Here is a 648,482-nt window from a genome sequence, read left to right on the forward strand (position 1 = left end):
ATGCCTGATGACCATAGCAAGTTGGTCCCACCCCTTCCCATCCCGAACAGGACCGTGAAACAACTTTGCGCCGATGATAGTGCTGCAACCAGTGTGAAAGTAGGTTATCGTCAGGCTTGTTATGCGAAAAAACCCCTTCCGGTGATCCGGTTGGGGTTTTTTTACGTCTGGCGGTTTTGTTTTGCCAACAGAAAGGCGTAAAAAAAGGCACCGCTACGCGGTGCCTTGTTCATTTGTCATAACCATTAAAAATGGTAAGCGACTTTGACATTCATGTAATTGACGCCGCTATTCGGTTTCTTGTAGCCGCCGTTCGAGAAATGCTGGATCTTCGCAGCGACTTCCCATTTGTTATTGAAGATATAGCCAACGCCGATATGGTCGCCGAACTGGAAGTGCGTCGACAGGCGGTTATCGTCGTTATCGTACAGCTTGGACAGCATGTGCACGCCAATGCCGCCTTCCGCATAGAAGCCCAGCTTGTTCGTGTTTTCAAAGCGGAACACGGGGGTAAAGCCCAAGTCCCACAGTTTTTGATGCTGGCCAGGGACATTGCGATAGCTCTTGCCATCCCAGCCACCGATGCTGGCATCCCAGTAACCGCTCAGTTGTGTGCCATTCGATACGAACCAGGCCTTATCCCAGTTCGAGGTCACGCCGGCGCGTACCATTTGTACCTTCACGCCCTTGGCATATTCGCCGTAGACGGAGTCGATCAGTTTGTCGTCAGCGGCAAAGCCGGCGTTGGCTGCCATCAGCGCGGTAATGGCAGCGATGGATTTGAGGATATTCTTCTTGAAGGACATAGAGGCTTTCATCGTAAAATTGGCCGTAAGGCTCGTCTTGTTTGCGCAGACACCCAGTTTTGCACAGTGTTCCCGCCACCCGTTTGATTTCAGAGGTTCAATTGACATTCTCTACAAAAATCGCATTTCTCGGTATCGGTCTGATGGGGGATCCGATGGTCAGGTGCCTGCTGCGCGCTGGATATTCTGTCACAATTTGGAATCGCACGCACAGCAAGGCCCAAGTCCTGCGTGAGGCAGGGGCGCAGCCCGCCGTTTCCGTGGCCGAGGCGGTCAATGACGCGGACGTGGTCATTTCGATGCTGGAAGCCGGTCCCATCGTGGCGCAGGTGCTGCAAGAGGCGCTGCCAGCCTTGCGTGCAGGGGCGCTATGGGTCGATATGAGTTCCACCAAGCAAGCAGAAGCCCAGCAATTCCATGCCACCTTGCAGGCGGCAGGCCATGCCTTCATCGATGCGCCCGTCTCGGGTGGCGTCGGCGGGGCACAGGCGGGCACCCTGGCCATCATGGCCGGCGCCAGTACCAGCGATTACGCGCGGGTTGCAGTGATTCTGTCGGCCATGGGGCGCCCGACCCTGGTGGGGCCGGCCGGCAGCGGCCAGGTCGCCAAGCTGTGCAATCAGCTGATCGTCGGCGCCACCCTGAATATCGTGGCGGAAGCGTTATTGCTGGCGCAGGCGGCCGGCGCCGATGCGAGCGCCGTACGGGCAGCGATACGTGGCGGTTTTGCCGAGAGCAAGATTCTGGAGGTGCATGGCCAGCGCATGCTGGAACGCAATTTTGTTGCCGGTGGACAGGTGAAAAGCCAGATCAAGGACATGCACAACATCCTCGCGGCAGCGGAAGCGGCCCACGTCACCTTGCCGGTGACGCAATTGGTGACGCAGCGCTATGAAACCCTCGCCGCCAGCCACCCGACGGCAGACCACGCGGCTGCCTTGCTGGCCCTGGAAGCGTTGAATCCGGGCCAGCGCCTGGGCACCGGTCCGGATAAGCTGAGCTGACTTACGTGACGGGCAGGCTCGCTTCGGCCAGCTTGACCCAAAAACTGGCGCCGATGGGCAGCAGATTGTCATTGAAGTCGTAGCTGCCATTGTGCAAGACGCACGGACCCAGGCCGTGGCCGCCATCGCGGTGCTCGCCATCGCCGTTGCCGATGAAGATATAGCAGCCAGCTTTTTCCTGCAGGAAAAACGCGAAGTCTTCCGCGCCCATGGTCGGTTCAACATTCGCGTTGACCTTGTCGGCACCGACCACGCTTTTCATCACTTCCACGGCAAACGCCGTTTCCTTCGCGTGGTTGACCAGCGGCGGGTAGTTGCGCTTGAAGTGGAAATCGACTTCCGCGCCAAAGGCGGCGGCCGTGTGCACGGCGATCTCGCGCATGCGCTCTTCGATCAGGTCCAGCACGGGCGTGGTGAAGGTGCGCACGGTGCCGACCAGGCTGGCGTCATCGGGAATCACATTGGTGGCGCTGCCCGCATGGATTTGCGTGATCGACAACACGGCCGTGTCGAGCGGACTCTTGTTGCGGGTGATGACGGTTTGCCAGCTTTGCGCGATTTGCACGGCTACCATGACGGGGTCGATGCCCTTGTGCGGCTGGGCCGCGTGCGCGCCCTTGCCTTTGACGGTGACATGGAATTCATTGCTGGACGCCATCATTGGCCCTTCCACCACGCTCAGGGTACCCGTTTCCGCGCCTGGCCAGTTGTGCATGCCGTAGATGGCATCCATGGGAAAGCGGGTAAACAAGCCGTCTTCGATCATTTCGCGCGCACCGGCGCCGCCTTCTTCCGCCGGCTGGAAGACGAGGTAGACCGTGCCATCGAAGTTGCGGTGTTGCGCCAGGTAATGGGCGGCGCCGAGCAGCATGGCCGTGTGGCCGTCGTGGCCGCAGGCGTGCATCTTGCCCGGATGGCGTGAAGCATGCTCGAAGGTATTCATTTCCTGCATCGGCAAGGCATCCATATCGGCACGCAAGCCGATGGCGCGCTTGGACGTGCCATGCTGGATGATGCCGACCACGCCAGTACGGCCCAGACCGCGTACCACGGGAATGCCCCATTCCGTCAGTTTGGCGGCGACCACGTCCGAGGTGCGCTGTTCTTCGTAGCACAGCTCGGGATGCGCGTGCAGGTCGCGGCGGATACCTTGCAGCTCGGATTGAAACGCCAAGATCGGATCAACTAGTTTCATGGGACTCTCCTGTGGATGCTGGCGCGCAGCAATGTATGGCGCGCCGGACCGCGCTTGTTTGATCAAAAACAGACGCGGCTAATAGTGCATTGTAGCCCTTGTTTGCCGGGTAAATCCAGCGCACGGACGTGCTTGCCACGGCGCCAACAGCAAGCGCGCGGAATGGTTTACAGTATCGCCTTCCCCCAACGTTTTTGGATTGCCCCATGACCACCACCCAAGTGCGCGCCGCCTGCCCGCTCGACTGCCCCGATACCTGCGCCTTGCTGGTCACCGTGACCGACGGGGTGGCAACAGCCGTCAAGGGCGATCCCGACCATCCGACTACGGCGGGCGTGCTGTGCACCAAGGTGTCGCGCTTCACGGAGCGCACCTACCATGCGGATCGGCTGCTGCATCCGCTGCGCCGCGTGGGCAAGAAGGGGGAAGGAAAGTTCGAGCGCATCAGCTGGGAAGAAGCGCTGCAGACCATCGCGGCCCGTTTGAAACCGATCGCCGCGCGCGATCCTCAGGCGATCTTGCCGTACAGCTACTGCGGCACCATGGGCCTGGTGCAGGGCGAGTCGATGTCGTCGCGTTTCTTCAACCAACTCGGTGCTTCCTTGCTGGACCGCACCATCTGCGCCTCGGCGGGCGCCACGGGCTACCGCTACACGGTGGGCGCCAGCATAGGCACGGATCTGGAACAGTTCCAGAACGCCAAGTTGATCATCATCTGGGGCGGCAACCCGATCGCCTCGAATTTGCACTTCTGGATGCGCGCGCAGGAAGCCAAGCGCAATGGCGCCACCTTGATCGCCATCGACCCCTACCGTTCGCTGACGGCGGAAAAGTGCCATCAGCACGTCGCGTTGCTGCCGGGGACCGATGCGGCCCTGGCGCTGGGTTTGATGCATGTCTTGATTGTGGAAGATTTGCTCGATCATGATTACATCGAGCGCTACACTGTTGGCTACGATGCCTTGAAACAGCGGGCCCTGGAATGGCCGCCCGAGCGGGTGGCCGAAGTGTGCGGCATCACGGCCACGGAAGTGGTTGACTTGGCGCGCCTGTACGGCCAGGCGTGCCGCTCCGGCGAGGGCGCCGCCATCCGGGCCAATTATGGCGTGCAGCGCGTGCATGGCGGCGGCATGGCCGTGCGCAATATCGCCTGCCTGCCCGCCCTGACGGGCGCCTGGCGCCATCCGGCCGGCGGCATGCAGCTGTCGAGCTCGGGTTCCTTCCCCATCAACCGCAAGGCCCTGCAGCGCCCCGATTTGCTCAAAGGCACGCCGCGCACCATCAATATGAGCACCATCGGCGACGATCTGCTGAAAACGGCGTCGCCCGAGTTTGGCCCGCAAGTCGAGGCCGTGATCGTCTACAACTCGAATCCCCTGGCCGTGGCGCCCGATTCCTCGAAAGTGGCGCAGGGTTTTGCCCGTGAAGACTTGTTTACGGTCGTGCTCGAACATTTCCAGACCGATACCGTCGACTACGCCGACATCGTGTTGCCCGCCACCACGCAGTTGGAACACGTCGATACGCATGCCACCTATGGCCACCTGTACATGATGGCGAACAATGCGGCCGTGGCGCCGTTGGGCGAAGCGAAGGCGAATACGGAAATCTTCCGCCTGCTGGCCCAATACATGGGCTTTGATGACCCGTGCTTCCAGGAAAGCGACGATGCGCTGGCGGCCAAGGCGTTCGATGCGACGGATGCGCGCGCCGTGCATTTCGACTGGGAATCGCTGAAACGCACGGGCTGGCAAAAGCTGGCCATGCCGGAAGCGCCATTTGCCGAGGGGCGTTTCCCCACGGCATCGGGCAAGTGCGAATTGTATTCGGAAGCCATGGCGCTGGCGGGCCTCGATCCCTTGCCCGCGTATATCGCGCCGCACGAATCGCTGGCCAGCAATCCCGCGCTGGCGGCCCGCTATCCGCTGGCCATGATTTCCCCGCCGGCGCGCAATTTCCTCAATTCTACCTTTGTGAACGTGAAAAGCCTGCGCGCGGCCGAAGGCGAGCCGCACCTCGATATCCATCCCGACGATGGCGCCGCGCGCGGCATCGTGGCCGGCGACATGGTGCGCATATTTAATGACCGCGGCAGCTTTGTGGCCAAGGCCAGGGTGACGGACAAGGCGCGACGGGGCCTGGTCGTGGGCTTGTCCGTGTGGTGGAAGAAACTCGCCAGCGACGGCAAGAACGCCAACGAAGTGACCAGCCAGCGCCTGACGGACATGGGCCGCGCGCCGACCTTCTACGATACGCTGGTCGAAGTGGAAAAGGCTGCCTGACCATGGCGCGCTGGCCGGCCCGCTTGCTCGTCGGCACGGTATGCCTGCTGCTGGGCGGCTGCACGCAGTTGCGCTACTACACGCAAGCGGCGCAGGGGCAATATGCCCTGTGGTCCGGCGCGCGCCCTATCGGCGACTGGCTCGATGATCCGGCTACCGAGCCGCGCCTGAAAGTGCGTCTGGCCAAGGCGCAGCAAATCCGCCGCTTTGCCGTCAGCGAGCTGGACTTGCCCGACAATGGCAGCTACAAGAACTATGCGGCGCTGCGGCGCCCGTTTGTGCTGTGGAACGTGGTGGCCACGCCGGAATTGTCGCTGCAGCCGCTGCAATGGTGTTTTCCCATCGCCGGCTGCGTCAGCTATCGCGGCTATTACAGCAAGGAGGAGGCGCTCGCGTATGCCGACGAGTTGCGAGCCCAGCATTACGACGTCCAGGTGGGTGGCGTGCCCGCGTATTCCACCCTGGGCTGGTTCGACGATCCCCTGCTGTCGACCTTTATTCACTACAACGATGCGGAACTGGCGCGCCTGATCTTCCATGAGCTGGCGCACCAGGTGGTGTACGTGCCTGGCGACTCGGCCTTCAACGAGTCGTTTGCCAGTGCCGTGGAAGAGGCGGGCGTGCAGCGTTGGCTGGCGCGCGAGGGCAACGACAGCATGCGCGCGGCGTATGCCCAGTATGCGGCGCGGCGGCAGGATTTCCTGGCCTTGCTATTGAAATACCGGGGCGAACTGGAGTCCGTGTATGCGAGCGACGCCAGCGATGCGGACAAGCGCGCGCGCAAGGCGCAGGTATTTGCGGCATTGCAAGAAGCGTATCAGGTCCTGAAGAAAAACTGGGGTGGTTTTGCCGGTTACGACCGCTGGTTCGAGCAGCCATTGAGCAATGCGCACCTGGCTTCCGTGTCTACCTACAATGAATTTTTGCCGGCCTTCAAAAAATTGCTGGAAGAAAAAAAGAACTTTCGTGCTTTTTATGCTGCAGTGCACACAATGGCCCAGATCAAGAAGCCTGAGCGCAGGCAGGCGCTGGAACAATTGTCCAGCCCGTGACCCGTAAAGATTGTCTCGGACGTCAAGGCGAACGATCCTGCAACAGCGTATTTATCATGTTGCAGTGCAGCACAAAATACCCCTAGAGTTGCCGCTCGAATACTGTTGAAAGCGCTTGCATGGAAGCCCGGCGCCCGATAGCATCGCATTAGTAGCATAGAGCAATTGCTCGTCAGAATGCTCAAACTGACTGCAGGACGACAGAATCCGCAGCAATGATCCGCGCCGGCAGGGTGCGCCGGCTCCCCCACGATTATTCGAGACAAGAGGCACAGGATGGAAAAAATTTGGCTGAAGTCGTATCCTCCCGGCGTCCCCGCCGACATCGATCCTGATCAATATCGTTCGCTGGTGCATTTGCTGGAAGAAGCGTTTCAGAAATATGCGGATCGCAATGCCTATGTCTGCATGGACAAATTCCTCACCTATGCCGAACTCGACACCTATTCGCGCCAACTGGGCGCCTGGCTGCAAAGCCGCGGCCTGAAGAAGGGCGCGCGTGTGGCCCTGATGATGCCGAACGTGCTGCAGTATCCGGTGGCGATCGCCGCCGTCCTGCGCGCCGGCTACACGGTGGTCAACGTCAACCCTTTATATACGCCGCGCGAACTCGAGCATCAGCTCAATGATTCGGGCAGCGAAGCCATCATCGTGCTGGAAAACTTCGCCCATACGCTGGAACAGGTGCTGGGCAAGACGGCCGTCAAGCACGTCGTCGTCGCCAGCATGGGCGAAATGCTGGGCGGCTTGAAGGGCATGATCGTCAATTTTGTCGTGCGCAACGTCAAGAAGATGGTGCCCGCGTATTCCTTGCCGAACGCCATGCGCTTCAAGCAGGCGCTGGCGCTGGGCAGCCGCATGAAACTCACGCCCGTCGAGCTGAGCGTCAATGACGCTGCCTTCCTGCAATACACGGGCGGTACGACGGGCGTGTCGAAAGGCGCGACCTTGAGCCACCGCAATGTGATCGCCAATGTGCTGCAGAGCGAAGCGTGGTCGGGCGCGGCGCTCGACCAGAACAGCAAGGAACAGATGATCGTCGTCTGCGCCTTGCCGCTGTACCATATCTTTGCGCTGACGGCGTGCGCGATGTGGGGCACGCGGGTGGGCGCCCTGAATATCCTGATCCCGAATCCGCGCGATATTCCGGGCCTGATCAAGGAACTGGGCAAGTACAAATTCAACCTGCTGCCAGCGGTCAATACCTTGTATAACGCACTGGTGAACCACCCCGATTTCGCCAAGCTCGATTTCTCGGGCTTGAAGATCGCCAATGGCGGCGGCATGGCGGTGCAGCAAGCCGTCAACGACAAGTGGCTGCAAGTGACGGGCGTGTCCATCATCGAAGGCTATGGCTTGTCGGAAACATCGCCCGTCGCCACCTGCAACCGCGCCGACAGCACGGCGTTTTCCGGCACCATCGGCTTGCCCGTGCCCTCGACCGACATCGCCATCCTCGACGATGACGGCAAGGAAGTGCCGCTGGGCCAGACGGGCGAAATCGCCATCCGCGGCCCGCAAGTGATGAGCGGCTACTGGAACCGTCCCGACGAGACGGCCAAGGTCATGACACCCGATGGCTACTTCAAGTCGGGCGACGTGGGCATCATGGACGAGCGCGGCTACGTGAAGATCGTGGACCGCAAGAAAGACATGATTCTCGTTTCCGGCTTCAATGTGTATCCGAACGAAGTCGAAGCCGTCATCGCGGCCCATCCTGGCGTACTCGAGTGCGCCTGCGTGGGCGTGCCGGACGAACACTCGGGCGAAGCCGTGAAAGTGTTTGTCGTGCGCAAGGATCCGAACCTGACCCAGGCAGTGCTGGCCGCGTACTGCAAGGAACAATTCACGGGTTACAAGCGGCCGAAATACATCGAGTTCCGCGATGAACTGCCGAAGACCAACGTCGGCAAGATTTTGCGTCGCGCTCTGCGTGACGAAACAAAGATAGCAGCATAAACAGTGTGGGATGCGCCAGGAGGCGCGTCCCTATTACAGATAAAGATGAGGCGAGATGGACAAGATTTGGTTGAAGTCGTACCCGGACAGCGTTCCCGCAGAGATTGATTGCACGCAATACCGTTCCGTCACGCATTTGCTGGAAGAGTCGTTCCAGAAATATGCGGACCGCAACGCCTTCGTGTGCATGGATAAATTCCTCACCTACCGCGAGCTTGACCAGCTGTCGCAACAGATGGGCGCCTGGCTGCAAAGCAAGGGCCTGCAAGCGGGCGCGCGCGTGGCGATCATGTTGCCGAACGTGTTGCAGTATCCGGTGGCCATGGCGGCGATCTTGCGCGCCGGCTACACCGTGGTGAACGTCAATCCGCTGTACACGCCGCGCGAATTACAGCACCAGCTGATCGATTCGGGCAGCGAAGCGATCATCGTGCTGGAAAACTTCGCCACCACGGTGGAACAGGTATTGCCGCATACCCAGGTCAAGCATGTGATCGTCGCCACCATGGGCGACTTGCTCGGTGGCTTGAAGGGCACCATCGTCAACTTCGTCGTGCGCAAGATCAAGAAAATGGTGCCCGCGTTTTCCTTGCCGGGCGCCATCAGCTTCAACAAGATGCTGGCCGAGGGTGCCCGTTTGACCTTGACGCCGGTACAGCAGGGACATGACGATATCGTCTTCCTGCAGTACACGGGCGGCACGACAGGCGTGTCGAAAGGCGCGATGTTGTTGCACCGTAACGTGATCGCCAACGTGCTGCAAAACGAGGCGTGGATGTCGCCCGTGATGACCAAGGAAATGCGCGCCACCTCGATGGGCTTCATGTGTGCCTTGCCCCTGTATCACATCTATTCGCTGACGGTCAGCGCCCTGATGGGCATGCGCCTGGGCGGCATGAGCGTGCTGATCCCCAACCCGCGCGACATCCCCGGTTTCGTCAAGGAGTTGTCCAAGCACAAGATCGTCGTCTTCCCGGCAGTTAATACTCTGTATAACGCGCTGCTGAACAATGCCGACTTCGCCAAGCTCGATTTTTCCAGCTATAAAGTGTGCAATGGCGGCGGCATGGCCTTGCAGCGCAATGTGGCCGAACGCTGGCTGAAATTGACGGGTTGCCCGCTGATCGAAGGCTATGGCATGTCGGAAACGTCGCCTGTGGTGACGGGTAACCGTGTCGACATCACGGAATTCACGGGCACCATCGGCTTGCCTTTCCCGTCGACGGAAGTGGCGATTTTGAACGACGATGGCGTGGAAGTGCCGCTGGGCGAACCGGGCGAAATCGCCGTGCGTGGCCCGCAAGTGATGGCGGGATACTGGCAGCGTCCGGACGAGACGGCCAAGTCGATGACGGCCGACGGCTATTTCAAGACGGGCGACGTGGGCGTCATGGATGAGCGCGGCTACGTGAAGATCGTGGACCGCAAGAAAGACATGATCATCGTTTCCGGCTTCAATGTGTATCCGAACGAAGTGGAAGATGTGGTTGCGTCGTGCCCGGGCGTGCTGGAATGCGCCTGCATCGGCGTGCCGGATGCCAACTCGGGCGAAGCCGTGAAAGTGTTTGTCGTGCGCAAGGATCCGAACCTGACGGTGGAACAGATCCGCGAGCATTGCAAGCATGAGTTGACGGCGTACAAGAAGCCGAAATACATCGAGTTCCGCGATGAATTGCCGAAAACCAATGTCGGCAAGATCTTGCGCCGTCAATTGCGCGACGAAAAGAAAGCGGCTTAACTCGCCGCCAGGGCTGTGTCCGCCGCCACGGCTTGCCGTGGCCGGGCGGGCAAGCCGAAGCAGGGACGCAGCCAGCTCACCTTGCTGATCAGCAGCGACGTCCCCAGCCAGCAGGTCGCCACCGTGCCTGCCAAGATCAGCAGCGGCTCGAGCACGGGGCCCAGCTGCAACGGCACCAGCCAGTAGGCCAGCAGCACGATCGCGCTCTGGTGCAATATGTACCAGGGAAAGACGGCCTGGCGCGCCCATGGCAGCCAGGCAAACGGTTTATTCAGCAAGGTGTGCGACCAGCCCAGGATGGCGCAGATGGCCAGCCACATGTACAGGTTGCGCATGGGCCAGGAGCCAAACGAGGCCCAGGTCAGCAGGTTTTCCGAAGCCACCAGGTCAAAACCAAGATACACGGCAAACGCGCAGGGTGCCAGCAGCAGCGCCTGCCAGCGCAAGCGCGCCAGTTCCTGCCACACTCCCTTGTCATTGCCCAGCCACCAGCCATACAGATACATGGTGAAATAGATGGCGTGCGCGTACCAATCCTTGAGCAGCGCATGGGTTTCCGGATAGCGCAGCTTCAGGAAGACCGTTGCCGCCAGCGTTGGCAGGGCGGGCAGGACCAGCAGACGCCAGCCGCGCAGGCCCGCAAACAGCGGTCTTGCCTTGGCCAGCAGCGGCTGCAAGGTCACCAGCACGATGGTGTACAGCAACAGATACACCAGATACCACAGATGGTTCCACGTAAAACTGGTTTTCCAGCCCGTAAATGCGCCGGCCGGCCAGGCGTAGCCGCCAAAGTAATGCAGCAGGAATGGTCCATAGCCAGGCTCGACCAGACCGTTGCTGACGCCCTCGCAATACGGTTGCACGGGGATCACCACCAGCACGCCAAACAGCAAGGGCAGCAACAGGCGCTTGACCCGGCGCCACAGGAACGCACCGCTGGACGCCTGCGTCATCATGGCGCAGGACACGCCGGAAATAAGGAACACGATTTCCATGCGCCACCGGTTGATAAAGACCATGGGAAAGTTCAATGTTTCCGTCAAGTAAGTACTTTTCATGTGGAAGGCGGCGCCATCCAGGTACAGCATGGCCGTGTGGTAGACGATCAGCAGGCTGAAGACAAGAAAGCGCAAGGCATCGATATCGTAACGGCGGGAATCTGTGGTCATGGTCGTGGGGTCCGTCGGTCAGGGAATGCCCCAGCATAGGCAGGCCGCACGGGGCGAACCAGCGAAAAGTGATCAATCGCGGGCTGTTTGTGACGAGCGGTGGCGCTGGGACGGCTTTGGGACCTTACAATCATGCAACTTATTCACTGTCCGCCACCATGCGCCTCTCTTCCACCGATTTGTTGCAACGATATCAACGCTGGCGCCAGATCGCCGAGCCAGCTTTCTGGATCGTCCTGTATCTGCTGCAAACGTCGCTCAACTGCTGGATCAGCTGGGCCGACCGCGTGCGCGCCGGGCTCGATACGCCCTTCTGGGAAGTGGCCGTGTGGGAGTGGAGCAGCAACCTGGTGCTGCTGGCGCTGGTACCGGTGGTGATCCTGGCTAACCAGTTTCGTCCCTTGCACCTGGTTTTCCAGCGCCAGAACCTGCGCTGGCACCTGGCCGCGTCGCTGGTCTACAGCCTCGTGCATGTGCTGGCCATGGTGGCCTTGCGCAAACTGGCTTACTGGAGCGCCGGCAGCGACTACGATTTCGGTAACTGGTGGCGCGAGTTGCCGTATGAATATGTCAAGGATGTGCGTACTTACTTCTCCATTTTATTGTTCACGGGCTTTTACCAGTTGCTGTTGATGCGCTGGCAAGGCGAGGCGACCCTGCTGGGCGAACCCGATGAAGGGCCTGCCGTGGAACCGGTGCAGCAGCCGGAACGCTTTCTGGTGCGCAAGCTGGGCAAGGATTTTCTGCTGCCGGCCTTTGAGATCGAGTGGATACAGGCGTGGGGCAATTATGTGAATCTGCATGTGCGCGGCCACGACTATCCGCTGCGCTCGACCATGGCCGCCATCGAGCGCCGCCTCGACGGCAAGCGCTTCCTGCGCGTGCACCGCAGTTACATCGTCAACCTCGACTTTGTGCGGAGCATCGTGCCGCTGGAATCGGGCGATGCGCGCGCGGTGCTGTCCACGGGTGGCGAAGTACCCGTCAGCCGGCGCTACCGCGACGCCTTGAAATGCATAGGCTAGATGCGTTGTACGCCAGCCTTGCCGTCCTGGACGGTGAAACTGGCCAGTGTCGCGATGGCCGACGCGCTGTCGCGCACGTTTTCCAGGCCCTGGAACAGGGCCGTGGTTTTCTCCGGCGTGATGTCCAGCAACATATACCCGCGCTTGTCGCTGCGTCCGTAGCGGATGTGCGGGTTCATCGCCACGTACTGCTCCGTGCGTGCCTGCGGGCGGGAACTCGACGTGATTGAGGTACCGCAAAACTCGGTGGCCAGCACGGGATTATCCTTGCCGGTAGGGCGCATGGCGTTGCGGCTCAGTTCCGTGGCATAAAAGGTGTGCACGTCGCCCGACAGTACCAGCGGGTTGCTGGCCTTGCTGCTGCGCAAGGCGTCGAGCAAGTGCTGGCGCGCCATCGGATAGCCATCCCAGCCATCGGTCCAGATGCGTTCGTCGCCGGGCCGCAGGATGGGCACCTGGCTCGATTGCGCCATCAGGGTTTGCTGGGCCAAAATGTTCCAGCGCGCGGGAGAATCATCGAGGCCGGCTTGCAGCCAGCGCTGCTGTTCTGCGCCCAGCATCGTGCGTTCGGGCTTGCGCAAGTCGGGACAGTTGCGCGTGGTGACGGAATTCGAGCCGCCGCGGCCCGGCTTGGCGCACGCATGGTAGGCGCGGTATTGCCGGTCGTCCAGCACGTGAAAGCGCGCCAGGCGGCCCCAGTCATAGCGCTGGTAGATGCGCATGTCGACAAAACCCCGCCGGCCCAGCGGCAGCAGGCGCAGCGGCATGTGTTCATAAAATGCCTGGTAGGCGGCCGCGCGGCGCTGCAAAAAGGCAGGCGTGAGCAATTCGTCGCGGTCATTGCCGTAATCGTTGGCCACTTCATGGTCGTCCCAGGTGACGATCCACGGCGCGGCCAGGTGCGCGCCCTGCAAGTCGTGGTCGCTCTTGTATTGCGCGTAGCGGGCGCGATAGTCGTCCAGAGTAAAACTTTCATGCGTGCGCACGGCCCGGCTCGGGTGCTGCAGCTGGTATGGACCCCATTCGTAGATGTAGTCGCCAAGGAAGGCCACCAGGTCGGGCGCGGCGGCGGCGATGTGCCGGTGCGCCGCGTAGGCGCCGAATTCCCAATGCTGGCACGAGGCGACGGCCAGTTTCAGCGAAGAAGGCATGGCGCCGGGCTCGGGCGCCGTGCGCGTGCGGCCCACGGGGCTGACGGCGTCGCCCAGCATGAAGCGGTACCAGTACCAGCGTCCGGGCGCCAGGCCGCCCACATCGACGTGCACGCTGTGCGCGAGGGCGGGCGTGGCCGTGGCTTGCCCCTTGGCGGCGATGCGCCGGAAGGCCTCGTCGTCCGCCACTTCCCAGCGCACGTTCAGGGCGATGGCGGGCGTGGCGCTGGCATGCAGCGGGTCGTAGCAGATGCGCGTCCACAGCACGACGGCGTCCGACAAGGGCGAGCCGGAGGCGACGCCGAGCGCAAATGGGTAGCCGGCGCCATTCAGGCGCGTGGCGGCGCTCGCGCTGGAACCGGACAGCACGCTGCCGGCGGCGGCCAGCGCACCGATGCGGGCGGCGCTCTGCAGGAAGATGCGGCGCTGGCTATCCATGCCGTCTGAAAATAAAACGTGGGATTAATGTAACAGCGACAATCAAGGCGACAGCAAGGTCTCGATCGGCGGCACTTTGCGCGGTTTGCGGTCGGAGTCCGTCGCCACGTAGATCAGGGTTGCTTCCGTGACTTTCACGATGCATGCCTGCAGGCGGTTGCGTTCGGCATACACCTCGACATTGACGGTGATCGAGGTATTGCCAACCTTGACGATGTCGGCGTAGAAGGAGAGCAGATCGCCGACGAAGACGGGGTTTTTGAAGACGAAGGAATTGACGGCGATGGTGGCGACACGGCCGTTGGCGCGCCGCGTGGCCGGCAGGGAACCGGCGATATCGACCTGCGCCATGATCCAGCCGCCGAACACGTCGCCGTACACATTGGCGTCGGACGGCGCTGGCATCATGCGCAATTCCGGCATTTTTCCGGCGGGCAGGCCGGAGGCGAGGCAGTTGTCGGGACGGTCGGGGGAGGTGCTCATCTTTTATTCTCATGAAAGGCTACAATTGCCCCGATTGAACCATAAAAAGCCGACCTTCGCCATGCGCCGTTCCCAGACTCCCCCTCCGCCCCGCTCGCCAGCCTCCGCCAGCCACAGCGATTTCGCCACCATCAAGACCTTGCTGCCGTATCTGTGGGTCTACAAATGGCGGGTGCTGCTGGCGCTGCTATGCCTGGTGGGCGCCAAGCTGGCCAACGTGGGCGTGCCCCTGATCCTGAAAAAACTCGTCGATGCCATGACGATCACGGCTGCCCATCCGCAAGCGCTGCTGGTGTTGCCGGTCGGCTTGCTGGTGGCGTATGGCTTGCTGCGCCTGTCGACCACCCTGTTTACGGAATTGCGCGAATTCCTGTTCGCGCGGGTCACACAGCGGGCCGTGCGCACCATCGCCCTGCAAGTGTTCCGCCACCTGCATGCCTTGTCCCTGCGCTTTCACTTGAACCGGCAAACGGGCGGCATGACGCGCGATATCGAGCGGGGCACGCGCAGCGTCGGCTCGCTCATTTCCTATACCTTGTTCAACATCCTGCCGACCCTGGTGGAAATCACCCTCGTGCTCGGCTACTTGGTCTTGCACTACGACATCTGGTTCACCGTGATCACGGCAGTGGCGCTGGTGTCCTATATCGCGTTTACCGTGCTGGTGACGAACTGGCGCACGCATTTCCGCCGCACCATGAACGACCTTGATTCCAAGGCAAATACCAAGGCCATCGATTCGTTGATCAACTATGAAACCGTCAAGTATTTCGGCAACGAGGATTACGAGGCGAAGCGCTACGACGAGGGTTTGCAGCGCTATGAATCGGCGGCCGTGAAATCGCAGACTTCCTTGTCCCTGCTCAATACGGGCCAGTCGCTGATCATCGCCACGGCTGTTACCCTGATTCTGTGGCGCGCCACGGTGGGTGTCATCAACGGCACGATGACTTTGGGCGACCTGGTGCTGGTGAACGCCTTCATGATCCAGCTGTACATTCCCCTCAATTTCCTGGGCGTCATTTACCGCGAAATCAAGCAAAGTCTGGCCGACATGGAGCGTTTGTTTTCCTTGCTGAACGAGAACCGCGAAATCGCCGATACGCCGGAAGCCAAGCCGCTCGTCACGCGGGGCGCGGCCGTGCGCTTTGCGCATGTGGATTTCAGCTATGAAGCCAAGCGGCAAATCCTGTTCGACGTGGATTTCCAGATTCCCGCCGGCACCACGACGGCCGTGGTGGGGCATAGCGGCTCGGGCAAGTCGACCCTGTCGCGTTTGCTGTTCCGTTTCTATGAAGTCGATGGCGGCGGCATCACCATCGATGGCCAGGACTTGCGCGCCATCACGCAGGATTCCCTGCGCGCAGCCATCGGCATCGTGCCGCAGGATACAGTGCTGTTCAACGACACCATCGAATACAACATCGCCTACGGCAAGCCGGGCGCCAGCAAGGAAGCCATCGTGGCGGCAGCCAAAGCGGCGTCGATCCATGATTTTATTGAAAGCTTGCCAGATGGCTACAACTCCATGGTGGGCGAGCGAGGGCTAAAACTGTCGGGCGGCGAAAAGCAGCGCGTGGCTATCGCCCGCACCTTGCTGAAAGACCCGGCTATCCTGATCTTCGACGAAGCCACGTCGGCGCTCGACTCCAAGGCCGAGCAGGCGATCCAGTCTCAGCTGAAGGACATCGCCAAAAACCGCACCACCCTGGTCATTGCGCACCGCCTGTCGACGGTGGCGGATGCCCAGCAAATCCTGGTGCTCGACCATGGCCGCATCGTCGAGCGGGGCACGCATCCGCAATTGCTGGCGCTTGATGGCCTGTACGCGCAGATGTGGCAACGCCAGCAGGCAAATATGGACGACGAGGCGCAAGAGGACGAGTTGGCGGGGCTGGCGCCGGCAAAATAAATCGGGAAGGCGAAATCAGTAGGAAAAATGCTACAGCCGCGCCGATTCAGGCGCGCGTATAGCGCCTATTTGCGGGCAATCGCAGAAAACGGCTAGTCCAGCGCTGAAAATGAAATAAAATTAATTCCATTGGTGGCGTCTGCACCACAGTTGTTTCGTTCGGAGTCCATCCGGTTTGTCCGCCCAGGAGAATTTATGAAATTGACCAAAATCATCGCCACGCTGCTCAGCGTCGGTGTCATCAGCAGCATGTCGCCAGTCCAGGCTCAGGAATTGACCGGCACCTTGGCCAAGATCAAGAAAGCCGGTTCCGTCACCCTTGGCGTGCGCGACGGCTCCGTGCCTTTCTCCTATCTCGATGACAAGCAGCAATACCAGGGTTATTCGATCGACCTGTGCATGAAAGTTGTCACGGCCCTGCAAAAGCACCTGGGCCTGAGCGAACTGAAAGTGGTGATGAGCCCCGTCACGTCGGCCAACCGCATCCCGCTGATGGCCAACGGCACCATCGACCTCGAATGCGGCTCGACGACGAATAACCTGGAACGCCAGCAGCAGGTGGCATTCGCCCCCACCATGTTCGTCATCGGCAACCGCGTGCTGTCGAAAAAAACCTCGAATATCAAGACCCTGGAAGACTTGCGCGGCAAGACCCTGGTCGCCACGGCCGGCACGTCGACCATCAAGCAGATGACCATCCTGAACAAGGAAAAAAACCTGGGCATGACGATTGCCGTCGGCAAGGACCACCCTGAATCGTTCCTGATGCTGGAAACGGGCCGCGCGGTGGCCGAAGCCAATGATGATATCCTGCTGGCATCGCAAGTGGCCAACTCGAAAAACCCGAACGACTACGAAATCACGAAGGAAGCGCTGTCGGTCGAGCCGTACGGCATCATGCTGCGCAAGGGCGATCCCGCCTTCAAGAAAGTGGTCGATGACGCGCTGATCCGCCTGTACAAGAGCGACGATATCAACCGCATCTACGCGAAATGGTTTACCTCGCCGATCCCGCCGAAAAACATCAACCTGAAATTTCCCATGCCGCCGCAATTGAAGGCGGTCTTCACGAATCCGACCGATTCGGGCGACCCGGCTGCGTATGCGGCCGTACCGGAAGCGCAGAAGACCTCGGACAAACGGAAAAAATAACAAGAGTGCGTAACAAATCGGGGGGCGCAAGCCTCCCGTTTTATTTACGGGACGGGTGGCGGACAAGCCGCTTTCCTTGAGCTGCATGGAAGGATGATCATGAATTACAACTGGAATTGGCGCATTTTCTGGGAGATTTCTCCCGATGGCGTGGGCACGTACATGGACACCCTGTGGTCTGGCCTCGTCTGGACCCTGGCCACGGCCGGTGCGGCGTGGATCATGGCGCTGATATTGGGCCTGGTGATCGGCACCATCCGCACCCTGCCGAACAAATGGCTGGTGGGCGTGGCCAATGCCTACGTCGAATTGTTCCGCAACGTGCCGCTGCTGGTGCAGATGTTCCTCTGGTATTTCGTCATGCCGGAGCTGCTGCCGCCTGACCTGGGTGCCTGGGTCAAGTCGCTGCCGAATACGCCGTTCGTCACGGCCGTGCTGTGCCTGGGATTCTTTACTTCGTCGCGCGTGGCCGTGCAGGTAACGACGGGCATCGAGGCGCTGCCGCGCGGGCAGAAACTGGCCGGCACGGCGCTGGGCCTGACCCTGCCGCAAACCTACCGCTTCATTTTGCTGCCGATGGCCGCGCGCGTCATCATGCCGCCGCTGACCAGCGAATTTTTGAACATCATCAAGAACAGTTCCGTGGCGCTGACCATCGGCCTGATCGAACTGACGGCCAGCGCGCGCGCCATCCAGGAGTTTTCCTTCCAGGTGTTCGAGGCGTTTTCGGCCGCCACCATCATCTACGTCGTCGTCAACCTGCTGGTGGTGGTGCTGATGCACCTGATCGAAAAAAAGGTCGCCATCCCGGGCTTCATCGTCGCCGGCGCCAAGACGGGAGGACATTGACATGTTCGGTAATTTCGACTTCGATGTCATCTCCCGCTCGTGGGTCTACCTGTTCCAGACCGGCATGGTCTTCACCCTGAAACTGACGGCGCTGGCTATGGTCGGCGGCATCGTGCTGGGCACCCTGCTGGCGCTGATGCGCCTGTCCGGCAACCGCATCGTTTCGGGCGTGGCATCGAGCTACGTCAACCTGATACGTTCGATCCCGCTGGTGCTGGTGATCTTCTGGTTCTACTTTCTGGTGCCGTACATCGCCGCCTGGGTCATCGGCGCGAACGAGCCCGTGAAAGTGGGCGCGTTTTCTTCCGCGCTGATCACCTTCATCATGTTCGAGGCGGCCTATTATTGCGAGATCATGCGCAGCGGCATACAGTCGATCCCGCGTGGCCAGGTGTGGGCCGGCCAGGCGTTGGGCATGAACTACCGGCAAACCATGGGCAGCATCGTGCTGCCGCAAGCGTTCCGCAACATGATCCCCGTGCTGCTGACGCAAACCATCGTGCTGTTCCAGGACGTGTCGCTCGTGTACGTGCTGTCGATTCCCGATTTTGTCGGCGCCGCCTCGAAGATCGCCCAGCGCGACGGCCGCCTGGTGGAGATGTACGTGTTTGTCGCCGTCGTGTATTTCGTGCTGTGCTATGCCTTGTCGTTCCTGGTAAAACGCCTGCAGAAACGCGTCGCCATCATTCGCTAACCGTAAAAGAAAGAACAAGATGATTGAACTCAATAACGTCAGCAAATGGTATGGCCAGTTCCAGGTACTCACCGACTGCACCACCAATGTCGCCAAGGGCGACGTGATGGTCATTTGCGGCCCTTCCGGCTCCGGCAAGTCGACCCTGATCAAGACCGTCAACGGCCTCGAGCCGATCCAGCAGGGGCAGATCATCGTCGACGGCATCAGCGTCAACGATCCGAAAACGAATTTGTCGAAACTGCGCGCGCGCATCGGCATGGTGTTCCAGAATTTCGAGCTGTTTCCGCATTTGTCGATCCGCGAAAACCTCACCATCGGCCAGATCAAGGTGCTGGGCCGCAGCGTCGACGAAGCCAATGTCAAGGGCTTGAAATACCTGGACCGCGTGGGCCTGCTGTCGCAGCAGGATAAATTCCCGGGCCAGCTGTCGGGCGGCCAGCAGCAGCGCGTGGCGATCGCCCGCGCGCTGTCGATGGACCCGATCGCCATGCTGTTCGACGAACCCACGTCGGCGCTGGACCCCGAAATGATCAACGAAGTGCTCGACGTGATGGTGGGCCTGGCACAGGAAGGCATGACGATGATGGTCGTCACGCACGAAATGGGCTTTGCCAAGCGTGTGGCCAACCGCATCGTCTTCATGGATCAGGGCAAGATCATCGAAGATTGCAGCAAGGATGACTTCTTCAACACGACGCGCTCGGACCGCGCGCGCGACTTCCTCGCCAAGATCATCCATTAATATTTTTTGGAAGTTGAGTACGAATGCCTGTCATGAAACAAATAGCCGGCGCCATGCTGGCGCTGGGCCTGCTCGCCCATGCCCACGCGGCCGACAAGATCGCCGTTGACATCGCCCTGCGCGACGCCACCCTGATCGACGTTGCTGGCGGTCGCGCCGTCAACGGCAAGACCGTGCTGCTCAAGGGTGACAGCATCGTCGCCGTCGTCGACGACGCGCAGTTGCGCAGCTACGCGCCGAAGCAGACCATCCGCCTGCCCGGCAAATACCTGATGCCGGGCCTGTGGGACACGCATGTGCACTTTGGCGGCGGCCCCGAGCTGATCGACGAGAACAAGCAGTTGCTGCCCCTGTACCTGGCGCACGGCATCACCACGGTGCGCGACTGCTCGGGCGACTTGCCCGACACGGTGCTGGCATGGCGCCGACAGATCAACGCAGGTCAGTTGCAAGGGCCGACCATCTTCACGTCGGGCGCCAAGCTCGAAGGCATCAAGCCGTTGTGGAAGGGCACCATCGAAGTGGGCACGCCGCAGGAAGTCACGCGCGCGCTCGACGGCCTGCAGGCGCAGCAAGTGGACTTCGTGAAGATCACGGAAAACACGCTGAAGCCTGAGCTGTACCTGGAAGCGCTGCGCCAGGCGCGCGAACGGGGCATGCGCACCTCGGGCCATATCCCTGTGCAGCTCACATTGGAGCAGATGGCCGATGCGGGCCTGGGCACGATCGAACATCAATCGTATTTGCTGCGCGCCACCACGCCGCGCGAGCAGGAGCTGACGGACAAGGTGGCCGCCGGCGCGATGACGGGCAAGGAAGCCATGCACGCAAGCGTGCAAAGCTACGACGAGCCGACGGCGCGCAAGGCCTTCAGCTACCTGGCCGCGCGCGGCACGGCCATCGTGCCTACCCTGTGGGGTTCGCGCGTGACGGCTTACCTGGACCGCGAAGACCACACGCACGATCCGGCCCTGCAATACATCGGCAAGGGCTTGCGCGCCACCTACGACTGGCGCGTGCAGCGCGCCGCCAAGGATGGCCCGGAAGCCATCGCCCAGCGCCACACGCAGTTCGAGCAATCGGCAAAGCTGCTGCCGATCTTGCAGCAGCAGGGCGTGAGCATCATCGCCGGCACGGATGCGGGCTTTTTGAATTCCTTCGACTACCCGGGCCAGGCCTTGCACGATGAAATCGGCCTGTACGTGCAGTATGGCTTGACGCCGCAGCAAGCCTTGCAGGCTGCCGTCATCAACGGTCCCCGCTTCCTGGGCAAGCTGGATCGATATGGCAGCGTGGCGGCAGGCAAGGCGGCCGACCTGCTGGTTCTCGACGCGAATCCGCTGCAGGACATCGGCGCCACGCGCCAGATCCGCCTGGTGGTCAGTCGTGGTCGGGTGTACGACCGCGCCGCGCTGGACTGGATGCTGGCCGATATCCGCGCCTGGGTGGCGAAGCAGGAGCTGGTACCGGCCAAGTCCTGATTCGCATGTGATCCTGCGGTTGAAAACGGCCGGTGCTTACCGACCGTTTTGTTGTCTGCTAGGCCGGGGCACCGGCTTCCCCAGCCTGTGCTGCAGCCTCGCGGCTGGTAAAATGGCGCTATTCGCAATGACCGCCTGAGAGCAGCCGCCATGTCCACACTCGATCACACCCCAGCCTCCATCACCATCACCCGTCCGGATGACTGGCATTTGCATCTGCGCGATGGCGCCGTCATGGCCAGCGTGCTGCCGCACAGCGCGCGCCAGTTCGGCCGCGCCATCGTCATGCCGAACCTGAAACCGCCCGTCACCACCACGGCCGATGCCGCCGCTTATCGCGAGCGCATCCTGGCCGCCGTGCCGCAAGGCGTGAACTTCGATCCGCTGATGGTGCTGTACCTGACGAACAACACCTCGCCCGACGAAATCCGCCGCGCGCAGGACAGCGGCATCGTGCAGGCTGTCAAACTGTATCCGGCCGGCGCTACGACGAATTCCGACCTGGGCGTGACGGATTTGAAGAATTGCTACAAGGTGCTCGAAGTGATGCAGGAAGTGGGCATGCCCTTTCTCGTGCACGGCGAAGTGACGGATCCGGAAATCGATATTTTCGACCGCGAAGCCGTCTTCATCGAGCGCGTGATGCGTCCGCTGCGCAGCGCCTTCCCGGCCCTGTCCGTCGTGTTCGAACACATCACCACCAAGGATGCGGCGCAGTATGTGGCCGAAGCGGAAGGCCCCATCGCCGCCACCATCACGGCGCACCATTTGCTGTACAACCGCAACGAGATTTTCAAGGGCGGCATCCGCCCGCATTACTACTGCCTGCCCATCCTCAAGCGCGAAGAGCACCGCCTGGCGCTGATGACGGCGGCCGCCAGCGGCGACGAGCGCTTCTTCCTCGGCACCGATTCGGCACCGCACGCGCAAGGCGCAAAGGAAATGGCCTGTGGCTGCGCCGGTTGCTACACGGCCCTGCACGCGATGGAAATGTATGCCGAAGCGTTCGAACGGGCCGGTGCACTTGACAAGCTGGAAGCGTTCGCCAGCTTCCACGGCCCCGCCTTCTACGGCGTGCCGCGCAACACGGACACCATCACCCTGAAGCGCGAAAGCTGGACCTTGCCGGCTTCGCTGCCACTGGGCGACAGCCATGTGATTCCGCTCAATGCGGGCGAGCAGATTAACTGGAAAATGGTGTAAATACTCCATGCTGCCATCGATAGACTGGACCCGCCCCTGGTTTGCCACGGTGCTGCCGGCGCGACGGCAGCTGGACCTGCAGCGCGACACGGTGATCGCTGCGTTGAACGGCCGGGCACGGGCGCTGGACTTGCGCAATCCCTCCGGCCTGCCGCTGGCTTTCGTGCCGCAAGCGGACCTGCCCGAAGGCGTCGCCTACGAGGAGTTCATCGGCGCGACGGGCGGCGTGCCTACGCGCGACAATCTGCACGATTTTTTCAACGCGCTCGTGTGGCTCACCTTCCCGCGCATCAAGCGGCAGCTGAACGCGCTGCAGGCGGCGCAGATCGCCCTGTCCGGCGTGGGCAAATCGCGCGGTCCCGCACGCGACGGCGCGACGATTTTTGACGAAAATTCCGCCCTGCTGGTGCTGCGCGACAGCGATGCGGGGCGCGCGCTGGATGCGGCGCTGCGCGGGCATGACTGGCGCAGCGCGTTCATTGCGCAGCGCGACAAGTTTGACGCGGGCGGCGACGCCGAGGTCTGGCTGTTCGGCCACGCGCTGATGGAAAAACTGGTGGCGCCGCGCAAGGCCATCACGGCGCATACGCGCGTGATCTTCGCCGGCGACGCCTATTTCACTCTGGACGATGCGGCACGCCGCGCCTGGCTCGACGAGCGGGTGGCGCAGGACTTGGCGCAGCAAGGCCTCACCACGGCGGACTTCACGCCGCTGCCCGTGCTCGGTTTGCCCGGCTGGTGCGAGGGCCAGGACGACGATTTTTACAATGACGCGGCGGTGTTCCGCCCGAAGCGCAAGGTGGCTGGCGCAGAAAGAGATCAATAGCATGGAAAATACCGTCCGCTGGGGCATCCTTGGCACAGGCAAGATCGCCCGCGCGATGGCCAATGGCCTGCGCGATGCACCCGGTGCGCAACTGGTGGCGGTGGCTTCGCGCAGCGAGGCTGGCGCACAGGCCTTCGGCGCCGAATTCGGCATCGAGCGTTGCCACGGTTCCTACCAGGCGCTGGCCATGGACCCGGACGTGGATGTGATCTATATCGCCACGCCGCACACTCTGCATGCTGAAAATGCCATGCTGTGCCTGACCGCCGGCAAGCACGTCGTGTGCGAAAAACCGTTCACCATGAATGCGCGCGAAGCGCAGGCCGTGGTCGACCTGGCGCGCGACAAAAAACTGTTTTTGATGGAAGCCATGTGGAGTCGTTTCCTGCCCGCCGTGCAGGAAGCGCAGCGCATCATCGCCAGCGGCGAAATCGGCGTGCTGCAGCAGGTGCAGGCCGACATCGGCTTTGTCGCCAATTTCCCGCCCGAGCACCGCATGTTCAATCCCGAACTCGGCGGCGGCGCGCTGCTCGACGTGGGCATTTATCCGCTGTCGATGGCGGCCTTCTTCCTCGGCTCCGTATCGCAGGTACAGGCGCTGGCCGAGATGGGCGCCACAGGCGTCGATGAGCAGGTCGTGTTCTCGCTGCGGCACGCGGGCGGGGGCACCTCGTCCTGCGCCTGCAGCCTGCGCGCGCAGACGCCGACGGAAATGACCATTTCCGGCAGCCTGGGGCGGATTCGGCTGCCCAACCGTTTTTACAAACCCGACCACCTGATCGTCGAAACGATGGATGGCGGGCGCCGCGTCGTCGCCATGCCGCACCTGGGCAACGGCTACGCGCACGAGGCGATCGAGGCGATGCGCTGCATCCGTGCCGGCTTGCTGGAAAGTCCCGTCATGCTGCATGCGGACAGCGTGGCGCTGATGCATAACCTTGACACCATGCGTGGCCAGATCGGTCTCGTGTACAGAGCCGACCAGGCGTGAACAGGAATCCCATGACATTGCACTCATCCCGTCCCAGCCTGAAAACTGTCCTCATCGCCAGCGGCGTCGTGCTGACCCTGGCGATGGGCGTGCGCCATGGCCTGGGTTTCTGGATGCAGCCGATCTCGCAAGCGAATGGCTGGACGCGCGAAACGTATTCGCTGGCGCTGGCCATGCAAAACCTGATGTGGGGCGTCTTCGGCCCGTTCGCCGGCATGGCGGCCGACCGTTTCGGCACCATGCGCGTCGTCATCGTCGGCGCCATCAGCTACATGGCGGGCCTGGTGTGGATGGCGCTCGTGACGCAGCCCACGCTGTTCATCGTCGGTTCCGGCATCTTCATCGGCCTGGCGCTGGCCTGCACGGCCTTTGGCGCCATCAGCGGCATCATCGGCCGCAGCGCGCCGCCCGAGCAGCGCTCGTGGGCCTTCGGCATCTCGTCGGCGGCCGGCTCGTTCGGCCAGTTCCTGATGATGCCGGTCGAGCAGCAACTGATTTCCGCCGTGGGCTGGCAAAACGCCTTTTATGTGCTGGCCGCGCTGGTACTGCTGGCCATGATCCCGATGGCCTTCTACTTGCGCGAGCCGCCCGTGTCGCACGCCAGCGGCCCGCAGCAAAGCGTGGGCGCCGCCTTCAGCGAAGCCATCGCCAGCCGTTCGTTCTGGCTGCTGCTGGCAGGGTATTTCGTCTGCGGCTTCCAGCTGGTGTTCATCGGCGTGCACTTGCCGGCCTACCTGAAGGACCAGGGTCTGATGAATCCGAATATCGCCGTCACGGCGCTGGCGCTGATCGGCCTGTTCAACATCATCGGCTCCTACTATGCGGGCAAACTCGGTGGCAAGATCGCCAAGCGCTACCTGCTGTCGGCCATCTACGTGACGCGCGCCGTGGTCATCACCGTGTTCCTGCTGGCGCCTTTGTCGGCGTGGTCCGTGTACCTGTTCGCCGCCGGCATGGGTGTGCTGTGGCTGTCGACCGTGCCGCTGACGAACGGCATCATCGCCGGCATCTTCGGCGTGAAGCATCTGTCGATGCTGGCGGGGATGGTGTTCTTCTCGCACCAGGTGGGCAGTTTCCTTGGCGCGTGGCTGGGCGGCTATCTGTACGAGCACCAGGGCAGTTACCACATCGTGTGGATGATCACCATCGGCCTGGGCTTGCTGGCCGCGCTGATCAACCTGCCCATCGACGAGCGCGCCGTCAAGCGCGTGGCGGTGGCCGCGTAATGGCCAGCTGGCGCACCTGGCTATGGCGCCTGGCTGGCGCCGCGCTGCTGGCTCTCGTCTTCCTGGCCTATCTGCGTCCCGATTTCATGCTGGACCTGGCGAACCGCTTCTGGATGTGCATGTAGGGCGCTCCTAGACTTTCAGGAATTCCTCTTTGCCGCCCAACCAGCGGGCCAGGTGCGCTTCCACGGTGGTCGCGGCGGCCGTCGTGGTGGCGTGCAGCAGGTCGTGCGCCACGTCGCGCGCCTGATCGACCAGCCATTGATCCGTTTCCAGGTCGGCGAAGCGCAGCATGGCCTGGCCGGATTGACGCGCGCCGAGAAATTCGCCGGGGCCGCGGATTTCCAGGTCGCGGCGGGCAATTTCAAAACCGTCCGTCGTTTCGCGCATGGTCATCAAGCGCTGGCGCGCCACGCCGCCCAGCGGGCCCTGGTACAGCAGCAGGCAGACGCTGGCCGCCGAGCCGCGGCCCACGCGCCCGCGCAGCTGGTGCAGCTGCGACAAGCCGAAGCGCTCGGCATGCTCGATCACCATCAGCGAAGCGTTCGGCACGTCGACGCCCACCTCGATGACGGTAGTGGCCACCAGCACGTGGATATGCCCGGCGATGAAGGCGTCCATCACTTCCTGCTTTTCCGCCGGCTTCAGGCGGCCGTGCACGAGGCCCACCTGCAGCGCGGGCAGGGCGTCGGCCAGCATCATGTAGGTGTCGGTGGCAGTCTGCAGCTGCAGCGCTTCCGATTCCTCGATCAGCGGACAGACCCAGTACACCTGCCGGCCTTCCAGCGCGGCCGCATACACGCGGGCGATGACTTCGTCGCGCCGGTTCTGGTCGATGGCGCGCGTGACGATGGGGCTGCGGCCCGGCGGCAGCTCGTCGATCACCGACACTTCCAGGTCGGCGTAATACGTCATGGCCAGGGTGCGCGGAATCGGCGTGGCCGACATCATCAGCTGGTGCGGCACGGCTGCGCTGTCGCCCTTGTTGCGCAGGGTCAGGCGCTGGCCCACGCCGAAGCGGTGCTGCTCGTCGACGATCACCAGGCCCAGTTTGGCAAACAGCACATTGTCCTGGATCAGCGCATGCGTGCCGATCACCAGCTGCGCTTCACCCGATTCGATCAGGGCCAGCGCTGCCGTCTTTTCTTTTTTCTTCAGGCTGCCCGTCAGCCAGGCCACCTTCACGCCCAGCGGCTCCATCCAGGCGGCGATCTTGCGGAAGTGCTGCTCCGCCAGAATCTCCGTGGGCGCCATCAGCGCGGCCTGGTAGCCGCTGTCGATGGCTTGCGTGGCCGACAGGGCGGCGACGACCGTCTTGCCGCTGCCGACGTCGCCTTGCAGCAATCGCTGCATCGGATACGGCTGGCGCAGGTCGGCGCGGATTTCCTCGAGCACGCGCGCCTGCGCGCCCGTCAGCTTGAAGGGCAGGGCGGCGCCGAAGGCCTTCGATAAAGTTCCGACGACGGGCAGCGAGGCGGCGCCTTTCGAGCGGCGCGCGCGCTGGGCGCGTTTCAGCGACAGCTGCTGCGCCAGCAGCTCATCGAACTTCATGCGCACCCAGGCCGGGTGCGAGCGGTCCATCAGCGCGCTTTCATCGATGTCCTGCGGCGGATAGTGCAGCAGGTGCACGGCGGCGCGGAACGGCGACAGCTGCATGTCGCGCAGCAGATGATCGGGCAAGGTGTCTTGCCAGTCGATGCGGCGCATGGCGTCGGCGATTTCGCGCCGCAGCACGTGCTGCGACAGGCCTTCGCCGGATGGGTATACGGGCGTCAGGGCCGTGGGCAGCGGCGCGCCTTCGTTGACCACCTTATACGTCGGGTGCACCATCTCGGCGCCGAAAAAGCCGTGTTTGAGTTCGGCGCGCGCGCGGACCCGCGTGCCTTCGGCCAGTTGCTTGACCTGGCTGCCATAGAAATTCATGAAGCGCAGCAGCAAATTGCCCGTTTCATCGGCGATCGTCACCAGCAATTGCTTGCGCGGCTTGAAATTGACTTCGCACTTGGTGACGATGCCCTCGACTTGCCACGACTCGCCGCCGCGCAGGCAGGCGTCGCGTATCGTGTAGACCTTGGTTTCGTCCTCGTAGCGCATCGGCAGGTGCAGCACCAGGTCCATATCCGTGCGCAAGCCCAGTTTGGCCAGCCGGCTTTCCGTGCTGACCACTTTTTTGGCGGCTTTCGGCTTCGCGGCGGGCTTGGCTGCGGGAGGAAGATCGGGCTTTGGATCGGACATATGCAAGGTTTTGGTGCCGCTAGCGTAAAATAGAGGGTTGTCCGGCACACCCTGTGCGTACCGCAGTCGTAGTTGTTGCGGCGGATTATTGTAATGCCTGTATAGGCGCACAGTATAGTGCCAGATGTTCCATTGCGCACTCCTAATCATTTTTGACGTACTTTTGAAGCAAAACGCATGTATTCGCTTTCCGATTTCGATTTTAATTTGCCGCAAGAAAACATTGCGCAAACTCCGTTGGCCGAGCGCAGCGCCTCGCGCCTGTTGCATCTGGACGGCGACGCCCTGGTTGACCGCAGCTTTGCCGATATCGTCGGGCTGTTGCAGGCGGGCGACCTGCTGGTGATGAACGATACGCGCGTGCTCAAAGCGCGCTTCTTTGGCGTCAAGGAAAGCGGCGGCAAGATCGAGGCCCTCGTCGAGCGCGTGCTCGATGACCGCACCGTGCTGGCTCAGGTGCGCGCCTCGAAGTCGCCGCCGCCCGGCTGCCGCATCCGCCTGGCCGACGCCTTCGACGTGACGGTCGGTCAGCGCGCCGGCGAATTCTTTACGCTGCACTTCGACGCCGACGTGTTCGAGCTGATCGAGGCGCATGGCCGCCTGCCGCTGCCGCCCTACATCGAGCACGATGCGGACGAATTTGACGAAACGCGCTACCAGACGGTGTTCAACAAGGTGCCCGGCGCCGTGGCGGCACCGACGGCCGGCCTGCATTTCGACCAGGCCTTGCTCGACCAGCTGAAAGCGAAGGGCGTCAACTTTGCCTATGTGACCCTGCACGTGGGCGCCGGCACCTTCCAGCCCGTGCGCACGGAGGTGTTGGCCGAACACAAGATGCATACCGAGTGGTACACCATGCCGCAGGAAACCGTCGACGCCGTGCGCGCCGCCCAGCTTGCCGGGCGCGACGTGGTCGCCGTCGGCACGACCAGCCTGCGCGCGCTGGAATCGGCCTCGCAAAGCGGCCAGCTGGTGGCGGGCAGCGCCGATACGGCCCTGTTCATCACGCCCGGCTATGCATTTAAAACGGTAACGCGCCTGATCACCAACTTCCATTTGCCGAAGTCGACCCTGCTGATGCTGGTGTCGGCCTTTGCCGGCTATGAGCCGATCCGCAGCGCCTACGCGCATGCGATCGCGCAGAATTACCGTTTCTTCAGCTATGGCGACGCGATGCTGCTCACCACGCAATCGCGCGCTGCGCTGAACCTTGATACTCCCGTGAAAGACTGACATGCTGGAATTTAAACTACTCAAGACCGACACGAGCGGCCTGACCAAGGCACGCCGCGGCACCTTGAAACTCAACCATGGCATCGTGCAGACGCCGATCTTCATGCCAGTGGGCACTTACGGTTCCGTGAAAGCCATGTCGCCGCTGGAACTCAACGAGATCGACGCGCAGATCATCCTGGGTAACACGTTTCACTTGTGGTTGCGTCCAGGCAACACCGTCATGGAGAAATTCGGCGGCTTGCATGGCTTCATGGGCTGGAACAAGCCGATCTTGACGGATTCGGGCGGCTTCCAGGTGTTTTCGCTGGGCGCCATGCGCAAGATCACGGAAGAGGGCGTGCATTTCAATTCGCCCATCAATGGCGATAAACTGTTCCTCTCGCCGGAAGTGTCGATGCAGGTGCAGCGCGTCTTGAATTCCGACATCGTCATGCAGTTCGACGAATGCACGCCGTACGAAATCCAGGGCCGTCCGGCCACCATCGAGGAAGCGGCCAAGTCCATGCGCATGTCGCTGCGCTGGGCGCAGCGCTCGAAGGATGAGTTCCACCGCGGCGAAAACCCGAATGCGCTGTTTGGCATCGTGCAGGGCGGCATGTTCGAAATGCTGCGCGACGAGTCGCTGGCCAAGCTGGAAGAGATCGATTTCCCCGGCATCGCCATCGGCGGCCTGTCCGTCGGCGAGCCGAAGGAAGACATGATGCGCATGCTGGCCCACGTGGGTCCGCGCTTGCCGGCCAACAAGCCGCATTACCTGATGGGCGTGGGTACGCCGGAAGACCTGGTCGCGGGCGTGTCGAACGGCATCGACATGTTCGACTGCGTCATGCCGACGCGTAACGCCCGCAATGGCTGGCTGTTTACCCGTTTTGGCGACATCAAGATCAAGAACGCCAAGTACAAGGAAGACCAGGCGCCGCTGGACGAGACCTGCAGCTGCTACGCTTGCCGCAACTTCTCGCGCGCGTATCTGCACCATTTGCATCGCTCCAAGGAAATTCTCGGCGCGCGCCTGAACACCATCCACAACCTGCATTACTACCTGGACTTGATGCGCCAGATGCGCGAGGCGCTGGACGAAGACCGTTTCCACGCGTTTACCCTGCAATTCCACGCGGAACGCGCACGCGGAACTTAAGAAAAGCTTAGCTTGAGTCCTGGCTGCGGCATGGCCGGAAGTTTTGTGTATTGGTGCTTGGACTGGGGCGATAAAGCATTGCATAATGCTTTTTTAGCCCCATTTAAAGTTGCCATGCCTGCAATTCGGGTTATGACGTATAGCCAATGCTAGAATACAGCGCTATTTTTTCAAACTGATTAGAACTGGAGTCACCGTGTTTTTCATTTCCAACGCTTATGCGCAAGCCCCAACCGAAGCCCTGGGCCTCGGCGGCAACCTGACCAGCTTCCTGCCGCTGGTATTGATGTTCGTGGTCATGTATTTCCTGATGATCCGCCCACAGCAAAAACGCGCCAAAGAACAACGGGCGATGATGGACGCGCTGGCCAAGGGTGACGAAGTCGTCACCGCCGGCGGCATGCTGGGCCGTGTTTCCAAGGTAGTGGACGCTTACGTCACCATCGAAGTGGCGGCCGGCACCGAAATCACGGTGCAAAAGAGTTCCATCACCACCTTGCTGCCTAAAGGCACCCTGAAGGCGCTGTAATTCCTCGCTGTCATTGCCTTGGCAATGACAGATCCGGGGCGGCTATCCGCCGCCCCTCGCGACGCCTCCGACGCTCAACACTGAACGCTGAATCACTATGAATCGCTATCCTGCCTGGAAATACATCATCATCGTCGTCGCCTTATTGCTGGGCGCACTCTATACGGCGCCCAACTATTTCGGTGAGTCACCGGCGCTGCAAGTAACCAGCGGCAAGTCGACCGTCAAAGTGACGGGCGAGCTGATGACGCAAGTCGAGCAAATATTGACGAAAGAGAACGTCAAGTCGGAAGGTGTCACCATGGATGGCGCCGGCAATCTCGCCTCCGTGCGCGTGCGTTTTGCCGATCCCGATACCCAGTTCAAGGCAAAACTGGTGCTGGAAAAGGATCTGAACCCCGATTCCACCGATCCCGCGTTCATCGTGACGGTCAACCTGCAAGCCAATACGCCGATGTGGATGCAAAAATTGCATGCCTTGCCCATGTTCCTGGGCCTGGATTTGCGCGGTGGCGTGCACTTCCTGATGCAGGTCGATGCGAAAGCCGTACTGAACAAGAAAGTCCAGGGCGTCCAGTCCGCCGCGCGTAGCGTGTTGCGCGACAAGAATATCCGCCACACCGGCATCGAGCGCGTGGGCGACAGCGTGCAAATCAACTTCCGTGACGCCGAGACGCGCCTGAAGGCAAAAAATGTCCTGTCCGACCAGATGACGGAACTGGCGTTCGCCGATGCGGGCGAAGGCAGCGATTTGAAACTGAACATCACCCTGAAACCGGCGGCCCTGAAGGCAACCATCGACGAAGGCGTCAAACAGAATATCTCCACCCTGTCCAAGCGCGTCAACGAGCTGGGCGTGGCTGAGCCGCTGATCCAGCAGCAAGGTCCTGACCGCATCGTGGTGCAATTGCCTGGTGTGCAGGACGTGGCTCGCGCGAAGGCCATCATCGGCCGCACGGCGACCCTGGAAGTGCGCCTGGTCGATGAAACCATCGTGCCTGGCACCGAACTGTCGAGCGCCATCCCGTTCAACTCGGAACTGTTCACCGTCGGCAAGGGCGTCCCTGTCGTGCTGGCGAAAGACGTGATCCTGACGGGCGACTATATCTCCAGCGCCACGGCCAGCTTCGACCAGAACCAGCAAGCGGCCGTGTCGATCGACCTGAATGGCGACGGCGGACGCAAGATGCGCGAAGCGACGCGCGAGCGCGTCGGCAAGCGCATGGCCATCGTGCTGTTTGAAAAAGGCAAGCCGGAAGTGCTGTCCGTTGCGACGATCCAGCAGGAACTCGGTTCGCGCTTCCAGATCACCGGCATGGGCGGCGCGGAAAACGCGAATGAACTGGCGCTGTTGTTGCGCTCGGGCGCCCTGTCCGCACCGATGACCGTCATCGAAGAACGCACGATCGGACCGCAGCTGGGCGCGGAAAACATCGCCAAGGGCTTCCACTCGACCCTGTACGGCTTCATCGCCATCGCCATCTTCATGATCGCCTATTACATGCTGTTCGGCGCCTTCAGCGTACTGGCCCTGGCCGCCAACCTGCTGTTGCTGATCGGCTTGCTGTCGATGATCCAGGTGACCCTGACACTGCCCGGTATCGCCGCTATTGCGCTGGCGTTGGGCATGGCGATTGACGCCAACGTGCTGATCAATGAACGTATCCGTGAAGAGCTGCGTGCCGGCAATACGCCGCAAGCGGCGATCGCCGCCGGCTTCGACCGCGCCTGGGCCACGATTCTCGATTCGAACGTGACTACCCTGATCGTCGGCCTGGCGCTGCTGGCCTTCGGTAGCGGTCCCGTGCGTGGCTTCGCTGTTGTGCATTGCCTGGGTATCCTGACCTCGATGTTCTCCTCCGTCTTCGTGTCGCGCGGCGTGGTCAACCTCTGGTATGGCCGCAAGAAAAAGCTGACGACCTTGTCGATCGGCACGGTCTGGGTGCCGGGCACCAGCAAATAAGCGACGGCCCGACTCACCCAATAGCGACAACAGCGATCGCATCCGGCGGCCCAGCCGCCGGATGCACAGAATAGAACTCAGAGGATTTCATGGAATTTTTCCGGATCAAAAAAGATATTCCCTTCATGCGCCATGCGTTGATTTTCAACGTCATTTCGGCCGTGACCTTCCTTGCCGCCGTCTTCTTCCTGGTGCACAAGGGCTTGCACCTGTCCGTGGAATTCAAGGGCGGCACCCTGATGGAGGTGAAATACCCCAAGGCGGCCAACCTTGAAGGCATACGCGGCACCCTCATCGCCATGGGCTATGAAGAGCCGGGCGTGACCAGTTTCGATACGGCGCGCGACGTGATGATACGCCTGCCGGTGGAAAATGGCGTCAGTGCCGCGAACACCTCGCAGCGCGTGTTCGAATCGCTGTGCAAGGCCGAGCAGGGCACGACCAAGGGCATCGACACCGTCACCGAAAAGGGCGAGCATGTGCTCAAGAACGCCTGCATGGATGCCGCCGGCAATGAAGCGGTGGTACTGCAGAAGGTTGAATTCGTCGGTCCGCAAGTGGGCGAGGAACTGAAGCAGAACGGCTTGAACGCGCTGGTGGTGGTGATTATCGGCGTGATGGCTTACCTGGCCGTGCGCTTCGAATGGAAATACGCTGTCTCGGCGATTATCGCCAACTTGCACGACGTGGTCATCATCCTGGGCTTCTTCGCCTTCTTCGAGTGGGAATTCTCGCTGACGGTGCTGGCGGCCATCCTGGCGGTGCTCGGTTATTCCGTCAACGAATCGGTGGTGATCTTTGACCGTATCCGCGAAAACTTCCGCAAGCAGCGCAAGGCTTCCGTGCATGAAGTGATCGACAACGCGATCACCAGCACCATTTCGCGTACCATCATCACCCACGGCTCGACCCAGATGATGGTGCTGTCGATGCTGGTCTTCGGCGGCCAGACCCTGCACCATTTCGCGCTGGCGCTGACCATCGGTATCTGCTTCGGTATTTACTCGTCCGTGTTCGTCGCGGCCTCGATCGCCATGTGGCTGGGCGTCAAGCGCGAAGACTTGATCAAGCCGGTCAAGGAAAAAGACGAAACCGACGGCGCCGTGGTGTAAACGCAGGTTTTTGCACAGCGAACCCAAGAACGATCACCCCTCGCGGTGGTCGTTTTTTTTTGTGATGGATGATGATGAAGCGTTTTTTATGGGTAGGTTTGATGGCGGGCGTGACAGCGCTGGCCGGCGCCGCCGATTTCAGCCGCACTGGCAGCGATAGCATCGCCATGCGCGGCCCGATCGCCGCGGGCGACGTGGCCAAGCTGCAAGGGTTGGCAGCGCCAGGCACCACGCTGTTGCGCGTGAATAGCGATGCAGGCGACCCGCAGGTGGCGATGCAACTGGGCCGCTATCTGCGCCAGCAGCAATGGGACCTGTCCGTCGACACCGTGTGTGCGGGCAGCTGCGCCCTGTACGTCTTCCCTGCCGCGCGCCATATGCACATCCCCGCCGGCGCCGTGCTGGCGCTGCAGGAATCGGCGTTCCTGCGCGCGCAGGCCGGCCAGGAGCGCATGCGCCGCAGCCTGATCGAGGCGGGCGTGCCTGCCGATGCGCTTGACCGTGAAACGGCGGCGCTGGCGGCCCAATTGGCAGAGACGGCAGCGCTGGAAACGGCATTTGCCGCGGAGCTGGGTATCGAACCCGCCTTTTACCGCGATTTCCGGCAAGTGGCGGTGCAGGCCGAGAGCGTGCGCCAGCGCTTTCCAGACCAGGAGGCGGCCGTCTACTGGTGGCCAGCCGCCGCCCGGCTGCAGCGCTGCTACGGCATCGCCGACGTGCAAGAGGGGACGCGCGCGGCGCGCCTGGCGTCCGACGGCTATCTGTACGTGCCGGCCCTGTCGGCCCTGGTCATGGGCGACCAGGCTTTGCAGGCCTGTCCATGAGCCGCAGCGGCCGCCTGTTCCTGCTGATGGACGCCATGCGCGCCAGGCGCGTGCCCGTCACGGCGGCCCAGCTGGCGCAGCAGCTGGGCGTTTCCGAGCGCACGATTTATCGCGATATCCAGACCCTGGCCGAATTGGGCGCGCCACTGCAGGGCGAGGCCGGCATCGGCTATGTGCTGCGCCGTGGCGCCTTTTTGCCGCCGCTGATGTTTGGTGCCGATGAATTGGAAGCGCTGGTGCTGGGTGCGCGCTGGGTGCGCCGGCAGGGTGATGCGGGCCTGGCGCAGGCGGCCAGCAATGCCCTGGCGAAGATCGCGGCCGCCTCGCCGCGCGACTTGCGCGACAGCATGGCCGAGACCAGCTTGTGGGTGCCGCTGGGACGCCCCGCCGATGGCACGCGGCCGGCCGACCGCTATGTGCAGCCCGTGCGCGAGGCCATCCGCTACGAACAGAAGCTCACCCTGGGCTACCAGGATGAGCATGGCAGCGCCACCTCGCGCACGGTGTGGCCGTTTGCCCTGGCGTTTTTCGAAGGCAAGCGCCTGCTGGCCGCGTGGTGCGAGCTGCGCGGCGATTACCGGCATTTCCGCATCGACCGCATCGCCAGCGTGCAGCAGCATGACGAACGCTATCCCACGCGGCGCCATGTGTTGCTGGATGCCTGGCGCAAGGCGCACGATATCGATCCGGAATCCTGACATTCGCTCCTGACAAAAACTGTCAGTGACGGCGACTACGATGGTGGCTTCTTCACTCACCGGAGCCATCTGCCATGCGCCTGTACCACCACCCCATGTCCTCGAATGCCCGCCGTGCCCTGATGACGGCGATCCACCTCGGCCTGCCGCTGGAACTGGCGGAAGTCGACCTGATGAATGCGGATGACCGCCGCCGCCTGTCCGAGCTGAACCCGAACGGCAAGGTCCCCGTGCTGGCCGATGGCGCTTTTCTGCTGTGGGAATCGTGCGCCATCATGCAATACCTGGCCGAGCAGGTACCGGGCCAGACGATTTATCCGCCCGCGCCGCAAGCCCGCGCCGACGTCAACCGGTGGCTGTTCTGGGCCGCGCAGCACTTCGCGCCCGCCATCAGCGTGCTGGCCTGGGAACGCGCCTGGAAGGGCATGACGGGCAATGGTCCGGCGGATCCGCTGGAGGAGGCGCGCGGCGAGCGCGATCTGCATGAGTGCGCCGTGGTGCTGGACGCGCATCTGGCGGGACGCGGCTGGCTCAGCGGAGAAGACGTCACCCTGGCCGATTTCGCCGTGGCCGCGCCGCTGATGTACAGCGAGGCCGTGCGGCTGCCGCTGGCGCAGTACCAGCATATCCAGGCGTGGTTTGCCCGCGTGCGGCAGCTGCGCGCCTGGCAGGAAACAGACGTGCAGCTATTGCCGGGATAATCTGCGCGCTAAGTGTGCCAGCGCACGGAGCTTGCGCGGCGCACAGCATAAGATAGGGCTGTCTCTTTCAGGACATCCCTAGCTTTGGACTTTACCCGCTTTCGAGCGGGTTTTTTTTGTCCGGTGTTTGAGGGTGGCTTGATAATTTGATACTTGCTGCACATATGGGGCCTCTCCCACTGCCAGCAGGTACGCCATGTTCATGCCACGCCATCCGAAACCCCTGTTGAGTACCAAGGCGGTCGCCACGCAAGTCGTCCAGCAAAAGCAGGGAACGCAGGCCATGGACAAGCATGTGCTGATCGTCGACACGGTCAAGCCGGCGGCACCGCCGCCAGCGGCCAGCAAGCCGGCAGGCTAGTGCACGAGCACCTTCAGCAGCGACTGCACTTCATCGTCCGATTCTTCCATGATGCTCGACAAGGTCGCATCGTCGCCGATCAGGCAATCGATGCTGCGCGCGGCGCGGGCGGCCCGTACGGCGATGGCGGCCGGGCTTTCGTTGAGGGGCGACGAGACGGGCGCCAGGTCATTCGCCAGCAGCAGGGTGTCGCCCAGCGATTCGGGCGGAATGGCGCGTAAGCCTTCCCACAGCGCATCGATGGCGCCCATCACGGCTTCCGGCACCTTCAGTTTGGTCAGGACGCCATGGCCGATGGCTTGTTCGCCATGTTCGACCCAGTCCTCCGGTTCGCCGTCGAGGATGCCGGGGAATTCGGCCGCGCGCGACAGCAGATAAAACCCGCCCACTTCATGCATGATGCCGGCAAACAGGGCCGTATCGGGGTCCACCTTGGTGACGCGGCGGGCCAGTACCTGCGACAGGGCCGCCACATGCGCCGTATGCTCCCACAACTGGTTGGCCTTCGCTTGCAGCACGGGATCGGTGATGGTGCTGCCCAGCTGGCGCACGATCAGCGATGCCACCACCGACTGCAGGGTACGCACGCCGAGCCGCTGCACGGCGTTGCGCACGCTGGTGATTTCATTGCCGGAACGGTTGAACGCCACGGAATTGGCGATGGCCACCGTACGCGCGGCCAGCAGCGGGTCAGCCTGCACCAGTTTGGCTGCGGCTTCGATATGGCAGTCGGGATCGGCCAGCGCCTCTTGCAGCTTGAGCGAAGCGTCCACATTGGCAGGAAAGGTCAGCTCGCCACGAGCGGCTTGTGCGGCGATGCTTTTAAAGGCGTCGAGTCTGTTCATTGAAAAAATTATACTCGCAATATTTCCGTGCGGAACTTTTTAACCATGATCTTTTCGCAAACAGCTTAGCAAAAGGCAAGCAACTGCCCCGTAAACGAAAAAAGGCATGCCCCTATATTGGTGGCATGCCTTTTTTAACGACAGCGATCGTCACAGCGCTGGACAGGACCATCGCGCAGCAGGTCCTGTCGAAAGCGCTGCTACAGAGCTTCGCTGAAGATGGCGTCACAGCCTTCAACCAGCTCGTCGCTGTCTTCCAGTTCATCCGTCAGGCCCAGGTCGAACAATTCCTCGACGGCGTTCATGAAGCTGTTGTGCTTGGTGGCGCCGATCAGGCGGTAGATTTCGCCGTCTTCGTTGCGCACGCCGATGATCAGTTTTTCCTGGCGCACCAGTTCCGGCGTGCTGGCGTTGAGCAGCAGGTTGCCGATGATGTGTTTATCGAAATGAGCGGGCTTTTTGCCTTCGAGCAGTGTGGTTTTCAACTTGGTTTCCTTTGTCTTGTTTGAATGTCTGTGCTTGGTGAATGGTCAGCCGTGGCCGTTGGCGATGGCGTGCTTCAAGCCCGCCAGGGTGGTTTCCAACCGCATGAAATCGTCTTCGGTATAGCCGTCGAACAGGTGCTGGCCCTGCTTTGTCAGCTTGGGGAACACGTCATGGAACACCTGTTCGCCCGCGCAGCTCAGGCGCACGTAATAGGAACGCTTGTCGCGTGGACAACGTTCGCGGATTACCAGCCCCTTTTGTTCCAGCCGGTCCACCACGCCCGTCAAGGTACCCTTGGTGATCAGGGTTTTCTGGCCCAGTTCCTTGTAGGACATGCCACAGGTGTTGCCGAGCGTGGCGATGATGTCGAATTGCGCATGCGTCAAGCCGTACTGGCGCACGAAGTCGCCAGAAAACCGCTCGAAGCCTTGCATGCATTCGGCCAGCAGCCGGATACTTTTTAAATATCGTTCACCCATGGGGGGATTATATCCTTCCGCCCCGCTTTTTTCCGCAGCGCCAGGATGTGCCCTTGCATGAGGGGCTCGATGGGGCGGAAGTCCGGTATCATGTGGGCAACTCAGCCCTTGCCCCCTGGCCCGCCTCGCCGATGTCCTTCGCTAATCTTTCCCGTATCGGCCTCGACAAACCGCTGCGTTTGCTGCTGGTGCATGCCGGCGATGCCGAATCGATTACCTGGGCAGGCCTGGTGCAGCCGCTGCGCCTGTGCGCGCGGGCGGTGGGACCGGAGGCCCTGCAGCTGGACGTGCGCACGCCGGAACAGGTGGCCGCGCAGGGCGGCAACTGGCATATCGCATTGCTGGTGGCCGATGAAACGGAAGCGCCGCTGCGCGCCGAGCTGTGCCGGGCCGTGATCGAGCGCTGCCGCTCGGCGCCATTCTGGGGCGGCGTGGGTGCTGCCGTGCTGTGGCTGGCCGACGCGGGCGTCATGGATGGCGTGCGCATCGCCTTGCCGTGGGCCTTGTACGCCGATGCGGAAGCGAAGGCCGAACGGGCCATCTTGACGCCGCATTTGTTCGATATCGACGGTCCGCACGTCACCTGCTGCGGCGGCGCGGCCAGCATCGATTTTTCGCTGACCCTGATCGAGACCATCTTTGGCGCCGACGTGCAGGCGCTCGTCAAGGAAGCGTTGTGCGTGGACAAGGTTCGCGGCAAGGAAGAGCGCCAGCGCGTGGCCCTGCAGGCGCGTTTCGGCGTGCTGCAGCCGAAATTGTCCGAAGCGGTGACCTTGATGGAAGCCAATATCGAAGAACCGCTGTCGACCGACGACATCGCCAGCCTGGTGGGCCTGTCGCGGCGCCAGCTCGAGCGGCTGTTCAAGCAATACCTGGGCAGCTTGCCGTCGCGCTACTATCTGGAGCTGCGCCTGCAGCGCTCGCGGCAATTATTGCTTGATACACATTATTCCATCGTGCAAGTTGGCCTGATGTGCGGCTTTTCCTCCGGTTCCCACTTTTCCACGGCGTTTGGCACTTTATTTGGCAACACCCCCCGTGAAGAGCGGCAGCGCAAGCTGATGCCGCCGGCCTAGCCCCGCGTCAAGGTAGCTGTGATGAATTGTGAAAATCCTTGTCGCAGATTCAAAAGAGTTTTAGCATCCCGCTTTTTATAATGCAGTACACACGTAGCTGTCGTAGCTGCGGAGTACCTAACATATTGATGGGGAAATGCTATGAATGCCAAGCTTGATTCGACCGTAACGGCTCGTCCAGTCACCCGGGAAACCTTTGACCAGGTCCTCGTTCCTACCTACGCCCCTGCTGCCATGGTGCCCGTGCGCGGTTCCGGACTGGATCTGTGGGACCAGTCAGGCAAGCATTACCTCGATTTCACCTCCGGCATCGCCGTCAACAGCCTGGGTCATTGCCATCCGGCCCTGGTCGACGTGTTGACCAAGCAAATCAATAATTTGTGGCATTTGGGCAACGGCTATACCAACGAGCCTGTCCTGCGCCTGGCGCTGGCCTTGACGGAAGCGACCTTCGCCGACCGCGCCTTCTTCTGCAACTCCGGCGCGGAAGCCAACGAAGCGGCCCTGAAACTGGCGCGCAAGTATGCGCACACCAAGTTTGGCGCGCACAAGTCGCGCATCATCTCGTGCTTCAGCTCCTTCCACGGCCGCACCCTGTTTACGGTCTCCGTCGGCGGCCAGGCCAAGTACACGGAAGGCTTCGAGCCGCTGCCGCCGTCGATCGACCACATCGCCTACAACGACATCGAAGCGGCGCGCGCCGCCATCGGCGATGACGTGTGCGCCGTGATCGTCGAGCCGGTACAAGGCGAAGGCGGCGTGGTGCCAGGCAATCCGGAATTCCTCAAGGAGCTGCGCGCTCTGTGCGACAAGACGGGCGCCCTGCTGATTTTCGACGAAGTCCAGAGCGGCATGGGCCGCACTGGCGCGTTGTTCGCCTATATGGGCTACGGCGTCACGCCGGACATCCTGACGGCCGCCAAGGCGCTGGGCAACGGCTACCCGATCGGCGCCATGCTGACCACGAATGAACTGGCGCAAACCCTGGCCGTCGGCACCCACGGCACCACCTACGGCGGCAACCCGCTGGCCGCCACCGTGGCCCTGACCGTGCTGGAAACGATCAACACGCCGGCGTTCCTGGCCCGCGTGAAAGAAGCGAGCGTCAACACCATCGCCATGCTGCAAGGCTTGATCACGGATTACCCGCAAGTGTTCTCCGTCGTGCGCGGCAGCGGTTTGCTGCTGGGTCTGGTCGTCACCGATGCCTTCAAGGGCCGCGCGAAAGACATCCAGAAAGCGGCCGAGGCGCAAGGCTTGATGGTGCTGATCGCCGGCATGGACGTGGTGCGCCTGGCGCCGGCCCTGATCGTCTCGGACGAACAGATCGCCGAAGCGGGCCGTCTGCTGCGCGTCGCCATCGACGGCATGCTGAAAGCCTGAGGCTAGCCTCGCTCCCTGTTTGATCACCGGCCCGCCGCTTTGCTGCGGGCCGGCTTGGTTCTACCCGGGTTTTCAGCCCATGTATCGTCAGCATTGAAGGAGTACCCATGTATGTTGTCCGTCCGGTAGAAATTGCGGATATTGCAGCCCTCGAAGCGCTGGCCGCGGTAACCATGCCGGGTGTCCATACCCTGCCGAAGACGCGCGAAAAAATCGCCGCCTCCGTCGAGCGCTCCATCGCCTCGTTTGCCGCCCATGTCGACATCCCCAGCGAAGAATCGTATCTCTTCGTGCTTGAATCCCTGCTCGACAAGAGCATCGCCGGCACGGCCGCCATCTTCGCCTCGGCCGGCTCGAACGGCACCTATTTTTCCTTTCGCAACGACGTCATCCAGCAAGTTTCGCGCGACCTGAACATCAGCCACAGCGTGCATGCGCTGACCCTGTGCTCGGAGCTGACGGCGTATTCGCAGCTGTCCGGTTTCTACGTGCGCAACATGGAGCAGGCGGGCCTGGAAGCGGCCTTGCTGTCGCGCGCGCGGCTGTTGTTTGCCGTGCTGGCGCCGCACCGTTTCGGCGACCGCTTCTTCGTGCCGCTGGCCGGCATCACGGACGCCGACGGCCAGTCGCCGTTCTGGGATGCGCTGGGTCGCAAATTCTTCCAGATGGATTTCCTCGATGCCGAAAAAGTCATCGGCGGTGCCCGCAACCGCACCCTGATCGTCGAACTGATGCCGCATTACCCCGTGTACGTGCCGCTGCTGCCGGGCGATGCGCAGGCGGCCATGGGCCAGATCCACCCGAGCGGCGAACTGGCTTTCAATCTGCTGACGGAAGAAGGCTTTGAAGCCGACGATTACATCGACATCTTCGATGGCGGCCCGATCCTGCAGGCGCACAAGCATGCGCTGCGCTCGTTTACGGGCTCGCTTACGCGCCGCGTCGTCGCAGGCGTCACGCCCAGCCGCACGGGCCTGAAAGTGCATTACGCGGTCGCTTCGGGCGCGGAACGCAACTTCCGCGCCGTCACCTTTACCTGCGATGCGCTCGAAGCGCAGGACACCGTCGGCTTGCCGCCAGAGCTGCTCGAGGCGCTGGCCGTGGCCGAAGGCGACAGCGTCATTTGCGTGCGCATTTAACCGAGAGAACATTATGCTAGTAGTACGCGCCATCAACGCTTCTGACCTGGACGCCCTGTACGGCTTGGCCAGCCAGGTCGGCACCGGCATGACCACCCTCAAGCCGGACATGAAAATGCTGGGCGACCGCCTGGCCATCGCCTGCGCCTCGTTCGCCGAAACCATCCCGCCCGAAAAGCGCGACTACATGTTTGTCATGGAGGATACGGATACAGGCCGCCTGGCCGGCGTGTGCGCCATCAAGGGCGCTGTGGGCCTGGAAGAACCGTTCTATAACTACCGCATCGGCACCCTGGTCCATTCCAGCCGCGAACTCGACGTGTTTACGCGCATGGAAACCTTGTACCTGTCGAACGACCTGACAGGCAGCACGGAACTGTGCTCGCTGTTTTTGCATCCCGATTACCGCAGCGGCAACAACGGCAAGCTGCTGTCGAAAAGCCGCTTCCTCTTCATCGCCCAGTTCCCCCACCTGTTCACGGAAAAGCTGATCGCGGAGATGCGCGGCTACCAGGCGCCGGACGGCAGCTCGCCATTCTACGAGGGCCTGGGGCGCCACTTCTTCAAGATGGATTTCCACCACGTCGACGACTTGACGAGCCTCGGTAAAAAATCCTTCATCGCCGAGTTGATGCCCCGCCAGCCCATGTACGTGGCCTACCTGCCCGACGAGGCGCAGGAAGTCATCGGCAAGGTGCATCTGAGCACGGCGCCCGCGCGCCGCCTGCTGGAGCAGGAAGGCTTGCACTTCGAGGGCTATGTTGACATTTTCGACGCCGGTCCCGTGCTGCAGGCGCGCGTGTCCGAGTTGCGCGCCATGCGCGACAGCATGCCGGCCGTGCTTGACGCCGACGCTACGCCTGAAGTGAGCGGTGACGCCGTCCAGGCCGAGCCTTACCTGGTGTCGAACACCGACCTGAAAGATTTCCGCATGATCGTCACCAGCGCCAATCCGCACAGCGGCAAGATCGCGCTGGACGACGATGAACTGCATTTGCTGCGCTGCCATCACGGCGACACCGTGCGCACCTTGTCACTCAACCCGAGGAAGCATCCCCATGTCTAACGTATTTAATTCGTCTACCGCAGCATCGAACTTCATCAACGGCGCCTGGCTGCCAGGCACGGGCCGCGAACTGCTCACCATCGACCCGTCGAACGGCAAGCAGACCTGGGCCAGCCTGGAAGCGACGGAAAGCGAAGTGGAGCAGGCTTGCCAGTCCGCCCGCGCCGCCTTTGAAGCATGGGCCGATACGCCCGTCGAGGAACGTATCGCCATCTGCGTGCGCTTTCGCGAACTGCTCAAAGTTCATGCGGAAGCGCTGGCGCTGCTGATCTCGGAAGAAGTGGGCAAACCGCTGTGGGAATCGCGCACGGAAGTGGCCACCATGGCCAACAAGATCGATATCTCGGTGCAGTCGTACAACGCGCGCACGGGCATCACGCAAAGCAAGATCGCCGACGGCGACGCCGTGCTGCGCCACCGTCCGCATGGCGTCTTCGGCGTCTTCGGCCCGTACAATTTTCCCGGCCACCTGCCGAACGGGCATATCGTGCCGGCCCTGATCGCCGGTAACACCATCGTCTTCAAGCCCAGCGAATATGCGCCGCGCACGGCCGTCAAAACCGTGCAACTGTGGCAGCAGGCGGGCTTGCCGGATGGCGTCGTCAACCTCGTCAACGGCGGGCGCGACACGGGCGTCGCGCTGGGTGCCAATGCGCACCTTGACGGTGTGCTGTTTACGGGTTCCTGCCAGACGGGCATCAGCCTTCACCGCCAGTTCGGCGGCCAGCCGGGCAAGATGCTGGCGCTGGAAATGGGCGGCAACAACGCCCTCGTCGTGTGGGACGTGAAGGACGTGGACGCGGCCGTGCACCACGCGATTTTCTCCGCCTTTGTCTCCGCTGGCCAGCGCTGCACGTGCGCGCGCCGCCTGGTGGTGCAGGACAACGCCGCCGGTGCTGCGTTTGTCGAGCGCCTGGTGGAAGTGGCCGCGAAACTGGGCATCGGCGCTTCCGACGCGCAGCCGCAGCCATTCATGGGCCCAGTGGTGTCGAGTGCCGTGGCCGCGCGTCTGGTGCAGGCGCAGGCGGACATGGTCGCCAAGGGCGGCACCACCTTGCTGCAGATGCGCCAGCTCAACCCGCAGGCGGGTTTTGTGACGGCAGGTATCGTCGATGTTACCGACGCTGTCGGTATCCCCGACGAAGAATGGTTCGGCCCCCTGCTTCAGGTGATCCGCGTGGCCGATTTCGATGCGGCCCTGAAGGTCGCCAGCGCCACCGAATTCGGTCTGGCCGCGGCGCTCTTGTCCGATGATCCGGCCCTGTGGCAAACGTTCCAGACACGCGCGCGCGCCGGCATCATCAACTGGAACCGTCCGACGACGGGCGCGGCCAGCACGGCGCCGTTCGGCGGCATCGGCAAGTCGGGCAACCACCGTCCGAGCGCGTATTACGCGGCCGATTACTGCGCCTACCCGGTCGCTTCGATCGAGAACAGTGCGCTGGAAATGCCAGCCAAGCTGTCGCCCGGCCTGAATTTTTAAGGAAATCCCATGCACAGCACGCGCGAATACAACTTTGACGGCCTGGTCGGGCCATCGCATAACTATGCTGGACTATCGTTCGGCAACGTGGCCTCGTTCAGCAATGTGAAAAGCGCTTCGAATCCGAGGCAGGCCGCCTTGCAGGGCCTGGCCAAGATGCGCGCCCTGGCCGCGCGCGGCTTTGCGCAAGCCTTGCTGCCGCCGCAGGACCGGCCGAATTTCCGCCTGCTGCGCTCCATCGGTTTCACGGGCACGGATGCCGAAGTGCTGGCGCGCGCCTACAAGGAGTCGCCCGTCATCCTGGCCTGCGCGTATTCCGCCTCGCCCATGTGGACGGCGAATGCCGCCACGGTCAGCCCGTCGGCCGACACGCAGGATGGCCGCGTGCATTTCACGGCCGCCAACCTGAATAACAAGCTGCACCGCGCCTTCGAGCACGCGCAGTCGGCGCGCAGCCTGCGCGCCATTTTCAGCGACGACAAGCACTTCGCCGTGCACGAGGCGCTGCCTTCGACGCCAGCCTTTGGCGACGAGGGTGCGGCCAACCACACGCGCCTGGGCGCAAGCCACGGCGCGCCATCGGTTGAACTGTTCGTGTATGGTCGCGTGGAGTTCGACCCTTCCGCGCCATCGCCGAAGCGCTATCCGGCGCGCCAGACCCTGGAAGCGTCGCAAGCCGTGGCGCGCTTGCATGGCCTGGATGCGAAGCGCACCGTGTACGTGCAGCAGAATCCTGACGTGATCGACCAGGGCGTGTTCCATAACGACGTCATCGCCGTCGGCAATGGCAATGTGCTGTTCTATCACGAGCAGGCGTTTGCCGATGAAGAGGCAAGCCTGTCGCAGCTGCACCGCGCCGTCGCCGCCACGGGGGCCGATTTGCAGGCGCTGCGCGTGGACACGGGCCAGGTGCCGATCGCGGACGCCGTCAGCAGCTATTTATTCAACAGCCAGCTATTGACGAAAGAGGGCGGCAAGATGGCGCTGGTAATACCGCAGGAGTGCCAGGAAAACCGCGCCGTGTCGCGCTACCTGGATGGCCTGGTGGCCAGCGGTGGTCCCATCGATGAACTGATACATTTCGATCTGCGCCAGAGCATGCGCAACGGCGGTGGGCCTGCGTGCCTGCGTTTGCGCGTGGCCCTGACGGAAACCGAAGCGCGCGCCATGCACCAGGGCGTGATCATGACGGAAACGCTGTACCATCGGCTGGTGCAGTGGGTGGAAAAACACTACCGCGACCATCTGGAGCCGGGCGACCTGGCCGATCCGCAACTGGCGCTGGAAGTGCATGCGGCGCTTGAAGAATTGACGATCATCCTCAACTTACCGGGATTGTACGACTTGTAGGCGATAGACAATACACAGAAAAAATCCGAGACAGACTATCCGTAGCACAGACAGAATTGGACGGGCGACCCCCGTCTCTTGACACCGCTGCCGCCCAGCCACAAGCCCGAACGACAGCGTTGGACATTCACATTACCGTAATGGAGATGCAAGATGAATCACACGCCACAAGATTTGCGTACACAAACGCTGGAGTTGATTAACGCGGCTGGCAAGGCAGGCAAGGCGGCAGCGCCTGTCGTGCAACTGGTGCAGGCATGGCTCGATTCGCTCGACGCCGAAGACCTGGCCGACATCGCGCCCGACAGCCTGGCGCCCGTGCTGGTCGACGGCTTCACGCAAGCGGCCAAGCGTACCGGCAACGGCTGCCAGATCGCCACCCTGCGCTATGCGGATGGCCGTGGCGGCATGGCGAGCGCCTTGCTGATCCTGAACGAAGACATGCCCTATCTGGTCGACTCCATCGTCATGGCCATGCGCCGCCAGCACCTGGCCGTGCGCGGCGTGATGAACACCGTGCTGCCCGTGCGCCGCGCCGCCGACGGCAGCGTCGAAGCGGTGCGCCAGTCGGGCGACCCGCTCGAATCGTATGTGCTGGTGCTGCTCGACGAAGAGCTGGCGCCGGAAGCCCTGGCTGCGCTGGTCGCCGCCCTGGAGACGGTCGCGCGTGACGCCGCGGTGGTGCGCCGCGATAGCGCCGCCATGAGCGAGCGCCTGGCCGCCGTCGCCACGACTGCCGCCCAGCATGGCGAAGAAGGCGCGGAAGTGGCCGCCTTCCTGGAATGGGCACGCAGCGGCGGCTTTGAAGTGTTCGGCTACGCCTACTACCGCGTCAAGCCGGGCGTGCGCGAACTCGAACGCGACATCCCGAGCCGCGTCGGCGTGCTGCAGGATACGGCGCACCCCGTCTACGGCACCTGCCTGGCGAACATCCCGGGCGACTTCGACACCCTGGCCAAGCGCGACTCGGCGCTGTCCATCGTCAAGGCTGACGTGGCAGGCACTTTGCATCGCGACCAGCAGCTGGACTTCATCGGCGTGCGCGACATGGATGCGCAAGGCGCGATCCTGGGCGAGCATTGCTTCGTCGGCCTGTTCACCCGCGCCGGCAATTCCACTCCGCTGGCGGCACTGCCGTTTGCGCGCGGCCGCGTGGCCAAGGTATTGAGCCTGGCAGGCGTGCGCCAGCAAGGCTTCCGTGCCGAGAAGTTCCGCGAAATCCTCGAATCCCTGCCGCGCACGGAAGCGCTGGAAGCGGACCTCGACTGGCTGGCGCAAGTGTGCGGCGCCGTCGTCTCGCTGTACAAGCAGCCGCGTACCAAGGTCTTCGCGCGCCGCGACGTCTATGCGCGCCACCTGAACGTGCTGGTCTACCTGCCGCGCGAGCGCTACAGCGCCAGCGTGGCATCGAGCCTCGCAAAAGCCCTGCAAGCCAGTTCCGGCGCCACGCATGTGAGCACGCAGACCCTGGTGGCCGACGGCCCCCTGGCGCGCGTCTACCTGATCGCCCACGCCGCCCGCTACCCGCTGGACCTGGAAACGGATATCGAACAGCCGTTGCTGGGCGTGCTCGATGGCTGGCATAACGGTTTTGCGGCCGTGGCCGACGCTGTGCCCGACGTGGCACTGCGTACCAGCCTGCGTAAACTGTGCGCTACTTTGCCGCTCGATTACGTGGCCGCCACCGCGCCGGCCGTCGCCTTCCGCGACCTCGACACCATCCTGCGCAATACCGATCCGGCGCACGTGGCCGTGCGCATCGAGACGGGCGCCGTTACCACCATCCGTTTGTACTCGGCCAACAAGGTGCCGCCGCTGTCGACCATCCTGCCGGCCCTGCACAACGCAGGCGTGGCCATCGACCGCGAACAGGCGTACTCGGTTTCGCTGTCCGACGGCACGCGCTATTTCGTCACCAGCCTGACGGTCGATGCCGCCAGCGCGGCGAAACTGGCGCAGCCATCGGTCGTCGCCGTGGCGCAGGAATTGTTTGCAGCCCTGTTCAACGACACGGCCGAAGATGGCCGCCTGAATGGCCTGGTCATCGAAGGCGGCTTGTCGACGCGTGAAGTGCAGCTGGTGCGCGCCTACACCAGCTACTGGCGCCAGACGGGCAGCCGCTTCTCGGTGCGCTACATTGCCGAAAGCCTGCGCAAGCAGCCGGCCCAGGTCAAAGCCCTGGTCGACGCTTTCCTGCAGCGCTTCGATCCGGCGCTGTCCGACGCGCAGCACGCGCTAGCCCTGGAGGCCATCGCTACCATCAAGGCCGGCCTGCCTTCCGTGAACCATGCGGACACCGAGGAAATCCTCGGCGCGCTGGCCGACTTGATCAGCGCCACGCTACGCACCAGCTACTTCCAGAACAATCAAGCCGGCGACAAGATCATCTTCAAGTTCGACACCAGCAGCCTGGCGCTGGTGCCGGAACCGCGTCCTTACCGCGAGATTTTTGTCTTCTCGCGCCGCTTCGAAGGCGTGCATCTGCGCGGCGGCCCTGTCGCCCGTGGCGGCTTGCGCTGGTCCGACCGCATGGAAGACTACCGCACGGAAGTGTTGGGCCTGGTCAAGGCGCAGATGGTGAAGAATGCCGTCATCGTGCCGGCCGGCGCGAAGGGCGGTTTTGTCTGCAAGATGATGCCGAAGGACGCCGTGCGCGAAACCATCGCGGCCGAAGGCGAAGCCGTCTACCGCCTGTTCATTTCCAGCCTGCTGGAAGTGACGGACAACCGCTCGCTTGGCAATATCGTGCCGCCGGTCGACACCGTGTGCTTCGATGAAGCCGATCCTTACCTGGTGGTGGCCGCCGACAAGGGCACGGCCACGTTCTCGGACATCGCCAACGGCATCGCCGTGCAGCGCGGTTTCTGGCTTGGCGACGCGTTCGCCTCGGGCGGCTCGAACGGCTACGACCACAAGAAACTGGGCATCACGGCCAAGGGCGCATTCGAAGCCGTGAAGCGCCACTTCTATGAAATGGACCACGACCTCAATACCACCCCGATCACCATGGTCGGCGTGGGCGACATGTCGGGCGACGTGTTCGGCAATGGCGTGCTGCTGTCGCGCCAGCTGAAACTGGTGGCCGCGTTCGACCACCGTCACATCTTCCTCGACCCGACACCGGACGTCGCAGTCTCGTTCGACGAACGCGCGCGCCTGTTCGCCTTGCCGCGTTCCTCGTGGGATGACTACAACAAGGACTTGATCTCGACAGGCGGCGGCGTGTATCCGCGCTCCGCCCGCACGATCGAACTGTCGCCGCAAATCCGCGCCGCACTCGATATCGCCGAAACCTCGCTGCCGCCGGAAGAACTGATGCACCGCATCCTGAAGTCGCCCGTGGACCTGTTCTACAACGGCGGCATCGGTACCTATATCAAGGCTTCCACCGAGACGCACGCACAGGTGAAGGACCGCGCGAATGACCATATCCGCGTCAGCGGCAATGAGCTGCGCGTGAAAGTCGTGGCCGAAGGCGGCAACCTGGGTGCGACCCAGGCCGGCCGTATCGAGTTTGCACTGACGGGCGGGCGCATCTTCACCGATGCGATCGACAATTCGGCCGGCGTGGATTGCTCGGACCATGAAGTCAACGTGAAAATCTGGCTGGATGTGGAAGTCAATGCGGGCAAGCTGACGGAAGCCGACCGCAATCGCGAGCTGTATGCGATGACGGACGACGTCGAGCGCCTGGTCTTGCGCGACAACACGCAGCAGACGCATTTGCTGGTGCGCGAATTGCAGGCGCAAAGCGAAAGCGCCGTGCAGGATGGCTATGCCGCACTGATCGCCAGCCTGGAAGAAGAGGGCGCCCTGTCGCGCGAACTGGAGCAACTGCCGTCGGTGGCCGAACTGGCGCGCCGCAAGGCCGACGGCCGTGGCTTGACCACGCCGGAACTGGCCGTGGTGATCGCCAACGTGAAGAACCGCTTCAAGCGCATCCTCTCAAGCCTGCCGTTGACCGGTGAAACCTGGGCCGAGCCAGTCCTGAAACCGTACTTCCCATCCTTGCTGGTGGAAACGCGTTCGGCGCTCGACCACCCGCTGGCCAACGCCATCCTGGCGACCGTGCTGGCCAATGAAGTGATCAACCGCTGCGGTCCGCTGATGATCCGCAACCTGGCGGCGGAACACGGCGTGGACGAATCGACCGTGATCCTGGCCTGGGGCCAGGCATGGGTGGCGCTGAACCTGGCGCCCGTGTTCGACGCGCTCGATGCGGACGCGCTGACGATCCCACGCGACGTGTCGATCAAGGTCGATGCGCAAACGCGCGTGCTGCAGCAGACGATGATCGCCGGCGTGCTGTCGGTGCCTGCCGAACAGTTGCGCGGCGCCGGCCTGGCCGAACTCACGCGCCTGTTTGGCGCGGAATCGAAGCGCGACCTGCTGAAAGCCGTCGGCATCAAGTCGGAAGCCGCACTGGTGCCGGGCTTGACGCCAGCCTTCGTGCAGGCGTGGGATGCGGTCGATGCGCTGGAAGTCGTCGCCGGCTTCCTGTTCCCGGCCCTGTCCGTGCCGCGTCCTGCCTCGATGGACCTGGCGGCCTTCCTGCAAGTGGGCCTGGCCCTGCGCAGCCAGGCGGGTATCGGCACGCTGGAGCGTGGCTTGAAGCTGGCCGCGCAAGGCAAGTCGCAGGAGCAGTTGCGCAACTACGCGCAGCAAGCGCTGCGCCGCACGCAACAGCGTCTGCTGACGCAGGTGCTGGCGCGCGCAGAGCAAGGCAATGCAGGCCAGGCTGTCGATGCCGTGACGGGCGCGCTGGGCCTGTCGGCCTATGTGGCTGCGACGGAACTGGAGCAAGCCATGCTGGACGTGTGGACCTTGTCGGAAGCCGTGAATAAAATCACGGCGAAACCCACAGCGGAAGCGGCGGTGTAATGACGCAAGCAGTAACGCAGGTAGTAACCCAGGTAGTAGCGGGCGCTGGCGGCTTGCCGCCAGCCGTGCAGGCGCTGGCGCAGGCCGATTTCAGCGGCGTGGCGCAGCTGTTCGCCAACGCCGGTTTCACGGTGGCCTTGCCAGCGCCCGGCATGCTGCAAGTCGTCAAGCCGCAGGCCGATGCGGGGCGCGCCAGCGTGGCCGTCTCGGTGGGCGTGCATGGCGACGAAACGGGACCGATCGAAGTGCTGGCGCATTTGCTCGACGCCTTGTCGCGCGATGCGTCGGCGCTGGCCGTCGACCTGCTCGTTTGCGTGGGCAATGTCGATGCGATCCGGGCCGGCAAGCGTTTCATCGACGCCGACCTGAATCGCATGTTCCGCCCCGTGCGGGGAAGCCTGGCGCAAGCGGCGGAAAGCGCGCGCGCCGATGAAATGATCGCTGCGACAGCAGCGTTCTTTGACGAGGCGGGCCCCGTGCGCTGGCATTTGGATTTGCACACGGCCATCCGGCCTTCCGTGTACCCCACGTTTGCCATCGTGCCCGACCTGGTGGCCGACGACGCCAAGGCACAGCTGATCGACTGGCTGGGCCAGGCGGCCATCGGCGCCATCATCATGAACCCGCAATCGGCCGGCACCTACAGTTATTACTCGGCCGAGCATTTCGGCGCGGCCGCCAGCACGGTGGAACTGGGCCGCGTGGGTACCCTGGGGCAGAACGATTTGTCCCTGTTCGACGACGTGTCGCGGGCGCTGGACGGCTTGCTGCGCGGCTTGCCTGCGCAGCCCGTCAAGGCGCAACCGCACGTGTTCAAGGTGGCGCAGGAAATCATCAAGCACAGCGATGAATTCCGCATGGCGTTTGATCGCAGCACGCAGAATTTCACGTCCCTGCCGCAGCACGCCGTGATCGCCAGCGATGGCGACCATGTCTACACGGTGCAGCATGCGGAAGAGCTGGTGGTGTTTCCGAACCCGGACGTGCGCGTGGGCTTGCGCGCGGGCTTGATGGTGGTGCGTACCTCCTGATCGTCCCGCCATCACGCAGCATCAGGCGCCAGCCGGGGAAACCCGCCTGGCGCTTTTTTTGCCAAAAAGATGCCGCATAGAAATAATTATCCATTAGGCAATCAACTGGTTTAAAATATTTTCCCTTTTGCAATTTATTGGACCGTTCATGTTGAAACGCCTGCTGACAGCCTTGCTGTGTCTGACCCTCTCCGGCCTGACGGCTGCCGCGCCTGCCGATGAGAAGGCTTCTGCGCCGGAAATGACGGCCGAACAATTCCTCGCCCAATTGCACCTGCAGCGCGGCAAGATCACCTTGCCGGGCGGTATCGCCACCCTGGACTTACCCACCAACTTCCGTTATCTGTCGCCGACGGACGCCGAACGCGTGCTGGTCGATGCCTGGGGCAATCCACCGGGCATGGAGTCGCTGGGCATGATCGTGCCCGCCAAGACCAGCGTGCTCGAGCGCGACAGCTGGGGTGTCATCGTCACGTATGAAAAGGAGGGGCATATCAAGGATGACGATGCGGACAGCATCAAGTACGACGAATTGCTCAAGGATATGCAGGCATCCGTGCTGGAAAACAATGCGGAGCGCAAGAAGCAGGGCTATCCCGGCATCCATTTGATGGGCTGGGCGGAAAAACCCAGCTATGCCAAGGATACGCACAAGCTGTACTGGGCCAAGGACTTGATGGTCGATGGCGGCGAGCATTCGCTCAACTACAACGTGCGCGTGCTGGGCCGCGAAGGCGTGTTGAACCTGAACGCGATCGCCAGCATGCAGCAGATCGAGGCGATCAAGAAAGAGATGCAGCAAGTGACGGCGTTCACGGAATTTACCGAGGGTAACCGCTACACGGATTTCGACAGCAAGACGGACAAGGTGGCCGAATATGGCCTGGCGGCGCTGGTGGCGGGTGGCGTGGCCAGCAAGCTGGGCCTGTTTGGCAAACTGCTGGCGCTGTTGCTGGCCTTCAAGAAAGTGCTGATCCTGGCCGTGGTGGGCGGCGGTGCGGCCATCGTCAAGTTTTTCGGCGGCAAGCGCAAGGAGAAGCCGGCGCCGCAGCCGCAGCCAGCACTGCAGCCTGAAGCGGCGGAACAGCCCGGCCATGCACCGGATGGCAAGGTAAACCTGGACAAGTAATAATAGCAACTGGGCCGCTCGGTGCGCTGGCGCACAGGAGTGGCATGGTGCGCGCTGCCGGAAGACGGCGCCTCGGGTACACTGGCTCATCGTTCATTCTCAGGAGTCCGCCATGTCCGTGTCCATGTATCAGGCAACCATTCCCGTCTTCATCCGCGGCTTGCGGGTCGTCTCGGCCTTGCTGGAAAAAGCGCAAGCCCATGTGGAGGAAGATGGCATCGTGCCCGAGATTTTACTGGGCGCGCAGCTGGCGCCCGACATGCTGGATCTGACGGCGCAGGTGCAGCGCGCCAGCGATACGTCGAAGATGTCGGTCGAGCGCCTGAGCGGCGTGCCGGCGCCGAAGTTCGAGGATAACGAAGCGTCGTTCGAACAGTTGCAAGAGCGCATCGCCAACACCATCGCCTACATCGACAGTGTGAATGCGGGCCAGATGGCGGGCAGCGCGCAGAAGGAAGTGGTGCTGAACTGGACCGACGAGGGCAAGAAATTCTCGGGAGACAATTACCTGCTCAGTTTTGCCTTGCCGAATTTTTATTTCCACGTCTCCATGGTCCACGCCATCCTCAGAAACAATGGCGTGGCCGTGGGCAAGCTCGATTATCTGGGACCGTACGATTAACGCTGTGGCTGCTGTTGGACCTGGTTCTGCACCGCGTTACCCAGCATGCCGCCGCCGATCACGCCGGCCACCGTCGCCAGCGCCTTGCCGCGGCCGCCACCGACCTGATTGCCGATCAAGCCGCCGATGACGGCGCCCGTGCCGATGCCCACGTAGTTCGGTTGTGCCGGCGCCGGTGCAGGCACTGGCTGCGGCTGGCGTACGGGTTCGCGGTAAGCCGTGTCGCGGTAGCCATCATTGTTATCGTTGTAGGCAGGACGCGCCTGCGCCACTTGCGTGTGGTGCACGACGCGCTTGTGCACGACGGGCGCCGGGGCTGGTGCCGGGGTGGCTTGCGCCACGACAGGCGCGGCGAGCGGGGCCGCCACAGGCGCTGCCAGGGCAGCGGCGCTGGCCGGCGTCATGGCGGCCACGTCGGCAGGGATGGCTGGCGTGGCAGGCACATTGGCCCGCGAATTGGGCAGGATGCCGGCGATGGACGCCGCGCCCACCAGGCACAGGACGGTCACGGAAATGGCGGCGCCGGCCATCAAGGGGTGGATGCGGCTGGCGGTAGTCGTCGTGTTCATGTGTTCTCCTGGGGGTGGTAATGCCGGTGTTGTTGATGTGTCCAGATTAGCGTCCTCGTCTGCGCAAGGCTAGCCCTTGCGCTGTATCAAACGTAAGCAGGTGTAAGCCGCACTTTCCAAAGCACAGTAGAATCGGTGCATTCCCTTCTCCGGAGTCCGCCATGAGCCAGTTATTCACGCCATATGCACTGGGGCCGCTGCTCGTGGCCAACCGTATCGCCATCGCGCCCATGTGTCAGTACTCGGCCGACAACGGCAACGCCACCGACTGGCACATGATCCACCTGGGCCACCTGGCCCTGTCCGGGGCGGGCTTGCTGATGACGGAAGCGACGGCCGTCTCGCCCGAGGGACGCATCTCGGCCGAAGACCTGGGCCTGTGGTCGGATGCGAACCAGGCGGCGCTGGCCAACGTGGTGCAGGCGATCCGCCGCCACGCGCCGATTCCGCTGGTGGTGCAACTGGGTCACGCAGGACGCAAGGCGTCGAGCCGCGCGCCCTGGCAGGGCGGCGCCTGCGTGCACCTGGCCGAGGGCGGCTGGCAAACGGTGGCGCCATCCGCCATCGCCCATTCTCCCGGTGAAACCGTGCCGATCGCCCTCGATGAGATGGGTTTGTTGCAGATCAAGGGCGCGTTTGTCGCGGCCGCCCAGCGCGTGCATGCGCTCGGCATCGAAGGCATCGAACTGCATGCGGCGCACGGTTATCTGCTGCACCAGTTCCTCTCGCCCCTGTCCAATCACCGTACCGACGTGTATGGCGGCAGCCTGGAAAACCGCATGCGTTTTCCGCTGGAAGTGTATGAAGCCGTGCGCGCCGCCGTGCCCGACAGCGTGGCCGTAGGCGTGCGCCTTTCCGCCACCGACTGGGTCGAGGGCGGTTGGGAAATTGAGCAAAGCGTGCGCTTCGCGCAGGAACTCAAGCAGCTGGGCGCCGACTTCATCCACGTCTCCAGCGGTGGCATTTCGCCACAGCAGCAAATTCCCGTGAGTCCCGGCTATCAGGTGGCGTTTGCCGAGCGCATCAAGCGCGACAGCGGCTTGCCCACCATCAGCGTGGGTTTGATCACGGAAGCGCAGCAGGCGGAAGACATCATTGCGCAAGGTCAATCCGACATGGTGGCGCTGGCGCGCGCCATCCTGTTCGACCCGCGCTGGCCCTGGCATGCGGCGGCCCAGCTGGGCGCGCAAGTGCAGGCGCCACCGCAGTACTGGCGCTCGCAGCCGCGCGAGTACAAGCACCTGTTCGGCGACACGACCCTGGGCCAGCGCTAGGAGTCCCGGCCCGGAGCGTAATCCGCCGGCGGCTGGAGGGCTAAGGCGTATGCGTAAAGGCGGGTCCCGTGGTGCTCACCCCCACTGCGGAGCGGCCATCGATCAGCATGCCAACCGAGCGGCCAAAGAAGAAGCTCGCCCCCATGTTCAAGGTCAGGTAAGGCGCGCCCACGGCGCCGGCCAAACCCTCGAACGCATGGGCGGTCGGATGCGCGGTGAACGCGGCCGATGCGTCCACGGTGAGGATGGAGACGCTCGAGACCGTGCCGGCACGGCCAGTGTTCGAGGCCGTGAGCGACAGGGTACCGCCGGGGCAGAAGAAGGAGGAGATTGCTCCACTGCAGGAGATGAAGTTGCCGCCAGCCGGGAAGAAGTTAATGCTCGAGCCGCTGTCGATGAAGCTGTTGCTCAAGGTACGGCCATTGAAGTCCGACGAAAAGTAGCCGAGATTGGTGGCGCCCAGTACCGAGCTGCCCGCTGGCAGGGCATTGTTCGAGCGGGTTCCCAGGCCGAAGATCAGCATGCCCTCGGCGCGCTCGGCAACGTGGTTCGACAAGGGGGGCAGGATGATGATGTTGCCATTGTTGTCGGCCCCAAAGCCCGTGAGGGGATTGCCAACCTGGTCCGCCAGCGGCACTGGAATTTGGCGGCATGGAACCGAGGAGCACGCGTAGTAGACGGGCGCGGCAAAGACCGTGCACGCGGAGCCGCAGTCTTGCGCGAACAAGCCCACGCCAATGATGCCCTTGGCGCCCACGTCCGCAGCCGTTTTCAGCATGGTGCCCTGGGTTTGGCACGATGCAGGGATGCTGGCAAATTTGGCACCCGGATCGGCGATGATCTGGATGGCCATGTTGGTGGCCAGCTTGCCGCCTTGATTGGTGCCGCCCATGCGGATGTCGGCCTTGCGGACGCTGCCCCAGGTGGTGCCGGAAATGAAGGAAATGCACTGGCCCAACGGTTCACCGCCTGAAGTGGCACTGGCCAGGCTGCCCAGCAGCTGGGAGGGCATGTCGGCGGCAAACACGCGCAATCCGACCGAGCCGGTGTCAACCAGGACATGGTCGATGACGGCGCAGTTGTTGGTATTGCCCGGAGCGCAAATTTTGACATCGACAAAGATCGCGTTCGGCGTGTTGCCGTTGCCGTTCGCGGGACCGGCATCGACATAGATAGGCGCGACATTGTCGTCGCCGATGACGGCGGCGACCGGATTCAACGGCGAGCCGCCGGGCTTGTTCTCCGGAGGCTTGATGATGATCGGCGGATCGACGGGGGTGACGGGCGGATTGGTGACGACCGGAGGCTCCACCACCACAGGCGGGCTGACGACGGGGGGCTCCACCACAGGCGGGGTCACGGGCGGGTTAGTCTGCACGGGAGGAGGGGCTGACGAGCCGGACCCGCCGCCGCAGGCGCTCAGGGCGAGGGTGGCGAACAGGGCAAATGCCGCGGACATCAATGGCAGGCGGAAGCGGTGCGCGAAGGGGGGCGTTTTCATGGAATCCTTGAGGGGGTGAATTGGGAGAGGCGCTTAGCGCAGTGTCGCCAGGTCGAAGCCTGCCGGCAGCCGGGAACTCAGGTAGGAGTAGCCCGAATAGGCGCGCAGGTGTCCGCTTGAAACGATGGTCCAGTCGCCGGCGGTGGCATTGAGCAGGCGCGGCGAACGAATCCGCGACGAACGCTGGGCGACCTGGGCGCGATCGAGGGAGGGTTTGTAGGCGCCCAGCAAGGATGCCAGGTCAGGCATGGTTGGGGCGGCCCACGACACGGCGAATACGAAGCCGCCGGCATCCGCAAACTCTGTGGCGACACCTCCATCGGGCAGGACGATCCTGTGGCTGGAATACGGCAAACTCGTCGAGGCCGATGCGTCCAGGACGGTTGAAAAGGAGCGCGCATGCATGGCCCTGGCATCGGCGACGGGCCCTTGGGCCGGCGAGATGACGTCGCCCAGGCCTGCCTGGGCAGCAGGGGAGAAAATACCCAGCAGGCATGCCAGGATGGCGGGACGCATGGCAGGCAGCGCAGGCGACGAAGCGGCTGCCATCGCCAGCTGGTTTGTGCGCCGCGCCGGGCCACTACGTGGATAATTAAACATACCGACACCTCTTCATTTGCTAATCATAAATAATCGCCCCTCTTTTCCGCTTGCCTCCTTGCGCGGATTCAGGAAAGGCGTCTCTATTTGGAAATTTCCTCAAGGAAACATGCTGATAAGAAAAGTCCTGCTGCGAAGCCATTGCATGACGCGCGCATAACATCGCCCTGCCATCGAATGCCGCTTCAGCATCGGGTTCCACCGCTGCGATGGGCCGACGATGAAATTCTTGCTTTGCGACAAGATGAAAAATACCGCAGCCGTGGAGAATAAGATTGAATCTGTGCGACAAATGCTGATCGATATGACAAAAATTCCGCGTGGCCCGCATTGGGCAATAGCTTTCATCTTCTGCTAAACTCCGGTTTCTTCTACTATTCATTCCGGACACTTCGACATGCGCCATTGATACTGCCGTGCTGTGCACGGCCTCGCCCTTCCCGCCACAGCGCCTTTGCGCCGCGCGGGTTCGCCAGCCCTGTCTGCACGTACAAGGAGTATCCATGCCCGCATTACTACAACTCGACCGTCTTTCCTTCGTGCTGCCCGATGGCCGCACCCTGTTTTCCGATTTGCAATTCGCGTTTGCCCCGCATCGTATCGGCCTCGTCGGCGATAACGGTGTGGGCAAGAGCGTGCTGACGCGCCTGCTGGCATGCCAGGCGCAGCCGTCTTCTGGCGCCGTGCGCTGTGACGGCGCCGTGCATTACGTGGCGCAGGAACTCGATCCGCAGCGCTATCCCACCGTGGCGGCCCTCGCCGGCGTGGCCAGCTTGCTGGCGGCGCTGGCGCGCATCGCCGAAGGTAGCATCGACGAGGCCGACTACGCCCTGGTGGGAGACCGCTGGGATGCCCATGCGCGCTTGCGCCAGGCGCTCGACGCGCTTGATTTATCTCATGTCGACGCCGACACGCCGACGGCTGGCCTGAGCGGTGGCGAGCGCCAGCGCATCGCCCTGCAAGGCGCCTGGCTGTCGCAGGCGGACTGGCTGGTCCTCGATGAGCCGAGCAATCACCTTGATGTCCATCAACGTGCTCGCCTGGTGGCGCAGATGGCGCGCTGGCCGGGCGGCTTGCTGCTGATCAGCCATGACCGCGGCTTGCTGCAGCACGTCGATGAAATTGTCGAGCTGTCGCCGCAGGGCTTGCGCAGCTATGGCGGCAATTACGCCATGTTTGCGCAGCAGCGCGCGCTGGAGCAGGCTGGCTACGCCGCCGTCCTGCAGGCGGAAAAGTCCGGCGCCAGGCGCGAACAGCGCGAGGCGCAGCAGCAGGCCGAACGCCAGCAGAAACGGGTGACGCGCGGTGAGCGCGAGGGCCGCGAAGGCAATCAAAGCAAGCTGCTGCTCGACGCGAAAAAGGAGAAAAGCCAGGATAGCCAAGGCAGGCTGCGCGTGCGCGCGCAAGAGGCGCAGCAGGCGCGCCAGCAAAGGGTGATGGACGCCAGCGCCCGCTGCGCGCCCGAGGCCGAACGGCTGCTGCTGGCGCCCGAGAGTGGCGTGCCGAACGGGAAACTGATCCTGGAGCTGCGCGCATTGGTCTTGCCGCATGGCCAGGCGCACGCCATCAACCTGGTGCTGAGCGGCCCGCGCCGCCTGGCCGTGACGGGAGACAATGGCAGCGGCAAGTCGACCCTGCTGCGCGTGATCGCGGGACAGCTGGCGCCCGCCAGCGGCGCGCTGCGCTGCCATGCGCAGGTGGCGTGGCTGGACCAGCATGCGGGGTTGCAAGACGGCGAGTGGAGCGCCGTGCAACGCTTGCAGGAACGCAACAGCATTGTGCCGGAAGGCGAGTTGCGCACGCGGCTGGCGCTGCTGGGCATTGCCGGCGCGCGCGCCACCATGCCCAGCCGTTTGCTGAGCGGGGGCGAACGCATGAAGGTGGCGCTGGCGGCCGAACTGTATGCGCAGACGCCGCCGCAATTGCTGCTGTTAGATGAACCCGACAATCATCTGGACCTGGCCAGCCTGCAGGCGCTCGAGCAGATGCTGCTGCAATATCAGGGGACGTTACTTGTGGTTTCGCATGACCAGGCATTTCTGCAGGCGATAAACCTTGACCCGGAGGGCTTGACATTGCACAAATGACAATTGAATGAAAAAATACACGCTCGATGCCTGGAGAGCATGCTTCATGAACCGATGCTGAATTTTGTTTGATTGTCGGTATAATCCACTGAATAACCGGGCCTATTTGTGAACTAAAACTGCTGGTTCACCAATATGATGACGTTTAATCTGGCACTGTTGTCGGTCACTGCCGCGCTGCCAGGGCGTCATCCTCCGTGCCCTGCCGTGCATGAATTTTGGTTTCGCTTATATTGTTTTCTTGGAGAAATAGCATGTCGTTTTACGAAAAACTCAAAGCCCTCAACATCGAATTGCCAGTCGTTGCCGCACCAGCTGCCGCTTACGTGATGCATGCCCGCACGGGCAACACCGTCTTCCTGTCCGGCCACCTGGCCAAGAAGGATGGCAAGGTCTGGGTGGGTCAACTGGGCAAGGACGTCACCACGGAAGAAGGCAAGATCGCTGCGCGCGGCATCGCCATCGAACTGATCGCCACATTGCAAGACGCGTGCGGCGGCGACTTGAGCAAGGTCAAGCGCATCGTCAAGGTCATGAGCCTGGTCAATTCCACTTCTGAATTCACGGAACAGCACCTGGTGACCAATGGCGCCTCGGAACTGTTCGTCGAAGTCTTCGGCGACAGCGGCAAGCACGCCCGCTCCGCCTTCGGCGTGGCGCAAATCCCGCTGGGCGCTTGCGTCGAGATCGAACTGATCGCCGAACTGGCCTGATCACCTGAGCATGCCGGCGCCTGTCGCCGGCTCGCCTTTTCCTCCTTTCCAGCAAGAGCGGAACCGCCATTGGGGTGGAGGGATCGGTGTATTCAAGAAAAAAACGGAGACACGTAATGAAAACGAGTGAACAAGGCTTGCACCGCGGCCTGGGCGAGCGGCAGATTCGCCTGATGGCGCTGGGCGCCGCGATTGGCGTGGGCCTGTTTTTGGGTTCCGGCAATGCAATCAAGATGGCCGGTCCCGGCATCATGCTGTCGTACATCATCGGTGGCGCGGTCATCTTCATGATCATGCGCGCGCTGGGCGAAATGGCCGTGCACAACCCTGTGGCCGGTTCCTTCAGCCGCTATGCCCAGGATTACCTGGGCCCCCTGCAAGGCTATCTGACGGGCTGGAACTACTGGTTCCTGTGGCTGGTTACGTGCGTGGCGGAAATTACCGCCGTCGCCATCTACATGGGTATCTGGTTCCCCGACGTGCCGCGCTGGATCTGGGCCTTGGCGGCCCTCGGCTCCATGGGCGCGATCAATTTGCTGGCCGTGAAAGCCTACGGCGAATTCGAATTCTGGTTTGCCCTGATCAAGGTGGTCACCATCATCCTGATGATCGTCGGCGGCACGGGCATGATCATCTTCGGTTTCGGCAATGGCGGCGTGGCCATCGGTATTTCCAACCTGTGGACGCATGGCGGCTTCTTCCCGAATGGCGCGCAGGGCGTGCTGATGTCGCTGCAGATGGTGATGTTTGCCTACCTGGGCGTGGAAATGATCGGTCTGACGGCCGGCGAAGCGGCGAACCCGAAGAAATCGATTCCTGACGCTATCAATTCGGTGTTCTGGCGCATCCTGATTTTCTATGTCGGCGCACTGTTCGTCATCCTGTCGATTTACCCATGGAATGAAATCGGCACCACCGGCAGCCCCTTCGTCATGACGTTCGAACGCCTGGGCATCAAGACGGCCGCCGGCATCATCAACTTCGTCGTGCTGACGGCAGCCTTGTCGTCGTGCAATGGCGGTATCTTCAGCACGGGCCGCATGCTGTACAACCTGGCCCTGCAAGGCCAGGCGCCGAAGGCGTTTGCGGAAACGACGGCCAGCGGCGTGCCGCGCCGCGCCATCCTGGTGTCCGTGTTTGCCCTGCTGCTGGGCGTGCTGCTGAACTACCTGGTGCCGGAAAAAGTGTTTATCTGGGTTACCTCGATTTCCACCTTCGGCGCCGTCTGGACCTGGGGCGTGATCCTGGTCACGCAAATCCAGTTCCGCAAGACCTTGACGCCGCTGGAAATCAAGAACCTGGCCTTCCGCATGCCGTTCGCGCCCTACGGTTCCTGGATTTCGCTGGCTTTCCTGGCGCTGGTGATCGGCCTGATGGCGTATTTCCCCGATACGCGCATCGCCCTGATGGTGGGACCGGCCTGGCTGATCCTGCTGACGGTGCTGTACTACGCGCTGGGCCTGGCGCCGAAAGACCGCCGCGATGACGTGCCGCAAGGCTACGAAGCGGGCTGGCCGCCGGCCGATGTGCCGCATGCTAAAAAGTAATTCAGCCTAGTTGAGCTGAATCAAAAGCGCGCCCCTGCACTTGCAGCGGCGCGCTTTTTCTTTCATATTGGCCATTCCATGCAGCACTAACGCCAGTACGCGTTTGATGGCGCACGCCTGGCGTTGTTTCCTTGCATCAAAGTTCTGTTTAGCTGAACCGATGAAAGCCCTATAATCGCTTAGTTTTGAAAATGGACGCGATCTTTCCGGTTTTTTGCCAGGTAGGGCCGGAGCGCCGTTTTTAAGTGTTTTTAGCCGTCATGTTTCAAGCAGCATCTAACAAAACCGTAGCGAGCGGATGTGAGGCTCGGTGCTCCCGGGCTAGGTAGCGCAGCTGTGCGAATGCACGGGGACGCCGAGTCAGTGAGCATCGCAGGCCGCAAATCACGACGCGCAGTAGGTTTTGGCAGGTGTTCAAGTGCATGCCTCATAAAGGAAGTCTAGTGAGCCAAACCCTGGTCCAGAAACTTTGCCGCACCAAGCCGATCGATACCACGGTCGAATATGGTGAAGGCCTCAGCAGCAGTGGCTTGAGCCGGTCCATCGGCCTGTTTTCCCTCACCATGATCGGCGTGGGCGCCACCATCGGCACGGGCATTTTCTTTACCATGGTCGAAGCCGTGCCCAAGGCGGGCCCATCGGTCGTCCTGTCTTTCCTGATCGCCGCCATTACGGCAGGCCTGACGGCCCTGTGCTATGCGGAGCTGTCGTTCCGCATTCCCGCCTCCGGCTCTTCGTATTCGTTTGCCTACGCTACCGTGGGCGAGTTCCTGGCCTTCATCATGGCCGCCTGTCTGCTGCTGGAGTACGGCTTGGCGGGCAGTGCCGTGGCCATCGGCTGGTCGTCCTACCTGAATAATTTCCTGGAAAATGCCTTCGGCTGGCACATTCCCGAGATGCTGCGCACGCCGATGATCGTTTCCGGCCCGCATGGCATGGAGTTTCATGCCGGCCACATCAACCTGCCGCCCATCTTTTTGATCTGCATGTGCGGCTTTTTGCTGCTGCGCGGCGCCAAGGAATCGGCCCTGATGAACGCCATCATGGTCATCATCAAGCTGGCGATCCTCGTGTTTTTCATCGTCATCGCGTTTTCCGGCTTCAATGCCGACAATTTCTTCCCCTTCTTCAATGCCGACAATAGCAAGGGCTTTGCCGGCATGACGGGCGTCACGGCGGCGGCCGGTACCGTCTTCTTCTCCTTCATCGGCCTCGATACGGTGGCGACGGCCGGCGACGAAGTGAAAAATCCCACGCGCAATGTGCCGCGCGGCATCCTCGGCGCCTTGCTCATCGTCACCGTGTTTTACCTGCTGGTGGCCGTGGCCGCCCTCGGCGCGCAACAGGCGAAATTGTTCGAAGGCCAGGAAGCGGGCCTGGCGGTGATCCTGCAAAACGTCACGGGCAAGACCTGGCCCGCGCTGGTGCTATCGGCCGGCGCCGTCATTTCCGTCTTCAGCGTGACCCTGGTGACGATCTACGGCCAGACGCGCATCCTGTTTGCCGTCAGCCGCGACGGCCTGATCCCGAAGTCGTTCCAGAAGATCCACCCGCGCACCCTGGTGCCGGTGAGCAATACGATCATAGTTTGTCTGGTGGTGGCCGTGGTGGCCGGTTCCGTCGATGCGACTTACTTGTGGGACATGGTCAGCATAGGTACCCTCACAGCCTTCATGGTGGTGTCGATTGCCGTGCCCGTGCTGCGTCACAAGCAGGGCGCGAACCGCATCGAAGGCTTCAGCGTGCCGTTCGGGCCGTATGTGATTCCTGGCCTCAGCGTGCTCGCTTGCCTGTACATCATGCGCGATTTGCCGCATACGACGTTTGTCGTGTTCAGTGTGTGGATGGCGGTGACGGTAGCCATTTATTTCCTGTACAGCATGCGGCATTCGCACCTGGGCAAGAAGGCCCGCTAATGCAGTCTGCTCCATCCGAAACCGCCGCGCTTGCCGGCGGTTTTTTTTATTTCTAACCGGAATTTACATGATGAAAATAACTGATCTGGCCGCTTGCGGCTTGCTGGCAAGCAGCCTTCTGGGCACCCTGGCACAGGCCGCTTCTGCCACCGAGCCGGCCTTGCGCGATTACCGCGCCGTCGCTCTGTCGGCCAATGGCCAGCGCATCGCCGCCATCGAATCGAGCAGGGCGGGCGAACTGCCGCAGCGCCCGCATGCGGTCATCGTCGTGCGCGACGCCGCCAACGGCGCCATCGTGCAGCAATTCGATCCGTGCGCCGTGTGTTCCTACGACAAGCCCAGCTGGTCGCCCGATGGCCGGCAGCTGGCCTTTGTCGGTTACGACGCCAAGGCGGGTACGGCGCAACTGTACCTGGCCACGATGACACAGGCGCAAACCCAGATATTGACGAACATCAAAGGTGTGGCCAGTACGGCGCGCTGGTCGCCGGATGGCAAGCAGCTGGCCCTGCTCGCGACGGTGGGCGCGCGCAAGCTGGCCGGCGCCGTGGAAGCGGGCGCGCGCCAGGTGGGCGAAGTGGGCAGCGAAGACGATGCCCAGCGCATCGCCGTCGTGCCGGTCAGCGGCGGCGAGCCGCGTCTGCTGTCGCCCAGCGACACCTATGTGTATGAATACAGCTGGACGCCCGATGGCCGCGGCTTTGTCGCCACCAGCGCGCAAGGCAATGGCGACAGCAATTGGTGGGTCGCCAAGCTCAGCCATATTGATGCGGCCACGGGCGCCCTGCGCGTGATCGCGTCGCCGGCCATGCAGCTGAACCTGCCTTCGGTTTCACCGGATGGCAAGACGGTGGTCTTCATCGGCGGCCTGATGAGCGATTTCGGCTCCATCGGCGGCGATATCTACACTGTACCGCTGGCCGGCGGCACGCCGCGCAATCTCACGCCAGACTATCGCGGCACCTTCAATGGCGTCGTCTGGCGCGGCGCCGGCTTGCTGGCAACGGCCCTGATCGACTCGCAGCTGGCGCTGGTGCCCATCGATGCGCAAAGCGGCCCGTCCCGGCCTGTGCTGCTCGGTGAACTCAGCAGCAGCGGCAGCGATGGCCGCCTGTCGTTCAGCGCCGATGGCCGTCACGCCGCTGCCGCCCAGGAAGATTTTACGCACGCCAGCTACCTGGTGGCGGGACCGGTGGGCCAGCTGAAAAAGATTACGCGCGACAATGACGGTTTTGCGCCGCAACTGACGGTGCAGAACGTGGGCTGGAATAACGAGCAATACAAGGTGCAAGGCTGGCTGCTGGGGCCGTTGAAGGCGGATGCAGGCAAGCGCTACCCGATGGTCGTCAACGTGCATGGCGGCCCGGGCGCCGCCGCCTCGCCCCGTTACGTGGGAGCGAGCACCCTGATCCATGAATTGACGCAAAAGGGTTATTTCGTCTTCCTGCCCAATCCGCGCGGCAGCTTTGGCCAGGGCCAGGCTTTTACGCGCGCCAACATGGCCGACTTCGGCGGCGGCGACTGGCGCGACATCCTGGCCGGCATTGATGCCGCGCAAAAAGTGGCGCTCATCGATGGGGACCGCCTGGGCCTGATCGGCCATTCGTATGGCGGCTTCATGACCATGTGGGGCGTCACGCATAGCGACCGTTTCAAGGCGGCCGTGGCGGGCGCGGGCGTGTCGAACTGGATCAGCTATTACGGCCAGAACGGCATCAACCAGTGGATGATCCCGTTCTTTGGCGCCTCCGCGTATGACAATCCCGCCGTCTACCGCAAGGCTTCACCCATCGAATCGATCAAGGCGGCCAAGACGCCGACCCTGATCTACGTGGGCGAGCGCGACGTGGAAACGCCGGCTGCCCAGTCGCTGGAATTCTGGCACGGCTTGCGCGCCATGGGCGTGCCGTCCAGCCTGTTCATCTACGACGGCGAAGGCCATTCCTTCCGCAAGCCCGAGCATCAGCGCGACTTGCAGAAGCGCACCATCGGCTGGTTCGAGCGTTATTTGAAGTAGTCATTGGCGGCCTGCCGTAGGCAGGCTAGCCTGGATAAAGCGGCTGACAAAATGTTCAGGGCTAGGCGCCGTGCCGAAGGCAGTACGAATGTACGACGAGGCGCGGCAACAACGCCATGGACTTTTTGTCAGGCGCGTGGCGAGACGATATGCACGATCGCCGCGCTATGTATCACGATCTTATCCGCATCTGCCTGTAACAAGCGGATGCGGCGTTGCACCAGCGGCCAGCCCGACCAGGCCACGTCGCTGACGGGCGGCGCGGCAGGCACTGCCAGCGGGGCGCTGATGACGGCCTGGTTGTCGAGCTGATCCAGCGCGCGCGACAGGGTCAAACACACTTGCGTATGGCTGTGGCTGAGCAGGGCGTTGACGGGCGCGACGGGCAGCTGGCTGGCATGCCGGCCCAGGATGGAGCGCAGCGCCGCCACGTGGGCGACCAGCAAGTAATTTTGCACGATGAACAGGTTGATGTCTTCCACGGCCCGCTGCTTGCTGGCCGGTTCATCGAGCATGCGCACCAGCGCCGAGCTGAGCGCAGCCAGGCTGTCCATCAATCGCTTGCGCTCGATGCGGTAGGCGAAGTCATCGAAACATTTCCCCTGCAGCAGCGCGAAGCTGGCCTGCATATAACTCACATTCACATTCAGCACCTGGCGCACCAGCCGTGGCAGGCTCTGGTATTCCCAGTTGGCCAGCACGAAGCTGAACACGGTCGCCACTGCCGCGCCGATCAGGGTATCGATCAGGCGCTCGCTGACGAGGTTCGGGTTGCTGGGCGCCACCAGGTGCATTTGCAGCAGAATCATCAGGCTCACGGCGATGGCCGTGTAGCGGTAGCGCAAATAGATGAAGGTGGGCGTGGCCACGATGGAGAGGAACAGGATGGCCATCAGCACGATATTGCTGTGCACGAAGCGGATCACGATGGCCGTGATGATGCAGCCGATGATGGTGCCGATGATGCGGTCGGCGCGGCGCTGGCGCGTCATGCTGAACGTGGGGCGCAAGATGATGACGATGGTCAATACGATCCAGTAGCTGTGCGCCGCATATGGCAGCCAGTGTCCGATCAGCAATCCCACCGAGATGGCCATCGATACGCGCAGGGCGAAGCGGAACACGGGCGAGTCCAGGCGCAGATTCGACAGCAGGGTTTTCAGCTCGTATTTCTGCTGCGACAGGAACGGCGCCATGTCCGCACCGCTCCAGAACGGCACGTTGTCATACACTTTCTGGCTGGCCAGGTGCAATTCCGCGATCATTTTCAGAATGGCGCGGATCTTGTTGCGCTGCGCGCGCAGGGTAGCCAGCGCTTCCTGCGCAGCATCGCCTTTTGCGTGCAGACGGGCAATTTCCTCTTCGATATCGGCCCATTCCTTGTCGTAACTGATCTGCGCATACGAGGCGCGCTTGCGCGTGACGGCGTAGGCCACGGCTTCGATGTCGCGCGCCGCCTTGTAGGCCAGGTCGTGCAAGGATTTCAGTACGTCGGAGTCCGCCAGGTGCTGGCGCAGCAGCGCGTAATCCGTGTGCGTGGAGAGTATCAGTTCATACAGATCCAGCATGCACACGTGCACCTGCACGACGATAGCATCCTTGCTGTTCTTGTGGCTGCGCAAGATCAAGTCGCGCGATGCCTGCTGGCGGTCGGCGAGGATGCTTTGATGGCGCACCAGCTTGTTGAACTGTTCCGTCAGGTTAAAACGGGTGTCGTAGAAATCGGCCTTGATGTCGATGTAGGCGGCCAGTTCGAACAGGGCTTCGGCCAGCACTTGCTGCTTGATGCGGTGGCGCAAGACCCAGGCGATGGCCATGGCGTACGCCAGATAGATGAGGCCACCGAGCATGAACAGGCCCGCATGGTGGAACGATTGCTGCCACGTCATCTGGTGCTCCATCGACATGGTCATGATGAACAGGGCGGCCAGCTGCAAGGGCATGGATTTCTTGCCGTACACCACCATCATGCTGGCGAGGAAACTCACGAGCACGAGCACCGTCATCAACAGCCACTGCACGGGGCCGCACAGGCTGATTAACAAAGTGACGGCACTGCACAGCAGCACGGAAGCGAGCATTTCATTGAACTTGTGGCGCAGCGGGCTGGGCATGTCCATCAGGGTCGTGCACAGGGCGCCGATGCACACCGTCATGGCGGTGGCGCTGTCGCTGATTTCCTGGGTCAGCAAGGCCAGGCCGACGAGACCGATGGCAACGCGCAAGCCCAGGTAAAAATAATGGCTGTAAATAAAGGTGCGCAGGTTCAGTGCGTAGTGCATGGGATTACCTTGTGGGTAGGGCACAGAAAGAGGCGCCGCACCGGGGTCTCCGATGCGGCGCCAGGATGTTGCAGTCGCTACAGCCTTGATTTACATCAGGGCAATCACGGGATATCTACGCCATTCTGGCTCGGCAAAGCGCTGGCAGTGTGCAAAGATGAAATTCAGCACGGCTTCCTGATTGCTCAGCAGGGCCGGATTCGCTGCTTTCCACTCGGCAAACTTGGCGGCCAGCGCAGGCTCGTCGCGCAGCAGTTCGGAAGCCATGTCTTCGAACACGTAATCGGAAAACGCTTCTTTCTTCTCCAGCACGCTGTTGAAGAAACCCCAGCGGAAGAAGCTGTCGTGCGCCTGCGGTTCCAGGGTTTCCACGGCGTAGCGGGCGTTGTCCTGGTCCAGGCTGATCACATAATCGCCTGCCTGCACGGTGAACTGGCCCGTGCGCGCTTCGAGTTCCACATTGTCGTGGAACATGTGGCCTTCGTAGGCCGTGGCCCGCGTGCCGACGTCGGTGATGTGGTAGTAGCGCGCCGTTAGCGTCTGTTCGGTGGTGATGCGGTGCATTTCGACGCCGTTCCAGCGCAGCCGTTCGATGACTTCGCGCCACGCTTGCGGCACGATATAGGCTTTCGGCGCGGCCACGGTGACGTCCGCATCGAAGCGGTTGTAGTACTTGATATCGCGTTCCCACGGCTGCGAGCGGTCATACGACAGGCGCTGGTAGTCGCCCAGGATACTCGGCGTGTATTGCGCCGCATAGCCCTTGAAGGGGAAGGTCGACGGCTGTTCTTCATTCATGGCCCAGTGGATCGGCCATGCGGCTTGCGTGCGTCCGGCCGCCTTCGCTTGCGCGCGCAGCTGCTTGATCTGTTCGCCATGTTTGACCGTGAACGCCATGGTGATGTCGAGCAGGGCGCGCATGGAAGCGTAGCGGTCGGCAAACGGTTTCAGCATGTGCGTTTCCGGCATGAAACCGATGACGTGATGCAAGGCCGCAAAGCCGGTCGAGAAACGGGGCACTTCGAGAAATTCGGCGATGCCGTGGTCGGGGCTATCCTTGACGGGGTTCACGTACGGGCAGGTGGGCCAGCCGGCTTGTTCCATCTGCGCAAAGATGTGCGGCAGCATGGTGTCTTGCAGGAAGGGACCGAGGCCATTGCCCAGCTTATCCGTCTGCGTGTGGATCAGGGTCATCGTGTACGGATAGTCGGCGCCGTTCGACGTGTGCGTGTCGACCATCACGTCCGGGTCCCAGCTGGCCAGCAGGCGGTTGAACACTTGCGCATTCAGGCTGTCGCACTTGATGAAATCGCGGTTCAGGTCCAGGTGGCGGCTGTTGCCGCGGAAACCGAATTGCTCCGGGCCATCCTGGTTCACCCGCGACGTGTTGGCGCGGTTCAGGCTGCCATCGACATTGTAGATCGGAATGAACAGCAATACCGTGCTGCCCAGCGCCGCCAGGCGCTCCGGCTGCGTGCACAGGTCGCGCACGATGGCCATGCAGGCGTCGATGCCTTCCGGTTCGCCCGGGTGGATGCCGTTATTGTTGAAGAATACGGTGCGGCCTGCGCGCTTGATTTGCTCGCGGTCAAACACGCCGTCCGCGCTGACGACGCCAGCGTGGATGGGCACGCCCGAGTCGGACAGGCCGATCTGTTCGAAATGCAGCACCTGCGGATAGCGTGCGGCAAGATCTTGATAGAAGGTGATGCATTCCAGCCAGGTCGTGGTCTGGTTGTGGTTACCGAGTTCGTAGGTCGTGCGCAAGTCTGGTGGCATAGCGGTCTGAGTCTGGGAGGGGGAAGGCGCGCTGGGTAAGTACGCCCGCTAGGGGCCAATTGTAGCACCGGCTCTTGCCTTGAGGCGCCGCAAGGGCTTGTTGCCGTACTTGTGTTATGAATACGTTTCACGCGCGAGGGGAGGCGGCATGGGCAAGGCGGCGATGGCAGCGCTGGCGGTGCTGGTATGGGGGATAGGCCTGGCGGCGCAGGCGGCGCCATTGCGCTTGCCTGCGGGCAAGGAGCCGGTGGCGCAGGGCGGGTCTGTCACGGCCGTCGCGCAGGGCGCGTTGATACGCTACCGGGGCTGGCTGCTCGCCATCGATGGCGCCGTGCCGGAAGAACAGCCTGACATCGTGCTGACGTCGGCGGATGCGCGCCACGCGCCGCTGCTGCAGATCGGCGCCACGCAGCGCACCTTGCCCCTGTGGTCGGCCTTCGAGCTCGTCAAGGGAAGCGCGCGCCTGCGCATCACGGCGCTGCCGGGGCTTGAAGCGCTTCCCGCGCTGCTGCTGGACTTTGGCGACAGCGATTACCGCATCGTGATTCCCGCCGCCCCCATCGAACGGCAAGCCCATCCACTGCTGGCGCAGCGCTTTCCCGGCGCCGACCTGGCCTTGCTGCTGCAGGATGGCCGGCGGGTCATGTTGCCGCTGGGAAGTGGCAGCGCGCAAGTGTTTGGCGCGGAGCAAGCCGTGCCTTACCGTTTTGCGAAAGTGAAAAAACGTTAGGCGAAAAAAAGCCACTCCCGCAGGAGTGGCTCAGGCTAAAGCGCCCGTTGCCGGGTTATTGCTTTTTGTTATTCAGCGCCCATTTCTTTCAGCAGGTTGTCTGCGTGGTCGATGTGTTTCATGTTCCACAGCATGTAGCGCAGGTCGACCTGGATCGAACGGGTGTTGGCCTTGTTGTAGTCCCAATCGGAAATGATCGAGTCCAAGGTGCCATCGAAGGCCAGGCCGATGAATTCGCCTTTCGAGTTCAGCGCAGCCGAACCGGAGTTGCCGCCGGTGATGTCCAGGGTCGCCAGGTAGTCGACCGGCACGGTTTTCAGCTTCGGATCGACGAATTTACCGAAGTCCTTGGCTTTGATCGCGGCCAGTTGATTTGCCGGTGCATTGAACTCGCCCTGGCCCGTGGCTTTGGCCACCACGCCATTGACGGTGGTGAACGCGGTCCAGGTGGTGCCGTCGGCGCCATGGTCACGGCCGGCAACGCGGCCGAAGGTGACGCGCAGGGTGCTGTTGGCGTCAGGATAGACGGCTTGGCCTTTGCTCTTCATGAAGGCAATTTTTGCTTTCATGTAGTTGGCGTAGGCTTGCTGGATCTTGCCTGCCAGTTCTTCGTCTTCCGCTTCGTTTTTCAGCGAATCCGGATACATGGCGACGGCTGCCTGGATGAAGCTGTCCTTGCTGGCCTGGAATTCGGCTGGCGTACGTTTCAGCCATGCTGCGCGCTCGGCCTTGTCGGCCAGCTTGCTGCCCGCATACAGTTTGTCCAGGGCGGCGGACAGGTCGGCTTGCGACATGCCGTCCTTGATGCCGATGGCGGCGTCAAAGCTGGCGCGGCGCTGTGCTGCCGGTTGCGCGGCGTACTTGGTCAGGCTGTTCAGTACCAGCGCCTTGTCGACTTTTTCATCGTAGGTGCGCTCGACCGACGTGATGCCCGCTTCCAGGCGTGGCAAGTCGCGCGACTGGTAGCCGGACTTGCGTTCCGTATCGGCCTTGGTGCTTTCGTTGGACAGGCGGTACAGGCTGCGTGCCGTGTTCAGCAGGCGTGGCTGTGCGTAGCCCAGGAAGAAATCGCGCTTGGTGTCGGCATCGCGCTCGGCGATCAGCTTTTCCACTTGCTCGATGTCGCCGGCAAATTCCGCCTTGCGGGCAGCATTCGCGTTGACCCAGGTTTTCAGGGCTTCATGTTCTGCCGTCTTGCGTGCCAGGAAGTCGCTGCCCGCGTACGAATCGAGCATGCCTTGGCGGTTCTTGTAGTAATTGTTCACGCCAGCCACCTGGCCCGCATATTTCAGGGCAACATCCTTGTTGTCCTTGGTTTCGCGCGCGATGATGGCCAGGGTTTCGCCCGACGCTTTCACGAAGGCCGGGTAGTTCCAGTCAAACGTGAACGCCACTTCCGATGGCAGGCGGTGACGGTTGGTGCGGCCAGGGTAGCCCAGCGCCATGACGAAATCGCCTTCTTTCAAGCCATCCTTGGCCAGTTTCAGCACGTGTTTTGGCTGGTACGGCACGTTGTCCTTGCTGAAGTCGGCAGCTTTGCCGTCCTTGCTGACGTAGGCGCGGTAAAAACCGTAGTCGCCCGTGTGGCGCGGCCACATCCAGTTGTCGGTGTCGCCGCCGAACTTGCCCACGCCCGCTGGAGGCGCGTGCACCAGGCGCACGTCGCGGATTTCCAGTTGCTTGATCAGGTAGAACTCCAGGCCGCCGTAGTAGCTCGACACGGTGCAGCGGAAACCCGCTTCTTTTTCGCATTCGGCGACCAGTTTCTTCTGGTTTTTCTCGATCGCGTCGATGCGTGCCTTGCCTTGCAGCTTGGCCACGTCGGCGGTGATGATCTTGTCGCTGACATTGGTCACGGCGGAGGTGACGAAGATGCGGCTGCCTGGGGCGGCCGGCAATTCTTCAGCGAACGTCTTGGCCAGGAAACCGTTGGCCAGCAAATCGCGCTCTTTGGTCGAATTGACCGCTACGCTGTTGTAGACGCAATGGTGGTTGGTGGCAACCAGGCCTTGCGGCGAGACGAACGAGGCCGAGCAACCGCCCAGGCTGACGATGGCGCCCATCGGGAACTCGGTCAGTTTGGTCAGGGTGGTCGGATCGAGTTTCAGTCCGGCCGCTTTCAGTTCCTTGGCTACTTGTGGCAGCTGTTGGGGCATCCACATGCCTTCGTCGGCGTGTGCGAAGTTGCTCAGGATAGCGAGCGCGATTAAAGATTTTTTCATTCGAGTTCTAGTCTTTTACATGAAGGGAAGTCGGAACCAACGTGTACCCAGTGTTTTTTCTCAGCGGGCGACCTAGAGTATCCGCACCGAACTCGCACTAGTCAATCACATTTTCCCGGCGGCATGTTTGTGGTTGCTTGTTTAAATGGTACTATTTTCGACATTGCAGGGGCAGAAAGCGGCTGCCAGCTGGCATTTTCCCGTGCCGCGGCTGTGGTATTGTCCATACAATTGTCCTGGCAGCAATAAAAATGGCCGGGCGCCTGCGCGGCCCGGCCATTTGCGGATGTGCTGCTTTTGGTCTGCTTAGCGTATTTTGCCGCGGCGCAAAAGATTCACGATGCCCAGCAGGATCACGGCGCCCAGGAACGAGACGAGCAGCGAAGACAGGCTGAAATTGTCGCTGTTGATGGTACCCGTGCCGAACAGGGGCGCCAGCAGCCAGCCGCCCAGGAAGGCGCCGACGATACCGACGACGATATTGAGGAAGATGCCTTGTTGCGCATCCGTTTTCATGACCATGCTGGCCAGCCAGCCGATGACACCGCCAATAACGATCCAGATAATGAAATTCATGTAATCCTCCGCGCGATGGATGAGTGGTTGTGCCAGAGCGGTGCGGCCTGCACGTCATGGCAAATTGATACTGATGCCGCACGATAGAAAAGTCCAGCGGATTCGCATGGCGCATGCAAAAGCCCGCCTGGCTGCGGGCAGCGAGGCGGGCTTGTCATGCGGCAAGGTCGTGTTTAATCGGCCTTGATGGCTTCCACCTGGATGGCCAGCTTGACTTCCGGCGAGAACGCCGGCATGCCGTAGTTCAAGCCAAAGTCGCTGCGCTTGAATTCTGCCGTGGCATCGGCGCCGCACACTTCACGCTTGTAGCGCGGGTGCATGATGCACTTGAACTTGCTCACGTTCAACTTGACGGGCTTGGTCACGCCCAGCAGGGTCAGTTCGCCATCGACTTCCACCAGCTGCTCGCCGTTGAACTTGAGCGACTTGCTCTTGTAGGTGATTTCAGGGAATTTCTCTACGTTGAACATGTCCGCTTTCTTCGCGTGCGTGTTCATGGCGTCCAGGCCAAAGTCGATCGAATCGGCATCGATGACGAGGTCCAGGCTGCCCGCCTTGGCGGCGCGGTCCAGGGTGACCGTCCCCTTGGTCTTGTTGAACTTGCCACGCCACACGGACATGCCCATGTGATCGGCTTCGAAGCTGGGGAACGTGTGCGTCGGGTCGAGGTTGTAGGTGTCGGTAGCGGCCATGGCCGAACCCGCGCCGGCGGCTACCAGCACGGCGATCATCAAGTGCTTAAGTTTCATCAATATCCTAAAAAGAATCGGTTGGTGGTGTGATTTTAATCAGTAACGGTTGAAAAACGTTCAGGGCAAGGCGCCTTGCCGAAGGCAGTACGAATAGTACGACGAGGCAAGAGCAACGCAGCCATGGACGTTTTCTCAGGTGTTACTGCGCAGCGACGTGGAACTTGATGGTGACCTCGTCGGCAACCATGCTCGTGTCTTTCCACTCGCCTTCGCCGATGTTGTAGGTCAGGCGCTTGATCGGCAGGGCGCCGTCGAACGCATATTTACCGCCGTCGGCTTTCACCGTCAGGGGGAAGGTCACGTCGGTGGTCTTGCCTTTGATGCTCAGCTTGCCGCTGACCGTCAGCTTGCCCGCGCCGGCGGCCTTGATGCTGCTCGAGACGAAGGTGGCTTTCGGGAACTGGGCCGCGTTGAACCATTCTTTCTTGGCCACTTCCTTGTTGTATTCCGGGTCGCCGATATCGATGCTGGCCGTCTCGATTTCCACCGACGCTTTCGACGCGTCCGGCGTGGCCGGGTTGTAATCGATGGCGATATTGAATTTCTTGAACTTCGCTTCCACGGGCACGTTCATTTGCTTGAACACGGCCGACACGCTGGTCTTGGCTGGATCGACTTTCAGCAGGGTGGCGGCGGTGGCGGCCACGGACAGGCCCAGCAGGGAAGCGAGGACGATGCGTTGGGTGGTTTTCATCTTATTTTTCCTGGAGTTTCAGTGAGCAAAGCAGATTAAGAAGGGCTTGGAACGCCGGACAAAACCGCAAATCGCGACGCGCAGCAGGTTTGGTTCGACGTTCTTATGGCAGCATGCGTTTCAGTACGCCATCGCGGTCGATGAACTGGTGCTTCAGCGCCGCCAGCACATGGGCGGCCACGGCAGCGGCCATCGTCATGTTCAGAACATAATGAATCTCTTTTAAAAGCGGCTTAAGTTCCGGGTTCGGCGCCATGATGACGGGCAGCTGGAACAGACCCAGGTAGACCACGGGCACGCCGGCGGCCAGGGTGTACAGGTAGCCGGAGACGGGCACGGCGAAGATCAGGATGTACAGCAGCACGTGCATGGCGTCGGCCGCCTTCTTTTGCCAGGCCACCATGCTGGCAGGGTGCGGCGGCGGCACGTTGGCCTTGCGCCACAACAGGCGGATGGCGGCGATGGCCAGCACGGTCACGCCCAGCCACTTATGCCACGAGAAATATTTGAGCTTGGTGGGCGTCAGGCCGGGAATATCGACCATGACCAGGCCCATGACGAAGGCGCTGATGATCAGCAGGGCGGTCAGCCAGTGCAGGATGATGGCGGTGGTGGTGTAGCGTTGCATCGACGGCTTTCTTGAAAGTAGTACGTGTTAGGACTAATTCGGCCTAATATACCAAAGAAAAGCAAATTGCGCTGCGTGCTGCAGATTCTACAAGAAAGATTGCCGGAAAAACCGCGGGGCGGGCAGCATTTGTGTGCTGGCCGCCCCGCGGGAGTGGGATCGTGAGGATCCCCATGTGGAAACTGCTTAGATGGCTTTGGCCAATTGCGCGGCGATACCGATGTAGTTAGCCGGCGTCATGGTCAGGAGCACGTCCTTGGCATCCTGCGGAATGGCCAGGCCATTGACGAAGGTTTGCAGCGCTTCTTTCGAGATGCCCTTGCCGCGCGTCAGCTCTTTCAGCTGCTCGTACGGGTTTTCGATGCCATAGCGGCGCATCACGGTTTGTACGGGCTCGGCCAGCACTTCCCACGTCGCGTCCAGGTCTTGCGCCAGGCGTGCATGGTTCACTTCCAGCTTGTTCAGGCCGCGCAGGCAGCTGTCATAGGCCAGCAGGGTGTAACCGAGGCCCACGCCGATATTGCGCAGCACGGTCGAATCGGTCAGGTCGCGCTGCATGCGCGAGACAGGCAGTTTTTCCGACAGGTGTTTCAGGACGGCGTTGGCCAGGCCCAGGTTGCCTTCCGAGTTTTCGAAGTCGATCGGGTTGACCTTGTGCGGCATGGTCGAGGAACCGATTTCGCCCGCTTTCAGTTTTTGCTTGAAGTAGCCCAGCGACACGTACGTCCAGATGTCGCGGTTCAGGTCCAGCAAGATCGTGTTGGCGCGCGCGAAGGCGTCGAACAACTCGGCCATGTAGTCATGCGGCTCGATCTGGATGGTGTACGGATTGAACACCAGGCCCAGGCGCTGCTCGATGACGGCCTGCGAGAATGCCGGCCAGTCGAAGCCGGGGTAGGCCGACAGGTGGGCGTTGTAGTTGCCGACGGCGCCATTCATCTTGCCGAGGATTTCCACTTGCTCGATGCGTTTCACGGCGCGCTGCAGGCGGGCCACGACGTTGGCAAATTCCTTGCCCAGGGTGGTCGGGCTGGCCGTCTGGCCATGCGTGCGCGACAGCATCGGCACGTCCGCATTGTCGTGCGCGATCTGCGTCAGCTTGGCCACCAGGCCGTTCAATGCCGGCAGCATCACGCCATCGCGGGCCGCTTTCAGCATCATGCCGTGCGAAGTGTTGTTGATGTCTTCCGAGGTGCAGGCGAAATGGATGAATTCCGACGCCGCCACCAGTTCCGGCACGTCCGCCACTTGTTCCTTCAGCCAGTACTCGACGGCCTTGACGTCATGGTTGGTGACCGCTTCGATGGCCTTGATGCGGGCCGCGTCGGCTTCCGAGAAGTCGGCTGCCATCTTGTCGAGCAGGGCGGTCGCTTCGGCCGAAAACGGCTTGATTTCAGCGAAACCGGCTTGCGACAGCGCTTGCAGCCAGGAGATTTCCACTTTCACGCGGTGGTGCATGAAACCGGCTTCGGACAGGATCGGGCGCAGCAGATCGGTCTTGCTGGCGTAGCGGCCATCGAGCGGAGACAGGGCCGACAGCGTGGAATACGGAGTAGTAGAAGTCATGAGAGCGGACGCAAGTTAAAGAAACGGTTGGCGTGTGGCGCGCGGGGAGGGCAGGGCTATTGCAATACAGCAACACTGACGGCGCCACAGTAAAGGGCGATTTTACCACCGCTGGCCGCTGGCCAGCCGTCCGTTGGCCGCCGGCACGCCGCTTTTGGACCGAATCCGGCGCCGATGCGGCGTGCCTGCCACACACGGGGGGCCGCCGGGCGCGTGCTGCCAAACAGCGCTGCCGCCGATGCTATACTGCTTGCTGCTCCTTTACCTTAAAGTACCTATGAAACTGATCGGTTCCCTCGCCAGCCCGTATGTCCGCAAAGCCCGCATCGTGCTGGCGGAAAAAAAGCTCGACTATGTCTTCGAGCTGGAAAACGTGTGGGTGCCGGAAACCCGCATCGCCCAGGCCAATCCCCTGGGCAAAGTGCCTTGCCTGGTGATGGAGGATGGCAGCACCTTGATCGATTCGAAAGTCATCGTCGAATACCTCGACACGCTCACGCCCGTGTGCAAGCTGCTGCCGGCCGGCGGCAATGGCCGCGAGCGGGCCGATATCAAGAATTGGGAAGCGCTGGCCGACGGCATCCTCGACGCGGGTGTGCTGGTGCGCCTGGAGCGCACGCAGCGCCCGCCCGAGCAGCAAAGCGCGGCTTGGATCGCGCGCCAGCTGGACAAAGTCACCCTGGGCCTGGCGGCGCTGGAAGCACGCCTGGGCGAGAGCGCGTATTGCGCCGGCAAGAACTACACCCTGGCCGACGTGGCCGTGGGCTGCACCCTGGGCTGGCTCAGCTTCCGCTTCCCGGAAATCGACTGGCGCGCGGACCATCCTGCGCTGGCCCGCCTGTTCGACAAACTGTCCGAACGCCCATCGTTCAAGGATACCGTGCCGCAGTAAAGGCACGGACGTAAAAAAACCGGCGATTGCCGGTTTTTTTATCTGCCTCGAAGAAAAATTACTCTTCAATCGCCATCTGGCTTTGCAGGTAGTTCTGGATGCCGACTTTGGCGATCAGGTCGATCTGCGTTTCCAGCCAGTCGATATGTTCTTCCGTGTCTTCCAGGATCATCAGGAACAGGTCGCGCGAGACGTAGTCGCCCGCTTTTTCGCTGATGGCGATGCCTTCCTTGACGGTGGCGTGCGCGGCGCGTTCCAGCTTCAAGTCGCATTCCAGCATTTCCGGCGTGTTCTCGCCGATCAGCAGCTTGTGCAGCGCTTGCAGGTTCGGCAGGCCGTCGAGCATCAGGATGCGGTCGATCAGCTTGTCGGCGTGTTTCATTTCGCCGATCGATTCTTCGTATTCCTTCTTGCCCAGCTTCTCCAGGCCCCAGTGCTTGTACATGCGCGCATGCAGGAAGTACTGGTTAATGGCCGACAGTTCGTTGGTGAGCTGTGCGTTGAGCATGCGGATGACTTCTTTATCGCCCTTCATGGGATTTCCTTTGTTCTGTGTCGCATTCGATGATGAAACCGGAGGCTGCTGGCGTTCACTGCCGGGTGGCGCTGGCTGCCTGGTGGCGCGCAGGTTGCCGGTTTCGCTATGCCCGCATGATAGCGCAAAATATGGGCGATTTCGGGCGGTAAACGGCATTTTTCCGTCTTTTTAACGTAAATATCGTGCGAATAAAACCCATTCTCAAATGGATTGCCACATTTTTCCGTTTTTTATTTGTTAAGGAAAATGAAGGCCATTCTCATTCGCGTTCATGCTCCTATTTGGCCGCCGCTGGCGCGCCTGCATGGCCGTGCTGAAAAGGCGGGAAATGTTGGTCCGTTCTTGCTTTTGTGTCTTCTTGGCCGCTGCCGGCGATGCGATAATCAGGCAGCGATATTTACTGAAAAAGGATAGCAAGATGATGCTGCATATACCCGGCGTGCTGACGCCGGAACAGGTCACGCAGTTTCGCCAGCGCCTGGCGCAGACGGACTGGGTCGACGGGCGCGCCAGCGTCGGGGCGCAAGGCGCGCAAGTCAAGCGCAACCGCCAGCTGGCGGAAGGTTCGCCGCTGGCGCTGGAACTGGGCGAGATCGTCAGCCGCGCACTGATGGCCAATCCCCTGTTCTTTTCCGCCGTGCTGCCGCTGCGCATCCTGCCGCCGTTCTTCAACAGCTATGCGGGCGGCGAGCACTATGGCCTGCATATCGACGGTGCCATCCGCACGCCGAAAAACGGCATGCAGTCGATGCGCGCCGACGTCTCGTCGACCGTGTTTTTGAGCGAGCCGGACGAGTACGAAGGCGGCGAACTGGTGGTGGTCGATGCGTATGGCACGCATGAAGTGAAATTGCCGGCCGGCGACGTGATCGTGTATCCGTCGAGCAGCGTGCATCAGGTACTGCCCGTCACCAGCGGCGAGCGCATCTGCTCCTTCCTGTGGACGCAAAGCATGGTGCGCGAGGATTGGAAGCGCAGCATGCTGTTTGAGCTCGATCAAAACATCCAGAGCGTGCGCGGAGAACACGGCGATTCGCCGGCGACGGTGGGCTTGACCGGGCATTATCACAACCTGCTCAGGATGTGGGCGGAGATGTAGCGCGCAAAAAAAAGTCTGCCTGGCCCGGGGATGTAGGCTGGCAGACTGAAACAAGCAGTTGCTTGACTGGTACAGAAAACAGGGCGCACAAAAGCAAGCAGGGCACAGGGTGCGGTGCTTGCGGGCTGGCAGCGGCGCAAGGGCCGCCGGAAGGCTAGCTCAGTTGGAAGGTCAGCGGTACTAACACGTACACGGGAACAGGCTTGCCGTTCTCGATCATCGGCTTGAACAGCGCGCGCTGGGCGGCCTGGCGGCCTGCTTCATCGAGGTTGCCGTAGCCGGTCGATTTATGGATCAGGATTTGCTCGGGCAAGCCCTTTTCATTGATCAGGATGCGCAACACCACGGTGCCGCTTTCGCCCAGGCGGCGCGACAGATTCGGGTAGATCAGCTGCGGCGCCTTGATGTATTCGACGCTGCTGACGGTGCGCGGCGTCGACGGCGCCGGAGGCGTGGGCGACGGTGTCGATGGCGCTGTCGGCGCAGCGGTGGCAACCGGTGCCGCTTCGGCGCGCGTCGGCTGCGGCGGCGTGATCGTCGGTTCGCTCGGCGCCACGGCGATCAGCGGCAGCGGCGGGATCACGGCGCGCGGCACGGGGGCGCTCAATTCCACGGTTTTCGGTACGGACGGCGCTGGCGGCTTGGGCGGCGCCGGCGGGGCGATGATGCTGATGGTGGTGATGGTCGGCATGGCCGCCGTGACCACGCGGCTCAGCAGGCCGCTCTGGATGGCGTAAAAGCCGGCGATGTGCAGGACGACGATGGCCATCAGCGGCGCGAATTTGTTGCGCTTCTTGTCGAAGTCGGCAAATTGCTGCACGGCCTGCACCGTTACGGGCGGGGGCATCATCGTCATGGCGTTCATCGCTTTCTTTAGTTTGTCAGTACAGCTCGCATCAATACGGTTTCTTGCAGCGCCACGGTGGCGTTCAGGTGATCGTTCAGCACTTCCCGCGCGCAGGTGTGGCATTTGCCGCAGCAGGTGGCCACGCCCAGGTCGCGGCGCAGTTCGGCCATGCTGGACAGGCCAAGATCGACGGCTTGACGGATTTCACGATCAGATATGTTGTTGCAGACACATACAATCATTGATACACCTTCTGGCTGGAGGATGAACAGACACTAGTGCTGGAAAGCATTGTTGCTAGTGTTTTAATGAGAATCATTATCATTACGTTTCATTGTCGCGCAAAGCGGGGGACAATGCAAGTGATTTTGATCAAGTGTGCGGCAGTTGGCGGCCTGGCGCCGCAGCTTCACAGGCCATGTTTCCGAATGACGCAGCCCTTGATGGGGGCGGCTCTCCGGGCTAAATAAAAACTATTCGCATTCATGTTTATAATGCTGGTATTGTCTCGGACGGTCACCGTCTGGACAGATTGAATGGCCGCTTGTCGGTAATGCGCAACAGTTGCGTTTTACCTCACAAACCTGGAACCGGTGCAAGGCGCCTTGCGCCGTCGCCGGTATCAGGTGTTCTTAATTTGAACGGAATTTGCTCATGACTCTAGTTCCACCCATGATGACGCTCGATGCGCTGGCAGTCGGCCAGAGCGGCACGGTGTTGCATATCACGCCCCACACGGCAGGACAGACGGAGGACGGCGTCGACCTGGCCCGCCGCTTGATGGAGCTGGGGTTCGTTCCCGGCGAACGAATCCGCATGCTCAAGCGCGGCATTCCCGGCGGCGATCCGCTGGCCATCAAGGTCGGCAATGCCACGTTCGCACTGCGCCGCTTCGAAGCGGCGCTGATTACGATTCAACCGCTGCTTCAACCGGAATGACCATGGGTGCTGTCGAAACTATCGTGGATGCAGGCGTGCACAAGCCGCCGCATCAGCCACAAATTGCCTTGCTGGGCAATCCGAACTGCGGCAAGACCGCCCTGTTCAACCGTTTGACGGGCGCGCGCCAGAAAGTGGCGAACTACGCCGGCGTGACCATCGAGCGCAAGGAAGGCCATTTCACCTCGCCAGCCGGCAAGCCCGTGCGCCTGCTCGACCTGCCGGGCGCCTACAGCCTGTCGGCCACCACGCCCGATGAAGCCATCACGCGCGACGTGGTGGGCGGCTTGCGCCGCGGCGACCCGCGTCCGGACGCCATCATCTGCGTTGTCGACGCCACCAACCTGCGTCTGAATCTGCGCCTGGTGCTGGAAGTCAAGCGCCTGGGCCTGCCCATGTTGCTGGCGCTGAACATGACGGACGTGGCGCGCAAGCGCGGCATGCTGATCGACACGGTGAAACTGTCGCAGGAACTGGGCATGCCCGTGGTGGAAACCGTGGCGGTGCAGCACGATGGCGAAAAAGCCTTGCTGAACGCCATCGACGCCATGCTGCCGCTGCCGGCCGTGGAAGCGAAACCGCTGGCGGCCATCGATGCCGTCACCGTCGAAGAAACCCAGCGCGAAGTGCGCCGCATCCTGTCCGCCGTCAGCAATGACACGAGCGACAAGGGCAACCTGACGGAAAAGATCGACGACGTGGTGCTGCACCCCGTGTTCGGCCCCATCATCCTGGCCGTGCTGATGTTCCTGATCTTCCAGGCCGTGTTTGCCTGGGCCGCCACGCCGATGGAAATGATCACCGATGGCGTGGGCCACCTGGGCGCCGTGCTGACGGCGAACATGCCAGACGGTCACCTGAAAAGCTTGCTGGTGGAAGGCATCATCGGCGGCGTCGGCAGCGTGCTGGTGTTCCTGCCGCAGATCCTGATCCTGTTCTTCTTCATCCTGAGCCTGGAAGACTGCGGCTACCTGCCGCGCGCGGCCTTCCTGCTGGACCGCCTGATGGGCGGCGTGGGCTTGTCCGGCCGCGCCTTCATCCCGCTGCTGTCGAGCTTTGCCTGCGCCATTCCCGGCGTGATGGCGGCGCGCACCATCCAGAATCCGCGCGACCGCCTGGTCACCATCATGATCGCGCCGCTGATGACGTGTTCGGCGCGCCTGCCCGTGTATGCGCTGATCATCGCCGCCTTTATCCCGGAACGCCAGGTATGGGGCTATCTGAGCCTGCAAGGCCTGGTGCTGTTCGTGCTGTACTTCGCCGGCATCATCTCGGCCATGGCCGTGGCCTGGGTCATGAAGCGCGGCATGGGCGTGCGCGGCAACCAGCCGCTGATGCTGGAATTGCCCGCCTATCACTGGCCGCACCTGCGCAACCTGGCCGTCAGCCTGTGGGAGCGCGCGAAAATCTTCCTCACGCGCGTCGGTACCATCATCCTGAGCCTGATGATCATCCTGTGGTTCCTCAGCACCTTCCCCGGCGCGCCGGATAACGCCATCCATCCGCCGATCTACTACAGCCTGGCCGGCATCCTGGGCCGCGGCCTGGAAGTGATCTTCGCGCCCATCGGCTTCAACTGGCAGATCTGCATCGCGCTGGTGCCGGGCATGGCGGCGCGCGAAGTGGCCGTCGGCGCCCTGGGTACCGTGTATGCGCTGTCGCAAACCGGCGACGCGCTGGCCACCACCCTGGAGCCGCTGATCGCCCATTCGTGGTCGCTGGCCACCGCGCTGTCCTTGCTGGCCTGGTATGTGTTCGCGCCGCAGTGCCTGTCGACGCTCTCCGTGGTGAAGCGCGAGACGGGCGGCTGGCGCTATCCGCTGCTGATGGCCGGCTACATGTTCGCGCTGGCGTATGCCGCCTCGTTCATCACGTACCGTGTCGCCTTGATGCTGAGCGCTTAGGAGAAAACCATGTGGCAAACCCTCATCGTCGCTCTGATCGTCGCAGCCGCGCTGCTGCATTTTTCGACCAAGTACCTGCCGGCGGGCGTGCGCCGCGCCATCGTGCGGGGCCTCGTGCGCTGCGGCCTCGATGAGGCGAAGATGTCGACCTTCTTCAAGGTGGCGCCGGGCTGCGGCAGCGGTTGCGGTTCCTGCGGCTCGTGCGACAGCCCGCCGCCGCCGTCAAGCACGCCGCCAGCCGATGGCAGCAGCAAGCGCGTGATCCTGATGCAGGTGCAGCGCCAGGACTGATGTACGTCTAGCCACGGGCGCGCCCGTGGGCTACACTGGGCTTTCCGCATGGCAAGGAGTGGCAATGGCGATACTGTTGATCTTCATGTTTTTGTTTGCGGTCGCCACCTGGCTGCTGGCCAGCCGGCGCGGCCGCCACGGGGGACTGTGGTTCGGTATCGGCCTGTTTCTCGGACCGTTTGCCTTGCTGGCGGTGGCGGCCTTGCCGCCCGTGCCGGCGCGCTGACCTTGTATGATTAAAACCCGCAAGCGCGGGTTTTTTTACGCCTGCGCGTTCGCGTGGCGCAGCCGGTACTGGCGCGGCGAGCAGGCCATGACGCGCTTGAAGGCGTGGCTGAAGGCGCTGTCGGAATCGTAGCCCAGCGCCTGCGCGATCAAGGTGACGGGTGCGCTGCCGTCCTTCAGGCGCCGCGTGGCCAGGCGCATGCGCCAGCGCAGCAGGTAGTCGAGCGGCGTCACGCCCACCCGCTTCTTGAAGTGCAAGGCAAAGGCGGAGCGTGACTGCCCCGCGACGGCAGCCAGCTGCGACAAGGTCCAGCGCCGCGCCGGTTGCGCGTGCATGGCCTCGATGGCGGCGCGCAGCCGTGGATCGGCCAGCGCGAACAGCCAGCCCACCGGGTGCGAGGCCTGCGCTTCAAGATACTGGCGCAGCATTTGCAGCAGCATCATGTGGCCAAGGTGGCGCGTCATCAGCGCCGCGCCGGGCGCCGTCGCCTGCAGTTCCTGCGCCAGCCGTTGCAAGGCCCAGTGCAGCACGCTGGCCTGGTCCGTATCGCCGTGCACGTGCAGCAGCGGCGGCAGGCAGTCGAGCAGGATGGCTGCTTCGTCGCCAAAGTGGAAGCGTCCGCCGATGAGGAAGAAATCGTGCTGCGGCGCGCCGTGGCGGGCCACGCCCTGTTGCGTGTGCCGGTACACTTCCAGCGCTGGTGCGGCCGGCAAGCCGGGCGTGCTGGCCAGGGTGAACGCGCGTCCCGGCGCCAGCAGGAAGCAGTCGCCCGTCTGCAGCTGCACGGGAGCGTCGATGCCCGCGACCGTCAGCCAGCAAGCGCCTTCGATCACGGCGTTGAACTTGATGCCGTCCGGCGGCGGAAAGTCGATGGCCCACTCGCCGCCCGCCTTCAGGCCGGCAAAGTAGGAGCTGCGCGTATCAAACAGCGAGAGTACATCGGAGAGCAAATCCATGGTGGCGGCAATTCTGGACGATGGCGATAGTATTGCGGATTTTACGCCATTCACCGTCCAGAACAGCTCGCGCAAAATACGCATGTCGCCAGCCATCCCGCGCTGGCCACCCACATGCAGAGGCAGATATGACATACGGCGATCACAGGCAAATTCCCCTTCATTCCGGCTTCGGCGCGGCCACGACCGCCAGCGAGGTGCTGGCCGGCCGCGATCTGTCCGGCATGCAGGCCATCGTCACGGGCGGCGCGTCGGGCCTGGGGCGGGAAACGGTGCGCGTGCTGGCTGGCGCCGGCGCCAGGGTGCTCGTCCCGGCGCGCGACCAGCATCAGGCGCAAGCGGTCCTGGCCGGCATGACTGGTGTGGAGGTCGCGGCGCTCGACCTGCTCGATCCGCAATCGATCGACGCATTCGCGGCCGCCTTCCTTGCCACCGGCCGCCCCCTGCACCTGCTGGTGAACGGCGCCGGCATCATGGCCACGCCCTTGCTGCGCGATGCACGTGGCTACGAGGCGCAGTTCGCGACGAATCACCTGGGGCATTTCCAGTTGACGGCGCGCCTGTGGCCCGCCTTGCGGCAGGCGCAGGGCGCGCGCGTCGTGTGCGTGTCGTCGCTGGGACACCGGCAGGCGGGCGTCGACCTGGACGACCCGCATTTCCTGCGCCAGCCATACGATAAATGGCGCGCGTATGCGCAGTCGAAAAGCGCCAATGCGCTGTTTGCCGTGGAACTGGACCGTCGCGGCGCGGCGCACGGTGTGCGCGCCTTTTCGCTGCATCCGGGCGCCATCCTGACGCCGCTGGTGCGCCACCTGGACCAGGATGATTTGCGCAGGGTGGGAGCGCTTGACGATGCGGGCCACGTGAATCCGCCGCCGCAGTCGGGTTTCAAGAATGTGGCGCAGGGAGTGGCCACCACCGTCTGGTGCGCCACCAGCGCGCAGCTTGAGGGCATTGGCGGCGTGTATTGCGAGGATGGCGATATCGCCCCCTTAGTGGAGGACGACAGCATGGGGCCGGGCGTGCGGCGCTGGGCCATCGATCCCGGGCAGGCAAGCCGGCTATGGACGCTGAGCGAACAGATGACGGGCGTGCGCTTCGATTGCGACGCTGCATGAAAAATGCCGGGCAAGGCCCGGCATGTGCAGGAGGGGGCGTGGCTTTACGCCTTGCCCGCCAGTTTTTCCACCACGGGCACCAGCGCGGCCGGACGGCAGCCGAAGGCGGCCAGGCGGCCTTGCGCATTCGGTGCCAGGTCCAGGTCATACGGCAGGCGGCCCGCCACCAGCCACAGTTTATCCTGCGGCAGGGCGTCGACGAGGCGGCGCTGGCCGTCGACGAACATGGCGTTATACGTTTGCAGCACGATCTGCTGCGCGCCTTGCGCAAAGGCGATGGCTGCATTGACTTCGTCGTCCAGCGCCTCGGCCGACAAGGCGTACTCGCGCACGTCCAGGCCTGCTTCGAGCAGCGCCGGCAGCATCGAACTGCGCGCTTCCTTGTTGCGGCCCAGCGCCACTTCGTCGATTTCGCTGCGCGAGCGCACTTCCACCGTCAGCAGGGTCACGGGCAGGCCCGCGTCGAGCGGGCGGTAGTCGCCCTGCACGCGCAAGGCGGCCTTTTGCAGCAGCTGCGACAGGGCCATCGCGGCCGGCTGCATCAGCGCCGGCGGCGTGAGCGGACGCGCGCGCCAGTCGCGCACGGCGCGGTTGCGCTTGAGTTCAGCCACGCGGGCACAGGCCGCGTCGATGCGGGAGAGCGCGATGTCGCCGCGCTCCACGGCGGCGATGACGGCGTCGATGGCCGCCGTCTGCTGTGCTTCGCGGTGCGAAATGAGGACGATGTCGGCGCCTGCCTGCAAGGTAGCGATGGCGCCCTGGGCGATGCCGATGCCGTCGGCGATGGCCGCCATTTCCAGGCAGTCGGTAATGACGACGCCCTGGTATTTCAACTCGCCGCGCAGCAGGTCCGTCAGCACGCCTTTCGACAGGGTAGCCGGCACGCTGGTGTCGGCCTCGAAGGCGGGGAAGACCACGTGCGCCGTCATGATGGCGTCCACGCCGCCGGCAATGGCCGCGCGGAAGGGCGCCAGTTCCACGGCGCGCAGGCGTTCCTTGTCGTGCGGGACCAGGGCCATGGCGTAATGCGTGTCGATGGCCGTGTCGCCGTGGCCGGGGAAGTGCTTGGCGGTGACGGCCATGCCGCTGGCGCGCTGGCCGCGCATGGCCGCCATGCCGTAGTCGATGACGGTGGCGGCATCCTCGCCATACGCGCGCACGCCGATGACGGGGTTGTTGCGGTTGTTGTTCACGTCCAGCACGGGGGCGAGCAGCAGGTTGATGCCCACCTGGCGCATTTCATCGCCGCTGATCTGGTTCATGCGTTCGCAGTCGTCGATGGAGCCGGCCGCCTGGAAGGCCATCGCGGCGGGAATCGGCGTGACGCCCTGCTCGATGCGCATCACCATGCCGCCTTCCTGGTCGATGGAGATCAGCAGCGGAATGTCGGACACTTCCGCATTGATCTCCTGCAGCTCGCGGCACAGGGCGGACACTTGCGCTGGCGTGTGCACGTTGCGGCGGAACAGGATCACGCCGCCCACCTTCTTGTCGCGTATCAAGGTCTTGATATGCTCGTCCGCCTGCAGGGCGTCGAAGCCCACCATGAATAGCTGTCCTACTTTCTCGCGCAAACCCTGCTCCATGCTGCAACTCCTCCGGTATTCATTCTGATGACGACAAGTCCGTATTGTGGCCCGCGGCGGCGCAATGGAGCGCTCACCGGAAAGCTGCCTTGGTTTTGACCTTATTTTGGTATTGTATTGGATTTGGGTTTTTGCGCAAGTGGTTATTAAGTGGTATTGCTCCACTTGCGCAAGGCCGGGTTCAATCCAGGCGCTGGAACGATGCCGATTGTGCCTTCGGCCAGTACAGGCCGAACACGGGCGGCAGCTGCGGCAGCTGGCTCGGGTCGAGCAGCTGGCCCGCTTCCAGGAAGGGCAGCAGGGCCGAGGCCAGTTTCACCTGGTTCGGCGAGATGCGCCGCACCAGGTGGTGCGGGCGCAGTTCCTGCGGATGCGCCAGGCCGGCAGCGGCGATCAGTTCGGCCAGCGCTTTCATGGTGTTCTGGTGGAAGTGCGCCACGCGGGAGATCTTGTCCGACACCACCAGCGCGCGCTGGCGCTGCGGGTCTTGCGTGGCCACGCCCGTGGGGCAGCGGTCCGTGTGGCAGCTTTGCGACTGGATGCAGCCCAGCGCGAACATGAAGCCGCGCGCCGAATTGCACCAGTCGGCGCCCAGCGCCAGCAGGCGGGCGATGTCGAAGGCCGTGATGATCTTGCCCGAGCAGCCGATCTTGATCCTGTCGCGCAGGTTGGCGCCCACCAGGGTGTTATGCACGAGCACCAGCGCTTCCTGCAGCGGCGTGCCCACGTGGTCCGTGAATTCCAGGGGCGCGGCGCCCGTGCCGCCTTCGCTGCCGTCGACGACGATGAAGTCGGGCGTGATGCCCGTTTCCAGCATGGCTTTGACGATGGCGAAAAATTCCCACGGGTGGCCGATGGCCAGCTTGAAGCCCGTCGGCTTGCCGCCGGAGAGCGTGCGCAGGCGGTCGATGAAGTGCAGCATTTCCAGCGGCGTGGAAAAGGCGCTGTGCGCGGCCGGCGAGACGCAATCCTCGCCCACCATCACGCCGCGCGTGGTGGCGATTTCGATCGTCACTTTCGGCCCCGGCAGCACGCCGCCGTGGCCCGGCTTGGCGCCCTGCGACATCTTCAGCTCGATCATCTTGACCTGCTCGGAGCTGGCGTTGGCGATGAAGCGTTCCTCGGAAAACGTGCCGTCCTGGTTGCGGCAGCCGAAGTAGCCGGAGCCGATTTCCCACACCAGGTCGCCGCCGTTTTCGCGGTGGTAGGGGCTGATGCTGCCTTCGCCCGTGTCGTGCATGAAGCCGCCGCTGCGCGCGCCGCCGTTCAGGGCCAGGATGGCGTTGGCCGACAGGGCGCCAAAGCTCATCGCCGAGATATTGAAGACGCTGGCCGAATACGGTTTGGCGCGTGGGCAGTCCGGATGATTGCCGATGTCGATGCGGAAGTCGTGGCCCGTCACCTTGGCGGGGGCGATGGAGTGGTTGATCCATTCATAGCCCGCTTCGTACACGTCGAGCTGGGTGCCGAACGGGCGCTTGTCCGTCTGCTCCTTGGCGCGCTGGTAGACGATGCTGCGCTGGCTGCGCGAGAACGGCGTCGCTTCGCTGTCGCTTTCCAGGAAATACTGGCGGATTTCGGGGCGGATGCTCTCAAAAAAGAAGCGGAAATGCGCGAGGATGGGGTAATTGCGGCGCAGGGCGCGCTTCGTTTGCAGCAGGTCGCTGATGCCGACCAGGGTCAGCGCGCCGGCCAGCACGGGCAGCCAGTAGTGATCGTAGTAGAACAGGGACAGGACAAAGATGGCTGCCGTCGCAATGAAGGTCAGGTAGCGAAATGGTACTAGGTGCATGGGCACTCCGGTGAAGTCAGACTGATAACTGATGAGTCTACCTTCGATTCACGGAACGTGCTGGCTGGAAAGAACGCGGCGCCCGCTGGACGCCGCGTGGGTGCTTAGCGTTGTGCAGCGCGGATGCGCTCGACCCGTTCGGCGCTGGCCGGATGGCTCGACAGGTACGGCGTGCCGTGGTCCAGCTTGCCCAGGGCGACAAACACTTGCGCCAGGTGTTCCAGCGGGATGCCGTTCTGGCGCAGCATGGCGATCGCGTAGTCGTCCGCATCGCGTTCGACATCGCGCGAATACTTCAAGTCCAGCAGCAGCGGCGGCAGGGTCGCCACCACCGTCGACACGTCGCCGAACAGCAGCGCGGCGCCGGCGCCCACGGCCGAAGTCTGGATGATGCGCCGCGTCAGGTGGCGCTGCTGCAAATGTCCCAGCTCATGCGCGAGCACGCCCATGATGGCCTGGTCGTCCGGCAGCAGTTCGATCATTTCATCGGTCAGCACGATGTCGCCGGACGGCAGGGCAAACGCGTTCGGGCCGATCTTGCTCTTGCGAAACACGATGCGGTGCTCGGGCGTGCTGTCGCCGGGCGTGGCCAGGCGGGCGAACTGGGCGCGCAAGGCTTGCTGGCGCGCGCCATCGAGCTGGCTGGGCGCGAATACATGGCGGTCCAGCATGTCGAGCACGCCCTGACCCAGCTGCCGTTCGACGGACTGCGGCAGGGTGTACGCGATGCCTTTGGCCGCCAGCGGCAGCAGGTATTGATAGCTGAGCCACAGGGCCACGATGGTGGCCACGGTGGCCAGCAGGGCGCCGCGCCAGCTTTGCTGCAGCCGCACCACCCAGCCGTCGCGGTGGCCCGTGTCGTGCAGCAGGCTGTTGAAGGCCGCCTGGTCGGCGATTTCCAGGTAGGCGCCATCGGCAAAGCTGACCTTGCGCACGGCGTGGCTGCTGCGTTCGGACACGTGCAGCTCGTCCAGCGGGCAGCTGCGCTCGATGTCGCCGGCCAGCACGGCCTGGCCATCGCGCACGCTGAGCGTGACGTGGTACAGGCGCGAGGTCTGGCCGTCGAAATAGCGCGCGGGCACGGGGGCCGCGCCCGGCGCGTGGTGATCGAGCGTCATGCTACAGCGACAGGTCGAAGTCCAGCAGGTCGACCACGCCTTCGCCCGTGGCCGATACTTGCTGGCCCGTGGCGGCGACAAATTCGTCCAGGCTGCCGTGCACCAGCATGGACGTCGCTTCCAGGCGGTACTTCAGCCAGCGCACATGGGCGAATGGCGTAAACAGGCCCAGGGTGACGACGATGCCCAGCAGGTTGCTCAGCATGACGAAGGTGGTGCGGCCCCACGTCAGCTGCGACTGGAACTGGTGCTGCTGCAGGCGCGTGTGGTTCCAGATCAGGTTCTGGATCATGGTCAGGAACAGCGGCAGCACGGTGAACGCCCACAGGTACAGGGCGCCGATGGCAAACAGTAGGCTGCCAACCTTGGTCTTGTCATTCGCATTGGCCGCAAACGAGGCGAACACGCTGCCGAAGACGACGAAAATCAGGACCAGCAAGCCGCCCAGCAGCAGGGCGAAGAACAGCAAATAGGTCTTGTAGAAGCTGCCCACCGTGGCGTCAAAGCTGAAATGGGTGGCGCCGAAACGGCTTTGCGTGTGCTGGAAGCGCTTCAGGCGCTGGTGCAGGAAAGGCGTCATCAGGCCGCCCGTGAAGGTATTCAGGATGGGCAGCCACAGGAAGTACTTGTAGGCTTCCTTGGCGCTGCCGCCAAAGCCGAAGCGGATGCCGCGGTAGCTGGTGTTGTACAGCTTGAATTGCAGGCTTTTCCAGACCAGCCAGGGCAGGATGGCGGCCAGCAGCACGAACATCAGCAAGCCCACGATGGGCGAGACCTGGAAGGCGATGTTGTAGCCGGCGATCAGCACCACGGCGGCGATGCGGCCTTTCAGGATGGCGACGGCGTTGCCGTGGTATTCGAAGCTGCCGCCCGCCAGGTGGGTGCTCGAATAAAAGTAGCGGTTGCGGCGCACCTTTGCCCAGGCGGAATAAATGCCCAGGGTGACGATGCTCAGCAGCAGGTTGACGATCCAGATACGGAAGTATTCGCTGCCGGTGGCACTGAAGGTGATGGCTTCTTGTCGGGGAGGTGTGTTGTTTGCGTCGAAATCCACAGGGGTTTCCTTACTTATTGGAAACAAAACAAGATAAGGGATTATTGAAAAGTTATCAATTGAAAATACTGTTTTTCGCAATTTTTTCGTCGATTCGCTTGCGCTGACCCGATCCGGCCATCCCCGGCTATACTGGAACTCAACCATTGTTACCGGGAAAACCATGATCGTCGTCCACCATCTGAACAATTCGCGCTCGCAGCGCGTGCTCTGGCTGCTCGAGGAACTGGGCCTCGACTACGAGGTCAAGCGCTACCAGCGCGACCCGAAGACCATGCTGGCGCCCGCTTCGCTGAAGGCCGTGCATCCGTTGGGTAAGTCGCCCGTGATCACGGATGGCGCCAACACCATCGCCGAATCGGGCGCCATCATCGACTACCTGGTCGAGCGCTACGGCAATGGCCGATTGATCCCGGCGGCGGGCACGCCGGACAAGCTGCGCTGGACCTACTGGCTGCATTTCGCGGAAGGTTCGGCCATGCCGCCGCTGCTGCTGAAGCTGGTGTTCGACAAGGTCGAGTCGTCGCCGATGCCGTTTTTCGTCAAACCCATCGCGCGCGGCATTGCCAGCAAGGTCAAGAGCAGCTTCATCATGCCCAATATCAACAGCCAGCTGGCCTACATGGAAGCGGAGCTGGAAAAAACCAAATGGTTTGCCGGCAATGAATTCACGGCGGCCGACATCCAGATGAGCTTTTCGCTGGAAGCGGCGGCCATGCGCGGCGGACTCGACGAGCGCCTGCCGAAGCTGACGGCCTTCCTGCAGCGCATCCATGCGCGCCCGGCCTACCAGCGCGCGCTGGAAAAAGGCGGGCCCTACGATTTCGCCAAATAAGCGGCATTCAAGCCCGATGTGCGGGGAACCATACGGTAAAATGCCCGATTCAACCAGTATCCACTTACCGCATGGCCAGACTCCTCGCTATCGACGGCTTGAATATCGTACGCCGCGTCTACGAAGCCAGTCCTGAACCCGATTCCGACCTGAAGGCGGAGATCGCGCTGCGCCATGCGCTGTCGTCGTTCCGCACCCTCATCAACGACCACGAGCCGACGCATATCCTGCCGGCCTTCGACTTTGGCGGCCCCACCTGGCGCCACGCCCTGTATGCCGGTTACCGCGAGGGGCGCCAGCCCATGCCGCAGGTGCTGCGCGACGCCTTGCCCGGCTTCTATGCCACGCTGGCCAGCTTCGGCATGCACGTGGTCAGCATTCCCGAGGTCGAGGCCGACGACGTGATCGGCACGGCCGTCATGCGCTGGCTGCACGAGGGGCGCGGCGCGGCCGTCATCGCCACCACCGACAAGGATTTGCACGGCTTGATCGCCCACGGCGCGCTCGTGTGGGACCATTTCAAGGGCGTCTGGCACGACCACGCCTGGGTCGAGAAAAAGTTCGGCGTGCCGCCGGAACTGCTGCCCGACCTGCTGGCGCTGATGGGCGACGTCACCGACAGCATCCCCGGCGTGTCGAAGATCGGCCTGAAGACGGGCGCGAAACTGTTGCGCGCCTACGGCAATATCGATGCCGTGATGGCCGGCGCGGGCATTTTGCCCGGCGCGCTGGGCGAAAGCCTGCGAAAAGAGCGGGAAATACTGTATCTTTCAAGAAAGTTAGTGGCGCTGAAAACGGATGTCACGTTAGGCGTGACCTGGAACAAGCTCGTGTGGGAAAAATAGAGCTCTTTTGGCCAGAACACGGAATAAATCAAGCAAGGAAAGTAATCATGATGTTAAAGACAGTCCTGATCGATAGCAGCGCCGTGGCGCGCGGCCTGCTGAACACGGTCCTGACCGATGGCGGCTACGATGTCTGCGGGCAAACGCATACCAGCGCGCTGGGGCTGGCGCTGCTGGTCAAGCACCACCCGCATTTCGTGTGCATCGCGCGCGAGCAGGTGGAAGACGGGACCAATGTGGTGCAGACCATCCGCGCCCAGTATCCGAAGACGCTCATTTTCATGGTTTCGGGCGGCATCGACGCCGCCTCGCTGCAGGCGGCCCACGCCATGGGCGTGTCGGGCTTCATCGTGAAACCCTTCATGGCCGACACGGTCCTGAAAACCGTGCGCAATACGGTCATTGCCATGGTGCGCAAGCAGCAAGCCCTAGCCGCCGCCGCGCAAGGCAATTCCTAGCTGCCAGCCAAACCCGTGGCACTGGCGATGATGCCGCCGCCGAGGCACACGTCGCCGTCATACAGCACGGCCGACTGGCCCGGCGTGACGGCCCATTGCGCCTGGTCAAACGCCAGGCTGAACAGTTCATTCCCGTCCGGCAGCAGCTGGCAAGCCACGTCGGCCTGGCGATAGCGCGTCTTGGCGCTCAAGGCGCCCGCCTGCGGCGCGCTGCCTGCCACCCAGCTGGCCTGGTCGGCCGTCAAGGATGGCGACAGCAGCCACGGGTGGTCATGGCCCTGCACCACCCACAGCGTGTTGTTGGCGATATCCTTGCGCGCCACATACCAGGCGTCGCTGCTGCCGTCCGCGTTCTGGTACGACTTCACGCCGCCGATGCCGATGCCCTTGCGCTGGCCCAGCGTATAAAAACTCAGTCCCACGTGTTCGCCCACGGTCTTGCCATCGGCCGTCTTCATGGGGCCCGGCTTGTACGACAGGTAGCGGTTCAAGAATTCGCGGAACGGGCGTTCGCCGATGAAGCAGATGCCCGTCGAATCCTTCTTTTGCGCGTTCGGCAGGGCCAGTTTCTCGGCGATCTGGCGCACTTGCGTCTTCGGGATTTCACCGAGCGGGAACAAGGTCTTGGATAGCTGCGCCTGATTTAACCGGTGCAGGAAGTAGCTTTGATCCTTGCTGGCGTCGACGGCTTTCAGCAGCTCGTAGCGGCCCGCATCGGTGGGCGCCTGGCGCACGCGCGCATAGTGGCCGGTGGCGATCAGGTCGGCGCCCAGGGTCATGGCGTGGTCGAGGAAGGCCTTGAACTTGATTTCGGCGTTGCACAGCACGTCCGGGTTCGGCGTGCGGCCGGCCTGGTATTCGCGCAAAAAATCGGCGAACACGCGGTCCTTGTATTCGGAGGCGAAATTGACGGCTTCGATATCGACGCCGATGACGTCGGCCACGCTGGCCGCGTCGATCCAGTCCTGGCGCGTGGAGCAGTATTCCGAATCGTCGTCATCTTCCCAGTTTTTCATGAACAGGCCGATGACTTCATAGCCTTGTTCCTTCAGCATCCATGCCGCGACCGAGGAATCGACCCCGCCCGACATGCCGATAACGACTTTCTTCTTGCTCATCTTGCTTTCCAGTTACTTTAATAATATGGCAATGCGTGTTGCTATGCGCTATTGAAAACGGACGCATGCGTGTGCAGCAGGGCCAGCGGCGCGCGCCGGCCCGCCAGGTATTCGTCCACGCACTGCAGCACCAGCGGGCTGCGGTGGCGTTCCTGGCACGCCGCCAGCTCGTCGCGCGTCATCCACAGGGTGCGGATGATGCCTTCGTCCAGCGGGCGGTCATGCTCGGCGCCGGCCGTGCCGCAAAAGGTGAAGCGCAAATAGGTCACGTCCTCGCCCGTGCGCAGTGACTGATAGCGCGACATGTACATGCCGACCAGTGCTGTGGGGATGAAATCGTAGGCCGCTTCTTCCAGCGTTTCGCGGATCACCGCCTGTTCCAGCGACTCGAACGGGTCGAGGTGACCGGCAGGCTGGTTGAGCTTGATGCCTTCGCTGGTCTCTTCTTCAATCAGTAAAAACAGGCCGTCGCGCTCGACGATGGCGGCAACGGTGACAGAGGGTTTCCAGATTCTCGGCATGATTCCATCCTTGAAAGAGCCGACATTTTATCTTGTTCTGCGCGCGCGGTTTGAACCCGGCCTTCTGTTGCGCGGACATATTGATAAATGACAACGTTTTAGCAAATAGCGGTGGGAGGTACTTACGTCTTTCCCGGGGAGCGCACTAGCATGGGGGCTTAGTCGCCAAGATGGCAGGAAACGCCCGCTAATATAGGCTTTCCCTGTGGCCAAAACAAGCGCGCACGCACGCTCGACTGTGGTGAGATTGACACACCTTTCCCACAATATGGGCGCCGCGCCGCATGGTGAAACGAATCGTGGGATGCTGGTGAAATTAGTGTCGTACGACTAAAAGTTGCTGGTTCACAAACGTTTAACGCGCTGCTTTCCGTGTTAGATTCTAGTCAGTTTATCAATTAGCGGAGGCATCATGAGGATAGGCATACCGGCCGAAACACGGCCTGGTGAAACACGGGTGGCAGCAACGCCCGAGACAGTCAAGAAGCTGGCAGCCAAACATCAGATCGTCGTGCAATCGGGAGCGGGCCTGCAGGCATCGATTCCCGACGACGCGTATGCCGCCGCCGGCGCGCAGATCGGCACCGCCCAGGAAGCCTATGGCTGCGCCATCGTGCTCAAGGTGCGCGCGCCCGATGCCGATGAACGGGCCCTGATGGCCAGCGGCACGGTGCTGATCGGCATGTTGAACCCGTTTGACGCGGACAATATCGCCGCCATGGCCACGGCCGGCCTGTCCGCCTTTGCGCTGGAAGCCGTGCCGCGCATCACGCGCGCGCAGTCGATGGATGTGCTGTCGTCGCAGGCAAATATCGCCGGCTACAAGGCCGTGCTGGTGGCGGCCAACACTTACCAGCGCTTCATGCCGATGCTGATGACGGCGGCCGGCACCGTCAAGGCGGCCCGCGTGCTGATCATGGGCGTGGGCGTGGCAGGACTGCAGGCGATCGCCACGGCCAAGCGCCTGGGCGCCGTCATCGAGGCGTCCGACGTGCGCCCGCCCGTCAAGGAACAAGTGGAGTCGCTGGGCGCCAAGTTCCTCGACGTGCCTTTCCTCACGGATGAAGAAAAAGAGATCGCCAAGGGCTCGGGCGGCTATGCGCGTGCCATGCCGGCCGACTGGATGCGGCGCCAGGCCGAACTGGTGCATGAACGGGCGAAACTGGCCGACATCATCATCACCACGGCGCTGATCCCCGGCCGCGCCGCGCCCGTGCTCATTTCCGAAGAAACGGTGAAAGCCATGAAACCCGGTTCCGTCATCGTCGACCTGGCCGTGGAGCAGGGCGGCAACTGCCCCCTGTCCGAACTGGGCAAGACGGTGCTCAAGCACGGCGTCTACATCGTGGGCGAACCGAATCTGGCGACCCTGGTGGCGGCCGACGCTTCGGCCCTGTATGCGCGCAACGTGCTGGACTTCTTGAAGCTCATCATCGACAAGGACGACCAGTTGCTGATCGACCGCGAGGATGAAATCATCAAGGCCAGCCTGGTGTGTGCGGGCAGCGAAATCTTACGTAAATAAGTTACAAAAACAACGCGGCACCGGGAGAGAACCACATCATGGAAATCAGTCACACCATCATTAACCTGATCATCTTCGTGCTGGCCATTTATGTCGGCTACCACGTCGTCTGGACCGTCACGCCGGCGCTGCATACGCCGCTGATGGCCGTCACCAATGCCATTTCCGCCATCATCATCGTCGGCGCCATGCTGGCGGCCGGCCTGACGCAAGGCCCGCTGGCGCAGGCGGCCGGCACCCTGGCCGTGGCCTTGGCCGCCGTCAACGTGTTTGGCGGCTTCCTCGTCACGCAGCGCATGCTCGAGATGTTCCGTAAAAAAGAACCGAAAGCCAAGCAAGGAGCAAAAGAATGAGTCACGCCATGAGCTTCGTCACCCTGAACCTGGTGACGATGATGTACCTGATCGCCTCGGTGTGCTTCATCCAGGCCTTGAAAGGCCTGTCGTCGCCCTCGACGGCGCGCCGCGGCAATGCCTTCGGCATGAGCGGCATGGCCATTGCCGCCGTCACCACCGTGGCGCTGATCCTGAAACTGAAGGAGCAGCAAGCGGGCGGCATGGGCCTGACCCTCGTCATCATCGGCATCGTCACGGGCGGCGCCATCGGCGCCTACCTGGCGAAAACCGTGGAAATGACGAAGATGCCGGAACTGGTGGCGGCCATGCATTCGCTGATCGGCCTGGCGGCCGTGTGCATCGCCGTGGCGGCCGTCTCCGAGCCATGGGCCTTTAATATCGCCAAACAGGGCGAGGCGCTGCCCATCGGTAACCGCTTCGAGCTGTTCATCGGCACCTTTGTCGGCGCCATCACCTTCTCCGGTTCGGTGATTGCCTTCGGCAAGCTGTCGGGCAAATACAAGTTTCGCCTGTTCCAGGGCGCGCCCGTCAGCTTCAAGGGCCAGCACATGCTCAACCTGGTGCTGGCGCTGGTGATGATCGCGTTGGGCCTGGTGTTCTGCTTTGCCGACGGCGCCGAGCCGGCCTGGACGCCGTTCATCGTCATGGCCGTCATCGCCTTTGCGCTGGGCGTGCTGATCATCATCCCCATCGGCGGCGCCGACATGCCGGTGGTGGTGTCCATGCTCAACAGCTACTCGGGCTGGGCCGCGGCCGGCATCGGTTTTTCGCTGAATAACTCGATGCTGATCATCGCCGGTTCGCTCGTCGGCTCGTCCGGTGCGATCCTGTCGTACATCATGTGCAAGGCCATGAACCGCTCGTTCTTCAACGTCATCCTCGGCGGCTTCGGCGGCGATGCGCCGGCCGCCGGCGTGGCGGGCGCGCAGGAACAGCGTCCCGTGAAATCCGGTTCGGCCGACGACGCCGCCTTCATCATGGGCAATGCGGAAACCGTCATCATCGTGCCCGGCTACGGCCTGGCCGTGGCGCGCGCGCAGCACTCGCTGAAAGAGCTGGTGGAAAAGCTCACGCACAAGGGTGTCACCGTCAAGTATGCGATCCACCCCGTGGCGGGGCGCATGCCGGGCCACATGAACGTGCTGCTGGCCGAGGCGGAAGTGCCGTACGACCAGGTCTTCGAGATGGAAGACATCAACGGCGAATTCGGCCAGACGGACGTGGTGCTGGTGCTGGGCGCGAACGACGTGGTCAACCCGGCGGCGAAAGACCCGAAATCGTCGATCGCCGGCATGCCGATCCTGGAAGCCTACAAGGCCAAGAGCATCATCGTCAACAAGCGTTCGATGGCGTCCGGCTATGCGGGCCTGGACAACGATTTGTTCTATCAGGCGAACACGATGATGGTGTTCGGCGACGCCAAGAAGGTGATCGAGGATATGGTGAAGGCAATCGAGTAAAGTCTCCCGGTGCAGGAGGAGCGGCCCGCCTTGCGCGGGCCGTTTTTATTGGCCGGCCGCTGCCGCGACGACCTGGTTGCGTCCCTGGTGCTTGGCGACATACAGGGCCTTGTCGGCATCCGACATGGCCGCATCCAGGCTGGCGCCTTGCACCAGCGGCGCCACGCCGATACTGATGGTGACGTGCAGCGGGGAACCGTCGGGCAGCACGGTGACCGCCGCCGCCACGGCTGCGCGGATGCGTTCGGCCACCTGGTGTGCCTGCTGCAGGCTGGCGTCGGGGAACAGCAGGCCGAACTCCTCGCCGCCGAGGCGCGCCGCCACGTCGGTGATGCGTCCCGTGTCGCGCAGCGCCTGCGCCACCGTGCGCAGCACGGCGTCGCCCACGGCATGGCCATAGCGGTCGTTGATCTTCTTGAAGTGGTCGAGGTCGGCCACGCCCACGCTCAGGGCGGCGCCGCTGCGTGCCGCGCGCGCCATCGCCTGCTCGGCTTGCGCTTCATAGGCGCGCCGGTTCGGCAGCGACGTCAGCGCATCGTGCAGCGCCTGCTGTTCCAGCTGCGCCAGCAGGCTGGCGTTTTTCGCCGCCAGTTCGCGCCGTTCGCGCACGTCGAGCAAAAAAGCGCCGAAATAGCGCATGCCATCGACCACGCCCAGGTCCATCGCCTTCATTTCGATGGGGATCATTTGCGTGTCGCGGTGGCGGATGGCGAATTCGCGTATCTTGCCCAGCACGCTGGAGGTGCGCGAGCTGCGGATGTAATTGAGCACGTGGTTGTCGTGCTGCGCGCCGACGGCGTCAGGCAGCAGGCCGTTCAGGGTCTGGCCCAGCAATTCCCCGCTGGCATAGCCCGACAGCGTTTGCATGGCGCCATTGATATAGCGGATGCGGCATTGCTCGTCGATGATGATGACGGCGTCGAGGGCGTCTTCCAGCAGGCGGGAAAAGAGGACTTCGGGAAGAGCGGCAGGCGGTGCTGCGGGCAATGCATCTGTCATGGAACGGTCGCCAAAAGCCAGGTGACAGCCATTGTCGCATCCGCGGGCCGTTTACTCCATGCCGGATCGCCCGCCTGTTTCTTTTTCGCCCGTGCCCTTTCCTTATTGCTAAGACTTAGCGGCGGCCGTACATCATCAGCTCGGCCAGCGTCTTGCGCGCAGGGGGAAATGCGTCCAGCAGGCCCAGCGACAGGCCCAGCAAGCCTTGCGTGGGCGCGCTGCCCGTGAAGATGCGCGCCATGGTGTCGGTGACGCGCACGGTCAGCCCCCGGTCGGCCTGGCGCAGGCTGGCGTAGCGTTCCAGCCCGGCCGGGCTGCTGTCCTGCGCCAGCACGCGGGCCAGCACGGCGGCGTCGCGCAAGCCCAGGTTCAGGCCCTGTCCCGCCACCGGATGCAGGGTTTGCGCCGCATTGCCGATGGCCACCGTGCGCGCCGTGCCGCCCGCCTGGGCGTTCAGGCCCAGCGGATAGGCCAGGCGCGGCGTCGTGTGGGTAAACCGCCCCAGGCGGCTGCCGAAGGCGACGCCCAGGCGCGCCAGGAAGGTTACCTCGTCGAGCGCCAGCAACTGTTCCGCGCGCGTGGGCGGCACGCACCAGACCAGCGCGTAGCCGTCGTCCTGCGGCAGCAGGGCCAGCGGCCCTTCGTCGGTGAAGCGCTCGTACGCGCGGTGGGCGACGGGATCGCTGGTGCGCACGTGGGCAATGATGGCGCTTTGACCATAATCGCGGCTGACGGCGCGTTCCGGCTGCTGGCCGAACAGGCCGCCCTCGGCCTGCACCAGCAGGCTGGCGCGCAAGCTGGACGCGGCGCCCTCCCGTTCCAGCTGCACGCTGACGCCATCGGCGTCTTCCGTGCTGCCCGTGACCAGGGCCGGGCGCAAGCTGGCCACGCCCAGGCGTTCGCACACGTCGGCCAGCGCGCTGACGACGGCGCCGTAACGGACCACATAGCCGAGCGCCTCGACGCCATGCTCGCCGCGGTCCATCAGGCTGCGCCCGAACTTGCCGCGGCGCGAGACGTGAATCTGGTGAATCGGCGTCGCTGCCACGGGCCAGGCGCCCGCTTCCTCGAGAATCTGGCGGCTGCCGTGCGACAGGGCGATGGTGCGCGGGTCGCGCCTGGCTTGGTCGAGGGATTTGGCGTCGAGCAGGGCGATGCCGGCGGCGCGGCTGCCGCGCTGCACCAGCAGGGCGGCCAGCGCCATGCCGACGGGGCCGGCGCCGCAGATGGCGAGATCGAAAGTGGACGGTGTATGCATGCGGCGGCGTTAATCCTGTGACATCAGTTGTTCGATTTCAGCGACACCCTTGGGCGCCGTGCTGAAGACTTCGTGGCCTTGCGGCGTGACCAGCACATCGTCTTCGATGCGGATGCCGGTATGCCAGAACTGCTCCGGCACGCCCGCGCCGGGGCGCACATAGATGCCCGGTTCCACCGTCAGCACCATGCCCGGTGCCAAAGCGCGCCATGGCTTGCCGGGCGCGTCCGTGTCACGGTAGGCGCCCACGTCGTGCACGTCCATGCCCAGCCAGTGGCTGGTGCCGTGCATGTAGAAGGGCAGATAGGCCTTGTCGGCGATGACGTCCTGCGCGCTGCCGCTTTTTTGCCGGTCCAGCAATTTCAAATCCAGCATGCCTTGCGCCAGCACCTGCAAGGCCGCCTCGTGGATGGCGCTGTGCGGCAAGCCGGGGCGCACCATGTCCAGCGACGCCTGTTGCGCGGCCAGCACCAGTTCATACAGGGCCCGCTGCGGGCCGCTGAAACGGCCGTTGACGGGCCAGGTGCGCGTGATGTCGGAGGCGTAGCCATCGAGTTCGCAGCCGGCGTCGATCAGTACCAGCTGGCCGTCCTGTAATACCGCGTTGTTGGCGCTGTAATGCAGGATGCAGGCGTTGTCGCCGCCGGCCACGATGGAGGAATACGCGGGGAATTGCGCGCCGCTGCGCCGGAATTCGTACAGCAGCTCCGCTTCCAGCGCGTATTCGTGCATGCCGGGTCGCGTGGCGCGCATGGCGCGCGCGTGGGCCGCGCTGGAAATGGCGGCCGCGCGGCGCATCAACTGCTGTTCCTGCGTGTCTTTCAGCAGGCGCATGGCGTCGAGCATGCCATGGATGTCATGCGCGATGGCGGGCGCCGTGACGCCGCTGCGGGCCTTTTGCCGCACGTTGTGCCGCCAGACCTTGACCTGCGCATCGAGGCTGCCGCCCAGCGCATAGTAGATGGCGGGGACGTCGGCCAGCAGGCGCGTCATTTCCACGTCGAGTTCCTCGATGGGGAAGGCGGCGTCGAAGCCGAAGCTGGCGCGCGCCGCCTCGGGGCCGTGGCGGAAACCGTCCCAGATTTCGCGCTCCGTATTCTTGGCGCGGCAAAACAGGATGGCGCGCGCCGGCGCCGTGGCGCTGGCGGCCACGAGGGCCACGGCGCTGTCGGGCTCCGTAAAGCCGCTCAGGTAATAGAAATAGCTGTCGTGGCGGTACGGATAATCGCAATCGCTGTTGCGCGGCACTTCGGGCGCCGTGGCGAGGATGGCCACGCTGCTCGGCAGCATCTGCGCCAGCAGCGCCGCGCGCCGTGCCGCGTAGTTGGCCATCATGTTGCGCTGGCCTTGGCCGTGACGCCGTTGAGGGCGTCGAGCTGCGCCGGCGTGCCCACATTCGTCCACTCGCCCGGATAGACTTCGCCGCCCACGCGGCCCTGGTCCGCGTACTGGCGCAGCAAATCGCCCAGTTTGGCGTGGCTGCCGGGCGCGATGCCGTCGAACATCTCGGGACGGTACACGCCGATGTTGGCGAAGGTCCACTTGGTGTCGTCCGTATTGTTGATCGCGAACAAGGTCAGGCCGAAGTCGCCTGTGGGATGGAAGTCGGGATTGGGCACCAGGTACGTCCAGGCGATGTCGCGCTGGTCGGCCGGATACGGCGTGCCCAGCACGTCCTTGTCGGCCAGCACGTCGAGTACTTGCGTGAAATCAAAGTAGGGGCAATAGATGTCGCCGGAAATGGCGAGGAATGGCTCCTCGCCCAGCAGGTGGCGCGCCTGGGCGATGCCGCCCGCCGTTTCCAGCGGCGTGCTCTCGGGCGAATACGCGATGCGCGCGCCATACGCGCTGCCGTCGCCCAGGGTTTCCTCGATCTGGTGGCCCAGGTGGGAATGGTTGATGACGATGTCCGTGATGCCGGCGCGCACCAGGTTCAGCACATGCCAGACGATCAGCGGACGGCCGCGCACTTTCAGCAGCGGTTTGGGGCAGGTATCGGTAAGCGGACGCATCCGTTCACCGCGGCCTGCGGCAAAGATCATGGCTTTCATGGGTAGGACTCGTTTTCTGTTTTGTTCGGTAATTGTTGCGTGGCGTGAGCCGCACAATAAGTTAATTCTGCAGTAGCGACACCTGACAAAACCGTAGCGAGCGGCAGTGCTTTGTGGCCGAGAAGCGCAACCGTACTGTAGTACGGTGAGCATCGCCGGCCGCAAAGCGCGACGCGCAGTAGGTTTTGGCGGGTGTCATCAGAAGGTATAGCCGACTTGCGGCGTCTTATTCTCCAGGGCATCGAGCAGACGCACCAGCGGCTTGAGTTCCGTATAGCGGTTGGCCGTCTTGCGCACGTAGTCGAGCACGGTTGGCAGGTCGCCCATGTACAGATCCTTGCCGTCGCGGTAATTCAGGCGCGCGAACAGGCCGAGGATTTTCAAATGGCGCTGCAGGGCCGTGAATTCGAAATCGCGGTAGAAGGCGTCGATGTCGGGATTGACTGGCAAGCCCAGCTGCTTGGCGCGCTGCCAGTAGCGGATCACCCAGTCGAGCACCAGTTCTTCGTCCCACTGGAGATACGCATCGCGCAGCAGCGAGGCGATGTCGTAGGTGACGGGGCCGAAGACGGCGTCCTGGAAATCGAGAATGCCGGGATTGGGAATCGAGCCATCGTTGATGTGCATCAAATTGCGCGAATGGTAGTCGCGGTGCATGAAAACTTGCTGCTGCGACAAGATATTCGCCGTGATGGCTTCGAAGACCTTGTCCAGCTGGGTTTGTTGCACATCCGTCAAGGTGGCGCCCAGGTGCTTGCCAATAAACCATTCCGGGAACAGATTCATTTCGCGCAGGATGAAGGCGCGGTCGAATTCGGGCAAGACGTCCGGCTGGCTGGCCAGCTGGATTTTCATCAGCGACTCGAGCGCTTCCGCGTACAGCACGCTGGCATTGTCGTGGTTCAGGGCGTCGAGGTAGGTGGTCGTGCCCAGGTCGGAGAGCAGCAGGAAGCCATTCTCCAGGTCTTGCGCGATGATCTCGGGCACGGACACGCCGGCGCCTTTCAGCAAGCCAGCCACCTTGACGAAGGCGGGCACGTTTTCGCGCTCAGGCGGCGCATCCATGGCAATCAATGTACTTCCTGGCAATGTTGTATTGCCTGGCAGCACATCGAGACGGTAGTAGCGGCGGAAGCTCGCATCGCTGGAAGCGGGGCGGGCGGAATCGGGCGCAACGAGGTTCAGCGGGGCCAACCAGGCTTTCAACAGGGTCAGGCGAGCGTCGGCGGAGGCCGGCGCGGCAGGGGAATTGGGGGAGAATGACATTAAGCGGCCTGTGGAATCGGGTTGATGGTGCGGAGGGTAGGAGAACCCCATTGCTGGAAGCTCTCCCCCCTAAGAACCGTGCGTGCGACTTTCACCGCACACGGCTCAAGCATAATAAAAGTCCCTATGCAGGGACCGGCTTCGCAACGTGTAAATCGTTTGCGTGCACATTTATATGGCAATTTGGGTGCAATAATACGCGATTTCCAAGGGCGTCGGAACCTCCTGCCACACGGTGTTCCATGTGGTGGTCATGCCATCCGGTTTCCATGTTCATCTCGTATCCACACAGAGCGCACAAGCCACGTTGGTCGAGGTAGAGCTTGGCCCACTCACGCCGGTAAGACATGTTTTTCAACATGCGTTCCTGCCGAAGGGTTTCGCCGTACAGTTCCCATTGCGGATCGTAGGGGTGATAGCCGCCCTTGATCTTCGTGTGACGCAGAATCGCTGTACCAGGTAACGAGTACAGTTCCTTCATGGCCTTATTGCCATTTTTTGTGACAACGTCCGCTGCAAACACCTGATTTCCACTTTCGGTTGGGCGCCAGTATCGGTCGCGTATCCAGCTGTCGGTTTTCTTCGGATGCCTGCGCATGGCCCAGCGACGAAGCCGCCAGTACAGCAGCGACTCCATCGTCGAAAACGCCTCCTTGGCGACGACAGGGCTGTGATATTGCGCCCAGCCCCGCAGCATGGGGTTCAACAATCGAATGAGATTCTCCTGCTTCGCCCCGATGTTTTCGCTGATCGTCTTCCTCAGCTTTTCATAGAACGCTTTCATGTTCTTCTTACTTGGCTTGATGAGTAGTGTCCCGGAATATTTTCGGAAGTTCCACCCCAGGAAGTCGAAGCCCTCATCGATGTGCACGATCTTGGTTTTGGCACTGGACAGTCGCAATCCTCTGACTGCAAGAAATGCTTCGATCCAAGGCTTGATTTCCGTCTCCAGCAATTCCTTCGATCCACTGGTAACGACAAAATCGTCCGCATATCGCACGACACCGACTTTGAGCTTGCCTGCCTTTGACTTGCCGAATTTCGCACCGAGGTGCGCAATCAGTTCAGTCTCCAGCCCGTTCAACGTCCAATTCGCAAGGGCAGGGCTGATGATGCCGCCCTGTGGCGTTCCAGCTGTGGTTGCCATTAATTGCTTCCGGTCAATTACCCCGGATTTCAGCCATTTAGACAGGATCAACTTATCCATGAAGACATTGTCGACCAGCCATTGATGGTTGATATTGTCGAAAAAACCTTCGATATCCGCATCTAACACCCAGGTTGCCGACACTTTCCGACAGGTCTGGAGAAAAATTTGCGACATCGCGTCGGCCGTTGAGCGATTTTTGCGAAACCCGTATGAGTTGGGATCACTCAGCGTTTCCAAGACAGGATCCAAGGCCAGCAGGTGAAGCGCCTGCATTGCCCGGTCCCGCATGGTAGGGATGCCCAGTGGGCGCATCTTTCCATTTGACTTGGGAATAAAGACCCTCCGTAATGGCAGGGGCCGATAGCCTGGTTTCTTCAACTGTGCAATGGCAGCGAACTTCTGCGTTGCTGAGTCCCACAACTGCTGGTCCACGCCTGCGGTTCGTTTGCCTTGATTCTCTGTCACTCGTTTGACTGCCAGCGCTTTCGCGCTGAACGAGTGGGTTAGCCACCTTTGCAGCGCTTTCGCCCTGCGCCAGTCGCCTTCCTGTATCGCCTTCGTTAATCGATGCTGCATGGCTCTCACGTTGCGTTGTACGAGCCGCCAGTTGATGGCAACCCATTCAGTAGGCACGTGCGAGGACGCAGAACCGGCAAGACTGCTAGCGGTTACTTTCATGCTGAACCTCGTGTAGTTGTTCCGACGAGACACAGCGCACCCCGAAGGGTGAGCTGCCTCCCTTCGGGGTGGTTGAAAATGATGACTGCCTGGAGCCAGTACAGTCGTATGACGACTATTACACCAGATGGAAGTGGGCACCCTTTCAGGCCGGGACAAATCTTGAATCCCTATCCGGACCATTACAGCCCGGCATTCGCTTTCTCCATCCTCCTCTACCCGCTCCCCCAAGGGCGTGCCTTGCGGTTTGCTTGCCGCTATCTCGGTTCTTTGATCGAGCGGCAGGGAATCGGGCTTACCACGTTCCCAACGATATCGACGCGACAGCTACATCGCGACTGGCTGTTTAGGGCCCATCTTTCCCCCGGTGGCTGAATGACGACGTATCCCCAGAATCCACGGAGATAACCAGCCACATACCGTTTGGTTTAGGCCTGCCAGCAGCTTTGGCCTATTAATATTTACGAGGGTTCAAACGATGGTTCACATCACATTGCCCTTGCAGCACTCACCTAGCCCCTGGACCGCATCGCTGCTCGCAGTCTCCAGCCAGGCGTTCGCACGCCGGGCTGCCGGAAAAGAATGGGGGTACGTTGTCCCTGAGGCTTTGCACCCCGCCGTTACCGGCGACGCACACTCAAGTAGGTGACAGATGGTCGTACATCTGGTCATGGCAGCAGTTGCAACACTGAAGCATGACAAGATATCGAAGAGTTTCACTCGGGTATGACTCAGCTGAGAGAAAACCGAGTCTTGCAGAGAACTGTTGAAATATAGAAAATTGTAAGCAAATGTAAAATATCCACAAGCTTTGCAAATAAACTACAGTTTCAATGTTTTATGTAAACAAAACAGGCAAAGGAATAGCTACTCGCCGGTGTTTCGGCGGACGTATAAGACTGACAAGGCACCTTCTCGTAGCGTGTCTTGTCTTGCCAAGAATGGGTACTCCGGGGAGCCCCTCACTGTTTTATCACTGGTAAACCAGGGATTTGCCTGCGCAGTTCCTGCGCTGCTAGCCGTTACTGCCACGTTGCGACCGGGGCCAGCTACCCGAGCTTTAAGGCGTGTCGCACAGATTCCCATATAATAAGGGATTCAAATCAAAAAATCGCCTGTCAATGGTGCTTGCCCCTTCCAATTCATGAGCTGGTTTTCGGCCTCCCCCCCTTCGCAGCGCTGGGCTTTCGCCATCAGCGCGCTTGTCGCCGCCACGACGGTGCCTGTCCACGCCCAGAAAGCGCCGCGTCCGGTTCATGTGGAAGATCCCGACGCGCCCACCGTCATGACGGCAAACAGCATGAAGGGACGCCCCGAAAGGGAGCTCAATCTCGATCAAAATGTCGTGATCGAGCGCGGAAAAACCACAAAAATGACGGCCGATACAGCTTGTTACAAACAAGTTGAAGATGAGTTCGACGCCGAGGGCCATATCAAGATGTGGCGTTTCGGCGATTACTACACGGGCGACGTCTTGAAGCTGAACATGGAGACCGGCAAGGGTTTCCTGCTCAACCCGACATACCGCTTCGAAGTGGGCGGCGGCCAGGGCAAGGCCGAACGCGTCGACTTCATCAACCCCGATGAAGCCAATGTCATCGACGGTACCTACAGTACCTGCGAAGGGCCGAATCCGGACTGGTACCTGAAATCGAGCACCTTGAACCTCGATACGGGCCGCGACGTGGGCACCGGCAGCAAGACCATCATCTATTTCAAGGACGTGCCGATCCTGGGCACGCCGGGCATCTCGTTTTCGCTGTCGGGCGCGCGCCGCTCGGGCTGGCTGGCGCCCACGCCGGGCTTTGCCTCGAAGAACGGTTTCGAGCTGCTGATGCCGTACTACCTGAACATTGCGCCGAACCGCGACCTGACCCTGTACCCGCGCTACATCCAACGGCGCGGCATCCAGCTCGGTGCGACGGGCCGCTACATGGGCGAAACGGATGCCGGCCTGTACCAGGGCGAAACGTCGTTTGAATTCTTGCCTAACGACAAGCAAACCAAGACCAACCGCTACATGATCAAGTCCAAGCATGAGCAGGCGCTGGCCAAGGGCTGGAGCTACAGCTGGGATTTGCGCGAAGCGTCCGACAATAATTACCCGAACGATTTTTCGAAAACCGTCGCCACCGCCACCGAGCGCCAGTTGCTGCGCGAATTGCGCACCGATTACCGCACCGAGGACTGGAGCCTGACGGCGCGCGTGCAGAATTACCAGGTGCTGCAGGATCCCGATCCCACGGTGACCGTGTCGCGTCCGTATGACCGCTTGCCGGCGGTGAACTTCCACGCTGGCAAATATGACGTCTGGGGCGGCTTCGACTGGACCTTCGACGCGGAAGCGACGCGCTTCGCGCACCCGACCCTGGTGCAAGGGTCGCGCCTCGTGGCTGTGCCGCAAGTGAGTTTCCCCATCATGCGCCCTGGCTACTTCATCACGCCCAAGCTGATGCTCAATGCCAGTGCTTATCAGCTTGATAATGATGCCAGGACCAAGGCGCTGTTCCCGACGACCTCGTTTACACGCGCCGTGCCGACCTTCTCGGTCGACAGCGGCCTGGTGTTTGAACGCGACACGAATCTGTTTGGCGCCAAGGGCGGCACGCAAACCCTGGAGCCGCGCCTGTTCTATGTCTACACGCCGTACCGCGACCAGACGCAGTTTCCGAATTTCGATACGGCCGACGGCACCTTCAACCTGACGCAGATCTTCACGGAAAACCGTTTCGTCGGCAGCGACCGCATCGGCGACGCCAATCAGGTCACGGCCGCCCTGGTATCGCGCTTCCTGCAGGCGGACGGTACGGAACGCATGCGCCTGACCTTCGGCCAGCGTTTCTATTTTGCCGACCAGCGCGTGCAGCTCAATTCGACCACGCCCGTCAACCAGTCGCGCTCGGATATCCTGCTGGCCGCAACGGGCCGCGTGTCCGAGACTTGGACCGCCGACAGCCTGGTGCAGTACAATCCCAGCGATCGCCGCTTGATGAGCTATAACTACACCTTGCAATATCAGCCAGGCGCCAAGAAAGTATTGAATTTCAGCAATCGTTTCCAGCGCGGCAGTTTGCGCAATGCGGAAGTGTCGACGCAATGGCCGTTGACGGACCGCCTGTATGGCGTGGGACGCATCAGTTACTCCATCAAGGATCGCAGCATGCTGGAAAGCCTGATCGGCCTGGAATACAAGGGCGACTGCTGGGTGTTCCGCATGGGCGCGCAGCGTTTCGTGACGACGTCCAATACCGTTTCGACGCCGATCTTCTTCCAGCTGGAATTGACGGGCTTGTCGAATGGCCTGGGCCTGGGCGCGAATGGCTTGGAAACTTTTACAAAAACCATCCCTGGTTACCAGACACTGAGCCAGCCACTCCGTTAAGATAGGCACCGTTGCCGCCGCCGGTGTTCCCGGCGCTGGCACAAACCGGTTTTTTTATTCACCTGAACTCATGAGCGCTCTACACATTATGCGTAATGCCAGTATGCACCAACTCAAAATTGCAACGGTTTTGTTGTGCGCCATTTCCGGCGCCACGACCAGTAGTGTCTGGGCGCAACAGGCTGCGTCAGCGCCTGTCGCCAAGCCCGCCGCCGCGGCACCGGCCAAGGGGTTCACACCACCGGCCTCGAGCAGTGGCCAGACCATCGACTCCATCGCCGTCGTCGTCAATGACGAGGTGATTACGCGCAATGAAGTGGCGGCCCGGATCAAGAGCGTGGAGCAGCGCATGAAGGCGCAGAACGTGCCCTTGCCCGATCCTGCCGACCTGCGTCGTCAATTGCTGGAGCGCATGATTGTCGAGCGCGCCCAAATGCAGCTGGCCAAGGAAATGGGCGTGCGCGTGGATGACCTGACCCTGGACCGCGCGATTGGCCGTATTGCTGAACAGCAAAAAATGACGGTACAGGAACTGCGCAACCAGATGGAAAAGGAAGGCACGCCGTTTGCGACTTTCCGCGAAGAAATCCGCGATGAAATCATCATGCAGCGCCTGCGCGAGCATGAAGTCGACGCCAAGATCCAGATTTCCGATTCCGAAGTGGATAACTTCCTGGAAGCGGAAAAAGCGGCCGCCAGCGAACAGGTGGAACTGAACCTGGCGCAGATTCTCGTGCGCATTCCGGAAAATTCCAGCCCCGAGCAGATCGCCGCACGCCGCGCGCGCGCCGAAGAAGTCAGCCGCCAGCTGCGCACGGGCGCCGATTTCGCCAAGATGGCCGCCACCTATTCCGACGCCAGCGATGCGCTGAGCGGCGGCGATATCGGCTGGCGCCATAGCGACCGCGTGCCGCCCCTGTTCACGGAGCAGTTGCTGAAACTGAAGCCGGGCCAGATCACGCCTATCATCAAGAGCAACACCGGTTTCCACATTCTCAAGCTGGTGGACCGCCGCAGCGCGGCCGAAGCGCAAGCCGTCGCTGCCGTGCAGCAGACGCATGCCCGCCATATCTTGCTGAAAGTAACACCGACCTTGTCGGCTGCCGAAGCCAAGCGCAAATTGCTGGAATTGAAAGAGCGTCTCGATAACAAGGCCGCCAAGTTCGAAGACCTGGCCCGCTTGTTCTCGAACGACGGTTCGGCCGCCAAGGGCGGCGACCTGGGCTGGCTGTATCCAGGCGACACCGTGCCGGAATTTGAAACGGCGATGAATGCGCTGAAACCGGGCGAAGTGAGCCAGCCGATCGAATCGAGCTTTGGCTTCCACCTGATCGAAGTGCTGGAACGCAAGAGCGATGACGTCTCGAAGGAGAAGCAGCGCGCCGCCGCGCGCAATGCCTTGCGCGAACGCAAGCTGGAAGAAGCGACGGAAAACTGGGCGCGCGAAGTGCGCGACCGTGCCTACGTCGAATTCCGCGCGGACGACCAGTAATGCTGCTGATTCATTGCGCATGAGTAACTTGCCCCTTGCACGCCGCCCAGCCATCGCCATCACTTGTGGCGAACCGGCCGGTGTCGGCCCGGAAATCTCCATACGCGCGGCCTGGGCCATGCGCAATGAAGTCAACTGCATCCTGCTGGGCGACGCCGCCTTCCTGGCGCTGACGGCCAGCCTGATCGACCCGGACATCCGCCTGGCGGCGCTGTCGCTGCAAGCCGTGCGCAACAGCGGCCTGCCCCAGTTCGGACCGGGCCGCCTGGCCGTGATCGATATTCCCACCGTCAACAATGTCATCCCCGGCGTGCTGGACAAGGAAAACGGGCGCTCCGTGCTCGCTACCCTGGACGCGGCCGTGGAAGGTATCCAGGCCGGCTGGTTTGGCGCCATGGTCACGGCACCCTTGCAAAAGAGCACGATCAACGACGCCGGCGTGGCCTTTTCCGGCCATACGGAATACCTGGCAGAAAAAACCGATACGCCGCAGGTGGTGATGATGCTGGCCGGCGAACCCGGCCATGGCGAACCGACCCTGCGCGTGGCGCTGGCCACCACGCACCTGCCCTTGAAGGACGTGTCCGCCGCCATCACGCTGGACAGCCTGGCCGTCACCCTGGACATTATCCAGCGCGACCTGCAACAGAAATTCGGCATCGCCGCGCCGCGCATCCTGGTGACCGGCCTGAACCCGCACGCGGGCGAGGGCGGCTACCTGGGACGCGAGGAAATCGATGTCATCGCTCCGGCGATTGCCGCGGCGCAAGCGCGCGGCATCGATGCGCGCGGACCGTATCCGGCCGACACCTTGTTCCAGCACAAATACCTGGCCGATGCCGATTGCGTGCTGGCCATGTACCACGACCAGGGCTTGCCCGTGCTGAAATATGCGACCTTCGGGCGCGGCATCAATGTCACGCTGGGCTTGCCGCTGATCCGCACCTCGGTCGACCATGGCACGGCGCTGGACCTGGCCGCGCAAGGGCTGGGGCTGGCGGATGGACACAGCATGGAGCAAGCCCTGCAAACGGCGCTCGCCATGCTGCGCGCCAGCACCCGCGCCTGACCGCCCACCGGTTTTACCCCGCTACACCGCCTCTAGAATAGAAAAACAGAATATGAAACACGTTGCCCGCAAACGCTTTGGCCAGAACTTCCTGCATGACCGCTTCGTCCTCGACGACATCACGGCTGCCATCGCGCCGCAGGCGGACGATGCCATGGTCGAGATCGGCCCCGGCCTGGGCGCCATGACGGAGCAGCTGCTGCGCCATTTGAAACAGATGCATGTGGTCGAGCTGGACCGCGACCTGATCGTGCGCCTGGAAAAGACCTTCAATCCCGCCAAGCTGACGATCCACTCGGGCGATGCGCTGAAGTTTGATTTCGCGCAAATTCCCGTGCCGGCCGGCCAGAAGCTGCGCATCGTGGGCAACTTGCCATACAACATCTCCAGCCCGCTGCTGTTCCACCTGGCGGACTTCGCGCCGCTGGTGCAGGACCAGCATTTCATGCTGCAAAAGGAAGTCGTCGAGCGCATGGTGGCCGAGCCGGGCAGCAAGGCGTATGGCCGTTTGTCCGTGATGCTGCAATGGCGCTATGACATGTCGTTGCTGTTCATCGTGCCGCCGACGGCCTTCGACCCGCCGCCGAAAGTGGAATCGGCCATCGTGCGCATGATCCCCGTGGCTGAACGCCTGGCGTGCGACCAGGCGACCCTGGAAGCGGTGGTCATGAAAGCTTTCTCGCAGCGCCGCAAGGTGATCCGCAACTGCCTGGCCGGGATGTTTACGGAAGAGCAGATCAAGGCGGCCGGCATCGACCCGACCCTGCGTCCGGAAACCGTGGGCCTGGAGCAGTATGTTGCCCTGGCGAACTTGCTGAAGGCGCCGGCCTAAGCCCCCGGTTTAACTCAAAACCACTGGTCGACCTGTTGCAGATCTTGCCGCAACGCTGAAAAGCAATCGTCGACATGGTGGTTGCGGCTGATTTCATTGCGCCGCATCAAGGCGATCTTGCGCTTGCACGTAGGCTGGCGCAGCGGCGCCACGTGCAAGTCCTCGTCGTTGAGGAAAGTCGTGTACAGGCTGGGCATGATGCCCACGGCGATGCCGGCGCGCACCACGCCATACAGCGACTCGCTGTGGATCATCTGGTACAGGCTCGACGGACTCAAGCCATGCTGGCGCAGCGCGCTCGAGGCGAACTCCCAGATGCTGCCCTTGGTAAACACGACGATTTCCTGTCCCGCCAACTGTTCCCAGCGCACTTCCTTGAGCGGCGCCAGCGCATGGCGTCCCGCCGTCACCAGCACCAGCTCGTCTTCGAACAGGCCCACGCTTTCCAGCGACACGGAGCCGGGCACCTCGATGCCTACGCAAAAGTCCAGCTGGCCCGAATGCAGCGCGTGCAGCAAGCCATCGTTGGGCATGTCCGACAGGACGATTTCCACTTCATCGCCATGCTGTTCGCAGTAGCGCGCCACCACCACGGCCGTCATCGCCATGGCCGAGGGGATGGCGCCGATGCGGATGCGGTGGCGGCCGCTGCCGATGGCGCGCTGGATATCGGCAAAGGTATTGCTCGCCGTATTCAATAAATGCGTGGCGTAATCGAGCGCCAGCTTGCCTTCGCGCGTCAGTTCCAGCTGGTGGGTTGTGCGGTTAAACAACTTTTTTCCCAGTTGATTTTCCAGCAGCTTGATCGACGCGCTGAGGGCCGGCTGGGTCACGCACAATTCCTGTGCAGCCTTGCTGAAGCTGTTTACCCGGGCTAAGGTGGCAAACGCTTGCAAATGTCGTAAGGAAATCTTCTTGCTCAACTCATGCATGGTTTTGCTTATTAGAAAAAGTAATGGATTTATAAAAATAAACAAATTTTCTTATCCCGCAATTTACCATATTCTGGACTGGTCTTTACTTGTCTTGAATGCAACAATATTCAGGAGAAGAGCCTGGAATGCGGCGCCGGCACTCGCGGCGGTGCGCCAGGCAAGGGACGCATCAATAAAATAATTCCAAAAAAACTCAGGGTTTATTCTTTTTAGGGCGGCGGCGATGAACAAATGGATGACTGGAACGATGGTAGTTGGGGGCTTGCTGGCGGCGCAGGGCGCGGCGCAGGCGCAAAGCAGCGTGCAAGTGTATGGCTTGCTGTCGGCCGGTATCGGCTATGTATCGGATGAGGGTAACGGCAGCCGCACGCACGCGCTGAGCGGCACGAATCAGAATCCCCGCATCGGTTTCCGCGGCCAGGAAGACCTGGGCAACGGCACCAAGGCCGTCTTCGCGCTGGAAAACGGTTTTAACGTCATGACGGGTACGGCCTCGCAAAGCGGCCGTCTGTTCGGTCGCCAGTCGTATGTGGGCCTGTCGAGCAACGACAAGGGCACCCTGACCCTGGGCCGCCAGTACGAAGCCGTCAAGGACTTGCTGGGTCCGGTGGTCATCGCCAGTAACGGCGTGCACATCGGCGACAACGACAATGGCTACAACAACCTGCGCGTGCAAAATGCCGTCAAGTACGTCAGCCCGAACATCAGCAACCTGTCGTTTACGGGTTTGTACGGTTTCAGCGAAAATCCGGAAGATTCCAACCGCAACCGCGTCTACAGCATGGGCGCAGGCTACAAAGTCGATGCCTTCAGCTGGGCCGTCGCCTACACCAAGATGGATCGCCCGAACAGCCCGGACGCGCCGAATGGCGCCATCGGCAATGACTACGGCAGTTCCCTGTTGATCTTCAACAAGAGCGCCGTCAAGGGCGCGGGCGTGGACAGCCAGGCCATCGCCGGCACGGGAGGCTTTTATAATGTGGGCAGGACCAAGTTTGGCGCGCTGTACACCAACGTGCGCTACCACTACCTGGACCAGAGCAATCTGACCTTGCAAAACGTGGACTTGAACGTGAACCACAAGCTGACGGAAGCGTTGAACCTGGGCGCGTCGTATTTCTTTACCACTGGTAAATATGACGTGATCAACAAGACGCCGAAATGGCATCAGGTCAACTTCCAGGCCGATTACTTCCTGTCCAAGCGCACCGATGTCGCCATCACCTGGAGCTACCAGAAAGCGGCCGGCGATGCGACGTTCGCGCGCGTGTTCGGCTTTGGCGCCTCGGGCGGCAAGACGCAAAGCGTGCTGATCGTCGGCATGCGACATTATTTCTGAGTCTGATTCATCTTTACAGGCGCTGTCCCGCAGCGCCGTCCCCTGAAAGGAAGCATCTTGAAAAAGCACCTCATGTTGGCGTTGAGCCTAGGCTTGCTGGCCAACGCCGCCCACGCGGAAAAACGCGAGCTGGTCATTTCGGCCTACCCGATTGCCCAGCCCTTGTTCATGAAGTATGTGTACGAGCCGTTCAAGGCCAAATGCGGTTGCGATATCAAGGTGGAAACGGGGAATAATGCGGACCGCATCGCCAAGCTGGTGGTGCACAGCAAGAACCCGGTGATCGACCTGGTCTTGCTGTCCGATTCCGGCATGCTGGAAGCGGCGCAAAAGGGCGTGATCCAGCCCATGGATTACTCCAAGCTGAGCAATTACAAGGCCCTGTACGACGTGGCGAAAAACCCCATCGGCGGCAACTACGCCGTCGGCTATACCCTGTATTCCGTGGGACTGGTGTACCGCAGCGACAAGATCGCCCCGCTGACGTCCTGGAAGGACCTGTGGCGCCCTGAACTGAAGGGCCGCGTGGCCTTCCCCGACGTGAGCACCACGCAGGGCCCGTTGATGCTGCGCATGGCCGATGCGGCCTGGGGCGGCAAGACGGACGATTACGCCACCGGCTTTGCGAAGATCGTCGGCATGAAGGGCAACGTCGTCACCTTCTCGAAAAACAGCGCGCAGCTGGCCGCCCTGTTTGCCCAGGATGAAATCTGGGCCGCGCCTGTGGCGCGCTTCACCTGGTCGCAAATGCTCAAGACGGGCCTGCCCCTGAAATGGAGCATCCCGGCCGAAGGCCAGGCGGCCGGCATGAACGTGATGGGCATCGTGGCCGGCTCGAAGAATGCGGACCTGGCGTACCAGCTGATGGATTTCTGGCTGTCCAAGGAAGTGCAGACGCAGCTGGCGACCAACCTGGTCGACTCGCCCGTCAACAAGGACGTGCGCCTGTCCGTGGCCGCCGCGCAATTCAACACCTATGGCGCCGACCAGATCAATTCGCTGAAATTCGTCAAACCGGAAACCATCATCAAGCAGCGCAGCAACTGGATGACGCAGTGGAACAAGGCCATGAGCAAATAGTGGTGACGAGGAGAAAACACCATGTTTGCTGATCCAAAAAAGCGCCTGGGACTGCTGCTGGTCCTGCCGGCGCTGATCTTTATCGTTGTCTGCTTCCTGCTGCCCGTGCTGGCCTTGCTGGTCGACGCCTTCCGCGTCGGCGACGGCATGCAGTGGGGCGTGGACCGCTTCGTCGAATTCTTTTCGCAAGAGTTCAACCGCACCATCTTCTGGCGCACGCTGCGCATCGCCGCGCTGGTGACGCTCGCTTCCATCATCCTCGGCTACCCGGCCGCGCAAGCCGTGGCGCGCGTGTCGCCGAAGTGGCGCGGCCTGGTGGTGGGCATGATGATCCTGCCGCTGATGGTCTCGCCGATCGCGCGTACCTACGCCTGGATCGTGCTGCTGGGCCGCAACGGCGCCGTCAACGCGGCGCTGGTCAACATGGGCTTGACGGAAGAGCCGCTGCGCCTGCTGTTCAGCGAGTTCGCCGTGTTTGTCGGCCTGCTGCAACTGCTGCTGCCGCTGATGCTGATGTCGCTGGCGGGCGCGCTGGAAAACCTGCCGCGCGACGTGGAACCGGCTGCCGCCACCCTGGGCGCCAATCCATGGCAAGTGTTCTGCAAGGTCACCCTGCCGCTGACGCAGGAAGGCCTGGTTGTCGGCGGCACCCTGGTGTTTACGGGCTGCGTGACGGCCTATGTGACGCCGGCCCTGCTGGGCGGCACCAAGGTGCTGATGCTGGAAACCCTGCTGTACCAAAAGGTCAGCGTGGAGAGCGATTTCGGCGCGGCGAACGTCATCGCCGTCATCCTCGTCTGCATGACCTTGCTGGTGAATGCCGGCCTTAAACGTATTTCCTCGAGCCGGAGTTCCGTATGAAAGAAAGCCTGTTTTCACGTGCCGTTTTATGGCTGGTATTCCTGTTCCTGCTGGGGCCTTTCGCCATCGTCGTGCTGGCCGGTTTTTCCGGCGGCGAAACCCTGGCGTTTCCGCCCGAGTCGTATTCGCTGCGCTGGATTCTTGAAGTGTGGTCGGCGCCCGAGTTCCGCCGCGCCTTCCAGACCAGCCTGGAAATCGGCCTGATCGCCACCGTCATCGCGCTGTTGCTGGGCATTCCCGTCGCGTATGCGTTTTCGCGCATGCCGCCGCCGGGCATCGGCGCCATCCGGCAGATATTGACGTCGCCGCTGATCATTCCCGCCATCCTCGTGGGCCTGGGACTGCTGCACCACCTGGTCCTGACCATCAATGCGCCCGTCTACGTGGGCCTCTTGATCGGCCATATCGCGCTGCTGATTCCGTACTCGGTGCGCGTCGTGTACGCCAGCCTGGTGAATCTGCGCGTCGATATCGAGGATGCCGCCATCACGCTGGGCGCGTCGCGTTTGCGCGCGTTCTTCATGATCGTGCTGCCGAATATCCGCAACGCCGTGATCGCCGCCTTCTTCCTCGCCTTCGTCACCTCGTTCAACCAGGTGCCCGTCTCGCTGTTCCTGACGGGCCCGGGCATCAGCACCTTGCCGATCGAGATGCTGGGGCATATGGAAAACAGCTTCGATCCGTCGATCGCTGCCCTGTCGACCTTGCTGGTCTTGTTCACCATGGCCTTCGTGATGGTGACCGAGAAGGTGCTGGGCATTTCTAAATACATGTAAGAGGCAACACACGATGAGTTATCTGGAACTGCACAAGCTGAACCTCGGCTACGCCAAGAACACGACGTCCGTGAAAGACCTGGACCTGCACGTCGAGCAGGGCGAACTGATTTCCCTGCTCGGCCCCAGCGGCTGCGGCAAGACCACCACCATGCGCGCCATCGCCGGCCTGATGCCGCTGCAGTCGGGCCGCATCGTGCTCGACGGCCGCGAAATCGGCAAGCTGGCGCCGAACAAGCGCAATATCGGCATGGTCTTCCAGTCGTACGCGCTGTTCCCGCACTTGAATGTATACGACAACATCGCTTTCGGTTTGCGCTTGCGCAAGGTCGCGCCAGCTTTGCTGAAAACGAAGGTGGAAGCGGTGATCGCCGCCGTCGGCCTGACGGGTTTTGAAACGCGCCTGCCGGCGCAGATGTCCGGTGGCCAGCAGCAGCGCGTGGCGCTGGCGCGCGCCATCGTCGTCGAGCCGGCCCTGCTGCTGCTCGACGAACCGCTGTCGAACCTGGACGCCAAGCTGCGCGTGCAGATGCGCGCCGAACTGCGCCGCATCCAGCGCGAGCTGGGCATCACCATGCTGTACGTGACGCATGACCAGGAAGAAGCGCTGGCCCTGTCCGACCGCATCGTCGTCATGAATGGCGGGCGCATCGAGCAATTGGCCGCGCCGGAAGCCGTCTTCAATACGCCGTCGACGCGTTTCGTCGCCAACTTCATGGGATTCGAGAACCTGTTCGACTACCGCGACGGCGCGCTGCACCACGCGGGCGCCAGCCTGCCGTACACGTCGCCCGTCGCGGCCGGCACCACGGTGCTGGGCTGGCGTCCGGACAAGGTGCGCGTCTGCGCGCCCGACGACGCAGCGGGCCAGTATCCGGGTACCGTGCTGGCGCGGGGCTTCCTGGGCGACACCGTCGAATACCTGCTGCAAACGCCGCTGGGCCAGGTCAAGGGCATTTGCGCGGCCGGCGGCGCCGCCTGGCGCGAAGGCACGGCCGTCTCCTTCGTGCTGCCGTCCGACAGCGCCCTGTGGCTGGGCGCGTAATTTCTTACTGGAAAGCATCATGACCCAATCCTTGAAAAAGATATGGCTCGATACCGATCCCGGTTTCGACGACTGGCTGACGATGTTGCTCTTGGGCAGCAATCCCGATATCGAGTGGCTGGGCGTGAGCGTGGTGGCGGGCAATGCGCCCGTCGACATCACCTATGACAACGCCTTGCGCATCAAGGCCCATGATGGCTTGACGGTGCCGATTTACCGCGGCTGCGAAGAGCCGCTGGCCGGCGTCATCGAAACGGCGCAGCGCATCCTCGGCGACAGCGGCATGCCGACGACGGGCGAGATCCTGCCGCCCGGCGCCGCCAGCGACGCTGCCGGCCACGCCGTCGACGCGCTGATCGCCGCCGTGCGCAAGTATCCTGGCCAGATCACCATCATGGCGATTGCGCCGATGACCAACCTGGCGACAGCCTTGAGCCGCGCGCCGGACATCGCGGAAAAAATCGTCGAAATCATCCTGATGGGCGGCTCGACCGACCAAGGCAACCACACGGCGGCGGCGGAATTCAATATCTTTGCCGACCCGGAAGCGGCCGCCCAGGTGTTCAAGGCGGGCATCCCGCTGCGCATGTTCGGCCTGAACCTGTGCCGCCAGCTGCTGGTGACGAACGTGGAAGTGGAGCAGCTGCGCGCCATCGGCACGCAGCGCGCGCAGCGTCTGGCCGGCTACCTGGAAGCGTATGTGCGCATCCGCAGTGCCGACGGTTCCGTGCCCATGCCCATGTACGACCCCGTGGTGGCCTTGTACCTGGAAGCGCCGCAGCTGTTCCAGTTCCAGAGCGCCCACGTGGCCATCGAATTGACGGGCGAACTGACGCGCGGCATGACGGTATGCGAATTCCGCGTGCCGCGCCGCGCACCGATCAACACGCAAGTGGCGATGCTGGCCGACGGCCCGGCCGCCATCGAGCGTCTGATGCGCCGCTTGGCCGCCATTCTCGTCTGACCCACTTCACTACGAAACGAGCTTCATGTCTAATTCCCCCCTGAGCATCGAACAGTTTTTACGCGCCATGCCGAAAGTGGAGCTGCATTGCCACCTGTTCGGCACGGTGCGGCAAGCCACTTTCCGTGCGCTGGCCGCCAAGACGGGCAATGTCGTCACTCCCGAGGAAATCGACGCGTTTTACACGCGCGGCGACAAGCCCGTCGGCGTGCTGCGCGTGCTGCGCGCGCTCGACGCGCACCTGATCGTCTCGCCGACGGACCTGTATTGCCTCGCCTACGAATACCTGGAAGACGTGCATGGCCACGGCGTGCGCTACGCGGAATTCTTTTGGAACCCCACCGGCACCGTGCGCGTGTCGGGCATCCGCTATGACGCGGCGCAAGACGCCATCGTGGCCGCCATCCGCGACGCACAGCGCGATTTCGGCGTGGTCGGCCGCCTGATCCCCAGCATCGACCGCGAAGCGAGTCCCGCCGAAGCCGTGCAGATGGTGGAATGGATGAAGGCTTACCGCGCGCCGGAAGTCATCGGCATCGGCATCGATTACCGCGAAAACGACCGCCCGCCAGAACTCTTCATCGAAGCCTACCGCGCCGCGCGCGAGGCCGGCTTCAAGTGCACGGCGCACGCGGGCGAATTCGGCATGCCGTGGATGAACGTGGAGACGGCCATCGAGCAGTTGCAGGTGGACCGGGTCGACCACGGCTACACGATTGTTGATAATCCTCAATTGGCGCAGCGCTGCGTGGAGCGGGGCCTCGTATTTACGGTCGTGCCGACCAATTCCTACTATCTGCGCACCCTGGCGCCCGAGCGCTGGGCATTGGACCACCCGATCCGCGCCATGGCCAAACTGGGCCTGAAACTGCATCCGAACACGGACGACCCGACCCTGCACCACGTGACGCCGACGGGCGCCTGGATGATGATGCGCGAATTCGGTTTCGGCCTGGACGACATGCGCGGCTTCATGCTCAATGGCCTGGACGCGGCCTGGATAGCCGAATCCACGCGGCGCGACTGGCGCGCGGAATTTGCGCGTGAATTCGACGCGCTGCGCGCCCGGGTCGTCGAGTAAGTCAGGCGGACGCTGGCGGCGGTGCCAGCAGCGATGGAAACGCCCGCTGCGGGCAGCTTTGGCGCTCGCACACCTTGCAGCCCGTGCCGATGGGCGTGGCGCTGGTGGGGTCGTGCAAATCGAGTCCCTTCGAATAGATCAGCCGGTGCGCCTGCGAGATGTCGCAGCCCAGCGCCACGGCAAAGGTCTTGCCCGGTGCCCGGAAGCCCGGCGACGCCGTGCTGACCTGGCGCGCGATCCACAGATAGGTGCAGCCGTCGGGCATGCTGGCCACCTGCGTCAGTACCTGTCCCGGATGGCTGAAGGCGTCGTAGACGATCCACAGCGGACACGTGCCGCCCACCCTGGAAAAATGGAAGTCCGTGGCTGACTGGCGCTTCGAGACATTACCCGCGCGGTCGACGCGCACGAAGAAAAACGGCAGTCCTGCCGCCTCGGGGCGCTGCATGGTGCTCAGGCGGTGGCATACGGCTTCGAAACCCACGCCAAACTGGTGCGCCAGGCGCTCGATATCGTAGGCGCGCGTCTCCGCCGCCTGCAAGAAGCGTTGATACGGCATCAGCAGGGCGCCGGCGAAATAATTCGAAAACGCCAGGCGCGCGCTCGTTTGCGCGGCCGCGCCGGAGAATCCCGCCGACAGCACGAGGGCGTCGATCAGCGAACTGTGTTCCAGCAGGCTGATCTGCGCCGCCATCTGGAAGGCGCGCTGGCCGCCCGTCAGGGTGTCGGGCAGCCACAAGATGTGTTGCTGGGCGTCATAGCGGTGCTTGCGCACCATGCCCGCGTCGCCATCGGACAGTTGCACCCGGATGCCGTGGCGCTCCAGCAAACGGCCTTGCAGCGCATCGAGCGGGCGCAGGGCCGGATCGAGTTCACCCGCCACGCTTTCCGCCGCCCGGTCCAGCTCATCGATGTAATTTTGCCGCCGGTTCAGGTATTCGCGCACTTCCTCGTCCGTGGACGGTGCCGCCGAACTGGCGCCGCGGCTTCCATCGTCGAGGCGCGCGGCCAGCGTGTCGGCCCGTTCCGCCATCACCCGGTAGCGCCGCTGCAGCAGCAGAATCGAGCGCGCCAGTTCCGGCATGTTTTCCACCAGCATTTTGAGTTCCGCCATCGAGGTGGGCGGCGCGTCGGGCAATTCGCCGAACACGTCGCGCACATCGGCCAACAGGCTGGCGCTGTCGTGTTCGGAAAAGATTTGCGGATCGACCCCCAGCACGCTGCCGATGCGCAGCAAAATGGGCACCGTCAGCGGGCGCTGGTTGCGCTCCATCTGGTTCAGGTAGCTGGGCGAAATGCCCAGGGACTTGGCCAGCGCCACCTGCGTCATGCGCCGTTCCTCGCGCAGGCGCTGCAGGCGCACGCCCATGAAAACCTTTGCCATCGCGTTTCCTCTTCCCCGGTTTGTGGAGTCTGCAAATTTACAATCTTTGCAGATTAACAGATTCATCTTTGCATTATCTCGCATTTTCACGCCTTGTTTGCGGCCCGTATTGTGCGAATAATGCAAACAGACCTATACCCCCAACGAGGAGACACCGAGTGACCACGCAAACTTCCATCCCTACCGTTCCACTGCTGATCAACGGCGAGTGGGTCGAATCGACCACCACCGTCTGGCGCGACGTCGTCAACCCTGCGACGCAGGAAGTATTGGCCCGTGTGCCGTTCGCCACGCCGGAGGAAGTCAACGCCGCCATCGCCTCGGCCCAGCGCGCCTTCAAGACCTGGCGCAAGACGCCGATCGGCGCGCGCGCCCGCATTTTCCTCAAATTGCAGCAATTGATCCGTGAAAACATGGCCGACCTGGCCGCCACCTTGACCATGGAACAGGGCAAGACCCTGCTCGACGCGGAAGGCGACGTCTTCCGTGGCCTGGAAGTGGTGGAACATGCGGCCAATATCGGCACCCTGCAAATGGGCGAATACGCGCAAAACGTGGCCGGCGGCGTCGATACCTACAGCGTGATGCAGCCGCTGGGCGTGTGCGCGGGCATTACCCCGTTCAATTTCCCCGCCATGATCCCCCTGTGGATGTTCCCGATGGCAATTGCCTGCGGCAATACTTTCGTGCTGAAACCATCGGAGCAAGACCCGCTGGTGACGGAAAAACTCGTGCGCCTGGCCTTGCAGGCGGGCATCCCGGCCGGCGTGCTGAACGTGATCCACGGCGGCGAAGACGTGGTCAACGCCCTGTGCGACCATCCGGACATCAAGGCCATCTCGTTCGTGGGTTCGAGCAAGGTGGGCACGCATGTGTACCAGCGTGCCAGCCTGAACGGCAAACGCGCGCAATGCATGATGGGCGCCAAGAACCACGCCGTCGTCTTGCCTGACGCCAACAAGGAACAGACCCTGAACCAGTTGCTGGGTGCGGGCTTTGGCGCGGCCGGCCAGCGCTGCATGGCCGCGTCCGTCGCCGTGCTGGTGGGCGAAGCGCGCGACTGGCTGCCGGAACTGGCGGCCAAGGCGAAAACCCTGACGGTGGGCGCGGGCAAGGACAATCCGGACCTGGGCCCTGTCATTTCCTGCGCAGCCAAGGATCGCGTGCACAGCCTGGTCGCCAAGGGCATCGAGCAGGGCGCCGTGCTGACCCTCGATGGCCGCGACGTGAAGGTCGATGGCTATCCGAACGGCAACTTCGTGGGACCGACGATTCTGTCCGGCGTCAAACCCGGCATGGTCGTGTATGACCAGGAAATCTTTGGCCCCGTCCTGATCGTCGTCGAAGTCGATACGCTCGATGAAGCGATTGCCCTGGTGAACGCGAATCCGAACGGCAATGGCACGGCGCTGTTCACGCAAAGCGGCGCGGCCGCGCGTTATTTCCAGGAAGAAATCGACGTGGGGCAGGTCGGCATCAATGTGCCCATCCCCGTGCCCGTGCCCCTGTTCAGCTTTACGGGTTCGCGCGGCTCGAAACTGGGCGATTTGGGCCCGTTCGGCAAGCAAGTCGTGCTGTTCTACACGCAGACGCAGACGATTACCCAGCGCTGGTTCACGGACGCGGCCTCGGTGGGCAAGGTCAACACCACCATCAGCCTCAAATAAGGAGCTGGCATGGACTTTGAACTGAGCGACGAGCAGCGCGAGTTCCAGCAGGCGGCGCGCGCGTTTGCCGAAGGCGAACTGGCGCCGCACGCGGCGCATTGGGATGCGGAATCGATTTTCCCGGTGGAAACGATTGCCAAGGCGGGCGAGATGGGCTTTTGCGGCCTGTACACGCCGCAGCGCTGGGGCGGCCTGGGCCTGTCGCGCCAGGATGCGGCCATCGTCTTCGAGGAGCTGGCCGGCGGCTGCACCTCGACCACGGCTTACATCACGATCCACAACATGGCCACCTGGATGCTGTCGCGCTGGGGGCAGGAAGCCCTGTGCGACGAGTGGGTGCCGGCCCTGGCGGCCGGGCAGAAGCTGGCCAGCTATTGCCTGACGGAACCGCAATCGGGCTCCGACGCAGCCTCCCTGCGCACCAAGGCCGTGAAAGAGGGCGATTTTTATGTGCTCGACGGCACGAAAGCCTTCATTTCCGGCGCGGGCCAGACGGATATGCTGATCGTCATGGCGCGCACGGGCGGCGAGGGCGCGGCCGGCATTTCCGCGTTTGCCGTGCCGGCGAACCTGCCCGGTATCGTATATGGCAAGAAGGAAGAAAAGATGGGCTGGAACAGCCAGCCCACGCGCATCATCAGCTTCGACCAGGTGAAAGTGCCTGTTGGCAACTTGCTTGGTGCGGAAGGCGAAGGCTTTGCCATCGCCATGAAGGGCATCGATGGCGGGCGCATCAATATCGCCGTGTGCTCGGTGGGCACGGCGCAGGCGGCCCTGACGCGGGCGCAGGCGTACATGAAGGAGCGCACGCAGTTCGGCCGCGAGCTGGCCCAGTTCCAGGCCCTGCAATTCAAGCTGGCCGACATGCTGACGGAGCTGGTGGCGGCGCGCCAGATGGTGCGCCTGGCTGCCTGGAAACTGGACCAGGAAAGCCCTGACGCCACGGCATATTGCGCTATGGCAAAACGTTTCGCCACGGATGTGGGTTTCAATGTGGCCAACGATGCGCTGCAATTGCATGGCGGCTATGGCTATATCCGCGAGTATCCGCTCGAGCGCCACGTGCGCGACACGCGGGTACACCAGATCCTGGAAGGGACGAATGAAATCATGCGCCTGATCGTCGCGCGAGCGATTTTGAAAGACGGCGCCACGGAGACCTTACGATGACCAAAGTGTATACCAATCTGCTGCTGGAACGCCGTGGCCATACGGCCCTGGTAACCCTCGACAACCCGCCCGCCCACACGTGGACCCTGGACAGCCTGCGCGCCCTGAGGGACCTGGTGGCCGACCTGAATGGGGACCCGGACGTGTACGCGCTCGTGATCACGGGCGGCGGCGCCAAGTTCTTTTCGGCCGGCGCCGATCTGAAAGTGTTTGCCGACGGCGACAAGGATATGGCGTTCGCCATGGCCGCCGCCTTTGGCGAGGCGTTCGAGGCGCTGTCCGCGTTTCGCGGCGTCAGCATCGCCGCCATCAATGGCTACGCCATGGGCGGCGGCCTGGAATGCGCGCTGGCGTGCGATATCCGCATTGCCGAGGAACACGCGCAGATGGCCTTGCCGGAAGCGTCCGTCGGCTTGCTGCCGTGCGCGGGCGGCACGCAGCACTTGCCGTGGCTGGTGGGCGAAGGCTGGGCCAAGCGCATGATTTTGTGCGGCGAGCGGGTCGATGCGGCCAAGGCCCTGGCCATCGGCCTCGTTGAGGAAGTCGTGCCAACCGGCAAGGCTGCCGCCACGGCGCTGGCCCTGGCCGCCAAGGTGGCCCGCCAAAGCCCCAGCAGCGTGACGGCGTGCAAGACCCTGATCCAGGGCGCGCGCAGCCATCCGCTCGTCGCTTCCCTGCCCGATGAACGCACCCTGTTCCTGGGCCTGTTCGATACGCAAGACCAGAAAGAAGGCGTGCAAGCGTTCCTGGAAAAACGTCCGGCGGAGTGGAAGAATGGCTGAAAATACTGTGGCTGAAACCTTGGTTGAGACCGTCAAGATAGAAGAGCGCGACTGTCCCGGCGGCATGAAGCTGGGCGTCATCACCCTTGATGCGCCAAAGTCCTTGCACGCGCTGACCCTGGAGATGATACGCGTCATCGATGGCGCCCTCGTGCGCTGGGCCGGTGACGACGCCATCGCCTGCGTGGTGCTGCAATCGTCGACCGACAAGGCCTTCTGCGCGGGCGGCGACGTGCGCAGCCTGCGTTCGGCCGTCGTCGAGCAAGCGGGTGTCGTGCCGAACCCGCAGGCGCTGGCCTTCTTTGCCGAGGAATACCGGCTCGACCACCGCATCCACACGTATGCGAAACCGCTGCTGGTGTGGGGCGGCGGCATCGTCATGGGCGGCGGCCTGGGGCTGATGGCGGGCGCCAGCCACCGCGTCGTGACGGAAGGCACGCGCATCGCCATGCCGGAAATCACGATTGGCTTGTTCCCGGACGTGGGCGGCAGCTGGTTCCTGGGCCGCATGCCGGGTCGCAGCGGCCTGTTCCTGGGGCTGACGGGGGCACCGATGAACGCGGCTGACGCCCTGTTTGCGGGCCTCGGTGACTATTTCCTGCGCCAGGAAGAGCGGAACATGGTGCTGGACGCGCTGGCGCTGGCGCAATGGCAAGCCAGCCCGCAGGCGAACAGCGAGCAGCTGGGCCGCCTGCTGCGCGGCTTCTCGGCTCCCGCGTCCATGCTGCCCGTGTCCGAAGTGCGCGCCAACTTCGACGCCATCGCCGCGCTGACGCAAGCGCCCACCTTGCCCGAAGTGGTGGCCGCCATCGCCGCGTATGACGGCGATTCGGCCTGGCTGCAAAAGGCGGCCCACTCGCTGCACAAGGGCGCGCCCAGTTCCGCCGCTCTGGTCTGGGCCATGCGCGAACGCACGCGTCACATGAGTTTGGCGCAAGTGTTCCAGCTGGAATTGATCGTTGCCGTGCAGTGCTGCGCCCATGCGGACTTCAGCGAAGGCGTGCGCGCCTTGCTGATCGACAAGGACAACGCGCCGCAGTGGCAGCCAGCCAGCCTGGCCGACGTCGGCGACGCGTATCTCAATGGGTATTTCACGGCGCCGTGGGATAGCCATCCTTTGCGCGACCTACATTAAAAGAACAACAGGAGACTTCAAAAATGCAACATATCGCTTTCATCGGCTTGGGCAACATGGGCGCGCCGATGGCCCGCAATCTGGTGGCCGCCGGCTTCCACGTATCCGTATTCGACCTGACGCCGGCGGCAGTGGCGTCGCTCGTCGAGGCGGGCGCCACGGCGGCCGCCTCCGCCAGCGCGGCCGTGCAGACGGCCGACGCCGTCATTACCATGTTGCCCGCCAACAAGCACGTCCAGGAACTGTACCTGGCGGCGGGCGGCGTACTGGACTCGGCCAAGCCCGGCGCCCTGTTCATCGATTGCAGTACCATTGCCGCCGATGTGGCGCGGCAGGTGGCGCAGGCGGCCAGCGAGCGGGGCTTTACCATGATCGATGCGCCCGTCTCGGGCGGCACGGCGGGCGCGGCAGCCGGCACCCTGACCTTTATCGTCGGCGGCAGCGAAGCGGCCTTGCAGCAGGCGCGTCCCCTGCTGGAAAAAATGGGCAAGAACATCTTCCATGCGGGCGAGGCGGGCGCGGGCCAGGTGGCGAAGATTTGCAACAACATGCTGCTAGGCATCTTGATGGCGGGCACGGCCGAAGCGCTGAACCTGGGCGTGGCGCATGGCCTGGACCCGAAAGTGTTGTCCGACATCATGGCCAAGAGTTCGGGCTGCAACTGGACCCTGGAAGTGTACAACCCGTGGCCAGGCGTCATGGACGGTACGCCCGCGTCGCGCAATTACACGGGCGGCTTTGGCACGGCGCTGATGCTGAAAGACCTGGGCCTGGCGCAGCAATCGGCCCTGTCGGCGAACGCGCCCACGCCCTTGGGCGGCCTGGTGCGTCAGATGTACCAGATGCATGCGCAAGCCGGTTATGCGCAGCAGGATTTCTCCAGCATCGTGCAGATGTTGCAGCCGGGCTTGAATAAACCCGCGTGAGAAATTCTGGGCAAAAAAAAGCCCGCTGGTGAAAGCGGGCTAAATCCAATTCTTGGAAGAGTTGGAGGAGACAGATGCATTATGCTGCATCGCCACATATAACTCCAATTTATCTTTGGAATATCAATTATAGATTTCCATGATATCTCTTCCCGGTAGCCGCCTGGCGGCTACCGTTGCCGCAACTCAGGCCGGATTGCAGACGATCTTCACCGTCGTCACATTCGCTTCACCCATGGTGCCGCCGCCCGTGCCTGGCTGTACCGAGCACAACAGGCCTTTAGGCTGGGTTTCGGAGACGCTGATGCCATACGTGTCGCCATAGGCGACAGTGTCGGTCATGGTAAAGGTCGTGGCATCCTTGGCCACCGTTGTTATTGTACTACCGTTAATCAGTACCAGGCCATCCACGGTCAGGCCGGAAATCGTGCCGCCCACGGTATATCTGTTTTGCAAGCAAGTAACAGCGGCGCTGATATTGATGTAATGACCAGCCGAGCCGGAACCGCCGCTGATGCCGCAAGTCATGTGGGCCGGTTGTTGCTTGAAGGTGATGTTGTACTCGGTGCCATAGTCGATGCGCTTTTTAAAGGTAAACGAGGTCTTGCCGGCTTCAACCGTGAGATCCTCGCCGCCATTGGCCAGGATCAGTCCTTCATTTCTCAAGCCTGAGATCGTACCGCTGACGTCGTACGAGGCCTTGCCGCCGCAAGCGGCCAGTCCCAGGGTCAGCAGCAGCGCGGCGAGTGGGCGCAAGCAGGATAACTTCATGTATTTCTCCAAAAAATAGGTGACGGATCGCAAGGATTACTGCGGCGTGCAGTCAATTGTGGCCGCGGTCGTGGCGGCAGAGCCCATCGTGCCGACCGTATCGCTGCCGTCGGCACTCTTTGAACCCTGGAAGCGGCACATCAGGCCCGTTGGCTGAGCCAGTATGGAAATACCGTACGGGGCGCCGTCAGCTACCGATTCGAATGTGTAGGCGGTGGCGCCAGCCGACAGGGTGGTGCCGGTGGAGCCCATTACCAAGCGCAAGTTACCGGCGGTCAGGCCCGTGATCGTGCCTTTCAGCGGGTAGGTGTTGGTTGTGCAGCTCACCGCGGCCGTGGTCACGGAGTAGCTCGATGCCTTGCCAACGCCATTGATGATGGTGCAAACGGCGCCCTTGGGCTGTTCCGCGATGGTGATATTGTAGCGATCATCGGTCTTCACCAGCTTGGTGAAGGCAACGATGTTCTGGCCCACGGTAACCGGCAAGCGTTCGCCGTCATTCTGGAGAATCAGGCCAGCCTTGGCCAGGCCGCTGACTGAGACTTGCAGATACAGGTTGCCGCCGCTGCCGCCACAGGCTGCCAGTGTGACGGCGCAAGCCGCCGCCAGCATCGAGCGCAGGTACAAATTTTTCATACATTCTCCAAAACGAATTAGGTTGGGTAGCGCAACGCGGACGCTGGCGCCGCATTGGAATGGCGCCTATTTTAGTCTATCTGGCAAGCTCGATGACCTTGCCTTGTATCACCCTGTAACAATTTTTCGCCGGGAAGCGCTGGCCCGGCCCCATTTCACGGGGGGCCAGCCATGCCGGCGGCGTCGATCGGTGCGACAATAGACGCATCCTGCGCACCGTGACGCAGCATCCCATTGTGAGTCCCATGTCCCTTGCCCCCGTAAAACCCGCCGTGCCGCCCAAGGCCATCCTGTTCGACCTCGACGATACCTTGTGGCCCATCGCGCCCGTGATTGCCGCCGCGGAAACCCTGCTGCACGACTGGCTGGCCACGCATGCGCCCAAGGTGGCGCAGCAGTTTTCCATCGAGGTGCTGCGCCAGCACCGCCTGGCCATGCTCAACGAACAACCGCATTTCCATGGCAACCTGATCGAATTGCGCCGCGCGGGCCTGCTGGCCGCCTTCGAGGCTGCCGGCGAGGATCCCGCCCTGGTCGACGGCGCCATCCTGCAATTCCTGGCCGCGCGCAACCGCGTCCAGCCCTATGACGACGTCTTGCCGGGCCTGGCCTGGATGCGCCAGCGCATGCTGGTCGGTTCGATCTCGAATGGCAATGCGGACCTTGACATTATCGGTCTGGCGCAGCATTTCAAGGTATCGATCGCCGCCAGCGATTTTGGCGTGGCCAAGCCCGACGCCAGCATCTTCCTGGCAGCTTGCGCCGCGCTGGACGTCGCGCCCCATGAAGCCGTGTATGTGGGCGACGACCTGTATTTCGACGTGACGGGAGCGCAGGGGGCGGGCATGCGCGCCGTCTGGATGAACCGCAAGGGCAGCGATGCGCACCTGGCCGCCGGCGTGCAGCCCGATGCCATCTGCGCCAACTTTGATGAATTGTTGCTGTGGCTGCAAGGGCAACTGGAAGATTGATCGCCGCCGGCCGGGCGAACGTGCATAATAGGCGCTGTTGTTGCACGTTCGGCCGCTTTCGTTGCCGCTTGCTTAACAAAATACTTGCCTAAATAAAACACCATGCAACTCGATACACGTGCCCAAACACTGCTGAAAGCCCTGGTCGAGCGATATATCGCCGACGGCCTGCCGGTCGGTTCGCGCGCCTTGTCGAAAATTTCCGGCCTGGACCTGTCGCCGGCCACGATCCGCAACATCATGGCCGACCTGGAAGAGCTCGGTTATGTGTCCAGTCCGCACACCTCGGCCGGACGCATCCCCACGCCGCGCGGCTACCGCATCTTTGTCGACACCTTGCTGACCGTGCGGCACCTGGACGAGCACCTGGTGGAATCGCGCATGCGCCTGCAGACGCCGCAACCGCAAAAAACCATCGCCAACGCGGCGCAGATGCTGTCGTCGCTGTCGCAGTTTGCCGGCGTCGTGCTCAGTCCGCGCCGCGAATCCGTGTTCCAGCAAATCGAATTCCTGCGCCTGTCGGAAAAACGCATCCTGCTCGTCATCGTCGCCCCCGGCGGCGACGTGCAGAACCGTTTATTGCTGACGGAGGCCGACTACACGCCGGCGCAACTGGTGCAATCGGCCAATTACATCAACCAGAATTATGGCGGCCTGTCCTTCGACGCCGTGCGCGTGCGCCTGCAGGGCGAATTGCGCCAGTTGCGCGACGATATGGGCAGTTTGATGCAGGCGGCCGTGGAAGCGGGCAGCGAAGCGATGGCCGACCATAGCGACGACATGGTGATTTCCGGCGAGCGCAACTTGCTCAGCGTGAGCGATCTGTCGTCGAACATGCATTCGCTGCGCCAGATGTTCGACATGTTCGAGCAAAAAACGGGCTTGATGCAGCTGCTCGACGTGTCGAGCAAGGCGACGGGCGTGCAGATCTTTATTGGCGGCGAATCGAACCTGGTGCCCATGGATGAGATGAGCGTGGTGACGGCGCCGTATGAAGTCAACGGCAAGATCGTGGGAACGTTGGGAGTGATCGGGCCGACGCGCATGGCTTACGAGCGCGTCATCCCGATCGTCGATATCACGGCCAAGCTGCTGTCAAGCGCACTGAGCCATCATTGATCGTACTGCCTGGCGCGCCGGCCGTTCCCTTGCGGAAACGGCCGGCTTGGGTCAGGCGGTTTTGTGCGGGCAAGCCGTCTTGATGCAGTTGCCGTAGATGGCCAAAGCGTGTTCGGCGATCTTGAAGCCGCGCTCTTCGGCCACTTTTTGCTGGCGCACTTCGATGTCTTCGTCGAAGAATTCTTCGACCCGGCCACAGTCGAGGCACACCAGGTGGTCGTGGTGGGAGCCTTCGTTGAGCTCGAAAATCGCCTTGCCGGTTTCAAAATGGTTGCGATTGAGCAAGCCGGCCTGTTCGAATTGCGTGAGGACGCGGTAGACAGTTGCCAAACCGACATCCATATTGTCGGCCAGCAGAATCTTGTAGACGTCTTCCGCGGTCAGGTGGCGTACCGGGCTACTCTGGAAGATATCGAGTATCTTCAGCCGTGGCAGGGTGGCTTTCAGGCCGCTTGCCTTGAGATCACTAGGATTGTTACTCATGTTTGTTGCTCGTATGTGGGTCAGGTGCTTTATCATATAGCGTTTTGTCGGGGAGTGCCAAAATATGCTTTTTTTTGGCGGGCCGGTCACTCCTGGCGTTTTGTTCATCCAATTGAGGTCATTTATGCGCGTAACACCGGCTGTATTGCCATCTCTCTGGCACCGTATTCCATTTCGAGCACCAGTCTTGGCAGGCATGGTCTGTGTCGCGCTGGCCATGTCCGGCTGCGCCAACCGTGGCATCCTGGGCGAAAAGCCGGCAGCTGCTCAAAAAGAAGGCAAGGAACTGGTTCCCGAACAGGGCGCACAAACGACCACCATTACGCCGCTGCAAAAATTCATGTGGTTTTTCTCGCCCTACCGTCCTGACATTCAACAAGGCAACTTTGTCTCTGAAGAGATGCTGGCCCAGTTGAAAGTGGGCATGACGCGCGACCAGGTGCGTTTCGTCCTCGGCACCTCGTTGCTGACCGATATCTTCCATGCCGACCGCTGGGATTATCCATTCCGCCTGGCACGGGGCAGTGGCGAAACCACCAGCAGCCGCGTGGTCGTGTACTTCGGCAAGGATGGCAAGGTTGAACGTTTCGAAGGCGGTAACTTGCCGACGGAGAAAGAATACATCGACCGCATCGCCGGTCCGTCGCCGTTCGTCAAGGTCGCCAAGGCCGATGCGCCAGCCGCCGCCGTGCCGTCGCCCGTGGCGCCGAGCGCCGTGCCCGTGCCGGCCGATGCCGCCCCTGCCATTCCTGTGAGCAAGCCGGAAGTGACGCCTGCACCTGCCGCCGAGCCTGCACCTGCCCCTGCTGCCGAACCCACCAAATAAGTTGCTGTAAGAGAATAAAATGACTGAACTGAAAATTGCCATCGCTGGCGCCAGCGGCCGCATGGGCCATATCCTGATCGAAGCGGTCAGCAATGCGCCCGACGCCGTGCTGGCCGGTGCGCTCGACCGTGCCGGTTCGCCGTCGATCGGCCAGGATGCGGCCGCCTTCCTCGGCAAGCCGGCCGGCGTGCTGACGGAGTCCGACCTGGCGAAGGGCCTGGCGAACGCCGACTTCCTGATCGATTTCACGCGCCCTGAAGGCACTTTGCAGCACCTGGCATATTGCGCCGAGCACGGCATCAAGATGATCATCGGCACCACCGGTTTCGATGACGCTGGCAAGGCTGCCATTGCCGCCGCCGCCGAAAAGACGGCCATCATGTTCGCGCCGAACATGAGCGTGGGCGTGAATGTCACCATGAAATTGCTGGAACTGGCCGCGAAAAGCCTGTCCGAAGGCTACGACATTGAAATTATCGAAGCCCATCACCGCTTCAAGGTCGATGCGCCGTCGGGGACGGCCCTGCAAATGGGTGAAGTGGTGGCTGGCGCCCTGGGACGCGACTTGAAGGAATGCGCCGTGTACGGCCGCGAAGGCGTGACGGGCGAACGCGACCCGTCGACCATCGGCTTTGCCACCATCCGAGGCGGCGATATCGTAGGCGACCATACGGTGTTGTTTGCCGGCATCGGCGAGCGCATCGAGATCAGCCACAAGTCGAGCAGCCGCGTCACCTACGCCCACGGCGCCCTGCGCGCCGCGCGTTTCCTGGCCGACAAGCCCACAGGCCTGTTCGACATGCAGGATGTGCTGTCGCTAAAGAACTGAGGAAGACCATGGCCACTGCCATCCTGAATGGAAAAGACATCACCGACGCAGCGAGCTTCCACGCGCAATGCGTGCAAGCCTTCGGTTTCCCCGAGTTTTACGGCAACAGCATGGATGCCTGGGTCGATTGCCTCAGCTACCTGCGCGACGACGAAAACATGACGCAGTTCCGTTTGAAACCGAACGAAGTGCTCGACATCGTGGTGCAGGACGCCGAAAGCATGAAGGCGCAAGTGCCTGATTTACTGGAAGAAATCACGTTCTGTATCGCCGGCATCAACGAGCGCTATGAAGATTACGGTGAAAAACCGGCGTTGAAATTGACGCTGAAGTAACGCTGAATCGATAAAAAACGCCGGACAGTGTTGCCACTGCCCGGCGTTTTTCTTTAGACGACCTTGCGTTCGCGCAAACCGTCGATCTGGCCGCCATCGAGGCCCAGCCATTGCTGCAGCACCTCCTGGGTATGCTGTCCCAGCAATGGCGGCGGCAAGCGGTACTGCACCGGCGAGCCCGACAGGCGCACGGGATTGGCCACCAGCGCCACCGTGCCCGCCGTCGGGTGCGGCATCTCCACTTTCAAGCCGCGCGCCACCACTTGCGGGTCGGCAAAGACCTGGTCGATGCGGTTGACGGGGCCGCACGGCACGGCTTGCGCCTCGAAGGCGTTGATCCACTCGGCCGTCGTGCGCATCACCGTGGCCTGGCGCATCAGCGGAATCAGGATTGCCCGGTGCGCCACGCGCTGCGGATTGGTGGCGAAACGTTCGTCCTGCGCCCATTCCGGATGGCCGGCGACGGCGCAAAAGCGCGAGAATTGCCCATCGTTGCCGATCGCCAGAATCATGTCGCCGTCGGCTGTGGGGAAGTCTTGATATGGAACAATGTTCGGATGCGCATTGCCCATGCGCTGGGGCACCTTGCCGCCGCACAGGTAATTGGCGGCCTGGTTGCCCAGCGCCGCCACTTGCACGTCGAGCAAGGCCAGGTCGATATGCTGGCCCAGGCCCGAGCGTTCCCGTTCGGCCAGCGCCGCCTGCACGGCGATGGTGGCGTACAGGCCCGTCAGGATGTCCGTCTGCGCCACACCCACTTTTTGCGGCCCGGCGCCCGGCTGGCCATCGGGCACGCCCGTGATGCTCATCAAGCCGCCCATGCCCTGGATCAAAAAGTCATAGCCGGCGCGCGCCGCGTACGGCCCATCCTGGCCGAAGCCCGTAATCGAGCAGTAGACGAGGCGCGGGTTGAGTGCCAGCAAGGTGGCCGCATCCAGACCGTATTGCTTCAAGCCACCCAGTTTGAAATTTTCCAGCAGCACGTCCGCCTCGGCGGCCAGCCGGCGCACCAGGGCTTGCCCTTCCGGGGCGGCCAGGTCGATGCACAGGGAGCGCTTGTTGCGGTTGGCGCACTGGAAGTAGGCGGCCTCGGCGGTGTCGCGGCCATCCTCGTCTTTCAGATACGGCGGCCCCCAGGAGCGCGTGTCGTCGCCGCGGCCCGGTTGTTCAACCTTGACCACGTCGGCGCCCAGGTCGGCCAGCATTTGTCCGGCCCACGGGCCGGCCAGCACGCGCGACAGGTCCAGCACGCGCAAGCCGGTCAGCGGTGCGGGCCGCAGGGTGGAAGCCAAGGCGTCCATTAGTTGAACGCGGCGATGCCGGTGATGGCGCGGCCGATGATCAGCGCGTGCACATCGTGCGTGCCTTCGTAGGTGTTGACCACTTCCAGGTTGACCAGGTGGCGGATGACGCCGAACTCGTCGGAAATGCCATTGCCGCCCATCATGTCGCGCGCCACGCGAGCGATGTCCAGCGCCTTGCCGCAGCTGTTGCGTTTCATGATGGAGGTGATTTCCACGGCCGGCGAGCCTTCATCCTTCATGCGGCCCAGGCGCAAGCAGCCTTGCAAGCCCATGGTGATTTCCGTCAACATGTCGGCCAGTTTCTTTTGCACCAGTTGATTTGCAGCAAGAGGGCGGCCGAATTGCTGGCGGTCCATCGTGTACTGGCGCGCCTTCAGGTAGCAGTCTTCGGCCGCGCCCAGCGCGCCCCAGGCGATGCCGTAGCGGGCGCTGTTCAGGCAAGTGAACGGGCCTTTCAAGCCGCGCACGTCCGGGAAGGCGTTTTCTTCCGGGCAAAATACTTCATCCATGACGATTTCGCCCGTGATGCTGGTGCGCAAGCCCACCTTGCCGTGGATTTCCGGCGCCGACAGGCCTTTCCAGCCTTTTTCCAGCACGAAGCCGCGGATCGCGCCTTCATCGTCCTTGGCCCAGACGACGAACACGTCGGCAATCGGGCTGTTGGTGATCCACATCTTGGCGCCCGACAAACTATAGCCGCCCGGCACCTTGCGCGCGCGCGTGACCATGCTGCCAGGGTCGGAGCCGTGATTCGGTTCCGTCAGGCCGAAGCAGCCGATGTATTCGCCCGTCGCCAGTTTCGGCAGGTATTTCTGTTTGGTTTCTTCGTTGCCGAAAGCGTTGATCGGTACCATCACCAAGGAGGATTGCACGCTCATCATCGAGCGGTAGCCCGAATCGACGCGCTCGACTTCGCGCGCGGCCAGGCCGTAGCAGACATAGTTCAGTCCGGCGCCACCGTACTCCTCGGGAATGGTCGTGCCCAGCAAGCCCAGTTCACCCATTTCGCGGAAGATGGCGGCGTCCGTGCGGCCATGGCGGAACGATTCGAGAACCCTTGGCACCAGGCTGCCCTGGCAATAGTCGCGGGCCGCTTCCAGCACGGCGCGTTCGTCGCCCGTCAGTTGTTCTTCCAGCAGCAGGGGGGAATTCCAGTCGAATACGGTTTTGCTCATCACAGGCCTCGCAGGTGAGCGCCGGTGATCGGCGCAAGATTGAATATGACTCATGGTAGATTTTTGCCTAGCCTTGCGCAAACGATTTTTTCGCACCCAGACATGCGTGCTGCGCATATCTTGCGGCATACTGGCGTTCTTTTACCGGCCGGATATTCCCATGTCACGCAAAATCCCCATGCTGCAAGCGTTGAATTGTTTCGAGGCGGCCGCGCGCCACCAGAGCTACACGCATGCGGCGCGCGAACTGTCGCTGACGCAAAGCGCCGTGTCGCGCCAGATTTCATCCCTGGAAACTTTTCTTGGCGTGCAACTGTTCCAGCGCACGCGCCATGGCGTGCTGCTGACCAGCGCCGGCGCCGCGTATGCGCGGCAGATCGCCGCCCGCCTCGATGGCCTGGAGCGCGACACGCTCGACACCATGGCGCGCCAGGGCGGCGGCGGCGCCTTGCAGCTCGCTTCCGTGCCCACGTTTGCCACGCGCTGGCTGATGCCGCGGCTGTCTTCGCTGGCGGACTTGCATCCGGACATCGTCGTACATATCGATGCGTATACAAAACCGTTCATGTTTGCCGATACGGAATACGATGGCGCCCTGTACGCGGGCACGCCCGAGCAACTGGCGCGCTGGCCCGGCACGCGCGCCACCTTGCTCATGCACGAAGAAATCGTGCCCGTCGCCAGCCCCCGCCTGCTGGCGGCGCGCAGCGACTGGCAGCCGCAGGATTTATTGGAATTGACTTTGTTGCAACAAAGTACGCGCCCGGGCGCCTGGCGCCAGTGGTTTGACGCCATGCAGGTCGAGGGCGAGGGGCGCGACGGGGCGCACTACGGCGCCCGCTATGAACTGTTTTCCATGCTGGCCATGGCGGCCGTGCAAGGGCAGGGCGTGGTCTTGCTGCCACGCATGCTGGTCGAAGCGGAACTGGCGCGCGGCGAATTGCAGATCGCATGCGAGCGCCCACTGCGCGGCCAGCGCGCGTATTACCTGATCACGCCCGAAACGGCACATGAAAAGACGGCCTTGCAGCAGTTCCGGCTATGGCTGCAGGGCGAAGCCGCCTGAGGCAATTCAAACCACCTTGGCCGTGTCGAAATGGGGATTGTCGATCAGGCCGATCTGGTTGCCGAATGGGTCGAGCAATTCCACCGTGCGGATGCCGTCGCCCACGTCCGTGATCGGGTGGTGCAGGGTGCCGCCCAGCGCAACGATGCGCTCGACTTCCTGTTCGATGCCGTCCACGCCCCAGTACGTCACGCTGCCCTGCGTGCCCGCTTCGCCACCCGGCAGCAGGCCCAGCTCGAAGCCGCCGATGGCAAAGCCGACATAGAACGGCTGGTCGAAATACGGCGACGTGCCAAATACCTGGCTGTACCAGGCCTTGGCCTTGTCCAGGTCGGGGACGGGATAGGTGACGGTGCGCAAGCCCTTGATCATGTTCTGCTCCTGTTGGTTGAATAGTCGGCGAAATACCTGGTGCCATGATGCCACCGGCGCGCGCCGCGCGATTGGAAAAATGGAAGGTGGTCATGCACGCCGGCCCGACAGCCACGCCTCGGGCGAGCTGCGGGCGAAATCCTGGAAGTCGTGGATCAGGTGCGACTGGTCGAAATAACCATATTGCAAGGCCACTTGCGCCCAGTCCGGCTGTCCCGCCAGGCTTGTCAGGCCCTGGCTGGCGGCGCGAAAACGGCAGATGCGGGCAAACAGCTTCGGGCTGATGCCGACTTGCTGGCGAAATTGCAGCGCCAGATGCTGGCGCGACACGCCCAGTTGCTGCGCCAGGCCCTCCACGCGCACCTGGCCGGATGCGCGTTCGATGGCCGCGATCGCATGTTCGGCCGCGCCGGCCTGGCGCCGTGGCGGCGCGGTGCGCAGGCGCAGCAGCAGATAATCTTGCAAAATAGAAACTCTTTGCGTATTGGACAAGGGCCCGCTCCACAGGGCGTCACCGAGGCGCGCCGCCAGCTCGCGGCCCCACAGTTGCTGCAAGCCCGTGCGGCCATCGTTGAGTTCGCACAAGGGCAGCTGGAAAAAGCGTGCGGCCGCGCCCGGCTTGAAGCGGGCCGCCACCGTCTGCACGAGACCCTGGCTGACGACGGCAATCGGCGCCGTCATCATGCCGACGGCAAAGCTGGCGTCCTGCTGGTCCTGGCACAGGATGTCGATGCAATTGTCGGGCAAGACCTGGTGCGTCAGGGGCGTGGCGCCCGTTTGCACGCGACACGTCCAGACGCAGTCCAGCCACGGCCGCAGGGCGGGGATGGGCGGATATTCCTGGTAGACGATCATGGTCGGCGTTGATGCAAAGAGCAAGATTGTGGCATATGTATTGTTGCATACGACATAGCATAATTGTGCGCCGGCCGAAATATGCGAGACCGGGCCGCCGGCGCGCCGCGCTATCGGGCGGCGACAACCAGTATAATGCTCGGTTCATATCCACTATTGGCCGCACATCATGCAAGATAAATATAGTCCCGCCGACGTCGAACAAGCCGCCCAATCGCACTGGAAGGCGATCGATGCCTATAAAGCCGTCGAACACGACCCGCGTTTCCCAAAAGGCAAGTATTTTGCCTGCTCGATGCTGCCTTACCCTTCGGGCAAGCTGCACATGGGTCACGTGCGCAACTATACGATCAATGACGTGATGTACCGCTACCTGCGCATGAATGGCTACAACGTGCTCATGCCGATGGGCTGGGATGCGTTCGGCATGCCGGCGGAAAACGCGGCCATGGCCAACAACGTGCCGCCCGCGCAATGGACGTATTCGAACATCGCCCACATGAAGCAGCAGATGGAATCGATGGGTCTGGCCATCGACTGGTCGCGCGAAATGACCGCCTGCAAGCCCGAATACTACAAATGGAACCAGTGGATGTTCCTCAAGATGCTGGAAAAAGGCATCATCTACAAGAAGACCGGTACCGTGAACTGGGACCCGATCGACCAGACCGTGCTGGCCAACGAACAAGTCGTCGACGGCCGCGGTTGGCGTTCGGGCGCGCTGATCGAAAAGCGTGAAATCCCCATGTATTACGCGCGCATCACCGATTATGCGGAAGAGTTGCTGGCGTATGTGGATGACAAGCTGCCGGGCTGGCCCGAGCGCGTGCGCACCATGCAGACCAACTGGATCGGCAAGTCGACGGGCGTGCGCTTCGCCTTCCCGCATGACATCAAGGACACGAATGGCGCCCTGATCGGCGACGGCAAGCTGTATGTCTTTACTACCCGTCCGGACACCGTCATGGGCGTGACCTTTTGCGCCGTGGCCGCCGAGCATCCGCTGGCCATCCACGCCGCGCAAAGCAATCCTGCGCTGGCCGCCTTCAACGCCGAATGCAAGCTCGGTTCCGTGATCGAAGCGGACATGGCAACGATGGAGAAGAAGGGCATGCCGACCGGCCTGTTCGTCACCCATCCGCTGACGGGCGCGCAGGTGGAAGTCTGGGTCGGCAACTACGTGCTGATCACCTACGGCGATGGCGCCGTGATGGGCGTGCCGGCGCACGATGAACGCGATTTCGGCTTTGCCAAGAAATACGACCTGCCGATCAAGCAAGTCATCGAAGTCAAGGGCCAGGAATTCTCGACGGACGCCTGGCAGGAATCGTATGGTAGCAAGGATGGCGTCTGCGTCGCTTCCGGCAAATACGACGGCCTGCATTTCGCCTCCGCCGTCGATGCGGTGGCTGCCGACCTGGCCGAACTGGGCCTGGGCGAGAAGAAAACCACGTTCCGCCTGCGCGACTGGGGCATTTCGCGCCAGCGCTACTGGGGCACGCCGATCCCGATGATCCATTGCGCCGATTGCGGCGTGGTGCCGGTGCCGGAAAAAGACTTGCCGGTGGTGCTGCCGGAAGACTGCGTGCCGGACGGCACGGGCAATCCGCTGAACAAGTACGAAGCCTTCCTGCAGTGCGACTGCCCGCAGTGCGGCAAGCCGGCGCGCCGTGAGACGGACACCATGGATACTTTTGTGGATTCGTCGTGGTATTACATGCGCTATACCTCGCCAGGCTCGAACGATGCCATGGTCGACGCGCGCAATGATTACTGGATGCCGATGGACCAGTACATCGGCGGCATCGAACACGCCGTCATGCATTTGCTGTACGCGCGCTTCTGGACCAAGATCATGCGCGATTTCGGCCTGGTCAAGTTCGACGAGCCATTCGTCAACCTGCTGACGCAGGGCATGGTGCTCAACGAAACCTACTTCCGCAAGGATGCCGCGGGCAAGACCACCTGGTTCAACCCGGACGACGTGCGCCTGTCGCTCGATGACAAGGGCCGTCCGCAATCCGCCATCCTGGTGGCCGACGGCCAGCCGGTGGAAATCGGCGGCACGGAAAAGATGTCGAAGTCGAAGAACAACGGCATCGACCCGCAAGCGCAGATCGAGCAGTACGGCGCCGACACGGCCCGTTTGTTTACCATGTTCGCTTCGCCGCCGGAACAGACGCTGGAATGGTCGGGCAGCGGCGTCGAAGGCGCGAACCGCTTCCTGCGCCGCGTGTGGAACTTCGGCTACGCCCAGTCGGCGACGATTCAAGCCGCGCTGGCCGGCGGCGCCGCACCGGCGACGGGCGACGCGCAGAAAAACCTGCGCCGCGAATTGCACAAGCTGCTGCAGCAAGCCGATTACGACTTGAAGCGCATCCAGTACAACACCGTCGTGTCGGCCTGCATGAAGATGCTCAACACGCTGGAATCGGCCAAGCTGGACGATAGCGCGCAGTCGAAGGCGCTGATCGCCGAAGGTTTCTCCATCTTCCTGCGCCTGCTCAATCCCGTCGCGCCGCACATCACCCATGTGCTGTGGCAGGAACTGGGCTACGCGGGCGTGCACGGCGACCTGTTGAACGTCGCCTGGCCGCAAGTCGACCCGGCCGCATTGGAACAGTCCGAGATCGAGATGATGATCCAGGTGAACGGCAAGCTGCGCGGCTCGATCACGGTGTCCAAGGATGCGGACAAGGCGAGCATCGAAGCGGCCGCGCTGGCGTGCGAAAGTGTACAGAAGTATGTCGAGACCACGCCGAAGAAGATCATCGTCGTGCCAGGCAAGTTAATCAGCATCGTGGTGTAATCATGACGACTTCCTCTTCCGTATCGCTGTTGGGCCGCCGTGCCGTGCTGGCCTTGGGCCTGACTGTTTTGTTGTCGGCCTGCGGCTTTCATTTGCGCGGTTCGAACGGCAGTTTCATGCTGCCGTTCGCGACGATGTATATCGGCTTGCCCGACACGTCGCCGCTGGCGATCGGCCTGAAGCGCTATATCCGCGCCATTGGCAGCACGGAAGTGGTGAACACCAGGGATGGCGCCGACGCCGTCCTTGAAGTGCTCAGCGACCCGGAGAGGAATCAGACCAAGACCATTTTGTCGCTGAACAAAAATGGCCGGGTACAAGAGTATCAACTCGGCTATTCGATCAATTTCCGCGTGGTGGACAAGGCCGGCAACCAGTTGCTGGCGCCGACGACCATCAGCCTGGTGCGTCCGATTACCTTCGATGAATCGCAGGTACTGGCCAAGGAAACGGAAGAAGCGGCGCTGTACCGCGACATGCGCAACGACCTGGTGCAGCAGATCATGCGCCGCCTGGCCGCCATCAAGCCGGTGCTGCCGGCCATGTCGGTGGCGCCAGTGGCGCCCGTGACGCCGGTCGCGCCGGCAGCCCCGCAGCAGTAACGGGGACGCCATGCAATTGCGGATAGACGCGCTCGATGGGCATGTGGCCAAGCCGCTGGCGCAGCTGTATGTGATCACCAGCGACGAACACCTGCTGGCGCTGGAAGCGGCCGACAAGATCCGTCGCGCGGCGCGCGCGCAGGGATATTCTGAACGCGACGTGCTGACGGTGGAGCGCAGCTTCAAGTGGGGTGAACTGCTGGCGGCGAACCAGGAACTGTCGCTGTTCGGTGACAAGAAGCTGATCGAGCTGCGCATCCCCACCGGCAAGCCGGGCAAGGATGGCGGCGCGGCGCTGCAAAGCTACGCGAAAAACCTCAGTCCAGACAACCTGACCCTGATCACCTTGCCCAAGCTGGATTGGGCCACGCAGAAGGCGGCCTGGGTCGCCAGCCTGCAGCAGGCGGCCGTGTATATCGACATTCCGAATGTGGAACGGGCGCAGTTGCCGGCCTGGATATCCCAGCGCCTGGCCGCGCAGGGACAAAGCGCCGAACGGGCCAGCATCGATTTCATCGCCGAACGGGTGGAAGGTAACTTGCTGGCGGCGCACCAGGAAATCCAGAAACTGGGCTTGCTGCATGCCGCGGGCAAGCTGACATACGAACAAGTGCAGGACGCGGTGTTGAACGTGGCCCGCTATGATGTCTTCAAGCTATCCGAAGCCATGCTGGCTGGCGACCCGGCGCGCCTGGTGCGCATGCTCGAGGGCTTGAAAGGCGAGGGTGAGGCGCTGCCGCTGGTCTTGTGGGCCGTCTCCGAAGAAATCCGCACGCTGTTAAAATTGAAGGCCGGCATGGCGCAAGGGCGTCCATTGGGCGCGCTGCTGAAGGAATACCGCATCTGGGGGCCGCGCGAGCGGATGATGGAACCGGCCCTGCGGCGCATTTCGCTACCCGTGCTGGAAGCGGCGCTGCAGCAGGCGGCGCAAGTGGACAAGATGATCAAGGGCTTGCGCGCCAAGGGCTACGCGGGCGATGCCTGGGATGCCATGCTGCAGTTGGGCCTGAAGATCGCCCGAGGCTAGTTTTTTACTATATGGATACGAGCATGGACATCACAGAATATATGCAGGACGTGGGCACGCGCGCGCGCGCCGCCTCGCGCGCCATGGCGCGTGCCGACAGCGCCACGCGCAACCGCGCCTTGAGCCTGATCGCCGCCGCCATCGTGCGCGATGCCGACCTGCTGCGCGCGGCGAACCAGCGCGACCTCGATGCGGCTGCTGCCGCCGGCCTGGCGCCGGCCATGCTCGACCGCCTGACCCTGTCCGACGCTGCCATTGCCACCATGGTCGAAGGTTTGACGCAGATCGTGTCGCTGGCCGATCCGATCGGCGAAATCTCGAACATGAAGTTCCGCCCGACGGGCATCCAGGTGGGCCAGATGCGCGTGCCGCTGGGCGTCATCGGCATCATCTATGAAGCGCGTCCGAACGTGACGGTGGATGCCGCCGGCCTGTGCATCAAGAGCGGCAACGCGACGATCTTGCGCGGCGGCTCGGAAGCGATTCACTGCAACCGCGCGCTGGCCAAGCTGGTGGCCGAGGGCTTGCAGGGAGCCGGCTTGCCGGCCGATGCCGTGCAAGTCATCGACACCACCGACCGCGCTGCCGTCGGCGCCTTGATCACCATGCCGCAGTACGTGGACGTCATCGTGCCGCGCGGCGGCAAGGGCCTGATCGCGCGCCTGATGGACGAGGCCACCGTGCCGATGATCAAGCACCTCGATGGCATTTGCCACGTCTATATCGACGCCAAGGCCGATATCAGGAAGGCGATCGATATCGGCTTCAACGCGAAGTGCCACCGCTACGGCACCTGCAACACCATGGAAACGCTGCTGGTGTCGCGCGCCGTCGCCGCGACCGTGCTGCCGCAGCTGGCCGAACTGTACCTGACCAAGCAGGTGGAACTGCGCGCCGATCCGGAAAGCCATGCGATCCTGGCCGCCGCTGCCTATCCGCACCTGGTGCCCGCCACCGAGGAAGACTGGCGCACCGAATACCTGGCGGCGATCCTGTCGGTGAAGGTCGTCGACGGCATCGACGAAGCGATGGACCACATTAACCAGTATTCATCGAAGCATACGGAATCGATCATCACGGAAGACTACAGCGATGCGCTGCGCTTCCTGCGCGAAGTCGATTCCGCCTCGGTGATGGTGAACGCGTCGACGCGCTTTGCCGACGGTTTTGAATATGGCCTGGGCGCCGAGATCGGCATTTCGAACGACAAGCTGCACGCACGCGGTCCGGTGGGACTGGAAGGCCTGACCTCGCTCAAGTACGTGGTCTTTGGCCACGGCGAAGTACGCAAATAGTCTCTTTCGCGGGCTGCCCACAAGGCGGCCCGTGCTCTCGTTTCTCTCCACTTCTGACACTGGGAACCCCATGCTCTTTCTCTGGACCAAAGCCTTCCACATCATCTTCGTCATGTCCTGGTTTGCCGGCCTGTTTTATTTGCCGCGCATCTTCGTGAATTTGGCGATGGAGACGGAAACGGTGGCCACCGAGCGCCTGCTGCTGATGGCGCGCAAGCTGTACCGCTTCATGTCCCTGCTGGCGCTGCCGGCCATGGTGCTGGGGCTGGCGTTGATGTGGATGCTGTACGGTGGGGGCGAAGGCCGCATGAAGATGCCGGGCTGGATGCACGCCAAGCTGACGTTCGTGGTGCTGCTGCTCGGCTATCACCACGCCTGCGGCGCCATCCTGCGCAAGTTTGAAAAAGGTCTCAACAAGCGCAGCCACACCTGGTTCCGCTGGTTTAATGAAGTGCCGGTGGTGATGCTGCTGGCCGTCGTCGTGCTGGTCGTGGTCAAGCCTTTCTAAGGGAATCGAGATGAGTGCAAGTCAGAACAAAGTCGTGCAGTATTTCTTCGCGCCCCACTCGCCATGGACTTACCTGGGGCATGCACGCCTGATGGCCATCGCCGCGAAGACAGGCGCCCAGATTGACGTGCGTCCCTTCGACCTGGGCAAGGTTTTCAGCGTCTCGGGCGGCCTGCCGCTGGCCAAGCGTGCACCGCAGCGCCAGGCGTATCGCCTGGCCGAACTGGCGCGCTGGTCGGCCTTTTTGCAAGTTCCCCTGACCTTGCAGCCCAAGTTTTTTCCCGTGTCGCCGGAAGCGTCGGCCAAGCTGATCATCGCCACGCGCCTGGCGCACGGCGTGGAGGCATCGCTGAACCTGGCGCACGCCATCATGCGCGGCCTGTGGGCCGAAGAGCGCAACATCGGCGACGAGGAAACCCTGGTGCAGATCGCACTCGATGCCGGTTTTGATGGCCGCCAGTTGCTGAAAACGTCGGAGACGGCCAGCGTGCAGGCCGAATACGACGCCAACACGGAGGCAGCGACCGCCGCTTCCGTGTTCGGCTCGCCGTGGTACATCGTCGATGGGGAAGGGTACTGGGGCCAGGACCGCCTCGATTTTGTCGAACGGGCGCTGGCAGGGTAGTCAAGAAAAAGCAGTTTTTTAAACGTCGTATTTTTTAACGTAGTAAGCAGCGCCTGTAATTTAGCGGGCGTTCAACACAATGGAATAAGGGTACACCAACCATGGCTTCATATTTTTGCCCATGCCCGCGCGGCATGGAAGCGGCGCTGGCCGAGGAACTGGGCGAGATCGCCCAGGATAGTTCGACCATGAAGGTTCATAACCAGGTGCCGGGCGGCGTACACTGCTCGGGCGACCTGCTGGACTCCTACCGCATCAACCTGCATTCGCGCATCGCTTCGCGCGTGCTGATGCGCATGGCCCATTCCGGCTACAAGACGGAAAACGATATTTATGACCTGACCCTGGCGCAATCCTGGGAAGACTGGTTCGGCGTGCACCACACGATCCGCGTCGACGTCACGGCCGTCAAATCGCCGCTGCGCAGCCTGGAGTTCACGACCCTGAAAATCAAGGATGCGATCTGCGACCGCTTCCGCGACCAGTTCAACGAGCGTCCATCGGTCAACACCAAGACGCCGGACATGCGCATCGTCGGCTTCCTCGATGCACATACGTTCACCGTGTACCTCGACACCTCGGGCGAAGCCCTGTTCAAGCGCGGCTGGCGCGAAGAGACGGGCGACGCGCCGCTGCGCGAAAACCTGGCCGCCGGCCTGCTGCGCGTGTCGGGCTGGAAGCCTGGCATGGTGCTGTTCGACCCGATGTGTGGTTCCGGCACCATCCTGGCCGAAGCGGCGCAGATGCTGCAGGGGATTCCGCCGGGCGCCTCGCGCCAGTTCGCGTTTGAAAACTTCCACGACTTCGATCCGGCGCCGTGGAATGCCATGAAAAATGCCATCAAGGTCAAACCGCTGCCGGCAGAACCGACCATCTTCGGCAGCGACATCTCGGGCGACATGGTCGCCATGACGCGCCATAACCTGCGTTGCGCCGGTGTGCGCTTCGACGTGCCCTTGAAACAGATCGAGGCGCAGGAAGTCAAGCCGCCAAGCGACGTGCCGGGCATCATGCTGACCAACCCGCCGTACGGCGAGCGTATCGGTGTGCGCGGCGACAGCACCATCCCGGAAGACGAATTGTCGACGTCCTTCTATTCGGCCATGGGCACGACCCTGAAGCAGCGCTTTGCCGGCTGGACCGTGTTCCTGTTCACGGCCGACCTGGGTCTGCCCAAGCTGCTGCGTTTGAAAGAAGCGCGCAAGACGCCATTCTTCAACGGCGCGCTGGAATGCCGTCTGTTCCGCTTTGATATGGTCGCCGGCTACAACCGTAGAGAAGAAGCCAAACCGAAAAACATCTGATTAAACCTACTGCGCGTTGCCACTTGCGGCTTGCGATGCTCACCGTACTTTTGTACGGTTGCGCTTCTCGGCCACAATTGGCGGCCGCTCGCTACGGTTTTCTCAGGTGTTTTACGCGCTAAAAAATGCAGTATCACGCGCGCGGACCGTAACCGGTTCGCGCGCCACTTTGGATCCGCCATGTTTCCCACCCCTCCGGCCGATGTGCCGCCCGACCCGGTTACCCCCGTTCCTCCTCCCACGCCGAGCCACATGGCGCCGTTGAGCCGCGGTGCCCTGGCGATGATGTTGGCCGGGCTGTCGATGCTGGGACCCCTGTCGATCGACACCTATCTGCCTGCCTTTGGCGCGATCCAGGGTTCGCTGCAAGCGTCGCCGCTGGAAGTGCAGCAGTCGCTGACGTTCTACATGCTGGCCTTTGCCGGCATGGTGCTGTGGCATGGCGCGATCTCGGATACTTTTGGCCGGCGCAACGTCATTCTCGTGTCGTTGTTGATGTTTGCCATCGGCTCGCTCGGCTGCGCGTCGGCGCACACGGTGCACTACCTGTGGTTCTTTCGCATCATGCAGGGCGTCTCGGCCGGCGCCGGCGTGGTGATCAGCCGCGCCATCATCCGCGACCTGTACGCCGATGCGGCAGCGGCGCGGCTGCTGTCGCTGGTGACGATGATCTTTTCCATCGCCCCGGCGGTGGCGCCGATTCTCGGTGGCTGGATCGTCATCTGGTTCGACTGGCGCTCGATCTTCCTGTTCCTCGCCTTTTACACGCTGGTGCTGCTGGCGTTCTGCTATTGGCGCCTGCCCGAAACCCTGCCGATGGAAAAGCGTCAGCCGTTCAATCCGCGCTTCCTCGCGTCGAGCTATGGCCAGATCCTGCGCTCGCCCCTGTTCCACATCAAGGCTGGCATCGTCGCCCTCAATTTCGCGGGCCTGTTCCTGTTCATCACGGCCGCGCCGGAAATGCTGCCTAAGCAGCTGGGCCTGGGGCCATCGCAATTCGGCTGGCTGTTCATTCCCTGCGTGAGTGGCATCTTCATGGGCGCCGCGGCGGCCAATCGCATCGCCGGCAAGGTGACGTTCGCGCGCCAGATCGGCATCGGCTTTGCCTTCCTGCTGTGCGCCGCCAGCGTCAATGTCGTGTATCACCTGTTCCTGCCGCCCTCCTTGCCCTGGTCGGTGCTGCCCCTGTTCTTCTACACCTTCGGCATGTCGCTGGTGGGGCCGGGCGCGACCTTGCTGGCGCTCGATCTGTTCCCGCATATCCGCGGCACGGTGGCTTCGTGCCAGTCGTTTGCCAGCACCTTGCTGGGCGCCGTGGTGGCCGGCGTGATCTCGCCGCTGCTGTCCGGTTCCGTGCTGTGGCTGGCCTCGGGCCAACTGGCGTTTACGGGCCTGGCGCTGGCGCTGTGGCTGATATCGCGGCGCTTCCGTCACCGTTTGCTGGGTTCCTTCAAGGCAGAAGTTTCCACTGCAGAACGCTAGATTTATTTCAACTTAATTTTCTATATTGCAAGTAATATTCGGCGCTTATGATAAGATGACTTCTTTTCCCGGCATCCTCTCAGGCGACATTTTTTGGGTTACAGGAGTAGAGGATTCCTCTGACGTGGCCGCGCTTCGCTGCTAAGCGCTCATCCTTTTCGAACCGGCAATGCCTGATACGATGCATCAATCTGATCAAGATATTCGCAATCGCCTGCTGATTGCCCGCCTGCCGGCCATGCCGCAGATCCTCATCAAGCTGATCGCCCACCTGCAGGCCGACGATGCCGGCATGCCGGAGCTGGCCGCCCTGATCGCCAAGGATGCTGGCATGACCAGCAAGATACTCGGCGTGGCCAACAGCTCGGCCTACCATCGCCAGGGCAAGGTCGTCAGCCTGGAGCAATCGCTCGTGTCGCTGGGCACGGACATGATCAAGACCCTGGTCATCAGCGAATCCGTCTTCCAGACCTTCAACAGCTTTCCCCATTCCGGCAGCACGGATCTGCGCGCCTTCTGGAAAAGTTCGCTGTCGGCCGCCGTCATGGCGCGCGCGCTGGCCAAAGCCATGGCCTATCCGCACGTCGAGGAAGCGTATCTGGCCGGCTTGCTGCACAACGTGGGCCGCCTGGCCTTGCTGGCCACGGCGCCGAAGGAATACGCATTCAATTTCACGGCGCGCGACGATGCCGCCCTGTGCGCGGTGGAGCAGCGCACCTTGCAGATCACGCATGCCGAAGCGGGCGCCTGGCTGATCGAACGCTGGCATCTCGATTCCTTCCTGGCCGACAGCGTGCTGTATCACCACGAACCGCTGGCGCGCCTGGAAGCGAGCCATCCTCTGATCCGCATCGTGCGCCTGGCGCACCTGCTGTGCTGCCATGCCGACGATGCGGAATCGATCACGCAGGCGGCAAGCCTGTGCGCGCTGGACGTCGAGGTACTGCAAGACCTGGCCGGCAGCGTCGCGCGCCAGGTGGCGCAGGCGGCGCAGCACTTGGGCATCGACCTGGCCGGTGCGGACGATATCATCACGCCGCCCGCGTATGCGCCGCCATCCGTCGATCCGGTGCAGCAGCGCCTGTCCGATGAAGTGCGCAATATGGTGCTGGTGTCCGAAGTGGGCCAGACCTTCGCCCGCCAGCAGGGCGAAAGCAGCCTGCTCGAAGCCATCACGCGCTCGGCGCGCATCCTGTTCGATTTCGATACCGCCGTCATCCTGCTGCAAAACCCCACCGGCCATGCGCTCGTCGGCGTGGCGGCGGGCGAACATCAGCAGCGTCTGGCCGGCTTCTCGATCCCGCTGGCCAAGGGCGGGCTCCTGGCCGCTTCGGCGCTGGAGTGCCAACTGGCGTTCCTGAAGCGCGACATGCCGGCGCTGGGCATCGTCGAGGAGCAGCTGTTCCGCATTCTTGGTACCGACAGCCTGGTTTGCGTGCCGTTGGTGGCGGGCCAGCGCAGCCTGGGCGTGTTGATTGGCGGCGTGGCGGCGTGGCAGATTCCCGCGTGCCAGAAGCGCGAGGGTTTCCTGCGCGCCTATGCCAACCAGGCCGCCACGGCGCTGGAAACGGCCATCAGCGCGCGCGGCCTGGCACGGCGCCAGCTCGATCACGTGGCCGAGGAATACCGCGCCGCGTCGCGTCGCGTCGTGCATGAAGTGAACAACCCGCTGTCCATCATCAAGAACTACCTGAGCGTGCTCGATCACAAGCTGGAGAAGCAGGAGCCGGTCACGGGCGAGATGTCGATCCTGAACGAGGAAATCGACAGAGTCGGCCAGTTGATCGGCGGCCTGGCCGATCTGCAGCCGGTGGCGGCCAGTGGCGTGACCGATTGCGCACGCGTGGTCGACGATGTGCTGCGCCTGTTCCGCGCCACCGACTTCCTGCCGCCGAAGATCGAGGTGGTCACGCGCATGCAGGATGCGCCATGCGAAGTGGAGGCCGATGCCGACATGCTCAAGCAAATCCTGCTCAACCTGCTGAAAAACGCCGTCGAAGCCTTGCCCGATGGCGGGCGCATCGAAGTGGCGAACCGTGGCCACGTCAACCGCGACCGCCGCCTGTACCTGGAACTGTGCGTCAGCGACAATGGCGCCGGCCTGGCGCCGGAAGTGCTGGCCAATCTGTTTTCTCCCGTGCGCAGCAGCAAGGAAGGGGCGCATCACGGCCTGGGCTTGTCCATCGTGCATGACCTGGTCACCCGCCTGCATGGCGTGATCGGCTGCCGCAGCAGCAAGTCCGGCACCTCGTTTGAAATTCTGCTGCCCATTCCCTTGCCGGCGAGTGCTGCAGCCGCGCTGCCCGCGCCCGGCAATACCGCCTTGTCTTCGTAACGTCCATGAACTCCTCCGCCATTCCGTTTGACCTGGAAAACAGCCCGCGCATCCTGCTGGTCGACGACGAGCCCCGTTTGCTCGCCTCCCTTCACGAATTGCTGAAGGACCGCGGCTACCAGCTGTACACGGCCACCTGCGGCAGCGAGGCGCTGGCGCAGTTGTCGAAACTGCGCTTCGACCTGATCCTGCTCGACTTGCGCCTGCCCGACATGAGCGGCCATGAAATCATGGACCACATCAACCGGCGCGGCATCGAGGGCGACGTGATCGTCATGAGCGGCGACGTCGGCATCGAGGCGGCCATCGGCGCCTTGAAGCGTGGCGCTTACGATTACCTGCGCAAGCCGTACAGCCGCGAGGAGCTGCTCAAGACGGTGGAGAACGCGCTGCAAAAGCGCAAGCTGGCGCTGGAAAACGAGCGCATCGCGCTGCAGCTGGAAAACTCGGAAAAGATGTACCGCTACCTGGTCGACAGCTCGCCCGACATCATCTACACCCTGAACCACGAAGGCCGCATCACCTTCATCAACGACCGGGTACACCAGTTGCTGGGCTTTAGCCGCGAAGAGCTGATCGGCAGCCATTATTCGATCCTCGTGCACGATGAAGACCAGGAGCGGGCGCGCTATGCCTTCAATGAGCGCCGCATCGACGAACGCGCGTCGCGCAATGTGGAACTGCGCCTGAAGTGCCATAGCGGCAGCGGCAGCGACCGCACCTTCAACAACACCCTGATGACGATTCCGCTCAACTCGATCGGCATGCACAGCCACGATCACGAAGCTCGGAAGCAGGAATACTTCGGCACCTACGGCGTGGCGCGCGACATCACCGACCGCAAGCGCGCCGAGGAAGTCATTTCCTACCAGGCCTACCACGACATCCTGACGGACCTGCCGAACCGCATGCTGTTCAAGGACCGTCTTGGACTGGCCGTGATCCAGGCGCGGCGCAAGCTGACGGAACTGGCCGTGATGTTCATCGACCTCGATCGCTTCAAATTGGTCAACGACACCCTCGGCCATGTGAAGGGCGACGAGCTGCTGCAGCAGGTGGCGCTGCGCCTGAAGGATTGCCTGCGCCGCGGCGATACTCTGGCGCGCCAGGGCGGCGATGAATTCACCATCGTGCTGCCGGAGCTGCGCGACCGCCAGGATGCGCGCCTGATCGCCGACAAATTCCTCGAATGCCTGCACCAGCCGTTCGACCTTGATGGCAACCAGGTGCATATTTCGGCTTCCATCGGCATCGCCATCTATCCGGGCGACGGTGAGACTATCGACGAACTGCTGCGCCATGCCGACATCGCCATGTACCAGGTCAAAGCGCTGGGCAAGAATGGCCACAGTTTTTATCACGAGTCCATGCTCGACGTGTCGCACCAGAAGATCGCGCTCGAACAAAGCCTGCGCAAGGCGCTGGAGCTGAACCAGCTGGAGATGTATTACCAGCCGCAGGTGGACGTGATGACGGGCCGCATCGTCGGCGCCGAAGGGTTGATGCGCTGGAACCACCCGCAGCGGGGCTTGTTGACGGCCGGCGAATTCCTGCCGTTCGCCGAGGAGAACGGCTTGATGCTGCCGATCTCGGACTGGATGCTGGGCGCCCTGTGCCGCGACTTGGTGCAGTGGAACGCGGCCGGCGGCGAAGCCGTGCGCCTGTCGCTCAATCTGTCGCCGCAATACCTGGATCGGGGAGACTTTTTCGAGAAGATGCGCGGCGCGCTGACGCGCTATGGCATCGCACCGGAAAAGATCGAAGTGGAAATCACGGAAAACATCTGCATCCGCAATCCGCAGTATGCGATCGAGCAGTTGAACAAGCTGTGCCAGCTGGGTGTGTCGGTCGCCATCGACGATTTCGGCACCGGCTATTCCTCGCTGTCGTATCTGCACCGCTTCCCCATCCACACCATCAAGATCGACCAGTCGTTTGTGAAGGAAATTCACGACGAGCACGGACACTATCCCGTCATCCTGGCCATCATTTCGATTGCGCGCGGACTGGGACTGCACCTGATCGCCGAGGGCGTGGAAACGGAAGGCCAGGCGCGCTATCTGCAGGACAAGGGCTGTACCACGATGCAGGGCTATCTGTACCACCGCCCCATCTCGTTGGGCAGCTTCATCGGCGTGCTGCAGGAGCAGAACCGCCTGATCGCCGATGCCGCCCCCGCGCTGTCGCAGACGCTGGCCATCGAAGCTTGACCATGCCGCTTGCCGATCCCCGTTACACGGCCGCTCATTACACGGCTGATTACTTGCGCCTGAAAGGGCTGGCCGAGAAGGGCAATGCGAACGCCCAGCACAGCCTGGGCTTCATGCATTTCAATGGCCAGGGAATTGAGCAAAGCTATGCGCTGGCGCTGCACTGGTATGGCCTGGCCGCCGCGCAGGGCCTGGAGCATGCGCAATACAACCTGGGTGTGATGTGCCAGAAGGGGCAGGGCGTGGCGCAGGATTTTGCGCAGGCGGCGCACTGGTACCAGCAGGCGGCCGAGCAGGGTTACGCGGCGGCCCAGTACAACCTGGGCTGGCTGTATGCGAAGGGACAGGGGCTGGCGCAAGATAGCGGGCAAGCCATGCTGTGGTTCAGCCGCGCGGCGGAACAGGGCGACGCGGGCGCACAGAACAATCTGGGCATGATGTATGACAATGGCAAGGGCGTGCCGCAGGATTTCGTGCAAGCCATCGCCTGGTACCGCAAGGCGGCCGAACAGGGCTATGCACGGGCGCAGTTCAATCTGGGCCTGCGCTACGATAATGGCCAGGGCGTGCGCCAGGACCGCCAGCAGGCGACGGCCTGGATGCGCAAGGCGGCCGAGCAAGGCTATGCGCCGGCCCAGTTCAACCTGGCGCTGCGCTATGAAAATGGCGACGTGCTGCCGCAGGATAGCGGGCAGGCGATCACCTGGTACCGGCGCGCGGCCGAGCAGGGCCACGCCAGTTCGCAATTCAACCTGGGCTTGATCTACGATAATGGCCAGGGCGTGCCCTGCGATAAGCAGGCGGCACTCGCGTGGTATGTGAAGGCGGCTGGCCAGGGGCACGCGGCGGCCCAGCACAACCTGGGCCTGCACCATGAACATGGCGCGCAAGACTATACCCGGGCGCAAGTGTTTTATCGCCAGGCGGCCGGGCAGGGTTTTCCCGCGGCCCAGTATCAGTTGGGACTCCTGCATGAGCATGGGCAGGGCATGCCTGCCGATGCGCAGGAAGCCATCTTCTGGTACCGCAAAGCGGCCGACCAGGGGCATGTGCGGGCGCAGTTTGACCTGGGCCTGCGCTATGAACATGGCCAGGGCGTGCCGCAGGATCTGTCGTTGGCGCTGGAGTGGTACCGCCGCGCCGCCGAGCAGGATTACGCGCCGGCGCAATACATGCAGGGCGTGCTGCACGACCGCGACGATGGTCCGGCGCCAGACAGCCAGCTGGCCTGCGCCTGTTACTGCCGTGCCGCAGCACAAGGCCACAGCCTGGCCCAGTTCGCACTGGGCCTGCGGCATGACAATGGACAGGATGTGCCGCAGGATTATGCCGCCGCCTGGGACTGGTATGCGCTGGCCGCACGCCAGGGCCATGCGCGGGCGCAAATGAATTTGGGCCTGATGGCGGCCAGCGGCCAGGGTGGACCGCTCGATTTGCAGCAGGCGTATATCTGGCTGTCGATGGCGGCGGCGGCCGGCGTGGCCGGTGCGGAAAAATCCCTGCGTCAGACGGCGGCGCGCATGCGCGAGACGGATCTGGCGCGGGTGCGCGAACAACTGGCGGCGATAGCAGACTGAACTATGCCGCCGGCGTTAGCGTGCGCGGATACAACAGCTGATGTTGTATAGTCCTTTCCCTCCGCCATCTGTGGCACCCCTTGTTTTCCCCAAGACGCAAAAAATTGCTGCAGTATTTGCAGTTTTGATGTGCTAAGGTTCCAGCAGAAGGTAGTCTGTCTATTCTCTAGAAAAGGAAAACTATGCGCCTGAACCCTTTCCCTGGCCGTTCGGCCGCCCTCCTGTGCGCGTTGGTGTTGCTGTCGTCCGGCGCAGGCGCCGGTCCCCTGGATGCTCTCAGTAACCAGGATGCGAGCAATGGCTTGAAGGCGGCGCTGGAAGCCGGATCGGCCGCCGCCGTTGCCAAGTTGGGCATCGAAAATGGTTTTCTCAATAACGACAAGGTGAAGATCAAGCTGCCCGGCATCCTGGAACAAGCCAAGCCCTTGCTGAAAATGACGGGTCGCGGCCAGCAACTGGACGACCTGGTGGTGTCGATGAACCGTGCCGCCGAGTCGGCCGTGCCTATGGCCAAGCCCTTGCTGCTCGACGCCGTCAAATCGATGAGCGTGAGCGATGCGAAAAATATCCTGTCCGGTGGCGATACCTCCGTCACGGATTTCTTCCGCCAGAAGACATCGGCACCCCTGGCCGTCAAATTCCTGCCCATCGTGAAATCCGTTACCGACCGTTCCGGCCTGGCCAGCAAGTACAACAGCACCATGAGCCAGATCGGCAAGACGGGACTGGTGCCGCAGCAGCAATCGACGGTGGAAGGCTATGTCACGGACCGTGCGCTTGACGGCCTGTACCTGATGATCGGCGAGGAAGAAAAAGCCATCCGCAGCAATCCGCTCGCATATGGCAGCAAGATTATCGGCAAAGTATTTGGCAGTTTGAAGTGACCTTTCCCGCCTGCCGCAGCGCCGCAGGCGGCGTTTGCGGTGCATGGGCAGGTGTGGCGCTAGGGAAACAAGTTAAGCATTTGCTACAAGAAAACAATGTTAAAATTCTGCGACATATATTCCTGAGGCATGATTAAGCAACGATCAATTGCCCGGAAGTACCGAGTTTTAGTGGCGAACTGATGCGTGGCATTGCAAGATGCCCGTCGGTTGGCCTTTTTTCGTTTCATTCACGTTTCCCCAAGCTCATTGATTTTCTGAATACATTGTCAGGAATTCCAGGTGCAGGATCTTTTAGGTAGCCGGATTTGTTAAGCGTACTCAGAAAATCAATCAAATATACCTGGTGTGGCTGTCTGGTGCTTGGCGCGCCTTCGGTGATGGCCGCGACCCCGAATCATGGTGGCCAGTCCGGGTATATCAATATGCCCAGCGCCGTGGTGGAAACGGATGGCACCTTTAGCGTCGGCTACAGCTACGACAGCCCGTATGGCCAGTTATGGGCGACGGCGAATATCCTGCCTTTCCTGCAAATGACGGGACGTTATGTGTCGATAACGGGCATACCGGGTTTTACCAATGTGCCTGGTGAATATGGCAGTGGCTATGGCCGCTACAAGGATAAAGTCGTTGACGGCAAATTGCGCCTGTGGACGGAAACGGAGTGGATGCCGTCCGTTGCCGTCGGCATGACGGATCTGTTCGGTACCGAGTTGTTCAAGGGGCAATATGTTGTTGCCACCAAGACTTTTGGCGCCAGCAAGAATATCGAAGCGAGCCTCGGCTATGCCCATAAACGCCCGGACGGGGTGTTCGCCGGCGCGCGCTGGACACCGGCCGCGCTGCCGCGCTGGTCGGTGGTGGCCGAATACGATACAACGAATTACTTGCGCGACTTCCGCGCCAGCGAAACGGACGCCGGCAAGCGCCGCAAAGGCGCGTCCGTGGGCCTGGAGTACCGCTGGGGCTGGCTTGCCTTGCAGGCGGCACGCAACCGCGACCAGTTCAGCGTGAACGCCTTTATCAGCATTCCGTTTGGCGAACGTGAGTTTGTCCCCAAGGTGTACGAGCCGCCGTATTTCGTGGACGACAAGAATCCGCCACCGCTGCCGAGCAAGGAAGAATGGCACCGCGATGCCGTGTATGGCGCCGACCTGGTCAATGCCTTGGTAAAACAGGACTATAAGAATATCCGGGTCGAACAGGAAGGCAATGTCCTTAGCCTGAGCCTGACCAACAGCCGGATTTCGAACATGGGCCGCGCCGTTGGCCGTGCCGCGCGCACGGCTGTCGCCTTCGCGCCAAAGGGCGTGACGACCCTGCGCATCACGTATACCAAGCTGGACCAGCCAATCGCCACCTACGAATTCTTTGATTTGGCAAAACTGAATGACTATTTGGCAGGCAAGATCGACCGCAAGGCCTTCCTCGACGTCGTGCTGCTGCGCTATCCTGAAAAAAGCGATGTCATCCAGGACGATCAGCAAGGCTGGCTGCAGGAATTCCTCGACAAGCCGGCACCCGTCGTTGCTGCCGCACCTGCACCAGTACCTGCGCCCGCGCCGGTACTGGCCGCCGTTTCCGCGACTGCCATGGCGCCAGCGGCGCCTGCTCCTGACGTTTCCGCACCTGCTCCCGCCAAGGCCGCCAATGTCCTCCAGGACGACGGCAAACTGGCCGTCGGCGTTGGCGTCGATGGCGACGTGGTGCAAATCAAATCGCTGGATCGGGAGGCGAACCGCTTCAAGGTCGCTCCCAAGGTGGGCTTCTTCTTCAATGACCCGAGCGGCGCCTTCCGTTATTCGATCTCGGCGGTAGCCAACTACGACCGCCGCCTCGGCGACGGTCTGTACCTGAATAGCGCCGCCAGCCTGCAGTTGCTGGAAACGGTATCGGGCGTCAAGCAGCCATCGAACAGCAATTTGCCGCACGTACGTACCGATATCGCGGAATATTTGCGCGGCGGGCGTTTTTCGCTGAGCCGCGTCTTGCTGAACAAATACGACAATCCCGCCGAGCGCGTGTATACCCGCGTGTCGGCCGGCCTGTATGAAGACATGTTCCGCGGCGTGGGCGGCCAGGTGCTGTACCTGCCGAAGGATAGCCGCTGGGCGGCCGACGTGGCTGTCGATGCCTTGCAGCAGCGTGGCTACAAGGGCTTGCTCGATTCGCGCGACTACAAGACGGTGACGGCGATCGGCTCCCTGCATTACCGCTTGCCGCACGATATTACCGTGACGGCGCGCGCCGGCCGCTTCCTGGCCAAGGACACGGGCGTGCGCGTGGAATTCAAGCGCCGCTTCCAGTCCGGTATCGAAGTCGGCGCCTGGTACACGCATACGAACGGCAACGACATCACCAGCCCTGGTACGCCGTCGAAGCCGTACCAGGACCGTGGCATCTTCCTGTCCGTGCCGTTGAACAGCATGTTGCCGATGGACACGCAATCGACAGCCGGCTTCGCCCTTGCGCCATGGACGCGCGACGTGGGGCAAATGGTGGCTTCGCCGGGCGATCTGTACGACATGTTCGAGCGTCCGCGCGCCGATATGCACAGTTACGATGGTCTGGGCAACTTTGCCGAGCGTCCGGACGAACAGCACCTGCCTGCCGTCAATCCGCCAGACCGGCCGTTTGTCAGCCCATGGCCCGCCATGCGCGCACGCCTGGAGCAATCCGCATCTGCAACGCCCAGCGCCCCTGAGTGGCTCAAGGCGACGGCAGTGGTCGGGGGCGTGGTGCTGGCATCAGCCCTCAGCGACAAGCCCGTCGACCGTTTCGTCAAGAAGCACGAAGATTCCAAGGTCTACCGCAACTGGGACAAGCTGGGCAAGGCCATGCCATACGCGGCAGTGGGCGCCGCTGCCGCCGCCTTCGCCTTGGGCGATGAGCGCATGCAAAATACGGGACTCATTTCCCTGCAATCGGTTGCCGTGGCAACGGGCGTGGCAGTGGCCGGAAAATATGCGTTTGGCCGCGCCCGACCAGAGGAAGACCTCGGAACGTGGAGCCGCGTCGGCAGCGGCAGTTCCCGTTCAAACTCGTCGTTCCCTTCCGCGCATGCCGCCATCGGCTTTGCCGCCGTGACGCCATTTGCCAAGGAGTACGATGCGCCCTGGCTGTACAGCGTGGCCGCCGTGGGTTCCGCCGGCCGCGTATTCGGCCGCAAGCACTGGGTCTCCGACACGGTCGCCGGCGGCATCGTCGGCTACGCCATGGGCAGCTGGCTGTGGCACGCGCAGCGCGACCAGAGCAAATCGGGATTGTCGATCAATCCCGGCCCGAAAGAAATCAGCGTGACCTGGCAGGGCAAGTATTAAGCGCGCATGGCGCTCCCTTTACTCATACAACATTCATCCAGACAAAGACCAGCATGAAAAAGCAATTTCGTACTCCCCCGCCTTTCGTGAAACACATGATTTTCTCGGCTTTCCTGTTGGGGGCAACCTCTACCTATGCCGCAGGGCAGGACCTGGACATGGCTGACATGTCGCGCTCGAACCTGTCTCGAGCACAGGCAAGTGAGTCGGGCGCAGGTACCTTGCCCAGTATTCGTAGCGGCCGCAGCGATCCGCGCCAGGAGAAAACGCTGGCTGCCAATAATCTTAGCAAACAGGCTGCGGCAGGTACCAAGGCCGGCGCTTTTGAAGAGTATGTCGATGGCGTGACGGGAAAGAAACTGAGCATCTTCGGCAAGGATCTGTTCAGCGACGTGCCGTCCACCTTCGCGCCGCTCGATGGTGTCCAGGTGAACCAGGAATACGTGATTGGCACGGGTGACGAGTTGCAGGTGCGCGGCTGGGGCATGGTTGACATTGACGTCAGCGCCACGGTCGACCGCAGCGGTGCGATTTTCATTCCGCGCGTCGGCTCCATCAAGGTCAGCGGTGTGCAGTACAAGGATTTGCAGGGCTATTTGAAAAAGGCTATCGGCAAGATCTACACCAACTTCGACCTGACGGCGAGCATCGCGCAAACGCGTGCCGTGCAAGTGTACGTGGTTGGCCATGCCGTCCGTCCAGGTACATATACCTTGAATTCCATGAGCACCCTGCTCAATGCCCTGTTTACGTCGGGTGGCCCGGACGCCACCGGCAGCATGCGCAATATCCAGCTCAAGCGCGGCAAGGATACTGTCAGTACCTTCGACCTGTATGACATGCTGGTCAAGGGCGACAAGAGCCGCGACGTTACCTTGCGCGATGGCGACGTAATCTACATTCCGGAAGTCGGTCCCCTCGTGGCCTTGACCGGCAACGTAAAACAGCCCGCTATTTTCGAATTGAAAGGCAATGCCAGCCTGGCCGATGTATTGAGCTGGGCCGGCGGCTTCGAGTCGGCGGCTGAAACCAAGCAGATCGTGGTCGAAAGGAACATCGATAATCAATATAAAACCGTGCTGGAACTGGTAGCCGACAAAGGTGTGTCCGGCAGTCAGTTGGCCGGCATTGCCGTCAAGCCTACCGATATTCTGCGCGTGTTTGCCCCAGGCGCCGTACCGGTCCAGGCGCAAATCCAGAATGAATACGTGCGTGTGGCTGGCGAAGCAAAGCAGAGCGGTATTTTTCTGTTGAAAAAAGGCGAAACGCTGCGCGAGCTGGTCGCACGTGTCGGCGGCGCCAATGAAAATGGCTACCTGTACGCGACACAGTTGAACCGTGAATCCGTACGCCGTGCACAGCAAATCAAATTGGACCAGGTAGCTGACCGTTTTGAGCGCGATATGGAGTCGAATGCCACCCAGCGTATGGCAGCAAGCAACGATAAGGATAACGCGGCGAAGGCTGTGGCCGAAGTCGAGCAGCAGCGCCGTATCGCACAAAAACTGCGCAGCATCAAGGCAGAGGGCCGCATTGTTCTTGATTTACCAGGTGTCGATACGCAGGTCAAAAACCTTCCCGATCTGCCGCTGCAGGACGGCGACTCCATTCTGATTCCGCGCCGTCCCGGCACTGTTGATGTGCTGGGTTCGGTCTTCCAGCAAAACGCCTTTGTTTACCGTCCACAACGTACGGTAAACGATTATGTGAGGCAGGCTGGTGGTGTTACATCCAATGCGGATAAGTCTGAAATATATGTGATTCGTGCCGATGGTACAGCCGCTAGTAGTCAAGCCAGCGGCTGGTTCGGTGGCATTGGCGGTAATGCGCTCAATCCAGGCGATACTGTGGTCGTGCCAGAGAAAATCGATCGCAGCACTTTCATGCAGAGCGTGAAAGACTGGACAGCAATTTTCTATCAGTTTGGTTTGGGTGCCGCTGGTTTGAAGGTATTGAAAGACTGATTGAAAATATCATATTTCATTTGCCGTTAATTTTGACTTTTAATAACTCTTCGCAATGAATGCGTAGCCATATTGTTACGATTTGATTAAATCAAAATTATGTTCTGGCTTTAAAATAGACTGTTACGTGAAAGAAAATGATGTCTGAGCAAATGGTGGAAATAAAAGAGAACGTGCTTGCGATTAAGGAAGATAATGAAATTCATATCCTGGATTTGCTTGTGCTACTTGGTGAAAATAAGAAATTGCTATTTCTTACCCCCCTGTTTTGCCTGTTGCTTGGGGTAGCGGCGGCATTTTTCATCATCAGTCCGAAATTTTTGTCGAAGTCTGCCATTCTGCCTCCGCAACAGCAGCAAGGGGCAGGTATGGCAGCAATGTTGGGACAACTGGGAGGGCTGGCAGGTGCCGCTGGAGGTATCGCCGGATTGAAAAATCCGAACGATCTTTATGTCGGCATGTTGGAGAGCCGGACGGTGGCTGACAATCTGATTAATAAATTTGATTTAAAGAAGAAATTTGAGGTGGACACCTTCGATGATGCCAGAAAGAAGCTTGCGGGAATAGTTGATATTTCGAGCGCAAAGTCAGGAATTATCTCGATTGCTGTCGAAGATGCTGATGCAAAATTTTCCGCAGAATTGGCAAATTCATACGTTTCCGAATTGTCCGCATTGACGCAGAATCTGGCAATTACAGATGCTTCACAACGGCGCTTGTTCTTTGAAAAGCAGTTGGTCAAGGCAAAAAATGATCTTGCTGAATCTGAAATTGCTTTGCGTAATGTTCAAAAAGACACGGGAATTATTCAGCTTGAAGGCCAGGTAAGAGGAATTATTTCTAATGTGGCGCAGCTTGAAGGGACGATTGCTGCGAAAGAGGTGCAACTTGGATCAATGCGAAGTTTTGCAACCAATAACAATCCGGAAGTTATTCGTCTGCAACAGGAAATTCAAGGGTTGCAGAACCAAGTTGAAAAATTAAAACGTGGTCCAGAAAGCAAGAGTGGAGATGCGCTTGTGTCGACGTCGAAGTTGCCAGACATTGGAGTGGAATATATTCGTGGATTGCGTAATGTGAAGTATAACGAGACAATTTTTGAATTGCTTTCCAAGCAGTACGAGTTGGCCAAGATCGACGAGGCGAAAGAGTCTTCAAATATTCAGATACTGGATAAGGCTGTTCCTGCAGAGAAAAAATCAAAACCAAGAAGAGTTTTTATCATGCTGGGTGCTGTTATTGTTGGTTTTGTTTTTTCTGTATTTTTTATTTTTATGCGTGAATTTTATCGATTTTCACGGAGAAGTGAGAAATCGAGAGAGCGTTGGGTAAAGCTATCCAAGGTTTGGTAAAAATAATTTGTCATTTATATGAATGTTATTTCTTGGATCTGATTTAAAGATTTTTCTTGTTTTTAAAATATATTTGTGGTGAAAAAATGAAAGCAGTCATTCTCGCCGGTGGTTTGGGTACACGTATTAGTGAAGAAACTTCCACCAAACCAAAACCGATGGTAGAAATTGGTGGCAAGCCGATTCTGTGGCATATCATGAAGACATATTCGGCGCATGGCGTTAATGATTTCATTATTTGTTGCGGTTACAAAGGCTATGTCATCAAAGAATATTTCGCCAACTATTTTTTGCACACATCGGATGTCACATTCGATATGCAGAATAATCAGATGGAAGTTCACGCGCGCAATGCCGAACCCTGGAAAGTCACGCTGGTTGATACAGGTGACGAAACCTTGACCGGTGGCCGCTTGAAACGCGTCAAGCGTTACCTTGAGGGCGAAGAGGCATTCTGCTTTACCTACGGCGATGGCGTCAGCGATGTCAACATCACCGAATCGATCGCTTTCCACAAGGCGCACGGCAAGCTGGCCACGCTGACCGCGACTCAGCCTCCTGGCCGCTTCGGCGCGCTGATCTTGGATGGCCAGAAAATCAATAGTTTCCAGGAAAAGCCGCAAGGCGATGGTGCGTGGATCAACGGCGGCTATTTTGTGCTGTCGCCGAAAGTCATCGATTACATCGCGAACGACAGCACCACCTGGGAAAAGCAGCCGCTGGAACGCCTTGCCGCTGAAGGTCAACTGGACGCCTTTTTCCATCATGGCTTCTGGCAACCGATGGATACCCTGCGCGACAAGGTGCATCTGGAAGAACTGTGGCAATCGGGCAAGGCCCCCTGGAAGGCGGCTTGATGAATCCCGCATTCTGGCAAGGAAAACGTGTTTTTCTCACCGGCCATACCGGCTTCAAGGGTGGCTGGCTGAGCCTGTGGCTGCAGCAGCTTGGCGCCGACGTGACCGGCTATGCGCTGGCGGCACCGACCACCCCCAGCCTGTTTGAGGTCGCCGACGTGGCCAGTGGCATGCAGTCGATCATCGGCGACGTGCGCGATGGCGACGCAGTCAAGCGCGCCATGGCCGCCGCACGTCCGGACATCGTCATTCACATGGCCGCCCAGCCGCTGGTGCGCTACTCATACGCCAATCCGGTGGAAACGTATTCCACCAACGTCATGGGCGTGGTGCATGTGCTCGAAGCCGTGCGCGCCACGCCTGGCGTGCGTGCGGTGGTGAATGTCACCAGCGACAAGTGCTATGAAAACCGCGAATGGCCGTGGGGCTACCGCGAAAACGAGGCCATGGGCGGCTACGATCCCTACAGCAACAGCAAGGGCTGCGCCGAACTGGTGACAGCCGGCTACCGCAGTTCCTTCTTCCATGCTGACAAATACGCCGAACACGGCGTGGCTCTGGGCAGCGGCCGCGCCGGCAACGTCATCGGCGGCGGCGACTGGGCGCTGGATCGCCTGATTCCCGACATGTTGCGCGCCATCGGCGCCGGCGAGCCGGTGATGATCCGCAATCCCCATGCGATCCGCCCGTGGCAGCACGTGCTCGAGCCATTGAGCGGTTATCTGACCCTGGCGGAAAAGCTGTACACGGCAGGCCCCGTGCATGCCGAAGGCTGGAACTTCGGCCCGCACGATACCGACGCCAAGCCCGTCGAATGGATCATCGAGCGCATGACGCAAGAATGGGGCGCGGGCGCCTCCTGGTCGCTCGACGGCCAGGACCATCCGCATGAGGCAACCTATCTGAAACTCGATTGTTCCAAGGCGCGTGGCCAGCTGGGCTGGCATCCGCGCTGGGACATCGGCCAGACCATCGCCAAAATTGTCGAGTGGCATAAGGCGTGCGACCAGGGCGCGGACATGCGGGCAATGACGCTGGCGCAAATCGCCACCTATCAAAATACCTGATTAATTACCTAATAAATTGAAGGCTGTATCATGAGCGAACAACTGACCCAACAACAAATCCGCGAGCAGATTGCTGCCCTGGTGGCGCAATACGGCGCACTGGCCAGCGTGCCGAAACCATTCGAGCCGGGCGTGACGGTGATTCCACCGGCCGGTAAAGTCGTCGGCGCACCCGAGATGGGCCTGATGGTCGAAGCCTCGCTCGACGCCTGGCTGACCACGGGTCGTTTCAATGACGAATTCGAACAGCGCCTGGCCAAGTTCATCGGCGTCGAATTCCTGATCACGGTGAACTCGGGTTCGTCCGCCAACCTGGTGGCCTTCTCGGCGCTGACGTCGCCCAAACTCGGCGCGCGCGCCATCCAGCCTGGTGACGAAGTCATCGGCGTGGCGGCCGGTTTCCCGACCACCGTCAATCCGATTTTGCAATATGGTGCGGTACCCGTCTTCGTCGACGTGGAACTGGGCACCTATAACATCGATGCCACGAAAATCGAAGCGGCCATCACGGACAAGACCAAGGCCATCATGCTGGCCCATACCCTGGGCAATCCGTTCAACCTGGAAGTCATCGTTGCGCTGTGCAAGAAATACAATCTGTGGCTGGTGGAAGACTGCTGCGACGCCCTGGGCGCCACGTATAACGGCCAGATGTGCGGCACCTTCGGCGATATCGGCACCATGAGTTTTTACCCTGCGCACCATATCACCATGGGCGAAGGCGGCGCGGTGTTTACCAACAATCCGGAACTGAAAGCGATTGCCGAATCGTTCCGCGACTGGGGCCGCGACTGCTATTGCGCGCCAGGCAAGGACAACACCTGCGGCCAGCGTTTCTGCTGCAAGCTGGGCACGCTGCCGGAAGGCTATGACCACAAGTACACCTACAGCCACCTGGGCTACAACCTGAAGATCACCGACATGCAAGCGGCATGTGGCTTGGCGCAGATGGACCGTGCGGCTGGTTTTGTACAGGCACGCAAGGACAACTTCGCCCACATGAAAAACGGCCTGCAGAGCTGTGCGGAGTTCCTGATCCTGCCGGAAGCGACACCGAACTCGGATCCATCCTGGTTCGGCTTCCCAATCACCATTCGCCCGGAAGCAAATGTCGACCGCGTCAGTCTGCTGACCTTCCTGGATCAACACAAGATCGGCACGCGTCTGCTGTTCGCCGGCAACCTGACGCGCCAGCCGTACATGATCGGGCGTAACTACCGTGTCTCGGGCGAGCTGACGAATACCGACCGCATCATGCACGACACGCTGTGGATCGGCGTCTTCCCGGGCCTGACTCGCGAAATGATGGACTTCTCGATCAGCAAGATCGAAGAGTTCTTCGGCGTCAACTTCTAAGAAGGCACAAGCATGTCTACACCCGCCAAGCCCGCCGCCGCCGTCAATGCGCTCAAAGCCAAGCTGGCCGCTGGCCAGGCGGTGCTGGGCGTGTGGTCCATCATTCCATCGCCGGTAGTGGTGGAAATCTTTGCCCTCGGTGGCATGGATTTCGCCATCCTCGACATGGAACATGGCATTTTCGATGTCAGCGGTCTTGACGGCTGCATTCGTGCCGTCGAGGCGGCCGGCGGCGTGCCGTTGGTGCGCGTGCCGGGCGTCAACCCGTCGGCCGCGCAATGGGCGCTGGACTTGGGTGCGCATGGCATCATCGCGCCGCAAGTCAACAACGCCGCTGAAGCCGATACTGTCGTCAGGATGGCCAAGTACGCGCCGCGCGGCACGCGCGGCTACAACCCGTTCACCCGCGCGGCCCAGTATGCGAATCCGCCGGATAACCGCTCAGGAAAACTGAGCAATGAATTCTCGTTGACCTGCGTCATCATCGAGAGCGAAAGCGCGCTGGCCGATATCGACGCCATTTGCGCCACGCCAGGACTGGACGTGGTCTACATGGGCATTTACGACTTGGCGGTGGCGCTTGGCTGTGATGGCAACACACGCCATCCGCGCGTTAGCGCCATAGTCGACAGCTCGATCCAGCGTATCCGCGCCGCAGGCAAGACCGCTGGCATGATGGTGCGCAGCCAGCAAGACATTGCCGCCGCTTTGGCGCTGGGTGCGAACTTCCTAGTCTACGCGGTTGATACCTCGATTATCCGCGATGCCGTGGTGCGTGCGGTTACTTCTTTCGATCAGGAACACAGTATATTCCTGGCGCTTAACAATACTCCCGACATGATGGATCCGAAATGAAAGTTCGAGTAGCTGACTATATTGCCTCGCGCCTGATGGAGCGAGGCGTCAAACACGTTTTTCTGCTCAATGGTGGCATGATGATGCACCTGGTCGATACTCTCGGTCGCGAAGGCGGCCTCGGTTATATTCACCATCACCACGAGCAGGCCAGCGCGATGGCGGCCGACGGCTACGCGCGCCGAAGCGGCGAACTGGGCGTATGCTATGCGACCAGCGGCCCAGGCGCGACGAATATTCTGACAGGTCTGGCTGGCGCGTGGCAGGATAGCACGCCGCTGCTGTTCCTGACCGGCCAAAGCAAAAGTACTCAGACCATCCAAGGTTCCGGCATCGCCGGCCTGCGCCAGTTCGGCACGTTTGAAGTCGATATTGTGCCTATCGTTGCTTCGGTGACCAAGTACGCACAGATTGTCATGGATCCTTCGACCATCCGCTACCATTTGGAAAAAGCGCTGTACCTGGCGCAATCGGGCCGTCCTGGACCTGTTTTGCTGGACTTGCCGCTGGATGTGCAGGGTGCGTTGATCGACCCTGAGGAATTGCCAGGTTATGTGCCCGAGCCCCTGGCTCTGGCGCCATCAAATGCCAACGTGGCGGAAGTGTTAGCTTTGCTGCAAGGGGCGCGCCGGCCGTTGATTCTAGCTGGCTATGGCGTGCGCTGTGCCAATGCCGTATCACAACTGCAACAATTGGCTGGCCAGCTCGGCATTCCTGTCGCCACTAGCCAGCTGGGCAAAGATGTGATGTATTTCGACCATCCCCTGTTTGTCGGCCATCCGGGACCGAAAGGCGATCGCGCCGGCAATTTCGCGGTGCAGAGCGCCGATGTCATCCTCAGTATTGGCTGCAGTCTGCATGGCCAGACCACCGGCTGGGAAAGCGAACTGTTTGCACCGTCCGCCGTCAAGATCCAGATCGAACTCGACGCGGCCGTGATCGCTCGCGGGCAAGTTGGCGTTAGTCATGCGATCCAGGCCGGCAGCCTGGAATTCATCGACGCCTTGCTGGCCGCTTCGGCCGGCGCGACTGCGCCCGACTGGAGTGCATGGCGTGCTTGTACCCAGTCATGGAAAGAACGCTACCCGGTCAGCGCTGAAGCGCATGTGCACAATGATGCCGTCAATTTCTACCATTTCGCCGAAGAACTGAGCCGCATGCTGGCAGACGATGCTTGCGTAGTTGCCGATGCGGGCTCGGCATTCTATGTGATGGGCCAGGCCTTGCGCGTCAAAAAAGGCCAGCGCTTCATCTCCTCCGGCTCCATGGGCGCGATGGGCTTCGCCTTGCCGGTAGCGAATGGCGCCGCCACCACGGGCGCCGCCGGTCCGACTGTTTGCGTCACCGGCGATGGTTCCTTGATGACCAACGTACACGAACTGTCGACGATGAGCCATTTCGGGCTGAACGTGAAGTTGTTCGTCATTAATAACGACGGCTATGTATCGATGCGCAATACCCAGCGCGACTTCCTCGGCGCCCATTATGTCGGTGCTGACAACCGCAGCGGCGTGTTTATCCCGAGCATGGAATCGATGGCGGCCAGCTATGCGCTGCCGTTCGTGCGCTGCGAGCGTGAGGAAGACCTGGCGGCCACGCTGGCAAAGGTGATGGCGATGGACGGTCCGGTGCTGTGCGAGATCGTCGCGCCGCGCGACCAGAAGATCATCCCGGCCGTGGTATCGGTCAGGCTGCCGGACGGACGCATGCGTTCGAGCAGCATCGATAGCATGTTCCCGCACCTGCCGCCCGAGGTCCAGGCGCGTGAAATGGAACAGGCGGCGGCGTTATGAAACACGTAGCCATTCTTGGCGCCAGCAGCCAGATCGCCAAAGACCTGATACGCCTGATGGCACTACAGGAAGATACCCGCTTGCAAATGTACGTGCGCGACCTGGCGCCGGCGCAGCAGTGGCTGGAGCAGCTCGGCCTGGCCGCGCGCTGCCCGCTGTATCTGTATGACGAGTACGGCCAGCATGAGCACGACGCCGTGATCAACTTCGTCGGTGTCGGTGATCCGCAACGCGCGGCCAAGATGGGCGCATCGATCTTCGGCATTACCCAGCAGTACGACGACATGGTTATGGCCGGACTGGTCCAGCATCCGCAGCGACGCTATATTTTCCTGTCGAGTGGCGCAGCCTACGGCAGCACCTTTCTGGAGCCGGCCGGTCCATCGACCCAGGCCGCCATTTCCATCAATGCACTGACGCCACAAGAGTATTACTCGGTTGCCAAGCTGCATGCTGAATGCCGCCACCGAGCCCAGCCTGAATTGGCGATCACCGATATTCGTGTATTTAATTGTTTCAGCCGTACGCAGGACATGGCTGCGCGTTTTTTCATCACCGATATCGTGCGCGCCATCCGCGACAATACGGTGCTGCAGACGTCACCCGACTACATGGTGCGCGACTTCATGCACCCGGAAGATTTTCACCAACTCGTCAACTGTATCCTCAATGGGCCGCCGCACAACGGTCCGATCGATTGCTATACTCGCGCTCCGATCGACAAGCCAGCCTTGCTCGAAGCGATGAAACAGCAATTTGGCCTGCAATATGAATTTGTCGGTGCCGCCTCCAACGTGGTGAACGCCACCGGCGCCAAGCCGCATTATTATTCGCTGAACCGGCAGGCGGCGGAACTGGGCTACCTGCCAGTGTATTCCTCGCTCGAATGTATCGCGAAGGAAACTGCCAGCATTCTCGGCCGAGATCCACAATAGAAACGAGCAGCCGGCCATGCCGGGCTAGCTATTTAAAGTAAGCAATAAAGATCAAAACTGAACGGAATGAAATGACACAGAAAAGCAAAGTAAAGGTCGGTATTATTGGTACCGGCAATATCGGCACCGACCTGATGGTCAAGATCATGCGTTCCGAATGGCTCGAATGCACCTTGTTCGCCGGGCGTAACTTCAACTCGGCAGGCATGCAAAAGGCCAACGAACTGGGAGTGCATATTTCCGACCGAGGTATTGACGCCATCGTGCAAAATCCCGACATTTGCGACATCGTGTTCGACGCCACCTCGGCACACGCGCATCATGAACACTGGGCCATTCTCGACAAACTGGGCAAGACCGTGATCGACATGACGCCGGCCAAGCTGGGTGCGTTATGCATCCCGGCCATCAATGCCAAGGAAGCCCTGGACAGTGGTGCGCGCAACATTAACATGATTACCTGTGGTGGTCAGGCATCGATTCCTATCGCTAACGCTATTGCCCAGGTGCATCCGGACATCGGCTACATCGAAGTGGCATCGAGCATTTCGTCGCGCAGCGCCGGTCCAGCCACGCGCCATAACCTTGATGAGTATATCGATGCGACCGAGCAGGCGCTGCAAAAGTTTTCCGGCGCGGCGCGCTGCAAGGCCATCCTGATCCTGAATCCGGCACGTCCGCCGATCGACATGCAGACTACTATTTATGCGCAAATCGAAAATCCGGACATCGACAAGATCCGCATTTCGGTCGAAGCAATGGTAAAGAAAATCAATGCTTACGTTCCTGGTTATAGAATGATCGTCAATCCTACGATTGACGGCAACCGCGTTATTGTCACTATCAAAGTGGTGGGTGCCGGTGACTACTTGCCGCCGTACGCCGGTAACCTCGATATCATCAACTGCGCTGCCATCGCCATTGCGGAACAGGTAGCTGAAATCAAATTGCGCAAGGAGCAAAATAATGACTAAGAAAGTACTGATCACCGATCCTACCCTGCGTGACGGTAATCATGCAGTACGCCATCAGCTGACGGCCGAGAATGTCGCGAATTACTGCCGTGCCGCCGAAGCTGCCGGCGTGCCGATCGTGGAAGTCGGCCATGGTAATGGCCTCGGTGCGTCGTCGATGCTGATCGGCGAAGCCGCGTTGACCGATAGTGACATCCTGGCGGTGGCGCGTGACAACCTGAAAGATTCGAAGTTGGGCATCCATTCGATCCCGGGTTTTTGCACCATCAAGAAAGATCTGGTCAAGGCCATCGACGCCGGCGTGGACGTGTTCCGCATCGCTTCGCATTGTACCGAAGCCGATACCACCGACCGTCACATCGGTTATATCCGCCAGGCCGGCAAGCAAGTGTTCGGCGTGCTGATGATGAGCCATATGGCAACGCCTGAAGTACTGGTCGAAGAAGCCAAGAAGATGGAATCGTACGGCGCCGAAGGCCTGATCATCATGGATTCGGCCGGCGCCTATTTCCCCTCCGACGTCACCGAGCGCATTTCGCGCCTGGTTGACGCACTGTCGATCCCGGTCGGCTTCCATGCGCATAACAACCTGGGCATGGGCGTGATCAATTCGGTGACTGCGGTCAACGCCGGCGCATCGATGATCGACGCCAGCATATACGGTTTTGGCGCCGGCGCCGGTAATGCCCAATTGGAAGTCTTGATCGCGGTATTCCAGCGCCTTGGCATTGCGACCGGTATCGACCTGTACAAAATCCTCGATGCGGCCGGTCTGGCGGCCGATGAATTCATTAAAGTGATTCCGACGATTTCTTCGCTAAGTATCGTCAGCGGCTTGGCTGGTGTGTTTTCTGGCTTCGCCAAACCGGTTGACCGGGCCGCCAAGGAATACAGTGTCGATCCGCGCGATATCTTCTTTGCCTTGGGCAAGCGTAATGCCGTGGCTGGACAGGAAAGCCTGATTTTTGAAGTGGCGCAAGAACTGGCGGCACAAAAGGCGGCCGTATTATGAGCGACCATTCCTCGAGTTTCTCGAAGGACTGTCTGGCCGCCTCGACCGATGCCGACGTACGGGCAGCCTTGCGCGGTCAACGCATCGCCGTCACCGGCGGTAGTGGCTTCTTGGGCAGCTGGCTGGCTGAAATGGTCGCCGCGCTCAATGATGAATACCTGCTCGGCATGAAGCTCGACCTGTATTCACGCAGCGCGACCGACTGGGCCAAAGCCAATACGCGCTTGTCGACGCGCGGCGATATCCATCCTGTCGTGCAAGACGTACGCTCGCCATTCGCCTTCCATCCGGATACCACGTATGTAGTGCATGCTGCTGGCATCCCTGACAACCGCGTGCATGCCTCCGATCCATTGCGGGTGTTCCAGACCACGGTGCAGGGTACCGCCCATGCACTGGATGCGGCGACGCAGTTGTCCGGCCTGAAGCGGCTGGTTAACCTGAGCTCTAGCATGGTCAATGGCACCCCGGACCGGACCGGTGCGATAGCAGAGACGGATAATTTCCCGGCACCCGCAGGGCAGTTGCACAACGTCTACCGAGATGCAAAACACGCCGCAGAAAGCCTATGCGCCACCTATCGCAGCCAGTTCCGCCTGCCGGTCAGCACCTTGCGCCCGTTTACCTTCCTGGGCCCGTATCAGGGACTGGACCGGCCTTGGGCGATCAATAATTTCATGCGAGACATGTTGCTGGGCACCGAAATCCGCATGCATAGCGATGGTTCCGCACGCCGCAGCTACCTGTACGGTAGCGATGTAGCATGGTGGACTTTGGCAGCTCTGGTGCACGGTGTCGATGGCCAGATCTATAACCTGGGCAGCGCCGAGCCGGTGTCGCATCTGGAATTGATCAAACTGATCGAACGTGCAGCCAACAAAACTGTCAAATGTGCGTTTGGCAATGTTGCGACGGAACGTAAAACCCAGGACGATTTGTATCCGGATCTGGGCAAGAGCAACAAGAGCCTGCATGTCAAGCAGACATGCTCTCTGGAAGAGGCTGTCGGCAAGACATATCAATGGTATGCCCGCAAAAGCACATGAGTTTGTGAAAAAGAAAAGCAATTAACAGTTTCAAAGTCATGTTAAAAAAAGTAATTTCTGCATTGAACAGGCGGAATTTTTTAGAAACCGGCGCTGTGATTGGATTGAGGTTTTTTTCAATCGGCGTCGGTTTCATTTTTATAAAAATTTATACGAATAACCTTTCTACCGAACAGATCGGGAAATATTTTTATCTGATGACGCTTTCATATATCATGAATGCGTTAATTTTTGTTCCGATTGATTATTATTTGCAGGCCAGACTGGCGTTGCACGGGAAGGAAATTCCTGTGGTGGCGCTCTACAAGATCAATAAAATCGTCTGTTTGATAGCATTGGCTTTATGCGTGTTATTTTGCATGCCATTGTTGTATATGGGGGAAATTCATCCGTTCGACATATTCGGAATTTATGTCACCGCGCTATTAATATATTTATGTAATTTTTCCAGGGGATTGCTAAACAACCGCGGCCACAAGATATTTGTCGTTTGCATGCTGGTTTTCGAAGGACTAGCAAAAGTCGGGCTTTTCATCCTGGTCAACAGTCTTGTTGTGGCAACTGCCAGCGTGTTGCTGTATTCGTCAGTAATGGCATTATTTTTGGAAGCATGCATTATATTGCTGTATAGCTCTAGAAAAATAGCTTACAGCTGGCTTGACGAAGGGATCGAGAGCTATAAAATTGTGTTTCGGAAATCATATGCCTTGTCGATTGGTGCGATTTGCAATCTTGCACAATTACAATCATACAGATTGATGTATGTATGGGCTGGCGTGCCGGCGACTGCGGCGATTTATGTGGTGGTGACGAACCTTGGAAGTGCGGGCATGCAGGCGATTTCATCCGTTTATTCCCAGATATTCTTGCCGAAGGTCTATGGCAGCAAAGGCCAGTTTACGCTGACTTATATTAGAAATGCCTTGATTCTTGCATTGATTGTCATGCTGGGTACCGCGCTGACCGGGAAATACTTATTACTGTTTTTGACTAAAAACGATTATGTAGAATACGCTCAGGCCATTGGTTTTGGCGTGCTGGTGGAGGCAGGGAATCTGGTGATAGGGGCTGCAACGGTTCATTTAATGCTTAATAACGCAGCCAAAGTGATGATATTCTGCAATGTTGTCGCATCAGTGACTTCAATGATCGGTGGATATATTGCGATGCATTATTGGCCGCAGAATTCGTTTGCGATCGGTGTTCCCATTGCATTATCGCAGATATTCATAGCCGGTTTTCTTATTTTGCATATTGTCGATTTGCAAAGAAAAAAAGAGGAATAAAATGAAATTTTGTAATAAGTTGACTTTTGTTATTTTTACCTTCAATGAAGAAAAAAGAATCGAAAGAGTATTGCGCAACTTGACCGGTTGGGGACATGTTTTGATTGTTGATAACCACAGTACTGATGCAACCAGTGAAATCGCTGAAAAGTATGGCGCGACAGTATTTTCGAATAAAAATGTAGGATGGGTTGAAGACGAAGAAACTGTGGCACTGATAAAAAGAACAGTGCAAACACCATGGATCTACTGGGGCTTCGCCGATGAGATGCTGGATGAACAGACATTGATCGGCATAGTTGATACGATTGAATCGAATAAATACAAGATCATCAGTTTGGCAAGGAAGAATTTTTATTATGGAAAATTTTGCCATGATGCCTATGCTGATCGCATAAATCGTGTATTTGAAAAAGATGCACTCGATTTTACTGGCAACAAGATTCACTCTTTTGGACGTGCAGTGGTGCCGGAAAGTGAAATATATTACATGGATGCCAGGAAATTTTATGTGCGCCATTTTATATCCAATACGGCAAAAATCTACATCGCGACGATTGATCGATATACCGATATTCAATCGCAACGCAATGATTTTAGCGGAAGTTTCAAGCTATTCGCGCGATTGGGAAAAGCATTCCTGAAAAATTATTTTTTCGATGGCGGCTATAAGGCGGGAATGCCGGGACTATTCTTTGTTTTGCAAATGATGTATTACCAATGTATTCTTTCAATGAAGACATATGAGCGACAATTTTTTCTTGATGTTAATAATATTGAAAAGATAAACAATGAAGAGCGCGAATCGATTTTGCAGCAGCAAAATAAATAATTAAGATAAATGATGAATATTTAAGAGTGTAAATTTATCTACAATGAAAAAATTAATTAAAATAAAAAATATGAAATTTTTCGAATTTTTTAATTATTTAATTTCATTTTTTGCAAAAATGAAAGTGTTTTTTTTCTACAGATTTTTCTTTGGAGCGGTTGGGCACGGGGTGACGATATTTAAACCATTGTTGATCGAGAATCCGCACCGAATTTTTATTGGTGATTCCGTCCTGATTCGTAGTGGTGCCAGGCTGGAAGTTGTTTTGACCGATAAAGAAAATATGCCAAGTCTCGTTATCGGAAGTAATGTAAACATCGAACAGAACGTGCACATCATTTGTGGTTCTAGGGTGAGCATAGGTAATAATGTTTCCATTACCGGGGGCGTTGCGATTGTGGATGTTCACCATCCGTATGATGATGTCAGTAGTGATGTAAAAATCGGCAATCGAATCCAGTGTATCGGAAATTATATTGATATCGAGAATGATGTTTTTATAGGTTACGGTGCAATTATCCTGCCCAATGTGAAAATTGGAAGAAATTCCGTGATTGGTGCATATTCTGTTGTAAATAAAGATGTACCGGAATTTTCAGTGGCGGTGGGGAATCCGGCAAAAGTTGTAAAAAAATATTGCTTTGAAACTAATGCGTGGAAAAAAATAAAATGAATATTCTTATTGCTGGCGGTGCGGGTTTTATCGGCTCCAATCTTGCCTTACATCTGATTGGCCTTGGTCATGAAGTGACTGTACTGGACAATCTATCGCCGCAAATTCATGGCAATAATCCTGTCGAGACATCACCGCTGTATCGCAGTATCAAGGATGTCGTTCGCTTTGTGCTAGGTTCCGTATGTGACGAAGCTGCATGGAAACAGGCTCTGCAAGGGCAGGATGCTATCGTACATCTGGCGGCAGAAACCGGCACCGGCCAATCGATGTATGAAATCAAACGCTATGTCGACGTCAATATCGGCGGTACCGGCCTGATGCTCGATTTGCTGGCCAATGGGAAATACTCGGTCAATAAAGTGGTGGTGGCCTCGTCGCGCTCGATCTATGGTGAGGGTAAATATCATTCCTCGGCACTGGGTGTCATTTACCCTGGCGCACGCAAGGACGAAGATATGCAGGCAGGCCGCTTTGAACCGCGGTGCCCTGAGACCGGTGCACCATTGAGCTTGTTGGCAACCGATGAGGAATCAAAGATTCATCCATCTTCAGTGTATGGCATTACCAAACAGAATCAGGAACAGATGGTGATGACAGTATGTGCCTCACTGGGTATTGGTGCTACTGCACTGCGTTATCAGAACGTATATGGCCCTGGTCAATCCTTGAGTAATCCTTACACGGGTATTCTGTCTATCTTTTCGACACGTATCAAGAATGGCAATGGCTTGAGCATTTTTGAAGATGGCAAAGAAAGCCGTGACTTCGTCTTCATTTCCGATATTGTTGCTGCGACGACCTTGGCTTTAACCAAGAATGAGGCCGATGGCGAAGTGTTCGGAATTGGTGCTGGTGTCGCCACCGACGTGCTGACGGTTGCACAGTCGCTGGTGCACGCTTATGGCGTCGATGTGCCAATCAAGGTAACTGGCGCTTATCGATTGGGTGATATCCGACATAATTATGCCGACCTGAGCAAATCGACACGCCTGCTTGGATTCAAACCAGAGATAGGTTTTGAGCAAGGTATCAAGTTGTTCACCGAATGGGTCAATCAGCAGGCGGTGCAGGCGGATGCCTATGACGTAAGCATTGCAGAAATGAAACAGCGAGGCTTGTACAAATGACAGTCAAGACCGGACTGGTAACAGTACTATTCAATAGCGCATCGGTATTGCCGGGATTTTTCGAAAGCCTGTCAAAGCAAAAAATGCAGGATTATTGGTTATTTATTATTGATAATAGTCTGGATGATCGTTCTTATGCGAAAGCACAAGAATTGATTAAACAATACGATTTCAAGAATGTGACATTGATACATAATACCTCGAATGTCGGTGTGGCCGCGGCAAACAACCAGGGTATTAATTTATCATTGGAAATGGGATGTGAATATGTTTTATTGCTCAATAATGATATTGAGTTTAATAATCCTGATCTGTTGGGAGAAATGCTGACATTGGCTGATGTGCGCCAGGAAAGAATGATTGTTCCTAAAATATATTTCTTTGATTCCGGAAAAATATGGTGTGCCGGTGGTAGTTTTAATCGATGGATAGGTACTACCAATCATACTGGCGAAGGAGAGAAAGACACCGGCCAGTATGATAAGGATGGCCATACAGAATATGCACCGACTTGTTTCATGCTTATTCATCGCTCGGTTTTTGATGCTGTAGGAATCATGGATGAAAAATATTTTGTCTATCATGACGATACTGATTTTGTCTGGCGTGCAGGTTTGGCTGGGTATAAAGTCTATTATTGGGCGGCAGGCCAGGTATGGCATAAAGTCAGCAGTAGTACAGGTGGAGGAACCTCACCATTCTCGATTTACTACGGCCATCGTAATCGAATTTATTTCATCAAGAAGAATTTTTCGACGGTACAAAAAATAGTGGCATTTACTTATTTTTCCCTTACCCGCCTTCTGAAATGGCGTTTATTTACGAAAAAGTTATTTTCTTCATTTTATCGCGGAACACGTGATGGATTGAAAATGAAGCCGTAATTTCAATAATTCTGTTGACAATACAAGAGATTCAGAATGGAAATGATCGTTGCGCCCGATTTTATTTGTTGAAGATCAATAATAAAATAAGATTTGTTTCCAAGAAAAGGGATTTAGTCTGAAATATCGGTGCCTGACCTAAACGGCATTTGCACATAATATTTCGTAAGTAAGCTTTGAAAGTGTTGATTGCAAAAACATGCAACGAAATATGAATATGCGAACTGAGCGTGCCGAAATTTTGGAGGCGCGGCAAGACCAACATCCTGGACTTATCAATGAACAATATATTTAAGAAAATACCCTTATCGTCAAGAGAGCTGCTGTTATCTTCTCTGTTAATGCTCGGATTTTTGACGGTTAATTTGGAAGTGCTGCCTATGGGCGAGTATCAGCCAATTATATTGATGACCTTGGCGATGATGGCATTTCTGCAGGATGGGAAATTATCATTTCGGCTAATGTTGTTGGCCGCCTTGCTTTTGTTGATGGCAGCAATTGGCCTGGCGTTCGGTACTACTACTGACCTGGCATCGGCGCTGAAAATATTTGTACTAATAAGCTATATTCTTTTTGGGTGGCGGCTGATTCCTTTATGCAATTTATGGGTAATGCGCTGGATTGTTATTTTGTTGTTTTTTGTAATTATATGTGGCTTGCTGGCATCATCTCCGACACGTGCAATGTTGGGAATATTTTTCCCCAGAGGGACGCTTTATTATTATGGGTTTAATTCATTTTTTTCTTCAGAGCCTTCATATGCCTCACTGAATTTATTTGGTTTGTACATCATGTACCTATTGAATAGATCTGCCGATAAAATAAAAGATGGTGAAGGTTTTTTATTCGCATTAATCGCAGTTTTATTGGTTGCCACCCTGTCGATTACGGGGATTATATTTGCTATGCTTATATTGTTGAATCAGTTTATAATGCACGGCGGAAAATCCATAAAATCAAAAATTATTATATATATATTGATGATTTTCACATTTTCGGCTGTTGCCGCATCTATAATGTTTAAGGAAAATTCTAGACTAGGCGTTTTCTTTAATTTTGCTCTCTCTGCTTTTGATGGTGATTTTCTTGCGAATTGGCTATTGCTTGAACCCTCTTCTGTAGTCCGCTTTATATCAAATGCTGCTGGTTGGTATGAGGGAATTGGTTCGTATTTTGGTACTGGTACATTTGGTTTTGCCGGGCCGTCATCGCAAATTTATCCGGATTGGTTAAGTAGTGCATTTCGTTCCATCGATATTATTGACAAGGGGTCTTCTGCGCAAACTCCATTTTTTAATATAGTACTATATGGCGGTTTTATAGGGCTATTTTTTTATTTTATAATCTTTCTATTCATTTTAAAGCCACTGATTGCTTTGCCGCGTGAATTTCGAATGCTTGTCATTGCTTTTCTGCTTATTTGCTCATTATGGCAGGCCGCAATTACTTATCCATTTTACTGGTTTGTTATTTCTTATCTTATACATCAGGGGTATGTAAAAAAAAATCCCGGCTGATATGCGGCTAATGTGTTTTATTCATGATCTGACGCAATATAAGTGTTCAAGTGCTTTGCAAATAATAACTGAAAATAATGAAAAAAAATGTCTTTTGATTCACAATGATCTATATAGTTTCGGCGGCGCAGAACTCTTCGCTATACGCGCAATTAATACGTTAATGCGAGCTGGTTATGACGTCGATGTGGTGCACTGTGGTGATGCTCTTAATGTCAAGTCGTTATCTGATTGGTCTGGTATCTCTATTGATGAAAGCCGCTTGAAAGTCATTCGGGCCTTTCCATTTGTTCAGGCACTTATTAAATCCAGGAAGGTGTCCTTGCTAAGATACGCGGTGGCATTGCGTGCAGCAAAATCATACGTATCCCAATATGATCTTGTCGTTTCCAGCTATGGAGAATTGACAGTCAATGGGAAGAAAAATTTCCAATTTATTCATGTGCCGATTTTTTTCCATGATGCTGAAAGCTTGAGTTATCTGGGAGAACAAGCACACAAGTTGAGCCGCAGACTGGCACGCATGCTATATGTACAGTCGTGCCGTCTCATTTCAGGTTGGAATCGGCAGCAAGTTGAAAGAATTCCGGCCCTTGCTAATTCCAAGTGGACGATGGGTCAGGTGAGACGACATTATCCTGAAATTGTGGCGGATTATACTTATATGGGTGCAAAGACAGAACAATGCTTTACCGATGATGTACTTGGAAATTGGTGGTCGGAACGCCGTGATACCGTGGTGGTGTTGGGGCGCGTCGTGCCTGGCAAGCGGATTGAATTCGCTATTGAATTTGTAAAGAAAATAAGAGAGCGTGGTATAGCCGTTAATTTATTGATTGTTGGTCGCGCCGATGCGGCATACACTGCGGATATCAATAAACTGATTTCAGACAAGAGTTATGTGGAATGGAAGCAGGGACTGAATCGTGAACAACTGGAATCAGTAATTTCCTCCTGCAAATGGGGATTACATTGCGCGCTATTTGAGCATTACGGAATTTCTGCATTGGAATTGCAGCGTCTTGGATGCTTGACTTTAGTGCCAAACTCGTGTGGTCAGGCCGAGTTGGTTGAGGATGCAAGATTCTCTTATCAAGATATTGATGATTTGGTGGAAAAATTTTCTAATATCTATATGGATGAGATTCTGCAAGGTATTTTAAACTTGCATCGTTCAAAGAAAGTATTGGAACATAACTTTACCCAGCATGATGAGTATATGCTCAACTATATCAAGGCGTTAGAAAATAATTCTTGACGAAAATAATTTTTTTGTAAATATTATCTGCCTGTAGAGTAGCTAAATAGCTATTAATGATAAGTAATTTTTAAAATTAAGTCTGATTTTTTTTGCGAGATTTTTTTAGAGACTACTTTAAAGAAAACACTCTTTTTATGCGGATTTACATAAAAACCGGAATGGTTCCTGGCCATTCCGGTTTTTTCAGCAATAGGATTATAAATGACGAAAGTCCTTTTTTTTACGACAATTGATCCATCCCCCCGTAATAATGGTAAAAGTGTTGTGCTTTCCGGTATATTCGATTATCTACAGGAAAGGTATGGTAAATCCTTCAATGTAGCGGTAGTTGGCGAATCCCTTGGAAGCAATAAGATTATTGCGGCGATTAACCGGCCATCACGGTTGGTGACAATTTTAAACATAATAAATTACACTTTATTGAAGCGTGTAAAAAGTATTCAAGAGTGCTTTTTTTACAGTCGCAAAATCCGTGACAGAATGCAGACTCTGATAACCGAGCACAAACCGGATATGGTGATTTTTGATACTGTGCGGCTGGCGCAATATGCAAGTCATTTGCAATTTTCTGGTGCGCGTAAGATTGTTTATCTTGATGACTTATTCTCCTTGAGATATATGCGTATGGCGGCCTCCGATCTCAGATCGATCGGCGTATTTGGTAATTTTGAAAAAAATATACCTTCGTTTTTACGATTCGCAGTAGATAAATTTGATCCCTTGAAAAAATTTATTCTCAAATATGAAGCGGATATTATAGAAAATTCAGAGATCAGGGCTACTGCTGATTGTGATATTTCGCTCTTGATCAGTTCCAGTGAAGTCGATTATTTCAAGAAACGTCATGGTGAGATGCGGCTTACATCCATCCCGCCTTTTTTGCCTGCAACCGAGATCATGGTGCGAAATTGGGATGAGAAGCCTAGTTTCATATTTCTAGGTTCCATGAATTTACCTCATAACGTGGCGGGACTGAAAGTCTTTCTAATATCGGTATTTCCACAAGTATTAATACACAATCCTGCCGCAACACTGACTATCATCGGTGGCGGAGTAACAGATGAGCTCAAACAGTGTGGCCAGCCCTTTGGTCAAGCAGTAAAGTTTCTGGGGCGTGTAGAAAAATTGTCGCTGCTGCTATCTAACGCCTGCGCCCTGATCGCGCCTTTGGCCTTTGGCTCTGGGGTTAAATTGAAAATAATCGATTCTTTGGCATGTTCGTTGCCAATTATTTCAACCGATATTGGGGTCGAGGGAATCGACTTTATTCATGGCGTACATGGTGAATTGGCCAACACATGGGAAGATTTCGGTAATTCCGTATTGAGATTATGTGATCCTGTCCAAAACAAGTATTACTCTGATAATTGCAAAATATTGTTTGATGATATATATGCAAAGGATTCAATTTTTGAAAAATATGATGATATCTTCAATTACTCTTAATGATATATATATATGTATTAATTGAATGGCTCGCTACATTTTTAATTTTAGATATGCGGCATACTCGATTTTGCTTATATATTTTTTTGGATCTTGCTAAGCTTGTCAAATCAAATCCTGCTTATGGAATTTTTTGATATGATTATTTTTTTATACAATGACTAATTATTTAAATCCAATTGCCGAGTCGATGCTTAAGCACCATAAAAAATATCGCCCCGATATTGATGGTTTACGTGCTGTTGCCGTCCTGTGTGTCGTTATATTTCATGGATTTCCCAAGTTTTTGCCAGGCGGATTTATCGGCGTTGATATATTTTTTGTGATGTCCGGCTTTTTGATTTCGACAATTTTGTTTGAATCTTTGGTTGATAAAAAATTCAGTTTTTTTGATTTTTATTTGCGGCGCTCAAAAAGAATATTCCCATCGCTAATATTTGTATTAATTTTTTGTTACTATATCGGATGGAATTTTTTATTTCCAAATGAATTTAAGGGGCTTAGTAAACATATCTTTGGCGGGGCAATATTTTTATCAAATTTTGTATCCTTTCTGGAAAATGGATATTTCGATGTATCTGCAGATTTGAAGCCTTTACTTCATTTATGGTCATTGGGAATTGAGGAACAGTTTTACATAGTATGGCCATTGATTCTCTGGTTCTCTTGGAAGAAAAATGTCAGCCTTAAATTGGTAATTATTTTTGCTATTGCCATTTCCTTTTCTTTGAATGTTTGGAATGTTGAAAATAATTCAAATGCCGCATTCTATATGCCCCACATGCGCTTTTGGGAGTTGCTGATTGGTGCTTTTTTGGCTTATTTGAGTATATTTGAGAAAGATAAGACTTCCCGGTTTACTAAACGCTATGCTGATCCGTTGTCGCTGCTTGGTACACTAACCTTGCTCATTGCATTAATTTGCATAACTAAAGAAGCAGCGTTTCCTGGTTGGTGGGCATTATTGCCGACGTTTGCAACAGCCTGCCTTATCATGGCAGGCCCGGATGCCTGGATAAATCGGAAAATATTATCCATGCGTGTAATGATCTGGTTCGGTTTGATCAGTTTTCCTCTTTATCTTTGGCATTGGCCATTATTTTCCTTTGCTAGAATATTGTGGCATGACCATGTCAGTACGCAGTTGATCTGTTACCTGATATTTCTATCGATTATTATGGCCTGGTTGACTTACAAGTTTATTGAGACTCCAATTCGATTCGGAAAATCATCTAAAAAATCTTATTACTCTTTGACGGCGCTGCTCATGATGATTGGTGCAATAGGTATTTTTTCATTTGTCCGGGAGGGGAGAGGTGGATTGCCAAGATCTTTCTTGGCCGATAATGCGGTTAGTATTTCGGGATATGATGGTGGCTACCAAGGTCAGATCGTTGCTGGATGCGGGAAAAACAGAACTGATCTTGATATGAATTTCTCTATTTGCACTAGTGACCGACGCGATAAACCGAAATATGCGTTGATCGGAGATAGCAAGGCGTTGGCACTATATCCTGGGCTGATTAGAACTTCTGATAAAAATGGACGTTGGTCACTAATTGGTGGTAATGGTAGAAATGGTCCTGTGGCGCCAATTTTGTCCAGTGAAAAAATCTATGAAGATTATCAGAAAAATGCGATTGCTGCAGTGGAGAAGATCGCGGCCAATCCGGAATTCGAGACGGTAGTCATAGCTGCCGCAACGCGTGGGATTTTCTCGTTAAATAATATATATTCTATCGATGATTTGGAAGGAAATAAGAATTTTGATATTGCATTAGATGGTGTTCAGAATTTCACAAGAAAAATTCTTCGGACTGGAAAAACGATCGTATTTGTAATAGATAATCCGACTTTCAAGGATCCTAGCGACTGTTTGCCAAGGAGATTACATCCTAAATTTTTTGAAAAACTCATCAATGGAAATGGGGACGTTGAATGCAAGGTGAGAATTTCCGATCAGGTAAAATCGGCTAAGAAATATAGGGAGTTATTGCTGAAAGTTAAGGATTTGAATCCGGAAAAGATCCGAATATTTGATACAACAGATATTCTTTGTGATACCGTTTCTGAGTCTTGTTCGATGACAAAAAATGGACGTTTACTCTACGGGTATACCGATCATATATCAGATTATGCCGCGGGGCTGGTCGGGCGAAAGCTTAACCAGTATTTGAACGCGCCTTAAGCGATATTGCATGCATTATATTTGTGGTAATTATATGGCATCGTTCGTGCCCTTCTTGATTACTTTGTTGCAGCAAGCTTGGTGATCAGTGGCGGTTTTTATGTTGCCGGTGGCATGCCATATTCGATTGATCGTAGCCGGATATCTCTGGCTACGATCAATCATGAGGCCTCGTTGGACGAGTTACCTGTTGCGGCTTGGCCGCCGTGGGCGGACGCGTGCCCGGACAGGCCTGTGGATCAGGTAAATATATCGGCTTTTGACAGGAGCGTGCCGGCCTTGTCCTTGCCCGACAATAGTGGTTCGCCATCGAGTGGCCAATCGATTCCGATGGCCGGGTCGTTCCACAGGAGACTGCGTTCGAATTCCGGTGCCCAGTAGTCGGTTGTCTTGTACAGGAATTCGGCACTGTCGCTGGTGACCACGAAACCGTGGGCGAAGCCTTCCGGTATCCACAACTGGCGTTTGTTGACCGCTGATAAGGTCACTCCTATCCAGTGACCGAACGTTGGTGAGCTCTTGCGCAGGTCAACGGCAACGTCGAATACTTCACCGGCGGTCACACGCACCAGTTTGCCTTGTGGCTGCTGGATTTGATAGTGTAAGCCGCGCAAGACGCCCTTGGCTGATTTGGAATGATTGTCCTGCACGAAGTCGCGCGTGACGCCAGTCAGTTCGGCAAAGCGCTTCTGGTTGAAGCTTTCGTAGAAAAATCCCCGGTCATCGCCGAACACGGTGGGCTCGAGAATCAGGACATCAGGTATGGCGGTTGTTTGAATTTGCATGGTGTGAAATGAGCCGTTCAGGCTTTAGTATATTTTTTCTTCGAGCAGGCGCAGCAGATATTGGCCGTAGGCGTTCTTTTTCAAGGGTTGCGCCAAGGCCTCGAGCTTGGCTGCATCAATATAGCCACGACGGTAGGCGATTTCTTCAGGGCAGGCGACTTTCAACCCCTGGCGATTTTCGATGGTGGCGATGAATTGTCCCGCCTCCAGCAAGGACTCATGCGTGCCGGTGTCGAGCCAGGCCATGCCGCGCCCCATCAGTTCGACGTTTAATTGCCCACGCTCCAGATAGGTGCGGTTGACATCCGTGATTTCCAGCTCGCCACGTGCTGACGGGGCGATGCCGGCGGCTATATCGCACACTTGCTTGTCGTAGAAATACAGGCCGGTGACGGCATAGTTTGATTTTGGCTTGAGCGGTTTTTCCTCGATGCTGATGGCGCGCCGTTGCGCATCGAAATCGACAACGCCGTAGCGTTCCGGATCGTGCACATGGTAAGCGAACACGGTCGAGCCGCTGGTGCGTGCCGAGGCTTCGCGTAACTGCGATTCAAAGTCGTGACCGTAATAGATGTTGTCGCCCAGAATCAGCGCCGATGGTGCATCGCCGACAAACTCTTTGCCGATGATGAAGGCCTGTGCCAAGCCATCCGGGCTGGGCTGCACGGCATAGGTCAGGCTGATACCCCACTGGCTGCCGTCGCCCAGCAACTCCTGGAAGCGCGGTGTATCTTGTGGTGTGGAAATGATCAGGATATCGCGTATGCCGGCCAGCATCAGGGTGGTCAGCGGATAGTAGATCATCGGCTTGTCATACACAGGCAGCAGCTGCTTCGATACGGCCATGGTGACAGGGTACAGGCGCGTGCCTGAACCGCCCGCGAGGATGATGCCTTTGCGTTCGATGGTTGTTGCCATTATTGCTGCTCCTTGGTCGTGTCGCGCGTCGCGTAGTTTTTCTCCACCCATTTCAGGTAGTCGCCCGACTGGACATCGCGTACCCAGGCCTGGTTGTCCAGGTACCATTGAACGGTCTTGCGGATGCCGGTGGCGAAGGTTTCGGCCGGCTTCCAGCCCAGTTCGCGCTCGATCTTGCGTGCGTCGATGGCGTAGCGGCGGTCATGGCCAGGACGATCCTGTACATAGGTGATTTGTTCGCGATAGCTGCCGGACGCCTTGGGATCGAGCGTATCGAGGATGTCGCACAAGGTATGCACGACTTCCAGATTGGCCATTTCATTCCAGCCGCCCACGTTGTAAACCTCACCCAGACGACCTGCTTCCAGGACGCGGCGAATCGCCGAGCAATGGTCGCCCACATATAGCCAGTCGCGCACTTGCATGCCATCGCCATAAATAGGTAAAGGCTTGCCGGCGCGGGCGTTGCTGATGATGAGCGGAATCAGTTTTTCCGGGAAATGGAAAGAGCCATAGTTGTTCGAGCAGTTGGTCGTCAGTACGGGCATGCCATAGGTATGGAAATACGCGCGTACCAGATGATCGGACGCCGCTTTCGATGCCGAATACGGGCTGTTTGGCGCATACGGCGTCGTTTCCGTAAATGGCGGGTCGTTCGGCCCCAGGGTACCGTACACTTCATCGGTCGAGACGTGCAGGAAGCGGAAGCCGTCCTTGGCCTCGCCCGTCAAGCCGCTCCAATAGGCGCGCGCCGCTTCGAGCAGGCTGAAGGTACCGTTGACGTTGGTCGAAATGAATTCGCCGGGGCTATGGATCGAGCGATCGACATGGCTCTCTGCGGCAAAATGCACGATGGTGCGTGGCTGGTGTTCTGCCAGCAGACGGGAGATGTGGGCAGTATCGCAAATATCGCCACGTACGAAGATATGCCGCGGGTCTTGCTCCAGGCTTGCCAGATTGCTGAGATTGCCAGCGTAGGTCAGTTTGTCAAAGTTGATCACGGGCTCATCGTTGAGCGCCAGCCAGTCGCGTACAAAATTGGAACCGATGAAGCCGGCGCCGCCAGTCACTAAAATCATGCTGTTATCCTTTTTTCTGAACATTGCCACAATGCCCCCTCGACAAATTGTATTGAGCGCGAGGGCAATTAAATATTCTTAAATGCAACTACTAACTTAATAACGTTACTAATATGCGCCATCTTTCTTGAAAATGACTTTAACCGTTTTCAGTAGTATGACAATGTCATTGAATAAAGACCAGTTCTTGACATACCAGGCGTCCAGATAAACGCGCGTATCATAGCTGACGTCATTCCTGCCGCTGACTTGCCATAGGCCCGTGACCCCGGGTTTCGCTTCCAGGTAATAGTCGATTTGGTTGCCATAGCGTTCCAGTTCCGCATCGACCACCGGGCGCGGTCCGACGAGGCTCATTTCGCCTTTCAGCACGTTCCATAGCTGCGGCAATTCATCAAGGCTGGTCCGGCGCAGAAAGTGGCCGATCGAGGTGATGCGCGGGTCGTTCTTCAGTTTGAAATCACGGTCCCATTCGGCACGGGCTTCAGGATCGCGCTCCAGTAGCTCCTTGAGCAAGACATCGGCGTTCACGGCCATGGTGCGGAACTTGTAACAGAGAAAATGCTTGCCATTCTGGCCCACGCGTTTGTGGCCGTAGAAGATGGGACGGCCCGATGCCATGACCTTGGCCGCAATCCACAGCAAGATGGGGGCGCCGACGATCAGCACGCAGATTGAAGCCATCAGATCAAAGCAGCGTTTAATCAATTGCAAACCTGGCCGCGCCAAGTTGTTGCGCATGGTCAGCAGCAGCACTTCATGCGTAAAGAAATGGTTGACCTCCATGCCGTACAGGGGCAGGCCGCGTACGGCTGGCACAACTTGCATATTTGCAACGCAACGGCTGACTTGCTGGATCATGCCCTGATAAGCATCGATGCCACCTTGCTCCAATGCGACAACCGCATGCGGATCGCCCAGCAGCTTGAGCGTTTGTTCCGGGTTCTCACCGAGCGGAATGCAGGGCACCGCTTGCTTGCTGCGGTTTACGTAGTGCTGCTCCAAGCGTTCTTGGCCTTCGGGGATGAGGAAAGCAATCAGGCGATAGCCCATCAAGGCTTCTTCATCGAAGGCACGCGCTGTCTGCAGGGCATTGTCGCCCCAGCCGATGATGACCATGGGACGTATCCAGCCCCCCGCTTTCATCAGCAAGTATTTGATCATGCCACGCAGCAGCACGACACAGCATGGCACCAGCAGCCAGGTGGCCAACAGTGCCTCGCGTGAGGAGTCGCGCTTGTCGAGGAAGACCAGGGCCGCGTCGATCAGGCCCATGACCATGACGATCTTCAGGAGTTCCTTGATTTCATTCGAGTACGGACGGCGTTTGGCATGATGGCCCTTCAGCTTGAAGATCGCCACCGTGACCAGGGATAGCAGGCAGTAACTGAGCAGGCGCGAGCTGTCCAGCCCGAAGCTGTTCAAGTCGGTGGCATCGAGTGTCCATGTGCCGGCGAGCCAGAATGCCATGAACATGGCAAAGGCATCGGCAAAGGTGAGAAAATATTTTTCCGCCCTGCTGCTGCAATACCATTTCACTTCTTGTACAAAGATGCCTTCGATTGGTTTCATGATGACTTGCTAAACCTTATAAACTTCAGTGTGAATTCTTGCGGTGCCGCATGCGTGGTGCTTTTGTATCTGATCGGTCAAACGCGGCCGTAGAGATCTTCAAACCGCACGATATCGTCTTCCCCAAGGTAGCTGCCCGATTGAATTTCAATCAATTCGAGTGGTAGCTTGCCCGGGTTGGCCAGGGAGTGGACGACGCCGAGGGGGATATAGGTGGACTGGTTTTCGGTCAGCAAATATTCCTTGTCGCCATTGGTGATCTGGGCCGTACCAGATACCACGATCCAGTGCTCGGCGCGGTGATGATGCATTTGCAAAGACAGCTTGGCGCCAGGCTTGACAGTGATCCGCTTGACTTGGAAACGGTCACCATTACCGATGGAATCATAGGAACCCCATGGACGGAAGACTTCACGGTGCATGGTGGCCTCGGGACGCTCCCTGGCGACCAGCTGCGCGACCATGGTTTTCGTTTGTTGTGCCTGATCCGCATCCATGACCAGCACGGCATCGGCGGTTTCCACGATCACGGTATTACGCATGCCGATGGTGGTGACCAGGCGGCTTGTACTGTGCACCAGGCAATCGTTGCAATCCTGGATCAGCACATCGCCGTGGGCGCTATTATTATTGGCATCTTTTTCCGCCACGTCGAGTACGGCTTTCCAGGAGCCGATATCATTCCAGCCCGCATCGAGAGCGATGGTAGAGGCATGGCTGGTGCGCTCCATGACGGCGTAGTCGACGGCAATGTCGGGACTGGCAGCGTAGGCATTCTTGTCGAGGCGAATGAAGTCGAGGTCGCTTTTCGCGGCGGTGATGGCAGCGCGGCACGCGGCCAGGACTGCGGGTTGGAACTGTGCCAGCTCTTCCAGATAGCGGCTGGCGCGGAACAGGAACATGCCGCTGTTCCAGAAGTAATCGCCGTTGGCGATATATTGTTCAGCAAGCGCCAGGGCCGGTTTTTCCACGAACTCAAGTACGCGCTGAACCTGCCCGCTTGCGGCGCCTTCGGCGCGAATATAGCCGTACCCTGTTTCTGGCGCCGTTGGCGTGATGCCGAACGTCAGTAAATTACCCGCTTCTGCGGCAGTACGCGCCAGCGCGATGGTGCGATGAAAAGCCGGGGTGTCCAGAATGACGTGGTCCGATGGCAGCACTAGCAGGAGTGGATCTTCACCATTCTCCATCGCATGCAAGGCGGCTGAGGCGATCGCCGGTGCTGTATTGCGGCGCATGGGTTCAAGTAACATGCGGCTATTTCCCAGGCCGATCTCACGCACTTGCTCCGCGACAATGAAACGCGAGGAGTCGTTGCATACCAGCAGTGCTGGCGACACAGTGTCGATGTCAGCCAGGCGCTGCAGTGTTTGTTGCAGCATGCTGCCCTGGGTCGACAAGCGCAGAAACTGCTTTGGGAATGCCTCGCGCGACAGCGGCCATAAACGTGTGCCGGAGCCACCACAAAGAATTACTGGTAGGAGGGGAATAGTCATTTATGCTTCAATTTAAATTTAATATTGGATAGAGCTGAGTAATTCGTTATTCGACATGCATTAATACTTTCCTGGCTTGCCGCGCTCGTATGCCGCGAGGTATGCACTGGGAAAAAAGTCAACATTGCCAATCGGGGCAACATTTTAATGAATTATAGGAATCTGTATATTTTCTATAGACTCTATAGACTCTGACATGCGCGCACTCTGGCGCGTCCTGTATTGTAGTTTGCTACCCCAGTATTCCTGCTTAGCACGCAACGTTTTCAAGCAAAAAAGCAACAAACACGCATATGGCACTGATGCTGAGAATGAGCACGGCTCCTGCGGCGCAGTCCTTGACGATCTTGATGCTGGGATGGAGGGCCGGGTGGAGGTGATCAATCAAATTTTCGAGGGCGGTATTGAAGAGTTCTGCTGCGAGAACCATGCCACAGTTGAGCAATAACAAAGCCCACCAGATTGTGGCTGGCCGGTTCCAGGCCAGTACAATCAATACCATGAGGGCCGCAAGGCATTGCAGCCGGAAGCTTGATTCCTTGCGGAAGGTGGCACTCAAGCCTTGCAGGGCAAATCCCATGCGTTTATGGAAAGGCTGATTTTTCATTAACTATGCATCATTGCTCAGGGAGTTTCATGTTCCTGAAGGCCGGAGTTTTTCTGAAAACAGATGCGTATCGCTCGGACATCGAGAGGGGCAGGCATATGCAAGATTCGCGTTAACTGCACGCGCATTATTGAAGAAAAATAAAAAGCCCGTTTTCAAAAAATGAAAAGGGCTTTTATCGAGGAAGTGGCGCTTCGTATGACAAGGCCAGCTTCTCGTGGGACCAAGCCAGCGTCTCGCGGCTTGACGTCAATCCGCTGGCTTGGTCTTGTCTGTTTCAGCCAAAGGCATCGACAGATTACTTGGCGTGGCTTGGGGTCGTGTGCGCGGTGGTCGAATCCGAGCTTGCTGCACCGGCCACAACGGCAACTGCTGCGCCGATTGCGATCAGGGCGCTCGTGCTCAGGCCAGCAACAGTGCCACCGGCGGCAGCGCCAGCTGCTGGTGCCGCTGCTGGTGGAACAGGCGCACCGCCAACTGGTGCCGTTGTTTGAGCCATGGCTTGCGCGGAAGCGAAGCACAGGATTGCCGAAGCGATCAGAATTTTCTTCATGGGATATCCTTTTAGGTTGAACAGCGGGAATGCTAAACTGTCACGCGATTGTAGCAACATTTCTCCTGCTAGTCTGCGCTACACCGTTCGCGAGGCCAATAATTTCATTTATTTTAGCCGTATACCAAGCTATTCACCGTACCAGGCTAGATGCGTTGTTGTTCTCTATCAACAAAAACACTGACGTGCCGATGCGCCGAATTGGTTTTTCTGTTAATTGTCGTGAGAATTCCTGATGCATGCGAAAGCGCCGCACAAGTTTGCCAAGTCCTCGTTATCCCGCGTAAAATGCAGGCTTCGCGGGTGTAGCTCAATGGTAGAGCAGAAGCTTCCCAAGCTTACGACGAGGGTTCGATTCCCTTCACCCGCTCCAATGAAAAACGGCGAAAAACCTGTTTTCGCCGCTCCACAAGCAGCACTTCGCTCCACAAAGATGGAGTATAAATGGGTTCTATTCAGCTTTGATCTGACTTCCACGACACTGACTTGCTCTTAGTGGCTTGCTTCTTTGGCAGCTGTTTCAGAGATGCCATATGCACTTTTCTTAATGGCCGGTATTGACTTCCTCGAAGTCCCCACCTGTGCCTTACGCTGCGCGATATTCAGTTTAGTCACCACTAGCAGGCATGCCGCAACGGAATACGAACGCCTGGTCATTCATGACTTTTCGTGTGTCGTGAGCTAGCTCTCTTAGTGTTCAGCTTCCAAGGCGCTAATACCTTTGACAAGGCCACGGAGTGTGGAAGCGACGTTTCGTAAGTTGTGCTCATGGTCAATAGCACTGCTAGCTTCTTTGGAGTATTGTGCTCCAGAACAATTGTTTTGCTTGCATAATTCTTGAGCTCGTGAGTATGAGTCTGGATAGAGATCTTTATTTTTCTCTAGAAAAGCGAGTGCAGCCTGGATGAATCCTGCATTTGTAAAGTTATATTCGGATTCAGAAAGCAGTCGCTGAGCAGCTTGTTCAACTTTGTGAATACGTTGATTCGCCTGCCAGTACCATGCGGCGGTCGATGCGACGACGACGATGGCGATACCATATAGAACATGAATCCACCGCTGCCTCCTACTTTGAGACGGAAGGAGCACACCGGCAAGAGAGGCAACTGAGCCGACCGCACCAAGAACTATCCAAAAATCAATCAATTTGCGCCTAAATGGTATGTTGGTATGAATACAAGCAGAAGCGAGCCGGCGTGTATGTTGAGTGTATGGCAAAAATCTAAGTTTGATGCTTAAGAAACGTTGCAACTTATATCAATGATATCGAACTGTGCATGCATACAGTACTAGGTAATTATGGGACACACCATGTTCGAGAATGCTACCAATGTTCTAGTGGGTTGTCGTTACATTAAGTATTTTTAGAGTTTACGCAGTAAATATCATTGTGTCTACTGGGCAAGATTAAATATTTAGTTTGATTCCCCAAATAAATTTTCAATCGTTGCCCGTGCTACTAAGGATCAAATCTATTTCGTTGGGGCCACAATCTTGCCTCGTCGCAGGTAATGCCGCTGGGTTGTCTTCACGCTGTCGTGCCCCAAAAGATCGCTGGCCGCCTGGTCGCCACGATCATCCGAAGTATCGTCGGCCGCCTTCGCGCGTAGATCGTAAAACCAAAATGCCAGGATTTCCTGCGCCAGTTCCGGCACATGTTTTGCCGCCCGCTTTTTTGCTGCGTCAAGGTGCGTGCGAAGCGCTGGCGCGGTCAGGCGCTTGCCGTGGATATTGGTCAGTAGTGCACCTGTCACGATCTTGTGCGTTGCCTTGCGTGCTCGGATACGTTCCATCAGCTTGGCCAGCTCCCCAGTGATGGTGATGCGCAGCGGCTGCTTGGTTTTTTCCTGCGTAATGATCAGGTGCCCATCAATGATGTCCTGTTCAGTCATGCGCAGCGCATCAGCCGGACGTTGACCGGTCAGGTAGGCCAGGTCCATCGCATCCCGTAGCGGCGCGCTGCCGTGCATGCGTACAGCGGAGAACACTGCATCCGTAATTTAGACGGTACGCTTTGCCAATGAATGGCCCTGGATGCCCTCGCAAGGGTTCGGCAGGTTCGTGTATCCCCAGCCACGCGCATGGTTCCACATGGTTGAAAATACCCGTTTGCACCGGTTGGCGGTGGTCGGCTTGTCGGCGTGGTCGTCAAGGAACTGTCGAATGTGCATAGGCTTGATCTGATCCAATGGCGCCCCGGAAAAGGTCGCCAGCAGGTGCTTGATGTCTGACCGGTACATGCGTGCTGAACTGGCTGCGAGTTTTGGAACCGCTTCGACCAAGTAGCGCGTTTCGACATCTGAGAACGTCGCGTTAGCGGTGAGTTCCACTACGATGTTTAGCTCAGCATATTTTTTCAAGGCCAAGATGAAGTCGGGCCCAAACGGGATTTCCTTGCGCGGCTTGTCCTTCGTGTACATGTAGTAATACACCCTGCCGCTGCGCTGGGTGCGCGGGTGCATGTTCGGCGGCATGTTCAAATTACGTGTGTTTCGTCGGCCCATTTTTATTGATCCTTGGCATTACCCATGTTTTCTCTCGTGGCGCTTCTTTGCGCCCCTCAACTGCCGCGACCGTGACAACCGGCCGCCCGATGGCATTTACCCAAAAGGGCAGGCCCATCTTCTGCCGTGCCTCAATTTGCTTGGTTTTCATCTTCCTGCCGGTCAGGGCGCAAATATCGTCCATCGACAGAAAGGTGGCATTCGTCGCGATGTGGTCCGCCATACTGTGTCCCTAACTCAATACGGGCATGATTGCCGCCAGTGGCACGGCCCGAAACATGCCCGCCCACTGGTGATCCAGCTCCACCCAAGCATGCAGCTCCCCATTGCCCACGTCGCGGCGCAGGTCGTTGACGGTGCCGGCCTGGTAGCCCTCGTCGGTATCGAATGTCACGCGGTCGCCCAGGGCGATTTGCCGCGGTGAATCGGTCAGGGTGGTCAGCATTGCGGTGCTCCTTTCAGTTTGGCGGTAACGCCGCACACGCCGTAGCGGTCGATGGCGGCGTCGATCACGTCGCCGCTGGATGCGGCAACCTCAAAAAATTCAAAGCGTTCTGTTTGCGTGCGAACGATCACGGCAAAGGTGCTCATGTGCCGTCCCCTTCAAGGTGCGGGGAGTCAGGAACGATCAGCCGTGGCCACGGGCAGGCGTTGACGGCCGCCCAGGCGGCAATCAGGGCTGTTTTTGCCTCGTCGGGCAGGTTGGGCGCGGGCGCCGCCGGCGGCGTGGCCGGGGCAGGGCGGTCGGGGTGCGTACAGTTATTTACACGAGTCCGAGTCCGAGGAACGGCAACCCCAACAGCCACCCCGCGCCCGCCTGTGGCCTGCACCGGCGTACACGTGTGGCGCACGGACTTGAAGACCACGCCAATGAGGTCGCTGCAGCGCACGCCATAGGGCGTGGTGCGCAGCGTTTCGCCGTAGCGGCCGATGACGGTCTTTTCATCCTTGGCCAGCGTGACGACCAGCTCCTTGCGCGGCACCAGGGCGCCGCCCTGGGCACGCAGGTATTCGGCCCAGCAGGCGCGCTTTTCGCCGTCGATCTTTTGCACGGCGTCCCAGGCACGGCGCATGGCGGCCGGGGCTTCGTTGAGCATGCTTTCCTCGATGCGGCGCAGTTCGCGCCACACGGTGACAGGGGCACCGCCCCATTGCTGGAATTGACGGATGCCCCAGCACGCAGCCCAGGACTCGACGCGCGCCGACGGCGTCAGCTCGACATCGCCTTCGGTGTCGGCCGTGACGACATAACCTTCCTTCGTCTTGTGCTCGGCCACGCCGTCAATGTTCTTGGCGACGTACTTGGCGATGTAGCCGGCGGCGCTGCCCTTGGCCCAGTCGATGCGTTTGACGTCCAGGCGGCGCGCGAAGGCGCCCGGTTCACCACGGTCCACGCGCCAGGCGTAGCGTTTCATGATGCGGATGGCGCGGCCCGCCACGTCCTGCAGGTGCGCCGTCTTGTCTTTCGCGGTCGGGCGCACGAACAGCAGCAGATGCCAATGCGGGCAGCCGTCGTGATGTGGTTCGGCGATGCGAAAGCCATACAGGCCGATGCCACGGCGCGCCAGCGCGGAGCGGCACAGCGATGTTATCTTGCCCAGGTAGGCATTCGCCTCGCGCGGCGTCGAGCCGTCGAACTTGTCGTTGGGCTTGCCGCTGTGTTGCATGGCGTGGAAGCGCGATGGGCACGTCCAAGTGATGAAAATGCCCTGGTCGCCGCACTCGCGGGCAATCTGTTCGAAGCCGTTGATGCGCAACATCAGTTCGCCGCGCCGGATGGCTTTATTCGCCGTCGTTTTCTCTGCCAGCTCGGCGATGCTGAATTGCTGGCCGTTCTCGTTCTGCACGAGGGTGGCGGCCAGCGCTGCCGCGTTGCGGCGGTTCTGCGCCAGGCGCGACAGCACGGCATCATTGCTGGCGTAAGGTTCGCCGCGATAGTTCACGTAGCCCAGGCGGATATTTCCGGCTTCAAAGGCGCGCTTGACGCGCTTGCGCAGTTGGCGGCGCCACCAGCGGGCGTCCACCAGGCGGGCGATGGTGTCGGCCAGTGCGTCGAACTCGGGCACCTCGATGCCATACGAGGTGCATTCGTCCGCCATGATCTGCAGGGCGTGCCTGTCCGACGTGGCCGACCAGAGAGCTTTGACTACAACAGCCGCCGCACGCTCAGCGGTGGCCACGATGTCGGCATCGCTTTGCGACAGGTCGACGCCGGCCGGCACGTACTGTTCGGCGAATTCGCGCACAAAGCCGGTGGCGATGGATTCATAGACTTTGTACCAGGACGACCAAGCCATCTTGGCCAGGGCGGCCGTGATGACGCGGTTGCGCCATTTGTATGGAATGCGGGTCAGCTCGGGCGCGAACTGGGCGGATCGCAAAAAGGCTTCGTGACGCTGTGGGGCAGGCAGCAGGATTTGTTTAGATTGCATTTAACAGTCTTTCGTACACACGGATGGCGGCGGAGGTGGCGGCGCGCAGCGCGATGCGCTCTTCCTCGGTAAATGAATGGATGGGCGACTCCCAGCGGTCGGCGTCTATGCCGGCGGCGATCAACACGGAGCGGCGCGCGCCACGCGGCGACAATCCCCAGGCCTGGGCCATGAAGGGGGCCAGGTTGCGCGGCTTGATGCTGCGTAGCTGGGCCTTGGCTTCGGCGATGGCGGCCAGCGCGTGCCCGGCGCCTGGTGGCGTCGGCATATCCTTGTCGCGCGCGGCCAGGATTTCGGCGGCAGGCTGGAAGGACAGGTGATTGTCGATAAGGGACGCCGGCATGGTTCAGTCCTTGATGAAGCCAATGGCCCGCAGCACGTCAGGGGTAATGACGATCAGGAGCGACAGCAGCCAGATGCCGGAGGTTTTGGCCACGCGCTGCATCAGCGTGCCCCTGCCTTGAGAAAATGTTCTGCCCAGTACTGGAGCGTGTGCGATGTGCCGCAGCAGTGCCGGGAACCCGCTTCAGTGGCGAAAATGTAGTTCACCTCGATGGGCAGCTTGCCGACCAGGGCGCGCTGCTTGGCTGGCGTGAAAAAGCCGTCACGCTCCAGCGCCTGCGCATGGCTGACGATGAAGGTCAGATTGGCAGCGCCGTAGGCGTGATAGGTCTTGGCAATCTCGTGGATGTGGGCGGTCAGCGCCGCGATGCCGATGCCCGCACTGGCCTGCAGCAGAAAACACGTTGGCGCCACGGGGACAATACAATTTTGCAAGGTCGGGCGGATCGTGCTCGATGCCATGGATTGGTCGGCATGACGGGTGGCGTGCAGCGTGTTTTCCATCGGTTTTCCTTATTTCAGGTTGAACGAATCCCGCACGCTCAAAAGGGAGCGCAGCAGGGCACAGCAAAAGAGGGGAGTTACGGCGGCCGGGTTACGGCGGCGCGAGGATCGGGACAGTCATCAGCAGCCCGCAGTCAGGTCCAGGGCCAGTTGGCTGGTGGCCGCCGCGCGCGCATGCTGGGACATCGGGATGCGGATATCCGGCTTGGGCATGGCGGACAGCGAGAGGGTGCGCAGTACTTCCAGGCCTGCCACGAAGGAGTGCCCGCATTCGGGGTTCTGGCACATGTAGGTGATTTCCTTGAACATGGCGGACATCGTGCGGCTTTTGACAGCGCGGACGGTGTTTTCGCAATGCGGGCAGGGCAGGCCGATGACTCTCATTTCAGCTTTCTTTCCACTTGGTACAGGGCGCGACCGCGACCCGTCATGTTTTTTGACTGCTTGCGTAAGCGCGACTTGACGAGCCATTCAGCCGCTTGCTCGATATTTTCTAGTCCTTGCCGTTGACGCACGACTTGTCGCATACTTTTAAGAAATGAATACCTTGCTCGACTCGAGCCAGATTGCGCGTGTGGTTCACTTGAGTGTTCTTCGCTTCGGTTCCGCGCAACTGGGTGAGTAGTTCGGTGGTGACGATGTTCTGGCCGCGCCAGGTAATTGCTTGGATCGCAGCTACACTTGCGTCATTCAACGCATGTAATTCCGCGCTGGAAGGGAATTTTCTCATGCCGCACGCGTGTCGGCGGCGGCATCTGTTACGGAAATCCCCGCATCGATGAGCGCCAACAGTTCGGCGTTCATGCTGCGACGATTCTTCTCTGCGCGTGACTTGATGGCTTCGCGCTGATTCCCGTCAAACCTGATTATAAATTTGTCCATCTTGGCTTCCTTGGTGTCGGTGCTCATGTTACATTCTTTTTTATGGCTTAGAGCCATATTTCAAATATATGGCATTGAGCCACTATAGGCAGGAGTTATTTATGGCTAAGTGCCAGTATTGCAAAATGGCTCAATGCCAGTATCCTTTGCTGTATGAAAAGTCTCACACCTCCACTAAGAACAACTCCGCCGCCAAAAACTCCACGGGCCGCAGCGTCGGCTCGCACTGCGCAGGATTCCGACAAGTACATCGTTCGCTTTCCCGATGGTATGCGGGATAGAATCGCTGCTGTTGCAAAGGCAAATAACCGTTCGATGAACGCGGAGATAGTGAAGTGTTTGGAGTGGGCTCTTAACGTAGTGGGAGAGCCCACCAGCCAACCCAACATTCCAAATGTAACGGGGGATATTCCGTTTACCTTGGCACAAGATATTGCTCGGCTGGCCATTGATGCCGAGGTTTCTTTCGACGAGATGGTCGCGCGAACCTTTGTCGCAGGTTTGCATAAGGACGCACCGCAGGTTTTGTATATCCCGATTTTGCCAGGCGTCACAGCATCCGAAATTAAATCTGTGCTCCGGGAGGCACTGGATTTTGTCCGTCCCGATGCAACGATAATGACCGAGCTTACTACGCGTTGGTCTGGGGTGTTGGTACCTTCCAAAGTTAAACCATCCGACATCCCAATTAAACGGGCTCGACGCACAACACCTACGTGAAAGTAGAACTTAATCATATCCACCTTACAAGTCCTAGGTTGCACTGGCCCATTTGATGTTTGCGCGTCGAGAGGTTTTTTTGTACTGTCGGCTTTAGATCTGCGCGGCCATTTCCAGCATTCGGCAAGCTACCTATGGCATCAATGCCCAGCTAATTTATTCTTCAGAAATTTCTTACTGGCGATGAAGCACAGCACCTCAACAACGAGAGTAATGGGAATCGCCGCCAAGTTGGGAGAAAGTCACACTTATCGCCCCTAGTCAGCAGATCGAGAAATTGCGCGCTTATATTGTCGATAGGGATACCAGCAATATGAGGGATTCGGAAAAAATATATAGGACGCGCAGCAACTACCCACCGCCGTTTTTAGCGAGCTCATCTAGCACAAGGAAACACTCTGCCACCGCGAGGCCTTCAAAGTTGAGGTACCGCTGGGGAAGATTCCTTGTTTTTTACCCTAGGAATTACTGATAAATAAACAAAAATCGCATTCGCCATTCGTAATGCAAAGCTGCTTTGTTAACTGTCAAAAGGTGCGACAATGTCGGATAGTCCCAAGTGTGAAGGTTAGGGCCAAGTCCAGATTCCCAGATGGTCGAATAAAATGGGTCAATCAATTTGTGCAGTTTCCCTTACGGCAGTTACACTGCCGATCTATGTAAGAAGTGGTCGCGTCGAGTTAGCTTTTTCTTGGCGGTGTGTTCGAAGCCGGAAAACACTTTTTTTGAATGACAGATGGTGGAAAGTGAGAATTCCGTTGTTGTCTCAAGTTGGCCTGCGCATCCCTTGCTTAATCAGTGCGCTCCTATCGAACCTCGTAGGCATGCCGCCCATCTGTGAAGAACGCAGGATCAGATTACCGCTTGACCAGTTGATGCATGAACTTCGTTAAGAAAGCGAATTGATCGGCACTTTTTTAGGTGCCACGTCATTAAATTTTTAAAGATTCAATGTATCCTTTAAAACAATTACAGCCATTCCATTTCTCAGTACGCCACAACTGGCCATGGTTGGCGGTCGGCTTCTTGCTATGCGGCGCGGCGTGGCTGGGTTCATATGAATTGCCGGTGCAGCGCGCCGAGAACGCAGCGGCAGCGACCAGAATACGCGTGCTGGAAGCCCAGTTTCGCGCGCAAGCGGCTGATCCTGTTACTGCGCAACAAAACCTGGCAGCACAACTGGCCGGCTTCGACAGCCTGTCGTTGGTGACGGCGGACTTGCAGTCGCTGGCTACGCAAAACGGTTTGCTGATGTCGGATGCGAGCTTCAAGCCGACCGACAATCTAGCCGCCGCTGGGATCGGGCGCATCGAGGTCAATGCACGTATCAAGGGTGCTTATTTACCATTGAAGAGAACCCTGACCGCGATGTTGGCCACTCATGGTGGACTGGCGCTGGACTCGCTTTCGCTGCGTCGGGCGCGCGCCAGCGATGTCGCGATGGAAATTGATGTGCATTTCACTTACTTTTACCGGAAGCCAAGCTGATGGCAATATCGATGCCGGCCTTGCCCTCCCGCCGGCAAGGCCTGTGGCTGGCAGCGCTACTCACCGTAGCCTTGTGCGGCTGGACCGCCTGGCGTGAGCAGGATAGCCAGCCCTGGTCCACTGAAGATGCAATACCGCGCCGGCACGCAGACACGACCGTTTCGCCGGAGCAGGTAATCGGCACTAGCGAGGCCGGTGGCTTACTGGATCGCGATCCCTTGGTGGGATCAGAAACAGACCTGTTCCGTTCCATCAGTTTCCAGTCGTCTGCACCGCGCGCCTTGGCGCCGCCACCACCGCCACCGCCGCAAAAGCCGAGTGCACCGACCTTTCCCTATCAGTACTTCGGGCGCATGGTCGACGTCGATGGCCGGACGATCACCTATTTAGCGCGTGGAGACACACTTATTCCTATCCATGCGCGCCAGTTGTTAGATAATACATTCCGCATCGATGCCGTGACAGAAACGCAGATTGTGGTGACGTATGTGCCGCTGGAAGAAAAAATAGTGATCGCCGTGCAGACCGGAAATTGATTGGCTGGCTCCGGCGGGGCGTTCATGCAAAACAGGGAGTAGGGCATTGCGTTACAAGGGACATTATTTCGGTTGGGCCGGCGCGGTGTGCTGCACCGTTTTGCTGGCGGGATGTGGTACGCAATACATACGCGACGGTGCGCAGCGCCAGATTGGTGCAGGCAAGTACGAAGAAGCGCTGCAGGCTTATGATACCGCCTTGCAGAATGATCCGGAAAGCGTGATTCTGCGTACCGGGCAGCTCTCCGCGCGCGACACTATCCTGGCGCGCCTGATGACGGCGGCGACGGCGGCGCGTTCGCGCGGAAATGAGGCGCAGGCCCAGGCGATCCTGCAACGCGCGTTGGCGATACAGCCCAATGAAGACAGGGCCAAGGCCATGATGCTGGAAATCGAGCGCGATGCACGGTTAAAAACTGCCGTCGCCAGCGCCCGCGAGCTGATTGAAAAAGGCATGCGCGAGCGCGCCATGCTGGTGATCGAGGCGGCGCTGAAAGACACGCCCAGGAGTGCTGAACTGCTCGGGTTGCAGCGGCAGCTGGAACTGGCCAGCAAACAGTCCGAGCTAAGCGTTGCGCGGTTGGCTGAGACGCGGCCCATTTCGCTCGACTTCCGCGATGCCAATCTGCGCATGGTGCTCGAAGCCCTGACGCGCAACAGCGGCATCAATTTTGTGCTCGACAAGGACGTGCACCAGGATTTGCGCACGACCATTTTTCTGCGGCAAACACGGCTCGACGATGCGCTTGAGCTGTTGACCTCGACGAGCCAGCTGACCTTCAAGGTGCTCGATGCGTCCACTGTGCTGATTTATCCGAAGACGCCGGAAAAGGCCAAGGAATACCAGGATCTGGTGATCCGCGCCTTCTATCTTTCCAGCGCGGACGTCAAGCAGACCGCCTTGTTGCTGAAGACCATGCTGAAGATACGCGAGCCTTTCATCGATGAAAAGCTGAACCTGATCATGGTGCGCGAAACGCCGGAAACGATACGCCTTGCAGAACGCCTGATCGCGTTGCACGATTTGTCCGAGCCGGAAGTCATGATGGAGGTCGAGGTACTGGAAATAAAACGCTCTAGCCTGACTGAACTGGGCATCAAATATCCGGACGGCTTCAACCTCACGCCACTCGCGCCCGCCGGCTCGGACGGTTTCACGCTGGGTAATCTGAAAAGCCTGAATCGCGATTCCATTGGCATCAATTTGCCCGATGTGCGCATCAATCTGCACCGCGACGTGGGCGACGTGAATATACTGGCCAACCCCAAGATCCGCGCACGCAATCGCGAAAAAGCCAAGATCCTGATCGGCGACAAGCTGCCCGTGGTCACTACCACTGGCAGCTCCAACAATAACAGCTTCATTTCCGAATCGGTGCAATACGTCGATGTCGGCCTGAAGCTTGACGTCGAGCCGAATATCTACCTGGATGATGAGGTGGCCATCAAGGTGGGCCTGGAAGTCAGTTCGCTGGTGCGCGAGATCAAGACGGCCGCCGGTTCTCTGGTGTACCAGATCGGCACGCGCACCGCCAGCACGGTTCTGCGGTTGCGCGATGGAGAAACACAACTACTGGCGGGCTTGATCAGCAACGAAGAGCGCATGAGCGCCAACCGCGTGCCCGGCATCGGAGATTTGCCTTTGGTAGGCCGGCTGTTCTCTTCGCAGCGTGACGATGGCCAGCGCACGGAGATCGTACTGTCGATCACGCCGCGTATCGTGCGCAATATCCGCAGACCGGACCTGAACCAGGCGGAGTTCTGGTCGGGGACCGAAAACGATGTGCGCAGCCGGCCTTTGACCCTGCCAGCTGTGGAGAAGCCAGGCGCGGCCAAGAGTGCGCCATCGTTTCCCGGCTTGCCAGGCGCAGTGCCGATGCCCATGGGCTCGGGGGCGCCGCAGGGCGTAGCGCCGATGGTGGCGCCACTGCTCAATGGCGCGGCGACAGTGGCAGTCGCAGTCGCGCCGCAGGTGGCCGTGTCCCTAGCAGGGCCGCAAGAGGTCAAGGCTGGCGAAACCTTTATCGTGCATGTCAATGTGAAGGCTGCCACAGCCTTGCGTGGCATGCCGCTGAAGCTGCAATTTTCGCAGCAGAACCTGCAAGTGGTTGACGCGGATGAAGGCGCCTTTTTTACCCGGGATGGCGCCACGGCAAGCGCGAGCAAGGCGATGGAGCAAGCCAAGGGGCTGGCATCAATGGCAATCCTACGCACCGGCGCGGCAGGTGTGAAAGGGGAGGGCACGATGATGAGCTTCAAGTTCAAGGCGCTTGTTGCGGGCCCCGCCGAGATTCGCGTGTTATCTGCCAAATCGATTTCCTCGACGCCGATCGACGCCGAAGCATTGCCGGCGCCGCTGCGCGTGATGGTCAAGTGAGTGCGTGCCATGTTTAAACCGCGCAAGTCCGGCCATGTCCGGCATGCCGGCTATACCACCGTCGAACTGCTGGTGGTGATGGCCGTCCTGGGTATCCTGGCCACAGCCGCCATGCCCTTGGTCGAGCTGACGGCGACGCGCAACAAGGAACGCGAGCTGAAGCAGTCCTTGTGGGAAATCCGCCGCGCTATCGATGGCTACAAACAGGCCTATGATGCCGGGCGCATCGGCAAGGGGGAGCAGGGCAGCGGGTATCCTCCGTCGCTGGCGGTGCTGGTGCAGGGCGTGCCTGACCTGGCGGCCGGCGGCCAGACTATGTATCTATTGCGGCGCATTCCGAAAGACCCGTTCGCGCCCGCTGATGTAAATGCGGAAGTGTCGTGGGGCTTGCGCAGCTATTTATCTCCGCCGGAAGAGCCGAAGGAGGGCGCAGACGTGTTCGATGTCTATTCCACCTCGGACAAGGTCGGCATGAACGGCATCGCATACCGGCTATGGTGACTCGTCCCACATATCGCGGCTTTACGCTGATCGAGCTTCTGGTGGTGATGGCGCTGATCGGCATGCTGCTGTCGTTATCGGTGCCGCGCTATTTCGGTAATGTCGACAAGGCCAAGGAATCTGTGCTGCGGCAAAACCTGGCACAGACGCGCGATGCGATCGACAAGTATTTTGGTGATAATGGCCGCTATCCCGATTCGCTCGACGAAATCGTCGCGCGCCGCTACCTGCGCAAGATGCCTGTCGACCCGATTACCGACCGCAGCGACAACTGGGTCATCGTCGCGCCGGAAAAAAGGGACATGGGCGCCGTGTTCGACGTCAGGAGCGCTGCGACGGGCCGCGCACGCGACGGGAGCGAGTATGCCTCGTGGTAACGCTGTTACGGCCCAGCATGGTTTTACCTATGTCGCCATGCTATTCGCGCTGGCGATGTTCGGTATTGGCCTGGCCGCCGTCGGCGAAGCGTGGAGTAACGCGACACAGCGTGAACGGGAGGAAGAGTTGATCCAGATCGGACAGGCATATGTGCGGGCGATTGGTACCTATTACGCGCAGGCACCCGGTACGGCGAAAGCATACCCGCCTGCGCTGCAGGACCTGGTCGAGGATAGACGTTTTGTTGGCGTGCGGCGCCACTTGCGCAAGATTTACCTCGATCCGGTGGGCAAGGGAGCGGAATGGGGACTCGTCAAAGCGGCCGATGGCGGTATCGCCGGCGTGTACAGCCTCAGCGACAAAGCTACCTTGCGGCGCCAGCCTTTGCTCCTGTCGGGTGCCGCGCCACTGATGGGTGAGCGTTACACCGACTGGAAGTTTATGTATGTGGCAGTGCCATGAGGCGTGCCCCGCATACGGTAGCTGCCCGTCAAAACGGATTGGATCTTCATGCAATTTAAGATACGCACATTTCATGCCGCCAGCGGCGCCATTACCGAACGCACGGTGGATGGCGAGGATGCAGCTGGAGTGACGCGCATGGTGGAGCAGCAGGGCCACACAGTATTGTCGGTCGCGGCGCAGGGCCGGCGCACCCGCACGCGCGGGGTTTCCGGCATCAGGGGCTTTAACTTGGTGCTGTTTTGCGATGAGCTGCGTACCCTGCTGTCATCCGGCATGTCGCTGGTGGAAGCGATTGACACCTTGTGCACCAAGGACAACGATGATGCCAAGCGCACCGTACTGCTGGAAATCAGGCAATTGCTTTTGGAGGGAAAACCGCTGTCATCGGCGCTGGAATTGAACCGTATCGGCTTTCCTCCGCTATTGATCGCCTCCATCCGCGCCAGCGAGCGCACCAGCCGGCTCGACGAGGCGCTGGAAGAATATGTAGCGTATGAAAAAGTGGGCCAGGAACTGGGCCGTAAGGTGGTTAGTGCGGCGATCTATCCCAGCCTGGTTGTCGTCTTTGGGATGCTGGTGTGCCTGTTCATGATTTCTTATGTCGTGCCCCGCTTCGCCAAAGTCTATGACGATTTTTCGCAAAAACTGAGTTTTTCCACGGTAATCCTGATGAAGGTGGGGCAGGTCTCCAGCGATTATCTCGGCCTGATACTGGCGGGCATAACTGGACTGGTCGTGCTGGCGGTAGTCGGCCACCGCAATGGCAAGCTAAAGATTCTTCTACTTCGCGCGCTGGGACGTTTCAAGTTCGTCCAGCATTATCTGCGCCTCTACCAGCTTGCGCGCATCTATCAAACCATGTCGATGCTGCTCAAGGGCGGCTATACGCTGAGTGACGCAATACCTCTGGCGCAAAACCTGGCCTTTGAGAAGAAACTCCAGGACCAGATACTGCGCGCGCGTGGTCTGATCCAGGAGGGCAAGCGCCTGTCCACGGCCTTCGCCGAGAACGGCTTGACGGACAGCGTCACCGAACGCCTGTTGCAGGTCGGCGAAAGGTCAGGCAATCTGGCGCGCATCATGGACATCATCGCGCAGACGTACCGCCAAGAATTCACCGTATTTATCGACCGTGCCACCCGAGTTGCTGAACCGATCTTGCTGATGGCGGTTGGCATCATGATCGGTGCGATTATTATTTTGATGTACATGCCGGTATTCGACCTGGCTGGAGGAATTTGATACATGAGTCGTGTCCCCACCTTAGCCGCCATGCCGCCGTTGAGTACCTTACTGGCGCAAGCGCGGGCGCGCGCGCGCGACAGTGGCCAGGCGCTAGCGGTTGAACTGGCGGCACTGGCCGGCTGCGAAGTGGCCGACCTCGCTGCGGCAGCCCCTGTCCACCTGGATATGGCATATTACCCACAGGCCGCCATGCTGGCCTGCACTCCTGAGTTCTCGCTGCTGAGCTTTACTGACTGCGTCAAACGCGTGATCTATCCGTTGCGGCTGCTGGGCGGCGATAGTTTCGTAGTGACCGATCCATGGGACGACCACGCTTTGCAATGGCTGGCCAACAAAGTGGGCGGCTACCCGGCGCTGGCATGGGGCGACAAGGCGGATATCTTGGCAGCGCTGGACCAGGCGCAGCACCGTATCAAAGCATCGAGCAGCCTGTCGGCCGGTGCTCCGGAACAGCGTAGCAGCGTTGGCGATGGCGCAGGCAATGTGATTTCGATCGAAACCATCGAACGCAGCACCAGTCCCATCGTGCGCTTTGTCGATGCGGCCATTTATGATGCCTGGAAAGCTGGTGCCAGCGACATCCATTTTGAATGTGACCGCAATGGCGTGAAGGTCAAGCTGCGCCTCGATGGCGTGCTCGTTCCGGCGTCCGAGCTGCCGGACCGCGTGCGCGCCGAGGAAGTCATCTCGCGCATCAAGGTACTGGCACAGCTCGATATCGCGGAGCGCCGCGTACCGCAGGATGGCCGCTTCCGCATCGAGCTGGGCTCGCGCGAACTGGACTTCAGGGTTTCCATCATGCCCAGCATTTTTGGCGAAGATGCCGTGGTACGACTACTCGACAAGACGCAGTTACATGGCGATGCTCATGCCATTTCGCTGGCCAGCCTGGGGCTTGATGCAGATGCCATCGAGCGCATCCGCCGCCTGGCAAAGAAGCCGCATGGCATGCTGCTGGTCACCGGTCCGACAGGCAGTGGCAAGACCACGACGTTGTATGCGGCGCTGACGGAGATCCAGACTGGCCAGGAAAAGATCATTACCATCGAAGACCCTGTGGAGTATGAATTGCCGGGTGTACTGCAGATTCCCGTGAACGAAAAAAAGGGACTGACCTTTTCCCAAGGCCTGCGCTCCATCTTGCGCCATGATCCGGACAAGATATTAGTAGGCGAGATCCGCGATGCGGAAACCGCCGAAATCGCCGTACAGGCCGCATTAACGGGCCATCTGGTGTTTACCACCGTGCATGCCAACAGCGTGTTCGACGTAATCAGCCGGTTTGCCCACATGGACATCGATTTATACAGTCTCATGTCGGCATTGAACGGCGTGGTGGCTCAGCGCCTGATCCGCTCGAACTGCCCTATCTGCAACGTGCCGGAGGCGGCAAGCCTGGAAATTATCGAACGGCTGAAAGTGACGAACATGGATATTAGCAAGCTGACGCTGAAAAGGGGCCGCGGCTGCGAACATTGTCGCAATACAGGCTACAAAGGCCGGCATGCGTTAGCCGAAGTGCTACCATTCGACGATACCCTGCGCACCATGATACTGAACCGTGCAAATGTCACCGAGATCAAGCGCTATGCGCTGGAGCTTGGCGTACGCCCGCTGAATGTGCGTGCGCTGGACCTGGTGGCCAGCGGTGCCACCACGATGGACGAAATTGACCGGGTGGTAGCGCATGATTGACGCATACCATATTTATCTCAACGGTAGCGAGGTAATGCTGCGTCGCCAAACTGGATGGGGACGATGGTACCGCGTCGAAGATATTACACGCTGGCAGTGGGATGCAGGTACGCCGGCTAGCCTGAATTTTGATGCGATAGAACTGCGCAAGCGCCGATATGCCACGCTTGCCGTGCATGTCGGTTCAGCACTTGGCAAGTTCATGATATTTCAACTGCCGCCCGGGCTGCAGGGTGAGCAAGAGGAGCGCGCGGCCGCAGAAGCGCAGATGCAGTATCAATTGGGCTTGAATCCTGGACAGTGGGAGTTCACCTTAGACCATCTTCCAGCACGGGGAAAGGTCGTAGCCTGTGCTCTGCGTGCCGATATTGTTGCGCGGCTACGTCAGGTGGCGCGCGAGCACGGGTTGCGGCTCCTGTCTGTTCGGCCCTACGTGGCCGGCGTATGGAATGCGATGCAATTACGGTGTGGGCCGGCGACCCTGAATGACGGCAGGGCGATGATGATGGTAGAGCGCGACGCTTTCACGATTGTGATTGAAAAGGAAGGCAAGATGGACGCGATGAGCGCCATGACACATCGCCGCGAGGCCGAAGTGATCAACCGTGAGATCCGGCGCATGGCGTATTCCCTCGGTGAGGATGCGCAGCGTCATGCGTACCTAATGGTGGCAGGCGAGCTCCTGCCGCTAGCGCAGTTGCATGTTGACAAAGTGGTACGGCATGAGAACCTTCTGCAACCAATCCTCTATGCGGATTTCCGTGACCTGCTGTTCCATCCGCCCGCGCAGGGGATTCCATGATGCTGCAACTCGAATTCATCCGGCGCCGTCCCATTCCATGGATGGGACTGTTTTGCATGGTTTGTACGCTAATCTGGGGGGCAGTGCTGCTGGCCGAGTCGATCGCCTTGCGGGAAGTGGCCAAACGCGATGCGCAACGCGCCGGGCAGCTGGAGCTAGTGCTACAAGAACGGCGCCGGGCCGCACAGCAGCAGCAAGCTAAAAGCGACCCGGAAACACAACGGCGCCAAAAAGAGCAGGAAAAGATCGTCGCGGCCTTGCGCTATCCATGGACACGCGTGTTGTCTACCATAGAGCAGGCTGACTCAAACGACGTAGCCATGTTAACGCTCTCGCATGAACAGGTGACAGGGCAGACTCAGATTACGCTTGAGGCACTCAATGCTCACGGCCTGGTGCATTTTGTCGACGCGCTCAATGAAAGCGGCGAAAGCGACCGTGATAGTAGTGGCGATGCCGGCTCGCGCGCGCAGTGGTATATGACGATCTATCAAATCCAGCCACAAAACAATCCTCAAACGATTAAGGCGACGGTGCTGAATAAGTAAGGCTATCTCATTATCCATCTGCTTGGCACCGCGTGGCTGGCGAGCAATCGGCGCTAACGCCGTATTTGGCATAGTAAAAATTCCTGAGCTATTTTGAAACCTGCTGCAATTTAGTGAAATTATCGGCAATCCTATGTAACTATCTGGAATTCGGCGAAACTCTTTACAACGGTAATCCCAACGCTCCACGGCGAAAAACATATGTATAAGTTACAACGAAATAGTATCAACGTCTTCGCCATCAACCCAGCGAGAGCATGTCCCAGCGCCGGTAACATTAATACTTTGTCCCGTCGCTTTGGCCATCAAAAGCATAGCCAGAAGCCTTTTCCCAGCATTTGAGTTCTCATCCTTGACGATCCAGTAAGGTGAGGTGGCACAGGACGCCTTATCTGAGGCAGGCCCACTCAAATAGAAGAAAAGCAGGCCATCGCTGGTACGGTTAACTAATCCTGTGATTGTCCCTGATTGCGTACCGGCATGCGCCGGAGCCATTAAAGCAGAGCATATAAGAAAAGGAAATATTCGAGAAACTGCGAACATAGTATCAAGTCCTGCAAATTGAAAAGTTAATAAATAATTAAATATACATGGGTGCTGCATATAAAACATCAATCCAACAAAAGAGGGAGGATTTCAGAAGCATCTGCATCGTTACTAATCTTGATATTAAAAGTGATGGACATGTTTTCTGTAAAAAAATCTCCGCCACGTCTGGCCATATAATTATACATAGTCGCTACATTTTTTGCTGTCAACTGGATGTTTACAACCAAATTTTTACAATTTAATTAATTGACGCCGCTAACTGTAATGCGAGGACACCATCGTCAACGGCACACTGATCGCTGCGACGCCGTCGCCCAAAAACCTGTGTCGTCATCTAAAAACGCGTTATCGCGGTCTGACCAAGATTACTGCAAAGGTCTTTACACTGTTCGCCTTTGCCAATCTGCTGCTGGCCGGTAGGCTTTTTACGATCACAGAATCCCGTCGTTCGTCCTGATTACAGAAAGACGCGAACATCGCATTGAATGGAGCGCCAATTGGGCTTAAGCGAATGGTCTGTCGACTATTTGGCGCGCCAAACTAGCTAAGAAAGCGAATTGATCAGCACTTCCTTAGCGCGCCAACCATACGCCACGGATCTCCTGCACCCCGTTACAATCAGCATTGTCAGGTGTATAGCGAACGACCACATCCTTTTGTGTGGCGACCGCCATCATGAAAAGAGCGTAAATGGGTTTGAAATCCGCGTTTTTTTGCGCTATGGTTCCCTGGCCCCCTCCTTGAAAACTTACCCATAACAGTCCATCGCCAACATACATGGTTTTCGGAGACAGATTGCACTCAGTGACCGCAGCTGCCGAGAGGGGGGGCGAGTGTTAGCGCTATACCTGCGGCAATAGCATAAGTCAACTTATAAATTACTCTTTTCGCGCCTATTATGCTCTTTTTATTTTTCATCGATGATTGTTGTCTTGTCTATGTGAGTGTGGATGGTACAAAATTATATGTTTTAAAAAGACGACTTCCATTTTTTCATTTCTCATCTTTTTGAAAAACCATATCAAACTTCAAGTCTTTTGTCATCTTTTTTCTGTTAAAGTTGAATAAGCTGTGACGCAGGAATTGATGCAATGAAACTACCAGGCTTGTGTGAGGCTAGGCAATAGGCTTTGCAGAAGGCGTGCCCGCGTGCTATCGAACATTTGTTGACGCTTCTAGGAAGCGCGCGGTCGAACTGGATGACACGTATCTAAACAGCTAATCAGGCCTGTTAGGCGCCCCCTCTCAGAATACTTTCATAAATAAATTTCCGATTTTGAAATATCCCCTGTGAATTGATATAAAATAATTTATCAATTCACGTTATGCATCGCGTGGCGTGCCGCATTCCCATTTCTTTCAACAAATATTTACTGCATTCATGTGCATCAGGAGAATCGTTTCGTGTTTTTAGTTAAGAATATGGCAACATCCTTGATGCACCTCTATATCGCGCTGTTCCTGATGTTGGCCGTGCCCTCCTTGCATGCTGTTCCTTTCGACCCGGAGCCCAAGGACGGGGCGCAGTTCATTTGGCAGAGCGTACCGCTGTCGATGGTCAGCGGGCAGAGCTATCCTGTTTCGATTAGGATGCGCAACGCGGGACAGACCACTTGGAACAATATTTATCGGATCGTTTCCGTCAATCCCGCAGAGAATGTAACCTGGGGAATGCATGCGGTCGATGTTAATGCGGACGTTGCGCCAAGAGCCGAACACACTTTCACCTTTAATATCATTGCCCCCCAGATTCCAGGCGCCTATAATTTTCAATGGCAAATGCAGGGAGATCAGTCCTTTGGCGGGCCATCGACCAATCTAGTGATCAACGTTACGCAAAATCCGAATCCTGCAACGCCGTCCAGTGCGACCCAAGCGGCTTTACTCCAGGCCATTATCGATCTGATACTCAGCGATGACACCCCGGTAGAGCCGCCGCCCGAGCCGCCGCCCTTGCCACCGAATCCCGACGGCTCGCCCGTCTGGATCGGCCATCTGGCGCAACTCAAGAATGCCGATGTCGGCACCCTGCCGGGTAGCATGGGCGTAGGCAATGGTGGAGCCACTTATAGCCTGCCGATCGCGTTGCCGCCAGGGGTGGCAGGAGTGCAACCGAGCTTGAGCCTCAATTACAGCAGCACCGACACCGGTGGCGTGGCGGGCCTGGGCTGGAGCGTGGCGGGCGTGTCGAGCATTGACCGCTGCGGCCGTAACTTTGCCATCAATAACACCACCGACGCGGCGCGCTTCGTGCCGGCCGACCGTTTGTGCCTGGATGGCCAGCAACTGATCCTCATTAACGGCAACCATGATAACGACGGCGACTATTGGCGCGACGGGGCCGAGTACCGTACCGAGATCGACAATTTCAGCCGCATCCGCGCGACGCTCGCGAATGGTCATCGCAGCTTTACGGTGGAGAACAAAACCGGCCAGACATTGACCTACGGTGACCGCACCGATACCTATTTGCTGGGCCAAGGTCGCTCTGATGGGCTAGCGCACCGCTGGTGGCTATCGAGCAGCACGGACCGCTCGGGTAATACCGTTGGCTATTGGTATAACCTGGATGCGGCAAGCGGCGAAAGCCGGCTGGCCCAGATCCGCTGGGGCGGCAACACGCGTTCCGGCCAAGCGATGTTCGTCAAGGCTGAACTACAGTACGAAGCCCGGCCCGATGCGCAGGTGGCCTATGTGTACGGCAGTCATTTCGACGCACGCCTGCGCCTGAAGAGCATCGTGACCAGCACCGATACACAAGCAGACGGTAGCGGCGGCACGCCGGCGCTGCGGTATAACCTTGCGTATGAACTGAGTGCCAGCAGCGGGCGCAGCCTGCTCAAAACGGTACAGGCATGCGATGCCAGCGGCGTATGCTTGCCGGCGACGACGTTTGACTGGGGCAAGAAAAATCCGAATGCGCCGGCGCAATTTTCCACTCTGGGGGGCACACGCCAAGGCCCGAATCTGGCTGCGCTGAAAACCGAGGCTATTTGGTACACGCGCGATGCGCAAAAGATGATCGCTATTGCCGATGTTAATGGTGACGGCAAAAGCGACATGATCGAGCGTTACCGTACCGCGCAAAACGGCTATCAGCAGAGGCTGTACCTGTCCAATGCGGACGGCAAGGGATGGACTGTCTCGAACCCGATGGCAACTATTTCCGGCCATATCATGGAAGTGGGTGATTTCGATGGCGATGGCCAAATCGATTTGCTGGTAGCGGACCAGGCTGCCGGCCAGTATGCAACCAGTAACTGGCGTATTTGCCGTTCACGTATGCGCACGGGAGGAGGTTTTGTTTGCGATGCGGCATTGAACTTGCCGGCAGATGCATTCAATCATTCCTTCCCAGCCAGAAATCCGCGCATCGTGAAGGACATCAATGGCGATGGACGCGACGACCTCTTTCTGTCATCCGGCGATATCACTTCTGCAACCGTAACCATGCCGAAGCGTTACCAGTGCTTGTCCACCGGCAGCACCTTCAATTGCGTTGCGACTGGGACCGAGGTTGCTGACTTGATGGCGGAGAACGGACCGTATGTGAGCAGCCATCCCAGTGCCGACGTTAATGGCGATGGGCTGCTGGACGATGTGTTACTGGGATCGTGCAAGTTAGCACCGGTTATTAACAATCCAAATAAATACCAGTGGGTCTGCCCACTTAAAGGCCCTGTCTATTTTTATACACCTGGCAATTCCAGTATCAACTCTGCCGCATATGCTTTCCCCGACAAGCAAACCATTGTCCTGGAACCAGCCGTATCGGGAGTGCTGACCGGCGATTTCAATGCCGATGGGTTGACCGATATAGCGTTTGGCACCTTCAACATTGATCACAATGGTACTCCGCAGTCGAACAAATCTCTTATCTGCTATTCGAAAGGCGTTGGCGCAGCCGACTGCCGTTCAGTGACGGCAGCGGGATTTGACTACGATGTCGTCACCGTAGGGGATTTCGATGGCGATGGCATAGTCGACGTGTTGCGGGCGACACATGACACCTGGTCCACGCAAAATATTACTGGCTATCAACTGTGCCAGATTGGTGCGGATGCTGTATCGCAACGCTGCAAACCATGGACCGGTCCCACTTTTTATACCGACGCGCGCCGGGTTAACTACTTCCCGGAATACGCATATAACCCAGAAGATCCTGGGGAGTATGACCCGCGTCCACAATCGAGACTGGCCGGCGACTTCGACGGTGACGGCAAGCAGGACATCGTCAGCTATCTGGGAGGGAGCAACTGGGAAATTTTCAGCGCCGCCGACCAGGCCATGCCTGGCCAGGCCATCGATAAGCTGATCAGCGTGACCAATGGCTTGAGATTGGTTGAAAAAGTGGAGTATGCCACTGTCAACGATGCCACCGTCTATCAGGACGTAGCCTACGATATCAGTGGCCAGCCGATCATGCCGGCATATCCAATCAAGCGCGCACCGGTGACGCGTCAGTTGGTGAAAACGTTCAGCCGCAGCAACGGGCAGGGTGGTTGGCTGACGTCGCGTTATCGCTATGCGGGCAATGCCAACGACGGTTCCGGCCGTGGCAACCTCGGTTTTGCACGGCAGGATGTGACCAATGCGCAGAGCGGGCATGTCACGACCACCTGGTACCGTCAGGATTTCCCGTTTACTGGCATGCTCGCTGCCAGCCAGACGACGCGGTATGCGCAGGCTGCACCGGTCCCGCCAGCCAATGTCTTCAACGACATGCGCCAGACGCTGAGCCAGTACACCGTCACGCAGCCGAGCAACAAGATCACCCGTCACCCGTTCGTGCAAAGCTCGAGCGTGTCGCGCCGTGACCTCGATCAGAGCGACATGGGCAACGTCACCACGACGAATGAGGTCGGTGCCTATGGCAACCTGCTCACCAGCACCGTCATCGCCACGGTACCCGGCGGCGAGACATTCAAGTCGCAGATCGTGAATACGTACGCTAGTGATGAGGCCAACTGGCGCCTGGCTGACCTGATGATTACGACCGACATCCGGACCTCGCCGTCCTTGACGGTCACGCGCACGAAGGCCTTTACCTATGATGCACAAGGTTTGCTGCTGACGGAAACGCAGCAAGAGAATGACCCCACGCTCAAGCTGGTGACGTCCTACAACCGCCTGGGCAATTTGTCTGGACTGGTAAACAAGATCACGCAGAGCTGGTCCGATCCGGCCAGCAAGACCGCGCAAACCCGCATTGTCTCCGAAGTGGACTATGACACGCGACGCCGCTTCCCGATCTCAAAGAAGAACGCACTGGGGCAGGTGGAATCGTACCCAGCGTACGATGCGACCAGCGGCACGCTGAAACAGCGTATCGATATTAACGGCCTGGTGTATAACCAGACGGTAGATGGTTTCGGGCGCAAGCGCATTGAAACCGCACCAGACGGCAACGAGACGCGCAGCTACGAAAAGGTGTGCGACGCCAGCTGTCCGGCCGGCGCGGTCGCGATCGCGATCACCGACTACATAAAAAATGGCCAGCGCATCGCCTTGCCCAAACTGGTGTACAGCGATAGCGCCGGCCATGTGCTGCGCACGCAAAGCTGGGCCTTTGATGGCAAGCAGGTGGTGGCTGACAGCCGTTACGATGCACGTGGCCGTCTGGCTGAAACCTACTGGCCGCGCATTATGGGTGCGCCTCAGGTGTCGGCCAGCCGGCTCGCTTATGACGACCTGGACCGCGTGACGAGTACCGTGACCCGCAACGATGCGGGCCAGGAATTGACGGCGAGTACCGCGTACCAAGGGCTGACCACCATACTGACCAACGCCAAGGGGCAGCGCAAGAGCGACACGCGCAATATGCAGGACAAGCTGGCCAGCAGTGTCGACGCATTGGGTGGTACCACCACGTACACGTACGACGGTGACGGTAATTTGCTGCGGACCCAGGATCCGGCTGGCAATGTGGTCACGGTCAGCTACGATGCGCTGGGACGCAGGGTCGCGCTGAACGATCCCGATCTGGGCAAGATTACATATGGTGTTGACCCGCTGGGCCAGGTTTGGAAGCAGGTCAGTCCGCTACAGTTGGCCGCCGGCACCGCGACGACGATGCGCTACGATGCGCTGGGGCGCATGGTGCAACGCAGCGAGCCCGATCTGATCAGCTACTGGAACTATGATCTGCTTCCTGGCCAGAGCAATTGCGCGGCGCTGAAAAGCTGCGGCCAACTGGTGCAGGCGTATACGACGGATCTCACCGGCAAGGTCGACTATCGGCGCGAGCACAGTTTTGATGCACTTGGCCGGCCTGTCACCACGACGACCCGCCTGGACCAGGTACAGTCCGCGACCTATAAAGCCACGACCGGCTATGATGCCTGGGGCCGTTTGTTGACCCAGTCCTACCAGCGCTGCAGCGATACGGCGAAGGTGTTTACGCAGCGGTATAACGAACGCGGTTATTTGGAAAGCATCGGGCGTGGCGCGCTGCTACTGTGGCAAGCGACGGCGCAGGATGCGGCGAACCGCGTGACGGCCGCTACGCTGGGCAACGGCTTGAAGATGGCCCGCGAGTACAACCCGAATACCGGCTACCTGTCGTTTGGCACCTTGAACAATGCGCAGAACCAGGGGCAGCTGACTGAATCGTATAACTACGACGCGCTGGGCAACGTGAAGCAACGCGCGCAATACTGGCCGGGCGCCGGGCTCGTGGGCTTCACGGAAGAGTTCAGTTACGATGGCCTGAACCGTCTGACCAGCGCCACGGTGGCGGGCCAGCCTGTGCAAAGCTTCCGCTACGATGGTATCGGCAACCTGCTGGCTAAGACCGGTGTCGGCACGGGCGACTACGTATATGCGCCGGCGGGTGGCCGTCTGCCACATGCGGTTAAGTCGATTCCCGGCATCGGCACGCTCGATTACGACATCAATGGCAACCTGCTCTCAGGCGCCGGGCGCGCGCTTAGCTGGACCAGCTTTGACATGCCGCGTTCGATCAGCAAGGGCAGTGAGAACAGCATCTTCATGTATGGGCCAGAACACCAGCGTGCGCGCCAAGAGCGCAACGATGGTACGACAACGTACTACGCGGGCGCCATGGAAGTGGAAGTCAAGGGCGGCGCGCCAACTGTCAAGACCTACTGGCCGATGGGGCTGGGGGTGGAGATCGACAAGCCAACGGGCAGTACAGAGCTGAACTGGACGCATCTGGATCGCCTGGGCAGCGTGGTGGCGATCAGCAATGCGGCCGGTGTAGTCAAGGAGCAGCTGGCCTATGACAGCTGGGGCAAGCGCCGCAAGGTTACTGGTGACGGGATTCCGGACTGCCTCGATTGCTTGACGGATAACCGCGGCTATACGGGCCATGAAATGCTCGACAAGCTCGACCTGGTGCACATGAACGGGCGCATCTACGACCCGTTGCTGGCGCGCTTCATGAGTGCCGACCCGCTGATCCAGGATCCGACGCATAGCCAAAGTTACAACCGATATACTTATGTGTGGAACAACCCAACGAACCTGACGGACCCAACGGGGTTTGCAGGGGAAGAGCCGCAGGAAGACTGGCGTCAAAAACAGGTTAACGATGATTTGCTCCGTATCAGAAAAAATACGACTCCGAACAGCTGGGCAGTGAGTTCGAACGGCGATAAATTGACGAATAGTGCTGATAATGCGAGTAACAAGGGCGCGAATAAGGTTTCGGCAATCACGGGATATGTCGGCGCAAAAACTGGTATGCCAACTACGATCGATCCCGGTCTGGAAGCATTTTCCAAAGGACTAATCACAGGTCAAGTCGACAATGTTATGGACCCGAATTATAAGTCCATGAAAAGCGGGGTGGATTTACACGAGAAACTTGGCGTAGCTTCAGAGGTCGCAGGCGTTGCGCTTCCTTTCCTGAAATGGGTTAAAGGATTATTTGCAACTCAAGCCGCTTTTGCGCCAGTTGAGAAATTTTCCGCTTATATCTTCAAAGAAGGAGCCGACCACGGCAAAGACGCAGTCTTCCGGGGATTAGGATATGACGCTAGCCATTCAGCTCAGTTGGCGAAGACTTGGGAGACTCAAGCGGCTGAGAAATTTGCTCGGGGCGAATACACGTTAAAAGGCGCGCCTAACGAATTTGGGCAACGGATTAATATTGGAATTGAATTGCGAGGAATTGGGCAGTCAGCAGGGAAAACTAGTAACCTGAACTCTGGGTGGATGCTGCGCGACAATGGGACAATTACTCTTAATACTCCATTTTCTGGATTTGCAAAATGACCATCGATAACTATAGCCGAGTAACGCTAGTGACGGACGCTTATGCCACTGAAGGGGTCGGAATGGGGGCTATTGGATATGTGATAGAAGTCTATCCTGATGATAAGTATGAGGTTGAGTTTTCGGACAACAAAGGAATTACCATCGCTTTAATTTTGGTGACGGCCGGTGAAATTGCTCTTTGTAATAGGAATGATTCTGATGCTATTTAATTAACTTATTCGGCAAGCAGTGGAAGCAGTTTTACAAGTGACTTTAAATCCGCTTTCCGAGGTGAGGAAGGTGTCATGGCACACCTTCCGGGGCAGGAAAGCTTGGGAACGAAATTGGGTGGTTATGCCAATTTTCTCCTTGAAGCACCATCGTTCATCCCAATTGTCGGGGGAGTATATGATTATGGACGTGCGGCGTTTAATGCAAATGGTGCTGGAATGCTCATGGCAGTCGGCAGTATTAGCGCAGATATTTTATCTGGTGGGACAGTAGGTACTGCATTACGTGTCGAAATTAAGGCCGGAGGTAAACTTGCTGCTGGTGCGACATTAGATAAATTAAGCACTGCGGAAATATTAATGATTCAAAACGCTGCTGATAAATCAGGACAAACTATCACACTTGTAGGTAGCCGCGTCGATCCAAATAAAGATCTTCATGCACGATCTGATTATGACTACATCATTCAAGAAAATAACAAAGTACGAAGTGATTTGAAAGGATCTTTGCCAGGAGCAAAGAATGTACGTAATGGACAGGAGAGCATGCTGGATATCTTTAATATTCCTATTAATCCAGCCCTGCCGCATGTAATTTTCACTCCGAAAAAGTAGAGGTTTTATATGTCAGAGGAAGTTATTTTGTTAAGCAATCCTTCGAATTTTGCTGTTGTGCAATTACCAGAAAGAAATTTTCCTGGTGTTGTCGTACAAGGCGATACGTTGAATTCTTTAGTTTCCAGTTTGAAAGAAATGAGTCAATTGCTAGAGGCACACGATTTCGAGAATCTGGCTGCGGGATTGGCAGATATGGAGGAACAGCTCGGTGATGCACTCATTAAATATGAAAAAATTTGTCGAGAGCGAAAAATTGAACTACCGTACAGCCCTACTTCATGAAGTTTTCACGATCACGCGGCCTAGGATGTACTGAAGAGTTTTGGTGTTGTTGACTTGCCAGCGCCAGATCGGAACTTACTATGGAAATCGACTTCAATGAATGGGCTGCAAGATTGCGCAGCCTCTAAATCTTCCCTACGTAAAGCCACTCAATTCTGTATGCAGGATTGGCTGGCTTTTTTATTTCCGTATCTGGAATATCGGTTACAGTAGCCTTGGTATTTCCAATTTATGGATCGGAAAAAATCCCCAACGCAGGATAGGCTTTCGCCACTACGTGTAATACAAGCCTAGTTGCCGGCTGGCTTGGCATTTCCAAGACTCTCCATGTGCGCCTGACCAAGGTGGGGGTAGGTTTTCATCGGGACTTGTAATTCATTATGCGTCCAGTGATACGATGTCAGCTATGGTGGTTGGCAGCCAATCCACCCAAGTTAAGCAACAGGCTGCCATCAAGCAGCCTTGTAGGCCATGTATTTATGGGGCTTGTAGGCGTTGGTTTGCCGTGACCTTGATTGTCCTGGGCGATGTTGAAACGTTCGCTTGGCGATCAGAGCCAGCGCGTCGGCAAGCAAGTGGGCTGCCGCTAGCCCAAGCAACAACGATGGCAAGAGCGGCTTGAGTACCGAATGGACATAGGCGCGGTTGATGCGTCTGTCCGTCGGCAATGCATCTTGCTGGCCGGCGGCACTGCTCGCCAACGCCTGCAGGTTATCGCATAGTACCTTGGCAGCCAGATCCTGCATCAGGGCCTGCTGTGACAGTCCCGTCACGTGCTCCAGATGGAGGCGGTGTTTGAGGCGCTTGAAGGCTTCCTCGATGCGCCAGCGTTGGTGGTAGAGGTCTCCGAACAATGCGGCAGGGAATTGTTCAACGTCCAGTAAATTGGTCATCAGAACACGCACCTTGCCGGTCGAGGCAACGTGGCGTATCAGGCGCACGGTCTGCGGCGCAATGGGACATTCATAGTCAAGCGCATCGCGTCGATCCGGCGCCCGCAGCATGACGATCTGCTCCTGCAGCCCTGACTTCAGAAACTGATTAACGCAGGGAAAGCCACCACCGCGCGCTTGCTCAACACGCATGCAGAAGGCAATGCGGCGCTGGTTCAATACGGCAGGCATCCAATAGCATGGGTAGCCTCGGTCGAGCAACAGCAGATCATCCTTGCCAAGCCGGTCGAGCTGTTCGAACAGCATCTGGCGTTCACCGACGTCGGTGCTGTATAGCGAGACCGAGAGCATCAATTCGGCACCGGGCAGAAACAAGCCAAACACCAGTTGATCGGCCACGGCGGCACGTTTGACATGGCTGGCGCGCAAGCCAAAGCGAACGGTCGAGGCGTCAGCGGCGACCAGCCTGAAACCGTGCCAGCGCGGCAGGTAGCCATGCTGCTGTGCTTGAGCAATGAGCCAGTCGTTAAGCTCTGGCATGGCCGTGGTAGCAAGTTTCGAGCGTGCCTGAGCGAAAGCCTGGGCGCTCACCTGGTGCGTCAGTTGCGCCTGCTGTTGCAGATGGCCAAAGAATTCATCAAGTTCGGTTTGCACGCTCTTGCGCATGCCGGTGAGCATGAGCGCCACCAAGGACGGTAGCGGCAGTTTGCGGCGCCGTTGAAACGCTGTCGGATGATCAGGATGGCGGGCGGTAAGACGGAACTGGTCGGATTGAAGATGGTCGGAGAAATCGGACAGCAAGGAAGCGAGCGACATGAAAGGCCAATGAAGATCAAAAGACCTTCATTGGCCGCCGCCTTGCCGCTGTCGAAAAAGAGAGGTCAGCAAGGCGGCGGCCGCGCAAAGCCAGTGCCACGTCAAGCACTATTTCATTGATTTGCCAGCAATTGCGCGGGCTTGCTCCTTAACTTGGGTGGATTGGATAGCGGTCAGGGCTGGTCCGCGATAGCCCTGTCGCGCCAGCGAGCTACAGGCATCGCGCAAGCCGCTCACGGGGCTGCTATTCCATGTGCCGATGAATGGTGTTGCTCCTAAGCCGAGGAAAAGTCTCATTTCGGCCCAGCGCGCGCAGTTGTCCCCCCTCCACACCTGCCCGCTAGTTAGGGGTCTTTTGACTCAAATATGCGCCATGGCCGAAGGCGCATGAGGACTGGCGCGGCGGGGAGAAGAGGGGGCGTGCGATTTGACGCATTTTGACGCACTTTACTCGCTCTTACTTGAAATTCTACAAAGCTCTTACGTTGCTATTTAACCATTTATTTGTATGGTGACTTTTCGGATAACGCCGGATGCATTGTCAATGTGTTATAGAATTTTTAAGAAATTTCTTTAATGTTTATCTAATTTCAAAATTTCTTTCTGTTCGCCTGGAATCCCAGCTAAGAGTGCTTTTTTTGCAGTGTGAGAAAAATCGTCCCAGCTTTCTTTTCCCACTGTTAATAAAAATAGCTCATGAACAATTCTCTCTCCTTCGCAGAACTCTTTTACTGCCATTCTTAGGGTATCAATATTGGTTTTTGTGTCTCCTATACCTTTTTGATCTGTCCAAATTCCTGGAACTTGCCCATGGACAATTGCTGAAATGGCACTGTACCAATTTTCAATTCGTGATAGAAGTCCGAGTTTTTCTTGTGTTTTACTAAAATATGGTGTGTGAAGTTTGTGAAAGGATAGAATTTCTCCTTTTGAAATGTAATAATTTGCATCTCTGAGTAGTGACGCAAGTTCTACATGATGCGTGCGAAAGTACGTGTAATATAAAGCATTCTCAACAATTCCTCGGATAGATGCTGCTGACGCTTTATAAATGGCGAGTCCCATTGTTGTAACAGCATGTTGGGAGCAGATTTGCATTGCTCTTACAAAACTTATGGCTGGATTTTTTGAGTCAATATTTTCGAGTTGTTTAGCCCAAATTGCTATGCGTTGACAAGAATGGTCAATGGCCAACATTAATTCTTGATCTTGTAGAAAAAACTCAACGTTTTCATTCCAGTTAACAGACCGCATTGCCTTTTCTAAGCTTAAAATAGTCATGTTTTCCTAATAGCGGTTTTTGTCAATTCCTGCCAGGTATGGATCAGGCTCTGAATCAATGCCAATTTTTCTAATAAACGAGTTAATTGTGTTTTCTGATGAATTTTCGAAGGCGCGATTCAGTAAATCGCGGAGAGACATTTTCAATAGTGAATTTTGAGAAATGTTTGAAAATGTATTTTTAGGCAAGGCGGAAATTACTACTTTTTTTGATATTTTTCTGTCTTGTATTTTTTCCATTAAATTGGTTATGGAACTAATCTCATAATTGTTGTTATCAATTTTGAGATTTTTTGGCTTTGTGTCACTGCTGTTCTCTAATGCTTGAATTGATTTTTTAAGAGCGTTTCCCAATTCTATGCTGAGGTCTCGACTATTTATTAGTTCCGAGGAAAGCATATGAATTTCAATCGAGCTTATATCTGAGGATAAAATTAGGCCAACAATTTTTCTTATTGTATTATTTTCTAAGTTATTTTTTTTCACTGTATAACTCCTATTCGCTTAAGAAATTCACTTGTCACTTGTGAGGCATTTTTCCAAGCCTCGGTACTGTAAGCTTTTTTGTTCTCCCATAGAAAACCTTTCCCGCCATCTAATTCGTTAAACGCACTGTATCTTTTTAAAGTATGTTTTAAGCAGAATGATTCGTAATTTTTATTTGCTCGAATTTCAACTTCTGCTTTTTCAACCCCGGATCTACCAGCCAAGTTGAATAATATATGAGGTATGGGTCCTTTTGTGCCCTGCTTTTTTGATTCAATAAAGGTCATCATTAGGCCTATGCCACGAATTGCATAGCGTTGCAGGGCAACAGGAATTAATACATGATCTGAATTCCGTAGTGATGTTTTTGTAAAAACGGATCCGGCAGGATGGCAATCAATAACTATAAGGTCGTATTCTTTTTTGCACTCATTAATGAATTTTTCAAATCGCACTTCCATAGGTTTTGTGCTGGAGTTAGCATGACCTAATGCTACATACATCAAATCTAGGGTTGACGGAACCAAGTCTAAGCGGGAACCGTTTTTAAATTTAATTATTTCCACCTTGACATCATTAAGTTTTGGTGGATTTTCATTTCCTGGAACTTGCAGATGATAGGGGTCGAGAGCCAAGTCATCTTCAACAAGCACCGATAGAATCGTTTTTTTTGCTTTTTCAAGTTCAAAATACTGCTTTGATGGAAGTAAGGCTTGCGATAAGTTAAACTGTGGGTCGTAATCTATAAGAAGCACCTTCTTAGGTCCTTGGTTCGGAAAGAGTGCACAGGCAGCAACTGATGCCACTTGCAATGAAACCGTTGTCTTACCCACTCCACCTTTCATATTCATTACCGTAACAACTTGTCCTGCCATACGCCCCCCCACTTTGATATTGCATTATTTGCAATGAAAAATATTCAACCATTCTCTATAATACTGTTTTGATATGGTTTTGAGGAAATATTCAGTGTGAGCACTTGCTAAGGGAGTAAAAATTTGTTGTTTTAAGGAATGTTTTTTAATATTTATTGTATTTCAATTTTTTGCGGGATTGATACGAAGTACCGTGGGTGCTCCACAAACGCGAAATTATCCGCATGGATGCAAGCTTATACCACTGCTATAATGTCACATTTGCGGAGCAGAAACGGGCCGCAAGCCCGCATGGGTGTTGAGTTCCTTGTCGAGCTTCCCAAGCTTACGACGAGGGTTCGATTCCCTTCACCCGCTCCATTTTTCGCTGGCGCCTGGCTTGATGCGGCGCAGCCACTTATTTCTCCATTCCCATGTCTTCTGATACCCCAGCAAACGGCCCGGCGCGGCCGATGATGTACGATCCGACCGAACACCGCATCCGCAGTTTCGTGACCCGCGCGGGACGGCTTTCCGTGGCGCAGGCGCGCGCTCTCGAGACCCTGGGCCCGCAGTTTCTATTGCCTTTCGCCAAAGAACCGATGGATTTCGAGCAGGTGTTCGGCCGCAAGGCGCCCGTCATCCTGGAAATCGGCTTCGGCATGGGCGCGACGACAGCACATATCGCCAAAGCCATGCCGGAGAAGGATTTCATCGGCGTCGAAGTGCATACGCCCGGTGTCGGCAGCCTGCTGAAGCTGATTGGCGAAGAGTCGCTGACGAATCTGCGCCTGCTGCAGCACGATGCCGTGGAAGTGCTCACGCACATGATTCCCGCCAATTCGCTGGCCGGTATCCACGTGTTCTTTCCCGATCCATGGCACAAGGCGCGCCATAACAAGCGCCGCCTGATCCAGCCGCCGTTCGTCAAGCAATTGACCGATCGCCTGGCGCCGGGCGGCTATCTGCATTGCGCCACGGATTGGGAAGATTATGCGGTGCAAATGCTGGAAGTGCTGGGCGCCGAGCCGCAGTTGCACAATAGCGCCGATGGCTATGCACCGCAGCCGGCGTATCGTCCTCTGACCAAGTTTGAAAACCGTGGCTTGAAGCTGGGCCATGGCGTGTGGGATCTGGTGTTCATCAAGAAATAACCTGGCGGTTTGCCCACCTGTGCCGTTTGCACGAGAACAAGCCTGCCGCGGCGACGCCGCAGGCTTTTTTAACGCGCCCGCTAGCGTGCGCTGGCTAGGCAGGGCGGGTGAATTACGGTAGTCTTATCTTTTTTGCATTGATTGATATTATGTCCAAGAAAATACTCGTGACCGGCGCATCCGGTTTCATCGGTTCGCATACCTGTGTCGAATTGCTGGCTGCCGGCTTTGAGGTCGTCGCGGTGGATAACCTGTGCAATAGCGCGCGCGAAGCGATGGCGCGCGTGGAGCGCATTTCTGGCAAAAGCGTACCCTTCTATGCAGCGGACGTGCGCGACCGCGCGGCCATGGCCGCCGTCCTGGGCGAACACGCCATCGATGCCGTGATCCATTTCGCGGGCTTGAAGGCGGTGGGCGAATCCGTGGCGCAGCCACTGATGTATATGGACAACAATGTCACGGGCACCGTGGCCTTGCTGGAAGTGCTGGCGGCGGCGAACGTGAAGCGTTTTGTGTTCAGCTCGTCGGCCACCGTGTATGGCGACCCGGAAGCCTTGCCGATCCTGGAAACGTCGCGCCTGTCCGTGACCAACCCGTACGGCCGCTCGAAGCTGATGGTCGAGCAGATCCTGGCGGATCTCGTGCATGCTGATGCACAGTGGCAAGTCGGCGTGTTGCGCTACTTCAATCCGGTGGGCGCGCATGCCAGCGGCTTGATCGGCGAAGATCCGGCCGGCATCCCGAACAACCTGATGCCCTTCATCGCCCAGGTGGCCGTGGGCCGCCGCGAGCGCCTAGCCGTCTTCGGCAACGACTACGCCACGCCAGACGGCACGGGCGTGCGCGACTATATCCATGTGGTCGACCTGGCGCTGGGCCATGTGGCCGCGTTGAACCGCCTGTTTTCCACTGAGGGCGGCTTTACCGTCAACCTGGGCACGGGCCACGGCTACAGCGTGCTCGACACCGTTCGCGCCTTCGAAGCCGCCAGCGGCCGCCAGGTACCGTACGACATCGTGCCGCGCCGCCCCGGCGACATCGCCAGTTGCTACGCCTCGGCCGACAAGGCGAAGGAACTGCTGGGCTGGCAAGCACAGAAAAACATCGACGACATGTGCCGCGACCACTGGCGCTGGCAGCACCAGAACCCGCAAGGCTATCTTGCCTGAGAGAAGATTGGTGTCTCTAGTTTTGGCACAGCAGTAATGCATCCTGCCAATTAGGCAAGGCGCAGAAAGTCTCCATCAGTTTCTGCGACGACAATACCGAATTGGCTGGTCGCTGTGCCGGAACCGGATACTCGGATGCCAGTATCGGTGTCAGCCGCGGCTTTTTCGTGACCGATGCATGGGCCATGATCGCTTCGGCAAAGCCAAACCAAGTGGTTTTTCCTTGTGCCGTCAAATGGTAGAGCCCGGAATGCTTGTTCCACCACGCTTGCTGGTCGGCTGTGGCCAGGCTTTGCGCTACGATGTGCGCGGTAGTGTCTGCGATGGTACGGCTCCATGTCGGAGCGCCGAATTGATCTGACACGATGTTCAGCGTGTCGCGCTCCTGGGCCAGGCGGCGCATGGTGAGCAGGAAATTTTTGCCATGCGTGCTGTAAACCCAGCTGGTGCGCAGTATAAGATGGGCTACGCCACTGGCTTGAATGGCCTGTTCGCCTGCCAGCTTGCTGCTGCCGTAAACATTCAGCGGGCAGGTCGGATCCGTTTCCAGATAGGGGATGTCTTTGCTGCCGTCGAACACGTAGTCGGTGCTGTAATGTATCAATGTGGCGCCAAGCTTCTTGGCCTCTTCAGCCATGACACCAGGTGCCTCGCCATTGATGCGCAGCGCAAGTTCCGGTTCACGTTCCGCCTGATCGACCGCGGTGTAGGCGGCAGGATTGACGATCAGCGTAGGCTTCACACTACGAATAACGTCCCGCACCTGTTGTAGATTGCTCAAATCCATTTGACTGCGATCGAGCGCGATGATTTCTCCCAAGCCTTGCAGGCTGCGCTCGAGCTCATAGCCTACCTGGCCAGTTCTTCCGGAGATTAAAATTCGGCTCATGAGTATTCCTGTCTATATTGGTGCCAATAGTATGCCTGAAGGCGGCTGGATTGAGTAATAGCCCGCTAGTTTTTCGCTGCCTTGTCTGGTGAGAGTTGCCATGTGCCGCCCATAAAAAAAATCCCGCTCACACAAAAGTGTGGCGGGATTTTTCTTTAGAGCGCCAATAACCCAATGGCGCCTGAAAAATGCCCGGGGCTAGGCGCCGCCCCGAAGACAGTACGCAAGTACGGCGAGGCGAAGCAACAACGCCCCAGGCATTTTCTCAGGCAGCCATTAAGGATACAGGCCGCGCACTTCGCGAGCTTGCAGCACGCGCGTGCACGCCAGGATGAAGGTCGCGGTACGCATCGACACTTTCTTCTCTTGCGACACTTGCCATACGGCGTCGAACGCTTCGCGCATGATGCGGGTCAGGCGGCTGTTGATTTCTTCTTCCGTCCAGAAGAAGCTCGAGAAGTTCTGCGCCCACTCGAAGTAGCTGACGGTCACGCCGCCGGCGTTGGCCAGCACGTCCGGCACGATCAGCACGCCGCGGTCCGTCAGGATGTCGTCCGCTGCCGGCAGGGTCGGGCCGTTGGCGCCTTCCAGGATGATCTTGGCGCGGATGACTTGTGCGCGTTCAGCCGTGATTTGCTGTTCCAGCGCGGCCGGGATCAGGATGTCGCAATCGATGCCCCAGAAATCTTCGCGTGGCACGAATGCCTCGGCGCCCGGGAAGCCTTCGACGCTGCCCACTTCGGCCACGTGTGCCAGCAGTTGCGGGATGTTCAAGCCGCCAGAGTGCACGACGGTGGTCTTGTGGTCTTGTACCGCCACCACTTTCGAGCCGGCTTCAGCGAACATGCGTGCAGCGACGCCGCCCACGTTGCCGAAACCTTGCACGATGACTTTCGCGCCTTCGAGCGACATGCCGACCTTGGCGGCCGCATCGCAACCGACGACGAACACGCCGCGGCCCGTCGCATCACGGCGACCCAGGCTGCCGCCCAGCGAGATTGGTTTACCCGTCACCACGCCGGTCGACATATTGCCACCGATCATGGCATAGCTGTCCATCATCCACGCCATGACTTGCTCATTCGTGTTGACGTCCGGCGCCGGGATATCCTTGTTTGGTCCGATGATCATGCTGATCTCGCTCGTGTAGCGGCGGGTCAGGCGTTGCAGTTCGTTGCGCGACAGGGTCTTCGGATCGACACGGATACCGCCCTTGGCGCCGCCGTATGGCACGTTGACGGCGGCATTCTTGACCGTCATCCAGGCCGACAGGGCCATCACTTCCGACAACGTCACGTCCTGGTGGAAGCGCACGCCGCCCTTGCCCGGGCCGCGCGACAGATTGTGCTGCACGCGGTAGCCTTCGTAGTGGGCAATGGTGCCGTCATCGCGCTCGATAGGCACGTCGACCGTCAGGATGCGCTTTGGACGCTTCAGCGTTTCCACCCAGCGCGACAGGTTGCCCAGGTACGGCGTAACGCGGTCGATCTGCTCGAGGTAGACGCCCCATGGGCCAAGGTCTTCAGGATTCAGGTAGGAAGGAAGTGCGTGCTTGCTGGTCATGCTTGATAAGCTCCTGGACAATACGAATACGTTAGAGGCACAGCCGATATGCAGCTGCGCGCAGCGGAACCGCATCGTAGGCGATAGCCTCATGCCCCGGCCAATGCTTTGTGCGCATCCGGTTATGCATTTATTGCATAGTTATGTTGCCAGGATTGCCAGTCAGGACTGGGGGGCCTCGGTGGCGCGTTTGCGGCGCTTGCCGCCGCGCGCCTTGCCGTCCTGCGACTGCACCAGGTATTGCCACAGGCTTTCGACGATCTGCTTGCCGGGACGCAGACTGGACGGGCGTTCGCGGTACAAGCGGATTTCCAGCTCGATTTCCCAGCCTGGCGCGCCGCCGTCGGCGCGCGCCAGGTGCTTGTACTTGACGTCGCGCATGACGGCCGACTCGGGCAGGAAGGCGATGCCGCGGCCTTCCAGCGCCATCATCTTCAAGCCTTCGGCCATGTCCGTTTCATAGCAGGTTTCCAGGAACAGCGGCGCCTTGGCGTCGGCCACCAGTAATTCCACCATGCGTCCCAGGTAGGCGTTGCTGGTGTAGGAGAGGAAGGGCAGCGGCTCCTTGGCGCTGCCGGGCAGGACGAAGTCCGGCACCTTGTCCTGGCCGCAGCGCGCATACGCGCGCAGGGTTTCGCGGCCCATCACCAGCATGTCGTAGCGGCCCGGATCCAGCTGCACCGGCTGGCGCGGATGGTGGTAGCACAGCAGCAGGTCGCAGCCGCCGTCGACCAGCTGCAGCACGGCGTCGTGCACGTTCAGCGCCATCAGACGGCTGTTGATCGGCGCAAAGCCTTCTTCCAGGGCCGTCAGCCATTTCGGCATGAAGGTCAGCGAGAGGGTATGCGGCACGGCGAAATCGACGCTGGTCTGCGTGGCCGCCCGCTTGCCGCGCAACAGGGCGCGCACGCCGTTGATCTGCCCCAGCATTTCCAGTGCCTGCTCGTAGAACACGGCGCCGGCCGGCGTCAGGCGCGTGGGGTAGGAGGTGCGGTCGACCAGGTCGATGCCGAGCCAGTTTTCCAGCGACTGGATGCGCCGCGAGAAGGCCGGCTGGGTGACGTGACGCAGGGCCGCGGAACGGCTGAAGTTATGCGTTTCAGCGAGCGAAATGAAGTCTTCCAGCCATTTGGTTTCCATCGCGGCAGCGTTCCGTTATCAAGGACAAGGGCAGAGTGAAGTGCTCAGGGCGTAGCGGGTGATGCCACCGGCTGGTACAGCGATGCCGGCAGGCCGAAGAAGGATGGCGGACCCAGGGTCGTGCCTTCGAGCGAGCCGCCCGCATTCAAGGCCTTGTTGATGGCCGACAGCAGGGAGCTGCGGCTGGCCAGGTTTTGTATCAGCGCGCGCGGGCCGTTGTGGAAGGTATGCTGGGCGATATCCGCGGCGACGACAAAGATCGGCTCGCGGCGCATGGGAAACTCCACCCATTCGCCGTCCTCGTCCTGGGCGCAGAAGGTATGGGGCAGGGTCATGTTTTCGGCGCCGGGAAGGTGCGACGCCAGCACCAGGCCGAAGGCTTCCGGCACCACGTCGGCCAGGCGGCGCACGGTGAGATCGTCCTGCACCAGTAACCGTACTTGCGCTTCCACCGCGTCTTCGGCGTCGGGCTGGGCGCCGAGAATTTTCACGGCCTGATAGATCAGGTCGGACGAGAGTGCTTCCATCAAATCTTCCATCAAATCATCTCCAGGATCATGGCGACGATTTCGTCGCCGTACGAGGCCAGTTTTTTCTCGCCCACGCCGCTCACGCCGCGCATTTGCTCGAGCGAGGTGGGCTTGGCCTTGGCGATTTCGCGCAGGGTGGCGTCGACAAAAATCACGTAGGCCGGCACGTTGTGTGTGCGTGCCGTCTCCACGCGCCACCAGCGCAGCTTGTCGAAAATCGCCTGTTCGCTGGTGGACAGATCCGTCTCGACATAGCCCTTCGCCACGCTGGTGCTGCGCTTGCTGGTTTTCACCGGTTTCTGGTACTGGCGCAGCTGCACTTTCTGGCCGCCCTTGAGCACGGGGCGCGAGGCATCCGTCAGTTTCAGCGAGCTGTATTGTTCATGGTCGACCGAGACGAGGCCCAGCGCGATGGCCTGGCGCAGAATCGATTTCCATTCCGCTTCGCCCAGGTCCGAACCGATGCCGAAGACGGACAGTGCATCGTGGTGCCAGGTCTTGATGCGTTCCGATTCCACGCCGCGCAGCACGTCGATCACGTGGCCGCCGGCGAAGCGCTGGTCGACGCGGTAGATGGCCGACAGCAGTTTTTGCACGGGCACGGTGCCGTCGAACGAGATTGGTGGCACCAGGCAGGTGTCGCAATTGCCGCACGGCGAAGCCGGTTCGCCGAAGTATTCGAGCAATCGCATGCGGCGGCAGCTGAGCGTTTCGCACAGGCCCAGCATGGCGTCGAGTTTGACGCCCAGCACGCGCTTGAAGGTGTCGTCCGCCTCCGATTCGTCGATCATGCGCCGCTGCAGCACCACGTCCTGCAAGCCGTACGCCATCCACGCGTTGGCGGCCATGCCGTCGCGGCCCGCGCGCCCCGTTTCCTGGTAATAGCCCTCGATGCTTTTCGGTAGATCCAGGTGGGCGACGAAACGCACGTCGGGCTTGTCGATGCCCATGCCGAAGGCGATGGTGGCGACCATGACGATGTTTTCTTCGCGCAGGAAGCGCGCCTGGTTGGCGCTGCGCTTCGCGTACTCCATGCCGGCGTGATAGGGCAGGGCGCGGATGCCGCTCTGGTTCAGAAATTCCGCCGTCTCTTCGACTTTCTTGCGCGACAGGCAGTAGACGATGCCGCAGTCGCCCGCGTGTTCCGTGTTGATGAAGTCGAGCAACTGCTTGCGGCCATTCGCCTTTTCCACGATCTGGTAGCGGATGTTCGGGCGGTCGAAGGACGAGACGAACTGGCGCGCGTCTTCCAGCTGCAAACGCAGCGCGATTTCGGCGCGCGTCTGCGGGTCGGCGGTGGCCGTGAGCGCGATGCGCGGCACGTCCGGGAACTGCTCGTGCAGCACCGACAGCTTGATGTATTCGGGACGGAAGTCATGGCCCCACTGGGCCACGCAGTGCGCCTCGTCGATGGCGAACAGGGAGATCTTCGAGGCCTGGAACAGGTCCAGGCAACGCTGCGTCATCAGGCGTTCTGGCGCCACGTAGACGACGTCGATGCCGCCCGTGCGCACCAGGCGTTCGATGCGGCTCGCTTCTTCGTAGGTCTGCGTGGAATTGAGGAAGGCGGCGCGCACGCCGACTTCCTCCAGCGCGTCCACCTGGTCCTGCATCAGCGCGATCAGTGGCGAGACGACGACGCCGACGCCGTCGCGCAGCAGGGCGGGAATCTGGTAGCACAGCGATTTGCCGCCGCCCGTGGGCATCAGCACCAGCGCGTCGCCGCCATGGCTGACGTGGTCGACGATGTCGGCTTGCTGGCCGCGGAAGGCCGGGTAGCCGAAAACCGTTTGCAGCAGGTGCAGCGCGCGCTGGTTAAGATCTTGATTCATAGTGCCTTATTCTGCCCAAACAACCCAGCCGTAGTGGGCGCTGGCCAACACCAGCAAGCCGAACACAATGCGGTACCAGGCAAAAAACGTGAAGTCGTGCGAGCTGATATAGCGCAGCAGCCAGCGCACGCACAGGAAGGCGGAAATGAAGGCGGCCACGGTGCCCAGGCCGAACAGGGGCACGTCGGTGGCCGACAGGATGTCGCGCGCTTTGTACAGCGAGTAGAAGGTGGCCGCGAACAAGGTCGGGATGGCCAGGAAGAACGAGAATTCCGTGGCCGTCTTGCGCGACAGGCCCAGCAGCATGCCGCCGATGATGGTCGAGCCGGAACGGCTGGTGCCAGGGATCAGCGCGAATGCCTGCGCGCAGCCCACTTTCAGGGCGTCGAACGGCGTCATTTCATCGACCGAGTTGACGCGCACGGTGACGGGATTGGTGCGCGCGCGGCGCTCCACCAGCAAGATGATGATGCCGCCGATGATGAAGGCCATGGCGACGGGTACTGGCTTGAACAGCGCATGCTTGATCATCTTGCCGATGGCCAGGCCGATGACGGCCAGTGGAATGAAGGCGATGGCCACGTTCAGCACGAATTTGCGCGACTTGACTTCGGTGCCGAAGGTGGACAGCACGCTGCCGATGCGCTGGCGGTACTCCCAGCACACGGCCAGGATGGCACCGGCCTGGATGGCGATCTCGAAGACGTCCATGACTTCTTTCGAGACATCCTTGGTAAAGTCGAGCAGACTGCCGGCCAGGATCAGATGTCCCGTGGACGAAATCGGCAAGAATTCGGTAAAACCTTCGACCAGCCCCATGATGATGGCTTTTAACGCAAGAATGAGATCCATAGATGTATAAAAGGGTATAAGTACGGGTATAAGTGACAGGATGGGGTGACCGCGTGGCGCCAGCAATGTGCGCGGGGTCGAAGCTTACCATGCCGCAGGCCCGCGGACCTTATTTGGGCGCAGTTGGGCGGCGCTTTTTTAGCGCCGTCCGCCAGGCAGGAGGAAGGATCAGGATACTTGTTTTGCCGGCGCCACCAGGCGCGCGCTGGCCGCCACCAGCAGCAGGGCGGCGCCCAGCATGGCAAAGGCGATATTCAGGCTGGTGGCGTGGGCGATGAAGCCGATCACGGCCGGGCCGGCCAGGATGCCCGCGTAGCCGATGGTGGTGATGGCCGCCACGGCGAGGCTGGCCGGCATGGCATGCTGGTTGCCTGCCGCCGTAAACAGGATGGGCACGATATTTGCCGCGCCCAGGCCGATCAGCACGAAGCCAAGCATGGCCAGGCTGGCGTGCGGCGCCAGCACGGCCAGGAAAAAGCCTGCCGCTGCGCACAAGCCGCCAAAAGTGAGTACACGCTTGCCGCTAAAGCGGCTGACCACCTTGTCACCGGTGAAACGGCCCACCGTCATGGCGATGGCGAAGGCGGCGTAGCCGAGGCCACCCTTGGCTTCTTCCACGCCGCGCGTGGTGGTGAGGAACAGGGCGCTCCAGTCGAGGATGGCGCCTTCGGCCAGGAAGACGATAAAGCACAACAGGCCAATGAAAATGACGGCGCCATGCGGCATGACGAACAGCGGCGTCTTTTCGCCGGAGGCGGACGCCGTCGGCAGCAGATGGCCTTGCGCCGCGCCCAGCACGCCGCACAGCAGCAGCATCACCACCACGCAGGACCAGGCCGGCGTCAGGCCCAGCCACAACAGCAGGGCCATGCAGGCCGCACCGGCGAAGCCGCCCACGCTGAACAGCGCATGAAAGCCCGACATCATGGCGCCGCCGTTGGCTTTTTCGATGATCACGGCCTGGATATTGATGGCCACGTCGAACGTGCCCATGGCCGCGCCGAACACCAGCAGCACCAGGCCCAGTTGCAGCGGCGTGGCGGCCAGCGCCAGGCCGGGCAGGATGGCGGTCAGGAGCAGGCCGGCGCCGACGATGACCTTGCGGCAGCCGAAGCGTGCCGTGAGCATGCCCGTAAACGGCATTGCGCACAGCGAGCCGGCGCCCAGGCACAGCAGCAAAATGCCGAGGGTGGCTTCATCGAGGCCCAGGCGCGACTTGGCGTAGGGAACCAAGGGCGCCCAGGCGGCCATGCCGAGGCCGGCGGCGAAGAAGACCAGGCGCGTGGCGCGTTGTTGCAGGGTGCCGGTGAGATGCATGGGGGAGCTTTTCAAAGTCGGGGTGGATAAAATCAGGCGCGGGCGCGCAACACTTGCACGCCCAGCCGTTCAAAGGCGGCCACGTGGGCAGTGTCGGCATCGGCTTCCAGCACCAGGTGCTGCAGCAAGCCCGTGGCCAATACGCCAAAGGGTGCGGCGGTGCCCAGCTTGTCGCTGGTGACGGCCACGACCACCGCCTTGCTGGCGCCGGCGATGCTGCGCTTGAATTCCGCCTCGTCGTAATTGAAGGCCGTTACCCCCGCGTCCGCATCGGCGCCGCAAGCGCCGAGGAAGCACAGGTCGGGATGCATGCGCTCGACGGTGCGCAGCGCCTGCGGCCCCAGGCTGGCGCCGGCGCGGCGGTCGACCCTGCCGCCAGCCATGATCAGCTCGATTTCCGGGCGTTCCATCAAGGCCATAGCAATGGCTGGCGCGTTGGTGATGACAGTGAGCGCTAACTCTGGCAAGGCGCTGGCGATGGCCAGGTTGGTCGAGCCCGCGTCGAGAAACAGTACCTGGCCCGCGCGCACGAGGGAGACGGCGGCCTGCGCCAGGCGCGCCTTGCGTTCCGGCGCTTCCTGCTTGCGCTGGCTCAAGGTGCCGCCGTCCGGCGCCAGCGGCAAGGCGCCGCCATACACGCGCTGGCACAGGCCGGCCGCAGCCATCTCGCGCAGATCGCGCCGTATCGTATCTTCGGATACGTCGAGCTGGCGCGCCAGGTCCAGCGCCAGCACGCGACCGTCGGCATGCAATTGTTGCTGGATCAGCGCGTGGCGTTGTTTGAGGAGCAGGGTGGCGGACATGGTGAACCTATAAACGTGCAAGAATGTGCATGAATATACGCAAACGTGCAAACAGAGTCAAGCGTACGCAGGTTTCCGTCAAATATTACCGAAAAGATATAAGTTTTGTTGGTGTTGTAAAAAACAGAATGAAATAAGGGCAGCCATGTTTTCAAGTACCTCTTTCAAGGCAAGCTTGCCGGGCCGCGCCCTGCGCCGCAGTGGATGGTTGATCCTGGGCATGATGATCGTGTTGAATGCGCTGCATTGGATGCGTCATGGCACGCTGGGCTGGAGCGATGTACGCGATTCCGTGTGCCTGCTGCTGATCTACCTGGGGATTGCCACCTTGCTGGAATACAAGCGCCAGCGCGACGCCGAGGAAGCGGAAGACGCGCGCTAAGCGCGACGCAAGCAGGGACGCCGTGCGCGCCGCCGCTCAGGGCGCCGTCAGCCGTTCCAGCTCGGCCAGCCAGTGCACCGCGTGTTCGCGGCTGTCGCCGCACATCTCCGCGGATGGCTGCAAGCCGCCGCAAAACGCGGGCCGTTCCGGCTGGCCAAAGATCTTGCAACGGTTGTCATCGGCCAGCTGCACGCAGCGCACGCCCGCCGGTTTTCCCTCCGGCATGCCGGGAATCGGGCTGGTGATGGACGGTGCGGTGCAGCAGGCGCCGCACGAGGGACGGCATGCCAGGGTGGCAGATGGTGACATGGGAGTTCAGACGGGCGGGTGAGGAGCCGACAGTATAGCAAGCCGGCTCCCATGTGTTGCCCGGGCGCGTTCAGCGCACGATGCTGACGCGCTTGCCCGACAAAGTGCGGCGGGCCGGATCGCCATGCACGGTGATGCGGCCGGAACCGCTGGCGCGGGCGTGGACTTCATTCTGGACGCTGACGTCGATGTCGCCGGAGCCGTTGCTCGCCAGATAGGCAACGTCGCTGCGCAGCGACGCCAGGTTGACATCGCCCGAGCCATTCACGTTGGCGTCGAGGCGCTGCACGGCGCCGTTGGCGCTGATGCTGCCCGAGCCGTTGACGGCCACGTTGATGCGTTCGCCGTGCACGCTGCCCAGCTGGATGCTGCCGGAACCGTTCTGCACCGCGTCCGTGTTGCCGCTGGCGAGGGCCGCCGCGTTGATGCTGCCCGAGCCATTGTTGGCCACGTCGAAGCGTCCCGTCGTGCCCGACAATTCGCTCTTCATCGACCCGCGCTGTTCCAGGCTGAAATCGTCGCCATTCAGGCCGCTGACCACCAGGCGGCCCGAGCCTGAGATGTTGATCTTCCTCAATTGCGGTGTCGTATAGATGACGTGGATGCCATTGCTGCTGCGAATGTTCGTGTCGCTCCACAGGCGCAGCGTATTGCCGCTCACGTCGCTATGGATCAGCGGTTGCAGATTGCTGTCCGCTTCGATCACCAGCGATGCCGTCGGGCCGACGCGCACGTCGATCTTGATGTCGATGCGCTTCATGTTGTCGATGTCGAGCGCGCTGATGGTGCTGACCTGGCGCACGTCGCGGCTCACTTGCCCATTGCCCTGGATGACATTGCTGCTGGAATCGGCATAGCGTACTTCGCCATCGTTGGGGTTGATGACGATGGCGCAACCGCCAAGGGCAACGGCACAGCACAGGGCCAGCAAGGTACGCATGGTGTTTCCTTTATGATTGTTTTAGTTCGGGACAAGAAAAGAGCCGGCTGCCGTGCCGCGGCTGCCGTGCTGTCGATGAGAAGATAGCAAAGCGGTGCGCTGGCTGGCAGGGAAATGCGACGAACTGCGTAAAACGCGGGGTGAACTGCAGGCGCGTGCGCCTGACGTGGTGCCGTCCGCCTTAAAAGCTGAGCAGGAAACAGGCGCCGGCGCCGACGGGCCGCGCATGGCGCAAAGTGCCGCCGTTGGCATGGGCCAGGTGGCGCACCAGCGCCAGGCCGATGCCGCGTCCCTGCTTCCTGGTCGAGAAAAATGGCATGAAGATGTGCGCGGCCAGCGTATCGGGCACGCCATGGCCATTGTCGCGCACTTCGATGCGCAGGCGCGCGCCCCGGCTCAGGCGGGCGCTGACCGTGACGCGCGGCGCGGCAATCCCCTGCGTGGCTTCGGCGGCATTCTTGAGCAGATTGATCAGCGCCTGTTCCAGCTGGCCTGCATCGATCCGCACTTCCAGCGATGCCGGTTCGACGGAAAATTCCGCCCTGCCGCCGCGCGCCTGCCAGGCTGGCGCCAGCAGCGCTTCCAGGCGCTGGAACAGTTGTTCCAGGCGCACCGCTTCGGGTTGCGGCGCGGGCACGCTGGACAGGCTGCGGTAGCTGGCCACGAAGTCGGCCAGGCTGGCGGCGCGGCGGGCGATGGCGTCGAGCGCCGTCGCCAGGTCGGCATGGGTGTCGTGCGGCAGCAGGGGGTGCACGTCCGCCAGCAGGTCGCAGGCCGTGCGCGACAGCGAGGCGACGGGCGTCAGCGAATTCATGATTTCATGCGTCAGCACTTGCACCAGGTCGCGCCAGGCGTTGAGCGCCTCGGCTTCCAGTTCGCTCTCCACCGGCATCAGCGCGGCCAGGTGCTGCGGCGCGCCTTGCAAGGTCAGCGCCGCCACGGCCACCAGCGCCCGCTCCACGCCCCGCTCCGTGTCAAAACTGAGCAGGCGGCGCTGGCCGGGCGGCTGCGCCGCCAGCAGTTGCTGCAACCGTTGCGGTTCGCTCGCATGTCCGGGCGCCAGCTGGCGCCGTGCGCTTGCATTGAGGGGCGTTACCTTGCGTTCCTCGGCGTCGTTCTGGATGCGGAACAGGGCGATGGGCGCGTGCTCGAGACAGGCTTCGAGCGCCCTCAGCGATTCTTCATCGGGCCTAGGCGACGGCGCCGCCGTCATTGCCGCTGCCATCGTCGACTCTTGGCGCGACAGGCGCGGCGCGAGGCGTGTCAGGCAGCGGGACAGCCGCCACGCCGGCGCTATCGATAGCAGCAGGCACAATACGCTCAGGCGCGGCGACGCCAGCGCGACAAAATACCCGGCGCCGCCGGCCAGCGCCAGCATGGCGGCGATGCTGGCGCTGGCTGTCGTCTTGAGGCTGCGCTCAGATGCCATGTTTGTTCAGCTTGCGGTACAGGGCGGCGCGGCTGATGCCCAGCGCCTTGGCCGCATGGCTGATATTGCCGTCGACCTGCTCCAGCGTGCGGTGGATGGCGTCGCGTTCCAGCGCGCCCAGCGTCTGGCGTGCGTGGGCGGGCGCCGCTGGCGCCTGGCCGGCGCCGTCGAACAGGCCGAAATCGCCGCGCGTGTAGTGCGCTTCGCTCCCCAGGATGACGGCCCGTTCGCAGGCATGGCGCAGCGCGCGCACATTGCCAGGCCAGTCATGCTGTTGCAGGTAGTCGAGCGCCTCCGCCGCGGGCGCGCGCGCAGGGCGCTGGTACTGGCTTTCGTAGTGCGCCAGGTAGTGCCGCAGCAGCATGGCGATATCCTCGCGGCGCGCCCGCAGCGGCGGCACGCGCAGCACGATGGTATTGAGGCGGAACAGCAGGTCGGGCCGGAACACGGCCGGATCGAACAGCCGCGCTTCATCGACATTGGTGGCGCTGAGGATGCGCACGTCGATCGCTTCCGGACGGTCGGCGCCGAGCGGCGTCACTTCGCGCCGTTCCAGCGCCGTCAACAGCTTCGCTTGCGCCGCCAGCGGCAGGTTGCCGATTTCATCGAGAAAGAGCGAGCCGCCGCGCGCCGTCTGGAAGCGTCCTGCGCGTTCATGCTTGGCGTCGGTGAACGCGCCCTTGCGGTGGCCGAACAATTCGCTTTCGAAGGTTGCCTCCGGCACGGCGCCCATGTCCACCGGCAGCAGGGGACCGGCGGCGCGGCGCGAGGCCTGGTGCAGCGCGCGTGCCACCAGTTCCTTGCCGACGCCGTTTTCACCGAGCACCATCACGTTTGCCTCGGTGGGACCGACGCTGGCGACCATCGCGCGCAGCGCGCGCATGGCCGGGGAGTCGCCCATCAGGTCCGGCGCGGCCGTGCCTGGCGAGGCCATGCCGGCGCGGCGCGCCAGCGCTTGTTCCACGGCGGCGGCCAGGCGCGCGTTGTCCCAGGGCTTGGTGATGAAATCGCCGGCGCCGCGCTGCAGCGCCGCCACGGCCAGCGGCACGTCGGCATACGCCGTCATGGCGATCACGCAAGGCGGCCGTGGCAGCGCGCGCAGCAGGTCGAGCAAGGCCAGGCCTTGTGCGCCATCGGTCTGGCCGGGCTGGAAATTGAGGTCGAGCAGCACCACGTCGGGCACGGCCCGGGCCAGCAGCGCGGGCAGCCCCGCCGGGTCGCACAGCGTATCGACCTGGCCGTCGCGGTAGCGCCGCCGCAGCAGCAGCTGTGCGGCACAGGCGACATCGATATCGTCGTCGAGGATCAGGACGTGGGCTGCGGTGTGGGCCATGGAGAGCATAGTGAGCGTCGGTCAGTGGCGCATTCTAGCAGCCGCGCAGGGGGCGTGGCAGCTGCTGCGGGCATGCCCGTTTGCCGGTGCTGTGCGCTTGCGAACAGCCGCTGTCCGGAAATGGACACTGCGGGACACCGCGCCGCACCGCCGGTGCCGGCGCGCGGCTGCAGGGCGCCTGTCCGCGTGGCGCCTGCCGCTGGCACGCTGCTTGCTGATGCAGGGACAAGACCAGTGCGAAAGACGTGAAAATAAATATGCATGCTCCCCGATCTTCGATCCCCCCTTTGCCGGCCAGCGGCGCCGCCATGGATACGCGCGTGCCGCGCAGCCGGCGCAAGCTGGTCGCCGCCGGCCTGGCGGGCGTGTTGCTGCTGGCCGCGCTTGCCGCCGCCGGGTGGTGGGCCATGCCGCGCGGCTTGCAGGTGCCTGCCGCCGAATTGCGCATCGGTATCGCAGAGCGCGGCATTTTCCTCGATGAAGTGGTGGTGCGCGCCAGCGCCGAGCCGCTGCATTCCGTGCTCCTCGATTCGGTCGAGTCGGGCCGCATCGACGAGGTGCTTGCCAGTGACGGCGCGCTGGTCAGGAAGGGCCAGCTGCTGTTCCGCATCTCCAATCCGCAGCGCAACCTGGAACTGCTGGCCCGCAAGGCCGAACATGCACAGCAGATTTTCAACTTGTCCAACTTGCGCCTGGCGCAGCAGGCCAGCGCCAGCGAGCACCAGCGCCGTCTGGACGACCTGGCGTTCGCGCTGCAGCAGGGCGGCAAGCAGCATGCGCGCCATGCCAGGCTGGCGGCGCAGGGCTTCATTTCCAGTGTGGCACTGGAGGAGTCGGCCGACAGCCTGCTGCAGCAGCAGCGCGCGCTGGCGCAGGAACAGCAGGCGGCGCAGGCCGAGGCGCGGGTGCGCCGCGATGCGGCCGCCCAGCTTGAGGCGTCCATCGCGGGCCTCAGTTCGGGCCTGCTGCTGGTCGGCGCCACGGTCGATGCCCTGGCCGTGCGTGCGCCGTCCGCCGGCCGGCTGACGGACTTCCGGCTGCAGGTGGGCGAGTCGATTGCGACGGGCAAGAATGTGGGCCGCATTGACGACCCAGTGCGCTACAAGCTGTCGGCCAGGGTGGACGAGTTTTACCTGAACCGCATGGCGGCGGGACGGCAAGCCAGCATCGTCCAGGATGGCCGCGTTTACGCGCTGAGCGTGCAGACGATTTATCCGCAGATCAAGGAGGGCCGCTTCACGGTGGAACTGGTGTTCACGCACGGCCAGCCGCCCGTGCTCAATCCGGGACAAAGCCTCGATGCGCAGATCACCCTGGGCGAGCCGGCCGCCGCGCTGCTGCTGCCGAACGGCGCCTTCGTCAACGACAGCGGCGGCGCCTGGGTCTACGTGCTCGATGCGTCCGGCGGCCAGGCGCAGCGGCGCGCGGTGCGTATCGGCCGGCGCAACAACAGCCAGCTCGAAGTGCTGCAAGGGCTGCAGACAGGCGAACGCGTGATCCTGTCCGCCTACGCCGCCTATGGAAATTCCCCCAGATTGCACATAAGCCGGTAAATTCCCTCTCATCTTCCATAAAGGTTCCACCCATGCTTAAATTAGTCGGCGTCAGCAAGCTGCATCAGTCAGGCGATATCCAGACCAAGGCCCTGGACCGCATCGACCTCGAAATCGAGGCGGGCGAATATGTGGCCATCACGGGCCCGTCGGGCTGCGGCAAATCGACCCTGCTGGGTCTGCTGGGCTTGCTCGATATTCCCAGCCAGGGCGAATACTGGTTCGAGGGCCAGAACGTGGCTGGGTGGAGCGAGGCGAAGCTCAATGTGCTGCGCCGCGGGCGCATCGGCTTCATCTTCCAGAGCTTCAACCTGATCGAGGAACTGAGCGTGTTCGAGAACGTGGAGCTGGCACTCGAATACAACGGCACGCCGGCACGCGAACGGCGCCAGCGCGTGGCCGCCATGCTCGACAAGCTGGGCGTGGCCCACCGCGCGGGACACCGGCCGTCGCAGCTGTCCGGCGGCCAGCAGCAGCGCGTGGCGATCGCGCGCGCGCTGGTGGCCGGGCCGGCCGTCTTGCTGGCCGATGAACCGACGGGCAACCTCGATACGGCGCACGGCAATGAAGTCATGCGCCTGCTGCGCAGCATCAATGCGGAGGGCACGACGGTGGTGATGGTGACCCACTCGGCCGACCATGCGGCGCAGGCATCGCGCACCCTGCATTTGCTGGACGGCCGCATCGTGGTCGACGCCTTGCAAGCCGCATGAAGGCGGCCGATTTCCGCATCGGCTGGCGCCTGCTGGCGCAGCAGCGTGGCGCCTCGGCGGCCGTCATCCTGGGCCTGGCGGTGGGTTTCGCGGCCTGCTTTCTGCTGCTGGGCTTTGTCGGCTACAGCCTGGGCTACGATAGCCAGGTACCGCAGCGCGAGCGCGTGCAGCTGGTCAAGCAGCGCATCAATCTGTTCATCCGCCCCGAGTGGCAGAATTACGCCTATCTGTCGCTGCGCGACGTGGCGCGGCGCAGCGGTGCGGTGGAGATGGCGAGCATCGTCAGGCAATTGGCTTTGCCCGTGCAGCGCGGCGAGCGCCCGTATGCACTGAACGTGCAAGCGGTCGATGCGGATTTTGCCAGCCTGTTCGGCGTGACGGCGCTGCAGGGCGACTTGCGGTCCACGCTGGCGCAGCCCGATGCCGTGGCGCTGACGCAGACGGCGGCGCGCAAGCTGTTTGCCGACGCATCCGCGCTGGGCCAGTTGCTGCAGGTCGGCGGCGTCACGCTGCAGGTGCGCGCCATCTTGCCCGACCATCAGCGCAACACCACCGTGCCGTATGAAGTGCTGGTGGGTACGTTCAGCAGCGCCTGGCCGGCGGCGCAGCGCGAGGCCGCTTTTGCCGGCACGGGGCGCGGCGCCATTTACCTGCGGATGCGCCCCGGCGCGGACCCCGATGCGCTGGCGGCGCTGCTGCAGCGGGCCGTCAACGATTCGCCGCAAGACCGGCAGGTGCGCGGGGCCTCGATGGGGCGCGCGCTCGAGGGACGCAACGTCACCGACATCGCGCTGCTGCCGCTGGCGCAGGCTTACTTCGATGCGGACCTGTACAACAGCCGCGCGGCGGCGCGGCATGGGCAGCGCGCCAGCGTGGCGGGACTGGCCGTGCTGGCGCTGCTGATACTGGCCCTGGCCGTCATCAATTACGTCAACCTTGCCACCGTGCGCACCTTGCGCCGCCAACGGGAAATCGGCGTGCGCAAGCTGCTCGGCGCCAGTGCGACGCGCCTGGTGCGGCAGTTCCTGGCCGAGTCGGTGCTCACGGCGCTGCTGGCGGCCGCCGCCGGCTTGCTGCTGGCCTGGCTGGCGCTGCCGCTCTTCGCCGAGCTGGTCCAGCGGCCGCTGGACGATATGTTCACTGCCTGGCGCTGCGCCAGCGCCTTGCTGTCCGGCGTGCTCACGGGCTTGTGCGCGGGCGCCTATCCCGCCTGGTGCGCGCTGCGCGTGCGGCCCGGTCCCGCGCTGGCTGGCCGCGGCAACAGCGAAACGGCGGCTGGCCTGTGGCTGCGCCGCATGCTGACGGTATTGCAGTTCGGCGCCGCCATAGCGCTGTGCGCCGCGACCCTGGCCGTCGGCTGGCAAGCCTGGTATGGCAGCCATGCCTCGCCGGGCTTTGCGCCGGATGGCTTGCTGGTGCTGGACTTGCCGCCCGGGAGCGAGGACAGCCCGCAGGCGCGCGCCTTCGAAGAGGCGCTGGCGCGCCTGCCCGGCATCGCCGGCGTGGCGGGCATCCTGGAAGCGGTCGGGCGCGATGGCAGCAAGGTCGTCGGCAGCGTCAGGACGCGCGACGGGCGTGACGTGCGCCTCGAATACAAACCCATGACGCCGGGCTGGTTCGACCTGCACCGCATCGTGCCCCTGCACGGGCGATTGTTCGACGCGGCGCGGGACAGGGTCGGCAGCCAGGTGGTGGTGCTCAATGCGGCGGCGGCGCTGGCGCTGGGCTACCCCACGCCGCAGGCCGCCGTGGGGCAGGCGATGCCGGACGGGCAGGTGATCATTGGCATTGCGCCGCCGATCCGTTTCCAGGACATGCGCCAGGCGGCCCAGCCGATGCTGTTCGATTTGCGCCATGGCGGCACGCTGTCCCTACGCAGCGCGGACGCCGTGGCCGCGGCCCATGCGCGCATCGAACCGCTGTGGCGGCGCTATTTTCCGGAGCGGATGCTGGAGCTGCGTACGGCGCAAAGCCTGCTGACGGGGATGTATGCCGAAGATCTGCGCCTGGCGCGCATGCTCGGCCTGGCCAGCCTGATCGCCCTGCTGCTCGCCGCCTTCGGCATCTACGTGCTGTCGGCCTACAGCGTGCAGCGCCGCAGCCGTGAAATTGTGCTGCGCAAGTTGCATGGCGCCGGCCGCGCCGCCATCGCGCGCCTGGTGGGACGCGAGTTCATGCTGCTGCTTGCCGCCGGCGCCGTATTGGGCCTGCCGCTGGCGGCCCTGGGCATCGCGCACTACCTGGCCGGCTTTGTCGAGCGCGCGCCGCTGGGCGCCTGGCCCCTGGCGGCGGCATTGCTGCTGGCCCTGCTGGTGGCCCTGCTGGCCACCGTGCGGCACACCTGGTCGGCCATGCGCATGGCGCCGGCGCTGGCCTTGCGCGCTGACTGATACTTCAAGGGATAGCATGATGTCTGCACGAGATTTTCGCATCGGCTGGCGCTTGCTGGCGCAGCAACCGGCGTATTCCGCCGCCGCGCTGGGCGGGCTGGCGACGGGTTTTGCACTGTGCCTGTTGCTGCTTTGCCTGGTCCGCTATTCCTTCAGCTTCGATGCCGCCGTGCCGCAAGCCGAGCGCGTCTATGTGCTGAAGCACCGGCTCAACTTCATTCCGCAGCCGCAGTGGCTGGAATACACGCCATTTGCCCTGCGCGACGTGGCGCTGCGCAGCGGTTTCCCCTTGCAAGCGAGCGTGTTCTGGCCGCGCAAGGCGACCTTCGAGCAGGATGGCCGCCAGCAGGAACTCGAGATCACGGCCGTCGATCCCGCTTTTGCCGCCATCTTCCAGCCGCGCGTGCTGGCCGGCGACCTGTCGGCGGCGCTGAGCCGGCCCGATGGCCTGGCCGTGACGGAGTCGATGGCGCGCCGCCTGTTCGGCCACGCCGACGTGCCGGAGCGCGTGCTGGGGCGCGATATCGCGCTGGACCGGCAACGCCTGCGCGTGCGCGCCGTGCTGGCCGATCCGCCGCTGGCCAGCACGGTGTCCTATGCGCTGCTGGCGGGCACGGGCAGCGTGCTGTGGCCGGCGCCCCAGCGCGACGCGGCGCTGGCCAACTGGATGGGCATCGCCGGCAAGATTTATGTCAAGACGGGAGCGGGCGTGAGCGCCGAAGCCTTGCGCGGCGCGCTGCAGACTGCCACTGACCAGGGACCATGGAACAGCCTCGTGCCGCCGCAGCAGCGCGCCGCGCTGGGCGAGCGCAAGCCCGTCGAGATCGCGCTGGGGCCCCTGCGCGACGCCTATTTCGACACCACGGTGGCCAACACCATCGGCAGCGGTCCGCGCGCCGACCGGCGGCTGGTGCTGGGACTGGGCGCCATCGGCCTGCTGATCCTGCTGCTGGCCGTGTCCAACTACATCAGCCTGGCGGCCGTGCGCACCTTGCAGCGCCAGCGTGAAATCGCCGTGCGGCGCGTGCTGGGCGCTTCCTCGGGGCAGTTGCTGGCCCAGTTCCTGGCTGACTCGCTGTTGCTGTCGCTGGGGGCGACGGCGCTGGGCGTGCTGCTGGCCTGGTTGCTGCTGCCCCTGTTCGCCGCGCTGGTGGCGCGGCCGCTGGACGATATCTTTGCACCGCTGCCGCTGGTGCTGTGCGTGCTGGCCGGCACGGCGGCGGGCGCCTATCCGGGCTGGCTGGCCTGTCGTGTCGACATGCGCCAGGCGCTGGCGCAGCGCAGCGGCGACACCCGCGGCAGCGCCGGCCTGCGCCGCGTGCTGACGGTGTCGCAACTGGCCCTGGCGATGGGCCTGGGCAGCGTCGCACTGGCGGTAGCCTGGCAGACGCGCTATGCCAGCGAGGCTGGGCGCGGCTTCGATGCGGCGCCGCTGCTGGTGCTGGAATTGCCGAAGGGGCAGGATATGCGCCAGCCGGCCAGCGTGGCCTTCCGCGACGCCGTGCTGCGCCTGCCCGGCGTGGCGGCGGTGGCGGACAGCCGCGACGTGCCTGGCCGCGACGGGGGCGGCGGCACGCGTTCCAGCGATATCGTGCAGCGCGGCGACGGCGGCAGCATCTCGCTGGAGATCCGTGAAGTCAGCGCCAGCTTTTTCGACGCGTACGGGGTGGCTGCGCTGGCGGGGCGCGCGTTCGATCCCGCCATCGAGCGAGCGCCGGGGGCGAGCGCCATCGTCATCAACATGGCGGCCGTGCGCGCGCTGGGCATGGCCACGGCGCAGCAGGCGCCGGGACGCTGGCTCAATGGCCAGGCCTTGCAGATCGTCGGCGTCGTGCCGGACATCCGCTGGCAAAGCTTGCGCGAGCCGCTGCTGCCCGTGATGTACCGACTCGACCCTGCCAATGCGATGCTGACCGTGCGCCTGGCGGCGGGGGCGGACGGCGCCAGCGTGACGGAAGCCATCGCCCCCCTGTGGCAGCGCTATTTTACGGGACAAGTGTATGCGCCCAAGCCGCTGACGGCATATGCCGCCAGCGCCTATGCCGACGATCGCCGCATGGCCAGCCTGCTGGCCTGGGCCAGCGCCGCCATCTTCGTGCTGGCGGCCTTTGGTGTGTATGTGCAGCGGCGCGCGCGCGAGGTCGTGTTGCGCAAGCTGCATGGCGCCGGGCGCCTGGCCATCGGGACGCTGGTGGTGCGCGAGTTCCTGTGGCTGCTCGCCATCGCCGGCGTGGCGGCTTTGCCGCCGGCCGCGTTGGCGATCGCGCGCTACCTGGCGGCCTTCAGCGCGCATCCGCCCATCGGTGCCTGGCCCCTGGCGCTGGCGCTGCTGGCGGCCGCGTTCGTGGTGGCCCTGGCGACTGCGCGCCACGCCTGGCTGGCCATACGCATGGCGCCGGTGCAAGCCTTGCGCGATTGAGACGGGCTTGCCGCATGGCGTCAGCGTCGGACACTCCCAGCCGATGGGCGCCATGCCACAGCGACGCGTTACAATGGCGAGCGTGCGGATCGGCCAGCCGGCGAGGTGCGGCTGCTTATATGTATACGCATCAGTGTACTTCTGCGCCCTTTTCGTGCGATCAGGATGGGTCTGGCAACCGGCGCTTGACCTTGACGGTAGACCGGTCTACCATTAATGACTCAAAAGTAAGTTACTTGGAAAGACACATGCAAGCCCCGATTGATACCAAGCCCCGCTGGGAGCGGCGCAAGGATGCCCGCCCGCAGGAATTGCTCGCCGCCGCCCTCGACCTGTTTGTCGAACGGGGCTTCGCATCGACGCGCCTGGAGGATGTGGCCAAGCGGGCCGGCGTGTCGAAAGGCACCCTGTACCTGTACTTTGAGAACAAGCAAGAGCTGTTCAAGGCCGTGGTGCGCGACAATATCGTGCATTCCATCGGCGAGGCGGAAGACAGCATGGCCGCCTCGGACAGCACCAGCGCCGAGTTGTTGCGCAGCATGATGATGCAATGGTGGGAAGAATTCGGCGCCACCAAGCTGGCCGGTTTGACCAAGCTGATGTTGGCCGAAGCGAATAATTTCCCGGAACTGGCGCAGTTTTACAACGAAGAGGTGGTCACGCGCGGCAATGCGCTGATCGCCACCTTGCTGGAACGGGGCATGCAGCGCGGCGAATTCCGCCAGGTCGATCCCGTGCTGGTCAGCACCATCCTCAGTGCGCCCGTCACCATGCTGATGATGTGGACGCACTCCTTCCTGCCGTGCGAGGTCAAGAACATCGATCCCGTCGCCTACATGGATGCCTTTATCGACATGAGTTTGCGCAGCTTGCAGGTGGAGGCGCCCGGGAAAAGTTGATATGTAGAGCTTGCCTCTACCGTTCAGTTGCCCCTTTTCCAAGGTTCGCCCCCCCAAATCTGCAGATCGTCGCAAATTTCCTCCATTCCCCGCCTTTATGGTTAACATGTGCTTTCAGCCAGTTCAACGATAAAATGGCGGATTATTACTTCACTTACCGAGTCCAAAGATGAATATCGAACAAGCCCGCTTCAATATGATCGAACAGCAGATCCGTCCATGGGACGTACTGGATATCGACGTATTGGAGCTGTTGAACGTGGTCAAGCGTGAAGATTTCGTGCCGGCCGCCTATAAAAACCTGGCCTTCGTCGATACCGAAATTCCACTGGGCGGTGGCGAATGCATGTTGACGCCGAAGCTGGAAGCGCGCATTTTGCAAGACGTAGCCGTCAAGAAGCATGAAAATGTGCTGGAAATCGGCACCGGCAGCGGCTATATGGCCGCATTGCTGGCGCACAAGGCACGTCATGTGACGAGCGTGGAAATCGTTCCCCAATTGAAAACCCTGGCCGAGCAGACCCTGGCCGCCAACGGCGTGACGAATGTCACCGTGGAACTGGGCGACGGCGCCCAGGGCTGGAGCAAGGGCGCACCGTATGACGTGATCGTCGTGTCCGGCGCCCTGGCCGTGTTGCCGGAAGCACTGTTGCAACAAGTGAAAGTCGGCGGCCGCATCCTGGCCATCATCGGCGAAGCGCCGATCATGTCGGCGCACCTGATCACGCGCAGCTCGGACAAGGCTTACGACACGCGCAAGCTGTTTGAAACCAATGTCACGCCGCTGCAAGCCGTGGCACCGTCGCATTTCCAGTTCTGAGGCGACCGATTCGATGGAGCATTTGAGTGCACCGCAGCTGGCCGCCTGGCTGGCTGACCCTTCCCGCCCACGCCCCTTGTTGCTGGACGTGCGGGAACAGTGGGAGTTCGACCTGTGCCACCTCGACGGTGCCACCCTGATGCAGATGAATTCGATTCCTGCGCGCATCGATGACCTCGATGAAGACGCCGAGATCGTCTGCATCTGCCATCACGGCATGCGCAGCATGCAAGTGGCAGCCTTCCTGGAGCGCAATGGTTTTGGCAAGATCAGTAATTTGACGGGCGGCGTGCATGCCTGGGCGCTGCAAGTCGACAGCGCGATGCCTAAATACTAAGTTATTTTGCAGTAGATGCACCCAGGCATGTTTTCCTGCATGCCTGCGGAGGCCTGTACCCCGCTCACCCGGCGGGCGCAAGGCAAGCGGTAGCAGATTTTTGATTCCATCAACTTTTGACGACTCCAACGGAGAAATGCAATGCGGAAACCCCTTATCGCCGTGCTGATGACCAGCGCCTTTGTCTCGATGACATACTCGCTGCAAGCGCAGGCGGCCGATCTCATCCAGGTGTACCAGCAGGCGCTGGCCAATGACGCGCAGTACGCCAGCGCGCGCGCGGCCCTGTCGGCCGGGATGGAGCGGGTTCCGCAGGGATTGGCAGGCTTGCTGCCGCAAATCTCCGCGTCGGGCAGCAATACCCGTGGCAATCAGGAACAGATCGCCCAGAACAATGGCGGCAACAAGATCACCTCGCCGTCCGTGAATGTGCGCACGAATGCCTACAATTTGACACTGGCGCAACCGCTGTTCCGCTGGGATCGCTGGGAAACCTATCAGCAAAGCAAGCTGGCGCAGGCAATTGCCGAAGCGCAATTTGCACAAGTGCAGCAAGACCTGATCACCCGCGTGGCGCAGGCGTATTTCGACGTGCTGAGCGCGCAGGACAACCTGGGCGCCACGCAGGCGCAAAAGGTCGCCACGACGGAACAACTGGCATCGGCCAAGCGCAATTTCGAAGTCGGCACGCAAACGATTACCGATACGCACGAAGCGCAAGCGGCCTACGACTTGGTGGTGGCGCAGGAATTTGCCGCCATCAATGACCTGGCCAACAAGCGCAGCGCTTTGCAAACCATCATCGGCGAAGCGCCGACCACCCTGGCGCCGATGCGCACGGGTGTCGTCATCAGCGCGCCCGAACCGGCTGCCGTCGAGCCGTGGGTGTCGTCCGCCGAAGAGCAGAACTATGGCGTCGTCACGGCCCAGTTCAATGTGGAATCGGCCAAGCGCGACATCGGCCGCAACCGCGCCGGCCACTACCCGACCGTGGACCTGATCGCCAACGCTGGCCATACCTATTCCTCGGGCGGCGGCAATGGCAGCGGCAATAACAATAATGCCATCGGCGTGCAGTGGAGCATCCCGATCTTCAGCGGCTTTGCCGTCACCAGCAAGGTGCGCGAATCGATCGCGCTGGAAAACAAGGCCCGCAATGACCTGGAAACGGCACGCCGCACGGCCTCGCAAGGCGCGCGCCAGGCTTTCCTGGGCGTCAATAGCGGCCTGGCGCAAGTCAAGGCGCTGGAAGCGGCGGAAGTGTCGAGCAAATCGGCGCTGGAGTCGAACCAGCTCGGCTATCAAGTGGGCGTGCGCATCAATATCGACGTGTTGAATGCGCAGAAACAATTGTTCTCGACGCAAAAAGACCTGTCGAAAGCCCGCTACGACACCATCATGAACGGCTTGCGCCTGAAGGCGGCGGCCGGCACCCTGAAGGAAACGGACTTGATGCCCGTCAATGCCTTGCTCGACAAGTAAGCGCGGTCTTGCTTTGAATGAAAACCAGCCCCGGCGACGGCGCTGGTTTTTTTTCGTCTTGCCGTGTTATCACACGGCGCGGCTGTTGGCCACTTGCGTCAGGATCACGCCCGCCACCACCAGTCCCGCACCGGCCCAGTGCAACGGAGAAATATGCTTCACGGCAAAGCCCAGCAAGCCGTAGCGGTCGATGGCCAGCGCTGCCAGCATTTGCCCGCCGATGACGGCCGCCATGAAGGGGCCGGACCCCATGCGCGGCGCCAGCATCAGCGCGGCGGTAATATAGAACACGCCGGCCGCGCCGCCCAGCCAGGACCAGCCCGGTCCGCGCATGGCGAGCTGTACATCGGGCGCCGGCACTCGCCAGAGCAGCATCACGAGCGACGCGAGCACGGCGCTGACGGCCAGCGAGGCGAGGGTGGCCCACAGCGGGTGGCCCAGGTTGCGGCCCAGCGCGGCATTCGCGCCCGCCTGGAAGGGAACGACGGCGCCGGCCAGCATGGCCAGCAGGGCAAATACGGTGATCCATCCATGCATGTGCGACTCCATCTTTGTTGAGTTGATGCGATCATCGTATTATGCTGTCATGATTAAATCCAATTCGTAGTTTGTCATTCAACTATGCATGAAATGAATAATCTGCGTGCCGTCGATTTGAACTTGCTGGTGATCCTGGATGCGCTGCTCAGCGAGCGCCATTTGTCGCGCGCGGCCGAACGGTTACATATGAGCCAGCCTGCCGTCAGCCATGCGCTGGCCCGCTTGCGCCACCTGCTCGGCGACCCGCTGCTATTGCGCGGCAAGGGCGGCTTCCAGCCGACGGCGCGCGCGCAGGAGTTGGCGCGGCCCTTGGCCGAAGCCCTGCAAAGCGTGCGTTCCGTGCTGGGCGGCGCCGTCTTCGAGGCGGCCACGGCGCAGCGCGTGTTTCGTCTGGCCATGTCGGATTACGGCGCGGCCTTGCTCTTGCCCGCTTTGCTGCGGCGTTTGCGCGTGGACGCGCCCGGCATCGACCTGGCTGTCAGCTACGCCAGCCGTCCGGCCGTGATCGCTGGCGTGCAGGATGGCGAGATCGACCTGGCGCTCGGCGTGTTCCCGCAACTGCCCGAGCAGCTACACAGAGAAACTTTATTTGAGGAAACGTTCGCGTGCGCGCTCGATCCGGCCAGCCTGGCGGCCGGTGAAGTGTTGAGCCTGGAAACCTATCTGGCGCGCCCCCATGTGCTGGTGGCGTCCAGCGAAGGCGGCATGGCGGCCGAAGTCGACGCGGCCCTGGCCCAGCTGGGACAGATGCGCCGCATCGCCGTGCGTCTGCCGTACTGGACGGTCGCACCGGATGTCGTGAGGGGGACGGACTTGATCTTGACGGTGGCGCGGCGCGCCTTGCAGGGCAGCGCGGCGCAAGGGCTGGCACAGTACGCTGCGCCGTTTGCCATCGCGCCGTTTGCGTTTGAAGTGATACGGCACCGCCGCACGGAGGGTGATGCGGGCATCGCCTGGCTGCGCGCGGCCATTGCACAGGCCGCCGAGCCAGGCTGAGGTACTACAGGCCGCCGCCCTGGCCGTCGAACTTGCGCTCGATCAATTCGATCTTGTAGCCGTCCGGGTCGGTGATGAAGGCGATGACCGTGTTGCCGCCTTTCACGGGGCCCGGTTCGCGCGTGACGTTGCCGCCATTCGCGCGTGCCGCGTCGCAAGCGGCGACGATGTCGTCGGCCGAGATGGCGATGTGGCCATACGCCGTGCCCAGCTCGTAGCTGGTGGTGCCATAGTTATACGTCAGTTCCAGTTCCGCATGGTCGGGATTCGATCCATAGCCGACGAAGGCCAGCGTGTACTGGTATTCCGGGTTGTCGCTGGTGCGCAGCAATTTCATGCCCAGGACCTTGGTGTAAAAATCGATGGAGCGCTGCAGGTCGCCGACCCGTAACATGGTGTGCAAAATACGCATCGTAAATCCTTGAGGGTGATAGGGGAATGGCAGGATTTTATGCGTTTTACGGCTTTCTTGCCGAGGCCGCCCCTGCCGTCCGGTGAGGGGACGGCAGCGGACGGCATGCCGGCATTACTCCAGATGGGCGTCCAGGGTGATTTCCGTGGCCAGCAATTTGGACACGGGGCAGCCGAGCTTGGCGCGCAGGGCCGCGTCCTGGAACGCTTCGTCGGTGGCGCCGGGGATGGTGGCTACGAGGGTCAGGTGCACGGCCGTGATGGCATAGCTGCCATCGATTTTTTCCAGGCTGACGTCGGCCGTGGTTTTCAGGGCCGTGGCGCGCAAGCCCGCCTCGCCTAGCTGGCCGGACAGGGCCATGGTGAAGCAGGCCGCATGGGCGGCGCCAATGAGTTCTTCCGGATTGCTGCCGGGACCGTCTTCGAAGCGTGTGTTGAAGCCATAGGCTACGTTGTCGAGCGCGCCGCTTTGGGTGGAAATAAACCCTTTGCCATCTTTAAGGCCGCCACTCCAGACGGCTGATCCTGTTTTTTTCATGATGTACTCCTTGCGTGGTTCGAGCGTCCATCATGCGCGCCGGGGCTTGCCGCTTCCGTTCGTTGCGTCACACTGTGGGAGCATGCGCGGCCCATGACAGTTCGACTCAGCGCGCCTTCTTTGGTTCCAGTTCGGCGTCGGGGCGCGCCTGTTTCGGTTCGGCCGGCTTGACCTTTTCCACGCCGGGCTGGGCCCGCCGGTCCGTATCGACCAGGCCTTGCTCCAGGTCGCTGGCCGCCTGCTGCATGATCTTGCGCGGGCGCACGTTTTGCGCATCGGGCGATTCGTCGCGCTCGTGCGGCAGGCGGTCGACGCCATCATTGCTGACTTTTTCATCGGTATTGATCTTGCGCTCGCTTGGCTGGGTAGCCATATGGCCTCCTGACAGTAAAAATGATGTGCCATCAGTGTCCTGCCGCGCCGTGCTGCCCGCAAGCGGATTTGTCCGGGCAGGGAGCGCTGGCGCACGCATGGACGATTCTTTTTCTGCGCTACACTGCGTGCAACACCAAGAACGCCCCTTGCAGGCACGCGGCAGCCGCACTATACTGTGCATATATACAGTATTATGCGATGCCGGCGTGCGATGCGACAGCCTGGGGCGGTTTGCCACCGAATTCACTACCGAGACTCTTATGCCCGTCGATACACACGCCGAACAGCCAGCCGCGACCTTGCCAGCCCCGGGCGAGCGCTTCAACCTGGGCGCCAAGACCATCGCCCTGGTCGTGCGCCAGAATACGGATGGCATTGCCGAGCCCGTGAAAAGCATCGTCGATTTCCTGCAAGTGCTGGGCCACACGGTGGTCTTCGAGGCGGAGACGGCTGCACACCTGAACCTAGCGTTTCCCGGCGTGCGCGCCATGTCGCCGGCCGAGATCGGCGCCGCCGCCGATTGCGCCATCGTCATGGGCGGCGACGGCACCATGCTGGGCATTGCGCGCCAGCTGGCGCCATTCGACGTACCTTTGATCGGTATCAATCAGGGGCGTTTGGGTTTCATGACGGATATTCCGCTCGAGCGCATGCTGCCCGTGCTGGCGCAAATTCTCGGCGGCCGCTTCAAGGCCGAACGCCGCACCTTGCTCGAAGGCAGCGTGCTGCGTGACGGCGTGTCGATACACGTGGGCATGGCCGTCAACGATGTCGTCGTTTCGCGCGGCGGCGGCGCCGGCATGGCCGAATTGCGCGTCGAGGTCGATGGCCACTTCATGTACAACCAGCGCTCGGATGGCTTGATCATTTCCACGCCCACGGGCTCGACCGCGTACTCGCTGTCGGCCGGCGGCCCCTTGCTGCATCCGACCTTGGGCGGCATCGTGCTCGTGCCGATCGCCCCGCATGCGCTGTCGAACCGTCCCATCGTCCTGCCCGACTCCAGCCAGATCGTCGTGGAAATCGTGCGCGGGCGCGATATCAGCGTCAATTTCGACATGCAGACCTTTGCCAGCCTGGTGCAGCAAGACCGCATCCTCATCCGCCGTTCGCCACATGCGATTACCTTCCTGCATCCGGAAGGGTGGAGTTACTACAACACCCTGCGTGAAAAATTGCACTGGAATGAGTATCCGTCGGGCGAGGGCAAGCTCAGCTAACATTTTCTCCACGTCAACCCGCGGTGCGCCGCCCAACCACAGAAGCCATGCTCCATACACTGTCCATTCGCGATTTTGTCATTGTCGATACCATTGAACTGGAATTTTCCGCCGGCTTCAGCGTGCTGACGGGGGAGACGGGCGCCGGCAAGTCCATCCTCATCGATGCGCTGACCCTGGCGCTGGGCGGGCGCGGCGACGCCAGCGTGGTGCGCGAAGGCGCGGCCAAGGCCGACATCACGGCCGATTTTTCCGTCAGCGAGGTGGCGCAAGCGTGGCTGGTCGCCAATGAGTTCGCCAACGACGAGGGCGGCGCCCTGTTGCGCCGCGTAATCGACAACGCGGGCCGCTCGAAAGCGTATATCAATGGCATCCCCGCCACGGCCGCGCAGCTGCGCGAGCTGGGCGACATGCTGGTCGACATCCACGGCCAGCATGCGCACCAGTCCTTGCTGAAAAGCGAGGCGCAGCGCGCCTTGCTCGACGGCCAGGCGACGGCGCGCGAAGCGGGCGCGGAACAGGATGCGCGGCAAGTGGCCGCCCTGCACAAGCGCTGGCGCGCCCTCGTGCGCCAGCGCGAGGAATTCGAAACCAACGCCGCCAACGTGCTGTACGAGCGCGAACGCCTGGAATGGCAAGTGGGAGAACTGGAAAAACTGGCCGCCAAGCCCGGCGAATGGACGGAGATCACGAACGAGCACAGCCGCCTGTCGCACGCGGCCAGCCTGCTGGAAGGGGCGCAGGAAGCCTTGTCCATCATTTCTGAGCAGGAAGATCATCCGATCGTGTCGCAACTGTCGGCCCTGAACCAGAAGCTGGGCAAGCTGGTGTCCGTCGATGCGGAATTGCAACCGATTGTCGACCTGATCGAATCGTCGCGCATTCAATTGCAGGAATCCGTGTACGCGCTGAACAATTACCTGGACCGGGTCGAACTGGACCCGGAGCGCCTGCACCAGCTCGACGCGCGCATGGAAGCCATGCACAGCACGGCGCGCAAATTCCGCGTCACGCCGGAAGAATTGCCCGAGGAACACGCGAAGCTGTCGGAAAAGCTGCAGCACCTGGCCGACGCCTCCGACATCGAGGGCTTGCTACGCCAGGAAGCGAAGATCGAGGCGGAATACCGCGGCGTGGCCGAGCGGTTATCAAACACGCGGCGCGCCGCCGCCCTGGAACTGGGCCATGCCGTCACGCGCGCCATGCAGGAACTGAGCATGACGGGCGGCAGCTTTGAAATCGCCCTGCACCCGTGCGAACCGGCCGCGCATGGCCTGGAGCAAGTGGAATTCCTCGTCGCCGGCCATGCGGGCACGGCGCCCCGCTCGCTGGCAAAAGTCGCGTCCGGCGGCGAACTGGCGCGCATCGCGCTGGCCATCTCCGTCATCACCTCGCATGCCACCACCACGCCGACCCTGATCTTCGACGAGGTCGACAGCGGCATCGGCGGCGCCGTCGCCGAAGTGGTGGGGCGGCTGTTGAAACGCCTGGGGCAGGGACGGCAAGTGCTGTGCGTGACCCACTTGCCGCAAGTGGCCAGCCAGGCAAATCAGCATTTCCAGGTGGCAAAAAGCACCCTGGACAATGGCAAGACGGCGTCGCGCATCGACATGCTCGACGCCAAGGCCCGGGTGGAAGAAGTGGCGCGCATGCTGGGCGGCCTGGAAATCACGGCCACCACGCGCAAGCATGCACGCGAATTGCTGGCTATCTAGTACACCTAACCAAACCTACTGCGCGTCGCGGGTCGCGGCCTGCGATGCTCACTGCCTCGGCGGCCCCATGCTTCGCACAGCTGCGCTGCTCGGGCCAACGGGGGCGCCGAGCCTCGCTGCCGCTCGCTACGGTTTTGTTAGGTGTTGTTAGCGTAAACCGGTCTGGTGAGAATGGCAGTTAGCCTTATGCCGTTCCTTTCCATCTTTCCCGATGTTGACGCAATGTAACTATAATGGTCGGCTAATCCATCCAACGCCTTCGAAGAGCTTTCATGTCATTTCAAACAGAACCGCCGTACACGCATGGCAGTATCGACCGCAGCGCCGTGGTGCTGGTCAACCTGGGCACGCCCGATGCGCCGACGTCTTCGGCCGTGCGGCGCTACCTGAAGCAATTTTTGTCCGACCCGCGCGTGGTGGAGATTCCCCGTCTCGTCTGGTGGTTCATTTTGAACCTGATCATTTTGCCCTTCCGCTCCGGCCAGTCGGCCAAGAAATACGCGTCGATCTGGACGCGCGACGGTTCGCCCCTGAAAGTGCACACGCAAAAGCAGGCGAAATTGCTGGCCGGCGCCCTGGCCGAGCGGGGGCACGATGGCGTCACCGTGGCCATGGCCATGCGCTACGGTTCGCCTTCGCTGCCGGAGGTGCTGGCCAGGCTGAAAAGCGAAGGCTGCGAGCGCATCGCCATCCTGCCTGCCTATCCGCAATACTCGGGCACGACGACGGGTTCCATCTACGACGCCGTGTTTGCCCATTACGCCACGGTGCGCAATGTGCCGGAATTGCGCTTTATCAAGCAGTATCACGAGCACGACACGTATATCGACGCCTTGCGCGATTCCGTGCTGAACCACTGGGAAGCGCATGGCCGTCCGGAAAAACTGGTGATGAGCTTTCATGGCGTGCCCAAGCGCACCTTGCTGCTCGGCGATCCCTACCACTGCCAATGTCTGAAAACGGCGCGCTTGCTGGCGGAAAAGTTGAAATTAAGAAAAGATCAATACGTGGTGACCTTCCAGTCGCGCTTTGGCAAGGCCGAATGGCTGCAGCCGTACACGGCGCCCACCCTCGTGGCGCTGGCGCAACAGGGTGTCAAGCGCGTCGACCTGCTGTGTCCGGGCTTTACCAGCGATTGCCTGGAAACCCTGGAAGAGATCGCGATGGAAGCCAAGCATGACTTCGAAGCGGCCGGCGGCCAGCAGTTTCATTACATCGCTTGCCTGAACGAAACGCCAGCCTGGATCGCTGGCCTGGCGGAAATTGCCGAACAGCACATGATTGGCTGGCCGACGATGAAGACGGCGGCGCAGCGCGAAGCGGACAAGAAGGCGGGTGAGCAGGCGCGCACGGCGGCCCTGGCCCTGGGCGCGTCGAATTAAAGGAAATTATTTTTTGACAATAAAAAGCCGCGCTTGCGCGGCTTTGTCATGTCTGGCGCAGCCAAGGGGTTTTCCGAATAGCAACATCGCCAGTGGCGATGGCTGCGGCGGGGCTGGTAGAATGCCCGCTTTGCCGTGGGAAGCCTGGAAAATCAAGGGGGCGCGCACGGATCGCTGCCTGAAATGGGAAGTGCTTTGTAATAAGCTGTAACATGGATCGCTGTAATTCCGGTTTTGCCATGCATACCCCTTGAAACAATAGGATATAGCCCCATCTGCCCGTTAGTGTTGTAAAGATAGTTAGACTAACTCATTTAAGTCATTGATTGTAGGAGCTTTTCAGATGCAAGATCAGGAAAACCAAGCTGTACCTAATCCGCAAGCGGACGCCGCGGCGACTGCCCCATCGACTCCCGCAGAGCCTACTTTGGAAGAGCAGCTGGCGAGTACCGAAGCGCGTCTTGCAGAGATGCACGATGCCTTCATGCGTGCCAAGGCCGATGGCGAAAATATCCGCCGCCGCGCGCAGGAAGATGTTGCTAAAGCGCATAAATTCGCAGTGGAAAGCTTTGCCGAAGCCATGGTGCCGGTGAAAGACAGCCTGGAAACGGCGCTGACGGTGGAAGCACCGACCATCGACTCGCTGAAAGAAGGCGTCGAGATGACCCTGAAGCAACTGAACGCCGCGTTCGAGCGCAACCGCCTGGTGGAAGTGTTGCCGGTGCAGGGCGAGAAGCTCGATCCGATGAAACACCAGGCTGTTGCCGTGGTGCCAGCGGACCAGGAAGCCAATACCATCGTGTCAGTCCTGCAAAAGGGCTATATGATTGCGGACCGCCTGCTGCGTCCAGCCATTGTAACGACCGCGCAAGCAAAATAATCAGAGGGCGGCATCAAGCAAGCCTTGAAACCATGCCGCTTTGCCACATATAAGAACCATCTGAAATCTAGCAAATAAAAGGAAAAAAATCATGGGTAGAATTATCGGTATCGATCTGGGAACCACGAATTCCTGCGTTTCCATCATGGAAAACGGTCAACCAAAGGTAATCGAAAACGCTGAAGGCGCACGCACGACGCCGTCGATTATTGCTTATCAAGAAGATGGCGAAATTCTCGTCGGCGCGCCGGCGAAACGCCAGGCCGTGACCAATCCGAAAAACACGCTGTATGCAGTCAAGCGTTTGATCGGTCGCAAGTTCGACGAAAAAGAAGTGCAAAAAGACATCGCGCTGATGCCGTACCAAATCATGAAAGCCGACAACGGCGATGCATGGATCGGCGTACGCGACAAAAAACTGGCGCCGCCGCAAATTTCGGCTGAAGTCCTGCGCAAGATGAAGAAAACGGCAGAAGACTACCTCGGTGAAGAAGTCACCGAAGCCGTCATCACCGTGCCTGCGTACTTCAACGATTCGCAGCGTCAAGCTACCAAGGATGCCGGCCGTATCGCTGGCCTGGACGTCAAGCGCATCATCAACGAGCCAACCGCGGCAGCGCTGGCGTTCGGCCTGGACAAGACCGAAAAAGGCGACCGTAAAATCGCCGTGTATGATTTGGGTGGCGGTACGTTCGACGTGTCGATCATCGAAATCGCGGATGTTGATGGCGAGAAACAATTTGAAGTGCTGTCGACCAACGGCGACACCTTCCTGGGCGGCGAAGACTTCGACCAGCGCGTCATCGATTACATCATCGACGAGTTCAAGAAGATCAACGGCATCGACCTGAAAAAAGATCCGATCGCCCTGCAGCGCATCAAGGCTTCGGCCGAGCGCGCGAAGATCGAATTGTCGTCGTCGCAACAAACCGAGATCAACGAGCCGTACATCGCCATGGCGAACGGCGCACCGGTCCACTTGAACCTGAAGATGACCCGCGCCAAGCTGGAGTCCTTGGTGGAAGAGTTGATCACGGCCACGATGGAACCATGCCGTACCGCCATCAAAGATGCTGGCGTGAAAGTGTCGGACATCGATGACATCATCCTGGTCGGCGGTATGACGCGTATGCCGAAGGTGCAGGAAAAAGTGAAGGAATTCTTCGGCAAGGATCCACGCAAGGACGTGAACCCGGACGAAGCCGTCGCCGTGGGCGCAGCGATTCAAGGTTCGGTCCTGTCGGGCGAACGCAAGGACTTGCTGTTGCTGGACGTCACCCCTCTGTCCCTGGGTATCGAAACCCTGGGCGGCGTGATGACCAAGATGATCCACAAAAACACGACGATTCCGACCAAGTTCAGCCAAGTGTTCTCGACGGCCGACGACAACCAGCCTGCGGTGACCATCAAGGTCTTCCAGGGTGAGCGCGAAATCGCCGCCGGCAACAAGGGGCTGGGCGAATTCAATCTGGAAGGCATCCCGCCAGCATCGCGCGGCACGCCACAGATCGAAGTGACCTTCGACATCGACGCCAACGGCATCTTGCATGTCGGCGCGAAAGACAAGGCCACCGGCAAGGAAAACAAGATCACGATCAAGGCCAATTCCGGCTTGACCGAGGCGGAAATCCAGAAGATGGTGAAAGACGCCGAGTTGAACGCGGAAGAAGACAAGAAGGTCAAAGAATTGGCCGAGTCGCGCAACCAGGCCGATGCTCTGGTACACTCGACCCGGAAATCCTTGACCGAATACGGCGACAAGCTGGATGCGGGCGAGAAAGAGAAGATCGAAGCGGCGATCACCGACCTGGAAGCAAGCATCAAGGCGGGCGACAAGGCTGAGATCGACGCCAAGGTGGAAGCACTGTCGAGCGCATCGCAGAAACTGGGCGAAAAAATGTATGCCGACATGCAAGCGCAGCAAGCTGCCGGCGGCGCGGAAGGTGCACAGCAAGCTGCTGGCGCATCGGACGCAGGCGCCAAGCAAGACGACGTTGTTGACGCTGACTTCAAAGAAGTCAAAGACAGCAAGTAATGTCTTGCGCTCCCATGAACTGGGGGTAGCCGGGCTGAACGCTACATCGCGGGATTAGCCGCGAAGACCGGCCGAGCCGAGTCGCTGCGCCTAGCGCAGCACTCGACTCGGCTTTTTCGTGTAATTTTTACATCAGTAGATAGACTGCAAGGTGCCGACAACATGGCAAAGCGTGATTTTTACGAGACACTCGGTGTCGCAAAAAATGCTTCGGAAGAAGAGATCAAAAAGTCTTACCGTAAACTGGCGATGAAATACCATCCGGACCGCAATCCGGATAGCAAGGAATCGGAAGAAAAGTTTAAGGAAGTCAAAGAAGCCTACGAGATGCTGACCAATCCGGAAAAGCGCGATGCGTATGACCGTTACGGTCACGCTGGCGTGGACCCGAACATGGGCGGCGGTGGCGGCTTCGGCGGCGGTGCTGGCGGCTTTGCCGACAGCTTCGGCGATATCTTCGGCGACATCTTTGGCGGTGGCGGTGGACGCAGCCGCAATGCGGGTCCACAGGTGTACCGTGGCGCCGACTTGCGCTACAACCTGGAAATTACACTGGAGCAAGCTGCTCACGGCTTCGACACGACCATCCGCGTGCCGAGCTGGGACAAGTGCGACACTTGCCACGGCAGCGGCGCCAAGCCGGGCACCTCGCCCACCACCTGCGGTACTTGCGGTGGTCACGGCCAGGTGCGCATGCAGCAAGGTTTCTTCAGCATCCAGCAAACCTGCCCGAAATGCCATGGCAGCGGCAAGGTCATCACTGACCCGTGCACGCCATGCGGCGGCGCCGGTCGCATCAAGCGCAACAAGACCCTGGAAGTGAAAATTCCAGTCGGTATCGACAACGGCATGCGTATCCGTTCGTCCGGCAACGGCGAACCGGGCACGAATGGCGGTCCGTCGGGCGACCTGTATGTGGAAATCCACATCAAGCCGCACGCCGTGTTCCAGCGCGAAGGCGACGACCTGCATTGCGAAATGCCGATCTCGTTCGCCAAGGCGGCCTTGGGCGGCGAAATCGAAGTGCCGACCCTGAACGGCAAAGTGTCGTTCACGATTCCCGAAGGCACCCAGTCAGGTAAAACCTTCCGCCTGAAAGGCAAGGGCATCAAGGGCGTGCGCTCCGGTTACGCGGGCGACCTGTTCTGCCACGTGGCCATCGAAACACCGGTGAAACTGACGGAAAAACAGAAAGACCTGCTGCGCGACTTTGAAAAGTCGACGACCGAGGGCGGTGCCAAGCACAGTCCGCAAAGCAAGACCTGGAAAGACAAGGTCAAGGATTTTTTTGAGTAAGCACACGTAATACCATGCGCCGGGATGCTGAAACATCCCGGCGTTTTTTTCACCACGACTGAGAAATATGCGCGCATCGCCGGCCTATGGGCGCGATCTGCCGCCAACTCAGTCGTACGCACACAATGGGAGCGATATGACCGAACCGAAAAATGGCCTGGCCCTGGCGGAACTGCTGCAGCGTAACCGCCGCTGGGCCGACTCGATGGTGGCGAAAGACCCGAACTTCTTCAAGAATCTGGAAGCGCAAACGTCGCCCGAATACCTGTGGATCGGCTGCTCCGACAGCCGCGTGCCCGCCAACGAACTGCTGGGCATGGCGCCTGGCGATGTGTTTGTGCACCGTAATATTGCCAATGTGGTCGTGCATTCCGACCTCAATTGCCTGTCCGTCCTGCAATTTGCCGTGGACGTGCTGAAAGTCAAACATGTCATCATCGTCGGCCATTACGGCTGCAAGGGCGTGCATGCGGCCATGACGGGCACGCGCATCGGCCTGGTCGACAACTGGCTGCGCCACGTCCAGGACGTGGGCCAGAAGCACGAGCGCTACCTGGGCGACGTGCTGACCAGCCGCCAGCGCGGCGACCGCCTGTGCGAACTGAACGTGGTGGAACAAGTCTTGAACGTGTGCCAGACCACCATCGTGCAAGATGCGTGGGAACGCGGACAGGAACTCAGCGTCCATGGCTGGGTCTATGGCTTGAAGGATGGCTTGCTGAACGACCTGGAAGTGACCGTCAAGGCCGGCCACGAACTGGCGCCGCGCATGGCGGCCCGCCTGGCCCGCTACGAAGCGACGGCGTAAGCCAGCAATGCTGGCGCGGCGCTAAGGTGCCGCGCCTTCCAGGCGGCCCAGGTAGTCGGCCGCCTCCCGCACGCCCTCTTGCGCCGCCTGGCGCAGCCAGGTCTTGGCCTGGGGAATGTCCTGCGGCGTGCCCCGGCCTTCGGCCAGCGCCACGCCATAGTGGTAGCGCGCCAGCCGCGCGTAGGCGGCGTCATCATTCGTATGCGCGCCGCGCCGCATCAGCGCCGTCGCCTGCGCCAGGTCCTTGGTCACACCGATGCCCGTTTCATACAGCTGGGCCAGCCAAATCATCGAATACACATCGTTCCAGCGCCGGATGCAATCTTCAAAGATGGCGACGGCGGCCGCATGGTCGCCCGTCTTGTCGGCCGCATAGCCGTACAAACACTTGATGCGCTTGTCGCTGTGCACATAGGCTTTGTAGCTGAGATCACTTTCACCCTGGCTATCCTGGGCATGGACGGGAACAGTCAACAGCAAGGCGAGCAGCAGGGCGTAGGTGGGCATGGCTTTCCTGGGGCTAGGGTTAAAGCTTAGTAGATAAGCAAGTTTCGTGCTAGCACCATGCCCGGGCAAGGCCGGTGCTGCTGTGCCAATTCGTGACAGCCGCTGTGGCAGCGTGGCGCAACGCGCCGCGCATATCCATATAGTAAATGCTTCGTTTGCAAGCAAGGCTGGCCGGCATACAGTGGACTTCCCCTGACTCTAGTCGAGTTCCCATGTCGGCCGTCCTGAAACCCGCGTTTTCTTCCAGCCCGTTCCGTATCGAGACTTTCGATGCGCCGCTCGGCGCGCAAGTGCTGGGGCTGGACCTGGCGCAGCCGCTGTCGCTGGGCGACTTCCAGCGCCTGCACCACGCCCACCTCGACCATCACGTGCTGGTGTTCCGCGACCAGCGCATCACGCCGCAGCAGCAAGTCGATTTCAGCCGCCGCTTCGGCCCCCTGCAAATCCACGTGCTGCGCCAGTTCCAGCTGCCCACGCAGCCGGAAGTGCTGATCATCTCGAACATCGTCGAGGATGGCCAGCCCATCGGCCTGGGCGACGCGGGCCATTTCTGGCATTCCGACCTGTCGTACAAGGAAGTGCCCAGCCTCGGTTCCATGCTGCATGCGCAAGAGTTGCCGCAGGACGGAGGCGATACCGTGTTTGCGAATATGCACCTGGCGTGGGAAAGTTTGCCGGCCGCGCTGCGCCACGCCGTGCGCGGCGCCCGTGCCGAGCATAGCTACCTGAGCCAGTACGAGGAATTGCGCCGCCGCAACCCATGGCGGCCCGCCCTGACCCAGGCGCAGGTCGATGAAGTCAAACCCGTGACGCACCCCGTCGTGCGCGTGCACCCGGAAACGGGCCGCCGCGCCCTGTTTGTCAGCGAACACTTCACCACGCGCATCGTCGGCTTGCCCGACGATGAAAGCCGCGCCCTGCTCGATGAACTGTTTGCCCACAGCGTGCGCCCGGAGCACCTGTACGTGCACCGCTGGCAGCCGCACGACCTGGTGTTCTGGGACAACCGCTCGCTGATGCACCTGGCGACGGGCTGCCCGCCCGACCAGCGCCGCAAGTTGTATCGCACCACCATCGAAGGCGATGCGCCGTACTGATTTTTTTGATTGTTGATCTGACTCAAGGAGTGTCCATGTTGCCGATCTTTAGCTTTGCCCGCCGCCTGCTCGCCACCATCGCCCTGCTGTGCATGGCCATGCCCATGGCCCGGGCCGAAGGGCAGATTCGCATCGCGGGCCAGCATGGCATCACCTTCTTGCTGCTCAATATTGCGCAGGAACAAAAGCTGATCGAAAAGCATGGCAAGCAGCAGGGCGTCGATGTCAAGGTCGAGTGGATCACCCTGTCCGGCGGGCCGGCGATCAATGATGCTTTGTTGTCGGGCAACATCGATATCGCGGGGGCCGGGCTGGGGCCGCTGCTGACCATCTGGGACCGCACCAAGGGAAGGCAGAACGTGCGCGGCGTGGCTTCGCTGGGCAATTTTCCCTACTATTTGATCAGCAACAACCCCAAGGTAAAAACCCTGGCGGACTTGACGGACAAGGACCGCATCGCCTTGCCCGCCGTGTCCGTTTCCGTGCAGGCGCGCATCTTGCAAATGGCGGTGGCGAAGCAGTGGGGCGACAAGGAATTCGCCCGCCTCGATAAGATCACGCAAACCCTGCCGCACCCGGACGCGGCGGCCGCCATCATCGCCGGCGGCACGGAGCTGACCGGCCACTTCGGCAATTCGCCGTTCCAGGAACAGGAACTGGCGCAAAACCCGAACGCCCACATCATCCTGAACTCGTACGACGTGCAAGGCGGGCCAAGCTCGTCGACCCTGCTGTATGCGACGGAAAAGTATCGCAAGGACAATCCGAAGACTTACCGCGCCTTCATCGCCGCCTTGGCGGAAGCGGCGCAGTATGCGAGCAGCAATCCGCAAGGCGCGGCCGACATCTATATCAAGGTCAACAAGAGCAAGGTAGACCGCAACCTGCTGCTGAAAATCTTTGCGAATCCGCAAGTGCAATTCAAGATCTCGCCGCAAAACACCCATGGCCTGGCGCAATTTTTGCACCGCGTGAACGCCATCCGCAACCTGCCCGACAGCTGGCGCGATTACTTCTTTGACGACCCTGCCATTACGCAAGGAGGCTGACATGAACGCACCCGCTTTTCACCTGGTACGTCCGCCAGTCGCCTTACAGCCTTTGCTCAGCGTCAAGAATGTCAGCCTGGAATATCGGACTGAACAGCGCACCGTGCGCGCCACGCATGACGTCAGTTTCGACGTGTTCCGCGGCGACCGTTTTGTGCTGCTGGGGCCATCCGGCTGCGGCAAATCGTCCTTGCTGAAAGCCGTGGCCGGCTTCATCGCGCCGCGCGCGGGCAGCATCGCCATGCACGGCCAGCCCATCCAGAAACCGGGGCCGGACCGTGTCGTCGTGTTCCAGGAATTCGACCAGTTACCGCCATGGAAAACGGTGCTGGAGAACGTCATGTTCCCCTTGCTTGCCAGCAAGCGGCTGGACAAGATGGCGGCCCGGGAGCGCGCCCATCGCTGGATCGCCAAGGTGGGCCTGGCCGGTTTCGAGGATGCCCATCCGCATACCTTGTCGGGCGGCATGAAGCAGCGGGTGGCCATCGCCCGCGCCCTGGCCATGCAGCCGGAAGTGCTGCTGATGGACGAGCCGTTTGCCGCCCTCGACGCCTTGACGCGGCGCAAGATGCAGGAAGAGCTGAGCCGCTTGTGGGACGAGCTGCGTTTTACGCTCGTGTTCGTCACGCATTCGATCGAGGAAGCCTTGGTCGTGGGCAACCGCATCCTGCTGCTGTCGCCTCATCCGGGCCGGGTACGCGCCGAACTCAACAGCCATCAGTTCGGTCTGCACAGCGCCGGCAGCGCGGAATTCCAGGCTGCCAGCAGCCGCATCCATGGTTTGCTGTTCGATGAGGACGTTGCTCCCGCCCAGCAAGCTGACGCGGCACGCAGGGAGGCCGTATGAGCGCGCTGCTGGAACCGCCGATCCGCCAGGAATTCGTCTACGCGGCACCGCCGCCGGCCGGCGTCACCGTCGAGCGGCCGCTGTCGCGCTGGCAGCGCCTGGGCCAGCATGCGCTATGGCGCAAGGCCTTGATTTTGCTCAGCCTGGCCCTGCTGTGGGAAGGCGCGGCGCGCTGGACGCACAACGATTTATTGTTGCCCAGTTTTTTGCAGACGGCGCAGGCATTCATCGGCGGCATCGCCAGCGGCGAATTGCTCACGCGTACGGCCGCATCCCTGGTCGTCTTGCTGCAGGGCTATGCCATGGGCGTGCTGGCCGCCTTCGTGCTGACCTTGCTGGCCGTGTCCAGCCGCATCGGGCGCGACGTGCTGGAAACCCTGACGGCCATGTTGAATCCCTTGCCGGCCATTGCCCTGTTGCCGCTGGCTTTATTATGGTTTGGCCTGGGGCGCGCCAGTTTGATCTTTGTCATTGTCCATTCCGTGATGTGGCCGCTGGCCCTGAACACGTATGCGGGCTTCCAGGGCGTGCCCGACACCCTGCGCATGGCGGGCCGCAATTACGGCTTGAACGGCTTGCGCCTGGTGCTGCACATCCTCGTGCCTGGCGCCTTGCCGTCCATCGTCTCGGGCCTCAAGATCGGCTGGGCGTTTGCCTGGCGCACCCTGATCGCGGCCGAGCTGGTATTCGGCACCACGTCGGGCCAGGGCGGCCTGGGCTGGTATATCTTCCAGAACCGCAACGAGCTGTACACGGACAAGGTGTTCGCGGGACTGGCAGCCGTCATCGTTATCGGCTTGCTGGTGGAAAACATCGGCTTTCGCAGCCTGGAACGCGTGACTCTCAAGCGCTGGGGCATGCAGCGATAGCTATTTCAGCATGCTGCGTGCCGCCGCGACGATTTGCCGCGACAGCTGCTCCAGGCGCGGCGACTGCACCTTCCACGTATGCCAGTACAGGGCCACGTCGGCCGGGGTCTTGGGCGTGAGCATTTCCACCAGCTCGCCGTCCGTATTCGCTTTCAGCAGCAGCTCAGGCACCATGCCGTAGCCGAGGCCGTAGCGGATGGCGTTGAAGTGCGAGGTGGCGCCCGGCACGTAATGGCAGGGGTAGGCCCCTTCGGGCAAGCCCAGCGCCTCTTGCAGGAACGACGATTGCAGGGTGTCCTTGCGCGTGTAGGCGACGACGGGCGCCGTGCGCGCCGCCTTGCGCGTCAGCCCGTGCGCGAACCACTGCTGGCGGAACGCTGGCGTGGCCACCAGCCAGTAGCGCATCACGCCCAGCGGCTCGGCCGTGCAGCCGCGCATGGGCTTGGGCTCCGTGCTGATGCAGCCGATCGCCATGCCCGTTTCCAGCAAGGTGTAGGTGTGGTCCTGGTCTTCCACGGTCAGGTCCAGCAGCACGCGCTCGCGTATCAGCACCTCGGACAGGGCCGGGAAGAACCAGGTGCCCATCGAGTCCGCGTTCAGCGCCAGCACCAGGGTCAGCGGGGCATCCTGCTGCACCGCCAGTTCCGCCTGCAAGTCCGCTTCCAGCAGCTTGGCCCGCTTCAGATACTGCATCAGCCGCTGGCCCATGCGCGTGGCGCGCGCAGGACGGCTGCGCACGATCAGGGCGTTGCCCAGCTGGCTTTCCAGCGCCCGCACCCGCTGCGAAATGGCGGGCGACGTCAGGTGCAGCCGCAGCGCCGCCTGCTCGAAGCTGCCCGTTTCGACGACGGCGCGGAACGCTTCCGTGTGCTTGGGATTGAGGTCCATGGTGCGTGCCTAACATAAGAAAAATTTATCAATACTAAATAATACTTACTTTTTATAAGGATAGGTGTGTTGCAGTGCACAATACCTCTTTGATAGAGTGCCGTGCGCCAGCGTGCGGCCTTCTGGCAGCAAAGGAATGACAATATGGAAACGCAAGATACGGCGCAAGACAGTTCGCAAGACAGCTCGCAAGACAGCGGCAAAGACGGCGCCACGGCGCGCAAGCCGCCATCGAAGCTGGCGCGCAATCTGAAATTCGGCCTGGGCCTGACCCTGGGCCTGGGCTTGTCCGCAGCCCTGGCGGGCGGCTGGTGGCTGCGCCAGGCGTGGCAGGATTTGCCCGCCGTCGAGCACCTGGCCCAGTACAAGCCCGCGCTGCCGCTGCGCATTTTCTCCAGCGAAGGCGAGCTGCTGGCCGAATACGGCGAAGAGCGCCGCGAATTTCTGCCCTTGAATGAGATCCCCCTGCGCATGCGCCAGGCCCTGCTGGCCATCGAGGATGCGCGCTTCTACGAACACGGCGCCGTCGATTTCTATGGCCTCACGCGCGCCACGCTCGCCAATGTCGTCACCGGCCACCACGCGCAGGGCGCCAGCACCATCACCATGCAGGTGGCGCGCGACTTCTTCCTGTCGCGCGAAAAGACCGTGCAGCGCAAGCTGACGGAGATGCTGCTCGCCTACAAGCTGGAACAGCACTATGGCAAGGACAAGCTGCTGGAACTGTATATGAACCAGATTTACCTGGGCGAACGCTCCTACGGCTTTTCCGCTGCCTCGAACATCTATTTCGACAAGCCGCTGGCCGACGTCAGCATCGCCGAAGCAGCCATGCTGGCCGGCTTGCCGAAGGCTCCATCGGCCTACAACCCTGTCGCCAATCCGCAGCGCGCCACCGTGCGCCAGCATTACATCCTGCAGCGCATGCGCGAACTCGGTTACATCACGCCAGCCGAATACACGGCCGCCGTGGCGGAAAAACTGGCGCTGAACAAGGACCGCAACAGCTCCGTGCACGCGGCCGCGTATGCGGTCGAAGAAGCGCGCCAATTGATCCTGCAAAGCTATCCCGAGGGCGCCTACAGCATGGGTTTGGACGTGACGACCACCATCCGCATGGCGCCGCAGCGCGCGGCCGACAAGTCGCTGCGCGATGGGCTATTGAATGCGCAGGCGCGGCGCGGCTACCGTGGCCCGGAAGCGCGCCTGGCCACTTCCGCAGACAGCGTGGCGCGCCAGCTGGCCGCCTATCCGGACAGCGGCGAATTGCGCGCCGCGCTGGTGCGCAAGGTGGAGACGAGCGGCATGCGCCAGGTCAAGGCGCAGCTGCGCAATGGCGACGAGATCGTGCTGACGGCATCGGATGCGCGCCTGGGCGGCAAGCTGCAGTGGGACGGCAAGCGCGCCATCGTCGAAGGCAGCGTGATCCGCGTGGTGCACGACGCGGCCAAGAACCGCTGGCTGGTGAGCCAGTTGCCCGAGATGGAAGGCGCACTGATTTCCGTCGAGGCGCACAGCGGCGAAATCGTCGCCATGGCGGGCGGCTTCGATTTCTACCGCAACCACTACAACCATGCCATGCAAGCCTACCGCCAGCCCGGTTCCAGCTTCAAGCCCTTCGTGTATTCGGCGGCGCTGGAAAAGGGATATTTCCCCGGCACGGCCGTGGATGATACGCAGCGCCTGCTGCTGCCGCAGGAAACGGGCGCGCAGCCGTGGCGTCCGCGCAATTACGGTAATAACTATGAAGGCTTCATCAGCGTGCGGCGGGGCCTCGTGCGCTCGAAAAACCTCGTGGCCGTCAGCCTGATGCAGGCGGCCGGTCCAGGCTATGTGCAGCACTACGCCACGCGCTTCGGTTTCGAGAGCGCGCGCAATCCCGTCTCGCTACCGTTGGCGCTGGGCGCGGGTGCCGTCACGCCGCTGCAGCTGGCGCAATCGTATGCCGTGTTTGCTAATGGCGGCATGCAGATGCCGCCGAAATTGATCAAGGAAGTGCGCAGCCGCAGCGGAGAAGTGCTGTTCAGCGATGCGGCGCCACGCGCCAAGGGAGAACCAGTACCGGGTACGCAAGTGATCTCCACGCGCAACGCCTACGTCATGGACAGCATGCTGCGCGACGTCGTCAAGAGCGGCACGGGCCGCGGCGCGCTGGCGCTGGGACGCGGCGACGCGGCCGGCAAGACGGGAACATCCAATAACGCCTACGACGCCTGGTTCGCCGGCTATTCCTCGGGCCTCGTCTCCGTCGTCTGGCTCGGCTACGACCAGCCTAAGAGCCTGGGCAACGCCACCGGGGGGACTTTGGCGCTGCCCGTCTGGCGCGATTACATGCAGGTGGCCGTGCAGGGCCGTCGCGAGCAGGTGCTGGCCGAACCGGCAGGCCTGGCCCTGCTCGACGGCGATTATGTGTATGCCGAATACCTGGCCGGCGACTGCCTGAAGGATAACTTTGCCTTTATCCACAGCAGTGTCAGTTGCGGTAGCCTGGGTGCGGATACGCGCATGGCGCACGGTGACGCTGGCAACGGCGGCTCCAGCACTGGCACGAACGAGGCGCGCACCCTGAGCGAAGCGCGCGAACGCGAACAAATTCTCAAATCATTTTCGGAAGAGTAAGAGCATGCTGTTATATACGATTTACCTGGTGGCGATTGTCGCCGAAGCGATGTCAGGCGCCATCATGGGCATGCGGCGCGGCATGGATTTGTTCGGCATCTGCATGATCGGCACCGTCACGGCGCTCGGCGGCGGCACGGTGCGCGACGTGCTGCTGGGGCACTATCCGCTGGGCTGGATCGCGCATCCCGAGTACCTGCTGTTTACCATCGGCGCGGCTGTCGTTACGGCCTTTGTCGCGCGCTACCTGCACCATCTGCGCGCCGTCTTCCTGCTGGTCGATGGACTGGGCCTGGTGGCGTTTTGCGTGATCGGTTGCGACATCGCCATGTCGGCCAAGATGCATCCTGCCATCGTCGTGCTGGCGGGGATGATCACGGGCGTTTTCGGCGGCCTGCTGCGCGACATCCTGTGCAACCAGATTCCCCTCGTGCTGCAGCGTGAAGTGTATGCCACCGTGGCCCTGTTTACGGGCAGCCTGTATGTCGGTCTGCTGTATTTCAAGGTCGACAGCTCCGTGGCGCAACTGGCATCCATCGGCGCCGGTTTCCTGTTCCGTTTCCTGGCGTTGCACTTCGAGTGGCGCCTGCCGAATTTCAATGGCGACCGGATTCGGGGATTTGAATAGGGCGCTGGCTTCCTGAATATTTTTACGCGCATTTAACCCCTTTTTCTCCGCCGCTGCGTTTCATGTTGGACACCCCAGCCAACCGGAGAAGAAGCGATGTCCAGCGCCCTCAAGATCACATTGATACTGTCCCTGCTGCTGTCGGCGGGCTGCCACGCCGCCGGCACGGCGCCGCGCAAGACCCTGGCGCCGTTTACCAGCGAGCAGGCCTTGAGCAGCTACCTGCAGCAGTTGCAGGCGCGCCAGGCGGCACAGCAAAGGGAACAACAGAAACTGCAGGGCGCCACGGCGCAGTACATGTCGGCGCCACCGCCTGCGCCGATGGTGGCGAAAGCCGCGCCGGCAGCGTCGGCAGAAGCGGCGGAATCCGTCACGAATGTGCAGACGGCGGGCGTGGACGAAGGCGGCATCGTCAAGCTGCATGGCAAGCACCTGGTGATGCTCCGGCGCGGCAAGCTGTTCACTGTGCAGGTGGGGGGCAAGGCCCTGCAGCCCGTCGCCTCGCTCGACGCGTTCGCGCCGGGCAGCGACCCTTCCGGCAGCTGGTATGACGAGATGCTGATCGATGGCGACACGGTGGTGGTGATCGGCTACAGCTACAGCCGGGGCGGCACGGAGATCGGCCTGTTCGACATCGATGCGGGCGGCAAGCTGGCCTACCGCTCCACGTATCATCTGCGCTCCAACGATTATTACTCGTCGCGCAACTACGCGAGCCGTATGATCGGCAGCAAGCTGGTGTTTTACTCGCCCTTGTCGCTGAACTTGCGCCGGGGCGACCCGTTCGGCGGCTTTCCCGCGCTGCGCCGCTGGCGTCCCGACGCCGTACCATCGGACTTCAAACGCATCGCCCCGGCCACGCGCATCTACCGCACCGACGAAGAACCCGAGATGGGCGCCGGCCTGACCCTGCATACGGTCACCGTGTGCGACCTGGCGCAGCGCGACATGCGCTGTGAAGCGACCGCCGTGATGGGACCGCAGGGCCGCGTGTTCTATGTGTCGGGCGAATCCGTCTTTGTGTGGACGACGCGCCGGGGCAGCGATTCTGGCCTGTTCCGCATCCCCCTCGATGGCAGCGCACCCAGCGCACTGAAGGTGGCCGGCGCACCCGTCGACCAGTTCTCGTTCCTGGAAAGCGCGGATGGCCACCTGAACGTCCTGCTGCGCGCCGAAGGCCAGGGCGACGCCATGTGGGATGGCACGCGTGGCCGGGGTGACATGGCGCTGCTGCGCGTGCCATTGGCGTCGTTTTCCGATGGCCGCGACAGTGCGCCCGCCAGCAGCTACAAGGCGCTGCCCGGTGGTGGCGGCTACGGGCTGCAAAACCGCTATGTGGGACCGTATCTGTTGTACGGCAATCCGGGCAATCCCGGACGCCGCAAGGCTGACCAGGCCTGGCCGCGCCAGCCCCTGTATGCCGTACGCTGGGCCGATGGGGGCAGCGTGCAAGCCCTGTCCCTGCCGCACGGCGTGGAACGCATCGAAGCGCTGGGCGATGACGCCGTGGTGATCGGCGCGCAGGGCAAGGATCTGCATTTCAGCAGCATCCGCCTGGGGGCGCAGGCGGCGATTGCCACGCGCTATATCCGCGCCGATGCGGCGCAGGGCGAATCGCGCAGCCACGGCTTTTTCTACAAGCCGCAAGCGGCCGGCGAGGGCATGATCGGCTTGCCCATCCTGGGCGCGGACGAGCGGCCTGGCTTGAACAAGCCATCGGCTTCCGTGCTTTACCTGCGCAACAGCGGCTTGCAATTGACGGAACTGGGCGCGCTGGCGGCGCGGTCTGGCCAAACGCCGGACGATGGCTGTCGCGCGTCCTGCGTGGACTGGTACGGCAATGCGCGCCCCTTGTTCCTGCAGGGTAGGGTCTTCGCTTTGCTCGGCTATGAATTGGTGGAAGGGGCGTTCAAGGATGGACAGATCCGCGAAGTGCGCCGCATCAGCTATGCACCCATTGCGCCCGCTGCACGCTGACGGCGTAGCGAAATTGTCGCCGCCGCGTAGTTCGGCTACACTGGTCCGCATGCCCGACACTTTATTGACCGCGACGGATGAAGATCTGATGCTGCGCTACAGCGCTGGCGATCTGCCGTCGTTTCGCGAACTGTACCGGCGCCATAGCCAGGGCCTGTACCGCTTCGTGGCCTGGCGTTCGCCGCGCCGCGCGTGGGTGGACGAGATCGCGCAGGACGCGTGGGCCAGCCTGCATGCGGCGCGCGCCGGCTACCAGCCGCAGGCGGCGTTCCGCACCTATCTGTACCAGATCGCGCGCAACCGCCTGATCGACATCCTGCGCCAGCGGGAAGGACAGGAACACGACGACGTGGGCGAACTGGCGGACGAGGGTACATCGCCGCCGCAATCGCTGGAGCAGAAACAGCAGCACGCGCTGCTGCATGCGACCATCGCGGCGCTGCCGGTGGAGCAAAAGGAAGCGCTGGTGCTGCAGCAGTTCAGCGGCATGAGCATCCTCGAGATCGCCGTAGTGACGGGGGCGGAAGCGGAAACCGTCAAGAGCCGGCTGCGCTACGCCATGCAGAAATTGCGCGCGGGCTTGGACAGCGCCGCTGGCGCGGGAGGACAGGCATGAATACGCACGATCAAGATAACGACGAACGGCACGACGAGGATTTGAACGCGCTGCTGGCCACCCTGCCGCAGCCCGCGCCTTCCAGCGCGCTCGATGCGGCCATTCTGGCGGACGCGGAAAAAGCCTTGCAGCAGCCGGCGGCCGCGAACGACAGCGCCGACGGCGTGCTGCGCACCCTGCCGGCGAAAAAAGCGCCTGACTACCTGCAGCGCTGGCGCGTTCCGCTGGGACTGGCCGCGGCCGTGCTGTTGACGGTCAACCTGATCGGCGTGGACTGGTTCGGCTCGAAGCCGGCGCAATTTCCCGTGGTCGGGGAACCGGTCACGCAGGAGGTGACGCCTGCACCCGTCGCCGTACCTGCCGTTGCGCCCGCGACTGAGTCTGCGCCACCGGTACCGCGCGCCATGGCCAAAGCGGTACCCAAGATGCCAGCGCAGGCCGAGCCAGTGCCAGCACCCGTGCCTCCGCCAGCACCACCGGCACCGCCGCCTGCCACGGCAATGCATCAGACGATGGAACCGCAAGCCGCCATGCAGGCCGAGGCCAGCATGCAGCGCGCGCTTGCCAAGCCCGCGCCCGTCGCGGCCCGCTCCGCGCCGATGCCGCCGCCCGCAAAGCTCGACGCTTCCGTGTGGCTGGTGAAGATCGACGCCCTTTTGAAGGCCGGCGAAGGCGCATTGGCGCACGAGGAGTGGACGGCGTTCCGGCAGGCGTATCCCGACTATCCGGTAGCCGAGGAGCTGCGGCAGCGGCTGGAAACGAAGTAAAAAACGCTAGACGATTCCTTTTCGGCGTTCCCACACGGCGCTGCCCACGAAAATGGCGGCGCATACCCACATCACGGCCGGCAGGGCATTCACGCCCACCGATTGCATCAGGACGCCCGTCAGCAGCGGTCCGCCGCCGCTGGTCACGCCCCAGGTGGCGTTGACGATGGCGCTTGCGCTGGTCAGCGACAGGCCCGTAAAACGCTCGCCGCACGCCACCAGCGCCAGCATGTAGATGCCGCCCGCCGCCGCGCCCAGCAACAGCAGCAAGGTCCACCACAGCCACGGCGTGCCGACGGCGAACGGCAGCAGCGGCAGCAGCAGGCAGACGGCCACGCCGCAGCCCGCATGGACCCTGGCGCGGCCGAAGCGGTCGGCCATCCATCCGAGTGCGAATTGCAGGCCCGTGTCGCCCACCAGCACCACAGTGGCCGACAGCAGGGCCAGGTCCGTGCCGATGCCGTGCTCCATCGCGTACAGGGGCAGCAAGCTCAATGCCAGCGTGTCGAACAGGGCGAAGAAGGCGGCGCCCAGCACGATCATCGGCATGCGCGGCAGGATCAGGGTCCATTTCACGCCGTGTTCCTCCGGTTCGCGTTCCGGGCCGCTGTTCGAGATCAGCATCAATCCCGGCACGGCCAGCAAAAACAGCAGGCCGCAGGCGGTGAAGCTCCAGCTGATCTTGTCGTTGAACAGGGCCACGAGGGCGGGGCCGATCAGCTGGAAGAAGGTAAAACTGGTGGTGTACATGGCCACCACGCGTCCCCGCGAATTGTCGGGCGCCAGGCGGTTCACCCACGCTTCGCCGATGGTAAACAGCACGCCCATGGCGCCGCCGAACAAGAAGCGCAGCACGCTCCACGCCAGCAGGTGGTCGGTGAACTGCATGGCGATCGTCGCCAGCGATGCCACCCAGACGGCGCCCAGCATGGTGGCGCGCGCGCCGAAGCGTCCCACCCAGCGCGAGACGAACGGCGAGGCGGCCAGGATGCCGAGGGCGCTGACGGCCGTGATCATGCCGATGATGTCCGTGCCCACGCCGCGCTGGTGCAAGGTCAGCGCGGTGAGCGGCATGGTGGCGCCCAGGCCCAGGCCCACCACGCCGATGCTGACCACGAGGGCGAAGAAGTCGCGCCACGGCATGTGCTTCATGGTTGCTCCCATAGGATGGAACAGGTATTTGGAAAGGCTGGAAAACGGTGTGGATGCATGGGAAAGTAAGAAGACTTTGCCGGTGGTGCTGGTATTTGGCGCCGGACGGGCATATGATGATTTTAACAAAGACAATATTGCAAAGCCGTAGTGTAGGCGATGTGTGCCGCCGCTGGCCACGGCCATCGGTGTGGCCGCCCCTGCCGGCTCTGCTGTACAGTGAAGCGAGCGGCAGCGCCGTCATGGGCTGTCATTGGATCGTCACGCCAGCGAGGTAGCACTCTATGCGCCGTCCCATCGTTCTCGTCCCCGCCTGCCAGCGCCAGCTTGGCAGCCACGCCTGGCACATGGCGCAGGACAAATACCTGCACGCCGTGTTGCACGGCGCCGGCTGCATGCCGCTGCTGCTGCCCGCCCTGGGGGCGGATGCGGACCTGGAAGCGGCGCTGCACCTCGCCGACGGCGTCATGCTGACCGGTTCCGCCTCGAACGTCGATGCACGCCTGTATGGCGAAGACATCCTGCATCCCGACCTGCCGCAAGATCCCGCGCGCGACGCCACTACCTTGCCCCTGATCCGCGCCGCGCTGGCGCGCCAGCTACCCTTGCTGGCCATCTGCCGCGGCTTTCAGGAAGTCAACGTGGCCCTTGGCGGCAGCCTGCACCAGGCCGTGCACGCCGTGCCGGGCATGCAGGACCACCGGGAGAATGTGCTCGATCCCCTGGCGCGCCAGTACATGCCCGCGCACCGCATCAAGCTGATGCCCGAAGGCCTGCTGTCACGCCTGCTGGGCGGCGAGAGCGAGATGATGGTCAATTCCCTGCATGGCCAGGGCGTTGCCCGGCTGGCCGATGGCTTGCTGGTGGAAGCACTGGCCGACGACGGCCTGGTGGAAGCGTATAGCGTGGCCAGTGCCGCCGGTTTTACGCTGGCCGTGCAATGGCACCCGGAGTGGCAGGTGGAAGACAACCCGCAGTCGATGCGGCTATTCGGCGCCTTTGGCCAGGCGTGCCGCGATTTCCAGGAACAGCAGCACAGGAATAAAGAATGACAGGCGCGCCGCACCGGCACCATGCGGCGCTTAATCAGGAAAAGCGCAAGACCAACGAGAGGGAAACATGGCAATACGCGAAAATTTCACCTATACGGATATGGATTTGTGGCTCAATGAAAAGCGCGTCACGGAAATCGAATGCCTGGTGCCCGATTTGACGGGCGTGGCGCGGGGGAAGATCCTGCCGCGCGGAAAATTTACCCAGGAGCGCGGCATGCGCATCCCGGAAGCGGTACTGGGCATGACGGTGACGGGCAATTACCCGGTCGACGATGGCGGCTATGACCGCGCCATTTCCAGCACTGACCGCGACATGATCTTGAAGGCCGATCCCACCACCATCACCATGGTGCCGTGGGCCACGGATCCCACCGCGCAAGTCATCCACGACTGCTATTTTGCCGACGGCATGCTGGTCGATTTCGCGCCGCGCTCCGTGCTGCGCCGCGTGCTGAAACTGTATGCGGACAAGGGCTGGAAACCCGTGGTGGCGCCGGAACTGGAGTTCTACCTGACGGCGAAAAACACGGACCCGGACTTGCCCTTGAAGCCGCCCATCGGGCGCAGCGGGCGGGCCGAGACGAGCCGCCAGGTGTACAGCATCGACGCTGTCAACGAGTTCGATCCCCTGTTCGAGGATATCTACGATTACTGCGAATTGATGAACCTCGACGTCGATACCCTGATCCACGAGATCGGCGCAGGGCAGATGGAAATCAACTTCCTGCACGGCGATCCGCTGGGCCTGGCCGACAAGGTGTTTTTCTTCAAGCGCACCTTGCGCGAAGCTGCCCTGAAACACGATATGTACGCCACCTTCATGGCCAAGCCCATGGCGGGCGAACCGGGTTCCGCCATGCACGTGCACCAGAGCGTCGTCGATGCGAAGACGGGCCTGAACATCTTCAGTAACGAGGACGGTTCGGCTGCGCCCATCTTCAAGCATTACATCGCGGGCCTGCAGCGCTACATGCCATCGGCCATGGCCATCGTCGCACCCTACGTGAATTCCTACCGCCGCATCGTGCGTCACACGGCCGCGCCCATCAACATCCAGTGGGGCCTGGATAACCGCACGGTGGGCTTCCGCGTGCCCGAATCGGGCGTGCAGGACCGGCGCGTGGAAAACCGCATCATCGGCGCCGATGCGAATCCCTACCTGGCGCTGGCCGTGACCCTGGCCTGCGGCTACCTGGGCATGACGGAACAGCTGGAAGCGACGCCGATGATGGTGGGCAGCGCGTATGACCTGAAATTCGAACTGCCGCAAGGCTTGCCGGAAGCGTTGCAGCTGCTGCGCGCGGAAGACAAGCTGCGCACGGTACTGGGCGAGCGCTTCATCGACGTGTATGCGGCCATCAAGGATCTCGAGCACCAGGAATTCATGACCGTCATCAGTCCGTGGGAGCGCGAACATCTGCTGCTGCACGTATAGGAAAGGATCGCAATGAGCACAACACACAATCCGCTGGCGCCCAGCGCCGCCCTGGTCGCCTCCGTGGCGCAGAAAAACGCGGCGCCGCAGGTATACGACACGGCCGCCATCCAGCAGATGGACTCGGCCCACTACCTGCACCCGTTCACCGATTTCCAGGACCTCGCCAGCAAGGGGGCGCGCGTGATCGTGCGCGGCGACGGTGTCTACCTGTGGGATAGCCAGGGCAAGAAAATCGTCGATGGCATGTCGGGCCTGTGGTGCGTGAACGTGGGTTATGGCCGCACGTCGATCTCGCAAGCCGTGTACCGGCAAATGGAGACGCTGCCCTTCTATAACAGCTTCTTTGGCACGACGAACGTGCCGGCCGCGCAGCTGGCGGCCAAGCTGGCGCAGATCTCGCCGCCGCAGTTCCAGCACGTGTTCTTCACCAGTTCGGGTTCCGAGGGCAACGACACGAACCTGCGCATGGTGCGCCGCTACTGGGATATCCTCGGCTACAAAGAACGCCACACCATCATCAGCCGCCACAACGCGTATCACGGCAGCACGGTGGCGGGAGCGTCGCTGGGCGGCATGGATGGCATGCATGCGCAGGGTGGTATGCCGATACCCGGCATCGCGCACATCGGCCAGCCCAATTACCTGGAATCGGGTCGCGGCTTGAGTCCCGAGGAATTCGGTATCAAGGCGGCTAGCTGGCTGGAAGACAAAATCCTGGAAATCGGCGCCGACAAGGTGGCCGCCTTCATCGGCGAACCGGTACAGGGCGCCGGCGGCGTCATCATCCCGCCATCGACCTACTGGCCCGAGATTCAGCGTATCTGCGACAAGTACGGCATTTTGCTCATCGCCGATGAAGTCATCTGCGGCTTCGGTAGGCTGGGGCGCTGGTTCGGCTCGGAACTGTTCGGCATCAAGCCCGACCTGATCACCTTTGCCAAGGGCGTCACCTCGGGCTATGTGCCCTTGGGCGGCGTGCTGGTGGGCGATCGGGTGGCCAAGGTGCTGATCGAGCAGGGCGGCGAGTTCACGCACGGTTTCACGTATTCCGGCCATCCCGTCGCCTGCGCGGCAGCGCTGGAAAACATCCGCATCATCGAGGAAGAGCAACTGGTGGCGAAGGTGGCCGAGGATACGGGCCCCTACCTGAAGCAGTGCTTCGCCAGTCTGGCCGACCATCCGCTGGTCGGCTACGCGGACAGCTGCGGCCTGGTCGCGGGCCTGAACCTGGTGCGTCGGAAGGGCGCCACCGTGCACGAGAACGAGCTGTTCGACGAGGAGCAGGGCGTGGGCATGATCTGCCGCGGCCACATGTTCGACAATGGCGTCATCATGCGCGCCGTGGGCGAACGCATGATCATCGCCCCGCCCCTGGTCATGACGCGCGCGCAGATCGACGAAATGGTGGGCTTGATACGGGTGTGCCTGGACAAGACCCATGCGGACGTGAAAGCGAAGGGCTGGGTGTAGGTTTTTGCCCCATTTTGCCGCTATCTGCGCATTTTTTGGACCAGAATCGCGGCAGTTCCGCTAAACTTCCATCCTGGCCGCTCTTTGTAGCGGCCAGTTTTTCATTTTGACACCCTCTTACCCAGAAGCTACCCACAATGACGATAGCAACACCAGCCGCGTCGGCCAGCGACGCCCCAGCGCCTTTTTTGCTGATTGATCAACTGGTCAAGGAATTCGATGGCGTGCGCGCCGTCAATGACATTTCCGTGACGATCAACAAGGGCGAGATCTTCGCCTTGCTGGGCAGTTCAGGTTGCGGCAAGTCGACCCTGTTGCGCATGCTGGCCGGTTTCGAGACGCCGACGTCGGGCCGCATCGCCCTGGCGGGCAGCAGCATCGTCGATGTGCCGCCGCACCAGCGCCCCATCAACATGATGTTCCAGTCGTATGCGCTGTTCCCCCATTTGTCCGTGTGGGACAACATTGCCTTCGGCCTGCGCCGCGACGGCTTGCCGAAAGCGGAAGTGACGGCGCGCGTCGAGCAGATGCTGGCGCTGGTGCAGTTGGGCCAGTACGCGAAGCGCAAGCCGCACCAGCTGTCTGGCGGCCAGCAGCAGCGCGTGGCGCTGGCGCGCAGCCTGGCCAAGCGGCCGCAATTGCTGCTGCTCGACGAGCCGTTGGGCGCCTTGGATAAAAAACTGCGCGAGCGCACACAGATGGAACTGGTGAACATCATCGAGCAGGTGGGCGTCACCTGCGTGATGGTCACGCACGACCAGGACGAGGCCATGAGCATGGCCACGCGCATCGCCGTCATGAGCGAAGGGCGCATCCTGCAGGTGGGTGCGCCAGGCGAAATCTATGAAACGCCGAACTGCCGTTTCGTGGCCGACTTTATCGGCAGCGTGAACCTGTTCGATGGCCGCATCACGGAAGACGAACCGGATCACGTGATCATCGACACGCCCGACGGCCGCCAGTATGTCGCGCATGGCATCACGGGCAACCTGGGCATGGATGTCTCGGTGGCCGTGCGCCCCGAAAAAATCGGCATCCAGATCGAGCCTCCCGCCCTGGAGGAGCGCGCGTCGCCAGCGGAACATGGTTACAACTGCGCCCAGGGCGTGATCGTCGCCATGGCGTATTTTGGCAATGAAACCAGTTACCACGTGCGCCTCGACAGCGGCAGTGTGGTGAAAGTCTCGCGCACCAACGCGGCCCGCCACGATGTCTCGCGCCTCGAGCGCGAGCAGCGCGTGTGGGTCTGGTGGGATGGTGCCGACATCGTCGTGCTGACCAGCTGAGGCCATCATGACGCCTATTTTGCAATTGCTGCGCAATCTCGTCATCCTGCGCTGGATAACGGGGAAAAATGCGGGCCGCAACGTCGTCATCGCCGTGCCGTCGCTGTTCCTGGCGGCCGCCTTTCTGGTGCCCTTCCTGATCGTGCTGCGCATCAGCCTGTCCGACATGGACACAGCGGGCAGCCCGTTCGGCGGCTTGCTGTCGTATGTCGACGGCATCGTCGTGCTGAAGGTGAAAATCGCAAATTACCTGTTCATCGCCGCCGATGAACTGTACATGCTCACCTACCTCAGCTCCATCAAGTACGCGGCCATCACCACCGCCATCTGCCTGTGCATAGGCTACCCGTTCGCCTACTTCATGGCGCGCGCCAAACCGTCGATCCGCCCCGTGCTGATGATGCTGGTGATGTTGCCGTTCTGGACCTCGTTCCTGCTGCGCGTGTATGCGTGGAAGGGCATCCTGGCCAATCACGGCTTGCTCAACGACCTGCTGATCGCGCTGGGTGTGGTGAGCGAACCGCTGCACATGATGAACACCTCGTTTTCCCTGGTGGTCGGCATGGTGTACGCCTATCTGCCCTTCATGATTTTGCCCCTGTACGCCAATCTGGTGAAAATGGACATGCGCTACCTGGAAGCAGCGGCCGACCTGGGCGCCACGCCATTGCAGGCGTTCTGGCGCATCACGGTGCCACTGTCGAAGTCGGGCATCATCGCCGGCGCCATGCTGGTGTTCATCCCGTCCGTGGGCGAATACGTGATTCCCGAGCTGCTGGGCGGCCCGGAAACCCTGATGATCGGCAGGGTGCTGTGGGATGAGTACTTCACCAATAACGACTGGGCCATGGCTTCGTCGGTAACGGTGCTGGTGATCCTGCTGATCCTTGTGCCGATGGCCATTTTTAACAAATACAAGACGGACCAGGACGCGGAGGAGCGCACATGAACGGACGTAATTTCCTGCAGCGCTGGTTCGGGCGCGGCTGGCTCTCGCTGGGCTATCTGTTCCTCTACCTGCCCATCATCGTGCTGATCGTCTTTTCGTTCAACAGCTCGCGCCAGGACATGGTGTGGAGCGGCTTCTCGCTGCGCTGGTATAGCGAGCTGATGAGCGACACGGAAATCATCTCGGGTTTCGGTTTGTCCTTGAAGATCGCCTTCATGTCGGCGACATCTTCCGTCATCCTCGGCACGTTCGCCGCTTTCGCCTTGAGCAGCTACCAGCGCTTCCGTGGCCGCACCGTGTTTTCCGCCATGGTCAGCGCGCCGCTGGTGATGCCGGAAGTGATCATCGGCTTATCCCTGCTGCTGATGCTGGTGTCCATGCAAAAGGTCTTCGGTTTCCCCGAGCGGGGCGTGCTGACCATCTGGCTGGGCCACACCCTGCTGGGCATGGCGTATGCTGCCGTGGTGGTGCAGTCGCGCCTGCAGGAAATGAGCAAGTCGCTGGCCGAGGCGGCCATGGACCTGGGCTGCCGCGCGCACCAGGTGTTCTTCCTCGTGACCCTGCCGAACATTACGCAGGCGCTGGCATCGGCCTGGCTGCTGACATTTACCCTGTCGCTCGATGACGTGGTGCTGTCGGCCTTTTTGTCCGGCCCCGGTTCGACGACGATGCCGCTGGTGATCTTCTCGCGCGCGCGCCTGGGGCTCGATCCGCGCGTCAACGCCATCGCCGCGTTGACCATCCTCGTCGTGACGCTCGCCGTGATCGCGTATGCCGTGATGCTGGCGCGCGCCGACCGCAGACGCCGCAAGCAATTGTCTGCGGCGTATTCGGCGGACTAGGAGTAAGCTGGCGTTTTCATCTTGCAGGAGACGACCATGACGGAAAACACCAGCTGGCACGCACGTGCCGCAGAGATCAAGATCGATGGGCGTGCCTTCATCAACGGCGAGCGCGCCTGGGCCAGGTCCGGCCAGACCTTCGACAACTTGTCGCCCATCGACGGGCGCTTGCTGGGGCAGGTGGCCCGCTGCGATGGAGCGGACGTGGATGCGGCCGTGCAGGCCGCCCGTGCCGCCTTTGACGACCGCCGCTGGGCAGGAAAATCGCCCGCGCAGCGCAAGCGCGTGCTGATCAAGTTCGCCGACCTGGTGCAGAAATACGGTCCAGAACTGGCCTTGCTGGAAACCCTGGACATGGGTAAGCCGATCAAATACAGCCAGAGCGTGGACGTGGGCGCCACGGCCAACTGCCTGCGCTGGTATGGCGAAGCGATCGACAAGGTCTACGATGAAATCGCCCCCACGCCCGCCAACAGCCTGGCCCTGATCACGCGCGAACCGGTCGGCGTCGTCGCCGCCATCGTGCCATGGAACTACCCGATGATCATGGCCGCCTGGAAGATCGCGCCGGCCCTCGCCGCCGGCAACAGCGTGATCTTGAAACCATCCGAAAAATCGCCGCTGACGGCCCTGCGCCTGGCCGACATCGCGCTCGAAGCGGGCGTGCCTGTGGGAGTGTTCAACGTGCTGCCCGGCTACGGCCACGAGGCGGGCGCCGCGCTGGCCCTGCACATGGATGTCGATTGCATCGGCTTTACGGGTTCCACTCGCACGGGCAAGCTGATCGTGCAGATGGCGGGCCAGTCGAATCTGAAACGGGCGTGGACGGAATTGGGCGGCAAGTCCGCCAACATCGTTTGCGCCGATTGCCCGGACCTGGACAAGGCCGTGGCGGCGGCCGTCGGTTCTATCTTTTTCAACCAGGGCGAAAGCTGCAATGCGCCCTCGCGTTTGTTCGTGGAAGAATCGATCAAGGACGAATTCCTGGCCAAGGCATTGGCCATGCTGCCCCGCTTTCAGCCGGGCGACCCGCTCGACGAAGCCACCGTCATGGGGGCCATCGTCGACGCCACGCAGATGAAGACCGTGATGGACTATATCGCTTCCGGCAAGCAGGAAGGCGCGCAGCTGCTGGGCGGCGGCGAGGCCGTGCTTCTTGATACGGGTGGCTATTACGTGCAACCCACCGTCTTCGGCGTGGACGCCGGCATGACGATCGCGCGCGAAGAGATATTCGGGCCCGTCTTGTCCGTGCTGGGCTTTACGGATATTGCCGAGGCGGTGAAACAGGCCAACGCCACGCCGTACGGCTTGCAGGCGGCCGTGTGGACATCCGACATCACCCAGGCCATCCAGACGGCGCGCGCCCTGCGCGCGGGCACCGTACACGTCAACCAGTACGACGGCGACGATATCACCGTGCCGTTCGGCGGCTACAAGCAGTCGGGCAACGGGCGCGACAAGTCGCTGCACGCGCTGGACAAGTACACGGAGTTGAAGACGACGTGGATACAGGTGGGGTAAAGCGAAGCGCTGTCGGCCTGGCGCGCAGCGCGCAGGCCGACAGGCGGAATGACATCAGAAGCAGTGTTCCAGCGCCGGGAAGCTGCCATCCTTGACGGCTTTGACATAGCCGATGACGGCGTCGTCGATGCTGGCCGCGCCTTCCATGAAGTTGCGCACGAAGCGTGCCTTGCGGCCTGGGAAGACGCCCAGCATGTCGTGCATGACGAGGACCTGGCCCGAGCAATCGGGACCGGCACCGATGCCGATGGTCGGAATCGTCAGCATCTCGGTCACTTCCTTGCCCAGCTGCGACGGCATCGCTTCCATCAGCACGATGGCGGCGCCCGCGTTTTGCAGCGTCAGCGCGTCGTTCTTCAGCTCCGTGGCGCTTTCCGTGCTCTTGCCCTGCACTTTGTAGCCGCCCAGCTGGTGCACGAATTGCGGCGTCAGGCCGATGTGGGCGCAGATGGGGATGCCGCGCTCGGTGAGGAAGCGGACGATCTCGGCCAGCCAGGCGCCGCCTTCGATCTTGATCATGTGCGCGCCAGCCTGCATCAGGATGACGGCGTTGGCATAGGCTGTCTCGGGCGTGCCATAGGCGCCGAACGGCAGGTCGGCGACGATCATGGCGGACTTGCTGCCGCGCGCCACGGATGCCGTGTGGTAGGCCAGTTCGGCCACGGTGACGGGCAGGGTGGAGCTGTGGCCATTGCAGACCATGCCGAGCGAATCGCCGATCAGCAGGATTTCCACGCCGCAGCGGTCCATCAGGGACGCGAAGCTGGCGTCATAGCAGGTCAGCATGGTGATCTTCTCGCCGGCGGCGCGCAGCGTGGCCAGCGTATGGATGGTCACGGCCTTGTTGGCGACAGGCTTGGATGGCGCCGGTGCCGGTGCGGCGGCCTTGTCTTTGGCTGCCAGATCTGTTCCTTGCAAATAAGCGGACATAGGTATTCTCTAGAGTGAAAGGGGGTGATGCGATTGCGACGCCGCTAGTGTAGTACTTTATGCGGCGCGCTGCAGGAGCGGCATTGTAGAGGATGGGAGCGAGATGGGGCAGAGGCGGGGTCAGAGCTGGCTGATGGCCTGGTCGGCCACGCTTGCCAGGTAGTCCTGCGCCGGCCCCAGGCCGGGCACGGCGATGGCGGGCGCCAGGGCCAGCAGCGGCACCAGCACGAAGGCGCGCTCGGTGAGGCGCGGATGCGGCACCGTCAGGGTGGCGCTGGCGATCTGCTCGTCGCCGTACAGCAGCAAGTCCAGGTCCAGCGTGCGCGGGGCGTTGCGGTAGGGCCGTTCGCGCCCGTGCGCCGCTTCGATGGCGTGCAGGGCCAGCAGCAGTTCCTCTGCCGGCACGGTGGTGCTGATGCGCGCCACCGCGTTGATGTAGTCATCGCCGCTCGAATCGATGGGTGCCGTGCGGTAGCTGGCAGAGGCGTCCAGCAGGCTGGCGCCGGGCAGGCGCGCCAGGCGCGTCAGCGCATCCTGCACATTGGCGCGCGCGTCGCCCAGGTTGGCCCCGATGCCGATGTAAGCGATAACTGTCGTTGCTGTCTGCATGGCTGCGTTTACTCGCCGCTGGTGCTGCCGGTGGTCGAGCCGCCGGTGCCCGTCTTGCTGCGCGTGCTGCGGCGTGGCGGACGCTTCTTCTTGACGGCGCCCGGCGCGGCATTGGCGCTGACGAGTAACGCTTCGCGCGTTTCCTCGTCGCCTTCGTAGAAGGCCGTCCACCATTCGCCGATGTCCATGTCGATCTCGCCCGAGGCGCAGCGCAGCAGCAGGAAGTCGTAGCCGGCGCGGAAGCGCAGGTGTTCCAGCAGCTTGTACGGCGCCTTGCCGACGCGGCGCTCGAAGCGCGGCTGCATCGACCAGATGTCGCGCATGTCGGAGCCGATCTTGCGCTGCAAGGCCAGTTTTTCCGTTTGCGAATCGAGCACGTCGTCGGCCGCCAGGTGCAGCGCGGGGATGGTCGATTCGCCGGCGGCGCGGTAGGCCGTCCATTTTTCCAGCACCTGGTGCCACAGCAGCGAGGCAAACAGGAAGCCCGGCGAGACGGTCTTGCCGGCGGCGATGCGCTGGTCGGTGGCGTCCAGCGCCAGGGTGACGAATTTCGCGCCCAGCGGCTGCTCCAGCACCACGTCGAGCAGCGGCAGCAGGCCGTGGTGCAAGCCTTCCTTGCGCAGTTGCTGCAGGCACGCCAGCGCGTGGCCGCTCATCAGCAGTTTCAGCATTTCGTCGAACACGCGCGGCGCGGGCACATTGTTGATCAGCGGCGCCATGATGGGAATCGGCGCGGCCGTATGCGGCTCGATGGTGAACTTCAGTTTGGCGGCGAAGCGCACCACGCGCAGCATGCGCACGGGGTCTTCGCGGTAGCGCTCTTCCGGCTTGCCGATCATGCGCAGAGTCTTGGCGCGGATGTCTTCCACGCCGCCGTGGTAATCGAGCACTTCCTGCGTGGCCGGGTTGTAGTACATGGCGTTGATGGTGAAGTCGCGGCGCAGCGCGTCTTCGTGCTGCAAGCCGAAGGTATTGTCGCGCAGGACGCGGCCGTGTTCATCCTTGGGCGCGGAATCGGCGCCGGCGCCGCGGAAGGTCGTCACTTCCAGCAAATCCTGGCCGAACATCACGTGCACGATCTGGAAGCGCTTGCCGATGATGAAGGCGCGGCGGAACAATCGCTTGACCTGTTCCGGCGTGGCGTTGGTGGCGATGTCGAAGTCTTTCGGTTTGACGCCCAGCAGCAGGTCGCGCACGGCGCCGCCGACGACAAAGGCCTCAAAACCCGCTTCCTGCAGGCTGCTGGTGACGCGGATGGCATTCGACGACACCAGTTTCGGGTCGATTCCGTGTTGCGCAGGACCGAGCACGATGGGTGCCGTGGTGTCGCGCGCTGCCTCTTTTTTAACGCCGAGGATCTTGCGGATGAATTTTTTAATCATTGAATAAGTGGAGTGATGGCCAGCCGTGGAGGGATGCGTGTGCGCTCAAAGCGGTATTGGGATTGGTCGCGACCGGGTGGGTCACGACCGACAGCAAGGGAATGTCGTTGTGCGAATCGCTGTAAAAATAGCTGCGCTCGAACTGCCCCAGTTCCTTGCCCATTTTTTCCAGCCAGGCATGGGTGTGGGTCAGCTTGCCCGCGCCCAGGGTCGGCGTGCCCACCAGCTTGCCCGTGACATTGCCTTTGTCGTCATACTCGGGCATGGCGGCCAAGAGGTGTTCGACGCCCAGCGCATCGGCGATGGGTTTGGTGATGAAATGGTTGGTGGCCGTGACGATGGCCAGCAGGTCGCCCGCGTCCTGGTGCTGTTTCAGCAAGGCCACGACTTCGGGGCGGATGGCCGGCATGACCACTTCGGCCATGAATTGCTTGTGCAGCGCTTCCAGGCGTTCGCGCGGAAACTGCGCCAGGGTGCCGAGCGAAAATTCCAGGTATTCCACCGGATCGAGCGTACCGGCCTGGTATTGCGCGAAAAATTCGTCGTTGCGGCGGGTGAATTCGGCGGCGTCCACGGCACCGATGCGTACCAGGAATTCGCCCCACTCGTGATCCGAGTCGATGGGCAGCAGGGTGTGGTCGAGGTCAAACAGGGCCAGATTCATCATTCTTTCGCTTCCGCCTGCAGCAACTCGCGCAATAATGGCAAGGTGATCGGGCGTTGGGTTTCAAGGGAGTAGAGGTCGAGAGAGTCCAGCATCGTCGAGAGCGAACGCATGTCGCGCCGGAAATGGGACAGCAGATAGGGTAACACGCCGGGCGACAAGGTCAAGCCACGGGTGGTGGCCGCCTGGGTCAGGGCGGCGATTTTTTCATCGTCGGTCAAGCCGTGGATTTGATAGATCAGGCCCCAGCCCATGCGTGTGCGCAAGTCTTCGCGCACGGGCAGCACGGCCGGCGGCACGGCGCCGCTGCATACCATGAACGCCTTGTTGGCGCGGATTTCATTGAACAGGGCAAAGGCATCGATCTGCGCCAGCGGCGACAGCTTTTCGCAGTCGTCGAGCAGGTACAGGTCGACGTCGGGCGAATACACGAACTCGGACTCGATCGAGAATGGCGAAATGTAGCGCGCGCGCTCGGTGCTGGCCAGGGCCTTGAGCAGGTGGCTCTTGCCGGCGGCCAGTTCGCCCCACAGGTAGGCAAAATGTTCGCGCGAAGTGCGCGCGGCGAACTGGCGCATCAGCTGCGCCACTTCGGCATTCTGTCCCACCTCGAAGGTATCGAGGCTGTGCGCCTGGTCTGTGCCTAAATCGAGCACCAGTTGTTTCATGGCGTACGCCTTGTCCTGTTTTTCATTACTGCTTGTGCATCATTGGTATTGCCAGGTTGATATGATATCCGCTTTTATTATGCATTATAGAAGGTGCTGGACAGGTAGTGGCGTCTTAGATGCTTAAAAGCGACCATCAACACGGCAGAAGCGGGTAAAGCGAGCAGTACGCCGACGAAACCAAACAGTTGCCCGAAAGCCAATAAGGCGAAGATCACGGCCAGCGGGTTCAGGCCGATGCGCTCGCCCACCAGGCGCGGCGTGAGGAAAAAGCCTTCGATGACCTGACCGCAGCCGTAGATGACGGCCACGGCGATCACGCCGCTCCAGTCGGCGAACTGCAGCAGGGCGGCGATCAGCGCCAGCATCAGCCCCAGGCCGAAGCCCAGGTAGGGGATGAACACCAGCAAGCCCGTGATGATGCCCACAGGCAATGCCACCTCAAAACCGGCGATGGCCAGCGCGGCCGAGTAATACGTTGCCAGCACCAGCATGACGAGCAGCTGGCCGCGCAGGTATTGCGCCAGCAGGGTATCGACTTCCTGCGCCATGCCCACCGTGCGGCCGACCCAGCGGCGCGGCACGGCGGCGGCGATGCGCGCCAGCATGGGATGCCAGTCCAGCAATAAGTAGAACAGCACGACGGGAATCAGCACCACGGTGGCCAGCCAGCCCAGCACAGCCGTGCCGCCGATACGGGCCGAGGCCAGCACTGTGCTCCAGATTTCATCGCCGCTGGTGGCCATCTGCTGGCTCAGCATGCGCTTGATGCCCGTGCCATCCAGGCGCACGCGGATGCCCAGGTCGCGCAGTTTCGGCGCCAGGAACTCGTTGGCCTTGCTGAGAAATTGGGGAATCTGCGCCTGCAACAAGGGAATTTCCTTCTGCAGCACGGGCACGACGATCAGTACCAGCGCCGTAATGGCGAGGAAAAACAACACTACGACGACCAGCACGGCCAGCGGACGGGGCAGGTAAAAGCGCTTGTAGTGCAGGCGTTGCAATCGGTCCACGCCGGGATTGAGCACGTAGGCGAGGATGGCGGCGGCCAGGAAGGGCGTCAGGATGGGGCCCAGGCTGACGAGCAGCAGCAGGAATGCCAGCCAGACCGCGATCCAAAATGCTGTTTGCTTCTGTTCGGCGGTGATGGCGAATGGCATGGAGTTTGTACTGTTGCGTTAAAAAAAGGCAGTTAATTACGAAATGGCGGGGCAGTTTGATAAAATAGCGACTTGATCGACCGAATTCACCCGCTGGCGCCCTGCCGCACGATGTTGAAAAACATGCTTGCGCGCGCGTGCCGGCGGGTATCCGCCTTCTATTTTACCGCCTCCGCTGCCACCACACCATGAACCAGACTTCTAATGTTTCCCTTTCCTACCGTGACGCTGGCGTCGATATCGACGCAGGCGACGCTTTAGTCGAAGCAATCAAGCCGTTTGCCAAGCGCACCCTGCGCGAAGGCGTGATGGGCGGCCTGGGCGGTTTTGGCGCCATGTTTGAAATCAGCAAGAAGTACAAGGAACCGGTGCTGGTCTCGGGCACCGACGGCGTGGGCACGAAATTGCGCCTGGCATTCGAACTGAACCGCCACGACACGGTCGGCATCGACCTGGTCGCCATGAGCGTCAACGACATCCTGGTGCAAGGCGCCGAACCGCTGTTCTTCCTCGATTACTTCGCTTGCGGCAAGCTGGACGTGGCCATCGCCACCGACGTCATCAAGGGCATCGCCCAGGGTTGCGAACAAGCGGGCTGCGCACTGATCGGCGGCGAAACGGCGGAAATGCCGAGCATGTACCCGGCTGGAGAATACGACCTGGCAGGTTTTGCCGTCGGCGCCGTGGAAAAATCGAAAATCATCGACGGCACCAAGATCGCCCCGGGCGACGTGGTGCTGGGTCTGGCTTCGTCGGGCGTGCACTCGAATGGTTACTCGCTGGTGCGCAAGATTATCGAAGTGGCAAAACCGGACCTGGAAGGCGACTTCCATGGCCGCAAGCTGGCCGACGTGCTGATGCAGCCGACGCGCATCTACGTCAAGCCATTGCTGGCGCTGATGGACGCCATGGAAGTCAAGGGCATGGTGCACATCACCGGTGGCGGCCTGGTGGAAAATATCCCGCGCGTGCTGCAGCCTGGCCTGGTGGCCGAGCTGGACTCGAAGGCATGGACCATGCCACCGCTGTTCACGTGGCTGCAACAGCATGGCGGCGTGGCTGACGCCGAAATGCACCGCGTCTTCAACTGCGGCATCGGCATGACCGTCATCGTTTCGCAGGAAAACGCGGACGCCGCCATCGCCCAGCTGCAAGCGGCCGGCGAAACCGTCTCGCGCATCGGCACCATCCGTGCCCGCGTGGGCGACGAGCACCAAACGATTGTCATCTAAGTCTTAGTCGACATAAAAAAGGCAGGCACTCGCGAGAGGCCTGCCTTTTTTTACGTTCCGATGGCGCTTACCTTGCGTGTGCCGGCTTCATGCGCCCATCCGGCTGCGAGCCGCCCCTGCCGATCATGGCCACGCTGACGGCCGAGACGAGGGAGGCGAACAGGATGTAGCCGACGATGTGCCACGGTTCGCCATTGCCCGTCTTCAGCAGGTAGGTGGCGATGATGGGCGTCAGGCCGCTGGCGAAGATGCCGGAGAACTGGTAGACGAAGGAGATGCCCGTGTAGCGCACCTTGGCGTCGAACAGGTCGCAGAACAGGGCCGCTTCCGGGCCGTACACGGCCGAATACAGCACGCCCAGCGGGATGATCACGGAACACCACAGCAGCAGCGGATTGTCGGCGTGGTTGAGCATGATCCAGAAGGCGGGGATGGCCGACACGCCCGTGATCAGTGAACCCCAGAAAAACACCTTGGTGCGGCCGATGCGGTCCGACAAGCGGCCGAAGAACGGGATGCAGAAGCACATCACGACGGCGGACGCCATCACGCCCATCAGCGCTTCCGTGCGGGCGATCTTGATGGTATTGGTCAGATAGGTGATGGAAAACACGCCGAAGATATTGAAGAACACGCCATCGATGTAGCGTGCGCCCATGCCCTTCAAGACATTTCCCGGATAGCGTTTCAGCAGGTCGAAAAACGGAATCTGCGTCTCCGCGTTCTTTTCCTTGACGGCCTGGAATTCCGGCGTTTCCATCACGTTCAGGCGTATCCACATGCCGATGAAGACGAGGGCGGCCGACAGGATGAAGGCCACGCGCCAGCCCCAGGACAGGAATTGCGCATCCGTCAGGCTGTACGACAGGATCGCCACCACGCCGGAAGCGAGGCACAGGCCGATGGCCAGGCCGATCTGCGGCAGGCTGGCATAGAAGCCGCGCTCCTTCTGCGGCGCATATTCATACGCCATCAGCACGGCGCCGCCCCACTCGCCACCGAGGCCGATGCCTTGCAGCACGCGCAGGAACAGCAGCAGGCCGGGCGCCCAGTAGCCGATGTGGTCATACGTGGGCAGCACGCCGATCAGGAAGGTGGAGATTCCCATGATCATCAGGGTCATGACCAGCATGCTCTTGCGGCCGATCTTGTCGCCGAAGTGGCCGAAGATCACGCCGCCGATGGGGCGCGACAGAAAGCCCACGGCGAAGGTGCCATAGGCCAGCATGGTCGAAACGAGCGGATCGTCGCCCGGGAAATACAGCTTGCTGAACACGATGCCGGCGACGACGCCGTATAAAAAGAAGTCGTACCACTCGATGGTGGCGCCGATCACGCTGGCCATCACGACTTTCCGTAGCTCTTTGGCCTTTTTCGGATTGTTCGGATTGTTATCCATAATATCTAGTCTCCAATCGATATCGATTATGTATTTTTTGATGCTGGGCTGCTTGCCGAGTCATTGGGGGCGGGCCGGTCTGTCCGCCGTTGGCATCCTCCTTGCTGGGAATGGAACGGGTGGGTCAGGCCGCCTGCGGCAGCCGCACGGCATCCGCCAGGATCATGTCGGCCGCTTTTTCCGCGATCATGATGGTGGGAGCGTTCGTGTTGCCCGAGACGATTTCCGGCATGATCGACGCATCGACCACGCGCAATCCCTGCAAGCCGTGCACGCGCAGGCGGTCGTCGACGACGGCCATCGCGTCATGCCCCATCTTGCAGGTACCGCTGGGGTGGTAGATCGACTGGCTGAAGCGCCGCGCCGCATCCAGCAGTTCTTCATCCGTCTCGAATTGCGGGCCGGGCACGAACTCGGCAATGATGTGCGGCGCCAGCGACGGCGCGGCAGCGATTCTGCGCGCTACGCGCAGGGCGGCGATCGCCGTGCGCTGGTCGCGCGGGTCGGACAGGTAGTTCGGATAGATGCCCGGATAGGCGAGCGGGTCGGCGGACTTGATCGACACGTGGCCGCGGCTGTGCGGGCGCAGCTGGCACACGGACGAGGTGAAGGCGGAAAACGGATGCGCGCCTTCGCCCGGCTTGTCGGCGCTCAGCGGCTGCATGTGGAACTGGATGTCGGGCCGCTCCACCTCGGGCGAGGATTTGGTAAATACCGTCACCTGGCTGGCCGCCAGGGTCAAAGGACCGGAGCGCGAAAACACATATTGCATGCCCACCCACAGCTTGCCCCACAGGCTGTTGACTTCATCGTTCAGGGTTTTCAAGCGAGTCTTGAAGACGAGGCGGATTTGCAGGTGGTCTTGCAGGTTCTGCCCCACGCCGGGCAAGTCGTGCACGAGAGGCACGCCCACGTCCGCCAGCAGGGCGCGCGGCCCTACGCCCGAGCATTGCAGGATTTGCGGCGAGCCGATGGCGCCCGCGCATAAAATCACTTCGCCGCTGGCGCGCGCCTGGCGCAGCTGGCCATCCTGGCGGAATTCGATGCCGACGGCGCGCTTGCCCTCGAACAGCACGCGCGTGATCTGCGCCCGCACTTCCACGCGCAGATTGGCGCGCTTGCGGGCCGGCCGCAAAAAGGCTTTCGCCGTGCTCCAGCGCAAGCCCTTGCTGGCTGTCTGCTGGAAGTAGCCGACACCTTCCTGCGTGGCGCCGTTGTAATCGGCATTGAAGGGGATGCCGCTTTCCGTGGCGCCCGCAATAAAGTGTTCCGCGATGGGGCGGCGCAGGCGCAAATCCGACACCTTCAATGGACCGCCCACGCCGTGGTAATCGCTGGCGCCCCGTTCCTGGTCTTCCGATTTCTTGAAATAGGGCAGCACCTCGGCATAGCTCCAGCCAGCGTTGCCCAGCTCGGCCCAGCGGTCGTAGTCCTCTTTCTGGCCCCGCACGTACAGCAGACCGTTGAGCGAGCTGGAACCGCCCAAGACCTTGCCGCGCGGCCATTGCAGCTGGCGCCCGGCGATGCCGGCGTCCGCTTCCGTGCGGTAGCACCAGTCCAGATTCGGGTCGTGCATGGTCTTGAAATAGCCGACCGGCACGTGGATCCAGGGATTGTTGTCCTTGCCGCCCGCTTCCAGCAGCAATACCTGATTGTTGCTGTCGTGCGACAGGCGGTTGGCCAGCACGCAGCCGGCGGAACCGGCGCCGACGACGATGTAATCATAGTGTGTTTGCAACATTGCTCTTGTCTCCTGCGTTGCGGTAGCGCTTGCCTCGGCGGGCGTTTTTTGCGATACACTGGTCTTTATTGATTATTTTTGGAACTTCTTGTTCCATTTATAAAAGACGTGCAGCACCGGGACAAGCGGAAACAGCCGCATACGCGAGAGGTGAAACAGAACATGCATGATGCGTTTCAAAAACGGCCGGCCGAGGCCGAAGAAGGTAGTCAGGCGGCGTCCAGCACGGCGGCCAGCCATGGCGACGAGGCGCGGGGCTTGCGCGTGCTGCGCCTGATCGAGCACCTGGCCAGCGCCAGCCAGCCCTTGACCCTGTCGCAACTGGCCGCGCGCATGCAGGTGCCCAAGGCCAGCATGATGCGCCTGCTCGATACCTTGGAGCAACATGGCTATGTGCTGCGCACGCCCGTGGGACGCGGCTACGTGCCGGGCGCCGCTTCCACCAACCTGGCGCTGGCGACCCTGCGCAACAATGCCCTGATCCGTGTGAGCCGCAGCATCCTGGGCAGCCTGGTGGCGGCCACGGGCGAGACGTGCAATCTGGCGATTCCCGAGGGGAATGCGATCGTGTATGTGGACCGCGTGGAAACGCAGGAACCGCTGCGCCTGCATCTGGTGCTGGGCACGCGCGCGCCCATGCATTGCACGGCGAGCGGAAAATTATTCCTGGCGCACATGAATTTGCTGGAGCGGCGCGAGTTGCTGGCCATGCTGACCCTGCAGGCGCGCACGCCGAAAAGCATCACGGACCCCGTGCTGCTCGAGCGCGAGATCGTGCGCATCGCCCGCCTGGGCATCGGCATCGACGACGAGGAATTCGTGCACGGCATGGTCGCCGTGGCCGTGCCCATCTGCGCGGCCGACGGGCGCATCGTGGCGGCCGTGGCCTGCCACGCGCCCGTGGCGCGCAAGTCCGTGGAGCAACTGCTGCAGCACGTGCCGCAACTGAAGGACGCGGCCGTCAAGCTGCGGCCGCTGCTGCTGGCGGAAAACAGCTAGGGTTTCAAGACCTTGGCCACCTTCGCCGCGCGTAGGCGGAAGGCGTCCGGCATGCCCGAGCCCAGCAGCGGGCGCAGGTACAGTCGGAAAGCATCCGTCACGTCCGTGCCGCTGGCGCTGATGAATTCGTCTTCCATGGTGCGCGTCTTGCCCGCCACGTCCGTCAGGGGCAGCAACTCGTAATCGACGGAATAAAAACCCGTGCGCTTGATGGCGACGGAGCCGTCGCGCTCGCCCCACATGGCGAATTGCACGGCCTTTTCACCCACTTCGCGGGCTTCGCGTTGATCTACATCAGAGACGCAGCCGATGAAGGAGCGCTGCAGATAGCCGAAGGTATCGCCGCGCACGCGCTTGATGCCCAGTTTCGCCTTGATTTCGTCGCACAGCAGGTCGGCCAGCGCGCCCGTGCCGGACAATTGCACATTGCCGTGCGCATCGCGCTCGACCGCATTGCCCGCCTGTGTGGCCAGCAGGCTGGCGATCGGCTCGCCTGAGGCATCGTGGATGCCTTCCGAGACGGCAATCACGCAGCGGCCATGCTTTTCATACATGGCCTTCACGTCGGAGAGGAATTGATCCAGCGCAAAGACACGCTCGGGCAGGTAGATCAGGTGCGGGCCATCGTCGGGGAACTTCTTGCCCAGCGCCGAGGCGGCCGTCAAAAAGCCCGCGTGGCGGCCCATCACCACGCCCACGTAGACGCCGGGCAAGGCCGCGTTGTCCAGGTTGGCGCCGGCGAACGCCTGCGCGACGAAACGCGCGGCGGACGGAAAGCCGGGCGTGTGGTCGCTGCCCACCAGGTCGTTGTCGATGGTTTTCGGGATGTGGATGCAGCGCAGCGGATAACCGGCCTTGTGCGCTTCCTCGCTGACGATGCGCACCGTGTCGGACGAGTCATTGCCGCCGATGTAAAAGAAATGCTCGATTTCATGCGCGCGCAGCACTTCGAAGATTTGCTGGCAGTAGGCAATATCGGGCTTGTCGCGCGTGGAACCGAGGGCCGAGGATGGCGTGGCGGCCACCAGTTCCAGGTTATGGCTGGTCTCCTGCGTCAGATCGACGAATTCTTCATTGATGATGCCGCGCACGCCGTGCAGCGCGCCATACACGCGCGTGACATGTTGGAAGCGCCGTGATTCGAGCACCACGCCCACCAGCGACTGGTTGATGACGGCGGTGGGGCCGCCCCCTTGGGCGACAAGAATTTTTCCAGACGGCATGGGATTTCCTCGTAAATGGAACGGCCCTCCAGCCTACTCCTTTTTTGCCGGGGGGCTGTCTTTTCCGATAGTTCTGTCGCGGAATTTCTCCATCTCATCCTCTGGCCAGGATGCGCTGTTATTCCGGTGCCCGGATATGCTCGACCAGTCCCGTGCTGCGGCGTCCTGGCGCCGGCGTCAGCCAGCTGACCAGCACGGCGGCGGCCAGGCCGGCCGGCACGCCGAAGATGCCGGCGGAAATGGGAGCGATATGAAACCATTGACCGCTGGCATTACCGCCCAGCATGGTGCTCGTGTGCAGCATGTAATACAGGCACACGCCAAAGCCCGCCAGCATGCCGGCCAGCGCGCCCTGGTGGTTGGCGCGTTTCCAGAACACGCCCAGCACCAGCGGCGGAAACAGGGTCGAGGCGGCCAAGGAAAAGGCCACGCCCACGAGCGACAAAATGTCCGCCGGCTTTTGCGAGGCCGCATAGGCGGCGATGAAGGCCACGGCCAGCAGCAGCAATTTTGAAATCGTCACGCGCTTTTGCGTCGAGGCGGTGGGATCGACCACCTTGTAATAAATGTCGTGCGACAGGGCGTTGGAGATGGCCAGCAGCAAGCCATCGGCCGTCGACAGGGCGGCAGCCAGGCCGCCGGCCGCCACCAGGCCGGAAATCACGTAGGGCAGGCCGGCGATCTCGGGCGTGGCCAGTACCAGCACGTCGGCGTCGATGGAAATTTCCGCCAGCTGCACGATGCCGTCGCGGTTGACGTCGACGATGCTGATCAGGGGGCTGAGCTTATCCACGTTGGCCCAGTAGGATACCCAGGTGGGCAGGTTCGTGTATTGCGTGCCCACCAGCGCCGAGTAAATATCGTATTTGACCAGCACGGCCAGTGCGGGAATCGTGAGGTAGATCAACAAGATGAAGAACAGGGTCCAAAAGACGGACACGCGCGTTTCGTGCACGGACGGCGTGGTGTACGATCGCATCAGGATGTGGGGCAGGGCGGCCGTGCCCAGCATCATGCAGAACACGAGGGCCAGAAAATTGTTGCGCTTGATGTCGGATTGTTCCCGGTCGGCGGCGGGAAACGGCTGCGCGTGCGGAATGATCGGCTCGGCGCGTTTCTGGTTCTGCGCCTGCGCCGCCTGCCACAGCACGCGTGCCTCGTCCGGACTTTTCGGATAGGCGATCAGGTAACGCTCCGCGTTGCGGATGTCGAACAGCGAAGCATTGCGCTGGCGCAAACTATCGAGCTGGCGCTGGGCCGTCAGATGGCCTTGTTCCCAGGAAGCGGGCAAGCCGTCGATGCGCGCCTGGTAGCTTTGCGCACGCTGGCGGAAGATGGCGCGCACTTCGTTTTCTTTCGGGTCCGTTTCCAGCACGTGTTCGCGCGCGCTCAGTTGCGGCAGCACCTTGCCGTAGGCAATCTGCGGCACGGGATTGTCCGCATGCTTGACCGACAGCCACATGGCGGGAATCAGAAAGGCGACGAGGATGATGATGTACTGCGCCACCTGCGTCCAGGTGATGGCGCGCATGCCGCCCAGAAAGGAGCAGACGAGGATGCTGGCGAGGCCCAGGAAGATGCCGACGGAAAAATCCACGCCCGTGAAGCGCGAGGCGATCAGGCCGACGGCATAGATCTGCGCCACCACATACGTAAACGAGACGATGATGGTGGCGGCCACGGCCACCACGCGCACGCTGGCGCCCCGTTTGTCGGTGCCGCTGCCGTAGCGGGCAGCGAGGAAATCGGGAATCGTGTACTGGCTGAACTTGCGCAGGTAGGGCGCGATCAATAGCGCCACCAGGCAATAGCCGCCCGTCCAGCCCATGATGAAGGCCAGGCCGTCGAAGCCGTTCAGGTACAGGCCGCCGGCCAGGCTGATGAAGCTGGCCGCCGAAATCCAGTCGGCGGCCGTGGCCATGCCGTTGAACATGGCTGGCACCCGGCGCCCCGCCACATAGTATTCGGTGACGTTCGAGGTGCGGCTGATGACGCCGATGGTGGCGTACAGGGTGATGGTGACGAGCATGAACAGGTAGCCGATCCACGCGCGCGGCATGCCTTCCTGTTCCAGTACCGACAGGGCCAGCAGGAAGGCGGCGAATCCGGCGGTAAACAGCAGGTAGTAGCGGCACAGGCGCGCAAAGAAGCTGCGCTGGCTGCTCATGCTTGCTCCTTGGCATGAAAAGCCCGGTCGAGGCGCCGCATGCGCCAGGCATACAAGGCGATGATGGCCAGGTACACGAGTGAGGCGCCCTGGGCCGCCATATAAAAGGGCAGCGGCCAGCCGAACAGATTCAAATGTAACAGTTCGCGCGCATAGAACACGGTCAGGAAGCCCGTCAGCAGCCAGACCAGCAGCAGGATGGCCGTCAGGCGCCGCGTCTTGCGCCAGTGCACATCGAGGCGCGCCTGCAGCTCGGGGCTGGGCGTGCGCGCCGGCCGCGCGGGAGGAGCGGGTGGGCTCGGCTTATCCATACGTGATGTCATCCTCTTCTGGCGCGTCCGGCAACAGCAGGGCGATGCTCAGGCGCAGCAGGGTGCCCGGCAGCTTCGGCGACTGCGCGCGCGGATTGTTAAAAATATCGACTTCGGCGCCATGCTGCTGAGCAATTTCGCGCACGATGGCCAGGCCCAGGCCGCTACCGTCGACATTGCTGCCGAGAATGCGGTAAAAGCGTTCGAACACGTGCGCCCGCTCGGCCTGCGGTATGCCGGGGCCCGTATCTTCCACTTCCAGGATGGCCAGTTCCAGGGTGCTGCGCACGCGCACCGTGACGCTGCCTCCAGCCGGCGTGTAGCGCAAGGCATTGTCGATCAGGTTGCTCAGCAGCTCGCGCAGCATCATGGCATTGCCGGAGATCAAGATCGAATACGCGGGCTGCTCGAAGCCCAGGTCGATATGCTGGGCAAACGAGGCTTGCACCCAATCCTGCACCACGCCGCGCGCCAGTTCGCTCAGCTCGATCGGTTCGAACGCTGTGCCCGCCTGCGGCTGGTTTTCCGCGCGCGCCAGGGCCAGCAACTGGTTGACCAGGCGCGTGGCCGCTTCCGAACTTTTAGCCAGTTGCAGCAGCGAGCGGTGGATTTCGTCGTGGTCGGTCTGGCGCAGGGCCAGCTCGGATTGCATGCGCATGCCGGCCAGTGGCGTTTTCATCTGGTGCGCGGCATCGGCGATGAAACGTTTCTGCATGTCGATCGACAGCGACAGCCGCGCCAGCATCTCGTTGAGCGAACCGACCAGCGGCGTGATTTCCTCGGGCACCTGGCCCGATTCGATGGGCGATAAATCGTCGGGCGGCCGGGCGCGTATGCGTTCCTGCAATTGCGCCAGCGGCGACAGGCCGCGCGCCAGGGCAAACCAGACCAGGGCCAGGATCACGGGCAGGATGATGAACTGCGGCAAAATCACGCCCTTGATGATTTCATTGGCGAGCTGGGCGCGCTTTTCCAGGGTTTCCGCCACTTGCACCAGTGCGCGGCTGGGTTCATCGTCGTTGCCGGAAGGAATGTCGAGATAGCTGAACGCCACGCGCACGGGCGTGCCGTGGATGGTGTCGTTGCGAAACAGCACCATGCCGCTGCGGTATTTGTCGGGGTCTTGCGGCGGCGGCAGATCTCGGTCGCCGTTCAGGTATTCGCCGCGCGGGCCCACCACCAGGTAATACAGGGTGTCGACATCGTCGCCGCGCAGGAAGTCGCGGCCCTTGCCGTTTTTGTCCGGCACGTGGCGCAGCATCGCGCCATCGGCTTGCTTGACCTGTTGCGTCAGCACCGTCACGCTGTCTTCCAGCGCATGGTCGAACGGTTGATTGGCGATGCTCTTGGCCACCAGATAGGTGATGGCGATGCTCATCGGCCACAGCAGCAGCAAGGGCGCCAGCATCCAGTCGAGGATTTCGCCGAACAGCGAATGCTCGATGGTGTCATCCTGCTCCGTGGTGGGCGGCTCGAACCAGTCGTCGTCGTCCGCCTCGTCCGCTGGCGCCTCGCGCACCTTCACTTGCTGGCGGGTCCGCTGGCCGGGCTTGCCGATTCGCCCGCTTCGGCGTTCAGGCGCGCCGCTTCCGAGTATTTTTCCAGGCAGTATCCGAGGCCGCGCACGGTGGCGATGCGCACGCCGCCCACTTCGATCTTCTTGCGCAAGCGGTGGACATACACTTCGATGGCGTTGTTCGACACTTCCTCGCCCCATTCGCACAGGTGGTCGACCAGTTGCTCTTTTGAAACGAGGCGGCCTGTGCGGCCCAGCAGGATTTCCAGCAAGCCCAGTTCGCGCGCCGACAGGTCGAGCATCTGGTCGTTGATGTAGGCGCTGCGCCCCACCTGGTCGTAGCTGAGGGGGCCGTGCTTGATGATGGTGGCGCCGCCGCCGGCGCCGCGGCGCGTCAGGGCGCGCACTCTTGCCTCCAGTTCCGACAAGGCGAACGGCTTGGCCATATAATCATCTGCACCGAGGTCGAGGCCATTCACGCGTTGCTCGATGGAATCGGCGGCCGTCAGGATCAGCACGGGCAGCAGCGAGGCGCGCGCGCGCAGGCGGCGCAGCACTTCCAGCCCGGACATCTTGGGTAGGCCCAGGTCGAGGATCAGCAAGTCGAATTCCTGGGTGGATAGGGCCGTATCGGCCTCTTGCCCGGTCTTGACGTAGTCGATCGCATAACCGGACTGGCGCAGCGAGCGGGTCAGGCCATCGGCCAGCACGCTGTCATCTTCGGCAAGTAAAATACGCATGGTGCACTTCCTATGCTTGCGACGGTAGAAGCTTGTATTGTGTTTCATTTTCCGCAAGGTGGCGAATTTTTGTGAAAAACAGGGTTGTATTGATCTGTTTCAAAACAAATCCACGTTCCGCTTGCATTGATCACTGTTTTTTTATACAGTACTGTCTGTGTAAAGAATTTAACCCACTGGCGCTATCGCAGGCCGACCGATTCACGTGAATCGTCGACTGTAGAACGGCTGAAAGAACATATGGACGATAAAAAAGCTGTAGTACCCGCATCGGAAAAAGCCAAGGCGCTCGCCGCCGCACTGGCGCAGATCGAGAAGCAGTTTGGCAAAGGTTCGGTCATGCGCATGGATGCCAGCGCACCGATCGAAGAAGTGCAAGTCGTGTCGACCGGTTCGCTCGGCCTCGATATCGCGCTGGGCGTGGGCGGCTTGCCGCGCGGCCGCGTGGTGGAGATCTACGGTCCGGAATCGTCGGGTAAAACCACCCTGACCCTGCAAACCATTGCTGAAATGCAAAAACTGGGCGGCACCTGCGCCTTTATCGATGCCGAGCACGCGCTCGACGTCGGTTACGCGCAAAAGCTGGGCGTGAACCTGCATGAACTGCTGATCTCGCAACCGGATACGGGCGAGCAGGCGCTGGAAATCTGCGACGCCCTCGTGCGTTCGGGCAGCGTCGACCTCGTCGTCATCGACTCCGTGGCCGCACTGACGCCACGCGCCGAGATCGAAGGCGACATGGGCGATTCCCTGCCGGGCTTGCAAGCCCGTTTGATGTCGCAAGCCCTGCGCAAGCTGACCGGCTCCATCAACCGCACGAATACCCTGGTCATCTTCATCAACCAGATCCGCATGAAGATCGGCGTGATGTTCGGCAGCCCGGAAACGACCACCGGCGGCAATGCGCTGAAATTCTACGCCTCCGTGCGCCTGGATATCCGCCGCACCGGCTCGATCAAGTCCGGCGATGAAGTGATCGGCAACGAAACCAAGGTCAAGGTCGTCAAGAACAAGATCGCGCCACCGTTCAAGGAAGCGCACTTCGACATCCTGTACGGCGCCGGCACCTCGCGCGAAGGCGAAATCCTGGACCTGGGCTCGGATGCCAAGATCGTGGAAAAATCCGGTTCGTGGTACAGCTACAACGGCGAACGCATCGGCCAGGGCAAGGACAACGCCCGCGCCTTCCTGCAAGAGCGTCCGGCGCTGGCCCGCGAGATCGAAAACAAGGTCCGCGCTTCGCTGGGCGTGCGCGAACTGCCGCCGCTGGCTGCTGAAAAGCCGGAAAAAGCAGATAAAGCTGCCGACAAGGCTGCCAAGGCTGCGGAAGCCAAGGCCGCCGAGTAAGCGACAGTGGCGGGGCCAGCCTGGCCCGCCGGCGGCAGCTTGCCGCATAAAAAAGTTCTACAATGATTGCCGCCCTGCGCCTGTGCGCCTGGCGGCAATTGTGTTTTCAGTCCGGTGTGGTAAAGATGGGATATGGGTATGGCAGCGGTACAACTAAGCCTGAAAGGCAGGGCGCTACGCTTTCTGTCGATGCGCGAACACAGCCGCATGGAATTGCGGCGCAAGCTGCAGCGCCATGCGCAGGAAGGCGACGATGTGGAAGCCTTGCTCGACAGCCTGGAGCAAACCAACTGGCTGTCGCAGGAGCGTTTTTCCGAGTCGCTGATCCACCGCCGCTCGGCCCGTTTCGGCAATAGCCGCATCATGGCGGAATTGCAAAGCCATGGCATCGGGGGCGAGGCGCTGCAGGAACTCAAGGCGGGCCTGGCCGAAGGGGAAGTGGCGCGCGCCTGCGAAGTGTGGCGCCGCAAATTTGGTGCAGTGGCGCAGGATGCCGAGCAGCGCAACAAGCAGATGCGCTTCCTGATGCAGCGCGGCTTTTCGCAGCGCGCCGTGCAAGCGGCCTTGAAGGGGCGGGAGCCCGAGGACGACTAGGCGGCTGGCGCGCTTCTGCGAGCTTTCGTGCCGTGCCGGCCGGCCCGCCTTGGCCGCGCTGTGTTCCATCTACAACAGTCCGCACGATGCCCAGCTTGCGTGCGCGGGCCAGTCGGCCTTGCTGTTTGTCCATGTTTTCTTTGCAGGATTCTGCTTCTGTCATCGCCCTGTCAAGCCAGCGGCGTATTGTTGCGCTGCACGTCGTGAGCGCTGCCTGCGCAGTGCGATCTCGGCGCGGTGGCGGCAACTGGATGCGGTTCGCGGCTTCAGGTGCGCATATCTATCATCACTGAATGTGATAACAGCGTAAATTTCCATGTGCTTTCTTTATACTTTGAAATGTTTTTATCGAAGCAATGAAAAATTATGTTGCGGCGCAACCAGCGCCCAGTGTGCTACACTTTTAGGGTTTTTGCGGCGCCGCAGGTGCGGTTGCTGTTCGTAGAAGCTGCGAACAGAGTGCTTTAGGCACATGGCTGCTTACTAAATTATGGCCGCGCAAGCGGCATCGGTCTTATGCCCCTGTCAACTCCCGTATCCCGGCGCGCCCTCCGGCACTCCCGCGTTATCGACGTCCAAGCGTATGTGCGCGACGACGGCCTGTGGGATATTGACGCCCGTATCACCGATATCAAAAGCTATGATGCGACCCTGGCCTCCGGCCCCCGTCCCGCCGGCTCCCCTCTGCATGACCTCCACTTACGCATTACCGTCGATCGCGAACTGACCATCGTCGAGGCCGAAGCCGCCTCCGATGCCGTGCCCTATCCCGGTTTTTGCGATACCATCGGCCCCGCTTACAGAGCGCTGATCGGTCTGAATTTATTGAAGAATTTCCGCCGCGACTTGAAACAGCGCCTGGCGGGAATCGCCGGCTGTACCCATTTGACCGAACTGGCGCAAGTCTTGCCGACTGCGACGGTTCAGGCATTTGCCGGCGATGTCTGGTCGACCCGTGACGGTGCGAATGCTGACTTGTCGCATGAAAAGCCGTTTCAACTCGACAAATGCCACGCCCTGCGCACCGATGGCGGGGCAGTTGCACAGTATTACCCGCGCTGGGTAGCCAAAGCGTGACCCCGGCGCTCTGTTTTTCCTGTTTTTTTTGCACCACTAACCGTATTTTTACACATCAGTATCAGAAGGGAAGCCAGCATGAAAATCCATGAGTATCAAGCCAAAGAAATCCTCCGGCAATTCGGAGTGACGGTACCACGCGGTATTCCGTGCATGTCCGTCGAAGAAGCCGTCAAGGCTGCGGAAACCCTGGGCGGCCCGGTGTGGGTTGTCAAGGCGCAGATTCACGCAGGTGGCCGCGGCAAGGGCGGCGGCGTGAAAGTGGCAAAATCGATGGAACAGGTCAAGGAATACGCTGACCAGATCATGGGCATGCAGCTGATCACGCATCAGACCAGCGCCGAAGGCCAGAAAGTCAACCGCCTGCTGGTGGAAGAAGGCGCCGACATCAAGCAAGAACTGTACGTTTCGCTGGTCACCGACCGCGTCACCCAGAAAATCGTCCTGATGGCGTCGTCCGAAGGCGGCATGGACATCGAAGAAGTGGCCGAGAGCCACCCAGAGAAGATCCACCACGTCACCATCGAGCCAAGCGTTGGCCTGACCGATGCCCAGGCAGACGACATCGCGACCAAAATCGGCGTGCCTGCCGGTTCCATCGTCGACGCCCGCGTCAACCTGCAAGGCCTGTACAAAGCATACTGGGAAACCGATTGCTCGCTGGCCGAAATCAATCCGCTGATCGTCACCGGCAGCGGCAAAGTCATCGCCCTGGACGCCAAGTTCAACTTTGACCCGAACGCCCTGTTCCGTCATCCGGAAATCATCGCCCTGCGCGATCTGGACGAAGAAGATCCAGCTGAAATCGAAGCGTCGAAATTCGACCTGGCCTACATCTCGCTCGACGGCAACATCGGTTGCCTGGTGAACGGCGCCGGCCTGGCCATGGCCACCATGGACACGATCAAACTGTTCGGCGGCGAGCCAGCCAACTTCCTGGACGTCGGCGGCGGCGCCACGGCAGAAAAAGTGACCGAAGCGTTCAAGATCATGCTGAAAAACCCAGGCCTGAAAGCCATCCTGGTGAACATTTTCGGCGGCATCATGCGTTGCGACGTGATCGCCGAAGGCGTTATCGCCGCGGTGAAAGCCGTTTCGCTGAACGTACCGCTGGTGGTGCGCATGAAGGGCACCAACGAAGACCTGGGCAAAAAGATGCTGGCCGATTCCGGTCTGCCTATCATCGCAGCCGACACCATGGAAGATGCAGCCAAGAGCGTCGTTGCCGCCGCTGCCGGTCAAGCTTAATTAAGGAATCAACATGTCCATTCTGATCAATAAAGATACCAAAGTTGTTACCCAAGGGATCACCGGCAAGACCGGCCAGTTCCACACCCGCGGTTGCCGCGACTACGCGAACGGCAAAGCTGCCTTCGTGGCAGGCGTGAACCCGAAGAAAGCCGGCGAAGATTTCGAAGGCATTCCTATTTTCGCTAACGTTACCGAAGCGAAAAAAGAAACCGGCGCCAACGTTTCCGTCATCTACGTGCCGCCAGCAGGCGCGGCAGCGGCGATCTGGGAAGCTGTCGAAGCTGAAATGGATTTGGCCATTTGCATCACCGAAGGCATTCCTGTCCGTGACATGATGGCTTTGAAAGACCGCATGGCCAAAGCCAACAGCAAAACCCTGCTGCTGGGCCCTAACTGCCCAGGCTTGATCACGCCAGACGAAATCAAGATCGGCATCATGCCAGGTCACATCCACAAGAAGGGCCGTATCGGCGTGGTGTCGCGTTCGGGTACCCTGACCTATGAAGCAGTGGGTCAGCTGACCGCACTGGGCCTGGGCCAATCGTCGGCAGTCGGCATCGGCGGCGACCCGATCAACGGTCTGAAGCACATCGACATCATGAAGATGTTCAATGACGATCCAGATACCGACGCGGTCATCATGATCGGCGAAATCGGTGGTCCGGACGAAGCCAACGCGGCTTATTGGATCAAAGACAACATGAAAAAACCGGTCGTTGGCTTCATCGCTGGCGTAACGGCTCCTCCAGGCAAGCGCATGGGCCACGCCGGCGCGCTGATCTCGGGCGGTGCCGATACGGCGCAAGCCAAGCTGGAAATCATGGAAGCTTGCGGCATCACCGTCACCAAAAACCCGTCGGAAATGGCGCGTCTGCTGAAAGCCATGCTGTAATTCCAGCCCGGTCACCGCAGTACAAAAAAGGAGCTTCGGCTCCTTTTTTTTGTCCGCAAGACAGGCCGCATCCCGGCCCGGGACGACGGCGCTGGTCCGAACCGGCCCAAATGTGTCGCTTTTCTTTCCATGTGCACCGCCGCTGCCCGGGCGCGCCGCTGGCATGGCGCTTGCACCATGCACGGCGTGGGCAATGCACAATGGGAGGATACGATGCGCGCGCAAAGCGGATTTACCCTGATAGAACTGATGATCGTGGTGGCCATCGCCGGCATCCTGGCGGCCGTGGCCATTCCCCAGTATGGCGACTACACGATGCGGGCCAAGGTCAGCAATGTACTGGCGGCCGCCGCGCCGCTGAAAACGGCCGTGGCCCTGTGCGTGCAGGAAAACGGCGGGCTGGCTACCGCCTGCAGCACGCCTACCCAGGCCGTGCCCAGTGCTATCCCCTTGTTCAGCCCGACGCGCGAAGTGGCGAGCGGAAAGGTCGACAAGGGCAATATCGAGCTGACCCTGGCGGGCGACATGGGCAGCGGCGTGGGCGGCCAGACGGTGAGCATGGAGCTGCAGCTTGGCTCCAGCAGCCTAAGCTGGTTCAACAGCACCAGCGTGACGAATGCCGCGGCCAAGGAGGCCATTACCAAGAATAATATTCCGAAAGTGGTGGCGACGCAGTGAGCGGTGCCTGCCGCGCCAGCGTCAGACGATTTTTTGCCGGTCCGCGATCAGCGCTTCATAGGTGAGGTTTTGCAGCAAGGTGTAGTGGGTCGGTTCCAGGTCGATGAATTGCACGCCATATGTATAGATTTCCGCCACCTCGGCGGCGTGGCCATTCGATGGCTTGCCCACGCTGACATTCTGGATGCGCGCGCGCGTGTTGACGCGCATCTGATGCTTGTTCGGCTGCACCAGCAGGGTAAAGCTGAGGGCCACGCCGTCGTCGTCCGGCGTGAGCATGCTGGGCGCCTCGATCAGCGCGCCCGAAACGCTGAGGTTGACGATGAACACGGGCACGGCCGCCACATCGCGGTAGCTGAGCTGCGCCGGGATGTCCACTTTGACGCGCATGGCCGTGCGCAGGCTGGTGCCCTGGATGGCGTCGGGAAAGCTCAGGTGGACATAATTGAGCGGACGGCCAAAGATGCGCAGCACGCTGCAGGAAAACGAACACACGGTGACGCCGGAAAACACGCGGATGGTCAGTTTGTCGCCCTCGTTGAGCATGATGGCGGCGCCGTTTTCCATGGGAATCTTGACGATCAGGTACTCGTCTTTCACATAGCCGATCAGGGTCGAGAAATGCTGGATGGGTTTGATGGTGCGGTGCGTGATGAACTGGATGCGTCCACCCACCTGCAGATTCATGGCCTCGAATTCGAAGTCCTGGAGCTTGGTTTCTGCGGTGGGCTTGTTGCTTGTCATGCGATGCTCATCTGGATATGGACGACTCGCAGTATGCATGATTTCTTGATGAAAAAGCATTTATATCAATGAAATTCATATTGGCATCGAAAAATGCCATGTACGCGTGCCTGTGCAGGACTCAGGCTTTACAATTGCATCAATATTGACGAATGTAAATCTTATGCCGCGCAGCTACTTCTGGACGATGTTGTTCTTGATCCTGCATCAAATCGACGCTGCCTACTGGAAAGAGTGGGAGATGTTCCATGTGCCGGGCGGCGTGCAGGGTTTTCTGGTGTTTAACTTGGTTGCCATTGCCGTCGTACTGGCTGGTTACCGGCATGTGCTGCTGGCCACCCCGCAGGCAGCCCTGTATGCGGGCATCTGCGCTGCGCTGGGCGCAGGCACCTTCCTGATCCACGCCGGCTTCGCGCTGGCGGGACTGGCGCAATTCCACTTGCCCCTGTCGATCGCCATCATCGTGCTGTGCCTGGCGTGTGCCGTGTGGCTGTTGGTTGCATGGCATGCAAGTGACCGCGGCACAAGGTAAGTGCTCTGAGTGTCGTATCTGCAGCCCTTGCGGTAAATAATCATGGATGCGCAGACATACATCGTTTGCAAGACTGGGTATGCCCATTGTTTGTGGCGGAATGGCTGGCAAGAAGATGGATGTCGCTGTTCAACAAGTACCAAGGGCGCTACTCCCCTTGTTCGGCGCATTGCAACTTGCCTTATTTCATGGCCAAGATACCAAGGTCTCGGGTGCGGCAACTGATAAGGATACGGTGGTTTATCTCATTGAGCGCGCATCAAGCATGTAGTGTCTGCTCGTTTGAATGACTGTAGGACCTCGTACAGTACTGTGCTTTCCATGTCATAGCTAGTCTCCCAACCGCATACATGCGCCACGTACAATGTTTCGAACATGCTTTGAGCATGTCGATGAATTGTGAGTCCTGTCGTAGTGTTCCATATCAAACTGTGATATCGATTTTTTCCTGATGGTGGCGTAGAGACGAGCGATTCTCGGCAGTTGACGCGAAGATGTGTCGTTGATAAGACATGAGCCATTTCTACGGTGGTTACATGAGACAGGCACATACTGTGTTGGCAAGGTATTCCTAGTTGAGAAAAAGAAGGAAGGCAGCGTTGTTGCTACTGATCTGTAGACGCATGATAAAAATGACGCGCATGATTTGTATCAAATTGTAAAAAATGTTTCTTTTTTGAGGGCGGGAAGCTTGATTTTTTCGTGTGCGAATCTTACTTCTTCGTGAATCTGTTACACTTTAGTGATTTTCGATGTGTTTTCATGGAAAAATTGAAATAATAGCATTGTGTTTTTTATGGATTGATTATTTCCGGTTGTTTTTTATGTTTTTGCCATTTTTATGTCAGTAAGCAAGTTTCAGCGGGTCTCGATAGAGAAGTGCCTGATCTGCTGGTAGTTAAATGATTTACTTAGCTGTCGTTGGATTTAAAAAATCAAGATGGTTTAATTTTTTACCAAAAAAAATATTAATGATTCAGAGATAAGAAATGAAAATTATTAAATGTATGCTGGCTATTTTTTTGGGCTTAGTCATGGCCTCATGTGGCGGAGGTAGTTCCGGTAGTTACAGTAGCCCTAGTGATCCTGTTTCTCTTCCTGTTGTTACTTATCCATTGCCGGAACTTCGGTTTTTGGTAATCGGGCAGTCCATATCTTCCAACTGTAATGAATATAAATATGGTCCGGTCGACAATGTATTCCAGATAGGTAGTAATGGATCAGTAAAAGCGGCGGCGGATCCATTTGAGTGGGCGGATTGTGATAGAGGTTCAATGTGGATGCCTCTTGGAAAAAAACTGATCGATGCGGGTATCGCGCGAAAAGTGATATTTATGCCGATTGGTGTCAGCGGGTCAAAAGTTGAAGATTGGCAGGTGAATGGCGCTGCATTTAAAAAATTGAACGCGGCAATTTCTTTAATCCAGGGGAAAGGGATTGATTTTGATTTTGCCATATGGCACCAGGGCTCTTCAAATATTGGAATGGAGAAGAATGTATATATGACTCGTCTTGGGTCGGTAATTGATTATGTCAATGAACGAGTCAAAATTAATCGATGGCTTATAGGAGTGCACTCGCGTTGCTTTGGTGGATATGATCGTAATATCGAGTCGGCCCAATTGGAGATGGGTAACATGCCAAGGCTAAAACGTTTCATCGGAGCGAATAATAATTTATTAGGAGATGAGTATCGCATTGATAGTTGTCATCTTAAAAAAAATGGCCAGGATGAAATGGCAGGGATGTGGTTGGAGTCAGTGAAATTGGCTCTTAAATAAATAGAACTGAGTAATAAATGAAATTGGACTTTAGATATTTTTTAGATAATTTTCGTGGTATGGCGATAATTTTTGTAATTTTGTCACATATGCCATCTATTCAGGAAATGGGAGGTGCAGGAAAGTATTTGAATTTTATTTTGACGGATGCTACAACTTGGTTTGTATTTATTTCAGGATATCTTTTTTGTTATATTGAGGCAAATAAATTCAATTATGCGGAATATTTAATAAAAAAGGCAAAGTATGTAATTCTTCCATATTTTTTCTTTGCGTTTATTGCCTTGTCCTTGAAGTTGTATGTCTCGCAAAATGTTCTATTTGATTTGACCGCTGTAAACTATGTATTGTGGTCTCTGCTTGTTGGTTGGGCTATTGTCTTTCCGCTCTGGTTTATACCAATGATTGTAATATTCTTCTTGATGACGCCATTTTTTAATGCCTTATCGAAAACAAAATTATTATATGTGGTAACTTTTTTTGCATTGATTTTCAGCACATTTTCTTCCCGTCCAATAAATAATTCAAATGCCATTCTGGCATTCCTGCATTTCGCTGGTTTTTATTTATTCGGCGTGCTGGCGGCAAGTAACGCAGCGCTACTTGAAGGACTGAGTAGATATACTAAGACAAAAATTATTATTGTTTCATTTATCGTATTTATTATTTCCATCTCGTTGTATTTTAGGCAGCCAAAATTTCCTCCTGATTTTCCTCCTGATTTTTTTAGCGGAATGGGAATGCCGAACTATATCTCAATTGGAAAATTGGCATTGTTGGTAGCCATATTTTTTATTTTTGAGCGATTTATGAATCGTGAAAATAAAATACTGGGATATTTTGCAAAGATAAGCTTTGGGCTGTTTTTTGTGCATGGCTTTGTTATTTATGCATTTTCCAAGCTGATGGCTAGAAATGTATTTTTCAGTGAGACTGGAAAAATATTTCTGGAGGTTGGCGTTGTTTTTGCGGTGTCGGTTACCGTTGTTTTGGTAATGAAGAGAGTTTTGAAAAAACGGAGTCGCTATGTTCTCGGGTGTTAGATTTTTTGTTGTTGCAATGTTGTTTTTATTTTCATTTTCAACAAACGCTCGGGACCTTCATATACTCGTGATGCAAGAGGGCGGGGCGGCGGATTGCCGCGAAGCGCCACATGAAAAAAAGGTTCAGGGCGTGTATTTACTTGATCTGAACGGACAAGAGACCCCTGCTCGTCTTTCGACTGGTCGGACCGACTGTGCTGCTGATAATATTTCTGTGCTTTTAGGTCAAAAAATGATACAGACAGGTATCGCTGAACGCGTCTTTTTCATGTCAATTAGCGCATCGGGAGAGCATGTACATGATTGGCTGACAGGTGGGGCCCTCTACAAAGATCTACAACTCGCCGTAAAAGCGGAAAAATTAAAAAAAATAAAATTTGATTATGCACTTTGGCAAGGTTGGTTTATTGATGAAAAATTGACGGAATCTCAATACAACGGCGAAGTTAGGCGTGCAGTCAAATCCGTGAGCCTCGATATGAAAGTGGAAAAATGGATTATCGGACGTAATGGCAAGTGTGGTCAGAAAAAAACGGCACATACTAGCTCGGTCAAATGGGAAGTTCTATTAAATCGGTTTCCGGGGCCGGATATTGGTCAGCTCAATGATGAATACTATTCTGGAAATTGTGGGATGAATGAGTTAGGGCAAAATGCATTGGCTCAGTTATGGTTTGATACAATAAAAAGTGTTGATATTGCCAGTGGTAAATATCAGAGAGAATCTTTATTGTATTATTTTAAGTAAGATTAAGGTATCACACGTCGTTAAGAATGAGTGCGAATGTGTCGGAAAAGGACTCGAGCTCCCTGAGCCGGCAGCGATATTCGTTGACGTAGAGTCTTTCGGTCGCACCGCAGAATTTTTTGCAGACCACGTTGCTGTACGCCAACGTGGCCAAATTGTTGAGTCTCCATCTCGCTGTCCAATCGCCCGACTCGCTGCCATTTTTTTCAAATCGGGCGCACTCTGTTTAACCATGCTGCGACCGATAGTCATGAATCGTTAGGAAGCCGATCTGCGTGGACGTCGGCGCTTCCATTTCACGTTTGTCTAGCCTTCGGTGTCGGTCCAGGCGCTTCGTATGCTGCAAATTGGCGACAGGCATAGATTGCGACGTATGGCTCGCCATAGCTAGCAGCTTATGGTTGCCTGCGACAGAGTTTTTGATTGTAATGTAAAAAATTAGAAAAATGGGACTGGTAGTCGTACTCCTCCTGGTTTCAATAAATTTATTCCTCTTCCCCCCTAAGAGCAGGTTGTAATTTTTATACTGCGTATGGACGCACGCGAAGATCGCCTGCGTCATTTATTCCAATGCGACATAACTTTCGATTTTTATCAATAACGAGATTTTGTTGTTCGATATAGTACATGATGTGATGTTAGTTCTTTTCGCCGCGTATGAGCAATATCCTAGGTTTAACCATGCTGCATGGAAGATGACGTGGAAGTGGATGCTTGCTAGGGCCGTATGTTCGAAACATGATTTTTTCTATGGATGTCAAAATGATTTCAATGATGAAAAATCTTCGTTTGTTCAGGTATCTTATTGGGTTGCATTGCGGTTTGATAATTGCCGCATGCGGTGGTGGTACTGGTAGTGCTCCTGATACGCCTGTGATTATCCCCATCATCCCTATTACTCCAGTGACTCCAGTGATCCCTGTCACCCCAGTCACCCCCGTTATTCCTATCGTTCCCGTCACTCCAGTCATTCCAGTCACCCCCGGTATTCCTGGTTCCTTGCCGGAACTACGAATTTTGGTCATCGGTCAATCGATATCGTCGAATTGTAATGAGCATGTTTATCCTGCCGTGGATAATGTATTTCAAGTAGGTAAAGATGGGGCAATAAAAATTGCAAGCGATCCATTTGAATGGGCCGATTGCAATAAAGGATCAATGTGGATGCCGCTGGGGAAAAAGCTTATTGTGGGTGGTGTCGCGCGTAAAGTTATTTTTATGCCGATCGGTGTGGGGGGGACTAAAGTGACAGATTGGCAGGCTGGTGGCGTAGCATTTGGAAAGTTTAACAGTGCAATCGGATTAATCCAGGCACAGGGAATCAAATTTGATTTTGCTTTTTGGCATCAAGGTTCTTCTGATTTCGGTACCGACAAGGATTTGTATATTCAGCGATTGAGTGAAGTAATCGACTACGTCAATACTAAAGTCAAGGTGAACCGCTGGATAATTGCGGTTCATTCTCGTTGTGGGACGGCATATGACCGTAATATCGAGTCTGCTCAACTGGCATTTGGCAATGTACCTAAATTAAAACGTTATCCCGGACCAAACACTAATTTATTGAGTGATGAATATAGGTTTGACGCTTGTCACCTAAATGAAAAAGGACAAGAGAAAATGGCCTCGATGTGGCTTGATTCAATAAAAGCTGCTCTTGAGTGAGATCGAAGGAATTGCGTCAAGATTGTTTTAATTGTAATTCAGTGTATTATTTGCATGATGATCAAGCGACCCCATGCATTTAGGAGGCCATAATCGCCACTGCGTTGCTGGCCATATCTTTTTGCATGGCAAGCGCCATGCATCTGCCTGCGTGGAGCTGGCTGCCAACCTCACTACGTGGTGGCAACTAAACTCGTAAGCTTGCCACCGGGGCTCACACAGTAGCTGTCCAGTCGCCCGACTTGCCGCCATGTTTTTCCAGCACGCGCACGTTCGTCATGACCATGCCCCGGTCGACGGCCTTGCACATGTCGTAGATCGTCAGCAAGCCGATTTGTATGCAAGTGAGCGCTTCCATTTCCACGCCCGTCTTGCCCGTCGTGTCGACCTGGGCGCGGCAGTGCACGCTGTTGGCCGCCTCGTCCACTTCAAAATCGACGGTGACGCGCGTGAGGGCCAGCGGGTGGCACAGGGGAATCAGGTCGCTGGTGCGCTTGGCGCCCATGATGGCGGCGATGCGGGCGATGCCCAGCACGTCGCCTTTCTTGGCGGTGCCGGAAATAATCAAGGCCAAGGTGGCGGGCTGCATGCGGATGGTGCCGGCGGCCACGGCGCTGCGGCGCGTGTCTTCCTTGCTGCCCACGTCGACCATATGGGCCTGGCCCGTGGCGTCGAAATGGGTCAGTTCCCCGGCGGGGGCTTGCTTGTCTGCTGTTGTCATGGCGTCAAAATAGGTGAGGAGTGGGGGCGCGGCACGCCTGGCCACGACGTCATGCCACTGGCATGGCGCATGCTTGTTGCGTGGGAATGGGCGCCGCGAACAAGGTATGATAGCACCCGTGAATTCAAAAACTCTTCTTCCGATCGTCCTTGAAAACGCCGGCGCGGCATGGCTGCGCAGCTCCCGGTGCGCGTCGGTGCTGGCTGCATTGTGGCTGGCGGCACCCTGTGCGCTGGCGCAAACCTATACCTCCGCGCCCGCGGCGCCGGCTGCCAGCGTGGCGGCCAAGCCGGCCGGCAGCTGGACGCCGCTGGCCGTGCCGCCGGCGCCGAATCTGCCGAACCTGGGCGATACGTCGCGCGAAGACCTGTCGCCGGCGATGGAGCGCAAGATCGGCGAGGAAATCATGCGCGGCATCCGCGGCGACCGCGACTACCTCGACGATGCGCCCTTGCTGGAATACCTGAATACCTTCGGCAACGCCCTCGTGGCGGCGCGTCCCAGCGTGCGCGGCGAAACGAATTACGACTATTTTTTCTTTGCCGTGCGCGATCCCCAGTTGAACGCGTTTGCCTTGCCGGGCGGCTTCATCGGCGTGCACTCGGCCCTGGTGCTGGCGGCGCAAACGGAGGCGGAACTGGCTTCCGTGCTGTCGCACGAGATCGGCCATGTGGCGCAGCGCCATATCGCGCGCATGCTGGGCCAGCAGCGCCAGGATGCCCTGATGCCGCTGGCCGCCATGCTGCTGGCGGCGCTCGCTTCACGGGCGGGCGGCGACGTGGCCATGGGCGTGTTTGCCGCCGGTCAGGGCCTGGCCATCCAGCGCCAGCTCAATTTCGGCCGCGACGCCGAACGCGAGGCGGACCGCATCGGTTTCCAGATCATGGGCGAAGCCGGTTTCGACACCACCGGCATGGTGGCCTTCTTCGGCCGCATGCAGGCGGCCAGCCGTTCGTACAGCGACCTGATGCCCGCCTATCTGCAGACCCACCCGCTGACGACCGAACGCATCGCCGACATCCAGGCGCGCATTCGCGAGCAGCCGTACAAGCAGCGTGCCGACAGCCTGAGCTTCCACCTGGCCCGGGCCCGCGCCCGCGTGCTGCAGGATGAGAGCGTGCAAGGCTTGTTGAATGCCAAGGCTCTCTTCAAGACGCAGCTGGAACAGCAAAGCCGTTTCCAGGTGACGGCCGCCCATTACGGCCTGTCTTTCGTCGCCGTCAAGCAGGGCAAGCCTGTGGAAGCGCAAAAGGAACTCGATGCGGCCAATGCGGCCCTGCACCAGCCGGCCGCGCCGAATGTGTTGACGTCGGGCGGCACGCAGGGCCCCAATTCGCTGCTGGCGGCGATGGGGCTGGAAGTGCTGTTGATGCCGGCGCAAAAGAAGGACGTGGCGCAGCAGGCCCTGAAGGCGGCGGACGCTGCGCGCCAGCAGTTTCCCCTGTCGCGCGGCATTGCCCACCAGTATGCGGAAGCGCTGATGGCTGCCGGCAAGCTGGAGCAATCCACCCTGTATTTGCGCGAGCAGGTGCAGCTCTATAAGGAAGAGCCGGAACTGTATGATTTACTGGCGAAAGCCTATGCGGACCAGGGCAAGATGACCTTGCAGCACATGGCGCTGGCCGAATCCTACGTGCTGCAGGGCGCCACCATGGCCGCGCTGGACCAGCTGACGATTGCCCGCAAATCGACGGACGCGACCTTTTATGACCAGGCCGTGATCGATGCGCGCGAGCGCGAGTTGCAGGAAAAACGCCGCGAACAGATCAAGGACCAGAAGGGGTAGCGCTTACCCGGCTTGCGGCGCCTGCTGGAAGCCGAAGGTTTGCGCTACGCCGGCATAGGCCAGCGGCTGCACGGCAATCTCCTTGCCGGCATGCAATAGAGTCAGCTTGCCCCGCTGTTCTTCCAGCCACGCCAGCAAGGCGTCGTCGCTGGCTTGCCGGCCGTCGATGCGCAACGCGGGCAGCACCTGGGCCATGTCGCGGTCATCCACCTGCGCGACGATGTCGCCGTGGCGCAAGATCAGCGCGCCGTTATCGCACCAATACGCTTGCGCGATCTGTTCCAGCGGCGCACCCGTCTGCAAGACAAAACCGTGCTGCGGGTCGCTGCGGGCGATGTAGGGCGTCGCTTCCAGATTCACGTACACGCGCTGCGGGCCATTCTGGAAAAACCAGCAACCGCGTTCGTCCTGGGCGTAATTGCGGTTGATAAAGCTCAACAGGGCGGTGTGGGCGATCTTGTCGCCCGGCAGTTGTTGCTGTTGCGCCTGCTGGTCGCGCATGCGCCAGTGGCCGCGCGCGTCCAGGCCCAGCCAGCCGTAGCAGTGGGGCACGTTCGGCCATTTGGCCAGGGCCTGTTTGACGAGTTCATCCATGTGTAGCGTTTTCCGTGTGAGTGCGCGCATCGCCAGCGTGACAGGTTTGCGGCGCCGATGGCGCCGTGTTGCCGCCTTCAAAAAAGTGGATCAGGCGCTGCGGTAGCCAGCGTGTGCTTCCCGGCAACTTGCCTGCCGCAAAGCCGACGTGGCCGCCGTGGCGCGGATACTCGAGCGTGACCGTCGGTGCGGCGCTGCGTGGCAAGAAGCGTCCGGGCAGGAAAGGATCATTTTGCGCATTCAGTACCAGGGTCGGCACGGTAATGTCCGGCAAGACGTGCTTGGCGCTGGCGCGGTGCCAGTAATCGTCGGCGTCGCGGTAGCCGTGCAGGGGCGCCGTGACGACGTCGTCAAAGGCGTGCAGGTCGCGCGCGGCCAGCATGGCGTCGCGCGCAAACAGGCCGGGAAACTGTTCCAGCTTGGCCAGGCATTTCGGTTTCAAGGTGTTCAGGAACATGCGCGTGTAGAGCCGGTTGGCGCCGGAAGACAGGGCCTTGCCCCCTTGCGCCAGATCAAGGGGGGCGGACACGGCCGCCGCCGCATCGACGAAATCGGCCTGGTGCTGCGACTGGCCCAGCCAGCACAGCAGGGCATTGCCGCCCAGCGAGACGCCGGCCGCGTAAAACTTGCCGGTGGCGCGCGGGCGCAGTGTGCGCACGACCCAGTCCACTTCCTGCACATCGCCCGAATGGTAGAAGCGCGGCGCCAGGTTCGCTTCGCCCGAGCAGCCGCGGAAATGCGGCACGGCGCCCGACCAGCCGCGCGCGGCCACCTCGGCCATCAGGGCGCGCGCGTAATGGCTGTTCGACGAGCCTTCCAGGCCGTGGAACAGCACCACGAAGGGCTGGCCCGGCTGGCCGTCGACCAGGTCGACGTCGACGAAGTCGCCATCGGGCGCTTGCCAGCGTTCGCGGCGGAAGGCCACGGCCGGCTTGGCGAGGCACACGGCTGGATAAATCGTCTGCGCGTGGCCGCCAGGCAGCCAGAGCGGGGCAGTATAGGAAAGAGACAAAGACATCAGTGCAGGATCTGCGCCCCCGTGGCGTCGGCCGGCGCGCCGCCCGGCGCGATGGAGGCATGGTGCAGCACGATGCGCCAGCCGCGCGGCGTTTTCACGTACACATTCGTCGCCAGCAGATGCGCCGGACCGCCTTCTTCCTGGGTGACGCCTTCGATCACCGTGTGCACCGAACTCATCAGGTTGTGCGTTTCATGCAGCTGCGCCGGCACGATGTGCAGGCCGCCGCCCGCCAGGATGGTTTCCCACGAGGCGCGGATGGCGGCATGGCCGATCAGGCGCGCGCCGCCCGGATGGATGCAGACGATCTCTTCATCGTCGGCCCACAGCGCCATCAGCGCTTCGAGGTCGGCGCGGTGCAAGGCATCGTAGAACGCCGCTTCGACTTCCGCGGCGCTGCCATTGAGTTCTTTCAGACGTTTCATGACGACTCCGGCTTGAGCGGTACAGCTAGCTGTGTAAATGAAAACGGCGCGCTGGGGGCGCGCCGCTGGGCAGTTTAATGATGGCCGGCGCTGGCGCCTTCCTTCAGGGTGTAAGCCGTGCCGCAGTATGGGCACTTGGCGATACCGTCCTTGTTGAATTCCAGGAACACACGCGGATGCGACGACCACAGCGGCATGGCCGGGTTAGGGCAGTGGGCTGGCAGGTCTTTACTGTCGAGTTCGACCGCTGGCTGGGTGGTGTTTGTCATCTTGTCATGCTCCGTGAGGCTGTATGGAAGGAAGTCGGCGGCTGCCAAAACCACGATTTTAACGGATTCAGGCAGACAGCAAAAATCATGGCTAAAATGGCGGCTCGATCATCTTCGGCTGCGGCGCGGGTTTTTACGGAAATATGGCAGCTGCAGCGCCACACTGACTGGATTTGCCTTGCCGGTATCGCCGTTGTCACCCTTGTCGCCACGCACCATTGTTGTGCAGTTACCACAGTACGCCTGCCGGAGCGCCGCGTGAACGCCGTCCTGGCCGCCAAGGACGACGCCCTGCTGAAAGATGCCTGGCGCGCCGGCCTGAATCTGGGTGCGCCCACCCTGCTGGGCATCGCCGCCTGGGGCATGGTGGTGGGCGTGGCCATGGTGAAAAGCGGCTTGACTGTAGCGCAGGCGGGGGCCATGACCCTGTTTGTCTTTGCCGGCTCGGCCCAGCTCGCGTCCTTGCCGCTGCTGGCCGCGCATGCACCCGTGTGGGTGATCTTCGCCACGGCCCTCGTCGTCAATTTGCGTTTTGTCATCTTTTCCGTGCTGTTGGCGCCCCATTTTTCCCATCTGCCGTGGCGCCAGCGCTTTGGGCTCGGCTATGTGGCGGGCGACATCACAGTGGGCCTGTTCCTGCAGCGCTATCCGCACGAAACGCCGGACCCGGCCAAGCTGCCTTTCCTGAAAGGCTTGATTTACCCCAACTGGCTGGCCTGGCAAATCGGTTCCTTCATCGGTATCGTGCTGGGCGCCGTCGTGCCGGCCGAATGGGGGCTGGGTTTTGCCGGGACCCTGGCGATCCTGTGCGTGACGGTGCCGCTGATCCTCAGCCGCGCGGCCCTGTGCGGCGTGCTGGTGGCGGGTGCGGTGGCCGTGCTGGCCTACGGCCTGCCATATAAACTGGGCTTGCTGGTGGCCGTGCTGGTGGGCATGGTCAGCGCCATGGCCGTGGAAGAATTGACAGAGAAATGGACAAAACGCCATGTTTGACGGCATAGACTGGGGCAGGGCCGACGTGTGGATCGCCATCGCCGTGCTGGTGGTGGCGACAGCGGCCACGCGCAGCACCTTTTGGCTGATCGGCCATCACATCACCATTCCGCGCCGCGTGGGCGAGATGCTGCGCTATGCGCCGGCCTGCGCGCTGGCGGCCATCATCGCGCCCGACATGCTGATGGAGGGGCAGCAAGTGCACTTCGAATTGTCGAATTTGAAACTCTTGTCCGGTATTGCCGCCACGCTCTTTTTTGTGATTCGCCGCAATATGCTGCAAACCATCGTGTTCGGCATGCTGGTTTTCACGGGCTTGCGACTGTTGCACGTTTTTCAGTAAAGCAGGACAAATCGGGGATTTGCTCTGGTCATTGCGGTAAAATAGCGCACTTCCTTCCACTCGTCATCTGGATCGCCATGTCAGCTGTTCTCAACTTCATCCGTCTGCAAGATTTGATCGCCCAAAATGCACTGCAAGGCAAGCGCGTGTTTATCCGCGCCGACCTGAATGTCCCGCAAGATGACAGTGGCAAGATCACCGAAGATACGCGCATCCGCGCCTCGGTGCCGGCCATCCGCGCCGCGCTGAACGCTGGCGCCGCCGTCATGGTGACGTCGCACCTGGGCCGCCCGACGGAAGGCGAGTTCAAGCCGGCCGACAGCCTGGCGCCCGTGGCGGCCCGCCTGTCCGAGCTGCTGGGCCAGGAAGTTGCATTGAAACAAAACTGGGTCGATGGCGCCGGCCTGGACAACCTGGCTGCCGGCCAGGTCGTCCTGCTGGAAAACGTGCGTGTCAACAAGGGCGAAAAGAAAAACAGCGATGAGCTGGCGCAAAAAATGGCCAAATTGTGCGATATCTACGTCAATGACGCGTTCGGCACGGCTCACCGCGCCGAAGCGTCCACGCACGGCATCGCCAAGTTCGCGCCCGTCGCCTGCGCCGGCCCGCTGCTGGCCGCCGAACTCGATGCATTGGGCAAGGCGCTGCACGCGCCGGCCCGCCCGCTGCTGGCTATTGTTGCTGGTTCGAAAGTATCGAGCAAGCTGACCATCCTGAAAGCCCTGTCCGACAAGGTCGATAACCTGATCGTCGGCGGCGGCATCGCCAACACCTTCATGAAGGCCGTCGGCTTGAACGTCGGCAAGTCGCTGGTGGAAGCGGAACTCGTCGAGGAAGCGAAAGCCATCATCGACATCATGGCCAAGCGCGGCGCGCAAGTGCCGATTCCCGTCGATGTCGTGTGCGCCAAGGAATTCTCGCCCACGGCCGTTGCCACCGTCAAGGACGTGGCCGACGTGGCGGACGACGACATGATCCTCGATATCGGCCCGAAAACGGCGGCCCTGCTGGCGCAGCAAATCGGCGCCGCCGGCACCATCGTGTGGAACGGCCCCGTCGGCGTGTTCGAATTCGACCAGTTCGGCAACGGCACCAAGACCCTGGCCCTGGCCATTGCCGATTCGAAAGCTTTCTCGATCGCTGGCGGTGGCGACACCCTGGCGGCGATTGCCAAATACGACATTACCGATAAAATCAGCTATATCTCGACGGGCGGCGGCGCTTTCCTGGAGTTCCTGGAAGGCAAGACTTTACCCGCCGTTGAAATCCTGATGCAGCGCGCCGCTTAAGGCGCTGCCGTCAGCAATTCAGTACCAAGCGCAGCCTGACCGCTGCGCTTTTACCTTGCCGGGCGGTTCAGCCGCCAGGTCTTGCTCACCTTCGCTCGCGCACAAGGACTCCTATGCCACGCGGTACAAAAATCGTAGCAACAATCGGCCCCGCTTCCACCGACTTCGATATCCTGGTGAAGATGATACGTGCGGGCGTCGACGTGGTGCGTTTGAATTTTTCCCACGGCAAGGCGCAAGACCATATCGACCGCGCGGCGCTGGTGCGCCTGGCGGCGGCCGAGTGCGGCCGCGAAGTGGCCATCATGGCCGACATGCAAGGGCCGAAGATTCGCGTCGGCAAGTTTGAAAATTCCCGCATCCAGCTGGAAGCGGGCGACAAGTTCATCCTCGACGCCAAGTGGGGCGAAAACGGCGAACTGGGCAACCAGGAGCGTGTCGGCCTCGACTACAAGGCCCTGCCGCGCGACTTGCACAAGGGCGACGTGCTGCTGCTGAACGACGGCCTCATCGTGCTGATCGTCGAACGCATCCACGGCAGCGAAATCCACACCACCGTCAAGATTGGCGGCGAGTTGTCGAATAACAAGGGTATTAACCGCCAGGGCGGCGGCCTGTCCGCGCCCGCGCTGACGGCCAAGGATATGGAAGATATCAAGACGGCCATGAGTTTCCAGGCCGACTATCTGGCTATTTCCTTCCCGAAATGTGCGACTGACATGGAAATGGCGCGCCAGCTGGCCAATATCGCCGGCGAACCGTATCACCACAAGCCGATGATGATCGCCAAGATCGAGCGCGCGGAAGCTATTCCCGCGCTGCAAGAAATTCTCGACGCGTCCGACGGCATCATGGTGGCGCGCGGCGACCTGGCGGTCGAGGTGGGCAACGCGGCCGTGCCGGCCTTGCAGAAACGCATGATCAAGATGGCGCGCGCGTCGAACAAGATTGCCATTACGGCAACACAGATGATGGAATCGATGATCGTCAACGCCGTGCCGACCCGCGCGGAAGTGTCCGACGTGGCCAATGCCGTGCTCGATGGCACGGACGCCGTCATGACGTCGGCCGAAACGGCCTCGGGCAAGTACCCGATCGAGACGGTGGAAATGATGGCCGCCATCTGCGTGGAAGCGGAACAATCCGAATACAACAAGCTCGATGCCGATTTCCTCAACGTCACCTTTACCCGCATCGACCAGTCGATCGCCTACGGCGCGCTGTTCACCGCCCATCACCTGCGCGTCAAAGCCATCGTGGCGCTGACGGAATCCGGTTCCACCGCCTTGTGGATGAGCCGCCACAGTATCGACACGCCGATCTACGCACTCACGCCCAGTGTCACCACTTTGCGCAAAGCCGCGCTGTACCGCAATGTTCGGGCGTATCATCTGATGCAGAACGCCCCCAGCGCGCAAGTGCTGAAGCAGGCGGAAGAGCTGCTGGTGGCGCAGGGCATCGTCCGCAAGGGCGACATGATCGTCGTCACCTGGGGCGAGCCGATGGGGCAGGTGGGCGGCACGAATGCCTTGAAGATTGTGAAGGTAGGCGAATTCGAGTAAAAACTGCCCAGGGCGTTGTTGCATTGCCTAGTTGTACTAGTTGTACTGCCTTCGGCAACGCGCCTAGCCCTGAGCAGTTTGTTGGACGTTCTAATTTAGTTGAAAGAATTCAGGCGCCGCCGCGGTTATTGACCACCGCGAAGCGCCGCAACGGTTTCTATTGTTATCTGGAGTATTACCATGTCTCTCGTATCCATGCGTCAACTGCTGGACCATGCCGCCGAAAACGGTTATGGCATTCCTGCTTTCAACGTCAACAACCTGGAGCAAGTGCAAGCCATCATGGCCGCCGCCGATGCGCTGAACAGCCCGGTGATCATGCAAGCGTCCGCTGGCGCGCGCAAGTACGCCGGTGAAGCGTTCCTGCGCCACCTGATCGACGCGGCCGTCGAAGCGTATCCGCACATTCCTGTCGTCATGCACCAGGATCACGGCCAGTCGCCGGCCGTCTGCATGGCCGCCATCCGCTCGGGTTTTACTTCCGTGATGATGGACGGTTCGCTGGAAGCGGACGGCAAGTCGGTCGCTTCGTATGAATACAACGTGGAAGTGTCGCGTGAAGTGGTGAAATTCTCGCACGCCATCGGCGTGACGGTGGAAGCGGAACTGGGCGTGCTCGGTTCGCTGGAAACCATGAAGGGCGACAAGGAAGACGGCCACGGCGCCGACGGCACCATGACCCGCGAGCAACTGCTGACGGATGTGGCGCAAGCGGCCGATTTCGTGCAGCGCACCCAGTGCGACGCCCTGGCGATCGCCATCGGCACCTCGCACGGCGCGTACAAGTTTACCCGCAAGCCGACGGGCGACATCCTGGCCATCGACCGCATCAAGGAAATCCACGCGCGCATCCCGAACACCCACCTGGTGATGCACGGTTCGTCGTCGGTGCCGCAGGAATTGCTGGCCATCATCCGCGAATTCGGCGGCGACATGAAGGAAACCTACGGCGTGCCAGTCGAGGAAATCCAGGAAGGCATCCGTCACGGCGTGCGCAAGATCAACATCGACACCGACATCCGCCTGGCGATGACGGCTGCCGTGCGCAAGTATCTGTTCGAGAACCCGTCGAAATTCGACCCGCGCGACTTCCTGAAGCCAGCCCGTGCCGCCGCCGAGCAAATCGTGCGTGCGCGCATGCAGGCGTTCGGCTGCGAAGGCCAGGCGTCGAAAATCAAGGTCATCACGATGGAAAAAATGGCCGAGCGCTACAAGGCCGGCGAGCTGTCGCAAATTGTGAAGTAAAATTCTGTCTGGAACGGGCCGGAAGCAATGCTCCGTGCCCGATTTTCTCGACCGGCGGGCACCCCCTGCCCGCCGGTTTCGTTTCATCCAACTATTCCCCCGCTATGAACAGCCTCTATCAGACTTCCATCCACTCCCTGCCATTGCTGGGCCACGGCAAGGTCCGCGACAATTACGCCGTTGGCGACGACAAGATCCTGATCGTCACCACGGACCGCCTGTCGGCCTTCGATGTCGTCATGAACGAGCCTATCCCCGGCAAGGGCAAGGTCCTCAACCAGATGAGCGATTTCTGGTTCGAGAAACTGGGCCACATCGTGCCGAACCACCTGACCGGCGTGGCGCCGGAATCCGTGGTGGCGCCAGAGGAAGTGGAGCAAGTGCAAGGCCGCGCCGTGGTGGCCAAGCGTTTGAAACCGATCATGGTCGAGGCAGTCGTGCGCGGCTATATCATCGGTTCGGGCTGGAAAGATTACCAGGATACGGGCAGCATCTGCGGCATCGCCTTGCCAGCGGGCTTGCAACAGGCGGAAAAACTGCCGGAGCCGATCTTCACCCCGGCAGCCAAGGCCGAACTGGGCGAGCATGACGAAAACATCAGCTTTGCTGAAATGGAAGAGCGCATCGGTGCCGAGCTGGCCGCCAAGATGCGCGACGTCGCCATTGCCCTGTACAAGACGGCTGCCGAATATGCGGCCACGCGCGGCATCATCATCGCCGACACCAAGTTCGAATTCGGCCTGGACGACAATGGCGTCATGCATCTGATGGATGAAGTGCTGACGGCCGACTCGTCGCGCTTCTGGCCTGCCGATTCCTACCAGCCAGGCATTTCGCCGCCGTCGTTCGACAAGCAATTCGTGCGCGATTACCTGGAAACATTGACCTGGGGCAAGACCGCGCCAGCGCCGGCGCTGCCGGCCGACGTCATCGAAAAAACCCAGGCCAAGTACTTCGAAGCCATCGAACGCCTGACGGGCGAGAAGCTGAAGGCCTGAGATGAGCGAGCACAATAAGCCGCTGGTCGGCGTCATCATGGGGTCGTCCTCTGACTGGGACGTGATGCAGAATGCGGTTGCCATCCTGAAACAGTTTGGCGTGCCGTACGAAGCGCAAGTCATTTCCGCGCACCGCATGCCCGACGAGATGTATGCGTACGCGAAAAGCGCGCGCGCGCGCGGCTTGCGCGCTATCATCGCCGGCGCCGGCGGCGCAGCCCACCTGCCTGGCATGGTGGCAGCGATGACCATCGTGCCCGTGCTGGGCGTGCCCGTGCCATCGAAATACTTGCGTGGCGAAGACTCCATGTTGTCCATCCTGCAAATGCCCAAGGGCGTGCCGGTCGCCACTTTCGCCATCGGCGAAGCGGGCGCGGCGAATGCGGCGCTGACGGCCGTGGCGATGCTGGCCGCCAACGACGATGTCCTGGCCGAAAAGCTGGAAGCTTTCCGTACCACGCAAACGGCCGCCGCCAAGGCCATGGTCTTGCCTGATTAATATGTTTGAAAAATAATGAATAGTAAATCGACTTCCCCATTGCTGCCTGCCGCCCATCCACCGGCATGGCTGGGCGTGATGGGCGGCGGCCAGCTCGGCCGCATGTTTGCCCAGGCCGCACAAGGCATGGGTTATCAGGTGGCCGTACTGGAACCATCCGACGCCTGCCCTGCGGGGCAGGTGGCGCAGCGCCTGGTCCATGCCGCATATGATGATGTGGCCGGTCTCGACGCCCTGGCGGCGCAATGCCTGGCCGTCACCACGGAATTCGAGAACGTGCCGGCCGACAGCCTGTCGCGCCTGGCCGAACGGGTATTCGTGGCGCCGGATGCGCACGGCGTGTCGGTGGCGCAAGACCGCATCGCGGAAAAGCGTTTCTTTGTCGACTGTGCAGCGAAATCGGGCGTGTTGCCGGCGCCGCATAGGGTCATCGCCACGCAGGACGATATCGACGCCATCGGCGACGACTTGCTGCCGGGCATCTTGAAAACCGTGCGCATGGGCTATGACGGCAAGGGCCAGTTCCGCGTGCGCACGCGCGACGACGTGCGCGCCGCCTTTGCGGAAATGGGCGAGGTAACTTGCCTGTTGGAAAAAATGTTGCCGCTGGCGTATGAAGTGTCCGTGCTGACGGCGCGCGGCGTGGATGGCGAATCGGTCGTGTATCCGATCGCCGAAAACGTGCACCGCGACGGCGTCCTGTTTACCACCACCGTGCCGGGCCCGAACGTGTCGGACGACTGCGCCGCCAGGGCGCAGCGGGCGGCGCAAGCCATGGTCGCCGAACTCGGCTATGTCGGCGTGCTGTGCATCGAATTTTTCGTGCTGGACGACGGCAGCCTGGTGGTCAATGAAATGGCGCCGCGTCCCCACAACAGCGGCCACTACACGATGGACGCCTGCGTCACCAGCCAGTTCGCGCAGCAGGTGCGGGCCATGGCGCGTCTGCCGCTGGGCGACGTGCGCCAGCATTCGCCGGCCGTGATGCTCAACATCCTCGGTGACGCCTGGTTTGCCGGCGACAGCGATGTTGCCTGCGAACCGGCGTGGGACCAGGTGCTGGCGCTGCCGGGCGCATGCCTACACCTGTATGGCAAGGACGACCCGCGCCGTGGCCGCAAGATGGGTCACCTGACCTTCATCGCGGCCACCTTGCAAGAGGCGCAGCAGCGCCTGCGCGACGCTTGCCTGATCCTGGGAATTGCGCCGTGAGCGTGCCTGCACAAGATCTGGCGGCGGCCGCTGCCGTGCTGGAAGCGGGCGGCCTCGTCGCTTTCCCGACGGAAACGGTGTATGGCCTGGGCGCCGATGCGGAAAACCCGGCCGCCGTCGCGCGCATCTACGAAGCCAAGGGCCGGCCTTCGGACCATCCCGTGATCGTGCACGTGGCGCCTGGCGCCGACCTGGCGCACTGGTCCGACGATATCCCGCCCGAAGCGCAGCAACTGGTGGCTGCCTTCTGGCCTGGTCCGCTGACCCTGATCGTCAGGCGCGCCGCGCATATTCCCGATGCCGTCTCCGGCGGCCAGGATACGGTGGGCTTGCGCTGCCCGTCGCACCCGGTGGCTATCGCATTGCTACGCACCTTCAAGGGCGGCAAGGGTGGCCTGGCGGCGCCGTCGGCGAACAAATTCGGCAATGTCAGCCCCACCACGGCGCAGCACGTGCGCGATGAATTCGCGGCGGAACTCGCCAGCGGCTTGCTGGGCCAGGTCCTCGACGGCGGACAGAGCGATGTCGGCATCGAGTCGACCATCGTCGACCTGTCGCGCCTGGCCACGCACGGTCCCGTGCTGTTGCGTCCCGGCCATATCAGCAGCGAGCAGATCGCCGCCGTCATTGGCCGCGCACCAGCCGTGGCGGACGCGGCCGCGCCGCGCGCCTCAGGCACCCTGGAATCGCATTACGCACCGCACACGCCTGTTGCGATGCAGCACAGCGACGACGTGCGCGCCACCTTGAACCGCCTGCTCAATGACGGGCGCCGCGTGGCCCTGATCCACTACTCGGATCTGCCGCCGGCCAGCGCCAGCGTGCGCCTGGCAGCGACCCCGGAAAATTACGCACATGCGCTGTATGCCTCGCTGCGCACGATGGACCAGGTCGGCGCCGAGCTGATACTCGTCGAAGCACCGCCCACCGGCCCCGCGTGGCTGGGCGTGAATGACCGTCTGCGGCGTGCCGCCTTCGGTTCAAGTGGTATCTTGCAGCAATTTCTGTCCGCATAATAAAAGCCCCGCAAGGGGCTTTTTCTTGATGCAGCGCAATAGAGATGCTTGCCACGAAACATCTTATATCCTCCATAATTCAGCGGATCGCCCGGTCGTGACGGGGCGCTGGCAGTGTTGTTATTTCGTTGATTTTTAAAACATATTTTCTATACAAGCCTGAGGAACGATGGCATATTAGTTGGGTAGCGAATAGCACGCCCGTTCGTTTAGAAACCAGAAAAAAGACCGAGGAGACAAAATGCATCAAACAAAATTCGCGCTGGCCGTGCTGGCTGCGGCTGTCCTGGCAGGTTGCGGCGGCGCCAGTGGCGGTGATCAAGCCTTGAAAGTCAAATACACGGCGCAGGTGTCGTTCGGCGACAGCCTGTCCGATGTCGGTTCGTATGCCGTCGCCGGCGTGGCGGCGAGCGGTGGCGGCAAATTCACCATCAATGGCGACAATACCAAGATCAATCCTGAACTGACGGGCAAGAACTGGACCGAGCACCTGGCCGCGCAATTCGGCTTGCCGGCGCCATGCGCCGCCGAAACGGGCCTGGAAGGCAGCATTCCCTCCCTGCAGGCTCCGCGCGTCAAGCATGCGGGCTGCTTCGGCTACGCCATGGGCGGTTCGCGCGTCACCAACCCCGTCGGCCCGAACAACAAGTTGGCGGGCGGTGCGCTGGGCGCCCTGACCGTACCCGTGGTGACGCAGATTGCGAACCACCTGGCCGTTTCCGGCGGCAAGTTCAGCGGTACGGAAGCCGTCTTCGTGATGGCGGGCGGTAACGACGTGCTGTATCTGCTGGGTGCATTGCAAACGGGCGCGACGGACGCCGGCAAGAAGGCCGGTGCGGCTGCGGGCGCCCAGGCTTTCGCCACCAACCTGGCGATGGCCCTGGCGGCCGGCGCCACCAATCCAAACACGGCAGTGGTTGCCATTGGCACCGCCATCAAGACGGCCAGTGCGGCGCCTGGCGCCACGTCGACAACCATCGTCGGTGCCGCCGTGCAAGCTGCCATGATTGCGGGCAATGCGAATGCCCAGACGCTGGCCCCGGCCCTGGCCGCCAAGGCACAAGCCGACGCGACGGTGACGGGCAACGCCGCCGGCGCCAAGGCCGGTGCCGATTACGCTGCGGCACAGGGGCCGTTGCTGGTTGCCGCCATGGGACAGGCCGGCAAGGAGCTGGTAGTGCTGGTCAAGGACCAGATCATCGCCAAGGGCGCCAACTATGTCATCGTCAACAACCTGCCGGACGTGGCAGGCACGCCATCGGGCCTGAGCAAGGATGCCAACACCAAGGCGCTGATCAATGCCATGGTCAACACCTTCAACGGCGAGCTGAGCGCGGGCTTGAACGGCAATGCGAAAGTCTTGCTGGTCGACGTGTTTGCCGTCAGCCATGACCAGGGCGTCAATCCTGGCCCGTATGGCTTGACCAACGTCAGCGAGACGGCCTGCGACCTGAGCACGGCGAAGAATTTCCTGGGCAGCTCGCTTGTGTGCAATGGCACGAACCTGAAAGCGGGCGACGTCAGCCATTACTCGTATGCCGACGAAGTGCACCCTACGCCGTTCAACAACCTGTTGCTGGCCCGTTATGTGGCCAAGGACATGGTCGTGCGGGGCTGGCTGTAAGGGATGGCCGTACCGGCTGTGCCTGAGAGGCGCGGCCGGTGCCGGCAGCGACAAGACTCGAAAGCGGAACACTCCGCACATACTGAATCAGGAGACAAGATGAAGAATCGTTTGAATACCGCCGTACGCGTGCTGGCCGCGGCTGCCGCGATGGCCATGGCGACGGGCGCTTCGGCGCAAAGCGCAGGCACCTGGATGGCCAAGGCTGGCCTCAACAAGATCACGCCGCACGTGGACAGTGGCGACATTTCCGCGCCGGCATTGCCGGGCACCAAGGCCGACGTCAAGTCGGATACCAAGCCCATCCTGACCTTTGCCTACATGATCACGGACAATGTTTCCGCTGAAATGATTTTGGGTGTGCCGTACAAGCATGACCTGATTGGCGACGGTTCCATCAAGGGCACGGGCAAGCTGGGGACGGCGGAAGCCTTGCCCCCGACAGCCTTCATCCAGTACCGTTTCTTCCAGCCCAATGCCATGATCCGCCCATACGTGGGCGCGGGCTTGACGTATGCCTATTTCCAGAAGGAAAAAGGTTCGGGCCAGATGACGGCCTTGCTGGATCCGGGTGGAAAACCAGTGACGTACCGTATGGACAACAAGCTGACAGGCAGTCTGGTGGTCGGCAGCACCCTGGCCTTCAACGAGCGCTGGTTTGCCGATGTGGCGGTGGTCAAGACCTACCTGAAAACCAAGGCGAAATTCTCCACGGGGCAAACGCAGGACATCAAGCTCGACCCGGTCGCCGTGAGTATCAGCATCGGGTATAACTTTACCCTGTAAAACAAAAAATCCGCCTCGGCGGATTTTTTTTTGTCCCGCTCAGGCTGGCGGTGTATTGAACTTACCATTGTGGAAGATCAAGGGCGGCTGCGCGGCAAACGCGCATTGTTCCACTTCGCCCACGAAAATGACGTGGTCGCCTTCCGGATAGCGGCTGCGGTTGTGGCATTCGAACCAGGCCGATGCGCCTTTCAGGATGGGCTGGCCCGTGCGCGACAGTTCGTACTCCACGTCGTCGAAGGGATTCGGCGTGCGTCGTGAAAAGCGCGTGGCCAGTTCCGCCTGGTCGGCGCCCAGCACATTGATGACGTAATGCGAGTTGCCGCTGAAAATGGGCATGCTGTTCGCCACGGAACCGAGGCTCCACAGCACCAGGGGCGGCGACAGCGAGACGGAATTGAAGGAACTGGCCGTCAAGCCACGGAAACTGCCGTCGGCCAGGCGCGTCGTAATGACCGTTACGCCGGTGGCAAACTGCGACAGTGCCTGGCGGAAATGTGTCGTATCGAATTCTTGCGCGGGCGCGCGGGGAGAGCGTGTGTTCATGGGTGACCTGTCTATTTGCTGACATTATGCCAAAAATCGGCCATGCCAGCGCAATCGTGGCCGGCATGCCCGTATGTGCGGTGTCCCACGCGCCGTTTCAAGCGGCGCTGCAAGCCATGGCGCTTTGCGTTACAGTGGTGAAATGATAAGTCGCAGCAGCGTTGCGGGAGGACATCATGAATCAACAGGCGGAAGTGGCGGTATTCGGCGGTGGCTGTTTCTGGTGCCTCGCCGCCGTGTATGGGGAAGTGCGCGGCGTGACGCGCGTCGAGTCCGGCTACACGGGCGGCGGCGTGCCCCATCCCAGCTACGAACAGGTTTGCAAGGGCGACACTGGCCACGCGGAAGTGGTGCGCCTGGAATTCGATCCTGCCATCATCGCTTACCACGACTTGCTGGAAATCTTTTTCACGCTGCACGACCCCACCACCTTGAATCGCCAGGGAAATGATGTCGGTACGCAATTTCGCTCCGTCATCTATTACCAGTCGGCCGCGCAGGAAAGCGTGGCGCGCAAGGTCGTGGCCGAAATGGCCGGCGTGTGGGATGCGCCCATCGTCACGCAGCTGGCGCCGGCCGCCACCTTTTATCCGGCCGAGGATTACCACCAGAATTATGTCGAGCAGCATCCCTTGCAGGGCTATTGCGCCCTCGTCGTCGCGCCCAAGGTGGAGAAATTCCGCGCCATGTACGCGGGCCGCCTGAAGTAAGACGGCCCCGCGCGCCTGTCAGGGCGCGAGCACGGGCGCCGGCCTTGTTTCCTGCATATTTTCCTGCGCATACATGTAGTTGCGCGACCAGGGCAGGGTGGACGAGCGCCGGCCCGCCTTCACGCAGACGATCTGGTACAGGCTGATCAAATCTTGCTCGAAGGCATAGGCGCAGCCGGCCAGGTAGACGTGCCAGATGCGGAAGCGCCGTTCGCCCGCCAGCGGACGGATCTGCTCGGCATTGGCTTCGAAATTCTCCGTCCACAGGGCGCAGGTGCGCGCATAGTGGCGGCGCAGGTTTTCCACGTCCAGCACTTCCAGTCCCCCCTGCTGCATGGTTTTCAGGACATTGCCGATGTGCGCCAGCTCGCCGTGCGGAAACACATACTTTTCGATGAATTCGCCGCCGCCATACGGCGTTTCGCCATTGTCCGGGTCGGTCGAGGTGATGCCGTGGTTCATCGCCATGCCATCGGGCGCGAGCAGCTTGTGGATGATGGAAAAGTAGTCGGGCAAGTGTTTCAGGCCCACGTGCTCGAACATGCCCACGCTGGTGATGCGGTCGAACTGGCCCGTGACGTCGCGGTAGTCTTGCAGGCGGATATCGATCAAGTGGGCCAGGCCGGCCGCCGCCACGCGCTCGCGCGCCAGCGCGTACTGGTTCTCCGACAGGGTCACGCCCACGCAGCGGGCGCCATATTGCTGCGCGGCACGAATCACGAGCGCGCCCCAGCCGCAGCCGATGTCGAGCAGGGTCTGGCCCGGCTGCAGCTGGATTTTCTTCAGGATATGGTCGATCTTCTTGACTTGCGCCTGCGCCAAGGTTTCATCGCCGTGTTCGAAATACGCGCAGGAATACACGAGGGCGGGGTCGAGAAATTGTTCATAGAACGCGTTCGACACGTCGTAGTGGTAGCGGATGGCTTCGGCATCCTTGCTCTTGTCGTGCGTAAAGCTGCGCACGATGCGGGCCAGCTTGCCTTCCGGCTTCAAGGTCGTGCGCGCCAGGGCATTGCAGATGGAAATCATGTCCATCGCCGTGCCCTTGACCTCGATATTGCCTTCCACATAGGCCGAGCCCAGGTTGGCCAGCGACGGGTTCAGCAGGTAGCGGGCCGAGGCGACGGTCGGCAGGCGGATGGTGACTCTGGGCGCTTCGCTGGACAGGTCGACATGCTGGCCGTTCCACAATTCTATGCGTAGCGGCAAGGCGGTCTTGCTGCGGATGCTGGCAATCCAGGACTTGAGTTGGTTTTGTATAAACAAAATGGCCTCCAATGAAGCGGCCGCCATGGCAACCGCAAATTGAGAAACAATGTCATTTAGTAACTTCTACCCTCATAGCCTACACCTATATTGACCAGCTTGCTTTGCGCCGCCTTGCTTATCCTGTTCAGGGTTGCAGGCGCTGCATGCTCCATTGCCCGTCAGCATCGCGGGTAAACACGATGCGGTCGTGGAAGCGCGAGCGGCGTCCCTGCCAGAATTCGATGCGTTCCGGGTGCAAACGGTAGCCGCCCCAGTGGGCGGGGCGCGGCGGCTGCGCATCGCCGACGGCGGCGGCCACGGCCTCGTAATGGCTTTCCAGCTCGGCACGGCTGGCGATCGGTGTACTTTGCTGCGAGGCAATCGCCGACAGGCGGCTTTGCAGGGGGCGCACATTGAAATACTCGTCGCTTTCGGCCGCCGTGGTCTTCACCACCGTGCCCTCGATGCGCACTTGCCGCTCCAGTTCGCGCCAGAAGAACAGCAGGGCCGCGTGCGGGTTGTGCTCCAGTTGCTGACCCTTGTCGCTGTTGTAATTCGTGTACCAGGTGAAGCCCCGTTCGTCGAACTGCTTGATCAGCACGATGCGCGAGCTGGGCTTGCCGTCGGGATTGACGGTGGACAAGTCCATGGCATTCGGCTCCATCACCTGCGCGTGGACAGCCTCGGCAAACCATTTCTGGAACTGGGCGATGGGATCGGCCAGCACGTCCGTCTCGCTCAGGCTCGATTGCACGTAATCGGTGCGCATGGCCGCCAGCACGGCGGTCGCGTCCGGCGCTGCGGGGGCTTCCGGCGCATCGGGTGCGATGCCGCGGCGGCGCTGCATGGCCGTGCCCAGCTGCTCCATCTGTTGCGCGCTGAACAGGCGCTTGGCCATGGGCGCCAGCTGGCCTTCTTCCTTGGCCATGTGGGCCTGGTAAGCGGCAACATAGTCGCGCACCCCGTCGGCGGACAGCTGCGTGCCCGTGCCGGCAGCGATGGCGTCCAGTTCCGGGCGCAGGGTCAGCCAGGCCTGGTCCATGCGCTGGTGGTCGGCGAGGATTTCCGGCACCAGCGTGGTCAGCAGGGCGGCATCGTCGCCGGTGGCGGTGGCCTGCAGCATGGGCATCAAGTCCTGCTCTTCATCGTCATGGTGCAGATGGGCCGCTTTATTGAAATATTGCAACACCGCCTTGGCCGCCTGCTGCGCGTCCGCCGTGTTGCCGTGCTGCGCCAGATGGCCCAGCAGGTTTTGCAGGGTCGTCAGCTGCTTGCGGATCTTGTCGTGGCAATGCTTGAGCACGGCGATGGGCTGGTCAAAGCCGGGAACGGAGTCGAACAGGGGAGAGGTCATGGCGAGTTCTCGTGGTGAGCGGTGTGGGGGCGCGGCGACAATTGCTCTTGTCGCTGTGTCAATTCGGCTATTTTAGAATATCCGCCAGCGCAGTGTCCGTTAAAATGGCGCCATGCATACCTCCACCAATGAACAAATTTCCATGGACTTGACCGAGATCGATTTTGAGCGGCGTTTCGGCGGCATTGCCCGCCTGTACGGCGCGCCCGCTTTGGCGCGCTTTCGCGCCGCGCATGTGTGTGTGATCGGCGTGGGCGGCGTCGGTTCCTGGATCGTCGAAGCGCTGGCGCGCAGCGCCGTCGGCCGCCTGACCCTGATCGACCTGGATAATGTGGCCGAATCGAACATCAACCGCCAGATCCAGGCCATGAGCGACACCATCGGCAAGGCCAAGATCACGGCCCTGGCCGAACGCATCGAATTGATCAACCCGTTTTGCCAGGTCACGCAGATCGAGGATTTCATTACCCCCGATAATCTGGAGCAATTGTTGGGCGGGCGCGATTTCGACTACCTGGTGGACGCCATCGACAATGCCAAGGCGAAAGCGGCCGTGATCGCGTATTGCCGCGCGCGCAACATTCCCATGTTGACCATCGGCAGCGCGGGCGGGCAGACGGACCCGACGCTGATCGCCGTGCGCGACTTGTCGAAGACGGAACAGGAACCGCTGCTCAAGCGCGTGCGCAAATTGTTGCGCACCGAATATGGTTTCCCCCGTGGCGTGAAAAACAAATTCAATGTCGACGCCGTGTTTTCCATGGAACCGCTGAGCACGCCCGAGAGCGCGGAAGCGTGCGCCATCGACGGCAGCACGCCCGCCGGCGTCACCGGCCTGAACTGTGCCGGCTTCGGTTCCAGCGTGGTGGTGACGGCCAGCTTCGGCATGGTGGCGGCCGCCCATGCGCTGAAAAGCTTGCGCCAGGACAAAGTTGCTGAAGTGCCAGCGCCAATGCCAGTGCCGGACGCCGCCTGAGTCACGCTGCTTAGATCAGCTTCCTGCTGGCCAGGATGCGGTAATCGCCGCTGCTTTTCAGCGATTCCACCAGCACCAGTTCGTCCGCCTGCCAGGCGATGGGCGCGAAGTCCTCGACGGCCGGCGGCGGCGCCTGGCGCGCCAGGGTCACGTGCGGCGTGAAGCGGTCGTGCTCGAAGCGCGGCGCCAGCCCTTGTTCCGCCAGACGTTGCATGCAGGCCGCGCGCAAGTCGAGCAAGGCGGGCGAGGGCCGCGCCAGGGCGGCCCAGGTCAGCGCCAGCTGCGTAAAATGGCTGGCGTGATCGAACAGCAGGGGCATGGCATGCGTCGGCATGTGTTCCAGAATATCCAGCAGGGCGGGCAGCTCGCTGGCCGGGTGCTGGCCCAGGAACGCCAGGGTCAGGTGCAGCTTGTCCGCGCGCACGGGCTTGCCTTCCAGACGCGCCTGCCAGGCGGCCAGGGCCAGGCGCGTGGCCGCGTCGGGCCATAGGGCGTAAAACAGGCGGGGGCAATGGGCATCGGGCGACAAGTTTTTCCTATCGTTGCGGCGGTTTGCTATTATTGGCGTTCCCTGCCGGTTCGCTGGCGCAGGGATCTCACCGAAACTCACTGAAAGAATACATCATGACGCGTAGCTCCGTTTTGTTTGCCCTGATCTGCTCCGTCGCCGCGTCGCTGGCGCAGGCACAGGCGCCAGCGCCTGTTCCCGCCTCCGCCGTCTCGCTGAGCCCCGGCCCTGTCGCCGATAAATTGATCTTGATCGACAACAAGGTCGGCACGGGCAAGGAAGCGTCCGCAGGCAACAACGTCACCGTGCACTACACGGGCTGGCTGTACCGTCCGCTGGCGAAAGATTCGCGCGGCAAGAAGTTCGACAGCTCCGTGGGCCGTGGCCCGTTTGACTTCCCGCTCGGCAAGGGCATGGTCATCAAGGGCTGGGACCAGGGCGTGGCCGGCATGAAAGTGGGCGGCAAGCGCACCCTGATCATTCCAGGCGAACTGGCCTACGGCCCGCGTGGCGCCGGCAATGGCGACATTCCGCCGAACTCGGCACTGATCTTCGACGTGGAATTGCTGGACGTGAAGTAATTGTTCAGTTTCGGCAGCGCACCACGTACGCTGCCGTGAAAAAGCGGTAGACTGGATTCTTCTGTAATTGCTGTGGAGACTCCCATGAACATCGCCAACGACGTCACTGAACTGATCGGCAACACCCCCCTGGTGCGCATCAACCGCATCGCCGCCGGCAGTGTGGCCACCATCCTGGCCAAACTCGAATTCTACAATCCCGCGCACAGCGTCAAGGACCGCATCGGCCTGTCCATGATCGTTGCGGCCGAGGCCGCCGGCAAGATCCATGCCGACACCGTCATCGTCGAGCCCACCAGCGGCAACACGGGCATCGCGCTGGCCATGGTGTGCGCCGCGCGCGGCTACCGCTGCACCCTCGTCATGCCCGACACCATGAGCCGCGAGCGGCGCATCCTGCTGCGCGCCTACGGCGCCGAGCTGGTGCTCACGCCCGGCAGCGAAGGCATGCTGGGCGCCATCCGCAAGGCCGAGGAACTGGTGGCGGCCGACCCGCGCTACCTGATGTTGCAACAATTCAATAATCCAGCCAATCCCGCCATCCACCGCGCCACGACGGCCGAGGAAATCTGGCGCGATACGGATGGGCAAGTGGACATCGTCGTCGCCGGCGTGGGCACGGGCGGCACGATCACGGGCATCGGCGAAGTGTTGAAGGAACGCAAGCCTGGCCTGCAAATGATCGCCGTGGAACCGGAAGCGTCGCCGATGCTGTCGAAGGGGACGAAGGGACCGCACCCGATCCAGGGCATCGGCGCCGGCTTCGTGCCGCAGATTTTGAATACGGCCATCTACGACGAAATCATTTGCGTCAAGAATGACGACGCGTTCGCCACGGCACGCCTGGCCGCCAGCGATGAAGGCTTGCTGGTCGGCATCTCGTCCGGCGCCGCCCTGTGGGCCGCCCTGCAAGTGGCGCGCCGTCCGGAAAACGCGGGCAAGACCATCGTCACCATCATCCCGTCGTTTGGCGAGCGCTACCTGAGCACGGCCTTGTACGCAGGCCTGGGCGACTGATTCAATAGCAGCGGCAGGTCTATCCCTTCCGCCAGCGCCCGGTTGCCCGCGTCGCCCGGGTGCAGGTGGTCGCCCGAGTCGTAGGCGGGCAGCAGGCGCAGCGGGTGCGCGGGGTCGCGCGCCCAGGCGTCGAAGTCGAGCACGGCGTCGAACGTGCCGCTGGCGCGTATCCACGCATTGAGTTGTTGGCGCAGTGCATCTTTGTCAATCTGATAATAGTCGCTCAGGGTCGTGCCGGTCAGGGCGCCTGCGAACGGCGTCAGGGTGGCGCCGACCACGCGCACGCCGCGGCTGCGGGCCTGGGCCACCAGCCGGGCGTAGCCGCTGCTCAGTTCCTCCAATGTCGGCCGTTGCTCCCGTGGCGCAAACGCCGTGCCGGGCCAGCTGATGTCATTGATCCCCAGCAAGACGACGACCGTGCGCACGCCCGGCTGCGCCAGCACGTCGCGCTCGAAGCGCGCCAGGGCATTGGTTCCCATGCCGTCGGACAACAGTCGCGCACCGGAAATACCCGCATTGATCACGGCCACGCCCTGCGGCGCCAGGCGTTCGGCCAGGAAATCGGGCCAGCGCGCATCCATCCCCAGGCTGGCGCTGGCGCCATCGGTGATCGAATCTCCCAGGATGGCCACGGCTTGCGCGGCTGGTGCCGCTTCCACCTGGATGGCGCTGAGTAAAAGACGCGCCGTGGTGGTGTGCACGCCGGGAGAGTCATCGATGCGCGCGGCCTGCGTCTGGTCCTGCGGGGCGATCCACGCCGTCTCGCGGCCATCCCAGTGAAACGTGGAAGTCGGGCTGGCGTGCGGCAGGTGGACGCTCACCGTCAGCCGGGCCAGGTCCGGCACGGGCAGGTCGACGGGGTCGCTGACGAGCGGCGCGCCCGGCGCCACGCTGGCCGAGGGTTGGCCGGAAAACGTGAGCGTGCGCAGGCTGCCCGCGTCGATGGCCGAACCGGAAGCGGCCAGGGCCACGGTGGCCGCGCCGATGCGCAGCGGCACCTTGCCATACGCATTCGACAGCACGATGCGCACGCGCGGACCGCCCACGCTGAGGCGCGCTACCTGGCGTACGGTGTGCCCGTGCAGCACGGCGGGCACATTGCTGGGGAACAGGAAGTCGCTGCTCCACACGGCTTGCGGGCTGGCCGTCCAGCTGGCCAGCCAGGCGGTGTCCGCATTGGCGGCCTGGACAGGGCTTGTGCCGAGTGCCAGGCTCAGCAGGGCGGCGGGGAGGATGGACAATCGTTGCATGGCGGCTCGCTTCATCAAGGAGAATGTGCGCATGATGCGAGCAACGCCATTTATGTACTAGACTATCTTATCGAAGAACATTTATGAGTTGAATTCACAATGGCCAGACTGGAAGTGAATCGTTCCGGCGAGCTGGAAGTGTTTGTGCGCGTGGTCGAACTGGGCGGCTTTTCCGCCGCCGCGCGCGTTTGCGGCATGACGCCATCGGCCGTCAGCAAGCTCGTCTCGCGGCTGGAAGAGCGCCTGGGCGCGCGCCTGCTGAACCGCTCCACGCGCCAGCTGCAGTTGACGGCCGAGGGCTGCGGCCTGTACGAACGGGGCATGCAGGTGTTGGCGGCCCTGGACGAGGCCGAGCGCTGCGCCGGCGTGCAGGATGTGCCGCGCGGCAAAATACGCGTGAATGCGAACGTGCCGTTCGGCCAGCATTTTTTGTTGCCGCTGGCGCCGCTGTTTCTCGAACGCTATCCGCAGGTGACGCTCGACATCGTGCTCACGGATGCCGTGGTCGATATCCTCGAGCAGCGCACGGACGTGGCCGTGCGGGCCGGTCCCCTGAAAAGTTCCAGCTTGCTGGCGCGCAAGCTGGGCCAGACGCGCATGGTCATCGTGGCATCGCCATCCTACTTGGCGCGGCGCGGCACGCCGCTGCTGGCGGCCGAGCTGGCGTCGCATAATTTGCTCGACGCCAATTACGCGCGCGCCCGCTCGGGCTGGCCGCTGCGCTTGCCCGAGGGGGACGTCGTCGTACCGGTCACCGGCAATGCGCAGGCCAGCGATGGCGAAGCCTTGCGGCAACTGGCGCTGGCGGGACTGGGATTGGCGCGCCTGGCCGCCTTCCAGGTGCGCGGCGATATCGCGGCGGGCCGTTTGCAGGCCGTGCTGGAAGCGTTCAACCCGGGCGACAGCGAGGACGTGCATGCCGTCTTCGTGGGGCAAGGCGGGCATGTGCCGCTGCGCGTGCGCGCTTTGCTCGATTTCCTGGCGGAGAACGTCGACCTGGACTGAGCGTGTCCAGGCGCATTAGGCTACAGGCGGACACGGCCGCGCAGTACAATATCGGACGGGCCGCAATGGTTCGGCCCGTATCGTGCCTTTGAATGGAAATATGTTCCTGGTAAAACCTGAACGCCGCCGCCTGCTGCAGGTGGGCGCAACCGTGGCTGTCATCGCGCTGGGCCTGGCCTCGCGCGCCTATCCCCAATTCCTTCCCGCTGCATTGGGCAAATATCCGGGCGACGCCTTGTGGGCCATGATGATCGTCTTTGCGCTGGGCATCATTGCCACGCGCATGCGTACGTGGCAACTGGCCTTGTGGTCTTTGCTGATCTGCTTTGCCGTGGAGTTCGGCCAGCTTTACCAAGCGCCGTGGATCGTCGAGCTGCGCGCGCATCCGCTGGGACACCTGGCGCTGGGTTCCGCCTTCGGCTGGGGTGATTTGATCGCCTACACGGCCGGCGTGGCCGTGGCGGCGATCATCGACAAGCTGGCGCTGTTCAAGCGCCGCTAGTCTTATTTCACGTTACCCTCAGCATCGCGCAGTTCCACGGGCGCCAGTTTGAGCTTGCTCAATTGCGGGGCGATCTTCGCTTTGTCGCCCACGCCGATGACGATCAGCTTTTCCGGCTGCAGGTATTTTTTCGCCACCTGCTGCACCTGCTTGTCCGTCACGCTGGCAAAGCGCTGCGGCAAGGTCGTGTAATAGTCGAGTCCCAGGCCGTAGATATACGCGTTCGCCATGCTGGCGCTGATGCTGGCGTTCGTGTCGAATTGGCCCGGCAGCGACAGCACCTGCGAGTTGCGCGCATTCGCCAATTCCTTGCTGCTCAGGGGCTTGGCGATCATGGCGCGCAATTCCTTGACGGTTTCCGACACGGCCGGGCCCGTCACATCGGTGCGCACGCTGGCGGCAATCGAGAACGGTCCAGGCTGATTGCGGTACTGGAATTGCGAGCGCACGCCATACGTGTAGCCCTTTTCTTCGCGCAAGTTGGTGTTCAGGCGGCTGGTAAACAAGCCGCCCAGCGCCGCGTTCATCACTTGCAGCGGCGCGTAATCGGGCGTGGCGCGCGGCACGGCGATGGCGGACAGGCGCACGGCCGTTTGCGGCGCGCCCGGCTTGTCGACCAAGATCAGTTTTGCCTGCGTCGTCTGCGGCGTGGCGGCCACGGACTGCGCCACGGTGCCTGCCTTCCAGCTGCCGAACTTCGCTTCGGCCAGCGCCTTCAATTCCGCTTCGCCGATATCGCCCGAAACGATCAGCGCCGCATTGTTGGGCAGGTAATGCTGCTGCCAGAACGCTTGCAGGTCGGCGCGGCTGGCCGCCTTCAGCGCCGCTTCCGTGCCCAGCTGGATGTAGCCGTACGGATGTTGCGGGCCATACAGGGCCGCCGCTTCCACGCGGGCCGCCACGGCACCCGCGTTTTCGCGCTGCTGCGCCAGCTGCCCGATGCGGCTGGCGCGCTGGCGCTCCACCTCTTCTTGCGGGAATTGCGGGTGCAGCACCACGTCGGCCAGCACGTCGAGCGCTTGCGGGAACGTGGCTTTGAGCGATGTCAACTGGGCAAACGAGGCATCCGTGCCGGAACCGGTGCTCAGCAGGGCGCCCAGTTGCGCCACATCGTCGGCGATCTGCGGCGCGCTGCGCGTGGCAGTGCCTTCCTGTAGCAATTGCGCCGTAAAGCTCGACAAGCCCGGCTGCGCCAGCGGATTGGCGCCCGAGCCGCTCTTGATCACCAGCTGGCTGGAAATGAGCGGCACGGCCGGATTGTAGTGGTGGATCACGGTCAGGCCGTTCGCCAGGGTGAACGACTTGCCTTGCGGTAAAACAATCTTCGGTGCGGGACCGGCCTTCGGCACGGCATTGCGCCATGGCTCGTCCGCATTGATGGCCGTGCCTGGCGCAGGCTTGACCTTGCCCGGCGCCGGCGTCGGCACTTCCGCGCCAAGGTCCGGCTTGCCCGGCACGCCGTAGACGACGACGCGCGACTGGTTTTTCAGGTAGGTATCCACGGCGCGCTGCACGCCGGCCGCCGTCACCTGGCGGTAGCGCTCGATATCCTTGGCGAGGTAGCCGGGGTCGCCCAGGTACTGGTTGTATTCGTTGAGCAAGTTGGCCACGCCGCGCCCGCCCATTTTTTCCACCTGGCTCAGCATGGTGGTCTCGATGCTGTTGCGCGCCCGTTCCAGTTCCTTCTCGGTGGGGCCCTTGGCGCGCAATTGCTCCAGCTCCACTTGCAGGGCTTGCTCGATTTCCTCGGGCTGGTGGCCGGGGCGCGCCGTCGCGTCGATGGTGAAGATGGACGTCAGGGCGTTCGAGCCCTGGCTGGCGCCCACGTCCTGGGCGATCTGCTTGTCGTACACGAGCGATTTGTACAGGCGGCTGGACTTGCCGCCGGCCAGGATGTGCGCGGCCATCGACAGTTCCGCGTCATCCTTGGTGTAGGCGGACGGCGTCAGCCAGGCCATGAAGACGCGCGGCAATTCGACCCGGTCCTGCACCACGATGCGGCGTTCCTGCGTGATGGGCGGCGTCACGACAGCGGGTTTCGGCACGGCCGGGCCGCTCTTGAAGCTGCCGAAGTATTTGTTGACCAGTTCCTTGGTCTTCGCCTTGTCGATATCGCCGGCGATCACCAGGCTGGCGTTGTTGGGGCCATAGTATTTGGTGAAGAAATCCTTGATGTCGGCCAGTTTCGCGTTCTGGATGTCCGCGTGCGAACCGATGACGCTGGCGTAATACGGATGGGTCTTGGGAAACAGCTGGTGGTACAGGGCTTCCTGCACGATGCCGTAGGGCGCATTTTCCACGCTCTGGCGGCGCTCGTTGCGCACCACGTCCTGCTGGTTCGTCAGGGCCGTCTGGTCGAGCACGTCCAGCAGGTAGCCCATGCGGTCGGAATGCGTCCACAGGGCCAGTTCCAGCTGGTTCGACGGCACCGTGTCGAAATAATTGGTGCGGTCGAAATCCGTGCTGCCGTTCGAATCCGTGGCGCCCGCGCCTTCGAGCAACTGGTCGGCCATGCCGCGCGGCACGTGCTTGGTGGCGGCAAACATCATGTGCTCGAACAAATGCGCAAAGCCCGTCAAGCCCGGCGCTTCATTGGCCGGCCCCACGTGGTACCAGATATTGACGGCCGTGACGGGCAATTTATGGTCTTCCACGAGAATGACGTCCAGGCCGTTCGGCAAGGTGTATTTTTCGTAGGCGATGTGCGGCACGGCCGTCGCGCCCAGGGGCGCCGTCGTGGCGGCCTTGGCGGCATCGGCGGCGTGGGTCAGGCTCAGGGGAGCGCCGTACAGCGACAGCAGCAGGGCGGGGAGGGCCAGCAATTTGATCGGTTTCATGCATGCTTCCAGGGATAGGTGGAGGAGACGCTGCGGCTCGCTCGTGGCTGGCGCAGCGCGACGGTGCTACGGTCGGTGCTACGGTTTATACAACAGGGCCGCGCCGCCCAGCACCAGCAGCGCGCTGGCGATGGAGACGATGGCCGCGGCGCCCAGCAAACGCCATTCGCGCGGCGTGAAGCCGGTCGGCGCTGACGCGGGTATGGGTGCTGCCGGCACGGGCTGGGGCATGGCTGCCGCCGGCAAGGGTGGCAAGCCGCCCGCCGCGCGCGCCTGGGCCGCCAGCGCTTGCGTGGCGGCGTCCAGCAAGGCCAGCTGGCGCTCGACGGTTTCCGCCAGCACGGCTTCGTTCAGCGCCACCAGGGCGAATATCGGGTCATCGACGTCGATCTTGATGCCCGTCTTGTCGAATACGTGGCTGCGCAGTTTGTGCTGGTCCATCTACCACTGCACCTTGTCGAGCTGTTCGAAGATGTCGCGGTAGACGACCTTGATGCGCTGCTTTTCCATGATGTTGAACTTGTCGTTCTGCAACACTTCCTGCATCGTCAGGCGCGCCGTGTTCATTTTCTTGACGTCCGCGCCAAAGGTGTCGGGATTGCGCTGGCTCAAGGTGATGCTGCCTTTGACGCGCGCGCGGTTGTCGCTGTACGACTGCGATTCGACGAATTGCTTGCCGGACGCCGATTGCAGCAGGCCGAAGTGTTCGTTTTGCCACAGCACCAGCGGCACGGTCGTCGCTTGCGCCGTGGCGACAAAACCCGTGGCCGTGTCGTGCAGGGTGTCGCCGCCGCCAACGATGGTGTGAATGTACACCTTGCGGCCCGATTCCTGCAGCAGTGAAAAACAATCGTTTTCCAGCAGGTAGCCCATCAGCGGCGAAAACGTGTTCGCGCCATTGTCGACCACGCAGTTGCCGTCTTCTTCGAGGATGTCGATCATCAGCGCGTCGAAGCGTTTCGGGTCGATGTTGCGCGCATCCGTCATCACGGGCACATGCTTGACGTTCATCGCCTTGTAGCGCGAGAACGTGGCGTTTTCCTGATCGGTGTCATAGCAGCGCAAAGGCGTGCCGTCCTTGCCGCCTATCCACTGGGCCAGCAGGGTCGAGACGAGGGTCTTGCCGATGCCGCCCTTGCCCTGCAGGATGAAATGTACCGTGTTTTGCATTGCGACTACTCCAAGTTGTTGCGTCAGTGACAATCAAAGATCCGTGACAGCGGCGCAGGCGCCCGGCCAGGCCACGACTGGCATTTTTACCACAATCCTTTGCAAATATGCCATGCGGAACAGCGAATCTGGTTATGATGTTAATCAGGATACCATTGATACAGAGCAAGTTTTGTGTGAAAAATCCACCCCAGAGTGTGAACGAGGACGCAGTGCCGATCTCCAGTCTCGATAAAGCCGACATTGACCGTCTGAATCAGCAAGCCCTGTCTTGCCTGGTCGGCAACCGCCGCCAGGCGCGCCGGCTGGCGCAGATGGCGCTGGCGGCGGCGCAACGGCAACAGTATGCGCGCGGCGGCGCGTATGCGGAACTCAATCATTGCTGGCTGGCGTATTACGCGGGCGAGGCCGAACCGTCGTGCGAACGCCTGGACGCGTATTTCCAGCACAGCGGCGACCTGGAAGGGGGCATGGAAGTGGCCGCCCTGCAGGGCGCGTATGCGAGCCGGCGCGGCGATTTTGCCGATGCCGAGCAGCATTTCCTGCAGGCGCGCAGCCAGGCCGCGCAGATACCCGACTCGCTGCACAAGTTCATGCTGTACGCGCGCCTGGGCGTCGATGCCCTGAACCGTGGCGATACGCAGGACGGTCCGCGCAATTTCCTGCTGGCACTGGACATCGCCGAGCGTTTCGGCAGCCCCGCGCACCGGGTCAACAGCCTGTCGAACCTGGCGTCGTCGCAGCATGACCTGGGCAACGATGAAGACGCCATTCCCCTGCTGGTCGAGGCGCTCGACATCATCGGCGCGCAAAAGCTCAAATACCAGCAAACCATCGTTTCGGCCAACCTGGCCATGTGTTTATTAGCCACGGGCAAGCCGGCCGAGGCGCTGGCGCTGGTAGAGCCGTTTTACGAGTGGCCGGAAGAAGACCTGGCCGTGCGCGCCTTTTTGTTTTGCATCGCCGCCCACGCCGCCATCCTGCTGCAACAGCCGGCCAGCGCCCTGCAATTGCTGTTGCGGGCGGAAGAATATGCGCGCCGCGGCCAGGACCTGGAAGAGCAGATGCATGCGTGGCTGGTGCGCGGCAAGCTGGATCTGCACGCGGGCCAGACGGCGCAGGCGCTGGCGTCGCTGACGCAGGCGCACAGCCTGCTGAGCTGGACGCGCAACCCGTTTCACCAGCAGCAGATCTTGCGCGGTTTGTCCGATATCAATGCCCAGTTGGGCGAATGGCAAGCCGCGTATGGTTTCCTGCAGCAATACCAGGCCGCGTACGAGGCCAGCAGCAAATCGGCGCGCGCCTCGCGCAGCCTGATGCGCAACCTGGAAAAGGAAATGCACAGCCTGAAAGCGGAGCGCGACAAGGCGCTGGAGCTGCAGGCGGCGCGCGAGACGGAAAACGCCAAGCTCGAGCACCTGAACCGCGAACTGGCGCACCAGATCCTGCACGTCAACTCCTTGCAGGACAGCCTGAAGGAGCAGGCCATGCGCGACCACCTGACGGGCCTGTACAACCGCCGCCATTTTGAAACTTGCCTCAATGCTATCCTGCACGAAGCCGATGCGGATGCGCCCGTGGCCATCGCCATCATCGACCTGGATTTTTTCAAGCGCGTCAACGATACCTACGGGCATAACTTTGGCGATGAAGTGCTGATCCAGTTCGCGCGCCTGGTGGAAGGCCAGTTGCGCGGCAGCGACATGCTGTGCCGCTATGGCGGCGAGGAATTCTGCCTGCTGTTGCGCGAAGCCGACAGCCTCATCGCGGCGCACAAGATCGACGATATCGCCGCGCGCTACCGCCAGCTGCTGATCCAGCAGGCGCCGCACAGCTTGTCCGGCTGCACCTTTTCGGCCGGCATCGCCGAGTATCCGCGCCACGGCGCCGGCCGCCACGAATTGCTGATGCGCGCCGACAGTGCCCTGTACGCGGCCAAACAGGCGGGCCGCGACCGCGCCTGCATCGCCGATGCTACTGGATAAAGCGCAGCAGTTCCCGCAGGGCGTGCGCCACGGCCTGCTCGCGCACGGCCTGGCGGTCGCCGGCGAAGACCCGGCGCTCTGTCTGCACGCGCCCGGCCATGGCCCAGCCGAAGCAGACGGTACCGACGGGCTTGCCCGGTACGCCGCCCGTGGGGCCGGCGATGCCCGTGGTCGAGACGGCCACCTGGGCGTCGCTGTGGCGCAGGGTGCCTTGCGCCATGGCGGCGGCCACTTCCTCGCTGACGGCGCCGTGTGCGGCGATCAGCGCGGCGGGCACGCCCAGCATGCCGGTCTTGGCCCCGTTGGAATAGGTGACGAAACCCCGTTCGAACCAGGCGCTCGAGCCGGAGATATCGGTGACGGCTTGCGCCACGCCGCCGCCCGTGCACGATTCGGCCGTGGCCAGCAGCAAGCCCTTCGCTTGCAAGGCCAGGCCGAGCGCGGTGGAGAGGGGGACGAGTTCGTTGCTCATGGATGACTCCTGCAGGCGGTGAAAATGGTGGCAAGACTGTAGCATGGCCAACGGTAAAAGAAACTTTCCCCGGTCACAGCGAAAATGCGTACACTCTTTTATACATTTGCTACCACTTCGGTCCGGCAGGCGCTCTGTCGCTGCGCCACCCTGGTGCGCATCGCTCGAACAGGCCAGCGGCATGGTGCCGCGCCTTCGTATGCATTATCTTTACTCGGTTGTCATGGCAATTCTGAACTGGACCTGGTGGCGTCATCCTGGCCCCCTGCGCCACCCCGCGCGCGGCGCCGGCCGCCGCGCTCACCGCTGGGGCTGGCTATTGCTGCTGTTGGGCGTGCTGTGCGCGGAGACGCGGGCACAGGTGCCGGGGGAGCTGGAGCGCCAGGTCAAGGCCGCGTATCTGTACAAGTTTGCCGGCTTTGTCGAATGGCCCGACGGCAGCTTTGCCCGGCCCGACGCGCCGCTGGTGATCGGCGTGGCGGGCGCCGATGCGCTGGCCGAGCAGCTCGAACAGAGCGTGGCCGGGCATAGCGTCAACGGCCGCGCCGTGCAGGTGAAAAAAGTGCGCCGCGGCGAAACGCTGGCCGGGCTGCACGTGCTGTACCTGGGCGCGCTGGAGAAGGCGGCGCTGCAGGAGATGCTGGCCGCCAGCCGTGGCCTGGCGTTGTTGACGGTGTCCGATTCGGATGAGGTCTACGCGATGGGCAGCATGATCAATTTTGTGATGGCCGAGGACAAGGTGCGCTTCGACGTGGCCCTGAAACCCGTGGCGCAGGCGCATATCCGCATCAGCGCGCGCATGCTGCTGGCCGCCTACCGCGTACAGACGGGAGGCGCCTAGATGATACGACTGCGCTCCATCCGCCACAAGCTGATGTCGGTGGTCTTGCTGACCACCCTGGTGGCCCTCGTCATTTCGCTGGGCACCATCGTCGTCTACGACTTGCGCGCCTACCACCGCAACCTGGTGGCCGATATCAGTACCCAGGCCGAGCTGCTGGGGCACATGAGCTCGGCTGCGCTGGCCTTCGACGACGAACGTCTGGCGCTGGAAAACCTCAACCTGATGCGCATCCGCCCGCGCGTGACGGCCGGCGCCCTGTACAAGGCCGACGGCAGCCTGTTCGCCAGCTACCGCGCGAACCAGAATGTGGGCGAGCTGCCGGCGAAGGTGGGCAAGGAAGGCGAAAGCATCCAGGGCACCTCGGTGGAGCTGTTCAAGCCCATCGTCGACAATGGCGAACTGCTGGGCACCGTGTATCTGCGCGCCGATTACGAGCTGGCCGGCCGCACGGCCGATTACCTGGCCATCGCGCTGGGCGTGACGGTGCTGGCGCTGCTGGTGGCCTTGCTGCTGCTGCGTCGCCTCGATTTCGTCATCACGCAACCGATCCTCGATATCGCCGACGTGGCGCGCGAAGTGATCGAGACGGGCGACTATTCGCGCCGCGCGCGCAAGCTCAGCGTCGACGAAGTGGCGCAGCTGGTCGATTCCTTCAACAAGATGCTGGCCGAGATCGAGCTGCGCACGCAGGCGCTGGAGCGCTCGAACGGCGAGCTGGCGCGCGAAGGCGAGCAGCGCACCCAGGCGCAGCAGGAAGTCATGCGCCTGAACCAGGAGCTCGAAGTGCGCGTGCACGAGCGCACGGTGCAGCTGGAAATGACGAATGGCGAACTGGCCATGGCGATGGAAGAGGCGCGCAGCGCCAACTATGCCAAATCGGCGTTTTTGTCGTCGATGAGCCATGAATTGCGCACGCCGCTCAACGCCATCCTGGGCTTCGCGCAAATCCTCAGTTCCGACCGCCTGCCGTCGACCCTGGAGCAAAAGAAGGAGTTCGCTGGCCATATCCTGAAATCGGGGCGCCACCTGTTGACCTTGATCAATGAAATCCTCGACCTGGCGAAGGTGGAATCGGGCACGGTCAGCCTGTCGCTCGAACCGGTGGGCCTGGACGCTATCTTGCAGGAATGCCGCGACATGATCGCGCCGCTGGCCAGCCAGCGCGGCATCGGCATGGCTTTCCCCGACGCCTGCCCCCTGAACGTGCTGGCCGACCGCACGCGCCTCAAGCAGATCTTGTTGAACCTGCTGTCGAATGCGCTCAAGTACAACCGCGAGCAGGGTGAAGTGAGCATCGCTTGCGCGCCGCAGGCGGGCGGGCGCGTGCGCATCAGCGTGCGCGACACGGGCGTGGGCCTCGACGGCGAACAGGTGGCGCTGCTGTTCCAGCCCTTCAACCGGCTGGGGCAGGAGGGCGGCACGGAAGAGGGCAGCGGCATCGGCCTGGTGGTCACCAAGCGCCTGGTGGAGCTGATGGATGGCAGCATCGGCGTGACCAGCGCGCCCGGCGAGGGCAGCACGTTCTGGATCGAGCTGCGCGTGGTCGATGCCTTGCCCGCGCCCGCCACCCTGGCCTTGCCGCGGCCGGACCTGGCCGGCGCGCTGCTCGAGCACAGCGCCCCCGTGACCTTGCTGTACGTGGAAGACAATCCCGCCAACCTGACCCTGGTCGAGGAAATCGTGCGCTATTGCCCGCAATTGCAGCTGCTGACGGCCACGGATGGCCGCCTGGGCGTGGAAATGGCGCGCACGCACCTGCCGCAGCTGATTTTGATGGATATCAACCTGCCGCACGTGAACGGCACGGACGCGCTGAAACTGCTGCGCGCCGATCCCCGCACGGCGCACATTCCCGTCATCGCCCTGACGGCCAACGCCATGCCGGGCGACGTGGAGCGCAGCCTGGCGCTGGGCTTTTACCGCTATCTGACCAAGCCGATCAACCTCGATGAATTTACCGAGGCGATCAACAGCACCCTGGCTTACGTGGCGCAGCAGCGCCGGCAGAAGGGAACAGGCGCGCCATGATCAGCCAGGCCGATATCTACGCGGCGAAAATTCTCATCGTCGACGACCAGGAAGTCAATTTGCGCCTGCTCGAGCATTTGCTGCAAAGCGGCGGCTACACGGCCGTCACCAGCACCCTCGACGCGCGCGCCGTGGCCGGCCTGCACCAGCGCCAGCAGTTCGACCTGATCATCCTCGACCTGGCGATGCCCGGCATGAGCGGCTATGAGGTGATGGATGCCTTGCGCCCGCTGGAACTGGAAGGCTATCTGCCCGTGCTGGTGATCGCCGCCGACCCGGACGCCAAGCTGGCGGCGCTGGAAGCGGGGGCGCGCGACTTCATCAGCAAGCCGTTCGACGCGCTCGAGGTGCTCACGCGCATCCGCAACATGCTCGAAGTGCGGCTGCTGCACCGCGCCGCGCGCCACTACAACACCTTGCTCGAACGCACGGTGGGCCAGCGCACGGCCGAACTGCAGCGCTTTCGCGGCGCCATGGACGCCACCACCGACGCCATCTTCCTCGTCGACGTGCTGGGCATGACCCTGGTCGACGTCAACGATGGCGCGTGCCGCCTGCTCGGCTATGCGCGCGCCGAACTGCTGGCGCTGGCGCCCGGCACCTTGCTGCCGTCGCCGCCGGCCCCGCCCCTTGCCGGGCTGCCGGGCGGCCCGGCGCACCTGGCCACGGAAGTGACGGAGTGCGAACTGGTGCGGCGCGACCTGAGCCTGATACCCGTGGAACTGGGCTGGCACTGGTATGCGCAGGCACCCGTGGCGGGCGGGCAGGGCGCGGGCGGCCTGCTGCTGATCGCCGTGGCGCGCGATATCAGCGAACGGCGCCAGGCGCAGGAGCGCCTGAAGCACCTGGCCCATTACGATGGCTTGACGGGGCTGCCGAACCGCAGCCTGTTTTACCAGACCCTGGCCCAGGCCGTCGAACTGGCGCAGGAAAAAAGCTGGCGCATCGTGGTGCTGTTCATCGCGCTCGACCGCTTCAAAAGCATCAACGACACCCTGGGCGCGGCGCTGGGCGACGAACTGCTGCGCCAGTTCAGCAACCGCCTGGTCGAATGCGTGCGCCTGCGCGACACGGTGGGCCGCCTGGGCAACGACGAATTCGCGCTCATACTCACCATGAGCCGCAACCAGCAGGAAGCCGTGGCCGTGGCGAACCAGGTGCGCGAAGCCTTGCGCGCGCCATTCGACTTGCGCGGCCATGCGGCCACCCTGACGGCCAGCATCGGCATCGCCATGTATCCGGACGACGCCACCGACCCCGAAACCCTGATCAAATACGCGAATACGGCCATGGGCGGCGCCAAGCAGGCGGGCCGCGACGGCTACCGCTTTTTCACGGCCGGCATGAACGTGCAGGTGCTGGCGCGCCTGGACCTGGAACTGGCGCTGCGCCATGCGCTCGAACACGAGCAGTTCATCCTGTACTACCAGCCCAAGGTGGATTTGCGCACGGGCCGCATCAGCGGCGTGGAAGCGCTGCTGCGCTGGCGCCGTCCCGGCTACGGCCTGGTGGCGCCGGCCGAATTCGTGCCGGTGCTGGAAGACACGGGGCTGATCGTGCGCGTGGGCGCCTGGGTGATCCAGGCCGCCTGCCGCCAGATCGCCGAGTGGCGCGACAGCGAGGTGGGGCCCGTGCACGTGGCCGTGAACGTGTCGAGCCGTCAGTTTGCCGAAGGCGACCTGGAAGGTGAGGTGACGCGCGCGCTGGCGCTGCACGGCGTGGCGCCGGAATTGCTGGAGCTGGAATTGACGGAAACGGCGCTGATGTCGAACGCCGAGCGCACCATCGTCGTGCTGGGCAAACTGAAGAAAATCGGCGTGAAGGTGGCCATCGACGATTTCGGTACCGGGTATTCTAGCCTGGCCTACCTGCAGCGCTTTCCCATCGACAAGCTGAAGATCGACATCGCCTTCGTGCGCAACATCACCAGCAACCCGAACGACGCAGCCATCGCGCTGGCCATCGTCAGCATGGCGCACAGCCTGAAATTGAGCGTGGTGGCCGAGGGCGTGGAATCGCGCCCGCAGCTGGAATACCTGCGGCGCAACCGCTGCGATGAAATCCAGGGCTTCTATTTCAGCCGCGCCCTGCCGGCGCTGGAACTGGGACAGATGATCGTCGCCGGCGCCGGCCTGCCGCCCGGCCACGACCCGGCCGCGCAACCGGCGCAGACCCTGCTTATCGTCGACGACGACGTCAACGTGCTGTCGTCGCTGCACCGCCTGTTCCGTCCCGAGGGCTATCACATCCTCACGGCCAGCACGCCGGCCGAAGGTTTCGAGATGCTGGCCCTGCACCGCGTGCACGTCATCGTCTGCGACCAGCGCATGCCCAGCATGAGCGGCACGGAATTCCTCAGTAAGGTCAAGGAGCTGTACCCGGAAACCATCCGCATCATCCTGTCCGGTTACACGGGCCTGGAAGCCGTGCTCGATTCGATCAACCGGGGCGCCATCTACCGCTTTTATACGAAGCCGTGGGACGACACCCAGCTGCGCGACAACATCCGCCTGGCCTTCCAGCACTACTGGATGGTGAACCAGCCGGGGCTGGCGCGGGTGGCGGTGCGGTAGAACTTAGTCGCTGAAGTGGTCGAAAGAAGATAAGCGCAGGTCGAGCGGCTGCCCCGTTGCATCCACCAGCCGCAAGCCCGCCTGCGCCTCGATGCTGCCCACGCGCGTGACGGGCGTGCCGCAGCTTGCCGCCAGGGCGGTGATGGCGTCGCGCGACGATGTCGGCGCCGTGAAGCACAGTTCATAGTCGTCGCCGCCGGCGGCCGTGTAGCGGCGGCGTACGCTGGCCGCTTGCCGCGCCAGCACGGGACCGGCGGGTAGGGCGTCGACATCGAGGGTGGCGCCCACTTGCGACGCTTTCAATATGTGGCCCAGGTCTCCCACCAGGCCGTCCGAGATGTCGATGGCCGCATGCGCCAGGCCCGCTTCGGCCAGGGCGCAGCCCAGCGCCACGCGCGGCGTGGGCGTGTGCATGCGCGCGGCCGCTGTCAGCAGGTCTGCGGCCGCCAGTTCCTGTTCCATGCGGTAGCCGGCCAGCGCCAGGCGCGCGTCCCCCAGGGTGCCGCTGACCCAGATATCGTCGCCCGCCACGGCCGCGCTGCGGCGCAGGGCCTGGCCCGGCGCCAGTTCGCCAAACACGGTGATGCAGATATTTAAGGGGCCCTTGGTGGTGTCGCCGCCGATGAGTTCGCAATCAAAGGCGTCGGCCAGCGCGAACAGGCCGTCGGCAAAGCCGGCCAGCCAGGCGCGTTCCGCCTGCGGCAGCGCCAGGGCCAAAGTAAATGCGACGGGACGCGCGCCCATGGCGGCCAGGTCGGACAAATTCACGGCCAGGCTTTTGTGGCCCAGCATGCGGGCGTCGGCGCCGGCAAAGAAGTGCCGGTCCTCGACCAGCATGTCCGAGGAGATGGCGATCTGCTTGCCCGCGCCGGGCGTGAGCAGCGCGCAATCGTCGCCGATGCCCAGGGTGGCGCGGCCGGGGCGCTGGCGCACGAAATATTGTTTGATCAGGTCGAATTCGGAAAGCGCGTCGTGTGGGGCCATGGTTCGTCTGCAGGTTGAGTAAGGGTGTGGCGCCACTATTATAGGCTGGCCTACAATGCCCGTCTTTGCCAGCCTTGTTCATTTTTCTATGCCCTTCCACGATATCCACGCCCTGATGCAATCCTATCTTGACGACGGCTGGCTGCGCGAGCCGCAGGCCGTCGGCCTGGCCACGTTTACGGCGCCGGAACTGCTGGCGCGCGGGTTTTACGAGCTGTGCGATGGCGGCCAGCTGTGCCTGTATGAGGATGAGCGCTGGTTCCGCCGCGCCGGCCGGGCCGTGCAGGCCTCGTTCAAGGTGTATCTGCAGCAGGGCCGCTTGCACGCGAACGGGCTGGAACTCGGCTATCAAGTGCGCCTGGCCAGCGTGCTGCGCGCGGCGCGGCGCCCCCTGCCGCCGTTCCGGCTGCTGCTGGAAAGTGGCGCCCACAGCGGGGCGCTGCTGTTCGACAGCGGCCTGGTGCTGCAGTTCGCGACCAACCTGCATGGCGCGCCCCGCCATTATTTCCTGACCCTGGTCGAGGGGCAGTTGCCCGATCCCGGTGCGGGCGAACTCGACCTGCGCGCCGCCAGCGAGGGCCACGTCCAGGCCCTGTATGGACACTGTGCGCCGGAAGAATTGCAGCGCCAAGCCCGGCGCGGCCATGCGGCCCTGCGCGAGCTGGCGCGTCTGCTTTCCTAAACTTAGACTTTCTTCGCCTGCGCCATGCCGTGCAGCAGCTTGGCCAGCAACTGGTCGAGCTGGCGCTGCTCGTCCGAGTTCAAAGCTGAGAGCATCGCGCGCTCGTTGTCCACGTGCAACAGCACCAGCCTTTCAATCAATTCCAATCCCCTTTGCGTCAGGGCCACCAGCACGCCGCGCCGGTCCGTCGGATGCTTCCGGCGTTCGATCAGGCCGGCCGCTTCTAGGCGGTCGATGCGGTTGGTCATGCCGCCCGAGGACAGCATGGCCGCCTCGTACAGGGCCGTCGGCGTCAGCGCATATGGCGCGCCCGAGCGGCGCAGGGTGGCCAGCACGTCGAATTCGCCCGGCTGCAAGCCGTGTTCCGCAAACAGGGGGTTGAGCCAGTCGCGCGCCATCAGCTGGGCCACTGTGCCCAGCTGGCCCACCAGCTGCATGGCGTTCGTATCCATCTGCGGCAGTTCGCGCTGCCATTGTGCGGCGGCAAATTGCGCGCGCGTGTGTTCTTGCGGGGTATCTGTCATGGTGCCATCCATTTATCTCGACATCAAGATACATTTCTATCTTTATGTTAAGATACTTTTCATCGAGTTATTTTATATGACGCATTAAACCATGTGCCTCCCAGCGAGGCAAGGACTACTCTCCCATGCCATCCGAACGCCCCGTCTCTTCCCCGCTTTCCTCGTCCGCCCTGGTGGTGGCCGCCATCATCCTGCTGGGCCTGAACCTGCGCCCCATCCTGGCCGCCATCGGCCCCTTGCTGGACAGTATCCAGGCCGGCACGGGCCTCAGCAATGCCGACGCGGGCTTGCTCACCACCGTGCCCGTGTTCGCCATGGGCGTGTGCGCCTTGCTGGGCGCACAGCTGCAGCGCCGCCTGGGCGTGGCGCGCGGCATCGGCATCGGCATCGCCATCATCGCTTGTGCCTGCGCGCTGCGCTGGCCCCTGCACGGCAGCGGCGGCCTGATCGCCACGGCGGCCCTGGGCGGCCTGGGCATCGCGCTGGTGCAGGCGCTGTTGCCCGCCTTCATCAAGCGCCATTTCCCCGCGCGGGCAGGGCAGCTGATGGGCTTTTATACGACGGGCATCATGGGCGGCGCGGCCATTGCCGCCGCCTCCGCTTCGCCCCTGGCGCAGTCGCTGGGTTGGCAGGCGCTGCTGGCCCTGTGGGCGCTGCCCGCCGTGGCGGCCGCGCTGCTGTGGCGCCGCGCGTCGGCTTCGCGCGTGGACGTGGCCGGCGGCGCCGGCGCCAGCCTGCCCGTGGGCAGTGGCCGCGCCTGGCTGCTGATGGTGTTTTTCGGCATCGGCACGGGCGCCTACACGCTGGTGCTGGCCTGGCTGCCGCCGTTTTATACGGAACTGGGCTGGAGCGCGGCCGACAGCGGCTTGCTGCTGGGTGGCCTGACCCTGGTGGAAGTGCTGGCGGGACTGGTCATTTCCAGCGTCATCCACCGCTTTCCCGACCGCCGCATCCTGCTGCTGTCTGTCCTGCTGGCCGTGCTGGCCGGCCTGGCTTGCCTGATCGTGGCGCCCGCGCAACTGGCGCTGCCCGCCGTGATATTACTGGGCTGCGGCATCGGCGCCCTGTTCCCCCTGTCGCTGATCGTCAGCATGGACCATGTGACGGACCCGGCCGGCGCCGGAGCGCTGCTGGGATTCGTGCAGGGCGGCGGCTACATCATCGCCAGCAGCATGCCCTTCATTGCCGGCCTGATCCGCCAGCATTCGTCCAGCCTGGCGCAGGCGTGGATGGTGATGGCCGCCGGCGTCGTGGTCTTGTTGCTGATCGCCGTGCGCTTCGCACCCCGCGCGCGTCTGGCCCCATTGGATTAGCGTGCGCCTGCCGGGTGCCGGCAGCTGATATATTTCGCCCATGAACATCGTCGACCACTATTTGGCAGGCTTGCGCCAGGCCATGCCGCCGGAACCGCTGGCGGAGCTGGCGCTGGCCAGCGGCGCCAGCGCGGCGCAACTGGCCAGCCTGCGCCAGACGTATCCGCTGTGCCCGGACAGCCTGCTGCGCTTGCTGGGCCAGTACAACGGCACTTATTATCAGAAGTATGCGGACGGCACGGTGCTGGTGTACATGCTGGGCTCGGACGTGTTCGAGTATCCGTATTACCTGAGCTCCGTCGAACAAATCCTCAAGGATGGGCAGGCGAACCAGCGCAGCATCGCCGACATCTACGGCCATTATCTGGACGACGATCCCGGCATCGTCGATGCCCGCATCGACGCTGGCATCCGGCAGGGCCAGCGCCTGTGTTTTTCGCATTGCATGAACAATGGCGGCTCGTCGCGGCTGTATATCGATTTCACGCCCACGGCGTCGGGCAAGGTGGGGCAGGTGGTGCGCTTCCTGCACGATCCCGACAGCTACCTGGTCATCGCCGACAGCTTCGACGCTTATCTGCAGATGCTGATCGATGACGGCTATGCCTTCCTGACCGATGAAAATTTTGAATAACCGGGCCGCGCCGCCCTCCCTGCTGCCCGCCAACCGCCGCATCGTGCTGTCCGGTGAGGATGCGCTGCGCATCCTGCGCGAGATCGAATTCCTGCTGCAGTCGCTGCATCACATCGGCCGCCATTATTATCCCGACGGCGACGATGACGGCGCCGATGCCCTGCGCCGCGCGCAGTATTGCGCGGAGACGACGCGCTTCATCGACGCGCAGCAAGCGACGACGCGCCTGGCGCTGATGCGCCGCATTTTGTCCGTGCCGTTCGACGGCACCCTGGGCGCGGACGACATGGACGATATCGAGCGGGCCGTCGCCGCGCTGCCGCTGTGGCGCGCCGCCGATATTCCATCATAAAAACTAATTGAAATCTAAAATTTGATAGTTTTTCCTGTTCAGGACGTTTGTGCCGCCGCACGGCCTTACAATGCTAGGTTATGCGTTTTCGTGATATCAGACTGTGGCTAGCGGAAAATACCTAGCTAATTGAAAGAATCGGTCTGATAAAATCCGGAACACCCGATCGACCAAACAGGAAGGCAGCACAGCATGGATTCGTCATCTGATAAAAAAGAAGAATTGCGTCAACAATTGCGCTTGGCCGCACTCGAGTATCACGAGTGCCCGCGCCCCGGCAAAATCAGCGTGACGCCGACCAAACAACTGACCAACCAGCGCGACCTGGCGCTGGCCTACTCGCCAGGCGTGGCCGCTCCCTGCGAAGAAATCGTCATCGATCCGGCGAATGCCTATAAATATACGGCGCGCGGCAACCTGGTGGCCGTCATCACCAACGGCACGGCCGTGCTGGGACTGGGCAATATCGGCCCGCTGGCCGCCAAGCCTGTGATGGAAGGCAAGGGCGTGCTGTTCAAGAAGTTCGCCGGCATCGACGTCTTCGACATCGAAATCAACGAGATGGACCCGGACAAGCTGGTCGACATCATCGCTTCGCTGGAACCGACCTTCGGCGGCGTGAACCTGGAAGACATCAAGGCGCCCGAGTGCTTCTACATCGAGCGCCAGCTGCGCGACCGCATGAAGATTCCCGTCTTCCATGACGACCAGCACGGCACCGCCATCATCGTCGGCGCGGCCATCCTGAACGGCTTGAAAGCCGTCGGCAAGAAAATCGAGGATTGCAAGCTGGTCGTATCGGGCGCGGGCGCCGCGGCGCTGGCCTGCCTGGACCTGATCGTCGACCTGGGCTTCCCCCTGAAAAACATCTACGTCACCGACCTGGCCGGCGTCGTCTACAAGGGCCGCACGGAACTGATGGACCCGGACAAGGAACGCTTCGCGCAAGACACGCCGCTGCGCACCCTGGCCGAGATCATCCCGGACGCCGACATCTTCCTCGGCGTCTCCGCCGGCGGCGTGCTGAAGCAAGACATGGTGCGCAAGATGGCGCCGAACCCGCTGATCCTGGCGCTGGCCAACCCGAATCCGGAAATCCTGCCGGAAGAAGTCAAGGCCGTGCGCAGCGACGCCATCATCGCCACGGGCCGTTCGGACTATCCGAACCAGGTCAACAACGTGCTGTGCTTCCCGTACATCTTCCGCGGCGCCCTCGATTGCGGCGCCACCACCATCACGCGCGAGATGGAAATCGCCGTCGTGCACGCGATCGCCGACCTGGCGCATGCCGAGCAGTCGGACATCGTGGCCACCACCTACGGCATCAGCAACCTGTCGTTCGGTCCTGAATACCTGATTCCGATGCCGTTCGATCCCCGTTTGCTGATCAAGATCGCACCGGCGGTCGCCAAGGCGGCCGAGGATTCGGGCGTCGCCACGCGTCCGATCAAGGACTTGCAAGCGTACGCGGACAGCCTGCAGCAATTCGTCTACCGCAGCGGCACCTTCATGAAGCCGCTGTTCCTGATGGCCAAATCCACGCCGGCCGAACTCAAACGCATCGTCTACGCCGAAGGCGAAGAAGAGCGCGTGCTGCGCGCCGTGCAAGTGGTGGTCGATGAAAAACTGGCGCGTCCCATCCTGGTCGGCCGCCCACCGGTGCTCGAAGCGCGCATCCAGAAGTTCGGCCTGCGCCTCAAGCAAGGCGTCGACTTCGACGTGATCAACCCGGACTTCGACGAGCGCTATCGCGATTACTGGAATACGTACTATGCCATGACGAGCCGCAAAGGCGTCACCGAGGAATACGCTAAACTGGAAATGCGCCGCCGTCACACCCTGATCGGTTCGATGATGATCCACAAGGGCGACGCCGACGGCATGATCTGCGGCACCTTCGGCACCACCCAGCTGCACCTGAAATACATCGACCAGGTGCTGGGCAAGCGCGCCGGCAGCAATGTCTACGCCGCCATGAACGTGCTGATCATGCCGGAACGCCAGCTGGTGATGGTCGACACGCACGTCAATGAAAACCCGGACGCCGACCAATTGGCCGAGATCACCATCATGGCCGCCGAAGAGATGACCCGTTTCGGCTTGTCGCCGCGCGCGGCCCTGCTGTCGCACTCGAACTTCGGTTCCAGCGACAGCGCCTCGGCGCAAAAGATGCGCGCCGCGCTGGCCATTATCAAGGAACGCGCGCCGGACCTGGAAATCGACGGCGAAATGCACGGCGATACGGCCCTCGACAGCAAGCTGCGTCAAAAAATCATGCCGAATTCGGCACTGAAGAACGACGCCAACCTGCTCGTCATGCCGAACATCGAATCGGCCAACATCGCCTACAACCTGGTGAAGACGGCGGCCGGCAACGGCATCGCCGTCGGTCCGATCCTGCTCGGTTGCGCCAAGCCCGTGCACATCCTGACGCCATCGGCCACCGTGCGCCGCATCGTCAACATGACGGCCTTGTGCGTGGTCGACGCAGTCGCCCAGCGTAAAGTCTAAGCGTCAGCTGCTCATGGAAAGCCACCCCATCCGCAAGGAGGGGTGGCTTTTTTACATGGGCGACACGGGCAGGGCCGCGGCGGGCGGATGGCGGCGCAGGTAGTAATGGCGGTACAGCATGATCTCGCCCCATACCAGCAGCAGCGCCGCCAGCGCGAACAGGCCCAGCGTGATCTTGAGCGAATTGAAATAGGCGCCGGCTTGCCGTTTGATGGCGTCGATGAAAATCATCGGCACTGACTTGTCGAGTTTGCTGAAGTCGGCATGGCGCGCCACGTCGGTGGTCAGGCGCACGGCCAGGTCGGTGCCCAGCGCGGCCAGCTCGCCAGTCGCCTGGCCACGGAAGTTGGCGCCCTTGAGCGCTTCGCCGAGCAGGCCGACCCTGGCGATCAGCTGTTCCTGCAGCACCTGCGTCAGCAGCACGCTGCCGCGGCGCAGAATGAATTCATTGATCCAGCGCGCCTTGTTGCGTTCCCAGTAGCTGCTGGACGTGGGCTGGTAATACATGCCTTGCACGAACGGTTCGAGCAGGCTGCGCACGCTGATGGGCTGGCCCGGGGCGATCAGCTTGACCTGCTGTTCCAGGTAGACGCGCAGCGCCGGCATCTGCGCTTCGACCACGGGCTGCAAGTCGCGCTCGAGGGCTTGATTGACCACGCGGTGCACGCTGTGCACGGCGCCAAATCCGGCACCGAGGAGCGGCAGCGCGAGCAGGATCAGCACATAGCTGAGCTTGGCGGCCACATGCCAGGCGCGGGGACGGCGCACCAGCAGGCATTTTCTGGCCAGCTGGTAGCAGATGCCGAGCGCCAGCACGAAGCCGGCGGCGCTGCACAGCAGCATCCACGGCAGGGCGCTCCACAGCAGTTCGCCACCGAACGGCACCAGGCTATTGCCCCAATTGACGAGTTGTTGGTTCATGTACATTGCTTTGATATGGATAAACAGGCAAGTATACCCATTGTGCAACGACATGGAGCGCGCTTGGTGTCAGTGCGCCATCAGCACCGGCAAGGTCATCTGGCGCAGCACGGTTTCCGTCACGCCGCCCAGCAGGATTTCGCGGAAGCGCGCGTGGCCGTAGCCGCCCATCACCAGCAGGTCCGCATGCACTTCGGCGGCCATGGCCAGCAGCGCCGCGCCGATGTCGCCCGTGGCGACGGCCGGGCGCACTTCGACGGGCACGCCATGGCGGCTCAGGTAGGCGGCGATGTCGGCGCCCGGATGGCGCGCCGGCTGCGCGTGGCCGACGGGCGGATGCAGCAGGGCCAGCACCACCAGGCGCGCCGCGCGCAAGAGGGGCAAGGCGTGGCCGATGGCGCGCGTCGCTTCCATGCTGCCATCCCAGGCCACCACCACCGTGTTGTCCACCTGTGCGAACTGGCCGCTGCGCGGCACGATCAGCACGGGACGGGCCGCGTTCAGCATCACGTAGGGCACCAGGTCGCTCATGGCGCCGGGCAAGGCTTCGCCGGCGTCGTGCTGGCTCAGCACGGTCAGATCGCTGTAGCGGGCGCTGACGGCCATGCCGCCATCCTCGTCGTCTTCGATCAGGCGCCGCTCGAGCGAGACGGCGCCGGCCTGGCGCGCGAGCGTCTCGAACTGGTCCAGCGCCTGTTCTGCCTGCCCGTGCAAGGCTGAAATCTGCGCCGCCACGGCCGCGCCGCGCATGCCGCGGTTGTTTTCCAGGGTAAAGCGCGACATGCCCGTCATGGCGGCGCCGATCAGGTGCGCCTGGTGCGCGTGCGCCAGCCGCGCCGCGATGGCGATGCGCTGCGGCGCATGGCGCGACAGGTCGGCGTGGACGAGGATGGATTTGTAAGCCATGTTGTCATTCGGTAGTCAGGATGGCAACAAGGCTAGAACGGCAACACGGGCAAGTCCAGCATTGCCGTGCTGGCCGGGGCTTTTCTTATGCTGGGCTTGATGTAAGTCAAAAAAAGAGAGGCCAGGGCCATCTGCAAGTGCGCAGCCAGGAAAGTGCAAGCTGTTTGATGTGCATCAAAATGCCCGCCCCAGCGCCAGCCATAATGGCATTGAACTCCTGGCCCCTCCAGTGGTCTGCATCGGCGCCGGCGCCATCTGTCCGGCACTTGCTTGTGTGACGCAACAACGCTGGCCGTGGCGGGAGTTCACTCTTCAAGCGGGCGCGTGGTGTTCCGCTTTCTCTGCCCAGCGCAGCCGGATGGCGTCGATGGCGGGCAATTCCCCGACAAACAGGTCGACCAGCCGCGCATCGAAATGGCTGCCTTGTTGCGCCTGCAGATAGCCCACGGCGTCGGACACCGACCACGCGCGCTTGTACGGGCGCACCGAGGTCAGCGCGTCGAACACGTCGGCCACTGCGACGATGCGCCCCGCCAGCGGGATCGCTTCGCCTGCCAAGCCGTTCGGGTAACCGCTGCCATCCCATTTTTCATGGTGCGACACGGCGATGGCGCGCGCCAGCGCCAGCATGCCGCCTTCCGCATGTTCGCCGATGATGTCGCCGCCGATGCGCGCGTGCGTCTGCATGATGGTCCATTCGTCCGCGTCGAGCTTGCCCGGCTTTTGCAGGATGCGGTCGGGGATGCCGATCTTGCCCACGTCGTGCATGGGCGCCGCGTGCAGCAGGTCGTCCGCGGCGGCCTCGTCCATGCCGGCGGCCACGCCCAGCAGGCGGGCGTAATGGCTCATGCGGATCACGTGCAAGCCTGTTTCATTGTCCTTGTATTCGGCCGCCAGGCCCAGGCGCTGGACGATCTGCAGCCGCGTTTCCTTCAATTCATCGATGCGCACCAGCGACAGGTGCGTGCGCACGCGGGCGCGCACGATGGCGGGGCTGAGCGGCTTGGTGATGTAATCGACGGCACCCGCCTCAAAACCGCTCAGTTCGTCGCGCATGTCGTTCAGGGCCGTGACGAAAATGACGGGAATGGCGGCCGTCAGCGGCGCGGCCTTCAGCTGGCGGCAGGCGTCGTGGCCGCTCATGCCGGGCATCATCACGTCGAGCAGGATCAGGGCCGGGCGCTCCTGCTGCGCCAGTGCCAGCGCCCGCGCGCCATCCTTGGCGAACAGCAGCGCATAATCGTTCTGCAAGATCTGGCGCAGCAATTGCAAATTGGCCGCCTCATCGTCGACGATGAGAATCACGGGCCTGGCTGGTGCATTCATGGGGACTCCGGGGCGTAGGTGTGCAGCAAGTCGTGCAGCAGCGACTGTGCTTGGGGGAAATCAAAGTCGTCGATGGCATGCAGCAGCGGCGTCAGCTCGTCCGCTTGCGCGCCCATGGCGTGCTGCAACTGTGCTTGCGCCGTGTCATCGAGTTCGCCGCGCCGCAAGGCGCTTAACAGGGCATTGGCCGCTTGCCGGACGGCGGGCGCGTCGATGGCCGCCGCCGTTGCCGCCGGCAAGACAGGCGGCGCCAGCCGGGCGATGGCGGCCGTTGCCGCCGGCCATTGCGTCAGCAGGGCGCCCAGGATCTCGTCGAGCTGCTGCGCCGTGGCGGGACTGGCACCGGCGCAGTATTGCTCCAGCGCCGCCAGGCTGGCGGCCAGTTGCTCCAGTCCCAGGTTGGCGGCCACGCCGCGCAGTTGGTGGCTGTGCGACAAGAGCGCCGCGTGGTCGCGCGCTTCGATGGCGGCCAGCAGGGCGGGCGGCAGGCGCGGATGCTCGCGTCCGAAACGGGCCAGCGCCGCGCGGTAGGCGCTGTCGTTGCCGGCCCAGCGCTGCAGGGCGCCCGCATGGTGCAGCACCCGTCCGCCTGCGGGGGGCGGCGCGTGGCTATCGTCGGCCGGGTCCGCCGCCAGGCCCAGCACGCGCGCGATTTCCAGCGCCAGCGCCTGCCATTCGACGGGCTTGGTGGCGAAACCGTCCATGCCGGCCGCCCGCGCCGCCTTGCGGTGCGCCTCGAGCACGCTGGCCGTCATGGCGATCACGGGCACGCGCGGGCGTCCGTCGCGCAGGGCGGCGGCACGGATGGCTTGCGTGGCGGCCAGGCCATCCATGTGCGGCATTTGCAAGTCCAGCAGCAGCACGTCGAAGTCATCCTGCTGCGCCAGCTGCAAGGCTTGCGCGCCATCGCCAGCCGTGACCACCGTGTGGCCACGCTTGCCCAGCAGTAAGCTCAGCAGTTCGAGATTCTGCGGCACGTCGTCGGCGGCCAGCACGCGCAGGGGCGGCAGGCGCACGCTGCGCCGTTCGCTGGCGGGCAGCGCCGCCTGGCGCGCTGGCAGCAAGGGCAGCATGACGTGGAACACGCTGCCATGCGGCAAGGCGGCATCGGCCCAGATGCGCCCCTGCATCAGGGTCACCAACTGCCGGCTGATGGTGGTGCCCAGGCCCGTGCCGCCAAAGCGCCGCGTGGTCGAGGCGTCCGCTTGCACGAAGGGATCAAAAATGGCGTCGCGCCGTTCCGCGGGGATGCCGATGCCGCTGTCCTGCACCAGCAGGTGCAGCTGGCCATCGTCGCGGCGCGCCGCCAGGCTGACGACGCCGCCGGGCGTGAACTTGATGGCGTTGTCGAGCAGGTTGCCCAGCACTTGCCGCATGCGCAACTCGTCGCCATGCAGCATGGCCGGCAGTTGCGGGTCGTACTGCACCTCCATGCGCAAACCCTTGGCGCGCGCATGGATGCCATACGTGGACGCCAGTTCATCGACCAGCGCCAGCAGGCTGTAGTCGCGCAATTCCAGCGCCACGGCGCCCTTGTCCAGCTTGGCAGTATCGAGCACTTCGTTGAGCAGGCGCAACAGCGAGCGGCCGGACTGGCGTACGGTATCGAGGTGGCGCCGCTGCTCGGGCGCCAGCGGCGAGTCGAGCAGCACATCGGTAAAACCGAGGATGGAATTCATCGGCGTGCGGATTTCATGGCTCATGTTGGCGACGAAGCTGGCCCGCGTGGCGGCCGCCAGCTCCGCTTTTTCCTTGGCCATGCGCAAGTCTTCCTCCATTTGCCGCCGTTCGCTGATGTCGAGGATGACGCCGTCGACCCAGCGCACGGCGCCTGCCGCGTCGTGCACGACGGTGCCCCGCTCCCACAGCCAGCGCGCCGTGCCGTCCGCATGCAGCAGCCGGTATTCGAGCAGGTAGGGCTCGCCGCTGGCGACGCTGCGGTTGAAGACGTCGATGACGTAGGTGCGCTCTTCGCTGGCGATCAGGCCCGTGATGGTGCGGCGCGGCGCCGCGCCGAGAAAGTCGGCGGGCGGATAGCCGGTGATGGCTTCCACGCCGTCGCTGATGAACAGCATGGGCTGGTTTTCCGCCGTGGTGCAGCGAAAGGCGATGCCGGGCAGATTGCCGATCAGCGAGCGCAACTGCTGCTCGCTCTCGCGCAGGGCGGCCAGCATGGCGCGCCGTTCGCTGATGTCCGTAATGAACAGCACATATAAATCCTGGTCGGCCAGGCGCGCGCTGGCCATCGAGCGCTGCACGGCGACCGGCACCCCATCCTTGCGCAGGTAGACGATTTCCTCGCTGGTGTGAACCGCTTCGCCTTCGCCCGTGCGCAGGTAGTGCAGCAGGCCCTGCTGTTCCGACTGGCGCACGTCGCTGACCAGCAGGCTGACGTGGCGGCCGATAATTTCCGCCGCCCGCCAGCCGAGGATGCGCTCGGCGGCGCCGTTGAAGTCGACGATGCCGCCATGCCGGTCGATGGTGATGACGCCGTCGACCGTGCTCGTCAACAGCGAGCGCGTCCAGTGTTCGCTCTGGTTCAGGTGGCGAAACAGTTCGCGGTAGCGCAAGATGCCCACGGCCGAAGCGACGAGGATCGTCAGGGCGATGGTCAGCAGGGTCACGCTGATCACCAGCATGGGCCGGTTGGCATCGGCATCATTGCCTGGGGGAATCGTCCCCACGAAGCGGGCGGCTTGCATGCCCATGTAATGCATCCCGGCAATCGCGCAACCCATGACGCCGGCGCTGATCAAGGTGCGCCGCGAGGCAGACACGCGGCCGCTCCAGCCGCGCAGGCCGAAGCGTATCCACAGGGCCACGGTGGCCAGCGCCACGGCAACGACGAGCGACAGCGCGAACAGCAGCGGCTCGTAGCGCAGCGACAGGCCCATGCGCATGGCGTGCATGCCCGTGTAATGCATGGCGCCGATGCCCAGGCCCACCAGCAAGCCGCTCCTGAGCAGCAGCGGCGCCGTGACGGCGCGCCGGCTGATGGTGGCCAGGGCCACGAACGAGGCCGCCACGCTGGGCACGATGGACAGCAAGGTCAGGCCCGGATCGTAGGCGACGCTGGTGCCCAGCTCGAAGGCCAGCATGCCGATGAAATGCATGGCCCACACGCCGCAGCCCAGCGCCAGGCTGCCGGCTAGCAGGCACAGCAAGTGCAGGCGGCGGCTGATGCTCGCCTGCGCGCGGCTGTACGCCGTCATCTGGAAGGCCATCCACGACGTGAAAATGGCGATCACGAGAGACAGCAGCACCAGGCCCGGCGCATGCTGGCCGTGGTGCAGCTGGGCCGGATCGGCGGGCAGGTGGAATAGGTGCTGGACGCTGGCAGGTATCATCGTGGGCAGGCAAATAGAGCGTCGTGGCGCTGAAAACAGGATCGGGGCCGGCCATCGCTGCGGGTGGCCGATGCAAATGACCTTACCAGATTTCTGGAAACAAATATCTTATTTGTAATTATTTTCTCTGTCGTGCAAGCCGTGCGCAGGCGGAAAAGTGGGGCGTATGCCTCGCCGCACCAAGGGAATGGCGGTGCGGGCGAAGAAGTTTCCATCAGGAATTGTGTGGTTTTTTTTGCAAAGTGCGACGTCTTGCCGGACGTCATGCTACATTCGCGTCCTGCTTTTTTCTGAAAGGATGACGATGCCTTTAGGTAACAACTTCTTGCGGCATAATCAGCAAGCCTGGGATGCCCAGGCGACCCGGAACAGTCCCTGGTCGCAGCCCGTCGACAGCGCCACCATCGCCGCGGCGCGCGCCGGACAGTGGCTCATCCACCTGACGCCCGGCCCCTTGCCGGCCGGTTGGCTGGATGACGTGCGTAGCAAGCGCATCCTGTGCCTGGCCGGCGCCGGCGGGCAACAGGCGCCCGTGCTGGCGGCCGCCGGCGCGCACGTGACCGTCTTTGATCTGTCTGAGCAGCAACTGGCGCAAGACCGCATGGTGGCCGAGCGCGACGGCTTGCAACTGGCCACCGTGCAGGGCGACATGCGCGACCTGGCCTGCTTCGCCGACGCCAGCTTCGATGTCATCGTCCATCCCGTGTCGAACCAGTACGTGCCCGATATCGCCCCCGTGTGGCGCGAATGCGCGCGCGTGCTGGCGGACGCTGGCGTGCTGTTGAGCAGTTTCTTCAACCCGGCCGTGTTCATCGGCGACCGCGACCCGCAATGGGCGAAGCAGGGCTTGATACGGCCCCGTTTCGTGCTGCCGTACTCGGATGTGGAGGATATGGATGCCGATGCGCTGGCGGCGCGCATGGAAAGGGGCGAGCCACTGATCTTCGGCCATGGCCTGGACAGCCAGATCGGCGGCCAGCTGGCGGCGGGCTTCATGCTGGCGGGATACCACGAGGAAATGCATCCCCACCCGCGCTTTGAAATTGAAAAATACCTGCCCAGCTTTATCGCCACGCGCGCCGTCAGGCTGGCGCGCGCGGGATAGCGGTTAGTTGTAGGGCTGCAAGTCCAGCCAGACGGCATACGACAGGCGCTTGCCATTCCACAGGCCGCCGCCGCGGATGACGGCGTCGCACGAGGTCAGCTGGCCCACCAGGTCCATGCGGCCCAGGTTGCGGCGCAGGCGCAGCGCGTCGTTGTGCGACAGGTAGCCCACCAGCTGGCCATCGATGAAGACGGCGATGGCCTTGTCCTGGAACGGGTTGGCATCGTCGCAGACGAGCAGGGCCAGGCATTTCTCTTCCGCATTGCCGGGACCGTGCTCGCCGGCCAGTTTGGCGATGGCGGGCTGGTACATCGATTCGTTTTCCACTTCCGACGCAAAGCGCCCCTCATCGGTCCAGTGATGCGCGGGTGCGCCCGCAGGAATCGCCGGCACGTACTGGCGCACCGACATGAGCGGCTTGTGCAGCGGTTTGGCGGGCGTGCGGCCGCTGAAGACGTAGTACAGCAGGGCGATGACGATCACGATGGCAAGCAGGTAAAGCATGGTATCTCTCTGATTTCTGAAGGGGAAGCCGGTGGCGCGGGCGCATTGCGCGGCGTTGCCGCTACTATAGCAAGTTCGTCGCCCGGTTCCGGGTAAATCTGGCCATCAGGCGGCGCCGGCGGCGCAGTGCGCGCGGGTCGATCAGCACGATGGGCGAGGCGCCCGTCAGCCCCGAATAATACTGGCCGTGCTGGCGCAGCACGATGGCATAGTCGCGCAGCGCATGGCCCTGCGCCAGCATGCGCGCGTCGCAATCGACTTCGATGGCAAAGCGCAGCCGGTGCAGTTGCCACCACAGGGGCACATTCCACGGCATGAGAATAATCAAGGCGTACGCCAGGGCCAGCAGCTGCGGGTCGCGCGCGGCCAGCCGGCATTGGGCGTGCGCCAGCAGCAGCGCCTGTTGCTGGGACGAAATCAATCGCAGCCAGACGGGCATCACGATGCGCGGCCGCAGCAGTCCCGCCACGCAGGGACCGATGCCGCCGCTCAGGAAGACGGGCGTGCCCAGCAAGGTGCTCTTTTGCCAGCGGCGCTGGTGCGACAGCAGCCAGACGCTGCGCAGCGCCAGCAGCAGCAACATGCCGCTCGATAGCATGAACCAGCCCAGTTTCAGCTGCGCCTGCTCCGCCGGCATGGCCGCCAGCACGCCGGGCAGCCATGCCAGGGGCACGATGGCGGACGCGGCGATGGCCGCCAGCCACAGCCAGCGTGTCGTGCGCCCGCGCCGTTGCAGCGCGCGCTCGGCGCGCCAGGCGGCGGCGCTCAACAGCAGCGCCAGCGCCATGGTGCACAGCAGCCAGGCCGGCATCGGGCGCCTAGCGCTTCAGCGCCATGCCGACGGAGGCGGGCGCCGTGTGCTTGAAACCGAACTGCGCATACAGGTCTTGCGCCTGGCCATCTGCGATCAGGCTGATATACGCGCTTTCCGGCACGTCGCGATCGATGAACTGGCGGATTTCGCGCATGATCAGCTTGCCCAATCCCTTGCCCTGGTGGGCCGGCAGCACGGCGATATCGACGACCTGGAAGAAACAGCCGCCATCGCCGATGATGCGGCCCATGCCCACCACCTCGTCGCCATGCAGCACTTGCACGGCAAACAGGGAATTCGGCAAGCCCCGGGCCGCGGCATCCGTGGTTTTCGCGCTCAGGCCGGCGGCGACGCGCAGGTGCTGGTAGGTGGCGATGGACGGGATGGCCAGGCGGGTGGTGTAGGGCGATGCTGCGGTCAAGGCGGTCTCCTGTAGAAATAGTTTGGAGCGGCAATTATAGGCGGCGATGGATTTTCGTGACGGCAGGCTTTATTCATCGCGCGCTATGTCGTCCGTGCCGCTTTTGCGCTATGGTGGCGCCATCCCCATATTTGTTGAAAGCACGCCATGTCCGCAGGATTTACCGCCACCGAGTTGTCCGTCATCAATGAAGACGACGCCCTGATCACCACCCTGGCCGCGCCAGCCGGCAAAGGCGAGCCCGTCTACCTGATGCTGCAGCGCGCCGACGAGTATGACGAGCAGGACGTGGCCATGGGCATGGACGAGCCCTACATCGAATATGGCGGCCAGGAATTTGCCTGGTACGGCCACATGCACGCCGTGATTCTGCATCCGAACCGTTTGTCCGTGCAGATGGATGCCGAGGCCGCCATGCAGATGGACGACGACGGCCAGATCGACGTGCGTTTCAACTTGACGCCCGAGCGCTACGCCCAGCTGCAGCGGGCGCTGCGCACCACGTTCGAAGGCTGCGACTACTATCGCGAAGAACGTTGATCTGCGTGGACGGCACCGGCCATGATGTCGGGTATGCTGGATAGAGGATATGGACTGGGGAGTGGACGATGACGGTGCTGATACTCGGTTTGCTGCTGTTCCTGGGCTTGCACTCGGTGCGCATCGTCGCTGACGGCTGGCGCAGCGCCCAGCTGGCGCGCCTCGGCGAAAAGCGCTGGAAGGGCCTGTATTCGCTCGTGGCGTTCGTGGGGCTGGGCCTGATCATCTGGGGCTACGCCCTGGCGCGCCAGCAGCCGCAAGTGCTGTGGTCGCCGCCCATGGGCTTGCGCCACATCAGTGCCCTGCTGATGCTCTTCTCGCTGATTTTATTGGCGGCGGCCAATGTGCCGCGCAACCGAATCAAGACTCTGGTGCACCACCCCATGCTGCTGGGCACGCAATTCTGGGCGGTGGCGCATCTGCTGGCCAACGGCAACGTGGCCGACGTGTTGCTGTTCGGCGGCTTCCTCGTCTGGTCGTCAGTCGATCTGTATGCCGCCGTGCAACGCGACCGCGCGGCCGGCGTGGGGTACGAGGGCGGCACTATGGCAGGCACCCTGATCGCGGTCGGCGCGGGCTGTGCGCTGTGGCTGCTGCTGGCGTTCTGGCTGCACGGCGTGCTGTTTGGCGTGCGGCCGTTTGGATAGGCGGAGGAAGCAAGCGCAATTCCGTGCGTTTCAGCATTATCGATACGGAGTGGGGGGCGGTGAAAGCGGGGCTGGAGGGCAGGCTGGGGTGTTAAGGGATTTTTGACCGGATGGAAGACCGGCCGCTGGCGTCCAGCATATCGTGTAACAGCTGGTCGCCCAGGCGGTTTGAGAAGTGCGTTTCATCCCAAAACATGGGCATGGAAAGAGGGGCATTGTCAGATTGGTCACTTTCATCGTTACGCAGCTCATAGTTCAGCAAAGGCACATGGAATTGCGATGCGAGCAGGGAAACCTCTCTTTTCCACTGCGCGGCTTGAGGCACGAGTCCGGCCTGGTGGATACGTGTTTGCCATTTTTCGCTAACAGGCAAAATCAGCAAAATAACTTCTATCTGCCTGGTTTGCGCGAGATGGAAGATGGCCGTCAAATCCCTGACATCGGCGGCATTGTTTGCATGATTTTGACAAGCGCTTGCAATCGTCTTGAATAGCTGCTTAAAGCGCGACTCATGTGCTTGCGCTCCCCCTGCACGTGTAGCCCCTTTGGCAGGATCGTCATAGTAACGTCCTTGTTTGTCAAAATAGCTGTCGAAGGAGCGCGGAGGGAACAGATTTATTTTCAGCGTTCTTAGGCTGTATATGACGGCATTCTCGGGCGACAGATAATGAAACGGCAAGTCGAGCTCATTTTTTGTCACCGCATTTTCATTTTTCGTTTCGCAGGCATTGGATGTGAGGTAATTGACTTCCAAATACAGCCTTCGAATGCGTGCCTCTTGGCTCAGGATGAAAAACAGATCCTTGGCTGTTGATAGCGGCAGGGCATCGATGCCAGCCACTTGAACGTTGCCGCCGTATAAGCTGGAGGCGAGCGTTTCGTTGAAACCACGCCGTACCCGGGAAGAACCAAGAATCAGCACGTCAGGCGGGTTCAGCGTGCTGCGCAATACAGCCGCGCTTGCCTGGCTGCTGTTAGGAATCTCCAGTCTGATGGTATTGATCTTATGGCTCGACTGGTGCCGCCAGATGGCATAGGGATCGACGATAAAAACGAGTCCGGCAATAAGGAGCGCGAATCCGAGCGCAATGAAAAAAACGCAGGCGAAAAAGCGCGCGATGGGGATGTCTTGATTAAAACCCTGCATATTTGAACTCTTTGACAGCGGACAAATTGATGAGCGCCAGGCACAGCGCGACGGCGACTGCTACCGCCCACGCCAGGCTGGGTTTCCAGGCCAACGAGCTGGTCGTGGATTTTTTCAGTTGCACGCTCCAGGCGGGGAGTTCTTTCGCCATCAGGTCGATCAGGGAGGGGGCAGACCAGTTAAATGCCACGGCGGCGAGGATGGCGGTGATGCCGAAAAAACCTCCAGGCCAGGCGCTTGCCTGTCCGGCACCCAGCAAGCCGAGAATGACGTGCCGTGCCTCCTGCCAGTCGGGCGTGGCCCACAGGCTGACGGAAAAGCCGATGGCCGCCAGCGTGAAGGTCCTGCCAGCCCAGTGCTGCAGCTTGCCGCCCTTGCGCGACACCAGATTCCAGCGCCGCAAGGCGTGGTTGCCCGTGACGAGCAGTCCTTGGTAAACGCCAAAGATCAGCAGTGGAATGGTGGCGCCATGCCAGATGGCGACAGCCATCATCACCACGAACAGGGCTGCGTAATGCCGCCATACCTGGCGTTTCCTGGTCAGGGGCCGATACAGGTAGTCGCGCATGAAGGCACCCAGGGTCACATGCCAGCGCGTCCAGAATTCGACCGGGCTGGACGACTTGAACGGGGCATGGAAATTGACGGGCAGGTGGATGCCGAACATGCGGCTGATGCCCATGGCCATTTCCGAATAGCCGCAAAAATCATAGTATGTTTCAAACAGGAAACCCAGGCAGGCGATCCAGGTCTCGACGAGGCCGATGGGGTCGCCTTGTCCCGCGCGTAGGAAAACGTCGCCCTGGGCGTGGTGAAAAATGGGTGCGACGCAGGATTTCTTGAACAGGCCCATGGCAAACAGGGTGAGGCCGACGGCATAGTCGCGCGGCGCCGGATGCAAGGCCGACGACGTGCCCGGCGCGCCCAGGAATTGCGGCAGCATGTCCTTGTGCGACAGCAGGGGGCCGGCAGGCAAGTGGGGAAACCAGGCCACGAAGAGCGCGTATTCGAGCGGATTGGTGCCGCGGGCCTGCCCCCGCGCCGTATCGACCAGGAAGGCGATTTGCGTAAATGTAAAATACGAGATGCCCAGTGGCAAAGCGGGAATCGCCGTGCCGGGCACGGTGAAGAATGTCGCATATTTATAAAACGCGAGAAAACATAAATTGCCCGCAATGGCCAGCGCCAGGTAGCGGGTTTTCCCGCGGCTCCTGCCGATGACGCCCGCAAGCAGCCAGTTGGCGCCCATCGACGCACAAAACAGCAGCAGGTTGTGCGCATCGTTGAGGTAATAAAAGGCCAGCGAGATCAGCAGCGGCAGCAGCAGCTTGAAATGGCTTGTCGACAGCAATTGGCGATAGCCATACGCGGACAGGGGCAGGAAGGCGAAGGCAAACCAGTACGAGGTAAAACTCATCGTATTACAGGGGGGCCTTGGCCGAGTTGTTGGCGTTCAAAAACAGCTTGGCCCAGATTTCCCGCACTTCCAGCCATTTGGCGAGCTCTTCCGGTTTTCTGACGGCTTCACGGATACGTGACAGATAGGTCGATTGTCCCATCGCATATGCGCGGCAGTTGCTGCAATCGATATTCGAACTGCAGCACTTGCCCTTGCCCGGTTGATGATCGACATGCACATGCACTTGCTTGGTGACGCGGAAACCGCAGTTCCTGGCGATCTTGGTGACGGGATCGATGTCATAGAGCTTGTCGCCCGTGACCCAGTCGTCATAGTGCAGGGAGTATTGCACCGTTTCCGGATAGGCCAGCATGGCGCGCACAATTTCCTCGCGTGCATGGGCAAAATCGGCTTGCGTCAGGGCCAGGCTTTGCGTGGCACTGCTGATGCGGAAATACGCCTTGTCGTTATCGGCCTTGTTTTCCAGCTTGTCCAGATAGCGGGTGGTGGGGCTGAAATAGCTGAAGGTGAGCGGCAAGCCGTGACTGTTGGCAAGCTCTGCCATGATCATGATCTGATTGATATTCAGGGAGGTAATGGTAAACACGCAAACGGCACGCGGGTCGTCGCGGTAGTTGTTCATCGCCTTGGTCAGCACGTCGCCGGCACGCAATGAACTGCCGATTTCATCGACCCCCCAGGAAGAGATATGGATGCGATAAAAGATATCGTCCGGCAAGCGTATCGTGCCATTGGTAAACACAATGCCATGCGGGATGTATTTTTGGGCCGCACGCAGCCTGTCGGGCACCAGGCTCGGTTCCGCGCCCGCCATGTAGGCCAGCGTGACGCCACGCGCCGCATCGGCGGCAAACAGGGCATCCCATTCGGCAAGCGAACGGCTATCTTCGTGTCCTTCGTTCTCCTCGCCTTCGAAGAAGAGGCAGCCCTCGCAACGCAAATTGCATTTTGACGCCACATCATAGTTGGCCGCCTTGAGGGTTCCCAGCCGCGCATTGAGTTCACGAAAATAGGCGAAGTCATTGTGCTTCGTGGCGGACGCAAGTTCAGAGAGGGAGTTCATAGGCACCGGAAGGTAAGATCGAAAAATTTATGGACATTGAACATCCTGTACAGCGAGGCATGATGGCAGCTTGCATGCCCAGGCGTGAGCCGTAAAATGGGCGAGGGCCTGAGGCCTTAGTATGCCGCTTGCTCCGGCAAAATGAAATATTGGCTATAAATTAATTTACTTTTAAGCCACATCTTTTTATTGCAATGCAAGATTTTCTTGACAGCATGAAATACTCCATTTCCGCCGTTTGCAGGGCCTGCGCGGCCGGTGCTGCGGCGCGTGACTAGCAAGTTGGGTGCACAGGGTGCGCATTTGACACGGAGGGGGCGGCGAAAGCGTGGAAAATCAGGCGAAAAAAAACCACCCGATCCTGAGAATGAGTGGTTGTTTTCTGGTGTTGCGATGTCTGGTGGGGGAGCCGGAATCGAAAACTGCTATGAGAATTCAGCAAATATCCAAAAATACCATCATAAATACCATCATTGGAGAAAAAGTTCTTCGTTACCATTCCATTTGGAGCGGTTGCTGGTGACTTCAGACGAACAGTCTAGTACAAAAAACGTCAAATGCTAGTACTCCCGATGATTTTTTTTGATTTTGTATTTTCTTCCCAGCAAGCATCGGCAGCGAGGGAACGCTTTCTTGAAAAGCATGGCCGAAAATTGCTGCGATTTTTTTGAGGCGACGGCCTTTCTATTGCGGTGTCCGCTTACGCCCCAAAGCGGCCCTTCGTGAACTAGAACTCTACTGACATTTTTATAGCACCGTTACCCATCAGGCGTGCATCGTGATAGCTAGGAGAGGCGCTCGCCCTGCTTCTTCGCATCGTTCATTTACAAAAGCAGCGCACTCAAGCAGCTCATCATACAATGCAGGACATCTAGTCTTGAAGGATGATGCGCCGTCAATGACCAAAGCCAAACTCTCACCTGCAGCGACATGTACCGATGACATCTGTGCCGACGGCTCGTCGAGGTATCCCATGCAGTCAATCCATGCGTTCATATTTCTCCCGTAGAAATATGGGAACCCACAAGCATCAGAGAAAACCGAGTGAAAGGTCTCATCGTCGACTATCAGGTTTGAATTAATTCGAATTGAGTTCATAGAAAATTTCTGCCCTGCTCACGGAGAATCGAACGGCCGCTCCTGGCCGCTTGCCGCCGTTAGCTAATTAAAGCCGTAGCCGACAAGCGCCCCAGAGAATAGCAAATTGCCGAACGGAAAACTACACGCATTGTCACGCCCGGGCAAATGCCTTTCCTATGCGCCAGACGGTCAAATTCATGCCGAAATGCAATCGGTAACGCGGCTGCTGGGGACGCCAGCACACCAGCCTGTCGATTACCTGGCGCGCCCGCCTGAGCGTTTCCGGACAGCGCCCTGCGGCATGGACAGCCTGGGTGGCGGTGGCAGGTCCGGCAGGTGCGCCATGCGCTCCAGGCAGGGCGCTGCGGCGGTTGCCACTGTTCCGCTCAATGCCTGCAGCAGCGCATAGCGTGCCGCTTGTCCTTCGGCCATGCCCGGCGCGTGGCAGGTCAATCCGGCCAGCGCGCCAAATTCCGCAACCGTGATGGCGCTGCCACTGCGGCAAAGGTCGTCCGCCAGGCGGGATGCCGCCTGGCCGCGCAAGGCGTCGGCGACTGGGTGCACGGACAGTTTGATCCAGGCCTGCAAGCGGCCATGCTGCACTTCCACCACGGCGGCGCTGTGCCAGCCGCGCGCGTCCAGGCGCTGCAAGTCTGCCTCTTGCAAGCCGTCGAGCAGCAGCAGACCATGCTGGCCTGCGGGCCGCAGGGTGACGTCGTAGCCGCGCGCGTTCATGCGCTTGAGCCAGGCCAGACTGCGCAGCAGTTCCCGTTCGCTCCACTGCCGCATCTCTTCTTTGCCGTCCCTTGCCTGCACCAGCCTGACGACGAACTGCGCGCAGCCCATTGCCGTCATTTGCCCGCGCACGGCTTCCAGGCTGCGGTCGCGGGCCGGATCAGCGCGGCCAGCTGCCGCGCGTCCAGCACGTTCTGCAGCCTGGGGGCAGGTGCCAGACAGAGCCACAATGCGCTGGCGAGCAGCCCCGTCATCATGCCCACCAGCGCGGCCAGCAGATACTGGCGCTGCGACAGCGTACGGCTGCTGCAGTCGATTGCCTGGGCGCTCTCGCGTGCCGCCTGTTCCGCGCTGTGCCAGGCGCTCGTCGCCGCCTCGATCTGGCGCCGGAACTGTTCGCCCTGGCGCGTGCCGTCGAGGCCCAGCTGCTGCATCGTCTGGCGCGTCTCGTCCGTCAGGGCCGCCATCGCCTGCGCCAGCGGCTCCAGGGTCGCCGCCAGCTCCTCGGCGCTGGCCAGCTTCGCCTGGTGCAGCTGCGCCATCCTGCACGCCAGCGCGTCCAGCTGCGCCGTATTCTCGGCAGTGGCCAACTGCCGCAAGGTCTCGCTCTTTATCATAGTGGACTCCTCGCTTCGCCAATCCCATGGGACTGTATCCGCGTCCCAGATCGCTGCCCTTCATCAGTACGCCATCGAGGCGGTAGGACAGGCCCGCCAGGGTGCTGTCATGGCGCTGCGTCACCGGCACCAGGGCCACGCCCGCCGCTGCCAGGCGCTGCATGAAAGCGGTGAAACTGCCGCAGCCGGTAATGGCGGCATCGCACAGCTGCTGCAGGCGCTGCCGCGTCGAGGCGATGCCGGTGCGCAGGCCTGCCTCGATTTCGCCCCGGCTCGCCGCGCGGCGCGGCGCCTCGACGGAGGGGCGCAGCTGCTGCAGGCCGAAGTCGCGTTCGACCGCGCGCATGATGCTCTCCTGGCGCCGGTAGTCGTGGCTGTCGCTGGCAACGCCGCCATCGCAGCGCACGCGGTTGACCAGCAGGTGCACGTGTTCATGCCGGGTGTCGGCGTGGCGCGTCAGCAGGTACTGGTTGTCGTCCAGGCCCATGCCCGCCAGATAGCGGCCCGCGATCTGCGTCCACTGGGCGTCGGACAGCTGCTCTCCCGGCGCGGCCGACAGCGACACGTGCAGCACCGCCTTGCCCAGGCCTGGGCGCAGCTTGCGCACGGCGCCGAATTCCTGCGCCAGTTCGCGCGGCGTGCGGCCGGTCATGTTGGTGTCGATCACGCGCGCCTGCTCCTTGCCCAGGTCGTACGCCAGCACGCCGCGAAAGCCGCGTCCCTTGATGGCCTTAGCGATCATCGTCCTGCTCCTTGACGCCCAGCAGTGCCAGCCGCAGGCGGCGCGTTTCGGCGATCAGCCGCTGCAGCAGGGCGTCGGCCACGGCGACGCGGCCGCCTTCGTTGGCGAGATGGGTCAACTGATTCAGGTTGGACGCCAGGCGGGCCAGTTCCACGTAGTGTTCGCGGTTGATGGCGGCGACGGGCGGCGAGGGCAAGGCGCGCGCCAGCGCTGCGGCGCGCAGCCATTGCGCGGGACGCATCTGCATGCGGGCGGCGCGTTCCAGCAGCGCCGCATGTTCGGCGGCCGAGACGCGCACGCCGATGGTGGCGCCGCGCACGGCGGCCGGGTCGCCTTTCGGGCGGCCGCCTTGTCGCTTGCGTGGCGTGGTCTCGGCGTGCATCGATGCTCCTGGCGTGGTGGGCGAGCGCAGCGAGGATGGCCCCCGCAGGGCAAGCCGGTTTGAGCGAAGCGAAAACATGGCTTGCTCCTCGCCAGCCCATGCGCCCGCGGCTCCCCGCCTTTGAATGTAGCCGCGGGCCAGCCGCTTTTCTTACGCGATATCAAACAGTGCGGGCGCTGTCGCTAAACAGGACGACGGCGGATGTGGGTGGACGCACGCCGTGTCGCCTATCGTGGCGCGGCGACGACATGCGCGCGTGGCGCGGCACCTGTTCCGGCCAGCGCCGCCGCTGGTTTTCTTTCTCCAGGCGGGCGTCGCCGTCAGGCTGGCGGCGTGGCGACGCCGTCGCGCAGGGCGTCGAGATAGTCGGCCCAGCGCTGCATCATGGCGCGGCGCGCAGGCAGGTGCGCCGTGCGGTTGTAGGCGCGCCCGTTCGGGTCGATGACGCTGTGCGCCAGCTGGTGCTCGATCAGGTCCACGCGCTCTTGCAGCACTTCGTCGAGGATGGTGCGGGCCATGGCGCGGAAACCGTGGCCGCTCATGACTTCCTTGGCATAGCCGAGGGAACGCAGCGCCGCATTGATGGTGTTTTCGCTCATGCAGCGCTGGCCGCTGCGCAGGCCGGGAAACACGTAGCGGCCTTCGCCGGTGACAGGCTGCAGCGCGCGCAGGATCGCCACGGCCTGTGTTGGCAGCGGCACCAGGTGTTCGAGCTGCATTTTCATTTTCCTGGCCGGGATGCGCCACTCGGCGGCATCGAGATGGATTTCGCTCCATTCGGCGGCGCGCAGTTCGCCGGGACGCACGAACAGCATGGGCGCCAGTTTCAGCGCCGCCACCGCCGTGACATGGCCGTGGTAGCCATAAATGGCGCGCAGCAGCGGCGCGACATCGCCCGGTTCCGTCAGTGCCGGGTAGTGCGTTCTTGGCACCGGCGTCAATGCGCCTTTCAGGTCTGCCGTGACGTCGCGCTCGACGAGGTCCATCGCCACGCCGAAGCGCAGCACCTGGCCGCACAGCTGCTTGATGCGGTGCGCCGAATCGATCGCGCCGCGCGCCTCGACGCGCTGCACCACGCGCAGCACATCGCGCGGGCGGATGGTGTTGAGCGGCATCTTGCCCAGGTAGGGGATGACGTCGCCTTCGAGCCAGTTGCCGACTTTCTTTTGCGTGCTGGCGCTGCCGTTGCGCTGGATGGTGAGCAGCCACTGGCGCGCCAGCTTGTCGAAGGTGTTCAGGGCGGCGCTGCGCTGTTCGGCCTTCTGCGCGCGCTTGACGGCGTTCGGGTCGATCCCTTCGGCCAGCGCCTTGCGCGCGTCTTCGGCTTTGCGCCGCGCCTGGGCCAGGCTCACGCGGGGGTAGACGCCCAAGGCCAGCGTTTTTTGCTTGCCTGCATGGCGGTAATTCATCCGCCAGTACTTGCCCGTACGGGTGACCAGCAGGTACATGCCGTACAGGTCGGGATACTTGTCGCCGCTGGGCGTGCCCTGGTAGACGGCATGACGGATAAACAGATCGGACAGTGGCATGGCGCACTCCCTGATGGTATTTTTTTAGAGAAAATCCTAAATCCAGCAAAAAGTACCAACAAAGTTCATGGCTTTGAATGTACGCCGATGGACAAACACGGACAACAAAAAACCCGCGCTCCTATGACGAAGGCGGGTTCCTGGATATTTTTCGAGCTTCTACTGCTGTGTTCTGGTGCCGGGAGCCGGAATCGAACCGGCACGCTGTTTCCAGCGCGGGATTTTGAGTCCCGTGCGTCTACCTATTCCGCCATCCCGGCAACGCGAGACGCATTATCACTGATTTATCGTGATCCGGCAAGTTTTTCGCTTGGCATACGGTTTAGCCCATTAATAGGATGCTGCCTTTGCATGAAAAACGCCGTCCCGGGCGCGAACCGGGGACGGCGTGGTCAGGCTGCGGCGATGCTGGAATCAGTTATGCACGGAGTTCAGCTGGCGCGCGATGATGTCGTGGTTGAGCCAGACGACGGGCGCTTGCGGCTCCGACATGGCGTGGAACATCAGCGGGCCCGTGCCTTCCAGGACCAGCGAGCTCAGGTGGTCGGTGATCAGTTCCTTGCGGTCCTTGTGCAGCTTGGTGATGTCGTCCGAGGTGCCGATCATGACGTCGGCCAGCTCTGGCGTGTTGTCCATCGGCCAGGCGGCGAAGTTGCGGAACTGCACGCTGGTGGCGTCGCCGTTGTAGGCGGCGATACGGTCGAGCAAGTCTTGCAGCGAAACGCCGTCTTCCAGCAAGCCCTGGCAGATTTTCCATTGCTCTTCGGCCCAGGCTGCGCCGCCTTCTTTTTTCAGTGCGTCGAGCAGGGGGAACAGCGACAGTTCCACGCCGACGAAAATGTCGGACGAATTCGTGCGGATTTCCGGGCAATTGAAGACGGTCGCCTTGATGCCTTTTTCCCACGCGGCCTTGGCCACGTTTTCCAGGCGCATCTTGGCCAGGCCTTGCGTGTAGTTGCTGTACGTTTGCCACTGGTACTTGCCGTCGATCAAGATCTCCGTGCCGTGGTAGCCGTAGGCGCTGTAGCGCACCTGGCCGCCCGTCTGCTCGATGCGGGCGCGGATGGCGGCGCTGCCGTCGATCAGGTGTTGCAGCGTGTTGGCCGTGACTTCGTCGAAGTTCATCAGGATCAGCTTGCCCAGGTCGCTGTCGAGCAGGGCGCGCGAGGACATGAAGCGCTCGCCGCGGCCTTTGTAGATGCGGTTGGCGATGGCCAGGAAGACCTTGACCTTCGGAATGCCGCCAGCCATGGTGTGGGCGAAATACACATTGCTGCCGTCAGGAATCAGGCTGTCCAGCTCGGCCATGGCTTTCGCCACGGAAGCGCTGAAGCGGGCGATGCCGGCTTCGCGGCAGCGTTCGATCTGCGCCCAGTCCAGCTTGTCTTCTTGCCAGCTTTTCAGGGTCATGTCGGCCAGCAGGGCCGTCGGGGTCGGTTCGCCGGCTGGCGCGTCCAGGTCGAAACCGGCCATCAGCGGCACATTGATGATGCGGCCGCCCAGGTTGGCTTCGGCTTCGGCCAGCTCTTCCGCGTTCAGCGGGCGCAGCGCCATGTTTTCATCGCGGCGGCCGACCGTCATGCCGACGATATTCATGCCCGCCTTGCGCGCTTCGTCCAGCAAGCCATTCACATAGCCGCGGCCGAACAGCTCGCCGAACAGCACAAAGGTGTCGCCCTTGCGGAAGATATTTTTTTGCGGGATGTCTCTTAAGGACGTGATCTCGGTCATGGTATCAATTCATTCAAAAATTAGCGGGGCAGACGGCTAAACGCGCCGCCCGCTGGTTCAACATAGTGTGAAATTATGCGCCATTTCAGCGTGGAAAATCCTGTTGCGAACGATTCTCGTCTGGAATGGCATCTTCTTCTTCGTGCAGCTCTTATTCTTTCGCCATGGCGTATTTTACGCTGCCGCGGCGCACAGCGCCTGTTGGGCAGGGGCAGATAAGCCCGGCAGGCGCCGATATTACCTCAGCTTTGTCATGCTGGTCAGTAAAATTGATCTAAAACAAATCCTGCTGCCCGGACACGAGGCGCGAAAAATCATCGCCCAGGAAGGGCAATATCGCGTCGGCCACCGGCTGCAGCTGGCGCGTCAGGTAATGGTGGTAATCGATGGGCGAGCGCTGCGTTTCCAGCGGTTCCGGCCCCGCCACCGTGATGACATAGCTGATCCAGCCGCCGTTCTGGTACTGCAGCGGCCGGCCCTGCGCCAGGTTGTAGGCGTCGGCAGTGCGCGCCGCGCGCACGTGGGGCGGCACGTTGCGCTGGTAATCGTCGAGCGGGCGGCGCAGGCGCTTGCGGTAGACCAATAAAGCATCGAATTCGCCGCGCACCGTGCGCGCCACGTAGTCGCGCACATAGTCCTGGTAGGCGTCGCGCTGGAAGATGCGCAGGTACAAGGCTTGCTGGAATTGCTGCGCCAGCGGCGTCCAGTCGCTGCGCACGGTTTCCAGGCCCTTGTAGACCATCTGCTCGCTGCCGTCGGGCTTGCCCACCAGGCCCGCGTAGCGCTTCTTGCTGCCTTCCTCCGAGCCGCGGATGGTGGGCATCAGGAAACGCCGGTAATGCGTCTCGAATTCCAGTTCCAGCGCATTTTCCAGGCCGAATTCCTCGCGCAGATGCTGGTCCCACCAGGCGTTCACATGCGTCACCAGGGCGCGGCCGATCTTGCCCGCCTCTTCATCCGTATGTGCCGTTTTCAGCCACACGAAGGTGGAATCCGTGTCGCCGTAGATCACCTGATAACCCTGTTCCGTGATCAGTTCCCGCGTGCGGTGCATGATGTCGTGGCCGCGCAGGGTGATCGACGAAGCGAGGCGCGGGTCGAAGAAGCGGCAGCCGCTGGAGCCCAGCACGCCGTAAAACGCGTTCATGATGATTTTCAAGGCTTGCGACAGCGGCGCGTTGCGCTCGCGCTTGGCTATCTCGCGGCCCTGCCACACCTGTTTCACGATAGCCGGCAGGCAATGTTTCACACGCGAAAACTGCGCGCCCCGGTAGCCGGGCACGGTGTCGGCTTCATCGCCGCTGGTGCCCACCACCAGGCCGACCGGGTCGATGAGGAAAGTGCGGATGATGGACGGGTACAGGCTTTTATAGTCGAGCACGAGCACGGAATCGTACAGGCCCGACTGCGAATCCATGACGAAGCCGCCGGGGCTGTTTTCGCCGGAAATATCGCCCAGGTTGGGCGCCACGTAACCCTGCCGGTGCATCAGCGGCAAGTACAAATGTTCGAAGGCGGCCACGGAGCCGCCGCTGCGGTCGGCCGCCAGGCCCGTCACGCTGGCCCGTTCCAGCAAGAAGGTCAGCAGCTCGGTCTTGGCGAAGATGCGCGTGACCAGCTCGCAATCCTTGAGGTTGTAGCGCGCCAGCGCCGGCTTGTCTTCGCGGAAACGCCGGTCGATCTCGGCCATGCGCTGGTAGGGATTGTCGATGGACTTGCCTTCGCCCAACAAGGTCTGCGCCACGTTTTCCAGGCTGAATGAGGAAAAATTCCACGTCGCCGATTTTAACGCTTCGATGCCGTCGATGATCAGCCGGCCCGCGGCGGCCGCAAAATAGTGTTCCTGCTTGCCGCCATGTTCGCGCCATTCCATCACGGCGCCGCCCCGTCCCAGCTTCAACGGGACTTGATAACGCTCAGCATGTTGCTTGAGCACGCGCAAGTCGAACTGCACCAGGTTCCAGCCGATGATGGCGTCCGGATCGTGGCGCTCCATCCACGTATTCAGGCGTTCGAGGATCTGTGCGCGCGAGTCGCAGTATTCGAGGTCGAAGTCGCGTTCCCCGTCGACGCCGTTTGGCGGGCCCAGCATGTAGACCTGGCGCTGGCCGCAGCCTTCCAGGGCCAGCGAATACAGCTCGCCATGCGCCGTCGTCTCGATGTCGAGCGACACCAGTTTTAATGCGGGACGGTAGCCGGGCGCCGGTTTCAGCTGCACTTCCTGCAGTGTTTCTCCGCTGAATGTCACCGGTGCCGTAATAAAACGCTCCATCAGATAGCGTTCGGGCGGGCGGATGTCCGCTTCATACACGTCGATGCCGTGTGCGCGCAGCTGCTTTTCCAGCTTCAGCAAATGCCGGTATTGCTTGCAGTACAGTCCCAGCACGGGGCGATGGTGGAAATCGCACAGCGACAGGGGACGCAGCTCCGCGTGGCGTTCGCCGCGCAGCAGCTGTTGCGCCTGTTCCTGTTGCTCCATGGGAAGGAAGGCGACGGCCGTCTGCACGGGCAGGCGCACGTGGCGGGGCCCGGCATCCGTTGCCAGCCAGAAATCGACCTCCGTGCCGGCGGGCGTGTCGCGCCAGTGGCGGGTCAGGATGAAGCCCTGTTCGGGCGGGTGCTGCGTGTTGCCTGTCATGGTGCCGTGAATGTCGGGTGTGCTGGCCTGCACATTACAGCAAGCCGGTGCAGGGCGGGGGCGGTTGCGGCTATAATTTTTGTAGTCGATGACCATAAGAAGAGCGCGTCGCGCCATTACCCTGGAGACAGCATGCAAGCAATGAGTTATGTACACGGCGCCCACGAGACGCCGTTGATCGGCGAAACGATAGGCGCTTACCTGGACGGCATCGCCGCCCGCTACGGCCAGCACGACGCCCTGATCGTGGCGCACCAGAACGTGCGCTGGACGTATCTGGAATTCCAGCAGCGCGTGCACCGCCTGGCCGCCGGCTTGCTGAAGCTGGGCTTGCAGCCGGGCGACCGGGTCGGCATCTGGTCGCAGAACTGCGCCGAATGGGTGCTGACGCAGTTTGCCACGGCGAAAGCCGGCTTGATCATGGTCAACATCAACCCCGCCTACCGGCGTTCGGAACTCGAATACGTGCTCGACAAGGTGCAATGCAGCGCGCTGATCCTGTCGCCCAGCTTCAAGTCCAGCGATTATCTGGCCATCGTGCAAGACGTGGTGCCGGAAATCGCCCGTTCGCGCGCGGGCGCCCTGCAGTCGCCGCGCTTGCCGCAATTGCGCCACGTCATCCGCCTGGGCGCGGCCGCCACCCCCGGCATGCACAACTTCGACGCCTTGATGGACGGCATTACCGACGCCGACCTGGCGCACCTGGAAGAAGTGAGCGCTACCTTGCAGTTCGACGACGCCGTCAATATTCAGTTCACGTCCGGCACCACGGGCGCGCCGAAGGGCGCCACCTTGACGCACCACAATATCCTGAACAACGGTTTCTTCATCGGCGAAGCCATGCGCCTGACGCAACAGGACCGCTTGTGCATTCCCGTGCCCCTGTACCACTGCTTCGGCATGGTGCTGGGCAACCTGGCCTGCGTCACGCATGGCGCGGCCATGGTGTTTCCCGGCGAAGGCTTCGACCCGAAAGCCGTGCTGGAGACCGTACAGGCCGAGCGCTGTACGGGGCTGCACGGCGTGCCGACCATGTTCATCGCCATCCTCGACCATCCTGATTTCAAACAATACGATCTGTCGAATTTGCGCACCGGCATCATGGCCGGTTCGCCATGCCCGATGGAAGTCATGACGCGGGTCATCGAATTGATGCACATGGCGGAAATCACGATTGCGTATGGCATGACGGAAACGTCGCCCGTCAGTTTCCAGACGGCGATCGAGGATCCGCGCGAAATGCGCGTGTCGTCCATCGGCCGCGTCCATCCGCACCTGGAAGTGAAAATCGTCGATGCGGAAGGGCGCATCGTGCCGCGCGGCGAAAAGGGCGAATTGCTCACGCGCGGCTATTCCGTGATGCAGGGTTACTGGGGCGATCCTGAAAAAACCAGTGAGGCCATCGATGCGGCGCGCTGGATGCACACGGGCGACCTGGCCGTGATCGACGCCAACGGCTTTTGCAGCATCGTCGGCCGCTCGAAGGACATGGTCATCCGCGGCGGCGAAAACATCTATCCGCGCGAAGTCGAGGAATTCCTGTACCGCCACCCCAGCGTGCTCGACGTGCAATGCGTGGGCGTGCCGGATGCCAAGTATGGTGAAGAGTTGTGCGCCTGCATCATCTTGCGTCCGGGAACGCAGGCCACCAGCGACGACATCCGCGCCTTTTGCGACGGGCAGATCGCCTATTACAAGATTCCCCGCTATGTGCGTTTCGTCGAGGAATTCCCCATGACGGTGACGGGCAAGATCCAGAAATACCTGCTGCGCAAGCAGGTGGCGACGGATCTGGGGCTGAGCGGGGACTAAATCTTTTTGCCAGCGCATAAAAAAACACCGGGACGCTCGCGCGGCCCGGTGTTTTTTATGGATTCAGCGTAAAGCTCAGGCCATCGCGGCTTGCGGTGCGCGCGCTGGCGTGCGGCGGCGTACGAAGGCCAGCAAGCCCAGGCCGGCCAGCAGCATGGCGTAGGTGCCTGGTTCCGGCACTGCCGAGACGTTCACCGTGTTGAAGCCGGCGCCGTTCATCGAGACGTGGCCATAATTGATCGAGCTGACCGAATTGGCGACCAGGGTGCCGTTCATGCTGCCCGAACCGGAAAACGCGCTGTTCGGCGCCAGGATGCTGCCGTTGATGCCGACGTTGTTCAGGCTGGTGGTGGTGGCATTGGCGAAGTTCAGCAGCGTACGGTCGGCAAAGCTGCCGAAATTGTCGAAGCCGCCGCTCATGGTGATGTTGGTGGCGGTGCCGTTGATGATGATGCTGGCCGTGCTTTTCAGCGACGAGACGTCCAGGCTCAGGTTATGCAGGTCGTTTGCATTGATCGTGAAGACGTTGACGTCGGCGTTGATGTCGCCTACCAGCTTGAAGCCGCCGTATTGCGAAATCACGGTGCCGTTCGATTGCAGCTTGGCCACGTCGCCCGACAGGGTCGTCAATTGCTGCTGGGCAGCTGCAAAGTCCAGGGTGGAAGCATTGCCCTTGCTGAAGGTGCCCGTTGGGTACCACGATGGGGCCGTTACGGTGCCGTTGGCATTGCTCACGCCATATACGCCCGTACCGTTGATGCTGCCGCCGCCGATGTTCAGGTTGTTACCAGCGACCAGCGTGTTGGCGGCGCTGCCCGGCTTCTTGTTCGTGCCGACGCTGTAGCCTTCCAGATAGATATTGCCGCCGGCGGCCAAGCTGCCGCTGACGCTGGTAAAGCCGCTGGCGTTGCTGCTGCCGATGTTGCCGAAAATGAAGGCCGAGTAGCCGTTGGCGACGCCGAGGTCAATCACGGTGGCCTGGGCCGAGGCGCTGAAGGAGAAGGCGAACAGGGCGGCGCTGATGAGCGGCAAGGTACGTGTGGCAAATTTTTTCATGGACAACCTTATGGTGAATTGGGGGACGAATAGGGCGGGAAAGCAAGACACCGCCATCGCGCAAGCCATCATTATAATATAAAAAGCAATTCTAGTTCAATTTAGGTAATTAACTATATTTAAAAGCAACACTTTTGCTGACGGCAGTGATTGGCTTGCGGACATAAAAAAACCGGGCAAGGCCCGGTTTTTTTGCTGCTTACCTGACGCGCTGGTACAGGCGGAAGCGTTCCACGTCATCCGTGGGGCGGCGCCCTTCCCACAGCTTGATCCAGTCCGCGCCGTGGTGCTCGGGCAATTGTTCCTTGCTGTCGGGAACCTTGATGCTGTCTTGCAGCAGGAACACATCGCATTCCTGCTGCCCCACGCTGGCAAACGGCAAGTGGCCGAAGTAGGCGAACGAGGCGCGTTGGGCAGCGCCGACGTTGCTGTTGATGCACTTGCTGCCTGGCGGCAGGTGGACGGAAATCTGGTGCGCCACGCTGGCGTAGCTCTTGCTGTAGTTCAGCGGCGGCAGGAACAGGGTCATGATCAGCACCCAGATCAGGATCAGGCCGCCGGACGACAGCACCACGGCGCGCCACAGCACGGCCGGCTGGCGCGAGATGCGCCAGTGCACCAGCGCCACCCAGCCCGCGCTGGCGCAGGCGGCCACGAAGAAGGCCAGCAAGTCCAGCTCGGGCTTGAATCCTGGCATGAGTTTCAGGGCGTTGTGCGCCAGTTTTGGCGGCCAGCCGGTCAGGATGGCGAACCAGAACAGCCACAGCGCGAGGGCGCAGATGGTCAGCACCATCACGGAGAACCAGTCGATGGCGTTGATGGCGCCCCGCTTCATGGTCAGCAAGCCAAACGCGGCCATGACGGCCAGTGGCGGCAGCAGGGGCAGTAACTGGCTCGGGTCGGGATCGGGATGGCACAGGCCCAATATTGCCAGCATAGCAACAAAAGTCAGCGGCACGACGATGTGCAGCACGTGGTGCTGGCGGCGCCAGGCGTACACGGCCCAGGCGGCGAAAGGCCATGCGGGCCAGAAGAACCAGATGCCGACACGCAGGAAATACTGCACGCTTTTCAGGCTCGGAGCGCTGAACTGGCGGCAATTCCACTCCATCCAGGCGTGCAGCGGCGAATGGCCGTACGGCAGCAGCCATTCGCCCGGCAGCAGCCAGACGAGGGTCAGCGCGATGCCGATCAGGATGGCCAGCGCCAGGTGGCGTATGCTGCGCAGCAACGGCAGGCGCAGGAAGATAGTGCACAGCAGCAAGGCGATGCTCAGCGCCGCGGGCGTGATCCAGCCGCGCGCCAGGGCCAGGCCGCCCATCGCCAGGCCCAGCAGGGCCGCATTGCGCACGGACGGGCCTTCCATGTAGCGCACGGCGCGGTACAGCAAATAGGCCATCAGGGACACGTACAGCGCTTCGGCCGTGATGTCGTGGCTGTGCTGCAGCAGGCCCAGGCAACCCAGGTAGATGAGCACGGCGGCATCGGCCAGGGTGCGGCCGAAGTCGTCCGGCTCGGGCTGGCCGCCAAAGGCCAGGCGCAGCGGCTGGGCATCGCTGCGGCGTCCCAGGTTGAAGGCGGTGTACCAGACGGACAGGGTGCTGACGACGAAGATGCCGATGGTCGACATGCGCGCGCCAAAGACGTCGCCGTCGACCCAGCCGAACAGCTTGATGAAAATGGCGCCCAGCCAGAAGGCCAGCGGGCCTTCATCGGGCAGCGACAGGCCGGCCACGTTGGGCCACAGCCAGTCGTTCAGGCCGCCATGCGCCATGGTCCACATGATGCCGAAACTGGCGGCATCATCGTTCTTCCACGGTTCGCGGCCAATCAGGCCAGGCAGGATGTACAGCAGGCCAAGCGCAAACAAGGCCCATCGTGGCAGCGCGAGTGTGGCGGCGGCGGGAAGGCGGACTGGCTTCATCGATAATCGGTATCAGAATAGTGGCAAGACGCGACGAATGGCGTCGGGTATGCGCGAGTATAAAGTAAAGCGGCCAAAGACAAAAAAGGCAGCCGTAGCTGCCTTTTCTCTGGTAGCCGAAGCTGCCCTTTTTTGCCGCAAAGCGGCAAAAATTAGCCTGCTGCGACTGCGGTTTTCGAACCAACCGAACCGAACTTCTGACGGAACTTCTCGACGCGACCGGCGGTATCGACGATTTTGTGCTTGCCCGTGAAGAATGGGTGCGATTCAGCCGAAACCTCGATCTTCACCAGTGGGTATTCTTTACCGTCGTGGGTGATTTTTTCGCGGGTTTGGATGGTCGAGCGGGTAACGAATTTGAAATCGCACGACAGATCGTGGAAAACAACTTCGCGGTATTCTGGATGGGTATCGACTTTCATGGTCTTCTCTCTAGTTTGGTAGCCAAACAGCACTTCGTCGGTCGTCCTGCTTCTTGACCCGATTGCCGATCACTTGCCAGGGTTTAAAATAATGCAACCGTCGATTATATAGCGCTTTCCGGCGGACGGCAATAAAAAAGCCGCTCGATGAGCGGCTTGGGCCGGTAGTGCACGGATATGTGCCACCGAGGGGAGGGAAACCGTAGCGAGCAGGCCCGATATACGGCCGAGTAGCGCAGCTGTACGAAGGTACAGCGAGCAACACAGGCCGTAGAGCGGGACGCGCAGTAGGTTTACCCCCCTCGGCGCATCATGTCGAAGAATTCGGCGTTGTTTTTCGTCGCTTTCATCTTGTCCAGAATGAACTCCATCGCCTCGATCTCGTCCATCGAGTACAGCAACTTGCGCAAAATCCAGATTTTTTGCAATTCGTTCGGCTTGATCAGCAATTCTTCGCGGCGGGTACCCGATTTGTTCAGGTTAATTGCCGGATAGACACGTTTTTCAGCCAAACGGCGTTCCAGATGCACTTCCATGTTGCCGGTACCCTTGAATTCTTCAAAGATCACGTCATCCATGCGCGAACCCGTTTCGATCAGCGCCGTGGCGATGATGGTCAGCGAGCCGCCTTCTTCGATATTGCGCGCGGCGCCGAAGAAGCGTTTTGGACGTTGCAGCGCATTCGCGTCGACACCACCGGTCAGGACCTTGCCCGAGGCAGGGATCACGGTGTTGTAGGCGCGTGCCAGGCGGGTGATCGAGTCCAGCAGGATGACCACGTCCTTTTTCATTTCGACCAGGCGCTTGGCTTTTTCCAGCACCATCTCGGCCACTTGCACGTGGCGCGTGGCCGGCTCGTCGAAGGTCGAGGCGACGACTTCGCCGCGTACCGAACGTTGCATTTCGGTAACTTCTTCCGGACGTTCGTCGATCAGCAGCACGATCAGGGTGATGTCCGGGTGATTTGCCGTGATCGCATGGGCGATGTGTTGCAGGATCACGGATTTACCGGATTTCGGCGACGCCACCAGCAAGCCGCGCTGGCCTTTGCCGATCGGGGCGATCAGGTCGATGATGCGGCCGGTGATGTTTTCCTGGCCATTCATTTCACGTTCCAGGCGCAGCGGCTCGTTCGGGTGCAGCGGCGTCAGGTTTTCAAACAGGATGCGGTGTTTCGACATCTCCGGCGATTCGCCGTTGACCTTGTCGACTTTGACCAATGCGAAATAGCGTTCGCCATCTTTCGGGGTCCGTACCTCGCCTTCGATCGAATCGCCGGTGTGCAGATTGAAGCGGCGGATTTGCGAAGGGGAGATGTAAATGTCGTCGGTGGACGCCATGTAGCTGGCGTCGGGCGAGCGCAGGAAGCCGAAGCCGTCAGGCAGCACTTCCAGGGCGCCGTCGCCAAAAATCTGTTCGCCGGACTTGGCGCGTTTTTTCAGGATAGCGAACATCAGCTCCTGTTTGCGCAAGCGGGCTGCGTTGTCAATGTCAAGACCGATCGCCATCTCAAGCAGGGCGGATACGTGTAGGGCCTTTAGTTCGGATAAATGCATATGTGTTGAGTGTCCCGAGACGGGATGTAAAGGTAGGGGAGGGGACTGCGTGGCGTTGATTAATTATTGGGGAAGGCTGTGCACGAATGAGGGCAAAGCCGCTTCCCGGTCGTTCCAGTCAGGCGGCGCTGCGGGCGCAGCGCTGCCCATCATACATTAAATGTTGCTGTCGACGAAAGCGGTCAACTGGCCCTTGGCCATGGCGCCCACTTTTTGAGCAGCTGCAACACCATCCTTGAACAGGATCAGGGTCGGGATGCCGCGGATGCCGAACTTGGCAGGCACTGCCTGGTTCGCGTCCACGTCCATCTTGGCGATCTGGATGCGGCCGGCGTATTCCTTGGCCACTTCTTCCAGGATCGGGGCGATGGCCTTGCAGGGACCGCACCATTCTGCCCAGAAGTCGACCAGGACTGGCAAATCGGATTTCAGGACGTCTGCTTCAAAAGATGCATCGCTAATGTGTTTGATATTTTCGCTCATATTTTCCTCAAATGAGGGTGGGATCAATAATGCCTGGAATTAACCATACGCTGGTTCGCCATCCATGCTTCCTGGAATGCAGTTAGAAGATGGGGACAATGGGCACGACTTCAATGTCTTGGAAGGTGCGACCAGAGGTATGCAGGCGGGGATGGCTGAAATAATAACCCATTTTTTCAAAGCGTGGCGATTATTGCAGAAAAACTTGAGGCATATCGTCCCCATGCGTGCCGGCAGGGCGGCAAAGCCGCATGCCTGCTGGCCTGCAGCGCCGTATCCGCCCTCCCTACCGGCCTGCGCGCTCAGGCTTGCACGCTGGCCAGACGCGCCGAGTGCTGCAGTTGCAAGTTCACCATGAGCTGCAATTCCGCGCTTTCCATCGGCTTGCGGAAAGTGCCCAGGATATGCAGGCCGTTGGCCATGGCCAGGCGCTCGGCCGCCAGGCGCACGGCCGAATGCAGGCCCGACAGCAGGACCACGCCGCCGCGGAAGCCGTTTTCCGCCGCCATGCGCAAAAATTCGATGCCGTCGATGTCGGGCATCGACAGGTCGCAGATCAGCAGGTCGGGCTGGTGCTGCTTCAGGGTCGACAGCGCCTGTTCGCTGTGCGACTCGCAGCGGATATCGAACTGGCCCATTTGCTCGAGCATGTCGCTGAGCACGTCGAGCATGAAGACGTCGTCGTCCAGCAGCAGCACGCGCAATGGCGCCAGGCCTGCTTCGTTGTGTTCCCGGCTTGCTTGGTTTGATACAGTGTTCATCGTCATGTCTTTCTGTTGATATGCATCGTTGTCGATGCCGATACCTTGCCGCAATCCAATTTGGCGGTAGCTAATCGTCATTGGCAAAGCTGGTGTTATTCATGATTTGTTCGGTAATCTGTTCCAGCAGGGGCCACAGGCGCGTGACGATGCGCCGTGCCCGCTCCGCCTCGTCGGCCGGTTCGCCCGGCGCCAGGGTTTCCAGGTTGTGGCACAGCTCGGCCAGCCCCAGGGCGCCCACGGTGCGCGCCGACGACTTGATGCGGTGCCCCAGTTCGCGCACCTGGTGCACGTCGCCGCGCGCCAGGGCCGCATCGATGTCGCCGAAGCCATCCTGCGTGGTCTGCAGGAACTTGAAGGCGAACTTGCGCACCTTTTCCGGGTTGTAGCCCAGCAACTTGGCCAGGATGGACAAGTCGATCACTTGCGGATCGCCCGCCAGGGTGGTCTTGAAGGCGGGCGCGGCGCGGCTGCGCGCCGGTGGCGGCGGCGTTTCGTGCGCCGGCAGCCAGCTGGCGATGGTCTGGTACATCATGGCTGGCTGGATGGGCTTGGAAATGAAATCGTCCATGCCCGCCTCCAGGCAGCGCACGCGGTCTTCGCTGGTGGCCGTGGCCGTCATGGCCAGCACGCGCAGGTGCGCCAGTTGCGGGTCGGCGCGGATGTGGCGCGTCGCCTGCAAGCCATCCATCAGCGGCATCTGCACGTCCATCAGCACGCAGTCGAACTGGGTCTGGCGCAGCAGGTCGAGCGCTTCCTCGCCATTGTTGGCCAGGCAGACGGAGGCGCCCGCTTCCTCCAGCAATTCCAGCGCCACTTGCTGGTTGAACGTATTGTCTTCCACCAGCAGGATGCGCGCATGCTTGAGCGTGCGCATCACCAGGGCCGCGTCGGCGCTGGCGCGCATGGCGGCCGCCGTCTGCACCATGCTGTCGAGCATGGCGGGCGCGGCCTGGTCGGAAATGCCCAGGTTGGCCGTGAACCAGAAGGTGCTGCCGGCGCCTGGACGGCTGTCGACGCCCACGTCGCCGCCCATCAGCTGCGCCAGCTGCTTGCAGATGGCCAGGCCCAGGCCCGTGCCGCCATATTCGCGCGTGGTGGAGGTGTCGGCTTGCTGGAAGGATTGGAAGAGTTTACTCATTTCATCCTGCGACAGGCCGATGCCGTGGTCGCACACTTCAAAGCGCACGAGGCAGTGTTTCGCGTCCGCCACCACCCTGCGCACTTTCACGGTAATACTGCCCTGTTCGCTGAACTTGATGGCGTTATTGGCGTAGTTGATCAGCACTTGCCCCAGGCGCAGCGGGTCGCCCACGAGCACGGCGGGCAATTGCGGGTCGATTTCGAACAGCAGTTCCAGGTTCTTGCCGGCGGCGCGCGGCGCCACCACCGTCATCAGGGTTTGCACGACGTGGTCGAAACTGAAGTTGACATGCTCGATTTCCAGCTTGCCCGCCTCGATTTTCGAGATGTCGAGGATATCGTCGATGATGCCCAGCAAGTGCTCGCCGGCAAAGCGGATTTTTTCCAGGTAGTCGCGCTGGCGCGGTTCCAGGTCCGTTTTGAGGGCCAGGTAGGCCATGCCGATCACGCCATTCATCGGCGTGCGGATTTCATGGCTCATGTTGGCCAGGAATTGTCCCTTCGCCAGGCTCGCTTCTTCGGCCACCTGCTTGGCCTGGTCCAGCTGTTCCGTGCGCTGCGCCACGCGCTCTTCCAGATGTTCATTGAGCTCGCGCAAGGCGCTCTCGCTGCGCTTGTGATACGTGATGTCCGTCAGGCTGGCCACCACCATGCCCACCTTGCCGTATTCATCGCGGATCGCCTCGGTATTCACGGATAGCCACGACAGGCTGCCGTCGGGCTGCTGCACGCCCATCAGCACGTCGCGCATGGCTTCGCCCGTCGACAGGGTGATGTGCACGGGATGGCTGCGCTGGTCGAAGGCGGAGCCGTCTTCGCGGATGGCTTGCCACAGGCTGTTGCCGGCCGGACTGGCCGCCAGCATGCGTTCGGCGGCGGCATTGCTTTCCAATATGTGGCCATGGCTGTCCTGCACCACCAGGCCATTCGTCACGGCGCCGAACACGGACGCCATGCGCTGGCTCGAGTTCGACAGCGCGATCGACGCCTGGCGCCGCTCGGTGATGTCGGTGATCATCGCCAGGGTGCCGCCCGGCTCACCGTTGTCCGACTGGATGCTGGTGCTCGACAGCAAGCCCCACAGGCTGGACTGATCCTTGCGGAAGAAGCGGAAATCGACCTGGTCCGGCTGGCTGGCCTGACTGCCGTGGCTGGCCAGGCGGCGCTGCATCAGCAACTGGCTGTCGCGGTCCATGAAGTCGAGCAGGGGGCGGCCCAGCATTTCCTGCACCGTGTAGCCCAGCATGTGCGCCATCTTCGGGTTGACGAACGTGGTCTTGCCGTTCGCATCCGTCATCCAGATGCCTTCGGCGGCCGTCTGCACGATCAGGCGGTAGCGTTCCGAACTGGCGTGCAGCGCCTCTTCGGCGCGTTGCCGTTGCGTCATGTCGCGCAGCGAGACGATGGAAAACACCTGGCCGGCCATGCGCAGTGGCGACAGGCTGACCTTGGCGGGGAAGTGCGTGCCGTCGCGGCGGCGCGCCATCATCACCCGGCCTGGCAGGCTGTGCCGCCCTTGCGGGTCGCCTGCGGAGTGGCTGGCCGTGCTTTCCGGCACCAATTGCTCCAGCGACATACCCGTCAATTCGGCCAGCGGATAGCCGAAGCAGCGCGCGCCGATCTGGTTGGCGTAATGCACCTTGCCTTCGACGTCGGCCACCAGCATGGCTTCGGGCGCCGCTTCCAGCATCGAGCGCATGCGCGATTGCTCATCCTGCTTGCGCTCGCTGATATCGCAGACGATGCCGCTGGCCTGCGTGGCGCCGCCGTTCGAGGCGCGCGACAGGACGGCGCCGCGCGCCAGCAGCCAGCGCCAGTGGCCGTCGCTGTGCCGCAAACGGAATTCGCAATTGAAGGTGCCGGGCGCCTGGCCATCCAGGTGCTGGCGGAAGGCAAGGCTCAGGCGGGCGCGGTCATCCCGGTGGACTTCGGCCAGCCAGTCGGCCAGCGCATGCTCGAGTTTGGCATTCTTGTCGCCCAGGACATCCTGGTACTGGGGCGCGAACTGCAGCCGGTCGGACTGGGGCCGCCAGGTCCAGCCGGCCATGGTGGCGCCGCGCAAGGCTTGCACGGCATCCTGTTCGGCCTGGGCGTGCGCCGGTTGGGGCTGGCGGTGCAACTGCTGGCGCAGGCGCCAGGCTTGCCAGCAAGCCAGTCCCGCCAGGGCGGTGGCGCTGGCAGCCGCATACGGCCACAGCAATGCCGGCGCCATGACGGCTGCCGCCGCCTGCACCGGCAGCGAAAGTGTCATGCCTGCCGCCAGCATCGTACGAGCGAGCCGGCGCAGCGCAGGGCGCCGTGGGCGTGGTGCGCCGAAACTCGTGTGGCTGCAATACGACAAATGCATCCCTTTCTGGGGCGTGATTGGACTAGGCTGGCAGTACATGAGGCGCGCTCAAATAAACGCCTGCGGCGCTTTCTGGCGGCAACTATAGCATCGAATATTTACTCGGAGTATTTAAGTTCAGAAACGGCCAAAACGGGATTTTTTTTGCCCCGAAATGGCCGTTTTTTTCGCGATTTGGTGAGAATTAGTGAGAAAGTTGGCGCGAATTCGTGCTACTGAATCGAGGCGATAGCCTCAGCTAAAGCTGCCGGCGAATTGATAGCGGTGTCCCGGATGCCACATGGTGGCGATCGAGGCGATCTTGCCGCCCGAACGCGTCTGGCGGCGCAGCACCAGGCACGGCTGTTTGGTGTCGATGGCCAGCATTTCGGCGATGTCGCGCGGCGCCGACAGCGCTTCGATGCTGTAGGTGGCGCCTTGCAGGGGCGCGGCAGCCATCAGGTATTCGTTTGGTGTGATGCTGGAAAAATCCTGCGTCATGTAGTCGGGCGCGCACTCTGGATTGACCCAGCGGTCTTCCACCTGGATCGGCACGCCATTTTCAAAATGCACGATCAGCGAATGAAACAGCGGGTGTTCCGGCGGCAGGCCGAATTGCTTGGCCAGCAAGTCGGAGGCCTTGGTGCGTTCCAGCAATTGCAAGCTGCTGCGGTGGATATGTCCGCGCGCCCGCACTTCATCGGCGATACTCTTGATTTCCAACAAGGTCGCCTGGTATTTTTGCTGTGCCACATAGGTGCCGGAACCCTGGCGCCGCGTCAGCACTTGCTCGCTGGTCAGTTCGCGCACGGCGCGGTTGACCGTCATGCGCGAAACGCCGAATTGTTTGACCAAGGCTTGCTCGGAGGGAATCACGTCGCCTTCCTTCCAGCGTCCGGCGGCGATGCCGGCCAGCAGAAAATCCTTGATGCGCTGGAAAATGGGCGTATTTTCTTGTGTATTGTGGTCGTCCAATGCGGTTTCTCCGGGGCACGGGCAGGGCGCGCCGCCGGCTGGAGGCGCGATGGCCGATTTTAGCACCGAGCACGATGCCCGCCGCCAGCCTTTTTTTTGAATTCAAAAGCAAGCGCCGGAGTGTGGCGCGCGCGGCGACTGGCTATGCTGGTGACTTACTATTGACTTGCATGGAGTTGGCCATGGAACACTCTTATTCGACCGATGATGAACGCTGGGATGCCCTGCAGCGGCGCGCGCCCGACGCCGACGGCGTCTTTTACTATTCGGTGCGCACGACGGGCGTGTATTGCCGGCCCTCCTGCGCGGCGCGCCCCGCCTTGCGCCGCAACGTGGCTTTCCACGCCAGTTGCGAGCAGGCGGAGGCGGCCGGTTTTCGTCCCTGCCTGCGCTGCAAGCCCAACCTGCCGCCGCTGGCCCAGCGCCAGGCGGCCATCGTGGCCGACATCTGCCGTTTGATCGACGCCAGCGACGAGCTGCCCGACCTGGACAGCCTGGCACAGGCCGCCGGTCTGAGCCGTTTTCACTTTCACCGCGTCTTCAAGGCGCACACGGGCATCACGCCGAAAGCGTATGCGGCGGCGCGGCGCGGCGAGCGCCTGAAGGCCGGCTTGCAGGGGGCGGGTAACGTCACCGAGACCTTGTACGCGGCCGGTTTCAATTCCAGCGGCCGCCTGTATGCCGCCACCCCGGGCTTGCTGGGCATGACGCCGGGCGCGTTTCGCGCCGGTGGCAGCGGCGCCGTGATCCGCTTTGCCATCGGCGCCTGTTCGCTGGGCGCCATCCTCGTGGCCAGCACGGACAAGGGCATTTGCGCGATTTTGATCGATGACGACCCGGAAGTGCTGCTGCGCGACTTGCAGGATCGCTTTCCGCAAGCCGAGCTGCGCGGCGCGGAAGCCGACTATGAACAGACGGTGGCGCAAGTCGTCGGCCTGGTCGAGGCGCCGGGCCTGGGCCTGGACTTGCCGCTCGACGTGCGCGGCACGGTGTTCCAGCAGCGCGTGTGGCAAGCCTTGCGCGAGATTCCTGCCGGCAGCACGGTCAGCTATGCCGAGCTGGCGCGGCGCATCGGCTCCCCGCAAGGCGCGCGCGCCGTGGCGGGCGCCTGCGCCGCCAATGCGCTGGCCGTCGCCATTCCCTGCCACCGCGTGGTGCGCAACGATGGCGCGCTGTCCGGCTACCGCTGGGGCGTGGAGCGCAAGCAGGCGCTGCTGGAACGCGAGGGCGAACGGTGAGGGTGCTGGACTGGCGCCAGATCGAGGATGATCTGAATCAATACGGCTGCGCCGTCGTGCCGGGCTTGCTGAATCCCGCGCAGTGCGCTGTGCTGGCGGCGCAGTACGACGATGCGTCGCGTTTTCGCAGCAGGGTGGTGATGCAGCGCCATGGTTTTGGGCAAGGTGAGTACCAGTATTGGGCGCATCCGCTGCCCGACGCTGTGGCGGCCTTGCGCACGGAGCTGTATCCGCCGCTGGCGGCCATCGCCAACCGCTGGCACGCCAGCATGGGCCTCGATAGCCGCTTTCCCGTGGCGCACGCCGATTTCCTCGCGCGCTGCCATGCGGCGGGGCAAACCCGGCCCACGCCCTTGCTGCTGCGCTACCGCGAAGGCGATTACAACTGCCTGCACCAGGACTTGTATGGCGAGCACGTGTTTCCGCTGCAACTGGCCGTATTGTTGTCGCGTCCGCAAGACGATTTCACGGGCGGCGAGTTCGTGCTGACGGAGCAGCGCCCGCGCATGCAGTCGCGCGCCGAAGTGGTGCCGCTGGCGCAGGGCGACGCCGTGCTCTTTCCCGTCGCGCAGCGCCCCGTGAATGGCACGCGCGGCAGTTACCGCGTGAACATGCGCCATGGCGTGTCGCGCCTGCGTTCGGGCTTGCGCCACACCCTGGGCATCATTTTCCACGATGCGAGCTGAACGGTAGCTGCGGCGCTTGAGTTTCCAGGATTACATGGCATGATGGCTGCTTCTTGTCACTCTTTCATTTCTGCCATGTCCGCGCTGCTCCGCCTGTTGTGCCTGTTGACCATTTTCCTGCTGCCCGCAGCCCATGCGGACGATGGCGTGCCCGCGCTCGTTGCGGAGGCCGCGTCCGTCGTGGCGCCGTCGCAGGCCGGGGCGGCCAGGACGGCGCCGCTGATGTTTGCCAACCGCAAGGTGTTCGTCTTCCGCGCCGCGCTGGCCGGCTATCCGCCCGATGAGCGGGCCACGGGCGCGCAGCGCCGGCTGGAAAGCGTGCTGGCCAAGAATGGCCCCTTGCAGACGAGCACGCGCATGATTCCCGAAGGCACGCAAGTGCTGCTCGACGGCGTGCAGCTGTTCGTCGTCGTGCCTGGCGACGTCAACCAGCTGGCCGGCGACACGACGGAAAGCGTGGCGAAAGCGGCCGCCATCGAGTTGAGCAAGGCCGTGCTCGATTACCGCGAACAGGGCAGCTGGCGTTACCTGGCCATCGCCGCCGCCGTGTGCGCGGCAGCCACCCTCGTGTTCTGGCTCGTGTGGATGGGGCTGACGCGTCTGTATCACTGGGCCAAGCGCCGCAGCGGCATCCTGCTGGCCTCGCGCCTGCGCGACGTGCGCCTGAAGAACGTGCGCGTGCTCGACGCCGAACATTACATCGCGTTCGCGTATCAACTGCTGAGCGCCGTGCTGTGGGGCTTGCGCCTGATGGCCACGTATCTGTGGGCCGCCTTCGTGCTGGGCCGCTTGCCCTACACGCGCTCGTGGGGCGAAAGCCTGAGCGGCTATCTGTTCGACGTGGCCGCCGACGTCTTCCACGCCATCATCGGCGCCTTGCCGGGGCTGGTGCTGGTGTGCGTGATCTTCGCCATCGCGCGCCTGATCGCCGCCACGGCCGCCTCGCTGTTCAAGCGCGTGGAAAGCGGGGAATTGCAAATCGGCTGGCTGGACAAGGACACGGCCCTGCCGACGCGCCGCATCGCCAGCGTGGTGATCTGGCTGTTCGCGCTGGCCATGGCCTACCCGTATCTGCCGGGCTCGCACACGGCCGCCTTCCAGGGCCTGTCCGTGCTGGTGGGCCTGATGGTGTCGATCGGCGCGTCGAGCATCGTGGGGCAGGGCGCCAGCGGCCTGATCCTGATGTACACGCGCGCCCTGCGCAAGGGCGAATATGTGCGCGTGGGCGACAGCGAAGGCACGGTGGTCGACGTGGGCATGTTCGAGACGCGGCTGCGCACGGGCCTGGGCGAAGAGGTCGCCTTGCCGAACGCGTGGGTGATGTCGCAAACGACAAAGAACTATTCGCGCGCCCAGCCCGGCGGCGGCTTCGTGCTCGACTCCACCGTTACCATCGGCTACGCCACGCCGTGGCGGCAAGTGCACGCCATGCTGGAACTGGCCGCGTCGCGCACGACGGAACTGTCCACCACGCCGAAACCGTACGTGATGCAACTGGCTCTGCAAGATTATTACGTGCAATACCGCCTCGTCGCCTACGCCAGCGCCGAAGTCCCCCGCCAGCGCGCCGAAGTGCTGAACCGCTTGCACCAGAACATCATCGACGTCTTCAACGAATTCGACGTGCAGATCACCTCGCCGCACTACATCGATGACCCGAAAGAGTCGCATGTGGTGCCGCCGGAGCAGTGGTTCAGGGCGCCGGCGAAGCGGGGGGAGGAAGATAAATAACGTCGAATTATGGGTGTGATAGATGGGATGGACAGATTTCAGTGCGCCACTCCTGCATGTCGCTGTCAATAGGAATGACTTTCTGAGGTCCGGCCGCCGTCGCCACTACGCAGAATTTTCCTTGGTAACCATACGTTGGATCGGACGGATCTTTGGGGCTGCCATTCAGGAATACGCTATAGAAATGCCCGGGTATCAGTTTTTCTGCGCGTATGCCCGTCGCACCGGTAGGCACGTTTCCATAGCGGATGCATGTGCTGGCACGGATGGATAAGGGCATTTCTGGCGGCAGGGAGAACCCCCATACTTCCTTTACCGGTTGCACGGACATGTCTGAAACCATGAGTGCGCCAAGAAATGGCAGGCCATTGCGTGCCTCTTCTTTTTTTGTAATGGAGAAGCAGGGCATGCCCTGCGCCGACTGGATAACTGCTTCTGCCATGCGGGAATATGCCCATGTGTCAGGGAATATCGAATATAGGTTCATGGTCAATATCGTTACCAGGCAAGTTTTTCGGGCTCTTGCGGTCGTTAAAAAAATCATTGAGTACCTTTTTAAACAGTTCTCCGGAGTTTTTATAGCGTTGCTGGCGCATGGCACGAGTGGAAGTTAAAAATCTCAGCACAAAGTAGTCCGCCAATAAATCACCTTGCGCTTCCATGTCATGGCTGGATAATTTCTGATTGGGGAGCAAGGTATATTTGTAGTCCAGCCCCAAGCGAATGGCTCCCCGCAGTTTTACTTGATATCCGAGTTGGTACTGCCAAACATGAACCATTTCGTGCATAAACCAGTGTTTCAGACTATCTTTTTCTTTGGAAAAGTCCTCCTTGTAGTCCAATACATGAAAATAAATCTCCCCATCCGGCGTCATGGCCACATCCTTCGGCTGCAAGCCAAACCATAGATACGGTTCGCCATGCACCTTGACCTTGCCGTAGTCGATCGCATCCTGGAACAGCATCCACGCCATGTCGATCTCGCCCTTGGTCAGCGGGCGAACCTTGTCCTTGACTTTGACCTGTTTCACGGACGAGCCGACATCCTTGTCGGTCGTCTTGATGCCATCGAGCTGGACGACCTTGACGGCAGGCGCAGCGTGTTTTGGCGCGGCGGCGCAGCATGGTGATTTGTCCGCGTGCGGCAGGAATTCGGCCTGGGTGATTTGTTCCTCCCGCTTGCTGGCGATACGCCCTGTGCGCCCCTTCGTATCCGTCGTCCCCGTCCACGTTTCACCGTTGCTCAAAGTGAGGCGATAGTCGGCGTGCGCCAGCGGTGCGTTGGCTTGCGAGACGAATTCCAGCTGCTCGTCATAACCGCAGCACCAGCATTCGTCGGGCTGGCCGGCCAGGCGGTGCAGTTCGCAGCCGCTTGTCGCGTTGCGCAGGGCGGCGCCCAGCACGGGCTGGCCATCGGCGCTGAAGGTGACGATCATGCCGTCGAAGCGCGCGCCCAGGCTGTTCTTCTGGTGCGCCACGAGCTTGAAGAACACGTCGCACGCGGTGGTGCTGATGACATGGTGCCTGGCCATGGGGTATTCCACCTGAAAACGTCAGCGTAGACCCGTGGCGTCTGCAAGTATTGACTGGGCGCAAAGCCTACGCGCTTGCGTTAAGATGCCGGGCGTTTCAATGAGAAGAAAGAGCCCCCATGTCCAGCCCATCCAACATCGAATCCTCCCGCACCGCCCGCAGCCTAGCCGCCGCCCTGATCGGCGATCCGTTCTACCGCACCGTCACGGTGGCGTGCGGCGACGACGAGGCGGCGCGGCTGGCCATGCTGGAAGCCTACTTCGCGCTGGCGCTGGCCGAGGGTGAGCAAGCGGGGCGCGTCGACCTGGCGGATGACGCGGGCAATGGCGCCGCCATCTGGACGACGGATACGCCGGCGGCCCTGCGCCAGGCCGCGTATGCGCAGCGCGAAGCCGCCTTGCGCGCGCTGCTGGGGGAGCGGGGCTTTGCGCATTTCACGGCCATCGTCGCGAACATGGAGCACGCGCTGGCGCCGCATGGCCTGCAAGACGCGTGGTATCTGTCGATCGCCGGCATCGCTCCCGCCGCGCAAGGGCAGGGGCTGGGCGCGTCCGTGCTGGCGCCGGGCCTGGCGGCCGTCGATGCGGCCGGCGCCGCGTGCTTCCTGGAGACCTACAACGAGCGCAGCCTGCCGTTCTATGCCCGCCTGGGCTTCGTGGCGGCGGGCCGCTACGCGGAAGCCGTCACGGGCTGCGATTACTGGCTGATGGTACGAGCGCCCCGTGCTGCCTGATTGACCATTTTGCCAATTTCTATACACTCGTCTTTTTTCTAACGACTAACAGACCTGGAGATGGAAATGCCGACCTTGCCACTGCGCCGCACCCTGCTCACGCTCGCCTGCCTGGGGACCCTCGGCCACGCGCATGCCGATACCGTCATCGACAATGCCAACGGCTACACGCTCAACGCAGCCGGCAAGGTGGTGCGTTTCACGGCGCTGGCCTTTGACGACGGGGGCAAGCTGCTCGCCGTCGGCAGTGCCGCGCAGGTGAAACGCAAGGCGGCCAAGGGCGCCATCCATGTCGACGTGCAGGGAAAAACCGTGCTGCCAGGCCTGATCGACGCGCACGGCCACGTCTTCGGCCTGGGGACGATCGCCAGCGGCGTGATGCTGTACGGTTCCGCCTCGCTGCCGGCCGCCGTGCAGGCCGTGGGCGACTTCGCCAAAGCGCATCCCGAGCGCAGCTGGGTGATCGGCAATGGCTGGAACCAGGAAATCTGGAAGCTGGGACGCTTTCCCACGGCAGCGGAACTCGATGCGGCCGAAAGTGCGCGGCCCGTGTGGCTGCGCCGCGTCGATGGCCACGCGGGCTGGGCCAACAGCCGCGCGCTGGCGCTGGCCGGCATCACGCGCACCACACAAGACCCGGCGGGCGGCAAGATCGAACGCGATGCAGATGGCAATGCCACCGGCGTGCTGGTCGACAGCGCCATGGACTTGATGGACGCCGTGCTGCCCAAGCCGGGCGACGTGGAAAACCGCGCCGCCCTCGATGGCGCGCTGGCGCAGCTGTCGCAAGTGGGTCTGACCAGCGTGCACGATGCGGGCATCGGCCAGATGCAGGACCGGCTGTTCCGCGACTATGCGGACCACGGCAAGCTGACAGTGCGCGTGTACGGCATGATTTTTGACACGACGGAAGACTTCGACGCGCTGTCGAAAAACGGCCCCTTGAATAGCTATGCGCGCGACATGTATGCTTTGCGCGCCGTCAAACTGGTGTCCGACGGCGCCCTGGGCAGCCGCGGCGCGGCCCTGCTGGCGCCGTACAGCGACGATCCGACCACACGCGGCCTGCTGTTCTACCCGGACGGCGCCATGCGCGCGAAGATGGAAAAGGCCATGCGCGCCGGCTACCAGGTGAATGTGCACGCCATCGGCGACGCGGGCAATCACCAGATCCTCGACGGCTATGCAGCCTTGATCGCGCAATACCGCGGCGCGGGCCTGCGCCACCGCATGGAACATGCGCAGGTGGTGCAATTGAGCGACATCCCCCGTTTCAAGGCCCTGGGCATCGTGCCGTCGATGCAGCCCACGCACGCCACGTCCGACCAGAACATGGCGGAGCAGCGCGTGGGCCATGAGCGCATCAAGGGCGCGTATGCGTGGCGCACCTTCCTTGCGCAAGGTTCGCGCATCGCCTGCGGTTCCGATTTTCCCATCGAGTCGCCGAACCCGTTCGAAGGCATCCACGCGGCCGTCACGCGGCAAAACAGCGAGGGCTTCCCGGCCGGCGGCTGGTATCCGCAGCAAGCCATGACGGTGACGCAGGCGCTGCGCTGCTTCACCCTCGACGCGGCTTGGGCGGCGCACCAGGAAAAGGTCATCGGCACCCTGGAAGCGGGCAAATGGGCGGACTTCATCGTCGTCGACCAGGACCTGTTCAGCGTGGAACCAAAGGCCATCGGCAAGACGCAGGTGCTGCAGACGTGGGTGGCGGGCAAGCGCGTGTTCGAGAAAAAATAAGGATTTGACGCCTGCAAAAACCTGTTGACTTGGTTGTATAGACAACCTATGCTGGGAGTACCAGAGCGGGCCAGGTATCGGGCCAGGTACGTCCGCTCGCACCCTACGAGGAGACAGCATGAACAGCACAATGGACACCGATCCACGCTTTGATGCCAGCCGTACCATCCGCGCCCCGCGCGGCACGGTCATGGCTTGCAAGAGTTGGCAGGCCGAGGCGGCCTACCGCATGTTGCAAAACAATCTGGACCCGGAAGTGGCGGAAAATCCGCAGCACCTGGTCGTCTACGGCGGCATCGGCCGCGCGGCCCGCAACTGGGCCTGTTTCGACCAGATCCTCGCCTCGCTGCGCGAACTGGAAGACGACCAGACCCTCCTGATCCAGTCCGGCAAGCCGGTGGGCGTGTTCCAGACCCACGCGGATGCGCCGCGCGTATTGATCGCCAATTCCAACCTGGTGCCGAAATGGGCCAACTGGGAACATTTCAACGAACTCGATCGCCAGGGCCTGTTCATGTACGGCCAGATGACGGCTGGCAGCTGGATTTACATCGGCACGCAGGGCATCGTGCAGGGCACGTATGAAACCTTCGCCGAAGCGGGGCGCCAGCATTTCGGCGGCGACTGGGGCGGACGCTGGATTTTGACGGCGGGCCTGGGCGGCATGGGCGGCGCGCAGCCGCTGGCCGCCACCATGGCGGGCGCCGTCTCGCTCAATATCGAATGCCAGCAAAGCAGCATCGACTTCCGCCTGCGCACGCGCTACCTGGACAAGCAGGCGGCCAGCCTGGACGAAGCCCTGGAACTGGTCAAATACCACACGGAGCGTAAGGAAGCCATTTCCATCGGCCTCCTGGGCAACGCGGCCGAAGTGCTGCCGGAGCTGGTGCGCCGCGCCAAGGCGGGCGGCCTGGTGCCGGACCTGGTGACGGACCAGACGTCCGCGCATGACCTGGTCAACGGCTATCTGCCGCGCGGCTGGAGCGTGTCGGACTGGAAGGCGGCGCAACAAGACCCGCAGCGCCATGCGCGCCTGACGGTGGCCGCCGCCGATTCCTGCGCCGCCCACGTGCAAGCCATGCTCGATTTTCACGCCATGGGCGTGCACACCGTCGATTACGGCAACAACATCCGCCAGGTGGCGTTCGACCAGGGCGTGCAAAATGCCTTCGACTTCCCCGGCTTCGTGCCCGCCTACATCCGCCCGCAGTTCTGCGAAGGCCGCGGCCCGTTCCGCTGGGTGGCCTTGTCGGGCGACCCGGAAGACATCTATAAAACGGATGCGAAGATCAAGGAGCTGTTCCCGCACCACGCGCAGGTGCACCACTGGCTGGACATGGCGCGCGAGCGCATCGCCTTCCAGGGCCTGCCGGCGCGCATCTGCTGGCTGGGACTGGGCGAGCGCCACATCGCCGGCCTGGCCTTCAACGAGATGGTGCGCACGGGCGAGCTGAAGGCGCCCATCGTCATCGGCCGCGACCACCTCGATACGGGGTCCGTCGCCAGCCCGAACCGCGAGACGGAAAGCATGAAGGACGGCACGGACGCCGTTTCCGACTGGCCGCTGCTCAACGCCATGCTCAATACGGCCGGCGGCGCCACCTGGGTCTCGCTGCACCATGGCGGCGGCGTGGGAATGGGGTATTCTCAGCATGCGGGCATGGTTATCGTGGCCGATGGCAGCGAAGCGGCGGCGAAACGCCTGGCGCGCGTGCTGGTCAACGACAGCGGTTCCGGCGTGATGCGCCATGCCGATGCCGGCTACGAAACAGCGGCCGCCTGCGCCAAGCGCAACGGCCTGATTCTTCCCATGATTCCTTGAGACCTCGATTCGAATGACTATGACACAGCATGCCAAAAGTTGGACCCTGAAACCGGGCGCGATGACCCTGGCCGACCTGCGCGCCGTCTGGGCCGCGCCGGCAAAATTGACCCTCGCCGCCGAGGCCTATCCCGTCATCGAGGCATCGGCCGCCGCGGTGCAAGCCATCGTCGCCAAGGGCGACGCGGCGTACGGCATCAACACGGGCTTCGGCCTGCTCGCCAAGACGCGCATCCCCGATGAAAAGCTGGAGCAATTGCAGCGCAACCTGATCCTGTCGCACTCCGTCGGCACGGGGGAACTGCTGTCGGACGCCGTCGTGCGCCTGATCATGCTGATGAAGATCGGCAGCCTGGCGCGCGGCTTTTCCGGCGTGCGCCCGCTGATCGTCGATACCCTGATCGCGCTGTACAACGCGGGCATCATGCCTGCCATTCCCGCCAAGGGGTCCGTCGGCGCCTCGGGCGACCTGGCGCCGCTGTCGCACATGACCCTGGCCATGCTGGGCGTGGGCGACGTGCGCGTCAACGGCGAATTGATGGCGGCCCCCGAGGCGCTGGCGCAGGCGGGCATCGCGCCCGTGGTGCTGGCGGCGAAAGAGGGCCTGGCCCTGATCAACGGCACGCAAGTGTCGAACGCGCTGGCGCTGCATGGCCTGTTCATGGCCGAGCGCCTGCTGGAAGCGGCCATGGTCACGGGCGCGCTGTCGCTCGACGCGGCCAAGGGCAGCGATTCGCCGTTCGACGCGCGCGTGCATGCCGTGCGCGGACAGCCGGGGCAGATTTTGGCCGCGCAGATGTACCGCCAGCTGGTGGCGCACAGTGCCATCCGCGCCTCGCACCTGGAAGGCGACGAGCGCGTGCAGGATCCGTACAGCCTGCGCTGCCAGCCGCAAGTCATGGGCGCCTGCCTCGATTTGATCGGCAACGTGGGCCGCACCCTACTGATCGAAGCCAATGCCGTCACGGACAACCCGCTGATCTTCCAGGATGGCCCCAACGGGCAGGCGGAAATCGTCTCGGGAGGCAATTTCCATGCGGAGCCTGTCGCCTTTGCGGCCGACACCTTGGCGCTGGCGATTTCCGAAATCGGCGCGCTGGCCGAGCGCCGCATCGCGCTGCTGATCGACGCCACCTTGTCCGGCCTGCCGCCTTTCCTCGTGCGCGACCCGGGCGTCAATTCCGGCTTCATGATCGCCCACGTGACGGCTGCCGCGCTGGCGTCGGAAAACAAGTCGCTCGCGCATCCGGCCAGCGTCGACAGCCTGCCGACGTCCGCCAACCAGGAAGACCATGTGAGCATGGCCACGTTCGCCGGGCGCCGCCTGGACGACATGGCGCACAACACGGCCGTCATCGTCGGCATCGAGCTGCTGGCCGCCGCGCAGGGCATCGATTTCCACCGTCCGCTGAAAACCTCGCCGCACCTGGAACATGTGCATCACCAGTTGCGCCAGAAAGTGCCGTTCTTCGACGCCGACCGCTTCTTCGCGCCCGACATCGAAGCGGCCAAGCAGATGGTGCTGCAGGGTGAGTTGAGCAGCACGTGCAAGAATTTGTTCGCCCCGCTGTACGCTTGAGCTGGAGCAAGGAGACAAGCATGGATTTCCGCTTTAATGAAGGCAGCATCCCGCTGCTGGTGTCGATGCCCCACGTGGGCACCGACATACCGGACGATATCGCCGCGCGCATGACGCCGCAGGCCCTGGTCAAGGCCGACACGGATTGGCATCTGCGCGAGCTGTATGGCTTTTTGCAGGAGATGGATGCGTCCGTGCTGTCGGCGCGTTGGTCGCGCTACACCATCGACTTGAACCGCCCGCAGGAAGACACGAATCTGTATCCGGGGCAGGATACGACGGGCTTGCTGCCCAACGATACTTTTCATCGCGAGCCGCTGTACCTGGCCGGTCGCGAACCGGATGCGCAGGACGTGCGGCAGCGGCTGCAGAGTTACTGGGCGCCGTATCATGCGCAGCTGCGCGCGGAACTGGACCGGCTGCTGCGCGTGCATGGCGCCGTGGTGCTGTGGGATGCTCATTCGATCGCCTCGCGCGTGCCGCGCTTCTTTGACGGCAAGCTGCCCGACCTGAACTTCGGCACGGCCGATGGCGCCAGCTGCGATGCGGGCCTGACGTCCGCCGTGGTCGATATCGCGCGCGCGCAGGATGCATTTACCGTGGCCTTGAATGCCCGCTTCAAGGGCGGCCATATCACGCGCCGCTACGGCCAGCCGGAAGGTCGCGTGCATGCGATCCAGCTGGAGATGTGCCAGTGCCTGTACATGGATGAAACGGAACCGTTTGGTTACAGGCCCGACCTGGCGGCGCAAGTGCAGCCGCTGCTGCGCCAGATGATGGAAGCGGCCGTGGCATGGGTGGCGCGTTGAGTGCGTCCCTGTTTGCGCGCCATGCGCTGCTGCCGCAAGGCTGGCGCCGCGACGTGCTGCTGGAATGGGACAAGAATGGGGATTTGACGGCGGTGGCGGAAAACGCCGCGCCGCCTGCCGGCGCCGAAGTGGCCGAATATGTCTTGCCCGGCATGGTCAACCTGCATTCGCACGCGTTTCAGCGGGCGCTGGGCGGCATGACGGAGATTGCGGGTGACGGGCCGGACAGCTTCTGGACCTGGCGCGACTTGATGTACCGCTTCGCGCGCCACATCACGCCGGAACAGATGGAAAGCATCGCCGCGCAGCTGTTTGCGGAATGCCTGCGCCATGGCTACACGGCCGTGTGCGAATTTCACTACCTGCAGCGCGATGCGGCCGGCGCGCTGTATGCGCGTCCTGCGGAAACGGCGGAACGGGTGCTGGCGGCGGCGCGCCTCAGCGGCATCGGCCTGACCATGCTGCCCGTGCTGTATAGCCATGCGGGTTTTGGCGAGCAACCCCTGAAGCCGGAGCAGGCGCGTTTTCGCACCGGTGCGGACGATGTCTTGCGCATCGTCGAGGCGCTGGCGCCGCAGCGCGGCGGGCAGGTGGAGGTGGGATTTGCGCCCCATTCGCTGCGCGCGGCCGGCGTGGCGCAGATCAAACAGGTGGCGCAGGCACTGCCCGCGGGCCGCCCCATCCACATCCACATCGCCGAACAGCAGGGCGAGGTGCGCCAGTGCCTGGACTACAGCGGCCGGCGCCCGGTGCAGTATTTGTACGAGCAGGTCGACGTCGACGCGCGCTGGTGCCTCGTGCATGCCACGCATGTGCAGCCCGACGAGGTGGCGCTGATGGCCGCCAGCGGCGCCGTGGCGGGCCTGTGCCCGACGACGGAAGCGAACCTGGGCGACGGCCTGTTCCCGCTGGCCGAATTCATCGCTGCCGGCGGGCGCTTTGGCGTCGGCAGCGACAGCCATGTATCGCAATCGCCCGTCGAGGAATTACGCTGGCTCGAATATGGCCAGCGCTTGCAGCGGCAGCAGCGCAATGTCGCCGCCACGCCGGAAGAGCGCCATGTGGGCGACTACCTGTGGCAGACGGCCCTGCAGGGCGGCGCGCAGGCGGCCGGGCGCAAGCTGGGCGCGCTGGCGCCTGGCTGCCGTGCCGACTTGCTGGTGCTCGACGAGGCGCATGTGAACCTGTGCGGCGTGGCCATCGAAAATATGCTGGGCAGCGTACTTTTCTGCGGCAATGACAACCTGGTGCGCGACGTGCTGTGCGGCGGCCAGTGGCAGGTGCGCGACGGGCGCCACGTGGCGCAGGACGCCATCGCCGCCGCCTACAAGCGCACGCTGGCGCAACTGAGGGCGCTCTGATGGCGACCTTCATCCCGCAGGAATGCCTGCGCGCCGCGCCGTGGAAAAACGGCGGCGGCAGCACGATGGAAATCGCCATTGCTCCGCCCGGCGCCAGCCTGATGGAATTCGACTGGCGTATCAGCCTGGCGACGATCACGGCCAGCGGGCCGTTTTCCAGCTTTCCCGGCGTCGACCGCAGCCTGATGCTGGTCGATGGCGACAGCGTGCAGCTGACGCTCGATGGTGCGCGCAAGGTGACCTTGAGCGCGGCGCAACCGATGCTGTGGTTTCCCGGCGAAGCGGCCGTGGAGGCGCAAGTCAGGGGAACGACGACGGATTTCAATGTGATGACGCGGCGCGACCGCTGCCGCCACCAGCTGGAAAAAATCACGGCCCCGTGCCGGCTGGTGCGGCGCAGCGCGGCGACCTTGCTGTTTGTCGCCGGCGAAGGCCACGTGCTGGCGCGCGGTGGCGAGCAGCAGTTCGCGCTGGCCCGCCATGACGCGCTGCTGCTGGACGCCGACGATGCGCAGGAATGGCGGCTCGACGCCTTGCAGCGTTCGCCCGTGCTGTGCGTCGACCTGTTTACCTAGGGAGAAAAAGCGATGCAAGACTGGGACCTGGTCATCCATAACGTCCACCTGGCCACCATGGAGCACGGTTATGGCGAGCTGCTCGATGCGGCCATCGCCGTCAAGGATGGCCGCATCGCCTGGTTCGGCGCCGGCGACGAATTGCCGGCCAGCGGCGCGGTGCTGCACGACGGCCAGGGTTGCTGGCTCACGCCCGGCCTGATCGACTGCCACACGCACATCGTCCACGCGGGCAACCGCAGCGACGAATTCGAGGCGCGCCTGAATGGCGCCAGCTATGAAGACATCAGCCGGGCCGGCGGCGGCATCATGTCCACCGTGCGCGCCACGCGTGCGGCCAGCGACGACGAATTGCTGCGGCAAAGCCTGCCCCGCGTGCTGGCGCTGCTGGCCGAGGGCGTGACCACCTTGGAGATCAAGTCCGGCTATGGCCTCGACGCGGCCAGCGAAGCGAAGATGCTGCGCGTGGCGCGCAGGATAGGGCAAACACTGCCCGTATCCGTGCGCACCACCTTCCTTGGCGCGCACGCGCTGCCGCCCGAGTATGCAGGTCAGGCCGATGCGTATATCGAGCTGCTGTGCGCGCAGATGCTGCCCCAGCTGGCCGGCGACGGCCTGGTGGACGCCGTCGACGCCTTTTGCGAGCGCATCGGCTTTACGCCGGCGCAAACGGAATTCCTGTTCGAGGCGGCGACGGCGCTGGGGCTACCTGTGAAACTCCATGCCGAGCAGCTGTCGGACCTGGGCGGCGCGGCGCTGGTGGCGCGCTATGGCGGCCTGTCGGCCGACCACCTGGAATTTTTGTCGGCAGAGGGCGTCGCCGCCATGGCGCAGCATGGCACGGTGGCCGTTCTGCTGCCGGGCGCGTATTACTTTTTGCGCGAGACGCAGCCGCCGCCCGTGGCGGCCTTGCGCGCGGCCGGCGTGCCCATGGCCGTGTCCACCGATTGCAACCCGGGCACGTCGCCCATGACGTCCCTGCTGCTGGCGATGAACATGGCCTGCACCCTGTGGCGGCTCACGCCGCAGGAAGCGCTGGCCGGCTGCACGATCCATGCGGCGCGCGCGCTGGGGCTGCAGCAGGAAACGGGCAGCCTGGCGGTAGGCAAGCGCGCCGATTTCGCCCTGTGGCGCATCGCGCGCCCGGCCGACCTGGCGTATGCGCTGGGCCTGAACCCGTGCGCGGGCGTGGTGCATGGCGGTGTCTGGCGCGCGCCGGTGGTAAGCTTGCCGGATTGATCATCCGTCCCGGAGCGCCGCGTGCGTCTTGCTTACTTGCTGTTGTTACTTGTCTTCGCCGCCGCGCCCATATCCTCCCTTGCCATGGACGGCGGCACCCTGAAGGTGGGTTCGAAGCGCTTTACGGAATCGTATATTCTCGGCGAAATCGTCAAACAGAGCGCTGCGCCGCACGTCAGGGCGGAACACCGCCAGGGCCTGGGCAACACGGCCATCGTGCTGGCCGCGCTGCAGGCGGGCAGCATCGACGTGTATGCCGAATACATGGGCACCATCGCCAGCGAAATCCTCAAGCACGACAAGGCCATTGATCTGGCGCAGATGCGGCGCGAGCTGGCCACGCTGGGCCTGGGCGTGGCCGTGCCGCTGGGCTTTAACAATACGTATGCGCTGGCCATGCGCGGCGATGAAACGGGCATCGCCAGCCTGGCGCAGCTGGCACAGCATCCCGCCCTGAAATTCGGTCTGTCGCATGAATTCATCGGCCGGGTCGATGGCTGGCCGGGCCTGGCCGCGCGCTATGGCTTGCCGCAGCGCCCGCGCGGGCTCGATCACGGCATCGCTTACGAGGCGCTGGCGCAGCGCCAGGTGGATGTGATCGACATTTATTCGACGGACGCGAAGATACGCCAGTACGGCTTGCGCGTGCTGTCCGACACGCAGCAGTATTTTCCCCGCTACGACGCCATGCTCTTGTACCGGCTCGACGTGCCGCAGCGTTTTCCCGCCGCCTGGCTCGCGCTGCAAGGCTTGCAGGGGCGCATCAGCGAGAGCGACATGATCGCCATGAATGCGGCCGTGGAAATCGATGGCAAGACTTTTTCCGGCGTGGCGCTCCAGTGGCTGGCCTCAGGCGCGCAGGCGAAAAAACCGGCCGCCGCGCGCAGCAAGCTGCTCGATAAAATCATCGGCGACGATCTGTGGACCCTGACGCGCCAGCACCTGACCCTGGTGCTGCTGTCGGTGGCGCTGGCGTGCCTGATCGGCATTCCGCTGGGCGTGCTGGCGGCGTTGTCGGCGCCGCTGCGGCAAACGGTGCTGGCCTTCGTCGGCGTGCTGCAGACGGTGCCGTCGCTGGCCTTGCTGGCGATATTGATCCCGCTGCTGGGCATGATCGGCACCGTGCCGGCGCTGGTCGCGCTATTCGTGTACGCCTTGCTGCCCATCGTGCGCAACACGTGCACGGGCATCTTGCAGGTGCCGCAAGGTTTGCGCATGGCGGCGCTGGCGCTGGGCTTGAGCAAGCGCGACCGCTTGCTGCACGTGGACTTGCCGCTGGCCTTGCCGGTGATGCTGGCGGGCATCAAAACGGCGGCCGTGATGAGCGTGGGCACGGCCACCATCGCCGCCTTCATCGGCGCGGGCGGTTACGGCGAACGCATCACCATCGGCCTGGCACTGAATGACAACGACATGCTGCTGGCCGGCGCGATCCCCGCAGCCGTGCTGGCCCTGCTGACGCAAGGCTTGTTCGAACTGGTGGAGCGCTGGGCCGTTGCCGGCCGGCAGCACTGACGGCATCACGGTTACAGCGAGTGCAGTTTGGAGCGCACCGAGACGACGGCCTGGTGCAGGATGCGTTCAGCCTGGAAGTCGTTCTCGCGCTGTTCGGCGATGGCTTGCAAGTCGCGCGTGTAGCGCTCCAGGCGGGAGCGCAGGTAGGCGCGGTAGATTTTCATGACGAGCGGTTTGGCAGAGACATTCATGATGTGGCTCCCAGGTGCGTAACGATGCGTTCATTTTGTGTGAGCGGAATGCCGCCACTTTGCGCCATATCAAATGCCATGACCCCGTCAAATTGGCGCGTTTGAGATTGCGCAATGCCCCCCAGACCGAAGATGCCACACTGAATCTTCCCTGCTCGCCCGGTCATCATCAGGCGCCGCGGGCTCTGATTCCCTCAAGCATACTCAAGGAGCGTCGCATGGTCATTTTTGCCGTGGTTGCTGGCTGCATCGCCTGTTTCACAGTGTACCAAATCTATAAGAATGCGCAGGGTGGCAGTGGGCTTACACAACAACATATCGGTTTGCACGGCACATTGATTGAACCACGGAAATAAACAGTGTCATCCGAGCGACACTCGGTGACACTTGGTTAGCGGATTTAAGTCAAATGTAAGGCCCGGTAAGCAAATGTAAAGGTCTGCGCGGCGGCAAGCGGCAGCGTTTATATTGATAACCGTTGATTGCATTCTCCCCCTCCCACTTGACAATGGGTTCACCCCGCGGTGCCGCTAGCCCGCGGGGATTTTTTTTGGAGTTTGCGTTTGCAGTTCCCGCGATGCAGTGCCAATCACAGTGGTTGCGGCGTACCGGCCGACAATTGCGTCAAGGCATCCCCAGCGACCCGGCAGATGCGCCAGTCCGGCATCACGTCCGCGCCCATGCCCTTGTAGAAATTGATCGCGTTTTCATTCCAGTCCAGCACCGACCATTCGAAGCGGCCGCAATCGCGTGCGACGGCCAGTTGCGCCAGCGCCACGAGCATCTGCTTGCCATAACCCTTGCCGCGCACCGATTGCTTCACATACAGGTCTTCCAGGTACAAGCCCTTGCGGCACAGAAAGGTGGAAAAATTATGGAAGAACAGGGCGAACGTCACCACCTCGCCATCTTCCTCGCCCACCAGCGCTTCGCACGCGGGATGGGCGCCGAACAGGCTGTCGTGCAGCATGGATTCCCTGGCGATCATCATGTGTTCGAGTTTTTCAAACACGGCCAGTTCATGGATCATGCCAAAGATGGCGGCCACGTCGGATGCGGTCGCGGGACGGATGGCGAGGGAGGAGGAGGTGCTCATGTTGCCTTTGCGGATGGAGTGGTGGAAATAGAGGAAACAGCAGCCGTCTTGCGCGCGCCCGACGTCAGGGCCCAGGCCACGCTGGACAGGCACAGCACCATGCCCACCCATTCGATGGCGGCGGGCCGGTAGTGTTCGAACTGCACCGACAGCAGCACGGAAATGACGGGGGTGACGACGCCGATATACACGGTCTTTTGCGTGCCGATGCGGGCGATTAAGGTGAAATACGCGCTGAAGGCGATGACCGAGCCGAAGATGGCCAGGTACAGCAATCCCATCCAGTAACTGGGGCGCGCGGGCAATTGCCAGGACTGGCCCGTGGCGACGGCCCAGGCGGCCACCATCAAGGTGCCCCACAGCATGGTCCAGGCCATGGTCAGCATCACGTTGCCGGAATGCTCGCGCACTTTCATGACGAGGGCGTTGCCCACCGTGCTGGACATGGTGGCCACCAGGGCCAGCATGAAGCCGAGCAGGAAATGACCATTGCCGCCGCCCAGGATATCTTGCAGTGCCGCACCGATGGATTGGTAAAACAGCAGCACGATGCCGCAGATGGCGACGAAGGCCGCGCAGCAGGTGCTCCAGGTGATGGGCGTGCCGAAGGCGATGCGGTTGAGCAATGGCGTCCAGAACACCATCAGCGCAAACAGCACGCTGACGAGGGCCGAGACGAGATATTGCTCGGAACTATACGTGCACACATAGCTGAGGGCGAACGAGGCCAGGCCCTGCAGCAGCATCCATTTCTGCGCGCGCCAGGGCAGGCGCAAGCGGTCGCCGCGCAAGGCGCACCAGGCAAACAGGGTGGCGGACGCGAGGCCGAAGCGGTAGACCACGGAAACGGCGGGGGCGACATCGCCTAACTGCAAGGTGATGGCCCAGAAGGTGGAGCCCCAGATCAGGCAGGCAATGATGAACAGGAGAGGAGAGGACATCGCGCAAGTATACGGGCATCGCGCGGGGATGGCGAGTCTTGGCCGGGCTTGCTCAAAGAGTGGTCAGGAGACAACGAGGCATTGAGCCAGCGCAGTGCTTCTGGAAAATGTTGAATTTATGAAAATATTTACTTTATTATCAAGTAAACATTTTCTGAATTGCATCTTTGAAGGGGACCGCCATGCCAGCCTCACTGCAGATCAAAGTATGGAGCGTGCTTGTATATGTCGTGGTGGCAACCTTGGTTGCCATCTGGCTGCATGAGGGCATGTCGCCCTCGGCCTTGCTGATGGCAGCCGGCGCATTCGGCTAAAGCGCATGCGCCGGCAAGCAGATCAGTGGGTGACGCGGGTCTTGCGGCCATCGGACAGCAGGCGCACGCGTTCGCCCGGACGGAACAGTTCGTCCGCGTCTTGCACGATGGCGCGCATGTCGCCATTGTCCAGGCGTACGGTGATTTCCAGGCCGGGTTTGTTGGAAGCGTTCGCTTCGATGCTTTTGCCCGCCATGCCGCCGGCGACGGCGCCCAGGATGCTGGCCGCGATGGCGCCCTTGCCGCCACCGACTGTCGAGCCGGCCACGCCGCCCAGCGCCGCGCCAGCCAGCACGCCCGTGCCCGTTTCACCCTTGTCGATGGTGACCTGGCGCACGGATTCAACCGTGCCCATGCGAACCGATTGTTCATTCTGCGCCTGGCGCGCGTTGTACACATTCGCCGAGTTCGGTTGTACGGCGCAGCCGGCCAGGGTGGCCAGCAATGCCACTGCAATAATTGGTGCTTTCATGTGGGACTCCCTTGGACAAAAGTTAGTTGCCGATTACATTGACCGACAGATGATGACTTATCATAAGGACACTTGCCTCATATAACTAGTTGCGAATAGTAAAAATCTGTTACGGCCCCGCGTGACCGCTTGCTGCTCAATACGCCAGCCGCAGACGCCGGTACAAAAATCCCAGCACGAACAGCGGTCCCACCAGCAAGAAGCGCAAGTCGTCCAGGAACGACGGTTTCTTGCCTTCGATCTGGTGGCCGATGAACTGGCCTATCCAGGCCAGCACGAACAGCGCCAGCGACACGGGCAGGACGGTCAGCGCCGGCATCAGCAGCAGCAGGCCCAGCATGGCGGACAGCATGGCCAGCATGCCTGCCGCAAACGGACGCGACAGCTTGTAGTAATAGTATAAAGCGAGAATACTGCCGAGCAGCGCCACGCTGGGATGCACGCTCCACAGCAGCCCCAGCAGGCTGAAGACGATCAGCGGCACGCACACGATGTGCACCCATTCATTGACGTGGTTGCGGTGGCTTTCGCCATACTGGGCCAGCAGGGTGTCGATGGTGCGCATGGGCGGTCTCTTGTGTCGGGATGGTTGTCCGGGAATTCTACACCGTCGCGTGGCCGGGTAAAATGGCCCTTCATTTCCCCTTCCGGACCGCTCATTTGAATAGCCCAGCCTTCTTGCCAGACCCTGCCGCCGACCCGCGCAAGCGCTGTTTCGATCCCGTCGTCGACGCCGATACACGCTTGCTGATACTGGGCAGCTTGCCCGGCGAAAAATCGCTGGCGCACAGCCAGTATTATGCGCATCCGCAAAACAAGTTCTGGCGGCTGCTGGGAGAGGTGCTGGGCGTGGACTTGACGAGCCAGCCCTATGACGCGCGCTTGAGCACCTTGCTGGCGCACGGCGTTGGCCTGTGGGATGTGGTGGCGCAGGCGCAGCGCACGGGCAGCCTGGACAGCAATATCCGCGCCCGCGACGATAACGACCTGGTGGCCCTGGCCGCCAGCCTGCCGCAATTGCACACGATCGCCTTCAACGGCGGCACGGCCGCCAAGCTGGGCATCAAGGTGCTGGGCGAGCACGCGCAGCGCTACCGCATTGTCAGCTTGCCGTCGAGCAGCCCCGCTTACACGCTCGCGTATGGCGCCAAGTTGCTGCAATGGAAAACATTGCAGCCGTTGTAATGCGGGGAGTCAGTTGATCAGGTTGCCGGCTTTAGGCCGGCGCGTACGGCTGCGCTTCCAGCGGCTGTCCCTTGGCGTCGAATTTCAGCGCCACTGACAAGCGGGTGACGCCGATGGTGGCCAGCGCGTCGCAGATGTCGTCGACTTCGTCCTGCAGGTCGGCGGCCAGGTCCAGCGGCTTGTCGGCGCTGTGCAGCAGTTGGCCGTCTGCCGTGCTGACGTTGACGCGCAGCAGCATTTCGCCGTGTTCATCGGCCGGGCCGACGACCACCGAGACGTCGCCCGCATCCACGTTGTTTTCCGCCAACGCATGGTTGATGCCAGACATCATCTGCAGCATCGCATACTCGCTCATGCCTTGTTCCTTGCCACCGTGGAACAGATCCTGGTAGAGGAAGCTTACTTCCAGGGTGTTGCCGGCCGGCGCCAGGCAGCGTTTCACCAGATCGCCCACTTCCGTCGTCCACTGCTGGTAGCGGGCCATGCGCGCGTCGAACCAGGCGTCGAGCGCCGCTTCATCCTTCGGTTCCGCATAGAACGGGTCGTCCACGCGCTTGAGGGCAAAGCCCAGCAGGAAGCGCAGTTCGACGGCCGTGTCCTGCGGACCGAAGGCCGTCTCGCTCCAGCCGACGATGCTGCTTTCCAGGCCCGGCGTGGCGACGATTTTCTTGTCCGTCATCGACGAGTACGCATCGCGCACCATTTCGTGCAGGTGGCTGTAGGTGATGCGGTCGATTTCATCGAGGTCGTAGGCGTGGCTCATCAGGACTACCTTGGCCTTGGCGCTTTCCAGCTCTGCCTGTTGGAAACTTTTCACCAGCGCTTCGAACGCGTCCTGGTCCTGGAAGCTGTCCGCTTCTTTCAGGCCGCCCGTGCTTTGCACCAGCAGGGGCACGACGAAGGCGTTGATTTCCATCGCCGGCGCGTTTTCGCGGCGGATCACGGAAATGGAGGCCGCTTCCTCGATATGGCTGCGCAGGTACTGGTAGGCGCCCACGTCCTCGTATTTCGCCCGCTCGATGGCGTCGTACAGGATTTCATCCTTCTTTTGATTCAAGGCCTTGCGGATCAGGCGGCCGAACTCGACGGCTTGCTCGGCCAGCACCGTGCCCTGCGATTCGCTGTCTTCCTGCTCCGCCAGGTTGAGGGCCATCGTGCACAGCATGCGCGTGACGGATTCATCCTTGTCTTCAGGCGTGTTGGCGGATTTACGGGGGACAGGGCGCTTATTTTTGGGCATGGCGATCAACAGGTTAAGAAAGACGGGTCAGGCAAACGGAAACAGGCGCCAGGGCTTGTGCCAGGCGCCGGGACGGATCATACAGGCGGACGCGGCCGCCTGATACCTCAATGGTCGGTATCGAACATCTCGTGCAATTCATCGAGCAGGTCGGCGGCTTCTTCCTGCGACAGGCCAAGATGCTGGCAAGCAAGTTCGCCGCCCTTGTCCCACTCCAGCGAGGTACTGTTGCCATGGTAGCGCTGAATGCCCTTTTCGGCCAGCAGCGACAGGGCGACGAGCGAGCGGATGGCGTCGTCCGTGGACGGGTCGGCCAGCACCGTGTAGTCGTGGTGGTGCAAAATCGCCCACGAGACATCGGAAGACAGGCCCCAGTTGCGCGCCAGCAAGCAGCCGATGGCCGCGTGGTTGGTCTGGTGGCGCGCGTCTTCCAGTGCTGTAAAACAATTGTGCGCATCGTTGGCGGCCGCCGCGTACGTGTTGACGTAGTCGGGAAAGCGGTTCATCAGCAGGGGCACGCCGATATCGCAGAACAGGCCGAAGGTGTGGGCGATGTCGGGCGGGGCGATGCGCAACTTGCGTGAAGTAAATACCAGGGCGCGCGCGCGCTTGGCCGATACATCCCAGAAATTGGTCAGTTCCACGCCTTCCGCTTCCAGCGCCTGGCGTGCCAGCAAGCCCGTCATCATGGCGCTGCACTGGTTGATGCCGAGGAAATTGATGCCTTGCTCGACGGACTTGGCCTTGCGCGCGGCGCCATAGAATGGCGAATTGGCCAATTTCAGCAGGGCGCCCGACATGCCGACGTCGTCGGCGATGATGCGCGCGATGCGGCGCGGCGACGGGTCCTGTTCCGCCAGTTCGCGCTGCAAGTCGACCAGCAGGCTGGGACGCGGCGGGATACGGATGGAACGCATCAAGGCGTCAACCGGATCTTCCTGCTCTATCTGCTTTTGCGCTGCCGCTCTCATTATCACGCTTTCATCATCATTTTTGTGCCCGGTGCTTATTCTGTCGCGCGCTGCCGCTGCCCGCTTCATGAGCGTCTGGCGCAGTGCCCGACGATTATCGCTGTTTATGCATAGCAATAGTTCATATCTGCAATATATTCTGGAAAAAATCCCCATTTTGGCCCGGTCCAGCCGTGATTTTCATCATTTTACGACCTTGCCCAGCCTGGTATCCATGATGAAAAAACCAAGTTTTATTTGTTTTCAAGGCGGGGCAAAGCGTGCGGCCGGATGCGCGGCAGTACAATTGCCTGATGAAAAAAATCCTTGCGGGTATCGATTTCGCGGACGATTCCAGCAGCGTGGCGCGCCAGCTGATCGGCGTGACCGTGCTGGTCGACGGCGTGGGCGGGCGCATCGTGGAAACGGAAGCGTATGACCGGCTGGACCCTGCCTCGCACACGTATGGGGGCATGACGCCGCGCAATGCGGCCATGTTCGGTCCGCCCGGGCACGCCTATGTCTACCGCTCGTACGGCATCCACTGGTGCCTGAACTTTGTGTGCCGCGAAGCGGGGCATGGCGCGGGCGTGCTGATCCGCGCGATCGAACCTGTGGAGGGACTCGATGCGATGCGCGAACGGCGCGGCGTCGAGGGGGAGCGGCTGCTGTGCTCGGGACCGGGCAAGGTGTGCCAGGCGCTGGGCGTGAGCCATCTGCACAACCGGCTGGCACTGGACGCGCCGCCGTTCCTGTTGCTGGCCCGCGAGAGTGATGTCACGGTGCAAACGGGGCCGCGCATCGGCATTTCCAAAGCGATGGACACGCCGTGGCGCTTCGTGCTGGCCGGCTCGCCCTATCTGAGTAAACCGCTGCGCGCGCCCGCCGTCTAGCTGCGCCGGCGCCGCGATGCATCGTTGGCGCCATGCCGGCCGGGCATGCCGCGCAGCGGGCTGTGCAATGCGCGCCGGTCCTTGCCTTCTCCGTTGGCGGGGCTGGCCGGATGCTGGAATGCTTCGTCTTCGGTGTGGCCAGCCGGTGAGGCGGGGCGCTCATCCAGGGTGAACACGGCCACGGCCGCCGACAATTTGACGGCCTGGTCCTGCAAACTGGCCGCCGCCGCTGCCGCCTGTTCCACCAGGGCTGCATTTTGCTGGGTGACGTCATCCATTTGCGTGACGGCCTGGTTCACTTCCGTGATGCCCGACGCCTGTTCCGCGCTGGCCTGTTTCACGCGCTGGATGATCTCATTGACTTGCTGCACCGAGGCCACGATGGCGCCCATGCTGTCGCCCGCTTGCTGCACGGCCACGCTGCCGCCATCGATGGTGGTGACGGACGTGGCGATCAGGGTCTTGATTTCCTTGGCGGCCTGCGCCGAGCGCTGCGCCAGGGTGCGCACTTCCGACGCCACCACGGCAAAGCCGCGGCCCTGTTCTCCCGCGCGCGCCGCTTCCACCGCCGCATTCAGCGCGAGGATATTGGTCTGGAAGGAAATGCCGTCGATCACGCCGATAATATCCACGATCTGGCGCGAATTGGCGCGTATCGTCGCCATCGTCGTCACGGCTTGCTGCATCGACACGCCCCCTTGCACGGCCAGGGTGGATGCTTGCCCCGCCAGCTCGCAGGCCAGCTGGGCGTTGTCGGCGTTGTCATTGACGGCTTGCGTCAGCGCTTCCATGGCGCTCGACGTTTCTTCCAGCGAACTGGCTTGCATTTCCGTGCGCGCCGACAGATCCAGGTTGCCGGTGGCAATTTCATGCGAGGCCGTGTCGATCGATTGCACGGCGCCCATGATGGTGCGCAAGGTCTGGTTCAGGTGGGCGATGGTCTGGTCCAGCACGCGCGAGGTGGCGGCGATTTCGTCATTGCCCTGCTTGGGCGCGCCGGCCATCAGCTTGCCCGCCGCCAAGTCTTGCACGGCGTCGGCAATCCCGCGGATTTCCACCAGCATGGCGCGCCGCACCAGCATGGTCACCACGATGGAGACGAGGATGGAGAGCAGGACGGTCAGCAGCAAGCTCCAGCACAGGGCGCGAAACTCGGCGCTGGCCGTCGCATGGGCCTGGCTGCTGAGTGTCGTTTCCAGCGCGGACAGTTGCGCCAGCTGCGTATTGAACTGGCCGAACTGCGTTTCCGCCTTGAGCATGGAATTGGTGGCGATCGACTGGTCCATCTGCGCCATTTCCATGGTTTCCAGCACGGCCTTGCGATAGCCGGCCAGTGCCGTGATGGCCGCATCGACCAGGGTGAGTTCGGCGCCCGTGGCCGTGGCGCGCAGCGAGGCCAGCTGGGTGCCGATGGCCGCGTGGCGCGCCTTGATCTGTTGCTCCAGTGTATCGAGACGGGCCTTGGCGAAGCTGCCATTCGTCCACGACAGCAACTGGTACATATTGCCGTGCACATGCTTGGCCTCCCCTAGTACGTCGGCGGCTGCTTTCAGGTGCGTGATGCGCACCCGCACCATGTTTTCCAGCGAGGCATTTTGCCGCACCATGCCATACCAGGCGCCGGTCGAGCTGAGTATCAGCAACAGCAAGACCAGGGTGGGTGCCAGCAATAATTTTGGCCCTATGCGTAATTGATTGAGCATGCTCGACTCCTGGCGATGGCCGTTCAAACCGCAGGCGGCGCGCGGTGTGCATGCGCGCCGCCCTTGCCCTATTTTTTGTAGATCCCCGCTTCCAGCACCACATCGTTGACGCGCAGGATGTAGGTGGTCTTCGGTTCGATCTTGCCGGTGGTGGGATTCTTGTATTGGTAATCGACCCAGCCCTTGCCCTGTTTTTGCGCCAGCTCAATGATTTCACGGCGATATTTCTTGCCATTCGCATCGGGCACATCCGTCAAATCCTTGCCCACGATGGAAGGATTGATGGGGTGGGCCAGCACGATGCCCGTCTTGATGTCGCGCATGTCCACATACAGCGAGCCCTGCACGAAGTCCGGGTCTTTCGCCGTGATTTTCTTCATCATTTCTTCCTTGCCATGCGCCTTCATGAAGGCGGCGCCCCGTTCGGCCATGGCGATGGCGTCTTTTTCCGTTGGTTCGACCGCGGCGCTGACGTTGCCACCGGCAAATGCCAGGCACAGCAGGCTACCCGTGAATAAGCGTTTCATGAAAGCTCCTTGTGATATCGAGGGATATGTTGCCAAGTCGTAATTTACGTCGCCGGCGCTTCCCGCAAATTGCGATGGCACAAACTAAGGTGTTGCTTGTCGGTAGCTTGCAACGTATCGACGGCTTGTTGATATGTAACAATTTGGTTCCGAGCGGCAAGAACTATGATGACTTTCACAGCATGCCAAGCTGGCAAGGCATGGCAGAGGAAGAGGCTGGAATTGGCCGGGATAGGGCTGGTTTCAAGGAAGTTATCGCTGTTTACTGGCAAGGAGCCGATCGTGTCCGCACCCATTACCGAGCCGTTTTCACCCAAGTTCAAGCCGTATACGCGGCACACCATACAACAGGCGCGGCAGTGGGAATGGCTGCCGGAAGAGCAGCGTGAAGCCGTGCAAGTGGTGTCGCACGTCTTGCCGTTTCGCACCAATGCCTATGTGCTCGATCAATTGATCGACTGGAACAACATCCCTGACGACCCCATCTATCGCCTCGTCTTTCCCCACCGCGACATGCTGCCGTCCGAGCAGTACGCGCACCTGCGCGAGCTGGTGCTGGTGCAACGGGACAAGGCCGCTATCGATGCCTATGTGCATGGCTTGCGCCTGGGCATGAATCCCCATCCGGCCGGGCAGATGACGCACAACGTGCCCCGGGTCAACGATGCGCCCGTGCGCGGCTTGCAGCATAAATATGCGCAAACGGTGCTGTTTTTCCCCAGTGCAGGACAGACGTGCCACGCGTATTGCACCTTCTGTTTCCGCTGGCCCCAGTTCGTCGGCATGGACGACATGAAGTTCGATGCGCACGAGTCGCATGAGCTGGTCGCCTACCTGAAACTGCATCCGGAAGTGACGGACGTGCTGATCACGGGCGGCGACCCGATGATCATGAATACGCGGCAACTGGCTGCCTACCTGGAGCCGCTGCTGGCGCCGGGCCTGGAACATATCCAGAACATCCGCATCGGCACCAAGGCGGTGGCGTATTGGCCGCAGCGCTTCGTCTCGGACCGCGATGCGGACGACTTGATGCGCCTGTTCGAGCGTATCGTCAAGGCGGGCAAGAACCTGGCCGTGATGGGCCATTACAGCCATGCCGTCGAGTTGCGCCAGGATATCGCCCAGCAAGCGGTGAAGCGCATCATTTCCACGGGCGCTACCTTGCGCATGCAGGGGCCGCTGATCCGCCACATCAACGAAGACCCCGCTAGCTGGGCCGAGCTGTGGCAGACGGGTACGCGCCTGGGGGCGATTCCGTATTACATGTTTGTCGAACGGGACACGGGCCCGCGCAGCTATTTCGAGTTGCCCCTGGCAAAGGCGCACGAGATTTTCCAGGCCGCCTACCAGATGGTGTCCGGCTTGTCGCGCACGGTGCGCGGGCCTTCCATGAGCGCGTTTCCCGGCAAGATCGTCATCGATGGCATCGTCACCATCCATGGCGAAAAACTATTTGCCCTGCAATTTTTACAGGCGCGCAACCCGGACTGGGTGCGCCGGCCGTTTTATGCCAAGTTCGATGCGGAAGCGACGTGGTTGGACGATTTGAAGCCGGCCTTTGGCCAGGACAAGTTTTTCTTTGAAACGGATGACCCGGTGCCGCAGGTGCCGCATAAAATCATCCGCCTGGCACAGGCCGCCTGAGCATGCACGGCCACGGCGCGCCTGCCCGTTCCGGCACGGCCGTGTTTTGCCTGGTGTTCCTGCCGTTCGCACTCGGGCACTACTTGTCGTGCCTGTTGCGCGGCGTGAATGCCGTGCTGACGGCCGAATTGCTGGGCGCCATCGCCCTGACGCCGACCCAGCTGGGCTTGCTGACCAGCGCCTTTTTTCTCGCCTTTGCGCTGGTGCAATTGCCGGTCGGCATGGCGCTCGACCGCTACGGCCCCCGCACGGTGCAACTGTGGCTGCTGGCGCTGGCGTCCCTGGGCGTGTGGCTGTTCAGCCGGGGCCACAGCTTTGCCGAACTGATGTGGGCGCGCGCCTTGATGGGGGCGGGCCTGGGCGGCTGTTTCATGGCCGCCGTGAAAGCGGTCTCGTGCGCCATCGCACCGGCTCGCCTGCCTTCCGTGCATGGCTACCTGATCGCTGTGGGCGGCCTGGGGGCGGCCACGGCCACCATGCCCGTCAAGCTGGCCCTGCACTACACGGATTGGCGCGGCGTGTTCCTGGGCCTGGCGCTGGCGGCGCTGGCCATCGGCTTGCTGATCCGCCTGCTGTCGCCGGCCCTGCCTGCGCCCGCCGCTGCGACGAACAAGGTCAGCGTCTGGAGCGTGTATCGCGACAGGGCCTTTCGCCGCACCATCGCGCTGATCCTGCTGCCGCACACGGTGTTCTTTGGCGTGCAGGGCTTGTGGGTGGGGCGCTGGCTGGCCGACGTGGGCGGCTTGTCCGACGACAATGTCGCGTATTTGTTGTACCTGGGCATGGCGGCCGTCATCTTCGGCGCCATCGGCATGGGCATGCTGACGGAGTGGGCGGTGCGGTGCGGTATTGCACCCATGCAAGTGGCGGGCGTGGGCATCGTCCTGTTTGTCGCCGTGCAAGTGGCGATGGCGTGCAATGTGGTGCCCAGCCTGCCTTTGCTGTCCGTGCTGTTTACCCTGCTGGGCACGGTGACGGGCCTCGAGTATGCGATCGTTGCGCAAAGCATGCCGGCCAGCTTGACGGGCAGGGCGGCCACCTGTTTGAACTTGCTCATTTTCACGGGTGCCTTCCTGGTGCAGGCGGGCTTTGGCTTGATCCTCGGCTGCTGGCCCCTGAACAGCCAGCAGCAGTATCCGCCGCAGGCGTACCAGGCGGCGTTTGGCGTGCTGGCGGCCTTGCAATTGCCGGGACTTGCGATGTTTTTCATTCACCGCTGCAGGCGTGCCGGGCCATCCGGTAAAATGGCAGCCTGCACAGCGGCAATGATCAACTCCAAGGAAGACTATGAAACTCGTTCGTTATGGACGTCCAGGCAAGGAAAAACCGGGCCTGATCGATGAAGAAGGCAAACTGCGCGACCTGTCCGGCGTGATTGCCGATATTGATGGCGCACAACTGTCCGACAAGGCCCTGCGCAAGCTGGCCAAGCTCGACGAAAAGACCTTGCCTTTGGTGCGCGGCAATCCACGCTTCGGCGTGCCGCTGGCGAAAGTCGGCAAGTTCATCGGCATCGGCCTGAATTACGCGGATCACGCGGCCGAATCCGGCATGCCGATTCCGGCCGAACCCATCGTCTTTATGAAGGCCATCACTTGCCTGAATGGCCCGGACGACAATGTCGTGCTGCCAAAAGGCTCGAAAAAGACGGATTGGGAAGTGGAGCTGGGCGTGATCATCGGCACGCGCGCGCAATACGTGAGCGAAGAGGACGCCCTGAAATACGTGGCCGGCTATTGCGTCGTCAACGACATTTCCGAGCGCTCGTTCCAGCTGGAACGGGGCGGCCAGTGGGACAAGGGCAAGGGTTGCGACACCTTCGGCCCCGTCGGCCCATGGCTGGTGACGCGCGATGAAGTCATCGACGAGCAGGATCTGGACCTGTACCTGGAAGTCAACGGCAAGCGCATGCAGACCGGCAATACGCAAACCATGATTTTTACTGTCGCGCAGATCGTCAGCTACCTGTCGCAATTCATGACCCTGGAACCGGGCGACGTCATCGCCACGGGCACGCCGCCGGGCGTGGGCCAGGGCCGCAAGCCGCAGCGTTTCCTCAAAAAAGGCGACAGCATGCGCCTGGGTATCGCCGGCCTCGGTGAACAGCAGCAGGACGTGGTTGCCTGGACTGCCTGATGGCCGGTAGCGATATCGACCGTTTGCCGCCGTTGCCGCTGGACCAGCTCGATGTCCAGCAGCGCGCGGCCGCGCAAGCCATCATCGACGGTCCGCGCGGGGCGCTGTACGGCCCCTTCGTGCCGCTGATCCGCAGCCCCGAGCTGATGGAAACGGCGCAGCGCATGGGCGAATACTTGCGCTACCGCAGCGCCATCGGCACGCGGCTGTCGGAACTGGCGATCCTGGTGACGGCGCGCCAGTGGGACCAGCAAGTCGAGTGGGCCATCCACGCGCCGCTGGCCGTGCAGAACGGCATTGCGCAAGCGGCCGTGGACGCCATTGCGGCGCGGCGCGCACCGCTGGCCCTGAAAGAAGACGAGCAAGCCGTGCACGACTTTTGCATCGAGTTGCAGCAGAACAAGCGCGTCAGCGATGCCACGTATGCGCGGGCGCTGGCGCTGTTCGGCGAGCACGGCGTGGTCGACTTGATGGGTATCAATGGCTACTACACCTTCCTGGCCATGGTGATGAATGGCGCGCAGACGGCGGTGCCGGCCTTGGGCGTGCCGCCCATGCCCGCCTGACGACAGGTGTTTTTTGGGCAAAGATGGACAAAGTGTAATGAAGTTGAAATTATTCAATATATAATTTTACTTCCCTGCCATTGCCAACAAGCTCAATGAAAACTCGTCCGTGCTTCACCCTGATGGGCCGCGCCTTCCTGGCGCTGGCCCTTTCTTTTTGCCCCTTGATGACGGTGCGCGCGCTTGCCGCCGAGACCGCTGCCACCGCCAGCCCCGGCGCTTCCGCCCTGGAAAATTCCGTCGTCAAGGTGTTTTCCACCCTGCGCGGGCCGGATCCCTATAAACCGTGGAGCAAGGCTGCGCCGCAAGAGGTGACGGGTTCCGGCGTCGTCATCGAAGGCCGCCGCATCCTCACCAATGCGCACGTAGTCGGCTATGCCAGCCAGGTGCAGATCCAGGCGAATGGCGCCGGCGACAAGATACCGGCGACCGTGCTGGCCATCTCGCGCGGCATGGACCTGGCCTTGCTGAAAATCGACGACGACAGTTTTTTTGCCAGCCATAAAGCGGTGCCGCGAGCCAATGTCTTGCCGGACGTGCGCGATGCCGTGCTGGCGTATGGCTATCCGACGGGCGGCACCTCGCTGTCGATCACCAAGGGCATCGTTTCGCGCATCGAATTCGTGCGCTACAACTTCCCCGTGTCCGGCCTGCGCATCCAGATCGATGCGGCCATCAATCCGGGCAATAGCGGCGGCCCCGTGATTGCCGGCGACAAGATGATCGGCCTGGCCTTTGCCGGCATGCTCAATGCGCAAAACATCGGCTACATCATCCCCAACGAGGAAATCGAACTGTTTCTGCGCGACCAGGACAGTGGCGCGCCCAAGGGCAAGCCGGCCATGCGCGACGTGACGCAAACGCTGGAAAATCCCGCGCTGCGCACGTATCTGAAGCTGGCCAAGGGTGTCGAAGGCGCCGTCGTGATGACGCCGGCCAGCAAGGATGCCGCCTATCCGCTCAAGGAGTGGGATGTCATCACGCATATCGGCGATTTCCCCATCGACAACCAGGGCATGGTCAAGCTGAATACCAACAGCCGCGTGCGCTTCCAGTACCGGGTACAGCAACTGGCGAAAGACGGCCAGCTGCCGTTGACGGTGGTGCGCCAGGGCGCGCCCCTGAAAATCAAGGTGCCCGTCTCGGCGGCGCACCCGATGCTCATCAGCGGCTTGCAGGGCAATTACCCATCCTATTTCATCTTCGGTCCGATGGTGTTTTCGCGCGCCAGCACGGAATTCATGGCGGCGCCGAATGGCAACCCGGCGATGTTGGGCGGCATGGCGTTTGCCGGCAATCCGCTGGCCACGCGGCGCGGCGATGCGCCCGACAGCGAACGCGAGGAACTGGTGGTGATCGCCGCGCCGTTCTTTCCGCACAAGCTGATGAATGGCTACAGTACCCGTTTCTTCTCGGTCGTCGATTCCGTCAATGGCGTGCGCGTGCGCAGCCTGGCGCACCTGGTGGCCTTGCTGCGCGACCAGACGGATGAATTACTGACGTTCCGCTTCCAGCAGCGCGATGCGGAAATGGTCGTCGTGCCCCGCAAGGACATGCTGGCAGCGACGGAATCGGTGCTGACGGACAATGGCATCCGCTCGGAAGCGTCGCCCGACATGCTGAAAATCTGGAATGAAAAAACGCCGGTAAACTGATCGTTCCCGGCGTTCCGCAAGACAACAGGCGCGGCGCAGACCGCGCCTGTTTTACTTTAAGCCAATACTTTCTTCAGCCACGCGCCGATGGCGTCGATTTCTTTCTGGCACAGCGAGTGCTGCATCATGTACTCGTGCCATTCCACCTTGTAACCCATGCCGGTGAGCAAGTCGCGTGACTGTTGCGCGCGGTTGATCTGCACCACGGGGTCGGCCGTGCCGTGCGCCATGAAGATCGGCGTCTGCAGGCTGGCCGGCGTGCGTTCCAGAGCCGTCTTGTCGGCCAGCGGCAGATAGCCGGACAGGCACATCAGGCCGGCCAGCGGTTCCGCATGGCGCAAGCCCGTTTGCAGGGTCATGGCGCAGCCTTGCGAGAAGCCGGCCAGGATGATGCGGCTGGCGGGAATGCCGCGCGCCTTTTCGCGCGCGATCAGCGCTTCGATCTGCAGCTGCGAGGCGCGCAAGCCGCCCTCATCTTCGCGGCGCACGAGGTCGCTCACGAGGATGTCGTACCAGGCGCGCATCACATAGCCGTTGTTGATGGTGACGGGCATGGTGCCGGCGCTGGGGAAGATGAAGCGGATGGCGGGGCAGCCGCGCAGGTCGAGTTCTTTCACCAGGGGAACGAAGTCGTTGCCGTCGGCGCCCAGGCCATGCATCCAGATGATGGAGACGGTGGGGTTCGGTGCGCTGTCGAGTTCGATGGTTTCCAGCAAAGTGCTCATGTATTTTCCTCTGGTAGTGGTTGCGCCGGACGCAGCGCCGATTTGGGACGGAAGGCCTTGCAGATGGCCGGGTCGGTTTCCATGTAAGGGCCTCCGATGAGGTCGATGCAATAGGGCACGGCGGCAAAGATGCCGTTTACCAATTGATTTCCATCAACATCCTTCAAGCCTTCCAGGGTTTCCTTGATGGCTTTCGGCTGGCCCGGCAAGTTCATGATCAGGGCGGCGCGCTCGGGCGTCTCGCGGATCACGGCCACTTGGCGCGACAAAATGGCCGTCGGCACGAATTGCAGGCTGATCTGGCGCATCTGTTCGCCGAAACCGGGCATTTCCTTGGTCCCGACGGACAAGGTGGCGTCCGGCGTCACATCGCGCCGTGCCGGACCCGTGCCGCCCGTCGTCAGGATCAGATGGCAGTGGCTCAGGTCGACCATGTCGATCAGGGTGTTTTCAATTTGCGAGCGCTCGTCCGGGATCAGGCGTTTTTCCAGGCGGAAAGGCGTGCGGATGGCGGCGGACAACCAGCTTTCCAGGGCGGGGATGCCCAGGTCTTCATACACGCCGCCGCTGGCGCGGTCCGAGATCGACACGAGGCCGATAATCAATTCGTCTTCGAGAGTGGTGGACATCGGTCACCTATAAAAGTCTGGAGTGTCTTAAAAACAATAAAACCGGGATTATCCCGGTTTTTTGTCCATCCTTGCGTTTGGGACGGTCAATTACTCGTCGTCTTCCGCTTCTGCGTCATCTTCGTCAGCATCTTTCTTGCCGCCATTTTGCTTCTTGGCGATCTCTTTCAAGATCTGGAAGATTTCACGGTAGGCCTTCGGCGGCTTGTTCTCGGCTTGCTCCTTGCGGGCATTGCGGATCAGGGTGCGCAGGTGCTGCACGTCCAGTTCCGGATTTTCCGACAGCAAGACGGTCAGAGCCTTGTCGTCCGTCAAGAGTTTGTCGCGGCGGCGTTCCATCGCGTGCATATTGGCCGTGTCGGCTTTCGACAAGCCTTTCCAGCTATCGATGGTGCGTTGGATGGCGGCAACTTCGTCTTCATCCAGGGTGCGCATCTTCTTGCCCACGTATTGCAGCTGGCGGCGGCGGCCTTCGTGATCCTTGATTTGCTGGCATTCGAGAATGGCGTCGCGCACGTCTTCCGGCATCGGGACGCGCTTGACGCGGTCGCGTGCCTCATTGACGAGTTCTTCGCCCAGCTTTTGCAGGACGGTCATCTGGCGCTTGAGTTCCGACTTCGAAGGACGTTCATATTCCTGTTCGAATTCGGTGGATTGGAAGCCGCAAGCTCCCCGGTTTGGATTTGGCATGATAAGGCGGGATTGGCCGCGTAGGCCGCACCTGTAAACTGTAAACGACTGCTATGATAACCTTTTTAGCGGCTTTCCGAAGAAAACAGCGCATGAACGACTCCGTATTTACCCATAGTCAAGAGCAATTGCAGCAACTAGCCCGTGATGTGTTGTCTTTTGCGCGGGAAGCGGGCGGCACCGACGCAGCCGTCGAAGTCAGCGAAGGCGGCGGCTTGTCCGTTTCTGTCCGAAAAGGCAAGATCGAGACGATCGAGCAAAACAAGGACAAGGGCATGGGCGTGACCGTGTTTGTCGGCAAGAAGCGCGGCAATGCCAGCACCTCCGATTTCTCGCCGTCCGCCCTGCGCGCCACGGTGGACGCGGCCTACAACATCGCCCGCTTCACGGCCGAGGACGATTGCGCGGGCCTGGCCGACACGGACATGCTGGAAATGTCGCCCCGCGACTTGCAATTGTTCTATCCCTGGCTCATTTCCACCGAGGAAGCCGTCGCCCTGGCCCAGCGGGCCGAAGCGGCCGCGTTTGCCGTCGACCCGCGCATCACGAACAGCGAGGGGGCCAGCGTGCACGTGCAGCAATCGCACTTTGTTTCCGCCAATTCGCGCGGCTTCATCGGCGGCTACCCGTTCTCGCGCCACACCCTGTCCGTGGCGCCCATTGCCGGCAAAGGGGCGAAGATGCAGCGCGACGACTGGTATTCGTCCGTGCGCGACGCCTCCAAAATGTCGAGCCCGGAAGCCATCGGGCGCTATGCCGCCGAGCGCGCCCTGTCGCGCCTGAACGCGCGCAAACTGGGCACGCGCACTTGTCCCGTGCTGTTCGAGGCGCCGCTGGCGGCCGGTTTGCTGGGTACCTATGTGCAAGCGACCTCGGGCGGCGCCCTGTACCGCAAATCCACTTTCCTGAACGATTCCCTGGGCACGCAAGTGCTGCCGTCGCACGTGCAGATCTTCGAAGACCCGCACGTGATCGGCGGCGTCGGTTCGGCGCCGTTCGACGAAGAGGGTGTGAAAACCGTCAGCCGCGACGTCGTCAAGGATGGCGTGGTGCAAGGCTATTTCCTGTCGACCTACACGGCCCGCAAGCTGGGCATGCAGACGACGGGCAACGCGGGCGGCTCGCACAATCTGTACCTGACCTCGAACCTGACGGCCGCCAGCGACGATTTTAGTGCCATGCTGAAAAAGCTGGGCACGGGCTTGCTGGTGACGGAGCTGATGGGACAAGGAACCAATTACGTGACGGGCGACTATTCGCGCGGCGCATCCGGTTTCTGGGTGGAAAATGGCGTGATCCAGTACCCGGTGGAAGAAATCACCATCGCCGGCAACATGAAGGACATGCTGCGCAACATCGTGGCCGTGGGCGCCGACGAACTGCGCCGCGGCACCAAACAGACGGGTTCCATCCTCATCGAGAGCATGGTGGTGGCGGGCGGCTGAGCGCCTGCATGGCAAGCGCGGCAACGCCGGGCGGGCGTTCCACGCTTTACTGCTGGACTTGATAGCCATCCGTCAGGGTGGCCAGGAACTTCACCATATCCTCGATCTCGCCCGCCGTCAGCGCCGGCGCCATGCCGCGCTTGCGGTCGAACGGCGCTTCCTTGACGTTCACGTTGGCGCGGTATCTGGCGGGTATGTCATTGAATTTCTGCACTTTTCCCCGTTTGTCGCGCGGATACCATTCTTGCGGATGCGTATCGCGCCGCACATAAAAACGCAGAGCCTCCGTCAGGTTGTCGAACACGCCGTTATGAAAAAACACCTGGCGTGTGGCTACATTGCGCAGGCTGGGCACCTTGAAGGCGCCGCATAGCTCGCCTTTCGCCGCCAGGTCCGTACGGTCGGGGCCGCACAAGCCCAGGTCGAAATAGGCCGGGTCGGCCGTGGCGGGAATGCGCATATTGCGCGGCACGCCCAGATTGTCGAAACTGAAGTCCGTGAACAGGGGCGGCGCGCCATGCTCGCCCCGCACGCTGGGGTGGCAAGCGGCGCAATTGCCCTTGCGTTCATCGTTGAACAGGGCCAGGCCCCGCAATTCGGCCAGCTCCAGGGGAACCTTGTTGGCCAGGTACAGGTCATATTTGGAATCGTAGCGGTGAAAATCCGACTCTTCCTGCTGGAATTGCTGCAAAGCATACGTGATGCGGCTGAATGCCTGTTGTGGTTGCGCAAAGATGGCGTCGCCAAAGACGCGCCGGAACGCATCCGCATAGTTGCTGTTGCGCAACCGTTCTACCACCGCATCCGTACTGGCATTGGCCATTTCGTGCGCTGCCAGGAACGGCCGTTCCGCCTGTTCCGCCAGGCTGGCGGCGCGGCCGTCGCGGTTGATGCCGCCGTTGGGTACGCCTTCCTCATCAAAGCGGAAGGGCGGATTGTGGTCCAGGTAGCGCAGCGATGGCGTGGCGCGGTAGCCGTGCGCCTGGCCATCGGCGCCGCCCAGTTGCACGGCCAGCTTGTTGCCGGGCGCGTAGGCGTGGGCCGGGTCATGGCAACTGGCGCACGACTGCCTGCCCGAGGCGGACAGGCTGGCATCGTAGAAGATGCGCCGCCCCAGCTGCGCGGCAGGGCTGAGTTCGGCAGCCGTGCCTGGCATGCCGTGCAAGCCAAGAAATAAGAATGTGCACACGTGTGCAAGTCGGGTCGGTGAAAATCGCGCCTCAGCGCGTGGCTGGTCTTTGATGGTCATATGCGGGATGGTTGTCGACAAGGGAGAGACAGGTAATGCTGCGCCCAGTATAGGCAGCAATGGCTGGCGTGGCAACGATTAGCGATGCTGCGCTGCGCAAGACGGGGAGCGGAAAACAGCCGGCGGCAGAGTAACCGCCGGCCAAGCCCGTCACGTCATGCGTGGCGGGCCAGTTTCATGCGGGGCTCAGGCGCGCAAGGTGGACAGGATAGGCTGCAGCACTGCCGCGCCCAGGGCGGCGCTGCGGGCGCCGCTCCAGCCCGTTTGCGGGTCGGGATCGTTGGCATTGTCCTTGAACGGCAATTCCAGGGTCAGCGACAGGCAGCCGAAGGCGTGGGTGATGTGGGGCGAACCCATGGTCAGTACTTCCGGCGTGAACGGGCCGTCTTCGTAGCCGTGCTCATCCTGGAAGTCAGGGCTGGCCACCTTGAAGTCGGCGATGAAGCGGTCTTGTTCGGCCTTCTGTGCTGGCGTGAAATTTTCCAGCGCATCGCTGCCGGCCACGAAGACGTAAGGCAAACCTTCGTCGCCATGCACGTCGAGGAACAGGTCGCAGCCGATTTCATGCATTTTCTGTTTTACCAGGAACACTTCCGGACTGCGCTCCATCGTCGGCGTCATCCATTCGCGGTTCAGGTTGGCGCCGGCCGCGTTGGTGCGCAGGTTGCCATGCACGGAACCGTCCGGGTTCATGTTCGGCACCACGTAGAAGACGGCGTCTTGCAGGCACTGGCGGGCAAATGGATTGGCCTGGTCCAGCAAGGCTTCGAGCATGCCTTCGACAAACCATTCGGCCATCGTTTCACCAGGATGCTGGCGCGCGATGACCCAGACTTTCTTTTCGGCATCGGTGTCGCCGACCACCAGCAGATTCATGTCGCGGCCTTCCACGGTGCTGCCCAGGTCGATCAAGCGCACCAGCGGCGACGCTTGCGCGCTGTCGATCAGGGCCAGGTGGCGGTCCCATGGGTACGGCTCGAAGTAGGCGTAGTACACGCTTTCCTCTTCCGGCGTGTGTTCGATGGTCATCACCGTGCCGTCAAAGCTGGTCGGCACGCGGAACCAGGTTTCGCGGTCGTAGCTGGCCACGGCCTGGTAATCTTTCCAGCCGTCCGGGTAGGCCGACTTGCCTGCGTTCATGAAGCGGATCGTGCACGCCTCGCCTTGCGCGCCTTGCAGGCGGAAGTAAAACCACTGCGTGATGTCGGCGTGGGAATCCTTGCGGATGTTCAGCTCGATGGATTGGGCATCGTCGGCGCGCAGCACCTCGATCGCGCCGGCGTCGAATTGCTGGCTGATTTTAATGGTCATGAGTGTTCCTGATAAAAACGTATGGGTTTTGCATCGTGTGCAATGGCGCGATGATACCTGTTTTGCGGTGGACTTTGTGCTGGCGCAAACGATGACGGACGCGCTTTGCTAACGTGATAGCTCCGACACGGGGAGGCCATCATGGATGACAACGGCAAACACATACGCGAACTGGAAAAGAAAATCAGCGCCCTCAGCGACGCCCTGGCGCACCTGGGCAAGGGCACGACCTTGCAGGAATTGCTGCGCATCATACGTTTCCCCGGCTATACGACGCCGGCCGAATTCACCTTCAACGTCGCCATCCTCGACACCATGCTGGTGCAGGCCAATGCGCTGGAAAAGCTGGGGCAGGATTTATTGGCAGGGGCGAAACAGGTGGTAGCAAAGCAGTGAGCGCAGGCACTGACGTATTTCTGAATGCCTGAAAAATGGCCAGGGCCAGGGCCGCAGACAGTGCGAATGGACGCCCAGGCCCTGCAACATCGTCATGGACGTGTTGTCAGGTGTTCAGGCCGCCGAAACGTTCGTAGAACCACGGCTCCACATCGGGCGCCTGCGCATCTTCGCGCCGCAAGGTGGCCAGGATATGTTCCTCGGCCGCCGCGTACGTGATGCGGTACAGGTCGCGGGCCAGCGCATACGCCTGCGTGCCGGGCCACGGTTCGGGCAGCAGCTCGACGGGCAGTTGCGGGTCGTGCAATTGCACGCGGCGGTAGGCGTGCGTCAGCAACGAGCGGATGACGAACGCTTGCTCCGCATCGAACACGGGCGCTTCTTGCAGCAAGGTCAGCAGGGGCTGGAAGCTGGCGATGAATTTCTGGTAGCCGGCCATGACTTCCGATAAATCCCAGCAGTCGCCCACCATGTCGCGCAGGGGACGCGTGCTGACGCCCGGCAATTCCGTGGTGTGGCAGACATACAGCTTGCCCTGCACTTCATTGCGCACGAGGATATCTTCCAGCGCCTCCGTATTGCTGGCCGGGTGGCCAAAGATGCCAGGCGAGATCAAGCCATAGCCAGCCCACAATAATTCCTTGCGCAGCGCCCCCCGCTCGGCGGCGCCGATGCTGCCGGCCGGCCCGATCACCAGGGTCCAGCTGCCATCCCAGTGCACGACCAGCGGCGCATAGATGCGGCGATAGGCGCGCTCGAAGCGGGCCAGCGCCTCCGGGCGTATCGTATAGGCGCTGCGGCGGCCGTCGCGCTGCGAGCTGAGCCAGCCTTCCTGCGCCAGGCGGAACACGCTGGTGCGCAATAAACGGTCATTCACGCCAAACGGCGCCAGCAGTTCGATCAGGCTGCCCAGCCAGATGGCGCCGCCGCGCGGCACGATGGCGTCGCCAAAGATGGTCATCACCAGGGACTTCGAGCGCGGTGGGTCGCTTTCCAGGAAATCGGCTATCCATGCCGTGCAGCGGGTGTTCTTCATGTGGTTCCGGTCTGGCCGTGTTGCGGTCGGTTCAATAAAAGCAGCAGTTTACTTGGCTGCGCGGGTAGCGCGGCAATAATTTGCCGGAAGCGCTGGTGGCGCTCCGCAGTGTTTTCTCATAAGCAATATCATACGCACAAAAAAGCTGCACAAGATACGAATTTTTAAAATGATTCATATCAAGTGTATGCAAATCGTTTTTTGTATCGTATTATCTGTTCATCGCACCGCGTTGCTGCGCAAAATCAAAGACATGGGAGACAGATCATGTACGCACAAATGGTTGAAACCGGCCTCAAGAACGTCCGTTCCCTCGACGACATGGGTCAAGAAGAGCGCGCTTTCCAGGCACGCATCGACGAAGGCATCAAGATCGAGGCCAAGGACTGGATGCCGGACGCTTACCGCAAGACCCTGATCCGCCAGATTTCGCAGCACGCGCACTCGGAAATCGTCGGCCAATTGCCTGAAGGTAATTGGGTCACGCGCGCACCCACCCTGAAACGTAAATCGATCCTGCTGGCGAAGATCCAGGACGAAGCAGGCCACGGCCTGTACCTGTATAGCGCCGCGGAAACTCTGGGCGTGTCGCGCGACGACTTGCTGGCCGCCTTGCATTCGGGCAAAGCCAAGTATTCCAGCATCTTTAACTATCCCACCCTGTCGTGGGCCGACATGGGCGCCATCGGCTGGCTGGTCGACGGCTCCGCCATCATCAACCAGATTCCCCTGTGCCGCTGCTCGTACGGCCCGTATGCGCGCGCCATGATCCGCGTCTGCAAGGAAGAATCGTTCCATGCGCGCCAGGGCTACGACATCATGATGTCGCTGTGCAAGGGTACGCCCGCGCAGAAAGCCATGGCGCAGGATGCCTTGAACCGCTGGTGGTGGCCGTCGCTGATGATGTTCGGCCCGTCCGACGCCGCTTCCGTCAACAGCGCCCAGTCGGCGCAATGGCGCATCAAGCTGTTCTCGAACGACGAACTGCGCCAGCGCATGGTCGACCAGACCGTGCCGCAAATCGAATACCTGGGCCTGACCGTGCCCGATCCCGACCTGAAGTTCAATGCGGAAACGGGCCACTATGAATTCGGCGAGATCGACTGGTCCGAGTTCAACAATGTCTTGAAGGGCAATGGCCCGTGCAACCGCGAACGCCTGCAAACGCGCGTGAAAGCGTATGAAGACGGCGAATGGTTCCGCGATGCCTTGGTCGCCTACGCCGACAAGCAAGCCGCTAGCAAAGCGGCAGCCTGAAAACATCTATAAAAGGGGATAGCAACATGAGCAAAGAATGGCCTTTGTGGGAAGTTTTCATCCGCAGCCAGCACGGCTTGGCGCACAAGCATGTGGGCAGCCTGCACGCTTCCGACGCCACCATGGCGGTCAACCATGCGCGCGACGTCTACACGCGCCGCAATGAAGGCGTGAGCATCTGGGTGGTGCGCGCGGCCGATATCGTCGCCAGCAGCCCCGGCGATAAGGGCGCCCTGTTCGAACCGTCGAACAGCAAGGTGTACCGCCATCCCACCTTCTTCCCGATGCCGGAAGAAGTCAAGAATCTGTGATGGGAGTGCCTGCAATGGATGACAAGGTCAATTACCTTCTGCGCCTGGGCGACAACGCCCTGATCCTCAGCCAGCAGCTATCGCAGCTGTGCGGCAAGGGCCCTGCGCTGGAAGAGGACATGGCGCTGACCAACGTGGCGCTGGACTTGCTGGGCCAGACGCGTTTGTGGTTCAGCTATGCGGCCGAGCTGGAAAACGCGGGCCGCGACGAGGACGACATCGCCTTCCTGCGCGATGCCCACGATTTCAAGAATTGTCTGCTGGTCGAGCAGCCGAACGGCAATTACGCCGACACGATGATGCGCCAGTTCTTCTTCGACAGCTGGCATTACTTCCAGCTGCTGGAACTGACGAAATCGACGGATGCGCGCATCGTCGAGGTGGCGCAAAAGTCGATCAAGGAAGTGACCTATCACTTGCGCCGCAGCGGCGATCTTGTCGTGCGCCTCGGCGACGGTACGGCGGACAGCCACGCGAAAACGCAGGCCGCCGCCGACAAGCTGTGGATGTACACGGGCGAGATGTTCAAGTACGACGCCATCGACCAGGCCATGGTCGCCGCCGGCATCGCACCGCCATCCGACATCCTGCGCCAGGCTTTCCTGGAACACGTGGCCGAGATCTTCGCCGAAGCGACGCTTGTCAGGCCGGCGCCCGACGCCTGGATGCAAAAAGGCGGCAAGCAGGGCACGCACACGGAGCACCTGGGCTTTATCCTGGCCGAGATGCAGTTCCTGCAGCGCGCCTATCCCGGGGCGGAGTGGTAATGAACACTGCCGCGGCAGCGCTGGACGCCGCCCAGGTCTGGGCCTGGCTGGGCGACGTGCCGGACCCGGAAATCCCCGTCATTTCGGTGGTGGACCTGGGCATCGTGCGCGCCGTCGAAGTTACGGATGGCGATGCGTGCATCGTGACGATTACGCCCACGTATTCGGGTTGCCCTGCCATGCAGGTGATCGCCGACGCTGTCACGGATGCCTTGCGCAGCCATGGCGTGGACAAGGTGACGCTGGTGAATCAGCTGTCGCCCGCCTGGACGACGGACTGGATGAGCGAGACGGGCAAGGCCAAGCTGAAAGGCTATGGCATCGCCCCGCCGCAGCAGCAGGTGATCGACATCAGCGGTTTGCGTGGTGGCGTCAAGCGCCAGCCCATGCCGAAACTGGACGTGATTTGCCCGAATTGCGGTTCCACGCATACGCAGCTGACCAGCCAGTTCGGCTCCACGCCGTGCAAGGCCCTGTACAAATGCCTGGATTGCCGCGAACCGTTTGACTACTTCAAGTGCCACTAAAAAAATCAGGCACACGTTCCGAATAAACTGGAGATGAAGCATGAGTAAATTTTATCCGCTGTGCGTGGCCAACGTGCGCAATGAAACGCGCGACACCATCGCCGTCACGTTCGACGTGCCAGCCGAGTTGCAGCAGCAGTTCCGCTTCCAGCAGGGCCAGCACCTGACCCTGCGCGCCCATATCAATGCGGAAGACGTGCGCCGCTCGTATTCCATCTGTTCGGCGGTGCAGGATGGCACTCTGCGCGTAGCCATCAAGCGCACGCCGGGCGGCGCCTTTTCCACTTGGGCGAACGACACCCTGAAAGCCGGCGCCACCATCGAGGTGATGCCGCCGATGGGCCACTTCAACGTGCCGCTCGACTGCGTCAACCGCAAGCATTACCTGGCGTTCGCGGCCGGCAGCGGCATCACGCCCATCCTCTCCATCATCAAGACGACCCTGCTGACGGAGCCCCTGAGCCGCTTCACCCTGTTCTACGGTAACCGCGCTTCGTCGTCCGTCATCTTCAAGGAAGAATTGACGGACTTGAAGGACGTGTACCTGGAGCGTTTGAACCTGGTCTACGTGATGAGCCGCGAACAGCAGGACATCGAACTGTTCAACGGCCGCATCACGCAGGAAAAATGCGAGCAGTTCCTGCAGCACTGGATCAAGATCGAAGACTACGACAACGCCTTCATCTGCGGCCCGGAAGACATGATGCTGGGCGTCTCCGCTGCCTTGCAGGCAGCCGGTATGCCCAAGCAGAATATCAAGATCGAGCTGTTCGCCGCCAGCATTCCGAAAAACGCCCACAAGCCGCGCGCCCAGCTGGCCACGGACGCCGTGCAGGAAACGGAAGTGACCGTCATCCTGGATGGCAACCACACCACCTTCACGATGGACAAGGACAAGGAATCCATCCTCGACGCGGGCCTGCGGCAGGGCATCGACATGCGCTATTCGTGCAAGGGCGGCGTGTGCTCGACCTGCCGTTGCAAGATCCTCGACGGCAAGGTTGAAATGGACGTCAACTACGCGCTGGAAGACTATGAAGTGGCGCGCGGCTTCATCCTCAGCTGCCAGAGTTTCCCTCTCACAGACAAGGTCGTGGTCGACTTCGACCAGGCTGAATAAGCCGGTGCAGGGCACGGGCCCTGCCTTACCTATTACACAAGCGAGACGCCATGACCTACCAAAACATCCTCTTTACCATCGAGCAGGGCATCGCCATGCTCACCCTGAACCGTCCCGACAAGCTCAATAGTTTTACGCAAACCATGCACGAGGAAGTGCGCGACGCCATCGCCAAAGTGAACGCCGACAGTACCGTGCGGGTGTTCGTGCTGACGGGGGCGGGGCGCGGCTTTTGCGCGGGCCAGGACTTGTCCGACCGCGCCGTGGAACCGGGTTCGAAGGGCGTGGACCTGGGCGAATCCGTGGAAAAGAACTATGCGCCGCTGGTGCTGGCCTTGAAAGCGCTGCCGATGCCCGTGATCTGCGCTGTCAACGGCGTGGCCGCCGGCGCAGGCGCCAACCTGGCGCTGGCTTGCGACATCGTCATTGCCGGCAAGTCGGCTAGTTTCGTGGAAGTATTCTGCAAGCTGGGCCTGATCCCGGACACGGGCGGCACCTTCTTCCTGCCGCGCCTGATCGGTTCCGCGCGCGCCATGGGCCTGGCCATGCTCGGCGAGAAGCTGACGGCGGAAAAAGCGGAAGACTGGGGTTTGATCTGGAAATGCGTCGAGGATGCCCAGCTGGCCGACGAAACGCGCAAGCTGGCCGTGCACTTTTCCACAGCCCCCACCAAGGGCCTGGCCTATACCAAGCAGGCGCTGGCCGCCAGCGGCGCGAATACCCTGCCGCAGCAGCTTGCGCTGGAAGCGCGCATGATGAGCGATCTCGGTAACAGCGACGATTACCGCGAAGGCGTGGCCGCCTTCATGGAAAAGCGCGCACCGCAATTCAAGGGACATTGATATGGCAGCTCTGGACAACAACAGTATCGTCGCCGTCATCGGCAGCGGCGCCATGGGCGCCGGCATCGCGCAGGTGGCCGCAGCCGCCGGTTACCGCGTCAAACTGTACGATACGCGCACGGAAGCCGTCAGCAAGGCGTTGGCCGACATTGGCAAGATGTATGCGAAGCTGGCTGAAAAGGGACGTATGACGCCCGACGAAGCCGCGGCCGCCACGGCGCGCCTGCAGGCGGCCGGCAGCCTGGCTGATGTGGCAGATGCTGCCCTGGTGGTGGAAGCCATCGTGGAAAACCTCGACGTCAAGCGCGGCCTGTTCGCCGAACTCGAAGCGCTGGTTGGCGACGACTGCATCCTGGCGACGAACACCTCGTCGATTTCCGTTACGGCCATCGCGGCCAAGCTGCGCCGCCCGGAACGCCTGGTCGGTATGCACTTCTTTAATCCCGTGCCCCTGATGGCGCTGGTGGAAGTGATCAGCGGGCTGGCCACCAGCGAGCAGGTGGCCGCCACCATCTACGATACGTCCATCGCCTGGGGAAAAAATCCCGTGCATGCGAAATCGACGCCCGGCTTTATCGTCAACCGTGTCGCCCGTCCGTTTTACGCGGAAGGTTGGCGCTTGCTGAATGAACAGGCGGGCGACGCCGCCACCATCGACGCCGTGCTGCGCGAAGCGGGCGGTTTCCGCATGGGCCCATTCGAGCTGATGGACCTGATCGGCCATGACGTCAATTTCTCCGTCACCCAATCCGTGTTCGGCGCCTATTTCAACGACCCGCGCTTCACGCCGTCCGTGCTGCAGCAGGAAATGGTCAATGCCGGTTTCCTCGGCCGCAAATCGGGCCGCGGTTTTTACCAGTACGGCGAAGGCGCACCTGCCCCCGTGGCGCAGGCGGAAGGCCCGCAGCCGAAGCCGGAATTCGTAGCCCTGTCGGCCGCCATCGGCGGCGATGGCCGTGGCCACAGCGGCATCATCCGTAGTCTGGTGCAGCGCCTGGAGCAGGCCGGCATCACCGTCAGCCGCCGCGTGACGCAGGAAGGCCAGGCCCACGACGAGGCGCCGGCCCTGCATTGCCATGGCGCCGCGATTTACCTGACCGATGGCCGCAGCGCCACCCAGCGCGCGCACGACAACCAGCATCCGGACACGGTGCTGTTCGACCTGGCGCTCGATTACGCCGGTGCCAAGCGCATCGCCGTGGCCCGCGCCGACCAGTGCAGCGACGCCGCCTATGCGGCCGTCGTCGGCCTGTTCCAGGCGGCCGGTTTCATCGTCACGCGCCTGGACGACGTGCCTGGCCTGGCCGTCATGCGCACTGTCGCCATGTTGGCCAACGAGGCGGCCGACGCCGTCAACCAGGGCGTGTGCACGGTGGCTGCCGTCGATATCGCCATGCAGAAGGGCGTCAACTATCCGTGCGGACCGCTGGCCTGGGCCGATGCCGTCGGCGTCCAGCACATCGTGATCGTGCTGCACCACCTGGCGCAAGGTTATGGCGAAGACCGCTACCGGGTCTCGCCGCTGCTGCGCCGCAAACTCGCCAATGGAGCACAGTTTCATGCATAAGGAAGACCATATCCACGCTGCCCAGGCTTTGGCCGAAGCGGCCGCCGCCTCCATGCTGTCGCGCGATAACGCCACCGCCGCCATGGGCATCGCCCTGGCCGATGTGGGCCCCGGCCATGCGCGCATGACGATGACGGTGCGCGCCGACATGCTCAATGGCCACCAGACTTGCCATGGCGGTTTTATCTTTGCCCTGGCCGACAGCGCCTTCGCGTTTGCCTGCAACAGCTACAACCTGAACACCGTGGGCGCCGGCTGCACCATCGATTACCTGGCGCCGGGCCGCGAAGGCGACGTGCTGACGGCGCACGCCGTCGAACAGGCGCTGGCCGGCAAGAGCGGCGTCTATGACGTCAAGGTCAGCAACCAGGAAGGGCGCGCCATCGCGCTATTTCGCGGCAAGTCGATTCGCGTGGCGGGTGAAGTCATCAGCAATTGAAGTTACAAGAGCAGGCTTGAACTGCCGGAACGAATTACATAGTTATAGAACCGAATCAGGAGACAGAGATGGTCCAGAGAACCCCAGCACCGAATGACCTCGAACCGATCGAGCGCGCCAGCAAGGATGAACTGCAGGCGCTGCAGCTCGAACGCATGAAATGGACGCTCAAGCACGCGTATGACAACGTGCCCCATTACCGCGCCGCTTTTGACGAAGCGGGCGTGCATCCGGACGACCTGAAATCGCTGTCCGATCTGGCCAAATTTCCGTTCACCGATAAAAAGGTCTTGCGCGACAATTACCCGTTTGGCCTGTTCGCCGTGCCGCGCGAGCAAGTGGTGCGCATTCACGCGTCCAGCGGCACCACGGGCAAGGCCACGGTGGTCGGCTACACGCAGAACGATATCGATACCTGGGCCAACGTGGTGGCGCGCTCGATCCGCGCCGGCGGCGGCCGCGCCGGCGACATGGTGCATATCTCCTACGGCTACGGCCTGTTCACGGGAGGCCTGGGCGCGCACTACGGCGCCGAGCGTCTGGGTTGCACGGTCATTCCGATGTCAGGCGGGCAGACGGAAAAGCAGGTGCAACTGATCCAGGATTTCAAGCCATCGATCATCATGGTTACACCATCGTACATGCTCAACATCATCGAGGAATTCACGCGCCAGGGCCTGGACCCGGCCGAGTCCTCGCTGAAGGTGGGCATCTTCGGCGCCGAGCCGTGGACGGATGCGATGCGCTCGGAAATCGAAGCGCGCGCCGGCATCGACGCCGTCGACATCTATGGCCTGTCCGAAGTGATGGGCCCTGGTGTGGCGTCCGAATGTATCGAGAGCAAGGACGGACCCGTCATCTGGGAAGACCATTTTTACCCGGAGATCATCGATCCGGAAACGGGTGAAGTGCTGCCGGACGGCGAAGAGGGCGAGCTGGTGTTTACCTCGCTGTCGAAGGAAGCGCTGCCCATCATCCGCTACCGCACGCGCGACCTGACCCGCTTGCTGCCGCCGACCTCGCGCTCGATGCGCCGCATCGGCAAGATCACGGGCCGCTCGGACGACATGCTGATCATTCGCGGCGTGAACGTCTTCCCCACGCAGATTGAAGAGCTGATCCTGAAAATGCCGAAGTTGGCGCCGCAATACCAGCTGGTGGTCACGCGCGACGGCCACCTCGACAAGCTGGAAGTGGTGGCTGAATTGCGCATCGACCTGACGTCCACCATCTCGGCCAGCGAAACGGACGCGCTGGCGCGCGAGCTGGAACACCGTATCAAGACGCACGTGGGCGTGAGCACGCGCGTGCGCCTGGTGGCCGCGGCCGGCATCGAACGCACCTTGACGGGCAAGGCCCGCCGCGTGGTCGACCAGCGCCCGAAGATCTTCTCCTGATAGCACGAACAAGGAACCAAACATGAATGACGCTTTTATCTGTGACGCCGTACGCACTCCCTTTGGCCGCTATGGCGGTGCGCTGTCCAGCGTGCGCGCCGACGATCTGGGCGCGCTGCCGATTGCCGCTCTGATCGCCCGCAACCCCTCCGTCGACTGGTCCGCCATCGACGACGTATTTTACGGCTGCGCCAACCAGGCGGGCGAGGACAACCGCAACGTGGGCCGCATGGCCGCGCTGCTGGCCGGCTTGCCGGCGGCAGTACCGGCCAATACCATCAACCGCCTGTGCGGTTCCAGCCTGGACGCCGTCGGCATGGCTGCCCGTTCCATCAAGGCGGGCGAGGCGGAGCTGATCATCGCCGGCGGCGTGGAAAGCATGACGCGCGCGCCTTTCGTGATGGGCAAGGCCGATAGCGCGTTCTCGCGCGCAGCGAAAATCGAGGACACGACCCTGGGTTGGCGCTTCGTGAACGGCAAGATGAAGGCGCAGTACGGCATCGACACCATGCCGGAAACGGCGGAAAACGTGGCCGTGGAATTTGGCATCAGCCGTGCCGACCAGGATGCGCTCGCCTTGCGCAGCCAGCAGCGCTGGGCCGCCGCCCACGCGGCCGGCGTGTTCGAGCGCGAAATCGTGCCCGTCGCCGTGCCGCAAAAGAAGGGCGATCCGAAGATGGTCACCAGCGACGAGCATCCGCGTCCGGACACTTCGCTGGAAATGCTGGCAAAGCTCAAGGGCGTGGTCAAGCCGGACGGCACGGTCACGGCCGGCAATGCCTCGGGCTTGAACGATGGCGCCTGCGCCATCTTGCTGGCGTCCGCCGCCGCCGTCGACAAATACAAACTGACGCCGCGCGCAAAGGTGCTGGGCATGGCCACGGCCGGGCTGGCGCCGCGCATCATGGGCTTCGGCCCTTCGCCTGCTTCGCGCAAGGTGCTGGCGCAGACGGGATTGACCATCGAGCAGATGGATGTCATCGAACTCAATGAAGCGTTTGCCGCGCAGGCGCTGGCCGTCACGCGCGACCTGGGCCTGACGGACGATGCGGCTCACGTGAACCCGAATGGTGGCGCGATCGCTATCGGTCACCCGCTGGGTGCCTCGGGCGCGCGCCTGGTGATGGCCGCGCTGAACCAGCTGGAACGCACGGGCGGGCGCTATGCGCTGTGCACCATGTGCATCGGCGTTGGGCAGGGTATTGCTGTCGTAATTGAGCGCGTATAAAAAATAAAACAAAAAAGGCGCAGGCTTGCAAAAAAGCGCCAACCATACATTGACCGTAGTGCCAACCTGGTGGAGACCACAATGATTGCCAATATCTTCAAGAAAACCCTGATCGCCGGCGTGCTGGCCATGTCCGCCGCGGGCGCGTATGCGGCCGATAACATCAAGATCGGCTCCGTGCTGTCCGTCACGGGACCAGCCGCCTTCCTGGGCGATCCGGAACTGAAAACCCTGCAGCTGTACATCGAGAAGATCAACGCGGCCGGCGGCGTGCTGGGACGCAAGCTGGAACTGGTGCACTACGATGACGGCAGCGACGCGGCCAAGGCCAACGGTTTTACCAAGCGCCTGATCGAGTCGGACAAGGTCGACGTGTTGATCGGCGGCACCACCACGGGCGCGACGATGGCGATGGCGCCGCTGGTGGATCGCGCCAGCATGCCGTTCATTTCGCTGGCCGGTGCCGTTGTCATCATCGATCCCGTCAAGAAATGGGTGTTCAAGACGCCGCATACGGACCGCATGGCGGCCGAGAAGGTGTTCGAGGACATGAAGAAGCGCGGCATCAGCAAAGTTGGCCTGCTGTCGGAAACGAGTGGCTTTGGCGCCTCGGGCCGCAAGGAATCGCAAATCGTCGCGTCCAAATACGGCATCACTCTGGTGGCCGATGAAACTTACGGTCCGAAAGACACGGACATCACGGCGCAGCTCACGCGCATCAAGAACACCGCCGGCGTGCAAGCCGTGTTCGTGTTCGGCCTGGGCCAGGGCCCGGCCGTCGTGACCAAGAACTATGGCCAGCTGGGCATGGCCGCGCTGCCGCTGTACCAGTCGCATGGCGTGGCGTCGGACGAATACCTGAAATTGTCGGGCAAGGCCGCCGAAGGCGTGCGCCTGCCGACGCCGGCGCTGTTGATCGGCGCCATGCTGCCCGACAGCGACGCGCAGAAGGCCGTCGTCGTCGGCTACGACAAGACGTATAAGGACCGCTACAAGATCGACCCGTCGACCTTCGGCGGCTATGCGCTCGACGCCCTGAACCTGTCGGTCGACGCCATCAAGCGCGCCGGCGGCACGGACCGCGAAAAAGTGCGGGCGGCGCTGGAATCGACCAAGGGTTTTGTCGGCACCACCGGCGTCTTCAACATGTCGGCCAAAGACCACATGGGCCTGGATCTGTCGGCTTTCCGCATGGTCGAAGTGAAGAACGGCGAATGGCAATTGTCGAAATGATGTAAGCCAGAAGTACCTGCGCGGGCCGCCCTCGAAGGCGGTCCGCGCACAGCCGAACATAATGGAGACACCATGGAAGTCGCACAATTTCTACAATTTCTGTATTCCGGGATGACGGTCGGTTCCGCCTACGCGCTGGCGGCGCTGGGCTTCACCATCATCTACAACACCAGCGGCGTGATCAATTTCGCCCAGGGCGAATTCATCATGCTGGGCGGGATGCTGGCTGCCGTGATGTCGGCCGCCGGCGTGCCGCTGCCGCTGGCCATCATCCTGGCCGTCATCGCCACCGGTATCGTTGGCCTGCTGATGGAAAAAACCGTGATCGAACCGGCGCAAAATGCACAGGTCATCACGCTCCTGATCATCACCATTGGCGCCTCGCTCGTGCTGCGCGGCCTGGTGCAAATCTGGCTGGGCAAGGACACGCATTCGCTGCCGGCGTTTTCCGGCGATGCGCCGATCGAATTCCTGGGCGCCAGCCTGCTGCCGCAAAGCCTGTGGGTGCTGGGCGTCACGGTGGTCATCGTGCTGGTGCTGGGCTGGTTCTTCGGCCGCACCCTGATGGGCAAGGCCATGCTGGCCACCTCGCACAACAAGCTGGCCGCACAACTGGTGGGCATCAACACGCGCAAGGTGCTGCTGTTCTCGTTCGGCCTGTCGGCCCTGCTGGGCGCGGCAGGCGGCATCCTTGTCGCGCCTATCACCTACACCTCGTATGACGCGGGCATCATGCTGGGCCTGAAAGGCTTCGTTGCCGCTGTCCTTGGTGGCCTGGGCGGCGGTGCCGGCGCGATTGCCGGTGGCCTGATCCTCGGTATCGCCGAAGCTATGACGGCCGGCTACATCTCGTCGGCCTACAAGGATGCGGTGCCCTTCGTGCTGATTTTATTGATCCTGTTCTTCCTGCCGCAAGGCTTGTTTGGCGCTAAAAATTCGGAGCGTGTATGACCAACTTTTTCACACGCTCGCGCCACGGCGGCTTGCTGGTGCTAGCCCTGGTGCTGGCCATCCTGCCCCTGTTCCTGACTAACGCGTTCTACTATGACGTGGCGATCCGCATCGCCCTGAACGCCATCGTCGTCATCGGCCTGAACCTCCTGATGGGCTACACGGGCCAGATCAGCCTGGGCCACGCGGGTTTCTATGGCCTGGGCGCGTATGCGTCGGCCGTGCTGACCACGCACTACGGCTGGCCGCCGCTGGCCGCGCTGACGGCGGGCGCCGTCGCCACCGGCCTGCTGGCGCTGTTGCTGGCGCGCCCGGTGTTGAAACTCAAGGGCCATACCCTGGCCATGGCGACGCTGGGCCTGGGCATCATCATTTCCATCGTCATCAACAACGAGACGCAGTGGACGGGCGGCCCGGATGGCATCGGCGTGTCCGCCTTCACGGTGGCCGGCCTGGAAATCGCCGGCGAGAAATCGTGGTACCTGGTGTGCGCCGTGCTGTTGTTGCTGGTGACGTGGCTGGCCCTGAACCTGATCGATTCGCCCGTCGGCCGCGCGCTGCAGGCCATCCACGGCTCGGAAGTGGCGGCCCGCGTGGTGGGTGTCGACACGACCCGCTTCAAGGTGCGCGTGTTCGTGCTGTCGGCCGTCATCGCCAGCATCGCGGGCAGCATCAGCGCCCACTACATCGGTTTCATCACCCCCAACCTGGCCGGCTTCTTCCACTCGATCGAGCTGGTGACGATGGTGGTGGTGGGCGGCATGGCGTCGATCTTCGGCTCCATCATCGGTGCTGCCCTGCTGACGATCCTGCCGCAACTGCTGTCCAGCTTTGAAGGCTGGGAAACGGTGGTGTTTGGCGTGATCCTGATGGCGACCATGATCTTCATGCCAAAAGGCCTGGTACCCAGCCTGGCCAGCCGTTCGCGCAAGCGGGCAGCCGTGCCGAAGGCGCCCGTCAAATCCGCGCAGGAGGTGTGACATGCTGACGATTAACAATCTGAGCAAGAGCTTTGGCGGCGTGCACGCGGTGCAGGATGTCAGTTTCATGGTCAAGGAAGGTAATATCCATTCCGTGATCGGCCCGAACGGTGCCGGCAAGACGACGCTGTTCAACCTGATCACGGGCGTGTACACGCCCACCAAAGGCGAGATCCTGCTCAATGGCGAAAACGTGGCCGCCATGCCGCCCGATGCGCTGGCGCGGCGCGGCATGAGCCGCACCTTCCAGAACCTGCAGGTGTGCATGAACATGACGGCCATCGACAATGTGATGGTGGGCGCGCACCTGCGCCTGAACCAGAACCTGTTCGCTTCTATGCTGCGCTTGCCGTCCGTGCGCCGCGCCGATGCGGCTTGCCGCGACGAGGCGGCCAGTTTGATGGAGTTTGTCGGCGTGGGACGGCATATCGATGACGAAGCGGGGCAGATGTCGTACGGCGCCTTGAAGCGCCTGGAAATCGCCCGCGCGCTGGCCGCCAAGCCGAAGGTGCTGCTGCTCGATGAACCGGCCGCAGGCCTGAACCACACGGAAACGGGCGAAATCGAAGCCTTGATCCGCAAGGTGGCGCAGTCGGGCGTGACGGTGGTGCTGGTCGAGCATGACATGAAACTGGTGATGAATCTGTCGGACCATATCCTGGTGCTCGACTATGGCAAGAAGCTGGCCGAAGGGACTGCCGCCGAAGTGCGCGCCAATCCTGACGTGGTGGCAGCGTATCTGGGAGTGGCGGCATGATGCAAAATGAAATTCAGGCTCCGCTGGTACTCGATATCAAAGGGCTGACCAGCCATTACGGCCGCATCCAGGCCCTGCACGGCATCGACCTGCAGGTGCGCCAGGGCCAGCTGGTGGCGCTGGTGGGCGCCAATGGCGCCGGCAAGACGACCCTGCTGCGTGCCATCTCCGGCGTGCAGCCGATCAGCGCCGGTAGCATCGCCTTCGCGGGCCAGGATGTCAGCCGCATGAGCGCCGACAAGCGCGTGCGCAGCGGTATCTGCCAGGTGCCGGAAGGACGGCAAGTGTTCGGCCCCATGACGGTGGAAGACAATCTGCGCCTGGGCGCCTTCACGCGCCCCCCGCAGGACGTGGCGGGCGACATGGAGCGCATGTACGGCCTGTTCCCGATTCTGAAGGAAAAGCGCTTGCTGCTGGCCGGGACGCTCTCCGGCGGACAGCAGCAGATGCTGGCCATGGCGCGCGCGCTGATGGGCCGCCCGCAACTGCTGTTGCTCGACGAACCGAGCATGGGCCTGGCGCCTTTGCTGATCGCGGAAATCTTCCGCATCGTGGCCGAACTGCGCGACCAGGGCATCACCATCTTCCTCGTCGAGCAGAACGCGCACGCCGCCCTGTCCATCGCCGATGTGGGCTACGTGATCGAGACGGGCGCCATCACGTTGTCCGGCCCCGGACCTGAATTGCTGCATAACGAACAGGTACAAAGCGCCTATCTGGGCATGTAAGGAGTCTGTATGGTCAAAGTGTATGAAATCAATGGCGTCACCCCCGTCGTCCACCCCAGTGCCTATGTGCACCCGTCGGCCGTGCTGATCGGCGACGTGATCGTCGGCCCGCGCTGCTATATCGGCCCGCTGGCCTCGATCCGCGGCGACTTCGGCCGCCTGATCCTGGAAGAGGGCGCAAACTTGCAGGATACCTGCGTCATGCATGGCTTTCCCGGCTGCGACACGGTGGTTGAAGTCGACGGCCATATCGGTCATGGCGCCGTGCTGCATGGCTGCCGCATCGGCCGCAATGCACTCGTCGGCATGAACGCCGTGGTGATGGATAACGCCATTATCGGCGAGGAATCCATCGTCGCGGCCATGAGTTTTGTGAAGGCGGGCATGATTGTCGCGCCGCGCAGCATGGTGGTGGGCACGCCGGCCAAGATCATCCGCGCGCTGACCGACGATGAAATCAAATGGAAAAGCTCGGGCACGGGCCAGTATCACGAACTGGCCGTGCGCTCGATGCACACGATGCGCGAAGTGGAAGCCCTGACGGAAGTCGAAGCGAACCGCCAACGCCTGAATTTCGAATCGGCCTTGCCGCTGCATTTGCACAAGAACGCCGCAGCGCAGTAAAAACCAACATAGGAGTAAACCACATGGCTCAAATATCTACCCTGCAAAGCCTGATCGCCGGCCGCTGGCTGGGCGAAAGCGCCGCCGTGCCCCTGCACAGCGCCTTGAACAACCGCGTCATCTATCACACGCATGCGGAAAAGATCGACTTCGGCGAAGCTGTCACGTATGCGCGCAAGACGGGTGTACCCGGTCTGATGGCGCTGGACTTCCAGCAGCGCGCCGCACGCCTGAAGGCGCTGGCGCTGTACCTGGTCGAGCGCAAGGAAGAGCTGTACGCGATCTCGCACCTGTCGGGCGCCACCCGCGCCGACAGCTGGGTCGATATCGAAGGCGGTACGGGCACCCTGTTCGCCTACGCCAGCATGGGCAGCAACGAGCTGCCGTCGTCGAACGTGCTGCACGAAGGCCCGGCTATCGCGCTGGGCAAGAAGGGCGGTTTCGCCGGTACGCACATCCTGGTGCCGCGCGGCGGCCTGGCCGTGCACATCAACGCCTTCAATTTCCCGATCTGGGGTTTGCTGGAAAAATTCGCCCCGAGCTTCCTGGCGGCCATGCCCTGCATCGCTAAGCCTGCCACGGCGACCAGCTACCTGACGCAGGCCGTCGTGCGCATGATGCACGAATCGGGCTTGCTGCCGGCCGGCAGCCTGCAATTGGTGATCGGTTCCACGGGCGACTTGCTGGACCGCTTGAATGGCCAGGATTTCGTCACCTTCACGGGATCGGCCGCCACGGCCGCCAAGTTGCGCACCAATCCGAACCTGATCGCCCAGTCCGTACCGTTCAACGGCGAAGCCGATTCGCTCAACTGCGCCATCCTGGCGCCGGACGTCACGCCGGACGACGTGGAATTCGACCTCTTCGTCAAGGAAGTCGTGCGCGAGATGACGGGCAAGTCGGGCCAGAAGTGCACGGCCATCCGCCGCATCATCGTGCCGGAGCACCTGATGGACGCCGTCGGCACGCGCTTGCGCGAGCGCCTGGCCAAGGTGGTGGTGGGCGACCCGTCCATCGACGGTGTGCGCATGGGCGCGCTGGCCTCGAAAGAGCAGCAGAATGATGTGGCCGAGCGTGTCGCCACCCTGTCGCAGGGCAACGAGGTGGTGTTCGGCGCGGCCGACGGTTTCAATCCCGTGGGCGATGGTGCGCAGGATGGCAGCTTCTTCTCGCCGACCCTGCTGCTGTGCCGCGACGCCTTCGGCAACGACGCCGTGCATGACGTGGAAGCGTTCGGCCCCGTCAGCACCATGATGGGCTACAAGGAGATCGACGAGGCGCTGGCCCTGGCCGCACGCGGCAAGGGCAGCCTGGTGAGCACCCTGGTGACGCGCGATCCGAAGATCGCCGCGCGCGTGGTGCCGCAAGTGGCGGCCACGCATGGCCGCGTGCACGTGCTCGAGCGCGTGGCTTCCGTCGATTCGACAGGCCATGGCTCGCCCCTGCCGCAGTTGAAGCACGGCGGTCCTGGCCGCGCGGGCGGCGGCGAAGAGCTGGGCGGCGTGCGCGCTGTGCGCCACTACCTGCAACGGGCGGCCGTGCAAGGTTCGCCGACCATGCTGGCGGCCATCACGGGCGAGTACGTGCGCGGCGCGGACGTCAACGAAAGCCCGATCCACCCGTTCCGCAAGCATTTCGAGGACTTGAAGACGGGCGACTCGCTGCTCACGCATCGCCGCACCGTCAGTGAAGCGGACATCGTCGCCTTCGGCGGCATCTCGGGCGACTTTTTCTACATGCACTTCGACGAAATCGCCGCCAAGGAGTCGCAGTTCGGCAAGCGCATAGCCCACGGCTACTTCGTGCTGTCGGCCGCTGCCGGCCTGTTCGTCTCGCCCGGCGTCGGCCCCGTGCTGGCCAACTATGGCCTGGACAACCTGCGTTTCGTCGCTCCCGTCGCCATCGGCGACACCATCCGCGCGCGCCTGACGTGCAAGCGCAAGGTCGACCGCAACCGCAAGGACGTGTTTGGCGTGGGACAGGGCGTGGTCGCGTGGGACGTGCAGGTGACAAACCAGAACGAGGAACTGGTGGCCAGCTACGATATTCTGACCCTGGTGTCGAAGCGCGAGTAAGCGTTTCTGCAGCACGGCATTGACCGGCGCCACCCGCGATCTTTATGCGGGTGGCGCTTTTTTTATCCGGCTTCTTTTCATTTTGAATTATCCATAAGTGTATGAAAAATATAGCCTAAGTGTGGTTTTGCACAGCGTGCTATTTAGATAAATACCTCTAGAACGCGTGCTTTTTCCTTGAAAATGGGCGAATTCGCTCATTGCTTCAAGAAAACTTTCCAACGTAAAACCTTTTCTCTGTAGCATGGTTTTACTCACTGGTCACGCCGCCAAACACGCTCAACGCCGCGATGGCGGCGCGAAAAAAACGGACCCGGCCTTTTACGGCCGGTGAGCCATCGACCGCGAGTCCCATTCCACGATTAACGTTCACCGCTACGGGTATTTAATTACTATGAATAAACACGTCCTGATTTTCCTGCTGGCCATGCCCCTGGCCATCAGCCATGTCTATGCCGAAGAGGTCACCGGTCCCGCGGTCAAGATCAGCGGTTACGGCACTGCTGCCCTGACCATGGCCGATACCGACAACGCGCAGTTTGCGCGCCCGAATCAGGCTGCCGGTGCCGGCCGCACGGCCCGCACGGGTGTCGATTCCAACCTGGGACTGCAAGCCAATGTCACCGTCAATCCCTGGTTGTCGGCCACCGTGCAGGGCCTGGCGCGCAAGGATGGCGAGGACGATTTCGGTGCCGAACTGGCCTGGGCCTTTGCCAAGGCGAAGGTGTCGGACAGCTTCAGCGTGCGCGTCGGTCGCATGGGTCTGCCCGTCTTCATGATTTCCGATTATCGCAACGTGGGCTATGCCAACACCATGCTGCGCCCGCCCGGCGAAATGTATTCGCAGGTTCCCTTGAACAGCATCGATGGCGTCGACGGTACCTATCAGTTCAGCGCGGGCGATACCAGCATCACCACGCAGCTGGCGCTGGGCCGCACCAAGGCCACCCTGGCCACGGGTCCCGATTCGACCGTGCAGGTGGAAGGCAAGTCCATCGTCGCCCTCAACGTGGTGGCCGAACATGGCCCCTTCACCATGCGCTTCGGTCGTGCCGAAACCAAGTTGACGATCAACGATTCACCGAGCCTGAACACCTTGATGGGCAGCTTGCGCGCGGCCGGCAGCGGCTACCGGATCGCCCAGCTGGGTGCCCTGGCCGATGCGCTGGAAGTCAAGGACAAGAAGGCGTCGTTCACGTCCGTGGGCCTGGGCCTGGACTGGAACAATGTCCTGGTGCAGTCCGAATATGCGAAGCGCAAGACGGACAGCTATGTCAGCGACAGCACCTCGTGGTACGTGATGGGCGGCTACCGCATCGGCGCCTTTTTGCCGTACTACAGCCACGCCGGCCTGAAGGCCGATGGCCGCGTGAACAACACCGTGCCCGCATCCTGCCCTGCCGGCTATCCGGCCGCCTGCACACCGACGCTGCGCGCCCTGTCGACTGGCGTCGACACCCTCGCGTATATGCGCAATCAGCTGGAGCAATCGACGGACAGCATCGGCGTGCGCTGGGACTTCCACCGTTCGGCCGCGCTGAAAGTACAGATCGACCGCATCAAGCCGAAGAATGGCCCCGGCCTGTTCGTGCAAGCCAAGCCAGGCTTCCATGGCCCCGTCACGGTGGCCGCCGCCGCCATCGATTTCGTTTTCTAAGGAGCGCCGCATGAAACCATTGATCTTGAATGTGGCTGCCTTGCTGGCGCTGTCGACCGCCGTTCCCTCCATGGCCGAAGTGGTCGTGGTGGTCAATCCGAAGAGCGCCGCCGGCGCCATGACGAACGAACAGGTGGCGCAATTCTTTCTCGGTAAATCGACGGCCATGACGCCGATCGACCAACCGGAAAGCGCCCCCGTGCGCGCCGAGTTTTACAAGAAGGTGACGGACAAGGAGCCATCGCAAGCGAAGGCCCTGTGGTCCAAGCTGGTCTTCACGGGCAAGGCGACCTTGCCGAAGGAAGTGGCCAATAGCGCGGACGTGAAGAAGGCTGTCGCCGCCGATCCGAAAGCCATCGGCTATATCGAAAAGAGTGCCGTCGACGGCACCGTCAAAGTGGTGCTGACCGCGCCATAAAGCCGGTTCGGGCCGCGCGCCATGCGGCGGCCCGATAATTCATCAAAATCAGGAGACAGCAATGAGCATCAAACGCAAGATATGGGCGCTGCCTGTCGTCTCGGCCGTGATTTTCGGGCTGGGGCTGGCCGTCAGCGCCTATCTGTCCACTGCCACGCTCAATTCCATCCACGCCACCGAAAGCGCCGACTATCCCGTGCTTGACATGGCCAAGTCGCTGACCCTGGACGTGGCCGCCGTCGGCGACGCCCTGCGCGATGCCGTCAGCGAAGGCGACAAGGAGCGAATCGGCCAAGTTGGTGGCCAGGCCGTCAAGCTGCGCGCCAAGCTGGAGGCCTTTGCGGCGATCCCCGGCCAGCGCGAACAGGGCCAGCGCCTGGCCAAGGAATTCGATGCCTACTATGCGCCGGCGCTGAGCGCTGCGCGCATCATGCTGGAAATGGAGGAGGGTGACCCGCAAGCGACCGTGGCGCGCATGCAGGGCGCTCTGACTGTGCTCAACACGGACCTGGAAAAAACCAACGAACAGGCGCAAATACAGTTCAAGCAGGGCATCGAACTCAGCGCGGCCAATGTGCGCAATGCGCTCAATATCAGTATCGCGGTGGCGCTGGCCGTCATCGTCTGCCTGGTGGCCGTGTCGCATTTCGTCGTGCGCGCCATCTGGCAGCAACTGGGCGGTGAACCCGAATACGCGCGTCAGATCGCGCGCGCCGTGGCCGATGGCGACCTCTCGATGAACATCGTGACCGAGGCGGGCGACCAGAGCAGCTTGCTGGCGGCGCTGAAGGACATGCGCGCCAAGCTCGGCGGCATGGTCTCGGACATCAATGCGTCGGCTGAAACCATCCAGGTGGCCAGTGCCGAGATCGCCCAGGGCAATGCGGATCTGGCCGCGCGCACGGAATCGCAGGCGGGCAGCCTGGATCAGACAGCGCGCAGCATGGACAGCCTGACCGCCACCGTGCGCGACAACGCCGCCAACGCGGGCCAGGCGCATGAACTGGTGGTGTCGGCATCGTCGATTGCCGTGAAGGGTGGGCAAGTGGTCAGCCAGGTGGTCACCACCATGGGCGAGATCAACGATTCATCCAGACGCATTGTCGACATCATCGGCGTCATTGACGGCATCGCCTTCCAGACGAATATCCTGGCCCTGAATGCGGCCGTGGAAGCGGCGCGCGCGGGCGAACAGGGACGGGGCTTTGCCGTGGTGGCGTCCGAGGTGCGCAACCTGGCGCAGCGCAGCGCGGCAGCGGCACGCGAAATCAAGCAATTGATCGGCGATTCGGTGGCCAAGGTCAACGAGGGTTCGAAGCTGGTCGACGAGGCGGGGCTGACCATGGGCCAGATCGTCGATTCCGTGAAAAAAGTGGCCGACATCATGGCCGAGATCAGCGCCGCCAGCCAGGCGCAAAGCGCCGGCATCGGCGATATCGGCGTGGCCATCGGCAGCATGGATCAAATGACGCAGCAAAATTCCGCGCTGGTGGAAGAAGCATCGGCGGCCGCCGAATCGCTGCAGGAACAGGCCGTGCAACTGGGTACGGCGCTGGCTGTGTTCAAGCTGGCGCAGGGAAGCGCGCCGGCGATCAGCACCGTGCCAGCGGCACGGCGGCTGGCGTTGACGAAGGCGGCTTAAATCTTCAGCCCGAACGGATCGTCGATGCTGTGCGCTGGTTCGGTGAACCAGCGCGGGCCGTTTTCCGTCATGTAAAAATGGTCTTCGTGGCGGATGCCGAATTCGCCGGGGATACAGATCATCGGCTCGTTCGAGAAGCACATGCCGACGTCCAGCGGCGTCGTGTCATTGCCCACCAGGTAAGGCCACTCGTGGATATCGAGGCCGATGCCGTGGCCCGTGCGGTGCGGCAGGCCGGGCAGCTTGTAGCCGGGGCCAAAGCCGTCCGACGCCAAAGAGACGCGCGCCGCGCGGTCCACGTCGCCGCAGGGTACGCCCAGCTGCGCGGCGGCGAATGCGGCTGCCTGCGCGGCCTTTTCGCTGTTCCACACGCTGCGCTGGCGTTCGCTGATGGCGCCAAAAACATAGGTGCGCGTGATGTCGGAGATGTAGTTCATCACCTGGCAGCCCGTGTCGATCAGCACCGTGTCGCCCGCTTTCAAAGTCTGCACATAGTTCACGCCATGCGGATAGGCGGTCGCTTCGCCGAACAGCACGATGCAGAAATACGAGCGGGGCGCGCCCACCTTGCGGTGCGCGCGCTGGATGAATTCTTCCACTTCCACCGTCGTGATGCCTTCATACAGCATGCTGGCCGTGGCTACGTGCACGGCCAGGGTCATGTCCATCACGCGCTGCATCAAGGCGATTTCGGCCGGCGACTTGCGGCTGCGGCAGTATGCCGTCACGGCGCGCGCATTTTCCAGCGCGTAGCCGGGGGCCAGCGGTTTGATGCCGTCGTAGATGAAGAAGGCGGCGCTTTCGCAGATGCCCACGCGCGGCGGCGCGGCCGCATCCTGGGCTATGTCCATGCGCGCCAGCGCGTCGACGAACAGCTGGTACGGGCTTTCATGCTCTTCCCAGCAATTGACCTTGCCCTCGATGGCCATGAAACCCGTCAGGGTGCTTTCTTCGAAGGCGGGGGCGATGTACTCGAGCTCTCCGCTGGCCGGCAGGATGGCGCCCACCATGCGTTCGCTGGCATACCACTTGGTGCCCGTGAAATAGGTGAGGTTGGCGCCCGCGTTCAGGTAGATCGCGGCGATGCCCTGTTTGCGCATGAAGGCCTGCGCCTTGGCGATGCGCTGCGCATGTTCGTCCTTGCCGATGGCGACCATGCCGGACGTCATGTCCGACAGCGATGCCAATGCTTGTTCGATGGAAGTGCCACCTATGCTCATGCCTGCTCCTTTGTTCGATGCTGAATATGGAATGCGGGCATGATATCAGTTCGCGCCTTTCGGCTTGAGCCCGGGCGCGCCGCCGGCGGCATCGGGCGGGGCCAGTACCAGGTCGTGCGGATAGGTGAAGTGCCAGTCCGCGTAGCGTTGCTTGCGGCGCAGGCTGGCGTCTTCGTCGAGAAAATTGTCCTGCTTGATGGGCAGTTGCGGCGACAGCGAATGGATGCCGACGATGCGGCCCTCCTGTCGCAGCACGCCCCATTCCGTCTTGCCCGTGACGGGGTCCGCATACAGGCGGCGCAAATGCCGCCGGGCGTTGGCGAAGCGCGGGTCGCGCAGCAGTTCCTGCAAGGTCAATGGATAGCGGGGCCGTCCGTCGCCCGGCGTGCTGTCGTAGTAGCGGCCCAGCGCATTGCGAAATTCATGGCCGATGAACAGCAGCTCGCGCTCCTTGTCGCGCCGCGCGGCCGTGGCATGCAATTCGCTGGCCAGCACCAGGCCCACGCCCATGAAAGCCACCAGCATCAGGGTCCAGATATACGCGAAGCCCCGTGCGCGGTGCTGGAAACTAGAGCTGCTCAAAGGGGATGCCCTCGCGCGTCTTGCCCTTGGCGCCGCTGCGCACGTCGGCCACGCCGCTAATTTCGCCATTGGGCGAAGGGATCAGCTGCCAGGTGGCGGACGACTCCGTGACGGGGTCCAGCGGCACGCTGCGGAAGTAATGGTGGGTCACCAGGTCGGCCAGCGCGGCCGGATACTCGCCCTTGTCGGCATAGTATTTATCGAGGCCGCTCCTGAGCACCTGCAGGTTTTCCTTCAGGGCGACTTCCTTCGACTTTTCCACGGAACCGAAATAGCGGGGAATGGCGATCGTCAGCAGCAGCGAGATGATGGCCAACACCACCAGCAGTTCGACCAGGGTAAAGCCGCGCCGCGGGCCAGTTGTCTGCATGGCGATCACCATTCCTTGAGCGGCACGCCGTTCAGGCCCACCTTGGTCGAGCGCGAGGCGATGTCGAACACGTCTTCGCCCTCGCTGGGATTGTCGGGCGGCGAAGCGTAGGCGCGCTTGCTCCAGCTGTCGGCCGCGCTGCCTTCTTCCCTGGGTTGGAACGGGTCGCGCGGCAGGCGGCGTAAAAAATAGATGTTCTGCTTCGAGGGACTGCGTTGGTCGGGCACGCCCTCGACCAGTTCCTCGAGTTTTTTCGGATAGCCGGAAGCGCCCAGCGAAAGCTTGATGCGGCCATTGTCCGAAGCGCGCTTGTAGGTATCGATCGCTTCGCGTATCTCGATCAGGGCGCTGCGCAACTCCTGTTCCTTCGCCCGTTGCAAGGCCACCTGCGCCATCGGCACGGCCACCGTGGCCAGGGTCGCCATGATCGCCAGGGTGATCATCAGCTCGATGAAGGTAAAGCCCCGCTGTTTCACTGGCCACCTTTCACAGTGGCCTTGTCGCCTGCCGCTGGCGCCTCGTCGCCGCCCGTCATGGGCGAGCCGCTGCGTGGGGCGGCCTGCTCAGGGGCGGCGATAGCCTCGGGCGCGCCGCCCACGCTGGCACGGCCGCCCACGGATGCCTCGGTGCCGGAGTTGAATTCGGCCGTCATCAGGTCCGGGCGGCGGATGCTGCGCAGCAGGCGCGGCGTGATCGACAGCACGATCTCGCTGCGCATGGCGTCGTCCTTCTGGCTGCCGAACAGGCGGTTCAGCACGGGCAGTTCGCCCACGCCCGGCACCTTGTTGGCCGTGCCCCGGTCCTCGTCGCTGATCAGGCCTGCCAGCACCTGCGTTTCGCCGTCTTTCAGGCGCAGGACCGTCGAGGCGCTGCGCGTGCCGATCTGGTAAGCCTGCGTGCCCGTCTTGCTGATGACTTCCTTGACGACATTCGACACTTCCAGGTTGATCTTGATGGCCACTTCGTCGTCCAGGTAGACGTTCGGTTCGACGTCGAGCTTCAGGCCCACATCGATGTAGTTGACGCTGTCGGAACTGACGCCGTTATTCGTCGTGACGGTAATGACGGGCACGCGGTCGCCGATGAGGATCTTGGCCTTTTCCTTGTTGCGCACGCGGATGCGCGGATTGGCCAGGATATTGCTGTCGCTGTCCGTCTTGTTGGCGTTCAGGGTGACGCCGCCGATGCCCAGGTTGATGTTGTCGCCATTGATGCGGTGCAGGTCGGCCACCTTCAGGCCGCCCAATCCCGTGCCGACGCCGGCCAGCGTGAGGCTGGCCTGGTCCGGCCAGCGCACGCCCAGCTCCATCAGGCGCGTGCGCTTCACTTCCAGCACTTCGACCTCCAGCATCACTTCCGGGTCGGCCAGGTCCTGCACGTTGATGATGCGCTCGGCCATGCGTACCATTTCCGGCGTATCGCGCAGCATGATGATGCCCAGGCGCTCGTCGGTGACCACGTCCTTGGCCTTGAGCAGGGTCTTGATGGAAAACGCCACTGTCTTGACATCGGCATTGGCGAGAAAGAAGGTGCGCACCACCAGCTGCTGGTAATCCTTCACCTTTTGCGGCGTGTTCGGGTAGATCGTGATCGACTTGTCGCTGGTGACGCTCTGTTCGAGCTGGTTCGCGCCCAGCAGCATGGCGATCGCCTCTTCGATGCTGGTGTCACGCACGGAAATGGTGGCGCGCAGGGCCGGGTCGACTTCCTTGTCGAAGACGAAGTTCAGGCCCGACACCTTGCTGAGAAGATCGAACACGGAGCGCAGCGGCGCGTCGCGAAATTCGAGGGTTACGGGTTTGCGGTAGGCGGCCGCCAGCTTGCCGCCGGCCGGCCGCGCCTTCGCCTGCTCGTCGCCGATGCGGCTTTTCAGGGCCAGCGCCTCGCGCTGTGCGGGGCGTTCCTGCAGCACCTGGCGCAAGGCTTCCTGCGCCTGCGCGATATTCGCTTCGCCACCGCGCTGGTAACTTGCCTGCGCTTCCTGCACCAGCTTGCGGTGCCGTTCCTCCTGCGCCACGCCGGCCAGGCCCCGCTGCGCCACGTCGTTGCTGGCATCCAGCGCCAGTGCCTGCTGGTACAGCGCTTGCGCCTCGGGCAGCTTGCCTTGCTGGCGCAGCGCTTCGGCGCGGCCATTCAGGCTGTTCAGCGCGCGCATCCTGCCATTGGTGACGGCGATGCGGTACTTGGCGTTGGTCGGCTCGGCTTGCGCCGCCTGTTCTAGCAGGGCCAGGCCCTGTTCCGTGCGGCCCGCGCCCAGCATGGCCTGGCCATCGTTGTAGGCCTGGTTGCCGGCGCAGGCAGCCAGCAGGGACAGCATCGGGAGCAGGGCGATGACAGTGCGTGACATAGGTGCGGCGCGTCGTTTCAATTGAGGTCCCCTACGGCGAGTGTCTGTTTCTGGTTGAGCGGCAGATAGGTAAATTGCAGTGCGCCTTGCACCATGCCGTCGAAGCGGTAACGCTCTTCGAGCGTGTCGCCGGGACGCGCCACCACGTTGCGGTCGCCCGCTTGTAGGAAGTAGGCAGCCTTGCCTTCGTCGACGAAGCGGCCAAGGAATTGAAAGGGCAGTGGCGGCGGTGCGTTCGCATCGGCGCGGGCAGCAGGCAGCGCAGCCTGGGCGGCCTGCTGGTCGAGCATGATCTTTTTCGGCGTCTCCGGCTGCCAGCTTTGCTTGGAAAACAGGGTGGCCGCTTCGTCATCGTCGAGCGCGCGCCGCGGATGGATCGCCAGCGGACGGCCAGACGCCGGCACGGCAGCATCGGGAAGCAAGGGTGCTGGCGTCACTCGCTCCACCTGGCGCGTGGTGGCCGTGGCCGGTCCCACGATGCTGCCTTCATCCTCGGGCGCGAAGAGGGCGGCCAGCAAGGTGGCCACGGCGGCGCCTCCCAGTACGGCTTTTTTCATCGGTGCACCTCCGCCTTCTTCACAAGAAGGATGAACTGGATGCGGGCGTCGATCTCGCCCGCTTCGATCTGCTCGCGCTTGAAGAGCACGGAGTCAAGCGTCAGGGTGGGCAGCTCCTGCAAGGCGTCGACGATGAACGTTTGCAGCTGCGTGTATTCGGCTTTCACGGGCAGGGTGATCTGGTAGCGCAGGAAGGCCGTGTTGCCATCCTCCTGCGGCTTGTAGTCCGCCTTGGCCAGGGTGACCCCGCTCTTCTGCGCCACCTCCAGCAAGGTTTTCAGCTGCTCGGGAATGCTGTCGTGCGCGGGCAGGTAGGCGTGAAAGGCGGCCAGGCTGTCGGCGTCGGCGTCGGCATCGAGCGCGATGGCGACCGGCGGCTGCGCCGACTGTCTGGCCGCGGCGGCCAGTTGCGCCGCCAGTTGCTGCTGGCGCGCGGCCAGCGCCTCGCCTTGCTGCATGGCGAAAGCGGCCAGCGCCAGGCAGGCCGCGCCGATGGCGCTGGGCCAGCCCAGGGTACGCCACAGTCGTTGCGCTTCCCACCGCAGGCGCGGCGGCAGGCGCAGTTGCAGGCGTGGACGGGCCACGGGCGTGCTGGCTTTCAGCACGGGTTTTATTGCCGCCATTGCGCCTCCAGCTGAAAACGGTACGGGTGTTCGGGCGCGTTCGCATTCATCTCGTGCTTGAGCAGATACACGGAGCCGAACATGGGCTGCTGGTTCAGGAAGGCCAGGTAATTGAGCATGTCCTGCGGCGTTTCCGCTTCGGCGGCGATTTTCAGGACGCTGGCGCCATCCTGTCCCTGCTGCGCGTTCAGGTCCAGCCCCAACAGGGCCACGCGCACGTCGCGCGGCGCCTGCACCGTTTTGACCAGGCGCGTGACGGGCAGGTTGAGCTGGCGCACGGCGGCGGCCACCTGTTTCAGTTCGCTGTCGCGTTCGCGCTGCTGGGTCGCCGAGAGGGGGGCGCGCACGGGATGCGCGGGCTGCAGCTGGGCCAGTTGCGCTTCCAGGCGCCGCGTTTCCTGCGCCTGCACCAGCCAGTACACGGCGGCCGGCAGCAGCATTAAGCCGCCCGCCAGGCACAGGGCCAGGCGCCAGCCGCTGAATGTCTGCACTGCACCGGGCGCCAGCAATTCCAGGCGGCTCAGGCCCATGCAGCCTCCCGCATCAGGTGCGCGGCGCCGGCCACGGGGAGGGGCTGAAAGCGCGCCGGCAGCGCATCCTGCGGCACGCCGCTCAAGTCGAGCAGCGCTACGTGTTCGATGGCGTCGAGCTGCGGCGCACGCAAGTTCCAGCGCCGCCACGCCCGATCCAGTTCGTCGCCCCAGGCGGCGCCGCAAGATTGGCTATGCAGGGCCGTGATGCGCCCGCCGCTGCTGGTGGCCAGCAGTAGCCGTCCCGCTTCCACGAGGGCGAAGGCGGCAGGCTTATTGCCGGCGATGCTGCGCCAGGCCGGCCCCACGATGGGTTCGATGGACAGGCAGCGCCGGCCATGCGCGGCGGCGGCATCCTGCACCCCTTGCAGCAGGGCCGCATCGACGCCGCAGGCCAGGCGCGGCTTGCCGTACGATGCATCGTCGGCAGCCAGGCGCCAGGCCCGTGCGCCATCGCCATAGACGGCGGCGAACTGGCTGTGCAGGAAGCGCTGTGCGCTGGCCGCGTCGAGCAGGGCGCCGCTCCACGGCACCATCAGCATGGCGCACCAGCGGCTGGCCAGGCTGACGGCCAGCGGCAGTTTTTTTTCATTGTGCTGTTCGAGCCAGCCGCGCAAGCTTGCCAGCGCCACTTCCCAGTTGGCGTCGGGGTTCAGGATGGGCACGTGAAAAGCGCTGTCCGTTACGGGACGGCCGGCGCGGCGCAGCACGCCGTCCAATCCGTGCGGCGCCAGGTGCAGGCACAGGGTGGCGCGGGTAAGGCGTTCAATAAGTGACACGATTGAGCTCCGCTAAAGTGGTTTCGCCGCGCCGCACCAGGTCCAGGCCCGCTTCGCGCGCCAGGCGAAAGCCGTTGCGCGCCGCTTCTTCCTTCATCTGGCTCAGGGGCGCGCGCGTGCAGATCATTTCGCGCATCGTATCGCTGAGCATCAGGACCTCGGCGACGGCCTTGCGGCCCTTGTAGCCGGTACCGCGGCAATGGCCGCAGCCCTTGCCGGCCATGAATTGCCAGTCCTGCACCTGGTGCAGGGCCAGGCCGCTGTCGCGCAGCTGCTGCGCATCGGCCAGCACCTCGGCGCTGGCGTCGACGGCGCAATGGGCGCAATTGAGGCGCAGCAGGCGCTGCGCCACGATGCCGTTCAGGGCCGCCGCAAAGCTGTAGGCATCGACGCCCATGTGCAGGAAGCGGCCCACCACATCAAAGACGTTATTCGCGTGCACGGTGGTAAATACCAGGTGACCCGTGAGCGCCGCCTGCACGGCGATCTGCGCCGTCTCGTCGTCGCGGATTTCGCCGATCATGATCTTGTCGGGATCGTGGCGCAGGATGGAGCGCAGGCCGCGCGCGAACGTCAGCCCCTTCTTTTCGTTGACGGGAATCTGCAGCACGCGCGGCAGGCGGTATTCGACGGGGTCTTCGATGGTGACGATCTTGTCGCGTCCCGTATTGATTTCCGTGATGGCCGCGTACAAGGTGGTGGTCTTGCCGGAGCCCGTGGGGCCCGTCACCAGCAGCATGCCGTGCGGCTTGGCGGCCAGGCGCCGTATCTGTTCGATGGCATCTTCGTTCAGGCCCAGGCTTTCCAGGCGCAGCGCCTGCGCCGCTTCCGTCAGTGCGCGCCGGTCCAGCAGGCGCAGCACGGCGTCCTCGCCAAAGATATTGGGCATGATGGAGACGCGGAAATCGATCTCCGCCCCTTTTACGCGCACCTTGAAGCGGCCGTCCTGCGGGATGCGGCGCTCGGCGATGTCGAGGTCGGCCATGACCTTGATGCGCGAGATGATCTGTTCCGCCATCGCCAGTCCCTGCACCTGGCCCGCCTGCACCAGCACGCCGTCGACGCGGTATTTGATGACCAGGCTGGCCACGTCGCATTCGAGGTGGATGTCGCTGGCCTGGAACTTCAGGGCGTCGTAGATGGTGGAGTTCACCAGTTTCACCACCGGGCTGCTGTCTTCGCTGATGCGGATCAGGGAGATATCCTCGATGCTCTGGTCGAGGCCAGGCACGTCGTCTCCATGTTGCATTTCCTGCATCGCCTGCTGCACGCTTTCCTGCTGCTGCAGGTAGGCGGCCAGGTCGTCCGGATGGGCCAGCGCCACCGTGAAGGGCGTGGACAGGGCGAAGTCGGCCCACTGCAGCAAGTCTTCGGCAAACGGGTTACCGATGACGAGTACGGGCGGCGCGCCGGGGGCGTCTGGCTGCAGCAGCACGCAGTCGCGCTGGGCGCAATCCGTGTAGGGCAGCAGGGCAAAGGCGGGCAGGGCGGCTTGCAGCTCTGCCATCGTCCAGGCCGGATAGCGGAAGAGGGCGGCCAGCTGGCGCAAAAAGACTTCGGGCGGCAGGGCTGTCGTTTCCTGCAGCACGGCCATCTGCGGGCGGCCCTGTTCCAGTGCGCTGGCGTGGGCGCGGCGCAGCATGGCCGCATCGAGCACGGCCCGTTCTTCGTCGCGTGCGTTCATGGCATGACCTTCACGATAACGTTCACGATAAGCTCCCGGCCAGTTCAAAGATCGGCATGTACATCAGCACCACCACGCCGCCGATGACGATGCCGATGACGGTCATCAAGAGCGGCTCGAGCAGGCGCGAGGCCCAGTCCACCCAGCGGGCGAATTCCTCGTCGTGGAACTTGGCCGAGCGTTCCAGCATGTCGCCCAGGCGGCCCGTGTTTTCTCCCACTTTCAGCAGCGATTGCGCCACGGGCGTGGCCATGGCGGCGTGTTCCAGCGCGGTGGAAAACGGCATGCCCTCCTGCACCGCGCGGCGCGCCTGCGCCAACTGCTCCTGCTGCGCCGGCAGCAGCATGGGGGCCACCATGGCCAGCGCCTTGTGCAGCGGGATGCCGGCGTGCAGCAGCAGGCTCAGAGCGCGATAGAAGCGGGCCAGGCGGAACTCCGCCGCCTTCCCGGCCAGCACGGGCAGGCGTAAGAGGCGCAAGACGAGGGCTTGGCGCGTACCGGCATTGGCGATGCCGAAGACCACGGCGCCAACGGCGGCGGCGAGCGCGCAGGCACACAGCAGCGGATGCGCGGCCAGGGTCTGGCCAAAACCCAGCAGCATTTGCGACATCCACGGGATTTCGCGGCCCGAGCTTTCGTAGACGACGCTGAACTTCGGCACCACGTAGCCGAGCAGGAACAGGGTCACCAGACCGCCGACGACGAGCAGCATGCACGGGTAGATGGCGGCGGAAATGAGTTTTTTACGGATGGCGTCGAACTGCAGCTGGTAGCCGACGAAGCGCGCCAGCGCCTCGGACAGGTTGCCCGAGCGTTCGGCTGCATGCACGGTGGCGATGTAAATGTCGGGGAAGATGTCGGGGAAACCGGCCAGGGTGTCGGAAAAGCTTTGCCCTTGCTGCAGGGTGAGTACGATGGCGGCCAGGGTGGCCTTGGCGCCCGCGCGCGTTTCCTTGTTGTGCAGGGTGGCCATGGCCTCGCCCAGGTTCAGGCCCGCTTCGAGCAGGGCCAGCAGCTCCTGGCTGAATTGCAGCAGGGGCAAGCCCTGCTTGCCAGGGCGCGGCGCGACGCCAGCCTCTTGCGCCGTGCCATCGTCGACGGCCAGCACGCGCCAGCCGCCGCGCACGGCCGCGCGGATCGCCTCGGCCTCGCTGGCGGCGTCGATGGCCAGCGCCTGGCTGCCCGCCGGGCCCTGCACCTGGAGGTGGAACTGCATGGCCGCGTCAGGCGAGCATGGTGGCAGGCGTAAAAATGGACAGGCTGGAATGGGGGAAAGCGCGTGCGGACAAGGTCGAAGTAGGCATCGGTCAGGAACAATCCAAAAAAGTTCAATTCGTCGCGGGTACCGGCAGCAGGCAAGATGCAATCACTGCCTCAGGGTAGACTGTAATTGCCAGAAAATCAATCGTGCTGTGCGGGCAAGCCTTGTATCGATGGCTTGCCCGCAGGTTCGGCCGCTTACTGGGTGACCAGGCTGACCTTGTCGATCACGAACGAGGTTTGCAGCGATGCGTCCTCGGTCGCGGCGAACGAGATCTGCACGGTCTGGCCCTTGTAGGCGATCAGGTCAAACGTACGGATCTGGTAGCCGGCTGCCTTGTTCACGTTCGAATACGTGGCCAGGGTGCCCAGCACCGTGCCGGCGCTGTTCTTCACGGTGACGACCAGCTTGTCGTACACGGTATTGCCCGTTTCAGCCGTGTCGATGTGCAGCGCGAAGGTCAGGCTGGCGGACGTGGCGGCGGCCGGAATGGCCACGCTTTGCGTCAGCGATTCGCTGGCCGTGGCGCCATTGCCGCCCAGCCAGGCATACTGCGTGCCTTCGTATGCGGTTTGGCCCGTGAAGGTGCCGATGGCGCCCGTGGTGCCGCTCCAGCCCGTGGCGCCGGACTCGAAGCCGCCGTTCGTCACGCGTTCGGTGGCGCTGCTCGTGCCCACCGTCAGCGTGGCGTTGTTCGACGTGGCCGTCACGGCGGGCGAGGACGAATCCGTCACCGTGGCCTTGAACACGGCGCCGCTGTCGGCCGCCACGGTCGTGAAGCTGTAGGCAGGCGACGTGGCGCCGCTGATCACGGCGCCGTTGCGGTACCACTTGTAGGTGTACGGTGCCGTGCCACCGCCCGCGCCCACGGCGAACGAGGCGGTGGCGCCCGGTGCGACGGTGATGCTGGCCGGCTGGCTGGTGATGGTCACCGCGCCGCCCGTGGTCGATTCATCGACGTCGGCGCCCACGTTGATGGCCGCATACGCGCGCTTGACGGCGATAGCCTCGGCGCTACCCACGCCATACAGTTCCTCGGCTGCCTGCAGCACCTTGTTGCGCGCATCGGCATAGTTGGTCGACGAGGTGAACTTGGTGGTGGCGGCCTTGAACCAGATGCGGTAAGCCTTGTCGCTGCCGATGCCGGTCATGGCCAGCGGGCTCTTGTTCAGGTACGAGCTGTAGTAGTCGCTGCTGGACGTGGAGTTCGAACCTTGCGACAGGAAGTAGAACATGCGGTTGTTCGGGCCGCTGCTGTAGTGGACGTCGAGGTTCTTGATGGTGCTGCTCCACGCATTCGGGCTGCTGCCATCCTTGCTTGGCTTGTACAGCCAACGCAGCGGCTGGCCATTCTTGGCGATCTCCTTGCCCGTCATCCAATCGTTGCCCGTGTTGGGGATGCTGGTGCCCGTGCCGCCGGCGCGCGCATAGGCTTCCACCATTTCGCCGGCGATGTCGGAGCTCGATTCGTTCAAGCCGCCCGACTCTTGCGAGTAGATCAGGCCCGAGGTGGCGTCCGTGATGCCATGGCCCATTTCGTGGCCGATCACGTCGATGGAACCGAGGTTGTTGAACGAGCTGCCGCCGTCGCCGATGTACATGCACTTGCAACTGCTGTCGTAATAGGCGTTGTCGTAGGCCGTGTTGACGTGGGCGGCGATGTGGGTGGCCGTGTTGTTGCCGTCCAGGCTGGACCAGCCCAGCACATTCTTGTGCGTGTCGTAGGTGTTCATCAGGCCCCACATCGCGTTCACGGCCGCCGTCTGGCCGTTGGCGTTGGTGGTGCTGCCGCCGTTGATGTATTGCTGGCCGTCGCCCCAGGTATTGCTGGTGCTGCTGTACACGCTGCCCGAGGTGGTGCCGTGGTTGGCATTCGTGATGGCCATGCCGCCGAAGCTGCCGCCCGTGCCGCGGCTGGGGTCTTTCATGGTGTAGGTGCTGCCCGTGAGCGTGGTGTTGAGCGGTACCTGGCCGTTGTACTGGCTGTTGCCGATGCCGGCCACGGTTTTCAGGGCTTTCCACTGGCGCAGGATGCGGCCATCCTTGGCGCTGACGACGGTGTCGTAGTAGACGGGCTTGTTACCGCTGATCATGCGCGTCTGCACCAGGTAGGCCAGCTCGTAGTGGTCGACCACGTCCTGCACGTCGAGGGCGTTCAGCGCGGCTTCCGACTTGTTCTCGGCGCCGGCCACGCGCACCGTTTTCATCACGGGGTAGATCAGCAGTTGCGCATGCGGCGGCACGTGGTCGACGGCCGGCACGCCGATGCTTTTCACGGCGGCGGCGATGGCGGCGGCGGCGCTGACGGCCGGCGTGGTGTCGATATCGGTGGTGGCGCTGCGGGTGACGGAATTGACGCCGCCGCTACCGAGGCCGGAAGCGCGGTCCGACACGGATTCGCTGACGATGTCGCCGGCGTTGTTGCTGACCACGACCGTCTCGGAACCGAAGACGGGCAAGCCCTTGTAGGTGTGCTGTACGCGGCTCACACGCGTGCCGCTGACGCCCGGATGCTGGGCGCCGACGGCAAAGCCATGCTCGGTATTCAGGCCGCGGCTGCGTGCCTGCGCGGCCAGCTTGTTGACCAGGCTGGCGTTCTCTTGTGGAGAGGCCAGGCTGACCGGGGCGGCCATCAGGGTCTGTGGCAGCGGCGAGGCGGCATCTGCCGTGGTGGCCATCAGCGGCAGGGCGGCGATGGATGCGGCAACTATCGTCAAACGTAAATTCATTTCTGCTCCATAGTATCGGTTAAGGAAATGGTGAATGAGCTGGCCGCGATGCCTGATGGCCACCCCGGCGTGCCTGGCGGCGGGCGGATAGCCTGCCGTTTTGTGGTGGCATGACGCCGGGTAGGGGGACACTAAACTTGTCGAGATCGCCATGTCAAAAAATTCAAGAAATGGGTCACTACGCGAATTTTTGTTAAGAATTGAACATTTATCAGCGCTGTATCGTTGGAAAGTTTGATCTACCACAAGCTGCAACTTTTGTTTTGGACTACTTCCCCTAATGGAGCGCTCTGTTGGAAAAACACTGTTGCATTTTTTAAATGTTGCGATCTACACTAGCTCTTCGCGTGGCCCCAGCGGATCACGCGAAGACAAAAAAAGCGCACGCGGCAATGACCGCGTCCAGATACAGCGCATCGGGAAAAAAATCGGGAGTTTCACATGACGTCAGTTCTGTTTTCTGCTGTTGGTTTCAGCCATTTCCCCTCTGGAGCGGCATTCATGCTGCATCCGCCTTCCTAGCCGCCGCTAACCGGCCCTTCCCCCGCGAGGGGGGCTTTTCAGCGAGTCCGACCGCGCCGCCCGGTGCGGCCGCTGGCGCAGTGCATCCTTTTTTCAGGAAGGGTTGCCGGCTCCTGGTGCGTGCACCGGAATCACCGGCCCGACGAACTATGCTTTCGATAGCGACCAAAGTGGAACAGATCGTGATGGAATCGGCCTTTCTCAGCGAGGGACTGGGCCGGGGCTTGCTCAACCTGTCGGAACTGGCGCGCCAGCTACAGCCGCAATTGCAGAGCGACTTATGGAAACCGGTGGGCCAGGCCGCCGTGGTGATGGCGCTGCGCCGCCTGGCCGAACGGATGCCGCAGCAGAAAAGCGGCGAGATCGTGCTGGCGCACCGCGCGGGAGAACTGTCCACGCGCAGCGAGCTGATGATTTTTACCTACCGTTACTCCGACCAGACGTATGCCTGCCAGCGCCAGTTGCTGGCGCTGGCCGCGCCCCAGCGGGGCACGTTCATTACCGTCACGCGCGGCGTCAACGAGGTGATGGTGATCTGCAGCCGCAGTCTGCATGCGCTGGTGGAAGAGGTTTTCGGCGAAGAGCAGGAGCTGGCGCGCCTCGAACGCGTGACGGCCGTGACCTTGCACCTGGCGCCCGAAACCTGCTATACGCCGGGCGTGTATCACGCCATCCTCAAGCGCCTGGCGTGGGAGCGCATCAACCTGATCAACATCATCTGCACCTACACGGAGCTGACCTTGCTGCTGGAGGCATCGCAGACGGGGGCCGCCTTTGCCGTGCTGTCGAAAATCGTCGCCCAATGAAAAACGCCCCGCTGCAGCGATGCAGCGGGGCGCTGGCGGGACGCAGCCCGTTTATTTTTCCAGCTGCGTACGCACGCGGGCGATCGCGGCGCGTACCTGGCGGGGAGCGGTGCCGCCCACGTGGTCGCGCGCGGCGACAGAGCCTTCCAGGGTCAGCACGGCAAACACGTCTTCATCCGTCAGCGGGGAAAACGCGCGCAACTGCTCCAAAGACAGGTCGGCCAGATCGCAGCCGGCGTCGACGCAGGCGCGCACGGCCAGGGCCACCGCTTCATGGGCGTCGCGGAACGGCAAGCCTTTCTTGACCAGGTAGTCGGCCAGGTCGGTCGCCGTGGCATAACCCTGCAGGGCTGCCGCGCGCATCGCTTCCGGTTTCACCGTGATGCCGCCGGCCATGTCGGCGAAGATGCGCAGGGTGTCGATGACGGTGTCGACGGTGTCGAACAGCGGTTCCTTGTCTTCCTGGTTGTCCTTGTTGTAGGCCAGCGGCTGGCCTTTCATCAGGGTCAGCAGGCCAGTCAGGTGACCATACACGCGACCTGTCTTGCCACGCGCCAGTTCCGGCACGTCCGGGTTTTTCTTTTGCGGCATGATCGACGAGCCGGTGCAGAAGCGGTCGGCGATGTCGATGAAGCCGATGCGTGGGCTCATCCAGATCACCAGTTCTTCGGCCATGCGCGACACGTGCATCATCAGCACGGCGGAGGCGGCGCAAAATTCGATGGCGAAATCGCGGTCCGACACGGCGTCGAGCGAGTTGTGGCAGACGTCGTCAAAGCCCAGCGTCTTGGCCACGCGCAGGCGGTCGATGGGGAAGGTGGTGCCGGCCAGGGCGGCGGCGCCCAGCGGCAGGCGGTTGACGCGCTTGCGGCAGTCGGCCATGCGCTCGGCGTCGCGGCCGAACATCTCGACATACGCCAGCATGTGGTGGCCGAAGGTGATCGGCTGGGCCACCTGCATGTGGGTAAAGCCCGGCATGATGGTGTCGGCATGCTGTTCGGCCAGATCCGTCAGCGCGCTGCGGAACGTCGCCAGCAGGGCGGTGATGTCGTCGATGGCGGAGCGTACGTACAGGCGAATGTCGGTCGCCACCTGGTCGTTGCGCGAACGGCCCGTGTGCAAGCGCTTGCCCGCATCGCCTACCAGTTCGGTCAGGCGCTTTTCAATATTCAGGTGGACATCTTCCAGGTCCAGCAGCCATTCGAACTGGCCGGCGGCGATTTCCTGCGAGATTTGCGCCATGCCGCGCTGGATTTCCGCGTAGTCGGCCGGGCTGATGATGGCTTGCGCATGCAGCATTTCCGCATGGGCCAGCGAACCTTCGATGTCGAACAGCGCCAGGCGCTTGTCAAAAAATACAGAAGCTGTGTAGCGCTTGACGAGGTCCGAGACCGGTTCGGAAAACCGGGCCGACCAGGCTTCGCCCTTTTTGGAGAATTGATCAGTCATGAAAGAAGTCCTTTAGTGTAGGGCGATTATAAACAAGGTTGGCCGGCGGTAGGGCTTTTAGGGGCTTGCAGGGCGCTGAAATGGCCAGGAATGGGGCTGGCAAGCCTCAAATGCCACGGCGCGGGCACGTTGTGCGTTCCATCCGGGCTTTTTGTATTCTGTCCCGCGAATCGTGCGTTTGGTCGCAATCCGATGGCGGTTCAGTGGGGATCGGCCTACAGTTCAATCATCGCAGCACACAACCAGCCACCCAAAGGACATCATCATGAACATCGCTAAAAACATGGAAGCCATCTTCGTTGCCATCATCGCCATCGCCGCCGCCACCAGCCTGGCCACCGCCGCCGTGCCGAAGTTCCGCGCCGCGCCAGCATCCATGGTCGCCAGCGCCGAGCAAGTCACCATGCACACCGTGTACGTCAGCGCCAAGCGCCTGAGCGCTGAAGAAAAAGCAGCACTGTAAGCGGGCCCATGCAATGCAGGCAGCACCCATCACCGGCAATCAGGACGGGCGGCGCCCCCGGTTCTTTCCTGCCCAGGTGACAGCAGCGCGCAAATCGCCGATGATCGGTTTTTTCCACGACAGGCGGACAGCGTGATGTCACATTTGAAGATCAGCAGCGACAAGGCGGAACTCGACGTTCCAGCCATTCACCATTTTCTCAGCACGCAATCGGCATGGGCCAGCGGCATCGCACTGGCCACCGTACAGCGCGCGATCGACCATTCGCTCTGCTTCGGCGGCACGCTGGACGGCCGCCAGGTGGCATTTGCCCGCGTGGTCAGCGACTACGCCACGTTTGCCTATCTGGTCGACGTGTATGTACTGGAAGAGTGCCGCGGCCGCGGCTACAGCAAGCGCCTGATGGAGGCCGTGATGGCACATCCCGACTTGCAGGGCTTGCGCCGTTTCATGCTGGCCACCAGCACGGCGCATGGCTTGTATGCGCGCCACGGCTTTACGGCGCCGCTCCGGCCGGAGACGCTGATGGAGCGGTATTTTCCCGATATGTACCGGCGTTGAACGTCTGGTGCGGTTTGCGCGCGGCTCCGGTCCTGCCCTGCCATTTCCATTTTATTGATCCCCCTACCGGCCCCTGACTCCATGAACTCTTTCTTTCTCTGGCCTTTGCTTGCCGTATCGTTCTCGGCTACTGCTGCGCCCATGCCGGAGGCATTCAGCCCGGCGCCTTGCGAGACGGGCATTTTTCGCCAGGACCAGACGGGCTTCGTCGCCCTCACCAAGGGGGGCAAAGGCTACGGCTATACCTTCAGCGACGGGACCGTTGGCAACACGCAGGACGCCGGCGCACTGATCGCGTGTGGAAAGGACGCCGTGCTTGTCCGCGGCAAGGAGCGCTGGCCGAAAGTGGCACTGGCTGAATCGGATACGCGCTTTGCATCGCATGGCGTCATGCTCGCGGGCCGCCTGATGGAGGCGCCGGGCGCCGGCAAGGATACGCCACTGGTCGTGTATGCCCATGGTTCCGAAAGCAGCGGCTGGATCGACCGCGCGCGCGACCCTTATCAGATGGTGGGGCGGGGCGTGTCCGTTTTCGTGTATGACAAGCGCGGTACCGGGCTGTCCGAAGGTGAATATACGCAGAATTTTCCACGCCTGGCCGATGATCTGGTGGCCGCGTCGCGCGAAGCAAAACGGCTGGCGCAAGGACGTTATGGGCGTTTCGGCCTGATGGGCCTGAGCCAGGGCGGCTGGATCGCCCCACTGGCGCAGGCGCGTGCCAAGGCGCAATTTCTCGGCATCGGCTATGGACTGGCGGTCGATATCGCGGAGCAGGATGCGGCGCAGGTTGCCAGGGAACTACAGGACAAGGGCTATGGCGGCGACGTCGTCGCCAAGGCCAGGATGGGGACGGATATCACGGCAAGAATCGTCAAATCCGGCTACCAGGATGGACTGGACGACCTGTCGGCATTCCAGCGGCAGTTTGGCAAGGAGCCGTGGTTTGCCCTCATCAAGGGCGGCTACACGGGCGTGTTGCTGGGCATGCAGGCCGAGGAACTCCGCAAGCACGGCATACCGCAGTTTGACAAGCTCGGTGTCGACTGGTCGCAAGATCCCGTGCAGGCATTGCGCCAGGTCGCGGTGCCGCAGTTATGGGCCCTGGCAGAGGACGACCGCCAGGCGCCGCCGGCCGTCACCGTCGAACGCCTGACTGCGTTGCGCGGCCAGGGCCAGGCCATTTCTGTCTACCTCTTCCCGCAGGCCGATCACGGCATGCGCAGCTACGTTCAGGCGCCCGATGGAACGCGCAAGCCGACCATCATCACGCCCGGGTTTTACGACCTGATGGCCGACTGGGCGAAGGGCGGCGCCGACGGCGCGTATGGACAGGCGTATCGCAAATAAAGCCACGGCGACGCTGCCTCGCCGTGCTTACTGCCAGTGCATCAGACAGGGGGGAATCAGGAGCAGCAGCGCCAGCACCAGGTAAATCAGCTGCAGCGGGATCATCCACTTGGCCCACGTAATCCAGGGCACGCGTGCCAGCGCCAGCACGCCGACGGTGATGCCGGACGTGGGGATCATCGGCGTGGTGAACTCGCCGAACTGGAAGGCCAGAATGGCCGTCTGGCGCGTCACGCCCACCAGGTCGGCCAGCGGCGCCATGATGGGCATGGTCAGCGCGGCCTGGCCGCTGCCGGAATGGATGAAGAAGTTGATCACCGACTGCATGAAGAACATCTTTTGCGCGGCGAAGACGGGACTCGACGAGGCTACCAAGGGCGTGAGCGCATGCAACATGGTGTCGATGATCTGCGCGTCGCGCGCCAGGATCATGGTGCCGCGCGCGAGCGCGATGACCAGCGCCACGCTGACCATGTCGCGTGCGCCCTGCACGAAAGACGCCACCAGGCTGTCCATGTCGAGCCGGCCCACCAGGCCGACGACGATGGCCATCACCAGAAACAGGGCGGCGATTTCATCGATGAACCAGTCGTATTTGACGACGCCGACGACCATCGTCAGCAAAGTCGCCATGAAAATCCACAGCACGGCGCGGTGCGTGCGCGTCATGCCGGCAAAGCTGTTCAGGTCCAATGTGTGCTCGCTGCGCTTTTCGATGTCGAGCAGGTAGGTCGGGCTTTTTTCCGGATGGCGCTTGATGCGCGCCGCGTACCACATCAGGAACACGATGCTGACCGCCGTGGCGATGGCCCAGACGATCAGGCGATAGCCGATACCGGAAAAGATCGGCACGCCGGCGATGCCTTGCGCGATGCCGACATTGAACGGGTTCAGGAAGGCGGCGGAAAACCCCACCTGCGAGCCGATGAAAGGAATCGATACGCCCGTGATGGTGTCATAGCCCAAGGCCAGCGCCAGCGGCACGAAGATCAGGATGAAGGGGATGGCTTCCTCGTTCATGCCGAAGGTGGCGCCGCCCAAGGAAAACATGGTGAAGAAGACGGGGATGATGGCGGCGCGCACGAAGCGCGAACTGGTGTGCGCCTTGGCGATGGCCTTGATCAGGGAATCGAAGGCTTCCGTTTTTTGCAGCACGGCGAAGGCGCCGCCGACGATCAGCACGAAGCCGATGATCAGGCTGGCGTCGACGAAGCCCTTGATGGGCGCCATCATCAGGGCGGCGAGTCCCTGCGGCTTGTTGTCGACATAGTGGAACGTGCCGGGGATGATCAGCTGCTTGCCGTTGACCAGCTGCGTATCGAATTTCCCGCCTGGCACCAGCCACGTCGCCAGCGCGATCATGGCCAGGATGCCGCACAGCAGGACGAAGGTGTTGGGGAGCTTGAATTTTCTCATGGCGTCATTGGCTCAGCAGGCTGCCGCCGCGGAAAGCGACAGCGCCGGCGACCTTGCCGACGTTCATGCCGCGCAGGACGTGGCGGTGGGCGCTGCGCGCAAAAAAGACGCCGGCGACGGTGCAGCGCAAGGTCGTCGTTTCGCCGCTGACCGGGTCGATCAGGTCGGCCACTGCATCGCCAGCGGCCAGCACCTCACCCATTTCGCGCAGGTAGACCAGCACGCCGTGATGTGGCGCGAGGATCGGCTCCACACCGGCCAGCGGCGTCGGCTTGCATTGCGGCGCGGGCAGGTCGTCGCCGGCACCGGGGATGTCCAGTACGCCCTCGATGGCGAGAAAACGCAGCAGGGCGGTGGCGTCGCGTTCGGCCAGGGCGTAGCTCACTTCCACTTCGCCGCGCAACTCGACGGTGGTCGACAGGCAGGCGGCAGGAATCGGATAGCGGCCCTGGAAATGCGCGTCGAGATCCCACCATAATCGGCTGCAGGCTTCGTCGAACGGTTCTTCACCGGCCGCCAGTTCCAGCAGCACGGCGCGCGCGCCCAGCAGCGCGGACAGGGGCGCGATCTGCGCGGCCAGTGGCGTGCCCGTATAAATGTGCAGGGCCGCCTCGTTGTCGCAATGCAGGTCGAGCACGATGTCGGCGTCGATGGCCATGCCCAACAGGGTTTTCTTCAGCGTTTCCGCATCCGTGCCCGGCCGCCAGGCGGCGACGGCGGCGCGCGCATGCTCGCGTATCAGCGCCACGTTGGCTTGCGCATCCTGTCCCAGCAGACCATCGAGCGTGGTTTTCAGTTCATCGGCCACGTGGCGGTAGGCGCGGTTGAAGTTGATGCCGGTGGTCAGGTCGAAGCGCCCGAACGGCGCGCCATGGATGGCTTGCGCCAGGCCGATCGGGTTGGCGGCCGGCACCAGGATGATTTCGCCGTGGATATTACCCGCCGCTTCCAGCGCCAGCAGTTCGCGACGCAAAAATTGCGACACCAGCATGCCCGGCACTTCATCCGCATGCAGCGCCGCCTGGATGTACACCTTCTTGCCGCTGCGGCTAGCGGCGGCCGCACTGCCGAAGTGGAAGCTGCTCAATTGGCACGCTACGCTGGCGTGCGCGGTGGAGATGGGATGCTGTTGTACTTGCATGGTGAATTCGCCCCAAAACGGGGCGCGGTTGATGGATTTCGGTCGATTATGTAGCATTATTTTCACGAAGTAAATCAATGAAAATCCTTTTACAAATATTTGTTGAGTTTTCTTTTTGATATGAGTACAGTAAGTTTCAGCGACCCGATTTCGCCTTTCCGCCATTCATCCGCAGTATCCAAGAACACAGGCCGCCAGTGATATGAAAGCATCCGCCAGTCCTGCCAGAAGCAGCGCCCGCATGCCACCTGCCGCCGCGCTGTCATCGCCCGATGCCGCCTTCGCGCAGTCTCCGCTGGGACAGGCGCTGATGCACGTGCTGGCCAGCGGTTCGGCTTCGCAGCGGCAGATCGCCGACTACCTGCTGCGCAACCAGATGCGCGTCATTGCGCTGGGCATCGAGGAACTGGCTGACAACTGCCAGGTGTCGACGGCCACCATCAGCCGCTTCGCGCGCGACATCGGCCAGAAGAATTATTCGGCCATGCGCGGCGCCATGGCCGAAACCCTGCAATCGCTGCTGCAGCCCGTCGACAAGCTGCGCCATACGATAGAGCGGCGCGCGCGCGCCACCTCGCCCGTCACGGAAAGCCTGGAATATGCGGCCGCGAACATCGCCGCCACGTCTGCCGCCCTGTCGCTGCCCGACATGCACGCTGTGGTGCGGCGTCTGACGCGCGCCAAGGTGGTGTATGTGATGGGTTTTGGCCTGTCGGCCAACCTGGCCGGCATGCTGGTGCAGCATCTGCAGCCGTTTTGCCCGCATGTGGTGGAAGTGGTGGGCATCGGCGGCTCGGAAGTGGCGGCCGGGCACCTGGTCAACCTGACGGCGCAGGACGTGCTGGTGGTGATTTCGTTTCCCCGCTATACGCTCGATTGCATCGGCCTGGCCAGCTTCGCGCGCGACCGGGGCGCCTGCATCGTGGCGCTCACCGATTCGCCTGCCTCGCCGCTGGCCGAGCTGGCCGATCATGCGCTATTTGCGCAAAGCACGCATCCCGTCCTGCCCAGCAGCGCCAGCACGGCGCTGGCCATGATCGAGGCGCTGGCCGTGGCGCTGATGGTGTCGAACAAGGATAACGTCGACAAGGCCGCACGCCTGAGCGAAGTGATCGCCGCCTACCTGTATGGCGGCGAGCATGGGGTGCAGGCTCCCAGGAAAACAGCAGCACAGCAGCGCAAGGCAGTCCATAAAAAGCAGTCATTATAAAAATCAGGGTCAATACCATTGGGGAGAGTTGGAATGCATAGGGAAAAACAACAGGGCGGGCCTGCACTGCCACGTGAAGCGGCACTGGCGCATGCCGTGCGCCTGGCGCTGGGCGCCTTGAGCGTGACGGCGGCGCTGGGCATGCTGGGCAATGGCGCGCTGGCGCAGGAACAGGACGGCGACGCGGCGCCGAAAAAAATGCAGCGCGTGGAAATCACGGGGTCGGCCATCAAGCGGCTGGAATCGGAAACGGCGCTGCCGGTGCAGATCATCACGCGCGCCGAGATCGAAAAGGCGGGCGTGACGACGGCGGCCGAGCTGATGGCGCGCGTGTCGGCCAACGTGGGCGGCCTGACTGATGGCGCCAGCATCAATATCGGCGGAGACCAGCGCGGCTTCAACAGCGCCAATCTGCGCGGCGTGGGCACGTCATCCACGCTGGTGCTGCTCAATGGCCGGCGCATGGCCAACTTTGCCTCGCCCGGCGACGATGCGGGCGTGGACCTGAATAATATTCCTGCCGCCGCGCTGCAGCGCGTGGAAGTGCTGCTCGACGGCGCCTCGGCCCTGTACGGCACGGACGCCATCGGCGGCGTCATCAATTTCATTACGCGCAAGGATTACCAGGGCGTGGAGCTGAATGCCTACGGCAGCGGCACGCAGGAAGGCGGCGCCGGCAAGCGCACGGCCAGCATCACGGCCGGTACGGGCGACCTGGCCACGGATGGCTACAATATCTTCGCCGTGTTCGACGCGCAGCAGACGGACCGCCTCAGCACCTCGCAGCGCAAGTTCATTCCGAACCTGAACGTGCCCGAGCGCCTTGGCCATTTGCTGTCGAGTTTTACCAGCCCGGCGAATATCCGCCTGTCGGGCGCCCAGCGCGATCACCTGCAGGAGATCGGTTTCCTGTTGAACGGCAAGCCGATCACCAACCGGCAAATCAACCTGTCCATCCCGGACTGCAATCCACCCGCCAATTTGTACCTGCCCAACGGCACTGGCGGCGTCGATGGCTGTACCTACGATTACATGCGCGATACGGAGTTGTATCCGAAGTCGGAGAAGCAGAATTTTCTTTCGCGGGGCGTGTTGAAGCTGAACCCGGAGCATCAGGTATATGCGGAGGTGGCATTGAGCCGTTCGCGTACCAATTATGTCGCGTCGTCGACACGGGTGATCGGTTACCTGGATTACAGCAAGGTGCCGCAATTGGCCAATACTGGTTTTGATACCATATTGGATGACGATGGCAAGCAGGTGGAGCGCGAACTGGAAGTGCGCATGCGATTGAAGGAGGCGGGCAACCGCACCAGTGAGTTGACCAGTGAAAGCCAGCGCTTCGTGGTGGGGGCGACCGGTACAGTGGCGGGATGGGATTATGACGTGGGTTTGAATCATAGCGTCAATACCGTCAGGGACCGTGATACCAAAGGCTATCTGCTGAAGGACAAGCTGCGCGCAGGTATCGCCGATGGCAGCATCAATCCTTTCGGGCCTTCCAGTGCCGAGGGCCTGGCACTGATTGAGAGCATCCAGGTCAACGATGAAGTGCGCCACGCGCGCGGCGTCATGGATGCGCTTGATTTCAAGGCGTCACGCGCTCTGATGGCCATGGGGGGCGGCGACATGGCCCTTGCCGTTGGCGGAGAGGTGCGCCGCGAACGTACGCAGTTCCGTCTTTCCAAATTACTGATGAGTAATAATATCAATGACGATTCGGCGCCGGAAGGCGGCAAGGACACCAGCGACAGCCGCACTGTGCAAGCCATTTACAGCGAACTGCTGCTGCCGTTCACCAAGCAGTGGCAGGCGCAGTTATCTGGCCGTTACGACCATTACCAGCAGGTAGGCGGCGCCCTCAGTCCGAAGATCGGTCTGACTTACATGCCCAGCAAGCAGGTGCTGATGCGGGCATCCACCGGCAAGGGTTTCCGCGCTCCATCGATGTCGGACTTGCACCGACCCACCGTCTACAGCAGTACGGCGACCCTGCCCGATCCCGTGTTATGCGCCACTGTGGAGAATAACTACGCCGATTGCGCGCAAAACTGGGATACGCGCCGCTACAGCAACGACAAGCTGAAGCCGGAGCGCAGCCGCCAGTTCACGGCCGGTGTGGTGCTCGAGCCGAGCCAGCACTGGACCTTCAGCTTCGATTACTGGAACATCAAGCGCACGGACCTGATCAGCGAAATTGGCGACGACATCATCCTCGGCAACCTGGCCAAGTACGGCGACCTCGTACATCGCAACGAGGACAATGAAATCGACTACATCGAGCTGCGCAAGGAAAACCGTGGCGCGCAAAAGGCTACGGGCATCGATATTACGGCCGACCTGCATGGCGTGAAGACGGCCTGGGGACGTTTCGGCGCCCACCTGAGCGGCACCTACGTGCTCGATTCGAAAATCCAGACGAGCCCCGGCGATGCCTTTATCAGCAACCTGAATAAATTCGTCACGGACGGCGTGGTGCAGCGCTGGCGCCATACGATTACCCTGGACTGGGACCATGGCCCGTATTCGGCCAGCCTGTCGAACACCTATTCGAGCAGCTACGATGACCAGAACTCGGCCATCAACACGGATGACGGCAGCGTCGTCAAGCCGAATCGGGTCAAGGCCTACACGCTGTGGGACATGTCGGGCGCGTATGCCGTCAGCAAGCAGTTCAAGCTGCGCGCAGGCATACAGAATCTGTTTAATACCAGCCCGCCATACTCGAACCAGGCCTACTTTTTCCTGTCCGGCTATGACCCGACCTATACGGATCCGCGCGGCCGGCGCTTCTATGCCAGCGCCAATTACAGTTTTAAGTAAAAAATTGGAGATACCGCAACAACGCTGTCATATGCAGCAAGTAGTATCGTAGTGCGATGGCGTTGGATTGCAAGCAGCAGTTTTGGCAGCAAGGGCGCGTGCCTGTATCAACAAATATGCGCCACTTTCCTTGTATTCGAAAGGCATCATGAAATCATCTTCAAGCCTGTATCAACAATTGTGCGCCGCGCTGCTGTTCGCGCTGGCATTGTGCAGCGTCCAAGCCGTGGCGGCGCCCGGCGGCAGCGCCATCGGCAGTGCGCCGCAGGGGACGCTCGTCATCATCGGCGGCGGCCTGCGCGCCGATAATGCCGAAGTCTGGCAGCGCATCGTCAAGTTGTCGGGCGGGCCAGGTGCGCGCATCGCCGTGCTGGCCTCGGCCGCGATGAACCCTGAAAAATCGGGCGAAAGCATTATCAAAAAGCTGAACCAATATGGCGCCGATGCCTTTTTCGTGCCGCTGGCCGTCAAGCTGCCGAACAGGGATTACCGCAAGGCCGCCGAAGACCCGGCCATCGTCACGCAGATCAAGTCGGCCAGCGGCATCTATTTTGCCGGCGGCGACCAGGGGCGCATCACGCAAGCCTTGTTGCGTCCGGACGGCAGCCGCACGGCCGCGCTGGAAGCCATCTGGTCGGTCTATCGCAATGGCGGCGTGATCGCCGGTTCCAGCGCCGGTGCCGCCATCATGAGCACCACCATGTTCTACGACGCCAAACCCGTGCTCGACATGCTCAAGATGGGGGTGACGGATGGCCGCGAGATCGCGCCGGGCCTGGGCTTCATCGGCAGCGATGTCTTCGTGGACCAGCATCTGCTGGTGCGCGGGCGCTTTGCGCGCATGATTCCCGTGATGCTGAAAAAAGGCTATCACCTCGGGCTGGGCATCGATGAAAACAGCGCCATGGTGGTCGACGCCATGCGCGACGTGGAAGTCATCGGCTACAGCGGCGCCCTGCTGATCGACCTGTCGGGCGCCATCAGCGACCGTGGCGTGAAAAATTTCAATATCAGCAATGCGGCCATCAGCTACCTGGACCGAGGCGACAAATTCAACCTTGTCACGCGCGTGTTTACGCCCTCGCCGGACAAGGCCGACAACAAGCTCGATCCTAACCAGCCCGACATGCGCGAACCCGTGTTCACCAACGATATCCTCGGCAATAACGCCGTGCTGGACCTGATGGGTAATTTGATCGATAACGCGCAGCAGGAAGCCATCGGCATCGCCTTCGGCAACCCGCGCGACCCATATCCGGACCTGGGCTTCGAGTTCCGCTTCAGTAAAACGGTCAACAGCGTCGGCTACAGCTCGACCGAGGCGGAAGCGTATTCGGTACTGAAACTGCGCCTCGACATCCGCCCCATCCAGCTGCGCCAGCCCCTGTATCGCTACAAGTAAGCGGTGCGCCGCCAGCGCGGCCACGCGGCGATCGTCAAGGCCCTGAGCAGCCACTCGACGGGGCCATACGCGTGGCCGCGCAGCCACCAGCGGCTCAATGGCAGCTGCAGGCCGAAGATGATAGCTGCTAGCGCCAGCGCGCCCAGCGGCGACACGCTGCCCATCAGCCGCGCGCCATACGCGAGGAACAGCACGGCGCAGATGGCCGACTGCAGCAGGTAGTTCGACAGGGCCATGCGGCCCGTGTCCGCCAGCAGCGCAAACAGCGTGCCGTCGCGCAGGCGCTCGAACAGGGCCAGCGCCAGCGCCAGGTAGGCGCCCGCCAGCAGCGGCGCGCTCGCCAGGCCCACGGCCAGTCCCGCCACCTGCCATGCCTGGCTATCGCCATACACGGAGGTCCACGCGTAGAAGGCGGCGCCGGGCAATCCCGCCAGCGCTCCGGCCCACAGCAGGCGGCGGCGCAGCGGCAGGTAATCGCTTGCGTGCAGCAGCATCTCGCGCTTGCCGGCGGCCAGGCCACACAGGAACATGGCCAGCGCGCACGGTGCCTGCACCAGCAGCAGGACGATCCAGATTTCATCCAGTTCGCGCAGGTGCTGATGGACGACGGCGACTGGCGTGGCGTGGTAGGCGGCCAGCGCGCTTGCCGCCTTTTGCGCCATCGCCACGGTGTTGTCCGCGGCGTCGCCCGCCGGCTGCAGGCTTTGCAGCCAGGCCATGCCTGCCCAGAATGCCACGCAGACGGCGACGAGTATCAACGCCAGGGACAGTGCCTGGCGCTCGCCGCAGCGGTGCAGCGCCAGCAGCACGATGCCCAGCAGAGCGTAGGTCGTGAGTATGTCGCCATGAAACAGGAAGACGGCATGCAGGGCGCCGATCAGCCACAGGCCCGCTTGTCGGCGCAGCATGCGCGGCACGAACGGCGCGTCGGCGCGCGCGGCCGCCTGCATCTGCAAGGTGAAGCTGTAGCCGAACAGGAAGGAAAACAGCAGGTAGAACTTGGTTTCGAACAGCAGGGCGACGATAAAGTGCGTGGCGCGGTCCACGCCGCCGTGAAAGGCGGGATCGGTCAATCCCAGGCCGAACCAGGGTGTGGCGAAGGCGCCGATATTGACGACCAAAATGCCGAACAGGGCGCAGCCGCGCAGGGCGTCGACGTCGGCGATACGCGTTGGCCGGGTTTGCATGGCGCCGCTCATGCCAGGGCAGGGCGTAGGAAGCGCGCCAGCAGCAGGTGCAGGCTGGCGCGCTGCGCCAGCGGTGCATAATCGGGATCGACGGCGACCCGGTTGAAGATGCCATCGATCAGCGCGGCGATCCAGCTGGCCGTTTGCGCGGCGTCCAGCGCGGCGTCGACCTGGCCCCCTGATGCCGCCTCTTCCAGCAAGGCTTGCAAGCCGCCGCGCAGGCTGGCGTCGTTGTGCGCCACCCTGGCCGCGATATCCGCGTCGCGCATCGCCTCGGCGGATATTTCCAGCGCCAGCCCCGCAAAGTCGTCATCGGCCGCCAGCGCCAGCACCAGGTCCATGAAGTCGAGCAGGGCGCCGTAGGCATCGGCGCTGCCTTGCACGCCGGCGAAATAGGCGGCCGTCTCGCTGCCTTCCTCGTCGACGATGGCGGCGATGATGGCTTGCTTGGTGGGGAAGTAGTGAAACAGGTTGCCGGGACTCATGCCCGCTTGCGCGCAGATGACGGCGGTGCTGGTCTGGTGAAAGCCCTTGCGCGCAAAGCAGTGGCGCGCGGCGGCAAGAATGGCGTCGCGGCGGGCCGCGTGTTTGCCGGGATCGATGGTGCGCATGGCTCTTTCCTTTAATTAATCGACTAGTCAGTCTAATATAAATCGATTCTATCGCATGCTCAAGCAAATCGCGTGAAATGGGCGCTTTGCACGCTCGCATCCTGTCGCTACAATGTGCCGCAGCGGTTTTTCCCGCGCCTGCCGGCAGGCCCGCCGATTGTTTGGAAAACCGTTCCCTTCACCTGTTTTTCTACCGTTTTAGGAATGACATGCAGCAGACTCCGATCCGATCCTTCCTCTGCGCGCTGGCGCTGGCCGCCGGCATCGTCCCTGCCGCGCAGGCGGATAATGCGCCGCCGCCGGCTACCATGCGCCTCGATTACCAGCACAGCGGCAATGCGCTGGGTGAGCACTATGCGGTCGAGCGCGTGCTGGTCGAGCCCCTGCCATGGCCGGGCAACCCGGCGCGTCCCATCGACGACAGCAACCGCGGCAACAACCTGCTGGAAGTGGTCGACATCAAGTCGGGCACGGTGCTGTACTCGCGCGGTTTTTCCACCATCTTCGGCGAATGGGCCAGCACCGATGAAGCGAAGACCACCACGCGCGCCTTCCAGGAATCCGTGCGCTTTCCGCAGCCCGAACACCCCGTGCGCGTGCGCATCCTCAAGCGCGACGAGCGCGGCCTGTTTTCCGTTGTATGGAGCACCGATGTCGACCCTGCCGCGCAGGACGTGATCCGCAAGCAGCCGCCGGCGCCCGTCAAGCCGATCCCGATCCGCATCAGCGGGCCATCGCCCGACAAGGTCGACCTGCTGATCATGGGCGACGGCTATACGGCCGCCGAAATGGGCAAGTTCGAAGCGACGGCGCGCAAGCTGGCTGAGCATCTTTTCACCGTCTCGCCATTTCGCGAGCGGGCCAAGGATTTCAACGTGTGGGCCATGGCCGCGCCGACCCAGGAGTCGGGCGTGTCGCGTCCCTCGACGGGCGTGCATCACGCGTCGCCGCTGGGCACGCGCTACGATATCTTCGGCAGCGAGCGCTATGTGCTGACGACGGATAACCGCGCGCTGCGCGACCTGGCGCAGTATGCGCCGTATGAATTCATCGAAATCCTCGTCAACAACGATACCTATGGCGGCGGCGGCATCTTCGGCCAGTTCAGCACGGCGGCAGCGAATAACGATTGGGCCAACTACCTGTTCGTGCATGAATTCGGCCACCATTTCGCCGGCCTGGCCGACGAGTACTACACCTCGCCCGTGGCCTATCAGTCGAATGGCGAGCGCCAGGAACCGTGGGAGCCGAACGCCACGGCGCTGCGCGATCCGGCCAGGCTGAAATGGAAGAATCACGTCAAGGCCGGCACGCCGCTGCCGACGCCATGGCCGAAGGAAGCATACGACAGCCATGCGCGCGAATACCAGAAGCAGCGCGCGGCCCTGCGCGCGGCCAACCGCCCGGAAAGCGAGATGAGCGACTTGTTCAAGGCCGACCTGGCGTACACCCAGCAGCTGTTCTCGAAGGCGCCGCAGCGCCATGCGGTGGGCGCCTTCGAAGGCGCGAACTACGAGTCGTCCGGCTACTACCGGCCCGAGATGCAGTGCATCATGTTCGACCGCAGCGAGACGTTCTGCTCCGTGTGCCAGGATGGCATCAGCACCATCATCGACCTGTATTCGCGTCCCGCCGCGGCGCCGGGCAAATAATGCCGCTCCTGCCGCATCCGTAATACATGGGGGTCATGTTGCATCGCAATAGCATGGCCCCTATTCTGCCTCTCCTCACCGTCTGCCTTCCGCCCCTGCCCGGCGCTGCTTGTTTTCCAGGCAATACCAATTGTCGCTCACCTGCGCGCTTTTCTTCTCGCTAGCCCAGTGATATTATCAAATAAATACGTCCGCACGCTTGCCTGAAAAATATTTCATTTAGATAATATTGAGGTAAAATTTGATTTACATCAATGTTGCATTGCCGCAATCGCACTTATAGTTGACCTAGCTCAAAGCGTCATGGAATGCGGATCGGACTCATCACGAATCACGCGTCTAAATGCTGTAGAGTAATTTCGCCCCGTACCAGTTCCCCGAAAATGCACTGGTGCGTGCCTCGAATTTCAGTGACGGAAGCCGATTCATGAAGATGCAGACCCCCGCGCCTGACGCGTGCAGTACCTTACACCCCCACACTCCCATTGCCTTGCCGTATGCGCGTGCCGGCGGCGTGACGCTGGCCACTTGCGCCGCCGCCATGCACGCCGGCGCGGTGCGATGCGTGCATGCGGCCACGCCGTGGCCCGCCCTGCGTCCAGTCCAGGCATGACGGCCGACTTGCGGCCCTTGCCTTTGCAGGGCAAGCGGGGCCTGGTGGTGGGTATCGCCAACACGCAAAGCATCGCCTGGGGCTGCGCCAGCGCACTGCGCGCGGCCGGCGCCGAACTGGCCGTGACCTGGCTCAATGACAAGGCCCGTCCATACGTGGAACCGCTGGCGCAGCAGGTGCAGGCGGCCATCATGGCGCCGCTCGACGTGGCCGTGCCGGGCCAGCTCGAAGCGCTGTTCGCGCAGATCGAACGGCAATGGGGGCGGCTCGATTTCGTCGTCCATTCCATTGCCTATGCGCCGAAGCAGGACTTGCATGGCCGCGTGACGGACAGTTCTGCTGATGGCTTTGCGCAGGCGATGGATATCTCCTGCCACTCCTTCATGCGCATGGCGAAACTGGCCGAACCGCTGATGCCGGACGGCGGCAGCCTGATGACCATGAGTTATTTGGGCGCGGAGGAAGTCGTCGCCGACTATGGCCTGATGGGGCCCGTGAAGGCGGCGCTGGAAGCGTCGGTGCGCTACCTGGCCGCCGAACTGGGCCCGCAAGGCATCCGCGTCAACGCCATTTCGCCGGGGCCGCTGGAAACGCGGGCCGCTTCCGGCATCGCCCATTTCGACCGCCTGATGGCCGACGCCATCGAACGCTCGCCCATGCGGCGCCTGGCCACCATCGAGGACGTGGGCGCGCTGTGCGCCTTCCTCGCCGGCGACGGCGCGCGCGCCATCACGGGCGGCGCCCTGTATGTCGATGGCGGCTACAACATTCTGAATTGACTGGAAGAAGATGACCATGGCTGTTCCTACTTTGCCCAACCGCGCCAGGATGGCCGCGCTGGCCACCGCGCTGGCCCTGGCCGGCTGCGCCTCGATGGCGCCGCCGTATGCGCCACCGCCGCTGCCCGTGGCGGCGCAGTATCCGGAAACCGATTCCGCCGGCGCGCACGCGCCCGACGTCGCCTGGCAAGCCTATTTTGCCGATCCGCGCCTGCAGGCGCTGATTGCTCAGGCGCTGGCCAGCAACCGCGACATCCGCATCGCCGCGCTGCGCGTGGAAGAAGCGCGCGCCGCGTATGGCATCCAGCGCGCCGAACAATTTCCCACCATTGCGCTGGGTGCTTCGGGCAGCCGCGCGCGCGTGCCCGGTGACCTGAGCGTGACGGGCCGTCCCATGACGAGCGCGCAGTACCAGACAGGCTTGAACGTGAGCGCCTGGGAACTCGATTTCTGGGGCCGGGTGCGCAGCCTGAAGGACAGCGCCCTGCAAACCCTGCTGGCCAGCGACGAGGCGCGCCGCGCCGTCGGCGTGGCCCTAGTGGCGCAGGTAGCCAATGGCTACCTGGGCTTGCGCGAACTTGACGAACGGGTGGAACTGGCGCGCGCCACCGTCGACAGCCGCGCCGAATCGCTGCGCATCTTCACGCGCCGCTTTGAAGTCGGGTCGATTTCCAAGCTGGACCTGACGCAGGTGGAAACCTTGCTCAGCCAGGCCTTGTCGCTGTCGGCGCAGCTGGAACAGGCGCGTGCCGTGCAGGCGCACGCGCTGGCACAGCTGGTGGGCGGCCCCGTCGACCTGACGCCGGTGGCTGGTGAGGTGCGCCGCTTCGACGACGCCAGCGTGCTACAGCCGCTGCATGCGGGCATGCCCTCGGCTTTGCTCACGCAGCGTCCCGACCTAGTGGCGGCCGAACACCAGCTGCGCGCTGCGCAAGCCAATATCGGCGCCGCGCGCGCCGCCTTCTTCCCGACGATTTCCTTGACGGCAGCCTACGGCACGGCCAGCGCGGAATTGAGCGGCTTGTTCGATTCGGGCAGCGGCGCGTGGAATTTCGCGCCGCGCCTGGTGCTGCCGATCTTTGACGCGGGCCGCCTGCGCGCGAATATGGAACTGGCCGAAGTGCGCCGCGACGTGGCCGTGGCCAATTACGAAAAAAGCGTGCAGGGCGCCTTCCGCGAAGTGGCCGACGCGCTGTCGAACCGGCGCTGGCTGGCGCTGCAGGTCGATATCGGCAAGACGACTTTGGCCGCGCAGAGCGAACGGGCGCGCCTGGCCAAGCTGCGCTACGACAATGGCGCCGCGCCCTACCTGGAAGTGCTCGACGCGCAGCGCGACTTGCTGACGGTCGAGCAGCAGCTGGTGCAGACGCGCCGCGCGCTGCTGTCCAGTCAGGTCAGCCTGTATGCGGCGCTGGGCGGTGGCGCGCCAGCCACTTCTGCCTCCGCTTCCACCCACTAATTTGATCGCCCCCATACCATGACTCCACAACTGAAGAAAAAACTCATTCCCGCGGCGCTGGTCGTGGCCGTTCTCGTACTGGGCTATGTGGCCTGGCAAAAAATGCGTCCCACGGGCCCAGGCGAAGGTTTCGTCAGCGGCAATGGCCGCATCGAAGCGACGGAAATCGACGTCGCCACCAAGCTGGCGGGCCGGGTCAAGGAGATCCTCGTGCGCGAGGGCGACTTCGTCAAGTCGGGCCAGCCGCTGGCCACCATGCAGGTCGATTCCCTGACGGCCCAGCGCGACGAGGCGCGCGCGCGCCAGCAGCAGGCGTCCGACGCGGTGGTGGGCGCGCAGGCGCAGGTGGCAGTGCGCGAGAGCGACAAGGCGGCCGCGCTGGCCATGGTGGCGCAGCGCGAAAGCGAACTCGATGCGGCCAAGCGCCGCCTGGCCCGTTCCGAAACCCTGTCGAAGGAGGGCGCTTCCTCGGTGCAGGAACTCGATGACGACCGCGCCCGCGTGCGCAGCGTGGCTGCCGCCCGGAATGCGGCCAAGGCGCAAGTGACGGCGGCGCAGGCGGCCATCGACGCGGCAAGGGCGCAGGTGGTGGGTTCGCGTTCCGCCGTCGTCGCCGCCGAGGCGACGACGGCGCGCATCGATTCCGACCTGGCCGATGGCCAGCTGACGGCGCCGCGCGACGGCCGCGTGCAATACCTGGTGGCGCAGCAGGGCGAAGTACTGGCGGGCGGCGGCAAGGTGCTTAACCTGGTCGACCTGTCGGACGTCTACATGACCTTCTTCCTGCCCGAGACTGCGGCCGGCAAGGTGGCGCTGGGCGGCGAGGTGCGCATCATCCTCGACGCGGCGCCCAATTACGTGATTCCGGCGACGATCTCGTTCGTCGCGGCCAGCGCGCAGTTCACGCCGAAGACGGTGGAAACGGCCAGCGAGCGCCAGAAGCTGATGTTCCGCGTGAAGGCGCAGATCAGCCGCGAGCTGCTGCAAAAGCATCTGGCGCTGGTGAAAGTGGGCTTGCCTGGCGTGGCCTGGGTGCGTCTCGATGCGAAGCAGGCATGGCCCGCTGAACTGACTGCCAAGGTTCCGCAGTGAGCATGGACGTGAACTCCTTTGTCGTCAGCATCAAGGGCGTCAGCCAGCATTACGGCAAGACGGTGGCGCTCGACGCCATCGACCTGGACGTGCCGGCCGGCCGCATGGTGGGCTTGATCGGGCCCGATGGCGTGGGCAAATCGAGCCTGCTGTCGCTGGTGGCCGGCGCGCGTGCCGTGCAGCAGGGCAGCGTGATGGCGCTGGGCGGCGACATGCGCGATGCGCGTCACCGCGACGACGTCTGCCCCCGCATCGCCTACATGCCGCAAGGCCTGGGCAAGAATCTGTATCCGACCCTTTCGGTCGAGGAAAACCTGCAGTTTTTCGCGCGCCTGTTCGGCCACGACGCGGCCGAACGCCGCCGCCGCATCGACCAGCTGACCCGCAGCACGGGCTTGCAGCCCTTCCTGGCGCGCCCGGCGGGCAAGCTGTCGGGCGGCATGAAGCAGAAGCTGGGCCTGTGCTGCGCCTTGATCCACGATCCCGACCTGCTCATTCTCGATGAGCCCACCACCGGCGTCGATCCGCTGGCGCGGGCCCAGTTCTGGGACCTGATCGCCGGCATCCGCGTGCAGCGCCCGCAAATGAGCGTGATGGTGGCCACCGCCTACATGGACGAGGCGCAGCGCTTCGATTGGCTGGTGGCCATGGACGACGGCAAGGTGCTCGATACGGGCACGCCGGCCGAACTGCTGGCGCGCACGGACAGCGGCAACCTGGAAGCGGCCTTCATCAAGCTGCTGCCCGACGCCAAGCGCGCCGGTCACCAGCCCGTCGTCATCACGCCGCTCGATGCGGCCAGTGCGCAGGACGTGGCCATCGAGGCCAAAGACCTGACCATGCGCTTCGGCGATTTCACGGCCGTCGACCATGTGAATTTCCGCATCGGTCGCGGCGAGATTTTCGGCTTCCTGGGATCGAACGGCTGCGGCAAGTCGACCACCATGAAGATGCTCACGGGCCTCTTGCCGGCGACGGAAGGCAAGGCCTGGCTGTTCGGCAAGGAGGTCGATTCCAACGATATCGACACGCGCCGCAGGGTCGGCTACATGTCTCAGGCCTTCTCTCTGTACAGCGAACTGACGGTGCGCCAGAACCTGGTGCTGCACGCGCGCCTGTTCCACGTCCCGGAAGTTGAAATCGCTGCACGCATCGACGAGATGGCGCAGCGCTTCGACTTGCGCGCAGTGATGGACGACTTGCCCGACAGTCTGCCGCTGGGCATACGCCAGCGGCTGTCGCTGGCCGTGGCCATGGTGCACAAGCCGGAAATGCTGATCCTCGACGAGCCGACGTCCGGCGTCGACCCCATCGCGCGCGACAATTTCTGGCGCCTGATGATAGAGCTGGCACGGCGCGACCGCGTCACCATTTTCATTTCCACCCACTTCATGAACGAGGCCGAGCGCTGCGACCGCATTTCGCTGATGCACGCGGGTAAAGTGCTGGTCAGCGATGCGCCGGCAGAACTGGTGCGCAAGAAGGGCGCACCGTCGCTGGAAGCGGCTTTCATCGCCTACCTGGAAGAGGCGGGCGGCGGCACGGCGCCCGCGGCAGTGCAGGAAACGCCGGCGCCCGCGCAGGAAGCGGCAGTGCAGGCACCAGCGCCGCAGCACCGGCGCAGCCGTTTCAGCCTGGGACGCATGCTCAGCTACATGTGGCGCGAAACCCTGGAACTGCGCCGCGATCCCGTGCGCCTGACGCTGGCGCTGGGCGGCTCCGTCCTGCTGCTGTTCGTCATCGGCTTCGGCATCAGCCTGGACGTCGAAGACCTGAGCTACGCGGTACTCGACCACGACCAGACGACTTTGAGCCAGAATTACACGAACAACCTGGCCGGCTCGCGCTACTTCATCGAGCGACCGCCCTTGCGCGACTATGCCGATATCGACAAGCGCATGCGCAGCGGCGAACTGTCGCTGGCCATAGAAATTCCGCCCGGCTTTGCGCGCGACGTGCAGCGCGGCGCGCCGGCCCAGGTGGGCGCGTGGATCGATGGCGCCATGCCGATGCGCGCCGAAACCGTGCAGGGCTACGTGCAGGGCATGCATCAACTGTGGCTGGCCGACCAGGCCTTGCACCGCTATGGCATCACGATGAACAACCCCGTCGCCATCCAGACGCGCTACCGCTACAACCCGGACGTGAAAAGCCTGCCGGCCATGGTGCCGGCCGTGATTCCCCTGCTGCTGCTGATGCTGCCGGCCATGCTGGCGGCGCTGTCCGTGGTGCGTGAAAAGGAACTGGGCTCCATCATCAACCTGTACGTGACGCCCGTCACGCGCCTGGAATTCTTGCTTGGCAAGCAGGTGCCGTACGTGCTGCTGGCCATGCTCAATTTCATCCTCATGGCGCTGCTGGCGGTGACGGCCTTCGGCGTGCCGATCAAGGGTAGCCTGCCGACCCTGATCGGCGCCACCTTCATCTTCAATATCTGCGCCACCGGCATCGGCCTGTTCGCGTCGACCTTTACGCGCAGCCAGATCGCCGCCCTGTTCGTGACCATGATCGGCACCATGATCCCGGCCATCCAGTTTTCAGGCCTGCTCAATCCCGTCTCGTCGATGGAAGGCGTGGGCAAGGCCATCGGCCTGATGTACCCGGCCACGCACATGCTCAATATCAGCCGGGGGGTGTTCAACAAGGCGCTGGGCTTTGGTGACCTGCATGCCTCGTTCTGGCCCCTGATCGTGGCGATCCCCGTGATCCTCGGCGTGACGGTGGCGCTGCTGAAGAAACAGGAGAGCTGATATGCGGCATCTTGAAAATATCTACCGCCTGGGCGTGAAGGAAATCTGGAGCCTGATCCGCGATCCCATGATGCTGATCCTGATCCTCTACACGTTCACCTTGGCCATCTACGTGGCTGCCACGGCCAAGCCGGAAACCCTGCACATGGCCTCGATTGCCATCGTCGACGAGGATGGCTCACCCCTGTCCGGGCGCATCGCCTCGGCCTTCTTTCCGCCCCAGTTCACGCCGCCGGCCATGATCAACCAGAGCCAGGTCGATGCGGGCCTCGATGCGGGCCAGTACACCTTCGTGCTGACGATACCGCCCAAGCTGCAGGCCGACGTGCTGGGCGGGCGCCAGGCGGAGCTGCAGCTGAACGTGGACGCCACGCGTATGAGCCAGGCCTTCAGCGGCAGCGGCTATATCCAGCAGATTGTCGCTGGCGAAGTGGCCGAATTCGCCAAACGCTATCGGGGCGCGACCGTCTCGCCGGTGGAACTGGTGATGCGCGCGCGCTTCAATCCATCGCTGAGCCAGGCCTGGTTTGGCTCGCTGATGGAAATCATCAACCAGGTGACGATGTTATCGATCATTTTGACGGGTGCGGCCCTGATCCGCGAGCGCGAACACGGCACCATCGAGCATCTGCTGGTGATGCCCGTCACGCCGGCTGAAATCATGTTGGGCAAGGTGTGGTCGATGGGCCTGGTGGTGCTGCTGGCCGCCGCCCTGTCGTTGAACCTGGTGGTGCGCGGCATGCTGCACGTGCCCATCGAAGGCTCGATCGCGCTGTTCCTGTGCGGCGCGGCGCTGCACCTGTTTGCCACCACGTCGATGGGTATTTTCCTCGCCACCGTGGCGCGCAGCATGCCGCAGTTTGGCATGCTGCTGATCCTCGTGCTGCTGCCGCTGCAGATGCTGTCGGGCGGCAGCACGCCGCGCGAAAGCATGCCCCAGCTGGTGCAGAACATCATGCTGATCGCCCCGACCACACATTTCGTCGAATTGAGCCAGGCGATTTTGTACCGGGGCGCCGGCATCGACGTGGTGTGGAAGCCGTTCCTGGCCCTGCTGGCCATCGGCACGGCCCTGTTTACCTTCGCGCTGGCGCGCTTTCGCAAGACCATCAGCCAGATGGCGTAGCCCCCGCGCCGGAATGGTCCGGCGTTTTTTGCATGAAAAGGATAGCCATGAAGATCGAAGCTGCACCATTTTTCTCCACCGGCGGCTTGCCGTCGCTGGGCGTGCTGGGCGACTATGCACGCGACTCGTGGCAGCGCATCGTGCTGTACGCGGACGTGATGCGCCGGCGCGGCAACCAATACCAGGAGCACATGGCCGAGGAAGTGCCGAACGTGCTGGACTTCCCCGCCGAACTGGTGATGTCCGGCCTGGAGCTGGCGCGTCCCGTCAACTACGGCCTGGCGCGCATATTGACGCCCGATGCGCCCGAACCTGATCCATCGAAGCGGCCATTCGTCGTCGTCGACCCGCGCGCGGGACACGGTCCCGGCATCGGCGGCTTCAAGGCCGAAAGCGAGATCGGCGTGGCCCTGCGCGCCGGCCACCCGTGCTACTTCATCGGCTTCCTGCCCGATCCCGTGCCGGGACAGACGGTGGAAGACGTGATGCACGCCGAGGCGGCCTTCCTGGAAAAAGTCATCGCCTTGCATCCGCTCAGCGAGGGCAAGCCTGTCGTCATCGGCAATTGCCAGGCGGGCTGGCAAATCCTCATGACGGCAGCCATGCGCCCGGAATTGTTCGGTCCCATCATCGTGGCCGGCGCACCCGTGTCGTACTGGGCCGGCTGGCATGGCCGCAATCCGATGCGCTACGCGGGCGGTCTGATGGGCGGCAGCTGGGCCACGGCGCTGGCGGGCGACCTGGGCAACGGCCGCTTCGACGGCGCCAGCCTGGTGCAGAATTTCGAGAAGCTCAACCCGGCCAACACCCTGTGGAGCAAACAGTACAACCTGTATGCGAACATCGACACGGAAGCGCCCCGTTACCTGGAATTTGAAAAGTACTGGGGCGGCCACGTGTTCCTCAACGACGTCGAGATGCAGTACATCGTCGACAATCTGTTCATCGGCAACCGCCTGGCCACGGCGGAGTTGATCACGTCCGATGGCGTGCGCCTGGACTTGCGCAATATCCGTTCGCCCATCGTCGTCTTTTGCTCGAACGGCGACAACATCACGCCGCCGCCGCAGGCGCTGGGCTGGATCACGGACCTGTACCGCGATGACAAGGATGTGCTGATGCACGACCAGACCATCGTGTATGCCGTGCATGACAGTATCGGCCACCTGGGCATCTTCGTCTCGGCCAAGGTGGGACACAAGGAACACCAGAAATTCGCCAGCAATATCGATCTGATCAACCTGCTGCCGGCCGGCATTTACGAAGCGCGGATTGTCGACAAGACGCCCGACACGCCGAACGCCGACCTGGCCAGCGGCGACTATGTGCTGCAGGTCGAGCACCGCGGCATCGAGGATGTGCGCGCCATCGTGCAGCCAAGCGTGGAAAACGACCGCAAGTTCGCCGCCGCTGCGCGCGTGTCTGAAGTGAACCTGGCCTTGTACCGCACGTTTGCGCAGCCGTGGGTCCGCGCCATGGTCACGCCGCAGTCGGCGCGCTTCCTGCAGCTCGCGCATCCGCTGCGCGTGTCGTACGAACGCTGGACGGACCACAATCCGCTGGCCAGGCTGGTGGCCAAGGAGGCGGAAAAAGTGCGTGCCCACCGCCAGCCGGTGGCGCCCGACAATCCGCTGCTGGCCATGCAGGAAGCAGTTTCAGGTGCCATCACGGCCGGCTTGAACGGCTGGCGCGACTGGCGCGACACGGTGCAGGAAACCACCTTCGACCTGGTGTACGGCTCGCCCCTGGTGCAGGCGCTGACGGGGCAAGCCATCGGCGACACTACGCCGCCACGTCCCCATCCCGGCATCTCGCCCGAGCATTGCGAATACGTGCGCTGCGAAACGCGCAAGATGGACGAGGACATGCAGCGGGGCGGCCTGGTGGAAGCGGCCGTGCGCGCGCTGTTCTACATCTACCGCTTCCGCATGATCGCTGACGAGCGCAGGGTCAACTTGGCCCTGAAATTGATCAAGCCGCAGTACCGGCAGGATGTCAATATGGAGGAATTCCGCGGCATCGTGCGCCAGCAGGCGCGTTTGATGCTGCATGATTTCGATGCCGCCATCGCCGCCTTGCCGGTCCTGCTGTCGCGCGCCAGCCCGGACGACATCGGCGCGCTGTCCGAATGGCTGCAGCAAGTGCTGCAAGTGCCCGAAGCGCCGACGCCGGACGAGGAAGCGAGCCTGCAGCAGATGCTGGACGTCTTCGAGCGCGCGATCAAGACGCAAGCGAAGGCGTTGCCGTCGGACGCGCGCTCATCCCCTGCCGGGCCAAAAGCCAAGCCGGCCAAACACATTACCCCTGTATAGAAGACCACGATGACTACTACCCAAGACGATGACTTGAATATCGTACGTAACCGCACCTTCGACCAGATCGCCATCGGCGACAGCGCCAGCATCACGCGCACCCTGAGCATGGACGATATCGCCCTGTTCGCGGTGATGTCGGGCGATGACAACCCGCAGCACCTCGATGCCGAATTTGCCGCTGCCAGCCGCTATCAGGGCGTGATCGCCCACGGCATGTGGGGCGCGGCCCTCATTTCCGCCGTGCTGGGCACGCGCCTGCCCGGCGCCGGCACCGTCTACACGGGCCAGACCCTGCGCTTTTTGCAGCCCGTGCGCGTGAGCGATACGCTGGCCATCAGCGTCACCGTCACGGCCCTCGATCCGCGCAGCCGCCACGTGACCCTGGCGTGCCGCTGCGTCAACCAGCATGGCGCCGTGGTGCTCGACGGCGAGGCGCAGGTGATCGCGCCCGCCGAGCAGATCGAACGCCAGCGCGCCACCCTGCCCGAGGTACGCCTGCATAACGGCGACGGCACGCGGCGCCTGCTGGAACACGCGCGCACCCTGGGCCCCATCAAGGTGGCCGTGATCCATCCATGCGATGAACTGAGCCTGTCGGGCGCGCTCGACGCGCATGCGGCCGGCCTGATCACGCCCGTGCTGGTGGCGCCGCGCGCGCGCCTGGAAGCGGTGGCGCTGGAAGCTGGCCTGAGCTTGGCCGGCATCGCCATCGAGGACGTCGAGCATAGCCATGCGGCAGCTGCGCGCGGCGCCGAACTGGCGGGCAAGGGCGAAGTGGAAGCCTTGATGAAGGGCAGCCTGCACACGGATGAACTGATGTCGGCCGTGCTGTCGGCCAGCGCCGGCCTGCGCACCAAGCGCCGCATCAGCCACTGCTTCCTGATGCAGACGCCCGCGTATCCGCGTCCCTTCATCATCACGGACGCGGCCATCAATATCGCGCCCAACCTGGCCATGAAGGCCGACATCGTGCGCAACGCCATCGACCTGGCGCACGTGATCGGCGTGGCCAGGCCGCGCGTGGCCATCCTGGCCGCCGTGGAAACGGTGAACGCGGACATGCCCGCCACGCTCGATGCCGCCGCCCTGTGCAAGATGGCCGACCGCGGGCAGATCACGGGCGCGATCCTCGACGGCCCGCTGGCTTTTGACAACGCCGTCTCGATCGCCGCCGCCACCGTCAAGGGCATCGTCTCCGAGGTGGCGGGCCGCGCCGATATCTTGCTGGTGCCCGACCTGGAAAGCGGCAACATGCTGGCCAAGCAGCTCGAATACATGGGCGACGCGGACAGCGCCGGCATCGTGCTGGGCGCGAAGATCCCCGTCATCCTGACCAGCCGCGCCGACTCGCGCGCCAGCCGCATCGCCTCGTGCGCTATCGCCGTGATGTTGGCCAACCATTACCGGAGCACGCCGCCATGAACGCAGCAGTCCAACATGCCGATGGCACCCTGATCCTGGTGCTCAATTGCGGCTCGTCGAGCATCAAGTTCGCCTTGTTCGAGCAAGCGGGCGGCGTGCTGCCGCAGCAGGCGCAATGGAGCGGCAAGGTCGAAGGCATCGGCCGCGAAAACGCCACTTACCGCGCTGGCGGACTGCCGGCAGTCGCCTTGCAGCTGGACCCGGAGCAGCCCCATCACGCGGCCCTCGAATATATCCGCGCGCAAGTGGTGGCGCAGCTGGACGGGCGTTCCTTGCGCGCCGTGGCGCACCGCGTGGTGCATGGCGGCAGCAAGTATTTCGCCCCCGTGCGCATCGACTTCACCGTGCTGGCGGACCTGAAAAGCTTTGTGCCGCTCGCGCCCCTGCACCAGCCGTTCGCCCTGGAGGCGATCGAGGTGCTGCTCGAATCGCGTCCCGACATCGCCCAGGTGGCGTGCTTCGATACGGCCTTCCACCACACGGTGCCGCAGGTCGAGCAGATGCTGGCCCTGCCGTACGATGCGTGGGAGCGTGGCTTGCGCCGCTATGGCTTCCACGGCCTGTCGTACGAATACCAGTCGCTGGTGCTGGAGCAGCGCTTCGGCGCTGTCGCGCGCGGCAAGGTCATCGTGGCCCACCTGGGCAGCGGCGCCAGCCTGTGCGCCATGGAGAATTTGCACAGCGTGGCCACCACCATGGGTTTTTCCGCGCTCGACGGCCTGATGATGGGCACGCGCTGCGGTTCGCTCGATCCGGGCGCCGTCATCTACCTGATGGAGATCGAAAAGCTGTCGCTGGAAAAAGTGGCGCATGTGCTGTACCACGAATCGGGTTTGCTGGGCGTGTCGGGCGTATCGGCCGACCCACCCGTGCTGCTGGCGCAGCAGGACCGGCAGGATGCCACGGGCGAGCGTATCCGCGCCGCGCTGGCTTTATATATCCGCCGCATCGTGCGTGAGATCGGCGCCCTGACGGCCGTGCTGGGCGGGCTGGACATGCTGGTGTTTACGGCCGGTATCGGCGAGCACAGCGCGGAGCTGCGCCAGCGCATCTGCGCCGAGCTGGGTTTTATTGGCCCCGTGCTCGATGCGGAGGCGAACGCGCGCAATGCCCGCCGTATTTCCAGCGATGCCAGCCGCATCGTGGTGGGCGTGGAGCCGGCCAATGAGGAGTGGGTGGCGGCGCGCCACGCGGCCCTGGCCGTCAGCGTGTGAGGTCCTGCAGCGTATGGCAGCGCTCGATGGGAAGTTTGCCGAAATGCACATATTCCCCGTTGAGTGCGCTAACGCACTGTGTGGTTTGCCCGTTATCTTTACTATGAAGTCATGCCATTGCGCTACATCAAGAAACAGCGCGATGCCTGGCAAATTTTGAACATTTTGCCCGCCTTTAGTAAGAATAAAATTAAACCATATTGAAAGGTCACATCATGAACAAATTACTCGCCGCACTGATCGCTACCCTGTTTGCCACCGCCGCCTTCGCGCAAACCGCACCGGCCACGGAAGCCGTTGTGAAAGCCCAGGCTTCCGCGCAAAAAGACGTCAACAAGGCTGTTGCTTCGGAAGCCAAAGTCGATGCCAAGGCTGACGCGAATGTCGCCAAGGCGGAAATGAAGGCCGACGACAAGAAAGCCGACGCCCACCACAAGGCCAACAAAACCAAGGCCAAGGCACACGACAAAGTCGTCAATGCTGATGCGGAAGACAAGCTGAAAGCGGAAGCCAAGGCTGACAAGGCTGCCGCCAAGGCCGATGCGAAAGCGGGCAAAACCGCCGTGAAAGCGGATGCCAAGGTCGCCAAGGAAAAAGTGGAAGCGAACGCCGACAAGGCCATCGCCGCCACCAAGACGGAAGAAGTGAAGGCCAAGGCCGACGCTGAAGTCAAGGCAGCCGCCGCCAAGTAATTCCCCGTTTGCGGGCCACGGCCCGCAAACCCCAAAGACAGCTTCGGCTGTCTTTTTTTTCGTCCGCCACTTTTCCCTGGCGTCGCTTGCCAGTCTTGATCTGCCGCAAATGCTCCTCTTTTCGCCGTGCCATAGTGATCTGGCAAACAGACGAAGGGAGACATCATGAGCACCGCTAAAACGAAAAAAACACCGGCCACCGGTTCGGCTGAAGGCATGTCCGCCATGTCTTCCATGCAGGCGATGCCGGTCGAGGGCGACATGCAGGCCGATGCTGATGCGACGGGCGGCGACGCCATGCCGGGGCCGCGCCTGGGCGTGTCGTACGCGGACCAGGCGGCGCTCGCCCAGGGCGCGGCCGCCGCGGATGCCGGCGCCATGCCGGGCGGCGGCATGCAGCAGGCACCGCAAGGCATGGCGGGCACCAGCTGCATGCAGATCGGTGGCGGCGGCATGGGCGGCGATGGTGGCGGTGGCAACGGCGGTGACGGGGGGCAGGGTGGCGGTACGCCGCAGACGCGCACCTGCGCCACGATGGATGTGCATCGCCGCCTGCTGACCGAAGATCCATCCTATGCGAACGTGCGCGCCGATATCGAAAACCTGGCCGGACTATACGAGGGCGACAGCAGCATTGCCGGACGTTCCGGTGTGACGCAGATACCTGTGGTGGTGCACGTGGTGTGGAATACGGCTGCGCAGAATATTTCGGATGCGCAGATCGCCAGCCAGATCGATGTCCTCAATCGCGACTTTCGGCGCGTCAACCCGGATGTGAACGGCACGCCGGCGCCATTTTTGCCGCTGACGGCCGATGCGCGCGTCGAGTTTGCGCTGGCCACCACCGATCCGCATGGCGCGGCCACCAGCGGCATCGAGCGGCGCCAGACAACAGTCGCCTCGTTTGGCGCGGACGATGCCGTCAAGTCGCTGGCGACGGGCGGCATGGATGCCTGGCCGGCCGACAGCTACCTGAATATCTGGGTGTGCCAGCTCGGTGGCGGCTTGCTGGGCTACGCCCAGTTCCCCGGCGGCCCGGCCGCCACCGACGGCGTGGTGATCCTGCAATCGGCCTTCGGCACGACCGGCACGGCCGCGCCGCCGTTCCACCTGGGGCGCACGGCCACGCATGAAATCGGCCACTGGCTGAACCTGAACCATATCTGGGGCGACGACGGCACCGGGTGCTCGGGCACGGACAACGTGGCCGACACGCCCAACCAGGGCGGGCCGAATACGGGCCAGCCTTCGTTCCCCCACGTTTCCTGCAGCAATGGTCCGAATGGCGACATGTTCATGAACTACATGGATTACGTCGACGACCCGGCCATGTTCATGTTCACGGCGGGCCAGGTGGCGCGCATGCAGGCCTGTCTCGATGGTCCGCGCGCCAGTATCGGCACAGGAGGCACGGGTGCAGGCGCCACGCCGCGCCAGAGTTCCTCTCCCGTCGTGGCCTGGGGCGCGAACCGCCTCGACGTCTTCGTGCTGGGCACGGATCGCGCGCTGTACCACAAGGCCTGGAATGGCTCGACCTGGGCGCCGTCCGTCACCGGCTATGAAGGGCAGGGAGGCATCTGTACCAGTGCGCCGCAGGTGGTGTCGTGGGCGCCGAACCGGCTCGACGTGTTCGTCACGGACACCGACAGCGGTTTGTTCCACAAATGGTGGAACGGTACGGCCTGGGGACCGTCCCTGACCGGCTATGAAGCCATGGGCGGCTTGTGCGTGGGCGACCCGCGCGCCGTGGCCTGGGGGCCGAACCGCCTCGACGTGTTTGTCGTCGGCACGGACCGGGGCCTGTATCACAAGTGGTGGAATGGCGCCGCCTGGGGGCCGTCGCTGACGGGTTACGAAGCCATGGGCGGCATCTGTCTGGGGCAGCCGGAAGCTGTGGCGTGGGGGCCGAACCGCCTCGATGTCTTCGTCATCGGCACGGACCGGGCCCTGTACCACAAGTGGTGGAACGGCACGGCCTGGGGACCGTCGCTGACGGGCTATGAACGCCTGGGCGGCATCTGCACCTCTTCGCCGAAGGCGGTGGCGTGGGGACCGAACCGCCTCGACGTGTTTGTCACGGGTACCGATGGCGCGCTGTACCACAAGTGGTGGGATGGCGCGAAATGGGGGCCTTCCAACGATGGTTTTGAACGACTGGGCGGCATTTGCGTGGGCGAAGTGGAAGCCGTGTCGTGGGCGCCCAACCGGCTCGACCTGTTCGTCATCGGCACGGACAGCGCGCTGTACCACAAGGCATGGAACGGCAGCGCCTGGAGTCCGTCGCTGACGGGATTTGAAAACCTGGGCGGCATCTGCACCTCGCGTCCGCGCGCCACGGCCTGGGCGCCGAACCGCCTCGACGTATTTGTCACGGGCACGAATGGCGCCCTGTTCCACAAGGCGTGGAACGGGGCGGCCTGGTCGCCCTCCGTGAGCGGCTATGAAAGTCTGGGCGGCGTGGTATCGTGTTTCTGACGTCAATGTGTTAAACGGGAGGCGGCATGCACGGCATGACGATGGCTTTGCCCAGCGGTAGCTGGACGCATTCCTTCGAGGAGGATGCAGACGGTGTCGAGGTGTACCGGCCCACGACCACGTTCGCCTTTCCGCCCAGCCGCAAGGGGCGCAAGGTGCTCGAGTTTGGGGCGCCCGCCGGCGCCATGGCGCAAGGCGAGATGACGGTGACGTCCATGGCGCCCGGCCCCGATGACCGGCCCCGCGCCAGCCCCGTTGCCCGGCTGCACCCCCTGGGCATGGGACGCTATGCGCTCAGTGACGCCGCCGGGACGCAGGAGGTGATCGACATCGTCGAAGCGACGCCCGACGTGCTGCGCCTGTCGCGGCGTTAAGGCGTGCCGCGCAGCTTACAGGCGAGCGCCGTGCGGTTGCCCACGCCCAGCTTCTGGTAAATCGCATGCAACTGGTTGCGCACGGTGGCCGGCGACTTGCCCAGTTCCCTGGCGATGCTTTTATAGGGCAAGCCTTCGGCCGCCATGGCCGCCACCAGCCGTTCGGCCGGGGTCAGGCGCTGCATGGAATCCTGCCTGAAACGTTGTTTGTCATCCTTGTTCTCCTGTCCGTGTGCGGCATGTCGGGGGCATGCCTGCAGGGATAACGGGAACGCGGGACGTATCTGTAAAATTATTTGTACAACTATTTTCCCTGCGGCCGCTACGGGGCGATGGGCGAAAAAAAGACAGGCGAACCTGTCTTTTCGTATGGCTTGATGGCGATCAGCCGATGGCTGCCATGGATACCGGTTTCAGCTTGGCCGCCAGCGCCTTGCCCTTCTTCGCGCGCTTGCCGAAGTGTTCGGCCAGGGCCGTGGCGCCCAGCGACGCATCCTGCGGTTTCGATGCCCGGCCGATGCCCGAGACCACCACGCCGCGCTGGGTGATCGGCTGCACGGCCAGCAGCTTGTCCTTGGCATCGAGGTCGATCAGCTTGACGCCGGTGCCGCCCTTGGACAGGGTTTTCATTTCATCGAGGCCGAACACCAGCAGGCGCGCGCCTTCCGTCAGGCAGGCCAGGGCGCTGGCCGCCTCGGGAATGACTTTCGGCGCCAGAGGCACGTCGCCGTCGTCCAGGGTGATGAAGGCCTTGCCACCTTTCAGGCGGCTCGTCATGTCACCCGCCTTGGCGATGAAGCCGTAGCCGGCGCTCGACGCCAGCAGCAAGTTGGTGGCGCCATTGCCCGCAAAGTAATGGAGGATGCGCACGGCGTTGCCGGGCGTGCCGCCGCTCAGGTCACACAAGGTCGTGATCGGCACGCCGTCGCCGCGTGCGTTGGGTAGCGCCGATACGGGAACCGAGTAAATCTTGCCGTTGTTGCCAAAGCCCAGCAGGGTGTCGACCGTGCGGCATTCGAAGGCGCCATGCAGGCTGTCGCCCGCCTTGAACGTGAACTGCGCCGCATCGTGGCCGATGCCGGTGCGCGCGCGCACCCAGCCTTTTTCCGAGATGATGACGGTGACGGGTTCATCGACCACCTTCTGTTCGGCCACGGCTTTCTGCGCTTCTTCGATCAGGGTGCGGCGCGCATCGCCGAACTGCTTGGCGTCCGCTTCGATCTCGCGGATGACGGCGCGCTTCATCGAGCCCGGGTTGTCGAGCAGGTCTTGCAGCGACTTTTCTTCCTTGCGCAGCTCGGCCAGTTCCTGCTGGATCTTGATCGTTTCCAGGCGCGCCAGTTGGCGCAAGCGGATTTCCAGGATGTCGTCGGCCTGGCGTTCGGACAGCTTGAACGCCTCGATCAGGGCCGCCTTCGGTTCATCCGAATTGCGGATGATCTGGATCACCTTGTCGATATTGAGCAGGATCGCTTCGCGTCCTTCCAGGATATGGATGCGGTCCTTGACCTTGCCCAGTTTGTAGCCGGTGCGGCGCGTAACGGTCTCGAAGCGGAAGTCGATCCACTCGCGCAGGATGTCGCCCAGCCCTTTCTGGCGCGGACGGCCATCGCCGCCGATCATCACCAGGTTGATCGAGGTCGACGATTCCAGCGACGTATGCGCCAGCAGCATCAGCATGAACTCCGTCTGGTCCTGGTTCTTCGATTTCGGCTCGAACACGAGGCGCACGGGCGCGGCGCGGCCCGATTCGTCGCGGATGGTGTCGAGCGAATTGAGGATCAGCGCCTTCAGGGCCACCTGGTCCGGCGACAGCGCCTTCTTGCCCAGCTTGATCTTCGGATTCGTCAGTTCCTCGATTTCTTCCAGCACCTTTTGCGACGAGGTGCCCGGCGGCAGCTCCGTCACGACGGCTTGCCACTGGCCGCGCGCCAGTTCTTCGATCTTCCAGCGTGCGCGCACCTTCATGCTGCCACGGCCGCTCGCATACATGTCCTGGATTTGCGACGGCGGGGTGATGATCTGGCCGCCGCCGGGGAAGTCCGGGCCGGGGATGATGGCCATCAGTTCGGCGTGCGTCAGCTTCGGATCGCGGATCATGGCGACAGCCGCTTTCGCCACTTCCGCCAGGTTGTGCGACGGGATTTCCGTCGCCAGGCCCACGGCGATGCCGGAGGCGCCATTGAGCAGCACCATCGGCAGGCGCGCTGGCAGCAGCTTCGGTTCTTCCGTCGAACCGTCGTAGTTGGGCTGGAAATCCACCGTGCCCATGCCGATTTCATCCATCAGCAGCTTGGCGATCGGCGTCAGGCGCGCTTCCGTGTAGCGCATGGCCGCCGCGCCATCGCCGTCGCGCGAGCCGAAGTTGCCCTGGCCATCGATCAGCGGGTAGCGCAGCGAGAAATCCTGCGCCATGCGCACCAGCGCGTCGTACACGGACTGATCGCCGTGCGGATGCAATTTACCCAGCACGTCGCCGACCACGGCCGCCGATTTGCGCGGCTTCGCCGTGGAATTGAGTCCCAGCTCATTCATCGCATACAGGATGCGGCGCTGCACGGGTTTCTGGCCGTCGCAGACGTCGGGCAGGGCGCGGCCCTTGACGACGGAGATGGCGTAATCGAGATAGGCGCGCTCGGCGAAGGTGGACAGGGTCAGCGCTTCGCCGTCGAATACCGGTTCATCCGGCTCGATCGGCTCAGGCTGGGCATCGTCAAATAAATTGGTTTGTGTGGACATGGCGCTTGTTTCGGTGTTAAGTGGTTGCGGTTGAATTCGTGGAGCTGATTATGACAGCCCGGATTTGGAAAAGGACTTGCCATACGTCAGATACATGTAGCGCAAGGTCAAATAGAGCACGGCCAGGGCCAGTTCGACGCCGTTATGCATCATCGGCATGGCGCGGATGGCCGGGGCTTGGCTGGCCAGCACGAAAGTGGCGATGGACGGCACCAGCACCACCGGCCAGATCGTCTTCCATTTGAAATCGCTGGGGGAAAACAGCATGCCGGCGCAGGACCAGACCAGCAGCGCGGCGCCAACGAAGGCGGCCGGCAGCAGCTGCAGATACAGTTGCAGCAGCAAGCCCGCGCAGCCGATCAGCCATGCCGCGCGCAGGCGCGGCAAGAGCGCCTCGGGGAAGCGGCAATCGCCATACAGGCCGGTGGCGCTGCGCAGGGCCAGCGCCGCCAGGCAAAAGATCAGGGGCATGGCTTCGCCGACGGCCAGCGCCGGCTGGCCCCTGCCGCTCATGAACATGGCGCCAAACAGCGACAGGCCGAGGACAAGGAGCAGCAGCATGCCGTGCAGCAATTGCCGGTTCATCGCATACGCGAGCAGGGCCGATGCGCACAAACCGGCCGCGGTGACGAGGCGCATGGTCTCGCCGCGTTCTGGCAGGAACAGCAGCAAGGCCAGCACGAGATAGGGCGCGATCCAGCCCAGTTGCCGCAAGCCGGGCCGCTTCCACAGCACGGGCAGGCGTTCCTGCAGCGCTTCCTGGAGTGTGTCCAGCCGCGCGAACAGGGGCGCCGGCCAGCGCAAGGCATGCATGGCCAGCAGGCCAAAGGTGCACGCCTGGAAGCCCAGCAGGCTGGCATAGGCCGCCGTGTCGCCGAGCCTGAAGCCGGCCGCATCGAGCACGCCGGCGAGCATGAAGTGCAGCACGAAGCCCAGGCCGCCCGAGGCCAGCGCCGTCTGTTTGAAGTAGCGTTTGGCATGGACGGCGTGTTCCCACTGCTCGAACAGGTCTGTATCGAGCTTGCAGGCCAGCATCTCACTGTGCTGCCAGCGTATCGCGTGCAGCAGTTCGCGCAGCTGCAGCGTGAATTTTTGGTCGAACAGCTGGCGCGCGTAGGCGCTTGGCGGCTGCTGCGACATGATGCAGTCCAGGCCGGGGTAGCTGTCGCGGTTGTCGCTGAAATGGGCGAACGAGCGGTCTGCCCGGTAGCGCTGCACGGCGCCGCGCACCAGATCCGCATGGCTGCGCGCCAGGTAGGAAAAGTCGCGGTCCCAGCCCAGCTGCTCGAACAGGGCCTGGCGCAGCGCCAGGTCATAGCCGGCGCTGGCGCAATAGCGCAGCGCGCACAGGTCGAATTCCTCGCGCACGTCGAGGTTCAGCATGGCGTCGTCCTGCAGCATGCGGGCCAGCACGTCGCCGGCATCCGCATGCCGTGTCAGCTCCAGGCAACCTTGCCACAGATTAGCCGCTTCCTGCGCCGGGTCGATGGCGACCATGCCCCATTGTTCCGGGGGAGGGGGCTGTTCCTGGGCGATGATGCCCCACAGTTCCGCAGGCGCTTCCTGCACCGCCTCGTCGATGACGCCCCACAGGTCTGCCGGTTCCATGGGCGGCGCTTCTGGCGCTTCCGCTGCTGCCGCTTGCGGTTCCGGAAATTCCTCGGCAAACAGGTGCGCATGGCGCAGCGCGTATTCATACGCCTCGCGCAGCTCCTGGAAGGCGGCCGGATCGTCTTCGGGACGCGTCACCTTCAGGCGCTTCGCATACGCGCGCTTGAGGGCGCGCTCGTCGCCCGTCGGCTCCGTGTCCAGGATCTCCCACAGGCTGCGCTGCCCGTTGTGCATGCCGCCGTCCATTTACAGGAAGCTCTCGCTCTCGACCTGGCGCAACACCTCGTCGAGCGCCTGGCGCGCCTTGCGGATGGTGCTCGGGTCCTGCGTTTCCAGCGCCGCCTGGAAATTGGCCGTATGCGCCGCCAGGTACTGGCGCACGTCGCCCAGCGACTGTTCGTACAATCGGTCGGCGCGCGTGACCAGGGTGCGGTTTTCCAGCTGCTCGCGGGGGTGGATCTTCAGGTCGGCCAGTTCCGCAAAGCGCTGCTCGATCTGTTCCGGCGTCATCACGCCCGCATTGTCGCTGATGACCATCTTGTGCTTTTCCTGCGTGGCCAGCACCGTCACTTCCGCTTCCAGCACGCCGCTGACGTCGTAGGTGAAGCGCACGTCGATGCCGATCTCGCCCGCCTTTTTCGCGGGAATCGGGAAGCTGATCTTGCCGAGGAAGACGTTGTCGGCCACCAGGCGCGACTCGCCCTGGAAGATCGCCACGTTGATTTCCTTCTGGTTGTCGTAGATGGTGGTGATGTTTTCCGTGCGCGAGACAGGCACCACGGAATTGCGCTCGATGATGGGCAGGTAATGCCCGCCTTCATACTGGTTCGCGCCGACCTGGCGCGAAATCGAAATGCCCAGCGAGTACGGAGCCACGTCCGTCATGACCACTTCATCGAGGGCAGAGTCGCGCATCTTGAGGCCTGCCTGCACGGCGGCTCCCAGTGCCACGGCTTCGTCCGGGTCCAGGTGGATGGCGGGGAAGCGGCCGAACATGCGCGAGACGAGTTTACGCACCAGCGGCATGCGCGTGGCGCCGCCGGCCAGCACCACTTCATTCAATTCCGCGGCGCGGATGGTGGCGTCGCGCAGCGCCCGTTCGACGGGCAGGCGTAAGCGCGCCAGCAGCGGTTCGCACAGCTGCGCCAGTTTCTCTTCGCTGATCTCCCAGCTGTATTCCTTGTCATGGTAGCGCGTGGCCATGCGCACGGACGGCTGGTCCGACAGCAGACGCTTGACGCGCTCGGCTTCATCGCGCAGCAGCTGTTGCTGGCGCGGGTCGAACAGGCGGCTGCCGGCCGCGTCGCGCAAGCCGCTGCCTTCCAGGAAGGCGTCGACCAGCACGGTGACGAAGTCTTCGCCCCCTAAAAAATTATCGCCGGCCGAGGCGCGCACTTCCATCACGCCTTCGAACAGCTCCAGGATCGACACGTCAAACGTGCCGCCGCCCAGGTCGAAGACGAGGAATTTGCTTTCCTGTTCCTTGTCGCGGATGCCGTAGGCCAGCGCGGCGGCCGTCGGCTCGTTCAGCAGGCGCTCCACGCGCAAGCCCGCCAGTTGTCCCGCGATGCGCGTGGCCTTGCGCTGCGCATCGCTGAAATACGCGGGCACCGTAATGATGGCTTCCTCGACCTTGTGCCCTAAAAAGGCTTCGGCATCTTCCTTCAGCGCGCGCAGCACCATCGACGACAGCTCTTCCGGACGGAATTGCTGCGTGCCGAGGGTGATCTTCTTTTCGCTGCCCATGTAGCGCTTGAAGACGGCCGCCGTCAGCTGCGGGTGCGTCTGCAGGCGCTCGCGCGCGGCGCGGCCCACCAGCACGGTGCCGTCGTCATCGATGCTCACGCACGACGGCGTCAGGTGTTCACCGAGCGCATTCGGGATGATGGAAGCCTTGCCGTCGCGCCAGATGGCGACCAGGCTGTTGGTGGTGCCCAGGTCGATGCCGATGATCATCAGATATCCGCCTCCGCTTCATTGCCGTGTTCTTCGATCCAGGCGCGGCGTCCTGCCGCTTCGCCTTTACCCATCAACATATTGAAGCGGGAGGCTGAGGCCATGTGGTCGACTTCACCGAGCGTGACGGGCAGCAGACGGCGCGTGTCCGGGTTCATCGTCGTTTCCCACAGCTGCTCGGCGTTCATCTCGCCCAGGCCCTTGAAGCGCGAGATCGACCAGGCGCCCTGTTTCACGCCTTCCTTACGCAGCTTGTCCTCGATGGCGAGCAGTTCGCCGTCGTCGAGCGCATAGATCTTCTGCATCGGTTTCTTGCCGCGCGCGGGCGCATCGACGCGATACAACGGCGGGCGGGCGATGCAGATGTGGCCCTTGTTGATCAGCGCCGGGAAGTGCTTGAAGAAGAGCGTCAGCAGCAGTACCTGGATGTGCGAGCCGTCCACGTCTGCATCGGACAGGATACAGATCTTGCCGTAGCGCAGGCCCGACAGGTCTGGCGAGTCGCCCACGCTGTGCGGATCGACGCCGATGGCGACCGCGATGTCGTGGATCTCGTTATTCGCGAACAGGCGGTCGCGGTCCGTTTCCCACGAATTCAACACCTTGCCGCGCAGGGGCAGGATCGCCTGGAATTCCTTGTCGCGGCCCATCTTGGCCGAACCTCCCGCCGAGTCGCCCTCGACGAGGAACAGTTCATTGCGCGTGATGTCCGACGATTCGCAGTCGGTCAGCTTGCCCGGCAAGACGGCCACGCCCGAGGATTTTTTCTTTTCCACTTTCTGCAGCGAGCGCTGGCGCGACTGCGCCTGCTTGATCACCAATTCGGCCAGCTTCTTGCCGTAGTCGACGTGCTGGTTCAGCCACAGTTCCAGCGGTGGCTTGGTGAAGGTCGACACGAGGCGCACGGCGTCGCGCGAGTTCAGGCGTTCCTTGATCTGGCCCTGGAATTGCGGGTCCAGCACCTTGGCCGACAGCACAAAGGAAGCGCGCGCGAACACGTCTTCCGGTAGCAGCTTCACGCCTTTCGGCAGCAGCGAGTGCATTTCGACGAAGTTTTTGACGGCGCCGAACAGGCCGTCGCGCAAGCCCGATTCGTGCGTGCCGCCATTCGAAGTGGGAATCAGGTTGACATACGATTCGCGCACGATGGCGCCTTCTTCCGTCCACGCCACCACCCAGGCCGCGCCTTCGCCCTCGGCAAAGCCTTCCGAGTCCGGGCCCGCATACTGCGCGCCTTCGAACAGGGGAATCAGGGTTTCGCCATTCGATACCTGCGCCAGCGTTTCGGTCAGGTAGCCGCGCAAGCCTTCCGCGTACTGCCAGGTTTGCGTATCGCCCGTTTTCGCGTTGGTGAGGGTGACGGTCACGCCCGGCAGCAGCACGGCTTTCGAGCGCAGCAGGCGTTGCAGCTCGGTTTGCGAAATGTTCGGCGAATCAAAGTATTTGGCATCGGGCCAGGCGGTGACGCGCGTGCCTGACTTCTTGCCGTCGCGCGGGGCGGGGCGGGAGCTCAGGGGCTCGATCACGTCGCCGTTGGCAAACACCATATGGTGCAAGCCGTTGCCGTCGCTTTCCTTGCGCCAGACGGTGATTTCCAGGCGCGTCGACAGCGCATTGGTGACGGACACGCCGACGCCATGCAAGCCGCCCGAGAACGCATAGGCGCCGCCCGAACCCTTGTCGAACTTGCCGCCCGCGTGCAGCCGCGTAAACACGATTTCCACCGTCGGCACGCCTTCTTCCGGGTGCAGGCCGACGGGAATGCCGCGGCCATTGTCTTCGACGGTGATGCTGCCATCCGTGTTTTGCGTCACGGCGATATGCGTGCAATGACCGCCCAGCGCCTCGTCGGAGGCATTGTCGATCACTTCCTGAATGATGTGCAGCGGATTTTCAGTGCGGGTGTACATCCCCGGGCGCTGCTTGACGGGTTCCAGTCCTTTCAGGACACGGATGGATGATTCGCTGTAGTCGGATGCTGGTTTTTTAGTGGCCATACGTGTTCAAGCTAAGTAAAGACAGTGGTTGGAACGCCAGGCCAGGGCACTGCGGGGCGCAGTGACAGCGGCGGCGATAACTGTATGAATATACAGTATATCCCGTCCAGCGTCACTGGGGGAGGGCAGTGCGGCAGGCTTGGCGTCCTTGTGCGGACGCTCGCGCATTCTATCTTGTCCCGCGAGCAATAGCGCTACTCCCGGGCAACAACAGTGCGCCGCGCGCGTGGTTTGGCGCCCATTGTGAAGGATTTTATGCGGTAAAGCGCCCGTTTTTACATCTTGTTTACAGCTGCCTCCCCAGTCTTTACGAATTTTTTAGACCCTTTTGGCTAATCTGCTCACTATCAAAACAAACCTGAATGAGGGTGGGAATGGATCTCGTGTATCTCGGCTTGATTGCCGTGTTTTTCGTCCTGGCGGCCGGCTTTGCCGTCGCCTGCGACAAATTAGGGAGCGTCAAATGAACGCGTTTTATGTGCTGGGCGCCGTCGTCTCTGCTGGCCTGCTCGTGTACCTGCTGGTGGCGCTGCTGAAGGCGGAGGAACTGTGATGACGACGCAATCGATACTGTTATTGGTGGCTTTCCTGGCCGTGCTGCTGGCCGCCGGCTATCCGCTGGGCCTGTACATGGCCAGGGTGGCCGGCGATGGCCCCGTGCGCGGCCTGGGCTGGCTGCAAAAGCTGGAAAATCTGCTGTACCGCTGGTCCGGCCTGCCCGCCGACAAGGCCATGGGCTGGAAAAGCTATGCCATCGCCCTGATCGTCTTCAATACCGTGGGCGCCGTCTTCGTCTACGGCCTGCAGCGCCTGCAGGGCTTCTTGCCCTTGAATCCCCAGGGTCTCGGCGCCGTCAGCCCCGATTCCTCGTTCAATACCACCGTCAGTTTCGTCGCCAATACCAATTGGCAGGGCTACGGCGGCGAACAGACCATGAGCTACCTGACGCAGATGCTGGGCATGGCATGCCAGAACTTCTTTTCGGCGGCCACCGGCATCGCCGTGATCTTCGCGCTGGTGCGCGGCTTCGCCTCGCGCTCGGGCAAATCGATCGGTAATTTCTGGGTCGACCTGGTGCGCTCGACCCTGTACATCCTGCTGCCGCTGTCCCTGGCCCTGTCCGTCGTCTTCATGGGCGAAGGCATGATCCAGAATTTTTCCGCGTACAAGGAAGTAACCCTGCTCGACCACGTGGCGTATGAAACGCCGAAAGTGACCGCCGATGGCCAGCCCGTGCTGGATGCGGCCGGCAAGCCCGTGATGGAAGCGCAAGTGGCGACCACGCAGACGATCGCCATGGGCCCTGTGGCGTCGCAGGAGTCGATCAAGCTGCTGGGCACGAACGGCGGCGGCTTCTTCAACGCCAATTCCTCGCACCCGTATGAAAATCCCACCGTGCTGTCGAACTTCCTGCAGATGCTGGCCATCTTCATCATCCCCGCCGGCCTGTGCTTCACCTTTGGCCGCATGGTGGGCGACATGCGCCAGGGCTGGGCCGTGCTGGCCGCCATGACCCTGATCTTTGTCGTCATGACGGCCGGCGTGATGAGCGCCGAGCAGCAAGCCAATCCCGCCTTGCAAGGCCTGGGCGTGGACCAGCAGGCCAGCAGCCTGCAATCGGGCGGCAATATGGAAGGCAAGGAAACGCGCTTCGGCATCAGCTCCTCGACCCTGTTCGCGGCGGTGACGACGGCCGCATCGTGCGGCGCCGTCAACTCCATGCACGATTCCTACATGCCCCTGGGCGGCATGGTGCCGCTGCTGCTGATGCAGTTCGGCGAAGTGATTTTCGGCGGCGTGGGCACGGGCCTGTACGGCATGCTGATGTTCGCCATCCTGGCCGTTTTCATCGCCGGCCTGATGATAGGCCGCACGCCCGAATACCTGGGCAAGAAAATCCAGGCGTATGAAATGAAGATGGTGTCGCTGGCCATCCTGATTACGCCAGCCCTGGTCTTGACGGGCACGGCGATCGCCGTGATGGTCGAACCGGGCACGGTTGGCGTGGCCAATCCGGGTGCGCATGGTTTTTCCGAAATCCTCTACGCCTTCACGTCGGCGGCCAACAACAACGGCAGCGCGTTTGCCGGCCTGTCCGCCAATACGCCGTTCTACAACGTGATGCTGGCGATCGCCATGTGGTTCGGCCGCTTCGGCGTGATCGTGCCCGTGCTGGCGGTGGCCGGTTCGCTGGCGGCCAAGCAGCGCCTGTCGGCCAATGCCGGCACCATGCCCACGCACGGCCCCATGTTCATCGGCTTGCTGATCGGCGTGGTGGTGCTGGTCGGCGTGCTCAATTACGTTCCCGCGCTGGCCCTGGGCCCGATCGTCGAACACCTGCAACTTTTCATCAAATAAGAGGCTACCATGTCACGCACAAGCCTGACTTTGTTCGATTCCGCACTGATCGGCCCCGCCGTCGTCGATGCGTTCAAAAAACTCGACCCCCGCACGCAGTGGCGCAGTCCCGTGATGTTCGTCGTCTACGTGGGCAGCATCATCACGACCCTGCTGGCCATCCAGGCCCTGAACGGCCCGGGTGAAGCGCCATTCGGCTTCATCGTCGCCGTCGCCGTGTGGCTATGGTTTACCGTGCTGTTCGCGAACTTCGCCGAAGCGCTGGCCGAAGGCCGCAGCAAGGCGCAGGCGGCGTCCCTGCGCGCCCTCAAGCAAACGGTGATGGCAAAGAAAATGCAAACGCCGAAGTACGGCACTTCCTGGCTGCCCACTCCGGCCACCGACCTGCGCAAGGGCATGACGGTGCTGGTCGAGGCGGGCGACGTGATTCCCGCCGACGGCGAAGTGACGGCTGGCGTGGCCTCCGTCGACGAAAGCGCCATCACGGGCGAATCGGCGCCCGTCATCCGCGAGTCGGGCGGCGACTTTTCCGCCGTGACGGGGGGCACCCGCGTGCTGTCGGACTGGCTGCTGGTGCGCGTTTCCGTCAATCCGGGCGAAGCCTTCATCGACCGCATGATCGCCATGGTCGAAGGCGCCAAACGCCAGAAAACGCCGAATGAGATCGCCCTGACGATTTTGCTCGTCGCCCTGTCGATCGTCTTCCTGATCGTCACCGTGACCTTGCTGCCGTATTCGCTGTTTTCCGTGGAGGCGGCCGGCAGTGGCACGCCGGTGTCCATCACCGTGCTGATCGCGTTGCTGGTGTGCCTGATCCCGACCACCATCGGCGGTCTGTTGTCCGCCATCGGCGTGGCCGGCATGAGCCGCATGATGCAGGCCAATGTGATCGCCACCTCGGGTCGCGCCGTGGAAGCAGCCGGCGACGTGGACGTGCTGCTGCTCGATAAAACGGGCACCATCACCCTGGGCAATCGCCAGGCATCGAGTTTTGTGCCGGCACCCGGCGTAACGGAGCAGCAGCTGGCCGATGCGGCGCAACTGGCCTCCCTGGCCGATGAAACGCCGGAAGGGCGTAGCATCGTCGTGCTGGCCAAGCAGAAGTTCAATATCCGCGAACGCGAGATGGCCAGCCTGCACGCCACCTTCGTGCCGTTCACGGCCCAAACGCGCATGAGCGGCGTGGACATTCCCGGCGAACAGCAGGTGCGCCAGCTGCGCAAGGGCGCGGCCGATTCCATGAAAAAATATGTGGAAGCGCTGGGCCAGCCGTATCCGGCGGAGGTGGGACGCGCCGTCGACGACATCGCGCGCCGCGGCAGCACGCCGCTGGTGGTGGTCGACGATGGACGCGTCATGGGCGCCGTGGAGCTGAAGGATATCGTCAAGGGCGGCATCAAGGAGCGTTTCGCGGAACTGCGCCGCATGGGCATCAAGACGGTCATGATCACGGGTGACAACAAGCTGACGGCCGCGGCGATTGCCGCCGAAGCGGGCGTGGACGATTTCCTCGCCGAGGCGACGCCGGAAGACAAGCTGAAACTCATCCGCAGCTACCAGTCCGAAGGCCGCCTCGTTGCGATGACGGGCGACGGCACCAACGACGCACCGGCGCTGGCGCAGGCCGACGTGGCCGTGGCCATGAATTCAGGCACCCAGGCGGCTAAGGAGGCGGGCAATATGGTCGACCTGGACTCGAACCCAACCAAGCTGCTGGAAATCGTCGAAATCGGCAAGCAGATGCTGATGACGCGCGGTTCGCTGACGACGTTCTCGATTTCGAACGACATCGCCAAGTACTTTGCCATCATCCCGGCCGCCTTCGTGGGCACCTATCCGCAATTGAAGGCGCTGGACATCATGCACCTGGCCAGCCCTGCGTCGGCCATCATGTCGGCCGTGATCTTCAATGCCTTGATCATCGTCGTGCTGATTCCATTGGCGCTGAAAGGCGTGCAGTACCGGGCCATCGGTGCGGCCAGCCTGTTACGCCGCAACCTGCTGATCTACGGCTTGGGCGGCATCGTCCTGCCCTTCATCGGCATCAAGCTGATCGACATGCTGCTGTCCGCACTCAATTTAGTCTAAAGGAACCATCATGAGCACTATCGTACGTCCCGCCCTGGTCCTGTTTGCCGCGCTGACCGTGATCTGCGGCGTCGTCTATCCGTTTGCCACGGCCGGTATCGGGCAGCTCGCTTTCAACGATGAAGTCAACGGCAGCATCGTCGAGCGCGGTGGCAAGCCTGTCGGCTCGATGCTGATCGGCCAGTCCTTCACCTCGCCCAAGTATTTCTGGGGCCGGCCATCGGCCACCGCGCCGATGGCGAACAACGGCGCCGGCTCGGGCGGCTCGAACCAGGGGCCGAGCAACCCGGCCCTGGTGGACGCCGTCAAGGTGCGCATCGCCGCCCTGCAGGCAGCCGATCCGGGCAACCGCAACCCGATCCCCGTCGACCTGGTGACGGCGTCGAGCAGCGGCCTGGACCCGGAAATCAGCCTGGCGGGTGCCTTGTACCAGGCGCCGCGCGTGGCCCGCGTGCGCGCGCTGCCGCTGGCGCAGGTGGAAAACGCCATCGCCAAGGTGCAGAAGACCGCGTATATCGGCTTTTTCGGTGAACCGCGGGTCAATGTGCTGGAACTGAATCTGGCGCTTGATGCGGCCGCGAAGTAAGATGATGCAGGGGCAGAGCCGCCGGTTTTGCCCCTGGTTTTGACATTAAAAGATGCCCATGCTCCCCAACGACAGCCAACGCCCCGACCCTGATGCCCTGCTGGCGCAAGTGCAGGCGCAGGAAAAAAAAGCCGCGCGCGGCCGGCTGCGCATTTATTTTGGCGCCTCGGCCGGCGTCGGCAAGACCTACGCGATGCTGGCGGCCGCCCGCAAACTGCTGGCCGATGGCCAGGACTTGCTGGTGGGCGTGGTGGAGACGCATGGGCGCCAGGATACGGCGGCCCAGCTTGACGGCTTGCCCGTGTTGCCCCTGAAGGCCATCGAGTACCGGGGCAAGACCCTGTACGAATTCGACCTGGACGAAGCGCTGCGGCGCGCGCCGGCGCTGATACTGATGGATGAACTGGCCCATTCGAACGTGGCCGGTTCGCGCCATCCGAAGCGCTGGCAGGATGTCGAGGAATTGCTGGCGGCAGGCATCGACGTGCTGTCGACCGTTAACGTGCAGCACCTGGAAAGCCTGAACGACGTGGTGGGCGGGATCACCGGCGTGCGCGTGGCCGAAACGCTGCCCGACACGGTGTTCGACCGTGCCGATGAAGTGGTGCTGGTCGATATCCCCGCCGATGAACTGCTGCGCCGCCTGAAACAGGGCAAGGTGTATCAGCCGCTGCAGGCCGAGCGGGCATCGCAGCATTTTTTCCGCAAGGGTAATCTGATCGCCCTGCGCGAACTGGCCTTGCGCCGCACGGCGGACCGGGTGCAGGACGACGTGCAGGCCTACCGCGTCGAAAAATCGATCAATCCCGTATGGAAGACGGGCGCCGCGCTGCTGGCCTGCGTGGGGCCGCACGCGGGGGGCGAACACGTGATCCGCAGCACGGCGCGCCTGGCCAGCCAGCTGAATGCGGAATGGCATGCGCTGTACGTGGAAACGCCCCGTTTGCAGCGCCTGCCGGCGGGCCAGCGCGAGCGCATCCTGAAAACCCTGAAATTGGCGCAGGACCTGGGCGCGCGCACGGCCGTCAATCCGTCCGCCGACATCGCCGGCGCCGTAGTCGAATATGCGCGCAGTGCGAATATCTCGAAAGTCATCGTCGGGCGTGGCCGCGCCGGTGCGCTGGCGCGCCTGTGGCATGCGTCGCCGGCCGCGCGCATGGCCAGCCTGGCGCCCGATATCGACCTGGTCGAGGTGGGCTTGCCGCCAGCCGATGCGGCGCCCCGACGCGCAGCTGGCGAAGACGCGGAGGCGCCGCGCCGGTCCTCGCGCCATTGGCGTTACATCCTGGCGGCCGGCGCCAGCCTGGCCACGGCCCTCGCCTCGGTCCCCCTGCAACCTTACCTGGACCTGGCCAATATCGCCATGCTGTCCTTGCTGACGGTGGTGCTGGTGGCCGTGCGCCTGGGGCGCGGGCCGGCGGCGCTGGCCAGCCTGGTGGGCGTGGCTTGCTTCGATTTCATCTTCGTGCCGCCGCGTTTTTCGTTTGCCGTGGGCGATTTCCAGTATGTGATTACCTTTGGCGTGATGCTGGCCGTGGGCCTGATCACGGGCCACCTGACGGCAGGCTTGCGTTTCCAGGCGCGCGTGGCCTCGCACCGCGAAGCGCGCGCCCGCGCCCTGTACGAATTCTCGCGCGAGTTGTCCGGCGTGCTGCAGACGGAGCAGATTTTCGACATCACGAAAAGCGCCATCGAACGGGCTTTCCGCGCGCGCGCCACCTTGCTTTTACCTGATGACGAGGGCAGCTTACAAGCCCCGAACGGCGGCGAGCCGCTCGATATCGGCATCGCGCAGTGGGCTTTCGACCATGCGCAGGCGGCGGGGACAGGCACGGATACCTTGCCCGCTTCGCCCATTTTCTACCTGCCGCTGATCGCACCGATGCGCACACGGGGCGTGCTGGCACTGCTGCCGCTCGAGGGCGCACACCGCGGGCGCTGGCTGCTGGTGCCGGAACAGCGCCAGCACCTTGACACCTTTGCCGCGCTGGCGGCCATCGCCCTCGAACGCGTGCATTACATCGACGTGGCCCAGGGCGCGCTGCTGCAGATGGAGTCCGAGCGGCTGCGCAATTCGCTGCTGGCGGCCCTGTCGCACGACTTGCGCACGCCGTTGACGTCGCTGGTGGGCCTGGCCGAATCGCTGGCCTTGTCCCGGCCAGCCTTGTCGCCTGCGCAGCTGGACATGGCGCGCTCGCTGCAATCCGAAACCGTGCGCATGAGCGCCCTGGTGGCGAACTTGCTGGACATGGCGCGCATCGAAAGCGGGCAAGTGCGCCTGAACCTGCAATGGCAGGCGCTGGAAGAAGTGGTGGGCAGCGCGCTGCGCGCCAGCGGTCCGCAATTGCAGCAACATGCCGTGCAGACGCAGCTGGCGCCGGACTTGCCGCTGGTGCGCTACGACGCTGTGCTGATCGAGCGCGTGCTGTGCAACCTGCTGGAAAACGCGGCCAAGTACACGCCGCCCGGCAGCACCATCACGGTCGCGGCCGGGGTGCACGGCCAGTTCCTGCAGGTGACAGTGGCCGATGATGGCCTGGGCTTGCCGCCCGGCCGCGAAGAAGCGATCTTTGAAAAATTTACGCGCGGCGAACGCGAATCGAACAAGCCTGGCGTCGGGCTGGGGCTGGCCATTTGCCGCGCCATCGTCGAAGCCCACGGCGGCACCATCCACGCGCAGCCGCACGCTCCGGGACAGGGCGCCGCCATTGTGTTCAGCCTGCCGCTGGGCACGCCTCCGGCGCCGCCGGAGATCGAGCTCGATGACGCCAACGACCATGAAACAGGAAAACCAACATGAACGAACCTTCCGCCACCGCCCTGCTGGTCGAGGATGAACCGCAAATCCGCCGCTTCGTGCGCGCAGCGCTGGAGGACGAGGGCTGGCAGATTTTCGAATCCGCCACCATGCAGCGGGGCTTGATCGATGCCGGCACGCGCCGGCCCGACCTGATCGTGCTGGACCTGGGCCTGCCCGACGGTGACGGCATCGATTTCATCGCCGACATCCGCAAATGGTCGGCCGTGCCCATCATCGTGCTGTCGGCGCGGGTCGACGAGCAGGACAAGATCCGCGCGCTCGATGCGGGCGCTGACGACTATCTCACCAAGCCCTTCGGCGTGGGCGAACTGCTGGCCCGCGTGCGCGCCACCCTGCGCCGCCAGCGCCAGCCCGCCGCCAGCGACGATGGCGTGGTGCAGTTTGGCGACGTGCGCGTCGATTTGAAGGACCGTCTGGTGACACGCAACAAGCAGCTGGTGCACATGACGCCGACGGAATTCCGCCTGCTGTCGGTGCTGGTGAAGAATGCCGGCAGGGTGGTCACCAATCCGCAGCTGCTGCGCGAAGTGTGGGGACCGTCGAACAGCGAAAACGGCCACTATCTGCGCATCTACATGGGCCATCTGCGCCAGAAGCTGGAAGCCGATCCGGCCCAGCCGCAGTACCTGCTGACGGAAACGGCCGTCGGCTACCGGCTGCTGCTGCCGCTCTAACACCTGTCAGCCCCCTGTTTGAAAACAGGCGCCGCGCGCGCCAGGGGGACGCTTTACCCATTTTTTTTGCAGCGGCGGGCCAGCTGCGCCATGTTGGCAAAGGCCCATACCACCCATGAAGAAGAAAAAACCATGAATAAAATGTTACTTGCACTTGCCGTCGCCACCGCCTTTACAGGCAGCCTGGCCCACGCGGAAGAGGCCAAGCCCGACAATGAAGTCAGTTTCAATGTGGCCGGCGTGTCCGACTATCGCTACCGCGGCATCTCGCAGACGCGTTTGAAACCGGCGCTGCAGGGCGGCGTCGACTATGTCAACAACCCGACGGGCCTGTACGCGGGCGCCTGGGCCTCCACCATCAAGTGGACCAAGGACGCGGGCGGCAGCGGCGACGTGGAAGTGGACCTGTATGCGGGCAAGCGCGGCCAGCTGACCGGTGATGTCGGCTATGACGTGGGCGTGCTCGCTTACGTGTACGCAGATAACGGCTTGAAGCACGTCGCCGGCCTGGCCGATGCGGACACGCAGGAAGTCTATGGCCAGCTGTCGTATGGTCCCGCCTACGTCAAGTATTCGCACGCCGTCTCGAACCTGTTCGGCATCGTCAACAGCAAGAATAGCGGCTACCTGGATATCGGCGCGACTATCGACCTGACGAACGGCTGGAGCGGCAACCTGCATGCGGGCCACCAGAAGGTCAGGAACAACGACGCGTCGAGCTATACGGACTGGAAAGTGGGCGTCACGCGCGACTTCGGCTTTGTTTCGGGCGCGCTGGCCGTGATCGGCACGAACGCGGGCAAGTCGGCCTATGCCTCGCCCGTGAATGGCAAATTCATGGGCAAGACGGCGCTGCAGCTGACGGTCAGCAAGACGTTTTAATGGACTGAGTTGACTGAAAGGAGAGGCGGCGCATGCGCCGCCTTTTTTGCATACTTACGCTGGCAGGTTGAAAACGGCGCAGTACAGCTGCCCCAGTCCCACCACGCGGGCGGCCGGGATCTGCGCGGCCAGGGCATGGGCGGGAGCCGCTTGCGTGTCCGTTGCCAGCAAGACGCGCAAGCCCGGATTGACGCTGCGCGCGTGCGCGATGCGGCTCGCCAGGCCCGCCTGCGCGGCGCCATCGACGACACCGTCGAGCGGCACCACCAGCACGCGCGCGGCGATCAGGGCCGAACGGCTGCCCATGGAGTCGCGGCCTTCGCTGTCGATGACGATGTCGTGGTAGCAGTGCACCAGGTGCTCGAGCTCCGGCTGCAAGCCCTTGGCGCTGATGGCGCGCGCCATCAGGCGCGGCCGCGTCAGGCTGCCGTGCATGGCGCCGTCGTGCAGGTTCCTGGCTTGCGCCATGGCGCCCTGGCGCGGATCGGCATCGAGCAGCAATACCTTGCGTCCGGCCAGCGCGCGCGAGGCGGCCAGCCGTCCGGCCAGGATGGATTTCTCCATGCCCCCGCGTTCATCCGTGATGGCGATGATCATCTTGGCGCACGGCTGGCATGATGTTGGCGTGGGAAACCAGCTGCAGCAGACAGCCTTCGCGCGGCGCATCCCTGTCGCTGGCGGTCCATGCGGGCAGTTCCATCAGGGGTTCGAGCGCCGCGGCCAGGGCGGCCTGGCCGGCGGCGGACATGGGCGTCATCGGCAGGCGCAACGCGTCGCGCACCTTGCCTTGCATGGCCAGTGCGGCTTTGACGGGAGCGGGATTCGGTTCGGCAAATAGCAGGCGGATGACGGGCAGCATGATTTTGAACAGGGCGCCGGCGGCGCCGTGGCGGCCCTGCTTGACCAGATGATATAGCTGCGCATACAGATCGGGACGGACCTGGGCGGCGGCCGACATGGCGCCGTGGCCGCCCATGGACAGGCTGGCCAGCAGCAGCGCATCGTCGCCGCACAGGACGTCCAGGCGCGTGTCGAGCAGCAGTTCGCCCAGCTGCTGCAGCTTGCCGCCCGCTTCCTTGATGGCGACGAAGTGCGAGTCGCGCGCCAGCAGCACGGCCGTCTGCGGTTCGATGTTGACGCCCGTGCGCGCCGGCACGTTGTACAGCACGATGGATTGGTCGGTGGCGGCGGCGATGGCCTGGAAGTGGCGCACGATGCCGTCCTGCGACGGGCGCACGTACGCGGGCGCGGAGACCAGCAGGCCGGCCAGCGGATGGTCGTTGTAGCGCTGCACGGCGGAGACGACGGTGCGCGTATCGCTGCCGCCGATCCCCATCACGACGGGGAAGCGGGGGCCGACGGCTTCGAGCACGCTGTCGAGCAGCATGGTCTGTTCCGCAGCGCTCAGCATGGCCGCTTCGCCCGTGGTGCCGCATACCACCAGGCCATCGATGCCGCTGGCGGCCAGTTCGCACGCCAGTTGCTGGGCGGCGTCGAAGTCGATTTCGCCATCGCCATCACGGAATGGCGTGACCATCGGCACCCAGATGCCCTGGAAGTGCGCGGTGATGCGCGAGGAGGACATCGCCTGTTCGCAGGCATATTGGTTCATAGCGATTTCCCCTGGCTGATGCGGCCAAATTCCGCCGCCGGCAGCAGGCGCATGACGGCATCCATGGTCAGGCGCAGGGCCGGTTCCGTCACGCACAGCCAGACTTTCATGCGTTCGGCGTGGTCGACCGCCTCGACGCGCATAAATGACAGCATGCCGCCGCAGGTCCGCACGACTAGCTGGCGCAGCTCGGCCAGGCAGGCTTTGTCGACCGTGATATGCATGAGAAAGGTGGGCAGGCGGGGATGGCGGTGGGGCAGGGCTTGATGCGTTTGCTGGCGTGAATGGGGTTCCATGGTGGCTTTGCAGCGGTGGTTGAGGTACGTTCAAGATTAGCAGCGGGGGCGTAAAGATTCTCTAAAAAGCGGGGCCGCCAGCGTAAACGGGCTGTATGCATCGGGTGTGGACGTGTTGCGTGGATGCCCCGTGCGTGGGCTTTTGTTACAAAATTGAATCGTGCTTTCCGGGGCAGGGGTTTATATTGAAAACGTCTCCGCTTTCAGTCAGCCCCGCCATGTCAGACGAAAAAGATCCCCAGCTTCCCCCTTCCACCGATCCCGCGGCGTCAGCGCCAGCTTCGGCGCGGCCCGACCGGGTAGGCAGGGCGCCCGATGATGAGCACCGCGCGCGCGATGCAGCACCCCGCTACCTGAAGGACAACGACACGCCGCTGGCGCTGGCATGGCGGGTGATCTCGTCGCGCTACCGCTCCATGCGCGACAAGGCCAGCCGCGATTTCATGCGGCGTACTTTGCGCATCGGTATCTCTGCGCGCATTTTTCACCCCGAACCGGGCGCCACTGGCCTGCGCAGCAAGAACCTGCAATACCTGGAAGAGTCGATCGCCCAGTGGGTCATGTCGCGCGACGTGCTGGTGTTCATGATCCCGACCGTCAATACCAGCGGCCAGCTCCACCCGAGCAACATCACCTTGCGCCACTATGCGCGCCACCTGGACGGCCTGGTGCTGCAGGGCGGCGCCGACGTTTCGCCGCAGACGTATTCGGAGGCGGCCACGCGGCCCGAATGGAGCGGCGACCGCGCGCGCGACCTGTACGAACTGGAACTGCTGCACGAATTCGTCGATGCGGGCAAGCCCGTGCTGGGCATCTGCCGCGGCTGCCAACTGATCAATGTGGGCTTTGGCGGCACCCTGTACCAGGACATCGCCTCGGATGTGGAAGGCGCCACCTCGCACGTCAACGACCTGTATGACCGCCACCGCCACAGCATCGTCTTCCCGAAAGGCTCGTCGCTGGCGGGGTTGTTCCCGAAGACGGGCGAGGCGCTCGTCAATTCCATCCACCATCAGTCGGTCAAGGACCTGGGGCGCGACATCACGGTGGAAGCGTATTCGCAAGGGGACAATATCGTCGAAGCCATCCGCTACCAGCGGGCGCGCTTCGTCATGGGCCTGCAGTGGCACCCGGAATTCCATTCGGCGGGCGGCGTCGAACTGCTCGATTGCACACCCATCCTCGATAACTTTTTGCGCGCGGCGCGGGAGACGCGGTTTTGAGTACGCACCTGATGCGCCGGCGCATTGTGCTGGCCGGCCTGCTGGCGCTGCCCCTGGCTGGCTTGCGCGCGGCGCCGCGTCCGCATGAAGGCGCGCTGCCGTTTGCGCTGACGTCCGCCGCGCGCGCCCGCACGCTCAAGGCGCGGGTGGTGCCGGCCATTGCGGAACAGGTGGTCAAGGCGGCGCGCAAGGATGCGGCGCGCCCCGTGCACCTGATGGCCGAAGTGCGCACGGGCGGCTTGCTGAAGGGCGAGGGCGGACGCGAGACCAGCCAGCAGGCGCAGGAAGACTGGCGCCAGGCGCGCCTGCAGGCGCTGGCCTGGAGACTATCGGGCGAGATGGCGCATTTCGAGGCGGCGCGCCAGCTGCTGCTGGCCTGGAGCGGCGCCTACCAGCCGTCGTTCAGCCCCGTCGACGAGACGGAGCTGGCCAGCTTCCTGATGGGCTTTGACCTGGTGCAGGAACGCTTGAACGGCGTCGAGCGCGAACAGGTGCAGGCGTTTTGCCGCACCCTGGCGCACGGATATCTGAGTGACCCCATCAAGGTGGGCGGCCCGTCCACGGCGCGCAACAACTGGCATAGCCACCGCATCAAGATCGGCACGGCCGCCGCGTATGTCACGGGCGACGCCTTGCTGATCGCGCGGGCGAAGGAACGCTTCCTGGCGCATGTGCCGCGCAATATCGGCGTCGGCGGCGTACCCTTCGACTTCGAGCAGCGCGATGCCCTGCATTACACCACCTACAGCCTGGAGCCGTTGCTGACGACCGCCCTGATGGCGCAGGCGCATGGCGACGACTGGTATGGCGCGCCGGAAGCGCGGCGCCTGGCCGAGGCGCTGGCCTGGCTGGCGCCGTACGCGCAGGGGAGAAAGACGCACGAGGAGTTCGCCAAGAGCGCCGTGCCCTTCGACCGCAAGCGCGTGGCGGCCGGCGAAAAAGGCTTTACGGGGAATTGGGAGCCGAAGGGCGCCGCCAATGTGTATCTGCTGGCGGCGCGCTTCGATCCCGCTTACCTGCCGCTGGCGCTGGAATTGCACCCGCCAGCCTGGGCGCTGGCGCTGTATGGGAGCTGATTAAAACTTCGTGCGCACGGTGAACATCACATTGCGCGGTTCGCCGTAAAAGCCCGTCTGGAACAGGCCGAGGCCCGTGAAGTATTTCTTGTCCAGCAGGTTGTTCACATTGACGCTGGCCGTGACGTTCCTGCTGATTTCGTAGCGCGCCATCAGGTTGAGCAGCGCGTAGCCGCCCTGCTTGATGCGTGAATTGTCCTCGATGGCGGGGTTCCAGATATTGCCGTCGTAGCTGCTTTGCCAGTTGATGCCGCCACCGACGGTCAGCTTGTCCAGGCTGGCCGGCAGGCGCCACGTGCCTTGCACGCGCACCAGGTGGGCAGGCTGCGTCGTTTTCAACATGGTAGAAAAGACATCCTTGCCATCCGCATCGCGCACGTGGGTGTAGGTGTAGCCGGCGCTCAGCCTCACATCCTTGGCCACTTCGCCCGTCACTTCCATTTCCACGCCACGACTGGTGACGCCGTCGATGGCTTTATACATTATCTCACCGTTGACTTCGCCCACAGGGCTGGCCACGTTGCTTTGACGGATCTGGAACAGGGACGCGCTGGCATTGACCTTGCCATCGAGGTACTCTGCCTTCACACCCGCTTCCACACCCTTGCCGCGCACGGGCGACAGGAAGTTGCGGTTGATGTCGCGGCTGCTTTGCGGCGCGAAGATGCTCGTGTAGCTGCCGAACACGGAATACGTCTTGTCGAGGTCATACACGACGCCCGCATACGGCGTGATGACCTTGTTTTCCTCGATGCGCGAGGTGATGCGCGCGGTGCCGGCGTCGAAGAAAGTGCGGTCCTGCTCCTGCTTGTAATCGCTGACGCGTGCGCCGAGAATCACCGACAGCGCGTCAAGCGGATGCAGGCGCACGGCGCCATACAGGCCGCTCTGGCGCGTGCTATCGTTGTCGTTGCCCAAGCGCTTGAACGCCAGTTCCGCGTACTGGCCGCGCCAGTCGAAATAACTGCCTTCGACGGGCGGGTAGACCGAATCATAGACGGGACCATCCTGCTTCGCCGTCGAACTGGAATAACCGATCATCGCTTCATGCTGGCGGCCAAACGCGGTAAACGGGCCGCTGGCGTCGACGTTGACGGTGGTCTGGCGGCGGTCGCCCTTGTATTTGCCCATGAAGAAAAACGCGCCTGCGCCCGTGGCGGGGTCGGGATTGCCGCCGCTGGCCGAACCGAGCACGCTGTCATGCTTGCTGCGCAACTGATTGGCGCTCAATTTCACTTTCCACGCGTTGGCGAAGCTGTGTTCCAGCGACGTAAATAGGGTGGTGTTCTGCATGTCGCGGCGGCTCCAGTCCGTGGCCGGGTTCCACGAGGTGGGGAAATCCGTGCGGGTGCCGTCGGACAGCAGGACGGGGAAACCGGTCCAGGTCGACCCGCGCGGCTTGTAATCCTGGTGCGTGAAGCCGGTCGTGAGCAGGGTGACGGGTGTCAGGTCCGCCTCGATGATGCCGTAGGCGACGGATTTCTGCTGCGTGTAGCGATCCAGGTAGGAGTGCTTGTCCTGGTAGGCGCCCACCAGGCGGCCGCGCACCGTGCGGCTGGCATTGAGCGGGCCGGAGACATCGGCTTCACCGCGGTAGTTGTCCCACGATCCCGCGCCCAGGGTCGCCGAACCCTCAAAGCTGGCGGTGGGGCGCTTGCGCACCATGTTGACGGTGGCCGACGGGTCGCCCGAACCGCTCATCAGGCCCGTCGCGCCTTTCAGCACTTCGATGCGGTCATAGATGGCCATGTCGCTGTTCGTCGTGCCCCAGTCGTAAACGCCGTCATAGATGGCCGACACGCCGTCGTACTGGAAATTGGTGACGGCAAAGCCGCGCGCCTGGAAGCTCCAGCGGTCGCTGTCGTAGTTTTGCACACTCACGCCATTGACGTTCTTCATGACGTCGGAGACGGCGTTGCTGTTCTGGTCATCCATCTGCTGGCGCGTGACGATGGTCAGCGACTGCGGCGTTTCGCGTTGCGTCAACGCCAGTCCCGTGGCGCCGCTGGCGGGGCCGCCCGTATAGCTGTCCGTGCCGCTGGTGGCGGCGCTGCGCTCGGCGGCCGCCACAACGGTGACGCCGCCCATGACGGCCACGCCGCGGCTATCCGCAGTGGAAGCGTTCGCGCTGGTGGCGATCTTTTGCAGCAGGTAGCTGCCGTTCGATTGCGGCACGGCTTGCAGGCCGCTGCCAGCCAGCAGCACGCGGAAACCATCGTGCACGCCATAGCTGCCTTGCAGGCCGGCGCTGCGCAAGCCTTGCGTGGCGTCGCTGGAGAACGACAATAAAATGGCGCTGTCGCTGCCGAAGCGCGTCAGCGCATCGCCCAGCGCGCCGGCGGGGATACTGTAGACGCGCACTTGCTGGCTTTGTGCCTGGGCCAGCGCCGGCAGGGTGAGAGCCATGCCGATCTGCGACAGGGCGCAGGCCAGGACGGTGCGGGTAAGGAGGGAACGCGAAGCGTGGTACATGGAATAAAACCTTTCGTGGATGCGCAAGATGGAGACTACCTATCTTCCAAGTCACGCGAGCACGCCGAAACAGCTCACTTTGCAGAAAATTTAATTCAGCGGGCCACCAGTTCGATCCTGACGACTTGCTGACCCCAGAAGCGCGTGACGGTATTGCGCCGCAATTGCAGGCTGGCGCTGACGGCGTCGAGGATGGCGCCGACATTGGCCAGCGGGTAGGAACCGGAGACGCGCAGGTCGGCGATGCCGGGCGCGCAGGCCAGCGGATGCTCGCTGTAGCGCGCCAGCTCGGCGAGGAAATCGGCCAGGCGCATGTCGCGCGCCACCAGCATGCCGTCGAGCCAGGCGCCGCCATATGGCGCCAGCGCCTGGCGATGATGGCTGTTGCTGTCGAAATGGGCACCTTCGCCGGGATGCAGCACCAGACGCTGGGCGCCGTCGCTGGCCAGCACGGCGACGGCCCCTTCGAGCACGCCGGCGCTGGCATAGTCATCGTGCAGGCGCACGGTGAAGCGCGTGCCCAGTGCCTGCAGGCTGCCATGCGGCGTGGCGACGAAGAAGGGGCGCCGCGCTGCATCTATGCCGGTGGCGATGGAGATTTCGCCGGCCAGCAGTTCGATGCTGCGCCGCTCGCCGTCGTAAGCGATGTTCACGGCGCTGCCGGTGTTGAGCGTGAGTTGGGTGCCGTCATCGAGGGTCGCCATGCGGCGCTGGTTGACTGCCGTGCGGTAATCGGCCATCCAGCCGCGCCATGGGCTGCGGCGCTCAAACGCATACAGCGAGGCGCCGCAGGCCAGCAGCAGGGCCAGGGTCTTGACGGCATGGCGGCGCGGCGCATTCGCTTGCACGCAGGCGCGCAGTAGGGAAGCGTGCATGGCGGGCGGCAGGTGTTCATGCTGCGTTTGCAACTGCTGCCACGCCTGCGTGGCGCTGCCGGCGCGCTGCAGGTGGCGTTTCACCGTGGCCAGCGAGATGCCGAGCTGGCGCGCGATGTCTTCCTGCGGCAGCTCGTCGAGCTGGCGCAGTAAAAAAGCCCGTTTCACGGGAGGCAGCAAGCCGTCGAGCATGCGGTCCAGTTCAAACACGGTTGCCAGCAGCAGTGCCCGTTCCTCGGGCGATGGCGCATGCCGGGGCGGCAGTTGCGCCAGTACGTCGAGGTAAGCCTGTTCGAGTTTCTGACGGCGGTAATGGTTGAACAGCACGCGCTGCGCGACGATGGCGAGAAAGGCGCGCGGCTCGCGCGCGGCGATGGCGTCTTCGCGGTCGAGCAGGCGCATGAATGTGTCGTGCGCCACATCGGCCGCGCAGGCGGTGCTGCCCAACTTCTTGCGCAGCCAGCCTTGCAGCCAGCCGTGGTGGTCGGCATACAGTGTCGCGATGTCCTGGCGTTGTAGCGGCTCTGCCAGCGGCATCGCATTCCCCTTGCATGGCCGGCCCGGGTGGGCTGGTGTTTTTAAACAATAATAAGAATCATTCTCACTTATTGTAACAAGCGGTGGTGGCGGCTGTAAACGATGGGGAGATGGGGTGTGGTTTTTTTGGGTTTGACGTTGTTGAATGCTGGGGGCTGACCCGGCAGGTCAGACCCCATGGACGCGACGTTGGCTGGACCGGACAGCGTCAATAGTTCATCGGTTCACCGCGAAAACATCTGATCGCCGAATCGACCATGCCCTCGGCACTGCCCTGCAAGCTGTGCTGCTTGCGCAGGTATTGCGCGTCGCTCCATTGCTTGGCCACGTCCGACAGGTGTTTCAGGGCTGGCGTGCCGCCCAGCGCCTCGGCGTGCGGTTCCATCTTGCGCAGGGTGGTCATGATGTCTTCGCGCAGTGACATCGTTTCGTAGGTTTTCGGATGCGTGATGGCGCCATCGAGGCCGAAGCGGCAAGCCTGGAAGCGGTTGTAGTTATATACGAGATAATCGTCTTCCACCGGCGGGGTTTCGCGGCGTTCGAGCAGGTAACGGCACAGCGCTTGCAGGTAGGCGGCCAGCGCGGCGGCCCGTTCCACCGTCAGCGGCGTGTCGCACACGCGCAGTTCGATGGTGCCGAATTCCGGCTTGGGACGGATATCCCAGTAAAAATCCTTCATGCTCTTGATGATGCCCGTGTTCTCCATCTTGGCGAAATACTCGTTGGAGAACTGGTCCCAGCTCAGCGTAAACGGCGCGCGCCCGCTCATGGGAAACGCGAACACGGAATTGAGGCGGGCCGAATCGAACAGGGTGTCGCGTCCCTGCACGTAGGGCGAGGACGCCGACAGGGCGATGAAGTGGGGGATGTAGCGGTTCAGCGAATGCAGCAGGAACATGGCGTCGTCGCCCGAGGCGCAGCCGATGTGCACGTGCTGGCCGAAGATGGTGAATTGCTTGGCCAGGTAGCCGTACAGTTCCGAAATCTCCTGGAAGCGGGGCTTGGAAAAGATCTTTTGCGACGACCATTGCTGGAACGGGTGCGTGCCGCCGCCCGCGATGCCGATATTGAGCTTGTCGCCGGCCGTGATCAAGGTGTCGCGGATTTCCTGCAGCTGCTCCAGCAGGGGGCCGTGATGCGTGTGCACGCTCGAGTTGATCTCGATCATGCTCTCGGTGATTTCCGGCGTGACGTTGCCGGGGAACGGTTTTTTGTTCAGCAGATGCAGCAGGTCGGGGCTGGCGGCCGTCAAGTCATAGTCCGACAGGTTCACCAGTTGCAGTTCGAGTTCGACGCCGAAGGTCAGCGCGGCCGATTGGCCAAAGGGTTCCAGCGGCATTTAGCGCTCCTTGATTTCGTGGGTTTCTTTGGCCAGCATCAGCACGCGCTGCACCAGCACGGGGCCGACCAGTTCCAGGCCCAGGGTGATGGCGGCCAGGGCGTTCAATTCGTCGCCGAAGTTCACGCCATGCTGGCGCGCGTGTTCCAGCAGGAGGATGATGAAGACGGAGACGGGCGTCAGCGCCACGCCCGTCAGCACGCCCTTGCGCCAGGAAATACCGCTGACATGCGAGAACGCGGCCACGCCGACGACTTTCGTCAGCAATCGCCCGCCGACGACGGCCAGGGCCAGGCCCGCGCCGGCAGCCACGCTGGCCCATTCCAGGGTCGAGGCGGCATACACGAACAGCAGCACCGTCAGCAGCTCGCCGAGCGCGCCGAAATTGCGCTGCGCCTGGCTGAAGGCGACACGGCGGTGGCGCGCCACCAGGCCGAAGGTGAGGGTGGCCAGCAACGGCGACAGGCTGGTAGTGTAGGTGAGGGCGACGAGCAGCATCACCGACAGCGCGAAGGCCACGGTGGCATCCTGCGCCATATTGCCCAGGCGGCGCAGCATGGCCGGCACGACGATGCCGAAGACGGTACCGGCGGCCACCGAGGCGGCCAGCACGGCGGCGCTGCTGCTGCTGGCTTCGATCAGGTCGGTGGAACTCTGGAACATCCAGAAGCCGACGATGATGTTGAACGTGAAGACGGCCAGCACGCAATTGAGGGCGGTGAGGTGGACGATGCGTTCCGTGACCTGGCCCGAACTGCGCTCCTCGTTGATGACGCGCATGATGGTGGCCGGCGAGGTGGACATGGCGAGTGATGCCAGCAGCAGCGCTGTCATTGAGGTGCTGCCGAATTCGATGCCGATGAAGTAGACGACGGCAAAGGTCAGCAAGGATTCGACCAGGCCCGTGACGGCGATCCACGGATTGTTCTTCAGCCAGCGCAGGTTGATGCGGTAGCCCACCTCGAACAGGATCAGGCCGAAGGCCACGTCGGCCAGCACCAGCATGGGGCCGGCGTCCGTCTGCGGCAGGATGCCCACCTGGGTTTGGGCGAGGACGAAACCGATCACGCCGTAAAAACTGATGCGCGGCAGGCCAGTCCAGCGGTGGCCGAATTCGCCCACCACCCAGGCCAGGGTGATGGCGAACGGCCAGGACAGGTCGGCGGCGATCGAGATCAGACTTTGCATGCTCATTCCTTTGAAAATGGCGCTGGCACCGGCCGGCAGCACGGGGGCTGGCGCGGCAATGTCGTGGTGCAGCGATGGTGCATGGTTTGCGCAGAGCGATGCGCCGATTCTACCGGAGCAGAAGGCGCGCACGATGTGCGCAATCGAACAGTGTCGCGGCCATGGCGGCCGCGCACAGGATGCAGCAGGTTGGGCAGGGCTGGTATCAGCGTATGGTACCCGCCCGCAGCGGAGAGGCTCCGCACGGTAGTGCCGTGTCGCAGTGTACGGCATGGCGGCCCCCTGCCGCCATGGACTTTTTGTTGCGTGCTTTTATTTACTGAGCAGACGCATGCCCCGTTCCAGCCCGTCGATCGACAGGGGGAACATGCGGTTGTTCATCAACTGCCGCATCACGCCGATCGACTGGCGGTACTGCCATAATCCCTCCGATTCGGGATTGAGCCAGATGAATTTCGGGAACGCCTGGGTAAAGCGGGCCAGCCACGTCGATCCCGCTTCCTCGTTGTTGTATTCGACGCTGCCGCCCGGTTGCAGGATTTCATAGGGGCTCATGGTGGCGTCGCCGACGAAAATCAGCTTGGTGTCCGGCGGGTATTTGCGCAGCACGTCCCAGGTGGGGAACCGTTCGGCGTTGCGGCGCCGGTTGTTCTTCCACAGGTAGTCGTAGACGCAGTTATGGAAATAAAAGAACTCCATGTTCTTGAATTCCGTCTTCGCCGCCGAAAACAGTTCCTCGGTGCGCTCGATATGGTCGTCCATGCTGCCGCCAACATCGAGCAGCATCAGCACCTTGATGCGGTTCTTGCGTTCGGGCCGCATTTTGATATCCAGATAGCCCGCGTTATTGGCCGTGGCGGCGATGGTGGCGTCCAGCGCCAGTTCATCTTCCGCGCCTTCGCGCGCGAATTTGCGCAGGCGGCGCAAGGCCACCTTGATGTTGCGCGTGCCCAGTTCGCGCTCGCCGTCGTAATCCTTGTAGCTGCGCGCTTCCCACACTTTCACGGCCGTGCGGTTGCCGCCCTTGCCGCCGATGCGGATGCCTTCCGGGTTCGTGCCGCCATTGCCGAATGGCGACGTGCCGCCCGTGCCGATCCATTTGCTGCCGCCTTCGTGGCGCTCCTTCTGTTCCTTCAGCAGCTCGTTCAGGCGGTCCATCAGCTTGTCGTAGCCGAATTTCTCCAGCTGCGCCTTCTGCTCCTCGGATAGCTCGCGCTGCATGCGTTTGAGCAGCCAGTCGAGGGGAATCGCCGCGTTCGTGTCGAAGGCCGCGTTGACGCCCTTGAAGTACTGGGCAAACGCGCGGTCGAACTTGTCGAAATGGGCTTCATCCTTGACCAGGGTTAGGCGCGCCAGATAGTAAAAATCGTCCATTGAGGCGTCGATGACGTTCTTTTGCAGCGCTTCGAGCAGGGTCAAAAATTCCTTGATCGAGACGGGAATCTTCGCATCCTTGAGCGTGAAGAAGAAATCGATCAGCATGGCGCTTCCTCTGTCCCGGCGTCGCCTGCGCGGGGCAGTGCGGCGATCGGGCGCTGCGCCAGCTTGTAGCGCAGATGGGCGGCGATTTCCGGCCATTCGCCGCGCGTGATGCTGTACATGACCGTGTCGCGCACGGTGCCGTCGCGGCGCAGCGCATGGTGGCGCAGCACGCCATCCTTTTTCGCGCCCAGGCGTTCGATGGCCGCCTGCGAGGCGTGGTTGAAATTATCGGTGCGCAGGCCCACCAGCGCGCAGCCCAGCGTGTCGAAGGCGTGCGCCAGCAGCAGCAATTTGCAGGTGGTGTTGACGTGGCTGCGCTGGCAGCGCTTCGCATACCAGGTGTAGCCGATTTCCAGGCGCCCGATGGCTGGCACCACGTCGTGGTAGCTGGTGGTGCCGAGCACCTCGCCGCTGGCCGCGTCGATGACGGCAAAGGCGAAGCGCGAAGGGCGCATTTCGATGCCCTTGAAAATGTACTGGTCCACCTGGTCCGGCTCGGGCACGGAGGTGACGCGCAGGTTCCACAGCTCGCCATCCATGGCCGCCGCGCGCAAGCCGGGCGCGTGGTGCGGCGCCAGCGCTTCGAGGCGGATGCCGTGCAGTTCCAGGGGGACGAAGACCTTGTCCGGGCTGATGTCGTTCACCGGCGCTCCTTAGCGGTTGGTGCGCGACATGAACATCAGGCGCTCGAACAGGTGCACGTCCTGCTCGTTTTTCAGCAGCGCGCCGTGCAGCGGCGGCACGACGGCCTTGTTGTCCTTGCTGCGCAGCGCGTCAAAGGGGATGTCCTCGGCCAGCAGGAGCTTGAGCCAGTCGAGGAATTCCGACGTCGACGGCTTTTTCTTCAGGCCCGGCACGTCGCGCACTTCATAGAAGGTTTGCAGCGCCTGCGCCAGCAATTCCTGTTTCAGATGCGGGTAGTGGACGGCGACGATCTGCTCCATCGTGTCCTTGTCCGGGAATTTGATGTAATGGAAGAAGCAGCGGCGCAAGAAGGCATCCGGCAATTCCTTTTCGTTGTTCGAGGTGATGATGACGAGCGGGCGATGGCGCGCCGTGACCATTTCGCGCGTCTCATACACGTAGAATTCCATGCGGTCCAGTTCGCGCAGCAAGTCGTTCGGGAATTCGATGTCGGCTTTGTCTATTTCATCGATCAAGAGCACCACCGGTTCGGGCGCCGTGAACGCCTGCCACAGCACGCCCTTGACGATGTAGTTCTGGATGTCGCGCACGCGCTCGTCGCCCAGCTGCGAGTCGCGCAGGCGCGAGACGGCGTCGTATTCGTACAGGCCCTGCTGCGCCTTGGTGGTCGATTTGATATGCCATTGCATCAGCGGCATGTTCAGCGCGGCGGCCACTTCCTCTGCCAGCATGGTCTTGCCCGTGCCCGGTTCGCCCTTGATCAGCAGCGGGCGTTGCAGGGTCAGCGCCGCATTCACGGCCAGTTTCAGGTCGGCGGTGGCGACATAGCTGTCGGAACCTTCGAAGCGTTGGCCTTGCTGGGTGTGCTGTGCTTGCATGAGCGGTCTGCCAAAGTAGGGAAATGGTGAGTATAAACAGAACTGTGGCGCACTGCCACGCGGACGGCCTGTGCCTGCCTGCCTACAATGCGGGTTTTATAGGTGGACTTGCAAGAATATCTTGGCTAGAATCGGCAAGCAGCAGATTAATTGTCAACCTTAATTGTCAACACATAAAATCAATAAAAACCAGCTCTGGCGTTTCTCCGATTACCTTTGTTCACATTGCCACTATGAAAAAAATATTTGCACTTCTCGTGCTTGCCGGCATAGCAAATGCCGTCACAGCGGCTGACATTGTAGGAAACGCCAAGGCAGCGACTGCCAAGGTGGAAATGTGTATCGGCTGCCATGGCATCCCCGGTTACAAGGCAACCTTTCCCGAAGTGTTCCAGGTGCCGATGATCGGCGGCCAGCCGGCAAAATATATCGAGAATGCGCTGCAAGCCTACAAGAAGGGCGATCGCAAGCACCCGAGCATGAAGGGCATCGCCAGCAGCCTGTCGGACCAGGATATCGCCGATGTCGCCGCGTATTATGCGCAACAAGCCAAGCCGAACTGAGGACCAGCCAGATGATGAAAACACTACTCGCCGCCCTCGTTTGCGCCACCGTCTCGTTCGGCGCCAGCGCCGCCGGCAATATCAATACGGGCAAGGCCCTGGCCGAAAAATACAGCTGCGCCACCTGCCACGGCAAGGATTACGGTTCGCCCATCGACCCGTCCTATCCGAAATTGGCGGGTCAGCACAAGGATTACCTGGAACACGCCTTGACGGCGTATAAGCGGGGCGACAAGGCCAATGGCCGCAACAACGCCATCATGACGGGCCAGGTGAAACCGCTGAGCAACCAGGACATCAAGGACCTGGCCGCCTACCTGCACAGTCTGCCGACCACCCTGGTCATTCACCGCTGAGCGGTATCGCAGGGTCTATTAGTTGTTCTGATACCTGACAAAACCGTAGCGAGCGGAAGGGAGAGGCGGCCGAGACGCGGAACTGTGCTGAAGCAAAGTGAGCATCGCAGGTTGCCTATACCGACGCGCAGTAGGTTTGGTTAGGTGTTCTTCAGCCCCACCCGGCGCGCCAGCTTATGCAAATTGCTGGCGTCCAGCCCCAGCTGGCGCGCGGCAGCGGCCCAGTTATCCTGATGTAGCACCAGCGCTTGCCGGATGGCCTGGCGCTGGCTCGCTTCCACGATCTGATGCATGGACAGCAGCGGCGCTGCTGGCGCTCCGCACGCGGCCGGCGCAGGCAGCGACGCGTTCGCACCGGCTGGCGCCTCCAGCGCATCGAGGTCGAGCATATCCGTTTCCAGGGTCACGATGTCCTTGCGGTCCGCGCCGCGGATCACGGCTTTCAGCGCGGCCCGGCTGATCACATGTTCCAGTTCGCGCACGTTGCCCGGCCAGCGGTAGTGGCACAGGGCGTTTTCTGCCGCGGCGGACAGGCGCAGGCTGCGCAGGCCCAGGCGCGCGCGGTTGAGCTCAAGAAAACCACCGGCCAGCAGCAGCACGTCATTGCCCCGCTCGCGCAGCGGCGGAATCGGCACGGGATACACGGACAGGCGGTGATACAGGTCGGCGCGGAAGGTGCCGTCGCGCACATGCTCGCGCAGGCTGCGGTTGGTGGCGGCGATCACGCGCACGTTGACGCGGCGCGGCCGGTCCGCGCCCAGGCGCTGGATTTCGCCATTTTGCAAGGTGCGCAGCAGCTTGGCCTGTATCGATAGCGGCAATTCCCCCACTTCATCGAGAAACAGGGTGCCCCCTTCGGCTGCCTCGAAACGCCCGGGCCGGTCGCTGACGGCGCCGGAAAACGCGCCGCGTACATGGCCGAACAATTCGCTCTCGGCCAGGGACTCGGGCAAGGCCGCGCAATTGACATGGATCAAGGGCTTGCCTGCGCGGCGCGACAGCCGGTGCAGGCGGTGCGCGCACAGTTCCTTGCCGACGCCCGTCTCTCCCAGCAGCAGCACGGGCAGTTCGGAATCGGCGACCACCTGCAATTCGTGCAGCAAGTGCGTGATGGCGCTGCTCTGGCCGACGAAATCGTGTTCCTCGCGCGGCGCTTGCGCATCGGCCAGCATGGCGCCGCCCGACAGGCGCAGGGCGCGGATTTCCGTTTCCAGGCGGGTCACGCGCACGGCCGCCTCGATGGCGCAAGCCAGTTCACCGAGATCGCGCTGCGCTTGCGTATCGAAGGTGCCTACCTGCAGGGCGTCGAGCGTGATCACGCCCCAGCGTTCGCCCTCCAGGTCCAGCGCCATGCCCATGCAGTCGTGCACGGGCAGCGGTTCGCCGGCCCGCTCGGCGATCAAGCCATCGTAGGGATCGGGCAGGGAGCTGTCGTGATGGAAGCACAGCACGCCGCGCCGTTGCAGGATGGCGGCCAGGCGCGGATGGTCGGCGACGGCGAAGCGACGCCCCAGCGCGTCGCTGGCCAGGCCGGCCATCGCCACGGGGCGCAAGTGCTCGCCATCGAGCTTGAGCAAGGCCATGGCTTCGCAGCCGAAGTGCGCGCGCAGGCTGCCGACCAGGCGCTGCAGTCGCACTGCCACGGGCAGGTCGGCGACCAGGTCGGTGAGCAGCAGCAGGTGGATGGCAGTGGTGGTCATAAGTACCATGCAGGGTACAACGAACCACGGCAAACAAGGGTCATTACGACCCTGTGTTTTTCAAATCGTTGATTTAAAACAAGTTTTTCCTGGCACACGGTTTGCCTAGGTATGAGTGCCAAACCGGCATACAAGACCAAGGAAAGCTTGATGAAAACGACTCCCTCCCTCCGCGCCATTGCCGCGGCCGTCTGTGTCCTGGCCATGCCCCTGTCCGTGCAGGCCCAGGCGGGCCTGCCTGCCAGCGCTGCCGCCACTGCCGCCAAACCTGCCACCGCCGCGGTCAAGCGCTATGAACTGCAAACCAATATCGTCGACGGCAAGATGGTATTCATCGACGCCAAGGGCCAGGTCAACCCCGTGCTGGCGGCCAAGGTGGGGGAAACGGTCGAACTCGTTCTGAAAAGCGGCGAAGGCGCCGAACACGACCTGCTGATTCCCGAGCTGAACGTGGCTTCAAGCAAATTCAGCGCCAATAGCGGCAGCACCACCGTGCGCTTCAAGGTCACGCGCGCCGGCACGTTCACCTATTACTGCTCGATTCCCGGCCACCGCCAGATCGGCATGGAAGGCAAGCTGGTCGTGAGCGGCACTTCGCTGGCCGAAGCGGGAGCACCGAAGGCTGCCGGCGCCGGCAGCGCGGCCAGCGAATCGAGCCAGGCCGCCGCGCTGGCCCTGTACACGCCCGCGCCATCGCCGATGCGCGGTCCCGACCCATCGGCCGTCAGCGTGGCGGCCAATCCTGCCTCCGTGCCGGCCGCCATCGGCGCGCGCGCGCCGCAGTTGCTCAAGTACCGCATGGAGACGGTGGAATTGCCGGGCAAGCTCGATGACGGCACCAGCTTTACCTACTGGACCTTCAACCGGCAAGTGCCCGGTCCGATGCTGCGCGCGAAGGTGGGCGACACGGTCGAACTGACCCTGTTCAACGCCAGGGACAGCAAGATGATCCACTCGATCGACCTGCACGCCGTGACGGGCGGCCATGGCGGCGGACAGCACACGCAGGTGGCGCCGGGACAGGAAAAAACGGTGACCTTCAAGGCGCTCAATCCGGGCCTGTTCGTCTACCACTGCGCCACGCCCCTGGTGCCGCAGCATATCGCGGCCGGCATGTACGGCATGATCCTGGTCGAACCGGAAGGTGGCCTGTCGAAGGTGGACCGCGAGTATTACGTGATGCAGGGCGAGATGTACACGGGCCGTCCGCACGGCGCGCCCGTGCACCAGGAACCGAACCTGGAAAAAATGGCCAATGAGCTGCCCGACTACTACGTCTTCAATGGCGAAGTGGGCGCCTTGAGCAAGACGCACAAATTGCAGGCGAAAGTGGGCGAGACGGTGCGCATCTATTTCGGCGTCGGCGGCCCGAACAAGATCTCATCGTTCCACATCATCGGCGAGATCTTCGACAAGGTGTACAGCGAAGGCTCGATCAGCAGCCCGAAACACGACGTGCAAACCACCCTGGTGGCACCGGGCGGCGCGACCATCGTCGAACTCAAGGTACAGCACCCGGGCAGCTACCTGCTGGTCGACCATGCGCTGTCGCGCGCAGGCAAGGGCGCCGTGGGCGTGCTGGAAGTGACTGGCGAACCCGTACCCGGCGTCTACCACGCAGGCGCGGTGCAATAAATCTACCTATTCATCCTCAAGGAACTGTTATGGAAATGATCGAGCTATCCCTGGGCCAGCTGGCCCGCCGCATCCCCGGCGCCACGCGCCTGTTCGATGCGCACCGCCTGGATTTCTGCTGCGGCGGCAACAAGACCCTGCGCGCGGCAGCCGAAGCGGCCGGCGTGGACACGGCGCCCATCGTCGAGGAGCTGAAACTGCTGGCAGGACGGATTGACGCCAGCGGCGAGCGTGACTGGCAGGACGCCTCGGCCACCGAGCTGGTGGAGCATATCCTGGCGCGCTACCACGCCGTGCACCGCGAGCAGCTGCCCGAGCTGATACGCCTGGCACGCAAGGTCGAGCAGGTGCATGGCGACCGCGCGGACTGTCCGCACGGGCTGGCGGAACACCTGTCGGCCATGGCGCAGGAGCTGGAAAGCCATATGCGCAAGGAAGAAGACGTGTTGTTCCCGATGATCGTGCGCGGCCAGGGCCCGCGGGCCGGCGCGCCCATCAACGTCATGCGCATGGAGCACGACGACCATGGCGTGGCCTTGCGCGCGATGGAGGCAATGACGAACGATATCACCGCACCTGGCGGCGCCTGTACCACCTGGCGCGCGCTGTACACGGGCTTGCGCACCTTCCGTGCAGACCTGATGGCGCACATCCATACCGAAAACAATATCCTGTTCGAGCGCTTTGCGCCGGCCGCGGTGCACTGACAAAGGAATGACCCATGGGTCCGTACAAAAAACTCTGGTTCACCCTGATCGGTGTGCTGATCGTGACGTTTTCGCTGCTCGGCTACTACGGCACGGAAGTCTACCGGCAGGCGCCGCCCATCCCCGCGCAAGTGCTGGCGCAGGATGGCCGGCAACTGTTCGACCGCGAGGGCATCCTCGACGGCCAGACGGCCTGGCAATCCGTCGGCGGCATGCAGCTCGGTTCCATCTGGGGCCACGGTGCCTACCAGGCGCCCGACTGGACGGCCGACTGGCTGCACCGCGAACTGACGGCCTGGCTGGAACTGGCCGCGCAAGAGCAGCATGGCAAGGCCTACGCGGCGCTCGACGGCCCCGCGCAGGCGGCGCTGCGCGAAGCGCTCAAGCTGGAATACCGCGGCAACCGGGTCGATGAGGCGCAAGTACTGCGCCTGTCGCCGCGCCGCGTGCAAGCCATCGCCAGCACGGCGCACTATTACGACCAGCTGTTCTCTGACGCGCCTGCGCTGCACGCCAGCCGCGAGCATTTCGCCATGAAGGAAAACACCTTGCCCAGCGCCGAGCGGCGCGCACAGATGACGCAGTTCTTCTTTTGGACGGCATGGGCCGCCGCCACCGAGCGTCCTGGCCAGAAAGTGACCTATACGAACAACTGGCCGCATGAGCCGCTGATCGGCAACCAGCCCAGCGGCGAAAACCTCGTCTGGTCGGTCGCCAGCGTGGTGGTGCTGCTGGCCGGCGTGGGCTTCCTCGTGTGGGGCTGGGCCTTTTTGCGCGACCACGACGACGCGCTGCCGGCGGCCGGTCCGCGCGATCCGCTCACCACTTTCGCCCTGACGCCTTCGCAGCGGGGACTGGGAAAATACCTGTTCCTGGTGGTGGCCCTGTTCATCTTCCAGGTCTTCATCGGCGGCTTCACGGCGCACTACACGGTGGAGGGACAGCAGTTCTACGGCATCGACGTGTCGCGCTGGTTCCCGTATGCGCTCACGCGCACCTGGCATATCCAGGCCGCGCTGTTCTGGATCGCCACGGGCTTCCTGGCCGCCGGCCTGTTCCTGGCGCCCCTGATCAATGGCGGCAAGGATCCCAGGTGGCAGCGCCTGGGCGTCGACGTGCTGTTCTGGGCCCTGGTCGCGGTCGTCGTCGGCTCTTTCATAGGCAATTACCTGGCCATCGCGCAAGTGATGCCGCCCGAGTGGAATTTCTGGCTCGGCCATCAGGGGTATGAATATGTGGACCTGGGGCGCTTGTGGCAGATCGGCAAATTCGTCGGTATCCTGCTGTGGCTGGTGCTGATGTTGCGCGGCGTCATACCGGCCCTGTGCCAGAAGAGCGGCGACAAGAACCTGCTGGCGCTCCTGACCGCATCTGTGGGCGCCATCGGCCTGTTCTATGGCGCCGGCCTGTTCTACGGCGAACGCACGCATTTATCGGTGATGGAATACTGGCGCTGGTGGGTGGTGCACCTGTGGGTGGAAGGCTTCTTTGAAGTGTTCGCCACCACGGCGCTGGCCTTCATCTTCTCGACCCTAGGCCTGGTGTCGGTGCGCATGGCCACGACGGCCAGCCTGGCGTCGGCCTCGCTGTTCATGTTGGGCGGGATTCCCGGCACTTTCCACCATCTGTACTTTGCCGGCACCACCACGCCCGTGATGGCCATCGGCGCGAGTTTCAGCGCGCTGGAAGTGGTGCCGCTGATCGTGCTGGGGCATGAAGCGTGGGAAAACTGGCGCCTGAAGGAACGTGCGCCATGGATGGAAAACCTGCGTTGGCCCATGATGTGCTTTGTCGCCGTCGCCTTCTGGAACATGCTGGGTGCGGGCGTGTTGGGCTTCATGATCAATCCGCCCGTCGCGCTGTACTACATCCAGGGCCTGAACACGACCCCCGTGCATGCGCATGCGGCGCTGTTCGGCGTGTACGGCTTCCTGGCACTGGGCTTTACCTTGCTGGTGCTGCGCTATCTGCGGCCCGACTACCGTTTCAGCCCTGCGTTGATGAAGACGGCGTTCTGGGGCTTGAACGCGGGCCTGGTACTGATGATCTTTACCAGCTTGCTGCCGATTGGCATCATCCAGTTCCACGGCAGCGTGACGGAAGGCCTGTGGTATGCGCGCAGCGAAGCGTTCATGCAGCAGCCGCTGTTGCAGAACCTGCGCTGGATACGCACCTTTGGCGACGTGGTCTTCATCGTCGGCGCCATCGCCATGGCGCTGCAGGTGGTGCTGGGATTGCTGGGCAAGGCGCCGAAGGCGCCGGTACTGCAGCCGCAGGCCGTACGGCCAGGTTAACGTCTGCGCACGCAGTCGATATAGGCGTCCGTGTCCGGCGGCAAGCCCGAGCGCTGCGACGCCCAGATCATCTGGCCCAGGCATTCCATCACTTCGTGCTGGGCGGCATGGGCCGAATCGAGGCGCTGGGTGAGCTGCTGGACGGCCGGGCGGATGCCGCGCGGCTGGTCCACCTGCACCTGTTCCGTGATCGACAGATGCATGGACAGGTGCAGGAAAGGATTGGCTTGTCCCCCTTCGACGGAATAGTCGCGCGCCAGCGCCGCTTCGACGTCGGAGAGCTCGTTTTCATACTCGGGGTGTTCGAGGATCCAGTCGAGCGCAATGGCTTCCATCGGCGTGAGGATTTCATGGGCGCGGTGCTTGCGCAATGTTTCGCAAAAGAAACGGCGCACATCGTCGGAAGAGGGGTTGAACATGGCTGAAGGACTATGGCTAAAGGGCAGCCGGCATTGTACCGCGTACATAAATAAAGGGCATCGAGGATGCCCTTTTTGCCGTCTGGCGGCCGCATGCATGACCCGATAGTCACCGTCATTTAATACCCTGCAGTAAGTATTATCCACTACCGCCACGGCCCGGCGGCGCCAAATAACGGTGATAAAATCGCCGCTCTTGATATTTGCACTGGACATGACGGCGATTTCATTGCCGGTTTTTCAGCCGACAACGAGGTCCGCGCTGTCCATTGCCCGCACCTTTGCCACCAGATCATGCTCTTGGGATATCCCGGAGCGCGGCAGCATGCCTATCACCATCGACATTGACCTGTCCGGCCGCCCTGGCGTTCCGGCTGGCTAGTTGTTTTTCATTCAATACGGCGATGGTGCCGCCACGGTGGCGCGCAAGAATCATCCTTCAGTATTCATAAACGGAGTTACGTATGCGTAAATCGCTATTACTTTTGATGTCGTGCCTGATCCTGGCGGCATGTGACAAGACCCCTCCGGCCTCGTCCGAAAAACCGGTCGACGTGCTGTTGATCGGCGCCGGCACCATGAGCGCCACTCTGGGCAGCATGCTCAAGGAACTCGATCCGTCGCTGACGATGGAAATGGTCGAGCGCCTCGATTCCGTGGCCGCCGAAAGCTCGGATGCGATGAACAACGCAGGCACGGGCCACTCGGCGTTTGCCGAACTGAACTACACGCCGGAAGCGGCCGACGGCAGCATCGAGACCAAGAAAGCCGTTGCCATCAACGAGCAATTCGAAATTTCCAAGCAATTCTGGGCTTATCAGGTCGCCAACAAGCACCTGGGCGCGCCGCAAACCTTCATCAATAACGTGCCGCACATGGCCTTTGTGTGGGGCGATGACAATATTGCCTTTTTGAAGAAGCGCTACGCCGCGCTGCAAAAGGAAAACCTGTTCAAGGGCATGCTGTTCTCGGAAGACCAGGCGCAGATCGAGCAATGGGCGCCGCTGGTGATGCAAGGCCGCGACAAGGGCCAGAAAGTGGCCGCGACACGCATGGAAATCGGTACCGACGTCAATTTCGGCAACCTTACGCGCGGCCTGGTCAAGTACCTGACGGACAGCCACGGCATGGTCCTGCACCTGCGCCACCAGGTGGAAAACATCCAGCGCGGCGCCGATGGCGTATGGAACGTGACGGTGAAAGACTTGAACGCCGGCAAGGAAAAGACCATGCGCGCTAAGTTCGTCTTCATCGGTGCCGGCGGCGGTTCGCTGCCGCTGCTGGAAAAATCGGGCATTCCGGAAGCCAAGGGCTACGGCGGCGTGCCGGTGGGCGGCCAATGGCTGGTCACCACCAATCCGGAACTGGTGGCGGCGCATGCGGCCAAGGTCTACGGCAAGGCGTCCGTCGGTTCGCCGCCGATGTCCGTGCCGCACCTGGACACGCGCATCATCGACGGCAAGAAAGCCCTGCTGTTTGGCCCGTTTGCCACCTTCTCGACCAAGTTCCTGAAAAACGGTTCGTGGATCGACTTGCCTGCCTCGATCGGCACTGGCAATGTGAAACCCATGCTGCAAGCCGGTTACGACAATATTCCGCTGACGAAATACCTGGTCGAACAGGTCATGAACACGCCTGAAGACCGCCTGAAGACTTTGCGCGAGTACCTGCCGAACGCCAAGATGGAAGACTGGACCTTGCAAAACGCGGGCCAGCGCGTGCAAATCGTCAAGGATGACCCCGTAAAAGGTGGCTTGCTGCAGTTCGGCACGGAAGTCGTCGGCGCCGCCGATGGCAGCATCGTCGCCCTGCTGGGGGCCTCGCCAGGCGCCTCGACCGCGCCGCCGATCATGATCAAGGTGCTGCAAACGGCATTCAAGAGCCGCCTGGCAACGCCGGAATGGCAAGCCAAGATGGTGGAAATGGTGCCGTCGTACGGTCAAAAGCTGAACAATGACCCAGCCCTGGCCAACAAGATCCGCCACTACAGCAGCAACATCCTGGGCTTGAAGGCGATCACGCTCGACGTGCCAGCCGCTGCGCCAGCGCCGGCAGCAAACTAAGTCAGCCTTGCCGGCAGGGGAGTTTCCTGCCGGAATGAAAAAAGGGGCAGCCTGTTCAGGCTGCCCCTTTTGCGTGGGAGAGTGCGTTCATTGCGGTGGACTACCTCTTGCCCGGCAAGATCAACTCCGGCGTACACCCTTCGGCGGCAATGCCGTCGCAAGGCTTGGCCAGTGCCGCCCCATCCTGTGCCCGTGGCGCATGGGGCTGGCGCAGGTAGCGCGACGTGTGGCGGTGCGCTTGCTGTGCGTTGCCATGCACGGGCCAGGTCAGGAAGCGGGACAGCTCCTGCAAGGCGCGCTGGTAGACATCGCGTTTAAATTCAATGACGACATCGAGCGGGACCCAGTATTCATGCCAGCGCCAGGCGTCGAACTCCGGATGGTCGGTCAGGCGCAGATTGACGTCGTTATCGCGCGCGCACATTCTCAGCAGAAACCAAATCTGCTTCTGGCCACGGTAATGGCCGCGAATCTCGCGCTTGATGAAGTGGTCTGGCACTTCATAGCGCAGCCAGTCGCGGGTGCGGCCGACAATTTTGACGTGTTCCTGTCTGAGTCCGATTTCCTCTTCAAGTTCGCGAAACATGGCTTGTTCCGGTGTTTCGCCATATTTGATACCGCCTTGCGGAAACTGCCATGAGTGCTCGCGCACCCGCTTGCCCCACCACACCTCGTTCTGGGCGTTTAGCAGGATGATGCCGACGTTGGGCCGAAACCCTTCACGGTCGAGCATAATGCACCTCAAACTTTCTGCGACAGTGCATCCTTTTTTACATAATTACCCACAACTTCGCAAGCCGGTGACCTTTTCGGGGTGCGAAAAGCGCCGGAATCGCACCAATTGAGCGCATTTGTGTAAAGTATGGACGCATCAGCCAGCTAATCCTTTAAAATTAGGTTGATTATAACCCTCTCTTTTTAAAAAGAATTCACCGTTATGCGCGCCTCCCGTTTTTTTATTTCCACACTTAAAGATGCACCTTCTGACGCGGAAATCGTCAGCCACCAATTGATGATGCGTGCAGGCATGATCAAACGCCTCGGTTCCGGCATCTATACCTACATGCCGATGGGCTTGCGCGTGATCCGCAAGGTGGAAGCCATCATCCGTGACGAGATGAACAAAGCCGCCGGTATCGAACTGCTGATGCCGCTCGTGCAGCCGGCCGAACTGTGGCAAGAGACGGGCCGCTGGACCAAGATGGGCGACGAACTGATGCGCGTGAAAGACCGCCACGGCCGCGAATACGCGATCCAGCCGACATCGGAAGAAGTCATCACGGACGTCGTGCGCACGGAAATCAAGTCCTACCGCCAGCTGCCGTTGAACTTTTATCACATCCAGACGAAGTTCCGCGACGAGCGCCGCCCACGCTTCGGCCTGATGCGCGGTCGCGAATTCACCATGAAGGACGCCTACTCGTTCGACCGCGATCTGGCCGGCATGCAAGCGTCGTACAAGGTCATGTTTGACGCCTACACGCGCATCTTCACGCGTTTCGGCCTGCAATTCCGCGCCGTGGCAGCCGATAACGGCGCCATCGGCGGTTCCGGTTCGCATGAATTCCACGTCATCGCCCACACGGGGGAAGACGCGCTCGTGTACTGCCCAACCTCCGATTACGCGGCCAACATGGAAGCGGCCGAAGCGCTGCCGCCAGCGGGCGAACGCCCGGCAGCAAGCCAGGCGCTGACGAAAACGGCCACGCCGGATACCGTCAAGTGCGAAACCGTGGCTGCCCTGCTGGGCATAGCCCTGTCGCAGACCGTGAAAACCATCGCCCTGACGGTGGAAACCGTTGGCAAGGATGAAAAAGTTGCGAAACAGCATTTCATGCTGCTGCTGCGCGGCGACCATGAATTGAACGACATCAAGGTGGGCAAGGTTGCCGGCCTGGCCGGTCACCGTTTCTCGACGGAAGCGGAAATCCTGGAAGTCTACGGCACGATTCCTGGCTACCTGGGCCCGATCGGCACGCAAGCGCCCGTCACCGTGGTGGCGGACCGCACGGTCGCCCACATGAGCGACTTCGTCTGCGGCGCGAATGACGCCGGTTTCCACTACACGGGCGCCAACTGGGGCCGCGACGTGGCCGAGCCTGCCATCGTGGCCGACTTGCGCAATGTCGTCGCCGGCGACGCTTCGCCGGACGGCCAGGGCACGCTCGCCATCGAGCGCGGCATCGAAGTGGGCCACGTGTTCCAGCTGGGTACGGCGTACTCGGAAAGCATGAAAGCCACCTTCCTCGATGAAAACGGCAAGCCTGCGCCGCTGCAGATGGGGTGCTACGGCATTGGCGTGACGCGCATCCTGGGCGCCGCCATCGAGCAGAACTTCGACGACAAGGGCATCATCTGGCCGGCGTCGATCGCGCCATTCGAGGTCGTGCTGTGCCCGATGGGCATGGACCGCAGCGAACTGGTCAAGGAAGAGACGGAGAAGCTGTACGCGGCCCTGCAAGGCGCTGGCGTCGATGTCATCGTCGACGACCGCGGCTTGCGCCCTGGCGCCATGTTCGCTGACTGGGAACTGATTGGCGTGCCGCACCGCATCGTCATCGGCGAGCGCGGCCTGAAAGAAGGCAAGCTGGAATACCAGGGCCGCCGCGATGCGGAAGCCACCGGCGTGGCGCCGGACGAGATCGTCGCCTTCATCCAGGGCAAAATGGCGCAGTGAAGCGCATATCAGTAAGTAAAACGGCTGGCGCGCTCGCGCTGGCCGCCTGCCTGGCCTGCGCTTTTCCGGCGCAGGCCGGCAACCAGAAGGAGGAGGCGCTGGCCGACTCCGTCCGCCTGGCGCTGTCGCACGCGATCCGCGACGAACGCCCGCCGCAACCCAAATTTGCCACTCCCGCCGACTTGCAGCGCTACCAGCAATGGCTGGCGCAGATGTCGTCGCGCCTGCAGCGCAAGCTGCCGGATGTGCAGCTGCGCACGGAATTCCTGGAAACAGTCTGGTATGAAGCGCGCCGCGCGGGCCTGGAACCGGCCCTGGTGCTGGGCCTGATCCAGGTGGAGTCGGCTTACCGCAAATATGCCGTCTCGCTGGCCGGCGCGCGCGGCTACATGCAGGTGATGCCGTTCTGGACGGGCGTCATCGGCGACAGCGACCGCAGCAAGCTGTTCCACATGCAGACGAATCTGCGCTATGGCTGTGCGATCCTGCGCATGTACCTGGATATGGAAAAGGGCGATTTATACCTGGCGCTGGGGCGCTACAACGGCAGCCGGGGGCGGGCCGAGTACCCGAATGCCGTGCGGGCGGCATGGCGGCAGTGGGAATTCAAGCCGGCCAGTTGAACCGCAGGCAAAAAAATGCCCCGCTCGCAGTGATGCGGCGGGGCACTCGCTCGGCTGTTGAAGCCGGCGCGTATCTGATTTATTTCAAATGATCGGAGATCAGTTTCGTCATTTCAAACATGGAGACTTGGGCTTTGCCGCCGAAAACTGCTTTCAGCTTGTCGTCCGCATTGATCATGCGGCGGTTGGCCGGATCTTGCAGATCGAGTTTTTTGATGTAATCCCATACCTTTTTGGTCACTTCCGTGCGCGGCAGTGGTGCTGCGCCAACAACGGCAGCCAGATCTTTCGATGGCGTCATTGCTTTCATGAATGCTGCGTTTGGCTTGCGTGGTGTTGCCGGTGCTGCCGCTTTCTTCGCCGCTGCTGGTTTAGCTGCTGCCTTGGCTGCGGGTGCTGCTTTCTTGGCGGCTGCAGGCTTGGCTGCTGCTGCTTTGGCTGGCGCTGCTACTGGGGTTTTTTTGGCTGTTGCCATCTTCGAGCCTCCTTAACAAACACATGGGAAATTGCGCAATTAATCGCACGGCTAATATTGGTGTGGATTTACCTTGTATGCAAGTGTTTTTCACGTTTTCACGAGGAAAAAGCAGGGAAATGGCAATGCTGTCGCCCGGGCGCACCGCTTGGGAGCGCAGAACGGCGTTTTTGCCCGTAAATGGCATGGTTGCTGGCTGTGCGGGGAGGGGGACTGCGGGGGAGGGAAGTAATGATGCCGGACACATGAAAATGCAATCCGGCATGATTTTATAACGGTGTTTCTTGACTTGAACTACGTCTCACGCGGCGTAAAAAAGGCCTTCAAAATCACAGCGAGCGGGGATGATTTGTGGCCGAGAAGCGCAACCGTACTGAAGTACGGTGAGCATCGCCGGCCGCAAAGCGCCCCGCGCAGCGGATTTTGAAGCCTTCCACTACCTCATGCCGGGCATCATGCCCTTCATGGAGCGCATCATCTTCATCATGCCGCCACCCGACAATTTCTTCATCATCGTCTGCATTTGCTCGAATTGCGTCAGCATGCGGTTCACTTCCTGCACCTGCACGCCGGCGCCGGCGGCGATGCGGCGCTTGCGCGTGGCCTTGATCAGTTCAGGCTTGGCGCGTTCCTGCGGCGTCATCGAGTCGATGATGCCGCACATGCGGCGTACCTGTTTGTCGGCTTGATCCATGTTCTTGCCGCCTGCCGCCTGCTGGAACTGTGCCGGCAGCTTGTCCATCAGGTTGGCCATGCCGCCCATTTTCTTCATTTGACCCAGTTGCGCCTTGAAGTCGTTCATGTCGAACTTGCCGCCGACCTTGATTTTTTGCGCCAGGTCGGCCGCGGCCTTGCTGTCGACGCCCTTGCGCGCCTCTTCCACCAGGGCGAGGATGTCGCCCATGCCGAGGATGCGGTTGGCCATGCGGGTCGGGTCGAACGCTTCCAGGCCGTCGAGTTTTTCCGAGACGCCGGCAAACTTGATCGGTTTGCCCGTGATATGGCGTACGGACAGGGCCGCACCGCCGCGCGCGTCACCGTCGAGCTTGGTCAGCACGATACCGGTCAGCGGCAGCGCATCGTTGAAGGCTTTTGCCGTGTTGATGGCGTCCTGGCCCAGCATGGCGTCGACGACAAACAGGGTTTCGATCGGTTTTACGGCGCCGTGGACGGCGGCGATTTCGCGCATCATCTCTTCGTCGATACCGAGGCGACCCGCCGTATCGATGATCAGCACGTCGTGGTAATGCTTTTTCGCCCAGTCCAGAGCGGCCAGGGCGATATCGACCGGCTTGTCCGTGCTGGTGGACGGGAAGAAGTCGGCACCCACCTGGGCGGTGACCGATTGCAGCTGGGCGATCGCGGCGGGACGGTACACGTCGGCCGAGACGGTCAGCACTTTCTTCTTCTTTTCTTCCTTCAGGTACTTCGCCAGCTTGCCGACGGTGGTGGTTTTACCCACACCCTGCAAACCGGCCATCAGGATGATGGCGGGCGGCTGCTGGGCAAAACTGATCTGCGACGCTTCCGGTCCCAGGTCGGCGCCCATCAGGGCGGCCAGCTCGCGCTGCACCACGCCAACCAGGGCCTGGCCTGGCGTGAGCGAGGAAATGACATCCTCGCCCATGGCTTTTTCTTTGACTTTGGCGATGAATTCGCGCACGGCGGGCAGGGCGACGTCGGCTTCGAGCAGCGCCAGGCGCACTTCGCGCAGCATGTCGGCGGTGTTCGCTTCGGTCAGGCGCGCCTCGCCGCGCATGGTCTTGACGACTTTGGCAAGCCGTTGGGTGAGATTATCTAGCATGATGAACCTGCAATGAAAAGCTTGGGAGTGGGCGGCGCAAGCCGGACGATGGGCGTCATTTTACCTTATCGCGGGTGGCTGGCGGTCCCGCGCTGCATCGCCTGGCGGTTGGCCTGCTTTTGAATTAGTTGGTATTTCTGGCAATGCCGCGATTGCATGAAAGGCATTGCGCGGTTAAAATGAGAATAATTCTTATTTACATTCTCAGGCGCCGCACGCCTGAGCGGAAAGGGATGCCATGTCGGCTGCCGATTTTGCACAGCAACAAGACCTGCACGCGCTCTACAGCAGCCATCACGGCTGGCTGCAGGGCTGGCTGCGGCATAAGCTGGGCAATGCGGGCGACGCGGCGGACCTGGCGCAAGACACTTTCATCAGCGTGCTGACGGCCGATTCCGCGCCGCAGATCCGCGAAGCGCGGCCTTTTTTGGCCACCATCGCGCGCCGCCTGGTGGCGCACTGCCACCGCCGGCAAGTGCTGGAAAACGCCTATCTGGAAGCGCTCGCCTGCCTGCCGCCCGATGTGGCGCCCGCGCCCGAGGAGCGGCTGCTGGCGCTGGAGGCCTTGCAGGAAATCGACCAGGCCCTCGACGGCTTGCCTGCGCCCGTGCGCACGGCGTTCTTGCTGGCGCAGCTGGAAGGCCTCAGCTATGCCGAGATCGCCGCGCGCCTGAACGTGTCGGCCAGCTCGGTCAAGCAATATCTGACGCGGGCCAACCGCCAGGTGTTTTTCTCTCTGCCAGCATGAGCACGGTGGCAGAACCCGCAGCCGCGGCAGCCATCCGCGCAGAGGTGCAGCAGCAGGCGGCCGAGTGGCTGACGGTGCTGATGTCGGAGCAGGCCAGCAAAGCGGAACACGCCGCCTGGCAGCGCTGGCGCGGGGCCGACCCGGAACACGAACGGGCCTGGCAGCATATCGAAGCGGTGTCGCAGCGCTTCAACGGCTTGCACCGCGGCGCGGCCGCGCAGGCGCTGGCCGGTATGCAGCGACAAGCCGTCAATGGCAAGCGGCGCCAGTTGCTGGTGTGGCTGGGTGTGGCGGCAGGCGGCGGCATGCTGGCCGCGCAGACGGGCGCGTGGGATGGCGTGCGCGCCCTGCGTGCCGACTACCGCACGGCCACGGGCGAGCGGCGCGTGGTGGCGCTGGCCGACGGCAGCGTGCTCAGCCTGAATACGGGATCGGCCGTGAACGTGCGTTTCGACGCCAGCCGCCGCCTGATCGAGTTGCTGGCTGGCGAGATCCTCGTCACCAGCGGTCACGGCGCCGGCAGCGACGCGCCTTTGGTGGTGGTCACGCGCGAAGGCCGGGTGCGCGCGCTGGGCACGCGCTTTGCCGTGCGCCAGCAGGATGGCTACAGCACCGTGGACGTGTTTGAAAGCGCTGTTGAAATCCGTCCCCGCGACGATATCGGCGCGCCCTTGTTGCTGGCGGCCGGGCGCGGCACGGCATTTTCCCGCCATGCGCCGGATGCGCCGCACGCCATCGATGCGCATGCGCACGCCTGGTCGCACGGGCAGCTGATCGTCGACGACGTGACCCTGGGCGATTTCCTGGCCGACCTGGCCCGCTACCGCCCCGGCGTGATTCATTGCGCGCCGGAAGTCGCCCAGCTGCGCCTGTCGGGTGTGTTCCCGCTGGCCGACACCCAGCGCATCCTGAACATGCTGCCCAACTCGCTGCCCGTGCAGGTGCGCAGCCGCACGCGGTATTGGGTCAGCGTCGAACCGGCGCCGTAGTCCCCGCAAAATATATTTGCAGCCGGACTGCCCGTTTTTCGTTTTCGCGGCACCTACAGAGTAGGGCGCCTGTTTTTTACCGTCCCATGACGCCACCATCAGGAACTTTCATGTCGCACGCTTTGCCTTTTGTCAGTTTGCCATCGTCTCACTCTGCGCTGCGCCCGCTGGCTCAAGCGGCCGCGGCCCTGTGCCTGGCCGCCAGCCTGCCGGCGCTGGCGCAGCAGGCCGTGCCTGCTATTCCTACCTCGCCCGCCACCGAGCAAACCATGCTCGGCGTATCCGTCACGGCAGGGCGCGATGCGACGACGGAAGGCAGCGGCTCCTATACGACGGGCGTGAGCAATACGGCAACCAAGCTGAACCTGTCGCTGCGCGAGACGCCGCAGTCCGTCAGCGTGCTGACGCGCCAGCAGATCGATGACCTGGGCATCACGACACTGGACGACGCCGTGCAGTCGATCACGGGGTTGGTCATGCAGAAGGGCAACTTTACGGGCGATTCGGGCAGTTTCAGCGCACGTGGTTTTCCAATCGACAACATCCTGTTCGATGGCTTGCCCACCAGCCTGGGCGCGAACGGCACTTTCAATGGCGACAATGACGACCTGGCCATCTATGACCGCATCGAAGTGGTACGCGGCGCCACGGGCTTGATGACGGGCAGCGGCACGCCCAGCGCGGCCATCAACATGGTGCGCAAGCGCCCGACGGCCACGCCGCAAGCGTCGTTCTCGGCCAGCATCGGCAGCTGGAGCAACTACCGCCTGGAAGCGGATGCGGCCAACGCGCTCAACGAAGCGAAGACCCTGCGCGGGCGCATCGTCGCGACGGTGCAGGACAAGAAGGATTTTGTCGACGTGCTGCATGGCCGCAACCACCAGCTGTACGGCATCATTGAAGCCGACCTGCGCCCCGACACCACGGTGACCCTGGGCGCGCATTACCGCAAGACCGATAACGACGGCGTCACGACAGGCGTGGTGACGGCAGCCGACGGCCGCTTTTTGAATTTGCCCCGCTCGACTTACCTGGGCGCCGACTTCGACGAGTGGCGCCAGACGGACAAGACTATCTTCGCCGAACTGGAACACCGCTTCGGCAACGGCTGGAAGGCCAAGCTGGCGGCCACGCGCAAGACGCCCGAGATCGACACGACGTTTTCCGGCATCAACCGCCGTGACGACACCCTGCGCTTCAATTCGCAAAGCTACCGCGCCGAACTGGCCAACACCAGCTATGACGCGTATGCCAGCGGCAGCTACAACTTGTTCGGCCGCGAACATGAGCTGACGGTCGGCGCCAGCCACCGCCGCTCGTCGAAAAACAGCTATGGCGGCTGGGCGTCGTACAGCAGGCAAGAGCGCGCGCCGGTGATCGATCCTTTCAACTGGGATGCGGGCAGCGTGGCGCGCCCCGTCATCAATTACGCGCAGTGGGGCACGGCCAGCATCACCGAGCAAAGCGGCGTGTATGCGGGTACGCGCATGCGCCTGGCCGATCCGCTGTCGCTGGTGCTGGGCGGGCGCGTGAGCTGGTACAAGGACGACGCTGGCTACTCGGTGGCGCGCGAATTCACGCCCTACGCCGGCGTCGTGTATGACCTCGACAAGCAGCACTCCGTGTACGCCAGCTGGACCGAGATCTTCCAGCCGCAAGCGTCCACCGACGCCAATGCACAACCCTTGAAGCCGATCAGCGGCACCAACTATGAAGCGGGCGTGAAGGGCGAATACTTCGGCGGCGCCCTCAATGCCAGCGCGGCCGTGTTCCAGATCCGCCAGCAAAACCGCGGCGTGGACGACCTGGCAGGCCCGAATCCTTGCCCCGGCAGCACCTGGGGCTATTGCCAGCGTGCGTCGGGCGAAGTGCGCAGCGAAGGCGTGGAGCTGGACGTGGCGGGTGCGCTGACACCCGACTGGCAGCTGTCGGCCGGTTTTACTTATGTCAAGGCGCAATTTACGCGCGACAGCGATCCGGCCAATATCGGCAAGGATTTCAACAGCCGCTATCCGCACCAGCAGCTCAAGCTGGCCACCAGCTACCGCCTCTCCGGCGCGGCGCAGGGCTGGCGCGTCGGCGCCTCGGTGTACGGGCAGGGCGCGACGGAATCGGCGGACGGCGAGGCCCGCCTGCGCCAGGGCCGCTACGCGATCCTCGGCTTGAACGCGGCCTGGCAGATCGACAGCCGCGCCGAGCTGCGCCTGAACGTCAACAATGCGCTCGACAAGCACTATTACCAGAGCATTTATTCCGATGTCTTCGGCAACCTGGTGGGTGCGCCGCGCAACCTGATGCTGACCTTGAACTACAAGCTGTAAATAATCACTTTTGAACGACCTATCTTGATGAAGGATGCATGGCTTATGGATGTGCAGTTGAATCTGGCCCACGCCAGCAATGGCGTGAACCCGCGTATGGGACGGGGAGCGCCGCGATGATGAAATCGGCCCACATGATGTTGTTCTCGCGCGTGCTCGCCGCCATCTTTGGCGGCTATGCGCTCACGTCCGGCGTGGCTGTGCTGCTGTCGGCCGTGCTGCCGCTGTCGCGCGCCGAAGCCGTGCTGACGGCGACCCTGAGCGCTTTCGTCGTCTACACTTGCGCCGTGATCTGGGTCTTTGCCGTGCAAGACCTGCGCCGCGCCTGGCTCGGCATGCTGCTGCCGGCCATCGTCTGCGGCGGCATCGGCATGCTGCTGTCGCGAGGTGCCGCATGAACGCCGTCAAGGCAGGCAAAGTGGTGAAGACGCCGCAGCAGGGCGGCTTGCGCCAGGCCATGGCTTGGCTGCACACGTGGAGCGGCCTGTGGATTTCCTGGCTGCTGTTCGCCATCTTCCTGACCGGTTCCCTGGCCGTCTTCGACGACCCGATCGGCCACTGGATGACGCCCGAGCACGCTTTGGCCGAGGCGGCGCACGCGAACGATCCGCCGCTGCCGAAGGTCACGGACCGCGCGCACCGCCTGGAGCTGGCGCTCGACTTCATGGGGAAGGAACACCCGAAGGCGGACATGTGGGAAATCTGGCCCGTGCAGCGTCCCGGTCAGGGCCTGTCCGCCTACTGGTTCCAGCCCAGCGGCGGATATGGCTCGGCGGACCTCGATCCGTTGACGGGCGCCGTCATCGAGCCTGCGCGCGAGGCAACGGAACGGGAAACCATCGGCGGCCACCATTTCGTCGATTTCCACTACGAACTGCACGCGGGCCGCATCGGCGTGTGGATCGTTGCCATCACCACCATGATCATGCTGGTGGCGCTGGTGAGCGGCGTGATCACGCACAAGCGCATCTTCAAGGATTTCTTCACCTTCCGTCCGGCCAAGGGCCAGCGCTCGTGGCTCGACGCGCACAACGCGGTGGCCGTGCTGACGTTGCCGTTCCAGTTCATGATCGCCTACACAGGCCTGGCATTCTTCAGCGACGACTATGTGCCGGCCCCCGTGGCGGCGCAATACGGCATGGACAATCCCAAGAAAGCCTTCCTGGCCGACTGGAACGATGCGGGCAAGCCCGTGAAAACAGGCCAGCCGCTGGCCATTCCCGCGCTGGAATCGTTCGCGCTGCGCGCCGAACAGGCCATCGGCCAGGAAATCCGCGCCGTGGTGCTGGACAATCCGAACGATGCCTCCATGCGCGTGTGCATGTACGGCTGGAATGAGGACACGGAACTGCTCACGCGCCTCAGCGCCAATTCGGGCCGGGCCTGTTATGCGCTGGCCACGGGCGAACAGGTCGCCGTGCGCCTGCCGGGCAAGTCGGACACGGGCGGCGCCGGCCTGACGCGTTCCGTCATGTCGAACCTGCACATGGTCGGCTTCGGCGGCACGCCCATGCGCTGGCTGTACTTCTTCTGCGGCCTGGCCGGCACGGCCATGATGGGCACGGGTGCCATCCTGTTCATGGTCAAGCGCCGCCAGAAGTCCGGCGGCGAGTTCGGCGCCTACACGCAGCGCGTGTACCGCGTCATCGCATGCCTGAACGTGGCGGCCATCGCCGGCCTGGCGATCGCCTGCGTGGGCTTCCTGTGGGCCAATCGTTTGATCCCCGTCGGCATCGAGCAGCGCGCCGGCTGGGAAGTGCGCGCCTTCTTTGGCGTCTGGTTCCTGATGCTGGTGCACGCCTGCCTGCGCGCGGAAAAACGCGCATGGATCGAGCAATTGGGCTTGCTGGCGGCCCTGTGCCTGCTGCTGCCCGTATTGAATATCCTGAGCACGGGTGACAACCTGGCGGCGCAGATCGCGCGCGGCGACTGGGAAAGCGCCGGCGTGGAACTGGGCAGCATGGCCTTCGGCCTGCTGGCCGCCTGGGGCGCGTGGAAAGTCCACAAGCGCAAGGAAAAGCCAGTGAAAAAGGCTGCCGCCAGGGAAAGCGCTGCACCCTCGGCCAGCCTGCAAGTCAATACGGAGGGACAATCATGATCAATACCATCCTGTGCGCGCTGGGCCTGTCGTATGCGGGCATGGCCAGCCTGTCCCTGGCGATGGACCGCCACCATGGCCAGGTCTGGGGCCGGGACGCGGCGCCGAACGTGCGGCGCGCGCTGCAACTGGCCGGCGCTCTGTTGCTGGCGCTGGCCATCTGGCCTTGCGTGGCCGGCTGGAGCGCCACCGTCGGCGTGGTCGCCTGGCTCGGATTCATCGGGGTGGGCGCGCTGCTGGTGGCCCTGCTGCTGCCGTATGCCCCCCGCTTGCTGTTTCGTAGTTCCCTGCTGGCAGCCGTCGCCGCGCTGGCAGGTCTTGTGACGTTCCTGCGGTGATGTTCACCGCCATTTTCAAGGATAGACCGATGTACTTTTCACGCCTGGCGACACCGTTTGACGTTTGTAATTTCGTTTTGACTGCATCCAAGGCGGCTGCCTGATGGCGGCCCGCCTGCCTTCCCGCCGTACCCGCATCCTGGGCGGCGTGGTCTTGCTGGCGCTGTTCGGCGCCGGCGCAATGTGGGCCACGCGCGGCCCGGCAACCGTGTTCGACACGGCCCCCGTCAAGCGCGGCAATATCGAAGCCAGCGTCACGGCCATCGGCACCCTGCAGCCGCAAACCTATGTCGACGTGGGCGCGCAGGTGTCGGGCCAGATCACGCGCCTACACGTGCAGCCCGGCAGCGCCGTGGAAAAAGGCCAGTTGTTGGCCGAAATCGACCCCAGCGTGCAGCAAGCCACGGTCGATGCGGGCCGCGCTGCCCTGGCGGGCTTGCGCGCGCAGCTGGCCGACCAGCAGGCGCAGCACCGCCTGGCGGGCCAGCAGCACGTGCGGCAGAAACAGATGGCCAAGTTCGATTCCACGCCGCTGGCCGACCTGGAAACGGCAGAAGCCACGCTGGCCTCGGCCGGCGCCAAGATCGACCACCTGAAGGCGCAGATCGACCAGACCCAGGCCAGCCTGAAGGCGGACGAGGCGCGCCTCGGCTATACGCGCATCTACGCGCCCATGGCCGGCAAGGTGGTGGGCCTGGACGCGAAGGAAGGGCAAACCCTGAACGCCACGTACCAGACACCGAACATCCTGCGCATCGCCGACCTGTCGGCCATGACCGTGTGGACGGAAGTGTCGGAAGCGGACGTGCGCCGCGTGCGCCCGGACATGCCCGTGTATTTCACCACCCTGGGCGGCGACCAGCGGCGCTGGAGCGGCAAGGTGCGGCAAGTGCTGCCGGCCCCGCCCGTACCCGGTGGTTCCGCCGCCGGCACGGCCCTGGCGCCGTCGACCAGCAAGGTGATCTTGTATACAGTGCTGTTCGACGTGGATAACGCGGACGGCGAGCTGATGCCGCAGATGACGGCGCAGGTGGTGTTCGTCACGGCGGCGGCGAACAATGTGCTGGCCGTGCCCTTGCCGGCCCTGAAACCGTCGACGGGGGAAGGCGCCAAGCCGGGGCAGTTTACGGCGCGCGTGATGGATGCGGACGGCAAGGTCGATACGCGCACCGTCACCGTGGGCGTGCGCAACCGCCTCAGCGCGGAAGTGCTGCAAGGCTTGCGCGAAGGCGAATTGCTGGTCACGGGCGAGCAGCCGGCCGGCAGCGGCAGCAGCAGGTTCCAGCTGTGAGCGCCATGAGCGAGGCCAGGTCGCTGGGGCAGCCAGGGGAACCTGGCCAGCCGGTTCCCCTGATTGAACTGCAGGGCATCCGCAAGCGCTACGGCGGCCATGACGGCGCGCCGGCCGTGGAAGTGCTGCGCGGCCTGACCTTGTCGATCGGTGCCGGCGAATTCGTCGCCATCGTCGGCGCGTCCGGTTCCGGCAAATCGACCCTGATGCATTTGCTGGGCTGTCTTGACCGGCCCAGCGACGGCACCTATCGCTTCGCCGGCCAGGACGTGGCCAGCCTGAATCCCGATGAACTGGCGTGGCTGCGGCGCGAAGCGTTCGGCTTCGTCTTCCAGGGCTATCACCTGATCGCCACCGAATCAGCGCGCGAAAACGTGGAAGTGCCGGCCCTGTACGCGGGCATGCCCGCCAGCGCCCGCCACGCCCGCTCGGAAGCGCTGCTCAAGCGCCTGGGCCTCGGCGAGCGGCTCGATCACCGACCAAACCAGTTGTCCGGCGGGCAGCAGCAGCGCGTGTCGATCGCCCGTGCCCTGATGAATGGCGGGCGCATCATCCTCGCCGATGAACCGACGGGGGCGCTCGACAGCAGCAGCGGCGCCGAAGTCATGGCCCTGCTGGGCGAACTGGCCGACGCGGGCCACACCATCATCCTGATTACGCATGACCGCAAGGTGGCGGCCCAGGCGCGCCGCGTGATCGAGATCAGCGATGGCGAAATCGTTGCAGACTCGTGCGCCGTTGCCATTCCGTCCACGTCGACGGCCCTGCCGCCGCTGGACATGTCGCGCGCCGCCCACGACACGGGCGCCTCGCTGGGCACGGAATTGCTCGACGCGGCGCGCGCCGCCTGGCGCGTGCTGTGGATCAACCGCTTCCGCACGGGCCTGACCCTGCTGGGCATCGTCATCGGCGTCGCCTCCGTGATCGTCATGCTGGCCATCGGCCTGGGCACGCGCCAGCAGGTGATGGCGCAGCTGGGCGCGTTCGGCTCGAATCTGCTGTACATGGCGTCGCGCGGCGAAAGCTCGCGCATCCCCGGGCGCAGCATCACCCTGGCCGACCTCGATGCGCTCAAGGACGTGCCGGGCATCACCCACGTGCTGCCGAATGTCACGGGCAACAAGGTGATCCGCCATGGCAACCTCGATGTGCAGACCTATGTGCGCGGCACGGGGCCGGCCCTGCCGCAGATCCAGACCTGGCCGGTCGCCAAGGGCGGCTTCTTTACCGAGGAGGATGAGCGCGAGATGGCCACCGTGGCCGTGCTGGGGGCGCATCTGGCGGAAAAGCTGATGCCCGACGTGGCCAATCCCGTGGGGCAGAGCATCCTGATCGGCAATGTGCCGTTCCAGGTGATCGGCGTGATGAGCGCGAAGGGCGCGCTGACGGGCGAAAAGGATGAAGACGACGTGCTGCTGCTGCCGTTTTCCACGGCCGGCATCCGCGTCTTCGGCCAGCGCGAGCCGACGTACACCGTCATGGCGGTGGCTGACGTCAAGCGCGTGACGGAGGTGGAGGCGGCGGTCGACACCACCATGTTCGAGCGCCACAGGATCCGCGACTACGGCATCAGCAACGCGGCCGCGTCGATCGCCGCGGAAGCGAAGACGCAGGACAACATGACCGTGATGCTCAGCCTCATCGCCGCAGTCTCCCTGGTGGTGGGCGGCATCGGCGTCATGAACGTGATGCTGATGACGGTGCGCGAGCGCACGCGCGAAATCGGCATCCGCATGGCGACGGGCGCGCGCCGGCGCGACATCCTGCGCCAGTTCCTTACCGAAGCCGTGCTGGTGTCGGTGGTGGGCGGCATGGCCGGCATCGTGGTTGGCGTGACGGTGGCGGCCCTGCTGCTGGTATGGGACGTGCCGGTGATCTTTTCGCTCAGCGCCGTCGGCGGCGCCTTTGCCTGCGCCGTGGTGACGGGGCTGGTGTTTGGCTTCATGCCGGCGCGCAAGGCGTCGGGGCTCGATCCGGTGGTGGCGCTGGCGGGGCAGTAGTGACAATGCCGGCAGCGTGGCTGCCGGCAAAAAAAATGTTGCCCTGGCTCCAACACACGGTACTATCTCCTCATAATAAAAGCGCCGTGTTTTATGCCCTTGCGGGCACACACCAACCACCACAGGAGAACCCGATGCAGAAAAAATCAACTTTGAAGACCGGTATTGCCGCCGCCCTCATGCTGGCCTTCAGCATGGGCGCTGTCCAGGCACAGGCGCAGGAAGTCGTGCGCCTGGGCAATTTGAAGTTCGCCCATTACGGCGCCGTGTCATACATCAAGGAAATCGCGCCCAAGTGCGGCATCAAGGTCGAAGAGCATGTCTTCGCCAAGGGCCTCGATGTGATGCAGGCGATTATCGCTGGCGAGCTGGACGTGGGGGCGACGGCCTCCGAAGCGGCCATTTCCGGCCGTGCCGGCGGCGCACCCATCTATGTGGTGGCAGGTTTTGCGAAGGGCGGCGCGCGCCTGGTGGCGGGCGCCGGGCAAAAGATCGCCAACGTCAAGGAACTCAAGGGCAAGCGCGTGGGCGTGACGCGCGGCGGCATCCAGGAAGTGTTGCTGCTGGCCGAGCTGTCGCAGGCGGGCCTGACGTATTCCGAAACCAAGGGCAAGGATGTGCAACTGGTGTTCCTGGCTTACGCCGACTTGAACCAGGCGCTGATGGGCAAGAATATCGACGCCATGATGCAGTCGGAGCCGCAATCGTCGCAGGCGATCAACAAGGGTTTCGGCACTGAAGTCATCAAGCCGTACGACACGCCGATCGGCGAACCCGTGCGCACCATGGTGATGACGGAAAAGTTTTACAAGGAACGCCGTCCCGTGGCGGAAAAATTCATGCGCTGCTTCGTCGAAGCCACCAAGACCTTTATCGACAACAAGGCGACGGCGGAAAAGTATGTGCGCGAAGTGGTGTTCCGCGGCCAGATCACGAAGGATGACTTCGACGACGCGATCAGCAATTCGCCGTATTCGTATGACATCTCACCCGAACACATCCAGATCACGACGGACGTGATGGTGAAAACGGGCGTGGGCCGCATGACGAAGCCGCCCGTGGCCAAGGACTGGGTCAAGACGGATTTGCTGGAGCAGGCGAAAAAGAGCCTGAATGTGAAGTAAATCAGGAAACCATGAAAAAAACCTCCGCGCCAGTGCTGGTGCGGAGCTTGTGGCGGGGTGGCCTTAGCGGGCGTTAAAACCCATCCAGCCTTTCTCCGTCTGGCGGAAGCTCAGCGTGTAGATGCGGGTCAGCTCGTCGCCTTTCTTGAGCTGGCGGCTGATGATGGCGCCGTAATTGTCTTGCACGATCTGGTCCGACCATTGCATCAGGTTCTCGAAACGTTCGGCCGTCATCGCCGCCTGGCGCGCCAGCAGCGGCGCGGGGATCGCCTTCTTTTCCTGCTGCTGCGCCCAGAATTCGCGGAAAACCTTGTTTTCACCGCCCATGCCGCGCGCCATCAGGCCCAGGCCCAGGCCCATGGTCATGCCCACGGAGCCATCCGTCTTGGCCTCTGTTTCGAGCCTGTCGGCCACGTCGGCCAGCAATTCCAGGTAGCCCACCTTGGCGCGCAGCACGGCCGAGCCCTTGATTTCGTACTGTTCGTTCTCTTTCCAGCCATTGAGCTTTTCCAGCGTCGCGATGTCGAAGTACTGTTTGTACAGGTCATAGCTTTGGATGGACGTGCGGAAGTATTCCTCGTACGTGGATTGGGAAGGTGCATCTTTCATGCAGCCGCCTAATATAGTACAGGCGGCCAGCAAGAGACAGGTCCAGGACAATTTTAGAAAAGACATGGCGAGGGGCGGTGGCGTCAGGGTGGATAAATATTGCTTTGTGGACATAATTATAGGACTGGCTAATCAGGATGGCAACGTGCCCGCGGCGCGGCGACAGTGTGCCGCAGGAAAGATTGCCGAAATCTTGAGGGTGCGCCACCCCGTCATGCCTCAGGCGCGATATCATGGCAGGCTTGCGGCATTGGATGGCGGCGTCGTGCCTGTCACCCGGGCTGTCGCCTGAATCGCGCTTGTCGGCTATGGTGTAAACTTAAACTATGCAGATCTATTTCTTTTTCATCGCCGCCCTGTTGTATGCGGTGTGCGCGGTGCTTCCCTCGTCCCGTGCCCGGCTTATTGCCGGCCTGACCGGCGTCGCCTGGCTGGCGCACGCCGCCACCCTGTGGTTCGACCTGATGGCGCCGGGTACCTTGCGCTTCGGTTTTTCCGCCATGCTGTCGGCCGCGCTGTGGGTCTCGGTGGGCGCTTACTGGATAGAGAACCGCAATTTCAGTCTGGACGGCTTGCGCCGCATGGTCATGCCCAGCGCCGTCCTCGCCATTGGCCTGGCCTGGGCCTTCCCCGGTAGCCAGGTCAGCATGGAAGGCAAGTCGGCCGTCTTCGGCTGGCATATTGCCGTCGCCGTGCTCGCCTACAGCACCCTGACGATTGCCGCCTTTCACGCCGTGCTGATGGCGCTGCAGGAATCGCGTTTGCACACGCGCAGCGAAAGCCGCGGCTTCATCGGCAGCGCGCTGGACCAGTTGCCAGCCCTGCTGACGATGGAAAAGTTGCTGTTCCGCATGATTGGCCTGGGGTTTATTTTGCTCAGCCTGACCGTGCTGTCGGGCATCGTGTTTTCCGAGCAATTATTTGGCAAGGCGCTCAACTGGGATCACAAATCCGTGTTTACCATGCTGTCGTGGCTGCTGTTTGCCTCGCTGCTGGCAGGCCGCCGCTTCCGCGGCTGGCGCGGCAAGACGGCCCTGAGTTTTACGCTGGCCGGTTTCGCCACCTTGCTGCTGGCCTATGTCGGCAGCCGTTTTGTACTGGAAGTGGTTTTACACCGAGGATTCGCATGACACGTGTTTTATTCTGGCTGGCGTTGGTGTTCCTGGTGCTGTTCGCTATCCGCAGCAAGATCCGTGGCATGCAGCAGCGGGCTCGTGCGCAACAGCAACAGCGGCCGAATCCGTTTACGCCGCCGGTGCGGCCGCAGGAATTGCCGGATGCCGAGCTGATGCTCTGCTGCGCCCATTGCGGCGTGTACTACCCGGCCTCGGAAAACGTGCAGGCCAAGGGCCACGACTACTGCAGCCACGCGCACGCCACGCTGTAAGGGGCGGTCCGCAGGCGCGCGTGCGTTGCTCATCCGTATCGTAACGTCCTCCGGCATCCGTCCGGCGTAGCATCTGCAGCAGGCGGTTCTTCGCCGCCATTGCAGAAAGGCGCGCTCACCATGTCCCGTCCCAGCCCTCGCTCCAGCCCGCCGACCGCCGACGGCATGCCGCCGGCGCCGCAACTGAGCGGCAACTCGCTGCCCATGCAGGCGCTGCGCGCGCAGATCGGCCGCATCGCCCGCTGCGGCGCGCCGGTGGCCATCCGCGGCGAATCGGGCACGGGCAAGGAACTGGCGGCGCGCGCCATCCATGCGCAGGGCGCGCGCGCCAGCTTCCCGTTTATCGCCGTCAACTGCGGCGCCATTCCCGAAGCGCTGATGGAAGCGGAATTCTTCGGCTGCCGCTCGGGTGCCTATACGGGCGCGCTGCACGAGCGCCAGGGCTTGTTCCAGGCGGCCCATGGCGGCAGCTTGCTGCTCGACGAAGTCGACGATCTGCCGCTGGCCATGCAGGTGAAACTGTTGCGCGTGCTGCAAGAGCACCGCGTGCGCAAGCTGGGCGGCAGTACTGACGAAGCCGTCGACGTGCGCATCCTGTGCGCCAGCCAGCATGGCCTGACGCGCGGCGTGGCGGCCGGGACGTTTCGCCAGGACCTGTTTTACCGCCTGAATGTGATCGAGCTGGCGCTGCCGCCGCTGCGCGAACGGCGCGGCGATCTGCAGGTATTATGTGAGGTGATCCTCGCACGCCTGTCGCCGCACCGGTCCGTGAGCCTGGCGCCGCCGGTGCTGGCGGCCCTGGCCGCATATGCGTTTCCCGGCAATGTGCGCGAACTGGAAAACGTACTGGAACGGGCGCTGGCCTTTGCCGATGGCGGCGTGATCGCGCTTGACGGGCTGGCCTTGCCCTCCGCGGCGGGCAACGTGCCCTTGCGGGCGGCGCCGGCCATGCCGGCTGTGTCGGAGCGGCAACAGTGTCTGCCCGGCATGGCGGCGTATGGCGTGGCCAAGGTCTTGCCGCTGGACGTGTATTTGCGCCAGGCCGAGCGCGACATGATCATGCTGGCGCTGGTGCAGGCGCGCTACCACCGCGCACGGGCGGCGCGCCAGCTGGGCCTGAGCGTACGCCAGTTGCGTTACCGTATGCAGAAATTGACGATACAGGAAGCCCTATTTGATGAGCGCATGGACGATAGATGAAGATGGCTGGTGCGATGGCGCGCTGCGCTATGACTCCCAATACTACGATGCGCGCCCGGACGGTGCGCAAGTCGATTTGCTGGTGATCCATAACATCAGTTTGCCGGGTGGCCGCTTTGGCGGGCCGCATGTGTCGGACTTGTTTACGGGCCGGGTAGATTATAATGCCGATCCTTCTTTCGCCGACCTGCGTGGCTTGCAGGTGTCGGCGCACTTTTTTGTGCGGCGCGATGGTGCGTTGTTGCAATATGTTTCTGCTGATCAACGTGCCTGGCATGCGGGCGCGTCCGCCTTCGAAGGACGCCCGCAGTGCAATGGCTATTCCATCGGTATCGAAATGGAAGGCGCGGACGATGTGCCGTTCCAGCGGCGGCAATACCATGTGCTGGCGGCGCTGACGGCGGCGCTGGTGGCGCGCTACGGGCTGTCCCAGGTGCGCGGCCACGAGCATATCGCGCCGGGCAGGAAGACGGATCCGGGGCCGTTTTTTGACTGGCATTTTTATCAAGAATGCTGGCTGGAAACCCTGAGCGGACAAGCTGCGTTAGCGCTTACTTCGCGTGGATTGGGCTTCCCAGCCATGCCCTGAAAAGTCAACCGAAATCGTATATGAAAATACAAAAAATTACGCCGACGGATGCCGGAAAACTATTGCATCGCCCTTCGATGGGTACTACAATTAGTGCAGAAGTTGGATGTAAAGACTATATGTAGTGCCATCACAGACGTTTTCAGAATTATTGTCAAAGCTACCCGGATTGCTGATAAAGCACTGGAACTGGCGGTTTATCACCCTTGATCGTGTTTTGCGCCAGCCGGGCAGTGCGGTGTGGCGAGATGGATACTGACCTGTTTTATGCACTATGAATTTACTATTTAGCAACAAATACCTGAAGAAACCCTGACCATCGGGCGTTCTATTCAACAACACACGCGGCAGCAAAACTGCAGGCTGACTTTAGCTGACAACGGGAGCTTCAATGCAATCACCACAAGATATTTCCATCCATCCAACGCCAGTATCGCCAGCGCCAGGCGCGGCCAACAGCGTGGCGAGCACGGGCGCGGCATTGGGCGACTATCGCATCATCCGCCGCAACGGCGCGGTGGTGGCATTTGAGCCTTCGAAGATCGCCATCGCCATGACCAAGGCGTTTTTGGCCGTTAACGGCGGCCAGGGCGCAGCCTCGGCCCGCATCCGCGAACTGGTGGAACAATTGACCGACGGCGTGGTCGCTGCGCTGGTGCGCCGCCACCCGGGCGGCGGCACCTTCCATATCGAAGACGTGCAAGACCAGGTGGAACTGTCGCTGATGCGTTCGGGCGAGCACGACGTGGCGCGTGCCTACGTGTTGTACCGCGCCAAGCACATGGAAGAGCGCCGCCTGCAGAAGGAAGCGCAAGGCGCCTCCGCGCAAGTTTCCGCACCGCAATTGAACGTGACCGACAACGGCGTGCGCCGCCTGCTGGACATGCAGGAAGTGCGCGACCTGATCAACGCCGCCTGCGCCGGCCTGGAAAAGCACGTCGATGCCGACGCCATCCTGGCTGAAACCGTGAAAAACCTGTACGACGGCGTGCCGGTGGAAGAACTGCACAAGTCGGCCATCCTGGCAGCGCGCGCGCTGATGGAGAAAGACCCTGCCTACAGCCAGGTCACGGCCCGCATCCTGCTGCACACGGTGCGCAAGGAAGTGTTCGGCAAGGAAGTGCCGCAAGCGGCCGCTGCCGCCGAATACCTGACGTATTTCCCGCAATACATCGCCAAGGGCATCGCCGCCGAGCTGCTGAACCCGGTACTCGCCAGCTTCGACCTGGAACGCCTGGCCAAAGCCATCGTGGCCGACCGCGACTTGCAATTCGGCTACATCGGCCTGCAAACCCTGTACGACCGCTACTTCCTGCACATCCAGGACGTGCGCATCGAAATGCCGCAGGCGTTCTACATGCGCGTGGCCATGGGCCTGGCGCTGAACGAGGCGGACCGCGAAGCGCGCGCCATCGAGTTCTACAGCCTGCTGTCCTCGTTCGACTTCATGAGCTCGACCCCGACCCTGTTCAACTCGGGCACCTTGCGTTCGCAGCTGTCGTCGTGCTACCTGAGCACCGTCTCGGATGACCTGGAAGGCATCTACGACGCCATCAAGGACAACGCGCTGCTGGCCAAGTTCGCAGGCGGCCTGGGTAACGACTGGACGCCAGTGCGCGCCCTGGGTGCCCACATCAAGGGCACCAATGGCAAGTCGCAAGGCGTCGTGCCGTTCCTGAAAGTGGTGAATGACACGGCCGTGGCAGTCAACCAGGGCGGCAAGCGCAAGGGCGCCGTCTGCGCCTACCTGGAAACCTGGCACATGGATATCGAGGAGTTCCTCGACCTGCGCAAGAACACGGGCGACGACCGCCGCCGCACGCACGACATGAACACGGCGAACTGGATTCCCGACATGTTCATGAAGCGCGTCATGGAAAAAGGCGAATGGACCCTGTTCTCGCCGTCGGACACGCCAGACCTGCACGACAAGGTCGGCAAGGCTTTTGAACAGGCTTACCTGGGCTATGAAGCCAAGGCCGCCGCCGGCGAAATCCGCGTCTTCAAGAAGATCGCCGCGCTGGACCTGTGGCGCAAGATGCTGTCGATGCTGTTTGAAACGGGCCACCCATGGATCACGTTCAAGGACCCTTGCAACATCCGCAGCCCGCAGTCGCACGTTGGCGTCGTCCACAGCTCGAACCTGTGCACGGAAATCACCCTGAACACCAGCAGCGATGAAATCGCCGTCTGCAACCTCGGTTCCGTGAACATGCCGGCGCACATGAAGGAAGGCAAGCTCGATCACGTCAAGCTGGCCAAGACCGTGCGCACCGCCATGCGCATGCTCGACAACGTCATCGACATCAATTACTACGCCGTCGACAAGGCGCGCAATTCGAACATGCGCCACCGTCCGGTCGGCATGGGCGTGATGGGCTTCCAGGACTGCCTGCACATGATGCGCATCCCGTTCGCCTCGGACGCCGCCGTGTCGTTTGCCGACACCTCGATGGAAGCCGTCTGCTACTACGCCTACTTGGCGTCGACGGAACTGGCCGAAGAGCGCGGCCGCTATGAATCGTATGCCGGCTCGCTGTGGGACCGCGGCATCCTGCCACAGGACTCGGTCAAGCTGCTGGCTGAAGAGCGCGGCGGCTACCTGGAAGTCGATTCCTCGTCGGCCATGGACTGGACACCGGTGCGCGAACGCATTGCCAAGTTCGGCATGCGCAACTCGAACTGCGTGGCGATCGCCCCGACGGCGACGATTTCGAACATCATCGGCGTCTCGGCCTGTATCGAGCCGACGTTCCAGAACCTGTACGTGAAATCGAACCTGTCGGGCGAATTCACCGAGATCAACGGCTACCTGGTGCGCGACCTGAAGGCGCGCGACCTGTGGGATGAAGTCATGATCTCCGACCTGAAGTACTTCGACGGCTCGCTGGTGAAGATCGACCGCATCCCGCAAGACCTGCGCGATATCTACGCCACGGCCTTTGAAGTGTCGCCAAGCTGGCTGGTGGAAGCGGCTTCGCGTCGCCAGAAGTGGATCGATCAGGCCCAGTCGCTGAACATCTACATGGCTGGCGCATCGGGCAAGAAATTGGACGAGACCTACAAGCTGGCATGGCTGCGTGGTCTGAAAACCACCTACTACCTGCGTACCATCGCCGCTACCCACATGGAGAAATCGACCTCCAAGACGGGCGCCCTGAACGCCGTGGCAGTCGATGGCGGCATGTCGGCCAGCGCGCAGAGTGCCCAGGCGGCGGTCGTGGCGGCAGCAGCAGTGGCCGTGGCGCCGGTAGTGGCAGCGGCAGCGGACGACGCCGATGGCGAAGCCTGCTACCTGCGTCCGGGTGACGATGGTTTCGAGGAATGCGAAGCCTGCCAGTAAAATTTTAGTTGTCAGCCCGGCACGGTCGGGCTGATTCAATGTTGTCAATGTCCGCATTGTCCGATACAACGGGCCTGTTGCGGATCGCCGGCTCGCCGGCATGGAAAGGAAGAAGAATATGTCGTTGTCATGGGATGATGAAACCACGTCGGCAGCTGCGCCGCGTCCGGCGCAGCAAGCGCCACTGGGTAATACCGAATTGAACCTGCCGGCCGGTGCCGAGCCGTCCGAAGCGAACGCCGAGCAAGTCGCGCGCCGCGTGAATGCCGACGACAAGCGCATCATCAACGGCAAGACGGACGTCAACCAGCTGGTGCCGTTCAAGTACAAGTGGGCGTGGGACAAATACCTGGCCGGCTGCGCCAACCACTGGATGCCGCAGGAAGTGAACATGCAGCGCGATATCGAGCTGTGGAAAAACCCGAACGGCCTGACGGACGATGAGCGCCGCCTGGTCAAGCGCAACCTGGGCTTCTTCGTGACGGCCGACTCGCTGGCCGCCAACAACATCGTGCTGGGTACCTACCGCCACATCACGGCGCCGGAATGCCGCCAGTACCTGCTGCGCCAGGCGTTCGAGGAAGCGATCCACACGCACGCCTACCAGTACATCGTCGAATCCCTGGGCCTGGACGAAGGCGAGATCTTCAACGCCTACAACGAAGTCAAGTCGATCCGCGACAAGGATGAATTCCTGATTCCGTTCATCAACACCCTGACCGACCCGGCGTTCGTCACCGGTACGGTGGAAAACGACCAGAAGCTGCTCAAATCCCTGATCGTCTTTGCCTGCCTGATGGAAGGCCTGTTCTTCTACGTCGGCTTCACGCAGATCCTGGCGCTGGGCCGCCAGAACAAGATGATGGGCGCGGCCGAGCAGTACCAGTACATCCTGCGCGACGAATCGATGCACTGCAATTTCGGCATCGACTTGATCAACACGATCAAGATGGAAAACCCGCAGTTGTGGACGGCCGCCTTCCGCGAAGAGATCAAGGACCTGTTCATGAAAGCCGTGGAACTGGAATACGCGTACGCGGAAGACACCATGCCGCGCGGCGTGCTGGGTCTGAACGCGCCGATGTTCAAGGGCTACCTGCGCTTCATCGCCAACCGCCGCGCGCAGCAGATCGGCATCGAGCCGCTGTTCGCCCAGGAAGAAAACCCGTTCCCGTGGATGAGCGAGATGATCGACATGAAGAAGGAACGCAACTTCTTCGAAACGCGCGTGACCGAGTATCAAACCGGTGGTGCGCTGAACTGGGAGTAACCCTTTTTTCAGTCAACGCCCAAAAGCGCCGTCATCGAGACGGCGCTTTTTTTTCGCCTGCATGGCGGCGGAAAAATGCGTGCCTCATCGCGTCATGCGACGAGGTTTGCAGCAGGATTTTTGGCTGCCGCGAATGGCCGCATCGCGGGCGCCAAAAATCATTTCCGGAGACGCTGGCGGCAGCATTTGCCGCGCGATTGTGCGATAGCACGCGTAACGTGCAAAAAAGCGGGCGAAAACGTGTCGTGCCGGTTGCGCATTGACAAGGTTTTCGTGTACTTTATGAGATTGCAAATGCGAGCGTTAGAATGCGGGGTTTTTTAACCAGCGCGGTAGCGAAAAAACCTCGCAAAACAGGGATACAGATTTACACGGATATGCACAAAACCACACCGTTTTCGTCTGCCGCCGTGCCCGAATTTTTTCAGGCATGGCGGTTTTTTATTTGACGGATGGGTGTTGTGGCGAGCGCGATGCGAGGAGCGAAAAAACGCACGGCATCGAAAACGAATGACCGAATTCAGACTTTGCCACCAGCTGCGAGATAAAGCAGGGTGGCACCGACGATGGCTGAAGTGCTGCAAACGTGAGGAGTTGCAGCAGTTCAGCTGGTGCCGAATTCATTAGCGCAAACGACCGTTTGTGCCGATGAATAATTCGCCTGGCCTATCCCTGTGGTGGGTCGGACGGGTTTAAATCTTGTAGCTTAAATTTCTCATCTCAGATGAAGGAGAGACAAATGGCAACAGCCGCTAAGAAATCAGAAGTAAAGAAACCAGCCGCCAAGGCTGCTCCTGCCGCGAAGAAGCCGGCAGCCGCAGCCAAGACGGTTGCCGCTAAACCAGCTGCCAAAGCCGCAGCGAAACCAGCCGCCAAACCAGTCGCCAAAGCCGCAGCCAAGCCTGCAGCAAAAGTGGCTGCCAAGCCAGTAGCGAAAGCCGCAGCGAAACCAGCGGCCAAGGCAGCAGCAAAACCGGCAGCCAAGCCGGCAGCGAAAGCCGCAGCGAAACCTGCAGCCAAGGCAGCAGCCAAGCCTGTCGCGAAAAAAGCCGCAGCCAAACCGGCCGCCAAGCCAGCAGCAAAAGCCGCAGCAAAACCAGCGGCCAAGGCAGCAGCCAAGCCAGCGGTGAAAAAAGCTGCAGCGAAACCTGTAGCCAAGGCAGCAGCCAAGCCAGCAGCGAAAAAAGTCGTCGCCAAGGCAGCAGCCAAGCCGGCCGCCAAAGCCGCAGCGAAACCTGCAGCAAAAGCAGCAGCCAAGCCAGCGGCAAAAGCAGCAGCGAAGCCAGCAGCAAAAGCAGCAGCCAAGCCAGCAGCAAAAGCAGCAGCCAAGCCAGCAGTGAAAAAAGCCGCGGCGAAACCTGCAGCCAAGGCAGCAGCGAAACCGGCCGCCAAGGCGGCAGCCAAGCCAGCAGCGAAAAAAGTCGTCGCCAAGGCAGCAGCAAAGCCGGCCGCCAAAGCCGCAGCCAAGCCAGCGGCCAAAGCAGCAGCCAAGCCAGCAGCAAAAGCTGCAGCCAAGCCAGCGGCCAAGGTAGCGGCGAAGCCAGCAGCGAAAGCGGCAGCCAAACCTGCGGCCAAGGTGGCAGCGAAGCCAGCAGCCAAGGTAGCAGCGAAACCGGCAGCTAAGCCAGCAGCGAAAGTCGCAGCCAAGCCGGCAGCCAAAGCAGCAGCGAAACCTGCCGCCAAGGTCGCAGCAAAACCGGCAGCCAAGCCAGCGGCCAAGGTAGCAGCGAAGCCAGCAGCAAAAGCTGCCGCCAAGCCGGCAGCGAAAGCCGCAGCGAAACCTGCCGCCAAGCCAGCTGCAGCGCCAGTCGTGGCAGCCGCACCAGCCGCAGCGCCGGCAGCAGCTCCAGCGGCACCAGCCGCCGTGGCAGCCAAGCCAGCAGCCAAGAAGGCCGCGCCTAAAAAGGCCGCACCGAAGAAGGCAGCTCCTGTCGCCAAGCCAGCGGCGCCTATCGCACCTGTAGCAAAAACCGTGTTGGCACCGGCTGCAGCCTGGCCATTCCCAACCAGCACCCGCCCATCGTAATTCCTGCGATACGGGTGCCTGGATGAGGCAACACGCCGCTGTGTGACTCAATCACACAGCGGTTTTTTTTTGGAGAATTAGTCGTGCTGATCGTTATCCTTACATTGATCGTTGATACCATCGCCACCTTGCTGGGCGGCGTGTTGCTGCTGCGCTTCTGGATGCAGGCGGTGCGCGTGCGGCCGCCCTCGTCGGTGGCGCAATTCACGTTTCAATTGTCCGACTGGCTGGTGCGCCCCCTGCGCCGCGTGGTGCCGGGCGTGGGCGGGTATGACTGGGCCAGCCTGATCGGCGCCTTCCTGATCGTGCTGCTGGCCAGCTCGGTGCTGTTTATTTCCGGCTATCCCGTCGAGGTGGTACTGCTCAAGTCGCTGCAACGCTTCCTGCAATGGATACTCTACGGTTTCATGGCCTTGCTGATCATTGAAGCCATCTTCAGCTGGGTCAACCCGCATGCGCCGCTGGCGCCGTTCGTACGGGCCCTGAACGAGCCGCTGCTGCGTCCGATCCGCAAGGTCGTGCCGCTGGTCGGCAGCCTGGACCTGTCTTTGCTGGTGGCGTTGATCTTGCTGCAGATTGCGCAAGTGCTGGTGGGGATGATTATTGTAGTGAGGTAAAACGAGGAGGTCGGCCTGGCGCTAGCGCACAAGCCGACCGGACTACATATTAATAGCGGTAACCGAACGCCGCTTCGAACTGGTCGGCGATGCTTTCCGGCGTAAACACGTGGTTTTGCGCGCCCTGGGTGGCGATCTTGATGGCGCCCAGCAGGCTGGCCAGGCGGCCGCTGGTTTCCCAGCCCAGGTCGTTGGTGATGCCGAACAGCAAGCCAGCACGGTAGGCGTCACCGCAACCGGTCGGATCCAGCACTTCCTTGGCGGCCACGACAGGAATGTCGATGCGCTTGCCATCTGTATAGATTTCCGACCCTTTTTCGCCGCGCGTGACGATCAGCGCTTCCAGGCGGCTGGCGATGTCCGGCAGGGTCAGGCCCGTGCGTTCCATCAACATCTCCATTTCATAGTCGTTGGCCGACACATACGTGGCTTTGTTGATGAAGTCGATCAACTGTTCGCCGTTGAAGCGTGGCAACTGTTGGCCCGGGTCGAACATGAAGGGAATGCCCAGCTCGGCCAGATCGGCGGCGTGCTTGAGCATGCCCTGGTCGCCATCCGGCGAAATGATGGCGACCTTGGCCGGCCCCGCATTGGCGATCGGGTTTTCATGCGCAAACGACATGGCGCCCGGGTGGAAGGCGTTGATCTGGTTATTGTCCGCGTCGGCCGTGACGAAGCACTGCGCGTTGTAGCTGTCGGCCTTGATCATGATGTTGGCGGTGGAAATGCCCAGCTTTTGCAGACGCTCCAGATAGGCGGCGCTATCTTGCCCCATGACGCCGACGATGCGCGGGTCGCCGCCCAGCATTTTCAGGCTGTAGGCGATGTTGCCCGAGCAGCCGCCGAACTCCGTGCGCATGGTGGGCACGAGGAAGGACACGTTTACTTTGTGCAACTGGTCGGCCAGCAGGGATTCGCCGAAGCGGCCGGGGAATTGCATGATGGTGTCGGTGGCAAGCGAGCCGCAGATCAGCGATGTTTTGGTCATGATAGTGTCTGTTAAGGATAAAAGATGGCGATATGGTAGCCAGACGCCGTGAGCTGGTCTAATGCAAAGTACAGTTTGATGGTTTGTTCCGAGCGCGGCGCAAACCCCGTGCTCACGTCGATCGTGGCCGGCAGGTAGTCGCGCGGCGCGATCACGCGGCGCAAGACCGGTTTGTCGTTGGCATCGTTGAGTATCAGTTCGATGCTGGGCCAGGCTTGCACGCTGCGGCCCTGGTTGCGCAGCAGCGAGACGTAGGAAAAGGTTTGGTCCTTCAAGGTTTGCAACTCGCCTTGCTCGATGGCCAGCGCCTCGATCTGCGCCGGCAAGTCGACCTGGCAGCCACTGAGCTTGCACAGCGCTACCAGGGTCGGTTTCCACTGCGGAAATTGCGCCGCCAGCGGATTGCGGAAGGTGGTCATTACTTGCAGGAATAATAATAGCAGCAGTACCACCGAGCCGAGGGCCATGGCCACGCGCAAGGCCTTGCCGCTCTGTTCGCGGCGCCGGCCCAAGGTCACAAAGGCCGGCTCGTCGTCGGCCGGCGGCTGGACGGGTTCTTCCTGCTCTTCGGCGGCATCCGGCGCAATCGGGGCGGCGGGCAGCGGGTCGGCCAGCGTGGGTTCCCGGCGCGCGGGGCTGGCTGCGGCAGGCGCAGCCGGCAGGGGCTTGTCCAGGCTGACTTTTTCGGCGGCAGGCAATGTCGGGGCCACTGGGGCTGCCGCCGCTTCCAGGTTCGGTTCGCGGCGGCTATCGCGCAAATACGTGGCGAAGGCGGGGGCATCATCGACCTGGCGGCGCTTGAACGGCGCCATTGGCTGGGGCAACGGTGGTTCGGGCAGTTCTGCCGGTGTTTCTACTGGTGTTGCTTCAGGTATATCGAGTTGTGCGGCGGCCGGCACGTGGTTCAGCGCCTCGTCGGGCAGGGCCACGTCGAGGTCCAGCTCGATGTGCTCGCCATCGTCTGCATCGTCCTTGAGCTGCGCCGTTTCCGGCAAGATGCCGAACGGGTCGAACGAGGTATCGAAGTCGAGGGAATAAATGGGTTCGTCGTCCGTGGCGGACGGCAGGCTGTTGTCGACCGGGTAACTGGCCGACAGGGGGGCGGCAGTGCCGGGGCCGGATGTTAAAAACGGCGATGCCGCAGCTGGATCGACCAGCGCGGCATTGCCGTCAAAGACTTCCCTGCACGTGCCGCAGCGCACGATGCCCCCACGTAACTTCAACTGGTCAGCAGCGACCCGAAATATCGTGTTGCAATGGGGGCATTTGGTGGCGAGGGCCATTGCTGTGCTTATGCACCTTCCGCGCGGGGCGCAGGTGCTTGCGTGCTGCCCAGGCGGCCATGCAGGGCCACCCAGCCGTCTTGCTCGGCCCATACACCCAGCTGGATGAACGGTGCGTAGGCAGCGGCCACTTCTTCCGCCTGACGTGCCAGTACGCCGGACAGGATCAGGGCGCCGCCGTCGGCAACGCGGCCCGACAGCATCGGCGCCATCAGTTTCAATGGGCTCGACAGGATGTTGGCGACAACGATGTCGAACTTGGCCGTGGCGTGTGCCGAGGTGGCAAACGTGTCTGGCAAGAAATATTCGATCTCGCACTGGTTGCGTTCGGCATTGTCGCGCGCCGATTCGATCGCCTGCGGGTCGATATCGACGCCGGCCACCGTTTGCGCGCCGAGCTTCTTGGCCACCATGGCCAGGATGCCGGAACCGCAACCGTAGTCGAGCACGGTCTTGCCGGGAGCAGGGTTTGCTTCCAGCCATTCCATGCACAGGCGCGTGGTCGGGTGGCTGCCCGTGCCGAAAGCCAGGCCCGGGTCCAGTTCCAGGATCAGGCCGTCAGGATCCGGTGCCTCGTGCCAGCTGGGCACGACCCAGATATTCTTGCCGATGTGAATCGGTGCGAATTGCGACTGCGTCAGGCGTACCCAGTCCTGCTCTTCCACGGGACGCATGGTAAAGGCAGGTACGTCCGTCATGCCGACCGCCTGGGCGGCGGTGGCCACGATGGCGGCCTGGTCGGCGTCGACGTCCGTCAGCGCCACCACGCGGCTGCGTTCCCACGCCGCTTCCTTCGGTTCCATGCCGGGCTCGCCAAACAAGGGCTGCTCGGCATCCGTGCCTTCATCGGCGTCTTCCACCGACACCGACAGGGCGCCCGCTTCCATCAACGCGTCGGACATGGCCTCGGCGTTGTCACGGGCGATTTCGATGACGATTTCCGTCCAGCTCATGCGCCCGCCTTGATTTCGGATTTCTTGGCGATGCTGGGGCTGCCGCTATTCAGGTTCTTGCCCAGGTCCGGCATATCGGCCAGTTTCTGTTCCAGATAGTGAATGTTGGTGCCGCCTTCGATGAAGCGCGCGTCGATCATCAGTTCGCGGTGCAGGGCGATATTCGTGTTGATGCCTTCGACCACCATTTCGGACAGGGCGATCTGCATGCGGCGGATCGCTTGCTCGCGCGTGGCGCCGTAAGCGATCACTTTGCCGATCATCGAGTCGTAGTGCGGCGGCACGTAGTAGCCGGCGTAGGCGTGCGAGTCGACGCGGATGCCGGGGCCGCCCGGTGCATGCCACGAGACGATCTTGCCTGGCGATGGCGTGAACTTGAAGGGATCTTCCGCGTTGATACGGCACTCGATGGCGTGGCCTGACAGCAAGACGTCGCGCTGGCGGAAACGCAGTTTTTCGCCGGCGGCGATGCGGATCTGCTCTTGCACGATGTCGATGCCGGTGATCATCTCGGTGACCGGATGTTCCACTTGCACACGGGTATTCATTTCAATGAAATAGAACTCGCCGTTTTCGTACAGGAATTCAAACGTGCCGGCACCGCGGTAGCCGATCTTGCGGCAAGCTTCGGCGCAACGGTCGCCAATTTTCTCGATCAGCTTGCGCGGGATGCCCGGCGCTGGTGCCTCTTCGATCACTTTCTGGTGGCGGCGCTGCATGGAGCAGTCGCGCTCGCCCAGCCAGACGGCGTTCTTGTGTTCGTCGGCGAGGATCTGGATTTCCACGTGGCGCGGATTTTCCAGGTACTTCTCCATATACACTTCAGGATTGCCGAAGGCCGTGCCGGCTTCCGTCTTGGTCATCGCCACGGCGTTGATCAGGGCCGCTTCCGTGTGCACCACGCGCATGCCGCGTCCGCCACCGCCGCCGGCGGCCTTGATGATGACCGGGTAGCCGATCTTGCGGGCAATTTGCACGATCGCTTTCGGATCGTCCGGCAACGCGCCTTCCGAGCCGGGGACGCACGGTACGCCAGCCTTGATCATGGTTTGCTTGGCCGACACTTTGTCGCCCATCAAACGGATCGATTCCGAGCGGGGGCCGATGAAGACGAAGCCCGATTTCTCGACGCGTTCGGCAAAGTCGGCATTTTCCGACAGGAAGCCATAGCCTGGGTGAATCGCTTGCGCATCCGTCACTTCAGCGGCGCTGATGATGGCGGGCATGTTCAGATAGCTCAGGGACGACTGGGCCGGGCCGATACAAACGGATTCGTCGGCCAGCTTGACGTATTTCGCGTCCTTGTCGGCTTCGGAGTGGACTACAACCGTTTTAATGCCCATTTCGCGGCAGGCGCGCTGAATACGGAGGGCAATTTCACCACGGTTGGCAATCAGGATTTTTTCAAACATGGTAGGTTCGCGTATGTCTGTGAGAGCCGGCGAGCCGGCGAAACAACAAGTGTGAGGGGCTAAAACTGCAAACGGCCGTTGCCGGCCGTGTGGACTGGGTTTTAGCCGATCACAAACAAGGGTTGACCGAATTCGACCGGTTGGCCGTTTTCGACCAGGATCTGGGTCACGACACCGGCTTTATCGGAGTCGATTTCATTCAGGAGCTTCATCGCTTCGATGATGCACAGGGTATCACCTTCCTTGACGGTCGAGCCCACTTCAACATAGGCGGCGCTGCCAGGAGCGGAAGAGCGGTAGAAGGTACCGACCATCGGCGACTTGACCACATAGCCCGTTGGCTCGGCGGCGACCGCGACGGCGGCTGCCGCAGCGGGAGCGGCGGCTGGCGCGGCTGGCTGGTATTGGGCTGGCATGCCTTGCGGCTGCATCATGACCATCTGGTTTTGCGGCATGACCGACGATTTGACGATGCGAACCTTGCTTTCGCCTTCGGTAACTTCCAGCTCTGCGATATCCGATTCGGCGACCAGGTCGATCAAGGTCTTGAGTTTTCGTAGATCCATGTAAAACCCCTAGGAATGTAGTTTGTTTTATGAGTGATGCGGTGATGTCCAAGAACCTATCGCCGCGCTAAATGCGTGCAGATCGCGTAGATTAACGTTTTTTAAGCGCAAAGTCGATGGCAAACCGATATCCATCGATACCCAGGCCGCAGATCGTCCCCTGCGCGATCGCGCTGAGAAATGAGTGATGTCGAAACGTTTCGCGTTGATAAATATTCGAGATATGGACTTCCACGAACGGGATGGCGACCCCGGCCAGCGCATCGCGCAAGGCAACGCTGGTATGGGTCAGGCCGCCCGGATTGATGACGATGGCATCGATCCCTTCCGCTCGCGCGGCATGGATGCGGTCGATCAGCGCGCCTTCATGGTTGCTTTGAAAGCAAACCAGGTCGGCACCGGCCGCCATGGCTTGCGCCATTGCTGCCTGCTCGATATCGGCCAAGGTGCTGGCGCCGTAGACCTCAGGCTCGCGCGTTCCCAGCAAATTCAGGTTGGGACCGTTGAGCAGAAGGAGGTTTTTTGCCATGTATGGAAGACCGTTTTAGCGAAAGTTCCGCATTTTGCCGCCAAAGATACGCATTGGCAAGAGAAAAAAGCACGCTCCGAATTTACAATTTATCCAGATCGGCGCGCAACTGATCAAATTTCAAGCGGCCCAGATAGGTCTTTTTGACTTCGCCATCGGCGCCGATCAGCACCGTAAAGGGCAAACCGCCCGTGGCATTGCCAAAATGACGCGACAGGTCGGTGCCGCTCATGCCGGACACATACACGGGATAGGCGATCTTGACCTTGCTGGCAAAAGTGGCAATATTGCTGGCCGAATCGATACCGATGCCGATCACCTGCAGGTTTTTCGCCGAATAATGGCCTTGCACTTCGGATAACTCTGGCATTTCTTCCACGCAAGGCGGGCACCACGGCGCCCAGAAATTCACCAGCAGGTTTTTTCCTTTCCATTGCGATAACGCCTGCGTGACGCCCGCCGCGTCCGGCAGGGACAGCGCATACAGTTCGTTGACGGGACCCGTCGCGCCTGGCGCGATGGCGGTCGTCTGCGGTCCCGCTTCTTTCCCCGCTTCTTTCGCTTTTTCCTTGTTCAAACCGACGTAAGCACCCATGCCGCCAAACATCAGCGCCACGATGGCGCAGGCGATCCAATTCTTTTTTGTCATAACTTTATCTATATCAATGTTAGTCGGCAGCCGGCACGCCGTCGGCGAGGCTGGCGGCCAGCAGGCTGCGCAGCCCGGCGATGTCGGTGCGCAGCACTTTTCCATCCGCCTTGGCTTTCAGCGCGCCGCGCATGTCGTCGAGTTCATACATGGCCGCGTGCACGCCTTCGTTTTTCCACAAGAAACTGGCTGTCTCGACTGCATCATAACGCGCTCCCTTGAAATGCGGGCTTTCCGACATGTCGAGCACGACATTTTTATTCAGCAAGAAGATGTGGATGTCCTTGGCGCTCTCGGCAAACAGCTGCAAATAGATCTCGTCGTGGGGGCCGGCCGTGCCATTGAGCACGGGGCCGCTGAGCAGGGGATGAAATTGTTGCAACGCTTCCATCACCTGCAGCGCAATCGTGCGCAGCTGGAACAATCGCGCCGGCTGGCTGTCGGCCAGGAACAGGGCATTGTATTGCCGCACCTGTTCTTCGATCATGTCGTTGTCCGGCAAGATATTGGGGCGGTTCGGCGCGTCGCCCAAGACTTGCCGCGCCGCCTTGCGCTTGGCGCTGCCATAGTCGGCGCCATCCTGCGCCACGAGGCGCGCGGCAGCGGCGGCGATTTCCAGGCGCAACTGCGCGCTATCGTCAAATGCATCGTTCGTCATGAACGAGATGATACTCCGAAGCGGAAAAAGTCATGGCGTCAGGTAAAATCCTGCACTTGCTGTTTTTTATCTCACCGTCTTACTTACTTAAGCGTGCACCTTTCGCACTGATCACATGCATATTCATATTCTCGGCATTTGCGGTACCTTCATGGGCGGCCTGGCTGTCCTGGCCAAGGAAGCCGGCCATAAAGTCACTGGTTGCGATGCCAACGTGTATCCGCCGATGAGCACCCAGCTGGAATCGCAGGGAATCGAACTGATCCAAGGCTTTGATCCGGAACAAACCAAGCTGAACCCGGATTTGTATGTGATTGGCAATGTGGTCTCGCGCGGCAACCCGCTGGTGGAAGAAATCCTCAACCGCAGCCTGCCGTATGTGTCCGGCCCCCAGTGGATCGGCGAACACATCTTGCGCAACAAGTGGGTGCTGGCCGTGGCCGGCACGCATGGCAAGACGACAACGTCGGCCATGCTGGCCTGGATACTCGAAGACGCGGGCTACGCGCCGGGCTTCCTGATCGGCGGCGTGCCGATGAACTTTGGCATTTCCGCCCGCCTCAGCGGCAAGATCGACGGCAAGAGCGCCGATTCGGACTTCTTCGTCATCGAAGCCGATGAATACGACACGGCTTTCTTCGACAAGCGCAGCAAGTTCGTGCATTACCACGCGAAGACGGCCATCATGAATAACCTGGAATATGATCACGCCGACATCTTCCCCGATCTGCACGCGATCGAGACGCAATTCCACCATCTGGTACGTACCGTGCCCGGCATCGGCCGCCTCGTGTTCAACGGCGACGAAGCGTCGCTGCAGCGCGTGCTGGCGCGCGGTTGCTGGAGCGAAAAAGAAAGTTTCGGTCAAGATGCCAATTGGCAACTGCAAGAGCGGGCCGATGGCAGCTTCGACGTGTACTTCAATGGCCAGCAGGAAGGCCATGTGGCGTGGGCGCTCACGGGTAAGCACAACCGCAGCAATGCGCTGGCGGCCATCGCCGCCGCGCGCCACGTGGGCGTGCACATCGCCCAGGCGTGCGCCTCGCTGGCCACGTTCGAGAGCGTCAAGCGCCGCATGGAAGTGCGCGGCGTGGTCAACAACATTACCGTGTACGACGATTTCGCGCATCACCCGACGGCCATTGCCACCACCGTGGGCGGCTTGCGGCAAAAAATCGGCGCCAGCGCCCGCATCCTGGCCGTGCTGGAACCGCGTTCGAACACCATGAAGCTGGGCGCCATGAAAGATGCGCTGCCCGGCAGCCTGAAGGATGCCGACCTGGTCTTCGGTTTCGGCAGCCATGCCGCGTTGGGCTGGAGCCTGGGCGACGCGCTGGCGCCGCTGGGCCAGATTGCCAGCGCCTACGAAGACATCGATGCGCTGGTAGCGGCCGTGGCAGCTGCCGCCCGTCCCGGCGACCAGATCGTCGTCATGAGCAACGGCGGCTTTGGCGGCGTGCACCAGAAGTTGCTGGAGGCGCTGGGCCGATGATTCTGTACCTGCATGGATTTCGCTCGTCGCCCCTGTCGATGAAGTCGCGCCTGCTGGCCGCGCAGATGCAGGCGCTGGGCCGCGAAGCAGAATGGCTGTGCCCGCAGTTGCCGGCCTCGCCCAAGCTGGCCATCGAGCTGGCCTTGTCGCTGGTCAAGGATGTGGCGCCGGCCGACCTGACGATTATCGGCTCCTCGCTGGGCGGCTATTACGCCACCTGGCTGGCCGAACAGCTCGGTTGCCGCGCCGTGCTGCTCAATCCGGCGATTGTTCCCCTTATTGACCTGGAACAACATGTGGGCGTGACGACCGAATTCCATTCGGACAAGCCATTCGAGTTCAAGCGCGAATACATCGATGAGCTGCGCACGTTTGCTGTAGAGAAAATTACGCAGCCGCAACGCTATTTCCTGATTGCCGCCACCGGCGATGAAGTACTCGACTACCGCGACATGGTGGCGCATTATCAGGGGGCGCAGCAGTGCGTCATCGATGGCAGCGACCATGGCATCAGCGAATTTGCCGATTACCTGGCGCCCGTGCTGGCCTTTTGCGGCATTGACGCGGACTCTGCCCGGTGAGGCCAGGTTCGCTGCGCCAAGCGCAATGGCATGCGCACGTGAATGCCGTCAATGCGCCACAGGCCTTGCGCCACTGGCTGACGGGCGGCGGTTCGCTGACGGCCAAGCTGAAAGCGCATAGCAGCGCGTTCCGCGTGCAATGTTTGCATCAGGAAACATCGCGCTGTTTGACCGACGAGGCCGCCATCATCGGTTTGCACCGTGCGGGCCGGGTGTGGGAACGCGAAGTGCTGTTGCGTTGTGATAATAAACCGGCCGTGTTTGGCCATACCGTCGTGCCCATGCAGGCGACGGCCACGGACTGGCCCTTGTTTTCCGCGCTGGGCGAGCGTTCGCTGGGCACGACCCTGTTTGGCGACCGCATGGTACGGCGCGGTGAACTGGAATTTGCCCGCTTGCGCGCCGGGCACCCGCTGGTGCAGCGGGCGCAGGTGGCGCTGGCAGGGGAAGGGCAGCGCGTCGATGACAAGTCGCTGTTTTTTGCCCGCCGCTGCCTGTACCAGCGTCACCAGGGGGTGCTGCTGGTAACCGAAGTATTTTTGCCGGCGGTGCTGGAGTTGACGTCCGTCACTCGCACCGTTGCAACCGACACATTAATAAACAAAGCATAACAATGAATCTATTTTTTGAAGAATCCGGCGATTTCAAGGTCGGCACGGTCCTGTCGCAAGCGGGTGAAGCGTACCAGGTCGAAATGGCCAGCGGCAAGCGCACCAAGGTCAAGGTCAAGGATGTGCTGCTGCAGTATGAAAAGCCGTCCCCGGCCGAGCTGCTGGAGCAAGCCAAGACTGTTGCTGCCGAGATTGACCTCGATTTCCTGTGGGAAGTGGCAGGCGAAGACGAGTTCGGCTTTGCCGAGCTGGGTGCCGAGTATTTCGGTCACGCACCATTGCCGCCGGAAGCTGCCGGCCTGATCTTGGCCCTGCATTCGGCGCCCGTGTATTTCTACAAGAAGGGCCGTGGCCGCTACAAGGCGGCGCCGGAGACGTCCTTGAAGGCGGCCCTGGCCGGCATCGAAAAGAAAAAACAGCAGGCGCTGGTGCAAGCCGCGTATGTGGAAGAGCTGAAACAGAACCGCTTGCCTGCCTCGATGCAGCCGATGGTGCTGCAACTGCTGTTCAAGCCGGACAAGAACACCATCGAATACAAGGCGCTGGAAGCGGCGTGCACGGAATTGCACACGACGCCGCCGCGCCTGATGCTGGCCGTCGGTGGTATTGCTTCGCCGAAAGACTTGCACCTGTCGAAATTCCTCTTCGAGAATTTCCCGAAAGGCGCCGGCTTCCCGAGCGTGCCCGTGCCATCCGTGACGGCCAAGCTGCCGCTGGCCGACGTGGCCGCCTTCTCGATCGACGACGTGACCACCACCGAGATCGACGATGCCTTCTCCGTGCAACCGTTGCCGGATGGCACCGTGAAAGTAGGTATTCACATCGCCGCGCCGGGCCTGGGCATCCGCCCGGAAGACGTGATCGACAAGATGGCGCGCCAGCGCATGTCGACCGTCTATATGCCGGGCGACAAGATCACCATGCTGCCGGATGAAATCGTGAATGCTTTCACGCTCGCGGAAGGCACGACGTGCCCGGCGCTGTCGCTGTACGCCACGCTGGACCCGAAAGCGGACTGGGCAGTTGTCAGCACGCACACGCGCGCGGAACTGGTGCCGATCGCCAGCAATTTGCGCCATAACCAGCTGGACGACCTGGTCAACGAGGAAACCCTGGCCAGCGGTGAAGGCGAGTATCCGCACAAGGCCGATTTTGCTGTGTTGTGGCAATGGGCGCAGCAGCTGGAACAGGGCCGCATGAAAAAGCGCGAAGCGTTTGGCTTGAAGCCGGAACAGAATAACCGCGTCGATTTCAATTTCTATGTGGAAAATGACATTGTCACCGTGGCGCGCCGCAAGCGTGGCGCGCCGCTGGACAAGATCGTCGCCGAATTGATGATTTTTGCCAACAGTACCTGGGGCAAGATGCTGCACGACCATGGCGTGCCGGGCATCTACCGCAGCCAGGGCGGCGGCAGTGGCAATAGCTGGGCGGCAAAGATGCAGGTGCGCATGGTCACCCATGCGGCGCCGCACCAGGGCCTGGGCGTGGATCAATACGCGTGGAGCACCTCGCCCTTGCGCCGCTACACGGACCTGGTGAACCAGTGGCAAATCATCGCTTGCGCCGAGCATGGCGTGACGGCTCCGCTGGTGGCGCCGTTCAAGCCGCGCGACGCGAATTTGTTCGCCATCGTCTCCGCCTTCGACGCCGCATATGCCGCGTATGGCGATTTCCAGTCGAACATGGAACGCTACTGGTGCTTGCGCTGGCTGCACCAGGAAAACGCGCGCCAGGTCGATGCCGTCGTCTTGAAGGATGAAATCCTGCGCCTGGTCGACATTCCGCTGGTCATCAAGCTGCCGGGCATGCCATCGGTGGCGCGCGGCGCCCAGGTGAAACTGGACTTGCTGCGCTGGGATGAAGTCGACCTGAGCATCGAAGCGCGCCTGCTGGAAATCGCCGCCGTGCCGGACGCGGCGGCCGACGACGCCGAGCTGGACTACGAGGAAGATGCGGGCGACGAAGGCGCAGACGAGGGCGATGTGGCGCCGGAAGCATCGCCGGAAGCGGCCAACCAGGTCAGCGACGCCGAGGCGGAAGTGGCGGAACTGGCCAGCGAAGACGTGGTCAGCGAACCCGGGGTCAAGTAAGGCGTCCGTCAGGCCATCAGGCGGTGCTGAAAACTGTTGCCGGCACCGCCCTTTGACGTAGAATTCAGCCATCTTGTATCTTGTGCTTGTTGCGAACTGGGTTGCGCGTGAAGTCTTTCCGAGAGAATCGTTTCCTGATGATAGCCGTGGCGGTCTCGCTGCTGGCGCACGGCGCCTTGCTGGCGATGCATTTTGTCGCCCCGCCGCCGCAGCGGGCCGTGGCTACCGATCCCGGCCTGGAAGTGATCCTGGTCAATGCCAAGCATGCGAACAAGCCGCTGAAGGCCGAGGCGCTGGCGCAAGCCAACCTCGACGGTGGTGGACAGGCCGATAAGGGGCGCGCCAAGTCGCCCTTGCCCGACATGCGCAAGGTGGAAGAGGGCGACAGCGTCAAGGCCAGCGCCCGGCGCATTGCCGAACTGGAACAAAAACAGCAGGAATTGCTGACGCAGGCGGCCAAGCCGACGCCTTACAGCGCCGCGCCCGTCACGGAAAAGGACAAGCCCAATCCCCTGGCCAGCGGCTCGGACTTGATGGAAAGCAGCAAGGCCATCGCGCGCATGGCGGCCGAAATCAGCCAGACCGTGGAAGACCAAAATAAACGTCCGCGCAAGACTTTTATTACGCCCAGCACGCAGGAAGTCGGCTATGCCATGTATTACAAGACCCTGCAAAAGCGCATCGAGGAAATCGGCACCCTGAATTTCCCGCAAAAGAATGGCCGCAAGATGTATGGCGAACTGGTCGTCTATATCCCCATCTTCCAGGACGGCACGATTTACCAGAAGGAAGGCGGCGCCCGCGTGGAAAAAAGCTCGGGCAACCCGGCGCTGGATGCGGCGGCCCTGGCCATCGTGCGCCGCGCGGCGCCGTATGGCCGTTTTCCACCGAATATGTTGTCGAGTGACAAGGATGACCTGTGGGTCGTCATCACCCGCTTCAAATTTACGCGCGAAGAAAAAATGGAAGCTAACCTGACTGGCGGCAGCAATTGAGCAAGCAAAACATTCATCCCGATCAATATTGCGTCTTCGGCAATCCTATCGCCCACAGCAAGTCCCCTTTGATCCACGCCGCGTTTGCCTTGCAGACAGGGCAAGCCATGGTCTACGATCGCCGGCTGGCGCCGCTCGACGGTTTTGCGCTGGCGGCCCGTACGTTTGCCGCCGAGGGCGGCAAGGGCGCGAACGTGACGGTGCCCTTTAAACTGGACGCGTGCGCGCTGGCCACCGAGTTGACGCCGCGTGCGCAAGCGGCCGGCGCCGTCAATACCCTGCGTTTCGATAATGAAACCATTCTTGGCGACAATACCGATGGCGCGGGCCTGGTGGCGGACATTGTGCGCAACGCGGGCATGAGCGTCGCGGGCAAGCGCATCCTGCTGCTGGGCGCCGGCGGCGCGGCGCGCGGCGTCGTGCTGCCCTTGCTGGAGCAGGGGCCGCAGGAAATGTTCATTGCCAACCGCACCGTGGCCACGGCCGAGGCGCTGGTGGCGCAATTTGCCGACGCGCTGGCGCACCCCGGGCAGCTGCGCGCCGGCGGTTTCGCGCAGCCCGATGGCCAGTTCGATATCGTCATTAATGCCACTTCGGCCAGCTTGGCGGGCGACTTGCCGCCCGTGCCGCCGGGTATTTTCGGCCGCCACACCCTGGCGCTGGACATGATGTACGGCGCCCAGCCCACCGTCTTCATGGACTTTGCCGCCCAGCATGGCGCGCAGGTCCGCGACGGCCTGGGCATGCTGGTGGAGCAGGCGGCCGAAGCGTTTTACGTGTGGCGCGGCGTGCGGCCGCAGACGCAGGATTTGCTGGCGCAATTGCGCAGTGCCCTGTGAGCGCCGGCAAGAAGGGCCAGCGCCGCAGCGGCAGCCGCTACGGCTGGATCAAGTGGCTGTTCATCCTGCCCGTGCTGGCGTTTATCGTCGTGCAACTGTATTTCTTCCTGCAAATCTGGTGGTGGGTCGACCATAACCCGTCCAGCACGGCTTTCATGCGCGAACAGTTGTCTGTCTTGCAGGACAAGAATCCCAATGCCACCATCCAGCAGACGTGGGTGCCGTACAACCGCATTTCGAACAACCTGAAACGGGCCATCATCGCCTCGGAAGACGCGAATTTTTCCGAGCACGAAGGCGTGGACTGGGAAGCCTTGCAAAAGGCATATGAAAAAAACAGCAAGAAGCAGAAGGTCGTGGCGGGCGGCTCCACCATCACGCAGCAACTGGCGAAGAATCTGTTCCTGTCCGGCTCGCGCAGCTATGTGCGCAAGGGCCAGGAATTGATCATCACGTATATGCTGGAAAGCCTGATGGAGAAGCAGCGCATTTTCGAGATCTATTTGAATGTGGTGGAATTTGGCACGGGCATCTTTGGCGCCGAAGCGGCCGGACGCCACTATTACCGGGTCAGCGCGGCGGGTCTGAGCGCCGGACAGGCGGCAAAACTGGCCGTGATGCTGCCGAATCCCCGCTATTATGACCGTCACCGCGATACGGGCTACCTGAACCGGCGTACCAGTGTCATCCTGCGCCGCATGGGGGCGGCGGAATTGCCTTGAGGATAGCGGAATTTCTTTGCATAAAATCAAGGCTGCCTGATTGGCATTATTGCGGCGCAGCATCTTAATCGGCCCGGTTGGTGCAACGCCGCACTTTTTCCGTGAAAAAGCGGTGCCGGGGGTGGTCGTGAAAAGGCCTTTGCGGGTACACTTGCGCTGTTTTCATTTTTGGCGCCAGCGCCAGCACATCACGATAACCCAACATCCGGCTGAGAGCGCGCATGATCAATGTCTTTGTATTACAGAATGGCCGGCTCAACCAGGTGCCGATCGACAGCCGCGCAGACCTCGAAAATGCCGAACCGGTGTGGGTCGACCTGACCGACCCCACCGATGATGAACGGGCCTGGGTCAAGGCCATCTACAACGTCACCTTGCCGGGCGAAGACGAAGTCAAGGATATTGAAGCGTCGGCCCGCTATTACGAAGCGGAAAACGGCGACTTGCATCTGCGCACAGACTTCCTGCGCGAAGAAGACGACGGCCCGTCGCGCGTCATCACGGTAGCCTTCATTCTTGCCCGCAAGATCCTGTTTTCCATGCATACGGACGACTTGCCCGTGTTCCGCCTGGTGCGCATGCGTGCCCGTTCGCGGCCAGGCTCGATTGCCGACTACATGGACGTGCTGCTCGACCTGTACGCCACCGATGCCGAATACTCGGCCGACGTGCTCGAAGGCATCTACCAGAACCTGGAAGAAGTCAGCACGCGCGTGCTGCAAAAGGAATTTACGGATGCGCACGCGGCCGAAGCGCTGAATGCCATTGCCCACGAGGAAGATTTGAATGGCCGCATACGCCGCAACATGATGGATACGCGTCGCGCCGTGAGTTTCCTGATGCGCGGCCGCTTGCTCAATTCCGAGCAGTTCGAGGAAGCGCGGCAGATCTTGCGCGACATCGAATCGCTCGACGGCCACACGTCTTTCCTGTTTGATAAGATCAACTTCCTGATGGATGCCACCGTCGGTTTCATCAACATCAACCAGAACAAGATCATCAAGATCTTCTCGGTGGCCAGCGTGGCCTTCCTGCCGCCTACCCTGATCGCCAGCGTGTACGGCATGAACTTCAAGCTGATGCCGGAACTGGAATGGTCGTTCGGCTATCCGTGGGCCTGGGGCCTGATGGTCACCAGCGCCATCGCCCCCTTCCTGTACTTCCGCCACCGCGGCTGGCTGAAATAAGCCCTTGTCGCCGGGACGCGTCCGCGCCCCGGCGCTACCACCGGATCTTGTCCGGATTTCAATGCGAGCGCAGCAATTTCAAAAATCAGCGATAATCACTGGTATTGCGTGGTATTGAATTGGTATTTGCGCGTAGCCGCTTGCCTGATGCCCGATTCTTTTCCCGTTGGCTGCCTTTGGCAGAAAAGTATCGTCATTCAGACGTTTTCTGCGTGGTAGCGTCCGCCTGTTCCACCTATGATCGTTGCGATGCCAGCCTTGGCCGGCTGGCCGCCGCATTTCCCGTCACTGTTGCCTTCTGGAGAGTCCATGCCTGATACCGCCACCATCCCAACGCGCTTTACCCACCTGATCAGCGACTGCGACGGCGTGCTGGTCGACAGCGAGGCCGTGGCCCTGCAAGCGCTGCTGGAATTGCTGGGGCCGCGCCTGCCCAACCTGCCCGAGGGCGTCACCCTGCAGGGCTTGATCGAGCCGCGCCTGGGCCAGCGCCTGGTGCCGCTGATGCAGGACATCTACAAGGAGCTGGGCTTGCCGCAATTGCCGGCCGACGAGATCATGGCCATCGGCAACGCCGTCGATGTGGCCTGCGATGCGCAGTTGCGCGCCGTGCCCGGCGTGGCGCAGGCGCTGGCCGCCATTCCCCTGCCCAAGGCTGTGGCCTCGAACAGCGTCAGCGCGCGCGTGCTGTCATCGCTCGAGCGGACTAGCATGGCGCCGCTGTTCGACAAGCGCGTCTTCACGCCGGACCTGGTGGGTCACGCCAAGCCGCATCCGGGCCTGTACCTGGCAGCGGCGGCTGCTTTCGGCGTGCCGCCTGGCCAGTGCCTGGTGCTGGAAGACAGCGTCACGGGCGTGACGGCCGCCGTGGCGGCGGGCATGACGGTATTGGGATTCATTGGCGGCGGGCATATCGCCGCCGGCCAGGAAGCGCGCCTGAAGGCGGCTGGCGCGCATGTCGTGTTCAGCGACATGGCCAGCCTGCCGGCGCTGGTGGCCGCGGTGATGGACACCGCGGCGGTGTAACTTTACGCGAGCTTGGCAAACACCTTGCGTGCGGCAGCGATGGTGGCGTCGATGACGGCATCGTCGTGCTGCGCCGAGACGAAGCCTGCCTCGAAGGCGGCTGGCGCGAAGTACACGCCTTCGTCCAGCATGGCGTGGAAGAAGGCATTGAACTTGCTGCGGTCGCCCGCCATCATTTCCGCGTAGCTGGTCGGTGGGGTGGCGCTGAAATAAATGCCGAACATGCCGCCGATATAGTCGGCGCAGAAGACCACGCCCGCTTCCTTGGCGGCGGCCGTCAGGCCTTCGGCCAGGCGCTTGGCCGTGGCGCCCAGCTGCTCGTAGAAGCCAGGCTGCTGGATCAGTTTCAAGGTGGCCATGCCGGCCGCCACGGCGACGGGGTTGCCGGACAAGGTACCGGCCTGGTAGACGGCGCCCAGCGGCGCCATATGGTGCATCAGCGCCGCGCTGCCGCCGAAGGCCGCCACCGGCATGCCGCCGCCGATCACCTTGCCCAGCGCCGTGAGGTCCGGCTGGATGCCGTACAGCGCCTGCGCGCCGCCCAGGGCCACGCGCAGGCCGCACATGACTTCATCGAAAATGAGCAGGGCGCCGTGCTGCGTGCACAGTTCGCGCATCGCCTGCAGGAATGCCGGGGTGGCTTTCACCAGGTTCATGTTGCCGGCCACGGGTTCGACGATGACGCAGGCGATTTCCGCGCCGAAGCTGTCGAAGGCGTCTTTCAACTGTTCCACGTTGTTATAGTCGAGGACCAGCGTGTGTTTCACGAAATCTTCCGGCACGCCGGCCGACGTCGGGTTGCCGAAGGTGAGCAGTCCGCTGCCCGCTTTCACCAGCAGCGAATCGGCGTGGCCGTGGTAGCAGCCTTCGAATTTGACGATCTTGTCGCGCCCCGTGGCGCCGCGCGCCAGGCGCAGGGCGCTCATGGTCGCTTCCGTGCCCGACGACACCAGGCGTACCTGCTCGATCGACGGCACCAGGCGCGTGATTTCCTCGGCCATCAGCACTTCGCCTTCGGTCGGCGCGCCGAACGACAGGCCCAGCGCGGCCGCATCCTGCACCGCTTTCACTACTTCAGGATGGGCATGGCCGACGATGGCCGGGCCCCAGGAGCCGATGTAGTCGATATAGCGCTTGCCATCCGCGTCCCAGAAGTACGGGCCTTCGGCGCGCGTGATGAAGCGCGGCGTGCCGCCCACGGAGCGGAAGGCGCGCACGGGCGAATTGACGCCGCCTGGCGTGGTTTTTTGTGCGCGGGTAAACAGGATGTCGTTCTGTGAAGTCGTCGTCATGATAATCGTGCCTTGAAAGTGGATCGTTGTCTGTGTCGTCTGGTCTGTGTCTATTGGCCGCCGCGCGGGCGCTGCTGCCGGAACAGCCGGTTCGGCACCAGCTTGCCCATGCCGTGGCGCTGTGCGTGGGCCAGTGCGCCGGTGGTGAATTCCTGCGCCGCCACGACCACCTGCGGCACATCGTCTTCGTTTTCCGCCAGGGCCAGCAGGGCGGTGGCCGCGGCCGACAGGGTGCTGCCGGCGCCGTTGAAGATGCCGGGCAGGTGCTGCCATTCGTCGTGGCGCACGACGCCGTCCTCGCCAAACAGGGTATTGGCGCGCAGCTTGCCTTCGGCCGTGCCGGATTTGCTGGCGTCGGCCGGCATGCCGGTGACGAGCACGTATTCGCAGCCCAGGGCCACCAGATAGTCGACGTCGTTTTGCAGGGTGTCGTCCGGATCGGCGTCGCGCCAGGTCTCGGCCAGGCGTTCCAGTTCCACCGGCGAGAGCACCAGCAGGGTCGTTTGCGGGATCAGCAGCTGGCGCACGGCAGTGAGGATGTCTTCGTCGTCCATGCCCTGTTCCGGCAGCGCCGAAATGAAGGGGTCGAGGATCAGCGGCACGTTCGGATAGTCGGAGACGATTTCGGCGATGGCCGTGACGTTTTCCACGCTGCCCAGCGCGCCGATCTTGATGGCGGCCACGGACATGTCTTCCAGCAGCACGCGCGCCTGGTCGGAAACCCAGTCAGGATCGACCGCCTGCACGTCTTCCACGCGCGCCGTATCACTGATCAGCAGGCCGGTGGTGACGGACAGGCCATGGCAGCCGAAGGCTGAAAACGTGGCCAGGTCGGCCTGGATGCCGATCGCGCCGACCGGATCGGACACGCCGAAGCTTAATATGAGGGGAGAAGTTTGGTTTTGCACGGCGGGTAGATTAAGATACCTAATTCAGCATTTTACTTGATTGAAGGGTGGCAGAACGTGAGTAGCAACGAAACAACGCAGCAATTCCAAACGTGGATGTGTCTTATTTGCGGCTGGGTTTATGATGAAGCGGCCGGCCTGCCCGACGAAGACATCGCTCCGGGCACGCGTTGGGCCGATGTTCCGATGAACTGGACCTGCCCTGAATGCGGTGCGCGCAAGGATGATTTCGAGATGGTGGCGCTGTAATTGATCGCAGTCCATGGGATGCCGCTGCCGCAAGCAGGTATCGCGGCAGCCTGTGCTATGGTATGAAAGATTGTCGAATAATCACATGACGCGTCCCTTTTTGCCCGAGGCGCCGGCCGATGCCGCATGCACCGGCATCACGATACTCGTCATCGACGACAGCGCGACGATACGCAGCGCGGCCGCGAAGATCCTGGGCGAGGCCGGTTATCGCGTGGTGGTGGCGGAAAACGGCTTCGAGGCCCTGGCAAAAATTGCCGACTGCCGGCCGGCGCTGATCGTGTGCGACATTGTGATGCCGCGCCTGGACGGCTACCGCACCTGCGCGCTGATCAAGGCCAGCGCGGCGCATCACGCCACGCCGGTGCTGATGCTGTCGTCGAAGGAGGGCCTGTTCGACCGCGCGCGCGGCGCCATGGCAGGCGCCAGCGCCTGCCTGGCCAAGCCGCTGGCGCGCGAGGCGCTGCTGGAGGCCGTGCGGCTGCACCTGGCCGGGCATTTTGAGTAAGTGGTTTTATTGATTGACAACGCAGCAAGGAAGCAGATGGCCATACACACAATTCTGATCGTCGACGACTCGCCGACAGAACGCTATTACCTGAGCGAGATCCTGGTGCGTGCCGGCTACGCCGTCCTCACGGCGCAGGACGGCGCCGACGCGCTGGCGCAACTCAAGCAGGCCAGGCCCGACCTGATCCTGATGGACGTGGTGATGCCCGGTGCGAATGGCTTCCAGATCACGCGCGCCATCGCGCGCGATCCCGAACTGCAGGACGTGCCGGTGATTATCTGCTCCAGCAAGAGCCAGGAAACGGACCGCATCTGGGGCTTGCGCCAGGGCGCGCGCGATTACCTGGTCAAGCCGGTGGTCGAAGCCGAGTTGCTGGCCAAGATCGCCGCGATTTCCTGAGCATGCAGACGATGCCAGGTCACGGCGTATCCACCGCGGCTTACCCGTCCGCCGCCATGCCATCTTTCGAGACGGGTGCGCGGCAGGGGCGCTTGCGCCAGTATCAGCTGCAATTGATCGAGCGGATACAGGCCGCGCGCAGCGGCGCGCTGGCGGCGCGCAAGGAACTGGGCGTGATGCTCGGTGGCCGGCCGTGCCTGCTTGACCTGACGCAGCTTGGCGAAATCGTCATTGCCGCCGGTGTGCAGATCCAGGGTGTGCCGCTGGCGCAGGACTGGTATCTGGGCCTGGCGGCCATGCGCGGGCGTTTGACGGGGGTCGTAGACCTGGCCCGCTACATGGGCGAAGCGGCTTGCGCGCCCGGCAATCACTGCCGCATCATCACCTTTTCTCCCCGCCTGGGCCTCAATTGCGCATTGCTGGTCGAACGCGTGCTGGGTTTGCGCCAGTTGCGCGCGATGCAGCACGTGCAGGATACGGCGCAGGGCGTGCTCCCATCGTGGGCGGCACAGGCGCTGCGCGACAGCGAAGGGCAGCAGTGGCTGCGCCTGGACCTGGCGCAGCTGGCGCAGTCGGCACGCTTCCTCGATGCCGGCTTTGACGGCCTCCCTGACCACAAGGATATTTGCTGATGGGTGCCCATTCCCCGATCCTGGCGGCCGGCTTGCCCGAAGCGCAGCACGCTCCGGAAGCGCCGGCATCGACGGCCGACCTGCCGCTGCGCCTGCGCGACGCGCTGGGACGGCGCAAGTCGCTGGCCAGCGCGCCTGCCGGGGACTGGAAGCTGCCGCTGATCGGCCATTTTCCGCTGCAAAAACAATTGAGCATCCTGTCGACGGTGATGGCCCTGAGCCTGGCCGCCAGCCTGCTGTTCGTCGGGCTGAACACGCGCAGCGGGAATATTGCCTCGGCGCAGACGCAGCTGGCCAGCGATGCGCTGATGCATTCGCAGCGCATCGGCAAGGCTGCGCCGAACGCTGTGCAAGGCAATCCGGAAGCCTTCCGCCAGCTCGAGGAAAGCCGCAATGAACTGAATCAGGATTTCCGCCTGATGCTGCGCGGCGGTACGTATCACGGGCGCGATATCGGCGAGTCGCGTTCCGCCCTATTGGCTGCGGTGGCCGACGCGCGCAAGAAGTGGGCCAGCAGCGACCGCGCGGCCAGCACCATCTTGCGCCTGAAACTGGAACTGGGCGAATTCGACAAGACCTTGCAGCAATTGAATGCGCTGTCGCCGGCGCTGCTGGCGCAGACCGAGGAAATTGCCGCGCTCAAGGTGCAGCGTGGCGGCAATGCGCGCGACCTGGCCGTCATCGGCCGCCTGATGATGTTGAGCCAGCGCATGAGCCGCAGCGCCAGCGAGTTCCTGTCGTCGGGCAGCATCAGCTCGGAAACGGCGTTTTCGCTGGGACGCGACACGACGTATTTCCGCACCGCCGTCGAAGGCTTGCTCAATGGCAGCGTGTCGCTGCAATTGGCGCCCACGCGCGACGCCGAACTGCGCGACCGGCTGGTGGCGCTGAAAGCCAGCTTCGACACTTACCAGAAGCTGGTTTCGTCGATACTCGACCGGCTCGATAAATTCAGCTCGGCGAAAAGCGCCGAACAGCTGATTTTCAACGAGAACGAAGACCTGCGCCAGCGTTTGACCCTGCTGCAGCAGATGTACCACGTGAACCAGGAAACCCTGGGCGTCGCCTTCTGGATGATGGTCGGCGGCGTGTTGCTGACCCTGATCGCGGCGGCCGGCATCGGTCGCGTGCTGCTGCAGGACTCCGTCAACCGCACGCGCGACGCCGAGCGGCGGCGCCAGGAAGCGGAAATCCTGCGTCTGCTGTCGCAGGAAAAGGAAGAGCAGGCCAAGGCCAAGAATGAGCAGAACCAGGCGGCCATCCTGCGCCTGATGAACGAATTGCAGAAGGTCGCCGACGGCGACCTGACGGTGCAGGCGACCGTCTCGGAAGACATCACGGGCGCCATCGCCGATTCCGTCAATTACACGGTCGAGGAATTGCGCGGCCTGGTGGGGCGGGTGACGGCAACGGCCGAACAGGTCAATCGCGCCTCGACGCAGGCGCAGAGCATCTCCAGCAAGCTGTTGATCGCGTCGCAGCAGCAGTCGCGCGAAATCCAGGGCGTCAGCGCCACCGTGGTCAAGATGGCCAATGCGATTACCGACGTGTCGAAATCGGCCAGTGTCTCGGCCGATGTGGCGCGCCAGTCGGTGGCGGCCGCGCAGCAGGGTTCGACGGCGGTGGAAAACGCCATCAAGGGCATGCATGAAATCCGCGAGCAGATCCAGGATACGTCCAAGCGCATCAAGCGCCTGGGCGAATCGTCGCAGGAAATCGGCGAAATCACCGAGCTCATTTCCGACATCACCGAGCAGACCAACGTGCTGGCGCTGAACGCCGCCATCCAGGCGGCCTCGGCCGGCGAGGCGGGGCGCGGCTTTTCCGTCGTCGCCGAGGAAGTGCAGCGCCTGGCCGAACGCTCGGCCGCCGCCGCCAAGCAGATCGGCGCGCTGGTGCGCACCATCCAGGCCGATACCCAGGATGCGACGCGGGCGATGGAAACGTCCACGCAGGGCGTGGTCGAGGGCGCGCGCCTGTCCGACGCTGCCGGCGCGGCCTTGAACGATATCAGCCAGGTGTCGAAACACCTGGCTGAACTGATCCAGGGCATCTCGTTCGCCACCGGCACGCAGGCCGGTTCGGCCAGCGGCGTGGCCTTGAATATCCAGCATATCCTGAGCGTGACGGAGCAGACCCAGGATGGCACGCAGCAAACGGCGCAATCGATCCATAAACTGTCGATGCTGGCGCAGGAACTGAAAAATTCGGTGTCGCGCTTCCGCGTCGCCGCCTGAACGCCGCGCCAGTCCAGGCGATTTCCTTACCGAGGCATGCATGAGCACACCTGATAGTCCACTGCAGTCCAAGCCGTTCGACAGCGAACCTTTGTCGTGGGTGATGGTGGAAATCCGCGAAGCGCTGGGCCGCTCGAAAACAGCTTTGTTCGAGGCGGGTGGCCGCGAGCGCGAGGAACGCGCCACGGCCCTGCAGCATGCGCGCTCGCATCTGCACCAGGCGCATGGCGCACTGGTGATGGTCGACGTGGCCGGCGCCAGCCTGCTGACGGACGGCGCGGAGCAGGCGCTTTCGCGCTTTCGCGACGGCAGCCTCGAATACACCCTGGACCATGCGCAAGTCGTCGCCGAACTGTATCAGGCCTTGACCGAATACCTGGAAGATCTGGTGGCCGGCACGCCGCCGCAGCCGACGCGCTTGTTCCCCTACTACCGAGACCTGCAAACCATGCTGGGCGCCGAGCGCAGTCACCCGGCCGACCTGTTCTTTCCGCCGGCGTCGGTGCTGGAAGGGCATGCGATTGCGCTGGCGGACGCGCCCCCGGTAGCCGACTATACGGCCTGGCGCGGGCGCTTCGAAAAGTCCCTGCTGCCGTTCCTGAAGGCGCAGGATGACGCGGCGCGGCGCCAGCATGCGAGCGACTTGCACGCCACCTTGACGCTGGTGGCCGATGCGCAGCAGGAAGCGCCGGCGCGCACTTTCTGGTTCGCCATGCAGGCGTTTGCCGGGCTGGCGGCCAGCGGCGAGGGCATGGGTACGCTCAACGTCAAACAGTTGTTCGGCCTGATCAATCTGCAGTTGCGCCGCCTGGCGCAGGGCACGGCCAGCCTGCCCGAAGCGATGCTGCGCGACGCCCTGTTCTTCATTGCCGCCGCCACCGAGCCGACGCCGGAGGCGCGCCAGCTGCGTGCCGCCTTCGCCTTGGACGGGCAGGTGCCCGCCGACGTGGAAACGCGGCGCTACGGCCAGGTCGACCAGGAGGTCCTGCAAGGCGCCCGCATGGCACTGGCGCAGGCGCGTGCCAGCTGGAGCCGCCTGGCGCAAGCCGACCTCGATCCTGCCCTGGGCACGGATTTTGACGCCTCGCTGCAACAGGTGGCCGCGCATGCGGAGTCCCTGAAGCAGCCTGCCCTGGCCAGCCTGTTGCGCGAATGCGCGGCCGTGGCGCGGCAAGCCGTGGCCAGCGGACGTAGTGCGGCCCTGGAAAATGAAATCGGCATGGCGCTGCTGTTTGCCGACACGGGCCTGGAGCAGGTGCGCCGCCTGCCCGACGATTTCGCCGGCAATGCGGAAACCATCGCCGCGCGCCTGCAGGCGCTGCTGGCTGGCGAAGCGCCGCCGCCCGTCACGGCGGGCGAGTTGTCGCGCCAGATCGAACAGGGGCAGACGGTTGCCGCGCTGGCCGAGGAAATGAAGACGGGCCTGCGCCAGGTGGAAACGGTGCTCAATGCGTATTACGCGGATGCAGCGGGGGCGAAGGCGGGGGCACTCGATGGCGTCGCGCCCTTGCTGGAGCAGTTGCAGCAGCAGTTGGCCGGGCTGGAACAGGAAGAGGCGCGCGCCGCCGTGCTGCAGGTCGATGCGGTCGTGCGGCAGCTGGCCGATGGCGACGCCAATACGGACGCCAAGGCGGAGGCGCTCGACGAGATCGCGCAAAATGTCAGCGCGCTGGGATTTTTTGTCGATATGCTGGGCCGTAACGCGCAGGCGGCCAGCGGGCGTTTCCATTTCGACGCGGCCGCCGGCGCCTTCCGCGCCCTGCCATTTGAAAAAGTCGCCGCCGCCGGCGCCGTGCCCGTACCCTTGCTCGACCAGGCCCTGGCGCCCGCCGCGCCTGCCGGCATGGATGCCGCGCCGGCAGTGACCGATGTCGATGCGGAGATGCTCGACATCTTCATCGCCGAAGCGCGCGAAGTGTTGGCCTTTATCGACACCACGCTGGCCCTGCCGCGCGAGCAAGCCGCCAGCGGCGACCACCTGGCCATGCTGCGCCGCTCGTTCCACACCCTGAAGGGCAGCAGCCGCATGATTGGCCTGGCGCAGTTTGCCGAAGCGGCCGGCGCCATCGAGCGCGTCATGAATACCTGGCTGGCCGAAGCGCGACCCGTTAGCGACGATCTGTTTACCCTGCTGAATTACGGCTGGTACCAGCTCCGCGAATGGGTGGCGGAACTGGAAGGCGGCGCAGGGCGAGAGCGCGAGGCCGGCATGCTGCTGGCAGCGGCAGAGCGCGTGCGCGAAGGCGGTCCGTTCGAATTGCGCAAGCCGCGCCCGGCCGCGCCCGTGGCCGGCAATGGCAATGTGATCGGCCTTCCCCTGGCCACGGCGCCCGCGCTCCACGAAGCGCCGGACGATCACCTCAAGCACGTGGGCGAACTGCGCATCAGCCTTCCCTTGTACAACATCTACCTGGCCGAGACGGATGAATTGCTGCGCGTGCTCACGCGCGACTTCGGCGAATGGCGTCATGAGCAGCGCGCCGTCAGCGCGGAAGCGCTGCAAGCCGTGCATACCCTGGCGGGGACGTCGGGCACGGTCGGCTTCCAGTCCCTGCGCGACCTGGCACATGCGCTCGAGACGGTAATCGAAACGGTGGTGCCGCCGTTGGCCGGACTGCGCGCCGAACAGCACGACGTGCTGGAGCAGGCCACGCAGCGCATCGGGCAAATGCTGCAGGCGTTTGCGCTGGGCGACCTGGCGCCAACGCAGCCGGACATGATCGAAGCGCTCAACACCCTGTGGCGCGCCCTGACGGCGCCGCCCGGCGAGAGCAAGGAAGAGCGGCTCGACGCCCTGTTTGCGGCCGCTTACGCCAGCATCATCGGCGCACCGGCGCACCCTGCGGAAGTGCTGCCCGACGCGCTGGCCGAGGTTCCTGTACCCCAGCTCGAGACGCTGTTCGAGGCGACGTATGCGAGCATCGTCGCCGACGCGCTGCAGCCGGCTGCTGCCGAAATACCTCTGCCAGCGTCGTTGCAGGACAGCGGCGCCAGCGACGACCTGTTCGACGCCGGTTTCGAGCACGCGCCGCCATTGGAGCACGCGGCGCCGGAAGCGCCGGCGCCTGCCATCATGCCAGCCGATGCGGCCGCGCTGCTGGCGGCCAGCGCCGGCATCAGCGATGAACTTGACCTCGATTTATTGTCCGTCTTCCTGGAAGAGGGCGCCGACCTGCTGCCGCAGATCGGCGAGGCGCTGCGCAGCTGGCAGCAGCAGGCGCACGATAGCGGCCAGGCACAGATGCTGTTGCGCACCCTGCATACGGTCAAGGGCAGCGCGCGCATGGCCGGCGCCATGCGCCTGGGCCAGCATGCGCATGAAATCGAGACGCATATCGAAAACATGCTGCACGCGGGCACCGCCACGCCGCAGGCCTTTGAGGAATTGCTGGCCCATTACGACCATGCGTTGCACCTGTTCGAGCAGTTGCAGCAGCCCTTGCTGCCCTTGCCGGGCATGGAAGATACGCCGGTCGCCGAACCGAAGGCGGCGCTGGTGCGCGTGCGCGCCGATATTCTCGACCGCCTGATCAACCAGGCTGGCGAAGTGTCGATCACGCGCTCGAAGATGGAAAATGAAGTCGGCGTGCTGGGCGCCTCGCTGTCCGAGTTTTCCGATAACCTGGCGCGCTTGCGGCGCCAGCTGCGCGAAGTGGAAATGCAGGCCGAATCGCAGATTGCCTCGCGCATGGCCGTCGGCAGCGAGCGCGATTTCGATCCGCTCGAATTCGACCGCTTTACGCGCTTGCAGGAACTCACGCGCATGATGGCCGAAAGCGTCAACGACGTGGCCTCCTTCCATGAAAACCTCAGCCACAGCGTCGATGCGGTGACGGACGACCTGGTGCTGCAGGCGCGGCTGACGCGCGAGCTGCAGCGCGACCTGATGCAGATCCGTATGGTACCGTTTGCCAGCATCGCCGAACGCCTGTTCCGCGTGGCGCGGCAAAGCGCCAAGGAAGTCGACAAGCGCGTCAATCTCGACATCCGCGGCGGCGGCGTGGAAATCGACCGCAGCGTGCTCGAACGCATGGCTGCTCCGTTCGAACACCTGCTGCGTAACGCCATCGTGCACGGCGTCGAGCCGCGCGACGCGCGCCTGGTTGCGGGCAAGAGCGAAACGGGCGAGCTGCTGGTGCAGGTCAGTCAGCAGGGCAACGAAGTGGCGATCGCCTTTTCCGACGATGGCGCGGGGCTGGATATGGAACGCATCCGCGCCAAGGCGCACGGCGCCGGCCTGCTGACGACGGACGCGCCATTGACCGACGCGCAGGCGGCCGAGCTGATTTTCACACCGGGTTTTTCCACCGCCGACAGCCTGACGGAATTGGCCGGACGCGGTTTTGGCATGGACATCGTGCGCTCCGAAGCGCTGGCGCTGGGCGGGCGCGTGGAAACGCTGACGCAGGCGGGCCTGGGCATGCGCTTCACCATCCACCTGCCGCTGACCCTGGCCGTCACCCAGGTGGTGCTGCTGGCGGCGAACGGCAAGACGTATGCCTTGCCATCGGTGCTGGTGGAGCAGGTGCTGCACCTGAAAGGCGAGCAGCTGGAGCAGGTGCGGGCGGCCGGGCGCGTCGAGTCGCACGGGCAGTCGCTGGCGCTGCACCACCTGTCGGCCATGCTGGGCGAGACGCCGGCGGCGCAGGCCACGCAGCGCTATGCGCCCGTGCTGTTGCTGAGGAATGGCAATGACAGGCTGGCCTTGCAGGTCGATGACGTGCTGGGTAACCGCGAAGTCGTGGTCAAGCACGTGGGCCCGCAACTGGCGCGCATGCCGGGCATTGCCGGTGCCACGGTGCTGGGCACGGGCGACATCGTGCTGATCCTGAACCCCGTGGCGCTGGCGCAGCACCTCGAGCATCATCCGGAACTGCTGTCGCAATATGCGCTGGCCAGCCGCGAGCAGCATGCCGTTGCCAGCGCGCTGGCCGCGCCGGCCTTGCGCGTGATGGTGGTCGACGATTCGCTGACGGTGCGCCGCGTGATGCAGCGCCTGTTCGAGCGCGAAGGCTACCAGGTGCTGTTGGCCAAGGATGGCGTCGATGCGCTGGAGCAGTTGCATGCGCTGGAGCCGGCTGCCATGCCGGCCCTGCTGCTGGTCGACGTGGAGATGCCGCGCATGGATGGTTTTGACTTGACGCGCAATGTGCGCAGCGACGACAAGACGCGCGCCATCCCCGTCATCATGATCACTTCGCGCAGCGCCGACAAACACCGCGCACATGCGTTCGAGCTGGGCGTGAATGCGTATTTCGGCAAGCCGTTCCAGGAAGAGGAATTGCTGGCGGAAGTGGGGCGCTTGTTGACCGAATCTTGACCTACGCCACCACCTTCACCACGGCATAACGCTCCAGGGTCTCCTTGCGCGCCTCGTCGTGCTGTACCAGCGGTTCCGGATAGTCGCGTCCCAGCACGATGTTTTTTTGCTCGAGCAGCATGCGCGGCACCAGCCAGGGCGCGTGGATTTCCTTGTCGCCCAGCGCCTTCAGCTGCGGCAGATAGCGGCGGATGAAGCGCCCGCTGGCATCGAATTTTTCCGATTGCGTGATCGGATTGAAGATGCGGAAGTAGGGCTGGGCGTCGCAGCCGGACGACGAAGCCCATTGCCAGCCGCCGTTGTTCGACGCCAGGTCGAAGTCATTGAGGTGCAGCGCGAAATACGCTTCGCCGCGGCGCCAGTCGATACCCAGGTCCTTGATCAGGAAGCAGGCCGTGACCATGCGCAGGCGGTTGTGCATGTAGCCCGTCTGGTTCAGCTGCGCCATCGCCGCGTCCACCAGTGGATAGCCGGTGCGCCCCTCGCACCAGGCGGCAAAGGCGGCATCGGCTTCGGGACCCGTTTCCCAGACGATGGCGTCGTAGGCCGGCTTGAAGGCGCCGCCTTCCACGTGCGGGTTCTGGTACAAAATCATGGCGTAGAAATCGCGCCAGATCAGTTCGGCCAGCCACACGGGCGCGCCATCGCCGCCGCCGCCCCGGTCCATCAGGTCGACGATGGTGCGCACCAGGTAGCGCAGCGACACGGTGCCGAAGCGCAGATGCATGGACAGGTAGGACGGCCCCTTCAAGGCGGGAAAGTCTCGCGCCACGTCGTAGCGGGCCACACGCGGCAGGAAATCCTCGAACAGCGTGCTGGCGCCCGACATACCGGTGGGAATGGCCAGCTCGGCCAGGTTGCTCGGTTCGAAACCCAGCTCGTCCAAGGTGGGCAGGGGCACCGGCGCGCCGGCGCGCGGCGGCACCAGGCTGGCCGCATGCGGCTCGATAGCGAATGGCGCCAGGCAGCCTGGTTCCGCGCGCATTTTCTTCAGCCAGGCATTCTTGTAGGGCGTGTAGACGGTATACGGCTTGGCCGAGAGCGTCAGCACTTCATCCTTTTCAAAGATCACCTGGTCCTTGAAACTGAACCACAGACGCGCATCGCGCGTGAGCGCGGCGGCCACCGTGGCGTCGCGCGCGATGGCCTGCGGTTCGTAGTCGTGGTTGGCAAAGACGGCGTCGGCGTTCAATTCGGCGGCCAGGCGCGGGATGGCCTCGGCCGCGTCCGCGTGCAGCACGATCAGGTCGCCGCCCAGCTGGCGCAGCTCGCCAGCGAGCTCGGCCACGCTGGCATGGATGAAGTCGACCCGCCGGTCGCGGCGCGGCAGTGCCGCCAGGATGGCGGTGTCGTACACGAAGACGCAATGCACGGCCTGGCTCTGGCGCAGGGCGTGATGCAGTGCAGCATGATCAAACGCGCGCAGATCGCGTCGGAACCACACCAGGGAAGTCTTGATTGTCATTATTTCGCGTGTTCAGGGTCAAAGATAGGCCATTTTCTGCCGCCAACGGGGCTTTATCGCCGCTCGCGTCGCGCCTTTGGCGTCGCTGCGGCGGCAATTCAGTGTAAACTACCGGGTATGTTCGTGGTGCTTTATGTGCGACAGCGATTTTGCAATCAATTTTACAATTGGCATTGAAATGCGCCTGCAGGCAAAGCGAATTGACCATTAATTTATAACATAACAAGAATAGCGCCTGGCAACACGGCTCTCGCCGCCCAACATTCGCGGCAGGAGGTGCCAGGCGTACGATAGCGGGGTAAGCGAGACTTGCCAGCAAGCCCACAGAGAGAGCATCGCGTATGAAAAAGAGTAAAATCGACCAGACTCTACCAGGACATCGTTTGATGCAGGGTGTGGGAGAGCCGGCCGCGACCGGTTCCTCCACCCTGAATCTGGCCAACCATTTCCTCATTGCGATGCCGGCCATGCAAGATCCGATCTTCGGCGGCACGGTCGTGTACGTGTGTGAACATAATGAAAACGGCGTGCTGGGCGTCGTCATCAACAAGCCCACCGACATGACCATGGAAGTGCTGTTCGACCGCATCGACCTGAAACTGGCGGCCGGCAGCGACACGCCCATCATCAACGAACCGATCATGTTTGGCGGCCCCGTGCAGGACGACCGCGGCTTCGTGCTGCATACGCCGGGCGCGCGCTATTCCTCGTCGCTGACGGTGACCGATGAAGTGGCGTTTACCACCTCGATCGACGTGCTCGAAGCCGTCGCCAAGGGCGATGGCCCCGAGCGCATGCTGGTCTCGATCGGCTACTCGGGCTGGAGTCCGGGCCAGCTGGAAGACGAGATCGGCCGCAACGGCTGGCTGACGGTGGGCGCCTCGGCCGACATCCTGTTCGATTTCCCCATCGAGCAGCGCTACGTGGCGGCCATCAAATTGCTGGGTATCGATCCGCTCATGCTCGCCAGCGAGGCTGGCCACGCATGAGCGGTGACGCCATCGACACCATCCTCGCCTTCGATTTCGGCTTGAAACGCATCGGTGTGGCCATCGGCAATACCATGATTTGCCAGGCCAAGCCGCTCAGCGTGATCACGGCCACGGCGAATGAGCCGAAGTTTGCCGCCATCGATAGCCTGATCAAGGAGTGGGGTGCGAGCCGCATCGTGGTGGGTTTACCCAGCCATCCGGACGGCACGGAACACGAGATGAGCGCGCGCTGCCGCCGTTTCGCCAACCAGGTGCATGGCCGCTTCAACCTGCCGGTGGAACTGGTCGACGAGCGTTATTCATCGGCCGTCATCGCCGCCAAGCGCGGTGAAGTCATCGATGACCGCGCCGCCGCCATCATCCTGCAACAGTATTTCGACGCGAATTATTAATCTGACCTTTGACCCATTCCTGAATGATCAAGAACCCTATGCCGCATCCTACAAATCCTTCCCAACTCGACGCCGAGGCCCTGTACGCGGTCTTGCTGCAACAGGTGCAGAGCGGCCTGGCGGGCATCCCCAACGTGGCCATCGTCGGCATCCATTCGGGCGGCGCCTGGCTGGCTGAACGCCTGGCGCGCGACCTGAACCTGCTCGACCGCCTGGGCGTGCTCGATGTCTCGTTCTACCGCGACGACTTCGCCCAGAAGGGTCTGCATGCCGACGTCAAGCCGACGCAAATCAGCTTTGACGTGGCCGGCGCCACCATCCTGCTGGTCGACGATGTGCTGTACACGGGCCGCACCACGCGCGCGGCCATCAACGAATTGTTCGATTATGGTCGCCCGGCGAAGATCATGCTGGCCGCCCTGGTCGACCGCGGCGAACGCCAGCTGCCGGTTGCCGCCGATTTTGTGGCCGCCTTTACAGCCGTACCGCCGGGCCAGGCCCTGGTCCTGAAGCAAGCCGACGATGGAAAATTCACGCTCACCATAGATACCCACCATGCTTAATCCGCAACTGAATAAACACGGCGAACTGCAACATCTGCTGACGATTGAAGGCTTGCCGAAGTCTATCGTCAACCACATCCTCGATACCGCTTCCTCGTTCGTCGGCATCTCCGATCGCGATGTGAAAAAGGTGCCGCTGATGCGCGGCAAGAGCGTTTTCAATCTGTTCTTTGAAAACTCCACACGCACCCGCACCACCTTCGAGATCGCGTCAAAAAGGCTGTCGGCCGACGTCATCAACCTGAACATCCAGGCGTCGTCGGCCAGCAAGGGCGAGTCCCTGCTCGACACCATCGACAACCTGTCGGCCATGCATGCCGACATGTTCGTCGTGCGCCATGCGCAGTCGGGCGCACCCTACCTGATCGCCAAGCACCTGATCGACACGAAGCAGCCGCACGTCCACGTGGTCAACGCGGGCGACGGACGCCATGCGCATCCGACCCAGGGCTTGCTCGATATGTACACGATCCGCCACTACAAGAAGGATTTCACCAACCTGACGGTGGCCATCGTGGGCGATATCCTGCATAGCCGCGTGGCCCGTTCCGACATCCACGCGCTGACCACCCTGGGCGTGCCGGAAGTGCGCGCCATTGGCCCGCACACCCTGCTGCCGGGCGGCCTGGAACAGATGGGCGTGCGCACCTTCACCAACATGGATGAAGGCCTCAAAGGCGTGGACGTGATCATCATGCTGCGCCTGCAGAATGAACGCATGAGCGGCGCGCTGCTGCCGTCGGCGCAGGAATATTTCAAGAGCTATGGCTTGACGCCCGAGCGCCTGGCGCTGGCGAAACCGGACGCCATCGTCATGCATCCGGGCCCGATGAACCGCGGCGTGGAGATCGATTCGGCTGTGGCCGACGGTCCGCAGGCGGTGATCCTGCCGCAGGTGACGTTCGGTATCGCCGTGCGCATGGCGGTGATGAGTATTTTGGCTGGTAATCAGGGCTGATAGCCCAAGGACGAGTAAGCGAGCATGACGACACTACATATCAAGAACGGCCACCTGATCGACCCTGCCAACGGCATCGATGGCTTGCAAGACCTGTTCATCGCCGACGGCAAAGTGCTGGCCGTGGGCAGCGCCCCGGCCGGCTTCAAGGCCGACACCACCTTTGACGCGGCCGGCCTGGTGGTTTCCCCCGGCCTGGTCGACCTGTCCGCGCGCCTGCGCGAGCCGGGCTACGAATACAAGGCCACCCTGGAATCGGAACTGCAGGCGGCGCTGCAAGGCGGCGTGACGAGCCTGGTCTGCCCGCCCGACACCGATCCCGTGCTCGACGAGCCGGGCCTCGTGGAAATGCTGAAATACCGCGCCAAGACGCAGAACAAGGCGCACGTGCACCCGCTGGGCGCACTGACCATGGGCTTGAAGGGCAAGTCGTTGACGGAGATGGCCGAATTGACGGAAGCGGGCTGCATCGGCTTCGCGCAGGCGGAAGAGCCGATCGAAGACACCACTGTGCTGCTGCGCGCCATGCAGTACGCGAACACCTTCGGCTACACGGTCTGGCTGCGCCCGCAAGACCCGCACATCGGCCGCGGCGGCATCGCCCATAGCGGTCCGCTGGCATCGCGCCTGGGCCTGTCCGGCGTGCCCGTGATGTCCGAAACCATCGCGCTGCACACGATCTTTGAGCTGATGCGCGCCAGCCGCGCGCGCGTGCACCTGTGCCGCATCTCGTCGGCGGCGGGCCTGGAACTGATCCGCGCCGCCAAGGCCGAAGGCTTGCCCGTCACCTGCGACGTGGGCGTGCACCATGTGCACCTGACGGACGCCGATATCGGTTTCTTCGACCCGAACGCGAGGGTCACGCCGCCGTTCCGTAGCCAGCGCGACCGCGATGCGATCCGCGCCGGCTTGCTCGACGGTACGGTCGACGCCATGTGCTCGGACCATACGCCCGTCGACGACGATGAGAAACTGCTGCCGTTCGGCGAAGCGTCGCCCGGCGCCACTGGCCTCGAACTGCTGCTGTCGCTGGCCCTGAAATGGGCCGACGACTATGCGCTGGCGCAACCGCAGGCGGGCGCCCGTCCGCTGGCGCGCGCCGTAGCCAAGGTCACGTCCGATGCGGCCCGTGTCGCCGGCATCCCTGCCGGCAGCCTGGCGGTGGGCGAAGCTGCCGACATCTGCGTCTTCGACCCCGCCGCGCGCTGGACCGTGTCGTCGGCGTCGCTGGCCAGCCAGGGCAAGCACACGCCTTTCCTCGGCTATGAGCTGAGCGGCATCGTCAAGGCGACCATCGTCGCCGGACAGGTGGCGTTTCAGCGTTAAAAAATCAGATCCGTGGACCGGGGCACGCTGCCCCGGCATCCCTTGTCTGCTCCCGGATTTCGGTTCTGGTTTATTTGTTGGTGTGATTTGAAACTTCTGCTTACCTACCGCCTCGCGCGCATCGCCATTCACCTGAGCTGCGGCATGGCCAAGAGCGCCGTGCTCTTTCCCTGGCTGGACCTGGAGGGCCGCAACCGGCGCATCCGCCGCTGGTCGACGCAGCTGCTCGACATCTGCGGCGTGCACGTGGCGCAGCCGGCAGACAGCGTGCCGGCGCTCGACCATGCGATGGTGGTGGCGAACCACGTGTCGTGGCTCGATATCTTCGTCATCAATGCCGTGCACCCCTGCCGTTTCGTCGCCAAGGCGGAAATCCGCGCCTGGCCCATCCTGGGCTGGCTGGCGGGGCGCGCCGGCACCATCTTCATTTCGCGCGGCAGCAAGCGCGATTTGCGCCTGATCTTCCAGGGCCTGGTGGATAAATTGACGGCGGGCGAGCGCATCGCGTTCTTCCCCGAAGGCACCACCGCCGCGCAGGGACAGATACTGCCGTTTCACGCCAACCTGTTCGAGGCGGCCATCGACGCGCAAGTGCCGGTGCAGCCGTTCGCGCTCGTGTATGTGGATGACAAGGGAGCACTGCATCACGCCGTCGACTTCATCGGCGAAATGAGTTTTGCGCAAAGCATGGTGGCAATCCTGAGCGGCCCGCCCATCACGGCGCGCCTGACCTGTCTGGCGCCAGTGGCGACGTTCGATGCGCACCGGCGCGAACTGGCGACGGCAACGCAGGCGGCGGTGGCCGCCGCGCTGCCGCTGGAAAAAACCGCCTAGTTTTTGACGTGCAGCCAGCGCGCATGCGCTGCGCGGGCCAGGTAGTCGAGGATAAATCCAAGTATGCCGATCAGCACAATGGCGGCCATCAGCTCCGAATACGCGAGCCGGTCGCGCGTATCGAGGATGAAGTAGCCGAGACCGGCCGACACGCCCAGCATTTCCGCCGGCACCAGCACGATCCAGATGATGCCGATGGCCAGGCGCACGCCCGTCAGGATGTCGGCCGTAATGCCCGGCAAAATCACCTTGAAGACGATTTCGCTGCGCGTGGCCGACAGACTGCGCGCCAGCAGCAGCCAGTTCGGATCGAGCCGCGCCACGCCGGCCGCCGTATTGAGCAAAATCGGCCAGACTGCCGCAAACGCCAGCAGGAAGTACACGGGCGCGTCGCCGACGCCGAGCACCATCACGGCGATCGGCATCCACGACAACGGCGAAATCATGCGCAGCAGCTGAAACAGCGGCATGGCTGCGCCGGAAAAGCTCTTCGACATGGCCACTAGCACGCCCAGCGGCACGCCGATGACGATCGCCAGTCCCAGGCCCACGGCCACCCTTTGCAGGCTCAATACCACGTGCAGCCAGATATCCGAACCGCCCACCATCTCCTGGAACGCCAGCGCCGTGGGCAAGGGCGCGAAGGCGGTGGCGATGGGCGTGGATTTCTCCAGCGCCGTCACGCCCATGGACCACAGCAGCAAGGCACAGGCCAGCCCCACCAGGGGCAGGCCGAACTTCGTGAACAACTTGCTCGCCATCGTCAGACCGCCACGGTTTCGCTGCGCAGCAGGTTGGCCGGCAGGCCGAAGGCGGCCGGGCCGCCGACTGCCGTGATGGCCTTGCGCACGAAGCGGTCATCAACCAGGTCGCGCGCGGCGAACTTCGGATCGAGGTTGGCCAGGAAGCGCGTATCGCCTTCGACTTTGGTACGGCCGATGGCGCGCACCAGTTCTTCCGTGTACGAGGCAAACGGATATGGCTGGAAGTCGATGCGGCGCTGCTGCCAGTTCTTGTGCACGATCAGGCCCTGCTTTTCATAGCCGGCGTAATCGGTGGTGGCCAGCACCTTGGTCAGCACCTGCAGCGGATGCGGCGTGTAGCGGTGTTCGCCCACGTTCGACAGCAGCTTGGCCGTGTCGACCTGGTTCGAACGCGTCCACAGCTGCGCCTTGACGATGGCGTTGGTGACCTTCTGCGCCCATTCGGGACGCGTGTTGATGTCGCGCTCGGACAGGAAGGTGACGCAGCACGCATGGTTTTTCCACACGTCGCCCGAGAAGCGCAGGATCTTGCCGATGCCGGCGTTTTCCGCCGCCGCATTGAACGGTTCGGCCACGATGTAACCGGCAATCGACTTGCTGGCCAGGGCCGAGACCATTTCGGCCGGCGCCAGCACGATCAGGTTGACTTCATTCGGCTTGATGGCCGCATTGCGCGCCCGCGTGACCGGGATCAGGCCGTTGGAGGACAGGATCTGCTGCAGCAGGATGTTATGGATCGAGTACCAGAACGGGATGGCGACCGTACGTCCGCCCAGGTCGGAGACCTTGTTGATCTCGTTGGCCACCGTCAGCGCGGAGCCGTTGACGTGGTTCCATGCCACGACTTTCGCAGGGAACTTGGCGCCGTAGCGCACCCATAGGGTGGCCGGTGACAGCAGGTGGATGACGTTGACCTGGCCGGCGACGAAGGCTTCGATGATTTGCGCCCAGCTGCGGAACAAACGCGGCGTCTCCGCCTGCAGGCCTTCCGCTTCAAACAGCTTGCGGGCGTGGGCGACGAGCAGCGGGGTGGCGTCGGTAATTGGCAGGTAGCCGATTTTCACGGGCTGGTCGTCGCCTTTTGGGCCTTGCTGGGCCATGGCGTCACCGGCGAACAGCAGGGGAGAAGCCACGCTGGCCGTGGCCAGCGCCGACATGCGCAGGAAGTCGCGCCGCGTCAGGCCGCAGTCGCAATCGGACGAGGCGCAGATATGCAGGGGTTTGTTTTGATCTTCGAATGTCATGGGAAAGTTCCGGTCGATTAATTGGGAGCGAAGGCGGGCGTTTGATCCTGCTTTTGCAGCGCCTGCAGGGCGTCGAGGATGTCCATCTTGAGGGCGATCACGTCGGCGCTGTGGCTGATGCGGGGCTGATCGATGGCGACGGACCATTCGCGCACGATGTTGCCCGGCTTGCCGCCCATCAGCAGGATGCGGTCGGCCACGAGGATCGCTTCATCGATATCGTGCGTGACCAGCAGCACGGCCGTGTGCCAGCGGTGCACCACGTCGACCAGCAGCGACTGCATCTCGGCGCGCGTGATGGCGTCGAGCGCGGAAAACGGTTCATCGGCGAACAGCAGTTCCGGTTCGCGCGCCAGCGCACGGGCCAGCGCCACGCGCTGCGCCATGCCGCCGGAGAGGGCGGATGGATACAGCCTTTCGCGTCCCTTCAAGCCCACCGCCTCGATGGCTTGTGCCACGCGCGCCCGGTGCGCCTCGCGCGTCAGCTTGGGCTGGTGCTTGAAGTCCAGGCCAAAACCGGCATTGCCCGTGACGTTCAGCCAGGGCAGCAGGCTGGCTTGCTGGAAGACGAGGGCGCTACGCGGGTCCGGTTCGCGCATGGGGGCGTCGAGGAATTGAATCTCACCCGTGGACGGCGGTTGCAAGCCGGCCAGCACGCGCAGCAGGCTCGATTTGCCGCAGCCGCTGCCGCCCAGCAGGCAGACAATTTCGCGCTTGCGCACGCCCAGCGAGACGTGCTGGAACACGGGTGCCGTGCCCGGATAGGCGTAGCTCAGCTCCTGCGCCTGCAGCGCCCAGTCTTGTGTCGCTGCCGTCATGCCGGCGCTCCCGCCGCCTTGGCCGCCTGCTGGCTGTCGAACAGCTGCAAGGCTGCCTGCAATTGCGTCAGGCTGGGAGTGACGATGGGGATGAACGACGATTCGCGCCAGCGGCGGGCAAAGCCCTGCTGCTCGGCGTTCAGGTAGGCGCGCCCGCCCATGGCTTGCAGTTCCAGCATCAGCGCCTGCTGCAGCACGTCGGCCAGCTGTATGCGCAGGCGGAACATGGCCGGCGCCTGCGTCTTGAAGCGGCCATCGTGCACGCCGGCCAGCAAGGTCGCGATGGCGGCCTCCAGGGTCGCTTGCAGTGCTTCGATGCGCGGCGTAAGCTGGTTGCGCGAGCCGGCGGAAATTTGCGCCGCTTTGGCCAGGCTGGCGCGCGCCAGGCCGATCGACAGGCCGCACTGCATGCCGAGGAACGATGGGCGCACCTGCGGCAGCCAGGCCGGCGCGTTGTCGCTGATGATGTCCGCGGCGGGAATGTGCACCTGCGCCAGCTTGACGGAAGCCGTATTGCTGCCGCGCAGGGCGATCAGGTCCAGGTCGTCGCTGCGCTGCACGCCTGCCGTGCCGCTGTCGAAGGCGACGATGACAGGGGGTGCGCCGTCGTTCGGCGCCACGGCGGCTGCCGCGACAAAGCCCGCCTTGCGCAAGTTCGTCACCCAGGCCAGGCCGCCGTCGACCAGCAAGCCGTCGTCGTGGCGCGCGCCCGTGATTTGCAGCTGCTCGATGCCGGACAAGAATTTCATGGCGTTCGACAGGCCGCTGGCGCCGGCCTGCGTGCCTGCCAGCAGGCCAGGCAAGCGGCGCTCGGCCAGCGCGCGGTTTTCGCTTTGCAGCAGGAATTCGATGAAGCAGCGCTGGCCCCAGAAAACAAAGGCCGCCGTCACCGATTGCTCGGCCACGTTGGCGATGGCGTCGATGGCGTCGCGTACGTCGCCGCCCGCGCCGCCGTGTTCCTGCGGCACGCCGATGGTTAGCAACTGGTCGCCAGCGAGGGCCGGCAAAATGGTTTCAGCCAGGTCCGACGATTGGTCCAATTGGTCGGCATGCGTGTGCAGCCAGTGATTGAGGTGGCCCATGTCAGACGGCGCCAGGCAGGTAGGGCGTCAATTGCGGATTGACGGGCGTGCCGGCCAGGCTGTTGGAGAAATTGCACAGGGTGGCCAGGCTGATGCCCAGCACCACTTCCAGCGCCTGCTGTTCGTTGTAGCCGGCCGCCAGGAAGGTTTGATATTCGGCGTCGCTGACGGCGCCGCGCGTGGCAATGACGGCCGTGGCGAAGGCGGCGACGGCGTCCAGCTTTGTATCGCCCGTCGGCTGGCCATGCTGCAGCGCGCGCACGGTGTCCGGTGTCTGGCCCGCTTTTTTCAGCGAGATTGCGCTATGGCCGGCGATGCAGAAATCGCAGCCGTGGATGCGCGCGGCCGTGATTTGCACCACTTCGCGTTCCATTAACGTCAGGCTGGCGCGCGCATTGATGCCGGAGACGGTCAGATAGGTTTCCAGGGCCAGCGGGGCATTGGCCAGCACGCCGATCAGGTTGGGCAGGAAGCCATTGTTGGCGATGGCCTTTTCCACGAAGGGGCGGCTATCGGCCGGGGCGGTATCGAGAGTGTGCAGCGTCAGACGGGACATGGGGTACCTTGCTAAGTTGGTAAGTCACTCATGCATTATATCGGCCATGCCGTGCAGGTAACAGACGTCAGCGTCGTCCTTTTGTGCTCGTTCGTCTGCGATTGTGCGATCCTTGATTTCAGCTGGCCAGTTGGCGCTGGCGCTGGTCGCGCCGGTAGGCGCCTGGCTGTTCGCCCGTGACCCGCTTGAACGCGCGCGTAAAGGCGGCGTGCGAGCGGTAGCCCACCAGTTCGGCCGCGCGTTCGACGGAGACGCCATCGTGCAGGCGCCGCGCGGCGATCTTCATGCGCAGCAGGAGCAGGAACTGGGCCGGCGAGTGGCCGCTGGCGCTGGCGAAATGCTTGCAGAAGCTGGCGCGCGACATGCACGCGGCCTTGGCCATGTTCTCGATCGACCAGTCGTCGGCGGGGGCGTCGAGCATGCGTTCGAGCAGCGGCGAAAATGCGGGCTGGTGCAGCAGCGACAGCAGGCCGGCCGCCACCTGCTCGCCCTGCGCCACATGGCGTATCAGGTAAAAGAACAGCAGTTCGACCAGGCGCGCGATGAGCGGCGACGGTTGTTCCGGGTCGCCGCCGGCTTCCGCCAGTATCAGGTCGAACAGCGCGGCAGCGGCGCTGAAGGCGGGCGCGTCGCCGCGTATCAGCAGGTACGGCGGGAAGGAGTCGACGATCAGCGCGGAGAGGGCGCCGCGAAATTGAAAGAAGCCGCAGGCCAGCGCCGTCGCCGGCTGGTCCGTGGGCGACTGCAGCGGCAGCATGGCTTGTGCGCTGACCGCCTGCAGCGGGTCGCTGTGTGGGCTGAGGAAGTGCGGCAAGTCGCGCAGCAGGAAGACGCCGTCGCGCGGGCCGAGCGCAATCGGAGCCGCCCCGTCGAGGTGCAGATAGCAGTGGCCATCGAGCACCAGGTGAAAGCTGCCCAGTTCCCGGCCCGCCGTGGAGGCGTGCCAGCGGCCGCAGTACTGGCCTACATGCAGGACGGCGGTGTCGAGTTCCAGGCTGCCGAGCAGCCAGCGCGCCAGTCTGTCGGTATCAGGATGCATGGGATCGCAAAGGCAAAAGCTGCATCATACGGGCTGCGCGCGGCAAGGCCAACGACCGATTTCGATTAAGCATATGCGCGCCATGCTTGCCATCTAGCGCTTGCCGCTGTGCTGCTGGAAGGCGGGGCAGGCGACTTGCAGCAGCGAGCGGTCTTCCAGGCACACGGCCGACAGTTTTCCACCCCAGACGCAGCCGCTATCGAGGCCGATCAGGTGCTCCCGCAGCTGCAGTCCAAGCGCCGACCAGTGGCCGAAGACGATGGTGTCGCCGGCGCTGCGCCGTCTCGGCACGTCGAACCACGGCAGCAGGCCGGAGCCCGGCGGCGGGCTGCCGCTCTCCTTCATCTTGAAGTCCATCACGCCTTCCGGCGTGCAAAAGCGCAGCCGCGTCATGGCGTTGACGATGCAACGCAGCCGGTCGGCGCCCTGCAGGTCGTCGCGCCAGGCGGCCGGCTCGTTGCCGTACATGGTACGCAGGAAGGCCACCCAGCCGTCGCTGCGCAGCATCGCGGACACTTCCCCGCTAAGGGACAGGGCCTGAGCCGCGCTCCATTGCGGCAGCAAGCCCGCATGCACGAGCACGTGGCCGTCGTGCTCCAGTGCCAACGGCCGTTGGCGCAGCCAGTTGATCAACTCGTCGCGGTCGGGTGCGTCGAGGATTTCGGCCAGCGTATCGGACGCATGCTCGGGGCGGATGCCGTTGGCCACGGCCAGCAGGTGCAAGTCATGGTTGCCCAGGACGCTGTCGGCCAGCCCCTGCTGCGCCAGCGCGTGCACGTGGCGCAGCGTGGCCAGCGAGGCCGGGCCGCGGTTGATCAGGTCGCCCGCGAACAGCAGGCGGTACGGGCCATTCGCTGCCGCCTGGATCAGTTCGATCAGTTCGATGGTTTGTGCATGGCAGCCTTGCAGATCGCCGATAAAGTAAGTTTTCATATGTGCCGGGGTGAAGTGAACTACGCGCCTGCATTATAAGCATGCCTGCCCTTTGGTGTTGGGTGCATTCCTGGTCCGTACCCGATTGCGCGCACGGCTGGCGGGAAGAGAAGCGGATGCCGATTATGCTGTCGGAGATTTAATGGGGGGCATTTCCCGCTGGCATATATCGATAATCATCCGCCAGCGCGTTTATCGGAATGGATAGCCGCGCCACGCTGGTCTTGCAAGCGGGCTGCGCAGGAAGCCGGAATGCCACTCATCCATGTTTATTTATTTTCTACGCGTACTTTCGGCATATTTTTCATTGAATCTTAATGTGGAGCAGATAAATAAGCCGATAGCCGTGATTCAATAGGCGATGGATTATGCAACGCTGCGCAGATGTTTATGCAATGTAGTATATTTCACGCTTATTTTATTATTTAAATTAATATAAAGGATGTACGGGATGGATCTGTCTACGATGACGATGCTGGAATTGCGCAAGCTGGAAGATAATGTCAAGCAGGAATTGAACAGCCGCGAACGTGAAGATTTGAACAAGGCGCGCGAACAGATCATGGCCATCGCGCAGCAGGCGGGCATTCCGCTGAAACAGTTGATACTCGACGGCTTGCATCCGCGCACGGGCAAAGTCGCGGTGCGTTACCGCCATCCTGACAATGCGACCGAGCAATGGACAGGCCGTGGCCGCCAGCCGCTGTGGGTCAGGCAATGGGTGGAATCGGGCAAGTCGATCGATCTGCTGCGCGTATAATTCGGTATACTCTTGGCGCAGTAGCAAGCTGTCAGCCCCGCGCTGCACCTTGCCAGGCACCCTATTTGACCCTCTTTATACCGCCCACACCATGCTTCCATTGTCCAGAACGATCTTCAAGGCCTACGATATTCGCGGCATCATCGCTAAAACCCTCGATGCCAGCGTGGCCCACAAGATCGGTCAGGCATTTGGCCAGGCCGCTCTGGCCAAGGGCGAGCAGCGGGTCGTGATCGGCCGCGATGGCCGCCTGTCGGGGCCGGAATTGACGGCGGCGCTGGCGCAGGGCTTGCAAGCTGCAGGCGTCGACGTGATCGATCTGGGCGTGGTGGCCACGCCGATGGTCTACTTCGGCACGAATGTGCTCGACACGCGTTCCGGCATCATGGTCACGGGCAGCCACAATCCGCCCGACTACAACGGCTTCAAGATGGTGCTGGCCGGTGAAGCGATCCACGGCGAAGCGATCCAGGCGCTGTACCACAGCATCGTCGCGCACGACGGCAGCGCCAGCAGCACGCCAGGCAGCTATGCCACGCACGATATCCGCGCCGCCTATTTGGAGCGCATCCTGGGCGACGTCCAGCTGGCGCGTCCGATCAAGATCGCCGTCGACTGCGGCAATGGCGTGGCCGGCGCATTTGCGGGCGACCTGTTCCGCGGCATGGGCTGCGAGGTCATCGAATTGTTCTGCGAAGTCGATGGCAATTTCCCGAACCATCATCCGGATCCGGCGCATCCGGAAAACCTGCAAGACCTGATCCGCTGCCTGGCCGAGACGGATGCGGAAATCGGCATCGCCTTCGATGGCGACGGCGACCGCCTGGGCGTGGTCACCAAGGATGGTCAGATCATCTACCCCGACCGCCAGATGATGCTGTTCGCCGCCGACGTGCTGACCCGCCATCCTGGCGCGCAAATCCTGTATGACGTGAAGTGCACGCGCCACCTGGCGCCTTACATCACCAAGCATGGCGGCGTGCCGCTGATGTACAAGACGGGCCACTCGCTGGTGAAAGCCAAGCTGCGCGAAACGGGCGCGCCGCTGGGCGGCGAAATGAGCGGCCATATCTTCTTCAAGGATCGCTGGTACGGTTTCGACGACGGCCTGTATTCGGCTGCGCGCCTGCTGGAAATCCTCACGCGCGAAGCCGATCCTTCCGCCCTGTTGAACGCCCTGCCGCAGTCCGACAGCACGCCGGAACTGCACCTGGAACTGAAGGAAGGCGAGAACGTCGCGCTGATGGACATGCTGCGCCGCGACGCCGTCTTCCCCGGCAATGAGCAGATCATCACCATCGACGGCTTGCGCGTGGAGTATGCGGATGGTTTCGGCCTGGCCCGCTCGTCGAACACCACGCCGGTGATCGTCATGCGCTTCGAAGCGGAAACGCCGGCAGCGCTGGCGCGCATCCAGGGGCAGTTCAAGAGCGTGATCCTGGCCGCCAAGCCAGACGCTGTGCTGCCGTTCTGACAGCATGGCCGGCCAAGCTGGCGCACAGGCGCCCTTGAAAATCCTGCTGGTGCGGGTGTCCTCGCTGGGCGACGTACTGCATAACCTGCCGATGGTGGCGGATATCGCCCGCCACTATCCGGATGCGACCATCGACTGGGTGGTCGAAGAGGGTTACGTCAGCCTGGTGCGCCTGAACCCGCGCGTGGGCACCATCTTCCCGTTCGCGCTGCGGCGCTGGCGCAAGAGCCTGGGCAAGAAAGAGACGCGCGCGGAAATCGCCGCCTTCTTCCGCAGCCTGCGGCAGACGCATTACGATTATGTGTTCGATACCCAGGGCTTGCTCAAGACGGGCATCATCATGGGTGCCGCGCGCCTGGCGCCGGGCGGGCAGAAAGTCGGCCTGGCCAATGGCAGCGAAGGTTCCGGGTACGAAGGCATCTCGCGCATTTTTCATACGAAGAGCATTCCGCTCGACCCGCGCACGCATGCGGTAGCGCGCGGCCGCCTGGTGGCCGGCGCGGCACTCGGCTATACGGTCGACACGCCGGCCGATTTCGGTTTGCCGGAAGTATCGGCCAGCGAAGCGCGTCCGGACTGGATGGGCGAGGCGCCTTACTGCGTGTATTTCCACGGTACGGCGCGCGACGCCAAGAAGTGGGCGCCGGAAAACTGGGTCGCCCTGGGCCACGCGCTCGCGCCCATGCCGATTCTGCTACCCTGGGGTTCGCCCAAGGAAAAGGCGGAAGCCGAACAACTGGCGGCCAGCCTGCCCAACGCGCGCCTGCTGCCGAAGCTGTCGATGGAAGACGCCACCCTGCTGGCACGCCATGCGGCGCTGGTGATCGGCGTCGACACGGGCCTGACACATATCGCCGCCGCCTTCGTGCGTCCGACGGTGGAAATCTATGCCGATTCGCCGCTGTGGAAAACGGAAGGCAACTGGTCGCCGAAAATCATCAACCTGGGCGACAAAGGCGCGCCGCCCGGCGTGCCGGAAGTGCTGGCCGCGGCGCAGCACCTGCTGGCCGACCACCCTCCCGCCTGACTTCAACCGCCTGACTTCAACATCAAACAAACATGCGACTTCTTTATACCCTTGCCTGGTGGCTGGCCTTGCCCCTGGTGCTGGCGCGGCTGTGGCTGCGCGGACGCCAGGAACCCGGCTACCGCCAGCATTGGGGCGAGCGTCTGGGCTTTTACGGGCGCCAGGCCACACCTGCCCCCGACACCATCTGGCTGCACGCCGTCTCCGTCGGCGAGACGCGCGCGGCCGAGCCGTTGATCGATGCGCTGCTGGCCGCATGGCCCGCGTGCCGCATCGTTCTCACGCACATGACGCCGACGGGGCGCGCCACGGGAAAATCCCTGTTCGCCAGACACGGGGCGCGCCTCGTGCAAAGCTACCTGCCGTATGACACGGGCGCCATGCCGGCCCGTTTCATCCGCCATTTCGCGCCGCGCATCTGCATCCTGATGGAGACGGAAGTGTGGCCAAACCTGATCCACCAATGCAATCGCTACAAAGTACCCGTGGTGCTGGCCAATGCGCGCCTGTCGCAGCGATCGCTGGGCAAGGCGCAGCGCCTGGGGAAACTCATCGCCGATGCGGCGCGCGGCATCACCCTGGTCGCGGCGCAGACGCAGGACGACGCCGATCGCGTACGTCAGCTGGGTGTGCAGGACGCGGTGGTCACGGGCAGCATCAAGTTCGACGTCGTCGTGCCCGAAACGGCGCTGGCGACAGGCGCCTGGCTGCGCGGCGCCATCGGCACACGTCCCGTGCTGCTGTGCGCCAGCACGCGCGAAGGGGAAGAGCAGCTGATCCTCGATGCTTATACCCGCGCCAGCCTGCCTGCCAATGCACTGCTGTTGATCGTGCCGCGTCATCCGCAGCGCTTTGACGAGGTGGAAAAACTCATCGCGGCGCAGGGCTTGGCCGTGCAGCGCAGGTCCGGCCTGGGCCAGGATGGCATCGTGGCTGCGGGCACGCAGGTGCTGCTGGGCGACTCGATGGGCGAGATGTTTGCGTATTATGCGGCCTGTGATTGCGCTTTCGTGGGCGGCAGCCTGCTGCCGTTGGGCGGGCAAAACCTGATCGAGCCGGCGGCCCTGGGCAAGCCCGTGCTGATCGGCCCCCACACCTTCAATTTTGCGCTGGTGACCGAACAGGCGATTGCCGCCGGCGGCGCCGCGCTGGTGGCGGACGCCGACGCGCTGATGGCGCAGGCGGCGGCCCTGCTGCAGGATCCCGCGCGCCTGGCGGCGATGGGAGAAAAAGCGCTGGCGTTTGCCAGCCAGCACCGGGGCGCCACGCCGCGCACGATCGCTGCGATCCAGCCTTTGCTGCCAGCTTAATTGAACAGGACTGGCAATTCCTGCGAGCGTTTTCTGAGCGCCTGCTTGGCGCCATCGTAATCGGGATAGATCGATTCCACGGTGGCCCAGAAGCGGGGGCTGTGGTTCATTTCCAGCAGGTGCGACAGTTCGTGCGCCACCACGTAGTCGATCAGCGGCAGGGCGAAATGGATCAGGCGCCAGTTCAGGCGGATCTTGCGCTCGATGGTGCAGCTGCCCCAGCGCGTGCCGGCCGACGACAGCGACAATGAATCGTAGCGCACGCCCAGCTTGTCCGCATACACGTCCAGGCGCGCCTCGAACAGCTGGCGCGCTTCGTGCTGGAACCAGCCCTTCACTTTTTCCTTCAACTGCTGTTCGCTGCCCGTGGGCGTAACCCATACGTGCAGCTCATTCGTCTCGCGCTGGAAGCTGGCGCGGTGGCGCGGCGCCTGGTGCAACCGCAAGGTAATGTCGCCGCCGAGGTAGGGCAGCACGGCGCCATCGACCCAGGCCACGGGCGGGCGCTGCTGGCGCTGCACCTTGCGCTCGCCCCGTTCCAGCAGTTTCGAGACGATCCAGCCTTGCTTGGCGCGGATGGCGTTGTCGATTTCGGCCAGGGTGACGCGCTTGGGCGCCGTGACGCGCAAGCCGTTATCGTCGATCATGAAGCCGATGGAACGGCGCGTGGAACGGCGCAGGGCAAATTCGACGAGGTGGCTGTCCAGTTGCAGCTGGCGCAGTGGCGGGCCATCGGCGGTGCGTGGCGGGGAAGGCAGGGGAGGCGGGGCAGGACGAGCGATGGGGGGCGCGGGTGCCACTAGCGGTGGCGCCACGGGCGGCGCTGGCGGTGCCGTGGGGCGCACCGCCGGGGGCGTGCTGGTCGAGGCGTCATGCGCGAACAAATCCAGTTGCTGGTCGCCGACCCTGATGGTCTTCATCTGCTGGCGCAGTGTCGGCTCCTGGATGACCGCGCTGATGCCGTCTAGCCAGCGTTGTAGGCGTGAGGCGAAATGACGCGCATTTCTGATTCTATCCAATTTTCCACCTGTTGCATCATGCTGTCCGGGGTTTGCCCTTCCGGCGAAATCGGTTTGCCTATCGAGACGGTGATCAGTCCCGGGCGTTTGAGGAATGACTGCTTGGGCCAGCATTCGCCTGAATTATGCGCAATCGGCACCACCACGGCGCCCGTGGCGATAGCCAAACGCGTGCCGCCGCTCTTGTACTTGCCCGCCTGGCCCACGGGAATGCGGGTACCTTCAGGGAACATGATAATCCATTGGCCATCTGCCAGGCGGCGCTTGCCATGCGCGACGACGCTCTTGAACGCATGCTTGCCCTGTTTGCGGTCGATGGGGATCATGCGCAGCAGCGCCATGGCCCAGCCGAAGAAGGGGATGTACAAAATCTCCTTCTTGAACACATATACGAGCGGACGTGGCAGGCTGGGAAGCAAAAAGATGGTTTCCCAGGCCGACTGGTGCTTCGAGAGCACGATGGCCGGCGCATCGGGGAAGTTCTCGGCGCCCTTGACTTCATAGCGGATGCCGCAAATGACCTTGGCACACCACAGGATAAACACGTTCCAGCGCGAGGTGACCCAATAGCGCTTGTTATAGCTCAATGGCGCGGCAAAAAAGCACACGCAGGCCCAGACGATGGTGGCCACGATCATGATGATCATGAACAGCAGGGATCGCAGGAACAGGGAAATATTACGCAATGCGGTTCTCCGAAGATTAGATACTGAATGCCACGGTGGGCACCGCTGCCGCCGGCGCCTTGAGCAGGTGGCTGACGACGGCGGCCAGGTCGGGGAAGACCTGGGTGCCAGGCGGCAGGCCGCCCGTTTCATTGGTCTTTTCGCCTTTGCCCGTCAAGACCAGGTAGGGCACGCAGCCGCTGATGAAGCCTGCCTGCAGGTCGCGCAGCGAATCGCCGACCGTGGGCACGCCTTTCAGGCTGGTGTTGTAGCGCTGCGATATTTCATGGAACATGCCCGGTTTCGGCTTGCGGCAATCGCAATTGTCCGCGCCCGCATGCGGGCAAAAGAAGATGGCATCGATATCGGCGCCCACTTGCTGCGCCAATGTGTGCATCTTCTGGTGGATCGCGTTCAAGACCGTCATGTCGAAATATTCGCGCGCGATGCCCGACTGGTTCGAGGCGATGACGACGCGATAGCCTGCCTGGTTCAGGCGGGCGATCGCTTCGAGCGAACCGGGGATCGGCAGCCATTCGGCGGGCGACTTGATGAAGTCCGGCGAGTCATGGTTAATGACACCGTCGCGGTCGAGAATAATCAGCTTCAGCGCCGGCGTGCCCATTATGCCGCCAGCTTCGAAATGTCTGCGACGCGGTTCATCATGCCGTGCAGCGACGACAGCAAGGCCAGGCGGTTGTTGCGCAGGGCGACATCCTCGGCCATCACCATCACGTCGTTGAAGAAGCCATCGACATCGTCGCGCAGCTGCGCCAGCGTTTGCAGGGTGCTGGTGAAGTCGCCCTTGGCGAAGGCCGCGTCGACTTCCGGCTGCACGCGCGAGACGGCGGCGGCCAGTTTTTTCTCCGCCTCGTCCTGCAGCAGCGCCACGTTGACGCCGCCGGCGGCGACCTGGCTCACGGCTTCTTCGTTCTTTTTCAGGATGTTCGTGATGCGCTTGTTGGCGGCGGCCAGCGAGGCGCTTTCCGGCAGGGCGGCAAACGCCTGCACGGCTTCCAGGCGCTGCACGATGTCGTCCAGGTGGTCAGGATTCTGCGCCACGACGGCTTCGATTTCATTCGGCGAGAAACCGCGCTCGCGCAGGATGCCGCGCAGGCGGTCCAGCATGAAGGTGGTGACGTCCGCCACCGGGTCCTTGAAGCCGGGAACGGCTGCGAACTGCGCGGCGGCATCGGCCAGCAAGCCCTGGATCGACAAAGGCAAGCGTTTTTCCAGCAGCATGCGCAGCACGCCCAGGGCATGGCGGCGCAGCGCGAACGGGTCCTTGTCGCCCGTCGGCGCCAGGCCGATGGCCCAGATGCCGACCAGGGTTTCGAGCTTGTCGGCCAGGGCCACGGCGGTGCCGGTGGCGGTCGATGGCAGGGCGTCGCCGGCAAAGCGCGGCTGGTAGTGTTCGGACGCGGCCAGCGCCACTTCCTCGGCTTCGCCGTCATGGCGCGCGTAGTACGTGCCCATGATGCCTTGCAGCTCGGGGAATTCGCCCACCATGTCTGTCAGCAAATCGGCCTTGGCCAGCAGGGCGCCGCGTTCGGCCAAGGCTACGTCGCCACCCAATTTTGCGGCGATGGCGCCGGCCAGCGACTTGACGCGTTCTGTGCGGGCCGCTTGCGTGCCCAGCTTGTTGTGGTAGACGACATTGGCCAGCAGCGGCAGGCGCGATGCCAGGGTTTTCTTCTTGTCTTGCTCGAAGAAGAACTTGGCGTCGGACAGGCGCGGGCGCACGACGCGCTCGTTGCCGCCGATGATGTGTTCGGGCGTGTCCGTTTCGATGTTCGACACGATCAGGAAGCGCGAGCGCAGCTTGCCTTCGCTGTCCGTCAAAGCGAAGTATTTCTGGTTCGTCTGCATGGTGAGGATCAGGCATTCCTGCGGCACGGCCAGGAATTCTTCCTCGAAGTGGCACTCATACACGACCGGCCATTCGACCAGGGCCGTGACTTCATCGAGCAGCGCTTCGGGCATCAGCACCTGGTCGGCACCGGCCTTGTCCAGCAACTGGGCGCGGATGCGTTCCTTGCGTTCTTCGTTGCTGGCGATGACGCTGGCGTTGAGGATCAGCGACGGCGCATAGTTTTCGGCGTGTGCGATGGTGATCGGCTCGCCGTCGGTGAGGAAACGGTGGCCCAGGGTGGTGCGGCCGGCCGTCAAGCCCAGCAGGGTCAACGGCAGGATATTGATGCCGTGCAGGGCGATCAGGCTGTGGGCCGGGCGCACGAATTGTACGGTGCTACCGTCCGGGCGCTGATAGCTCATCAGTTTTGGAATCGGTAGCTTGGCGCAAGATTCGGTTAATGCAGCCTGCGCACCTGTGGCGAGCTGGCTGCCGGGTGCCGTGTAGGTATAGAAGAAGCTTTCAGCCTTGCCGTCGGCGGCGCGTTCCAGCTCGGCCACCGTCAGGTCGGGGAAGCCCAGCGCGGCCAGTTTCTTGGCCAGCGGCGGGGTGCCGTTGCCGTTCGCGTCCAGCGCCACGGAGACGGGCAAGACTTTTTCCCGGATCGATTTATCGGGCGAGACTTCGCGCACGTTGGTGATGGAAACGGCCAGGCGGCGCGGCGAGGCGTAGCTGGTGGCGACGCTGTCGGCTTCCAGGAAGTCGCGCGCTTTCAGTCCGTTGACAATGCTGGCCGTAAAGGCGGCGCCCAGTTTGGCCAGCGCTTTCGGCGGCAGTTCTTCGGTCAGCAGTTCGATGAGCAGTGTTTGGTTCATGGTGTTCTTGTCTGGTACGGCGGTGTATGAGCTAGGCAATCAAGCGGCGGCGGGTTGGTCTGCGGCGGGCAGCATCGGGAAACCGAGGCGCTCGCGCGAGTCGTAATACGCTTGCGCCACCAGGCGCGACAGGGTGCGCACGCGGCCGATGTAGGCGGCGCGTTCCGTTACCGAGATGGCGCCACGCGCATCTAACATATTGAAGCTGTGCGAAGCCTTCATGATCTTTTCGTAGGCGGGCAGGGTCAGTTGCAGCTCGATCAGGCGCTTCGCTTCCGCTTCGTAGTTGCCGAACTGTTCGAACAGCAGGTCCGTATTCGCATGCTCGAAGTTGTAGGTCGATTGCTCCACCTCGTTCTGGTGGAAGACGTCGCCGTAGGTCAGCTTCTTCGTGACCCCGTTCTCTTCCCACTCGGTCCACACCAGGTCATACACGTTTTCCACGCCTTGCAGGTACATGGCCAGGCGTTCGATGCCGTAAGTGATTTCGCCCAGCACGGGCTTGCAATCGAGGCCGCCTACTTGCTGGAAGTAGGTAAATTGGGTCACTTCCATGCCGTTCAGCCAGACTTCCCAGCCCAGGCCCCAGGCGCCCAGGGTCGGGCTTTCCCAGTCGTCTTCGACGAAGCGCACGTCATTCTGCTTCAAATCCAGGCCCAGGGCGGCCAAAGAACCCAGATACAGGTCGAGGATGTTTTCCGGCGCCGGCTTGAGCACCACCTGATACTGGTAATAGTGCTGCATGCGGTTCGGATTTTCGCCATAGCGGCCATCTTTCGGGCGGCGCGACGGCTGCACATACGCGGCGCGCCAAGGCTCCGGGCCGATCGCGCGCAGGAAGGTGCCGGTGTGGAAGGTGCCGGCACCGACTTCCATGTCGTAAGGCTGGAGCAGGGCGCAACCTTGCTTGTCCCAATAGGTTTGCAAGGTCAGGATAATTTGTTGAAATGTGAGCATCGTATGAGTTCGCCGCGCGGGAGGCTGCGCTTTGTTAAGGTTTGCTTGAAGCCCGGGCGCATGCTTGGCAGCGCGTCCGGGCCGGGGTTTTGCTAATTTTAGCGGTTTTTACGGGCCCACTGTGACTCTTCGGGCAATATCGGCCGCTTATTGCTGTGCGGCGCGGCCACGGCGGGCGGCGCGCGACAGCAGGAAGGCCGTCAGCAGGGCCAGCGCGGCCAGGGCCAGTACCAGTTTGTTGCCGTAAAGAATGTATGGCGTCATGCCGCCCATGCCTTGCACCTTGGCCGCCAGGGTGGCTTGCTGTTCCGGCGGCAGCAGGCTTTGCACCACGCCCTTGCCGTCGATGACGGCGGTGGCGCCCGTATTCGTCGAGCGCAGCATCGGGCGGCCCGTTTCCAGGCTGCGCATCTGCGAGATCTGCAGATGCTGCGGGATGGCGATCGAGTCGCCAAACCAGGCCAGGTTCGAGATATTCAGCAGCATCGATGCCGACTGCTTGCCGCTGCGGTGGGCGCTGGCCAGCTGGCCGGCGATTTCCTCGCCAAACAGGTCTTCGTAGCAGATATTCGGCAGCACCAGCTGGTCGCGCACGGCCAAAGGCGCTTGCACCTCGGCGCCGCGGCCCATGTCGCCCAGCGGGATGGCCATCATGGCGACAAACCAGTGCAGGCCGGGCGGCACGAATTCGCCGAACGGCACCAGGTGGTGCTTGCGGTACTGGTAATACGGTCCCGGCGTGCCGTTGGGCGTGATCCCCACGGCTGCATTGTAAAAGCGCTGCTGCTCGTCGAGCACGGGCATGCCGACCAAAATCGAGCTGCCCGTCTGCCGCGCATACGTCGCCAGGCTATCCAGATAGCCGGGCGGTAGCTGGTGCGGCAGCACGGTGACGGCCGTTTCCGGCGTGGCGATCAGGTCGGCCGGCGCGCTGGTGATGGCGCCCTGGTACATTTGCAGGGCGCCCAGCACGAAGCCGGGGTCGAATTTCTGCTGCTGCGGCACATTGCCCTGCAGCAGGCGCACCGTGATCGGACGTCCGACCGGGTGCGTCCACGCCACGTACTGCAAGCCGATGCCGGCCGCGTACAGCGTGATCAGGCCGCCCAGCGCGAACCAGCGCGTACGGTGCGTGAGCAAGAGCAGGGCGCCGGCCGACAGCGCCGCCAGCCAGCCCAGGCCATATGACCCAACGATGGGGGCGAAGCCGGCCAGCGGGCTGGCATTGTGGGCGTAACCGGTGGCCAGCCATGGGAAACCCGTAAACAGCCAGCCTCGCGTCCATTCGAACAGGGTCCAGGTCGCGGGCAGCACCAGCAGGGTCATGGCGGGCAGGGACAGCACCCAGCGCTGGCGCAGCCAGGCGGCCGCGCCCATGGCCAGGGCCACGTAAATGGCCATCAGGAGGGCCAGCAGGGCCACGGCGACGGCGGCGATCGGCGCGGCCATGTCGCCATAGCGGTGCATGGAAATGTACAGCCAGTGCGTGCCGGCCGCGCACCAGCCGAAGCCGTAGGCCCAGCCGATCAGCGCGCCGCCCTTGACGCTGGACGAACGCAGCACCTGGTAGAACAGCACGCCCAGGCTGAGGATTTGCAGCGGCCAGTAGCCGAAAGGGGCGAACGCCAGCACGGCGACGGCGCCGGCGATGGCGGCAGTCAGCATGCGCGCCCAGGTGCTGCGGGGCGGTTTGGCGGGGGCGTTGGGGTCGGCGCGTCTGAAACGCATTTACAGGACGCGCATGTCAGAGTTCCAGTTCCGGCACGTTGGGCAGGCGCTCGACGAGCAGCACGTGCACCTGGCGCGCATCGGCGCGCAGCACCTCGAAGCGCAGGTTGCCCAGGTCGAAAATATCGCCCTTGTGCGCCATGCGGCCCAGGTACTTCGACACGAGGCCGCCGATGGTGTCGACGTCGTCGTCCACCAGGTGGCTGCCCACTTCTTCGTTGAATTGTTCGATCTCGGTCAGCGCCTTGACGCGCCAGCGGGGGCCGAACTGGCCTTCCTTCAGCGAGAGGATATTGTCCTCGGCTTCGTCGAAGTCGTATTCGTCCTCGATATCGCCGACGATCTGTTCCAGCACGTCTTCGATGGTGATCAGGCCGGCGACGCCGCTGTATTCATCGACGACGATGGCCATGTGATTGTGGTTGGCGCGGAAATCGCGCAGCAGCACATTCAGGCGTTTCGATTCGGGGATGAAGATGGCGGGGCGCAGCATGTCGCGGACGTCGAAAGTTTCTTCTGCGTAATAACGCAGCAAGTCTTTCGCCAGCAGGATGCCGATGACCTTGTCGCGCTCGCCTTCTATCGCGGGGAAGCGCGAGTGGGCGGTGGACAGGACTTCCGGCATCCATTCCTCGATCGGCTTGCTGATGTCGATGACATCCATTTGCGAGCGGGGAATCATGATGTCGCGCGCACAGAGATCCGATACCTGAAACACGCCTTCGATCATCGACAGGGCGTCGGCGTCGATCAGCTTGCGTTCATGCGCATCGTGTAGAACATCGAGCAATTCTGCACGGTTCTCTGGCTCGGGGGAAATGAGTGCGGTCAGGCGTTCAAACAGTGACCGGTGGGGCTTGACGTCAGTTCTGACGCCACTAGGGTGCTCGGGCATAGGAGGCGTGAGCCGTTGTTGCGAAGGGATATAGGATACACCAAAAGTGGGGGAATACCGGATTTCCCCGCTTTTGATGCAAATTTAATACGTTGAAGTGCGCCGTTGCCCGATGTTTTACGCGGCGTCCGGGCCCAGCACGCGTGCGCGCAAGGCCGCCACGTCCGCCTGCCAGTCGGCGAAATGCTCGCTGTCCTGCCACAGTTGGCGCAGTTCCGACGACTCGGCCGTGATGCGCTCGAAGGCCAGGCGCGCCTTGTCCAGCAGCGGCGGCGTCACCTTCCTCTTGCAGGCGGCCACCCACTCGTCCACTTCCGCCGTGGCCGGATCGTCCTCGCCCGGCTTGCCCAAGAGGCGCGCGATCACTTCCAGCGCGGCCAGCGCTTCGGCGGCGAACGGCGCTTCCAGCTCCGCTTCCTGGCTGTCGATGACGTTGTCGAGCGTCGTCTCGACCAGTTCCAGGGTTTTATATTCGTGCAAGTCCTGCGCCCAATCCATGGCGTAGTCGTTGCCGAAGGCGTCAGTGGCCCAGGTTCCCATGGTCTTACTCCTTGTACGGGTCGGTGATGCCGAGCTTGGCCAGGATGTCCGTTTCCAGGCCCTCCATTTCGGCCGCTTCTTCGTCATCCATGTGGTCGTAGCCCTGCGCATGCAGCACGCCGTGCACGATCAGATGGGCTGTGTGCTCTTCCACGCTTTTCTTCTGTTCCGCCGCTTCCTTTTCCAGCACGTCGGTGCACAGGATGATGTCGGCGCGCGTCGGCTCGTCGTCGCTTAATTCTTCGCCTTCGTTGTAGGCGAACGTCAGCACGTTGGTGGCGTAGTCCTTTTCGCGGTAATCGCGGTTCAAGGTACGGCCTTCTTCCGCGTCGACGAAGCGGATGGTGAATTCGGCGGGGGCGAACAGGGCCGCCTTGACCCAGCGGCGCACTTTCGGGCGCGTGATCAGGGTTTCCAGGCGGGCGTCCGGGTATTGCACGGACAGGGACAGTTTATTTTTTTCGGACATTTTTGGCGGCAGCTGGTTTCAACAAGGGAAGTAACTGGGCGGCGTCGGCGTTGGCCGCCTGCGCCGTTTCATAGGCGTCGACGATGCGCGCGACGAGCGGATGGCGCACCACGTCGGTGCTGTTAAATTGCGTGAAGCCGATGCCGCGCACGTCTTTCAATACGTGCACGGCGTCGATCAGGCCGCTCGTCTGGCTCTTGTGCAGGTCGACTTGCGTGACGTCGCCCGTCACCACGGCCTTGCTGCCGAAGCCGATGCGCGTCAAAAACATCTTCATCTGTTCGACGGTGGTGTTTTGCGCCTCGTCAAGGATGACGAAGGCGTGGTTAAGGGTACGTCCGCGCATGTAGGCCAGCGGGGCGATCTCGATCACCTGTTTTTCAAACAGTTTTTGCGTGCGGTCAAAGCCCAGCAAATCATACAGCGCATCGTAGAGGGGACGCAGATATGGGTCGACCTTTTGCGCCAGGTCGCCCGGCAGGAAGCCCAGGCGTTCGCCCGCTTCGACGGCGGGGCGCGTCAAGATGATGCGCTTGACGGCGTCGCGTTCGAGCGCGTCGACGGCGCAGGCGACGGCCAGGTAGGTTTTACCCGTACCCGCCGGGCCCACGCCGAAGCTGATGTCGTGTTCGAGGATGTCGCGCAGGTAGGCGATCTGGTGCGGCGTGCGCCCGCGCAGGTCGGCGCGCCGCGTTTTCAGCACGGGGCTGGCGATGTCCGGCTCGACGAAGGTGCTGACGGGTGCGTTGGCGTGGTGTTCCGAGGCGGCGGACAGGCCCGCGCGCTGTTCCACCAGGGCCAGCTGCACTTCTTCCAGCGGCACGACCTTGTTGGCGATGGCGTAGAACTGTTCGAGGATTTCCACGGCGCGTTCGGCATTGCTGCCGCCGACGATGAATTTCTCGCCGCGGCGGAAGATCGTCACGTCGAGGGCGGCGGAAATCTGGCGCAGGTTTTCATCGAGGGGGCCGCACAGGTGCGCCAGGCGCGTGTTGTCGAGCGGCTCGGGGATGAAGTAATGCGGCTGTATCGGGGCTTTGGTTTTCAACTGGCTCTTTTCAATGCGGGTGCGCTGGCGACGAGTTCGCCGCGCAGGGTGTAGGAATGGCTTTCGGTGATGCGCACGTCGACCAGCTGGCCGATCAGTTGCAAACCGTCGGGGCCGGCGTCGAAGTTGACCACGCGGTTGTTTTCCGTGCGGCCTTGCAGTTCGCTGTCATTGGTGTCCTTCTTCGAACGGCCTTCGACGAGGATGGTTTGCACGGTGCCGACCATGGCCAGGCTGTATTTGCGCGTGTTGGCGTCGATGGCCGCCTGCAACTGTTGCAAGCGAGCCAGCTTGACGTCATGCGGCGTGTCGTCTTCCAGGCTGGCGGCCGGCGTGCCGGGGCGCTTGCTGAAGATGAAGCTGTAGCTGTTGTCGAAGCCCACGTCGGCGATCAGCTTCATCATCGCGTCGAAGTCGGCCTGGGTCTCGCCGGGGAAGCCGACGATGAAGTCGGACGAAATGGCCATGTTCGGGCGCACGGCGCGGATGCGGCGGATGATGGATTTGTATTCGAGGCCCGTGTAGCCGCGCTTCATGGCGCCCAGCACCTTGTCGGAACCGTGCTGCGCGGGCAAATACAGGTGGTCGACCAGCTGCGGGATCTTCGCATAGGCGTCGATCAGGCGCTGCGTGAATTCTTTCGGGTGGCTGGTGACGAAGCGCATGCGCGCGATGCCGGGGATGTCGGCCACGTATTCGAGCAGCAGGGCGAAGTCGGCGATCTCGCCGCCTTCCATCGCGCCACGGTAGGCGTTGACGTTTTGCCCCAGCAGGGTGATTTCCTTGACGCCCTGGGCGGCCAGGCCCGCCACTTCCGTCAGCACGTCCTCGAAGCGGCGCGACACTTCCTCGCCGCGCGTGTAGGGCACGACGCAGTAGCTGCAATATTTGCTGCAGCCTTCCATGATGGAAACGAACGCCGAGGCGCCTTCCACCTTGGCCGGCGGCATGTGGTCGAACTTTTCGATTTCCGGGAAGCTGATGTCCACTTGCGCGTCGCCGCTGGCGCGGCGCAGTTCGATCATCTGCGGCAGGCGGTGCAGGGTTTGCGGGCCGAAGACCATGTCGACATACGGCGCGCGCTTGACGATGGCGTCGCCTTCCTGCGACGCCACGCAGCCGCCCACGCCGATCAGCAGGTGCGGCTTGGCCAGTTTCAGCTCGCGCAGGCGGCCCAGGTCGGAAAACACTTTTTCCTGCGCCTTTTCGCGCACGGAGCAGGTATTGAGCAGGATCACATCGGCATCTTCCGGCGTGTCGGTGCGCACCAGGCCATCGGAGGCGCCCAGCACGTCGGCCATCTTGTCCGAGTCGTACTCGTTCATCTGGCAGCCGAAGGTTTTAATGAATACTTTTTTCTGCATGGCGTCGGGTGCTTATCGGTAAATGTGGCGGCAAATAAGTGGGACAAATAATGGAGCAAATCAGTGTGGCTGCAAATAAGCTGGGCAGGGGGCTTGCGCTGTGCGCCGCTCGGGGCGGGAGGCGGTGGATGACCGGCCGGGCGCCTCTGGCTGCCCGGCGGCAGGCTCGCTGCAAGTTCAGGCCATAGTTTAGCGTAAATCGCCGGGGCGGGCCATGTTGTGCTTACCTTGCCGACAAGGTTGTCGCCTGTATATGCGGCCCTGAGTCGTGATGCTCAAAAGCATTTATTGCCGTGTGACACCATTGATTTGTAACAAGTTGCTGCAAAGCCTTGTGTGCGCCCGCTGGCATCCTAATGTGTTGAAATAGCATCGTTGCCAAGCCAACCAGCAGCTTGATTGATATTTAACAATCAGGAAGTTTGCGCGAGGCGCAGATGCCGCGTGTTTGGGCTAGTATATTGCCTTATATGCAATTCATTTCAGTGAATTGCACGTGCTTTTACTCACGCGGCAAATTGCGTACGTTGGCTGGGCGTGGCTGTGCGAGTCCTGTGCAGGCAGTGCGATACGGAGGAAAGGCGGGGGAGGGCTGAATCCGATGACAGACGTTTATTTGAACACTCTAAGCCAGCCTTAAGTTCGTATCGGCATTATTTTCTACATTCACCAGACGAGGAAAAATCATGGCACATCATGCATTAGCATCGCAAGAGAGTTACAACCCGAACCACCTGCTGGATATTCTGCTGAGCAAGATGCAGCTGAAAAACGATGCAGCCCTGTCGCGTCTGCTCGAAGTGGCGCCACCCGTCATCAGCAAGATCCGCCATCACCGCTTGCCGGTCGGCGCCTCGCTGCTGATCCGCATGCACGAAGTGACGGGCATGAGCATCCGTGACCTGCGCGACTTGATGGGCGACCGCCGCACCAAGTATCGTCTGTCCGACGCCCAGGGCCGTCCAAAGGCGGAAGACCGCGGCGATGCGCAAGAATCGAATTACGCGCACTGATGCGGCGGTGGCGCGCTGACTGTGCCGCTTGCGTAGCTGCTGGCGGCAACAGGCCGGCGTGGACCGGGCAGCATGGACACACCGCAGTACCCTTGACGGCTTTCGCTTTGCAGCGAGAGCCGTTTGCGTTTGCGGCCATGTTTAGCTCAGCAGTGCCGAGGTGATTTCGTCATAGCGCAGTTCCGTCTCGCGGAACAGCTGCAGATACGTGTCTTCGCCCAGGCCCAGCGCATCCCAGGCCACCGGCGAGACGCGCGGCACCATGTCGTCGCCCGCCTGCGCCAGGTCGAGCGCGCAGACGACGGCATTGGCCACGTGGATCAGCGACGCGAGGAAGCCTGCTCCCGGCGTGTCCGGCTGCAGATAGTTGCCCAGCGCCAGGCGCATCGTGTCGGAAAAATTCCAGTGTTCGGCCAGCGCCACGCCGGCTTGCACGTGATCCACGCCCAGTACGGCTTGCTCCGCTTCGAGCAGGCTGCAATCGTGCGCCGCCTGGTGCGCGATGACTTGCGCATAGTGCGCGGGGAAACTGCTGACCAGCACCAGGCGGCCGATGTTGTGCAGCAAGCCGGCCGTGAACGCGTAATCCTGGTTGAAGCGGATTTGCCGCGCCAGCACCTTGGCGCAGGCGGCCGTCGCCACCGAATGGCGCCAGAAGGCCTTGTCGTCGAAACCGGGGCAGCGTCCTTCCGGGAAGCAACCCGTGATGGCCGCCGACGTGATCAGGCTGCGCGTGGTCTGGAAGCCCAGGTAAGTGATCGCCTGCTGGATGGTGGTGGCTTTCACCTGCAAGCCATATTGCGAGGAGTTGGCCAGGCGCAGGGTTTTCGCCGTCAGCGCCTGGTCGTACGACACTTTTTTGGCCAGCACGGAAATATCGACGTCTTCCTGGTCGATGCTGTTCAATAGTTCCATGACGACGGCGGGCAGCGAAGGCAGGTCGTCGAGGTGGGCGACGATATCGTCGAGCGTCAGCTGGGTGCTCATGCTGCCTCTCCCGTGCCCAGGCGGTAAGCCGTGACATAGCTGCGCAGCAAGGTGGTGGCCGCATCCAGGGGATCCTCGGGGTCATGCTTGCGGAACAGGTAGGCCAGCCGTTCGCTGTCGGCCGCCTGTTGCGCGGCGATTTCTTCGGGCGAGGGGGGCGGCGCCTGGATCGGCAGCATGTCGATGTTGTGGCGCGGCATCAGGGCCAGCATGTTTTCCGTCAATACCGCGCCTTGCGGCAACAGCACTTGTCCATGCGCATCGAGCAAGACATCCGACAAGACCATGCCAGGACGAACTTGTTCCAGGGGTAGATGTTGATGCATGACCGCCATGACGACTCCTTAGATGATTGCGGGATATTACCATTGCCATGACGCAATGTCTCAACCTGTATCAAGGCCTGGTGGAAAACGGCATTGCTGTAAATCTTGCCAATAAGCATGTCATACCGTACATTTGATTCAGGCTGTTGTCCGTTGACGTCACTGCGCCCGCGCCGCGGGCTGGCGGCCTGGCCCGGGGAGTGTTGATTGATGGTGAGTATCCAAGTCCGGCTGACCCTGCTTTTTGTCGTGATCGTCACCCTGGTGCTGGGCATTTCGGGTAGCTATACCCAATATACCTTGAGCAAGGAACTCGAATCGGGCAGCGCGCGTCTGCGCAGCGGCGTGCTGACCCGCTTGCAGACCAGCTTGCCGTCCGCCCTGTGGGACCTCGACAAATCCAAGGTCGACAGCATCGTCGCGGCCGAAATGCTGCCGCCGGAACTGGTCGGCATCCGCGTCTACGACGCCTCCGTCGGCCTGTTCGCGGGCGAAGTGCGCGACGCGGCCGGCACCCTGGTGCCTTTGACCTCCGACGTGGCCATGGGCGGCACGCCCGTCGAGGCGCCGCTGGTGTTCCGCGACGCCGTGGCCGCGGCCACGGGCGGCAAGCCGGTGATCGTCGGCAAGGTCATCGTCAATTTCAGCCGTGCCCAGATCGATGCGGCCCTGCGCGGCGAAGTGCGGCGCAAGGTGCTGGAAGTGTTGCTACTTGACATCATTTTGGTGGGCGCCCTGGCGCTGAGCCTGCGCATCGTCTTTGGCCCCTTGAAACAGTTGCGCGACGGCTTGTTCGATCTGGCCACGCGCGGCAGCGATGACGTCGAAGAGCTGCCGGAAAACCGGCGCGACGAGCTGGGCGACGTGATCCGCGGCTTCAATGCCGTGCAGCGCAAGCTCAAGTCCATCATCGAGGGCAGCCGCGAGGCGGAAGACATGGCGCGCCGCTCGCAGCAGGAGACGGCGCAGGCCATGGACGAGTTGCGCCGGGCGCAGGAATCGTTGCTGCAGTCGGAACGCCTGGCCTCGCTGGGCAGCCTGGTGGCGGGCGTGGCGCATGAAATCAACACCCCGGTCGGCATCGCGCTGACCAGCGCCTCGGTGCTGAAGGAAGCCACCGATGACATCAGCGCGGCGGTGGCGGGCGGCAGCGTGAAGAAGACCGATATCGTGCGCTACCTGGAAACGGCCGGCGAAAGCGCGCGCCTGATCATGAACAATGCCTACCGCGCCGCGCACCTGATCCACAGCTTCAAGCAGATCGCCGTCGACCAGGTCAGCGAAGCGCGCCGTTTGTTCGAATTGCGCGACTATATCGGCGAAGTCATCTCGAGCCTGCAGCCGACCTTGAAAAAGACGCGCATCCGCATCGATATCGATTGCCCGCCCGGCATCATGCTCGACAGCTATCCTGGCGCGCTGGCGCAGGTGCTGACCAACCTGGTCCTGAACTGCGTCGAGCACGCCTTCGATGCGGACACGGACGGCCACATCCATATCGGCGTGCACGGCGACAACGACTGGATCGCCATGCAGGTGCGCGACAATGGCCGCGGCATCGCGCCCGACATGCTCGACCGCGTGTTCGACCCGTTTGTCACCACGCGGCGCGGACAGGGCGGCACGGGCCTGGGCTTGAATATCGTATTCAACTTGATTGCCAAGCAGTTTGGCGGCACCATCACGGTCAGCAGCACCTTGGGGCAGGGCGCGACGTTCCTGCTGCGCCTGCCCAAGGTGACGCCATTGCCGGAAGGCGCCGCCAGCGTTCCGGCCGGCCAGGCATAGGCAAGGAGACAACACATGGCACAGATGGAAAATAGTCAGCAAGTGGCGCTTTTGCGCGGGATCAATGTCGGCCGCGCCAAGCGCGTGGCCATGGCCGACCTGCGCAAGCTGCTGGGCGACCTGGGTTTTGCACAGGTGCGTACCGTGCTCAACAGCGGCAACGTCGTGTATGACGGAGGCAAGGTCGCGCCGGCCGACGCCGCTGCCCGCATCGAGGAAGCGCTGGTGCTGAAACTGGGCGTGGCGGCCCGGGTGACGGTGCTGTCGGCCAGGCAGTTTGCCGAACTGATCGAACAAAACACCCTGGCGCCGGCGGCCGATGCGGCGCGTCTGCTGACCTTGGTGCTGAACAATCCGGCCGACATGCAGCGCCTGGCGCCCCTGGCGCAGCGGCCGTGGCAGCCGGAAGCGCTGGTCCTGGGGCGCTGGGCCGCGTATGCCTGGTGTCCCGACGGCGTGTTGGCCAGTAAGGTGGTGGCGGCGCTGGGCGTGCTGCTCGGCGATGGCGTCACCTCGCGCAACTGGGCCACCATGCAAAAATTACATGTGCTGCTGAACGGGCCGGAGGCGGCCGCCACCTCTTCATTTTCCAAGGAGTACTGATGCCTACCATTCACGGTACCTTCGACGTCACCATCACCCCGGAAACCTTGTCGGACACGGCCGCGCAATCGGGGTTGGGACGCCTGTCGCTCGACAAGCGCTACCACGGCGCCCTCGACGCCAGTGCGCGGGGCGAGATGCTCAGCGCGCGCGCCAGCGTGGCGGGCTCGGCAGGCTATGTGGCGCTGGAGCGGGTGGAAGGCACGCTGGACGGGCGTCACGGCAGCTTTTATTTGCAGCACAGCGGCACGATGACGCGCGGCGCGCCCGCCTTGTCGGTGACGGTGGTGCCCGATACGGGGACGGAGCAATTGCAAGGCCTGTCGGGCAGCCTGGCCATCCGCATCGAAGAGGGCAAGCATTACTATGCTTTCACGTATGAGATTGCTGACACGCCATGAACTGGGAGATCGTCAAGGGCGTGCTGATATTGCTGGTCGCCGTCAGCGTCCTGGGCACGGCCTTCGTGCTCATTTCCGCCTCGGGCACGGACAAGGCAGCCTGCATCGCGCGCGCCCTGAAGTCGGGCATTCCTGTGGGCAATATCGAACGGGTTTGCCGCTTGCTGGACAAGTGAGCATCAAGTGAGCATCAACCCAGGCAAGGCAGGCAAAAAAAATTCCGCGCAAGGCGGAATTTTTTTTAAGGCAGCGGCATCGGCTGCCGGAATAGGGTCAGCTATCGAATTTTTCCTGTTTTTCACCGTGCATGCTAAAGGCCAGCAAGCCCAGTCCCACCAGCAACATCGAGACCATGCTCGCTTCGGGCACGGGCGGCGGCACGTTCGTTTGCTGCACGGGCGGGGCCGTGGCGGCTGCGGACGGAGGCAGTGCGCCGTGGCGCGCACCGGTGCTGCTCCAGCGCGGGGCCGCGTTGAGCATGGTGCCCTGCGCCAGCAGACGCGCATACGGCAAGTCTGGTGTGTCCCAGCCGGGATTGTCGGCAGTGCTGGTGAAACCGAGACTGTCGTCGCTCACGACCTGGGCGTGTGTCGTGGGCGGGGCGCTGGCCGCCGCACTGCCGGCGCACGCCGACAGCGCCAGCATGGCCATGCCTAGCGGCTGAAGTAACTTCATCTTTGACTCCCTGGTTCACCGTGCGGTGCGGTCGAAAACCGGCCTGCGCCTGGACGGACAATGCGCCTGTACGGGGGCGTATCACGATTTTTCTGAAGAGGTCTTATTACAGCACAAGTCGTGGCAATTTTGCTACGTTTATTTACTTTAAATTACGAATATTTATCATTTTGATAGCGTGATGGCTATCGCTGCCGCACACTTCGCATGAGCACGCTATCGCCGAAAAACACTGTTGTTTTTTTGTGCGAATCGCCAGCAGGAAAACAGTATATTGATTAGTATATTGTTTATCGCATGATGATCAATATGACCGCCTGTGGGAGGGCACGATGGAGACAGTCGCAACACAACACGCCGAATACAACCTCGACGCCATGCGTGGCTCGGCCTACAAGGCCAGCTCGCTGCTCAAGGCCATGGGCAATGCCGACCGATTGATGCTGCTGTGCCAGCTATCGCAGGGCGAGCATTGCGTCAGCGACCTCGAGCAAAAAGTGGGCATCGGCCAGCCGACCCTGTCGCAGCAGCTGGGCGTGCTGCGCGAAGAGATGCTGGTGGCCACGCGGCGCGACGGCAAGCAGATCTATTACCGCGTCGCCAGCGCGCCCGTGCTGGCCGTGCTGCAAGTGCTGTACGCGCAATTTTGCGCGCCACGCCCCACGTTCAACGACGAAGCGGACTGAGTATTTCCATGCACATCGACTGGCAGCATTTCACGCCGTGGGCCTCGCTGGCCGGCGGCATGCTGATCGGCCTGGCCGCGGCCCTGCTGATTCTGTTCAATGGCCGCATCGCCGGCATCAGCGGCATCGTCGGCGGCTTGCTGCGGCCGCGCCGTGGCGACCTGGGTTGGCGCATCGCCTTTCTTGCCGGCCTGGTCGGCACGCCCTTGCTGTATTCGCTGTGGCAAGCCTTGCCGCCCGTGCGGATCGATGCGGGCACGCCCGCCCTGATCGTGGCGGGCTTGCTGGTGGGCGTGGGCGTGCGCTATGGCGCCGGCTGCACCAGCGGCCACGGCGTGTGCGGCCTGTCGCGCCTGTCACTGCGTTCGCTGGCGGCCACCATCGCCTTCATGGCGGCCGGTTTCCTCACCGTCTATCTGTTGCGCCATCTGTGAGCAAGCTTATGAGCAAGCTGATCCTTTCCCTGTTGAGCGGCCTCGTCTTCGGCCTGGGCCTGATCGTTTCCGGCATGAGCAACCCGGCCAAGGTGCTCGGCTTCCTCGACCTGGCCGGCGCCTGGGACCCGTCGCTGGCGCTGGTGATGGGCGGCGCCATCGGCGTGGCCATGCCTGCCTTCTGGCTGGCGCGGCGGCGCAGCACGGCGCTGCTGGGCGAACCCATGCAATTGCCAGTATCGCGGCGCATCGACCGGCGCCTGCTGCTGGGCAGCTTGGCCTTTGGCGCGGGCTGGGGCATCGCCGGTTTCTGTCCCGGCCCCGCCCTCGTCTCCCTGCTGGCGGGCCAGCCGAAGGCGTGGCTGTTTACCGGCGCCATGCTGGCCGGCATGCTTGTCTTTGAAGTGCTGGAGCGCCGCAAGCTGCCGGCGCCGGCCTGAGACGGTACAATCTGGCGCATCGCCACTTGAAGATACCCGCCTGACATGAAAACCGTGATTTTCCGCGCCGGCGCGCGCGCCGCCCTGTTGTGCAGCGTGCTGGCGCTGGCCGCCTGCGGCAGCTTGCTGAAGAAAGATGCTCCGCCCGCTCCCGTGCCCGTGGCCGACACCTTGCCCAATCCGCAAGTGTTGCTGCTGGGCGAAGTCCATGACAATGCGCAAGGCCAGCGCCTGCGCGTCGAGGAATTGCGCCGCCGCCTGGCGACCGGCTGGCGTCCCGTGATTGTCATGGAACAGTTCGACCGCGAAAACCAGGCCTTGCTGACGCGCGCCGCGCGCGATTGCGCCGACCCCGATTGCATCATCCGCGTGATGGAACAGCCGCGCTGGGACTGGAGCTTGTACCGGCCCGTGCTGGACCTCGTCGTCAGCTATCAGCTGAGTCTGGTCGCCGGCAACCTGTCGCCCGCCGATGCCTCGCGCATCGTGCGCGACGGCATCCAGTGGGCCATGCCGCCCGCCATGGTGGCCACGTACCTGGCCGCGCCCGTGCCGGCCGATATCCTGGACGGACAAGAGAAGGAAGTCCAGGCGGCCCGCTGCAATATGCTGCCCGACATGATGATCAAAGGTGTCGTCAACGCCCAGGTGGCGCGCGATATCTGGATGGCCAAGCTGATCCGCGACCAGGCGCCGCGCGACGTGGTGTTGATCGCCGGCAACGACCACGTGCGCAAGGATATCGGCGTGCCCCGCTGGCTGAAGCTGGCCGACCCGCAGCTGAACGTGCGCAGCATCGGCTATCTGGAGCAGGGCGGCAGCGGCTACAAGGGCACGTTTGACCTGACGCAAACGATGCCGGCGCAACCGCGCCCGGACCCGTGCGCCAAATTCAAGAAATAAGGTTCAGGAAATAATTCCTACTGCTGCACGCGCACCAGGGCGCTGACCCGGCTTGCCGTATCGAGCAGTTTCGGCAAGCTGTGTTCCAGCAGGTGCGCGACGGACGGCCCCGCCGTCTGGCCGCTGACGTTGATCGCCGCCGCCACCTTGCCGGCTCGGTCGAACACGGGCGCGGCCAGGGCGATCAAGCCCTGTTCCAGCTCTTCCTGCACCAGGCACCAGCCCTGGCGCCGCACTTGCGCAATCTCTTCCATCAAGAGGTCGATATCGACCTTGGTCGCCGGCGTGATTTTCAGCAACGCCATCTTCGACAGCCGTTCGCGCAGCACCTCGGGCGCCAGGCCCGACAGTAAAACCCGTCCCATCGAGGTGCAGTAGGCGGGCAGGCGGCTGCCGATGCCCAGGTTGATCGACATGGTGCGGTGCGCGGACAGGCGCACTACATACACGATGTCGTCGCCGTCGAGCACGGTGGCCGAGCACGACTGGCGCAAGGTCTGCATCAATTCTTCCAGCAGCGGCTGCGCCTGCGTCCACACGGGCAGCGACGACAAATAGGCATAGCCGAGGTCGAGCACCTTCGGCGTCAGGCGGAACAGCCGCCCATCCGCTTCCACGTAGCCAAGATGCAACAAGGTGTGCAGGATGCGCCGCGCGCCTGCGCGCGTCAGCTGCGCCCGCTCCGCCACTTCGCTCAGGGTCTGTTGCGGCGCGTCCGCGCCAAAGCTGCGCAGCACGGCCAGGCCGCGCGCGAACGATTGCACATAGCTGTCGCCGGGACGTGGCGCGCCGTCGGCATCGAGGGTTTCTTCGGCGGAAAGGGGCGTGCTGCTGCGTGCGGTCATGGCGATTCCAATTGGTCAAGGTGGCAATTATAGCCATGGCGCCGGCGAAAACGGCAAATTGACAAGCGCCCCGATCAGGCATATTCTCACGAATAAGTTCTAAATACGAATATTTGTTCGTTATACGAACAAATGTCTGATGAGTTTGATTGGGAGGAGACAGGCAATGATCGACAAACTGCGTTCCAGCGTGCTTGATGCGCTGGCCGATATCCACGATGGCGCCACCGTCATGATTGGCGGCTTCGGCGGCGCGGGCCAGCCGGCCGAGCTGATCGACGGCTTGATCGCCCAGGGCGCGCGCGACCTCGTCATCGTCAACAACAATGCGGGCAATGGCGACACGGGCCTGGCCGCCCTGCTGAAAAACGGGCAAGTGCGCAAGATCATCTGCTCGTTCCCCCGACAGGCCGATTCCCATGTGTTCGACGCGCTGTACCGCGCGGGCAAGCTGGAGCTGGAATTGGTGCCGCAGGGCAATCTGGCCGAGCGCATTCGCGCCGCCGGCGCCGGCATCGGCGGCTTTTTCACGCCCACGGGTTACGGTACGGATTTGGCGAAGGGCAAGGAAACGCGCGAGATCGACGGCCGCATGTATGTGTTCGAGTCGCCGATCCACGCCGACTTCGCGCTGATCAAGGCGGAGCAGGGCGACCGCTGGGGCAACCTGACTTACCGCAAGACGGCGCGCAACTTCGGCCCCATCATGGCCATGGCCGCGAAAGTCAGCATTGCTTCCGTGCATGAAGTTGCCGAGCTGGGCAGCATCGATCCCGAGCACGTCATCACGCCGGGCCTGTTCGTGCAGCGCCTGGTGCAAGTGCCGCGCACGGCCACCGGCCCCGCCGGCTTCAAAGCTGCCTGAGGAATATCAAGTGAATAAATGGAATCGAGATCAAATGGCGGCCCGCGTGGCGGCCGACATCCATGAAGGCAATGTCGTCAACCTGGGCATCGGCTTGCCGACCCTGGTGGCGAACCACTTGCCGGCCGGCGCGGACATCATCCTGCACAGCGAAAACGGCGTGATCGGCATGGGCCCCGCGCCCGCGCCGGGCGAGGAAGACTACGACCTGATCAACGCGGGCAAGCAGCCCGTCACCCTGCTGGCCGGCGGCAGTTACTTCCACCATGCCGACAGCTTCGCCATGATGCGCGGCGGCCACCTGGATATCTGCGTGCTGGGCGCGTTTCAAGTCTCCGCCACGGGCGACCTGGCCAACTGGCACACGGGCGCGTCTGACGCCATTCCCGCCGTGGGCGGGGCCATGGACCTGGCCATCGGCGCGAAAAAAACCTGGGTCATGATGGAATTGCTGACCAAGACGGGTGAAAGCAAGCTGGTGCAGGCCTGCAGCTATCCGCTGACGGGCATAGCCTGCGTCAGCCGCATCTACAGCGACCTGGCCGTGCTCGACCTGTCGCCCGCCGGCGCCACGGTCGTCGAACTGGTGGATGGCTTGAGTTTCGAGCAGTTGCAAGCGTTGACGGCCGTGCCGCTGACGGACGGACGTTAATTTACCGCCCATTCAATACACTTTCTTGGAGGAAAGAACATGACTCATGCTTACATTTGCGACGCCCAGCGCACGCCGTTTGGCCGCTATGGCGGTGGACTCGCCGGCGTGCGCGCCGACGACCTGGGTGCCGTGCCCATCCGCGCCTTGATGGCGCGCAACCCGAATGTGGACTGGAACGCCGTCACCGACGTGCTGTACGGCTGCGCCAACCAGGCGGGCGAGGACAACCGCAACGTGGCGCGCATGGCGGCCCTGCTGGCGGGATTGCCCGACAGCGTGCCGGGCGCCACCCTGAACCGCCTGTGCGGCTCGGGCCTGGACGCCATCGGCAGCGCCGCCCGCTTCATCAAGAGCGGCGAAGCGGGCTTGCTGATCGCCGGCGGCGTGGAAAGCATGAGCCGCGCGCCGTTTGTCATGGGCAAGGCGGACAGCGCCTTTTCGCGCGGCATGAAAATGGAAGACACGACCATCGGCTGGCGCTTCATCAATCCCTTGATGAAGGCGCAGTACGGCGTCGATTCGATGCCGGAAACGGCGGAAAACGTGGCCAGCGATTTCGGCATCAGCCGTCTCGATCAGGATGCGTTCGCCCTGGCCAGCCAGGTGAAAGCGCTGGCGGCGCAGCAGGCGGGCGTGTTCGACAGTGAAATCTGCCCCGTCAGCATCGCGCAAAAGAAGGGCGATCCCGTCGTCGTTGCCCGCGACGAGCATCCACGCGCCACCACCCTGGAAACCTTGACGAAACTCAAGCCCGTCGTGCGCGCGGACGGCACGATCACGGCCGGCAACGCGTCCGGCGTCAACGATGGCGCCGCGGCCCTGCTGCTGGCTGATGAAGCCAACGCGGCCCGCTTTGGCCTGACGCCCCGCGCCCGCGTCGTGGCCATGGCGACGGCCGGCGTGGCGCCCCGCATCATGGGCATCGGCCCCGCGCCCGCCACCCTGAAAGTGCTGGCCATGACGGGCTTGAGCCTGGCCGATTTCGACGTCATCGAACTCAATGAAGCGTTTGCCGCCCAGGGCCTGGCCGTGCTGCGCCAGCTGGGTTTACCCGACGACGACCCGCGCGTGAACCCGAATGGCGGCGCCATCGCCCTGGGCCACCCGCTGGGCGCGTCGGGCGCGCGCCTGGCCATGACGGCCGTCAACCAGCTGCACCGCACGGGCGGGCGCTATGCCTTGTGCACCATGTGCATCGGCGTGGGCCAGGGTATCGCGCTGGTGCTGGAACGGGTCTGACCTCCAGCGCGTCCGGGCAGGCACCATGCACTGTGCACTGACACAAGATGCGGCATCGGCATCGGCCAGGGCATCGCGCTGGTGCTGGAACGGGTCTGATTCCGCCCGCCTGCAGGTGAAAAAAGTTGCCGGTGATACGTATTAACGCGTATGCCGGGCGGCTTTTTGACCCTGATCAAGGGCGTATGATGCAAAACCAGCCTGGGAAACCCGGCTGGCGTTGGCTTTTTCACACGAACAAGAAGACTGATATGACATCCCACGATACTCCGCATGACGTTGCGCAGCTGACATCCCAGCAGCGCATCAAGGCCATCATTGGCGCTTCCTCCGGTAACCTGGTCGAATGGTTCGACTTCTATATTTACTCGTTCTGCGCGCTGTACTTCTCGCACGCCTTCTTCCCTTCCGGTAACCCGACGACGCAGCTGCTGCAGACGGCCGGCATCTTTGCTGCCGGCTTCCTCATGCGTCCCGTGGGCGGCTGGCTGTTCGGCCGCATCGCCGACAAATACGGCCGCCGCCAGTCGATGATGATTTCCGTGCTGATGATGTGCGGCGGCTCGCTGATGATCGCCGTGCTGCCCACGTATGAAACCATCGGCGCCTTCGCCCCGTTCCTGCTGCTGGTGGCGCGCCTGTTCCAGGGCTTGTCCGTGGGCGGCGAATACGGTACCAGCGCCACTTACATGAGCGAAGTGTCGGAATCGGGCAAGCGCGGTTTCTTCGCCTCGTTCCAGTACGTGACCCTGATCGGCGGCCAGTTGCTGGCCTTGCTGGTGCTGGTGGTCTTGCAGCAATTGCTGACCCTGGAAGAATTGCGTGCCTGGGGCTGGCGCATCCCGTTCGTCTTCGGCGCCTTGGCGGCCCTCGTGTCGCTGAACCTGCGTAAATCCCTGACGGAAACGACCACCGCCAGCGAGCGCAAGGACAAGGACGCGGGCAGCTTGCGCGGCTTGCTCAAGCACAAGCGCGCCTTCATCACCGTGCTCGGCTTTACGGCCGGCGGCTCGCTCGTGTTCTACACGTTTACCACCTACATGCAGAAATACCTGGTCAACACGGCCGGCATGGATACCAAGACGGCCAGCGCTGTCATGACGTGCGCCTTGCTCGTCTACATGATTTTGCAGCCCGTGTTCGGCGCCTTGTCGGACCGCATCGGCCGCCGCACCTCGATGCTGTTCTTCGGCGGCCTGGCCACCCTGTGCGTGTTGCCGATCATGCATGCCTTGAAAGACATCACCAGCCCGTACGCGGCGTTTGGCCTGATCATCATCGCGCTGGCCATCATCAGCTTCTATACGTCGATCAGCGGTTTGATCAAGGCGGAAATGTTCCCCGTCGAAGTGCGCGCGCTGGGCGTGGGCCTGTCGTATGCGGTCGCCAACGCCATGTTCGGCGGTTCGGCCGAATACGTGGCGCTGCAGTTCAAGGCCTGGCACGTGGAAGAGTATTTCTATTGGTACGTGACCATCATGTGCCTGATTTCCTTCATCGTGGCCATCCGCATGCCGGACCCGAGCCGCTCGGGACTGCTGAAGTAAGCTTGCCGTAAAATAAGGGGACACTGCGGTGTCCCCTTTTTCATCACCGCCTTTTTATCGTGCCGAACAGGAGTTTCCATGTCGTATGTCATTGCCGCAGCCATCCAGCCCAGCGTTCCCGTCAGCGGCAGCGTTGATACTTTTCCCGTTCACCGCATCTATTGCGTGGGCCGCAACTATGTCGACCATGCCCAGGAAATGGGCCACACGGGCCGCGAGGCGCCGTTTTTCTTCATGAAACCTGCCGACGCCGTGCTGCCCGTGCCTGCCGGCACGACGGGCGAGTTGCCGTATCCGGCGCAGACGCAGGATTTCCAACACGAGATGGAACTGGTGGTGGCCATCGGCAAGGGCGGCAGCGATATCGGCGTGGCCGATGCGCTGGATCACGTGTGGGGCTATGCGATCGGCCTGGACATGACGCGCCGCGACGTGCAGGGCGCGGCGAAAAAGCAGGGCCGTCCGTGGGAGACGGGCAAGGCGTTCGAGCACTCGGCGCCCATCGGTTCCATCACCCCGGCCGCGCAGGCGGGCGACGTCAGCCATGCCGCCATCACCCTGCACGTGAATGGCGAGTTGCGCCAGGGCAGCAGCATCGACATGCTGATCTGGAATGTGGCGGAAACCATCGCCGACCTGTCGACCTACTTTACCTTGCAGCCCGGCGATCTGATCTACACGGGCACGCCGGCCGGCGTGGCGGCCGTGCAGCGCGGCGACGAACTGGTTGGGGCCATCGATGGCCTGGAGACCTTGCGCGTGAAAGTGGTCTAAGTTGTCAAGGAGACTGGCATGATGAATGACACGTATGCTGTGGCGCAACCCACGCGGGCCGGGATCGACGCCCTGGCGGGGCCGGCCCTGCTGGAATTTGGCACGGGCTGGTGCGGCCACTGCCGCGCCACCCAGGCGCCGCTGGCTGCCGCCTTTGCACAGCACCCCGAGGTGCCGCACCTGCGCGTGGAAGACGGCCCCGGCCGCGCCCTGGGACGTTACTTCCGGGTGAAACTGTGGCCGACCTTGATTTTCCTCAAGGATGGCCAGGAAGTGGCGCGCCTCGTGCGCCCGCTCGACAGCGCGGAGATCGCCAAGGCGTTCGCCCTGATCGACGCGTAGGCGGTTTCCATCATTTCTTGCCGCACCGCACCACTGCGCGTATCATAAGCCGCTTACAGCAAGATCAACCGCATCCTTCGTGATGCAGGCGCGATCATCGCCGGCCCGCTCCACCCGGAGGGGCCGCAGGCAAGGATTCACCACAAATGACCGATGCCGCGATGCCGACGCGCGGGTCTGGTACGGAATGCCTGGCGATACGCCGGGCCTGATACACGTCGCCCATCCCCTGACGCCTTTCCTGCCGTGCCCCGGGTAACCGGATGGCGCACGACCGTTGTTTCTCTAAATCAGCACTGATCGCAGCGCGATAGCGCGCGTTTGTTCACCGTTGTCTGCCGTTAACAACGGCGTGTTGCTGCGTGGAATTTGTTTGCGAATTTAATAGCAAATTCACAGCAAATACGTCCGCGCACGGCTATGATATGTGAACCGCGCGCCTAGACAACGTGCTGTGCTGCTGCCTGAAAAAACATCCAGAGAATGGCCTTTAGACACCCTCCCCAAGGAGCGCAGTAAATGAGCACCCCCCCCAAGAAAAATTCCCCCGGCACGGTGCTGTTCGCCAGCCTGATCGGCACCACCATCGAGTTCTTTGACTTTTATATCTACGCCACCGCCGCCGTGCTGGTGTTTCCGAAACTGTTCTTCCCCGCCGGCGACCCGTCGGCCGCCGTGCTGCAGTCGCTGGCCACGTTCGCCATCGCCTTCTTCGCCCGTCCCATCGGTTCGGCCGTGTTCGGCCACTTCGGCGACCGCATCGGCCGCAAGGCGACCCTCGTGGCCGCCTTGCTGACCATGGGTATCTCCACCGTCATCATCGGCTTGCTGCCGACGTATGCCGCCATCGGCACCCTGGCGCCGCTGCTGCTGGCGCTGTGCCGTTTCGGCCAGGGCCTGGGCCTGGGCGGCGAGTGGGGCGGCGCGGTACTGCTGGCCACGGAAAACGCGCCACCGGGCAAGCGCGCCTGGTACGGCATGTTCCCGCAGCTGGGCGCGCCGATCGGCTTCTTCCTGTCGGGCGGCATCTTCCTGCTGCTGAGCGAAACCATGACCGATGAGCAATTCTTCAGCTACGGCTGGCGCATCCCGTTCCTCGCCAGCGCGCTGCTGGTCATTGTCGGCCTGTACGTGCGTCTGAAGATCACGGAAACGCCGGACTTCCAGAAAGTCATCGACAAGAACGAGGTCGTCAAACTGCCGGTGGCCACCGTGTTCCGCCAGCATGGCCGCATGTTGTTCCTGGGCACCATCATCGCCCTGGCCACTTTCGTGCTGTTCTACCTGATGACGGTGTTCGCGCTGAGCTGGGGTACGACCAAGCTGGGTTTCACGCGCAAGGAATTCCTCGTCGTGCAGCTGTTTGCCGTGCTGTTCTTCGCCCTGACGATTCCATTCTCGGCCGTGCTGGCCGACCGCCGCGGCCGCCGCGCCACCCTGATCTGGGTCTCCGTCGCCATTGCCATCTTCGGCCTGGTGCTCGCGCCCATGTTCGGTTCGGGCGTGACGTGGGAAGTGACGGTCTTCATGGCCGTCGGCCTGGGCCTGATGGGCATGACCTACGGACCGCTGGGCACGATGTTGTCCGAACTGTTCCCGCCCGAAGTGCGCTACACGGGCGCGTCGCTGACGTTCAACCTGGCCGGCATCCTGGGCGCCTCGCTGGCGCCGTACATCGCCACCTGGCTGGCCACGAACTATGGCTTGCAGTACGTGGGCTATTACCTGTCGCTGGCAGCCGTGCTGACCCTGGGCGCGCTGCTGATGGTAGGCAAGCCACGCGAGGGCAAGGAAGCCTGGCAGTAACACCCCTCTGACCCCAGCGGTCCCGAAAGCCGCCAGCTGCAACGCTGGCGGCTTTTTTTGTCGGTAAAACACCACGCCGCCCGCCTGCCGAGATTCTTGTTGACAGTCAAAATCGGCTGGTGGTAAGGTGTGCACACGTGTGCAATGCAGTGCAAGTCTTGAAAAAGCACATCCCTGGACAGTGACACCGCAAGATAGCGGTGCGGTCTGAAGTACCACAACGACAACAAACTTGGAGTGAGACGATGAAGATGCGCAATGTTGCGATTGCTATAAGCCTGGCCCTGCCGATGACGGCCATGGCCGCCGAGGAACGCCTGTCCGTGCTGTGTTCGGCCGACATGGAGTGGTGCCAGCTGATGAAGAACCGCTTCGAGGCGGAAAGCAAGATCAAGGTATCGATGATCAGGAAGAGCGCCGGCGAGGCCTACGCGAAGATCCGCGCCGAAGCGTCGAACCCGAAATCGGACATCTGGTGGGGCGGCACGGGCGACCCGCACCTGCAAGCGGCCGCCGAAGGCTATACGGAAGAATACAAGTCGCCCACCCTGCCCAAGCTGCAGCCGTGGGCGCTCAAGCAGGCCGAGACGGCCAAATACCGCACCGTCGGCATCTACATCGGCATCCTGGGCCTGGCCTACAACGAAAACGTGCTGAAGAAGAAAAACCTGCCGCCGCCGCAATGCTGGAAAGACCTCGTCAAGCCCGCCTACAAGGGCGAGATCGAGATGGCCAACCCGAACTCCTCGGGCGCTGCCTACAACGCGCTGGCCACCGTGGTGCAGCTGTTCGGCGAAGAGGAAGCCTTCGATTTCCTGGCGAAAATGGGCCAGAACGTCAGCAAGTATCCGAACGCGGGCGTGGCGCCCGGCGAGGACGTGGGCCGCGGCGAAGCGGGCGTGGCCATCGGTTTCATGCATGACCTGATGAAGCTCACCGTGGCCGGTTTCCCCGTGAAAGTCTTGCCGCCCTGCGAAGGCACGGGTTACGAGATCGGCTCGATGAGCATCGTCAAGGGCGCGAAAAACATGGAGCAGGCAAAGAAATTCTATGAATTCGCCCTGCGTCCCGACGTGCAGAGCGAAGCCGTGAAAGCGCTGGCGTTCCAGATCCCGTCCAATGTGGCCGCCACCATTCCCGCCGCCTCGCCCCGCCTGGAAAACATCAAGACCATCAACTACGACTTCGCCAAGTATGGCGCCTCGGACACGCGCAAGCGCTTATTACAGCGCTGGACGACGCAGATTTATTCTGCCGGCAATTAAGGCGTAAAGACTGTCATCGTACCGAACCTGCCGCATGCCGCAATGGCCATGCCGGCGGGTCTACTTAGCTGGATAGAGACCTCATGAAAAAGATATTTTACGGCTGGCTGCTGGCCGCCCTGGCAGCGTTGTGCCTGTTGCCCTGGCAGCAACAGGAAGCGGGATTGTTTGCCGGCGAATGGTTGCGCGACGGCCAGTTCTTCAGTGACCGTGGCGCACCGGCCGTGCTGCACCTGCTGTCGTTCGGCGCCTGGCCGCTGAGCGTGTTCTTCGCCCTGATCGCCGCCAGCGCCGCGCTGGTGGCCGGCAATGTGCCGCGCAAGACCCTGGGCCTGGGCCAGATCGCCATCGGCGGCGCCGGCTTGCTGTGGCTGGCATGGCTGGGCTGGGGGCCGCTGGCCGCCAGCACGGGCCTGGGCTTTGGCGCGCTGCTGCTGGCGCTGTGCCTGCTGTTCCTCCTCACCTCGGGCGCCGCAGCCTGCGGCGTCTGCCGCGGCGACGCCTTCGTCGCCGGCGCCATCGGCCTCATTATTTGCCTGATCTCCCTGTTCGTGCTGTTCCCCGTCGCGCTGATCCTCGTCAGCGCCGGCCAGCCCATGGATGATGGCGGCACGGGTGCCGCGGCCCTGGCGCGCCGCCTGGCGGACCCCGGCATCTGGAGCCTCAATTGCGTGTCCGGTCCCGGCCGCTGCGGCGTGGCCTGGAACACCCTGGCGCTGGCGCTGCTAACGGGCGTGTCGGCCACCTTCCTCGGTCTCGTGTTCGCCCTCTTGGTGACGCGCACCAATGGCCGCTGGGTACGCCCGATGCGCGCCATTACGATACTCCCCATCGTCACACCGCCTTTCGTGCTGGGCCTGGCCCTGATCCTGCTGTTCGGCCGCAACGGTGCCATCACGGGCCTCGTCGGCGACCTGTTCGGTATCGAGCAGAGCCGCTGGCTGTACGGCATGACGGGCGTGTGGCTGTCGCAGATGCTGGCCTTTGCGCCGATCGCCTTTATGACATTAATTGGTGTGGTGGAGGGCGTCAGCCCTTCGCTGGAAGAAGCGTCGGGCACCCTGGGCGCCAGCAGCTGGCAAACCTTCGTCAAGGTGTCGCTGCCCTTGATGCGTCCCGGCATCGCCAATGCCTTTTTGCTGTGCTTTATCGAAAGCATGGCCGACTTCGGCAACCCGATGGTGCTGGGCGGCAATTTCCACGTGCTGTCGACGGAAATCTTCTTTTCCGTGGTGGGCGCCTCGAACGACCAGGGCCGTGCCGCCACCCTGGCCATCGTGCTGCTGACCTTTGCCGTGGGCGCCTTCTTCATCCAGAACTTGTGGCTGGGCAAGAAATCGTATGTGACGGTGACGGGCAAGGCCGACCACGGCGGCCACGCCTCGCTCAACCCGCGCCTGAAAACCACGCTGTGGACCATCGCCCTGCCATGGTTCGCCTTCACGGCCCTGATCTACGGCACGGTGGTGGCGGGCGGCTTCGTGAATAACTGGGGCCAGGACAACGCCTTCACCTTGCGCCATTACATCGACGCTTTCGGCATCACGGCGGGCGCTTCCGGCTGGCACTGGACGGGCCAGGCCTGGCCGTCGCTGTTCACCACCTTGACGATTTCGGCCATCGCCGCGCCCTTGACGGCCTTTGTCGGCATCCTCTCGGCCTGGCTGCTGGTGCGCCAGCAATTCGCCCTGAAAAGCGCGTTCGAGTTCGGCACCATGCTCAGCTTTGCCATTCCCGGCACCGTCATCGGCATCAGCTACATCCTGGCGTTCAACTCGGCGCCCATCGAGTTGACGGGCACGGCGACGATTTTGATCCTGTGCTTTGTCTTCCGCAACATGCCGATGGGCTTGCGTACGGGCATCGCCGCCATGCGCCAGCTCGACGGCAGCCTGGACGAGGCCTCGATCACCCTGGGCGCCAGCAGCTGGACCACCATGCGCAAGGTCATCCTGCCGCTGTTGCGCCCGGCCATCGCCTCGGCCCTCGTGTATGGCTTCGTGCGTTCGATCACGTCGATCTCGGCCGTCGTCTTCCTCGTCAGCGCCGATTACGACATGGCCACGTCCTACATCATCGGCCTGGTGTCGAACGGCAACTACGGCACGGCGATTGCCTACGCCACGGTCTTGATCGTCGTCATCCTGCTGTGCATCCAATTGATCCATTTGCTGGTCGGCAAGCGCCGCCTTCGCCGCGTGAGCGCCGAAAAAACGCTGCCGGCCGCCGTTCCCAACCTGGAAAAGAGCTACGCATGAACCACTTTACTACCCAAGCAACAGAGCTTGCCGCGCTGGAATTCGACGGCGTCACCAAGCGCTACGGCAAGGCCCTGGCCGTGAACGACGTCTCGTTCACCATCGCGCCGCGCACCATGGTCACCCTGCTGGGCCCCAGCGGCTGCGGCAAGACCTCGACCCTGCGCCTGATCGCCGGCCTGGAACGCGTCAGCGCCGGACGCATCCTGCTGGCCGGCGAGGACGTCACCTTGACCTCGGCCGCCGAGCGCGACGTCAGCATGGTGTTCCAGTCCTACGCCCTGTTTCCGCACATGACGGTGCTCGACAACGTGTGCTACGGCCTCATCGTGTCTGGTGAAACCAAGCCGCGCGCCGTGGAACGGGCGCAGGAAAGCCTGCGCCTGGTGGGCCTGGCCGACTTTGCCGCGCGCTTCCCGAACGAGTTGTCGGGCGGCCAGCAGCAGCGGGTGGCCGTGGCCCGTTCGCTGGTGCTGCAGCCCAAGGTGCTGCTGCTGGACGAACCGCTGTCGAACCTCGATACGAAACTGCGCCGCCGCGTGCGCGACGAGATCCGCGACATCCAGGTCAAGCTGGGCTTGACGGCCGTGTATGTCACGCATGACCAGGAAGAGGCGCTGGCCATTTCCGACCAGATCATCGTGATGAACCGGCAAGTGATCGCGCAAAAGGGCACGCCGCACGAGCTGTTCGAATCGCCGGCCGACAAATTCGTCGCCGACTTCATCTGTAACGCCAACATCGTCGATGGCGTGATCGAAGCGGTGGCCGACGGCAAGGCCACCTGCGTCATGGGCAAGTTGCGGCTGCGTCTGCCATGCCGCAGCCAGCGCAGCGGCGAAGCGAGTTTCGCCGTGCGTCCGGAAGCGATCCTGCTGTCGCCTGCGCAGCCCGACAGCGCCATGGTGGTGCGCGTGGCGCGCGCCACCTACCTGGGACGCGAAATGCAATACACGCTCGACACGCCGGTCGGCGAACTGTTTGCCGTCTCGCACGACTTGAGCCAGGTTTTCACGCAAGGCACATCGGTCGCCATGACCGTACACGAACATGGCGCAGCCATCATTGGAGGACAAGCATGACAGATATGACACAGGCAGCGGCACTGGCCGACGCGGCCACCCTGGAGCGCTATGCCTACGCCCGGCACATCATCCGCCAGGCCGGCGAGATTGCGCTGGGCATGTTTCACCGCCGCACGGAACTGGTGATCGAGGAAAAGGGCTTGCAGGACATGGTCAGTATCGCCGATCGCATGGTGGAAGACTATGTGCGCGCGCAAATCGCCGCGCGTTTTCCTGACGACGCCGTGGTGGGCGAGGAGCGGGGCGGCGGGGCGTCGGACGCGCACTGCGTGTGGGTCATCGACCCCATCGACGGCACGGCCTGTTTCGTCAACGGCATGCTGGCCTGGTGCGTGTCGATTGGCGTGCTGGTCGACGGCAAGCCGGCCATCGGCGCCGTGTACGACCCGAATGCGGACGAGCTGTTCCACGCCTGCCAGGGGCAGGGCGCCTACGTGGCGGCGAAGGCCGGCGAAACGCGGCTGCGCGTCAACGACGTGGCCAGCTTGCAGGGCGGCGTGCTGGGCGTGGGCTTTTCGCACCGCGTGGGCACCGACACCTTTTTACCGTTCCTGCTCGACGTGCTGGAAGAGGGCGGCATGTTCATCCGCAACGGTTCCGGCGCGCTGATGATCGCCTATGTGGCGGCCGGGCGCCTGATCGGTTATTTCGAGCCGCACATCAATTCCTGGGATTGCCTGGCCGGTATCGTGCTCGTCAACGAGGCGGGCGGGCGCTGCAATGATTTCCTGGCCGATAACGGCCTGGAAAAGGGCAATCCCATCCTGGTGGGCGGCCCCCGCCTGTATCCGCAACTGGCAGCGCTGGCCTTGCCGCGCTGTGCCTGAGCACATTTTATTGAAAGGGAGGACAGGCGTCCGGCGAGGGGCGCGCGGAGTGGCAACACACTGTTGAGCATCATGAGTAATCCACCACCATAAAAACAAGCAGGAGACAAAATGAAAAACGGGATGAAAAACGAGATGAACACCATGCAGTTGAACAAGATCGCCGCCGTATTCTTGCTGGCAGTGCCAGGCTGCGTGCTGGCTGAATCGAGCGTCGTCGTGTACGGCCGCATCCATGCGGGCTTCGACCGTATCGAAACGTCAAGCTCGGCCACGGCGCCGAATGGCGAATCCATTTCTCGCGTATCGGACAATTCCTCGAAGATCGGCTTCCGGGGAAGGGAAGACTTGGGCAATGGCAACACGGCCTTCTTCCAGATCGAGGGCAATGCCAAGCTGGACGATGGAACGGGCGTCATCAATAGCAAGGATACCTTTGTCGGGCTGGAAAACCCCGCCTATGGCCGCATCGCGCTGGGCCGCTTCGCCACGCCGATTCGCCAGATCAACGGCTACACCAACCGTTTCGTGGGCGAAGGCATCCAGGATGACGCCAACATCTCCCAGCTGGGCGGCGAAGGCTTCAACCGCCGCAGTTCGAACGCCGTCAGCTACCGCACGCCCGTGCTGCAAGGCTTCAGCGCCACGATTTACCGCGCCAGCGAAAACGAGGCATCGAACGGCGACCGCATCTATTCGGGCATCGTGCAATACGTGAACGGCCCCATCAAGGGAGCCGTCGGCTATGAAAAGCACAAGGACTTGCGTCCCGGCTTCAGCGAAAAGATGTTCCGCGCCGTGGGCAATTACAACTTCGGCGGCGGCGGCGGCGACGTGGGCGTGGCCTGGAACCGCATGGTGTATGACGTGGCCGGCGGCGACTTGCAGCGCGACTACTTCACCATCACGGGCGCCTACAAGGCGGGCGGCGGTTCCTTCATCGGCCGGTTCGGCGTGGCAGGCGACGTGTCCGGCAGCGCGCCCAACGGCAGCAGCGTGACCATCAAGGCGACCACCCTGGTGCGCGGCGACGACAGCGGCGCCAAGCAGGCCACCCTGGGCTACGAGTATTACCTGTCCAAGCGCAGCACCGTCTACGCCTACTATACGCAAACGAATAACGACAGGAACGCCAACTACACGTTTGGCGGCAATGCCTTCGCCGCCACCAAGAAGGGTGCCAAGCTCAGCGGTGTGATGCTGGGCGTCATCCACCTGTTTTAACCTTTTTTGCCCGGAAATGCACACGTGTGCATTTCCGGGCAGCATTATCCCGACTATCAAGGAGATGGAAATGATTCAAGTGGCATTGTTCGGCGCCGGGCGCATCGGCCGCATTCACGCCGGCAATCTGGTGCGCCAGCCTGGCGTGCGCCTGAAATACGTGGTTGACGTGCATGCGGGTGCGGCGGCGGAAGTGGCGGCCCTGCATGGCGCCAGCGTCGCCAGCGTGGAAGCGGTGCTGGCCGACCCTGAAGTCAAGGCCGTGCTGATCGCGTCGAGCACGGATACGCATGCGGACCTGATCGTGCGCGCGGCGGCCGCCGGCAAGGCCATCTTTTGCGAAAAACCCGTCGACCTGACGCCGGAGCGTGCGCGCGCCGCCGCCGTTGCCGTCAAGGATGCTGGCGTGCTGTGCATGATCGGTTTCCAGCGCCGCTACGACCCGACTTTCAATGCCGTCAAGACACGCATCGAAGCGGGCGAGATCGGCGCGCCCGAATTGCTGGTCGTCACCAGCCGCGATCCCGGCCCGCCACCCGTGAGCTACATCAAGGTCTCGGGCGGCATCTTCAAGGATATGCTGATCCACGATTTCGACATTTTCCGCTGGATACTCGACGATGAAGCCGTCAGCGTGCACGCCACGGGCAGTTGCCTCGTCGACCCCGCCATCGGCGAGGCAGGGGACCTGGACACGGCCGTCGTCACCATCCGCACGGCCAAGGGACGTTTGTGCCAGATCAATGCCTCGCGCCGCGCCGCCTACGGCTACGACCAGCGCTTCGAAGTGCTGGGCAGCGCCGGCATGCTGCAGGCAGGCAACCACAAGCCGACGGAAGTGACGGCCTATGGTTCGGTGAACGTCAGCGTCGACAGGCCGGAAGACTTTTTCCTGGAACGCTACCGCGCCGCCTACGCCAGCGAAATGGCGCACTTTTTCGACGCCTTTGCCCATGGCGCGCCCTTGCGCACCACCGTCCATGATGGCTTGAAGGCACTGGAACTGGCCGAGGCGGCTACCGTGTCATGGCGCGAACAGCGCATCGTGCAATTGTCATAAGGAATGCATGTCATGAAGAATACGACTGAATTTGCCCAGGGACGCGCGCTGGACGTCATTTGCCTGGGCCGCCTGGCGGTGGACCTGTACGCGCAGCAGATCGGCAGCACCCTGGAAGACGCGACCAGTTTCGCCAAGTACCTGGGCGGCTCGTCGGCGAATATCGCCTTCGGCACGGCCCGCCTGTGCTTGAAGTCCGCCATGCTGTCGAAAGTGGGCGACGACCACATGGGGCGTTTCTTGACGGACACCTTGGCGAAAGAGGGTTGCGACGTCAGCCATGTCGGCATCGACGGTGACCGTTTGACGGCGCTGGTGATGCTGGGCATCAAGGATAAGAACACCTTTCCCCTGATTTTCTACCGTGAAAATTGCGCCGACATGGCCATCGAGCCATCCGCCGTCGACGCCGCCTTCATCGCTTCCAGCAAGGCCCTCTTGATCACCGGCACGCATTTTTCGACGGCTGCCATGCACGCCGTCAGCACGCAGGCCCTGAAATTGGCGCGCGCCAACAACGTGCGCACCGTGATCGACATCGATTACCGGCCCGTGCTGTGGGGACTCTCAGGCAAGGCGGACGGCGAAACGCGTTTCGTCTCGAACGACGGCGTAACGCGCCACCTGCAGGCGATCCTGCCGCAATTCGACCTGATCGTCGGCACGGAAGAGGAATTCATGATCGCCGGCGGCGGCGCCGACATCATGGCCAGTTTGCGTGCCGTGCGTGCCGTGAGCGGTGCCACGCTGGTCGTCAAGCGGGGGCCGCTGGGCTGCGCCGTCATCGACGCGGCCATTCCAGCCAGTCTCGATGAGGCTTTCAACTATCAGGGCGTGCGCGTCGAAGTGCTGAACGTGCTGGGTGCCGGGGACGCGTTTCTCTCGGGCTTTTTGAAAGGCTGGCTGCGCGGCGAGGATTACGAGGCGTGCTGCCGCTATGCGAATGGCTGCGGCGCCCTCGTCGTGTCGCGCCACGGCTGCGCACCGGCCATGCCGTCGCCCGTGGAGCTCGACTATTTCCTCGCCAATGCGGCGAAACTGACGCAACCGGACCGGGACGCCACCTTGTCGCGCCTGCACCGCACGACGGTGGCGCGCCCGCAGTGGGACGAGCTGTGCGTGTTCGCGTTTGATCATCGCACGCAATTCTTTGAGCTGGCGCAACAGGGCGTTAGTGATGAAGCGCGGATTTCAACGCTGAAGCAACTGTTCGTGCAAGCCGTGGGCCAGACGGAAGCGGCGCGTGGCTTGCAGGGCGGCACGGGCGTGCTGATCGATGACCGTTATGGCGTCGATGCGCTCAACGATGCGACCGGGCGCGGCTGGTGGATCGGCCGTCCTGTCGAGATGCCGGGATCGAACCCGCTGCAGTTCGACTGGGGCCGCTCGCTGGCGTCGCGCCTGACGCAGTGGCCGAAGGAACACGTGATCAAGTGCCTGGTGCAGTTGCACCCGGACGATACGCCGGAAAACCGCCTGGAGCAGGAAGCGCAGATCAAGGGCTTGTACGACGCGGCGCAAATCACGGGGCATGAGTTGCTGTTGGAAATTATTCCTGCGAAGTCGCTGCCGCAGCAAGACGACACGGTCTTGCGCGCCGTCAAGCGCCTGTACAACCTGGGCATTTACCCGGAATGGTGGAAGCTGGAAAGCATGTCAGCCCAGCAATGGCAAGCCATCGATGCCCTCGTGCACGAGCGC

General features: G+C 62.0%; 584 protein-coding genes, 2 tRNA genes, 1 rRNA gene and 4 pseudogenes. 353 read left to right on the forward strand and 238 right to left on the reverse strand.

All coding sequences use genetic code 11. From position 1 onward, the window contains the following. Positions 1–3: 3 nt before the first annotated feature. Positions 4–116 (forward strand): 5S ribosomal RNA (rrf, locus tag O0881_RS20075). A 129-nt stretch (positions 117–245) separates the two neighbouring features. Here rrf and O0881_RS20080 read toward each other — a convergent pair. Continuing rightward, positions 246–806: an acyloxyacyl hydrolase gene (locus O0881_RS20080; RefSeq protein WP_289912660.1), complete on the reverse strand. Its 561-nt coding sequence runs from the start codon at positions 804–806 to the stop codon at positions 246–248. 119 nt (positions 807–925) lie between these two features. Here O0881_RS20080 and O0881_RS20085 point away from each other — a divergent pair, with 119 nt between their 5' ends. Beyond that, a complete protein-coding gene (locus O0881_RS20085) occupies positions 926–1,810 on the forward strand; it encodes an NAD(P)-dependent oxidoreductase (RefSeq protein ID WP_289913239.1) in 885 nt (294 codons plus the stop codon). A gap of 1 nt (position 1,811) precedes the next feature. On the opposite strand, the gene O0881_RS20090 is transcribed toward O0881_RS20085, so the two are convergent. Then, a complete protein-coding gene (locus tag O0881_RS20090) occupies positions 1,812–3,005 on the reverse strand; it encodes a M20 aminoacylase family protein (RefSeq protein WP_289900580.1) in 1,194 nt (397 codons plus the stop codon). Positions 3,006–3,211: 206 nt separating this feature from the next. Here O0881_RS20090 and O0881_RS20095 point away from each other — a divergent pair, with 206 nt between their 5' ends. The 4 genes from O0881_RS20095 to O0881_RS20110 all read left to right on the forward strand — a co-directional run bounded on the left by O0881_RS20095 (position 3,212) and on the right by O0881_RS20110 (position 10,036). Beyond that, the gene (locus tag O0881_RS20095; protein WP_289912661.1) at positions 3,212–5,287 is read left to right on the forward strand and encodes a molybdopterin oxidoreductase family protein; all 2,076 of its coding nucleotides are present in this window, start codon (positions 3,212–3,214) and stop codon (positions 5,285–5,287) included. 2 nt (positions 5,288–5,289) lie between these two features. Beyond that, positions 5,290–6,339 (forward strand): aminopeptidase, encoded by a 1,050-nt coding sequence (locus O0881_RS20100; RefSeq protein ID WP_289912662.1) that lies wholly within the window; start codon positions 5,290–5,292, stop codon positions 6,337–6,339. Positions 6,340–6,615: 276 nt separating this feature from the next. Then, the gene (locus tag O0881_RS20105) at positions 6,616–8,298 is read left to right on the forward strand and encodes a long-chain fatty acid--CoA ligase (protein WP_289912663.1); all 1,683 of its coding nucleotides are present in this window, start codon (positions 6,616–6,618) and stop codon (positions 8,296–8,298) included. 55 nt (positions 8,299–8,353) lie between these two features. Then, a complete protein-coding gene (locus tag O0881_RS20110; protein ID WP_289912664.1) occupies positions 8,354–10,036 on the forward strand; it encodes a long-chain fatty acid--CoA ligase in 1,683 nt (560 codons plus the stop codon). Here the strand turns inward: O0881_RS20110 and O0881_RS20115 are convergent. After that, positions 10,033–11,205: an acyltransferase family protein gene (locus O0881_RS20115; protein ID WP_289912665.1), complete on the reverse strand. Its 1,173-nt coding sequence runs from the start codon at positions 11,203–11,205 to the stop codon at positions 10,033–10,035. The genes O0881_RS20110 and O0881_RS20115 overlap by 4 nt on opposite strands. 158 nt (positions 11,206–11,363) lie before the next feature. On the opposite strand from O0881_RS20115, the gene O0881_RS20120 reads away from it, so the two are divergent. Further along, positions 11,364–12,230, forward strand: coding sequence for a LytTR family DNA-binding domain-containing protein (locus O0881_RS20120; RefSeq protein ID WP_289912666.1), 867 nt, complete (start codon positions 11,364–11,366; stop codon positions 12,228–12,230). Here the strand turns inward: O0881_RS20120 and O0881_RS20125 are convergent. Both O0881_RS20125 and O0881_RS20130 read right to left on the reverse strand, forming a co-directional pair. Then, complete coding sequence (locus tag O0881_RS20125) at positions 12,227–13,819, reverse strand: alkaline phosphatase D family protein (RefSeq protein WP_289912667.1); 1,593 nt, start codon at positions 13,817–13,819, stop codon at positions 12,227–12,229. The genes O0881_RS20120 and O0881_RS20125 overlap by 4 nt on opposite strands. Before the next feature lie 42 nt (positions 13,820–13,861). Then, positions 13,862–14,302 (reverse strand): acyl-CoA thioesterase, encoded by a 441-nt coding sequence (locus O0881_RS20130; RefSeq protein ID WP_052139932.1) that lies wholly within the window; start codon positions 14,300–14,302, stop codon positions 13,862–13,864. Positions 14,303–14,363: 61 nt separating this feature from the next. On the opposite strand from O0881_RS20130, the gene O0881_RS20135 reads away from it, so the two are divergent. The 11 genes from O0881_RS20135 (at position 14,364) to O0881_RS20185 (ending at position 25,506) form a co-directional block, all read left to right on the forward strand. Next, a complete protein-coding gene (locus tag O0881_RS20135; protein WP_289912668.1) occupies positions 14,364–16,214 on the forward strand; it encodes an ABC transporter ATP-binding protein/permease in 1,851 nt (616 codons plus the stop codon). A gap of 195 nt (positions 16,215–16,409) precedes the next feature. Continuing rightward, a complete protein-coding gene (locus O0881_RS20140; protein WP_099666199.1) occupies positions 16,410–17,366 on the forward strand; it encodes an amino acid ABC transporter substrate-binding protein in 957 nt (318 codons plus the stop codon). 99 nt (positions 17,367–17,465) lie between these two features. Beyond that, on the forward strand, positions 17,466–18,215 hold the full coding sequence (locus tag O0881_RS20145; RefSeq protein WP_289912669.1) for an amino acid ABC transporter permease: 750 nt from the start codon (positions 17,466–17,468) through the stop codon (positions 18,213–18,215). A gap of 1 nt (position 18,216) precedes the next feature. Continuing rightward, the gene (locus O0881_RS20150; protein ID WP_152254769.1) at positions 18,217–18,909 is read left to right on the forward strand and encodes an ABC transporter permease subunit; all 693 of its coding nucleotides are present in this window, start codon (positions 18,217–18,219) and stop codon (positions 18,907–18,909) included. 19 nt (positions 18,910–18,928) lie between these two features. Then, positions 18,929–19,654 (forward strand): amino acid ABC transporter ATP-binding protein, encoded by a 726-nt coding sequence (locus tag O0881_RS20155; RefSeq protein WP_289912670.1) that lies wholly within the window; start codon positions 18,929–18,931, stop codon positions 19,652–19,654. A 32-nt stretch (positions 19,655–19,686) separates the two neighbouring features. Next, on the forward strand, positions 19,687–21,135 hold the full coding sequence (locus O0881_RS20160) for an amidohydrolase family protein (RefSeq protein ID WP_289912671.1): 1,449 nt from the start codon (positions 19,687–19,689) through the stop codon (positions 21,133–21,135). 150 nt (positions 21,136–21,285) lie between these two features. Continuing rightward, the gene (gene pyrC / locus O0881_RS20165; RefSeq protein WP_099666203.1) at positions 21,286–22,338 is read left to right on the forward strand and encodes a dihydroorotase; all 1,053 of its coding nucleotides are present in this window, start codon (positions 21,286–21,288) and stop codon (positions 22,336–22,338) included. 7 nt (positions 22,339–22,345) lie between these two features. Further along, entirely contained in the window at positions 22,346–23,164 is an 819-nt protein-coding gene (locus tag O0881_RS20170) for a DUF3025 domain-containing protein (RefSeq protein WP_077408851.1), read from the forward strand. 1 nt (position 23,165) lies between these two features. After that, positions 23,166–24,155: a Gfo/Idh/MocA family oxidoreductase gene (locus O0881_RS20175; protein ID WP_289912672.1), complete on the forward strand. Its 990-nt coding sequence runs from the start codon at positions 23,166–23,168 to the stop codon at positions 24,153–24,155. A gap of 11 nt (positions 24,156–24,166) precedes the next feature. Next, positions 24,167–25,381, forward strand: coding sequence for an MFS transporter (locus O0881_RS20180; protein ID WP_289912673.1), 1,215 nt, complete (start codon positions 24,167–24,169; stop codon positions 25,379–25,381). Then, positions 25,381–25,506: a hypothetical protein gene (locus O0881_RS20185; protein WP_255206293.1), complete on the forward strand. Its 126-nt coding sequence runs from the start codon at positions 25,381–25,383 to the stop codon at positions 25,504–25,506. The genes O0881_RS20180 and O0881_RS20185 overlap by 1 nt, the downstream gene beginning before the upstream one ends. A 7-nt stretch (positions 25,507–25,513) precedes the next feature. On the opposite strand, the gene recG is transcribed toward O0881_RS20185, so the two are convergent. After that, on the reverse strand, positions 25,514–27,616 hold the full coding sequence (recG, locus tag O0881_RS20190; protein ID WP_289912674.1) for an ATP-dependent DNA helicase RecG: 2,103 nt from the start codon (positions 27,614–27,616) through the stop codon (positions 25,514–25,516). 177 nt (positions 27,617–27,793) lie between these two features. On the opposite strand from recG, the gene queA reads away from it, so the two are divergent. The 9 genes from queA to O0881_RS20235 all read left to right on the forward strand — a co-directional run bounded on the left by queA (position 27,794) and on the right by O0881_RS20235 (position 36,178). Next, on the forward strand, positions 27,794–28,849 hold the full coding sequence (gene queA, locus O0881_RS20195; protein WP_289900595.1) for a tRNA preQ1(34) S-adenosylmethionine ribosyltransferase-isomerase QueA: 1,056 nt from the start codon (positions 27,794–27,796) through the stop codon (positions 28,847–28,849). Position 28,850: 1 nt separating this feature from the next. After that, a complete protein-coding gene (gene tgt / locus O0881_RS20200; protein ID WP_077408846.1) occupies positions 28,851–29,990 on the forward strand; it encodes a tRNA guanosine(34) transglycosylase Tgt in 1,140 nt (379 codons plus the stop codon). Positions 29,991–30,186: 196 nt separating this feature from the next. Beyond that, complete coding sequence (gene yajC / locus O0881_RS20205) at positions 30,187–30,519, forward strand: preprotein translocase subunit YajC (protein WP_077408845.1); 333 nt, start codon at positions 30,187–30,189, stop codon at positions 30,517–30,519. Between the two features lie 97 nt (positions 30,520–30,616). After that, positions 30,617–32,482, forward strand: coding sequence for a protein translocase subunit SecD (secD, locus tag O0881_RS20210; RefSeq protein WP_289912675.1), 1,866 nt, complete (start codon positions 30,617–30,619; stop codon positions 32,480–32,482). A gap of 89 nt (positions 32,483–32,571) precedes the next feature. Beyond that, positions 32,572–33,594, forward strand: a complete 1,023-nt coding sequence (gene secF, locus O0881_RS20215) for a protein translocase subunit SecF (protein WP_289912676.1) — start codon at positions 32,572–32,574, stop codon at positions 33,592–33,594. Positions 33,595–33,695: 101 nt separating this feature from the next. Then, positions 33,696–34,418: a hypothetical protein gene (locus tag O0881_RS20220; protein WP_289912677.1), complete on the forward strand. Its 723-nt coding sequence runs from the start codon at positions 33,696–33,698 to the stop codon at positions 34,416–34,418. Further along, complete coding sequence (locus O0881_RS20225; protein WP_289912678.1) at positions 34,415–35,116, forward strand: YafY family protein; 702 nt, start codon at positions 34,415–34,417, stop codon at positions 35,114–35,116. The genes O0881_RS20220 and O0881_RS20225 overlap by 4 nt, the downstream gene beginning before the upstream one ends. Before the next feature lie 74 nt (positions 35,117–35,190). Then, complete coding sequence (locus tag O0881_RS20230) at positions 35,191–35,817, forward strand: glutathione S-transferase family protein (protein ID WP_289912679.1); 627 nt, start codon at positions 35,191–35,193, stop codon at positions 35,815–35,817. A 196-nt stretch (positions 35,818–36,013) separates the two neighbouring features. Beyond that, positions 36,014–36,178: a hypothetical protein gene (locus O0881_RS20235; RefSeq protein ID WP_289912680.1), complete on the forward strand. Its 165-nt coding sequence runs from the start codon at positions 36,014–36,016 to the stop codon at positions 36,176–36,178. Here the strand turns inward: O0881_RS20235 and O0881_RS20240 are convergent. The 3 genes from O0881_RS20240 to O0881_RS20250 form a co-directional block, all read right to left on the reverse strand. Continuing rightward, positions 36,175–37,023: an HDOD domain-containing protein gene (locus O0881_RS20240; RefSeq protein WP_046684532.1), complete on the reverse strand. Its 849-nt coding sequence runs from the start codon at positions 37,021–37,023 to the stop codon at positions 36,175–36,177. The genes O0881_RS20235 and O0881_RS20240 overlap by 4 nt on opposite strands. A 200-nt stretch (positions 37,024–37,223) precedes the next feature. Then, positions 37,224–37,508: a hypothetical protein gene (locus O0881_RS20245; RefSeq protein WP_070220679.1), complete on the reverse strand. Its 285-nt coding sequence runs from the start codon at positions 37,506–37,508 to the stop codon at positions 37,224–37,226. 45 nt (positions 37,509–37,553) lie between these two features. Beyond that, positions 37,554–37,988, reverse strand: coding sequence for a MarR family transcriptional regulator (locus tag O0881_RS20250; protein WP_171985117.1), 435 nt, complete (start codon positions 37,986–37,988; stop codon positions 37,554–37,556). 131 nt (positions 37,989–38,119) lie between these two features. On the opposite strand from O0881_RS20250, the gene O0881_RS20255 reads away from it, so the two are divergent. The 10 genes from O0881_RS20255 to O0881_RS20300 all read left to right on the forward strand — a co-directional run bounded on the left by O0881_RS20255 (position 38,120) and on the right by O0881_RS20300 (position 53,148). Beyond that, positions 38,120–39,064, forward strand: a complete 945-nt coding sequence (locus tag O0881_RS20255; protein ID WP_289912681.1) for a helix-turn-helix domain-containing protein — start codon at positions 38,120–38,122, stop codon at positions 39,062–39,064. 141 nt (positions 39,065–39,205) lie between these two features. Next, positions 39,206–40,447: an acetylornithine/succinylornithine family transaminase gene (gene astC, locus O0881_RS20260; protein ID WP_099666216.1), complete on the forward strand. Its 1,242-nt coding sequence runs from the start codon at positions 39,206–39,208 to the stop codon at positions 40,445–40,447. A 107-nt stretch (positions 40,448–40,554) separates the two neighbouring features. Further along, positions 40,555–41,586: an arginine N-succinyltransferase gene (locus tag O0881_RS20265; RefSeq protein WP_289912683.1), complete on the forward strand. Its 1,032-nt coding sequence runs from the start codon at positions 40,555–40,557 to the stop codon at positions 41,584–41,586. Between the two features lie 13 nt (positions 41,587–41,599). Further along, a complete protein-coding gene (gene astA / locus O0881_RS20270; RefSeq protein ID WP_289912685.1) occupies positions 41,600–42,652 on the forward strand; it encodes an arginine N-succinyltransferase in 1,053 nt (350 codons plus the stop codon). Beyond that, complete coding sequence (astD, locus tag O0881_RS20275) at positions 42,645–44,135, forward strand: succinylglutamate-semialdehyde dehydrogenase (protein ID WP_289912687.1); 1,491 nt, start codon at positions 42,645–42,647, stop codon at positions 44,133–44,135. The genes astA and astD overlap by 8 nt, the downstream gene beginning before the upstream one ends. A gap of 9 nt (positions 44,136–44,144) precedes the next feature. Further along, positions 44,145–45,485, forward strand: a complete 1,341-nt coding sequence (gene astB, locus O0881_RS20280; RefSeq protein WP_289912688.1) for an N-succinylarginine dihydrolase — start codon at positions 44,145–44,147, stop codon at positions 45,483–45,485. A gap of 153 nt (positions 45,486–45,638) precedes the next feature. Further along, entirely contained in the window at positions 45,639–50,366 is a 4,728-nt protein-coding gene (locus tag O0881_RS20285) for an NAD-glutamate dehydrogenase domain-containing protein (protein WP_289912690.1), read from the forward strand. Beyond that, positions 50,366–51,397 (forward strand): succinylglutamate desuccinylase, encoded by a 1,032-nt coding sequence (locus O0881_RS20290; RefSeq protein WP_289912692.1) that lies wholly within the window; start codon positions 50,366–50,368, stop codon positions 51,395–51,397. Before O0881_RS20285 ends, O0881_RS20290 begins: the two co-directional genes overlap by 1 nt. 148 nt (positions 51,398–51,545) lie before the next feature. Then, positions 51,546–52,526, forward strand: a complete 981-nt coding sequence (locus tag O0881_RS20295; protein ID WP_289912694.1) for a DUF2167 domain-containing protein — start codon at positions 51,546–51,548, stop codon at positions 52,524–52,526. 112 nt (positions 52,527–52,638) lie between these two features. Beyond that, the gene (locus O0881_RS20300; protein WP_086138669.1) at positions 52,639–53,148 is read left to right on the forward strand and encodes a DUF1993 domain-containing protein; all 510 of its coding nucleotides are present in this window, start codon (positions 52,639–52,641) and stop codon (positions 53,146–53,148) included. Here O0881_RS20300 and O0881_RS20305 read toward each other — a convergent pair. Then, positions 53,145–53,717 (reverse strand): glycine zipper 2TM domain-containing protein, encoded by a 573-nt coding sequence (locus O0881_RS20305; protein WP_289912695.1) that lies wholly within the window; start codon positions 53,715–53,717, stop codon positions 53,145–53,147. The genes O0881_RS20300 and O0881_RS20305 overlap by 4 nt on opposite strands. Before the next feature lie 161 nt (positions 53,718–53,878). Between O0881_RS20305 and O0881_RS20310 the strand changes: the two genes are divergently transcribed. Continuing rightward, a complete protein-coding gene (locus O0881_RS20310) occupies positions 53,879–54,991 on the forward strand; it encodes an NADH:flavin oxidoreductase/NADH oxidase (RefSeq protein ID WP_289907263.1) in 1,113 nt (370 codons plus the stop codon). A 40-nt stretch (positions 54,992–55,031) separates the two neighbouring features. Here the strand turns inward: O0881_RS20310 and O0881_RS20315 are convergent, their stop codons facing one another. The 3 genes from O0881_RS20315 to O0881_RS20325 are packed head-to-tail and all read right to left on the reverse strand — an operon-like array spanning position 55,032 to position 57,498. Next, positions 55,032–56,492: a DUF3443 family protein gene (locus tag O0881_RS20315; protein WP_289912697.1), complete on the reverse strand. Its 1,461-nt coding sequence runs from the start codon at positions 56,490–56,492 to the stop codon at positions 55,032–55,034. 33 nt (positions 56,493–56,525) lie between these two features. Next, positions 56,526–57,092 (reverse strand): DUF2844 domain-containing protein, encoded by a 567-nt coding sequence (locus tag O0881_RS20320; protein WP_289912699.1) that lies wholly within the window; start codon positions 57,090–57,092, stop codon positions 56,526–56,528. A 19-nt stretch (positions 57,093–57,111) separates the two neighbouring features. Then, positions 57,112–57,498: a hypothetical protein gene (locus O0881_RS20325; RefSeq protein WP_289912700.1), complete on the reverse strand. Its 387-nt coding sequence runs from the start codon at positions 57,496–57,498 to the stop codon at positions 57,112–57,114. A gap of 97 nt (positions 57,499–57,595) precedes the next feature. Between O0881_RS20325 and O0881_RS20330 the strand changes: the two genes are divergently transcribed. The 5 genes from O0881_RS20330 to O0881_RS20350 all read left to right on the forward strand — a co-directional run bounded on the left by O0881_RS20330 (position 57,596) and on the right by O0881_RS20350 (position 65,372). Next, on the forward strand, positions 57,596–59,179 hold the full coding sequence (locus O0881_RS20330; RefSeq protein WP_289912701.1) for an ATP-binding cassette domain-containing protein: 1,584 nt from the start codon (positions 57,596–57,598) through the stop codon (positions 59,177–59,179). A gap of 254 nt (positions 59,180–59,433) precedes the next feature. Beyond that, positions 59,434–59,892: a RidA family protein gene (locus O0881_RS20335; protein WP_076571881.1), complete on the forward strand. Its 459-nt coding sequence runs from the start codon at positions 59,434–59,436 to the stop codon at positions 59,890–59,892. 116 nt (positions 59,893–60,008) lie between these two features. Further along, positions 60,009–61,439 (forward strand): amino acid permease, encoded by a 1,431-nt coding sequence (locus tag O0881_RS20340; protein WP_289912702.1) that lies wholly within the window; start codon positions 60,009–60,011, stop codon positions 61,437–61,439. Positions 61,440–61,882: 443 nt separating this feature from the next. Further along, complete coding sequence (locus O0881_RS20345; RefSeq protein WP_099666227.1) at positions 61,883–63,355, forward strand: amino acid permease; 1,473 nt, start codon at positions 61,883–61,885, stop codon at positions 63,353–63,355. A gap of 67 nt (positions 63,356–63,422) precedes the next feature. Then, a complete protein-coding gene (locus tag O0881_RS20350) occupies positions 63,423–65,372 on the forward strand; it encodes a S9 family peptidase (RefSeq protein WP_289912703.1) in 1,950 nt (649 codons plus the stop codon). A gap of 128 nt (positions 65,373–65,500) precedes the next feature. Here the strand turns inward: O0881_RS20350 and O0881_RS20355 are convergent, their stop codons facing one another. Continuing rightward, entirely contained in the window at positions 65,501–67,654 is a 2,154-nt protein-coding gene (locus O0881_RS20355) for an FUSC family membrane protein (RefSeq protein ID WP_289912704.1), read from the reverse strand. A gap of 90 nt (positions 67,655–67,744) precedes the next feature. Beyond that, on the reverse strand, positions 67,745–69,433 hold the full coding sequence (locus O0881_RS20360; RefSeq protein ID WP_289912705.1) for a M14 family zinc carboxypeptidase: 1,689 nt from the start codon (positions 69,431–69,433) through the stop codon (positions 67,745–67,747). Between the two features lie 148 nt (positions 69,434–69,581). Between O0881_RS20360 and O0881_RS20365 the strand changes: the two genes are divergently transcribed. Next, the gene (locus tag O0881_RS20365) at positions 69,582–70,163 is read left to right on the forward strand and encodes a hypothetical protein (RefSeq protein WP_289912707.1); all 582 of its coding nucleotides are present in this window, start codon (positions 69,582–69,584) and stop codon (positions 70,161–70,163) included. A 68-nt stretch (positions 70,164–70,231) separates the two neighbouring features. On the opposite strand, the gene O0881_RS20370 is transcribed toward O0881_RS20365, so the two are convergent. The 6 genes from O0881_RS20370 to purB form a co-directional block, all read right to left on the reverse strand. Then, positions 70,232–72,385, reverse strand: a complete 2,154-nt coding sequence (locus O0881_RS20370; RefSeq protein WP_289900611.1) for a S46 family peptidase — start codon at positions 72,383–72,385, stop codon at positions 70,232–70,234. 306 nt (positions 72,386–72,691) lie between these two features. Beyond that, entirely contained in the window at positions 72,692–72,961 is a 270-nt protein-coding gene (locus tag O0881_RS20375) for a GlsB/YeaQ/YmgE family stress response membrane protein (protein ID WP_071075198.1), read from the reverse strand. A 173-nt stretch (positions 72,962–73,134) separates the two neighbouring features. Then, entirely contained in the window at positions 73,135–73,710 is a 576-nt protein-coding gene (locus O0881_RS20380) for a YceI family protein (RefSeq protein ID WP_289912708.1), read from the reverse strand. Positions 73,711–73,852: 142 nt separating this feature from the next. Further along, on the reverse strand, positions 73,853–74,407 hold the full coding sequence (locus O0881_RS20385; RefSeq protein ID WP_034778891.1) for a YceI family protein: 555 nt from the start codon (positions 74,405–74,407) through the stop codon (positions 73,853–73,855). A gap of 103 nt (positions 74,408–74,510) precedes the next feature. Then, complete coding sequence (locus tag O0881_RS20390; protein ID WP_046684510.1) at positions 74,511–75,035, reverse strand: cytochrome b; 525 nt, start codon at positions 75,033–75,035, stop codon at positions 74,511–74,513. 186 nt (positions 75,036–75,221) lie between these two features. Beyond that, the gene (gene purB / locus O0881_RS20395) at positions 75,222–76,601 is read right to left on the reverse strand and encodes an adenylosuccinate lyase (RefSeq protein WP_289900613.1); all 1,380 of its coding nucleotides are present in this window, start codon (positions 76,599–76,601) and stop codon (positions 75,222–75,224) included. Between the two features lie 277 nt (positions 76,602–76,878). Here purB and O0881_RS20400 point away from each other — a divergent pair, with 277 nt between their 5' ends. Beyond that, the gene (locus O0881_RS20400; RefSeq protein ID WP_099666233.1) at positions 76,879–77,493 is read left to right on the forward strand and encodes a glutathione S-transferase N-terminal domain-containing protein; all 615 of its coding nucleotides are present in this window, start codon (positions 76,879–76,881) and stop codon (positions 77,491–77,493) included. 58 nt (positions 77,494–77,551) lie between these two features. On the opposite strand, the gene bfr is transcribed toward O0881_RS20400, so the two are convergent. Beyond that, entirely contained in the window at positions 77,552–78,028 is a 477-nt protein-coding gene (gene bfr, locus O0881_RS20405) for a bacterioferritin (protein WP_034745609.1), read from the reverse strand. Between the two features lie 421 nt (positions 78,029–78,449). Between bfr and O0881_RS20410 the strand changes: the two genes are divergently transcribed. Then, positions 78,450–79,130, forward strand: coding sequence for a Fe2+-dependent dioxygenase (locus O0881_RS20410; RefSeq protein ID WP_077408815.1), 681 nt, complete (start codon positions 78,450–78,452; stop codon positions 79,128–79,130). A 154-nt stretch (positions 79,131–79,284) separates the two neighbouring features. Here O0881_RS20410 and O0881_RS20415 read toward each other — a convergent pair whose 3' ends face one another. Both O0881_RS20415 and O0881_RS20420 read right to left on the reverse strand, forming a co-directional pair. Further along, the gene (locus tag O0881_RS20415) at positions 79,285–79,986 is read right to left on the reverse strand and encodes an energy transducer TonB (protein ID WP_077409313.1); all 702 of its coding nucleotides are present in this window, start codon (positions 79,984–79,986) and stop codon (positions 79,285–79,287) included. Positions 79,987–80,003: 17 nt separating this feature from the next. Further along, on the reverse strand, positions 80,004–80,219 hold the full coding sequence (locus tag O0881_RS20420) for a (2Fe-2S)-binding protein (protein ID WP_034745611.1): 216 nt from the start codon (positions 80,217–80,219) through the stop codon (positions 80,004–80,006). Between the two features lie 412 nt (positions 80,220–80,631). On the opposite strand from O0881_RS20420, the gene O0881_RS20425 reads away from it, so the two are divergent. From O0881_RS20425 to O0881_RS20440, 4 genes are all read left to right on the forward strand, one after another. Continuing rightward, on the forward strand, positions 80,632–80,916 hold the full coding sequence (locus O0881_RS20425; RefSeq protein WP_077408814.1) for a FeoA family protein: 285 nt from the start codon (positions 80,632–80,634) through the stop codon (positions 80,914–80,916). Positions 80,917–80,918: 2 nt separating this feature from the next. Further along, complete coding sequence (locus O0881_RS20430) at positions 80,919–82,820, forward strand: ferrous iron transporter B (protein ID WP_289912709.1); 1,902 nt, start codon at positions 80,919–80,921, stop codon at positions 82,818–82,820. A 9-nt stretch (positions 82,821–82,829) separates the two neighbouring features. After that, positions 82,830–83,111, forward strand: coding sequence for a hypothetical protein (locus tag O0881_RS20435; RefSeq protein WP_289900615.1), 282 nt, complete (start codon positions 82,830–82,832; stop codon positions 83,109–83,111). A gap of 64 nt (positions 83,112–83,175) precedes the next feature. After that, the gene (locus tag O0881_RS20440) at positions 83,176–83,337 is read left to right on the forward strand and encodes a hypothetical protein (RefSeq protein WP_161784184.1); all 162 of its coding nucleotides are present in this window, start codon (positions 83,176–83,178) and stop codon (positions 83,335–83,337) included. 35 nt (positions 83,338–83,372) lie between these two features. Here O0881_RS20440 and O0881_RS20445 read toward each other — a convergent pair whose 3' ends face one another. After that, positions 83,373–84,293, reverse strand: coding sequence for an AraC family transcriptional regulator (locus O0881_RS20445; protein ID WP_289912710.1), 921 nt, complete (start codon positions 84,291–84,293; stop codon positions 83,373–83,375). A 128-nt stretch (positions 84,294–84,421) separates the two neighbouring features. Between O0881_RS20445 and O0881_RS20450 the strand changes: the two genes are divergently transcribed. Next, complete coding sequence (locus O0881_RS20450; protein ID WP_289912712.1) at positions 84,422–85,411, forward strand: oxidoreductase; 990 nt, start codon at positions 84,422–84,424, stop codon at positions 85,409–85,411. 44 nt (positions 85,412–85,455) lie between these two features. Here the strand turns inward: O0881_RS20450 and nagZ are convergent, their stop codons facing one another. From nagZ to O0881_RS20470, 4 genes are all read right to left on the reverse strand, one after another. Continuing rightward, positions 85,456–86,997 carry a beta-N-acetylhexosaminidase gene (gene nagZ / locus O0881_RS20455; RefSeq protein ID WP_289912713.1) on the reverse strand — a complete coding sequence of 514 codons (1,542 nt, stop codon included), beginning with the start codon at positions 86,995–86,997 and terminating at the stop codon, positions 85,456–85,458. Between the two features lie 181 nt (positions 86,998–87,178). Next, on the reverse strand, positions 87,179–88,789 hold the full coding sequence (locus O0881_RS20460; RefSeq protein WP_289912715.1) for an FMN-binding glutamate synthase family protein: 1,611 nt from the start codon (positions 88,787–88,789) through the stop codon (positions 87,179–87,181). A gap of 104 nt (positions 88,790–88,893) precedes the next feature. Next, positions 88,894–89,907: a M48 family metallopeptidase gene (locus O0881_RS20465; RefSeq protein WP_289912717.1), complete on the reverse strand. Its 1,014-nt coding sequence runs from the start codon at positions 89,905–89,907 to the stop codon at positions 88,894–88,896. 1 nt (position 89,908) lies between these two features. After that, positions 89,909–90,961 carry a YjgN family protein gene (locus tag O0881_RS20470; RefSeq protein WP_289912719.1) on the reverse strand — a complete coding sequence of 351 codons (1,053 nt, stop codon included), beginning with the start codon at positions 90,959–90,961 and terminating at the stop codon, positions 89,909–89,911. A gap of 163 nt (positions 90,962–91,124) precedes the next feature. Between O0881_RS20470 and O0881_RS20475 the strand changes: the two genes are divergently transcribed. The 3 genes from O0881_RS20475 to O0881_RS20485 all read left to right on the forward strand — a co-directional run bounded on the left by O0881_RS20475 (position 91,125) and on the right by O0881_RS20485 (position 93,099). Further along, positions 91,125–91,796: a glutathione S-transferase gene (locus O0881_RS20475; RefSeq protein ID WP_289912721.1), complete on the forward strand. Its 672-nt coding sequence runs from the start codon at positions 91,125–91,127 to the stop codon at positions 91,794–91,796. Positions 91,797–91,867: 71 nt separating this feature from the next. Beyond that, positions 91,868–92,641: a 5'-3' exonuclease H3TH domain-containing protein gene (locus O0881_RS20480; protein ID WP_034778849.1), complete on the forward strand. Its 774-nt coding sequence runs from the start codon at positions 91,868–91,870 to the stop codon at positions 92,639–92,641. A gap of 50 nt (positions 92,642–92,691) precedes the next feature. Beyond that, the gene (locus O0881_RS20485; RefSeq protein WP_077409312.1) at positions 92,692–93,099 is read left to right on the forward strand and encodes a response regulator; all 408 of its coding nucleotides are present in this window, start codon (positions 92,692–92,694) and stop codon (positions 93,097–93,099) included. On the opposite strand, the gene mnmA is transcribed toward O0881_RS20485, so the two are convergent. After that, positions 93,096–94,217: a tRNA 2-thiouridine(34) synthase MnmA gene (mnmA, locus tag O0881_RS20490; protein WP_289907283.1), complete on the reverse strand. Its 1,122-nt coding sequence runs from the start codon at positions 94,215–94,217 to the stop codon at positions 93,096–93,098. The two genes, O0881_RS20485 and mnmA, sit on opposite strands and share 4 nt — an antisense overlap. A 41-nt stretch (positions 94,218–94,258) precedes the next feature. Further along, positions 94,259–94,738, reverse strand: coding sequence for an NUDIX hydrolase (locus O0881_RS20495; RefSeq protein WP_010401817.1), 480 nt, complete (start codon positions 94,736–94,738; stop codon positions 94,259–94,261). 412 nt (positions 94,739–95,150) lie between these two features. On the opposite strand from O0881_RS20495, the gene O0881_RS20500 reads away from it, so the two are divergent. Genes O0881_RS20500 through O0881_RS20510 form a run of 3 tightly spaced genes read left to right on the forward strand, consistent with a single transcriptional unit; the run spans position 95,151 to position 98,079 of the window. Next, complete coding sequence (locus O0881_RS20500; protein ID WP_099389220.1) at positions 95,151–96,263, forward strand: Re/Si-specific NAD(P)(+) transhydrogenase subunit alpha; 1,113 nt, start codon at positions 95,151–95,153, stop codon at positions 96,261–96,263. Positions 96,264–96,301: 38 nt separating this feature from the next. After that, positions 96,302–96,616, forward strand: a complete 315-nt coding sequence (locus O0881_RS20505; RefSeq protein ID WP_034778841.1) for an NAD(P) transhydrogenase subunit alpha — start codon at positions 96,302–96,304, stop codon at positions 96,614–96,616. 8 nt (positions 96,617–96,624) lie between these two features. Then, positions 96,625–98,079, forward strand: a complete 1,455-nt coding sequence (locus tag O0881_RS20510; protein WP_099666245.1) for an NAD(P)(+) transhydrogenase (Re/Si-specific) subunit beta — start codon at positions 96,625–96,627, stop codon at positions 98,077–98,079. A 45-nt stretch (positions 98,080–98,124) separates the two neighbouring features. Here O0881_RS20510 and O0881_RS20515 read toward each other — a convergent pair whose 3' ends face one another. From O0881_RS20515 to ltrA, 6 genes are all read right to left on the reverse strand, one after another. After that, the gene (locus tag O0881_RS20515; protein WP_077408800.1) at positions 98,125–99,078 is read right to left on the reverse strand and encodes a sensor domain-containing diguanylate cyclase; all 954 of its coding nucleotides are present in this window, start codon (positions 99,076–99,078) and stop codon (positions 98,125–98,127) included. Between the two features lie 115 nt (positions 99,079–99,193). Continuing rightward, positions 99,194–100,336, reverse strand: coding sequence for a UbiH/UbiF/VisC/COQ6 family ubiquinone biosynthesis hydroxylase (locus O0881_RS20520; RefSeq protein ID WP_289912724.1), 1,143 nt, complete (start codon positions 100,334–100,336; stop codon positions 99,194–99,196). Between the two features lie 9 nt (positions 100,337–100,345). Then, positions 100,346–101,668, reverse strand: a complete 1,323-nt coding sequence (locus O0881_RS20525; protein WP_289913240.1) for an aminopeptidase P N-terminal domain-containing protein — start codon at positions 101,666–101,668, stop codon at positions 100,346–100,348. Then, the gene (gene murU / locus O0881_RS20530) at positions 101,668–102,387 is read right to left on the reverse strand and encodes an N-acetylmuramate alpha-1-phosphate uridylyltransferase MurU (protein ID WP_289907286.1); all 720 of its coding nucleotides are present in this window, start codon (positions 102,385–102,387) and stop codon (positions 101,668–101,670) included. Before murU ends, O0881_RS20525 begins: the two co-directional genes overlap by 1 nt. Before the next feature lie 198 nt (positions 102,388–102,585). Continuing rightward, positions 102,586–103,653 carry a phosphotransferase gene (locus O0881_RS20535; protein ID WP_289912725.1) on the reverse strand — a complete coding sequence of 356 codons (1,068 nt, stop codon included), beginning with the start codon at positions 103,651–103,653 and terminating at the stop codon, positions 102,586–102,588. A 124-nt stretch (positions 103,654–103,777) separates the two neighbouring features. Continuing rightward, positions 103,778–105,481 (reverse strand): group II intron reverse transcriptase/maturase, encoded by a 1,704-nt coding sequence (gene ltrA, locus O0881_RS20540; protein WP_289912726.1) that lies wholly within the window; start codon positions 105,479–105,481, stop codon positions 103,778–103,780. A 1,144-nt stretch (positions 105,482–106,625) separates the two neighbouring features. Between ltrA and O0881_RS20545 the strand changes: the two genes are divergently transcribed. The 4 genes from O0881_RS20545 to rsmA all read left to right on the forward strand — a co-directional run bounded on the left by O0881_RS20545 (position 106,626) and on the right by rsmA (position 112,256). Then, the gene (locus O0881_RS20545; protein ID WP_289907287.1) at positions 106,626–108,863 is read left to right on the forward strand and encodes an LPS-assembly protein LptD; all 2,238 of its coding nucleotides are present in this window, start codon (positions 106,626–106,628) and stop codon (positions 108,861–108,863) included. Between the two features lie 103 nt (positions 108,864–108,966). After that, complete coding sequence (locus O0881_RS20550) at positions 108,967–110,355, forward strand: peptidylprolyl isomerase (protein ID WP_289912728.1); 1,389 nt, start codon at positions 108,967–108,969, stop codon at positions 110,353–110,355. Between the two features lie 19 nt (positions 110,356–110,374). After that, positions 110,375–111,424, forward strand: a complete 1,050-nt coding sequence (pdxA, locus tag O0881_RS20555; protein ID WP_289912730.1) for a 4-hydroxythreonine-4-phosphate dehydrogenase PdxA — start codon at positions 110,375–110,377, stop codon at positions 111,422–111,424. Positions 111,425–111,476: 52 nt separating this feature from the next. Beyond that, positions 111,477–112,256, forward strand: coding sequence for a 16S rRNA (adenine(1518)-N(6)/adenine(1519)-N(6))-dimethyltransferase RsmA (gene rsmA / locus O0881_RS20560; protein WP_076573213.1), 780 nt, complete (start codon positions 111,477–111,479; stop codon positions 112,254–112,256). Positions 112,257–112,270: 14 nt separating this feature from the next. Here rsmA and O0881_RS20565 read toward each other — a convergent pair whose 3' ends face one another. Then, positions 112,271–113,188: a LysR family transcriptional regulator gene (locus tag O0881_RS20565; RefSeq protein WP_034778821.1), complete on the reverse strand. Its 918-nt coding sequence runs from the start codon at positions 113,186–113,188 to the stop codon at positions 112,271–112,273. A 226-nt stretch (positions 113,189–113,414) separates the two neighbouring features. Here O0881_RS20565 and O0881_RS20570 point away from each other — a divergent pair, with 226 nt between their 5' ends. From O0881_RS20570 to O0881_RS20600, 7 genes are read left to right on the forward strand one after another with little or no spacing between them, the layout of a single operon-like run. Then, entirely contained in the window at positions 113,415–114,530 is a 1,116-nt protein-coding gene (locus O0881_RS20570; protein WP_289912732.1) for a porin, read from the forward strand. A 57-nt stretch (positions 114,531–114,587) separates the two neighbouring features. After that, positions 114,588–115,610 (forward strand): ABC transporter substrate-binding protein, encoded by a 1,023-nt coding sequence (locus tag O0881_RS20575; protein WP_289912733.1) that lies wholly within the window; start codon positions 114,588–114,590, stop codon positions 115,608–115,610. A 21-nt stretch (positions 115,611–115,631) separates the two neighbouring features. After that, positions 115,632–116,471: an ABC transporter permease gene (locus O0881_RS20580; RefSeq protein ID WP_099666257.1), complete on the forward strand. Its 840-nt coding sequence runs from the start codon at positions 115,632–115,634 to the stop codon at positions 116,469–116,471. After that, complete coding sequence (locus O0881_RS20585) at positions 116,468–117,247, forward strand: ABC transporter permease (RefSeq protein WP_035822719.1); 780 nt, start codon at positions 116,468–116,470, stop codon at positions 117,245–117,247. The genes O0881_RS20580 and O0881_RS20585 overlap by 4 nt, the downstream gene beginning before the upstream one ends. A 13-nt stretch (positions 117,248–117,260) precedes the next feature. Further along, positions 117,261–118,292: an ABC transporter ATP-binding protein gene (locus O0881_RS20590; protein ID WP_099666258.1), complete on the forward strand. Its 1,032-nt coding sequence runs from the start codon at positions 117,261–117,263 to the stop codon at positions 118,290–118,292. 19 nt (positions 118,293–118,311) lie between these two features. After that, entirely contained in the window at positions 118,312–119,256 is a 945-nt protein-coding gene (locus O0881_RS20595; RefSeq protein ID WP_289912736.1) for a nucleoside hydrolase, read from the forward strand. 25 nt (positions 119,257–119,281) lie between these two features. Continuing rightward, on the forward strand, positions 119,282–120,337 hold the full coding sequence (locus O0881_RS20600) for an adenosine deaminase (protein ID WP_289912737.1): 1,056 nt from the start codon (positions 119,282–119,284) through the stop codon (positions 120,335–120,337). Position 120,338: 1 nt separating this feature from the next. Here O0881_RS20600 and O0881_RS20605 read toward each other — a convergent pair whose 3' ends face one another. Then, on the reverse strand, positions 120,339–121,721 hold the full coding sequence (locus tag O0881_RS20605) for a short-chain fatty acyl-CoA regulator family protein (RefSeq protein ID WP_289912739.1): 1,383 nt from the start codon (positions 121,719–121,721) through the stop codon (positions 120,339–120,341). A 158-nt stretch (positions 121,722–121,879) separates the two neighbouring features. Between O0881_RS20605 and O0881_RS20610 the strand changes: the two genes are divergently transcribed. From O0881_RS20610 to mmsB, 5 genes are read left to right on the forward strand one after another with little or no spacing between them, the layout of a single operon-like run. Beyond that, a complete protein-coding gene (locus O0881_RS20610; protein ID WP_289912740.1) occupies positions 121,880–123,388 on the forward strand; it encodes a CoA-acylating methylmalonate-semialdehyde dehydrogenase in 1,509 nt (502 codons plus the stop codon). 9 nt (positions 123,389–123,397) lie between these two features. Next, complete coding sequence (locus O0881_RS20615) at positions 123,398–124,558, forward strand: acyl-CoA dehydrogenase family protein (protein WP_251351301.1); 1,161 nt, start codon at positions 123,398–123,400, stop codon at positions 124,556–124,558. Further along, positions 124,555–125,340 (forward strand): enoyl-CoA hydratase, encoded by a 786-nt coding sequence (locus tag O0881_RS20620; protein ID WP_289912743.1) that lies wholly within the window; start codon positions 124,555–124,557, stop codon positions 125,338–125,340. Before O0881_RS20615 ends, O0881_RS20620 begins: the two co-directional genes overlap by 4 nt. Further along, positions 125,333–126,475, forward strand: a complete 1,143-nt coding sequence (locus O0881_RS20625; RefSeq protein ID WP_289912744.1) for an enoyl-CoA hydratase/isomerase family protein — start codon at positions 125,333–125,335, stop codon at positions 126,473–126,475. The genes O0881_RS20620 and O0881_RS20625 overlap by 8 nt, the downstream gene beginning before the upstream one ends. A gap of 23 nt (positions 126,476–126,498) precedes the next feature. Further along, positions 126,499–127,401, forward strand: a complete 903-nt coding sequence (gene mmsB / locus O0881_RS20630) for a 3-hydroxyisobutyrate dehydrogenase (RefSeq protein WP_289912746.1) — start codon at positions 126,499–126,501, stop codon at positions 127,399–127,401. A 186-nt stretch (positions 127,402–127,587) separates the two neighbouring features. On the opposite strand, the gene O0881_RS20635 is transcribed toward mmsB, so the two are convergent. Continuing rightward, complete coding sequence (locus tag O0881_RS20635; protein ID WP_289912748.1) at positions 127,588–128,172, reverse strand: hypothetical protein; 585 nt, start codon at positions 128,170–128,172, stop codon at positions 127,588–127,590. A gap of 36 nt (positions 128,173–128,208) precedes the next feature. Beyond that, positions 128,209–128,808, reverse strand: coding sequence for a hypothetical protein (locus O0881_RS20640; RefSeq protein WP_289912750.1), 600 nt, complete (start codon positions 128,806–128,808; stop codon positions 128,209–128,211). A gap of 245 nt (positions 128,809–129,053) precedes the next feature. Here O0881_RS20640 and O0881_RS20645 point away from each other — a divergent pair, with 245 nt between their 5' ends. Together O0881_RS20645 and hrcA are read left to right on the forward strand one after the other, a co-directional pair. After that, positions 129,054–129,779 (forward strand): HAD family hydrolase, encoded by a 726-nt coding sequence (locus O0881_RS20645; RefSeq protein ID WP_289912753.1) that lies wholly within the window; start codon positions 129,054–129,056, stop codon positions 129,777–129,779. Between the two features lie 102 nt (positions 129,780–129,881). Further along, positions 129,882–130,898, forward strand: coding sequence for a heat-inducible transcriptional repressor HrcA (gene hrcA, locus O0881_RS20650; RefSeq protein WP_034745713.1), 1,017 nt, complete (start codon positions 129,882–129,884; stop codon positions 130,896–130,898). Between the two features lie 51 nt (positions 130,899–130,949). Here the strand turns inward: hrcA and fur are convergent, their stop codons facing one another. Next, positions 130,950–131,381 carry a ferric iron uptake transcriptional regulator gene (gene fur / locus O0881_RS20655; RefSeq protein WP_034778781.1) on the reverse strand — a complete coding sequence of 144 codons (432 nt, stop codon included), beginning with the start codon at positions 131,379–131,381 and terminating at the stop codon, positions 130,950–130,952. A 196-nt stretch (positions 131,382–131,577) separates the two neighbouring features. Here fur and O0881_RS20660 point away from each other — a divergent pair, with 196 nt between their 5' ends. The 3 genes from O0881_RS20660 to O0881_RS20670 are packed head-to-tail and all read left to right on the forward strand — an operon-like array spanning position 131,578 to position 133,371. Then, the gene (locus O0881_RS20660; RefSeq protein WP_289912754.1) at positions 131,578–132,207 is read left to right on the forward strand and encodes an outer membrane protein assembly factor BamE; all 630 of its coding nucleotides are present in this window, start codon (positions 131,578–131,580) and stop codon (positions 132,205–132,207) included. 19 nt (positions 132,208–132,226) lie between these two features. Further along, the gene (dapB, locus tag O0881_RS20665; protein ID WP_077408775.1) at positions 132,227–133,036 is read left to right on the forward strand and encodes a 4-hydroxy-tetrahydrodipicolinate reductase; all 810 of its coding nucleotides are present in this window, start codon (positions 132,227–132,229) and stop codon (positions 133,034–133,036) included. Positions 133,037–133,044: 8 nt separating this feature from the next. After that, positions 133,045–133,371: a barstar family protein gene (locus tag O0881_RS20670; protein ID WP_289912755.1), complete on the forward strand. Its 327-nt coding sequence runs from the start codon at positions 133,045–133,047 to the stop codon at positions 133,369–133,371. Positions 133,372–133,424: 53 nt separating this feature from the next. On the opposite strand, the gene O0881_RS20675 is transcribed toward O0881_RS20670, so the two are convergent. Continuing rightward, complete coding sequence (locus O0881_RS20675; RefSeq protein ID WP_289912757.1) at positions 133,425–134,672, reverse strand: CaiB/BaiF CoA-transferase family protein; 1,248 nt, start codon at positions 134,670–134,672, stop codon at positions 133,425–133,427. Further along, the gene (locus O0881_RS20680) at positions 134,672–135,850 is read right to left on the reverse strand and encodes an acyl-CoA dehydrogenase (RefSeq protein ID WP_034745726.1); all 1,179 of its coding nucleotides are present in this window, start codon (positions 135,848–135,850) and stop codon (positions 134,672–134,674) included. Before O0881_RS20680 ends, O0881_RS20675 begins: the two co-directional genes overlap by 1 nt. A gap of 160 nt (positions 135,851–136,010) precedes the next feature. Between O0881_RS20680 and O0881_RS20685 the strand changes: the two genes are divergently transcribed. Then, positions 136,011–136,916 carry a LysR substrate-binding domain-containing protein gene (locus O0881_RS20685; protein WP_289907318.1) on the forward strand — a complete coding sequence of 302 codons (906 nt, stop codon included), beginning with the start codon at positions 136,011–136,013 and terminating at the stop codon, positions 136,914–136,916. A gap of 6 nt (positions 136,917–136,922) precedes the next feature. Here the strand turns inward: O0881_RS20685 and O0881_RS20690 are convergent, their stop codons facing one another. Next, complete coding sequence (locus O0881_RS20690) at positions 136,923–137,288, reverse strand: VOC family protein (protein ID WP_289912760.1); 366 nt, start codon at positions 137,286–137,288, stop codon at positions 136,923–136,925. Positions 137,289–137,378: 90 nt separating this feature from the next. Then, positions 137,379–138,167, reverse strand: a complete 789-nt coding sequence (locus O0881_RS20695; RefSeq protein WP_289912762.1) for a helix-turn-helix domain-containing protein — start codon at positions 138,165–138,167, stop codon at positions 137,379–137,381. Positions 138,168–138,312: 145 nt separating this feature from the next. Here O0881_RS20695 and leuS point away from each other — a divergent pair, with 145 nt between their 5' ends. From leuS to O0881_RS20860, 33 genes are all read left to right on the forward strand, one after another. Continuing rightward, positions 138,313–140,952 (forward strand): leucine--tRNA ligase, encoded by a 2,640-nt coding sequence (leuS, locus tag O0881_RS20700; protein WP_289912763.1) that lies wholly within the window; start codon positions 138,313–138,315, stop codon positions 140,950–140,952. 2 nt (positions 140,953–140,954) lie between these two features. Further along, positions 140,955–141,554, forward strand: a complete 600-nt coding sequence (gene lptE, locus O0881_RS20705; protein ID WP_289912764.1) for an LPS assembly lipoprotein LptE — start codon at positions 140,955–140,957, stop codon at positions 141,552–141,554. Positions 141,555–141,564: 10 nt separating this feature from the next. After that, on the forward strand, positions 141,565–142,581 hold the full coding sequence (gene holA, locus O0881_RS20710) for a DNA polymerase III subunit delta (protein WP_058048018.1): 1,017 nt from the start codon (positions 141,565–141,567) through the stop codon (positions 142,579–142,581). Positions 142,582–142,604: 23 nt separating this feature from the next. Continuing rightward, entirely contained in the window at positions 142,605–143,876 is a 1,272-nt protein-coding gene (locus tag O0881_RS20715; protein ID WP_289907325.1) for a glutamate-5-semialdehyde dehydrogenase, read from the forward strand. Between the two features lie 70 nt (positions 143,877–143,946). Further along, on the forward strand, positions 143,947–144,384 hold the full coding sequence (locus tag O0881_RS20720; protein WP_099666278.1) for a CopD family protein: 438 nt from the start codon (positions 143,947–143,949) through the stop codon (positions 144,382–144,384). 10 nt (positions 144,385–144,394) lie between these two features. Further along, positions 144,395–145,009, forward strand: a complete 615-nt coding sequence (locus O0881_RS20725) for a 2-hydroxychromene-2-carboxylate isomerase (RefSeq protein ID WP_289912769.1) — start codon at positions 144,395–144,397, stop codon at positions 145,007–145,009. 134 nt (positions 145,010–145,143) lie between these two features. Further along, positions 145,144–146,313: a class I SAM-dependent RNA methyltransferase gene (locus O0881_RS20730; RefSeq protein WP_289913241.1), complete on the forward strand. Its 1,170-nt coding sequence runs from the start codon at positions 145,144–145,146 to the stop codon at positions 146,311–146,313. Positions 146,314–146,493: 180 nt separating this feature from the next. Continuing rightward, positions 146,494–147,795, forward strand: a complete 1,302-nt coding sequence (locus O0881_RS20735) for a multidrug effflux MFS transporter (RefSeq protein ID WP_289912770.1) — start codon at positions 146,494–146,496, stop codon at positions 147,793–147,795. A 181-nt stretch (positions 147,796–147,976) separates the two neighbouring features. Then, on the forward strand, positions 147,977–150,130 hold the full coding sequence (locus O0881_RS20740) for an HDOD domain-containing protein (RefSeq protein WP_289912772.1): 2,154 nt from the start codon (positions 147,977–147,979) through the stop codon (positions 150,128–150,130). A gap of 5 nt (positions 150,131–150,135) precedes the next feature. Beyond that, a complete protein-coding gene (locus tag O0881_RS20745) occupies positions 150,136–152,340 on the forward strand; it encodes an EAL domain-containing protein (RefSeq protein WP_289907331.1) in 2,205 nt (734 codons plus the stop codon). Positions 152,341–152,342: 2 nt separating this feature from the next. Beyond that, positions 152,343–153,917, forward strand: coding sequence for an SEL1-like repeat protein (locus O0881_RS20750; RefSeq protein WP_289912774.1), 1,575 nt, complete (start codon positions 152,343–152,345; stop codon positions 153,915–153,917). A 182-nt stretch (positions 153,918–154,099) separates the two neighbouring features. Then, positions 154,100–154,801, forward strand: a complete 702-nt coding sequence (locus O0881_RS20755; protein WP_289907333.1) for a DUF4197 domain-containing protein — start codon at positions 154,100–154,102, stop codon at positions 154,799–154,801. Positions 154,802–155,181: 380 nt separating this feature from the next. Further along, a complete protein-coding gene (locus tag O0881_RS20760; protein ID WP_289912775.1) occupies positions 155,182–158,121 on the forward strand; it encodes a YjbH domain-containing protein in 2,940 nt (979 codons plus the stop codon). A 53-nt stretch (positions 158,122–158,174) separates the two neighbouring features. Next, the gene (locus O0881_RS20765) at positions 158,175–160,085 is read left to right on the forward strand and encodes an SLBB domain-containing protein (RefSeq protein ID WP_289912777.1); all 1,911 of its coding nucleotides are present in this window, start codon (positions 158,175–158,177) and stop codon (positions 160,083–160,085) included. A 137-nt stretch (positions 160,086–160,222) separates the two neighbouring features. Then, positions 160,223–161,437: a GNVR domain-containing protein gene (locus tag O0881_RS20770; RefSeq protein WP_289912779.1), complete on the forward strand. Its 1,215-nt coding sequence runs from the start codon at positions 160,223–160,225 to the stop codon at positions 161,435–161,437. An 86-nt stretch (positions 161,438–161,523) separates the two neighbouring features. Next, a complete protein-coding gene (gene rfbF, locus O0881_RS20775; protein ID WP_289912780.1) occupies positions 161,524–162,294 on the forward strand; it encodes a glucose-1-phosphate cytidylyltransferase in 771 nt (256 codons plus the stop codon). Then, positions 162,294–163,361, forward strand: coding sequence for a CDP-glucose 4,6-dehydratase (gene rfbG, locus O0881_RS20780; protein WP_099666290.1), 1,068 nt, complete (start codon positions 162,294–162,296; stop codon positions 163,359–163,361). Before rfbF ends, rfbG begins: the two co-directional genes overlap by 1 nt. 30 nt (positions 163,362–163,391) lie before the next feature. Beyond that, positions 163,392–164,717 carry a lipopolysaccharide biosynthesis protein RfbH gene (rfbH, locus tag O0881_RS20785; protein ID WP_289912781.1) on the forward strand — a complete coding sequence of 442 codons (1,326 nt, stop codon included), beginning with the start codon at positions 163,392–163,394 and terminating at the stop codon, positions 164,715–164,717. A 12-nt stretch (positions 164,718–164,729) separates the two neighbouring features. After that, complete coding sequence (locus O0881_RS20790) at positions 164,730–165,572, forward strand: aldolase/citrate lyase family protein (RefSeq protein ID WP_289912783.1); 843 nt, start codon at positions 164,730–164,732, stop codon at positions 165,570–165,572. After that, positions 165,569–167,365, forward strand: a complete 1,797-nt coding sequence (locus tag O0881_RS20795; RefSeq protein ID WP_289912784.1) for a thiamine pyrophosphate-binding protein — start codon at positions 165,569–165,571, stop codon at positions 167,363–167,365. The genes O0881_RS20790 and O0881_RS20795 overlap by 4 nt, the downstream gene beginning before the upstream one ends. Next, a complete protein-coding gene (locus O0881_RS20800; RefSeq protein WP_289912785.1) occupies positions 167,362–168,300 on the forward strand; it encodes an NAD(P)-dependent oxidoreductase in 939 nt (312 codons plus the stop codon). Before O0881_RS20795 ends, O0881_RS20800 begins: the two co-directional genes overlap by 4 nt. Before the next feature lie 71 nt (positions 168,301–168,371). After that, a complete protein-coding gene (locus O0881_RS20805) occupies positions 168,372–169,274 on the forward strand; it encodes an acetaldehyde dehydrogenase (acetylating) (protein ID WP_289912787.1) in 903 nt (300 codons plus the stop codon). Further along, on the forward strand, positions 169,267–170,286 hold the full coding sequence (gene dmpG, locus O0881_RS20810) for a 4-hydroxy-2-oxovalerate aldolase (protein WP_289912789.1): 1,020 nt from the start codon (positions 169,267–169,269) through the stop codon (positions 170,284–170,286). Before O0881_RS20805 ends, dmpG begins: the two co-directional genes overlap by 8 nt. Then, positions 170,283–171,332 (forward strand): NAD(P)-dependent oxidoreductase, encoded by a 1,050-nt coding sequence (locus tag O0881_RS20815; RefSeq protein WP_289912791.1) that lies wholly within the window; start codon positions 170,283–170,285, stop codon positions 171,330–171,332. Before dmpG ends, O0881_RS20815 begins: the two co-directional genes overlap by 4 nt. Before the next feature lie 38 nt (positions 171,333–171,370). Continuing rightward, positions 171,371–172,618, forward strand: coding sequence for a hypothetical protein (locus O0881_RS20820; protein WP_289912794.1), 1,248 nt, complete (start codon positions 171,371–171,373; stop codon positions 172,616–172,618). A 1-nt stretch (position 172,619) separates the two neighbouring features. Next, positions 172,620–173,450 (forward strand): glycosyltransferase, encoded by an 831-nt coding sequence (locus O0881_RS20825; RefSeq protein ID WP_289912796.1) that lies wholly within the window; start codon positions 172,620–172,622, stop codon positions 173,448–173,450. A 70-nt stretch (positions 173,451–173,520) separates the two neighbouring features. Further along, positions 173,521–174,123: an acyltransferase gene (locus O0881_RS20830; protein WP_289912798.1), complete on the forward strand. Its 603-nt coding sequence runs from the start codon at positions 173,521–173,523 to the stop codon at positions 174,121–174,123. Continuing rightward, on the forward strand, positions 174,120–175,253 hold the full coding sequence (locus O0881_RS20835; RefSeq protein ID WP_289912799.1) for an NAD-dependent epimerase/dehydratase family protein: 1,134 nt from the start codon (positions 174,120–174,122) through the stop codon (positions 175,251–175,253). The genes O0881_RS20830 and O0881_RS20835 overlap by 4 nt, the downstream gene beginning before the upstream one ends. Beyond that, complete coding sequence (locus O0881_RS20840; protein ID WP_289912802.1) at positions 175,250–176,137, forward strand: glycosyltransferase family 2 protein; 888 nt, start codon at positions 175,250–175,252, stop codon at positions 176,135–176,137. Before O0881_RS20835 ends, O0881_RS20840 begins: the two co-directional genes overlap by 4 nt. Before the next feature lie 278 nt (positions 176,138–176,415). Next, positions 176,416–177,654 carry a hypothetical protein gene (locus O0881_RS20845; RefSeq protein ID WP_289912803.1) on the forward strand — a complete coding sequence of 413 codons (1,239 nt, stop codon included), beginning with the start codon at positions 176,416–176,418 and terminating at the stop codon, positions 177,652–177,654. 94 nt (positions 177,655–177,748) lie between these two features. Then, positions 177,749–178,912 (forward strand): glycosyltransferase family 4 protein, encoded by a 1,164-nt coding sequence (locus tag O0881_RS20850; RefSeq protein ID WP_289912805.1) that lies wholly within the window; start codon positions 177,749–177,751, stop codon positions 178,910–178,912. A 204-nt stretch (positions 178,913–179,116) separates the two neighbouring features. Then, on the forward strand, positions 179,117–180,361 hold the full coding sequence (locus tag O0881_RS20855) for a glycosyltransferase family 4 protein (RefSeq protein ID WP_289912807.1): 1,245 nt from the start codon (positions 179,117–179,119) through the stop codon (positions 180,359–180,361). 157 nt (positions 180,362–180,518) lie between these two features. Continuing rightward, entirely contained in the window at positions 180,519–182,549 is a 2,031-nt protein-coding gene (locus O0881_RS20860; protein ID WP_289912809.1) for an acyltransferase family protein, read from the forward strand. A gap of 239 nt (positions 182,550–182,788) precedes the next feature. Here O0881_RS20860 and rfbC read toward each other — a convergent pair whose 3' ends face one another. The 7 genes from rfbC to O0881_RS20895 form a co-directional block, all read right to left on the reverse strand. Continuing rightward, entirely contained in the window at positions 182,789–183,334 is a 546-nt protein-coding gene (gene rfbC, locus O0881_RS20865; protein WP_289912810.1) for a dTDP-4-dehydrorhamnose 3,5-epimerase, read from the reverse strand. Between the two features lie 24 nt (positions 183,335–183,358). Continuing rightward, on the reverse strand, positions 183,359–184,252 hold the full coding sequence (gene rfbA, locus O0881_RS20870; RefSeq protein WP_289912812.1) for a glucose-1-phosphate thymidylyltransferase RfbA: 894 nt from the start codon (positions 184,250–184,252) through the stop codon (positions 183,359–183,361). Further along, entirely contained in the window at positions 184,252–185,331 is a 1,080-nt protein-coding gene (gene rfbB, locus O0881_RS20875) for a dTDP-glucose 4,6-dehydratase (protein ID WP_289912813.1), read from the reverse strand. Before rfbB ends, rfbA begins: the two co-directional genes overlap by 1 nt. 108 nt (positions 185,332–185,439) lie before the next feature. Continuing rightward, positions 185,440–186,903, reverse strand: a complete 1,464-nt coding sequence (gene wbaP / locus O0881_RS20880) for an undecaprenyl-phosphate galactose phosphotransferase WbaP (protein WP_289912815.1) — start codon at positions 186,901–186,903, stop codon at positions 185,440–185,442. A 77-nt stretch (positions 186,904–186,980) separates the two neighbouring features. Then, entirely contained in the window at positions 186,981–188,399 is a 1,419-nt protein-coding gene (locus O0881_RS20885) for a mannose-1-phosphate guanylyltransferase/mannose-6-phosphate isomerase (RefSeq protein WP_289912816.1), read from the reverse strand. 250 nt (positions 188,400–188,649) lie between these two features. Beyond that, positions 188,650–189,006, reverse strand: coding sequence for a diacylglycerol kinase (locus O0881_RS20890; RefSeq protein ID WP_289912817.1), 357 nt, complete (start codon positions 189,004–189,006; stop codon positions 188,650–188,652). 298 nt (positions 189,007–189,304) lie between these two features. After that, a complete protein-coding gene (locus O0881_RS20895; RefSeq protein ID WP_289912819.1) occupies positions 189,305–189,559 on the reverse strand; it encodes a hypothetical protein in 255 nt (84 codons plus the stop codon). Between the two features lie 299 nt (positions 189,560–189,858). Here O0881_RS20895 and O0881_RS20900 point away from each other — a divergent pair. Further along, positions 189,859–189,932 (forward strand) — tRNA-Gly (locus O0881_RS20900). Positions 189,933–190,249: 317 nt separating this feature from the next. Here the strand turns inward: O0881_RS20900 and O0881_RS20905 are convergent. From O0881_RS20905 to O0881_RS20960, 12 genes are all read right to left on the reverse strand, one after another. Beyond that, the gene (locus O0881_RS20905) at positions 190,250–190,810 is read right to left on the reverse strand and encodes a hypothetical protein (RefSeq protein ID WP_289912821.1); all 561 of its coding nucleotides are present in this window, start codon (positions 190,808–190,810) and stop codon (positions 190,250–190,252) included. Positions 190,811–191,031: 221 nt separating this feature from the next. Beyond that, on the reverse strand, positions 191,032–191,529 hold the full coding sequence (locus O0881_RS20910) for a tyrosine-type recombinase/integrase (RefSeq protein WP_289912824.1): 498 nt from the start codon (positions 191,527–191,529) through the stop codon (positions 191,032–191,034). A 30-nt stretch (positions 191,530–191,559) separates the two neighbouring features. After that, positions 191,560–192,021, reverse strand: coding sequence for a hypothetical protein (locus O0881_RS20915; RefSeq protein WP_289912826.1), 462 nt, complete (start codon positions 192,019–192,021; stop codon positions 191,560–191,562). Between the two features lie 19 nt (positions 192,022–192,040). Further along, complete coding sequence (locus O0881_RS20920) at positions 192,041–192,286, reverse strand: DUF4224 domain-containing protein (RefSeq protein WP_289912828.1); 246 nt, start codon at positions 192,284–192,286, stop codon at positions 192,041–192,043. Between the two features lie 9 nt (positions 192,287–192,295). Continuing rightward, entirely contained in the window at positions 192,296–192,508 is a 213-nt protein-coding gene (locus tag O0881_RS20925; protein WP_289912830.1) for a hypothetical protein, read from the reverse strand. Next, positions 192,502–192,654 (reverse strand): hypothetical protein, encoded by a 153-nt coding sequence (locus O0881_RS20930; protein ID WP_175445091.1) that lies wholly within the window; start codon positions 192,652–192,654, stop codon positions 192,502–192,504. The genes O0881_RS20925 and O0881_RS20930 overlap by 7 nt, the downstream gene beginning before the upstream one ends. Beyond that, entirely contained in the window at positions 192,651–194,495 is a 1,845-nt protein-coding gene (locus O0881_RS20935; RefSeq protein WP_289912833.1) for a replication endonuclease, read from the reverse strand. The genes O0881_RS20930 and O0881_RS20935 overlap by 4 nt, the downstream gene beginning before the upstream one ends. Beyond that, positions 194,485–194,838, reverse strand: a complete 354-nt coding sequence (locus O0881_RS20940) for a hypothetical protein (protein WP_289912834.1) — start codon at positions 194,836–194,838, stop codon at positions 194,485–194,487. The genes O0881_RS20935 and O0881_RS20940 overlap by 11 nt, the downstream gene beginning before the upstream one ends. Positions 194,839–194,939: 101 nt before the next feature. Beyond that, complete coding sequence (locus tag O0881_RS20945) at positions 194,940–195,341, reverse strand: hypothetical protein (RefSeq protein ID WP_289912835.1); 402 nt, start codon at positions 195,339–195,341, stop codon at positions 194,940–194,942. A gap of 120 nt (positions 195,342–195,461) precedes the next feature. Further along, positions 195,462–195,725 (reverse strand): ogr/Delta-like zinc finger family protein, encoded by a 264-nt coding sequence (locus tag O0881_RS20950; protein WP_133992923.1) that lies wholly within the window; start codon positions 195,723–195,725, stop codon positions 195,462–195,464. A 109-nt stretch (positions 195,726–195,834) separates the two neighbouring features. After that, a complete protein-coding gene (locus tag O0881_RS20955; protein WP_289912838.1) occupies positions 195,835–196,071 on the reverse strand; it encodes a hypothetical protein in 237 nt (78 codons plus the stop codon). After that, positions 196,068–196,250: an Arc family DNA-binding protein gene (locus tag O0881_RS20960; protein ID WP_289912840.1), complete on the reverse strand. Its 183-nt coding sequence runs from the start codon at positions 196,248–196,250 to the stop codon at positions 196,068–196,070. Before O0881_RS20960 ends, O0881_RS20955 begins: the two co-directional genes overlap by 4 nt. Positions 196,251–196,376: 126 nt before the next feature. On the opposite strand from O0881_RS20960, the gene O0881_RS20965 reads away from it, so the two are divergent. The 11 genes from O0881_RS20965 (at position 196,377) to O0881_RS21015 (ending at position 206,978) form a co-directional block, all read left to right on the forward strand. Beyond that, entirely contained in the window at positions 196,377–196,943 is a 567-nt protein-coding gene (locus tag O0881_RS20965; protein ID WP_289912842.1) for an Arc family DNA-binding protein, read from the forward strand. Between the two features lie 951 nt (positions 196,944–197,894). Beyond that, positions 197,895–198,431 carry a hypothetical protein gene (locus O0881_RS20970; protein WP_289912844.1) on the forward strand — a complete coding sequence of 179 codons (537 nt, stop codon included), beginning with the start codon at positions 197,895–197,897 and terminating at the stop codon, positions 198,429–198,431. 11 nt (positions 198,432–198,442) lie between these two features. Next, on the forward strand, positions 198,443–198,967 hold the full coding sequence (locus O0881_RS20975; RefSeq protein ID WP_289912847.1) for a hypothetical protein: 525 nt from the start codon (positions 198,443–198,445) through the stop codon (positions 198,965–198,967). Positions 198,968–199,013: 46 nt separating this feature from the next. After that, complete coding sequence (locus O0881_RS20980) at positions 199,014–201,344, forward strand: cohesin domain-containing protein (RefSeq protein ID WP_289912849.1); 2,331 nt, start codon at positions 199,014–199,016, stop codon at positions 201,342–201,344. A 9-nt stretch (positions 201,345–201,353) separates the two neighbouring features. After that, positions 201,354–201,845: a type II secretion system protein gene (locus tag O0881_RS20985; protein WP_289912851.1), complete on the forward strand. Its 492-nt coding sequence runs from the start codon at positions 201,354–201,356 to the stop codon at positions 201,843–201,845. After that, complete coding sequence (locus tag O0881_RS20990) at positions 201,839–202,222, forward strand: prepilin-type N-terminal cleavage/methylation domain-containing protein (RefSeq protein WP_289912852.1); 384 nt, start codon at positions 201,839–201,841, stop codon at positions 202,220–202,222. Before O0881_RS20985 ends, O0881_RS20990 begins: the two co-directional genes overlap by 7 nt. Next, on the forward strand, positions 202,209–202,685 hold the full coding sequence (locus tag O0881_RS20995; RefSeq protein WP_289912853.1) for a type II secretion system protein: 477 nt from the start codon (positions 202,209–202,211) through the stop codon (positions 202,683–202,685). The genes O0881_RS20990 and O0881_RS20995 overlap by 14 nt, the downstream gene beginning before the upstream one ends. A gap of 48 nt (positions 202,686–202,733) precedes the next feature. Continuing rightward, entirely contained in the window at positions 202,734–203,930 is a 1,197-nt protein-coding gene (locus O0881_RS21000) for a type II secretion system F family protein (protein ID WP_289912854.1), read from the forward strand. A gap of 3 nt (positions 203,931–203,933) precedes the next feature. Further along, positions 203,934–205,628, forward strand: a complete 1,695-nt coding sequence (locus O0881_RS21005; protein ID WP_289912855.1) for a GspE/PulE family protein — start codon at positions 203,934–203,936, stop codon at positions 205,626–205,628. After that, complete coding sequence (locus tag O0881_RS21010; RefSeq protein WP_289912857.1) at positions 205,621–206,430, forward strand: hypothetical protein; 810 nt, start codon at positions 205,621–205,623, stop codon at positions 206,428–206,430. The genes O0881_RS21005 and O0881_RS21010 overlap by 8 nt, the downstream gene beginning before the upstream one ends. Then, positions 206,427–206,978 (forward strand): hypothetical protein, encoded by a 552-nt coding sequence (locus O0881_RS21015; protein ID WP_289912858.1) that lies wholly within the window; start codon positions 206,427–206,429, stop codon positions 206,976–206,978. Before O0881_RS21010 ends, O0881_RS21015 begins: the two co-directional genes overlap by 4 nt. A gap of 210 nt (positions 206,979–207,188) precedes the next feature. Here the strand turns inward: O0881_RS21015 and O0881_RS21020 are convergent, their stop codons facing one another. After that, the gene (locus tag O0881_RS21020; RefSeq protein WP_289912859.1) at positions 207,189–207,590 is read right to left on the reverse strand and encodes a hypothetical protein; all 402 of its coding nucleotides are present in this window, start codon (positions 207,588–207,590) and stop codon (positions 207,189–207,191) included. Positions 207,591–207,843: 253 nt separating this feature from the next. Between O0881_RS21020 and O0881_RS21025 the strand changes: the two are divergent. From O0881_RS21025 to O0881_RS21045, 5 genes and pseudogenes are all read left to right on the forward strand, one after another. Beyond that, positions 207,844–207,984 (forward strand): annotated as a pseudogene (locus O0881_RS21025) (IS5/IS1182 family transposase); the annotation flags it as partial. Between the two features lie 980 nt (positions 207,985–208,964). Next, positions 208,965–215,765, forward strand: a complete 6,801-nt coding sequence (locus O0881_RS21030; protein WP_289913242.1) for an RHS repeat-associated core domain-containing protein — start codon at positions 208,965–208,967, stop codon at positions 215,763–215,765. Next, positions 215,762–215,977, forward strand: coding sequence for a DUF4926 domain-containing protein (locus tag O0881_RS21035; RefSeq protein WP_289912860.1), 216 nt, complete (start codon positions 215,762–215,764; stop codon positions 215,975–215,977). The genes O0881_RS21030 and O0881_RS21035 overlap by 4 nt, the downstream gene beginning before the upstream one ends. A gap of 75 nt (positions 215,978–216,052) precedes the next feature. Next, positions 216,053–216,592, forward strand: coding sequence for a hypothetical protein (locus O0881_RS21040; protein WP_289912862.1), 540 nt, complete (start codon positions 216,053–216,055; stop codon positions 216,590–216,592). 9 nt (positions 216,593–216,601) lie between these two features. Next, on the forward strand, positions 216,602–216,877 hold the full coding sequence (locus tag O0881_RS21045; RefSeq protein ID WP_289912863.1) for a hypothetical protein: 276 nt from the start codon (positions 216,602–216,604) through the stop codon (positions 216,875–216,877). A 452-nt stretch (positions 216,878–217,329) separates the two neighbouring features. Here O0881_RS21045 and O0881_RS21050 read toward each other — a convergent pair whose 3' ends face one another. The 4 genes from O0881_RS21050 to O0881_RS21065 form a co-directional block, all read right to left on the reverse strand. After that, positions 217,330–218,586, reverse strand: coding sequence for an IS4 family transposase (locus O0881_RS21050; RefSeq protein ID WP_289912864.1), 1,257 nt, complete (start codon positions 218,584–218,586; stop codon positions 217,330–217,332). Positions 218,587–219,159: 573 nt separating this feature from the next. Beyond that, a complete protein-coding gene (locus O0881_RS21055) occupies positions 219,160–219,867 on the reverse strand; it encodes a hypothetical protein (protein ID WP_289912866.1) in 708 nt (235 codons plus the stop codon). Between the two features lie 6 nt (positions 219,868–219,873). Next, a complete protein-coding gene (locus tag O0881_RS21060) occupies positions 219,874–220,353 on the reverse strand; it encodes a hypothetical protein (protein WP_289912867.1) in 480 nt (159 codons plus the stop codon). Then, positions 220,350–221,228, reverse strand: coding sequence for a ParA family protein (locus O0881_RS21065; RefSeq protein WP_289912868.1), 879 nt, complete (start codon positions 221,226–221,228; stop codon positions 220,350–220,352). Before O0881_RS21065 ends, O0881_RS21060 begins: the two co-directional genes overlap by 4 nt. Before the next feature lie 452 nt (positions 221,229–221,680). Between O0881_RS21065 and trmB the strand changes: the two genes are divergently transcribed. Together trmB and galE are read left to right on the forward strand one after the other, a co-directional pair. Continuing rightward, positions 221,681–222,361: a tRNA (guanosine(46)-N7)-methyltransferase TrmB gene (trmB, locus tag O0881_RS21070; protein WP_289912870.1), complete on the forward strand. Its 681-nt coding sequence runs from the start codon at positions 221,681–221,683 to the stop codon at positions 222,359–222,361. A gap of 149 nt (positions 222,362–222,510) precedes the next feature. Continuing rightward, positions 222,511–223,530, forward strand: a complete 1,020-nt coding sequence (galE, locus tag O0881_RS21075; RefSeq protein ID WP_289912871.1) for a UDP-glucose 4-epimerase GalE — start codon at positions 222,511–222,513, stop codon at positions 223,528–223,530. Between the two features lie 16 nt (positions 223,531–223,546). On the opposite strand, the gene rfbD is transcribed toward galE, so the two are convergent. The 8 genes from rfbD to O0881_RS21115 all read right to left on the reverse strand — a co-directional run bounded on the left by rfbD (position 223,547) and on the right by O0881_RS21115 (position 232,456). Further along, entirely contained in the window at positions 223,547–224,419 is an 873-nt protein-coding gene (gene rfbD, locus O0881_RS21080; RefSeq protein ID WP_289912872.1) for a dTDP-4-dehydrorhamnose reductase, read from the reverse strand. Positions 224,420–224,695: 276 nt separating this feature from the next. After that, positions 224,696–225,982 carry a Glu/Leu/Phe/Val dehydrogenase gene (locus O0881_RS21085; RefSeq protein ID WP_070220497.1) on the reverse strand — a complete coding sequence of 429 codons (1,287 nt, stop codon included), beginning with the start codon at positions 225,980–225,982 and terminating at the stop codon, positions 224,696–224,698. A gap of 162 nt (positions 225,983–226,144) precedes the next feature. Next, on the reverse strand, positions 226,145–227,122 hold the full coding sequence (locus tag O0881_RS21090; RefSeq protein ID WP_289912873.1) for a LysR family transcriptional regulator: 978 nt from the start codon (positions 227,120–227,122) through the stop codon (positions 226,145–226,147). A 44-nt stretch (positions 227,123–227,166) separates the two neighbouring features. Next, complete coding sequence (locus O0881_RS21095) at positions 227,167–227,649, reverse strand: hypothetical protein (protein ID WP_289912874.1); 483 nt, start codon at positions 227,647–227,649, stop codon at positions 227,167–227,169. Between the two features lie 11 nt (positions 227,650–227,660). Continuing rightward, a complete protein-coding gene (gene recQ / locus O0881_RS21100; RefSeq protein WP_289903259.1) occupies positions 227,661–229,484 on the reverse strand; it encodes a DNA helicase RecQ in 1,824 nt (607 codons plus the stop codon). A gap of 6 nt (positions 229,485–229,490) precedes the next feature. Beyond that, complete coding sequence (locus tag O0881_RS21105) at positions 229,491–230,336, reverse strand: undecaprenyl-diphosphate phosphatase (protein WP_289903260.1); 846 nt, start codon at positions 230,334–230,336, stop codon at positions 229,491–229,493. A gap of 168 nt (positions 230,337–230,504) precedes the next feature. Then, a complete protein-coding gene (locus O0881_RS21110) occupies positions 230,505–231,653 on the reverse strand; it encodes an MFS transporter (protein ID WP_289912876.1) in 1,149 nt (382 codons plus the stop codon). Positions 231,654–231,685: 32 nt separating this feature from the next. Beyond that, complete coding sequence (locus tag O0881_RS21115; protein ID WP_289912877.1) at positions 231,686–232,456, reverse strand: DeoR/GlpR family DNA-binding transcription regulator; 771 nt, start codon at positions 232,454–232,456, stop codon at positions 231,686–231,688. A 145-nt stretch (positions 232,457–232,601) separates the two neighbouring features. Here O0881_RS21115 and O0881_RS21120 point away from each other — a divergent pair, with 145 nt between their 5' ends. Continuing rightward, positions 232,602–232,838, forward strand: coding sequence for a hypothetical protein (locus O0881_RS21120; RefSeq protein WP_289912878.1), 237 nt, complete (start codon positions 232,602–232,604; stop codon positions 232,836–232,838). Between the two features lie 36 nt (positions 232,839–232,874). Here the strand turns inward: O0881_RS21120 and O0881_RS21125 are convergent, their stop codons facing one another. The 4 genes from O0881_RS21125 to O0881_RS21140 all read right to left on the reverse strand — a co-directional run bounded on the left by O0881_RS21125 (position 232,875) and on the right by O0881_RS21140 (position 236,849). Continuing rightward, positions 232,875–233,147, reverse strand: a complete 273-nt coding sequence (locus tag O0881_RS21125; RefSeq protein ID WP_289912879.1) for a YkgJ family cysteine cluster protein — start codon at positions 233,145–233,147, stop codon at positions 232,875–232,877. Positions 233,148–233,217: 70 nt separating this feature from the next. Then, positions 233,218–234,087, reverse strand: coding sequence for a head GIN domain-containing protein (locus tag O0881_RS21130; RefSeq protein WP_289912881.1), 870 nt, complete (start codon positions 234,085–234,087; stop codon positions 233,218–233,220). A gap of 181 nt (positions 234,088–234,268) precedes the next feature. After that, positions 234,269–235,516, reverse strand: coding sequence for an ATP-binding protein (locus tag O0881_RS21135; protein WP_289912883.1), 1,248 nt, complete (start codon positions 235,514–235,516; stop codon positions 234,269–234,271). Continuing rightward, positions 235,506–236,849, reverse strand: a complete 1,344-nt coding sequence (locus tag O0881_RS21140) for a sigma-54 dependent transcriptional regulator (RefSeq protein ID WP_289912884.1) — start codon at positions 236,847–236,849, stop codon at positions 235,506–235,508. The genes O0881_RS21135 and O0881_RS21140 overlap by 11 nt, the downstream gene beginning before the upstream one ends. A 257-nt stretch (positions 236,850–237,106) precedes the next feature. Here O0881_RS21140 and O0881_RS21145 point away from each other — a divergent pair, with 257 nt between their 5' ends. The 8 genes from O0881_RS21145 (at position 237,107) to O0881_RS21180 (ending at position 247,462) form a co-directional block, all read left to right on the forward strand. After that, positions 237,107–238,402, forward strand: coding sequence for an efflux RND transporter periplasmic adaptor subunit (locus tag O0881_RS21145; RefSeq protein ID WP_289912886.1), 1,296 nt, complete (start codon positions 237,107–237,109; stop codon positions 238,400–238,402). A gap of 32 nt (positions 238,403–238,434) precedes the next feature. Beyond that, the gene (locus O0881_RS21150; protein ID WP_289912887.1) at positions 238,435–239,115 is read left to right on the forward strand and encodes an ABC transporter ATP-binding protein; all 681 of its coding nucleotides are present in this window, start codon (positions 238,435–238,437) and stop codon (positions 239,113–239,115) included. Beyond that, entirely contained in the window at positions 239,112–241,505 is a 2,394-nt protein-coding gene (locus tag O0881_RS21155) for an ABC transporter permease (protein ID WP_289912888.1), read from the forward strand. Before O0881_RS21150 ends, O0881_RS21155 begins: the two co-directional genes overlap by 4 nt. A gap of 16 nt (positions 241,506–241,521) precedes the next feature. Then, positions 241,522–243,924 carry an ABC transporter permease gene (locus O0881_RS21160; protein WP_289912891.1) on the forward strand — a complete coding sequence of 801 codons (2,403 nt, stop codon included), beginning with the start codon at positions 241,522–241,524 and terminating at the stop codon, positions 243,922–243,924. 248 nt (positions 243,925–244,172) lie between these two features. Further along, positions 244,173–244,823: a TetR/AcrR family transcriptional regulator gene (locus tag O0881_RS21165; RefSeq protein ID WP_099666319.1), complete on the forward strand. Its 651-nt coding sequence runs from the start codon at positions 244,173–244,175 to the stop codon at positions 244,821–244,823. Between the two features lie 169 nt (positions 244,824–244,992). Continuing rightward, positions 244,993–245,643: a protein-L-isoaspartate O-methyltransferase gene (locus O0881_RS21170; protein WP_034788761.1), complete on the forward strand. Its 651-nt coding sequence runs from the start codon at positions 244,993–244,995 to the stop codon at positions 245,641–245,643. Between the two features lie 13 nt (positions 245,644–245,656). Continuing rightward, positions 245,657–245,980: a rhodanese-like domain-containing protein gene (locus O0881_RS21175; RefSeq protein WP_034745954.1), complete on the forward strand. Its 324-nt coding sequence runs from the start codon at positions 245,657–245,659 to the stop codon at positions 245,978–245,980. 141 nt (positions 245,981–246,121) lie between these two features. Continuing rightward, positions 246,122–247,462, forward strand: a complete 1,341-nt coding sequence (locus O0881_RS21180) for a TolC family outer membrane protein (RefSeq protein ID WP_289912893.1) — start codon at positions 246,122–246,124, stop codon at positions 247,460–247,462. A 69-nt stretch (positions 247,463–247,531) separates the two neighbouring features. Here O0881_RS21180 and O0881_RS21185 read toward each other — a convergent pair whose 3' ends face one another. Then, complete coding sequence (locus O0881_RS21185; RefSeq protein WP_289912895.1) at positions 247,532–247,999, reverse strand: DMT family transporter; 468 nt, start codon at positions 247,997–247,999, stop codon at positions 247,532–247,534. Between the two features lie 93 nt (positions 248,000–248,092). Between O0881_RS21185 and O0881_RS21190 the strand changes: the two genes are divergently transcribed. Beyond that, positions 248,093–248,998: a LysR substrate-binding domain-containing protein gene (locus O0881_RS21190; RefSeq protein ID WP_289912896.1), complete on the forward strand. Its 906-nt coding sequence runs from the start codon at positions 248,093–248,095 to the stop codon at positions 248,996–248,998. A 4-nt stretch (positions 248,999–249,002) separates the two neighbouring features. Here the strand turns inward: O0881_RS21190 and gloA are convergent, their stop codons facing one another. The 3 genes from gloA to O0881_RS21205 all read right to left on the reverse strand — a co-directional run bounded on the left by gloA (position 249,003) and on the right by O0881_RS21205 (position 250,320). Next, complete coding sequence (gloA, locus tag O0881_RS21195) at positions 249,003–249,410, reverse strand: lactoylglutathione lyase (RefSeq protein WP_010401713.1); 408 nt, start codon at positions 249,408–249,410, stop codon at positions 249,003–249,005. Positions 249,411–249,524: 114 nt separating this feature from the next. Next, positions 249,525–249,947, reverse strand: a complete 423-nt coding sequence (locus O0881_RS21200) for an OsmC family protein (RefSeq protein ID WP_035828320.1) — start codon at positions 249,945–249,947, stop codon at positions 249,525–249,527. A 106-nt stretch (positions 249,948–250,053) separates the two neighbouring features. Beyond that, positions 250,054–250,320 (reverse strand): hypothetical protein, encoded by a 267-nt coding sequence (locus tag O0881_RS21205; RefSeq protein WP_289900118.1) that lies wholly within the window; start codon positions 250,318–250,320, stop codon positions 250,054–250,056. Positions 250,321–250,582: 262 nt separating this feature from the next. Here O0881_RS21205 and O0881_RS21210 point away from each other — a divergent pair, with 262 nt between their 5' ends. The 7 genes from O0881_RS21210 to can all read left to right on the forward strand — a co-directional run bounded on the left by O0881_RS21210 (position 250,583) and on the right by can (position 259,658). Beyond that, on the forward strand, positions 250,583–251,542 hold the full coding sequence (locus tag O0881_RS21210) for an NAD kinase (protein ID WP_289903282.1): 960 nt from the start codon (positions 250,583–250,585) through the stop codon (positions 251,540–251,542). Between the two features lie 47 nt (positions 251,543–251,589). Further along, positions 251,590–253,257: a DNA repair protein RecN gene (gene recN / locus O0881_RS21215; protein ID WP_289912898.1), complete on the forward strand. Its 1,668-nt coding sequence runs from the start codon at positions 251,590–251,592 to the stop codon at positions 253,255–253,257. A gap of 272 nt (positions 253,258–253,529) precedes the next feature. After that, a complete protein-coding gene (hemH, locus tag O0881_RS21220; RefSeq protein ID WP_289912899.1) occupies positions 253,530–254,639 on the forward strand; it encodes a ferrochelatase in 1,110 nt (369 codons plus the stop codon). 343 nt (positions 254,640–254,982) lie between these two features. Then, a complete protein-coding gene (grpE, locus tag O0881_RS21225) occupies positions 254,983–255,519 on the forward strand; it encodes a nucleotide exchange factor GrpE (RefSeq protein ID WP_077408717.1) in 537 nt (178 codons plus the stop codon). A gap of 91 nt (positions 255,520–255,610) precedes the next feature. Then, positions 255,611–257,554 (forward strand): molecular chaperone DnaK, encoded by a 1,944-nt coding sequence (gene dnaK, locus O0881_RS21230; protein WP_070290878.1) that lies wholly within the window; start codon positions 255,611–255,613, stop codon positions 257,552–257,554. Positions 257,555–257,716: 162 nt separating this feature from the next. Further along, positions 257,717–258,850 (forward strand): molecular chaperone DnaJ, encoded by a 1,134-nt coding sequence (gene dnaJ, locus O0881_RS21235; protein ID WP_086147258.1) that lies wholly within the window; start codon positions 257,717–257,719, stop codon positions 258,848–258,850. 136 nt (positions 258,851–258,986) lie between these two features. Beyond that, a complete protein-coding gene (gene can, locus O0881_RS21240; RefSeq protein ID WP_099666328.1) occupies positions 258,987–259,658 on the forward strand; it encodes a carbonate dehydratase in 672 nt (223 codons plus the stop codon). A 21-nt stretch (positions 259,659–259,679) separates the two neighbouring features. On the opposite strand, the gene O0881_RS21245 is transcribed toward can, so the two are convergent. Further along, entirely contained in the window at positions 259,680–260,165 is a 486-nt protein-coding gene (locus tag O0881_RS21245) for a sel1 repeat family protein (RefSeq protein WP_251350098.1), read from the reverse strand. Between the two features lie 212 nt (positions 260,166–260,377). On the opposite strand from O0881_RS21245, the gene O0881_RS21250 reads away from it, so the two are divergent. The 4 genes from O0881_RS21250 to O0881_RS21265 all read left to right on the forward strand — a co-directional run bounded on the left by O0881_RS21250 (position 260,378) and on the right by O0881_RS21265 (position 264,027). After that, on the forward strand, positions 260,378–261,262 hold the full coding sequence (locus O0881_RS21250) for a TauD/TfdA family dioxygenase (RefSeq protein ID WP_099666330.1): 885 nt from the start codon (positions 260,378–260,380) through the stop codon (positions 261,260–261,262). 92 nt (positions 261,263–261,354) lie between these two features. Next, positions 261,355–262,311 (forward strand): ABC transporter substrate-binding protein, encoded by a 957-nt coding sequence (locus O0881_RS21255; RefSeq protein WP_289913243.1) that lies wholly within the window; start codon positions 261,355–261,357, stop codon positions 262,309–262,311. A gap of 1 nt (position 262,312) precedes the next feature. Continuing rightward, positions 262,313–263,158 (forward strand): ABC transporter ATP-binding protein, encoded by an 846-nt coding sequence (locus O0881_RS21260; protein ID WP_289912902.1) that lies wholly within the window; start codon positions 262,313–262,315, stop codon positions 263,156–263,158. Then, entirely contained in the window at positions 263,155–264,027 is an 873-nt protein-coding gene (locus O0881_RS21265) for an ABC transporter permease (protein WP_289903289.1), read from the forward strand. Before O0881_RS21260 ends, O0881_RS21265 begins: the two co-directional genes overlap by 4 nt. Here the strand turns inward: O0881_RS21265 and O0881_RS21270 are convergent, their stop codons facing one another. Next, positions 264,028–264,915, reverse strand: a complete 888-nt coding sequence (locus O0881_RS21270) for an HTH-type transcriptional regulator ArgP (protein ID WP_099666334.1) — start codon at positions 264,913–264,915, stop codon at positions 264,028–264,030. A 144-nt stretch (positions 264,916–265,059) separates the two neighbouring features. On the opposite strand from O0881_RS21270, the gene O0881_RS21275 reads away from it, so the two are divergent. The 5 genes from O0881_RS21275 to O0881_RS21295 all read left to right on the forward strand — a co-directional run bounded on the left by O0881_RS21275 (position 265,060) and on the right by O0881_RS21295 (position 271,522). Then, entirely contained in the window at positions 265,060–267,534 is a 2,475-nt protein-coding gene (locus tag O0881_RS21275; RefSeq protein ID WP_289912903.1) for a PBP1A family penicillin-binding protein, read from the forward strand. 4 nt (positions 267,535–267,538) lie between these two features. After that, complete coding sequence (locus tag O0881_RS21280; protein ID WP_099376350.1) at positions 267,539–268,162, forward strand: trimeric intracellular cation channel family protein; 624 nt, start codon at positions 267,539–267,541, stop codon at positions 268,160–268,162. Positions 268,163–268,258: 96 nt separating this feature from the next. Beyond that, entirely contained in the window at positions 268,259–270,139 is a 1,881-nt protein-coding gene (locus O0881_RS21285; protein ID WP_289912905.1) for a beta-propeller domain-containing protein, read from the forward strand. A gap of 49 nt (positions 270,140–270,188) precedes the next feature. Continuing rightward, on the forward strand, positions 270,189–270,755 hold the full coding sequence (locus O0881_RS21290; protein ID WP_289912907.1) for a sigma-70 family RNA polymerase sigma factor: 567 nt from the start codon (positions 270,189–270,191) through the stop codon (positions 270,753–270,755). Continuing rightward, a complete protein-coding gene (locus tag O0881_RS21295; protein ID WP_289912908.1) occupies positions 270,752–271,522 on the forward strand; it encodes a hypothetical protein in 771 nt (256 codons plus the stop codon). The genes O0881_RS21290 and O0881_RS21295 overlap by 4 nt, the downstream gene beginning before the upstream one ends. Before the next feature lie 6 nt (positions 271,523–271,528). On the opposite strand, the gene O0881_RS21300 is transcribed toward O0881_RS21295, so the two are convergent. After that, the gene (locus O0881_RS21300; protein ID WP_289912909.1) at positions 271,529–272,674 is read right to left on the reverse strand and encodes an MFS transporter; all 1,146 of its coding nucleotides are present in this window, start codon (positions 272,672–272,674) and stop codon (positions 271,529–271,531) included. 28 nt (positions 272,675–272,702) lie between these two features. On the opposite strand from O0881_RS21300, the gene O0881_RS21305 reads away from it, so the two are divergent. The 8 genes from O0881_RS21305 to O0881_RS21340 all read left to right on the forward strand — a co-directional run bounded on the left by O0881_RS21305 (position 272,703) and on the right by O0881_RS21340 (position 281,238). Further along, complete coding sequence (locus tag O0881_RS21305; protein ID WP_289912910.1) at positions 272,703–272,825, forward strand: hypothetical protein; 123 nt, start codon at positions 272,703–272,705, stop codon at positions 272,823–272,825. 133 nt (positions 272,826–272,958) lie between these two features. Beyond that, entirely contained in the window at positions 272,959–273,726 is a 768-nt protein-coding gene (locus tag O0881_RS21310; RefSeq protein ID WP_289912912.1) for a gamma-glutamyl-gamma-aminobutyrate hydrolase family protein, read from the forward strand. A 67-nt stretch (positions 273,727–273,793) separates the two neighbouring features. Continuing rightward, positions 273,794–275,164: a glutamine synthetase family protein gene (locus O0881_RS21315; protein WP_152284186.1), complete on the forward strand. Its 1,371-nt coding sequence runs from the start codon at positions 273,794–273,796 to the stop codon at positions 275,162–275,164. 12 nt (positions 275,165–275,176) lie between these two features. Beyond that, a complete protein-coding gene (locus tag O0881_RS21320; protein ID WP_289912913.1) occupies positions 275,177–276,637 on the forward strand; it encodes an aspartate aminotransferase family protein in 1,461 nt (486 codons plus the stop codon). A gap of 137 nt (positions 276,638–276,774) precedes the next feature. After that, entirely contained in the window at positions 276,775–277,923 is a 1,149-nt protein-coding gene (potA, locus tag O0881_RS21325; RefSeq protein ID WP_289912915.1) for a polyamine ABC transporter ATP-binding protein, read from the forward strand. 7 nt (positions 277,924–277,930) lie between these two features. After that, positions 277,931–278,872 carry an ABC transporter permease subunit gene (locus tag O0881_RS21330; protein ID WP_289912916.1) on the forward strand — a complete coding sequence of 314 codons (942 nt, stop codon included), beginning with the start codon at positions 277,931–277,933 and terminating at the stop codon, positions 278,870–278,872. Next, positions 278,869–279,714 (forward strand): ABC transporter permease subunit, encoded by an 846-nt coding sequence (locus O0881_RS21335; RefSeq protein WP_289912918.1) that lies wholly within the window; start codon positions 278,869–278,871, stop codon positions 279,712–279,714. The genes O0881_RS21330 and O0881_RS21335 overlap by 4 nt, the downstream gene beginning before the upstream one ends. Before the next feature lie 36 nt (positions 279,715–279,750). Beyond that, complete coding sequence (locus O0881_RS21340) at positions 279,751–281,238, forward strand: aldehyde dehydrogenase (protein ID WP_289912919.1); 1,488 nt, start codon at positions 279,751–279,753, stop codon at positions 281,236–281,238. Positions 281,239–281,292: 54 nt separating this feature from the next. On the opposite strand, the gene panB is transcribed toward O0881_RS21340, so the two are convergent. The 6 genes from panB to O0881_RS21370 all read right to left on the reverse strand — a co-directional run bounded on the left by panB (position 281,293) and on the right by O0881_RS21370 (position 286,651). Then, positions 281,293–282,168 (reverse strand): 3-methyl-2-oxobutanoate hydroxymethyltransferase, encoded by an 876-nt coding sequence (gene panB / locus O0881_RS21345; protein ID WP_289912920.1) that lies wholly within the window; start codon positions 282,166–282,168, stop codon positions 281,293–281,295. Between the two features lie 120 nt (positions 282,169–282,288). Next, the gene (gene folK, locus O0881_RS21350) at positions 282,289–282,777 is read right to left on the reverse strand and encodes a 2-amino-4-hydroxy-6-hydroxymethyldihydropteridine diphosphokinase (protein ID WP_289912922.1); all 489 of its coding nucleotides are present in this window, start codon (positions 282,775–282,777) and stop codon (positions 282,289–282,291) included. 8 nt (positions 282,778–282,785) lie between these two features. Next, complete coding sequence (gene pcnB, locus O0881_RS21355) at positions 282,786–284,159, reverse strand: polynucleotide adenylyltransferase PcnB (RefSeq protein WP_289912924.1); 1,374 nt, start codon at positions 284,157–284,159, stop codon at positions 282,786–282,788. Continuing rightward, positions 284,152–284,823: an HAD family hydrolase gene (locus O0881_RS21360; protein ID WP_099668341.1), complete on the reverse strand. Its 672-nt coding sequence runs from the start codon at positions 284,821–284,823 to the stop codon at positions 284,152–284,154. Before O0881_RS21360 ends, pcnB begins: the two co-directional genes overlap by 8 nt. Continuing rightward, positions 284,823–285,491: a DnaA regulatory inactivator Hda gene (gene hda / locus O0881_RS21365; RefSeq protein ID WP_058048421.1), complete on the reverse strand. Its 669-nt coding sequence runs from the start codon at positions 285,489–285,491 to the stop codon at positions 284,823–284,825. Before hda ends, O0881_RS21360 begins: the two co-directional genes overlap by 1 nt. Before the next feature lie 77 nt (positions 285,492–285,568). Further along, positions 285,569–286,651 (reverse strand): AI-2E family transporter, encoded by a 1,083-nt coding sequence (locus O0881_RS21370; protein WP_099666348.1) that lies wholly within the window; start codon positions 286,649–286,651, stop codon positions 285,569–285,571. Positions 286,652–286,839: 188 nt separating this feature from the next. Here O0881_RS21370 and purM point away from each other — a divergent pair, with 188 nt between their 5' ends. Continuing rightward, positions 286,840–287,883 (forward strand): phosphoribosylformylglycinamidine cyclo-ligase, encoded by a 1,044-nt coding sequence (purM, locus tag O0881_RS21375; RefSeq protein ID WP_034788683.1) that lies wholly within the window; start codon positions 286,840–286,842, stop codon positions 287,881–287,883. Between the two features lie 67 nt (positions 287,884–287,950). Here purM and O0881_RS21380 read toward each other — a convergent pair whose 3' ends face one another. Both O0881_RS21380 and O0881_RS21385 read right to left on the reverse strand, forming a co-directional pair. Continuing rightward, on the reverse strand, positions 287,951–289,282 hold the full coding sequence (locus O0881_RS21380) for an MFS transporter (RefSeq protein WP_289912926.1): 1,332 nt from the start codon (positions 289,280–289,282) through the stop codon (positions 287,951–287,953). A 124-nt stretch (positions 289,283–289,406) separates the two neighbouring features. Continuing rightward, the gene (locus tag O0881_RS21385; RefSeq protein ID WP_289912928.1) at positions 289,407–291,023 is read right to left on the reverse strand and encodes a choline dehydrogenase; all 1,617 of its coding nucleotides are present in this window, start codon (positions 291,021–291,023) and stop codon (positions 289,407–289,409) included. 162 nt (positions 291,024–291,185) lie between these two features. Between O0881_RS21385 and O0881_RS21390 the strand changes: the two genes are divergently transcribed. Next, a complete protein-coding gene (locus O0881_RS21390; RefSeq protein ID WP_289912929.1) occupies positions 291,186–292,022 on the forward strand; it encodes an IclR family transcriptional regulator in 837 nt (278 codons plus the stop codon). Here O0881_RS21390 and O0881_RS21395 read toward each other — a convergent pair. From O0881_RS21395 to O0881_RS21415, 5 genes are all read right to left on the reverse strand, one after another. Further along, positions 292,019–293,245, reverse strand: a complete 1,227-nt coding sequence (locus tag O0881_RS21395; protein ID WP_289903306.1) for a 6-phosphofructokinase — start codon at positions 293,243–293,245, stop codon at positions 292,019–292,021. The two genes, O0881_RS21390 and O0881_RS21395, sit on opposite strands and share 4 nt — an antisense overlap. Positions 293,246–293,363: 118 nt before the next feature. After that, a complete protein-coding gene (locus O0881_RS21400; protein WP_289912932.1) occupies positions 293,364–295,412 on the reverse strand; it encodes a sodium:solute symporter family protein in 2,049 nt (682 codons plus the stop codon). After that, positions 295,409–295,723 carry a DUF4212 domain-containing protein gene (locus O0881_RS21405; RefSeq protein WP_289912933.1) on the reverse strand — a complete coding sequence of 105 codons (315 nt, stop codon included), beginning with the start codon at positions 295,721–295,723 and terminating at the stop codon, positions 295,409–295,411. The genes O0881_RS21400 and O0881_RS21405 overlap by 4 nt, the downstream gene beginning before the upstream one ends. Continuing rightward, positions 295,716–297,248: a sensor histidine kinase gene (locus tag O0881_RS21410; protein WP_289903310.1), complete on the reverse strand. Its 1,533-nt coding sequence runs from the start codon at positions 297,246–297,248 to the stop codon at positions 295,716–295,718. The genes O0881_RS21405 and O0881_RS21410 overlap by 8 nt, the downstream gene beginning before the upstream one ends. Next, complete coding sequence (locus O0881_RS21415) at positions 297,245–297,979, reverse strand: response regulator transcription factor (RefSeq protein WP_034746066.1); 735 nt, start codon at positions 297,977–297,979, stop codon at positions 297,245–297,247. The genes O0881_RS21410 and O0881_RS21415 overlap by 4 nt, the downstream gene beginning before the upstream one ends. 240 nt (positions 297,980–298,219) lie before the next feature. On the opposite strand from O0881_RS21415, the gene recA reads away from it, so the two are divergent. From recA to O0881_RS21445, 6 genes are all read left to right on the forward strand, one after another. Further along, on the forward strand, positions 298,220–299,326 hold the full coding sequence (gene recA, locus O0881_RS21420; protein WP_071321836.1) for a recombinase RecA: 1,107 nt from the start codon (positions 298,220–298,222) through the stop codon (positions 299,324–299,326). A 138-nt stretch (positions 299,327–299,464) separates the two neighbouring features. Continuing rightward, complete coding sequence (recX, locus tag O0881_RS21425; protein WP_289912935.1) at positions 299,465–299,920, forward strand: recombination regulator RecX; 456 nt, start codon at positions 299,465–299,467, stop codon at positions 299,918–299,920. Positions 299,921–300,436: 516 nt separating this feature from the next. Further along, positions 300,437–300,997, forward strand: a complete 561-nt coding sequence (locus O0881_RS21430) for a DUF2889 domain-containing protein (RefSeq protein ID WP_077408684.1) — start codon at positions 300,437–300,439, stop codon at positions 300,995–300,997. 78 nt (positions 300,998–301,075) lie between these two features. Beyond that, complete coding sequence (gene sucC / locus O0881_RS21435; RefSeq protein WP_034788653.1) at positions 301,076–302,245, forward strand: ADP-forming succinate--CoA ligase subunit beta; 1,170 nt, start codon at positions 301,076–301,078, stop codon at positions 302,243–302,245. A 13-nt stretch (positions 302,246–302,258) separates the two neighbouring features. Continuing rightward, positions 302,259–303,140, forward strand: coding sequence for a succinate--CoA ligase subunit alpha (gene sucD / locus O0881_RS21440; protein ID WP_034746085.1), 882 nt, complete (start codon positions 302,259–302,261; stop codon positions 303,138–303,140). 213 nt (positions 303,141–303,353) lie between these two features. Beyond that, the gene (locus tag O0881_RS21445) at positions 303,354–303,818 is read left to right on the forward strand and encodes a pilin (RefSeq protein ID WP_289912936.1); all 465 of its coding nucleotides are present in this window, start codon (positions 303,354–303,356) and stop codon (positions 303,816–303,818) included. A gap of 21 nt (positions 303,819–303,839) precedes the next feature. Here O0881_RS21445 and O0881_RS21450 read toward each other — a convergent pair whose 3' ends face one another. Then, positions 303,840–304,562, reverse strand: a complete 723-nt coding sequence (locus O0881_RS21450) for a flagellar brake protein (protein ID WP_289912938.1) — start codon at positions 304,560–304,562, stop codon at positions 303,840–303,842. A gap of 163 nt (positions 304,563–304,725) precedes the next feature. On the opposite strand from O0881_RS21450, the gene O0881_RS21455 reads away from it, so the two are divergent. The 5 genes from O0881_RS21455 to O0881_RS21475 all read left to right on the forward strand — a co-directional run bounded on the left by O0881_RS21455 (position 304,726) and on the right by O0881_RS21475 (position 310,331). Continuing rightward, positions 304,726–305,094, forward strand: coding sequence for a DUF6713 family protein (locus O0881_RS21455; protein WP_289912940.1), 369 nt, complete (start codon positions 304,726–304,728; stop codon positions 305,092–305,094). A gap of 989 nt (positions 305,095–306,083) precedes the next feature. Next, the gene (locus O0881_RS21460) at positions 306,084–306,875 is read left to right on the forward strand and encodes a sialate O-acetylesterase (protein WP_289912942.1); all 792 of its coding nucleotides are present in this window, start codon (positions 306,084–306,086) and stop codon (positions 306,873–306,875) included. 17 nt (positions 306,876–306,892) lie between these two features. Beyond that, a complete protein-coding gene (locus O0881_RS21465; protein WP_289912944.1) occupies positions 306,893–307,918 on the forward strand; it encodes an acyltransferase in 1,026 nt (341 codons plus the stop codon). Further along, positions 307,902–308,666: a hypothetical protein gene (locus O0881_RS21470; protein WP_289912946.1), complete on the forward strand. Its 765-nt coding sequence runs from the start codon at positions 307,902–307,904 to the stop codon at positions 308,664–308,666. The genes O0881_RS21465 and O0881_RS21470 overlap by 17 nt, the downstream gene beginning before the upstream one ends. Before the next feature lie 762 nt (positions 308,667–309,428). Next, positions 309,429–310,331, forward strand: coding sequence for a sialate O-acetylesterase (locus O0881_RS21475; RefSeq protein WP_289912948.1), 903 nt, complete (start codon positions 309,429–309,431; stop codon positions 310,329–310,331). 214 nt (positions 310,332–310,545) lie between these two features. Here the strand turns inward: O0881_RS21475 and moaC are convergent, their stop codons facing one another. After that, positions 310,546–311,052, reverse strand: coding sequence for a cyclic pyranopterin monophosphate synthase MoaC (moaC, locus tag O0881_RS21480; RefSeq protein WP_289912950.1), 507 nt, complete (start codon positions 311,050–311,052; stop codon positions 310,546–310,548). 196 nt (positions 311,053–311,248) lie between these two features. Between moaC and O0881_RS21485 the strand changes: the two genes are divergently transcribed. Continuing rightward, positions 311,249–312,838, forward strand: coding sequence for a M48 family metalloprotease (locus O0881_RS21485; protein ID WP_289912953.1), 1,590 nt, complete (start codon positions 311,249–311,251; stop codon positions 312,836–312,838). A 3-nt stretch (positions 312,839–312,841) separates the two neighbouring features. Here the strand turns inward: O0881_RS21485 and O0881_RS21490 are convergent, their stop codons facing one another. From O0881_RS21490 to O0881_RS21505, 4 genes are all read right to left on the reverse strand, one after another. Beyond that, the gene (locus O0881_RS21490) at positions 312,842–313,432 is read right to left on the reverse strand and encodes a DUF2946 family protein (RefSeq protein ID WP_289912955.1); all 591 of its coding nucleotides are present in this window, start codon (positions 313,430–313,432) and stop codon (positions 312,842–312,844) included. After that, positions 313,425–314,450 carry an alpha/beta fold hydrolase gene (locus tag O0881_RS21495; protein ID WP_289912957.1) on the reverse strand — a complete coding sequence of 342 codons (1,026 nt, stop codon included), beginning with the start codon at positions 314,448–314,450 and terminating at the stop codon, positions 313,425–313,427. The genes O0881_RS21490 and O0881_RS21495 overlap by 8 nt, the downstream gene beginning before the upstream one ends. After that, positions 314,450–314,875: a nuclear transport factor 2 family protein gene (locus O0881_RS21500; RefSeq protein WP_034780622.1), complete on the reverse strand. Its 426-nt coding sequence runs from the start codon at positions 314,873–314,875 to the stop codon at positions 314,450–314,452. Before O0881_RS21500 ends, O0881_RS21495 begins: the two co-directional genes overlap by 1 nt. A gap of 74 nt (positions 314,876–314,949) precedes the next feature. Next, the gene (locus tag O0881_RS21505; RefSeq protein ID WP_289912961.1) at positions 314,950–315,144 is read right to left on the reverse strand and encodes a zinc-finger domain-containing protein; all 195 of its coding nucleotides are present in this window, start codon (positions 315,142–315,144) and stop codon (positions 314,950–314,952) included. Between the two features lie 258 nt (positions 315,145–315,402). On the opposite strand from O0881_RS21505, the gene O0881_RS21510 reads away from it, so the two are divergent. The 11 genes from O0881_RS21510 to O0881_RS21560 all read left to right on the forward strand — a co-directional run bounded on the left by O0881_RS21510 (position 315,403) and on the right by O0881_RS21560 (position 326,711). After that, the gene (locus O0881_RS21510; RefSeq protein WP_289900146.1) at positions 315,403–316,137 is read left to right on the forward strand and encodes an AzlC family ABC transporter permease; all 735 of its coding nucleotides are present in this window, start codon (positions 315,403–315,405) and stop codon (positions 316,135–316,137) included. Beyond that, positions 316,130–316,480, forward strand: coding sequence for an AzlD domain-containing protein (locus tag O0881_RS21515; protein WP_099666364.1), 351 nt, complete (start codon positions 316,130–316,132; stop codon positions 316,478–316,480). The genes O0881_RS21510 and O0881_RS21515 overlap by 8 nt, the downstream gene beginning before the upstream one ends. 77 nt (positions 316,481–316,557) lie before the next feature. Next, positions 316,558–317,769, forward strand: a complete 1,212-nt coding sequence (locus O0881_RS21520) for a phosphoglycerate kinase (RefSeq protein ID WP_289912963.1) — start codon at positions 316,558–316,560, stop codon at positions 317,767–317,769. A gap of 113 nt (positions 317,770–317,882) precedes the next feature. Next, positions 317,883–319,331: a pyruvate kinase gene (gene pyk, locus O0881_RS21525; protein ID WP_099666366.1), complete on the forward strand. Its 1,449-nt coding sequence runs from the start codon at positions 317,883–317,885 to the stop codon at positions 319,329–319,331. A gap of 180 nt (positions 319,332–319,511) precedes the next feature. Next, complete coding sequence (gene fba / locus O0881_RS21530) at positions 319,512–320,576, forward strand: class II fructose-bisphosphate aldolase (protein ID WP_289903317.1); 1,065 nt, start codon at positions 319,512–319,514, stop codon at positions 320,574–320,576. Between the two features lie 104 nt (positions 320,577–320,680). Further along, positions 320,681–321,574 (forward strand): phosphoribosylaminoimidazolesuccinocarboxamide synthase, encoded by an 894-nt coding sequence (locus O0881_RS21535; RefSeq protein WP_099666367.1) that lies wholly within the window; start codon positions 320,681–320,683, stop codon positions 321,572–321,574. A gap of 1 nt (position 321,575) precedes the next feature. Then, positions 321,576–322,073: a 5-(carboxyamino)imidazole ribonucleotide mutase gene (gene purE / locus O0881_RS21540; RefSeq protein ID WP_289900147.1), complete on the forward strand. Its 498-nt coding sequence runs from the start codon at positions 321,576–321,578 to the stop codon at positions 322,071–322,073. Positions 322,074–322,088: 15 nt separating this feature from the next. After that, complete coding sequence (locus tag O0881_RS21545) at positions 322,089–323,285, forward strand: 5-(carboxyamino)imidazole ribonucleotide synthase (RefSeq protein ID WP_289912967.1); 1,197 nt, start codon at positions 322,089–322,091, stop codon at positions 323,283–323,285. Then, positions 323,282–324,301, forward strand: coding sequence for an L-threonylcarbamoyladenylate synthase (locus O0881_RS21550; RefSeq protein ID WP_289912969.1), 1,020 nt, complete (start codon positions 323,282–323,284; stop codon positions 324,299–324,301). Before O0881_RS21545 ends, O0881_RS21550 begins: the two co-directional genes overlap by 4 nt. 241 nt (positions 324,302–324,542) lie before the next feature. After that, positions 324,543–325,925: an SGNH/GDSL hydrolase family protein gene (locus tag O0881_RS21555; RefSeq protein ID WP_289912971.1), complete on the forward strand. Its 1,383-nt coding sequence runs from the start codon at positions 324,543–324,545 to the stop codon at positions 325,923–325,925. 99 nt (positions 325,926–326,024) lie between these two features. Continuing rightward, complete coding sequence (locus O0881_RS21560; RefSeq protein ID WP_289903322.1) at positions 326,025–326,711, forward strand: OmpW family outer membrane protein; 687 nt, start codon at positions 326,025–326,027, stop codon at positions 326,709–326,711. Between the two features lie 39 nt (positions 326,712–326,750). Here O0881_RS21560 and O0881_RS21565 read toward each other — a convergent pair whose 3' ends face one another. Beyond that, a complete protein-coding gene (locus O0881_RS21565) occupies positions 326,751–327,257 on the reverse strand; it encodes a flavin reductase family protein (protein WP_077408668.1) in 507 nt (168 codons plus the stop codon). A 176-nt stretch (positions 327,258–327,433) separates the two neighbouring features. Between O0881_RS21565 and msrA the strand changes: the two genes are divergently transcribed. Next, positions 327,434–327,967: a peptide-methionine (S)-S-oxide reductase MsrA gene (gene msrA, locus O0881_RS21570; RefSeq protein WP_289912973.1), complete on the forward strand. Its 534-nt coding sequence runs from the start codon at positions 327,434–327,436 to the stop codon at positions 327,965–327,967. Between the two features lie 18 nt (positions 327,968–327,985). On the opposite strand, the gene O0881_RS21575 is transcribed toward msrA, so the two are convergent. Together O0881_RS21575 and pdxH are read right to left on the reverse strand one after the other, a co-directional pair. After that, positions 327,986–329,233, reverse strand: a complete 1,248-nt coding sequence (locus tag O0881_RS21575; protein WP_289912976.1) for a cyclopropane-fatty-acyl-phospholipid synthase family protein — start codon at positions 329,231–329,233, stop codon at positions 327,986–327,988. A gap of 127 nt (positions 329,234–329,360) precedes the next feature. Continuing rightward, complete coding sequence (gene pdxH / locus O0881_RS21580; protein WP_289912977.1) at positions 329,361–330,569, reverse strand: pyridoxamine 5'-phosphate oxidase; 1,209 nt, start codon at positions 330,567–330,569, stop codon at positions 329,361–329,363. Between the two features lie 112 nt (positions 330,570–330,681). On the opposite strand from pdxH, the gene tcdA reads away from it, so the two are divergent. Further along, the gene (gene tcdA, locus O0881_RS21585; RefSeq protein ID WP_289912979.1) at positions 330,682–331,545 is read left to right on the forward strand and encodes a tRNA cyclic N6-threonylcarbamoyladenosine(37) synthase TcdA; all 864 of its coding nucleotides are present in this window, start codon (positions 330,682–330,684) and stop codon (positions 331,543–331,545) included. Positions 331,546–331,555: 10 nt separating this feature from the next. Here the strand turns inward: tcdA and thpR are convergent, their stop codons facing one another. Then, positions 331,556–332,074, reverse strand: a complete 519-nt coding sequence (gene thpR / locus O0881_RS21590; protein ID WP_289912981.1) for an RNA 2',3'-cyclic phosphodiesterase — start codon at positions 332,072–332,074, stop codon at positions 331,556–331,558. A gap of 95 nt (positions 332,075–332,169) precedes the next feature. On the opposite strand from thpR, the gene O0881_RS21595 reads away from it, so the two are divergent. Further along, positions 332,170–332,634: an FKBP-type peptidyl-prolyl cis-trans isomerase gene (locus O0881_RS21595; protein ID WP_077408663.1), complete on the forward strand. Its 465-nt coding sequence runs from the start codon at positions 332,170–332,172 to the stop codon at positions 332,632–332,634. An 84-nt stretch (positions 332,635–332,718) separates the two neighbouring features. Beyond that, complete coding sequence (gene cysK / locus O0881_RS21600) at positions 332,719–333,651, forward strand: cysteine synthase A (RefSeq protein WP_251350139.1); 933 nt, start codon at positions 332,719–332,721, stop codon at positions 333,649–333,651. Here the strand turns inward: cysK and O0881_RS21605 are convergent. Next, positions 333,612–334,901 (reverse strand): SGNH/GDSL hydrolase family protein, encoded by a 1,290-nt coding sequence (locus tag O0881_RS21605; RefSeq protein ID WP_289912982.1) that lies wholly within the window; start codon positions 334,899–334,901, stop codon positions 333,612–333,614. The two genes, cysK and O0881_RS21605, sit on opposite strands and share 40 nt — an antisense overlap. Positions 334,902–335,000: 99 nt before the next feature. Between O0881_RS21605 and O0881_RS21610 the strand changes: the two genes are divergently transcribed. Further along, complete coding sequence (locus O0881_RS21610; RefSeq protein WP_289912984.1) at positions 335,001–335,906, forward strand: LysR family transcriptional regulator; 906 nt, start codon at positions 335,001–335,003, stop codon at positions 335,904–335,906. Between the two features lie 100 nt (positions 335,907–336,006). Next, the gene (locus O0881_RS21615; protein WP_289912986.1) at positions 336,007–336,408 is read left to right on the forward strand and encodes a DUF2809 domain-containing protein; all 402 of its coding nucleotides are present in this window, start codon (positions 336,007–336,009) and stop codon (positions 336,406–336,408) included. A 2-nt stretch (positions 336,409–336,410) separates the two neighbouring features. Here the strand turns inward: O0881_RS21615 and O0881_RS21620 are convergent, their stop codons facing one another. From O0881_RS21620 to O0881_RS21630, 3 genes are all read right to left on the reverse strand, one after another. Continuing rightward, complete coding sequence (locus O0881_RS21620; protein WP_289912987.1) at positions 336,411–339,245, reverse strand: pitrilysin family protein; 2,835 nt, start codon at positions 339,243–339,245, stop codon at positions 336,411–336,413. 78 nt (positions 339,246–339,323) lie between these two features. Further along, entirely contained in the window at positions 339,324–339,686 is a 363-nt protein-coding gene (locus tag O0881_RS21625; RefSeq protein WP_289912989.1) for a hypothetical protein, read from the reverse strand. Then, positions 339,687–340,415 (reverse strand): hypothetical protein, encoded by a 729-nt coding sequence (locus O0881_RS21630; RefSeq protein ID WP_077408658.1) that lies wholly within the window; start codon positions 340,413–340,415, stop codon positions 339,687–339,689. Positions 340,416–340,627: 212 nt separating this feature from the next. On the opposite strand from O0881_RS21630, the gene O0881_RS21635 reads away from it, so the two are divergent. Further along, on the forward strand, positions 340,628–342,400 hold the full coding sequence (locus O0881_RS21635; protein WP_251350145.1) for a GGDEF domain-containing protein: 1,773 nt from the start codon (positions 340,628–340,630) through the stop codon (positions 342,398–342,400). Here the strand turns inward: O0881_RS21635 and O0881_RS21640 are convergent. Then, positions 342,390–342,872 carry a CinA family protein gene (locus O0881_RS21640; RefSeq protein WP_251350146.1) on the reverse strand — a complete coding sequence of 161 codons (483 nt, stop codon included), beginning with the start codon at positions 342,870–342,872 and terminating at the stop codon, positions 342,390–342,392. The two genes, O0881_RS21635 and O0881_RS21640, sit on opposite strands and share 11 nt — an antisense overlap. A gap of 223 nt (positions 342,873–343,095) precedes the next feature. Here O0881_RS21640 and O0881_RS21645 point away from each other — a divergent pair, with 223 nt between their 5' ends. The 3 genes from O0881_RS21645 to O0881_RS21655 are packed head-to-tail and all read left to right on the forward strand — an operon-like array spanning position 343,096 to position 348,317. Then, positions 343,096–343,713: a YfiR family protein gene (locus O0881_RS21645; RefSeq protein WP_180278680.1), complete on the forward strand. Its 618-nt coding sequence runs from the start codon at positions 343,096–343,098 to the stop codon at positions 343,711–343,713. Further along, positions 343,714–345,744: an ATP-binding protein gene (locus tag O0881_RS21650; RefSeq protein WP_099666382.1), complete on the forward strand. Its 2,031-nt coding sequence runs from the start codon at positions 343,714–343,716 to the stop codon at positions 345,742–345,744. Further along, positions 345,741–348,317, forward strand: a complete 2,577-nt coding sequence (locus O0881_RS21655; RefSeq protein WP_099666383.1) for an EAL domain-containing protein — start codon at positions 345,741–345,743, stop codon at positions 348,315–348,317. Before O0881_RS21650 ends, O0881_RS21655 begins: the two co-directional genes overlap by 4 nt. Positions 348,318–348,320: 3 nt before the next feature. Here O0881_RS21655 and thiL read toward each other — a convergent pair whose 3' ends face one another. After that, positions 348,321–349,301: a thiamine-phosphate kinase gene (thiL, locus tag O0881_RS21660; RefSeq protein ID WP_289912994.1), complete on the reverse strand. Its 981-nt coding sequence runs from the start codon at positions 349,299–349,301 to the stop codon at positions 348,321–348,323. Positions 349,302–349,416: 115 nt separating this feature from the next. Here thiL and O0881_RS21665 point away from each other — a divergent pair, with 115 nt between their 5' ends. After that, complete coding sequence (locus tag O0881_RS21665) at positions 349,417–349,983, forward strand: hypothetical protein (RefSeq protein WP_289912996.1); 567 nt, start codon at positions 349,417–349,419, stop codon at positions 349,981–349,983. Positions 349,984–349,985: 2 nt separating this feature from the next. On the opposite strand, the gene O0881_RS21670 is transcribed toward O0881_RS21665, so the two are convergent. After that, positions 349,986–350,507, reverse strand: coding sequence for a MarR family transcriptional regulator (locus O0881_RS21670; RefSeq protein WP_099668348.1), 522 nt, complete (start codon positions 350,505–350,507; stop codon positions 349,986–349,988). A gap of 125 nt (positions 350,508–350,632) precedes the next feature. Here O0881_RS21670 and O0881_RS21675 point away from each other — a divergent pair, with 125 nt between their 5' ends. From O0881_RS21675 to O0881_RS21690, 4 genes are all read left to right on the forward strand, one after another. Next, complete coding sequence (locus O0881_RS21675; protein ID WP_289912998.1) at positions 350,633–351,820, forward strand: MFS transporter; 1,188 nt, start codon at positions 350,633–350,635, stop codon at positions 351,818–351,820. Positions 351,821–351,860: 40 nt separating this feature from the next. Continuing rightward, a complete protein-coding gene (locus O0881_RS21680) occupies positions 351,861–352,454 on the forward strand; it encodes an SMI1/KNR4 family protein (RefSeq protein ID WP_289913000.1) in 594 nt (197 codons plus the stop codon). Then, positions 352,438–352,806, forward strand: coding sequence for a hypothetical protein (locus O0881_RS21685; protein ID WP_289913002.1), 369 nt, complete (start codon positions 352,438–352,440; stop codon positions 352,804–352,806). The genes O0881_RS21680 and O0881_RS21685 overlap by 17 nt, the downstream gene beginning before the upstream one ends. A gap of 192 nt (positions 352,807–352,998) precedes the next feature. Continuing rightward, positions 352,999–355,317 (forward strand): NADP-dependent malic enzyme, encoded by a 2,319-nt coding sequence (locus tag O0881_RS21690; RefSeq protein ID WP_289913004.1) that lies wholly within the window; start codon positions 352,999–353,001, stop codon positions 355,315–355,317. Between the two features lie 51 nt (positions 355,318–355,368). Here O0881_RS21690 and O0881_RS21695 read toward each other — a convergent pair whose 3' ends face one another. The 4 genes from O0881_RS21695 to O0881_RS21710 form a co-directional block, all read right to left on the reverse strand. Then, positions 355,369–356,238 (reverse strand): hypothetical protein, encoded by an 870-nt coding sequence (locus O0881_RS21695; RefSeq protein ID WP_289913007.1) that lies wholly within the window; start codon positions 356,236–356,238, stop codon positions 355,369–355,371. A 69-nt stretch (positions 356,239–356,307) separates the two neighbouring features. Further along, positions 356,308–357,144 carry a universal stress protein gene (locus tag O0881_RS21700; protein ID WP_289913008.1) on the reverse strand — a complete coding sequence of 279 codons (837 nt, stop codon included), beginning with the start codon at positions 357,142–357,144 and terminating at the stop codon, positions 356,308–356,310. Positions 357,145–357,456: 312 nt separating this feature from the next. After that, a complete protein-coding gene (locus tag O0881_RS21705; RefSeq protein ID WP_289903344.1) occupies positions 357,457–358,470 on the reverse strand; it encodes an HD domain-containing phosphohydrolase in 1,014 nt (337 codons plus the stop codon). After that, positions 358,467–361,817, reverse strand: a complete 3,351-nt coding sequence (locus tag O0881_RS21710) for an MHYT domain-containing protein (RefSeq protein WP_289913010.1) — start codon at positions 361,815–361,817, stop codon at positions 358,467–358,469. Before O0881_RS21710 ends, O0881_RS21705 begins: the two co-directional genes overlap by 4 nt. Positions 361,818–362,115: 298 nt before the next feature. Between O0881_RS21710 and O0881_RS21715 the strand changes: the two genes are divergently transcribed. Beyond that, positions 362,116–362,922, forward strand: coding sequence for a class I SAM-dependent methyltransferase (locus O0881_RS21715; RefSeq protein WP_289913011.1), 807 nt, complete (start codon positions 362,116–362,118; stop codon positions 362,920–362,922). Positions 362,923–362,925: 3 nt separating this feature from the next. On the opposite strand, the gene O0881_RS21720 is transcribed toward O0881_RS21715, so the two are convergent. The 3 genes from O0881_RS21720 to O0881_RS21730 all read right to left on the reverse strand — a co-directional run bounded on the left by O0881_RS21720 (position 362,926) and on the right by O0881_RS21730 (position 364,661). Then, complete coding sequence (locus O0881_RS21720) at positions 362,926–363,426, reverse strand: hypothetical protein (RefSeq protein ID WP_034780522.1); 501 nt, start codon at positions 363,424–363,426, stop codon at positions 362,926–362,928. A gap of 64 nt (positions 363,427–363,490) precedes the next feature. Continuing rightward, positions 363,491–364,237 (reverse strand): M56 family metallopeptidase, encoded by a 747-nt coding sequence (locus O0881_RS21725; protein WP_289913012.1) that lies wholly within the window; start codon positions 364,235–364,237, stop codon positions 363,491–363,493. Between the two features lie 7 nt (positions 364,238–364,244). Next, the gene (locus tag O0881_RS21730) at positions 364,245–364,661 is read right to left on the reverse strand and encodes a GNAT family N-acetyltransferase (RefSeq protein ID WP_289913014.1); all 417 of its coding nucleotides are present in this window, start codon (positions 364,659–364,661) and stop codon (positions 364,245–364,247) included. Positions 364,662–364,808: 147 nt separating this feature from the next. On the opposite strand from O0881_RS21730, the gene O0881_RS21735 reads away from it, so the two are divergent. From O0881_RS21735 to O0881_RS29240, 3 genes and pseudogenes are all read left to right on the forward strand, one after another. Further along, positions 364,809–365,201, forward strand: a complete 393-nt coding sequence (locus tag O0881_RS21735) for an Imm10 family immunity protein (protein ID WP_289913015.1) — start codon at positions 364,809–364,811, stop codon at positions 365,199–365,201. 68 nt (positions 365,202–365,269) lie between these two features. Continuing rightward, a complete protein-coding gene (locus O0881_RS21740) occupies positions 365,270–365,848 on the forward strand; it encodes an NnrU family protein (RefSeq protein ID WP_289913017.1) in 579 nt (192 codons plus the stop codon). Positions 365,849–365,853: 5 nt separating this feature from the next. After that, positions 365,854–365,943 (forward strand): annotated as a pseudogene (locus O0881_RS29240) (GNAT family N-acetyltransferase); the annotation flags it as partial. Here O0881_RS29240 and O0881_RS21745 read toward each other — a convergent pair. The 12 genes and pseudogenes from O0881_RS21745 to O0881_RS21795 form a co-directional block, all read right to left on the reverse strand. Next, positions 365,940–366,995: a hypothetical protein gene (locus tag O0881_RS21745; protein WP_289913018.1), complete on the reverse strand. Its 1,056-nt coding sequence runs from the start codon at positions 366,993–366,995 to the stop codon at positions 365,940–365,942. The pseudogene O0881_RS29240 and the gene O0881_RS21745 overlap by 4 nt on opposite strands. After that, positions 366,982–368,412, reverse strand: coding sequence for an MBOAT family O-acyltransferase (locus tag O0881_RS21750; RefSeq protein ID WP_289913021.1), 1,431 nt, complete (start codon positions 368,410–368,412; stop codon positions 366,982–366,984). Before O0881_RS21750 ends, O0881_RS21745 begins: the two co-directional genes overlap by 14 nt. 4 nt (positions 368,413–368,416) lie before the next feature. After that, positions 368,417–369,478, reverse strand: coding sequence for a radical SAM protein (locus O0881_RS21755; RefSeq protein WP_289913022.1), 1,062 nt, complete (start codon positions 369,476–369,478; stop codon positions 368,417–368,419). 765 nt (positions 369,479–370,243) lie between these two features. Continuing rightward, entirely contained in the window at positions 370,244–370,576 is a 333-nt protein-coding gene (locus tag O0881_RS29245) for a barstar family protein (protein ID WP_354670221.1), read from the reverse strand. Between the two features lie 237 nt (positions 370,577–370,813). Continuing rightward, positions 370,814–371,413 carry a DNA-primase RepB domain-containing protein gene (locus O0881_RS21760; protein ID WP_289913024.1) on the reverse strand — a complete coding sequence of 200 codons (600 nt, stop codon included), beginning with the start codon at positions 371,411–371,413 and terminating at the stop codon, positions 370,814–370,816. Beyond that, positions 371,410–371,910: an IncQ-type mobilization protein MobB gene (locus O0881_RS21765; RefSeq protein ID WP_289913026.1), complete on the reverse strand. Its 501-nt coding sequence runs from the start codon at positions 371,908–371,910 to the stop codon at positions 371,410–371,412. Before O0881_RS21765 ends, O0881_RS21760 begins: the two co-directional genes overlap by 4 nt. 70 nt (positions 371,911–371,980) lie before the next feature. Further along, positions 371,981–372,652, reverse strand: a pseudogene (locus O0881_RS29250) (relaxase/mobilization nuclease domain-containing protein); the annotation flags it as partial. Continuing rightward, positions 372,642–373,112, reverse strand: coding sequence for a plasmid mobilization relaxosome protein MobC (gene mobC / locus O0881_RS21775; protein WP_289913028.1), 471 nt, complete (start codon positions 373,110–373,112; stop codon positions 372,642–372,644). The gene mobC and the pseudogene O0881_RS29250, both read right to left, overlap by 11 nt. 242 nt (positions 373,113–373,354) lie before the next feature. Continuing rightward, on the reverse strand, positions 373,355–374,563 hold the full coding sequence (locus O0881_RS21780) for an integrase arm-type DNA-binding domain-containing protein (RefSeq protein WP_289913029.1): 1,209 nt from the start codon (positions 374,561–374,563) through the stop codon (positions 373,355–373,357). Between the two features lie 173 nt (positions 374,564–374,736). Beyond that, positions 374,737–374,823, reverse strand: a tRNA-Leu gene (locus O0881_RS21785). A 154-nt stretch (positions 374,824–374,977) separates the two neighbouring features. Then, the gene (locus tag O0881_RS21790; protein ID WP_176376560.1) at positions 374,978–376,294 is read right to left on the reverse strand and encodes a hypothetical protein; all 1,317 of its coding nucleotides are present in this window, start codon (positions 376,292–376,294) and stop codon (positions 374,978–374,980) included. Between the two features lie 274 nt (positions 376,295–376,568). Further along, on the reverse strand, positions 376,569–378,932 hold the full coding sequence (locus tag O0881_RS21795) for a DNA polymerase II (RefSeq protein ID WP_251350163.1): 2,364 nt from the start codon (positions 378,930–378,932) through the stop codon (positions 376,569–376,571). A gap of 132 nt (positions 378,933–379,064) precedes the next feature. Between O0881_RS21795 and O0881_RS21800 the strand changes: the two genes are divergently transcribed. Continuing rightward, positions 379,065–380,744, forward strand: a complete 1,680-nt coding sequence (locus O0881_RS21800; RefSeq protein ID WP_251350164.1) for an AMP-binding protein — start codon at positions 379,065–379,067, stop codon at positions 380,742–380,744. Between the two features lie 75 nt (positions 380,745–380,819). On the opposite strand, the gene O0881_RS21805 is transcribed toward O0881_RS21800, so the two are convergent. The 8 genes from O0881_RS21805 to hutC all read right to left on the reverse strand — a co-directional run bounded on the left by O0881_RS21805 (position 380,820) and on the right by hutC (position 391,390). Continuing rightward, the gene (locus O0881_RS21805; protein ID WP_251350165.1) at positions 380,820–381,800 is read right to left on the reverse strand and encodes a choice-of-anchor A family protein; all 981 of its coding nucleotides are present in this window, start codon (positions 381,798–381,800) and stop codon (positions 380,820–380,822) included. Between the two features lie 199 nt (positions 381,801–381,999). Further along, positions 382,000–383,724 carry a glycosyltransferase gene (locus O0881_RS21810; RefSeq protein WP_289913031.1) on the reverse strand — a complete coding sequence of 575 codons (1,725 nt, stop codon included), beginning with the start codon at positions 383,722–383,724 and terminating at the stop codon, positions 382,000–382,002. A 152-nt stretch (positions 383,725–383,876) separates the two neighbouring features. Beyond that, the gene (locus O0881_RS21815) at positions 383,877–384,146 is read right to left on the reverse strand and encodes a type B 50S ribosomal protein L31 (RefSeq protein ID WP_034746247.1); all 270 of its coding nucleotides are present in this window, start codon (positions 384,144–384,146) and stop codon (positions 383,877–383,879) included. 293 nt (positions 384,147–384,439) lie between these two features. Next, the gene (rho, locus tag O0881_RS21820) at positions 384,440–385,702 is read right to left on the reverse strand and encodes a transcription termination factor Rho (RefSeq protein ID WP_034746249.1); all 1,263 of its coding nucleotides are present in this window, start codon (positions 385,700–385,702) and stop codon (positions 384,440–384,442) included. A 156-nt stretch (positions 385,703–385,858) separates the two neighbouring features. After that, positions 385,859–386,185, reverse strand: coding sequence for a thioredoxin TrxA (trxA, locus tag O0881_RS21825; RefSeq protein ID WP_077408631.1), 327 nt, complete (start codon positions 386,183–386,185; stop codon positions 385,859–385,861). Positions 386,186–386,487: 302 nt separating this feature from the next. After that, positions 386,488–386,946: a response regulator gene (locus O0881_RS21830; RefSeq protein WP_251350167.1), complete on the reverse strand. Its 459-nt coding sequence runs from the start codon at positions 386,944–386,946 to the stop codon at positions 386,488–386,490. A gap of 70 nt (positions 386,947–387,016) precedes the next feature. Then, positions 387,017–390,340, reverse strand: coding sequence for a PAS domain-containing hybrid sensor histidine kinase/response regulator (locus tag O0881_RS21835; protein ID WP_289913033.1), 3,324 nt, complete (start codon positions 390,338–390,340; stop codon positions 387,017–387,019). Positions 390,341–390,670: 330 nt separating this feature from the next. Next, entirely contained in the window at positions 390,671–391,390 is a 720-nt protein-coding gene (gene hutC, locus O0881_RS21840) for a histidine utilization repressor (RefSeq protein WP_070254615.1), read from the reverse strand. A gap of 182 nt (positions 391,391–391,572) precedes the next feature. Between hutC and ada the strand changes: the two genes are divergently transcribed. The 3 genes from ada (at position 391,573) to O0881_RS21855 (ending at position 395,045) form a co-directional block, all read left to right on the forward strand. Next, positions 391,573–392,628: a bifunctional DNA-binding transcriptional regulator/O6-methylguanine-DNA methyltransferase Ada gene (gene ada, locus O0881_RS21845; RefSeq protein ID WP_289913034.1), complete on the forward strand. Its 1,056-nt coding sequence runs from the start codon at positions 391,573–391,575 to the stop codon at positions 392,626–392,628. Further along, a complete protein-coding gene (locus O0881_RS21850; RefSeq protein ID WP_289913035.1) occupies positions 392,625–393,314 on the forward strand; it encodes a 2OG-Fe(II) oxygenase in 690 nt (229 codons plus the stop codon). The genes ada and O0881_RS21850 overlap by 4 nt, the downstream gene beginning before the upstream one ends. Before the next feature lie 75 nt (positions 393,315–393,389). Continuing rightward, positions 393,390–395,045: a mechanosensitive ion channel domain-containing protein gene (locus O0881_RS21855; RefSeq protein WP_289913036.1), complete on the forward strand. Its 1,656-nt coding sequence runs from the start codon at positions 393,390–393,392 to the stop codon at positions 395,043–395,045. Positions 395,046–395,052: 7 nt separating this feature from the next. Here the strand turns inward: O0881_RS21855 and O0881_RS21860 are convergent, their stop codons facing one another. Beyond that, on the reverse strand, positions 395,053–395,532 hold the full coding sequence (locus O0881_RS21860) for a hypothetical protein (protein ID WP_289913037.1): 480 nt from the start codon (positions 395,530–395,532) through the stop codon (positions 395,053–395,055). Continuing rightward, positions 395,507–396,577, reverse strand: a complete 1,071-nt coding sequence (locus O0881_RS21865; protein WP_289913038.1) for a hypothetical protein — start codon at positions 396,575–396,577, stop codon at positions 395,507–395,509. Before O0881_RS21865 ends, O0881_RS21860 begins: the two co-directional genes overlap by 26 nt. A 119-nt stretch (positions 396,578–396,696) precedes the next feature. Here O0881_RS21865 and O0881_RS21870 point away from each other — a divergent pair, with 119 nt between their 5' ends. The 9 genes from O0881_RS21870 (at position 396,697) to O0881_RS21910 (ending at position 407,951) form a co-directional block, all read left to right on the forward strand. Then, positions 396,697–397,311 carry a GNAT family N-acetyltransferase gene (locus O0881_RS21870; RefSeq protein ID WP_289913039.1) on the forward strand — a complete coding sequence of 205 codons (615 nt, stop codon included), beginning with the start codon at positions 396,697–396,699 and terminating at the stop codon, positions 397,309–397,311. A gap of 66 nt (positions 397,312–397,377) precedes the next feature. Then, positions 397,378–399,051, forward strand: a complete 1,674-nt coding sequence (locus O0881_RS21875) for an amidohydrolase (protein ID WP_289913040.1) — start codon at positions 397,378–397,380, stop codon at positions 399,049–399,051. A gap of 118 nt (positions 399,052–399,169) precedes the next feature. Continuing rightward, positions 399,170–400,873: a urocanate hydratase gene (hutU, locus tag O0881_RS21880; protein ID WP_289913041.1), complete on the forward strand. Its 1,704-nt coding sequence runs from the start codon at positions 399,170–399,172 to the stop codon at positions 400,871–400,873. A gap of 19 nt (positions 400,874–400,892) precedes the next feature. Next, complete coding sequence (gene hutH, locus O0881_RS21885) at positions 400,893–402,452, forward strand: histidine ammonia-lyase (RefSeq protein WP_289900202.1); 1,560 nt, start codon at positions 400,893–400,895, stop codon at positions 402,450–402,452. 20 nt (positions 402,453–402,472) lie between these two features. Next, positions 402,473–403,261: an N-formylglutamate deformylase gene (gene hutG, locus O0881_RS21890; RefSeq protein ID WP_289913042.1), complete on the forward strand. Its 789-nt coding sequence runs from the start codon at positions 402,473–402,475 to the stop codon at positions 403,259–403,261. Continuing rightward, positions 403,246–404,622: a formimidoylglutamate deiminase gene (locus O0881_RS21895; protein WP_289913043.1), complete on the forward strand. Its 1,377-nt coding sequence runs from the start codon at positions 403,246–403,248 to the stop codon at positions 404,620–404,622. Before hutG ends, O0881_RS21895 begins: the two co-directional genes overlap by 16 nt. After that, positions 404,622–405,197 (forward strand): HutD family protein, encoded by a 576-nt coding sequence (locus tag O0881_RS21900; RefSeq protein WP_289913045.1) that lies wholly within the window; start codon positions 404,622–404,624, stop codon positions 405,195–405,197. The genes O0881_RS21895 and O0881_RS21900 overlap by 1 nt, the downstream gene beginning before the upstream one ends. Before the next feature lie 12 nt (positions 405,198–405,209). After that, positions 405,210–406,436: an imidazolonepropionase gene (gene hutI, locus O0881_RS21905; RefSeq protein ID WP_289913046.1), complete on the forward strand. Its 1,227-nt coding sequence runs from the start codon at positions 405,210–405,212 to the stop codon at positions 406,434–406,436. Positions 406,437–406,520: 84 nt separating this feature from the next. Then, positions 406,521–407,951, forward strand: coding sequence for a glycine betaine ABC transporter substrate-binding protein (locus O0881_RS21910; protein WP_289913244.1), 1,431 nt, complete (start codon positions 406,521–406,523; stop codon positions 407,949–407,951). A gap of 11 nt (positions 407,952–407,962) precedes the next feature. Here O0881_RS21910 and O0881_RS21915 read toward each other — a convergent pair whose 3' ends face one another. The 3 genes from O0881_RS21915 to O0881_RS21925 all read right to left on the reverse strand — a co-directional run bounded on the left by O0881_RS21915 (position 407,963) and on the right by O0881_RS21925 (position 410,179). Then, positions 407,963–408,142: a hypothetical protein gene (locus O0881_RS21915; protein WP_034746290.1), complete on the reverse strand. Its 180-nt coding sequence runs from the start codon at positions 408,140–408,142 to the stop codon at positions 407,963–407,965. Between the two features lie 589 nt (positions 408,143–408,731). Then, positions 408,732–409,238: a GNAT family N-acetyltransferase gene (locus O0881_RS21920; protein ID WP_289913048.1), complete on the reverse strand. Its 507-nt coding sequence runs from the start codon at positions 409,236–409,238 to the stop codon at positions 408,732–408,734. Then, a complete protein-coding gene (locus O0881_RS21925) occupies positions 409,235–410,179 on the reverse strand; it encodes an EamA family transporter (RefSeq protein ID WP_289913050.1) in 945 nt (314 codons plus the stop codon). Before O0881_RS21925 ends, O0881_RS21920 begins: the two co-directional genes overlap by 4 nt. A gap of 182 nt (positions 410,180–410,361) precedes the next feature. Between O0881_RS21925 and O0881_RS21930 the strand changes: the two genes are divergently transcribed. Beyond that, positions 410,362–410,493 (forward strand): hypothetical protein, encoded by a 132-nt coding sequence (locus O0881_RS21930; RefSeq protein WP_257218848.1) that lies wholly within the window; start codon positions 410,362–410,364, stop codon positions 410,491–410,493. 22 nt (positions 410,494–410,515) lie between these two features. On the opposite strand, the gene O0881_RS21935 is transcribed toward O0881_RS21930, so the two are convergent. Both O0881_RS21935 and O0881_RS21940 read right to left on the reverse strand, forming a co-directional pair. Then, positions 410,516–410,965: a glycine zipper 2TM domain-containing protein gene (locus O0881_RS21935; RefSeq protein ID WP_034780449.1), complete on the reverse strand. Its 450-nt coding sequence runs from the start codon at positions 410,963–410,965 to the stop codon at positions 410,516–410,518. Positions 410,966–411,101: 136 nt separating this feature from the next. Further along, positions 411,102–411,530 carry an Mpo1-like protein gene (locus O0881_RS21940; RefSeq protein ID WP_289913052.1) on the reverse strand — a complete coding sequence of 143 codons (429 nt, stop codon included), beginning with the start codon at positions 411,528–411,530 and terminating at the stop codon, positions 411,102–411,104. Between the two features lie 95 nt (positions 411,531–411,625). Here O0881_RS21940 and O0881_RS21945 point away from each other — a divergent pair, with 95 nt between their 5' ends. Further along, positions 411,626–412,150: a DNA-deoxyinosine glycosylase gene (locus O0881_RS21945; RefSeq protein ID WP_289913054.1), complete on the forward strand. Its 525-nt coding sequence runs from the start codon at positions 411,626–411,628 to the stop codon at positions 412,148–412,150. A gap of 31 nt (positions 412,151–412,181) precedes the next feature. Here the strand turns inward: O0881_RS21945 and O0881_RS21950 are convergent, their stop codons facing one another. Together O0881_RS21950 and O0881_RS21955 are read right to left on the reverse strand one after the other, a co-directional pair. Further along, complete coding sequence (locus tag O0881_RS21950; protein ID WP_289913056.1) at positions 412,182–413,390, reverse strand: hypothetical protein; 1,209 nt, start codon at positions 413,388–413,390, stop codon at positions 412,182–412,184. A gap of 107 nt (positions 413,391–413,497) precedes the next feature. Next, positions 413,498–414,361, reverse strand: coding sequence for an HDOD domain-containing protein (locus O0881_RS21955; protein WP_289913057.1), 864 nt, complete (start codon positions 414,359–414,361; stop codon positions 413,498–413,500). A gap of 293 nt (positions 414,362–414,654) precedes the next feature. Here O0881_RS21955 and O0881_RS21960 point away from each other — a divergent pair, with 293 nt between their 5' ends. Then, positions 414,655–415,233: a DNA-3-methyladenine glycosylase gene (locus tag O0881_RS21960; RefSeq protein WP_289913058.1), complete on the forward strand. Its 579-nt coding sequence runs from the start codon at positions 414,655–414,657 to the stop codon at positions 415,231–415,233. Here O0881_RS21960 and O0881_RS21965 read toward each other — a convergent pair. Together O0881_RS21965 and O0881_RS21970 are read right to left on the reverse strand one after the other, a co-directional pair. After that, positions 415,230–416,936 carry a methyl-accepting chemotaxis protein gene (locus O0881_RS21965; RefSeq protein ID WP_289913059.1) on the reverse strand — a complete coding sequence of 569 codons (1,707 nt, stop codon included), beginning with the start codon at positions 416,934–416,936 and terminating at the stop codon, positions 415,230–415,232. The genes O0881_RS21960 and O0881_RS21965 overlap by 4 nt on opposite strands. Before the next feature lie 68 nt (positions 416,937–417,004). Beyond that, complete coding sequence (locus O0881_RS21970; RefSeq protein WP_099666427.1) at positions 417,005–417,463, reverse strand: cache domain-containing protein; 459 nt, start codon at positions 417,461–417,463, stop codon at positions 417,005–417,007. A gap of 282 nt (positions 417,464–417,745) precedes the next feature. Between O0881_RS21970 and O0881_RS21975 the strand changes: the two genes are divergently transcribed. From O0881_RS21975 to O0881_RS21995, 5 genes are all read left to right on the forward strand, one after another. Then, on the forward strand, positions 417,746–419,110 hold the full coding sequence (locus O0881_RS21975; protein WP_289913060.1) for a lysine 2,3-aminomutase: 1,365 nt from the start codon (positions 417,746–417,748) through the stop codon (positions 419,108–419,110). Between the two features lie 2 nt (positions 419,111–419,112). Beyond that, complete coding sequence (locus tag O0881_RS21980) at positions 419,113–420,453, forward strand: MFS transporter (RefSeq protein ID WP_289913061.1); 1,341 nt, start codon at positions 419,113–419,115, stop codon at positions 420,451–420,453. Beyond that, positions 420,398–421,246 carry a fumarylacetoacetate hydrolase family protein gene (locus O0881_RS21985; protein WP_289913062.1) on the forward strand — a complete coding sequence of 283 codons (849 nt, stop codon included), beginning with the start codon at positions 420,398–420,400 and terminating at the stop codon, positions 421,244–421,246. Before O0881_RS21980 ends, O0881_RS21985 begins: the two co-directional genes overlap by 56 nt. Next, positions 421,246–421,812, forward strand: coding sequence for a carboxymuconolactone decarboxylase family protein (locus O0881_RS21990; RefSeq protein WP_289900216.1), 567 nt, complete (start codon positions 421,246–421,248; stop codon positions 421,810–421,812). Before O0881_RS21985 ends, O0881_RS21990 begins: the two co-directional genes overlap by 1 nt. A gap of 95 nt (positions 421,813–421,907) precedes the next feature. Beyond that, on the forward strand, positions 421,908–423,467 hold the full coding sequence (locus O0881_RS21995; RefSeq protein WP_289913063.1) for a S1C family serine protease: 1,560 nt from the start codon (positions 421,908–421,910) through the stop codon (positions 423,465–423,467). Between the two features lie 56 nt (positions 423,468–423,523). On the opposite strand, the gene O0881_RS22000 is transcribed toward O0881_RS21995, so the two are convergent. The 3 genes from O0881_RS22000 to yjgA form a co-directional block, all read right to left on the reverse strand. Further along, positions 423,524–424,192 carry an alpha/beta hydrolase gene (locus O0881_RS22000; RefSeq protein WP_289913064.1) on the reverse strand — a complete coding sequence of 223 codons (669 nt, stop codon included), beginning with the start codon at positions 424,190–424,192 and terminating at the stop codon, positions 423,524–423,526. Continuing rightward, positions 424,189–424,821: a molybdopterin adenylyltransferase gene (gene mog / locus O0881_RS22005; protein ID WP_099666433.1), complete on the reverse strand. Its 633-nt coding sequence runs from the start codon at positions 424,819–424,821 to the stop codon at positions 424,189–424,191. The genes O0881_RS22000 and mog overlap by 4 nt, the downstream gene beginning before the upstream one ends. A gap of 90 nt (positions 424,822–424,911) precedes the next feature. Next, a complete protein-coding gene (gene yjgA / locus O0881_RS22010; RefSeq protein ID WP_099666434.1) occupies positions 424,912–425,511 on the reverse strand; it encodes a ribosome biogenesis factor YjgA in 600 nt (199 codons plus the stop codon). Between the two features lie 92 nt (positions 425,512–425,603). Here yjgA and pmbA point away from each other — a divergent pair, with 92 nt between their 5' ends. Beyond that, positions 425,604–426,956 (forward strand): metalloprotease PmbA, encoded by a 1,353-nt coding sequence (gene pmbA / locus O0881_RS22015; RefSeq protein WP_099666435.1) that lies wholly within the window; start codon positions 425,604–425,606, stop codon positions 426,954–426,956. Positions 426,957–427,002: 46 nt separating this feature from the next. On the opposite strand, the gene O0881_RS22020 is transcribed toward pmbA, so the two are convergent. Together O0881_RS22020 and O0881_RS22025 are read right to left on the reverse strand one after the other, a co-directional pair. Then, positions 427,003–428,112 carry a cytochrome c peroxidase gene (locus O0881_RS22020; RefSeq protein WP_289913065.1) on the reverse strand — a complete coding sequence of 370 codons (1,110 nt, stop codon included), beginning with the start codon at positions 428,110–428,112 and terminating at the stop codon, positions 427,003–427,005. 279 nt (positions 428,113–428,391) lie between these two features. Continuing rightward, on the reverse strand, positions 428,392–429,516 hold the full coding sequence (locus O0881_RS22025; RefSeq protein ID WP_289913066.1) for a M14-type cytosolic carboxypeptidase: 1,125 nt from the start codon (positions 429,514–429,516) through the stop codon (positions 428,392–428,394). Positions 429,517–429,657: 141 nt separating this feature from the next. On the opposite strand from O0881_RS22025, the gene O0881_RS22030 reads away from it, so the two are divergent. Then, positions 429,658–429,912: a hypothetical protein gene (locus O0881_RS22030; RefSeq protein WP_077408596.1), complete on the forward strand. Its 255-nt coding sequence runs from the start codon at positions 429,658–429,660 to the stop codon at positions 429,910–429,912. Positions 429,913–430,018: 106 nt separating this feature from the next. Here O0881_RS22030 and paaX read toward each other — a convergent pair whose 3' ends face one another. After that, entirely contained in the window at positions 430,019–430,948 is a 930-nt protein-coding gene (paaX, locus tag O0881_RS22035) for a phenylacetic acid degradation operon negative regulatory protein PaaX (protein WP_289913067.1), read from the reverse strand. Between the two features lie 267 nt (positions 430,949–431,215). Between paaX and paaA the strand changes: the two genes are divergently transcribed. The 20 genes from paaA (at position 431,216) to O0881_RS22135 (ending at position 451,468) form a co-directional block, all read left to right on the forward strand. Next, positions 431,216–432,205: a 1,2-phenylacetyl-CoA epoxidase subunit PaaA gene (paaA, locus tag O0881_RS22040; RefSeq protein WP_077408594.1), complete on the forward strand. Its 990-nt coding sequence runs from the start codon at positions 431,216–431,218 to the stop codon at positions 432,203–432,205. 26 nt (positions 432,206–432,231) lie between these two features. Beyond that, on the forward strand, positions 432,232–432,516 hold the full coding sequence (gene paaB, locus O0881_RS22045) for a 1,2-phenylacetyl-CoA epoxidase subunit PaaB (RefSeq protein WP_034746356.1): 285 nt from the start codon (positions 432,232–432,234) through the stop codon (positions 432,514–432,516). 14 nt (positions 432,517–432,530) lie between these two features. Further along, positions 432,531–433,283 carry a 1,2-phenylacetyl-CoA epoxidase subunit PaaC gene (gene paaC, locus O0881_RS22050; protein ID WP_289913245.1) on the forward strand — a complete coding sequence of 251 codons (753 nt, stop codon included), beginning with the start codon at positions 432,531–432,533 and terminating at the stop codon, positions 433,281–433,283. Continuing rightward, positions 433,283–433,810, forward strand: coding sequence for a 1,2-phenylacetyl-CoA epoxidase subunit PaaD (gene paaD / locus O0881_RS22055; protein WP_289913069.1), 528 nt, complete (start codon positions 433,283–433,285; stop codon positions 433,808–433,810). Before paaC ends, paaD begins: the two co-directional genes overlap by 1 nt. Before the next feature lie 40 nt (positions 433,811–433,850). Further along, positions 433,851–434,930, forward strand: coding sequence for a 1,2-phenylacetyl-CoA epoxidase subunit PaaE (gene paaE, locus O0881_RS22060; protein WP_289913070.1), 1,080 nt, complete (start codon positions 433,851–433,853; stop codon positions 434,928–434,930). Positions 434,931–434,980: 50 nt separating this feature from the next. Then, complete coding sequence (gene paaG / locus O0881_RS22065; protein WP_289913071.1) at positions 434,981–435,772, forward strand: 2-(1,2-epoxy-1,2-dihydrophenyl)acetyl-CoA isomerase PaaG; 792 nt, start codon at positions 434,981–434,983, stop codon at positions 435,770–435,772. A 1-nt stretch (position 435,773) separates the two neighbouring features. Beyond that, positions 435,774–437,339: a 3-hydroxyacyl-CoA dehydrogenase PaaH gene (paaH, locus tag O0881_RS22070; protein WP_289913072.1), complete on the forward strand. Its 1,566-nt coding sequence runs from the start codon at positions 435,774–435,776 to the stop codon at positions 437,337–437,339. Then, entirely contained in the window at positions 437,332–437,778 is a 447-nt protein-coding gene (gene paaI / locus O0881_RS22075) for a hydroxyphenylacetyl-CoA thioesterase PaaI (RefSeq protein WP_289900227.1), read from the forward strand. Before paaH ends, paaI begins: the two co-directional genes overlap by 8 nt. A 68-nt stretch (positions 437,779–437,846) precedes the next feature. After that, positions 437,847–439,175, forward strand: coding sequence for a phenylacetate--CoA ligase PaaK (gene paaK / locus O0881_RS22080; protein WP_289903412.1), 1,329 nt, complete (start codon positions 437,847–437,849; stop codon positions 439,173–439,175). A 22-nt stretch (positions 439,176–439,197) separates the two neighbouring features. Beyond that, positions 439,198–440,403: a 3-oxoadipyl-CoA thiolase gene (pcaF, locus tag O0881_RS22085; protein WP_289913073.1), complete on the forward strand. Its 1,206-nt coding sequence runs from the start codon at positions 439,198–439,200 to the stop codon at positions 440,401–440,403. An 81-nt stretch (positions 440,404–440,484) separates the two neighbouring features. Beyond that, positions 440,485–441,636 (forward strand): ABC transporter substrate-binding protein, encoded by a 1,152-nt coding sequence (locus O0881_RS22090; RefSeq protein WP_289913074.1) that lies wholly within the window; start codon positions 440,485–440,487, stop codon positions 441,634–441,636. Positions 441,637–441,708: 72 nt separating this feature from the next. Continuing rightward, positions 441,709–442,587 (forward strand): branched-chain amino acid ABC transporter permease, encoded by an 879-nt coding sequence (locus O0881_RS22095; protein ID WP_034780386.1) that lies wholly within the window; start codon positions 441,709–441,711, stop codon positions 442,585–442,587. After that, positions 442,584–443,567, forward strand: coding sequence for a branched-chain amino acid ABC transporter permease (locus O0881_RS22100; RefSeq protein WP_289913075.1), 984 nt, complete (start codon positions 442,584–442,586; stop codon positions 443,565–443,567). Before O0881_RS22095 ends, O0881_RS22100 begins: the two co-directional genes overlap by 4 nt. 1 nt (position 443,568) lies before the next feature. After that, a complete protein-coding gene (locus O0881_RS22105) occupies positions 443,569–444,324 on the forward strand; it encodes an ABC transporter ATP-binding protein (RefSeq protein ID WP_289913076.1) in 756 nt (251 codons plus the stop codon). After that, complete coding sequence (locus O0881_RS22110) at positions 444,324–445,052, forward strand: ABC transporter ATP-binding protein (protein WP_099668356.1); 729 nt, start codon at positions 444,324–444,326, stop codon at positions 445,050–445,052. Before O0881_RS22105 ends, O0881_RS22110 begins: the two co-directional genes overlap by 1 nt. A 9-nt stretch (positions 445,053–445,061) precedes the next feature. Then, on the forward strand, positions 445,062–445,676 hold the full coding sequence (gene paaY / locus O0881_RS22115) for a phenylacetic acid degradation protein PaaY (RefSeq protein WP_289903419.1): 615 nt from the start codon (positions 445,062–445,064) through the stop codon (positions 445,674–445,676). Between the two features lie 23 nt (positions 445,677–445,699). Next, positions 445,700–447,751 (forward strand): phenylacetic acid degradation bifunctional protein PaaZ, encoded by a 2,052-nt coding sequence (gene paaZ / locus O0881_RS22120; protein WP_289913077.1) that lies wholly within the window; start codon positions 445,700–445,702, stop codon positions 447,749–447,751. 394 nt (positions 447,752–448,145) lie between these two features. Further along, positions 448,146–449,408, forward strand: coding sequence for a hypothetical protein (locus O0881_RS22125; RefSeq protein WP_289913078.1), 1,263 nt, complete (start codon positions 448,146–448,148; stop codon positions 449,406–449,408). A 10-nt stretch (positions 449,409–449,418) separates the two neighbouring features. Next, positions 449,419–449,826: a hypothetical protein gene (locus O0881_RS22130; RefSeq protein ID WP_289913079.1), complete on the forward strand. Its 408-nt coding sequence runs from the start codon at positions 449,419–449,421 to the stop codon at positions 449,824–449,826. A 61-nt stretch (positions 449,827–449,887) separates the two neighbouring features. Further along, on the forward strand, positions 449,888–451,468 hold the full coding sequence (locus O0881_RS22135) for a methyl-accepting chemotaxis protein (RefSeq protein WP_289913080.1): 1,581 nt from the start codon (positions 449,888–449,890) through the stop codon (positions 451,466–451,468). Here O0881_RS22135 and O0881_RS22140 read toward each other — a convergent pair. The 12 genes from O0881_RS22140 to O0881_RS22195 all read right to left on the reverse strand — a co-directional run bounded on the left by O0881_RS22140 (position 451,465) and on the right by O0881_RS22195 (position 464,150). Continuing rightward, positions 451,465–452,688, reverse strand: coding sequence for a Xaa-Pro peptidase family protein (locus O0881_RS22140; protein ID WP_289913081.1), 1,224 nt, complete (start codon positions 452,686–452,688; stop codon positions 451,465–451,467). The genes O0881_RS22135 and O0881_RS22140 overlap by 4 nt on opposite strands. A 45-nt stretch (positions 452,689–452,733) precedes the next feature. Next, positions 452,734–453,270 (reverse strand): type II secretion system protein, encoded by a 537-nt coding sequence (locus tag O0881_RS22145; RefSeq protein ID WP_289913082.1) that lies wholly within the window; start codon positions 453,268–453,270, stop codon positions 452,734–452,736. Next, the gene (locus O0881_RS22150) at positions 453,257–453,640 is read right to left on the reverse strand and encodes a type II secretion system protein (RefSeq protein WP_226939492.1); all 384 of its coding nucleotides are present in this window, start codon (positions 453,638–453,640) and stop codon (positions 453,257–453,259) included. The genes O0881_RS22145 and O0881_RS22150 overlap by 14 nt, the downstream gene beginning before the upstream one ends. A 5-nt stretch (positions 453,641–453,645) precedes the next feature. After that, positions 453,646–454,116: a type II secretion system protein gene (locus O0881_RS22155; protein ID WP_289913083.1), complete on the reverse strand. Its 471-nt coding sequence runs from the start codon at positions 454,114–454,116 to the stop codon at positions 453,646–453,648. Beyond that, on the reverse strand, positions 454,113–455,987 hold the full coding sequence (locus tag O0881_RS22160; RefSeq protein ID WP_289913084.1) for a secretin and TonB N-terminal domain-containing protein: 1,875 nt from the start codon (positions 455,985–455,987) through the stop codon (positions 454,113–454,115). Before O0881_RS22160 ends, O0881_RS22155 begins: the two co-directional genes overlap by 4 nt. A gap of 17 nt (positions 455,988–456,004) precedes the next feature. Beyond that, a complete protein-coding gene (locus O0881_RS22165; protein WP_289913085.1) occupies positions 456,005–456,544 on the reverse strand; it encodes a hypothetical protein in 540 nt (179 codons plus the stop codon). Further along, positions 456,541–457,167 carry a type 4a pilus biogenesis protein PilO gene (gene pilO, locus O0881_RS22170; RefSeq protein WP_289913086.1) on the reverse strand — a complete coding sequence of 209 codons (627 nt, stop codon included), beginning with the start codon at positions 457,165–457,167 and terminating at the stop codon, positions 456,541–456,543. The genes O0881_RS22165 and pilO overlap by 4 nt, the downstream gene beginning before the upstream one ends. Next, on the reverse strand, positions 457,155–457,697 hold the full coding sequence (locus O0881_RS22175) for a hypothetical protein (RefSeq protein WP_289913087.1): 543 nt from the start codon (positions 457,695–457,697) through the stop codon (positions 457,155–457,157). The genes pilO and O0881_RS22175 overlap by 13 nt, the downstream gene beginning before the upstream one ends. Further along, positions 457,688–458,476 (reverse strand): hypothetical protein, encoded by a 789-nt coding sequence (locus O0881_RS22180; protein ID WP_289913088.1) that lies wholly within the window; start codon positions 458,474–458,476, stop codon positions 457,688–457,690. The genes O0881_RS22175 and O0881_RS22180 overlap by 10 nt, the downstream gene beginning before the upstream one ends. Then, positions 458,463–460,160, reverse strand: a complete 1,698-nt coding sequence (locus tag O0881_RS22185) for a GspE/PulE family protein (RefSeq protein ID WP_289913089.1) — start codon at positions 460,158–460,160, stop codon at positions 458,463–458,465. The genes O0881_RS22180 and O0881_RS22185 overlap by 14 nt, the downstream gene beginning before the upstream one ends. 22 nt (positions 460,161–460,182) lie before the next feature. Next, positions 460,183–461,376: a type II secretion system F family protein gene (locus O0881_RS22190; protein ID WP_289913090.1), complete on the reverse strand. Its 1,194-nt coding sequence runs from the start codon at positions 461,374–461,376 to the stop codon at positions 460,183–460,185. 242 nt (positions 461,377–461,618) lie between these two features. Next, positions 461,619–464,150, reverse strand: a complete 2,532-nt coding sequence (locus O0881_RS22195; RefSeq protein ID WP_251350220.1) for a M4 family metallopeptidase — start codon at positions 464,148–464,150, stop codon at positions 461,619–461,621. A 671-nt stretch (positions 464,151–464,821) separates the two neighbouring features. On the opposite strand from O0881_RS22195, the gene O0881_RS22200 reads away from it, so the two are divergent. Continuing rightward, on the forward strand, positions 464,822–465,478 hold the full coding sequence (locus tag O0881_RS22200; protein WP_099666466.1) for a hypothetical protein: 657 nt from the start codon (positions 464,822–464,824) through the stop codon (positions 465,476–465,478). A 51-nt stretch (positions 465,479–465,529) separates the two neighbouring features. Here O0881_RS22200 and argH read toward each other — a convergent pair whose 3' ends face one another. Then, on the reverse strand, positions 465,530–466,927 hold the full coding sequence (argH, locus tag O0881_RS22205) for an argininosuccinate lyase (RefSeq protein WP_099376466.1): 1,398 nt from the start codon (positions 466,925–466,927) through the stop codon (positions 465,530–465,532). A gap of 265 nt (positions 466,928–467,192) precedes the next feature. Between argH and O0881_RS22210 the strand changes: the two genes are divergently transcribed. The 3 genes from O0881_RS22210 to O0881_RS22220 all read left to right on the forward strand — a co-directional run bounded on the left by O0881_RS22210 (position 467,193) and on the right by O0881_RS22220 (position 469,298). Beyond that, entirely contained in the window at positions 467,193–467,390 is a 198-nt protein-coding gene (locus tag O0881_RS22210; RefSeq protein WP_289913091.1) for a hypothetical protein, read from the forward strand. A gap of 135 nt (positions 467,391–467,525) precedes the next feature. After that, positions 467,526–467,951 (forward strand): GNAT family N-acetyltransferase, encoded by a 426-nt coding sequence (locus O0881_RS22215; protein ID WP_289913246.1) that lies wholly within the window; start codon positions 467,526–467,528, stop codon positions 467,949–467,951. 141 nt (positions 467,952–468,092) lie between these two features. Beyond that, positions 468,093–469,298 (forward strand): alpha/beta hydrolase, encoded by a 1,206-nt coding sequence (locus O0881_RS22220; protein ID WP_289913094.1) that lies wholly within the window; start codon positions 468,093–468,095, stop codon positions 469,296–469,298. Between the two features lie 27 nt (positions 469,299–469,325). Here O0881_RS22220 and O0881_RS22225 read toward each other — a convergent pair whose 3' ends face one another. Further along, the gene (locus O0881_RS22225) at positions 469,326–470,714 is read right to left on the reverse strand and encodes a YfcC family protein (RefSeq protein ID WP_083299835.1); all 1,389 of its coding nucleotides are present in this window, start codon (positions 470,712–470,714) and stop codon (positions 469,326–469,328) included. A 4-nt stretch (positions 470,715–470,718) separates the two neighbouring features. Further along, positions 470,719–471,855: a succinylglutamate desuccinylase/aspartoacylase family protein gene (locus tag O0881_RS22230; RefSeq protein WP_289913095.1), complete on the reverse strand. Its 1,137-nt coding sequence runs from the start codon at positions 471,853–471,855 to the stop codon at positions 470,719–470,721. Between the two features lie 241 nt (positions 471,856–472,096). On the opposite strand from O0881_RS22230, the gene O0881_RS22235 reads away from it, so the two are divergent. The 3 genes from O0881_RS22235 to O0881_RS22245 all read left to right on the forward strand — a co-directional run bounded on the left by O0881_RS22235 (position 472,097) and on the right by O0881_RS22245 (position 477,290). After that, positions 472,097–473,065 (forward strand): MurR/RpiR family transcriptional regulator, encoded by a 969-nt coding sequence (locus tag O0881_RS22235; RefSeq protein ID WP_289913096.1) that lies wholly within the window; start codon positions 472,097–472,099, stop codon positions 473,063–473,065. 33 nt (positions 473,066–473,098) lie between these two features. Further along, the gene (locus O0881_RS22240; RefSeq protein WP_289913098.1) at positions 473,099–475,888 is read left to right on the forward strand and encodes a TonB-dependent receptor; all 2,790 of its coding nucleotides are present in this window, start codon (positions 473,099–473,101) and stop codon (positions 475,886–475,888) included. 148 nt (positions 475,889–476,036) lie between these two features. Next, the gene (locus tag O0881_RS22245) at positions 476,037–477,290 is read left to right on the forward strand and encodes a cyanophycinase (protein WP_251350229.1); all 1,254 of its coding nucleotides are present in this window, start codon (positions 476,037–476,039) and stop codon (positions 477,288–477,290) included. Here O0881_RS22245 and O0881_RS22250 read toward each other — a convergent pair. After that, a complete protein-coding gene (locus tag O0881_RS22250) occupies positions 477,281–478,477 on the reverse strand; it encodes a DUF418 domain-containing protein (protein ID WP_289913100.1) in 1,197 nt (398 codons plus the stop codon). The genes O0881_RS22245 and O0881_RS22250 overlap by 10 nt on opposite strands. 8 nt (positions 478,478–478,485) lie before the next feature. Continuing rightward, on the reverse strand, positions 478,486–479,088 hold the full coding sequence (locus O0881_RS22255) for a TetR/AcrR family transcriptional regulator (protein ID WP_289913102.1): 603 nt from the start codon (positions 479,086–479,088) through the stop codon (positions 478,486–478,488). Between the two features lie 209 nt (positions 479,089–479,297). Between O0881_RS22255 and O0881_RS22260 the strand changes: the two genes are divergently transcribed. The 13 genes from O0881_RS22260 to O0881_RS22320 all read left to right on the forward strand — a co-directional run bounded on the left by O0881_RS22260 (position 479,298) and on the right by O0881_RS22320 (position 497,051). Further along, positions 479,298–480,740 (forward strand): IgA Peptidase M64, encoded by a 1,443-nt coding sequence (locus O0881_RS22260; RefSeq protein ID WP_289913105.1) that lies wholly within the window; start codon positions 479,298–479,300, stop codon positions 480,738–480,740. 427 nt (positions 480,741–481,167) lie between these two features. Continuing rightward, positions 481,168–481,353 (forward strand): hypothetical protein, encoded by a 186-nt coding sequence (locus O0881_RS22265; protein ID WP_143451452.1) that lies wholly within the window; start codon positions 481,168–481,170, stop codon positions 481,351–481,353. Continuing rightward, the gene (gene fabI, locus O0881_RS22270) at positions 481,350–482,132 is read left to right on the forward strand and encodes an enoyl-ACP reductase FabI (RefSeq protein ID WP_289913107.1); all 783 of its coding nucleotides are present in this window, start codon (positions 481,350–481,352) and stop codon (positions 482,130–482,132) included. The genes O0881_RS22265 and fabI overlap by 4 nt, the downstream gene beginning before the upstream one ends. Positions 482,133–482,142: 10 nt before the next feature. Further along, the gene (locus O0881_RS22275) at positions 482,143–483,591 is read left to right on the forward strand and encodes an efflux transporter outer membrane subunit (RefSeq protein ID WP_289913109.1); all 1,449 of its coding nucleotides are present in this window, start codon (positions 482,143–482,145) and stop codon (positions 483,589–483,591) included. An 18-nt stretch (positions 483,592–483,609) separates the two neighbouring features. After that, positions 483,610–484,683: an HlyD family efflux transporter periplasmic adaptor subunit gene (locus tag O0881_RS22280; protein ID WP_289913110.1), complete on the forward strand. Its 1,074-nt coding sequence runs from the start codon at positions 483,610–483,612 to the stop codon at positions 484,681–484,683. A 2-nt stretch (positions 484,684–484,685) separates the two neighbouring features. Beyond that, positions 484,686–487,433 carry a ribosome-associated ATPase/putative transporter RbbA gene (rbbA, locus tag O0881_RS22285; protein ID WP_289913112.1) on the forward strand — a complete coding sequence of 916 codons (2,748 nt, stop codon included), beginning with the start codon at positions 484,686–484,688 and terminating at the stop codon, positions 487,431–487,433. Position 487,434: 1 nt separating this feature from the next. Next, positions 487,435–488,559: an ABC transporter permease gene (locus tag O0881_RS22290; RefSeq protein WP_099666483.1), complete on the forward strand. Its 1,125-nt coding sequence runs from the start codon at positions 487,435–487,437 to the stop codon at positions 488,557–488,559. A gap of 47 nt (positions 488,560–488,606) precedes the next feature. Further along, positions 488,607–490,871, forward strand: a complete 2,265-nt coding sequence (locus tag O0881_RS22295; RefSeq protein WP_289913113.1) for a DUF3141 domain-containing protein — start codon at positions 488,607–488,609, stop codon at positions 490,869–490,871. A gap of 9 nt (positions 490,872–490,880) precedes the next feature. After that, positions 490,881–492,296: a bifunctional enoyl-CoA hydratase/phosphate acetyltransferase gene (locus tag O0881_RS22300; RefSeq protein WP_289913115.1), complete on the forward strand. Its 1,416-nt coding sequence runs from the start codon at positions 490,881–490,883 to the stop codon at positions 492,294–492,296. Further along, positions 492,293–493,510: an acetate/propionate family kinase gene (locus O0881_RS22305; protein WP_289913116.1), complete on the forward strand. Its 1,218-nt coding sequence runs from the start codon at positions 492,293–492,295 to the stop codon at positions 493,508–493,510. Before O0881_RS22300 ends, O0881_RS22305 begins: the two co-directional genes overlap by 4 nt. 215 nt (positions 493,511–493,725) lie before the next feature. Then, positions 493,726–494,202 carry a hypothetical protein gene (locus tag O0881_RS22310; RefSeq protein WP_289913117.1) on the forward strand — a complete coding sequence of 159 codons (477 nt, stop codon included), beginning with the start codon at positions 493,726–493,728 and terminating at the stop codon, positions 494,200–494,202. 165 nt (positions 494,203–494,367) lie between these two features. Continuing rightward, complete coding sequence (locus O0881_RS22315) at positions 494,368–496,677, forward strand: M43 family zinc metalloprotease (protein WP_289913119.1); 2,310 nt, start codon at positions 494,368–494,370, stop codon at positions 496,675–496,677. Positions 496,678–496,718: 41 nt separating this feature from the next. Then, positions 496,719–497,051 carry a hypothetical protein gene (locus O0881_RS22320; protein ID WP_289913121.1) on the forward strand — a complete coding sequence of 111 codons (333 nt, stop codon included), beginning with the start codon at positions 496,719–496,721 and terminating at the stop codon, positions 497,049–497,051. Here O0881_RS22320 and O0881_RS22325 read toward each other — a convergent pair. From O0881_RS22325 to O0881_RS22345, 5 genes are all read right to left on the reverse strand, one after another. After that, positions 497,048–497,236, reverse strand: coding sequence for a helix-turn-helix transcriptional regulator (locus O0881_RS22325; protein WP_251350242.1), 189 nt, complete (start codon positions 497,234–497,236; stop codon positions 497,048–497,050). The two genes, O0881_RS22320 and O0881_RS22325, sit on opposite strands and share 4 nt — an antisense overlap. Positions 497,237–497,435: 199 nt before the next feature. Then, a complete protein-coding gene (gene parC / locus O0881_RS22330) occupies positions 497,436–499,790 on the reverse strand; it encodes a DNA topoisomerase IV subunit A (protein WP_289913123.1) in 2,355 nt (784 codons plus the stop codon). A 48-nt stretch (positions 499,791–499,838) separates the two neighbouring features. Further along, on the reverse strand, positions 499,839–501,635 hold the full coding sequence (locus O0881_RS22335; protein WP_289913125.1) for a J domain-containing protein: 1,797 nt from the start codon (positions 501,633–501,635) through the stop codon (positions 499,839–499,841). Positions 501,636–501,647: 12 nt separating this feature from the next. Then, entirely contained in the window at positions 501,648–503,357 is a 1,710-nt protein-coding gene (locus tag O0881_RS22340) for a molecular chaperone HscC (protein ID WP_289913126.1), read from the reverse strand. Next, positions 503,357–505,354 (reverse strand): DNA topoisomerase IV subunit B, encoded by a 1,998-nt coding sequence (locus tag O0881_RS22345; RefSeq protein WP_077408539.1) that lies wholly within the window; start codon positions 505,352–505,354, stop codon positions 503,357–503,359. Before O0881_RS22345 ends, O0881_RS22340 begins: the two co-directional genes overlap by 1 nt. 463 nt (positions 505,355–505,817) lie before the next feature. Here O0881_RS22345 and kdpF point away from each other — a divergent pair, with 463 nt between their 5' ends. The 7 genes from kdpF (at position 505,818) to O0881_RS22380 (ending at position 514,763) form a co-directional block, all read left to right on the forward strand. After that, positions 505,818–505,907: a K(+)-transporting ATPase subunit F gene (gene kdpF, locus O0881_RS22350; RefSeq protein ID WP_034746483.1), complete on the forward strand. Its 90-nt coding sequence runs from the start codon at positions 505,818–505,820 to the stop codon at positions 505,905–505,907. Continuing rightward, positions 505,907–507,712 (forward strand): potassium-transporting ATPase subunit KdpA, encoded by a 1,806-nt coding sequence (kdpA, locus tag O0881_RS22355; RefSeq protein WP_289913128.1) that lies wholly within the window; start codon positions 505,907–505,909, stop codon positions 507,710–507,712. The genes kdpF and kdpA overlap by 1 nt, the downstream gene beginning before the upstream one ends. A 9-nt stretch (positions 507,713–507,721) precedes the next feature. Beyond that, entirely contained in the window at positions 507,722–509,800 is a 2,079-nt protein-coding gene (kdpB, locus tag O0881_RS22360; RefSeq protein ID WP_289913129.1) for a potassium-transporting ATPase subunit KdpB, read from the forward strand. A gap of 10 nt (positions 509,801–509,810) precedes the next feature. Continuing rightward, positions 509,811–510,386 (forward strand): potassium-transporting ATPase subunit KdpC, encoded by a 576-nt coding sequence (gene kdpC, locus O0881_RS22365; RefSeq protein WP_289913131.1) that lies wholly within the window; start codon positions 509,811–509,813, stop codon positions 510,384–510,386. Positions 510,387–510,444: 58 nt separating this feature from the next. Continuing rightward, positions 510,445–513,186 carry a DUF4118 domain-containing protein gene (locus O0881_RS22370; protein WP_289913132.1) on the forward strand — a complete coding sequence of 914 codons (2,742 nt, stop codon included), beginning with the start codon at positions 510,445–510,447 and terminating at the stop codon, positions 513,184–513,186. Further along, entirely contained in the window at positions 513,183–513,881 is a 699-nt protein-coding gene (gene kdpE / locus O0881_RS22375; RefSeq protein WP_034746496.1) for a two-component system response regulator KdpE, read from the forward strand. Before O0881_RS22370 ends, kdpE begins: the two co-directional genes overlap by 4 nt. Positions 513,882–514,013: 132 nt before the next feature. Next, a complete protein-coding gene (locus O0881_RS22380) occupies positions 514,014–514,763 on the forward strand; it encodes a TorF family putative porin (protein ID WP_289913133.1) in 750 nt (249 codons plus the stop codon). Between the two features lie 54 nt (positions 514,764–514,817). On the opposite strand, the gene O0881_RS22385 is transcribed toward O0881_RS22380, so the two are convergent. Genes O0881_RS22385 through O0881_RS22395 form a run of 3 tightly spaced genes read right to left on the reverse strand, consistent with a single transcriptional unit; the run spans position 514,818 to position 516,671 of the window. Then, positions 514,818–515,327 (reverse strand): cobyrinic acid ac-diamide synthase, encoded by a 510-nt coding sequence (locus O0881_RS22385; RefSeq protein WP_289913134.1) that lies wholly within the window; start codon positions 515,325–515,327, stop codon positions 514,818–514,820. A 10-nt stretch (positions 515,328–515,337) separates the two neighbouring features. Beyond that, complete coding sequence (gene dapA / locus O0881_RS22390) at positions 515,338–516,375, reverse strand: 4-hydroxy-tetrahydrodipicolinate synthase (protein ID WP_289913135.1); 1,038 nt, start codon at positions 516,373–516,375, stop codon at positions 515,338–515,340. After that, on the reverse strand, positions 516,372–516,671 hold the full coding sequence (locus O0881_RS22395; protein WP_251350252.1) for a hypothetical protein: 300 nt from the start codon (positions 516,669–516,671) through the stop codon (positions 516,372–516,374). The genes dapA and O0881_RS22395 overlap by 4 nt, the downstream gene beginning before the upstream one ends. A gap of 218 nt (positions 516,672–516,889) precedes the next feature. Here O0881_RS22395 and O0881_RS22400 point away from each other — a divergent pair, with 218 nt between their 5' ends. Both O0881_RS22400 and O0881_RS22405 read left to right on the forward strand, forming a co-directional pair. Continuing rightward, complete coding sequence (locus O0881_RS22400) at positions 516,890–517,894, forward strand: type 1 glutamine amidotransferase (protein ID WP_289913137.1); 1,005 nt, start codon at positions 516,890–516,892, stop codon at positions 517,892–517,894. After that, complete coding sequence (locus tag O0881_RS22405) at positions 517,891–518,970, forward strand: alginate lyase family protein (protein WP_289913140.1); 1,080 nt, start codon at positions 517,891–517,893, stop codon at positions 518,968–518,970. Before O0881_RS22400 ends, O0881_RS22405 begins: the two co-directional genes overlap by 4 nt. Here O0881_RS22405 and O0881_RS22410 read toward each other — a convergent pair whose 3' ends face one another. From O0881_RS22410 to O0881_RS22445, 8 genes and pseudogenes are all read right to left on the reverse strand, one after another. Next, positions 518,971–521,442, reverse strand: coding sequence for a TonB-dependent receptor (locus O0881_RS22410; protein ID WP_289913142.1), 2,472 nt, complete (start codon positions 521,440–521,442; stop codon positions 518,971–518,973). A gap of 95 nt (positions 521,443–521,537) precedes the next feature. Next, positions 521,538–522,317: a FecR domain-containing protein gene (locus O0881_RS22415; RefSeq protein WP_354670223.1), complete on the reverse strand. Its 780-nt coding sequence runs from the start codon at positions 522,315–522,317 to the stop codon at positions 521,538–521,540. 54 nt (positions 522,318–522,371) lie between these two features. Next, positions 522,372–522,854: pseudogene (locus tag O0881_RS22420) on the reverse strand (sigma-70 family RNA polymerase sigma factor); the annotation flags it as partial. Between the two features lie 208 nt (positions 522,855–523,062). After that, positions 523,063–524,193: a YbdK family carboxylate-amine ligase gene (locus O0881_RS22425; protein WP_289913144.1), complete on the reverse strand. Its 1,131-nt coding sequence runs from the start codon at positions 524,191–524,193 to the stop codon at positions 523,063–523,065. Further along, positions 524,194–525,381 carry a cation:proton antiporter gene (locus O0881_RS22430; protein WP_034780723.1) on the reverse strand — a complete coding sequence of 396 codons (1,188 nt, stop codon included), beginning with the start codon at positions 525,379–525,381 and terminating at the stop codon, positions 524,194–524,196. A gap of 312 nt (positions 525,382–525,693) precedes the next feature. Next, positions 525,694–526,863, reverse strand: a complete 1,170-nt coding sequence (locus O0881_RS22435; protein WP_289900275.1) for a hypothetical protein — start codon at positions 526,861–526,863, stop codon at positions 525,694–525,696. Further along, positions 526,857–527,507, reverse strand: coding sequence for a GNAT family protein (locus tag O0881_RS22440; RefSeq protein WP_289913148.1), 651 nt, complete (start codon positions 527,505–527,507; stop codon positions 526,857–526,859). Before O0881_RS22440 ends, O0881_RS22435 begins: the two co-directional genes overlap by 7 nt. A 9-nt stretch (positions 527,508–527,516) precedes the next feature. Continuing rightward, positions 527,517–528,386, reverse strand: a complete 870-nt coding sequence (locus O0881_RS22445) for a MoxR family ATPase (RefSeq protein WP_034780284.1) — start codon at positions 528,384–528,386, stop codon at positions 527,517–527,519. Between the two features lie 233 nt (positions 528,387–528,619). Between O0881_RS22445 and O0881_RS22450 the strand changes: the two genes are divergently transcribed. Next, entirely contained in the window at positions 528,620–528,949 is a 330-nt protein-coding gene (locus O0881_RS22450; protein WP_092796428.1) for a cytochrome c, read from the forward strand. Between the two features lie 14 nt (positions 528,950–528,963). Next, positions 528,964–529,305: a cytochrome c gene (locus tag O0881_RS22455; protein ID WP_071075485.1), complete on the forward strand. Its 342-nt coding sequence runs from the start codon at positions 528,964–528,966 to the stop codon at positions 529,303–529,305. 140 nt (positions 529,306–529,445) lie between these two features. Here the strand turns inward: O0881_RS22455 and norR are convergent, their stop codons facing one another. Then, positions 529,446–531,005 (reverse strand): nitric oxide reductase transcriptional regulator NorR, encoded by a 1,560-nt coding sequence (gene norR, locus O0881_RS22460; RefSeq protein ID WP_289913150.1) that lies wholly within the window; start codon positions 531,003–531,005, stop codon positions 529,446–529,448. A gap of 150 nt (positions 531,006–531,155) precedes the next feature. Here norR and nirK point away from each other — a divergent pair, with 150 nt between their 5' ends. From nirK to O0881_RS22475, 3 genes are read left to right on the forward strand one after another with little or no spacing between them, the layout of a single operon-like run. After that, positions 531,156–532,640 (forward strand): copper-containing nitrite reductase, encoded by a 1,485-nt coding sequence (gene nirK, locus O0881_RS22465; protein WP_289913151.1) that lies wholly within the window; start codon positions 531,156–531,158, stop codon positions 532,638–532,640. A 29-nt stretch (positions 532,641–532,669) separates the two neighbouring features. Continuing rightward, positions 532,670–533,347 carry an iron-sulfur cluster repair protein YtfE gene (ytfE, locus tag O0881_RS22470; protein ID WP_289903487.1) on the forward strand — a complete coding sequence of 226 codons (678 nt, stop codon included), beginning with the start codon at positions 532,670–532,672 and terminating at the stop codon, positions 533,345–533,347. A gap of 14 nt (positions 533,348–533,361) precedes the next feature. Further along, positions 533,362–535,641: a nitric-oxide reductase large subunit gene (locus tag O0881_RS22475; protein WP_289913152.1), complete on the forward strand. Its 2,280-nt coding sequence runs from the start codon at positions 533,362–533,364 to the stop codon at positions 535,639–535,641. On the opposite strand, the gene O0881_RS22480 is transcribed toward O0881_RS22475, so the two are convergent. Further along, positions 535,638–536,060 (reverse strand): DUF1841 family protein, encoded by a 423-nt coding sequence (locus O0881_RS22480; protein WP_034780276.1) that lies wholly within the window; start codon positions 536,058–536,060, stop codon positions 535,638–535,640. The genes O0881_RS22475 and O0881_RS22480 overlap by 4 nt on opposite strands. Before the next feature lie 464 nt (positions 536,061–536,524). On the opposite strand from O0881_RS22480, the gene mqo reads away from it, so the two are divergent. Then, positions 536,525–538,123, forward strand: a complete 1,599-nt coding sequence (gene mqo, locus O0881_RS22485) for a malate dehydrogenase (quinone) (protein ID WP_218965305.1) — start codon at positions 536,525–536,527, stop codon at positions 538,121–538,123. A 100-nt stretch (positions 538,124–538,223) separates the two neighbouring features. Here mqo and O0881_RS22490 read toward each other — a convergent pair whose 3' ends face one another. Next, positions 538,224–538,856: an RNA pyrophosphohydrolase gene (locus tag O0881_RS22490; protein ID WP_289913153.1), complete on the reverse strand. Its 633-nt coding sequence runs from the start codon at positions 538,854–538,856 to the stop codon at positions 538,224–538,226. A gap of 204 nt (positions 538,857–539,060) precedes the next feature. Here O0881_RS22490 and O0881_RS22495 point away from each other — a divergent pair, with 204 nt between their 5' ends. Both O0881_RS22495 and O0881_RS22500 read left to right on the forward strand, forming a co-directional pair. Next, positions 539,061–540,800 carry a proline--tRNA ligase gene (locus O0881_RS22495; RefSeq protein ID WP_289913155.1) on the forward strand — a complete coding sequence of 580 codons (1,740 nt, stop codon included), beginning with the start codon at positions 539,061–539,063 and terminating at the stop codon, positions 540,798–540,800. After that, on the forward strand, positions 540,797–541,423 hold the full coding sequence (locus O0881_RS22500; protein WP_289913156.1) for a lytic transglycosylase domain-containing protein: 627 nt from the start codon (positions 540,797–540,799) through the stop codon (positions 541,421–541,423). Before O0881_RS22495 ends, O0881_RS22500 begins: the two co-directional genes overlap by 4 nt. A gap of 79 nt (positions 541,424–541,502) precedes the next feature. On the opposite strand, the gene O0881_RS22505 is transcribed toward O0881_RS22500, so the two are convergent. Both O0881_RS22505 and ffh read right to left on the reverse strand, forming a co-directional pair. Continuing rightward, complete coding sequence (locus tag O0881_RS22505) at positions 541,503–541,898, reverse strand: SWIB/MDM2 domain-containing protein (protein WP_071650146.1); 396 nt, start codon at positions 541,896–541,898, stop codon at positions 541,503–541,505. Positions 541,899–542,334: 436 nt separating this feature from the next. After that, complete coding sequence (gene ffh, locus O0881_RS22510; RefSeq protein WP_034746567.1) at positions 542,335–543,702, reverse strand: signal recognition particle protein; 1,368 nt, start codon at positions 543,700–543,702, stop codon at positions 542,335–542,337. Between the two features lie 238 nt (positions 543,703–543,940). On the opposite strand from ffh, the gene O0881_RS22515 reads away from it, so the two are divergent. From O0881_RS22515 to O0881_RS22555, 9 genes are all read left to right on the forward strand, one after another. Further along, positions 543,941–544,450, forward strand: coding sequence for a sigma-70 family RNA polymerase sigma factor (locus O0881_RS22515; RefSeq protein ID WP_289913158.1), 510 nt, complete (start codon positions 543,941–543,943; stop codon positions 544,448–544,450). 5 nt (positions 544,451–544,455) lie between these two features. Then, on the forward strand, positions 544,456–545,439 hold the full coding sequence (locus O0881_RS22520; protein ID WP_289913160.1) for a FecR domain-containing protein: 984 nt from the start codon (positions 544,456–544,458) through the stop codon (positions 545,437–545,439). A 110-nt stretch (positions 545,440–545,549) separates the two neighbouring features. Continuing rightward, positions 545,550–547,760 carry a TonB-dependent siderophore receptor gene (locus O0881_RS22525; protein WP_289913161.1) on the forward strand — a complete coding sequence of 737 codons (2,211 nt, stop codon included), beginning with the start codon at positions 545,550–545,552 and terminating at the stop codon, positions 547,758–547,760. A gap of 116 nt (positions 547,761–547,876) precedes the next feature. Beyond that, complete coding sequence (locus tag O0881_RS22530) at positions 547,877–548,158, forward strand: hypothetical protein (protein WP_251350264.1); 282 nt, start codon at positions 547,877–547,879, stop codon at positions 548,156–548,158. Then, positions 548,155–549,858 carry a PepSY-associated TM helix domain-containing protein gene (locus O0881_RS22535; protein WP_289913163.1) on the forward strand — a complete coding sequence of 568 codons (1,704 nt, stop codon included), beginning with the start codon at positions 548,155–548,157 and terminating at the stop codon, positions 549,856–549,858. The genes O0881_RS22530 and O0881_RS22535 overlap by 4 nt, the downstream gene beginning before the upstream one ends. Continuing rightward, positions 549,855–550,196: a DUF3325 domain-containing protein gene (locus O0881_RS22540; protein ID WP_289900285.1), complete on the forward strand. Its 342-nt coding sequence runs from the start codon at positions 549,855–549,857 to the stop codon at positions 550,194–550,196. Before O0881_RS22535 ends, O0881_RS22540 begins: the two co-directional genes overlap by 4 nt. A 103-nt stretch (positions 550,197–550,299) precedes the next feature. Next, a complete protein-coding gene (locus O0881_RS22545) occupies positions 550,300–551,487 on the forward strand; it encodes an efflux RND transporter periplasmic adaptor subunit (RefSeq protein ID WP_289913165.1) in 1,188 nt (395 codons plus the stop codon). Between the two features lie 5 nt (positions 551,488–551,492). Next, positions 551,493–553,487, forward strand: coding sequence for a MacB family efflux pump subunit (locus O0881_RS22550; RefSeq protein WP_289913166.1), 1,995 nt, complete (start codon positions 551,493–551,495; stop codon positions 553,485–553,487). A 179-nt stretch (positions 553,488–553,666) separates the two neighbouring features. After that, entirely contained in the window at positions 553,667–554,611 is a 945-nt protein-coding gene (locus O0881_RS22555) for an ABC transporter substrate-binding protein (RefSeq protein ID WP_289913248.1), read from the forward strand. Positions 554,612–554,674: 63 nt separating this feature from the next. Here the strand turns inward: O0881_RS22555 and O0881_RS22560 are convergent, their stop codons facing one another. Then, positions 554,675–555,220 (reverse strand): hypothetical protein, encoded by a 546-nt coding sequence (locus O0881_RS22560; RefSeq protein WP_289913168.1) that lies wholly within the window; start codon positions 555,218–555,220, stop codon positions 554,675–554,677. A gap of 326 nt (positions 555,221–555,546) precedes the next feature. On the opposite strand from O0881_RS22560, the gene ccsA reads away from it, so the two are divergent. The 6 genes from ccsA to O0881_RS22590 all read left to right on the forward strand — a co-directional run bounded on the left by ccsA (position 555,547) and on the right by O0881_RS22590 (position 563,009). Next, positions 555,547–556,350, forward strand: a complete 804-nt coding sequence (gene ccsA, locus O0881_RS22565) for a cytochrome c biogenesis protein CcsA (RefSeq protein ID WP_077408508.1) — start codon at positions 555,547–555,549, stop codon at positions 556,348–556,350. After that, positions 556,347–556,607, forward strand: a complete 261-nt coding sequence (locus O0881_RS22570; RefSeq protein WP_077408507.1) for a PP0621 family protein — start codon at positions 556,347–556,349, stop codon at positions 556,605–556,607. The genes ccsA and O0881_RS22570 overlap by 4 nt, the downstream gene beginning before the upstream one ends. A 120-nt stretch (positions 556,608–556,727) precedes the next feature. Next, positions 556,728–557,807 (forward strand): sigma-54 dependent transcriptional regulator, encoded by a 1,080-nt coding sequence (locus tag O0881_RS22575; RefSeq protein WP_354670222.1) that lies wholly within the window; start codon positions 556,728–556,730, stop codon positions 557,805–557,807. Then, entirely contained in the window at positions 557,785–558,396 is a 612-nt protein-coding gene (ampD, locus tag O0881_RS22580; RefSeq protein WP_289913169.1) for a 1,6-anhydro-N-acetylmuramyl-L-alanine amidase AmpD, read from the forward strand. Before O0881_RS22575 ends, ampD begins: the two co-directional genes overlap by 23 nt. Before the next feature lie 391 nt (positions 558,397–558,787). Then, the gene (locus O0881_RS22585; protein ID WP_289913171.1) at positions 558,788–561,739 is read left to right on the forward strand and encodes a ribonucleoside-diphosphate reductase subunit alpha; all 2,952 of its coding nucleotides are present in this window, start codon (positions 558,788–558,790) and stop codon (positions 561,737–561,739) included. A gap of 118 nt (positions 561,740–561,857) precedes the next feature. Continuing rightward, a complete protein-coding gene (locus O0881_RS22590) occupies positions 561,858–563,009 on the forward strand; it encodes a ribonucleotide-diphosphate reductase subunit beta (protein ID WP_071322017.1) in 1,152 nt (383 codons plus the stop codon). 720 nt (positions 563,010–563,729) lie between these two features. Here the strand turns inward: O0881_RS22590 and O0881_RS22595 are convergent. After that, complete coding sequence (locus O0881_RS22595) at positions 563,730–564,656, reverse strand: hypothetical protein (RefSeq protein WP_289913173.1); 927 nt, start codon at positions 564,654–564,656, stop codon at positions 563,730–563,732. Further along, positions 564,629–564,865, reverse strand: a complete 237-nt coding sequence (locus O0881_RS22600) for a hypothetical protein (RefSeq protein ID WP_289913174.1) — start codon at positions 564,863–564,865, stop codon at positions 564,629–564,631. The genes O0881_RS22595 and O0881_RS22600 overlap by 28 nt, the downstream gene beginning before the upstream one ends. A gap of 253 nt (positions 564,866–565,118) precedes the next feature. Between O0881_RS22600 and O0881_RS22605 the strand changes: the two genes are divergently transcribed. Further along, complete coding sequence (locus O0881_RS22605) at positions 565,119–565,652, forward strand: YggT family protein (protein WP_034780256.1); 534 nt, start codon at positions 565,119–565,121, stop codon at positions 565,650–565,652. Between the two features lie 49 nt (positions 565,653–565,701). On the opposite strand, the gene O0881_RS22610 is transcribed toward O0881_RS22605, so the two are convergent. The 8 genes from O0881_RS22610 to O0881_RS22645 form a co-directional block, all read right to left on the reverse strand. Then, a complete protein-coding gene (locus O0881_RS22610) occupies positions 565,702–566,640 on the reverse strand; it encodes a carbohydrate kinase family protein (RefSeq protein WP_289913177.1) in 939 nt (312 codons plus the stop codon). A gap of 11 nt (positions 566,641–566,651) precedes the next feature. Further along, a complete protein-coding gene (locus O0881_RS22615; protein ID WP_289913179.1) occupies positions 566,652–567,923 on the reverse strand; it encodes a DUF3426 domain-containing protein in 1,272 nt (423 codons plus the stop codon). An 8-nt stretch (positions 567,924–567,931) separates the two neighbouring features. After that, complete coding sequence (gene prmA / locus O0881_RS22620) at positions 567,932–568,876, reverse strand: 50S ribosomal protein L11 methyltransferase (RefSeq protein ID WP_289913180.1); 945 nt, start codon at positions 568,874–568,876, stop codon at positions 567,932–567,934. Continuing rightward, positions 568,873–570,288, reverse strand: a complete 1,416-nt coding sequence (gene accC / locus O0881_RS22625) for an acetyl-CoA carboxylase biotin carboxylase subunit (RefSeq protein WP_099666524.1) — start codon at positions 570,286–570,288, stop codon at positions 568,873–568,875. Before accC ends, prmA begins: the two co-directional genes overlap by 4 nt. A 101-nt stretch (positions 570,289–570,389) precedes the next feature. Next, positions 570,390–570,854 (reverse strand): acetyl-CoA carboxylase biotin carboxyl carrier protein, encoded by a 465-nt coding sequence (accB, locus tag O0881_RS22630; protein ID WP_289913182.1) that lies wholly within the window; start codon positions 570,852–570,854, stop codon positions 570,390–570,392. 91 nt (positions 570,855–570,945) lie between these two features. Further along, entirely contained in the window at positions 570,946–571,383 is a 438-nt protein-coding gene (aroQ, locus tag O0881_RS22635; RefSeq protein ID WP_034746628.1) for a type II 3-dehydroquinate dehydratase, read from the reverse strand. Between the two features lie 82 nt (positions 571,384–571,465). After that, a complete protein-coding gene (locus O0881_RS22640; protein ID WP_289913184.1) occupies positions 571,466–572,032 on the reverse strand; it encodes a TlpA disulfide reductase family protein in 567 nt (188 codons plus the stop codon). Between the two features lie 19 nt (positions 572,033–572,051). Further along, the gene (locus O0881_RS22645) at positions 572,052–572,690 is read right to left on the reverse strand and encodes a hypothetical protein (RefSeq protein WP_035822115.1); all 639 of its coding nucleotides are present in this window, start codon (positions 572,688–572,690) and stop codon (positions 572,052–572,054) included. A 115-nt stretch (positions 572,691–572,805) separates the two neighbouring features. On the opposite strand from O0881_RS22645, the gene mpl reads away from it, so the two are divergent. From mpl to mtgA, 7 genes are all read left to right on the forward strand, one after another. Further along, positions 572,806–574,182, forward strand: coding sequence for a UDP-N-acetylmuramate:L-alanyl-gamma-D-glutamyl-meso-diaminopimelate ligase (gene mpl, locus O0881_RS22650; protein ID WP_289913185.1), 1,377 nt, complete (start codon positions 572,806–572,808; stop codon positions 574,180–574,182). Continuing rightward, positions 574,179–574,763, forward strand: a complete 585-nt coding sequence (locus tag O0881_RS22655; RefSeq protein WP_289913186.1) for a YqiA/YcfP family alpha/beta fold hydrolase — start codon at positions 574,179–574,181, stop codon at positions 574,761–574,763. The genes mpl and O0881_RS22655 overlap by 4 nt, the downstream gene beginning before the upstream one ends. Continuing rightward, positions 574,760–575,374, forward strand: a complete 615-nt coding sequence (locus O0881_RS22660) for a chorismate lyase (RefSeq protein WP_289913187.1) — start codon at positions 574,760–574,762, stop codon at positions 575,372–575,374. Before O0881_RS22655 ends, O0881_RS22660 begins: the two co-directional genes overlap by 4 nt. A 2-nt stretch (positions 575,375–575,376) precedes the next feature. Continuing rightward, positions 575,377–577,467 carry an RNB domain-containing ribonuclease gene (locus O0881_RS22665; protein WP_289913188.1) on the forward strand — a complete coding sequence of 697 codons (2,091 nt, stop codon included), beginning with the start codon at positions 575,377–575,379 and terminating at the stop codon, positions 577,465–577,467. Positions 577,468–577,604: 137 nt separating this feature from the next. After that, positions 577,605–578,462, forward strand: a complete 858-nt coding sequence (locus O0881_RS22670; protein ID WP_289913189.1) for a TonB family protein — start codon at positions 577,605–577,607, stop codon at positions 578,460–578,462. After that, complete coding sequence (gene aroE / locus O0881_RS22675) at positions 578,459–579,301, forward strand: shikimate dehydrogenase (RefSeq protein WP_289913190.1); 843 nt, start codon at positions 578,459–578,461, stop codon at positions 579,299–579,301. Before O0881_RS22670 ends, aroE begins: the two co-directional genes overlap by 4 nt. Further along, positions 579,298–580,023 (forward strand): monofunctional biosynthetic peptidoglycan transglycosylase, encoded by a 726-nt coding sequence (gene mtgA / locus O0881_RS22680; RefSeq protein ID WP_289913193.1) that lies wholly within the window; start codon positions 579,298–579,300, stop codon positions 580,021–580,023. Before aroE ends, mtgA begins: the two co-directional genes overlap by 4 nt. Positions 580,024–580,087: 64 nt before the next feature. On the opposite strand, the gene O0881_RS22685 is transcribed toward mtgA, so the two are convergent. Next, positions 580,088–580,246 (reverse strand): hypothetical protein, encoded by a 159-nt coding sequence (locus tag O0881_RS22685; RefSeq protein WP_161789554.1) that lies wholly within the window; start codon positions 580,244–580,246, stop codon positions 580,088–580,090. Here O0881_RS22685 and corA point away from each other — a divergent pair. Beyond that, a complete protein-coding gene (gene corA, locus O0881_RS22690; protein ID WP_077408488.1) occupies positions 580,245–581,210 on the forward strand; it encodes a magnesium/cobalt transporter CorA in 966 nt (321 codons plus the stop codon). The two genes, O0881_RS22685 and corA, sit on opposite strands and share 2 nt — an antisense overlap. Positions 581,211–581,519: 309 nt before the next feature. Beyond that, complete coding sequence (locus O0881_RS22695; protein ID WP_099666533.1) at positions 581,520–582,236, forward strand: HAD-IA family hydrolase; 717 nt, start codon at positions 581,520–581,522, stop codon at positions 582,234–582,236. Positions 582,237–582,238: 2 nt separating this feature from the next. On the opposite strand, the gene hemL is transcribed toward O0881_RS22695, so the two are convergent. Both hemL and O0881_RS22705 read right to left on the reverse strand, forming a co-directional pair. After that, on the reverse strand, positions 582,239–583,528 hold the full coding sequence (gene hemL, locus O0881_RS22700; RefSeq protein ID WP_099666534.1) for a glutamate-1-semialdehyde 2,1-aminomutase: 1,290 nt from the start codon (positions 583,526–583,528) through the stop codon (positions 582,239–582,241). A gap of 50 nt (positions 583,529–583,578) precedes the next feature. Continuing rightward, positions 583,579–584,436: a hydroxymethylpyrimidine/phosphomethylpyrimidine kinase gene (locus O0881_RS22705; protein ID WP_289900301.1), complete on the reverse strand. Its 858-nt coding sequence runs from the start codon at positions 584,434–584,436 to the stop codon at positions 583,579–583,581. Between the two features lie 96 nt (positions 584,437–584,532). On the opposite strand from O0881_RS22705, the gene O0881_RS22710 reads away from it, so the two are divergent. The 6 genes from O0881_RS22710 to O0881_RS22735 all read left to right on the forward strand — a co-directional run bounded on the left by O0881_RS22710 (position 584,533) and on the right by O0881_RS22735 (position 593,784). Beyond that, positions 584,533–584,685, forward strand: coding sequence for a rubredoxin (locus O0881_RS22710; protein ID WP_010401308.1), 153 nt, complete (start codon positions 584,533–584,535; stop codon positions 584,683–584,685). An 85-nt stretch (positions 584,686–584,770) separates the two neighbouring features. Beyond that, a complete protein-coding gene (locus tag O0881_RS22715; protein ID WP_289913196.1) occupies positions 584,771–585,193 on the forward strand; it encodes a response regulator in 423 nt (140 codons plus the stop codon). A 36-nt stretch (positions 585,194–585,229) separates the two neighbouring features. Beyond that, positions 585,230–585,595: a response regulator gene (locus O0881_RS22720; protein ID WP_077408483.1), complete on the forward strand. Its 366-nt coding sequence runs from the start codon at positions 585,230–585,232 to the stop codon at positions 585,593–585,595. Positions 585,596–585,597: 2 nt separating this feature from the next. Beyond that, positions 585,598–586,227 carry a chemotaxis protein CheW gene (locus O0881_RS22725; protein ID WP_289903526.1) on the forward strand — a complete coding sequence of 210 codons (630 nt, stop codon included), beginning with the start codon at positions 585,598–585,600 and terminating at the stop codon, positions 586,225–586,227. Next, a complete protein-coding gene (locus O0881_RS22730; protein WP_289913197.1) occupies positions 586,227–588,464 on the forward strand; it encodes a methyl-accepting chemotaxis protein in 2,238 nt (745 codons plus the stop codon). The genes O0881_RS22725 and O0881_RS22730 overlap by 1 nt, the downstream gene beginning before the upstream one ends. A 40-nt stretch (positions 588,465–588,504) precedes the next feature. Beyond that, positions 588,505–593,784 (forward strand): Hpt domain-containing protein, encoded by a 5,280-nt coding sequence (locus tag O0881_RS22735; protein ID WP_289913199.1) that lies wholly within the window; start codon positions 588,505–588,507, stop codon positions 593,782–593,784. A gap of 1 nt (position 593,785) precedes the next feature. Here O0881_RS22735 and O0881_RS22740 read toward each other — a convergent pair whose 3' ends face one another. Next, a complete protein-coding gene (locus O0881_RS22740; RefSeq protein WP_289913201.1) occupies positions 593,786–595,249 on the reverse strand; it encodes a deoxyribodipyrimidine photo-lyase in 1,464 nt (487 codons plus the stop codon). Positions 595,250–595,635: 386 nt separating this feature from the next. Here O0881_RS22740 and O0881_RS22745 point away from each other — a divergent pair, with 386 nt between their 5' ends. From O0881_RS22745 to O0881_RS22770, 6 genes are all read left to right on the forward strand, one after another. Further along, positions 595,636–596,238, forward strand: coding sequence for a YqgE/AlgH family protein (locus tag O0881_RS22745; RefSeq protein WP_034746689.1), 603 nt, complete (start codon positions 595,636–595,638; stop codon positions 596,236–596,238). Beyond that, positions 596,235–596,633, forward strand: coding sequence for a Holliday junction resolvase RuvX (ruvX, locus tag O0881_RS22750; RefSeq protein WP_223278885.1), 399 nt, complete (start codon positions 596,235–596,237; stop codon positions 596,631–596,633). Before O0881_RS22745 ends, ruvX begins: the two co-directional genes overlap by 4 nt. A 38-nt stretch (positions 596,634–596,671) precedes the next feature. Then, positions 596,672–597,196 (forward strand): bifunctional pyr operon transcriptional regulator/uracil phosphoribosyltransferase PyrR, encoded by a 525-nt coding sequence (pyrR, locus tag O0881_RS22755; RefSeq protein ID WP_034780225.1) that lies wholly within the window; start codon positions 596,672–596,674, stop codon positions 597,194–597,196. After that, positions 597,189–598,154 carry an aspartate carbamoyltransferase catalytic subunit gene (locus tag O0881_RS22760; protein ID WP_034746695.1) on the forward strand — a complete coding sequence of 322 codons (966 nt, stop codon included), beginning with the start codon at positions 597,189–597,191 and terminating at the stop codon, positions 598,152–598,154. Before pyrR ends, O0881_RS22760 begins: the two co-directional genes overlap by 8 nt. 24 nt (positions 598,155–598,178) lie before the next feature. Next, complete coding sequence (locus O0881_RS22765; protein WP_289913203.1) at positions 598,179–599,480, forward strand: dihydroorotase; 1,302 nt, start codon at positions 598,179–598,181, stop codon at positions 599,478–599,480. A gap of 87 nt (positions 599,481–599,567) precedes the next feature. After that, entirely contained in the window at positions 599,568–600,314 is a 747-nt protein-coding gene (locus tag O0881_RS22770) for a lysophospholipid acyltransferase family protein (protein ID WP_289913204.1), read from the forward strand. Here O0881_RS22770 and O0881_RS22775 read toward each other — a convergent pair. The 7 genes from O0881_RS22775 to O0881_RS22805 form a co-directional block, all read right to left on the reverse strand. Then, positions 600,311–601,075, reverse strand: coding sequence for an ABC transporter permease (locus tag O0881_RS22775; RefSeq protein WP_034780216.1), 765 nt, complete (start codon positions 601,073–601,075; stop codon positions 600,311–600,313). The two genes, O0881_RS22770 and O0881_RS22775, sit on opposite strands and share 4 nt — an antisense overlap. A 2-nt stretch (positions 601,076–601,077) precedes the next feature. After that, positions 601,078–602,322 carry an ABC transporter substrate-binding protein gene (locus tag O0881_RS22780; protein WP_289913205.1) on the reverse strand — a complete coding sequence of 415 codons (1,245 nt, stop codon included), beginning with the start codon at positions 602,320–602,322 and terminating at the stop codon, positions 601,078–601,080. A 17-nt stretch (positions 602,323–602,339) separates the two neighbouring features. Continuing rightward, on the reverse strand, positions 602,340–603,140 hold the full coding sequence (locus O0881_RS22785) for an ABC transporter ATP-binding protein (RefSeq protein WP_289913206.1): 801 nt from the start codon (positions 603,138–603,140) through the stop codon (positions 602,340–602,342). Then, positions 603,137–604,222, reverse strand: a complete 1,086-nt coding sequence (locus O0881_RS22790; RefSeq protein WP_289913209.1) for an acyl-CoA dehydrogenase family protein — start codon at positions 604,220–604,222, stop codon at positions 603,137–603,139. The genes O0881_RS22785 and O0881_RS22790 overlap by 4 nt, the downstream gene beginning before the upstream one ends. Position 604,223: 1 nt before the next feature. Beyond that, the gene (locus O0881_RS22795; protein ID WP_099666548.1) at positions 604,224–604,778 is read right to left on the reverse strand and encodes a carboxymuconolactone decarboxylase family protein; all 555 of its coding nucleotides are present in this window, start codon (positions 604,776–604,778) and stop codon (positions 604,224–604,226) included. Positions 604,779–604,896: 118 nt separating this feature from the next. Then, positions 604,897–605,817, reverse strand: a complete 921-nt coding sequence (locus O0881_RS22800) for an AraC family transcriptional regulator (protein WP_289913210.1) — start codon at positions 605,815–605,817, stop codon at positions 604,897–604,899. Positions 605,818–605,910: 93 nt separating this feature from the next. Then, positions 605,911–606,750 (reverse strand): symmetrical bis(5'-nucleosyl)-tetraphosphatase, encoded by an 840-nt coding sequence (locus tag O0881_RS22805; protein WP_289913211.1) that lies wholly within the window; start codon positions 606,748–606,750, stop codon positions 605,911–605,913. Between the two features lie 451 nt (positions 606,751–607,201). On the opposite strand from O0881_RS22805, the gene O0881_RS22810 reads away from it, so the two are divergent. From O0881_RS22810 to waaA, 4 genes are all read left to right on the forward strand, one after another. Beyond that, positions 607,202–607,510 (forward strand): H-NS histone family protein, encoded by a 309-nt coding sequence (locus tag O0881_RS22810; RefSeq protein WP_077408468.1) that lies wholly within the window; start codon positions 607,202–607,204, stop codon positions 607,508–607,510. A gap of 91 nt (positions 607,511–607,601) precedes the next feature. Continuing rightward, positions 607,602–608,984 carry a phosphomannomutase/phosphoglucomutase gene (locus O0881_RS22815; RefSeq protein ID WP_289913213.1) on the forward strand — a complete coding sequence of 461 codons (1,383 nt, stop codon included), beginning with the start codon at positions 607,602–607,604 and terminating at the stop codon, positions 608,982–608,984. Between the two features lie 4 nt (positions 608,985–608,988). Beyond that, positions 608,989–610,011 carry a lipopolysaccharide heptosyltransferase I gene (gene waaC, locus O0881_RS22820; RefSeq protein ID WP_289913214.1) on the forward strand — a complete coding sequence of 341 codons (1,023 nt, stop codon included), beginning with the start codon at positions 608,989–608,991 and terminating at the stop codon, positions 610,009–610,011. Positions 610,012–610,043: 32 nt separating this feature from the next. Beyond that, positions 610,044–611,321 carry a lipid IV(A) 3-deoxy-D-manno-octulosonic acid transferase gene (gene waaA / locus O0881_RS22825; protein ID WP_289913215.1) on the forward strand — a complete coding sequence of 426 codons (1,278 nt, stop codon included), beginning with the start codon at positions 610,044–610,046 and terminating at the stop codon, positions 611,319–611,321. Here waaA and O0881_RS22830 read toward each other — a convergent pair. The 11 genes from O0881_RS22830 to miaB all read right to left on the reverse strand — a co-directional run bounded on the left by O0881_RS22830 (position 611,318) and on the right by miaB (position 622,733). Continuing rightward, positions 611,318–612,241 carry a SprT family zinc-dependent metalloprotease gene (locus O0881_RS22830; RefSeq protein ID WP_289913216.1) on the reverse strand — a complete coding sequence of 308 codons (924 nt, stop codon included), beginning with the start codon at positions 612,239–612,241 and terminating at the stop codon, positions 611,318–611,320. The two genes, waaA and O0881_RS22830, sit on opposite strands and share 4 nt — an antisense overlap. 44 nt (positions 612,242–612,285) lie before the next feature. Beyond that, positions 612,286–613,026: a lysophospholipid acyltransferase family protein gene (locus tag O0881_RS22835; protein WP_034746739.1), complete on the reverse strand. Its 741-nt coding sequence runs from the start codon at positions 613,024–613,026 to the stop codon at positions 612,286–612,288. Between the two features lie 16 nt (positions 613,027–613,042). Next, a complete protein-coding gene (gene gmhB / locus O0881_RS22840) occupies positions 613,043–613,630 on the reverse strand; it encodes a D-glycero-beta-D-manno-heptose 1,7-bisphosphate 7-phosphatase (protein ID WP_289913217.1) in 588 nt (195 codons plus the stop codon). Further along, positions 613,630–615,732 (reverse strand): glycine--tRNA ligase subunit beta, encoded by a 2,103-nt coding sequence (gene glyS, locus O0881_RS22845; protein WP_289913218.1) that lies wholly within the window; start codon positions 615,730–615,732, stop codon positions 613,630–613,632. Before glyS ends, gmhB begins: the two co-directional genes overlap by 1 nt. 39 nt (positions 615,733–615,771) lie before the next feature. Beyond that, a complete protein-coding gene (gene glyQ / locus O0881_RS22850; protein ID WP_034780177.1) occupies positions 615,772–616,689 on the reverse strand; it encodes a glycine--tRNA ligase subunit alpha in 918 nt (305 codons plus the stop codon). Between the two features lie 147 nt (positions 616,690–616,836). Further along, positions 616,837–618,417 (reverse strand): apolipoprotein N-acyltransferase, encoded by a 1,581-nt coding sequence (lnt, locus tag O0881_RS22855; protein WP_289913219.1) that lies wholly within the window; start codon positions 618,415–618,417, stop codon positions 616,837–616,839. A gap of 16 nt (positions 618,418–618,433) precedes the next feature. Next, positions 618,434–619,312: a transporter associated domain-containing protein gene (locus tag O0881_RS22860; protein ID WP_071075558.1), complete on the reverse strand. Its 879-nt coding sequence runs from the start codon at positions 619,310–619,312 to the stop codon at positions 618,434–618,436. Positions 619,313–619,429: 117 nt separating this feature from the next. Next, entirely contained in the window at positions 619,430–619,852 is a 423-nt protein-coding gene (locus O0881_RS22865; RefSeq protein ID WP_289913220.1) for a DUF4259 domain-containing protein, read from the reverse strand. 4 nt (positions 619,853–619,856) lie between these two features. Continuing rightward, complete coding sequence (gene ybeY, locus O0881_RS22870) at positions 619,857–620,321, reverse strand: rRNA maturation RNase YbeY (RefSeq protein ID WP_099666559.1); 465 nt, start codon at positions 620,319–620,321, stop codon at positions 619,857–619,859. Continuing rightward, the gene (locus O0881_RS22875) at positions 620,305–621,369 is read right to left on the reverse strand and encodes a PhoH family protein (protein ID WP_099666560.1); all 1,065 of its coding nucleotides are present in this window, start codon (positions 621,367–621,369) and stop codon (positions 620,305–620,307) included. Before O0881_RS22875 ends, ybeY begins: the two co-directional genes overlap by 17 nt. Next, entirely contained in the window at positions 621,366–622,733 is a 1,368-nt protein-coding gene (gene miaB, locus O0881_RS22880) for a tRNA (N6-isopentenyl adenosine(37)-C2)-methylthiotransferase MiaB (protein WP_289900320.1), read from the reverse strand. Before miaB ends, O0881_RS22875 begins: the two co-directional genes overlap by 4 nt. Positions 622,734–623,419: 686 nt before the next feature. Between miaB and O0881_RS22885 the strand changes: the two genes are divergently transcribed. Further along, positions 623,420–623,746, forward strand: coding sequence for a hypothetical protein (locus O0881_RS22885; protein WP_034746769.1), 327 nt, complete (start codon positions 623,420–623,422; stop codon positions 623,744–623,746). A 141-nt stretch (positions 623,747–623,887) separates the two neighbouring features. Here the strand turns inward: O0881_RS22885 and O0881_RS22890 are convergent, their stop codons facing one another. Beyond that, the gene (locus O0881_RS22890) at positions 623,888–624,733 is read right to left on the reverse strand and encodes an HDOD domain-containing protein (protein ID WP_289903568.1); all 846 of its coding nucleotides are present in this window, start codon (positions 624,731–624,733) and stop codon (positions 623,888–623,890) included. Further along, entirely contained in the window at positions 624,730–625,068 is a 339-nt protein-coding gene (locus O0881_RS22895; RefSeq protein WP_070257435.1) for a hypothetical protein, read from the reverse strand. The genes O0881_RS22890 and O0881_RS22895 overlap by 4 nt, the downstream gene beginning before the upstream one ends. A 201-nt stretch (positions 625,069–625,269) precedes the next feature. Here O0881_RS22895 and O0881_RS22900 point away from each other — a divergent pair, with 201 nt between their 5' ends. Genes O0881_RS22900 through O0881_RS22915 form a run of 4 tightly spaced genes read left to right on the forward strand, consistent with a single transcriptional unit; the run spans position 625,270 to position 628,027 of the window. Beyond that, positions 625,270–626,847, forward strand: a complete 1,578-nt coding sequence (locus O0881_RS22900; protein WP_289913249.1) for a HAMP domain-containing sensor histidine kinase — start codon at positions 625,270–625,272, stop codon at positions 626,845–626,847. A 15-nt stretch (positions 626,848–626,862) separates the two neighbouring features. After that, a complete protein-coding gene (locus O0881_RS22905; RefSeq protein WP_289913221.1) occupies positions 626,863–627,450 on the forward strand; it encodes a DUF1697 domain-containing protein in 588 nt (195 codons plus the stop codon). Then, positions 627,450–627,851, forward strand: coding sequence for a DUF3224 domain-containing protein (locus tag O0881_RS22910; protein ID WP_289913222.1), 402 nt, complete (start codon positions 627,450–627,452; stop codon positions 627,849–627,851). The genes O0881_RS22905 and O0881_RS22910 overlap by 1 nt, the downstream gene beginning before the upstream one ends. Beyond that, positions 627,848–628,027 (forward strand): hypothetical protein, encoded by a 180-nt coding sequence (locus tag O0881_RS22915; protein ID WP_099666566.1) that lies wholly within the window; start codon positions 627,848–627,850, stop codon positions 628,025–628,027. Before O0881_RS22910 ends, O0881_RS22915 begins: the two co-directional genes overlap by 4 nt. A gap of 97 nt (positions 628,028–628,124) precedes the next feature. Here O0881_RS22915 and O0881_RS22920 read toward each other — a convergent pair whose 3' ends face one another. Beyond that, positions 628,125–628,526 (reverse strand): hypothetical protein, encoded by a 402-nt coding sequence (locus O0881_RS22920; RefSeq protein WP_289913224.1) that lies wholly within the window; start codon positions 628,524–628,526, stop codon positions 628,125–628,127. A gap of 332 nt (positions 628,527–628,858) precedes the next feature. Between O0881_RS22920 and O0881_RS22925 the strand changes: the two genes are divergently transcribed. From O0881_RS22925 to O0881_RS22940, 4 genes are read left to right on the forward strand one after another with little or no spacing between them, the layout of a single operon-like run. After that, complete coding sequence (locus tag O0881_RS22925; protein WP_035822023.1) at positions 628,859–629,212, forward strand: metalloregulator ArsR/SmtB family transcription factor; 354 nt, start codon at positions 628,859–628,861, stop codon at positions 629,210–629,212. Between the two features lie 8 nt (positions 629,213–629,220). Beyond that, positions 629,221–629,646 carry a YeeE/YedE family protein gene (locus tag O0881_RS22930; RefSeq protein WP_289913225.1) on the forward strand — a complete coding sequence of 142 codons (426 nt, stop codon included), beginning with the start codon at positions 629,221–629,223 and terminating at the stop codon, positions 629,644–629,646. 8 nt (positions 629,647–629,654) lie between these two features. After that, positions 629,655–630,086, forward strand: a complete 432-nt coding sequence (locus O0881_RS22935) for a YeeE/YedE family protein (RefSeq protein WP_289913226.1) — start codon at positions 629,655–629,657, stop codon at positions 630,084–630,086. A 45-nt stretch (positions 630,087–630,131) separates the two neighbouring features. Beyond that, positions 630,132–630,989: a ChaN family lipoprotein gene (locus O0881_RS22940; protein ID WP_289913227.1), complete on the forward strand. Its 858-nt coding sequence runs from the start codon at positions 630,132–630,134 to the stop codon at positions 630,987–630,989. A gap of 17 nt (positions 630,990–631,006) precedes the next feature. On the opposite strand, the gene O0881_RS22945 is transcribed toward O0881_RS22940, so the two are convergent. Beyond that, positions 631,007–631,834 (reverse strand): IclR family transcriptional regulator C-terminal domain-containing protein, encoded by an 828-nt coding sequence (locus O0881_RS22945; RefSeq protein ID WP_289913228.1) that lies wholly within the window; start codon positions 631,832–631,834, stop codon positions 631,007–631,009. 166 nt (positions 631,835–632,000) lie between these two features. Between O0881_RS22945 and O0881_RS22950 the strand changes: the two genes are divergently transcribed. The 14 genes from O0881_RS22950 to iolC all read left to right on the forward strand — a co-directional run. Continuing rightward, complete coding sequence (locus O0881_RS22950) at positions 632,001–632,699, forward strand: 3-oxoacid CoA-transferase subunit A (RefSeq protein WP_077408447.1); 699 nt, start codon at positions 632,001–632,003, stop codon at positions 632,697–632,699. Positions 632,700–632,709: 10 nt separating this feature from the next. Then, positions 632,710–633,351, forward strand: coding sequence for a 3-oxoacid CoA-transferase subunit B (locus O0881_RS22955; protein ID WP_289913229.1), 642 nt, complete (start codon positions 632,710–632,712; stop codon positions 633,349–633,351). 39 nt (positions 633,352–633,390) lie between these two features. Continuing rightward, a complete protein-coding gene (gene pcaF, locus O0881_RS22960; protein ID WP_289913230.1) occupies positions 633,391–634,593 on the forward strand; it encodes a 3-oxoadipyl-CoA thiolase in 1,203 nt (400 codons plus the stop codon). 251 nt (positions 634,594–634,844) lie between these two features. Continuing rightward, entirely contained in the window at positions 634,845–636,140 is a 1,296-nt protein-coding gene (locus O0881_RS22965; protein WP_099666574.1) for an MFS family transporter, read from the forward strand. 78 nt (positions 636,141–636,218) lie between these two features. Then, positions 636,219–636,914, forward strand: coding sequence for a fumarylacetoacetate hydrolase family protein (locus O0881_RS22970; RefSeq protein WP_289913231.1), 696 nt, complete (start codon positions 636,219–636,221; stop codon positions 636,912–636,914). An 18-nt stretch (positions 636,915–636,932) separates the two neighbouring features. Beyond that, positions 636,933–637,256, forward strand: a complete 324-nt coding sequence (locus tag O0881_RS22975) for a thioredoxin family protein (RefSeq protein WP_289913233.1) — start codon at positions 636,933–636,935, stop codon at positions 637,254–637,256. Between the two features lie 519 nt (positions 637,257–637,775). Then, positions 637,776–639,062, forward strand: coding sequence for an MFS transporter (locus O0881_RS22980; RefSeq protein WP_099376599.1), 1,287 nt, complete (start codon positions 637,776–637,778; stop codon positions 639,060–639,062). Between the two features lie 245 nt (positions 639,063–639,307). Further along, on the forward strand, positions 639,308–640,327 hold the full coding sequence (locus tag O0881_RS22985; RefSeq protein WP_099666577.1) for an ABC transporter substrate-binding protein: 1,020 nt from the start codon (positions 639,308–639,310) through the stop codon (positions 640,325–640,327). An 83-nt stretch (positions 640,328–640,410) separates the two neighbouring features. Further along, entirely contained in the window at positions 640,411–642,585 is a 2,175-nt protein-coding gene (locus O0881_RS22990) for an iron ABC transporter permease (RefSeq protein ID WP_289913234.1), read from the forward strand. Continuing rightward, positions 642,582–643,667, forward strand: a complete 1,086-nt coding sequence (locus O0881_RS22995) for an ABC transporter ATP-binding protein (protein WP_099666579.1) — start codon at positions 642,582–642,584, stop codon at positions 643,665–643,667. The genes O0881_RS22990 and O0881_RS22995 overlap by 4 nt, the downstream gene beginning before the upstream one ends. Next, complete coding sequence (locus tag O0881_RS23000; RefSeq protein ID WP_289913235.1) at positions 643,664–644,497, forward strand: inositol monophosphatase; 834 nt, start codon at positions 643,664–643,666, stop codon at positions 644,495–644,497. Before O0881_RS22995 ends, O0881_RS23000 begins: the two co-directional genes overlap by 4 nt. Before the next feature lie 111 nt (positions 644,498–644,608). Next, entirely contained in the window at positions 644,609–645,721 is a 1,113-nt protein-coding gene (locus tag O0881_RS23005; protein WP_289913236.1) for a porin, read from the forward strand. Positions 645,722–645,791: 70 nt separating this feature from the next. Continuing rightward, positions 645,792–646,781, forward strand: coding sequence for an inositol 2-dehydrogenase (gene iolG / locus O0881_RS23010; RefSeq protein WP_289913237.1), 990 nt, complete (start codon positions 645,792–645,794; stop codon positions 646,779–646,781). A 12-nt stretch (positions 646,782–646,793) separates the two neighbouring features. Then, positions 646,794–648,482, forward strand: a 1,689-nt coding sequence (gene iolC, locus O0881_RS23015) for a 5-dehydro-2-deoxygluconokinase (RefSeq protein ID WP_289913238.1), incomplete at its 3' end; no start/stop codon positions are given.

The organism is Janthinobacterium sp. SUN100 (genome assembly GCF_030397705.1).
In the GTDB taxonomy this organism is placed as follows: domain Bacteria; phylum Pseudomonadota; class Gammaproteobacteria; order Burkholderiales; family Burkholderiaceae_D; genus Janthinobacterium; species Janthinobacterium kumbetense.

What these genes read in the sequence shown, in the direction of transcription:
- O0881_RS20080 (WP_289912660.1), bottom strand. Translation starts at nt 806, where the DNA reads ATGTCCTTCAAGAAGAATATCCTCAAATCCATCGCTGCCATTACCGCG.
- O0881_RS20090 (WP_289900580.1), bottom strand. Translation starts at nt 3,005, where the DNA reads ATGAAACTAGTTGATCCGATCTTGGCGTTTCAATCCGAGCTGCAAGGT.
- O0881_RS20095 (WP_289912661.1), top strand. Translation starts at nt 3,212, where the DNA reads ATGACCACCACCCAAGTGCGCGCCGCCTGCCCGCTCGACTGCCCCGAT.
- O0881_RS20100 (WP_289912662.1), top strand. Translation starts at nt 5,290, where the DNA reads ATGGCGCGCTGGCCGGCCCGCTTGCTCGTCGGCACGGTATGCCTGCTG.
- O0881_RS20105 (WP_289912663.1), top strand. Translation starts at nt 6,616, where the DNA reads ATGGAAAAAATTTGGCTGAAGTCGTATCCTCCCGGCGTCCCCGCCGAC.
- O0881_RS20110 (WP_289912664.1), top strand. Translation starts at nt 8,354, where the DNA reads ATGGACAAGATTTGGTTGAAGTCGTACCCGGACAGCGTTCCCGCAGAG.
- O0881_RS20115 (WP_289912665.1), bottom strand. Translation starts at nt 11,205, where the DNA reads ATGACCACAGATTCCCGCCGTTACGATATCGATGCCTTGCGCTTTCTT.
- O0881_RS20120 (WP_289912666.1), top strand. Translation starts at nt 11,364, where the DNA reads ATGCGCCTCTCTTCCACCGATTTGTTGCAACGATATCAACGCTGGCGC.
- O0881_RS20125 (WP_289912667.1), bottom strand. Translation starts at nt 13,819, where the DNA reads ATGGATAGCCAGCGCCGCATCTTCCTGCAGAGCGCCGCCCGCATCGGT.
- O0881_RS20130 (WP_052139932.1), bottom strand. Translation starts at nt 14,302, where the DNA reads ATGAGCACCTCCCCCGACCGTCCCGACAACTGCCTCGCCTCCGGCCTG.
- O0881_RS20135 (WP_289912668.1), top strand. Translation starts at nt 14,364, where the DNA reads ATGCGCCGTTCCCAGACTCCCCCTCCGCCCCGCTCGCCAGCCTCCGCC.
- O0881_RS20140 (WP_099666199.1), top strand. Translation starts at nt 16,410, where the DNA reads ATGAAATTGACCAAAATCATCGCCACGCTGCTCAGCGTCGGTGTCATC.
- O0881_RS20145 (WP_289912669.1), top strand. Translation starts at nt 17,466, where the DNA reads ATGAATTACAACTGGAATTGGCGCATTTTCTGGGAGATTTCTCCCGAT.
- O0881_RS20150 (WP_152254769.1), top strand. Translation starts at nt 18,217, where the DNA reads ATGTTCGGTAATTTCGACTTCGATGTCATCTCCCGCTCGTGGGTCTAC.
- O0881_RS20155 (WP_289912670.1), top strand. Translation starts at nt 18,929, where the DNA reads ATGATTGAACTCAATAACGTCAGCAAATGGTATGGCCAGTTCCAGGTA.
- O0881_RS20160 (WP_289912671.1), top strand. Translation starts at nt 19,687, where the DNA reads ATGAAACAAATAGCCGGCGCCATGCTGGCGCTGGGCCTGCTCGCCCAT.
- pyrC (WP_099666203.1), top strand. Translation starts at nt 21,286, where the DNA reads ATGTCCACACTCGATCACACCCCAGCCTCCATCACCATCACCCGTCCG.
- O0881_RS20170 (WP_077408851.1), top strand. Translation starts at nt 22,346, where the DNA reads ATGCTGCCATCGATAGACTGGACCCGCCCCTGGTTTGCCACGGTGCTG.
- O0881_RS20175 (WP_289912672.1), top strand. Translation starts at nt 23,166, where the DNA reads ATGGAAAATACCGTCCGCTGGGGCATCCTTGGCACAGGCAAGATCGCC.
- O0881_RS20180 (WP_289912673.1), top strand. Translation starts at nt 24,167, where the DNA reads ATGACATTGCACTCATCCCGTCCCAGCCTGAAAACTGTCCTCATCGCC.
- O0881_RS20185 (WP_255206293.1), top strand. Translation starts at nt 25,381, where the DNA reads ATGGCCAGCTGGCGCACCTGGCTATGGCGCCTGGCTGGCGCCGCGCTG.
- recG (WP_289912674.1), bottom strand. Translation starts at nt 27,616, where the DNA reads ATGTCCGATCCAAAGCCCGATCTTCCTCCCGCAGCCAAGCCCGCCGCG.
- queA (WP_289900595.1), top strand. Translation starts at nt 27,794, where the DNA reads ATGTATTCGCTTTCCGATTTCGATTTTAATTTGCCGCAAGAAAACATT.
- tgt (WP_077408846.1), top strand. Translation starts at nt 28,851, where the DNA reads ATGCTGGAATTTAAACTACTCAAGACCGACACGAGCGGCCTGACCAAG.
- secD (WP_289912675.1), top strand. Translation starts at nt 30,617, where the DNA reads ATGAATCGCTATCCTGCCTGGAAATACATCATCATCGTCGTCGCCTTA.
- secF (WP_289912676.1), top strand. Translation starts at nt 32,572, where the DNA reads ATGGAATTTTTCCGGATCAAAAAAGATATTCCCTTCATGCGCCATGCG.
- O0881_RS20220 (WP_289912677.1), top strand. Translation starts at nt 33,696, where the DNA reads ATGGCGGGCGTGACAGCGCTGGCCGGCGCCGCCGATTTCAGCCGCACT.
- O0881_RS20225 (WP_289912678.1), top strand. Translation starts at nt 34,415, where the DNA reads ATGAGCCGCAGCGGCCGCCTGTTCCTGCTGATGGACGCCATGCGCGCC.
- O0881_RS20230 (WP_289912679.1), top strand. Translation starts at nt 35,191, where the DNA reads ATGCGCCTGTACCACCACCCCATGTCCTCGAATGCCCGCCGTGCCCTG.
- O0881_RS20235 (WP_289912680.1), top strand. Translation starts at nt 36,014, where the DNA reads ATGTTCATGCCACGCCATCCGAAACCCCTGTTGAGTACCAAGGCGGTC.
- O0881_RS20240 (WP_046684532.1), bottom strand. Translation starts at nt 37,023, where the DNA reads ATGAACAGACTCGACGCCTTTAAAAGCATCGCCGCACAAGCCGCTCGT.
- O0881_RS20250 (WP_171985117.1), bottom strand. Translation starts at nt 37,988, where the DNA reads ATGGGTGAACGATATTTAAAAAGTATCCGGCTGCTGGCCGAATGCATG.
- O0881_RS20255 (WP_289912681.1), top strand. Translation starts at nt 38,120, where the DNA reads ATGTCCTTCGCTAATCTTTCCCGTATCGGCCTCGACAAACCGCTGCGT.
- astC (WP_099666216.1), top strand. Translation starts at nt 39,206, where the DNA reads ATGAATGCCAAGCTTGATTCGACCGTAACGGCTCGTCCAGTCACCCGG.
- O0881_RS20265 (WP_289912683.1), top strand. Translation starts at nt 40,555, where the DNA reads ATGTATGTTGTCCGTCCGGTAGAAATTGCGGATATTGCAGCCCTCGAA.
- astA (WP_289912685.1), top strand. Translation starts at nt 41,600, where the DNA reads ATGCTAGTAGTACGCGCCATCAACGCTTCTGACCTGGACGCCCTGTAC.
- astD (WP_289912687.1), top strand. Translation starts at nt 42,645, where the DNA reads ATGTCTAACGTATTTAATTCGTCTACCGCAGCATCGAACTTCATCAAC.
- astB (WP_289912688.1), top strand. Translation starts at nt 44,145, where the DNA reads ATGCACAGCACGCGCGAATACAACTTTGACGGCCTGGTCGGGCCATCG.
- O0881_RS20285 (WP_289912690.1), top strand. Translation starts at nt 45,639, where the DNA reads ATGAATCACACGCCACAAGATTTGCGTACACAAACGCTGGAGTTGATT.
- O0881_RS20290 (WP_289912692.1), top strand. Translation starts at nt 50,366, where the DNA reads ATGACGCAAGCAGTAACGCAGGTAGTAACCCAGGTAGTAGCGGGCGCT.
- O0881_RS20295 (WP_289912694.1), top strand. Translation starts at nt 51,546, where the DNA reads ATGTTGAAACGCCTGCTGACAGCCTTGCTGTGTCTGACCCTCTCCGGC.
- O0881_RS20300 (WP_086138669.1), top strand. Translation starts at nt 52,639, where the DNA reads ATGTCCGTGTCCATGTATCAGGCAACCATTCCCGTCTTCATCCGCGGC.
- O0881_RS20305 (WP_289912695.1), bottom strand. Translation starts at nt 53,717, where the DNA reads ATGAACACGACGACTACCGCCAGCCGCATCCACCCCTTGATGGCCGGC.
- O0881_RS20310 (WP_289907263.1), top strand. Translation starts at nt 53,879, where the DNA reads ATGAGCCAGTTATTCACGCCATATGCACTGGGGCCGCTGCTCGTGGCC.
- O0881_RS20315 (WP_289912697.1), bottom strand. Translation starts at nt 56,492, where the DNA reads ATGAAAACGCCCCCCTTCGCGCACCGCTTCCGCCTGCCATTGATGTCC.
- O0881_RS20320 (WP_289912699.1), bottom strand. Translation starts at nt 57,092, where the DNA reads ATGTTTAATTATCCACGTAGTGGCCCGGCGCGGCGCACAAACCAGCTG.
- O0881_RS20325 (WP_289912700.1), bottom strand. Translation starts at nt 57,498, where the DNA reads ATGGCGCATGTCGAAGTGTCCGGAATGAATAGTAGAAGAAACCGGAGT.
- O0881_RS20330 (WP_289912701.1), top strand. Translation starts at nt 57,596, where the DNA reads ATGCCCGCATTACTACAACTCGACCGTCTTTCCTTCGTGCTGCCCGAT.
- O0881_RS20335 (WP_076571881.1), top strand. Translation starts at nt 59,434, where the DNA reads ATGTCGTTTTACGAAAAACTCAAAGCCCTCAACATCGAATTGCCAGTC.
- O0881_RS20340 (WP_289912702.1), top strand. Translation starts at nt 60,009, where the DNA reads ATGAAAACGAGTGAACAAGGCTTGCACCGCGGCCTGGGCGAGCGGCAG.
- O0881_RS20350 (WP_289912703.1), top strand. Translation starts at nt 63,423, where the DNA reads ATGATGAAAATAACTGATCTGGCCGCTTGCGGCTTGCTGGCAAGCAGC.
- O0881_RS20355 (WP_289912704.1), bottom strand. Translation starts at nt 67,654, where the DNA reads ATGCACTACGCACTGAACCTGCGCACCTTTATTTACAGCCATTATTTT.
- O0881_RS20360 (WP_289912705.1), bottom strand. Translation starts at nt 69,433, where the DNA reads ATGCCACCAGACTTGCGCACGACCTACGAACTCGGTAACCACAACCAG.
- O0881_RS20365 (WP_289912707.1), top strand. Translation starts at nt 69,582, where the DNA reads ATGGGCAAGGCGGCGATGGCAGCGCTGGCGGTGCTGGTATGGGGGATA.
- O0881_RS20370 (WP_289900611.1), bottom strand. Translation starts at nt 72,385, where the DNA reads ATGAAAAAATCTTTAATCGCGCTCGCTATCCTGAGCAACTTCGCACAC.
- O0881_RS20375 (WP_071075198.1), bottom strand. Translation starts at nt 72,961, where the DNA reads ATGAATTTCATTATCTGGATCGTTATTGGCGGTGTCATCGGCTGGCTG.
- O0881_RS20380 (WP_289912708.1), bottom strand. Translation starts at nt 73,710, where the DNA reads ATGAAACTTAAGCACTTGATGATCGCCGTGCTGGTAGCCGCCGGCGCG.
- O0881_RS20385 (WP_034778891.1), bottom strand. Translation starts at nt 74,407, where the DNA reads ATGAAAACCACCCAACGCATCGTCCTCGCTTCCCTGCTGGGCCTGTCC.
- O0881_RS20390 (WP_046684510.1), bottom strand. Translation starts at nt 75,035, where the DNA reads ATGCAACGCTACACCACCACCGCCATCATCCTGCACTGGCTGACCGCC.
- purB (WP_289900613.1), bottom strand. Translation starts at nt 76,601, where the DNA reads ATGACTTCTACTACTCCGTATTCCACGCTGTCGGCCCTGTCTCCGCTC.
- O0881_RS20400 (WP_099666233.1), top strand. Translation starts at nt 76,879, where the DNA reads ATGAAACTGATCGGTTCCCTCGCCAGCCCGTATGTCCGCAAAGCCCGC.
- bfr (WP_034745609.1), bottom strand. Translation starts at nt 78,028, where the DNA reads ATGAAGGGCGATAAAGAAGTCATCCGCATGCTCAACGCACAGCTCACC.
- O0881_RS20410 (WP_077408815.1), top strand. Translation starts at nt 78,450, where the DNA reads ATGATGCTGCATATACCCGGCGTGCTGACGCCGGAACAGGTCACGCAG.
- O0881_RS20415 (WP_077409313.1), bottom strand. Translation starts at nt 79,986, where the DNA reads ATGACGATGATGCCCCCGCCCGTAACGGTGCAGGCCGTGCAGCAATTT.
- O0881_RS20420 (WP_034745611.1), bottom strand. Translation starts at nt 80,219, where the DNA reads ATGATTGTATGTGTCTGCAACAACATATCTGATCGTGAAATCCGTCAA.
- O0881_RS20425 (WP_077408814.1), top strand. Translation starts at nt 80,632, where the DNA reads ATGACTCTAGTTCCACCCATGATGACGCTCGATGCGCTGGCAGTCGGC.
- O0881_RS20430 (WP_289912709.1), top strand. Translation starts at nt 80,919, where the DNA reads ATGGGTGCTGTCGAAACTATCGTGGATGCAGGCGTGCACAAGCCGCCG.
- O0881_RS20435 (WP_289900615.1), top strand. Translation starts at nt 82,830, where the DNA reads ATGTGGCAAACCCTCATCGTCGCTCTGATCGTCGCAGCCGCGCTGCTG.
- O0881_RS20440 (WP_161784184.1), top strand. Translation starts at nt 83,176, where the DNA reads ATGGCGATACTGTTGATCTTCATGTTTTTGTTTGCGGTCGCCACCTGG.
- O0881_RS20445 (WP_289912710.1), bottom strand. Translation starts at nt 84,293, where the DNA reads ATGGATTTGCTCTCCGATGTACTCTCGCTGTTTGATACGCGCAGCTCC.
- O0881_RS20450 (WP_289912712.1), top strand. Translation starts at nt 84,422, where the DNA reads ATGACATACGGCGATCACAGGCAAATTCCCCTTCATTCCGGCTTCGGC.
- nagZ (WP_289912713.1), bottom strand. Translation starts at nt 86,997, where the DNA reads ATGGAGCAGGGTTTGCGCGAGAAAGTAGGACAGCTATTCATGGTGGGC.
- O0881_RS20460 (WP_289912715.1), bottom strand. Translation starts at nt 88,789, where the DNA reads ATGCACCTAGTACCATTTCGCTACCTGACCTTCATTGCGACGGCAGCC.
- O0881_RS20465 (WP_289912717.1), bottom strand. Translation starts at nt 89,907, where the DNA reads ATGACGCTCGATCACCACGCGCCGGGCGCGGCCCCCGTGCCCGCGCGC.
- O0881_RS20475 (WP_289912721.1), top strand. Translation starts at nt 91,125, where the DNA reads ATGATCGTCGTCCACCATCTGAACAATTCGCGCTCGCAGCGCGTGCTC.
- O0881_RS20480 (WP_034778849.1), top strand. Translation starts at nt 91,868, where the DNA reads ATGGCCAGACTCCTCGCTATCGACGGCTTGAATATCGTACGCCGCGTC.
- O0881_RS20485 (WP_077409312.1), top strand. Translation starts at nt 92,692, where the DNA reads ATGTTAAAGACAGTCCTGATCGATAGCAGCGCCGTGGCGCGCGGCCTG.
- mnmA (WP_289907283.1), bottom strand. Translation starts at nt 94,217, where the DNA reads ATGAGCAAGAAGAAAGTCGTTATCGGCATGTCGGGCGGGGTCGATTCC.
- O0881_RS20495 (WP_010401817.1), bottom strand. Translation starts at nt 94,738, where the DNA reads ATGCCGAGAATCTGGAAACCCTCTGTCACCGTTGCCGCCATCGTCGAG.
- O0881_RS20500 (WP_099389220.1), top strand. Translation starts at nt 95,151, where the DNA reads ATGAGGATAGGCATACCGGCCGAAACACGGCCTGGTGAAACACGGGTG.
- O0881_RS20505 (WP_034778841.1), top strand. Translation starts at nt 96,302, where the DNA reads ATGGAAATCAGTCACACCATCATTAACCTGATCATCTTCGTGCTGGCC.
- O0881_RS20510 (WP_099666245.1), top strand. Translation starts at nt 96,625, where the DNA reads ATGAGCTTCGTCACCCTGAACCTGGTGACGATGATGTACCTGATCGCC.
- O0881_RS20515 (WP_077408800.1), bottom strand. Translation starts at nt 99,078, where the DNA reads ATGACAGATGCATTGCCCGCAGCACCGCCTGCCGCTCTTCCCGAAGTC.
- O0881_RS20520 (WP_289912724.1), bottom strand. Translation starts at nt 100,336, where the DNA reads ATGCATACACCGTCCACTTTCGATCTCGCCATCTGCGGCGCCGGCCCC.
- O0881_RS20525 (WP_289913240.1), bottom strand. Translation starts at nt 101,668, where the DNA reads ATGGCCAACTACGCGGCACGGCGCGCGGCGCTGCTGGCGCAGATGCTG.
- murU (WP_289907286.1), bottom strand. Translation starts at nt 102,387, where the DNA reads ATGAAAGCCATGATCTTTGCCGCAGGCCGCGGTGAACGGATGCGTCCG.
- O0881_RS20535 (WP_289912725.1), bottom strand. Translation starts at nt 103,653, where the DNA reads ATGTCATTCTCCCCCAATTCCCCTGCCGCGCCGGCCTCCGCCGACGCT.
- ltrA (WP_289912726.1), bottom strand. Translation starts at nt 105,481, where the DNA reads ATGAAAGTAACCGCTAGCAGTCTTGCCGGTTCTGCGTCCTCGCACGTG.
- O0881_RS20545 (WP_289907287.1), top strand. Translation starts at nt 106,626, where the DNA reads ATGAGCTGGTTTTCGGCCTCCCCCCCTTCGCAGCGCTGGGCTTTCGCC.
- O0881_RS20550 (WP_289912728.1), top strand. Translation starts at nt 108,967, where the DNA reads ATGCACCAACTCAAAATTGCAACGGTTTTGTTGTGCGCCATTTCCGGC.
- pdxA (WP_289912730.1), top strand. Translation starts at nt 110,375, where the DNA reads ATGAGTAACTTGCCCCTTGCACGCCGCCCAGCCATCGCCATCACTTGT.
- rsmA (WP_076573213.1), top strand. Translation starts at nt 111,477, where the DNA reads ATGAAACACGTTGCCCGCAAACGCTTTGGCCAGAACTTCCTGCATGAC.
- O0881_RS20565 (WP_034778821.1), bottom strand. Translation starts at nt 113,188, where the DNA reads ATGCATGAGTTGAGCAAGAAGATTTCCTTACGACATTTGCAAGCGTTT.
- O0881_RS20570 (WP_289912732.1), top strand. Translation starts at nt 113,415, where the DNA reads ATGAACAAATGGATGACTGGAACGATGGTAGTTGGGGGCTTGCTGGCG.
- O0881_RS20580 (WP_099666257.1), top strand. Translation starts at nt 115,632, where the DNA reads ATGTTTGCTGATCCAAAAAAGCGCCTGGGACTGCTGCTGGTCCTGCCG.
- O0881_RS20585 (WP_035822719.1), top strand. Translation starts at nt 116,468, where the DNA reads ATGAAAGAAAGCCTGTTTTCACGTGCCGTTTTATGGCTGGTATTCCTG.
- O0881_RS20590 (WP_099666258.1), top strand. Translation starts at nt 117,261, where the DNA reads ATGAGTTATCTGGAACTGCACAAGCTGAACCTCGGCTACGCCAAGAAC.
- O0881_RS20595 (WP_289912736.1), top strand. Translation starts at nt 118,312, where the DNA reads ATGACCCAATCCTTGAAAAAGATATGGCTCGATACCGATCCCGGTTTC.
- O0881_RS20600 (WP_289912737.1), top strand. Translation starts at nt 119,282, where the DNA reads ATGTCTAATTCCCCCCTGAGCATCGAACAGTTTTTACGCGCCATGCCG.
- O0881_RS20605 (WP_289912739.1), bottom strand. Translation starts at nt 121,721, where the DNA reads ATGGCAAAGGTTTTCATGGGCGTGCGCCTGCAGCGCCTGCGCGAGGAA.
- O0881_RS20615 (WP_251351301.1), top strand. Translation starts at nt 123,398, where the DNA reads ATGGACTTTGAACTGAGCGACGAGCAGCGCGAGTTCCAGCAGGCGGCG.
- O0881_RS20620 (WP_289912743.1), top strand. Translation starts at nt 124,555, where the DNA reads ATGACCAAAGTGTATACCAATCTGCTGCTGGAACGCCGTGGCCATACG.
- O0881_RS20625 (WP_289912744.1), top strand. Translation starts at nt 125,333, where the DNA reads ATGGCTGAAAATACTGTGGCTGAAACCTTGGTTGAGACCGTCAAGATA.
- mmsB (WP_289912746.1), top strand. Translation starts at nt 126,499, where the DNA reads ATGCAACATATCGCTTTCATCGGCTTGGGCAACATGGGCGCGCCGATG.
- O0881_RS20635 (WP_289912748.1), bottom strand. Translation starts at nt 128,172, where the DNA reads ATGAAGTTATCCTGCTTGCGCCCACTCGCCGCGCTGCTGCTGACCCTG.
- O0881_RS20640 (WP_289912750.1), bottom strand. Translation starts at nt 128,808, where the DNA reads ATGAAAAATTTGTACCTGCGCTCGATGCTGGCGGCGGCTTGCGCCGTC.
- O0881_RS20645 (WP_289912753.1), top strand. Translation starts at nt 129,054, where the DNA reads ATGTCCCTTGCCCCCGTAAAACCCGCCGTGCCGCCCAAGGCCATCCTG.
- hrcA (WP_034745713.1), top strand. Translation starts at nt 129,882, where the DNA reads ATGCAACTCGATACACGTGCCCAAACACTGCTGAAAGCCCTGGTCGAG.
- fur (WP_034778781.1), bottom strand. Translation starts at nt 131,381, where the DNA reads ATGAGTAACAATCCTAGTGATCTCAAGGCAAGCGGCCTGAAAGCCACC.
- O0881_RS20660 (WP_289912754.1), top strand. Translation starts at nt 131,578, where the DNA reads ATGGTCTGTGTCGCGCTGGCCATGTCCGGCTGCGCCAACCGTGGCATC.
- dapB (WP_077408775.1), top strand. Translation starts at nt 132,227, where the DNA reads ATGACTGAACTGAAAATTGCCATCGCTGGCGCCAGCGGCCGCATGGGC.
- O0881_RS20670 (WP_289912755.1), top strand. Translation starts at nt 133,045, where the DNA reads ATGGCCACTGCCATCCTGAATGGAAAAGACATCACCGACGCAGCGAGC.
- O0881_RS20675 (WP_289912757.1), bottom strand. Translation starts at nt 134,672, where the DNA reads ATGGACGCCTTGGCTTCCACCCTGCGGCCCGCACCGCTGACCGGCTTG.
- O0881_RS20680 (WP_034745726.1), bottom strand. Translation starts at nt 135,850, where the DNA reads ATGAGCAAAACCGTATTCGACTGGAATTCCCCCCTGCTGCTGGAAGAA.
- O0881_RS20685 (WP_289907318.1), top strand. Translation starts at nt 136,011, where the DNA reads ATGTCACGCAAAATCCCCATGCTGCAAGCGTTGAATTGTTTCGAGGCG.
- O0881_RS20690 (WP_289912760.1), bottom strand. Translation starts at nt 137,288, where the DNA reads ATGATCAAGGGCTTGCGCACCGTCACCTATCCCGTCCCCGACCTGGAC.
- leuS (WP_289912763.1), top strand. Translation starts at nt 138,313, where the DNA reads ATGCAAGATAAATATAGTCCCGCCGACGTCGAACAAGCCGCCCAATCG.
- lptE (WP_289912764.1), top strand. Translation starts at nt 140,955, where the DNA reads ATGACGACTTCCTCTTCCGTATCGCTGTTGGGCCGCCGTGCCGTGCTG.
- holA (WP_058048018.1), top strand. Translation starts at nt 141,565, where the DNA reads ATGCAATTGCGGATAGACGCGCTCGATGGGCATGTGGCCAAGCCGCTG.
- O0881_RS20715 (WP_289907325.1), top strand. Translation starts at nt 142,605, where the DNA reads ATGGACATCACAGAATATATGCAGGACGTGGGCACGCGCGCGCGCGCC.
- O0881_RS20720 (WP_099666278.1), top strand. Translation starts at nt 143,947, where the DNA reads ATGCTCTTTCTCTGGACCAAAGCCTTCCACATCATCTTCGTCATGTCC.
- O0881_RS20725 (WP_289912769.1), top strand. Translation starts at nt 144,395, where the DNA reads ATGAGTGCAAGTCAGAACAAAGTCGTGCAGTATTTCTTCGCGCCCCAC.
- O0881_RS20730 (WP_289913241.1), top strand. Translation starts at nt 145,144, where the DNA reads ATGGAAGCGGCGCTGGCCGAGGAACTGGGCGAGATCGCCCAGGATAGT.
- O0881_RS20735 (WP_289912770.1), top strand. Translation starts at nt 146,494, where the DNA reads ATGTTTCCCACCCCTCCGGCCGATGTGCCGCCCGACCCGGTTACCCCC.
- O0881_RS20740 (WP_289912772.1), top strand. Translation starts at nt 147,977, where the DNA reads ATGCATCAATCTGATCAAGATATTCGCAATCGCCTGCTGATTGCCCGC.
- O0881_RS20745 (WP_289907331.1), top strand. Translation starts at nt 150,136, where the DNA reads ATGAACTCCTCCGCCATTCCGTTTGACCTGGAAAACAGCCCGCGCATC.
- O0881_RS20750 (WP_289912774.1), top strand. Translation starts at nt 152,343, where the DNA reads ATGCCGCTTGCCGATCCCCGTTACACGGCCGCTCATTACACGGCTGAT.
- O0881_RS20755 (WP_289907333.1), top strand. Translation starts at nt 154,100, where the DNA reads ATGCGCCTGAACCCTTTCCCTGGCCGTTCGGCCGCCCTCCTGTGCGCG.
- O0881_RS20760 (WP_289912775.1), top strand. Translation starts at nt 155,182, where the DNA reads ATGGCCGCGACCCCGAATCATGGTGGCCAGTCCGGGTATATCAATATG.
- O0881_RS20765 (WP_289912777.1), top strand. Translation starts at nt 158,175, where the DNA reads ATGAAAAAGCAATTTCGTACTCCCCCGCCTTTCGTGAAACACATGATT.
- O0881_RS20770 (WP_289912779.1), top strand. Translation starts at nt 160,223, where the DNA reads ATGATGTCTGAGCAAATGGTGGAAATAAAAGAGAACGTGCTTGCGATT.
- rfbF (WP_289912780.1), top strand. Translation starts at nt 161,524, where the DNA reads ATGAAAGCAGTCATTCTCGCCGGTGGTTTGGGTACACGTATTAGTGAA.
- rfbG (WP_099666290.1), top strand. Translation starts at nt 162,294, where the DNA reads ATGAATCCCGCATTCTGGCAAGGAAAACGTGTTTTTCTCACCGGCCAT.
- rfbH (WP_289912781.1), top strand. Translation starts at nt 163,392, where the DNA reads ATGAGCGAACAACTGACCCAACAACAAATCCGCGAGCAGATTGCTGCC.
- O0881_RS20790 (WP_289912783.1), top strand. Translation starts at nt 164,730, where the DNA reads ATGTCTACACCCGCCAAGCCCGCCGCCGCCGTCAATGCGCTCAAAGCC.
- O0881_RS20795 (WP_289912784.1), top strand. Translation starts at nt 165,569, where the DNA reads ATGAAAGTTCGAGTAGCTGACTATATTGCCTCGCGCCTGATGGAGCGA.
- O0881_RS20800 (WP_289912785.1), top strand. Translation starts at nt 167,362, where the DNA reads ATGAAACACGTAGCCATTCTTGGCGCCAGCAGCCAGATCGCCAAAGAC.
- O0881_RS20805 (WP_289912787.1), top strand. Translation starts at nt 168,372, where the DNA reads ATGACACAGAAAAGCAAAGTAAAGGTCGGTATTATTGGTACCGGCAAT.
- dmpG (WP_289912789.1), top strand. Translation starts at nt 169,267, where the DNA reads ATGACTAAGAAAGTACTGATCACCGATCCTACCCTGCGTGACGGTAAT.
- O0881_RS20815 (WP_289912791.1), top strand. Translation starts at nt 170,283, where the DNA reads ATGAGCGACCATTCCTCGAGTTTCTCGAAGGACTGTCTGGCCGCCTCG.
- O0881_RS20820 (WP_289912794.1), top strand. Translation starts at nt 171,371, where the DNA reads ATGTTAAAAAAAGTAATTTCTGCATTGAACAGGCGGAATTTTTTAGAA.
- O0881_RS20825 (WP_289912796.1), top strand. Translation starts at nt 172,620, where the DNA reads ATGAAATTTTGTAATAAGTTGACTTTTGTTATTTTTACCTTCAATGAA.
- O0881_RS20830 (WP_289912798.1), top strand. Translation starts at nt 173,521, where the DNA reads ATGAAATTTTTCGAATTTTTTAATTATTTAATTTCATTTTTTGCAAAA.
- O0881_RS20835 (WP_289912799.1), top strand. Translation starts at nt 174,120, where the DNA reads ATGAATATTCTTATTGCTGGCGGTGCGGGTTTTATCGGCTCCAATCTT.
- O0881_RS20840 (WP_289912802.1), top strand. Translation starts at nt 175,250, where the DNA reads ATGACAGTCAAGACCGGACTGGTAACAGTACTATTCAATAGCGCATCG.
- O0881_RS20845 (WP_289912803.1), top strand. Translation starts at nt 176,416, where the DNA reads ATGAACAATATATTTAAGAAAATACCCTTATCGTCAAGAGAGCTGCTG.
- O0881_RS20855 (WP_289912807.1), top strand. Translation starts at nt 179,117, where the DNA reads ATGACGAAAGTCCTTTTTTTTACGACAATTGATCCATCCCCCCGTAAT.
- O0881_RS20860 (WP_289912809.1), top strand. Translation starts at nt 180,519, where the DNA reads ATGACTAATTATTTAAATCCAATTGCCGAGTCGATGCTTAAGCACCAT.
- rfbC (WP_289912810.1), bottom strand. Translation starts at nt 183,334, where the DNA reads ATGCAAATTCAAACAACCGCCATACCTGATGTCCTGATTCTCGAGCCC.
- rfbA (WP_289912812.1), bottom strand. Translation starts at nt 184,252, where the DNA reads ATGGCAACAACCATCGAACGCAAAGGCATCATCCTCGCGGGCGGTTCA.
- rfbB (WP_289912813.1), bottom strand. Translation starts at nt 185,331, where the DNA reads ATGATTTTAGTGACTGGCGGCGCCGGCTTCATCGGTTCCAATTTTGTA.
- wbaP (WP_289912815.1), bottom strand. Translation starts at nt 186,903, where the DNA reads ATGAAACCAATCGAAGGCATCTTTGTACAAGAAGTGAAATGGTATTGC.
- O0881_RS20885 (WP_289912816.1), bottom strand. Translation starts at nt 188,399, where the DNA reads ATGACTATTCCCCTCCTACCAGTAATTCTTTGTGGTGGCTCCGGCACA.
- O0881_RS20890 (WP_289912817.1), bottom strand. Translation starts at nt 189,006, where the DNA reads ATGAAAAATCAGCCTTTCCATAAACGCATGGGATTTGCCCTGCAAGGC.
- O0881_RS20895 (WP_289912819.1), bottom strand. Translation starts at nt 189,559, where the DNA reads ATGAAGAAAATTCTGATCGCTTCGGCAATCCTGTGCTTCGCTTCCGCG.
- O0881_RS20910 (WP_289912824.1), bottom strand. Translation starts at nt 191,529, where the DNA reads ATGCACGGCAGCGCGCCGCTACGGGATGCGATGGACCTGGCCTACCTG.
- O0881_RS20915 (WP_289912826.1), bottom strand. Translation starts at nt 192,021, where the DNA reads ATGCACCCGCGCACCCAGCGCAGCGGCAGGGTGTATTACTACATGTAC.
- O0881_RS20920 (WP_289912828.1), bottom strand. Translation starts at nt 192,286, where the DNA reads ATGGCGGACCACATCGCGACGAATGCCACCTTTCTGTCGATGGACGAT.
- O0881_RS20925 (WP_289912830.1), bottom strand. Translation starts at nt 192,508, where the DNA reads ATGCTGACCACCCTGACCGATTCACCGCGGCAAATCGCCCTGGGCGAC.
- O0881_RS20930 (WP_175445091.1), bottom strand. Translation starts at nt 192,654, where the DNA reads ATGAGCACCTTTGCCGTGATCGTTCGCACGCAAACAGAACGCTTTGAA.
- O0881_RS20935 (WP_289912833.1), bottom strand. Translation starts at nt 194,495, where the DNA reads ATGCAATCTAAACAAATCCTGCTGCCTGCCCCACAGCGTCACGAAGCC.
- O0881_RS20940 (WP_289912834.1), bottom strand. Translation starts at nt 194,838, where the DNA reads ATGCCGGCGTCCCTTATCGACAATCACCTGTCCTTCCAGCCTGCCGCC.
- O0881_RS20945 (WP_289912835.1), bottom strand. Translation starts at nt 195,341, where the DNA reads ATGGAAAACACGCTGCACGCCACCCGTCATGCCGACCAATCCATGGCA.
- O0881_RS20950 (WP_133992923.1), bottom strand. Translation starts at nt 195,725, where the DNA reads ATGAGAGTCATCGGCCTGCCCTGCCCGCATTGCGAAAACACCGTCCGC.
- O0881_RS20955 (WP_289912838.1), bottom strand. Translation starts at nt 196,071, where the DNA reads ATGAGAAAATTCCCTTCCAGCGCGGAATTACATGCGTTGAATGACGCA.
- O0881_RS20960 (WP_289912840.1), bottom strand. Translation starts at nt 196,250, where the DNA reads ATGAGCACCGACACCAAGGAAGCCAAGATGGACAAATTTATAATCAGG.
- O0881_RS20965 (WP_289912842.1), top strand. Translation starts at nt 196,377, where the DNA reads ATGAAAAGTCTCACACCTCCACTAAGAACAACTCCGCCGCCAAAAACT.
- O0881_RS20970 (WP_289912844.1), top strand. Translation starts at nt 197,895, where the DNA reads ATGTATCCTTTAAAACAATTACAGCCATTCCATTTCTCAGTACGCCAC.
- O0881_RS20975 (WP_289912847.1), top strand. Translation starts at nt 198,443, where the DNA reads ATGCCGGCCTTGCCCTCCCGCCGGCAAGGCCTGTGGCTGGCAGCGCTA.
- O0881_RS20985 (WP_289912851.1), top strand. Translation starts at nt 201,354, where the DNA reads ATGTTTAAACCGCGCAAGTCCGGCCATGTCCGGCATGCCGGCTATACC.
- O0881_RS20990 (WP_289912852.1), top strand. Translation starts at nt 201,839, where the DNA reads ATGGTGACTCGTCCCACATATCGCGGCTTTACGCTGATCGAGCTTCTG.
- O0881_RS20995 (WP_289912853.1), top strand. Translation starts at nt 202,209, where the DNA reads ATGCCTCGTGGTAACGCTGTTACGGCCCAGCATGGTTTTACCTATGTC.
- O0881_RS21000 (WP_289912854.1), top strand. Translation starts at nt 202,734, where the DNA reads ATGCAATTTAAGATACGCACATTTCATGCCGCCAGCGGCGCCATTACC.
- O0881_RS21005 (WP_289912855.1), top strand. Translation starts at nt 203,934, where the DNA reads ATGAGTCGTGTCCCCACCTTAGCCGCCATGCCGCCGTTGAGTACCTTA.
- O0881_RS21010 (WP_289912857.1), top strand. Translation starts at nt 205,621, where the DNA reads ATGATTGACGCATACCATATTTATCTCAACGGTAGCGAGGTAATGCTG.
- O0881_RS21015 (WP_289912858.1), top strand. Translation starts at nt 206,427, where the DNA reads ATGATGCTGCAACTCGAATTCATCCGGCGCCGTCCCATTCCATGGATG.
- O0881_RS21020 (WP_289912859.1), bottom strand. Translation starts at nt 207,590, where the DNA reads ATGTTTTATATGCAGCACCCATGTATATTTAATTATTTATTAACTTTT.
- O0881_RS21030 (WP_289913242.1), top strand. Translation starts at nt 208,965, where the DNA reads ATGCACCTCTATATCGCGCTGTTCCTGATGTTGGCCGTGCCCTCCTTG.
- O0881_RS21035 (WP_289912860.1), top strand. Translation starts at nt 215,762, where the DNA reads ATGACCATCGATAACTATAGCCGAGTAACGCTAGTGACGGACGCTTAT.
- O0881_RS21040 (WP_289912862.1), top strand. Translation starts at nt 216,053, where the DNA reads ATGGCACACCTTCCGGGGCAGGAAAGCTTGGGAACGAAATTGGGTGGT.
- O0881_RS21045 (WP_289912863.1), top strand. Translation starts at nt 216,602, where the DNA reads ATGTCAGAGGAAGTTATTTTGTTAAGCAATCCTTCGAATTTTGCTGTT.
- O0881_RS21050 (WP_289912864.1), bottom strand. Translation starts at nt 218,586, where the DNA reads ATGTCGCTCGCTTCCTTGCTGTCCGATTTCTCCGACCATCTTCAATCC.
- O0881_RS21055 (WP_289912866.1), bottom strand. Translation starts at nt 219,867, where the DNA reads ATGACTATTTTAAGCTTAGAAAAGGCAATGCGGTCTGTTAACTGGAAT.
- O0881_RS21065 (WP_289912868.1), bottom strand. Translation starts at nt 221,228, where the DNA reads ATGGCAGGACAAGTTGTTACGGTAATGAATATGAAAGGTGGAGTGGGT.
- trmB (WP_289912870.1), top strand. Translation starts at nt 221,681, where the DNA reads ATGATGTACGATCCGACCGAACACCGCATCCGCAGTTTCGTGACCCGC.
- galE (WP_289912871.1), top strand. Translation starts at nt 222,511, where the DNA reads ATGTCCAAGAAAATACTCGTGACCGGCGCATCCGGTTTCATCGGTTCG.
- rfbD (WP_289912872.1), bottom strand. Translation starts at nt 224,419, where the DNA reads ATGAGCCGAATTTTAATCTCCGGAAGAACTGGCCAGGTAGGCTATGAG.
- O0881_RS21085 (WP_070220497.1), bottom strand. Translation starts at nt 225,982, where the DNA reads ATGACCAGCAAGCACGCACTTCCTTCCTACCTGAATCCTGAAGACCTT.
- O0881_RS21090 (WP_289912873.1), bottom strand. Translation starts at nt 227,122, where the DNA reads ATGGAAACCAAATGGCTGGAAGACTTCATTTCGCTCGCTGAAACGCAT.
- O0881_RS21095 (WP_289912874.1), bottom strand. Translation starts at nt 227,649, where the DNA reads ATGGAAGCACTCTCGTCCGACCTGATCTATCAGGCCGTGAAAATTCTC.
- recQ (WP_289903259.1), bottom strand. Translation starts at nt 229,484, where the DNA reads ATGAATCAAGATCTTAACCAGCGCGCGCTGCACCTGCTGCAAACGGTT.
- O0881_RS21105 (WP_289903260.1), bottom strand. Translation starts at nt 230,336, where the DNA reads ATGGATCTCATTCTTGCGTTAAAAGCCATCATCATGGGGCTGGTCGAA.
- O0881_RS21110 (WP_289912876.1), bottom strand. Translation starts at nt 231,653, where the DNA reads ATGCATCTCACCGGCACCCTGCAACAACGCGCCACGCGCCTGGTCTTC.
- O0881_RS21115 (WP_289912877.1), bottom strand. Translation starts at nt 232,456, where the DNA reads ATGTCCGCCACCCTGCTCCTCAAACAACGCCACGCGCTGATCCAGCAA.
- O0881_RS21120 (WP_289912878.1), top strand. Translation starts at nt 232,602, where the DNA reads ATGTTTTCAAGTACCTCTTTCAAGGCAAGCTTGCCGGGCCGCGCCCTG.
- O0881_RS21125 (WP_289912879.1), bottom strand. Translation starts at nt 233,147, where the DNA reads ATGTCACCATCTGCCACCCTGGCATGCCGTCCCTCGTGCGGCGCCTGC.
- O0881_RS21130 (WP_289912881.1), bottom strand. Translation starts at nt 234,087, where the DNA reads ATGCGTACCTTGCTGGCCCTGTGCTGTGCCGTTGCCCTTGGCGGTTGC.
- O0881_RS21135 (WP_289912883.1), bottom strand. Translation starts at nt 235,516, where the DNA reads ATGGCATCTGAGCGCAGCCTCAAGACGACAGCCAGCGCCAGCATCGCC.
- O0881_RS21140 (WP_289912884.1), bottom strand. Translation starts at nt 236,849, where the DNA reads ATGGCCCACACCGCAGCCCACGTCCTGATCCTCGACGACGATATCGAT.
- O0881_RS21145 (WP_289912886.1), top strand. Translation starts at nt 237,107, where the DNA reads ATGCATGCTCCCCGATCTTCGATCCCCCCTTTGCCGGCCAGCGGCGCC.
- O0881_RS21150 (WP_289912887.1), top strand. Translation starts at nt 238,435, where the DNA reads ATGCTTAAATTAGTCGGCGTCAGCAAGCTGCATCAGTCAGGCGATATC.
- O0881_RS21155 (WP_289912888.1), top strand. Translation starts at nt 239,112, where the DNA reads ATGAAGGCGGCCGATTTCCGCATCGGCTGGCGCCTGCTGGCGCAGCAG.
- O0881_RS21160 (WP_289912891.1), top strand. Translation starts at nt 241,522, where the DNA reads ATGATGTCTGCACGAGATTTTCGCATCGGCTGGCGCTTGCTGGCGCAG.
- O0881_RS21165 (WP_099666319.1), top strand. Translation starts at nt 244,173, where the DNA reads ATGCAAGCCCCGATTGATACCAAGCCCCGCTGGGAGCGGCGCAAGGAT.
- O0881_RS21170 (WP_034788761.1), top strand. Translation starts at nt 244,993, where the DNA reads ATGAATATCGAACAAGCCCGCTTCAATATGATCGAACAGCAGATCCGT.
- O0881_RS21175 (WP_034745954.1), top strand. Translation starts at nt 245,657, where the DNA reads ATGGAGCATTTGAGTGCACCGCAGCTGGCCGCCTGGCTGGCTGACCCT.
- O0881_RS21180 (WP_289912893.1), top strand. Translation starts at nt 246,122, where the DNA reads ATGCGGAAACCCCTTATCGCCGTGCTGATGACCAGCGCCTTTGTCTCG.
- O0881_RS21185 (WP_289912895.1), bottom strand. Translation starts at nt 247,999, where the DNA reads ATGCATGGATGGATCACCGTATTTGCCCTGCTGGCCATGCTGGCCGGC.
- O0881_RS21190 (WP_289912896.1), top strand. Translation starts at nt 248,093, where the DNA reads ATGAATAATCTGCGTGCCGTCGATTTGAACTTGCTGGTGATCCTGGAT.
- gloA (WP_010401713.1), bottom strand. Translation starts at nt 249,410, where the DNA reads ATGCGTATTTTGCACACCATGTTACGGGTCGGCGACCTGCAGCGCTCC.
- O0881_RS21200 (WP_035828320.1), bottom strand. Translation starts at nt 249,947, where the DNA reads ATGAAAAAAACAGGATCAGCCGTCTGGAGTGGCGGCCTTAAAGATGGC.
- O0881_RS21205 (WP_289900118.1), bottom strand. Translation starts at nt 250,320, where the DNA reads ATGGCTACCCAGCCAAGCGAGCGCAAGATCAATACCGATGAAAAAGTC.
- O0881_RS21210 (WP_289903282.1), top strand. Translation starts at nt 250,583, where the DNA reads ATGCCCGTCGATACACACGCCGAACAGCCAGCCGCGACCTTGCCAGCC.
- recN (WP_289912898.1), top strand. Translation starts at nt 251,590, where the DNA reads ATGCTCCATACACTGTCCATTCGCGATTTTGTCATTGTCGATACCATT.
- hemH (WP_289912899.1), top strand. Translation starts at nt 253,530, where the DNA reads ATGTCATTTCAAACAGAACCGCCGTACACGCATGGCAGTATCGACCGC.
- grpE (WP_077408717.1), top strand. Translation starts at nt 254,983, where the DNA reads ATGCAAGATCAGGAAAACCAAGCTGTACCTAATCCGCAAGCGGACGCC.
- dnaK (WP_070290878.1), top strand. Translation starts at nt 255,611, where the DNA reads ATGGGTAGAATTATCGGTATCGATCTGGGAACCACGAATTCCTGCGTT.
- dnaJ (WP_086147258.1), top strand. Translation starts at nt 257,717, where the DNA reads ATGGCAAAGCGTGATTTTTACGAGACACTCGGTGTCGCAAAAAATGCT.
- can (WP_099666328.1), top strand. Translation starts at nt 258,987, where the DNA reads ATGACCGAACCGAAAAATGGCCTGGCCCTGGCGGAACTGCTGCAGCGT.
- O0881_RS21245 (WP_251350098.1), bottom strand. Translation starts at nt 260,165, where the DNA reads ATGCCCACCTACGCCCTGCTGCTCGCCTTGCTGTTGACTGTTCCCGTC.
- O0881_RS21250 (WP_099666330.1), top strand. Translation starts at nt 260,378, where the DNA reads ATGTCGGCCGTCCTGAAACCCGCGTTTTCTTCCAGCCCGTTCCGTATC.
- O0881_RS21255 (WP_289913243.1), top strand. Translation starts at nt 261,355, where the DNA reads ATGGCCATGCCCATGGCCCGGGCCGAAGGGCAGATTCGCATCGCGGGC.
- O0881_RS21260 (WP_289912902.1), top strand. Translation starts at nt 262,313, where the DNA reads ATGAACGCACCCGCTTTTCACCTGGTACGTCCGCCAGTCGCCTTACAG.
- O0881_RS21265 (WP_289903289.1), top strand. Translation starts at nt 263,155, where the DNA reads ATGAGCGCGCTGCTGGAACCGCCGATCCGCCAGGAATTCGTCTACGCG.
- O0881_RS21270 (WP_099666334.1), bottom strand. Translation starts at nt 264,915, where the DNA reads ATGGACCTCAATCCCAAGCACACGGAAGCGTTCCGCGCCGTCGTCGAA.
- O0881_RS21275 (WP_289912903.1), top strand. Translation starts at nt 265,060, where the DNA reads ATGGAAACGCAAGATACGGCGCAAGACAGTTCGCAAGACAGCTCGCAA.
- O0881_RS21280 (WP_099376350.1), top strand. Translation starts at nt 267,539, where the DNA reads ATGCTGTTATATACGATTTACCTGGTGGCGATTGTCGCCGAAGCGATG.
- O0881_RS21285 (WP_289912905.1), top strand. Translation starts at nt 268,259, where the DNA reads ATGTCCAGCGCCCTCAAGATCACATTGATACTGTCCCTGCTGCTGTCG.
- O0881_RS21290 (WP_289912907.1), top strand. Translation starts at nt 270,189, where the DNA reads ATGCCCGACACTTTATTGACCGCGACGGATGAAGATCTGATGCTGCGC.
- O0881_RS21295 (WP_289912908.1), top strand. Translation starts at nt 270,752, where the DNA reads ATGAATACGCACGATCAAGATAACGACGAACGGCACGACGAGGATTTG.
- O0881_RS21300 (WP_289912909.1), bottom strand. Translation starts at nt 272,674, where the DNA reads ATGAAGCACATGCCGTGGCGCGACTTCTTCGCCCTCGTGGTCAGCATC.
- O0881_RS21310 (WP_289912912.1), top strand. Translation starts at nt 272,959, where the DNA reads ATGCGCCGTCCCATCGTTCTCGTCCCCGCCTGCCAGCGCCAGCTTGGC.
- O0881_RS21315 (WP_152284186.1), top strand. Translation starts at nt 273,794, where the DNA reads ATGGCAATACGCGAAAATTTCACCTATACGGATATGGATTTGTGGCTC.
- O0881_RS21320 (WP_289912913.1), top strand. Translation starts at nt 275,177, where the DNA reads ATGAGCACAACACACAATCCGCTGGCGCCCAGCGCCGCCCTGGTCGCC.
- potA (WP_289912915.1), top strand. Translation starts at nt 276,775, where the DNA reads ATGACGATAGCAACACCAGCCGCGTCGGCCAGCGACGCCCCAGCGCCT.
- O0881_RS21330 (WP_289912916.1), top strand. Translation starts at nt 277,931, where the DNA reads ATGACGCCTATTTTGCAATTGCTGCGCAATCTCGTCATCCTGCGCTGG.
- O0881_RS21335 (WP_289912918.1), top strand. Translation starts at nt 278,869, where the DNA reads ATGAACGGACGTAATTTCCTGCAGCGCTGGTTCGGGCGCGGCTGGCTC.
- O0881_RS21340 (WP_289912919.1), top strand. Translation starts at nt 279,751, where the DNA reads ATGACGGAAAACACCAGCTGGCACGCACGTGCCGCAGAGATCAAGATC.
- panB (WP_289912920.1), bottom strand. Translation starts at nt 282,168, where the DNA reads ATGTCCGCTTATTTGCAAGGAACAGATCTGGCAGCCAAAGACAAGGCC.
- folK (WP_289912922.1), bottom strand. Translation starts at nt 282,777, where the DNA reads ATGCAGACAGCAACGACAGTTATCGCTTACATCGGCATCGGGGCCAAC.
- pcnB (WP_289912924.1), bottom strand. Translation starts at nt 284,159, where the DNA reads ATGATTAAAAAATTCATCCGCAAGATCCTCGGCGTTAAAAAAGAGGCA.
- O0881_RS21360 (WP_099668341.1), bottom strand. Translation starts at nt 284,823, where the DNA reads ATGAATCTGGCCCTGTTTGACCTCGACCACACCCTGCTGCCCATCGAC.
- hda (WP_058048421.1), bottom strand. Translation starts at nt 285,491, where the DNA reads ATGAAACAACTGGTGCTCGATTTAGGCACAGACCAGGCGCACAGCCTC.
- O0881_RS21370 (WP_099666348.1), bottom strand. Translation starts at nt 286,651, where the DNA reads ATGCCATTCGCCATCACCGCCGAACAGAAGCAAACAGCATTTTGGATC.
- purM (WP_034788683.1), top strand. Translation starts at nt 286,840, where the DNA reads ATGAACCAGACTTCTAATGTTTCCCTTTCCTACCGTGACGCTGGCGTC.
- O0881_RS21380 (WP_289912926.1), bottom strand. Translation starts at nt 289,282, where the DNA reads ATGGATAACAATCCGAACAATCCGAAAAAGGCCAAAGAGCTACGGAAA.
- O0881_RS21385 (WP_289912928.1), bottom strand. Translation starts at nt 291,023, where the DNA reads ATGTTGCAAACACACTATGATTACATCGTCGTCGGCGCCGGTTCCGCC.
- O0881_RS21390 (WP_289912929.1), top strand. Translation starts at nt 291,186, where the DNA reads ATGCATGATGCGTTTCAAAAACGGCCGGCCGAGGCCGAAGAAGGTAGT.
- O0881_RS21395 (WP_289903306.1), bottom strand. Translation starts at nt 293,245, where the DNA reads ATGCCGTCTGGAAAAATTCTTGTCGCCCAAGGGGGCGGCCCCACCGCC.
- O0881_RS21400 (WP_289912932.1), bottom strand. Translation starts at nt 295,412, where the DNA reads ATGAGCAGCCAGCGCAGCTTCTTTGCGCGCCTGTGCCGCTACTACCTG.
- O0881_RS21405 (WP_289912933.1), bottom strand. Translation starts at nt 295,723, where the DNA reads ATGGATAAGCCGAGCCCACCCGCTCCTCCCGCGCGGCCGGCGCGCACG.
- O0881_RS21415 (WP_034746066.1), bottom strand. Translation starts at nt 297,979, where the DNA reads ATGCGTATTTTACTTGCCGAAGATGACAGCGTGCTGGCCGATGGCCTG.
- recA (WP_071321836.1), top strand. Translation starts at nt 298,220, where the DNA reads ATGGACGATAAAAAAGCTGTAGTACCCGCATCGGAAAAAGCCAAGGCG.
- recX (WP_289912935.1), top strand. Translation starts at nt 299,465, where the DNA reads ATGGCAGCGGTACAACTAAGCCTGAAAGGCAGGGCGCTACGCTTTCTG.
- O0881_RS21430 (WP_077408684.1), top strand. Translation starts at nt 300,437, where the DNA reads ATGCCCCTGTCAACTCCCGTATCCCGGCGCGCCCTCCGGCACTCCCGC.
- sucC (WP_034788653.1), top strand. Translation starts at nt 301,076, where the DNA reads ATGAAAATCCATGAGTATCAAGCCAAAGAAATCCTCCGGCAATTCGGA.
- sucD (WP_034746085.1), top strand. Translation starts at nt 302,259, where the DNA reads ATGTCCATTCTGATCAATAAAGATACCAAAGTTGTTACCCAAGGGATC.
- O0881_RS21445 (WP_289912936.1), top strand. Translation starts at nt 303,354, where the DNA reads ATGCGCGCGCAAAGCGGATTTACCCTGATAGAACTGATGATCGTGGTG.
- O0881_RS21450 (WP_289912938.1), bottom strand. Translation starts at nt 304,562, where the DNA reads ATGACAAGCAACAAGCCCACCGCAGAAACCAAGCTCCAGGACTTCGAA.
- O0881_RS21455 (WP_289912940.1), top strand. Translation starts at nt 304,726, where the DNA reads ATGCCGCGCAGCTACTTCTGGACGATGTTGTTCTTGATCCTGCATCAA.
- O0881_RS21460 (WP_289912942.1), top strand. Translation starts at nt 306,084, where the DNA reads ATGAAAATTATTAAATGTATGCTGGCTATTTTTTTGGGCTTAGTCATG.
- O0881_RS21465 (WP_289912944.1), top strand. Translation starts at nt 306,893, where the DNA reads ATGAAATTGGACTTTAGATATTTTTTAGATAATTTTCGTGGTATGGCG.
- O0881_RS21470 (WP_289912946.1), top strand. Translation starts at nt 307,902, where the DNA reads ATGTTCTCGGGTGTTAGATTTTTTGTTGTTGCAATGTTGTTTTTATTT.
- O0881_RS21475 (WP_289912948.1), top strand. Translation starts at nt 309,429, where the DNA reads ATGATTTCAATGATGAAAAATCTTCGTTTGTTCAGGTATCTTATTGGG.
- moaC (WP_289912950.1), bottom strand. Translation starts at nt 311,052, where the DNA reads ATGACAACAGCAGACAAGCAAGCCCCCGCCGGGGAACTGACCCATTTC.
- O0881_RS21490 (WP_289912955.1), bottom strand. Translation starts at nt 313,432, where the DNA reads ATGGATGAACTCGTCAAACAGGCCCTGGCCAAATGGCCGAACGTGCCC.
- O0881_RS21495 (WP_289912957.1), bottom strand. Translation starts at nt 314,450, where the DNA reads ATGTCTTTGTCTCTTTCCTATACTGCCCCGCTCTGGCTGCCTGGCGGC.
- O0881_RS21500 (WP_034780622.1), bottom strand. Translation starts at nt 314,875, where the DNA reads ATGAAACGTCTGAAAGAACTCAATGGCAGCGCCGCGGAAGTCGAAGCG.
- O0881_RS21505 (WP_289912961.1), bottom strand. Translation starts at nt 315,144, where the DNA reads ATGACAAACACCACCCAGCCAGCGGTCGAACTCGACAGTAAAGACCTG.
- O0881_RS21515 (WP_099666364.1), top strand. Translation starts at nt 316,130, where the DNA reads ATGTTTGACGGCATAGACTGGGGCAGGGCCGACGTGTGGATCGCCATC.
- O0881_RS21520 (WP_289912963.1), top strand. Translation starts at nt 316,558, where the DNA reads ATGTCAGCTGTTCTCAACTTCATCCGTCTGCAAGATTTGATCGCCCAA.
- pyk (WP_099666366.1), top strand. Translation starts at nt 317,883, where the DNA reads ATGCCACGCGGTACAAAAATCGTAGCAACAATCGGCCCCGCTTCCACC.
- fba (WP_289903317.1), top strand. Translation starts at nt 319,512, where the DNA reads ATGTCTCTCGTATCCATGCGTCAACTGCTGGACCATGCCGCCGAAAAC.
- O0881_RS21535 (WP_099666367.1), top strand. Translation starts at nt 320,681, where the DNA reads ATGAACAGCCTCTATCAGACTTCCATCCACTCCCTGCCATTGCTGGGC.
- purE (WP_289900147.1), top strand. Translation starts at nt 321,576, where the DNA reads ATGAGCGAGCACAATAAGCCGCTGGTCGGCGTCATCATGGGGTCGTCC.
- O0881_RS21545 (WP_289912967.1), top strand. Translation starts at nt 322,089, where the DNA reads ATGAATAGTAAATCGACTTCCCCATTGCTGCCTGCCGCCCATCCACCG.
- O0881_RS21555 (WP_289912971.1), top strand. Translation starts at nt 324,543, where the DNA reads ATGCATCAAACAAAATTCGCGCTGGCCGTGCTGGCTGCGGCTGTCCTG.
- O0881_RS21560 (WP_289903322.1), top strand. Translation starts at nt 326,025, where the DNA reads ATGAAGAATCGTTTGAATACCGCCGTACGCGTGCTGGCCGCGGCTGCC.
- O0881_RS21565 (WP_077408668.1), bottom strand. Translation starts at nt 327,257, where the DNA reads ATGAACACACGCTCTCCCCGCGCGCCCGCGCAAGAATTCGATACGACA.
- msrA (WP_289912973.1), top strand. Translation starts at nt 327,434, where the DNA reads ATGAATCAACAGGCGGAAGTGGCGGTATTCGGCGGTGGCTGTTTCTGG.
- pdxH (WP_289912977.1), bottom strand. Translation starts at nt 330,569, where the DNA reads ATGACCTCTCCCCTGTTCGACTCCGTTCCCGGCTTTGACCAGCCCATC.
- tcdA (WP_289912979.1), top strand. Translation starts at nt 330,682, where the DNA reads ATGCATACCTCCACCAATGAACAAATTTCCATGGACTTGACCGAGATC.
- O0881_RS21595 (WP_077408663.1), top strand. Translation starts at nt 332,170, where the DNA reads ATGACGCGTAGCTCCGTTTTGTTTGCCCTGATCTGCTCCGTCGCCGCG.
- cysK (WP_251350139.1), top strand. Translation starts at nt 332,719, where the DNA reads ATGAACATCGCCAACGACGTCACTGAACTGATCGGCAACACCCCCCTG.
- O0881_RS21605 (WP_289912982.1), bottom strand. Translation starts at nt 334,901, where the DNA reads ATGCAACGATTGTCCATCCTCCCCGCCGCCCTGCTGAGCCTGGCACTC.
- O0881_RS21610 (WP_289912984.1), top strand. Translation starts at nt 335,001, where the DNA reads ATGGCCAGACTGGAAGTGAATCGTTCCGGCGAGCTGGAAGTGTTTGTG.
- O0881_RS21615 (WP_289912986.1), top strand. Translation starts at nt 336,007, where the DNA reads ATGTTCCTGGTAAAACCTGAACGCCGCCGCCTGCTGCAGGTGGGCGCA.
- O0881_RS21620 (WP_289912987.1), bottom strand. Translation starts at nt 339,245, where the DNA reads ATGAAACCGATCAAATTGCTGGCCCTCCCCGCCCTGCTGCTGTCGCTG.
- O0881_RS21625 (WP_289912989.1), bottom strand. Translation starts at nt 339,686, where the DNA reads ATGGACCAGCACAAACTGCGCAGCCACGTATTCGACAAGACGGGCATC.
- O0881_RS21630 (WP_077408658.1), bottom strand. Translation starts at nt 340,415, where the DNA reads ATGCAAAACACGGTACATTTCATCCTGCAGGGCAAGGGCGGCATCGGC.
- O0881_RS21640 (WP_251350146.1), bottom strand. Translation starts at nt 342,872, where the DNA reads ATGAGCAACGAACTCGTCCCCCTCTCCACCGCGCTCGGCCTGGCCTTG.
- O0881_RS21645 (WP_180278680.1), top strand. Translation starts at nt 343,096, where the DNA reads ATGGCAATTCTGAACTGGACCTGGTGGCGTCATCCTGGCCCCCTGCGC.
- O0881_RS21650 (WP_099666382.1), top strand. Translation starts at nt 343,714, where the DNA reads ATGATACGACTGCGCTCCATCCGCCACAAGCTGATGTCGGTGGTCTTG.
- O0881_RS21655 (WP_099666383.1), top strand. Translation starts at nt 345,741, where the DNA reads ATGATCAGCCAGGCCGATATCTACGCGGCGAAAATTCTCATCGTCGAC.
- thiL (WP_289912994.1), bottom strand. Translation starts at nt 349,301, where the DNA reads ATGGCCCCACACGACGCGCTTTCCGAATTCGACCTGATCAAACAATAT.
- O0881_RS21665 (WP_289912996.1), top strand. Translation starts at nt 349,417, where the DNA reads ATGCAATCCTATCTTGACGACGGCTGGCTGCGCGAGCCGCAGGCCGTC.
- O0881_RS21670 (WP_099668348.1), bottom strand. Translation starts at nt 350,507, where the DNA reads ATGACAGATACCCCGCAAGAACACACGCGCGCGCAATTTGCCGCCGCA.
- O0881_RS21675 (WP_289912998.1), top strand. Translation starts at nt 350,633, where the DNA reads ATGCCATCCGAACGCCCCGTCTCTTCCCCGCTTTCCTCGTCCGCCCTG.
- O0881_RS21680 (WP_289913000.1), top strand. Translation starts at nt 351,861, where the DNA reads ATGAACATCGTCGACCACTATTTGGCAGGCTTGCGCCAGGCCATGCCG.
- O0881_RS21685 (WP_289913002.1), top strand. Translation starts at nt 352,438, where the DNA reads ATGAAAATTTTGAATAACCGGGCCGCGCCGCCCTCCCTGCTGCCCGCC.
- O0881_RS21690 (WP_289913004.1), top strand. Translation starts at nt 352,999, where the DNA reads ATGGATTCGTCATCTGATAAAAAAGAAGAATTGCGTCAACAATTGCGC.
- O0881_RS21695 (WP_289913007.1), bottom strand. Translation starts at nt 356,238, where the DNA reads ATGAACCAACAACTCGTCAATTGGGGCAATAGCCTGGTGCCGTTCGGT.
- O0881_RS21700 (WP_289913008.1), bottom strand. Translation starts at nt 357,144, where the DNA reads ATGGCTTACAAATCCATCCTCGTCCACGCCGACCTGTCGCGCCATGCG.
- O0881_RS21705 (WP_289903344.1), bottom strand. Translation starts at nt 358,470, where the DNA reads ATGAATGCACCAGCCAGGCCCGTGATTCTCATCGTCGACGATGAGGCG.
- O0881_RS21710 (WP_289913010.1), bottom strand. Translation starts at nt 361,817, where the DNA reads ATGATACCTGCCAGCGTCCAGCACCTATTCCACCTGCCCGCCGATCCG.
- O0881_RS21715 (WP_289913011.1), top strand. Translation starts at nt 362,116, where the DNA reads ATGACGATGCCTTTAGGTAACAACTTCTTGCGGCATAATCAGCAAGCC.
- O0881_RS21720 (WP_034780522.1), bottom strand. Translation starts at nt 363,426, where the DNA reads ATGCTTTACCTGCTTGCCATCGTGATCGTCATCGCCCTGCTGTACTAC.
- O0881_RS21725 (WP_289913012.1), bottom strand. Translation starts at nt 364,237, where the DNA reads ATGCCGGCCTGGCTGCTGTGCACCATGGCGCTGGCGCTGCTGTTGAGC.
- O0881_RS21735 (WP_289913015.1), top strand. Translation starts at nt 364,809, where the DNA reads ATGTCCGCAGGATTTACCGCCACCGAGTTGTCCGTCATCAATGAAGAC.
- O0881_RS21740 (WP_289913017.1), top strand. Translation starts at nt 365,270, where the DNA reads ATGACGGTGCTGATACTCGGTTTGCTGCTGTTCCTGGGCTTGCACTCG.
- O0881_RS21745 (WP_289913018.1), bottom strand. Translation starts at nt 366,995, where the DNA reads ATGCAGGGTTTTAATCAAGACATCCCCATCGCGCGCTTTTTCGCCTGC.
- O0881_RS21750 (WP_289913021.1), bottom strand. Translation starts at nt 368,412, where the DNA reads ATGAGTTTTACCTCGTACTGGTTTGCCTTCGCCTTCCTGCCCCTGTCC.
- O0881_RS21755 (WP_289913022.1), bottom strand. Translation starts at nt 369,478, where the DNA reads ATGAACTCCCTCTCTGAACTTGCGTCCGCCACGAAGCACAATGACTTC.
- O0881_RS29245 (WP_354670221.1), bottom strand. Translation starts at nt 370,576, where the DNA reads ATGAACTCAATTCGAATTAATTCAAACCTGATAGTCGACGATGAGACC.
- O0881_RS21760 (WP_289913024.1), bottom strand. Translation starts at nt 371,413, where the DNA reads ATGACGGCAATGGGCTGCGCGCAGTTCGTCGTCAGGCTGGTGCAGGCA.
- O0881_RS21765 (WP_289913026.1), bottom strand. Translation starts at nt 371,910, where the DNA reads ATGATAAAGAGCGAGACCTTGCGGCAGTTGGCCACTGCCGAGAATACG.
- mobC (WP_289913028.1), bottom strand. Translation starts at nt 373,112, where the DNA reads ATGTTTTCGCTTCGCTCAAACCGGCTTGCCCTGCGGGGGCCATCCTCG.
- O0881_RS21780 (WP_289913029.1), bottom strand. Translation starts at nt 374,563, where the DNA reads ATGCCACTGTCCGATCTGTTTATCCGTCATGCCGTCTACCAGGGCACG.
- O0881_RS21790 (WP_176376560.1), bottom strand. Translation starts at nt 376,294, where the DNA reads ATGACCGAGATCACGTCCTTAAGAGACATCCCGCAAAAAAATATCTTC.
- O0881_RS21795 (WP_251350163.1), bottom strand. Translation starts at nt 378,932, where the DNA reads ATGACAGGCAACACGCAGCACCCGCCCGAACAGGGCTTCATCCTGACC.
- O0881_RS21800 (WP_251350164.1), top strand. Translation starts at nt 379,065, where the DNA reads ATGCAAGCAATGAGTTATGTACACGGCGCCCACGAGACGCCGTTGATC.
- O0881_RS21805 (WP_251350165.1), bottom strand. Translation starts at nt 381,800, where the DNA reads ATGAAAAAATTTGCCACACGTACCTTGCCGCTCATCAGCGCCGCCCTG.
- O0881_RS21810 (WP_289913031.1), bottom strand. Translation starts at nt 383,724, where the DNA reads ATGAAGCCAGTCCGCCTTCCCGCCGCCGCCACACTCGCGCTGCCACGA.
- O0881_RS21815 (WP_034746247.1), bottom strand. Translation starts at nt 384,146, where the DNA reads ATGAAAGTCGATACCCATCCAGAATACCGCGAAGTTGTTTTCCACGAT.
- rho (WP_034746249.1), bottom strand. Translation starts at nt 385,702, where the DNA reads ATGCATTTATCCGAACTAAAGGCCCTACACGTATCCGCCCTGCTTGAG.
- trxA (WP_077408631.1), bottom strand. Translation starts at nt 386,185, where the DNA reads ATGAGCGAAAATATCAAACACATTAGCGATGCATCTTTTGAAGCAGAC.
- O0881_RS21830 (WP_251350167.1), bottom strand. Translation starts at nt 386,946, where the DNA reads ATGAACACTGTATCAAACCAAGCAAGCCGGGAACACAACGAAGCAGGC.
- O0881_RS21835 (WP_289913033.1), bottom strand. Translation starts at nt 390,340, where the DNA reads ATGACACTTTCGCTGCCGGTGCAGGCGGCGGCAGCCGTCATGGCGCCG.
- ada (WP_289913034.1), top strand. Translation starts at nt 391,573, where the DNA reads ATGGAACACTCTTATTCGACCGATGATGAACGCTGGGATGCCCTGCAG.
- O0881_RS21855 (WP_289913036.1), top strand. Translation starts at nt 393,390, where the DNA reads ATGTCCGCGCTGCTCCGCCTGTTGTGCCTGTTGACCATTTTCCTGCTG.
- O0881_RS21860 (WP_289913037.1), bottom strand. Translation starts at nt 395,532, where the DNA reads ATGAACCTATATTCGATATTCCCTGACACATGGGCATATTCCCGCATG.
- O0881_RS21865 (WP_289913038.1), bottom strand. Translation starts at nt 396,577, where the DNA reads ATGGCCAGGCACCATGTCATCAGCACCACCGCGTGCGACGTGTTCTTC.
- O0881_RS21870 (WP_289913039.1), top strand. Translation starts at nt 396,697, where the DNA reads ATGTCCAGCCCATCCAACATCGAATCCTCCCGCACCGCCCGCAGCCTA.
- O0881_RS21875 (WP_289913040.1), top strand. Translation starts at nt 397,378, where the DNA reads ATGCCGACCTTGCCACTGCGCCGCACCCTGCTCACGCTCGCCTGCCTG.
- hutU (WP_289913041.1), top strand. Translation starts at nt 399,170, where the DNA reads ATGAACAGCACAATGGACACCGATCCACGCTTTGATGCCAGCCGTACC.
- hutH (WP_289900202.1), top strand. Translation starts at nt 400,893, where the DNA reads ATGACACAGCATGCCAAAAGTTGGACCCTGAAACCGGGCGCGATGACC.
- hutG (WP_289913042.1), top strand. Translation starts at nt 402,473, where the DNA reads ATGGATTTCCGCTTTAATGAAGGCAGCATCCCGCTGCTGGTGTCGATG.
- O0881_RS21895 (WP_289913043.1), top strand. Translation starts at nt 403,246, where the DNA reads ATGGGTGGCGCGTTGAGTGCGTCCCTGTTTGCGCGCCATGCGCTGCTG.
- O0881_RS21900 (WP_289913045.1), top strand. Translation starts at nt 404,622, where the DNA reads ATGGCGACCTTCATCCCGCAGGAATGCCTGCGCGCCGCGCCGTGGAAA.
- hutI (WP_289913046.1), top strand. Translation starts at nt 405,210, where the DNA reads ATGCAAGACTGGGACCTGGTCATCCATAACGTCCACCTGGCCACCATG.
- O0881_RS21910 (WP_289913244.1), top strand. Translation starts at nt 406,521, where the DNA reads ATGGACGGCGGCACCCTGAAGGTGGGTTCGAAGCGCTTTACGGAATCG.
- O0881_RS21915 (WP_034746290.1), bottom strand. Translation starts at nt 408,142, where the DNA reads ATGAATGTCTCTGCCAAACCGCTCGTCATGAAAATCTACCGCGCCTAC.
- O0881_RS21920 (WP_289913048.1), bottom strand. Translation starts at nt 409,238, where the DNA reads ATGAGCACCTCCTCCTCCCTCGCCATCCGTCCCGCGACCGCATCCGAC.
- O0881_RS21925 (WP_289913050.1), bottom strand. Translation starts at nt 410,179, where the DNA reads ATGTCCTCTCCTCTCCTGTTCATCATTGCCTGCCTGATCTGGGGCTCC.
- O0881_RS21930 (WP_257218848.1), top strand. Translation starts at nt 410,362, where the DNA reads ATGCCAGCCTCACTGCAGATCAAAGTATGGAGCGTGCTTGTATATGTC.
- O0881_RS21935 (WP_034780449.1), bottom strand. Translation starts at nt 410,965, where the DNA reads ATGAAAGCACCAATTATTGCAGTGGCATTGCTGGCCACCCTGGCCGGC.
- O0881_RS21940 (WP_289913052.1), bottom strand. Translation starts at nt 411,530, where the DNA reads ATGCGCACCATCGACACCCTGCTGGCCCAGTATGGCGAAAGCCACCGC.
- O0881_RS21950 (WP_289913056.1), bottom strand. Translation starts at nt 413,390, where the DNA reads ATGCCCAAAAATAAGCGCCCTGTCCCCCGTAAATCCGCCAACACGCCT.
- O0881_RS21955 (WP_289913057.1), bottom strand. Translation starts at nt 414,361, where the DNA reads ATGAGAGCGGCAGCGCAAAAGCAGATAGAGCAGGAAGATCCGGTTGAC.
- O0881_RS21960 (WP_289913058.1), top strand. Translation starts at nt 414,655, where the DNA reads ATGAAAAAAATCCTTGCGGGTATCGATTTCGCGGACGATTCCAGCAGC.
- O0881_RS21965 (WP_289913059.1), bottom strand. Translation starts at nt 416,936, where the DNA reads ATGCTCAATCAATTACGCATAGGGCCAAAATTATTGCTGGCACCCACC.
- O0881_RS21970 (WP_099666427.1), bottom strand. Translation starts at nt 417,463, where the DNA reads ATGAAACGCTTATTCACGGGTAGCCTGCTGTGCCTGGCATTTGCCGGT.
- O0881_RS21980 (WP_289913061.1), top strand. Translation starts at nt 419,113, where the DNA reads ATGCACGGCCACGGCGCGCCTGCCCGTTCCGGCACGGCCGTGTTTTGC.
- O0881_RS21985 (WP_289913062.1), top strand. Translation starts at nt 420,398, where the DNA reads ATGAAACTCGTTCGTTATGGACGTCCAGGCAAGGAAAAACCGGGCCTG.
- O0881_RS21990 (WP_289900216.1), top strand. Translation starts at nt 421,246, where the DNA reads ATGGCCGGTAGCGATATCGACCGTTTGCCGCCGTTGCCGCTGGACCAG.
- O0881_RS21995 (WP_289913063.1), top strand. Translation starts at nt 421,908, where the DNA reads ATGAAAACTCGTCCGTGCTTCACCCTGATGGGCCGCGCCTTCCTGGCG.
- O0881_RS22000 (WP_289913064.1), bottom strand. Translation starts at nt 424,192, where the DNA reads ATGAGCACTTTGCTGGAAACCATCGAACTCGACAGCGCACCGAACCCC.
- mog (WP_099666433.1), bottom strand. Translation starts at nt 424,821, where the DNA reads ATGTCCACCACTCTCGAAGACGAATTGATTATCGGCCTCGTGTCGATC.
- yjgA (WP_099666434.1), bottom strand. Translation starts at nt 425,511, where the DNA reads ATGCCAAATCCAAACCGGGGAGCTTGCGGCTTCCAATCCACCGAATTC.
- pmbA (WP_099666435.1), top strand. Translation starts at nt 425,604, where the DNA reads ATGAACGACTCCGTATTTACCCATAGTCAAGAGCAATTGCAGCAACTA.
- O0881_RS22020 (WP_289913065.1), bottom strand. Translation starts at nt 428,112, where the DNA reads ATGCCAGGCACGGCTGCCGAACTCAGCCCTGCCGCGCAGCTGGGGCGG.
- O0881_RS22025 (WP_289913066.1), bottom strand. Translation starts at nt 429,516, where the DNA reads ATGACCATTAAAATCAGCCAGCAATTCGACGCCGGCGCGATCGAGGTG.
- O0881_RS22030 (WP_077408596.1), top strand. Translation starts at nt 429,658, where the DNA reads ATGGATGACAACGGCAAACACATACGCGAACTGGAAAAGAAAATCAGC.
- paaX (WP_289913067.1), bottom strand. Translation starts at nt 430,948, where the DNA reads ATGAAGAACACCCGCTGCACGGCATGGATAGCCGATTTCCTGGAAAGC.
- paaA (WP_077408594.1), top strand. Translation starts at nt 431,216, where the DNA reads ATGTACGCACAAATGGTTGAAACCGGCCTCAAGAACGTCCGTTCCCTC.
- paaB (WP_034746356.1), top strand. Translation starts at nt 432,232, where the DNA reads ATGAGCAAAGAATGGCCTTTGTGGGAAGTTTTCATCCGCAGCCAGCAC.
- paaC (WP_289913245.1), top strand. Translation starts at nt 432,531, where the DNA reads ATGGATGACAAGGTCAATTACCTTCTGCGCCTGGGCGACAACGCCCTG.
- paaD (WP_289913069.1), top strand. Translation starts at nt 433,283, where the DNA reads ATGAACACTGCCGCGGCAGCGCTGGACGCCGCCCAGGTCTGGGCCTGG.
- paaE (WP_289913070.1), top strand. Translation starts at nt 433,851, where the DNA reads ATGAGTAAATTTTATCCGCTGTGCGTGGCCAACGTGCGCAATGAAACG.
- paaG (WP_289913071.1), top strand. Translation starts at nt 434,981, where the DNA reads ATGACCTACCAAAACATCCTCTTTACCATCGAGCAGGGCATCGCCATG.
- paaH (WP_289913072.1), top strand. Translation starts at nt 435,774, where the DNA reads ATGGCAGCTCTGGACAACAACAGTATCGTCGCCGTCATCGGCAGCGGC.
- paaI (WP_289900227.1), top strand. Translation starts at nt 437,332, where the DNA reads ATGCATAAGGAAGACCATATCCACGCTGCCCAGGCTTTGGCCGAAGCG.
- paaK (WP_289903412.1), top strand. Translation starts at nt 437,847, where the DNA reads ATGGTCCAGAGAACCCCAGCACCGAATGACCTCGAACCGATCGAGCGC.
- pcaF (WP_289913073.1), top strand. Translation starts at nt 439,198, where the DNA reads ATGAATGACGCTTTTATCTGTGACGCCGTACGCACTCCCTTTGGCCGC.
- O0881_RS22090 (WP_289913074.1), top strand. Translation starts at nt 440,485, where the DNA reads ATGATTGCCAATATCTTCAAGAAAACCCTGATCGCCGGCGTGCTGGCC.
- O0881_RS22095 (WP_034780386.1), top strand. Translation starts at nt 441,709, where the DNA reads ATGGAAGTCGCACAATTTCTACAATTTCTGTATTCCGGGATGACGGTC.
- O0881_RS22100 (WP_289913075.1), top strand. Translation starts at nt 442,584, where the DNA reads ATGACCAACTTTTTCACACGCTCGCGCCACGGCGGCTTGCTGGTGCTA.
- O0881_RS22105 (WP_289913076.1), top strand. Translation starts at nt 443,569, where the DNA reads ATGCTGACGATTAACAATCTGAGCAAGAGCTTTGGCGGCGTGCACGCG.
- O0881_RS22110 (WP_099668356.1), top strand. Translation starts at nt 444,324, where the DNA reads ATGCAAAATGAAATTCAGGCTCCGCTGGTACTCGATATCAAAGGGCTG.
- paaY (WP_289903419.1), top strand. Translation starts at nt 445,062, where the DNA reads ATGGTCAAAGTGTATGAAATCAATGGCGTCACCCCCGTCGTCCACCCC.
- paaZ (WP_289913077.1), top strand. Translation starts at nt 445,700, where the DNA reads ATGGCTCAAATATCTACCCTGCAAAGCCTGATCGCCGGCCGCTGGCTG.
- O0881_RS22125 (WP_289913078.1), top strand. Translation starts at nt 448,146, where the DNA reads ATGAATAAACACGTCCTGATTTTCCTGCTGGCCATGCCCCTGGCCATC.
- O0881_RS22130 (WP_289913079.1), top strand. Translation starts at nt 449,419, where the DNA reads ATGAAACCATTGATCTTGAATGTGGCTGCCTTGCTGGCGCTGTCGACC.
- O0881_RS22135 (WP_289913080.1), top strand. Translation starts at nt 449,888, where the DNA reads ATGAGCATCAAACGCAAGATATGGGCGCTGCCTGTCGTCTCGGCCGTG.
- O0881_RS22140 (WP_289913081.1), bottom strand. Translation starts at nt 452,688, where the DNA reads ATGAGCATAGGTGGCACTTCCATCGAACAAGCATTGGCATCGCTGTCG.
- O0881_RS22150 (WP_226939492.1), bottom strand. Translation starts at nt 453,640, where the DNA reads ATGCAGACAACTGGCCCGCGGCGCGGCTTTACCCTGGTCGAACTGCTG.
- O0881_RS22160 (WP_289913084.1), bottom strand. Translation starts at nt 455,987, where the DNA reads ATGTCACGCACTGTCATCGCCCTGCTCCCGATGCTGTCCCTGCTGGCT.
- O0881_RS22165 (WP_289913085.1), bottom strand. Translation starts at nt 456,544, where the DNA reads ATGAAAAAAGCCGTACTGGGAGGCGCCGCCGTGGCCACCTTGCTGGCC.
- pilO (WP_289913086.1), bottom strand. Translation starts at nt 457,167, where the DNA reads ATGGCGGCAATAAAACCCGTGCTGAAAGCCAGCACGCCCGTGGCCCGT.
- O0881_RS22175 (WP_289913087.1), bottom strand. Translation starts at nt 457,697, where the DNA reads ATGGGCCTGAGCCGCCTGGAATTGCTGGCGCCCGGTGCAGTGCAGACA.
- O0881_RS22185 (WP_289913089.1), bottom strand. Translation starts at nt 460,160, where the DNA reads ATGAACGCACGCGACGAAGAACGGGCCGTGCTCGATGCGGCCATGCTG.
- O0881_RS22190 (WP_289913090.1), bottom strand. Translation starts at nt 461,376, where the DNA reads ATGCAGTTCCACCTCCAGGTGCAGGGCCCGGCGGGCAGCCAGGCGCTG.
- O0881_RS22195 (WP_251350220.1), bottom strand. Translation starts at nt 464,150, where the DNA reads ATGAATTTACGTTTGACGATAGTTGCCGCATCCATCGCCGCCCTGCCG.
- O0881_RS22200 (WP_099666466.1), top strand. Translation starts at nt 464,822, where the DNA reads ATGCTTTCGATAGCGACCAAAGTGGAACAGATCGTGATGGAATCGGCC.
- argH (WP_099376466.1), bottom strand. Translation starts at nt 466,927, where the DNA reads ATGACTGATCAATTCTCCAAAAAGGGCGAAGCCTGGTCGGCCCGGTTT.
- O0881_RS22210 (WP_289913091.1), top strand. Translation starts at nt 467,193, where the DNA reads ATGAACATCGCTAAAAACATGGAAGCCATCTTCGTTGCCATCATCGCC.
- O0881_RS22215 (WP_289913246.1), top strand. Translation starts at nt 467,526, where the DNA reads ATGTCACATTTGAAGATCAGCAGCGACAAGGCGGAACTCGACGTTCCA.
- O0881_RS22220 (WP_289913094.1), top strand. Translation starts at nt 468,093, where the DNA reads ATGCCGGAGGCATTCAGCCCGGCGCCTTGCGAGACGGGCATTTTTCGC.
- O0881_RS22225 (WP_083299835.1), bottom strand. Translation starts at nt 470,714, where the DNA reads ATGAGAAAATTCAAGCTCCCCAACACCTTCGTCCTGCTGTGCGGCATC.
- O0881_RS22230 (WP_289913095.1), bottom strand. Translation starts at nt 471,855, where the DNA reads ATGCAAGTACAACAGCATCCCATCTCCACCGCGCACGCCAGCGTAGCG.
- O0881_RS22235 (WP_289913096.1), top strand. Translation starts at nt 472,097, where the DNA reads ATGCCACCTGCCGCCGCGCTGTCATCGCCCGATGCCGCCTTCGCGCAG.
- O0881_RS22240 (WP_289913098.1), top strand. Translation starts at nt 473,099, where the DNA reads ATGCATAGGGAAAAACAACAGGGCGGGCCTGCACTGCCACGTGAAGCG.
- O0881_RS22245 (WP_251350229.1), top strand. Translation starts at nt 476,037, where the DNA reads ATGAAATCATCTTCAAGCCTGTATCAACAATTGTGCGCCGCGCTGCTG.
- O0881_RS22250 (WP_289913100.1), bottom strand. Translation starts at nt 478,477, where the DNA reads ATGCAAACCCGGCCAACGCGTATCGCCGACGTCGACGCCCTGCGCGGC.
- O0881_RS22255 (WP_289913102.1), bottom strand. Translation starts at nt 479,088, where the DNA reads ATGCGCACCATCGATCCCGGCAAACACGCGGCCCGCCGCGACGCCATT.
- O0881_RS22260 (WP_289913105.1), top strand. Translation starts at nt 479,298, where the DNA reads ATGCAGCAGACTCCGATCCGATCCTTCCTCTGCGCGCTGGCGCTGGCC.
- O0881_RS22265 (WP_143451452.1), top strand. Translation starts at nt 481,168, where the DNA reads ATGAAGATGCAGACCCCCGCGCCTGACGCGTGCAGTACCTTACACCCC.
- fabI (WP_289913107.1), top strand. Translation starts at nt 481,350, where the DNA reads ATGACGGCCGACTTGCGGCCCTTGCCTTTGCAGGGCAAGCGGGGCCTG.
- O0881_RS22275 (WP_289913109.1), top strand. Translation starts at nt 482,143, where the DNA reads ATGACCATGGCTGTTCCTACTTTGCCCAACCGCGCCAGGATGGCCGCG.
- O0881_RS22280 (WP_289913110.1), top strand. Translation starts at nt 483,610, where the DNA reads ATGACTCCACAACTGAAGAAAAAACTCATTCCCGCGGCGCTGGTCGTG.
- rbbA (WP_289913112.1), top strand. Translation starts at nt 484,686, where the DNA reads ATGGACGTGAACTCCTTTGTCGTCAGCATCAAGGGCGTCAGCCAGCAT.
- O0881_RS22290 (WP_099666483.1), top strand. Translation starts at nt 487,435, where the DNA reads ATGCGGCATCTTGAAAATATCTACCGCCTGGGCGTGAAGGAAATCTGG.
- O0881_RS22295 (WP_289913113.1), top strand. Translation starts at nt 488,607, where the DNA reads ATGAAGATCGAAGCTGCACCATTTTTCTCCACCGGCGGCTTGCCGTCG.
- O0881_RS22300 (WP_289913115.1), top strand. Translation starts at nt 490,881, where the DNA reads ATGACTACTACCCAAGACGATGACTTGAATATCGTACGTAACCGCACC.
- O0881_RS22305 (WP_289913116.1), top strand. Translation starts at nt 492,293, where the DNA reads ATGAACGCAGCAGTCCAACATGCCGATGGCACCCTGATCCTGGTGCTC.
- O0881_RS22310 (WP_289913117.1), top strand. Translation starts at nt 493,726, where the DNA reads ATGAACAAATTACTCGCCGCACTGATCGCTACCCTGTTTGCCACCGCC.
- O0881_RS22315 (WP_289913119.1), top strand. Translation starts at nt 494,368, where the DNA reads ATGAGCACCGCTAAAACGAAAAAAACACCGGCCACCGGTTCGGCTGAA.
- O0881_RS22320 (WP_289913121.1), top strand. Translation starts at nt 496,719, where the DNA reads ATGGCTTTGCCCAGCGGTAGCTGGACGCATTCCTTCGAGGAGGATGCA.
- O0881_RS22325 (WP_251350242.1), bottom strand. Translation starts at nt 497,236, where the DNA reads ATGCAGCGCCTGACCCCGGCCGAACGGCTGGTGGCGGCCATGGCGGCC.
- parC (WP_289913123.1), bottom strand. Translation starts at nt 499,790, where the DNA reads ATGTCCACACAAACCAATTTATTTGACGATGCCCAGCCTGAGCCGATC.
- O0881_RS22335 (WP_289913125.1), bottom strand. Translation starts at nt 501,635, where the DNA reads ATGCACAACGGGCAGCGCAGCCTGTGGGAGATCCTGGACACGGAGCCG.
- O0881_RS22340 (WP_289913126.1), bottom strand. Translation starts at nt 503,357, where the DNA reads ATGATCATCGGCATCGACCTGGGCACCACCAACAGCCTGGTCGCCATC.
- O0881_RS22345 (WP_077408539.1), bottom strand. Translation starts at nt 505,354, where the DNA reads ATGGCCACTAAAAAACCAGCATCCGACTACAGCGAATCATCCATCCGT.
- kdpF (WP_034746483.1), top strand. Translation starts at nt 505,818, where the DNA reads ATGAACGCGTTTTATGTGCTGGGCGCCGTCGTCTCTGCTGGCCTGCTC.
- kdpA (WP_289913128.1), top strand. Translation starts at nt 505,907, where the DNA reads ATGACGACGCAATCGATACTGTTATTGGTGGCTTTCCTGGCCGTGCTG.
- kdpB (WP_289913129.1), top strand. Translation starts at nt 507,722, where the DNA reads ATGTCACGCACAAGCCTGACTTTGTTCGATTCCGCACTGATCGGCCCC.
- kdpC (WP_289913131.1), top strand. Translation starts at nt 509,811, where the DNA reads ATGAGCACTATCGTACGTCCCGCCCTGGTCCTGTTTGCCGCGCTGACC.
- O0881_RS22370 (WP_289913132.1), top strand. Translation starts at nt 510,445, where the DNA reads ATGCTCCCCAACGACAGCCAACGCCCCGACCCTGATGCCCTGCTGGCG.
- kdpE (WP_034746496.1), top strand. Translation starts at nt 513,183, where the DNA reads ATGAACGAACCTTCCGCCACCGCCCTGCTGGTCGAGGATGAACCGCAA.
- O0881_RS22380 (WP_289913133.1), top strand. Translation starts at nt 514,014, where the DNA reads ATGAATAAAATGTTACTTGCACTTGCCGTCGCCACCGCCTTTACAGGC.
- O0881_RS22385 (WP_289913134.1), bottom strand. Translation starts at nt 515,327, where the DNA reads ATGGAGAAATCCATCCTGGCCGGACGGCTGGCCGCCTCGCGCGCGCTG.
- dapA (WP_289913135.1), bottom strand. Translation starts at nt 516,375, where the DNA reads ATGAACCAATATGCCTGCGAACAGGCGATGTCCTCCTCGCGCATCACC.
- O0881_RS22395 (WP_251350252.1), bottom strand. Translation starts at nt 516,671, where the DNA reads ATGGAACCCCATTCACGCCAGCAAACGCATCAAGCCCTGCCCCACCGC.
- O0881_RS22400 (WP_289913137.1), top strand. Translation starts at nt 516,890, where the DNA reads ATGTCAGACGAAAAAGATCCCCAGCTTCCCCCTTCCACCGATCCCGCG.
- O0881_RS22410 (WP_289913142.1), bottom strand. Translation starts at nt 521,442, where the DNA reads ATGTACCACGCTTCGCGTTCCCTCCTTACCCGCACCGTCCTGGCCTGC.
- O0881_RS22415 (WP_354670223.1), bottom strand. Translation starts at nt 522,317, where the DNA reads ATGCACGCTTCCCTACTGCGCGCCTGCGTGCAAGCGAATGCGCCGCGC.
- O0881_RS22425 (WP_289913144.1), bottom strand. Translation starts at nt 524,193, where the DNA reads ATGCCGCTGGAACCCTTTGGCCAATCGGCCGCGCTGACCTTCGGCGTC.
- O0881_RS22430 (WP_034780723.1), bottom strand. Translation starts at nt 525,381, where the DNA reads ATGCAAAGTCTGATCTCGATCGCCGCCGACCTGTCCTGGCCGTTCGCC.
- O0881_RS22435 (WP_289900275.1), bottom strand. Translation starts at nt 526,863, where the DNA reads ATGCTGATCGATTTCTTCTTCACGCTCAAGGATGCGAAGATTCCCGTC.
- O0881_RS22445 (WP_034780284.1), bottom strand. Translation starts at nt 528,386, where the DNA reads ATGCAAGCACAGCACACCCAGCAAGGCCAACGCTTCGAAGGTTCCGAC.
- O0881_RS22450 (WP_092796428.1), top strand. Translation starts at nt 528,620, where the DNA reads ATGAAAAAAATATTTGCACTTCTCGTGCTTGCCGGCATAGCAAATGCC.
- O0881_RS22455 (WP_071075485.1), top strand. Translation starts at nt 528,964, where the DNA reads ATGAAAACACTACTCGCCGCCCTCGTTTGCGCCACCGTCTCGTTCGGC.
- norR (WP_289913150.1), bottom strand. Translation starts at nt 531,005, where the DNA reads ATGACCACCACTGCCATCCACCTGCTGCTGCTCACCGACCTGGTCGCC.
- nirK (WP_289913151.1), top strand. Translation starts at nt 531,156, where the DNA reads ATGAAAACGACTCCCTCCCTCCGCGCCATTGCCGCGGCCGTCTGTGTC.
- ytfE (WP_289903487.1), top strand. Translation starts at nt 532,670, where the DNA reads ATGGAAATGATCGAGCTATCCCTGGGCCAGCTGGCCCGCCGCATCCCC.
- O0881_RS22475 (WP_289913152.1), top strand. Translation starts at nt 533,362, where the DNA reads ATGGGTCCGTACAAAAAACTCTGGTTCACCCTGATCGGTGTGCTGATC.
- O0881_RS22480 (WP_034780276.1), bottom strand. Translation starts at nt 536,060, where the DNA reads ATGTTCAACCCCTCTTCCGACGATGTGCGCCGTTTCTTTTGCGAAACA.
- mqo (WP_218965305.1), top strand. Translation starts at nt 536,525, where the DNA reads ATGCGTAAATCGCTATTACTTTTGATGTCGTGCCTGATCCTGGCGGCA.
- O0881_RS22490 (WP_289913153.1), bottom strand. Translation starts at nt 538,856, where the DNA reads ATGCTCGACCGTGAAGGGTTTCGGCCCAACGTCGGCATCATCCTGCTA.
- O0881_RS22495 (WP_289913155.1), top strand. Translation starts at nt 539,061, where the DNA reads ATGCGCGCCTCCCGTTTTTTTATTTCCACACTTAAAGATGCACCTTCT.
- O0881_RS22505 (WP_071650146.1), bottom strand. Translation starts at nt 541,898, where the DNA reads ATGGCAACAGCCAAAAAAACCCCAGTAGCAGCGCCAGCCAAAGCAGCA.
- ffh (WP_034746567.1), bottom strand. Translation starts at nt 543,702, where the DNA reads ATGCTAGATAATCTCACCCAACGGCTTGCCAAAGTCGTCAAGACCATG.
- O0881_RS22515 (WP_289913158.1), top strand. Translation starts at nt 543,941, where the DNA reads ATGTCGGCTGCCGATTTTGCACAGCAACAAGACCTGCACGCGCTCTAC.
- O0881_RS22525 (WP_289913161.1), top strand. Translation starts at nt 545,550, where the DNA reads ATGTCGCACGCTTTGCCTTTTGTCAGTTTGCCATCGTCTCACTCTGCG.
- O0881_RS22530 (WP_251350264.1), top strand. Translation starts at nt 547,877, where the DNA reads ATGATGAAATCGGCCCACATGATGTTGTTCTCGCGCGTGCTCGCCGCC.
- O0881_RS22535 (WP_289913163.1), top strand. Translation starts at nt 548,155, where the DNA reads ATGAACGCCGTCAAGGCAGGCAAAGTGGTGAAGACGCCGCAGCAGGGC.
- O0881_RS22540 (WP_289900285.1), top strand. Translation starts at nt 549,855, where the DNA reads ATGATCAATACCATCCTGTGCGCGCTGGGCCTGTCGTATGCGGGCATG.
- O0881_RS22545 (WP_289913165.1), top strand. Translation starts at nt 550,300, where the DNA reads ATGGCGGCCCGCCTGCCTTCCCGCCGTACCCGCATCCTGGGCGGCGTG.
- O0881_RS22550 (WP_289913166.1), top strand. Translation starts at nt 551,493, where the DNA reads ATGAGCGAGGCCAGGTCGCTGGGGCAGCCAGGGGAACCTGGCCAGCCG.
- O0881_RS22555 (WP_289913248.1), top strand. Translation starts at nt 553,667, where the DNA reads ATGCTGGCCTTCAGCATGGGCGCTGTCCAGGCACAGGCGCAGGAAGTC.
- O0881_RS22560 (WP_289913168.1), bottom strand. Translation starts at nt 555,220, where the DNA reads ATGAAAGATGCACCTTCCCAATCCACGTACGAGGAATACTTCCGCACG.
- ccsA (WP_077408508.1), top strand. Translation starts at nt 555,547, where the DNA reads ATGCAGATCTATTTCTTTTTCATCGCCGCCCTGTTGTATGCGGTGTGC.
- O0881_RS22570 (WP_077408507.1), top strand. Translation starts at nt 556,347, where the DNA reads ATGACACGTGTTTTATTCTGGCTGGCGTTGGTGTTCCTGGTGCTGTTC.
- O0881_RS22575 (WP_354670222.1), top strand. Translation starts at nt 556,728, where the DNA reads ATGTCCCGTCCCAGCCCTCGCTCCAGCCCGCCGACCGCCGACGGCATG.
- ampD (WP_289913169.1), top strand. Translation starts at nt 557,785, where the DNA reads ATGAGCGCATGGACGATAGATGAAGATGGCTGGTGCGATGGCGCGCTG.
- O0881_RS22585 (WP_289913171.1), top strand. Translation starts at nt 558,788, where the DNA reads ATGCAATCACCACAAGATATTTCCATCCATCCAACGCCAGTATCGCCA.
- O0881_RS22590 (WP_071322017.1), top strand. Translation starts at nt 561,858, where the DNA reads ATGTCGTTGTCATGGGATGATGAAACCACGTCGGCAGCTGCGCCGCGT.
- O0881_RS22610 (WP_289913177.1), bottom strand. Translation starts at nt 566,640, where the DNA reads ATGACCAAAACATCGCTGATCTGCGGCTCGCTTGCCACCGACACCATC.
- O0881_RS22615 (WP_289913179.1), bottom strand. Translation starts at nt 567,923, where the DNA reads ATGGCCCTCGCCACCAAATGCCCCCATTGCAACACGATATTTCGGGTC.
- prmA (WP_289913180.1), bottom strand. Translation starts at nt 568,876, where the DNA reads ATGAGCTGGACGGAAATCGTCATCGAAATCGCCCGTGACAACGCCGAG.
- accC (WP_099666524.1), bottom strand. Translation starts at nt 570,288, where the DNA reads ATGTTTGAAAAAATCCTGATTGCCAACCGTGGTGAAATTGCCCTCCGT.
- accB (WP_289913182.1), bottom strand. Translation starts at nt 570,854, where the DNA reads ATGGATCTACGAAAACTCAAGACCTTGATCGACCTGGTCGCCGAATCG.
- aroQ (WP_034746628.1), bottom strand. Translation starts at nt 571,383, where the DNA reads ATGGCAAAAAACCTCCTTCTGCTCAACGGTCCCAACCTGAATTTGCTG.
- O0881_RS22640 (WP_289913184.1), bottom strand. Translation starts at nt 572,032, where the DNA reads ATGACAAAAAAGAATTGGATCGCCTGCGCCATCGTGGCGCTGATGTTT.
- O0881_RS22645 (WP_035822115.1), bottom strand. Translation starts at nt 572,690, where the DNA reads ATGACGAACGATGCATTTGACGATAGCGCGCAGTTGCGCCTGGAAATC.
- mpl (WP_289913185.1), top strand. Translation starts at nt 572,806, where the DNA reads ATGCATATTCATATTCTCGGCATTTGCGGTACCTTCATGGGCGGCCTG.
- O0881_RS22655 (WP_289913186.1), top strand. Translation starts at nt 574,179, where the DNA reads ATGATTCTGTACCTGCATGGATTTCGCTCGTCGCCCCTGTCGATGAAG.
- O0881_RS22665 (WP_289913188.1), top strand. Translation starts at nt 575,377, where the DNA reads ATGAATCTATTTTTTGAAGAATCCGGCGATTTCAAGGTCGGCACGGTC.
- O0881_RS22670 (WP_289913189.1), top strand. Translation starts at nt 577,605, where the DNA reads ATGATAGCCGTGGCGGTCTCGCTGCTGGCGCACGGCGCCTTGCTGGCG.
- corA (WP_077408488.1), top strand. Translation starts at nt 580,245, where the DNA reads ATGATCAATGTCTTTGTATTACAGAATGGCCGGCTCAACCAGGTGCCG.
- O0881_RS22685 (WP_161789554.1), bottom strand. Translation starts at nt 580,246, where the DNA reads ATGCGCGCTCTCAGCCGGATGTTGGGTTATCGTGATGTGCTGGCGCTG.
- O0881_RS22695 (WP_099666533.1), top strand. Translation starts at nt 581,520, where the DNA reads ATGCCTGATACCGCCACCATCCCAACGCGCTTTACCCACCTGATCAGC.
- hemL (WP_099666534.1), bottom strand. Translation starts at nt 583,528, where the DNA reads ATGACGACGACTTCACAGAACGACATCCTGTTTACCCGCGCACAAAAA.
- O0881_RS22710 (WP_010401308.1), top strand. Translation starts at nt 584,533, where the DNA reads ATGTGTCTTATTTGCGGCTGGGTTTATGATGAAGCGGCCGGCCTGCCC.
- O0881_RS22715 (WP_289913196.1), top strand. Translation starts at nt 584,771, where the DNA reads ATGACGCGTCCCTTTTTGCCCGAGGCGCCGGCCGATGCCGCATGCACC.
- O0881_RS22720 (WP_077408483.1), top strand. Translation starts at nt 585,230, where the DNA reads ATGGCCATACACACAATTCTGATCGTCGACGACTCGCCGACAGAACGC.
- O0881_RS22725 (WP_289903526.1), top strand. Translation starts at nt 585,598, where the DNA reads ATGCAGACGATGCCAGGTCACGGCGTATCCACCGCGGCTTACCCGTCC.
- O0881_RS22730 (WP_289913197.1), top strand. Translation starts at nt 586,227, where the DNA reads ATGGGTGCCCATTCCCCGATCCTGGCGGCCGGCTTGCCCGAAGCGCAG.
- O0881_RS22735 (WP_289913199.1), top strand. Translation starts at nt 588,505, where the DNA reads ATGAGCACACCTGATAGTCCACTGCAGTCCAAGCCGTTCGACAGCGAA.
- O0881_RS22740 (WP_289913201.1), bottom strand. Translation starts at nt 595,249, where the DNA reads ATGACAATCAAGACTTCCCTGGTGTGGTTCCGACGCGATCTGCGCGCG.
- O0881_RS22745 (WP_034746689.1), top strand. Translation starts at nt 595,636, where the DNA reads ATGCAGGGTGTGGGAGAGCCGGCCGCGACCGGTTCCTCCACCCTGAAT.
- ruvX (WP_223278885.1), top strand. Translation starts at nt 596,235, where the DNA reads ATGAGCGGTGACGCCATCGACACCATCCTCGCCTTCGATTTCGGCTTG.
- pyrR (WP_034780225.1), top strand. Translation starts at nt 596,672, where the DNA reads ATGCCGCATCCTACAAATCCTTCCCAACTCGACGCCGAGGCCCTGTAC.
- O0881_RS22760 (WP_034746695.1), top strand. Translation starts at nt 597,189, where the DNA reads ATGCTTAATCCGCAACTGAATAAACACGGCGAACTGCAACATCTGCTG.
- O0881_RS22765 (WP_289913203.1), top strand. Translation starts at nt 598,179, where the DNA reads ATGACGACACTACATATCAAGAACGGCCACCTGATCGACCCTGCCAAC.
- O0881_RS22775 (WP_034780216.1), bottom strand. Translation starts at nt 601,075, where the DNA reads ATGGCGAGCAAGTTGTTCACGAAGTTCGGCCTGCCCCTGGTGGGGCTG.
- O0881_RS22780 (WP_289913205.1), bottom strand. Translation starts at nt 602,322, where the DNA reads ATGACATTCGAAGATCAAAACAAACCCCTGCATATCTGCGCCTCGTCC.
- O0881_RS22785 (WP_289913206.1), bottom strand. Translation starts at nt 603,140, where the DNA reads ATGACGGCAGCGACACAAGACTGGGCGCTGCAGGCGCAGGAGCTGAGC.
- O0881_RS22790 (WP_289913209.1), bottom strand. Translation starts at nt 604,222, where the DNA reads ATGGGCCACCTCAATCACTGGCTGCACACGCATGCCGACCAATTGGAC.
- O0881_RS22795 (WP_099666548.1), bottom strand. Translation starts at nt 604,778, where the DNA reads ATGTCCCGTCTGACGCTGCACACTCTCGATACCGCCCCGGCCGATAGC.
- O0881_RS22800 (WP_289913210.1), bottom strand. Translation starts at nt 605,817, where the DNA reads ATGCATCCTGATACCGACAGACTGGCGCGCTGGCTGCTCGGCAGCCTG.
- O0881_RS22805 (WP_289913211.1), bottom strand. Translation starts at nt 606,750, where the DNA reads ATGAAAACTTACTTTATCGGCGATCTGCAAGGCTGCCATGCACAAACC.
- O0881_RS22810 (WP_077408468.1), top strand. Translation starts at nt 607,202, where the DNA reads ATGGATCTGTCTACGATGACGATGCTGGAATTGCGCAAGCTGGAAGAT.
- O0881_RS22815 (WP_289913213.1), top strand. Translation starts at nt 607,602, where the DNA reads ATGCTTCCATTGTCCAGAACGATCTTCAAGGCCTACGATATTCGCGGC.
- waaC (WP_289913214.1), top strand. Translation starts at nt 608,989, where the DNA reads ATGGCCGGCCAAGCTGGCGCACAGGCGCCCTTGAAAATCCTGCTGGTG.
- waaA (WP_289913215.1), top strand. Translation starts at nt 610,044, where the DNA reads ATGCGACTTCTTTATACCCTTGCCTGGTGGCTGGCCTTGCCCCTGGTG.
- O0881_RS22830 (WP_289913216.1), bottom strand. Translation starts at nt 612,241, where the DNA reads ATGAAGACCATCAGGGTCGGCGACCAGCAACTGGATTTGTTCGCGCAT.
- gmhB (WP_289913217.1), bottom strand. Translation starts at nt 613,630, where the DNA reads ATGGGCACGCCGGCGCTGAAGCTGATTATTCTCGACCGCGACGGTGTC.
- glyS (WP_289913218.1), bottom strand. Translation starts at nt 615,732, where the DNA reads ATGAACCAAACACTGCTCATCGAACTGCTGACCGAAGAACTGCCGCCG.
- glyQ (WP_034780177.1), bottom strand. Translation starts at nt 616,689, where the DNA reads ATGCTCACATTTCAACAAATTATCCTGACCTTGCAAACCTATTGGGAC.
- lnt (WP_289913219.1), bottom strand. Translation starts at nt 618,417, where the DNA reads ATGCGTTTCAGACGCGCCGACCCCAACGCCCCCGCCAAACCGCCCCGC.
- O0881_RS22860 (WP_071075558.1), bottom strand. Translation starts at nt 619,312, where the DNA reads ATGCCCGAGCACCCTAGTGGCGTCAGAACTGACGTCAAGCCCCACCGG.
- O0881_RS22865 (WP_289913220.1), bottom strand. Translation starts at nt 619,852, where the DNA reads ATGGGAACCTGGGCCACTGACGCCTTCGGCAACGACTACGCCATGGAT.
- ybeY (WP_099666559.1), bottom strand. Translation starts at nt 620,321, where the DNA reads ATGTCCGAAAAAAATAAACTGTCCCTGTCCGTGCAATACCCGGACGCC.
- miaB (WP_289900320.1), bottom strand. Translation starts at nt 622,733, where the DNA reads ATGCAGAAAAAAGTATTCATTAAAACCTTCGGCTGCCAGATGAACGAG.
- O0881_RS22885 (WP_034746769.1), top strand. Translation starts at nt 623,420, where the DNA reads ATGGCACATCATGCATTAGCATCGCAAGAGAGTTACAACCCGAACCAC.
- O0881_RS22890 (WP_289903568.1), bottom strand. Translation starts at nt 624,733, where the DNA reads ATGAGCACCCAGCTGACGCTCGACGATATCGTCGCCCACCTCGACGAC.
- O0881_RS22895 (WP_070257435.1), bottom strand. Translation starts at nt 625,068, where the DNA reads ATGGCGGTCATGCATCAACATCTACCCCTGGAACAAGTTCGTCCTGGC.
- O0881_RS22900 (WP_289913249.1), top strand. Translation starts at nt 625,270, where the DNA reads ATGGTGAGTATCCAAGTCCGGCTGACCCTGCTTTTTGTCGTGATCGTC.
- O0881_RS22905 (WP_289913221.1), top strand. Translation starts at nt 626,863, where the DNA reads ATGGCACAGATGGAAAATAGTCAGCAAGTGGCGCTTTTGCGCGGGATC.
- O0881_RS22910 (WP_289913222.1), top strand. Translation starts at nt 627,450, where the DNA reads ATGCCTACCATTCACGGTACCTTCGACGTCACCATCACCCCGGAAACC.
- O0881_RS22915 (WP_099666566.1), top strand. Translation starts at nt 627,848, where the DNA reads ATGAACTGGGAGATCGTCAAGGGCGTGCTGATATTGCTGGTCGCCGTC.
- O0881_RS22920 (WP_289913224.1), bottom strand. Translation starts at nt 628,526, where the DNA reads ATGAAGTTACTTCAGCCGCTAGGCATGGCCATGCTGGCGCTGTCGGCG.
- O0881_RS22925 (WP_035822023.1), top strand. Translation starts at nt 628,859, where the DNA reads ATGGAGACAGTCGCAACACAACACGCCGAATACAACCTCGACGCCATG.
- O0881_RS22930 (WP_289913225.1), top strand. Translation starts at nt 629,221, where the DNA reads ATGCACATCGACTGGCAGCATTTCACGCCGTGGGCCTCGCTGGCCGGC.
- O0881_RS22935 (WP_289913226.1), top strand. Translation starts at nt 629,655, where the DNA reads ATGAGCAAGCTGATCCTTTCCCTGTTGAGCGGCCTCGTCTTCGGCCTG.
- O0881_RS22940 (WP_289913227.1), top strand. Translation starts at nt 630,132, where the DNA reads ATGAAAACCGTGATTTTCCGCGCCGGCGCGCGCGCCGCCCTGTTGTGC.
- O0881_RS22945 (WP_289913228.1), bottom strand. Translation starts at nt 631,834, where the DNA reads ATGACCGCACGCAGCAGCACGCCCCTTTCCGCCGAAGAAACCCTCGAT.
- O0881_RS22950 (WP_077408447.1), top strand. Translation starts at nt 632,001, where the DNA reads ATGATCGACAAACTGCGTTCCAGCGTGCTTGATGCGCTGGCCGATATC.
- pcaF (WP_289913230.1), top strand. Translation starts at nt 633,391, where the DNA reads ATGACTCATGCTTACATTTGCGACGCCCAGCGCACGCCGTTTGGCCGC.
- O0881_RS22965 (WP_099666574.1), top strand. Translation starts at nt 634,845, where the DNA reads ATGACATCCCACGATACTCCGCATGACGTTGCGCAGCTGACATCCCAG.
- O0881_RS22970 (WP_289913231.1), top strand. Translation starts at nt 636,219, where the DNA reads ATGTCGTATGTCATTGCCGCAGCCATCCAGCCCAGCGTTCCCGTCAGC.
- O0881_RS22975 (WP_289913233.1), top strand. Translation starts at nt 636,933, where the DNA reads ATGATGAATGACACGTATGCTGTGGCGCAACCCACGCGGGCCGGGATC.
- O0881_RS22980 (WP_099376599.1), top strand. Translation starts at nt 637,776, where the DNA reads ATGAGCACCCCCCCCAAGAAAAATTCCCCCGGCACGGTGCTGTTCGCC.
- O0881_RS22985 (WP_099666577.1), top strand. Translation starts at nt 639,308, where the DNA reads ATGAAGATGCGCAATGTTGCGATTGCTATAAGCCTGGCCCTGCCGATG.
- O0881_RS22990 (WP_289913234.1), top strand. Translation starts at nt 640,411, where the DNA reads ATGAAAAAGATATTTTACGGCTGGCTGCTGGCCGCCCTGGCAGCGTTG.
- O0881_RS22995 (WP_099666579.1), top strand. Translation starts at nt 642,582, where the DNA reads ATGAACCACTTTACTACCCAAGCAACAGAGCTTGCCGCGCTGGAATTC.
- O0881_RS23000 (WP_289913235.1), top strand. Translation starts at nt 643,664, where the DNA reads ATGACAGATATGACACAGGCAGCGGCACTGGCCGACGCGGCCACCCTG.
- O0881_RS23005 (WP_289913236.1), top strand. Translation starts at nt 644,609, where the DNA reads ATGAAAAACGGGATGAAAAACGAGATGAACACCATGCAGTTGAACAAG.
- iolG (WP_289913237.1), top strand. Translation starts at nt 645,792, where the DNA reads ATGATTCAAGTGGCATTGTTCGGCGCCGGGCGCATCGGCCGCATTCAC.